At 70.8% G+C, this 896,135-nt stretch carries 880 protein-coding genes, 11 tRNA genes, 6 rRNA genes, 1 pseudogene and 2 riboswitches (2 of these 900 only partly in view); of the genes and pseudogenes, 532 read left to right on the top strand and 366 right to left on the bottom strand.

Features of this window, described 5'->3' with window-relative positions; translation table 11 throughout:
- From ACGH48_RS17675 to map, 33 genes are all read left to right on the top strand, one after another.
- Positions 1-560, top strand: the 3' portion of a protein-coding gene (locus ACGH48_RS17675) for a hypothetical protein (protein ID WP_148061730.1). It extends 172 nt beyond the left edge of the window; 560 of the gene's 732 nt are visible here — the last part of the coding sequence; its start codon lies beyond the left edge, outside the window; its stop codon occupies positions 558-560.
- A gap of 209 nt (positions 561-769) precedes the next feature.
- Positions 770-1,303: a hypothetical protein gene (locus tag ACGH48_RS17670; protein WP_340197789.1), complete on the top strand. Its 534-nt coding sequence runs from the start codon at positions 770-772 to the stop codon at positions 1,301-1,303.
- A gap of 27 nt (positions 1,304-1,330) precedes the next feature.
- Positions 1,331-1,816 carry a DUF6121 family protein gene (locus tag ACGH48_RS17665; RefSeq protein ID WP_396289550.1) on the top strand — a complete coding sequence of 162 codons (486 nt, stop codon included), beginning with the start codon at positions 1,331-1,333 and terminating at the stop codon, positions 1,814-1,816.
- Between the two features lie 36 nt (positions 1,817-1,852).
- Positions 1,853-3,010: a hypothetical protein gene (locus ACGH48_RS17660; RefSeq protein WP_396289548.1), complete on the top strand. Its 1,158-nt coding sequence runs from the start codon at positions 1,853-1,855 to the stop codon at positions 3,008-3,010.
- A gap of 228 nt (positions 3,011-3,238) precedes the next feature.
- The gene (rpsL, locus tag ACGH48_RS17655; RefSeq protein ID WP_017885540.1) at positions 3,239-3,607 is read left to right on the top strand and encodes a 30S ribosomal protein S12; all 369 of its coding nucleotides are present in this window, start codon (positions 3,239-3,241) and stop codon (positions 3,605-3,607) included.
- A 5-nt stretch (positions 3,608-3,612) separates the two neighbouring features.
- Entirely contained in the window at positions 3,613-4,083 is a 471-nt protein-coding gene (gene rpsG, locus ACGH48_RS17650) for a 30S ribosomal protein S7 (protein WP_055950927.1), read from the top strand.
- 87 nt (positions 4,084-4,170) lie between these two features.
- Entirely contained in the window at positions 4,171-6,288 is a 2,118-nt protein-coding gene (gene fusA / locus ACGH48_RS17645; protein ID WP_123311732.1) for an elongation factor G, read from the top strand.
- Between the two features lie 148 nt (positions 6,289-6,436).
- Positions 6,437-7,624 (top strand): elongation factor Tu, encoded by a 1,188-nt coding sequence (gene tuf, locus ACGH48_RS17640; RefSeq protein ID WP_123311734.1) that lies wholly within the window; start codon positions 6,437-6,439, stop codon positions 7,622-7,624.
- A 190-nt stretch (positions 7,625-7,814) separates the two neighbouring features.
- The gene (locus tag ACGH48_RS17635) at positions 7,815-8,792 is read left to right on the top strand and encodes a DNA topoisomerase IB (RefSeq protein WP_396289547.1); all 978 of its coding nucleotides are present in this window, start codon (positions 7,815-7,817) and stop codon (positions 8,790-8,792) included.
- 79 nt (positions 8,793-8,871) lie between these two features.
- On the top strand, positions 8,872-9,699 hold the full coding sequence (locus ACGH48_RS17630; RefSeq protein WP_123311738.1) for a DarT ssDNA thymidine ADP-ribosyltransferase family protein: 828 nt from the start codon (positions 8,872-8,874) through the stop codon (positions 9,697-9,699).
- A 508-nt stretch (positions 9,700-10,207) separates the two neighbouring features.
- Positions 10,208-10,516, top strand: a complete 309-nt coding sequence (gene rpsJ, locus ACGH48_RS17625) for a 30S ribosomal protein S10 (RefSeq protein WP_017885534.1) — start codon at positions 10,208-10,210, stop codon at positions 10,514-10,516.
- Positions 10,517-10,528: 12 nt separating this feature from the next.
- A complete protein-coding gene (rplC, locus tag ACGH48_RS17620) occupies positions 10,529-11,185 on the top strand; it encodes a 50S ribosomal protein L3 (protein WP_017885533.1) in 657 nt (218 codons plus the stop codon).
- A 2-nt stretch (positions 11,186-11,187) separates the two neighbouring features.
- Entirely contained in the window at positions 11,188-11,847 is a 660-nt protein-coding gene (gene rplD / locus ACGH48_RS17615) for a 50S ribosomal protein L4 (protein ID WP_123311740.1), read from the top strand.
- Positions 11,844-12,143 (top strand): 50S ribosomal protein L23, encoded by a 300-nt coding sequence (rplW, locus tag ACGH48_RS17610; protein WP_111083468.1) that lies wholly within the window; start codon positions 11,844-11,846, stop codon positions 12,141-12,143. The genes rplD and rplW overlap by 4 nt, the downstream gene beginning before the upstream one ends.
- An 18-nt stretch (positions 12,144-12,161) precedes the next feature.
- Positions 12,162-13,001, top strand: a complete 840-nt coding sequence (rplB, locus tag ACGH48_RS17605; RefSeq protein ID WP_111083467.1) for a 50S ribosomal protein L2 — start codon at positions 12,162-12,164, stop codon at positions 12,999-13,001.
- Positions 13,002-13,012: 11 nt separating this feature from the next.
- A complete protein-coding gene (gene rpsS / locus ACGH48_RS17600; protein WP_017885529.1) occupies positions 13,013-13,294 on the top strand; it encodes a 30S ribosomal protein S19 in 282 nt (93 codons plus the stop codon).
- A gap of 25 nt (positions 13,295-13,319) precedes the next feature.
- Positions 13,320-13,712, top strand: coding sequence for a 50S ribosomal protein L22 (rplV, locus tag ACGH48_RS17595; protein WP_111083466.1), 393 nt, complete (start codon positions 13,320-13,322; stop codon positions 13,710-13,712).
- On the top strand, positions 13,712-14,524 hold the full coding sequence (gene rpsC, locus ACGH48_RS17590) for a 30S ribosomal protein S3 (protein WP_017885527.1): 813 nt from the start codon (positions 13,712-13,714) through the stop codon (positions 14,522-14,524). Before rplV ends, rpsC begins: the two co-directional genes overlap by 1 nt.
- Before the next feature lie 2 nt (positions 14,525-14,526).
- Positions 14,527-14,946, top strand: a complete 420-nt coding sequence (gene rplP / locus ACGH48_RS17585) for a 50S ribosomal protein L16 (RefSeq protein ID WP_111083465.1) — start codon at positions 14,527-14,529, stop codon at positions 14,944-14,946.
- Positions 14,946-15,266, top strand: coding sequence for a 50S ribosomal protein L29 (gene rpmC, locus ACGH48_RS17580; RefSeq protein WP_111083464.1), 321 nt, complete (start codon positions 14,946-14,948; stop codon positions 15,264-15,266). The genes rplP and rpmC overlap by 1 nt, the downstream gene beginning before the upstream one ends.
- On the top strand, positions 15,266-15,550 hold the full coding sequence (rpsQ, locus tag ACGH48_RS17575) for a 30S ribosomal protein S17 (protein ID WP_111083463.1): 285 nt from the start codon (positions 15,266-15,268) through the stop codon (positions 15,548-15,550). Before rpmC ends, rpsQ begins: the two co-directional genes overlap by 1 nt.
- A gap of 31 nt (positions 15,551-15,581) precedes the next feature.
- Positions 15,582-15,950, top strand: a complete 369-nt coding sequence (gene rplN / locus ACGH48_RS17570; protein WP_111083462.1) for a 50S ribosomal protein L14 — start codon at positions 15,582-15,584, stop codon at positions 15,948-15,950.
- A gap of 3 nt (positions 15,951-15,953) precedes the next feature.
- Positions 15,954-16,313, top strand: a complete 360-nt coding sequence (gene rplX / locus ACGH48_RS17565) for a 50S ribosomal protein L24 (protein ID WP_111083461.1) — start codon at positions 15,954-15,956, stop codon at positions 16,311-16,313.
- Positions 16,313-16,906 carry a 50S ribosomal protein L5 gene (rplE, locus tag ACGH48_RS17560; RefSeq protein WP_111083460.1) on the top strand — a complete coding sequence of 198 codons (594 nt, stop codon included), beginning with the start codon at positions 16,313-16,315 and terminating at the stop codon, positions 16,904-16,906. Before rplX ends, rplE begins: the two co-directional genes overlap by 1 nt.
- A gap of 153 nt (positions 16,907-17,059) precedes the next feature.
- Positions 17,060-17,458 carry a 30S ribosomal protein S8 gene (rpsH, locus tag ACGH48_RS17555; RefSeq protein WP_017885519.1) on the top strand — a complete coding sequence of 133 codons (399 nt, stop codon included), beginning with the start codon at positions 17,060-17,062 and terminating at the stop codon, positions 17,456-17,458.
- A 6-nt stretch (positions 17,459-17,464) separates the two neighbouring features.
- On the top strand, positions 17,465-18,001 hold the full coding sequence (gene rplF, locus ACGH48_RS17550; RefSeq protein WP_111083459.1) for a 50S ribosomal protein L6: 537 nt from the start codon (positions 17,465-17,467) through the stop codon (positions 17,999-18,001).
- Between the two features lie 2 nt (positions 18,002-18,003).
- Positions 18,004-18,378 (top strand): 50S ribosomal protein L18, encoded by a 375-nt coding sequence (gene rplR / locus ACGH48_RS17545; RefSeq protein ID WP_031259041.1) that lies wholly within the window; start codon positions 18,004-18,006, stop codon positions 18,376-18,378.
- Positions 18,375-19,199 carry a 30S ribosomal protein S5 gene (gene rpsE, locus ACGH48_RS17540; protein WP_396289543.1) on the top strand — a complete coding sequence of 275 codons (825 nt, stop codon included), beginning with the start codon at positions 18,375-18,377 and terminating at the stop codon, positions 19,197-19,199. Before rplR ends, rpsE begins: the two co-directional genes overlap by 4 nt.
- A complete protein-coding gene (gene rpmD, locus ACGH48_RS17535; RefSeq protein WP_173168934.1) occupies positions 19,199-19,384 on the top strand; it encodes a 50S ribosomal protein L30 in 186 nt (61 codons plus the stop codon). The genes rpsE and rpmD overlap by 1 nt, the downstream gene beginning before the upstream one ends.
- Positions 19,381-19,845, top strand: coding sequence for a 50S ribosomal protein L15 (gene rplO, locus ACGH48_RS17530; RefSeq protein ID WP_027466723.1), 465 nt, complete (start codon positions 19,381-19,383; stop codon positions 19,843-19,845). Before rpmD ends, rplO begins: the two co-directional genes overlap by 4 nt.
- A 147-nt stretch (positions 19,846-19,992) precedes the next feature.
- Entirely contained in the window at positions 19,993-21,315 is a 1,323-nt protein-coding gene (gene secY, locus ACGH48_RS17525) for a preprotein translocase subunit SecY (protein WP_111083457.1), read from the top strand.
- Positions 21,312-21,902: an adenylate kinase gene (locus ACGH48_RS17520; protein WP_396289542.1), complete on the top strand. Its 591-nt coding sequence runs from the start codon at positions 21,312-21,314 to the stop codon at positions 21,900-21,902. The genes secY and ACGH48_RS17520 overlap by 4 nt, the downstream gene beginning before the upstream one ends.
- 6 nt (positions 21,903-21,908) lie before the next feature.
- Positions 21,909-22,742: a type I methionyl aminopeptidase gene (gene map / locus ACGH48_RS17515; RefSeq protein ID WP_396289541.1), complete on the top strand. Its 834-nt coding sequence runs from the start codon at positions 21,909-21,911 to the stop codon at positions 22,740-22,742.
- Positions 22,743-22,871: 129 nt separating this feature from the next.
- On the opposite strand, the gene ACGH48_RS17510 is transcribed toward map, so the two are convergent.
- Positions 22,872-24,158, bottom strand: coding sequence for an LCP family protein (locus tag ACGH48_RS17510; protein WP_260232978.1), 1,287 nt, complete (start codon positions 24,156-24,158; stop codon positions 22,872-22,874).
- Positions 24,159-24,452: 294 nt separating this feature from the next.
- Here ACGH48_RS17510 and infA point away from each other — a divergent pair, with 294 nt between their 5' ends.
- From infA to ACGH48_RS17470, 8 genes are all read left to right on the top strand, one after another.
- Entirely contained in the window at positions 24,453-24,674 is a 222-nt protein-coding gene (infA, locus tag ACGH48_RS17505; protein WP_017885509.1) for a translation initiation factor IF-1, read from the top strand.
- 70 nt (positions 24,675-24,744) lie between these two features.
- Entirely contained in the window at positions 24,745-24,861 is a 117-nt protein-coding gene (gene rpmJ, locus ACGH48_RS17500; RefSeq protein ID WP_071276701.1) for a 50S ribosomal protein L36, read from the top strand.
- A 186-nt stretch (positions 24,862-25,047) separates the two neighbouring features.
- Positions 25,048-25,422 carry a 30S ribosomal protein S13 gene (rpsM, locus tag ACGH48_RS17495; RefSeq protein WP_058728274.1) on the top strand — a complete coding sequence of 125 codons (375 nt, stop codon included), beginning with the start codon at positions 25,048-25,050 and terminating at the stop codon, positions 25,420-25,422.
- Positions 25,423-25,431: 9 nt separating this feature from the next.
- The gene (gene rpsK, locus ACGH48_RS17490; RefSeq protein ID WP_017885507.1) at positions 25,432-25,830 is read left to right on the top strand and encodes a 30S ribosomal protein S11; all 399 of its coding nucleotides are present in this window, start codon (positions 25,432-25,434) and stop codon (positions 25,828-25,830) included.
- Between the two features lie 190 nt (positions 25,831-26,020).
- Positions 26,021-27,016 (top strand): DNA-directed RNA polymerase subunit alpha, encoded by a 996-nt coding sequence (locus ACGH48_RS17485; protein ID WP_071259847.1) that lies wholly within the window; start codon positions 26,021-26,023, stop codon positions 27,014-27,016.
- A gap of 63 nt (positions 27,017-27,079) precedes the next feature.
- Positions 27,080-27,649, top strand: a complete 570-nt coding sequence (rplQ, locus tag ACGH48_RS17480) for a 50S ribosomal protein L17 (RefSeq protein WP_123311750.1) — start codon at positions 27,080-27,082, stop codon at positions 27,647-27,649.
- 161 nt (positions 27,650-27,810) lie between these two features.
- Positions 27,811-28,929 carry an aromatic acid exporter family protein gene (locus ACGH48_RS17475; protein ID WP_123311752.1) on the top strand — a complete coding sequence of 373 codons (1,119 nt, stop codon included), beginning with the start codon at positions 27,811-27,813 and terminating at the stop codon, positions 28,927-28,929.
- A 40-nt stretch (positions 28,930-28,969) separates the two neighbouring features.
- Positions 28,970-32,176 carry a BTAD domain-containing putative transcriptional regulator gene (locus tag ACGH48_RS17470; RefSeq protein WP_396289539.1) on the top strand — a complete coding sequence of 1,069 codons (3,207 nt, stop codon included), beginning with the start codon at positions 28,970-28,972 and terminating at the stop codon, positions 32,174-32,176.
- Between the two features lie 9 nt (positions 32,177-32,185).
- Here ACGH48_RS17470 and ACGH48_RS17465 read toward each other — a convergent pair whose 3' ends face one another.
- Positions 32,186-33,019, bottom strand: a complete 834-nt coding sequence (locus ACGH48_RS17465) for an ABC transporter permease (protein WP_396289538.1) — start codon at positions 33,017-33,019, stop codon at positions 32,186-32,188.
- Positions 33,016-34,014 (bottom strand): ATP-binding cassette domain-containing protein, encoded by a 999-nt coding sequence (locus tag ACGH48_RS17460; RefSeq protein ID WP_396289537.1) that lies wholly within the window; start codon positions 34,012-34,014, stop codon positions 33,016-33,018. Before ACGH48_RS17460 ends, ACGH48_RS17465 begins: the two co-directional genes overlap by 4 nt.
- Positions 34,015-34,104: 90 nt before the next feature.
- On the opposite strand from ACGH48_RS17460, the gene truA reads away from it, so the two are divergent.
- From truA to glmM, 5 genes are all read left to right on the top strand, one after another.
- Complete coding sequence (gene truA / locus ACGH48_RS17455) at positions 34,105-34,959, top strand: tRNA pseudouridine(38-40) synthase TruA (protein WP_396289535.1); 855 nt, start codon at positions 34,105-34,107, stop codon at positions 34,957-34,959.
- Between the two features lie 81 nt (positions 34,960-35,040).
- On the top strand, positions 35,041-38,124 hold the full coding sequence (locus tag ACGH48_RS17450) for an ExeM/NucH family extracellular endonuclease (protein WP_396289534.1): 3,084 nt from the start codon (positions 35,041-35,043) through the stop codon (positions 38,122-38,124).
- A 257-nt stretch (positions 38,125-38,381) separates the two neighbouring features.
- Positions 38,382-38,828: a 50S ribosomal protein L13 gene (gene rplM, locus ACGH48_RS17445; protein ID WP_071259898.1), complete on the top strand. Its 447-nt coding sequence runs from the start codon at positions 38,382-38,384 to the stop codon at positions 38,826-38,828.
- 37 nt (positions 38,829-38,865) lie between these two features.
- Positions 38,866-39,351 (top strand): 30S ribosomal protein S9, encoded by a 486-nt coding sequence (gene rpsI / locus ACGH48_RS17440; RefSeq protein WP_111083442.1) that lies wholly within the window; start codon positions 38,866-38,868, stop codon positions 39,349-39,351.
- 22 nt (positions 39,352-39,373) lie between these two features.
- The gene (gene glmM / locus ACGH48_RS17435) at positions 39,374-40,747 is read left to right on the top strand and encodes a phosphoglucosamine mutase (protein WP_123311762.1); all 1,374 of its coding nucleotides are present in this window, start codon (positions 39,374-39,376) and stop codon (positions 40,745-40,747) included.
- 96 nt (positions 40,748-40,843) lie between these two features.
- Here the strand turns inward: glmM and coaA are convergent, their stop codons facing one another.
- Together coaA and ACGH48_RS17425 are read right to left on the bottom strand one after the other, a co-directional pair.
- Entirely contained in the window at positions 40,844-41,788 is a 945-nt protein-coding gene (coaA, locus tag ACGH48_RS17430) for a type I pantothenate kinase (protein ID WP_123311764.1), read from the bottom strand.
- 105 nt (positions 41,789-41,893) lie between these two features.
- Complete coding sequence (locus ACGH48_RS17425; RefSeq protein ID WP_123311766.1) at positions 41,894-42,379, bottom strand: glutathione peroxidase; 486 nt, start codon at positions 42,377-42,379, stop codon at positions 41,894-41,896.
- A 70-nt stretch (positions 42,380-42,449) separates the two neighbouring features.
- Here ACGH48_RS17425 and glmS point away from each other — a divergent pair, with 70 nt between their 5' ends.
- From glmS to ACGH48_RS17360, 13 genes are all read left to right on the top strand, one after another.
- The gene (glmS, locus tag ACGH48_RS17420) at positions 42,450-44,297 is read left to right on the top strand and encodes a glutamine--fructose-6-phosphate transaminase (isomerizing) (RefSeq protein WP_123311768.1); all 1,848 of its coding nucleotides are present in this window, start codon (positions 42,450-42,452) and stop codon (positions 44,295-44,297) included.
- 7 nt (positions 44,298-44,304) lie between these two features.
- The gene (locus ACGH48_RS17415; protein WP_123311770.1) at positions 44,305-44,679 is read left to right on the top strand and encodes a holo-ACP synthase; all 375 of its coding nucleotides are present in this window, start codon (positions 44,305-44,307) and stop codon (positions 44,677-44,679) included.
- Positions 44,676-45,779 carry an alanine racemase gene (gene alr / locus ACGH48_RS17410; RefSeq protein ID WP_396289533.1) on the top strand — a complete coding sequence of 368 codons (1,104 nt, stop codon included), beginning with the start codon at positions 44,676-44,678 and terminating at the stop codon, positions 45,777-45,779. Before ACGH48_RS17415 ends, alr (ACGH48_RS17410) begins: the two co-directional genes overlap by 4 nt.
- Positions 45,776-46,942: an alanine racemase gene (gene alr, locus ACGH48_RS17405; RefSeq protein ID WP_396289532.1), complete on the top strand. Its 1,167-nt coding sequence runs from the start codon at positions 45,776-45,778 to the stop codon at positions 46,940-46,942. The genes alr (ACGH48_RS17410) and alr (ACGH48_RS17405) overlap by 4 nt, the downstream gene beginning before the upstream one ends.
- Complete coding sequence (gene tsaE / locus ACGH48_RS17400; RefSeq protein WP_260232980.1) at positions 46,939-47,451, top strand: tRNA (adenosine(37)-N6)-threonylcarbamoyltransferase complex ATPase subunit type 1 TsaE; 513 nt, start codon at positions 46,939-46,941, stop codon at positions 47,449-47,451. Before alr (ACGH48_RS17405) ends, tsaE begins: the two co-directional genes overlap by 4 nt.
- 11 nt (positions 47,452-47,462) lie before the next feature.
- Entirely contained in the window at positions 47,463-47,933 is a 471-nt protein-coding gene (locus tag ACGH48_RS17395) for a GNAT family N-acetyltransferase (protein ID WP_396289531.1), read from the top strand.
- A 64-nt stretch (positions 47,934-47,997) separates the two neighbouring features.
- Entirely contained in the window at positions 47,998-48,606 is a 609-nt protein-coding gene (locus ACGH48_RS17390; RefSeq protein WP_396289528.1) for an NAD(P)H-dependent oxidoreductase, read from the top strand.
- 37 nt (positions 48,607-48,643) lie between these two features.
- The gene (locus tag ACGH48_RS17385; protein WP_396289527.1) at positions 48,644-49,198 is read left to right on the top strand and encodes a hypothetical protein; all 555 of its coding nucleotides are present in this window, start codon (positions 48,644-48,646) and stop codon (positions 49,196-49,198) included.
- 152 nt (positions 49,199-49,350) lie between these two features.
- On the top strand, positions 49,351-50,517 hold the full coding sequence (locus ACGH48_RS17380; RefSeq protein ID WP_396289526.1) for a Fic family protein: 1,167 nt from the start codon (positions 49,351-49,353) through the stop codon (positions 50,515-50,517).
- Between the two features lie 24 nt (positions 50,518-50,541).
- The gene (gene tsaB / locus ACGH48_RS17375) at positions 50,542-51,177 is read left to right on the top strand and encodes a tRNA (adenosine(37)-N6)-threonylcarbamoyltransferase complex dimerization subunit type 1 TsaB (protein ID WP_396289525.1); all 636 of its coding nucleotides are present in this window, start codon (positions 50,542-50,544) and stop codon (positions 51,175-51,177) included.
- The gene (rimI, locus tag ACGH48_RS17370) at positions 51,174-51,719 is read left to right on the top strand and encodes a ribosomal protein S18-alanine N-acetyltransferase (RefSeq protein ID WP_396289524.1); all 546 of its coding nucleotides are present in this window, start codon (positions 51,174-51,176) and stop codon (positions 51,717-51,719) included. The genes tsaB and rimI overlap by 4 nt, the downstream gene beginning before the upstream one ends.
- Positions 51,706-52,761: a tRNA (adenosine(37)-N6)-threonylcarbamoyltransferase complex transferase subunit TsaD gene (gene tsaD, locus ACGH48_RS17365; protein ID WP_222658772.1), complete on the top strand. Its 1,056-nt coding sequence runs from the start codon at positions 51,706-51,708 to the stop codon at positions 52,759-52,761. Before rimI ends, tsaD begins: the two co-directional genes overlap by 14 nt.
- Before the next feature lie 78 nt (positions 52,762-52,839).
- The gene (locus tag ACGH48_RS17360; protein WP_396289523.1) at positions 52,840-53,667 is read left to right on the top strand and encodes a DUF4190 domain-containing protein; all 828 of its coding nucleotides are present in this window, start codon (positions 52,840-52,842) and stop codon (positions 53,665-53,667) included.
- On the opposite strand, the gene ACGH48_RS17355 is transcribed toward ACGH48_RS17360, so the two are convergent.
- A complete protein-coding gene (locus tag ACGH48_RS17355) occupies positions 53,660-54,850 on the bottom strand; it encodes a class I SAM-dependent methyltransferase (protein ID WP_340197762.1) in 1,191 nt (396 codons plus the stop codon). The two genes, ACGH48_RS17360 and ACGH48_RS17355, sit on opposite strands and share 8 nt — an antisense overlap.
- A gap of 160 nt (positions 54,851-55,010) precedes the next feature.
- Between ACGH48_RS17355 and groES the strand changes: the two genes are divergently transcribed.
- Together groES and rarD are read left to right on the top strand one after the other, a co-directional pair.
- The gene (gene groES, locus ACGH48_RS17350; RefSeq protein ID WP_110893972.1) at positions 55,011-55,307 is read left to right on the top strand and encodes a co-chaperone GroES; all 297 of its coding nucleotides are present in this window, start codon (positions 55,011-55,013) and stop codon (positions 55,305-55,307) included.
- 122 nt (positions 55,308-55,429) lie between these two features.
- Positions 55,430-56,392, top strand: a complete 963-nt coding sequence (gene rarD, locus ACGH48_RS17345; RefSeq protein ID WP_181437351.1) for an EamA family transporter RarD — start codon at positions 55,430-55,432, stop codon at positions 56,390-56,392.
- Between the two features lie 122 nt (positions 56,393-56,514).
- Here rarD and ACGH48_RS17340 read toward each other — a convergent pair whose 3' ends face one another.
- The 3 genes from ACGH48_RS17340 to guaB form a co-directional block, all read right to left on the bottom strand.
- A complete protein-coding gene (locus ACGH48_RS17340) occupies positions 56,515-57,846 on the bottom strand; it encodes an ABC transporter substrate-binding protein (RefSeq protein WP_123311793.1) in 1,332 nt (443 codons plus the stop codon).
- 190 nt (positions 57,847-58,036) lie between these two features.
- Positions 58,037-58,420 (bottom strand): VOC family protein, encoded by a 384-nt coding sequence (locus ACGH48_RS17335; protein ID WP_340197760.1) that lies wholly within the window; start codon positions 58,418-58,420, stop codon positions 58,037-58,039.
- Between the two features lie 74 nt (positions 58,421-58,494).
- Complete coding sequence (guaB, locus tag ACGH48_RS17330; protein ID WP_123293173.1) at positions 58,495-59,997, bottom strand: IMP dehydrogenase; 1,503 nt, start codon at positions 59,995-59,997, stop codon at positions 58,495-58,497.
- Between the two features lie 252 nt (positions 59,998-60,249).
- On the opposite strand from guaB, the gene ACGH48_RS17325 reads away from it, so the two are divergent.
- The 7 genes from ACGH48_RS17325 (at position 60,250) to ACGH48_RS17295 (ending at position 67,948) form a co-directional block, all read left to right on the top strand.
- A complete protein-coding gene (locus tag ACGH48_RS17325; protein ID WP_260232981.1) occupies positions 60,250-61,644 on the top strand; it encodes a branched-chain amino acid ABC transporter permease in 1,395 nt (464 codons plus the stop codon).
- A 12-nt stretch (positions 61,645-61,656) separates the two neighbouring features.
- Positions 61,657-62,643 carry a branched-chain amino acid ABC transporter permease gene (locus tag ACGH48_RS17320; protein ID WP_123311797.1) on the top strand — a complete coding sequence of 329 codons (987 nt, stop codon included), beginning with the start codon at positions 61,657-61,659 and terminating at the stop codon, positions 62,641-62,643.
- Positions 62,636-63,538: an ABC transporter ATP-binding protein gene (locus ACGH48_RS17315; protein WP_123293178.1), complete on the top strand. Its 903-nt coding sequence runs from the start codon at positions 62,636-62,638 to the stop codon at positions 63,536-63,538. Before ACGH48_RS17320 ends, ACGH48_RS17315 begins: the two co-directional genes overlap by 8 nt.
- Entirely contained in the window at positions 63,535-64,341 is an 807-nt protein-coding gene (locus ACGH48_RS17310; protein ID WP_340197759.1) for an ABC transporter ATP-binding protein, read from the top strand. The genes ACGH48_RS17315 and ACGH48_RS17310 overlap by 4 nt, the downstream gene beginning before the upstream one ends.
- A gap of 146 nt (positions 64,342-64,487) precedes the next feature.
- Positions 64,488-64,679 (top strand): hypothetical protein, encoded by a 192-nt coding sequence (locus ACGH48_RS17305; protein WP_027466695.1) that lies wholly within the window; start codon positions 64,488-64,490, stop codon positions 64,677-64,679.
- Between the two features lie 198 nt (positions 64,680-64,877).
- Entirely contained in the window at positions 64,878-65,996 is a 1,119-nt protein-coding gene (locus ACGH48_RS17300) for a GuaB3 family IMP dehydrogenase-related protein (RefSeq protein ID WP_123311799.1), read from the top strand.
- Positions 65,997-66,061: 65 nt separating this feature from the next.
- Positions 66,062-67,948, top strand: a complete 1,887-nt coding sequence (locus ACGH48_RS17295; protein ID WP_396289522.1) for a glycerol-3-phosphate dehydrogenase/oxidase — start codon at positions 66,062-66,064, stop codon at positions 67,946-67,948.
- A gap of 58 nt (positions 67,949-68,006) precedes the next feature.
- Here the strand turns inward: ACGH48_RS17295 and ACGH48_RS17290 are convergent, their stop codons facing one another.
- Complete coding sequence (locus ACGH48_RS17290; protein ID WP_396289520.1) at positions 68,007-68,507, bottom strand: hypothetical protein; 501 nt, start codon at positions 68,505-68,507, stop codon at positions 68,007-68,009.
- An 84-nt stretch (positions 68,508-68,591) separates the two neighbouring features.
- Here ACGH48_RS17290 and ACGH48_RS17285 point away from each other — a divergent pair, with 84 nt between their 5' ends.
- Genes ACGH48_RS17285 through guaA form a run of 5 tightly spaced genes read left to right on the top strand, consistent with a single transcriptional unit; the run spans position 68,592 to position 73,396 of the window.
- Positions 68,592-69,122 (top strand): cation:proton antiporter regulatory subunit, encoded by a 531-nt coding sequence (locus ACGH48_RS17285; protein WP_071260110.1) that lies wholly within the window; start codon positions 68,592-68,594, stop codon positions 69,120-69,122.
- 3 nt (positions 69,123-69,125) lie between these two features.
- Positions 69,126-70,577 (top strand): cation:proton antiporter, encoded by a 1,452-nt coding sequence (locus ACGH48_RS17280; protein WP_396289519.1) that lies wholly within the window; start codon positions 69,126-69,128, stop codon positions 70,575-70,577.
- 5 nt (positions 70,578-70,582) lie between these two features.
- Positions 70,583-71,362 (top strand): SURF1 family cytochrome oxidase biogenesis protein, encoded by a 780-nt coding sequence (locus ACGH48_RS17275; RefSeq protein ID WP_396289516.1) that lies wholly within the window; start codon positions 70,583-70,585, stop codon positions 71,360-71,362.
- A 10-nt stretch (positions 71,363-71,372) separates the two neighbouring features.
- The gene (locus tag ACGH48_RS17270) at positions 71,373-71,819 is read left to right on the top strand and encodes a DUF3817 domain-containing protein (protein WP_123311809.1); all 447 of its coding nucleotides are present in this window, start codon (positions 71,373-71,375) and stop codon (positions 71,817-71,819) included.
- Complete coding sequence (gene guaA, locus ACGH48_RS17265) at positions 71,816-73,396, top strand: glutamine-hydrolyzing GMP synthase (RefSeq protein WP_340197755.1); 1,581 nt, start codon at positions 71,816-71,818, stop codon at positions 73,394-73,396. The genes ACGH48_RS17270 and guaA overlap by 4 nt, the downstream gene beginning before the upstream one ends.
- A gap of 307 nt (positions 73,397-73,703) precedes the next feature.
- Here the strand turns inward: guaA and ACGH48_RS17260 are convergent, their stop codons facing one another.
- Entirely contained in the window at positions 73,704-74,576 is an 873-nt protein-coding gene (locus tag ACGH48_RS17260) for a Bax inhibitor-1/YccA family protein (protein WP_111083414.1), read from the bottom strand.
- A gap of 36 nt (positions 74,577-74,612) precedes the next feature.
- Positions 74,613-75,602 carry a DUF817 domain-containing protein gene (locus tag ACGH48_RS17255; RefSeq protein ID WP_396289514.1) on the bottom strand — a complete coding sequence of 330 codons (990 nt, stop codon included), beginning with the start codon at positions 75,600-75,602 and terminating at the stop codon, positions 74,613-74,615.
- Positions 75,603-75,708: 106 nt separating this feature from the next.
- On the opposite strand from ACGH48_RS17255, the gene ACGH48_RS17250 reads away from it, so the two are divergent.
- The 5 genes from ACGH48_RS17250 to ACGH48_RS17230 all read left to right on the top strand — a co-directional run bounded on the left by ACGH48_RS17250 (position 75,709) and on the right by ACGH48_RS17230 (position 84,508).
- A complete protein-coding gene (locus ACGH48_RS17250) occupies positions 75,709-76,719 on the top strand; it encodes a glycerophosphodiester phosphodiesterase family protein (RefSeq protein ID WP_396289512.1) in 1,011 nt (336 codons plus the stop codon).
- Positions 76,720-76,731: 12 nt separating this feature from the next.
- Positions 76,732-79,176: an ATP-dependent helicase gene (locus tag ACGH48_RS17245; protein ID WP_123311818.1), complete on the top strand. Its 2,445-nt coding sequence runs from the start codon at positions 76,732-76,734 to the stop codon at positions 79,174-79,176.
- A 231-nt stretch (positions 79,177-79,407) separates the two neighbouring features.
- On the top strand, positions 79,408-80,766 hold the full coding sequence (locus ACGH48_RS17240) for a pyridoxal phosphate-dependent decarboxylase family protein (RefSeq protein ID WP_396291138.1): 1,359 nt from the start codon (positions 79,408-79,410) through the stop codon (positions 80,764-80,766).
- Positions 80,763-82,136, top strand: coding sequence for a lysine N(6)-hydroxylase/L-ornithine N(5)-oxygenase family protein (locus ACGH48_RS17235; protein ID WP_396289511.1), 1,374 nt, complete (start codon positions 80,763-80,765; stop codon positions 82,134-82,136). Before ACGH48_RS17240 ends, ACGH48_RS17235 begins: the two co-directional genes overlap by 4 nt.
- A complete protein-coding gene (locus tag ACGH48_RS17230; RefSeq protein ID WP_396289510.1) occupies positions 82,133-84,508 on the top strand; it encodes a GNAT family N-acetyltransferase in 2,376 nt (791 codons plus the stop codon). Before ACGH48_RS17235 ends, ACGH48_RS17230 begins: the two co-directional genes overlap by 4 nt.
- Positions 84,509-84,600: 92 nt before the next feature.
- On the opposite strand, the gene ACGH48_RS17225 is transcribed toward ACGH48_RS17230, so the two are convergent.
- From ACGH48_RS17225 to ACGH48_RS17180, 10 genes are all read right to left on the bottom strand, one after another.
- Positions 84,601-85,236 carry a pyridoxal 5'-phosphate synthase gene (locus tag ACGH48_RS17225; protein WP_396289509.1) on the bottom strand — a complete coding sequence of 212 codons (636 nt, stop codon included), beginning with the start codon at positions 85,234-85,236 and terminating at the stop codon, positions 84,601-84,603.
- Positions 85,237-85,254: 18 nt separating this feature from the next.
- Positions 85,255-85,905: an NUDIX domain-containing protein gene (locus ACGH48_RS17220; RefSeq protein WP_396289508.1), complete on the bottom strand. Its 651-nt coding sequence runs from the start codon at positions 85,903-85,905 to the stop codon at positions 85,255-85,257.
- Entirely contained in the window at positions 85,902-87,482 is a 1,581-nt protein-coding gene (locus tag ACGH48_RS17215; protein ID WP_123311829.1) for a nicotinate phosphoribosyltransferase, read from the bottom strand. The genes ACGH48_RS17220 and ACGH48_RS17215 overlap by 4 nt, the downstream gene beginning before the upstream one ends.
- On the bottom strand, positions 87,479-88,330 hold the full coding sequence (locus ACGH48_RS17210) for a phosphoribosyltransferase family protein (RefSeq protein WP_396289505.1): 852 nt from the start codon (positions 88,328-88,330) through the stop codon (positions 87,479-87,481). Before ACGH48_RS17210 ends, ACGH48_RS17215 begins: the two co-directional genes overlap by 4 nt.
- A 24-nt stretch (positions 88,331-88,354) precedes the next feature.
- The gene (locus tag ACGH48_RS17205; protein ID WP_396289504.1) at positions 88,355-88,945 is read right to left on the bottom strand and encodes a hypothetical protein; all 591 of its coding nucleotides are present in this window, start codon (positions 88,943-88,945) and stop codon (positions 88,355-88,357) included.
- Positions 88,946-88,950: 5 nt separating this feature from the next.
- Positions 88,951-89,631: a hypothetical protein gene (locus tag ACGH48_RS17200; RefSeq protein ID WP_396289502.1), complete on the bottom strand. Its 681-nt coding sequence runs from the start codon at positions 89,629-89,631 to the stop codon at positions 88,951-88,953.
- Entirely contained in the window at positions 89,631-90,494 is an 864-nt protein-coding gene (locus tag ACGH48_RS17195; protein WP_396289500.1) for a hypothetical protein, read from the bottom strand. The genes ACGH48_RS17200 and ACGH48_RS17195 overlap by 1 nt, the downstream gene beginning before the upstream one ends.
- Positions 90,491-92,377 (bottom strand): putative T7SS-secreted protein, encoded by a 1,887-nt coding sequence (locus ACGH48_RS17190; RefSeq protein WP_396289498.1) that lies wholly within the window; start codon positions 92,375-92,377, stop codon positions 90,491-90,493. Before ACGH48_RS17190 ends, ACGH48_RS17195 begins: the two co-directional genes overlap by 4 nt.
- 2 nt (positions 92,378-92,379) lie before the next feature.
- Positions 92,380-92,709 (bottom strand): DUF6507 family protein, encoded by a 330-nt coding sequence (locus ACGH48_RS17185; RefSeq protein WP_396289496.1) that lies wholly within the window; start codon positions 92,707-92,709, stop codon positions 92,380-92,382.
- Positions 92,710-92,816: 107 nt separating this feature from the next.
- Entirely contained in the window at positions 92,817-93,113 is a 297-nt protein-coding gene (locus ACGH48_RS17180) for a WXG100 family type VII secretion target (protein ID WP_071404660.1), read from the bottom strand.
- A gap of 107 nt (positions 93,114-93,220) precedes the next feature.
- Here ACGH48_RS17180 and ACGH48_RS17175 point away from each other — a divergent pair, with 107 nt between their 5' ends.
- Positions 93,221-97,642: an FtsK/SpoIIIE domain-containing protein gene (locus tag ACGH48_RS17175; protein WP_396289494.1), complete on the top strand. Its 4,422-nt coding sequence runs from the start codon at positions 93,221-93,223 to the stop codon at positions 97,640-97,642.
- A 12-nt stretch (positions 97,643-97,654) separates the two neighbouring features.
- Here ACGH48_RS17175 and ACGH48_RS17170 read toward each other — a convergent pair whose 3' ends face one another.
- The 6 genes from ACGH48_RS17170 to ACGH48_RS17145 all read right to left on the bottom strand — a co-directional run bounded on the left by ACGH48_RS17170 (position 97,655) and on the right by ACGH48_RS17145 (position 102,308).
- On the bottom strand, positions 97,655-98,263 hold the full coding sequence (locus ACGH48_RS17170; RefSeq protein WP_396289492.1) for an FHA domain-containing protein: 609 nt from the start codon (positions 98,261-98,263) through the stop codon (positions 97,655-97,657).
- Entirely contained in the window at positions 98,263-98,871 is a 609-nt protein-coding gene (locus tag ACGH48_RS17165) for a hypothetical protein (protein ID WP_396289491.1), read from the bottom strand. The genes ACGH48_RS17170 and ACGH48_RS17165 overlap by 1 nt, the downstream gene beginning before the upstream one ends.
- A gap of 5 nt (positions 98,872-98,876) precedes the next feature.
- Positions 98,877-99,680 (bottom strand): oxygenase MpaB family protein, encoded by an 804-nt coding sequence (locus tag ACGH48_RS17160; RefSeq protein WP_396289490.1) that lies wholly within the window; start codon positions 99,678-99,680, stop codon positions 98,877-98,879.
- 92 nt (positions 99,681-99,772) lie between these two features.
- A complete protein-coding gene (locus tag ACGH48_RS17155; protein WP_396289489.1) occupies positions 99,773-100,138 on the bottom strand; it encodes a hypothetical protein in 366 nt (121 codons plus the stop codon).
- Positions 100,139-100,185: 47 nt separating this feature from the next.
- The gene (locus ACGH48_RS17150) at positions 100,186-100,479 is read right to left on the bottom strand and encodes a hypothetical protein (protein ID WP_123311852.1); all 294 of its coding nucleotides are present in this window, start codon (positions 100,477-100,479) and stop codon (positions 100,186-100,188) included.
- 197 nt (positions 100,480-100,676) lie between these two features.
- On the bottom strand, positions 100,677-102,308 hold the full coding sequence (locus ACGH48_RS17145) for a RecQ family ATP-dependent DNA helicase (RefSeq protein WP_396289487.1): 1,632 nt from the start codon (positions 102,306-102,308) through the stop codon (positions 100,677-100,679).
- Between the two features lie 178 nt (positions 102,309-102,486).
- Between ACGH48_RS17145 and sucC the strand changes: the two genes are divergently transcribed.
- The 8 genes from sucC to ACGH48_RS17105 all read left to right on the top strand — a co-directional run bounded on the left by sucC (position 102,487) and on the right by ACGH48_RS17105 (position 113,661).
- Positions 102,487-103,656 (top strand): ADP-forming succinate--CoA ligase subunit beta, encoded by a 1,170-nt coding sequence (gene sucC, locus ACGH48_RS17140; protein WP_396289486.1) that lies wholly within the window; start codon positions 102,487-102,489, stop codon positions 103,654-103,656.
- An 11-nt stretch (positions 103,657-103,667) separates the two neighbouring features.
- The gene (sucD, locus tag ACGH48_RS17135; RefSeq protein ID WP_123311858.1) at positions 103,668-104,555 is read left to right on the top strand and encodes a succinate--CoA ligase subunit alpha; all 888 of its coding nucleotides are present in this window, start codon (positions 103,668-103,670) and stop codon (positions 104,553-104,555) included.
- Between the two features lie 104 nt (positions 104,556-104,659).
- On the top strand, positions 104,660-106,645 hold the full coding sequence (locus ACGH48_RS17130) for a DUF6350 family protein (RefSeq protein ID WP_396289484.1): 1,986 nt from the start codon (positions 104,660-104,662) through the stop codon (positions 106,643-106,645).
- Positions 106,646-106,686: 41 nt separating this feature from the next.
- Complete coding sequence (purN, locus tag ACGH48_RS17125; protein WP_111085342.1) at positions 106,687-107,280, top strand: phosphoribosylglycinamide formyltransferase; 594 nt, start codon at positions 106,687-106,689, stop codon at positions 107,278-107,280.
- Positions 107,277-108,911 (top strand): bifunctional phosphoribosylaminoimidazolecarboxamide formyltransferase/IMP cyclohydrolase, encoded by a 1,635-nt coding sequence (gene purH / locus ACGH48_RS17120; RefSeq protein WP_396289482.1) that lies wholly within the window; start codon positions 107,277-107,279, stop codon positions 108,909-108,911. The genes purN and purH overlap by 4 nt, the downstream gene beginning before the upstream one ends.
- Positions 108,912-109,488: 577 nt before the next feature.
- Complete coding sequence (locus ACGH48_RS17115; RefSeq protein WP_340197729.1) at positions 109,489-111,297, top strand: ABC transporter ATP-binding protein; 1,809 nt, start codon at positions 109,489-109,491, stop codon at positions 111,295-111,297.
- Positions 111,298-111,389: 92 nt separating this feature from the next.
- Entirely contained in the window at positions 111,390-113,198 is a 1,809-nt protein-coding gene (locus ACGH48_RS17110) for an ABC transporter ATP-binding protein (RefSeq protein ID WP_123312225.1), read from the top strand.
- A gap of 37 nt (positions 113,199-113,235) precedes the next feature.
- On the top strand, positions 113,236-113,661 hold the full coding sequence (locus ACGH48_RS17105) for a DUF805 domain-containing protein (protein WP_123311866.1): 426 nt from the start codon (positions 113,236-113,238) through the stop codon (positions 113,659-113,661).
- 39 nt (positions 113,662-113,700) lie between these two features.
- Here the strand turns inward: ACGH48_RS17105 and ACGH48_RS17100 are convergent, their stop codons facing one another.
- Positions 113,701-114,048: an MGMT family protein gene (locus ACGH48_RS17100; RefSeq protein WP_396289480.1), complete on the bottom strand. Its 348-nt coding sequence runs from the start codon at positions 114,046-114,048 to the stop codon at positions 113,701-113,703.
- Positions 114,049-114,062: 14 nt separating this feature from the next.
- Entirely contained in the window at positions 114,063-114,518 is a 456-nt protein-coding gene (locus ACGH48_RS17095) for a GNAT family N-acetyltransferase (protein WP_123311868.1), read from the bottom strand.
- Between the two features lie 85 nt (positions 114,519-114,603).
- On the opposite strand from ACGH48_RS17095, the gene ACGH48_RS17090 reads away from it, so the two are divergent.
- The 3 genes from ACGH48_RS17090 to ACGH48_RS17080 all read left to right on the top strand — a co-directional run bounded on the left by ACGH48_RS17090 (position 114,604) and on the right by ACGH48_RS17080 (position 119,457).
- Positions 114,604-115,851, top strand: coding sequence for an ROK family protein (locus tag ACGH48_RS17090; RefSeq protein WP_396289477.1), 1,248 nt, complete (start codon positions 114,604-114,606; stop codon positions 115,849-115,851).
- Positions 115,852-115,932: 81 nt separating this feature from the next.
- Positions 115,933-116,853: a hypothetical protein gene (locus tag ACGH48_RS17085; RefSeq protein ID WP_396289474.1), complete on the top strand. Its 921-nt coding sequence runs from the start codon at positions 115,933-115,935 to the stop codon at positions 116,851-116,853.
- A gap of 165 nt (positions 116,854-117,018) precedes the next feature.
- A complete protein-coding gene (locus tag ACGH48_RS17080; protein WP_396289473.1) occupies positions 117,019-119,457 on the top strand; it encodes a lamin tail domain-containing protein in 2,439 nt (812 codons plus the stop codon).
- 159 nt (positions 119,458-119,616) lie between these two features.
- On the opposite strand, the gene ACGH48_RS17075 is transcribed toward ACGH48_RS17080, so the two are convergent.
- Positions 119,617-120,126, bottom strand: coding sequence for a hypothetical protein (locus ACGH48_RS17075; RefSeq protein WP_396289471.1), 510 nt, complete (start codon positions 120,124-120,126; stop codon positions 119,617-119,619).
- Between the two features lie 171 nt (positions 120,127-120,297).
- Here ACGH48_RS17075 and ACGH48_RS17070 point away from each other — a divergent pair, with 171 nt between their 5' ends.
- The 8 genes from ACGH48_RS17070 (at position 120,298) to ACGH48_RS17035 (ending at position 130,718) form a co-directional block, all read left to right on the top strand.
- Positions 120,298-121,140 (top strand): PhzF family phenazine biosynthesis protein, encoded by an 843-nt coding sequence (locus ACGH48_RS17070; protein ID WP_396289470.1) that lies wholly within the window; start codon positions 120,298-120,300, stop codon positions 121,138-121,140.
- Between the two features lie 202 nt (positions 121,141-121,342).
- Positions 121,343-122,701 (top strand): extracellular solute-binding protein, encoded by a 1,359-nt coding sequence (locus tag ACGH48_RS17065; RefSeq protein WP_396289469.1) that lies wholly within the window; start codon positions 121,343-121,345, stop codon positions 122,699-122,701.
- A gap of 107 nt (positions 122,702-122,808) precedes the next feature.
- Positions 122,809-123,759, top strand: a complete 951-nt coding sequence (locus tag ACGH48_RS17060; RefSeq protein WP_396289468.1) for a carbohydrate ABC transporter permease — start codon at positions 122,809-122,811, stop codon at positions 123,757-123,759.
- On the top strand, positions 123,759-124,658 hold the full coding sequence (locus ACGH48_RS17055) for a carbohydrate ABC transporter permease (RefSeq protein ID WP_396289467.1): 900 nt from the start codon (positions 123,759-123,761) through the stop codon (positions 124,656-124,658). Before ACGH48_RS17060 ends, ACGH48_RS17055 begins: the two co-directional genes overlap by 1 nt.
- Before the next feature lie 37 nt (positions 124,659-124,695).
- The gene (locus tag ACGH48_RS17050; RefSeq protein ID WP_396289465.1) at positions 124,696-127,812 is read left to right on the top strand and encodes an alpha-mannosidase; all 3,117 of its coding nucleotides are present in this window, start codon (positions 124,696-124,698) and stop codon (positions 127,810-127,812) included.
- Positions 127,813-128,119: 307 nt separating this feature from the next.
- Positions 128,120-129,091: a hypothetical protein gene (locus ACGH48_RS17045; protein ID WP_340197721.1), complete on the top strand. Its 972-nt coding sequence runs from the start codon at positions 128,120-128,122 to the stop codon at positions 129,089-129,091.
- Between the two features lie 33 nt (positions 129,092-129,124).
- The gene (locus ACGH48_RS17040) at positions 129,125-129,865 is read left to right on the top strand and encodes a histidine phosphatase family protein (protein WP_396289464.1); all 741 of its coding nucleotides are present in this window, start codon (positions 129,125-129,127) and stop codon (positions 129,863-129,865) included.
- Positions 129,855-130,718 (top strand): NAD(P)H-hydrate dehydratase, encoded by an 864-nt coding sequence (locus ACGH48_RS17035; protein ID WP_123311890.1) that lies wholly within the window; start codon positions 129,855-129,857, stop codon positions 130,716-130,718. Before ACGH48_RS17040 ends, ACGH48_RS17035 begins: the two co-directional genes overlap by 11 nt.
- Before the next feature lie 135 nt (positions 130,719-130,853).
- Here ACGH48_RS17035 and ACGH48_RS17030 read toward each other — a convergent pair whose 3' ends face one another.
- Positions 130,854-131,291: a YdeI/OmpD-associated family protein gene (locus ACGH48_RS17030; protein WP_396289462.1), complete on the bottom strand. Its 438-nt coding sequence runs from the start codon at positions 131,289-131,291 to the stop codon at positions 130,854-130,856.
- A gap of 198 nt (positions 131,292-131,489) precedes the next feature.
- Here ACGH48_RS17030 and ACGH48_RS17025 point away from each other — a divergent pair, with 198 nt between their 5' ends.
- Genes ACGH48_RS17025 through ACGH48_RS17010 form a run of 4 tightly spaced genes read left to right on the top strand, consistent with a single transcriptional unit; the run spans position 131,490 to position 135,572 of the window.
- Positions 131,490-132,632, top strand: a complete 1,143-nt coding sequence (locus tag ACGH48_RS17025) for an ABC transporter substrate-binding protein (RefSeq protein ID WP_396289460.1) — start codon at positions 131,490-131,492, stop codon at positions 132,630-132,632.
- A gap of 5 nt (positions 132,633-132,637) precedes the next feature.
- Entirely contained in the window at positions 132,638-133,618 is a 981-nt protein-coding gene (locus tag ACGH48_RS17020) for an ABC transporter permease subunit (RefSeq protein ID WP_123312229.1), read from the top strand.
- Entirely contained in the window at positions 133,615-134,505 is an 891-nt protein-coding gene (locus ACGH48_RS17015) for an ABC transporter permease subunit (protein ID WP_340196782.1), read from the top strand. Before ACGH48_RS17020 ends, ACGH48_RS17015 begins: the two co-directional genes overlap by 4 nt.
- On the top strand, positions 134,502-135,572 hold the full coding sequence (locus ACGH48_RS17010; protein ID WP_396289459.1) for an ABC transporter ATP-binding protein: 1,071 nt from the start codon (positions 134,502-134,504) through the stop codon (positions 135,570-135,572). Before ACGH48_RS17015 ends, ACGH48_RS17010 begins: the two co-directional genes overlap by 4 nt.
- A gap of 164 nt (positions 135,573-135,736) precedes the next feature.
- Here ACGH48_RS17010 and ACGH48_RS17005 read toward each other — a convergent pair whose 3' ends face one another.
- Positions 135,737-136,216: an NUDIX hydrolase gene (locus ACGH48_RS17005; protein WP_396289458.1), complete on the bottom strand. Its 480-nt coding sequence runs from the start codon at positions 136,214-136,216 to the stop codon at positions 135,737-135,739.
- 59 nt (positions 136,217-136,275) lie between these two features.
- Between ACGH48_RS17005 and nagB the strand changes: the two genes are divergently transcribed.
- Positions 136,276-137,061, top strand: coding sequence for a glucosamine-6-phosphate deaminase (gene nagB, locus ACGH48_RS17000; protein ID WP_123311901.1), 786 nt, complete (start codon positions 136,276-136,278; stop codon positions 137,059-137,061).
- Positions 137,062-137,070: 9 nt separating this feature from the next.
- On the opposite strand, the gene ACGH48_RS16995 is transcribed toward nagB, so the two are convergent.
- The gene (locus ACGH48_RS16995) at positions 137,071-138,258 is read right to left on the bottom strand and encodes a MalY/PatB family protein (RefSeq protein WP_396289457.1); all 1,188 of its coding nucleotides are present in this window, start codon (positions 138,256-138,258) and stop codon (positions 137,071-137,073) included.
- 45 nt (positions 138,259-138,303) lie between these two features.
- Here ACGH48_RS16995 and ACGH48_RS16990 point away from each other — a divergent pair, with 45 nt between their 5' ends.
- Complete coding sequence (locus ACGH48_RS16990; RefSeq protein WP_396289455.1) at positions 138,304-138,591, top strand: hypothetical protein; 288 nt, start codon at positions 138,304-138,306, stop codon at positions 138,589-138,591.
- On the opposite strand, the gene ACGH48_RS16985 is transcribed toward ACGH48_RS16990, so the two are convergent.
- Positions 138,521-139,108: a TetR/AcrR family transcriptional regulator gene (locus ACGH48_RS16985; protein WP_396289454.1), complete on the bottom strand. Its 588-nt coding sequence runs from the start codon at positions 139,106-139,108 to the stop codon at positions 138,521-138,523. The two genes, ACGH48_RS16990 and ACGH48_RS16985, sit on opposite strands and share 71 nt — an antisense overlap.
- Positions 139,109-139,185: 77 nt before the next feature.
- Between ACGH48_RS16985 and ACGH48_RS16980 the strand changes: the two genes are divergently transcribed.
- Positions 139,186-140,082, top strand: a complete 897-nt coding sequence (locus ACGH48_RS16980) for an SDR family NAD(P)-dependent oxidoreductase (RefSeq protein ID WP_396289452.1) — start codon at positions 139,186-139,188, stop codon at positions 140,080-140,082.
- Positions 140,083-140,106: 24 nt separating this feature from the next.
- Here the strand turns inward: ACGH48_RS16980 and ACGH48_RS16975 are convergent, their stop codons facing one another.
- Positions 140,107-140,703 (bottom strand): hypothetical protein, encoded by a 597-nt coding sequence (locus ACGH48_RS16975; RefSeq protein ID WP_396289450.1) that lies wholly within the window; start codon positions 140,701-140,703, stop codon positions 140,107-140,109.
- 294 nt (positions 140,704-140,997) lie between these two features.
- On the opposite strand from ACGH48_RS16975, the gene ACGH48_RS16970 reads away from it, so the two are divergent.
- Entirely contained in the window at positions 140,998-143,454 is a 2,457-nt protein-coding gene (locus tag ACGH48_RS16970) for a GH92 family glycosyl hydrolase (protein WP_396289448.1), read from the top strand.
- A gap of 42 nt (positions 143,455-143,496) precedes the next feature.
- Here the strand turns inward: ACGH48_RS16970 and ACGH48_RS16965 are convergent, their stop codons facing one another.
- Positions 143,497-143,817, bottom strand: coding sequence for a hypothetical protein (locus ACGH48_RS16965; protein ID WP_396289446.1), 321 nt, complete (start codon positions 143,815-143,817; stop codon positions 143,497-143,499).
- Between the two features lie 279 nt (positions 143,818-144,096).
- Between ACGH48_RS16965 and ACGH48_RS16960 the strand changes: the two genes are divergently transcribed.
- The 6 genes from ACGH48_RS16960 to ACGH48_RS16935 all read left to right on the top strand — a co-directional run bounded on the left by ACGH48_RS16960 (position 144,097) and on the right by ACGH48_RS16935 (position 148,149).
- Positions 144,097-144,360, top strand: a complete 264-nt coding sequence (locus ACGH48_RS16960) for a hypothetical protein (protein ID WP_248704018.1) — start codon at positions 144,097-144,099, stop codon at positions 144,358-144,360.
- A 3-nt stretch (positions 144,361-144,363) separates the two neighbouring features.
- The gene (locus tag ACGH48_RS16955; RefSeq protein WP_396289445.1) at positions 144,364-145,149 is read left to right on the top strand and encodes an ABC transporter ATP-binding protein; all 786 of its coding nucleotides are present in this window, start codon (positions 144,364-144,366) and stop codon (positions 145,147-145,149) included.
- A gap of 26 nt (positions 145,150-145,175) precedes the next feature.
- Positions 145,176-145,442, top strand: a complete 267-nt coding sequence (locus ACGH48_RS16950; RefSeq protein ID WP_396289443.1) for a hypothetical protein — start codon at positions 145,176-145,178, stop codon at positions 145,440-145,442.
- Entirely contained in the window at positions 145,439-146,842 is a 1,404-nt protein-coding gene (locus ACGH48_RS16945; protein ID WP_396289442.1) for a hypothetical protein, read from the top strand. The genes ACGH48_RS16950 and ACGH48_RS16945 overlap by 4 nt, the downstream gene beginning before the upstream one ends.
- A complete protein-coding gene (locus ACGH48_RS16940) occupies positions 146,839-147,639 on the top strand; it encodes a hypothetical protein (RefSeq protein WP_396289441.1) in 801 nt (266 codons plus the stop codon). Before ACGH48_RS16945 ends, ACGH48_RS16940 begins: the two co-directional genes overlap by 4 nt.
- Before the next feature lie 207 nt (positions 147,640-147,846).
- Complete coding sequence (locus ACGH48_RS16935) at positions 147,847-148,149, top strand: hypothetical protein (protein ID WP_396289440.1); 303 nt, start codon at positions 147,847-147,849, stop codon at positions 148,147-148,149.
- 5 nt (positions 148,150-148,154) lie between these two features.
- Here ACGH48_RS16935 and nagA read toward each other — a convergent pair whose 3' ends face one another.
- The 8 genes from nagA to clpS form a co-directional block, all read right to left on the bottom strand.
- Entirely contained in the window at positions 148,155-149,321 is a 1,167-nt protein-coding gene (gene nagA / locus ACGH48_RS16930) for an N-acetylglucosamine-6-phosphate deacetylase (RefSeq protein WP_396289438.1), read from the bottom strand.
- Positions 149,318-149,725, bottom strand: a complete 408-nt coding sequence (locus ACGH48_RS16925; protein WP_396289437.1) for a YrdB family protein — start codon at positions 149,723-149,725, stop codon at positions 149,318-149,320. The genes nagA and ACGH48_RS16925 overlap by 4 nt, the downstream gene beginning before the upstream one ends.
- A gap of 8 nt (positions 149,726-149,733) precedes the next feature.
- Positions 149,734-150,639 (bottom strand): formyltetrahydrofolate deformylase, encoded by a 906-nt coding sequence (gene purU, locus ACGH48_RS16920; protein ID WP_396291136.1) that lies wholly within the window; start codon positions 150,637-150,639, stop codon positions 149,734-149,736.
- Positions 150,640-150,678: 39 nt separating this feature from the next.
- The gene (locus ACGH48_RS16915; RefSeq protein ID WP_396289436.1) at positions 150,679-152,016 is read right to left on the bottom strand and encodes an MFS transporter; all 1,338 of its coding nucleotides are present in this window, start codon (positions 152,014-152,016) and stop codon (positions 150,679-150,681) included.
- A gap of 100 nt (positions 152,017-152,116) precedes the next feature.
- Positions 152,117-152,542, bottom strand: coding sequence for a MarR family winged helix-turn-helix transcriptional regulator (locus tag ACGH48_RS16910; RefSeq protein ID WP_396289434.1), 426 nt, complete (start codon positions 152,540-152,542; stop codon positions 152,117-152,119).
- A 77-nt stretch (positions 152,543-152,619) separates the two neighbouring features.
- Complete coding sequence (locus tag ACGH48_RS16905; protein WP_396289433.1) at positions 152,620-153,564, bottom strand: GNAT family N-acetyltransferase; 945 nt, start codon at positions 153,562-153,564, stop codon at positions 152,620-152,622.
- A complete protein-coding gene (locus tag ACGH48_RS16900) occupies positions 153,561-154,037 on the bottom strand; it encodes a DUF2017 family protein (RefSeq protein ID WP_396289432.1) in 477 nt (158 codons plus the stop codon). The genes ACGH48_RS16905 and ACGH48_RS16900 overlap by 4 nt, the downstream gene beginning before the upstream one ends.
- Positions 154,034-154,339, bottom strand: coding sequence for an ATP-dependent Clp protease adapter ClpS (gene clpS / locus ACGH48_RS16895; RefSeq protein ID WP_185020990.1), 306 nt, complete (start codon positions 154,337-154,339; stop codon positions 154,034-154,036). Before clpS ends, ACGH48_RS16900 begins: the two co-directional genes overlap by 4 nt.
- A gap of 37 nt (positions 154,340-154,376) precedes the next feature.
- A riboswitch (ZMP/ZTP riboswitch) is annotated at positions 154,377-154,462 on the top strand.
- A gap of 53 nt (positions 154,463-154,515) precedes the next feature.
- Here clpS and glyA point away from each other — a divergent pair.
- The 3 genes from glyA to ACGH48_RS16880 all read left to right on the top strand — a co-directional run bounded on the left by glyA (position 154,516) and on the right by ACGH48_RS16880 (position 157,460).
- Entirely contained in the window at positions 154,516-155,820 is a 1,305-nt protein-coding gene (gene glyA, locus ACGH48_RS16890) for a serine hydroxymethyltransferase (RefSeq protein WP_396289431.1), read from the top strand.
- Positions 155,817-156,749: a tetrahydrofolate dehydrogenase/cyclohydrolase catalytic domain-containing protein gene (locus ACGH48_RS16885; protein WP_396289430.1), complete on the top strand. Its 933-nt coding sequence runs from the start codon at positions 155,817-155,819 to the stop codon at positions 156,747-156,749. Before glyA ends, ACGH48_RS16885 begins: the two co-directional genes overlap by 4 nt.
- Before the next feature lie 207 nt (positions 156,750-156,956).
- The gene (locus ACGH48_RS16880) at positions 156,957-157,460 is read left to right on the top strand and encodes a hypothetical protein (RefSeq protein WP_123311927.1); all 504 of its coding nucleotides are present in this window, start codon (positions 156,957-156,959) and stop codon (positions 157,458-157,460) included.
- Between the two features lie 22 nt (positions 157,461-157,482).
- Here ACGH48_RS16880 and galK read toward each other — a convergent pair whose 3' ends face one another.
- Positions 157,483-158,619, bottom strand: a complete 1,137-nt coding sequence (galK, locus tag ACGH48_RS16875; protein WP_396289429.1) for a galactokinase — start codon at positions 158,617-158,619, stop codon at positions 157,483-157,485.
- Positions 158,616-159,713, bottom strand: a complete 1,098-nt coding sequence (gene galT / locus ACGH48_RS16870) for a galactose-1-phosphate uridylyltransferase (RefSeq protein WP_396289427.1) — start codon at positions 159,711-159,713, stop codon at positions 158,616-158,618. The genes galK and galT overlap by 4 nt, the downstream gene beginning before the upstream one ends.
- A 64-nt stretch (positions 159,714-159,777) precedes the next feature.
- Here galT and ACGH48_RS16865 point away from each other — a divergent pair, with 64 nt between their 5' ends.
- Positions 159,778-160,623 carry a DeoR/GlpR family DNA-binding transcription regulator gene (locus ACGH48_RS16865; protein WP_185021296.1) on the top strand — a complete coding sequence of 282 codons (846 nt, stop codon included), beginning with the start codon at positions 159,778-159,780 and terminating at the stop codon, positions 160,621-160,623.
- Positions 160,620-161,552, top strand: a complete 933-nt coding sequence (locus ACGH48_RS16860) for an aldose 1-epimerase family protein (protein WP_396289424.1) — start codon at positions 160,620-160,622, stop codon at positions 161,550-161,552. The genes ACGH48_RS16865 and ACGH48_RS16860 overlap by 4 nt, the downstream gene beginning before the upstream one ends.
- Positions 161,553-161,626: 74 nt before the next feature.
- On the opposite strand, the gene ACGH48_RS16855 is transcribed toward ACGH48_RS16860, so the two are convergent.
- From ACGH48_RS16855 to ACGH48_RS16845, 3 genes are all read right to left on the bottom strand, one after another.
- Positions 161,627-161,947 carry a hypothetical protein gene (locus ACGH48_RS16855; RefSeq protein WP_111085292.1) on the bottom strand — a complete coding sequence of 107 codons (321 nt, stop codon included), beginning with the start codon at positions 161,945-161,947 and terminating at the stop codon, positions 161,627-161,629.
- Between the two features lie 163 nt (positions 161,948-162,110).
- Complete coding sequence (locus ACGH48_RS16850; protein WP_181437523.1) at positions 162,111-162,860, bottom strand: SGNH/GDSL hydrolase family protein; 750 nt, start codon at positions 162,858-162,860, stop codon at positions 162,111-162,113.
- Positions 162,861-162,870: 10 nt separating this feature from the next.
- A complete protein-coding gene (locus tag ACGH48_RS16845; protein WP_396289423.1) occupies positions 162,871-163,380 on the bottom strand; it encodes a tyrosine-type recombinase/integrase in 510 nt (169 codons plus the stop codon).
- Between ACGH48_RS16845 and ACGH48_RS16840 the strand changes: the two genes are divergently transcribed.
- From ACGH48_RS16840 to ACGH48_RS16820, 5 genes are all read left to right on the top strand, one after another.
- The gene (locus tag ACGH48_RS16840; RefSeq protein ID WP_396289422.1) at positions 163,286-163,678 is read left to right on the top strand and encodes a TetR/AcrR family transcriptional regulator; all 393 of its coding nucleotides are present in this window, start codon (positions 163,286-163,288) and stop codon (positions 163,676-163,678) included. The two genes, ACGH48_RS16845 and ACGH48_RS16840, sit on opposite strands and share 95 nt — an antisense overlap.
- Positions 163,675-163,887, top strand: coding sequence for a hypothetical protein (locus ACGH48_RS16835; protein WP_396289421.1), 213 nt, complete (start codon positions 163,675-163,677; stop codon positions 163,885-163,887). The genes ACGH48_RS16840 and ACGH48_RS16835 overlap by 4 nt, the downstream gene beginning before the upstream one ends.
- Positions 163,887-164,384, top strand: a complete 498-nt coding sequence (locus ACGH48_RS16830) for a single-stranded DNA-binding protein (RefSeq protein ID WP_396289420.1) — start codon at positions 163,887-163,889, stop codon at positions 164,382-164,384. The genes ACGH48_RS16835 and ACGH48_RS16830 overlap by 1 nt, the downstream gene beginning before the upstream one ends.
- Before the next feature lie 69 nt (positions 164,385-164,453).
- Positions 164,454-165,050: a hypothetical protein gene (locus ACGH48_RS16825; RefSeq protein ID WP_396289419.1), complete on the top strand. Its 597-nt coding sequence runs from the start codon at positions 164,454-164,456 to the stop codon at positions 165,048-165,050.
- Between the two features lie 5 nt (positions 165,051-165,055).
- Positions 165,056-165,238 carry a hypothetical protein gene (locus ACGH48_RS16820; protein WP_396289418.1) on the top strand — a complete coding sequence of 61 codons (183 nt, stop codon included), beginning with the start codon at positions 165,056-165,058 and terminating at the stop codon, positions 165,236-165,238.
- A 205-nt stretch (positions 165,239-165,443) separates the two neighbouring features.
- On the opposite strand, the gene ACGH48_RS16815 is transcribed toward ACGH48_RS16820, so the two are convergent.
- Entirely contained in the window at positions 165,444-166,133 is a 690-nt protein-coding gene (locus ACGH48_RS16815; protein WP_396289417.1) for a hypothetical protein, read from the bottom strand.
- Positions 166,134-166,233: 100 nt separating this feature from the next.
- On the opposite strand from ACGH48_RS16815, the gene ACGH48_RS16810 reads away from it, so the two are divergent.
- The 4 genes from ACGH48_RS16810 to ACGH48_RS16795 all read left to right on the top strand — a co-directional run bounded on the left by ACGH48_RS16810 (position 166,234) and on the right by ACGH48_RS16795 (position 168,693).
- Positions 166,234-166,392, top strand: a complete 159-nt coding sequence (locus tag ACGH48_RS16810; protein ID WP_396289416.1) for a hypothetical protein — start codon at positions 166,234-166,236, stop codon at positions 166,390-166,392.
- Positions 166,393-166,719: 327 nt separating this feature from the next.
- Complete coding sequence (locus tag ACGH48_RS16805) at positions 166,720-167,382, top strand: DUF4145 domain-containing protein (RefSeq protein ID WP_396289414.1); 663 nt, start codon at positions 166,720-166,722, stop codon at positions 167,380-167,382.
- 134 nt (positions 167,383-167,516) lie between these two features.
- Complete coding sequence (locus ACGH48_RS16800; protein WP_396289413.1) at positions 167,517-167,801, top strand: hypothetical protein; 285 nt, start codon at positions 167,517-167,519, stop codon at positions 167,799-167,801.
- 406 nt (positions 167,802-168,207) lie between these two features.
- Complete coding sequence (locus ACGH48_RS16795; protein ID WP_396289412.1) at positions 168,208-168,693, top strand: hypothetical protein; 486 nt, start codon at positions 168,208-168,210, stop codon at positions 168,691-168,693.
- A gap of 110 nt (positions 168,694-168,803) precedes the next feature.
- Here ACGH48_RS16795 and ACGH48_RS16790 read toward each other — a convergent pair.
- Both ACGH48_RS16790 and ACGH48_RS16785 read right to left on the bottom strand, forming a co-directional pair.
- Positions 168,804-168,876, bottom strand: a tRNA-Lys gene (locus ACGH48_RS16790).
- Between the two features lie 53 nt (positions 168,877-168,929).
- Positions 168,930-169,091 (bottom strand): DUF2207 domain-containing protein, encoded by a 162-nt coding sequence (locus ACGH48_RS16785; protein WP_146249745.1) that lies wholly within the window; start codon positions 169,089-169,091, stop codon positions 168,930-168,932.
- A gap of 126 nt (positions 169,092-169,217) precedes the next feature.
- Between ACGH48_RS16785 and ACGH48_RS16780 the strand changes: the two genes are divergently transcribed.
- The 3 genes from ACGH48_RS16780 to ACGH48_RS16770 all read left to right on the top strand — a co-directional run bounded on the left by ACGH48_RS16780 (position 169,218) and on the right by ACGH48_RS16770 (position 171,887).
- On the top strand, positions 169,218-169,847 hold the full coding sequence (locus ACGH48_RS16780) for a DNA-directed RNA polymerase subunit beta (RefSeq protein ID WP_123311937.1): 630 nt from the start codon (positions 169,218-169,220) through the stop codon (positions 169,845-169,847).
- 562 nt (positions 169,848-170,409) lie between these two features.
- Positions 170,410-171,009 (top strand): ECF RNA polymerase sigma factor SigK, encoded by a 600-nt coding sequence (sigK, locus tag ACGH48_RS16775; RefSeq protein ID WP_123311939.1) that lies wholly within the window; start codon positions 170,410-170,412, stop codon positions 171,007-171,009.
- Positions 171,006-171,887, top strand: a complete 882-nt coding sequence (locus ACGH48_RS16770; RefSeq protein ID WP_396289410.1) for an anti-sigma factor domain-containing protein — start codon at positions 171,006-171,008, stop codon at positions 171,885-171,887. Before sigK ends, ACGH48_RS16770 begins: the two co-directional genes overlap by 4 nt.
- Before the next feature lie 183 nt (positions 171,888-172,070).
- Here ACGH48_RS16770 and pstB read toward each other — a convergent pair whose 3' ends face one another.
- The 6 genes from pstB to ACGH48_RS16740 all read right to left on the bottom strand — a co-directional run bounded on the left by pstB (position 172,071) and on the right by ACGH48_RS16740 (position 179,627).
- Positions 172,071-172,850 carry a phosphate ABC transporter ATP-binding protein PstB gene (gene pstB, locus ACGH48_RS16765; RefSeq protein WP_111085283.1) on the bottom strand — a complete coding sequence of 260 codons (780 nt, stop codon included), beginning with the start codon at positions 172,848-172,850 and terminating at the stop codon, positions 172,071-172,073.
- Positions 172,851-172,884: 34 nt separating this feature from the next.
- Complete coding sequence (gene pstA / locus ACGH48_RS16760) at positions 172,885-173,970, bottom strand: phosphate ABC transporter permease PstA (protein ID WP_123311943.1); 1,086 nt, start codon at positions 173,968-173,970, stop codon at positions 172,885-172,887.
- A 13-nt stretch (positions 173,971-173,983) separates the two neighbouring features.
- Positions 173,984-174,934: a phosphate ABC transporter permease subunit PstC gene (gene pstC / locus ACGH48_RS16755; protein WP_222658693.1), complete on the bottom strand. Its 951-nt coding sequence runs from the start codon at positions 174,932-174,934 to the stop codon at positions 173,984-173,986.
- 174 nt (positions 174,935-175,108) lie between these two features.
- The gene (pstS, locus tag ACGH48_RS16750; protein WP_123311947.1) at positions 175,109-176,212 is read right to left on the bottom strand and encodes a phosphate ABC transporter substrate-binding protein PstS; all 1,104 of its coding nucleotides are present in this window, start codon (positions 176,210-176,212) and stop codon (positions 175,109-175,111) included.
- A 305-nt stretch (positions 176,213-176,517) separates the two neighbouring features.
- Positions 176,518-177,465 (bottom strand): NUDIX domain-containing protein, encoded by a 948-nt coding sequence (locus ACGH48_RS16745; protein ID WP_123311949.1) that lies wholly within the window; start codon positions 177,463-177,465, stop codon positions 176,518-176,520.
- Positions 177,462-179,627, bottom strand: a complete 2,166-nt coding sequence (locus ACGH48_RS16740; RefSeq protein ID WP_396289407.1) for an RNA degradosome polyphosphate kinase — start codon at positions 179,625-179,627, stop codon at positions 177,462-177,464. The genes ACGH48_RS16745 and ACGH48_RS16740 overlap by 4 nt, the downstream gene beginning before the upstream one ends.
- Positions 179,628-179,834: 207 nt before the next feature.
- Between ACGH48_RS16740 and ACGH48_RS16735 the strand changes: the two genes are divergently transcribed.
- From ACGH48_RS16735 to ACGH48_RS16725, 3 genes are all read left to right on the top strand, one after another.
- Positions 179,835-180,116, top strand: coding sequence for a hypothetical protein (locus ACGH48_RS16735; RefSeq protein WP_027466625.1), 282 nt, complete (start codon positions 179,835-179,837; stop codon positions 180,114-180,116).
- 106 nt (positions 180,117-180,222) lie between these two features.
- Positions 180,223-185,574, top strand: coding sequence for a DUF6531 domain-containing protein (locus tag ACGH48_RS16730; protein WP_396289406.1), 5,352 nt, complete (start codon positions 180,223-180,225; stop codon positions 185,572-185,574).
- A 22-nt stretch (positions 185,575-185,596) separates the two neighbouring features.
- The gene (locus tag ACGH48_RS16725; RefSeq protein WP_396289405.1) at positions 185,597-186,043 is read left to right on the top strand and encodes a hypothetical protein; all 447 of its coding nucleotides are present in this window, start codon (positions 185,597-185,599) and stop codon (positions 186,041-186,043) included.
- 682 nt (positions 186,044-186,725) lie between these two features.
- Here the strand turns inward: ACGH48_RS16725 and ACGH48_RS16720 are convergent.
- Positions 186,726-187,319: a hypothetical protein gene (locus tag ACGH48_RS16720; RefSeq protein WP_123311960.1), complete on the bottom strand. Its 594-nt coding sequence runs from the start codon at positions 187,317-187,319 to the stop codon at positions 186,726-186,728.
- Positions 187,320-187,571: 252 nt separating this feature from the next.
- On the opposite strand from ACGH48_RS16720, the gene ACGH48_RS16715 reads away from it, so the two are divergent.
- Genes ACGH48_RS16715 through ACGH48_RS16705 form a run of 3 tightly spaced genes read left to right on the top strand, consistent with a single transcriptional unit; the run spans position 187,572 to position 196,003 of the window.
- On the top strand, positions 187,572-190,328 hold the full coding sequence (locus ACGH48_RS16715; RefSeq protein WP_396289404.1) for a hypothetical protein: 2,757 nt from the start codon (positions 187,572-187,574) through the stop codon (positions 190,326-190,328).
- Positions 190,325-191,731 carry a hypothetical protein gene (locus ACGH48_RS16710; RefSeq protein WP_396289403.1) on the top strand — a complete coding sequence of 469 codons (1,407 nt, stop codon included), beginning with the start codon at positions 190,325-190,327 and terminating at the stop codon, positions 191,729-191,731. The genes ACGH48_RS16715 and ACGH48_RS16710 overlap by 4 nt, the downstream gene beginning before the upstream one ends.
- Positions 191,732-191,767: 36 nt before the next feature.
- The gene (locus tag ACGH48_RS16705; RefSeq protein WP_396289402.1) at positions 191,768-196,003 is read left to right on the top strand and encodes an FtsK/SpoIIIE domain-containing protein; all 4,236 of its coding nucleotides are present in this window, start codon (positions 191,768-191,770) and stop codon (positions 196,001-196,003) included.
- 88 nt (positions 196,004-196,091) lie between these two features.
- Here the strand turns inward: ACGH48_RS16705 and ACGH48_RS16700 are convergent, their stop codons facing one another.
- Genes ACGH48_RS16700 through ACGH48_RS16690 form a run of 3 tightly spaced genes read right to left on the bottom strand, consistent with a single transcriptional unit; the run spans position 196,092 to position 199,662 of the window.
- The gene (locus ACGH48_RS16700; protein WP_396289400.1) at positions 196,092-198,095 is read right to left on the bottom strand and encodes a serine/threonine-protein kinase; all 2,004 of its coding nucleotides are present in this window, start codon (positions 198,093-198,095) and stop codon (positions 196,092-196,094) included.
- A gap of 56 nt (positions 198,096-198,151) precedes the next feature.
- A complete protein-coding gene (mshD, locus tag ACGH48_RS16695) occupies positions 198,152-198,979 on the bottom strand; it encodes a mycothiol synthase (protein ID WP_396289398.1) in 828 nt (275 codons plus the stop codon).
- The gene (locus ACGH48_RS16690; protein WP_111085255.1) at positions 198,979-199,662 is read right to left on the bottom strand and encodes a response regulator transcription factor; all 684 of its coding nucleotides are present in this window, start codon (positions 199,660-199,662) and stop codon (positions 198,979-198,981) included. Before ACGH48_RS16690 ends, mshD begins: the two co-directional genes overlap by 1 nt.
- 188 nt (positions 199,663-199,850) lie before the next feature.
- Between ACGH48_RS16690 and ACGH48_RS16685 the strand changes: the two genes are divergently transcribed.
- The 3 genes from ACGH48_RS16685 to ACGH48_RS16675 all read left to right on the top strand — a co-directional run bounded on the left by ACGH48_RS16685 (position 199,851) and on the right by ACGH48_RS16675 (position 201,948).
- On the top strand, positions 199,851-200,132 hold the full coding sequence (locus ACGH48_RS16685; RefSeq protein ID WP_222658683.1) for a hypothetical protein: 282 nt from the start codon (positions 199,851-199,853) through the stop codon (positions 200,130-200,132).
- A gap of 137 nt (positions 200,133-200,269) precedes the next feature.
- On the top strand, positions 200,270-200,872 hold the full coding sequence (locus ACGH48_RS16680; protein WP_111085252.1) for an FABP family protein: 603 nt from the start codon (positions 200,270-200,272) through the stop codon (positions 200,870-200,872).
- Positions 200,872-201,948, top strand: coding sequence for a YgfZ/GcvT domain-containing protein (locus tag ACGH48_RS16675; RefSeq protein WP_396289396.1), 1,077 nt, complete (start codon positions 200,872-200,874; stop codon positions 201,946-201,948). The genes ACGH48_RS16680 and ACGH48_RS16675 overlap by 1 nt, the downstream gene beginning before the upstream one ends.
- A gap of 98 nt (positions 201,949-202,046) precedes the next feature.
- Here the strand turns inward: ACGH48_RS16675 and ACGH48_RS16670 are convergent, their stop codons facing one another.
- The gene (locus tag ACGH48_RS16670; RefSeq protein ID WP_396289395.1) at positions 202,047-202,823 is read right to left on the bottom strand and encodes a class I SAM-dependent methyltransferase; all 777 of its coding nucleotides are present in this window, start codon (positions 202,821-202,823) and stop codon (positions 202,047-202,049) included.
- 45 nt (positions 202,824-202,868) lie between these two features.
- Here ACGH48_RS16670 and ACGH48_RS16665 point away from each other — a divergent pair, with 45 nt between their 5' ends.
- A complete protein-coding gene (locus tag ACGH48_RS16665) occupies positions 202,869-203,615 on the top strand; it encodes a phosphoglyceromutase (protein WP_123311978.1) in 747 nt (248 codons plus the stop codon).
- Positions 203,616-203,673: 58 nt separating this feature from the next.
- Here the strand turns inward: ACGH48_RS16665 and ACGH48_RS16660 are convergent, their stop codons facing one another.
- Both ACGH48_RS16660 and phoU read right to left on the bottom strand, forming a co-directional pair.
- Positions 203,674-204,222, bottom strand: coding sequence for an AAA family ATPase (locus ACGH48_RS16660; protein WP_123311980.1), 549 nt, complete (start codon positions 204,220-204,222; stop codon positions 203,674-203,676).
- Between the two features lie 59 nt (positions 204,223-204,281).
- A complete protein-coding gene (gene phoU, locus ACGH48_RS16655) occupies positions 204,282-204,950 on the bottom strand; it encodes a phosphate signaling complex protein PhoU (protein WP_111085245.1) in 669 nt (222 codons plus the stop codon).
- Between the two features lie 146 nt (positions 204,951-205,096).
- Here phoU and ACGH48_RS16650 point away from each other — a divergent pair, with 146 nt between their 5' ends.
- Together ACGH48_RS16650 and ACGH48_RS16645 are read left to right on the top strand one after the other, a co-directional pair.
- Positions 205,097-206,263: a cell wall metabolism sensor histidine kinase WalK gene (locus ACGH48_RS16650; RefSeq protein ID WP_123311982.1), complete on the top strand. Its 1,167-nt coding sequence runs from the start codon at positions 205,097-205,099 to the stop codon at positions 206,261-206,263.
- Positions 206,260-206,940 (top strand): response regulator transcription factor, encoded by a 681-nt coding sequence (locus ACGH48_RS16645; protein ID WP_111085241.1) that lies wholly within the window; start codon positions 206,260-206,262, stop codon positions 206,938-206,940. Before ACGH48_RS16650 ends, ACGH48_RS16645 begins: the two co-directional genes overlap by 4 nt.
- Before the next feature lie 91 nt (positions 206,941-207,031).
- On the opposite strand, the gene ACGH48_RS16640 is transcribed toward ACGH48_RS16645, so the two are convergent.
- Complete coding sequence (locus tag ACGH48_RS16640) at positions 207,032-207,496, bottom strand: hypothetical protein (protein ID WP_148061737.1); 465 nt, start codon at positions 207,494-207,496, stop codon at positions 207,032-207,034.
- A 209-nt stretch (positions 207,497-207,705) separates the two neighbouring features.
- Here ACGH48_RS16640 and ACGH48_RS16635 point away from each other — a divergent pair, with 209 nt between their 5' ends.
- The 4 genes from ACGH48_RS16635 (at position 207,706) to rlmB (ending at position 211,948) form a co-directional block, all read left to right on the top strand.
- A complete protein-coding gene (locus ACGH48_RS16635) occupies positions 207,706-208,188 on the top strand; it encodes a CarD family transcriptional regulator (protein ID WP_017888066.1) in 483 nt (160 codons plus the stop codon).
- Between the two features lie 64 nt (positions 208,189-208,252).
- Positions 208,253-209,431 (top strand): 2-C-methyl-D-erythritol 4-phosphate cytidylyltransferase, encoded by a 1,179-nt coding sequence (ispD, locus tag ACGH48_RS16630; RefSeq protein ID WP_396289392.1) that lies wholly within the window; start codon positions 208,253-208,255, stop codon positions 209,429-209,431.
- 17 nt (positions 209,432-209,448) lie between these two features.
- Entirely contained in the window at positions 209,449-210,858 is a 1,410-nt protein-coding gene (gene cysS / locus ACGH48_RS16625; protein WP_396289390.1) for a cysteine--tRNA ligase, read from the top strand.
- 79 nt (positions 210,859-210,937) lie between these two features.
- Positions 210,938-211,948, top strand: coding sequence for a 23S rRNA (guanosine(2251)-2'-O)-methyltransferase RlmB (rlmB, locus tag ACGH48_RS16620; RefSeq protein ID WP_123311990.1), 1,011 nt, complete (start codon positions 210,938-210,940; stop codon positions 211,946-211,948).
- 259 nt (positions 211,949-212,207) lie between these two features.
- Here the strand turns inward: rlmB and ACGH48_RS16615 are convergent, their stop codons facing one another.
- On the bottom strand, positions 212,208-213,521 hold the full coding sequence (locus ACGH48_RS16615; protein ID WP_123311992.1) for a DUF4032 domain-containing protein: 1,314 nt from the start codon (positions 213,519-213,521) through the stop codon (positions 212,208-212,210).
- An 88-nt stretch (positions 213,522-213,609) separates the two neighbouring features.
- Positions 213,610-214,710: an ABC transporter ATP-binding protein gene (locus tag ACGH48_RS16610; RefSeq protein WP_123311994.1), complete on the bottom strand. Its 1,101-nt coding sequence runs from the start codon at positions 214,708-214,710 to the stop codon at positions 213,610-213,612.
- Positions 214,711-214,974: 264 nt separating this feature from the next.
- Between ACGH48_RS16610 and ACGH48_RS16605 the strand changes: the two genes are divergently transcribed.
- Positions 214,975-215,919: a DsbA family protein gene (locus ACGH48_RS16605; RefSeq protein WP_396289388.1), complete on the top strand. Its 945-nt coding sequence runs from the start codon at positions 214,975-214,977 to the stop codon at positions 215,917-215,919.
- Between the two features lie 81 nt (positions 215,920-216,000).
- On the opposite strand, the gene ACGH48_RS16600 is transcribed toward ACGH48_RS16605, so the two are convergent.
- Positions 216,001-216,897 (bottom strand): neutral zinc metallopeptidase, encoded by an 897-nt coding sequence (locus tag ACGH48_RS16600; protein ID WP_396289386.1) that lies wholly within the window; start codon positions 216,895-216,897, stop codon positions 216,001-216,003.
- A gap of 112 nt (positions 216,898-217,009) precedes the next feature.
- Here ACGH48_RS16600 and ACGH48_RS16595 point away from each other — a divergent pair, with 112 nt between their 5' ends.
- Positions 217,010-218,152 carry a glycerol dehydrogenase gene (locus ACGH48_RS16595; protein WP_396289385.1) on the top strand — a complete coding sequence of 381 codons (1,143 nt, stop codon included), beginning with the start codon at positions 217,010-217,012 and terminating at the stop codon, positions 218,150-218,152.
- 11 nt (positions 218,153-218,163) lie between these two features.
- Here the strand turns inward: ACGH48_RS16595 and ACGH48_RS16590 are convergent, their stop codons facing one another.
- The gene (locus ACGH48_RS16590) at positions 218,164-218,901 is read right to left on the bottom strand and encodes an NAD(P)H-hydrate epimerase (RefSeq protein ID WP_396289384.1); all 738 of its coding nucleotides are present in this window, start codon (positions 218,899-218,901) and stop codon (positions 218,164-218,166) included.
- 34 nt (positions 218,902-218,935) lie between these two features.
- Between ACGH48_RS16590 and ACGH48_RS16585 the strand changes: the two genes are divergently transcribed.
- Both ACGH48_RS16585 and ACGH48_RS16580 read left to right on the top strand, forming a co-directional pair.
- Positions 218,936-219,715, top strand: a complete 780-nt coding sequence (locus ACGH48_RS16585; RefSeq protein WP_134195176.1) for an alpha/beta fold hydrolase — start codon at positions 218,936-218,938, stop codon at positions 219,713-219,715.
- A gap of 81 nt (positions 219,716-219,796) precedes the next feature.
- Positions 219,797-220,828 carry an aldo/keto reductase gene (locus ACGH48_RS16580; RefSeq protein ID WP_123312004.1) on the top strand — a complete coding sequence of 344 codons (1,032 nt, stop codon included), beginning with the start codon at positions 219,797-219,799 and terminating at the stop codon, positions 220,826-220,828.
- 199 nt (positions 220,829-221,027) lie between these two features.
- On the opposite strand, the gene ACGH48_RS16575 is transcribed toward ACGH48_RS16580, so the two are convergent.
- Positions 221,028-221,103: transfer RNA gene (locus ACGH48_RS16575), tRNA-Thr, on the bottom strand.
- A gap of 37 nt (positions 221,104-221,140) precedes the next feature.
- Complete coding sequence (gene msrB / locus ACGH48_RS16570; RefSeq protein WP_123312006.1) at positions 221,141-221,548, bottom strand: peptide-methionine (R)-S-oxide reductase MsrB; 408 nt, start codon at positions 221,546-221,548, stop codon at positions 221,141-221,143.
- Between the two features lie 65 nt (positions 221,549-221,613).
- On the opposite strand from msrB, the gene ACGH48_RS16565 reads away from it, so the two are divergent.
- From ACGH48_RS16565 to groL, 6 genes are all read left to right on the top strand, one after another.
- The gene (locus tag ACGH48_RS16565; protein ID WP_396289382.1) at positions 221,614-222,087 is read left to right on the top strand and encodes a GNAT family N-acetyltransferase; all 474 of its coding nucleotides are present in this window, start codon (positions 221,614-221,616) and stop codon (positions 222,085-222,087) included.
- Positions 222,087-223,166 (top strand): DUF2332 family protein, encoded by a 1,080-nt coding sequence (locus ACGH48_RS16560; protein WP_396289381.1) that lies wholly within the window; start codon positions 222,087-222,089, stop codon positions 223,164-223,166. Before ACGH48_RS16565 ends, ACGH48_RS16560 begins: the two co-directional genes overlap by 1 nt.
- A 97-nt stretch (positions 223,167-223,263) precedes the next feature.
- A complete protein-coding gene (locus ACGH48_RS16555; protein WP_396289380.1) occupies positions 223,264-223,575 on the top strand; it encodes a DUF3263 domain-containing protein in 312 nt (103 codons plus the stop codon).
- Positions 223,572-224,177, top strand: coding sequence for a LytR C-terminal domain-containing protein (locus tag ACGH48_RS16550; protein ID WP_123312012.1), 606 nt, complete (start codon positions 223,572-223,574; stop codon positions 224,175-224,177). Before ACGH48_RS16555 ends, ACGH48_RS16550 begins: the two co-directional genes overlap by 4 nt.
- 181 nt (positions 224,178-224,358) lie before the next feature.
- Positions 224,359-224,562: a cold-shock protein gene (locus ACGH48_RS16545; protein ID WP_111085222.1), complete on the top strand. Its 204-nt coding sequence runs from the start codon at positions 224,359-224,361 to the stop codon at positions 224,560-224,562.
- Positions 224,563-224,823: 261 nt separating this feature from the next.
- Positions 224,824-226,446 carry a chaperonin GroEL gene (gene groL, locus ACGH48_RS16540; protein ID WP_123312014.1) on the top strand — a complete coding sequence of 541 codons (1,623 nt, stop codon included), beginning with the start codon at positions 224,824-224,826 and terminating at the stop codon, positions 226,444-226,446.
- Between the two features lie 542 nt (positions 226,447-226,988).
- Here the strand turns inward: groL and ACGH48_RS16535 are convergent.
- From ACGH48_RS16535 to ACGH48_RS16515, 5 genes are all read right to left on the bottom strand, one after another.
- A complete protein-coding gene (locus ACGH48_RS16535; RefSeq protein ID WP_396289378.1) occupies positions 226,989-228,704 on the bottom strand; it encodes a sensor histidine kinase in 1,716 nt (571 codons plus the stop codon).
- 63 nt (positions 228,705-228,767) lie between these two features.
- Positions 228,768-229,463, bottom strand: a complete 696-nt coding sequence (locus tag ACGH48_RS16530; protein ID WP_017888045.1) for a response regulator transcription factor — start codon at positions 229,461-229,463, stop codon at positions 228,768-228,770.
- Positions 229,464-229,514: 51 nt separating this feature from the next.
- Positions 229,515-231,212: a DNA repair helicase XPB gene (locus tag ACGH48_RS16525; RefSeq protein ID WP_340196824.1), complete on the bottom strand. Its 1,698-nt coding sequence runs from the start codon at positions 231,210-231,212 to the stop codon at positions 229,515-229,517.
- A 48-nt stretch (positions 231,213-231,260) separates the two neighbouring features.
- Positions 231,261-233,024 carry a helicase-associated domain-containing protein gene (locus ACGH48_RS16520; RefSeq protein WP_123312020.1) on the bottom strand — a complete coding sequence of 588 codons (1,764 nt, stop codon included), beginning with the start codon at positions 233,022-233,024 and terminating at the stop codon, positions 231,261-231,263.
- Positions 233,025-233,052: 28 nt separating this feature from the next.
- Positions 233,053-233,298, bottom strand: coding sequence for a hypothetical protein (locus tag ACGH48_RS16515; protein ID WP_148061738.1), 246 nt, complete (start codon positions 233,296-233,298; stop codon positions 233,053-233,055).
- Between the two features lie 109 nt (positions 233,299-233,407).
- Between ACGH48_RS16515 and ACGH48_RS16510 the strand changes: the two genes are divergently transcribed.
- Together ACGH48_RS16510 and ACGH48_RS16505 are read left to right on the top strand one after the other, a co-directional pair.
- Positions 233,408-233,785, top strand: a complete 378-nt coding sequence (locus ACGH48_RS16510) for a cold-shock protein (RefSeq protein WP_111085215.1) — start codon at positions 233,408-233,410, stop codon at positions 233,783-233,785.
- Positions 233,786-233,789: 4 nt separating this feature from the next.
- Positions 233,790-234,497 carry a DUF3027 domain-containing protein gene (locus ACGH48_RS16505; protein ID WP_396289376.1) on the top strand — a complete coding sequence of 236 codons (708 nt, stop codon included), beginning with the start codon at positions 233,790-233,792 and terminating at the stop codon, positions 234,495-234,497.
- A gap of 90 nt (positions 234,498-234,587) precedes the next feature.
- Here ACGH48_RS16505 and serC read toward each other — a convergent pair whose 3' ends face one another.
- Complete coding sequence (gene serC / locus ACGH48_RS16500; RefSeq protein WP_123312026.1) at positions 234,588-235,703, bottom strand: phosphoserine transaminase; 1,116 nt, start codon at positions 235,701-235,703, stop codon at positions 234,588-234,590.
- A 174-nt stretch (positions 235,704-235,877) separates the two neighbouring features.
- Between serC and ACGH48_RS16495 the strand changes: the two genes are divergently transcribed.
- The 3 genes from ACGH48_RS16495 to ACGH48_RS16485 all read left to right on the top strand — a co-directional run bounded on the left by ACGH48_RS16495 (position 235,878) and on the right by ACGH48_RS16485 (position 238,680).
- A complete protein-coding gene (locus ACGH48_RS16495) occupies positions 235,878-236,573 on the top strand; it encodes a metal-dependent transcriptional regulator (protein WP_123312028.1) in 696 nt (231 codons plus the stop codon).
- Between the two features lie 177 nt (positions 236,574-236,750).
- On the top strand, positions 236,751-237,794 hold the full coding sequence (locus tag ACGH48_RS16490; RefSeq protein ID WP_396289375.1) for a C40 family peptidase: 1,044 nt from the start codon (positions 236,751-236,753) through the stop codon (positions 237,792-237,794).
- Between the two features lie 391 nt (positions 237,795-238,185).
- Positions 238,186-238,680, top strand: a complete 495-nt coding sequence (locus ACGH48_RS16485) for an HNH endonuclease (protein ID WP_123312032.1) — start codon at positions 238,186-238,188, stop codon at positions 238,678-238,680.
- Between the two features lie 85 nt (positions 238,681-238,765).
- Here the strand turns inward: ACGH48_RS16485 and ACGH48_RS16480 are convergent, their stop codons facing one another.
- On the bottom strand, positions 238,766-239,599 hold the full coding sequence (locus ACGH48_RS16480) for a CPBP family intramembrane glutamic endopeptidase (RefSeq protein ID WP_396289374.1): 834 nt from the start codon (positions 239,597-239,599) through the stop codon (positions 238,766-238,768).
- 119 nt (positions 239,600-239,718) lie between these two features.
- Here ACGH48_RS16480 and ACGH48_RS16475 point away from each other — a divergent pair, with 119 nt between their 5' ends.
- The 4 genes from ACGH48_RS16475 (at position 239,719) to ACGH48_RS16460 (ending at position 241,992) form a co-directional block, all read left to right on the top strand.
- On the top strand, positions 239,719-240,072 hold the full coding sequence (locus ACGH48_RS16475) for a helix-turn-helix transcriptional regulator (RefSeq protein WP_123312036.1): 354 nt from the start codon (positions 239,719-239,721) through the stop codon (positions 240,070-240,072).
- Entirely contained in the window at positions 240,069-240,743 is a 675-nt protein-coding gene (locus ACGH48_RS16470) for a cation diffusion facilitator family transporter (RefSeq protein ID WP_396289373.1), read from the top strand. Before ACGH48_RS16475 ends, ACGH48_RS16470 begins: the two co-directional genes overlap by 4 nt.
- A 57-nt stretch (positions 240,744-240,800) precedes the next feature.
- On the top strand, positions 240,801-241,904 hold the full coding sequence (locus tag ACGH48_RS16465; protein ID WP_396289371.1) for an epoxide hydrolase family protein: 1,104 nt from the start codon (positions 240,801-240,803) through the stop codon (positions 241,902-241,904).
- Between the two features lie 13 nt (positions 241,905-241,917).
- A tRNA-Arg gene (locus ACGH48_RS16460) sits at positions 241,918-241,992 on the top strand.
- A 111-nt stretch (positions 241,993-242,103) separates the two neighbouring features.
- Here ACGH48_RS16460 and ACGH48_RS16455 read toward each other — a convergent pair.
- Together ACGH48_RS16455 and ACGH48_RS16450 are read right to left on the bottom strand one after the other, a co-directional pair.
- Positions 242,104-242,991 (bottom strand): hypothetical protein, encoded by an 888-nt coding sequence (locus ACGH48_RS16455; protein ID WP_396289370.1) that lies wholly within the window; start codon positions 242,989-242,991, stop codon positions 242,104-242,106.
- Positions 242,988-243,542 carry an RNA polymerase sigma factor gene (locus ACGH48_RS16450; RefSeq protein ID WP_123312044.1) on the bottom strand — a complete coding sequence of 185 codons (555 nt, stop codon included), beginning with the start codon at positions 243,540-243,542 and terminating at the stop codon, positions 242,988-242,990. Before ACGH48_RS16450 ends, ACGH48_RS16455 begins: the two co-directional genes overlap by 4 nt.
- Positions 243,543-243,652: 110 nt before the next feature.
- Between ACGH48_RS16450 and argG the strand changes: the two genes are divergently transcribed.
- Positions 243,653-245,095 carry an argininosuccinate synthase gene (gene argG, locus ACGH48_RS16445; protein WP_123293324.1) on the top strand — a complete coding sequence of 481 codons (1,443 nt, stop codon included), beginning with the start codon at positions 243,653-243,655 and terminating at the stop codon, positions 245,093-245,095.
- Between the two features lie 110 nt (positions 245,096-245,205).
- Here the strand turns inward: argG and ACGH48_RS16440 are convergent, their stop codons facing one another.
- The gene (locus tag ACGH48_RS16440; protein ID WP_396289368.1) at positions 245,206-245,919 is read right to left on the bottom strand and encodes an alpha/beta hydrolase; all 714 of its coding nucleotides are present in this window, start codon (positions 245,917-245,919) and stop codon (positions 245,206-245,208) included.
- Positions 245,920-246,132: 213 nt separating this feature from the next.
- On the opposite strand from ACGH48_RS16440, the gene ACGH48_RS16435 reads away from it, so the two are divergent.
- Positions 246,133-246,300 (top strand): hypothetical protein, encoded by a 168-nt coding sequence (locus ACGH48_RS16435; protein WP_185021300.1) that lies wholly within the window; start codon positions 246,133-246,135, stop codon positions 246,298-246,300.
- A gap of 40 nt (positions 246,301-246,340) precedes the next feature.
- Positions 246,341-246,940 carry a copper resistance protein CopC gene (locus tag ACGH48_RS16430; protein WP_396289366.1) on the top strand — a complete coding sequence of 200 codons (600 nt, stop codon included), beginning with the start codon at positions 246,341-246,343 and terminating at the stop codon, positions 246,938-246,940.
- A 250-nt stretch (positions 246,941-247,190) separates the two neighbouring features.
- Here the strand turns inward: ACGH48_RS16430 and ACGH48_RS16425 are convergent, their stop codons facing one another.
- Entirely contained in the window at positions 247,191-248,627 is a 1,437-nt protein-coding gene (locus ACGH48_RS16425; protein WP_396289365.1) for an MATE family efflux transporter, read from the bottom strand.
- A 149-nt stretch (positions 248,628-248,776) separates the two neighbouring features.
- Positions 248,777-249,265: a MarR family winged helix-turn-helix transcriptional regulator gene (locus ACGH48_RS16420; RefSeq protein ID WP_396289364.1), complete on the bottom strand. Its 489-nt coding sequence runs from the start codon at positions 249,263-249,265 to the stop codon at positions 248,777-248,779.
- A 358-nt stretch (positions 249,266-249,623) separates the two neighbouring features.
- Here ACGH48_RS16420 and ACGH48_RS16415 point away from each other — a divergent pair, with 358 nt between their 5' ends.
- From ACGH48_RS16415 to ACGH48_RS16405, 3 genes are all read left to right on the top strand, one after another.
- On the top strand, positions 249,624-249,791 hold the full coding sequence (locus ACGH48_RS16415; RefSeq protein WP_396289363.1) for a hypothetical protein: 168 nt from the start codon (positions 249,624-249,626) through the stop codon (positions 249,789-249,791).
- Between the two features lie 40 nt (positions 249,792-249,831).
- Complete coding sequence (gene nadE / locus ACGH48_RS16410) at positions 249,832-250,659, top strand: ammonia-dependent NAD(+) synthetase (protein WP_396289361.1); 828 nt, start codon at positions 249,832-249,834, stop codon at positions 250,657-250,659.
- Between the two features lie 143 nt (positions 250,660-250,802).
- Entirely contained in the window at positions 250,803-252,260 is a 1,458-nt protein-coding gene (locus tag ACGH48_RS16405; protein ID WP_396289360.1) for a flotillin family protein, read from the top strand.
- A 33-nt stretch (positions 252,261-252,293) separates the two neighbouring features.
- Here ACGH48_RS16405 and ACGH48_RS16400 read toward each other — a convergent pair whose 3' ends face one another.
- Both ACGH48_RS16400 and ACGH48_RS16395 read right to left on the bottom strand, forming a co-directional pair.
- Positions 252,294-252,740 (bottom strand): hypothetical protein, encoded by a 447-nt coding sequence (locus tag ACGH48_RS16400; protein WP_396289359.1) that lies wholly within the window; start codon positions 252,738-252,740, stop codon positions 252,294-252,296.
- A gap of 71 nt (positions 252,741-252,811) precedes the next feature.
- The gene (locus ACGH48_RS16395; RefSeq protein WP_396289358.1) at positions 252,812-253,771 is read right to left on the bottom strand and encodes a phosphotransferase; all 960 of its coding nucleotides are present in this window, start codon (positions 253,769-253,771) and stop codon (positions 252,812-252,814) included.
- Positions 253,772-253,960: 189 nt separating this feature from the next.
- Here ACGH48_RS16395 and ACGH48_RS16390 point away from each other — a divergent pair, with 189 nt between their 5' ends.
- The 9 genes from ACGH48_RS16390 (at position 253,961) to ACGH48_RS16350 (ending at position 264,233) form a co-directional block, all read left to right on the top strand.
- Entirely contained in the window at positions 253,961-256,015 is a 2,055-nt protein-coding gene (locus ACGH48_RS16390) for an MDR family MFS transporter (RefSeq protein WP_396289357.1), read from the top strand.
- Between the two features lie 61 nt (positions 256,016-256,076).
- Complete coding sequence (locus ACGH48_RS16385) at positions 256,077-256,661, top strand: TetR/AcrR family transcriptional regulator (RefSeq protein ID WP_396289356.1); 585 nt, start codon at positions 256,077-256,079, stop codon at positions 256,659-256,661.
- A 318-nt stretch (positions 256,662-256,979) separates the two neighbouring features.
- Entirely contained in the window at positions 256,980-258,317 is a 1,338-nt protein-coding gene (locus ACGH48_RS16380) for an enolase C-terminal domain-like protein (RefSeq protein ID WP_396289355.1), read from the top strand.
- A gap of 67 nt (positions 258,318-258,384) precedes the next feature.
- Positions 258,385-259,623: a sugar ABC transporter substrate-binding protein gene (locus ACGH48_RS16375; protein WP_260232986.1), complete on the top strand. Its 1,239-nt coding sequence runs from the start codon at positions 258,385-258,387 to the stop codon at positions 259,621-259,623.
- A gap of 107 nt (positions 259,624-259,730) precedes the next feature.
- Positions 259,731-260,705 (top strand): carbohydrate ABC transporter permease, encoded by a 975-nt coding sequence (locus ACGH48_RS16370; protein WP_123312065.1) that lies wholly within the window; start codon positions 259,731-259,733, stop codon positions 260,703-260,705.
- Positions 260,698-261,588: a carbohydrate ABC transporter permease gene (locus tag ACGH48_RS16365; RefSeq protein WP_123312067.1), complete on the top strand. Its 891-nt coding sequence runs from the start codon at positions 260,698-260,700 to the stop codon at positions 261,586-261,588. The genes ACGH48_RS16370 and ACGH48_RS16365 overlap by 8 nt, the downstream gene beginning before the upstream one ends.
- Positions 261,589-261,622: 34 nt before the next feature.
- Positions 261,623-262,948, top strand: a complete 1,326-nt coding sequence (locus ACGH48_RS16360) for an alpha-L-fucosidase (protein WP_123312069.1) — start codon at positions 261,623-261,625, stop codon at positions 262,946-262,948.
- Positions 262,948-263,274 carry an L-rhamnose mutarotase gene (locus tag ACGH48_RS16355; protein ID WP_396289353.1) on the top strand — a complete coding sequence of 109 codons (327 nt, stop codon included), beginning with the start codon at positions 262,948-262,950 and terminating at the stop codon, positions 263,272-263,274. Before ACGH48_RS16360 ends, ACGH48_RS16355 begins: the two co-directional genes overlap by 1 nt.
- Positions 263,271-264,233, top strand: a complete 963-nt coding sequence (locus ACGH48_RS16350; protein WP_396289351.1) for an aldo/keto reductase — start codon at positions 263,271-263,273, stop codon at positions 264,231-264,233. Before ACGH48_RS16355 ends, ACGH48_RS16350 begins: the two co-directional genes overlap by 4 nt.
- Before the next feature lie 94 nt (positions 264,234-264,327).
- Here ACGH48_RS16350 and ACGH48_RS16345 read toward each other — a convergent pair whose 3' ends face one another.
- The 6 genes from ACGH48_RS16345 to ACGH48_RS16320 form a co-directional block, all read right to left on the bottom strand.
- Positions 264,328-264,606 (bottom strand): GlsB/YeaQ/YmgE family stress response membrane protein, encoded by a 279-nt coding sequence (locus ACGH48_RS16345; RefSeq protein WP_123312075.1) that lies wholly within the window; start codon positions 264,604-264,606, stop codon positions 264,328-264,330.
- Positions 264,607-264,702: 96 nt separating this feature from the next.
- Positions 264,703-265,380 carry a FadR/GntR family transcriptional regulator gene (locus tag ACGH48_RS16340; protein ID WP_111086323.1) on the bottom strand — a complete coding sequence of 226 codons (678 nt, stop codon included), beginning with the start codon at positions 265,378-265,380 and terminating at the stop codon, positions 264,703-264,705.
- Positions 265,381-265,467: 87 nt separating this feature from the next.
- Positions 265,468-266,226 (bottom strand): SDR family NAD(P)-dependent oxidoreductase, encoded by a 759-nt coding sequence (locus ACGH48_RS16335; protein WP_396289350.1) that lies wholly within the window; start codon positions 266,224-266,226, stop codon positions 265,468-265,470.
- Positions 266,226-267,095 (bottom strand): fumarylacetoacetate hydrolase family protein, encoded by an 870-nt coding sequence (locus ACGH48_RS16330; protein ID WP_396289348.1) that lies wholly within the window; start codon positions 267,093-267,095, stop codon positions 266,226-266,228. The genes ACGH48_RS16335 and ACGH48_RS16330 overlap by 1 nt, the downstream gene beginning before the upstream one ends.
- A 42-nt stretch (positions 267,096-267,137) precedes the next feature.
- Positions 267,138-267,977 carry an amidohydrolase family protein gene (locus ACGH48_RS16325; protein ID WP_396289347.1) on the bottom strand — a complete coding sequence of 280 codons (840 nt, stop codon included), beginning with the start codon at positions 267,975-267,977 and terminating at the stop codon, positions 267,138-267,140.
- Positions 267,978-268,378: 401 nt separating this feature from the next.
- Entirely contained in the window at positions 268,379-268,654 is a 276-nt protein-coding gene (locus ACGH48_RS16320; protein ID WP_123312083.1) for a glutaredoxin domain-containing protein, read from the bottom strand.
- 49 nt (positions 268,655-268,703) lie between these two features.
- On the opposite strand from ACGH48_RS16320, the gene ACGH48_RS16315 reads away from it, so the two are divergent.
- Genes ACGH48_RS16315 through ACGH48_RS16305 form a run of 3 tightly spaced genes read left to right on the top strand, consistent with a single transcriptional unit; the run spans position 268,704 to position 272,319 of the window.
- Entirely contained in the window at positions 268,704-270,392 is a 1,689-nt protein-coding gene (locus tag ACGH48_RS16315; RefSeq protein WP_396289346.1) for an adenosylhomocysteinase, read from the top strand.
- Complete coding sequence (locus ACGH48_RS16310; protein ID WP_396289345.1) at positions 270,389-271,825, top strand: amidohydrolase family protein; 1,437 nt, start codon at positions 270,389-270,391, stop codon at positions 271,823-271,825. The genes ACGH48_RS16315 and ACGH48_RS16310 overlap by 4 nt, the downstream gene beginning before the upstream one ends.
- Positions 271,822-272,319, top strand: a complete 498-nt coding sequence (locus ACGH48_RS16305; RefSeq protein ID WP_396289344.1) for a cupin domain-containing protein — start codon at positions 271,822-271,824, stop codon at positions 272,317-272,319. Before ACGH48_RS16310 ends, ACGH48_RS16305 begins: the two co-directional genes overlap by 4 nt.
- 42 nt (positions 272,320-272,361) lie before the next feature.
- On the opposite strand, the gene ACGH48_RS16300 is transcribed toward ACGH48_RS16305, so the two are convergent.
- From ACGH48_RS16300 to ACGH48_RS16290, 3 genes are all read right to left on the bottom strand, one after another.
- Positions 272,362-272,937: a hypothetical protein gene (locus ACGH48_RS16300; RefSeq protein WP_123312089.1), complete on the bottom strand. Its 576-nt coding sequence runs from the start codon at positions 272,935-272,937 to the stop codon at positions 272,362-272,364.
- Positions 272,934-273,566, bottom strand: coding sequence for a hypothetical protein (locus ACGH48_RS16295; RefSeq protein WP_131877415.1), 633 nt, complete (start codon positions 273,564-273,566; stop codon positions 272,934-272,936). Before ACGH48_RS16295 ends, ACGH48_RS16300 begins: the two co-directional genes overlap by 4 nt.
- A 143-nt stretch (positions 273,567-273,709) precedes the next feature.
- Entirely contained in the window at positions 273,710-274,201 is a 492-nt protein-coding gene (locus ACGH48_RS16290) for a hypothetical protein (protein ID WP_131877413.1), read from the bottom strand.
- A gap of 464 nt (positions 274,202-274,665) precedes the next feature.
- On the opposite strand from ACGH48_RS16290, the gene ACGH48_RS16285 reads away from it, so the two are divergent.
- From ACGH48_RS16285 to ACGH48_RS16275, 3 genes are read left to right on the top strand one after another with little or no spacing between them, the layout of a single operon-like run.
- Positions 274,666-275,487 carry an ABC transporter substrate-binding protein gene (locus ACGH48_RS16285; RefSeq protein WP_123293348.1) on the top strand — a complete coding sequence of 274 codons (822 nt, stop codon included), beginning with the start codon at positions 274,666-274,668 and terminating at the stop codon, positions 275,485-275,487.
- Positions 275,488-275,491: 4 nt separating this feature from the next.
- Positions 275,492-276,370 (top strand): amino acid ABC transporter permease, encoded by an 879-nt coding sequence (locus tag ACGH48_RS16280; RefSeq protein WP_123293349.1) that lies wholly within the window; start codon positions 275,492-275,494, stop codon positions 276,368-276,370.
- Positions 276,367-277,143 carry an amino acid ABC transporter ATP-binding protein gene (locus ACGH48_RS16275; protein WP_396289343.1) on the top strand — a complete coding sequence of 259 codons (777 nt, stop codon included), beginning with the start codon at positions 276,367-276,369 and terminating at the stop codon, positions 277,141-277,143. The genes ACGH48_RS16280 and ACGH48_RS16275 overlap by 4 nt, the downstream gene beginning before the upstream one ends.
- On the opposite strand, the gene ACGH48_RS16270 is transcribed toward ACGH48_RS16275, so the two are convergent.
- On the bottom strand, positions 277,140-278,105 hold the full coding sequence (locus ACGH48_RS16270; protein WP_396289342.1) for an NAD(P)H-quinone oxidoreductase: 966 nt from the start codon (positions 278,103-278,105) through the stop codon (positions 277,140-277,142). The genes ACGH48_RS16275 and ACGH48_RS16270 overlap by 4 nt on opposite strands.
- Before the next feature lie 114 nt (positions 278,106-278,219).
- On the opposite strand from ACGH48_RS16270, the gene ACGH48_RS16265 reads away from it, so the two are divergent.
- A complete protein-coding gene (locus ACGH48_RS16265) occupies positions 278,220-278,630 on the top strand; it encodes a hypothetical protein (protein WP_123312103.1) in 411 nt (136 codons plus the stop codon).
- Positions 278,630-279,100 (top strand): hypothetical protein, encoded by a 471-nt coding sequence (locus ACGH48_RS16260; protein ID WP_396289341.1) that lies wholly within the window; start codon positions 278,630-278,632, stop codon positions 279,098-279,100. Before ACGH48_RS16265 ends, ACGH48_RS16260 begins: the two co-directional genes overlap by 1 nt.
- 77 nt (positions 279,101-279,177) lie before the next feature.
- Here the strand turns inward: ACGH48_RS16260 and ACGH48_RS16255 are convergent, their stop codons facing one another.
- The 4 genes from ACGH48_RS16255 to ACGH48_RS16240 all read right to left on the bottom strand — a co-directional run bounded on the left by ACGH48_RS16255 (position 279,178) and on the right by ACGH48_RS16240 (position 282,974).
- A complete protein-coding gene (locus ACGH48_RS16255) occupies positions 279,178-280,056 on the bottom strand; it encodes an aldo/keto reductase (protein WP_123312106.1) in 879 nt (292 codons plus the stop codon).
- A gap of 59 nt (positions 280,057-280,115) precedes the next feature.
- Positions 280,116-281,363 carry an FAD-dependent oxidoreductase gene (locus ACGH48_RS16250; protein WP_396289340.1) on the bottom strand — a complete coding sequence of 416 codons (1,248 nt, stop codon included), beginning with the start codon at positions 281,361-281,363 and terminating at the stop codon, positions 280,116-280,118.
- A gap of 260 nt (positions 281,364-281,623) precedes the next feature.
- Entirely contained in the window at positions 281,624-282,091 is a 468-nt protein-coding gene (locus tag ACGH48_RS16245) for a DUF6264 family protein (protein WP_340195550.1), read from the bottom strand.
- A 10-nt stretch (positions 282,092-282,101) separates the two neighbouring features.
- Positions 282,102-282,974 carry a CoA ester lyase gene (locus ACGH48_RS16240; protein WP_111086303.1) on the bottom strand — a complete coding sequence of 291 codons (873 nt, stop codon included), beginning with the start codon at positions 282,972-282,974 and terminating at the stop codon, positions 282,102-282,104.
- Positions 282,975-283,136: 162 nt separating this feature from the next.
- Here ACGH48_RS16240 and ACGH48_RS16235 point away from each other — a divergent pair, with 162 nt between their 5' ends.
- Together ACGH48_RS16235 and ACGH48_RS16230 are read left to right on the top strand one after the other, a co-directional pair.
- Entirely contained in the window at positions 283,137-286,991 is a 3,855-nt protein-coding gene (locus ACGH48_RS16235) for an AAA family ATPase (RefSeq protein ID WP_396289338.1), read from the top strand.
- Between the two features lie 315 nt (positions 286,992-287,306).
- Positions 287,307-287,888 (top strand): CDP-alcohol phosphatidyltransferase family protein, encoded by a 582-nt coding sequence (locus ACGH48_RS16230; RefSeq protein WP_340195548.1) that lies wholly within the window; start codon positions 287,307-287,309, stop codon positions 287,886-287,888.
- A gap of 89 nt (positions 287,889-287,977) precedes the next feature.
- On the opposite strand, the gene mscL is transcribed toward ACGH48_RS16230, so the two are convergent.
- The 3 genes from mscL to ACGH48_RS16215 form a co-directional block, all read right to left on the bottom strand.
- Positions 287,978-288,481 carry a large conductance mechanosensitive channel protein MscL gene (gene mscL / locus ACGH48_RS16225; RefSeq protein ID WP_340195547.1) on the bottom strand — a complete coding sequence of 168 codons (504 nt, stop codon included), beginning with the start codon at positions 288,479-288,481 and terminating at the stop codon, positions 287,978-287,980.
- A 71-nt stretch (positions 288,482-288,552) separates the two neighbouring features.
- Positions 288,553-288,837 carry an FmdB family zinc ribbon protein gene (locus tag ACGH48_RS16220; RefSeq protein WP_396289335.1) on the bottom strand — a complete coding sequence of 95 codons (285 nt, stop codon included), beginning with the start codon at positions 288,835-288,837 and terminating at the stop codon, positions 288,553-288,555.
- 1 nt (position 288,838) lies between these two features.
- Entirely contained in the window at positions 288,839-289,423 is a 585-nt protein-coding gene (locus ACGH48_RS16215) for a 5-formyltetrahydrofolate cyclo-ligase (protein ID WP_111086298.1), read from the bottom strand.
- A 115-nt stretch (positions 289,424-289,538) separates the two neighbouring features.
- Here ACGH48_RS16215 and galU point away from each other — a divergent pair, with 115 nt between their 5' ends.
- The 5 genes from galU (at position 289,539) to ACGH48_RS16190 (ending at position 294,532) form a co-directional block, all read left to right on the top strand.
- Positions 289,539-290,429 carry a UTP--glucose-1-phosphate uridylyltransferase GalU gene (galU, locus tag ACGH48_RS16210; RefSeq protein ID WP_123312114.1) on the top strand — a complete coding sequence of 297 codons (891 nt, stop codon included), beginning with the start codon at positions 289,539-289,541 and terminating at the stop codon, positions 290,427-290,429.
- Positions 290,430-290,516: 87 nt separating this feature from the next.
- On the top strand, positions 290,517-291,176 hold the full coding sequence (locus tag ACGH48_RS16205) for a GNAT family N-acetyltransferase (RefSeq protein ID WP_111086296.1): 660 nt from the start codon (positions 290,517-290,519) through the stop codon (positions 291,174-291,176).
- Between the two features lie 73 nt (positions 291,177-291,249).
- Positions 291,250-292,341 (top strand): hypothetical protein, encoded by a 1,092-nt coding sequence (locus tag ACGH48_RS16200; RefSeq protein ID WP_396289334.1) that lies wholly within the window; start codon positions 291,250-291,252, stop codon positions 292,339-292,341.
- Positions 292,342-292,410: 69 nt separating this feature from the next.
- Positions 292,411-292,486: transfer RNA gene (locus tag ACGH48_RS16195), tRNA-Ala, on the top strand.
- Between the two features lie 177 nt (positions 292,487-292,663).
- Positions 292,664-294,532, top strand: a complete 1,869-nt coding sequence (locus ACGH48_RS16190) for a hypothetical protein (protein ID WP_396289332.1) — start codon at positions 292,664-292,666, stop codon at positions 294,530-294,532.
- A gap of 113 nt (positions 294,533-294,645) precedes the next feature.
- Here the strand turns inward: ACGH48_RS16190 and ACGH48_RS16185 are convergent, their stop codons facing one another.
- Positions 294,646-295,029 (bottom strand): hypothetical protein, encoded by a 384-nt coding sequence (locus tag ACGH48_RS16185; protein WP_123312117.1) that lies wholly within the window; start codon positions 295,027-295,029, stop codon positions 294,646-294,648.
- 110 nt (positions 295,030-295,139) lie between these two features.
- Here ACGH48_RS16185 and ACGH48_RS16180 point away from each other — a divergent pair, with 110 nt between their 5' ends.
- Positions 295,140-296,198, top strand: coding sequence for an amidase domain-containing protein (locus ACGH48_RS16180; protein ID WP_396289331.1), 1,059 nt, complete (start codon positions 295,140-295,142; stop codon positions 296,196-296,198).
- A gap of 61 nt (positions 296,199-296,259) precedes the next feature.
- Here the strand turns inward: ACGH48_RS16180 and ACGH48_RS16175 are convergent, their stop codons facing one another.
- The 4 genes from ACGH48_RS16175 to ACGH48_RS16160 form a co-directional block, all read right to left on the bottom strand.
- Positions 296,260-297,489, bottom strand: coding sequence for a hypothetical protein (locus ACGH48_RS16175; RefSeq protein WP_396289330.1), 1,230 nt, complete (start codon positions 297,487-297,489; stop codon positions 296,260-296,262).
- A gap of 151 nt (positions 297,490-297,640) precedes the next feature.
- The gene (locus tag ACGH48_RS16170) at positions 297,641-299,503 is read right to left on the bottom strand and encodes a glycoside hydrolase family 2 TIM barrel-domain containing protein (protein WP_396289329.1); all 1,863 of its coding nucleotides are present in this window, start codon (positions 299,501-299,503) and stop codon (positions 297,641-297,643) included.
- Between the two features lie 87 nt (positions 299,504-299,590).
- A complete protein-coding gene (locus ACGH48_RS16165) occupies positions 299,591-300,046 on the bottom strand; it encodes a MaoC/PaaZ C-terminal domain-containing protein (protein WP_396289328.1) in 456 nt (151 codons plus the stop codon).
- 85 nt (positions 300,047-300,131) lie between these two features.
- Complete coding sequence (locus ACGH48_RS16160; RefSeq protein WP_396289327.1) at positions 300,132-301,592, bottom strand: CHAD domain-containing protein; 1,461 nt, start codon at positions 301,590-301,592, stop codon at positions 300,132-300,134.
- Between the two features lie 141 nt (positions 301,593-301,733).
- Here ACGH48_RS16160 and ACGH48_RS16155 point away from each other — a divergent pair, with 141 nt between their 5' ends.
- On the top strand, positions 301,734-303,056 hold the full coding sequence (locus tag ACGH48_RS16155; protein WP_396289325.1) for a phosphotransferase: 1,323 nt from the start codon (positions 301,734-301,736) through the stop codon (positions 303,054-303,056).
- 104 nt (positions 303,057-303,160) lie between these two features.
- Here the strand turns inward: ACGH48_RS16155 and ACGH48_RS16150 are convergent, their stop codons facing one another.
- Positions 303,161-303,517 (bottom strand): DUF1844 domain-containing protein, encoded by a 357-nt coding sequence (locus ACGH48_RS16150; RefSeq protein WP_396289323.1) that lies wholly within the window; start codon positions 303,515-303,517, stop codon positions 303,161-303,163.
- A gap of 288 nt (positions 303,518-303,805) precedes the next feature.
- On the opposite strand from ACGH48_RS16150, the gene infC reads away from it, so the two are divergent.
- The 32 genes from infC (at position 303,806) to ACGH48_RS15990 (ending at position 343,794) form a co-directional block, all read left to right on the top strand.
- Positions 303,806-304,492, top strand: coding sequence for a translation initiation factor IF-3 (infC, locus tag ACGH48_RS16145; RefSeq protein ID WP_123312123.1), 687 nt, complete (start codon positions 303,806-303,808; stop codon positions 304,490-304,492).
- 60 nt (positions 304,493-304,552) lie between these two features.
- The gene (gene rpmI, locus ACGH48_RS16140; protein ID WP_111086286.1) at positions 304,553-304,747 is read left to right on the top strand and encodes a 50S ribosomal protein L35; all 195 of its coding nucleotides are present in this window, start codon (positions 304,553-304,555) and stop codon (positions 304,745-304,747) included.
- Positions 304,748-304,774: 27 nt separating this feature from the next.
- Positions 304,775-305,158 carry a 50S ribosomal protein L20 gene (rplT, locus tag ACGH48_RS16135; RefSeq protein WP_111086285.1) on the top strand — a complete coding sequence of 128 codons (384 nt, stop codon included), beginning with the start codon at positions 304,775-304,777 and terminating at the stop codon, positions 305,156-305,158.
- 65 nt (positions 305,159-305,223) lie between these two features.
- Positions 305,224-306,087 (top strand): RNA methyltransferase, encoded by an 864-nt coding sequence (locus tag ACGH48_RS16130; RefSeq protein WP_123312124.1) that lies wholly within the window; start codon positions 305,224-305,226, stop codon positions 306,085-306,087.
- Positions 306,088-306,154: 67 nt separating this feature from the next.
- Positions 306,155-307,195, top strand: a complete 1,041-nt coding sequence (gene pheS / locus ACGH48_RS16125; protein WP_111086283.1) for a phenylalanine--tRNA ligase subunit alpha — start codon at positions 306,155-306,157, stop codon at positions 307,193-307,195.
- Positions 307,195-309,687, top strand: coding sequence for a phenylalanine--tRNA ligase subunit beta (pheT, locus tag ACGH48_RS16120; protein WP_340195537.1), 2,493 nt, complete (start codon positions 307,195-307,197; stop codon positions 309,685-309,687). Before pheS ends, pheT begins: the two co-directional genes overlap by 1 nt.
- A 78-nt stretch (positions 309,688-309,765) precedes the next feature.
- On the top strand, positions 309,766-310,863 hold the full coding sequence (locus ACGH48_RS16115) for an N-acetyl-gamma-glutamyl-phosphate reductase (RefSeq protein WP_123312127.1): 1,098 nt from the start codon (positions 309,766-309,768) through the stop codon (positions 310,861-310,863).
- Between the two features lie 62 nt (positions 310,864-310,925).
- Positions 310,926-312,086: a bifunctional glutamate N-acetyltransferase/amino-acid acetyltransferase ArgJ gene (gene argJ, locus ACGH48_RS16110; protein WP_340195575.1), complete on the top strand. Its 1,161-nt coding sequence runs from the start codon at positions 310,926-310,928 to the stop codon at positions 312,084-312,086.
- Positions 312,086-313,138: an acetylglutamate kinase gene (gene argB / locus ACGH48_RS16105; RefSeq protein WP_123312128.1), complete on the top strand. Its 1,053-nt coding sequence runs from the start codon at positions 312,086-312,088 to the stop codon at positions 313,136-313,138. The genes argJ and argB overlap by 1 nt, the downstream gene beginning before the upstream one ends.
- Before the next feature lie 50 nt (positions 313,139-313,188).
- A complete protein-coding gene (locus ACGH48_RS16100; RefSeq protein ID WP_395871515.1) occupies positions 313,189-314,358 on the top strand; it encodes an acetylornithine transaminase in 1,170 nt (389 codons plus the stop codon).
- Positions 314,355-315,338: an ornithine carbamoyltransferase gene (argF, locus tag ACGH48_RS16095; protein WP_396289322.1), complete on the top strand. Its 984-nt coding sequence runs from the start codon at positions 314,355-314,357 to the stop codon at positions 315,336-315,338. The genes ACGH48_RS16100 and argF overlap by 4 nt, the downstream gene beginning before the upstream one ends.
- 9 nt (positions 315,339-315,347) lie before the next feature.
- Positions 315,348-316,544, top strand: coding sequence for an argininosuccinate synthase (locus ACGH48_RS16090; RefSeq protein WP_396289321.1), 1,197 nt, complete (start codon positions 315,348-315,350; stop codon positions 316,542-316,544).
- 92 nt (positions 316,545-316,636) lie between these two features.
- Positions 316,637-318,073: an argininosuccinate lyase gene (gene argH / locus ACGH48_RS16085; RefSeq protein WP_396289320.1), complete on the top strand. Its 1,437-nt coding sequence runs from the start codon at positions 316,637-316,639 to the stop codon at positions 318,071-318,073.
- Positions 318,070-318,765 carry a DNA-3-methyladenine glycosylase gene (locus ACGH48_RS16080; RefSeq protein WP_396289319.1) on the top strand — a complete coding sequence of 232 codons (696 nt, stop codon included), beginning with the start codon at positions 318,070-318,072 and terminating at the stop codon, positions 318,763-318,765. The genes argH and ACGH48_RS16080 overlap by 4 nt, the downstream gene beginning before the upstream one ends.
- A 126-nt stretch (positions 318,766-318,891) precedes the next feature.
- Positions 318,892-320,205 carry a tyrosine--tRNA ligase gene (gene tyrS / locus ACGH48_RS16075; RefSeq protein ID WP_123312133.1) on the top strand — a complete coding sequence of 438 codons (1,314 nt, stop codon included), beginning with the start codon at positions 318,892-318,894 and terminating at the stop codon, positions 320,203-320,205.
- Positions 320,206-320,743: 538 nt separating this feature from the next.
- Positions 320,744-322,265, top strand: a 16S ribosomal RNA gene (locus ACGH48_RS16070).
- 419 nt (positions 322,266-322,684) lie between these two features.
- Positions 322,685-325,812, top strand: a 23S ribosomal RNA gene (locus tag ACGH48_RS16065).
- Positions 325,813-325,959: 147 nt separating this feature from the next.
- Positions 325,960-326,076 (top strand): 5S ribosomal RNA (gene rrf, locus ACGH48_RS16060).
- A gap of 1,295 nt (positions 326,077-327,371) precedes the next feature.
- Positions 327,372-328,893, top strand: a 16S ribosomal RNA gene (locus ACGH48_RS16055).
- 419 nt (positions 328,894-329,312) lie between these two features.
- Positions 329,313-332,440, top strand: a 23S ribosomal RNA gene (locus ACGH48_RS16050).
- 147 nt (positions 332,441-332,587) lie between these two features.
- A 5S ribosomal RNA gene (gene rrf / locus ACGH48_RS16045) occupies positions 332,588-332,704 on the top strand.
- The 16S, 23S and 5S rRNA genes sit together here, the layout of an rRNA operon.
- Before the next feature lie 384 nt (positions 332,705-333,088).
- On the top strand, positions 333,089-334,135 hold the full coding sequence (locus tag ACGH48_RS16040) for a hypothetical protein (protein WP_396289317.1): 1,047 nt from the start codon (positions 333,089-333,091) through the stop codon (positions 334,133-334,135).
- Positions 334,126-334,944 (top strand): hypothetical protein, encoded by an 819-nt coding sequence (locus tag ACGH48_RS16035; protein ID WP_340195619.1) that lies wholly within the window; start codon positions 334,126-334,128, stop codon positions 334,942-334,944. The genes ACGH48_RS16040 and ACGH48_RS16035 overlap by 10 nt, the downstream gene beginning before the upstream one ends.
- Before the next feature lie 37 nt (positions 334,945-334,981).
- The gene (locus ACGH48_RS16030; RefSeq protein WP_222661475.1) at positions 334,982-335,947 is read left to right on the top strand and encodes an HAD-IIA family hydrolase; all 966 of its coding nucleotides are present in this window, start codon (positions 334,982-334,984) and stop codon (positions 335,945-335,947) included.
- Positions 335,948-335,957: 10 nt separating this feature from the next.
- A complete protein-coding gene (locus tag ACGH48_RS16025; RefSeq protein WP_340195620.1) occupies positions 335,958-336,125 on the top strand; it encodes a hypothetical protein in 168 nt (55 codons plus the stop codon).
- 13 nt (positions 336,126-336,138) lie between these two features.
- Positions 336,139-336,951 carry a TlyA family RNA methyltransferase gene (locus tag ACGH48_RS16020; RefSeq protein WP_396289315.1) on the top strand — a complete coding sequence of 271 codons (813 nt, stop codon included), beginning with the start codon at positions 336,139-336,141 and terminating at the stop codon, positions 336,949-336,951.
- Positions 336,948-337,871 (top strand): NAD kinase, encoded by a 924-nt coding sequence (locus ACGH48_RS16015; RefSeq protein ID WP_123314358.1) that lies wholly within the window; start codon positions 336,948-336,950, stop codon positions 337,869-337,871. The genes ACGH48_RS16020 and ACGH48_RS16015 overlap by 4 nt, the downstream gene beginning before the upstream one ends.
- A gap of 22 nt (positions 337,872-337,893) precedes the next feature.
- Positions 337,894-339,588: a DNA repair protein RecN gene (recN, locus tag ACGH48_RS16010; RefSeq protein WP_396289314.1), complete on the top strand. Its 1,695-nt coding sequence runs from the start codon at positions 337,894-337,896 to the stop codon at positions 339,586-339,588.
- A 162-nt stretch (positions 339,589-339,750) separates the two neighbouring features.
- Positions 339,751-341,466: a CTP synthase gene (locus ACGH48_RS16005; protein WP_396289313.1), complete on the top strand. Its 1,716-nt coding sequence runs from the start codon at positions 339,751-339,753 to the stop codon at positions 341,464-341,466.
- Between the two features lie 162 nt (positions 341,467-341,628).
- Complete coding sequence (locus ACGH48_RS16000; RefSeq protein ID WP_396289312.1) at positions 341,629-342,204, top strand: NUDIX domain-containing protein; 576 nt, start codon at positions 341,629-341,631, stop codon at positions 342,202-342,204.
- The gene (locus ACGH48_RS15995; RefSeq protein ID WP_396289311.1) at positions 342,201-342,782 is read left to right on the top strand and encodes a DUF1349 domain-containing protein; all 582 of its coding nucleotides are present in this window, start codon (positions 342,201-342,203) and stop codon (positions 342,780-342,782) included. The genes ACGH48_RS16000 and ACGH48_RS15995 overlap by 4 nt, the downstream gene beginning before the upstream one ends.
- Before the next feature lie 19 nt (positions 342,783-342,801).
- Complete coding sequence (locus tag ACGH48_RS15990) at positions 342,802-343,794, top strand: site-specific tyrosine recombinase XerD (RefSeq protein ID WP_396291135.1); 993 nt, start codon at positions 342,802-342,804, stop codon at positions 343,792-343,794.
- A gap of 113 nt (positions 343,795-343,907) precedes the next feature.
- Here the strand turns inward: ACGH48_RS15990 and ACGH48_RS15985 are convergent, their stop codons facing one another.
- Entirely contained in the window at positions 343,908-344,354 is a 447-nt protein-coding gene (locus ACGH48_RS15985; protein ID WP_396289310.1) for a DUF2510 domain-containing protein, read from the bottom strand.
- A gap of 124 nt (positions 344,355-344,478) precedes the next feature.
- On the opposite strand from ACGH48_RS15985, the gene ACGH48_RS15980 reads away from it, so the two are divergent.
- Positions 344,479-344,982, top strand: a complete 504-nt coding sequence (locus tag ACGH48_RS15980) for an ASCH domain-containing protein (protein WP_396289309.1) — start codon at positions 344,479-344,481, stop codon at positions 344,980-344,982.
- Positions 344,983-344,991: 9 nt separating this feature from the next.
- On the opposite strand, the gene ACGH48_RS15975 is transcribed toward ACGH48_RS15980, so the two are convergent.
- Positions 344,992-346,023 (bottom strand): LLM class flavin-dependent oxidoreductase, encoded by a 1,032-nt coding sequence (locus tag ACGH48_RS15975; protein WP_396289308.1) that lies wholly within the window; start codon positions 346,021-346,023, stop codon positions 344,992-344,994.
- A gap of 56 nt (positions 346,024-346,079) precedes the next feature.
- Here ACGH48_RS15975 and ACGH48_RS15970 point away from each other — a divergent pair, with 56 nt between their 5' ends.
- Positions 346,080-346,412 (top strand): TraR/DksA C4-type zinc finger protein, encoded by a 333-nt coding sequence (locus tag ACGH48_RS15970; protein ID WP_340195626.1) that lies wholly within the window; start codon positions 346,080-346,082, stop codon positions 346,410-346,412.
- Positions 346,413-346,543: 131 nt separating this feature from the next.
- Positions 346,544-346,999, top strand: a complete 456-nt coding sequence (locus ACGH48_RS15965; RefSeq protein ID WP_396289307.1) for a TIGR02611 family protein — start codon at positions 346,544-346,546, stop codon at positions 346,997-346,999.
- Between the two features lie 159 nt (positions 347,000-347,158).
- On the opposite strand, the gene ACGH48_RS15960 is transcribed toward ACGH48_RS15965, so the two are convergent.
- Complete coding sequence (locus tag ACGH48_RS15960; protein ID WP_396289306.1) at positions 347,159-348,412, bottom strand: MFS transporter; 1,254 nt, start codon at positions 348,410-348,412, stop codon at positions 347,159-347,161.
- Between the two features lie 100 nt (positions 348,413-348,512).
- On the opposite strand from ACGH48_RS15960, the gene ACGH48_RS15955 reads away from it, so the two are divergent.
- Both ACGH48_RS15955 and ACGH48_RS15950 read left to right on the top strand, forming a co-directional pair.
- Complete coding sequence (locus tag ACGH48_RS15955) at positions 348,513-348,878, top strand: helix-turn-helix transcriptional regulator (protein ID WP_123314349.1); 366 nt, start codon at positions 348,513-348,515, stop codon at positions 348,876-348,878.
- Positions 348,875-350,443: a methyltransferase gene (locus tag ACGH48_RS15950; protein WP_396289305.1), complete on the top strand. Its 1,569-nt coding sequence runs from the start codon at positions 348,875-348,877 to the stop codon at positions 350,441-350,443. The genes ACGH48_RS15955 and ACGH48_RS15950 overlap by 4 nt, the downstream gene beginning before the upstream one ends.
- 12 nt (positions 350,444-350,455) lie before the next feature.
- Here ACGH48_RS15950 and ACGH48_RS15945 read toward each other — a convergent pair whose 3' ends face one another.
- Positions 350,456-351,316, bottom strand: a complete 861-nt coding sequence (locus ACGH48_RS15945; protein ID WP_123314392.1) for an NAD(P)-dependent oxidoreductase — start codon at positions 351,314-351,316, stop codon at positions 350,456-350,458.
- Positions 351,317-351,507: 191 nt separating this feature from the next.
- The gene (locus tag ACGH48_RS15940) at positions 351,508-352,098 is read right to left on the bottom strand and encodes a TetR/AcrR family transcriptional regulator (RefSeq protein WP_123314348.1); all 591 of its coding nucleotides are present in this window, start codon (positions 352,096-352,098) and stop codon (positions 351,508-351,510) included.
- Between the two features lie 131 nt (positions 352,099-352,229).
- Here ACGH48_RS15940 and ACGH48_RS15935 point away from each other — a divergent pair, with 131 nt between their 5' ends.
- Both ACGH48_RS15935 and ACGH48_RS15930 read left to right on the top strand, forming a co-directional pair.
- The gene (locus ACGH48_RS15935) at positions 352,230-353,498 is read left to right on the top strand and encodes an MFS transporter (protein WP_260233168.1); all 1,269 of its coding nucleotides are present in this window, start codon (positions 352,230-352,232) and stop codon (positions 353,496-353,498) included.
- Between the two features lie 55 nt (positions 353,499-353,553).
- Positions 353,554-356,016 carry a glycoside hydrolase family 3 protein gene (locus ACGH48_RS15930; RefSeq protein ID WP_396289303.1) on the top strand — a complete coding sequence of 821 codons (2,463 nt, stop codon included), beginning with the start codon at positions 353,554-353,556 and terminating at the stop codon, positions 356,014-356,016.
- A 455-nt stretch (positions 356,017-356,471) separates the two neighbouring features.
- Here the strand turns inward: ACGH48_RS15930 and ACGH48_RS15925 are convergent, their stop codons facing one another.
- Entirely contained in the window at positions 356,472-357,488 is a 1,017-nt protein-coding gene (locus ACGH48_RS15925; protein WP_123314345.1) for an LLM class flavin-dependent oxidoreductase, read from the bottom strand.
- An 88-nt stretch (positions 357,489-357,576) separates the two neighbouring features.
- On the opposite strand from ACGH48_RS15925, the gene ACGH48_RS15920 reads away from it, so the two are divergent.
- Positions 357,577-360,180 carry a DEAD/DEAH box helicase gene (locus ACGH48_RS15920; protein WP_396289302.1) on the top strand — a complete coding sequence of 868 codons (2,604 nt, stop codon included), beginning with the start codon at positions 357,577-357,579 and terminating at the stop codon, positions 360,178-360,180.
- Positions 360,156-360,692, top strand: a complete 537-nt coding sequence (locus ACGH48_RS15915) for a GNAT family N-acetyltransferase (protein WP_396289301.1) — start codon at positions 360,156-360,158, stop codon at positions 360,690-360,692. The genes ACGH48_RS15920 and ACGH48_RS15915 overlap by 25 nt, the downstream gene beginning before the upstream one ends.
- A gap of 22 nt (positions 360,693-360,714) precedes the next feature.
- On the opposite strand, the gene ACGH48_RS15910 is transcribed toward ACGH48_RS15915, so the two are convergent.
- The 5 genes from ACGH48_RS15910 to ACGH48_RS15890 form a co-directional block, all read right to left on the bottom strand.
- On the bottom strand, positions 360,715-361,119 hold the full coding sequence (locus ACGH48_RS15910; protein ID WP_123314342.1) for a PIN domain-containing protein: 405 nt from the start codon (positions 361,117-361,119) through the stop codon (positions 360,715-360,717).
- Positions 361,119-361,319: a type II toxin-antitoxin system VapB family antitoxin gene (locus ACGH48_RS15905; protein WP_123314341.1), complete on the bottom strand. Its 201-nt coding sequence runs from the start codon at positions 361,317-361,319 to the stop codon at positions 361,119-361,121. Before ACGH48_RS15905 ends, ACGH48_RS15910 begins: the two co-directional genes overlap by 1 nt.
- Before the next feature lie 45 nt (positions 361,320-361,364).
- The gene (locus ACGH48_RS15900) at positions 361,365-362,402 is read right to left on the bottom strand and encodes an SDR family oxidoreductase (protein WP_396289298.1); all 1,038 of its coding nucleotides are present in this window, start codon (positions 362,400-362,402) and stop codon (positions 361,365-361,367) included.
- A gap of 206 nt (positions 362,403-362,608) precedes the next feature.
- Positions 362,609-363,130 carry a ribonuclease H gene (locus ACGH48_RS15895; protein WP_396289297.1) on the bottom strand — a complete coding sequence of 174 codons (522 nt, stop codon included), beginning with the start codon at positions 363,128-363,130 and terminating at the stop codon, positions 362,609-362,611.
- Between the two features lie 70 nt (positions 363,131-363,200).
- The gene (locus ACGH48_RS15890; RefSeq protein WP_396289296.1) at positions 363,201-364,040 is read right to left on the bottom strand and encodes a hypothetical protein; all 840 of its coding nucleotides are present in this window, start codon (positions 364,038-364,040) and stop codon (positions 363,201-363,203) included.
- Between the two features lie 98 nt (positions 364,041-364,138).
- On the opposite strand from ACGH48_RS15890, the gene ACGH48_RS15885 reads away from it, so the two are divergent.
- Positions 364,139-364,477: a hypothetical protein gene (locus ACGH48_RS15885; RefSeq protein WP_340195636.1), complete on the top strand. Its 339-nt coding sequence runs from the start codon at positions 364,139-364,141 to the stop codon at positions 364,475-364,477.
- A 5-nt stretch (positions 364,478-364,482) separates the two neighbouring features.
- Here ACGH48_RS15885 and ACGH48_RS15880 read toward each other — a convergent pair whose 3' ends face one another.
- Both ACGH48_RS15880 and ACGH48_RS15875 read right to left on the bottom strand, forming a co-directional pair.
- Entirely contained in the window at positions 364,483-365,301 is an 819-nt protein-coding gene (locus tag ACGH48_RS15880; RefSeq protein WP_396289295.1) for an aldo/keto reductase, read from the bottom strand.
- A gap of 195 nt (positions 365,302-365,496) precedes the next feature.
- Entirely contained in the window at positions 365,497-366,702 is a 1,206-nt protein-coding gene (locus ACGH48_RS15875) for an MFS transporter (protein WP_396289294.1), read from the bottom strand.
- A gap of 354 nt (positions 366,703-367,056) precedes the next feature.
- Here ACGH48_RS15875 and nrdH point away from each other — a divergent pair, with 354 nt between their 5' ends.
- The 5 genes from nrdH to ACGH48_RS15850 all read left to right on the top strand — a co-directional run bounded on the left by nrdH (position 367,057) and on the right by ACGH48_RS15850 (position 371,751).
- Positions 367,057-367,290, top strand: a complete 234-nt coding sequence (nrdH, locus tag ACGH48_RS15870; protein ID WP_017886897.1) for a glutaredoxin-like protein NrdH — start codon at positions 367,057-367,059, stop codon at positions 367,288-367,290.
- A 111-nt stretch (positions 367,291-367,401) separates the two neighbouring features.
- A complete protein-coding gene (gene nrdI, locus ACGH48_RS15865) occupies positions 367,402-367,818 on the top strand; it encodes a class Ib ribonucleoside-diphosphate reductase assembly flavoprotein NrdI (RefSeq protein WP_071291227.1) in 417 nt (138 codons plus the stop codon).
- A gap of 17 nt (positions 367,819-367,835) precedes the next feature.
- Complete coding sequence (nrdE, locus tag ACGH48_RS15860; protein WP_396289293.1) at positions 367,836-369,941, top strand: class 1b ribonucleoside-diphosphate reductase subunit alpha; 2,106 nt, start codon at positions 367,836-367,838, stop codon at positions 369,939-369,941.
- 94 nt (positions 369,942-370,035) lie between these two features.
- A complete protein-coding gene (gene nrdF, locus ACGH48_RS15855) occupies positions 370,036-371,037 on the top strand; it encodes a class 1b ribonucleoside-diphosphate reductase subunit beta (protein WP_396289292.1) in 1,002 nt (333 codons plus the stop codon).
- Positions 371,038-371,256: 219 nt separating this feature from the next.
- Positions 371,257-371,751 carry a GNAT family N-acetyltransferase gene (locus ACGH48_RS15850; protein WP_396289291.1) on the top strand — a complete coding sequence of 165 codons (495 nt, stop codon included), beginning with the start codon at positions 371,257-371,259 and terminating at the stop codon, positions 371,749-371,751.
- 52 nt (positions 371,752-371,803) lie between these two features.
- Here ACGH48_RS15850 and ACGH48_RS15845 read toward each other — a convergent pair whose 3' ends face one another.
- The 3 genes from ACGH48_RS15845 to ACGH48_RS15835 form a co-directional block, all read right to left on the bottom strand.
- Positions 371,804-372,709 (bottom strand): hypothetical protein, encoded by a 906-nt coding sequence (locus ACGH48_RS15845; RefSeq protein ID WP_396289290.1) that lies wholly within the window; start codon positions 372,707-372,709, stop codon positions 371,804-371,806.
- A gap of 402 nt (positions 372,710-373,111) precedes the next feature.
- On the bottom strand, positions 373,112-373,921 hold the full coding sequence (locus tag ACGH48_RS15840; protein ID WP_396289288.1) for a hypothetical protein: 810 nt from the start codon (positions 373,919-373,921) through the stop codon (positions 373,112-373,114).
- A gap of 170 nt (positions 373,922-374,091) precedes the next feature.
- Positions 374,092-374,517 (bottom strand): PRC-barrel domain-containing protein, encoded by a 426-nt coding sequence (locus ACGH48_RS15835; RefSeq protein ID WP_396289287.1) that lies wholly within the window; start codon positions 374,515-374,517, stop codon positions 374,092-374,094.
- Positions 374,518-374,639: 122 nt separating this feature from the next.
- On the opposite strand from ACGH48_RS15835, the gene ACGH48_RS15830 reads away from it, so the two are divergent.
- Positions 374,640-375,137 (top strand): hypothetical protein, encoded by a 498-nt coding sequence (locus tag ACGH48_RS15830; protein ID WP_396289285.1) that lies wholly within the window; start codon positions 374,640-374,642, stop codon positions 375,135-375,137.
- A gap of 129 nt (positions 375,138-375,266) precedes the next feature.
- On the opposite strand, the gene ACGH48_RS15825 is transcribed toward ACGH48_RS15830, so the two are convergent.
- Complete coding sequence (locus ACGH48_RS15825; RefSeq protein ID WP_396289283.1) at positions 375,267-376,316, bottom strand: methionine synthase; 1,050 nt, start codon at positions 376,314-376,316, stop codon at positions 375,267-375,269.
- Between the two features lie 20 nt (positions 376,317-376,336).
- Positions 376,337-377,299, bottom strand: coding sequence for a putative oxygenase MesX (locus tag ACGH48_RS15820; RefSeq protein ID WP_396289281.1), 963 nt, complete (start codon positions 377,297-377,299; stop codon positions 376,337-376,339).
- Positions 377,300-377,418: 119 nt separating this feature from the next.
- On the opposite strand from ACGH48_RS15820, the gene ACGH48_RS15815 reads away from it, so the two are divergent.
- Entirely contained in the window at positions 377,419-378,360 is a 942-nt protein-coding gene (locus ACGH48_RS15815; protein ID WP_396289280.1) for a LysR family transcriptional regulator, read from the top strand.
- 83 nt (positions 378,361-378,443) lie between these two features.
- On the opposite strand, the gene ACGH48_RS15810 is transcribed toward ACGH48_RS15815, so the two are convergent.
- Positions 378,444-379,937 carry a family 20 glycosylhydrolase gene (locus tag ACGH48_RS15810; protein WP_396289278.1) on the bottom strand — a complete coding sequence of 498 codons (1,494 nt, stop codon included), beginning with the start codon at positions 379,935-379,937 and terminating at the stop codon, positions 378,444-378,446.
- Positions 379,938-380,027: 90 nt separating this feature from the next.
- Between ACGH48_RS15810 and ACGH48_RS15805 the strand changes: the two genes are divergently transcribed.
- Entirely contained in the window at positions 380,028-381,206 is a 1,179-nt protein-coding gene (locus tag ACGH48_RS15805; RefSeq protein ID WP_396289277.1) for an SGNH/GDSL hydrolase family protein, read from the top strand.
- 21 nt (positions 381,207-381,227) lie between these two features.
- Here ACGH48_RS15805 and ACGH48_RS15800 read toward each other — a convergent pair whose 3' ends face one another.
- The 6 genes from ACGH48_RS15800 to ACGH48_RS15775 all read right to left on the bottom strand — a co-directional run bounded on the left by ACGH48_RS15800 (position 381,228) and on the right by ACGH48_RS15775 (position 386,631).
- Positions 381,228-382,694, bottom strand: coding sequence for an SDR family NAD(P)-dependent oxidoreductase (locus ACGH48_RS15800; RefSeq protein WP_396289276.1), 1,467 nt, complete (start codon positions 382,692-382,694; stop codon positions 381,228-381,230).
- An 18-nt stretch (positions 382,695-382,712) separates the two neighbouring features.
- Positions 382,713-383,786, bottom strand: a complete 1,074-nt coding sequence (locus ACGH48_RS15795; RefSeq protein WP_123314318.1) for a low specificity L-threonine aldolase — start codon at positions 383,784-383,786, stop codon at positions 382,713-382,715.
- Between the two features lie 4 nt (positions 383,787-383,790).
- Positions 383,791-384,462, bottom strand: a complete 672-nt coding sequence (locus tag ACGH48_RS15790) for an SDR family NAD(P)-dependent oxidoreductase (protein WP_396289275.1) — start codon at positions 384,460-384,462, stop codon at positions 383,791-383,793.
- A complete protein-coding gene (locus ACGH48_RS15785; RefSeq protein ID WP_396289273.1) occupies positions 384,459-385,940 on the bottom strand; it encodes a DUF6421 family protein in 1,482 nt (493 codons plus the stop codon). The genes ACGH48_RS15790 and ACGH48_RS15785 overlap by 4 nt, the downstream gene beginning before the upstream one ends.
- A gap of 191 nt (positions 385,941-386,131) precedes the next feature.
- Entirely contained in the window at positions 386,132-386,389 is a 258-nt protein-coding gene (locus tag ACGH48_RS15780; RefSeq protein ID WP_396289271.1) for a hypothetical protein, read from the bottom strand.
- Positions 386,386-386,631 carry a hypothetical protein gene (locus ACGH48_RS15775; RefSeq protein WP_396289270.1) on the bottom strand — a complete coding sequence of 82 codons (246 nt, stop codon included), beginning with the start codon at positions 386,629-386,631 and terminating at the stop codon, positions 386,386-386,388. The genes ACGH48_RS15780 and ACGH48_RS15775 overlap by 4 nt, the downstream gene beginning before the upstream one ends.
- A 72-nt stretch (positions 386,632-386,703) precedes the next feature.
- Between ACGH48_RS15775 and ACGH48_RS15770 the strand changes: the two genes are divergently transcribed.
- From ACGH48_RS15770 to ACGH48_RS15760, 3 genes are all read left to right on the top strand, one after another.
- Positions 386,704-387,243, top strand: a complete 540-nt coding sequence (locus ACGH48_RS15770) for a hypothetical protein (protein ID WP_396289269.1) — start codon at positions 386,704-386,706, stop codon at positions 387,241-387,243.
- Positions 387,244-387,304: 61 nt separating this feature from the next.
- On the top strand, positions 387,305-387,880 hold the full coding sequence (locus ACGH48_RS15765) for a TetR family transcriptional regulator (RefSeq protein ID WP_123314314.1): 576 nt from the start codon (positions 387,305-387,307) through the stop codon (positions 387,878-387,880).
- Between the two features lie 32 nt (positions 387,881-387,912).
- Positions 387,913-388,134: a hypothetical protein gene (locus tag ACGH48_RS15760; RefSeq protein WP_148061831.1), complete on the top strand. Its 222-nt coding sequence runs from the start codon at positions 387,913-387,915 to the stop codon at positions 388,132-388,134.
- Positions 388,135-388,180: 46 nt separating this feature from the next.
- Here the strand turns inward: ACGH48_RS15760 and ACGH48_RS15755 are convergent, their stop codons facing one another.
- Positions 388,181-388,825 (bottom strand): GntR family transcriptional regulator, encoded by a 645-nt coding sequence (locus tag ACGH48_RS15755; RefSeq protein WP_123314313.1) that lies wholly within the window; start codon positions 388,823-388,825, stop codon positions 388,181-388,183.
- Between the two features lie 120 nt (positions 388,826-388,945).
- On the opposite strand from ACGH48_RS15755, the gene ACGH48_RS15750 reads away from it, so the two are divergent.
- From ACGH48_RS15750 to ACGH48_RS15735, 4 genes are all read left to right on the top strand, one after another.
- Entirely contained in the window at positions 388,946-389,653 is a 708-nt protein-coding gene (locus ACGH48_RS15750; RefSeq protein ID WP_123291728.1) for a DUF969 domain-containing protein, read from the top strand.
- Positions 389,650-390,720 (top strand): DUF979 domain-containing protein, encoded by a 1,071-nt coding sequence (locus tag ACGH48_RS15745; RefSeq protein WP_123291729.1) that lies wholly within the window; start codon positions 389,650-389,652, stop codon positions 390,718-390,720. Before ACGH48_RS15750 ends, ACGH48_RS15745 begins: the two co-directional genes overlap by 4 nt.
- The gene (locus ACGH48_RS15740) at positions 390,707-391,762 is read left to right on the top strand and encodes a DUF2891 family protein (RefSeq protein WP_396289268.1); all 1,056 of its coding nucleotides are present in this window, start codon (positions 390,707-390,709) and stop codon (positions 391,760-391,762) included. Before ACGH48_RS15745 ends, ACGH48_RS15740 begins: the two co-directional genes overlap by 14 nt.
- A 150-nt stretch (positions 391,763-391,912) precedes the next feature.
- Entirely contained in the window at positions 391,913-392,671 is a 759-nt protein-coding gene (locus ACGH48_RS15735; RefSeq protein ID WP_396289267.1) for a glycoside hydrolase family 16 protein, read from the top strand.
- 11 nt (positions 392,672-392,682) lie between these two features.
- Here the strand turns inward: ACGH48_RS15735 and ACGH48_RS15730 are convergent, their stop codons facing one another.
- The 4 genes from ACGH48_RS15730 to ACGH48_RS15715 form a co-directional block, all read right to left on the bottom strand.
- Positions 392,683-392,985 carry a putative quinol monooxygenase gene (locus ACGH48_RS15730; RefSeq protein WP_123314309.1) on the bottom strand — a complete coding sequence of 101 codons (303 nt, stop codon included), beginning with the start codon at positions 392,983-392,985 and terminating at the stop codon, positions 392,683-392,685.
- A 101-nt stretch (positions 392,986-393,086) separates the two neighbouring features.
- Positions 393,087-393,971: a biotin-dependent carboxyltransferase family protein gene (locus ACGH48_RS15725; protein WP_396289265.1), complete on the bottom strand. Its 885-nt coding sequence runs from the start codon at positions 393,969-393,971 to the stop codon at positions 393,087-393,089.
- On the bottom strand, positions 393,968-394,591 hold the full coding sequence (locus ACGH48_RS15720) for an allophanate hydrolase subunit 1 (RefSeq protein ID WP_396289264.1): 624 nt from the start codon (positions 394,589-394,591) through the stop codon (positions 393,968-393,970). Before ACGH48_RS15720 ends, ACGH48_RS15725 begins: the two co-directional genes overlap by 4 nt.
- Positions 394,592-394,596: 5 nt before the next feature.
- Positions 394,597-395,367: a LamB/YcsF family protein gene (locus ACGH48_RS15715; RefSeq protein ID WP_123314306.1), complete on the bottom strand. Its 771-nt coding sequence runs from the start codon at positions 395,365-395,367 to the stop codon at positions 394,597-394,599.
- Positions 395,368-395,514: 147 nt separating this feature from the next.
- Between ACGH48_RS15715 and ACGH48_RS15710 the strand changes: the two genes are divergently transcribed.
- The gene (locus ACGH48_RS15710) at positions 395,515-395,697 is read left to right on the top strand and encodes a hypothetical protein (protein ID WP_123314305.1); all 183 of its coding nucleotides are present in this window, start codon (positions 395,515-395,517) and stop codon (positions 395,695-395,697) included.
- Between the two features lie 117 nt (positions 395,698-395,814).
- Here ACGH48_RS15710 and ACGH48_RS15705 read toward each other — a convergent pair whose 3' ends face one another.
- Together ACGH48_RS15705 and ACGH48_RS15700 are read right to left on the bottom strand one after the other, a co-directional pair.
- Positions 395,815-396,159: a hypothetical protein gene (locus tag ACGH48_RS15705; protein ID WP_123314304.1), complete on the bottom strand. Its 345-nt coding sequence runs from the start codon at positions 396,157-396,159 to the stop codon at positions 395,815-395,817.
- A gap of 146 nt (positions 396,160-396,305) precedes the next feature.
- Complete coding sequence (locus tag ACGH48_RS15700; RefSeq protein WP_396289263.1) at positions 396,306-397,121, bottom strand: alpha/beta hydrolase; 816 nt, start codon at positions 397,119-397,121, stop codon at positions 396,306-396,308.
- Between the two features lie 64 nt (positions 397,122-397,185).
- Here ACGH48_RS15700 and ACGH48_RS15695 point away from each other — a divergent pair, with 64 nt between their 5' ends.
- Complete coding sequence (locus ACGH48_RS15695; protein WP_396289262.1) at positions 397,186-397,794, top strand: LppP/LprE family lipoprotein; 609 nt, start codon at positions 397,186-397,188, stop codon at positions 397,792-397,794.
- A gap of 17 nt (positions 397,795-397,811) precedes the next feature.
- Here ACGH48_RS15695 and ACGH48_RS15690 read toward each other — a convergent pair whose 3' ends face one another.
- Entirely contained in the window at positions 397,812-398,477 is a 666-nt protein-coding gene (locus ACGH48_RS15690; RefSeq protein WP_396289261.1) for a hypothetical protein, read from the bottom strand.
- A 57-nt stretch (positions 398,478-398,534) separates the two neighbouring features.
- Here ACGH48_RS15690 and ACGH48_RS15685 point away from each other — a divergent pair, with 57 nt between their 5' ends.
- From ACGH48_RS15685 to ACGH48_RS15675, 3 genes are all read left to right on the top strand, one after another.
- The gene (locus ACGH48_RS15685; RefSeq protein WP_396289260.1) at positions 398,535-399,566 is read left to right on the top strand and encodes a YeiH family protein; all 1,032 of its coding nucleotides are present in this window, start codon (positions 398,535-398,537) and stop codon (positions 399,564-399,566) included.
- 93 nt (positions 399,567-399,659) lie between these two features.
- The gene (locus ACGH48_RS15680) at positions 399,660-400,271 is read left to right on the top strand and encodes a hypothetical protein (protein ID WP_396289259.1); all 612 of its coding nucleotides are present in this window, start codon (positions 399,660-399,662) and stop codon (positions 400,269-400,271) included.
- Positions 400,271-400,501: a helix-turn-helix transcriptional regulator gene (locus ACGH48_RS15675; RefSeq protein ID WP_123291745.1), complete on the top strand. Its 231-nt coding sequence runs from the start codon at positions 400,271-400,273 to the stop codon at positions 400,499-400,501. The genes ACGH48_RS15680 and ACGH48_RS15675 overlap by 1 nt, the downstream gene beginning before the upstream one ends.
- A 78-nt stretch (positions 400,502-400,579) precedes the next feature.
- Here ACGH48_RS15675 and ACGH48_RS15670 read toward each other — a convergent pair whose 3' ends face one another.
- From ACGH48_RS15670 to ACGH48_RS15655, 4 genes are all read right to left on the bottom strand, one after another.
- Positions 400,580-401,656: an ABC transporter permease gene (locus ACGH48_RS15670; RefSeq protein WP_123314298.1), complete on the bottom strand. Its 1,077-nt coding sequence runs from the start codon at positions 401,654-401,656 to the stop codon at positions 400,580-400,582.
- Positions 401,653-402,534: an ABC transporter ATP-binding protein gene (locus tag ACGH48_RS15665; RefSeq protein ID WP_123314297.1), complete on the bottom strand. Its 882-nt coding sequence runs from the start codon at positions 402,532-402,534 to the stop codon at positions 401,653-401,655. Before ACGH48_RS15665 ends, ACGH48_RS15670 begins: the two co-directional genes overlap by 4 nt.
- 337 nt (positions 402,535-402,871) lie before the next feature.
- Complete coding sequence (locus ACGH48_RS15660) at positions 402,872-403,570, bottom strand: response regulator (protein ID WP_396289257.1); 699 nt, start codon at positions 403,568-403,570, stop codon at positions 402,872-402,874.
- Positions 403,552-404,826, bottom strand: a complete 1,275-nt coding sequence (locus tag ACGH48_RS15655) for a sensor histidine kinase (RefSeq protein WP_396289256.1) — start codon at positions 404,824-404,826, stop codon at positions 403,552-403,554. Before ACGH48_RS15655 ends, ACGH48_RS15660 begins: the two co-directional genes overlap by 19 nt.
- A 65-nt stretch (positions 404,827-404,891) precedes the next feature.
- Between ACGH48_RS15655 and ACGH48_RS15650 the strand changes: the two genes are divergently transcribed.
- On the top strand, positions 404,892-405,230 hold the full coding sequence (locus tag ACGH48_RS15650; RefSeq protein WP_123314294.1) for a YciI family protein: 339 nt from the start codon (positions 404,892-404,894) through the stop codon (positions 405,228-405,230).
- Here ACGH48_RS15650 and ACGH48_RS15645 read toward each other — a convergent pair.
- Complete coding sequence (locus ACGH48_RS15645; protein WP_185021506.1) at positions 405,136-406,362, bottom strand: MFS transporter; 1,227 nt, start codon at positions 406,360-406,362, stop codon at positions 405,136-405,138. The two genes, ACGH48_RS15650 and ACGH48_RS15645, sit on opposite strands and share 95 nt — an antisense overlap.
- Positions 406,363-406,415: 53 nt before the next feature.
- Between ACGH48_RS15645 and ACGH48_RS15640 the strand changes: the two genes are divergently transcribed.
- Together ACGH48_RS15640 and ACGH48_RS15635 are read left to right on the top strand one after the other, a co-directional pair.
- Entirely contained in the window at positions 406,416-406,976 is a 561-nt protein-coding gene (locus ACGH48_RS15640; RefSeq protein WP_123314292.1) for a TetR/AcrR family transcriptional regulator, read from the top strand.
- Positions 406,977-407,093: 117 nt separating this feature from the next.
- Positions 407,094-407,987: an alpha/beta hydrolase gene (locus ACGH48_RS15635; RefSeq protein ID WP_396289253.1), complete on the top strand. Its 894-nt coding sequence runs from the start codon at positions 407,094-407,096 to the stop codon at positions 407,985-407,987.
- Positions 407,988-408,105: 118 nt separating this feature from the next.
- Here ACGH48_RS15635 and ACGH48_RS15630 read toward each other — a convergent pair whose 3' ends face one another.
- The gene (locus ACGH48_RS15630) at positions 408,106-408,588 is read right to left on the bottom strand and encodes a RimK/LysX family protein (protein ID WP_123314290.1); all 483 of its coding nucleotides are present in this window, start codon (positions 408,586-408,588) and stop codon (positions 408,106-408,108) included.
- 87 nt (positions 408,589-408,675) lie between these two features.
- Between ACGH48_RS15630 and rimK the strand changes: the two genes are divergently transcribed.
- The 4 genes from rimK to ACGH48_RS15610 are packed head-to-tail and all read left to right on the top strand — an operon-like array spanning position 408,676 to position 414,729.
- The gene (gene rimK, locus ACGH48_RS15625; protein WP_123314388.1) at positions 408,676-409,854 is read left to right on the top strand and encodes a 30S ribosomal protein S6--L-glutamate ligase; all 1,179 of its coding nucleotides are present in this window, start codon (positions 408,676-408,678) and stop codon (positions 409,852-409,854) included.
- Between the two features lie 53 nt (positions 409,855-409,907).
- Positions 409,908-411,014: a 3-oxoacyl-ACP synthase III gene (locus ACGH48_RS15620; protein ID WP_123314289.1), complete on the top strand. Its 1,107-nt coding sequence runs from the start codon at positions 409,908-409,910 to the stop codon at positions 411,012-411,014.
- Positions 411,011-413,725: an alpha/beta fold hydrolase gene (locus tag ACGH48_RS15615; protein WP_396289250.1), complete on the top strand. Its 2,715-nt coding sequence runs from the start codon at positions 411,011-411,013 to the stop codon at positions 413,723-413,725. The genes ACGH48_RS15620 and ACGH48_RS15615 overlap by 4 nt, the downstream gene beginning before the upstream one ends.
- Positions 413,722-414,729, top strand: coding sequence for an NAD-dependent epimerase/dehydratase family protein (locus ACGH48_RS15610; RefSeq protein ID WP_396289248.1), 1,008 nt, complete (start codon positions 413,722-413,724; stop codon positions 414,727-414,729). Before ACGH48_RS15615 ends, ACGH48_RS15610 begins: the two co-directional genes overlap by 4 nt.
- Here the strand turns inward: ACGH48_RS15610 and ACGH48_RS15605 are convergent.
- The 11 genes from ACGH48_RS15605 to ACGH48_RS15555 all read right to left on the bottom strand — a co-directional run bounded on the left by ACGH48_RS15605 (position 414,705) and on the right by ACGH48_RS15555 (position 420,914).
- Positions 414,705-415,280, bottom strand: coding sequence for a gamma-glutamylcyclotransferase family protein (locus ACGH48_RS15605; RefSeq protein ID WP_260233164.1), 576 nt, complete (start codon positions 415,278-415,280; stop codon positions 414,705-414,707). The two genes, ACGH48_RS15610 and ACGH48_RS15605, sit on opposite strands and share 25 nt — an antisense overlap.
- 73 nt (positions 415,281-415,353) lie before the next feature.
- On the bottom strand, positions 415,354-415,545 hold the full coding sequence (locus ACGH48_RS15600; RefSeq protein WP_123314286.1) for a hypothetical protein: 192 nt from the start codon (positions 415,543-415,545) through the stop codon (positions 415,354-415,356).
- 38 nt (positions 415,546-415,583) lie between these two features.
- Positions 415,584-416,000, bottom strand: a complete 417-nt coding sequence (locus tag ACGH48_RS15595; RefSeq protein ID WP_123314285.1) for an MFS transporter permease — start codon at positions 415,998-416,000, stop codon at positions 415,584-415,586.
- On the bottom strand, positions 415,997-417,082 hold the full coding sequence (locus ACGH48_RS15590) for an Asp23/Gls24 family envelope stress response protein (RefSeq protein ID WP_396289246.1): 1,086 nt from the start codon (positions 417,080-417,082) through the stop codon (positions 415,997-415,999). Before ACGH48_RS15590 ends, ACGH48_RS15595 begins: the two co-directional genes overlap by 4 nt.
- A 77-nt stretch (positions 417,083-417,159) precedes the next feature.
- Positions 417,160-417,333, bottom strand: coding sequence for a CsbD family protein (locus ACGH48_RS15585; protein ID WP_123314283.1), 174 nt, complete (start codon positions 417,331-417,333; stop codon positions 417,160-417,162).
- Positions 417,334-417,431: 98 nt separating this feature from the next.
- On the bottom strand, positions 417,432-417,995 hold the full coding sequence (locus ACGH48_RS15580) for a hypothetical protein (RefSeq protein ID WP_396289245.1): 564 nt from the start codon (positions 417,993-417,995) through the stop codon (positions 417,432-417,434).
- Positions 417,992-418,567: a DUF6286 domain-containing protein gene (locus ACGH48_RS15575; RefSeq protein ID WP_111084757.1), complete on the bottom strand. Its 576-nt coding sequence runs from the start codon at positions 418,565-418,567 to the stop codon at positions 417,992-417,994. The genes ACGH48_RS15580 and ACGH48_RS15575 overlap by 4 nt, the downstream gene beginning before the upstream one ends.
- Before the next feature lie 9 nt (positions 418,568-418,576).
- Positions 418,577-418,891 carry a hypothetical protein gene (locus ACGH48_RS15570; protein ID WP_123314280.1) on the bottom strand — a complete coding sequence of 105 codons (315 nt, stop codon included), beginning with the start codon at positions 418,889-418,891 and terminating at the stop codon, positions 418,577-418,579.
- Positions 418,888-419,079 (bottom strand): DUF2273 domain-containing protein, encoded by a 192-nt coding sequence (locus ACGH48_RS15565; protein ID WP_123291766.1) that lies wholly within the window; start codon positions 419,077-419,079, stop codon positions 418,888-418,890. Before ACGH48_RS15565 ends, ACGH48_RS15570 begins: the two co-directional genes overlap by 4 nt.
- Complete coding sequence (locus tag ACGH48_RS15560) at positions 419,076-419,543, bottom strand: Asp23/Gls24 family envelope stress response protein (protein ID WP_111084754.1); 468 nt, start codon at positions 419,541-419,543, stop codon at positions 419,076-419,078. The genes ACGH48_RS15565 and ACGH48_RS15560 overlap by 4 nt, the downstream gene beginning before the upstream one ends.
- Before the next feature lie 162 nt (positions 419,544-419,705).
- Positions 419,706-420,914: a helix-turn-helix domain-containing protein gene (locus ACGH48_RS15555; RefSeq protein ID WP_396289244.1), complete on the bottom strand. Its 1,209-nt coding sequence runs from the start codon at positions 420,912-420,914 to the stop codon at positions 419,706-419,708.
- A 115-nt stretch (positions 420,915-421,029) separates the two neighbouring features.
- Here ACGH48_RS15555 and ACGH48_RS15550 point away from each other — a divergent pair, with 115 nt between their 5' ends.
- The 4 genes from ACGH48_RS15550 to pgi all read left to right on the top strand — a co-directional run bounded on the left by ACGH48_RS15550 (position 421,030) and on the right by pgi (position 425,700).
- Positions 421,030-421,320 (top strand): metal-sensitive transcriptional regulator, encoded by a 291-nt coding sequence (locus tag ACGH48_RS15550; RefSeq protein WP_111084793.1) that lies wholly within the window; start codon positions 421,030-421,032, stop codon positions 421,318-421,320.
- Positions 421,321-421,355: 35 nt separating this feature from the next.
- The gene (locus tag ACGH48_RS15545; RefSeq protein ID WP_260233163.1) at positions 421,356-421,574 is read left to right on the top strand and encodes a heavy-metal-associated domain-containing protein; all 219 of its coding nucleotides are present in this window, start codon (positions 421,356-421,358) and stop codon (positions 421,572-421,574) included.
- Positions 421,571-423,811 carry a heavy metal translocating P-type ATPase gene (locus ACGH48_RS15540; RefSeq protein ID WP_396289243.1) on the top strand — a complete coding sequence of 747 codons (2,241 nt, stop codon included), beginning with the start codon at positions 421,571-421,573 and terminating at the stop codon, positions 423,809-423,811. Before ACGH48_RS15545 ends, ACGH48_RS15540 begins: the two co-directional genes overlap by 4 nt.
- A 167-nt stretch (positions 423,812-423,978) precedes the next feature.
- The gene (gene pgi / locus ACGH48_RS15535; protein WP_396289241.1) at positions 423,979-425,700 is read left to right on the top strand and encodes a glucose-6-phosphate isomerase; all 1,722 of its coding nucleotides are present in this window, start codon (positions 423,979-423,981) and stop codon (positions 425,698-425,700) included.
- 195 nt (positions 425,701-425,895) lie between these two features.
- Here the strand turns inward: pgi and ACGH48_RS15530 are convergent, their stop codons facing one another.
- Positions 425,896-426,795 (bottom strand): LysM domain-containing protein, encoded by a 900-nt coding sequence (locus ACGH48_RS15530; RefSeq protein WP_396289240.1) that lies wholly within the window; start codon positions 426,793-426,795, stop codon positions 425,896-425,898.
- Positions 426,796-426,864: 69 nt separating this feature from the next.
- Here ACGH48_RS15530 and ACGH48_RS15525 point away from each other — a divergent pair, with 69 nt between their 5' ends.
- Together ACGH48_RS15525 and ACGH48_RS15520 are read left to right on the top strand one after the other, a co-directional pair.
- Positions 426,865-427,401, top strand: coding sequence for a hypothetical protein (locus tag ACGH48_RS15525; protein ID WP_396289239.1), 537 nt, complete (start codon positions 426,865-426,867; stop codon positions 427,399-427,401).
- A gap of 158 nt (positions 427,402-427,559) precedes the next feature.
- Positions 427,560-429,017, top strand: a complete 1,458-nt coding sequence (locus ACGH48_RS15520; RefSeq protein WP_123314274.1) for a sugar porter family MFS transporter — start codon at positions 427,560-427,562, stop codon at positions 429,015-429,017.
- Positions 429,018-429,087: 70 nt separating this feature from the next.
- Here the strand turns inward: ACGH48_RS15520 and ACGH48_RS15515 are convergent, their stop codons facing one another.
- From ACGH48_RS15515 to ACGH48_RS15505, 3 genes are read right to left on the bottom strand one after another with little or no spacing between them, the layout of a single operon-like run.
- Positions 429,088-430,062, bottom strand: a complete 975-nt coding sequence (locus ACGH48_RS15515; RefSeq protein ID WP_111084791.1) for a zinc-binding dehydrogenase — start codon at positions 430,060-430,062, stop codon at positions 429,088-429,090.
- Positions 430,063-430,086: 24 nt separating this feature from the next.
- The gene (locus ACGH48_RS15510) at positions 430,087-430,509 is read right to left on the bottom strand and encodes an organic hydroperoxide resistance protein (protein WP_071406102.1); all 423 of its coding nucleotides are present in this window, start codon (positions 430,507-430,509) and stop codon (positions 430,087-430,089) included.
- A gap of 21 nt (positions 430,510-430,530) precedes the next feature.
- On the bottom strand, positions 430,531-430,989 hold the full coding sequence (locus tag ACGH48_RS15505; protein WP_222658499.1) for a MarR family winged helix-turn-helix transcriptional regulator: 459 nt from the start codon (positions 430,987-430,989) through the stop codon (positions 430,531-430,533).
- Between the two features lie 107 nt (positions 430,990-431,096).
- On the opposite strand from ACGH48_RS15505, the gene mvk reads away from it, so the two are divergent.
- Genes mvk through ACGH48_RS15480 form a run of 5 tightly spaced genes read left to right on the top strand, consistent with a single transcriptional unit; the run spans position 431,097 to position 436,422 of the window.
- Complete coding sequence (gene mvk, locus ACGH48_RS15500) at positions 431,097-432,092, top strand: mevalonate kinase (protein WP_396289238.1); 996 nt, start codon at positions 431,097-431,099, stop codon at positions 432,090-432,092.
- Positions 432,092-433,114, top strand: coding sequence for a diphosphomevalonate decarboxylase (gene mvaD, locus ACGH48_RS15495; protein WP_396289237.1), 1,023 nt, complete (start codon positions 432,092-432,094; stop codon positions 433,112-433,114). The genes mvk and mvaD overlap by 1 nt, the downstream gene beginning before the upstream one ends.
- Positions 433,111-434,193: a phosphomevalonate kinase gene (locus tag ACGH48_RS15490; RefSeq protein WP_340197075.1), complete on the top strand. Its 1,083-nt coding sequence runs from the start codon at positions 433,111-433,113 to the stop codon at positions 434,191-434,193. The genes mvaD and ACGH48_RS15490 overlap by 4 nt, the downstream gene beginning before the upstream one ends.
- On the top strand, positions 434,186-435,250 hold the full coding sequence (locus ACGH48_RS15485; protein WP_222658495.1) for a hydroxymethylglutaryl-CoA reductase: 1,065 nt from the start codon (positions 434,186-434,188) through the stop codon (positions 435,248-435,250). Before ACGH48_RS15490 ends, ACGH48_RS15485 begins: the two co-directional genes overlap by 8 nt.
- Positions 435,247-436,422, top strand: a complete 1,176-nt coding sequence (locus ACGH48_RS15480; protein ID WP_396289235.1) for a hydroxymethylglutaryl-CoA synthase — start codon at positions 435,247-435,249, stop codon at positions 436,420-436,422. The genes ACGH48_RS15485 and ACGH48_RS15480 overlap by 4 nt, the downstream gene beginning before the upstream one ends.
- Before the next feature lie 123 nt (positions 436,423-436,545).
- On the opposite strand, the gene ACGH48_RS15475 is transcribed toward ACGH48_RS15480, so the two are convergent.
- Positions 436,546-437,529, bottom strand: coding sequence for an SRPBCC domain-containing protein (locus ACGH48_RS15475; RefSeq protein WP_396289234.1), 984 nt, complete (start codon positions 437,527-437,529; stop codon positions 436,546-436,548).
- Positions 437,530-437,649: 120 nt separating this feature from the next.
- Between ACGH48_RS15475 and ACGH48_RS15470 the strand changes: the two genes are divergently transcribed.
- The 4 genes from ACGH48_RS15470 to ACGH48_RS15455 are packed head-to-tail and all read left to right on the top strand — an operon-like array spanning position 437,650 to position 440,588.
- On the top strand, positions 437,650-438,117 hold the full coding sequence (locus ACGH48_RS15470; protein ID WP_148061830.1) for a hypothetical protein: 468 nt from the start codon (positions 437,650-437,652) through the stop codon (positions 438,115-438,117).
- Complete coding sequence (locus ACGH48_RS15465) at positions 438,117-439,022, top strand: hypothetical protein (RefSeq protein WP_396289232.1); 906 nt, start codon at positions 438,117-438,119, stop codon at positions 439,020-439,022. Before ACGH48_RS15470 ends, ACGH48_RS15465 begins: the two co-directional genes overlap by 1 nt.
- Positions 439,023-439,026: 4 nt before the next feature.
- Positions 439,027-440,184 (top strand): alpha/beta hydrolase family protein, encoded by a 1,158-nt coding sequence (locus ACGH48_RS15460; RefSeq protein WP_396289231.1) that lies wholly within the window; start codon positions 439,027-439,029, stop codon positions 440,182-440,184.
- Between the two features lie 8 nt (positions 440,185-440,192).
- Positions 440,193-440,588 (top strand): ATP-dependent DNA ligase, encoded by a 396-nt coding sequence (locus tag ACGH48_RS15455; RefSeq protein ID WP_111084738.1) that lies wholly within the window; start codon positions 440,193-440,195, stop codon positions 440,586-440,588.
- Between the two features lie 412 nt (positions 440,589-441,000).
- On the opposite strand, the gene ACGH48_RS15450 is transcribed toward ACGH48_RS15455, so the two are convergent.
- From ACGH48_RS15450 to ACGH48_RS15440, 3 genes are all read right to left on the bottom strand, one after another.
- The gene (locus ACGH48_RS15450; protein WP_396289229.1) at positions 441,001-442,791 is read right to left on the bottom strand and encodes a sulfite reductase subunit alpha; all 1,791 of its coding nucleotides are present in this window, start codon (positions 442,789-442,791) and stop codon (positions 441,001-441,003) included.
- Positions 442,788-448,355: a glutamate synthase-related protein gene (locus ACGH48_RS15445; RefSeq protein ID WP_396289228.1), complete on the bottom strand. Its 5,568-nt coding sequence runs from the start codon at positions 448,353-448,355 to the stop codon at positions 442,788-442,790. Before ACGH48_RS15445 ends, ACGH48_RS15450 begins: the two co-directional genes overlap by 4 nt.
- Before the next feature lie 327 nt (positions 448,356-448,682).
- Positions 448,683-449,978 (bottom strand): glycosyltransferase, encoded by a 1,296-nt coding sequence (locus tag ACGH48_RS15440; RefSeq protein ID WP_396289227.1) that lies wholly within the window; start codon positions 449,976-449,978, stop codon positions 448,683-448,685.
- Between the two features lie 113 nt (positions 449,979-450,091).
- Between ACGH48_RS15440 and ACGH48_RS15435 the strand changes: the two genes are divergently transcribed.
- Positions 450,092-450,910, top strand: a complete 819-nt coding sequence (locus tag ACGH48_RS15435) for a LuxR C-terminal-related transcriptional regulator (protein ID WP_396289225.1) — start codon at positions 450,092-450,094, stop codon at positions 450,908-450,910.
- Between the two features lie 39 nt (positions 450,911-450,949).
- Here the strand turns inward: ACGH48_RS15435 and ACGH48_RS15430 are convergent, their stop codons facing one another.
- The 6 genes from ACGH48_RS15430 to ACGH48_RS15405 form a co-directional block, all read right to left on the bottom strand.
- On the bottom strand, positions 450,950-451,438 hold the full coding sequence (locus tag ACGH48_RS15430) for a hypothetical protein (RefSeq protein WP_111084734.1): 489 nt from the start codon (positions 451,436-451,438) through the stop codon (positions 450,950-450,952).
- Between the two features lie 223 nt (positions 451,439-451,661).
- Positions 451,662-453,251, bottom strand: coding sequence for a sensor histidine kinase (locus ACGH48_RS15425; RefSeq protein WP_396289224.1), 1,590 nt, complete (start codon positions 453,249-453,251; stop codon positions 451,662-451,664).
- Between the two features lie 41 nt (positions 453,252-453,292).
- Positions 453,293-454,015 (bottom strand): response regulator transcription factor, encoded by a 723-nt coding sequence (locus tag ACGH48_RS15420; RefSeq protein ID WP_396289223.1) that lies wholly within the window; start codon positions 454,013-454,015, stop codon positions 453,293-453,295.
- Between the two features lie 35 nt (positions 454,016-454,050).
- Complete coding sequence (locus ACGH48_RS15415) at positions 454,051-456,174, bottom strand: ArnT family glycosyltransferase (protein ID WP_396289221.1); 2,124 nt, start codon at positions 456,172-456,174, stop codon at positions 454,051-454,053.
- Between the two features lie 318 nt (positions 456,175-456,492).
- The gene (locus tag ACGH48_RS15410; RefSeq protein ID WP_396289220.1) at positions 456,493-457,305 is read right to left on the bottom strand and encodes a fructosamine kinase family protein; all 813 of its coding nucleotides are present in this window, start codon (positions 457,303-457,305) and stop codon (positions 456,493-456,495) included.
- Positions 457,306-457,349: 44 nt separating this feature from the next.
- Positions 457,350-458,198, bottom strand: a complete 849-nt coding sequence (locus tag ACGH48_RS15405; protein ID WP_222658481.1) for a LysR family transcriptional regulator — start codon at positions 458,196-458,198, stop codon at positions 457,350-457,352.
- Positions 458,199-458,269: 71 nt separating this feature from the next.
- On the opposite strand from ACGH48_RS15405, the gene ACGH48_RS15400 reads away from it, so the two are divergent.
- Positions 458,270-459,193, top strand: coding sequence for a DMT family transporter (locus tag ACGH48_RS15400; protein ID WP_396289218.1), 924 nt, complete (start codon positions 458,270-458,272; stop codon positions 459,191-459,193).
- Complete coding sequence (locus tag ACGH48_RS15395; protein WP_396289217.1) at positions 459,190-460,059, top strand: UbiA family prenyltransferase; 870 nt, start codon at positions 459,190-459,192, stop codon at positions 460,057-460,059. The genes ACGH48_RS15400 and ACGH48_RS15395 overlap by 4 nt, the downstream gene beginning before the upstream one ends.
- A gap of 49 nt (positions 460,060-460,108) precedes the next feature.
- Here ACGH48_RS15395 and ACGH48_RS15390 read toward each other — a convergent pair whose 3' ends face one another.
- Positions 460,109-461,290, bottom strand: coding sequence for an FAD-dependent oxidoreductase (locus ACGH48_RS15390; protein ID WP_396289215.1), 1,182 nt, complete (start codon positions 461,288-461,290; stop codon positions 460,109-460,111).
- Between the two features lie 35 nt (positions 461,291-461,325).
- Positions 461,326-461,898 carry a TetR/AcrR family transcriptional regulator gene (locus ACGH48_RS15385; RefSeq protein WP_396289214.1) on the bottom strand — a complete coding sequence of 191 codons (573 nt, stop codon included), beginning with the start codon at positions 461,896-461,898 and terminating at the stop codon, positions 461,326-461,328.
- Positions 461,899-462,007: 109 nt separating this feature from the next.
- Between ACGH48_RS15385 and ACGH48_RS15380 the strand changes: the two genes are divergently transcribed.
- Positions 462,008-462,913, top strand: coding sequence for an SDR family oxidoreductase (locus ACGH48_RS15380; RefSeq protein ID WP_396289213.1), 906 nt, complete (start codon positions 462,008-462,010; stop codon positions 462,911-462,913).
- Between the two features lie 127 nt (positions 462,914-463,040).
- Here ACGH48_RS15380 and ACGH48_RS15375 read toward each other — a convergent pair whose 3' ends face one another.
- The 3 genes from ACGH48_RS15375 to ACGH48_RS15365 form a co-directional block, all read right to left on the bottom strand.
- Positions 463,041-464,339, bottom strand: coding sequence for an NAD(P)/FAD-dependent oxidoreductase (locus ACGH48_RS15375; protein ID WP_396289212.1), 1,299 nt, complete (start codon positions 464,337-464,339; stop codon positions 463,041-463,043).
- A gap of 99 nt (positions 464,340-464,438) precedes the next feature.
- On the bottom strand, positions 464,439-464,987 hold the full coding sequence (locus ACGH48_RS15370) for a dihydrofolate reductase family protein (RefSeq protein WP_123314253.1): 549 nt from the start codon (positions 464,985-464,987) through the stop codon (positions 464,439-464,441).
- Positions 464,988-465,006: 19 nt separating this feature from the next.
- Entirely contained in the window at positions 465,007-465,375 is a 369-nt protein-coding gene (locus ACGH48_RS15365; RefSeq protein WP_396289210.1) for a hypothetical protein, read from the bottom strand.
- 83 nt (positions 465,376-465,458) lie between these two features.
- Here ACGH48_RS15365 and ACGH48_RS15360 point away from each other — a divergent pair, with 83 nt between their 5' ends.
- Entirely contained in the window at positions 465,459-466,232 is a 774-nt protein-coding gene (locus ACGH48_RS15360; protein WP_396289209.1) for an alpha/beta fold hydrolase, read from the top strand.
- Positions 466,229-466,966 carry an esterase/lipase family protein gene (locus tag ACGH48_RS15355; protein ID WP_396289208.1) on the top strand — a complete coding sequence of 246 codons (738 nt, stop codon included), beginning with the start codon at positions 466,229-466,231 and terminating at the stop codon, positions 466,964-466,966. The genes ACGH48_RS15360 and ACGH48_RS15355 overlap by 4 nt, the downstream gene beginning before the upstream one ends.
- 103 nt (positions 466,967-467,069) lie before the next feature.
- On the opposite strand, the gene ACGH48_RS15350 is transcribed toward ACGH48_RS15355, so the two are convergent.
- Positions 467,070-467,456 (bottom strand): VOC family protein, encoded by a 387-nt coding sequence (locus tag ACGH48_RS15350; protein ID WP_396289207.1) that lies wholly within the window; start codon positions 467,454-467,456, stop codon positions 467,070-467,072.
- 53 nt (positions 467,457-467,509) lie between these two features.
- On the bottom strand, positions 467,510-468,517 hold the full coding sequence (locus ACGH48_RS15345) for a LacI family DNA-binding transcriptional regulator (protein ID WP_396289206.1): 1,008 nt from the start codon (positions 468,515-468,517) through the stop codon (positions 467,510-467,512).
- A 164-nt stretch (positions 468,518-468,681) separates the two neighbouring features.
- On the opposite strand from ACGH48_RS15345, the gene ACGH48_RS15340 reads away from it, so the two are divergent.
- The 3 genes from ACGH48_RS15340 to ACGH48_RS15330 are packed head-to-tail and all read left to right on the top strand — an operon-like array spanning position 468,682 to position 472,233.
- Positions 468,682-469,671, top strand: a complete 990-nt coding sequence (locus ACGH48_RS15340; protein WP_260233158.1) for a sugar ABC transporter permease — start codon at positions 468,682-468,684, stop codon at positions 469,669-469,671.
- Positions 469,668-470,594, top strand: a complete 927-nt coding sequence (locus tag ACGH48_RS15335; protein ID WP_396289205.1) for a carbohydrate ABC transporter permease — start codon at positions 469,668-469,670, stop codon at positions 470,592-470,594. The genes ACGH48_RS15340 and ACGH48_RS15335 overlap by 4 nt, the downstream gene beginning before the upstream one ends.
- Positions 470,595-470,598: 4 nt before the next feature.
- Complete coding sequence (locus ACGH48_RS15330; protein WP_396289204.1) at positions 470,599-472,233, top strand: hypothetical protein; 1,635 nt, start codon at positions 470,599-470,601, stop codon at positions 472,231-472,233.
- A 108-nt stretch (positions 472,234-472,341) separates the two neighbouring features.
- Here the strand turns inward: ACGH48_RS15330 and ACGH48_RS15325 are convergent, their stop codons facing one another.
- The 8 genes from ACGH48_RS15325 to ACGH48_RS15290 all read right to left on the bottom strand — a co-directional run bounded on the left by ACGH48_RS15325 (position 472,342) and on the right by ACGH48_RS15290 (position 483,480).
- Entirely contained in the window at positions 472,342-472,995 is a 654-nt protein-coding gene (locus tag ACGH48_RS15325; protein ID WP_396289203.1) for a CatA-like O-acetyltransferase, read from the bottom strand.
- Between the two features lie 61 nt (positions 472,996-473,056).
- Entirely contained in the window at positions 473,057-473,425 is a 369-nt protein-coding gene (locus ACGH48_RS15320) for a VOC family protein (protein ID WP_396289202.1), read from the bottom strand.
- 19 nt (positions 473,426-473,444) lie between these two features.
- Positions 473,445-477,302 carry an ATP-dependent RNA helicase HrpA gene (gene hrpA / locus ACGH48_RS15315; protein ID WP_396289201.1) on the bottom strand — a complete coding sequence of 1,286 codons (3,858 nt, stop codon included), beginning with the start codon at positions 477,300-477,302 and terminating at the stop codon, positions 473,445-473,447.
- Between the two features lie 18 nt (positions 477,303-477,320).
- Positions 477,321-479,165, bottom strand: a complete 1,845-nt coding sequence (locus ACGH48_RS15310) for a thioredoxin domain-containing protein (protein ID WP_396289199.1) — start codon at positions 479,163-479,165, stop codon at positions 477,321-477,323.
- Between the two features lie 91 nt (positions 479,166-479,256).
- Complete coding sequence (locus ACGH48_RS15305) at positions 479,257-479,787, bottom strand: ATPase (protein WP_396289198.1); 531 nt, start codon at positions 479,785-479,787, stop codon at positions 479,257-479,259.
- Between the two features lie 11 nt (positions 479,788-479,798).
- Positions 479,799-480,866 (bottom strand): NAD-dependent epimerase/dehydratase family protein, encoded by a 1,068-nt coding sequence (locus ACGH48_RS15300; RefSeq protein WP_396289196.1) that lies wholly within the window; start codon positions 480,864-480,866, stop codon positions 479,799-479,801.
- 40 nt (positions 480,867-480,906) lie between these two features.
- Positions 480,907-481,779 (bottom strand): sulfurtransferase, encoded by an 873-nt coding sequence (locus tag ACGH48_RS15295; RefSeq protein WP_123314244.1) that lies wholly within the window; start codon positions 481,777-481,779, stop codon positions 480,907-480,909.
- A 159-nt stretch (positions 481,780-481,938) separates the two neighbouring features.
- Positions 481,939-483,480 carry an MFS transporter gene (locus ACGH48_RS15290; RefSeq protein WP_396289193.1) on the bottom strand — a complete coding sequence of 514 codons (1,542 nt, stop codon included), beginning with the start codon at positions 483,478-483,480 and terminating at the stop codon, positions 481,939-481,941.
- Positions 483,481-483,649: 169 nt separating this feature from the next.
- On the opposite strand from ACGH48_RS15290, the gene ACGH48_RS15285 reads away from it, so the two are divergent.
- Positions 483,650-484,318 carry a TetR/AcrR family transcriptional regulator gene (locus tag ACGH48_RS15285; RefSeq protein WP_396289192.1) on the top strand — a complete coding sequence of 223 codons (669 nt, stop codon included), beginning with the start codon at positions 483,650-483,652 and terminating at the stop codon, positions 484,316-484,318.
- Between the two features lie 132 nt (positions 484,319-484,450).
- Here ACGH48_RS15285 and ACGH48_RS15280 read toward each other — a convergent pair whose 3' ends face one another.
- The gene (locus ACGH48_RS15280) at positions 484,451-486,082 is read right to left on the bottom strand and encodes a dolichyl-phosphate-mannose--protein mannosyltransferase (RefSeq protein ID WP_123314242.1); all 1,632 of its coding nucleotides are present in this window, start codon (positions 486,080-486,082) and stop codon (positions 484,451-484,453) included.
- Positions 486,083-486,147: 65 nt separating this feature from the next.
- On the opposite strand from ACGH48_RS15280, the gene rsmI reads away from it, so the two are divergent.
- From rsmI to ACGH48_RS15255, 5 genes are all read left to right on the top strand, one after another.
- Positions 486,148-486,969, top strand: coding sequence for a 16S rRNA (cytidine(1402)-2'-O)-methyltransferase (rsmI, locus tag ACGH48_RS15275; protein ID WP_123292295.1), 822 nt, complete (start codon positions 486,148-486,150; stop codon positions 486,967-486,969).
- A 122-nt stretch (positions 486,970-487,091) separates the two neighbouring features.
- Positions 487,092-488,669 carry a methionine--tRNA ligase gene (gene metG, locus ACGH48_RS15270; protein ID WP_396289191.1) on the top strand — a complete coding sequence of 526 codons (1,578 nt, stop codon included), beginning with the start codon at positions 487,092-487,094 and terminating at the stop codon, positions 488,667-488,669.
- Complete coding sequence (locus ACGH48_RS15265; RefSeq protein WP_396289190.1) at positions 488,666-489,574, top strand: TatD family hydrolase; 909 nt, start codon at positions 488,666-488,668, stop codon at positions 489,572-489,574. Before metG ends, ACGH48_RS15265 begins: the two co-directional genes overlap by 4 nt.
- Positions 489,574-490,425 (top strand): 16S rRNA (adenine(1518)-N(6)/adenine(1519)-N(6))-dimethyltransferase RsmA, encoded by an 852-nt coding sequence (rsmA, locus tag ACGH48_RS15260; RefSeq protein WP_396291134.1) that lies wholly within the window; start codon positions 489,574-489,576, stop codon positions 490,423-490,425. Before ACGH48_RS15265 ends, rsmA begins: the two co-directional genes overlap by 1 nt.
- 91 nt (positions 490,426-490,516) lie before the next feature.
- On the top strand, positions 490,517-490,939 hold the full coding sequence (locus ACGH48_RS15255) for a hypothetical protein (protein WP_396289189.1): 423 nt from the start codon (positions 490,517-490,519) through the stop codon (positions 490,937-490,939).
- Positions 490,940-491,042: 103 nt separating this feature from the next.
- On the opposite strand, the gene ACGH48_RS15250 is transcribed toward ACGH48_RS15255, so the two are convergent.
- Positions 491,043-491,783, bottom strand: a complete 741-nt coding sequence (locus ACGH48_RS15250; RefSeq protein WP_396289187.1) for an SDR family oxidoreductase — start codon at positions 491,781-491,783, stop codon at positions 491,043-491,045.
- Between the two features lie 101 nt (positions 491,784-491,884).
- Here ACGH48_RS15250 and ACGH48_RS15245 point away from each other — a divergent pair, with 101 nt between their 5' ends.
- From ACGH48_RS15245 to ACGH48_RS15225, 5 genes are all read left to right on the top strand, one after another.
- Positions 491,885-492,727, top strand: coding sequence for a helix-turn-helix transcriptional regulator (locus ACGH48_RS15245; RefSeq protein WP_396289186.1), 843 nt, complete (start codon positions 491,885-491,887; stop codon positions 492,725-492,727).
- 263 nt (positions 492,728-492,990) lie between these two features.
- Positions 492,991-493,989 carry a RimK family alpha-L-glutamate ligase gene (locus tag ACGH48_RS15240; RefSeq protein ID WP_396289185.1) on the top strand — a complete coding sequence of 333 codons (999 nt, stop codon included), beginning with the start codon at positions 492,991-492,993 and terminating at the stop codon, positions 493,987-493,989.
- A 108-nt stretch (positions 493,990-494,097) separates the two neighbouring features.
- On the top strand, positions 494,098-495,138 hold the full coding sequence (locus tag ACGH48_RS15235; RefSeq protein WP_396289184.1) for an LLM class flavin-dependent oxidoreductase: 1,041 nt from the start codon (positions 494,098-494,100) through the stop codon (positions 495,136-495,138).
- The gene (locus tag ACGH48_RS15230; protein WP_396289182.1) at positions 495,138-496,457 is read left to right on the top strand and encodes an O-acetylhomoserine aminocarboxypropyltransferase/cysteine synthase family protein; all 1,320 of its coding nucleotides are present in this window, start codon (positions 495,138-495,140) and stop codon (positions 496,455-496,457) included. Before ACGH48_RS15235 ends, ACGH48_RS15230 begins: the two co-directional genes overlap by 1 nt.
- Before the next feature lie 9 nt (positions 496,458-496,466).
- Complete coding sequence (locus ACGH48_RS15225; protein ID WP_123314233.1) at positions 496,467-497,399, top strand: 4-(cytidine 5'-diphospho)-2-C-methyl-D-erythritol kinase; 933 nt, start codon at positions 496,467-496,469, stop codon at positions 497,397-497,399.
- 12 nt (positions 497,400-497,411) lie between these two features.
- On the opposite strand, the gene ACGH48_RS15220 is transcribed toward ACGH48_RS15225, so the two are convergent.
- Positions 497,412-499,064, bottom strand: coding sequence for a glycosyltransferase family 39 protein (locus ACGH48_RS15220; RefSeq protein ID WP_396289180.1), 1,653 nt, complete (start codon positions 499,062-499,064; stop codon positions 497,412-497,414).
- Between the two features lie 95 nt (positions 499,065-499,159).
- Between ACGH48_RS15220 and ACGH48_RS15215 the strand changes: the two genes are divergently transcribed.
- From ACGH48_RS15215 to ACGH48_RS15190, 6 genes are read left to right on the top strand one after another with little or no spacing between them, the layout of a single operon-like run.
- Entirely contained in the window at positions 499,160-500,230 is a 1,071-nt protein-coding gene (locus ACGH48_RS15215; protein ID WP_396289179.1) for a ThiF family adenylyltransferase, read from the top strand.
- A gap of 53 nt (positions 500,231-500,283) precedes the next feature.
- On the top strand, positions 500,284-500,700 hold the full coding sequence (locus ACGH48_RS15210; RefSeq protein ID WP_340196726.1) for a TOBE domain-containing protein: 417 nt from the start codon (positions 500,284-500,286) through the stop codon (positions 500,698-500,700).
- Positions 500,697-501,506: a molybdate ABC transporter substrate-binding protein gene (gene modA / locus ACGH48_RS15205; protein ID WP_396289178.1), complete on the top strand. Its 810-nt coding sequence runs from the start codon at positions 500,697-500,699 to the stop codon at positions 501,504-501,506. Before ACGH48_RS15210 ends, modA begins: the two co-directional genes overlap by 4 nt.
- A 3-nt stretch (positions 501,507-501,509) precedes the next feature.
- Positions 501,510-502,310, top strand: a complete 801-nt coding sequence (locus ACGH48_RS15200) for an ABC transporter permease (RefSeq protein ID WP_396289177.1) — start codon at positions 501,510-501,512, stop codon at positions 502,308-502,310.
- Entirely contained in the window at positions 502,307-503,332 is a 1,026-nt protein-coding gene (locus tag ACGH48_RS15195; RefSeq protein WP_396289176.1) for an ABC transporter ATP-binding protein, read from the top strand. Before ACGH48_RS15200 ends, ACGH48_RS15195 begins: the two co-directional genes overlap by 4 nt.
- 12 nt (positions 503,333-503,344) lie before the next feature.
- On the top strand, positions 503,345-504,445 hold the full coding sequence (locus tag ACGH48_RS15190) for a calcium:proton antiporter (protein WP_396289175.1): 1,101 nt from the start codon (positions 503,345-503,347) through the stop codon (positions 504,443-504,445).
- A 119-nt stretch (positions 504,446-504,564) separates the two neighbouring features.
- Here the strand turns inward: ACGH48_RS15190 and ACGH48_RS15185 are convergent, their stop codons facing one another.
- From ACGH48_RS15185 to ACGH48_RS15175, 3 genes are read right to left on the bottom strand one after another with little or no spacing between them, the layout of a single operon-like run.
- Positions 504,565-504,804, bottom strand: coding sequence for a MoaD/ThiS family protein (locus ACGH48_RS15185; RefSeq protein ID WP_396289174.1), 240 nt, complete (start codon positions 504,802-504,804; stop codon positions 504,565-504,567).
- 3 nt (positions 504,805-504,807) lie between these two features.
- A complete protein-coding gene (gene moaA, locus ACGH48_RS15180; RefSeq protein WP_396289173.1) occupies positions 504,808-505,854 on the bottom strand; it encodes a GTP 3',8-cyclase MoaA in 1,047 nt (348 codons plus the stop codon).
- A gap of 5 nt (positions 505,855-505,859) precedes the next feature.
- Positions 505,860-507,299, bottom strand: a complete 1,440-nt coding sequence (locus tag ACGH48_RS15175) for a glycosyltransferase 87 family protein (protein ID WP_396289172.1) — start codon at positions 507,297-507,299, stop codon at positions 505,860-505,862.
- A gap of 21 nt (positions 507,300-507,320) precedes the next feature.
- Between ACGH48_RS15175 and ACGH48_RS15170 the strand changes: the two genes are divergently transcribed.
- The 4 genes from ACGH48_RS15170 to pheA all read left to right on the top strand — a co-directional run bounded on the left by ACGH48_RS15170 (position 507,321) and on the right by pheA (position 510,745).
- The gene (locus ACGH48_RS15170) at positions 507,321-508,694 is read left to right on the top strand and encodes a molybdopterin-dependent oxidoreductase (protein WP_396289171.1); all 1,374 of its coding nucleotides are present in this window, start codon (positions 507,321-507,323) and stop codon (positions 508,692-508,694) included.
- Positions 508,691-509,140, top strand: coding sequence for a hypothetical protein (locus ACGH48_RS15165; protein WP_396289170.1), 450 nt, complete (start codon positions 508,691-508,693; stop codon positions 509,138-509,140). The genes ACGH48_RS15170 and ACGH48_RS15165 overlap by 4 nt, the downstream gene beginning before the upstream one ends.
- A 28-nt stretch (positions 509,141-509,168) precedes the next feature.
- Positions 509,169-509,714 (top strand): MarR family winged helix-turn-helix transcriptional regulator, encoded by a 546-nt coding sequence (locus ACGH48_RS15160; RefSeq protein WP_396289169.1) that lies wholly within the window; start codon positions 509,169-509,171, stop codon positions 509,712-509,714.
- A 74-nt stretch (positions 509,715-509,788) separates the two neighbouring features.
- Positions 509,789-510,745, top strand: a complete 957-nt coding sequence (gene pheA / locus ACGH48_RS15155) for a prephenate dehydratase (protein WP_396289168.1) — start codon at positions 509,789-509,791, stop codon at positions 510,743-510,745.
- A gap of 313 nt (positions 510,746-511,058) precedes the next feature.
- On the opposite strand, the gene ACGH48_RS15150 is transcribed toward pheA, so the two are convergent.
- Entirely contained in the window at positions 511,059-512,135 is a 1,077-nt protein-coding gene (locus tag ACGH48_RS15150; protein ID WP_396289167.1) for a diacylglycerol/lipid kinase family protein, read from the bottom strand.
- An 86-nt stretch (positions 512,136-512,221) separates the two neighbouring features.
- Here ACGH48_RS15150 and serS point away from each other — a divergent pair, with 86 nt between their 5' ends.
- The 5 genes from serS to ACGH48_RS15125 all read left to right on the top strand — a co-directional run bounded on the left by serS (position 512,222) and on the right by ACGH48_RS15125 (position 515,616).
- Positions 512,222-513,484, top strand: coding sequence for a serine--tRNA ligase (gene serS / locus ACGH48_RS15145; protein WP_396289166.1), 1,263 nt, complete (start codon positions 512,222-512,224; stop codon positions 513,482-513,484).
- Entirely contained in the window at positions 513,481-514,344 is an 864-nt protein-coding gene (locus ACGH48_RS15140) for an HAD-IIB family hydrolase (RefSeq protein ID WP_123314216.1), read from the top strand. The genes serS and ACGH48_RS15140 overlap by 4 nt, the downstream gene beginning before the upstream one ends.
- Positions 514,345-514,426: 82 nt before the next feature.
- A tRNA-Ser gene (locus tag ACGH48_RS15135) sits at positions 514,427-514,514 on the top strand.
- Positions 514,514-515,056: a GNAT family N-acetyltransferase gene (locus tag ACGH48_RS15130; protein ID WP_340196746.1), complete on the top strand. Its 543-nt coding sequence runs from the start codon at positions 514,514-514,516 to the stop codon at positions 515,054-515,056. The genes ACGH48_RS15135 and ACGH48_RS15130 overlap by 1 nt, the downstream gene beginning before the upstream one ends.
- Positions 515,053-515,616: a GrpB family protein gene (locus tag ACGH48_RS15125; RefSeq protein WP_396289164.1), complete on the top strand. Its 564-nt coding sequence runs from the start codon at positions 515,053-515,055 to the stop codon at positions 515,614-515,616. Before ACGH48_RS15130 ends, ACGH48_RS15125 begins: the two co-directional genes overlap by 4 nt.
- Positions 515,617-515,626: 10 nt before the next feature.
- Here ACGH48_RS15125 and ACGH48_RS15120 read toward each other — a convergent pair whose 3' ends face one another.
- Both ACGH48_RS15120 and ACGH48_RS15115 read right to left on the bottom strand, forming a co-directional pair.
- Complete coding sequence (locus ACGH48_RS15120) at positions 515,627-516,028, bottom strand: hypothetical protein (protein WP_123314187.1); 402 nt, start codon at positions 516,026-516,028, stop codon at positions 515,627-515,629.
- Positions 516,029-516,071: 43 nt separating this feature from the next.
- On the bottom strand, positions 516,072-516,767 hold the full coding sequence (locus ACGH48_RS15115; RefSeq protein ID WP_396289163.1) for an SDR family oxidoreductase: 696 nt from the start codon (positions 516,765-516,767) through the stop codon (positions 516,072-516,074).
- 84 nt (positions 516,768-516,851) lie between these two features.
- Here ACGH48_RS15115 and ACGH48_RS15110 point away from each other — a divergent pair, with 84 nt between their 5' ends.
- Positions 516,852-517,307: a helix-turn-helix domain-containing protein gene (locus ACGH48_RS15110; RefSeq protein ID WP_123314185.1), complete on the top strand. Its 456-nt coding sequence runs from the start codon at positions 516,852-516,854 to the stop codon at positions 517,305-517,307.
- Positions 517,308-517,363: 56 nt separating this feature from the next.
- Here ACGH48_RS15110 and ACGH48_RS15105 read toward each other — a convergent pair whose 3' ends face one another.
- Both ACGH48_RS15105 and ACGH48_RS15100 read right to left on the bottom strand, forming a co-directional pair.
- Positions 517,364-518,377: a LacI family DNA-binding transcriptional regulator gene (locus ACGH48_RS15105; RefSeq protein WP_260233157.1), complete on the bottom strand. Its 1,014-nt coding sequence runs from the start codon at positions 518,375-518,377 to the stop codon at positions 517,364-517,366.
- A 74-nt stretch (positions 518,378-518,451) separates the two neighbouring features.
- Complete coding sequence (locus ACGH48_RS15100) at positions 518,452-519,684, bottom strand: Gfo/Idh/MocA family protein (RefSeq protein ID WP_396289162.1); 1,233 nt, start codon at positions 519,682-519,684, stop codon at positions 518,452-518,454.
- A gap of 231 nt (positions 519,685-519,915) precedes the next feature.
- Here ACGH48_RS15100 and ACGH48_RS15095 point away from each other — a divergent pair, with 231 nt between their 5' ends.
- The 4 genes from ACGH48_RS15095 (at position 519,916) to ACGH48_RS15080 (ending at position 523,950) form a co-directional block, all read left to right on the top strand.
- Positions 519,916-520,863: a carbohydrate ABC transporter permease gene (locus tag ACGH48_RS15095; protein ID WP_123314369.1), complete on the top strand. Its 948-nt coding sequence runs from the start codon at positions 519,916-519,918 to the stop codon at positions 520,861-520,863.
- Positions 520,864-520,878: 15 nt separating this feature from the next.
- Positions 520,879-521,820 carry a carbohydrate ABC transporter permease gene (locus ACGH48_RS15090; protein ID WP_340196749.1) on the top strand — a complete coding sequence of 314 codons (942 nt, stop codon included), beginning with the start codon at positions 520,879-520,881 and terminating at the stop codon, positions 521,818-521,820.
- 27 nt (positions 521,821-521,847) lie between these two features.
- On the top strand, positions 521,848-523,221 hold the full coding sequence (locus tag ACGH48_RS15085) for an ABC transporter substrate-binding protein (protein ID WP_396289161.1): 1,374 nt from the start codon (positions 521,848-521,850) through the stop codon (positions 523,219-523,221).
- A 96-nt stretch (positions 523,222-523,317) separates the two neighbouring features.
- Positions 523,318-523,950 carry a ScbR family autoregulator-binding transcription factor gene (locus ACGH48_RS15080; RefSeq protein ID WP_340196751.1) on the top strand — a complete coding sequence of 211 codons (633 nt, stop codon included), beginning with the start codon at positions 523,318-523,320 and terminating at the stop codon, positions 523,948-523,950.
- Here ACGH48_RS15080 and ACGH48_RS15075 read toward each other — a convergent pair.
- The 3 genes from ACGH48_RS15075 to ACGH48_RS15065 form a co-directional block, all read right to left on the bottom strand.
- Positions 523,913-524,341, bottom strand: a complete 429-nt coding sequence (locus tag ACGH48_RS15075) for a BLUF domain-containing protein (RefSeq protein ID WP_396289160.1) — start codon at positions 524,339-524,341, stop codon at positions 523,913-523,915. The genes ACGH48_RS15080 and ACGH48_RS15075 overlap by 38 nt on opposite strands.
- A gap of 62 nt (positions 524,342-524,403) precedes the next feature.
- Entirely contained in the window at positions 524,404-525,549 is a 1,146-nt protein-coding gene (locus ACGH48_RS15070) for an AI-2E family transporter (RefSeq protein WP_396289159.1), read from the bottom strand.
- A 71-nt stretch (positions 525,550-525,620) separates the two neighbouring features.
- Entirely contained in the window at positions 525,621-526,826 is a 1,206-nt protein-coding gene (locus tag ACGH48_RS15065; protein ID WP_396289158.1) for an MFS transporter, read from the bottom strand.
- A gap of 90 nt (positions 526,827-526,916) precedes the next feature.
- Between ACGH48_RS15065 and ACGH48_RS15060 the strand changes: the two genes are divergently transcribed.
- The 3 genes from ACGH48_RS15060 to ACGH48_RS15050 are packed head-to-tail and all read left to right on the top strand — an operon-like array spanning position 526,917 to position 528,955.
- A complete protein-coding gene (locus ACGH48_RS15060) occupies positions 526,917-527,639 on the top strand; it encodes a histidine phosphatase family protein (protein ID WP_123314179.1) in 723 nt (240 codons plus the stop codon).
- Positions 527,640-527,672: 33 nt separating this feature from the next.
- Positions 527,673-528,200 carry a DUF3090 domain-containing protein gene (locus ACGH48_RS15055; RefSeq protein ID WP_123314178.1) on the top strand — a complete coding sequence of 176 codons (528 nt, stop codon included), beginning with the start codon at positions 527,673-527,675 and terminating at the stop codon, positions 528,198-528,200.
- On the top strand, positions 528,197-528,955 hold the full coding sequence (locus ACGH48_RS15050) for an SCO1664 family protein (protein ID WP_340196754.1): 759 nt from the start codon (positions 528,197-528,199) through the stop codon (positions 528,953-528,955). The genes ACGH48_RS15055 and ACGH48_RS15050 overlap by 4 nt, the downstream gene beginning before the upstream one ends.
- Before the next feature lie 359 nt (positions 528,956-529,314).
- On the opposite strand, the gene ACGH48_RS15045 is transcribed toward ACGH48_RS15050, so the two are convergent.
- Positions 529,315-531,315 (bottom strand): VWA domain-containing protein, encoded by a 2,001-nt coding sequence (locus ACGH48_RS15045; protein WP_396289157.1) that lies wholly within the window; start codon positions 531,313-531,315, stop codon positions 529,315-529,317.
- Positions 531,308-532,693, bottom strand: coding sequence for a magnesium chelatase (locus tag ACGH48_RS15040; protein ID WP_396289156.1), 1,386 nt, complete (start codon positions 532,691-532,693; stop codon positions 531,308-531,310). The genes ACGH48_RS15045 and ACGH48_RS15040 overlap by 8 nt, the downstream gene beginning before the upstream one ends.
- A 203-nt stretch (positions 532,694-532,896) precedes the next feature.
- On the opposite strand from ACGH48_RS15040, the gene ACGH48_RS15035 reads away from it, so the two are divergent.
- The 4 genes from ACGH48_RS15035 to ACGH48_RS15020 all read left to right on the top strand — a co-directional run bounded on the left by ACGH48_RS15035 (position 532,897) and on the right by ACGH48_RS15020 (position 537,235).
- The gene (locus ACGH48_RS15035) at positions 532,897-534,351 is read left to right on the top strand and encodes an MFS transporter (protein WP_340196757.1); all 1,455 of its coding nucleotides are present in this window, start codon (positions 532,897-532,899) and stop codon (positions 534,349-534,351) included.
- 170 nt (positions 534,352-534,521) lie between these two features.
- The gene (locus tag ACGH48_RS15030; RefSeq protein ID WP_396289154.1) at positions 534,522-535,202 is read left to right on the top strand and encodes a GntR family transcriptional regulator; all 681 of its coding nucleotides are present in this window, start codon (positions 534,522-534,524) and stop codon (positions 535,200-535,202) included.
- 292 nt (positions 535,203-535,494) lie between these two features.
- Complete coding sequence (locus tag ACGH48_RS15025; protein WP_396289153.1) at positions 535,495-536,688, top strand: LCP family protein; 1,194 nt, start codon at positions 535,495-535,497, stop codon at positions 536,686-536,688.
- A 458-nt stretch (positions 536,689-537,146) separates the two neighbouring features.
- Positions 537,147-537,235: transfer RNA gene (locus ACGH48_RS15020), tRNA-Ser, on the top strand.
- Positions 537,236-537,406: 171 nt separating this feature from the next.
- Here ACGH48_RS15020 and ACGH48_RS15015 read toward each other — a convergent pair.
- Positions 537,407-538,603 carry an MFS transporter gene (locus ACGH48_RS15015; protein WP_396289152.1) on the bottom strand — a complete coding sequence of 399 codons (1,197 nt, stop codon included), beginning with the start codon at positions 538,601-538,603 and terminating at the stop codon, positions 537,407-537,409.
- 157 nt (positions 538,604-538,760) lie between these two features.
- On the opposite strand from ACGH48_RS15015, the gene ACGH48_RS15010 reads away from it, so the two are divergent.
- Entirely contained in the window at positions 538,761-539,210 is a 450-nt protein-coding gene (locus tag ACGH48_RS15010; RefSeq protein WP_123314171.1) for a MarR family winged helix-turn-helix transcriptional regulator, read from the top strand.
- Positions 539,211-539,274: 64 nt separating this feature from the next.
- On the opposite strand, the gene ACGH48_RS15005 is transcribed toward ACGH48_RS15010, so the two are convergent.
- A complete protein-coding gene (locus ACGH48_RS15005) occupies positions 539,275-540,276 on the bottom strand; it encodes a LacI family DNA-binding transcriptional regulator (protein WP_396289151.1) in 1,002 nt (333 codons plus the stop codon).
- Positions 540,277-540,373: 97 nt separating this feature from the next.
- Here ACGH48_RS15005 and ACGH48_RS15000 point away from each other — a divergent pair, with 97 nt between their 5' ends.
- From ACGH48_RS15000 to ACGH48_RS14980, 5 genes are all read left to right on the top strand, one after another.
- Positions 540,374-541,594, top strand: a complete 1,221-nt coding sequence (locus ACGH48_RS15000; RefSeq protein ID WP_396289150.1) for a Gfo/Idh/MocA family protein — start codon at positions 540,374-540,376, stop codon at positions 541,592-541,594.
- On the top strand, positions 541,591-542,595 hold the full coding sequence (locus tag ACGH48_RS14995) for a sugar phosphate isomerase/epimerase family protein (RefSeq protein WP_396289149.1): 1,005 nt from the start codon (positions 541,591-541,593) through the stop codon (positions 542,593-542,595). Before ACGH48_RS15000 ends, ACGH48_RS14995 begins: the two co-directional genes overlap by 4 nt.
- Positions 542,596-542,767: 172 nt before the next feature.
- Positions 542,768-543,760, top strand: a complete 993-nt coding sequence (locus ACGH48_RS14990; RefSeq protein WP_260233154.1) for a MoxR family ATPase — start codon at positions 542,768-542,770, stop codon at positions 543,758-543,760.
- Complete coding sequence (locus ACGH48_RS14985; RefSeq protein ID WP_123314166.1) at positions 543,760-545,091, top strand: DUF58 domain-containing protein; 1,332 nt, start codon at positions 543,760-543,762, stop codon at positions 545,089-545,091. Before ACGH48_RS14990 ends, ACGH48_RS14985 begins: the two co-directional genes overlap by 1 nt.
- Positions 545,088-547,433: a transglutaminaseTgpA domain-containing protein gene (locus ACGH48_RS14980; RefSeq protein WP_396289148.1), complete on the top strand. Its 2,346-nt coding sequence runs from the start codon at positions 545,088-545,090 to the stop codon at positions 547,431-547,433. The genes ACGH48_RS14985 and ACGH48_RS14980 overlap by 4 nt, the downstream gene beginning before the upstream one ends.
- 178 nt (positions 547,434-547,611) lie before the next feature.
- Here the strand turns inward: ACGH48_RS14980 and ACGH48_RS14975 are convergent, their stop codons facing one another.
- Positions 547,612-548,217: a TetR/AcrR family transcriptional regulator gene (locus ACGH48_RS14975; protein ID WP_123314164.1), complete on the bottom strand. Its 606-nt coding sequence runs from the start codon at positions 548,215-548,217 to the stop codon at positions 547,612-547,614.
- A 224-nt stretch (positions 548,218-548,441) separates the two neighbouring features.
- The gene (locus ACGH48_RS14970) at positions 548,442-549,227 is read right to left on the bottom strand and encodes a trimeric intracellular cation channel family protein (RefSeq protein WP_123314163.1); all 786 of its coding nucleotides are present in this window, start codon (positions 549,225-549,227) and stop codon (positions 548,442-548,444) included.
- A gap of 69 nt (positions 549,228-549,296) precedes the next feature.
- Here ACGH48_RS14970 and efeU point away from each other — a divergent pair, with 69 nt between their 5' ends.
- From efeU to efeB, 3 genes are read left to right on the top strand one after another with little or no spacing between them, the layout of a single operon-like run.
- Complete coding sequence (efeU, locus tag ACGH48_RS14965) at positions 549,297-550,892, top strand: iron uptake transporter permease EfeU (protein WP_396289147.1); 1,596 nt, start codon at positions 549,297-549,299, stop codon at positions 550,890-550,892.
- Between the two features lie 16 nt (positions 550,893-550,908).
- Positions 550,909-552,102: an iron uptake system protein EfeO gene (gene efeO, locus ACGH48_RS14960; RefSeq protein ID WP_396289146.1), complete on the top strand. Its 1,194-nt coding sequence runs from the start codon at positions 550,909-550,911 to the stop codon at positions 552,100-552,102.
- Positions 552,099-553,400, top strand: coding sequence for an iron uptake transporter deferrochelatase/peroxidase subunit (gene efeB, locus ACGH48_RS14955; protein ID WP_396289145.1), 1,302 nt, complete (start codon positions 552,099-552,101; stop codon positions 553,398-553,400). Before efeO ends, efeB begins: the two co-directional genes overlap by 4 nt.
- Before the next feature lie 329 nt (positions 553,401-553,729).
- On the opposite strand, the gene ACGH48_RS14950 is transcribed toward efeB, so the two are convergent.
- From ACGH48_RS14950 to ACGH48_RS14940, 3 genes are all read right to left on the bottom strand, one after another.
- Positions 553,730-556,072 (bottom strand): 5'-nucleotidase C-terminal domain-containing protein, encoded by a 2,343-nt coding sequence (locus ACGH48_RS14950; protein WP_396289144.1) that lies wholly within the window; start codon positions 556,070-556,072, stop codon positions 553,730-553,732.
- Between the two features lie 66 nt (positions 556,073-556,138).
- Positions 556,139-557,074: a sugar phosphate isomerase/epimerase family protein gene (locus ACGH48_RS14945; RefSeq protein WP_396289143.1), complete on the bottom strand. Its 936-nt coding sequence runs from the start codon at positions 557,072-557,074 to the stop codon at positions 556,139-556,141.
- On the bottom strand, positions 557,071-558,228 hold the full coding sequence (locus ACGH48_RS14940; protein WP_396289142.1) for a Gfo/Idh/MocA family protein: 1,158 nt from the start codon (positions 558,226-558,228) through the stop codon (positions 557,071-557,073). Before ACGH48_RS14940 ends, ACGH48_RS14945 begins: the two co-directional genes overlap by 4 nt.
- Before the next feature lie 76 nt (positions 558,229-558,304).
- Here ACGH48_RS14940 and ACGH48_RS14935 point away from each other — a divergent pair, with 76 nt between their 5' ends.
- The 4 genes from ACGH48_RS14935 to ACGH48_RS14920 all read left to right on the top strand — a co-directional run bounded on the left by ACGH48_RS14935 (position 558,305) and on the right by ACGH48_RS14920 (position 561,731).
- Entirely contained in the window at positions 558,305-559,726 is a 1,422-nt protein-coding gene (locus ACGH48_RS14935; RefSeq protein WP_396289141.1) for a glucose-6-phosphate dehydrogenase, read from the top strand.
- 28 nt (positions 559,727-559,754) lie between these two features.
- Positions 559,755-560,540: a dienelactone hydrolase family protein gene (locus tag ACGH48_RS14930; protein ID WP_396289140.1), complete on the top strand. Its 786-nt coding sequence runs from the start codon at positions 559,755-559,757 to the stop codon at positions 560,538-560,540.
- A 110-nt stretch (positions 560,541-560,650) separates the two neighbouring features.
- Positions 560,651-560,723 (top strand) — tRNA-Arg (locus ACGH48_RS14925).
- A gap of 576 nt (positions 560,724-561,299) precedes the next feature.
- Positions 561,300-561,731 (top strand): hypothetical protein, encoded by a 432-nt coding sequence (locus ACGH48_RS14920; RefSeq protein ID WP_123314151.1) that lies wholly within the window; start codon positions 561,300-561,302, stop codon positions 561,729-561,731.
- A gap of 11 nt (positions 561,732-561,742) precedes the next feature.
- Here the strand turns inward: ACGH48_RS14920 and ACGH48_RS14915 are convergent, their stop codons facing one another.
- Positions 561,743-561,901 carry a hypothetical protein gene (locus tag ACGH48_RS14915; protein ID WP_396289139.1) on the bottom strand — a complete coding sequence of 53 codons (159 nt, stop codon included), beginning with the start codon at positions 561,899-561,901 and terminating at the stop codon, positions 561,743-561,745.
- Positions 561,902-561,937: 36 nt separating this feature from the next.
- Here ACGH48_RS14915 and ACGH48_RS14910 point away from each other — a divergent pair, with 36 nt between their 5' ends.
- Entirely contained in the window at positions 561,938-562,312 is a 375-nt protein-coding gene (locus tag ACGH48_RS14910) for an HIT family protein (protein ID WP_396289138.1), read from the top strand.
- Between the two features lie 68 nt (positions 562,313-562,380).
- Here the strand turns inward: ACGH48_RS14910 and ACGH48_RS14905 are convergent, their stop codons facing one another.
- The 8 genes from ACGH48_RS14905 to ACGH48_RS14870 form a co-directional block, all read right to left on the bottom strand.
- Positions 562,381-562,704, bottom strand: a complete 324-nt coding sequence (locus ACGH48_RS14905; protein WP_396289137.1) for a DUF4190 domain-containing protein — start codon at positions 562,702-562,704, stop codon at positions 562,381-562,383.
- A gap of 105 nt (positions 562,705-562,809) precedes the next feature.
- A complete protein-coding gene (locus tag ACGH48_RS14900) occupies positions 562,810-563,070 on the bottom strand; it encodes a hypothetical protein (RefSeq protein ID WP_222658388.1) in 261 nt (86 codons plus the stop codon).
- 22 nt (positions 563,071-563,092) lie between these two features.
- Entirely contained in the window at positions 563,093-565,219 is a 2,127-nt protein-coding gene (locus ACGH48_RS14895) for an acyltransferase family protein (protein ID WP_396289136.1), read from the bottom strand.
- A gap of 264 nt (positions 565,220-565,483) precedes the next feature.
- Positions 565,484-566,575, bottom strand: coding sequence for an alkene reductase (locus ACGH48_RS14890; RefSeq protein ID WP_340196776.1), 1,092 nt, complete (start codon positions 566,573-566,575; stop codon positions 565,484-565,486).
- Between the two features lie 40 nt (positions 566,576-566,615).
- Positions 566,616-566,828 carry a hypothetical protein gene (locus ACGH48_RS14885; protein ID WP_173169183.1) on the bottom strand — a complete coding sequence of 71 codons (213 nt, stop codon included), beginning with the start codon at positions 566,826-566,828 and terminating at the stop codon, positions 566,616-566,618.
- A gap of 51 nt (positions 566,829-566,879) precedes the next feature.
- Complete coding sequence (locus tag ACGH48_RS14880) at positions 566,880-567,320, bottom strand: MarR family winged helix-turn-helix transcriptional regulator (protein ID WP_123314145.1); 441 nt, start codon at positions 567,318-567,320, stop codon at positions 566,880-566,882.
- A 235-nt stretch (positions 567,321-567,555) separates the two neighbouring features.
- Positions 567,556-570,234, bottom strand: a complete 2,679-nt coding sequence (locus tag ACGH48_RS14875) for an MMPL family transporter (RefSeq protein ID WP_396289135.1) — start codon at positions 570,232-570,234, stop codon at positions 567,556-567,558.
- A gap of 74 nt (positions 570,235-570,308) precedes the next feature.
- On the bottom strand, positions 570,309-570,947 hold the full coding sequence (locus ACGH48_RS14870) for a TetR/AcrR family transcriptional regulator (RefSeq protein WP_185021486.1): 639 nt from the start codon (positions 570,945-570,947) through the stop codon (positions 570,309-570,311).
- Between the two features lie 184 nt (positions 570,948-571,131).
- Between ACGH48_RS14870 and ACGH48_RS14865 the strand changes: the two genes are divergently transcribed.
- The 7 genes from ACGH48_RS14865 (at position 571,132) to ACGH48_RS14835 (ending at position 576,565) form a co-directional block, all read left to right on the top strand.
- Positions 571,132-572,613 carry a mannitol dehydrogenase family protein gene (locus ACGH48_RS14865; protein WP_396289134.1) on the top strand — a complete coding sequence of 494 codons (1,482 nt, stop codon included), beginning with the start codon at positions 571,132-571,134 and terminating at the stop codon, positions 572,611-572,613.
- A 96-nt stretch (positions 572,614-572,709) separates the two neighbouring features.
- The gene (locus ACGH48_RS14860) at positions 572,710-573,210 is read left to right on the top strand and encodes an AAA family ATPase (protein WP_396289133.1); all 501 of its coding nucleotides are present in this window, start codon (positions 572,710-572,712) and stop codon (positions 573,208-573,210) included.
- Positions 573,207-573,902, top strand: a complete 696-nt coding sequence (locus ACGH48_RS14855) for a helix-turn-helix transcriptional regulator (protein ID WP_396289132.1) — start codon at positions 573,207-573,209, stop codon at positions 573,900-573,902. The genes ACGH48_RS14860 and ACGH48_RS14855 overlap by 4 nt, the downstream gene beginning before the upstream one ends.
- 107 nt (positions 573,903-574,009) lie before the next feature.
- Positions 574,010-574,381, top strand: coding sequence for a VOC family protein (locus ACGH48_RS14850; protein ID WP_396289131.1), 372 nt, complete (start codon positions 574,010-574,012; stop codon positions 574,379-574,381).
- A 38-nt stretch (positions 574,382-574,419) separates the two neighbouring features.
- Entirely contained in the window at positions 574,420-575,148 is a 729-nt protein-coding gene (locus ACGH48_RS14845; RefSeq protein ID WP_396289130.1) for an alpha/beta fold hydrolase, read from the top strand.
- Entirely contained in the window at positions 575,145-575,996 is an 852-nt protein-coding gene (locus tag ACGH48_RS14840; protein ID WP_396289129.1) for an MBL fold metallo-hydrolase, read from the top strand. The genes ACGH48_RS14845 and ACGH48_RS14840 overlap by 4 nt, the downstream gene beginning before the upstream one ends.
- A complete protein-coding gene (locus ACGH48_RS14835; protein WP_396289128.1) occupies positions 575,993-576,565 on the top strand; it encodes a TetR family transcriptional regulator in 573 nt (190 codons plus the stop codon). The genes ACGH48_RS14840 and ACGH48_RS14835 overlap by 4 nt, the downstream gene beginning before the upstream one ends.
- Before the next feature lie 80 nt (positions 576,566-576,645).
- Here ACGH48_RS14835 and ACGH48_RS14830 read toward each other — a convergent pair whose 3' ends face one another.
- Positions 576,646-577,212, bottom strand: a complete 567-nt coding sequence (locus ACGH48_RS14830; protein ID WP_396289127.1) for a GNAT family N-acetyltransferase — start codon at positions 577,210-577,212, stop codon at positions 576,646-576,648.
- A gap of 9 nt (positions 577,213-577,221) precedes the next feature.
- Positions 577,222-578,217 carry an alpha/beta hydrolase gene (locus ACGH48_RS14825; RefSeq protein ID WP_396289126.1) on the bottom strand — a complete coding sequence of 332 codons (996 nt, stop codon included), beginning with the start codon at positions 578,215-578,217 and terminating at the stop codon, positions 577,222-577,224.
- A gap of 113 nt (positions 578,218-578,330) precedes the next feature.
- Between ACGH48_RS14825 and ACGH48_RS14820 the strand changes: the two genes are divergently transcribed.
- The 4 genes from ACGH48_RS14820 to ACGH48_RS14805 are packed head-to-tail and all read left to right on the top strand — an operon-like array spanning position 578,331 to position 582,044.
- Complete coding sequence (locus tag ACGH48_RS14820; RefSeq protein WP_396289125.1) at positions 578,331-579,242, top strand: ABC transporter ATP-binding protein; 912 nt, start codon at positions 578,331-578,333, stop codon at positions 579,240-579,242.
- Positions 579,239-580,105, top strand: a complete 867-nt coding sequence (locus tag ACGH48_RS14815; RefSeq protein WP_396289124.1) for an ABC transporter permease subunit — start codon at positions 579,239-579,241, stop codon at positions 580,103-580,105. Before ACGH48_RS14820 ends, ACGH48_RS14815 begins: the two co-directional genes overlap by 4 nt.
- A complete protein-coding gene (locus ACGH48_RS14810; RefSeq protein WP_396289123.1) occupies positions 580,102-581,391 on the top strand; it encodes a sensor histidine kinase in 1,290 nt (429 codons plus the stop codon). Before ACGH48_RS14815 ends, ACGH48_RS14810 begins: the two co-directional genes overlap by 4 nt.
- Positions 581,388-582,044: a response regulator gene (locus ACGH48_RS14805; protein ID WP_396289122.1), complete on the top strand. Its 657-nt coding sequence runs from the start codon at positions 581,388-581,390 to the stop codon at positions 582,042-582,044. The genes ACGH48_RS14810 and ACGH48_RS14805 overlap by 4 nt, the downstream gene beginning before the upstream one ends.
- A 27-nt stretch (positions 582,045-582,071) precedes the next feature.
- On the opposite strand, the gene ACGH48_RS14800 is transcribed toward ACGH48_RS14805, so the two are convergent.
- Positions 582,072-582,260: a hypothetical protein gene (locus tag ACGH48_RS14800; protein WP_396289121.1), complete on the bottom strand. Its 189-nt coding sequence runs from the start codon at positions 582,258-582,260 to the stop codon at positions 582,072-582,074.
- Positions 582,261-582,484: 224 nt separating this feature from the next.
- Between ACGH48_RS14800 and ACGH48_RS14795 the strand changes: the two genes are divergently transcribed.
- Positions 582,485-583,336: a pentapeptide repeat-containing protein gene (locus ACGH48_RS14795; RefSeq protein WP_396289120.1), complete on the top strand. Its 852-nt coding sequence runs from the start codon at positions 582,485-582,487 to the stop codon at positions 583,334-583,336.
- Between the two features lie 6 nt (positions 583,337-583,342).
- Here the strand turns inward: ACGH48_RS14795 and ACGH48_RS14790 are convergent, their stop codons facing one another.
- Positions 583,343-584,272, bottom strand: a complete 930-nt coding sequence (locus ACGH48_RS14790) for an NADP-dependent oxidoreductase (protein WP_396289118.1) — start codon at positions 584,270-584,272, stop codon at positions 583,343-583,345.
- A 92-nt stretch (positions 584,273-584,364) separates the two neighbouring features.
- Here ACGH48_RS14790 and ACGH48_RS14785 point away from each other — a divergent pair, with 92 nt between their 5' ends.
- Complete coding sequence (locus tag ACGH48_RS14785) at positions 584,365-584,871, top strand: MarR family winged helix-turn-helix transcriptional regulator (protein ID WP_396289117.1); 507 nt, start codon at positions 584,365-584,367, stop codon at positions 584,869-584,871.
- Positions 584,868-585,116 carry a hypothetical protein gene (locus ACGH48_RS14780; protein ID WP_396289116.1) on the top strand — a complete coding sequence of 83 codons (249 nt, stop codon included), beginning with the start codon at positions 584,868-584,870 and terminating at the stop codon, positions 585,114-585,116. Before ACGH48_RS14785 ends, ACGH48_RS14780 begins: the two co-directional genes overlap by 4 nt.
- A 4-nt stretch (positions 585,117-585,120) precedes the next feature.
- Here the strand turns inward: ACGH48_RS14780 and ACGH48_RS14775 are convergent, their stop codons facing one another.
- Positions 585,121-585,360: a hypothetical protein gene (locus ACGH48_RS14775; RefSeq protein WP_396289115.1), complete on the bottom strand. Its 240-nt coding sequence runs from the start codon at positions 585,358-585,360 to the stop codon at positions 585,121-585,123.
- 62 nt (positions 585,361-585,422) lie between these two features.
- Between ACGH48_RS14775 and ACGH48_RS14770 the strand changes: the two genes are divergently transcribed.
- Positions 585,423-586,379: a phosphotransferase gene (locus ACGH48_RS14770; protein ID WP_396289114.1), complete on the top strand. Its 957-nt coding sequence runs from the start codon at positions 585,423-585,425 to the stop codon at positions 586,377-586,379.
- Here ACGH48_RS14770 and ACGH48_RS14765 read toward each other — a convergent pair.
- Positions 586,376-586,606 (bottom strand): hypothetical protein, encoded by a 231-nt coding sequence (locus tag ACGH48_RS14765; protein WP_396289113.1) that lies wholly within the window; start codon positions 586,604-586,606, stop codon positions 586,376-586,378. The two genes, ACGH48_RS14770 and ACGH48_RS14765, sit on opposite strands and share 4 nt — an antisense overlap.
- 42 nt (positions 586,607-586,648) lie before the next feature.
- On the opposite strand from ACGH48_RS14765, the gene ACGH48_RS14760 reads away from it, so the two are divergent.
- Positions 586,649-587,095 (top strand): NUDIX hydrolase, encoded by a 447-nt coding sequence (locus tag ACGH48_RS14760; RefSeq protein WP_396289112.1) that lies wholly within the window; start codon positions 586,649-586,651, stop codon positions 587,093-587,095.
- Positions 587,096-587,243: 148 nt separating this feature from the next.
- Entirely contained in the window at positions 587,244-589,298 is a 2,055-nt protein-coding gene (locus tag ACGH48_RS14755) for a transglycosylase domain-containing protein (protein WP_396289111.1), read from the top strand.
- A 98-nt stretch (positions 589,299-589,396) separates the two neighbouring features.
- Here ACGH48_RS14755 and ACGH48_RS14750 read toward each other — a convergent pair whose 3' ends face one another.
- The 4 genes from ACGH48_RS14750 to ACGH48_RS14735 are packed head-to-tail and all read right to left on the bottom strand — an operon-like array spanning position 589,397 to position 593,485.
- Positions 589,397-590,407, bottom strand: coding sequence for an ABC transporter substrate-binding protein (locus ACGH48_RS14750; protein WP_396289110.1), 1,011 nt, complete (start codon positions 590,405-590,407; stop codon positions 589,397-589,399).
- Between the two features lie 11 nt (positions 590,408-590,418).
- Positions 590,419-591,336, bottom strand: a complete 918-nt coding sequence (locus ACGH48_RS14745) for an ABC transporter ATP-binding protein (RefSeq protein ID WP_396289108.1) — start codon at positions 591,334-591,336, stop codon at positions 590,419-590,421.
- A complete protein-coding gene (locus ACGH48_RS14740; protein WP_396289107.1) occupies positions 591,333-592,409 on the bottom strand; it encodes a FecCD family ABC transporter permease in 1,077 nt (358 codons plus the stop codon). The genes ACGH48_RS14745 and ACGH48_RS14740 overlap by 4 nt, the downstream gene beginning before the upstream one ends.
- Positions 592,406-593,485 (bottom strand): FecCD family ABC transporter permease, encoded by a 1,080-nt coding sequence (locus tag ACGH48_RS14735; protein WP_396289105.1) that lies wholly within the window; start codon positions 593,483-593,485, stop codon positions 592,406-592,408. The genes ACGH48_RS14740 and ACGH48_RS14735 overlap by 4 nt, the downstream gene beginning before the upstream one ends.
- A gap of 28 nt (positions 593,486-593,513) precedes the next feature.
- Between ACGH48_RS14735 and ACGH48_RS14730 the strand changes: the two genes are divergently transcribed.
- A complete protein-coding gene (locus ACGH48_RS14730; protein ID WP_123314122.1) occupies positions 593,514-594,353 on the top strand; it encodes a siderophore-interacting protein in 840 nt (279 codons plus the stop codon).
- A gap of 200 nt (positions 594,354-594,553) precedes the next feature.
- Here the strand turns inward: ACGH48_RS14730 and ACGH48_RS14725 are convergent, their stop codons facing one another.
- The 3 genes from ACGH48_RS14725 to ACGH48_RS14715 form a co-directional block, all read right to left on the bottom strand.
- Positions 594,554-595,468, bottom strand: a complete 915-nt coding sequence (locus ACGH48_RS14725) for a carbohydrate ABC transporter permease (protein ID WP_123314121.1) — start codon at positions 595,466-595,468, stop codon at positions 594,554-594,556.
- Position 595,469: 1 nt separating this feature from the next.
- A complete protein-coding gene (locus tag ACGH48_RS14720) occupies positions 595,470-596,441 on the bottom strand; it encodes a carbohydrate ABC transporter permease (protein ID WP_222658344.1) in 972 nt (323 codons plus the stop codon).
- 75 nt (positions 596,442-596,516) lie between these two features.
- Positions 596,517-597,872, bottom strand: a complete 1,356-nt coding sequence (locus ACGH48_RS14715; protein ID WP_396289104.1) for an extracellular solute-binding protein — start codon at positions 597,870-597,872, stop codon at positions 596,517-596,519.
- 284 nt (positions 597,873-598,156) lie between these two features.
- Between ACGH48_RS14715 and ACGH48_RS14710 the strand changes: the two genes are divergently transcribed.
- Positions 598,157-599,662, top strand: a complete 1,506-nt coding sequence (locus tag ACGH48_RS14710; protein WP_396289103.1) for an alpha-N-arabinofuranosidase — start codon at positions 598,157-598,159, stop codon at positions 599,660-599,662.
- Between the two features lie 464 nt (positions 599,663-600,126).
- Here ACGH48_RS14710 and ACGH48_RS14705 read toward each other — a convergent pair whose 3' ends face one another.
- Positions 600,127-601,158 carry a LacI family DNA-binding transcriptional regulator gene (locus ACGH48_RS14705; protein ID WP_340195803.1) on the bottom strand — a complete coding sequence of 344 codons (1,032 nt, stop codon included), beginning with the start codon at positions 601,156-601,158 and terminating at the stop codon, positions 600,127-600,129.
- Positions 601,159-601,346: 188 nt separating this feature from the next.
- Here ACGH48_RS14705 and ACGH48_RS14700 point away from each other — a divergent pair, with 188 nt between their 5' ends.
- The 4 genes from ACGH48_RS14700 to ACGH48_RS14685 all read left to right on the top strand — a co-directional run bounded on the left by ACGH48_RS14700 (position 601,347) and on the right by ACGH48_RS14685 (position 606,561).
- On the top strand, positions 601,347-602,294 hold the full coding sequence (locus tag ACGH48_RS14700) for a carbohydrate ABC transporter permease (RefSeq protein WP_123314116.1): 948 nt from the start codon (positions 601,347-601,349) through the stop codon (positions 602,292-602,294).
- On the top strand, positions 602,291-603,262 hold the full coding sequence (locus ACGH48_RS14695) for a carbohydrate ABC transporter permease (RefSeq protein WP_221180584.1): 972 nt from the start codon (positions 602,291-602,293) through the stop codon (positions 603,260-603,262). The genes ACGH48_RS14700 and ACGH48_RS14695 overlap by 4 nt, the downstream gene beginning before the upstream one ends.
- 47 nt (positions 603,263-603,309) lie before the next feature.
- Positions 603,310-604,644 (top strand): sugar ABC transporter substrate-binding protein, encoded by a 1,335-nt coding sequence (locus ACGH48_RS14690; RefSeq protein WP_340195802.1) that lies wholly within the window; start codon positions 603,310-603,312, stop codon positions 604,642-604,644.
- An 87-nt stretch (positions 604,645-604,731) separates the two neighbouring features.
- A complete protein-coding gene (locus tag ACGH48_RS14685; protein ID WP_396289101.1) occupies positions 604,732-606,561 on the top strand; it encodes a beta-galactosidase family protein in 1,830 nt (609 codons plus the stop codon).
- A 93-nt stretch (positions 606,562-606,654) separates the two neighbouring features.
- On the opposite strand, the gene ACGH48_RS14680 is transcribed toward ACGH48_RS14685, so the two are convergent.
- Positions 606,655-606,960 carry a biopolymer transporter Tol gene (locus ACGH48_RS14680; protein WP_396289100.1) on the bottom strand — a complete coding sequence of 102 codons (306 nt, stop codon included), beginning with the start codon at positions 606,958-606,960 and terminating at the stop codon, positions 606,655-606,657.
- Between the two features lie 44 nt (positions 606,961-607,004).
- On the opposite strand from ACGH48_RS14680, the gene ACGH48_RS14675 reads away from it, so the two are divergent.
- Entirely contained in the window at positions 607,005-608,078 is a 1,074-nt protein-coding gene (locus ACGH48_RS14675; RefSeq protein WP_396289099.1) for a spore photoproduct lyase family protein, read from the top strand.
- Between the two features lie 60 nt (positions 608,079-608,138).
- Here ACGH48_RS14675 and ACGH48_RS14670 read toward each other — a convergent pair whose 3' ends face one another.
- The 3 genes from ACGH48_RS14670 to ACGH48_RS14660 all read right to left on the bottom strand — a co-directional run bounded on the left by ACGH48_RS14670 (position 608,139) and on the right by ACGH48_RS14660 (position 609,958).
- Positions 608,139-608,315: a CsbD family protein gene (locus ACGH48_RS14670; protein ID WP_123314111.1), complete on the bottom strand. Its 177-nt coding sequence runs from the start codon at positions 608,313-608,315 to the stop codon at positions 608,139-608,141.
- A gap of 106 nt (positions 608,316-608,421) precedes the next feature.
- On the bottom strand, positions 608,422-609,522 hold the full coding sequence (locus tag ACGH48_RS14665) for an SDR family oxidoreductase (protein ID WP_396289098.1): 1,101 nt from the start codon (positions 609,520-609,522) through the stop codon (positions 608,422-608,424).
- A 37-nt stretch (positions 609,523-609,559) separates the two neighbouring features.
- On the bottom strand, positions 609,560-609,958 hold the full coding sequence (locus ACGH48_RS14660; protein WP_123314109.1) for a DUF3253 domain-containing protein: 399 nt from the start codon (positions 609,956-609,958) through the stop codon (positions 609,560-609,562).
- 81 nt (positions 609,959-610,039) lie between these two features.
- On the opposite strand from ACGH48_RS14660, the gene ACGH48_RS14655 reads away from it, so the two are divergent.
- Positions 610,040-611,377 (top strand): alpha-amylase family glycosyl hydrolase, encoded by a 1,338-nt coding sequence (locus ACGH48_RS14655; protein WP_396289097.1) that lies wholly within the window; start codon positions 610,040-610,042, stop codon positions 611,375-611,377.
- Positions 611,378-611,454: 77 nt separating this feature from the next.
- On the opposite strand, the gene mmsB is transcribed toward ACGH48_RS14655, so the two are convergent.
- The 3 genes from mmsB to chvE form a co-directional block, all read right to left on the bottom strand.
- Positions 611,455-612,636, bottom strand: coding sequence for a multiple monosaccharide ABC transporter permease (mmsB, locus tag ACGH48_RS14650; RefSeq protein ID WP_111086259.1), 1,182 nt, complete (start codon positions 612,634-612,636; stop codon positions 611,455-611,457).
- Positions 612,623-614,173: a multiple monosaccharide ABC transporter ATP-binding protein gene (gene mmsA, locus ACGH48_RS14645; protein WP_123314108.1), complete on the bottom strand. Its 1,551-nt coding sequence runs from the start codon at positions 614,171-614,173 to the stop codon at positions 612,623-612,625. Before mmsA ends, mmsB begins: the two co-directional genes overlap by 14 nt.
- A 102-nt stretch (positions 614,174-614,275) precedes the next feature.
- Positions 614,276-615,403 (bottom strand): multiple monosaccharide ABC transporter substrate-binding protein, encoded by a 1,128-nt coding sequence (gene chvE, locus ACGH48_RS14640; RefSeq protein ID WP_123314107.1) that lies wholly within the window; start codon positions 615,401-615,403, stop codon positions 614,276-614,278.
- Between the two features lie 181 nt (positions 615,404-615,584).
- Here chvE and ACGH48_RS14635 point away from each other — a divergent pair, with 181 nt between their 5' ends.
- Positions 615,585-616,634 (top strand): substrate-binding domain-containing protein, encoded by a 1,050-nt coding sequence (locus ACGH48_RS14635; protein WP_396289096.1) that lies wholly within the window; start codon positions 615,585-615,587, stop codon positions 616,632-616,634.
- 212 nt (positions 616,635-616,846) lie between these two features.
- Here the strand turns inward: ACGH48_RS14635 and ACGH48_RS14630 are convergent, their stop codons facing one another.
- From ACGH48_RS14630 to ACGH48_RS14615, 4 genes are read right to left on the bottom strand one after another with little or no spacing between them, the layout of a single operon-like run.
- The gene (locus ACGH48_RS14630; protein ID WP_396289095.1) at positions 616,847-617,800 is read right to left on the bottom strand and encodes a carbohydrate ABC transporter permease; all 954 of its coding nucleotides are present in this window, start codon (positions 617,798-617,800) and stop codon (positions 616,847-616,849) included.
- A gap of 3 nt (positions 617,801-617,803) precedes the next feature.
- Complete coding sequence (locus ACGH48_RS14625; protein WP_340195795.1) at positions 617,804-618,763, bottom strand: carbohydrate ABC transporter permease; 960 nt, start codon at positions 618,761-618,763, stop codon at positions 617,804-617,806.
- 55 nt (positions 618,764-618,818) lie between these two features.
- Positions 618,819-620,126, bottom strand: coding sequence for an ABC transporter substrate-binding protein (locus tag ACGH48_RS14620; protein WP_396289094.1), 1,308 nt, complete (start codon positions 620,124-620,126; stop codon positions 618,819-618,821).
- A 4-nt stretch (positions 620,127-620,130) separates the two neighbouring features.
- Entirely contained in the window at positions 620,131-622,128 is a 1,998-nt protein-coding gene (locus ACGH48_RS14615; protein ID WP_396289093.1) for a glycoside hydrolase family 127 protein, read from the bottom strand.
- A 146-nt stretch (positions 622,129-622,274) separates the two neighbouring features.
- Between ACGH48_RS14615 and ACGH48_RS14610 the strand changes: the two genes are divergently transcribed.
- The 10 genes from ACGH48_RS14610 (at position 622,275) to ACGH48_RS14565 (ending at position 635,635) form a co-directional block, all read left to right on the top strand.
- Positions 622,275-623,288: a LacI family DNA-binding transcriptional regulator gene (locus ACGH48_RS14610; protein WP_340195792.1), complete on the top strand. Its 1,014-nt coding sequence runs from the start codon at positions 622,275-622,277 to the stop codon at positions 623,286-623,288.
- Positions 623,289-623,780: 492 nt separating this feature from the next.
- Positions 623,781-625,511, top strand: coding sequence for a xylulokinase (locus ACGH48_RS14605; protein WP_396289092.1), 1,731 nt, complete (start codon positions 623,781-623,783; stop codon positions 625,509-625,511).
- Positions 625,508-626,218, top strand: a complete 711-nt coding sequence (locus ACGH48_RS14600; RefSeq protein WP_123314056.1) for an L-ribulose-5-phosphate 4-epimerase — start codon at positions 625,508-625,510, stop codon at positions 626,216-626,218. Before ACGH48_RS14605 ends, ACGH48_RS14600 begins: the two co-directional genes overlap by 4 nt.
- Positions 626,215-627,780, top strand: a complete 1,566-nt coding sequence (gene araA, locus ACGH48_RS14595; protein ID WP_340195790.1) for an L-arabinose isomerase — start codon at positions 626,215-626,217, stop codon at positions 627,778-627,780. The genes ACGH48_RS14600 and araA overlap by 4 nt, the downstream gene beginning before the upstream one ends.
- Positions 627,781-627,797: 17 nt before the next feature.
- Positions 627,798-629,072 (top strand): FAD-binding protein, encoded by a 1,275-nt coding sequence (locus ACGH48_RS14590; protein WP_396289091.1) that lies wholly within the window; start codon positions 627,798-627,800, stop codon positions 629,070-629,072.
- 112 nt (positions 629,073-629,184) lie between these two features.
- Entirely contained in the window at positions 629,185-630,084 is a 900-nt protein-coding gene (locus ACGH48_RS14585; RefSeq protein WP_396289090.1) for a cation-transporting ATPase, read from the top strand.
- A 217-nt stretch (positions 630,085-630,301) separates the two neighbouring features.
- On the top strand, positions 630,302-631,969 hold the full coding sequence (locus ACGH48_RS14580; RefSeq protein ID WP_123314053.1) for an ABC transporter substrate-binding protein: 1,668 nt from the start codon (positions 630,302-630,304) through the stop codon (positions 631,967-631,969).
- A complete protein-coding gene (locus tag ACGH48_RS14575) occupies positions 631,966-633,708 on the top strand; it encodes a dipeptide ABC transporter ATP-binding protein (RefSeq protein ID WP_396289089.1) in 1,743 nt (580 codons plus the stop codon). The genes ACGH48_RS14580 and ACGH48_RS14575 overlap by 4 nt, the downstream gene beginning before the upstream one ends.
- On the top strand, positions 633,705-634,640 hold the full coding sequence (locus ACGH48_RS14570; protein ID WP_123314051.1) for an ABC transporter permease: 936 nt from the start codon (positions 633,705-633,707) through the stop codon (positions 634,638-634,640). The genes ACGH48_RS14575 and ACGH48_RS14570 overlap by 4 nt, the downstream gene beginning before the upstream one ends.
- The gene (locus ACGH48_RS14565) at positions 634,637-635,635 is read left to right on the top strand and encodes an ABC transporter permease (protein ID WP_396289088.1); all 999 of its coding nucleotides are present in this window, start codon (positions 634,637-634,639) and stop codon (positions 635,633-635,635) included. The genes ACGH48_RS14570 and ACGH48_RS14565 overlap by 4 nt, the downstream gene beginning before the upstream one ends.
- A 1-nt stretch (position 635,636) precedes the next feature.
- Here the strand turns inward: ACGH48_RS14565 and ACGH48_RS14560 are convergent, their stop codons facing one another.
- From ACGH48_RS14560 to ACGH48_RS14545, 4 genes are all read right to left on the bottom strand, one after another.
- Positions 635,637-636,614, bottom strand: a complete 978-nt coding sequence (locus ACGH48_RS14560) for a squalene cyclase (protein ID WP_340195784.1) — start codon at positions 636,612-636,614, stop codon at positions 635,637-635,639.
- 72 nt (positions 636,615-636,686) lie between these two features.
- Positions 636,687-638,006 carry a GNAT family N-acetyltransferase gene (locus ACGH48_RS14555; protein ID WP_396289087.1) on the bottom strand — a complete coding sequence of 440 codons (1,320 nt, stop codon included), beginning with the start codon at positions 638,004-638,006 and terminating at the stop codon, positions 636,687-636,689.
- A gap of 29 nt (positions 638,007-638,035) precedes the next feature.
- Positions 638,036-639,511 carry a cryptochrome/photolyase family protein gene (locus ACGH48_RS14550; RefSeq protein WP_396289085.1) on the bottom strand — a complete coding sequence of 492 codons (1,476 nt, stop codon included), beginning with the start codon at positions 639,509-639,511 and terminating at the stop codon, positions 638,036-638,038.
- A 38-nt stretch (positions 639,512-639,549) separates the two neighbouring features.
- Positions 639,550-639,912, bottom strand: a complete 363-nt coding sequence (locus ACGH48_RS14545) for a hypothetical protein (RefSeq protein ID WP_123291944.1) — start codon at positions 639,910-639,912, stop codon at positions 639,550-639,552.
- Positions 639,913-640,345: 433 nt separating this feature from the next.
- Between ACGH48_RS14545 and ACGH48_RS14540 the strand changes: the two genes are divergently transcribed.
- The 3 genes from ACGH48_RS14540 (at position 640,346) to ACGH48_RS14530 (ending at position 641,657) form a co-directional block, all read left to right on the top strand.
- Positions 640,346-640,750, top strand: coding sequence for a hypothetical protein (locus ACGH48_RS14540; RefSeq protein ID WP_396289083.1), 405 nt, complete (start codon positions 640,346-640,348; stop codon positions 640,748-640,750).
- 97 nt (positions 640,751-640,847) lie between these two features.
- Positions 640,848-641,051, top strand: coding sequence for a hypothetical protein (locus tag ACGH48_RS14535; protein WP_396289082.1), 204 nt, complete (start codon positions 640,848-640,850; stop codon positions 641,049-641,051).
- Between the two features lie 432 nt (positions 641,052-641,483).
- Positions 641,484-641,657: a hypothetical protein gene (locus tag ACGH48_RS14530; RefSeq protein WP_396289081.1), complete on the top strand. Its 174-nt coding sequence runs from the start codon at positions 641,484-641,486 to the stop codon at positions 641,655-641,657.
- A 94-nt stretch (positions 641,658-641,751) separates the two neighbouring features.
- On the opposite strand, the gene ACGH48_RS14525 is transcribed toward ACGH48_RS14530, so the two are convergent.
- Both ACGH48_RS14525 and ACGH48_RS14520 read right to left on the bottom strand, forming a co-directional pair.
- Positions 641,752-642,411 carry a response regulator transcription factor gene (locus ACGH48_RS14525; protein ID WP_311316891.1) on the bottom strand — a complete coding sequence of 220 codons (660 nt, stop codon included), beginning with the start codon at positions 642,409-642,411 and terminating at the stop codon, positions 641,752-641,754.
- 5 nt (positions 642,412-642,416) lie between these two features.
- The gene (locus ACGH48_RS14520) at positions 642,417-643,499 is read right to left on the bottom strand and encodes a HAMP domain-containing sensor histidine kinase (protein WP_123314041.1); all 1,083 of its coding nucleotides are present in this window, start codon (positions 643,497-643,499) and stop codon (positions 642,417-642,419) included.
- Positions 643,500-643,738: 239 nt separating this feature from the next.
- On the opposite strand from ACGH48_RS14520, the gene ACGH48_RS14515 reads away from it, so the two are divergent.
- The 10 genes and pseudogenes from ACGH48_RS14515 to ACGH48_RS14470 all read left to right on the top strand — a co-directional run bounded on the left by ACGH48_RS14515 (position 643,739) and on the right by ACGH48_RS14470 (position 652,757).
- The gene (locus ACGH48_RS14515) at positions 643,739-644,533 is read left to right on the top strand and encodes a hypothetical protein (protein ID WP_221180579.1); all 795 of its coding nucleotides are present in this window, start codon (positions 643,739-643,741) and stop codon (positions 644,531-644,533) included.
- A 56-nt stretch (positions 644,534-644,589) separates the two neighbouring features.
- A complete protein-coding gene (locus tag ACGH48_RS14510) occupies positions 644,590-645,246 on the top strand; it encodes a DedA family protein (protein WP_123314105.1) in 657 nt (218 codons plus the stop codon).
- Between the two features lie 138 nt (positions 645,247-645,384).
- Positions 645,385-646,137, top strand: coding sequence for an ABC transporter permease (locus ACGH48_RS14505; RefSeq protein WP_123314040.1), 753 nt, complete (start codon positions 645,385-645,387; stop codon positions 646,135-646,137).
- 561 nt (positions 646,138-646,698) lie between these two features.
- Positions 646,699-647,397 carry a phosphatase PAP2 family protein gene (locus ACGH48_RS14500; RefSeq protein ID WP_396289080.1) on the top strand — a complete coding sequence of 233 codons (699 nt, stop codon included), beginning with the start codon at positions 646,699-646,701 and terminating at the stop codon, positions 647,395-647,397.
- A gap of 29 nt (positions 647,398-647,426) precedes the next feature.
- Positions 647,427-648,938 carry a hypothetical protein gene (locus ACGH48_RS14495; RefSeq protein WP_396289078.1) on the top strand — a complete coding sequence of 504 codons (1,512 nt, stop codon included), beginning with the start codon at positions 647,427-647,429 and terminating at the stop codon, positions 648,936-648,938.
- A 224-nt stretch (positions 648,939-649,162) separates the two neighbouring features.
- Positions 649,163-649,324: a hypothetical protein gene (locus ACGH48_RS14490; RefSeq protein WP_185021475.1), complete on the top strand. Its 162-nt coding sequence runs from the start codon at positions 649,163-649,165 to the stop codon at positions 649,322-649,324.
- Between the two features lie 94 nt (positions 649,325-649,418).
- Entirely contained in the window at positions 649,419-650,213 is a 795-nt protein-coding gene (locus ACGH48_RS14485; protein ID WP_396289076.1) for a polyprenol monophosphomannose synthase, read from the top strand.
- Between the two features lie 243 nt (positions 650,214-650,456).
- On the top strand, positions 650,457-650,762 hold the full coding sequence (locus tag ACGH48_RS14480; protein ID WP_123314036.1) for a hypothetical protein: 306 nt from the start codon (positions 650,457-650,459) through the stop codon (positions 650,760-650,762).
- Between the two features lie 175 nt (positions 650,763-650,937).
- Positions 650,938-651,808, top strand: a pseudogene (locus ACGH48_RS14475) (IS5 family transposase).
- A 28-nt stretch (positions 651,809-651,836) separates the two neighbouring features.
- Positions 651,837-652,757: an NADP-dependent oxidoreductase gene (locus ACGH48_RS14470; RefSeq protein WP_396289075.1), complete on the top strand. Its 921-nt coding sequence runs from the start codon at positions 651,837-651,839 to the stop codon at positions 652,755-652,757.
- 182 nt (positions 652,758-652,939) lie between these two features.
- On the opposite strand, the gene ACGH48_RS14465 is transcribed toward ACGH48_RS14470, so the two are convergent.
- On the bottom strand, positions 652,940-653,116 hold the full coding sequence (locus tag ACGH48_RS14465; protein WP_243736460.1) for a CrcB family protein: 177 nt from the start codon (positions 653,114-653,116) through the stop codon (positions 652,940-652,942).
- A gap of 327 nt (positions 653,117-653,443) precedes the next feature.
- Here ACGH48_RS14465 and ACGH48_RS14460 point away from each other — a divergent pair, with 327 nt between their 5' ends.
- Positions 653,444-654,052, top strand: a complete 609-nt coding sequence (locus tag ACGH48_RS14460; RefSeq protein ID WP_123314104.1) for a TetR/AcrR family transcriptional regulator — start codon at positions 653,444-653,446, stop codon at positions 654,050-654,052.
- A gap of 77 nt (positions 654,053-654,129) precedes the next feature.
- Here ACGH48_RS14460 and ACGH48_RS14455 read toward each other — a convergent pair whose 3' ends face one another.
- A complete protein-coding gene (locus ACGH48_RS14455) occupies positions 654,130-654,699 on the bottom strand; it encodes a TetR/AcrR family transcriptional regulator (protein ID WP_071303668.1) in 570 nt (189 codons plus the stop codon).
- 117 nt (positions 654,700-654,816) lie between these two features.
- Here ACGH48_RS14455 and ACGH48_RS14450 point away from each other — a divergent pair, with 117 nt between their 5' ends.
- Entirely contained in the window at positions 654,817-655,482 is a 666-nt protein-coding gene (locus ACGH48_RS14450; protein ID WP_071303667.1) for an SDR family oxidoreductase, read from the top strand.
- A 69-nt stretch (positions 655,483-655,551) separates the two neighbouring features.
- Here the strand turns inward: ACGH48_RS14450 and ACGH48_RS14445 are convergent, their stop codons facing one another.
- Complete coding sequence (locus tag ACGH48_RS14445) at positions 655,552-656,121, bottom strand: hypothetical protein (RefSeq protein ID WP_396289074.1); 570 nt, start codon at positions 656,119-656,121, stop codon at positions 655,552-655,554.
- Between the two features lie 111 nt (positions 656,122-656,232).
- Here ACGH48_RS14445 and ACGH48_RS14440 point away from each other — a divergent pair, with 111 nt between their 5' ends.
- Both ACGH48_RS14440 and ACGH48_RS14435 read left to right on the top strand, forming a co-directional pair.
- A complete protein-coding gene (locus ACGH48_RS14440; protein WP_123314033.1) occupies positions 656,233-657,432 on the top strand; it encodes an ABC transporter permease in 1,200 nt (399 codons plus the stop codon).
- Positions 657,433-657,531: 99 nt separating this feature from the next.
- Positions 657,532-658,608, top strand: coding sequence for an amidohydrolase family protein (locus ACGH48_RS14435; protein WP_396289073.1), 1,077 nt, complete (start codon positions 657,532-657,534; stop codon positions 658,606-658,608).
- Positions 658,609-658,654: 46 nt separating this feature from the next.
- Here the strand turns inward: ACGH48_RS14435 and ACGH48_RS14430 are convergent, their stop codons facing one another.
- Positions 658,655-659,077 (bottom strand): ester cyclase, encoded by a 423-nt coding sequence (locus ACGH48_RS14430; RefSeq protein ID WP_071303664.1) that lies wholly within the window; start codon positions 659,075-659,077, stop codon positions 658,655-658,657.
- Between the two features lie 44 nt (positions 659,078-659,121).
- Here ACGH48_RS14430 and ACGH48_RS14425 point away from each other — a divergent pair, with 44 nt between their 5' ends.
- Together ACGH48_RS14425 and ACGH48_RS14420 are read left to right on the top strand one after the other, a co-directional pair.
- Positions 659,122-659,616, top strand: a complete 495-nt coding sequence (locus tag ACGH48_RS14425) for a MarR family transcriptional regulator (protein WP_071303663.1) — start codon at positions 659,122-659,124, stop codon at positions 659,614-659,616.
- A complete protein-coding gene (locus tag ACGH48_RS14420; protein ID WP_071303662.1) occupies positions 659,613-659,792 on the top strand; it encodes a hypothetical protein in 180 nt (59 codons plus the stop codon). Before ACGH48_RS14425 ends, ACGH48_RS14420 begins: the two co-directional genes overlap by 4 nt.
- Before the next feature lie 646 nt (positions 659,793-660,438).
- Here ACGH48_RS14420 and ACGH48_RS14415 read toward each other — a convergent pair.
- The 8 genes from ACGH48_RS14415 to ACGH48_RS14380 all read right to left on the bottom strand — a co-directional run bounded on the left by ACGH48_RS14415 (position 660,439) and on the right by ACGH48_RS14380 (position 667,600).
- Positions 660,439-660,594 (bottom strand): hypothetical protein, encoded by a 156-nt coding sequence (locus ACGH48_RS14415; RefSeq protein ID WP_396289071.1) that lies wholly within the window; start codon positions 660,592-660,594, stop codon positions 660,439-660,441.
- Between the two features lie 364 nt (positions 660,595-660,958).
- On the bottom strand, positions 660,959-663,748 hold the full coding sequence (locus ACGH48_RS14410; RefSeq protein ID WP_396289070.1) for a fibronectin type III domain-containing protein: 2,790 nt from the start codon (positions 663,746-663,748) through the stop codon (positions 660,959-660,961).
- Positions 663,749-664,033: 285 nt separating this feature from the next.
- Positions 664,034-664,174: a hypothetical protein gene (locus tag ACGH48_RS14405; protein WP_185020900.1), complete on the bottom strand. Its 141-nt coding sequence runs from the start codon at positions 664,172-664,174 to the stop codon at positions 664,034-664,036.
- Between the two features lie 17 nt (positions 664,175-664,191).
- Entirely contained in the window at positions 664,192-664,719 is a 528-nt protein-coding gene (locus ACGH48_RS14400) for a hypothetical protein (protein WP_148061801.1), read from the bottom strand.
- A gap of 11 nt (positions 664,720-664,730) precedes the next feature.
- Entirely contained in the window at positions 664,731-665,408 is a 678-nt protein-coding gene (locus ACGH48_RS14395; protein ID WP_396289069.1) for a signal peptidase I, read from the bottom strand.
- Positions 665,405-666,301: a hypothetical protein gene (locus tag ACGH48_RS14390; RefSeq protein WP_123314018.1), complete on the bottom strand. Its 897-nt coding sequence runs from the start codon at positions 666,299-666,301 to the stop codon at positions 665,405-665,407. Before ACGH48_RS14390 ends, ACGH48_RS14395 begins: the two co-directional genes overlap by 4 nt.
- Positions 666,298-666,894 (bottom strand): TasA family protein, encoded by a 597-nt coding sequence (locus ACGH48_RS14385; RefSeq protein ID WP_396289068.1) that lies wholly within the window; start codon positions 666,892-666,894, stop codon positions 666,298-666,300. The genes ACGH48_RS14390 and ACGH48_RS14385 overlap by 4 nt, the downstream gene beginning before the upstream one ends.
- A 151-nt stretch (positions 666,895-667,045) precedes the next feature.
- On the bottom strand, positions 667,046-667,600 hold the full coding sequence (locus tag ACGH48_RS14380) for an alternate-type signal peptide domain-containing protein (RefSeq protein ID WP_396289067.1): 555 nt from the start codon (positions 667,598-667,600) through the stop codon (positions 667,046-667,048).
- A 356-nt stretch (positions 667,601-667,956) separates the two neighbouring features.
- Here ACGH48_RS14380 and pnuC point away from each other — a divergent pair, with 356 nt between their 5' ends.
- The gene (pnuC, locus tag ACGH48_RS14375) at positions 667,957-668,622 is read left to right on the top strand and encodes a nicotinamide riboside transporter PnuC (RefSeq protein ID WP_396289066.1); all 666 of its coding nucleotides are present in this window, start codon (positions 667,957-667,959) and stop codon (positions 668,620-668,622) included.
- 103 nt (positions 668,623-668,725) lie between these two features.
- Positions 668,726-669,436, top strand: a complete 711-nt coding sequence (locus ACGH48_RS14370) for a hypothetical protein (RefSeq protein WP_123314014.1) — start codon at positions 668,726-668,728, stop codon at positions 669,434-669,436.
- Here ACGH48_RS14370 and ACGH48_RS14365 read toward each other — a convergent pair.
- From ACGH48_RS14365 to ACGH48_RS14340, 6 genes are all read right to left on the bottom strand, one after another.
- Positions 669,433-670,653 carry an ABC transporter permease gene (locus ACGH48_RS14365; RefSeq protein WP_123314013.1) on the bottom strand — a complete coding sequence of 407 codons (1,221 nt, stop codon included), beginning with the start codon at positions 670,651-670,653 and terminating at the stop codon, positions 669,433-669,435. The two genes, ACGH48_RS14370 and ACGH48_RS14365, sit on opposite strands and share 4 nt — an antisense overlap.
- A complete protein-coding gene (locus tag ACGH48_RS14360) occupies positions 670,650-671,585 on the bottom strand; it encodes an ABC transporter ATP-binding protein (protein ID WP_396289065.1) in 936 nt (311 codons plus the stop codon). The genes ACGH48_RS14365 and ACGH48_RS14360 overlap by 4 nt, the downstream gene beginning before the upstream one ends.
- Before the next feature lie 145 nt (positions 671,586-671,730).
- A complete protein-coding gene (locus tag ACGH48_RS14355) occupies positions 671,731-673,401 on the bottom strand; it encodes a glycoside hydrolase family 13 protein (RefSeq protein ID WP_396289064.1) in 1,671 nt (556 codons plus the stop codon).
- A 35-nt stretch (positions 673,402-673,436) separates the two neighbouring features.
- Positions 673,437-674,342, bottom strand: coding sequence for a carbohydrate ABC transporter permease (locus ACGH48_RS14350; RefSeq protein ID WP_123314011.1), 906 nt, complete (start codon positions 674,340-674,342; stop codon positions 673,437-673,439).
- Positions 674,342-675,289, bottom strand: a complete 948-nt coding sequence (locus tag ACGH48_RS14345) for a carbohydrate ABC transporter permease (RefSeq protein ID WP_123314010.1) — start codon at positions 675,287-675,289, stop codon at positions 674,342-674,344. Before ACGH48_RS14345 ends, ACGH48_RS14350 begins: the two co-directional genes overlap by 1 nt.
- 11 nt (positions 675,290-675,300) lie before the next feature.
- Entirely contained in the window at positions 675,301-676,599 is a 1,299-nt protein-coding gene (locus ACGH48_RS14340) for an ABC transporter substrate-binding protein (RefSeq protein WP_396289063.1), read from the bottom strand.
- Between the two features lie 132 nt (positions 676,600-676,731).
- On the opposite strand from ACGH48_RS14340, the gene ACGH48_RS14335 reads away from it, so the two are divergent.
- Entirely contained in the window at positions 676,732-677,988 is a 1,257-nt protein-coding gene (locus tag ACGH48_RS14335; protein ID WP_396289062.1) for an ROK family protein, read from the top strand.
- Here ACGH48_RS14335 and ACGH48_RS14330 read toward each other — a convergent pair.
- Positions 677,894-678,607: an NUDIX hydrolase gene (locus ACGH48_RS14330; protein ID WP_396289061.1), complete on the bottom strand. Its 714-nt coding sequence runs from the start codon at positions 678,605-678,607 to the stop codon at positions 677,894-677,896. The genes ACGH48_RS14335 and ACGH48_RS14330 overlap by 95 nt on opposite strands.
- A 206-nt stretch (positions 678,608-678,813) precedes the next feature.
- On the opposite strand from ACGH48_RS14330, the gene ACGH48_RS14325 reads away from it, so the two are divergent.
- Entirely contained in the window at positions 678,814-679,365 is a 552-nt protein-coding gene (locus ACGH48_RS14325; RefSeq protein WP_396289059.1) for a hypothetical protein, read from the top strand.
- Positions 679,366-679,427: 62 nt separating this feature from the next.
- The gene (locus ACGH48_RS14320) at positions 679,428-679,595 is read left to right on the top strand and encodes a hypothetical protein (RefSeq protein WP_396289058.1); all 168 of its coding nucleotides are present in this window, start codon (positions 679,428-679,430) and stop codon (positions 679,593-679,595) included.
- Positions 679,596-679,694: 99 nt separating this feature from the next.
- Here the strand turns inward: ACGH48_RS14320 and ACGH48_RS14315 are convergent, their stop codons facing one another.
- The 11 genes from ACGH48_RS14315 to ACGH48_RS14265 form a co-directional block, all read right to left on the bottom strand.
- Entirely contained in the window at positions 679,695-680,684 is a 990-nt protein-coding gene (locus tag ACGH48_RS14315; RefSeq protein WP_396289057.1) for a family 16 glycosylhydrolase, read from the bottom strand.
- 275 nt (positions 680,685-680,959) lie between these two features.
- Entirely contained in the window at positions 680,960-682,153 is a 1,194-nt protein-coding gene (locus ACGH48_RS14310; RefSeq protein ID WP_123314099.1) for an alpha-hydroxy acid oxidase, read from the bottom strand.
- 128 nt (positions 682,154-682,281) lie between these two features.
- Positions 682,282-683,757, bottom strand: coding sequence for a rhamnulokinase family protein (locus tag ACGH48_RS14305; protein WP_396289056.1), 1,476 nt, complete (start codon positions 683,755-683,757; stop codon positions 682,282-682,284).
- A gap of 4 nt (positions 683,758-683,761) precedes the next feature.
- Positions 683,762-685,846, bottom strand: coding sequence for a bifunctional aldolase/short-chain dehydrogenase (locus ACGH48_RS14300; protein ID WP_396289055.1), 2,085 nt, complete (start codon positions 685,844-685,846; stop codon positions 683,762-683,764).
- Positions 685,847-685,850: 4 nt separating this feature from the next.
- Complete coding sequence (gene rhaI, locus ACGH48_RS14295) at positions 685,851-687,023, bottom strand: L-rhamnose isomerase (RefSeq protein WP_123314001.1); 1,173 nt, start codon at positions 687,021-687,023, stop codon at positions 685,851-685,853.
- A gap of 167 nt (positions 687,024-687,190) precedes the next feature.
- Positions 687,191-689,518 carry a family 78 glycoside hydrolase catalytic domain gene (locus ACGH48_RS14290; RefSeq protein ID WP_396289054.1) on the bottom strand — a complete coding sequence of 776 codons (2,328 nt, stop codon included), beginning with the start codon at positions 689,516-689,518 and terminating at the stop codon, positions 687,191-687,193.
- 120 nt (positions 689,519-689,638) lie between these two features.
- Positions 689,639-690,517 carry a carbohydrate ABC transporter permease gene (locus ACGH48_RS14285; RefSeq protein ID WP_123313999.1) on the bottom strand — a complete coding sequence of 293 codons (879 nt, stop codon included), beginning with the start codon at positions 690,515-690,517 and terminating at the stop codon, positions 689,639-689,641.
- The gene (locus ACGH48_RS14280; RefSeq protein ID WP_260233136.1) at positions 690,514-691,449 is read right to left on the bottom strand and encodes a carbohydrate ABC transporter permease; all 936 of its coding nucleotides are present in this window, start codon (positions 691,447-691,449) and stop codon (positions 690,514-690,516) included. The genes ACGH48_RS14285 and ACGH48_RS14280 overlap by 4 nt, the downstream gene beginning before the upstream one ends.
- 4 nt (positions 691,450-691,453) lie before the next feature.
- Complete coding sequence (locus ACGH48_RS14275) at positions 691,454-692,803, bottom strand: ABC transporter substrate-binding protein (protein ID WP_396289052.1); 1,350 nt, start codon at positions 692,801-692,803, stop codon at positions 691,454-691,456.
- A gap of 291 nt (positions 692,804-693,094) precedes the next feature.
- Positions 693,095-694,180 carry a LacI family DNA-binding transcriptional regulator gene (locus ACGH48_RS14270; RefSeq protein ID WP_396289051.1) on the bottom strand — a complete coding sequence of 362 codons (1,086 nt, stop codon included), beginning with the start codon at positions 694,178-694,180 and terminating at the stop codon, positions 693,095-693,097.
- A 47-nt stretch (positions 694,181-694,227) separates the two neighbouring features.
- Positions 694,228-695,238, bottom strand: a complete 1,011-nt coding sequence (locus tag ACGH48_RS14265) for a LacI family DNA-binding transcriptional regulator (protein WP_340197573.1) — start codon at positions 695,236-695,238, stop codon at positions 694,228-694,230.
- Positions 695,239-695,472: 234 nt separating this feature from the next.
- Here ACGH48_RS14265 and ACGH48_RS14260 point away from each other — a divergent pair, with 234 nt between their 5' ends.
- From ACGH48_RS14260 to ACGH48_RS14240, 5 genes are all read left to right on the top strand, one after another.
- Positions 695,473-696,828, top strand: a complete 1,356-nt coding sequence (locus ACGH48_RS14260) for an MFS transporter (protein ID WP_340197572.1) — start codon at positions 695,473-695,475, stop codon at positions 696,826-696,828.
- Positions 696,825-697,166 (top strand): L-rhamnose mutarotase, encoded by a 342-nt coding sequence (locus ACGH48_RS14255; RefSeq protein WP_123313995.1) that lies wholly within the window; start codon positions 696,825-696,827, stop codon positions 697,164-697,166. The genes ACGH48_RS14260 and ACGH48_RS14255 overlap by 4 nt, the downstream gene beginning before the upstream one ends.
- Positions 697,167-697,187: 21 nt before the next feature.
- Positions 697,188-697,619, top strand: coding sequence for a DNA methylase (locus ACGH48_RS14250; RefSeq protein ID WP_123291978.1), 432 nt, complete (start codon positions 697,188-697,190; stop codon positions 697,617-697,619).
- Between the two features lie 69 nt (positions 697,620-697,688).
- Positions 697,689-698,603 (top strand): metallophosphoesterase, encoded by a 915-nt coding sequence (locus ACGH48_RS14245; protein WP_396289050.1) that lies wholly within the window; start codon positions 697,689-697,691, stop codon positions 698,601-698,603.
- Positions 698,604-698,790: 187 nt separating this feature from the next.
- A complete protein-coding gene (locus tag ACGH48_RS14240; RefSeq protein WP_396289048.1) occupies positions 698,791-699,852 on the top strand; it encodes an NADP-dependent oxidoreductase in 1,062 nt (353 codons plus the stop codon).
- Positions 699,853-699,902: 50 nt separating this feature from the next.
- Here ACGH48_RS14240 and ACGH48_RS14235 read toward each other — a convergent pair whose 3' ends face one another.
- From ACGH48_RS14235 to ACGH48_RS14225, 3 genes are read right to left on the bottom strand one after another with little or no spacing between them, the layout of a single operon-like run.
- Entirely contained in the window at positions 699,903-700,796 is an 894-nt protein-coding gene (locus ACGH48_RS14235) for an ABC transporter permease (RefSeq protein WP_340197567.1), read from the bottom strand.
- Positions 700,783-701,745, bottom strand: a complete 963-nt coding sequence (locus tag ACGH48_RS14230; RefSeq protein WP_340197582.1) for an ABC transporter ATP-binding protein — start codon at positions 701,743-701,745, stop codon at positions 700,783-700,785. Before ACGH48_RS14230 ends, ACGH48_RS14235 begins: the two co-directional genes overlap by 14 nt.
- Before the next feature lie 38 nt (positions 701,746-701,783).
- Positions 701,784-702,860 (bottom strand): outer membrane lipoprotein carrier protein LolA, encoded by a 1,077-nt coding sequence (locus ACGH48_RS14225; protein ID WP_396289046.1) that lies wholly within the window; start codon positions 702,858-702,860, stop codon positions 701,784-701,786.
- A 142-nt stretch (positions 702,861-703,002) separates the two neighbouring features.
- Here ACGH48_RS14225 and ACGH48_RS14220 point away from each other — a divergent pair, with 142 nt between their 5' ends.
- Together ACGH48_RS14220 and ACGH48_RS14215 are read left to right on the top strand one after the other, a co-directional pair.
- Entirely contained in the window at positions 703,003-704,049 is a 1,047-nt protein-coding gene (locus tag ACGH48_RS14220) for an Abi family protein (RefSeq protein ID WP_396289044.1), read from the top strand.
- Positions 704,050-704,096: 47 nt separating this feature from the next.
- A complete protein-coding gene (locus ACGH48_RS14215; RefSeq protein ID WP_396289043.1) occupies positions 704,097-705,566 on the top strand; it encodes an FGGY-family carbohydrate kinase in 1,470 nt (489 codons plus the stop codon).
- Between the two features lie 97 nt (positions 705,567-705,663).
- On the opposite strand, the gene ACGH48_RS14210 is transcribed toward ACGH48_RS14215, so the two are convergent.
- Genes ACGH48_RS14210 through ACGH48_RS14195 form a run of 4 tightly spaced genes read right to left on the bottom strand, consistent with a single transcriptional unit; the run spans position 705,664 to position 710,368 of the window.
- Positions 705,664-706,146, bottom strand: a complete 483-nt coding sequence (locus ACGH48_RS14210; protein ID WP_340197562.1) for a ribose-5-phosphate isomerase — start codon at positions 706,144-706,146, stop codon at positions 705,664-705,666.
- A complete protein-coding gene (locus ACGH48_RS14205) occupies positions 706,143-707,882 on the bottom strand; it encodes a dihydroxyacetone kinase family protein (protein WP_396289042.1) in 1,740 nt (579 codons plus the stop codon). The genes ACGH48_RS14210 and ACGH48_RS14205 overlap by 4 nt, the downstream gene beginning before the upstream one ends.
- Before the next feature lie 11 nt (positions 707,883-707,893).
- Complete coding sequence (locus ACGH48_RS14200) at positions 707,894-709,210, bottom strand: MFS transporter (RefSeq protein ID WP_396289041.1); 1,317 nt, start codon at positions 709,208-709,210, stop codon at positions 707,894-707,896.
- 27 nt (positions 709,211-709,237) lie between these two features.
- Positions 709,238-710,368, bottom strand: a complete 1,131-nt coding sequence (locus ACGH48_RS14195) for a zinc-binding dehydrogenase (protein ID WP_340197560.1) — start codon at positions 710,366-710,368, stop codon at positions 709,238-709,240.
- A gap of 106 nt (positions 710,369-710,474) precedes the next feature.
- Here ACGH48_RS14195 and ACGH48_RS14190 point away from each other — a divergent pair, with 106 nt between their 5' ends.
- Together ACGH48_RS14190 and ACGH48_RS14185 are read left to right on the top strand one after the other, a co-directional pair.
- Positions 710,475-711,293: a GolD/DthD family dehydrogenase gene (locus ACGH48_RS14190; protein ID WP_396289039.1), complete on the top strand. Its 819-nt coding sequence runs from the start codon at positions 710,475-710,477 to the stop codon at positions 711,291-711,293.
- A gap of 25 nt (positions 711,294-711,318) precedes the next feature.
- On the top strand, positions 711,319-712,281 hold the full coding sequence (locus tag ACGH48_RS14185) for a sugar-binding domain-containing protein (protein WP_340197558.1): 963 nt from the start codon (positions 711,319-711,321) through the stop codon (positions 712,279-712,281).
- Positions 712,282-712,470: 189 nt separating this feature from the next.
- Here the strand turns inward: ACGH48_RS14185 and ACGH48_RS14180 are convergent, their stop codons facing one another.
- A complete protein-coding gene (locus tag ACGH48_RS14180; RefSeq protein ID WP_396289036.1) occupies positions 712,471-712,995 on the bottom strand; it encodes a DinB family protein in 525 nt (174 codons plus the stop codon).
- A gap of 191 nt (positions 712,996-713,186) precedes the next feature.
- Between ACGH48_RS14180 and ACGH48_RS14175 the strand changes: the two genes are divergently transcribed.
- Positions 713,187-714,710, top strand: coding sequence for an MFS transporter (locus ACGH48_RS14175; RefSeq protein WP_396289035.1), 1,524 nt, complete (start codon positions 713,187-713,189; stop codon positions 714,708-714,710).
- Positions 714,711-714,871: 161 nt separating this feature from the next.
- On the opposite strand, the gene ACGH48_RS14170 is transcribed toward ACGH48_RS14175, so the two are convergent.
- Positions 714,872-715,900, bottom strand: coding sequence for a GTP-binding protein (locus ACGH48_RS14170; protein WP_396289034.1), 1,029 nt, complete (start codon positions 715,898-715,900; stop codon positions 714,872-714,874).
- Positions 715,901-715,957: 57 nt separating this feature from the next.
- Here ACGH48_RS14170 and ykgO point away from each other — a divergent pair, with 57 nt between their 5' ends.
- Positions 715,958-716,080 (top strand): type B 50S ribosomal protein L36, encoded by a 123-nt coding sequence (ykgO, locus tag ACGH48_RS14165; protein WP_022905672.1) that lies wholly within the window; start codon positions 715,958-715,960, stop codon positions 716,078-716,080.
- Between the two features lie 28 nt (positions 716,081-716,108).
- Entirely contained in the window at positions 716,109-716,765 is a 657-nt protein-coding gene (locus tag ACGH48_RS14160; RefSeq protein ID WP_222658255.1) for a histidine phosphatase family protein, read from the top strand.
- Between the two features lie 109 nt (positions 716,766-716,874).
- Here ACGH48_RS14160 and ACGH48_RS14155 read toward each other — a convergent pair whose 3' ends face one another.
- Entirely contained in the window at positions 716,875-718,635 is a 1,761-nt protein-coding gene (locus ACGH48_RS14155; protein WP_396289033.1) for an FAD-dependent oxidoreductase, read from the bottom strand.
- A 191-nt stretch (positions 718,636-718,826) separates the two neighbouring features.
- Here ACGH48_RS14155 and ACGH48_RS14150 point away from each other — a divergent pair, with 191 nt between their 5' ends.
- From ACGH48_RS14150 to ald, 4 genes are all read left to right on the top strand, one after another.
- Positions 718,827-719,789: a sugar-binding transcriptional regulator gene (locus ACGH48_RS14150; protein ID WP_396289031.1), complete on the top strand. Its 963-nt coding sequence runs from the start codon at positions 718,827-718,829 to the stop codon at positions 719,787-719,789.
- Positions 719,790-719,838: 49 nt separating this feature from the next.
- A complete protein-coding gene (locus ACGH48_RS14145) occupies positions 719,839-720,798 on the top strand; it encodes an AraC family transcriptional regulator (RefSeq protein WP_123313975.1) in 960 nt (319 codons plus the stop codon).
- A gap of 53 nt (positions 720,799-720,851) precedes the next feature.
- Positions 720,852-722,240, top strand: a complete 1,389-nt coding sequence (locus ACGH48_RS14140) for an FAD-binding oxidoreductase (protein WP_396289030.1) — start codon at positions 720,852-720,854, stop codon at positions 722,238-722,240.
- A gap of 127 nt (positions 722,241-722,367) precedes the next feature.
- A complete protein-coding gene (ald, locus tag ACGH48_RS14135; protein WP_396289029.1) occupies positions 722,368-723,468 on the top strand; it encodes an alanine dehydrogenase in 1,101 nt (366 codons plus the stop codon).
- 149 nt (positions 723,469-723,617) lie between these two features.
- Here the strand turns inward: ald and ACGH48_RS14130 are convergent, their stop codons facing one another.
- Positions 723,618-724,418, bottom strand: a complete 801-nt coding sequence (locus ACGH48_RS14130; protein WP_396289027.1) for a tryptophan-rich sensory protein — start codon at positions 724,416-724,418, stop codon at positions 723,618-723,620.
- A gap of 136 nt (positions 724,419-724,554) precedes the next feature.
- Here ACGH48_RS14130 and ACGH48_RS14125 point away from each other — a divergent pair, with 136 nt between their 5' ends.
- The 6 genes from ACGH48_RS14125 to ACGH48_RS14100 all read left to right on the top strand — a co-directional run bounded on the left by ACGH48_RS14125 (position 724,555) and on the right by ACGH48_RS14100 (position 729,678).
- The gene (locus ACGH48_RS14125) at positions 724,555-725,538 is read left to right on the top strand and encodes a magnesium and cobalt transport protein CorA (protein WP_260233135.1); all 984 of its coding nucleotides are present in this window, start codon (positions 724,555-724,557) and stop codon (positions 725,536-725,538) included.
- Positions 725,539-725,598: 60 nt separating this feature from the next.
- A complete protein-coding gene (locus ACGH48_RS14120) occupies positions 725,599-726,882 on the top strand; it encodes a chloride channel protein (RefSeq protein ID WP_396289025.1) in 1,284 nt (427 codons plus the stop codon).
- 54 nt (positions 726,883-726,936) lie between these two features.
- Positions 726,937-727,191, top strand: a complete 255-nt coding sequence (locus ACGH48_RS14115; RefSeq protein ID WP_311316890.1) for an antitoxin — start codon at positions 726,937-726,939, stop codon at positions 727,189-727,191.
- A 135-nt stretch (positions 727,192-727,326) separates the two neighbouring features.
- Positions 727,327-728,619 (top strand): aminotransferase class V-fold PLP-dependent enzyme, encoded by a 1,293-nt coding sequence (locus tag ACGH48_RS14110; protein WP_123313969.1) that lies wholly within the window; start codon positions 727,327-727,329, stop codon positions 728,617-728,619.
- Positions 728,616-729,065 carry a Fe-S cluster assembly sulfur transfer protein SufU gene (gene sufU, locus ACGH48_RS14105; protein ID WP_071405057.1) on the top strand — a complete coding sequence of 150 codons (450 nt, stop codon included), beginning with the start codon at positions 728,616-728,618 and terminating at the stop codon, positions 729,063-729,065. The genes ACGH48_RS14110 and sufU overlap by 4 nt, the downstream gene beginning before the upstream one ends.
- 136 nt (positions 729,066-729,201) lie before the next feature.
- Positions 729,202-729,678 (top strand): GNAT family N-acetyltransferase, encoded by a 477-nt coding sequence (locus ACGH48_RS14100; RefSeq protein ID WP_396289024.1) that lies wholly within the window; start codon positions 729,202-729,204, stop codon positions 729,676-729,678.
- On the opposite strand, the gene ACGH48_RS14095 is transcribed toward ACGH48_RS14100, so the two are convergent.
- Positions 729,665-730,717 (bottom strand): zinc-binding alcohol dehydrogenase family protein, encoded by a 1,053-nt coding sequence (locus ACGH48_RS14095; protein ID WP_396289023.1) that lies wholly within the window; start codon positions 730,715-730,717, stop codon positions 729,665-729,667. The two genes, ACGH48_RS14100 and ACGH48_RS14095, sit on opposite strands and share 14 nt — an antisense overlap.
- A gap of 95 nt (positions 730,718-730,812) precedes the next feature.
- Here ACGH48_RS14095 and ACGH48_RS14090 point away from each other — a divergent pair, with 95 nt between their 5' ends.
- Positions 730,813-731,388 carry a TetR family transcriptional regulator gene (locus ACGH48_RS14090; RefSeq protein WP_396289022.1) on the top strand — a complete coding sequence of 192 codons (576 nt, stop codon included), beginning with the start codon at positions 730,813-730,815 and terminating at the stop codon, positions 731,386-731,388.
- Here the strand turns inward: ACGH48_RS14090 and ACGH48_RS14085 are convergent.
- The 5 genes from ACGH48_RS14085 to ACGH48_RS14065 form a co-directional block, all read right to left on the bottom strand.
- Complete coding sequence (locus tag ACGH48_RS14085; protein ID WP_123313964.1) at positions 731,342-731,797, bottom strand: GNAT family N-acetyltransferase; 456 nt, start codon at positions 731,795-731,797, stop codon at positions 731,342-731,344. The genes ACGH48_RS14090 and ACGH48_RS14085 overlap by 47 nt on opposite strands.
- Before the next feature lie 23 nt (positions 731,798-731,820).
- A complete protein-coding gene (locus tag ACGH48_RS14080) occupies positions 731,821-732,396 on the bottom strand; it encodes an HdeD family acid-resistance protein (protein WP_396289021.1) in 576 nt (191 codons plus the stop codon).
- A gap of 53 nt (positions 732,397-732,449) precedes the next feature.
- Entirely contained in the window at positions 732,450-732,692 is a 243-nt protein-coding gene (locus ACGH48_RS14075; RefSeq protein ID WP_221180576.1) for a hypothetical protein, read from the bottom strand.
- Positions 732,693-732,696: 4 nt separating this feature from the next.
- Entirely contained in the window at positions 732,697-733,302 is a 606-nt protein-coding gene (locus tag ACGH48_RS14070; RefSeq protein ID WP_396289020.1) for a hypothetical protein, read from the bottom strand.
- Positions 733,303-733,417: 115 nt separating this feature from the next.
- On the bottom strand, positions 733,418-733,888 hold the full coding sequence (locus ACGH48_RS14065; protein WP_396289019.1) for a MarR family winged helix-turn-helix transcriptional regulator: 471 nt from the start codon (positions 733,886-733,888) through the stop codon (positions 733,418-733,420).
- A 62-nt stretch (positions 733,889-733,950) separates the two neighbouring features.
- On the opposite strand from ACGH48_RS14065, the gene ACGH48_RS14060 reads away from it, so the two are divergent.
- From ACGH48_RS14060 to ACGH48_RS14050, 3 genes are all read left to right on the top strand, one after another.
- The gene (locus tag ACGH48_RS14060) at positions 733,951-734,319 is read left to right on the top strand and encodes a VOC family protein (protein WP_396289018.1); all 369 of its coding nucleotides are present in this window, start codon (positions 733,951-733,953) and stop codon (positions 734,317-734,319) included.
- Between the two features lie 123 nt (positions 734,320-734,442).
- A complete protein-coding gene (locus ACGH48_RS14055; protein WP_396289016.1) occupies positions 734,443-735,846 on the top strand; it encodes an LLM class flavin-dependent oxidoreductase in 1,404 nt (467 codons plus the stop codon).
- Between the two features lie 4 nt (positions 735,847-735,850).
- A complete protein-coding gene (locus ACGH48_RS14050; RefSeq protein ID WP_396289015.1) occupies positions 735,851-736,354 on the top strand; it encodes a GNAT family N-acetyltransferase in 504 nt (167 codons plus the stop codon).
- Between the two features lie 3 nt (positions 736,355-736,357).
- On the opposite strand, the gene ACGH48_RS14045 is transcribed toward ACGH48_RS14050, so the two are convergent.
- Together ACGH48_RS14045 and ACGH48_RS14040 are read right to left on the bottom strand one after the other, a co-directional pair.
- Positions 736,358-736,945: a VOC family protein gene (locus ACGH48_RS14045; RefSeq protein ID WP_396289014.1), complete on the bottom strand. Its 588-nt coding sequence runs from the start codon at positions 736,943-736,945 to the stop codon at positions 736,358-736,360.
- Positions 736,946-737,061: 116 nt separating this feature from the next.
- On the bottom strand, positions 737,062-737,817 hold the full coding sequence (locus tag ACGH48_RS14040; protein WP_396289013.1) for an SGNH/GDSL hydrolase family protein: 756 nt from the start codon (positions 737,815-737,817) through the stop codon (positions 737,062-737,064).
- A 173-nt stretch (positions 737,818-737,990) separates the two neighbouring features.
- On the opposite strand from ACGH48_RS14040, the gene ACGH48_RS14035 reads away from it, so the two are divergent.
- Genes ACGH48_RS14035 through ACGH48_RS14010 form a run of 6 tightly spaced genes read left to right on the top strand, consistent with a single transcriptional unit; the run spans position 737,991 to position 745,168 of the window.
- Positions 737,991-739,550 (top strand): NCS1 family nucleobase:cation symporter-1, encoded by a 1,560-nt coding sequence (locus ACGH48_RS14035; protein WP_396289012.1) that lies wholly within the window; start codon positions 737,991-737,993, stop codon positions 739,548-739,550.
- A 55-nt stretch (positions 739,551-739,605) separates the two neighbouring features.
- On the top strand, positions 739,606-740,370 hold the full coding sequence (locus tag ACGH48_RS14030; RefSeq protein WP_396289011.1) for an aspartate/glutamate racemase family protein: 765 nt from the start codon (positions 739,606-739,608) through the stop codon (positions 740,368-740,370).
- Positions 740,367-741,791 (top strand): allantoinase AllB, encoded by a 1,425-nt coding sequence (gene allB / locus ACGH48_RS14025; RefSeq protein WP_396289010.1) that lies wholly within the window; start codon positions 740,367-740,369, stop codon positions 741,789-741,791. The genes ACGH48_RS14030 and allB overlap by 4 nt, the downstream gene beginning before the upstream one ends.
- A 43-nt stretch (positions 741,792-741,834) precedes the next feature.
- Positions 741,835-743,082: a pyridoxal-phosphate-dependent aminotransferase family protein gene (locus tag ACGH48_RS14020; protein WP_396289009.1), complete on the top strand. Its 1,248-nt coding sequence runs from the start codon at positions 741,835-741,837 to the stop codon at positions 743,080-743,082.
- The gene (locus ACGH48_RS14015; RefSeq protein WP_396289008.1) at positions 743,079-744,338 is read left to right on the top strand and encodes an allantoate amidohydrolase; all 1,260 of its coding nucleotides are present in this window, start codon (positions 743,079-743,081) and stop codon (positions 744,336-744,338) included. Before ACGH48_RS14020 ends, ACGH48_RS14015 begins: the two co-directional genes overlap by 4 nt.
- Positions 744,335-745,168, top strand: a complete 834-nt coding sequence (locus tag ACGH48_RS14010; RefSeq protein WP_111084374.1) for a MurR/RpiR family transcriptional regulator — start codon at positions 744,335-744,337, stop codon at positions 745,166-745,168. Before ACGH48_RS14015 ends, ACGH48_RS14010 begins: the two co-directional genes overlap by 4 nt.
- On the opposite strand, the gene ACGH48_RS14005 is transcribed toward ACGH48_RS14010, so the two are convergent.
- Both ACGH48_RS14005 and ACGH48_RS14000 read right to left on the bottom strand, forming a co-directional pair.
- A complete protein-coding gene (locus tag ACGH48_RS14005; protein ID WP_396289007.1) occupies positions 745,135-745,632 on the bottom strand; it encodes an SRPBCC family protein in 498 nt (165 codons plus the stop codon). The two genes, ACGH48_RS14010 and ACGH48_RS14005, sit on opposite strands and share 34 nt — an antisense overlap.
- On the bottom strand, positions 745,629-746,204 hold the full coding sequence (locus ACGH48_RS14000; protein WP_396289006.1) for a GNAT family N-acetyltransferase: 576 nt from the start codon (positions 746,202-746,204) through the stop codon (positions 745,629-745,631). The genes ACGH48_RS14005 and ACGH48_RS14000 overlap by 4 nt, the downstream gene beginning before the upstream one ends.
- A gap of 44 nt (positions 746,205-746,248) precedes the next feature.
- On the opposite strand from ACGH48_RS14000, the gene ACGH48_RS13995 reads away from it, so the two are divergent.
- From ACGH48_RS13995 to epsC, 4 genes are all read left to right on the top strand, one after another.
- Positions 746,249-747,286, top strand: coding sequence for a dipeptidase (locus tag ACGH48_RS13995; RefSeq protein ID WP_396289005.1), 1,038 nt, complete (start codon positions 746,249-746,251; stop codon positions 747,284-747,286).
- A gap of 78 nt (positions 747,287-747,364) precedes the next feature.
- A complete protein-coding gene (locus ACGH48_RS13990; RefSeq protein WP_396289004.1) occupies positions 747,365-748,468 on the top strand; it encodes a YhcG family protein in 1,104 nt (367 codons plus the stop codon).
- A 63-nt stretch (positions 748,469-748,531) separates the two neighbouring features.
- Entirely contained in the window at positions 748,532-749,470 is a 939-nt protein-coding gene (gene cysK / locus ACGH48_RS13985; RefSeq protein ID WP_123313948.1) for a cysteine synthase A, read from the top strand.
- A gap of 20 nt (positions 749,471-749,490) precedes the next feature.
- The gene (gene epsC / locus ACGH48_RS13980) at positions 749,491-750,051 is read left to right on the top strand and encodes a serine O-acetyltransferase EpsC (RefSeq protein ID WP_396289003.1); all 561 of its coding nucleotides are present in this window, start codon (positions 749,491-749,493) and stop codon (positions 750,049-750,051) included.
- 56 nt (positions 750,052-750,107) lie between these two features.
- On the opposite strand, the gene ACGH48_RS13975 is transcribed toward epsC, so the two are convergent.
- Entirely contained in the window at positions 750,108-750,407 is a 300-nt protein-coding gene (locus tag ACGH48_RS13975; RefSeq protein WP_243649928.1) for an excalibur calcium-binding domain-containing protein, read from the bottom strand.
- Between the two features lie 155 nt (positions 750,408-750,562).
- On the opposite strand from ACGH48_RS13975, the gene ACGH48_RS13970 reads away from it, so the two are divergent.
- Positions 750,563-750,952, top strand: coding sequence for an MmcQ/YjbR family DNA-binding protein (locus ACGH48_RS13970; protein ID WP_396289002.1), 390 nt, complete (start codon positions 750,563-750,565; stop codon positions 750,950-750,952).
- Here the strand turns inward: ACGH48_RS13970 and ACGH48_RS13965 are convergent, their stop codons facing one another.
- Complete coding sequence (locus ACGH48_RS13965) at positions 750,953-751,582, bottom strand: MOSC domain-containing protein (protein WP_396289001.1); 630 nt, start codon at positions 751,580-751,582, stop codon at positions 750,953-750,955.
- Positions 751,583-751,686: 104 nt separating this feature from the next.
- Between ACGH48_RS13965 and ACGH48_RS13960 the strand changes: the two genes are divergently transcribed.
- From ACGH48_RS13960 to ACGH48_RS13935, 6 genes are all read left to right on the top strand, one after another.
- Positions 751,687-751,857: a hypothetical protein gene (locus ACGH48_RS13960; protein WP_185021469.1), complete on the top strand. Its 171-nt coding sequence runs from the start codon at positions 751,687-751,689 to the stop codon at positions 751,855-751,857.
- A gap of 9 nt (positions 751,858-751,866) precedes the next feature.
- Complete coding sequence (locus ACGH48_RS13955) at positions 751,867-752,421, top strand: RNA polymerase sigma factor (protein WP_396289000.1); 555 nt, start codon at positions 751,867-751,869, stop codon at positions 752,419-752,421.
- Entirely contained in the window at positions 752,418-753,029 is a 612-nt protein-coding gene (locus tag ACGH48_RS13950; RefSeq protein WP_396288999.1) for a hypothetical protein, read from the top strand. Before ACGH48_RS13955 ends, ACGH48_RS13950 begins: the two co-directional genes overlap by 4 nt.
- Positions 753,026-753,334: a hypothetical protein gene (locus ACGH48_RS13945; RefSeq protein WP_396288998.1), complete on the top strand. Its 309-nt coding sequence runs from the start codon at positions 753,026-753,028 to the stop codon at positions 753,332-753,334. The genes ACGH48_RS13950 and ACGH48_RS13945 overlap by 4 nt, the downstream gene beginning before the upstream one ends.
- Positions 753,335-753,456: 122 nt before the next feature.
- Complete coding sequence (locus ACGH48_RS13940; protein ID WP_396288997.1) at positions 753,457-754,437, top strand: AraC family transcriptional regulator; 981 nt, start codon at positions 753,457-753,459, stop codon at positions 754,435-754,437.
- 23 nt (positions 754,438-754,460) lie between these two features.
- Positions 754,461-755,363 carry a helix-turn-helix transcriptional regulator gene (locus tag ACGH48_RS13935; protein WP_396288996.1) on the top strand — a complete coding sequence of 301 codons (903 nt, stop codon included), beginning with the start codon at positions 754,461-754,463 and terminating at the stop codon, positions 755,361-755,363.
- A gap of 23 nt (positions 755,364-755,386) precedes the next feature.
- Here ACGH48_RS13935 and ACGH48_RS13930 read toward each other — a convergent pair whose 3' ends face one another.
- Complete coding sequence (locus tag ACGH48_RS13930) at positions 755,387-755,929, bottom strand: hypothetical protein (RefSeq protein WP_396288995.1); 543 nt, start codon at positions 755,927-755,929, stop codon at positions 755,387-755,389.
- 258 nt (positions 755,930-756,187) lie between these two features.
- Here ACGH48_RS13930 and ACGH48_RS13925 point away from each other — a divergent pair, with 258 nt between their 5' ends.
- Both ACGH48_RS13925 and ACGH48_RS13920 read left to right on the top strand, forming a co-directional pair.
- On the top strand, positions 756,188-757,465 hold the full coding sequence (locus ACGH48_RS13925) for an NAD(P)/FAD-dependent oxidoreductase (RefSeq protein WP_123313938.1): 1,278 nt from the start codon (positions 756,188-756,190) through the stop codon (positions 757,463-757,465).
- A 19-nt stretch (positions 757,466-757,484) separates the two neighbouring features.
- Positions 757,485-758,186: a hypothetical protein gene (locus ACGH48_RS13920; protein ID WP_396288994.1), complete on the top strand. Its 702-nt coding sequence runs from the start codon at positions 757,485-757,487 to the stop codon at positions 758,184-758,186.
- A 12-nt stretch (positions 758,187-758,198) separates the two neighbouring features.
- Here the strand turns inward: ACGH48_RS13920 and ACGH48_RS13915 are convergent, their stop codons facing one another.
- Positions 758,199-758,558: a UBP-type zinc finger domain-containing protein gene (locus tag ACGH48_RS13915; RefSeq protein WP_123313936.1), complete on the bottom strand. Its 360-nt coding sequence runs from the start codon at positions 758,556-758,558 to the stop codon at positions 758,199-758,201.
- A 159-nt stretch (positions 758,559-758,717) separates the two neighbouring features.
- Here ACGH48_RS13915 and ACGH48_RS13910 point away from each other — a divergent pair, with 159 nt between their 5' ends.
- Positions 758,718-759,461 carry an acetolactate decarboxylase gene (locus tag ACGH48_RS13910; protein WP_396288992.1) on the top strand — a complete coding sequence of 248 codons (744 nt, stop codon included), beginning with the start codon at positions 758,718-758,720 and terminating at the stop codon, positions 759,459-759,461.
- Here the strand turns inward: ACGH48_RS13910 and ACGH48_RS13905 are convergent.
- Entirely contained in the window at positions 759,439-762,348 is a 2,910-nt protein-coding gene (locus ACGH48_RS13905) for an AAA family ATPase (protein WP_396288991.1), read from the bottom strand. The genes ACGH48_RS13910 and ACGH48_RS13905 overlap by 23 nt on opposite strands.
- A 255-nt stretch (positions 762,349-762,603) precedes the next feature.
- Here ACGH48_RS13905 and ACGH48_RS13900 point away from each other — a divergent pair, with 255 nt between their 5' ends.
- The gene (locus tag ACGH48_RS13900; RefSeq protein ID WP_396288989.1) at positions 762,604-763,827 is read left to right on the top strand and encodes an MFS transporter; all 1,224 of its coding nucleotides are present in this window, start codon (positions 762,604-762,606) and stop codon (positions 763,825-763,827) included.
- Between the two features lie 9 nt (positions 763,828-763,836).
- Here the strand turns inward: ACGH48_RS13900 and ACGH48_RS13895 are convergent, their stop codons facing one another.
- Positions 763,837-766,461 carry a LuxR C-terminal-related transcriptional regulator gene (locus ACGH48_RS13895; RefSeq protein ID WP_396288988.1) on the bottom strand — a complete coding sequence of 875 codons (2,625 nt, stop codon included), beginning with the start codon at positions 766,459-766,461 and terminating at the stop codon, positions 763,837-763,839.
- A gap of 372 nt (positions 766,462-766,833) precedes the next feature.
- Between ACGH48_RS13895 and ACGH48_RS13890 the strand changes: the two genes are divergently transcribed.
- Together ACGH48_RS13890 and ACGH48_RS13885 are read left to right on the top strand one after the other, a co-directional pair.
- The gene (locus ACGH48_RS13890; protein ID WP_396288987.1) at positions 766,834-767,928 is read left to right on the top strand and encodes a Dyp-type peroxidase; all 1,095 of its coding nucleotides are present in this window, start codon (positions 766,834-766,836) and stop codon (positions 767,926-767,928) included.
- Positions 767,925-768,731: a family 1 encapsulin nanocompartment shell protein gene (locus tag ACGH48_RS13885; RefSeq protein ID WP_340197519.1), complete on the top strand. Its 807-nt coding sequence runs from the start codon at positions 767,925-767,927 to the stop codon at positions 768,729-768,731. Before ACGH48_RS13890 ends, ACGH48_RS13885 begins: the two co-directional genes overlap by 4 nt.
- A gap of 4 nt (positions 768,732-768,735) precedes the next feature.
- On the opposite strand, the gene ACGH48_RS13880 is transcribed toward ACGH48_RS13885, so the two are convergent.
- The 3 genes from ACGH48_RS13880 to ACGH48_RS13870 form a co-directional block, all read right to left on the bottom strand.
- Positions 768,736-769,122: a nuclear transport factor 2 family protein gene (locus tag ACGH48_RS13880; protein ID WP_340197518.1), complete on the bottom strand. Its 387-nt coding sequence runs from the start codon at positions 769,120-769,122 to the stop codon at positions 768,736-768,738.
- A gap of 192 nt (positions 769,123-769,314) precedes the next feature.
- Positions 769,315-769,974 carry a DUF1275 family protein gene (locus tag ACGH48_RS13875; RefSeq protein ID WP_396288985.1) on the bottom strand — a complete coding sequence of 220 codons (660 nt, stop codon included), beginning with the start codon at positions 769,972-769,974 and terminating at the stop codon, positions 769,315-769,317.
- A gap of 75 nt (positions 769,975-770,049) precedes the next feature.
- Positions 770,050-771,201, bottom strand: coding sequence for an FAD-dependent monooxygenase (locus ACGH48_RS13870; RefSeq protein WP_396288984.1), 1,152 nt, complete (start codon positions 771,199-771,201; stop codon positions 770,050-770,052).
- 313 nt (positions 771,202-771,514) lie between these two features.
- On the opposite strand from ACGH48_RS13870, the gene ACGH48_RS13865 reads away from it, so the two are divergent.
- The gene (locus tag ACGH48_RS13865) at positions 771,515-772,435 is read left to right on the top strand and encodes a helix-turn-helix domain-containing protein (RefSeq protein ID WP_396288983.1); all 921 of its coding nucleotides are present in this window, start codon (positions 771,515-771,517) and stop codon (positions 772,433-772,435) included.
- Here ACGH48_RS13865 and ACGH48_RS13860 read toward each other — a convergent pair.
- From ACGH48_RS13860 to ACGH48_RS13825, 8 genes are all read right to left on the bottom strand, one after another.
- Positions 772,346-773,512 carry a low temperature requirement protein A gene (locus tag ACGH48_RS13860; protein WP_396288982.1) on the bottom strand — a complete coding sequence of 389 codons (1,167 nt, stop codon included), beginning with the start codon at positions 773,510-773,512 and terminating at the stop codon, positions 772,346-772,348. The two genes, ACGH48_RS13865 and ACGH48_RS13860, sit on opposite strands and share 90 nt — an antisense overlap.
- A gap of 74 nt (positions 773,513-773,586) precedes the next feature.
- Complete coding sequence (locus ACGH48_RS13855; RefSeq protein ID WP_396288981.1) at positions 773,587-774,477, bottom strand: phospholipase; 891 nt, start codon at positions 774,475-774,477, stop codon at positions 773,587-773,589.
- 291 nt (positions 774,478-774,768) lie between these two features.
- The gene (locus tag ACGH48_RS13850; protein ID WP_123314088.1) at positions 774,769-775,224 is read right to left on the bottom strand and encodes a MarR family winged helix-turn-helix transcriptional regulator; all 456 of its coding nucleotides are present in this window, start codon (positions 775,222-775,224) and stop codon (positions 774,769-774,771) included.
- 186 nt (positions 775,225-775,410) lie between these two features.
- The gene (locus tag ACGH48_RS13845; RefSeq protein WP_123313926.1) at positions 775,411-776,061 is read right to left on the bottom strand and encodes a GntR family transcriptional regulator; all 651 of its coding nucleotides are present in this window, start codon (positions 776,059-776,061) and stop codon (positions 775,411-775,413) included.
- An 80-nt stretch (positions 776,062-776,141) separates the two neighbouring features.
- A complete protein-coding gene (locus tag ACGH48_RS13840; RefSeq protein WP_396288979.1) occupies positions 776,142-776,615 on the bottom strand; it encodes a DUF1810 domain-containing protein in 474 nt (157 codons plus the stop codon).
- Complete coding sequence (locus ACGH48_RS13835) at positions 776,612-777,403, bottom strand: YqjF family protein (protein ID WP_185021464.1); 792 nt, start codon at positions 777,401-777,403, stop codon at positions 776,612-776,614. The genes ACGH48_RS13840 and ACGH48_RS13835 overlap by 4 nt, the downstream gene beginning before the upstream one ends.
- Complete coding sequence (locus tag ACGH48_RS13830) at positions 777,400-777,798, bottom strand: hypothetical protein (RefSeq protein ID WP_123313923.1); 399 nt, start codon at positions 777,796-777,798, stop codon at positions 777,400-777,402. The genes ACGH48_RS13835 and ACGH48_RS13830 overlap by 4 nt, the downstream gene beginning before the upstream one ends.
- Positions 777,799-777,827: 29 nt before the next feature.
- A complete protein-coding gene (locus ACGH48_RS13825; RefSeq protein WP_396291133.1) occupies positions 777,828-779,096 on the bottom strand; it encodes a bifunctional phosphopantothenoylcysteine decarboxylase/phosphopantothenate synthase in 1,269 nt (422 codons plus the stop codon).
- Positions 779,097-779,160: 64 nt separating this feature from the next.
- Between ACGH48_RS13825 and ACGH48_RS13820 the strand changes: the two genes are divergently transcribed.
- On the top strand, positions 779,161-779,952 hold the full coding sequence (locus ACGH48_RS13820; protein ID WP_396288977.1) for an NRDE family protein: 792 nt from the start codon (positions 779,161-779,163) through the stop codon (positions 779,950-779,952).
- Between the two features lie 73 nt (positions 779,953-780,025).
- On the opposite strand, the gene ACGH48_RS13815 is transcribed toward ACGH48_RS13820, so the two are convergent.
- Entirely contained in the window at positions 780,026-780,934 is a 909-nt protein-coding gene (locus tag ACGH48_RS13815) for an SDR family oxidoreductase (RefSeq protein WP_123313921.1), read from the bottom strand.
- A gap of 124 nt (positions 780,935-781,058) precedes the next feature.
- On the opposite strand from ACGH48_RS13815, the gene ACGH48_RS13810 reads away from it, so the two are divergent.
- From ACGH48_RS13810 to ACGH48_RS13800, 3 genes are all read left to right on the top strand, one after another.
- Positions 781,059-782,168, top strand: a complete 1,110-nt coding sequence (locus ACGH48_RS13810) for an LLM class flavin-dependent oxidoreductase (protein ID WP_396288976.1) — start codon at positions 781,059-781,061, stop codon at positions 782,166-782,168.
- A gap of 168 nt (positions 782,169-782,336) precedes the next feature.
- Entirely contained in the window at positions 782,337-782,966 is a 630-nt protein-coding gene (locus ACGH48_RS13805; RefSeq protein WP_396288974.1) for a hypothetical protein, read from the top strand.
- Between the two features lie 239 nt (positions 782,967-783,205).
- Positions 783,206-783,697: a pyridoxamine 5'-phosphate oxidase family protein gene (locus tag ACGH48_RS13800; protein WP_123313918.1), complete on the top strand. Its 492-nt coding sequence runs from the start codon at positions 783,206-783,208 to the stop codon at positions 783,695-783,697.
- 97 nt (positions 783,698-783,794) lie between these two features.
- Here ACGH48_RS13800 and ACGH48_RS13795 read toward each other — a convergent pair whose 3' ends face one another.
- The gene (locus tag ACGH48_RS13795) at positions 783,795-785,036 is read right to left on the bottom strand and encodes a hypothetical protein (protein WP_396288972.1); all 1,242 of its coding nucleotides are present in this window, start codon (positions 785,034-785,036) and stop codon (positions 783,795-783,797) included.
- A 206-nt stretch (positions 785,037-785,242) separates the two neighbouring features.
- Here ACGH48_RS13795 and ACGH48_RS13790 point away from each other — a divergent pair, with 206 nt between their 5' ends.
- A complete protein-coding gene (locus ACGH48_RS13790) occupies positions 785,243-785,644 on the top strand; it encodes a RidA family protein (protein WP_123313916.1) in 402 nt (133 codons plus the stop codon).
- Positions 785,645-785,668: 24 nt separating this feature from the next.
- Here ACGH48_RS13790 and ACGH48_RS13785 read toward each other — a convergent pair whose 3' ends face one another.
- From ACGH48_RS13785 to ACGH48_RS13765, 5 genes are read right to left on the bottom strand one after another with little or no spacing between them, the layout of a single operon-like run.
- The gene (locus tag ACGH48_RS13785) at positions 785,669-787,303 is read right to left on the bottom strand and encodes an amidohydrolase family protein (RefSeq protein ID WP_396288971.1); all 1,635 of its coding nucleotides are present in this window, start codon (positions 787,301-787,303) and stop codon (positions 785,669-785,671) included.
- Positions 787,300-787,959 carry a bifunctional 4-hydroxy-2-oxoglutarate aldolase/2-dehydro-3-deoxy-phosphogluconate aldolase gene (locus ACGH48_RS13780; RefSeq protein ID WP_123313914.1) on the bottom strand — a complete coding sequence of 220 codons (660 nt, stop codon included), beginning with the start codon at positions 787,957-787,959 and terminating at the stop codon, positions 787,300-787,302. Before ACGH48_RS13780 ends, ACGH48_RS13785 begins: the two co-directional genes overlap by 4 nt.
- A gap of 40 nt (positions 787,960-787,999) precedes the next feature.
- The gene (locus tag ACGH48_RS13775) at positions 788,000-788,977 is read right to left on the bottom strand and encodes a sugar kinase (RefSeq protein ID WP_396288970.1); all 978 of its coding nucleotides are present in this window, start codon (positions 788,975-788,977) and stop codon (positions 788,000-788,002) included.
- Entirely contained in the window at positions 788,974-789,819 is an 846-nt protein-coding gene (locus ACGH48_RS13770; protein WP_340196517.1) for an IclR family transcriptional regulator, read from the bottom strand. Before ACGH48_RS13770 ends, ACGH48_RS13775 begins: the two co-directional genes overlap by 4 nt.
- Entirely contained in the window at positions 789,819-791,048 is a 1,230-nt protein-coding gene (locus ACGH48_RS13765; RefSeq protein WP_396288969.1) for an alanine racemase, read from the bottom strand. Before ACGH48_RS13765 ends, ACGH48_RS13770 begins: the two co-directional genes overlap by 1 nt.
- A 160-nt stretch (positions 791,049-791,208) precedes the next feature.
- Here ACGH48_RS13765 and ACGH48_RS13760 point away from each other — a divergent pair, with 160 nt between their 5' ends.
- Both ACGH48_RS13760 and ACGH48_RS13755 read left to right on the top strand, forming a co-directional pair.
- Positions 791,209-792,618 (top strand): MFS transporter, encoded by a 1,410-nt coding sequence (locus ACGH48_RS13760; RefSeq protein ID WP_396288968.1) that lies wholly within the window; start codon positions 791,209-791,211, stop codon positions 792,616-792,618.
- 185 nt (positions 792,619-792,803) lie between these two features.
- Positions 792,804-793,580: an endonuclease/exonuclease/phosphatase family protein gene (locus ACGH48_RS13755; RefSeq protein WP_123313909.1), complete on the top strand. Its 777-nt coding sequence runs from the start codon at positions 792,804-792,806 to the stop codon at positions 793,578-793,580.
- Positions 793,581-794,060: 480 nt separating this feature from the next.
- On the opposite strand, the gene ACGH48_RS13750 is transcribed toward ACGH48_RS13755, so the two are convergent.
- From ACGH48_RS13750 to ACGH48_RS13740, 3 genes are read right to left on the bottom strand one after another with little or no spacing between them, the layout of a single operon-like run.
- Positions 794,061-794,678: a methionine ABC transporter permease gene (locus tag ACGH48_RS13750; RefSeq protein WP_123314086.1), complete on the bottom strand. Its 618-nt coding sequence runs from the start codon at positions 794,676-794,678 to the stop codon at positions 794,061-794,063.
- Positions 794,679-794,728: 50 nt separating this feature from the next.
- On the bottom strand, positions 794,729-795,823 hold the full coding sequence (locus ACGH48_RS13745) for a methionine ABC transporter ATP-binding protein (RefSeq protein WP_396288967.1): 1,095 nt from the start codon (positions 795,821-795,823) through the stop codon (positions 794,729-794,731).
- Positions 795,823-796,776: a MetQ/NlpA family ABC transporter substrate-binding protein gene (locus tag ACGH48_RS13740; RefSeq protein WP_123313907.1), complete on the bottom strand. Its 954-nt coding sequence runs from the start codon at positions 796,774-796,776 to the stop codon at positions 795,823-795,825. The genes ACGH48_RS13745 and ACGH48_RS13740 overlap by 1 nt, the downstream gene beginning before the upstream one ends.
- 146 nt (positions 796,777-796,922) lie before the next feature.
- On the opposite strand from ACGH48_RS13740, the gene ACGH48_RS13735 reads away from it, so the two are divergent.
- Positions 796,923-797,417 (top strand): 2'-5' RNA ligase family protein, encoded by a 495-nt coding sequence (locus tag ACGH48_RS13735; protein ID WP_396288966.1) that lies wholly within the window; start codon positions 796,923-796,925, stop codon positions 797,415-797,417.
- Between the two features lie 146 nt (positions 797,418-797,563).
- Here the strand turns inward: ACGH48_RS13735 and ACGH48_RS13730 are convergent, their stop codons facing one another.
- The 3 genes from ACGH48_RS13730 to ACGH48_RS13720 all read right to left on the bottom strand — a co-directional run bounded on the left by ACGH48_RS13730 (position 797,564) and on the right by ACGH48_RS13720 (position 800,748).
- Positions 797,564-798,811 carry an FAD-binding protein gene (locus ACGH48_RS13730; RefSeq protein ID WP_396288964.1) on the bottom strand — a complete coding sequence of 416 codons (1,248 nt, stop codon included), beginning with the start codon at positions 798,809-798,811 and terminating at the stop codon, positions 797,564-797,566.
- A gap of 41 nt (positions 798,812-798,852) precedes the next feature.
- Positions 798,853-800,334, bottom strand: a complete 1,482-nt coding sequence (locus ACGH48_RS13725) for an MDR family MFS transporter (protein WP_396288963.1) — start codon at positions 800,332-800,334, stop codon at positions 798,853-798,855.
- A 132-nt stretch (positions 800,335-800,466) separates the two neighbouring features.
- Positions 800,467-800,748, bottom strand: a complete 282-nt coding sequence (locus ACGH48_RS13720; RefSeq protein ID WP_228511574.1) for an acylphosphatase — start codon at positions 800,746-800,748, stop codon at positions 800,467-800,469.
- Between the two features lie 166 nt (positions 800,749-800,914).
- On the opposite strand from ACGH48_RS13720, the gene ACGH48_RS13715 reads away from it, so the two are divergent.
- From ACGH48_RS13715 to ACGH48_RS13685, 7 genes are all read left to right on the top strand, one after another.
- Positions 800,915-801,649 carry an NrtR DNA-binding winged helix domain-containing protein gene (locus tag ACGH48_RS13715; RefSeq protein WP_123313903.1) on the top strand — a complete coding sequence of 245 codons (735 nt, stop codon included), beginning with the start codon at positions 800,915-800,917 and terminating at the stop codon, positions 801,647-801,649.
- A complete protein-coding gene (nadA, locus tag ACGH48_RS13710) occupies positions 801,622-802,893 on the top strand; it encodes a quinolinate synthase NadA (protein ID WP_396288962.1) in 1,272 nt (423 codons plus the stop codon). The genes ACGH48_RS13715 and nadA overlap by 28 nt, the downstream gene beginning before the upstream one ends.
- 55 nt (positions 802,894-802,948) lie before the next feature.
- The gene (nadB, locus tag ACGH48_RS13705; RefSeq protein WP_396288960.1) at positions 802,949-804,580 is read left to right on the top strand and encodes an L-aspartate oxidase; all 1,632 of its coding nucleotides are present in this window, start codon (positions 802,949-802,951) and stop codon (positions 804,578-804,580) included.
- Positions 804,577-805,455, top strand: a complete 879-nt coding sequence (gene nadC / locus ACGH48_RS13700; protein ID WP_396288959.1) for a carboxylating nicotinate-nucleotide diphosphorylase — start codon at positions 804,577-804,579, stop codon at positions 805,453-805,455. Before nadB ends, nadC begins: the two co-directional genes overlap by 4 nt.
- A 2-nt stretch (positions 805,456-805,457) precedes the next feature.
- On the top strand, positions 805,458-806,603 hold the full coding sequence (locus ACGH48_RS13695) for a cysteine desulfurase family protein (RefSeq protein ID WP_396288958.1): 1,146 nt from the start codon (positions 805,458-805,460) through the stop codon (positions 806,601-806,603).
- 93 nt (positions 806,604-806,696) lie between these two features.
- Positions 806,697-806,960, top strand: coding sequence for a hypothetical protein (locus ACGH48_RS13690; protein WP_148061798.1), 264 nt, complete (start codon positions 806,697-806,699; stop codon positions 806,958-806,960).
- Positions 806,961-807,183: 223 nt separating this feature from the next.
- Positions 807,184-807,474: a hypothetical protein gene (locus tag ACGH48_RS13685; protein ID WP_396288957.1), complete on the top strand. Its 291-nt coding sequence runs from the start codon at positions 807,184-807,186 to the stop codon at positions 807,472-807,474.
- Here the strand turns inward: ACGH48_RS13685 and ACGH48_RS13680 are convergent.
- The gene (locus tag ACGH48_RS13680; protein WP_396288956.1) at positions 807,434-807,970 is read right to left on the bottom strand and encodes an MSMEG_6728 family protein; all 537 of its coding nucleotides are present in this window, start codon (positions 807,968-807,970) and stop codon (positions 807,434-807,436) included. The genes ACGH48_RS13685 and ACGH48_RS13680 overlap by 41 nt on opposite strands.
- 88 nt (positions 807,971-808,058) lie before the next feature.
- Here ACGH48_RS13680 and ACGH48_RS13675 point away from each other — a divergent pair, with 88 nt between their 5' ends.
- The gene (locus tag ACGH48_RS13675) at positions 808,059-808,655 is read left to right on the top strand and encodes an NAD(P)H-dependent oxidoreductase (RefSeq protein WP_263091315.1); all 597 of its coding nucleotides are present in this window, start codon (positions 808,059-808,061) and stop codon (positions 808,653-808,655) included.
- A 117-nt stretch (positions 808,656-808,772) separates the two neighbouring features.
- Here the strand turns inward: ACGH48_RS13675 and ACGH48_RS13670 are convergent, their stop codons facing one another.
- Complete coding sequence (locus tag ACGH48_RS13670) at positions 808,773-809,825, bottom strand: Gfo/Idh/MocA family protein (protein ID WP_396288955.1); 1,053 nt, start codon at positions 809,823-809,825, stop codon at positions 808,773-808,775.
- Positions 809,826-810,111: 286 nt separating this feature from the next.
- A complete protein-coding gene (gene aroQ / locus ACGH48_RS13665) occupies positions 810,112-810,555 on the bottom strand; it encodes a type II 3-dehydroquinate dehydratase (RefSeq protein WP_123313893.1) in 444 nt (147 codons plus the stop codon).
- Between the two features lie 142 nt (positions 810,556-810,697).
- Between aroQ and ACGH48_RS13660 the strand changes: the two genes are divergently transcribed.
- From ACGH48_RS13660 to ACGH48_RS13640, 5 genes are all read left to right on the top strand, one after another.
- Entirely contained in the window at positions 810,698-812,368 is a 1,671-nt protein-coding gene (locus tag ACGH48_RS13660; protein WP_340196505.1) for a sodium:solute symporter family protein, read from the top strand.
- Between the two features lie 22 nt (positions 812,369-812,390).
- Positions 812,391-812,717 carry a hypothetical protein gene (locus ACGH48_RS13655; RefSeq protein ID WP_396288954.1) on the top strand — a complete coding sequence of 109 codons (327 nt, stop codon included), beginning with the start codon at positions 812,391-812,393 and terminating at the stop codon, positions 812,715-812,717.
- A gap of 72 nt (positions 812,718-812,789) precedes the next feature.
- On the top strand, positions 812,790-813,044 hold the full coding sequence (locus ACGH48_RS13650) for a VOC family protein (protein ID WP_396288952.1): 255 nt from the start codon (positions 812,790-812,792) through the stop codon (positions 813,042-813,044).
- 49 nt (positions 813,045-813,093) lie between these two features.
- Positions 813,094-813,756: a DNA-3-methyladenine glycosylase I gene (locus tag ACGH48_RS13645; protein WP_396288951.1), complete on the top strand. Its 663-nt coding sequence runs from the start codon at positions 813,094-813,096 to the stop codon at positions 813,754-813,756.
- A gap of 137 nt (positions 813,757-813,893) precedes the next feature.
- Positions 813,894-814,706 carry a DJ-1/PfpI family protein gene (locus tag ACGH48_RS13640; RefSeq protein ID WP_396288949.1) on the top strand — a complete coding sequence of 271 codons (813 nt, stop codon included), beginning with the start codon at positions 813,894-813,896 and terminating at the stop codon, positions 814,704-814,706.
- Between the two features lie 84 nt (positions 814,707-814,790).
- Here the strand turns inward: ACGH48_RS13640 and ACGH48_RS13635 are convergent, their stop codons facing one another.
- Both ACGH48_RS13635 and ACGH48_RS13630 read right to left on the bottom strand, forming a co-directional pair.
- Entirely contained in the window at positions 814,791-815,261 is a 471-nt protein-coding gene (locus ACGH48_RS13635) for a GNAT family N-acetyltransferase (protein ID WP_340196510.1), read from the bottom strand.
- Positions 815,258-816,061, bottom strand: coding sequence for a LysR family transcriptional regulator substrate-binding protein (locus ACGH48_RS13630; RefSeq protein ID WP_396288948.1), 804 nt, complete (start codon positions 816,059-816,061; stop codon positions 815,258-815,260). The genes ACGH48_RS13635 and ACGH48_RS13630 overlap by 4 nt, the downstream gene beginning before the upstream one ends.
- A 33-nt stretch (positions 816,062-816,094) precedes the next feature.
- Here ACGH48_RS13630 and ACGH48_RS13625 point away from each other — a divergent pair, with 33 nt between their 5' ends.
- Complete coding sequence (locus ACGH48_RS13625) at positions 816,095-816,484, top strand: DUF5997 family protein (protein WP_123313886.1); 390 nt, start codon at positions 816,095-816,097, stop codon at positions 816,482-816,484.
- A gap of 39 nt (positions 816,485-816,523) precedes the next feature.
- Positions 816,524-817,030, top strand: a complete 507-nt coding sequence (locus ACGH48_RS13620; RefSeq protein WP_205462821.1) for a hypothetical protein — start codon at positions 816,524-816,526, stop codon at positions 817,028-817,030.
- A gap of 12 nt (positions 817,031-817,042) precedes the next feature.
- Here the strand turns inward: ACGH48_RS13620 and ACGH48_RS13615 are convergent, their stop codons facing one another.
- The gene (locus ACGH48_RS13615) at positions 817,043-817,483 is read right to left on the bottom strand and encodes a phage holin family protein (protein ID WP_396288947.1); all 441 of its coding nucleotides are present in this window, start codon (positions 817,481-817,483) and stop codon (positions 817,043-817,045) included.
- Positions 817,484-817,678: 195 nt separating this feature from the next.
- Positions 817,679-819,154 carry an MFS transporter gene (locus tag ACGH48_RS13610; RefSeq protein ID WP_222658190.1) on the bottom strand — a complete coding sequence of 492 codons (1,476 nt, stop codon included), beginning with the start codon at positions 819,152-819,154 and terminating at the stop codon, positions 817,679-817,681.
- 111 nt (positions 819,155-819,265) lie between these two features.
- Here ACGH48_RS13610 and ACGH48_RS13605 point away from each other — a divergent pair, with 111 nt between their 5' ends.
- A complete protein-coding gene (locus tag ACGH48_RS13605; RefSeq protein WP_222658189.1) occupies positions 819,266-819,832 on the top strand; it encodes a TetR/AcrR family transcriptional regulator in 567 nt (188 codons plus the stop codon).
- Positions 819,833-819,841: 9 nt separating this feature from the next.
- Complete coding sequence (locus ACGH48_RS13600) at positions 819,842-820,369, top strand: Lrp/AsnC family transcriptional regulator (protein WP_123292064.1); 528 nt, start codon at positions 819,842-819,844, stop codon at positions 820,367-820,369.
- A 36-nt stretch (positions 820,370-820,405) separates the two neighbouring features.
- Here ACGH48_RS13600 and ACGH48_RS13595 read toward each other — a convergent pair whose 3' ends face one another.
- The gene (locus ACGH48_RS13595; RefSeq protein WP_340196515.1) at positions 820,406-820,837 is read right to left on the bottom strand and encodes a GNAT family N-acetyltransferase; all 432 of its coding nucleotides are present in this window, start codon (positions 820,835-820,837) and stop codon (positions 820,406-820,408) included.
- 111 nt (positions 820,838-820,948) lie between these two features.
- Between ACGH48_RS13595 and ACGH48_RS13590 the strand changes: the two genes are divergently transcribed.
- The 6 genes from ACGH48_RS13590 to ribH all read left to right on the top strand — a co-directional run bounded on the left by ACGH48_RS13590 (position 820,949) and on the right by ribH (position 828,708).
- Positions 820,949-822,268: a hypothetical protein gene (locus ACGH48_RS13590; RefSeq protein ID WP_396288946.1), complete on the top strand. Its 1,320-nt coding sequence runs from the start codon at positions 820,949-820,951 to the stop codon at positions 822,266-822,268.
- Between the two features lie 88 nt (positions 822,269-822,356).
- Complete coding sequence (locus ACGH48_RS13585) at positions 822,357-824,120, top strand: hypothetical protein (RefSeq protein ID WP_396288945.1); 1,764 nt, start codon at positions 822,357-822,359, stop codon at positions 824,118-824,120.
- 91 nt (positions 824,121-824,211) lie between these two features.
- Positions 824,212-826,605, top strand: coding sequence for a bifunctional lysylphosphatidylglycerol flippase/synthetase MprF (locus ACGH48_RS13580; protein ID WP_396288944.1), 2,394 nt, complete (start codon positions 824,212-824,214; stop codon positions 826,603-826,605).
- A gap of 68 nt (positions 826,606-826,673) precedes the next feature.
- Positions 826,674-826,808, top strand: a riboswitch (FMN riboswitch).
- Between the two features lie 90 nt (positions 826,809-826,898).
- The gene (locus ACGH48_RS13575) at positions 826,899-827,552 is read left to right on the top strand and encodes a riboflavin synthase (protein ID WP_396288943.1); all 654 of its coding nucleotides are present in this window, start codon (positions 826,899-826,901) and stop codon (positions 827,550-827,552) included.
- An 11-nt stretch (positions 827,553-827,563) separates the two neighbouring features.
- Positions 827,564-828,232, top strand: coding sequence for a 3,4-dihydroxy-2-butanone-4-phosphate synthase (gene ribB, locus ACGH48_RS13570; RefSeq protein ID WP_340197588.1), 669 nt, complete (start codon positions 827,564-827,566; stop codon positions 828,230-828,232).
- Positions 828,229-828,708 carry a 6,7-dimethyl-8-ribityllumazine synthase gene (gene ribH, locus ACGH48_RS13565; protein ID WP_123292070.1) on the top strand — a complete coding sequence of 160 codons (480 nt, stop codon included), beginning with the start codon at positions 828,229-828,231 and terminating at the stop codon, positions 828,706-828,708. The genes ribB and ribH overlap by 4 nt, the downstream gene beginning before the upstream one ends.
- A gap of 148 nt (positions 828,709-828,856) precedes the next feature.
- On the opposite strand, the gene ACGH48_RS13560 is transcribed toward ribH, so the two are convergent.
- Together ACGH48_RS13560 and ACGH48_RS13555 are read right to left on the bottom strand one after the other, a co-directional pair.
- A complete protein-coding gene (locus ACGH48_RS13560; protein WP_185021456.1) occupies positions 828,857-829,027 on the bottom strand; it encodes a hypothetical protein in 171 nt (56 codons plus the stop codon).
- A 66-nt stretch (positions 829,028-829,093) separates the two neighbouring features.
- On the bottom strand, positions 829,094-829,642 hold the full coding sequence (locus ACGH48_RS13555; protein WP_123313875.1) for a TetR/AcrR family transcriptional regulator: 549 nt from the start codon (positions 829,640-829,642) through the stop codon (positions 829,094-829,096).
- A gap of 191 nt (positions 829,643-829,833) precedes the next feature.
- Between ACGH48_RS13555 and ACGH48_RS13550 the strand changes: the two genes are divergently transcribed.
- The 5 genes from ACGH48_RS13550 (at position 829,834) to ACGH48_RS13530 (ending at position 836,273) form a co-directional block, all read left to right on the top strand.
- Entirely contained in the window at positions 829,834-831,870 is a 2,037-nt protein-coding gene (locus ACGH48_RS13550; RefSeq protein ID WP_396288942.1) for an aldo/keto reductase, read from the top strand.
- Positions 831,849-832,880, top strand: a complete 1,032-nt coding sequence (locus ACGH48_RS13545) for a LacI family DNA-binding transcriptional regulator (RefSeq protein ID WP_396288941.1) — start codon at positions 831,849-831,851, stop codon at positions 832,878-832,880. Before ACGH48_RS13550 ends, ACGH48_RS13545 begins: the two co-directional genes overlap by 22 nt.
- 463 nt (positions 832,881-833,343) lie before the next feature.
- Positions 833,344-834,867 carry an MFS transporter gene (locus ACGH48_RS13540; RefSeq protein ID WP_340197435.1) on the top strand — a complete coding sequence of 508 codons (1,524 nt, stop codon included), beginning with the start codon at positions 833,344-833,346 and terminating at the stop codon, positions 834,865-834,867.
- Between the two features lie 237 nt (positions 834,868-835,104).
- Positions 835,105-835,614 (top strand): flavin reductase family protein, encoded by a 510-nt coding sequence (locus ACGH48_RS13535; RefSeq protein WP_111084301.1) that lies wholly within the window; start codon positions 835,105-835,107, stop codon positions 835,612-835,614.
- Positions 835,615-835,658: 44 nt separating this feature from the next.
- Complete coding sequence (locus tag ACGH48_RS13530; RefSeq protein WP_396288940.1) at positions 835,659-836,273, top strand: superoxide dismutase; 615 nt, start codon at positions 835,659-835,661, stop codon at positions 836,271-836,273.
- 84 nt (positions 836,274-836,357) lie between these two features.
- Here the strand turns inward: ACGH48_RS13530 and ACGH48_RS13525 are convergent, their stop codons facing one another.
- Entirely contained in the window at positions 836,358-836,933 is a 576-nt protein-coding gene (locus ACGH48_RS13525) for a hypothetical protein (RefSeq protein WP_123313871.1), read from the bottom strand.
- Between the two features lie 153 nt (positions 836,934-837,086).
- Between ACGH48_RS13525 and ACGH48_RS13520 the strand changes: the two genes are divergently transcribed.
- Entirely contained in the window at positions 837,087-838,058 is a 972-nt protein-coding gene (locus tag ACGH48_RS13520) for a carbohydrate kinase family protein (protein ID WP_396288938.1), read from the top strand.
- A 64-nt stretch (positions 838,059-838,122) separates the two neighbouring features.
- Here ACGH48_RS13520 and ACGH48_RS13515 read toward each other — a convergent pair whose 3' ends face one another.
- From ACGH48_RS13515 to upp, 5 genes are all read right to left on the bottom strand, one after another.
- Positions 838,123-839,580, bottom strand: coding sequence for a serine hydrolase domain-containing protein (locus ACGH48_RS13515; protein ID WP_396288937.1), 1,458 nt, complete (start codon positions 839,578-839,580; stop codon positions 838,123-838,125).
- Positions 839,577-840,926, bottom strand: a complete 1,350-nt coding sequence (locus ACGH48_RS13510) for a cryptochrome/photolyase family protein (RefSeq protein WP_396288936.1) — start codon at positions 840,924-840,926, stop codon at positions 839,577-839,579. Before ACGH48_RS13510 ends, ACGH48_RS13515 begins: the two co-directional genes overlap by 4 nt.
- Positions 840,923-841,435, bottom strand: coding sequence for a MarR family winged helix-turn-helix transcriptional regulator (locus ACGH48_RS13505; RefSeq protein ID WP_123313867.1), 513 nt, complete (start codon positions 841,433-841,435; stop codon positions 840,923-840,925). Before ACGH48_RS13505 ends, ACGH48_RS13510 begins: the two co-directional genes overlap by 4 nt.
- 293 nt (positions 841,436-841,728) lie before the next feature.
- A complete protein-coding gene (locus ACGH48_RS13500) occupies positions 841,729-842,499 on the bottom strand; it encodes a winged helix-turn-helix domain-containing protein (protein WP_123313866.1) in 771 nt (256 codons plus the stop codon).
- A gap of 497 nt (positions 842,500-842,996) precedes the next feature.
- The gene (gene upp, locus ACGH48_RS13495) at positions 842,997-843,632 is read right to left on the bottom strand and encodes a uracil phosphoribosyltransferase (protein ID WP_071290729.1); all 636 of its coding nucleotides are present in this window, start codon (positions 843,630-843,632) and stop codon (positions 842,997-842,999) included.
- Between the two features lie 76 nt (positions 843,633-843,708).
- Here upp and ACGH48_RS13490 point away from each other — a divergent pair, with 76 nt between their 5' ends.
- Positions 843,709-844,143, top strand: a complete 435-nt coding sequence (locus ACGH48_RS13490; RefSeq protein WP_396291132.1) for a nucleoside deaminase — start codon at positions 843,709-843,711, stop codon at positions 844,141-844,143.
- On the opposite strand, the gene ACGH48_RS13485 is transcribed toward ACGH48_RS13490, so the two are convergent.
- Positions 844,124-845,080, bottom strand: coding sequence for a cation diffusion facilitator family transporter (locus ACGH48_RS13485; RefSeq protein ID WP_340197441.1), 957 nt, complete (start codon positions 845,078-845,080; stop codon positions 844,124-844,126). The genes ACGH48_RS13490 and ACGH48_RS13485 overlap by 20 nt on opposite strands.
- A 64-nt stretch (positions 845,081-845,144) precedes the next feature.
- Here ACGH48_RS13485 and proC point away from each other — a divergent pair, with 64 nt between their 5' ends.
- Positions 845,145-845,975 (top strand): pyrroline-5-carboxylate reductase, encoded by an 831-nt coding sequence (gene proC, locus ACGH48_RS13480; RefSeq protein WP_396288935.1) that lies wholly within the window; start codon positions 845,145-845,147, stop codon positions 845,973-845,975.
- Between the two features lie 14 nt (positions 845,976-845,989).
- Here proC and ACGH48_RS13475 read toward each other — a convergent pair whose 3' ends face one another.
- Together ACGH48_RS13475 and ACGH48_RS13470 are read right to left on the bottom strand one after the other, a co-directional pair.
- Entirely contained in the window at positions 845,990-846,655 is a 666-nt protein-coding gene (locus ACGH48_RS13475; RefSeq protein ID WP_123313863.1) for a TrkA family potassium uptake protein, read from the bottom strand.
- Positions 846,656-846,677: 22 nt separating this feature from the next.
- Entirely contained in the window at positions 846,678-848,111 is a 1,434-nt protein-coding gene (locus tag ACGH48_RS13470) for a TrkH family potassium uptake protein (protein WP_340197443.1), read from the bottom strand.
- Positions 848,112-848,184: 73 nt separating this feature from the next.
- Between ACGH48_RS13470 and ACGH48_RS13465 the strand changes: the two genes are divergently transcribed.
- The 5 genes from ACGH48_RS13465 (at position 848,185) to ACGH48_RS13445 (ending at position 849,851) form a co-directional block, all read left to right on the top strand.
- Positions 848,185-848,700, top strand: coding sequence for a helix-turn-helix transcriptional regulator (locus tag ACGH48_RS13465; RefSeq protein WP_123313861.1), 516 nt, complete (start codon positions 848,185-848,187; stop codon positions 848,698-848,700).
- 100 nt (positions 848,701-848,800) lie between these two features.
- On the top strand, positions 848,801-848,995 hold the full coding sequence (locus ACGH48_RS13460; RefSeq protein ID WP_022902482.1) for a helix-turn-helix domain-containing protein: 195 nt from the start codon (positions 848,801-848,803) through the stop codon (positions 848,993-848,995).
- A gap of 128 nt (positions 848,996-849,123) precedes the next feature.
- Positions 849,124-849,222, top strand: coding sequence for a 30S ribosomal protein bS22 (locus tag ACGH48_RS13455; protein ID WP_003792170.1), 99 nt, complete (start codon positions 849,124-849,126; stop codon positions 849,220-849,222).
- Between the two features lie 84 nt (positions 849,223-849,306).
- Positions 849,307-849,561, top strand: a complete 255-nt coding sequence (locus ACGH48_RS13450; RefSeq protein WP_396288934.1) for a glutaredoxin family protein — start codon at positions 849,307-849,309, stop codon at positions 849,559-849,561.
- Complete coding sequence (locus ACGH48_RS13445) at positions 849,558-849,851, top strand: Dabb family protein (protein ID WP_123313860.1); 294 nt, start codon at positions 849,558-849,560, stop codon at positions 849,849-849,851. The genes ACGH48_RS13450 and ACGH48_RS13445 overlap by 4 nt, the downstream gene beginning before the upstream one ends.
- 133 nt (positions 849,852-849,984) lie before the next feature.
- On the opposite strand, the gene aspS is transcribed toward ACGH48_RS13445, so the two are convergent.
- Complete coding sequence (gene aspS, locus ACGH48_RS13440) at positions 849,985-851,325, bottom strand: aspartate--tRNA(Asn) ligase (RefSeq protein WP_123313859.1); 1,341 nt, start codon at positions 851,323-851,325, stop codon at positions 849,985-849,987.
- A 172-nt stretch (positions 851,326-851,497) separates the two neighbouring features.
- Between aspS and ACGH48_RS13435 the strand changes: the two genes are divergently transcribed.
- On the top strand, positions 851,498-851,851 hold the full coding sequence (locus tag ACGH48_RS13435; protein WP_123313858.1) for a hypothetical protein: 354 nt from the start codon (positions 851,498-851,500) through the stop codon (positions 851,849-851,851).
- A gap of 227 nt (positions 851,852-852,078) precedes the next feature.
- On the opposite strand, the gene ACGH48_RS13430 is transcribed toward ACGH48_RS13435, so the two are convergent.
- Positions 852,079-852,453, bottom strand: a complete 375-nt coding sequence (locus ACGH48_RS13430; protein WP_123314084.1) for a MerR family transcriptional regulator — start codon at positions 852,451-852,453, stop codon at positions 852,079-852,081.
- A gap of 69 nt (positions 852,454-852,522) precedes the next feature.
- Here ACGH48_RS13430 and ACGH48_RS13425 point away from each other — a divergent pair, with 69 nt between their 5' ends.
- From ACGH48_RS13425 to ccsB, 6 genes are all read left to right on the top strand, one after another.
- Positions 852,523-854,013, top strand: coding sequence for a SulP family inorganic anion transporter (locus ACGH48_RS13425; RefSeq protein WP_396288933.1), 1,491 nt, complete (start codon positions 852,523-852,525; stop codon positions 854,011-854,013).
- Between the two features lie 68 nt (positions 854,014-854,081).
- Complete coding sequence (locus ACGH48_RS13420) at positions 854,082-854,738, top strand: histidine phosphatase family protein (protein WP_123313855.1); 657 nt, start codon at positions 854,082-854,084, stop codon at positions 854,736-854,738.
- The gene (locus tag ACGH48_RS13415; protein ID WP_396288931.1) at positions 854,735-855,355 is read left to right on the top strand and encodes a TlpA family protein disulfide reductase; all 621 of its coding nucleotides are present in this window, start codon (positions 854,735-854,737) and stop codon (positions 855,353-855,355) included. The genes ACGH48_RS13420 and ACGH48_RS13415 overlap by 4 nt, the downstream gene beginning before the upstream one ends.
- Positions 855,356-855,400: 45 nt before the next feature.
- Positions 855,401-856,099, top strand: coding sequence for a cytochrome c biogenesis CcdA family protein (locus tag ACGH48_RS13410; protein ID WP_123314083.1), 699 nt, complete (start codon positions 855,401-855,403; stop codon positions 856,097-856,099).
- Positions 856,083-857,792 (top strand): cytochrome c biogenesis protein ResB, encoded by a 1,710-nt coding sequence (locus ACGH48_RS13405; RefSeq protein ID WP_396288930.1) that lies wholly within the window; start codon positions 856,083-856,085, stop codon positions 857,790-857,792. Before ACGH48_RS13410 ends, ACGH48_RS13405 begins: the two co-directional genes overlap by 17 nt.
- Before the next feature lie 5 nt (positions 857,793-857,797).
- Positions 857,798-858,826, top strand: coding sequence for a c-type cytochrome biogenesis protein CcsB (gene ccsB, locus ACGH48_RS13400; RefSeq protein ID WP_396291131.1), 1,029 nt, complete (start codon positions 857,798-857,800; stop codon positions 858,824-858,826).
- 133 nt (positions 858,827-858,959) lie between these two features.
- Here ccsB and ACGH48_RS13395 read toward each other — a convergent pair whose 3' ends face one another.
- Entirely contained in the window at positions 858,960-859,949 is a 990-nt protein-coding gene (locus ACGH48_RS13395) for an o-succinylbenzoate synthase (protein ID WP_396288929.1), read from the bottom strand.
- Positions 859,950-860,082: 133 nt separating this feature from the next.
- Between ACGH48_RS13395 and ACGH48_RS13390 the strand changes: the two genes are divergently transcribed.
- The 4 genes from ACGH48_RS13390 to ACGH48_RS13375 are packed head-to-tail and all read left to right on the top strand — an operon-like array spanning position 860,083 to position 863,672.
- Positions 860,083-860,496, top strand: coding sequence for a hypothetical protein (locus ACGH48_RS13390; protein ID WP_396288928.1), 414 nt, complete (start codon positions 860,083-860,085; stop codon positions 860,494-860,496).
- A gap of 21 nt (positions 860,497-860,517) precedes the next feature.
- The gene (locus ACGH48_RS13385) at positions 860,518-861,447 is read left to right on the top strand and encodes a 1,4-dihydroxy-2-naphthoyl-CoA synthase (RefSeq protein WP_111084280.1); all 930 of its coding nucleotides are present in this window, start codon (positions 860,518-860,520) and stop codon (positions 861,445-861,447) included.
- A gap of 52 nt (positions 861,448-861,499) precedes the next feature.
- Positions 861,500-862,630 (top strand): AMP-binding protein, encoded by a 1,131-nt coding sequence (locus ACGH48_RS13380; protein WP_396288927.1) that lies wholly within the window; start codon positions 861,500-861,502, stop codon positions 862,628-862,630.
- Positions 862,631-862,670: 40 nt separating this feature from the next.
- The gene (locus ACGH48_RS13375; protein ID WP_396288926.1) at positions 862,671-863,672 is read left to right on the top strand and encodes a 1,4-dihydroxy-2-naphthoate polyprenyltransferase; all 1,002 of its coding nucleotides are present in this window, start codon (positions 862,671-862,673) and stop codon (positions 863,670-863,672) included.
- Between the two features lie 2 nt (positions 863,673-863,674).
- On the opposite strand, the gene ACGH48_RS13370 is transcribed toward ACGH48_RS13375, so the two are convergent.
- Positions 863,675-864,010, bottom strand: a complete 336-nt coding sequence (locus tag ACGH48_RS13370) for a DUF4229 domain-containing protein (RefSeq protein WP_123313849.1) — start codon at positions 864,008-864,010, stop codon at positions 863,675-863,677.
- Between the two features lie 64 nt (positions 864,011-864,074).
- Between ACGH48_RS13370 and ACGH48_RS13365 the strand changes: the two genes are divergently transcribed.
- A complete protein-coding gene (locus tag ACGH48_RS13365; RefSeq protein WP_123313848.1) occupies positions 864,075-864,431 on the top strand; it encodes a PLD nuclease N-terminal domain-containing protein in 357 nt (118 codons plus the stop codon).
- Positions 864,424-866,229 (top strand): 2-succinyl-5-enolpyruvyl-6-hydroxy-3-cyclohexene-1-carboxylic-acid synthase, encoded by a 1,806-nt coding sequence (menD, locus tag ACGH48_RS13360; RefSeq protein WP_396291130.1) that lies wholly within the window; start codon positions 864,424-864,426, stop codon positions 866,227-866,229. The genes ACGH48_RS13365 and menD overlap by 8 nt, the downstream gene beginning before the upstream one ends.
- 51 nt (positions 866,230-866,280) lie before the next feature.
- Here the strand turns inward: menD and ACGH48_RS13355 are convergent, their stop codons facing one another.
- Positions 866,281-867,540: an isochorismate synthase MenF gene (locus tag ACGH48_RS13355; RefSeq protein ID WP_123313847.1), complete on the bottom strand. Its 1,260-nt coding sequence runs from the start codon at positions 867,538-867,540 to the stop codon at positions 866,281-866,283.
- 108 nt (positions 867,541-867,648) lie between these two features.
- Here ACGH48_RS13355 and ACGH48_RS13350 point away from each other — a divergent pair, with 108 nt between their 5' ends.
- From ACGH48_RS13350 to ACGH48_RS13335, 4 genes are all read left to right on the top strand, one after another.
- Positions 867,649-868,440, top strand: a complete 792-nt coding sequence (locus ACGH48_RS13350) for a demethylmenaquinone methyltransferase (RefSeq protein WP_123313846.1) — start codon at positions 867,649-867,651, stop codon at positions 868,438-868,440.
- A gap of 32 nt (positions 868,441-868,472) precedes the next feature.
- Positions 868,473-869,549, top strand: a complete 1,077-nt coding sequence (locus tag ACGH48_RS13345) for a polyprenyl synthetase family protein (protein ID WP_123313845.1) — start codon at positions 868,473-868,475, stop codon at positions 869,547-869,549.
- 86 nt (positions 869,550-869,635) lie between these two features.
- Positions 869,636-871,009: an FAD-dependent oxidoreductase gene (locus tag ACGH48_RS13340; RefSeq protein ID WP_396288925.1), complete on the top strand. Its 1,374-nt coding sequence runs from the start codon at positions 869,636-869,638 to the stop codon at positions 871,007-871,009.
- Between the two features lie 5 nt (positions 871,010-871,014).
- Positions 871,015-872,130, top strand: a complete 1,116-nt coding sequence (locus tag ACGH48_RS13335) for a heparan-alpha-glucosaminide N-acetyltransferase domain-containing protein (RefSeq protein ID WP_396288924.1) — start codon at positions 871,015-871,017, stop codon at positions 872,128-872,130.
- A gap of 219 nt (positions 872,131-872,349) precedes the next feature.
- Here ACGH48_RS13335 and cls read toward each other — a convergent pair whose 3' ends face one another.
- Positions 872,350-873,810 carry a cardiolipin synthase gene (gene cls, locus ACGH48_RS13330; protein ID WP_123313842.1) on the bottom strand — a complete coding sequence of 487 codons (1,461 nt, stop codon included), beginning with the start codon at positions 873,808-873,810 and terminating at the stop codon, positions 872,350-872,352.
- A 42-nt stretch (positions 873,811-873,852) separates the two neighbouring features.
- A complete protein-coding gene (locus tag ACGH48_RS13325; RefSeq protein WP_123313841.1) occupies positions 873,853-874,341 on the bottom strand; it encodes a YajQ family cyclic di-GMP-binding protein in 489 nt (162 codons plus the stop codon).
- A 137-nt stretch (positions 874,342-874,478) separates the two neighbouring features.
- Here ACGH48_RS13325 and ACGH48_RS13320 point away from each other — a divergent pair.
- The 5 genes from ACGH48_RS13320 to ACGH48_RS13300 all read left to right on the top strand — a co-directional run bounded on the left by ACGH48_RS13320 (position 874,479) and on the right by ACGH48_RS13300 (position 877,080).
- A tRNA-Tyr gene (locus ACGH48_RS13320) sits at positions 874,479-874,563 on the top strand.
- 57 nt (positions 874,564-874,620) lie between these two features.
- Complete coding sequence (locus ACGH48_RS13315; RefSeq protein ID WP_396288923.1) at positions 874,621-875,442, top strand: inositol monophosphatase family protein; 822 nt, start codon at positions 874,621-874,623, stop codon at positions 875,440-875,442.
- A gap of 149 nt (positions 875,443-875,591) precedes the next feature.
- Positions 875,592-876,809, top strand: coding sequence for a peptidoglycan DD-metalloendopeptidase family protein (locus ACGH48_RS13310; protein WP_396288922.1), 1,218 nt, complete (start codon positions 875,592-875,594; stop codon positions 876,807-876,809).
- A gap of 93 nt (positions 876,810-876,902) precedes the next feature.
- Positions 876,903-876,974 (top strand) — tRNA-Thr (locus ACGH48_RS13305).
- A 32-nt stretch (positions 876,975-877,006) separates the two neighbouring features.
- Positions 877,007-877,080: transfer RNA gene (locus tag ACGH48_RS13300), tRNA-Met, on the top strand.
- Between the two features lie 70 nt (positions 877,081-877,150).
- Here the strand turns inward: ACGH48_RS13300 and ACGH48_RS13295 are convergent.
- A complete protein-coding gene (locus ACGH48_RS13295) occupies positions 877,151-877,549 on the bottom strand; it encodes a hypothetical protein (protein ID WP_396288921.1) in 399 nt (132 codons plus the stop codon).
- Positions 877,550-877,678: 129 nt separating this feature from the next.
- On the opposite strand from ACGH48_RS13295, the gene ACGH48_RS13290 reads away from it, so the two are divergent.
- From ACGH48_RS13290 to ACGH48_RS13280, 3 genes are read left to right on the top strand one after another with little or no spacing between them, the layout of a single operon-like run.
- Positions 877,679-878,128, top strand: coding sequence for a MaoC family dehydratase N-terminal domain-containing protein (locus ACGH48_RS13290; protein ID WP_396288920.1), 450 nt, complete (start codon positions 877,679-877,681; stop codon positions 878,126-878,128).
- Positions 878,125-878,550 (top strand): MaoC/PaaZ C-terminal domain-containing protein, encoded by a 426-nt coding sequence (locus tag ACGH48_RS13285; protein ID WP_123292107.1) that lies wholly within the window; start codon positions 878,125-878,127, stop codon positions 878,548-878,550. Before ACGH48_RS13290 ends, ACGH48_RS13285 begins: the two co-directional genes overlap by 4 nt.
- Positions 878,551-878,564: 14 nt before the next feature.
- Entirely contained in the window at positions 878,565-879,581 is a 1,017-nt protein-coding gene (locus tag ACGH48_RS13280; RefSeq protein ID WP_396288919.1) for a UDP-N-acetylmuramate dehydrogenase, read from the top strand.
- 85 nt (positions 879,582-879,666) lie between these two features.
- Here ACGH48_RS13280 and ACGH48_RS13275 read toward each other — a convergent pair whose 3' ends face one another.
- Positions 879,667-880,917: a pyridoxal phosphate-dependent aminotransferase gene (locus ACGH48_RS13275; RefSeq protein WP_396288918.1), complete on the bottom strand. Its 1,251-nt coding sequence runs from the start codon at positions 880,915-880,917 to the stop codon at positions 879,667-879,669.
- 111 nt (positions 880,918-881,028) lie between these two features.
- On the opposite strand from ACGH48_RS13275, the gene ACGH48_RS13270 reads away from it, so the two are divergent.
- From ACGH48_RS13270 to ACGH48_RS13245, 6 genes are all read left to right on the top strand, one after another.
- Positions 881,029-881,101 (top strand) — tRNA-Trp (locus ACGH48_RS13270).
- 35 nt (positions 881,102-881,136) lie between these two features.
- Positions 881,137-881,400, top strand: coding sequence for a preprotein translocase subunit SecE (gene secE, locus ACGH48_RS13265; protein ID WP_228504884.1), 264 nt, complete (start codon positions 881,137-881,139; stop codon positions 881,398-881,400).
- Positions 881,401-881,519: 119 nt separating this feature from the next.
- Entirely contained in the window at positions 881,520-882,533 is a 1,014-nt protein-coding gene (nusG, locus tag ACGH48_RS13260) for a transcription termination/antitermination protein NusG (RefSeq protein WP_123313835.1), read from the top strand.
- Between the two features lie 144 nt (positions 882,534-882,677).
- The gene (gene rplK / locus ACGH48_RS13255) at positions 882,678-883,109 is read left to right on the top strand and encodes a 50S ribosomal protein L11 (RefSeq protein WP_022906459.1); all 432 of its coding nucleotides are present in this window, start codon (positions 882,678-882,680) and stop codon (positions 883,107-883,109) included.
- Between the two features lie 90 nt (positions 883,110-883,199).
- Positions 883,200-883,889 (top strand): 50S ribosomal protein L1, encoded by a 690-nt coding sequence (gene rplA / locus ACGH48_RS13250; RefSeq protein WP_111084260.1) that lies wholly within the window; start codon positions 883,200-883,202, stop codon positions 883,887-883,889.
- Positions 883,890-884,019: 130 nt separating this feature from the next.
- Positions 884,020-884,628: a Pr6Pr family membrane protein gene (locus ACGH48_RS13245; protein WP_123313834.1), complete on the top strand. Its 609-nt coding sequence runs from the start codon at positions 884,020-884,022 to the stop codon at positions 884,626-884,628.
- 9 nt (positions 884,629-884,637) lie between these two features.
- Here the strand turns inward: ACGH48_RS13245 and ACGH48_RS13240 are convergent, their stop codons facing one another.
- The gene (locus tag ACGH48_RS13240) at positions 884,638-885,321 is read right to left on the bottom strand and encodes a YqaJ viral recombinase family protein (RefSeq protein WP_396288917.1); all 684 of its coding nucleotides are present in this window, start codon (positions 885,319-885,321) and stop codon (positions 884,638-884,640) included.
- Positions 885,322-885,388: 67 nt separating this feature from the next.
- A complete protein-coding gene (locus ACGH48_RS13235; protein WP_185021454.1) occupies positions 885,389-886,600 on the bottom strand; it encodes an ROK family protein in 1,212 nt (403 codons plus the stop codon).
- Positions 886,601-886,745: 145 nt separating this feature from the next.
- Here ACGH48_RS13235 and ACGH48_RS13230 point away from each other — a divergent pair, with 145 nt between their 5' ends.
- The 6 genes from ACGH48_RS13230 to ACGH48_RS13205 all read left to right on the top strand — a co-directional run bounded on the left by ACGH48_RS13230 (position 886,746) and on the right by ACGH48_RS13205 (position 893,155).
- A complete protein-coding gene (locus ACGH48_RS13230) occupies positions 886,746-887,492 on the top strand; it encodes a sugar phosphate isomerase/epimerase (RefSeq protein WP_123313833.1) in 747 nt (248 codons plus the stop codon).
- A complete protein-coding gene (locus tag ACGH48_RS13225; RefSeq protein WP_123313832.1) occupies positions 887,489-888,634 on the top strand; it encodes a Gfo/Idh/MocA family protein in 1,146 nt (381 codons plus the stop codon). The genes ACGH48_RS13230 and ACGH48_RS13225 overlap by 4 nt, the downstream gene beginning before the upstream one ends.
- A gap of 116 nt (positions 888,635-888,750) precedes the next feature.
- Positions 888,751-890,052 (top strand): sugar ABC transporter substrate-binding protein, encoded by a 1,302-nt coding sequence (locus ACGH48_RS13220; RefSeq protein WP_123313831.1) that lies wholly within the window; start codon positions 888,751-888,753, stop codon positions 890,050-890,052.
- 180 nt (positions 890,053-890,232) lie between these two features.
- Positions 890,233-891,228 (top strand): carbohydrate ABC transporter permease, encoded by a 996-nt coding sequence (locus ACGH48_RS13215; protein ID WP_340195930.1) that lies wholly within the window; start codon positions 890,233-890,235, stop codon positions 891,226-891,228.
- Entirely contained in the window at positions 891,221-892,060 is an 840-nt protein-coding gene (locus ACGH48_RS13210; protein ID WP_123313829.1) for a carbohydrate ABC transporter permease, read from the top strand. Before ACGH48_RS13215 ends, ACGH48_RS13210 begins: the two co-directional genes overlap by 8 nt.
- A gap of 147 nt (positions 892,061-892,207) precedes the next feature.
- The gene (locus ACGH48_RS13205; protein WP_396288916.1) at positions 892,208-893,155 is read left to right on the top strand and encodes a TolB family protein; all 948 of its coding nucleotides are present in this window, start codon (positions 892,208-892,210) and stop codon (positions 893,153-893,155) included.
- Between the two features lie 60 nt (positions 893,156-893,215).
- Here ACGH48_RS13205 and ACGH48_RS13200 read toward each other — a convergent pair whose 3' ends face one another.
- From ACGH48_RS13200 to ACGH48_RS13190, 3 genes are all read right to left on the bottom strand, one after another.
- Entirely contained in the window at positions 893,216-893,893 is a 678-nt protein-coding gene (locus tag ACGH48_RS13200) for an ABC transporter ATP-binding protein (protein WP_123314077.1), read from the bottom strand.
- 146 nt (positions 893,894-894,039) lie between these two features.
- Positions 894,040-895,599, bottom strand: a complete 1,560-nt coding sequence (locus ACGH48_RS13195; protein WP_396288915.1) for an ABC transporter permease — start codon at positions 895,597-895,599, stop codon at positions 894,040-894,042.
- Between the two features lie 128 nt (positions 895,600-895,727).
- On the bottom strand, positions 895,728-896,135 hold the 3' portion of the coding sequence (locus ACGH48_RS13190; protein ID WP_396288914.1) for a glycosyltransferase. It continues 303 nt past the right edge of the window; 408 of the gene's 711 nt are visible here — the last part of the coding sequence; the start codon falls outside the window, past its right edge; its stop codon occupies positions 895,728-895,730.

Genomic DNA, 896,135 nt, shown 5'->3' with positions numbered 1-896,135 from the left:
TCCGCGAACAGGCGAAGAGCCTGCCGCAGATGCGGACCCGGCTCGCGACGCTCCGGGCGTCGGTGCCGGACTCCGCGGGCGCCTCGTCGTTCATCAGCCAGCTGAACGGGACCGCGGACGCGACCGGGGTCCAGGTCGCGACGATCACCGTGGGGGACGCGACGGCGTACAACCCGCCAGCGGCGACCCCCGAAGGCACGACGGGCGGAGAGCCGGCATCGTCCGACAGCGCCGCGACGGCGACGTCCTCGGCGACACCGACGGCGGCGGCGACCACACCCGCTGCACCGGAGACGGCAACCGACAGCAGCATCACGGCGCAGAACTTCTCCGTCATCCCAGTGTCCGTGACCGTGAACGGGGAGTTCCCCGAGGCACTCGCCTTCGTCAAGGGAGTGCAGTCGAACGCGCGGCTCTTCCTGATCGACTCGATCTCGTCGTCGTCGCCGAGCACGGCGGCCGCCGACTCGGACGCGCAGGCAGAAGAGCCGTCATGGACGTTCAGCGGCTCGATCTACGTCTTCTCGGACGCCAGCTCGACCGCAGCTGCCAAGGGCTGATCCGACCCCCGCGGACTGGGGTGTGACGCGCCACGCCGACCCCTCTTCCGCGACACCCGTCGGCCTGCGTACGATGCTCACGAGGCCGTGATCGCGGCTGCTCATCGTCTCTCGAACGGTCGGCTCGAATCGGCCGTTCCTCGTCGTGCCCGGAGTCGCGCGTGTTGGTCGGAATCGTTGAATTCCTCGGTTGGTTCGGTGCAGTAACCGTGCTGGCAGGTTACATACTCTTCTCCACGGGGAAGCTCCCGAACGGGCCGGTCTACCAGCTCTTCAACCTCGTCGGGGGCCTGGCCGTCGCGGTCAACGTGGCCGCACACCACGCTGTGCCGTCGACCATCGTCAACGGCATCTGGGCGATCGTGGCCGTGGTCGTCCTGGTGAAGATGGGGCGCGCCCGTCGCGCGGCGAAGCGCGGCGAGCCGGCAGCCTCCGAGGCGACCGTCCTGCACGCTGAGCCGGCGTCCACCACCGGCGTCCTGCCGATCATCGGCCCGGCCCTACGCGACCACGAGCCGGAGGAACCCTCCGAGGCGGACGCAGCCCCGGGCCTCCAGGCCGCACCGGCCGCCAGCACGACGCGGGCAGCGCCGACCACCAGCACGACGCAGGCCGCTCCGATGACCGAGACCGTCCCGATCATCACCGCGACGATCGCACTCGCCCTCGTCGCCGCAGCACAGCACCAGGTGGACCACGCCGACCACGCCGACCACGCGGAGCGGACCGAAGCCACCCGCTGACCGCCCCGGCGGCGATACGATCACCTCATGTCCCGGTGGTTGATCGCGACGATGACGTCCGTCCTCTTCATCGCGCTCGTCGTCGCCGTCGCGGGGTTCGAAGCGCTCCTCGCCGACGTCGAGGCGATCGCGCAGCCGGACGCGACCCCGTACCTCGGCCCGGCCATGGTGATCGGCGCGGCAGTGGTGGTGTTCCTCGCGACCGCTGTCGGTGCGCGTGAGGGCAACCCCGGGGTCACCGGACTCGTGGCGGCCGCGACCGCCTACCTGGTGATGCTCGGCGTCGGCGCGGTCGGGTACGCCGTGATCCGCCGCGACCTGACCGAACTCCTCGTCTTCCCGGCTGGCTACGCGCTCGGCCCGTTCGTCGTCGGGTCCGTCGTGGTGGCGCTCCTGTCGGTGATCGGCGGGATCTCCATGGCCCGGCACCAGGCCCGGACGACGGGTCGGACGCCTGACGCAGACCGGCGGCAGGAGTCGACGGTCGCGGGCGACGACATCGCCGGGCGGTAGTCTGCCCGGGCACGACGCACACGCAACGGGGGAACCATGAGCGACCAGCACACACCGGATCCGGACCAGCAGAGCGGCTGGGGAGCCGTGCCGCCGGTGGCGTCGATCCGTGGGACGCACGAGGGGCCGGCAGGCGCCGGGTTCACCACGCCCGCTCCGCGCGTTCCGCGCCGGAAGCTCCGCCGCGGCCAGCTGGTCGGGATCATCGCCGGCAGCACGGCGGTCGTGCTGTTGCTCGTCGCCGGTGTCGTCGGGTTCTCGGTCGGTTCGGCCACCCACTCGCCCGACCGCCCCGTTCGGGCGTTCCTCGACGACCTGACCGCGGGGAAGGTCGCCGACGCCCTGGACGCCGCCGGCATCGACCGCACGAAGTCGGACGTGCTCCTCACCGACGCCGCGTACGCGAAGGCCACGGCCAAGGTCACCGGCTACCGGGTGGCTGCGACGCGGACGGACGGCGACACCGCCACCGTTCGCGCCTACCTCCGCCAGAGCGGACGAGAGGTCGCGGCGACCTTCACGCTCGACAAGACCGGTACCGACTGGGGTGTGTTCCCGGTGTGGGAGCTGCAGGCGCCCGAGCTCGGCAGCGTCGACGTCAGCGTCCGGGGCCCGTCCGGCGCCTCGGTGCAGGTCGCGGGGACGTCGACGAAGACCTCGAAGGACGGCGCCGTCAGTCTCCGCGCGCTCCCCGGGACCTACGCGGTCACGTACGACGGCGGCAAGTGGACGAAGGCCACGGGCGGCAGCGCCGACGTGGGCGGGTTCGGGGTCGGCGCCTCGACACCCGTGCAGATGACCGCGGCGCTCACGAACGCGGGGGAGCAGGCGGCGAAGCGGGCCGTGGACGCATGGGTCGACGGCTGCATCGCCTCGAACGACGCTGCACCGGCCGGGTGCAGCTTCTACGCCTACGGCGAGAACCCCGCGTACACGTACACGAACGAGAAGTGGACGCTCGAGTCGCGCCCCACGGTCGCCGTCGGCAGCTGGACCTCGAACGGGTGGCTGGTCTCCACCACCACCTTCGGTCGGGCGACCTTCACGGCGGACATCGCCGGCGCGGGCGGCACCGGGACGGCTTCGGCCGGGCCGCTCAACGTCAACGCGAGCGGGTACATCACGGGGTTCTCGAGCTCCGGTGCGACGTTCCGCTCGGCGGTCGGCAACGGGTCCTCGGACACCGGCTCATGACGGTGTCCGGCGTGGTGCCGGCCCGGATTGATTTCGTTCCGTTACGCGGGTAGTCTCTTCTGGGTGTGCGCCCTCGGGCGCGCCCGAAAAGTCCGGCGAGCGAGCTCGCCCAGCCGGACCACTCCGTCCCCCGCAGGTTCCTCCGCCGTCAGGCGGTCATCAGCGTGGGACGAGGAAGCCGGCGGATCGCGCCGGCCAGAGAGCACGAGCGAAGAACCAGGAGAACAGTTGCCTACTATTCAGCAGCTGGTTCGCAAGGGTCGTACGCCGAAGGTCACCAAGACCAAGGCGCCCGCCCTGAAGGCGAACCCCCAGCAGCGTGGTGTGTGCACCCGCGTCTACACCACCACCCCGAAGAAGCCGAACTCCGCACTGCGCAAGGTCGCTCGTGTGAAGCTCTCGAACGGCACCGAGGTCACGGCGTACATCCCCGGTGAGGGCCACAACCTCCAGGAGCACTCGATGGTGCTCGTCCGTGGCGGTCGTGTGAAGGACCTCCCCGGTGTGCGGTACAAGATCATCCGTGGCGCCCTGGACACCCAGGCCGTGAAGAACCGTAAGCAGGCTCGTAGCCGCTACGGCGCGAAGAAGGGTTGAGTTAGATGCCTCGTAAGGGTCCCGCCCCCAAGCGTCCCGTCGTCGCCGACCCGGTCTACGGTGCGCCGATCGTCAGCCAGCTCGTCAACAAGATCCTGCTCGACGGCAAGAAGGGCCTCGCCGAGCGCATCGTCTACGGTGCACTCGAGGGCGTCACTGCCAAGAACCAGCAGGATGCTGTCGTCACGCTCAAGAAGGCGCTCGACAACGTCCGTCCGACCCTCGAGGTCCGCAGCCGCCGCGTCGGTGGCTCGACCTACCAGGTCCCGGTCGAGGTCAAGCCGCACCGCGCGAACACCCTCGCGCTCCGCTGGCTGACCTCGTACGCCAAGGCCCGTCGCGAGAAGACGATGACCGAGCGTCTCATGAACGAGATCCTCGACGCGTCGAACGGTCTCGGTGCCGCGGTCAAGCGCCGCGAGGACACGCACAAGATGGCCGAGTCGAACAAGGCCTTCGCCCACTACCGCTGGTAGTCCCGGCACCGTCCGGGCGCCGGTGGTCAAGAACCCCGGCGCCCGGACGGCCGCCAACCTCTCCTACAACTCTTCCGGAGGAACCCTGTGGCACAGGACGTGCTCACCGACCTGAACAAGGTCCGCAACATCGGCATCATGGCGCACATCGATGCCGGCAAGACCACGACGACCGAGCGCATCCTGTTCTACACGGGCATCACGCACAAGATCGGTGAGGTCCACGACGGCGCTGCCACGATGGACTGGATGGCGCAGGAGCAGGAGCGCGGCATCACGATCACGTCGGCCGCGACGACCTGCTTCTGGGACAACAACCAGATCAACATCATCGACACCCCCGGTCACGTGGACTTCACGGTCGAGGTGGAGCGTTCGCTCCGCGTCCTCGACGGTGCCGTCGCCGTCTTCGACGGCAAGGAGGGCGTCGAGCCCCAGTCCGAGACCGTGTGGCGTCAGGCGGACAAGTACAACGTCCCGCGCATCTGCTTCGTCAACAAGATGGACAAGCTCGGCGCGGACTTCTACTACACCGTCGACACGATCATCAACCGCCTCGGCGCGGAGCCCCTCGTGCTCCAGCTGCCGATCGGTTCCGAGAGCTCGTTCGAAGGCGTCGTCGACCTCGTCCAGATGCGTGCACTCACCTGGCGCGGCGACGCCAAGGGTGACGTCGCGATGGGTGCGAAGTACGAGATCGAGGAGATCCCGGCCGACCTGCAGGACCGCGCCGCCGAGTACCGCGAGAAGCTCATCGAGCGCGTGGCCGAGGCGGACGACGTCCTCATGGAGCGCTACCTCGAGGGCGACACCGACTTCTCGGTCGACGAGATCAAGGCCGCGATCCGCGCCCTCACCGTGAGCAGCACGCTCTACCCGGTGCTGTGCGGTTCCGCGTTCAAGAACCGCGGTGTCCAGCCGATGCTCGACGCCGTCATCGACTACCTCCCGTCCCCGCTCGACGTGCCGCCGATGATCGGCCACGACGTCAAGGACGAGGAGAAGGAGATCATCCGCAAGCCCGACGCGTCGGAGCCGTTCTCGGCCCTGGCGTTCAAGGTCGCGGTGCACCCCTTCTTCGGTCGCCTCACCTACGTCCGCGTGTACTCCGGCTCGATCGAGTCCGGTGCGCAGGTCATCAACTCGACCAAGGGCAAGAAGGAGCGCATCGGCAAGATCTTCCAGATGCACTCCAACAAGGAGAACCCGGTCGCCAACGTGACCGCTGGCCACATCTACGCGGTCATCGGCCTCAAGGACACCACCACCGGTGACACCCTGTGCGACCCGACCAACCAGGTCGTCCTCGAGTCGATGACGTTCCCGGAGCCGGTCATCGAGGTCGCGATCGAGCCGAACACGAAGGCCGACCAGGAGAAGCTCTCCACGGCCATCCAGAAGCTCGCCGAAGAGGACCCGACGTTCCGCGTCGAGCTCAACGCCGAGACCGGTCAGACGACGATCAAGGGCATGGGCGAGCTCCACCTCGACATCCTCGTCGACCGCATGAAGCGCGAGTTCCACGTCGAGGCGAGCGTCGGCAAGCCCCAGGTGGCCTACCGCGAGACCCTCACGAAGGTCGTCGAGCGCTACGACTACACCCACAAGAAGCAGACCGGTGGTTCCGGCCAGTTCGCGAAGGTGCAGATCGCGCTCGAGCCGATGGAGGTCACGAGCGAGAAGGTCTACGAGTTCGTCAACGCGACCTCCGGTGGCCGTGTCCCTCGCGAGTACATCCCGTCGGTCGACGCCGGTATCCAGGACGCCATGCAGGTCGGCATCCTCGCCGGTTACCCGACGGTCGGCGTGAAGGCCACCCTCAAGGACGGCGCGGCGCACGACGTCGACTCGTCCGAGATGGCGTTCAAGATCGCCGGTTCGATCGCCTACAAGGAAGCGGCCCGCAAGGCCGGTCCGGCGATCCTCGAGCCGATCATGGCCGTCGAGGTCCGTACTCCTGAGGAGTACATGGGCGACGTCATCGGTGACCTGAACTCCCGTCGTGGCCAGATCGCCTCGATGGAGGACGCCTCGGGCGTCAAGGTGGTCCGCGCGAGCGTGCCGCTGTCCGAGATGTTCGGCTACGTCGGCGACCTGCGGTCGAAGACCTCTGGTCGTGCGGTCTACTCGATGACCTTCGAGACCTACAGCCAGGTCCCGGCCAAGGTCGCCGAGGAGATCATCGCGAAGAACGCGGGGGAGTGACGCTCGAGCGTCTCTCCACAGGCGGGGGTGCCCGGCGACGGGCCCCCCGCCACCAAGTAAAGTAAAGACACACACCGCGCATCAACGGTCGCGAGCCCATCCAGGGCCGGCCGGGGATGACGCTTCCGAGTCCTGAGGAGGACCCACAGTGGCCAAGGCCAAGTTCGAGCGCACCAAGCCGCACGTCAACATCGGAACCATCGGTCACGTCGACCACGGCAAGACCACGCTCACGGCGGCGATCACCAAGGTTCTGCACGACCAGTACCCGGACCTCAACGAGGCCCGTGACTTCGCGCAGATCGACAACGCTCCCGAGGAGCGCCAGCGCGGCATCACGATCAACATCTCGCACGTCGAGTACCAGACCGAGAAGCGCCACTACGCGCACGTCGACGCCCCCGGTCACGCCGACTACGTGAAGAACATGATCACGGGTGCGGCGCAGATGGACGGCGCGATCCTCGTGGTCGCCGCCACCGACGGCCCGATGCCCCAGACGCGTGAGCACGTCCTGCTCGCCCGCCAGGTCGGCGTCCCGTACATCGTCGTCGCGCTGAACAAGTCCGACATGGTGGACGACGAGGAGATCCTGGAGCTCGTCGAGCTCGAGGTCCGCGAGCTCCTCGGCTCGCAGCAGTTCGACGAGGACGCTCCCGTCGTGCAGGTCTCGGCGCTCAAGGCGCTCGAGGGCGACGAGAAGTGGGTCAAGTCGGTCCAGGACCTCATGGCCCAGGTCGACGAGCACGTGCCGGACCCGGTGCGCGCCACCGACCAGCCGTTCCTGATGCCGATCGAGGACGTCTTCACGATCACCGGTCGTGGCACGGTCGTCACCGGTCGCGTCGAGCGTGGCACGCTCAACCTGAACGAGGAGGTCGAGATCGTCGGCATCCGCGCGACGCAGAAGACCACCGTCACGGGCATCGAGATGTTCCGCAAGCTGCTCGACCAGGCGGTCGCCGGTGACAACACCGGTCTGCTCATCCGTGGCCTCAAGCGCGAGGACGTGGAGCGCGGCCAGGTCGTCGTGAAGCCGGGTTCGGTCACGCCGCACACCGAGTTCCAGGCGAACGCGTACATCCTGACGAAGGAAGAGGGCGGGCGTCACAACCCGTTCTACGCGAACTACCGCCCGCAGTTCTACTTCCGCACCACGGACGTCACCGGCGTCATCACGCTGCCCGAGGGCACCGAGATGGTCATGCCCGGTGACACCGTCGCCATGACGGTCGAGCTGATCCAGCCGATCGCCATGGAAGAGGGCCTCCGCTTCGCCATCCGTGAGGGTGGTCGTACGGTCGGCGCCGGTACGGTCGAGAAGATCCTCAAGTAACTCCGGTTACCTGCCTCAGCGGGGTCGAGCCTTCGGGCTCGGCCCCGCTTTGTCGTCTCCCGTCCACGCGCCACTGACGGCCGCTCACGGCTCGCACGGGCGTCGGACGGGAGGCCCGGGGCGGGTCCGCTGCGACGGCGCCGGTCCGCCCCGTGCGGCGTCCCAGGCATCGTGGAGTTGGCTCGGACAGGTGACCCGCCTGCGCCGTTCCACGACCTCCGGTCGTGGCTACCACCGTGTCCGGAGCGGACGCGGCTTCTCGTACCGTGATCCCGACGGTGCGACCGTCACCGATGCCGCGGTCCGTCAACGGCTCGAGGACCTCGTCATCCCGCCGGCGTGGGACGACGTCTGGATCTCGCCGTACGAGAACGGGCACGTGCTCGCGACGGGGATCGACGGTGCCGGTCGACGGCAGTACATGTACCACCCGTCGTGGCGTGAGCGGATGGACCGGATCAAGTACGACCGTGCGCTCGCCCTCGCCGAGTCGCTGCCGGTCGCGCGGCGCGGGGTGACCCAGGACCTCCGCCGCCCGGAGCCCGATCGCCGCCGGGCGCTCGCTGCGGCGTTCCGGATGCTCGACCAGGGGTCCCTCCGGGTCGGTTCGGAGCGGTACGCCTCCGAGCACGGCAGTCGCGGACTCTCGACCCTGCTCTGTGCCCACGCGCACGTCTCCGGCGACGACATCGAGCTCGACTTCCCCGGCAAGAGCGGCCAGGAGTGGTCGTCGTCCATCCACGACGCGGACCTCGCCACGGTGATCGCCGGCATGAAGCGCCGCGGGCCGAACGCGCGACTGCTCTCGTTCCGCGAACGCCGTGGGGACGAATGGGAGCCGCTCTCCGCCGAGGACATCAACGCCTACGTGAAGGAACGTGCGGGCGACGAGTTCACGGCGAAGGACTTCCGCACCCTGCACGGCACGGTGGCCGCGGCCGTCGACCTGGCACAGACCGGTCCGCTGTCGTCGGAGGCGAAGCGGAAGCGCGCCGTCTCCCACGCCGTGAAGGCCGCGAGCGAGGAGCTCGGGAACACCCCGACGGTGTGCCGACAGAGCTACATCGACCCGCGGTTGCTCGACGCCTACGAGCACGGTGAGACCATCGATCCGGCTCGGATCCACGCCGCCGAGTCCGAGGTGCGGGCGCTGCTCTACCGACAATGACCCCGGGGGCGTCCGGATGACGTAGCGTTGGTCGACGTGCCGGACCACCCCACACGGCACGGAAGGACCCACAACAGTCGTGACTGACGAGTGCATCCACGGTTTCCCCACCGAACTCTGCGACATCTGCGCGCCCCGCCAGCGTGAGGAGTCGGCGATCCCTGCCGCTCCGACGCCACGGCGGACCCGCATCACCACCAACCTGCGCGTCGACCCGCCGGCCTCCGGCCCGGGGACGTCGCTCCGTTCGCCGACGTCACTGCGGTCGTCGTCGGCCGAGCTGCCGGAGGCCCGGGTCTTCGCGTCGCTGCGCGCGCACCACGTGACCCACATCGACAACCTCGACGGCATCGTCGGGTCCGGCGCGATCCTGGCGGCCGACCAGGCGGAGCCCGCCGTCGACGTCAGCAGCCCGGAGACCCGTGCCGCCCGCGCCGAGGCCGAAGCGCCCGACGGCAGCACCATCGCCAGCCACGTGCCCTTCACGCTGTCGCCGGACGCCGTCCGCTGGGACGAGCTCCGCACCGGCGCCGAGGGCGAGCGGTGGTCCGACGCCGCACGCCGCACGCGCGCCGTCGACTACGTCGTGCTCGTCGTCCCGGTGTCGGCGTTCGGTGCCTCGGTGGTCGTCGCCGACCAGGACGCCGACGCCGACGACGTGCGGTTCGCGGTCGGCCCGGACGCTGCGACCAACCTGATCCGTCGCACCGACTTCTCCGACCCGGAGATGCTCGGACTCGAGCTCCTCGCCGGGCCGAGCGTGCCGTTCTCGTCGGTCGCGGTGATCGGCGTACCGAACGACAAGGCACGGCAGACGGTCCGTGCGGTGCTCGCCGACCACGGCGGACACGCGCCGCGCGTGGCGGTCTTCCCGCCCTGGTTCGTGCCCCCGGTGACGGCCGAGTAACCGTCTCCACGAGCGCCCTCCGGACCATCTCCCGAGGGCGCTCCGCGTTGCGGCGGCGAGCCGTGCCTCCCGACCGTCCGATCCGCGTGGATCCGGGGAAGCGAGCCGGTGTCGACACGCCCGGCATCCCGCGACACGCCCGGGTTGCACGTGGGCTCGGGACATGCGAGACTTGTCCGGTTCCGAATTCCCCGCGGGTGCGAGTCCGCAGGATCACTGCTCTGGCAGTGCACAACCCCCCTGTTCAGCAGGGCTGGGTTGGGCCGCAGGCAGCAGAACACGACTCCCCGAGGTCATGACGGACGCGACACTGTTGCGCCCGGAGTGCGAGGAAGTCGATTGCCCACGCTGGACGGCCAAGGTCGCCCGCGCGGTTGACAGGTGAACAGCGGTCATCCCCAGCGGATGCGGCCGGTTGGTTCAGGAAAACAGCACGGTCTGCAGGAATGCAGAGCCGAGCGGCGTCAGGCGGCCAGAGGGTGCGCGGCGCAGAGAGGACAAGAGACACATGGCGGGACAGAAGATCCGCATCCGGCTCAAGTCGTATGACCACGAGGTCATCGACACGTCGGCCCGGAAGATCGTCGACACGGTGACCCGTGCCGGTGCGACCGTGGTCGGCCCGGTGCCGCTCCCCACCGAGAAGAACGTGATCGCAGTGATCCGTTCCCCTCACAAGTACAAGGACTCGCGCGAGCACTTCGAGAAGCGCACGCACAAGCGGGTCATCGACATCGTCGACCCGACGCCGAAGGCCGTTGACTCGCTCATGCGACTCGACCTGCCGGCAGACGTCAACATCGAGATCAAGCTGTAAGGGGGCTGACCAATGGCGAACTCAACCAAGACCGTCAAGGGCCTCCTCGGCAAGAAGCTCGGGATGACCCAGGTGTGGGACGAGAACAACAAGTTCATCCCCGTCACCGTGATCGAGGTCGGCCCGAACGTGGTCACCCAGATCCGCAACGCTGAGCGCGACGGCTACGAGGCGATCCAGATCGCCGCCGGCGCCATCGACCCGCGCAAGGTCAACAAGCCGGCCGCCGGTCACTTCGAGGCCGCTGGCGTGACCCCGCGTCGCACCCTCACCGAGATCCGTACCAACGACTCCGCTGAGTACACGCTCGGCCAGGAGCTCACCGTGGACAGCACGTTCACGGCGGGCCAGAAGGTCGACGTCGTCGGTACCTCCAAGGGCAAGGGCTTCGCCGGTGTCATGAAGCGCCACGGCTTCCACGGCGTCGGCGCCTCGCACGGTGCGCACCGCAACCACCGCAAGCCCGGCTCGATCGGTGCTTCCTCGACCCCGTCGCGTGTCTTCAAGGGCATGCGCATGGCTGGCCGTATGGGTGGCGACCGCGTGACCGTCCTCAACCTCACGGTGCACGCCGTCGACGCCGAGAAGGGTCTGCTGCTCGTCAAGGGCGCCGTCCCCGGTGCTCGTGGCCGCTCCGTCTTCGTCCGCACCGCCGTGAAGGGTAAGTGATCATGGCCACCACGACCGCAACCACGATCGACGTCCTCGACGCATCGGGTGCCAAGTCCGGCACCGTCGAGCTGCCCGCAGCTCTCTTCGACGTCGAGACCAACGTCCCGCTGATCCACCAGGTCGTCACCGCGCAGCTCGCAGCCGCGCGTCAGGGCACCCACAAGACCAAGAACCGCGGCGAAGTCCGCGGTGCCGGTCGCAAGCCGTTCAAGCAGAAGGGCACCGGCCGCGCCCGTCAGGGTTCCGTCCGTGCTCCCGAGCACACCGGTGGTGGCGTCGTCCACGGACCGACCCCCCGCGACTACTCGCAGCGCACCCCCAAGAAGATGATCGCCGCAGCGCTGCTCGGCTCGCTCTCGGACCGCGCCCGCGGTGGCCGCATCTCGGCTGTCGACGGCTTCGTCGAGGCCGACGTGCCCTCGACCAAGGTCGCCCGCACGCTCCTCGAGAAGGTCGCGCCGGTCAAGCACGTGCTGATCGTGCTCGAGTCGAACGACGAGCTGACGCTCAAGTCGATCCGCAACCTGCCGAACGTCCACGCGCTCTCGTACGGCCAGCTGAACGCCTACGACGTCCTCAAGTCGGACGCCGTCGTCTTCAGCAAGAGCGCCCTCGACGCCTTCATCGCGTCGAAGACCGCGAAGGAGATCACCGCATGAGCGGCTTCAACAAGGACCCGCGCGACGTCATCATCTCGCCGGTCGTCTCGGAGAAGAGCTACGCGCTCATCGACCAGGGCAAGTACACGTTCATCGTGGACCCCCGCTCGAACAAGACCGAGATCAAGCTCGCCATCGAGAAGATCTTCGAGGTCAAGGTCGCGAGCATCAACACGCTGAACCGCCCGGGCAAGACCCGCCGCACCAAGTTCGGTCTCGGCAAGCGCAAGGACACCAAGCGCGCCATCGTGACGCTCAAGTCCGGTTCGATCGACATCTTCACGGCTGTCGGCTGAGGACCAGAGGGATAAATCATGGCTATTCGTAACTACAAGCCGACGACCCCCGGTCGTCGCGGCTCGTCGGTCGCCGACTTCGCTGAGATCACCCGTTCGACTCCGGAGAAGTCCCTGCTTCGTCCGCTGCCGAAGACCGGTGGTCGCAACAGCTCCGGCCGCATCACCACGCGTCACATCGGTGGTGGCCACAAGCGCCAGTACCGCGTGATCGACTTCCGTCGCTCCGACAAGGACGGCGTGGACGCCAAGGTCGCTCACATCGAGTACGACCCCAACCGCACTGCGCGCATCGCGCTCCTGCACTACGTGGACGGCACGAAGCGGTACATCATCGCTCCGAACAAGCTCAAGCAGGGCGACGTCATCGAGCAGGGCCCCGGCGCCGACATCAAGCCCGGCAACAACCTGCCGCTGCGCAACATCCCCGTGGGTACCGTCGTGCACGCCATCGAGCTCCGCCCCGGTGGCGGCGCGAAGATGGCCCGCTCCGCCGGCGCCTCGGTGCGTCTCGTCGCCAAGGACGGCCCCTACGCGCAGCTCCGTCTGCCGTCGGGCGAGGTCCGCAACGTCGACGCACGCTGCCGCGCCACGATCGGCGAGGTCGGCAACGCCGAGCAGTCGAACATCAACTGGGGCAAGGCTGGCCGCATGCGCTGGAAGGGCGTCCGCCCGACCGTGCGTGGTGTCGCGATGAACCCGGTCGACCACCCGCACGGTGGTGGCGAGGGCAAGACCTCCGGTGGTCGTCACCCGGTCAGCCCCTGGGGCCAGGCCGAGGGTCGCACGCGCAAGCCGAACAAGCCGAGCGACAAGCTCATCGTCCGTCGCCGTAACGCCGGCAAGAAGCGCAAGTAGGAGTTCAGAAGATGCCACGCAGTCTGAAGAAGGGCCCCTTCGTCGACGAGCACCTGCTCCGCAAGGTCGTCACGCAGAACGAGGCCAACACCAAGAACGTGATCCGTACGTGGTCGCGTCGGTCGATGATCGTCCCGAACATGCTCGGGCACACCATCGCCGTGCACGACGGCCGCAAGCACATCCCGGTGTTCGTCACCGAGTCGATGGTCGGTCACAAGCTCGGCGAGTTCGCGCCGACCCGCACCTTCCGTGGTCACGTGAAGGACGACAAGAAGGGCCGTCGCCGCTAACGCGGGGACGCAGAGGAGGAACGAAATGGTGGAGTCGATCGCACGCGTGCGACACATCCGCGTCACGCCTCAGAAGGCCCGTCGCGTCATCGAGCTGATCCGCGGCAAGCAGGCCCACGAGGCGCTCGCCATCCTGAAGTTCGCCCCCCAGGGCGCTTCGGAGCCCGTGTACAAGCTGGTCGCCTCGGCGATCGCGAACGCCCGGGTGAAGGCTGACTCGACGAACAGCTTCCTCGACGAGCGCGACCTCTACGTGAGCCGCGTCTTCGTCGACGAGGGTACGACCCTGAAGCGGTTCCAGCCGCGCGCCCAGGGCCGGGCCTTCCGCATCAACAAGCGCACCAGCCACATCACGGTCGTCCTCGCGACGCCGGAAGAGGCCGAGGCTGCCGCGACGAGCAAGAAGGCGAGCAACTAATGGGCCAGAAGGTCAACCCGTACGGCTTCCGTCTCGGGATCACGACGGACCACGTCTCGCACTGGTTCACCGACAGCAAGAAGGCCGGTCAGCGTTACGCCGACTACGTGGCCGAGGACATCAAGGTGCGCGAGTACCTGAAGAAGACCCTCGACCGCGCCGGTGTCGCCCGCATCGAGCTCGAGCGCACCCGTGACCGTGTCCGCGTGGACATCCACACGGCGCGTCCGGGCATCGTCATCGGCCGCCGCGGCGCCGAGGCGGAGCGCGTTCGCGGTGAGCTCGAGAAGCTCACCAAGAAGCAGATCCAGCTGAACATCCTCGAGGTCAAGAACCCCGAGACCGAGGCCCAGCTCGTCGCGCAGGGCATCGCCGAGCAGCTCTCCGCTCGTGTCGCGTTCCGTCGCGCCATGCGCAAGGGCCTGCAGGGTGCACAGCGCGCCGGCGCCAAGGGTGTCCGCATCCAGGTGTCGGGTCGTCTCGGCGGCGCCGAGATGTCCCGTTCGGAGTTCTACCGCGAAGGCCGTGTGCCGCTGCACACCCTCCGCGCGAACATCGACTACGGCTTCTACGAGGCCCGGACCACGTTCGGCCGCATCGGCGTGAAGGTCTGGATCTACAAGGGCGACATCACGAACAAGGAGCTCGCTCGCGAGCAGGCGAACCAGCGTTCGTCGCGCCCCGAGCGTCGTGGCGGCCCGCGCGGTGAGCGCGGCGACCGTGGCGGCGACCGTCGTGGCGGCGACCGCGGTGACCGCCGCCCGCAGCAGGCCCCGCAGGACGCGCCGGCCGGCGCAGGAGTTGAGGCGTAACCATGCTTATTCCCCGTCGAGTCAAGCACCGCAAGCAGCACCACCCGAAGCGTTCGGGTCAGGCAACCGGTGGTACCAAGGTCAGCTTCGGCGACTACGGCATCCAGGCCCTCACCCCGGCGTACGTGACCAACCGTCAGATCGAGTCCGCTCGTATCGCCATGACGCGTCACATCAAGCGTGGCGGCAAGGTCTGGATCAACATCTACCCGGACCGTCCGCTCACGAAGAAGCCGGCTGAGACCCGCATGGGTTCCGGTAAGGGCTCGCCCGAGTGGTGGGTCGCCAACGTCAAGCCGGGTCGTGTGCTCTTCGAGCTCTCCGGCGTCACCGAGGACATCGCCCGTGAGGCGCTGACCCGTGCAATCCACAAGCTGCCCCTCAAGGCACGCATCATCAAGCGCGAGGAGGGCGACGCATAATGGCGATCGGTTCCAAGGAGCTCCGTCCGACGGAGCTCGACACGTTCGAGAACGAGCGTCTCGCTGACGAGCTGAAGAAGGCCAAGGAGGAACTCTTCAACCTCCGCTTCCAGTCGGCCACCGGCCAGCTGGAGAGCCACGGTCGTCTCCGTGCCGTCAAGCGCGACATCGCACGCATCTACACCGTCCTCCGCGAGCGCGAGCTCGGCATCCGTGCCACTCCCGCGCCCGTCGAGACCGCCACCAAGGCCAAGAAGACGACGAAGAAGGCTGACAAGCCGGCTGAGTCGACCGAGGCCGAGACCGCCGAGGAGAAGTAATGGCGAACGAAGAGAAGACCTCCGCCGCCCTCACTCGCGGCTACCGCAAGACGCGTCGCGGCTACGTGACCAGCGACAAGATGGACAAGACCATCGTGGTCGAGGTCGAGGACCGCGTGAAGCACGCGCTCTACGGCAAGATCATCCGTCGCACGTCCAAGGTGAAGGCCCACGACGAGCTCGGCACCGCTGGTGTCGGCGACCTCGTCGTGATCAGCGAGACCCGTCCCCTCAGCGCTTCCAAGCGCTGGCGCCTGGTCGAGATCCTCGAGAAGGCCAAGTAGGCCTCGGCCTGCTTCGGAATAGGAGACAGCAGTGATTCAGCAGGAATCCCGCCTGAAGATCGCCGACAACACGGGTGCCAAGGAGATCTTGACCATCCGCGTGCTCGGTGGTTCGGGTCGTCGCTACGCCGGTCTCGGTGACGTCATCGTCGCCACGGTGAAGGACGCCATCCCCGGCGGCAACGTGAAGAAGGGTGACGTCGTCAAGGCGGTCATCGTTCGCACCAAGAAGGAGACCCGTCGTCAGGACGGCTCCTACATCAAGTTCGACGAGAACGCGGCAGTGATCCTCAAGGCCGACGGCGACCCGCGCGGCACGCGCATCTTCGGTCCGGTCGGTCGCGAACTCCGTGACAAGAAGTTCATGAAGATCATCTCGCTCGCGCCGGAGGTGCTGTAAGCCATGGCGAACATCAAGAAGGGTGACCTCGTCCAGGTCATCACGGGCGCGACGCAGGAGCGTGGCGGCGACCGTGGCAAGCAGGGCAAGGTCATCGAGGTCCTCAAGGACAAGCAGCGCGTCGTCGTCGAGGGCGTGAACTTCGTCACGAAGCACGTCCGCGTCGGCCAGACGCAGCGCGGCTCGAAGACGGGTGGCATCGAGAAGCACGAAGCCTCGATCCACGTGTCGAACGTCGCCCTCGTCGACCCGAAGACGAAGAAGCCGACCCGCGTCGGCTTCCGTACCGAAGAGGTGGAGAAGGGCGGGGTCAAGAAGACCGTCCGTGTCCGCTACGCCAAGAAGTCAGGTGAGACGCTCTGATGACTGACACGACTGCAACGACTGAGGCCCCCAAGGCCCAGCCGCGCCTCAAGCAGAAGTACAAGGACGAGATCAAGGCCACGCTCACCGAGCAGTTCGGCTACGCGAACGTCAACCAGGTCCCCGGCCTGGTCAAGGTCGTCGTGAACACCGGTGTCGGCGAGGCCGCTCGCGACTCGAAGATCATCGAGGGGGCCATCAAGGACCTCACGGCGATCACGGGTCAGAAGCCCCAGGTCAACATCGCTCGCAAGTCCATCGCGCAGTTCAAGCTGCGCGAGGGTCAGGCGATCGGTGCGCACGTCACCCTCCGTGGTGACCGCGCCTGGGAGTTCCTCGACCGCCTGATCTCGCTCGCACTGCCCCGCATCCGCGACTTCCGCGGTCTCAGCGACAAGCAGTTCGACGGGAACGGCAACTACACGTTCGGTCTCTCGGAGCAGTCCGTGTTCCACGAGATCGACCAGGACCGCATCGACCGTGTCCGCGGCTTCGACATCACTGTCGTGACCACCGCGAAGACGGACGACGAGGGACGCGCGCTGCTCCGTCAGCTCGGCTTCCCGTTCCGCTCCAACGAGCAGACGGTCTAAACTACTTCGGGCGGTGCGGGCCGGAGGATTCACGTCCTCCGGCCCGCACGCACGAACACACCGATCCTGGGGAACCGCCCCGGGATCACTCGATCGCTCAGGTCGGCATTCGTGGAACGGGTGTCGAAACCAGGCGAGAAATGGACGAACATCATGACGATGACCGATCCGGTCGCAGACATGCTGACCAGATTGCGGAACGCGAACTCCGCGCACCACGACGCCGTCGCGCTCCCGAGCTCCAAGCTCAAGAAGAACATCGCCGACATCCTCAAGCGTGAGGGCTACATCAGCGAGTGGAAGGTGGAGGACGCCCGAGTCGGGCAGACCCTCACCATCGACCTGAAGTACGGCCCCGAGCGCGAGCGTTCGATCGCCGGCATCAAGCGCGTGTCGAAGCCGGGCCTCCGGGTCTACGCGAAGTCGACGGAGATCCCCCAGGTCCTCGGTGGCCTCGGCGTGGCGATCCTCTCGACCTCGTCCGGGCTGCTGACCGACCGCGAAGCCGAGCAGAAGGGCGTGGGTGGGGAAGTCCTCGCCTACGTGTGGTGATCGACAATGTCACGAATCGGACGTCTTCCCATCGACATCCCCGCCGGCGTGACCGTCTCCGTTGACGGTCAGAGCGTGGCGGTCAAGGGCCCGAAGGGCGAGCTCGCGCTCGTCATCGCGGAGCCCATCCAGGCCAAGGTCGAGGAGAACCAGGTTCTCGTCACCCGTCCGGACGACGAGCGCGAGTCGCGTTCGCTCCACGGCCTGACCCGTACCCTCATCGCCAACAACATCATCGGCGTGACCCAGGGCTACACCAAGGGCCTCGAGGTCGTCGGCACCGGTTACCGCGTGCAGGCGAAGGGCTCGAACCTCGAGTTCGCGCTCGGGTACTCCCACTCGATCACGGTCGAGCCGCCCGCGGGCATCAGCTTCGCGGTCGAGGGCAACAACAAGGTCACGGTCGCCGGCATCGACAAGCAGGCAGTCGGCGAAGTGGCGGCGAACATCCGGAAGCTCCGGAAGCCCGAGCCGTACAAGGGCAAGGGTGTCCGTTACGCCGGCGAGAACGTGCGCCGCAAGGCCGGAAAGTCAGGTAAGTGATCATGGGACTCCTCAAGACACGAGGCAAGAGCAAGGCGGCCGCCAAGGCGCGTCGTCACAACCGTCTCCGCAAGAAGATCACCGGCACCGAGGCTCGTCCCCGTCTCGCCGTCACCCGCTCGTCCCGTCACGTGTTCGTGCAGGTCATCGACGACGCGAAGGGTCACACCCTCGCAAGCGCCTCGACGATGGAGGCAGACCTCCGCTCGTTCGACGGCGACAAGACCGCCAAGGCCCGTCGCGTCGGTGAGCTCCTCGCCGAGCGCGCGAAGTCGGCTGGCGTCGAGGCCGTGGTCTTCGACCGCGGTGGCAGCAAGTACGCCGGTCGCGTCGCCGCGATCGCCGATGGTGCCCGTGAAGGAGGGCTGAACCTGTGAGCGACAACGCGAACACCAACGAAGACGCCAAGACCGAGGCCGTCGAGGCCACGGACGCCGTCGAGACCACCGAGGCGAGCACGGAGGCCACCGAGGCACCCGCCGAGGGCACCGACACCGCCGCGAAGGGCAAGGAGGCGGAGGCACCTGCCGTCGCCGAGCGTCCCGTCGAGACCGCTGCCGGTTCCGCGTCCAACAACCGCGACTCGGCCGACAACCGTGGCCGTCGTGGTGGCGGTCGTGACCGTCAGCAGGGCCGCGACCGCAACAACCGCGGTGGCGACAGCCAGTTCCTCGAGCGCGTGGTGACCATCAACCGCGTGTCGAAGGTCGTCAAGGGTGGTCGTCGCTTCAGCTTCACGGCGCTCGTCGTCGTGGGTGACGGCAACGGCCTCGTGGGCGTCGGCTACGGCAAGGCCAAGGAGGTCCCCACGGCGATCTCCAAGGGTGTCGAAGAGGCGAAGAAGAACTTCTTCCGCGTCCCCCGCGTCGGCAACACCATCCCGCACCCCGTGCAGGGTGAGGCCGCCGCTGGCGTCGTCCTCCTGCGTCCGGCTGGTCCGGGTACCGGTGTCATCGCCGGTGGTCCCGTCCGCGCCGTCCTCGAGTGCGCCGGCATCCACGACGTCCTGAGCAAGTCGCTCGGTTCGTCGAACACCATCAACATCGTGCACGCGACCGTCGAGGCTCTGAAGCAGCTCGAGGAGCCCCGCGCCGTCGCGAGCCGTCGTGGCCTCGACGTCGAGCGGGTCGTCCCGGCTCGTCTGCTCCAGGCCGAGGCCGCAGCACTGCGTGCCGCGACCGAGAAGGCAGGTGCGTGATGGCAACGCTGAAGATCACGCAGATCAAGTCCGTTATCAGCGAGAAGCAGTACCAGCGCGACACGCTCCGCAGCCTGGGTCTCAAGCGCATCGGCCGTACGGTCGAGCGTGAGGACAACGCCCAGAACCGCGGGTACATCGCGACGGTGGCGCACCTCGTGAAGGTCGAGGAGGTCGACGCATGAGCGACGAGAAGAACGAGCGCGTGCAGGTGCTGAAGCTGCACCACCTCCGCCCCGCCGAGGGCGCCAAGAAGGACCGCACCCGTGTGGGTCGCGGTGAGGGCTCGAAGGGCAAGACCGCTGGGCGTGGTACCAAGGGCACGAAGGCCCGTTACCAGGTCCGGGTCGGCTTCGAGGGTGGGCAGATGCCGCTGCACATGCGCACCCCGAAGCTCCGCGGGTTCAAGAACCCGTTCCGGGTCGAGTACCAGGTCGTGAACCTGGACAAGATCTCGGAGCTCTACCCCGATGGTGGCGACGTCACCGTTGCGGGCCTGGTCGCCAAGGGCGCCGTCCGCAAGAACGAGAAGGTCAAGGTTCTCGGTCAGGGTGACATCACCGTGAAGATCACGGTCACGGTCGACAAGGTCTCGGCGTCCGCCGCCGAGAAGATCGTGGCTGCTGGCGGCACCGTCTCCCAGTAACCCCCGTCGGCGGCCCGTGCGTTTGCGCACGGGCCGCCGTTACGGTTTCCTTGACAGTGGCCGGCATCCGCCGGCCAGGTCGGCCCTGCCGACCGACACCGGAACGGCCGCGATCGTCGGCCCCGGTCCCAGAAGTTCGGAGTCCTCGTGTTCAGAGCGGTCGCGCGCATCATGCGCACCCCTGATCTTCGCAAGAAGATCGGCTTCACCCTCGCGATCATCGCGCTGTTCCGCCTCGGGTCGTACATCCCGGCACCGTTCGTCGACTACGCGGCCGTGCAGAGCTGTCTCGCCAGCGCCTCGTCGTCGGGTGGTCTCTACGACCTGATCAACCTGTTCTCCGGCGGCGCGCTGCTGAAGCTCTCGGTCTTCGCGCTCGGCATCATGCCGTACATCACGTCGTCGATCATCGTGCAGCTCCTGCGCGTGGTCATCCCGCACTTCGACTCCCTCTACAAGGAGGGCCAGTCCGGTCAGGCGAAGCTGACGCAGTACACGCGCTACCTCACGATCGCGCTGGGCGTGCTGCAGTCCACCACCCTGATCACGGTCGCCCGCTCGGGTGCCCTCTTCGGCACGAACGCGTCGTCCTCCTGCTCGTCGATCATCTCGAACGACAGCTGGTACGCGATCATGCTCATGGTCGTCACGCTGACCGCCGGTACCGGCCTCATCATGTGGATGGGCGAGCTCGTCACCGAGCGCGGCATCGGCAACGGCATGTCGCTCCTCATCTTCACGTCGATCGCGGCGCAGTTCCCGTCCGCACTCTGGGCCATCGAGCAGTCGCAGTCGTTCGAGCTCTTCCTGTTCGTCATCCTGGTCGGACTGGTCATCATGATGGCCGTCGTGTTCGTCGAGCAGTCGCAGCGGCGGATCCCGGTCCAGTACGCCAAGCGCATGGTCGGTCGCCGGACCTACGGCGGCAACAACACGTACATCCCGATCAAGGTCAACATGGCCGGCGTCGTGCCCGTCATCTTCGCGTCGTCGCTGCTGTACCTGCCGGCCCTGGTCGCGCAGTTCAACAAGCCGTCCGACGGCTCCGAGCCCGCGGCGTGGGTCACCTGGATCGAGAACAACCTCGTCTCCGGCGACAACCTGTTCTACATGGTGCTGTACTTCCTGCTCATCGTCGGGTTCACGTACTTCTACGTGGCGATCACCTTCAACCCCGAAGAGGTCGCCGACAACATGAAGAAGTACGGCGGGTTCATCCCCGGCATCCGTGCCGGTCGTCCGACCGCCGAGTACCTCGACTACGTCCTCACCCGGGTGACGCTGCCCGGCTCGCTCTACCTCGGTTTCATCGCGCTCATCCCGCTGGCAGCACTGGCGCTGTTCGGCGCGAACCAGAACTTCCCGTTCGGTGGCGCGAGCATCCTGATCATCGTGGGTGTCGGTCTCGAGACCGTGAAGCAGATCGACTCGCAGCTGCAGCAGCGTCACTACGAAGGGCTTCTCCGTTGAGCGCACGTCTCATCATCGTCGGACCCCCCGGAGCGGGGAAGGGCACCCAGGCCGGACGGATCGCCGAGTCATTCGGGATCCCGGCGATCTCGACCGGTGACATCTTCCGCAAGAACGTGGCAGAGGGCACGCCGCTCGGTGTGCAGGCCAAGGCGATCATGGACGCCGGCGACTACGTGCCGGACTCCCTGACGAACGAACTCGTGAAGTCCCGCCTGAACGAGGCGGACGCGGCCGAAGGGTTCCTGCTCGACGGGTACCCCCGTACGGTCGGGCAGGTCGAGTACCTCGACGCGCTGCTCGCCGAGCAGGGCACCGGGATCGACGCGGTGGTGCAGCTCGTCGCCGACCAGGACGAGCTCGTGGGCCGGCTGCTCAAGCGCGCCGAGCAGCAGGGCCGCAGTGACGACAACGAGGAGACGATCCGTCGTCGTCAGCAGGTCTACGCCGAGCAGACGGCTCCGATCGTCGGTGCCTACGGCGATCGTGGCCTCGTGCTCGACGTCGACGGCCTCGGCCAGATCGACGAGGTCGGCGACCGCATCCAGGCCGCGCTGACGGCTCGCGGGCTCACCGCGGGCGTCTGACCCGGCGTGGTCCGCTTCCGCAAGCCCTCGATCTACAAGACGCCCGACGAGCTCCGCGCCATGGTGCGGCCTGGTCTGCTGACCGCTGAGGCGCTCGACGCCGTGCGTGCTGCGATCCGGCCCGGCATCACGACAGGTGCGCTCGACGAGATCGCCGAGCGGACCATCCGCGCCGGCGGCGGGATCCCGAACTTCCAGCTCGTGCCCGGCTACCGGCACACGTTGTGCGTCTCCGTCAACGACGAGATCGTGCACGGCATCCCCGGCGACCGCGTGCTCGCCCCCGGCGACATCGTCTCGGTGGACGCTGGCGCCGAGGTCGACGGCTGGAACGGCGACAGCGCGTTCACCACGGTCGTCCCCGGAGGGGACGCCAGCGTCACCGCCGCCCGGCAGACCCTCAGCGACACCACGGAGCGGTCGCTCTGGCACGGCATCGCAGCGCTCGCGCACGCGAAGAACCTGCACGAGGTCGGCTCTGCGGTGGAGGACGCCATCGACGAGACCGGTTCCTGGGGCATCGTCGAGGACTACACGGGGCACGGCATCGGTCGGTCCATGCACGAGGACCCTCCGGTCTTCAACTACCGCGTCCGCGGCGCCGGTCCGGCGGTGAAGCCCGGCCTGGTGGTCGCCATCGAGCCGATGGTCACGGCGGGGTCGATCGACAGCACGACGGACGACGACGACTGGACGGTCCGCACCGCGGACGGCCAGGACGCCGCGCACTGGGAGCACAGCGTCGCGGTGCACGCCGACGGCGTGTGGGTCCTCACGGCCGCCGACGGCGGCGCCGCGGGCCTGGCCCCGCTGGGTGTGACGCCCGTCCCGATCCCGTAGGTCGGGCCTCCCGTCCGCCCCGGTCGTGACGGCCTGGAGGCGCGGCTCGCTCCCGACCCGTCTGCCGCCGCGCGCAGGCGCGTGCGTCCAGTGCCTCAGGCGCGCCGCGCCGTCGGCCACGTCCGGCGGTCAGTTGCCGACGGAGCAGGTCTGCTCGGAGGCGCTCTGCCCGGTGATCGACGACGGCAGCGGGGTCGACGTCGCGGTCCTGGTGGCGGACGAGCTCGGCGCGGACGACGTACCGGACGCTGCGCCGCCCGACGCGGACGACGAGCTCGCGTCGGACGGCGTCGTGCCGGTCGACGGTGTGCTCGTCGCGGTGCCCCCGGCGGTCGGCGACTCCTCGGACGCGCGCCCGGTGCTCGAGTCGCTCAGCGACGACTTCACGTCGTTCTGCAGCGCCACGTTGAGGGTGTGGGCGGTCTCCTGGTCGACGATCACGCGCGCGCTGTCGTCGGGGTCGTCGGCGACGGGGTACTGCACGAAGAGCATGTTGGCGGTGCTCATGCCGCGCAGTGCCGACGCGAGCCCGACGAGGGTTCGGGTCTGCGCCAGACCGTCCGACAGTGTCATGTTCGACAGGGCCGCGCCGGCGAGCTTGTAGAGGGTGATCGGGTTCGACAGCGTCCCGTCGGACGTGACCTTGCGGAGCAGGGCCGACAGGAACACCTGCTGCGAGCTGATCCGGGCGAGGTCGCTGCCGTCGCCGACGCCGTGACGGGTGCGCAGGAACGCGAGTGCGTCCGACCCCTCGAGGTTGTGCGAGCCGGCGGTCAGGTGCAGGCCGGTGAAGGTGTCGTCGATGGGCTCCGCGACGCAGACGTCGACGCCGCCCAGGGCGTTCGACATCTCGATCACGCCGTCGAAGGTGATGAGTCCGGCGTAGGGGATGCTCAGACCGGTGAGGTTCTCGACGGTGTCGACGACGCATGAGACGCCGCCGTTGCCGAGTGCCGTGTTGAACATGGCGGAGGTCGACGCGGGGTACGTGGTGCCCGTCGCGGGGTTGGTGCACGCGGGGATCGGCACCATCAGGTCGCGGGGGAAGCTGACCGCGGTGAGCTGCTGGTGGTCCTGGGAGATGTGGATGAGCATCGTGACGTCGTTGCGGGCACCCTCGACGTCCTCGTCGGAGTCGAACTGCCCCACGCGGGTGTCGCTGCCGATGAGCAGGATGTTCGCCCCACCCTTGATCGCCGTGATGTCGGCGGTCTTCGCGGTGCTCTGGTCGTCGGTGCTGAGCTGCACGGTCTGCGGTGCGGTCGCCAGCTGGGCGCCGGCGATGGCGGCGACGCTCGTCCCGCTCACCAGCACGACGGCCAACGCCGAGGCCACGACGGTCACGAGCGTGGTCCAGCCGCGGCGGCGGGCCAGCTTGCCGTGTGCGGCGAAGGGGCGTCGGGTGACGTCGGGCACGTGGTCTCCGTTCGGTGGTCCGCGCAGGGTGCGTCGGCGGCGGACGTGGCTGCGGAGCAACGCTACGGTCCTGGCGCAAGCGCGGGCCCGGAGCGCGCCGTCAAACCACTGTGGAACACTCAGGCACGTGACCGGAAGCCCCAGGTGAGGGGGCGTGCCGTGCTTGCACTTGGCAATTGCGGGTTTACCACATAAGATCGATCTTTGGTGTGTCATGCCCTCTCGGGTGTGGCGACCGACCCGCAGACCGGTTCGGGGATCACACCTGTTCCACAACCAAGCGACAGTGAGGCTATGGCCAAGAAAGACGGCGTCATCGAGATCGAAGGCTCGGTGCTCGAAGCTCTGCCCAACGCGATGTTCCGCGTTGAGCTGACGAACGGACACAAGGTCCTCGCGCACATCTCCGGGAAGATGCGCCAGCACTACATCCGCATCCTCCCCGAGGACCGCGTGATCGTGGAGCTGAGCCCGTACGACCTGACCCGCGGCCGGATCGTCTACCGCTACAAGTGATCCGCGAGCTGGAAAGGAACGGCTCGGCAATCCTGCCGCGCACGAAGCCAGCGAGCACGAGGAAAGAACAATGAAGGTCAACCCCAGCGTCAAGCCCATGTGCGAGCACTGCCGAGTGATCCGCCGCAAGGGCCGCGTCATGGTGATCTGCAAGAGCAACCCGCGTCACAAGCAGCGCCAGGGCTAGTCCCGGGCGCGTGACCGGCACCGACGCTGTCCCTCGGACAGCAGGCTGCTCGAGCACGACCCACAACTGAAGATCGACAACGCAGTACCAGAACCCGGCCGCACGACGGCCGGGGGACACCTCGGGTCGGAGGCCCGGGCACCGGTACTGCTCCACACCTCCATCGACAACAGGAGCAGCCATCACATGGCACGTCTAGCAGGCGTCGACATCCCGCGCGAGAAGCGCGTGGAGATCGCACTCACGTACATCTACGGCGTCGGCCGTACCCGCGCGGTCCAGGCACTCGCCGAGACCGGTATCTCCGGTGACATCCGCGTCAAGGACCTGACCGACGACCAGCTCGTCGCCCTCCGTGACTTCATCGAGGGCAACTTCAAGGTGGAGGGTGACCTCCGCCGCGAGGTGGCCGCCGACATCCGCCGCAAGGTCGAGATCGGTAGCTACGAGGGTCTTCGCCACCGTCGTGGTCTCCCGGTGCGCGGTCAGCGCACCAAGACCAACGCGCGTACCCGCAAGGGACCGAAGCGCACCGTGGCAGGCAAGAAGAAGGCTCGATAGGAGACCCCGATGGCTACCCCCAAGACTGCCGCGCGCAAGCCGCGCCGCAAGGAGAAGAAGAACGTCGCAGTGGGCCAGGCCCACATCAAGAGCACGTTCAACAACACGATCGTCAGCATCACCGACCCGTCGGGTGCCGTCCTCAGCTGGGCGTCCTCGGGTGCCGTGGGCTTCAAGGGTTCGCGCAAGTCGACGCCGTTCGCAGCGCAGCTCGCAGCCGAGTCCGCTGCGCGTCAGGCGCAGGAGCACGGCGTCAAGAAGGTCGACGTCTTCGTGAAGGGTCCGGGTTCGGGCCGCGAGACCGCGATCCGTTCGCTCCAGGCCGCTGGCCTCGAGGTCGGCTCGATCAACGACGTCACTCCGCAGGCGCACAACGGTTGCCGCCCGCCGAAGCGTCGTCGCGTCTGACGCGAGGAGCAACCGGCCGCGCCCTGCTCGTCCCCTGACGGGGTCGGGCAGGGCCCGCGGCCATTCCTGGTCGTTCGATCGCGCACATCGGTGCGCGTGATCACAACTCAACAGACCCGTCGGGGCCCACGCGGCCCCGTCGTACCGCCAAGTGTCATATAGCGGACACTTCGCCGAAAGGAATCCCACAGTGCTCATTGCACAGCGCCCCACCCTGACCGAGGAGTCGATCTCCGAGCACCGCTCGCGCTTCGTCATCGAGCCGCTCGAGCCGGGCTTCGGTTACACCCTCGGCAACTCGCTGCGCCGCACGCTCCTCTCCTCGATCCCCGGCGCGGCTGTCACCAGCATCCGCATCGACGGTGTCCTCCACGAATTCAGCACCGTCCCCGGTGTGAAGGAAGACGTCACCGAGATCATCCTCAACATCAAGAGCCTCGTCGTCTCCAGCGAGCACGACGAGCCGATCACCGCGTACCTGCGCAAGCAGGGTGCCGGTCAGGTCACCGCAGCGGACATCTCCGCTCCGGCCGGCGTCGAGATCCACAACCCGGAACTCGTCATCGCGACCCTGAACGACACCGCGCGGTTCGAGCTCGAGCTCACGATCGAGCGTGGCCGTGGCTACGTCTCGGCCACGCAGAACCGTTCCGAGTTCTCCGAGGCCGGTCAGATCCCGATCGACTCGATCTACTCGCCGGTCCTGAAGGTCACCTACCGCGTCGAGGCGACGCGTGCCGGTGAGCGCACGGACTTCGACCGCCTGGTCGTCGACGTCGAGTCGAAGCCGGCGATCACGCCGCGTGACGCCATCGCGTCGGCCGGTCGCACGCTGGTCGAGCTGTTCGGGCTCGCCCGCGAGCTCAACACGGCCGCAGAGGGCATCGAGATCGGCCCCGCGCCGGTCGACGCCGTCCTCTCGAACGAGCTGCAGACGCCGATCGAGGACCTCGACCTGTCGGTCCGCAGCTACAACTGCCTGAAGCGCGAGGGCATCAACACGGTGTCCGAGCTCGTCGCCCTGTCGGAGACGCAGCTCATGAACATCCGCAACTTCGGTCAGAAGTCGGTGGACGAGGTCAAGGACAAGCTCACCGAGCTCGGCCTGTCCCTCAAGGACACCGTCCCCGGATTCGACGGCGCCCACTTCTACAGCGGGTACGACGAGGACGAGTCCAACAACTGATCTCGCGCTCACGCGCAAGCGCGCTGACACCGCGCGCACCACTTTCACCACTGGAGAACTGACATGCCGAAGCCCACCAAGGGCCCCCGCCTCGGTGGCGGTCCCGCTCACGAGCGCCTGCTCCTGAGCAACCTCGCCAACGCCCTCTTCACGCACGGTCGCATCACGACCACCGAGACGAAGGCCAAGCGCCTCCGCCCGGTCGCCGAGCGGCTCATCACGTTCGCGAAGCGCGGCGACCTGCACGCTCGTCGTCGGGTCATCGCAACCCTGCGCGACAAGTCCGTCGTGCACACGCTGTTCACGGAGATCGCCCCGCAGGTCGAGGACCGTCAGGGCGGCTACACCCGCATCACGAAGCTCGGCTTCCGCAAGGGCGACAACGCCCCGCTGGCGTCGATCGAGCTCGTCCTCGAGCCGGTTTCGGGCACGCCCGCGCCGGTGAAGCGCACCGCGGCTCCGGCCGCCGCCGCTCCGGTCGAGGAGCCGGCCGCCGACGAGACCACCGAGGAGGCCCCGGTCGAGGAGACCGAGACCACCGAGGAGTCCGCTCCGGTCGAGTCGGAGACCGAGACCGAGGCTGCTGCCGAGGTCGAGGCCGACGCCGCCGAGAAGAGCGACGACGCCAAGTAGCACCCCCGCGTCACCACGACGAAGCCCCCGCGACCCAGGTCGTGGGGGCTTCGTCGTGTCCGGGAGGGGCCGTCAGCCGCCCCGACGTCCGGAGAACGCAGGACCGTCGCCTTCCCAGTGGGCGCCCCGTAGCGTGTCCGCCCGACAGGGAGAGTCACCACATGGAGTTCCAACACATCGCGGGAGTCGGTCGTCGCGCATGGCGGTGGAGCCGCACGTCCGGCACGCAGCCGCGACTGCTGCACGCAGCCAAGGCCGCCGGCGCCGCGGCACTGGCCTGGGTCATCGCCAGGCACGTGCCCGGGGTCGCGTCCGACTACCCGTACTACGCACCCCTCGGGGCGATCGTCGCGATGCAGACGACGGTCTACGCCGGACTGCGGAACGGCATCCAGACGCTCGTCGGCATCCTGCTGGGCATCGCCGTCGCGGGCTTCACGATGCTCGTGGGGGACCCGGGGATCCTCGCCGTGGCCCTGGCCGTCGGCATCGGGGTGCTCGTCGGCGGATTCCGGGTACTCGGCGAGGGGAGCACCTGGGTCTCGACGGCGGCGTTGTTCGTGCTGCTCGTCGGCGGGGCCAACGCGGAGGGCTACTCGTTCGGGTACCTGGTGCAGATGGGCATCGGCGTGGTCGTCGGCCTGCTCGTGAACTTCCTGGTGTTCCCGCCGCTGCACTTCTGGGACGCGGAGCGCCGGATCGACGAGGTGAACGCCGTGCTGGCCGCGCACCTGGAAGGCCTGGCGGACGTGCTGGAGAGCGGTAAGCGGGACGAGGACGCCTGGAACCGGCAGCAGGACAAGCTCGACCGTGCGATCGCCGACGTGCGCGCGCGGGTGTCCGTCGCCCACGAGAGCCGGAAGATCAACCCGCGTGGGGCGCTCCGCGGGTCCCGCGCGCGGCTGCAGCAGGACGGCGCCAGGTTCCGCGCGTTGGAGCGCGTCGCCTGGTACACGACCGACCTCACCGAGCTCGTGGCGCGGTCCGGTCCGGTCTCCTCGAACCTCGGCCGGCCCGACCCGGCCTTCACGGAGCCGCTGGCCGCCGCGATCCGCCAGCTCGCATGCGTCATCCGCGGGGACTGCCCGGAGGACGAGGGCGACGAGGCGATCGAGCGGCTCGAGCACGCGCTCGACGCCTCGCGCGAGAACCCCTCGCACGTCGCGGTGACGGCGTCGGCGCTGGTGGCACTGCGGGGCATCGTGGAGTCCGAGCGCCGCGCGACGGACAACCTCGACACCCGCACCGGCCCGTCGGCGTTCCACCGTCCGCGCGGCTGACACGGGATCCGGCACGACCCGTGCTCCGTAGACTCGCACCGTGACCGTCCCACCCCGCATCGCCGTCCTCGGACCGGTCACGGTGACGGGTGCGGACGGCGAGCAGACGGCGGTGCCGGGCGCGCTCGCACGGTCGTTCCTGACGGCACTGGTGCTCGCGCGCGGTCACGCCCTGACCACCGAGTCCCTGATCGAGGAACTCTGGCCGGACGCGCAGCCGCGGGGCGCCCGCGCGGCGCTGCAGACGCTCGTGTCCCGTCTGCGCCGGAGCGTGGCGGAGGGCCTCGTGGTGTCGACGAGCACCGGGTACGCGTTGGGCGGCGACCCCGAGGACGTCGACCTCGCCCGCGCCGAGCGTGCCACGGGCGTCGCGGGACCGGCAGCGGTCCGCGCCGCACTCGACCTCTGGCGCGGCGATCCGGGCGCCGACGTCGAGGGGGACCTGGGTGCCGCGCTCACGGACCGTGCCGCAGCGATCCGTCGCACGCTCCGCAGGGCGCTCGGCGGCACGTTGCTCGACGAGGGCCACGCCGACGAGGCCGCCGAACTCTGGGCGGCCGAAGCCGCCGCCGACCCCTACGACGAGGTCGCGGTCGCCGGCTCGATGCGCGCCCTCGCCGCGGCCGGCCGCACGAGCCAGGCCATCGCCGTCTTCGCGGCGCACCGCGACCGACTCGCCGACGAACTCGGCGCCGATCCCTCGGTCGACCTGGTCCGCCTCAACGCCGAGTTGCTGCGCCGGTCCGGCCCCGCGACGGGCAGCGTCCGGCGCATCGGGCTGCGCGCCGCGCCGAACACGTTGGTCGGGAGGCAGGAGGACCTCGTCGCCGTCGCGGAGCTGCTGTCCACCGGGCGGCTGGTCACCATCCTCGGTGCGGGTGGGCTGGGCAAGACCCGCCTCGCACAGGCGGTCGCAGCCGGCCTGCCGTCGACGCAGGGCGTCGTCGTGTTCGAGCTGGCGCCGCTCGCCACGGGCGACGACGTCGTGCCGGCACTCGGTGCACTCCTCGGGATCGCCGAGTTCCGGTCCACCCGGTCGCTCCGGGACGCCGTCGCCGCAGACCTGCGCACCCGGGTGGTGCGAGCACTCGCCGACGGACCCACCGTGCTCGTCCTGGACAACTGCGAACACCTGGTGGCCGAGGTCGCCGCCTTCGCCGCGGACCTGCTCGCGACCGTGCCCACCCTGCGGATCCTGACGACCTCGCGCGCCCCGCTCGCCATCGCCGGTGAGGTCGTGGCTCCCCTGGCACCGCTGCCCGTCGAGGCCGACGGCGCCGCGGTCCGGTTGTTCACCGAGCGGGCGCGGGCCGCACGACCCGGAGCCGTGCTGCCCGTGGACGCCGTTCGCCGGATCTGCACGCGGCTCGACGGCTCGCCACTGGCCATCGAACTCGCGGCGGCTCGGATCCGCGGCATGAGTGCCGACGAGATCGAGCGCCGACTGGACGACCGGTTCGCGCTCCTGCGTGGGGGCGACCGGAGCGCTCCGGAGCGGCACCGGACCCTGCTCGCCGTGATCGAGTGGAGCTGGCGCCTGCTCGACGACGGGGCGCAGGACCTGCTGACGCGTCTGGCACTGTTCCCGGACGGGCTCGCGGTCGACGCGGTCGAGGCCGTCGCCGCTCCGGACCGCCGGGCGGACGCGCTCGACGACCTCGCCGAACTCGTGGAACAGTCGCTCGTGCAGCTCGTCGAGCACGAGGGCGAGCCCGTGCGGTACCGGCTGCTCGAGACCGTGCGTGAGTTCGGGGCCACCCGGCTCAAGGCGCGCGGTGCGACCGAGGCCGTCCGCACGGCGATGATCGGCTGGGGGCGTGACTTCGCCGCCGACCGCAACCTGCTCACGATCACGGGTGCCGCACAGCTCGACCGGTTCCGTGAGGTCGCCCGCGAATCCGACAACCTCGTCACCCTGCTCCGCTGGAGCCTGGCGGCCGACGACACCTCGGCGGTCGCGCACCTGTTCGCGGCCCTCGGCGGCTACTGGTCGCTGCGCGGGGCGCACGGCGAGGTCGTCGCACTCGGCCCCGAGGTCGTCCCCGTCCTGCGCCGGACCGGACCGGTGGCCGAGGACCGTGCCGCGACCGTGCTCGGGCTCGTGGTCACCGGCGGGTCGTCCGCGTTCAGTGACAAGCGGACCGCTGCCCTGGCGGTGTCGACGCTGCGCCGGGTGATGCGCGACGGCACCACCGGGTTCGCCGTGCTCGACGCCCAGGCGGCCCTGCTGCTCACCCTGGGGCGACCGGCCGACGGTCACACCCTGCTCGCCCGCTACCGCGACGACCCGGAGCCGGGTGTCGCCTGCCTGGCGAACATGCTCAGCGCGCCCCTCGCCGAGAACGACGGGGAGTCCGCCGACGCCCTGCGGTACGCGACCCGCGCCGCGACCCTCTCGCGCACGAGTGACGACGCCTGGACCACCGGGTCGATCGCCGTCACGATGACCCAGCTCCTGGCGCAGACCGGCCGGCACGCCGACGCCCTGCGCTCCGCCGAGGTCGCCCGCGAACAGCTCGAACGGTTCGGGGCCGACGACGACCTGTACGAGATCGGCTGGACCGTCGGGCTCTGCGCCGCGAGCACCGGCGACGTCGTCCGTGCCCGGCAGGTCGCCGACGACCTACAGCACCGGCCGGTCGAGGCCCGCGGCGGGTTCGACGAGGACCGGGTGCAGATCGGTGTCCTCGCGATGGCGATCGGCGCGGAGTGCTCGCGCTGGGAGGGAGCCCTCGACGACGCGGCGGCGGAGTACGCCCGCGCGTGGGACTCCGTGCTGCCCCTGCGGAAGCAGACACCTCACTGGACGCTCATGGCGGGCTCGGCGCGGATCGCGGCGCGGGACGAGGCGGCGGTGCGCCGGTCCGACGGAGCCGTCCCGGGCCTCCCGGTCGACGACGTGGCGGTCGCGAGACGCCTGCGCGTCGGTGCGCTCGTGATGCTGCGCGTCCACCCGTGGTGGCTGGACCTGCCCGTGATCGGCACGGCCCTGCTCGGGTTGGCGCTCGCCGCCGCCCGTGACGGACAGCGGGAGCACGCCGCCCGGTGCTGGGGGCTGGCGATCCGACTCGGTTCGCGGCAGGACTTCGGCGTGCTCGCACACGCACGGATGCGGCAGGTGCTGGCCGACACCCTCGGCGCCACGGTGCCGGCGGACGCCGAGACGGCCTCGGCCGGATCGAACCGGGCCGAGGCCGTCTCGCAGGCGCGGCTCCTGCTCGAGGAGCTGCGGTTCCGCGTGCGCTGACGGCGCCCGTCAGGCCTTCCGCATGTACGCGCGGACCGTCAGCGGTGCGAACACCGCCACGACGACGGCTGCGCCGAGCAGGCTGATCCAGAGGTCGACGCCCACCGTGCCGTGGTTCACGAGGTCGCGGACCGCCGTGATCAGGTGCGAGATCGGGTTGACCTCGGAGAACCAGCGCAACCAGTCCGGCAGGGTGTCCGCCGGCACGAACGCGTTCGACAGGAACGTGAGGGGGAACAGCACCATGTTGGAGATGCCGGAGACGCTCGACGCCGTCCGCGCGACGACGCCGAAGTAGGCGAAGATCCAGCTGATCGCCCAGGCGACGACGATGACCAGCAACCCGGCCAGGACGACCGCGCCGAAGCCGCCGGCCGGACGCAGGCCCATGATGATGCCGACCGTGAAGGTGATCGTGGTGGCGATCGCGTACCGGACGGTGTCGGCGAGCAACGCACCCGCGAGCGGGGCGATCCGGGCGATGGGCAGGGACTTGAAGCGGTCGAAGACGCCCTTGTCCATGTCCTCGCGCAGCTGCACGCCCGTCACGATCGACGACGTGATGTTCGTCTGCACGAGGATGCCGGGGATGATGATCGGCAGGTAGCTCGCGACGTCACCGGCGATCGCGCCACCGAAGATGTACGTGAACATCACGGTGAAGATGATCGGCATCAGGGTGACGTCGAACAGCTGCTCCGGGGTGCGCCGGACCTTGATCAGGCCGCGGTACGCCATCGTGAGCGACTGCCGGACGGTGGCGCCGAGACCGGTCGCACCGACGCCCGGGCGTGGGGTGACCCGGGGCGCAGCGGTGCCCGTGGGGGTGGTGATGGTGGTCATGCGATGCTCCCTGCGGGTTCGCGGTCAGTGCTGTCGGTGTCGTCGTCGGTGGTCGCCGGAGCACCCGTGATGGTCAGGAAGACCTCGTCGAGGGTGGGCTTCTGCACGCTCATCTCGGCGAGGGTGATGCCGGCCTCGCGGAACGACACGAGCAGGTCGGTCACACGGTCCGGGTCCGACATCGGTGCGGTGAGACGCGAACCCTCGGGGCTGGCCACCGCGTCGACACCGAGGGTGTTCCGCACGATCGTGCGCGCGGCGTCGAGCCGGAGCACATCGGTCAGGCGGAGCTGCAGCGACGAACTCCCGATCGAGGCCTTCAGCTCGTCGCTCGTGCCCTCGGCGACCACCTTGCCGTGGTCGATCACCGCGATGCGGTCGGCGAGCTGGTCCGCCTCGTCCAGGTACTGCGTCGTCAGCAGCACCGTCGACCCCGTCGCCACCAGCTCGCGGATGGTGTCCCACATCTGCGCACGGGTCCGGGGGTCGAGCCCCGTGGTCGGCTCGTCGAGGAAGATCAGCGGTGGCTGGGCGATGAGGCTCGCGGCCAGGTCCAGCCGGCGACGCATGCCACCGGAGAAGTTCTTGAGCGGGCGCGATGCGGCCTCGGTCAGCCCGAAGCGCTCGAGCAGCTCCACGGCCTTGCGCTTCGCGTCGGCGCGGGACAGCCCGAGCAGGCGCGCGAAGACCACCAGGTTCTCGGTCGCGCTGAGCGTCTCGTCGACACTGGCGTACTGACCGGTCACTCCGATGAGGGTGCGGACCGTCTGCGCCTCACGCCGGACGTCGTGCCCGAAGATCCGGGCCTCGCCGCCTTCGGCCTTGAGCAGGGTCGCGAGCATGGAGATGGTGGTGGTCTTGCCGGCGCCGTTGGGACCCAGCACGCCGTAGACCGTGCCGGCCTCCACGCGGAGGTCGACACCGTCCACTGCGCGGTTCGTCCCGAAGGTCTTCACGAGGCCGGAGGCCTCCACCGCGAGCGGTGTCGTGGTCATCGAAATGTCCTTTCGTCGATGTCGAGGACGATGGTGCCGCGGGGCGCTCACGCGGCACTGACGTGGCGCTGACATGGCTACCGTGGGGACGTGAGCGAAACGGTGCGACTGCGGCTGGACATCGCGTACGACGGGGCGGCGTTCTCCGGGTGGGCCCGGCAGCCCGGCCTGCGGACCGTGCAGGGTGCGCTCGAGGCAGCGCTCGCCACCGTCTTCACCCGGTGGGGCGAGCCGCCACTGCTCACCGTCGCCGGACGCACCGACGCCGGCGTGCACGCCACCGGACAGGTCGCGCACCTCGACCTGTCCGCCGAGCAGTGGGACGCGCTCAGCGCCAAGCGCGGCTCGGGGCGCTCGCCGCTCGACGGACTCGTCAAACGCGTGAACGGCATCGCGGCACCCGAGGGAGACGTCGTCGTCTCCCGGGCCTCGCTCGCGCCGGACGGGTTCGACGCCCGGTTCTCGCCGCTCTGGCGACGGTACGAGTACCGGATCGCGGACGCCGACGCCCCGCGCGATCCACGTCGGCGCGGGCACACGGTCTGGCACGGGGCGAGCCTCGACCCGGCAGCGATGGAGCGCGGTGCGCTGCGGCTGCTCGGGCTGCACGACTTCGCGACGTTCTGCAAGCCGCGCGAGGGCGCGACGACCATCCGGACGTTGCAGGAGTTCCGTTGGGACCGGGAGCCGGACGGCGTGCTGGTGGCGCGCCTCCAGGCCGATGCGTTCTGTCACTCGATGGTGCGCGCGATGGTGGGGGCGACCATCGCCGTCGGCGAGGGGCGGTTCGGGCCGGAACGGCTCGAGGAGCTCCGCGTCGCCGAGACGCGGACGAGCGCGTTCAAGACCGCGCCGGCGAAGGGGCTGACCCTGACCGAGGTCGGGTACCCGGCGGACGGGGAGCTCGCCGGGCGGGCGGAGCAGACGCGGGCGCGGCGCGAGTGAGCACCCGTCCCTGATGTTGCCGAGCGCAATCATTTACCTCGACGCAACCTGAGGGACTCCGCAGGTCGGTAGCGTGCCGGCATGCCCAACCTCCTCGGGCGCACTCTGCTGTGCGCCACGGCTGCCGCGACGCTCCTCGCCGCCCCGCTCGTCACCGTCACCGCCGCCACCGCGAACCCCGAGGGGAGCGCCCTCGTCATCGAGGAGGCCTACCTGAAGGCGGGCAGCAACGGCGCCTTCTACAACCAGAAGTTCATCGAGATCGGCAACCCGACCGACGCCCCGGTTTCACTCGACGGTTGGTCGCTGCAGTACCGCTCGGCGACGAGCACCGGCGCCTTCTCGACGAGCGCGCTCGAGGGCACGGTCCCGGCGGAGGGCACCTTCCTGGTGTCGATGGCCGGCAACGGCGGGGCCACCGCGGTCGGTGCGGACCTGCCGACGGCGGACGACACCGCGTCGCTGAACCCCTCCGGCACCACGGGCACGATCGTGCTGTCGAACGCCGCCACACCGCTGGCGCTCGCCGCCGGCCCGGTGCCGACCGGTACCGCGGGCGTCGTCGACCTGCTCGGCTACGGCGCCTCGAACACGTACGAGGGCGCGGTGCGCACCGTCGAGGGCGCGAACGGCGTGCCGAACGGCCTCGTGCGTCAGGGCACCACGGACACCGACGACAACGGTGCGGACTTCTCGGTGACGACGACCCTGACGCCGCGGAACGCCGCCGGTGCGACGAGCGCGCCGACCGACCCGACCGAGCCCACCGACCCGACGGAGCCGACGGACCCCGGCGCGCCCGCCGAGGCCGTCACCATCGCCCAGCTGCAGGGCACCACGGACACCTCGCCCTACGCCGGCAAGACCGTCACCACCGACGGCGTCGTCACCGCGGTCTACGCGTCCGGCGGCTTCAACGGCTACACGATCCAGACCCCGGGCACCGGCGGCGCGATCGACCTCGGTACCCACACGGCCTCGGACGCCGTCTTCGTCTTCTCGTCCGCGACCGCCGGGCTGGTGGCCGAGGGCGACCACGTGCGCGTCACCGGAGCGGTCTCCGAGTACTTCGGCCTGACCGAGCTCACGGTGTCGAGCGCGGCGTCCTTCGAGAAGCTCGCCGACACCGTCGTCGCCCCGCAGCCCGCCGCGGTCGCGTTCCCGTCCTCGGACGCACAGCGGGAGTCGCTCGAGAGCATGCTCATCGCACCGCAGGGCTCCTACACGGTCGCCGACAACTACACGACGAACCAGTACGGCGAGGTCGTCCTCGCCAGCGGTGCGGGCCGGCTCGTCCAGCCGACCGAGGTCGGCCGTCCGGGCAGCGCCGAGGCGAAGGCCGTCGCGGCGTCGAACGCCGCGCGCAAGGTGACGCTCGACGACGGTGCCAGCACCAACTTCCTGACGAAGGCGAACCAGGGCATCCCGGTGTCGTGGCTCACCCAGGGCCCGGTCACCGTCGGCGCGACCGCCACGTTCTCGCAGCCGGTCGTCCTCGACTACCGCAACAGCGGGTGGAAGTTCCAGCCGACCGCGCCGATCACCGGCGCGACCCCGGCAGCCGACCTGCCCGCGTCGTTCTCGACCGTGCGGCAGGCGAAGCCGCAGGACGTCGGCGGCGACCTCAAGCTCGCCGGGTTCAACGTGTTGAACTACTTCCCGACCACCGGCGACCAGCTCACCGGCTGCTCGTACTACACCGACCGCGCGGGCGACCCCGTCACGGTCAACTCCGGCTGCGACGCCCGCGGTGCTGCCGAGCAAGAGGACTTCCTGCGTCAGCAGGTGAAGATCGTCAAGGCGATCAACGGCCTCGGCGCCGACGTCGTCTCGCTCGAGGAGATCGAGAACTCGGCCCGCTTCGGCCAGGACCGCGACGCCGCCGTGGCCACCCTCGTCGACGCGCTCAACGCCGCCACCGGCGAGGAGACCTGGGCGTACGCGAAGTCGCCCGCGACCGTGCCGGCGAGCGAGGACGTCATCCGCCTCGCCCTGATCTACAAGCAGGACCGCGTCGCACCCGTCGGCGAGTCCACGATCCTGCTCGACGACGCCTTCACGAACGCCCGCCAGCCCGTCGCGGACGCGTTCCGCCCGGTCGGTGGCACCGCGGACGACGACTTCCTGGTGATCGCGAACCACTTCAAGTCGAAGGGCTCCGGGACCGGCGAGAACGCCGACCAGGGCGACGGCCAGGGCGCCTCGAACGCCGACCGGGTGCGGCAGGCGAAGGCCCTCGTGACCTTCTCCACCGACATGCAGGCGCAGTACGGCACCGACAAGGTGTTCATGCTCGGCGACTTCAACGCCTACAGCAAGGAGGACCCGGTGGTCGTCCTCGACGACGCCGGCTACACCGACCTCGGCCCGGCGCTCGACGCCACCGAGTACTCGTACGTGTTCTCCGGCCTGAGCGGGTCGCTCGACCACGTGTTCGCCTCACCCGCCGCTGCCGAGACGGTCACGGGCGTGGACATCTGGAACATCAACTCGGTCGAGTCGGTGGGCCTGGAGTACAGCCGCTACAACTACAACGCGTCGGACCTGTACACCGACGACGTGTTCCGCGCGAGCGACCACGACCCGATCCTGGTCGGCTTCGACCTCGACGCCGCGGGGACGGACCCGGGCACGGACCCCGGGACGGACCCGACCCCGGTGCCGACGCCGACACCGACCCCGACCCCGACTCCGACCCCGACGCCGGTGCCGCCGGTCGACGGGATCACCCCGCCGGCTGGCCCGGCGGCGCCGTCCGAGTCGCTCCTGACCGAGGCGAACCGCGGTGGGGTGTCCGCCCCGGCGACGGCCCGTGCGGGGGAGACCATCACGGTGACGGTCGGCTCGGCGGCTGCCGGTGACACGGTCGACGTGTGGCTGTTCTCGACCCCGACGCTGATCGGGACCGCGGTGGTCGCGGCCGACGGCACCGTGCGGGTGACGATCCCCTCGGACACCCCCGCTGGTGCGCACCGGCTCGCGGTGACGGCTGCTGACGGGAGCCTGATCGGCTGGACCCCCATCACGATCACGGCGGACGGACAGCTCGCGTTCACGGGTGCTTCCGGGCTCGGTGCCGGAGCGCTGGTCGCGTTCCTGCTGCTCGCGGCGGGTGCCGGCGTCATGATCGTGCGCCGCCGCAGGGCGGCAGCCGCCGCCGCGTAGTCACCACGCGCCGTGGGCGCGAGTGCAGGACGGACGGGAGGCCCGTGGCCAGGCGGTCACGGGCCTCCCGTCCGTCAGTGGCTGCGTTTGACCGACGCGACCCGGATCCGCTAGGCTCTCACCTTGGTCTGTGCGCCACGCGCGCCGGACAGTCAGATGAGCCCTCCACCCGGGCGTTCCGCCGGCTTCTGCCGCGGGGAACCCCGACCGGAGTGGGATTCACGGACTCCTCACCTCGACACGAAAGCAGCACTCCTGTGACTCGCACGTTCTCACCGAAGCCGGCAGACGTCCAGCACGACTGGATCGTCATCGACGCCACCGACGTCGTCCTCGGCCGTCTCGCCACCCACGCCGCGGCGCTCCTGCGCGGCAAGCACAAGGCCACCTTCGCCCAGCACATGGACATGGGTGACTACGTCATCATCGTGAACGCCGACAAGGTCGCCCTGACCGGCTCGAAGCTCGCGAAGAAGGTCTACTACCGTCACTCGGGCTACCCGGGCGGCCTGACGGCGACCTCCTACCCGGAGATGCTCGAGAAGCACCCCACCCGCGCCGTCGAGAAGGCGATCCGCGGCATGCTGCCGAAGAACACCCTCGGTCGCGAGCAGCTCAAGAAGCTGAAGGTCTACGCCGGCGCGGAGCACCCGCACTCCGCGCAGCAGCCCAAGGCGTACATCTTCGACCAGGTCGCACAGTAGTTCCGGCCACGACGACTTCAAGGACATAGAGAAACTCATGGCTCAGATCGCTGATTCCCTCGACCAGACCCCGGAGAGCTTCACCACGGAGAGCGCACCCGCCGCTGCCGAGGCCGCTCCCCGTCAGATCCTCAACGTCTCCGGCGGTGCCGTCGGGCGCCGCAAGGAGGCCATCGCGCGCGTTCGCCTCGTTCCGGGCTCCGGCACGTTCGTCGTGAACGGTCGCTCGCTCGAGGACTACTTCCCGAACAAGCTGCACCAGCAGCTCATCAACGACCCGTTCAAGGTCCTCGAGCTCCTCGGCTCGTACGACGTCGTCGCCCGCATCACCGGTGGCGGCCCCTCGGGTCAGGCCGGTGCACTCCGCCTCGCCATCGCCCGCACCCTGAACGAGATCGACCGCGAGAACAACCGCGCGACCCTCAAGAAGGCCGGCTTCCTCACCCGTGACGCCCGCGTCATCGAGCGCAAGAAGGCCGGTCTCAAGAAGGCCCGCAAGGCTTCGCAGTTCTCGAAGCGCTAGTCGTCACCGGCTGAAGATCGCAATGCCGCGTCTGTTCGGTACCGACGGGGTTCGTGGTCTCGCCAACGGCGAGCTGACGGCCGCGCTCGCACTGGGTCTTGCCCAGGCGAGCGCGGCCGTCCTCACACACGGACACCATGCCGACGCCCGCCGGGCGTCTGGTCGGCCGCGCCCGCGCGCGGTCCTGGCGCGCGACCCGCGCGTCTCCGGTGAGTTCCTCGGTTCCGCTGTCGCGGCCGGACTCGCCTCCGCCGGCGTCGACGTCCTCGACGCCGGGGTCATCCCCACCCCCGCTGCGGCGTTCCTCGTCGCGGACATCGACGCCGACTTCGGCGTGATGATCTCCGCGTCGCACAACCCCGCCCCGGACAACGGGATCAAGTTCTTCGCCACGGGTGGTCGCAAGCTGCCGGACGAGGTCGAGGACCGCATCGAGGCGGCCATGCACGACCACTCCGCGCCGACCCCCACCGGCATCGACGTCGGGCGCATCTCGCGGTTCGCCGACGCCGAGGACCGCTACGTCGTCCACCTGCTCGGCACGCTGCCGCACCGGCTCGACGGGATCCACGTCGTGCTCGACTGCGCGAACGGTGCCGCCGCCGGCGTCTCGCCCGAGGTGTTCGTGAACGCCGGGGCACGCGTCACGCTCATCGGTGCCGAGCCCGACGGCTGGAACATCAACGACGGTGTCGGTTCGACCCACATCGACAACCTCGCCCGGGCGGTGCTCGAGCACGGCGCGGACGTCGGCATCGCGCACGACGGCGACGCGGACCGCTGCCTGGCCGTGGACGCCGCGGGCAACGCCATCGACGGTGACCAGATCATGGCGATCCTGGCACTGTCGCTGCAGGAACGCGGTCGGCTGAAGGACGACACCCTCGTCGCGACGGTCATGTCCAACCTCGGGCTCAAGCGGGCGATGGCCGACGCGGGCATCACCGTGATCGAAGCCGGCGTGGGTGACCGGTACGTGCTCGAGAAGATGACCGAGGGTGACTACTCCATCGGTGGCGAGCAGTCCGGCCACATCATCTTCAACGAGTACGCCACCACGGGCGACGGCATCCTGACCGGGTTGCACCTGGTCGCCGAGATGGCGCGCACGGGGAAGTCCCTGCAGGAGCTCGCCTCGTGCATGACGGTGTTCCCGCAGGTCCTGCTCAACGTCCGGGGCGTCGACCGTCACGGTCTCGCCGACCAGGGCGTGCAGGACGCCGTGACTGCGGCGTCCGCGGCACTCGGCGACACCGGTCGCGTGCTGCTCCGCCCGTCCGGCACCGAGCCCGTGGTGCGTGTGATGGTCGAGGCCGCTTCGCAGGACGACGCCCAGCGCATCGCCGAGGAGCTCGCCGCCGTCGTGCAGGAGCGCTTGGCGCTCGACGCCGCGTAGGGTTCCCCTCCGCCGCTCACGGAACCTGGTTCCGGGCACAGCACCGCGTTCTTCCGTGGTGTGGTGTCCGGAACCTGGTTCCGGGCGGCCCCCAGCTCAGATCTTGCGGAGCAGGACCGAGTTCACCTTGTGGTTCGCGCCCTTCTTCAGCACCAGGGTCGCGCGGGAGCGCGTGGGCAGGACGTTCTCGAGCAGGTTCGGCTCGTTGATCGCCCGCCACACCTGCGTCGCCGTCTCGACCGCGTCCTCGCGTGAGAGCGACGCGAACCGGTGGAAGAACGAGTCGGGGCTCGAGAACGCCTCTTCCTGCAGGGCGAGGAAGCGGTCGACGTACCAGGACTCGATGTCCTTGGTCTTCGCGTCGACGTAGATCGTGAAGTCGAACAGGTCGGACAGTGCGAGCCGCCCGTGCACCGGTGGGGCGAGGACGTTCAGCCCCTCGACGATGAGGATGTCCGGCTGTCGGACGACGATCTCAGCGTCCGGAACGATGTCGTAGACCAGGTGCGAGTAGTACGGCGCCCGGACCTCGGTCGCGCCGCTCTTCACCTGGCTCACGAAGCGCAGCAGGGAGCGACGGTCGTACGACTCCGGGAAGCCCTTGCGGTCCATGATCCCCCGACGCTCGAGCTCGGCGTTCGGGTACAGGAAGCCGTCGGTCGTCACGAGCTCGACCCGAGGGGTGTCCGGCCAGCGCTTCGTCAGTTCGCGCAGCAGACGGGCGACGGTCGACTTGCCGACGGCGACGGACCCGGCGACACCGATGACGAACGGCGTGCGTCCGGCTCGCTCACCCAGGAACCGGCTCGTCTCGGCGTGCAGGTCGCGGGCTCCGGCGGCGTACAGCGTGAGCAGTCGCGACAACGGGAGGTAGACCTCCTGCACCTCCTGCATGTCCAACCGGTCGCCGAGCCCGCGCAGCTGCACGACCTCGGTCTCGGTGAGCGACAGGTGCTCCTTGGGTGCGAGCTGCGACCACTCGTGCCGCGGGATCTCCACGAACGGGGTCGGGTGCGCGACGGCGGTCTCCGGGATCGGCATGGGGACGAGCGTACAGACGGGAGGCCCGGTGCAGGTGAGCTGACCGGCTCACCTGCACCGGGCCTCCCGTCCAGTGCTCGGTGTGCGTCCGCAGGGCGCGGTGCGTCAGGCGGGCAGGGCGGCCTCGATGGCCGCGATCACCTCGGGGGCGTCCGGCTTCGTGGTCGGACGGAAGCGCGAGACGGTGCCGTCGGGGGCGACGAGGAACTTCTCGAAGTTCCAGCTGACCCGTCCGGCCTTGCCGTCGGCGTCCGGGGTCTCCTTCAGCGCCTGGTAGAGAGGGTGGGCGCTCTTGCCGTTGACCCTGACCTTCTCGGACATCGGGAACGTCACGCCCCACGTGGTGGAGCAGTACTCGTCGATGGCCTCGGACGAGCCGAGCTCCTGCAGGAACTGGTTGCTCGGGAACCCGAGGACCGTGAAGCCCCGAGGGCCGTACTGCTTCTGGAGGGCCTCGAGCTGCTCGTACTGCGGGGCGAGACCGCACCGCGACGCGACGTTCACGACCAGCACCGCCTTGTCCGCGAACGAACCGAACGTGGTGTCCTCGCCGTGCAGCGTGGTGATGGCGATGTCGTCGAAGCGTCCCATGGCCGAAACGTTATCCCCAGCCCTGCTGCTTCGCAGGGTCCGCGCTCAGGCAGACCGTAGGATCGCTTCCATGTGTGGAATCGTCGGCTACGTCGGCAGCAACAGCAGCCAGGACGTCCTCCTCGGTGGCCTCCGTCGCCTCGAGTACCGCGGATACGACTCGGCGGGCATCGCCGTGGTCGACCCCGCGGGGGACCTCGTCTCCGCCAAGAAGGCGGGCAAGCTCCAGGCCCTCGTCGACGAGCTCGAGTCGTCGCCGATCCCGGACGGCACCACGGGCATCGGGCACACCCGCTGGGCGACCCACGGCGGCCCGACCGACGGCAACGCGCACCCGCACCTGGCCGACGGCGACAAGCTCGCCCTCATCCACAACGGCATCATCGAGAACTTCTCCGAGCTGCGCGCCGAACTGCAGGCCGAGGGCATCGAGTTCCGCAGCGAGACCGACTCCGAGGTCGCCGCCCACCTGGTCGGTCGGGCGTTCCGCGAGACCGGTGACCTGACCGCCGCCATGCAGCAGGCCGTGCAGCGACTGGACGGGGCGTTCACGCTCCTCGTCGTGCACGCCGACCAGCCCGGCGTCGTCGTCGGCGCCCGTCGCAACTCCCCGCTCGTGGTCGGCCTCGGTGACGGCGAGAACTTCATGGGCTCGGACGTCGCCGCGTTCGTCGCCTACACGCAGCGTGCGCTGTCGATCGGGCAGGACGAGATCGCCACGATCCGCCCCGACGGCGTCGACGTCATCCACTTCGACGGCACCCCGGCCACCCCGAGCGAGTTCGAGGTGAACTGGGACGCCTCCGCCGCCGACAAGGGCGGGTGGTCCTCGTTCATGGCGAAGGAGATCAGCGAGGAGCCCGAGGCCGTCGCGAAGACGATCCTCGGCCGCGTGCACGACGGCGCCGTGACCCTGACCGACCTCGACCCGATCGCCGAACGTCTGGCGACCGTCGACCGCGTCATCGTGATCGCCTGTGGCACCGCTGCCTACGCCGGCATCCTCGGCAAGTACGCCATCGAGCAGTGGGCCCGCATCCCGGTCGAGGTCGAGCTCGCGCACGAGTTCCGCTACCGCGACCCGGTGCTGAACGACCGCACGCTCGTCGTCTCGATCAGCCAGTCCGGCGAGACCATGGACACGCTGATGGCCGTCAAGTACGCCCGTGAGCAGGGCGCGCAGGTCCTGTCGATCTGCAACACCCAGGGCGCGACCATCCCGCGCGAGTCCGACGCCGTGATCTACACGCACGCCGGGCCCGAGGTCGCCGTGGCCTCGACGAAGGCCTTCATCGCCCAGGGCGTCGCGCTGTACCTGCTCGGACTGCACCTGGCCACCCTGCGCGGCACGCTCACGACCGAGCAGATCGCGGAGCAGGTCGCGGAGCTCGAGGGCCTCGCCCCGAAGTTGCAGCAGACCATCGACGACGCAGCCGGCATCAAGGACCTCGCGCGCTGGATGGCGGACACCCGCAGCGTCCTGTTCCTCGGCCGCCACGTCGGCTACCCGATCGCGCTCGAGGGTGCGCTCAAGCTCAAGGAACTCGCGTACATCCACGCCGAGGGCTTCGCCGCCGGTGAGCTCAAGCACGGTCCGATCGCGCTCATCGAGCCGGGGCAGATCGTCTTCGTCATCGTGCCGTCCCCGCGTGACCCGCGCTCGCTGCACCCGAAGGTCGTCTCGAACATCCAGGAGATCCGCGCCCGCGGTGCCCGGGTGATCGCCATCGCGGAAGAGGGCGACGCCGCCGTGCTGCCCTTCGCGGACGAGGTCCTGCGGATCCCGCTCGCGACCCCGCTGTTCGAGCCGCTGCTCGCCGTGGCGCCGCTGCACATGTTCGGCATGGAGCTCGCCGCGGCCAAGGGCCTCGACGTGGACCAGCCGCGCAACCTCGCGAAGTCGGTCACCGTCGAGTAGTCGCACGATGATCATCGGCATCGGGGTCGACGTGGTGGACCTGGAGCGGTTCGAGCGGGTGCTGTCGCGCACGCCGGCGATGCGTGCGCGGCTGTTCACCCCGGCCGAGCAGGTCCGTGACGGCGAACCACGGCCGATCGCGTCACTCGCGGCACGGTTCGCGGCAAAGGAAGCGCTGATCAAGGCCTTCGGGTCCAGCGCGGGGCTCAGCTGGCAGGACCTCGAGGTCGTGTCGGACGACCAGCGCAACCCGTCGCTGACGCTGCACCAACAGGCGCGACAGGTGGCGGATGCGCGTGGCGTGACGAGCGTGCACCTGTCGCTCTCGCATGATGGAGGGATCGCGACCGCGTTCGTGGTCCTGGAGGGGACGGTTCAGTGAGTGCGTTCACCGGGATCACGGTCGATCGTGAGGCCCTGATCGAGAACTACGCGACGATCGCCGAGCAGGTCGCACCGTCCGGCGTCATCGCGGTGGTCAAGGCCAACGCCTACGGCCACGGCGCGCTCGACGCCGCTCGGGCCTTCGTGGACGCCGGTGCCGAGTGGCTCGGCGTCGCGGACATCGACGAAGCCGTCGCGCTCCGCCAGGGCGGCATCGACGAGGGGGTCCGGATCCTCGCGTGGCTGCACGCCCCCGACGAGGACTTCCGCCGCGCGGCGCAGTACGACATCACCCCGGCGGTGTCGAGCGTCGAGCAGCTGTCGGCCGCTGCCGACTCCGAGGTCGGTGCCGTGCACATCTGCGTCGACACCGGCTTGAGTCGCAACGGTGCGGTCGAGTCCGAGTGGGCCGAGCTCTTCGCCACCGCCGGGGCCCTGGCGAGGGGCGGCAACCGCACCCGTGTCGAGGGGCTGATGTCGCACCTGTCCAACGCGTCGCGCACGGACGACCTCGACCAGGACGCCGCACTGCAGCGCGCGCTCGACGGCCTCGCCGCGAACGGGATCGTACCCGACCTGGTGCACCTCGCCGCGAGTGCCGCGAGCATCGTCGTGCCGGAGACCCGCCGCGACCTGTCCCGCGTCGGACTCGCCCTGTACGGCCTGAGCCCGTTCGCCGACCGCACCTCCGCCGACCTCGGGCTCCGGCCGGCCATGCGTGTGACCGCCGCCGTGCTCCGCACCGTCGACGTCCGCGCCGGTGAGGGCGTGTCCTACGGCTACACCTGGCGGGCGTCGACCGACACCCGCCTCGCGGTCATCGGTCTCGGGTACGCCGACGGGTTCGACCGCGACTTCGGCAATCGGGTCTCGGTCCGGATCGGCGACCGCACGTTCCCGGTGGTCGGACGGGTCGCGATGAACGCCATGCACGTCGACATCGGCGACGCCGACGTCGGCATCGGCGACGAAGCCGTGCTCTGGGGCGACCCGGCGAACGGCGACCCCGCGGTCGAGGACTGGGCCGCCGCGATCGGCACCATCAACTACGAGGTGGTCGCCCGGGTCGGCCACAGCGTGCACCGGAGGACGACGTGAGCTCCGCACCCCTGCGCCAGGCACGGATCGACCTGGACGCCTACCGCGCGAACCTCGACCTGGTCCGCGAGTGGATGGACCCCGTCGCGGTCATGGCGATCATGAAGGCCGACGCCTACGGGCACGGCCTCGAACCGATCGCGCTCGCCGCGGTGGACGCCGGCATCCGGTGGATCGGTGTGCTCACGGTCCCCGCGGCCCTGCGCCTGCGGTCGATCGGCGTCGGCGAGGACGTCCACCTGTTCACCTGGCAGCACGACCCGGACCTCGACTTCCGCGACGCCATCGACTCGGCTGTCGACCTCGGCGTCTCGAACGTCGCCGAGCTGCAGCGCATCGTCGACGCCGTCGACCAGCGACCGGCACGGGTGCACCTCGGCGTCGACTCCGGACTGCACCGCGACGGCGCGACCCCGGCGGACTGGCCCGCACTCGTCGAGCTCGCCCGCGACGCCCAGCGGAACGGCCGCATCGAGGTCGTCGCCGCGTACACGCACCTGGCCGAGTCATCCGACCACGAGGACAGCGCCGCAGTCGCCGTGTTCGACGCCGCGATCGAGATCGCCGAGGACCTGGGGCTCGACGTCCCGATGGAGCACGTCGCCGCATCGCTCGCCGGCTTGGAGCGCAAGGAGTTCCGCAAGGACATGGTCCGGATGGGTGCGAACCTGTTCGGCATCCCCGGCGCCGACGGTGTCTCGGCGGCCGACCTCGGGCTCGAACCCGTGATGACCCTGACGGCCTCGGTCGCCAAGACGAAGCGGGTCCCCGTCGACACCGGCGTCTCGTACGACTACACGTACCGCACCACCTCGGAGACCACCCTCGCGCTCGTGCCCGTCGGGTACGCGGACGGCGTCCCCCGTCTGGCGCAGGGCCGCATCGAGGTCGCGATCGGCGGCAGGCGCTACCCGATCGCCGGCCGCGTCGCGATGGACCAGTTCCTCGTCGACGTCGGCGACGACGACGTGCAGACCGGTGACACCGTGACGCTGTTCGGCACCGGCGAGCACGACGAGATGACGGTCCTCGACTGGGGCCGTTCGCTCGGCACCATCGGCGAGGAGATCGTCTGCCGCATCGGGACCCGCGTGCCTCGGTTCTACGAGGGCCACGACATCGAGGGACGCGTCGGGGAGTACCTGCGGGGCGACCAGTCGTGACCGAGGCCGCACACGTCCTGCTCGACACGGCCGTCGACGGCACCGACGCGATGGGCGAACTCGGAGCGCGGTTGGCCGCGGTCCTGCGTGCCGGTGACCTGGTCGTGCTCACCGGGCCGCTCGGTGCCGGCAAGACGACACTGACCCGTGGCCTCGGCGCTGCCCTCGGCGCGCGCGGCCAGGTGTCGAGCCCGACCTTCGTCCTCGCCCGGACGCACCCCACCACCGCCGGCCCGGACCTGGTGCACGTCGACGCGTACCGGCTGTCCGACCCCGTGGAGCTCGACGACCTCGACCTCGACTGGGACGCATCGATCGTCGTCGTCGAGTGGGGCCGCGGCATGGTCGACGGCATCAGCGACAGCGTGCTCGACGTCGAGATCACCCGGGCCACCGGTGCCGACGCCTCCGGGACCACCGAGGCCGACGACCCCGACGACGTCCCCGATGAGCCCCGCCGCGTCGTCGTCACCGCGTCCGGCCCGCGGTGGACGGGCGTCGACCTCTGACCCTGCAGCGCGTGGACACCGGTGCGGTCGAGGACCTCCGCACCTTCCTCGTCGGTGCAGACCTGACCGTCGCCGGGCTCGACCGTGCTGGCCTCGGCCCTGCCGGTCTCGAGCCGACCGTCCGGCTGTGGGTCGACCGTGCCGACGACGGCCGCGTGGTCGGCAGCACCGGGTACGAGACGAGCGCCGACGGTGTCCACGTGCTCGTCCGCAGCGTGGCGGTGGCGCCGCACCTCCGGGGGCTCGGCCACGGCACCCGGCTCGCACGCTTCGCCGTCGACCACGCCGCGACCACGGGCGCGGGACGGGCATGGCTGTTCTCGCGGCGCTCCGGTCCGTTCTGGCAGTCGCTCGGGTTCGCCGCCGCCGACCGCGACGACCTGGCGGCCGCCCTGGCCGACACGCACCAGGTCCGGTCGTTCCGGCGGACCGGGCAGCTCGCGCACGAGGTCGCCTGGTCCCTCGACCTGACCGCGGTGTGAGCCGGCACGGCCGGGCGACAGCGGGCATCCCGGTGCCGCCCAGCCGGCTCCGGGAGGATGCGGTGTGCCGACGCTCATCGTGACCGCCCACCCGGACCCCGACTCGCTCACCCACCACCTCGCGGCTCGCCTGCGGGACGCCCTGCCGGCCGGGACGGTCGAGACCGCCGACCTGGCGGCCGAGGGGTTCGACCCGCGCTTCACGCTGGCCGACCGGCACACCTACCGGACCGGCACGGACGCCCCGGCCGACGTCGTCGCCGAGCAGCAGCGCATCGACCGCGCCACCGACCTCGTCCTCGTGTTCCCGGTCTGGTGGTGGTCCGTGCCCGCGGTGCTCAAGGGGTGGATCGACCGCGTGTTCGTGAACGGCTGGGCGTTCGTCGTCGACACGGACGGCGGCATCAGTCGAGCGCTCGGACGGCTCACCGTCCACCTGGTGCCGATCGCGGGCGACGACGCCGGCGTGTACGAACGGCACGGGTACGCCGAGGCGCTCCGGACGCAGGTCGAGCACGGGATCGTCGACTTCTGCGGTGCCCGCCGGGGCGCCACCGTGTTCGTGCACGACTCCGAGACCGAGGACGCCGAGGCCCGTGAGCGCGCGGTCGCCGCGGCGGTGGAGGGTGTCCGTCGAGCGGTCGTCGACCGTGCACCGGCCGGCGACCGGTAGCCTCGCAGCAGATCTGGTCAGCGCGAACGGGGGAACCATGCGCATCGTCCTCGACACCGGCGGCTTCAGCGACGTGGAGGTCGGCACGGTGGACCGTGACGACACCGAGTTGGTGTTCCGGTCGCCCGCAGGAGCGGTCGTGGCACGCCATCCGGTGACCGCCGTCGCCTGCCTGGACGTCCGGGCGACCGGCCCGCAGTCGACGCCGGCGCCGGCCGTCGCCACGACGTCCGGAGCAGACGACCCGTCGTCCCCACTGGCGGTCCGGGCTGCACCGACCGGCAACCCGCAGGTCGACGCTGCTCGGCTCGACCGGCCCGCCGCCTACGCGCCGTGGACGCAGCAGGAGGACACCGGGCTCGAGGCGATGACGGCCGCGGGGATGTCCGTGGCGGACGTCGCGATCGTCCTGCGTCGCCAGGACGGCGGTGTGCGGTCACGGCTGCGGCACCTCCGAGAGGCAGCGGACGAGGCCGCGACGGGCACGGGCGCGACGTCGCCCACCAGCACGGTCCGTTTCGACGAGCCGCCGCGTCCCACACCTGCGCCACGCGGCCCCGCGTCGGCTCAGCCGACCGGGACCGTCTCGTGACGCTTCTGCCGCCTGCGGGTGGCCATCTGCAGAGCCGGGGCGACGCTCCCGAGACAGCACGACGGATCAAACGTCCCCGCGCCCCACGTGCGGGTGCTTGGAAGTTCGACCTGAAGTTATAGGGCGGAGGGCACTTTGCTTATGATGAGGAGATGCGCCGAGAAGGCTTCCGTTCAGATCGGTTCGGCACGCTCACGACGCGTCCGTTGTCCGAGTGGCCGCACGCCTACTTCTTGCCTGCACCCCTCCCACGCGAACTCGTCCTCGAGCCCGTGACGAACGCTGCGGTGTCACGCGCCGACATCGCCATCGGCCGGTTGGCCGGACTCGGGCAGCTCGTGCAGGAGCCGGAACTGCTGCTCGGCCCATCCATGGCACAGGAAGCCCTTGCGAGCTCGCGGATCGAGGGCACACAAGCGTCGCTGAGCGATGTGCTCAGCGTCGAGAACGACGACGAGATTCTGGACGACGACCTTCGTGAGGTCGACAACTACCTCCGAGCGGCGCGCGAGGGCGTCGACCTCCTCGCGGACCTGCCGATCACGCAGCGGTTCATCTGCGCGCTGCACGAGACCCTCATGCGCGACGTGCGCGGCGACGAGAAGTCTCCTGGAGAGCTCCGCCGCTCGCCGGTCTGGATCGGATCACCGAACGCTCGACCCGAAACCGCACGCTTCATCCCACCGCACCAGGACCACCTGCCGGACACGCTCGACGACTGGGAGCGGTTCGTGAACGGACGGTTGGACACGATGTCGGTGACCGTGAAGTGTGCGCTGCTGCACTACCAGTTCGAGACGATGCACCCGTTCCTCGACGGTAACGGCCGGATCGGCCGGCTCCTGATCGGTTTCTCGCTCATCGCAGACGGCATCCTGCCGGCGCCGATCCTGCACATCTCGGGCTACTTCGAACGGCACCGCACGGAGTACTACGAGCGGTTGCAGGCTGTCCGGGAGCGCGGGGAGGTGGACGAGTGGATCCAGTTCTTCGCGGAGGCGGTGACCGTCCGGGCGAACGACAGCGCCGAACGGATCCGGAAGCTCGTCGAGATCCGCGAGCGGTACCGCCTGGCCTCGCGAACGGAGCGTTCGGCCCTCCCTGGGCTCGTCGACGTGGTCTTCAAGAACCCGGTCGTGACGGTCACGTCCGTCCGGCGTGCGCTCGACGTCTCGCAGCCGACGGCCTCGTCCCTCCTCCGCCGCGCGGAGGAGTACGGCTGGCTCCGGTCGCTGGGGCGTTCGGGCCGAGGCGGACGCGAGCGGTGGCGTGCCGACGAGATCTGGAACGCGGTCGCTGGCAGCCTCGACGAGACCTGATCCCACCCCGCCTACGATGGACGGGTGCTCCTCGCCATCGACACCTCCGCCGGAACGTCCGTGGCCGTCGTCGACCCGGCCACCGGCCACGCCCTCGCGACCCGTGACACCGAGGACAGCCGCCGGCACGCCGAGGTGATCGGACCGTTCCTGGCCGAGGCGCTCGCCGAGGCCGGCATCACCGGCGCGGACGTCACGGGTGTCGTCGCCGGCATGGGCCCCGGCCCGTTCACCGGCCTGCGCGTCGGCATCGCTGCCGCGCGCACGTTCGCCGCGGCGGTCGGCGTCCCCGTCCTGCCGCTCGTCAGCCACGACGCGGTCGCGGCCGACGAGCGCGACGGCCGACGGGACGGACCGTTCGTCGTCCTGACGGACGCCCGCCGGCGCGAGGTCTACTGGAGCGCGTACGACCAGACCGGCACGCGGGTTGCGGGTCCGGGTCTCGCCAGGCCCGCCGATCTCGACGAGGCGATCCGTGCCTCCCGGCCCGAAGCGGTGGGCTGGGACCGCGTGACGGCCCTGTCCATCCCTGCCTGGAGGCTCGGATCACTCGCCGCGGACCGCCTGCGGTCCGGCACGGGGTTCGACCAGGACACCCCCCTGTACCTGCGGGAACCGGACGTCACGGTGCCGGGTGCGCCGAAACGGGTGAAGCAGTGACCCTGCCGGACGGGCTCCGCCTGCGGCGGGCGCACCCGCAGGACCTCGACGACATCATGTGGCTCGAGCACGTCTCGTTCCCGACGGACGCCTGGTCGGCGTCCCAGATGTCCGGCGAGCTGTACTCGCCGCACGGGTACTACATCGTCATCGAGACCGTCGACGAACACGCGGCACCGCTGGTCGTCGGGTACGCCGGACTGACCTCGCTGGCGGGCAACCCGGTCGCCGACGTGCAGACCATCGCGGTCGCTGCGGACCAGCGCGGCAAGGGGCTCGGGCGGGTGCTGTTCACAGAGCTCCTCGACGAGGCCCGCCGCCGTGGTGTGCGCGAGGTCTTCCTCGAGGTGCGCGCCGACAACCCGGTCGCGCAGTCGATGTACACGGCGTTCGGGTTCGAGCACATCGCGACCCGGCCGCGCTACTACCAGCCGGACGGCGTCGACGCGTGGGTGATGCGGGCGGAACTGCCCGGCCCGGACGCCGAGCGGTCGTCGGGCGTCGGACCCATCGGACAGGAGGCCCTCGGTGAGCGGGACTGAACCACTGGTGCTCGGCATCGAGACGAGTTGCGACGAGACCGGCGTCGGCATCGTGCGGGGGAGCACCCTGCTCGCGAACGTCATCGCGTCGAGCATGGACGAGCACGCCCGGTACGGCGGTGTCGTGCCCGAGGTCGCTGCACGCGCCCACCTCGAGGCGATGACCCCCACGCTCCACGAGGCGCTCGAGCGGGCCGGGGTCACCCTCGACGAACTCGACGCCGTCGCCGTCACCGCCGGACCCGGTCTGGCGGGTGCGCTCATGGTCGGGGTGGGGGCTGCGAAGGCGCTCGCCGTCGCCACCGGCAAGCCCCTGTACGGCGTCAACCACCTGGTCGGGCACGTCGGTGCCGACGTCCTGCGCACGGACGGCAGTGACATCGAGCTCCCGACGGTGGCGCTGCTGGTGTCCGGCGGGCACACGTCGCTGCTGCTCGTGAAGGACCTGGTCGGCGACGTCGAACTGCTCGGCGAGACGATCGACGACGCCGCGGGCGAGGCGTTCGACAAGGTCGCACGGCTGCTCGGTCTGCCGTACCCCGGCGGGCCGCAGATCGACCGGGCCGCGGCCGACGGCGACCCGAAGGCCATCCGGTTCCCCCGCGGCCTGACGCTGCCGAAGGACCTGGCCGCGCACCGCTACGACTTCTCGTTCTCGGGACTGAAGACCGCCGTCGCCCGCTGGGTGGAGCGCTGCCGTGACGAGGGGCGCGAGGTGCCCGTGGCCGACGTCGCGGCGAGCTTCCGCGAGGCCGTCGTCGACGTCCTGCTGACCAAGGCCCTGAACGCCTGCCGCGACACCGGCGTCGACCGGCTCCTGCTCGGTGGCGGTGTCGTCGCGAACGCCCGGCTGCGGCAGGTCGCCGAGGAACGCTGTGCGGCGGCCGGGGTGCAGCTGCGGATCCCGCCGTTCGACCTGTGCACGGACAACGGCGCCATGATCGCGGCCGTCGGGGCGCGCCTGGTCGCCGAAGGGCACGCGCCGAGCGACCTCGGGATCGCGGCCGACTCGACGTTGCCGGTGACGACCGTCCAGGTCTGAACCGTCCGGTCGGCCGTCGGGTGCCTGTGGGAGGATTCACGTGGCGTCGGAGAGACCGGGCGCCGAGAGGGGTGGACGGTGTCCGATCAGAACGAGTGGCCGAAGCCGGGCGAGACGACGCCGGGCAGCACGACCGGTGGGCAGCCGGAGGGGACGCCCGCTCCGGACGCGCCGCAGGCTCCGGACGCACCGCAGGCCCCGTCGGCTCCCGAGCAGCCGCAGAACCCGTACGGCCAGCAGCACCCGTCGAACCCGTACGCGGCACCGCAGCAGCCGAACCCCTCCGGCCAGCCCCAGCAGCCGAACCCCTCCGGCCAGCCCCAGCAGTCCAACCCGTACGGCCAGCAGCACCCGTCGAACCCGTACGCGGCGCCGCAGCAGCCGCAGCAGCCGCAGAACCCGTACTCGGCCCCGCAGGCGCCCCAGGACCCGTACGGTGCGGCCCAGAACCCCTACGGGCAGCAGAACTCGTACGCGCAGCCTCAGGGCGGCCAGAACCCCTACGCGCAGCCCCAGGGCGGCCAGAACCCGTACGCGCCGCAGCAGCAGCAGCCCTACGCCGCCGGCGCCTACGGTTCGACCGGCTACCAGCCCTACGCGCAGCGCCCGAAGAACAACACGCTGGCGATCCTGTCGATCGTGTTCGGTCTCGCCGCCATCCCGATGTGGTTCATCGCGATCCTGCTCGGCCCCGCCGGCGCGATCCTCGGCCACGTCGCGCTCGGCAAGATCAAGCAGAACGGTGAGGCCGGCCGCGGCCTCGCCCTCACCGGCATCATCGCCGGCTGGGTGATGGCCGGTGTCTGGCTGATCTGGATCGCCTTCATCATCTTCCTCGGCGTGATCGGCCAGAGCTCGTACTCCACCTACGACTACGACTCGGGCACCGGCGCCTTCATCAGCTGAGCCGCTCGCACAGGACCGCGCTGTGCCGCCCGTCCAGGCGGGTGAGCACGAGCGTGACCCGGCCGGTCCCGCGCAGCCGCAGCCGTTTGCGGAACTGCGCCGGATCGACGTCGACGCCGCGCTTCTTGATCTCCACGGTGCCGATGCCGTCCGCGGCGAGCCGGGCCGACAGGCGCTTCACGTCGAGCGGCATGGTGTCGAGCACCCGGAAGCCCTGGGCGAACGGCGTCGTCACGGCACGGTCCGAGGTCACGTACGCGATCCCGTCGGAGACCATGTGGCCGTCGAGGGCGCGTGCCAGGTCGCCGATGAGCCGTGCGCGGATGACGGCGCCGTCCGGCTCGTACAGGTAGGCGCCGAGCGGGCCCACCTCGGCGTCCTCGGCGTCGGCCGGGCCGGTCATCTCGGCGATGCCGTGCGCACCGATCACGGTGGCCGCTCGGCGGATCCCCGGCCGGGCGAGGGGCCCGAACCACAGCGCGAGCTCGACGACCTCGCGGTCGACGGAGGTCCACTGCGCCTCGGCAGTGTCGGGGATCAGGTCGCGGTCGATGCCGGGCCCGAGCTTCACGCCCGTCGGGGTGCTCGTCGCGGCGGCGAACACGGTGTCCAGGGACGGCGACCAGTCGTCGGGGTCGGCCAGGCGACGGGTGTCCGAGTGGCCGGAGGTCCGACGTGCGGGGTCCATCCAGATGCCGTCGACGCGGGAGACGTCGAACGCGGCCGCGTCGCCCAGTTCGACCCGTGCGTTCGGCCACACCGCGAGGTTGTGCGTCGCGACCGCAGCGGTGACCTCGTCGCGGTCCACCGCGGTGACGTCGAGGTCGAGCGCGGCCATCGCCATCGCGTCGCCGCCGATACCGCAGCCGAGGTCGGCGACACGCGTGAGCCCGGCCGCGGCGAAGCGCCCGGCGTGCTGTGCGGCGACCTGCAAGCGGGTCGCCTGCTCGAGTCCGGCCTCGGTGAAGAGCATGCGGGCGGCGAAGTCGCCGAACTTGCCACGGGCCTTCTGCCGGAGCTTCGCCTGGGTCAGGACCGCCGAGACGAGCTGCGGGTCGTGGCCTTCGGACCGCAGCCGGGACACCACCCGGACGATCTCGCCGCCGTCCGAGACGCCGGGGGTACGGTCGAGCAGGGCCATCCCGTCAGGGGTCAGCAGTGCGGCGAGTTCGGCGGCTTCCATGTCCCGATCCTCCCAGGTGCTGGATGTTCCCCTGATGTGCTGGCACTCGGATTGACCGAGTGCCAGTGTCCCCCTAGAGTTGGCGTTGGCACTCTCCTGTGCGTAGTGCCAACCCGGTTTTCATCTGTACCGAGTCCGTACCGAGAAAGAAGAGGTCACCGTGGCCGTCAGCATCAAGCCGCTCGAGGATCGCATCGTCATCCGCCAGGTCGAGGCGGAGCAGACCACCGCATCCGGTCTGGTCATCCCCGACACCGCGAAGGAGAAGCCCCAGGAGGGCGAGGTCGTCGCCGTGGGTCCGGGTCGCATCGACGACAACGGCAACCGCGTCCCGCTCGACGTCGCCGTGGGTGACAAGGTCATCTACTCCAAGTACGGCGGAACCGAGGTCAAGTACTCGGGCGAGGACCTGCTGGTCCTGTCGGCCCGTGACGTCCTCGCGGTCGTCGTCAACTGAGTCCAGTACTCCTCTCGGACGCCCCGTTCGGCCTGTCGGCCGGCGGGGCGTCCGTGCGTTCGGGGCGACCGGGAGGCCCGTGGTCCGACCGGCGAGTCAGCGGTCGTTCCTAGGATGGTTCCGTGAGTGAACCGAGTCCGGCGCGACCCGTCCGCAGCGAGGCATCCGTCGGCGTGGTGCAGGCGATCATCGCGTACGGGCTCTGGGGCCTCATGCCCCTGCTCTTCGCGGCGATGGCCCCGGCCGGCGCGTTCGAGATCGTCGCCTGGCGCATCGTCTTCGGGCTGGTGTTCTGCGCGGTGGCGATCGCCGTCACCCGCTCGTGGCTCCGCACCCGCACCCTGATGGCGCAGCGGCGGGTGATGGCCGTGATGGGCCTGGCCGCGGTCCTCATCCTGGTGAACTGGACCGTGTACGTCCTGGCGACCACCACCGGCCACACCGTCGAGGCGGCACTCGGGTACTTCATCAACCCCCTGGTCACGATCGCACTCGGCGTCGTGGTCCTGCGCGAACGGCTTCGGCCGGCGCAGTGGGCGGCCGTCGGCATCAGTGTCGTGGCAGTCGTCGTGATCGCCGTCGGCTACGGCCAGGTGCCGTGGATCTCGCTGGTGCTCGCGTGTTCCTTCGGCCTCTACGGGCTGGTGAAGAAGCGCGTCGGTGGCACGGTCGACGCGCTGAGCGGCCTCACGATCGAGACCGTGTGGCTGCTGCCGATCGCGGTCGTGGCGCTGGTCGTCCTCGGTGCGACGGGCCTCGGCGGCGGCGTGACGTTCACGAGCGAGGGCTGGGTGCACGTGCTGGTGACGGTGCTCACGGGGCCGGCGACGGCCGTCCCGCTCCTGCTGTTCGCGTCCTCGGCACGGCGGGTGAGCCTGTCGACCCTCGGGTTGACGCAGTACCTCGCGCCCGTGATGCAGCTGCTCGTCGGTGTGGTGGTGCAGCACGAGGCGATGCCGCCGGCGCGCTGGTTCGGCTTCGGCATCGTGTGGTTGGCGCTCGTGGTGCTGACGGCGGACTCGTTCGCCGCCGCGCGGGCGTCCCGTCGCCGAGCGCTCGCACCTGCCCCGGCCGAGCCCGCCTGACGGGCGCACCCCGGGCCTCCCGTCCGCCCGTCAGCACGGCGCAGCTGCCCGCACGCGAAAGCGACAGTCCCCCGCGGATGACCCGCGGGGGACTGTCGCTTTCGTGGGGTGGAGCCGGTGCTCTACTTCTTGACCGCGCCCTGGATGGCGCTCTGGTAGACGGGCTTGTTGTCGCCGTCGAACTTGTAGATGCCGATGTAGGCGCTCGACGGGTCGTTGTTGTCGTCGAACGGACCGATGCCGGACGGGCCGGTGTAGTGGATGTCCTTGCCGTCGTCGAGGAGCGCGACGCACTCCTTGAACGTGGCGCACTCGGTGCCGCCGTCGGCTCCGGAGACCGCGGCCATGTTCGCCTGGATCGTGCCGGAGTCGGTGCCCTTGCCCTTCACCGCAGCCAGGGCGGCGAGGACGGTGGCGTCGTAGGACTCCGCCGCGTACGAGTAGTCGGCGAGCGTCTTGCCCGACGAGTCCTTGTAGAAGGCGGACAGCTGCTTCTTGAAGTCGTCCTTCGGCGAGGCACCGGGGATGGTGCCCTGGGCGCCGGTCAGGGTGCCCTTGTCGAAGTCCTTCGAGTAGTCCGCCGTGTTGCCGTCGGACATGTAGATCTTCGCCGTGTTCCCCTGCGAGACGAGCTCCGGGATGATCGACTTCGTCTCGTCGAAGGCCAGGACGACGATCGCGTCCGGCTTGGCTGCGAGCGCGGCCGTCACCTCGGACGAGAACGTGGTCTGACCGGGCGGGAACTCCTGGCCCTCGCCCTTGCCGCCGTAGACGACCTGGCCACCGGAGGCCTCGACCGCGGACTGCACCGAGTTGCGGAGGCCCGTGCCGTAGGTGTCGTTGAAGACGAGGAAGGCGACCTTGGCGTTGCCGTCACCGGTCACGAGCTGACCGAGCGCCGAACCCTGCACCGAGTCCGGCGGAGCGGTCCGGTAGTAGTACGACGAGTAGCCCGAGAGGTCGCTCGCGGTGTTCGCGGGCGAGATCTCGACGATGCAGTTGCTGGTGAGCTGGTCGATGACGTTGAGCGTGACCGACGAGGACTCGGCGCCGATTGCGACCGGGACCTTCGCGTTCACGAGCTTCGTCGCAGCCGAGCTCGACACGGTCATGTCGTTGCTGTCGCCGGAGTCGGTCGCGGGGTCGATGGTGACGTCCTTGTCGAGGACGCCGCCCGCGGCGTTGATGTCCTTGACCGCGAGGCCGACACCGGACTCGGCCGGCGGGTTCAGGTAGGCGAGCGAGCCGGTGAGCGGCAGGATCGTGCCGATCTTCAGCGCGTCGGTGCTGGGGGTGTCGGGGGCCTTGCAGCTGGCGGCGGGGTCCTTCTTCGCGTCGCTCGACGCCGAGCTGGAAGGGGAGTCGCCGCTGCTGGTCGTGGAACACGCGGCGAGCAGGACGGCTGCTGCGCCTGCCAACGCCAGTGCCGTGGTGGCACGGGTGGTTCTGATCATCCGTGGAGCCCTTTCTCTGCGCGGAGGCGTTGCCGCTTCGGGTCGAACGCGGCGCCTCCACTGGATGTCGAGAAACGTAGGGTCCGTGTGTTTCGCCCGTGTGACGGGGCGGTACGCAAAACTGTTTCGTTACCGAGCCGTGACGTTCCTGTGCGGAGGATCAGGGATCGGCGCCCGGACCGGTCCCGCGTCAGCCGTCGCGTTCAGCCGCGGAACGCAGCACGCAGAACTCGTTGCCCTCCGGATCCGCGAACACGACCCACCCACCGTCGTCGTGTCGGAGGTCCGCGAGTTCGGTCGCACCGATGCCCCGCAGCCGCTCGACCTCGGCATCGCGCGTGCGGTCGGTGGGACGCAGGTCGAAGTGGATCCGGTTCTTCACGGACTTCGCCTCGGGGACCTGGATGAACAGCACCTGGTGCGAGCCGTCGGGCGCGGTGATCATGCACTCCTCGTGCCCGGGGGCGTTCGGGTCGTCGGCGATGTCGACGTAGCCGAGGACCTGCTTCCACCACTCCGACAGGGCGTAGGCGTCACGGCAGTCGATCGTGGTGTGGGAGACGGCGCTGACCATGCCGTGACACTACTGCCGGCAGACGACGAACGCCCCGCTCCGGTGGGGAGCGGGGCGTTCGGGGTGCAGTCGGCTCAGCTGCGGTAGTTCGGCGCCTCGACGACCATCTGGACGTCGTGCGGGTGCGACTCCTTGAGCCCGGCAGCCGTGATGCGGACGAACTTGCCGCGGGCCTTGAGCTCCGGGATCGTGCGGCCGCCGACGTAGAACATCGACTGCCGGAGCCCACCGGTGAGCTGGTACACGACGTTGCCGACCGAGCCGCGGTAGGGCACCTGGCCCTCGATGCCCTCGGGGATCAGCTTGTCGTCGTTGGGGACGTCGGCCTGGAAGTAGCGGTCCTTCGAGTACGAGGTCTTCTTGCCGCGGGTCTGCAGTGCGCCCAGGGAGCCCATCCCGCGGTACGCCTTGAACTGCTTGCCGCCCACGAAGACCAGGTCGCCGGGGGACTCGTCGGTGCCGGCCAGCAGCGAGCCGAGCATGACGGTGTCGGCACCGGCCACCAGGGCCTTGGCGATGTCGCCCGAGTACTGCAGGCCACCGTCGGCGATGATCGGCACGCCGGCTTCGCGTGCTGCGAGGGAGGCCTCGTACACGGCGGTGACCTGCGGCACACCGACGCCGGCGACGACGCGGGTGGTGCAGATCGAGCCGGGCCCGACGCCCACCTTGACGGCGTCGACACCGGCGTCGATGAGTGCCTGCGCACCGGCACGGGTCGCGACGTTGCCGCCGATGACGTCGATGTCCGCGAACGACGGGTCGGCCTTGAGACGGCGCACCATGTCGAGCACGCCTTCGCTCTCGCCGTTTGCGGTGTCGACGACGAGCACGTCGACGCCGGCGTCACGCAGGGCCTCGGCACGCTGCCAGGCGTCACCGAAGAAGCCGATCGCGGCACCGACGCGCAGTCGGCCCTCGTCGTCCTTCGTGGCGTCCGGGTACTGCTCGCTCTTGTCGAAGTCCTTGACGGTGATGAGACCGCGGAGCTTGCCTTCGGCGTCCACCAGCGGCAGCTTCTCGATCTTGTGCTGCGCGAAGATCGCGATGGCCTCTTCCGGGTCGATGCCCTCCATCGCGGTGATCAGCGGCGCCTTGGTCATGACGTCGCGCACGAAGGTGGTCGACTGCTCGAACGTGGCCACGAACCGCATGTCGCGGTTGGTGATGATGCCGACGAGGGTGCCGTCCGCCTCGACCACGGGCAGGCCGGAGACGCGGAACTGACCGCAGATCGCGTCGACCTCGGCCACCGTGGCGTCCGGGGTGGTGGTCACCGGGTTGGTGATCATGCCCGACTCGGAGCGCTTGACCTTGTCGACGTAGGCCGCCTGGTCCTCGATGGACAGGTTGCGGTGCAGGATCCCGATGCCGCCCTGCCGCGCCATGGCGATGGCCATGCGGGCTTCGGTGACGGTGTCCATCGCCGCGGAGAGCAGCGGGACGTTGACGGAGATCCGCCTGGTGAGCCGGGACGCGGTGGACGCCTCGCTCGGGATGACGTCGGTGTGCCCCGGCAGGAGCATGACGTCGTCGTACGTGAGTCCGATGAATCCGAACGGATCCGGCTGGTCCATGGGTCCCCTTCGTGGGCGAGTGAAGTGGTCGAGACACCGGGAACGCAACGGCGGGTTCCGGATAGGACATGGTAACGCGCATGGGCCCTCCCGCTATTCCGCGTTCCGCCTGGGGGAACGGATCGCGCCCCCTTCGGACGCGTTCCTCCACAACGTCACAGTTCGGGTACGAATCACACAGGGAACGTGTTGGAAACACGGGTGTCACAAAATCCCCATAGGTTCCTCGTCATCCGAACGAGAGGCTCTTCCGTGGGATCCATCACTCCTCCGGGACGGGCGCAGCCGCGTCTGTTCCGCCTCCGCCAGGCGCGACGTCGACCGGTCCTCGCGGCCGTGCTCGTCGCCGCGTTCCTGGCGACCTTCCTGATCGACTGGGCGGTCACCCTGCCGGCCTTCAGCGCCACGTCGGCGCCGGCCACCAGTCAGTCCTGCACCGTCAGCCCCGACAACGGGTGCATCCAGGGCACGATCACCGACTCCGAGCGCGAACCGGCCGAGGACGTCGACGTCGACGTCGCCGGCCCCGGTGGCTTCGCCGAGACGGCGACGACGAACGCCGACGGCCGCTGGTCGGTCAGCGTCGACGAGGCCGGCGAGTACACCGTCAGCGTCGACCAGGCCACCCTGCCGAAGGGCCAGTACCTGACGAACGCGGCCGACGCCGAGCGCAAGGTCCAGGCGACGCTGAACGCCAACGTCGGACAGATCTTCCAGCTGTCCGACCAGAAGGGCGCGACGACCACGTCCGACTCGTCGAGCGTCAGCCCGCAGCGGGCATGGCAGCAGTTCGCCTCGGGCATCCGCCTCGGCCTGCTCATCGCGCTCGCGTCGATCGGCCTCTCGCTCATCTACGGCACGACGGGGCTGTCGAGCTTCTCGCACGGCGAGCAGGTCACCCTCGGCGGGCTGCTGGCCTACGTGTTCGCGAACCAGCTCGGCTGGAACATCTGGGTGACCGGCATCGTCGTCACGTTGTTGTGCGCGGCGACCGGGTACCTGCAGGACGCCGGGATCTGGCGACCGCTGCGGCGCAAGCGGATCAGCCTCACGCAGCTCATGATCGTGACGATCGGTCTGTCGATCGCCGCCCAGTACGCGTTCCAGTACTTCTTCGGCGCAGCGACCGTCCGCATCCAGCAGGGCAACCCCGAGACGGTCCGGTTCGCCGGGGTCACCCTCACGGTGCAGTCCTACGTGGCGATGGGCATCGCGCTCGTCGTCCTGGTCGCCACCGGGCTGTTCCTGGCGAAGACCCGCTTCGGCCGAGCCACCCGTGCGGTGTCGGACAACCCGGCGCTCGCCGCAGCGTCCGGCATCGACGTCGACCGGGTCATCCGCTTCGTGTGGACGCTCGCCGCCGGTCTCGCCGGGCTGTCCGGCGTGATGCTCGGCCTCGTCCTGAACGGCGTGAACTGGCAGACCGGCCTGCAGCTGCTCCTGCTCATGTTCGCCTCGGTCACGCTCGGTGGCCTCGGCACGGCCTACGGCGCACTCGTCGGGTCGATGATCATCGGCGTCGTCGTCGAGCTCACGAACCTCGTGCTCCCCGGTGACTTCAAGTACGCCACCGCCCTCGTCATCCTCATCCTCATCCTGCTGTTCCGACCGCAGGGCATCTTCGGCCGCGCCGAGCGGGTCGGCTAAGGGAGCACGCGCATGGACTACATCCTCAACCTGCTGTCCTCGCTCACCCAGGAGGCCCTCGCCCCGACCACGGCGGCGTTCGCGCTGGCAGCCATCGGACTGAACGTGCACTTCGGCCTGACCGGGCTCGTGAACATGGGCCAGGCGGCGTTCCTGCTGCTCGGTGCCTACGGCTTCGCGATCTCGATCACCAACGGGCTGCCGTTCGTGATGGCGGTGCTCATCGCCCTGCTCGTCGCCATCGTGTTCGCGATCATCCTCGGCGTCCCGACCCTGCGGCTCCGCGGCGACTACCTGGCGATCGTGACGATCTCCGGCGCCGAGATCATCCGCATGGTCGGCCGTTCGAGCCTGCTCACCACGACGACCGGCGGCTCGAACGGCATCACCGGGTCGAGCTACCGCGACCCCTTCACCGCCCTGAGCCCGCTGCCCGACGGCACCACGACGATCCTCTGGTTCACCTACGCCAACAACGGTGTCAACGGCTGGTGGATCCGCATCGCGGCCTGGGCGCTCGTCGCCCTGTTCACGCTCGTGCTCTTCCTGCTCATGCGCAGCCCCTGGGGTCGTGTCCTGAAGGCGATCCGCGAGGACGAGGACGCCGTCCGCTCCCTCGGCAAGAACGTCTACTCGTACAAGATGCAGGCGCTCGTGTTCGGTGGCGCACTCGGTGCGATCGCCGGGATCATCTACGTCCTGCCGAGTTCGGTGCAGCCGGACGCCATGGGCCGCTCGATGACGTTCTTCATCTGGACGGCGCTCATCCTCGGCGGTGCCGCGACGGTGTTCGGTCCGGTGCTCGGCGCCGTGCTCTTCTTCGTCCTCCGCCTCTTCATCCGCACCCTGGCCGGCGACTTCATCCCGGACTCGATCATGAACGCGCAGCAGGCGGAGCAGTTCTCATACGTGCTCGTCGGCGTCGCGCTCATGCTCCTGATCGTGTTCCGTCCACAGGGGTTGCTCGGCAACAAGAAGGAGCTGACGTTCAGTGTCTGAGACCTACGGCTACACGAAGGCCGACCCGATCCTCACCGTCGACGGCGTCACCCGGCACTTCGGCGGCATGACCGCCGTGGACGTCGACCACCTCGAGGTCCAGCGCGGTTCGATCACGGCCCTGATCGGCCCGAACGGTGCCGGCAAGACGACGTTCTTCAACCTGCTGACCGGCTTCGACAAGCCGAGCCCCGGCGCGAGGACGCAGTTCAACGGCGCGACCCTGCAGAAGACGAGTGCGACCCACATCGCCAACCGCGGCATGGTGCGCACGTTCCAGCTGACGAAGGCGTTGTCGCGGCTCACCGTCATGCAGAACATGCTCCTCGGCGCCCGCGACCAGCCCGGCGAGAACTTCTTCGCGGCGCTGATCAAGCCCGTGTGGGCGAAGCGGGAGCGCGAGATCACCGCGAAGGCCGAGGACCTCCTCGCCCGCTTCAAGCTCGACGACAAGGCCGACGACTACGCCGGTTCGCTGTCGGGCGGGCAGCGGAAGCTCCTCGAGATGGCCAGGGCGCTGATGTCCGACCCGACGATGATCATGCTCGACGAGCCGATGGCGGGCGTGAACCCCGCGCTGACGCAGTCGCTGCTCGGGCACATCCAGTCCCTGCGCGACGACGGCATGACCGTGCTCTTCGTCGAGCACGACATGCACATGGTCCGGCACATCTCGGACTGGGTGGTCGTGATGGCCGAGGGCAAGGTCGTCGCCGAGGGTCCGGCCGACACCGTGATGGACGACCAGGCGGTCATCGACGCGTACCTCGGTGCGCACCACGACACCGACCTGGGCGACGACTCGCTCCTCACCGAGGAGACCTTCGAGGAACTGGCGGAGGAAGTCGCGGAAGAAGACGCGGCGGATGCAGCAGCAGAGGAGAAGACCCGATGACGGACGCAGTCGACCCCACGAACGCGAGCAGCGCCTCCAGTCCGTCCCAGGCGGCCACGCTGGAACGCGAGCCGGTGCTGAGCGCGAAGAACCTCGTCGCCGGCTACCTGCCGGGCGTGAACATCCTGAACGGCTGCGACCTGGACTGCTACCCCGGCGAGCTGATCGGCATCATCGGGCCGAACGGTGCGGGCAAGTCCACCCTGCTCAAGGCCCTGTTCGGTCTCGTGTCGATCCGCGAGGGATCGGTCACGCTGCAGGGTGAGGACATCACGAACCTCAAGGCGAACAAGCTCGTCCAGGCCGGCGTCGGCTTCGTCCCGCAGACGAACAACGTGTTCCCCTCGCTGTCCATCGAGGAGAACCTGCAGATGGGGCTGTACCTGCGGCCCCGCAAGTTCGCCGAGCGGCTCGAGGTCATCTACGACCTGTTCCCGGTGCTCGCGCAGCGGCGCGGCCAGCGGGCCGGCTCCCTGTCCGGCGGTGAGCGACAGTCGGTCGCGATGGCGCGCGCGCTGATGATGGACCCGAAGGTGCTCCTGCTCGACGAACCGAGCGCGGGCCTGTCGCCGGTGCGGCAGGACGAGACGTTCCTGCGGACCCGACGGATCAACAAGGCCGGTGTGTCGATCGTCATGGTGGAGCAGAACGCGCGACGCTGTCTGCAGATCTGCGATCGTGGGTACGTGCTCGACCAGGGGCGGAACGCGTACTCGGGCACGGGGAAGGAACTCGCGGACGACCCGAAGGTCATCGAGCTGTACCTGGGGACGCTCGCCAAGGACGTCGACGCAGGGCGCTAGCGCGCTGTGTCGACTGCGGGTACCGCTGTGGGGGTGGTATCCGCGATGGGTGGGGCCGTGCGTGGTCGCTTCGCGCCGCACGGCCCCGCTCCTGTACCCGGCCAGGAGGCGCGGCTCGCCCCGCGCGGGTCGGTATCGTTCCGCGGGTGCGCACCTCCGGACCCCTCGTGCTCGACGCCCTCGTCTGGCTCGTGTTCATCGCACTCTTCGTCGGGGCGGCGTTGCTCGTCAAGGTCGCGGCCGTGCTGCTCGTCGTCCTCGTGGTGCTCGCGCTCCTGCTCGGATTCGTGCTGCGGGCGCTCCGGAAGCGCCGACGGGCGCCGCGGCGTCCGCGCTGACGACTCCGCCCGCGCTGACGGCTCCGTGGTGATGGCTGCGTGGTGATGGCTGCGTGGTGCGAGGTTCCGCACGTCGTGCGACCCTCGCGACCTCGCACCGAACACGGAACCTCGCACCGTACGCGGCAGGCCTCGCACGGTGCGAGCCGCACCGTCCGGTCCGTGCACGCCCCCGGACCCGCCCGGTAGGCTTGCCGGGTGAGCGAAGTCGAGATCGGTGCAGGCAAGCGCGGACGTCGGGCGTACGCGTTCGACGACATCGCAGTGGTCCCCTCCAGGCGGACGCGTGACCCGCGCGACGTCAGCGTGCAGTGGTCGATCGACGCGTTCACCTTCGCGTCGCCGATCCTCTCCGCGCCGATGGACTCCGTGTCCTCGCCGGCCACGGTCATCCAGATGGGCAAGCTCGGCATCCTGGGCGTCCTCGACCTCGAGGGGCTGTGGACCCGGTACGAGGACCCGACGCCGTACTACGACGAGATCAAGTCGCTCACCGACGGCAACGTCACGAAGCGCATGCAGGAGATCTACTCCGAGCCGATCAAGCCGGAGCTGATCACCGCGCGCCTGGCCGAGATCCGTGCCGCCGGGGTCCCGGTCGCCGGCTCGCTCAGCCCGCAGCGCACGCAGGAGTTCTCGAAGACGGTCGTCGACGCCGGTGTCGACCTGTTCGTCATCCGCGGTACGACGGTCTCGGCCGAGCACGTGTCGCAGAACGAAGAGCCCCTCAACCTCAAGAAGTTCATCTACGAGCTCGACGTCCCGGTGATCGTGGGCGGTGCCTCGACCTACACGTCGGCGCTGCACCTGATGCGCACCGGTGCCGCCGGTGTCCTCGTCGGGTTCGGCGGCGGCGCTGCGTCGACCACGCGCGCCGCGCTCGGCATCCACGCGCCGATGGCCACCGCGGTCGCCGACGTCGCCGGCGCCCGTCGTGACTACCTGGACGAGTCGGGTGGCCGCTACGTGCACGTCATCGCCGACGGCGGGCTCGACACCGCCGGCGACATCGTCAAGGCGATCGCGGTCGGCGCCGACGCCGTCATGCTCGGCACCGCGCTCGCCCGTGCCACCGAGGCGCCCGGTGGCGGCTTCCACTGGGGTGCCGAGGCGCACCACCCGGAGCTGCCCCGTGGCCGCCGGGTCGAGGTGGGCACGATCGCCCCGCTCGAGAACGTGCTGAACGGTCCGACGCCGACCCACGACGGCCGTGCCAACCTCGTCGGTGCGCTGCGCCGATCGATGGCGACGACCGGATACTCCGACGCCAAGGAGTTCCAGCGAGTAGAAGTGGTCGTGGCGCCGTACCACCAGTGATCCTGGTGGCACCCGTGCACCGACGCGGGTGACGCCTCGGCGCCGACCGTGACCCGGAGGCGACGATGGCGAAGTCCAGCACCACGAAGCAGACCAGTTCGGCCGGACGTCCTGGCGTCGTCGTGCCGGGAGCGGGGTTCGACCCCGCGGCCAAGCTCGGCCCCGACGAACGCGCGGCGGCGATCGAGACCCTCAAGACGAAGGAGCTCGACGTCCTGGTCGTGGGCGGCGGCATCGTCGGTGCGGGCAGTGCGCTCGACGCCGTCACCCGCGGCCTGACCGTCGGCATCGTCGAGGCCCGCGACTGGGGCTCCGGCACGTCGAGCCGTTCGTCGAAGCTCGTGCACGGCGGCATCCGCTACCTGGAGCAGCTGAACTTCGGGCTCGTGCGCGAGGCCCTCATCGAACGCGGGCTGCTGCTGCAGCGGATCGCCCCGCACCTGGTGAAGCCGGTGCGCTTCCTGTACCCGCTCAACCACCGCGTGTGGGAGCGGTTCTACATCGGCATCGGCATGGCGATGTACGACGCCTTCAGCTGGTCCGGCGGACGCCCGCCCGGGGTCCCGCACCACCGGCACCTCAGCCGCACGCAGGTGCTCCGCTCGATGCCGTCGCTCAAGAAGGACGCCTTCGTCGGCGGCATGACCTACTACGACGCCCAGGTCGACGATGCCCGCTACGTGGCCTCGCTCGTCCGCACCGCGGTGTCCTACGGTGCCCACGCCGCGAGCCGGCTTCGGATCGAGGGCTTCATCAAGGTGGGGGAGCGCGTCGTCGGCGCGCAGGCCCACGACATCCAGACCGGGGAGCGGTTCGAGATCCGCGCGAAGCAGGTCGTGAACGCCACGGGTGTCTGGACGGACGACACGCAGGCGATGATCGGCACCCGCGGGCAGTTCAAGGTGCGGGCGTCGAAGGGCGTGCACCTGGTCATCCCGCGCGACCGGTTCCAGTCGAACATGGGCATGATCCTGCGCACCGAGAAGAGCGTGCTGTTCGTGATCCCGTGGGGCCGGCACTGGCTGGTCGGCACGACCGACACCGACTGGTACCTCGACAAGGCGCACCCGGCGGCGACCGCGGCGGACATCGACTACATCCTCGAACACGTCAACAAGGTGCTCCGCGTCCCGCTCACCCGTGAGGACGTCGAGGGTGTCTACGCGGGCCTCCGGCCGTTGCTGGCGGGGGAGTCCGACCAGACCTCGAAGCTCAGCCGCGAGCACGTCGTGGCGCACACGGTACCCGGGCTCGTGGTCGTCGCCGGCGGCAAGTGGACGACCTACCGGGTGATGGGCAAGGACGCCATCGACGAGGCCGTCGCCGCGATGGACGGCAAGATCCCGGCGTCGACGACCGAGGACATCCCACTGCTCGGCGCCGAGGGCTACCCGGCCGCGTGGAACCGCCGCGCACGGACCGCCCGGAGCTTCAACGTGCACAAGGTCCGCATCGAGCACCTGCTGAACCGCTACGGCACCCTGGCCACCGAGGTGCTGCAGCTCGTCGAGCAGGACCCGACCCTGGCCGAGCCGCTCCCGGGCGCCGACGACTACATCGGTGCCGAGGTCGTGTACGCAGCCTCGCACGAGGGGGCCCTGCACCTGGAGGACGTCCTCGCCCGCCGCACCCGCATCTCGATCGAGGCCTGGGACCGCGGTGAGTCGGCGGCCCCGGTCGCTGCGAAGCTCATGGCCGACGTGCTCGGCTGGGACCAGGAGACGACCGAGCACGAGGTGTCGAACTACCTGAAGCGCGTGGCCGCGGAACGCGAGTCGCAGCTGCAGCCCGACGACGAGAGCGCCGACCGCGTGCGGCTCGAGGCGCCGGACATCGCGTTCGGCTTCGACGAGGACGACGTCGTCGTGGGTGGCGGCCGCAGCAGCGGCGCCGAGGGCGCGAAGGCGTCGGACGAGCAGGTCGTGGGGGAGAAGACGAGCGAGCCGGAGTAACGACCCGCGTCGCGGACGCGGCCACGGGCCTCCGGACGGGAGGCCCGGGGTGCGTCCGTCAGGCGGCCAGCGTCCCCGCCACGGTGCGACCACGGCGTCGCTCGCCGACGACGAGCACGACCGGGATCGCGAGCAGTGCGACGAGACTCGTGACGTACAGCACACCGGCCCAGATGGTGTGGTCCTCGCCGCCGATGCCGTAGCCGTCGGCCACGTCCATCCCGAGCTGGAACCCGGAACCGAACACCTGGACGGCGCCTGCGGCCACGATCGCCAGCAGCCAGACGGCGGCGACGTGCGCCGTCGTCCGCCGGACCAGCGTCACGATCAGGACCGTGACCGCCAACGCGATGCCGACCGCCGCGATGACGAGCACCGCCACGACGTCGGTCCGCACCTGGTACCCCTGCGCGTCGAGGTGGCGGTAGATCGCACCGAGCGACTGCCCGGGCACCGCGCCGAGCGGATCGAGCACGAGCGCGTTGAGCGCCAGCAACCCCGCGTACAGCGCGACGACCAGCGTCCCGACGACCCCGACGACGATCCGAGTTCTCCCCATGCGGTGACGATAGCGGCCCGGCAGGTGTGGAATGGCCGGGCACCCCCGGTGGTTATCATCGGGGTACTCGAAAAGGGAGCCATCATGGTCGACGTCCATCGCGTCAAACTCCCCGGAGTCGGCGTGCTGCACAGCTTCTACACCGACGACGGTGGCAAGTGCGGTGTCATCACGCACCGGTCGGGTCACTCCGACCTCATCTCGTTCGCCGACGTCTCCGACGGCGCGGACAAGTCCGAGAAGGTCTCGCTGCGCCTCAGCGAGGACGAGGCGCACACCCTCGCCGAACTCCTGGGCGGTACCCGGATCACCGAGGGCCTCGACAAGCTCGACGAGATCCCCGGCCTGTCCATCGACTGGTTCTCGGTCGACTACGACGACGCGATCGCCGGCAAGCCCCTCGGCGACCTGCACGACTCCGGCTTCATCGGCCTGACCGTCGTGGCCGTCGTCCGTGGCGACAGCGCCAACCCGGCACCCTCGCCGGACTTCGTCGTGTTCCCCGGGGACACCATCGTCGTCGCCGGTTCCCCCGAGAAGGTCGCCAAGGCCTTCTCCTTCTACCGCAGCGGAGAGCTTGCGGCCGCATCGGCCGAGGCCCCGCGGAAGAGCTAGGGCATGCACCTGGGCGGTGAACTGCTCACCATCGGTGTGCTGTTCGTCATCGCCTACGTGCTCGGGCGGCTCGGCAAGACCATCGGTCTGCCGGCGATCCCGATCTACATGATCGTCGGGCTCATCGCGAGCCCGCACACCCCGTGGATCGGCCTGAGCGTCGAGTCGCACACGATCGAGCTCATCGCGACGTTCGGGCTCATCCTGCTGCTGTTCAACCTCGGGTTGGAGTTCGACCAGGAGGAGTTCTACGGCAACGCCGGCAAACTCCTCGTGTCGGGCGGCACCTACGTCGTCATCAACATGGGTGTCGGGTTCGCCTTCGGGTTCTCGCTCGGCTGGGGAACCCGAGAAGCCCTGATCATCGCCGGCATGACGGCCACGTCGTCGAGCGCGATCGTGACGAAGCTCCTCATCGAGCTGCGACGGCTCGCGAACGACGAGACCCCGATGATCCTGGGCGTCACGGTCATCGAGGACGTCTTCATCGCCATCTACCTGGCGATCGTCTCCGTCGTGCTGTCCGGCGACACCAACGCCTGGGCCGTCGTGGGCAAGCTCGCGCTCGCGTTCGGCTTCCTGATCGTGATGTTCACGCTCGCCCGGTTCGCCGGCAAGTGGGTGTCGAAGATCTTCGCGACGCGTGACGACGAACTGTTCACGGTGCTGTTCTTCGGGCTCGCCGTCATGTTCGGCGGCATCGGCGACCTGCTCGGCGTGACCGACGCCATCGGCGCCTTCGTCATCGGCCTGCTCTGCGGCGCCACCCGGTACCGCGACCGCATCGAACAGCTCGCCCTGCCGATGCGTGACGTCTTCGCCGCGTTCTTCTTCGTGAACTTCGGGCTCGGTCTCGACCTGTCGACCTTCGGCGAGGTGCTCTGGCCGGTCCTCGGTGCGATCGGCATGACCGTCGCGCTGAACGCGGTCGCCGGGCAGATCGTCGCGCGCATGAACGGCTTCAACGTCCAGCAGGGGATCAACACCGCCGTGATCCTGGTGAACCGTGGCGAGTTCGCGCTGATCCTCGCGACGCTCTCGGCTGCCGCCGGACTGGAGGCGCGGATCACCGCGTTCGCGGGCCTCTACGTCCTCGTCATGGCGATCCTCGGGCCCCTGCTCGCGGTGAACTCGGAGCGGATCGGCCGCCTCGTGGTGCGCCCCGCCCGTCTCGCCCGCCTGCGCGGGCGGCTCGGCGGTCGTCGTGCGGTCGCCGCGGCTGCCGCCGCCGAGGCCGCCGAGGCCGAAGCGGACGAAGCAGCGTCCGCCGCCGCGGCCCGCCGTGCCGAGCGGGACCGCCAGTTCGCGGAGGAGTTCGCGCTCGTGGAGGCCGCTGGCAGGGACGAGCAGGAGAATGGGTCACCGGAGGCGACCGACGAACCCGTCACGTCGCCCGTCGAGATCCCCACCGAGCGCCCCGAGCGTCCGGTCCGACAGCGCGATCCGGAGTACTGATACAGATGTGGGCCGTTGCCCGACGACCGAGGTGGATCGCGCTGCTGGTGCTGGCGCTCGTGCTGGCGGCGGTGTTCGCGGGGCTGGGCAAGTGGCAGCTCGAGCGGAGCATCGCCAACGGCAAGCCGCTGCCGGCGACCACCGAGACCCGCAAGACGCTCGAGGCGATCACCGCCCCCGAAGAGCCCGCGAGCGAGACCATCGCCGGCCAGAAGGTCACCGTCACCGGCACCTTCGTCGCCGGCGACACCACGATCCTGACCGGCCGCACCGGGGGTGGGACGTACCAGACCGTGGGACACATGGTGGACTCGGATGGTGGGGCGAGCCTCCCGGTCGTCATCGGGTGGTCCGACCAGCGGTCGGCCGCCGTCGCCGGTGGTGACCGCCTGGCGGACGGACAGACGATCACGGTGCAGGGCCGCTACTACCCGGCCGAGTCGCCCGACCAGGACACCTACAAGCAGGCGGAGTACTCCGCCGTGGCACCAGCCCGCTTCGTGAACACGTGGCAGGCCTTCGACGACCGGATGTACCTCGGGTACGTCGTCGCCGACGGCGCCACCGCGCAGGCCGCCGACCTCGGCACCATCGCCGACCGTGCGCCGTCGCGCGAGGTCCAGTTCGACTGGCTGAACCTGTTCTACGCGATCGAGTGGGTCGTCTTCGCCGGCTTCGCGGTGTTCCTCTGGTACCGGTTCGTGAAGGACGCCTGGGAGCGCGAGGAAGAGGAGCGGCGTGAGGCTGCCCTCAGCGTCGACGGGGCCCTCGCCGACCGACGGTAGGCTGGTCGTCATGGCCCTGACCGTCCGAACCCGCGACGTCCCGAAGATCCCGGGTGCGGTGAAGTGGTACCGCGTCTCCGCGTACATCACCGGTGTGCTGCTGCTGGCCCTCGTGATCGAGGTCATCATCAAGTACACGCCGCTCCAGCTCGAGATGCAGCTCGGCAACGGCCCGTTCTTCGTGCCGAACGGCACGGCCGGTGAAGCGCCCGGCACGTTCAACCTGTCGATCGCGATCCTCATCGCGCACGGCTGGCTGTACGTCCTCTACCTCTTCACGGACTTCCGTCTGTGGAGCATCATGCGCTGGAGGCCCTCCCGCTTCCTGCTCATCGCCCTCGGTGGCATCATCCCGTTCATGTCCTTCGTGGTCGAACACCGCATGCAGCAGAAGGCCATGGACACCTACCACGAGCTGATCGCTGCCCAGCAGCGTGAGAAGGAGGCCGCTCGGTGAGCGAGACCGAACAGCGTCCCGTCCTGGTCGTCGACTTCGGGGCCCAGTACGCGCAGCTCATCGCGCGTCGGGTCCGTGAAGCGAACGTCTACAGCGAGATCGTCCCGCACGACATCACCGCGGACGAGATCCGCGCCAAGGACCCGGCCGCCATCGTGCTGTCCGGTGGTCCGTCGTCCGTCTACGAGGACGGTGCCCCGTCACTCGACGGCGACATCCTCGAGCTCGGTGTCCCCGTGCTCGGCATCTGCTACGGCTTCCAGGCCATGGCGACCGCCCTCGGTGGCGAGGTGGCGAACACCGGCCTGCGCGAGTACGGCGCCACGTCCGTCGACGTCAGCGGGACCGACAGCGTCCTGCTCGGCGGGCAGCCCGGGTCCCAGGTCACGTGGATGTCGCACGGCGACTCCGTGGCGAAGGCACCCGAGGGCTTCGAGGTCCTCGCATCGAGCGCCTCGACCCCCGTCGCCGCCTTCGCGTCCGACGAGCGCAAGCTCTACGGCGTGCAGTGGCACCCCGAGGTGAAGCACTCCGAGCACGGCCAAGCCGTCCTCGAGAACTTCCTGCACCGCGCCGCCGGTCTGCCCGGCGACTGGAACTCGAGCAACGTCATCGACGAGCAGGTCGCCCGGATCCAGGCCCAGGTCGGGTCGAACCGCGTCATCGCCGGCCTGTCCGGTGGTGTCGACTCCGCCGTCGCCGCGGCCATCGTGCACAAGGCCGTCGGAGACCAGCTCACCTGCGTCTTCGTCGACCACGGGCTGCTCCGCGCCGACGAGCGCAAGCAGGTGGAAGAGGACTACGTCGCCTCCACCGGTGTCCGGCTCATCACGATCGACGCCGAGCAGCAGTTCCTCGACGCCCTCGCCGGCGTCAGCGACCCCGAGCAGAAGCGCAAGATCATCGGGCGCGAGTTCATCCGGACGTTCGAAGCCGCGGCCGAGGCGCTCGTGCTCGAGGCCCAGGCGTCCGACTCTGATGCCGAGGTCAAGTTCCTCGTGCAGGGCACGCTCTACCCCGACGTCGTCGAGTCCGGCGGCGGAGCCGGTACCGCGAACATCAAGTCGCACCACAACGTGGGCGGCCTGCCCGAGGACATGACCTTCGAGCTCGTCGAGCCGCTCCGTGCGCTCTTCAAGGACGAGGTCCGTGCCGTCGGCCGCGAGCTCGGCCTGCCCGAGGTCATCGTCGGCCGCCAGCCGTTCCCCGGACCGGGACTCGGCATCCGCATCGTCGGTTCGGTCGACAAGCAGCGGCTGGAGCTGCTCCGCGCGGCCGACAAGATCGCGCGCGAGGAACTCACCGCGGCCGGCCTCGACGGGGAGATCTGGCAGTGCCCGGTCGTCCTGCTCGCCGACGTCCGGTCCGTGGGTGTCCAGGGTGACGGTCGCACGTACGGGCACCCGATCGTGCTCCGTCCGGTCTCGTCGGAAGACGCCATGACCGCCGACTGGACGCGCCTGCCGTACGACGTGCTCGCGAAGATCTCGAACCGGATCACGAACGAGGTGCCCGACGTCAACCGGGTCGTGCTCGACGTCACGTCGAAGCCGCCGGGGACGATCGAGTGGGAGTGACGCTCCCCTGAACGACCGGAGGCCCGGCACGCACTGCGTGCCGGGCCTCCGCGCGTCCGGGGGTGCGTGCGCGCGTCGGGGCGGGCGCGGGTCGGGCTTCCCCGAGGTTCCGAAATCTCGGCATCTCGAGCTCCCCCCGGGGCATCCGTGGAACCTCGGCGTCACACCCGCGGCATGTCGTGGAACCTAGGCGCCGCGGGCACGGCGAGTCCCCACAACGCCACAGCCCCACAACGCCACAGCCCCACTGCTCCGGGAACGACGAAGGGCCCCGGCAGCGCCGGGGCCCTTCGTGGACGCGGTGGTACTAGTTGCGCGCGCTGCTCGCGACGATGGCGAGGATGCGCAAGATCTCGAGGTACAGCCAGACGAGCGTCACGATGAGGCCGAACGCCGCGGTCCACGCGTAGATCTTCGGGGCGCCGCGCTGGACACCGGTCTTGATCTGGTCGAAGTCGAGGATCAGCGAGTACGCCGCCATGACCACGACGAAGATGCCGATGAGGACGCCGAGCGGGATACCGAACAACGTCACACCCATGAGGCCGAAGGCGCTCTGGGTCACACCGGTCCACATCAGGACGAGGTTCACGAGCGAGAACGCCATGTACCCGACGATCGCGATGAGGAAGAAGCGGGTGGCCTTCGGGGTCGCACGGACCTTGCCCGACAGGAACAGGAGCAGCGTGACCGCGAACACCCCGAGGGTGCCGAACACGGCCTGGGCGACGATGCCGCCAGTCTGCGTGAAGTTGTACTCGAAGAAGTTCGAGATCCCGCCGACGAAGAGCCCCTCGAAGAACGCGTACGTCAGGATCAGACCCGGCGACGGCTTCTTCTTGAAGGTGTTCACGAGCGCCAGGACGAACCCGACGATCGCGCCGACGATCCAGACGATCGGGGGCAGGTTCCAGCCGGCCACCGCGCCGACGAGCAGCACACCGAAGGCGAGCAGCGTCTTGACGATGGTGTCCTCGTACGACATGCGGTCGGTGTCGACCGTCGATGCCGCCGGGCGGTCGTACATGTACTGCAGCTGCTCGGGGGTCATCCCGCCCTGTGCCTGCTGCGGGGTCTGTCCCCAGCCGGCCTGCTGCTGACCAGCGCCGCGCCCGCCCCAGGTGTTGGGTCCCTGGGCGTTGAAGGCGGGGGACTGGTCGAAACCGGGCTTGAAGGCCATGGTGTCCTCTTCCTAGGAGATATGAGTCCTCTCAGCCTAGGTGCGCTCGGTCGCGGAAGGCTGAGGATTCGCGGCGAGCGGACGCGGGCCCGTGGGCCCTGACGACGGCAGCCTATGGGCACCCGCTGCGCGCGCGCCTCGAAGTCGTCGAGAGTCCGCCGTCGAGCGCGCCGACCCGGACGGCAGCACCGGGTACAGCCAGGTCACGAGCGCGACCGAGATCGTCATGAGCAGGAACCAGGCGACGATCTTGGTCGGGGCAACCGGCTGCCACAGCGCGAGCTGCGCGGGGTAGCTCCACGCTCCGGCCCAGGTCGCGACGTTCTCGGCGAACCAGATGACCACGGCGACGAGTCCCATCGCCACGAGCACCGGCATGCGCACCGTCGCCCGGTGGATCCGGACGTGCATGGTCGTGCGGGCGAAGAGCAGCACGACGAGCGCGAGCAGGACCCAGCGGGCGTCGGGCAGGAAGTGGTGCCCGAAGAAGTTCAGGTACACGCCGGCAGCGACGACGGCGAGCAGCCACTGCCGCGGGTACCGGTCGAACCGCAGGTCGAACAGGCGGTGCACACGGACCATGTACGACCCGACCGCGCCGTACATGAAGCCGGAGAACAGCGGGACCCCCGCGATGACGAACAGCCCGTCGGGTCCGTACGACCACGAACCCATTTGTGTCTTGAACACCTCCATCACGGTGCCGACGACGTGGAAGAGCAGCACGACTCGGAGTTCCCGCACGGTCTCGAGCCCGAACACGAGCATGCCGAGCTGCAGCAGCACGGCCACGACGGTCAGCACGTCGTTCCGGAAGGCGACCGGCACGGTCAGGTGCACCACGGCCATGGAGCCGAGCAGCAGCGCCCCGAACGCGCACGCCCATGCCTGCTTCGCGCCGAACACCAGGAACTCGGTGACGAACAGCCGGACGGGCCGGTGCGGCTGGTGCCCGGCGTCGAGCAGTCGGCGGGCGGCGCGGTCGATCCGGGCCTCGACGGCGGTGGAGAGCGAACGGACGGTCATGCGGCGATGGTCAGCGTCGATGCTGGGAAGCACGGGCTCCGGCCGGGTGCGTGTGTCCCGCGACACAGGACGGTCGGCCGTCACCCTGGCCCAGTAGGGTCGCGCCATGACCCTCGTGATCGCCCACCGCGGTGCGTCCGGCTACCGCCCCGAGCACTCGCGGAGCGCGTACGAGCTCGCCATCGAGCTCGGTGCCGACGCGATCGAGCCGGACCTGGTGCCCACGAAGGACGGTGTGCTCGTGCTCCGCCACGAGAACGAGGTGTCCGGCACCACCGACGTCGCGGACCACCCGGAGTTCCGGCACCTGCGCACGACGAAGACCGTCGACGGCCAGTCCCTGACCGGCTGGTTCACCGAGGACTTCACGTGGGCCGAGCTGCAGACGCTCCGCACCCGCGAGCGCCTGCCCGCGCTGCGGCCCGGGTCGGCCGAGCACGACGGCGAGGAACCGATCCTGCGCCTCGAGGACCTGCTCGCGATCCTCGACGTCGCACCCCGTCCGGTCGGGCTGGTCGCCGAGGTCAAGCACGCGGCCTTCTTCGACCGTGCGGGCTTCCCGATGGACGAGCTGGTCGACCGCGCGCTCGGTGACGCCGGGTGGCGCCGGGACGAGCGGCTCACGGTCGAGAGCTTCGAGAAGGGCGTGCTCCGCGAGCTGCGCGAGCGGCACACGGGTGGTCGGCTGGTGTACCTCCAGGAGGCCCGTGGCAGCGCCGCCGACGAGGTCGCGTCCCACGGATCGCTGGCTCCCACGTACGCCGCGGAGCGTTCCGAGGACGCCCTCGCGTCCTTCGCGACCGAGTTCCACGGCATCAGCGTCGACCTCGGCACGCTGATGGCCGGGGTGGACAGCGTCGCGCTCGAGGACCCGACGCCGGTGCGGAGCGCGATCGTCGACCGTGCCCACGCGGCGGGGCTGGCCGTCTACACGTGGACGCTCCGGCCGGAGAACCGGTTCCTGCCCGGGCCGTTGCGCCGGGGCGGGGACGTGGCGGCCTTCGGGGACTGGGAGCGCTGGTACACCTCGGTGATCCGGACCGGTCTCGACGGGGTGTTCGCGGACCACACCGACCTGGCGGTCCTCGCCCGGTCGGCTGTCGGGGGTCCCGCTTAGACTGTCCCGAACATGACGATCGTGCTCGACCCCTTCGAATCGACGCCCGAGCCGGGCGCCGGTGCCCGTGCGTACGAAGACCCGTTCACCGCGGGCCTGAACCCCCAGCAGAAGGAAGCCGTCGAGTACCGCGGCGAGTCCCTGCTGATCGTGGCCGGCGCCGGGTCCGGCAAGACGAGCGTCCTCACGCGCCGCATCGCGCTGCTGCTCGCCAACCGTGAAGCCTGGCCGTCGCAGATCCTCGCGATCACCTTCACGAACAAGGCCGCGGCCGAGATGCGCGAGCGTGTCCGGGCGCTGGTCGGCGGCGAGTCCGACGGCATGTGGATCTCGACGTTCCACTCGGCGTGCGTGCGCATCCTCCGGCGCGAGGCCGAGCGGTTCGGGTTCGCGCAGTCGTTCACGATCTACGACTCCGCCGACTCCAAGGCCCTGCTGAAGCGGATCATCAAGGACCTCGAGGCGGACACGCTCGGGCTCACCGTGGGCGCAGCGGCGTCGAAGATCTCGAAGCTCAAGAACGAGCTGCAGGACATCGACTCCTACGCGCGCAACATCAACGTGAACGACCCGCAGGAAGTCATGTTCACCGAGGTCTTCCGTCGGTACACGAACGACCTGCGCCGGGCGAACGCCTTCGACTTCGACGACCTCATCGGCCAGACCGTCTTCCTGTTCCGGGCCTTCCCCGAGGTCGCTGCGCTGTACCAGCGGCGCTTCCGCTTCATCCTGGTCGACGAGTACCAGGACACGAACCACGCGCAGTACTCACTGATCCGCGAGCTCACGCGTCCGGTGCCGGTCGAGCAGGTCGACAAGCTCGAGGACTCCGGCCAGCACGTCGCTCGCATGCGCGAGCGCGATGGCTCGATCGCCGGGGCGTCCCTGACCGTCGTCGGTGACTCGGACCAGTCGATCTACGCGTTCCGCGGGGCCGACATCCGCAACATCGTCGAGTTCGAGCGCGACTTCCCGAACTCCAAGGTGATCCTGCTCGAGCAGAACTACCGGTCGACGCAGACCATCCTCGACGCGGCGAACGCCGTCATCGCGAACAACTTCGACCGTCAAGCGAAGAACCTGTTCACCGACGTCGGCGCGGGCGAGAAGATCGTCGGCTTCACCGGGTACACCGGCCACGACGAGGCACAGTTCGTCGCCGACGAGATCCAGCGCCTGCGTGAGGACGGCATGGACTACCGCGACATGGCGGTGTTCTACCGGACGAACTCGCAGACCCGTGCGCTCGAGGAGATCTTCATCCGCGCCGCGATCCCGTACCGGGTGCTCGGCGGCACGAAGTTCTACGAGCGTGCGGAGATCAAGGACGCCATGGCGTACCTGATCACCGTCGCGAACCCGGCAGACCCGATGGCGCTCCGCCGCGTGCTCAACGTGCCGAAGCGCGGCATCGGGTCCGTCACCGAGACGACCCTGCAGCGCTACGCCGACGAGCACGAGACCACGATGCGCGATGCCCTGCGGCACGCCGACGAGCTCGGCTTCGGCCCGAAGGTCCGCAACGCCATCACGGCGTTCGCCGCGCTGCTCGACTCCGTGTCCGAGAAGGCCCAGACCCAGCCGGTCGTCGACACCCTGACGCAGTTGCTCGACGGCTCCGGCCTGCTCGAGAACCTGCGGAAGTCGCCCGATGCGCAGGACGCCGCCCGCGCCGACAACATCGACGAGCTCGTGGCGGTGACGCGCGAGTTCCAGAAGAACAACCCCGAGGGCACGCTGACGGACTTCCTGACCGAGGTCTCGTTGGTGGCTGCGGCGGACGAGCTCGACGACTCGTCGGGCACGGTGTCGCTCATGACGCTGCACACGGCCAAGGGTCTGGAGTACGAGGCCGTGTTCCTGACCGGGGTCGAGGAAGACCTGCTGCCGCACCGGATGTCCGCGAACGAGCCGGGTGGCCCCTCCGAGGAACGCCGCCTGTTCTACGTCGGCATCACCCGCGCGAAGAAGGTCCTGTTCCTGTCGCTGGCGATGACGCGCGCGCAGTTCGGCGACGTCAACGTCGCGATGCCGTCGCGCTTCCTGCAGGAGATCCCCGAGGGGCTCATCGAGTGGAAGCAGTCGCCGGGCATGGCGAACAGCCGTGGCGGCACGCAGCCCCGCGCGCTGAACGCCAAGCGCGAGGGCGGCATCGGCGGTGGCGGCGGCGGTGGGTACCGCGGTGGCGGCGGTTGGGGCGGTGGCTCGTACGACCGTGCGGCGGCCGCGTCGAAGACCCGCCCGAAGACCGAGTGGGCGAACCGGGTGTCCGGCCAGGTCCGTGACAACGGGGACATGGAACTCGTCGCCGGTGACCGCATCAAGCACGTCGACTTCGGTGAGGGCACGGTGTCCGCGGTGACCGGCCAGGGCGCGAAGCGCATCGCGGAGATCGCGTTCGACTCCGCCGGTCGCAAGAAGCTGCTCATCAAGATCGCGCCGATCGAGAAGCTCTAGCCAGAGCCGGCTGAACGTCCGTACACCCCGCCGGTTCCCCGGCGGGGTGCGTTCGTCGTGGGCACGAGGACGTCGCGCCACGCCCGAGACCTGGGAGTCCACCCCTGTTCGGGTGACACCGAAAACGTGGTGAGGTTAGCCTTACCTAACGTGACAGCTCTCAATCAGACAGCCCCCATCGAGATCCTGACCGCGGCCACCGCCGAGCGCTACCGATCGACGGTCGGGTCGATGGTCGACCGGCTCGCCGACCGCTTCGCCACCGTGGACCGCCCGACGACCGCGACCGACCCGCGTGCGCTCCACGACCGGGTGCGCGCCGTCGACCTGGACGCCGCCCCGGTCGGGACGGAGCAGGCGCTCGCCGAACTCGACGACCTGTTCGTCCGCGAGGCCGTGTGGTTCCACGACCCCGGCTACCTCGCGCACCTGAACTGCCCGGTCGCGCTCCCAGCGGTCGCCGCCGAGTCCGTCCTCGCGGCGGTGAACCCGTCGGTCGACACCTGGGACCAGTCCCGCATCGGCACGGACATCGAACGCCACGTGGTCGACTGGCTGGCCCGCCGGGCTGGGTTCGCTGCCGGTGACGGAGTGTTCACCTCGGGTGGCTCGCAGTCCAACCTGCAGGCGCTGCTGCTGGCACGCGAAGCCGTCGGCGTCGCCGGCACCGTGTTCACGACGGCGGAGACCCACTTCAGCATCGCGAAGTCCGCTCGGCTCCTCGGGCTCGAGGCCGTGGTCGACGTCGCCACCGACCACGCCGGTCGGATGCGGCCGGCAGCCCTCGCCGAGGCGATCGCCGTGACCCGTGCGGCGGGCGGGACACCGATCGCGGTCGTCGCGACCGCCGGCACCACCGACCGCGGGGTCATCGACCCGATCGAGCCGATCGCCGACGTGTGCGACCTCGAGGACGTCTGGCTGCACGTCGACGCCGCGTACGGCTGCGGACTGCTCGTGTCCCCGACGCGTCGGCACCTGCTCGCCGGGATCGAGCGGGCGCGCAGCGTGACGACCGACCTGCACAAGTCCTTCTTCCAGCCGGTGTCCTCGAGCGCACTGCTCGTCCGCGACCCGGCCGACCTGCGCCGGACGGCCTGGTACGCCGACTACCTCAACCCCGAGGACGCCGCCGAGCCGAACCAGGTCGACAAGTCGCTGCAGACCACCCGCCGCTTCGACGCCCTGAAGCTCTGGGCCACCCTGCGCGCGACCGGGGCCGACGCGATCGGCACCGCGTTCGACGCCGTCATCGACCTCACCGCCGCCACCCACCGGATCGTCGAGGAGGACCCCGACCTGGTGCTCGTCGCCCCGACGCAGCTCAGCACCGTGCTGTTCCGCTGGCAGCCGGCCGGGGTGACCGACGACGAGGCCGACGCGCTCGTCGCCCCGATCCGCGCGGCCCTGCTCGCCGAGGGCCGGGTCCTCATCGCGAAGACCGTGATCGACGGCCGCCCGTGCAACAAGCTCACCCTGCTCAACCCCGAGACGACCCCGGCGCAGATGCGTGCCTCGCTCGACCACGTCGCCGCGACGGCAGCACGGGTCCGCGCGACCACCACCGCCCCGGAAGGAGCAACGCGATGACCACCGACCGCACCGTGCACGACCTGATCGGCATCGGCATCGGCCCGTTCAACCTCGGCCTCGCCTGCCTGACCGACCCGCTCGACGACCTCGACGCGGTGTTCCTCGACGCCGCCGACGGCTTCGCCTGGCACCACGGCATGATGCTCGACGACGCCACGATCCAGGTGCCGTTCATGGCGGACCTGGTGACGATGGCGGATCCGACGTCGCCGTTCTCGTTCCTGGCGTGGCTCAAGGAGACCGGCCGCCTGTACCCGTTCTACATCCGCGAGGACTTCCACCCCCTGCGCAGCGAGTACGACGCCTACTGCCGCTGGGCCGCCGACCAGCTCGACACCCTCCGCTGGGGTCGGTCCGTCACGGCGGTCGAGCACGACCCGACGATGGACGTGTTCACGGTGCACGCCGAGACCGATCAGGGTCCCGAGACGTACCGCGCACGCCACGTCGTCGTCGGCATCGGCACGGAGCCGTCGGTCCCCGCCCCGCTGCGTGGGATCGCCGGGCCGGCGATCCACTCCGCCGAGTTCCTGCCGAACCGGGACGCCCTGCGCGACGCCGGGTCGATCGCCGTCGTCGGCAGCGGGCAGTCCGCCGCCGAGGTCTACCGCGAACTGCTCGAGGACATCCGGCAGGACGGCTACCGCCTCGACTGGATCACCCGGTCGCCGCGGTTCTTCCCGATGGAGGACACGAAGCTCACCCTCGAGATGACGAGTCCGGAGTACACCGACCACTTCCATGCCCTGCCCGAAGCCGTCCGCGATCACCTCGGGCGCGAGCAGCGCGGGCTCTACAAGGGCATCAGTGCCGACCTCGTCGACGAGCTCTACGACCAGCTGTACCGGATCAGCGCACGTGGCCCGATCCCGACGAGCCTGCGCACCGAGACCAGTGTCGTCGACGCGGAGTGGCTCGCCGACCGGGGCACGTACCGGCTGACACTCCGCCACGAGCAGCTCGGCGAGACCTACCAGCACGAGGTCGAGCGGCTCGTCCTCGCCACCGGTTACCGCCCACGGGCGCCGCGGTTCCTCGATCCGGTCGAGCACCTCGTCGCCCGGGACTCCCAGGGTCGCCTGGCCGTCGCGCGCGACCACCACGTCGACACGCTCGGCGGGCGCATCTGGGTGCAGAACGCCGAGGAGCACACGCACGGCCTGACCGCGCCCGACCTCGGCATGGGCGCGTGGCGGAACGCGTCGATCATCCGGTCCGTCACGGGTCGCCCCGTGTACGGCCTGGAGGCCCGGATCGCCTTCCAGGAGTTCGGCCTGCCCGACACGGACCAGTCGACGGCCCCGGTCGCCGGCGCGCACCGCGCGCCGGACCGGCAGGTCACCGAGCGCGCGGAGGTGCCCGCATGAGCGCCGATGTGACGAGCACTGCACCGGTCGGTGCGCCCGAGGCGACGGTGTCCGCCGGAGCCGCTCCGGGCCTCCTGACCGTCGAACCCGTGGACCCGGACCGCGACGCCGCCGTCGTCCAGTCGTGGCTCGCCCACCCGGCGTCGTCGTGGTGGGAGATGGGCGACCTCGACGTGGACGGCGTCCGGGACTACCTGACCGGCGTGCAGGCGGACCCGGCGCAGGCCGCGTGGCTCGGCCGCCGCGACGGCGAACCGTGCTTCCTGGCCGAGACCTACGACCCCTCGGCCGTCCTGCTCACCGACGTGTGGGCGGCGGAGCCCGGAGACGTCGGCATGCACCTGCTCGTCGCACCGGCGCCGGCCGGGGGCCGCGTGCACGGACTGACGAGCGCCGTGATGCGCGCCGTCGTCGAGCACTGCCGCGACGCCCTCGGGGCACGTCGGATCGTCGTCGAACCGGACGTGCGGAACACCGCGGTGCAGGCGAAGAACGCCGAGGTCGGGTTCCGCGCGTTGCGAGCGGTCGACGTCGACGGCAAGCGGGCGCTGTTGTCGGTGCTCGAGACCGACCGGATCGGCGTCTCCGACGACGACGGGCCGGCCGCCCACCTGCGGCCCGAACACCTGGAACCCGCCGAACGGCACCTCGTCGCGAAGGCGATCGCGGAGTTCACCCACGAGCGGATGATCGCGCCCACGCAGGAGGGCGACGGCTGGCGGTTGGACGCGGGTGACTCCACCTACCGGTTCCGGGCACGGCAGCACGTGCTCGAGCACTGGGCGATCGACGAGACCTCGCTGACGCGGACCCGCGGCGGTGCCCCGGTCGCGCTCAGCGCCCAGGACCTCGTGCTCGAACTGCGCGACGTGCTCGGGATCCCGGACGAGATGCTCGGCACGTACCTGGAGGAGATCGCCTCGACCCTGGCGAGTGCCGCCGCGAAGCACCGGCGGGGTGGGCCCTCGGCCGCGCAGTTGGCGCGCGGGCGGTCCGACGGCGGCGTCGCCGGCGCCACCGCGTCCTTCCAGGACGTCGAGTCGGCGATGACCGAAGGGCACCCGGCCTTCGTCGCCGCCAACGGGCGGATCGGGTTCGGCCTCGACGAGTACCGGGCCTTCGCGCCGGAGTCCGGCGGCCGGTTCCGCTACCGGTGGCTCGCCGCCCGACGCGCGCACACGCACCTGGCGCTCGCCGCCGACCGGACCGAGCAGGCGCACTGGGAGTCGGAGCTCTCCGAGACGGTCGTGGCCGGGTTCCGCTCCACGCTGGAACGTCGAGGCCTGGACCCCGACGACTACGTGTGGATCCCCGTGCACCCCTGGCAGTGGCAGCACCGCATCGCCGTGACCTTCGCGCCCGACCTGGGACGGCAGGACCTGGTCGACCTCGGCGAGGGGCCCGACGAGTACCAGCCGCAGCAGTCCATCCGTACCGCGTTCAACCGAACCGATCCGACACGCTCGTACGTGAAGACGGCGCTCGCCGTGCAGAACATGGGGTTCCTGCGGGGGATGTCGCCCGCGTACATGCGGAACACCCCGGCGGTGAACGACTGGGTCGCGTCGATCGTCGCCGCCGACCCGACGCTCGCGTCCGTCGGGTTCTCGGTGCTGCGGGAGCACGCCGCCATCGGGTACACCGGCGACGCGTACCACCGGGTCGACGTGTCCTCGCCGCAGCGGAAGATGCTCGCGGCACTGTGGCGGGAGAGCCCGCTGCCGCGGGTGACGGACGGCGAGCGACTGCTGACGATGGCGGCGCTGCTGCACCGAGATGCCTCGGGCGACGCCGTCGTCTCAGCGCTCATCGAGGAGTCGGGGCTGCCCGCCGACGCGTGGGTGCGGCGCTGGCTCGACGCGTACCTGCTGCCCGTCGTGCACTGCCTGACCGTGCACGACCTGGTGTTCATGCCGCACGGCGAGAACCTCGTGCTCGTCGTCCGCGACGGCGCCGTCGTCCGTGCCGTGATGAAGGACATCGGGGAAGAGGCGGCGGTGCTCGGGCGGCACGACGACCGTCCGGTGCCGGCCGACATCGACCGGATCGTGCACCCGGTGTCCGACGACGAAGCAGCGCTCGCCGTGTTCACCGACGTGTTCGACGGGGTGCTGCGGTTCGTCGCCGCGATCCTCGACGACGACGGGGTCCTGCCCGAGGGTCGGTTCTGGGAGGTCGTGGGGGAGTGCATCGACGCGCACGCCGCTGCACACCCGGACCGCCGTCGACCGTTGGACCTGCGGGTGCCGACGTTCGAGCACTCGTGCCTGAACCGGTTGCAGCTGCGGAACACCCTGTCGATGGTCGACCTGGCGGACCAGTCGGCGTCGCTCATCCGGGCGGGGGCGATGGCGAACCCGATCGGGCGGTAGGGCGGTTCCGTTCCCACTCGCCCAACCAACGTGCGCTCGCGCCGCGGAATCCCGCGGTTCGAGTGCACTTTGGTTGTGCGGAGCGGACTCGACTACGGCTGCAGGCGGATGGCCGACCAGACGCCGTCGGCGAGCACGTACTGCAGGCGGCGGTGCATCCGGTCGCGGCTGCCGTGCCAGAACTCCACCACGTCGGGCTCGAGCCGCCACGCCACCCACCCAGCCGGCCGTGGAACGGCGTCGTCGGACTCCTCGAGCAGCATGTTGGCGTCGTCGATCAGGTCCTGCAGCGTCCGGGGTTCGAGCACGGCGGACTGGTCGGCGATGGCGGTGGCTGCGCGGGACTTCGGTGAGCGGTCGGCGAACAGCGCGTCTGATTCGTCGTCGGACAGCTGCACCGCCCGGCCCTCGAAGCGGAGCTGCTGCATCGTCTCGCGCCAGTAGACCTGGAGTGCCGCGTGCGGGTTCTCGGCGAGCTGGCGACCCTTCGGGCTGAGCGTCGAGGTGCCGAACACGAGCCCCCGGTCGTCGAGCCGCTTCACGTCGACGGTGCGGGCGGACACTCGGCCGTCCGCCCCGGCCGTGGCGAGGGTCATCGACTTCGGCTCGGAGACGTCGCGTTCGTCCGCGGCGTCGAGCCATTGCTGCGCGAGGTCGAGCGGTGACGCCGGAGGTGCGTCGAACTCGGGCAGGTGCAGGGAGTCGTCACCGGACAGGGAGGAGGACATGCGTCCACCCAACCGTGCTCAGTCCTGCCACGTCCAGGCTGCCGGGGGACGCCCACCCCGCGGCCCCGCGCTCGCAGTGGCGTCGACCCGCGCAAGCGCGGTGTTCGTGCGGAGCGTCCGGTTGAGGTTGCCCGGGTCCGGTGTCGTCCCCGTCAGCGCGATCCGCAGCCGAGCGGCATCGGCCGTGGTGAAGGGGTCGCCGAGCAGTGCTCGTGTGAACGGCAGGTCGGACCAGAGGAGTACTCGGGCGCGCTCGAGGGCTGCGTCGACGACCCGGTCGTGGTCGAACGGCAGGCCGAGCGGCAGCGAGCCGACATCGTGCCACGTCGCGTCGGAGTCCGCTGCCGGGTCGATGACCGCGAGGAACGCGATGCTGATCGCGGCGCTCCGCGGATCGCGGTCGGGTCCGTCGAACGCGCCGACCTGTGCGAGGTGGCGCACCGCCGTCGGGCCGACCCCGGTCTTGGCCCGCAGGGCGCGCCGTGCACCGTCGGCGAGGATCTCGGCGCCGTCGAGGAGCACGCCGGGGAGGGCCTGCTCTCCGGCATACGGTGCGTACGCCCGCCGCGCCGTGGCGACCCGGAGACCGCCCGCCGTCGTGAACGACATCGGGACGACGTCGATCGCGATGAGCGGTTGGTCGCGGATCGCCGCTGCGGCGTCGTTCACGCGGTGGCCGCCCGGCGGGTGGCTCGGGCCGCGCGCTCGTGGCGGAGCGTCTGGCGGACGTCGGCGAAGGACTGGAGGCGCGTGAAGCGTCCGTCGACCCACACCGGCTGGAGCAGGCTGGTCGCCTCGTCGTCGGCTGTGGCCTGGTCCGTCTGCCGGATCTCACCGGTCTCGTCGCGGTGCAGGGCGATGCGGCCCTTCGCGCTCTTCTTGCCGCTGCCGGTCTTCGGGTCCTTCTGGATGTCGACGGGCTCGCCGTCGACGAGGGCCCACGTGGCCTTGACCGCGCTGCCGAGGTTGTCGCGGGTCATGTACTGGTACGTGTACGAACCGATGCCGAGCACGATGTTGTCGCTCGAGTACCCCTTGGCGGCCAAGCGCTCGTAGATGCGACGGGCACGGTCGAGAGTGATGCTGTCGCCGTAGATGACGCCGATGTGCTGGTCGAGGACCTTGAAGCCCTGCTCGTTCACGGTGTGCCCGAAGATCTCGTCGAGCAGCTCGACGACGCCCTTCTGCTCGTGGCTGCGGTCGGCCGCGAACAGTTCAGCGTCGTCGACGCCGTGCACGGTTCCGGTGACGATGTCGACCGGGTCACCCGAGTCGGGGCGGATGACGAGCTTGCCGTCACGACCGGTGATGCGGTCCTTGAGCTGCGGGAGGGTCTCGGTGATGACCTTGAACAGGTCGAAGCCGTCGCTGACCGCCGAGACGATGCCCGTCGGGTACACGTCGAGGATCTGCTCGAACGTCGCCAGCTCGCCGTCGGCGCCGCGGACGCACATCACGCTGTGCTCGGTGGCGGGCACGCTCGCGGCCACCCAACCGTTGTCGCCCGGGTAGTAGCGGTCGATGAAGTCGAGCGACGGCATCGAGTCGGTGCCGAGGAACGACAGGAGGTGGCCCGCGCCACCCGCTGCGGCCGATTCGATGCTCGACTGCCCACGGAACGAGAAGTCGTGCGCGGCGAAGTCGATGCCGGCTGGGACCGCGCCGGTGCGGGCGGCCCAGTCCTCCATCAGGTCGCGGTACTCGAGTGCCTTCGTGGCGACCGTCGACGGGTGCCAGATCGAGGCTGACAGCGCGGTCTCGATGTAGTTGGGCAGCCAATAGAACTCGTCGATCGTGTTCTCGACCGTCAGGGTCGCGACGCCGATCGGTGCGAGGGTCCCCTCGGGCAGCGCACGGATCTCGAGGGGCAGGTAGCCGAGGCGGTGCAGGGCCCGGACGTGGTCGGTGCCGATGTGGTTCGGGCCGAAGTAGCTCTGCAGCGCTTCGTCGAACAGCCGGACGACCTCGTCTTCGTCGGCGGCGAAGAACGGCGCCCAGGCTTCGACGAGCGAGCGCTGGATGAACGCCTGCAGCCCGAAGACCACGGCGTGCGTCGACTCGGGCATGTGCGCGTTCGACCGGTTCGTCCAGTTGATCAGGATGCGGGTGGTGCCTGCCGGGTAGACCTGCCGGTGCGAGTGCTTGTAGCCGTCGACGGCCAGCAGCGGCGCGATCGGGCTCGCCGTGGTGATGCGCGGCTCGATCCCGGTGCTCGTGCTGGTCGTGGTGCTCGTGGTCTGCGTCATCGGATCTGCTCCGTCAGGTAGGGGGTGAGTGCGATCGTGCGCAGGCCGTCGATGGCGTTCTGCGCGGGGTACGAGTCGGTGGTGACGATCTCGCCGAAGTGGTCGGCGAGCTGTGCTGCCCGGCCGGAGAAGACGCCGTGCGAGACCCAGAGGCCGAGGCGTTCCTTGGGCAGGCCCGTCGAGCCCGCGAGCCCCATGAACGTGCCGCCGCCGTCGCAGATGTCGTCGACCACCAGGAACCGGCCGGTGTCGGGCAGGGGTTCGCAGGTGAAGCCGTCGAGCTTGCCGGTGTCGGGGTTGCGGTGTTTCTCGGCCCGGTAGAGCGGCAGCCCGCACGCCTCGGCGACCGCGGTTGCCCGGGGGACCGCGCCCTTGTCCGGAGCGATGATGCCGGTGTACGGGTCGCCGCCGTCGTGCTCGGGTGCGCCGACCACGGCGTCACGGACGACCTGCTCGCTCGTGACGACGGTCAGGTTGTCGACCAGGCCGACGACGACCGGCGAGTGCGGGTCGAACGCGATGACCTGGTCGAGGTGGAAGCCGTTGAGGACGTCCGCGTAGACCTTCGCGCCGAACGGCAAGCCGCGGTCCTGCCGGGCTCCGGGCAGGTAGGGGACGAGCGCGACGGACCTCGATCCGCGCTGCCGCACGGCGTCCGCCCACATGCCGAGCATGATCAGGTCGTCGCCGTTCGTGCCGCGCAGGGTCGCGATCTCGGTGAGGCCCCCCGGCTCGGCGGTGTCGTTCGCGACCTTGACGTGGGCTTCACCGGCGGGGAACCGCATGGTGGAGAACGTCGGTGTCGTCTGGTTGCCCTGGGCGTCCCAGGTGCTGAGTTCGACTGCCATGGCTCGACCGTACCATAGTACTTGTCAGAGCGACAAGAACGCGGCTTCGACGGCTGCGTGCGCTCCGGTCCGCCACGGACGCGGCAGCCCTCGGGCACCTTCGACCACGAAGATCGCCGGGTGCGGTCGGTTGCCGAGGGCGTGCACGATCGCCTCAGCCGTCGCTCGGAGATGCTCAGTCAGCACCACGGGGAGCGACCACCGACCCGAACGGAGCATGAGCGACCGCCCGGGCGAGACGGTGTCGGCGGTGATCGCGGCCCAGAGGCCGGCGGCCGTCCCGAGCGGAGTCGACGTCACGGACCGGAGCGTGGCGAGCACCGGCGGCCGAGGAGGTGGGAGGAACTCCGTACCTGCGCGGGACGGGCCCGCCGGGTCGATGACGAACCGTACCGAGCCCGTGGCCTCGCGCTGGCGGAGCGTGTCGCTGGAGATGCACTGCGTCCCGGCACCGAAGTCGGTCGGACGGTCGGTCGGATCGCTGTAGGCCCACTGCACCGCGGCACCGCGGTCGGCCTGCTCCCGTTCCGGCGGGCCGAGCGAGTCGACGACCAGGTGCAGTTCAACCGGGACGCCGACCCGCTGGACCACGGCAGCCGAGCGTCCGCGGTCCATCGATCTCAGCGCCGTTCGACGTGCGCGAGCGGCTGCTGCTGCCGGACCCACGTGGCGTGCTCGACGGGGAGCTCGTCGATCCAGGCGGTGAGGACCGGCACCGGGACGTCGTGCGCGCGTGCGACCTCGAACACGATCTCGGAGAAGGCGAACGCGGCGTTGCGATCCGTCGTCGCCAGCACGACCATCAGGTCCTCGGGCACGATGTCGACACCGTGGCGGAACAGCCACACCCGGACCACGTCCGGCGTGCGTGGCGCCCGTTCGGCGAGTGCGTCGGAGAACCCCTGGGACGCGGACGGTGCCGGGCGGAGCGTGACCTCGGCGCCGTCGGGGAACGGGCCGCCCGCGGCGATGACCGCCTGCTTCTCGTCGGGCTGCACGACCTGCGGGTAGGGCTGGTCGATGTCGAGCACGAGACCCCAGTCAGTCGGCAAGCCGGCGACCAGGCGCGACACCGGCAGCGACAGCGGCGTGGCGGCGACACCTGCCGGGATGCGGGCGACGGCCGCTGCAGGATCGGTGAACGCCAGCGCGAGCGGGGTGCCTTCAGGGCTGACGACGCCGAGCGGGATTCCCTGCTCGTCGTGTCGGAGTGCGACGACCTCGGCTGCCGCGAACGCGAAGCGCGAGCGAACCATCAAGGCGCGTCGCTGTGCGGAGGTGATGTTCGTGGTGGTGCTCATCAGGAGAAGATCCTCGCGAACAGGCTCGGTCGTGCCGTCGACGGGGGTGTGAACACGAGCGCGAACGTCGGGTGCAGCGGGTCGCCGGGGTGGGGGATGTCGCGGATGATCGCGTACCCATCGGAGAGTACCTCCGAGTGGATGCCCGGCGGGAACACGAACCGGGCGAGCAGCTCGGTCCAGTCGTCGGCTCCGCGGATCTCGGTGCCCCACGTCGGGCGGACGACACCGGACAGCGTCGTGTACGCACCGAGGTCAGGACGGACGTCGAGCCCCAGTTCCGCGATCGTGCGGACGACCGGCGCGAGCCTGCCCCATCCCTGTTCGTACGGGCCGGTGGACGGCACGGTGTAGGTGCCGCGCCCGTCGACCGGCAGCGGTTCCACGGTCTTCTCGATGCGGGAGACCGTGGTCGGCACCACACCGGGTTCGTGGCGGTCGATCGCTGCTCGGTCCGGGCTCATCGTCGTGCGGAATCGGCGCACTTCGTACTCGTTCTTCCAGCCGTCCTCGATGTTGACGTCGGTTCGACCGTCGACCGCGAACGATGCAACGTGGAACGAGTCCGCCAGGGCCACCGACTCGAGGACCGCGGGCGCGGACGTCGTGTGGACGAGTGCCGAGCGCGGGACGACGACCTGGCGCCCACGCTCGAACAGCGTGCCGTCGAGGTCCTCGACCTCGTACCCGTCGGACGACAGGGCGTTGAGCAGTGGCAGGCTCGCGCCGTACTCCGGCCAGAGCGGATCGACGGTGTCGGTGATGGCCCACCGGCCGTCCGTGGCGCGCTCGGGCAGGGCGTTCCAGGACGGTGACCGGTCCAGGAGCTCGTGACCCGCCCGGGTGACGCCGCTCCGGGTCACCGCAGTCGGTCCTGGACGGACTGCGTTGCCTCGCTGATGTCCCACGGTGCCGTCACGATGCCTGCCGCGACCGCCGGTCCACGGGCGCCGAGGTCCTGCAGCGCGTTCGCGTACTGGTGCGTCGTGAGGACCCCCGGCTGCGGACTCCGCGTGGCCGGGTCCATCAGCACCTGGTTCATCCCGTCGGGGACGACGTTCCCCGCCTGGTCGACCGGGCTGAGCACGCCGGCGTTCACGAGGTCGTTCGTCGACTTGTCCGTGAACAGCTGGTGCTGCCCGCCACCGCCGAACTGGGTGTTCGCCTGCGCGGTGCCCTCGGCGTGCGGCAGCGGCTGGTTCACCAGGTAGCTGTCACCCGTGTTGCGGTAGTCGGAGTGCGTCTGTGCCCCTGCAGGCACGCCGTCGTGTCCGGCTGGCGACTGCACGCCCACCTGCACGGACTCGCTGTAGTTCGAGGCACTGCCACCGGCGTGCATGGTGCCGTCAGGGACGTAGAAGTTGCCGTGGCCAGGACCGCTGATCTGGAGCGTCTGCCCGACGAGCGAGCCGGCGTCGCCGTTCGCCCAGCGGTCGACACCCAGGTAGCCACTCTGGAAGCCGCCCTTGCCGCCCTGCCAGTGCCGTGCGAGTTCTGCGAGCGACGAGCCGCCGTTGTCCCAGTACGCCTGCGTCGCTTTGTTCGCGATCTCCGGCATCGATCGGATCGAGGCGATGAAGCCGTCCCCAGGGCGCCGGAGGGAACCGACCGCCGCCGACCCACCGTGGACGGCGAGGGCGCGGAGCGACTCGACCGAGCGCAGTGCGGCACCGTGGCGCAGGTTGTTGACCAGGTGCAGACCCGGTGCGAACAGCTGTCGGCTCTCCGATGCGACGTGCCGACCGGCTGAGCTGAACTTGGCGGCGAGCGAGGCGCCCTTCGCGAACTCCTCACCGATCTTCGCCGCGGTGGTGATGCCCTTCATCCCGGGGATGCAGTCGAGCAACGCGAAGGCGAGGTCCCACCCGTCGGCGGTGCCCTTCGACATCTTGTACAGGGTGTCGGCGAGCACGAGCAGGGCGGCACCGAGGACGATCCAGGCGAGTGGCCCGCCGATGATCATGACGATGATGCCGCCCACCGCCACGACGACCTTCGCGATGGAGACGATGGTCTCCCACGCCTCGGACCCGAAGATCTTGTCCCACCCGGACTGCTTCCCGAGCCCCGCGTCAGCCGCTTCGCCGATCTTCGTCGCGGTCCGCTGCTCCGCGTCCTGCCAATCACCCTTCGCATCCGCCACGAGCCGCTTCGCCGCGTCGATCCGCGACTGCGCCGCCGCGATGTCGCCCTGCGCGGACGACACGGACCCCTGCGCGACGGAGGCGTTGTCGGACGCTGCCCGCAACTGCGCCGGCGAGGGTACGTCCACCCCGTCGGGCACGTCGGACCCGGCCGGGTACTTGTCCGCGACCTTCGACAGGTCGGACGACGTCGACTGGTAGTGCGTCAGGTTCGACTGCGCGTCGGCGAGCCGGTCCTGCGCCGCGGCGAGGTCCCCGGAGGCGTCCTTCGCGTCCGCGAGCGCACCATCAGCCCGGTACTGGGTGTCATCGACCGTGTCCGCCCACCCCGACAACGCCGTCGCGGCCGCCTCGTACGAGGCCACGAGCTTGGTCAGATCCGACGGGGTGTCCTCGATCGCGTCGACGAAGACGTCGGCGGCTTCACCTTCCCAGTCGGTCAGCCACCCGGACCCCTTGACGGAGTTCAGCCGGGTCGAGGCGTCATCGGCTGCGTCGGAGATGCGCTGGTACTCCCGCGACATCATCCGGAGCGTCGACGGATCACCCTTGACCGGGTCGTCACCCTGATCGACGACGTCCCACCCCGATGGTCGCCCCATGACTACACCGCCCTCGAGGCAGCGGGTCCGCCGCCGCCGTTCTCGTCGTTGACCTGCAGCGCCTGTGCGAGCTGCGCGTCGGTCTCGGTGTAGGTCTCGACGGATGCGCTGAGCATGTCCGCCAACGCCTTCGTCGAGTCGCTGATCTTGTCGCGCTTGTCGCCCCAGCGGTGGTCGAAGTCGTGCAGGGCGTTCTGGACCGTCCCCGATCCGATCTCGTCGTCGGACGCGTCGACGCGCTTGTGCGCCTGTTCGAGCGTGCTGTGCACGGTCGTCAGGTCGGTCTGGAGCTCCCCGAGCCCCATCAGGTCAACCAGCAGTCTGCCTGCCACGGAACAATCCCTCCCCGATCACGAACCGGCGCCGCCACGACGGCGCCACAAGAACCGCGACGACCCCGTGCCCCACGTGATCGCGGGGCACGGGGTCGACGACGGTCTCAGCCCTTGAGGCCGGAAGCGAGCGACTCGTCCGTCTCGGACAGGGTCTGCGACGCCTTCGACAGGAACGTCGACAGGCCCTCGAGGCCCTGGACGGTCTGGGTCACGCCACGGTTGAACTCGTCGTAGGACTCACCGAACGCGACGGACGACTTGTCGGTGACGTAGCCGTCGGAGATGAGCTGCTGGATCTTGCGCTGCAGTGCGGAGAGGCGGTCTTCGATGTCCGCCTGGCCCGCCTTGAGGTCGGAGGCTGCTGCCTCGAGGTCTGCGTACGAGACGTTGATGTTCGCCACGGTGTGACTCCCTTTCCCCGGAGTTTCGTCATGTCCCCCCAACGGGGCGTGTTGCAGGGGACACTACCATCGTCCTGCGACATGTAGTCAACGCTACGGGGGATGCCATGACCTTCACGTTCACGATGGTCGACCGCGAGAGCGGCCAGACCGCCAACGTCTACGTCGACGGGGACGACACCCGTGCGGTCGGCGAGCTCGTCGCCGAGGCCGAACGCCTCATCGCGACGGACGTGGTGGCATCCGGACGGACCCCGGCGTACTTCGTCGGCGAGCAGCCGCTCGACCTGGCCGCGACGGTCGCCGAGTCCGGTGTGCGTGAGGGCGTGGTGGTGGCGCGCAGCCTCGAGCAGGTGCCGCCGCAGCCGCTCCGCCCACTGACCGATGCCGAGATCCGGATCGTGTCCGGGCTGCACGCCGGGACCATCGTGCGGGTGGGCACCGGCACGGTGACGATCGGCACGGCGACGAACGCCACGGTCCGTGTGCCGGTGAGCACCACCGACGAGGTCGAGGCCGAGGCGTCCGGAGCCGAGACCGTTCCGGAGGTCGCCCTGCTCGTCTCGGTCACGGCCGACGGCGCCACGGTCCGTCCGGCGAACGGCTTCGCCGGCGCGGTGCTCGACGGTGCTGCCGTCACCGAGGAGACCGACTGGCCGGAGACCGCGCAGCTCGCGATCGGCGGGGTCCTGCTCGGGTTCGGTCGCGCGCCGGACCGCGGGGCGCACCTGTCCCTCGCCGACGACGGCATGTCGCTCGAGTACAACCGGCCGCCGCGCATCCTGCCGCCCGACGAGCACACCCGCTACCAGCTCCCGGCCCCGCCGACCGAGCCCCCGGCGCGGGCGCTGCCCATCCTGATGGCGCTGGCGCCGATGGGCATGGCCGTGATGTTCGTGTCGACCACCGGTCGCTGGATCTACCTGCTCATCGCCCTGCTGTCACCGATCCTGATGATCATCACGGGCCTCCAGGGCCGCCGGCAGGGCAAGAAGACGTACCGCCAGCGGATCGTGGAGTACGAGGACACCAAGGCGCGCATCGAGGCGGACGCGACCGAGAGCCTCCAGTCCGAGCGGGCGCGCTGGATCGCGAGCGCCCCCGACCCGGCTGCCGTCTACGAGACCGCGGTGACACCGCTGCCGCGCCTGTGGGAGCGACGCCGGACGGACCCCGACCACCTGCTCGTCCGTGTCGGCACGGCAACGCAGCGGTCCGAGGTGACCATCGAGGACCCGGAACAGCTGTCGCACAAGCGGACAGTCGCCTGGGACGCGACCGACGTGCCGGTCCGCATCCGCCTGGCGGAGCGTGGCGTGATCGGCATCGCTGGTCCGGACGACGACGCCCGCAGGCTGGCGAACTGGGTGGTCGCGCAGCTCGCGACGCTGCAGAGCCCGAAGGACGTCACCTTCACGCTGCTCACCGACACCACCCGCACCGCGCTGTGGGAGTGGATGTCCTGGTTGCCGCACGTGCGCCGCGACGGCGCCGACCAGCCGATGACGAGCATCGCGTCGAACGCCGCGACGACCGCGCGCGCCATCGCCGAGCTCGCCGCGATCATCGACGCCCGCAAGGAGGCGGGGATCGGCAAGAAGACCCCGCCGGCCGACGAGATCGTCGTCGTGATGGACGGCGCCAGGCGCCTGCGTGCGATGCCGTCACTCGTGCAGGTGCTCAAGGAGGGGCCGGCGGTCGGGGTCTTCAGCATCTGCCTCGACCTGGACGAGCGGCTCCTGCCCGAGGAGTGCGACGCCGTGGTCGTCGTCCGCGACGACCGGATCCGGGTCACCCAGCAGCGCAGCGAGCGCATCGACGACGCCCGACCCGACCTGGTCGACCAGGACTGGCTCGAGTGGGTCGCCCGCTCGCTGTCGCCGATCGTCGACGCCAGCCCGGACGTGCAGGACGGCGCCATCCCGTCGTCCGCGCGGCTGCTCGACGTCCTCCAGCTCGAACCGCCGACGTCCGAGGCCGTGCAGGCCCGGTGGCTGCTCGGCGGGCGCAGCACGACCGCCGTCATCGGCGCGTCGATCGACGGGCCGTTCGCCATCGACCTGCGGAACGACGGCCCGCACGGACTCGTCGCGGGCACCACCGGCTCCGGCAAGTCGGAGCTGCTGCAGACGATCGTCGCGTCGCTCGCCGTCGCGAACCGGCCGGACGAGATGAACTTCGTGCTCGTCGACTACAAGGGCGGTGCGGCGTTCAAGGACTGCGTCGACCTGCCGCACACCGTCGGCATGGTCACCGACCTCGACACCCACCAGGTGGAGCGTGCGCTCGAGTCGCTCGGCGCCGAGCTCCGTACCCGCGAGCACGCCCTGGCCGAGGTCGGTGCGAAGGACCTGGAGGACTACCAGGACCTGCAGGCGAAGCGCGCCGCGTCGGGCGACGCGATCCCGAGCCTGCCGCGGCTGCTCATCGTCATCGACGAGTTCGCCTCGCTCGCCCGCGAGCTGCCCGACTTCGTCAAGGGCCTGGTCAACATCGCCCAGCGCGGGCGGTCGCTCGGCATCCACCTCGTGCTCGCCACGCAGCGCCCCGGCGGTGTCGTGTCGCCCGAGATCCGCGCGAACACGAACCTCCGGATCGCGTTGCGTGTCACCGACCAGTCCGAGAGCCAGGACGTGATCGGCGCGAACGACGCCGCGCGGATCGCGAAGACCACGCCGGGTCGCGCGTACGTGCGGCTCGGTGCCGCCTCGCTGCTGCCCTTCCAGTCCGGTCGGGTGGGCGGCCGCCGGCCCGGCACGGACGACCAGGAGGCCCGGCCCGCCCTGGTCCGCGAGCTCACCTTCGCCTCGTACAGCGAACCAGCCCCCCGCCCGGCAGCCGTCGAGGCCGCCGCCAGCGACGTGGAGGTCACCGACCTGAGCGTCCTCGTCGCGTCGATCGGCGACGCCACCCGTGCCCTCGGCACCCCCGAGCAGCGGAAGCCCTGGCTGCCCCCGCTCGGCGCGGTCGTCGGGCTCGACGACGTCGAAGCCGCCGGTGCTGCCGGCACCGCGGACCTGCCGCCGCTCGCCGTGGCCTGGGGCATCGAGGACCACCCCGGCGACCAGCAGCAGCGCCCCGCGGTGTTCGACCTCGACGCCGACGGGCACCTGTTCGTCATCGGGTCGCCGCGCTCGGGCCGCAGCCAGACGCTCCGCACCCTGGCCGGTGCGATGGCCCTGCGCCTCGGCGTCGGCGACGTGCACCTGTACGGGATCGACTGCGGCAACGGCGCCCTGCTCGCGCTCGGTGCCCTGCCGCACTGCGGTGCCGTGGTGCAGCGGCACGAGCCCGACCGGGTCTCACGGCTGCTCGGCATCCTGCTCCGCACCGTCCAGGAGCGCCAGGCGGCGTTCGCGAGCGGCGGCTACTCGTCCATCGCCGAGCAGCGGTCCGACGAGCACACCACCCCGCTGCCGCACGTCGTCGTGTTCCTGGACCAGTGGGAGAGCTTCATGGCGACCCTGGCCGACGCCGAGAACGGTGCGCTGCACGACGCCGTCCAGACGCTGCTGCGCGAGGGCGTCGGCGTCGGCGTGCACCTGATCGTCTCCGGCGACCGCACCCTGACCTCCGGCCGGATGTCGAGCCAGGTGGAGCGGAAGCTGCTGCTCGCCCTGGCCGACCGCGGCGACTACAACTACGAGGGCATCAACGGCAAGAAGCTGCCGGAGTCGATCCCGCCCGGCCGCGGCTTCCGGAACGCCACCGCGACGGAGACCCAGGTCGCCGTGCTGCCCGGCGGCCTCGGTGGACGCGACCAGGCGGCGGCGCTCCGCGGCATCGGCGACGAGGTCCGCGCCCACGTCCCCGCGACCGTGCCGAAGCCGTTCCGGATCGACGTGCTGCCCAGGTCCATCACCTTCGAGGAGGCCGTGCGGTACCTGCCGTCGGCGGAGGCCTCGGTCGGCAGGGTCGCCCTCGGCGTCGGCGGCGACGAGCTCCGGCTGTTCACGCACGACTTCGTGCAGGACACCCCCGTGTTCATCGTCGCCGGCAGTCCGCGGTCCGGCAAGAGCACGGCGCTCGTCGCGATGGCCCGGCACGTGCTGTCGGCCGGTGGGTCGGTCGTCGCGGTCACGCCGCGGGACTCCCCGCTCCGCGCGCTCGAGGGCGCACCGCGCGCGACCGTCGTCACCGACGCCGGGATCGGGGCCGAGGGGCTCTCGGCCGCGGTCGACACCGGCTCGGACGGCTTCACGCTCGTGCTCGTCGACGACGCCGAGGCGCTCAAGGAGACCCCGGCCGAACCGGTGTTCCGGGCGATCATGGACTCCGACCGGGGCCGTTCGGTCGGACTCATCATCGCCGGCGACGTCGAGGGCGTCGCGAGCGGGTTCCGCGGCTGGCAGGTCGACGCGAAGAAGGCCCGTCGCGGCATGCTGCTCGCGCCGCTCAGCACCGTCGACGGCGACCTGATCGGCACGAAGCTGTCGAAGAGCCTGGTGACGCAGGACCGGGTGCCGGGACGAGCGCTGCTCAACGACGCCGACCAGGCACTGCGACTCGTGCAGGTGCCCGCCGACTGACGCGACGCTCCGTCAGCCGAGTGGGGCGTCGCCGACCAGCGCGGTCCGCGGTTCGGCGCGCAGGGTGTGTCCGCCGAACACCACGACGTCGCCCGGCTGCACCACCGTGCGCTGCGCCGGCGGCACCATCGTCGCCGGGAACCCCGGCCGCCGCAGCTCGACCCCGTTCGCCGACGCCGTGTCGAGCACCCAGAGCGAGCCCTCGGCGCCGAACCCGAACTCCAGGTGCGTGCGGCTGAGCAGCTTGTCGGGGTCCTCGAGCGCGATCATGTGCGCGTAGCCGCCGTCCGGGTGGGCGCTCGCCGGGTCGCGGCCGATCAGCCCGCCGCCGGACACGGTCACCCGCTGGTGGTCGTCGAGGACCAGGACCGCGGCAGCGGTCTGGCGCGCCGGAGCCGCGTCGCGTCGAGCCGCCCCACCGGCGGAGCCGAGCGGACGCCCGGGCAGCTGCGCGACGGTCGCCCGCACCCGGTCGGCACTGGCGCGGGGAGCCGGCGGCGGCGTGACGACCGCACGCGCGAGTTCGCCGCGCTGCGCCATCCGCGCGAGGTCGTCGACGGTGACCCGCTCGACGACGGGTTCGACGGGCTTCCGGCGCTTCCGGAACGGCCAGATCCGCATCAGTCGACCCCACCGCCGACGGTGGCGGAGTCGATGAGCTCGAAGGTGTCGGTCACGGTCTCGAACAGTTCGTACAGGGGCTCGGCCAGGTCGGTCGCGGGCGAGGACACGCTCACCAGTGCGACCTGGTCACCGGCCGGCACGAACGTCTGCATGAGCACGACGTCGAACGAGCCGCGGCCGTCCGGTGCCTGCACGGTCGAGACACCCCAGACACGCGGCACACGGCCGATCCGGGGGACCTCGTGCACGTCGACGTGCATGCCGTCGTCGTCACCACCGAGCGCGGCGACGTGGTCGGTCAGGGCGGCGAGCGGGTCGCCGCCGGCCTCGGGCGCGGGCAGGACCGTGACGGTGAGGGCACCGGAGACGATGCCGTCCTCGCTCGGTTCGGCGAAGGCCGCGCAGTACCGGGCACCGCTGTCCCACGCCGACCGCGCGAACCGGCGGAGCGCCCGGACGATCTCGGTGCGGTGGTCCCAGAGCTCGCGTTGGTCCTCGATGCGCTCCTGCACGAGGGCGCTGATCCGGTCGTCGCGGCGTTCCGGCTCGACGGGCAGCTCGAACCAGGAGCGGGGGACCGTGATGGCGAAGTGGTCGACCGACATGCCCGCTACCGTACCGTGGCGTGTCGCCCGGCCGTCCGGCGCATCGCCCGGAGCAGCAGCGGGCCCGGCAGCCGCAGCAGTGCGCCGGGCAGGACCGACCGCACACCGCCGACCAGCGCGACCGTCCGACCGAACCGCCGCTGCTCGCGCGGCCCCCACGCGAACCCGTACGCGGCGCGCAGCTGTTCCGGCAGCATCCCCACCGTGACGATCCGGACCAGGGGCATCGCAGCGCGCACCCAGAGCGGCGCGAACCGCGGGTGCAGCAGGTCCCGCACCACCCCGCGGGCGTCGTCGGTGACCTCGAGCCGGTCGAGCGTGTCCGCCCAGTACCGGTCGAAGGCGGCGACCGACGTCGGCCAGCGATCGGCGGGCACCCGCAGCGTCGTCGCGATCGGGGCGTAGGCGGCGAGGACGTCCTCCGCCCGCTCCGCCGTGACGGGCGCACCGAACAGGTCGTGCGCCCGACGTGCCGAGTCGAACAGGGTCGCGGCCACCCACAGCTGCCGGTCGACGTCGTCCGCGCCGGTCACGGGGACGTGGGCTCGGTTCACGAAACGGGCGGCGATCGCGGCGTCCTGCTCCGTGCCGGAGACGACGGCGTACACGAACATCAGGGTGTGGGCCAGCCGCTGCTGCGGTCGTCGTGCGAAGTCCGAGTGCCGGCGGACGCCCGCCGCGACGACCGGGTCGGCGATCTGCAGCAGGATGGCGCGGCCGCCCGCGGCCACGGGAGTGCTGTCGGCGAGGAACCGACGCAGGTCGCGGTTGTGGACGCGACCGGACGACGGACGGGAGGTGGGCCCCACCAGCCGGTTCCGGCGCACCGCGCCAGCGGGGTGACGGCCGTGACTGGAGGGACGTGGCGGGCCCGACACCGGGCCTCCAGACCGTGGGGTGGTCACGGTCCACCCCGTCGGCGTCGCGCCCGCAGGACGGGGACGAGATCAGCGGCGATCGCCGCGAGGAGCGCGACCGCACCGGTCGCGAGGGCGATCACCAGGTACGTGCCGTCGACCCGGACGTCGCCCGTCAGGGCGAGCAGGGTGGCGACGAGCCAGATCGCAGGGAGCGGCCAGCGGCGGCTCGGTGCTCCGGTGACGACGGCTCCGACCACCGCGATCGCGAGGAGCGGGACCCATCGTCCCGCGGGCTCCGACTGCGCGGCGAGGTGCGCCGAGGCCCCGACGAGCAGCATCGCCGCGATCGCCACCAGGCGGGCGGCCGACGGCATGCTGCGGACGCTGGCACGGACACGACGGAACACGGCCCGATGCTACGGGCCGTGTTCCGCGGGTCCCTGGGGACCGCTGGTCAGAGCGGCTTGGTGCCGAGGTCGTTGCCCAGGTCCGGGCGGTCCTCGTCGGCGTCGTGCTCCCACAGGTCGGGCGACCCCTCGCGCGGGGAGCCGCCGGTCGGGCCGTCGTCGGTGCCGTCACCGGGCTGCGGCTCGACGGTCTCGCCGGCGACCGCGTCGTTCGTCACGGTCTCGAGGGACTCCTCGGACTCGTCCACCTCGTACGGGCCGACGTGCTCGCGGTCGATGTCGTCGTCGCGGCGCTGCTGGGCCTCGAAGTCGTCGACGGGGCTGATGCCGGGATCGCTCATGGTGGTTCCTTTCCGTTGCGGGCTTCCTGCCTACCCGCCGGCACCTGGCGACCGTCCGGTTTCGTGTCGCGTTCACCCGGAGGTCACCTGCCGGTCACACCGCCACGGCAGCATCGCCCGTGCTCGGGGGAGTGGAGCGCGGTCGCCGACGGGTGGTCGAGCGACCGCGCCTTCCCCCGCCGGTCAGCGCAGGGGCGTCAGACGCGCTGGAGCAGGTCGCGCTCCGCGACGTCGGCGAGTCCGAGCGTGCGGTACCCGGCGGACTCGAAGAAGACGGTGATGCGGTCCTCCTCCGTGCTCATCACCACGCCGGTGCCCCACTCGGCGTGCTCGACGCGGGCATCCGGCGGCCAGACGTCGTCGTTCGCGCCGTCGGCCACGTGGGCTCCGCCGTCGAAGGCCGTCCCCGACGAACAGGTGTCGCAGTTGCCGCACGGCTCCGGGAGCTCGTCGCCGAAGTAGCCGAGCAGGAACTGCCGTCGGCACCCGGTCGTCTCGGCGAGTTGGCGCATCATCGCGATGCGGGACTCCTCGACCCGTTCGCGCTCCGCCGCGCGGTCCGCCGTTGCGCGGGCCGCGTGGGCCGCGGTCGCCGGGCCGTCCGGCACCCGCGTGACCCCGTCGACGTCGTCGCGCAGGACGCCGGCGTCGAGCAGGGCGTTGAGGGCACGACCGGCGGTCCGTGACGACAGACCGGAGGCCTCCGCGAGCGCCGACCGGGCGATCGGACCGGTGGCCGGGACCGCGTCGAACACGGCGCGGACCGACGCGGGACGGGGCGAACCGGACGCGAAGAACGTGCGCAGGCCGAAGTCCTCGGCCCGGTAGTGCAGGGTCGCGCCGGCCGGCTCGGCATCCCGGCCGGCCCGCCCGATCTCCTGGTAGTACGCGTCGACCGACTCGGGCACGTCGGCGTGCACGACGAAGCGGACGTCGGGTTTGTCGATGCCCATGCCGAACGCGCTCGTGGCGACCACCACGTCGACGTCGCCGTCGAGGAACCCCGTGTGGACCGCCTCGCGCTCCGTCACCCGCATGCCGGCGTGGTACGGCCGCGCGCGACGACCGCGGGCGGCCATCGCGTCGGCGTACTCCGTCGTCGCGGCGCGGGTGGCGACGTAGACGACGGTGGCCCCGTCGAGTCCGACGACCTGGTCGACCACGGCCGCTCGCTTCTCGGCGTCCTCGGCGTGCCGGACCACCTCGAGCCGGATGCCGGGGCGGTCGAACCCCGAGGCGAGCACGAACGGGTCACGCATGCCGAGCCGTTCGACGATGTCGTCCCGCACGGGAGCGGAGCCCGTCGCGGTCAGTGCGAGCACCGGCGGCCGGCCGAGGCGTTCCACGACCTCGCCGAGCGCCAGGTAGTCCGGTCGGAAGTCGTGCCCCCAGGACGAGATGCAGTGCGCCTCGTCGACGGCGACGAGCGCGACACCGGCGTCGCGGAGTCGTTCGAGCACGTCGTCCTTCACGAGCTGTTCGGGTGCCAGGAACACGTAGCCGACCTCGCCGGCCGCGATCGCGTCCCAGGCCTCGGCGACGTCCCGGGCCTTCCTCGTGGCGTTCATCGCGACCGCGCGGGGAGCGTCCACGTGGTGCTCGAGTCCGACGACCTGGTCCTCCTGCAGCGCCACGAGGGGCGAGACGACGATGACGACGCCCTCCAGCTCGAGGCCGGCGACCTGGTAGATCGCCGACTTTCCCGATCCGGTCGGCATCACGGCGAGCGCGTCGCGCCCGTCGAGCACGGCGTCGATGACGGACTCCTGGTCGGGGCGGAGGCGCCAGCCGAAGACGTCGGCGGTGCGGGTGCGGAGTGCAGCGTTCACCGATCCACCGTGCCGGGAGCTCGCTGGGGAACGGGCCGGGATCGCGCGCACCGGACGTTCACGGTCCGGCGCTAGGCTGGCTCCCGGCCGTTGTCTCGACATCGAGCGACCCTCGATGTGGAGTGCGCGACCGGGAAACCGATGCCGATCGCACGAACCGTGCGGGAAGAAGAACAGCGTGGATCTTTTCGAGTATCAGGCCAGGGACCTCTTCGAGTCCTACGGCGTCCCCGTACTGCAGGGGATCATCGCCGACACCCCGGAAGAGGCGAGAGCGGCGGCCGAGAAGATCGGTGGCGTCGTCGTCGTCAAGGCCCAGGTGAAGGTCGGTGGGCGCGGCAAGGCCGGCGGCGTGAAGGTGGCGAAGACCCCTGACGAGGCGTTCGAGCACGCGCAGGCCATCCTCGGCCTCGACATCAAGGGCCACACCGTCGAGCGCGTCATGATCGCGCAGGGTGCGGACATCGCCGAGGAGTTCTACTTCTCCGTGCTGCTCGACCGGGCCAACCGTTCCTACCTCTCGCTCACCAGCGTCGAGGGCGGCATGGAGATCGAGCAGCTCGCGGTCGAGAAGCCCGAGGCGCTCGCCCGCGTCGAGGTCGACCCGCTCACCGGGATCGACGCGGCCGCCGGTCGCGCGATCGCCGAGCAGGCCGGGTTCCCGGCGGAGCTCGTCGACCAGGTGGCCGACGTCTTCTCGAAGCTCTACGACGTCTACGAGGGCGAGGACGCCACGCTCGTCGAGGTGAACCCCCTCGTCCGCACGGGCGACGGCCAGATCCTGGCGCTCGACGGCAAGGTCTCGCTCGACGAGAACGCCGACTTCCGCCACCCCGCGCACAAGGACCTCGAGGACTCCGCCAGCGAGGACCCGCTCGAGGCCAAGGCGAAGGCCCACGGCCTGAACTACGTCAAGCTCGACGGCCAGGTCGGTGTCATCGGCAACGGTGCGGGCCTCGTCATGTCGACGCTCGACGTCGTCGCCTACGCCGGTGAGCGCCACGGCGGCGTGAAGCCCGCGAACTTCCTCGACATCGGCGGCGGCGCCTCGGCCGAGGTCATGGCCAACGGCCTCGACGTCATCCTCGGCGACCCGCAGGTGAAGAGCGTCTTCGTGAACGTCTTCGGCGGCATCACCGCCTGCGACGCCGTCGCGAACGGCATCGTCGCCGCGCTCGGCATCCTCGGTGACGCGGCCACCAAGCCGCTCGTCGTGCGCCTGGACGGCAACAACGTGGAAGAGGGTCGTCGGATCCTGGCGGAGGCAGCGCACCCGCTCGTCACCGTCGCCGCGACCATGGACGACGCGGCCGAGCAGGCCGCCGAACTCGCCGCCGCAGCGGCCTGAAGGGACTGACCATGTCGATCTTCCTCAACAAGGACTCCAAGGTCATCGTCCAGGGCATCACCGGCGGCGAGGGCACCAAGCACACCGCACTGATGCTCAAGGCCGGCACCCAGGTCGTCGGCGGCGTCAACGCGCGCAAGGCCGGCACCACCGTCACCCACGGCGACGTGTCGCTCCCCGTCTTCGGCACCGTGCGCGAGGCCATCGACACCACCGGTGCGGACGTCTCCATCGTCTTCGTGCCGCCGGCCTTCGCCAAGGACGCCGTGCTCGAGGCCATCGACGCCGAGATCCCGCTCGTCGTCGTCATCACCGAGGGCATCCCCGTGCAGGACGCCGCCGAGTTCTGGGCGCACGCCAAGGCGAAGGGCGGCACGACCCGCATCATCGGGCCGAACTGCCCCGGCATCATCACGCCCGGTGAGTCGCTCGTCGGCATCACCCCGGCGACGATCACCGGCAAGGGTCCGATCGGCCTCGTCTCGAAGTCGGGCACCCTGACCTACCAGATGATGTACGAGCTGCGCGACCTGGGCTTCTCGACCGCCATCGGCATCGGCGGCGACCCGGTCATCGGCACGACGCACATCGACGCGCTCGCCGCGTTCGAGGCCGACCCCGAGACCGAGGCCATCGTGATGATCGGTGAGATCGGCGGCGACGCCGAGGAGCGGGCAGCCGAGTTCATCAAGGCGCACGTCACCAAGCCGGTCGTCGGCTACGTCGCGGGCTTCACCGCCCCCGAGGGCAAGACGATGGGCCACGCCGGAGCGATCGTGTCCGGTTCCGCCGGCACCGCCGAGGCGAAGAAGCAGGCGCTCGAGGCCGCCGGCGTCAAGGTCGGCAAGACGCCGTCCGAGACCGCTGCGCTGCTGCGCGAGGTCGTCGCCGCCCGCTAGCGACCACTGCCCGGCAGACGGCCGGGACGAAGCCGGGAGGCTCGGTGCGGGTTCCGCGCCGAGCCTCCCGTCGTTCCGGGGCCGGCTCACGTATCCTCGCTGCGATGAACCGCCTGGGAACCGCTCTGCTCGCCGCGATCGAGGCGGTCGTGACGGTCGGCGTCGGCATCGGGATCGCCCTGGTCCCGCTCACGCTGCTCTGGGGGTTCGAGTACGGGCTGCAGGTCGACTGGGACGTGTTCTGGAAGGCGACCGGCAGCGTCTGGCTCGTCGGCCACGGCGTCGACGTCTCGTTCCTGCTCGGGTCGGCGGTGGCGAAGAGCTCCGGGGTCAGCGGTGCCGCCGACCCCATCAACGTGACGCTCGCGGCGCTCGGCTTCGCGGTCGTGACCGCCTGGCTCGGTGCCCGTGCCGGTCGTCGGTTCGCCGAGACGGAGCACCGCACCACCGGCCTGCTGGTCGGGACGGCGGTCGTCGCGGTGCTCGGCCTCGGCGTCGCACTGTCGTCGACCTCCGCCGCCACGCAGCCGACGATCTGGCAGTCCGTGGTCCTGCCCGCCCTGTGGTTCGGGATCCCGGCGCTCATCAGCTCGGAGGTCTGCCGACGACGGCGCGACCTGCCGGCAGACCCCGCCACACAACGCGTCATCGACCTGCTCGACCGGGTGCCCGTGCTCTGGCGGACCGTCGCCGGGTTCGGGCTCCGCGCCGGGACCGCCGCGACCGCCGTCGTCGTCGCGTTCGCCGGAGTCGTCGTCGGGCTCCTCCTCTTCACCTCGTTCGCCGAGGTCATCACGCTGTACGAGCAGTCCCACGCCGGTGTGATCGGCGGGATCGCCCTCACCGTCGGGCAGCTCGCGTTCCTGCCGGACTTCGTCGGGTGGGCGACCTCGTGGCTGATCGGCCCCGGGTTCGCCATCGGCACCGGGTCGAGCGTGTCCCCGATCGCCACGACCCTCGGCCCGATCCCCGGCCTGCCGGTGTTCGGCGCACTGCCGACCTCGGGCCACACGTTCGGGCTCGTCTGGATCCTGGTGCCGGTGATCGCCGGCTTCGCGATCGGCGGCTCGATGCGCCCGCGACTCGTCCGTGCGCTGGGGAACGCCGACTCCGCACTCCACCGAGCGCTCGCCGGTGTCGCGACGGGCATCGTCGCCGGGGTCCTGACCGGGCTGATCGCCTGGGTGTCGTCCGGGTCGTTCGGCCCCGGACGGCTGGCCGACGTCGGTCCCCACGCCCTGGTCGTCGGTGGCTTCGCCGCGCTCGAGATCGGCTTGCCGGCGGTCATCGCCCTCGCGGCGGGCAGCGACCTCGTCCGCCTGCCCGACCGTGGCTGGACACGGGAGCGCTGGACCGAGGCGGACGACGACGCGGACCGCAGCGGAAGCGAGGCCGGGACGGGATCGCTGCTCGCCGCGCTCGACCAGGCCGGCGCGGGACGGACCACCGACGTGCACCGGTTCGTGGTCGAGGAGTCCCACGACGGCTCGACCGCTGCCCGCCCGCGCGCCACGGTCGACAACCCGACGGAACCGATCGCCGACGAGAGGGTCGTGCCGGCGCCCAGCGAAACGCCTCGGACACCCCCGCGCGATCCCGACCACGACGTGGAACTGCCGGCGTGGGCGAAGACCGACGCCGTCGCCTCGGAGCGCCTGGCCGACGAGGGCCCGACCGAGCCCCGCTCGTCGGGACGTGCCGCGATGGGCGCCCTGCGCGATCGACTGCACGGTGCCGCCGACGGTGTGCGCGAGCGAGCCGGTGGACTCCGTGAGCGAGCAGGTGGACTCCGCGACCGCGTGACCGGTGCCGACGCCGAGCAGCAGCGCCCCGCACCCGCTCCGGAACGGCGTGCGGCGGAGACTCCTGCGCCGACGACCGCAGCTGCCCACACCGACGCGCAGCCGGCGTTCCCGTGGAGCACCGAGGAGTTCGTCGCCGGACGGGACGACGTGGACGACGAACCGGCCGCACCCGAGGCTCCCGCCGCCGCTCCCACCCGGTCGGCCCGTCCGACGAACTGGGACGTCACCGACCAGATCCCCGACGAGGAGCTGCCCTGGTGGCGCCGTCCGAAGGACGACCACTAGCGCCGACGTCACGACGCGCGGGTCCCGGTAGGGTTGGTGCCGTGCTCGAACTGGTCGTCCTGATCTCCGGTACCGGGTCGAACCTCCGAGCCCTGCTCGAAGCGACCTTCGACGCCGAGTACCCCGCCCGTGTCGTCGCCATCGGTGCCGACCGCGACGCCGAGGGCCTCGGTCTGGGCGAGGAGTTCTCGATCCCGACCTTCACGGTGCCGTTCTCGCGCTACGAGACCCGCGCCGAGTGGGGGCAGTCCCTCGCCGAGCAGATCCGCCCGTGGTCGCCCGACCTGCTCGTGCTCTCCGGCCTCATGCGCCTGCTGCCCCCGGCCGTGGTGTCCGAGTTCGCCCCGGGCATCATCAACACCCACCCGGCGTACCTGCCCGAGTTCCCCGGCGCCCACGGCGTGCGGGACGCCCTCGCGGCCGGCGTCACGGAGACCGGTGCGAGCGTCATCGCGGTCGACGACGGCGTGGACACCGGCCCGATCCTCGCCCAGGAGCGCGTCCCCGTGCTCCCCGGCGACTCCGAGTCGACGCTGCACGACCGCATCAAGCCGGTCGAGCGCCGCCTGCTCATCCAGACCATCCTCGACATCGCCAACGGCACCACCGACCTGAAGGGCACCCCGAGCGCATGAGCGTGCACGCAGCCGACCCCAGCCTCTACCGCGACCGTGACGTGGTGCCGGTCCGCCGCGCACTCATCTCGGTGAGCGACAAGTCCGGCCTGCTCGAGCTCGCCGGCGCCCTCGCCGAGTCGGGTGTCGAGATCGTGTCGACGGGCTCCACCGCCCAGACCATCCGCGACGCGGGTTTCGCCGTCACCGACGTCTCGAGCGTCACCGGGTTCCCGGAGTCGCTCGACGGCCGGGTCAAGACCCTGCACCCGTCGGTGCACGCGGGCCTGCTCGCCGACCTGCGCCTCGAGTCGCACGAGCAGCAGCTCGCCGACCTCGGGATCGCGGCCTTCGAGCTCGTCGTCGTGAACCTGTACCCGTTCGTCGAGACCGTGGCGTCGGGTGCCGACACCGCGACCGTGGTCGAGAACGTCGACATCGGCGGTCCCGCGATGGTCCGCGCCTCGGCGAAGAACCACCCGAACGTGGCGATCGTCGTGTCGCCGGCGTCCTACGCCGAGGTCGTGGAGGCGGTCCGCGCCGGTGGTACCTCCCTCGAGCTCCGCAAGCGCCTCGCCGCCCAGGCCTTCGCGCACACCGCGGCGTACGACACGGCGGTGGCGTCCTACTTCGCCAGCGACGTCGCCGTGGCCGCCGCAGCGCCGACGACCAGCGGGGACATCGCGACGCCCGGCGCGTTCGACGAGCACCTCAGCGTCACCGCCGACCTGTCCGCCACGCTCCGCTACGGCGAGAACGCGCACCAGGCTGCCGCGCTCTACACGAGCACGGACGGCACCGGTATCGCGCAGGCGACGCAGCTGCACGGCAAGGAGATGTCGTACAACAACTACGTCGACGCCGACGCCGCTGTCCGTGCCGCGTTCGACTTCGACGAGCCCGCCGTCGCGATCATCAAGCACGCCAACCCGTGCGGCATCGCGATCGCCCCGGCCGACGCCGCCGACCCGATCGCCTCGGCCCACGCCGCCGCACACGCCTGCGACCCGCTGTCCGCCTTCGGCGGGGTCATCGCCGCGAACCGCCCGGTCACCGTGGCCATGGCGGAGACCGTGAAGGACATCTTCACCGAGGTCGTCGTCGCCCCCGGGTTCGACCCCGAGGCGCTCGAGATCCTGTCGCGCAAGAAGAACATCCGCCTGCTCACGCTGCCGGCCGACTTCGCCCTGGCCCCGCGTGAGGTCAAGCAGATCTCCGGCGGTTTCCTGGTGCAGGACGCCGACCGCTTCACGGCGTTCGACCAGTCGACCTGGACCCTGGTCGCCGGCGAGCCCGCCGACGACCAGACCCTCGCCGACCTGGCCTTCGCGTGGAAGGCGAGCCGTTCGGTCAAGTCGAACGGCATCCTGCTGGCGAACCAGGGCGCGAGCGTCGGGGTGGGCATGGGCCAGGTCAACCGGGTGGACTCGTGCCACCTGGCGGTCAACCGTGCCGGTGACCGTGCGACCGGCAGCGTCGCGGCGTCCGACGCGTTCTTCCCGTTCGCCGACGGCCTGCAGGTGCTGCTCGACGCCGGTGTGCGCGCGGTGGCCCAGCCCGGTGGCAGCGTCCGCGACGACGAGGTCATCGCCGCAGCGAAGGCCGCCGGGGTCGCCATGTACTTCACGGGCGAGCGGCACTTCTTCCACTGAGGCGAGCGTCACTTCTTCCACTGAAGTGAACAAATCGTGGCACCCTATTGCGCGCTGCGAGTCACTGTGAATAGTCTGTAAGGCTCCGCGACAGGCAGCCGACGATCCCTCGGGACCGGTGGCACCGCGGACACAACGGTGACGAAGACGACGACTGGAGTGACGATGGACAACATGACCGGAACCGTGGCGACGGCCGCCCGCGCAGGTCTCGTGTCCGTCGTGGGGACCACTCCCGCACGGCGATCCCTGATCGCACCGCGACCGCGCGTCGCGGCCGCCGTCTAGCCAGGCCGTTCCCACGGCCTCGCGGCGCCGCACGACCAGCGTCCGCGAACCACCCGCCTGAACCCGGGGGACGAGTGTCTCCCGGTGCCCTCCGGCCCGACCGACGTCACGCGAGTGACGGCGGAGGCGCGACCACGCGCCCGGCCGATGATCACCACGCAACGCCACACCGAGCCTCCAGGTCGAGGCCGCGCACGCACCGCACGCCAGCCGCACGCAAGTACGCACGCAGCAGGCGGTACCGCGCAGCGCGACCCGGGGACCCGGCAGACGCATGAGGACGCAACGCATGTCCAAGTCGCCCACCACGGCGCGCCCGTCCACCTTCCGCGCGATCGCGCGGATCTACCCCTACGTGAAGCCCTACCAGGGGCGCCTCATCGGCGGCATGGCCGCAGCGATGGGAGCCTCCCTGGTGGCGCTCGCAATCCCCTACGTCCTGCAGTGGCTCGTCGACGGTCCGCTGTCATCGAAGGACGGAGCACAGATCTGGCCCGCCGGTCTCGGTGTGCTGGCCCTCGGTGTGCTCGAGGCGTTCTTCATCGCCTCGCGCCGCCGCATGGTGATGCGCCCCTCGACGCGGATCGAAGCGAGCATGCGGAACTCGCTGTACGCGAAGCTGCAGGACCTGCCCGTCGCGTTCCACGACCGGTGGGAGTCGGGGCAGCTGCTGTCCCGTTCCGTGTCGGACCTGTCGCTGATCCGCCGCTGGCTGGCCTTCGGTGTCGTCCTGCTCGTCGTGAACGTCGTGACGATCGTCGTCGGCTTCGTCGTGCTGTTCACCTTCGGGTGGCTGCTCGGGCTGATCTTCCTGATCGCGTCGATCCCGCTGTGGATCAACGGGCTGCTGTTCGAGCGTCGGTACTCCGTCGTCGCGCGCCGCAGCCAGGACCAGGTCGGTGACCTCGCCACGAGCGTCGAGCAGTCGGTGCACGGCATCCGCGTGCTCAAGGCGTTCGGCCGCGGCGGCGCCAAGCTCGAGGAGTTCAGCGAGCAGGCCGAGGCCCTGCGTGGCACCGAGATCAAGAAGGCGAAGGCCATCGCGAGCATCTGGCTGTGGCTGTTGCTCGTGCCGGACGTCGCGTTCGCGCTGTGTCTGCTCGCCGGCATCTGGCTGGCGTCGCAGGGGCAGCTCAGCGTCGGCCAGCTGTTCGCGTTCTTCGCGACGGCGACGGTGCTGCGGTTCCCGATCGAGTCCATCGGCTTCCTGCTCTCGATGACGTTCGACACCCGCACGGCGGTCGACCGCTTCTTCGAGGTCATGGACTCCGAGAACACGATCACGGATCCAGAGCACCCGAAGACGATCACGGAGCCGCACGGTGCGCTGTCGTTCAACGGCGTGCACTTCCGGTACCAGGACTCCGCGCCGCAGTACCCGGACCTGATCAACGGCGTCGAGCTGCAGCTGCAGCCGGGCGAGACCATGGCGCTCGTCGGGCTCACGGGCTGCGGCAAGACCACGCTGCTGTCGCTGGTGCCGCGCCTGTACGACGTGACCGGCGGATCGGTGACGATCGACGGGGTCGACATCCGCGACCTCACGCGTGAAGAGCTGCGACGCCACGTCGGGGTCGCGTTCGAGGACGCCACCCTGTTCTCGACGACGGTGCGGCAGAACGTGCTGCTCGGTCGTCCGGACGTCGAGGGTGACGAGGCCGAGGCGCTCATGCGCGAGGCCCTCGACATCGCGCAGGCGTCCTTCGTGGACGACCTGCCCGACGGCGTCGACACCCGTGTCGGTGAAGAGGGCCTGTCGCTGTCCGGTGGACAGCGACAGCGTCTGGCGCTCGCCCGTGCGATCGCCGCCCGGCCGTCGGTGCTCGTGCTCGACGACCCGCTGTCGGCGCTCGACGTCGACACCGAGGCGCGGGTCGAGGCGGGCCTCCGCCGCGTCCTCGCCGAGACGACGTCGCTCATCGTGGCGCACCGTCCGTCGACGGTGACGCTGGCCGACCGGGTCGCCCTGATGGAGAACGGCGTCATCACCGCCGTCGGGACCCACCACGACCTGATGGCCACCAACGAGCACTACCGCTACGTCATCTCGTCGCTCGACGACGATGACGCCACCGCACGACAGGAGGCGATGGCATGAGCCAGCAGACCGACCAGAACCTGCCGGGAGGCGCGGCGTCCGTCCCGCAGGAAGCTCCGGACGAGCAGTCTGCCGCGCCCGTCACCGCCTCGATCACCACCCTGGGCGTGCGCGGCGAGGAGCGCGAGGACTTCACCAAGGCGGAGAGCAAGCGCCTGCGGCGTCGCTCCCTCGCCCTGCTCGGTTCCCTCGCGGCCCCGCTGAAGCTCCGCCTGGTGCTGCTCGGGATCGTCGTCGTCGTCTCCACGGCGGGCACCGTCGCGGGTCCGGCGCTCATCGCGTGGGGCATCGACAACGCCCTGCCCGCGGTGATGGACCAGAACGACTGGGTGCCGGCGTTCGGGGTCGTCGCGACGTACATCGTCGTGGCCGTCCTCGGTGCGGTGCTCACCGCCTGGTACACCGTGCTCGCCGCACGGATCAGCCAGGCGATCCTGTTCGACCTGCGCAAGCGGGTGTTCCTGCACACGCAGCGGCTGTCGCTCGAGTTCCACGAGACCTACACGTCCGGCCGGATCATCTCCCGCCAGACGAGTGACCTCGACTCGATCCGCGAGCTGCTCGACTCCGGGCTGAACCAGCTCATCCAGGGCGTGCTCTACATGGTGTTCACCGCCGTGGCCCTGGTGCTGCTCGACCCGACGTCCGGGCTCGTGCTCGCGGTGTCGCTCGTGCCGCTGTGGTTTCTGATCCGCTGGTTCCAGACGAACTCGCAGACGCTGTTCCGGGCCACCCGCGTCACCTCGGCGCGCGTGATCGTGCACTTCGTCGAGACGATGACGGGCATCCGCGCCGTGCAGGCGTTCCGCAAGGAGTCCCGCAACAAGGACGAGTACGGCGGCTTCGTCGAGGACTACCGGCTGGCGAACACGAAGGTGTTCAACCTGTTCGGGACGTTCGACCCGGTGCTCGTGCTCATCGGCAACGCCACGCTCGCGGCGGTCGTCATCGTCGGCGGCTTCCGGATCGTCGACGGGTCGCTCGAGGTCGGTGCGCTGCTCGCGGTGGCGCTGTACGCCAAGCGCTTCTTCGACCCGGCGCAGGAACTCGCGATGTTCTACAACGGGTACCAGTCGGCCTCGGCGGCGATGGAGAAGATCTCCGGCGTCCTCGAGGAACGGCCGAGTGTGCCGGACCCCGTGAAGCCGACGAAGCTGGCCGACGCCACGGGAAAGATGGACTTCGACGACGTCGTGTTCGCGTACAACGCGGGCAAGGTCGTGCTGCCGGAGTTCGACCTGCACATCCCGTCGGGGCAGACCATCGCGCTCGTCGGGTCCACCGGCGCCGGCAAGTCGACGCTCGCCAAGCTCATGGCGCGCTTCTACGACCCGTCGCAGGGCTCGGTGAAGCTCGACGGCGTGGACCTGCGCGACCTCGACACGAAGGACATGCGCCGCGCGATCGTCATGGTCACGCAGGAGGCGTACCTGTTCTCCGGCACGGTCGCGGACAACATCGCGCTCGGCAAGCCGGGGGCCTCCCGCGCCGAGATCGAGGCGTCCGCGAAGGCGGTCGGCGCGCACGAGTTCATCATGGCGCTCCCCGACGGGTACGACACCGACGTGAACAAGCGCGGCGGTCGGGTCTCGGCGGGGCAGCGACAGCTGCTCTCGTTCGCACGGGCGTTCATCGCGGACCCGAAGGTGCTCATCCTCGACGAGGCGACGGCGTCGCTCGACATCCCCTCGGAGCGGCTGGTGCAGGAGGGTCTCGAGACCCTGCTCGCCGACCGGACCGCGGTGATCATCGCGCACCGCCTGTCCACCGTCGCGATCGCCCACCGGGTGCTCGTCATGGAGCACGGCAAGATCGTCGAGGACGGCACCCCCGCCGACCTCATCGCCGGCACCGGGCGGTTCGCCCAGCTGCACGCGGCCTGGCGCGACTCGCTCGTGTAGGACGCGGCCGGGCTGCACCACGTGGTTGGCTTGCTCCATGAGCAACGACAGCGTGCAGCCCGGCGGCGTCGCCCTCCGCGACCCCTTCTACGGCGCACCCTTCACCGAGGCCGTCCGGCGGTTCTGGCGGAAGTACACCGTGTTCACCGGTCGGGCCTCGCGCGCCGAGTTCTGGTGGTGGTGGCTGACGTCGCTCGCGATCGGCCTCGTGCTGCAGCTCGTCCCGCAGGCGTTCACGCCGGACACCGCGCTGTTCGAGAACCCGGTCGGGTCCTACCTCTTCGTGCTCTGGGGCCTCGCGACCCTGATCGGCTCGCTCGCCCTCGGTGCCCGACGGCTGCACGACGCCGGCCTGTCCGGCTTCTGGCAGTTCCTGCACGTCGTGCCGGGCATCGGCTCGCTCGTCGTGTACCTGCTGTGCCTGATCCCGACCAGCCCGAAGGGCGAGCGCTTCGAGCGCTGACCGCTGCCGGGCTGTCGGCCGACCTGCGCGGGCCGGCCGTCAGAACGGGTCGTCCGCGTCCGTGGACGGCGACCAGCGCGCGCGACGCATGTCGAGCCTCCAGGCCGCCGTCCCCTGCACGAGCGGCGTGCCCTCGGCGCGGTAGTGCTGGAGCGCACGGACCTCGTGGTGCAGCGGCGGGTGCCCACCCGCGCGCACCACGCGCCACCACGGCAGGTCTGCGCCCTCGTGGGCCATCACCTTGCCGACCGCACGGGACGCGCGGGAACCGAGCGCCGCGGCGACGTCGCCGTACGTCATGACGTGACCCGGCGGGATCATCCGGACGACCTCGGCCACCGCTGCCCCGAAGTCGGGCTCCGGCGTGGGGATGTCCCTGTCGACCACGTCGTTGGTGAGTACTACAGCGTCAGGACCGCGAAGTGGTCGCCGTACTGGGTCTCGCGGACGACCTCGAAGCCCACGGCGCGGAAGAACGCCTCGGGGCTGTCGTCGCCACCGGGCTCGTAGACGACCGTCAGGCGTTCCTGCCCACGGCTGCGGGCCTCGTCCGCAAGGCCGTGCACGGCGAAGCGGCCGACGCCGCGACCCTGCGCGGAGCCGGCGACGTTGACCCGCCAGATGGCGCTGCGCAGCTCTTCCTGCGCATTGTCGGCGTCGAACGAACCGATGATGAGGCCCAGGACCTCGTCGCCGTCGAGGACCACCCGGGTCCACGCGGAACTCGGCTTGACGTCGGACTCGGCGACCCCGTAGGTGGTCGGCTGCACGAACTGTTCCTGACCCGGCTTGAGCGTCAGGGAGTTCGCCGCGGCAGCGGTCTTCGCGGAGAGTGGTTCGAGACGCAGGTCGGCCATGCCGCCAGGGTAACGGTGCGACCCGTGCGGGGGCCAGCGCGGACCGGAGACCGAGACCGCACCGTTGCCGCGGTATGGTCGCGGAATGGCAGAACATCGGCGTGGGGCGAACCTCCCGTCGATCGGCGGGTTCAACCGCACGGTCGTGCTCGATGCCGTCCGACGCTCGCCGGACGGCCTGAGCCGCGTCGAACTCGCCTCGCGCACCGGCCTGAGCGCGCAGACCGTGTCGAACGTCACCCGGTTCCTGATCGAGGCCGGCATGATCGTCGAGTCCGGCACCGTCGTCGCCGGTCGGGGCAAGCCGCGTACCATCCTGCGGCTCGAACCGGGCAGCCGCTACGCCGTCGGTGTGCACGTCGACCCGGCCGTGGTCACCTACGTGCTGCTCGACCTCGCCGGCACGGTCGTCGCGGCGTCCACGACCTCGACCCCGACCGCCGACGACCCGTCCGAGGTCGTCCGCACCATCGGTTCCGCCGTCGACGGCCTGATCGCCGACGCGGGCGTGGACGTCGACGGGGTGCTCGGCGTCGGGATCGCCAGCCCCGGCCCCATCGACGTCGACGCCGGCATCGTGGTCGACCCGCCGTTCCTGCCCCGGTGGCGGGACGTGCCACTGCGTGACGCGCTCGCTGAGGCCACGGGCCACCCGGTGCTGCTCGAGAAGGACGTCACGGCCGCAGCGGTCGGCGAGATGTTCCTGGCGGGGGAGTCCTCGGCCCGGAACTTCGCGTTCGTGTACTTCGGCACCGGCTTCGGCGTCGGGCTCGTCGTCGACCACGAACCCGTGCGCGGGGTCGGGTCGAACGCCGGGGACGCCGGGCACATCATGGTCGACCAGCGGTCGCTCGCCGGCACCCCGGACGGGTCCGGCACCCGGGGCGAGGTCGGCGCCGCCGTGGCGCCGGACCGGCTGGTGCGGATCGCGCGGGAGCGGGGTGTGGCGTTGACCGCCGGGTCCGAGGGATCGCTCGACGCGGTGGACCGGGCCTGGGACGAACTCGCCGAGGCCATCGACGCCGGGGACGAGGCCGCCGTCGCGCTCGCCGCCGAGGCCGGCACCGTGATGGGCGACGCCGCGGTCGTCATCGTGAACCTGCTCGACATCGACCGGGTCGTCTTCGGCGGACCGTTCTGGTCGCGCATCGCGAGTGCGGCGTTGCCGGCCGCCCGCGCCGCGATCGTCGGGTCGCCGTTGCTCGTCCCGAAGCACCCCGTCGACGTGGTCGAGAGCGACCGCGGTGCCGACGTCGCCGCGGTGGGTGCCGCGTGCCTGGTGCTCGACGCAGCGTTGTCCCCGCGGGCGAGCGGGCTGCTCATCCGTCGCTGACCACGGTCGAGGACCGCCGCCACCTCCCGCTCCGCTGCGAACGACGTATCCGCCAGGTGCGCGGCTGACGACGGGGGACAGATGACGGACAACGGGACCGACGGCACGATCGACCGACGCTGGGCGAAGGTCCGACCGCTCGTCTTCCGCACGATCATCGGCGCCGTCGTCGCGGCCGGGCTCGTCGGGATCGTGGCCGTGCTGCTCGGCGACTTCGGACGGGTCGCGGTGCAGCTGCTCCTGACGATCGTCGTGGTCGTCGTCTTCGCGCTGCTGTCCTGGTACGACGCCGACGTGTCGTCGCGCCGATCGGGCACCTTCGCGTTCGCCAGCATCGTGACCTCGATGTACCTGCTCGTCGCCGGGCTGTACAAGGTCTGGCTCGCCCCGACGAACCCGTCCGGTGGGGACGACCTCTGGCTCGTCGCCGAGCGGTTCTGGCACTGGATCTGGCTCGTCGGCGTCGCCCGGGTGGCGCTCCTGCACGTGCACCTGCTGCTCGTCATCCACCGCCGGTACCCGACGCCCGCGCTCCAGGTCGTCGCCAAGGCCACCGTCGGCGTCATCGCGCTGCTCGCGCTCCTGCTGTCGATCCCGCTGCTCGCACCCGACGTGGACTACGCGCGGGGGTACTGGCGACTCGTGTGGGTGGTGGTCATCCTCGACCTGCTCGGAACGGTCGTCGTGCCGCTCAGCAACGCGCTCTTCCGTCCGAGGGGCACCGCCTCGGCGCCGGCGGTCGGTTCGTGGCCGACGCCGGAAGCGCAGCCGGCAGTGCCCCCGACTGCGCCCGCGGCGCCCATCGCGACGTGGGGTGCCACCCCGGTGCCGGACGCCCCGACGGCTGCCACGGCCGTCGGTCCGGACGGCGGGGACCGGTACCGGTACGAGCCGCGTCCGGCGTCGTCGCGTGCCCTGGCGTGGCCGCGGTACGTCGACGGCACGCCGCTGCCGGCGCTGCCCGACGGGTCGCCGGACTTCTCCGGGGTCGCGCAGGGCTGAGAGTCGCGCGCTGAGGGGTCGCGGTCACTGAGGGGTCGCGGGGGCTGAGGGGTCGCCGCGCTGGGGCGCCGCGCGACACCTGTCGTTCACCGTCCGGCCACCGGTCGGACGCGCAGGTGCTGAACAGTCGTGCAGGTCTCCCCTCCCCTCCCGAGAAGGACCTGCATGCGCACTCCTGCCCTGCGCCCCCACTCCCTGCGGCTCGGTGCCGCGGTCGTCACCGCGCTGGCCGTCGGCGTCGCCATCGTCACGGCCAGCCCGGCCCTCGCCGCCGTCGGTGACGACGACCCGAGCGTCGGTGCGGCCGCCGCGAACGGCCTCGTCGTCAACGAGGTCGAGTCGAACGGCGACGACACCGACTGGGTCGAGCTGCAGAACACGTCGACGGCGTCGATCGACCTGACCGGCTACGCGTTCCTCGACGACGACAGCACCCACGACGCCTACGTCCTGCCCGCCGGCTCGACGATCGCCCCCCGCGGGTACTTCGTCATCGACCAGCTCTCGGCCACCGCACCCGGGTTCGACTTCGGGCTCGGCGGCGCCGACACCGCGCGGGTGTACGACCCCGCCGGCGACCTGGTGCTCCGGTACTCGTGGACGAGCCACGCGGTCGTCACGTACGGCCGGTGCGCCGACGGGACCGGTGCGCTCGTCGACACCACCACGTCGACGAAGGGCATCGCCAACGACTGCTCCTCGCCCGTGCGCATCAACGAGGTCGAGTCGCAGGACGGCACCCCCGGCGACTGGGTGGAGCTGACCAACGTCGGCAGCGCCACGGTCGACCTGGGTGGGTACGTCCTGCAGGACAGCGAGGACGACCACGCGTACACGATCCCCGCCGGTACGACCGTCGCGGCCGGTGGCTTCACCGTCCTCGACGAGGCGGACTTCGGCTTCGGACTCGGCAAGGCCGACTCCGCCCGGGTCGTCGATCCGCGGGGTGCGCTGGTCGACTCGTACTCGTGGACGGCCCACGCTGCCGCCACGTACGGCCGCAACCCGGACGGCACCGGCGACTTCGCCGACACCGCCGAGGCGACGAAGGGAAGCGCGAACCGGTTCGCCGGAGTCGTCACCGCCGAGCCCTGGCCCGGTGGCCCGGACGAGACCGTGCTCGACGACGAGGACACCTTCACCGGTGACCTGAGCGGCATCGACTGGACGACCTCCAAGAGGTCGCGGGACGGCCAGCTCTGGGCCGTGCAGAACGGCGACGGCCTGCTCTACCACCTGACTTCGGACGGCCAGGGCGGCTGGGCGCCGTCGAGCGCCGCGGGCACCGACCTGCGGTACGCCGACGGCACGGGCACCCCGGACGCCGAGGGCGTCACCGTCACGAGCGACGACCCGGGCGCCGTGTACGTGTCGACCGAGCGGGACAACGACGTGTCGAAGACCAGCCGTCCGTCGGTCCTGCGCTACGCCACGACCGACGGGTCCGAGTCGACCCTGCGCGCCACCGACGAGTGGAATCTCGCCGCGGACTTCCCCGGGCTCGGCGCGAACGCCGGGCTCGAGGGCGTCACCTGGATCCCGGACACCTGGCTCACCGCGCACGGCTTCGCCGACGAGCACACCGGCGCGGCCTACGCACCGTCGAGCTACGCCGGACACGGCGAGGGGCTCTTCTTCGTCGGCGTCGAGGGCACCGCGAGCGTGTACGCGTACGCCCTGATGGCGGACGGCTCGTTCCAGCGCGTGGCCACCATCGGTACGCCGTTCGCCGTCGTCGCCGACGTGCAGTTCGACCCGACCCTCGACGCGCTCTGGGTGGTGTGCGACGACGCCTGCGCCGGACGCACCACGCTGTACGAGCTGACCAACGGTGCCTTCACCGCCGCGAAGGTCTTCGAGGCACCGTCGAACGCCGACCGGACCCTCGCCAACGAGGGCTTCGCGGTCTCCGGCGTCTGCACCGACGGGGAGCGCGCAACGTTCTACGCCGACGACAACGACACGGACGGGTTCTCGCTGCGCACGGGGACGTACCCGTGCGAGGGCGGTGGCACCGACCCGGGCACGGAGCCCACGCCGACCCCGACCCCGGGCGACGGTGGCACGGCGCCGACGCCGGTTCCGACCCCCACGCCCACGCCGGGCGACGGTGGCACGACGCCCGCGCCGACCCCCGGGACCGGTGGATCGACGCCGACCCCGTCGCCGGCCGCTCCGATCGCTCCGGTGGCTCCGTCGGAGACCGGCCTGTCGGACACGAATCGCGGAAGCGTCTCGGCCCCGTCGTCCGCCCGCGCGGGGGAGACCATCACGGTCACGGTGGGCACGCAGTACGCCGGCGACCGGTTGAACGTGTGGCTGTACTCGACCCCGACGCTGCTCGGCACGGTGCCGGTCGCCGCCGACGGCACGGTGCGCGTCACGATCCCGGCCGACGCTCCGGCCGGCGAGCACCGCATCGTGGTGACGGCCACCGACGGCACGGCGCTGGGCTGGACCCCGATCACGATCACCGCTGACGGGCAGCTCGCGTTCACGGGCGCCGAGGGCCTCGGTGCTGGAGCACTCATCGCGATCCTGCTGCTCGCGGCGGGAGCCGGCGTCCTGATCGTCCGCCGTCGTAGGGCGGTGGCTGCGGAGTAGTCCCCAGTCCCCGCGGGCGCACTTCGTGAGCAGGAATGGTCGGGTTCGCACAGCGGACCCGACCATTCCTGCTCACCATGTGCGGTGGGCGCGACCGCGGGGCGGACGGGAGGCGCGGTGCGGGACCGCCACGGGCCTCCCGTCCGCCCTGTGGGTGCGTCAGCCGTCGGTGCGCAACGTGTTCGAGTCGTCCTGACCCGGGATGGCGTCCTTCGTGGTCCAGCCGTACCAGCGGCCGTCGATCTCGGTGACCGCGCGGCCGTCGCCGCAGGTGACGAGGCCCTTCGTCGGGAGCTCCTCGGGCAGGAAGTCGGCGGTCATCGCGGTGCCGCCGTACGACTCGTCGAGCGGCGTGCACGCGTCCGTGTCGACGCCCTCCTTCGAGGCGAACCCGATGACGTACCCGGGTGCCGAGGCGTTGAGGCGGACGTCGATGTCCTTCGCGTCCTCGGGCACCCACTCCGGCATGAAGAACGCCATGTCGTCCGACTCGCCGGAGCGCGGCGCGTCGGAGTACGTGGCGAAGTGCTTCTGCGGGGTCTTGTTCGGCACGATGTCCTGGATCGCGCTGCAGCCAGCGGTCAGCAGCAGGGCGGAGAGCGCGGCGGTCGAAGCGAGGGCGATGCGGAGGGTCCGGCGGGCGGTGGTGGGGCGCGTGTCGATGCTCATGGACCCAGTCTCGTGACGGATCACCTGCTGAAACATCACGTGCACACCCGGAGTCGTGCGGGGGTTACCCCCACCTGTCGAGTCACCCGAACGTCGGGCCACCCGAACGTCGGGCCACCCATCGCCGATCGGCCCGCGCGGACGGCCCCGGCCCCGCAGTAGCGTCAGGGCATGCAGCAGGAGATCCTCCGGTACACCGCCTTCGCCGCCGAGCCCGGAGGTGGCAACCCCGCTGGGTTGGTCCTCGACGCGGCGGCGCTGTCCGGCGACGAGATGCTCGCGATCGCCCGCGAGGTCGGCTACCCCGAGACCGCGTTCGTCGTCGGCACCACGGCGAGTGGCCCGCGCGTCCGCTACTTCTCGCCAGGTGCCGAGGTGCCGTTCTGCGGGCACGCGACGCTGGCGCTCGCGGTGGCGCTCGCCGAACGCGACGGGCTCGGCCGCCGGGTGTTCACGACGGCAGCCGGCGAGGTCGCCCTCGACGCCACCACCGGTCCGGACGGGGCAATCCAGGTCGCGATGACGAGCGTCGAACCGGCGACGCGGGACATCGATCCGGCGCGGCTCGCGCGGCTTTTCGACCTGCTCGGGCTCGAGGCCGCGGACATCGCGCCGGGCTTCCCGGTGCTCGAGTCCTTCGCCGGCAACTGGCACCCGGTGCTCGTGCTGCACGACCAGGAGCTCTTCCACCAGTTCCGCTTCGCACCCGGGCCCCTCGCCGACCTGCAGCGCGAGGCCGGGTGGGAAGGAACGGTCACGGTGCTGCACCGGACCGGGGAGCGTGAGTACGAGGCGCGGAACCTGTTCCCGGTCGGCCGCATCACCGAGGACCCGGCGACGGGCTCGGCGGCGGCCTCGACCGGGGCGTACCTGCGCGAGGTCGGTGCCGTCGAGCCGGGGGGCCGCGTCACGATCCGGCAGGGGCGCCACGTCGGCCGTCCGAGCCTGCTGCTCGTCGACGTCCCCGCGTCCGGCGGGATCACCGTGACGGGGAGCGCGACACCGATCTCCTGACGGAGGTTCCTTCCCAGAACGCACGCGATGGGAAGCGGAATCGGGCGTACCTGGTCGAAACTTCGGACCAGGTACGCCCGATTCGGCAAGGTGCGCCCGAACCAGCGCGAGAAACTCCTTGACACGGATAAGTCCATACGCTGGACTAATCCTGCGCGCGGGCGATGGAGCCCGCGGACGTCACCCGTGCAAAGGAGCACCGATGAAACGCACCCGCATCATCGCCGGACTCGCAGCCGTGGCCGTCGCCGCGGTCGGCCTGGCAGGCTGCTCAGCCTCGGGGTCCGCCTCGAGCGACACGATCAAGATCGCGTACCAAAAGTTCGGCGCCTTCCAGCAGCTCGACGCCCAGATGAAGGTCGTCAAGAAGGAGTACGAGAAGGACAACCCGGGCAAGAAGGTCACGCTCGTCCCGATCCAGGCCCAGGGCAACGACTACTACACGAAGCTCGCGCTCATGAACAAGGCGCCCGCGACGGCTCCCGACGTCATGTACGAGGACACGTTCCTCGTCAAGGCCGACGCCGAGGCCGGCTACCTCCTGCCACTCGACAAGTACACGGACAAGTGGAAGGACTGGGACCAGTTCTTCGACAACGCCAAGCAGGCCGGGCAGGGTGACGACGGCAAGATCTACGGCGTCCCGATGGGCACCGACACCCGCGCGCTCTGGTACAACAAGGACATCTTCAAGTCCGTCGGACTGCCCGTGCCGTGGGAGCCGAAGACCTGGGACGACGTGCTCGCCGCGGCGAAGACGATCAAGGACAAGAAGCCCGACCTGATCCCGTTCAACATCTACTCGGGCAAGGCGCAGGGCGAAGCGTCGACCATGCAGGGCTTCGAGATGCTCCTCTACGGGGCGGACGGCTCCGGCAACACCCTCTACAAGGACAAGAAGTGGGTCACGGGCTCGGAGCAGTTCGTCGACTCGCTGCAGTTCGTGAAGGACGTCTACCAGGGCGGCCTCGGCCCGACACCGCAGCAGGCGCTCGACACGAACGTCGGCACGACCATCGCCCAGACGTGGCTGCCGAAGGGCAAGCTCGCGATCGACCTCGACGGTTCGTGGCAGTCCGGCACGTGGCTGAAGTCCGGCACCGCGCCGTGGGCCGAGTGGAACGACGTGATGGGTCAGGCGCCGATGCCGACGCAGAACGGTCAGGACCCGGGATGCAACTCGATGTCCGGTGGTTGGACCCTGGCGGTCGGCGCGAAGTCGAAGAACCCGCAGGCGGCGTTCGACTTCATCACGAGCTTCCTCGACAAGGACGGCTCGCTGAAGTACGACACCGAGAACAGCCAGATCGCCGTCCGCAAGGACGTCGCGGACGACACCGCCTACACCGACGCCAACCCGACGTTCAAGTTCTTCTCCGGACTGGTGGAGAACACGAACTTCCGCCCGGCGACGAGTGACTACTCGCAGGTGTCCAACGCGATCCAGGTCGCGATGGAAGCGGTCATGACCGGGCAGCAGACGCCGAAGCAGGCGGCTGCCGCGTACGACAAGGCCGTCACGCAGGTGGTCGGCAAGGAGAACACCGTCTCCGCTGGTTGACGGACGTCACCCAATGACGGACTGGAGGCGCGGGGCGGTCCCGCACCGCGCCTCCCGTCCGTCCTTCCCCACCTTCGGAACCCCTCCGCACCCGGAAGGCACCCATCGTGTCCAGCACCCCCCTCGCGCCGACGCTGTCGGCGCCCGGTGCGCCGAAACGCACCGATCCACCCGTGCCGCGCAAGCGGCGACCGCTGCGGAACGTCGGCCGAGCGGTTCCGCTCCTGCCCGCCCTCGTCCTGCTCGTCATCTTCCTGCTCGGCCCCGTCATCTCGTCGTTCTACGGGTCGTTCACGAACTCCGCACTCACCGGCGCCGGCGCTGCCGACCAGCAGTTCGTCGGCTTCCAGAACTACGTCGAACTCTTCCAGGACCCGGACTTCCCGAAGTCCGTCATCCTGACCATCGTGTTCCTGCTCGCCTCGGCAGTGGTGGGCCAGAACGTGCTCGGGCTCGGCCTCGCGCTCCTGATGCGGTCCGCCAACAAGGCCGTCCGGGCGATCGTCGGCACCTTCGTCGTCGCCGCCTGGGTCCTGCCCGAGATCGTCGCCTCGTTCGCCGCGTACGCGTTCTTCAACGACGAGGGCACGCTCAACAGCTTCCTGGCGTCGATCGGCATCAGCGGGCCGAACTGGCTCTACACGTTCCCGATGTTCGCCGTGATCCTGGCGAACATCTGGCGCGGGACCGCCTTCTCGATGCTCGTCTACTCGGCCGCCGTGCAGGAGGTCCCCGAGGAGATCACCGAATCGGCGGAGGTCGACGGCGCGACCGGGTGGCAGCGTCTCGTGTACATCACGCTCCCGGTGATCCGGCGGAGCATCTCGACGAACCTCATGCTGACGACGCTGCAGACGTTGTCGGTGTTCACCCTCATCTTCGTGATGACCGGTGGCGGACCGGGCACGAACTCGTCGACCCTGCCGATCCTGGCGTACCAGGAGGCGTTCAAGTTCTCGCAGCTCGGCTTCGGGACCGCGATCGCGACCATCCTGCTCGTGGTGGGGGCGGTCTTCTCGATCATCTACATCCGCGCGCTCAAGCCGGAGGTGGACTGATGGCCATCACTGCCCCGTCCCTCGACCCGACCTCGACCCGTGCGGTGACCGCTCCCGGTTCACTGCACATGACGTCACCGCGCGGCCGCACGATGCGGTGGGTGGCGAACGTCGTGCTGCTCGTCATCGCGGTGTGCTTCGCGGTCCCGCTGCTCTGGCTCGTCCTCGCCTCGGTCGACACCCAGGCGTCGCTGTCGGTGAAGCTGCCGGCGCAGTTCACGCTCGACAACTTCGCGAAGGTGCTCACGCCCGAGCTGTCGTTCATCCCGCTCGCGAACAGCCTGCTGCTCTCCGGCGGGACGGCGATCGTCACCGTGGTCTTCGCACTGCTCGCCGCGTACCCGCTGTCCCGCTACAAGATGCGCGTCAACAAGCCGTTCCTGTACAGCATCCTGTTCGGGACCGGCCTGCCGATCACCGCGATGATGGTGCCCGTCTACGCGCTGTTCGTGTCGCTCAACCTGATCGACAACGTGTGGGGCTGCATCTTCTTCCTCGCCGCGACCAGCCTGCCGATGGCGATCTGGATGGCGAAGAACTTCATGGACTCGGTGCCGATCTCGCTCGAAGAAGCAGCGTGGACCGACGGCGCCTCGATGATGACCACCCTGACGCGGATCGTCATCCCGCTCATGCGTCCGGGCATCGCCGTCGTGTTCATCTTCGTGTTCATCCAGGCGTGGGGGAACTTCTTCGTCCCGTTCGTCCTGCTGCTCTCGCCCGAGAAGGTGCCCGCCGCGGTGAGCATCTTCAACTTCTTCGGACAGAACGGGGCGGTCGCGTACGGACAGCTCGCCGCGTTCTCCATCGTCTACTCCGTGCCCGTCATCGCCCTCTACGTGATCGTGTCCCGAGGCCTCGGCGGCGGCAACGCCCTCGCCGGCGGCATCAAGGGCTGATCTGCTGGCCCCGGCCGGCCCACTCGAAAGGAACCACATGCACAAGGACGAACCGCTCGTCGAGGCCCGGATCGCCCGCCTCGTCCGCGACCGTGTCGACCCCGCCGTCCACCGCCGCTCGGCGCCGGTCACGATCGAGGCGTGGGAGGTGCCGGGTGAGCCGGTGCCGTTCGACTCCGCCGTCCAGCAGGCGTACGAACCGTTCACCGTGGGCAGCGCCTGGGGCGGCCGGCCGTGGGGGACCACCTGGTTCCGCATCACCGGCACCGTGCCGGCGGACTTCGGTACCGCGCCCGGGACCACCGCGGAGCTGCTCGTCGACCTCGGGTTCACGAAGCGGCACCCGGGGTTCCAGGCCGAGGGACTGGCGTACCGCACCGACGGCTCCACGATCAAGGGCGTCGAGCCGCGGAACGACACCGTGCCCGTCGAGGTCGGGCCCGGGGAGTCCTTCGAGCTGTACGTCGAGGCCGGTGCGAACCCGGACATCGGCGGTGACTCGTTCCAGGGGGCGACACCGCTCGGGTCGCGCTCCACCGCGGGCGACGAGCCGATCTACCGCGTGCGTTCGCTCGAGCTCGTCGAGCGCGACGACACCGTGTGGGAGCTGCAGCAGGACTTCTGGGTCCTGCGCGGCCTGATGGCGGAACTCCCCACCGACGGGACCCGCGGCGCCGACATCCTGCACGCGCTCGAGCTGGCAGCGGACGCCCTCGACCCCGACGACGTCGCCGGCACCGCCGCCGACGCCCGCGAGGTCCTCGCGCCCGTGCTGGCGGTCCCCGCGAGCGCTGCCGCACACCGGGCGATCGCCGTCGGCCACGCGCACATCGACTCCGCCTGGCTCTGGCCGGTGCGCGAGACGATCCGCAAGTGCGCCCGCACCTTCTCGAACGTGCTCGACCTGATGGACCGCGACCCCGACTTCACGTTCGCCTGCTCGTCCGCGCAGCAGTACGCGTGGATCCGGGACGGCTACCCGTCGATCTGGGCCCGGATCAAGCAGCGCGTCGCCGAGGGCCGCTGGATCCCCGTCGGTGGCATGTGGGTCGAGTCCGACACCAACCTGCCCGGTGGCGAAGCCCTGGCACGACAGTTCGTCGCCGGCAAGCGGTTCTTCCTCGAGGAGTTCGGCATCGACACCCCCGAGGCCTGGCTCCCCGACTCGTTCGGCTACTCCGGGGCGCTCCCGCAGATCGTCCGAGCGGCCGGCTCGAAGTGGTTCGTCACCCAGAAGCCGTCGTGGAACGAGACGAACGTCATCCCGCACACGTCCTTCCACTGGGAGGGCATCGACGGCTCCCGCATCCTGACGCACCTGCCGCCGGCCGACACCTACAACTCCGACGTCTCCGCCGCCGACCTGCACCGCGGTGAGCGGAACAACAAGGAGCGCGGCGTCGCGAACACCTCGATGCTGCTCTACGGCTTCGGCGACGGCGGCGGTGGACCCACCCGCGAGATGGTCGCCGCAGCCCGACGCCAGCACGACCTGGACGGCTCGCCGCGCGTGCAGCTCGGCACCCCGGCCCAGGTCTTCGAGGAGCTCGAACGGGTGCTGCCGACCCCCGGCGTGTGGTCCGGTGAGATGTACCTCGAGTTCCACCGCGGCACCTACACGTCGCAGATCCGCACGAAGCAGGGCAACCGCCGCTCCGAGCACCTGCTCCGCGAGGCCGAGCTGTGGGCGTCGACCGCGGCCGTGCGCCTCGGGCTCGACTACCCCTACGAGGAACTCGAGCGCGCCTGGCACACCGTCCTGCTGCAGCAGTTCCACGACATCCTGCCCGGGTCCTCGATCGCCTGGGTCTACGAGAACGCCGAGGAGAACTACGCGCAGATCGCCGAGGTCCTCGAGGGGCTGATCGGCAACGCGACGACCGCGCTCGCGAACGGGGGTGCTGCGGCGCTCGCCGGGGTCGGGGCCTCGTCGTCGGCCGCCGCCGGCGGCAGCAGTGCGCTGCTCGATGCGCCGTCCGGCTCCGACGCCGTCGGTGGCAGCGGCTCGTCCGGCAACGTCGTGCGCTTCAACGCCTCGCCGGTCGCGGCAGGAGACGCAACCGCCCTGGGCGGTTCGCTCGGCTCGGCGCCGCGACCCGTGCCTCCCGTCCGCTCCGGCGACCACTTCGTCTTCGACACGGGCGTCGTCACGGCGACCATCGACGCAGCCGGCCACGTCGTGTCGCTCGTCGACCGCGCCAGCGGCCGCGACGCGATCGCACCGGGCGCGGCCGCAGCCGAGTACACCGTGTTCCGCGACACCCCGAACCAGTGGGAGGCGTGGGACATCGACCGCGCGTACCAGCGCAACGGCACCGTGCTGACGGCCTCCTCGGTCGCGATCGACGGCTCCTCGCTCGTGGTGGAACGGTCGTTCGGGTCGTCGACGCTCACGACCCGGTACTCGGCGGTCGCCGGGCTCGCAGAGCTGGTGATCGAGACCGAGGTCGACTGGCACGAGCACCAGAAGCTGCTGAAGCTCGCGTTCCCGGTGGACGTCCGTGCGTCGTCCGCCTCGAGCGAGATCCAGTTCGGCCACATCGACCGGCCGACCCACCAGAACACCTCGTGGGACCACGCCCGCTTCGAGACCTCGGCGCACCGCTGGGTGCACGTCGCCGAGCCCGGGTTCGGCGTCGCGGTGGCGAACGACTCCACCTACGGGCACGACATCACACGCTCGACGCGGCCGGACGGCGGGACCACGACGCTCGTGCGCGAGTCGCTGCTGCGCGGGCCGACGTTCCCGGACCCGAACGCCGACCAGGGGCACCACGTGTTCCGGACCGTGCTGCGGGTGGGGGCGTCGGTGCTCGACGCCGCCGACTCCGGGTACCGGCTGAACCTGCCGGTGCGGACGGTCGCGGGTTCGACCACGGTCGACCCGCTCGTCTCGGTGTCGTCGCCGCAGGTGTTCGTCGAGGCCGTGAAGCTCGCCGAGGACCGCTCCGGTGACGTGATCGTGCGCCTGTACGAGGCCTCGGGCGGTCGAGCGACCGACGTCGGGGTGTCGTTCGGGTTCGACGTCGCGTCCGTGACCGCCGTCGACCTGCTCGAACGCCCCGTCGACGCATCGTCGTGGCGGGCCGGGGAGCCCGTCGTGCTGACCCTCCGTCCGTTCGAGATCGTGACGGTGCGGGTGCGTCGGGCCTGAGGCAGCGGGCCCCTCGGTCCCCCTCGGGGGGAGAGACCGCGGCGCCGGACGGGACACGGGTGCGTTCCGTCCGGCGCCGTGTCGTGTGCGGGGTGGGTGGGTGGCTGGCCTGGTCGTTTTGGGGGTAGGTGGTCGAATCGGGCGTACCTGGTCGGAAGTTCCGACCAGGTACGCCCGATTCCACTTGGCATCGCGTCCGCGCTGGGAAGGAACGTTCTCCCTCCACAGGCGGGCAGGCCTGGAGGCCCGTCCACAGACCTCGACGTCGGCCGCCTGGGCGCGTGGCCGGTCGGGCATCGTCTCCTCCATGAACGAACCGCTGCCCATCCTCCGGGCCTCGCCCACGCGTGAGGCCGGCCTCGACGCCACCACCCTGCGCCGCCGGACCCGGCTCCACGGTCCGGGCAGACTCGTCCGGGCAGGGCCGAACGCGTTCGTGGACGGGGCGGCGTGGGATGCGGCCGGGCCACGGCAGCGGTACGTGACCCGTGTGCACGCGCGGCTCGGTCGGCTCGGCACCCGCGCGACGGCGTCGCACGACTCCGCGGCCGCGGTGCACGGGCTGCCGGCGCTCGGCGGGTGGAGCGTCCCGGTACACGCCACGGTGCCGGAGTCGATGTACCGGGGCAGGACCGCCGAGCTGGTCCTGCACACGCGACCGGTGTCCGGCGCCGAACGGGTACGGGTCGGCGACCTCGCGGTGACGGCGGTCCCACGGACGGTGATCGACATCGCGATGGCCGGCGACCTGCGGACCGGGGTCGTCGTGGCAGACGCCGCGCTGCGCAGTGGGATCGGCGCGGACGACCTGTGGCGAGCGGTGCACCCGAGTGCTCGCGGGCGTGCCCGGGCCGCCCAGGTGCTCGACCTGGCCGACGGGCGTTCGGGTTCCCCGGCGGAGTCACTCGCGCGCGTGGTCTTCCGCGAGCTCGGGCTGCCCGCTCCCGTGCTGCAGCAGGAGTTCGTCGTCGACGGTCGCCGGTCCGCCGTCGACTTCTGGTTCCCGGCCGAAGGCGTCGTCGTCGAGATCGACGGACGCGCGAAGTACACGCAGGAGCGCTACCTCGGCGGCCGAAGCCAGACCGAGGTGTTCCTGGACGAGAAACGTCGTCATGCCAGGCTGCTCACGGTGCCGGGTGTCCGGACGATCATCCGGCTCGAGTGGCGTGACCTGTTCGACCTCGATGCGTTGGCACTGCGACTCCGCGCCGCCGGGCTGCCGTGCGCGATCCGCCCGGTCCGGAGCGCTCGGTCCACCGCGGTCGGTGGGCGTCGGTGAGCCGGCTCAGCGCGGCCTGGTTAGCGTGGCGGCATGGCAGTGCAGGAGATCTGGCTCGTCCGCCACGGTGAATCGCTCGCGAACGTCGCCGCCGCCCGGGCCGAGGCCGCGGGCGACGACGTCATCGACGTCGAGTACCGCGACGCCGACGTCCCGCTCAGCCCGCTCGGTGAGGCCCAGTCGCGGTCGCTCGGACAGGAACTCGCCGACCGCGGCATCGACGACGTGCCCGTGGCGCTGTGGGTCTCCCCGTACCTGCGCGCGCAGCAGACCATCGAGATCGCGCTCGGGGCCGGCGGGCTGGCCGAGCCGGAGAGGCGGGTGGACGAGCGGCTCCGCGACCGCGAACTCGGAGTCCTCGACCTGCTCACCCTGCAGGGTGTCCGGAACCGACACCCCGACGAGGAACGTCGCCGGCAGTGGCTCGGCAAGTACTACCACCGGCCTGCGGGCGGCGAGTCCTGGGCCGACGTGATGCTCCGGCTCCGGTCGGCACTGAGCGACGTCGAACGGATCGAGGGCACCGAGCGGCTCGTCATCGCGGCGCACGATGCCGTCGTGATGCTGATCGTGGCGGTGTGCCTGGACCTCGACGAGCCGACGCTCATGGAGTTCGCCCGGACGCACGCGGTCGCGAACGCCTCCCTCACCCGGCTCCGCCGCGACCGTGCGGGTGCACCGTGGGTGCTCGAGGAGTTCTCCTCCGTCGGCCACCTCGACGACGACGAAGTCACCGCGCACACCGGACGGAAGGACGACGAGCATGCCCGCTGAACCCATCACCCCGAACTTCCTCCGTGACTGGCCACTCCCCGAGGCCGGTGCCGGCAAGTACGGGCGCGGGCAGGTGCTCGTCGTCGGCGGCGCCGCGCGGACACCGGGAGCCGCGATGCTCTCGGCGCTCGCCGCACTGCGGGTGGGAGCGGGGCGACTCACCCTCGCAGTGGGACGGAGCATCGCGAACGAGGTCGCCGTCGCCGTGCCCGAGTCCGGTGTCGAGCCGCTCGACGAGGACGCGGACGGTCACGTCGCCGTCGGCGCGATCGAGGGGATCGCGGACTCGGCCGCGAGCGCGGACGCGGTGTTGGTCGGCCCGGGACTCGACGATCCCGACGGCACCCGTGACCTCGTGGCCGGACTCGCCGGCGTCGTCGGACCGCAGACCACGATCGTGCTCGATGCCTTCGCCCTCGGGGTGGCGGCCGACGTCCGGGAGCTGCTGGAACCGCTCCGTGGTCGGCTGGTGATGACGCCCAACTCCGGCGAAGCCGAACGGCTCCTCGGTCGGGAGGGCAGCGACGACGACGTGGCCGACGCGATGGCGATCGCGCAACGGTTCGGGGCGGTCGTTGCCCTCGGTGACGCCATCGCGACTCCTCGGGGGCGTTCCTGGATCAAGGGCACGGGCTCCGGTGGGCTCGGGACCAGCGGGAGCGGCGACGTCCTGTCGGGTGCGGTGACGGGCCTGTTGGCTCGTGGCGCGGAACCGGCGCAGGCGGTGGCGTGGGCGTCCTACGTGCACGCTGCCGCGGGGGACCGTCTCGCGGTGCAGGTAGGGCCGCTCGGCTACCTGGCGAGCGAACTCGTGACCGAGATCCCGCGGGTGCTCGTCGAGCTCGGCGCCTGACCGCGCCGGTTCGTTCCCAGAGCGCGCGCGATACCTCACACTTTCGGGCGTACCTGCCAAGAACTTCCGACCAGGTACGCCCGATTCGACCAGGTACGCCCCGCCCCGCCAGCCCAGCCGCCAGCCTCGCCCGCCTCAGGCCTGCAGCGCCTCCACGGCCTTCGCGATGCGCCGCGCTCGGGTCTCCGGCGCCTTCGCCTGCGACACCGGGTCGGCGAGCGCTCGCTGTCGCGAGTTCGACAGGGTGTCGAACTCCGCACGCACGCCGGCGTCCTGCAGCGCCGCCGCCAGGTCGTCGGGCAGGTCGATCGTCCGGGGCTGCGTGTCGACGACGAGCGTGACCTCGACGGTGTCGCCGGCAGCGATCCCGGCGGACTCGCGGTGTGCTGCGGACAGCGGCACCAGGAACTGCTCGTCCATGACCCCGACGGTGGACCGGTAGGTGTAGCCACCGTTGATCGTGACGACCACGGGCGGGCGCTTCCCCGAGCCGAGCGCATCGATCACGGACGACGGGACCGGGAGCCCGGTGGCCGTCTTCCTCGCCAGCAGGACCGTCGTCGTGAACTGCATCCGTGCCTCCAGGCCGATGTGGGCGCGACCGTGCACCCGTGGTGGGAAATCAGCAGAACCGTACAGGCGTACCGGCTGTTCCGCCACCGTTCACCGCGGCAGCACGGGACGGAAACCGGCCGCCTCCACGATCGTCCCGGGCCGACAACCCCGGCTCCACCCGAAGGACCCGCAGCACCCACCCGAAAGGCACCTCCCGTGCAGCACAAGCGCACCATCGCCGGCATCGCCCTCGCCGCCGCAGCGATCGTCACCCTCGCCGGATGCTCGGCCACGAGCTCGGCCAGCACGACGAAGGACGACACGAACTGGAAGACCGCCACGAGCGCCGAGGCATCCGGTGGCATGGACGCCCTCGTGAAGGCCGCGAAGGCCGAGGGGCAGCTCAACGTCATCGCGCTGCCGCCGTCGTGGGCCAACTACGGCAAGATCATCGACGGCTTCACGAAGAAGTACGACATCACGGTCAACTCCGCGAACCCGAACGGCTCCAGCGCTGACGAGGTCGCCGCGGTGAAGTCGCAGAAGGGCCAGTCGACCGCGCCCGACGTGCTCGACCTCGGCAACGCCGTCCTGCAGGAGAACCTCGACCTGCTGACGGACTACAAGGTCGCGAACTGGGGCGACATCCCGGACACGCTCAAGGAGCAGGACGGTGCGTGGACCCGCGACTACACGGGCCTGATGTCGATCGGGTACGACTCGTCGAAGATCACCGACGCCCCGAAGGACCTGAACGACCTGCTGGGCTCCGAGTACAAGGGCAAGGTCTCGATCGCGGGCGACCCGACGCAGGCGAACCAGGCCGCGTCGGCGGTGTACCTTGCTGCGCTCGAGAACGGCGGCTCGGCCGACGACATCACGAAGGGCGTCGACTACTTCGGCAAGCTGAAGCAGGCCGGCAACTTCCAGAACGTGCTGCCCACGCAGGCCACGGTGGCGTCGGGTGAGACCCCTGTCGTCATCCAGTGGTCGTACAACAACCTCGCGTGGGGCCCCGCAGCGGGTGCGAGCGGCAACAAGAACTGGAAGACCGTCGTGCCCGAGGGCCAAGCGCTCGGCTCGTACTACTCGCAAGCCATCAACAAGGACGCCCCGCACCCCGCCGCAGCCCGTCTGTGGCAGGAGTACATCGCCAGCCCCGAGGCGCAGAACCTGTACCTGCAGGCCGGTGCGTTCCCCGCGACCCTCGCCGCCATGGAGCAGTCCGGCAAGGTCGACCAGGACGCCCTCGACGCCGCCGGCGGCGCGCCGAAGGACTACGTCGAGCTGACCGACGCGCAGGTCGCCGACGCCGCGAAGGTGCTGTCGGCCAAGTGGTCCTCGACCATGGGGTCCTGAGCAGCATGACCACCGCATCGGCGGGCGCGCCCGCGCCATCGGCGAGCGCACCGGCGACGAGCGTGACGAGCCCCGTGCTCCCGACGTCCGCACGAGCGTCCGCCGATGCCGTCCGACGCGGCGCCGGACCCCGCGTCCGGCGCCGCGTCGGCCTGGCCTGGCTCGGTCTCACCCCGTTCGCCGCGTACGTCCTGCTCTTCCTCGCCGTCCCCGCGGTGATCGCGGTCGGCAGCGGGTTCTTCACCGACGACGGCGCGTTCACCCTCACGAACCTCGCCGCGTTCGCCGATCCGTCGGTCCTGCGGGCCTTCGGCGGCTCGTTCGGCCTGTCGGCCGTGTCCGCGGTGATCGGCGCCGTCATCGGAGCGCTCGTCTGCTGGGCGCTGTCGGCACTGCGGCCCGATGGGCTCGTCCGGTCGATGATCGACTCGGCCGCGAGCGTCCTCGCTCAGTTCGGCGGCGTCATGCTCGCCTTCGCCTTCATCGCCACGATCGGCGCGCAGGGCCTCGTCACCACGTGGCTCGTCGCCGCCTTCCACGTCGACCTCAACGCGGATGGCGCCTTCCTGTACACGGTCCCCGGACTCGTGATCCCCTACGTCTACTTCCAGGTTCCGCTGATGGTCCTCACGTTCATGCCCGCACTGGAGGGCGTCAAGACCCAGTGGGGTGAAGCCGCCGCCACCCTCGGCGCCTCGCGCGCCACGTACTGGCGCCGGATCGCCCTGCCCGTGCTCGCGCCGGCGTTCTGGGGTTCGTTGCTCCTGCTCTTCGCGAACGGGTTCTCGTCCTTCGCGACCGCCGCCGCGCTCATCTCGCAGGGCGGCATCGTGCCGCTCACGATCCGCACGCAGCTCACCAGCGAGACGCTCATCGGCCTGCAGAACGTCGCCGGGGTGCTCGCGTTCGGGATGGTCGTCGTGATGGCGGTCGTGATGGGTGCGTACGCACTGCTGCAGCGCCGGGCAGCCAGGTGGCAGCGATGAGCGGGGCGGCCCCGGTGCGTCCGGTGAGGCCGGGAGGCCCGTCCCGCGTCGGTCGCTTCGGCGCGGCCCCGTCGCGGGTCACCGCCACGGCCGTGCTGACGGTCGTCGGGATCGCCTTCGCGGTCCCGCTGGCCGCGCTGGTGCAGTTCACCTTCCGGCAGGGGACCGACGGTGGTCTGACGCTCGCGCACTGGACAGCCGTCACCGACCCGGTCAACGCGTTCACCTACCAGCCGGTGTTCGACGGGCTCCGGGCGTCGCTGCTCATCGCGGTGATCACCGTCGGCATCGTGCTGTTCGTCCTGCTGCCCTCCCAGATCATCACGGCGCTGCGCTACCCGAGGCTCCGCCGCGTCCTCGAGTTCGTCTGCATCGTGCCGATCACCGTCCCCGTCGTGGTGCTCGTCGTCGGCTTCATCCCCGTCTACCAGGTGGTCTCGCGGGTCTTCGGGTCCGACGCCTGGACGCTGGCCTTCGCGATCGGCATCATCACGCTGCCGTTCGCGTTCCGCCCGATCGCCGCCGCCATCACCGCGACGGACATGACGGTGCTGTCCGAGGCCGCCCGGTCGCTCGGGGCGTCGTGGTGGACGGTCACGTGGCGGGTGCTCCTGCCGAACCTCCGCCGGGGCATCACCGCCGCGTGCTTCCTCACCATCACGGTGGTCCTCGGGGAGTACACGCTCGCGGCGTTCCTGTCCCGCACCACCTTCCAGACCGCGCTCGTCCTCGTGCAGCAGACCGACCCGTACGTCGCCGCGATCTTCTCGGTCGCCGCGCTCGTGTTCGGGTTCGTCCTGCTCGTCCTGATCGGCCGCATCGGTTCGGGCCGTCGTGTCCGCCGTGTCCGCGCCGTCCGCAGCACCCCCGTCAAGGAGTCCGCATGACCGTCACCGCACCGGCAGCCCCGGCGTCCCTCGCCACCACCGGCGCCGTCGTCGAGCTCGAGGCCGTCGAGAAGCACTACGGCACGCACCGCGCCCTGGCCGGGCTGTCGCTCCGCGTCGAACCGGGGGAGTTCGTGTCCCTGCTCGGACCGTCCGGGTGCGGCAAGACGACGGCGCTCCGAGCACTCGCAGGCCTCGAGGCCATCGACTCCGGCGCCATCCGCATCGACGGTCAGGACGTCGCCGCCACGCCGGTGAACAAGCGGGACATCGGCATGGTGTTCCAGCAGTACTCGCTGTTCCCGCACATGACGGTGCGGCAGAACGTGGCGTTCGGCCTCGAGATGCGCCGCGTCCCCGCCGCCGAGCGCAGGAGCCGCGTGGTCGAGGCGCTCGACATGGTCCGCCTCGGCGACTTCGCCGAGCGGTACCCGCACCAGCTGTCCGGCGGCCAGCAGCAGCGCGTCGCCCTCGCACGGGCCCTGGTCACGCGGCCCCGGGTCCTCCTGCTCGACGAGCCGCTGTCCGCCCTCGACGCGAAGGTCCGGGTCTCGCTGCGCGACGAGATCCGCCGGATCCAGAGCGACCTCGGCATCACCACCGTGTTCGTCACCCACGACCAAGAGGAAGCGCTCGCCGTGTCCGACCGCATCGCCGTGATGAACGCCGGTGACATCGAACAGGTCGGCACGCCCGAGGAGCTCTACCGCTCCCCGTCGTCGGCGTTCACGGCGGACTTCGTCGGCCAGTCGAACCGGCTGCAGGGCGACCTGCGCGGCGGCGACGTGTTCGTGTACGGGTTCCGCGTGCCGGCACTCGATGCCTCGGTCCCGGACGGGCCGGTGCTCGCCTACGTCCGACCGGAGGACGTCGCCTTCGCCCCGGAGGGGATCACCGGCACCGTCGTCTCGTCGAGCTTCCTCGGGTCGATCCGCCGCACCACCGTCCGCCTCGACGACGACACCGTCGTGACCGTGCAGCACGAGGTCGGCGACCGTCGCGCCGCGGGCGAGCCCGTCGCCGTTCGGCTGCTCGGCGCACCCGTGGCGGTCGCCCCGCTCGCGTAGTCGCGAAAGCGACAGTCCTCACCGGGCCAGGCGCGTCCCCTCCGCGAAGGCGACAGTTCCCCGCGGAACGTCGGCGGCACACTGTCGCTTTCGCGGGGTGGGCGCGACCACGGCGGACGGGAGGCGCGGGGCGGGGCTGTCCCGCGCCTCCCGTCCGGTGGGGGTCAGCGCTGGAAGCGCGCCTCGCGCTCGTCGGACAGGGCGGCCGCGACGCGGGCCCGCATGTTCGCGGGCATGTCGGGCAGGTCGTCGAGCCGTGCCCAGAACGCCTCGGTGTTCTCGCCGTCCGCAGGGTTCGGGGTGCCCGAGACGTACCGGCAGACGAACACGAGGTCGAGGTACTGCGCCCGGTCGCCGTTCGCGTACGTCATCTCCGGCAGCACCTGCACCCACGCCAGTCGTTCGGCGACGGCGACGACGTCGGCCTCCTCGAGGACCTCGCGCTCGGCGGCGACGGCCGGTTCCTCACCCGGGTCGACGATGCCGGTCACCGGGGTGAAGGCGCCGTTGTCGGCACGACGGACCACGAGCAGTTCCTGGTCGTCACCGGAACCACGCGTGACCACGGCGGTGACGCCCGTCAGCCACAGCGGATCGGTGCCGATCCTCGAGCGGAGGGACAGGACGAAGTCGGGGGTGGGCATGCGCCCACGCTACCGATCCCGCCCTGTCGGAGACTGGTCATGACCAGTAGCATGGGGGCGTGGAGATCATCATCCTGCCCACGCCGGCTGAGGTCGGTCGCGTCGCCGCGGCCAAGATCGCGTCCGTCGTCGCCAAGAAGCCGTCCGCCGTCATCGGTCTCGCCACCGGATCCAGCCCGCAGGGCATCTACACCGACCTGCAGCGTCGGGTCGGTGCCGGCGAGATCTCGTTCGCCGAGGCTCGCGGGTTCGCCCTCGACGAGTACGTCGGCATCCCGCTCGAGCACCCGGAGTCGTACGCCAGTGTCATCGCGCGCGACGTCGTGGCACCGCTCGGGTTCGACCCCTCGCGGGTGCGGGTGCCGGACGGTCGTGCCGACGACCTGGAGTTCGCGGCGAAGGAGTACGACGCCGCGATCCGAGCTGCCGGCGGGATCGACGTGCAGATCCTCGGCATCGGCGCGAACGGGCACATCGGGTTCAACGAGCCGACGTCGTCCTTCGCCTCGCGCACCCGGATCAAGACCCTGGCACCCTCGACCCGTGACGCCAACGCGCGGTTCTTCGACTCGCCCGAGCAGGTCCCGACGCACTGCATGACGCAGGGACTCGGCACCATCCTCGAGGCCCAGCAGCTCGTCCTCGTCGCGCAGGGCTCCGCCAAGGCCGACGCCATCGCCGCCGCGGTCGAGGGGCCGCTCAGCTCGTTCGTCCCCGGTTCGGCCCTGCAGCTGCACGAGCACGCGACGGTCGTCGTCGACGAGGAAGCCGCTGCCGGCCTGCAGCTCGCCGACTACTACCGCTACACGTACGCGAACAAGCCGGCGTGGCAGGTGTTCGAGTAGAACCGACGATCAGCCGTCTGCGCGCTGCCGGAACGCGGTGTGCAGGCGGCTGAGACCGTCGTCCAGGGTCTCGGCCGAGCACCCGAAGTTCAGCCGCGCGAACCCCTGACCCTGGCGTCCGAACGCCGGGCCCGAGGCCAGCGCGACCTTCGCCTCGTCGACCAGCAGCGCTGCGGGGTCGTCGCCCCACGGCAGGGCGCGCAGGTCCAGCCACGCCAGGTAGGACGCCTGCGGCTGCCGGTACTCGGCACCGGGCAGGACGTCACCGATCCGCTCGGCCAGGGTGCGACGGTTGGCGGCGAGCTCGGTGAGCAGTGACGCGAGCCACGGCTCTCCCTCGCTGAACGCGGCGACGCTCGCGGTGTAGCCGAGGATGCCGGTGCGCTCGACCACCTCGGTCGGCAGGGCGTCGAACCACGCACGGGCCCGCTCCGAGGCGCCGACGATCAGCGCGCACTTCGTCCCCGCGAGGTTCCAGGCCTTGCTCGCACTCGTCAACGAGACGCCGAGCGCGGCTGCTTCGGGGCAGGACTCCAGGAACGGCGTGAAGACCGCGTCGGCGTGCACGAGCGGCGCGTGGATCTCGTCCGAGACGACGACGGCGTCCCACTCGGCGGCCAGCTTCGCGAGCGCGGCGAGCGACGCGCGGTCGTGCACCAGCCCGAGGGGGTTGTGCGGGTTGCAGAGCAGCACCGTGCGGGCCCCGTCGGCGAACGCCTGCGCGAGGCCGTCCAGGTCCATCCGCCAGCCGGCGGTGGTGTCGAACGGGTCGGCGGGGCCGTCGGGTGCGAGCAACGGGACCTCGGTCACGGTGCCGCCGGCCTCGGACACGTACTCCCAGAACGGCGGGTACACGGGCGGCATGATGACGACCTGGTCGCCGGGCTCGATGATCCGGCGCAGCATCTCCACCGCGGCGACCGACACGTCGGTGGTGGTGCGGACGAGGTCGGGGTCGACCCGCCAGGCCCATCGGCTCTCGGCGAAGTCCGCGAAGGCCTCGGGCAGCGCCCGACCGTGGCCGACGTACCCGGTGTCGCCGTTGGTGACCGCGGCGACGAGGGCCTCACGCACGGGCTCCGCGAGCATCGAGTCCATCTCGGCGACGAACATCGGCAGGACGTCCGGCGGGTACGCGGTGTACTTCTCGCTCGTACGGCTGCGGTGCGCATCGAACACGGAGACCATGACGCTCATGCGCCCATCCTGACAGTGCCCGCCGCCGCACGGCAGGATGAACCCGTGGAACACCGCTCGCGCACCGTGCTCCGGGCCGTCCGTGACGCGGTGCTGGTGGTCGTCGGCAGTGTCGCGATCGGCCTGGTGATCGTGATCGCCGGACTGGGGTGGCTCGACGACATGCCCTACCGGGGGTCCTCGACCGAAGCGGCCTACATCGCGGTCGCGGTGGCGGCGGTCGCCGTCTGCGGGTTCGGGGCGCTGGTCGGCCTCGCCGCGATCAGGGTGTCGGTCGGCTCGTCGGACGGAGCCCGGCGAGCAGGATCTCGACGTAGCGCTCCGGATCGCTGACCCGGGTGCCGCCGGCGACGGCGGCCTCACGCAGCCCGCACAGCAGTCGGCGGAGGTCGTCGGCGTCGATGTCGGTCCGGACGATCCCCTCGGTGCGTCCCCGCGCGAGCAGCGCGTCGACGGACACCACCAGGTCGCCGGCGAGGGCAGCGGTGTCCGCGCAGGAGAACCCACCGTTCGTCAGCAGGTCGCCGAGGGCTGCGTCGTCCACCATGCTCCGGAACGCGGCGGTGACGACCCCGCGGAGCGCATCGGCCGCGTCCGGCAGCACGACGGCGTCGCGGACCTGGTCGAGCATGTCCTCGAGCGCGTCGATCGCGAGCGCTTCGAGCAGGTGCTGCTGGCTCGGGAAGTGCCGGTAGGCGGTCCCGACCCCCACTCCGGCCTCGTGCGCGACGGCATTGAGCAGGGCGGGTTCTCCCCGGTCGACGAAGGTGCGGGCGACGTCGAGCAGCGCCGTCCGGTTGCGCTGGGCATCGGAGCGCAGCGCCTCGGGTCGGGCCATCGCGATCGTCATGTGGACACTCTATCCGGTTGTGCTAGCGTTCCGGATGAATCATCCGATTCGGTAGGACGAACGAGCAGGAGACGACCATGGACACCTTCGAGTGGGAACCGTCCGCGATGCCCGACCAGCGCGGCCGGACCGTGGTGGTCACCGGCGCGACCGGCGGGCTCGGCCTCGTCGTCGCCACGACCCTCGCCTCGGCCGGCGCCCGCGTCGTCGCCGGGGTGCGCGACCTCGACAAGGCGGCTCGCGTCCTCCCCGCGGGTCTCGACCTGGAGGCGCGGCTCGTCGACACATCCTCCGTCGCGTCCGTCACGGCGTTCGCCCGGCAGCTCGCTGCGGACGGCATCGTCGTGGATGCCCTCGTCAACAACGCCGGTGCGACACTCGGCACCTTCGGTCGCACGGACGAAGGAATCGAGCGCACCTGGGCGACGAACGTCGTCGGACCGGCCGTACTCGCCGAGGCGATGCTCCCGATGCTCGGCGGGCCGTCGCCCCGCATCGTGCTCGTCGGCTCGAACCTGTCGCAGCGCACCCGCCGCGTACCCGGTCCCGGCGGGGTGGACGGTCCGGACGACTACTCGCAGTTCGGTGTGTACACCGACTCGAAGACGGCGGCGACGGCGCTCGCGGTCGACCTCGGTGAGCGGCTCCGCGCGGCCGGCTCGGACGTCCGCTCGGTCATCGCACACCCCGGCATCGCGGCGACGGGGATGAACGACCAGGCGGAGACCCTGGCGCAGCGCCTCGGCGGCATGGTCGCACGCAGCCTGGCCCGGACCGCTGCGGACGGCGCTCGTTCGACCCTCTGGGCAGCCACCGCCGCGGAAGTCACCGAGGGGGTGTTCGTCGGACCGGCACTCCGTCGTGGTGACCGGCGGCTGCACGTCGTGCCCGTCCGCGGGACCGCCGCCGACCCGGTGTTCCGGCAGCGGGTCCGCACCTTCGTCGACGAGGTCGCCGCGCGCGCCGGAGCCTGACCCGGCGTGCTCCGGCCGGCCAGGTCAGTCGTGGACCCGGGCGAAGGGGTGCAGGACGAGCACCGCCGGGGGCACTGGGCCGTCCGCCGTCGGCGTGAGGACCAACCCGTCCAGGGAGACCGTCCAGCGGACGCGGAAGACGCGCCCATCGGACTCGATCGTCAGGACCGCACCGCGCGCGCTGAACATCATCTCCTCGATGCTGGTCGGGTCCACCCCCGTGCCGCCGAGCACGGTGAGACGCGATCCGTGGAAGACGAGCACACGCCATTCGGGTGCCTCGCTGAGGCCGCTCCGGTTCCGCGGCGGTGTCGCACGACCTGAGGGGGCGAAGCCGAGGTCCTGGCGCGAGAGCTCCGTGCGCCAGGCGCCCTCGAGGACGTCCGCTCCGGGGCCGCGCGGCCGCGCGGGGTCTGCCGGGGCGGGGCGTGGCTCGGCGGACGAGCCCGACGATGTGGGCGGGACCGTCGACGCCGCCGTCGGCGGTCCGACGCCGGAGGACTCCGGCGTCGCGGGCGTGTCCTCGGTCGCTGGCATGGTGCAGCCGCTGGTCGCCGCCACCACGATGATGAGCATCGCGGTCGTGTCGAGCGCGTGCGATGTGACGAGCGCGTGGTTCATGGCCGGTCCTTGGTGGAGCCGAGCGGCCGACGCGGATCACCGTGATCGGGTCGGGTGGCGAGGACTGCGGCCGGCAGGCGTGTGCAGCCGCGAGTGAGCGAGTTCGAGGCAGGCCACGAACCCGTGCGGGGCCGACCCGTCCCGACGTCAGCGGGTCCGGGCCGGACGCCGCGAACACTACGCCCTGGCCGGGACGTCCACCAGCATCCACTGCAGACCGGTCGAGGTGAACAGCAGGAGAGGGGCCGGTGACCGATCGCGCGTCCCCCGTCCGAGGGGGCTAGCGTCGCCGACGTGAACCGTTCTCGCGTGCACCGTCGCCCGCTCGTCCGCCCGCTCCCGCTCGCCGCGGTGGCCACGATCGCCGCGCTGCTCGGGACGGGGGTCGTCGCCGCGCCGGCCGTCGCCTCGCCGTCAGGGCAGGCGACGCACGCGGGGAGGACTGTCTCCGACCCGGCTCGGTACGTCGACCCGTTCATCGGCACCAGCGGCGACGGCAACACCTGGCCCGGTGCCACCGCCCCGTTCGGCATGCTCCAGTGGAGCCCCACCGGCACCGCAGGCGACCAGACCTCGACCCCGGTCGCGAACGGCTACTCGTACGACGTGAACCGGCTGCGCGGCTTCAGCCTGACGCACCTCAACGGCGCCGGCTGCGCACCGGGAGCCGCGGGTGACGTGCCGATCATGCCCGTCACGACCCCGGTCACGACGTCGCCGTCGGCCGACTCCACCGACGCGGTCTACGCCGCCGGCTACTCGCACGACGACGAGTCCGCGAGTCCGGGTCGCTACGGGGTCGCGCTCGACAACGGCGTCCGCACCGACCTCGCCGTCACCACCCGTGCCGGGATCGGTGAGTTCGCGTTCCCCGCCGGGAAGGCCGCGAACCTGCTCTTCCGCACCTCGAACTCGATCAACGGCAGTGAGGCCGCGACCACCCGCGTCGACCCCCGCACCCGCACGGTGAGCGGCAGCGTCCTGACCGGCGGCTTCTGCAGCCGCCGGGCGAACGGCGGCGGCGCCACCAACCCCGACCGCCGCAGCTACTACCGGCTGTTCTTCACGGCCACCTTCGACAAGGCGTTCACGAGCACCGGCACCTGGCAGGACGGCACGGTCCGACCGGGAGGCACGTCCTCCTCCGGTGGGGAGGGCTACCTGACCGGCGCCGACCGTGCCGGACGCGGCTCCGGCGCGTGGGTCGGGTTCGACGCGCGTCGCGGTGCGACGGTGCACGCGAAGATCGGCATCTCGTACGTGAGCGCGGCAGGCGCTGTCGCGAACCGCGACGGGGAGGTGACCCCGCGCTCGACCGTCGCGAGCGTGGCGGCCGGCACACGGGCCTCCTGGAACCGCGAACTGTCGCGTCTGCGCGTCGGAGGCGGCACCGCGGACCGGACCACCCAGCTGTACACGTCCGTGTACCACGCGCTCATGCAGCCGAACACGCTGAACGACCGTGACGGTCGGTACTTGGGGCCGGACCAGCGGGTGCACCGCATGGACCGGGGACACCGGGCCGTCTACGGCACGTACTCCGGGTGGGACCAGTACCGGGCGCAGATCCAACTGCTCGCACTGCTGCGGCCGGACGTCGCCGGCGACATGGCGCAGTCGATGCTGCGGTTCGCCCAGCAGAACGGCGGGGTGTGGGACCGCTGGCTCCACCTCGGGGCACCGACGCACGTGATGACGGGGGACCCCTCGGCTGCGACCCTCGCCACCTGGTACGCGATGGGGGTCCGGAACTTCGACGTGCGAGCCGCCTACGCGTCGCTGAAGCACCAGGCGACCGTCGAGAACGCCGACGCCGAGAGCGACATCGGGTGCCCGGGCCAGTGCCTGGCGCAACGCCCCGCGCTCGACGAGTACCTGCAGCGCCAGTACGCCGCCAACGACGACTGCTCGTGCTGGGGCGGCGCTGCCGAGACGCTCGAGGACTCGATCTCCGACAGTGCGCTCGGGTACTGGGCGGGTTCCCTCGGGCTGCGCTCGGACGCCCGGATGTTCGCGGAGCGCGGGGCCTACTGGAAGAACACCTTCAACGCGGCCGTCGGCTACCAGGCTGCACGGCAGGCCGATGGATCGTGGACGCCCGACTGGTCGCCCTCGACCGGCACCGGGTTCGCGCAGGGCACGAGTGCGCAGTACACCTGGCTCGTGCCGCAGGACGTGCAGGGGCTGTCGACGGCCTTGGGTGGCGACGACGCGGCGGTCGCGCGACTCGACGCGTTCTTCCACGACAGCACTGGTGCGTTCGCGGTGACCGGCGGCGACGCCACGAAGTTCGACCCGACGAACGAGCCCGACATCCACACGCCGTGGATGTACAACGCGCTCGGGAAGCCGTGGAAGACGCAGGAGACCGTGCGTCGGGTCGTCGACGACGCGTACTCGACGGGGCCGAGCGGGCTGCCGGGCAACGACGACCTGGGCACGATGAGCGCCTGGTACGTCTTCGCGTCGATCGGGTTGTTCCCGCAGACGCCGGGGCGGGCGGAGATGCTCATCGGGAGCCCCACGTTCAGCACGGTCGACATCCGGCGGTCGAGCGGGAAGCGGATCGTCGTCCGGTCCTCCGGCACGGCGCCGTACGTGCACGGTGCGCGGTTGAACGGGCGGACCTTCGAGAAGTCGTGGGTGCCGGCGTCCTTCGTCACCCGGGGTGGCGCGCTGTCGCTCCGGGTCGGGGACACCGCGGACACGTCGTGGGCGACCGGGCAGCAAGGGCGCCCGATCGACCGCTGAGTCGGGCCGGACACGTCGGGGTCTCGCCCTCTGGTGGTGCGGTCAGCGGCTGGGTCTGCGCCGCACGGTACCGAGCGGCCGTGCGGTCTCCGTGCGCCGACGCTTCCGTCGAGCGCGGCGGAGGTCGAACGGCAGTCCGACGGCCACGAGGGCGAGTCCGACCGCTCCGATCCTGATCCCGCTCCGCACCTGTCGCTCCAGGGCGCCGCGAGCATCAGCTCCTGCGAGCGCGACCGTCCAGTGGTGGTCCGGATCGTAGAGCACCTCGATGCGGCGCCCACGCTCGTAGACATCGGGATCGCGCGTGGAGTACCGACGCAGCGAAGCCGTGAACACGTCGCCGTCGACGGTCTGCTCGGTCACCGGCCAGTACTCGTCCCAGGAGCCGCCCCGGTATCCGCTGTGGTGCTTCGTGCCTGACCTCGACGACGCCCGCTTGCGCCGTTCGGCCGCGCTGCTGGAGGTCGGTGTTCTGCCGGAGCCGCTGGTACCGGGATGACGTTCCTCCGTCGCTACACTCCCGGGTCGCAGCAGCGGCTTTTGGTATTCACAATGCGTACATCACCGTTGACATTCTGGAACATCCGGTCCTACGCTTCCCGGACACCCATCCGGGTGAACTGAATGAGCAAGGAGATACCAATGACGGATTTGCTTCTCGAGGCGCCGGTACGGGCGTCAGTCACGGCAGAACTGATGCGTGACCGCGTCGTGCAGCGGGTGGCATCCAGTTCCAACCCTGTCCTCGTCATCGTCGTTGCGGCAGCGATCGTGCTCGGTCTGGGTTTCATCGCGTACTTGACCGCGGTCTGCATCGGCAACGGCTACCGCGGGTTCGGCGGCGTCGTCAACGTCAACTGGAACGGCGCGATCAACGCGACCGTCAAGTTCTACTGCACGAGGTAAGTCATGCCGAAGCCGGAGCTCGCGCTGTGTGCGCGTTCGTGCACGAAGCAGTACGCCGGCGACGTCGGGATCTCCGGGGTCGACCTCCAGGTCGACCCCGGAGAGCTCGCCGCGCTTCTCGGACCGAACGGAAGCGGGAAATCCACGTTCATCCACGGGCTGGTCGGGTTGCACGGCTTCGATGCGGGAACGGTCACCATCGCCGGTCATCCCCACGAGAGCGTGCATGCAAAACAGTGCCTCGGCTTCGTCCCCGACGAGCTGCCCATCCCGCTGTCCCTGACCGGGAACGAGTTCCTCCGCCACACGGCCCGTCTCCGACGAGGCACCCCGTCGGAGCTCGGGGTGGAGATGGTTGACGCGCTCGGCCTCGAACCCCACTTGTACAAGTTCATCGCAGACATGTCTCACGGGACGAAGAAGAAGCTGCAGCTCGTCGCCGCGGCAGCGCATGCGCCCGCCCTGCTGATCATGGATGAGCCCTTCCGTGGACTCGACCCTCATGCCGTCAGGACGATCCGAGCGATCGTCGACGCCCTTCGTTCCACCGGCACCGCTGTGCTCGTTGCGACCCACGACATCCTCGCCGCCGAACACTGGTTCGACCGCGTGGTCATCCTGCACGAGGGCACCCGCATCGCAGACGGGCCGCCGCAGGACATCATCGCCCGCGGCGGAGCCCGCGACCTCGAGGACTTCTTCCTCTCTGCAACACGGATGTCCGTACAAGATCGCAGCCCCGACCGCTTCCGTTCCGTCATCGTCTCCGAAAGGAATCGCACAGCATGACTGTCCTCCGGACCGTTCTCGCCGTCGTGGGCGCCGCGATCAGCGCCGCGGTCATCATCCTGCTCAGCGCCATGGTCGCCACCATGCTCGCGGTGAGCACCGGCGCATCCGTCACTGTCCCGGGCATGGTGGAAGCAACCGCGGGCTCAGGCGCGGATCTCGCTACGACGCAGCTGCGATCGGGTGCACCGATCTGGCTCATCGGGATCACGATCGTCCTGGCTACCGCGATCCTGTTGCTGCAGCATCGACACGACCGGAACAGCCGCCACACAAAGCCCTCCGGGTCGTGATCCGGGACGCTGTCCAGGTCGCCCAGCTGATCGGAGGGATCTGGTTTGGAGACCTGTCCCGGAGCGTCACCGGGTCCCGGCCGCGCTCACGAGTGCTGCTCGTGGTCGTCGGCGTCATGGTGGTCACGTGGGTGGCGTTCGCCATCGCCACGGCCCGCGGGGGCATCGTCGGAATCCCCCCACGTGTTCAGCTGCAGCTCCTCGGAGAGCTCATCAGCGGTACCTCGATGGCCGCCGGATGCGCCGCGAGCATGTTGCTCGTGCTCACCCCGTCCGGCAAGGAACTCGACGCGATGCTGTGCTCGCTTCCGATCCGACGCGGGAGCTCGCTACTGGGTCGTACCGCACCACCGATGTTGGTGGCCGCCGTCGCAGCGCCGATCGTCATGGCGCCTGTCTTGGCCTCCAGCGTGCGGTTGGTCGGACCCGACGTTCTCGGATCGATCGTCGCGGGCACTGCATGTGGCTCCCTCGCCGGCGCCGCCGTCGTCACTGTCCTCATCCGCGCGCTCGAGATCGCGATGAACCGCACCGGGCTCCCGCAACCCGTCATCACCAGCATCGCTGCGGGCACTGCGCTCGGCACTGCAGCGCTCGCCTACGCCAGCTTCTCCCGAAGCGAGTGGATCAGCTCCCTTCCTGGTCGTCTCAACGGCCAAGCGTGGTCAGCAGTTGCCCTCGCCACGATCGTGTTCGCTGCGGCTGCCACCACCCTCGTGCTCGTCGTCCGCTACAGTCCCGCCGAACCCACAGCGACGCTGGTGCGATGGCTCCGGAGCAGTCGGTCCGCCGGCTCGGTCTCGATCGACCTCCTGCAGACCAGTCGGAATCCGCTGCTGGTCTCGACCCTGACGCTGATGGGGATCGCGGCTACTGCCGCAGCTCTCGTCACCCCGTCGGAGTCTCCTGCGTGGCCCTCGGTGATGTTGGTCCTGGTCGTCACCGTGCCCGCATCGACCACCCTCATCGCGTACGGAACGAACCGGCGAACGCTCTGGATCCGGTCGGCGATCCGCACGCCTGTCCAGAGCCGCTACGGCGGCGTCAAACTCCTCGTCTGCACGCTGCTCAGCGCGACCGCGCTCGGCGTCGTCGCTCTCTTCGGTACCGTGCTGGGACACGCCGCGACTACCCCGTGGGGATTCGCGCTCCCTGCCGCACTCGTCGCAACCACGGCGAGCTTGCTCGCCGGAGTGCACTTCCCCGCTGACCTCGAGATGCCCGGCGCCCCCGTCGTGGCGTTCCTGGAAGCCGCCGCCCTCACCGCAGTACCGTGCTTCGTCGCGACGAAGTTGCCGGAGCCAGCACCGACGCTGGTCATGGTGGGTTCGGCGCTCCTCTACGCTGCCCTCGTCCCGACCTCGATCAGCACACGGCGACGACGAAGCATCACCGCATGAGCCAGATCCGCTTGATCATCCACCCGCACGTCCACGTCAACCGTTCAGGCCAGAACTTCACCATCTCCGACCAAGCGACGGTCACCCACACCGTGCATTCCGTCGTCCCGTGGCCGCCTCTGCCCTGTGGATACCCCGCCGACGTCACCGCGTACTTGCTCGCGAACGGACTCGCACGTGCACCACTGCGGACCCGCCGGCACGTCATCGATGCGCTCGAGGACGCCACCCCGACGGAGCGCCGGGTCATCCACCGCTGGGGTGGAAGTCGGCGCTTCTCAGCTCCCCTGGGCCGCATCACCGTCGTTCCCGCCACGTTGCACGCGATCACCCACGGCTGGGGGGTCGCGGCCGCCGTGATCAGCACCGTTCTGACGATCACCTTGATCAGCATCGGGGCCGATGTCGCCCTGATCGCCGACATCGCCTTGGCGCCGTTCCTCCTGCTCGTCGTCCTCGCCGTGCACGAAGCCGCCCACTGGCTCACTGCACGAAGTCGCCTCGGCCCGTCAGCGGGAGCTCTGCTGATCAGCTGGCGGACGTGCGCGCTCGTCTACGGATCGACCACTCCGCGCAACAAGCGCATCATCGCCATTGCAGGTCCCGCGGCCGGGTGCGCCGCTGCCCTCCTCTGCGCCCTACTCGCCCTCGGCCCCGCGACAACGGCGACGGCAGCGATCCTCCTCGTGATCAACGTCCTTGGAATCACCCCTCTCACCGCAGATGGGCGCGATGCGCTCACGCCGTGCGACTCTCGTAGCGATCCAAGCGCCGACCCTGCCGGAAGTGGCTCCTGAATGTTGCATCCCGGCGGTGACTGCCGTGGCGGGGGCGCGGCAGGACACCCCGAGCGGCCCCGAGCCAGTGAAGCGGCGACACCACGTGGGCGGGCGGGCGGGGTCCGGTTGCCCGGTCGACCGCTGATCGCGGCTTGACCCCTGGCCCACCGACCTGCCCCGACCGACCGGCAGGCCCTACGATCGACCCGACGGAGAGGGACCACGATGACCGAACTCGCCGACTGGGAGACCGAGGGCGCCAAGGCCCGACCAGCGTCGCCGGACGAGCGGAACCGGGTACCAGCACCGGCCGCGCTCCGCGCCACGACCTGGATCGGCGTGCTGTTGCTCGTCGCTGCGGCGTTCGTGTTCGTGGGTGCGTCGTACCTCGGCGTCCGCGAGGACGAGACCGAGGCGCACGCCCTCGCCCGACTCGTGATCGTCGTCGTCATCGGGGTCGCCGTCGCCGTGGTCGGCGCGGTCGCCCTGCTGCTCCGGCTCGTCGCAGGAGCACTCGCCCGGCGGTGACCGGGTCAGCGCAGCTCGCGCCCGCCGCCCCACACGCGCTGCACCTCGAGCGTCGGTGACAGCGCCACGAGGTCGGCCGCATAGCCCGGTGCCAGTCGCCCCAGCCGGTCGCCGAGCCCCATCGCCGCAGCCGGCACGCTCGTCAGGGCCGCGACGGCCTCGGGCAGCGTCCGTCCGGCGAGCGAGACCGCGTTCCGCAACGCCACGTCCTGCGTCAGGGTCGACCCCGCGATGGTGTCCGTCCCGGCGACGTGCGCGACGCCGTCCGTCACGGTGACGTCGAGCGACCCGAGCCGGTAGGACCCGTCCGCCGCGCCAGCAGCACCCATCGCATCGGTGATGAGCGCCACCCGGCCCGGGGCTGCACGGAGCAGGGTGTCCGCGACGACCGGGTGCACGTGCACGGCGTCGAGGATGAGCTCGAGCGTCACGCGGTCGTCGGCCACGGCGGCACCGATCGGCCCCGGTGCACGGTGGTGCAGCCCCGGCATCGCGTTGAAGGCATGGGTCAGCAGCGTCGCACCGGCGTCGAACGCGGCACGGGCCTGGTCGTACGTGCCGACGGTGTGCCCGACGGCGACGGTGACCCCGGCGGCGACGAACCGCCGGACGGCGTCGAGCGCGCCGGGGAGTTCCGGAGCGATGGTGACCTGGCGGATGACGCCCTCGCCGGCTTCGAGCAGTGCCTCGACCGCTGCCGGCGAGGGGTCGATGAGGAACGACTCGTTGTGGGCGCCCTTGTTGTGCGGGGACAGGAACGGCCCCTCCAGGTGCGCACCGAGCACGAGTGGGTCCGCGGCCATCACGGAACGGATCCGCGCGAGCGAGTCCGCGAGCGCGGGGACCGGGTTGGCGACGAGCGACAGGACCGAGCGGGTCGTGCCGTGCGCACGGTGCACGGCCAGCGACCCGGCGAAGGAGTCGTCCTCGTACGACTCGGTCGCCCCGCCGTGCCCGTGCAGGTCGATGAACCCGGGCGTCAGGACCGCATCGCCGAGGTCGACGACCCGGTCCGCCGTGGGGGCTTCGGGGCCGGAGCCGACCGCGTGCACCACGTCACCGGTGAGCAGGACCCAGCCGTCCGCCGTGGAGCCGGCCACGTCGACGACGTGGGATGCGCGCACCAGGGTGCGCTGGGCCTCCCGGCCGGTCTGGAGGCCCGTGGCGGTCATGCGGTTTCCCTGCGGAACGCGATCACGCCGCTCAGGGCGGCGAGCACGATGAAGACGATGCCCACGATCGGCAGGCCGATGGAGATCCAGGTCGCGCCTGCGGCGATGACCAGGGCGACCTCGACGATCGTCTTGCCGACGATGTCGGTCTCGATCGGCGAGGCCGGCGAGCGGAAGAAGTACCAGACGACCGCCGCGAACAGCGGGGCACCGACCATGAACAGGTAGCCGGGCAGGGGGAGCTGCCACGACCAGTACCCCCAGAAGGCCAGGGAGAGCAGGCCGAACGTGCAGACCAGGATGCGGAGCACGCGCCAGGCGTCGAACGGTCGTCGCTGCTTGCCGGCGGGGGCGGGCGCGGGGACCGCTTCCCAGTCGACGGGGGACTGCGGGGCGTTCGTCATGGTGCTGCCTACTTGAAGATGATGGTGCGGGCGCCGTCGAGCAGGACACGGTCCTCGGCGATCCAGCGCACTGCCTGGGTGAGGGTGCGGGACTCCTCGTCCTGGCCGATGGAGACCAGCTCGGCGGGGTCCTTCGTGTGGTCGACACGGACGACGTTCTGCTCGATGATCGGGCCCTCGTCCAGGTCGCTCGTGACGAAGTGGGCCGTCGCGCCGATGAGCTTCACACCGCGTGCGTGGGCCTGGCGGTAGGGGTTCGCGCCCTTGAAGCCGGGCAGGAACGAGTGGTGGATGTTGACCGCTCGGCCCTGGAGTGCGGCGCAGAGCTCCGGCGACAGGATCTGCATGTAGCGGGCGAGGACGACGAGTTCGATGTCGTCCTCCTCGACCGCTTCCAGCACACGGCGCTCCATGGCCGCCTTGCTGTCCGCGTCGGTGACGGGCCGGTGCTCGAACGGCACCGAGTAGAACGACGCGAGCTCGGACAGGTCCGGGTGGTTGGACAGGACGAGGGGGACCTCGATCGGCAGCTGCCCGCCGCGCTGGCGGTAGAGCAGGTCGTTGAGGCAGTGGCCGGCCTTCGACACCAGCACGAGGGTGCGCAGGGGGCGACCGACGACGTCGAGCTGGACGCGGGCGTCGTAGCGGGCGGCGACGGGGGCGAGGGCAGCCTCGAAGGTCGCGCGGTCGACGGGGGCCATGACCTGCAGGCGCATGAAGAACGTGTTCGTGTCGACGCTCGAGAACTGCTGCGACTCGGTGATGTTGCCGTCCGCGGCGACGACCGCTCCGGAGACGGCGTGCACGATCCCGGGCTGGTCGTCGCAGACGAGCGTCAGGGTCCAGTGCGTGGGGGTCGGGTCGGTCACCGGATCAGGGTACCGGGCGCGGCGAGCGCGGTGCTTCGTGAGCAGAAATGGTCGAGTGCCGTCACGCGACTCGACCATTTCTGCTCACGAAGCGGGCGTGGCGGCGGCCGTGCGGAGGCGGCGGTCGGCCAGGGTCAGGACCGTGAGGAGCACCGCGACGCCGAGGACCACCCAGGCCAGCAGGTGCAGGTCGGGCGTCGTCGGCGCCTGACCGAACACGCCACCGATGAGCGACGACGCCGCGATCGCCCCGATGTACACCGCCGTGCGGGACAGCCCGGCCGCGGTGCCGATGGAGGACGCGGGCACGAGCCGGTACAGCGCCGCCTGGTTCGACACCGACGCCAGGGCCTGCGGGACGCCGAACAGTGCCGGCGCCAGGGCGAGCAGCACGACCGGCGATCCGGTGTGCAGGAAGAGCAGGAGCGCCCCGCCGACGATCGGCACGACGGCCGCGACGATCAGCGGCCCGCGCACGGCGGTCTTCCGCGCGACGACGAACGACGCGATCCCGGCCACGATCGCGGCGGGCAGCTGGATGTACCCGGCGACGTCGCTCGAGTACCCGGCGACGTCCTGCACCCACTGCGAGAACCCGTAGGTCATCGTGTAGGCGAGCAGGTAGGTCAGGAACAGCCGCACGTAGGTGCGGGACAGCGCGCCGTTCCGCGCGAGCATCCGGACGTCGACGAACGGCCGGACCGCCCGCAGCTCCCAGAGCACCAGGGCGACGAGCAGCACGATCGCAACCGCGAGCAGCCACCACAGCCGGGCGGACAGGTCGAGCAGGAACACGAGCAGCGCGGAGACGGTGCCCGTCATGAGCAGCATGCCGAACGGGTCGAGTGCCTGGAGGACGGGCAGGGCCTCGTCGTCACGCGGACGGAGGCGGTCGGACGGCAGCCACATCGACGCGACGACGATGCCGAACGCCGCGAGGGGCACGTTCACCAGGAAGATCGCGTGCCAGCCGAACGCCGCGATCAACGCGCCGCCGAGGGGCGGCCCCGCCGCCGCGGACACGAGCGAGGTGATCGACAGCGCTCCGAGCACGAGTGGGGGCGTCGGCTTCCCGATCCGCGCCGAGTGCTGCCGCAGGGTGGTGAGTGCCGCCGGGTACGCGGACGAGGTCCCGATGCCGATGAGCACGCGGGCGAACACCGCGCCGCCGAAGCCGGTCAGGAACTCGGGCACGACACCGGCGACGCCGACGATCACGAGCCCGGTCAGGAACACCTTCTTCGGGCCGAAGCGGTCGGCGAGCTTGCCCATCGTCGGCTGCGCGATCGCACTCGCCAGGTACAGGGCCGCGACGAGCCAGATCGCCTGCGCCGCACCGATCCCGAGGTCGCGGGAGATCGGCGTGAGGGCGACGGACACCATCGTGGTGTTGATCGGGTTGAGCAGCGGCCCGACGAGCACCGGGATGAGGAGCTTCGGGCCGAAGCCGCTGGCGGTACTGCCCGGGGCGACGACGGGGGTGGGAGTGGTCGAGGTGAACGTGGGAGTGCTTCTTCCGGGGTCAGCGTTCGGTGAGCGGCGTGAGGATCGCGATCGCTCGGGCGACGGTGTCGCGGTCGGCGTCGGGCAGCGCGGCGAGCCGATCGGTCAGGACGCGGGTGCGGGTGGTCCAGGCGTCCTCGCGGGCGCGGGCCCCCTGGTCGGTCGCGCGGACGAGCGCGCGGCGGCCGTCGGCGGGGTCTGGACGCCGTTCGACGAGGCCGAGGTCCTCGAGCGCCTGGACGGTCGCGCCCATCGACTGCGGCCGGACGCCCTCGGCGCGGGCGAGCTCGGCGACCGTGGTCTCGCCGTACCGGAGCAGGCGTCCGAGCGCGGCCGTCTGGGACGCCGTGACGTCGTCGGCCTTGCCGGTCAGCAGCGTGCGCCGGATCCGGCCGTACAGCGTCAGCAGGTCACCGGCGAGCACGGTCGGATCGGGTGATTCCATACCGGCACGGTACTACTTCGACAGCGGAACTTGCAAGGCTCCCTTGTGAGTTCCGGGCGCGCTGCGTCGGACCGGGCTCAGCGCTCGAACACGATCCGGCGCTTCGTCACCACGAAACCGGCCCGTTCGAACGCCCGGCGCATCGGGGTGTTCGCCGCGTCCGTCGTGCCGACCACCTTCGGCTCGCCGGCCTCGGCGTGCACGCGCAGTCCCTCGGCGAGCAGGCCGTCGACCACACCGCGGCCACGGTGCTGCGGCAGCACCCCGATGAAGCTGATCGCCGCGTCGTACGCCGTCCGCGTCGCCAGGACGAACCCGACCACCGGGCCGTCGGGATCGAGCGCGATCCGCCAGCCGTCGCGCGACCCCGGCAGCGAGCGGTAGAACTCGAGGTCGTCGGCGGCAGCGCCCCGCGGGCCGAGTTCGTCCACCGATGCCATTGTGTGGGCGTCGAGGCTCCCCACCGCGACGCGGGCGAAGAGGTCCGCGAACTCGTCGTCGTCACCGGCGCGGAACCGCAGTTCCGGTGTCTGCGACGGCATCGGCACCGGAGCCCCCGCCCGTTCCGGCGTCCACGCCACACTCACCCGCTCCGTCGACCGTCCGAGTCCCGCCGACCGAGCGGCCGCCGTGCGCCACGACACCGCGGCGACGGCTGCGGGATCGTCGTGCCAGTCCACCGCGACGTCGACGATCCACTCCGGGACCACCCCGAACGCAGCGGTCCCCGCCGTGATCAGCCCGGCGGCGATCGTCACACGGTCGTCGTCCGTCACGTCGGGAGCCACCAGCAGGTCGTCGAGGGTCGACGGCGCCGCGGCGTCCGTGCCGCCCCACCAGAGTGCCCGCGCCACCGGACGGCCGTCGCGCACGGCCAGCCACGACCACTCCGGGCGGTAGTTGTCCGTGCCGGACTCGGCGCGGTACCGGTCCGGACCGATCCACGCGACCGGTTCCGACGTCGAGAACGCGAGCAGGGCCTCCCGGTCGTCCTCGGCGGCAGCGCGGAAGGCGACCGTCACCGCGGGTCGGTCATCGTCGTGATCAGGTGCTCCTGCACGTACCCGAGCCAGTCGTAGACGTCGCGCAGGCCGACGCCCGCGTCGGCCTCGACCGAACGCTCCTCGTCGTCGGCGTCGACGATCCCGAGACGGTCGGCGATCGTCAGCCGCAGGTCGGTCAGGGTGCGGAGCCAGGCCTGCTCGTCCTCGGGGGCGAGGGCGCCGTCGCGGGTGCCCGTCAGCCACTCGTGCACGGTCGTCGCGTTCGTGGTCTTCTGCGCCAGCAGGTCGGACTGCGTGTACCTCCGGAACTCCGCACTGGCGTCGTCGTCGTCCGGGTAGGCGTCCGGGAACATCCGCTCGGTGACCGGGTCCACCGACAGATCGCCGTCGAGCACCTGGCGCAGCTGCTCGGTCAGGGACGTGAGCAGCCCGCGCTCGCCGGAGGACATGCCGAGGTGGACGCCGTCGGAGCGGCGGACGAAGGGGATCACGCTTCGGGGGCCTTGTCGACGGTCGCCTGCAGGCCGTAGCCGTGCATCGACTGGACGTGGGCCTCCATCGCCTCGCGCGGCCCCGTCGCCACGATGGCCCGCCCCTCGGTGTCCACCTGGTGCATGAGCCGCTCCGCCTGCTCGCGTCCGAAGCCGAAGTGCCGCTGGAAGACGTAGGTGACGTAGGACATCAGGTTCACCGGGTCGTCCCACACGACGGTGACCCACGGGGTGTCCGCGCGGGCACTGGTGCGTTCGTCCGGGGTGGTCCGTTCGTCCACGTCGGGCGAGGTCAGCGTCATGCATCCAGGGTGACACAGGGCGGGCGGCTCGGTACGATCGTGAGGTCGCGACTGGCGTTGGATGGGTCACCATCGGGGAGCGACACCTGACACGGTGCGCGGCCGTACGCCTGGGCTGCACCGACCGATCGTCCGTGCGCGACCCACCGGTCGTCGCCAACCCACGTAGGAGAACCGTGTCCATCACCGATCTGTCCGCCGTCGACGGCTCCGTCGACACCGACCGCGCAGCCTTCAACGCGCCGCTCACCGAGGTCGACCCCGAGATCGCCGCCGTCCTGCAGCAGGAGCTCGGCCGTCAGCGCGACACCCTCGAGATGATCGCGTCCGAGAACTTCGTGCCGCGCGCCGTGCTCGAGTCCCAGGGCTCCGTCCTCACCAACAAGTACGCCGAGGGCTACCCCGGCAAGCGCTACTACGGCGGCTGCGAGTACGTCGACGTCGCCGAGCAGCTCGCCATCGACCGTGCCAAGGCGCTCTTCGGGGCGTCCTACGCGAACGTCCAGCCGCACTCGGGCGCCACGGCCAACGCCGCGGTCCTGCACGCGATCGCCAGCGCCGGCGACACGATCCTCGGCCTCGAGCTCGCGCACGGCGGTCACCTGACCCACGGCATGAAGCTCAACTTCTCCGGCCGCATCTACAACGCCGTGGCGTACGGCGTCGACCCCGAGACGTTCGAGGTCGACTACGACGACATCCGCGCGAAGGCCATCGAGCACCAGCCGAAGGTCCTCATCGCCGGCTGGTCCGCCTACCCGCGTCAGCTCGACTTCGCGAAGTTCCGCGAGATCGCGGACGAGGTCGGCGCGAAGCTCTGGGTCGACATGGCGCACTTCGCCGGCCTCGTCGCCGCCGGTCTGCACCCGTCCCCGGTCCCGCACGCCCACGTCGTCTCGTCGACGGTGCACAAGACCCTCGGCGGCCCCCGCTCGGGCATCATCCTGTCCAACGACGAGACGCTGTTCAAGAAGCTGAACTCCGCGGTCTTCCCGGGCCAGCAGGGCGGCCCGCTCATGCACGTGATCGCCGCCAAGGCCACCGCGTTCCTGCTCGCCGGCACCCCCGAGTTCAAGGCCCGCCAAGAGCGCACCATCCGCGGCGCCCGCTTGCTCGCGGATCGGCTCACGCAGCCGGACGCCCGCGCGGCCGGCATCGACGTCCTCACCGGTGGCACCGACGTGCACCTGGTGCTCGTCGACCTGCGCACGTCCGAGGTCGACGGCAAGCAGGCCGAAGACCTGCTGCACGAGGTCGGCATCACCGTGAACCGCAACTCCGTGCCGTTCGACCCGCGTCCGCCGATGGTCACCTCGGGTGTCCGCATCGGCACGTCGGCGCTCGCCACGCGTGGCTTCGGCGACGCCGAGTTCACCGAGGTCGCGGACATCATCGCGCTGACCCTCATGCCGAACCCGGACATCGCAGCGCTCTCGGCCCGGGTGAAGACCCTGACCGACGCGTTCCCCCTCTACGCGTGAGCGACGCCCTGACCTCCCTGCCCGTCGAACGATGGGCGGGGGAGGGCACTGCCGTCCGCATCGACGGCACCGCCCTCGCCGCCCGGACCCTCGAGGAACTGCGGGTCCGCATCGACCGGCTGCACGAGCACGGCATCCGTCCGGGGCTCGGCACGATCCTGGTCGGGTCGAACCCCGGTTCGATGTCGTACGTCGCAGGCAAGCACCGTGACTCGGCGCAGATCGGGCTCGACTCGCACCGCATCGACCTGCCGTCGTCCGCGAGCGCTGCGGACATCCGAGCGGCGATCCTGCAGATGAACGACGACCCCCGGGTCACCGCGTTCATCGTGCAGCTGCCGCTGCCGGAGGGCATCGACCCGACGCCGATGCTCGAGCTGATGGACCCGTCGAAGGACGCCGACGGCCTGCACCCGACGAACCTCGGTGAGCTCGTGCTCGCCGTGCCCGGTGGTGCCGGCACGATCGACGCGCCCCTGCCCTGCACGCCGCGGGGCATCGTCGCGATGCTCGAGGCGTACGACATCCCGATCCGGGGCGCGCACGTCACGATCATCGGGCAGGGGCTGACGGTCGGCCGGCCGCTCGGTCTGCTGCTCACCCGCCTCGAGGCCACCGCCACCCTGACCCACTCCCTGACGGCCGACGTCGCCGCGGAGTGCCGTCGCGCCGACATCGTCGTCGCGGCCGCCGGGGTCGCCGGGCTCGTCAAGCCGGACTGGGTGCAGCCCGGTGCGGCCGTCATCGACGTGGGCATCACCCGCGTGGTGAACGACGAGACGGGGAAGGCCAAGCTGCACGGCGACGTCGACCCCGCCGTCGCGTCCGTCGCGGGCTTCATGTCGCCGGTGCCCGGCGGCGTCGGCCCGATGACCCGCGCGATGCTCATGAAGAACGTGGTCGAGGCCGCGGAGCGCCACCTGAAGTAGGGCGCGGGTCGCGCCGGGCCGCGCTCTGTGCCGCGGTCTGTGCCGCGGTCTGTGCCGCAGAAGCGACAGATTCCCGCGAACTGTTCGCGGGAATCTGTCGCTTTGGCGGGGCGGTCGCGTCCACGGGCGGCCGGGAGGCACGGCTCGCCCCCGCCCCGCGCGTACTGGGGACGGGTGCGGAGCCTGCCCCAGTGCTACGGTCACCGCATGGGGGAGAACGTCCAGACCGCGCCCGTGATGGCGGCCACCGGCAAGCAGCTTCGTCCGCGTGCGTGGGGCCTGGCGCTCATCGGGGTCGTCGCACTGGTGCTGTCACCGAACCTGGTGCTCTGGAGCACGTCGACGGGCTACGGCGGGGTCGACGCCGACGACAACTGGATCGACAACGGCGGCAAGGTCCTGGAGACCGCCCCGATCACGGTGCAGGTCGAAGCGCACGTCGCGCCAGCCGCCCTCGCGGCACTGCTGCTCGTCGTGGTCGTCGGGATCGTCCTGCCGCCGACGCTCGCGCGGTACGGGCACCGAACCCTCGGCGACATCGTGCGGTACTCGGCGTACCTGGCGGTTCCGGTGTGCATCATCGCCGGGTTCCTGGTCTACAGCGTGTGGCAGGGCCACGTCGTGACGGACCAGCTCCAGCACGAGGTGCTGCATCCCCAGGGCTTCCCGTGGGGTGGCGTCACGGTCACCACGGGTCACATGACCCGCTGACGCCCGAGTCGCGGCGAGGGACTCAGTCGCGGCGGGCGCCCTGCGCGGCGTGCACCGTGAAGACGTTCGGCTCGCGGTACCCGGCGGCGGCGAAGGCAGCGGCGACTGCGTCGGCGATCGCACCGCGCGACTCCTGGTCGACGAGCGCGATCGCAGCGCCACCGAACCCACCACCCGTCATCCGCGCACCGACGGCACCGTGCTCGACCGCGGTCGCGACGGCCAGGTCGAGTTCCGGCACGGAGATCTCGAAGTCGTCGCGCATCGACTCGTGCGACGCGACGAGCAGCGAACCGATCGCGCGCGGCCCCTGTTCGCGCAGCGTCCGGACGGTGTCGAGGACGCGCTGGTCCTCGGTCACGACGTGGCGCACGCGGCGGAAGGTCTCGTCGTCGAGCAGTTCCTGCGCACGGGGCAGGTCGTCGATGCTCACGTCGCGCAGGGCCTCGACACCGAGCACCTGCGCACCCTTCTCGCACGAGGCACGACGAGCCGCGTACCCGCCGGTGGCGTGCGCGTGCTCGACCCGGGTGTCGATGACCAGGACCTCGAGCCCGTTCGCCTCGAGCGCCAGGTCGACCACGGCGGTGTCGAGCGTGCGGCAGTCGAGGAACACGACGGCGTCCTGCTCGCCGAGCAGTGACGCGGACTGGTCCATGATGCCCGTCGGTGCGCCGACGGCGTGGTTCTCGGAGTACTGCCCCACGCGGGCGAGGGTCTTGCGGTCGAGCCCGAGCTTCCACAGGTCGTTGAAGGCGAGCGCGACGCCGCACTCGATCGCGGCGCTGGACGACAGGCCGGCCCCGACGGGGACGTCGGACTCGATGAAGACGTCGAACCCGGTCTTGTCGGACAGGTCCGCGCCGGCCTGCTCGCGAAGTGCCCAGGCGATGCCGAAGACGTACGCCGACCAGCCGGTCATGTTCGACGGGTCGAGGTCGTCGAGCGACAGCTCGAGCACGGTGCCGGCGTCGAACGCGGACGAGACACGCAGCAGACGGTCCGGCCGCGGAGCGATCGACGCGGTGGTGCGGCGGTCGATCGCGAACGGCAGGACGTACCCGTCGTTGTAGTCGGTGTGCTCACCGATCAGGTTGACGCGCCCCGGGGCGGAGTACCGCACGGTCGGCTCGTACCCGTAGGCCTGCTGGAACGTCATGCTCGCTCGACTCCTTGTCGGATGAACTCGGCCGCCTTCTCTGGGACCAGGTCCCCGATCCAAGCGCCCATGGCGGCTTCACTGCCGGCCAGGAACTTCAACTTGTCCGCCGCTCGACGCGGCGAGGTGATCTGCAGCATGAGCCGCACGGTGTCCCGCCCGACGTGCACCGGTGCCTGGTGCCACGCGGCGATGTACGGGGTCGGGTCGTCGTAGAGCTTGTCGATGCCCCGCGTCAGGCGCAGGTGCATGTGGGCCAGCTCGTCCTTCTCGGCCTCGGTCAGGCCGGCGAAGTCGGGGACGTGGCGGTGCGGCAGCATGTGGATCTCGATGGGCCACCGCGCGGCGAACGGCACGAAGGCGGTGAAGTGCTCGCCCTGCAGCACGACCCGGTCCGAGGCGCGCTCGTTCGCGAGGTGCTGCTCGAACAGGTCCGGCCCGAAGCGCTCGATGGAGTCGAGCAGGCGCTGCGTGCGGGGCGTGATGTACGGGTACGAGTAGATCTGCCCGTGCGGGTGGTGCAGCGTGACGCCGATCGCCTCACCGCGGTTCTCGAACGGGAACACCTGCTGGATGCCGGGCACGGCGGAGAGCGCGGCGGTACGGTCCGCCCAGGCCTCGACCACCGTGCGTGCGCGTGACTCGGAGATCGACGCGAAGGACCCCTCGGTCGCGGGGGAGAAGCACACGACCTCGCACCGGCCGACGGACCGGAGCTGCCGGTTCAGGCCGACGTCGGACAGGGACTGCAGCGAGGACGGGGCGTCATCGGCCTCGAGCAGCGGACCGAACGACGGCGACCGGTTCTCGAACACGGCGACGTCGTACGTGCTCGGGATCTCGGACGGGTTCTGCGGTGTCTGCGGCGCGAGCGGGTCCTGGTCGGCCGGCGGCAGGAACGCGCGGTTCTGACGGCTCGCGGCGATGGAGACCCACTCGCCGGTCAGGACGTCCTGGCGCATCCGCGCGGTCTCCGGCCGAGGGTCGAGCGCACGCTCGTCGATGGCACGCTCAGCGGGCAGGGTGCTGTCCGAGTCGTCGAAGTAGAACAGGTCGCGGCCGTCCGCGAGCTTCGTCGCGCGCTTGGTGATCACCGGGACAGCCTAGCGCCGATCCGAAGCATTGCGAAAGTCTTCGGAAGCAAGCGAAACTGGACCCGTGACCGACGACGACCTCTCCTTCCTGGCCGGATCGCTGCCAGCACCCCTCCGGCAGGACCGCATCGTCTCGATCGTCGAGGGCGCACCCGGCATGGTCCGGACCGCCGCGCTGGCCGCGTCGCTCGGCACGAGTGAGGTGACGGTCCGGCAGGACCTCGCGGTCCTCGACCAGGAGGCCCGGATCCGTCGGGTGCACGGGGGCGCGGTCCGCCTCGGGGCCGGGTCCACCGAGCGCCCCTTCGAGGAGACCGCCGTCGAGCACCAGGTGGCCAAGGCCGCCATCGGCCGTGCGGCCGCTGCGCTCGTGCGGTCCGGCGAATGCGTCGTGCTCGACGTCGGCACCACCCCGGCCGCCGTCGCCGAGGCGCTCGTCGCCCGCACGGAGCTGGTCGACGTCACGGTCGTCACGAACTCGCTGACCACTGCCCTGACCCTCGAGCGCGCCGTGCCGCGGTTCACCGTGATCGTCACCGGCGGCACGCTCCGGCCGCTGCAGCACTCGCTCGTCGCGCCGTTCAACAACACGCTGCTGCCGATGATCGCCGCTGACGTCGTGTTCCTCGGTGGCACCGGCGTCGACGTCGCGCACGGTCTGACCAACGTCAACCTGCCCGAGACCGAGGCGAAGCGGATGCTCGCGGCCACCGCTCGGCGTACCGTCGTCGTCGCGGACGGGTCGAAGTTCGGCCGGGCCCACATCGGGGTCGTCCGTGCGCTCGAGGACATCGACGTCGTCGTCACCGCCGAGGTCGAAGCCGACGCGGTCGCCACGATCCGGGCGGCCGGCGTCGAGGTCGTCGTCGCGGACGGCGAGGACACACCCGGAAGGAACCACACCCCATGACCGCAGCACCCACCGGTGGCCAGTACCGCCTGCACCACGCCGGACCGGACGGCGTCGTCGAGGCCGTCGTGACCGAGGTCGCCGCCGGCATCCGAGAGCTCCGCGTCGCCGGCTTCGACCTGACCGAGCCGTTCCCCGTCACCGAGCAGCCGCCCGGCGCCAACGGCATCGTGCTCGTGCCGTGGCCGAACCGCGTCGCCGGAGGGGTCTGGGAGCTCGACGGCAAGCGGCAGCAGCTGGACATCTCGGAGCCGAAGTACGGCAACGCATCGCACGGCCTGCTCCGCTTCGCGCCGTACCGCGTGGTGTCGCAGACCGAGACCGGGATCGTGCAGGAGGCCACGATCCACCCGCAGCACGGCTGGCCGTTCACCCTCGAGACCCGCGTGCACCACGAACTCGTGGACGACGGCATCCGGGTGACGCACGAGATCACGAACCGTTCCGGCGTCCGCGCACCGTTCGCGGTGGGGGCGCACCCGTACCTGCGTGCCGGCGACACCCCGGCCGACGACCTCGTCGTCACGCTCGACGCCGCCACCGCCTTCACCGTCGACGACCAGAAGGTGCCGAACGGGTCCGTGTCGGTGGAGGGCACGCCGTTCGACCTGCGCCGGGGACAGCGTGCCGGTGACGCGGACCTCGACACCGCGTACTCGGACATCACCCCGGATGCCGACGGGGTCCGCCACACGACGCTGCACGGCCCCGAGGGTGACGGGGTGCAGCTCTGGCAGGACGCCTCGTTCCCGTACGTGCAGGTGTTCACCTCGCGCGAGTACCCCCGCGGCGACGGCAAGGGCCTCGCGGTGGCGGTCGAGCCGATGACCGCTCCGGCCAACGCACTGAACTCCGGCGAGGGCCTGCGCTGGCTCGAGCCCGACGAGACCTGGACGGGTTCCTGGGGCATCCGCCGCGTCTGGTCCTGATCGCCTTCGTGCACTGAGAAGGCCCCGCCGGATGTCCGGCGGGGCCCTCTCAGTACGTGGTGGGGAGCTGCGGGTCAGCCGCGGCGCATGCGGAGTGCCTCGACCGCGAGCGACTCGCTGGCGTAGCGGCCGACCTCGTGCGCCCAGGCCGGATCGTCTCCGCGCAGGGCGATGAAGTCCTTGCGCTGTCGGCACACGTAGCCGAGCACCGCGGTGGCCGTCGCGACCTCGATGAAGTCCTTGCGGATGTGCCGGGTCGTGACCTGCGCGTTGCGACGGAGCGTGTCGAGCAGGAGCTCGTTGCTCATCGTCGTGTTGGTCGCTGCGGCGAGCTCGACGATGCGGCGCGCGTCCCCGGTGCTGCTGGTCTGCGTGGCTTCGATGGGCTCGATCACGGTGTACCCCGTTCGTTCGTGGTGGTGCGGTGCTGCAGGATCCGGTGATCGGATCCGGGAACGACACTATCGGCGGCAGCCCAACAGCCGGCTGTGCGCAGGCTGATGTGTGCAGGGGATCTGCCATGAGCCAGCTGGGGACGACTTGTACCCCGGCATTTGGTCAGGCGCAGCGTTCGTCGTCGGACGCAGCGAGGGCGTCGAGGGAGTCCGAGACCCGGTCGGCCAGGTACTGGTAGCCGGCGTCGTTGAGGTGTCCGCCGTCGATCGCCGCGTAGCCCGGGCTGTTCGCCGCGGTGAACCACTGCCCGGCGAGCGCGTCGATGTACGGCACGCCCGCTGCCGCCGCCCCCGCGGAGACCGAGGCGGCGACCCCGACGGTCGACTTCGCCCACGGCAGCGGCGCCGACGGTCCGAGCGCGACGACGACAGCGTCCGGCCAGGTTTGTTCGGCGTCGCGGAGGGTCTTCTCGACGCGGGCCTGCAGGACCGACGCGTCGACGAGCCAGTCGTTTTGGCTGCCCTGCACGATGACGAGCTCGGGATCGACGGTCGCGGCGTGCCGTTCGAGGCGCGGGCCGAACGTGTAGTGCGAGGAGCCGGTGCGGCCGGTGTCGACGTAGCCCGTCCCTGGGTAGCCGTCGATGGTGGCCTTCCAGTCCCGGTCGGCCGCGAGGTCCTGCGCCCACCCGTCGATGCCGCTGGTCGAACCGCGGCCGGAGGTGTACGAGTCGCCGACGATGAGCACACGCGAGCCGGGGGCGATCGCGTCGGTGACCTCGGCGGAGGAGACGCTCGACGACGTCGTGACGGGCTGGCAGGCACTCGACACGGTCGGCAGGATGACGAGCAGCCCGCTCACGCCGAGAGCCATAGCTCCGAGCGCGATGCCGGGGAGGAGTCGTCGTGCCATCCGCCACATCTTAGACAACGGGATCGGAACAGCAGCTGAGGTGGGCCCCGTGGGGCTCGAACCCACGACCCTCGGATGAAAAGCCGGCGTGCAGGAGACGGTGGGCCCCGTTGGGCTCGAACCCACGACCCTCGGATTGACAGTGCGCCAAGGCGGATTGGGGGGCTTTTGCGTGGATCGGAGTCGAACGGCGTGCGTCCCAGCCGCCGTGTGGTGAGTCAGCCGGTTCGGCGGGGTCGGAACTGGAGCACATTGGAGTCGACCGGAGCGACGTCTTGCCCCCGTCTGCCCACCGCTCCGGACGGCTGAGGGCGCTGAGTACAGAGTCGCTGGGCGTCTCGGCGAGGTGGGCGTACCAACGCGTGGTGAGCGGCGACACGTGGCCGAGGAGACGGCCGACTTCCTCGAGCGGCACACTGTCCTGGATGAGCCACGACGCGTACGTGTGGCGCCGTACGGAGCGGTGGCTTTCGACGAACACGCCCGTGCAGGCCCGCTCGGCGGCGCGACTGACTGGCATCGAGCAAGCGGCGGAGACGGCGATCGCCACGATCGGGATCGACAAGTTCACGACGGCCGACGTTGCCCGGATCGCGGGCTGCTCGATCGGGACGGTCTACCGGTACTTCCCCGACGGGGTCGCGATCATCGATCGCCTGAGGCAGCACCGGCACGACGCCGCGGTGGTGCTCAACGAGATCGTCACCCGCATCGACCTCACGCGGGCTGGCAACGAGTTCACCGAGTCGGCGTGGTCTAACGCGGCCGTGCTCGAGCTGCTCGGGTACCTGCGAGCACCGTACGAGGAGGCCAGGTGATGGCGGTCACGAGGACGAAGACCGAGACGCTCGCCGACGTCTGGTCGGACGACTTCGGCAGCGTGAGCATCGCCGCCGGCACCGGGCAGGTGCAACTCGAAGTTGCGGAAGCACGGCAGCTTCGCAATGACATCGACAAGGCAATCGACCGGGCCATCGAGTGGTCCGGCGCCACGATGGCCGCCACGGCGGCAGGAACGTGGAACTGATGGCCGGCGAGACCGTGATCACCGTGGTGGGGAACCTAACCGCAGACCCCGAGTTCCGGTGCAGGCAGAACGGGCTGGCGGTGGCGAACTTCACGATCGCGTCGACGCCGCGGACGTTCGACCGGCAGGCGAACGAGTTCAAGGACGGCGGCGGGCTGTTCCTCCGGACGTCCGTCTGGCGTGATCTCGCCGAGCACGTGGCCGGATCCCTGACGAAGGGCAGCCGTGTCATCGCGCAGGGTCGCCTCCGACAGCGGAGCTACCAGGACCGAGAGGGGCAGCAGCGCACGAGCATCAAGCTTGAGATCGACGAGATCGGCCCGTCACTTCGGTACGCGGCCGCGCAGGTCACCCGGGCGGCGTCTGGATCCGGTGGTCAGCGAGGTGGCGGCCAGCGGCAGGGTGGGGGCGATTCGTGGGTGCCGCTGGGCGAGCAGCCGCAGTCCTCCGGGTGGACGCAGCCGAGCGGATCGTTCGACGACGAGACCCCGTTCTGAGCAAGGAGGACGAAATGGCACACCACCACCATCGAGGTCGACGACGACACGAGTCGGGCCCTCGCCGCCGTGCGCGCCCGTCGCGTCCTCAACGACGCCGCAGGGCTCATCGCCTACGTCCGTTCTCTCGCGATCCCGTCGCTCGGCACGATGAGCGACAAGATGCCCCGGGCTGCGTCGAAGGAAGCACCGCTCCCTTTCCGAGCTGACGCGATCGACGACATCGACGACGCGTATGCCCGCCTTATCCAGTGGGTGACGTACTGGTCGGCCGCGCTGCAGGTCGACCCGCCGGCCACAATCGTCGTCGTGTGGAAGCGCGGCGATGAGGCGCAGGGGTTCCGGGTCGAGGCCACACCTGCAGGCGCCGGGCAGTTGGCGCAGATCCTCGGCACCTGGCGCCTGATCGGCTGGGAGGCGATGCTCGCCACCGACGCCGGCACCGCCTTCGTCGACGACCTGCACGAGATCTTCCGGCCCCTGCGAGGCAAGTTCCCGCGCGCACCCCGCCGACTGCGCGACGTGCACGCGCGGCCATACCCGGTCTGCGGAGAGCACGCGGTCAACGCCGTCTGGCACTCCGAGGACGTGCACGACGTCGCCGTGCAGTGCGAGCCCTGCAGCTGCGAGATCCCGACGAAGACGTACCGCCAGGTTCTGGACTGAATCGTATGACCGAGATCCTGACCCTCGACGCTGCAGCGCGACGGATCCGCCGCAGCATTGAGCAGTGGGTCGCCCGCGGGATGGACACGATCCTCCATGAGGGCCGCAGGTATGTCCTGCTCAGCGTCCTCGTGCAGTACGCCGCCACCCACGGACGACGGAGAGGACGCGCCCGCGACGCGCCTTGACCTGAACCGCGGTCCGAGTGTGTGCACTGACGCTAGCGAACCTCCACGCCGGGTCACCGGTTCAGAGCAACTGAAGGCTCTCGACAGCTGTCGGGGGCCTTCGTCGTACCCCGGTGAGGCGACGTTGCCCCGGGTCACGGGTGATCCGCCCGGCCGTCGGGGGCGAACGGATCCGGGCCGGGCATAACTAGGAACGCCCGGCCCCTCAGCTCAGGCTGGTGAGCGCCAGCGCCAGACCGGGCGCGCCGCCCACAATCGCCACCCCAGAGTCCCAAGCGAACCGCTTCAGGACGTCTCGCCAGCGTGCCTTCTGCTGCTCGTCGCTCGAGTCTTCTGCAGCGGCTACCAGCGTCACCCACAGCCGTCGAGCTGCTTCCGCGTAGTCGAAGCGCTCCGCGTACTTTTCGTCCAGCATCGCGTTCTGAATCTCGCCGATGATCCGCCCGAGGTAGAGCTTCAACGGCTGCGACAGCGTCTCGTCTTCGTGGAGCAGTTCGAACGCTTCGGCGACGATGTCCTCGAGCTTCTTCTTCTCCTCTGAGTCGAGGTCAGGCAGCCGCTCGTCCATACGGTCGGCGAGCGTTTCGAGCTGGTCCATCGCAGCCTCGATATAAATCGCACCCGGATCCGCTTGCGTCGACCATCCTTGCGGGTAGCCGAGGGCCATCCTCCGCCAGGTGGGCACGTACCGGCGCGACACGGCAATCCGCACGCCGCCCGCATCGAGGACATCGAGCTTTGCCTCGATCTGACGGAGATCGTCGAGCGCGTCGAGCTGACGCTGCATGCCTTCGTCATCGCCGAGGTAGCGGGTGTTCCCCACCGACTGGGAACCGAGCGTGTGCTGGCTCCGCCAGTCCATCAGGGTGTTGAGCAGCCGGCGTGCGGGGTTCATGGGCGAATCTTATCGCGAACGGTACTCACCCTCAGCTTCAAGAGGCCCGAGAGGAACAGGCCTTTGCTTCGTTCCGATCGCCATCGATAAGGAGGAACTGGTGACGCTCAGCGAAATCCGCGGTCTTCTCAAACAGCGCGGGTACAAGAGAACGAAGGCGATCAACCGTGTGGACGTAAAGCGCGACCGCGGCACGATTATCGGCGCCGACGTGATGTTCACCGATGACACGGTCACCTACTTGCCGGCAGCGCAGTGAGCAAGCATCACCCGTCAACGCGGCGGATGCGCGCCGTCCGTGAGCAGCGCCGTGCGACATGGGCGGCCGAGGATGCGCCGTGCTGAATGTGCGGTCAGCCGATCGACTGGACCCGCTGATGACGGCAGCACGGACGACTCGTTCGAGTACGACCACTACTTCTCAACCAGCACGCACCCGGAGCACTACGACGACCCGCCAACAGGCGGGTCGTCGTAGTGGCTGCAACAGGGACCGCGGCAACGGCGCACCCTGCGCCGGCCTCGGCATGCTCCCGCGATCGTGGCTCTGACATGGCCGCTCACTCAAAGCTGGCAATATCTCAGCATGACGACGCGCTTCTGCCCCTACTGCAAGTCGAACTCCGATGCGATGCCGAGGTGGGCCATAGCCACGTCACTGGGCCAGGATGCTCAGGGCTACGGCCTCTACACGGTCCGCATGGCCTGCATCTGTGCCAACTGTAGAAACCTCACTACAGCAAAGGTTGCGCGGACGAGAAGCAACCCGGGCACTGACATCGACGCGATGCGAAAGCTGACTGCACTTGGCACCTGCGAATGGGCGCCGAACAGCGCATCGGCGCCGGAATACCCCCACGTACCCGTGCATGTGGCTCGGTGCGCATCCGAGGCTCACATGAGCCACGGCATCGGAGCAGAGGCAGCCAGCATCCTCATGACCCGCACCACCATCGAAGCGACGGCCAAGAGCAAGGGCATCGAGGACGGTTCTCTCTTCAACAAGATTGAAGCGATGAGCGCGCAGAACGTGATCCGCCCTGCAACGCTGACACTCGCGCACGCTATACGGGTGCTCGGCAACGACATGGCCCATGGGGACGTTGAAGAGCTACCGACCGCGGAGGACGCGGCGGACGCGCTCCACCTGATGGACATGATCCTTGAAGAGGTCTACCAAGCCACTGCCATAGCCGATGAGATTCTCGCCCGTCGCGCTGCGCGAGGGGAAGGGGCCGCCGCATCGTAAGACTCATGACCCGCGGAGCACCGCCCCGCCATGAGACGTCCTCTCGCCCGCGCTTCTGACGCGTTTTGCCACCAGGGAGGCATCCGACTATGCCTGAGGCACGAAAGGCCTTCAGTCGGGAGCACAGGACCGCGGTGACGCGCACGCTCAGGGCCACTGGGCTGCTGCGCATCACTGAGGAGGCCCCACTCGTCGCACTGGTGAAATCGCTGGCGAAGGAGATGGACGAGGGTGCGGGGTTAGGGACGTACTCGGCGTACCAGTCGGCCCTGAAGGACGTCCGGCGGGTGCTGGATCGTGCTCCGGGGTCGGCGGCGCTGGTGAGCACCCCGACGTCGAGTCCGGTCGACTCGGACAAGTCCTCCTCGAAGGAGAAGCCGTCGGCGGATCAGGAGGTGCTGGACTTTGCAGGTTCGTAGCAGCTAAGGGTCGCCCTCCGCGGCGGCAGGGGGCGTTAGGAGCCGCGCGTCTGGACTCGTCCGCTTCGGCCGCTGACGCCGGAGACGTCGCACGGGTTCTACGTCATCGAGTTCGCCTGGGTCTACCTCGGGGTGACGCTCCGGCCATAGCAGTGCTGGCTGCTGATCGACGCGCTCGAGCTGCTCGAGGACGGCACGTACCGGTTCGGCAAGGTGATCATCATCGTCGGCCGCTAGAACGGCAAGACGAAGCTGATCGAGGTGCTCGCCGCGTAGTGGCTGTTCGTAGACTCGGAGTCATTCCCGAATCGCATCGCGGTGCACGACTACCTCGTCCTCGGGACGACGCAGGACCGCGACACCGCGAAAAACGTGGTGCCGCGTCCTCGAGCGGTCGAACCCGAAGGTGCTGCGGTGGCCGGACCGGTTCACGCCTGCCGAGCGCGCGGTGCTGGTCTCGGTGCTCGCGAAGCAGTCGCTGACGCCGTCGACGACAAACGGGTCCGAGGCGATCCGCCTCGCGAACGGTGCCCGATACGAGATCGCGGCTCTCGCGTCCGGAGGCGCCCGCGGCGACTCGACGGCGCGGGCGATCATCGACGAGCTCCGCGAGCAGAAGACCTGGGATGGCTGGGCGGCGTTCTCGAAGACGCTCAACGGCACGTTTAATTTGCAGATGTGGGCGATCTCGTCCGCCGGGGACGCCCGGTCGGTCGTCCTCACTGACCTCCGGGCGTCCGCGACGGAGACGTGCCGGTTGTGGGCTAAGTACGTCGAGTCGGGGCTGCAGGCCGCCGAGGAGTTTGCGAACGAGCACGACCCCACGAACGGCGACTTCGAGTGGTCGGCGCACGAGGACGCGACGATCGACGACCCGGAGGGGTGCTTCTAGCTCGCTGGTGCGTGACGGCGGCTGCTCCCCCCCCCGCTTGCCCGCCCGAGCCGACTTATACACAGAACCCCCGGTAGGTCTTGACAGGACCTGACCGGGGGTCTTCTTCGTGGGCCCCGTGGGGCTCGAACCCACGACCCTCGGATTAAAAGTCCGGTGCTCTACCAACTGAGCTAGAGGCCCTCACCCGCAAGGCTAGCGGGTGAGGGCCTCTGGGAAGAACCTGGTGTCGAGGGTCAGCCGCGACGCCCGGTGAGCGTGCGCAGCAGCCACAGGACGACGGCCACGATGAGCAGCACGATGCCGACCCACAGCAGGAACTTGAGGCTCGCGGTGAAGCCACCGACGAACAGCAGGATGACCGCGATGACGGCCAGGATGATGAGCAGGGGGTTCATGGGGGAGTCCTCTCCTTCACGTACGGGAGGAGCGCCTCCCGACGAGACACCGTACCCGCGGCGCTGCCGTTGCGTTCTGGGCGAACGGAGGGCGGGCGTGTCACTGGCCGTGCCTACACTGACGCGGTGCCTCGCGATCACCACCGTCCTGTCCACTTCACCGATGCCGAGTTCGCTGCGATCCAGGGCGGCGAGGACCCGGCCGTCGTGAACCGTGTCGCGCACGAGACCGCGAACGCGCTGCTGCACCGGGTGCGGCAGGACCCGGACCCCGCGGTGGTCGAGCGGCTCGTGACCTACACGGACGTGCACGGCATCGACGCGATCGCCGAACTCTGGGCACGTGTCGGCGCCCACACGCTGCCGGGGGCCCTCTGGCGGGTGTACCTCGTCCGCACCGTGATCCGGCAGAACCCGGAGGAGATCGCCTTCCTGTTCGCGCGCGGTACGGAGCGCATCGGCACGATCGACCAGGCCGTCGCGGGTGCTGAGCAGCCGACGGGTCCTGCCGAGATCCTCACCTTGGCGGACCGCATCCTGCACGGCCTGTACACGGGCGACTTCGCGGTGGCGCTGGACCGGGGTGCGGCGTTCTGCCGGCTGACGGCGGCGGGTGCGACGGCGGTGGCGGACGACTCCGACCTGACGGCCGAGGCCCGCGCGAGCGAGTTGACGACGCGCGCGCTGCGTCTGACGGAGCTGGCGGCCGACCTGACCGAGGCGGCGGCGCTCTGGCGTCGCGACAGCCTGGACTAGCGAGCAGACCCGCCGGACCGGCACCGGGCCTCCCAGTCGGACGGCGACAGCCGCAACGAGGCAGAGACGAACCGGGCAGAGAAAAACCGGGCCGCAGAAGCGCCTCTCGGCGCGAGGCCGCTCGAAGCGGCGAATTTTGGAGCCCGGGGCTTGCTGCGGCCCGGCGACACCAACTCTACGACGCGTGGGCTGTGTCCGCTGCCCTGTTCACTCTCGGTGGACAGATCCGGACCCGGGCGTGCCCGGCAGACGGCCCGGACGCGGCCTCCCCACAACTTCTCGGCAACCGATCCAATCCACCACGGGCACCGCGCCGAATCATCAGCGTGACGGACTTGATGACCGTCACGAACGCGAGAGGCCCGGCGTGACCCGGACCGGTATCCGCCGGTCAATTCCCTGTGGGTCACGCTGGCCTCTCGTCTCGACCGCACGACGCGGCGGCTTCGCCCTACCCGGGTGGACCGCAGCACAGCACCACCAGCACCACGGCACACGCAGCACCCCCTGACAGAACGGCCACAACCGGCCGCCGACGCACCCGAGAGGAGGGAAACCTGCAATGCTTGCCCTCGTGGATAGCGACACCGAACGCTGGAGCTCGTCAGAGCCGGCCCAGGCATCGCCGGACGACCTCCTGGCTCGGGTTGCCTCCGGTGATCAAGCCGCCTTCGCGGACCTCTACGACGTCCTCTCCGGCCGGGTCCTCGGGCTCGTGACGCGCCTCCTCCGGGACCGCGCCCAGTCCGAAGAGGTCACCCAAGAGGTCTTCCTCGAAGTCTGGCAGCAGGCCACCCGGTTCGACCGGAAGCGCGGAACCGCCTCCAGCTGGGTCCTGACCATGGCGCACCGCCGAGCGGTGGACCGGGTCCGTGCCTCGCAGGCGTCGCACGACCGGGACACGAAGATCGGCATCCGCGACCTCGAGGCCGGTTTCGACCAGGTCTCCGAGTCGGTCGAGATCCGCATCGAACACGAACGTGTGGGTCGGGCGCTGGCCAAGCTGACCGAGTTCCAGCGGCAGGCCGTGCAGCTCGCGTACTACGGAGGCTTCTCGCACAGCGAGATGGCCGAACACCTCGGTGTCCCCATCGGCACCGTCAAGACCCGTCTCCGTGACGGGATGATCCGACTCCGAGACGAGATGGGGGTGACCTCATGACCGAACGACACGACGACCCCGCCCTGCTGACGGGTTCCTACGCACTCGACGCGCTGTCCGACGATGAGCGCATGCTCCTGGAGGACGTCCTCACGACGTCGCCCGAACTCCAGGCCGAAGCCGACTCGCTGCGCGAGACCGCGCTGCAGCTCGCCTTCGCCGCTGCGCCGATCGAGCCGCCGACGTCGCTGAAGGCGTCGCTGCTGGCACAGATCGCGACGACCCCGCAGGCCGCACCACTGGCCGACACGGCGGTCGACCAGACCCCGGTCGCCGACACCACCTCCGTCCAGGAGGCCCGTCCCGAGCCCGCCAGGCACGTCGCCTCGATCGCCGACGGCTCCACCACCGGTGGCCGGGCGTCCTCCGAGGCTCGCCGCCGCTGGTTCCAGCGTCCGGCAGCCATGCTCACCAGTGCTGCTGCGGTCGCCGTGGTGTTCCTCGGTGTCGGCCTGGGTGTCGGTGTCGCGAACGGTCCGTCCGACGGGCCGGGGACGGGCACCACGCAGGCGTCCAGCGGACTCGACCGCATCTACGCCGCCTCGGACTTCCAGCGCAGCACCACCAAGGTCGAGGGCGGCGGCACGGCCACGGTCGTGTGGTCGAACGACCTCGGCAAGTCCGCGGTGATCCTCGACGGTGTCGAGCAGGCACCCAAGGGCAAGACGTACGAGCTCTGGTACATCGGCTCCGAGGAACAGGGCGGCACGATCAAGTCTGCTGGCCTGGTCGACGGTGTCGCCGACGGCGTGCACTCGGCCGTGCTCAAGGGCTCGATGTCCGACGGTGCGACGATCGGCATGACGGTCGAGCCGGCCGGTGGTTCCGAGCAGCCGACCACGACGCCGATCATGGCGGTCCCGACCACCTCGGCCTGACCCTCCCGGAAGATCGACCCCGAACGACACCCTCGACGTCGCACGACATCGAGGGTGTCGTTCTGCGTCGGTACCCGGCGCTCGACCCCCGCACCCAGCGCAACCACGAAGGCCCGGTACGCGTCCGTGGCGGACGTGCACCGGGCCTCCCGGTCGTCCGTCAGCACGACGGACGGATGCCGATCAACCGAAACGACCCGAGACGTAGTCCTCGGTGGCCTGCACGGACGGGTTCGAGAACATCGTCGCGGTGTCGTCGAACTCGATGAGCTTGCCCGGCGCACCGGTGCCCGCGATGTTGAAGAACGCGGTCTTGTCGCTGACGCGCGACGCCTGCTGCATGTTGTGGGTCACGATGACGATCGTGAACTCCTTCTTGAGCTCCTCGATCAGGTCCTCGATGGCCAGGGTGGAGATCGGGTCGAGCGCCGAGCAGGGCTCGTCCATCAGCAGCACATCGGGCTGCACGGCGATGGCGCGGGCGATGCAGAGACGCTGCTGCTGACCGCCGGACAGGCCCATGCCGGGCTTGTCGAGGCGGTCCTTGACCTCGTTCCACAGGTTCGCGCCCTGCAGCGAGCGCTCGACGATGTCGTCGGCCTCGGACTTCGAGACGCGCTTGTTGTTGAGCTTCACGCCGGCCAGCACGTTGTCCTTGATGGACATCGTGGGGAACGGGTTCGGACGCTGGAAGACCATGCCGACCTGGCGACGGACGAGCACCGGGTCGACCCCGGGGCCGTACAGGTCGTCGCCGTCGATCTTGACCGAGCCCTCGACCCAAGCGCCGGGGATGACCTCGTGCATGCGGTTCAGGGTACGGAGGAAGGTGGACTTGCCACAGCCGGACGGGCCGATGAAGGCGGTGACGGTGCGGGGCTCGATGGTGATGTCGACACCCTCGACCGCCTTGAACTTCGAGTAGTAGACGTTGAGGCCGTCGACCTCGATGCGCTTGGACACGTTGATCCTTCTGGTGGGTGGGGAAGTGGGTTCGCTAGCGCGAGAGCTTGGGGGCGAAGAGTCGGGTGACGAACCGGGCGAGCAGGTTGAGCGCCATCACGATGAGGATGAGCACCAGCGCGGCGGTCCAGGCACGGTCGACGAACGGCTGCGGGTTGGCGCCCTGCTGCGAGTACTGCGTGTACGCGTACACCGGCAGGGTCATCATCGGGTCCTTGAACAGGTCGTAGTTCATGCTCGCGGTGAAGCCGGCGGTGACGAGCAGCGGGGCCGTCTCGCCGATGACGCGGGCGATCGAGAGCATGACGCCGGTGGTGATGCCGGCGAGCGACGTCGGCAGGACGACCTTGAGGATCGTGAGGTACTTCGGGACGCCGAGGGCGTAGGACGCTTCGCGGAGCTCCATCGGCACGATCTTCAGCACCTCCTCGGTGGAACGCACGACGATCGGGATCATCAGCACCGACAGGGCGACGGAGCCGACCAAACCGAAGCGGGCGCCCGGGCCGAGGAACAGCGCGAACAGCGAGTAGGCGAACAGACCGGCGACGATCGACGGGATGCCCGTCATGACGTCGACGAAGAACGTGATGCCCTTCGCCAGCGCGCCGCGGCCGTACTCGACCAGGTAGATCGAGGTGAGCAGACCGATCGGCACCGAGATGAGCGCCGCGAACAGGGTGATCTCGAGCGTGCCGATCAGTGCGTGGATCGCGCCGCCGCCCTCGGAGATCACGCCGCGCATCGAGTACGAGAAGAAGTTCGCGTCGAAGCGGGCCAGGCCGTCGGCGACGACGGTCCAGAGCAGGGACACCAGCGGCAGGACCGCGATGACGAAGGCCGTGATGACGAGCGAGGTGATCAGCCGGTTGACGGCTTGACGGCCGCCCTCGACGATGCGCGAGACGACCACGATGAGGACGTCGAACAGGACGGTGCCGAGGAACAGCGCGGCGACGACGTTGAAGTCCTTGACCGCACCGCCGGCGTTGAGCAGGGCGAACACGGCCACCAGGGCGACCCAGCTGCCGACCAGCAGCAGCCACGGCACCGAGCGGTGCAGCTTGCCGTTGGCGTAGACGTTGCCGGCGGTGCCGGTCTGACGGAGAGCGAGGGACATCGGGTGCGACCTCTCAGCTGACCCGCGTGCGGACGATGTACCGCGCGAGCATGTTGATGACCAGGGTGATGACGAACAGGATCAGACCCGACGCGATCAGGGCGTTCAGGGCGGTCCCCGATGCCTCGGCGAACTGCAGCGCGATGTTCGCGGCGATCGTCGAGGGGTTCTGCGAGGTCAGCATCTGGAAGGTGACGTTCGTCGAGACCGACAGCACCAGGGCGATCGCCATCGTCTCGCCCAGGGCCCGACCGAGCCCGAGCATGATCGCGGACACGATGCCGGACTTGGCGAACGGCAGCACGGACAGGCGGATCATCTCCCAGCGCGTCGCACCGAGGGCCAGGGCGGCTTCCTCGTTGAGCGTGGGGGCCTGCAGGAAGATCTCGCGCATGACGGCCGTCATGATCGGGATCGCCATCACGGCGAGGACGATCGACGCGGTCAGGATGGTGCGGCCGGTGCCGGACACCTGACCGGAGAAGAGCGGGAACCACCCGAGGTACTCGTTCAGGAAGGCGTAGAACGGCTTCACGAACGGCGCCAGCACGACGATGCCCCAGAGGCCGTAGACGACCGACGGCACCGCGGCGAGCAGGTCGATGACGTAGCCGAGCACCGGGGCGAGCCGCCGCGGTGCGTAGTGCGAGATGAACAGTGCGATCCCGAGGGCGAGCGGGACCGAGATCACGAGCGCGATGAGCGCGGACCAGACGGTGCCGAACACCAGGGGGCCGACGTAGTCCCAGAAGTTCGTGGCGTTGTTCGGCAGTTCGCCGACCTTGGCGGAGAACGCCGGGATGCTCTGCCAGACGAGGAACGCGGCGACGAGCACGAGCACGAACAGGATGAGGCCGCCGGCGATGACCGAGGCGGCGGAGAACACCCGGTCACCGACGCGCACGACGGCCTTCGGCTTCTCGGGGGTGACGGTGGCCCCTGGCTGGGCCGGTGCGGTCGTCATGGGGCTCCTGTCGGAGGTACGCCGGGGGAGGCGACGGGTTCGGGGGGACGTACGTGGTGCGGAGGTGCCGGTCGGACGGGCGCTGGCTGTCGGGCCGGGCTGCTCGCGTCGCGACGGGCAAGGGCCCGGACGCCGGTCAGGTGGGTGGGACCGGCGTCCGGGCGCTTGGGGGTGTTACTTGATGGAGTCGACCGCGGCAGCGGCCTTCTCGGCCAGGTCGGACGACAGGGCGGCCGACTTGGCCTCCTTCGCCGCGGCGTCCTGCGCGTCGCCGGTGACGACGTAGCTCAGGAAGCCCTTGACCAGGTCGGCCTTGTCGGAGTCCTTGTACTCCTGGCACGCGATGGCGTAGGAGACGAGGACGAGCGGCCAGGCACCGTCAGCGGTGTCCTTGCGGTCGATGTCGATCGCGAGGTCGTTGTCCTCGCGGCCGGTGGCGACCTTCGAGTCGGCGACGACCTGCGCGGCGCCGTCGGCCGAGATCTCGGTGGCCTTGTCGCCGACCATCAGCTTCGCCTTGTCGAGGTCGCCCGCGCCGGAGTCGTCGATGTAGGTGATCGCGTTGGTGGCGCTGCCCATCGCGGAGGCGACACCGGAGGTGCCCTTCGCGCTGTCACCGACCGAGTACGGGAAGGTCTGGCTCGGCTCTTCGGTCCAGACGTCGCCGGCGTTCGCGGAGACGTACTCCGAGAAGTTCTGCGTGGTGCCCGAGTCGTCGGAGCGGTGGACGACCGTGATGTTCGCGTCCGGCAGGTCGACGCCGTCGTTCAGGTCGGCGATCTGCGAGTCGTTCCACTTGGTGATCTTGCCCGAGAAGATGCCCGCGATGGTCTTGGCGTCGAGGGTCAGGTCGCTGACGCCGTCGACCTTGTAGGCGATCGCGATCGGGGAGATGTAGACCGGGATGTCGATGGCCTTGGTGTCGGCCTTGCACAGGTCGAAGGAGCCCGAGAGCTCCTCGTCGTTCAGTGCTGCGTCGGAGCCGGCGAAGTCCGCGGCCCCCGCGATGAAGTTCTTGCGACCGGCGCCCGAACCGTCGGGCGAGTAGTTGACCGTCACGCCCGAGGCCTGGTCCTGGAAACCGGCGGCCCAGGTGGCCTGCGCGGTCTGCTGGGCGGACGAGCCGGAGCCGGTCAGGGTGCCGGAGAGGCTCGAGTAGTCGCTGTTGCTGGAGGAGGACTCGGTGCTGCCCGCGTCCTCGTTCGCCGCGCACGAGGAGAGCACGACTGCGCCGGCGATCGCGATTGCTGCGATCGAACCGATTCGCTTGATGTTCACAGGGGTCCCTTCGGGGATGGGGTGCAGTGGGACCACTGCGGTCCCTGGGCCGGTGCCGACCCGGGAGCGACTGTAGGGACGCGAGGTGACGGGGATCACGCGCGTTGGTGAACGGAAGGTGAACGAGGGGTTGTCCCGGTCGGGGCGGCGTGCGGCGCCGCCGTGCCGGGAGCAGGATCGGGACGTCGTGCGTGTGCGCGGAAGATGCAGACGCATGTTCTGCAGGGCGCTGGACGGGAGGCCCGGATCGCGTTGTCGGGCACGGCGCACGCCCGGCGCGCGGCCGGGTGCAGTGCGTGTGGTCGCTACGCCGGGATCGTGTTGCGGTGGGTCTCGACGGCGACGAGGGTCTCGCCGGCGATGTGCATCACCGAGAAGTCGCCGACCGACAGCATCGCGGCACGGCGCAGGTCGAACCGGCCGGAGTCGTCGGCGGTCGCGGTGGCGATCCGCGCGATGATGTCCGGCAGCACCGGCCCGTGCGAGCACAGCACCGCGGTCTTGCCCTTGTCGAGTCGTCGGCGGACGACGCCCTTGACGTCGGCGGCGCCGCGGTCGTGGGCGTCCTGGCTGATGTCGGAGCTGCTCGAGACGCCGAGCTTCGTGGTGGCCGACAGCGGTTCGACGGTGGCGAGGCACCGTGCTGCCGTGCTGCTCACGATCTTCTTCGGACCGAACGCGGCGACCGGCGACGCCGCGGCCTTGGCCTGCGAGCGGCCGACGGGCAGGAGCGGACGGGTGGCGTCCGGGCCGTTCCAGTCGGAGCCGGGCACGGTCTTCGCGTGCCGCAGCGCGATCAGGGCGAACGTGCGGTGGTGGCCCGCGGCGGCGCGCTCGGCGAACCGGTCGAGGATCGCCACGTCGCGCTCGTACGTCAGGCGGTTGCGGGCGTCGTCGATCGTCACCCACTCGAGTGCGGCGACCTCGTGGTTCGGGGTGAAGTCGCCGGCACGGGCGTACTCCTTCGCCGAGACGCGCGCGGCCCAGTAGTGCACGACCTTGTCGCGGCCGTTCGGCAGCACGTACTCGGCGGTGCCGAGCGGGGCGCCGAGGTGCACGCGGTAGCCCGTCTCCTCGTCGATCTCGCGCACGGCGGTCGTCGGGACGGCCTCACCCGGGTCGACCTTGCCCTTGGGCAGGGAGACGTCCTTGTGGTGGTCGCGGTGGATGAGCAGCACGAGGGGCGTGCCGTCCTGTTCTCGCCAGACGACTGCGCCGGCGGCGAGGACGGGGCCCGAGGGACCGCCGCTCACCGAGTGGAGCGCTTCCGAGCCGAGATCTTCCGCATGGTCACATTCTGCACGTCTTCGAGCGGACGACCGTCATCGTCGGTCGAGTGCCGCGTCCACTCGCCGTCGGACTCGAGGTGCCACGAGCTCGCGGTGTCGGCCATCGCCAGGTCGAACATCTCGAGCACCTCGTTGATGTGGTCCGGCGCCGTCAACCGCACGAGGGCCTCGACCCGGCGGTCGAGGTTGCGGTGCATCATGTCGGCGCTGCCGATGAACACGGCCGGGTCGCCCTCGTTGTGGAACGCGAACGCGCGGGAGTGCTCGAGGTACCGGCCGACGATGCTCCGCACCCGGATGGTGTCGCTCACCCCTTCCATCCCCGGCTTGAGCGAGCAGATGCCGCGCACCCAGATGTCGACCGGCACACCGGCCTGGCTGGCCAGGTAGAGGGCGTCGATGATCTGCTCGTCGACCATCGAGTTGACCTTGATCCGGATGCCGGACGGCTTGCCGGCGCGCGCGTTCTCCGCCTCGATCTGGATGCGCTTGAGCAGCCCCTTGCGCAGGTGCAGCGGTGCGACGAGCAGCCGCTTGAACTTCTTCTCGATCGCGTAGCCGGACAGCTCGTTGAACAGGCGCGTCAGGTCCTTGCCCACGGTGTCGTCCGCGGTGAACAGGCCCATGTCCTCGTAGATGCGCGAGGTCTTCGGGTTGTAGTTGCCCGTGCCGATGTGGCTGTAGTGCTTGAGCGTGCCGCCCTCCTGCCGGATGACGAGCACGAGCTTCGAGTGCGTCTTCAGCCCGACCAGGCCGTAGACGACGTGCACGCCGGCCTTCTCGAGCTTGCGGGCCCACGTGATGTTGTTCTGCTCGTCGAAGCGCGCCTTGATCTCGACGAGCGCCAGGACCTGCTTGCCCGCGGCGGCGGCGTCGATCAGGGCCTCGACGATGGGGCTGTCACCAGAGGTGCGGTACAGCGTCTGCTTGATGGCGAGCACGTGCGGGTCGGCCGCGGCCTGCTCGAGGAACGCCTGCACGCTCGTCGCGAAGGACTCGTACGGGTGGTGCACGAGGACGTCGTTCGCCTTGATGGCGCGGAACAGGTCGGGCTTCGTGTTCGGTTCGCCCGGCTGGAACTGCACCGGGGTCGTCGGCACGTGCTTCGGGTAGTGCAGGTCAGGCCGGTTGATCTTCGAGATCTCGAACAGGCCGCCGAGGTCGAGCGGCGACGGCAGCCGGAAGACCTCCTGCTCGGTGATGTCGAGCTCGCGCACGAGCAGGTCGAGGGTCACCGGGTCCATGTCCTCGGTGATCTCGAGGCGGATGGGCGGACCGAACCGGCGACGCAGCAGTTCGCGCTCGAGGGCCTGGATGAGGTTCTCGGCCTCGTCCTCCTCGATCTCGACGTCCTCGTTGCGGGTGACCCGGAACACGTGGTGCTCGAGCACCTCCATCCCCGGGAACAGGTCGTCGAGGTGGTTCGCGATGAGGTCTTCGAGGGGGATGAACCGCATCCGCCCGGAGTTGTCGTCCGGCAGCTTGATGAAGCGGGAGAAGTTCTGCGGCACCTTCAGGCGCGCGAACTCCTGCCGCTGCGACTTCGGGTTGCGGACCCGGACCGCCAGGTTGAGCGAGAGCCCGGAGATGTAGGGGAACGGGTGCGCCGGGTCGACCGCCAGGGGCATGAGGACCGGGAAGATCTGCTCGTTGAAGTACTCGCGCATCCGAAGCCGGTCGGCCTCGTCCAGGTCGGACCAGTGCTCGATGTGGATGCCGGCGGCGTCGAGGTCGGGCTTGAGCGAGCCGATGAACGCCTGGGCGTGGCGGTCCTGCAGCTCGTGGGCCTTCTTCGCGATGTCGCGCAGGACGTCGCTCGGTGCACGGCCGACGTTGGTCGGGACGGCGATGCCGGTGTCGATGCGGCGCTTCAGGCCGGCGACCCGGACCATGAAGAACTCGTCGAGGTTGGACGCGAAGATCGCCAGGAAGTTCGCACGCTCGAGCAGGGGCTGCGTGCGGTCCTCGCCCAGTTCGAGCACCCGCTGGTTGAAGCGCAACCAGCTGAGCTCACGGTCGAAGTAGCGGTCCGACGGCAGCGACTCGTGCTCGATCTCGACGACCTCGTCGAAGTCGTCGAGGTCGGGTGCGACGGATTCGCCGTCGAGCTGCGGTTCGGTGTCCATGTCCACATCCTGCCACCAGGGCACCACGGCCGGAGGGGCTCCGGTGGACGCTGTGGAAACCCGCGGTGAACGGACCGTTTGTGAAGGAACGGTCACGATATACGAACGGTGACATCTGCGCCGGTTTGTGGGTATGGTGGGTCCCGTCAGAGCCTCCGGGGGGATTCCACTGCGCGGGGGTGCAGCTACGAATGAAAGAGGTTCATCATGTCGCGTGTCCTTTCGACCGAGCAGGCCAAGACCGCCATCCGTCAGGTCCAGTCGATCATCAACGGTGGGTTCACCGACCAGATCTCGCAGCTCGACGCCCAGGGCCGGATCCTGTCCGACTCGAACGTCTGGGACGGCCCGCTCGCGGCGACGTTCCGTGGGTCGACCTGGCCGGAGACCAAGGCCGCCCTCGACAAGGCGAAGACCGAGCTCGAGCAGCTCCGCACGCAGCTCGACAAGATCTCGCAGGACATCTTCACCGCCGGTGGCGGCGCGTAAGCAGCCACTCGTTCCGCCCGGACCGTCGCGCTCGCGGCGGTCCGGGCGTTCGCGGTCGGTGGGGCCGCGTGACCAGCACGACCAGTACGACTTCGGGGGATGAACCATGGCTGACCTGCACGGCAACGATCCGGTCGAGTTCGACAACGCCACGGCCGACGCACTCAGCACGGCACTGAACGGCGCGGCCGAGTCGATCGAGGGACAGGCCGGCTCACGGCAGTCCTACGTCACGACCGCGTCGCAAGAGTTCCGCGGGCACTTCTCCGAGCTCTTCGCGCAGAACGCGTCGACGGCAGCGTCCGACGGTTCGACGATCGCCGCGAACCTCCGCACCGTCGCAGGGTGGGTCGACAAGATGAAGGCCGCTGCCGAGCGGGAGAACGCTCGTCGCAAGGAAGCCCGCGACTGGGAAGCGGAGTACGGCGACCGGAACTTCTTCGAGTGGGTGCACGACAAGGTCGCCGGGGCGCCCGTGCCGCCCACCGTCCACCACGAGGACGCACCGACCTTCGACCAGGCGACCGGACCGAGCACTCCGCGCCAGACGCCGAACCCCGGCTCCGGTGGCGGGGGTGGGGGCGGGACGTCGTCCGCGAAGCACGCCGACCTCCGCTCGTTCGCCACCGGGTCGTCGACGCTGAACCAGTCCCTCGACGGCAAGCCGGCCGGTTTGCGCGGCAAGCTCACCGACTTCGCGTCGAAGTGCTCCTGGGGGCACATCGACGCGACGAGCCTGGTGAACGCCTTCGAGCAGTGGATCACCGCCAACGGCCAGGACGTCACCTGGGCGAACACCATCGCCGATGCATTCGCGGCCGCCGGCGGTGAAGGTTCCGTCTCCACCGTCTCGGACGCCGCGCTCGCCGCAGCTCTGGCTGCAGCCGGGGTCTCGCAGTCCCGCACGGACCTGCAGTTCGATCCGCCGTCCGCCTACGGGGCCCAGCCGACGACCGGCTACTCGATGGACCCGGTCAACACCACGACGGGCAACTTCCTCGAACCGGAGCTCGACCTCGGGTTCACCGGTGCATCTGCAGCGCTGCAGGTCACCCGCATGTACAACTCGCTCGACCAGCACGTCGGGCTCTTCGGTCCGGGGTGGGCGTCGATCCTCGAGACCCGGTTGCTCATCGACGACGAGGGCGCATCCTTCGTCGGTGCCGACGGCCGCCAGGTCCGGTTCCCGCGCGACGGCGAGGGCTGGGCGCGCGGCGTCGGCGAGAACCGCTGGCTCTCCGTGGAGGGCGACCGGCTCGTCGTCCGCGACAACCAGGGCGAGCGCATCGACTTCTCGCCGTCGGGGCAGTGGCTCGGACAGCGCGGCGGAGCCGGCACAGCGGTCCGCATCGAACGGAACAGCGACGACGTCGTCGTCCGCCTGGTGCACGAGCGAGGCCGCTCGATCGACGTCGACCACGTCGACGGCCGGGTCGCGGTGCTCCGCGCGTCCGACGGCCGCCGGGTCGAGTACGGGTACGACGACCGGGGCCGCCTCGTCACGGCGACCGATGCCGTCGGCACCCGGACCTACGGCTGGAACGACGACGACCTGATCATGACGGTCACCAGCGCGGCCGGTGTCGTCGAGGTCGACAACACCTACGACGACCAGCGCCGCGTCGTCGAGCAGGTCAGCCCGCACGGCCGCACCGTGCGCTTCGCCTACCTGCCCGGTCGTGTCACGGTGGTGTCCGACCACGACGGATCCAGGTCGAACTCCTACATCGCCGACGCCAAGGGACGTCTCGTCGGGGTCATCGACTCCGACGACCGCCGCCAGTCGATGAGCTACGACCGGCACGGCAACCTCGTGTCGGCGACCGAGCGCGACGGGTCCGTCACCGTGCACGCGTACGACGACCGCGGCCGGAAGACCCGCACCGTCACGCCGTCCGGCGGTGACCTGACCTACGGGTACGACGAGCAGGACCGCGTCACGACCGTCGTCACCGAGGCCGGCGCCGTCGTCACCTACGAGTACGTGGGCGACGACCGCGACCCGTCGGTGATCACCGACCCGGTCGGCGGCCGGACGGAGCTGACCTGGCGAGACGGCGCGCTCACCCACGTCGTCGACCCGACCGGCGTGGTCCTGACCTTCGACCACGACGCGTTTGGCGAGCTCGTCGCGACCACGAACGCCGTCGGCGCCACCGCTCGGATCGAGCGCGACGCCGCCGGTCGCCCGGTCGCCGCCGTCAGCCCGTCCGGCACCCGGAGCGAGTACCGCTACGACGCAGCAGGGCTCCTCGTCGAACGGCGTGACGCCGACGGAGCCGTCTGGCGCTTCGAGTACGGCGCCGGCTCACGCATCGCAGCGGTCGTGGACCCACTCGGAGCACGCACCACGTTCGACTACGCCCCGAACGGTGAACTCGCGACGACCACCGACCCGCTGGGTCGGCGTGTCTCGCGGACGTTCGACGACCAGGGGAACCTGGCGGAGCTCGCATTGCCGGGCGGCGCGGTCTGGACGTTCGCGCACGACGCGTTGTCGCGCCTCCAGGCCGTCACCGACCCCGCCGGCGCGACCTGGCGTCGTGAGTACGACGTCGTCGGCGAGCTGACGGCGACCATCGACCCGACGGGCGTCCGCCAGGAGTTCTCGGACGACGTCGCGACCGGCGTCGCGACCCTGCGTGACGCCTTCGACTCGGCGACCGTCCGGTTCGACGAGTACGGCCGACCCGTCGAGTCGAGCTCCGACGAGACCGGTTCCGAACTCGTCACCTACGACGCTGCCGGCCGACCCGTCGAACTCGTCGACGGCGAAGGCGGCCTGACCCGACTCGAGCGCGACCTCGCCGGCCGTGTCGTGGCGTTGGTCGCTCCCTCGGGCGCGCGCTCCACGTACGAGTACGACGCCTGCGGGCGTCCCGCCGCAGCCACCGACGCCGCGGGGGCGCGGACGACGCTCACCTACGACGCGGACTCCCGTGTCGTGGCCCGGACCCTGCCCACCGGCGAGGTCGAGGAGATCACGTACGACGCCGTCGGGCGCGTGGTCACGCAGACGACTCCGGGTTCCGGCACCGCGCGGTTCCGCTACGACCAGGCCGGGAGGCTCGTCTCCAGCCACGACGCACGCTTCGGCCGTCGTCGGTTCCGCTACGACGCGGCCGGGCAGCTGATCCAGGTCGTCAACGGTCTCGACGGGGTCACCTCGTTCGAGTACGACGAGCGCGGGCGCCTGGTGACGATCACCGACCCTGCCGGCGGGACCACTCGACGCGAGTACGACGCCGCCGACCGTGTGGTCGCGGTCACCGACCCGCTCGGCCGGACGACCACGGCGGCCTACGACCCGGCCGGGCGCCAGATCCGCCAGACGGATCCCGACGGCCGCACCACCGAGTGGACGTACGACGCAGCCGGCCGCCAGCGGGCCGTGCTCGTTGACGGTGCCGTGCAGTCGGAGATCACCCGCGATGCCGTCCACCGAACGGTCGTCGTGTCGGACCACACCCGTGGGGCAGGCCGGACGATCGAGCACGAGCTCCAGCACGACCGCCGTGGCCTGCTCGTCCGCCGAGCCCGGGGCGACCAGTCCGTCGCGTGGGAGTACGACGCCGACGGCAACCGCATCGCTCGCGTCGATCCGCACGGGACCCGAACGACCTACCGTCGCGACGCCGTCGGCCGCGTCGTCGGGGTGGACCGTGACGGCGCTTCTGCCGGGACGTTCTCCTACGACGCCTCGGGTCGGATCGTCCAGGCGGCCACCGGCGAACTGGTGCAGTCGTGGTCGTACGAGGGTGGCGCCCTCGTCGCACACACTTCGACCACGCTCGACGGTGCCACCAGCACGCGGATCGAGCGCGATGGCGACGCGCGGATCACCGCGGTCGACGGACCGTCCGGAGTGGTGTCGTACGAGTACGACTCTGCCGGCCAGCTCGTCCGTGCCGGGGACTCGACGTGGACCTACGACGACCGTGGGCGACTCGTCGCCGAGACCGTCGGCGGTGTCGAGACGCGCCACGAGTACGACGCAGCCGGTCAGCTGGTCGCGACGATCACCGAAGCCGGCCGGATCGAGTACGTCCACGACGGTCTCGGTCGACGCATCCGACGGACCGCCGCTGACGGATCCACCACCGAGTACGCGTGGTCCGACCTGGGGTACCTCGCTGCCGTCGTCGACCGCGACGCCTCGTACGCCGAGACCGGTCGGCTCGACGTCTGGGTCGATGCCCTGGGTGAACTCGCCGAGGTGGCCGGGGTCGCGGCGTGGTGGGACTCCGCCGCGGTCGTTCCGTCGCTCATCAGCATTGCCGACACGTCGTTGCTCGACCTGCCGGGGGGTGTCACCGCGATCGGCGATGTCGTCACGCAGCCCGCGTGGCGCAGCGCGCGCGCCACCGACGCTGCGGACCCTTGGGCGGCGCTCGCTGCCGTCACCGACGTCGGGCTGCCCGCGGGGGTGGCACTGACCGGCTCGGGCGGGGTGTCCGTCGCCGGGTTGGAGTGGCTCGGGGCACGTGTGTACGACCCTGCGGCGCGAGGCTTCCTGTCGGTCGATCCGCTCGCGCCGATCCTGGGGGCGGCGTGGTCGGGGAACCCGTACTCGTACGCGGGCAACGACCCGTTGCACGCGGTCGACCCGCTCGGGTTGCGGCCGGCGACGGACAAGGACCTGCAGGCGTACCGGGATGCGAACCAGGGTGCGATCGCTGCTGTCGGGAGCTGGTGGGACGACAACTGGGAGTACGTGGTCGCGGGGGTTGCGATCGCTGGCGGCATCGCGCTCATGTGCACCGGAGTGGGTGGACCGGCGGGTGTCGCACTCTTGGCGGCTTCCGGTGCCCTGATGTCCGGTGGTATCTCTGTGGCGACACAGAAAGCCACGAAGGGTGAAGTGGATTGGCGAGCAGCCGGCGTCGACGCGGTGGTGGGAGCGGTGGGCGGGGCAGCTGGCGGCGGCGCGGCGCTGGGACTCGGTCGCCTTGCGCCCAACGTTGCGCGAGTAGCCGTGCCAGGAGCGGAGCGCCTGGCCGGAACCTTGCTGAGTTCAACGGGCCGGTCTGCGCTCTCGGCCGGGGCCGCGGGCTCTGCGTCCAACATGACGGATTACGCGTTCAACGGCAAGGATCGTACTGTCGGCGGGTTCATCCAGACGGGAGCCACGGGATTCGCTACCGGCGCGGCAGTCAGTGTTGGCTCGTCTCGGCTCGGGGGATGGGTGGCGGACTCCTTCAGCCCGACGGGCGGTCGGCATGTGATGCTCCCCGAGCCCAGCGGCCGACACGTCTTCGTTCCTGAGCACGCGGTTCGCGGATCGACGGCGGTGTGGAACACGATCACGTCAGAGACAATCGATCGCTCAGCCGGAGCGGGCGGCGCTGTCTTGAACGATGTCCTCACCGGGAAGGATCCGGGCGACTACTTGAAGGATGCCATCAACGGCGCCGTGTCAGGTGCCGGCGGGCCTACGGTTGGTATCCACAGCCGCTGATGCGGAACAACGAACATCGGAGTTGCAGTTGACGAGATCGGCGCTCGAACGCACAGCGCAGAGAAGGCTCGTGCGCAGGAGGCGGATTCTTGCTTCCATCGTCCTGGCGTTCGTTGTCTTGGTTCCGCTGCTCGGCTTCTTCGTCGGACCGATAACTTTGAAGGCGTACGACGCCGGACATCGGGTCGAGCCGATCTGCACGGTCAGCTCGGCGCACAGCAGCATCGATTCCTCTCGTTCGTTGAAGGGCGTTGGGTCGTCGACATCTCAAGTCGTGTTCGAGACGTCTGACTGCGGAACGCTCGTGCTGCAGTGGGGTGTCACGCGCGACAACGAGGACAACATCGCCCGAGGTGTCGTCGAGGGCGGGCGTTACAGATTCGACGTAGGAGAGGGGTCCTACAACATGCGGGGATTCCTGAATGCAATCCGCCAAGCCGTCTTCGTGAAGAGCTTCGAACCCGCTTGACCTCGCATCTGCCATTGACGACCATGCGCTCGACCGAGCCGAGCCAGGAGCGATCGTGCGACGCCGTCGACGTGTAGAACGCAGCAGGGAGTATGGGCGACGGACGGCGCGGCACATAAGAAGTACCCGTGGTCGTGTTCTTCGTGACCGCGCGAGCGCGATCGTCGTTCTTGTGGGTCTCGTGGTGGTCCCCGTCTCTGCATTCGGTGTCGGCCCGTGGGTATTAGGGCAGTATGACGATGAGCACCGCGTGAACGTTGTCTGTCGCGTCCGGTCCGTTGCTGCGGAAGTTCATTCGTCGAGGGGCGGTTCGCAGCCCCAAGTGAACTTCCACACCGACTGTGGGAATCTGCTTTGGGTTGGTGTGAATCGCTCGAACATGAACGATGTAGCGTCCGCAGTGAATGCGGGTGCAGAATACCGTTTCGAACTTGGCGCTGGCTCGTTCAAGCTACGGAAAATGCTCAAGGTTGTGAAAGTTGTCCCGACGATCTACCGCTACGCAGAGGTGCCCGGATAGCATCTAGACGGTTGGCGGATGAATGGCGTAGTGCTGCTCTTGCGCGCGAGGGCGGGGCGATGGTTCTTGGCGTGACCGAGCCCTCTCGCCGCGTGTACAACACGCGATAGTGAGCAGATCCAATCTGCGCCGTCATGTCTCCGATTCCACAAGCGGCGCTCGTCAGCGCCCGAAGACCCGGACGAAGTCATTCCACTGCGCCGGCGCACGCTGCTCGAGCCATGCGCACAGTTCCGGGTAGGCCGCATCGATGGAGATGACGCTGATGACGCCGCGCTGCCCGTTCACCTTGATGTCCAGGCCGCCGAATCGGTTGGTGGTGGGACGGATGTGCTTGATCGCCGTCGGGTCGATGGTCCGTGCTGCGCGGAACATCGGGGTGACCACCAGCTGGGAGTCGTACGCCTCGACGCGACGGCGCTTCTGCCCGACGCCGAGGTAGACGAACAGGATCCCGAACAGCACCATGGCGACAGCAGTGATGAGCATCCCGATCGCGTCAGGGTCGTCGAGCAGCGTGAGCGTGGCGAGGAAGAAGAACCCTCCCACGACGATGAACACGATCCCGATGATCCGGAGCAAGAGGTAGTTCCACCGGCGTGCGCGGACGGTGAAGAGCACGCCGTACGCCTCGTCGCCCACGACGGTGGACGGTGGTCGCTTGCGATCGCTCCGGCGGACGAGCGCGCTGACGGCGGCCGGGATCGCGATCATCGCGATCAGCGCGATGAGGACCGGCGAGAGGTTGAGCGTCACCGATCTGCCCCCGGTCGTGCGTATGGACGTCGTCGTTCGATGGGCCCGAAGCCCTGGTCCCCCTGGATCATGCGTGCAGAGTATCAGCGCGGTTGTGGACAGCGATCGCGCGACGCTCCGGATGCGATACGTTGTATGCCAGTCGGGGCGTGTGGCCCGAACGGGGGCGGCCAGGGCGGCCGATCGACGCGGACCCGACGCCATCGAGCAACTAGCATCGATGTGCTCGACGATTCTCTTGGGGGGAAGACCGTGATCAACCAGCGTGCCGGGAACACCGGAGCACGAAGCACCACTCGCCGGCTCGTGGGGGCGGTCGCCGTCACCGGCATCGCCGCGCTGGTGCTCGCCGGGTGCACGTCCGACGACAAGCCGGTGGCTGACCCCTCACGGATCCTGCAGACGGTCGACACGCGTCTGGCCGCGGACGGCTCGATCACGTCGATCTCCGACACTGCGATCTCCGTCGCGGGCAAGGACTCCTCGTCGGCGACGACCGACCACGACCCCGCCAAGTCGGCTGGCGACCTCCCGCTCCGCATCACGACGCAGTACTCGACGTCCAAGAAGACCGGTACCGACCTCGCCGACCTCGACGGGTACTCGGGCCGAATCGCGATCGACCTGACGATCGAGAACCTCACGGTCACGTCGAAGAACCTGACCTACGACGTCGCCGGCACCTCCCGCTCGACGCCGGCGCTCGTGGGTGCGCCCTTCAGCGTCGCGGCCTCGACCGTCCTCACCGGCACCGCGGCCGACCGCATCGTCACGGATGCCGCCGACTCCGGTTCGTCCACCGACGGCGTCGTCAGCACCAACGAGGACGGCGACGCGGTCGTCCAGTGGGGCCGCCTGCTGGCCCCGCCGACGTCCGGCGCGAGCAGCACGCTGCACCTCGTCGCCGACGTCAAGGACTTCACGGCGCCCACGTTCGACGTCGCCGCGCAGCCAGGGCTGTCCACGGACCTGTCCTCGACCGGCGTGGTGAACGCCGCGTTCGGGTCCGACAGCGACTCCGAACTCGCGCTCCAGCGCCGCACCATCGACCTCATCTCGCAGGTGAACGAGGTGCTCGCACGAGCGGGCGGCACGATCACCGAGGTCCGGTCCAACCTCGAGACCACGTCGAAGACCCTCGGCGTCAGCACCGCCGAGAGGCTCAAGGAGAGCAGCTCGTCCCTGGCAGGCACCATGCGGTCCCTGTCCGGCGAGCTCGGTTCCCTGAACGGCGACCTCGGCACGACCGTCAAGGCGACACAGTCCACCGTGCTGCAGCAGCTCCAGCAGACCACCACGAGTCTCGACAGCCTGCTCGGCGACACCTCGTCGACGGCGCCCGCTCCGGTACTCGACGGGAACGGATGCGCGGCGACGCCCAAGACCTCGACCGCGGGCGGCAGCGTCTACGGCAACCTGCTCAGTGTCTCGTCGCAGCTCAAGGGCTACGCCGATGCGAGTGAGGCGTGCAAGCAGCAGGTGAGTGCGCAGCTCGCCACTGCCGTCGGCCCGAAGGCTCCGGACGCGACGACCTGCGCCGCGACGGACGCGCGAGACTCGCTGACCTGCACGCTCTACGAGTCGTCCACCGCGATCAACGGTTCGCTGATCGGCCTGGTGAGCACCGGGCAGGCACTCGCCGCGCGGCTGCAGCCGGAGACGGTGGACGCCGCGATCGCGAGCGCTGCCGACCTCGACACGCAGCTCACCCGCATCTCCGACGCACTGGACGAGTACGAGAGCGGTGGGGACGGCGGCACCGGTGACGCACTGCGCGCGTTGTCGACGAGCGCGGACCAGATCGGCACGCGAATCGACGCACTGGCGACGGCCGTGCAGACGACGCACGACCGTGCCGAGGCGGCGCGTGACCTGCTCGACGTTGCAGGGTTCCCGCTGTCGATGCAGCGCCAGAACTCGGCGGTCGCGGACCAGCTCTGCGCCCTCGCGACGCTCGGACAGCTCGACCAGGCCGATGCTGATCGTCTCCGCGGCTACCTGACGGCCGAGCCCTGCGCCGGTGCGCCCGAGGGAACCGTGCTCCAGCCAGGCCTCGGGTTCACCGACCCGATGGACGAACGACTGGACGACCAGACGGCGCGCTGGCAGGACGTCGTCGACTCGACCAGTGCCGACGCGACGACCGAGGGAACCATCGGCAGCGCGGTCGCCGGCCTGCGGACCGATCTGACCGCGCTCGACGACAGCATCCGCGCTGTCCGTGACGCCGTCCGTGGTGGGAGCGACGACGTGGGTTCCACGATCGAACGCCTTCGCGCAGCGGTCTCGGACGCCGACCGGTCGCAGACGGTCATCGCCACACAGCTCGGGACCGTCCGCCAGACGCAGATCGACCTCGCTGCGGAGGTCCAGAAGACCTTCGAGGACGCCTCCGACCAGTCGTCGGAGACCTTCAAGAAGGCCATCGACGCACAGGTGCGGAAGGTCTCGACCACGGCCTCCGAGAGCAACCAAGCCGTCCGCGACGCCTTCGACAAGTCGATCTCGGGCCTGCAGTCCACCGCTGACGAGGTCACGAAGGACTCGAAGGGCACGATCGACGAGCAGAAGAGCACGCTCGAGCAGGAAGGCTCGGAGCTCTCCTCGGCGGTCGACCGGCAGACGGCGTCCAGCCTCGAGCGGATCGCGGCCAGCACGAGCGCCTCGACGCGTGACGTGCAGGGCGCTTCGACGCTGCTGACCGGCGACCTCAACCGGGTGATGCTCGACCTCGGCGACCGCAAGGTCAACGGCTCCGGCATCCTCGGCGCCATGGCCACGAGCGCGGCGAAGTCCGACTCCGCCGACTACCAGCTCGCCCTGGCGTCGCAGAACGCCGCGGGATACGCGAACGTCCGCGCCGAGGACGTCGCCGGCATCCTGCTCCAGCAGGAGCAGTTCCGTGCATCGCTCGATGCGGCGACGATGCTGCCGGCGTTCCAGCTGAAGGTCCCCGCCAGCGCGACGTCGACCACGCTGTACACCTTCCGGATCGGGGCGGACCGATGAGCGACCAGACGACCGAAGTCACGGCGACGGAGAGCGCCGACGGAACGCGTCCGCGCAGCCGCCGTCCGCTGCTCTTCGTCGGCATCGCGGTGCTCCTGGTGGCCGCGGTGGTCGCCGCCGTCCTGACGTTCCGGGCGTTCGGCAGCAGCACCCCGGCCGAAGCGGTCTCGGCGACCGTGCCGGTGAAGATCACGGTGGCGCACGTCCCCGCGAAGACGACGATCGGCGTCATCGTCACCCTCGGCGACGGCGAGGGATCCGAGTGGAACGAAGCGGCGCAGGGTGCGCTGGTGGCGGAGCGTCGGCTCGCACTCGGTGGCACCGACGTCGCGCTCGTCACGAAGAACGACGGCGGAACCGCTGCCGGGGGCACGGCCGCGGTCGAGTCCCTCGCGAAGAGCGGGGTCGCGGGCATCGTCGTCGCCTCGTCGGGCAGTCACGTGTCCGGCGCCCTCACTGCTGCTGCGGCGAAGGGCATCCCGGTCGTCCTGCCCTACGCTCCGGCGGAGAAGGACTCCTGGTCGACGGCGCCGGCGGCTGGTTCGATCAGCACGGCGATGACCACGGCACTCGGCGACGCCGACGCGCCACTGTTGGTCGACCTGGGCGGCGGTGCTCCGGCGGGTCTGCGGGTCGCGCACGTCCTGGACGGGGACGACACCGCGGACGCTGCAGCGCTGGCCACGACCGTCGCCGAACGCACCGGCGCGACGAGCAACGAGGAAGATGCCGATGCCGATACCGACGCGAAGACGGTGACGCCGGACTCCGACGCGGTCGTCGTCAGTGGCTCCGCGCAGCGCCAGGGTGCCTTCGTCGCCGCGCTCCAAGCCGAGAACGTCACGGTGCCGGTCGTCCTCACCCCGGATGCGACGAGCCCGGCGTTCGGTGCAGCGCTCGTCGAAGCCGGCGGCAGCCTCAGCGGCGCCTTCCGCACCGTGGGTGTCGCCACCGACGACGCCCGAGCGCTGGCCTCCGATGCCGGGGGCCGCGCGATGTCCGCCTTCCTCGGCGGTGTCCGGGTGCTCGCCGGTGACCAGGACGCCGAGAACCTGACCGGTGACCAGCCGTTCTCGGCGGTCGCGGGCGCAGCGGACTCGCGCAGCCACGACGCCGTCATCGCCCTGGTCCGCGCCGTCGGTTCGGCGCGGAGCGTCGAGCCGGCGGACGTCACCGAGGCCCTCGCCACGCTCGACCTCGACGCCGATGCGGGCATCGCCGGTCCGGCACTCGACTTCACGCGGCAGCAGGCACTCGGGACGCCCGCGACGGTGCTCGCGGCGTCGGCACAGCAGCTCGGTCTCCGTCCGGCCAGCACCGCGTCCGGCGACGGCACCGGGAGCGGAACCGACGCTGCCCGGACCGCGTCGCTCGTCTGGTTCGACGACTCCAGCACGGACTGACCCACCCACGCACCGACCCGGAAGAGGAACGCGAGCATGCGCCTGTTGATCGAGCTCGACGACCGACGTGATGCGGTCGAGGTCGACGGGTGGTCCGGCGCATCCTCGCTCGGGGACCTCGTGTCCGCGGCCATCGGCCTCACGCTCGAACCCGGCACCACCCTGGCGGTCGACGGGCACCGCACCAGCGTCGACACCCCGCTCCGGGACCTCGTGCTGCTCGAGGGATCCCGCATCGGACGAACCCCCGACGAACGGCCGCTCAGTACCGACGGCTGGACCGTCACGCTCGCCGGCGGGCTCGAGGCCGGCCTCGTGGTGCCGGTCCCGCGCGGGCGGAAGCTCGTGGTCGGCCGGGCGCCGCAGGCCGACGTCGTGCTCCCCACCGAGAGCGCGTCGTGGGAGCACTGCACCGTCGAGCGCGAGGACGACGGTGTGCGGGTGCGTGATGCGGGATCGACGAACGGCACCGTCGTCGCCGGGGAGCGCATCGACGCCGAGGGCGTCCTGCTCACCGGGACGACGAGCGTCATCGTGGGCGGGGCCGTGCTGCTCGTCCGGCCGGCGCTCGACGAGGTCCCCGTGCCCGCGGCCGGCTCGATGGCGAACCTGACCCCGGCGGCGACGGCACCGTTCAACCGCCCACCACGCGCCGGACGGACCTCCGACGCCGAGACGGTCGTGCCGCCCGGACGCAAGGACGTGCCGCCGGCGTCGAAGTTCAGCTGGATCACCGTCGCGGCGCCCCTGGTGCTCGCCGGTGCGATGGTGCTCCTGCTCGGCGACGCGCGGTTCGCGCTGTTCGCCCTGCTCTCCCCGGTCACCGCGATCGGCATGTGGTTCGAGCAGAAGCACCGCCGCGCGAAGAACCTGAAAGAAGAGGACACCCGCTTCGCCGAGGCCGTGGAGTCCTTCCGCGGTGAGATCTCCGAAGCCGCGGCCGTCGAGGCTGCCCGCCGCCAGGAGCTCGTGCCCGATCCGGCGACCGTGGTTCGGCGAGCCGAACTGCCGACCACCCTGTTGTGGCAGCGCCGCTCGGACGACGAGGACTTCCTGAGCCTGCACGCCGGCACCGGGGACGCTCCCTGGCGGCCCGAGGTCGATCAGCGTGCAGCGACCGCGAAGCTCGAGGACGAGGCGAAGGCCGCCATCGCCGACAGTCGCCTGACGGCCGCCCCGGTGGTGGCCGACCTGTCCGACGCCGGCGTCGTCGGGATCGTCGGCGATCGTCAGGGCGCCCTCGCCCTGGCGCGCAGCCTGCTCACGCAGGCCACCGTGCACTGCGGTCCCGCGGACCTGACGGTGGGCGTCTTCTGCGACGCGGGCCGCGCGGAGGACTGGGGGTGGGCCTCCTGGCTGCCGCATGCGCGTGTGGCGGGGAGCAGCATCGGCGCCCGCTGGATGTCGGCACAACGCGACCAGAGCGCGGCGATGCTCCGTGGCCTGCGGGAGTCGATCGACGAGCTGCCGACGCCGAACCTGCTCGTCGTGGTCGACTCCGAGGTGCTCACCGAGGGACGGGATGCCCCTGCCCGCAACCTGCTCGGCCAGGGCCGCACGGTGCCCGGGCAGTCCCTGCGCCCGGGAGAGCGACCGCGCCGGGTGAGCGGCATCGTCATCGCGACCAACGAGCAGCAGCTCCCCGCCGCCTGCACGTCGATCATCACGGTCGGTGCCGATGCCGCGGCCACGGTCTACCGGCCGGAAGACCGGACCCGTGTCGAGGACGTCGTGCTCGCCGGCCTCAGCGTCGAGACCGCCGAGCGCAGCGCCCGCAGCGTGGCGCACTTCGACGATCCCGAACTGCTCGTGCCGGGGGCGTCCTTGCCCGCGCTCGTCCGCCTGCCGGAGCTCTTGTCGGGCGACGGGATCCGCACGGCGTGGGACACGCGCACGGGCTTCTCGACCCCGATCGGCTCGTCGGAGAGCGGTGTGCTCGAGATCGACCTGGTGCGCGACGGCCCGCACGGCCTGGTCGGCGGAACGACGGGTTCGGGCAAGAGCGAGTTCCTGCGGTCGCTCGTCGCCGGGCTCGCAGCGCGGAACGATCCGACGCGTCTGAACTTCCTGCTCGTCGACTTCAAGGGCGGGGCCGCGTTCGCCGCCTGCGAGCGACTGCCGCACACCATCGGCACGATCAGCAACCTCGACGAGCAGCTCGCCGACCGAGCGATCCGTGCGCTCGAGGCCGAGCTCGAGCGACGCCAGCGGGTGTTCGCCGCGGCCGGAGCCGACATCGACAACCTCGATGCCTACCTGGCGACGAAGCCGGTCGAGCCGATGCCGCGACTGCTGCTGGTCGTCGACGAGTTCGCGATGCTCGCGAAGGACTTCCCGGACGTCCTGACGTCGCTCGTCAGCATCGCCGCCGTCGGCCGCACACTCGGCGTCCACATGATCCTGGCGACTCAGCGGCCGGCCGGTGTGGTGAGCGAGGACATCCTCGCGAACACGAACATGCGGGTCGCCCTGCGGGTGCAGAGCCGCGAGGACTCGACGAACGTCATCGGGGTCCCCGCCGCAGCCGGGATCGGTCGACAGCAGACCGGTCGCGCCTACGTCAAGCTCGGGCAGGACGACATCACCCCGGTGCAGACCGCCCTCGTCACCGGCCGAGCCCGTGACGAGCGTGCCGAGCAGCCGGTCTCGGTCCGTCCGACCGACGTGTTCGGTGTCCCCGCGCCGATGCCGGCACCGGCACCGACCGCGTCGGACGTCACCGACCTCGACCAGCTGATCGAGGCGATCGGGCAGGCCAACACGGCAGCCGGGTACGCCCCGCCGCGTCCGATCTGGCCCGAGGCGCTCGGCGACCGCGTCGAGCTGGCGGAGCTCACCGAGCCAGGCCCGGGCGCCGACCCACGACCCGGCACCGTCCCCGTCGCCCTGGCCGACGACCCGGACCACCAGCGTCAGGTCACCACCGGATGGGACCTGGACGAGGGCAACCTCATGCTCATGGGCATCCCGGGCAGCGGGACGAGCACCGCGCTCGCCACGATCGCGCTGCAGCTCGCCGCAGCGTCGAGCCCCGACGAGCTCGACCTGCTGGTGCTCGACATGGGTCCAGGGGACCTCGCTCCGCTCGCGCAGTTGCCGCACACGACGGCCTACGTCGGCTCCGGTGCGGGTGCGGGGGAGCTGCAGACGCGGTTCCTGCGGCACCTCCGCGTCGAGCTCGAGCGTCGTCGTGCGGCACCCGGTGGGCGCCGTGCCGTGGTGCTCATCGACGGCCTCGCCGCCCTGCGCGACGAGTACCAGGACTTCGAGGGGCAGCAGCTGCTCGACGCCCTGTACCGCGTCTACGCCGAGGGTCCCGCGCTCGGCATCTCCTTCGCGGTCTCGACGACGCGCGCGAAGGCCGTGCCGTCGGCGATGGACGAGGTCACCACGCAGAAGTGGATGTTCCGCCTCGCGGACCCCTACGACTACGCGTCCATCGGGGTCCGCCCCAAGGACGTCCCGCCGCCGGTGCCCGGCCGCTTCATCGACTCGACCATGCGGCTGCAGTCGCACGTCGCGACCCCGGACGTCCCGCTCGCCGAGGCCGTCACCCGGATCGCGGAGACCCGTCCGGGCAGCAGCCGGAAGGCGAGCGCCGTCGGTCGGCTCCCCGATGCCGTGCTCGTGGACGAGCTCGGCGCCGGAGCGGTGTTCGCGGGTGAGCCCTGGCGGATCCCGATCGGCATCGCGGAGGACGATCTGCAGCCGACGTCGGTCGAGGTCTACGACGGCGAACACGTGCTGATCGCCGGCCCGGCCCGGTCCGGCAAGTCGAGCGTGCTCCTCGCCGTCGCCGAGCTCGCGCGGACAGCCGAGGGCGTGCGTCCGGCCGTGTGGGCGATCTGTGACCGCCGTTCCCCGCTCGCCTCCGGTTCCTTCGACCGCATCGCCGTCGGCCCTGACGAGGTCCCGGCCCTGTTGGCCGGGCTCCGGCTCGAACGCGGTCCGGTGCTGCTCTTGATCGACGACGCGGAGCGGTTCGAGGACGGCGACCAGGCCATCGCGACGCTGCTCACGACCGAGCGCCCCGGACTGTGCGTCGTGGCGGCCGGCCGGTCCGCTGACCTCCGGTCGATGTACAGCCACTGGACCCGTTCGGTCCGGAAGTCCCGGTGTGGTGTGCTGCTGCAGCCGGACGTCGACTACGACGGCGAGCTCCTCGGCGTCACGCTGCCGCGTCGCGCGCCCGTCGCGCTGACCGTCGGCCGCGGCTACGCCGCATCAGGCGGGGCCGTCCGTCTCGTGCAGACCGCGTCCGCCGGCAGCTGACGGCGACGCCGAGACCGTCGGCCGGGAGGCCCGTGGCCGTGCCCGCCACGGGCCTCCCGTCCGCCACCTGGTCGCGTGGACAGCGCGCTCAGTCGCGCGTCGTGATCCCGAAGGGCGAGCTCTCGAGGTTCGTGAAGTTCCCCACCGTCGCCCGCACCGTGCACGACGGCGCGACCGACAGGGCCGTGACGACCAGCCCGTCGGACGACACCGCCAGTGCCCCCGAGCAGCCGTCGGCGAACCGCACGCCGGACTCCCCGCCGGCCACGTCGACGAGCATCTGCGACGGGCGTCCCGTGGCGGGACTGCGGTAGAGCGGGTTGAGCTCGTCGGCACCGTTCGGCCACACCGGTACCAGGGTGACCGGCAGGGCCGTCTGACTGACCGTGCGGTCGGGCGTCCGGACCTCGATGCCCTGCAACCGTTGCACCGGGTAGGCGGTCCCGCGCACCGAGTCGTCGGTCACGGCAGCTGTGGTCGCCTCGCCGACGCCGTCGAGCCACGTCTGCAACGCCGCGCCGTCCGTGACGGAGGCGAGCGGCACCGAGGCCTCGACCGTGACGTCGCCGCCGGCGGGGACCTCGACGCCGGACAGGGCCCAGGCGCACGCGGTGTCGACACCCGTCAAAGAGGGCTGGTTGCGCTTCGCCGAGATCCCCTCGCCGGTCCAGGTGACGGCGGGGCACGAGGCACCCGAGCGGGCACCGGGGACGACCTCGAGGAACGGACCGGTCAGGGCCGACGCCTGCGCCGCGTACGTGACGCGCAGGTCCACGGTGCCCTTCGCGGGGTCGATGGTCGCGCGGCGGGTGGTGGCGAGGCCCGTGGGCAGTGGGCGGTCCTGCTGGTAGGCGTTGGCGGCCTGTGCGGTCGCGGTGCCGGCGCCCGGCGTCTTCCGCAGCGCACCGGGCAGCCAGACGACCCCGCCGACGACGAGCGCGGCCACGAGCACGATGCCGAGACCGCCGAACAGGAGCGCACGGTTCGTCAGCCACTCGGGGCGGGTGAACCGACGCGCCGGTGCGGGCTCGGCAGCGGGCGCGGCCGGCAGTGGCTGTCGTGCCATCGGCCGGATGACGGTCTGGGAACCGGCGGGGCCGAGTTCCGGTGCCGGGCCGACCACGGCTTCGTCCTCGGGTGTCCCGGTGTCGCCCCGGTCGGCGTCGTGGTCCGGGCGGACCCCGCGGACCACGGTGGCGGGCCGCTCGACCTCGTCGAACGCGTCCGGGTCGCTCGTCGCGGCCAGCGCGGGGGCTGCGGCGAGGGACCGGGCGAGCCGGCGCAGGGTCGCCGCGGCGTCCGCTGCTGCAGGACGGCTGTTCGGGTCCTTCGTCAGCAGGGCGGACACCGCAGACCACAGCGCATCGGGCACGTCGAGCGGCGGCGGGTTCGACGTGACGTGCCGGTAGGCCACTGCGAAGTCCGTGCCCGGTCCGGCGAAGGGTGTGCGGCCGGACAGCAGCTCGTAGAGCATGACCCCGGCGCCGTAGACGTCCGCGGCGGGACCCGCGCGGCCGTGGCTGATCGACTCGGGCGCCATGTACTGCGGCGTGCCGAGGAGCCCGGTGGTGGTGCGCTCGCGCTCGGCGACGACGGACGCGATGCCGAAGTCGGTGACCCGGACGTCGCCGGTCGCACCGGGGACCCACGGGGTCTGGAGCAGCACGTTGTCGGGCTTGACGTCGCGGTGGGTCACGTCGCGCTCGTGTGCGGCCGCGAGGGCGTCGAGCGTCTCGGCGGTGATGGTCAGGGCGTCCCGTGGGGCCAGCGGACCGTTCGATGCCAGCAGATCGCGCGCGGACCCACCCGGCACCAGGTCCATGACGATCGCGAGCCGGTCGCCCTCGACGACCAGGTCGCGGACACGCACGATGGACGGGTGCTGCAGGGCGAGGAGCACCGAGCGCTCGCGGACGAAGCGTTCGACGATCTGCGGGTCGGCGGCGAGCTCGGCACGGAGCAGCTTCGCGGCGACGTGCTCGCCGGTCGCGGTGTGCTCGGTGCGCCAGACCTCGCCGGTGGCACCCGTCCCGAGCAGCTCGACCAACCGGTACGACGCACCGAGCGGCTCACCCTGACCGTACTGCGCCACTGCGTCCCCGACTTCCCGATTCCCCCATTGGCCGACCCCTCGCCGACCACGCAATGTTACCGGCCGGTCGGAGCCTCCGCGTGCTCCGGCGCGGCGTACTGCACGTCGATCGCGTGCTGCGTGAACCCGGACCGCCGGTACAGCGCCAGCGCCGACTCGTTGTTGCCCTCGACGTACAGTGCGGCGGCGGTCAGCCCACGGCCGCTGAGCCGAGCGGTGCCCGCGCGCATGAGCACCCCGCCGAGCCGCTGCCCCTGCAGGTCGGGCCGGACGGCGACGGCGTAGAACTCGCCGATGCCGTTCTCGACCTTGAGCCAGCACGAGCCGGCGAGCCGCCCGGAGGCGTCGCGGAGCAGCAGCAGGTCGTCGCCGGAGAACCAGGCGTCCGACTCGCGGGCGTGCAGGTCGTCGAGCGTCATCCGCCCCTGCTCGGGGTGGTGCGCGAAGGCCGCGGCGTTCAGGGTGAGCCAGTCGGCCTCGTCCTCGGTGCCGGGGCGGAACGCGGACAGGCTGTACCCGGCCGGCACGTCGACGGACGGGGCGTCGGCCTCGTCGATCGGCGCTCGGAGCTGCAGCAGGGTCCGGACGGCGCGCCAGCCGAACCGATGTGCCAGTGCACGCGCCGCAGGGTGGTCCCCGTGTGCCCAGGCGAGCACGGGAGCGGCCCCGCCGCCCAGCGCGAGCGCCTGCGTGACGAGGGCGGTCCCGGTGCCGTGCCCACGGGCCTCCCGGTCGACGACGAGTTCCAGCTCAGCGTCGCGGACCACGGCGACCCCGTCGTCGGCCTCGAGGACCGTCGCGCGCCCCGCGCGGACGTCGACCAGGGTCTGGTCGGAGAACGGCGGCGCCTCGCCGGGGACGACGAACCGTGCGAGGTCCGGCACTACTGGCCCATCAGGCGCTCGGCCTCGTCGTCGTAGACGTTGAAGCGGTACCCGACGTTGCGGACCGTGCCGATGAGCGACTCGAGGTCGCCGAGCTTCGCGCGGAGCCGACGGACGTGCACGTCGACCGTTCGGGTGCCACCGAAGTAGTCGTAGCCCCAGACCTCGCTGAGCAGCTGCTCGCGGGTGAAGACGCGCGACGGGTGCGTGGCGAAGAAGCGGAGGAGCTCGAACTCCTTGAACGTCAGGTCGAGCGGCCGGCCGCGGACCTTCGCCGAGTAGCTCGCCTCGTCGATGACGACACCGGACGCCTGGATCTTCGAGCTGGACTGCCCCTTGGCCGCACGGCCCGCGGACAGCCGGATGCGGGCGTCGATCTCGGCGGGGCCGGCGCTCTCGAGCACCACGTCGTCGACGTTCCAGTCGCTGTTGACGGCGGTGAGCCCGCCCTCGGTGACCACGAGCACGATGGGCGTCGTCGATCCGGACGAGGCGAGGATCTTGCACAGGGCCTTCGCACTGACCAGGTCGGTGCGGGCGTCCACGAACATCAGGTCGCTCTGCGGCGCGTTGACCAGCTGCGCGGCCTCGGCCGGCACGTGACGGATCCTGTGGCTCAGGAGACCCAGGCTCGGCAGGACGTCGCCGGGCGCGGTCGAGGTGAGTACCAGGAGCTGTGCCACAGGACCTCCGCAGGTGGATGACGTCGTGGACACATCCTAGTGATGCTCGGGAAGTCCTCATCCGGCCGGACGGTTTGCGCGGGAACCCGCAAGCGCGCACCGCACCGCACCGCACCGCACCGCACCGCAGCGCTGCACGGCCGCGCTGCGCCTGCGCACCGGGCGCGACCCCTGCCATGATGGAACGCGTGACCCAGCCAGTGCAGCCCACCGACCAGCGGCGTCTCACGCTGACGTCCGTCCTGCCGGTCTGGATCCTGGCCGTCGTCGGGGCGGTGCTCGTCCTGACGCTCGCCGAGCGCGACGCCTTCGCCTGGCTGCTGCTCGTGTTCGTCGCCTGCGTGATGGTGAGCTTCGTGCTCCAGCTCATCACCGCCACGAAGGACGGACTGGTCGAGCGGATCAGCATCGCGTCCTCCGGTGCCTTCGTCGTGGTGCTCGTCACCGCGGTGGTGCTCCTGGCGCGTTGAGCCGAGCCGCGTAGACTCCGGGGCATGGATTCGCTGCTTGCGCTCGAGCTGTTCTACGTGGGCCTCCTCGGCCTGGCGTCGCTCGCGATCGCGTTCATCTCGGTGGTCGTCGTCGTGAAGCTGTTCAAGGGTCAGCGTTGATCGAGCTCCCCGAGGGCCTGGCGCCCGAACTGGTCCCGTTGTCGTGGCTCGTCGGCGTCTGGGAGGGCACCGGCGTCGTGGAGTACCCCGTCGGTGACGAAGAGGCACCCCGTACCTACGAGTTCGGCCAGCGCGTGAGCTTCAGCCACGACGGCCTGCCGTACCTCAACTACTCGTCCACCACGTGGCTGCTCGACGACGACCACACCCCGCTCGCCGCCGAGATGGGCTACTGGCGGATCGACCGTCCGACCGAACCCGGTGACCGCGGCCCCGCGATGCTCCTGGGCGAGGGGCCGACCCCGTTCAGCACCGTCGAGAGCGTCGAGGCGCTGCGCAACACCACGGACGGCTTCGACGTCGAAGCCGCGATCGTCCACCCGACGGGTGTCAACGAGCTCTACGTCGGCCGGGTGCTCAAGGGCCGGATCGACCTGGCCACCGACGCCGTGATGCGCTCGCCGAACGCGAAGGACTACTCCGCCGCGACCCGCCTGTACGGCCTGGTCGAGGGCAAGCTCTTCTGGGCGTGGGACATCGCCGCGCTCGGTCGCGAACTCACCTCGCACGCCTCGGGGCAGCTCGCGAAGGTCGACTGATGTCGGCGTTCGCGGTGCGCGACGGGTTCGTCGCGTCATCTGGTGTGCTCGGCGCGCCCGCCGCACACTTCGGCAACCCCCTCGGTGAGCAGCGGCTGCTCGAACGTGGCTCGGCCGTCGTCGAGCTCGGCCTCGGCGTCGTCACCGTCACCGGACCGGACCGCCTGTCGTGGCTCAACTCGATCACCTCGCAGCAGCTGACCGGCCTGCCGACCGGCGTCAGCACCGAGACCCTCGTGCTCGACCAGTCCGGCCGTGTCGAGCACGCCGCCCGCGTGGTCGACGACGGTTCGGTCGCGTGGCTCCTCACCGAGCCCCAGGACGCGGCACCGCTCGCCGCCTGGCTCGACTCGATGCGCTTCATGCTCCGGGTCGAGGTCGCGGACCGCAGTGCCGGCTTCGTCACCGTCGGGTCCTTCACCGACACCGGTGCCGTCGCCGACGCGGTCGTCGAGTGGGTCGACCCGTGGGCGGCCGTCACGCCCGGTGGGTGGAGCTACGCCAGCCTGGAGGCCCACCCCGGCTCCGACTGGACCCTCCGGATCGCGGTGCTCACGCCAGGGGCCGCGGCCGGTCTGGCAGCGTCCGACCGGCCCGTCGCCGGGCTGCTGGCGTTCGAGGCACTGCGGATCGCCGCCTGGCGCCCGACGCTGTCCGATGCCGACGAGCGCACCATCCCGCACGAGCTCGACTGGCTCCGCTCCGCCGTGCACCTGACGAAGGGCTGCTACCGCGGACAGGAGACCGTCGCGAAGGTGCACAACCTGGGCCACCCGCCGCGTCGGATCGTGCAGCTGCACCTGGACGGGTCGGACGCTGTCCTGCCGGCTCCGGGGACTCCCGTGGTGCTCGGCGACAAGGAAGTCGGACGGCTGGCCGCCTCGGCGGTCCACCACGAACTCGGGCCGATCGGTCTCGCTGTGGTCAAGCGCTCCCTCGACCCCACCGCGACCCTGACGCTCACCGCCGACGACGTCGTGGTGACGGCGGCGCAGGAGACCATCGTCCCGCCGGAGGCCGGCGCCACGGCGAACGTCCCGCGGCTGCCCCGGCTCGGAGCCGTCAAGCGCTCCTAGTCGCCGTCGCGGGTCGATGCTGGCGCGAGACTCGGCCCGAGCGACACTTCTCGGGCCCCGGAGCGCGAGATCAGTCGCTGAGCGCGAGACTCGCCCCCTCAGGTGGCGGGCTCGACCGCGGACCACGGCACGCTGAGTTCGCCGAGCCGCCACCGCGTCGGCCCGTGCAGGACCGGCCACCCGCGGTCGCGCATGCCCCGCACCGTGGCGATCCACCGCTGCCGGGGCCCGTACGTACTGAGCGGAGCCGCCACCGCCCACGACAGGTCGAGGTCGCGCAGGAACGCGTGCACCCGTTCGCCGGGCACGTTCCGGTGGATCAGGGCCTTCGGCAGCCGTTCCGCCACGACGCTCGGCACGTCGAGCCCGGCGAGCCGGAGCGACACCGTGAAGGTCCGAGGGGCGACGTCGTCGAGCGTCACCCACGAGGCCACCCGGCCGACCTCGTTGCAGGTCCCCTCGACGAGCGCCCCGCCGGGCTGCAGGCGGTCCTGCATGATCCGCCACGACGCCACCACGGCGGACTCGTCGTACTGCCGCAGCACGTTGAACGCACGGATCACGGCCGGTCGACGCTGTCCGGGGGTCGGGGTCTCGAAGCCGCCGAGCCGGAACGTCACGCCGTCGCGGGTACCGGCGTTCGCGAACGCCACGCGTGCCGGTTCGATCTCGATGCCGGTGACCTCGACGTCCGGACGCACCAGGGCCAGACGGTCGCGCAGCTCGAGCGTCGTCGTCGGCGAGGCCCCGTACCCGACGTCCGCGACCAGCGGGTCGTCGGTCCTGCGGAGCGCGGGCAACGACGCGATCCACCGGTCGACACGGCGGAGCCGGTTGTACCCGGTCGTCCCGCGCGTCACGTTCCCGATGGGCATGCCGTCAAGGGTACGGGCCTGCTGACGCTCGGTAGACTCGGCAGCATGACCTCCACGCTCGTCCTGCTCCGTCACGGAAACAGTGACTGGAACCAGAAGAACCTGTTCACCGGTTGGGTCGACGTCCGGCTCAGCGAGCTGGGCGAGAAGGAGGCGAAGCGCGCCGGCGACCTCATCGCCGAGTCGGGCATCGTCCCCGACGTCCTGTACACCTCGCTCCTCACCCGTGCGATCCAGACGGCCGACATCGCGCTGCTCCAGGCCGACCTGGCGTGGCTGCCGGTCAAGCGCGACTGGCGCCTCAACGAGCGCCACTACGGCGACCTGCAGGGCAAGGACAAGGCCCAGACGCTGGCCGAGTACGGCGAGCAGCAGTTCATGGAGTGGCGCCGTTCGTTCGACGTCCCGCCGCCCCCCATCGCCGACGGCGCCGAGTGGTCGCAGGCCGGTGACCGTCGCTACGCCGACCTGGGCGACAAGCTGCCCCGCACCGAGTCGCTCAAGCTCGTGATCGACCGCCTGCTGCCGTACTGGGAGTCCGACATCACGAAGGACCTGGGCGAGGGCAAGACCGTGCTGGTCACCGCGCACGGCAACTCGCTCCGCGCGCTCGTGAAGCACCTCGACGACATCTCCGACGACGACATCGCCGGGCTGAACATCCCGACGGGCATCCCGCTGGTGTACGAGCTCGACGACGACTTCCGTCCGACGAAGCCGGCGTACTACCTCGATCCCGAGGCCGCTGCCGCCGGCGCTGCCGCCGTGGCCGCCCAGGGCGCCAAGAAGTAGCTCGGCACACACGAACGCCCCGTCCGGAGTCCGGGCGGGGCGTTCGTCGTGCGGCCGGTCAGACGAAGTGCGAGGCGATCTCCTGCACGAGGGCGCCGACGTCGTACGGCCTCGTCGTGTCGACCCGGATCACCGGGACGCCCGGCAACCCGACGGGTCGAGCGTCGTCCTCGTGTTCGTCCCAGAAGGCCAGCACCTCGTCGAGGTCGCCGTGCACCTCGTGCCGCACCGGCACGGTGCCCGGGTCGTACCGGTCGCGCAGCCGCTCCTCGGCGCTGGGCCGGTCCGTGTCGCACCACACCTCGACGGCGCGCGGCGACCCGGCGGACGTGAGCCCGGCCTCCAGGCGGTCCCGGTCACGCGACGGCAGCCAGACGGCGTCGAGGACGACCCCGTTCTCGACGGCCCGCGCCATGGACCACATCGTGTCCATCGCGATCCCGCCGAGCGGACGCGACGCGATCATCGGGCCGACGACGTCGGCGAGGGGCTCCTTGATCCGGTCCTTCGACAGGAACGGGCAACCGAGCACCTCGGCCAGCGCCGCGCCGATCGTGCTCTTGCCGGAACCGGGCATGCCGTTGACGATGATCGCGACCTGGGCCATGCGTCGATCCTCGCAGAACCGAGCGGGTGCCGAGCGCCGCGGAACGGAACCGAACCGGGTCAGACCGCGGCGGTCGAGGTGGACGCGCCGGTCCAGTCGCCGGTCGCCAGGTACTCGACCTTCTTCGCGATGGAGACCGCGTGGTCGGCGAAGCGCTCGTGGTAGCGCGAGGCCAGGGTGGCGTCGACGGTGTCGATCGGCCCGCCCTTCCAGGCCTCGCCGAGGACGAAGTCGAACACGCTCGCGTGCAGTTCGTCGACGGCGTCGTCCTCGTCGCGGATCTCCGCAGCCAGGGCGATGTCCTCGGTCGCGAGCAGCCGCGTGAGCTTCTGCGACATCGCGACGTCGTGCTTGCCCATCTCCTTGAACGTGCCGCGGAGACCCTTCGGCACGACCTTCTCGGGGAAGCGCTGACGGGCGAGCTGCGCGATGTGCTCGGCCATGTCACCCATGCGCTCGAGCGAGGAGCTCACGCGCAGGGCGGTGACGACGACGCGCAGGTCGCGGGCGACGGGTGCCTGGCGGGCCAGGATGTCGATGGCGATCTCGTCGAGGCTGTTGGCGGCCTCGTCGATCTTCTGGTCGTCGGCGATCACCTCCTCGGCGAGGGCGACGTCGGAGTCGCTGAAGGCCTGGGTGGCCCGGGTGATGGCGGACTCGACGAGTCCGGCGATCTCGGTCAGTCGCTCCTGGACGTCCTGGAGTTCCTGCTGGAAGACTTCGCGCATGGGGGAGTACCTCTCTCTGCGTACCGGTCGAGTGTCGTCAGCCCAGGTGAACGAACGGTGACGTGGGGCTGAACGCTTCGCGTTCCGGCCTTCCGAGGCGGGTGAACGGTACCGGAACCCCGCGTGACCATCCCTACACTGGCGACATGGACAACGCGTGGCTCGTGCCACTGTCGATGCTCCTCGGCGGGGTCTTCGGCGCGGGCGTCGTGGTGCTGATCATCACCGCCGAGCGCACGGCACGTGCTGCCGACGTGGCAGAGCGGACCCTGCCCGACGGCGTCGCAGCAGTGATCGCGACGATGCACAACCCGGCGGTCGTCATCGACCCGTCGAACACCGTCGTCGCCGCGTCGCCCCAGGCGCTGACCGTCGGGCTCGTCGTCCGGCGACGGCTCGTGCACCAGGAGCTCCTCGACCTGGTCGACCGGGTGCGCAAGAGCGGCGAGATGGGGGCGGAGGACCTCGAGCTCCCGCGCGGACGCCACGGGGAGCTCATCGGGTACCTCAGCTTCCGTGCCGCCCAGCTCGGCAACCGGTACGTGCTCATCACCGCGGACGACCTGACCGAGAGCCGGCGCATCGACGAGGTCCGCCGTGACTTCGTCGCCAACATCTCGCACGAGCTGAAGACCCCGATCGGCGCCATCGGCCTGCTGTCCGAGACGCTCGTCCTCGCGGCCGACGACCCCGCGCACGTGAAGAAGTTCGCCGCGCAGCTCATCACCGAGTCCGAACGGCTCGGCGCCCTGACGAAGGACATCATCGAGCTGTCCCGGCTGCAGTCGGTCGACGCGCTGGAGAACAGCGAGGAGACCGGGGTCGACAAGATCGTGCAGGCCGCGATCGACGCGAACGAGGTCGTCGCCCGCGCCCGCTCGATCGAGATCATCCGGGCGAAGAAGTCGAAGCTCCGGGTGATGGGCGACCCCGGCCTGCTGCAGGTCGCGGTGTCGAACCTCATCGCCAACGCGGTGAAGTACTCACCCGACGGCACCCGCGTCGGCGTCGGCGTCCGGTCCGCGAAGGGCTTCGTCGAGATCGCGATCACCGACCAGGGCGTCGGGATCCCCGAGGCCGACCTCGACCGGGTGTTCGAACGCTTCTACCGCGTCGACCCCGCCCGGTCGCGCGCCACCGGCGGCACCGGCCTCGGCCTGGCGATCGTCAAGCACGTCGTGGGCAACCACGGCGGCGACGTCCGTGTCTGGTCGCAGCCCGGCAAGGGCTCGACCTTCACCATCCGCCTGCCCGAGGCGGACACCGAACTGACCACCGCACTCGAAGAGCAACTGGAAGAGCAGCCATCGTGACCAAGATCCTCATCGTCGACGACGAGCCGGCCCTGAGCGAGCCCCTGGAGTTCCTGCTGCAGCGCGAGGGGTACGAGACCTCCGTCGCGGCCGACGGCGTGACCGCGCTGTCGAAGTTCGACTCGGAGAACCCGGACCTGGTGCTCCTCGACCTCATGCTGCCCGGGTTGTCCGGCACCGAGGTCTGCCGGCAGATCCGCACCAGGTCGAACGCCCCGATCATCATGCTGACGGCGAAGGACTCCGAGGTCGACATCGTCGTCGGGCTCGAGCTCGGCGCGGACGACTACGTGACGAAGCCGTACTCGACCCGCGAGCTGCTGGCCCGCATCCGCGCGGTCCTGCGGCGCCGCACCGAGGACGACCCGGCGGACAGCGGGATCCTGCAGGTCGGCGGCATCCGGATGGACGTCGAGCGGCACACGGTGTCGGTCGACGGCTCGGAGACGGCGATGCCCCTCAAGGAGTTCGAGCTGCTCGAGCTCCTGCTCCGCAACGCCGGGCGGGTGCTCACCCGTGGCCAGCTCATCGACCGGGTGTGGGGCTCCGACTACTTCGGCGACACGAAGACGCTCGACGTGCACATCAAGCGCATCCGCTCGAAGATCGAGCGCGTGCCGTCCACCCCGGAGATCCTGGTGACGGTACGCGGGCTCGGGTACCGCATCGAGGCCTGAGACGGACGGACAGGAGGCCCGGTGCGAGTCCGTGGGACTCGCACCGGGCCTCCCGGTCTGAAGCGCGTGCGCTCGCGCGTGCGCGGTGCGGCTACTCGCCGTCCGTCGGCGTGGCCGACGGGGTCTCGACCGGCAGCGTGACCTGACCGGTCGGCTCGGGGGTCGAGGTCGGCGCGAGGGTGGCGTACTCCTCTTGCGAGGTGGTCAGCACCGGCACGTTGGCCGAGACGCCCTCGGCGTCGGGGTAGGAGAAGTACACCTTGACGAGCGAACCGGGCTCGGCGTCCGCGCTGTCGAAGTCGAGGGTGTCGTGCTGCGAGTCGTTCGCCAGGTCGACGTGCGAGTTCGCCGGCACCAGCACGGTCTCGGTGTCGCCACCGATCTCGACCGAGACGGTGATGCCGTCGGTGTCGGAGTTGTTCACGAGCGTGCCGATGAAGCGTGCGCCCTCGCCGTCGTCCGAGATCAGGATGGCGTTGCGGACGTCGACCTTGCCGGTCGAGACGTTCACGCCGTCGGTGATCTGCTTGATGTCGACGGTGTGCGCAGGCGACATGAACTCGCACCCGGTGGCGCCCAGCGCGATGGTTGCCGCAACGGCGACGGACACGAGTACCCGAGCTCGCAAGAGATTCCTCCGTAAGTCGATGAGGACCGGACGGTCCCGCTCCATCCTAGCGATCACCGGGAAGCCCCAGTGCTGAGGGTCCCCTTACCCGAACACCCCTTGTGGTAAACTGGAAGTCTGGGAACGGAGCCTGATACATGCAATTCGAGGTCGGCGAGACCGTCGTCTACCCCCACCACGGGGCGGCAACCATCTCTGAAGTCAAGACGCGCGTCATCAAGGGCGAGGAAAAGGTCTACCTGAAACTGCGGGTCACGCAGGGTGACCTGACGATCGAGGTACCGGCGGACAACGTCGACCTGGTCGGAGTCCGCGACGTGATCGGCAAGGAAGGACTCGACAAGGTGTTCGAGGTCCTCCGGGCACCGTTCACGGAAGAACCCACCAACTGGTCGCGCCGGTACAAGGCGAACCTCGAGAAGCTCGCTTCCGGGGACGTCATCAAGGTGTCCGAGGTCGTCCGCGACCTCTGGCGTCGCGACCAGGACCGCGGCCTGTCCGCGGGCGAGAAGCGGATGCTGGCCAAGGCGCGGCAGATCCTGATCTCCGAGCTGGCCCTGGCCGAGAAGACCGACGAGGACAAGGCATCGACCGTCCTCGACGAGGTCCTCGCGTCCTGAGCGCGTCGAACCACTGAGCGCAGCAGCACTGAACACCACGACGACCGCACGGTTCCCCGAAGGGGTGGACCGGGCGGTCGTCGTCGTTGCAGCCGGGTCCGGCACCCGACTCGGCATCGGCACCGCGAAGGCGTTCGTGCCCGTGGCCGGGCAGCTGATGCTCGCGCGCGCTCTCGAGCCGCTGTTCACGCTGTCGTCCCCGACGCTGGTGGTCGTCGTCGCGCCGTCGGCGCTGCTCGAGGACTGCCGCCGGGTGGTCGCCACGGCGGCAGGTGCTGCGGTCGCCTACACGGCGGTCGTCCCAGGAGGCACGGATCGCCATGGTTCGGTCCAGGCCGGCCTGGCCGTGCTGCCGGACTCCGTCACCGCGGTGCTGGTGCACGACGCGGCTCGGTGCCTGACACCCGCTGCGCAGTTCGACCGGGTGTTCGACGCGGTCGCTTCGGGCGCTGGTGCGGGGTACGTCCCCGCGCTGCCCGTCACGGACACGATCAAGCGGGTCGCCGGCGACGTCGTCGTCGAGACCGTCGACCGGTCCGCACTCGTCGGCGTGCAGACGCCGCAGGGGTTCCCGCTCGACGCGCTCCGCCTGGCGTACGCGGTGTCGACGCAGTCCGAGACCGACGACGCCGGCGTGTTCCAGGCGGCCGGCGGCACGGTGCGCTCCGTGCCGGGCGACGCCGATGCATTCAAGATCACGACGCCGTGGGACCTCGGGCGGGCGGAGTCGATCGTCCGGTCGCGGGCCTCGGTGCCGGGTGTCCCCGCTGCCTCGGCGGTCCGGCTCGGCCTCGGGGTCGACGTGCACGCGTTCGACGCGGCGTCGCCGTGCCGCGTCGGCCTGCTCGACTTCCCCGGCGAACCCGGGCTCTCCGGACACAGCGACGGCGACGCGGTGGCGCACGCGGTGTGCGACGCGCTGCTGTCCGCCGGCGGACTCGGCGACATCGGCGGGACGTTCGGCACCGCGGACCCCGCCTACGCCGGCGCGGCCGGCGAGGTCTTCGTCCGTGGTGCGGTGGCGATGCTCCTCGACGCCGGCCTCGCCCCCGTCTCAGTCACGGTCCAGGTGGTCGGGAACCGACCGCGCATCGGTGCACGTCGGGTCGAGATGCAGGACGCCCTGTCCGCCGTGGTCGGAGCCCCCGTCGCGGTCTCCGGCACGACGACCGACGGCCTCGGCTTCACGGGTCGGGGCGCAGGGCTCGCCGCGATCGCAACAGCCCTCGTCCGACCGGCCTGACGTCCTAGGCTTGGGGCGTGACCGTTCGCCTCTACGACTCCCGCGCCGCAGCCGTCGTCGACCTCGTCCCCCTGGTCGACGGACAGGTCAGCGTCTACGTCTGTGGTCCGACGGTACAGTCGTCGCCGCACATCGGGCACCTGCGCTCCGCCCTGGTCTACGACATCTGGCGCCGCTGGCTGACCTACCGTGGTCTGCGCGTCACCCTCGTGCGGAACGTCACCGACATCGACGACAAGGTGCTCGACCTGGCCGCCGGCACCGACGAAGCCTGGTTCGCCCGGGCCTACCGCGTCGAGCTCGAGTTCACCGCCGCGTACAACGCCCTCGGCATCCTGCCGCCGACGTACGAGCCCCGCGCCACCGCGAGCGTGCCGCAGATGCACGACATCATCACGAAGCTCATCGACCGCGGCCACGCCTACGTCGCCGCCGACGACTCCGGTGACGTCTACTTCGACACCGGCAGCTGGCCGTCGTACGGTGCCCTGACCCGGCAGCGTCGCGAGGACATGGTCGAGGCCACCGACGCCGACCCCCGTGGCAAGCGCGACGCCCGCGACTTCGCCCTCTGGAAGGGTGCGAAGCCGGGGGAGCCGTCGACCGCGGCGTGGGACTCCCCGTGGGGCCCCGGTCGCCCGGGCTGGCACATCGAGTGCTCCGCCATGTCGCGGCGGTACCTCGGCCCGGCGTTCGACATCCACGGCGGCGGACTCGACCTGCGGTTCCCGCACCACGAGAACGAGCTCGCGCAGTCCACCGCCGCGGGGGACCCGTTCGCGTCCTACTGGCTGCACAACGGACTCGTCACGGTCGAGGGCCAGAAGATGTCGAAGTCGCTCGGCAACTCGATCTTCGCCGCCGACTTCCTCGCCGCTGCCCGCCCCGCCGTGGTGCGGTACTTCCTGGGGGCGGCGCACTACCGCTCCTCGATCGACCACCACGACGGCTCGTTGGCCGAGGCCGAAGCCGCCTACGACCGCATCGACGGGTTCCTGCAGCGGGCCGAGGTGCGGCTCGAAGGGGTGCACCTCGCCGACGCCCCCGCGGTGCCGGACGCCTTCGCCGCCGCGATGGACGACGACCTCGCGGTGCCCCAGGCACTGGCCGTCCTGCACGAGACCGTGCGGATCGGGAACGCCGCCCTGGACGCCGACGATGCGGAAACGCTCGGGGTCGCGTACCATCAGGTGGCCGCGATGGTGGAGGTCCTCGGCATCGACCCGCGAGCCGCCCACTGGTCGGGGGGCGGCCAGGACACCTCGGCAGGCCCGCTCGCCGCTCTCGTCGAACGCCTCGTGCAGGAGCGCGCGGACGCCAGGGCAGCACGGGACTTCACCGCGGCCGACCGCGTGCGCGACGACCTCGCCGACGCGGGCATCACGATCGAGGACACCCCGTCCGGAACACGCTGGAGCATCGCATGATCGAAGCCACCGCAGACCATTCCGGTCGGAACACGCTGGAGCATCGCCTGAACACGGCAGTGCCGAACAGGAGCTACGCATGAAGAACGTCTCGGGAAGCAAGAAGGGTCGGCCCGGCGCCGTCCGCACCGGTCGCAAGGGCAACAAGCAGGTCGGATCCGGCGGACAGGGTGCCCAGGCGCTCGAGGGTCGCAAGCCGACCCCGAAGGCCGAGGACCGCCCGTACCACCCCGCCGGCAAGCGGAAGGCCGCGAAGGACCGTTTCGAGGCGGCCAAGGGTCGTCACGGTTCCTCGAGCACCCCGCAGGGTCGCACGGGTCGCCCGCCGGCCCGGAAGACCGACGACTCCGAGCTCGTGACCGGACGCAACTCCGTGCTCGAGGCGCTCCGCACGAAGACCCCGTCGTCGACGCTCTACATCGCGTCGCGCATCGAGGTGGACGACCGCGTCAAGGAGATCCTCGCGCTCGCCAACCACCGTGGCGTCCCGATAATCGAGCTCATGCGCCCCGAGCTCGACCGCATCACCGGCCACGACAGCGTCCACCAGGGCGTCGCGCTCAAGGTGCCGGCGTACCAGTACGCCGTGTCCGAGGACATCGTCGAGCAGGCGTTCTCGCGCGACCAGGTGCCGCTGCTCGTCGCCCTCGACGGCATCACCGACCCGCGCAACCTCGGTGCGATCATCCGCTCGACCGCGGCGTTCGGCGGACACGGCGTCATCGTGCCGCAGCGTCGCTCGGTCGGCGTGACCGCGTCGGCGTGGAAGACCTCGGCCGGTGCCGCGGCCCGCACGCCCGTCGCGATGGCCCCGAACCTCACCCAGACGCTGAAGTCCCTGAAGTCGATGGGCCTGTTCGTCCTCGGTCTCGACGGCGACGGCGACGTGGAGCTCGACGGCCTCGCGCTCGCCGACCGCCCGATCGTGATCGTCGTCGGTTCCGAGGGCAAGGGCCTGTCGCGCCTGGTCACCGAGACCTGCGACGCGATCGTGTCGATCCCGATCTCGAGCGCGACCGAGTCCCTCAACGCCGGCATCGCGGCGAGCGTCACCCTGTGGGAGGTCGCCCGGCGCCGTCGCGCCGAGTAGCCGCACCGGCGTCTGCCCGGCCGCTCCGCGCGGTCGACGTCACCACCTGCAGGCCCGGTGCCGGTCCACGAGACCGGCGCCGGGCCTCCAGTGCGTCCGTGGGGTTCAGTGCGTCCGTGGGGTTCCACGACTCGCCGCACGCGTCCTGCCGAGGTTCCACGACTCGCCGCACGCGTCGTACCGAGGTTCCACAGACGGCCGTTTCGCGCGCCGAGGTTCCGAGATCTCGAACCTCGGCGGCACGGGAACGCGCGCGCGGTCAGACGGTGGCGCGCCAGTCCTCGACGTCGTCGGACTCGTCGCCCGCGGGCTCGGCGTCGTCGACCACGGGGATGGGCAGCGTCATCGACGACGTCGGCGGGTTGATCAGCAGGCGCTCGTCACGGCGGTGGCGCAGCACGTCGTTGATGTAGGCGGTCGTGGCCTCGGGCAGTGAGACCGAACGCTCTTCCTGCTGGGACATGAACCAGCGGTGCTCGAGCAGCTCGTGGAAGACCTCGGCGGGTTCGAGCCGGCCGCGCAGGTCGCGGGGGATCGAACGCACGACGGGCTCGAAGACCCGCGAGACCCACTCGTGCGCCACCATCTCCTCGTCGAGTTCGTCGCGGCCGTTGCGCGCCCGGTACGAGTCGAGGTCGTTGAGCAGACGTCGGGCCTGGTTCTCGCCGGCGTCCAGGCCGGTCAACCGCAGCAGGCGTCGCTGGTGGTGCCCGGCGTCGACGACCTTCGGCTGGATCCGCACCTGCGAACCGCCCTCGGTCGTGTGGATCGAGAGCTCCTCGATGTCGAAGCCGAGTTCGTTGAGTCGCTCTACGCGGTCGTTGATGCGCCAGCGCTCCTTGATGTCGAACTGCTCGGTGCCCGTGAGCTCGGTCCAGAGCGTCCGGTACTGCGCCACGATGCGGTTGGAGACGTCGACGGGGTCGGCGTTCTCGTCGAGCCGCCCACCCGCTTCGAGGTCGAGGAGTTCGCCGGCGATGTTCACCCGCGCCACCTCGAGGTCGTTCTCGCGCTGCCCGTTCGACAGGCCGCCGGGGTAGAGCTTGCCGGTCTCGGCATCGACCAGGTACGCGGCGAACGAGCCCGCGTCGCGACGGAACAGCGTGTTCGAGAGCGACACGTCGCCCCAGTAGAAGCCGATGATGTGCAGCCGCACGAGCAGCAGGGCGAGCGCGTCGACGAGCCGGGTGGCGGTCTCCGGGCGCAGGGTCTGCGAGTACAGCGCGCGGTACGGCAGCGAGAAGCGCAGGTGCCGCGTCACGAGCACGGGGTGCAGCTGCTCGCCGTCGGCGTCCACCCGGTTCGTGATGACCGCCACGGGGTCCACGCACGGCACGTCCATCCGCTGCAGCGTGCGGAGCATGTCGTACTCGGCACGGGCGACCTCTTCGCCGGTCTCCTTCACGGCGGCGACGTAGCCGCTCAGGTGCACGAAGCGCACGAGGTGCCGGGAGATGCCCTTCGGCAGGGCGACGATGGTCTCGTCCGGCCAGTCCGCCAGCGGCAGGTCCCACGGCAGGTCGAGCAGGCCGGGGTCGACGGTGGCTGCGGTGATGGACATCGAGTCGGGCACGGTGGATCCTTCGGTGTCGTGGGGGACAGCCGAGAGCCCGCGACCCGCCCTTGTGAGGCGGCGCGGGCTCTCGGGGAGTGCGCTTCGGTTACGCGCTGACGACGGCCTTGTCGTCCAGGCGCTCGCCCGACTCGGTGTCGAAGGCGTGCACGTGGCCCGACTTCGGCGTCACCACGATGGTGTCGCCGATCGACGGGTGCGAACGGCCGTCCACGCGGGCGACGATGTCGACGCGCGTGCCCTTGACGTCGGCGTGACCGTAGAGGTAGCCGTCGGCGCCGAGTTCCTCGACCACGTCGACCGTGACGGGCAGGCCCTCGCCCGACTGCGCCACGACGACGTCCTCGGGGCGGATGCCCACCGTGATCTGGCCGGAACGCGCGTTGGAGAGCGTGTCGCGGTCGATCGCGTGGTTGAGCGTGCCGAACTTGATGCCGCCCTCGACGACGTCGGCCGGCAGCAGGTTCATCGCCGGCGAGCCGATGAAGCCCGCGACGAAGACGTTGTTCGGCTTCTCGTACAGGTCGCGCGGCGTGCCGACCTGCTGCAGGATGCCGTCCTTGAGCACCGCGATGCGGTCACCCATGGTCAGTGCCTCGGTCTGGTCGTGCGTGACGTAGACCGTGGTGACACCGAGACGACGCTGGAGCGACGCGATCTGCGTACGGGTCTGGACGCGGAGCTTGGCGTCGAGGTTCGACAGCGGCTCGTCCATGAGGAACACCTGCGGCTGACGGACGATCGCACGGCCCATCGCGACGCGCTGACGCTGACCACCGGAGAGCGCCTTCGGCTTGCGGCCGAGGTAGTCCTCGAGGTCGAGGAGCTTGGCGGCTTCCTGCACGCGGGTGGCGCGCTCGTCCTTGCCGACGCCGGCGATCTTGAGCGCGAAGCCCATGTTCTCGGCGACGGTCATGTGCGGGTAGAGCGCGTAGTTCTGGAACACCATCGCGATGTCGCGGTCCTTCGGCGGGACGTCCGTGACGTCGCGGTCGCCGATGCGGATCTGACCGGAGTTGACCTCTTCGAGGCCGGCCAGCATGCGGAGCGAGGTGGACTTGCCGCAACCCGAGGGGCCGACGAGGACGAGGAACTCGCCGTCGGCGACGTCCAGGTCGAGGGAGTCGACCGCGGGACGGTTGCCTCCGGGGTAGAGACGGGTTGCCTTGTCATAGGTGACGGACGCCATGAGCGTTCGGTCCTTTCTTCACCGGCAGGTACGTGCCGGACGATCCGAGTGAAGCGGTCAGCCCGCGAGGGCCCCGGATGGTCGTCGTCGACCATCGAGGTTCATACAACACGAGTTCTCGCGGGTGCGCCACTGTTTTCCACCTGGCCGGGCGGTTCCCAGAGCGTGGTTGGGTGGTTCCCAGAGCGGCCCACTACAATCGCCGGGTCCGTCCGCCGAGCGGGGGTAGGTCGTGCGGACGCCGATCAGGAGGACGACGCACCGATGACCAACCGCCCCGAGGGTGACGCCCGCGCCGCGCGGAACGAGCGCCGCGAAGCCGCCCGACAGCGAGCGCAGCGCCACAGGACACAGCAGAAGCGCCGCCAGCGCGGGACCAGGCTCGGACTCCAGATCGGACTCGGTGTGGTGCTGCTCGCAGCGGCCACCATCGTCACGCTCGTCCTGGTCGACTCCGTGAAGCCCGCCGGCCCCGGGCCGTCGACCATGTCGCAGGGTGGCATCACCCTCGGCGAGGGCCTGAAGCCGGTGACCGCGTCGAGCAGCGCGACGCCGAGTTCTTCGGCGACCGCCGGTGCCGGCACGGTGCGCATCACGCTGTACGTCGACTACCTCTGCCCGACGTGCGGCGAGTTCGAGCAGGCCAACGGTGATTACATCGAGAGCCTGGTCGACTCCGGCGCCGCCACCGTCGACATCCACCCCCTCGCGATCCTGTCGAACCGGTCGCAGGGCACCAAGTACTCGCTGCGTGCCGCGAACGCCGCGGCCTGCGTCGCCGAGCACTCGCCGGACCAGTTCTACGCGGTCAACAAGGCGCTCTACGCCGAGCAGCCGGAAGAGGGCACACCCGGCCTCACCGACGCGCAGCTCACCAAGGTCGTCACCGGGGTCTCCGGTCTGCAGGACCGCAGGGCCGTCACGAGCTGCATCGCCGACCAGGACTACAGCAAGTGGGTCGACGAGCAGACGACCGCGGTGTCCGGCGGGGACATCCCCGGTTCGTCGCTGAGCGAGTTCCCCGGCACGCCGCTGGTGCTCGTCAACGGGCAGCAGTACGAGCTCACGTCGCCGATCACGAACGACGACTTCCGCACCTTCGTGGTCACCGCGGCCGGTGCCACCGAGGCGACGCCGACCCCCACGCCGAGCGCGACGCCCTCGCGCACGCGGAGCGCGACGCCGACGCCCACACCGACCAAGCGCTGACGCGCTGACGGACAGACAGACGGGAGGCCCGGTGCCAGCTGGCACCGGGCCTCCCGTTCCGTCCGTGGCCGGGTCCAGTGCCTACAGGGACGAACCGGAGACGCTGAACGTGTCGCAGCTCGTCGCGCCCTGCTGGTATCCGCGGACGAACCAGCGCTGACGCTGCTCGCTCGAACCGTGCGTGAACGAGTCCGGGTCGACCCGGCCGCTCGAGCGCTCCTGGATGCTGTCGTCGCCCACGGCACTCGCGGCGGACAGCGCATCGGCGATCTCGGCCCGGCTGATCGGTTCGAAGAAGGTCTCGCCGTCCGCGTCCTCGGTGTTCGCCGCGTCGCCGACCCAGGCGCCGGCGTAGCAGTCCGCCTGCAGCTCGACGCGGACACTGCCGGACGACGCCCCGGTGCCCGAGCGGTCCGTGCTGGCGAACGCGCCCTGCAGCTGCTGGATGTGGTGGCCCCACTCGTGCGCGACGACGTACATCTGTGCGAGCGGCCCGCCCGACGACCCGTACGTCGACTGCAGGTCGTCGTAGAAGGCGGTGTCGAGGTAGATCGCGCGGTCCGGCGGGCAGTAGAAGGGTCCGGTGGCGGCCGACGCCTGGCCGCACGACGTGTCGGTCGAGCCGTCGAAGAGGAAGAAGTCCGGTGCCGTGTAGGAGATGCCGAGCGCCCGGGCCTCGGCGGTCCAGTAGCCGTCGAGGGACTCGGCAGCCCCCTCCATCCGGCACTCGACCTGCAGGTTGGCGTCGCGGCCGGTGCGGCACTCCGGCGCGGCGTCGACCGTCTCGCCCTGCTGCTGGATCTGTGTCGTGCCGTCGCCGAGGAAGGTACCGAGGTCCAGGTTGCCACCGGTGAACACGTTGAGCAGCAGCACGACGATCGCGCCGATCCCGACGACGCCGCCGCCCGCGACCGCGGCGGTCCGGCCCCGGCGCTTCACTCGGCCGCCGGAGAGTCGCGAGTCGTCGTTGAACGTCATGCCCCCGAATGTACGGGCCGCGGGACTCGCACGCCGCACGCATGCCCCGCGCGTACCGTCGAGGACGTCGGTGACCCCGACACGTGTCGTACAACCGGAAGGAACCGCAACCATGGCCACTCCCATCAGCACCGTGATGAGCCCCGCCCGCTACGTGCAGGGCAAGGACGCGATCACCCGCGTCGGCGAGTTCGTCGCCCCCATCGGCAAGCGCCCCCTGATCGTCGCCGACGACGTGGTGTGGGGCATCGTCGAGGCCGCGGTGACGGAGAGCTTCCGGACCGCGGACCTGCGGATCGAACGTGTCGGGTTCGGCCGGTTCGCCACCCCGGAGGCGGTCGACGCCCTGGTCGAGGAGATCCGCTCGACGGACGCCGACGTCATCGTCGGACTCGGCGGCGGATCCGCGATCGACGCAGCCAAGGCCTCCGGGCACCTCGCCGGCATCCGCTGGGCCAGTGTGCCGACCGCGGCGTCGACCGATGCCCCGACGTCGGCGCTCGCGGTGATCTACTCCGAGGCCGGCGAGTTCATCGAGTACCGGTTCTTCCCCCACAACCCCGACCTCGTGCTCATCGACACGAAGCTCGTCGCGAACGCCCCCGTCCAGTTCCTGATCGCCGGCATCGGCGACGCCCTGGCCACCTGGGTCGAGGCCCGCGCCGCCAAGCGTGCGAACGCCGACACCATGGCCGGCGGCCTGCAGACCGAGACCGGCGTCGCGCTCGCCGAGCTGTCCTGGAAGCTGCTGCACGAGAACGCCCTGCAGGCCATCGAGGCAGTGCAGGCCAAGGTCGTCACGCCCGCGCTCGAGAAGGTCGTCGAGGCGAACACCCTGCTGTCGGGCCTCGGGTTCGAGTCCGGCGGGCTCGCGGCGGCGCACGCCATCCACAACGGACTGACCGCCGCCCCGCAGGCGCACGGCCTGGCGCACGGCCAGAAGGTCAACATCGGCACGATCGCGCAGCTCGTGCTCGAGGGCGCGCCCGCCGAGGAGATCGAGGACTTCGTCGTCTTCACCACGAAGGTCGGTCTGCCGAACACCCTCACCGAGATCGGTCTGACCGTCGACGACACGACGGAGCTCCGCGCCGTGGCCGAGGCCGCGACGGTGGAGGGCGAGACCATCCACAACATGCCGTTCCCGGTCACGCCGGAACTCGTGGTCGACGCCCTCATCGCCATCGAGGGCATCGCGCGCAGCATCCGCGCCGAGCACGGCCTGCCGGAGCCGGTGCTCTACCAGCACCACTGATCGGATCGGGATCAGGTGCGGACCAGCGGCTCCACCGTCGCCAGGTCCGTGCCGATCCCGACGTCCACGAGCTCGATCCGTCCCGCGAGGGTGGCGGCCGGCCCCATCAGCAACCCGGCCTTCACCCCGCCGAACGTGACGGTGACGTCGGCGTGCAGCACGTGGTCGTCCGCGATCCCGCCGGTGTCGACGTCGATGCCGCTCGGCACGTCGACGGCGACGACGAACGGTGCGCGCTGGTCGCGGGCGAGCTCGCGGACGGCGTCGACGACCTCGCGGGCGGGGGAGCGGAGCGCCGCAGGCCCCCGCACGCCGATCCCGAGGATCGCGTCCAGCACCAGGTCGGCCTCGAGCGCCGCGTCGGTCGCGACCGCGGCCAGGCGGTCGCCGTCGTCTGCCGGCACACCGCCGGCGGGTGGACCGGACGGACCGTCCAGGAGGCGCGCTCCGCCGTCCAGCGCCGCTGCCAGGCCCGCCTCGTGCACCCGTGAGCCGACGCGCAGGATCGCCACGTGCCTCCCGGCCGCCGCCAGCCGCGCACCCGCGAACAGGGCGTCGCCACCGTTGTCGCCGCTGCCCACCAGCAGCAGGACGGACCCTGGTCCGTCGCCCGGCCGGACGGCCGGGTCGTCGAGCAGGTCGCCGACGATGCGTGCCAGCCCGTCGGCCGCCCGCTGCATCAACGGCTCGCCCGCGTCGAGGTGCGGCCGCTCTGCCGCTCGGATCTGGTCACCGCCGTAGCCGTCCATGGCGACCACAGTGCCCCGCTACCCTGGAGGGGACATGTCACTCGTCCCCGAAGCGCCCCGTCCCCGCATCGTGATGTCGCCCGACGGCCTCCGGCTCGCGACCTACGACTTCGGCGATCCCGACGCCCCCGCCGTCGTCGCGGTGCACGGGTTCGCCTCCGGGGCGGTGCTGAACTGGCACGCCTCCGGCTGGACCCGCGACCTCGTCCGCGCCGGCTACCGCGTGCTGGCGTTCGACCAGCGCGGGCACGGTGCGAGCGCGAAGCCGCGCGACCCCGGCGCGTACTCGATGGACCTGCTCGTCGCGGACGTCACCACCGTCATCGACACGTACCTGCTCGACGAGGTCGCGTTCCTCGGGTACTCGCTCGGCGCACGCGTCGGCTGGCACACCGCCGAACGGTTGCCGGACCGCATCACCCGCGCGGTGTTCGGCGGCATCCCGGACGCCGACCCGATGCGCCGCGTGCGGGTCGACCAGGCGAAGGCGTACCTGGCGGACGGCACGCCGATCGAGGACCGCGTGACGAACGGCTACCTGACCATGGCAGGGAACGTCGAGGGGAACGACCTCGCAGCGCTCGTGGCGATGGTCGAGGGGATGCGGAACAGCATCGAGCCCACGCCCGACAACGCCCCCGCGCAGCCGATCCTGATGGCGGCCGGCAGCGAGGACGGCATCCGCGACAGCGCCGTGCGGTTGGCGCAGGCAGCTCCGGACGCGTCGTTCTTCGAGATCCCCGGGCGCAACCACTTCAACGCGCCGACCTCGCGGGCGTTCCGCGAGGCGGCGCTGGCGTTCCTGCGTTCCTGACCGGCGCGCGTTGTCCGCGTCGCGCTGACGGGTACTGCCAGGTCCTCGCTGACGAAGGCCGTCGCGCGTACCGTCCCGGCCATGGACTACAGACTCCTCGGCAACAGCGGGACATCGGTGTCGACGCTGACCCTCGGCACCATGACGTTCGGCAGTGAAGCCGACGAACCCACCTCCCACACCATCATCGACACGTTCGTCGCGGCCGGCGGCACCCTGATCGACACGGCCGACGTCTACTCGGGCAACGAGTCCGAGCGGATCATCGGCCGCTGGCTCGCGGCACACCCCACCGAGGCGCAGCAGGTCGTCCTCGCCACCAAGGGCCGCTTCCCGCAGGGGGACGGCCCGAACGACGTCGGCCTGTCGCGCCGGCACCTCCGGGTCGCCCTCGACGCCTCGCTCGAGCGCCTCGGGGTCGACCACATCGACCTGTACCAGATGCACGCGTGGGACGCCCTGACGCCGATCGAGGAGACCCTGCGCTTCCTCGACGACGCCGTCTCCGCGGGCAAGATCGGGTCGTACGGGTTCTCGAACTACCTCGGCTACCAGATCACGAAGGCCGTCTACGAGGCGAAGGCGCACGGCTGGGCACCGCCGGTCACCCTGCAGCCGCAGTACAACCTGCTCGTCCGCGACATCGAGCACGAGATCGTCCCCGCCAGCCTCGACGCCGGGATCGGCCTGCTGCCCTGGTCGCCCCTGGCCGGCGGCTGGCTGTCCGGCAAGTACCAGCGCGACGAAGCACCCACCGGCTCCACCCGACTCGGCGAGAACCCGTCGCGCGGCATGGAGGCATGGGAAGCGCGGAACGGCGACGAGCGCACCTGGGCAGTCCTCGACGCCGTGTCCGCGGTCGCCGACGCGCACGGCGCCTCACGGTCGCAGGTCGCCCTCGCCTGGCTGCTCGCCCGGCCGGCGGTGACGAGCGTGATCCTCGGCGCCCGGACGGTGTCGCAGCTCGAGGACAACCTCGGTGCGGCCGACCTCGTGCTGACCGAAGCGGAGCTCACGCAGCTCACCGATGCCAGCGCACCACGCATCGACGACTACCCGTACGGCACCGCCGGCGTCGCTCAGCGGGAACGCAAGATCACCGGCGGACGCTGAAGATCCGTGCACGTTCGTGCGGATTCGCGCTGATGTGGGGTCCGGGTGTGGACGCACGGTTCGGTGAGGTGTCATCCTCGTCGCACGACCGGCTGGTTACCGCGTCGAGCGCCCGGAACACTCCCTGATCCGTGTTCCACACGCGCCGATGCCCCGGGTGAGTGATCACCCGGGGCATCGCTCCGCCGGACGGCGGTCGTGGGGCCGGCAGCGGGACTTGAACCCGCAACCCCCGTATTACAAGTACGGTGCGCTACCAATTGCGCCATGCCGGCTGACGCCGCTCATCCTACCGGTGAGGGCGTCGGACGCTCACTCGCCGGACTTCTCCGAGAAGTTCAGCGAGATCGAGTTCATGCAGTACCGGTCACCGGTGGGGGTGCCGAAACCGTCGGGGAACACGTGGCCCAGGTGCGAACCGCAGTTCGCGCAACGGACCTCGGTGCGCACCATGCCGAGCGACTTGTCGTCGATCAGCTGCACGGCGTCGGGGTTCACCGACTCGTAGAACGACGGCCAGCCGCAGCCGGAGTCGAACTTTGTGCCGCTCTTGAACAGCTCTGCGTTGCAGGCCGCACAGGTGTAGACGCCGGCACGCTCCTCGTCGAGGAGTTCACCGGTCCACGGCCGCTCGGTCCCCGCCTGACGCAGGACGGCGTACTGGTCCGGGGAGAGCTCCTCGCGCCACTGGGCGTCGGACTTGTCGACGTTGTATGCCATTGGTTCCTCCTGCTTCCGGTCGGGTTCTTCCGGGCACTCCCGACCACTTCAGTAAACTCGCGACGATGTCCGAGCATTCCGTGCGCCACGCCCGCTGGACCCGTCTGACGACGGACGAACTGTACGGCATCGTGGTGCTCCGGAACCGCGTCTTCGCACTCGAACAACGGGTGACGGCCGAGGACTTCGACGGCCGTGACCGCGAGCCCGAGACCGAGCACTGGTGGTTCGGTACCGACACCGATGCGGTTGGGTACCTGCGCCTCATCCGTCCGGCGGCGGACGAGGTCCACCCGGCGGATGCGTCGCCGCCGGAGTGGGTGATCGGCCGGGTCGCCACCCACCCGGAGCACCGCGGACAGGGCGTGGCCGGACGGCTCGTCGCCGCCGTGCTCGACCGACACGGGCACGACCCGTTCGTCCTGCACGCCCAGGAGTACGTCGCGGCCCTGTACGAGCGGTACGGCTTCGTCCGGTTCGGGGAACCGTACGACGAAGCCGGCATCCGCCACGTCGGCATGCACCGCCCCGGGCGCTGATGGACACACGGGCCCGGTACGCCGCCTACGCCGACCGCATCGAGGCGGTCTCGCCGACGTACGCCGCGTGGGCACGGTCGCTCGATCCCGCGCTCGTCGCGCTCCTCGCCGAGGTCCCCGAGCAGCAGCGGCAGCCGGAGCTGTTCTTCGCCGTCGCGCGGCGGCTGGGCGCGGACCCGTCGGACCCCGGTGCGCTGCGCGCGATCGGACGGGAGGCCCGCCCCGCCCTGGTCACGGCCCTCGCCTCCGCCACGGTGCAGGCCAACGACCCGCGGCGGCTCGGTCCCGTCGTCCCGCTGTTCGCGGCACTCGCCGAGCGGACACCGCGGCCGCTCGGGTTGGTCGACGCCGGCGCCGCGGCGGGGCTCTGCTCGATCCCGGACCGGGTCACCCTCGACCACCGGGTGTCGGAGTCCCGGGTGCCGACGGATCGCGCCCCGGTGCGGTCGTCGCGCCCCGACTCCTCGGGGCGCGATGACCACGGCGGGGTGCGCACCGAGCTCATCCGGATGCACGCGGCGCCGGAGGACCCGTCGATCCGACTGGTCGTCGACGTCACCGGCGACGTGCCCGCGCCGGCGCGCTCGCCGATCTCGATCGGTGCACGGGTCCTGCTCGACCCGAACCCGATCGACCTCGCGGCACCGGGCGCGTTCGACCGGTTGGTCGAGGCCGTCCCGCCCGAGGCGACGGACCGGATCGCCCTGATGCGCGAGGCTGCGCGCGCGACGCTCGCCGTGCCTCCCGTCCGGCTCGTCGGCACGCTGCCAGGTGACCTCGACCGTGCACTGGACGCCCTGCCGGACGACGTGGAGCCAGTCGTCCTGACCATCGGGACCCTGGTCTACGTGCCGGGTGCCGAGCGCCAGCGGTTCGTGGACCGCGTCCGCGAACGCGGTGTGCACTGGATCGCGCTCGAACGCACCGGGATCCTGCGCGGTGTCGCGGCGACGGTGCCCGACGACGTCGACCCCGCCGATCCGGACGTCTTCGCCACGGCGTCGATCGACGGCACGGCGGTCGCCGTCTCGGACCCGTTCGGCACGCGGGTGCGCTGGTTCCGCGACCCGAACCTGTGACCGGTGTTCGCGACAGTCCAGCGCCGTGCCAGGGTCCGGATGCTCTCCGCCCCTACGATGTGCGAGACCCGTTCCCCGACACGTGATCGGAACCGCCGTGACCAGCCCCACCGACGAGCACCGCGCTGACGAGCTCACCGAGCTCGCCAGGCACGTGCTGTCGTTCGAGCACGACCGGGCACGGCACGACCGCACGAAGGAAGCGGAGATCCGGGTCGAGTTCGAGATGTCGCCGGCGCGCTACTACCAGGTGCTGAACCGCGTGATCGACTCGCCCGCGGCACTCGCGTACGACCCGCAGCTCGTCACCAGGCTGCAGCGGCTCCGGCACGCGCGCACCAGCGCCCGGGCGACGCGCAGCTTCGTCGCGCCCGGCGGCGCTCCCGAAGGACGTGAAGAGGAACGATGAGCACCAGATTCCCCCGTGACCGGTTCGACGACGTCGCCGACGGCCCCCGGGTCGGCGCACACCGCGGTGCCCAGCGCCGCGGCCGTGGCTGGATCGCGTTCGCCTGGGCGGCACTCGCCACCGGCGTGCTCGTCGGCATCGGCGTGCTCGTCCTCGCACTCCTGAACGGCAGCTACTCGTTCAGCGGGTCGGACTCGCCCTCGGCGTCGACGAGCTCGTCGGCCACGTCGAAGCCGTCCGCGTCCGCCACCTCGAAGCCCTCGGCCTCCTCGTCGGCCGGTGCGGATGCCGGGTCCGGAGCGGCCGCGGCCACGCCGGCGCAGCAGGGGACGACCACCGTCGTCGTCCTGAACGGCACGACCACCTCCGGCCTCGCCGCCCGCGCGAGCGCCACGCTGACCGGTGCCGGCTGGCAGGTCGCCTCGACCGGGGACGCCGGCACGACCGGGTCGACGTCGACGATCGTGTACTACCAGCAGGCCGCGCAGGCTGCGGTCGCGCAGGGCATCGCGAAGCAGCTCGGGGTCACCGCCGTGCAGCAGTCGGCAGCGTTCCCGAACGCCGATGTGAGCGTCGTGCTCGGGGCCGACTACACCGGCTGATCCGCATTCCGCGGGCCCGTTCCGCCCGCATTTGTGACGGTCGTGTTTCGGGCACGTTGATTTCTGTCGGAAACGACGTGAAACAACGTCACACCTCTTGCCTGATCGGCGTGCTTCCAGCAGAGTCCCTTGCAGACGACGAACACGTCGTTCGCACAGCAGTACCAGGGAGCAAGAGATCATGGCCAACGGAACCGTGAAGTGGTTCAACGCTGAAAAGGGCTTCGGCTTCATCACCGTCGATGGAGGAGGCCAGGACGTGTTCGTGCACTACTCGGCCATCGACATGTCGGGTTACAAGGTCCTCGAGGAGGGCCAGGCAGTGGTGTTCGACGTCGGCACCGGGTCGAAGGGCCCGCAGGCGGAGGCAGTCCGACCGGCCTGACCACACGACACGCATCGTGAACGCGCCGTCCCGTCAGGGGCGGCGCGTTCGTCGTGCGTGGCCCGCGCCGCTCGGCGTGCGTGGCGGGCGGCCCGCGGCGGTGGTCGGGGTGCGCTGTTGGCGCAACGTGTGCTGGGAAGACCTGACGAGCCTCCAGATCGTGTTGCACTCGCACCGGGCGAGTGCCAGAATCGGCGTTGGCACTCGCTCACGTTGAGTGCCAGCACGACCCCACGACGTCCGGGAGGGACGAGAACTCACATGGCTAAGATCATTGCTTTCGACGAGGAGGCCCGCCGTGGCCTCGAGCGCGGCCTGAACCAGCTGGCCGACGCCGTGAAGGTGACGCTCGGCCCGCGCGGCCGCAACGTCGTCCTCGAGAAGAAGTGGGGCGCCCCCACGATCACGAACGACGGTGTCTCCATCGCCAAGGAGATCGAGCTCGACGACCCGTACGAGAAGATCGGTGCGGAGCTCGTCAAGGAGGTCGCCAAGAAGACCGACGACGTCGCCGGTGACGGTACGACCACCGCGACCGTCCTCGCCCAGGCACTCGTCCGCGAGGGCCTCCGCAACGTCGCCGCCGGCGCCGACCCCGTGTCGCTCAAGCGCGGCATCGAGAAGGCCGTCTCCGCCGTCTCCGACCAGCTCCTCGCCAACGCGAAGGACATCGAGACCAAGGACCAGATCGCCGCGACCGCGTCGATCTCGGCTGCAGACCCGACCATCGGCGCGCTCATCGCCGAGGCCATCGACAAGGTCGGCAAGGAAGGTGTCGTCACCGTCGAGGAGTCGAACACCTTCGGCACCGAGCTCGAGCTGACCGAGGGCATGCGCTTCGACAAGGGCTACCTGTCGCAGTACTTCGTCACCGACCCCGAGCGTCAGGAAGCCGTCTTCGAGGACGCCTACATCCTGATCGTCAACTCGAAGATCTCGAACATCAAGGACCTCCTGCCGGTCGTCGACAAGGTGATCCAGGCGGGCAAGCAGCTCCTGATCATCGCCGAGGACGTCGACGGCGAGGCCCTGGCCACGCTCGTCGTGAACAAGATCCGCGGCATCTTCAAGTCCGTCGCCGTCAAGGCCCCGGGCTTCGGCGACCGTCGCAAGGCCATGCTGCAGGACATCGCGATCCTGACCGGTGGCCAGGTCATCTCGGAAGAGGTCGGCCTCAAGCTCGAGAACGCGACGCTCGACCTGCTCGGTCGTGCCCGCAAGGTCGTCATCACCAAGGACGAGACCACGATCGTCGAGGGTGCCGGCGACGCCGAGCAGATCGCCGGCCGTGTCCGTCAGATCCGCTCCGAGATCGAGGCGACCGACTCCGACTACGACCGCGAGAAGCTCCAGGAGCGCCTCGCGAAGCTCGCCGGTGGCGTCGCCGTCATCAAGGCGGGTGCCGCGACCGAGGTCGAGCTCAAGGAGCGCAAGCACCGCATCGAGGACGCCGTCCGCAACGCGAAGGCTGCCGTCGAAGAGGGCATCGTCGCCGGTGGTGGCGTCGCCCTCATCCAGGCCGGTGCCGTCGCACTCGAGGCCCTCGAGCTCGAGGGTGACGAGGCGACCGGTGCGAACATCGTCCGCGTGGCCATCGACGCGCCGCTCAAGCAGATCGCGCTGAACGCCGGTCTCGAGCCGGGTGTCGTCGCCGCCAAGGTGCGCGAGCTCGAGTCGGGCTGGGGCCTCAACGCTGCGACCGGCGAGTACGTCGACCTCATCGCCGCGGGCATCATCGACCCGGCCAAGGTCACGCGCTCGGCGCTGCAGAACGCTGCGTCGATCGCCGGTCTGTTCCTGACGACCGAGGTCGTCGTCGCCGACAAGCCCGAGCGTGCCGCGGCCGCTCCGGCTGGCGACCCGACGGGTGGCATGGACTTCTAGGTCCGCTGTTCCGGAAGGGCCCCGCACGCTGCGCGTGCGGGGCCCTTCCGCGTGCGGGGGGGGGCGCGTGTCCCGTCCCGTCCCGTCCCGTCCCGCCCCGCCCGGTGAGGTTCCGAAATCTCGGCATGTCGGGGCCGGGTTCGCCGTTGTTCGGAACCTCGGCGATCAACGCGCGGCATGTCGTGGAACCTCGCGGAGCCGGTCGGTTCGGACTGGAGGCCCGTCCAGCGTCGTTCTCCGTCGCTGCGTCCGACCGTGGCCGGGGCCGGCGTCTCGTGCGCATGCTCCGTCCGGGCGAGAGCTTCGTGCCGCTCCTCGTCGCTGGACGGCCTCGCCGGTCGTTGTGACGCGGCTCCGGAAAGAACGGCTTTGCGGCGGACGCGGTGCGCCGAGGTTCCACGACTCGCCGTGTGCTGAACGCCGAGGTTCCGAACTCGAGCGCCACGGAGCGCGACATGCCGAGATTTTGGAACCTCGGGGTGCAGCACGGGCGCGGGCGCGGGCGCGGGTACGGGCGCGCGGGAGCGCACGCCGCGCCCGCGTCAGGCGGCGTAGTCGCGGGGGAGCAGGGGCAGCCAGACGCGGAAGGTCGCGCCGCCGCCCTCGGTGTCGAAGACCTCGACCGAGCCGTGGTGTGCCGCGACGATGCCCGACACGATGGCGAGTCCGAGGCCCGAGCCGCCGGTGTCCCGCGCGCGCGAGGTGTCGGCACGCCAGAACCGCTGGAAGATCTTGTCGCGCAGCTGCGCCGGGATCCCCTCGCCGTGGTCGATGACGTCGATGTGGGCCATGCCGCGGTCGTCGTCCACGCCGACGCCGATCTCGATCGGGTCGTCGTGCTCGGTGAACCGCATGGCGTTGCCCATCAGGTTCGTCACGATCTGGCGGATCTTGTTCTCTTCTGCCAGGACGATCGGCGGGCGCTTGGGCATCACGACCGTGGGCAGCGGTGTCGTCTCGTCGGTGGGGGTGGCACCGGCCTCGATGTCCATCGCCCGGGTCCGACGAGCACGGAGGCGCGCGATCGTCTGCCGCGAGAACGCGATGGGGCCCGTGGTGTTCGCCGAGGTGGGCGACGCCGGCGGGACCTCGCCCGTGTCGGACGACGAGCCCGACGAGCCCGACGAGAGCGACGACGAGGACGAGGGCGGCCGCACGGCCTGGGGCACGCTCTCGCCCGTCATGGCGTCCTCGACGAGCACCTGGATCTCACGGTCCGGGTTGGAGGCCATGGTGTCGAGCGCCGAGTCGCGTGCGATGGCGACGAGGTCGACCGGCCCGAGCTCGAGCGGCTTCGACTCGTCGATGCGGGCGAGCTGGAGCAGGTCCTGCACGAGCAGACCCATCCGCTTCGCCTCTTTCTCGATGCGCTCCATCGCCTGGGCGACGTCCTCTTCCTTGCGCAGGGCGCCCATCCGGTACAGCTCGGCGTACCCGCGCAGGGACACCAGCGGCGTGCGGAGTTCGTGCGAGGCGTCGCCGACGAACCGGCGCATCTGGTCGATGGTGCGCTGGCGGTCTTCGAACGCGGTGTCGATGCGTTCGAGCATGACGTTGAGGGACCGGTTGAGCCGGCCGACCTCGGTGTTCGGGGTGTCCGCTTCGAGGCGCTGGTTGAAGTCACCGGCGGCGAAGCGCGCGGCGGTGTCCTCGACGTCCCGCAACGGGTCGAACGTGGCGGTGACGAGCAGCCGCGTGAGCATCGCCCCGAGCAGGATCACCGAGGCGCCGAAGCTCAGGAAGATCGCGGTGAACCGCAGGATCGTCTGGTCGGTGTCGGCGCTCGACACTGCGACGAGCACGAAGCCGGTCTCGGTGGAGCCGCTCGTCTGGTTCTGCAGTGACGCCGGGATGACCTGGGCACGCCATTCGTGGTTGTGCTGGCTGTCGTAGAGCGAGAAACGCGAACCGTTCTGCGCTGCTGCCGAGAAGTCGAGTTCGCGGATGTCCGGACGGCTCGACGCCTTCGTCTGGCAGATCTTGTCGCCGTCGGCGTCGTACGCGGCGACGTAGGCGCTCTGCGACAGCACGACCGACAGCTTGCAGTACTGCTCGCCGTCGCTGATGTTCTGGCCCTCGAGCTGCTCCGTGGTGCCCTTGACGTTGTTGTCGAGCTGCGCCATCAGGTACGTGGACAGGACGGTCATCGTGCCGAGCCCGGCGACGAGCAGGCCGAGCGCCACCAGGAGCACCGTGATCCCGGTGATCTTGGTGCGCAGGGAGATCCCGTCCCACCAGCGGCTCATTCGCGTGTGCATGCTGCCCCAACGATAGACAGCGGCCGCCCGGTGAAACCGGACGGCCGCCGTGAAGAACGGACGCTACGAGGCCTTGGACGCCTTGAGCATGTACCCGAAGCCACGCTTGGTCTGGATGATGGGCTCGGCCGAGTACTGGTCGAGCTTGCGGCGCAGGTACGAGATGTAGGACTCGACGATGCCGGCGTCGCCGTTGAAGTCGTACTCCCACACGTGGTCGAGGATCTGCGCCTTCGACAGCACGCGGTTGGGGTTGAGCATGAGGTAGCGGAGCAGCTTGAACTCGGTGGGCGAGAGCTCGATCTGCGCGTCGCCGATCGTGACCTCGTGCGTGTCCTGGTCCATCGTCAGCTCGCCGGCGCGGATGATCGCGTCTTCCTCGTCGTTCATCGTGCGCCGCAGGATGGCCTTGATGCGGGCGACGATCTCGTCGAGGGAGAACGGCTTGGTGACGTAGTCGTCGCCGCCGACGGTGAGGCCGGTGATCTTGTCCTCGGTGTCGTCCTTCGCGGTGAGGAACAGGATCGGCGAGGTGTAGCCCGACGAGCGGAGGCGCTTGGTGACGCCGAAACCGTTCATGTCGGGGAGCATCACGTCGAGGATGATCAGGTCGGGTTCTTCCTCGAGCACGGCCGAGATCGCCTGGGCGCCGTTGCCGACGGCACGGACGGCGAACCCGGCGAAGCGCAACGAGGTCGTCAGGAGGTCGCGGATGTTCGGTTCGTCGTCGACGATCAGGATCTTGGGGCCATCGCTCATGATCCTATCTTCTGACCGTTCCCTAATGGTTCCCTGAGAGCGGTGCGTACGTCAGCCCACGGGCGCCTGGACCTGGTCGGCATCCAGGATCGTGTAGGAGTACCCCTGCTCGGCGAGGAACCGCTGCCGGTTCTGCGCGAAGTCCTGGTCGACGGTGTCCCGCGCGACGAGCGTGTAGAACGACGCGGGCAGGCCGTCCTTGTTCGGACGCAGCAGTCGTCCGAGGCGCTGCGCCTCTTCCTGACGTGACCCGAAGGAACCGGAGACCTGGATCGCGACGGTGGCGTCGGGCAGGTCGATCGAGAAGTTCGCGACCTTCGACACGACGAGCACGTCCACCTCGCCGGCTCGGAACGCGTCGTACAGCCGCTCGCGTTCGTCGACCGGGGTCGCACCGGTGATCTCGGCCGCGTCGAGCGACGCGGCCAGTTCGTCGAGCTGGTCGATGTACTGCCCGATGACCAGGATCTGCTCGCCGCGGTGCTTCTCGATGAGTTCCCGCACGACCGGGGTCTTCGCGGGCGAGGTGGCGGCGAGCCGGTAGCGCTCGTCGTCGCTCGAGGCCGCGTACTCCAGGCGCTCCTGGTGCGGCAGGTCGATGCGCACCTCGTAGCACTCGGCAGGGGAGATGTAGCCCTGCGCCTCGATCTCCTTCCACGGAGCGTCGTAGCGTTTCGGGCCGATGAGCGAGAAGACGTCGCCCTCGCGGCCGTCCTCGCGCACGAGGGTCGCCGTGAGGCCGAGTCGACGTCGTGCCTGCAGGTCCGCGGTCAGCTTGAAGACCGGTGCCGGCAGCAGGTGGACCTCGTCGTACACGATGAGGCCCCAGTCGAGGGCGTCGAGCAGCGACAGGTGCGTGTACTCGCCCTTCCGACGGGCGGTGAGGATCTGGTACGTCGCGATCGTGACCGGCCGGATCTCCTTGACGCTGCCCGAGTACTCGCCGATGTCCTCGGCCTTCAGGGTCGTGCGCTTGAGGAGCTCGCTGCGCCACTGCCGTGCGGACACGGTGTTCGTCACGAGGATGAGCGTGGTCGCCTTGACGGTCGCCATCGCACCGGCGCCGACCAGGGTCTTGCCGGCGCCACAGGGCAGCACGACGACACCGGAGCCCTGCGCGAAGAACGTGTCGACGGCCTGCTCCTGGTACGGGCGCATGTGCCACTCGGCCGTGTCGAGGTCGATCGGGTGCGGCTGCCCGGGCGTGTAGCCCGCCAGGTCCTCGGCCGGCCAACCGAGCTTCACGAGCTCCTGCTTGATCTGCCCGCGAGCCCACGGCTGCAGCTCGACCTCGGAGGGACTTCGCATGTCGCCGAGCAACGGCTTGATCCGCTTCGACCGGATGACCTCGGCCAGGACGGACGGGTCCTCGGCGGTGAGGAGCAGCACGGGAAGGCGCTCGAGTTCCTCGGTGGGGGAGTTCGCGATGACCGGTGCGTCCTCGCGCTCCTCCCGCCGGATGACGAGTCGGCCGTAGCGCGACACCGTGTCACGGATGTCGACCGTGACGCTCTGCGGGACGGGGAACTTGGCGAACCGCTCGAGGGTGGCGATCATCGCCTCGGCGTCGTGTCCGGCGGCCCGTGCGTTCCACAGGCCGAGGCGGGTGATTCGGTAGGTGTGCACGTGCTCGGGGGCGCGTTCGAGTTCGGCGAAGGCCGCGAGCTCGTGGCGTGCGTCCTCGGCGTCGGGGTGAGCGACCTCGAGGAGCACGGTGCGGTCGCTCTGCACGATCAGCGGTCCGTTCATGACCTGCCAGCCTAGCCGTCGTCACCTGCGTTCGGGTGACCGCTCCCCTCAGGCGTCGCTCTCGACCGCCACGACGAGCGACAGCGGCAACGTGCGTTCGACGTCGACGCTGGTGTCACGGCCTCGGACGCGGCCGGCCGCGACGGAGGTCGGGATGATCGAGAACGGCCGCTCGGACCCGTCCGGCATGCGGACCGTGAGCCGGATCGGCGTCCGTCCGCGCACGGCCAGGTCGATCTGCCGTCCCAGCCACTCCTGCTCCGGCTCGGCGTCACCACGCTGGGTGGTCAGGCGGAGTCGTTCCACGAGTGCGTGCGCCGCCTGTTCCGGCGAGCGTCCGGTGGGGCTGCGCCGACCGGGAGGCCCGTGGTGCGTCTCGGGGCGGGCGCCGGTCGCGAGCACGGCCGGGTAGCGCTGGTCCTCGAGCGCGGTGTGCACGACGTGCGCCGGGTAGCGGGTGGTCAGCGTGGTCAGGTCGCTGCGCTCCCACGCCATCTGCCGGAGTTCGGCGTCGACACCGATGAGGTCGAGCTGGTCCGCGGTGCCGCGCACCACGGTGCCGACCCCACCCTCGCCGCGGTCGACGACGATGCTGCCGTCGCGTCCGGCGACCTGGTCGACCAGGTAGGCGAGCGGCTGCGGGACACCCGTCGACGAAAGTCGGGTGAGCAGCGCCAGGACGTCGTCGCGGGAGTGCCCGGCACGGAACGCCGCGCGCAGGGTGTCCTCGGAGATCCGGTACCGGGCGGCCAACCCGGGGGCTTCGAGCACGGCGACCGTGCGCAGGGCGGCGTCGTCGACCGGTGCGAGGGGCCCGGGAGCGATCACGGTCAGGTCGTGCTGCAGGTACACCTGGTCGACGGTGCCGGGCAGGTCCTCCGACGCGGGTCCGGCGTCACCGTCCAGGAGCGCCCGGCCGGTGCTCGTGACGATGCCGTCGACCGCGAGTCCGAGCGACCCGGCGGTCCCGGCGGCGTCGAGCAGGAGGGCGTCGAGCCAACGGGAGCCCGCGGGGTACGCCCAGCGTCCGAGTGCCACGAGGTCGCGCAGGTCGTCGTCTGCGAGCGCGAGGACCTCGTGCACCGCGGTACCGAGGGTGTCCGCCCAGGCCGACACCAGCGTCGCCCAGCGGTCCGGCCAGTCGGCGACCAGCCAGGCCTGCCCGGCATCGGTGACCGTCCAGCGGCCGGAGCCCGGGTCCGCGAAGCCCACGCGGTCGAGCAGTTCCAGTCGCCCGGGCACGACGTCCGCCTCGGTGCCGATGCGCTCGGCCAGGGCCTTGGCGAGTGGTGTGCCGATGCCGCCCTTGACGAGTTCGCGGACCGAGCCGGCGTCCACCGCACGCAGCAGTTCGGCGAGCACGGTCATGCTCGAGAACGCCTGCTCCGCGCCGGAGGTGCGTGCGCGGTCCTGACCGGCCACGTCGTCGGCGTGCGGAGCGCGGTCGGGGCGATCCGGGCCTCCTGACCGTTCCAGTGCCACGAGGTCGGGGTGGGCGGCCACGCGTGCGGCGACCGCGTCGTCGACGGCGCCGTCCTCGTCGGCCAGGCCGAGCGTGATCGCCGGGCCCAGGCTGTCGGCGTCACCGCCGTCACGGAGCGCCAGGATGGTGGCGCGGGGCAGGTGCTCGACCGCAGCGTCGACGGCGTCGTCGGTGCGGAGCGCCTCGGCCAGGTCGAAGAAGTCGGTGATCCGTTGCGGACCGGTCTCGCCGAGGGCGGCCGGGGGCAGGCTCCGCGCAGCGACGAGTCGTTCGAGGGAGTCGTCCGGCAGCGCCCGGAGTCGGGCGGCCAGGTCGGCGGTGGTCGTCATCGTCCGGTGCCAGCGTCCGGGGCGGACGTCAGCGAGCCGTCCGGTTGGCTCGTGCGCGACGCGTCCAGGTGATGCCGAGGAGCGTGAAGACCAGCACCATGCCGATCGGGAACCCGACGAGCGGGATCGCCATGATCACCGGCCACGGCATGGAGCCCTGCGCGCTCGGGACCGTCAGCCACATGACGATCATCGCCGCCATGCAGAGGAACGCAGCGATGAAGATGCCACCGACCATGAACGCCAGAGCGCGTTCGGTACGATTGAACGTCACCGGGGGTTCTGCGGAATCCTGCGGGTTCCCGGTTGATCGGGTCGGATTGGCCATCGACCCAGGATATCCGACGCACCACGGCCGTACCACGACCTCGAGGAGTCCACGCATGCCCACCGGCAAGGTCAAGTTCTACGACGACGACAAGGGCTTCGGCTTCATCACCGGAGACGACGGCGACCAGGTCTTCCTGCACGCTTCCTCGCTGCCCGACGGCGTCGTGACCGTGAAGGCGGGATCCCGGCTCGAGTACGGCGTCGTGCAGGGCAAGAAGGGGTCGCAGGCACTGTCCGTGCGGCTCCTCGACCCGCAGCCGTCGTTGTCCCGGATGACCCGTCGCTCCGCAGACGACATGGCCGTGATCGTCGAGGACCTGGTGAAGGAACTCGACCGGATCAGCGGAGACCTCCGCCACGGCCGCTACCCGAAGAACGGCGATCGACTCGCCGCCATCCTGCGGCACGTCGCAGACCAGTTGGAGGCGTGACCCCATGACAGACAGCGACGCAGTACCTGTTGACTACACCGACCTGGCGCGGACCGCGCTGCTCGAGGTGACCCCGGAGTCGAGCATCGGCGCGCCCGTCGGCACCGTGGACGAGGGCGACGGCGTCGTCTCCGTCCTGTTCGCGAACCGCATGCCGGGGTACCCCGGCTGGCGCTGGACCGTCAGCGTCGCGAAGGTCGGCGACGAGGACCCCACCGTGCTCGAGGTCGAGCTGATGCCCGGCGACGGTTCGCTCGTGGCACCGGAGTGGGTGCCGTGGTCCGAGCGACTGGCCGAGTACCGGGCGGCGCAGGACCACGAGTCGGACGAGGAGTCCGACGACGATTCGGATGACGACGACGAGGACGACGACTTCGACGACGAGTCGGACGACGACTCGGACGAGGACGCCGACTACGACGACGCGGACGACGACGAAGCCGACGACGAGTCGGATGACGACGACGACTTCGACGCCGACGAGGACGACCTGGACGAGTCGGACGACGACGACATCGAGGGTGTGGACGTCGACGCGCTCGCCGAGGTCGACGATGACGCCTCCGACGGTGACGACGACACAGTCGACGAGGCTCCGCAGCCGCCCCGCCGTCGCCGCGCCCAGCGCGTGCGGCCGGTCGACCCGGACGCCGACCTCGTGGTCGACCAGCTCGACGCGGGCGAGGTCGACCCGGACTTCCACCGCTCCTGACCCGCACCACCAGAACGACGAAGCACCACGGTCTCCCGTGGTGCCTCGTCGTTTCCCAGGTGTCCGCCGACCGGACGGCGGGGCGTGGGGTCAGCGCAGGGCGTCGACCGTGAAGTCGATCGCCTGCACGAGCTTCGCGACGTCGTCCGGGTCGATCGCGGTGAACGTCGCGACGCGCAGCTGGTTGCGGCCGAGCTTCCGGTACGGCTCGGTGTCGACGATGCCGTTCGCGCGCAGGGTCGCGGCGACGGCCTTGGCGTCGATCGAGTCGTCGAGGTCGATCGTGGCGACGACCTGCGAGCGGGCTGCGGGATCGGTGACGAACGGGGTCGCGTAGTCGACCGACTCGGCCCAGTCGTACAGCGTCGACGACGAGGTCTTCGTGCGGGTGTCCGCCCACGCCAGGCCGCCGGACTCGTTGATCCACCGGACCTGGTCGTCGAGCAGCAGCAGCGTCGAGATCGCCGGGGTGTTCAGCGTCTGGTTCAGGCGCGAGTTGTCGACGGCGTTCTTGAGCGACAGGAACTCCGGGATGTACCGGCCGCTCGCCGCGATGCGCTCGACGCGCTCGATCGCGGCGGGGGAGAACAGCGCGAGCCACAGGCCACCGTCGGAGGCGAAGTTCTTCTGCGGTGCGAAGTAGTAGACGTCGGTGGCGTCCACGTCGAACGCGGCACCACCGGCGGCGCTCGTGGCGTCGACGACCGTCAGTGCTCCGGCGTCACCGGCGGCGCGGACGACCGGGGCCATCACGCCGGTCGAGGTCTCGTTGTGGGGGTAGGCGTAGACGTCGACGCCGTCGATCGGCTCGAGCGCGGCGAGTGATCCGCCGGGGGCCTCGACGACGTGCGGCGCCTCGAGCCACGGGGCGCCGGCGGCCTTGGCGAACTTCGACCCGAACTCGCCGAAGGACAGGTTCTCCGCACGGCGTTCGATGAGGCCGAACGCGGCGGCGTCCCAGAAGGCGGTCGAACCGCCGTTGCCGAGGACGACCTCGTAGCCCTCGGGGACCTGGAACAGGTCGGCGAGCCCGGAGCGGACGCTGCCGACCAGGTCCTTCACGGGCTTCTGGCGGTGGGACGTGCCGAGGATCGTGGCCCCGCGCGTCACGAGGGACTCGAGCTGCGCGCCGCGGATCTTGGACGGTCCGCAGCCGAAGCGGCCGTCGGTGGGGAGGAGTTCGGCGGGGATGACGATGTCTGCCATGCGCCGATCCTACCGAGCGCGATCCCAGTGCTGGTGCGCCTGTACCGGCCGGACGGGGTTGCCCGCAGGGGTGCGGCTGCGGCGCTCTTCTTGCCCCGTGCAAGTGTCGGTCGGAGTTCGTCGGTCCGAACAAGTAGGGTGGTGGCCGCTGGGCCCAGACATGAGAGGCGGACCGTGACCGATCTCGTCGACACCACGGAGATGTACCTTCGCACCATCCTCGACTTGGAGGAGGAGGCGATCGTTCCGCTGCGCGCCCGCATCTCGGAGCGGCTCGGTCACTCGGGCCCGACGGTCTCGCAGACCATCGCCCGCATGGAGCGCGACGGCCTGGTCGTCGTCTCCGGCGACCGCCACCTGGAACTCACCGACGAGGGTCGCTCACGCGCCACCCACGTCATGCGCAAGCACCGTCTGGCGGAGCGACTGCTCGCCGACGTCATCGGGCTCGACTGGGCCTTCGTCCACGACGAGGCCTGCCGGTGGGAGCACGTCATGAGCGAGCAGGTCGAGGTCCGCCTGCTCGAGATGCTCGGCAACCCGACCGAGTCGCCGTACGGCAACCCGATCCCCGGCCTGGCCGAGATCGGCGGCCCCGCAGCCGCCGGGTTCCTCGACGGCGTGCAGAACATCGTCGCCGCGACCGAGGGCACCGACGCCGTCGCGACCGGCGTGATCCGACGTCTGGGCGAGCCCGTGCAGTTCGAACCCGAGCTCCTGCACCAGCTCCGCACGGCCGGCGTCATGCCCGGTCGGCTCGCGGGCGTGCAGCGCGCCGGGGCCTACGTCGCCGTGCGTGTCGAGGGCGAGGACTCAGGCATCGAGCTCCCCGTCGAGGTCGCGCAGCACGTGTACATCGAGCGGAACTGATTTCCCTGCTCTGACCAGGGCTTCTTAACCGTTTCGTTACAAACGGGCCATTTCATCTCGACAAGGTAACGACGGCCCCGTACACTCGTCGAGTCCCCGCGCTGCGCCTGAGCCGGAGACCCGTGGCAGGACGTCTCGAACCCGTCTCCTGCCTCGATCGGAAACGATGACGAACGGATGGGGTTGCACGTCGCCGGACACCCACGGCAGCGTGATGACGAGACGCCGGAGACCACACCCTTGACGCAGACCGGTTCCGCCGCGGACGACCAGACGCCCGCGAACCCGACGAACACCGAGAACGCCACCGACGCCCCGCTCACCCGGCGGTCCGCCCGCCAGGCCGATGCGCGCCCGACCCGCAAGGTCGTCCCCGTGCGGTCCGCGCCGCTCCCCGGCGGCCGTCGTGCTGCGCAGGCTGCAGCCAGTGCCACCGCAGCGAAGGCCAGTTCGGCGTCGCGGAAGCGCAAGTTCCTCGCCCCCATCGTCCTGACGGTCGCCGCCGGCATGTTCGGCACCGTGGCGGTCGCACCGGCCTTCGCCGCGCAGCCCGCCACCGGCACCGACGCGGCGAACGCCCAGCGTCAGGTCCGCGCGACCGAGAGCCAGGAGTTCTCGGTGTCCGACGCGGTCGCCCTGGCCGGAACGAGCCGCGACGGCTACGGCGCCACCTCGACCGCGACGCTCGACGCCCGCGCAGCGGCGAAGCAGGCAGCTGCCGACCAGGCCGCGGCCTCGGAGCAGGCCGCAGCCGACGCCGAGGAGCAGGCGTCCGCCACCCAGGCCGCGCGTGCGCAGACCGCCGAACAGTACTCCTCGTACACCGGCCCGTCCGCCGCCGACTACGTGGCCAGCTCGACCGCCGCGGACACCCCGTTCTCGCTGCCGGCCGTCGTCGCGACCGCCAAGCAGTACATCGGCACCCCGTACGTCTTCGGCGGCGCCGACCCGTCGGGCTTCGACTGCTCGGGCTACGTCATGTTCGTGTACGCGCAGTACGGCATCAACCTCGCGCACTCCGTGCCGCTGCAGGACCAGGCCGGCACCACGATCCCCGAGTCCGAGGCGCAGCCCGGTGACGTCGTCATCTTCAACAACGAGGCGCACGACGGCTTCTACATGGGCAACGGCATGATCATGGACGCCCCGAAGCCCGGTGGCTCCGTGTCGATCCGTCCGATCTGGACCAGCGACTACCACATCGTCCGCTTCGGCATCTGAGGCGTCTGAGGCGTCTACGGCGCCGCGGCGTCCGACCCGGCCGCGGAGCATCGATCCCGTGAACATCGCCGGAACCGGCCCGTGCACCCTCGTGCCGGGCCGGTTTCTGACGTAGCCTGGCGCTGCACCGGTCCGCAAGGCCCCGAGCAGGGAGACCCCATGTCGATGTTCCGCACGACCCGAACCATGGGTCGGCGCGCGCGCATCGACATACGGTCGACCACCGCCTGCGTGCACGAGCACGCCCCTGCATGACGAGAGCACTGCCCATCCGGGTGGTGCTCTTCGTGGTTCAGGGGACGTGTGCGCGAGCGACGGTCACCTGCGAAGGACCCCGGTCCGACGCACCCGCAGCGCCTGGAAGCCGTCCAGGCACGTCGGAAGGGAACCAATGCGCACTCTCGTCCTCAACGCCGGTTACGAGCCCCTCGCGGTGATCTCGTTCCGACGAGCCCTCGTGCTGGTCATGAACCAGAAGGCCTCCGTCGTCGCCGCCGATCTCGAACACCCGGTCACCGGGTCGACGTCGAGCTACGACCGTCCGTCCGTCATCATCCTCACCCGGTACGTGCGCATCCCGCACTCGAGACTCGTGCCGGTGTCGCGGCGAGGCGTCCTGCGCCGTGACGCGAACCGGTGCGCGTACTGCGACCGGCACGCGACGACCATCGACCACGTGCAGCCGAAGTCGCGCGGCGGGCAGGACTCGTGGGAGAACCTCGTGGCCTGCTGCCTGGCCTGCAACAACGAGAAGGGTGACCGCACCCCGCAGGAGATGGGGTGGCGGCTGCGCTTCCGTCCGAAGATCCCGCACGGTTCGTCGTGGGTCGTCCGCGGCATCGAACGTCCGCAGGCCGAATGGGACGAGTACCTGGTGGCCGCGTAGCGGCCGGCCCGCCGCGCTCACCATGTTCGGTCTGGAGGCACGTGGCGAACCCGTCACGTGCCTCCAGTCCGTCAGGTGGGTGCGTTCAGAGCGCGCGCTTGCGGCCCGGCAAGAGGAAGACCGCAACGATGCCGAAGGCGATGTAGACGAAGTTGAACAGCGACGCGAAGGTGACCAGCGCGTGCGATCCGCCGGTCACGACGGCGTGCGCATCGTTGAGCCCGCCCGCCGCCATCAGGGTGGTGGGGTCGGTGAGGGCGTGCAGGAGCATCGGGACGATCAGCCACCGGCTCACCCGGAGCGCGAGGAACATCATCGCGCCGAAGCCCATCGCGTAGCCGACCGTCGCGAACACGAGCAGCGGGTTGCCGCCGCCGAGCAGGTTCTGCAGGTGGATCAACCCGAAGACGACCGACGACAGCACGTAGACCGCACGCTCGCTGTACCCGTGGTGTTCGAGCAGCTCGACCGTGAGACCGCGGGTGAGGAGTTCTTCCGCGAACCCGACGCAGAGGCCGAAGAACAGGATTGCGAGGACGAGCGTGGGGGTGAAGCGGGACCAGTCGGTGCCGGCGACCTTCATCACCGGCGGGACGACGGTGATGACGACCGCGATCCACATCCACCGCGGGGCGCGTGCGGTACGGCGGCGGAACAGGTGCGGCAGCCACCCGAGTGAGCGCGCGAACAGCAGCAGGAGCAGGCCCATCAGGCCGATCGGCAGGATCGAGGCCAAGAGCACGCTCACGGGGTCGCCGTACAGGTCGTCGAGGTCGATGAACGGCCGCACGAACAGGCCGATCAGCTGACTGATGCCGAGGTACACGAGCAGGTAGACGGCGGCGAGGAGGATCGAACGCCACCACCCGCCGCGTGCCCAGAAGCGTTGCCACGCGTTCTCGGTCGTCTGATCCGTCATGTGGTTCCCCTGTGGTGTGTGTGGTGCCTGGTGGGTGGCTGACGGTCTCAGCCTGCCGCATCCCGGGTCCGCCTGCCGATGGGGATCCAATAGGTCAGCGAACGCTGTATGGTCAGTGCATGCTGACCACTGCACCGCGGCTCGACGTCATGCACCGGCTCGGCCGGGCGATGGCGGACCGGACACGATCCCGGATCCTGCTCGAGATGCTCGAGGCGCCGGTCCACCCGGGCCGGCTCGCCACCGACCTGGGGCTCACCCGCTCCAACGTCTCGAACCACCTCGCCTGCCTGCGCGGATGCGGGATCGTCGTCGCCGTGCCCGAGGGGCGCTCCACCCGGTACGAGATCGCCGACCCGCACCTCGGGGCCGCGATCCGCTCGCTTCTCGAGGTCGTGCTCGCCGTCGACGACGGCGAAGCGTGCACCGACGAGGACTGCGACGTCCCGCTCTGCTGCGGACCCGGCGCATGACCGGGGTGACGGCTGCGGTCGTCCCCGACCGCCGACGAGTGCTGCAGCGACGGATCCGGTGGATCGTCGCTGCGACGATCGCGTACAACGTCATCGAGGCGGTCATCGCGATCGCCGCCGGTTCGGTGGCGTCCTCGACCGCCCTGATCGGCTTCGGACTCGACTCCGTCGTCGAGGTCCTGTCCGCCGCTGCGGTTGCATGGCAGTTCGCCGGGCCGGACCCCGAAGCGCGGGAACGCGTCGCGCTCAAGGTCATCGCGGTCTCCTTCTTCGGGTTGGCGCTGTACGTCACGGTCGACGCGGTGCTGACCCTGACCGGGGTGCGCGAGCCGGAGCACAGCCCCGTCGGGATCGTGCTGGCGGCGGTGAGCCTTGCCGTGATGCCGTTCCTCAGCCTGCTCGAACGTCGTACCGGCAAGGAGCTCGGTTCGGCATCGGCGATCGCCGACTCGAAGCAGACCCTGGTGTGCAGCTACCTGTCCGCCGCGGTGTTGATCGGTCTGCTCTTGAACACGCTGTTCGGGTGGTCGTGGGCTGATCCGGTCGCCGGCTTGGTCGTCGTCGTGTTCGCGGTGCGCGAGGGGCTCGAGGCCTGGCGCGGTGACGCCTGCAAGCAGCCGGTCGGCGCCCTGACCGGCGAGCGTGCGAGCGACGCCTGCGACTGCTGCTGACGACGTCGGACGGCGCCCGCGGTCCGGGTGTCGGTCCCGCTGAGTAGCGTCGCCGCCATGGGCGAGACACCGCAGATCGACGACGCGACCATCGAGGACCTCCGCGCGCGACTGCGTGCCACGCGGTGGCCGGATGCTCCCGCCGGCGCCGGGTGGTCGCTCGGGGCGGACGTCGACGAACTCCGGGCACTCATCGCGTACTGGGCCGACGGCTTCGACTTCGACGCGCACCGGGCACAGCTCGCCGCGCTGCCCAGCCGACGGCTGACGATCGACGGCACCGGGATCCACGTGCTGCACGCCCGAGCCAGCACGCCCGACGCGTTGCCGCTCCTGCTCGCGCACGGCTGGCCCGACTCCGGGTGGCGGTACCGCAAGGTCCTGCCGATGCTCGTCGAGGCCGGGTTCGACGTGGTCGTGCCGGACATGCCCGGGTACGGCTTCTCCGACGCGCCGCCGCAGCCGATCGACGCCCGCGCGGTCGCCGGCATGTGGGCAGAGCTGATGACGGAGCTGGGATACGAGCGGTTCACCGTCGCCGGCGGGGACATCGGCACGCACGTCGCCCGCTACCTCGCGCTCGACCACGCCGACCGGGTGGTCGCCGTGCACCGCATCGACGGCGGGCTCGCCTGGCCGGGCATCGACCTCGACACGTTGTCGCCGGAGGAACGCGGGTTCGTCGCCGCGACCGCCCGCTGGCGCGACACCGAGGGCGCCTACGCGATGATGCACCGCACCAAGCCGCAGACCGTCGCGGTCGGCCTGAACGACTCACCCGCCGGGCTCGCCGCGTGGATCGTCGAGAAGCTCCGGTCGTGGAGTGACTGCGACGGCGACCTGTGGTCCGTCTACACGCGCGACGAGGTGCTCGCGCTGCTGACCGAGTACTGGGCCACCGGCACGATCGGCTCGGCGATGCGGATGTACCACGCGAACGCCGCGATCCCGGCCGACCAGCTCGCCCGCCGGGTCGAGGTACCGTCCGGGTTCTCGCTGTTCCCCGGCGACCTCGTGGAGCCGCCGCGCGCATGGCTCGAGCGGACGACGAACCTGGTGTCGTACCGGATGATGCCGCGCGGGGGACACTTCGCGCCGTTCGAGCAGCCGGCCCTGTACGTCGACGAGCTCGCGACCTTCCTGGAGCCGTTCCGCCGCTAGAGTGGACGGGCCAGCCTCTGTAGCTCAATGGAAGAGCAGTTCCGTCCTAAGGAAACGGTTGGGGGTTCGAGTCCCTCCAGGGGCACCAGCAGGTCGAGGGGTTCGAGTCCCTGCAGCGCCGTCCAGGGGCACCAGCAGGTCGAAGGGGGTTCGCGTCCCTGCAGCGCCTTCCAGGGGCACCGAAGCCGAGTGCCGACGATCACCCCGCGGCCGGCTGGACCGGCGGGTCCTCCGGGATCGGGTGCTCGCCCTGCCAGATCGTGTCGACCTGCTCGAACTCGCGCGGTGCGCACTGCGTGTCGAGGACGTCGACGGCTTCGGTCGGCGTCGACCAGATGTACCACGGGCCGGCGCCGGGGCCCGTGCTCGACCACAAGCCGTCGGCGTACCACGACGGCGCCACGTCGCCGATCGGGTGCCCCGCCTGCGCCATGCAGGCCGCGAGCCGGTCGAAGGCGGCGGTGTACTCGGCTAGGGTGATGGTCCCGTCGGCGATCGCAGCCTGCTGCTGGGGCGAGGGCTGGGCGATCCGTGCCGACCGTGCCCACGACGCCCACACGGCGTAGCGGGCACCGCCGCCACCGGAGACCGACACGGCGGCCGCTCCGGATCCGGTCAGCGGGGAGAGGCTCCATCGCGGCATGGAACCCGGCGTGCACGCGACGGCGTCGGCGACGGTCGTCCCGCCGACCTCGACCGTGAAGGTGCCGGGGTCGAGACACTCCCACGTGAGCGTCACCCGGTCGGCTCCCTCCGGCCGAGCGCCGAGGGAGAACGAGGCGTCGCCGTGGGTGACGGTGAACGCGGGGGAGCCGAGCATCGATGCGTGGTTGACCTCGACCGTCCCGTAGCGGGTCGTCGTCGCGAGCAGATCCTCGCGTGCGGCGTCCGCGGTGGCGCCGGGGAGCGCCGCAGCCGTGATCCCTCCGGTGAGTCCGGCGCCGACGGCGAAGGCCGTCACGACCGCGGCGACCGTGCCGCGAGTGGGTCGTCGTCGCCGCGGACGCGCGGGGTGGGCCGTTGCGTCGACGTCGGCGACGAGGGCGTCGCGCATCGCGGCGAGACGAGGGGAGATGTCGTCGTTCACAGTGTGCCTCCGAGGGGTTCCGCTGACGTCGAGTACTGCTGCTGGAGTCGTGCCTTCGCCCGGTGGAGCCGGGACTTCACGGTGCCCGGTGCGACCCCGAGGGCTGCGGCCGCTTCGCGCTCGCCGAGGCCTTCGAGCACGCAGAGGGTGAGGACCCGCTGGTCCGCGATCGGGAGCCCGCGCAACGCTGCGACCGCTTCGGCGTCGGTGAACGACTCTGCGGGGTCGGGAGCGGGGTCGTCGACCGGGAACCTCCCGAGGAAGAGCCGGTGACGGCGGGTGGCGCGGGTCAGGTTGTGCGCGGTGTTCGTCGCCGTGACGAGCAGCCAGGGCAACATGGAGTCGTCGACGAAGCGGACGCGTTCGCGCTTCCGCCAGGCCTCGAGGAACGCGATGGCCACGACGTCGTCGGCGTCGACCGGGGTGGGGACGAGGCCGACGGCGTGCCGGCGCAGGCGTGGGGCGTGGCGGTCGAAGACGCGTCCGACCGCTCGGCCGTCGCCGGCCATGCCCAGCGCCCAGTCCGCTCGGTCCCCCGTGATCTGGTTCATGCCCTGTATTGTCCGGGCGCAGCGGATCGGTTCCCGGTTCGCGGGACGAGTTCTCCACAACCGTCGCGCTGGACGGTAGCGTGCCCCGGTCTCCCCGTACGATTGACCCCGTGTCCAAGGTCCTGAGCAGTCTCCCCGTCGGCGAACGAGTCGGCATCGCGTTCTCAGGGGGTCTCGACACCTCCTGCGCCGTTGCCTGGATGCGCGAGAAGGGGGCGATCCCCTGCACGTACACGGCTGACATCGGTCAGTACGACGAGCCGGACATCGACGCCGTCCCGAGCCGCGCCCACGAGTACGGTGCCGAGATCGCCCGCCTGGTCGACGCGAAGAGCGCCCTGGTGGAAGAAGGCCTCGTCGCCCTGCAGACCGGTGCCTTCCACATCCGTTCCGGCGGCAAGACGTACTTCAACACGACGCCCCTCGGTCGTGCGGTGACGGGCACGATGCTCGTCCGCGCGATGAAGGAGGACGGCGTCGACATCTGGGGCGACGGCTCCACCTACAAGGGCAACGACATCGAGCGGTTCTACCGCTACGGCCTGATGGCCAACCCGCGTCTGCGCGTCTACAAGCCGTGGCTCGACTCCGAGTTCGTCGAGGAGCTCGGCGGCCGCAAGGAGATGAGCGAGTGGCTCGTCGCCCGCGGCTTCCCGTACCGCGACTCCACCGAGAAGGCGTACTCGACCGACGCCAACATCTGGGGTGCCACGCACGAGGCGAAGAGCCTCGAGGAGCTCTCGAGCGGCCTGGACATCGTCGAGCCGATCATGGGCGTCGCCGCCTGGCGTGACGACGTCGAGGTCGCCACCGAGGTCGTCAGCATCCGCTTCGAGGCCGGACGCCCCGTCGCGATCAACGGCGAGGAGTACACGGACGCCGTCGCACTCGTCTACGAGGCGAACGCGATCGGCGGTCGTCACGGCCTCGGCGCGTCCGACCAGATCGAGAACCGCATCATCGAGGCGAAGAGCCGCGGCATCTACGAGGCACCGGGCATGGCCCTGCTGCACATCGCGTACGAGCGGCTGCTCAACGCGATCCACAACGAGGACACCGTCGCGTCGTACCACAACGAGGGCCGCCGACTCGGGCGCCTGATGTACGAGGGCCGTTGGCTCGACCCGCAGTCGCTCATGCTCCGCGAGTCCCTGCAGCGCTGGGTCGCGTCGGCCGTCACGGGCGAGGTCACGCTGCGCCTGCGTCGCGGCGACGACTACACGATCCTCGACACCACGGGTCCGGCGCTGTCCTACCACCCCGACAAGCTCTCGATGGAGCGGGTCGGCGACGCCGCGTTCGGTCCGGACGACCGCATCGGTCAGCTGACGATGCGCAACCTCGACATCGCGGACTCCCGCTCAAGGCTCGAGCAGTACGCGGCCGCCGGTCTCATCGGTGGTGCGACGGCCGAGCTCGTCGGTGAGCTCGAGGCGGGCGAGTCCGAGGAGATCCTCGGCGGCGCCGTCATCGCCTCGGACGCCGAGGACGCGCTCGGTCGTCGGACGGACCTCGCCTCCGAGGGCGCGGCCTTCGACTCCGGCACCGACTGACCAGAGCGAGACCACGCGACCGGTCACGTGCCCTGATGGCACGGACCCGACGGACGGGAGGCGCGGTGCCAGCTGGCACCGCACCTCCCGTCCGTCGTCCTGGCGGCGATTCAGGCCGTGGCAGCCCCGAGCAGCAGCTCCAGCTGCTCGACGACCAGGTCGGGCCGCGTGATGAACGGGTGGTGCCCGGTCGGCACGTCGACGCTCCGCGTCGCCCGCGCCGAGTGCGCGCGCTGCAGCCGCACGGTGGTGCTGCGGTCCTCGGTGCAGACGAGGTAGGTCGAGTCGACGTCCTGCCACCCGGCTGCCGTCGTCGGCGTCACGAACGCGCCCGCCGACTGAGCGGTCACCCGGTCCCAGGCGGCGCGTTGCGTGCTCGTGTCGGCGTCCTGCAGGAAGCGCGCACCGAAGGACGCGGCGTCGTAGCCGGCGACTGCGAGGACTCCGTCACCGCCCGGACCGATCGACACGGGGTCGGGCTCGTCGGCCATGATGCCGGCCTGCGCGGAGCCGACGTCGGGCAGGTAGGAGGACACGTACAGCAGCTGTGCGACGGCGTCGTGGCGTCCGGCCTCGGCGATCACGGTGCCGCCGTAGGAGTGCCCGACGACGATCGCCCCGTCGCTGTCGTCGAGGGCGGCGCGCAGGGCGGCTGCGTCCTCGGCGAGCCCGCCCTCGGGGTGTCCCGCCGGTCCCTCGCCGCAGGAGGGCAGGGCGACCGTACGACTGCGGATGCCGGTGCGGCTGTGCAGCAGGTCAGCGGTGGGCTGCCACCACCAGGCACCGTCGCGGACGAGGGCGCCGTGGACGAAGAGGATCTCCATGCGTCGACGGTACGGCCGACCGGCCGGCGGCGCGCGGTCGGCCGAGAAGCGCATCGCGCTCGACGACGTCGGACGGAACCCCTACCGTGGAGGTACCGGATCGGTCATCAGGGACCCGTCGTCACGATGCTCCTCACAGATGTGGGGTCTGGCACAGCGGGTCGATCCGGACGAATCCGAGATGCGCATCATCTCGACGAAGGGCTGGTCATCATGACCGCCAGAATGCAGAACGACTGGCACCGCCACGGTCTCCGGTCGCCCGAGGACCTCGAAGCCCTCGTGGCCGAGCGCCTCGAAGGCACGGGCCACGCTTCCACTGCTACGGGCGACGCCCGGCGCGAGCCGTCCTACGCCGACTTCCTCGGCGAGCAGATCTGACCCGTCCGGTCCGCTGCTCTACGGCTTGTAGAGTCTGTGCATGCGGACAGGACGAACGACGGCAGCTTCCCTCGCGATCGTCATCGGTGGGTTGTTCGCGATCCTCGGGGTCCAGCCGGCATCGGCGCACTCGGCGCTGACGAGCAGCACGCCCGCTGACGGCGCGGTCGTCACCGAGCCGCTCGACCGGATCGATCTGACGTTCAGCGAGGCACCGCTCGCGGGTCTCGACGCTGGCCTGCGGATCCAGGTCACCGACGCCGACGGCACCGACGTGTCGACGGGCGACGTGACCGTGTCCGGCATGACGATGGGCAAGGCCGTCGAGCTCGAGAACGGTGCGTACACGGTGCTCTGGCGGTACGTGTCGCCGGACGGACACCCGATCGACGGCTCGTACGGGTTCGAGTACCGGGCCGCGGTCGCGACACCGTCCGCGACGACTCCGCCGACGTCGGACCCCGTTACCCCCACTCCGACGTCGACCGCGACGGCGACCGGCGCCTCCGACGGCGCGCCGGACTCAGCGCCGGGCATCGCCCCGGGTGTCTGGGTGGCGCTCGGCGCCGGCACGGTGCTCGCCGCCGGGGCCGTCGTCGTGCTCCTTCTGCGCCGCAGCCGCGGCCGCGGCCGCGCGTAGCGCGCCCCGCTCACTTCGTGAGCAGAAATGGTCGGGTCGCCTTCCGGGACCCGACCATTCCTGCGCACCATGCGCCGTGCCTGCGACCCGGCCACGCACCGGACGGGAGGCCCGCCACCCGGCCGGCACGGGCCTCCCGTCCGACGCCGGCCGCGTTCACCCCCGCTTCGTGAGCAGAAGAGCTCGGGTCCTGGAACGGGACCCGACCTCTTCTGCTCACCATGCGAACGCGGCACGAGCGCGGCGGGCGCTACGCGGCGGGCGCCTCCGCGAGCGCAGCGTCCGCCCGCTCCTCGCTGCCGGCGGCCAGACCGCGGGCGATCTTCCCGCGTGATGCCAGCCACAGCACCAGGGCGGCCACGAACACGATGACCTCGGTGACGGTGAGCGCCCAGATGATCCCGGCGAGCCCGAACCACACGTTGCCGACGATCACGATCGGGATGAACAGCACGCCCTGCGCCAGCGACAGCACCATCGCGGGCAGCACCATGCCGGTCGCCTGGAACAGCGAGGTGAGCAGCCCCGTGAACCCGTTCACGATCGCGGCGACGAGCTGTGCCGTCAGGATCGTCAGGCCGATCGCGAGCACCGAGTGGTCACCGGAGAAGATCGTGAAGACCTGCTCGCGGAACGTGAAGACCGCGCCGGAGAACACGAGGACGATCGCGCCGACCGTGACGGCGGCTCCGCGCAGGGCGGCCCGGAGCCGTGCGGCGTCGCCCTTGCCGAAGGCGTAGGCGAGCAGCGGCAGGACACCGATCGTGACGCCCATCACCAGGAACTCCGGGACCTGCGCGATGCGGACCGCGACGCCCATGGCGGCGAGCGGGTCGTCGCCGTAGGCGGCGGCGAGGTTGTTGAGCACGAGTGTGGTGACGATCAGGAAGGCCGACTGCAGCAGTTCGCCGACGCCGATGCCGAAGACGGGCTTCAGGACGTCGGCACGGAGGGTGAACCACTTCGGGGCGAAGCTGACGTTCTCGCTGTTCCGCTGCAGCCAGGTCACCCAGTAGGCGATCGACACGACGTTCGCGAGCCCGACGGCCAGTGCGGCACCGCCGACACCCCAGTGCAGCACGAGGATGAAGAGCACGTCGAACACCAGGTTGCCGATGGTCGACAGGACCAGGCCGATCATCGCCTGGCGTGCAGCGCCCTCGGAGCGGACGATCTGCTCGAGCGCGAACGACGAGGCGAGCACCGGGACGAACGCGAGCATCACGGCGACGTACTCGCTCGTGGCGGGGACCGCTGCGGCGTCGGCGCCGAGCACGGCGACGAGCGGTCGCAGGAACACGAGCCCGACGACGGCCAGGACCGCGCCGGTGACGACGGCACCCCACAGTGCGAACGAGGCGACGTGCTTGATGTCCCGGGCCTTGGCGGGGTCGTGCTCCGAGGCACCGAGCAGGCGTGACATCAGGGCGCTGCCGCCGACACCGAACACGCCGCCGACGGCCATGACGATGCCGAGCAGCGGGGTGCCGAAGGTGATCGCGGCGAGGAGTGACGTGTCGTGCTGCGCGCCGATGAAGCCGGCGTTGATGACGTTGTACAGGGCGCTGACGACCATCGCGGCGGCCATCGGCACGCACAGGTGCACGAGGGCCCGGGCGATCGGGGCGGCGGAGAGGTACCAGCGGTTCGTGGCCGCGGCGGTGTTCTCGGGGGTCGTGGTGGTCATGACTGCCTCCTTCTGGGCAGGGCGGACGGCGCGACGGGATGTCGTCGCGTGCGGGGGTTGGGCCGGGAGGCCCGTGGCGCGTCGAGCGCGCCGGGGACGTCGGTCCCGGGGCGGCGCTACCGCGTCGGGGACGTTGCCGGGTCGGGGCGCTACCGCGTCGGCGGTGCGAGCTCCGCGGTCACCTTCTGCAGCAGACGCTGCAGGGTGGCCCGTTCGTCGGGGTCGAGTGGTGCGAGCAGGGTGTCGTCGAGGGCGACCATCGCGTCGGTGAAGCCGGCGATGAGGTCGGTGCCCGCCGGGGTGGCGTGCACGGTCTTCGTCCGGCCGTTCGTGGCGTCGGGGCGTCGTTCGACGAGGCCACGGCGCTCGAGGCCCTGCAGGAGGCTCGAGACACTGGCCGCGCTGGTCCGGGTGATCTCGGCGATGTCGCGTTGGATCGCCCCGGGGTTCTGCTGCAGGTACCCGAGCACGAAGCTCTGCTCGCGGGTGAGGTCCCGATCGCGGACCCACTCGTCGGCCGCCTTGCGCTGTGCCCATCCGATCCACCGCATGAGTTCGAGCGGGGTGGTGAGGTCCGGTGCCTGCATGATCAGGACTCTAACTGTTTGATATCTAACTGTCAACGCGCGGTCGTCCACCGTCCGACCCCGGAACGGGGGTATGGGCCGGGGGCACGCCCCTGGTAGCTTGCACAGGAAGGCGGCCTCACCACCCGTCGTCCTCGGTCCGGCACCGGACCGTTCGGGTCTCCCGACGCACCGCCGGGGGATGGATCAGCAGTGGCGGACCTCCGCCCGGGAAAGGGACCCATGACTCGCACTGCGCTCCGGGCGCGACGCCGCCGGCGTCCATGACCTCCGACGCGCGCCGGCGGGTACCGGCGTGCGTCTCCACGGGGCCGCGGCGTTCGGGTCGCCTCGGGCCCTCCGGTGCGGTGGCGGTTCGGGCCGCTGCCGCACCGGACATCCGCACCACCACGAGTCTGTGAGGACCACCGTGCACGATCACGACACCCACCCGCTCGACCGTCGGGTCGGCCCGCCGCACGTCGAGCGGTTCCGGCTGACGCAGACCGCCGAGACCCTCGGCGTCGTCTGCACCTGCGCGATCGGCGTCGACCACGACAACACGATCCGGCCGGTGAGCGCAGAACCCGTCCGCTGAACGCTGTGCACACCGGCCGGTGCGGCGGGATACTGGGGTGGTGCGTGAACTCCAAGCCGCCATCGCCGCGGACCTCAACGTCCAGCCGACCATCGAGCCGGAGCAGGAGGTCGCCCGCCGTGTCGGGTTCCTCCGCGACTACCTGCTCACGACCGGCGCGAAGGGGTTCCTGCTCGCCATCAGCGGCGGCCAGGACTCCACGCTCGCCGGGCGCCTGACCCAGCTCGCCGTCGAGTCGCTCCGCGCCGAGGGGCACCCCGCCGAGTTCACGACCGTCCGCATGCCGTACCGCGTGCAGGCCGACGAGGAGGACGCCCAGCTCGCCCTGCAGTTCATCGCGGCCGACCCGGGCATCACCGTCAACATCGAGCACGGCGTCGACGGGGTCATGCAGGACACCGCTGCCTCCGGCGTCGAGCTGAGCGACTTCGTGAAGGGCAACGTCAAGGCCCGGATGCGCATGGTCGCCCAGTACGCCGTCGCCGGCCAGCGCGGGCTGCTCGTCGTCGGGACCGACCACGCGGCCGAGGCGGTGACCGGCTTCTTCACGAAGTACGGCGACGGCGGCGTCGACCTCACGCCGCTCACCGGCCTGTCGAAGAGCCAGGGGCGGCAGCTGCTCGAGCACCTCGGCGCCCCGGCCCGCCTGTACGAGAAGGCCCCCACCGCGGACCTGCTCGACGAGACGCCCGGCCAGACCGACGAGGCGAACCTCGGGCTGTCCTACGCCGAGATCGACGCCTACCTGCAGGGGCACGACGTCCCGCTCGAGGTCGCCGAGGCGATCGAGTCGCGGTACCGCGCGACCGAGCACAAGCGCCAGGTGCCGGCGACGCCCTTCGACGACTGGTGGCGTGCGGGCGCGTAGGCGCTGACGCGACCATCGACAGGAGGCGCGCTGCAGGGGATCCTGCAGCGCGCCTCCTGTCCGTCCGCGCGGTCTCCTAGGATGGGAGCCGACGGAACAACAGATGCGGAATCCAGGCCGTCGCCTGGTCCGGAGGGGGAGTCATGGAAGTCCTGTTCGCGCTCGGAGCCATCCCGCTGATCATCGTGGGGATCATCGTCCTCGCCGTGATCGCGCTGATCTACGCGAAGGTCGTGTACCGCAACGCCGGCGCCGACGAAGCACTCATCATCACCGGCAAGCGCTCGCGCAAGGTCAAGAACGACGACGGCACCGAGACCGTCGAGTCCGGCATCAAGGTCGTCCTCGGCGCCGGCGTCCTGGTCCGGCCGTTCTTCGAGAAGGTCGCGAAGCTCTCGCTCAGCTCGCGGGCGATCGACATCAACGTCAACGCGCAGGACTCCCGCGGCGTGACGATCGACGTCGAAGCGGTCGCGCTCGTCAAGGTGGGCGAGACCGACGCCTCGATCCGGGCGGCCGCGCAGCGGTTCCTCGGGCAGGAGAAGAAGATCGACGACTTCGCGCGCGAGGTCCTGTCGGGTTCGCTCCGTGCGTCGATCGGTGCGACCGACGTGTCCACGATCATCCGCAACCGCGACCAACTCACCGTCGCGGTGCTCGACGTGGCGAAGGACGCCCTGCACAGCCAGGGCCTCGACGTCGACTCCTTCGAGATCAAGGGCATCTCGGACCGCAACGAGTACATCAGCGACCTCGGTCGTGCGGAGCGCGCCCGTGTCCGGCTCGAGGCGGAGAACGCCGAGGCGCAGGCCGACCGCGAAGCGCGAGAGGCCCGTGCCACCGCGGACCAGGCCATCGCCGAAGCCGAGAACACCCTGGCGATCCGTCGTGCCGCGCTGCAGCTCGACGCCGACCGTGCGTCGGCCGAGGCCGCAGCCGCCGGGCCGCTCGCTCAGGCCCGTGCGGCGCAGGGCGTCGTCGAGCAGGAGCAGATCACCGCGCAGAAGCGTGCCGAGCTGCGCCGTGCCGAGCTCGAGTCCGAGGTCTCCGCCGTCGCCGAAGCGCAGGCGCGGAAGACCCGTGTCGAGGCCGAAGCGGCCGCCGGTGCCCAGGTCGAGACCGCTCGTGCCCAGGCCGAGGCCCGTCGCATCTCGGCCGAGGCGATCGCCGCCGAGGCGAAGGCCGAGTCCGAGGCCCGCAAGCTGGCCGCCGACGCCTCCCGTGCCGAGGGTGAGGCAGCTGCCGACGCGATCCGCGCCAAGGGTCAGGCCGAGGCTGACGCCACGAAGGCCCAGGCCGACGCACTCGCACAGCACTCCGAGGCCGTCCTGCGCGTCAAGGCCATCGAGACGCTGCCGAGCATCGCCCGCGAGCTCGCGGCGCCGATGGGCAACATCGACAAGCTGACCGTGGTGTCCTCCGACGGCGCCGGCGCGCTGTCGAAGAGCGTCGTGAGCCAGTTCAGCGAGGTCGACGCCCTGCTCGGGACGACCGCCGGTTTCACCCTGAGCGACATCGTCAAGAGCGCGACGACGGGGCAGGCTGCAGCCCGGGCAGTGGTCCGCGAGCAGTCCACCGGCACCGTGGAGCCGACCGAGTAGTCGCAGCGGAACGCGCAGCGGGCGTGGCGAGGATCAGTCCTCGTCGCGCCCGTTCTCGTCGCGGCGCTCGCGCTGCTGTCCACCGGCGTCCTCGCGCTGGCCGCCGCTGCGCTCGTTCGCGTCGCGCGGGTCCTCAGCGGCGGCGGCATCGCGCTGGTCGGCGAGCCGCTGCTGCCAGACGACGCTGCGGGCCGCGCCCTCGAGGACGTCGTCGACGCTGCGCCCGGTCTGCGCCGCGAGCGCGCCACTGAGCCCCGCCGTCAGGGTCCCGCCGGCCGATGCCAGCCGCTCGACCACCTGCTCCTGGCGTGGGGTGAGGGGTTCGTCGATCATCTCGTCGATGGTGTCGCGGATGTTCTGTTCGCTCGCGTCCAGTGCCGCCTCGTCACCGGAGTGCAGCGCTGCTGCTTCTCCGACGACGACGAGACCGAGGCGCGCTGCGTCGTCTTCGGGACGCGGAGTGCGGTGCTCATCAGCCATGCGGGGGACCGTACGCTCCGGGGTGCCGCGCTTGCTGGACAGTCGGGGTACCCGACGCCTGTTGCCCGTCGTCAGCGCGGCGCCGCGTCCCATCGGCGGAGCAACCACTCCGCCGCGGCGACCCCTTCGCGTCGTTGGAAGTCACGGATGGTCGGCATGTTCGGCGGTGCCGGCGGCAGCGCGTGCTCGAAGAACAGTCCGGCGAGACCAGCGAGGACGGCGTCGACCGTCGCGGCGGGCAGTCCGGCGAACACCGGGTGGGTGGCGAGGTGGTGCTCGACGTCGCTGTCCTCGCCGCGGACGAGGGTGTCGACCAGGTAGGTCAGCGGGTCGAGCCAGTGCGCGCCGATGCTCGCCCACGGCCAGTCCACGACCCAGACGACCCCGGAACCGTCGACGAGCAGGTTGTCGGCACGGCAGTCGGCGTGCACGAGGTGTTCGCCGTCGACGAGTGCCGCTGCTCGGTCGGCGGCTCGGGCGATCGCGGGTCCGGCGGTGAGGACGTGTGCCGGCACGACCTCGGCCACCCGGTCGGCCAGGGTCGGGTCGCCGAGCATCCGGTCCCAGGTGCTGAACTCGTGGCGCAGGTCGTCGGCGATCCGGGGGAGGGCACGGAGATCCCCGGTCGCCGGCGGCAGGGTGTCCAGCGCATCGAGCACCGCCGCGGTGTCCCTGCCGTCGAGTGCTGCCCCGGGGTGCTCGCCCTCGATGTCGTCGAGGACCAGGACGACCCATTCGTCGCCGTCGGCGGTGGCGTCGAAGGCGTCCAGCAGGCGCGGCGCCTGCACCGTCGACGGCAGCTGCGCCACCACACGGGCTTCCCGGCGGTGCAGGTCGAAGGCATCGGCGTTCCGCGATCGCGAGACCGTCTTGACGAACGCCCGCCGTCCCGTGGCCGTGACCACACGGTCGGCACTCCCCGGCGACCACCCGGCCGCCTGGGACTCGGTGGTGGTCACCGCTTCGCCGAGGGTCTGCTCCACCCGTTCGCGCAGGATCGCCGGCACGTCCGTCCACGCAGTTCGCCCCATGCCAGACGACGCTACCTGAGAAGCCGTTCACGAACGTGCACGGATGGCAAGTTTGCGTTGGCGGCAAAGGTGCTCGTGATGTAAAGTTGCAGAGTCTGCAAGGTTGACCCGCCGTTCGACGGCCAGCCGCGCACGCTCCGGCGTCCCTTGCTCCGCACGACGACCACCACGCACCCCTGAAGGACCCCCATGTCTACTGCCACCGCACCCGTCGAGGTGTCGCGCGGACGACACGACTCCCCGGCCAGCACGCCGGGCAAGCCGATCATGTCGCACCGTCAGATCCTGCTCGTCATCTACGGCCTCATGGCCGGCATGTTCCTGTCGTCGCTCGACCAGACGATCGTCGGCACCGCGATCCGCACCATCGGCGACGACCTGCACGGTCTCGACCAGCAGGCCTGGGTCACGACCGCCTACCTGATCGCGTCGACCATCACGACGCCGATCTACGGCAAGCTCTCCGACGTCTTCGGCCGCCGCCCCCTCTACATCTTCGGCATCGCGGTCTTCATCCTCGGCTCGCTGCTCTCGACGATGTCGACCTCGATGATCATGCTCGCCGCGTTCCGCGCCTTCCAGGGCATCGGTGCCGGTGCGCTGATGTCGCTGCCGCTGGCGATCATGGGGGACATCCTCGCCCCGCGTGAGCGTGCCAAGTACCAGGGGTACTTCCTCGCCGTGTTCGGCATCTCGTCCGTCATCGGCCCGCTCATCGGCGGCCTGTTCGCCGGCGCGAGCACGATCCTCGGCGTGACCGGCTGGCGCTGGGTCTTCCTGATCAACGTGCCGATCGGCGTCGCGGCGCTCCTGATGGTCATCGCCTTCCTGCACCTGCCGAAGTTCGGTGACGCCAAGGCGAAGCCGCGCATCGACTGGTGGGGTGCCGCCTCGGTCATCGCGACCCTCGTCCCGCTCCTGCTCGTGGCCGAACAGGGCCGCACCTGGGGTTGGGGCTCGGCCGGCGCCATCGCCTGCTACGTGATCGGCGCGCTCGGACTCGTCGCCTTCCTGGTGATCGAGACCCTCATGAAGGACGACGCGATCATCCCGCTCAAGCTGTTCCGCTCGGGCACCTTCTCGATGGCCACGATCCTCGGCTTCCTGGTCGGCTTCGCGATGTTCGGCGCCATGCTGACCATCCCGCTGTACCTGCAGATCGTGACCGGCCTGACGCCCACCGAGTCCGGCTTCGCGACCCTGCCGATGATCGGCGGTCTGATGATCGCCTCGATCGCCTCGGGGCAGATCGTCGCCCTCACCGGTCGCTACCGGATCTTCCCGGTCATCGGCACGGCCCTGGTCTCGGTCGGCTACGTCGTCCTGACGTTCATGACGATCGACAAGCCGCTCTGGTTCCTGATGATCGGCATGTTCCTGATCGGCCTCGGCCTCGGACAGCTCATGCAGAGCATCACCCTGGCCTCGCAGAACTCCGTGCAGCCGCGTGACATGGGTGTGGCGACGTCGTCCGCCACGTTCTTCCGCCAGATCGGTGGAACGCTCGGTACGGCGGTCCTGCTGAGCGTCCTGTTCTCGATCATGCCGGCGAACATCCTGCACGCCACCGCGGACCAGAAGAACCTGTCGGGTGCGCTCGATGCGGCGCTGAACCCGACCGTCGCCACGGCGAAGGCGAACGCGGGCGTCATGGAGCAGATCTGGAACCCGATCGTCACCCCGGTGAAGTCGCAGGTGCAGTCCGGCCTCGACCAGGCCACGGCGCAGGTGACCACGGCCACGGCCGGCGCCCCGGAGGCCGTGCAGCAGCAGGCCCTGACCGCCGCAGCCGACAAGGCGCACGCCAGCGTGCAGGACGGCAAGCTCGTGGTCGACTGGTCGGACGCCTCGCAGCGCTCGTACTGGGTCGGTGAGCTCGCCCCCGAGCTGTCGAAGCAGATCGACGAGGGGGCCGGCGACGGCAGCAGCTCGAGCAGCGAGACGAGCGACACGTCCTACCTCAACGGCGCGACCCCGGCACTGACCAAGCCGTTCATGACCGGCTTCAACGCGTCGGCCGTGACGGTCTACTGGGTCGGCTTCGCCGTGATCCTGCTCGCGTTCGTCCTCAGCTGGTTCTTCAAGGCGCCGCCGCTCCGCAAGAGCTCGGCCCTGCAGGAGCAGGCCGACCAGGCCGGGACCGCTGACGACCTCGAGGTGCAGGCCGTGAAGGCTGCCGACACGATGGGGTCGCCCACGGCGCCCATCACCGGTTCGATCCCCGTCCAGCGGGACCGCGCGTAGGAGCGGCCACCGGGGCCTCCCGTCGCCAGACGGGAGGCCCCGACCCGCACCAGGAGCAGCAGTGAGCACGATCGAATCCCACCCGGCGGGTGACAGCGGCCTGCGGGAGCGCAAGAAACAGCAGACCCGGCACGCGATCCACCAGGCTGCGCTGGCACTGGTCATCGACCGCGGCCTGGCCGGTGTCACGGTCGAGGAGATCTGCGCCGACGCGGGGGTCTCGCCCCGCACCTTCTTCAACTACTTCCCGTCGAAGGGCGACGCGGCACTCGGGCTCCCCGACGGTTCGGTCCCCGAGGCTGCTCGGCAGGCGTTCCTGACCGCCGAGAGCCCGCTCGTGTCGGACCTGTGCGACCTCGTCGCCCGGACGGTGACGCTGCCCGCGGATCGCCGCCGCGTGAAGGAACTCGTGCAGGAGCGCCCGGAGATGGTGCCCGCGATGCTGCAGTGGATGGCGCGGGCCCGGCTCGCCGTGTTCGAGGTCGCGGCGGAGCGCACCGACGTCGACTCCGCGCGGACCGCGGTGACACTCGTCATGGCGGCGCTCATCGAGTCGGCGCACCGCTTCGCCGACGGCTCGCGCGACGAGTTTGCGGACCGCCTCCGCGGCGTGGTGGCCGAGATGGGCCGGCTCGCCTCCGCCTGAAACGCGACCACGGACGGGAGGCGCGGCGTGGGTCCGACCCGCACCGCGCCTCCCGTCCGTGGTCCGGGCGCTCCCGCCGAAGCGACAGATGCGCGTCCCCGCTGTCGACGGTGCCGCGAGCGCGACAGATCCCCGCGAACAGTCGGCGGGGATCTGTCGCTTTCACGGATCGGCCACACGTGCCCAAGCCGCGCAGCCATCCGACGACTTCGCGCCGTTCGAGACCAGAACGTGACGAAGCGTTCTCTTGACGCCGGAGACATAGGATGTTTTGATTGCCTCGTTCGGTCGACGGAGACCGGACGGCAGGAGACACGAATGAGCCGCATCACCGGTCTGCACGTGCGCGACATCCGCTTCCCGACCTCTCGGGAGCACGACGGATCCGACGCCATGAACCCCGCACCCGACTACTCGGCCGCCTACGTCGAGATCACGACCGACGCCCTGGACGGCCTCGTCGGCACCGGCTTCGTCTTCACCATCGGCCGCGGCAACGAGGTGCAGGAAGCCGCGATCGCCGCCCTGCGCGGCCACGTCGTCGGCGCCGACGCCGAGGCGGTCCTGGCCGACATGGGCGGCACCTGGCGGGCGATGGTCCACGACTCGCAACTGCGCTGGCTCGGCCCGGAGAAGGGCGTCATGCACATGGCCATCGGCGCCGTCGTGAACGCGCTCTGGGACCTCCGGGCGAAGCGCGCCGGACAGCCCCTCTGGGCCCTGCTCGCCGACCTGAGCCCCGAGGAGCTCGTCGACCTGGTCGACTTCCGGTACCTCACCGACGCGATCACGCCGACCGAGGCGCTCGAGCTGTTCCGGGCCGCCGAACCGCACCGTGCGACCCGTCGGGCTCGGCTCGAAGCGCAGGGCTACCAGGCGTACACGACCACCCCGGGTTGGCTCGGCTACGACGACGAGAAGCTCGCCCGGCTCTGCCGCGAGGCCGTCGACGAGGGCTTCGAGCAGATCAAGCTCAAGGTCGGCGGCGACGTCGACGAGGACGTCCGCCGGATGGGCATCGCCCGCGCCACGGTCGGCCCCGACGTCCGCATCGCGATCGACGCCAACCAGCGGTGGGACGTCGACGAAGCCGTCACCTGGATCGAGCGGCTCCGCCCGTTCGACATCGCCTGGGTCGAGGAGCCCACGAGCCCCGACGACATCCTGGCGCACGCCGAGATCGCCCGGCGCATCGCGCCGATCCCCGTCGCGACCGGTGAGCACATGGCCAACCGGGTGATCGCGAAGCAGCTCATCCAGGCGGGATCGATGTCGGTGCTGCAGATCGACGCCACCCGCGTTGCCGGGGTCAACGAGAACCTCGCGATCCTGCTCCTCGCCGCGAAGCACGGCGTCCGGGTCTGCCCGCACGCCGGCGGGGTCGGCCTGTGCGAGGCGGTGCAGCACCTGTCGATGTTCGACGCCGTCGCGCTGACCGGCGACCTCGACACCCGCTGCATCGAGTTCGTCGACCACCTGCACGAGCACTTCGTGACCCCGGTGGAGGTCCACGACGGTCGCTACTGGCCGCCGACCGCCCCCGGAGCCGGCACCGAGATGCTCGCCGACTCCCTCGACGCCTACGCCTTCCCGGACGGCCCGGCCTGGGCCGTGGTCGACACCGAGACGGTCCCCGACGCGGTCCGCGTCGCCTGAGCCGGCACGCAAGCACGCCAGCAACCCACCCCACACACCCCATCACCACGACGAAGTGGAGACACCGATGCAACGACGACGACTCACCGCGGGGCTCGCGGCAGCAGCAGCTGCCGCCCTCGTGCTCACCGGCTGCTCGTCCGGCAGCACCGCCAGTGACGGCCAGTCCGCGGACGCCCTGACCTGGGCCATGTGGATCGCCGGGAAGGAGGACAAGGCCGCCTGGCAGAAGGTCGCGGACACCGTCAAGACCGATGACGAGGTCGACGTCACGATCCAGGGCTCACCCTTCAACGACTACTGGACGAAGCTCCGCACGCAGCTCTCCACCGGCACCGCGCCGTGCATCGTGAGCATCCAGTCGCTCCGTGCTGCGAACTACACGGACGTCCTCGTGCCGATCGACGACATGGCGGAGAAGGCGAACCTCGACCTGAGCGAGTACGACCAGACCGGGCTCGACGGCATGAAGGTCGACGGCAAGCTCTACGGTCTGCCCTACGACACCGGCCCCATGGTCATGTTCTACAACAAGGACATCTTCGAGAAGGCCGGCGTCGCCGAGCCGAAGCCCGGCTGGACGGTCGACGAGTTCGAGGCCGCCGCCAAGGACCTCAAGGCGGCCGGCACCCCGATCTGGGGCACGAGCGTCGAGGACATCCCGCTCGAGTCGATGATCCTCGGCTACAACGGCGGCCGCGTGATCGACGCCGACGGCACGCTCGACGCGTCGAACGCGGAGTTCGCCGAGGGGCTCGACTGGATCGGCGGCCTGGTCAAGGACGGCTACGCCACCCAGGCCAGCACCGACGGCTCCACCGACGACAACGCGTTCGTGTCCGGCGACGTCGCGATGTACAGCGACGGCCCGTGGTCGATCATCAGCCAGAAGGCCAAGGTGAAGTTCGACCTCGGCATCACCACGATCCCCTCCGGCACGGACGGGCCCAGCTCGTTCGCGGCCGGGTCGGGCTTCGGCATCTCGAAGCAGTGCAAGTACCCCGAGCAGGCGTTCAAGGCCATCAGCACGATGACGAACGAGGCCACGCTCACCTCGCTCGCCGAGCAGGGCCGCGCCTTCCCGGCGCGCACCGCGGCGCAGCAGGCCTGGTACGACAACGCCGGCATCGACGGGGTCGAGGACGCGCTGAAGACCGGACTCGACGACGCCACGCCCCTGCCCGGCAACAAGCAGAGCGACCAGCTGAACCAGCTCTTCGCGCAGTACGCGCTGCAGGCGGTGAACGGACAGACCTCCGGCAAGGAGACGATGTCGTCCATCGCGAGCCAGCTCGGCTCGCAGTGACGGGCGTCACCCCCTGACGGACTGGAGGCGCGGGTCGGCCCCGCCCCGCGCCTCCCGTCCGCCCCATCCGAAGTGCAGGACCGCGCGAACGACGAGGAGGTCGTCGCATGACCACCATCCAGGACCCACCCGCCGAAGCGGCGGTCGCCGCTCCGCCGGTCGCGGTCGCGACCGGCGGCACACCCCGCCGGAAGACCGGCGGCGCCGACGCCGAACTCGGCCGCCGCTCGTGGTGGGGCGCCGCCTTCGCCGCACCGCACTCGATCGGACTCGTCGTGTTCACGGCGTTCCCGATCCTCGCGTCGCTCGTCGTGAGCTTCATGAACTGGCCGATGCTCGGCGAACGGTCGTGGGCCGGGCTGTCGAACTACACGCAGCTGTTCTCCGACCCGATCTTCCGGACGGTCACGCTCAACACGGTGCTGTTCGTCGTGCTCTACGTGCCGCTCAACCTCGTGGTCTCGCTCGGCCTCGCCGCGTGGTTGACGCCGAAGATCCGGCACCGCCACGTGTTCCGGGTGCTGTTCTTCATCCCGACCATCACGCCGATCGTCGCGAACGTCGTCGTCTGGCGGATGCTCTACCAGCCCGGTGGCGCCATCGACGCGACCCTGCAGTCGACCGTCGGCGTGAACGCACCGAACTTCCTCGCCGACGACAACTGGGCCATGCTCGCCGTCGTCGCGATGAGCGTCTGGCAGGGCTTCGGCTACAACATGCTGATCTTCTCGGCGGCACTCGACTCGGTGCCCGAGAACCAACTCGAAGCGGCACAGCTCGACGGCGCCAACGCCTGGCAGATGTTCTGGCGGATCAAGTTCCCGCTCATCTCGCCGTCCATCTTCTTCGCCACGATGATGACCCTGATCACGTCGTTCCAGGTGTTCGTCCAACCGTTCGTGCTGACGAAGGGCGGACCGGGCACCTCGACCGAGACCCTCGTGCAGTACATCTACAACACGGGGTTCCAGACGCAGCAGCTCGGACTGGCATCGGCCGGCGCCTGGGTGCTGTTCGTCATCATCCTCGGCATCACGGCCATCCAGTTCCTCGGACAGAAGCGGTGGGTGCACTATGACTGAACTGACCTCGTCCAACCGGACGATCAACCCGCGGGCGCTGCCCCGCACGCACCGCCAGTCCGGCCGGGTGCGGCACGCCGTCGGCTACGTGCTGCTCTGCCTGGTGGCCCTGCTGTTCGTCTCGCCGCTCATCTACATGGTGGCGACGAGCCTGAAGCCCTCGGCGGACGTGTTCACGACGCCGCCGACCCTGTGGGGTTCCTCGATCGAGTGGGGCAACTACGCGCAGGCGTTCACGTACCTGCCCTTCGCCCGCTTCATCCTCAACGGGATCTTCGTCGCCGCCGCCGGCACCGCGATCAACGTCGCCGTCGCGGTGCTGTCCGGGTACGCGTTCTCACGGCTGCGGTGGCGCGGACGGAACACGGTCTTTGTCCTGTTCCTCGCGACGCTGATGATCCCGCAGGACGTCCTCGTCATCCCGATGTACGTGATGATGCAGGGCTTCGGCTGGGTCGACACGTTCCAGGCGCTCATCATCCCGTGGGCGTTCACGGCCCTCGGCGCGTTCCTGGTGCGGCAGTTCTTCCTGACCGTGCCGCAGGAACTCGACGACGCCGCCCGCGTCGACGGTGCCGGTGCCATCCGGACCTTCTTCTCGGTCATGCTCCCGCTCGCCCGGCCGACGATGGCCGTCCTCGCGGTGTTCTCGTTCATCTCGTACTGGAACTCGTTCCTCTGGCCGCTCGTCATCGTCAACGACGTCGAGGCCCGGGGCACCATCCCGCTCGGCCTGCAGCAGTTCTTCGGGCAGCAGGGCTCCGAGTGGAACCTCGTGATGGCGGCGTCGGTGATCTCGATGCTGCCCACCGTGATCCTGCTCGTCCTGCTGCAGAAGCACCTCGTCAAGGGCATCGTCACCAGCGGCCTCGGCGGCCGGTGACACCCCTCCCCCCTCTGAAAGGAACACTGGCCTCATGACCATCACCGCACCTGCAGAGCCGCAGACCGCGACCGACGCCGCCGGGTTCCCCGCGTGGTTCACCCACGACCGGTTCGGCATGTTCATCCACTGGGGGCTCTACGCCCTGCCGGCACGGCACGAGTGGGTGAAGAACCGCGAACGGATCACCGACGCCGACTACCAGAAGTACTTCGACCACTTCGACCCCGACCTGTTCGACGCCGCCGACTGGGCCCGCCGTGCTCGCGAAGCCGGCATGAAGTACGTCGTGCTCACCACGAAGCACCACGAGGGCTTCTGCCTCTGGGACAGCAAGCTCACCGACTACAAGTCCACGAACACCCCGTTCGGCCGCGACATCGTGCGCGAGTTCGTCGACGCCGTCCGGGCCGAGGGGCTGCGGGTCGGTTTCTACCACTCGCTCATCGACTGGCACCACCCCGACTTCACCGTGGACGGCGTGCACCCCCGGCGCGACGACTCGCCCGAGGAGATCGAGGCGTTCGACCAGGGCCGCGACATGTCGCGCTACCGGGAGTACCTGCACGGTCAGGTCGAGGAGCTGCTCACCGACTACGGGCAGGTCGACTACCTGTTCTACGACTTCTCGTACCGGGACAACGACCACGAGGACATCTGGGGCGGCAAGGGTCGGGACGACTGGGGCTCCGAGGAGCTCATGGCCCTGACGAAGCGCCTGCAGCCCGGCATCATCGTGAACGACCGGCTCGACATCCCCGGCGACCTGGTCACCCCGGAGCAGTACCAGCCGGACAAGCCGATGGAGGTCGACGGTGCTCCGGTGCCGTGGGAGGCCTGCCAGACACTCAACGGTTCGTGGGGCTACGACCGCGACAACGTGAACCTCAAGCCGGTCGACCTGCTCGTCCGCATGCTCGTCGACGGCGTCTCGAACAACGGGAACATGCTGCTCAACATCGGCCCCACCGGCCGGGGCGAGTTCGACGGGGTCTCCCGCCAGACCCTCGACGGCATCGGCACGTGGATGCACCAGCACGCCCGGTCCGTCTACGGCGCCGGGCCGTCGTCCTTCGTCGCGCCGCGCAACACCGTGTACACGCAGAACGGCAACCGCCTGTACCTGCACCTGTTCGCGTGGCCGTTCGAGCACGTGCACCTGCCCGACCTGGCCGGCAAGGTGGCGTACGCGCAGCTGTTGAACGACGCGTCGGAGCTGCACTTCCGCGAGATCCCGCCGGGGACCCGCGCGCAGAACACCGGGCTCGGCGGGCAGCCGGCCGGGACACTGACGCTCACGCTGCCGATCGTGCGGCCGGACGTCGCCGTGCCGGTGGTCGAACTGTTCCTGCGCGACTGATGCAGCGCATCCTGTCGAGGACCCGACTGCGGGCGGGGAACGAGGCCGCGTACGACGCCGTGCACGCCTCGGTCCCGCCCGCGCTCGCGACCCGACTGCGCGAGGCCGGCGTGCACGACTGGACGGTGTGGCGCGACGGGCTGGACCTGGTCCACCTCATCGAGGTCGAGGACTACCGCGCGATGCGTCGGGCGCTCGCCGACGACCCGGTCAACGCCGCGTGGCAGGAGACGATCAACCCCTTGCTCGAGGCCGACGACGACTACTCGGGGAACGACGACGGCGTCCCGCGGGTCTGGTCGCTCGCCGACCAGGTGGACGCATGACGGAGCTCGACCTCGACCTCGACCGGGGACCGTTCTGGTTCGGCGGCGCCGGCATCGGCAACCTGTTGCGCACGGTGGCCGACGACGACGCCCGCGCCACGGTCGACGCCGCGTGGGACGCCGGCGTGCGTGGCTTCGACACCGCGCCGCACTACGGCCTCGGGCTGTCCGAACGACGGCTCGGGGCGGCGCTCGCCGACCGCCCGCGTGACTCGTTCCTGGTGTCGACGAAGGTCGGGCGGCTGCTCGTGCCCGGTCGCGGCGACGGGGACGACCTGGCGTCCGGCGGGTTCGCGGTGCCGAACGACACCGTGCGGCAGTGGGACCCGTCGCCGTCCGGCGTGCGGCGGTCGTTGGACGAGTCGCTCGGCCGGCTCGGACTCGACCACGTCGACGTCGCGTACCTGCACGACCCCGACGTGTACTCGCTCGAGGACGGCCTGACGCAGGCGCTGCCGACGCTCGCCGAGCTGCGCGACGACGGTGTGGTCCGCGCCGTCGGGGTCGGGTCGAACTCGTTCGAGGCCCTCGACGCCGCGGTGTCCACCGGCCTCTGCGACGTCGTCATGCTCTCGGGGCGGTACACGCTCCTGGAACAGCCCGCGGCGGCGCTCGTCGCCCGGTGCGCCTCACTCGGCGTCGCGGTCGTCGCGGTCGGGGTCTACAACTCGGGGCTGCTCGGGCGGGACCGGCCGGACGCCACAGCGACGTACGACTACGCCACGGCACCGGGGGCACTCGTCGCGCGGGCGAACGCGATCGCCGACGTGTGCGAGCAGCACGGGGTCACGTTGCCCGAGGCTGCGCTGGCCTTCCCGCGCCGAGCGGCCTCGGTCGCCGCGATCGCGCTCGGCGTGCAGTCGGCCGAGCAGGTGCGCTCGAACGTCGAGCGCGCTGCGGCCGTGGTGCCGGAGGCCCTGTGGGAGGACCTGCGCGCGGCCGGCCTGCTGCACGACTGACGTCCCTGCCGAAACGAAACCAGGTTCCGGACACCGCACCAGGCGTTTCCGCGGTGCTGTGTCCGGAACCTGGTTCCGGCGGGGGCGCTGGTGCCTAGCGGGTCTTGGCGCTGCGACCCGAGAAGCGGATGTAGATGATCAGCACGATGATGGCGCCGATGATCGAACCGATGATGCCGGCGGGCTGGAAGAAGCCGTCCATCGGGTCGTGCTGGAAGATCAGGAACCCGAGGAACCCGCCCACGAACGAGCCGATGATGCCCAGCAGGATGGTCATGGGGATCGAGATGTTCTGCTTGCCGGGGACGACGAGCCGGGCGATGGCGCCGGCGATGAGTCCGACGATGATCAAGCTGATGATGAGACCGAGCACGGTTTCCTCCTCGTGGGTGCGGTTGCCGCGGCATGGTTGCCGGAGTCAGGGCCGACGACCAACGCAACACCCACCCACCTGCACGCGTTCTCGGTTTCAGTCGAGGGAGCGCCGCAACCAGCGCTCGACACCCTCGACGTGCGACACCACGAGCGCCTGCACGAGCTGCGGATCCCGGCGTCGGATGGCGTCCACGATGGCGGCGTGCTCGTCGAGGGTGCGCTGCACGGAGCCGTTCTGCGTCAGGCCACGCCAGACCCGCACCCGCACGGTCTTGCTCGACAGGGCGTCGAGCAGCCCGGACAGGTACTGGTTGCCGCCGATGCCCGCGATGGTCGAGTGGAACAGCAGGTCGTGGGCCACCAGGTCCTCGACGCCGGTGTCCTCGCCGACGGACTGCATCAGGGTCGCGAGCTCGTCGATCTGCTGCTCCGAGGCCCGCGCGGTCGCCAGGACGGCGGACGCGGGCTCGAGGATGCGTCGGACCTCGAGCAGGTCGACGAGGGATCGGTCGTGGTGCATGTCGACGACGAACGACACGGCCTCGAGCAGGACGCCCGGTTCGAGCGAGGTCACGTAGGTGCCGTCGCCGCGCCGGACGTCGAGCACGCGGATGAGCTCGAGGGCCTTCACCGCCTCGCGCAGACTGTTCCGCGACAGGCCGAGTGACTCGCTCAGTTCCTTCTCGGGCGGGAGGCGCTGCCCGGGTTGGAGCTCACCGCTCACGATCATCTGCTGGATGCGTGCGATCGCATCGTCGGTCAGCGACGCCACGTCACCACCTCCTGATCCCGGCCCGCTCGCGGACGCGAGCGGACAGGTCGACGATAGCCGGGCCTCCCGGTCGTCACGGGCCGACCATCAGGCGGGCCGCAGCCGGAGGGCCTGCATCCCGCCGTCGACCGCCAGGTCGACGCCCGTCGTCGACCGGGCGAGCGGGCTCGTCAGGTACGCGACCGCCTCGGCGACCTCCTCCGCCTGCACGAGCCGACCGTGCGGCTGCCGGGCCTCGAGGGCAGCGCGCTCCGCGGCCGGGTCACCTGCGGTCGACAGCAACCGCGCGACCCACGGGGTGTCGGCGGTCCCCGGGTTCACGGCGTTGACGCGGATGCCCTCGCGGATGTGGTCGGCTGCCATGGCGCGGGTCAGGGCGGCGATCGCACCCTTCGTCGCCGAGTAGAGCGCCCGCTGGGGCAGCCCCGCGGTCGCGGCGATGGAGCAGGTGTTCACGATGCTCGCGTTGCCCGACGCCCGCAGGTGGGGGAGCGCGGCCCGCGACAGCCGGACGGCACCGAGGACGTTGACCTCGTACACGCGGCGCCACTCGTCGTCGGGGTTGTCCTCGACCGTGCCCTGCGCGCCGATGCCGGCGTTGTTCACCAGGACGTCGAGGCCGCCGAGCTGCTCGACGGCGGTGGCGACGGCCGTGCGGACGGAGGCGTCGTCGCTGACGTCGCACGTGACGGAGACGAACCCCTCGGCGGTGGACGGCTGGAGGTCGAGGACGGCGACCGCGGTCCCGCGGTCCCGCAGTGCGACGGCGATCGCGGCGCCGATGCCGGACGCGCCCCCGGTGACGATCGCCCGGACGCCGTCGTGGCTGCCGGTTGGGTTTGCCATCAGGCTGCCCCGACCGTCTGGCGCTGCGAGCCGAGCCCGTCGGCGGTGAGCTCGACGACGTCGCCGGGCTGCAGGTAGGGCGCGTGACCGGCCAGTGCCACCCCCGCCGGGGTGCCCGTGCTGATGACGTCGCCTGGGTACAGCACCATGAACTGCGACAGGTACCGGACGATCTCCACAGGCCGGAAGATCATGTCGGCGGTGGTGCCGTCCTGCCGGACCTCGCCGTTGACGGTCAGCCGGAGCGCGAGTGCCGCGGGGTCGAGGCCGGCGGCGTCGAGCGACCCGGGCGTCACCAGCCACGGGCCGAGCGGGTTGAAGGTCTCGCAGGACTTCCCCTTGTCCCACTGCCCGCCGCGTTCCAGTTGGAACTCGCGCTCGGACACGTCGTTCGCGATGGCGTAGCCGGCGATCGACGCCTCGGCCGCTGCATCGGACTCGCAGTAGCGGGCGGTGCGGCCGATGACGATCGCGAGCTCGATCTCCCAGTCGGTCTTCGTGCTGTTCCGGGGGATCAGGACCTCGTCGTCGGGGCCGATCACCGTCATCGGGTCCTTCATGAACACGATCGGTTCCGTGGGGAGGTCGGCGCCGGTCTCGGCAGCGTGGTCGCGGTAGTTCAGGCCGATGCAGACGACCTTGCCGGGCCGGGCGATCGGTGCACCGCGCCGCATGCCGTCGGCGCGAGCTCGGTCGATGCTCGGCAGGTCGCCGGCGCTGCGCGCGTGGGCGACGCGGCCGACCGGGTCCGAGGCCAGGAAGGCCCCGTTGACGTCACTGGTGATGGAGCGGAGGTCGAAGACCTCGCCGTCGGTGTCGATGGCCACGGGGATCTCGCTCCCCGCCGGGCCGAGTCGTGCGAACTGCATCGTTCCTCGCTCTCCGGCTGCGCCAGTGCAGCCGAAGACATCCTATGTCTGAGTGCGGCCCCGGACAAGGTAGACGCGTTCCGCGGTACCGCTGAGGACGGCTTCGTGCTCGGTCGTCGACAGGTCGGCGAGTGCCGCCGTCGCCCGCTGCACGACGTCGGCGTACCCGGTCGCCAGGGTCGACACCGGCCAGTCCGAGCCGAACATCGACCGTTCGGGACCGAACTGCTCGACGACCCCGCAGACGTACCGGTCGACCGGGCGGTCGCGCCAGTCCGGGCCGGCCTCGGTGAGCAGACCGGAGACCTTGCACGTGACGTTCGGGCGCGCTGCGAAGTCGGTCATCCGTCCCCGCCAGGCCGGATCACCGGTGTCGATCGACGGCTTGCCCGCGTGGTCCAGGACGAACGACGCCTCGGGGACGGCATCGATCAGGGTCAGTGCGGCGGCGTGCTCGCGCGCACGGACGAGGACGTCGAACACCAGGCCGGCGGCGGCGAGTGCGTGGACCCCGCGGACGACGTCGGGGCGGGCGAGCCAGTCCGCGTCGGGTTCGTCCTGCGCCTGGTGCCGGATGCCCACCAGGCGCTCGCCGCCGGGAAGTGCTCGAACGGCGGCGATCCGGTCGGTAACGTCCGGCGCGGTCAGGTCCACCCAGCCGACGACGCCTGCGACGGGTCCGGGTTGCTCGAGCAGCGAGGCGGTCTCGCCGGGGTCGTGCACGGCCTGCACGACGATCGTCCGCGTCACGCCGGTGCCCTGCGTCGCCGCGCGGAGGTCGTCCACGTCGAACCGCCGCCGGATCGGGGCGACGGAGTCGTCCATCCAGGGGTACGGCCGGTCGGCAGGGTTCCAGAGGTGGTGGTGAGCGTCGATGATCACGCGCTCATGATGCCCCATTCATCCGATGTCCGCCCGTGCGTGGTGTGCTCGGCGCGAAAGCGACAGAAGTTGGCGTCATCAGCCGGTCCGGTCCGCAAGAGCGACAGTCTGCCGCCGATGTTCGGCGGCACACTGTCGCTTTCGCGGAAGCGCCAGCGCCAGCGCCAGCCGGGCTCGACACGGACACGCGGGCTCGGGACACGACCCCGGCCGGGAGGCGCGGCGCGCGTCGGGCGCGCACCGTGCCTCCCGGCCGGGTTGATCCCAGAGCATCCTGCGAAAGCGACAGATATCGTCCCGTCGCACGGTCGGTGCCGCCAGCGCGACAGTCTGCCGCCGATGTTCGGCGGCACACTGTCGCTTTCGCGGAAGCGACAGATCTCGGCCGAGCCGCCCGCAGCTCAGACGGCGCCGGAGGCCTCGAGCTCGGCGCGCAGCTCGGCGTCGGACGGCTCGACGAAGTGCTTGCCGTTCGGCAGCACCACGACGGGGATGTTCTTCCGCCCGCTGATCGCCTCGGCCCGGTCGGCCGCCGACAGGTCCTGCTCGACGTCGACGTACTCGTAGTCGACACCGAGGGTGTCGAGCAGCGCCTTCGACCGGCGGCAGTCGCGGCACCAGTCCGCGCCGAACATCGTCACCTTGTCGAACGCTTCGGTCGTGGTTGCATCGCTCATGCCCAGAGAGTACGTCGGCGGGCCCCCGCGCATTCCCTACGATTGACGCATGCCGCCAGGACCCGACCCCGAGACGCGATCCTGGGCGTCGGCGGCCGTCCGACGCTTCGCCGCGGTGACGAACCTGCTCGTGGCGGCTCGCCGGTTCCGCATCGTCGGTGGCGACCCCCGCGACGCCGCGGCGCTGCACGAGCTGCTCACCGGACTCGGCGCACGCCCGGCCGCGGAGCACGAACCGATCGACCAGCTGTGGTGCCTCGGTTCCCCCGAGGACTCCACCCCCGTCATCGAGCGCGAGGCCGACCGGCCCCGTGGCGCCACGCTCATCGTGATCGACGCCGGCCGGCACCTGCCCGCCGTCGATGAGGACGCCTTCGGTCCCGTCGTCACCGCACGCCCAGGGGTGCTCGGCGTCCCGATGCTCTCCGACGACGTCTTCATGGTCTCCACCGGTCGCGACCCCGAGGACGACCCGGCCGCCGACGCCCGCCTGCGCTGGGCACGACGCTCCATGCCCGTCTCGCGTGCGGTCGCCGCGGAACTCCGCGACGGCGGACTGCTCCGTGGCACCCGCATCGGCGTCGCGATGTTCCTCGAGCCGAAGACGGCGGTGCTGAGCCTGTTGCTGCGCGACGCCGGGGCAGAGGTCGTCGTCTACGCGCACGCCGACGAGACCGACGACGCCGTGGCCGCGTCGCTCCGGGCATCGGGTCTGACGGTGTACGCGAGCAGCACCGCCTCACTGCCGGAGCAGAAGGCGCTCGCCCTCGCGATGCTCGACACCCGACCGCACATCCTGCTCGACGACGGTTCGCACGTCATCCGGCTCGCCCACCAGGAACGACCGGACCTGCTGCCGACGATGCTCGGCGCGGCGGAAGAGACCACGAGCGGCCTCCGACCCCTGCGCGTGATGGCGTCGCGGGGCGAGCTCGGCATCCCCGTGGTCGCCGTCAACGACGCCCGCACCAAGACGTACTTCGACAACCGGTACGGCACCGGGCAGTCGACGGTGTTCGCGGTGCTCGACCTGGTCGACGGGCTCGCGTCCGGCACGCACCGAGTCAAGTCGGGAGGCGCGGCGGTCGTCGCCGGGTTCGGGCACGTCGGCGAAGGGGTCGCGCTGGTGCTGTCCGCCCTCGGGTTCCGGGTCACGGTCGCCGAGACGGATCCCGTGCGCGCCCTGCAGGCGCTGTTCGCCGGCCACGCCGTCGCGCCGCTCGCCGAGGCCGTGCAGGACGCCCACCTCGTGCTGAGCGCCACCGGGGTCGCCGACACCATCGACCTGCGGGTGCTGCGATCGTGCGCGGACGGGGCGGTCGTCGCCGTCGCGGGCGGGGTCGACCACGAGGTCGCACTGGCCGACGCGATGGCGGCCGGTGCCACCCGACAGCAAGTGGGCCCGAAGGCCGAGCGCCTCGTGTTCCCCGACGCCGACGGCGGGCCCATCGTGCTCGACCGCGGCGGGTGCATCAACATCACCGCGGCAGAGGGCAACCCGATCGAGATCATGGACCTGTCCTTCGCCGCGCAGCTCGGGGCCGTCCGCATGCTGCTCGAGCGCGGCGACGAACTGGAGCGAGCCGTCGTGCCCATCGACCCCGCGGTCGACGACGCGACCGCCCGTGTGGCGCTCGCCGCCTTCGGAGCGCACCCCGTTCCTCCCGTCCGCCTTGCCGAACACCCGGCGGACCGCGAGCCGGACGTCCGGACGCGCCGTTTCGGAGACCCCGCATGAGCGCTGCGCCCCCGAGCGACCTGCACCCGAGCGCCACGCACCCGCGTGCCGACCACCCGGTCGTCGTGCACTCGGCACGCGTCGTCGTGCCGATGACCGCGCCCCCGATCGCGGACGGCGCGGTCGCCGTGCAGGACGGCCGCATCCTGCACGTCGGCGACCGGTCCTGGGTCGTCGACCAGCTCGCCGGTTCCGGCACGACGTTCACCGAACGGCAGTGGCGCGGAGCCCTCCTGCCGGGGCTCATCAACGCGCACTCGCACCTGCAGTACACCGGCATGGCCAGTGTCGGCCGTGGCCAGTACAGCGGTTTCGAGGACTGGGCGGCCGCGTTCAACCAGGACTACGCCGAGCCGCACGACTGGCGGGCCGAAGCCGCTGCGGGCGCAGCGGCGTCGATCCGCGCCGGCGTCACGAGCATCGCGGACATCGTCACCGACATCGAGGCGTCCACCGCGCTCGAGGACGCCGGCCTCGGCGGCATCGCCTACTGGGAGGTGATGGACTGGGAGAACGACGCCTGGCAGTCGCACGGCCGCGACCAGGTGCTCGACGAGCTCGCACGGATCCCGACCACCCCCGGGGCCGGCCTGTCACCGCACGCGCCCTACTCGCTCGAGGTCGCGCCCCTGCTCGAACTCCCCGACATCGTCCGGCAGCGCGGACTCCGACTGCACCTGCACCTCGGCGAAGCGGCCTTCGAGGGGGAGCGCGTCGCCCTCGGACCCGTCCCCGGACTCGACGGTGTCGACGGCGTCGGCCACGGCAACGACTGGCACCTGGCGAACGTGCCCTCGTTCCGGGCGCTGCGGGCCCTCGGGTTCGGGGCGAGCGCCACCGCGTTCGTCGACCGACTCGGCGTGCTCGGCCCGGACTGCCACATCGCGCACGGCGTCTACATGACCGCAGCCGACCGGGCGCTCCTGCGCGCCCGTGGCACCGCCGTCGCCCTGTGCCCGCGGTCGAACGCCGTCATCGGCCTCGACCCGCCGCCCGTCGCCGACTACCTGCGCGAGGGCAGCCCGATCGCCATCGGCACCGACTCGCTGTCGTCGTCGCCGTCCCTCGACCTGATGGCCGACGTCACCGCCCTGCACCGGATCGCCCGCGCCCAGGGCTACGGGCACCGCGACCTGCACGAGCGGCTCCTGGCGGCGGCGACGCTCGGCGGTGCGCACGCCATGGGGCTCGCCGTCGGACCGGACCGCATCGGCCACCTCGCCGTGGGCGCCCGCGCCGACCTGGCCGTCTTCGACGTCGACGCCCGGACCGTGCCCGACGCGCTCGCCGAGCTCGTCGAGGACGGTGCCGGGCGCGCAGCCGCCACCGTCATCCGCGGGGTCGTCCGCGCCGTCGACGGAGCGCTGACCGGCGTGCCCACGTCGTCGCCCGACCGCTCTGCCCGCCCTGTCATCCCTGTGGAGGAATCATGACCGAGACCGCACCCCGCCCCGGCATGGCCGCCCGTCGCACCGTCGACGGCGAACTGATCGAGTGGCTCGACGTGCCGAAGCGCGCCATCGCCCTCGGCATGGAACCGCACCCCGAGGGCGGTTGGTACGTCCGCACCTGGACCTCACCGGCCACGGTGACGACGCCCGCGGGGGACCGCCCCGCCGCCACCCTGATCCACTTCCTGCTGCCCCCGGGCGAGGACTCGGCCTGGCACCGGGTCACGAGCGACGAGATCTGGATGTGGCACGGGCCCGACACGGTCGAGCTCGAACTCGGCGGCTCCGGTGCTGCTCCCGAGCCCGGCGCGCGGATCACCCTCGGGCCCGACGCCGGTCGCGACCGGGTGAACGACGCGCAGGCGTTCGTGCGCGGTGGCGTGTGGCAGCGGACGATCCCGAACGACGGCGAGGTGCTGCTGAGCTGCCTGGTGTCGCCGGGCTTCTCGTTCGAGGACTTCACGATGGCCGACTGACCTATCACTTGCGTGACCGCGGCGTCGAGTGGTGAAGGTTGGTCAGCGGATTGCTGCGTTGTCCCAGATGTTGCGCACGAAGCCAGCAACACGTGGAAGCAACGGGCCGGCCATGAGGGCCGTGGTTGCGAGCAGCGTTGCCGCCTGCAGGGCCAGGAACAACTCGAGCCACAGCGGCACGAACCCGCCCACCGCCCACGACACCGCCAGGATCGCCGTGAGCGACGACCCCACGCGCAGCACCTTCATCGGAGATCTGCTCCATGTGACGAGCGCGGAGGCCGCGAACGCCAGCGGCACGAGCGCGTGCAACGCGGTCGACAGCGGGAGCCACAGATCGGTGCCGAGAGCTGGCGACTGTGTCACGACGAACCCCGCCACGGATGCGGCGGCGACGCCGGGTGCGAGATCACGTCCACGCACTGCGAACACCATGCAGGCCGATCCACCGAGCACGGCCAACGCGACGAAGAACGCCGCCGCGCCGAAGCCGAACAGGTGGGAGCCACCGAAGCCGAGCAGGTTGTCGACGGACAGGACGGTGCTGCTGAGTGATGCGATCGTTCCGGTGGTCGCGACCGCGGTGCGCTCCGAAGCAGGCCTGGACGTGCTCGTCATGGGCTTCCCTCGACTGGACTCACGGTGGCGGCCACCTTCTCGTACGCGGTCGCGCACTTCGCCTTGAGGCGAGGACCGATCGGTGAGAGCGCTGCTACCCATCGCTCCGTGTCCGGGACCTTGCGGATGCGGTCCCTGCCGAGGCTGTCGACTGCTGCGTGCACTTCGGCAGTGACGGCCGGGAACAACCTGTCGTACTGGGCCGCTGTCTCGTTGCGCCCACTCGGATGGTTCACGTACCGCTCTCCCTCGCTCGCGACGAACTGCGTGCAGGTGGTGAGGTAGTCCTGCTCCGCTGTCAGCTTCGTGGGGGACCCGGCATCCCCGGCGATCTTCGGCGCGTCTGGAGGAGCGTCCAACGCCGCGACGATGGCAGGTGGTCCGATCACGTACCAGTTCTCACCGCGAGCGACGGCACGTTCCCCGTTGAACGTGTCGGCCCAGTCCTCAAGCGTCTGCGGAACGGACGCGGTGTGAGCGTAGGCGCGGACGAACGTTGCATCACCACCGTTGAAGCAATCGAATCCCCGCATCGCGTCCCAGAAGGCAAGGTCATCGAGCAACGCGTCGGCGTCGTCGCACGGCACGGAATCGCGGAGCTGATCAGCGATCGACTGCATCGAAGCCACGTCGAGCGCAGGCTCGTCGGGCCGGGGCGCCGGGCCGGAAGGAGCCGCTCGAAGTTCGCCGGATGCGCAACCCGACAGAAGAGCTGCGGCGACGCAGCTCGAGGCGATGACCCCGAGCCCGCGTCGCCGCATGCTGTGCCGTGTCACTGCCACTGCACGCCGGCCCAGCCGACCGCGGTGAGCCCCTTCATCTTCTTGGTGCCGGCAACATTGCCCCACGGAACGGTCTTCGTCTGCCCCGAGCCACAGCCGATCGCCGTCCAGGTGGGTGCGTGCTTGGAGTTGAACCCCTTGCCCCAGATGCAGGGGTTGGTGGTACCCATGTGCTTGTACCACTTGTACGGGGCCCGCGCTGCGGCGTTCCAGCCGATCACGTTGCAGCCGTTGACGGACTGGCCCATGACCGGTAGCACCGTGAAGGCGCGGTCCTTACAGTTACCGGACTGGGTCGTGGGGCCGTCGCCGACCATTACGACCTCACTGTCGGGATCAAAGCTCCCATCGACCACGACGTGCGGCGGGATCGCGGCCCGTAGGAGTTCATCGCTTGCATGTGCCGGGACGGCGGGTGCCAGCACTGAAGCCGCGACCGCGGTCGACACGAGTACAGCACAAAATGTGTTCTTCTTGGTCATCTCTCACCCTTGAGTAGCCGGTGAAGTGTTACCGGATGCACACATACTGCACGGCGACAGCGATCTAGGCAACCCGTCTCTTGGCCGGACGGGAAGTCGTTGCCGTGACCTCCCGCGTCGTCGACGTTGGGTTGGCATCGGAGGCTGATGCGCGACCGGCTGTGACTGCAGATCTCGGCTGATCGCCTGGTGCGCTCGGCACGACGCCGTCGTTCTGCGGGACAGAGCGGAGGAGGTCCAGAGCGCAGAAAGGGGGCGCCCCGTGCTGGGACGCCCCTTGATCTCAGACCTCAGCCGAGCATGCGCTCGGTTCAGCCCGCTTCGCCAGATTACCGGCCCGACGTCGACCCGTCGACTGGTGTGTGACACGAGACCGAGTCGCGTGAGGCACCCGGAGTCGCGTTGGTATCCCACCGCGAAGTACACTTCGACCTGCCCCCACCCCCTCGCACGAAGGCCCGACCGTGACCCGATCCCTCCGCCTCACCCTCGCCGTCGCAACAGCCGCGGTCGCCGCCCTCGCCCTGACGTCGTGCGCCGCCGGCAGCGGCAGCAACGAAGACGGCACCGTCACCGACGGCAAGCTGACGGTCGCCACCGGTGAGCCGGCGTACTCGCCGTGGATCGAGGACAACAAGCCGGAGTCCGGCAAGGGCTTCGAGTCCGCCGTCGCCTACGCGGTCGCGAAGGAGATGGGCTACGCCAAGTCCGACGTCGTGTGGAAGCGCAGCACCTTCGACAGTGCGATCGCACCGGGCCCGAAGGACTGGGACCTCAACGTCCAGCAGTTCTCGATCGACGCGAAGCGCAAGAAGGCCGTCGACATGTCGAGCGCGTACTACACGACCACGCAGGCCGTGGTGACGACCAGCACCTCGAAGGCCGTCGACGACACGAGCATCGCCGCCCTCAAGAAGGACGCGATCGGCGTCGCCACCGGGTCCACGTCGATCGCCAGCGTGAAGAGCGTGCTCGGGATCACCCCGCAGGTCTTCAACTCGAACGACGACGCCGTCCTGGCGCTCAAGTCCGGCCAGATCGACGCGATCGTCACCGACCTGCCGACGGCGTTCTACATGGCCGCAGCGCAGCTCGACGACGGCACGGTGTCGGCGCAGTTCCCGTCCGACGGCAAGGGTGACCAGTTCGGCTTCGTCCTGCCGAAGGGCTCGGAGCTCACGAGCAAGGTGGACAAGGCGCTCAAGTCGCTGACGGACGACGGCACACTCGAGGACCTGCAGACCAAGTGGCTCTCCTCGGAGACCAACACCCCGGTCCTGAAGTAACCGCATGACCGTGCCAGCAGGCGCCGGGACCCCGGTCGCCGCAGCCGCGCCGAGCCAGGTCGAGGCCGAGCGGCGGCTCTACCGCCGGCAGCGCGGACGCCGGTCGATCGTGGTGTCGGTGGTGTCGACGCTCGTGGTCATCGCGATCGCCTACTTCGGCGTCGTGAACACCCCGGGTTGGGCAGCGGTCCAGCAGTCGTTCTTCGATCCGCAGACCGCGATCGACACGTTCCCGGACATCCTGCTGGGCCTCTGGCTGAACGTCCGCATCCTGTTCTTCAGCGCCATCGGCGTCGCCGTGTTCGGCACCCTGCTCGCGGTGGTGCGGGGCCTGCGGAACCCGGTGTTCTTCCCGCTGCGGATGCTGGCGACCGGCTACACGGACCTGTTCCGCGGCCTGCCGCTCATCATCGTGCTGTACCTGGTCGGCTACGGTATCCCCGGGCTCGGGGTGTTCCCGCGGCTGCCCGCCGAGGTCTGGGGCACCATCGCGATCGTCCTGACGTACTCGTCGTACATCGCCGAGGTCCTGCGTGCCGGCATGGAGGCTGTGCACCCGTCGCAGCGCCTCGCCGCCCGGTCGCTCGGACTGTCGCACGCGAAGACCCTGCGGCTCGTGGTGCTGCCGCAGGCGATCCGCAAGGTCACACCGGCGCTGATGAACGACTTCGTCTCGATGCAGAAGGACGTCGGCCTGGTCTCGATCCTCGGCGCCGTCGACGCGGTCCGGTCGGCGCAGATCGCCCAGGCGGAGACCTACAACTTCACGCCGTACTTCGTCGCGGGACTGCTGTTCGTGGTGATCAGCCTGCCGCTGATCCGCGTCACGGACGCGATCGCACGCCGCCAGCAGCGGCGCGAGCAGATCGGAGGGACCGTATGAGTGAGGTCGGCCAGGAGGCCCGTGGCGCGTCGGGCGCGGACGCTGCGGTCCTCGAACTGCGCGGGTTGCGCAAGGCCTTCGGCGAGCACGAGGTCCTGCGCGGCATCGACCTGACGCTGCACCGCCACGAGGTCATCTGCGTCATCGGCGCGTCCGGCTCGGGCAAGTCGACCCTGCTCAAGACGGTGAACCTGCTCGAGGGCATCGACGACGGCGAGATCCTGCTGCAGGGCACGGACATCGCCGATCCCCGCATCGCCGTCGACGGTGTCCGCGCCCGCATCGGCGTGGTCTTCCAGCAGTTCAACCTGTTCCCGCACATGACCGTGCTCGACAACGTGACGCTCGCCTCGCGCCAGGTGCACGGCGTCGGGCGGGCGCAGGCCGAGGCGACCGCACGTCGGCTGCTCGAGCGCATCGGGCTGGCGGAGTTCGCCGACGCCTACCCGGACCGGCTCTCCGGCGGCCAGCAGCAGCGAGTCGCGATCGTCCGGGCCATCGCGTCCGACCCCGAGCTTCTGCTGCTCGACGAGGTCACGAGCGCACTCGACCCGCAGCTCGTCGGCGAGGTGCTCGACCTGGTCACCGAGCTGAAGCGGCAGGGCTCGACGATCCTGATGACCACGCACGAGATGCACTTCGCACGGAACGTCGCCGACCGGATCGTGTTCCTGCACCGGGGCGAGGTCGTCGAGCAGGGCGTGCCCGCCGAGGTCCTCGACGCACCGCAGCACCCGGCGCTCATCGAGTTCCTCTCCCGCGTCCACGCCTAGGGCGTCAGCAGCACCTTCCCGACGACCTCGCCGTCGCGGACCTTCCGGTGCGCCTCCTCGACCTCGGCCAGTGGCAGGACGGTGTCGATGACCGGTCGGACGCTGCCGTCGGCGACGAAGGGCCAGACGTGCTCGCGAACGGCGGCGACGATGGCGGCCTTCTCGGCGAGCGGGCGGGCGCGCAGGGTCGTGCCGCTGATCGACGCTCGCTTCCGCATCAGGGCACCGAGGTCGACCTCGGCGGTGCTGCCGCTGCCCGAGGCGATGACGGCGATGTGCCCGTTGGGCGCGAGGGCCTGCAGGTTCCGCCCCAGGTAGGCCGGCCCGACGACGTCGAGCACCACGTCGACCCCGACGCCGTCCGTGAACGCCAGGACGCGTTCGACGAAGTCCTCGGAGCGGTGGTCGACGACCAGGTCGGCACCGAGGTCCCGCGACGCCTGGACCTTGCGGTCGCCGCCGCTCGTGGCGATCACCGTCGCGCCCAGCGCCTTCGCCCACAGCACGGCGTGGGAGCCCATGCCGCCGGTGCCGCCGTGCACGAGCAGGGTCTGGCCGGGGCGGAGTCCGGCGAGCATGCCGATGTTCGAGTACACGGTGCAGGCGGCCTCGGGCAGGCCGGCGGCCTCGACCAGGTCGACCGAGTCGGGGACCGGCAGCACCTGCGTCGCGGGAGCCACGACGAGCGAGGCGTATCCGCCGCCGGACAGCAGGGCGCACACGCGGTCGCCGACGGCCACCGAGGTCACGCCGTCGCCGAGTGCCCGGACGGTGCCGGAGACCTCGAGCCCCAGGATCTCCGAAGCGCCGGGCGGCGGCGGGTAGTTCCCCGCGCGCTGCTGCAGGTCGGCGTTGTTCACCCCGGCGGCGGCGACCTCGATGAGCACCTCGCCCGCGGCGGGCACCGGGTCGGGCAGGTCGGTCACGGACATGGTGGTGTCGTCGAACGTGATGGCGCGCATGCCCTCGACGGTACGCCGGGCGGCCGGTCATCCTGTGAGTGCCCCATGTACGCTCGATGACGGATCTGCACCTCATCCGGGGGAGTGCGGACCGATCGAGGGGGACTCTCCACCATGCCGAAGAACAAGTTCATCGCGCTCGCCACCGCCGGCCTCGCGCTCACCCTGCTCGCCGGTTGTTCGACCGGGCCGTCGAAGGCCGAGCAGTGCACCCAGTTCGAGAAGACGGTCAAGTCCGCCGCCGAGGGCGTGCAGTCCGAGGCCGCGAACCTGCAGTCCGACCCGGACGCCGCCGTCACGAAGCTCAAGGAGCTCGACGAGAAGATCTCCGACGGCGTCGACGACCTGTCCGACGATGACCTGCAGGACAAGGGCGAGGCGTTCGAGGACGCCTACGGTGACCTCGTCGACCAGATCGAGGACATCGCTGACGACCCGCAGTCGGCCGACGTCTCGGCGCTCACGAAGTCCAGCACCAAGGTGCAGGATGCCGGCAACGCCTTCCAGAAGGAGTGCAACTCCTGATGCGCCGCACCCTCACCGCGGTGACCACGGCGCTCGTCGCCGTGGCGCTGCTGGCGGGCTGCTCCGGCGGGTCGTCGGACGACGGCGACTCGGCGGACACGTCTGCTCCGTCGAAGTCGTCCGCCCCGTCGAAGACGTCGGCCGCCAAGCAGACCACGACCGAGGCGTGCGCCCTGGTCGAGAACGAGCTCAAGTCGTTCATCGACGAGCAGACGTCGTTCTCGGCGCCGGCGGACCCCGCGGCGCGCGCGAAGCTGGTCGGGGAGTTCACCGACCGCCTCGACGCTGCGCTGCCGAAGGTCACCAACAACGACGTCCACGACGCCTTCGAGGACTTCACCGAGGACGCGAAGGAGTACGCCTCGGCGCTCACCTCCAGCGGCTCGGCCGACTCCGCCGAGGCGAAGGACGCCCAGACCGACGTGCAGTCCTCACTGAACGAGGTCTCGGCGGTCTGCCCGAGCAACTAGTCGCCACACCAGGCCCCGGCACCACGACGCCCCGCAGCTCCGACCGGAACCGCGGGGCGTCGTCGTGCCGGGGCGGCTCAGACGGCAGCCGGCTGCGATGCGTCGAGTCGCGCGACGTCCTCCGGCCGCAGCTTCACGGTCGGTGCGGTCAGCGAGTTGAGGATCGACTGCGGGCGCGACGCCCCGGGGATCGGCACGACCACGTCGCTCTTCTGCAGCTCCCACGCGAGCGCGATCACCTGCGGTGTGACGCCACGGTCCCGCGCGATGTACGCGAAGTCCTCGTAGGCGGTGCCGAGATCCGCGGCGTTCGCGATGCCGCCCAGCGGGCTCCACGGCAGGAACGCGATCCCGAGCTCGTCGCAGAGCTCGAGTTCCGGCTCGCTCGACCGGAACTTCGGCGAGAACTGGTTCTGCACCGAGGCCAGCCGTCCGTCGAGGACCTCGTTCGCCGTCCGGATCTGGTCGGGGTCGGCGTTCGAGATGCCGGCCATCCGGATGACCCCCTCGTCGAGCAGCTCACCGAGTGCTCCGACGGACTCGGCGTAGGGGACCGCGGGGTCCGGACGGTGGAACTGGTACAGGCCGATCGCCTCGACGCCGAGGCGCTTCGCCGAGGCCTTCGCCGCCTGCTTCAGGTACTCCGGGTGGCCGTTCTGCGCCCATGCGCCGGCCTCCGGTCGCAGGTGTCCGCCCTTCGTGGCGATGAGGATCGACTCGGTGTCGCCGTGGAACTCCCGCACGGCCCGGGCGATGAGCTCCTCGTTGTGCCCCACCTCGTCGTGGGCGGCCAGGTGGTACGCGTCCGCGGTGTCGATGAGCGTGACACCGTTCTCGAGCGCGGCGTGGATGGTCGCGATGGACTGTCGTTCGTCGGGGCGCCCCTCGATCGACATGGGCATCCCGCCCAGACCGATGGCACTGACCGACACGTCTCCGATGACTCGTTGCTTCATGCGCCCAGCATGCGCCGGGGGCGCACGGTCACGCCCAGGGTGCGTCGCTCGTCCCCGGCTCAGCGCCGCGCCCAGCCCGGCGCGTGCTCCGGCAGCGGGCCGAAGGCGATGCCCCGGGCGTAGAGGCCCCGCGACGGCGGCACGTACCGGGCGAGCAGCACGGGCAGCAGCGGTGGCCCGTTCCGCAGCTGCCCCGCGAACGCCCGCTCGAAGACGACGCGGTGCAGTACGGCCTGCGCCGACTGGACGACCACGGCCGGTGGCCTCCGACGGCGCTGCACCGCGGCCAGCGCAGGGTTCAGCGCCGGACCGCTCCGCCCGTGCCGGAGCGCCGGCACCAGGATCGCGGCGGTCGCCACGGCGTCCTGCACCGCCAGGTTGATCCCCACCCCACCCGCGGGCGACATCGCGTGGGCCGCGTCTCCGATGCACAGCAGACCCGGCCGCCACCACCGCCGCAACCGGTCCATCCGGACGTCGAGCACGTGCACGTCGTCCATCGAGCCGATCGCGTCGACCCGGTCGGCGAAGTCCGGACGGAGCCGGGCCACCCGCGCCCGGAAGGCGCCGACGCCCTCGGCCCGCAGTGCCGCGTCCGAACCCTTCTGGGCGAAGTACGCGACCTGGTGGTAGTCGGGCCGCGGGAAGCTCAGCAGCACGTCCCGGTCGGAGAACGCCGGCGTCAGGGCGCTCGCCGCGTCTCCCGGACGCCGGGGCAGCCGGAACCACCAGGTGTCGAACGGCACCGGGAACGCCCGCGGCACGAACCCCGCGGCCCGACGCAGGACGGAGTTCCGTCCGTCGCACGCGATCACGACGTCGGCGCGGAGTTCCTCGGCGTCCCCGCTCCCGTCGCGCCGGCGCAGGTGCACCCCGGTGACGACGCCGTTCTCCTCGATGAGCCCGGTCGCTGCGAGGCCCATCGCGATGTCGAACGACGGTTCCTGCCGGGCAGCGGTGACGAGCAGGTCGAGCAGGTCCCACTGCGGCACCATCGCCACGTGGTCGTACGGGGGCTCGAGCCGCGAGAAGTCGCCGAGCAGCAGCCGCGACCCGTCGGGCATCGGCAGGGAGAAGTCGTCGAGCCGAGACTGCGGCAGCGCCCGGAAGCGCTCGCCGAGGCCGAGCTCGTCGAGCAGCCGGATCGTCGAGGCGTGCACGGTGTCGCCCCGGAAGTCCCGGTTGAAGTCGTCGTGCTGCTCGATGACGCGCACGTCGATGCCGGCCCGTGCGAGCAGCAGTCCGAGGACGACCCCGGCGGGGCCGCCGCCGACCACCGCGACCGTCGTCCGCGACACCGTCACCATGCCCTGGACGCTACGCCGTGTCGGACGGGAGGCCCGGGGCCGTGTCCGCCACGGGCCTCCCGTCCGGCGCCCGGTCGCGTCTGCCCGCGCGGTGCGATGCGATGCGATGCGACAGTCTCGACGTCGTACGACATCGACGATGTCGTCGCTGCGCGCGCGCAACTGGCGGCGGTCGCAACGAACGACGAACTCGTTGTCGTACGACCTCGATTGTGTCGTTCGGAGTCGGTCCGGCAGGACCAGCGCCGTGCGCGTCGGCGCTAGGCGCTCGCGGACACCGACGACGACGCGGTCTCGCCGTCGGCCGCGTTCGCGAAGACGACCCCGCCCCACGCGATCACGCCGATCGCGAGCACGAAGCCGATCGCGGCGATCCACCACGACGACTTCCGGCGGATCCACGCGCCGATCGCCAGCACGATCGTGGCGACCCCGATCACGAACGCACCACCCACCGCGATGGCCGTGCCGCCGATGTAGCCGCCGGGAGTACACCCGGCCGAGGCGTCGCACGTCGCGGTCGCCGAGATGACCGCGATGATGCCGACGACGGCGGTGACGATCGTCATGACCGCACCGAAGGCCAGCAGCAGCACGGTCGAGATCCGGTCGGCGAGCTTCGCGGGCGGGAACAGCGTGGTGCCTCCGCGCTCCCAGGCCGCGCGCTGCGGGTCCTGGGGGCCGGGCGAGGACTGCGGCGGACCGCCGGGGACGTTGGACCAGGTCATGGGAGCAGTCCTACCGCGCTTCCACGCCGAACGCCTGTGCGAGTCGCTGGATCTTCTGCGCCCGACCCAGGCGCGGCAGGTCGGATCCGTCGCGGATGACCTTGCCACGGGCCTCGAAGTCGTCGAGGAAGTCCTGCGCCCAGGCGACGTCGGTCGGCGTGGGGGAGATGACCTCGTTGATGACGGGCAACTGCTCGGTGTCGAGGCACAGCTTGCCGGTGAGCCCGAGGGACACCGCGACCTGGGACTGCTCGCGCAGGATCGGGTGCGACGACCCCACCGTCGGGCCGTCGATCGGGCCGGGCAGGTCGCCGACGCGCGACGCGACGACGAGCTTCGACCGCGGGTACGCCATCGCCAGGGTGTCGGCGCTCGTGCCGGTGTCGCGGCGGTAGTCGCCGGAGCCGAACGCCAGCCGGAACGCACCCTGCGCCCGCGCGATCGAGACGGACTCCTCGATGCCGAGCGCCGACTCGACGAGGGCGATCACCGGGGTCTGGCCGCCGAGCCGGTGCCACGTGTCGGTGACCTGCGCCGGGGACTCGGTCTTCGCGAGCATCACGCCCTGCAGCCCGGGCAGGCCGCGGAGCTCCTCGACGTCGTCGGCCCAGAAGTCGGTCGTGACGTCGTTGATCCGCACCCAGGCCTCGCCGCCACCGGCCAGCCACGCGGCGACGCCCTGCCGCGCCGAGGGCTTGGCGGCGGGGTCGACGGCGTCCTCGATGTCCAGGATGATCTGGTCGGCGCGGGACCGCTGGGACTTCTCGAACCGGTCGGTCGCGGTACCGGAGACGAGCAGCCACGAGCGGGAGATCTCGGCGGGGACCGATCGACGCCGGTTCGGCGTGGGGGCGGACGGGGTGGTGCGGTCGTCGATGGCCATGCCCCGTTGGTACCACATCGGACGCCACGGGCGTCCCATCGGCCGTGCGACGCGACCGGTCTGGCGGGTGCCGCGTCGGCCGGAAACCCCGAAACCTCGGTTCATTGCCAGAGAGGGCGCGCGTTCCCGCCTACAGTGTCGGATGTGTGGCGAGCGGACAGGGTGACCGACGGTGAGGACGACGTGAACGACGACGTCCCCGTCGAGGGTGCCCCCGCGCGCCCCGACGACGAGCGAGACGACCGCGATGAGCGAGACGACCGAGACGAGCAGCAGGACGTGGACGAGGACCGGACCGACGACGAACCGGACCGTACGCTCCGCCCGGAACTGCAGCTGACCAGCCCGCAGGCGATCAGCCTCGGCGACCCCCGGCTGCAGGCGGGCAACGCGGCGGAACCGACGTGGGACGGCTGGCGCGGCCAGCTCACGGGCGTCGGCGGCACGAGCCCGCTCACCCACTTCAGCGACCACCCCCGCGCCCGCATCGAGCTGTCGACGACGCACCCGGGCGGCCTCGCCCAGTTCATCACCGGCAAGACCACCCTGCTGTCCAGCCTGATCCGCGACGAGGTGGCCCTCCGTGCCGCCCGTGTCGCCGCCGGCCAGGTCGAGGCGAAGGGCACCGAGCTCGCGACGGTGCGCGGCATCGACGCCGTCAAGCTCGGCATCGGCATGGCCGACTGGAAGCACGGCGACGAGCAGTTCCGCGGCCCGGTGCTCCTGCGCCCGCTGGCGATCCGCCGCCACGGCCGTGACTTCGAGGTCCGACTCCTCGGCGAGCCCGTGCTCAACCCGGGGCTCGCCGACGCCCTGCACGAACAGTTCGGCGTCATCCTCGACGCGCAGTCCTTCGTGGCGCTCGCCCAGCAGGACGGCTCGTTCACCCCGAACCCCGTCATCGACCGACTGCGCGGCCTGACCGCGCACATCCCCGGCTTCTCGGTGCACGCCCGGCTCGTGGTCTCCACGTTCGCCGAGGTCGCGACCGGCATGGTCGAGGACACCGGCGACCTGTCCCACCCGGTGCTCGACGCCCTCGCCGGCAACCCGAGCGCCAAGTGGCAGGTCGAGCAGTCCTACCACCCGGTCGAGCAGACGCCGTCGGACGAGCGCAGCCCGGAGACCGACACCCTGCTGCTCGACGCCGACGACGAGCAGGAGAACGTGATCGCGCAGATCGCGGCCGGCAACTCCATCGTCGTGAAGACCCTGCCCGGCACCGGCGGCACCCAGACGATCGTGAACGCCCTGGGTGGCCTGGTCGCCGCGAACAAGCGCGTCCTCGTGGTGAGCCCGCGCCGTGCGACCCTGCGGGGCATCGCGGCCCGCTTCGGCGAGGTGCAGCTGCCCGGCGTCGCGGTCACGCCCTCGACCCTGCGCCGTGACGTCGTCCGTGCCATCGCGCGGAACGAGAAGGCCGCACGTCCGAACCTCCGCGAGGTCGACGACGCCCTGGTCCGGCTCCGCAAGGTCCTGAAGGACTACCGCGGTTCGCTCACCCGCAAGGACGCCGACTTCGGCGTCTCGGTGCTCGACTGCCTGGTCGAGCTCTCGCGGCTGTCGCTCCTGCCCGTCCCACCGTCGACGACCGCGCGTCTGTCGAAGCAGTCCGTGGCGTCCATGGTCGAGGGGCGCTCGCGCGTCGCCGAGACGATGGTCAGCGCGGCCAACCTCGGCGAGTTCCGCTACGGCCCCGACGACTCGCCCTGGTACGGCGCGAAGTTCTCCACCAGCGACGGCGCCCAGCGCGCCCACCGCATCGCGAAGGACCTCGACTCCGAGGGGCTGCCGACGCTCCTCCGCCGTGCGCACGACCTCGTCGCCACGACGCACATGCGCCAGTTCACGACGATCAACGAGCTCGGCATCTACCTGCGCCTGCTCACCGAGATCCGTGACACCCTCGACCGCTTCCTGCCGGTGGTCTTCGACCGCTCGGTGTCGGAGCTCGTCGCCGCCACGGCCCCGCGTGGCGAGGGCGCCCCGATGTCCTCGACGAACCGTCGTCGCCTGAAGAAGCTCGCTCGCGAGTACGTCCGCCCCGGCGTGCACGTCTCCGACCTGCACGAGGCCCTGACCCGGGTGCAGCAGCAGCGCGTCCTCTGGCAGCGCTACGTCGCCGCCGGAGTGAACCCCGAGGTGCCCACGGGCATCGCGGACGTGCAGGTGCTGTTCTCGAACGTCGCCGAGGACCTCGCGCGCCTCGACGAGCCGCTCGGCCGGACCGAGCGCGACCGTCAGCTCGCGAACACCCCGGTCGACCAGCTCGTCCCCACCATCGCCGAGCTCGCCGCTGAGTCCGACGTCCTGCACAACCTGCAGGAGCGTACCGAGCTCATGCAGACCCTGCGCGACCTGCAGCTCGAGCCGCTCATCACCGACCTGGCGAACCGGCACGTGCCGGACCTGCAGGTGCCGGCCGAGCTCGAGCTCGCCTGGTGGCAGTCCGCGCTCGAGACCATGCTCGAGTCCGACCGGGCGCTGCTCGGCGCGAACACCGACATGCTCGACCGGGTCGAGGCCGACTTCCGCCTCGTCGACGACGCCCACGCGGCAGGGGTCTCCCAGGGCCTCGCGTGGCAGCTCGCCGAGAACTGGAAGGTCGGACTCGTCGACTGGCCGGAAGAGGCCACGGCGCTGAAGACCCAGCTGCGCGAGGGTGCGATCACCTCGCGGCTGCTCCAGGACTCCGCACCGCACCTGTCCCGGTCCATCGCTCCCGTGTGGCTCGCGAGCCCGTACGAGGTGTCGCAGATCGCCGACACGATGCCGTTCGACACCGTGATCCTGGTCGACGCCGGAGCCGTGACGATCGCCGAGACCGTCGGAGCCGTCCGTCGTGCGCGCCAGACCGTCGTCTTCGGTGACCCGGTCACGCAGACGCCGTCGGCGTTCCGCATCGCCGTCGACCCCGAGCACCGTGCGCTGCAGGTCGACGAGGGCACCCTCGACGCCTTCCACGCCGACTCCGCCCTGGCGAAGCTCTCCACCCTGCTGCCGACCCTGTCGCTCTCGCGGTCGTACCGTGCCGGCGGCGAGGACCTGGCCGAGCTCGTGAACCGTCGCTTCTACGGCGGCAAGATCGAGTCGCTCCCGTGGGCCGGATCGTTCCTCGGCCACGGCTCGATCGCGCTCGACTACGTCAGCGACGGCAAGGCCGTGCCGGACCCCGAGTCCGGCGCCGTCGAGAGCGTCGACGCCGAGGTGGACCGCGTGGTCCGACTCGTCATCGACCACGCCCGAACCCGCCCGAGCGAGTCGCTCATGGTCATCACCGCCTCGGCGAAGCACGCCGTGCGCGTCGAGCAGGCCGTGCTGACCGCGGCGCAGGGCCACAAGGACCTGACCGAGTTCGTCATCGGCGACCGCGCCGAGCCGTTCATCGTGGCGACGCTCGAGCAGTCGGTGGCGCAGAGCCGCGACCGCGTCGTGTTCTCCATCGGCTACGGCCGCACCCCGCACGGCCGTGTCCTGCGCGACTTCGGTCCGCTCGGCAAGCCCGGCGGCGAGCGGCTGCTGGCGGTCGCGATGACCCGTGCGCGCCGCTCGATGGTGATCGTGACGTGCTTCCAGCCGTCCGACATCGAGGCCGAGCGCATGGGCCACGGCACCGTCGCCCTCGCCGAGATCCTTGCCGAGGTGCGTGCGCGCACCACCGCCGAGTACGTGCCGGACGACTCCGACCCGCTGCTCGTGGACCTGGCCCGCCGGCTCGAGATGCGTGGCATCCCGGTCGCGCTCGGGCACCGCGGCAAGCTCGGCCTGGTGGCCGCGCACGGCGGGGTCTGCGTCACGATCGAGACCGACGCGTCGCTCGTCAAGGGCTCGTTGCGCGAGTCCCTGCGCCTGCGCCCCGAGGTCCTGCGCCGACTCGGCTGGCACTACGTGCGAGTGCACGCGTTCCAGCTGTTCTCCGACCCGGACCGCGTCGCGAACACCGTCGCCGCCGTGCTCGGTGTCGACCGCGGTGCGACGCAGGAGATCTCGATCCCACCGATCCCCGCCCGCCGATGACCGACCGGCCGAGTCGGCGGGCCTCGCGGCCCGCCGGTCCGGTGACGCCGGAGACGGACCAGCTGGTGGGCACGTGGACGCGGGCCGACGACACGTCGTCAGCCGCGCCTCCCGGTCGAGCAGCGTCGACCGGACGCGAGACGGACGATCTGTCGGGAGGCCCGGTGCGGCGCCGCAGACGCGTCACCACCCAGCCGGTGCCGGGCTACGACCCGGCACCGTCGCCGGAACCGGCGCGACACCGCGACGGGGAGAACGACGACCAGCTCCGGCGCGACGTCCCGCCCCACTGGTGAACCGGTAGCCTGTCCTGCGATGACTGACACCGTACGGCAGCGCCCCGACTGGCAGACCTGGCCGAACCTGATCTCGCTGGTCCGGCTGCTGCTGATCCCGGTGTTCGTGTGGCTCGTCGTCGCCGGACACCCGGGCTGGGCGCTCGTCGTACTCGTCGTCATCGGGGTGAGCGACTGGGCGGACGGCTTCATCGCTCGCAAGTTCGACCAGGGCTCGAAGCTCGGCAAGGCGATCGATCCCGTCGCCGACCGCCTCGCCATCATCGCGATCGTGCTGTCGCTCGTGCTGACCGGACTGCTGCCGTGGTGGGTCGTCGCCGTCGTGGTGCTCGTCGACCTCGTGCTCGTCGTGCTGTCGAGCGTGCTGTTCCGCGGCAACCCGGACCTCGACGTCACGTGGACGGGCAAGATCCGTTCCGCACTGCTCTTCGTGGGCCTGCCGGTGCTGCTCTTCTCGGCCGTGCACGCCGTCGACGAGAACGCGCCGTGGGTGCGGGTCGTCGCCCTGGTCTTCGTCTACCTCGGCACCGTGGGCCACGTGCTCGCCGGCGCGCAGTACGCCGTCGCGATGTTCGCGAAGCGCCGCCGCGTCAGCGCCTGACGGTCACCCGCCCCGAACGAAACCAGGTTCCGGACACAGCACCGCGGATCTCCGTGGTGTCGTGTCCGGAACCTGGTTCCGGTGCGCTGCTAGAGCTTCGTCGAGCCGCCGATGCCGGGTCCCTCGGGAGCGTTCGACGGGGCGATGTGGGCGCCGGTCCCGGTGCTCGTCGAGACACCGTTCTGGGAGCGGAGCAGGTCGCGGATCTCGAGCAGCACCTCGACGTCGGTCGGGGGCACGTCCTGCGGGGTCTGTTCCTCGTCGTTCTTGACGCGCTCGAACGCCACCTTCTTCAGGTGGTTCACGGGCACGACGAGGGCGAAGTAGACGACGGCGGCGACGATCACGAAGTTGATGACCGCGCCGATCACCGCACCGAACATGAGCGTCGCCGGCTTGCCGCCGGCCACGGTCGGGATGTCGACCTTGAGCGCGTCGTCGAGGCTCGACGCGTTGAACACCGCGCCGATCGCCGGGTTGATGATCGCGTTCACGATGACGGTCACGATGGCGGTGAACGCCGCACCGATGACGACTGCGACGGCCAGGTCGATGACGTTGCCGCGGAGCAGGAACTCCTTGAAGCCCTTCACGGGACTCCTTCCGGTCGAGGACAGCCGCCGGACGGCGACTCCATCAACCTATCGGCGAGGAGTCCTGGTGGTCACGACGCGCTGGGCTTCGGCGTGCTCGGCTTCGACTCGGTCTTCGCGGGGGTGGCCTTCGTCTCCGACTTCGCCGGCGTGCTCGACGAGCCCTCCGACTTCGGCGTCGGGCGGGAGTCGGTGCGGTAGAAGCCGCCGCCGTTGAACGTCACACCGACGGGGGAGAACACCTTGCGCAGGACACCGCCGCACACCGGGCACTCGGTCAGGGTGGCGTCGGAGAACGACTGCTTGATGTCGAACGCGTTGTCGCACTCGGTGCAACGGTACGAGTAGGTGGGCACGTCAGCTCCGGAACGTGATGATGCGCGACGGCGTGATGATGCCGTCGACGGGTTCGTCGTGGGGTTCGCGCGGGACCTCGTCGAGGTACTCCGCGTCGAAGATCACAGCATAGACGGGCGGGCGCTTCGCCATGGACCCGAGGGTCTTGTCGTAGTAGCCGCGACCCCATCCCATCCGGACGCCGTCGTGCCCGACCGCCGCCGCGGGGGCGAGGATCGCGTCGACGTCGTTGATGGCGAGCGGGGACAGGACCTCGCCCACGACCTCCGGCATGCCGAAGATCCCCTCGGTCTCGCTCTCACCGTCGCCGACCGCCCAGTCGAGCAGGCCGTCCTCACGCGTGACCGGCAGCAGCACGCGGATGTCGTGCGCGAACGCCCAGTTCAGGAAGGGGCGGACGTTCGGCTCGTCGGACGCCGACAGGTACAGCGCCAGCGAGGTGACCTGGCGCTCCTCGGCGAAGCGCTGCAGGGTGGCGGTGAGCGCCGCGCTGTCCGCGTCGCGTTCCGTCGTGGTCCGGGTGCGCCGCCGCTGCCGGAGTTCGGCTCGCAGGGCGCGCTTCTCGTTCCCGAGATCGGCGATCATGCGCAGGAGTCTACCGAGGGCATCCGTTGCGGCTTCCCGCCGGGAAACGCGCTGATGCCGTGTCCCCTGTAGCGACGACATGCCCCGGAAACCCGGATCGGATACGGTCTGGGGCATGGGCTTCCAGATTTCCAAGGCGGTGATCCCAGCGGCAGGGCTGGGCACTCGCTTCCTCCCCGCGACCAAGGCGATGCCGAAGGAGATGCTCCCCGTCGTCGACAAGCCAGCCATCCAGTACGTGGTGGAAGAGGCCGTCGGCGCAGGACTCACCGACGTCCTGATGATCACGGGCCGCAACAAGAACGCACTCGAGAACCACTTCGACCACGTGTCGGAGCTCGAGGAGACCCTCAAGAAGAAGGGTGACCACGAGAAGCTGCAGAAGGTCAACCAGTCGACGGACCTCGCCGACATGCACTACGTGCGTCAGGGCGACCCGCTCGGCCTCGGCCACGCGGTGCTCCGCGCGAAGATGCACGTCGGCCGCGAGCCGTTCGCCGTGCTCCTCGGCGACGACATCATCGACGCCCGCGACCCGCTGCTCAAGCGCATGATCGAGGTCCAGGGTGAGAAGAACGCCACGATCGTGGCGCTGCTCGAGGTCCCCGAGTCGCAGACCCACCTGTACGGCATCGCCACGGTCGAGCCGACCGACACCGACGATGTCGTGAAGATCACCGGGCTCGTCGAGAAGCCCCCGCAGGGCGAGGCGCCCTCGAACCTGGCCATCATCGGCCGCTACGTCATCCGCCCCGAGGTCTTCGACGTCCTCGAGAAGCAGGAGCCCGGCAAGGGCGGCGAGATCCAGCTCACCGACGCGCTCATGAAGATGGCGAGCGCCGAGGAGTGGACCGGCGGCGTGTACGGCGTCGTGTTCCGTGGACGCCGGTACGACACCGGTGACAAACTCGACTACATCAAGGCGATCGTGCAGCTCGCCTCGGACCGCGATGACCTCGGCCCCGACCTCAAGTCGTGGCTGAAGGAGTTCAACGCGGGCGAATGAGTCGGCCATCCCGCCCGGGTCCGTGCACACGGACCCGGGCGGGACACCCCGTCCCGCACAGCGGCGGGATCCCGGAGGAACCAAGCGATGACGACGATCCCGACCCTGTCCCACGGGCGGGTCACCATCCGGCCCCTCCGGCTCCGTGACACGCGCGACCTCGACCTCGCACTCGCGTCGAACCGATCGTGGCTCCGCACCTGGGAGGCCACGAACCCCTCAGGACACGTCTCCACCGATGTCCGCGGCAGCATCCGCGCGCTCCAGGCCAACGCCCGCGCGGGACTCGGACTGCCGTTCGCGATGGAGCTCGACGGCCGGTTCGTCGGGCAGCTGAACGTCTCCGGCATCACCTACGGGTCGCTGGCCAGTGCCTCGATCGGCTACTGGGTCGTCGAGGACGCCGCCGGACACAACGTGACCCCGATCTCGGTCGCACTCGCCGTCGACCACTGCTTCCGCGCCGTCGGCGTGCACCGCATCGAGATCTGCATCCGCCCCGAGAACGCCCCGTCCCTGCGCGTCGTCGAGAAGCTGGGCTTCCGGTACGAAGGGCTGCGTCGCCGGTACATCCACATCAACGGCGACTGGCGCGACCACTTCTGCTTCGCGCTCGTGGCCGAAGAGGTCCGTGAGGGCGTCCTCGAGCGGTGGGTCCGTGGACAGGTGCCGCCCGGACTCGGCGCCGTACCGCTCGCCGCCCGTGACGAAGCGGCGCTGCCGATCACCACCACGCCCCGGCTGTAGATTCCGCCGCGACACGCGCAACACGCGTTCCGCAATCACGCGACGGGGATACCCCCGCCCCTACCGTGTTCGCATGGCAGGAATCGGCTCGTGGGGTGGCGGCATCGTCCTGCTCGTCGCGGCCGTCCTCTGGCTCGTCTACCTGATGCCGTCGTGGGCCGCCCGACGCCAGTACCTGGCCACCGAACGCAACGCGATCCGGCTGCAGCAGACCCTGCGGATCCTGGCGCAGACCGCCGAGCTCCCCGACGAGGTCCGTGTCGAGATGAACGCGAAGTCCCTGGCCGAGGCGCAGCGTGTCGCTCGGTCCGAAGAAGCCAAGCGCACCGCCATCGTCCGTGCCCACGAAGCCGCGCGCCAGCGGGAGATCACCCGCCGCCTCGCCGAGCAGGCCCCGGTCCTCGAGCGTGCGTCGTCGGTGCCCGCCCTGACCGCGATGCGCATGCGCCGCTCCCGCCTCGGAGCCACCCTGTTCGGCACGCTCGGCGTCGTCGTCGCGCTGGTCGTCTTCGTCGCGGCACCCGCCCTGTGGCTCGTCGGCGTCGCCGGGCTCCTCGCCGCGGGTGGGTCCGCAGCGGTCCTCGCCCAGCTGCACCAGGTGGCGACGGCGCGGAAGACCCGTGTCGCGGCGGCCGAGGCGGGCGCGAGCCGTGCCTCCCGGCCCACGACCACGTGGACGGACCCGGCGCCGCCGCTGACCACCGAGCAGTCCGCAGAACCCGCGCAGGACCGCAGCTGGACCCCGAACCGGGTGCCGAAGCCGCTGTACGTGGAGCGTCCGACGGCGCCCGCTGCCACGCCGGAGTCGTCCGCCGAGCTCGCCGCGCGACTCAAGGAGCGCGTCGCCGAGGCCAAGGCCGAGGCGGACGCCGAAGCCGCAGCGATCCGTGCGGGGGAGTCCGATCCCTCGCTCGCCACCGTGTCCCGGATGCGTCCGGAGCTCGAAGAGGCGGCGGCGTCGCTGTCGGCGCACGACCAGGGGCGTCTCGCCGAGCGGCTGGGGCTGCGTGCTCCCGCCGTCCCGGAGCTCGTCGCCGAGACGCCTGACCAGCCGACGACGCCCACGGGTCCGCCGAGCAAGTGGGCCGGCATGGGTGTCCTGGACGACGACGCGTACCAGCAGGCCGACCTCGACGCGATCATGCGTCGGCGCCGCGCGGTCTGAGTCGCGGCTCGCCCGACTGGCCACGATTTCGGTTCGGCCGAACGGTGGTGCTAGTGTGGTCGAGCACTTGGGGCTATGGCGCAGTTGGTAGCGCGTCTCGTTCGCAATGAGAAGGTCAGGGGTTCGAATCCCCTTAGCTCCACCAAGGCAAAGCCGATCCGGCCCGGAACCAACAGGTTCCGGGCCGTTCTGCGTTCGGTGTGTTTCACAGGCTCGCGTCACTGTGTCGTCATGCACAGTTCGCGGACAGGGGTGGTGTGTTGCTGAGCGCATCGTCCTAGACTCCCGGTGCGCCGACGGGGCGCGGGTAACGGGGGAACACGTGCGCTTCAGGACTGCCATCGCATCGATCGGGACGGTGCTCGCCGTCACTGCTGGGCTGCTCGTGGTCGCTCCGGTGGCGCCGGCCTCGGCCGCAGCGCCGACCACCGGGCGGTTCACGCCCGTGGCGCCGGCGCGAGCCTGGTCCGGTACCGCGACGAGCAAGCTGACGACCGTCACGCTCGGCGGCCGGAACGGCATCCCGTCGAACGCGACCGCGGTCGTGCTGACCGCGACCGTGACCTCGCCGAGTGCGGCCGCGTACGTGAGCGTCGCCCCGTTCGGCAGCACCGCGAGCCCCGCCATCCAGAACTTCGCCAGGGCGCAACCGATCTCCGGCACCACCACGGTCGGACTCACCAGCGGCAAGGCCCAGGTGAAGGTCTCGGCCGGCAAGGCGACCGTCGCCCTCGACGTCGCCGGTTGGTACGGCACCAGCGCCACCGGGTCGACCTACACGCCGCTCGCGCCGACGAACGTGCTGAACGGCACCGTGACCACGGGCGCGAAGCGCATCGTCGTCGCGGGCAAGGCGGGCGTGCCGTCGAACGCCACCGCCGTCGTGCTGCAGGCCGACGTGTCCCGTCCGGCGACGAGCGGCCGGCTGCGCCTCACCCCGTCCGGCAACAACGCGGGCGTCGTCTCGCTCATGTACTCCAAGGGCACCACCGTCGCGAACACGACCACCGTCCGGCTGTCCGGCGGCGCCGTGCAGGCCAAGGTCTCCTCCGGGTCCGCGCGCGTGCTCGCCGACGTCGTCGGGTACTACGCGCCGAACGCCAACGGGTCGGTGTTCGTGTCGGCGCACCCGGTCCGCGCCGCGACCGTCGCCGCCGGCACCACCGCCACGAGGGTGACCGTCGCCGGGACCGCGGGTGTGCCGCGCAACGCGACCGCGGCCGTCATCAACGCCAAGGTCGGCGGCGGCAGCGTCGGGGGATCGCTCCGCGTCGTCGGCGCCGGGCTCGCCTCGAGTGTGCCGACGCAGGTCTACGCCAAGGGGCAGACCATCGGCAACGCGCTCATCGCGCCGCTGGCGTCCGGTGGGCAGGTGCAGGCGAAGGTGTCTGCGGGCAGGGCCACCGTGTACGTCGACGTCGTCGGGTACTTCCTCAACGGCAACAGCGGGTCGGGGACGGGGGTCGATGTCTCGTACCCGCAGTGCGGCAAGAGCGTGCCGACCGACCAGTCCTTCGGCATCGTCGGGGTGAACTCGAGCCTCGGCAACACCACGAACCCGTGCCTGCAGCAGCAGCTGTCCTGGGCTGCATCGTCCGCCGGCGGTACCGCACAGCCGAAGACGCAGGTCTACGCGCTGTTCGCCAATCCCGGGGCGGCTGCGGCATCGGTCTGGCCGACGTCCAACGCCGCGCCGAACGGGCAGTCCGTGACGAACCCGTACGGCACGTGCACGGCACAGTCCGGCGCGAAGCCGACCTGGAAGACGACGTCGGCGTGCTCGTACATGTACGGCTACGCCAGGGCCTACGAAGCAGCGAACACCCGGGGCGTCGCCAACCCGGGGCAGTACCGCTGGTGGCTCGACGTCGAGACCGGCCTGTCCCACCTGAGCGACACCGGTCAGAACCGGGTGGCGCTCGAGGGCATGGTCGCGGCCTTGAAGAGCAGCCGTATCACGCAGATCGGCGTCTACTCGACCTCGTACCAGTTCCGCACGATCGTGGGCACCGTGCCGACCACGAGCCCGCTCCGGCCCCTGCCGAGCTGGATCGCGATCGGTGACGGCCGCCTCGACCAGGCGCAGGCAGCGTGCTCCGGCGCGCGGCTGCTGGGTGGCCCGATCGCGATGACCCAGTACAAGACGCCGTTCGGCTCGACGGAGATCGACCGCAACTGGTCCTGCTCCTGACGAGGCCGCACGCGGTTCGCGACGATTCACGAGTCGATCACCGCGTGTCGTGTCGGAGAACACGTGCAAGGACCCGCGGCCACCGCGTGCCGCGGGTCAGCGACGCGTCCGCGTCAGCTCGCGAAGCTGTCCGTCAGCACCCCCGCCTGCGCGAACGCGGTGTGGATCGCGTTCGCCGCCTGCTCGAAGGCACGGTTGCCGCGCGAGACCCCGAGCGCACCGCCCTTGATCGCGGACTTGCCGGAGCCGCGCAGCAGCCGTGCGACGGTGCGGCCGTCCGGCGTGACCATGATCTGCACGTCCAGGCGGGTGTGGAAGGTGCGGTCGTTCGCCAGGCCACCGATGAGCAGCGTGAGGCCCAGGCTGCCGCGGGTGGCTCGGAGCGCGCCCTGCTCGGCGTCCTCCACCGTGTAGCCCTCGTTGGCGAGTGCCGAGCGGACCTGGCCGCGAGCGGTCTCGGGGTCGGTGGCGACGAAGAAGTCGTGACTCTCGGGCATGGTCTGCTGATCCTCTCGAAGGCGTCCGTGCGGACACGGAGGACGCTCGCCCCCCGACGACGATCATGCCGTGCCGGAACGTCAGGTGTGTCGCTTACGCTGGCTGTGTCATGACTGCCTCGATGAACCGTCGCGCCCTCCTGTCCCTCGCCGGTGTCGCCGGGATCGGGCTCGCGGTCGCCGCGTGCTCGTCCGGCAGCGACGATGCCGGCAAGAAGAACGGCAGCAGCGGCAAGAACGACAACGCCGAGGACGGCAACGCCGGCACGAGCACGACCACCCCGAAGCCCGTCGCGAAGTCCCTGACCCCGGCGCAGGTCCCGCTCGCCGGCGGCGTCACCGTCACCGTCGCGGGAACCGGTCTCGCCGCGGTCAAGGGCGTCACCGTCGGCGGTGTCGCCGCTCGTGACGTCACGGCCACGGCGTCGAAGGTCACCTTCACGGCCCCGCACCAGGCGATGTACACCGCGGGTGACGCCGACGTCGCGCTCTTCACCGAGTCGATCGAGCCGAGCCCGTCGGCCAACCAGTCGTCGGACGGCAACGGCAGTGCCGCGAACGACGGGCAGACTGGTGCGACGCAGGACTCGGCCACGGCGACGCCCGCACCCACGGCCGCCCCGGTGCCCGACCCGTCCACCGCTGTCGCGACGTCGTCGGTGGCCTACGCCGCGCTGACCGACGTCGACCGGCAGCTCCAGTACGCGATGGCGCACTGGAAGGACTACAACCTGTCCGAGTACGGCACCATGAACCCGATCGGCGGTGACTGTGCGAACTACGTCAGCCAGACGCTCATCGCCCGCGGCTGGGAGCAGCGGTCCGACTGGTACAACCGGGCCGCCGGTGCCGAGCACAGCGCCACGTGGACGTACTGCCCGACGATGGACCCGTGGCTCGAGACGAACGCCGCGGAGTTCGGGCTGACGCGTCGGAGCTCGGACGAGCGCGACAAGGTCAAGGTCGGCGACATCGTCTTCTACGACTGGAACGCGAACGGGTCGCCGGACCACACCACCATCGTGTCCGAGGTCTTCACCGAGTCCGACGGCACCATCCGCATCAAGTCGGCGAGCCACAACCAGGACGGCCCGTACCGCGACCTCGACGAGATGATCACGGTGCAGCACCCGGGCGGGACGGCCTGGTTCCACACCTTCGACGCGTAGCCCGAGGGCCCCGCGCCGTGCTCACGAACACCCCGAGCAGCTCAGGAACCACCCGAGCAGCTCAGGGGTACCCGAGGAACCAGAGCAGCACGATCGCGACCGGCTGCAGGCACACCCCGACCACGAGCCACGTCACCGCCCGCCGCCGCGTCCGCACGAACACGTCCGACCCGAGCAACGGCGCCATCGGCATGAGCAGCCGCGGCAACGACTGCTGCGGCAGGAACACCGCCACCAGGTAGAGCCCGTACGACGCCGTGAACGCGAGCACGTCGGTGCCCAGGGCCCGGGTGCTCCTGCGCGAGAAGAACCACACCGCGCCGACGAGCACCGCGATGACCAGCACGATGCCGAGCGGCCCGAGCCAGGTCGAGGCCATCGTGAACCACGGCGTCAGCGGGGCGAAGTGCCGTCGCCCGACGAACCCCACCCACCACGACAGCTCGGTGTCCAGGTAGGCGTTCGGCCGCCCGGTCACCGCCGAGGCGATCACCGGCCACGCGAGTCCCGCTGCCGCGACGACGAGTCCGGAGGCCACGATCGCGATGCGGTCACGCCACGGGAACACCTCGGCGGGTCGCGCGGACCGTCGGGACTCCACCCACCGCACGACCAGGTGCACGGCCAGCGCCACCGCGAGCGCGAGGACTCCGGGCTTGGTGAACGCCGCGACGACCCCGAGCGGCGCGATCAGCCAGTACCGCCGTCGCACCAGGGCCAGCAGTGCCCCGAACAGCAGCACGAGCAGCAGGCTCTCGGCGTACGCGACCTGCAGCAGGAACCCGGTCGGCGCGAACGCGAAGAGCGCGGTCGCCCAGCGTGCACGGTGCGAGCAGCCCACCGCGAGCACCAGCCGGTACAGCAGCACGCAGGCGCCGGCTCCCGCGATCGTCGCGACGAGCACGCCCGCGACCCAGAACGAGCCTCCGGTGACGGTCATCACGACCCGCACGATCGCGGGGAACACGGGCAGGAACGCCCAAGCGTTTGGCAGCACGTGCCCCGCGTCGTCGACGGGGAGCGTGGCCGGGTAGCCGTGCTCCGCGATGGTCCGGTAGAACGAGGCGTCCCACGACCCGGAGAACGTGAAGAACGACGGGTCCTTCCGGTACGACGCGAACGTCCAGTCGTTCGCGGTCGCCAGCACGAACACCGTGGCGAGCAGCAGCGTGCTCACCACCCGTGATGCCGCCCAGATGAGCAGGGGCGCGGTCCACGCACTGCGGGGCCCGGTCAGCAGGCTGCGCACCCCCGACCGGGAGGCCCGGCTCGTCTCCGCCACGCTCGTCACCCGCCCGATCCTCCCAGACCAGGGCCCGTGCCCGCTCCGGCGGGTGGCCGCGCGCCGGGCCGCGCGCCGATCTGCGTGCATCGTGAGCAGCAATGGTCGGGTCCGTCTGCCGGACCCGACCATTCCTGCTCACGAAGTGCGAGCCTCCCGGTCAGCGACCGGTGACGGCGCGACGGATCTGCTCGATCGGGACCTTCGGGGAGCGGTCGGCGTTGAGCAGACCGTTGGTCTCCTGCATGGTGTCGGTCAGCTGCGTGTAGCAGGAGCCGGCCAGGAACGAGCTCGCCCGGATCGCGTCGTACAGCGCCGTGATGCGGGTGACCCAGTCGTCGCCGTCGCTGGCCGAGGTGTAGCCCCAGCCGTCCTCGCGCTGGACGCCCGGCTGGTAGTTCACGCCGCCGAACTCGGTGAGCATGACGGGCTGGCCCTGGTCCTCGGCACCCCCGACGAGGATGCGGCGATCCGCCGGGCCGATGCCTCCGAGGAGCCGGGTCCGTGCGGTGTCGTCCGCGTAGGTCGCCGCGAGCCGCGGCCCGTCGCCCTCGTAGTCGTGGACCGTGACGATGTCGGAGTTGGTGTGTTCCCACCCGTCGTTCGAGATCACCGGACGCGTCGGGTCGATCGCCCGCGTGACGTCGGCGAGTGCCCGGGCGTAGGCCTGCTGTGCGGGGTCGGTGGCGATGTGCTGCACGCCCCAGCTCTCGTTCGCCGGCACCCAGGTGACGATCGACGGGTGTGAGGCGTCGCGCTCGACGGCGTCCATCCACTCGCGCATCAGGCGCTGGACAGCCCGCGGCGAGAAGGCGTAGGCGCCGGGGGCCTCGCCCCAGACCAGGATGCCGAGCCGGTCCGCCCAGTACAGGAACCGGGGGTCCTCGATCTTCTGGTGGTTGCGGGCGGCGTTGAAGCCGAGCTCCTTGATGAGCTCGACCTCGCGGCGCAGTGCCTCGCGGGACGGTGCGGCGATGTGCGAGTCCGGCCAGTAGCCCTGGTTCAGCACGCTGCGGACGTCGTGGCTGCGGCCGTTCAGCAGGAAGGTGCCGCCGTCGATCCCGACGGTGCGGAGCCCGAAGTAGGACGCGACCGCGTCGATCGGCGTCGCGCCGGCGCGGGGGAGCAGCGAGACCGTGGCGTCGACCAGGCGCGGGGCGTCCGGGGTCCAGTGCAGTTCGTCCTCGGCCTGCCCGTTCGTCTGCCGCGAGATCGGCACGACCACGTCGAACTCGTCCGAGGTGTCGCCGAGCGTGGACTCGACGGTGGCGAGGTGCTCGTCGCGCTCGTCCCACCGGGCGACGACGCGCAGGCGCTCGCCGCCGGTGCGGTCGCCCGCGATCCGGACGGTCAGGCGCACGGTGGCGTGGTCGACGTTGGTCCAGCGCAGGGACTCGATCGAGGCGGTCGGCACGGCCTCGATCCAGACGGTCTGCCAGATGCCGGTGGTGCGGCGGTACCAGATGGCGTGCGGGTCCTCGTGCCAGTCCTGCTTGCCGCGGGGCTGGGTCAGGTCGTGCGGGTCGTCCTCGGCGCGGACGACCAGGGTGTGGACGGCGTCGGGGTCGGAGGCGAGGGCGTCGGTCACGTCGAACGAGAACGGCGTGTGGCCGCCCTCGTGCTCGCCGATGAACTGGCCGTCGATCCAGACGCGGGCGTGGTAGTCGACGGCGCCGAAGTGCAGGACGAGCCGGGGCGCGGCGGTGCCGTGTCCGGCTGCCTCGAGGTCGGCGCGGGTGATCGCACGGGAGTACCAGACCACCGGGTGGAAGCCGGGCTCGTCGATGCCCGAGGCCGCGGACTCGGGCGGGAACGGTACGACGATGTCACGGGCGTCCGGGAACCCGGTGCTCCAGGCGGAGTCGTCGCCGTCGTTCCGGAAGGACCACGTGCCGTCGAGGTCGGCCCAGGCGGCGCGGAGCATCTGCGGCCGGGGGTACGTGCCGTCCTGCCGCGAGGCGAGGGGCAGTGCGGGAGCGGATGCGGTGTCAGGTGCGGCCACGGTGCCGTCGAGCGTGCTCATGGCTCCATGCTCCCGCTCCGGTACATCGTTGTAAAGAGCGTCGCAACGTTTGCCACCCGGCAGAACCGGTGGGTGCCCGGAGCGGTGTCAGGCGATCGCGGCGTCGCGCGTCAGGACCATCACGTCCATGCGTCCCTGCTGCACGACGTCGCCGCGCTGGTTCCGCAGCGAGACCGTCCGCTCGACGATGCCGGTCTTCCCGGAGCTCGTCAGGCGTGTCGACAGGATCTCGACCTCGCAGGTCACGGTGTCCCCGATGAACACCGGCGCGGTGAACCGCCACTGGTCGATCCCGAGCAGTGCCACGGCCGACCCCTCGAACACCCCGGTCCGTGCGATCAGCCCCAGGCAGAGCGAGGTGCCGAGCAGCCCGTGCACGATCCGCTGCCCGTACCGGGTCTTGCCGGCGAACTCCACGTCGGTGTGCACCTGGTTGTTGTCGTTCGTCCACGAGGCGAACGACACGACGTCCGCCTCGGTGATCGTGCGACCCGGGGTCGTGAAGGTCTGTCCGGTGGCGAGGTCCTCGAGGTAGTGGGGCACGCCTGCGATTCTCGCAGAGCAGCCCGACGAGCAGCCCGACGAGCAGCCCGACGAGCCGCGCACCGAGCATCACGCCCGGCCTCGCTCACAGCAGGGCGAGCACCTTCCTCGAGCGTCGCAGCCCGCGCTCGAGCACCGCGTGCTCCGCCGTCGCCAGCGCCCCGTACCCGAAGGTGTCGGCGCCGTCCCGAGCAGCGGGACCGGACAGCCGACGGTAGGCATTTGCCGCGTGGGCGGCGTCGAGGGCGTCGCCGAGCGTCTCCTGCACCCGCCGCAGCCGACCGAGCCGCCGCTTCCCCAGGTCGGCGACGTCACCGGCTGCCTGCAGCGCGTACCGCAGGCGCCGTGCCGCCTTCCGGATCTCGTGCAGGGCGTCGAGGTCGTCCGATCCGCCGTCGACCAGCCGCCGGACCCGGGCGCGCTCGCGGTCGATGCGCTTCGCGACGAAGGCGGCGGCGTCGTCCTGGGCGTGCGGTCCGGCCGGGGCGCGGAGCAGGATCTGGTCCAGCGCATCGAGCGCGCGGAACCAGTCGTCGGAACGCAGGACCTGGCGGAGTTCCGCTGCGGCCGCGCTCCGGAGTGCCGCCGCGCGCTCGCCGATCCGGTCCAGCGTCGGCGCGTCGACGAACCCGTCGGGAGCCCGCGCTGCCGACCGGAACAGGCCGCCGTGCAGGACCTCGGCGTCGCGGGCGGCACCGGCGACCCGTCCGACCTGGGCGAGGGCGGCCCGCAGCGCTTCGGTCGCGTCGCGGTCGAGCGCTCCGCGGTACGCCGCGAGCACGCTCCGCAGTCGACGGACCACCTTGCGGAAGTCGTGCACGGACTCGTGCTCGTCGGCACGGACCCGCGGGTCGACCGCGACGAGGTCGGTGCGCAGCGACTCGAGCACCCGCAGCACGAACGCCGCGGCGGTGCCCGAACGTGGTCGCTTCGCCCGGTTGCCGCGCCGCTCCGGTGTGAGCACGGGAGTCGGCGGGACCGCGACGGCCGAGGTCGACGGTGGCTCGGTGGCCGCGTCGTCCAGGGCCCGCTCCGCCGCCCGTGCGGTGGCGCCGTCCCGCCCGTCGTCCGACAGTGCCCACCACCGCGCGGACCGCAGCACGGTGGTGTCCGGGTCGCCTTCGTCCACCCGGACGTCGGCGATCTCGGCCCGGACCCGGCCGTCCTTGCCGCGCAGGGTGACGAGGGTCGTCGTGGTGTCCCGGAGGCGGACCGTCCCCACCGCCCGCCCGCGCAGGAACACCTCGACCGCATCGCGCGGGGGCTGCTCGTCATCGGGGAAGTCGAGGTCCGGGCACAGCGGCTCCGGACCCTCGCCGCGGTCGAGGCTCCACGAACCGTCGAGCGCACGGGTGAGCGTCACCCCTTCGCCCGCGAGCACGCGCTCCTCGGTGTCCCAGAGGGTCTCGCGGAGCGTCACGGCCTCGTGCCGTTCGACGGCCGACGCGAGGGGCTCGAGCGCGGGCAGTCGGCGGTCGTCGGGGATCCGCCAGCTCCGGCGGGGGTCGGTGCGGGCGGTGTCGGGGGCGGGGTGCTGGCTCGGCATGTCCGCAAGTGTCGTCCGCCGGCGCCCGTGCGGTCCGAGCGCGGGCGCGTTCTGTGGACGGGTGGCCCAGAACCGCGAGCTGTGCAGGGATGAGGAACGGACTCGGCACCTCGCCAGCACTCGGCGCGTACGGTCCGCAGCATGAGCGACGGAGCCCGCCACCCCAGCGACACCGCACCCGACACCCGCGACACCGCACCCGACCCCGGCGACACCGCCCCCAGCGACCACGACCTCGAGTCCTGGATCGCCGACCGCCGGTGGTACGCGTCGAAGGGGTCCGTGCCGCGCCTCCGCACCCTCTCCACCGCCGACGGCACCCGACTCGTCCTCGACGAAGCCCCCGCAGCACCCGCGGCTCCGGTCCTCTACCAGTCACCCGTGACCAGCGGCCCCGACGGCACCATCGCCGACGCCACCACCGACCACGCGTGGATCACGGCGCTCGCCGCACGCATCGACGCTGACCCGCAGAGCCTGCGCTCCATCGGCCGGGTCACCGGTGCGCGCGTCCTGACCGGCGAGCAGTCCAACACCTCGGTCATCTGCGACACCGAGTCCGGTGCCCGGGTCATCATCAAGGTGTTCCGCGTCCTGCACCACGGCGACAACCCCGATGTCACGACGCAGCTCGCGTTGTCCGCAGCCGGCAGTGCACGCGTCCCCCTGGTCTACGGCGCGTTGCGGGGCAGCTGGCCCGACGTCGGACAGGGCAGCGGCACGGCGACCGGCCACCTCGCGTTCGCGCAGGAGTTCCTCCCGGGCCTCGAGGACGCCTGGCGCGTGGCGCTCGAGGAAGCACACGCCGGTACACCCTTCGGTGACCGGGCCGAGCAGCTCGGCGCGGCGCTGGCCGACGTCCACCGCACCCTCGCCGAGGCGCTGCCGTCCGAACCCGCCGACGAGGCCCGACGAGACGCAGCGGTCGCGACGATGCACGAGCGGCTCGACACGGCCGCGCGCGAGGCCCCGGCCGTCGCCGAGCACGCGGATGCGATCCGAGCGGTCTACGCCCGTGCCACGGCGACGCCCTGGCCGGACCTTCAGCGCATCCACGGCGACCTGCACCTCGGCCAGGTGCTCGCCGCCCCCGAGCCGCGCGGCTGGGTCTTCCTCGACTTCGAGGGGGAGCCGCTCCGTCCCCTGGCCGAACGCTCGTTGCCGGACGTCACCCTCCGTGACGTCGCCGGCATGCTCCGGTCGTTCGACTACGTCGCCGGAGCGTTGGCGCACGACGCGGAACCGGTCGACGCCGCAGCGTGGGCGGACGAGGCCCGGGTGCGGTTCCTCGCCGGCTACCAGCGGGGGACCGGCGCGGACCTCAGCGCCCACCGCGAGCTGCTCGACGCGTTCGAGCTCGACAAGGCCGTCTATGAGGTCGTCTACGAGACCCGGAACCGACCCGACTGGGTCGGCATCCCGCTCGCGGCCGTCACGCGCCTGGTCGGCCGCGGCGCGTCCTGACCCACGCACCCCCGAGACGGACGGGAGGCCCGTGGCGATCCCGCCACGGGCCTCCCGTCCGACGCCCTGACGGACATGGCCCGTCGCGCGTCAGCTGCCAGCCGTCAGTTGACGGGGCCGGTGTACTTCTCGCCCGGGCCGGCGCCCGGCGCGTCCGGGATCGCCGACGCCTCGCGGAACGCGAGCTGCACCGAACGCAGGCCGTCGCGCAGCGGACGGGCGTGGTGGTCGCCGATCTCGGTCGCCGCAGCGGTGACCAGGCCGGCCAGCGCGGTGAGGAGCTTGCGTGCCTCGTCGAGGTCGGTCTGCTCCTGCGGGTCGTCGGCCAGGCCGACCTTCACGGCCGCCGCGCTGAGCAGGTGCACGGCCACGGTGTTGATGAGTTCGACGGCCGGCACCTCCGAGATGTCCCTGGCGGCGTCGATGCCGCTGCCGTCGTCGTCGATCGGGGTGTCGGTCACGGTGCTCCTCTGCTAGACTCGCTCGCGGCAGATGCTGTCCGTGTGCCACCAGGTTCTCCTGGATCGCTCGGACGGTGTCACGAAAGAGGAGTCTCTCCCACCCGCGGCCGCGTTCCACCAGGCTACCGGGTCACCACCGCTCCGCGAGTGCACCGCAACTGGGTGCACACGTCGGTCGGGTCCACGGATCCGACGCAGGGCGGCTGCCGAACGGGTTCCGATCCGTGCGTCAGATCTCCTCTCTCGTGCTGTCGTCCAGGGCATACGTCCCGGACGACCACCACCTGATTGAAGGAGCTCCGCATCACCGATCCCCGTACCAACGACCGAATCCGCGTTCCCGAAGTCCGACTCGTCGGCCCGCAGGGTGAGCAGGTCGGCGTTGTCCCGATCGCCATGGCACTGCGCCTCGCGCAGGAAGCCGAACTGGATCTGGTCGAGGTCGCGCCGAACTCGAAGCCGCCCGTGGCCAAGATCATGGACTACGGCAAGTTCAAGTACGAGGCCGCTCAGAAGGCCAAGGAAGCCCGTCGCAACCAGGTGAACACGGACCTGAAAGAGGTCCGTTTCCGTCTGAAGATCGACGTGCACGACTACGAGACGAAGCGCAAGCGCGCCGAGGGGTTCCTCCTCGGTGGCGACAAGGTGAAGGCGATGATCCTCTTCCGTGGCCGCGAGCAGTCGCGTCCGGAGCAGGGTGTCCGTCTCCTCCACAAGTTCGCGGAGGAGATCGCCGAGTTCGGCGTCGTCGAGTCCCGTCCGACCCAGGACGGCCGCAACATGACGATGATCATCGCCCCCCTCAAGAACAAGTCCGACGTCAAGGGCGAGCAGAACGCGAAGCGCGCTGCACAGAAGGCCGAGCGTCGTGCGTCCGAGCACGCAGCGAAGGACCAGCCGGCCGAGGCGCCGGCGGCGGACGCCGCACCCGAGCAGGCCTCCGTGCCTGCCGACAGCGACAGCCCCGCCGAGTAGGTCACCCCGACCGACCCCGCAACGACGCGGCCCCCATCCATCCCACGGAAAGGCACCACCATGCCCAAGCAGAAGACCCACTCCGGGTCGAAGAAGCGCTTCAAGATCACCGGTACCGGCAAGGTCATGAAGCAGCAGGCCGGTATGCGTCACAACCTCGAGGTCAAGAGCTCCAAGCGCAAGGCCCGCCTGAACGAGGACCAGGTCCTCTCCAAGGCAGACGCGAAGAACGTCAAGAAGCTCCTCGGCCACTGAGCCCCCGGATCGTAAAGGAATAGTGCAATGGCACGAGTAAAGAGAGCGGTCAACGCCGCCAAGAAGCGCCGCGTCATCCTCGAGCGCGCCGAGGGCTACCGCGGCCAGCGTTCGCGTCTGTACCGCAAGGCCAAGGAGCAGGTCACCCACTCCCTCGTCTACGCGTACCGCGACCGTCACGCGAAGAAGGGCGAGTTCCGTCGCCTGTGGATCCAGCGCATCAACGCTGCGTCCCGTGCGAACGGCCTCACCTACAACCGTCTGATCCAGGGTCTGGGTCTGGCCGGTGTCGAGGTCGACCGTCGCATCCTCGCCGACCTCGCGGTGAACAACCCCGAGACCTTCACCGCGCTCGTCGAGACCGCGAAGAAGGCCCTCCCGGCCGACACCTCGGCTCCGAAGGCTGCGTAGTCAGTTCTTCTGCTCGCGAAACCCCCGCCGCACGGCGGGGGTTTCGTCGTTCCTAGACTTGGGTCGTGAGCGATCTCCTCGAGAACCCCCGTGCCGGACGCGTGAAGGCCGTCGCGGCCCTGTCGAAGAAGGACGTCCGTGCCGAAACGGGCTTGTTCCTGCTGGAAGGGCCGCAGGCGGTGCGTGAAGCACTCGAGTACGCCCCGGAGCTCCTGCGCGAGCTCTACGTGACGCCGACGGCCGCAGCCCGCTACGGGCTCGACGACGCGCCGGTCGACACATGGTTCGTGACGGAGCAGGTGCTCGACGCGATGGCGGACACCGTGACGCCCCAGGGCGTCGTCGCCGTCTGTCAGCAGTTCCCGACGTCGGTGAAGGACGTCTTCCCCGACCGTCGCGTCGGTGACGCAGCTGCTGCCGTCGACCTGGAGGCCCGTGGGGACGCCGACGAGCCGGCCACGTTGCCGGGGTTGGTCGCCATCCTCGAAGAGGTGCGGGACCCGGGGAACGCCGGCACGATCATCCGCGCCGCCGACTCCGCCGGCGCCGACGCGGTGGTCCTCACCGGGCGGTCGGTGGACCCGTACAACCCGAAGGTCGTCCGTTCGACCACGGGCTCGCTGTTCCACGTGCCGGTGTCGGTGGGCGTGACCCTGGCCGACACGATCGCGCGGGCGAAGGCGCTCGGGTACACGGTGCTCGCGGCCGACGTGTCGGGAGACGACCTGCCGGTGGTCCGGGCCGAGGGCATGCTCGACGGCCCGACCGCGTGGGTGTTCGGCAACGAGGCCCGCGGGCTCACCACCGAGGACCTCGCGCTCGTCGACCGTGCGGTGAAGGTGCCGATCTACGGCCAGGCGGAGTCGATGAACCTGGCGACGGCTGCCTCGGTCTGCCTGTACGAGTCGGCGTTCGCGCTCCGGAGCTGACCCCTCCTCTCCACAGTCCGACCGGTGCAGGCGGGTGGTATCCCGTCGGCCGGTAGGCTTGGGTCTCGTGTCAGAACCTCTCGAGATCAGCGAATCGGCCGTCGCCGACGCCGTGGACGCAGCACTCGCCGCCGTCCGCGCCACGACGACGGTCGCCGAACTGAAGCAGGCCAGGGCCGAGCACACCGGTGAGCAGTCGCCGCTGGCTCGGATGAACGCGTCGATGCGCAGTGTGCCGCCGGAGCAGAAGGCCGCCGCCGGCAAGCTCGTCGGCCAGGCCCGCGGCCGGCTGAACGCGGCGATCGCGGAGCAGGAGTCGGTCCTCGCCGTGGCGGAGGAGCGCGCGCGGCTCGAGGCCGAGCGCGTCGACGTCACCGCGTTGCCGACGCACCGCCCGACCGGCTCGCGCCACCCGCTCTCGCTCCTCAACGAAGCCGTCGCGGACATCTTCGTCGGCATGGGGTGGGAAGTGGCAGAAGGCCCCGAGCTCGAGCACGAGTGGTTCAACTTCGACGCCCTGAACTTCGACCAGGACCACCCGGCCCGGGCCATGGCGGACACGATCTTCGTCGAGCCCGTCGACCGGCACCTCGTCATGCGCACCCACACGTCGCCCGTGCAGGTGCGGTCGCTGCTGTCCCGCGACCTCCCGCTCTACGTCATCGCCCCGGGCCGTGTGTACCGCGCCGACGAGCTCGACGCCACGCACCTGCCGGTCTTCACCCAGGTCGAGGGCATCGCGATCGACAAGGGCCTGACGATGGCGCACCTGCGCGGCACGCTCGAGCACTTCGCCCGCCAGGTCTTCGGCGCCGAGGCCCAGATCCGCCTGCGCCCGAACTACTTCCCGTTCACCGAGCCCAGCGCCGAGATGGACGTCTGGCAGCCGAACGCCAAGGGCGGCGCCCGGTGGGTCGAGTGGGGTGGCTGCGGCATGGTCAACCCCAACGTCCTGCGTGCCGCCGGGATCGACCCGGACGAGTACCAGGGCTTCGCCTTCGGCATGGGCATCGAGCGGACGCTGCAGTTCCGCAACGGCCTGAACGACATGCGTGACTTCCTCGAGGGCGACATCCGCTTCTCGCAGCAGTTCGGAACGGTGGTCTGATGCGCGTCCCACTCCGTTGGCTCGGCGAGTCCGTCGACCTCCCCGAGGACGTCACCCTCGAGCACGTCCACGCGGCGCTCGTGTCGGTCGGCTTCGAGGAAGAAGACGTCCACACCTTCGACCTGACCGGCCCCGTCGTGGTCGGCCGGGTGCTCGAACGCGTCCCCGAGCCGCAGAAGAACGGCAAGACCATCAACTGGTGCCAGGTGGACGTCGGTGAGCCCGAGCCGCGCGGCATCGTCTGCGGCGCGCACAACTTCGACGTGGGCGACCTCGTCGTCGTCACGCTGCCCGGCGCCGTGCTGCCCGGCCCGTTCCCGATCGCGGCCCGCAAGACGTACGGCCACGTCTCCGACGGCATGATCGCCTCGGCACGTGAGCTCGGTCTCGGCGACGAGCACGAGGGCATCCTCCGCTTCGCGGACCTCGGCATGGAGCCGACCGTGGGCGAGGACGCCATCGCACTCCTCGGCCTCGACGACGCCGCGGTCGAGATCAACGTCACGCCGGACCGCGGGTACGTGCTGAGCATGCGCGGTGTCGCGCGCGAGTACGCCCACGCCACCGGGGCGAGCTTCCACGACCCCGCCGACCGCGTCGCCCCCCGCACGGCCGAGGGCTTCTCGGTGACGATCGACGACCAGGCCCCGATCCGGGGTCGCGTCGGCGCGAGCACGTTCGTCACCCGGGTCGTCCGCGGCATCGACCCCGCGGCGAAGACACCCGCCTGGATGGTGTCCCGCCTCGCCCTGGCAGGCGTCCGCTCGATCTCATTGCCCGTCGACATCACGAACTACGTCATGTTCGAACTCGGCCAGCCGCTGCACGGGTACGACCTGTCGACCGTGCGTGGTGGCCTGGGCGTCCGTCGTGCGACTGCGGGCGAGACGCTCGAGACCCTCGACGGCGCCGTGCGGAAGCTCGACCCCGAGGACCTCGTCATCACCGACGACGACGGTCCCGTCGGACTCGCCGGCGTGATGGGCGGTGCGCGGACCGAGATCTCGGCGAGCACGACCGACGTCCTGATCGAGGCCGCCGGGTTCGACCAGGTCTCGATCGCGCGGACCGCTCGCCGGCACAAGCTGCCGAGCGAAGCCTCCCGTCGCTTCGAGCGCGGCGTCGACCCGCTCGTGGCCGAGGCCGCTGCGAACCGCGCCGTCGAGCTCCTCGTCGAGCTGGCGGGTGGGACGGCCGACGCCCTCGGATCGACCCTCGTCGACACCGAGCCCCGCGCGACGGTCAGCATGCGGACCACTCGTCCGGCCGAGCTCATCGGTGTGGACTACACCGACACCGAGGTCGTCGACACCCTCCGCGCGATCGGCGCCACGGTGCAGGCCGACGGCGAGCAGCTCGCCGTCACGCCGCCGACCTGGCGCCCCGACCTCACCGACGACACCACGTTGGTCGAGGAGGTCGCGCGGATCGTCGGGTACGACCGCATCCCGAGCGTGCTGCCCGTCGCCCCGCCCGGACGCGGACTCACCCCGCACCAGCAGGCGCGACGTCGGGTCTCCGCGGCCCTCGCGGCGGCGGGCCTGGTCGAAGCGGTGACGGCACCGTTCGTCTCCGCGGCGACCCAGGACGCCTACCCGGGGATCGACCCGGACGGCGGCCCGAGCGTCGTGCTCGCGAACGCCCTCGACAGCGAGCAGAACCTGCTCCGCCGCAGCGGTGTACCGGCCCTCGTCGACGCCGCCCGCCGCAACGTGGCGCGCGGCCTGCTCGACGTGGCGCTCTACGAGACCTCGCGGGTGTTCCTGCCGGCGACGGGCGTGACGCTCGGTACCGACGAGGTCCCGGCCGGTGCCGCGCTGCCCGACCGCGCGACCCTCCAGGCACTCGACGCGTCCCTGCCCGCACAGCCGTTCCACGTGTCCGCACTGCTCACCGGCAACCGAGTCGTCAAGCAGGCCGGCGTCGCCGCCGAGCCGTACGGCATCGCCGACGCGATCGACGCGGCGCGACAGGTCGCGTGGGCCGTCGGCGTCGAACTCCGCGTCGCGCAGACCACCCACCCGTCGCTGCACCCGGGCCGCGCGGCGTCGCTGCTCGTGGGCGACACCGTCGTGGGCGTCGCCGGCGAACTCCTGCCGGAGCTGTCCGCCGCTGCGGTGCTGCCCCGCGTGGTGGCCGTGGTCGAGCTCGACCTCGACGCCATGGTGGCCGCGGCCCCCGACCTCGTCGCGGTCGCGCCGATCGTGTCGTACCCCGCTGCGACGCAGGACCTCTCCCTGGTCGTCGACGCCGGGGTCCCGGCCGGTGACGTGTTGGATGCGGTCCGCTCTGGTGCCGGAGACCTGTTGGAGTATGCTCGGCTCGTGGATGACTACCGGGGCTCCGGCGTGGACGAGGGACAGAAGTCCCTGACGTTCGCCCTGCGCTTCCGTGCCACGGACCGCACGCTGACCGCTGCCGAGGCCACCGAGGCCCGTGACGGCGCAGTCCGACGTGCCGGCGAGCGATTCGGGGCGACCCTGCGCGACTGACCCACGACGGGATCAGCACCGCCCGGGGTCGCCGCCTCCGACTCTCTCGACGACCAGTCCGACCAAAGGTGGAATCCCATGTCCGTATCCGTCGCCGTGGCGGGAGCCTCCGGCTACGCGGGTGGTGAGCTCCTGCGCGTGCTCTCCGCCCATCCCGAGTTCGACGTCAGGACGGTGACGGCGTTCTCGAACGCCGGACAGCCGCTGATCGCGACGCAGCCGCACCTCCGCTCGCTGTCGCACCTGACCCTCGAGAAGACGACGGCCGAGACGCTCCGGGGGCACGACGTCGTGTTCCTGGCGCTGCCGCACGGTCAGTCCGGCGCGATCACCGAGGAGCTCGGTGACGAGGCCCTCGTCGTGGACTGCGGCGCGGACCACCGCCTGACGGACCCCGCGGCCTGGGAGCAGTTCTACGGCGGCGAGTACCACGGCGCCTGGACCTACGGCCTGCCCGAGCTCCTGCTCGCCGCCCCGGCCCCCGGCTCGGCCGACGAGTGGCGCGAGGTCGAGGACATCGCGTCGCAGGGCAAGCAGCGCTCGGCCCTGGTCGGCACCAAGCGGATCGCCGTCCCCGGGTGCAACGTCACCGCGGTGACGCTCGGCATCCAGCCGGGCATCCAGGCCGGACTCGTCGAGTCGGACGACATCGTCGCGGTGCTGAGCGTCGGCCCGAGCGGTGCCGGCAAGAAGCTCGCGAACACCTACCTGGCGTCCGAGATCATGGGCTCCGCCAGCGCCTACGCGGTCGGCGGCACGCACCGGCACGTCCCGGAGATCCAGCAGAACCTGGTCGTGGCGGGTGCTGCCGACGTGACCATCTCGTTCACGCCCGTGCTCGTCCCGATGTCGCGCGGCATCCTCGCGACGACGACCGCCAAGATCACCCCCGGGGTGAGCGCGCGCGACGTGCGACTCGCCTGGGAGCAGGCCTACGCCGACGAGCCGTTCGTGCACCTGCTGCCCGAGGGCGAGTTCCCCCGGGTCGCGGACACGATCGGTGCGAACACCGCACTCGTCGGCATCGCCGTCGACGAGGCCGCTGGCCGCGTCGTCGCCGTGACGGCACTCGACAACCTCGCGAAGGGCACGGCGGGCGCCGCCGTCCAGTCGACCAACATCGCCCTCGGTCTGCCGGAGACCCTGGGCCTGAGCGTGGACGGAGTCGCACCGTGACCGACGCAAGCAACGAACCGACCGCCACCGGCGGGACGGACGCGGCCACGGGCCTCCCGGCCCTGCAGGGCGTGACCGCAGCAGCGGGCTTCCGCGCGGCCGGCGTGACCGCCGGCCTCAAGACCAGCGGCAAGCCGGACGTGGCGCTCGTCGTCAACGACGGCCCCGACGCGGCCGTGGCCGCGGTGTTCACCAGCAACCGTGCGCAGGCGCACCCGGTGATCTGGTCCCGCCAGGTCGTCGGTGACGGCGCTGCGCGTGCCGTCGTCCTGAACTCCGGCGGTGCCAACTGCTTCACGGGCCCCTTCGGCTTCCAGACCACGCACATGACCGCCGAAGCAGTGGGCGACGCCCTCGGCATCGGCGCCGGCGACGTCGTCGTCTGCTCCACCGGCCTGATCGGGGTCGGCGACCAGACCTTCCGCGACGGCGTGCTGCGCGGGGTCGACCTGGCGAGCGCCGCACTCAGCGCCGACGGCGGCCCGGACGCGGCCACGGCGATCATGACGACCGACACCAAGGCGAAGCAGTCCGTGGTGACCGAGGACGGCTGGACCGTCGGCGGCATGGCGAAGGGCGCGGGCATGCTCGCACCAGGGCTCGCGACGATGCTCGTCGTGATCACCACCGACGCCGTCCAGACGCCGGACCAGCTCGACCAGGCGCTCCGCGCGGCCACCCGCATCACCTTCGACCGCGTCGACTCGGACGGCTGCATGTCGACGAACGACACCGTCGTGCTGCTGTCGTCGGGCGCGAGCGGGGTGACGCCCGAGGTCGGCGACTTCCAGGAAGCACTGACCGCGGTCTGCGCGGACCTGGCCCGCCAGCTGCAGCAGGACGCCGAGGGCGCGAGCCACGACATCACGATCGAGGTCGTGCACGCCGCGACCGAGGACGACGCCGTGACCGTCGGCCGGAGCGTCGCCCGCAACAACCTGTTCAAGGCCGCGGTCTTCGGCAACGACCCGAACTGGGGCCGGGTGCTCGCGGCGATCGGCACGACGGACGCCGACTTCGACCCGTACGCGGTCGACGTCAGCATGAACGGTGTCCGGGTCTGCCACGCCGGTGCGCCGGACCAGCCGAGCGACACCGTCGACCTGACGCCGCGCGACACCCACGTGCGCATCGACCTCGGTGTCGGGACGCACGCGGCGACGATCCTGACCAACGACCTCACGCACGACTACGTGCACGAGAACAGCGCGTACTCCAGCTGATGGCGAACGACACCGAAGGGGCCGGGACGCCCCTCACGAAGGAAGAAGAACACGAGTTCGCGGCCGTCAAGGCCGCGACCCTGATCGAGTCCCTGCCGTGGCTCAAGCGCTTCTCCGGCAAGGTCGTCGTCGTCAAGTTCGGCGGCAACGCCATGGTGAACGACGATCTCAAGCGGGCGTTCGCCGAGGACATGGTCTACCTCCGCTACGCCGGCCTGCACCCCGTCGTGGTGCACGGTGGGGGTCCGCAGATCTCGGCCGCGCTCAAGGAACAGGGCATCGAGTCCGAGTTCCGAGGTGGCTACCGCGTCACCACGACCGAGGCGATCACGGTCGTCCGCGACGTCCTGGCGGGCGAGGTCAACCGCGAGATCGTGGACCTGATGAACGAGCACGGCGAGGGCCTGGCCGTCGGCGTGTTCGGCGACGGCGGGTCCTTGTTCACCGGTGAGCAGAAGGGCGTGGTCGTCGACGGGCAGGAGTACGACCTCGGCCACGTCGGTGACATCACCCACGTCGACCCCTCCGGGGTGCTCGCCGCGATCGAGGCCGGCCGGATCCCGGTGGTCTCGAGCATCGCGATCGACGACGCCCACCCGGACCAGGCGCTCAACGTGAACGCCGACGCGGCGGCCGGCGCCCTGGCGATCGCGCTGCGTGCGTCGAAGCTCATCATGCTCACCGACGTCCCCGGCCTGTACCGCAACTGGCCGGACCGCGACTCGCTCGTCGACCTCATCGCGGTCGAGGAGCTCCGCGAGCTCCTGCCGTCCCTCGAGTCGGGCATGATCCCGAAGATGACCGCGTGCCTCGACGCCGTGGTCGGCGGGGTCGGCGGGGCGACGATCATCGACGGCCGGATCCCGCACTCGATCCTGCTCGAGGTCTTCACCCTGCGCGGTGCGGGCACCGAGGTGATCCCGGACCCGAGCCGACGAACCGAGAACCAGATGACCCACGCCGAGATCGGCCGACGCGTGGCAGCACCGTCGACGAGCACCAGCACCGGCCAACACGTGGCCAGCACGACCGAGAAGGGGCAGCAGCAGTGAGCAGCGAGACGCAGACCGAGACCTGGAACGACCGGTTCGGGGCGTCGCTCATGCGATCCCTGACGCCGCCGAAGATCATGCTCGAGCGCGGACAGGGCTGCCGTGTCTGGGACGTCGAGGGCAACGAGTACCTCGACTTCCTGGCGGGCATCGCCGTCAACTCGCTCGGCCACGCGCACCCCGTCCTGGTCGAGGCGATCGCCGACCAGGCCGCGAAGCTCGTGCACGTGTCGAACTACTTCGCGACCCCGCCGCAGCTCGAGCTCGCGGAACGCCTCAAGCGCATCACCGGTGCGGGCGACGCCGGGCGCGTGTACTTCGGCAACTCCGGTGCCGAGGCGAACGAGGCCGCCTTCAAGCTCGCGCGCCTGAACAAGGGCGCGGACGGGCAGAAGACCCGCATCCTCGCGCTCAAGCAGGGGTTCCACGGCCGTACGATGGGTGCGCTCGCGCTCACCGGCAAGCCCGCGCTGCAGCAGGACTTCCTGCCGATGATCCCGGGGGTCGAGCACATCGACTCCACCGTCGCAGCGCTCGAAGCGTCGATCGACGACACCGTCGCGGCGATCATCATCGAGCCGATCAAGGGTGAGGCCGGCGTCGTCGACCTGCCGGAGGGCTTCCTGCTCGCGGCACGCCGACTGACCGAGGAGCACGGTGCGCTGCTGATCCTCGATGAGATCCAGACCGGCGTCGGACGGACGGGCAACTGGTTCACCTACCAGGGGCACGGCTTCACCCCCGATGCCATCACGGTGGCCAAGGGCATCGCCGGTGGCTTCCCGATCGGTGCGCTCGTGACCTTCGGGTGGGCGTCCGACCTGTTCTCGGCCGGCCAGCACGGTTCGACCTTCGGTGGCAACCCGCTCGGCACCCGGGTGGCGAACGCGGTGCTCGCCGAGATCGAGCGCGCCGACCTCGTCGCGGCCGCCGTGGTCAAGGGCGAGCGGATCCGGGCCGGCATCGCCGGCATCGGTTCACCGCTCGTCGAGGAGGTCCGCGGCACCGGCCTGCTCATCGGCGTCGGGCTCACGGGTCCGGTCGCGGCTGCGGTCAACGCCGCCGCGCTCGAGCGTGGCCTCATCATCAACGCCCCGAACGAGTCGAGCCTGCGCCTCGCGCCGCCGCTCATCGTGTCCGACGCCGAGATCGACGAGTTCGTGTCGATCCTCGCCCAGAGCCTCGCGGCCGTCGCTGCCGCCCAGGAGACCTCCGCATGACCCGCCACTTCCTCCGGGACGACGACCTCAGCCAGGCCGAGCAGTCCGCGATCCTCGACATCGCCGACCAGATGAAGGCCGACCGCTGGGGTGCGAAGCCCCTCGCCGGCCCGCAGAGCGTCGCGGTCATCTTCGACAAGTCGTCGACGCGCACGCGGGTGTCGTTCCACGTCGGCATCTCCGACCTGGGCGGCAGCCCGCTGATCATCTCGACGGCGAACAGCCAGCTGGGCGGCAAGGAGACCCCGTCCGACACCGCCCGTGTGCTGGAGCGCATGGTGTCGGCGATCGTCTGGCGCACCTACGGCCAGGCCGGTCTCGAGGAGATGGCTGCCGACACGACCGTCCCCGTCGTCAACGCGCTGTCCGACGACTTCCACCCGTGCCAGCTGCTCGCCGACCTGCTCACCATCCGCGAGCACCGCGGCACGCTGGCGGGCCAGACGGTGGCGTTCATCGGCGACGGTGCGAGCAACATGGCCCAGTCCTACCTGCTCGCCGGCGCGACGGCGGGCATGCACGTCCGGGTCGCTGCCCCGGCCGAGTTCTCGCCGTCCCCGCAGGTCGTCACCGATGCCGAGCACCGTTCGGCCGAGACCGGTGGGTCCGTGCTGGTCGTGACCGACCCGGTGGCCGCGGTCGCTGGCGCCGACGTCGTGGTCACCGACACGTGGGTGTCGATGGGCAAGGAGTCCGAGAAGCAGTCGCGTCTGGACACCTTCTCCGGGTACCGGGTGGACGACGCCCTCATGGCGCACGCCGCCGACGACGCGGTGTTCATGCACTGCCTGCCCGCCGACCGCGGCTTCGAGGTGACCGCCGACGTCATCGACGGGCCGCGCAGCATCATCTGGGACGAGGCCGAGAACCGTCTGCACGCCCAGAAGGCGCTGCTGGCCTGGCTCCTCGCCGCGAACGGCGCGACCGCGACCGCGACCGCGACCGCGTCCGCGTCCGCGACCGCCGCGGCAACCGCGTAGGCGCACCGCATGGCAGACCGCGTCGTCCTCGCGTACTCCGGCGGCCTCGACACCTCCGTCGGGATCGGCTGGCTGCGTGACGCCACCGGCAAAGAGGTGGTGGCGCTGGCGGTCGACGTCGGCCAGGGCGGCGAGGACCTCGACGCGATCCGGCAGCGCGCGCTCGACTGCGGGGCCGTGGAGTCGATCGTGGTCGACGCCAAGGACGAGTACGCCGACGAGTACATCGTGCCTGCCCTCAAGGCCAACGCGCTGTACCAGAAGCGCTACCCGCTGGTGTCGGCGCTGAGCCGCCCGCTCATCGCGAAGCACCTCGCGCTGACGGCGAAGCAGCTCGGCGCCGACAGCGTCGCGCACGGCTGCACCGGCAAGGGCAACGACCAGGTCCGGTTCGAGGCAGCGGTCGCGGCGATCGCCCCGGACCTGCGGAGCGTGGCACCGGTCCGCGACCTCGCCCTGACCCGCGACAAGGCGATCGCGTACGCCGAACAGCACGCGCTGCCGATCCAGCAGTCGCAGCGGTCGCCGTACTCGATCGACCAGAACGTGTGGGGTCGTGCGGTCGAGACGGGTTTCCTCGAGGACCCGTGGAACGCCCCGACCGAGGACCTCTACGCCTACACGCAGGACCCCGCCGTGCAGCGTGACGCGGACGAGGTGACGATCACGTTCGAGCGCGGCGTCCCGGTGGCGCTCGACGGGCAGCGCTTCAGCGTGCTGCGGATCGTCCAGGAGCTGAACGCCGTGGCCGGCAAGCACGGCGTCGGCCGGATCGACGTCGTCGAGGACGGCCTCGTCGGCATCAAGTCGCGCGAGGTGTACGAAGCCCCGGCGGCGATCGCGCTCATCACGGCGCACGAGGAACTCGAGCGTCTCACCCTCGAGCGCGACGTGAACCGCTACAAGCGCGGTGTCGAGTCGGAGTGGGCCGACCTGGTCTACGACGGCCTGTGGTTCGGCGGGCTGAAGCGCAGCCTCGACGCCTTCATCGACCACACCCAGCAGCACGTCTCCGGCGACGTCCGCCTGCAGCTGCTCGGCGGCCGGGCGACGGTGAACGGCCGTCGGTCGGAGCAGAGCCTGTACGACTTCGACCTCGCGACGTACGACACCGGCGACACGTTCGACCAGTCCCTCTCCAAGGGCTTCATCGAGCTCTGGTCGCTCCCCAGCAAGATCTCCGCCCGCCGCGACGCGGCGAACTGACACCCGCCGCCACCCGGCGGACTGACACCCGCCGCCACCCGGCGGACGACGCCCCACCGCCACCCGGCCCGACGACAACGACGCAGGACGACATGACCGACGAGAAGACCGACGCCACCAACACCGGAGCCCTCTGGGGCGCCCGCTTCGCCGACGGCCCGAGTGCGGCCCTCGCCGCGCTGTCGAAGTCGACGCAGTTCGACTGGCAGCTCGCGCCGTACGACATCGCCGGCTCCCGCGCGCACGCCCGGGCCCTGCACGCGGCCGGGTACCTGACGGCGGACGAGCTCGAGCGCATGCTCGCCGGGCTCGACCGGCTCGAGGCCGCGCACGCGGACGGCACACTGCTGCCGGACGAGTCCGACGAGGACGTCCACGGCGCCCTCGAACGACTGCTGATCGCCGACCTCGGTCCGGAACTCGGCGGCAAGCTCCGCGCCGGCCGCAGCCGCAACGACCAGATCGCGACACTCGGCCGCATGCACATGCTCGACCACGGGCGGCGCATCGGACGGCTCGTGATCGACCTGGTCGACGCGATCACCCAGCAGGCGAACGAGCACCCGGCGGCGATCATGCCGGGTCGCACGCACCTGCAGCACGCGCAGCCCGTCCTCCTCGCGCACCACCTGCTGGCGCACGCCTGGCCGCTCGTGCGGGACCTCGAGCGCCTTCGCGACTGGGCGGGCCGTGCGAGCGTCAGCCCGTACGGTGCGGGTGCCCTCGCCGGCAGTTCGCTCGGCCTCGACCCCGCCGCGATCGCCGCGGAGCTCGGGTTCGACCGGCCGGCCGACAACTCGATCGACGCCACGGCCGCCCGCGACGTCGTCGCCGAGTTCGCGTTCGTGCTCGCGCAGATCGGCATCGACGTCTCGCGCCTGTCGGAGGAGGTCATCCTCTGGAACACGAAGGAGTTCGGCTTCGTCCGGCTCCACGACGCGTTCTCGACCGGGTCGAGCATCATGCCGCAGAAGAAGAACCCCGACATCGCCGAGCTCGCACGCGGCAAGTCCGGTCGTCTCATCGGCAACCTGACGGGGCTGCTCGCGACCCTGAAGGGCCTGCCGCTCGCCTACAACCGCGACCTGCAGGAGGACAAGGAGCCGGTCTTCGACTCGGTCGCCACGCTCGAGGTCCTGCTGCCCGCCTTCACCGGCATGATCGCGACGCTCACGTTCGACACGGACCGGATGGCCGAGCTCGCACCGCAGGGGTTCTCGCTGGCGACCGACGTGGCCGAGTGGCTGGTCCGCCAGGGCGTGCCGTTCCGTGACGCCCACGAGGTGTCCGGTGCGCTGGTCCGGTACTGCGAAGAGCGCGCCATCGAGCTCGACGACCCGACGGACGACGAGTACCGCTCCGTCTCCGAGCACCTCACCCCCGGTGTCCGTGCCGTGCTCACGATCGAGGGCAGCGTCGCGTCCCGCTCTGGCGTCGGCGGCACCGCTCCGGACCGCGTCGCCGAGCAGCTGGCCTCCGTCACGCGCCGCGTCCACGACCTCGCCGAGGGCGCTCCCTTCACGCGATGACCGAGGGGCTGCTCGCGATGCTCGCCGAGCCTGCGCCGATCGTCGCACCCGCACTGCTCGGTGCGACGATCACGGGCCGGGGTGTGACGCTGCGCATCACCGAGGTCGAGGCCTACTTCGGGCCCACCGACCCTGGTTCGCACGGCCACCGCGGGCCGACCGAGCGCAACCGTCACCTGTTCGGCGCTCCGGGGACCCTGTACGCGTACCGCTCGTACGGCATCCACACCTGCGTCAACGTCGTGAGCGCGCCGGCGGGCACCTCCTCCGGCTCCCTGCTCCGCGGGGCGCAGGTGATCGAGGGTGTCGAGACAGCACGTGGACGACGTGGCCCGTCGGTCGCCGACGTCGCGTTGGCGCGCGGCCCCGGCAACCTCGGTGGCGCGCTCGGCGCGGTGCTCGGGCAGGACGACGGCACCTCGCTGCTCGACGGGTCCGGTCCGTTCGTGCTCACGTTGGCACCCGGCCTGGAGGCCCGGCTCGCCTCCGCCCCGCCGACTCGGGTCGTCGAGGAACTCCTGACCGAGACCGCACCCGGCCCCGGCGGGGCCGGAACGGTCCCACGCGTCTCGCGCGGACCGCGCACCGGCGTCGGCGGCATCGCCGGCGGTGCGCAGTACCCCTGGCGCTTCTGGTTGACGGGCGACCCGACGGTCTCGACGTACCGACGGCACAAGGGTGCCCTCGACTGATCCCCACCGGCGCGGCCGGCCCGCCGCTGGCGCGTCGCGCCGGAACCGGCGGCGTGGGCCCGGACGCACCACGGGCCTCCCGGTCGACGGCGCCTGTCGGTGGTGCGCCGCCGCTACGATGGCGGGGTGTCCAGTGATACCGCTCAAGACGTCCTGACGCGCCAGCAGAACGACCCCACCTTCGCCTCGGTGTGGGACGAACTGCGCTGGCGTGGTCTGGTGCAGGTCTCGACCGACGAGACCGCACTCCAAGAGGCCCTCGACGGTGACCCGATCACGTACTACTGCGGGTTCGACCCCACGGCACCGTCGCTGCACTGCGGCAACCTCCTGCAGCTCCTGACCATGCGTCGGTTGCAGCTGGCCGGGCACAAGCCGCTCGCGCTCGTCGGGGGATCGACGGGACTCATCGGCGACCCCCGTCCGACGGCGGAGCGCACGCTGAACACCCGCGAGACCGTCGCCGAGTGGGTGGCGCGACTGCAGTCGCAGGTGTCCCGGTTCCTCAGTGCGGACGGAGACAACGGCGTGCGGCTGGTGAACAACCTGGACTGGACGTCACCGATGTCCGCCATCGATTTCCTGCGCGACGTCGGCAAGTACTTCCGGGTGAACTCGATGCTCAAGAAGGACGCCGTCGCCGCGCGGCTGAACTCCGACGCGGGCATCAGCTACACCGAGTTCAGCTACCAGATCCTGCAGGGCCTCGACTACCGGGAGCTCTTCCGGCAGTACGGCTGCACGCTGCAGACGGGTGGCTCGGACCAGTGGGGCAACCTGACCTCGGGGACGGAGCTCATCCGTCGTGCCGAGGGTGCGACCGTGCACGCGCTCGGGACGCCCTTGATCACGAACTCGGACGGCACGAAGTTCGGCAAGAGCGAGGGCAACGCCATCTGGCTCGACGCCGAGATGACCTCGCCGTACGCGCTGTACCAGTTCTGGCTCAACACGGCGGATGCCGACGTGATCGCCCGCCTGCGGGAGTTCACGTTCCTGTCCCGCGCCGAGATCGAGCGGCTCGAGCAGGCGGTCGCCGACGAACCGTTCCGACGCGAAGCGCAGCGGACCCTGGCGTTCGAGGTGACTGCGCTGGTGCACGGGGTCGATGCCACCCAGGCCGCGATCGACGCCGCGGCCGCGCTCTTCGGCAACGGCGACCTCGGTGCGCTCGACCCGGCCACGCTGCGGTCGGCGATCGCGGAGCTGCCGGGATCGGTGACCCTCGAGCCCGGAGCCGACGTGGCACGGGCCCTCGTCGAGACCGAGCTCGTGAAGTCCCTCGGCGAGGCCCGGCGTGCGATCGACCAGGGCGGCGTGTACGTGAACAACGTCCGTGCCGAGGACCCCGCCGCACCGTTGTCGGACCTCGCCCTGCCCGGGGGAGTCCTCGTGCTCCGCCGCGGCAAGAAGACCCTCGCCGGTGTGACCTTGGCCTGACCCTGCGGAGATCCGGACGACGCGTGTTGCACAACGCGACACGCCCGGGATCGGGCCTGGCTTGGCACACCCGCCCAGGCCTGCGTAAAGTTCCTACTCGTCACCCCAAAGGTGCGGCGGAGCGGCTGGAGCGAAAGCCCAGAGCACGCCGGCCCTCAAGCGGGACCGTCCTCCACTGAAGTTCAGATCAAGCCTTGTGCTCGGTCGCTTCGACGCCTAGGATGACAAGCCCACCGGTTCTCTCCCCTCGGGATGAGCCACAGGACCTCCGGGTCCGACGACACACCGGTGGCAAGCCAAGTACACAAGCCTCTCTGGCGGAGCATCTTCGGGTGTCGAGTGGGGGAGTGCGTCTGGTCCTTGAGAACTCAACAGCGTGCACATTGTCAATGCCAATTTATTGATTGACCTCGTGCCTGGCCTTCCTTCGGGTTGGTTGGGTTTGAGACAATTCCTTTTGGATTGAAGATTGTCAGTAGACAGTCAACAGTCAGAATCAACTCGGTCTGGCACCTTTCGGGTGTTGGGTCTGTATTTTTTTACGGAGAGTTTGATCCTGGCTCAGGACGAACGCTGGCGGCGTGCTTAACACATGCAAGTCGAACGATGATGCCCAGCTTGCTGGGTGGATTAGTGGCGAACGGGTGAGTAACACGTGAGTAACCTGCCCCTGACTCTGGGATAAGCGTTGGAAACGACGTCTAATACTGGATATGATCACTGGCCGCATGGTCTGGTGGTGGAAAGATTTTTTGGTTGGGGATGGACTCGCGGCCTATCAGCTTGTTGGTGAGGTAATGGCTCACCAAGGCGACGACGGGTAGCCGGCCTGAGAGGGTGACCGGCCACACTGGGACTGAGACACGGCCCAGACTCCTACGGGAGGCAGCAGTGGGGAATATTGCACAATGGGCGAAAGCCTGATGCAGCAACGCCGCGTGAGGGATGACGGCCTTCGGGTTGTAAACCTCTTTTAGTAGGGAAGAAGCGAAAGTGACGGTACCTGCAGAAAAAGCACCGGCTAACTACGTGCCAGCAGCCGCGGTAATACGTAGGGTGCAAGCGTTGTCCGGAATTATTGGGCGTAAAGAGCTCGTAGGCGGTTTGTCGCGTCTGCTGTGAAATCCCGAGGCTCAACCTCGGGCTTGCAGTGGGTACGGGCAGACTAGAGTGCGGTAGGGGAGATTGGAATTCCTGGTGTAGCGGTGGAATGCGCAGATATCAGGAGGAACACCGATGGCGAAGGCAGATCTCTGGGCCGTAACTGACGCTGAGGAGCGAAAGCATGGGGAGCGAACAGGATTAGATACCCTGGTAGTCCATGCCGTAAACGTTGGGCGCTAGATGTAGGGACCTTTCCACGGTTTCTGTGTCGTAGCTAACGCATTAAGCGCCCCGCCTGGGGAGTACGGCCGCAAGGCTAAAACTCAAAGGAATTGACGGGGGCCCGCACAAGCGGCGGAGCATGCGGATTAATTCGATGCAACGCGAAGAACCTTACCAAGGCTTGACATACACCGGAAACGGCCAGAGATGGTCGCCCCCTTGTGGTCGGTGTACAGGTGGTGCATGGTTGTCGTCAGCTCGTGTCGTGAGATGTTGGGTTAAGTCCCGCAACGAGCGCAACCCTCGTTCTATGTTGCCAGCGGGTTATGCCGGGGACTCATAGGAGACTGCCGGGGTCAACTCGGAGGAAGGTGGGGATGACGTCAAATCATCATGCCCCTTATGTCTTGGGCTTCACGCATGCTACAATGGCCGGTACAAAGGGCTGCGATACCGTAAGGTGGAGCGAATCCCAAAAAGCCGGTCTCAGTTCGGATTGAGGTCTGCAACTCGACCTCATGAAGTCGGAGTCGCTAGTAATCGCAGATCAGCAACGCTGCGGTGAATACGTTCCCGGGCCTTGTACACACCGCCCGTCAAGTCATGAAAGTCGGTAACACCCGAAGCCGGTGGCCTAACCCTTGTGGAAGGAGCCGTCGAAGGTGGGATCGGTGATTAGGACTAAGTCGTAACAAGGTAGCCGTACCGGAAGGTGCGGCTGGATCACCTCCTTTCTAAGGAGCATCTGGCACCACGTGTGGTGTCCAGGCGCCTGATTCGGACCGAACGTGTCCGACGGGTAGCTCATGGGTGGAACATTGACAGTGCAGCTGGTACCGATGGTGCTGGCCTCAGTACGCTCCGCTTGCGGGGTTGGAACGGGTTGGTGTCGCACGGGCTGGCTGGTGCACGTTGTTGGGTCCTGAGGGACCAGGCTTCCTGATCTGCTGTGAGGCGGGTTGGGGGTTGGGCCTTAAGGGTCCTTCGTTGGGCCGCATGAAGCACTGTCATTGGACGGTGGGGAGTGTGGTGCCGATCGTATGTTGAGAACTACACAGTGGACGCGAGCATCTTTGATTCGCGTCATCCAATCGATCTGAGGTCTTCGGGCTGATGGTTGTGGGTGATGACGGATCGCAATTTTAATCTTTGTGGTCAAGTTTCTAAGAGCAAACGGTGGATGCCTTGGCATCTGGAGCCGAAGAAGGACGTAGAAATCTGCGATAAGCCTCGGGGAGCTGATAATCGAGCCCTGATCCGAGGATTTCCGAATGGGGAAACCCCGCTGGGCGCTTTTGTGACCTGGTGACTCCCGCCTGAATATATAGGGCGGGTAGAGGGAACGTGGGGAAGTGAAACATCTCAGTACCCACAGGAAGAGAAAACAACATGTGATTCCGTGAGTAGTGGCGAGCGAAAGCGGATGAGGCTAAACCGATCATGTGTGATAGCCGGCGGGCGTTGCATGGTCGGGGTTGTGGGACACGTCACTCAGTTCTGCCGGACTGGGGCGGTTACAGCGCATCATAGTCGAACCGGTTTGAAAGCCGGGCCGTAGTGGGTGCCAGCCCCGTAGACGAAATGGTGTTATGGCCGGATGTGTATCCCAAGTAGCACGGGGCCCGAGAAATCCCGTGTGAATCTGTCAGGACCACCTGATAAGCCTAAATACTCCCAGATGACCGATAGCGGACAAGTACCGTGAGGGAAAGGTGAAAAGTACCCCGGGAGGGGAGTGAAATAGTACCTGAAACCGTTTGCTTACAAACCGTCGGAGCCTCCTTAGTAGGGGTGACGGCGTGCCTTTTGAAGAATGAGCCTGCGAGTTAGTGATATGTGGCGAGGTTAACCCGTGTGGGGCAGCCGTAGCGAAAGCGAGTCTGAATAGGGCGTTTGAGTCGCATGTTCTAGACCCGAAGCGAAGTGATCTATCCATGGCCAGGTTGAAGCGACGGTAAGACGTCGTGGAGGACCGAACCCACTTCAGTTGAAAATGGAGGGGATGAGCTGTGGATAGGGGTGAAAGGCCAATCAAACTTCGTGATAGCTGGTTCTCTCCGAAATGCATTTAGGTGCAGCGTTGCGTGTTTCTCGCCGGAGGTAGAGCTACTGGATGGCCGATGGGCCTCAACAGGTTACTGACGTCAGCCAAACTCCGAATGCCGGTGAGTGAGAGCGCAGCAGTGAGACGGTGGGGGATAAGCTTCATCGTCGAGAGGGAAACAACCCAGACTACCAACTAAGGTCCCTAAGCGTGTGCTAAGTGGGAAAGGATGTGGAGTTGCATAGACAACCAGGAGGTTGGCTTAGAAGCAGCCACCCTTGAAAGAGTGCGTAATAGCTCACTGGTCAAGTGATTCCGCGCCGACAATGTAACGGGGCTCAAGCACACCACCGAAGTTGTAGATTTCGCACATTGACAAGCCTTCGTGGTTCAGTCGTGCGGAGTGGTAGGAGAGCGTCGTGTGGCGAGTGAAGCGGCGGAGTGATCCAGCCGTGGACGCTACACGAGTGAGAATGCAGGCATGAGTAGCGAAAGACGGGTGAGAAACCCGTCCTCCGAAAGACCAAGGGTTCCAGGGCCAGGTTAATCCGCCCTGGGTAAGTCGGGACCTAAGGCGAGGCCGACAGGCGTAGTCGATGGACAACGGGTTGATATTCCCGTACCGGCGAACAACCGCCCAAGCTAATCCAGTGGTGCTAAGAGTCCTAACCCGGTACGACCGGATCCCTTCGGGGTGATGGTGGCCGGTCTAACGCTCGACCCCATGCTGGTGCGGTTAGCGTATGAACAGGTGTGACGCAGGAAGGTAGCTGAGCCAGGCGATGGTATCCGTAAGGTGAACCTGGTGTAAGGATGTAGGGCTGACGATAGGCAAATCCGTCGTCTGTGTGCCTGAGATCCGACGCGTACCCGTAAGGGGAAATCAGTGATCCTATGCTGCCGAGAAAAGCATCGACGCGAGGTTGCAGCCGCCCGTACCCGAAACCGACTCAGGTGGTCAGGTAGAGAATACCAAGGAGATCGAGAGAATCGTGGTTAAGGAACTCGGCAAAATGCCCCCGTAACTTCGGGAGAAGGGGGGCCGGACACGTGACCGGATTTACTCCGTGAGCGTTGAAGGCCGCAGAGACCAGTGGGAAGCGACTGTTTACTAAAAACACAGGTCCGTGCGAAGTCGCAAGACGATGTATACGGACTGACGCCTGCCCGGTGCTGGAAGGTTAAGAGGAAGGGTTAGCCTTTGGGCGAAGCTCTGAATTTAAGCCCCAGTAAACGGCGGTGGTAACTATAACCATCCTAAGGTAGCGAAATTCCTTGTCGGGTAAGTTCCGACCTGCACGAATGGCGTAACGACTTCCCAGCTGTCTCAACCGCGAACTCGGCGAAATTGCACTACGAGTAAAGATGCTCGTTACGCGCAGCAGGACGGAAAGACCCCGTGACCTTTACTACAGTTTGGTATTGGTGTTCGGTGTGGCTTGTGTAGGATAGGTGGGAGACTGTGAAGCGGGCACGCTAGTGTTCGTGGAGTCATTGTTGAAATACCACTCTGGTCACTCTGGATGTCTAACGTAGGACCCTGATCGGGTTCATGGACAGTGCCTGATGGGTAGTTTAACTGGGGCGGTTGCCTCCCAAAGAGTAACGGAGGCGCCCAAAGGTTCCCTCAACCTGGTTGGCAATCAGGTGGCGAGTGTAAGTGCACAAGGGAGCTTGACTGTGAGACTGACAGGTCGAGCAGGGACGAAAGTCGGGACTAGTGATCCGGCAGTGGCTTGTGGAAGCGCTGTCGCTCAACGGATAAAAGGTACCTCGGGGATAACAGGCTGATCTTGCCCAAGAGTCCATATCGACGGCATGGTTTGGCACCTCGATGTCGGCTCGTCGCATCCTGGGGCTGGAGTAGGTCCCAAGGGTTGGGCTGTTCGCCCATTAAAGCGGTACGCGAGCTGGGTTTAGAACGTCGTGAGACAGTTCGGTCCCTATCCGCTGCGCGCGTTGGAAATTTGAGAAGATCTATCCCTAGTACGAGAGGACCGGGATGGACGAACCTCTGGTGTGTCAGTTGTTCTGCCAAGGGCACCGCTGATTAGCTACGTTCGGACCGGATAACCGCTGAAAGCATCTAAGCGGGAAGCCGTCTTCGAGATGAGATTTCCATGCACCTTGAGTGTGAGAGGCTCCCAGCAGACTACTGGGTTGATAGGCCGGATGTGGAAGCGGGGACTAACGACCCGTGGAGCTGACCGGTACTAATAAGCCGAAGACTTGATAACACACTGATTTCCGTGCACTTGTTGCACGGGCTCGCGTCCACTTTGTGGTTCCCGACAGACGATCGGGAATCAAACTAAATACACCGCTCTGCCCATTCGTGGGTAGCAGCTGGGACATGTTTGAGACCAGATCATGGTCGACAGTGTTCCGGTGGTCATAGCGAGAGGGAAACGCCCGGTCACATTCCGAACCCGGAAGCTAAGCCTCTCAGCGCCGATGGTACTGCAAGGGGGACCTTGTGGGAGAGTAGGACGCCGCCGGACTTAACCTCAGTAACACCAGGGAACCCCTGACCAGCACTGGTCAGGGGTTTTCTGCGTTTCCGGTGCTTTCGTTTCCGGTGCTTTCGCAGTGGCGGCTCTTCGTGGGAGAAGGGGCTGCTCCCGGCGGATGCCGTCCGTCCATTCCTGCCTCCGACGTGGTGTGCGCCCCTTCGTGGCTGGCGCTGGTGTTTCGGGAGCAGCGGAGGTCGAGTCCCGTCGATGGCAACCGACCCTCCCTCTCTGCTCACGAAGCGTCGTGCTTGTGCGCCGCCTCGGTCGCTTGCTGCTCCGGCGTACGTCGGTACCGGCGGGGCTCAGTGACGAGCGAGCAATGAGGTTTCGGGTGGTGCCGGCGCCGAGCGGATTCTGGTGCTCGCTGGGAGCCGTGGGTGGCCTCCGGTTGGCGAGCCGACTTGCAACGGGGTGGTCCGCTCGAGCGCGCCTGTGCCTCGAGCCGGCCTCTGAACCTTTCCGAGCAGCCGGCGCAGCGGATCGCGACGGGGATCTCGGTCCATGACCGAGCGCGGTGGGGTCTCCTTGACGAGCGACTGCGCGGTGGCCCGATGGCGATCGTCTGAGCTGAGCGCGTACGTGTTGCCCCGGTCTGAGCGGAACAGCCGAGTACGCCGCCGAAGCTGGTCATCATGCTGCCTGGGGGGAGATGCTGGTCCCGGTGTCCCGGTGTCCCGGTGTCCCGGTGTCCCGGTGTCCCGGTGTCCCGGTGTCCCGGTGTCCCGGTGTCCCGGTGTCCCGGTGTCCCGGTGTCCCGGTGTCCCGGTGTCCCGGTGTCCCGGTGTCGGACCCACAGGGATAGCCCAACGGGTGACGGGCCTGGTTCGGGTTGGCCCACCTGGCGACACGCCCGGGATGTGGCCCGGCTGGCGCTCCCGTTCACCTCCCCGTAGTGTTGTCACTCGTTGCCGCTGAGGCGGAGAACGGAACGGCCGAGACGGTCACCAGGTGGAACCACCTGGAGATGCAGTCCGGACGGGGTCCCGCTCAGGCAACCGACACCCATGAAAACCACGGTCTCGACCGGGGTGATCTTCAGTGTCGCGAGACGAATGCCTCTCTGACGATGTGCCTGACGGTGCTGAGTGGGGAGTGCGTCTGGTCCTTGAGAACTCAACAGCGTGCACATTGTCAATGCCAATTTATTGATTGACCTCGTGCCTGGCCTTCCTTCGGGTTGGTTGGGTTTGAGACAATTCCTTTTGGATTGAAGATTGTCAGTAGACAGTCAACAGTCAGAATCAACTCGGTCTGGCACCTTTCGGGTGTTGGGTCTGTATTTTTTTACGGAGAGTTTGATCCTGGCTCAGGACGAACGCTGGCGGCGTGCTTAACACATGCAAGTCGAACGATGATGCCCAGCTTGCTGGGTGGATTAGTGGCGAACGGGTGAGTAACACGTGAGTAACCTGCCCCTGACTCTGGGATAAGCGTTGGAAACGACGTCTAATACTGGATATGATCACTGGCCGCATGGTCTGGTGGTGGAAAGATTTTTTGGTTGGGGATGGACTCGCGGCCTATCAGCTTGTTGGTGAGGTAATGGCTCACCAAGGCGACGACGGGTAGCCGGCCTGAGAGGGTGACCGGCCACACTGGGACTGAGACACGGCCCAGACTCCTACGGGAGGCAGCAGTGGGGAATATTGCACAATGGGCGAAAGCCTGATGCAGCAACGCCGCGTGAGGGATGACGGCCTTCGGGTTGTAAACCTCTTTTAGTAGGGAAGAAGCGAAAGTGACGGTACCTGCAGAAAAAGCACCGGCTAACTACGTGCCAGCAGCCGCGGTAATACGTAGGGTGCAAGCGTTGTCCGGAATTATTGGGCGTAAAGAGCTCGTAGGCGGTTTGTCGCGTCTGCTGTGAAATCCCGAGGCTCAACCTCGGGCTTGCAGTGGGTACGGGCAGACTAGAGTGCGGTAGGGGAGATTGGAATTCCTGGTGTAGCGGTGGAATGCGCAGATATCAGGAGGAACACCGATGGCGAAGGCAGATCTCTGGGCCGTAACTGACGCTGAGGAGCGAAAGCATGGGGAGCGAACAGGATTAGATACCCTGGTAGTCCATGCCGTAAACGTTGGGCGCTAGATGTAGGGACCTTTCCACGGTTTCTGTGTCGTAGCTAACGCATTAAGCGCCCCGCCTGGGGAGTACGGCCGCAAGGCTAAAACTCAAAGGAATTGACGGGGGCCCGCACAAGCGGCGGAGCATGCGGATTAATTCGATGCAACGCGAAGAACCTTACCAAGGCTTGACATACACCGGAAACGGCCAGAGATGGTCGCCCCCTTGTGGTCGGTGTACAGGTGGTGCATGGTTGTCGTCAGCTCGTGTCGTGAGATGTTGGGTTAAGTCCCGCAACGAGCGCAACCCTCGTTCTATGTTGCCAGCGGGTTATGCCGGGGACTCATAGGAGACTGCCGGGGTCAACTCGGAGGAAGGTGGGGATGACGTCAAATCATCATGCCCCTTATGTCTTGGGCTTCACGCATGCTACAATGGCCGGTACAAAGGGCTGCGATACCGTAAGGTGGAGCGAATCCCAAAAAGCCGGTCTCAGTTCGGATTGAGGTCTGCAACTCGACCTCATGAAGTCGGAGTCGCTAGTAATCGCAGATCAGCAACGCTGCGGTGAATACGTTCCCGGGCCTTGTACACACCGCCCGTCAAGTCATGAAAGTCGGTAACACCCGAAGCCGGTGGCCTAACCCTTGTGGAAGGAGCCGTCGAAGGTGGGATCGGTGATTAGGACTAAGTCGTAACAAGGTAGCCGTACCGGAAGGTGCGGCTGGATCACCTCCTTTCTAAGGAGCATCTGGCACCACGTGTGGTGTCCAGGCGCCTGATTCGGACCGAACGTGTCCGACGGGTAGCTCATGGGTGGAACATTGACAGTGCAGCTGGTACCGATGGTGCTGGCCTCAGTACGCTCCGCTTGCGGGGTTGGAACGGGTTGGTGTCGCACGGGCTGGCTGGTGCACGTTGTTGGGTCCTGAGGGACCAGGCTTCCTGATCTGCTGTGAGGCGGGTTGGGGGTTGGGCCTTAAGGGTCCTTCGTTGGGCCGCATGAAGCACTGTCATTGGACGGTGGGGAGTGTGGTGCCGATCGTATGTTGAGAACTACACAGTGGACGCGAGCATCTTTGATTCGCGTCATCCAATCGATCTGAGGTCTTCGGGCTGATGGTTGTGGGTGATGACGGATCGCAATTTTAATCTTTGTGGTCAAGTTTCTAAGAGCAAACGGTGGATGCCTTGGCATCTGGAGCCGAAGAAGGACGTAGAAATCTGCGATAAGCCTCGGGGAGCTGATAATCGAGCCCTGATCCGAGGATTTCCGAATGGGGAAACCCCGCTGGGCGCTTTTGTGACCTGGTGACTCCCGCCTGAATATATAGGGCGGGTAGAGGGAACGTGGGGAAGTGAAACATCTCAGTACCCACAGGAAGAGAAAACAACATGTGATTCCGTGAGTAGTGGCGAGCGAAAGCGGATGAGGCTAAACCGATCATGTGTGATAGCCGGCGGGCGTTGCATGGTCGGGGTTGTGGGACACGTCACTCAGTTCTGCCGGACTGGGGCGGTTACAGCGCATCATAGTCGAACCGGTTTGAAAGCCGGGCCGTAGTGGGTGCCAGCCCCGTAGACGAAATGGTGTTATGGCCGGATGTGTATCCCAAGTAGCACGGGGCCCGAGAAATCCCGTGTGAATCTGTCAGGACCACCTGATAAGCCTAAATACTCCCAGATGACCGATAGCGGACAAGTACCGTGAGGGAAAGGTGAAAAGTACCCCGGGAGGGGAGTGAAATAGTACCTGAAACCGTTTGCTTACAAACCGTCGGAGCCTCCTTAGTAGGGGTGACGGCGTGCCTTTTGAAGAATGAGCCTGCGAGTTAGTGATATGTGGCGAGGTTAACCCGTGTGGGGCAGCCGTAGCGAAAGCGAGTCTGAATAGGGCGTTTGAGTCGCATGTTCTAGACCCGAAGCGAAGTGATCTATCCATGGCCAGGTTGAAGCGACGGTAAGACGTCGTGGAGGACCGAACCCACTTCAGTTGAAAATGGAGGGGATGAGCTGTGGATAGGGGTGAAAGGCCAATCAAACTTCGTGATAGCTGGTTCTCTCCGAAATGCATTTAGGTGCAGCGTTGCGTGTTTCTCGCCGGAGGTAGAGCTACTGGATGGCCGATGGGCCTCAACAGGTTACTGACGTCAGCCAAACTCCGAATGCCGGTGAGTGAGAGCGCAGCAGTGAGACGGTGGGGGATAAGCTTCATCGTCGAGAGGGAAACAACCCAGACTACCAACTAAGGTCCCTAAGCGTGTGCTAAGTGGGAAAGGATGTGGAGTTGCATAGACAACCAGGAGGTTGGCTTAGAAGCAGCCACCCTTGAAAGAGTGCGTAATAGCTCACTGGTCAAGTGATTCCGCGCCGACAATGTAACGGGGCTCAAGCACACCACCGAAGTTGTAGATTTCGCACATTGACAAGCCTTCGTGGTTCAGTCGTGCGGAGTGGTAGGAGAGCGTCGTGTGGCGAGTGAAGCGGCGGAGTGATCCAGCCGTGGACGCTACACGAGTGAGAATGCAGGCATGAGTAGCGAAAGACGGGTGAGAAACCCGTCCTCCGAAAGACCAAGGGTTCCAGGGCCAGGTTAATCCGCCCTGGGTAAGTCGGGACCTAAGGCGAGGCCGACAGGCGTAGTCGATGGACAACGGGTTGATATTCCCGTACCGGCGAACAACCGCCCAAGCTAATCCAGTGGTGCTAAGAGTCCTAACCCGGTACGACCGGATCCCTTCGGGGTGATGGTGGCCGGTCTAACGCTCGACCCCATGCTGGTGCGGTTAGCGTATGAACAGGTGTGACGCAGGAAGGTAGCTGAGCCAGGCGATGGTATCCGTAAGGTGAACCTGGTGTAAGGATGTAGGGCTGACGATAGGCAAATCCGTCGTCTGTGTGCCTGAGATCCGACGCGTACCCGTAAGGGGAAATCAGTGATCCTATGCTGCCGAGAAAAGCATCGACGCGAGGTTGCAGCCGCCCGTACCCGAAACCGACTCAGGTGGTCAGGTAGAGAATACCAAGGAGATCGAGAGAATCGTGGTTAAGGAACTCGGCAAAATGCCCCCGTAACTTCGGGAGAAGGGGGGCCGGACACGTGACCGGATTTACTCCGTGAGCGTTGAAGGCCGCAGAGACCAGTGGGAAGCGACTGTTTACTAAAAACACAGGTCCGTGCGAAGTCGCAAGACGATGTATACGGACTGACGCCTGCCCGGTGCTGGAAGGTTAAGAGGAAGGGTTAGCCTTTGGGCGAAGCTCTGAATTTAAGCCCCAGTAAACGGCGGTGGTAACTATAACCATCCTAAGGTAGCGAAATTCCTTGTCGGGTAAGTTCCGACCTGCACGAATGGCGTAACGACTTCCCAGCTGTCTCAACCGCGAACTCGGCGAAATTGCACTACGAGTAAAGATGCTCGTTACGCGCAGCAGGACGGAAAGACCCCGTGACCTTTACTACAGTTTGGTATTGGTGTTCGGTGTGGCTTGTGTAGGATAGGTGGGAGACTGTGAAGCGGGCACGCTAGTGTTCGTGGAGTCATTGTTGAAATACCACTCTGGTCACTCTGGATGTCTAACGTAGGACCCTGATCGGGTTCATGGACAGTGCCTGATGGGTAGTTTAACTGGGGCGGTTGCCTCCCAAAGAGTAACGGAGGCGCCCAAAGGTTCCCTCAACCTGGTTGGCAATCAGGTGGCGAGTGTAAGTGCACAAGGGAGCTTGACTGTGAGACTGACAGGTCGAGCAGGGACGAAAGTCGGGACTAGTGATCCGGCAGTGGCTTGTGGAAGCGCTGTCGCTCAACGGATAAAAGGTACCTCGGGGATAACAGGCTGATCTTGCCCAAGAGTCCATATCGACGGCATGGTTTGGCACCTCGATGTCGGCTCGTCGCATCCTGGGGCTGGAGTAGGTCCCAAGGGTTGGGCTGTTCGCCCATTAAAGCGGTACGCGAGCTGGGTTTAGAACGTCGTGAGACAGTTCGGTCCCTATCCGCTGCGCGCGTTGGAAATTTGAGAAGATCTATCCCTAGTACGAGAGGACCGGGATGGACGAACCTCTGGTGTGTCAGTTGTTCTGCCAAGGGCACCGCTGATTAGCTACGTTCGGACCGGATAACCGCTGAAAGCATCTAAGCGGGAAGCCGTCTTCGAGATGAGATTTCCATGCACCTTGAGTGTGAGAGGCTCCCAGCAGACTACTGGGTTGATAGGCCGGATGTGGAAGCGGGGACTAACGACCCGTGGAGCTGACCGGTACTAATAAGCCGAAGACTTGATAACACACTGATTTCCGTGCACTTGTTGCACGGGCTCGCGTCCACTTTGTGGTTCCCGACAGACGATCGGGAATCAAACTAAATACACCGCTCTGCCCATTCGTGGGTAGCAGCTGGGACATGTTTGAGACCAGATCATGGTCGACAGTGTTCCGGTGGTCATAGCGAGAGGGAAACGCCCGGTCACATTCCGAACCCGGAAGCTAAGCCTCTCAGCGCCGATGGTACTGCAAGGGGGACCTTGTGGGAGAGTAGGACGCCGCCGGACTTAACGTAAGAAGATGTGGCCATCGGCCCTCCATCGTGAACTCGTAGGGGAGACCCTCGTTCACGGTGGTGGCCGGTGGCCATTTCTGTTTCGCCGCTCGTCGCTCGACGCCGGCTCCGGTTCGTGATGGACTGGAGCCTGAACGTCGGTCCGACCGACGCGGCACCCAACACAACGACACAGCGGACGAACGCCCGACCTCAGGCTCGGGCACGCGATGAGGAGCAACGGTGGCGAACGACGACGAGCGACGGAACGACGGCGACCGGGGAGATCGACCCCGACGAGACGATCGGGCTCCTCGCCGCGACGGAGCCCCGCGGGGTGACGGTGCGAGCGGAGGTCGTTGGTCGTCTGGCCCTCGTGACTTCGAACGGCGCGAGGGTGACCGTCGCGACCGCCCGGAGCGCTCCGACCGTCCGTTCCGCGACGGTGCTGCGCGTCGTGACAGCGCTCCGCGCCGCGACGGCGACCGTCCGTTCCGTTCCGGTGACCGAGACGATCGTCCGTCGTGGCGGAGCGATCGCGGTGACTCAGGGCGTCCGCCTCGCGGCGATGGCCCTCGGGGTGCCGACCGTCCGCGCCGCGACGGCGACCGTCCGTACCAGGGCGGTTCTGACCGCCCCCGTCGTGATGGGGATCGGCCGTTCCGGTCGGACCGTCCCGCCCGAGATGGCGACCGTCCCGCCTACCGCGGTGGCTCGGATCGTCCGCGTCGTGATGGAGACCGTCCGTACCAGGGCGGTTCTGACCGCCCGCGTCGTGATGGCGACCGGCCCTCGTACCGCGGTGGTTCCGACCGTCCCGCGCGCGATGGTGACCGTCCGTACCGAGGCGGTTCGGACCGCCCGGCTCGTGACGGTGACCGTCCGTTCCGCGGTGGTTCCTCGGATCGTCCGCGTCGTGATGGCGACCGCCCCGCGTACCGCGGCGGTTCCGATCGTCCCGCGCGCGATGGTGACCGTCCGTACCGTGGCGGCTCGGACCGCCCGGCTCGTGACGGCGACCGTCCGTTCCGCGGTGGTCCCTCGGACCGTCCGCGTCGTGATGGCGACCGCCCCGCGTACCGCGGCGGCTCGGACCGTCCCGCCCGCGACGGCGACCGTCCGCGTCGTGACGACGACCGTCCGTCGTTCCGCGGTGGATCGTCGGATCGTCCGCGTCGTGATGGCGACCGCCCGGCCTTCCGCGGCGGCTCCGACCGTCCCGCCCGCGACGGCGACCGTCCGCGCCGTGATGGAGGCGACGACCGACGCCGCTTCGGCGACGGGACGCGTCACGCCGGCGCACGCTTCGGCGAAGCGGCCCGTGACGACTGGGAAGACCGCGACCCGTACGGCACGAAGTCGATCCGTCCGCGTCACGACGACCCGGACATCCCCGACGAGATCGACGCGCGTGACCTCGACCCAGCAGCGCGCATGGAGCTGAAGACGCTCAGCAAGGACAACGCCGACTGGGTCGCCCGGCACCTCGTGGCTGCGGCGCTGTTCGTCGACGAGGACCCCGCCCTGGCGAACGAGCACGCCCTCAGCGCCGCTCGTCGTGCTGGTCGCGTCGGTGTCGTCCGCGAGACCGCTGCGATCACGGCGTACCGCCTGGGTGACTTCGCGACGGCACTCCGCGAGCTCCGTACCTACCGGCGCATCTCCGGTCGCAACGACCAGCTCCCGATGATGGTGGACTGCGAGCGAGGCCTCGGCCGTCCGGAGCGAGCACTCGAGCTCGGGCGTTCTGTGGAGCGAGCCGCGCTCGACACCGCGGTGCAGGTCGAGCTCGCGATCGCGATGTCCGGCGCCCGTATCGACCTCGGGAACCCCACAGCCGCGCTCGGTGAGCTGGAGATTCCACAGCTCGACCCGTCCACGGCCTACACGTGGTCGCCGGCGCTCTACAGTGCTTACGCGGCCACGCTCGAGGAGCTGGGCCGACAGGACGAGGCCGACGAGTGGTGGGCCCGTGTCGACCGTGCGGCAGCGGCCCTGGCCGAAGCCGCCGACGAGAACGCTTGGGAGACAGTTGATGTGGTCGAGGAAACGCTCGAGGTCGAAGAACACGCAGACGCCGGCGAGCTCGACGACACCGAGCAGCTCGACGACGCCGACGCCGAAGACGCCTACCTCGCCGACGAACCGGTCTTCGCCGAGCCCGACGTCGTCGGGGAGCCCGGCGAAGCCGACCAGCCCGGCGAGGTCGACGACGACAACCCCCGCGACGTCGACGGCTCCGCAGCCGACTGACCTCCCGACTGCGCCGACGGACGGCGTCGACGTCGTCCTGACGGACCTCGACGGCGTCGTCTACCGGGGGCGGAACGCGATCCCGCACGCGGTCGAGGCGCTCACACGGGCATCGCTGAGCGCCCGCGTCGGGTACATCACGAACAACGCGTCCCGGCGACCGATCGACGTCGCCGAGCACCTCGAGCGCTACGGGCTCGAGGTGTCCGAGGACGACGTCGTCACGTCATCGCAAGCGGGTGTCCAGCTCCTCTCGACGCTGGTGCCCGCCGGCTCGACCGTGCTCGTCACCGGTGGACTCGGACTCTCGAGCATCGTCGAGGCCGCCGGCTTCACGGTGACGAGCAGTGCCGAGGACTCCCCGGCCGCGGTCATCCAGGGCTTCTCCCCGGACCTCGGGTGGAAGGAGTTGGCCGAGGCGTCCTTTGCGCTGGCCGATCCGGCGATCCCGTGGGTCGCGACGAACATGGACTGGTCGATTCCGGTCGAGCGCGGCATCGCGCCGGGCAACGGCACGCTCGTGTCCGCCGTCCACCAGGCCGTGGGCCGCATGCCCGTGGTCGCCGGCAAGCCGGAGCGTCCGATCTTCGATGCAGCGGTCGAGCGCTTCGGCGGCGGGCGGACACTGTTCATCGGTGACCGTCTCGACACCGACATCAAGGGGGCGAACGACGTCGGGATCCCGAGCGTCCTCGTGCTGACGGGCATCGACCAGGCGAAGCAGGTGCTCGCCGCCGACCAACGCTCGCGTCCGGTGTTCGTGCTCGAGGACCTCCGCGGCCTGTCCGAGCCCTACCCGGTGACCGTCCGGCGACAGGACGACGACGGCACGCGGTACGTCACCGTCGGCAGCGCCACCGTGGCGATGCGCGGGCACGTCGTGCGGGTGCTCGACGCGGGGAGCGACATCGATCGCCTCCGCGCCGGTGCGGCCCTGATCTGGGAGTCGGGTCTGGCCATCTACGGCCTCGACGTGGACCCGCAGCTGTACGGCGGCGAGTAGCGTGTCGGACGTGCCGAACCCCGAGCAGCCGTCCGCCGACCTGGAACCGCAGGACGAGTTCGCCGCGCGCACCTCGGCGGCCGAAGCCCTGCCGCTCTCCGAGCGCGCCGACGCGTTCTCCGCACTGCACGACGAGCTGCGCACGCGGCTCGAGGGCGGCGGCTCCGCGAGTGCCTGAACCGGACGGAGCCGTGCCCGACGCGACCCCGGTCCGCCTCGACGCCCTCCTCGCGACGCGCGGACTCGCGCGATCGCGGACCGCTGCTTCCAAGCTCATCCAGGACGGCCGGGTGACGGTCGACGGCCGTCCCGTCGTGAAGCCCGCTGCCCCGACCGCCCCGGGCGCCGACATCGTGGTCGACGCTGCCGACGAGTGGGTCTCCCGCGCTGCCCGGAAGCTCGTCGGAGCGCTCGACGCCTTCGGGGTCGACCCGTCCGGCCGTGTGGTGCTGGACGTCGGTGCCAGCACGGGCGGCTTCACCCAGGTGCTCCTGGCCCGTGGTGCTCGCCGTGTCATCGCGCTCGACGTCGGGCACGGCCAACTGCATCCGACGATCGCGGTCGACGAGCGTGTCGCCGTGGTCGAGGGCACCAACGCCCGCAGTCTGACCCGGTCCGGCTACCTCGCCCTCGACGGCGCCGCAGCCGAGACGACCCTGGTCGTCGGCGACCTGTCGTTCATCTCGCTGCGGCTGGTGCTGCCCGCCCTGGCCGAGGCCGTGCCCGCCGACGACTTCGTCCTGCTCGTGAAGCCGCAGTTCGAGGTCGGCCGCGGTGGGGTGCGCGAGGGCATCGTGCACGACCCGGCCCTCCGCGACGACGCCCTGATGAACGTCCTGTGGGCGGCGTGGGACCTCGGCTTCGGCACCACCGGACTCGCGGCGTCGCCGATCATCGGGACGCACGGCAACCACGAGTACCTCGCGCGCTTCCAGCGTGGTGTCGGTGGCAATCCGACAGAATGGAGAGTCCGGGCAACCGAACTCACAGAGGGGACCGCATGAGCGACGACCGGCACATCCTGCTCGTCTCCCACACGGGTCGCCGTGACTCGATCGATGCTGCGGTGGAGGTCTGCGACCTGCTGCACGCCGCCGGTCTGGTACCGGTGATGCCGTTCGACGAGTACGCCGACATCCGCCGGGCCGAGGCCTCGGTGGGCCAGGTCGACATCCTCGGCGTCGACGTCCAGGCGGACCAGCTCGAGATCGTCATCGTGCTCGGTGGTGACGGCACGATCCTGCGCGCGGCCGAACTCGTGCGCGAGACGCGGGCCCCGATCGTCGGTGTGAACCTCGGACACGTCGGCTTCCTGGCGGAGAGCGAGCGGGACGCCCTCGCCGAGACCGTCGAGCGCGCCCTGTCGGGGGAGTACCACGTCGAGGAACGCGTCACCCTGCAGGTGGACGTCGTCGTCGGCAACCAGATCGTCTACTCGAGCTGGGCGCTCAACGAAGCCACCATCGAGAAGGCCTCGCGCGAGCGCATGCTCGAGGTGGTGACCGAGGTCGACGGTCGTCCGCTGTCCTCGTTCGGGTGCGACGGCGTCGTCGTGTCGACCCCCACCGGGTCCACGGCGTACTCGTTCTCCGGCGGTGGTCCGATCGTCTGGCCCGACGTCGACGCCCTGCTGATGGTGCCGCTCAGCGCGCACGCCCTGTTCTCCCGCCCGATCGTGGTGGGTCCGGACCGCGTCCTCGCGATCGAGGTCCTCCGGCGCACGAGCGGTGTCGGCGTCCTGTGGTGCGACGGTCGCCGGACGCACGACCTGCCGCCGGGCGCTCGGGTCGAGGTCCGACGGTCGCCGGACCCCGTGCGGGTCGCGCGCCTCAAGGACGCCCCCTTCACCGATCGGCTGGTCGCGAAGTTCCGGCTCCCGGTCACCGGGTGGCGCGGGCCGCAGACCGACGAGGACGACCTGTGACCGGCCGACCGGAGGACCACCGATGATCGAGGAGATCGCGATCCGTGACCTCGGGGTCATCGGCGAGACCACACTCGAACTCGGTCCGGGGTTCACCGTCGTCACCGGCGAGACCGGTGCGGGCAAGACCATGATCGTCACCGCCCTCGGGTTGCTGCTCGGTGCCCGGGCGGACGCCGGTTCGGTCCGCCGCGGTGCGTCGAGCGCGGTGGTCGAGGGCCGCTGGAACGTCCCCGAGCACGCCGCGGTCGCAGACCGCGTCGAGGACGCCGGCGGCGCCGTCGAGGACGGCGAACTGATCCTCACACGCACGGTCTCGGCCGAGGGCCGCAGCCGCGCCACCGTCGGCGGGCGGAGCGCCCCCGTGGCGGTCCTCGGTGAACTCGCCGACCAGCTCGTGACGGTGCACGGTCAGTCCGACCAGATCCGACTGACCTCGTCGACCGCGCAGCGTGCGGCGCTCGACGGCTTCGGCGGAGCGGCCCTCGAGAAGGTCCTGAGCCGGTACGTCACCGCGTACGACACGTGGCAGCAGCACACGGGCGAGCTCGAGACACTGATGCGGGACCGTGACGAGCGGGTGGCCGAGGCCGACCGGATCCGCGCCGCATCGGACGAGATCGAAGCGGCCGACCCGCAGCCCGGCGAGGACGTCGAGCTCGCCGAGCGCGCCGACCGGCTCGGCAACCTCGAGGAACTCCGACTGTCCGCCGCCCTGGCGCACGAGGCCCTGTCCAGCGAGTCCCTCGACGGTGTCTCGGACGTCGTCGGCCTGGTCGAGTCCGCCCGCCGTGCCGTCGAGCGCGTCGCCGACTCCGACGCCGCCCTGCAGCCGGTGCTCGAGCAGCTCACGGAACTCGGGATCCAGGCGGCCGAGGCCTCTGCGAGCATCTCCAGCTACCTCGGCTCGCTCGAGCCCGAGGCCGGGCACGACCTCGAGCTCATCAACGAACGACGCGCGCTGCTCGCCGGCCTCACCCGCAAGTACGGCGACACCGTCGACGACGTCATCGCCTACGGGCAGCGTGCCAGTGACCGCCTGCTCGAGCTGGACGGCGACGACGACCGCATCGCGGGGCTCCAGCAGTCCGTCGAACAGGACGAGCAGGCACTCGGGGCGGCGGCGGCGGCGTTGACCGCTGCTCGCACGAAGGCCGCAGCGGACCTCGCGAAGCGCGTCACGACGGAACTGAAGACCCTCGCGATGGCCGGCGCCACGCTGGTGGTCGAGGTCAGCGATGCGGGCGAGTACCGCCGGCACGGACGCGACCAGGTCTCGATCCTGCTGCAGCCGCACTCCGGCACCGACCCCCGGCCGATCGGCAAGGGCGCGTCGGGTGGCGAGCTCTCACGCGTCATGCTCGCGATCGAGGTCGTGATGGCCGGCAGCACGACGGTGCCGACGTTCGTCTTCGACGAGGTCGACGCCGGCGTGGGCGGTGCGGCGGCGATCGAGATCGGTCGTCGGCTGGCGAAGCTCGCCGAGCGCACGCAGGTCATCGTCGTCACGCACCTCGCGCAGGTCGCGGCGTTCGCGAACAACCACCTCAACGTGGTGAAGGACGCCAGTGGCGCCGTGACCTCGTCGAGCGTGCGACGACTCGAGGGCGAGGACCGCCTGCAGGAGATGGCGCGGTTGCTCTCCGGGCTCGGCGACAGCGCCAGCGGCGTGGAGCACGCCCGCGAGCTCCTCGACGTGGCCGGCCAGACGGCCTGACGACCGCCGGCCGGCGGCCGAGCGCGAGCGCGCCCCGAACACGCGACCGCCGGCCGGCGGCCGAGCGCGAGCGCGGCCCGAACACCCGGCGACCCACCCGCGCAACGCCCACGGCGAACCGGGGTCGCGCCTCCCGGCAGTTCTGACGTACGATGGAATCCCGTGGCGGACACTCTCAGCAGCGGTACCCAGGCAAACACCCCGACCCCGAAGGTGACGAAGCAGATCTTCGTGACCGGCGGGGTCGTCTCGTCTCTCGGCAAGGGCCTGACGGCAGCAAGCCTCGGCAACCTCCTCACGGCTCGCGGCCTCAAGGTCGTCATGCAGAAGCTCGACCCCTACCTCAACGTGGACCCGGGCACCATGAACCCGTTCCAGCACGGCGAGGTCTTCGTGACCGACGACGGTGCGGAGACGGACCTCGACATCGGGCACTACGAGCGCTTCCTCGACATCAACCTGGCGCAGTCGGCGAACGTCACGACCGGCCAGGTGTACTCCACGGTCATCGCCAAGGAGCGCCGTGGTGAGTACCTCGGCGACACCGTGCAGGTCATCCCGCACATCACCGACGAGATCAAGCGCCGGATGCGCGAGCAGGCGGAGAACGACCCGCAGCCCGACGTCATCATCACCGAGGTCGGCGGCACCGTCGGCGACATCGAGTCGCAGCCGTTCATCGAGTCGGCGCGCCAGGTCCGCCACGAGCTCGGCCGCAACAACGTGTTCTTCGTGCACGTGTCGCTCGTGCCGTTCATGAACGCCTCGGGCGAGCAGAAGACGAAGCCGACGCAGCACTCCGTGGCTGCGCTCCGCTCGATCGGCATCCAGCCCGACGCGCTCGTGCTGCGGTCGGACCGTCCGGTGTCGGACTCGAACAAGAAGAAGATCGCGCTGATGTGCGACGTGGACGAGGACGCCGTGGTGAACGCCGTGGACGTCCCGTCGATCTACGACCTGCCGACGCTGCTGAACAACCAGGGCCTCGACCAGGTCATCGTCGATGCGCTCAAGCTCGAGGCCGGCCCGGTCGACTGGACCGCGTGGACCCCGGTGCTCCGTGCGGTGCACGAGCCGAAGAAGGACGTCACGATCGCCCTGGTCGGCAAGTACATCGACCTGCCGGACGCCTACCTGTCGGTCACCGAGGCACTGCGCGCCGGTGGCTTCGCGCACGACGCGAAGGTCACGCTGAAGTGGGTCGTCTCCGACGACTGCACCACGCCCGAGGGTGCTGCGAAGCAGCTCGGCGACGTGGACGGCATCTGCATCCCCGGTGGGTTCGGCGTCCGTGGCATCGAGGGCAAGCTCGGTGCGCTGCGCTTCGCCCGCGAGCAGGGCATCCCGACGCTCGGCCTGTGCCTCGGCCTGCAGTGCATGGTCATCGAGTACGCCCGCCACGAGGCCGGTCTCACCGACGCGTCGAGCACGGAGTTCGACCCGGAGACCTCGACGCCGGTCATCGCGACCATGGCGGAGCAGGTGGACATCATCGCCGGCGGCGACCTGGGCGGCACCATGCGCCTCGGCCTGTACCCGGCGTCGTTCACCGAGGGCTCGCTCGCGGCGGAGCTGTACGGGGCACCGGAGGCCTCCGAGCGCCACCGTCACCGCTACGAGGTCAACAACACGTACCGGCAGCAGATCGCGGACGCCGGCCTGGTGTTCTCGGGCACCTCGCCCGACGGCACCCTGGTCGAGTACGTCGAGCTGCCGCGCGACGTGCACCCGTTCTACATCGCCACGCAGGCGCACCCGGAGCTGCGCTCGCGTCCGACGAACGCGCACCCGCTGTTCGCGGGGCTCGTCGCGGCCGCGATCGAGCGCCACGAGGCGTCCAGCCTGTTCGACCCGCAGAACGAGGAGCAGGTCGCGTAACGCGAGTGGTCTCTGACGGGAGGCGCGGTGCCAGCTGGCACCGCGCCTCCCGTCCGTCGTCTGTCGCGCCCACGGCACCTGGTTCCGGACACGGAACCACGGAACGGCGCGGTGTGGTGTCCGGAACCTGGTTCCGCGAGGGGCGCGTGCTTGGATGGTTCCGTGACTGACGCACCCATCGCTGACGAACCCGCCTCGTTCGAGGTCACCGAGTCGACCGTCGTGTACGAGGGCGCCGTCTGGGACGTCCGGCGGGACGCGATCGCCTACAACGACGAGACGATGGTCCGCGAGTACATCGACCACACCGGTGCCGTCGCGGTGTACGCCGAGGACGACGAGGGCCGGGTGCTCGTGATCCAGCAGTACCGGCACCCGGTGCGCGTGCGCGACTGGGAGCTTCCGGCCGGCCTGCTCGACGTGGAGGGCGAGGACCTCCAGGTCGCCGCCGCGCGAGAACTCGCGGAAGAGGCCGACCTCGAAGCGGACACGTGGGAGCCGCTGGTCCGGTACAACACCTCGTCCGGTGGGAGCGACGAGTTCCTGCAGGTCTACCGCGCGCGGGGTGTCCGGCCCACGGCGACCGCGTTCGAGCGTGAGGCCGAGGAAGCGGACATCGTGAAGCGGTGGGTGCCGCGGGCGGAGCTGGTGGAGGCGATCCTCGACGGACGGCTGCACAACTCCGGGCTGGTCGTGGCCGTGCTCGCCGTCGATGCGCTCGAGCGTCGCCGCGCATGAGCCTGCGCGAACTGGTCGACACGGCCAGCTGGACGCACGAGCCCGAGGCGGCAGTGCTCGACGGCGACGTGCTGCGCGTCACGGCCATCGAGGGCAGTGACGCCTGGCGGACCACCTCGTACGGGTTCGTCCACGACTCCGAGCATGCACTGGTGGAGCGCATCGACGGGGCGTTCTCGGTCGAGGTCTCGTTCGTGCTCGACTACACGGAACAGTTCGACCAGGCCGGCGTCTTCCTGCGCGTCGACGAGCGGAACTGGATCAAGGCCGGTGTCGAGGTCTCCGACGGGACGCCGCAGCTCGGCGCCGTGGTGACCCGTGACTCCTCGGACTGGTCGGTGGCGCCCGTGCCGGAGTGGGTGGGCCGCGTCGTGACGGTCCGGGTCAGCCGCGACGGCGATGCGGTGACCGTGCGGGCGTGGGCCGACGACGAGCAGCCGCGCCTCGTGCGGGTCGCGTACCTCGATCCCGATGCTGCCGTGTCGGCCGGACTGCTGTGCGCTGCTCCGACGCGTGCCGGCCTGACCGTGAGCTTCACCGGGTACCGGGTCGGGGCGCCTGACGAGGCGCTGCACTGACCGTGCGCCTGCTGTCGTGATCCCACTCGACCGTGCCACGGAGACGTACCTGCGGCACGTCGCGATCGAGCGCGGGCTGTCGCAGCACACCCTGTCGGCCTACCGGCGTGACCTCGCGGTGTTCACGTCGTGGTTGGCGACCGCTCCGGTGGTCGATTCCGACGGTGCCGACCGGGCCGGCGGGGCGTCTGCGATCGACGACGTCGGGCGGCTGGCGCGTGCGGACGTCTCGGAGTTCGTGACCCACCTGGCGACGAAGCCGGACGGTCCACTGGCACCGAGGTCGATCGCCCGGATGCTCAGCTCGGTGCGGTCGTTCACGGCCTTCGCGGCGGGGGAGGGCTGGCTGCCGCTCGACCCCGGTACTGCCGTCCGGCCGCCGAAGGCCCCGATGCGGCTGCCGAAGGCCATCTCGGTGGAGGACATGGAACGGCTGCTCGGCGCGGTGTCCGTCGACGCCGACGACCCCGTCCAGTTGCGGGACAAGGCCCTGCTCGAACTGCTCTACGCCACCGGCGCGCGGATCTCCGAGGCGGTGGGGTTGTCGGTGGACGACGTGACCACGCTGTCCGACGACTCGGCTCCCGACGCCGACGGCCTCGCCGTCGTGAAGGTCACCGGCAAGGGGAACAAGCAGCGGGTCGTGCCGCTCGGCAGCTTCGCCCGGGCGGCGATCGACGCTTACCTGGTGCGTGCGCGGCCGGTGTTCGCGGCACGCGGGCCCTCGACGCCGGCGCTGTTCCTCGGCGCCCGGGGCGCTCGGCTCTCACGGCAGAGCGCGTGGCTCGTGATCCAGTCGGCGGCAGAGGCGGCGGGCCTCGAGGCGCACGTGTCGCCGCACACCTTCCGGCACTCGTTCGCCACACACCTGCTCGAGGGCGGGGCCGACGTGCGCGTGGTGCAGGAATTGCTCGGGCACGCGAGCGTCGCGACGACACAGATCTACACGATGGTCACGGCGGACATGCTGCGGGACGTGTACCAGACGGCGCACCCGCGGGCGCGGCGGTAGGTCTCGGCGTTCGGCGGCCCCGGGCGTGCACTTCGTGAGCAGAAATGGTCGGGTCGCTGGTCGGCACCCGACCATTTCTGCTCACGAAGTCGGACGGTGACGCTACGGGCGCGTCAGAAGAGGTGGAACTGGGTCGAGGCCGCGACCGCGGCGGTCGCGACCGCCACGACGATGGCGCTCGCCGAAGCGCTCCTCGCGAGCACACGCCACCCACCGGTCGCACCGGGGCGGACGACACCGACGAACCCGCACACGAGCGCGAGTGCGCTGCAGGCACCCAGCGGGTTGCAGAGGATCGACGTCAGCGCCAGCAGCACCGCGAGCGCCGTGAACACGCACAGCCGTCGCTCGCGGGCGCCGCCGGATGCCCACGCGTGCGTCCGGATCGACGCGGTGTGCACCGAGAACGAGGGGCCGACGGGCGCGATGACGATCGGCATGACCGGTTCCGGAGCGCTCGGCAGGACGCGCGTCGCAGCACCCCAGGCGTGACCGTCCCACCAGCGCAGACGGCTGGCGTCCTGCGGGTCCGGGAACCAGCCTGCGGCCGGCAGCGTCACGGGGACTCCTCGAGGTGCGGGGGAACGGTGCTCCTCGACGGTACGAGTCGGGACGGTCCGGCCACAGTCCCAAGGCGGGTGTCGGCACAAGTGCGGACACCCGGCGGTGCGCTACGGTCGGCTGGTGGCCACGACCCTCGACGACTTCTGGAACGAGCGGCGCGCCGAAGCCCCGGAACTGCCCGTCGAGGCGCCGGAGGCGTGGTCGTTCGGTGCCACACCGGAGCAGGCTGACGAGCTGCTCGAGCTGGTGCTCCGAGGGGTCAAGGACGGTACGGCGTCTTCGCTCTGGGACTACGAGGCGTCGGGTGACCCGCTCCCCGTGACCGGTGAGTGCAGCATCGTGACCGACGGCGCCGGTGTTCCCCGGGCCGTCATCGAGACGACGGACGTCCGGATCGTCCCGTTCGATGCCGTCGGAGCCGAGCACGCGCGTGCCGAAGGCGAGGGCGACCGGACCCTCGAGCACTGGCGGAGGGTGCACGAGGCGTACTGGCGCGCGCACTCCGAGAACCCGCGCGGCTTCGAACCGGACATGCCGGTGGTCTGCGAGCGCTTCCGGCTGCTCTGGCCGACGCCGACGCCGACGCCGACGGCGTCGACGCCACCGCCGACCGTCAGCGCCTGATCGAGCAGGTCAGGCCGGGACGGGCGCCGCGTCGACCTCGGTGAACACGTCCTTCACGGCGGCGAGCAGCCGCGCGTTGAAGTCGACGCCGAGCTGGTTCGGCACCGTGACGAGCACGGTGTCGGCAGCGCGGACGGCCTGGTCGGCTGCCAGCTCCGCGACGAGGTCCTCGGGCGAGCCGATGTAGGACCGGCCGAAGCGTGCCAGTCCGCCGTCGAGGTGTCCGACCTGGTCCTGCCCCTCGACCTGTGCGCGGACGCCGAAGTAGTGCCGCGACTCGTCGTCGATGATCGGGATGATGCTGCGCGAGACGGAGACGCGCGGGGTCCGCTCCCAGCCCGACTCGGCCCAGACGCGGCGAAAGCGTTCGATCTGCTCCGCCTGCAGTTCGTCGAACGGCACACCGGTGTCCTCGGTGAGCAGCGTCGACGACATCAGGTTCATGCCCTGTTCGGCGGTCCACTCGGCGGTGGCCCGGGTGCCGGCACCCCACCAGATGCGGTCGCCGAGCGAGTCGGAGAGCGGGGAGATCGGCAGCGAACCGACCGAGCCGGTCATCTGCGGGTTGGCATTCGCCATCGGCTCGCCGGCGATGGCGCGACGGAACACGCTGGTGTGTGCGCGGGCCATGTCCCCGCCGTTCTCGTCGGACGCGTCCGGCACGTAGCCGAACTGCTGGTAACCAGCGAGGGCGGTCTCGGGTGATCCACGGGAGACGCCGAGCTGCAGTCGTCCGCCGGAGATGAGGTCGGTCGCCGCTGCCTCTTCCGCCATGTACAGCGGGTTCTCGTAGCGCATGTCGATCACGCCGGTCCCGATCTCGATGCGGCTGGTCTTCGCAGCGATCGCAGACAGCAGGGGGAACGGAGCAGCCTGCTGCGGAGCGAAGTGGTGCACGCGGAAGTAGGCGCCGTCGACGCCGGCCTCTTCGGCAGCGACCGCGAGGTCGATCGCCTGCACCAGGGACTCACGCCCGCTGCGCACCTTCGACCCCGGCACGTCGCGCCAGTGTCCGAACGACAGGAACCCGATCTTCGTCATGTCAATGCGAACGCATCCGGAGAACCGCGCATTCCGTCGCGACTACGGTGTCCGCCATGGACGACCCCCGCCCGGCACTCGATGCCGAACGCGCACGGAACGAACGGCTGCTCGCCGACGTCGAGCGGAGCATGCGCGACGTCAGCGACGCCCGGCAGGACGCCAACTCCGACGACGAGCACGACCCCGAGGGCGCGACCCTCGCGTGGGAGCGCGGCTCGCTCGGTGCCGTCCGCGACGCGGCACGGCAACGGATCGAGCAGGTGGACGCCGCGCTCGCGCGGCTCGATGCGGGCACCTACGGAACGTGCACGGTCGGCGGAGAACCGATCCCAGCGGCCCGATTGGCCGCCGTCCCGTGGGCGGCGACCTGCGTCGCGCACGCATGACGGGCCTCCCGGCAGACACCAGCTGACGGCCTGGAGGCACGGTGCGGGCCCGCCACGTCGCTCCCCTCATGCGCACCGCGCGTCCACCGCGTGCGCCGCGGATTCCCAGCCGCACGCCCTACGTTTTCGGCATGGACGGTGACCCGAACGACGGACCCGGCGAGAGCCGGGCCGAGGGTGCGCCCCGTCAGCGCTTCCAGTGGTTCCACGACGTGCGGACCTGGATCCACGCCCGACCGCACCTGCACCTGTTCTACAAGGTGCTCGTCGGGATCGTCGGCGGGCTGGTCGTCATCATCGGACTCATCCTGGTGCCGCTGCCCGGGCCCGGTTGGCTCGTGGTGTTCATCGGCCTCACGGTGCTGGCGAGCGAGTTCCACTTCTTCCACAAGATCATCGTGTGGCTCAAGGCGCAGCTGCACCGCTTCTGGGACTGGGCCAAGCGGCACGGCCCGAAGCGACTGCGAGACGCAGCCGACCGGGGAAAGGCCGACGTCGACGCCGCCCACACCGGTGCGGCGCGGACGGTCGGGGTGCGTGCTCGTGGACGGGCGCGCGGCGCGAACTCGGCGCACCCGGGTCACTGATCCCGGCCCGTCGCGGTCGGCACCGTGCTGTTTTCGTCACTGGGTGCGACGTTGATCGCTCCGTGCGGCGCTGCAGGCCCCCACTGAGCGAGCAACCTCTCACCGTATGACCAACCTCGCACCGTGCGCCTGGCGTGCGCCGAACCGCGCCGAGCGCGCCTACTCCGCAGCGACGCGGATCGACCCGGTGGCGGTGCGCTCGATGACCTCGGCGGCCTGCTCCTCGACGAGGGCCGCGTCCTTCGACACCAGCTGCAGCACGAGTGCGACGACGGCGGCGAGGACGATGAACCCGCCGTACCCGGCGACCACCGGGACCAGGCCGATCGACGGTTCGAGCAGGCCGCCGATGACCGCGGGGACCCCGAACGCCAGGTAGCTGACGACGTAGATCGTGGAGAGCAGGCCGGCGCGGTGCGTCGGTGCGGCGGTCGCGAGCAGCATCCGCAGTGGTGCCTGGAACCCGGCACCGAAGCCGATGCCGGCGATCGCGCTGCCGACCACGAGGCCGGGCAGGGAGTGCGCCATCACGAACGCCACGGTCACGATCGGACCGAGCACCAGGGCGACGAGTCCGACGAGCACCGCACGACGTGCGTCCATGCGCTGCGTCGCGAGCCCGGTCAGTGCGCCGACGCCGGTGACGACGGCGATGAGTGCTCCGGCCGCGAAGTGGTTCGTGATGCCGAACACGGCACCGAGGGCCGAGGGGACGAGCGAGAGGAACATGCCGCCGAGCGCCCAACTGGCGACGAGGGAACCGACGACCCCGCGGAACAGCCGGCGGGAGCTCCGCGGCACGCTGATCGTCGGACGCAGGGAGCGGAGGGCTCCGGGGCGCCGCTGGACCTGCTCGGGCACCACGAACAGCGCGAGGACGAGCAGGACGAGCAGTGCGCCGAACACCAGGTAGACGAGCTGCTCCGGCGCCGGACCCCACTGGACGAGCGCGCCGCTCGACATCGCACCGGTGGCCAGGGCGATCGGCGGGATGACGCCGTTCAGCACGCCGGCCAGGGTCGGGTGCCGCTCGAGCGAGTTGTCGATGAGGGCCGCGCCGAGCGCCCCGATGAGCAGCCCGACGGAGACGCCCTGCACGATGCGGTCGACGATGAGCGCGCCGACGCCGTCCGCGATCGCGAACAGCCCGAGCGAGAGGGCCACGCCGAGACCGCCGGCGACGAGCACGGGCTTGCGGCCGACGTGGTCCGACAGGCGTCCGGCGACGAGCAGGCTCGCGAGCAGCCCGGCGACGTAGATGGCGAAGACGCCGGTCAGCATGAGCGGCGTGAGGTGCCACTCGGCGGCGTAGACCGGGTAGATCGGCGAGGGGACCGCGGACGACGCGACCGACACCAGGAGCATCGCCGCGAGGATCCAGAACCCGACGACCGAGCGAGCTGACTGCTGCATGAGCATCCTTCCGATGGTCCGTTGTACGAGTGCATTCGTACCGCAGTCCGCTGTACGACGCAAGTCGTACAGCAAGCCGAACGGTGGTAGCGTCCCGTCCATGCCCGCGCACGTCGATGCCCCCGAGCGGCTGCCCCAGCCGTCCGTGGCCGAGATGGACCTCCCCGTCGTCCTGGACGCCCTGAGCGACCCGATCCGGCTGGCGATCCTGCACCGCTACCTCGTCGACGCGGCCGGTGGTGAACGGAGCTGCGGCTGGGTCGGCATCGACCGACCGAAGTCCACGCTCACCCACCACTTCCGGGTCCTGCGCGAGGCCGGACTGCTCGAACAGCACCTCGAGGGTCTGACCCGCATCAGCCGCGTCCGGATCGAGGACGTGCAGCAGCGGTTCCCGGGGCTGCTCGACCTGGTGCTCGACTGGCAGGTGCCTGCGGCACTCCTCCGCGACGGGATCGAGTCGTGAGCACGGTGCCCGGCGCGGGTGCCGGCGTGCACACACTCCCCGACATCGGGGCCGCGCCCGCCGTGTCGACGGCGCTCGCCGCGGACCTCGACGCCGCCGGCTTCACCGTCGACCGGGTCGACGCACTCTGGGGGACCGAAGCGGCCGCATCGCTGCACCGTGGGTCACGAGTCGCGGCCCTCCGTGCACTCGCAGCGCGCGAGACGACGCCGCTCGGCACACTCGCCACCCTGTTCGTGCTCGGGCTGCCGACGTCCCGAGCGGACGCCGCCGCGGCGTTCCCGACCGCCGGGCTCGACGCCGTGATCGCGGCGGGGCTGCTGACCGGAGACGGAGCCGACGTCCGTCCGACGGTCGACCTGCGCCCCTACGCCTTCGTCGACGACCTCGGTGCCGGCAGCTGGTGGATCGTGTCCGACCTCGGGGAACTCGCCCTCGGGCACGCGATCAGCGAGGAGCACGTCCTCGGCATCGGCGGCGCCACCACCACGCTGAGCGGCCTGCAGGTACCCGTCCCCGTCCGCACGGTGCTCGACCTCGGCACCGGCTGCGGGATCCAGGCCATGCACGCCCGACGTTTCGCCGAGCACGTCGTCGCCACCGACATCTCGCGTCGCGCCCTCGACATCGCCCGGTTCAACGCGCAGCTGAACGGCATCGACGGGATCGACTTCCGGTACGGCTCGCTCTTCGAGCCCGTCGCGGGAGAGCGGTTCGACCGCATCGTGTCGAACCCGCCGTTCGTCATCACGCCCCGGCGGCCAGGCGTCCCCTCGTACGAGTACCGCGACGGCGGCATGGTCGGCGACGCCCTCGTCGAGACCGTGCTCCGAGGGCTGTCCGACCACCTCGAGCCCGGTGGGACCGCACAGCTGCTCGGCAACTGGGAGTACCACTGGGGCGTCGACGGCCTCGATCGCGTGCGCGGCTGGTTCGCGGACACCGACCTCGACGCATGGGTCATCGAGCGCGAGCGCCAGGACCCGACGTCGTACGCCGAGACCTGGATCCGCGACGGCGGCACGAAGCCCGGAACGCCCGAGTTCGACACGCTGATGGGCGCCTGGCTCGACGACTTCGCGGACCGCCGCGTCACCGGCGTCGGCTTCGGCTACGTCGTGGCGCGTCGAGCCCAGCCAGGAGGAACGGCGAGCCTCCGCCGGTTCGAGCGCGTCCCCGAGACGCTCGGCTCCAACCCCGCAGGGCTCGGTGCCACGGTCGCTCGCGTCCTCGACGCGGCCGCCTGGCTCGCCGACCACGACGACGCCGCGCTCGCCGTGGCGCACCTGACGGTGGCGGGCGACGTCACCGAGGAGCGCTACTACTGGCCGGGCAACGACGACCCGACGGTGATGACGCTCGTGCAGGGCGGCGGACTCGGGCGTCGGGTCGATGCGGACACGGCGCTCGCCGCGTTCGTCGGAGCGTGCGACGGGGACCTGTCCGTCGCCGCGATCGTCGGCGCGCTCGCGCAGATCACGGGTGTCGACGAGCAGGTGCTCGCCGCCGACCTGCTGCCGGCGGCGCGCGACCTGGTGCTCGACGGGCTGTTGCTGCCGGCGTAGTCGCGGTCGCTGTCAGCGCCCGTCGCGCCAGCTGTGCTCGGGGGCGTAGCCGAGCAGCTCGCGAGCCTTCTCCGACGACAGCAGCGAGCTGACGCCGTCGATGTCCGCGCGACGCTCGATGTCGGGCACGTAGCGCTCGACGAGCTCGATCGTCGGGGTGTCCATGACGGTGTCGGGGCTCGCGATGACGAACGCCTCGAACCCGGTGAGCTCGGCCTCGACGGCCTTGCGGACCGCCTGGGCGCCGTCGCGCGAGTCGATGTACGACCAGAGGTTGAAGGTCTTCGCCTCGGGGGTGGCGTCCCACGGGAACGCCGGGTAGTCGGTCTCGTCCATCACGTTCGAGAACCGCAGGCCGATCATCTTCAGCTCCGGGTCCCAGCGGGTGAAGTGGCGCGCCATCTCCTCTTCCACGGCCTTGCCGAGGGAGTACGACGACTGCGGGCGGACCGCGAACTCCTCGTCGACGGGCAGGTAGGGCGGGTGGTGCTCGCCCATCGGGATGCCGAGCAGGGTCTCGCTCGACGCCCACACCAGGTTCTTGATCTTCGCGGCGCGAGCGGCGTGGAAGACGTTGATCGACGCCGTGACGTTGTTCGTGATGAGCGCCACGTCGGGGACCTGCCCTGGAGCGGGGACGGCGGCGAGGTGCACGACGGCGTCCACGTGGTCGTAGCGGTCGTCGACGCCGAGCAGGGCGTTCAGCACCTGGCCGTAGTCGGTCAGGTCGATCCGGACGAACTGCACGCCCTCGGGCTGGTCGGGGGAGGGCACGCGGTCGAGCAGCACCACGTCGTACCCGTGCGCATCGAGGTCGCGCACCACCGCTCGTCCGAGCTTGCCGCTGCCGCCGGTCACCACTACACGCGTCATCGCGTCACTCCACATCGTCGTCGGGTCGCCCTGACGGGCACGCCCCATCCTGCCCGGCGCTGCCTGACCCGACCAGGCCCTGTCCGTACCCCGCTGTCGCCGCGCGAACCAGGTTCCGGACACGACACCACGGAATCGCGCGGTGCTGTGTCCGGAACCTGGTTCCGGCGGGGAGCGTCCGGCGGGAGTCGTCAGGCGGTGGGAGCGACCTGGGCGATCGCGAGTCGGGCGACGAGCTCGACGTGCTGCGCCATGTCCCGCGAGGGGTCGAACAGCCACTGGATCTGCATGCCGTCGGACACCGCGAGCAGCACGCTCGTCAGCTCCTCGGCGTCGACGTCGGAGCGGAGCCGTCCGTCCTGCTGCATGGCGCGGAAGTCGGCGGACAGGTCGCGACGGCTGCGCTCGTAGCGCTCCTGGAAGTACGCGTGCGCCGGGTGCTCGGGGTCGGTCGCAGCGGCGGCGGAGAGGTTGACGAACATCTGCACCAAGCCGGGGACCTCGGCGTTGTGCCGGACGATCGCGGCGAGCAGCGCGGCCGGGTCCGACGCTTGCCAGTCGTGCTGCAGGTCGAGCTCGTCGCGTCGCCGCAGGATCTCGACCCAGAGCTCGTCCTTCGAGTCGAAGTAGTGCAGCAGGCCGGCCTGGGTCAGTCCGACGGCGTCGGCGATGTCCTTGATGCTGGTGCGGCGGAAGCCCTGCGAGGCGACGAGGTCGAGCGCGACCGTGAGGATCTCCTCGCGCTTCGCGATGCCCTTCGCGTACGAACCCCGTCGTGCCATGGCAGGACTGTACCGCTCGGAGTGCACCCCTAAAACCTAGCCAGGCTTGGTTTTGGTGTTACGGTGGCACGAGCCGCCGACGAAGGCGTGCGAGTCACCGACGCAGGTGGCGCACCCGAGAAGAGGTTGCAGTGGCCAAAGACGCCCTGACAGTCAGCGACACCCCGACCGCCGTCGCCCCCACGCACGGCCGAGGGGCCCCGCTCATGTACACGCTCGGCATGCCGATCGCGATGCTCGGCCTGTACATCGCCCTGTTGCCACCGGTGCTGGTCGCCATGGCGCTCAAGGTCGCCGAGATCGCGCCGGACAACCAGGCGGGCGTCCTCGGTCTGGCACTCGGCGTCGGCGCGTTCGCCGCGATGGTCGCCAACCCCCTGGCCGGTCGCTTCAGTGACCGGACGTACGGGAGGCTCGGCATGCGTCGTCCGTGGATCATCGGTGGCACCGTGGTCGGCTTCGCGGGCCTCGTGGTCGTCGCGACGACCACCTCCACCGTCGTGCTGGTCATCGCGTGGGGCGTCACGCAGATCGCCTACAACGCCACGATCGCCGCCCTGACGGCCGTCCTGCCGGACCACGTCACGCGGTCGCAGCGCGGCCGGGTCGCGGCGCTGCTCGGGCTCGCCCAGAACCTCGCGCTCGTCGGCGGTACCTTCCTCGTGCAGCTCTTCTCGACCTCGGCGACGCAGATGATCATCCCCGGCGCGATCGGGTCGATCGTCGTCGTGCTCTACGCGCTGGTGTTCCGCGACCGCGTGCTCACCAACCGGCCGACGTCGAAGCTCGGCATCGGGCAGGTCTTCGGCTCGTTCGTCTTCAACCCCGTGAAGCACCCGGACCTCGGATGGGCCTGGCTCACCCGGTTCCTGATGGTCGCCGCGCAGTACACCGCGGTGAGCTACCTGACGTACTTCCTGCGGGACGACATCGGCGTGGACAGTGACCACGTCGCGAACGCGGTGTTCCAGGGCACGCTGTGGAACGTCGTCGGCATCGTGCTCACCTCGCTCATCGCCGGCTGGCTGTCGGACAAGCTCGGCCGCCGCAAGCTGTTCGTCGCGGTCGCCGGCATCGTCGGCGTCGTCGGGCTCGTCATCATCGCCCTCGCGCCGTCCCTGGGCATGGTCCTGGTGGGCGAGTTCGTGATGGGTGCCGGCATGGGTGTCTTCTACGCCGTCGACCTGGCGCTCATCACCGACGTGCTGCCGTCCGACGAGGACAACGCGAAGGACCTCGGCGTCGTCAACATCGCGCAGGCCCTGCCCCAGTCGATCGTGCCCGCGGCGGCCCCGGGCGTCATCGCCCTGACCGGCGGGTACAGCGGCTTCTTCATCACCGGTGCCGTCGTCGGTCTGCTCGGCATCGCCTCGGTGTCCCGCATCCGCGGCGTGCGCTGACCACCTGTTCCGGCTCTGAACGAAAGGACCGATCCCCGTGACTACCGTCGACGACGTGACCCCAGCCTCCAGTACGCCTTCGCCCCTCGCTGAGCGCATCGACGCGCTCGTCGACCAGCTGACGACCGACGAGAAGGTGCAGCTCCTGACCGGGCGCGACTTCTGGACCACCTGGCCGATCGAGAAGATCGGGCTGCGCCGCATCCTGATGTCGGACGGCCCTTCCGGCGTCCGGGGTGAGGTCTGGGACGAGCGCGACCCGTCCCTGAACCTGCCCTCGGCGACCGCGCTGTCGGCGTCGTGGGACCGCGCGATCGCCAAGCGCTACGGCGCCGCGGCAGCCGTCGAGGCCCGCCGCAAGGGCGTCGACGTCGTGCTCGGCCCGACCATCAACCTGCACCGCTCACCGCTCGGTGGTCGTCACTTCGAGGCGTTCAGCGAGGATCCCGTCCTGACCGGCGACCTGGCTGCGTCCTACGTCGACGGCGTGCAGGAGAACGGTGTCGCCGCCACCCCGAAGCACTACATCGCGAACGACTACGAGACCGACCGCTTCACGGCGTCGACCGAGGTGTCCGACCGAGCCCTGCGCGAGCTGTACCTGCTCGCGTTCGAGAAGGCCGTGACCGAGGCGCACGCCTGGGCGATCATGTCGTCGTACAACTCGATCAACGGCGTCACCGCGTCGGAGCACGACCTGCTCGAGACCCCCTTGAACTCGGAGTGGGGCTTCGACGGCATCGTCGTGTCCGACTGGACCGGCGTGCGCTCGGTCGACTCGGCGAAGGCGTCGCAGGACGTCGCGATGCCCGGACCGAACCAGTGGTGGAGCGAGGGGCCACTCCTCGCCGCGGTGCAGTCCGGCGACGTGCCGATCGAGGCCGTCGACCGCAAGGTCCGCCGCGTCCTGACCCTCGCTGCCCGTGTCGGAGCACTCGAGGGCTTCGAGCCCGTCGCCGAGCAGCCCGTGCACGTCGAGGACGGCGTCGCGTTCGTCCGCGAAGCCGAGGCCGAGGGCACCGTCCTCGTCCGCAACACCGGCGTCCTGCCGCTCGACGCGCCCGCCGTCTCCCGCATCGCCGTCATCGGTCACAACGCCGACCAGGCCCGCACGCAGGGCGGTGGCTCGGCCACGGTCGTGCCGTCGCAGGTCGTCTCGCCGCTCGACGGGATCCGCTCGGCGTTCCCGGGTGCCACGGTCGACTACGCCATCGGTGCCGTCGTGCAGGAGGGCATCGCGGAGTTCCCGCTGTCCACCATCACGAACCCCGGCACCGGCGAGCCCGGCGCCCGCGTCGCCTTCGTCAAGGACGGCGAGGAGCTGTACGTCGAGGACCGCCGCGCCACCGCGCTGTTCTGGTTCGGCGGCGACGCCCCCACGCGTGAGGCCGACCGGCTCGACATCACCACGACCTACACCGCGCCGGCCACCGGCACCGTGCGGATCGGCATCGGCGCGGCCGGCCGGTCGCGCATGTGGATCGACGGCGAGCTGCTGCTCGACGAGGACGTGCCGTTCGAGGGCGACCAGCTCGGCGCGGCGTTCCTCAACCCGCCGGCGCGGTCGGTGCCGGTGTCAGTGACCTCGGGGCAAGAAGTCGCGATCCGCATCGAGTACGACGTCATCCAGGACGAGACCCTCGGCGGGGTGCTCGCGTACCAGTTCGGCACCGAGCCCAGCGACGAGGACCCGTCCGTGCTGATCGATGCGGCGGTGTCCGTGGCCCGGTCCGCCGACGTCGCCGTGGTGGTCGTCGGCACGAACTCGAAGGTCGAGTCCGAGGGCTACGACCGCTCGTCGCTCGCGCTGCCCGGCCACCAGGACGACCTGGTCCGCGCCGTCGCCGCGGCGAACCCGAACACGGTCGTCGTCGTGAACGCCGGCTCGCCCGTCGAGATGCCGTGGCGGAACGACGTCGCCGCGGTCCTGCTCACCTGGTTCGGCGGTCAGGAGTACGGCAACGCACTCGCCGACGTGCTCACCGGCGCCCAGGAGCCCGGCGGCCGACTGCCCACCACGTGGCCGGTCGCGATGGCCGACGTGCCCGTGCTGGACGTGACCCCCGTCGACGGCGAGGTGTCGTACGACGAGGGTGTCCACATCGGGTACCGCGCCTGGCTCCGTGCCGGTACCGAGCCCGCGTACCCGTTCGGGCACGGCCTCGGCTACACCTCGTGGACGATCGACGGGGTGGCGGCGACCCCGACCGTGTCCGAGGGGGATGCGGTCATCGTCACCGCGACGGTCGCGAACACCGGTGCTCGCGCCGGCAAGCACGTCGTGCAGGTCTACGCCTCGAGGGAGTCCTCTGCCGTGGACCGCCCGGTGCGGTGGCTCGTCGGGTTCGCCCCGGTCCGCCTCGGAGCGGGGGAGTCGACCGAGGTCTCGATCGAGGTACCGGCCCGGGCGTTCGCGCACTGGGACGGGGCCTGGCAGTACGAGTCCGGCGCCTTCACGCTGCACGTCGGGGCATCGGTCAGCGACGAGTCCGGAACAGCGGCCCTCGAACTGGAGTGAGCGGGTTCGTCCGGTTTCCGCGCATCGACGACGCCTCTTGAGTACCATCGATGTGCGCCAGTCGGCTGGTTACCGTCGGCGCACGCACCGACTACGGGGTCGCTGGTTGTGCGACTCAGCCTCCTGATCCGGCTGACGATGCCCCAGCTTCCCCGGTGCGTCCAGAATGCGTCCCCGCGTCCGCGCGGGGGCGCATTCGTCCGTTCCGGCCCGGATCCGCGCCCGATCGGTCGTCGGTCCGGCGAACCGGTTGACGGACTTCGTGCGATCCGGGCAAAACGGATGAAGGATGATCAACTTTCTTCGCCCGTGGGTCCATCTCGGTGTGACAAACCGCTCGGTAGGTGGAACGATGGTCCCACCATCCCGTGCGGATCAGGGACGAGATGGTCATCCGGCAGGGCTCTCGGGACTCACCGATCCGATCTGAGCCCGCCGGATGTCCTGATCCGTCCTCAGGCCCGCAGTGCCGGTGCGATCTCCTCGGCGACGATGCGCAGGATCCGCTCGTGGGCGACCACGTCCCCGTTCGCCGGCAGGGTGATCACCAGCTCGTCCGTCGCGGTGACGGCGGGGTCGGCGAGCAGTGCGTCGACGATGGCGGACGGCTCGCCGGACAGGACCTTGCTGAACCGGAACGGGGGACCGGAGAGCGGCCGGCCCTCGTCGTCCATGCCGGCGGCGTACCCGGTCAGGAACTCCTCGTGCACCGCGCGGTCGTGGTCGTCGAGCAGCGGGACCACGATGCGGCCGACCGCGACCTTCGACGTGCGGCCGGTCTCGCCGTGCAGCTCGGTGAACCGCTCGCGGTAGGCGGCGATCTGGTCGGCCTGCGCCTGGGCGAAGGGAGCGCCGGTGTCCTCGGTGTTCAGGGTCGAGCAGTGCAGGAGCAGCCCCTTCTCGGCCGTGCGCACCGCGGTGCCCATGCTGCCGCCGCCCCACCAGACACGATCGCGCAGACCGGGGCTGAGCGGCTGCAGGGCGAGGTCGGCGCCCGCCGGGATGCTCTCGTATCCCTTGCCCGCGCTGCCGAGGGGCTCGCCCTGCAGGACCTCGAGCAGGCGGGCCGCGCGGGCCTCGGCCTCGTCGCGGAAGGGACGGTCGACGGCGCCGAACACCGGGTCGAGGATCGGCCCGTACCCGGCGATGCCCGTGCTGATGCCGAGCTGCACCCGCCCACCGCTCAGCAGGTCGACGGTGCTGGCGTCCTCGGCGAGCCGCACCGGGTCCTCGTACCGCATGCCGAGCACCGCGGTGCCGAAGGCGATGGTGCTCGTGCGCTGGGCCGCGGCGGCGAAGAAGGTCATCGGGCTCGTCAGGAACGGCTCGAAGTGGCGACCACGGACCCAGCCCGTGCCGTAGCCCAGGGACTCGGCCGTCTCGAACAGCCGGAGGCCGTCCTCGAGGGCGCTCGCCGCACCCTCCGTGCCGCCGTGGTTCGGGACGAAGGTGAGGAAGCCGAGTTCGCGCATGACGCGAGTCTATGCGCGCGTATGGAGCCGGGCCTCCCGGTCATCCGTCCCCGACCACCTCGTCACCGCAGCCTGGGAGGATGGGCGCATGACCGACGTCACCACCGTGCCCCCGCTCGTCGCCGCGATCCCGGCGGCGGTGGACGGCGTCGTCGACCCCGACGAGGTCTACGAGGCCTTCGCGGCATGGGCCGAGGAGGGCGGACGGCCGCTGTACCCGGCGCAGGACGAAGCGGTCATCGAGCTCGTCTCCGGCGCGAACGTCGTGCTGAGCACCCCCACCGGCACCGGCAAGTCGCTCGTCGCGGCCGGCGCGCACTTCGCCGCGCTCGCCGAGGGCAAGCGGAGCTACTACACGGCACCGATCAAGGCGCTCGTCTCCGAGAAGTTCTTCCAGCTCGTCGAACTGTTCGGCGCGCAGAACGTCGGCATGGTCACCGGCGACTCCAGCGTGAACGGCGACGCACCCATCGTCTGCTGCACCGCCGAGATCCTGGCGAACCTGGCCCTGCGCGAAGGCCCGGACGCCGACGTCGACGTCGTGGTGATGGACGAGTTCCACTTCTACGGCGACCCCGACCGCGGCTGGGCGTGGCAGGTGCCGCTGCTCGTGCTCGAGCGTGCGCAGTTCCTGCTCATGTCGGCCACCCTCGGCGACGTCACCACCATCGCCGACGACCTGTCCCGACGCACCGGCCGACCCACCGCCCGCGTGACGGGTGTCAGCCGACCGGTGCCGCTCGAGTACGAGTACGTGATGACGCCCGTGCAGGAGACCGTCGAACGGCTGCTGGAGGAGGGCAAGGCACCGATCTACATCGTGCACTTCGCCCAGGCCGCAGCGCTCGAACGGGCGCAGTCACTGATGTCAGCGAAGGTCGCTGATCGGGCGCGTCGAGACCAGATCGCGGAAGCGATCGCGGGCTTCCGCTTCAGCGCCGGCTTCGGACAGACCCTGTCCCGCCTGATCCGCGCCGGCATCGGCGTGCACCACGCCGGCATGCTGCCGAAGTACCGACGGCTCGTCGAGCAACTCGCACAGCGCGGGCTGCTGCCCGTCATCTGCGGCACCGACACCCTCGGCGTCGGCATCAACGTGCCGATCCGCTCCGTGCTGTTCACCGGACTGACGAAGTTCGACGGCACGAAGATGCGCCAGCTGTCCGCGCGCGAGTTCCACCAGATCGCGGGCCGTGCCGGACGCGCCGGGTACGACACCGAGGGCGACGTCGTCGCCGAAGCCCCCGAGCACGACATCGAGAACGCCCGCGCCGTCGCCAAGGCCGGGGACGACCAGAAGAAGAAGAGCAAGATCAAGCGGAAGAAGGCACCGGAGGGGTTCGTGTCCTGGGGGCAGGCCTCGTTCGACCGGCTCATCGGCGCCGAACCGGAACCGATGGTGTCGCGGATGCGGATCACGCACGCGATGGTGCTGTCGGTGGTGGCCCGCGGGGGTTCCGCGTTCGACGAGGTCCGGTCGCTGGTGTTCGACAACCACGAACCGCGCTCCCGCCAGCTCGCGATGGCCCGGCGCGCACTCGTCATCGCCCGGACGCTGATCAACGCCCAGGTCATCGAGCGGGTGCCGGGGCCTCCGGTCACGTACCGTCTCACCGTCGACCTGCAGTCGAACTTCGCCCTCAACCAGCCGCTGTCGCCGTTCGCGCTCGCCGCGTTCGAACTGCTCGATCCTGCGTCTCCCACCTACGCGCTGGACATGGTCTCGATCGTCGAAGCCACCCTCGACGACCCGCGCGCGATCCTCTCGCAGCAGCAGTTCAAGGAGCGCGGTGAAGAGGTCGCCCGCATGAAGCGGGAGGGCATCGAGTACGAGGAGCGGATGGAGCTGCTCGAGGAGGTCACCTGGCCTCGCCCGCTGTCCGAGTTGTTGGAGGCGGCGTACGAGGCGTACGCGGCTGAACAGCCCTGGGTCCTCGACTTCCAGCTCTCGCCGAAGGCCGTCGTCCGCGACATGTACGAGCGCGCGATGACCTTCGGCGACTTCGTGCGGTTCTACCAGCTCACCCGCTCCGAGGGGCTCGTGCTCCGGTACCTGTCCGACGCCTACCGCACCATGCGCCAGACCATCACCGAGGAGCAGCGGAACCCGGAGCTCGACGACCTGATCGAGTGGCTCGGCGAGGTCGTCCGGCAGACCGACTCCTCGCTCGTCGACGAGTGGGAGGCACTGCTCAACGGTGACGTCCTCCTCGCCCTGGCCGAGGAGCAGGAGATCGCGCCGCCGCAGCCCGCACGGCTCACCGGCAACGTGCGCGCCTTCACGGTGCTCGTGCGGAACGCGCTGTTCCAGCGGGTGCTGCTCGCCGCGCGGGACGACGTCGACGGCCTCGGCGCGCTCGACGCGGCTGCCGGGTTCGACGGGCACGCATGGGACGCGGTGCTCGAGGAGTACTACGAGTCGCACGACGAGATCCGCACCGACGCCGACGCCCGGTCGATGTCGTACCTGGTGCTCGACCAGACGGGAGCGACGGGTGCCGGGGCGACGGCGGCTGCGGGTGCGTCGCGCGTGTGGCGTGCACGGCAGATCTTCGCGGACCCGTCGGGCGACAAGGACTTCGGGTTCTCGGCGACGATCGACCTCGACGCCTCGGACGAAGCCGGCGAGGCCGTCGTCCGGGTCACCGAGATCGGACGGTTCGACGGGTGGACCGACGTGGACGTGGACTGATGCCGGGCGGTGCTGGTCCGTTCGTCGTGCGCGCGCTCGGCGCTGACGACGTCGACGCGTTGCAGGCGCTGCTCGAGACCGTGCCGGACTACGCCGAGCGGATCACCGGGTACCCGCCGGGACCGTCCGACGGACTGAGCGCACTCGTGTCGGTGCCGGACGGCTTCGACCCGGCGGGCAAGCACGGGATCGGGCTGTGGGACGGCGACGCGCTCGTGGCGTTCGCGGACGTCCTGCTCGGGTACCCCGCACCGACCACGGCGTACATCGGTCTGCTCATCACCCGTGGTGATCGGCACGGCGAGGGTTTCGGACGCAGGCTGCACGAGGCCGTCGTGTCCATGGCAGCCGACGCCGGCGCCGACCGACTGCGGCTAGGCATCGTGGCGACGAACGCCGCCGGTGCCGAGCCGTTCTGGCGAGCGCTCGAGTACGCGCGGACGGGGGAGCGGAAGCCGTACCGGTACGACCGGCTCGAGAGCACGGTGGCGCTGTGGGAGCGGGCGGTCTGATCCTCGTGGGGCAGGAGTGCGTTCAGTGCTCCGGGAGGTATTCGTGCCGGAACTCAGCGACAGCCGATGCGATGTGCTCGTAGTCACGGTCGGAGCTCAGAACCGTCGCCCCGTTGCAGACGGCGTACGCGGCGATGTGGACGTCGACCGGCCCGGCGCCGCGCACGTGTCCGTTGCGCCACAGTGCGTTCTGGATACTCGTCACCGCCGTCACATCAGGGTGGGTCGACGCTTCGAGGAACGCCGCCATGTCATCGCGATGGTCATCGTGGTCGGAGCTGGACTGCGCTGAGTGGCAGTACTCGAGTACCTGCGGAGGGCACGTCAGGATGAGGTCCTGAGTCGCGATCTCCCGCAGGCGCTGAGCGATCGCCGGGGAACGGTGCGCTTTCCACCAGACCGAGTTGTCGACGATGTACGTCGCCATCAGGGGTGCAGTTCGTCCGCGGCCGTCGGGTCTGCGGCGAAGTCCCGGGCGATGATCCGCTCGACCGCCGCAGGCTGCCGTCGCACAGCGATGAGTGTCTCGAGCGCGCGCTGGACGACCTCTCTGTTCGAGCGTGCTCCGGTGAGTTGCTTCGCGTCCTCGAGGACTCGCTGATCGAGGTCGATCGTCGTCACTGCCATGAGCACCTCCAGTTTATACAAGCCACTATATACGCTGGCCGGTTCCTATCGGCCGATGAGGCCCTTCGCCACCAGGCTCCGGGCCGCCGCCACGATCGCCTGGTGGGGATCACGAGGTGTCCAGCCGAGCACGGTGCGGGCTCGCTCGTTCGAGGTGCGCTTGGCGTAGCCGAGGTCGGGCACCATCGCACGGAACTGCGGCTGGGTCTCGGCCGCGGTCCGTACGACGTCGTCGGGCAGTGTCTGCGTCGGGACCGCCCGGGCGTCGTCACCGAGGTGCTCGCGCAGGGTGGCGGCGATCTCGGCCATCTCGAGCGCCGGACCGTTCGAGAGCAGGAACCGCTTGCTCGCCGCGTCCGGTTCGGTCGTCGCGGTGACGTGCGCCGCGGCGACGTCACGGACGTCGACGATGGGGATGAACAGCCGCGGGGTCGCGGGCATCGCCCCGGAGAGCATGGACTGCAGGATGTGGTTCGCACCGGACACCGCGTGCCCCATCGCCGGACCCATCACCGCGACCGGCATCGTCGTGACGAGCTCCGGCGCACCGGGCTCGGACGCGATGAAGTCCCAGGCGGCGCGTTCGGCAAGGGTCTTGCTCGTGCCGTAGGCATCGACCCCGGGCCCGTCGAGCACCGTCCAGTCGGCCTCGGTGAACACGTGGTCGGAGTGCGGGTGGCCCCAGCTGACCGCGTGGAAGGCCGAGGTCAGCACGACGCGATCGACTCCGGCCGCGTGTGCGGCGCGCAGCACCCGCAGTGTCCCCTCCACCGCCGGACGGATCACGGAGTCCTCGTCCTCGACGTGGCCGGGCATCACCGGCGAGGCGACGTGGTGCACGACGTCGATGTCCGCGACCGCCTGAGTCCATCCGTCATCGGACGTCAGGTCGGCGGCGACGAACTCCAGCCGGTCGTCGGCGGTCAGGCCGGCTTCGGCGAGGACCGCACGGACCGCGGGTTCACGCTCGAGGGACCGGATCGTGGTGCGGACGCGGTGCCCGGCGTCGAGCAGCTGCAGGATCAGGTGGCCCGCGATGAAGCCGGAGCCGCCGGTGACCAGGACGTGTTCGGTGTTCTCCATGCGTCCAGCATCGTCTCGGGGGCGGATGCGGGCCAGTGCCTCGGTGTTCCTGGGTCTCCCAGGCCCAGGCTGACCGAGGGCGGACGCGCTGGCCCGAGACTCGTGCGCGCTGCCGCGAGACTCGTGGTGAGCGACGGTTCTCGGGCGAGCGGCCGCGAGATCGGTCGCTCAGGCCGAGACTCGGCCACCGGCCGGGCGTCGCCGGGTCAGAAGAGCGTGGCCGGCGGGGTCGCCTCGGGCAGTGCGGACGGCTCGGTGACCTCGACTCCGGGCCAGCCCGGACCGTGCGGCACGTCGGTGCCGTTCTGGAACGCGGTCGCTGCACCACGGGCACGGACGTCGGCGGCCTCGTTCATCTCGTGACCGACGTGGCCACGGACCCACTCGAACGTGACCTTGCGGCCCTGCAGTTCGGCGTCGAGCTCCTTGATGATCTCGACGTTCATGACCGGCTTGCCGTCGGCCTTGCGCCAGTTCTTCCGTTTCCACCCTGCGAGCCACTCGGTGCAGGCCTTGATGGCGTACTGGCTGTCGCACAGGATGTGCAGCGGTTCGCCGGTGTCCTTCGTCGCGCGGAGCAACTGCAGGACGGCCGTGAGTTCGCCGATGTTGTTCGTTGCCCGGGGCCAGCCACCGGCGGCCCAGCGGTCGTCGTCGACGTACCAGGCCCAGCCGGCGGGGCCGGGGTTGCCGAGGGCTGAGCCGTCTGCTGCGGCGACGATCGTCACGAGGGGACCTCCTGGTCGGGGCTGGTGCCCGTCGAGCGTAACGGACGGTCGCGTGCCGTCCGCACCGAGGTCAGCGGCGCGCGGGATCGAGGTTCAGCGTGTTGCCCTCGAGCAGCCAGTCGTCGGCGCGCGGCTCCATGTACGGGTTGAGCCACTGCACCTCGGCCGGTGTGATGCCGAACCGCTCGGCGACGGTCGAGAGCTCGTCACCGTGCGCCACCAGGTAGCCGGCCGGGCTGCCGTCGGCCTGCGTGACGATGCCGTACGCCCCCGGTCGGTCCTTGCCCACGGTGACCCGCAGGTCCGGGTAGGGGTTCGGGATCGTCCACGTGAGGTCAGCGGCGGCGAGCACCGATCCGACCCACGGGCGCTTCGACGGGTCTTCGTCCGGCACCGACGCGGGGACGAGGACGACACTGCGCAGGTAGTCCGGTCGTGCACCGGCGTCGTTCATCACCACGGTCTTCGGCGGGCCGGAGGCGGCGGTCCACTCGGTCGTGTCCCGCGCCGAGGCGTCACCGCCGTCGAGCGGGCTCGCGTGCCGGTGGCGGAACTGCAGGCTCATCTGCTGCGGGTTGGTCGTGCGGTAGCCGGAGAGCTGCGCGGTGAACGTGCCGCTGTCGTTCGCAACGATGCGGACGTGGATGCTCGTGTCACCGCTCGGGGACGTGACGTCGGTCTCCGCAGCGACCGTGCCCGTGGGCAGGACCTGCTCGACCTCGTCCGGGTCGTCGTCGACCTGTTCGGTCGTGAGCGTCGGATCGGGGATCGGCTCCGCCGTGCGCTCGGCCGCCTGTCGGGTCGGCTTCGGCAGGGGGTCGTCCCCGCCGAACGCCGTGCACCCCGTGAGGAGCAGCCCCACCAGAGCCGTGCCGACGACCGCGCTCGCCGCGGTTCGCTTCCGTGTCATCGTTCCCCCCACCTCGGTGAGCGTACCGCCGGGGTCGAGCCCGACCGACCGTCGTGACCGAACTGTCACTCGGGGTACACGGACTACCGTCCGGGGGCATGAGCGACAGCATCCCCCAGGTCCCCGGCCCCGAGCCGTCCGACGATCGTGCACGCACCGACGCACTGCGTGACGCCGCACACAGCGACGACGTCGACGGGGTCAGCGAGCGCGAGCAGCGGGCGGCCGACACCGCGTACAGCCCGTCGAGCGAGCGCGAGATGGACGCGTCGCAGACGAAGCAGCGCGACGACGCCGACCTGCGTGCGGACGGCATCGATCCGTCGAAGGTCATCGCCGCACCGGGCACCGGTGGCGCTGACGATGCCGGTGACGTCGAACCCGAGCCCGGTGACCTGCACCTGCCGTGGCAGTCCGAGGAGGACCGCCGGGGCTAGCTCGGCTACGACACCGAGTCGGGGTGCGAGCCCGTCCGCTGCCCGGACTCGAGCGTCGCGATCGCCGCGAGCTCGTCGTCGCTGAGCACGAAGCCGTCGACATCGTGGTTCGACCGGATCCGCGAGGGCGTCACCGACTTCGGCAGCACCACGACCCCCTGCTGCACGTTCCACCGGACGAGGACCTGTGCGACGCTCACCCCGTGGGCGTCCGCGATGCCGGTGAGGACCGGTTCGTCGATCAGTCGTCCGCGTCCGAGTGGCGACCAGGCCCCGGTGACGATGTCGTGCTGCTGGTGGAACGCGACGAGCTCGTGCTGGGGGAGCCACGGGTGCCGTTCGACCTGGTTCAGCGCCGGGACCTCGCCCGTCTCGTCGATGAGTCGTTGCAGGTGCGGCACCTGGAAGTTCGAGACCCCAATGCTCCGCGCCCGACCGGAGTCGCGCAGTTCGACGAGCGCGCGCCAGGTCTCGACGAAGCGGTCGTTCGCCGCGGCGGGCCAGTGGATGAGGTAGAGGTCGACCGCGTCGAGCCCGAGCCGCTCGAGGCTGCGGTCGAAGGCCCGCAGGGTCGCGTCGTGCCCCTGGTGGTCGTTCCACACCTTGGTCGTCACGAAGACGTCGTCACGGTTCAGTCCGGAGGCCCGGATCGCCTTCCCGACGCCGGTCTCGTTGCCGTACATCTCGGCGGTGTCGACATGGCGGTAGCCGGCGTCGAGCGCGAGACCGACCGCCGTCTCGGCCTCGGTGTCGTCGACCTTGTAGACGCCGAACCCGATCGCGGGGATCGCGGCGCCGTCGCGGAGGGGAAGTGAACTGACCATGCACCCATCCTGCCGGTGCGTGGCGGGCGCGCGCCGGGCCTCCCGGTCGCCGGTGGAGAACGCGTCCCGCGCGGCCGGACGCCCGTTCGTTCCCATGCCGGCCGCGATGGGAAGTGGAAACGGGCGTACCTGGTCGGAACTTCTGACCAGGTACGCCCGTTTCGACCAGGTACGCCGAAAGCCCGCCCCCGCCGCTCAGGTCGGCAGGACCACCGGCTCGGTGTCGGGGATGGGGCTCGCGTCACGGCCGCGCAGGTCGGGCAGCCAGCGCTTCGCGCCGAGCGCGACGACGACGCCCACCCCGGCCATCACGGCGCCGACCGTGAAGCCACCCACCGGGCCGCTGCTGTCGATCAGGAAGCCAGCGACGGCGGAACCGCCGGCGGCACCGATGAGCTGACCGGTGCCCATCCAGCCGTAGGCCTCGGCCGTGTCGGAGAACTTGACCGTGGCGGACACCGAACCGAACATCACCGCGAGGGCCGGCGCGATGCCGATGCCCGCGATGACGAGGGCGAGGCAGAGCCACCAGAAGTTCGTGCCGCCCAGGGCGAGTGCGAGACCGACGAAGACGATCGCCATGCGCGTCCACAGGGTGTTGGGGGAGATCGGACGGTGGCCGAACGCCAGGCCACCGAACAGCGACCCGACCGCGAAGACGGCCAGGACGATCCCGGCGTTCGGGCTGCCCTCGCCGAAGACGCTGGTGACGCTGGCCTCGACCGCGGCGCACGCCCCGATGAGCAGCAGCCCGGTCAGCGTGGCGACGACGACCGACGGGCGCTTCAGGACCACGCCGAACGCGCGCTTCGAGCGGGGGATGCGGACGCGGCCGAGCTCGGGCGAGGCGATGAACCAGATGCCGCCGACGACGAGGAAGACCATGGCGACGACGATCGCCTCGACCGTCCCGATCTGGGTCGCGACGAACGTGGTGATGACCGGGCCGGCGACCCAGATGAGTTCCTGGGCGCTGGCGTCGAGGGAGAAGAGGGGAGTGAGCTGCGATGAGGTCACCATCTTGGGGTAGATGGTGCGCACCGCCGGCTGCACGGGCGGGACCGCGAGACCGCCGAGGAACCCGACCACCACGTAGCCCCAGAGTGGCATGAGCACGAAGCCGATGACCCCCATGCTCACGAGCGCGACGATGCTCGTCAGGATGAGGACGGGGCGCATGCCCCAGCTGCCCATCCACCGGCTCGTCAGCGGACCGGCCAGCGCCTGCCCGACACTCGTCGTCGCGAGCACCAGACCGGCGGCGCCGTAGGAGTGGAAGACGTGTTCGACGTGCAGCAGGTAGGCCAGCGACAGCATCCCGAACGGGAAGCGCGCGGTGAGCTGTGCAGCGATGACACGACCCACGCCGGGGGTCTTCAGGAGGGGGCCGTACGTGCTCACGAGACGAGTGTACGGACCGGACGGAACGGGGTGTCACCCGTCCGGGGGAGGGTCCGCCGCGACACGCCGATGCGCTGATTCCACACATGTGGATCGTGGCTGTCCACCGGTGTGGGGAAGTGTCAGTGGTCGGCCGCAGACTGGCGGAAACTCGGGCCTCTCGGGAATCCACAGACTGTGGAGGGCGTTGTGGAGAACTACATGGCTGTAACACTCCCTCTTGTGGTCGGTGCTGCGGCTAGCCACTAGATGTAGTGTGGAGGCATCGCAGCGGCCCCTCCCGGACACGACTGCGGACAGACATCAGCACCACCTCCACAGCACGTGAGAAATCAGTAGAAACCAGGGGAGAACATGGCCGTCACCGTCTACACCAAGCCGTCCTGCGTCCAGTGCACCGCGACGTACCGGGCCCTCGACAACAAGGGCATCGAGTACGAAGTGCACGACGTCTCCACGGACGAAGCAGCGCTCGAGCACGTCAAGAGCCTCGGCTACATGCAGGCCCCCGTCGTCGTCACGGACGACGACCACTGGTCGGGCTTCCGCCCCGACAAGATCGCGACGCTCAGCGCCGAACTGGCGTAGTCGCCTCCCGTCCTGTGGGCGGTCACCCGGACCCGCTCAGGAGGCCCGGATCACCGCCCGCAGGACACCCTCCGGTCCGCCTGTTCCGCACCTTCACCACAGGAGCGCACCATGAGCCGATTGGTCTACTTCTCGAGCGTGTCCGGGTACACCGCACGCTTCGTCGAGAAGCTCGGCCGCGACGCGGACCGGATCCCGCTCTACCCGAGCGAACCCTTCCTCCACGTGGACGAGCCCTACGTCCTGTTCCTGCCCACCTACGGTGGCGGCAACGGCGAGGGTGCGGTCCCCAAGCAGGTCATCAAGTTCCTCAACGACGCGCACAACCGCTCGCTCATCCGCGGTGTGGTCGTCGGCGGCAACACGAACTTCGGCGAGGCCTACGGCCTGGCAGGGGACGTCATTGCACGGAAGTGCAACGTCCCCCTTCTCTATCGATTCGAACTCTTCGGGACCCCTGACGACGTGTCGGCGGTCAACTCAGGATTGGATGCATTTTGGACGCAGCAGTTGCAGACGTCGATCTGACGTCGCCGCAGACGGGGATGGACTACCACTCCCTCAACGCGATGCTCAACCTCTACGACGCGGACGGGAACATCCAGTTCGACAAGGATCGTGAGGCCGCCAAGCAGTTCTTCCTGCAGCACGTCAACCAGAACACCGTCTTCTTCCACAACCTGAAGGAGCGGCTCGACTACCTGGTCGAGAACGAGTACTACGAAAAAGCCACGATCGACATGTACTCGCTGGACTTCATCCAGCGACTCAACGACCTGGCGTACTCGAAGAAGTTCCGGTTCCAGACGTTCCTCGGCGCGTTCAAGTACTACACGAGCTACACGCTCAAGACGTTCGACGGCAAGCGCTACCTCGAGCGCTTCGAGGACCGCGTCGTCATGACCGCCCTCGGCCTGGCCCAGGGCAACGAGCAGCTCGCCATCGACCTGGTCGAAGAGATCGTCGCCGGCCGCTTCCAGCCCGCGACCCCCACGTTCCTCAACACGGCGAAGGCACAGCGCGGCGAGCTCGTCTCCTGCTTCCTCCTCCGCATCGAGGACAACATGGAGTCGATCTCTCGCGGCATCAACTCCTCGCTGCAGCTCTCGAAGCGCGGCGGCGGCGTGGCCCTGCTGCTCTCCAACATCCGCGAGGCCGGCGCCCCGATCAAGCAGATCGAGAACCAGTCCTCGGGCATCATCCCCGTGATGAAGCTGCTGGAAGACTCCTTCTCCTACGCGAACCAGCTCGGTGCGCGTCAGGGTGCCGGTGCGGTCTACCTCAGCGCCCACCACCCGGACATCATGAAGTTCCTCGACACCAAGCGCGAGAACGCCGACGAGAAGATCCGCATCAAGACGCTGTCCCTCGGCGTCGTCGTGCCGGACATCACGTTCGAGCTCGCGAAGAACAACGAGGACATGTACCTGTTCTCGCCGTACGACGTCGAGAAGGTCTACGGCGTCCCCTTCGGTGACGTCCCGATCTCCGAGAACTACCGCGCGATGGTCGACGACTCGCGCATCAAGAAGACGAAGATCAAGGCGCGTGACTTCTTCACGACCATCGCCGAGATCCAGTTCGAGTCGGGCTACCCGTACATCGTGTTCGAGGACACGGTGAACAAGGCCAACCCGATCAAGGGTCGGATCAACATGTCCAACCTGTGCTCCGAGATCCTGCAGGTCAACACCCCGACGACCTTCAACGAGGACCTGTCCTACAAGGAGATCGGCAAGGACATCTCCTGCAACCTCGGCTCGCTGAACATCGCGCTGACGATGGACTCGCCCGACTTCGGCAAGACCATCGAGACGGCCATCCGCGGCCTCACCTCGGTCTCGCAGATGTCGCACATCACCTCGGTGCGGAGCGTCGAGGACGGCAACGACAAGTCGCACGCCATCGGCCTCGGCCAGATGAACCTGCACGGCTACCTCGCTCGTGAGCGCGTCTACTACGGCTCCGAAGAGGGCATCGACTTCACGAACATCTACTTCTACACGGTGCTGTTCCACGCCCTTCGTGCGTCGAACAAGATCGCGATCGAGACCGGCGAGACCTTCGACGGCTTCCGCGACTCGAAGTACGCGTCGGGTGAGTTCTTCGACAAGTACACCGACCAGACGTGGACGCCGGCGACCCCCCGCGTCGCGTCGCTGTTCGACAACGCGAACATCACGATCCCGACGCAGGACGACTGGAAGGCGCTGAAGGCGTCCGTCCAGGAGCACGGCATCTACAACCAGAACCTGCAGGCCGTCCCGCCGACCGGTTCGATCTCGTACATCAACCACTCGACGTCGTCGATCCACCCGATCGCGTCGAAGATCGAGATCCGCAAGGAAGGCAAGCTCGGCCGCGTCTACTACCCGGCGCCGTTCATGACGAACGACAACCTGGACTACTACCAGGACGCGTACGAGATCGGTGCCGAGAAGATCATCGACACGTACGCCGCGGCGACGCAGCACGTGGACCAGGGCCTGTCCCTGACGCTGTTCTTCAAGGACACCGCCACCACGCGCGACATCAACAAGGCGCAGATCTACGCATGGCGCAAGGGCATCAAGACGATCTACTACATCCGTCTCCGCCAGCTCGCGCTGGAGGGCACGGAGGTCGAGGGCTGCGTCAGCTGCATGCTGTAGAGCTGCTGCTCTCTTCCTGGAGGCGCGGGGCGGGCCCCGCCCCGCGCCTCCAGTCCGTCATCAGATCACCATCTCGAATCCGGAAGACAATCCCATGACCCTCACCGACCCGGTCCACGCCACGGGCAAGTCCATCCCGCTGATCAGCTCGGTCAGTGCCATCAACTGGAACCGCATCCAGGACGACAAGGACGTCGAGGTCTGGAACCGGCTGGTCAACAACTTCTGGCTGCCCGAGAAGGTGCCGCTGTCGAACGACGTGCAGTCGTGGAACACGCTCACCCCGGGGGAGCAGCAGCTCACCATGCGGGTCTTCACCGGCCTGACGCTGCTCGACACGATCCAGGGCACCGTCGGCGCGATCAGCCTGATCCCCGACGCGATCACCCCGCACGAAGAAGCCGTCTACACGAACATCGCGTTCATGGAGTCGGTGCACGCGAAGAGCTACTCGTCGATCTTCTCGACGCTCGCCTCGACGCCCGAGATCGACGACGCCTTCCGCTGGTCCACCGAGAACGTGAACCTGCAGAAGAAGGCCCAGATCGTCCTCGACTACTACACCGGTGACGACCCCCTGAAGCGCAAGGTCGCCTCGACGCTGCTCGAGTCGTTCCTGTTCTACTCCGGCTTCTACCTGCCGATGTACTGGTCCTCGCGCGCCAAGCTCACCAACACCGCCGACCTGATCCGCCTGATCATCCGCGACGAAGCCGTCCACGGGTACTACATCGGGTACAAGTTCCAGAAGGGCCTCGAGGGCGCCTCGGAAGAGCGCAAGCAGGAGATCAAGGACTACACGTTCAACCTGCTGTTCGAGCTCTACGAGAACGAGGTGCAGTACACGCAGGACCTCTACGACCAGGTCGGGCTGACCGAGGACGTCAAGAAGTTCCTGCACTACAACGCCAACAAGGCGCTGATGAACCTGGGCTACGAGCCGATGTTCCCAAAGGAGACGACGGACGTGAACCCGGCGATCCTGTCGGCCCTGTCGCCGAACGCGGACGAGAACCACGACTTCTTCTCGGGGTCCGGGTCGTCGTACGTCATCGGCAAGGCGGAGAAGACTGAGGACGAGGACTGGGACTTCTGACCCCGGTCTGACTCATGGGGACGCCCCGCTGGCTTCGGCTGGCGGGGCGTTCTTGTGTCCGTATGTCGCCCCCGTCAACGAAGTGGAGCGCGGACGGGCTATGTGAGACAGAGCTCATCTACCTGCTGAAGCGTGGAGCGGTTTGTCCGGTGGCCGACCGGCTTGTGGGACACCCGGGCTGCTATCGACGAGTGTGGGCGTCATCGCTACGGTCGAGGGGTGGAAGCGCACAGCCCCATCTCGATTGTTATTCGGCCCGCAAAGGTTGTCGACGTAGAAGGCATTGCTGCCGTCCACGCCACCTCATGGCGAGAGACGTACGGGCGGTTCGTCGCGGATCCCGATACTGATCCGTGGTTCGACGTCGATCGGCGCATCGACATGTGGCGGGCGAACCTGGCGCAAGACGCCTTCGTGACCGTCGTCGCCGAGGACGCGTCGGGCATCATCGGGTTCGCAGCGACGCAGGAGACACCTGAGCCTGACGCCGTCCGTCCAGAAGAACTCACGATGCTGTACGTGCTCGCGCGCGCTCACGGTGACGGGGCGGGGCAAGCACTCTTGAACGCAGTGCTCGGCCAGCGCCCGGCATCTCTGTGGGTTGCTGCCGACAATCCTCGCGCGCACTCGTTCTACCGGCGGAACGGATTTGCCGCTGACGGAACCACGTCGAGCTTCGGCCCGATCGAGCCCACGGTGCGATTGGTCCGCTGAGGGGTCGTCGCGCGGATCCTCACCGCCCGAGCGATCAATACCCGTCCCTGGTTCAATCCCCGGTATCGAGGGCGCTCGGTGCCGTGTCCGGGGTCAAAGGACCGTCTGGAACCGCGATGTTGTTTGTCTTCGACAGCCAGGCCCGTGTCACTATTGGGCGCGTGCCGAAACCAATACCCGCGTCGTGCCCGGACTTGGGATCCCACAGGCCTGCGAACAGCCACGTCTCACGGAGCCCCGGACGCTCCGGAATCAACGCCGGGCCGCCGATAACGACCGCGAATGTGTAGCTGGCCCCCGTGTCTAACCCGTCGTCGACATATGCCTCAAGAGCAGCCTCGGGCCCGGGATCTCCGTCTGCACGTGCGTCGTAGACCTCGATCCACTCCTGCAGTGAGCGGGTCACCTCGAAGTAGCCGACGTGTCGCTCGCCCGGTTCCAACAACACATCCTCCGGGCCTGGTTCAGTCCCCAGCAGCAGCGGGACGCCTGCGTCATCGGGTCGATGGACGCCCGTGCGCAACGCACCGTACAAGACGAATCGGGTCGCCTTCGATCCAGTGTTCAGCAGTGACACCTTGGCTCGGACAGTGAGGCGCATGTTCGCCTCCTTGACGTGGAAAACGTAGCCATCGGTCCATGCTTCGGGGAACCCGGACCCACTGACGCTCGGTGAGTACAGCCGGTCCTCGACCTCGTCCACGTGCAACTCGGCCGACGGAGCGTTCACGCTGATACGGGCACGAACCGCTTCGATAGCGAGGAACGTGCCGTTCCGGTGCTCGGCCCGTGCGACTTCAAGTGCGGCCTCAGCTGTCTCACGGCTGCGACCCGCTTCTTGCAACGCCTTCCGCGTGTACACGGCCTGAACGATGACCACGATCACCGCGCCAATAGCGACCAGGCTGGCTCCGATCTGGACTACGACAGCTGGATCGGTCCAAGAAGAGCTCTGCATCCTGTCACTGTAGGCGTGGCGTCAAGGGGCTCGTTAGTCACAACAGCATGGCGCGGCTCCGTCGGCGTAGAACCGCGACATGACGGCCGTCGGGAAACAGTTCCACCGGGCGATGACGCGAAAGGCGGCCGGGCGGGACACTCCTATCCAAAAGCGACGCTTCGGGCCGATCCCGTGAGGGAGGGAAACCTCAGCCACGTCCCGTTAGCTTCTACCCGGTACACGTTGACACTGACTCGGCCGTTCGTGAGCCAGCTCAACTCCTGGTGCGCTGCCCGCCGCGACGACCGCCCGAAGAGACCGAACCCACGCCACGCAAACCTCACCATGAGCCAAGAATGCCCGCCCCGAGCGCGGTGTCTCTTGCCTCAATAGCCGATCCCTCCCGGGCGTCTGGTCGTCTCAGGGCCCTGGTTTCGGCTGTCGGCGGGGATTGAGGAGATCGCCGTCCCAGCTCAGGTCGTCATCTTCGTGCACCTCGAAGGTCTCGAAGCGGTCGTCCGCGAGGATGCTGTCGACGAGTGCGGGTGAGCCGGCGACGATCGTCGAGTCCCAGTCTTCCTCCGACGCGACGACCCAGGCGTGATCCTCGGGCCAGATCAGCGACGTGTAGGGACCCTCCTGGCCCCAGCGGCTGCATTCCCATCCAGGCACGGTGCGCTGCGCCCACATCGGGTCCGCAAGCTCGCCCAGGCTCGAGCTGAACAACCACATGTCCCGACCTGGCCAGTGCATCTGTATGCGAGCGCGCGCGAGCGCGTTCCGACCTCCCTCTGCCCAGGGCGGATTGCCGGTGCCTTCCCACGCTCCGATGACCAGGTCGTCCGGGGTCCGTGTCGTGGCCCGCAGGTGCGTGGTCAGCACCGCGAGATCCTCCGGGTCGAACCACCCGTCGTCGGACTGACCGACACGCCACCCATCCGACCAGTCCCTGGTCTGCTCTTCGTCAGTGATGCGCCACCACTGCGCCAGGGGATGCATCACCCGGCCGTTGCGGCGCGCGACCTCGGCCCACCGCCAACGCGTGTGCTCGACATCGACGGGATTGCCCCACTCGTCGAGCGTGTTCGGGTCAGTACGGTGCGCATCTACCGGGTGCAGCAGCCTCGCGTACGCCTCGAAGCCCTTGCCAGCGACACCGCCGACAGTCGCCCATCGGCCAGCGCGCTCGACAATCCACTGACCACGCGCGGCTTCGGTCGGCAGAATCACCCCGTCAGCATGGCACCGCAGACGCCGGTGTCTCGCGCGAAGCAGTCTCAGTCGACGATCGTCTGGTGAGACGCCGACGCTGACGCGGGCTCGGCACGCGAATCGCTGGGTGACGTGGACCGGGTTGCCGGGGTCCGCTCGCAGGGGGATGTCGCCTTTCCGGCAACCGTTCACGCCGGCGGCGTCGTGCCCGCACCCTCGGTGTCGTCTGCTCCAGCTGGACCGGTACCGGCCTGATCGAGGTTCTCGTGCGGGTCGCCCATGTCGCCGGTCGCCTTTCCGGCGGGGGACAGCCCGAAGTGCTTGCGGACGGCGTTCGCATCGGTGGCGGACAAGGTGTTCGCGGCTCCGGGGGACGGCGCGCCCTTGATCGCGCTCTTCGTGTACCCGACGTGCAGGTCCGTGCCGTCGAACGTGGCGTCCTCGACCGGGACAAGTGCGGTGTGACCCCCGAAGAGTCCGGTCGCGACGCTGACGAATGCAGCGCTGCCGTCCTCGTCGGAGGGGAACACCTGTGCGACCTTGCCGACCGATGCGCCGTCGCGGTCCCTGACGGTCGCGTTCTCGACCTCGTGGATCTTGCTCTTGGTGATCATGCGTGTAGTCAACGCCGCCGGTCTGATCCGCTTGTGTCAGTGGCCGCGCGGCGAGCCCGAGCGTTCTAGGACATGATCGTGGGGAGGTCGCTTGAGCGCAGTGGTCTAGAAGGAGTTTCCGCATGAAACCCACTCGGGGGAAGGCCGTCTGCGTCCTCCGGCCGGCAGGAGCCGTACTGCTCGCCATCGCCGTCCTCACCGGCTGCAGCTCCGGGCTCGGGAAGACCCCGGAGCGGGCAAAGCAGTCCATTGTCACGTTCGTCGAGGGTTCGACGGACGTTGTCGGTGACGGTTGGGAACCCAACGACGGTCCACGGCTGGGGAAGTGCGGACTCGGCCTCGGGACCGGCGGCGTCCAGGACGTCTACGCCAAGGTCCGCGCTGCCAGCGCTGATCCGAAGGCCGACGTCGAGGCGGTGGAACAGCACTGGAAGGAGCTCAGGGTCACGACCGAGCGGTACCAGACCGGCGGCGAGGACCCGATCCTCGGCGTTCGGGGCAGGGGTGGCCCGGTGAGCTCTTCCGACTTCCGCGCGGATCCCCGCGGGTACACGATCGATGGCAGCTCACAGTGCATCGCGGGGGACTTCGAGAAGATGAGCCTCGACAGCCAGGAGTGACGACCGCGACCTGATCGCCGGAACCGAGCCGCGCCTCCAGGCCGGACCGAGACCCGGGCACCTGCGGGACGTGACATGGAAGACGGCCCGCCCCGTTGCCGAGGCGAGCCGTCCGGGCGGATCGGGGCGCTAGCGCGCAGCCGGCACCGCGACGCGAGCGAGCTCGGCCCGCACGATGTCCGCGCCGGCAGACAGCGCACTGAGCTTGTCCAGCGCTGCACCCCGTGCCAGCGGAGCCATCCCGCAGTTCGAGCTCGGGATGAGCTTGTCCGCATCGACGAACTCGAGCGCCCGACGCAGCACTTCCGCGACCTCTTCCGGGGTCTCGACGGTCTCGGTCGCGACGTCGATCGCCCCGAGCATGACCTTCTTGCCGCGGATCAGCTCGACGAGCTCAAGCGGAACGTGCGAGTGGATGCACTCCAGCGAGACGATGTCGATCGACGACTGCTGCAACAGCGGGAACGACTGCTCGTACTGCCGCCACTCCGCCCCGAGCGTCTCCTTCCACTTGTTGTTCGCCTCGATGCCGTAGCCGTAGCAGATGTGCACGGCGGTCTCGGCGTGCAGGCCCTCGGTGGCGCGTTCGAGTGCGGCCACGCCCCAGTCCTGCACCTCGTCGTGGAAGACGGTGAAGGCGGGCTCGTCGAACTGGATGATGTCGACGCCGGCGGCTTCGAGCTCGCGCGCTTCCTGGTTGAGGATCGTGGCGAACTCCCACGCCAGCTTCTCGCGGCTCTTGTAGTGCTGGTCGGAGAGGGTGTCGATCATGGTCATCGGGCCGGGGAGCGCCCACTTGATCGGCCGGTCGGTCTGGGCGCGGAGGAAGCGAGCGTCGTCCACGAACACGGGCGCCCGGCGGCTCACGGCACCGACCACGGTCGGGACGGCCGCGTCGTACCGGTCGCGGATGCGGACGGTCTCCTTGCGCTCCAGGTCGACGCCGTCGAGGTGCTCGATGAACGTCGTGACGAAGTGCTGGCGGGTCTGCTCACCGTCGCTGACGATGTCGATGCCGCGGCGCTCTTGCTCGTGGACGGCAGAGCGGAGTGCGTCCTGCTTGCCCTCGGTCAGTGCTGCTCCTTCGAGCAGCCAGGGGGACCAGAGCTTCTCGGGTTCGGCGAGCCAGGACGGTTTCGGCAGGCTGCCGACGATCGAGGTGGGCAGGAGGGTGCTCATGCGGTTGCGAGTCCTAACGATCAACGAGAAGGAATGGCGGCTTCGGCAGCGAAACGGGACAGGAGCGCACCGTGCGGCGTCACGAGGTGCTCCTCGGTCCACCGGCCCTGGGTGATCCCGAGGCGGCTGCGCTCCTCACGGTCGTAGGTGACCGGGGTGGGCGTGAAGTCGGTGTGGTCGAGGGTGGGGCGGTAGGTGCTCCCGGCCGGGGTGTTCGCGGCGTAGATCTCCGGACGGTAGATCTTCTGGAACGTCTCCATGGTGGCGATCGTGCCGATGAGCTGCAGGTCCGTGTAGTCCCCGGTCAGGTCACCGCGCGTGTAGAACGCGAGCGGGGCCGACGCTCCGGCGGGCTGGAAGTACCGGACCCGCATGCCCATCCGGCCGAAGTAGTCGTCGGTGAGCGAGGAGTGCTCGTGCTCGTACTCGGCGCCGAGGGCGGGGTGGACGTACCCGGTCCGGCGGTAGGTCTGACTCGTCGAGACGCTGATGCAGACGACGGGCTCGGCACCGAACTCCGAGCGGAACGCGGAGGACTCCAGGAAGCGCTGGAAGAGCGCCCCGTGCAACACGCCGAAGTCGGACGGCAGGCCCTGAGACGACGGCAGCAGCACCGAGAAGTCGTAGTCGCGCAGGTACGACGAGAAGTTGTTGCCGAGGATGCCGTGGTGGTGCTCGCCGGTGTGCTGGTCGACGATCGTGACGTCGAGCATCTCGAGCAGCGGGAACTCGGCGTCCGCTCCATCGTCGAAGAACTGCAGCGAGGCCGAAACGATGTCGAGCTGCAAGCGGTAGCGATCACCGGCAGCCAAGAGGTCGTTCGCGCGTCCGTCGATCATCGCCAGCGCAGCACGGAGGTTCTGCTGACGGTGCTCGCCCCGCGCCAGGTTGGCGAAGTTCGTGGTCAGCCGGGAGCTGTCGGCGGGGGAGTAGTCCTCGTCGAACCGGGTCCGGGTGATGCTGAAGGTGAGGTCGTTCGCCATGGTCGGCAATCTGTTCGTCGAGCGCCCAAGGGCACTGGGGAAGGGGTACCTCGATGATGGCGGGAACCACGAGCCATCAGGTAATACCGAGACGCTATGCACCGGTATAGCCTCGGCCTATGGCCCGTGTCTCGAACGACATCACCCTGCAGCAGCTCCGGTACTTCATCGAGGTCGCGACGGAGGGCTCGATCAGCGCCGCGGCCGACCTGCTCTACGTGTCGCAACCGACGATGTCCGCGGCGATGAAGGACCTCGAGACGCGGATCGGGCGCCCGCTCTTCACCCGCTCGGCCCGGGGCGTCGTGCTCACCGTCGACGGCGTCGAGTTCCTCGGGTACGCCCGACAGGTCGTCGAGCAGGTCTCCCTGCTCGAGCAGCGGTACGTCGGCGGCCAGCGGTCGCGTCGGCTGCTCGGGGTGTCCGCCCAGCACTACTCGTTCGCGGTGGAGGCCTTCGTCCGGATGGTCGAAGCGGCCGCTGCGGACGAGTACGAGTTCTCGCTCCGTGAGACCCGCACCTGGGACATCATCGAGGACGTCCGCACCCTGCGCAGCGAGGTGGGCATCCTCTACCGCAACGACTTCAACAAGCAGGTGCTCGGCAAGCTGCTGCGGGACGCCGGCGTCGTCTTCACGCCGCTGTTCGTCGCGCAGCCGCACATCTTCGTCGCCCGCCGGAACCCCATCGCGTCACGGGAGCGCGCGACCCTCGAGGACCTTGCAGACCTGCCTCGGCTCACCTTCGACCAGGGCGCGAACAACTCCTTCTACCTGGCGGAGGAGATCCTGTCGACGATGTCGAGCAAGCGGGAGATCCGCGTCTCGGACCGCGCGACGATCTTCAACCTCATGATCGGCCTCGGCGGGTACACGATCTCCACCGGGCTCATCAGCGACGACCTCGACCCCGAGATCGTCGCCATCCCGCTCGACGTCGACGAACGCATCGAGATCGGCTGGATCGCGCACGCCTCCGTGCCCCTCACCGTGCAGGCGCAGGCCTACCTGGACGAGTTGCGAGCGGTGGTCACCAGCTACGGCGTCGAGCCGCTCGGGTAGGCAGGCCGCGGTTCGCGCGGTTCGCGCGGTTCGCGCGGTTCGCGCGGTTCCGGCGGTCGGCCGGGAGGCCCGTCATGCGTCCGTCAGGAGGCTGCGGTCTCGAGCATCGCATTCACGTGCGGCGCGCTCCACCGCAGGAGCGCGTCAGCGGGTGGACTGTCGAGGTCCTCGCCCCAGATCGCGACGGCCGCGCCCGACATCGGAGCTGCGAGCAGCGAACCGGAGTCGCCGTCCCACGTCCGGAGTGACCAGTTCTCGCGGAGGTCGGCGACGGTGTACTCGCTGTCGGCCGGGTCGAGGTCGGTCGGCACCTCGTACAGGTAGTACGAGTTGTAGTTGAGCAGGTCGATCCCGGCCTGCTGCAGGTCGACCGCACTTGCCCGTCGCGCTCGGCGTTCGCGGCGCTCGGCTGCGTCCTCGGTGTCGCCGTCGAAGCTCCAGTACGTGACGTGGATGCGCGGATCCAGGCGCTTGACCACGGCGCGATCGATCCCGTCGTTCCACGCCCAGACCTCGCGGTTGCCGAGGGTGGCCGCCATCGCGTTCATCCACGCGACGCGTTGGGCGGCGGTGACGTCGCCGCCCCATTCATCGCCGCCGATGTGCACGGCGCGGCTGGACGGGAAGGTCCGCTGCACCTCTGCGTACAGCTTCTTCGCCAGCGCGAGACTCCCGGGCGCTGACGGGTCGAGCTCGCTCGCACCCGAGCGGATGCGATCGACCCACTTCTTGCCGTGCTGCGCCTCGAGCAGGGCGAAGGCGGCAGCCATGTGCCCGGGGGTGTCGACCTCGGGCACGATCGCGATGCCCCGCTTCGCCGCGTAGGTGGTGATCGTGCGTGCCTGCGCGGCGCTCAGGAACGGGCGATGGGTCACACGGCTCGTGTAGACACCGTGGTCGAGATCGGCGTTCGCGAGGGTCTGACCGAGGACCGTGCTCTCGATCCCGACGTTCTGGTCGTCGGTGAGGTGCAGGTGCAGGAAACGCCCGCCGTTGTCGTCGAGCAGGTCGATGTACCGCTTGATCAACGCCACGGGGTAGTAGGCGCGGGCGACGTCGAGCATCACGCCTGTCTCGGGACGCGTGCGTTTCGTGGGTTTCGTGCTGACGGTCGCGGTCGACGTGCGGCACTGTTTTGCGGAGTACGCACCAGTGCAGGCGAGGACCGAGTACTTCCCGGCTGCTGCACGGGAAGGTGTCCCGCGGACTGCGGTGACCGTCGTGCTCGAACCAGCGGACAACGCCTTCACCGCGACCCGGCCGAGCGTGTACTTCTTCGTGCCGGCGGACAGGTACAGCCAAGCTGAGGTAGCGGGTTTCCGCACGGAGGCGGTGTTCTTGAGCTTCAGGGTGGTGCGCACGGCGGTGCCGGTCGAGGTGGCGGTGGTGGACGCGGTGACCTTCGTGACCGTCACCGTCGAGGCTGCCGTGTCCGCTGATCCTGCCGTTGCACGGATGCCGACCAGGGCTGCGGCCGACACGGCGATCGCCAAACCGACCGCGATGGTCCGTCTGACGGAGTGCGGCGCGGTCGCTGGACCGGCAGTCGGGTCCGGAGTTCCGGTGGAGGAGGGCACGAAGACGACGGTAGTTCACCAGGGTTGCGCGGTTAGCATTGCCCGACCCGGCGCCCGGTCGCGGACAACATCCCACCCAGGGGAGACAACGTGAACGGCCACGAGCGCACCACCGATCGCGGTCGGCGTCGCGGGTCGCCCCGACTCGTCGTCGGCCTGGTCGTCGCACTCGTGTCGATCGTCGCGACGGGGTGCTCCGCGGCGAAGACCCCGGAGGTCGCCGAGCCGCTCGCGACATGGAACGCCGCCGTGGCCGACCGGACCGAGGCGCCCGCGAACTGGGTCGCCCTGGGGGACTCGATCACCGAGGGGCAGGGCGCCTCGTCACGCCCCACCCGGTGGATGGACCTCACGCTCGACCAGCTGCGCACGGAGCACCCGACCGACGGGGTCACCGGAGGGGCCGGGTACCTCCCGGCGCAGTTCGCCGTGTACGCACCGGACTCGACCTGGGGTGACTGGGCGACGGCGCGCACGGGGGAGAGTCAGTTCGACGTCACCACCCCCGACCTCGGCTACCGATCGGTCGCCATGCAGGCGGGCGCTTCGCGGAGCTACGGCTTCTCGGGCACCGGGATCGACATCTGGTGGGCGCGCTACCCCGGGTCCGGCGACTTCACCTACAGCGTCGACGGAGCCGCACCGACGACCGTGGCCACGACGGGGACCGCCAGCACCGGGACGACCACGACGGTGGACGGATTGTCGAGCGGGGAGCACACGGTGACCGTCACCGCCGTCGCGCCGTTCTCCTTGCTGGGGTTCACGATCTACGACGGTGACCGGGACAAGGGGATCCACCGCTACGACTCGGCGCACTCGGGATCGACGATCGCGACGTTCACGAAGGACCAAGAGGGCTTCCTGACGGCGATGCGTCGTGCTGCTCCGGACCTCATCACGATCACGCTGGGTGGCAACGACGCGGCGAACCTCACACCCGACGAGCTCGGCGCCCGGTACGTGGCGTTCCTCGAGGCGCTCGCGGCGCTCCCCTCGAAGCCCTCGCTGCTCGTGATCGGCGAGTTCACGCCGGCGTCGAGCATGACGGACGGCATGGCGGAGCCGTGGTCGAGCTACCTCGCCGAGATCAAGCGTGCCGCAGCGAAGGGCGGAGCCGCGTACGTCAGCATGGCCGACACGTTCCCCGAGGCCGACACGTCGGGCGCCGGGATCTACTCGACGGACGGCATCCACCCGAACGACGAGGGGCAGCGTCGGATCGCGAAGCTCGTGCTCGCCACCCTGGCTGCGCACGAGGGTGACTGAGCGACGGACGGGCCGTGGACCTCACCAGGAACTCGGCTTGTAGTCCTTCAGGAAGACGCCGAACACGTCTTCGCCCGCCTCGCCCCGGACGATCGGGTCGTACACGCGGGCAGCCCCGTCGACGAGGTCGAGCGGCGCGTGGAAGCCCTCCTCCGCCAGCCGGACCTTCGTCGGGTGTGGCCGCTCGTCGGTGATCCACCCGGTGTCGACGCTCGTCATCAGGATGCGATCGGTCTCGAACATCTCCTGCGCGCTCGTGCGGGTGAGCATGTTCACGGCGGCCTTCGCCATGTTCGTGTGCGGGTGCCCCGGCCCCTTGTAGGCGCGGCCGAACACACCCTCCATCGCGCTGACGTTCACCACGTAGGTACGGTGCGCCTCGCTCGCCGCCATCGCGGACCGGAGCTTCGAGATCAGGATGAACGGCGCGGTGGTGTTCGCGAGCTGGACCTCGAGCATCTCGAGCGGGTCGACCTCGTCGACGGCTTGCGTCCACGAGTTCACGTCGTGCAGGTCGGGCACGAGGCCACCGGCGTCGATGGCGGTGCCCATGGCCAGGCGCTCGAGCGAGCTCGACCCCGGAGCCATGGCCTGCTCGGTGAGCTCGTCGGCCCGGGCTGCGGCGGCCGCGAGAATCGGGTGCGCCGTCACCGAGCGGGCGAGCGCCTGCGGGTGCTGGTCGTTCGTGTGCCCGAAGGTCACCAGCTCGGGCAGCGGGCCGTCCGGCAGCGGCGCGAGTTCGGCGTCGACGAGGGGCTGGTACGCACCGGTCGAACGGCGCACGGTCTGGGTGGCGTTGTTGATCAGGATGTCGAGGGGGCCGGCCGCGGCGACGTCCTCGGCGAGCCCGATGACCTGGGCAGGGTCGCGGAGATCGATGCCGACGACCTTGAGGCGCGAGATCCAGTCAGCCGAGTCGGGCAGGCTCGTGAACCGACGGACGGCGTCGCGGGGGAACCGCGTCGTGATGGTCGTGTGGGCGCCGTCACGCAGCAGGCGGAGCGCGATGTACATGCCGATCTTCGCGCGGCCACCGGTCAGCAGCGCCCGCTTGCCCGTCAGGTCGGTCCGGGCATCGCGCTTGGCGTGGCTCATCGCCGCGCACGAGGGGCACAGCTGGTGGTAGAACGCGTCGACGACGGTGTACTGCTGCTTGCACATGTAGCAGGGGCGTGACTTCAGCAGTGTGCCGGCGGTGGACGCCGTCGTCGAGGTGGTGATCGGGACCCCGCGGGTCTCGTCGTCGATCCGGTCGGCGGCTCCGGTCGCGGTGGCGGCGATCACGAGGCGGTCGGCCTCGGCGATGACCGCGCGCTTCTCGAGTCGGTGCGCACGCTTCACGGCCTTGAACATCTTCGCCGTGGCCTGTCGCACCCGCACGAAGTCGGGGTGCGTCTCGTCGATCTCGGTCATCTGCTCGAGCACCCGGAGCGTGGCGTCGAGGTCCTCGGGGAGGATGCCGCTGGGTTCGGGGTGCTCGGAGATCACACGGGATTCTACGTTGGATCAGGCCGCGTCGAGCTCCCGCGTCAACGCCGCCACGAAGTCGTCGATGTCCTGCTCCGACGTGTCGTACGCGCACATCCACCGCACCTCGTTGCGGCTGGCGTCCCAGTCGTAGAACCGGAAGTGCTTGCGCAGCCGCTCGGCCACCCCGGCGGGCAGCGTCGCGAACACCCCGTTCGCCTGGGTCTCCTGGCTGAACCCGACGCCCTGGATGCTGCCATCGGCGATCCGGGCCTCGAGTGCGCCGCGGAGTCGGGCGGCCATGGCGTTGGCGTGCCCGGCGGAGCGCAGGTACAGGTCGTCGGACAGCAGCGCGATGAGCTGGGCCGAGACGAACCGCATCTTCGACGACAGCTGCATGTTCATCTTGCGCAGGTAGTGCAGCCCCTCTGACGCGTCGGGGTTCAGCACGACGATCGCTTCGCCGTAGAGCATGCCGTTCTTCGTGCCGCCGAAGCTCAGCACGTCCACGCCGGCGTCGGTCGTGAAGTCGCGCAGGGGGAGCCCGAGGGTCGCGGCGGCGTTGGAGATCCGAGCGCCGTCCATGTGCAGCGTCATGCCGAGCGGGTGGATGTGGTCCGCGATCGCCCGGATCTCGTCGACCGTGTAGGCGGTGCCGAGCTCGGTGGTCTGCGTGATCGACACCACGAGCGGCTGGGCGCGGTGTTCGTCACCCCAGCCCCAGGCCTCCTTGTCGATGAGCTCGGGGGTGAGCTTGCCGTCGGGGGTCTCGACCGGCAGCAGCTTGATCCCGCCGATGCGCTCGGGAGCGCCCGCTTCGTCGGTGTGGATGTGCGCGGTCGTGGTGCACACGACGGCACCCCACCGCGGCAGCATCGACTGCAGCCCGACGACGTTCGCGCCCGTCCCGTTGAACACCGGGAACGCCTGCGCCTGCGAGCCGAAGTGGTCGGCGATCACCTCGTTGAGGCGGGCCGTGTAGACGTCCTCGCCGTACGCGATCTGGTGGCCGTCGTTGGCCGCGGCGATCGCGTCGAGGACCTCGGGGTGGACGCCGGCGTAGTTGTCCGAGGCGAAGCCCCGCAGGTCCAGGTCGTGGAGTCGAAGGGTCACTGGTTCATCCTAAGGAAAGGGAGAGCGGGAGACGGGCGCCGTTCACGTCGGCCGGCGGTGCCGTCCAGAGCCGCACGACCTCGTCGCCGAGCCGCTCTTCGAGACCGGCCAGAGCGCCGACGACGAACACGGTGGCTGCCGCCGAGTCCGGTGCGTCCTTCCGGAAGCCCTGTGCGACGGCACGGACCCAAGCATCGGAAGCGGCCTTGGCGGCGGCGTAGTTGGCGGCACCCGCGGTGGGAGAGTCGACCGCGGTGGAGGAGACGAACGCGAGCCGTCCGGCCGGGGACGCCACCAGGTCGTCGTAGAACGCCCGCGTGGTGTTCCGGAGGGTGCGGAACGCTCGGTCGAAGAAGTCCCAGTCCTCGTCCGACTGGCCGGCGATGCCGCCGCCCCCACGCCACCCACCGACCAGGTGGACCAGCCCGTCGACCGGTCCCGACGTCTCGCGGACCGCAGCCGCGAGCGCGGTGACCGCCCCGAGGTCTGCGAGGTCGCACGTGTGGGTCGTGACGCCCGGGACGGAGGCGTGCAGGGCCTCCAGTGCGTCTGGTCTGGTGCCGACCGCGACGACGGTCGCCCCGGCGGAGGTGAGTGCGTGCGCGACCGCCGCGCCGCTGGCACTGGTCGCACCCGCGATCAGCACCGTGCGACCGGACAAGGACCGAGCGCTCACGCGGCGACGTCCGGAACAGACGGAACAGCGGACGGAGCACCCGACGACGACCCGGTGATGCCGGCCGTCGAGGCGATGACCGCAGCCATCTTCTTGTTCAGCGCTTCGTAGAACATCGACAGCGGGAACTCGTCGTCCATCACTGCGTCGGTGTACCCCTTGGGCATTCCGGCGAGCGTTTCCTCCGGCAGCCCACGCGCCCATCTCGACGCCGGGTGCGGCGTGAGCGTCCGGGTGAGCATCTCGTACGCAGCGAGCCAGTGCGCCGACTTCGGCCGGTCGATCGACCGCCGGTACAACTCGTTGATCTGATCGCTGAGCGCGATGATCACGTCAGGAACGGCGTCCCAGTCGATGGTGAGCTGCGTGTCGGTCCAGTGCAGGACATCGTGCTGGTGCATCCACGCGAACAACAACTGCCCGCCGAGTCCGTCGTAGTTCCGGACACGGCTGCCGGTGATCGCGAACCGGAAGATGCGGTCGAAGACGACGGCGTACTGCACCAGGCGGGCGTGGTCGCGGATCGCGCGTTGGGCATCATTGAGATCTGCTTCCGGCAATGCAGAAAGTGCACGTTCGAGCCGCACGGACTCCCGGAACGCCGTCAGGTCGCAACGCAGTTCTTCCAGCGAGTAGAGGAAGAACGGCATCCGCTGCTTGATCATGAACGGATCGAACGGCAGGTCCCCGCGCATGTGCGATCGATCGTGGATGAGGTCCCACATCACGAACACCTGTTCCGTCAGCTCCTGGTCGTCGAGCATCGCTGCAGCGTCGTCAGGCAGTTCCAGTTTCGTGATCTCCGCAGCGGCACGGACGACTCTGCGGTAGCGAGCAGCTTCGCGGTCCTGGAAGATCGCACCCCACGTGAACGTCGGGATCTCGCGCATTGCCACCGTCTCGGGGAACAGCACCGCCGAGTTCGTGTCGTAGCCGGGCGTGAAGTCGACGAACCGCAACGCGACGAACAACTTGTTGCTGTAGTCGCCCGCTTCGAGTTCCGCGATGAACTCCGGCCAGATGACCTCGACCAGGACGGCCTCGACGAGCCGCGAGGAACTGCCGTTCTGCGTCACCATCGGGAAGACGACCAGGTGGCCGAGCCCGTCGACGCGGTGCTGTTGCGGCTGAAATTCGTTCAGTGCGTCGAGGAAGTCGGGAACGCCGAAACCGTCGCGTTCCCAGCGTGCGAAGTCGCGCTGCAGTGCAGCGTGGTACGCCGCATCGTGCGGAAAGAACGGTGCCAGTTCGGCAATGGCCGGGAGGATCGTGGCCAGGTGCTCGGAAGCGGTCGCGTGGTCCGCCTGGTCGGGTATCGAGCCGTCGGCCGTTTGCAGCGCGCGGAACGACACGACAGCGGCTTTCAGCCGCGTCCACGCGGGATGCTCGGCGACCTCGCGCACCGACGTGCGGTCCTCGACGACCTCGGGTTCTCCGACGATGGCGCCCTGCGTGAACTCCTGGACGAACTGTGACATGTCGAACCTCCCGTCATTGGGCCGGCCGCGGATCTGCGGCGTGGTGGTGCGCTTGTCATGAGCCTAGGGAGGATCGGGGGATGCATTCTTGCCCATTTGCGGGGCTTTCGTGCGCGGCGCCGTCCTCCGCGCACGCGATGCCGTTCTGCGCGCAACGTTTCGTCGGCGCGGGCTCGGGGGAGCGTCAGCAGCTACGACTTCGTGACGGCGGCGATCGCCTCGCTCACGCTCGAGCTCGGGTGCTCTGCGCGCCATCGCCGCACTGCCGCAGGGTCCGGCGATGCTCCCTGGGGGATCGGCGTGGTCCCGATGACGCTCGGCGCGGACACCGACCAGGTGAGCGTGGCCAGTGCAGCGACGCAGGCGTAGAGCAGGTCGAGTGTGAGCCAAGCACCGACGGTCGCGACCAGCCCGCCGAGGACGCTGAGCGCCGGTACCCATCGCCTCATCGGAAGTGGAGGAGCAGCGCCGTGCCGATCGCTGCCACGCAGATCAAGAAGGCCGCGGGGGCGGCCCTGCTATTCGGATCCACGGTTCCCGCGAAGCCCGAGGCGGACAGCCCGGCTGCTCCGGCTGCGACCGAGAGTGGCCAGCCGCCGGCGTCGAGGACGACGCAGGATGCGGCCAGCAGGACTGAGCCGACCGCGAGCCCGGTCCTGACGATGCGGCGGACGCGAGACTTCTTGGGCATGGGCCTCCCTTGACCACCACACTACTGATGTTGCACACACTGTATGTGGAGACTTGACGGTACGTTTGTCAGGTGGAACAAAAGGAATCGCGCGACCGCGCGATCGACGAAACGTGGGTGCCACCCGCGTGCTTCGGCGCCCTCGGCCTCGGGGTCACGATCGTCGGCGGCCCGGACGTTGCCTGGTGGGACGTGGGTTCGACGTTGCTCGTCCTGGGAGCGTTCGGGCTGCTCGCCCTCCTGCTCGCGTCACGCAGGAGGGTTGCTCCACCGACCCTCCGCGTGCGCCGGGCGAACTGGCTGGGTGCAGCGATCGGGCTCGGCGCGGGTGCCCTCGTGGGAACCGCGGTGTCCGGAGGATCGACTGCACTCGCCGCGCTACTCCCGGTCCCGCTCGTGGCGATCGATGCCGTCGTCAGTCGTTCCGGCGGGGGACTGCGAGACCGGTTGATCGTGCTCGGCCTGACCGCTGCTCTGATCGCCGTGGTCCTCTTCTGGAACGCCGACGTGCGCCAGGGCTTCTCCGACCTGGTCCAGGGATCCGTGGTCGCCGGCGTCCTGCTGGCGGTGGGGCTGGTCCTGAGGGGGGTCGTTCGGCGGCAGCGCGCCTGATCGGCACAGCATCGCGGCCATCCGACTCCGCGGCGCCGACTCGGTCGATACGGTTGTCTGCATGGCACGCTTCACGCCCCCAGCCGCCGACGCGATGCGCGCACGACTCCTGCTCGCAGCACGCGACGAGTTCGCCGCGGCTGGGCTCGTCGGCGCCAAGATCGAGCGGATCGCCGCGGCGGCGTCGAGCAACAAGGCGCAGATCTTCCACTACTTCGGCAGCAAGGAGGGGCTGTTCGACGCCCTCCTCGCCCAGATCGTCGCCGAGACGTTCGACCAGGTCCCCGTCGACACCGACGACCTCGCCGAGTGGGCCGCCCGCCTGCACGACTCGTACGTGCAGCGCCCGTGGGCTGAGCGTCTCGCGACGTGGCACCGCCTCGAGCGGGGGAGTGACGGTGCGCTCGAAGCCGTCATCGCCAGCAACACCGAAGCCGTCGCCGCGGTCGAGCACGCCCAGCGCGCCGGGGTCCTGCCGCGCAGTTACCGGCCGGCGGTGCTGCTCGGTCTGGTGATGCACCTCGCCGCGTTCTGGAGCTCGACCTCTCCCGAGTACGGCTCGTTGGTCGCGGCGGTCGCACCTGCGCGGCGTCGGCAGATCGTGATCGACGCGGTGAAGGCGCTCGTCGGGGGCTGACGTGTCGTGCGCGCGGGCGTAGGGTTCGGCCCATGAGCAGTGACAGCCGTCTTCTCCGGGCAGCCTTCGGGCGGCCGTTGGTCTGGGTCGGCGCGGTGTGGATCGCGGTCGGGGTGCTGTGGAGTGTCATGGCGGTCATCGAACCGAGTGGCTTCCGCGTGTTCATGGCTGTCCTGTGGCTCGTGCTCGGCGGCAGCATGCTCGCCGTCGCGCTCCGCGACAAGAAGCGCGGCCTCGGGCGGTACCAGCGCTAGTCGCGGCGGCGCGAGCCCGTAGGAACGACCCGCACCGGGCCTCCCGTCAGCCTGCCGCGCCCGCAGCGACCCGCAGCGTCCGCTCCGCATCGTCGAGGTAGTCCGCCAGCAGTGCTGAGGCCCCGGTCTGGTCGCCGGCGCGCAGCGCCACGACGATCGCCTCGTTCCGCTCCACGAACTCGGCGTGGAACGACGCCGGGTCGTCGGCCGTCAGGAAGGCCAGCCGCATCTCGGCGAGCAGCCCGTCCATCAGCCCGTGGATCCGTGTGCTCGGAACCGCGCGCACGAGCTCGGAGTGGAACCGGATGTCCGCCGTGCCGACGGCACCCCAGTCGCCCGTGACCGCAGCGTCCCGAGCAGCCGTGACGGCGGCGGCAGCAGCGTCGAGCGCCGGTGACGTCGGTGTGCACGCCCGCACCGCGGCTTCCTCGAGTACCCGCCGGGCGGCGTAGAGGTCGGTGACGTCCTCGGCGGAGAGTCGTCGCACGAAGACCCCGCGGTTGAAGACGTGCTCGACCAGCCGGTCCCGCGCGAGCAGCCGGAAGGCCTCGCGCAGCGTGTTCCGCGACACCCCGAGCTGGTCGCTCAGTCGCTCCTCGGACAGCTGCGCCCCGGGGGAGAACTCGCCCGACGCGATCATGGTGCGCAGCCGATCGGCAGTCGAGTCGGCACCACTGACGGTTCGGGTCATGTCCCGATCCTGACACGGCCTCGGGCATCGCAGGTGCGAACCTCGCACCGTGTGACCGTCGTGTTACAGAGCGGATCGGCCTCTTGCGATTGTTGAACAATGCGGGCCAGACTGTCCCGCATGTTCGTCCTCATCGGCGTCGCCGTCGTCATCATCGGGTTCGCGTTGCGCATCAACGCGCTGCTCGTCGTGACCGTCGCGGGCATCGTCACCGCGGCCATCGGCGGGATCGGTCCCGTCGGCATCCTCACTGCGTTCGGCGACGGTTTCGCGTCGAGCCGGTCCGTCACGACCTTCGCACTCGTCCTGCCCGTCATCGGCCTGATCGAGCGCTACGGGCTGCAGGACCAGGCCAAGCGCCTGATCGCGAAGCTCGACAAGCTCACGACGGGTCGTCTGCTGGCGGGCTACCTGGCCATCCGGCAGGTCACGGCCGCGGTCGGCCTGACCAGCATCGGCGGGCCGGCGCAGACCGTGCGGCCCCTCGTGCACCCGATGGCCGAAGGCGCGGCGATCAAGAAGTACGGCCGGATCGACGAGCGGATGCGCGAGAAGATCAAGGGCTACTCGGCGTCGTCCGACACCGTCGGGGTCTTCTTCGGCGAGGACGTGTTCGTCGCCGTCGGCTCGATCCTGCTCATCACCACCTTCGTCGACGCCACCTACGGTCTGTCGCTCGAGCCCATCGACCTGGCGCTGTGGGCGATCCCGACGGGCATCGCCGCGCTCCTGGTCCACGGCACGCGACTGCTGCTGTTCGACCGCACGCTCGACAAGATGGCCGCCGACGCCCGCGTCGACGCCCCGACGCAGGGAGCTGCAGCGTGATCACCAGCGAATGGCTCTACTGGCTCATCGGCGCGTTCTTCATCGCGGTTGCCGTCCTCATCGTCACGGACACGTCGCACGCCAAGCGACTCGGCAACGCGGCGTTCTGGGGGATCCTCGGGGTCTCGTTCTTCTACGGCACGTTCGTCGCCGCCAAGACCGCGCCGTCGTGGGTGCTCGGCATCGCCGTCCTGGTGATGGTCGCGCTCGCCGGACTCGGGTTCACCGGGACCACCAGCCGCACACGGGTCGCCAGTATCCCCGGTGCCGGCACGGGGGCGGAGACCGGCCCGGCCGAACCCACCGCTGCCGCCACGAAACCGTCCGCCAGCACGAGCGTCCTCGCGACGACCAGCCCCGACGAGCGCGCGGCGTTCGCCACCCGGTTCGGCAACAAGCTCTTCATCCCGGCCCTGGTCGTGCCCGTGGTCGCCGTGCTCGTCGCGACGCTCGGGCCGCTCGTCTCGATCGGCGGAGCGCCCCTGCTCGCCGAGGGCAGTGCGACGCTGACCGGCCTGGGCATCGGCTCGGTGCTCGCCGTCGTCGTCGCGGTGTTCGTCCTGCGTCCGCCGAGGATCGCGACGCCCATCCGTGAGGGCGGTCGACTGCTGCAGGCCATCGGGTGGGCAGCGCTCCTGCCGCAGATGCTCTCCACCCTCGGCATCGTCTTCACCCAGGCCGGGGTCGGCGATGCCGTCGGCACCATCATCAAGTCGATCCTGCCCGGCGGCTCGCTGATCGCCGCGGTGGTCGTCTACTGCCTCGGCATGGCGCTCTTCACGATCATCATGGGCAACGCGTTCGCCGCCTTCCCGATCATGACGGCCGCGATCGGATGGCCCGTCCTGGTGCAGGGCTTCGACGGCAACCCCGCCGCGATCTTCGCCATCGGCATGCTCGCCGGCTTCTGCGGCACGCTGGTCACGCCGATGGCCGCGAACTTCAACCTGGTGCCGGCTGCCCTGCTCGAGATGCGGGACAAGTACGGCCCGATCAAGGCGCAGATCCCGACCGCCGCCATCCTGCTCGTCGTCAACATGGGAGTCATGTACCTTGTCGCTTTCTGATGCTGCCCCGCTCGACCTGACCCGGGCCGCGTGGGCCGACCGCTTCGCGGCCGTCGCTGCCGAGAACACCTCGCGCGAGTACCCGTACGCGGCGCACCACACGACGTCCGGTCCGGACGACCGGGCACTCCCGGTCGAGCTGCACCCCGCCTTCGCGACGTCCTACGACTGGCACTCGTCCGTGCACATGCACTGGCTCGCAGCGCGTCTGGTCGCGCACGGCCTGTCGGCCGACCTGGAGGCCCGACTCACCACGATCCTGCGGGCCCACCTGAGCGCGGATCACCTGGCGACGGAAGCCGCCTACTTCCACACGACGCCGCACTACGAGCGCCCCTACGGGTGGGCCTGGCTCGCGAAGCTCGCCGCCGAGGTCTCCGCGTCGGACGTCCCGGGGATCCGGGAGCTCGCCCCGGGGTTCGTGCCCGTCGTCGACGTGCTCGAGGACCTCGTCACCCGCTGGGTCGACGGTGCCGCCCACCCCGTCCGGCACGGCGTGCACTCGAACTCGGCCTTCGGGCTGCTGCTCGTGCTCGAGGCTGCACGGTCGCTCGGGCGCGACGAACTCGCCGCGACGGTGGAGCGTGCCGCGCGCGAGTGGTTCGGCGAGGACGCCGGTTGGCCGTTCGCCTGGGAGCGCAGCGGACACGACTTCCTGTCGGCCGGGCTGGCCGAGGCCGACCTGATGCGGGCAGTGCTGACCCCGGCCGAGTTCGCGACGTGGTCGGACGGCTTCTTCGCCCAGGTGCGGTCGGGGGATGCGATCCTGCAGTCCACGGTGGTCCGCGACGAGGCCGACCCGCAGCAGGTGCACCTGTTCGGGCTCGACCTGTCACGAGCGGGATCGGCCCGGCGCATCGCGGACGCCCTGCGCGCCGGCGAGCTGGACGACGACGGACTCGCGAGCCTGCTCGACGAGGCGGCCGACCGGCTGCTGGCCTCCGGGCTGGCAGCCAGTGTCGGCGAGGAGTACTACTCCACGCACTGGCTCGCGAGCTTCGCCTGGGACGCGATGGAAGCGCGGGAGCACGCCGCGCGCTGACCCCCGAACGAGGGGCATGGTCGCCGATCCGACGTGCTGCTGTCAACCCCCTGCGTCGGTTGCGCAATGCACCTACCCTCGGTGCGCAGCCGAGATCCGGCTGGGTACCCGAGGGGAACGGGTGCCACCAGTCACAGCAGGGAGTGACACATGCAGCACCGCAGGATCAGGCGGACCGCACTCATCGCCGCACTCGTCGGAGCCGTCGTCGTGGCGGCACCGCTCGGAGCGGGAACCGTTGCCTACGCGGGGGTCACCGCCCCGGTCGGCAACGTCGGCACGTTCAAGCAGACCTTCGTCGAGAACTTCAGCAAGGCGGCGTCGGCCAACGGACCGTTCGCGAAGACCTACGCGAACTCGTGGCAGCCCTACCCGGACGGGACCGGCGGCACGTACTACTCGGGCTCGCAGGTCAGCGCCCGCGACGGCTACATGGACGTCAAGCTCGACGGCAAGCGCGGCGCCGCCGGGACCTTCGGGACCCCGAACGGCGCGTGGTCGCACGTGGGTGGCAAGTTCAGCGTCCGCGCGAAGGCGACCGGCGGCAACGGGAACGGTGCAGCGTTCATGCTGTGGCCGTCGTCGAACGTCTGGTCGGACGGCGAGATCGACTACCCCGAGGCGAACTTCGAGGGGTCGCCGATGCTCCACCACCACTCGATGGTCGCCGGGCAGGAGGCGACCGCGACGAGCATGAGCACCGGGGTGACCTGGCGCAGCTGGCACGTCTACTCGGTCGAGTGGATCCCCGGCACGTCCGTGAAGTACCTGCTCGACGGCAAGGTCATCAAGACCGTCACCTCGAACGTGCCGAAGACGGCACACCGCTACATGTTCCAGGTCGGGAACTGGGGTGCCGCCGGGCACCTGGACATCGACTGGGTCAGCACGTACGAGTACACGGGCTGACCCACACCCGGTCAGCCGAGCGCGATTGTCCGCTCGAACGTCCGCGCGACGGGCGGAGCGGCGACGATCGGCCCGATCGCTGCGGCACCGTCCGGGGTCGCCCGCCACGCCTCGTAGGCGTCGTGGGCGGCCCCGCTCGTCCAGGACTCCACGACGACCACGCGCGTCGGGTCGGCGTCGTCGACCAGGACCTCGAGAGACTCGCAGCCGTCGAAGGCGCGGGTCTGCGCGAGCGTCTCGCGGATCGCCGCCTCGACGGTGTCGGTGGGGACGTCGCTCCGGAACTGGACATCGAGCAGGACGGTGATCGACATGTGGTGCACCTTTCGTCGGCAGTCCGACGCAACTGGTCGGCAGTGTCCGACTCAACCCGCGGCGGCGCCGACCTGTTCCGGATCGGTGTGCAGGCCCGCCGTCAGCCGACGAGCCGGAAGCGGATGGTGTCGCCCGGACGGAGCTGCGCCGCACGGTCGACCGACTCCGGCGTGAGGACCGCCACGACGGGGTAGCCGCCGGTCACCGGGTGGTCGGCGAGGAACAGCACCGGGAAGCCCTCCGGCGGGACCTGCAGTGATCCGGTCTCGACCCCCTCGCTCGGCAACTCGACCGTCACGGCGCGGACGAGTGGCTGCGGAGCCGTGGTGCGGACACCCACGCGGTCGCTGTCCGACCCGACGGTGAAGTCCTGGCCGGTCAGGGTGTCGCGCCACGCCGGTGTGAACCAGTCGTCGCGAGGGCCGGCGGTCGCTTCGAGCACCACGGGGTCGTCCGGCCAGCGCTCGTCGGGTTGCGGGACGGCGTCGACGATCGGCCACGAGGCGCGGGCATCGCCGATCGGCAGGACGTCGCCCGACGACAACGGGGGCGGCCCGAGTCGTGCGAGTGCGTCCCACGAGCGGCTGCCGAGCACGGGCTCGACCGCGAACCCGCCGAGTACCGCGACGTACGAGCGCAGCCCGGTGGTGGCGGTGCCGATCCGGAGCGTGTCGCCCGGCGCGAGCATCAGGACCTCGTGCGAGGCCGCTCCGCGGACCCGGCCGTCTGCCCGCTCGATCTCGACCGGGCAAGCGGCCCCGGCGGTGGCGGCGACCACGTACGCGTCGGCGCGCAGCGTGACGGAGCCGAGCAGAGCCTCCAGGACGGCCGCATCCGGACGGTTGCCGACCAGCCGGTTGGCCAGTGCTGCGGACCCCCGGTCGGCGGCACCCGCCGCACCGAGTCCCATGTCGCTGAAGCCCGGCCGTCCCAAGTCCTGCGTGGCCAAGCCGAAGCCGACCTGCAGGACGGTCAGCGCACTCATGCCGCACCCGCGTCGACGAACCGAACCCGTGTGCCGGCCGGCGCCCGTGCCGGCGGTTCGTGGTCGAGCGACCACATCGGCACGTCGGTGCGGCCGATGAGCTGCCAGCCGCCGGGGGAGACGCGTGGGTAGACGGCGCTGAACTCGCCCGCGAGGGCCACGGCACCGCTCGGCACAGCGGTGCGCGACGCGCTCCGGCGTGGAAGGTCGAGCGACGGTTCGGTGCCGGTGAGGTAGCTGAAGCCCGGGGCGAAGCCGCAGAACGCGCTCGTCCAGAGCTGGCCGGTGTGCCACGCGATCAACCGGTCGCGGTCCATGCCCGTCAGGGCGGTGACCTGGTCGAGGTCCTCGCCGTCGTAGACCACCGGGACGACGAGGGGATCCGCGGCGCTCGCCGCATCGGCGTCGGTGGCGGGTGCGACCCGTTCGAGTGCACTGCGGAGCCGTGCGGCGTCGGTCGTCGCCGGGTCGAACCGGAGCAGCAGCGTCCGTGCGCCCGACACGACCTCGGTCAGGCCGCGCAGCCGAGCCTCGGCCAGCCCCGTGCGGAACGCGACGACCTGCGGCAGGGAGTCGAAGGTGGCGAGCAGGGCGGCGCGGCCGGCGGGCCGGAAGTCCACGCCGGTCACGGTGCGGCGGGTGCGAACGGCGCGATCGTGACGCCGTGCTCGGTCAGGGTCGTTCGGATCGCGCGGGCCATCGCGACGGCACCGGGGGAGTCGCCGTGGACGCAGACGGAGTCGGCACGGACCTGCAGCTCGGAGCCGTCGACGGCGGTCGCGACGCCCTCGGTGACCATGCGGAGGACCCGGGCGGCGACCTCGTCCGGATCGTGGAGCACGGAGCCCGGCTTGCTGCGGGACACCAGGGAGCCGTCGGGTTCGTACGCGCGGTCGGCGAAGGACTCCGCCACCGCGCGGAGCCCGTGGCGTTCGGCGGCGAGCAGGAGTTCGGAACCCGGCAGCGCGAGCACCGCCAGCGAGCCGTCGACGTCGGCGATCGCCCGGACCACGGCCTCGGCCTGGACCGGGTCGGCGCACGCGGTGTTGTACAGGGCGCCGTGGGGCTTGACGTAGGTGACCGCGGTTCCGGCGACCCGTGCGGTGGCGGCCATCGCGCCGAGCTGGTGCACGACGTCGGCGTGGAGTTCGTCCGCGGTGACGTGCACCGGTCGGCGACCGAAGCCGGCGAGGTCGCGGTAGGCGACGTGCGCCCCGATGGCGACACCGCGCTCGGCGGCGGCGCGGGCGGTGGCGAGCATGATCGTCGGGTCGCCGGCGTGGAACCCGCAGGCGATGTTCGCGCTCGACACGACGTCGAGCATGGCGGCGTCGTCGCCCATGGTCCAGGCGCCGAAGCCCTCGCCGAGGTCGCTGTTCAGGTCGATCGTCGTCACGGGGACTCCCTGTCGTCGCGGGTTGTTGAACAATCTACCGAGTGCGCGGCGCCGTGTCACCTGATTCCGAGCAGCGGCACGTAGCGTCCGAGGTCAGCACCTGCCGGGGGCGTCGCCCTCGGTTCGACCACTGCACTGGAGCAGACCATGACCGACAGCAGCAACACGCACGACGACGACACCAAGGCCCCCGTGAACGACTCCGAGGGCACCGAGAAGCCGGGCGGGCTCGGCGACGACAACACCATCCCCAACGACCCGGACGGCCTGGCCGCTGGGCACGTCGGGGACGATTCGCACTTCAACCCGGAAGAGGACGGGGAGAAGTAGGCGGGTCGCTCGTCGACTCGGAACGACGTCCTCGTCGTCGTGCGACATCGGGGACGTCGTTCCGCGTCGACACCGCGTCGACACCGCGTCGCCATCGGCGCCAGCAGCGTGCAGGGGTCAGGGCTGCGGCAGCCGCCGACCGAACACCGCGCTGAGGAACCGCGCGAAGCGGGACTCCGGCACCTCCGCGGTCTGGACCGCTCGCGTCGGCGACCGGAACGCCAGGTCGTGCAGCATGTTCCGTTTCGAGCCGTCCCAGTTCGCGAACAGGTAGGTGCCGCCGATGAACGACATGCTCCGGACCGGTGTCCGCTTCCACGAGTCGGCGGCGACGTAGTAGCCGGTGTGGCCCGAGCTGATGTGCTGGATCACGGTGTCGACGTCGATGACGCTGGTGGTCGTCACGACGGCGGTGATGCCCGTGCGGTCACGGGCGACGTACTCGATGAGGTGTTCGGTCACGGTGGGACTCTTCGTCGCAGAGGCGGGACGCCACGACGGTGAACGTGGCGAAGGGTGTTCGGAACCGCCGTTGCTTCCGACAGCAGAATACGTCCGCTTCGTCGTGGCGTCACCGGAATGTCCGACGGTCGCACACGCTCGACCGTTCAGTCGGGCCGTCGGACCACCCAGGACGCGATCCGATCGACGGCAGCCGCGAAGTCGCTGCTCGCTGGACGGTTCAGGAAGGCGTGTCGGCTGTCGGGCAGCACCTGGCGCTCGAGGTCGACCCCGGCTGCGCGGAGCTGCCCGGCGAACCGGTCGCCGGACGCGCGCATCGTGTCCCGCTCGGCGTCGAGCATCAGCGTGCGCGGGAACGTGCCGAGCGCCTGCGGTGCCGGGAACGCTCCGGCACCGAGCGGCCCGGCGTAGGTGCGGTTCGCGGCGTCGAGCAGCAGCGGAGCGTGTGTGATGCGCCGGTGCCCGCGCACGAGCCGCTGCACGGCCGGGTCGCGGGGGATCCGCGCGTGGAAGAACCCGTACGCGAGCACTGCGCCGGCGAGCGCGGGGGCGGCCGGGATCGCCGTGGCCGCCAGACACGCTCCAGCGCTCGCGCCGCCCAGCACCAGACCGGTGAGACACTCCGTCGCGAGTTCGCGGAGCACCGCCACGACCTCGTCGCGTGAATGCGGCGCACGGCGGCGCGCTCGGGTTCCCGTCCGACCGATCCAGGGCATGCCCGGCAGTGGACCGAGCCGGTAGTCGACGGTGACGACCGGGACGCCGCGCGCGCTGAGCGCACGAGCCACGGCATCCGACTCCGGCAGGTCCAGGTCGCCGCGGAAGAAGCCGCCGCCGTGCAACCAGACGAGCGTCGGCGCGGTCCGGGCGTCCGCAGGTCGGTACCGCCGGATCGGCACCGGGCCGTGGGGACCCGCGAGCACGTCGTCCACGACGCCGACCGTCCCCGCTGTTCCCCCCATGCCAGCAGACTACGGGCCGGTAACGATGCGAGCGGAGCAGCTGTCGACGGTCCACGGTGGAGGGGTGCGTGGATCGAAGAGTGCCCTGTTCCTGACCAGCGCCGCCCTGGTGGCCCTGCTGACCGGGTGCTCCGGCGGTGGAGACGGCGGCGAGGGCGGTGACGCGACCCCGACCGTCACCGAGACCGTGACCGCGGCGCCGACGGACACGGCGGCCGCCCCGACGCCGACGACCACGCCGACCCCCACGCCCACCCCCACGTGTGGACCCGCGAGCGGCGCAGAGGCAGCGGCATCGGGGATCGCTGCGCTGCCGTCGCCCGCTGGCCTCGAGGGCACGAAGTGGGACGCCGCGAACGCCGACTACTCCGGCTACGACGCCTGCGCGGCACTCTCCTGGTCGGTGGTCTCGCCCGAGATGGCCACGGCCGGCTCACCGTACGCGATCCTGCTCTTCCACCAGGGCCGCTACCTCGGCACCGCGACGTCCGAGCAGTACGCGTTCGAGCCAGTTGTCGAGCGGCTGGCCGACGCCTCGATCAAGGTCACCTACACCTACGCGAAGGCGAACGAGGCGAACGCGGACGCTTCCGGTCGCACCACGGCGACGTACGTCTGGAACGACGGCACCGAACGCGTCGACATGACTGGCGAGGTCCCGCCCGTCGGCTGAGTCGGCCCGTCGTCGGCTCAGCGCGGGGCGCGCTGCGTGGTGCCCGGGTCGAACTCCCGCCGCAGCGACCGGAGCACCTGCATCAGGATGTGGATCTTCGTCACGCTCGCGCCGAACGGCCTGCCGATGACGGCCCGCGGCAGCAGCACGAACCGGCCGACCGCCTCGGTGACGATCCAGATGCCGGTGTCGGTGCGTTGTCCCCGGACGTCCGTCGAGGCGAGCTCGATCGTCCTGATGTCGTCCCACACCAGGTCGAACACCGGTGCGTCGCGCTCGGGTGACCACGCGTGGAGGCCCGCTGCGTCGACCGTCCACATCTCCGGCCTCGGGTCCGGGAAGTCGTCGGCGGCGTACTGGCCCGTGCGGAGGACGGGCAGGTGGAACCGCGGCGTCGTCCCGTTCCGGCGGATCCGGTCCAGCACCATGCGGTCGCGCCGCCCGCGCAACCAGGACAGCACCGCGGCCACGGGCCCGAACCCGAGCAGCAGCACCGAGAAGAGCGGCAGGGCGAAGGGGCGTCGGGCTTCCGAGTGCAGGATGCCGTCGAGGTGGGTCACCGAGAAGTACACCCCGATCCCGCCAGCCACCGTGACGATCGCGAGGCCGACCAGGACCGGCCACCGCTTCGGCATCTCGCCGTCGCGCAGCCGCTGCACCCACCGCTCGCCCGCGTACTCCACCGCACCATCCTGCCCGGCTGCACCGCACGACGGCCGCGAGCACGAGATGCTGGTCCCATGCAGTTCGCCCGCACCGCCGCACCCGGTGTCGCCGTCGCCGTCGCGATCGGCCTCGTCGCCACCCTGGTCGGCACGGCCGTCCCGGTCGTGGGCGGGCCCGTCCCTGCAGTCCTGATCGGCGCGGTGCTCGGCTGGCTCGTCCGTCGGCGCACGGGTGGCAGCCTCGCCGTGCTCGCTCCCGGTGTGAAGTTCTCGTCGAGCCGTGTGCTGCAGTTCGCCGTGGTGCTGCTCGGCGCGCAGCTGTCGATCGGCGAGGTGCTGCGCATCGGGGGCGAGACCCTGCCGGTCATGCTCACGACCCTGGTCGTGTGCCTCGGAGCAGCGTGGGGGATCGGTCGCCTGCTGCGGGTGTCGAGCGCCCTCCGCACCCTGATCGGCGTCGGGACCGGCATCTGCGGTGCGTCGGCGATCGCGGCCGTCACGCCCGTCATCGGTGCGGTCAGCGCGGACGTCGCCTACGCGATGTCGACGATCTTCCTCTGCAACATCGCCGCGGTGTTCGCCTTCCCCCTGCTCGGCCACGCCCTCGGGCTCAGCCAGCACGCCTTCGGCGTCTTCGCGGGGACGGCGGTGAACGACACGTCCTCCGTCGTCGCCACCGCGACGGTCTACGGTCGCCAGGCGACCGACACGGCGGTCGTCGTGAAGCTGGTGCGGACCCTGATGATCATCCCGATCGTCATCGGGCTGGCCGGACTGGAGGCCCGACGCGCCTCCCGCGAGCAGCTCGCGCCCGACACGGGGTCGCGCAGCGGCTTCCGAGTCTTCCGGTTGGTCCCGTGGTTCCTGATCGGGTTCCTGGTGGTGGTGCTGCTCCGGACCGTCGGGGTGCTGCCGGCTGAGGCTGCCCCGGGGTTCTCGACCGCGGCGTCGTTCCTCATCACGGTGGCCCTCGCCGCGATCGGCTGCTCGACGGACTTCGCGGCGCTGCGCCGTGCCGGGTTCCGTCCGATGCTGCTCGGCATCGCGCTCTGGGTGCTGGTGGCGGGCACGAGCCTCGGGGCGCAGGCGGCGTTCGGCCTGCTGTAGGTCGGGGCGGCGCAGGGTCTTGCACCGGTCGGACCCATCGTTTATCGTTGTATCGAAATTCGATGGTATCGATGATCGACAGGGGAAGACGCCATGACCGCACCCGTGTACGAACCGCCCCGCGGGCGGAACTCCTACCTCGCCTACGTCGCCTGCTGCGCGATCGGCATCGTCCTGGTCGTCTGGCGGTACGTCGACCTGCTCGTCCGCTCGGTCGGCTCCGGAACGGTGTCGGTGCCTGTCCGGATGACCGCGACGAGCGACGTCCCGCAGCCGCCCGGCGGTGCGACCGTCACCGCCGACCACCTCGTGCTCCGGGCTCCGATCGCGGACGTGCCGGCCGGGGCGATCGGGTACATCCGGGTCGGTGACACGCTCGAGGTCCTGTTCGTCAGTGCGCTCATCGCCTTCGTCGCGGCGGTGGCCTGGAAGATCTCGCGCGGCGGGCTGTTCGACCGGTCGACGACCCGCATCCTCGACTGGCTCGCCGCTGCGGTGCTGGTGGCCGGCTTCGTGCCTCAGTTCGTCCGCCGGATGGGGTGGAACTGGGTGGTCTCGGGGCTCGGGTGGGACGGGTACCTGCCGACGCCGGACGTCGACCACCAGTTCGTTCCCGTGTACCTCGGCCTGCTCGTCGTCATCTGCTTCCGGTTCGCCCTCACCGCCTCGCAGCGGATGGTGCGCGACCAGTCCGGGCTGGTCTGATGCCCCCGGAACAGGAGGACGGCCACGCGGTCGTCTGCCACCTCGACGAGCTGCTCGCCGCTCGCGGCATGACCCTGACGGAGCTCGCCGACCGGGTCGGGGTCACCGTGGTGAACCTGTCGGTGCTGAAGAACAACCGGGCGCGCGCGATCCGGTTCTCCACCCTCACCCGGCTCTGCCAGGAGCTCGGGTGCCAGCCGGGCGACGTCTTCTCGGTGCGCGCGGACTGACGACGGGAGGCCCGGACCACGTGAGCCGACCTGCTCACGTGATCCGGGCCTCCCGTCCGATCTGCGGGCTCGGCGGCGTCAGCCGCGCAGCGCCTCCGTCAGCTTCACGCGACTGCCCGTCCGCAGCAGCGCGTTCTCGTAGACGCGAGCGCCGACGAGCACGACCACGACCACCGAGGCGACCACGATCAGGAGAGACAGGATCGGCTCCCACCACTCGGCCGTACCCAGGAAGATCCGCATCGGCATGCCGATCGGAGCGCTGAACGGGACGTACGACATGATGCCGAGCACCGTCGGGTTGTTGTACGCGACGATGATCAGGATGTACGGGATCATCACGAGCATCATCACCGGGGTGGTGACGCTGCCGACGTCCTCCTGACGCGACACGAGCACGGCCGCCGCGGCGAACAGCGAGGCGATGAGCACGAAGCCGACGGCGAAGAACCCGACGAACCAGAGGATGCTCGGGCCGAGCATCGAGAACATGTTGTCCTGCCCGGTGACCGCCAGGGTGACGACCGCGGCGACGGCCACGGCGACGATCTGCGCGAACGCCATGACGCTGTTGCCGAGGACCTTGCCGGCGAGCAGTGCCCTGGCCGAGATCGCGGACATCAGGATCTCGACGACCCTGGTCGACTTCTCCTCGACCACGCTCTGCGCGATGGACTGGCCGAACGTCACGGCCGAGGCGAAGTACACGACGCCGAACGCGATCGCGATGAGGTAGACGAGTCCGCCGGGCAGCGCGTCCGGGTCGAGCAGTTCGATCCGCGGTGTGACGCTCAGCGCGGAGACGACGTCGGTCGGTGCCTCGTCGAGGCCGACGACCTTGTACCCGAGCGGGTCGTCGGACGGCACGATCGCCGCGTCGACGTCGCCGTTCTGCACGAGCCGTTCGGCGTCCGCCACCGAGGTGGAGTCCGTGACGTCGAGGCCCGTGGTGGTCGGCAGCGAGACGCCGTCGACGACCGCGACCGGCGTGGTGTCGTCGGCGGTGGCCTTGCTCACGATGCCGCCGACGACGATCGACGCGACGACCATGCCGATCAGGATGAGGGCGGAGACCACGAAGGCCTTGCTGCGGATGCGTGCCTGGATCTCGCGTGCGGAGACGAGCCGCACGGCCTGCACGAAGGAGTCGTTCATCGGATGACCTCCCGGAAGACCTCGCTGAGCCGCGGGACCCGCGGGGCGAACGAGCCGACGGTGCCGTGCTGCACGGCCCGCTGCAGGACGTGTTGGGCGGTGGCCGGCTCGGCTTCGAAGACCGCGTAGCCGCCGTCGAACTCGCGGACCGTCACGCCGGGCTCGTCGCGGAGCCAGGCGACGTCACCGTCGACGAGCAGCTCCCAGGCGGCGGGGCCGGCCTGCTTGCGGAGTTCGTCCTGCGGGCCGGCAGCGCGGATGGTGCCGCCCGCGATCACGACGACGTCGTCGCAGAGCCGCTCGACGACGTCCAGCTGGTGGCTCGAGAACAGCACCGGGACGCCCCGGGCCGCGGTCTCGCGCAGGACACCGAGCACCGTGTCGACCGCCATCGGGTCGAGGCCGGAGAACGGTTCGTCGAGCACCAGTACCTCGGGGTCGTGCGCGAGGGCCGCGGCGATCTGCACCCGCTGCTGGTTGCCGAGCGACAGCTTCTCGACGGCATCGTCAGCGTGGCCGGTCAGTTCGAGCCGTTCGAGCAGCTCGGTGGTCCGCGTGGTCGCCGCGCGCTTGTCCACGCCGTGCAACCGGGCCAGGTAGGTGATCTGCTCGGCCACCGGCATCTTCGGGTACAGGCCGCGTTCCTCGGGCATGTAGCCGAACCGGCGGCGGTCGGCGGGCCGGACCTCGGTGCCGTCGATCGAGACGGATCCGGCGTCGGCCTGGAGCACACCGAGCATGATGCGCATGGTGGTCGTCTTGCCGGCGCCGTTGCCGCCGACGAACCCGGTGAGACGGCCGTCGCCGACCGTGAACCCCACGTCGTCGAGCACCCGGCGGTCGCCGAAGTGCTTCGTCACCCCTTCGATGGTGAGCATGTCGTACCCCTCTCGCGACGGCCTGCGCCGCCTGCGTCGACGCTATTGGCCAGGAGGCACGGGTCGCCTCCGCCGTCCGGCGGGACTTGGGTGGGCGGTCGGCTCCACCGCACGGGGGAGGGGGCGGGGTCGTCGCGTGGTGCTGCGCGGTGTGCGGCGACCGGCACGGTGCGGGGTTGTTCGGCCCGTGGGGCTTTGGTTGCTCGGTGCGTGGTCGTGGCCGGGCACGGTGCGGTCAACGCTGCACAGGTTGAACGAGGGCGCACGGTGCGAGCGTGGTCCGCGAGCTCGGCACGGTGCTGGGTTGTTCGGCCGGTGCTGGATCGGTCGGTGTCGGTCAGCCGGCGACGCCGTGTTCGAACGCCCAGACGACCGCCTGGATGCGATCCCGCAGCGCGAGCTTCTGCAGCACGTTCGACACGTGGGTCTTCACGGTGGCGTCACCGACGTACAGTTCGGCGGCGATCTCGGCGTTGCTGAGCCCCCGGGCGAGCAGCCGGAGCACCTCGGTCTCGCGCTCGGTGAGCCCGGCGGACGCGAGAGCGGCGTCGCCGGACCGGTCGGAGGCGCGGCCACTCGCCACCGGCGCTGCCGTCGCCCGGCTGATCACCCGCCGCGTGACGTCGGGCGCGAGCAGGGCGTCCCCGGCGGCGACGGTCCGGACGGCGTCGATCAGCCGTTCGGGGGAGGCGTTCTTCAGCAGGAAGCCGCTCGCACCCGCCTCGAGCGCCTGGAACAGCGCGTCGTCGCTGTCGAACGTCGTCAGGATGAGCACCGCCGGCGGGTCCGGCAACGCTGCGATCCGCCGCGCCGCCTCGAGCCCGTCGACGCCGGGCATCTGCACGTCGAGGCACACCACGTCCGGGCGCAGGATCCGGACGGCCTCGACCGCACGGGCACCGTCGGGGGCCTCGCCGACCACCCGGAACCCCGGCTCGGACTCCAGGATCACGCGGAACCCGGCCCGGACCAGCTCCTGGTCGTCCGCGAGCACGATCGTCAGGTCGTTCGTCTCGTTCACGTCGTCGGCAGCCATGCCCGCACCAGGTAGCCTCCCCGGGCGCGTGGCCCGATCTCGATCCGTCCGTCCACGGCGGCGACCCGCTCTCGCATGCCGACGTGCCCGAGGCCGCTGCCCGACGGGTTCCGCGCCGCGCGTTCGCCGTGGCCGTCGTCGGTGACCTCGACCTCGAGGCCGTCGTCCAGGTACCGCAACCGGACGTCGGCTCGGGCGGTGGGGCCGGCGTGCTTGAGGACGTTCGTCACGGCCTCCTGCACGATGCGGTACGCGACGGCGGCGACCGTCGGCGGCACCGGACGCTCGTCGCCCACGACCACGTACTCGGTCGGGTGCCCGGCGATCCGGGCCGACTCGGCGAGCTCACCGATGCGCGCGATGCCCTCGGTGCTCGGACCGTCCCCGACACCGGGGTCCCCGGCCCTCGGTTCGTCGACCGACCGCAGGGTGCCGAGCATCCGCCGCAGCTCTTCGACTGCGGTGCGCGCGCTCTCCTCGACCACGCCGAGCGACGCCGTCGCCTGTGCCGGATCGCGGTCGATGACGCGTCGGGCGGCACCGGCCTGCACGCCCATCAGGGACACGTGGTGCGCGACGACGTCGTGCAGTTCGCGGGCGATCCGGACCCGTTCGATGGTGACGGCCTGGGCAGCGCTGCGCTCCCGTTCGGCCGCGAGCTCCGCGGTGCGTTCGTCGAGCTGGTGCCGGGCCACGGCCGACGCCCATGCCCGGTTGCCCGCGTACCAGGCAGCGCCGAAGTAGATGACGTTGATGAGGATGTTCAACAGCGAGATCGCCACGTACGGAGCCACCGGGGAGTCCGTGTCGTTCGGCAGGGCGTTCGGTGACGCCCACCCGAACGAGATCGCGACGAACAACCACGCGAACATGCCACCGATGACGACCCAGCGCACGGCTTCGGACCGGACGCGGTCCGAGCACCACGCGCCCACCGTGTAGAGCGCGATGAAGAGCGTGAAGTTGACGAGGAAGACCTCGGGCACCTGGAGCAGCTGCGTCGCGGCGAACGCCACCGCGGACACCAGCGCCACCGACATCGGGAACCGTCGGCGGAACGCGATCGGGGCCGCGTTCGCGACGATCATCAGCGCGGAGACCCACCAGGCGGCCTGGTCGTCGCCGTAGGTACCGGCGGACCCGTACAGGAACGTCGTGACGGCGAGTCCACCGGCCAGCACCACGGCGAGCACCGTGTCCTGCCGGTACTCGTGCCGCCCCACCGGCAGCCGTGACCACTCCGCCGTCGTCCCCATGCAGAGAACGCTAGCGGGTGGTTCCGGGCGGGAGTAGCCTCCCGCCAACGAGCAGGGGAGACGTCATGCAGTTCCTCGTCAACGTCATCGACGACGGGCAGGCCGACGCTGCCGGTCGGACGGAGTCCGCCACCCAGGCCGAGGCCACCGCGGTCGATGTCCTGAACGAACGCCTGGGGGACGCCGTCGTGTTCGCCGCCGGGGTGTCCGCCCCCGCCGACGGCATCGTCGTCGACGCCCGTGGCGGTGGCTCGGACACCACGCCAGGGCTGGTGGCCGACAGCTCCGAGTTCGTCGCGGGGTTCTGGGTCATGGAGCTGCCGGATGCCGAGACGGCGCTCCGTGTGGCGCACGAGGCGTCGCAGGCGTGCAACCGGAAGATCGAGCTGCGTCCACTCCTGTGACGGCGGCGTCACCGTGCGGAGGGTCTCCGCGCCTGCCGACCACGGCGGGTACGGCGCTCGCCGCGGTGACGACCGCACCGACCACGAACGTCGCCGCGTAGCCCGACACACCGACGAGCGCGCCCGACGCCGCCGCTCCGACGGCCTGCCCGAGCACGAGTGCGACGAAGAGCATCGACGTCCCCGCCGACGACCGCGCAGCGTCGAGTTCGGTCGTCCAAGCGATCAACGCCCCGGTCGCGGCCGTGTAGCCCCAGCCGAACACCGCGCAGGCCAGCATCGCCACCGCCGTGGCCTGCGGCGCGAGCCCGAGTGCGACGACGGCCACCGCCACGGCGCCTGCGGTCACCGCCCAGAGCACCCGCGCGCGGAGTCCGCTCGTCCACCGTGCCGTCACGGCGACCGCGGCGCCGCCGACGCCGAGCGCAATCCACGCCGACACGGACACCACGGCCGGCGCGCCGGCGTCGACCAGCGCCGACCGACCGTACGTCCACACGACCGCCGACCCGGCGCCGAAGAGCAGTGCGAGCGTCAGGACCCGACGGTGCGCCGCGAGCCACGCCGTCCCCGGTGCGGTGGCCCGGTCGGCGCCGGACCCGCTCCCGCGCGACACGAGCACCAGCACGACGCCGACGACGAGGGCGAACACCCCGGACCACGCCCAGGCCGTCCGCCAGTCCGGCAGCAGCACGAGCGCGAGCACGCCGGCGGCGACCAGCCCCGGGCCGGTCCCCGAGTTGACGACCGCCTGCGCCGTTCCCTGCACGGACTCCGGCACCGTGCGCGACACGAGCTGCACGAGGGCCGGTGACGCGAGCCCGGCTCCGGTCGAGGCGAGCACCGCGGCGATCCCGAAGATCCACGGCCCCGGTGCCGTCGCCATCGCGAGTGCGCCGACCCCGGCGAACCCGGACGCCGCGGTGACGAGCACTCGGGGGACCCGTGCGGCGACCAGGAACCCGACCACCGCGCCGACGCAGTACATCGCCGAGGCGCCCGAAGAGACCCACCCGGCGGCGTCCGGACGCAGCCCGAGGTCACGTTCGACGTCGGGCAGGAAGAGACCGAACGCCAGGCGGACGAGCCCGTACGTCGCGGCGATCAGGGCCACCCCACTCCCGAGGAACACCCACTGTCGTAACGAAAACGATCGTTTCACTTTTGAGAGCCTAGGGTGCTTCCATGGCGATGCGTCCAGGAACCGAGCAGAAGCTGCTCGACGCGGCCGAGGAGCTCTTCTTCACGCAGGGCATCGCTGCGACCCCGATCGACGCCGTGCTCGACCGCGCCGGGATCTCGAGCGCCACGCTCTACCGCGGGTACGCGAGCAAGGAAGCCCTGGTCGCTGCAGCACTCGAGCGCCGGCACGACGACTGGCTCGCGACGTGGGACCGTGCGGTCGAGGCCGCTCCGGACGACCGAGGCCGCCTGCTCGCGGTGTTCGACGCACTCGACGACTACCGGACCACCGCCGCCGGCTCACGCTGGTGCGCCTTCCTCGGGACCGCTGCCGAGTACGCGGACGCCCCTGCCGAGGTGCACGCGGTGCTCGACCGCGAGACCGGCGCGCTCCGCACCCGGCTCACCGCGCGGGCCGCGCCCGTCGTCGGCGATCGTGCCGGTGCCCTCGCCGACCAACTGCTGCTCGTCGTCTCGGGGTACCTCGCGATGCGCCTGCGCGACCCGTCGGTCGGCACGGCCACGGCGCGCGCGGTCGCCGCAGCGCTCGTCGAAGCCGCCTGACCGCTCGTCGGCCCCGGGTTTCTCCGACACCACGCTCGGTACCCTGCCCGGTGTGCAGCGACCCTCCTCGACCCTCGTGATGCAGCGCGTGACCTCTGACGGAACGGTGCCCCTCGGATGACCCGTTCGCGTGCGTCGACGATCACCCGGCGGTCGCTGCTGATCGGTGGCATCGGCGTCGTCGCCGCTGGTGCAACCGCAGAGGCGGTCAACCTCGACCTGCTCCCGGGTCGGTCGACGATGTACCGCGTGCTCGGGCTGAACGGTGCCGACGGCACGATCCCCGACGTCGACCCGGTCCCCTCGGTCTCCGGCACCTTCGTGTCGGCGTCCAGGAACGGGCGCACGGTCGGCTGGACCATCGCCGCCCCGGCGTCGGACACCCCGTTGCCCGTCGCCGTCGCGCTGCACGGCTACGGCGACGACCACGCGTCGTTCTTCGGGCGGGAGCTCGGCTGGGACCGGTTCCTCGCGGCGCACATCGCGGACGGTGGGGCACCCTTCGCGATCGCCTCGATCGACGGCGGCAACCGGTACTGGCACCACCGCTCGGACGGGGACGACCCTGCAGCGATGGTCGTCGACGAGTTCCTGCCCCGGATCGCACGGCGCGGGTTCGACACCGACCGGCTCGCGCTGACCGGGTACTCGATGGGCGGGTTCGGTGCCCTCCGGCTCGGCGGGGTGCTCGGTGCATCCCGCGTCCGCGCGGTGTCGGCGATCAGCCCCGCACTCTGGACGTCAGCAGCGGACACCGCGCGCGGCGCCTTCGACGACGCGGCCGACTTCCGCGAGAACACCGTCCTCGGTCGGCAGCGCGCGCTCGACGGGGTCGCGGTGCGCGTCGACTGCGGCAACGGCGACGGATTCGCGCCGGCGGTCCACACCTACGTCGACGGGTTCGACGCGCCACCGGCGGGGGGCTTCGAACCCGGCGCGCACACCCACGGCTACTGGCGGCGCCTCGCGCCGCAGCAGCTCGCGTTCCTCGCGCGCCACCTCGGTCGCTGACCCGAGTCGCGCCCTGGACGCGCGTCGAGACGGACGGGAGGCCCGTGGCGGCCCCGCACCGGGCCTCCCGTCCGTCGACCGGTCGCGACCACGGCACGCGGAACGTGACGAGGAGCGCTCAGGCGCGCCCGCGGTTCCGGCGCCGGATCTCCTTCGGAGCCCGACCGGCCATGAAGGACCTCGCAGGGTCGACGAGGAACCCCTGTCGCAGGGCCTCTCGTCCGACGAGCATCCGGAACCCCATCTGGTCACGGTTGCTCAGGGTGACCTCGGACTCGACGGCGCGCCCCGCCAGGGTGATCGTGGTGAGCACGACGATGCGTTCCTGGGTGTGCCCGGTCGAGCTGCGGATGACGCGCCGGTCGTGCACGGCGCACTCGATCGTGACGGCGTCGGCATCGGTGTCCTGCCAGGGGTGCACCGAGAACCGCACCCGGTCGCCGGGCAGTTCCTCGAGGTCGAAGGCGTGCAGCGCCGAGCTCCGCGCACCGGTGTCGAGCTTGACCTTGATCCACGGCAGCCCGAGGTCCGGCAGGCCGGCCCACTCGCGCCAGCCGGCGACGACGAGCCCGCCGTCGGGGGACTTCGGAGCACGCGCCATGGCCCCATCTTGTCGTACGCCCGACGGCAGTGTCCGCGTGCTTTGATGGACCGTCGCCGTCGATCCGACCCCGCGGAGAACCCCTCGATGAAACTCGCCATCCTGTCGCGCGCCCCGCAGGCGTACTCCACCCAACGCCTCCGTGCGGCAGCGCTGGACCGCGGTCACGAGGTCAAGGTGCTGAACACCCTGCGCTTCGCGATCGACCTGTCCGGCGAGGACCCGGACCTGCTCTACCGTGGCAAGCTCCTGTCCGACTACGACGCCGTCCTGCCCCGGATCGGCAACTCGATCACCTACTACGGCACCGCGGTCGTGCGGCAGTTCGAGCAGATGGACGTCTACACGCCGAACACCGCGACGGGCATCACGAACTCACGGGACAAGCTCCGGGCGAACCAGATCCTGTCCCGGCACCACATCGGCATGCCCGCGACGACGTTCGTGAACAGCCGGGCCGACGTCCGCGGCGCGATCGAGCGGGTCGGCGGCGCTCCGGTCGTCATCAAGCTGCTCGAGGGCACGCAGGGCATCGGGGTGATCCTGGCCCCGGAGGAGAAGGTCGCCGAGTCCATCGTCGAGACCCTGCACTCGACGAAGCAGAACGTCCTGATCCAGTCGTTCATCTCGGAGAGCCGTGGCCGCGACATCCGCGCGCTCGTCGTCGGCGACCGGGTCGTGGCCGCGATGCGCAGGACGGCGTCGGGGGACGAGTTCCGGTCCAACGTGCACCGCGGCGGCACGGTCGAGAAGGTCACGCTGTCGCCCGAGTACGAAGCGGTGGCTGTCCGGTCGGCGCAGATCATGGGCCTCAAGGTCGCCGGCGTCGACATGCTCGAGGGCAACGACGGCCCACTGGTGATGGAGGTCAACTCGTCACCGGGGCTCGAGGGCGTCGAGCGTGCGACGGGCCTCGACGTCGCCGGCGCGATCATCGACTTCATCGGCAACCAGGTCGCCTTCCCGGAGATCGACGTGCGCCAGCGGCTCAGCGTCTCGACGGGCTACGGCGTCGCCGAGCTGCTCGTGCACACCAACGCCGACCTGGTCGGGAAGACGATCAAGGAGTCCGGGCTGTGGGACCGGGACATCACCGTCCTGACCCTGCACCGGGGCGCGACCGTCATCCCGAACCCGCGCAGTGGCGTGACGCTGCAGGCAAGTGACCGGCTGCTCTGCTTCGGCAAGCTCGAGGAGATGCGCTCGATGGTGCCGGACCGTCGACGCCGTCGGAGCACGATCCGGAAGCTCCCGAAGGACGCCTGACACCGCGCGTCCAGCCGAGCCGGACTGCACACACAGGCGAAATGAGGAAGTATGTGTCGGTGACGATCATGACGGAACGGCCGGTCGACCAGGCAGCGAACGGGCAGCGGGCGGCGAGCAGTGAACCCGAGCAGCCCGGCAACGCCACGGCGAAGCACCACAACGTCTCGCTGCTGTCCGTGGCGACGACCACCGCCGAACGCGTGACGACCTCTGCTGACATCGAGGCCCGGCTCCGCGGCGTGCTCCGTCGACTCCGTCTGCCGATGGGCCTGCTCGAGCGCGTCGCCGGTGTGATCGAGCGTCGCAACTGGGGCGAGGGCCAGACCTTCCAGGACGCCGCCATCGACGCCGGACGTCGTGCGATGGCCGAGGCGGGTGTGCGTCCCGATGAGATCGGGCTGCTCATCAACACCTCGGTGACCCGTCCGCACCTCGAGCCGTCGGTCGCCGTGCGCCTGCACCACGGGCTCGGCCTGCCGTCGTCGGCGATCAACTTCGACATCGCGAACGCGTGCCTGGGCTTCGTCAACGCCATGAGCGTCGCGGCGGGCATGATCGACTCCGGTCAGATCAAGTACGCGCTCGTCGTCGACGGCGAGGACGCCGACCAGGTGCAGCTCAACACCATCGACCGTCTGAACCAGGGCGGCCGGAACCGCAAGGACTTCATGAGCGAGTTCGCCAGCCTGACCCTCGGGTCCGGCGCCGCGGCCGCCGTGCTCGGCCCGGCGGACCTGCACCCCGAGGGTCACCGGATCGTCGGCGGCGTCACCCGCGCGGCGACCCAGTGGTACGACCTGTGCGTCGGCAGCGTGGACGGCATGTTCACCGACGCCAAGATGCTGCTCAAGGGCGGCATGGAGCTCGTCGTCGCCGCGTGGACCGAGGCCCGCGCCCACTTCGACTGGGCGAACATGGACCGCTACGTCCTGCACCAGGTCTCCGACGTGCACACCAACGCGTTCGTCGAGGCCATCGGCATCCCGCGCGACAAGGTCCCCACCACCTACCAGCGTTTCGGCAACGTCGGTCCGGCGTCGATCCCGATCACCCTGGCCGACGAGGTCGAGTCCGGCGGCATCCGCCGCGGCGACCGCGTGTTCCTGGGCGGGGTCGGCTCCGGCATCAACACGGCGATGATGGAACTGCACTGGTGAGGTCCCGGCTTCCCCGCGTCGCCGCGAGCACGGCTCCGGCGACGCAGCCGCCCTCCCTGCCCGGTCTCGACCCGGCGTGGTCGCGCCTGGTGACGGTTCCCGCGTGGTCCGGGGATCGGACGGGAGGAACGGATCGCGCCGCGCGCACCTGGCACCTCCTCGACACGGCCGGGTCCCTGGCCGCGCTCGGCGTGGAGCCGGTCGGCACCATCCTGTGCGTGCACGGCAACCCGACGTGGTCGTACCTGTGGCGGTCGGTGCTCCGCACCTCGCTCGAGGTCGCCCGCGCCGGTGGCCCGGCGTGGCGCGTGGTCGCCGTCGACCAGCTCGACATGGGCTTCTCGGAGCGCACCGGCGTGGAACGGGGGCTGCCGCAGCGCGTCGCGGACCTCGGTGCCCTGACCGACGAACTCGGACTGACCGGCCCGGTCGTCACCCTCGGCCACGACTGGGGCGGCGTGGTGTCGCTCGGGTGGGCGGTCGACCACCCCGACGTCCTGGCCGCCGTCATGACGTGCAACACCGCCGTGCACCAGCCCGACGACGCCCCGATCCCCGCGCCGCTGCGGCTCGCCCTGGGCCCGGGGCTGCTCGGCCGAGCGACCGTCGTGACGCCGGCGTTCCTCGAGACGACGCTCGGCATCGCGCACCCGAAGCTCGAGCGTGCCGTGGCCGACGGCTACCGTGCGCCCTACCGCGGTGCCGCCCGACGCGGCGGCATCGGGGGCTTCGTCGCGGACATCCCCGTCGACGCCCGGCACCGGAGTGCGCCGGAGCTCGACCGCATCGCTGCGGGTGTGGCGGCGCTCGACGTGCCGGCGCTGCTGCTCTGGGGCCCGCGCGACCCCGTCTTCCTGGAGCGCTACCTCGACGACCTGTCCGAGCGGCTGCCGCACGCCGACGTGCACCGCTTCGAGGGCGCCGGCCACCTGCTGCCGGACGACGCCGACGTGGCGGGCGCGGTGTTCGACTGGATCGGCGACCGCCTGCCGGGCGGGAGCGTCCCCGACGACGCCACCCCGGGCCTCCCGTCCGCTCCCGACCAGCGCGCGGACGTGAGCCGCCCGCTCGGCGCCGCGCTCGAGGACCTGCGCGACAGCGACGAACCCGCGCTGGTCGAGATGGCCGCTGCCGGCGGGCCCCGCACGATCACGTGGCGCCTGCTCGCACGTCGGGTGGACGAGATCGCCGCCGGGCTGGACGACCTCGGTGTCCGGAGCGGCGACCGTGTCTCGCTCCTCGTCACCCCCGGAGCCGACCTGACCGCCGTCCTGTACGCCTGCGTGCGGATCGGCGCGGTCGTGGTCGTGGCGGATGCCGGGCTCGGTCTGCGCGGCCTGACCCGTGCGGTGCGCGGGGCCCGGCCCGACTGGATCATCGGCGCGCTGCCCGGACTCGGAGCCGCCCGTGCGCTCGGCTGGCCGGGTCGGCGCATCGCGACGGTCCCGCTGCCCGCCCCCGCTCGGCGCGCCCTGCGCGTGGAGCACACGCTGGTCGACGTCGCCCGGCGCGGCGCCCGTCGACTCGCCCACGGGACGTCGCTGCCCACGGTGCCGACGTCCGACGCTCCGGCAGCGATCCTGTTCACCTCCGGGTCGACCGGTCCGGCGAAGGGTGTCGTGTACACGCACGGACAGCTCGGAGCCGTCCGCGACGTCCTGGCGACCCAGTACGACATCGGTGTCGGCACCGGGCTCGTCGCGGGCTTCGCGCCCTTCGCCCTGCTCGGTCCCGCCCTCGGGGCGCGGTCGGTGGCTCCGGACATGGACGTCACCGCGCCCCGCACCCTGACGGCCCGTGCCGTGGCGGCCTCGGTGGCCGCGGCGGACGCGACCGTGGTGTTCCTGTCACCAGCGGCACTGGCGAACGTCGTGGCGACGGCGTCGGCGCTGGACGGTGCCGACCGTGCAGCGCTCGCACGCGTCCGGCTGTTCCTGTCGGCGGGTGCCCCGGTGTCCGCCGCGCTGCTCACCGCGGCGACGGAGCTGATGCCGAACGCGAGCGCGCACACCCCCTACGGCATGACCGAGGGACTGCTCATGACCGACGTCGACCTGGACGGCGTTCGTTCCGCTGCGGCCTCGGACGACGAGGGCATCTGCGTCGGCGCTCCGGCGGCGAACGTCCTGGTGCGGATCGCGCCGCTCGACGCCTCGGGTGCCGCGACCGGGGCGCTGACCGACACGGCGGGCGTCACCGGCGAGATCGTCGTCGCAGCACCGCACGTGCGCGACCACTACGACCGGCTGTGGCGGACGAACCGGGTCGCGCGACTCGGCGTCGAGGACCCGCGCGGCCACCGCACCGGCGACGTCGGACACCTGGACGCCTCCGGGCGCCTCTGGGTCGAGGGGCGGATGCAGCACGTGCTCACCACCCCCGACGGCGTCGTCACCCCGGTCGGACCGGAGCAGCGCATCGAGGGCGTACCCGGGGTCGGTCGTGCCGGCGTCGCGGGGATCGGCCCGCGCGGAACGCAGCAGGTCGTCGCGGTGGTCGAGACCACGAACGGACGACGTGCCCGTCGGCCCGCCCTGGCGTCGCCGGCGTTGGCCGCGTCGGTCCGGGCCGCTGCCGGGGTCCCCATCGCCGCCGTGCTGACCGTGCCGGTGCTGCCGACCGACATCCGGCACAACTCGAAGGTCGACCGCACCCGGCTGTCCCGCTGGGCGACCGCGGTGCTGTCCGGTGGACGGATGACGCGGCCGTGAAGGTCCTGGTGACCGGGGCCAGCGGGTTCCTCGGGCAGGCCACCGCCGCAGCCGTGCGCGACGCCGGGCACGAGGTCCGCACGTTCCAGCGGCGGCCCTCGGGGGTCGCGGGCGTGCAGGACGTCGCCGGCACGATGACCGACCACGCTGCGGTGGCACGTGCGGTCGAGGGGGTCGACGCCGTCGTGCACCTCGCCGCCAAGGTCTCCCTGGCCGGTGACCCTGCCGACTTCGCTCGCGTGAACGTCGACGGAACCCGAGCGCTCGTCGACGCCGCACGCCGTGCCGGCGCCCGGCGGTTCGTGTTCGTGTCGTCGCCGTCGGTCGCGCACACCGGGTCGTCGCTGGTCGGCGCCGGAGCGGGCGTCGCCGAGCCGCAGCACGCGCGTGGCGACTACGCCCGCACGAAGGCCGCGGCCGAACTGCTCGCGCTCGACGCCGATGCCCCAGGGTTCGCCGTCGTCGCCGTCCGGCCGCACCTGGTGTGGGGGCCGGGGGACACGCAGCTGATCGGCCGCATCGTCGAGCGAGCACGGGCCGGACGGCTCCCGCTGCTCGACTCCGGGGCCGCCCTGATCGACACCCTCTACGTCGACAACGCCGCCTCGGCCATGGTCGCTGCGCTCGAGCACGCGGCGGACGACGACGTGCACGGCAACGCCTACGTCGTGACGAACGGCGAGCCCCGGCCCGTCGCGGACCTGCTCGCCGGGATCTGTACGGCCTCGGGCGTCGCAGCACCGCGGTGGCACGTGCCGGCAGCGGTCGCACGGGTTGCGGGGTCCCTGGTCGAGGCCGTGTGGCGGGTGCGTCCGGGGCAGGACGAGCCGCCGATGACCCGGTTCCTCGCCGAGCAGCTCTCGACGGCGCACTGGTTCGACCAGCGCCGCACCCGTGCCGACCTGCAGTGGGCGCCCTCGGTGTCGATCGCCGAGGGCCTCGCGCGCCTGGCGGACGCGGCCCGAGTCTCGGCGGCGGCTCAGACCTCGTCGGCCGCCACGTAGACCCAGGCCGACAGGCCCGAGGTGAGCTCGACCCGGATGCGCTGGTAGTCCGCGACCTCGTAGCCGTCGACCGCGCGGAGCTGCCACTCGTAGCCGAGGGTCAGGGTCGACCCCTCGACGACGTCGTCCGCGGTGCCGCGGCGGAGGATCGGGTGCAGGTCCGAACCGCTGGTCCGGACGACCTCGGGGTCGGTGATCGCCACCCAGTCGAGTCGCCAGCCGGGCAGCGTGTCCGGGGTGGTGGGCACGTGGTCGCCGAACAGTGACTCCTGCACGAGCGGCTGCCGCAGTGTGCCGTACGAGAACACCCGGTGCGTCTCACCCGGACGCGGCGTCGGGCGCCTGATGGGCCGGGGAGCGATCGTCGGGGTCGAGGTCCAGACGAGCGCGCCCGCGACCCCGGTCAGTCCGAGGTGGAGCAGCCCGACGACGACGAGGAGGATCCCCCAACCGGCGCCGACGGCGATCGCGATGATGCCGACGACGAGACAGACGAGCGCGAACGCGCCGAGACCGATGACCCAGCGCTGGCCGGGGGAGAGACGCTTCACGTCGCGAGGGTAGCGGACGCGAGGCCCGGATCACGCGCGCCGATCGGCGCAGGCGATCCGGGCCTCCCGGTCGTCAGCTGTGCCGCTTGGCGGCCTTGGCGATCTTCTTGCCCAGCTTCTTGCGGGCCTTGCGGGCGTGCGGGTCGTTCCACGCCTTGCGGACGGTCTCGCCCTTGGACGTCTTGATCACCGGACGGTTCGCGCGCGAGCCGAACCAGAACCCGACGAGGACGATCAGGCCGATGACGATGATGCGGTTGCGCATGGTGGGACTCCTTGGTCGGTGGTGCAGGTGCCGGCGGTTCAGCCGGTGAAGCGTTGCCAGAGCTCGGTGACGATGGGCCACACGTCGCCGGCACGGTCGGCTGAGCCGACGGCCACCAGGACCACGGGGACGATCGTGACGGCGATGCTCACCAGCACGGCGAGCACGACGGCGATCGTCGCCGTGGTGGTGTGCCGTCGGGTGAGCGCCAGCGCGAAGAGCGCCAGCACGACGACCAGCCCGAGGACCGCGACGACCGTCACCCGCAGGAACGGGAACGGGACGAGGCCCGCGGTGGTGGCCGTGACGCCGCCGAGGAAGCCGACCAGGGGCAGGAACGCCCCGAGCAGGACCCCGGCGACCAGGACCACGCCGATGCCACCCGCGATCCACACGCCGCGTGGCCGGGGCCGTCGGTCGCGGGGCCGACGACCGCCGGACCAGGCGGTGGTCACGGGCGGTCCGCGGCCGGCGTCGTCGGCTGGTCGGCGTCGCGGGCGGCTGCCCGCGCTGCATCGCTGGCGTCGGCCGCAGCGTCGGCAGCGTCCTGTGCGGCGTCCTCGGCGGAGTCGGCGGCACGCACCGCTGCGTCGGCGGCGGTCTCACCGGCCGGGTCGGAGGTCGCAGCGGTGTCGTCTGCCGCAGCGGCCGTCCGTGCGCGGTCGGCTGCGTCGCGGGCGGTGTCCGCGGCGTCCCGGGCGCCCTCCGACGCCCGGTCGAGTGCGTCCGACGCGGCGTCGTGCACACGGCCAGCCGTGTCGGTCGTCGCGTCGACGGCCCGCTCCGCTGCGTCCGCGGTCGCGTCGGCGGCACGCTTCGTGGCGTCGGCGCTCGCGGCAGCGGCACGCTTCGTCGTGTCCGCGGTGGCGTCGGCTGCGCGTCGAGCGGTGTCGACCGTCGCGTCGGCTGCACGCTTGGTCGCGTCCGCGGTGGCCTCCGCAGCCTGCTTCGTCACGTCGGCCGTGGCGTCCGCGGCGCGCTTCGTCGCCTCGGCGGTGGCGTCCGCCGCCTGCTTCGTGGCGTCGACGGTCGCGGATGCCACGCGCTTGGTGGTGTCGCGGGTCGCCTTCGCGGCGTCCTGCACCGCGTCGCCGACGGCAGTGGCGGCACGCTCGACGGGCGAGGGTTCGTCGTCGAACGGTCCGTGCACGTCGAGGACGCGGACGTCCACCGTCGTCGGCTCGGTCGAGACCTGACCGGCGGCGGCGGTCACCTGTCGGCGCACCTCGTCGGCGACCTCGCGGACGTTCCGCGGGTAGGTGACGATCACGGAGACGTGCACCGCGAAGGTGCCGTCCTCGTCGTCGACCTGGACGCCGGCGGTCCCGGCGGAGCGGCCGAGCCGCTTCCGCAGTTCGTCGGCGGCTCGGGAGACGGTCCCGCCGAGGTGGTGCACGCCGGGCACACCGAGCGCCGTCTCCGCCGCGGTCCGCGCGATCAGCATCGCGGGGGTCGCGTCGTCGGGCAGCGGCTCCGTCAGTTCTGCGGGCAGGGCCACCTCGGTGACCTGCGTGTGCGCATGGGGGTCGTGCTGCATGGTTCCTCCTCGTTCGGGTCCGCGGGGACGCATCGGGGCACTCGACGTCGCGAGTGCCCCGACACGCATCGGGCGTCCTACTTCTTGAAGACGTCCTTGACGTCCTCGCCGGTCTGCTTGACGCTCGCGGAGGCCTGGTCCTTCTGGCCCTCGGCGACCTTGGAGTCGTCGTTCGTGGCCTTGCCCACGGCCTCCTTCGCCTTGCCGGCGAGGTCCTGTGCAGCGTTCTTGATCTTGTCGTCGAGTCCCATGACGGGTCCTTTCATCGGTCGGGCGTGCGCCCGGTGGTGGGTGTTGCGTGGGTCTTCGCTGGGCCGGGAGGCCCGGGGTCGCGTCCGGCTGACGGGTGTCAGTGGACGCGGGTCGACTTCGCGCGCGCCGAACGGGTTCCACCGGTGAGGTGGACCAGGACGGGCACCTGGCGACCGAGCGTGCGGTCGAGGACCGCGACGGCGCGGTCGACGGCGTCGAGCACCGAGACGGCGTCTCCGCCGCGGCGGACCGCGACGCGGATGCGAGCGGCACGCTGCTTGCGCACCAGGTAGGTGTCGACGCGGGAGCCGACGACGTCGCGGACACCGGCGAGCTCGTGCTCGACGACGTCGCGGACGAGGGCGACGTTCACCGTGACGGCGTCCTCACCCGAGCGTTCGCGGACGGCGACGGACGTGCCGCCCCCTCCGCGGGTGAACACCCAGACGAGGGCGAGCACGATCACGACGGCGCAGACGACGGCGACGATCCAGAGCGAGGACGCGGGGACGTCCAGGTTGCTCGGCAGGTCGACGTAGGGCTTGATCGCGTCCTGCACGGCGGGCAGCACACCCGCGCCGATGGTCAGACCGACGACGACGGCGACGAGGCCGAGGACGAAGAGGATGATCCGGTTCATGGTCCGGTTGCTCTTGGTCATGCGAGGGTCCCCTTCTCGTCGATGCGGACGCGGATGTTCTGGCCGAAGCGTTCGTCGAGACCACTGAGGCGGTCGCGGACGGCCGCCTGCACGGCCTGCTCGTCGACCGGGATGCCGGTGACCGGCACGATCCGGACGTCGGTGCGGCGACCGCGCGCGGTTGCCGAGGCGTTGCCCTCAGGGACCCCCGCTGCCGTCCCGGCCGCGTTGGCCGCGGTCGAGGCGACGATGCGGGTGTCGATGACGACTGCGCCACGGTCGTGCTGGACGACCGAGCGGTGCTGACGACCCGGCTTGAGGGCCAGGACGATCAGCACGATGCCGAGGACCACGAGCACGACGGCGATGACCTCGGCGATCGTGACGAAGGCGGCGTCGGGCTGCAGTGCGGCGTCGACGGCGGTCTGCGGGTCGGCGAGGAGCGGGGGCCGCCCGATCGCCCGCAGGACCGACTCCGTGCCGATCCACGCGGCGACCAGTGCCAGGACCACCAGCGCCACGGCGACTGCGGTCGAGCGGGAGCGGTGCACGCTCCGACGACGGATGCGTCGTTCGACGGAACCGTTGCTCATGATGGTCTCCTAGCGGGTTCGGGACTCGCGCTCGCGCACGATCCCGGTGAGTTCGATGTGGGCACTGCCGACGCGTCGGCCGGTGAGTTCGCTCACGCGGCTCTTGACCTCGTCGGCGACCCGGGCCGAGCGGGCGACGAGGTCGTCGCCCGCGGCGATCGGGCCGGTGACGTCGAGGGACATCGCACCGGACGCGTCGCCGAGACCGACCCTGACCCGCTTGGCGGGGGCGCCGAGCCGTTCGGCTGCGACGGCCCGCGCCAGCGAGGTCAGTGCACGAGCGGTGATCTCGACGCGGCCCGGGACGACCGGGCCGGCGTTCACCGGGAGCTCCGGCGCCCGGTGAGCACGTCGGTCAGGGCGCCGCGGTCGATCTTGCCGGTGGCGAGGGCGGCCACGAGGGCGCCGATCGCACCGAAGACGATGACCAGGACGAAGCCCCAGAACCCGAACTGCAGTGCGACGACTGCGAGGACGGCCCCGATGAGGGCACCGATCAGTGTGTTGCTCATGCGACTCGCGCTTCCTTCTTCTCGTCGTTGTCGTTGTCGTCGTCGTCGCCCGGGATGAAGACGTCCTGGACGGTGACGTTGACCTCGGCGACCTCCATGCCGACGATCTGCTCGAGGGCACGGGCGACGCTGCTGCGGACGCCGTCGGCGACCTGCTGGAGCGACACCGGGTACTCGGCGACGATGACGATGTCCGCGGCGACCTGCTTCTCGCCGACCTCGACCTTGACGCCCTGACCGAAGTCGCGCTGGCCGATCGCGTCGCGGAGCGCACCGATCGCACGGGCGGCGCCGCCACCGAGGGAGTGCACGCCGTTGACCTCGCGGGCCGCGATGCCGGCGACCTTCGACACGACGGTGTCGTCGATGACGGTCTTGCCGGTGACGCCGCTGTTCGAGCCGGCGTGCGAGGTGGTCCGGGCCGCTGCGGTGGTGGCCGGGGTGGTGGTGATGGAGTCAGCCATGGTTCGTTCCTTCCGATTGACCCGCCGGGCGTTCCCAGCGGTTGCTGTTCACGGATGAGACGGGCTGCACCAGAGATTCGTCACACATGACTTTCCGGATCCGGGAGAATTCCAGGGATCCGCGGAAACACGGGGATGTGGCTGTACCCCCTGGTCGTCCACTCAGGCGGTTTCGCGCGTTCCGTCCGCCGCGTTGCGTTCTGCAGCGGCGCGGATCGCCCGGGCGCACGTCATCGGGGACTCGCCTCGCTCGGCTCGGAAGAGCTGCTGCAGCCGTCGCGGCAGGACTCCGGCGGCGTCGGCGATCTCCTGCAGGGAGAGGTCCTCGGTGGCGTGCTGCTCGATGAAGGAGACGGCACGGCGGACGCGCCACGAGGACCGGCCGCTGTCGGGTCGTGCGGACAGTGAGGCGCGGCGGGTGGCGGCGGGGTCCTCGCCGAACCGCTCGCGGTAGGCGGTGGCGAACCGACCAGGGTTCGTGAAGCCCCACTTGCGTGCGACCAGGGCGACACCGTCCGCGCTGGGGGAGCGGTCGTCGCCGGCACGCAGGAGCTCGCTCCGGACCCGGTCGAGCCGGTGCTCGCGCAGGAACCGGTGCGGCGTCGAGTCCAGGGTGCGGGCGAACACGTCCTGCAGGCCGCGCTGGCTGAGCCCGCACGCCGCGGCGATCTCCGACACCGCCGGACGCTCGGCCGCGTGCCGTTCGACGTACCGGATGGCGTCGCGCAGGCGGTTGGCGACGGGGACGTCGTCGCCGCGGTTGCGGATCGGGAAGGTGTCGAGCACGACGATCGCCAGCCGGCGGTTCAGCGCGGTCCGCATCGGTCCGACCACGCGGTCGTCGACGAGTGCCGGGCCGAGCTCCCCGATCAGGTGGCGCAGCGGTTCGCGGCGGGCGATGACCTCGTCCTGCTGGTCGAACAGCAGTGGGCCGTCCGGCAGCCGGTAGCCGAGGTCGCGCCCGACGGTCCGCAGGAACGAGTCCGCGATGTGCACCCCGTTGTAGACCGTGCCGTCCGACTCGAAGCGGTACGCCTCGGACGCGCTGGCGATGTAGGGGCTGCCCGGCTCGACCACCCGCGTGCGGTCGGGGAAGTGCATCTCGAGCCGACCCTTGGTGAGCCAGAAGACCACGTGGTCCTCCCGCGCCCCGATGACCCCGCCGCGGCGACCGCCCTCGGCGCGCATGGTCCGCAGCGTGAGGTCGTCGTCGCCGACCACGGTGTACTCGTAGCGGGCGTCGTCCGTCGCGTACGTCTCGGAGGCGAATCCGGACCCGTGGTACTCCGCCTCGAAGATGTCGGAGTAGTCCGAGCCGTCGCCGTCGGCGAACCGCAGCTTGCGGAAGCCGTTCGTCGTCGGATCGGTCATGGTCGAAATCATGACACCGACCGCGGGCCGAGGTGAATACCCGCGTTCGCGCACCGCCCGTCGCTCGGAGGGAATACCCTAGGGGGGTACCGTATTGAGGACCGTGGAGGCCACCATGCACGAACACGTCGGGTACATCGGCGACAAGGACGACCTGCTCAAGCGGCTCCGTCGCGCCGAGGGGCAGGTGCGCGGCATCGCCCGGATGGTCGAGGACGAGACGTACTGCATCGACGTCCTCACCCAGATCTCGGCGGCGAACCGGGCGCTCGAACGCGTGGCGCTCTCGCTGCTCGAGGACCACCTCAAGCACTGCGTCGCCGAGGCCGTCGCCGAGGGCGGCGACGCCGCGGACGAGAAGGTCCGCGAAGCGAGCCAGGCCATCGCCCGGCTCGTGCGCTCGTGACCCCCGCCCCCACCGGAACCACAGGAGGAGACACCGTGACCACCGAACTGCTGCTCGTCGAGGGCATGACCTGCGAACACTGCGTGATGAGCGTGACCGAGGAACTCACCGGACTCGAGGGGGTGTCCGACGTCGCCGTGGCGCTCGTCCCCGGCGGTGCCTCGTCGGTGACCGTCACCTCGGACGCACCCGTCGACCCCGAGGCGCTCCGCGGCGCGGTCGCCGAGGCGGGGTACGAGGTCGTGCCGTCGTGACGGAGGGCATCGTCGAACTCGACATCACGGGCATGACCTGCGCCTCGTGCGCGAACCGCATCGAACGGAAGCTGGGCAAGCTGCCCGGGGTCACCGCCACCGTCAACTACGCCACCGAGAAGGCGCAGGTGCAGGTCGCGGCCGACGGCACCGCCGACCCCGCGACCCTCATCGCCGCCGTCGAGTCCGCCGGGTACGGCGCGACCGTGCCCACCCCGCCGGCCGACACCACGGCCGACGCGGACACCGACGCCGACGACCCGGCTGCCGCGCTGCGCCGTCGACTCCTCGTGTCCGCGGTCCTCGCCGTCCCGGTCGTCGTGCTCTCCATGGTGCCGGTCCTGCAGTTCCCGAACTGGCAGTGGCTCGCCCTGACGCTGGCTGCCCCCGTCGCGGTGTGGGGCGCGCTCCCGTTCCACCGTGCGGCCTGGGTGAACGCCCGGCACGGCGCGGCGACCATGGACACCCTGGTGAGCGTGGGCGTGCTCGCGGCCTTCGGCTGGTCCCTGTACGCCCTCTTCTTCGGCGACGCCGGCACGACCGGCATGCACATGACCTTCTCGTGGATCGCGACCGACCCCGAGGCGACCGACCTGTACCTCGAGGTCGCCGCGGCCGTGACGGTGTTCATCCTGGCCGGCCGGTACATGGAGGCCCGCGCCAAGCGGCAGTCCGGAGCAGCCCTCCGCGCCCTGCTCGAACTCGGCGCGAAGGAGGCCGCGGTGCTGCGGGACGGCGTCGAGCGGCGCGTCCCGGCGCCGGCCCTCGTCGTCGGGGACGTCGTCGTCGTGCGGCCGGGGGAGCGGATCCCGAGCGACGGCCTCGTGCAGGACGGGTCGTCGGCCGTCGACCGCAGCATGGTCACCGGCGAGTCCGTCCCCGTCGAGGTCGGACCGGGCGACCGGGTGACCGGTGCGACGATCAACGTCGGCGGCCGGCTCGTGGTCGAGGTCACCCGCGTCGGCGCCGACACCGAACTCGCCCGGATGGGGCGGCTCATCGAGGACGCGCAGACCGGCAAGGCCGACGTGCAACGCCTGGCCGACCGGGTGTCCGGCGTCTTCGTGCCGATCGTCATCGCGCTCGCCGTGCTGGCGTTCGTCGGTTGGCTCGTGCTCGGCGGTTCGGTCACGGCGGCGTTCACCGCAGCCGTCGCCACGCTCATCATCGCCTGCCCGTGCGCCCTCGGGCTCGCGACGCCGACCGCGCTGCTCGTCGGCACCGGCCGTGGATCGCAGCTCGGCATCCTGATCGGCGGCCCGCAGGTGCTCGAGCAGACCCGTGGCGTCGACACGATCGTGCTCGACAAGACCGGCACCGTCACCACCGGCGAGATGACCATGCGCGCGGTGACCTGCGCCGACGCCGCCCTCGACGAGGACGTCGTGCTCCGCCTCGCCGCGGCCGTCGAACACGGGTCCGAGCACCCCGTGGCCCGTGCGGTCGTCCGTGCGGCAGTGGCCCGGCACCTCGACGTACCGACCGCCGAGCAGTTCGAGTCGACCCCCGGCGCCGGCGTGCAGGCCGTCGTGGACGGCGACGTCGTCCTCGTCGGCGGTACCCGCTGGCTGACCTCGTCGTGGGCGATCCCCGTCCCCGATGCGGTGAACGCGGCGATCACCGCCGCCGAGACCGACGGCGGGACCGCGGTCGTCGTGGCCCGGAACGGCAGCGTGCTGGGCGTCGTGGTCGTCGGTGACACCGTGAAGCCCGAGGCGGCCGACGCCGTCGCGCGGTTCGTGGCCCTCGGCCTCCACCCCGTCCTGCTCACCGGCGACAACGACGGAGCAGCCCGAGCCGTCGCCGCGCAGGTCGGCATCGACGAGGTGCACGCCCGTGCGACCCCGGCCGGCAAGCTCGACACCGTCCGGGGCATGCAGGCCCAGGGACGGAGCGTCGCCATGGTCGGTGACGGTGTCAACGACGCCGCGGCGCTCGCCGCGGCCCACCTCGGCATCGCGATGGGCGCCGGCACCGACGCGGCGATCGCGGCCAGCGACATCACGGTCGTGAGCGGTCGGCTCACCGTCGTCGCCGACGCCGTCCGGCTGTCGCGGGCCACGCTCGGCATCATCAAGGGCAACCTGTTCTGGGCGTTCGCGTACAACGTGGCGGCGATCCCGCTCGCGATGGCGGGGCTGCTCAACCCGGTGCTCGCCGGCGCCGCCATGGCGTTCTCGTCCGTCTTCGTCGTGACGAACAGCCTGCGGCTGCGTCGTTTCGCACCCCGGCCCTGAGGCCGACCAGCCGTCGGACGTGACGCGCGCAGCGAACGCAGCCCGCGCCTCCCGTCCGGCGGTGCGCACCACGGTGCCGACGGCACTACGCTCGAAGACGGTCCGCGACGCACTGGTGCGGTGACCTGCGGGCTGTACGTCTCGAACGTGATCCCAGGAGGACCGAAGTGACCGAATCCGCTCCCGTCGACCCCACATCGACCGAAGGCTGGAAGAAGCTCGACGGCATCGCCGCCGACTTCACCCCTGACCTGCGCGGGTGGTTCGACAGCGACCCCGGCCGTGCCGAGCAGTACACGTTCCAGGCAGCCGACCTGACCGTGGACCTGTCGAAGGGCCTCGTCACCGACGAGATCCTCGCCGCCCTGCTGCAGGTGGCGAAGGACACCGGCGTCGCCGAGCGCTTCCAGGCGATGATCGCCGGTGAGCACATCAACGTCACCGAGGACCGCGCCGTCCTGCACACCGCGCTCCGCCGTCCGAAGGCGACCGAGGGCCTCGTCCCGGCGGCCCCGCTGACCGTCGACGGCCAGGACGTCGACGCCGACGTGCACGCCACGCTGGACAAGGTCTACGGCTTCGCGTCGCAGGTGCGCGACGGCTCGTGGACCGGTGTCACCGGCAAGCGCATCGAGACCGTCGTCAACATCGGCATCGGCGGATCGGACCTCGGCCCGGTCATGGTCTACGAGGCGCTCAAGCCCTACGTCCAGCCCGGCCTCGAAGCCCGCTTCGTGTCGAACATCGACCCGGCGGACATCTACGAGAAGACCGCGGACCTCGACCCCGAGACCACGCTGTTCATCGTCGCGTCGAAGACCTTCGGCACGCTCGAGACCCTGACGAACGCCCGTCTCGCCCGCCAGTGGCTGTGGGAGGAGCTCGGCCTGACCGACGCCGCCGACGACGAGAAGAAGAACGCCGTCGCCAAGCACTTCGTCGCCGTCTCCACCGCCCTCGACAAGGTGGAGGCCTTCGGCATCGACCCCGAGAACGCCTTCGGGTTCTGGGACTGGGTGGGCGGCCGCTACTCGGTCGACTCGGCCATCGGCACGAGCGTCATCGTCGCGATCGGTCAGGAGAACTGGGAGCAGTTCCTCGCCGGGTTCCACGCCATCGACGAGCACGTCCGCACCACGCCGCTCGAGCAGAACGTCCCCGTCCTGATGGGCCTGCTCAACGTCTGGTACACGAACTTCCTCGGCGCCCAGAGCCACGCGGTCCTGCCGTACACGCAGTACCTGCACCGCTTCGCCGCGTACCTGCAGCAGCTCACCATGGAGTCGAACGGCAAGCGCGTCCGCTGGGACGGCTCGCCCGTCACCACCGAGACCGGCGAGGTCTTCTGGGGCGAGCCCGGCACGAACGGCCAGCATGCGTTCTACCAGCTCATCCACCAGGGCACCCGCCTGATCCCGGCCGACTTCATCACGGTCGCGAACCCGGCTCGTCCGCTCAAGGACGAGACCGGTGACGGCAAGGGCGTCGCGCCCGGCACCGACGTGCACACGCTGTTCCTGGCGAACTTCTTCGCGCAGACGAAGGCGCTGGCGTTCGGCAAGAGCGCCGACGAGGTCCGCGCCGAGGGCACCACCGATGAGGGCATCGTCGCGGCGCGCACGTTCCCGGGCAACAAGCCGACGACGTCGATCCTGGCGCCGGAGCTCTCCCCGAGCGTGCTCGGCCAGCTCATCGCGCTCTACGAGCACATCGTGTTCACCGAGGGCACCATCTGGGGCATCGACTCGTTCGACCAGTGGGGCGTCGAGCTCGGCAAGCAGCTGGCGCTGCAGGTCACGCCGGCCGTCGAGGGCGACCAGGCCGCGCTCGACGCGCAGGACGCCTCGACCAAGGCGCTCATCGCGAAGTACCTGGAGCTGCGCAAGTAGCGACGCACCCACCTGCGAGACGGGAGGCCCGTGGCGGATCCGCCACGGGCCTCCCGTCCGTCTCGTGCGTGCTGTCGAAGCGACAGCTGCGTGCCCTGGGTTGTCGTCAGGCCTGCGAAAGCGACAGATGTGCGCCGATGTTCATCGGAGAAGTGTCGCTTTCGCGGTCAGCGGTCAGCGGTCAGCGGCCAGCGGTCAGCGGCCGAGCGGGTCGAGGTTGAGCGTCGTGCCCTCGTACAGGTGCTGGTCCTGGCCGAAGACCTGCACGCCCTCGTTCAGCCACACGAGGTCCCGGACGGTGATGCCGAACCGCGCGGCGACGTCACCGATGAGGTCGTCCGGTGCGACGGTGTACGCCGCCGGAGCCCCGGCGGCGGTCGTCCCCGCGACGGCCCCGGCCGCGTTCGCACGGGTTCCGGTGTCCTTCGGGTGCACGTTCGTCTGCCGTGCGGGCACCGACCACCGCACGGTCGACACCGCGAGGACCTTGCCGGCCGCGATCTCCACGGGGACGTCCTGTCCCGGTGTCGCCGCCGAGGACACGACGAGGGTGCCGAGGTGCGACGGGTCGACCCCGGAGCCGCTCAGCGGGACGTCCACCGCGGTCGCAGCGCTGGTCGGCCCGCCGAGGACCCGGTCGCCGACGCCGGGGTAGGTCAGGCCGTCGCCGACCGCTCGCGGCAGGTCGAACAGCCCGACGCCGACCGGCACCGGCAGCGTCGAGGTGAAGCCGGAGTACTGCGCCGTGAAGGTGTCGTCGCCGTTCGCGATCACCCGGAAGTGGAAGTGGATGCTGCCCTTCGGCGATGCGACGTCGCCCTGCGCGAGGACGGTGCCCGCCGGGATCGGCGTGAGTGTCGGTGCGGGCGCGGCGGACTCGGTCGGCTCGGGGGTCGGCGTGCGCGGGTTCGCCGAGGCCTCGAGCAGGTCGGATGCGGACTCGCCGTCGGGTGTCGCGGACGGGGTGTCGCTCGGGGTCGTGGTCGCCGACGGCGTCGAGGGGGCCGGCAGGGGATCCGGCCCGCGCAGCAGGGAGCACCCCGACACCGCCACCGTCGCGGCCAGGACGACAGCGATGGCGCCGATCCGGTTCATGATTCCCCCTCAGGTCGATGCTAACCCGGTGGCAGCTCGGTGTCGGTCGGAGCGGCTACGGTCGAGGCCATGGAGCGTTCGGAGATCCTCGCCGCGGCTGCCGCCGCGCACGCCGCCCGCATCGCCGAGGAAGGCGGTGACGACGGTGCCGCGCGCGAACGGGCCGCCAGCGTCCGCCGCCGAGCCGACGGCCTCACCGACCGGTACGACACGGTCGAGGGCACGAGTGGCGAGTCCGACGCGCGCGACGCCGCACGCCGGCGTGCGGCCGAGGCCGACCGTGCGGCCTCCCGGACCGAGGGCGTGCTGTCCGACTGGCACCGGATGGGCACGCGACGCGGTGTGACGCCCGACGCCCAGGTGCGCACGGCGTGGACCGTGACCGGGGTGCCCGAGCGCGGCGACGCCCGGGCGCTGGCGAACGTCCTGCTCTCGACCGCGGGGCACGCGGGTCGCGTCGCCGATGCCGCGCGACGCAACCCGGCGCTCTCCGGTGCCGCCAGCGCAGCGGCCCGGCGGACGGTGCGCCGGTACACGGACCACGGTGCGGACATGGCCTCGCTCGGCGACGTGCTGGGGGACAGCCCGGAGCCCGACGAGTCCTGACGCGGGCTCGGAGTGCGTTGGAGCGCTCCCGTTCTGATCAGGTGTTATGTGGACCGATCCAATCGTCCTGACGACAGAATGTCCAATTGACAGGACATGGATTCGGGTTACCATCGGTGCACGCACTGAAGCGCGATCACCGACGAAGGAGTCACCGAATGGTCGACATCAAGCCGACAGCCCCGACTGTCGCACTGCCCCCGATCGGGACCGGACCGCACCGCCGACGCCTCGGCGTCCTGGCCCTGGTCGCCACGTTCGGCGGACTGCTCTTCGGGTACGACACCGGTGTCATCAACGGTGCCCTGAACCCGATGAAGGCCGAGCTCGGTCTCACGAACTTCACCGAGGGCGTCGTCACCAGCTCCCTGTTGTTCGGTGCCGCGATCGGCGCCATGCTCGGCGGCCGCATCGCCGACGGGTGGGGCCGCCGCAAGACGATCATCGCCCTCGCCGTGACGTTCTTCCTCGGCACGCTCATCTGCGTCGTCGCCCCGACGTTCGGAGTGATCGTCGTCGGCCGCGTGCTCCTCGGCCTCGCGGTGGGTGGTGCATCGACCGTCGTCCCGGTGTTCCTCGCCGAACTCGCCCCGTACGAGATCCGCGGTTCGTTGTCCGGCCGCAACGAGCTCATGATCGTGATCGGGCAGCTCGCCGCGTTCGTGGTCAACGCCATCATCGGCAACCTCTGGGGTGAGGGCAACGGTGTCTGGCGCGTCATGCTCGCCGTCTGCGCGCTCCCCGCCATCGCACTCTTCGTCGGCATGCTCCGGGTGCCGGAGTCGCCGCGTTGGCTCGCGTCGAAGGGGCGGTACGACGAAGCGCTGTCCGTCCTGCAGCAGGTCCGGACCACGGAGCGTGCGACCGCCGAGCTCGACGACATCAAGCGGAGCAACGACCTCGAGGCGAAGGCCGATCGCGTCAGCGGATGGCAGACGCTGCGCGGGAACAAGTGGCTCATCCGCATCGTGCTCATCGGTGCCGGGCTCGGCGTGGCCCAGCAGCTCACCGGCATCAACTCGATCATGTACTACGGCCAGACCGTCCTCATCGAGTCCGGGTTCCAGGCGTCGGCGGCGCTCATCGCGAACATCGCCCCCGGCGTGATCGCCGTGGTCGGTGGCGTCATCGCGCTGTACAACATGGAGAAGATCAACCGCCGGACGACCCTGATCATCGGGTTCTCGCTCACGACGGTCTGCCACTTCCTGATCGGCATCGCCTCGGTCGCGCTGCCCGAGGGCAACCCGGCCCGCCCGTGGGTGATCCTGTTCCTCGTCGTCGCGTTCGTCGGCTCGATGCAGACCTTCCTGAACATCGCCGTGTGGGTGGTGCTGTCGGAGATCTTCCCGACGCAGATCCGCGCGCTCGGCATGGGCATCTCGGTGTTCTGCCTCTGGATCGCGAACGCGTTCCTCGGGCTGTACTTCCCGACGATCGTCGCGGCGACCGGCATCACCGGCACGTTCTTCGGATTCGGCATCGTCGGTCTGCTCGCGCTGCTCTTCATCTGGAAGTTCGTGCCGGAGAGCCGTGGTCGCACCCTCGAGGAAGTGGAAGAGGGCGTCACCACCGGCAACATCTTCACCGTCCCCGACAAGGCGTCGCGCCGCTAGACGCAACGACGGACAGACGGGAGGCCCGGTGCCAGCTGGCACCGGGCCTCCCGTCCGTCCTGTGCTCGCGTCACGGGCGCAGGAGCACCTTGCCGACGCGGCCGGCGGTGTCCGAGGCGCGGACGGCGTCGCGGACCTGCTCGAAGGCGAAGGTCTCGGCGACGGGGAGCGTCAGCGAGCCGTCGAGCACGCGGGTGATGAGCTCACCGAAGAGCTGCCCCTTCGTCTCGGCCGGCATCGTCTTGCTGACGACGGAGCCCCAGAAGCCCTTCACGGTGAGCTGGCCGAAGATGACCTTGCCCGACGGGATCTCGAGCGTCGGCGACGCCATCGCGCCGAAGACGACGAGGGTGGCGTTCTCGCCGAGCACCGATGCGATGTCGCCGGCGGCCTTGCCGCCCACGGACTCGACGCCGGCGACGATCGGAGCGCCTCCGGTGATCGCGGCGACCTGGTCCTTCCAGTCGTCCGCGTCGGTGGCGACGATGCGCTCGATGCCCTGCTCGCGCAGCTCCTCGACACCGGCGGCGCGACGCACGAGGCCGATGACGTTGATGCCGCGGGCTGCACCGAGCTGGGCGACCATGCGGCCGACCGCGCCGTTCGCGGCGTTCTGGATCAGCCAGTCGCCCTCGTGCAGGTCGAGCGAGTGCAGCAGGCTGATCGCGCTGAACGGCATCGAGACGAGCTGTGCGGCGGCCTCGTCGGACATCGCGTCCGGGACCGGGACGAGTCCTGCGGCGTTCGCGGTGTAGTACTCGGCCCAGACGCCGAAGGCGCCGCCGGCGACGCGCTGGCCGACCGTCAGGTTCGTGACGCCCTCGCCCAGGGCCTCGACGACACCGAGCGCCTCGGTGCCGGACGCTGCGGGCAGCTCGGGCTTGAAGCCGTAGGTGCCGCGGACGGTCCACAGGTCGTGGTTGTGGATGGGGGAGAGGACCGTGCGGACGAGGACCTCGCCGGCGCCGGGCGTCGGGACGGGGCGCTCCTGCACCTCGAGGACGTCGGCGGGCTCGGCGAAGGTCTCGTGGACGACGGCGCGCATGGTGGTGGGGGTGGTGCTCATGGGTCAGTCCTCCGAGACGACGATGGTGACGTCGATGTTGCCGCGGGTCGCGTTCGAGTACGGGCAGACCTGGTGGGCTGCGTCGGCGAGGGCCTGGGCCTGGTCGTGCTCCAGGCCGGGGATGACGACCTCGAGCATGACGGCGAGCTGGTAGCCGCCGTTGCCGTTCGGGCCGATCGACACGCGACCGCCGACGGACGAGTCGGTGATCTTCACCTTCTGGCTGCGGGCGACGCCCTGCAGTGCGGAGTGGAAGCAGGCGGCGTAGCCGGCGGCGAACAGCTGCTCGGGGTTGGCGCCGTTGCCGGAGCCACCCATCTCCTTCGGGATGGCGAGGTCGAACTCGACCGTGCCGTCGCTCGTGGCGACGTGGCCGTTGCGGCCTTCGCCGGTGGCCAGGGCCTCGGCGGTGTAGAGGGTTTCCATGGTGTTCCTTCCTTCGTGGGGTCAGTGGTCCGTGACGGCGCGATCGGGGGCGTCCGCCGCGGCGTGCATCGTCTCGGTCAGCCGGTGCAGGGTCGCGATGAGTTCGGCGGCGGCCCGCTCGTCGGCCAGGCCCATGCCGGCGGCGATGCGTGCGGGGATGCCGCTCAGCTCGGACCGGAGCTCGCGCCCGCGGTCACCCACGGTCACGGTGACGACGCGCTCGTCGGTGCTGCGGCGCTCACGGCGGACCAGGTCGCTCTGCTCCATGCGACGGAGCAGTGGCGAGAGGGTGCCGGAGTCGAGCTGCAGGTGTTCCCCGAGGCTCGAGACGGTCTGGTCGCCCTCGACCCACAGGGTGACGAGCACCAGGTACTGCGGGTAGGTCAGGCCCCAGGGCTCGAGCATCGTGCGGTACGCCTGCGTGGTCGCGCGGCTCGCTGCGTAGAGGGAGAAGCACACCATCTCGTCGGTCACGGGCATGGCATCAGCCTGTCACGCAACCCGGTTGTGCACAACTCATCGCAGCGGATGCTCAGGTCACGACGAACACGCCGGCGGCCCGGACGGTTAGGCTGACGTGACCCACGATGACCAGCACCCACCTCGACACCACCACGACCCCCGGCAACCGATCGGCGTCGTCCCACGGCAAGACGATCCTGATCGGTGAGCACGCCGTGGTCTACGGCGCACCCGCTCTCGTCCTGCCGGTGCTCGACGCACGGGTCGTCGCGACGGTGAGCCCGGTCACCGCCGGGGCGGACGGGGCCGCCGGCACGACCGTCGGGCACACCCTCGAGTCCACGGTGCACACCGGCCCGCTCGACCTCGCACCCGCGGCCGTGATGCCGACGGTCACCGCCGTCACGGCGACGCTGCGGCACTTCGGCGTGACCGACCGGCACTTCCACGTCCGGGTCGACAGCGAGGTCCCCACGGCCCGCGGCATGGGCTCGAGCGCAGCGGTCGCCGCGGCCGTCACGGCAGCCGTCGCGGACGCGCTGGGCGAGACCCTCGCCGCCGAGACCCACCACGACCTCATCCAGGAGTGCGAGCGCGTCGCCCACGGCCGACCGTCGGGCCTCGACGCCCGCGGGGTCGTCGCCGCGGTGCCGGTCTGGTTCGAGGGGGGCCGCATCGAGCCCGTCGCGCTCGGGGCACGCTTCACCTTCGTCGTCGCCGACACCGGCGTCCCCGGCCACACCCGGCAGGCCGTCGCGGCCGTGCGGGAACGGCACGACCAGGACCCGGCGGCGGTCGACGGCGTCATCGACCGGATCGGCGAACTCGCACGGCAGGCGCGGGGGACACTCGAGGCTGGCGACGCACAGGGGCTCGGTGTCACCATGGACGCCGCGCACGACCTGCTCAGCGCACTCGACGTGTCGAGTGCCGACCTGGACCGGCTCGTCGACGCCGCACGTGCTGCGGACGCCCTCGGCGCGAAGCTGACCGGCGGCGGGCGCGGCGGGTGCGTGCTCGCACTCGCCGCGGACGACGACCACGCGGACCGCATCGCGGCCGCACTCCGCGGCGCAGGTGCCGCAGCCACCTGGACCACCACGATCGGAGCCCGCGCTTGATGACCGCCACCGCCGTCGCGCACCCCAACATCGCCCTCGTCAAGTACTGGGGCAAGGCGGACGCGCAGCTGGCGTTGCCCGCCACGGGCAGCGTCTCCATGGGCCTCGACGTGTTCCCGACGACCACGACCGTCACGCTGGACGGCGGGTCCGGTGCCGGCCAGGCGGCGCCGAGCCCGCGCGGAGACGCGTTCACGTTGAACGGCCACGTCGTCGAGGACGGCGCCCTGGTGCGCGTGCAGCAGTTCCTCGACCTCGTGCGGGAGCTCGCCGGCAGTGACGCCCGCGCGTCCGTCGTGTCCGAGAACACCGTGCCGACCGGTGCCGGGCTGGCGTCGAGCGCCTCGGGGTTCGCGGCGCTCGCGACCGCCGCGTCGGCGGCGTACGGTCTCGACCTGTCCGCGCGCGACCTCTCCCGCCTCGCCCGCCGCGGCTCGGGTTCGGCGACCCGGTCGATCCCCGGGGGCGTCGCCGTCTGGCACGCCGGCGACGACCAGGGTTCCTTCGCCGAGCCGATCCCAGCACCCCCGATGGCGATGGTGGTCGTGACGATCGACGCCGGCCCGAAGCCCATCGGTTCGCGCGAGGCGATGCGCCGCACCATCGCGACGTCGCCGTTCTACCCGGCGTGGGTCACCTCGACCACCGAGACCGTCGGCGACATGCTCGACGCCTGCGCAGCCGGTGACTTCACCCGCATCGGCGAGATCACCGAGAGCAACGCGCTGCGCATGCACGCCACGATCGAGGGCGCCTTCCCGCCGATCCGCTACCTCAACGCGCGCAGCGTCGCCGTGTTCGACGCCGTGGGCGAACTCCGCGCCGCGGGGCTCGAGGCCTACGCCACGGCCGACGCCGGCCCGAACGTGGTCGTGCTCTGCCAGCCCGCTGACCGCTCCGCCGTGGCCACCGCGCTGGCGTCGTTCGGCGACGTGATCGAGTCCGGCACCGGACCTGCCGCTCGGGTGCTCCGCTCCGAAGAGTCGGGGAACAATCCCGACCAGAAGGAGTCCGTGCAGTGATCGAGTTCCGCGCCCACGGCAAGCTGTTCGTCGCCGGCGAGTACGCCGTCGTCGAGCCCGGCCAGCCGTCCGTCCTCATCGCCCTCGACCGCGCCATCACGGCGCGCGTGTCCGAGGCGCACGGTGCGGGCAGCGTGCACTCGGAGGAGTACGGCCACCTGCCGCTGACGTGGACGCGGGACGAGGACGGCCTCGCCCTCGACCGCGAGCACCACCCCTACGACTACGTGATGGCGACGATCGACCTCGTCGAGAAGCTCCGCGCCGAACGGGGCATCGCGCCGCGGTTCCACGATCTGCGCATCGAGAGCCAGCTCGACGACGCCAGCGGCCGGAAGTTCGGGCTCGGGTCCTCAGCGGCGGTGACCGTCGCCACGGTCGGTGCCCTGGACCGCTTCTACGGGATCGGCCTGACCCAGCGGCAGCGCTTCCAGGTCGCCCTGCTCGCCACCATCCGGGTGAACCCGCGGGCATCCGGCGGTGACCTGGCCGCGAGCACCTTCGGCGGCTGGCTGCGCTACAGCGCCCCGGACCGCGACCACCTCGCCTCGTTCGTCGACGAGCGCCGGGTGTCCGACATCCTCACCGACGCCGAGGCGTGGGCGGGGTTCGACGTCCAGCGACTCCCGGCCCCCGAGAACCTGCAGCTCCTGGTCGGCTGGACCGGCTCGCCGGCCTCGACCACGAAGCTCGTCGGGGTGGTGCGTCGGCACCGCAACGGCGGGTACCAGGCGTTCCTCGACGAGAGCCGGAGCTGCGTCGACGACCTGACCACGGGCCTCCAGACCGGCGACGCGGAGCAGACGCTCGACGCGCTCCGACGTGCCCGGGTGCTCATGCAGCGCCTCGGCGACTCGGTCGGGTCGAAGATCGAGACCGAACGCCTCGCGACCCTGTGCGACGTCGTCGAAGCGGCCGGCGGGGCGGCGAAGCCGTCCGGCGCCGGTGGCGGCGACTGCGGCATCGCGCTCGTCCCGGCGGACACCGACCCCGCCGGCATCCACCGCGCCTGGGAGGCGCACGACATCAGACACCTCAGCGTCGCGGTGCGAGCACCAGAAGGAGCCCTCGATGAGTGACCTGCTCACGCCGATCCCGACCAAGTGGGTCGGACCGATCCGCATCAGCGGCAATGCGGTCCAGGGCGAGCACGAGGTCCCGCTCGCCACGTACGAGTCACCGCTCTGGCCGTCCGTCGGCCGTGGCGCCCGGATCTCGCGCATGGTCGACGACGGCATCGTCGCGACCGTCGTCGACGAGCGCATGACCCGATCGGTCGTCGTCCGCGCAGCCAGTGCCGCCGCGGCGCACGTCGCTGCGGGGCAGATCCTGGCGCGGCAGGACGAACTCGAGGCGCTGGTCGCCGGGCAGAGCCGGTTCGCGAAGCTCATCGAGGTGCACCCGGAGATCGTCGGCGACCTGCTGTTCCTGCGGTTCGCGTTCACCACGGGCGACGCCTCCGGCCACAACATGGTCACGCAGGCGGCGGACAAGCTCCTGCCGGCGATCCTGGCGTGGCAGCCGGGCCTGCGGTACGTCTCCGTGTCCGGCAACTTCTGCACCGACAAGAAGGCCACCGCCGTGAACGGCATCCGTGGCCGTGGCCGCAACACCATCGCCGAGATCGTGATCCCCGGCGAGGTCGTCGAGAAGCGCCTGCGGTCGAGCACCGAGCGCATCGTCGAACTGAACATCGCGAAGAACCTGATCGGGTCGACCATCGCCGGCGCCCTGCGCTCCGCGAACGCCCACTACGCGAACATGCTGCTCGGCTTCTACCTGGCCACCGGGCAGGACGCCGCCAACATCGTCGAGGGCTCGCAGGGCATCACGAGTGCCGAGAACCGCGACGGCGACCTGTACTTCGCCACCTCACTGCCGCACCTGATCGTCGGCACGGTCGGCAACGGCAAGGGTGGGGACCTGCCCGTCGTCGAGGACGCCCTGGTGCGGCTCGGCTGCCGCGAGGACCGCGAGCCCGGTGCGAACGCCCGTCGTCTCGCCGCGCTCTGCGCCGCCACGGTGCTGTGCGGGGAGCTCTCGCTCCTCGCCGCCCAGACGAACCCGGGTGAGTTGATGGCGGCCCACGTCGCCATGGAGCGACGCGGCGCGAAGCCCGCCGGAGGTGCAGCATGACGGCGAACGGCGCACTGCGCATCGGCATCCACGACATCGCCATCGCGACCGGGCACCACGTGCTCGAACTCGACGACCTGGCCGAGCGCCTCGGCGTCGACCCGGCGAAGTACCACGTCGGCATCGGCCAGGACGCCTTCAGCGTGCCCGCCCCGGACGAGGACATCGTCACGATGGGCGCCGCCGCGGCCAAGGAGGTCATCGACCGCCACGGTGTCGAGGGCATCCGCACCGTGCTGTTCGCCACCGAGTCCGGCGTCGACCAGTCCAAGGCCGCCGGGGTCTTCGTGCACGGCCTGCTCGGCCTGCCGAAGAACGTCCGCGTCGTCGAGCTGAAGCAGGCCTGCTACGGCGGGATGGCCGCCGTCCAGCTCGCCCTCGGCATCATCGCCCGGGCGCCGGGCGAGCGGGTCCTGGTGATCGCCGCCGACGTCGCGCGCTACGACGTCGACACCGCCGCCGAGCCCACGCAGGGCGCCGGCGCCGCCGCGATCCTGGTGTCCGCCGACCCCGACCTGATCGAGATCGAGCCGGCCGCCGGTGTCTTCACCGCGGACGTCGACGACTTCTGGCGCCCGAACGACCGGTCGACGGCGCTGGTCGACGGCCGCCTGTCCGTGAGCGCCTACGTCGACGCGTTCGTCGGCGCGTGGGACGACCTGGCGGACCAGGGCGGCCCCGCGTACGAGGACATCGTGCGCTTCGTCCACCACCAGCCGTTCACGAAGATGGCGCTCAAGGCCCACCGGAAGCTGACGCAGCACGTGGGTGTGCCCTTCGACGAGTCGGAGCTGTTCGTCGGCTTCACGTACAACAAGCAGACCGGCAACACGTACACGGCGTCGCTCTGGATCGGGCTCGCAGCACTGCTCGACCTCGACGAGGACCTGGCCGGGGAGCGCATCGCCCTGTTCAGCTACGGTTCCGGCAGCGTCGGCGAGCTCCTCACGGGCATCGTGCAGCCGTCGTACCGCGACCACCGTCGCGTCGGCCGGGTCCGACAGCTGCTGTCCGCCCGCGTCCCGCTGACCGTGGACGCGTACCGCGAGCTGCACGCGACCGGCGCCGCGACGAGCGACGACCTCGAGCGTCCGCGCGTCACGGCAGGGCCGTACCGGTTCGCCGGTGTGCGCGGCGGCGCGCGCCACTACGAGGCGACCACACCGGCCTGAGCGGTCCGACCCACCCGCGAAAGCGACAGATCCCCGCGGAACGTTCGCGGGGATCTGTCGCTTCCGCGTGGCGGACGGGAGGCCCGGTGCCAGCTGGCACCGGGCCTCCCTTCCGTCCTGGGGTCACGTGGCGGACAGGACCTCGCGTTCCAGACGCTGGTAACTGGTCTCCATGCCGTCGGTCATGCCGGTGGCGAGGACCACGTCCCGCTGCGCCCGGTCGGGGTAGGTGACGAGCAGCGTCATCAGGGTGACGCCGTCGGCCTCGTCGAACTGCAGGTCGTTCGTGTTCGGCGGGAACGGGGCACCGGTCATCCGCTCGGTCGACACGATCCGGCGCTCCGGCTCCACGACGAGGTTCTCGCCCTCGAACCCGAACGGTTCCCCCTCGGTGTCACCCGTCGGCGCCCACGCCTGCCGGAACGTGCCACCCGGCGTCAGGTCGTTCTCGTACACCGTCATCTCCCACCCGTCCGGACCGAGCAGCCACTGCCGGACGAGCTCGGGTTCGGTGTGCGCCCGCCACAGCAGGTGGCGCGGCGCCGCGAACGCCCGCGTGATGCGGACGTGGGTGTCGTCGACCAGCTCGGTGACGGTGCCCGTGCCGAGGGCGTCCTCGCGCAGGTCGGCGAGGACGGTGTCCAGCTGTCCGAAGGCCTGCTCGTAGCCGTCGACCATGCCCATGTCGATCATCGTCTCGAGGTCGGCGGCGGACCCGAACGACGACCGGACGGTCACGCGCGACCCGGAGCCGACGGCCTCGAAGGACAGGACCGTCTCGCTGGTCGGCAGGGAGTCGTCGACCGTGCCGTCGGCGTCGGTGAAGAGGTCGCGGAAGGTGATGCGGTGCGGCTCGTCGACCTCGGTGACCTTCCAGACGGCGTGGAACCGCTCGCCCTGCGGCGACGTCATCCGGTAGTCCGCGCGGCCACCGGGCCGCAGGTCGAACGAGGTGAATGTGGCGGGGAAGCCGGGCGGGCCCCAGAAGCGTTCGAGCTGACGGGGATCGGCGAAGGCGCCCCAGAGGCGCTCGACCGGCACCGTGGACTCGGCGACGAGGGTCATCGCGAGGGCCTCGGGATCGGTGTGGACGGACGTGGTGGGCATCGTCGCTCCTGGTCGTCGGGTTCGGTCGTCGGGTTCGGTCCTGGTCCCAGGCTCCGTCCGAGCGACCTCGTGCGCAAGGGGATCGTGCAGGTAGTCTGTCCGCGGAGATCGAAAGGGGCGATGTCAGTGGGCAGGAGTGCGTCGGACACCGTCGGAGCCCTCGTCGCGACCCTTCCCCCGTCGCCGAGGCTCCCCGACGTCGTCGCCGGGGTCGGGCGGTTCGTCGGCAAGACGACCCGCGTGGTCGACGTCGACGGTCCGAGCTGGGGCCCGCTCACCGCGCTGGTGTCGCAGTTCGAGCACGAGAACCTCGTCCTGGTGCCGGCCGGCGCTCCCGAGCTGTACCGGATGCACTGTGTCCTGCACGAGCTCGGCCACCTGGTGCACGGCGACGTCGGTGCGCCCTCGGCCACGTCCATCGCCGAGTTCGCCTCGGGCGGCCACGTGTGCCGCCGTGCGCTCGACGGCGACACCGGGCTGGTGAGCATCTCGGACGACGACGAGCACTTCGCCGAGCGGTTCGCGTACGAGCTCGCGACCGTGCTGCTCGCCGGCAGCGCGGGCGCGGACGAGCGGGCCTACGGCTGATGGTCGTCCTGCACGCCGCCGCCTTCTGGTGCGCGGCGCTGATCTTCCTCGCCCGCACGCCCTACGTGCTCCGGAACCCGCGCGGCCGTGCCGCCTGGGGTGCCACCGGGGTCGGCGCGCTCGGGTTGCTGACGCTCGGCAGCGTCGTGCCGCAGACCGTGCTCGACGGCGCCCTCGGGGGCACGAACCTCATCAACCTCGTGCAGAACGTGTGCGCCACCGTGGCCTTCTGGCTGATGCTCCGGGCGAGCACCTCCGACCTGCCGAAGCGCCCGCTGCTCGCGAGTCCGGTGGCACTGCTCGTGGTGGTCGTGGCCTTCGCCGTGCCGTTCTTCGCCGTGCGCGACCGGGGCGGCACCGACTTCCACTTCATCGTGCGCGAGATCCACCAGCCGGCGATGTGGTTGTACAGCTCGATCTACATGGTGGGCGTCGGCGCGATCGCGGCTGCCACGCTCCGGCACGGTGTGCTGCGGAACCCGGTCGCGCTCGTGGTCTTCCGGGTCGGGCAGTCGCTGGTGGTCGTCGCGAGCATCGACGAGCTGCTGTCGCTCACCGCCGACCACTTCGGGTGGTTCCCCGCAGCGGTGCGTGACGGACTCCGCCTGGGCTTCGACCCGCCGTTCTACCTGGGCATCGTCCTCATCGTCGTCGCGATGGCGTCCCTGACCTTCCGGCGCTGGGTGCGCGACGTGACGTGCCGTCGGCACCACCGCCGGCTCCGGCGCATCGCCCGCCGCCACGCGGTGCGCGCCGTCGAACGGGACGGCGACGTGCAGGCACGGACCTACGACCTCGTCATCGCGATCCGTGACGCCGAGGTGCAGGGCCGCACCCTGGACGATGCCGAGCTCGCCCAGGTGCGCTCGGCGGAACTGACCCTGACCCGCAGTCTCGGAGGCTGATGCGATGACGATCGTCTGGTGGGTGCTCGGCGTGCTCGTCGTGCTGGCGGCGGGGTTCCTGCTCGTGCTGCGGAAGGTCGTCGGCAAGATCGTGCTGCCCGGCGGCGACCGCTGGACCCCGGTGCTCGAGACGACCGACGACTCGATCCAGCTCCCGATCACCGACGACACCGTCCGCCCGGGGGAGTACGGCCTGTGGCACGACGGCACCGGGCACACCACGGTCGGACCGGTGCTCGAGGTCGACGAGGCTGCCGGCACCGTCCGCCGTGCGGTGGTCCGGACGAGCGGCGACGTGTCGGCACGGGTGCGGTGGAGCGGGCACGTGCACCCGGACCCCGCCGCGATGGACGTCGACTGGGCGGAGCTCGACCTGCCGACACCCGTGGGGCCGGCGCCGGCGTGGGTCATCCGGCCCGGCGGCCCCGCACCCGCACCCGCCGCACCCGCACCCGCCACGACGTGGGCCGTGCACGTGCACGGCATCCGCACCACCCGCGTGACGGCACTCCGGACGGTCCCGGCGGCACTCGAGGTCGGCTGGACCTCGATCGTCCCGTCGTTCCGCGGTGACGGCGAGGCGCCCTGGCAGGGCCGGGCCTCGCACCTCGGTGCCCGCGAGTGGCCCGATGTCGAGGCCGCGCTCGACCACGCCGTCGCGAACGGGGCCGGACGGCTCGTGGTCGTGGGGTGGTCGATGGGCGCGACGATCACCCACGAACTGCTCGCTCGATCCGCCCACCGCGACCGGATCGCCGGCCTCGTCCTCGTGTCCCCGGCGCTCGACTGGGAGACGACGGTGCGGTCCCAGGCGGGTCGTGCCGGACTCCCCGGGTTCGTCGTCGGTGCCGCGCTCCGGGCGATGGCGCTGCCGCTCGTGTGCCGCGTCGTCGGGCTCCGTTCGCCGGTGGACGTCCGCGCGCTGTCCTGGTTGCACGCGCCGCGGAACCTGCCGCCGACCCTGCTCATCCACTCGTCGGGGGACACCACCGTGCCGTTCGCCGTCAGCCAGGAGTTCGCCGACGCGCACCCCGGCACGGTGACGTTGGCGATCAGCGAGCCGGCCGAGCACGCCTGGGAACGGAACGTCGACGCCGTCTGGTTCGACACCACGATCACGACCTGGGCGAGATCGCTCGAGCACACCGGCACCGTGGAGTAGAAGGGGCCATGGGTCAGCTCATCTACGACGGCCAGCCGCTCGACCTCCGCATCGACGACCGCGCCATGACACACCTGCAGATCGTGATCGTGAACATGCTCCGACGTGAGCACCGGTTCGCGTTCTCGTGGAAGGACGACGTCATCCACGGCAACGGCCGCAGCACGATCTGGCTGAACCCGAACGTCAGCCTGCACTTCAAGTTCTCCGGCAGTCGGGTGCCGTCGATCAACCGCAGCTGGCTCGAGGACCTCTACGCCTCGGCCACGTCCGGCTCGGGGCTCGTCCTGACCCCGGAACCGCCGGACACGAGCACCGCGGCCGACTCGGCGTGGTCACGAGCCGTCGCCCCGGGGGACGCCGATGACGCTTCGGGGACACCGAGCGGTAGCACGGCTGAGTGATTCCCGTCAACGGGTTCCGAAGACCACATCATCGTCGTACGGTTTCGGTACCGCGGATCAGTGTCGTCCCTTCGGGCCGGCATCCAGGGAGCCGGTGACGGCAAGGAACCGCGGGAGGAGGGGGACCCGAATGACCGTGACGCAGTGCGCGCCCGGCGCCGACCAACCATCGGCGATCGAGCGGCGTGCACGACGGGAGTCCCGGATCAGGAGACTCGTCGTCCAGGAAGCCGGGTCATCGCACCCGGTTCCATGCGTCACGCCTCTGGGCTCGTCGGTCAGGCCTCACTGACCGGCACCCTCCACAGGACGCCCCGGCTGTCGGATTCGGGTTCCGCTGCCGGGGCGTCCTGCTGCCCTGGTCGGGTGCGCGTTGCGGGCCCGTGCGCTGCGCGCTCCGCGTGCTGCTGGCTCAGTAGACGTCGCGGACGTACCGCTTCGTGCGGCGTAGGTCGGCCAGGTACGACAGCGCGTCGTCCTCGTCCCGTCCGCGTCCGGTCCGGATGACGTCGAGCAGCGCCGCCTCGACGTCCTTCGCCATCCGGGAGGCGTCGCCGCACACGTACACGTGGCCGCCGTCCTCGAGCCAGGCGAACAGTTCGGTGGACTGCTCGCGCATCCGGGTCTGCACGTAGACCTTCTCGGCCTGGTCGCGCGAGAACGCCAGGTCGAGGCGGTTCAGCACGCCCTGCTCCTGCAGCTCGGTGAGCTCGTCCTGGTACACGAAGTCGGTGTCGCGGTGCTGGTCGCCGAAGAAGAGCCAGTTGCGCCCCGTCGCACCCGCCGCGGCCCGCTCGTGCAGGAACCCGCGGAACGGCGCGATGCCGGTGCCCGGACCGATCATGATCATCGGCGCCGACTCGTCCGCTGGCACCCCGAACGACGCGTTCGGCTGCAGGTAGACGTCCACCGTACGGTCGGGGGCGACCCGGTCGGCGAGGAACGTCGACGCGACCCCTGCGTACATCCGGTGCGGGTCGCCGTAGCGCACCGACGCGATGGTCAGGTGGATGCGGTCCGGGTGCGCCAGCGGGCTCGACGAGATCGAGTACTGGCGTGCCTGCAGCGGGCGCAGGTTCGGGAGCAGTTCGTCGAGCCCGGGAGCGGCCGGTCCGGCGTCGCGCAGCAGGTCCAGGACGTCGCGGCCCCACAGCCAACGGTCCAGCTCGTGCTTGTCGCCGTGCGAGACGACCGCGGCGAGTTCACTCGCCGGGGCGCGTTGCACGAGGTCGGCGATGAGGTCCTTCGAGGGCGTGCGGATCTCGCGGTCGCTCCGCAGGAACTCGGTGATCGGGCGGCCGTCGAACGACTCGCCGCCGTTCGCGCCGACCTGCTCGAGCAGCTCCGCGACGAAGACCTCGTCGTTGACCGGCACGACCGCCAGGGCGTCGCCGGCGGCGTACTCGATGCCGGAGTCGCCGAGGTCGAACTCGTAGTGCCGGATCTCCTTCGCGCTGCGCGGCGAGGAGAGCAGCCGGTTCTCGGCCAGACGCGACGGGTACGGGTTGCGCTTGTTCCACTGCGACCCCGGCCGGGAGGCACGGCCCGCGCCCGCCCCGCCGGTCGCGGTGGCACCGTCGCCGGCACCACTGCCCGTGGTCGCGCCGGGTGCGCCCGTCGCGCCGGCCTCGGCAGCGAGCCGGTCGAGCACGGCGGCGCTCCACAGCGCGGCCGCGTCCTCGAAGTCCACGTCGCAGTCGACGCGGTCGTGCACCCGGGTCGCGCCGAGCTGCTCGAAGCGGGTGTCGAGGAGCTTGCCGGCCTGGCAGAACTCGTCGTAGCTGGTGTCCCCGAGGCCGAGGACGGCGTACTGCAGTCCCTCGAGTCGTGGGACGGTGGACGCCTGGATCGCGTCCCAGAACAGTCCGGCGTTGTCGGGCATCTCGCCCTCGCCGTACGTCGAGGTGACGACGAGCACGTGGGTCATCTCGGCGAGCTGCTCCGGGGTGACGGCGTCGAGCGCGGCGGCACGGCCACCGAGCCCGCGGGCCTTGGCCCCGGAGACGAGCTCGTCGGCCAGGAACTCCGCGTTGCCGGTCTGCGTGCCGAACAGCACGTCGATCGTCGTCGTGGGGGCGGCAGCGGACGCCTTCTTGCCGGCGGCGGCGATGCCCGCGATGAACCCGGCGAGCCAGGACTCCTGGGCAGCCGAGAACGGTGCGTCGACCGGGATCAGCGACCCGGTCGGGGGGAGCAGGCTCACGCGGACACCGCCTCGGTCGGCGCCTGCGGTGCACGGCGCGCGATGTCCTCGAGCGCCGCGGTGGCGAGCAGCTCGTCGAAGCGCGCCTCGCGGACGCGGCCGTCGTTCTTGGCGTTCTGGTGCATGATCCACCCCGTGGTGCCCGGCGCGTCCATGCTGCGGTTGTTCCGCTGCGTGAGCGCACGCTTGTAGTCGTCGAGTCGCTTGATCGCGATGAGCGTCGCGAGCTGGTCGTCGGCGAACCGGTCGAGCGTGCCGCGCAGGTACTTCACGACGCGCTGCTTGACCGAGAAGTCCTCGGTCAGGACGAGGTTCTTCACCGCCTCGGCGACCCGGGGGTCGTTCGGGCCAGCACCGGGGACGCGCTCGAGGGCGACGTCCTGGGCGACGCCGAGCACCGTGTACGACGACAGCAGCGAGAACATGTCGTCGCCCTGGTCGCCGAGCGCCGGGGCACGGCCACCGAGGACGGTGCGCTGGTCACGGTAGTCGACCTTGAACGCACGGAGCTTGTCCGTGGCGATCGAGGTCGCGAGCTCGTCGAGCAGCTCGGGACGGGTGGCCGCCGCGAGGATCTCGCCGGCGTCCTGCGTGAGCAGCAGGGCGCGCGGCATGCCGACGTACACGTGCTGACGGGTGGTCTCCCAGTCGGCCAGCAGGCGCTCGGCCAACGCCGACCCGGTCGCCTCGACGTGCCACTCGAGCAGCAGTCGCGCCCCGGCCTCGTGGAACGCCCCGCGCTCGGTGTCGGTGACGGGGAAGACGAGGAGCGAGTCGGTGCTGGCACGCTGGGCGACCTGACCGGACGGGTCGTACTGGTACAGGAACCCGCCGGACATGCCGTTGCCCAGGCCCTTGCCGAACGCGCCGAGGTTGAACACGGCACCGCCGGTCATGTACTCGCACCCGAAGTCGCCGACGCCCTCGACCACGGCCGTGGCGCCGGAGTTCCGCACGGCGAACCGGTCGCCGGCCTCGCCCTCGACGAACGTGCGGCCGCCGGTGGCCCCGAACAGCGCGAAGTTGCCGATCAGGACGTTGCCGCCCTGGTCGGCGCTGCCGCCGCCGGGCGCACGGACGATGATCCGCCCGCCGCTCTGGCTCTTGCCGACGCCGTCGTTGGCGGTGCCGGTGTGCTCGAGCACGATGCCGTCGTTGTTGAACACGCCGTACGACTGACCGGCCGAGCCCTGGGTGCGGATCGTGACGGCACCGTCGACCAGCCGGCGGCGCCCACGGTCGTCGGTCGCCACGGCGGGCAGGCCCCGGACGTCCTCGGCACCGAGCTCGTGGTTGAGCAGGCGCTCGACGTCGATGCCGAGCTGGCCGCCGACGGACTTGTCGCTGTTGCCGAGCAGGACGCCGTGCACGAGCACGTGCTCCTGGGCGTGGTCGACCAGCGCCGTGCGGATGCGCTCGAGGAGCGCGTCGTCGGTGTGGAAGTCCTTCTCCAGGTACTCCGGGTCCGTCACGACCTTCTCCGGCACCTGCGCGAGCAGGGCGCGGGCGTCGAGACGACCGACGCTCGCCGGGTGGTCGAGGAGCTGCAGCAGGTCGGTGCGGCCCCGTGCCTCGCGCAGGGAGCGCAGGCCGAGGCGGGCGAGGATCTGCCGCACGTCGTGCGCGATGTTGAGCAGGTACTGCGCGAGTGCACGGGGGTCGCCCTCGAACGCCTCGGCGTTCGTGGTGAGGCCGGCGGGGCACTTCACGTTGCAGTTCTTCGCCATGACGCAGCCGAGCATCATGAGCGCGGTGGTGCCGAACTCGAAGCTGTCGCCGCCGAGCAGCGCGCTCGTCACGACGTCGGAGCCGGTCTGGTGCGCGCCCGAGCAGCGGAGCGTGACCTTCTGGCGCAGGCCGTTCGCGACGAGGGCCTGGTGGACCTCGGCGACGCCGATCTCCGCCGAGCGGCCCGCGTACTTCAGGCTCGTGACGGCCGCGGCCCCGGTGCCACCGGTGTTGCCCGCGACGTTGATGACGTCCGCGCCGGCCTTGGCGACGCCGACCGCGATGGTGCCGATGCCCTCGGAGGACACGAGCTTCACGATCACCCGGACGCGGGCGGCCTTGCAGTCGTGGATGAGCTGCGCCAGGTCCTCGATCGAGTACGTGTCGTGGTGCGGCGGCGGCGAGATGAGCTCGACGCCGGGCGTGCCACCACGGGCCGCGGCGATGTCCACCGTGACCTTCGGCGCGGGCAGCTGGCCGCCCTCGCCGGGCTTCGCACCCTGCCCGATCTTGATCTCGAGTTCCTCGAGCATGGGGTCGGCGAGGTAGCCCGCCCAGATCCCGAAACGACCCGAGGCGAACTGCTTGATCCGCGAGCCGCGGATGGTGCCGTAGCGGGAGTGGTGCTCGCCGCCCTCACCGCTGTTCGACATGCCGCCGACCATGTTCGTGCCGTGCGCGACGGCCTCGTGGGCGGTGGCGACGAGCGCGCCGTGGCTCATCGCACCGGACGCCAGAGTCCGGGTGATCTCGTGCGCCGGCTGCACCTCGTCGAGCGCGACGCTGTCGGGGGCGCTCTCGAGCAGGGCGAGCAGACCGACTGCCGCGCCGGTGGCGCGGAGCGTCACCCGGGTGTCGTCGACGGCGTCGACGTCGACCTGGCCCGGGTACAGCAGCGCGAGGCCGTCTGCGAGGGCCTGGTGGCGCAGTGCACCCGTGGTGCCCGTCGACGCGAGCTCCAGGCGGAACCGCTCCGTGCCTCCCGGCAGGTCCTGGTCGTCCGCCGGACGCGAGCCGGACAGCCCGCGCACCGTGACGCTGGCGTTGCCGCTCGTCGAGAAGCGACCGAGCTCGCGGGCGAAGTCCTCCGCCGTGTCGATGCCCGTGATGTCCGCGGGCAGCGCGAGCACGTCGCGGAGCGCAGCGGGACGGCGCGACCGCTCGTCGTGCGTGGTCTGCAGGAACGTGACGTAGCCCGGCGTGATCCGGTGCTGGTCGATCTCGGCGTCGCTGAGGCGGTCGTAACCGGTGTTGCGGTACGCGGCGTCGGTGATGCCGAACGAGTCGTCGAGCTGGCCGAGCGTGAGCAGGCGCAGCGCGTCCGAGTCGCCGGAGCGCTCGAAGGCCGGACGCTCCTCGGTCATGCCGCCGAACCCGCGCACGCTCGCGACGCCGAACGAGTGGCCGGCGCCGTCGGAGCGTTCCTTGAACAGGCCGAGCAGCGGGACCTGGCCCTCGGACGCGACCGAGCGGGCACGCTCGTGCCAGTCCGTCGCCGCCTGGGCGATGCGCGCGAAGCCGACGCCGCCGACCGGGGCCCGCATGTGCGGGAAGATCCGGGCGAGCACGTCGTCGCCGGTGTCGAGGTAGTTCGGCTCGAAGAACTCGCCGCCGATGTAGCTCTCGGCGGTGCACAGGCCGACGCGGCCCATGGTCTTCGCCAGGGCCTTCTCGGCCGCCTTGCGGAACTGCTTGAGCGCCAGGTCGGTCGCGGTCAGCTCGCCGGCGGGTGCGGGTGCGGCGGGGTACTTCTCCTCCGCACGCAGCCGAGCGCTCAAGCTGTACACAGCGGCGGCACCGAAGCCCAGCGCGGTCGCGACGTGGTGTGACGATGGCAGCTGACCGCTCTCCGCCACGACGGACACCCGCAGGCGCAGACCGGTCTCGATGAGCCGCTGGTTCACGGCGGCCACGGCCAGGATCACGGGGAGGGGTGCATGGGTCGACGACACCTCGCGGTCGGTCACGACCGCGATCCCGCCACCGCGCGCCGCGAACGCCTCGATCGCGTCGCACAGGGCGTCCAGCGCGCCGCGCATCGCGTCGGCGTTCGCCTGCTCGTCGGCGGGCACCGGCACGTAGAGCATGTCGAAGCGCTCGAGCGGCACGATGTCCTGCTCGCGCAGCCGCACCATGTCGAGGTGCCCCAGGATCGGCGACTGCACGACGAGCTGACGGCCTGTGGTGCCCGTGCCGTCGGGCTTCGCGCCGAGCGCGACGCGCATCGACATGCCGTCGGCCTCGCGGATCGAGTCGAGCGGCGGGTTCGTCACCTGGGCGAAGCGCTGCGAGAAGTACTTCGCCATCCCGCCCTCGGTGTCGCTCAGCGCGTTGATGGCGTTGCCGTAGCCCATCGCCGAGATCCGCTCCGAGCCGTTCTGCAGCATCGGGTCGAGCATGAACCGGAAGCTCTCCTGGTTCAGCGAGTACGCCACGTACCGGCCGGCGAGCGACAGGTCGCCCGCGTAGCCCAGGGTGTTCCTGGTGCGGTCGTACGCGGGTGCGGGCAGGTCGTCGAGGTTGACGCGGGCGGCCTCGAGCAGGGTGCCGTAGTCACGGCGGGCCGCGAGCATGCGCAGCACCTCGCCCGTCCGCATCCGGGTCCCGGTGCGGTGGTCGACGACGAGCATGCCGCCGGCCTCGATGCGGCCGCGGTGCACGACCTCGTCCGCGTCGAACGTGACCTGGCCGGCCTCGGACGACACCATCAGGTACTCGGTCGTCTCGACGGTGCGCAGCGGGCGCAGCCCGAGGCGGTCCAGGCGCGCGCCGACGACGTCGCCGTCGCTGAAGATCACGGCGGCAGGGCCGTCGTTCTTCTCCTCGTACAGCGAGAAGTACTCGAGCATGTCCCGCACGTCGGCGGTGAGCGTGCGGTCGTTCTCCCACGCCGGCGGCATGAGCGACACCACGGCCTCGACGATCTCGAGCCCGTCGTCGAACACACGGCTCTGCAGGGTCTGGTCGAGGCGGCTCGAGTCGGACTGGCCGGGCGGGCGGACGATGCTGCGCGTGCGGGCACGGGCCAGCGCCTCGTCCGACAGGCGGTTCTTCCGGTCGGTGTTCAGCTCGCCGTTGTGCGCCATCAGACGGAACGGCTGCGCCATCGTCGGGTGCGGCTCGGTGTTCGTCGAGAAGCGCGTGTGGAAGTACAGCGTCCGCACCGAGTGACGCGGGTCGCGCAGGTCCGTGAAGTACCCGATGACCTCGCCCGAGTTCAGGCGCCCCTTCAGGATCTGGGTCCGGGCGCTGAGTGACAGCGGGTACAGCGCGGCGTGCTCGGCGCGCTGCTCGGCGGCCTCGCCGTAGGACACGGACTCGATCGCGAGCAGGGCACGGTTCGCTGCCGCGTCGACCTCGGTGCGGTCCCACTGCTCGGGCGCACGGAAGACCCACTGCACGATCGGCAGCTGGTACTGCTCGGCCTCGGGCCGCGCGACGGAGTGGTCCACCGGGACGTCGCGGACGACGAGCAGCTCGAAGCCCTCGGCCGTGATGGCGTCCGTGACGGTCTGCTCGGCGCGGGCGCGCTCGTCGGCGCCGTGCGCTCCGTCGCTGCTCGGGACGAAGCAGTTCGCGACGCCGAAGTGGCCGGCGCGCAGCTCCTGTCCGGTGATGGCGCTGAAGAACTCCACCGACAGGTCGATGCTGACACCCGCGCCGTCCCCGACACCCTCGGCGGACTTGCCGCCGCGGTGGGGGATGGCGCACAGTGCTTTGTCGCCCTTGCGGATGACGTCGTGGCTCGGCGTCCCGTCGAGTCGGGTGATGAAACCGACGCCGCAGTCGCTCGATTCGCGGGCAGGGTCGTAGAGACCGAAAGAGGTGGGGTTCACGTGCGGGTCCAGTGGGGCGTTGCCGGCAGCGGACGGCGCGGGCTGCATCGATGGAGCGCTCGCCGCGGGCAGACCGATGGTGGCAGTCGGGCCCTGTGGGGTGGTGGTGCGGTACCGCGATGCTACGGCTTGGTATACCGCCCACGCAACACCGCGCCGTGCGCCGCACCGCGCGCGTCTGTCCGGCTGGTGCGAGGTTGCCCGCTCGGTGCGAGGTTGTTGCGCTGCACGGAGCGTGGAAGCTCGCACGGGATGGTCCACAGCGCACGGTGCGGCGGGCCGCGCGTGCCGAACAACCGCGCACCGGGTGGACAGCCCGGCACGGTGTCAGGCTGCGCGATCGCCGGTCCGCTCGTCGACGGCGATCGGCTCGGTCACCGCGGTGCTGGCGTCGGCGGCGGGGGTCGTCCCCGGGCGGATGAGCTCGGGACGACGACGACCGCTGCGGAACACCCACGCCTTGAACAGCACGAACCGGACGCACGTCGCGAACAGGTTGGCGGCCGTCAGCACCAGGATCTCGGCACCGTGCGACGCTCCCGGCACGCTGCTGTGCAGCACGACCAGCGATCCCGCGGTGATCGCCCACGCGATGCCGAAGACGACCAGCCCCTGCACGTGGTGCCGACCAGCACCGGCACGTCCGCGCACCCCGAAGGTGAAGCGACGGTTCAGCGCGGTGTTGCCGATCGCCGTCAGCAGCAGGGCGAGGAAGTCCGCCGTCTGTGCCCCGATCGCCGGACGGAACAGGGCGTACAGCACCGCGAACGCCACGGTCGACAGCACCCCGATGGCGCCGAAGCGCAGCACCTGCCCGAGGAACCCGACGTGCGGGGGCGTGAACGGTCGACGGCCGATCGCGTCGTACACGGTGCCCACCGGCACCCGCCCGGTGGCGATGCCCCGCGAGACGCGCCACATGCCCTTCAGGTCCTCCGTGGCGGTCGAGGCGATCTGCACCGACGAGTTCACGTCGTCGACCCAGTCCACCGGCACCTCGTGGATCCGCAGCCCCGCGTGCTCGGCCAGCACGAGCATCTCGGTGTCGAAGAACCACGCATCGTCCACGCACAACGGCAGCAGCCGTTCCGCCGCCCGCTTCGTGACGGCCTTGAACCCGCACTGCGCGTCCGAGAACGACACCCCCATCGTCGTGCGGAGCAGCAGGTTGTACGAGCGGGAGATGAACTCGCGCTTGCTGCCCCGGACCACACGCGACGAGTCCGCCAGCCGTGTGCCGATCGCCAGGTCGGAGTGCCCGGAGAGCAGCGGTGCGACGAGCGGCTCGAGGGCGGCGAGGTCGGTGGACAGGTCCTCGTCCACGTACACGAGCACGGTCGCCGGGGAAGCACCCCACACTGCCTTGAGCGCCCGGCCACGGCCCTTCTCGGCCAGGTGGACCGCGTGCACGCCGGGCAGCATGGCAGCCAGGTCGTCGGCGATGCGCGCGGTGTCGTCGGTCGAGGCGTTGTCGGCGATCGTGATCCGCCAGGTGTGGTGCAACGACGTCCGGCAGAAGGTGTGCAGGCGTCGGACGTGGGCCGCGAGCGTGTCCTGCTCGTTGTAGCAGGGGACGACGATGTCGATGTCGAGGGTCTGGTTCGTCTCCGTCATGCCGCTCATGCTCGGCAGCGGGGCTACGGGGGCCGAGGCAGGGCGCTGTGGCCCGGGTAAGAACGAACACCACGTGAACGCAGCGGACACGACACCTGTTGTCCGGATACGGTCGACGGACGATGACGACCGAGCGCGACGACGCACGACGGACGGCCGTGCTGCTCCCCGGGGAGCGGCTGGGCCTGGCGCTCGACGAGCGGTGTCCGGAGTTCGAGGAACTGCTGCTCGCGCCACCGTTGCACGGCATCCGACCCGACGGGCACGACTGGCTCCGGCGTCGCTACGAGCAGATCGTCCCGCTCGTGCTCCCCGCGGCGCTGCGGGCCGTCGAGCACGGTGAGCCACTCGATCCCGACTGCCTCGTCCGGCTGCGCGAGGTCGCAGCCGCCAGCGCCGGAGACCCGCAGGTCGACGTCTCGGTCGTGCTCCGCGGCGCCCTGCCCGCCATCCGCGTCTTCGCCCTCGTCATGCACACGGCCACCCGCGAGCACGCGACGACGATCGACCACGCCGGCCGGACGATGCTTGCGATGAGCCGAGCCTCACTCGTCGCCCACGAACTCGGCTCGTGCTGGGCCGAGGCCTGGGCGCAGCACCGGGGAGGCGCGTCGGGGGACACGACGACAGCGCTCGGCACCGGCGACATCGACCTGGTGGCGTCGGCGCCCGGCCTGGACGAGACCGAGGAACGGATGCTGGCGCTCGCCGCCCGCGGGCTCTCGAACGACGCCATCGCCAAGGAGACCGCGTACAGCCGGCAGGCCGTGGCCTGGCACCTCGGGCGGCTGATGAAGTCGTGGAACGCGCCGAACCGGACGGCGCTGGTGTCGGTCGCCTTCGTCCGGGGCTGGATCCGGTCTCGGCGGGACCTCCGGCTGGCTGCGCGCAATCCGCCGTCGGCGATCGAAGCGGCGCCGGCGCACGACGACGCCCCCTGAGACCGAGGTCCCCGGGGGCGTCGCTGCAGCGCCGGTGGATCAGCCGCCGTTCACGTGGATGACGTTGTCGATGCGCTCGATGTTGCCGAACGCACCCCAGTTCAGCCAGCCGCCGTCGCCGTTGTTCGTGATCGATCCGGGACCCTTGAACCAGTAGATGACGTAGTTGCCGCCCTTGATGTCGATCGACTGTGCGTCCGCGACGTCGCCGGACACCGTGATGTCCTGGTTCTTGTTGACCACCGCGACGGTGAGGCGGTCGGGGTTGCCGGCGTTCCAGTAGCCGACGTCGAGCGCTGCCTGCACGGCGCCGCCGCGGTCGCTCTGGTCGTTCACGGCGTCCTTGATCGCGTTGACGATCGCGACCGGGTCGAGGTTGACGTTGACGTTGCCGCCGACGGAGGCCGAGGTGCTCGGTGCGGGCTCGGCGGCCTGTGCCGGTGCTGCGACGAACGCCCCGGCGATGACGGCGCCGCCGAGGGCGGTACCGGCGAGGAGCTTGACGGACTTGCGCTTGAACGAGTTCATGATCGTGTTCCCATCTCTGCAGTGGTGACCCGGTCGGGTCGTCTTGCTCGGACAGGACCCAGCCTGCGTCGCCGGGTCTCCGGCCGCACGCGTTCGGCCCGGACGTTGGACGATCGTCTGACGATCCGTCCAGCGCCGCGATGGTGTGCCATCCTCCGGCCCGGCCGCATCGAGTGAGCAGAAGACGTCGAATCCGGTCGCGGGACTCGACGTCTTCTGCTCACTAGGCGAGTGGGACGAGCTCGGCGAGCACGTCGGGCGGCCTCGGAAGGTCCACGGTGAACGCGGTCCGGCCCGGCTCGGACGCGACCCGCACGCTGCCGCCGTGCGCCACGACCACGGCCCGCACGATCGCGAGCCCGAGGCCGCTCGTCCCGTGCTCCCGTGAGCGCGAGGCCTCACCCCGGGTGAACCGGTCGAACAGGGTCGGCAGGGACTCGGCGGGGATCGGCGGCCCGTCGTTCGCCACGACGAAGCGGACGACGGCACCGTCCGACGCAGACGCAGACGCAGACGCAGACGCAGAAGCAGACGCAGACGCGGACGCAGACCCCGACCCGGGCACCGACTGCAACGAGACCACGACGGCAGTCCCGGGCGGCGTGTGCGTCCGGGCGTTGGTCAACAGGTTCGTGACCACCCGTCGGAGTTGCACCTCGTCGCCGGCCACGAGCAGCGGCTCGTCGTCCACGATCTGCAGCGTCCACCGGTGGTCCGGCGCCGTCGCGCGGGCGTCCATGGTGGCATCGACCACGAGCGACGTCAGGTCGACCGGCTCGCGGACGAGCGGTGAGACGGGAGCCCCCGACGCCAGGGCCGAGGCGTCGAGCCGTGCGAGCAACAGCAGCTCGTCGACGAGGTCGCCCATCCGGACTGCCTCGCGTCCGATCCGTTCGACGTTGCGGTGTACGGCGTCCAGGTCGGAGGTCCGCTCCGACAGCTCGGCGTACGCCCGGACAGTGGCGATCGGGGTCCGCAGCTCGTGCGAGGCGTCGGCGACGAAGGTCCGCATGCCGGCCTCGGCGTCGCGGCGCACCGTGAGTGCGCGGGCGACGTGCCCGAGCAGCCGGTTCAGTGCGGTGCCGACCTGCCCGACCTCGCGGTTCGCGGTCAGGTCGGCGTCGGCGACCCGCGCCGGGATGTCGGTGTCGCCGCGTTCCAGGTCGAGGGCGGTCACCCCGGAGGCGACCGCGGCGACGTGTTCGAGTGGCCGGAGCGAGCGCCGCACGAGCAGTGCGAGCGCCCACGCGGCGACGACGAGGCCGAGCACCGTGACGATCCCGATGACGAGCAGCAGGCGTGCGATGGCGGCGTCCAGGTCGCCGAGGGGCAGCGCGGTGACGAACACGTCGCCGTCGTCCCCGACCGCCTGCACCCGGTAGGTGCCGAGCGAGCCGAGGTCGATCGTCGCCGGCTCGGCGCCGCTGTCGACCGCGGTGAGCGTCTTCCGTTGCGCCGACGACAGCCCGTGCTGGTCGCCGTCGCTGTCGGTGTACCCGCCGAGCACGACGACGCCGTCGCGGACGATCGCGACGACGGTGCCGGCGGACTGTCCGGGCGCTCCGATGAAGGCGTTGTCCGGATCCGGACGATCCGACGACGACGACCCGGGCGGCGGTCCGGTGGGCGCTTCCGCACCGTCCCGGCCGCCGGGGGTCCGGTTCGCCGCCGTCGACAGCTCCGCGTCGAGACGGTCGACGAGGTACCCCCGGAACGCGACGACGGTCACCGCCCCCACGACGACGTTCGTCGCGACGAGCAGCAGCGCCACGGCGGCGACGACCCGCCACCGCAACGACGGCACCCGTCCCACGCGGGTCGGAGGGGAGGCCCGGATCGCCTTCCGGGGGCGGCTCACGTCGTCGGCCGCAGCACGTACCCCGCCCCACGGACGGTCTGCAGCATCGGCTCGCGGCCGGCGTCGAGCTTCTTCCGCAGGTACGACACGTACATGTCGACCAGGTTCGACGACGATCCGAAGTCCATCCCCCAGACGTTGGCGAGCAGCTGCTCCCGCGAGAGCACCCGGTTGGCGTTCCGCGCCAGGTGCCGCAGGAGTTCGTACTCCGTCGGCGTGAGCTCGATCGGGTCGCCGCCACGGCTGACGGCGCGGGCGTCCTCGTCGAGACGGAGGTCACCGACCACCACCTCCACGCTCCCGCCGACCGATGCGACCCGAGCGGAGGTCCGTGCCAGGATCCGCGCGCGGACGAGCAGCTCCTCGATGCCGAAGGGCTTCGTCAGGTAGTCGTCACCCCCACCGGTGAGTCCGGCGAGGCGGTCCTCGGGGGCGTCGCGCGCGGTGAGGAACAGCACGCGGACGGCGTCGCGGGAGTCCCGGAGCCGCTCGAGGACCTCGAAGCCGTCGATGTCGGGCAGCATCACGTCGAGGACGATGACGTCGGGTTGGAACTCCCGTGCGGCGAACAGGACGTCGCGGCCTCGGTGCACGGTCCGCACGGCCCAGCCGTCTCCCTCGAACGCGAGGGCGACGGCGTCGGCCAGGGCGTGCTCGTCGTCGACGACGAGGGCGCGGACGGGGGTGCCGTCGGTGCGCAGCAGCGGTTGGCCGGTCACGTCCGCGAGCCTATCCACCGCGCCCTCGTCGTCGATCACTTCGTGGTGCTCAGGTCGTAGACGGTCTGCCCGCCGACCGTGGTCGACTCGTAGTTCGCCGCGACCCACTCCTGGATGGCCGACGCCGTGGACGATCCGCCGCCCATGCCGCCGCCACCGGAGCCGGACGAGACGTAGTACCCGATGTCACCGTCGGCGACGTACGCCTTGAACTGCGCGAGCGTGGGCGCCGGGTCGCTCGACCAGCCACCGATCGCCATGACGGCGGTGTCCGTGTCGAGTTCGAGCTGCGCCGCCGACTGCGAGCCGTTCACCGCGGCCGCCCACTTCGCGTCGGAGGCCTCGAGGAGATCCTGTAGCGCCGACGAGGTCGTCGACCCCTCGCCGCCCGTGCCGCCCCCGCCCTCGGTCGAGCCCTCGGCGGTCCCGCCGGCGGAGTCGCCGGGGGCCTCTCCGGGCGCTTCGCCGGTCATGCCCTCCGGCGGGGTCCCGCCGGGACCCTGCTGGGAGCCGTCGTCGGCGGTGGAGTCGTCGCTGTCGGAACCGGCGGCCGATCCGCCGGGTCCACCCGTGCCTCCCGGCATGCCACCGGTGCCACCGCCGCCCATCCCGCCGGAGCCGCTGCCCGCCGGACCGACGCTCGGGATCGAACCGGAGTGCGCGACGGTCGTCGTGGCGAGGGCGTAGGCGGTGGTGCCGGACAGCCCGAACAGGGTGCCGGCGAGGACGCCGATCGTGACGAGCCTGCGCAGCGACGGCACGCTGCCGATGACGATCAGTGCTGCGGACAGCAGGCCACCGGCGAGCATCACCCAGCGCAGCCACGGCAGCCAGGTCGGGTTCTCGTTGAGCAGGCACCAACCCCAGAAGGCCGTGGTGCCGATCATGGCGGCCAGGCCGATCCGGCCGACGAACCGCGCTCGTGCGTGCCAGAGCAGCGCGCCGCCGGTGCCGACGAGCCCGGCGATCGCCGGGGCCAACGCGACCGTGTAGTACGGGTGGATCGTGCCGGACATGTACGAGAAGACGAGTCCGGTGACCAGGAGCCAGCCGCCCCACAGGACGAGTCCGGCGCGTGCGGGATCAGCCAGGTGCCGACGGCCGACGACGACCAGGCCGACGACCAGCGCGATGAGGGCGGCGGGCAGGAGCCACGAGATCTCGAGCCCCATCTCGGACGAGAACAGTCGGTTCAGGCCCGTCGAGCCACCGAACGAGCCGCCCGCGGTGCCACCGGTCATGCCGCCGCCCCCGCCTCCGCCGCCGTTGCCCGAGCCGCCGAAGATCCGACCGAGGCCGTTGTAGCCGAACACCAGGTCGAGGACGGTGTTGTCCGTCGAACCGCCGATGTACGGGCGGGACTCCGCGGGCCACAGCCAGACGGCGACGACCCACCAGCCGGCGGCGACCACGAGGGAACCCGCGGCGATGAGCAGACCGACCACGCGCCGGACCCATCCGGTGCGGGCGGCGAAGAGGTAGACGATGCCGAAGGCCGGCAGGACGAGCAGCCCCTGCAGCATCTTCGTCAGGAACGCGAAACCGAGAGCGACCCCGGCCAGGGCGATCCACTTCCAGCTGCCCCGGGGCAGAGCGCGCACGGTGCAGTACGCGCCGGCGGTCATCAGGAACACGAGCAACGCGTCCGGGTTGTCGAACCGGAACATCAGGGCCGCCGCCGGGGTCGCCGCGACGACGAAGCCGGCGAGCAGCGCACCGACGTTCGCGGTCGTGGTGCCGACGCGGGCGAGGGTGCGGCGGACCGTGCCCCAGACCAGGGCGACGGAACCGACGGCCATGAGCGCTTGGGGGAGCAGCAGGCTGAAGCTCGAGAAGCCGAGCAACCGGGCCGACAACACCATCACCCAGAGCGACGCCGGGGGCTTGTCGACCGTGATGAAGTTCGACGAGTCGAGGGAGCCGAAGAAGAACGCCTCCCACGACTTCGTGCCGGCCTGCACGGCGGCGGCGTAGAAGCTGTTGGCGTACCCCGAGACGCTGAGGTCCCAGAGGTACACCACGGCGGTCACGGCGAGGAGCGCCCAGAACGCCGGCCGGAGCCAGCGGGCGTCCTCGCGCTCGCCGAGGAACAGGCGGGCGAGCGGCTTGCGGCGCCGATCCTGCGCGTCGGTCTGCGCGGAGCCCGTTCGGTCGGTCACGGGTATCGGGTACGTGGTCATGTCGATGAGCATCCGGGGCGTTCCCCGAGCGCGGCACTGCGCCGGCTGTGTGCTGCCTAAGGACGCACGGTGCGAGGTTGGCTGACTCGGCGCCGGCGGGGCTGGCTGGGCTGGCGGGGCGGGGGCGGCGCACGGTGCGCTGTCGTCCGGCCCGTGCCGGGTTGCCTGCCCGGTGCGCGGTTGTAGCGCTGCACGGAGCGGGCAACCTCGCACGGAGTGAGCGAGCGCGCACGGTGCGGCGCCGGTCCCCGGGCGAGCAACCTCGCACGGGCCGAGCGAGCCCGCACCGTGCGCGGGTCAGGCGTACCGCTGCGCCGCGTGCAGAGCCGCCCCCGTGTACGAGCCGCCGAACAGGAACACGTGCAGCAGCAGCGGCGCGAGCTGGTGCAACTCGACGCGCTCCTGCCAGCCGTCGGCGAGCCGCGACTCGCGGTCGTAGGCGGCGAGCACCGTCTCCAGCCGCGGCAGCCCGAAGAGTCCGAGGAGCGCCAGGTCGGTCTCCGCGTGCCCGCCGTGCGCGATCGGGTCGATGAGCACCGCCCCGGTCGGTTCGGACGAGTCCGTCGGCCAGAGCACGTTGCCCGCCCACAGGTCGCCGTGCAGCCGTGCCGGACGGTCCCCGACGAGCGCTGGCTGCGGGGACCCGAGTGTGCCGTCCTGCACCCGGTCGGCGACCCGGTCGAACACCGCAGCCTGGGCGTGGTCGAGCCCGCCGGAGTCGACGATGCGACGGACGAAGTCGCGGATCCGGTACTCCGCGAAGAACTCGCCCCACGTGGCCGGTGCGTGTGCGGCGTCGACGAACGGGGTGCGGGAGCGTCCCATCCGCAGTGCGGCCCCCTTCGTCCAGCCGGCGGGCGGCGCACCCCAGTGGTCGGCGCCGGCGGCGTGGGTGTGCGCGAGGGAGCGGCCGAAGCGCTCGGCCTGCGCAGCGGTGGGGGAGCCGTCGGAGATCAGCTCGAGGTCCAGCACGGTCGGGCTCGGTCGGCCCAGCACCCGCGCGGTCCTCGTGCCGCCCGCGTCCTCGGCGTCGGCGAGCCACCGGAGTCCGGCGGCTTCGGCTGCCGCTTCGTCCGGGGTGGTGAAGGTCTTCACGTGCGTCTCGGCCATCGGTCCATCCTGCCGACGGGTCGTGACGTCCGTTCAGCGGGCCGTCAGACCGCGTCGACCAACGCCTTCGCCAACGGGTGCCAGTCCCGCGACGACGGCCCGCTCAGCACCAGGGTCCGCTCGAGCCGCCTGGCCATCGGGATCATCACGAGGTCCGGCGGCAGCATCACCCGGCCGAGCGTCGGGACGATCGACACCCCCTCGCCCCGTTCGATCATCCCGAACATGGTGCTCATCTCCCGCACCCGGTGGGCGTAGCGGAAGGGGCGTCCGTCGAGCTCGTGCAGCTTCTGGATCTGGTACTCGCACCCGCCGCCGCCCGCGACCAGGCCGTCCTCGTGCAGGTCGTCGAGCGTGAGGGCGGGCAGCTCGGCGAGCGGGTGGTCGCGCCGGACAACCGCGGCCATCTCGTCCCGGGCGACGACCACGCCGCCGGCCGGCAGCGGGGAGGGGTCGACGAGCACGGCGGCGTCCACGGTCCCGCTCTCCAGCCACTCGGGCATCTCGTCGTCGTCGCCCTCGTAGACCTGCACGTCGACGTCGGGCAGCGTCACCGCCCACAGCTCGCGGAGCCGCGGCAGCAGGCCCTGGCAGACGGTGGGGACGGCCGCGAGGCGCACGGTGCCGCGCGCCGTGGCGGGCCGGACCACCGCCTCCAGGGCGTCGACCGAGGCGAGCACGCTGCGGGCGTGGGCCAGCAGGCGGTCACCGAGGGGGGTCGGGACCGCGACCGCACCACGACGGACGACCGGCCCGCCGACCTCGCGTTCGAGCCCGGCGACGGCGTGCGAGACGGCGGACTGCCCCACGCCGAGCACGGATGCTGCGGACGTGAACGAACCGGCGTCGAGCGTCGCGACGAACGCACGGAGCTGGGGGACCGAGACGGGCATGCGTGCTCCTCATGAGGGTATGAACCACATGCGTTTGCCGCATGTGCGGGACTGGTTCGACACTAGGCCACATGAACGCCCTCCTCTACGGTCTCGTCGCCCTCACCTGGGGCTCGAGCTTCCTGTTCGCGAAGATCGGCCTCGACGGGCTCGCACCGCAGCAGGTCGCCACCGTGCGAACCGTGCTCGGGGGCGTGACGCTCGTCGCCCTGCTGCTCGCGACCCGTCGTCGCTGGCCGCGGGAGCTGCGTGTGTGGGCACACCTGGCGGTCGTCGCGTTCTTCCTGAACGCTCTGCCGTCGTCGCTGATGGCGTGGGCCGAGCAGACCGTGCCGTCCGGACTCGCGAGCATCTACAACGCGACGACCCCGATCATGACGCTGGCCGCACTCGCGGTGCTCGTCCCGTCCGAACGGCTGCGGGGCCGGCAGGTGGCGGGCATCGTGGTCGGCATCGTCGGTGTGCTCGTGCTCGTCGGCCCGTGGGACCTGCTCGGCGACCCCGCGGTCCTGGCGAGCGTCCCGGGACAGGTGGCGCTGCTCGGCATGACCGCGTCCTACGGCATCGGACTCGCCTACCTCCGGCGCGTGGCGGTGGGCAGCGCCCACGACCCGGTCACGATCGCGACGGTGCAGCTCACGCTGGCATCGGGCATGCTCCTGCTGGTCGCGCCCGTCATCGCCACCGGCCCGGTCCAGCTGGACGGGAGGATCGTGGCCGCGATGATCGCGCTCGGTTGCGTCGGTACGGGGCTGGCCTACGCATGGAACACGCGGCTGGTGCAGGCGTGGGGCGCCGGTCGGGCGTCGACGGTCACCTACCTGACGCCGGTGGTCGGGGTCGCGCTCGGCGTGCTCGTCCTCGGCGAGCGGGTCCGGTGGAACGAGCCCGTCGGCGGGCTGGTCGTGCTGCTCGGCATCGCGCTGGCCTCGGGGGTGCTCGGCCGCCGGAGTCTGCGCCGTCGCGCACGCCCCGCCCGTACGCTGGCCGGGTGACCGCCGGCCAGGACCCCCACGTGGTGCGACTGCTGTTCGCCTCGTCCCACCCCGGCCCGACGGTCACGGTCACGGTGCTCGCCGCCGTGATCGCCGCCGCAGTCGGGCACCCGTTCTGGCTCGTGGCGCTGGTCGCGCTGACGGTGGTCGCCGGGCAACTGTCGATCGGCCTGGCGAACGACTGGATCGATGCCGACCGTGACCGCGCCGTGGGTCGGAGCGACAAGCCCGTCGCCCGCGGACTCATCGCCGTCGGGACGGTCCGCACGGCAGCGTTCGTGACGGCCGGAGCCGCGGTGGTCCTCTCGCTGTTCCTCGGCCCCGTCGCCGCCGTGGCACACCTCGTGCTCGTCGCCGCCGGGTGGGCCTACGACGGCGGGCTGAAGCGCACCGTGTGGTCCGTCGTGCCGTTCGTCGTCGCCTTCGGACTGCTGCCCGTGGTCGCGGTGTCCGCCGGTCCCGAGGGGCTGTGGCCGACCTGGTGGGCGATCGCCACCGGCGCGGTGTTCGGCGTCGCGATCCACTGCACCAACGTCCTGCCGGACCTGGTCGACGACGCCGCCACCGGTGTCCGTGGGTTCCCGCACCGCCTCGGGCTCCGGGGCGCCGGGATCACGGCGTTCGGCTTGCTCGTGGTCGCAGCAGCCCTCGTGCTCGGCGGCCAGGTGCTCGGTGACGACCCGGTCCGTGGCGTCGGTGTCGTGCTCGCCGTGGTCGGGGCGGTCGTCGTGCTGGCGCTCGCCGTGGTGGGGGTCCGACTGGTGCTGGCGGGACGGGCGTCGCGGACCCTGTTCCGGCTCGTGATCGCGTCGTCCCTGGTGCTCGTCGTCGAGCTCGGCTTCGCCGGGGCGCGACTCGTCGCCTGACGCACCTCCGCGCGGCTCGGACCGCGCCGCCCGTCGCCGACGCGAGCCGTCAGGCCCAGCGCATGGCGTAGAGCCGGGCCAGGCCGTGCGCGGTCGGCAGCGACAGGACGGCCCGGAGCAGCGCCTCCCGTCCGATGGTGGCGACGGCGCCGAGCGGACGACCGAGCCCCATGTTCGCCTCGGCCTGCCGGGCCGCGCGGCGGGCGGCTGCCTGGCGGCGGGCGGCGTAGCCGGGCCACGGTCCGGCCACACCCGTCCGGACGGCGCCGGCGAGCAACGGCGCGAGCTCGGCCGCGTCGAGCCAGCCGAGGTTCATGCCCTGCCCGCCGATCGGGCTGATCTCGTGGGCGGCGTCGCCGACGAGCACCACCCGGCCGACCCCGACGCGGTCGGCGGCGCGACGCCGGACCCGGAACCCGCTGAGCATCGTGCAGGTGGACGGATCCGGGGTGACGCCGGTACGTGCCGTGACGATCGCGGCCAGTCGTCCGGCGGTGGTGGGATCGGGTGCCGCACCGCTCGGGGCGAACGCGAGCGAGTCCGGCACGAGTGCGACGTACCGGCGTCGACCGTGCGGCAGGGGGAAGGACTCGACGACGCCACCGGGTCCGACGTCCACCAGGGCGGCGGTCCGCGCGTCGGCGTCCTCGGGGTCGGCGAAGTCGCCCATCACGTAGCGATCCGGGTAGTCGCGTCCGGTGGTGCCGATGCCGAGCAGGTCACGGACGACGCTCCTCGCGCCGTCGGCCCCGACCACGAAGGCAGCGCGCACGGCGACCGCTGTGCCGTCCGGGCCGCTGCCGACCGCGTCGACGTGGTCGCGGTGGCGGGTCAGGCCCGTCACCGTCGTCCCGGTGTGCAGCGCGGTCGGGTCCAGGTCGGCGAGCCGGTCCCGCAGCAGGGACTCGGTGCGGTGCTGGTCGAGCGTCGCGACGTACGGGTGGGTGTCCGAGGCGCGGTCGAACGTCAGCGTGCCGAGCGTCCGCCCACGGCTCCGGGCGACGCCGGTACGCACGAGGGTCGCCTCGGCGAGCACCGGGGCGTCGAGCCCGATCTCGGCGAAGGCGTCGAGGGACGGCGCGTGGATGCCGATGGCGCGGGACCCCTCGGGCGGACCGGGGCGGCGCTCCCACACCTGCACGGTGGCACCGCGGGTGGCCAGCAGCGCGGCGAGGAACAGGCCGACGGGACCGCCGCCGACCACGAGGACGTCGGTGCGCTCCGTGGTCACGGGCCGAGCCTACGGTCGGGTCGACCGCCGTGCACTCAGCGAGCGGGGTGCACCAGTGCCGTCAGGGCGTCGAGCCGCTCGTGCACGATCGCCGCGAAGGGGCGCTCCTCACCCGGGGCGATCCACTGCGCGAAGGACAGGTGGAACACCGTCACGGCGGTCTCAGCGGCCATCGTCGCCGCCGGTTCGGGGACGCCGCGCTCGCGCATGACCTCGCCCAGGCGTGCCTTCAGGGTGGCGAGCTTGCCGAGCTCCCGTTCGCCGAGGGCTGCGTTCGCGTCGATGATCGTCTGCCGGGCCCGTGACCACGACCGGCGGTCCTCGGGGAAGAACCCCGCGGCGGCGTCGAGGGCGCGGCCGACCAGGTCGAAGGGCGCTGTGTCGGCCGGGGCGGCCGTGATCGGGTCGACGAACATCGCGAGGAAGTCGTCCTGGCCGGCGAACAGGACCTCGCGCTTGTCGGCGAAGTGCCGGAAGAAGGTGCGCTCGGTGACGTCGGCCTCAGCCGCGATCCGCGCGACCGTGGTGCCGTCGTAGCCCTCGGACGCGAAGAGCTGCAGGGCGACCGCCTGCAGTCGTTCACGCGTTCCGGGTTGCCATCGAACCATGCACAGAGTCTACTGATCAGGACGCTTCGATGACAGCGGCTGACATCGAGTGCTACGGTGATGTCAGTTCATGACATCACCGCCGTGGACACCTGCGAAAGGACCACTCATGCACGTGTTCGTCACCGGGGCCTCCGGATGGATCGGCTCCCACACCGTCGACGACCTGCTCGCCGCCGGACACACCGTCACCGGTCTCGCCCGGTCCGACGCCTCGGCCGCAGCGCTCGAGGCGAAGGGCGTCACCGTCGTCCGGGGCGACCTCGACGACCTCGACGCCATCCGCCGAGGAGCCGCCGGGGCCGAGGGCGTCCTGCACCTCGCCAACAAGCACGACTGGGCGAACGCCGCCGCCACCAACGCCAGCGAGCGGGCCGCCGTCGAGACCATCGGCGCAGCGCTCGTCGGCACCGACCGCCCGTTCGTGCTCGCGTCGGGCGTCGCCGGGCTCGCCCAGGGCCGCCCCTCGACCGAAGCGGACGTCAACCCGTTCGTCGGGCCGGACAGCATGCGCGGCGGCAGCGAGAACCGCGGCTTCGACTTCGTCGACCAGGGGGTGCGCACGATCGCGGCCCGGTTCAGTCCCACGACGCACGGCACCGGAGACCACGGGTTCATCGCCGCGATCGTCGGGGCCGCTCGCAGGACCGGAGTCTCGGGCTACGTGGGCGACGGCACCAACAGCTGGTCCGCCGTGCACGTCACCGACGCCGCACGGCTCGTCCGGCTCGGCCTCGAGCAGGCACCGGCCGGCACGCGGCTGCACGCCGTCGCCGAGACCGCGATCCCGACCCGCGCGATCGCCGAGGCCATCGGCGAGGTCCTCGGTCTGCCGGTGACCTCGATCGACCCGGCCGACGCGGACGCGCACTTCGGGTTCATCGGCCGGTTCTTCGGCATGGAGATGTCCGCAACGTCCGAGGCCACCCGGGAGCTCCTCGGATGGCAGCCGACCGGCCCCGGGCTGCTCGAGGACATCGCCGCCGGCGCCTACTCCGGCGTGCGGGTCGTGTAGGCGGCTGGGGCAGTACCGGCACCCGCGGATCGTGAGCAGGAATGGTCGGGTTCCGTCTCCGGACCCGACCATTTCTGCTCACGAAGCGACCGCGGACGCCGCGAACGCCGCGAACGCGAACGCGCTGCTACTCCGCCTTCTGCATCTGCCACGGGTCGGGCTCACGGTCGCCGTTCGGGCGCACGGGGCGGACGTCACCGACGATCGGGATGGCACGCTTCCGCATGAACCACAGGTAGCGGACGAAGAAGTGCGACAGCGTCGAGAGCCGGTTGCCGTTGCCGAGCAGCGACGCGATGTGCACGACGACCCACGCGGCCCAGGCGATCGGCCCGACCATGGTGATCCCGCCGCGCAGCTGGGCCACTGCGGCGTTCGTGCCGATCGTCGCCATCGTGCCCTTGTCGAAGTACTTGAAGTGCTCGGTGGGCTTGCCCTCGAGCAGGTGCTTGATCTGCTTCGCGACGTGCCGTCCACCCTGCAGTGCCGGCTGCGCCAGCTGGGCGAGGGCCTCGGACTGCGCCGCGATGTCGCCGGCCGAGAAGATCCGCTCGACACCGTTGACGCGCAGGTCGTCGCCCACCTGGATGCGTCCGCCGCTCGTCTGCGGCAGGCCCCAGCCGGAGACCTCCTTGTGGGCGGCGACGCCGGTTGCCCAGATGACCTGCGAGGCGGGGATGAACTCGCCGTCGGCCGTCATCACGCCGTCGGTCTTGACCTCGGAGACGCCGGTGTTCAGCCGGAGCACGACACCGCGCTTCCGCAGGACCTTGGCTGCGTACCGGCGGAGGCGCGGCGCGAACGGCTTGAGCAGCTCGCCACTGCGATGCACGAGGGTGATCGTGATGGCGCCCTTGTCGAGCTCGGGGTACGCGCCCTCGAGTGCCTGGTCGCGGAGCTCCGCGAGCGCTCCGGCCATCTCGACGCCGGTCGCACCGCCGCCGACGATGACGATCTTGATCTCGTCGGGGCCCTGGTTCGCAGCGGCCTCTTCCAGCCGGGTGAACAGCTCGTCGCGGATCCGCAGGGCCTGCGAGCGGGAGTACATCGAGTACGCGTACTCGTAGGCGCCCGGGGTGCCGAAGTAGCTCGTGTTCACGCCGTTCGCCAGCACGAGGTAGTCGTAGTGCAGGTGCTCACCGTCGGACATCTCGGCGATGCGTTCGTCGGTCCGGATGCCGGTGAGCAGGCCGTGCCGGAACTCGGCGTTGTCCTGCTTCGCCCGCAGGCTGCGCAGGAAGTACGTCACGTCGCCCGCGTTCAGTCCGCCCGTCGCCACCTGGTACATGAGGGGCTGGAACATGTTGTAGACGTGCCGGTCGACGAGCGTCACCCGGACCGGGGCGTCCGCCAGCTCGCGCATGGCAGCGACACCGGCGAATCCACCGCCGACGATGACGACGTGCGGGCGGGTGTCCTGGGGCATGCTGATCCGGCTTTCCTCGGTGAGTTGGTCACCCACGAGGGTACGCGCGCTCCGGAGCGCTCCGGTTCACTGCCGGACGGGAGGCACGGGTCGGCTCCGTCAGGCGTCGAGCCGTGCGTAGGTGCTCAGGACGTTCCCCTTGCTCGTCTTGGTGCTGTCGACCAGCCGCAGGCGCGTGGCCGGGTCGGTCGGCTCGAAGAGCTTCCGGCCGGATCCGGCGATCGCCGGGTGCACCATCAGCTGCAGTTCGTCCAGGAGTCCGGCGAACAGCAGGTGCCGGACGACGCTCACACTCCCGCACACGGCGATGTCGGCACCGTCACGTTCCCTGAGCTCGCGGACGAACGTGTCGAGGTCGCCCGGGATCCTGGTGGTGTTCTGCCAGGTCAGGTCGTCGCCCAGCGTCGTGGAGGCCACGTACTTCTCGATCGGGTTGATCCACTGCCCGAAGCCGTCGTCCGGGTGCGCCGGCCACCACTCGGACCACTCGAGGTAGCTGTTCCTGCCGAGCAGGACGGTGTCGGTGCGGGCCATGAACGCGCCCATCCCGGCCCCGAGCTCGTCGTCGAAGCTGTCGTACTGGAACTCGTACGGGTCCTGCACGACGCCGTCGACCGACGTGAACAGCCCTGCTGTCACCTTGCGCATGGCCGGAGCGTACTGCGGATCAGCTGCCGCTGCCGCCCGGGAACTGGTTCGTCCCACCGTTCGTGCCGGGCAGCTGCGTGGTCGACCGGGATTGGTCCCCGCCGATCGCGTGCCCGACGGCGAAGCCGATGCCACCGCCGACGAGCAGTGCGGCCAGCCCGACGATCGCCGCGAGGACCGGCCAGAACCACGGCGGCTTCGGGGCACTCGTGCGGTTCGTCGGTGCCGCGGTGCCGTACCAGGGGGTGGCGCCGTTCGGGGCGGGGGCGTCGAGGGTGGCCGTGGAGGTCGGCGTCGGGGCCGAACCCCAGCCGGCCGGAGCCGCTGCCGGAGGGGTGCGGGTGGGGTCGCCCGGCGTGTGGCCGTTCGAGGGAGTGGTGTCGCTCATGGAAGGCAGTGCACACCGCGTGTCTATGGGTGGCCGATGACGACGCTGATCCGGTGCTGCGAACCGCCGCGTAGCCTCGGTTCGTGCGCGCCAAGGTGGAGACGATCCGGATCGACGGCCTGCCGGTGCGCCTCCACACCGCTGCGCCCGCCGGCCGGGTACGCAGCGACCTCGACCCCACGGTCGTGCTGGTCCACGGCATCGGGATGTCGCACCGGTCGTTCGCCCGGTCACAGCGTGCACTCGCTGCGACCCACCGCACGGTCAGCGTCGACCTGCCCGGCTTCGGCGGGCTCCCCGCCGCCGGCCGGACGCTGTCGATGGCCGAGCTCGGCGACCTGGTCGTCCGGGCCGTCCGTGCGCGGGGAGCGGAGGACCTCGTGCTCGTCGGACAGTCGATGGGCGCGCAGGTCGTGACCGAAGCAGCCCGGCAGCACCCCGGGGCCGTCGGCTCCGTCGTCCTCGTCAGCCCGGTGGTCCCGGTGGAGCGGCGGTCCCTGCCGTTGGTGGCGTCCGACCTGTTCCGTGACGGGACCGGTGAAGGACTCCGGATGAACGGGGTACTCGTCACCGACTACCTGCGGAGCGTCCGGCAGTACGTCCGCGAGCTGCGCCCGATGCTCCGGTACCGGCTGGAGGAGACGATCGCCGACGTGCACGGACCCGTCCTCGTCGTCCGGGGCAGCGACGACCCGATCGTGCGCCGCGACTGGGCCGTCGGTGTGGCGACGCGCGCGCAGCGAGGGTCGTTCGTCGAACTCCCGGGGCCGCACCACCTGCAGGAGCGGCACCCCGTCGCGTTCGCCCGGCTCGTCGACGAGTTCCGCCGGGCACAGACGCTGGAGGGCCTCCGATGACCGAGCCGACCACGTCCTCGACGGAAGCGACGGGCACGAGCCGACCCGTGCCTCCCGGCATCCCGCTGGTGCGACGCGGGACGTGGGCCGCACTCGACTGGTGGTACGCGATCACGTGGCAGGTGCGGAGCCTCGGACCCACCACCGCCGACGACTACCGGACCGGCGACGGGCAACCCGTCGTCGTGATCCCCGGCGTCTACGAGACCTGGCACTTCATGCGGCCGCTCATGGACGCCCTGCACGACCGCGGCCATCCCGTGCACGTGCTGCCGGTGCTGCGCCACAACCTGCGGCCGGTGCCGGTCTCGGCGCGCGACGTGTTCGCGTACCTCGAGGAGCACGACCTGCGGAACGTCCTCGTGCTCGCGCACAGCAAGGGCGGGCTGATCGGGAAGTACGCGATGACCCAGCTGGACGACCACGGCCGCATCGACCGCATGGTCGCCGTGTCGACGCCGTTCGCCGGGTCCGGCTACGCGCGGCTCGCTCCGGTGCGGCACCTCCGGGTGTTCCGGGCCGCCGACCCCGTGCTGGCGGGATTGGCACGGGAGCTCGACGCGAACGCCCGCATCACGTCGGTCTACGGGGTGTTCGACACGCTCATCCCCGAGGGCAGCGAGCTGTCGGGGGCGACGAACGTGCGGCTGCCGGTCGGCGGGCACTTCCGGATCCTCGGTGACGCCCGCACGCGCGCCGCGGTGCTCGCTGCGTCCGACCCAGGCCTGTCCTGAGGTTCCGAAATCTCGGCACGTCGGCGCTCTGATCGCCGCGGTTCGGAACCTCGGCGGCGATCATCCGGCGTGTTGTGGAACCTCGAGACGTGGCCAGCCGGTGTCAGGCCCCGGGCAGGAACAGGCAGAACGGGTGCCCGTCGGGGTCGAGCAGCACCCGGACGTCGTCCTGCGGTTGGAACGCGGCCTGCGTGGCACCGAGTTCATCGGCACGGACGACGGCAGCCGGCAGGTCCTCCACCTGGAAGTCGAGGTGCAGCTGCATGCCGGGGGCGTCCGCGGTGCCGGGCCAGGTCGGGGCGACGTACTCGGGCTCGAACTGCACGGACAGGCCGGGGCCGTCGGCGGGACGGATCCGGGCCCAGGTCGGGCCGTCCTCGTACACGGTCCACCCGGTCAGGGCGCCGTAGAACCGGGCGAGCGCGATCGGCTCCGGGGACTGCAGGACGGTGGCGGCGAGCGTCGGCATCGAGGCGTCTTCGCTGGTCATGCCGCGCAGCGTACGCCGAGCAGTGGCCGGAGCTGTTCAGCGGCCGGAGCAGTTCAGCGGTCGGCGACGCTCGCGCGCTCGACGATGCGGTGCGGCACCACGACCGTCTCCGGCGGCAGGTCCCGGTCCTCGATCCGCCGGGTGAGCAGGTCGAGCGCCGCCGTCGCGAACGCCCGCCGGTCGAACGACACCGTGCTGAGCGCGGGGATCGCGTACGCCGCTCCGTCGATGTCGTCGAACCCCATGACGCTGACGTCCTCGGGAACGCGGACACCCCGGGCCGCCAGGACGTGCAGCACGCCGAAGGCGATCGAGTCCGTGAACGCGAACACGGCGTCGGGCAGCGGGTGCTCGTCGAGCCAGGTCGCGAAGGCCGTCGCCGCCGAACTCGTCGTCCAGGACGGCAGCGGTACCCGCAGCGCGGGGTCCGGTTCGATCCCGGCGCTCGCGAGCGCGGCGAGGTACCCGCGCTCCCGCAGCTCGCTCGTGGCGGTGGCCTCGGACGCGCGGGCGGCACCGACGATCGCGATCCTGCGGTGGCCGCGGGACACCAGGTGGGCGGTGACCTGCTCGGCGGCGGCCCGGCTGTCGATGTGCACCTGGTCGACGTGCTCGGGTTCGACCTCGCCGATCACGACGGTCGGCGGCAGCCCCTCGGTCGACGCCAGGACGCTCGCGCTGAGTGACACCGGGTTGAGCACGAGCCCGTCGACGAGGTGGGCGCGTGCCCGTGAGACCAGCTCGCGCTCGCGGGCCGGGTCGCTGCCGGTCTGGTCGAGCTGGACGACCCACCCCCGCTCGCGCGCGAGTTCGACGAACCACTGCGCGAGCTCGGCGGAGTAGGCGCTGCCCATCTCCGGCAGCGTGAGGGCGATCGCCCCGGAACGGCCGTTCCGCAGCCCGCGGGCGGACAGGTTCGGCACGTAGTCGAGCTCGGCGACGGCACGCTCGACCCGCTCGCGGGTCTCGGGGCGCACCACCACGCCGCCGTTGATGACGTTGGAGACGGTCTTCGGCGACACCCCGGCGAGGGTGGCCACGTCCCGCACGGTTGCGCGCATCGGGATGAGCGTAGCGCGGGCGGTCGCCGGTGGCGTCGCGTCGTCGAGCTGCGGTTGTGCGCTCACTGGAGCGTTACAACGATGGAAACGTTTGGCAACGGATTGCCACCGTGTTGCCCCGCACGCCAGGGTCGCTGCAGGAATCCAACGGAGGAGGCCACCGAGTGACGAAGCTCGACGACCGCGCGACGACCACCGCGCACACCGCACCGCCGCCGCACCCCGGGCTCCGGCGGCGCACGACCTGGCAGCGGATCCGGCGCGATCGAGTGCTGTTGCTGATGGGCCTGCCGGGCGTCGCCCTGTTGCTCGGGTTCCACTACCTGCCCCTGCTCGGCAACCTCATCGCCTTCCAGGAGTACCTGCCCTTCGTCCCGCTCGGGCGCAGCCCGTGGGTCGGGGTCGAGAACTTCGCGGTGATCTTCGACGGCGATCCGGAGTTCCTCGGGGCGCTCCGGAACACCCTCGTGATCACGCTCGTGCAGGTCGTGTTCGTGTTCCCGGCGCCGATCATCCTGGCGCTCATGCTCAACTCGCTGCTGTCCGAGCGGATCAAGCAGGTCGTGCAGTCGATCCTGTACCTGCCGCACTTCCTGTCGTGGGTGATCGTCGTCGCGGTGTTCCAGCAGATCCTCGGCGGCTCCGGGCTCGTGAACAACGCGATCCGGGCGGCGGGTGGCGACGCGATCGACTTCCTCGGCAACCCGAACGGCTTCATCGCGCTGCTCACCAGCCAGGTGATATGGAAGGACACCGGCTGGGCGACGATCCTGTTCCTCGCCGTGCTCTCCCAGATCGACTCGAGCCTGTACGAGGCGGCGAAGATGGACGGGGCCTCGCGCTGGCGGCAGCTCTGGCACGTCACCCTGCCCGGCATGCGCGGCATCATCATCCTGCTGCTCATCCTCCGGCTCGGCGACTCGCTCACCGTCGGGTTCGAGCAGATCCTCCTGCAGCAGGCCGCGGTCGGTCGAGCGGCCAGTGAGGTCCTCGACACCTACGTCTACAACAACGGCGTGCTCGGCGGACAGTGGGGCGTCGCCGCGGCCGTCGGACTCGTCAAGGGCGTCGTCGGCGTCCTGCTCGTCCTCGGCGCCAACAAGCTCGCGCACGTCTTCGGCGAAGCGGGCGTCTACCAGAAGGAGTCGCGATGAGCGCCACCCGGAGCGTGACCGTGCCCGCGGGGGCCGCCCGGAAGCACCGCCCGCTGGACGCCCCGCCGCTGCCCGGACGGCTGCTGACCGGGTTCGTCCTGCTCGTGATCTGCCTCGTCGTCCTGCTGCCGTTCCTCGGCATCGTCTCGACGAGCGTCGCGCCGTCCAGCCAGGTCAACGGTGCCGGGGGCTTCGTGATGTGGCCGACCGGGCTCGACTTCAGCGCCTACGAGAGCATCTTCGCCGGCGGCGTCGTCACCCGGGCACTGCTCGTCAGCGCCGGCATCACCACGGTCGGCACCCTGATCAGCCTGTTCGTCACCGCGATGCTCGCGTACGCGCTGAGCCGGCCGGGGTCCTACGGACACGGGGTGGTCCTGAGCCTCGTGCTCGTCAGCCTGCTGTTCGCGCCGGGGCTCATCCCGAACTACCTCGTCGTGAAGCAGTTCGGGCTGCTCGACTCGTACTGGGCACTCATCCTGCCCACGGCGCTCAGCGCGTTCAACGTCATCGTGATGCGCTCGTTCTTCATGGCGATCCCGCGCGAGCTCATCGAGAGCGCCCGCATCGACGGTGCCGGCGACTTCGGCGTCTTCCTGCGGATCGTGCTCCCGCTGTCGAAGGCCGTCCTGGCGGTCATCGGCCTGTTCTACGCGGTCGGGTACTGGAACGCCTTCTTCAACGCCCTGCTCTACATCAACGACACCGCGAAGTGGCCCCTGCAACTCGTGCTGCGCACCTACGTCATCAACAACGCGCAGCTCGGCGGCGCCGACCTCGGCACGAGTTCCGACGCGCTGCCACCGCAGGCGTCGATCCAGATGGCGATCCTCGTCGTCTCGATCGTCCCCATCCTCATCCTCTACCCGTTCCTGCAGCGGCACTTCGCCAAGGGTGTCCTGACCGGCGCCGTGAAGGGCTGACACCATGACGACCAACGCACCACGGGGCATCACCCGCCGCGGCCTGATCGCTGGCGGTCTCGGGATCGCGGCCACGGGCCTCCTGGCCGGTTGTGACACCGTCACCCGCTCCACCGACGTGAAGGCGATCAACCGGGCCGTGACCCTGCCGGACTACGTGCCGTGGGCCGGCGGACCGGACCCGGTGCTCCCGAAGACCAGCGCGCTCATGCCGTCCGCGTTCCGACGCATCCCGTCGGACCTGGTGCCGACCGACCGGGTGCCCGGCGACGGGTCGACGCTGCACGGCAGCGTCCCGACGAACTCGCCCGTCCCACCGTCGAAGGGCAGCAACCCGTACTGGCAGGGCCTCGACGAACGGATGGGCGTCGACCTCGACCTGACCATCACCCCGAACGCCGACTGGGGCAACAAGTTCGCCACGCAGGTCGCGGGCGACACCCTCGGCGACGTGTTCACCGTGTTCGGCACGTTCTCGTACCTGCCGCAGTTCCTCGAGGCCAAGGCGGCGAACCTCACCGAGATCCTCTCCGGCAGCGGCGTCCGGGACTACCCGTACCTGGCCAACCTGCCCACCGCGTCCTGGCGCGGCACCGTGTTCTCGGGTGGCATCTACGGCGTCCCCGTGCCCCGCGGGCCCCTGACCACCGGTGTGCTGCACCGACGGCAGGACCTGTTCGAGCAGCTCGGCGTCGACCCGTCCTTCCGTGACCTCGACGAGTTCGAGGCGCTCTGCCGCGAGGTCTCCGACCCGCAGCGCAACCGCTGGGCGCTGGGCTCCGTGCCGACCAACATCCTCGCGTCGATGTTCGGTGTGCCCAACCAGTGGGACGAGCAGGGCGGCCGCCTGACCCACATGTACGAGGTCGACGCGTACCAGGACATGCTCGAGGCCTCGCGGAAGTTCCTCGCCGACGGCCTCGTCCACCCGGACAGCGTCACCGCCTACAACGGCAAGGTGTGGTTCGTGCAGGGCTCGGCGCTGATGCTCCAGGACAGCTACAGCGCGATCCCCGGCCTGCTGCAGCAGGCCGAGCCCGGCAGCGGGTTCCGCATGACCATGGCGCCGTTCGTCGGACCGGGCGGCGCGAAGCCGAAACCGTGGCTCGGGGACCCGAACAACGCGATCACCGCACTCGCGGCCGGGCCCGAGGAGCGCATCCGCATGCTGCTCGGCGTGTTGAACTGGTGTGCGTCGCCGTTCGGGACCGAGGCCTGGATGTACCGGAAGTTCGGCATCGAGGGCCGGGACTTCGACTTCCGCGACGGCGCCCCCGTCCTCACCAAGACGGGCAACAGCGAGACCGCGCTCGGCGAGTTCCCGCTGCAGTACTTCACGGAGTGCCCGCTGCCGCTCTTCTACTCGGGAGCCCCGGAGATGACGGACGTCGTCTACGAGTCGCTGTCCTCGTGGTTGGACGACGGGATCACGAACCCCACCTACGGGCTGTACTCGCCGACGAACTCCACCAAGGGACCGGCCATCGGGACCTACGCCACGAGTGCGATCAACGACGTGCTGCTCGGCCGAGCGCCCGTGTCGGGGTGGAAGGCCGTCGTGCGCGACTGGCGCCGCCGGGGCGGCGACGCGATGCGGCGCGAGTTCGAGCAGGCGTTGGAGGCGCGCGCGGGCGCGTGACGCCGTCGTCTCGGCGACATGACGGCGTCTTGCGTGGCCCTGGACTCGGGGCGATCGGACGGGAGGCCCGTGGCGGGGTCCGCCACGGGCCTCCCGTCCGCTCCGCGGTCACGCCAACCACGACGGGTGAGCGAACAGGTCCTCGAGCTCCTGGACCAACCGCGAGGTGTGGAAACCATCGGCCGCCGCGTGGTTGATCTGCAGCGCCATCGGCATCAGCGTGCGGTCGCCCTCGGTCCGGTAGCGCCCGAGCGTGACGATCGGCAACAGGTGGTCGTACCCGTCGCGGACGTGCAGCGCGAACCCCGTGAACGACGTGCGGGGGAAGGTGGAGACGTCGAACACGTTCCGGGGCCGGTCGTCCTGCGGGAACATCCGGACGTCGTCCCGGTACCGATCCATCGTGTCGACTGCGGCGGCGTGGAACCGCCCGAAGTCCTCGTCGTAGGGCACGACCAACGCCGAGAAGGTCTCCGTGTCCGGGTGGAACACCGTGAACATCGGGTGCACGACGTCCCAGACGCCGGGGGAGCCGTCGTCGAGCAGCTGCATCCGGAACTCGGCATGACGGTTGACCACGGTCGCGATCGCCCAGATCTGCGACGCGTAGGTCTTCGCCGCGCTCGTGCGGACCGCCGCGACGAACGCCGTGACGTCGACGTCGACGGTCACCTCGTAGGAGCACTGCACACGCTGGCGGTAGTGCTCGAAGTGCTCGCGGCGGGGCCAGGTGTCCAGGTCGATCGGTCGGAGTTCCGTCATGGGGCCAGCATGGACGTGGTGCGGGCCCTGCGACGGTCGGCATGCCGACGCTCGAACGGGTTCAGTCGTTCGGGCGGATGAGGCAGAACGGGTGGCCCGCCGGGTCGAGGTACACGCGGAACGTCTCGGTCGCCGATCCCGTCGTGGTCGCACCGATGGCCAGGACCGCGGCCTCGCCGTCGTCGAGGTCCTCGACCTTCACGTCGAGGTGGCTCTGCTGCGGGACGAGCTGCCCGGGCCACTCCGGGGCGCGGTAGTCCTCGACCTGCTGGAACGCCAGGAGCGGCCGCTGGTCGGTGAAGGGGAGCGCGACCTCGGCCCAGTCCTCGTCGAAGCCGACGATCTCGCCACCGAGCAGCTCCGCGTAGAAGCGGGCCAGGCCGCGAGGGTCTGCGCAGTCCAGGACGACCATGTCGAGTGTGCCGATCATGGCCGTCAGGGTAGACCGATCAGCGCGCTGCGGTCAGGGCCTTCGTGATCCGCTGCAACGACACCGTCTCGGCGGTGCCCAGTTCCTGCGCGAACAGGCTGAGGCGGAACTCCTCGAGCATCCACCGCGCGTGCACGAGCTCGGGGTGTGCGCCGACCGGCGGCGGGAACGCACCGCCCGCGTCGACGTACCGATCGGTGGCGACGGTGACCTCGCGCATCCACGTGGCATCGCGTCCCGGGTTCTGCAGCAGTTTCTGCACGCGTGCCTCGATGCCCTGCAGGTACACCCGGATGCGTCGGAGCCGGTCGAGCCCGGCCACGGAGACGAACCCCGGGTAGACGAGCCGCTCCATCTGCTGGCGCATGTCCGTCAACGCACCGAGCAGGGACATCGAGTTCGCCTGCTTGAGTGCTCGCTCGGCGGAGCGCTGGGCGGCGAGCACCGCGGCGAGCTCGGAGACCGCCGCGAACATCGTGTCGACGACGGTCGCCGACACGGCGTCACGGACCGCCTCGAACTCGGCCTTGGTGAACACGAGACCAACCGGGTGGGCGCGACGGATCACCGCGTCGACGACGGCCGCGAGCACGTCGTCGAAGAGTGCGTTCGTGGAGGCGTACGGGCTGGCGGCGAGTGCGAGCTTCTCCTGTGCGGTCAGGTGCGACTGGATGTAGGACACCGGCGAGGGGACCGCGAGCATCACCAGGCGACGGACCCCGGCGGGCATGCGGACCTGCCGGTCGGACGGCGTCGCGAGCAACTGCACGCCGACGGTCGCCTTCGGGCCGGAACCTTCTTCCACCAGGGACGGGTACGCGCGGATGACACCACCGGCCTGCTCGGTGTCGAGGGTCTGCGGCAGGTCCTGGGCAGGCCACGTGGTGAGGCCGGACTGCTCCACCCCGGCACCGCCACCCGCGGCGGCGACGCGAGCCGCGCCTCCTGGCCGTCCCGCCGCCCGCACCGTGGCGGAGGCGACGCTCTGCTGTGTGCGGTCCTTGAGCTTCGTCTGCAGGACCGACAGGTCCTTGCCGGCCTCGACCCGCCGACCGCGTTCGTCGACGACTGCCCACGTCGGCAGCAGGTGCGACGGCACCCGGGACAGGTCGAAGTCGGACTCCGACACCGGCACGTACGTCATGCGCTGGATTGCCTTGGCCAGGGTCGCGCGGAACGACTCGGTGGGCTCGGTCGGGGCGTCGTCCGGCAGTTCGGCGACGATCTTCTCGGCCCAGTCGGCGGCAGGCACGACGTTCTTGCGGATCTGCTTCGGCAGCGACTTGATGAGGGCGGTCACGAGCTCCTTGCGCAGGCCGCGGACCTGCCAGTCGAAGCCCTCCTCGCGCATACGGGGGAGCAGCGCGAGCGGCACCTGCACGCTCACGCCGTCGTCCTGCGCGCCCGGCTCGAAGCGGTACTGGATCGCGAGGCGCTGGTCGCCGCTGCGCCACTGGGTCGGGTACTCGGCGTCGTCCTCCGCCGCCTCGGCAGCGGATTCGTCCAGCAGGTCCGCCCGGCGCATCGTGAGCAGGTCCGGTTGGTCGCGGCGCGTCGTCCGCCACCACCCCTCGAAGTCACGGGTCGTCGCGATGTCCGCGGGGATGCGCGCGTCGTAGAACTCGTAGACGTTCTCGTCGTCGAGCAGGATGTCGCGCCGGCGGGTGCGCTCCTCGAGCTGCTCGAGTTCCTTGCGGAGCTTCCGGTTGGCACGGTCGAACGCCTGCTGCGACTCCCACTCGCCCTCGACCAGGGCGTGGCGGATGAAGAGCTCACGCGAGTGCTCCGGGTCGATCCGGGCGTACTGCACCCGGCGGCGCTGCACGATCGGGACGCCGAACAGGGTCACCCGCTCGTACGCGACGACGGCGCCCTGCTTCTTCTCCCAGTGCGGTTCGCCGTAGGTGCGCTTCAGCAGGTCACCGGCGAGGGGCTCGACCCACGCGGGGTCGATCCGGCCGACGGTCCGTGCGAACAGCCGGCTGGTCTCGACGAGTTCGGCCGCCATCACCGCGTCGGGCTGCTTCTTCGCGAGCACACTGCCCGGGAACACGACGAACCGGGTGTTCCGCGAGCCGAGGTAGTCACGCTTCTCGCGGTCGCGCAGCCCGATCTGGCTGAGCAGACCGGCGAGCAGGGACCGGTGCACGGCATCGCCGTCGTCGGAGCGGGACTGGCCGACCCGGACGTCGACCTGCTTCGCGGCGCGGGAGAGCTGGCGGTACAGGTCCTGCCACTCGCGGATGCGCAGGTAGTTGAGGAACTCGGCCTTGCAGAGCCGGCGGAAGGCGCTCGAGGACAGCTCTTCCTGCTTGTCCTCGATGTAGTTCCACAGCGCGAGCAGGGTGAGGAAGTCGCTCGTCGGGTCGGCGAAGCGGGCGTGCATCTGGTCGGCGTGGGCGCGCTTCTCGAGCGGGCGTTCACGGGGGTCCTGGATGCTCAGGGCGCTGACGACGGCGACGACCTCGCGCCCGACGCCCTGGCGACCGGCCTCGAGCACCATCCGGCCGAGCCGCGGGTCGATCGGCAGTCGGGTGAGCTGTCTGCCGGACTTCGTGATCCGGCCGTCCTTGTCGACGGCGCGGAGCTCACGCAGCAGGTCGAGGCCGTCCTTCACGCCCCGGGAGTCCGGCGGCTGCAGGAAGGGGAACGACTCGATGTCGCCGAACCCGAGCGAGATCATCTGCAGGATCACCGCCGCGAGGTTCGTCCGCAGGATCTCCGGGTCGGTGAACTCGTCCCGACGCTCGAAGTCGTCCTCCGAGTAGAGCCGGATCGCGATGCCGGCGCTGGTGCGGCCCGCTCGACCCGAACGCTGGTTCGCGCTGGCCTGCGAGATCGCCTCGATCGGCAGCCGCTGCACCTTGGCACGCGGGGAGTACCGCGAGATGCGGGCGGTCCCGGTGTCGATGACGTACTTGATGCCCGGCACGGTCAGCGAGGTCTCGGCGACGTTCGTGGCGAGCACCACGCGCCGGCGCACCCCCGGGGTGGTGCGTCGGTCGAAGACACGGTGTTGATCGGCGGCGGAGAGCCGGCCGTACAGGGGCAGGACCTCGGTGCCCTGGTACCGCTTGCCCTCGATGGCGTCCTGCGCGTCACGGATCTCGTTCTCGCCGGACAGGAACACGAGCACGTCGCCGGGTTCTTCGCGCGCGAGTTCGTCGAGCGCGTCGGTGATCCCCTGCAGGGTGTCGCGGTCGTCGGCGCCGTTCGACCCGCCACGGTCGGCCGTGCGCGAGTCGGTCTCGTCGTCCTCGTCGGTGTCTTCGGGGTCCTCGGACACGAGCGGGCGGTACCGGATCTCGACGGGGTAGGTCCGGCCGGAGACCTCGATGATCGGGGCGTCGCCGAAGTGCTTCGAGAAGGACTCGGGGTCGATCGTCGCGCTCGTGATGATGAGCTTGAGGTCGGGGCGCCGGACCAGGAGCCGCTTGAGGTACCCGAGCAGGAAGTCGATGGTGAGCGAGCGCTCGTGCGCCTCGTCGATGATGATCGTGTCGTACCGCTTCAGGTCGCGGTCGAAGTGGATCTCGTTCAGCAGGATGCCGTCGGTCATCAGCTTGATGCGGGTGTTCGACGACACCTTGTCGGTGAAGCGCACCTGGTAGCCGACCAGGTCGCCGAGGTCGCTGCCGAGTTCTTCGGACACGCGTTCCGCGATCGTGCGGGCGGCGATCCGGCGGGGCTGGGTGTGCCCGATGTGCTCGCGTCCCAGCTCGAGGCAGATCTTCGGCAGCTGTGTGGTCTTGCCCGAGCCGGTGGCACCCGCCACGATGACGACCTGGTTGTCACGGATGGCGGCCGCGATGTCGTCCCGCCGCTGCGAGACCGGCAGTTCGGGCGGGTACGTGATGACTGGCGGCGTGGGAGACATGAGCATTCCAGGATACCGTCACGCCGCCGGTGCTGCGAGCCCGGCGGCGAGGTCGGCCGCGGACCGAGCGGGCAGGGCACACACGCGGTCGTGACAGACGTACGCGGCCGGTTCGAGCGCATCCCGCGCCTCGAACAGCTCGAACCCCGCGGCTGCCCACTCCGTGGCCTGCGTCGGGGTCACGCGAGCGATGATCGTGCCGGGTCGGCGCGCGGCGCGGACGGCGTCCCGCAGCGGGTCGTGCGGGTCCGACGTCACGACCACGATCTCGCGCGAGGGCCGTTGCAGCCCGAGTGCGAGACCGAGGGCGTCCGCGTGCCCGAGCGGCCGCTCGGTCCCCGTCGACGCCCGGTCCGCCACCAGCCGCTCGGCGGCTGTCCGGTACGCGGAGTCGCCGGTCAGCGCCGCGAGCTCGGCTGCCGCTGCGGCCAGGGCCACCGTCCCGGAGCGCATCGCGGTCTGTGGTTGTTCCCCGGTCGCCGTGCCCGCCCCGGCGAGCACCGGGTCGACGTCGAACCGGCCGGCCAGGCCGTCGTCGACCAGGGAACGGGCGGTCACGGCGTAGGCAGCGTCGCCCGTCACCAGGGCGAGCTCGAGCAGCCCCTCGGCCAGCAGCCCGACGTCCTCGATGGTCGCCGGGGCCGCCGACGGCCCGCGCGGCGTGCTCGAGCGGACCACGACGTGCCCGTCGTGCACGTGCGACCGCAGCAGCGCATCGGCTGCCGACCGGGCGAGATCGATCATCTCGGGGTCGTCGTGGCGTTCGCCGGCGATCGCGAGCCCGCGGATCGCCAGGCCGTTCCACCCGGTCAGGACCTGGTCGTCGAGTGGCGGCGGGTCCAGGAGGGCGCGCTCCGACAGCGGCCGTCGGTACCACTCGCCCTCCACCCGCCGGCCGTCGATCGTGGACTCGCTGTCCTGCGCGGCGACGAACGCGCCGTCCTCCTGCCGCAGGGTGTCCCGCAGGAAGTCCGCGATGCCGCGTGCCTGTTCGGCCCCGGCGACCGCGAGCAGGCCAGCGTTGTCGTAGAGCATCCGTTCGTAGTGCGGCACGCTCCAGTCGCGCTTGGTCGCGTACCGGAACACGCCGCCGTCGGCATCGGTCAGCTCGGAGGCCCGGATCGCGTGCAGCGACCGGTCGAGCAGACCGTCGGCCTCGGCATCGCCGTCGCGTGCTGCGTCGGCGAGGAACTCCAGCAACGGTGTGCTCGGGAACTTCGGAGCGCCGCCGAAACCCCCGTAGGTGGTGTCTTCGGCCTGCGACAGCTGACCGGTGACGGCCCGGATGCTGTCGACGGACGGGAGGCGCGGGTCGGCTCCGCCAGGACCGTCGCCGGCGCGGGCGGTCGCGTCCGCCTCGGCCCCCTGCCGGATCGCCGTCGCGATGGCTGCGGCGTTCGCGTCGACCTCGTGCCGCCGCTCGGTCCAGGCGTCGAGCACCGCCGCCAGGATCTGCCGGAACGCGGGCACCTGACCCACGGGGGTCGGCGGGAAGTACGTGCCGGCGAAGAACACGTGGCCCTCGGGCGTCAGGAACGTCGTCAGGGGCCAGCCGAGCTGCTGCGTGAACGCGCTCGCCGAGGCCATCAGGCTGGCGTCGACGTCGGGACGCTCTTCGCGGTCGACCTTGACCGCGACGAAGTCCTGGCGGAGCAGCGAACCGATCTCCGGGTCGTCGAAGCTCTCACGCGCCATGACGTGGCACCAGTGGCACGTGGCGTAGCCGACCGACACCAGGACCGGCACGCCGCGCTCACTTGCCTCGGCGAAGGCCTCGGGGCTCCACTCGCGCCAGTCCACGGGGTTGTCGGCGTGCAGCCGGAGGTACGGGCTGACCGAGGTGCCGAGTCGGTTGTCGTTCATGCCTCCAGCGTGCCCCGTGGCGACTGGGCGGACCAACGATCGCCGCGATCTGTGGACGGATCGTCGATCTCCACAGCCCTCGTCCGAGCGGTCAGCGGGGGAGCCACCCCGTCAACGCGGCGAGACGCTGCGCGACCTGGGCGGGGGTGAGATCGTCCGTGTCCAGCCGGGCGACCGTGTCCCCGGAAGCCGCGTCGAGCCTCCCGGCCGTCCGCGTGCTGTGCGCGAACTGCGCCTCAGGGACCTCGCCACCTGCCCGCCGAGCGAGGCGCTCGGCGGTGGGACCGTCTGCCGCGCGCAGCAGGACCGTCGTGATCACGGGGTCGTCGCCCATGGCGGCGGCCAGACGCTCGTGCTCGAGCACGGACACCGTGTTCGTGTAGACCAACCGGTGGTGGCCGAGCTCGCGGTAGGCCTGCCACATCGCGGCGAGGTTCCGTTCGGCCAGGTGCGCCTCGGGGTGCTCGACGTGCGGCGCCGGGTGCGCGAGGTCCAGCAGGTCGCCCTCGATCACCGCGTGACGGACGTCCGCTGCGACGAGCAGGTCGTGCAGCGCCTCGGTGGCCGTGGACTTGCCCACGCCGGACCGCCCGCCGACGAACAGGACCTCGGAGCGGGGCACGCTCGGCACCGTCACCCGAGGCCGAGCGACAGGAGCGCGAGGGCGGCGTCCTCGGGGCCGTAGTCGAACAGGCGCTCCCAGAACGGGTCGTCAGCCCACGGCACGTCGCCGTCGGCCGGTGTGCTCTGCGCGGTCTCCACCAACCAGTCGAGTTCGGGCAGGACCGCCGTGGCGAAGGTCGGCGGCTGCCACCCGAGCGCCCGCGCCGCCGTCGTGTCGAGGACGAACTGTGACGGCGACGACCACGGGGTGGTCCCGACGAAGGCGGGGGCGTCCGCGTCGAGCAGGACCTCGTCGAACCGGTGGTCGAGGTGCCCGGCGATGGTCCGCACGATCTCGAGCGCCGTCGGAGCGGTGTCGTCGGCGACGTTGAGGATGCGCCGGTCAGGAGCATCGGCGACCAGGCGGACGAGCGAGCCGATCCCGCTCGCGGCCGTCGTGTGGTCGACGCCGCGGCCGTGGTCGGCGAGCAGGATCCGTTCGCGCCCGTCGAGCACCCGTCGCACCACGAACCACTCGCGCGGACGGCCGATGCCGACGCCGTACACCTTCGACGGTCGCAGGACCGTGACCGGGGCGCCGTGGTCGAGGAGGACCTGCTCCGACGCCACCTTCGCGGCGCCGTAGCCGTCGCGGCTGGTCGAGTCGCCGTCGCCCGCGGTGACGGTCGGCTGGATCTCGGTGACTGCGCCGCCGAAGACCGGCTTGTCGGTCGAGTTCGCGTGCCGCCCCTGCTCGTCGGCGTAGACCGCGCGCGAGGAGACGAAGACGGTGGAACCGACGTCGTCGAGGAACGGCAGGAGCTGCGTCGCGTCGTCGCGGGTCAGCCCCACGGTGTCGACGAGCAGGTCCGCGCCGGGGCGGAGGAGGTCACGCAGGGTGCTCGTGTCGCGGCGGTCACCGGCGGTGACGCTCGCGCCCGATGCGCTCAGGGCGTCGGCCGCCGGGCCCCCACGACGGGCGAGGACCTCGACTTGCCAGTCGTCGCCGCCTCGGCCGGAGGCGTCGAGCAGCTCACGGGCGACGGCGGAACCGATCCCGCCCGTGCCGCCGAGGATGACCGCGCGTCTGGAGCTCATGCCCCAACGCTAGCGGGACGGTCGCCGGCGGCCCGCGTCGTCAGGACGCCAGCGCCTCGGGCTCGTGTCGCCACCAGTCCAGCAGCGAGCCGTCGTACACGGTGACCTTGTCGTGGCCGAGCACGGTCAGTGCCAGGGCGTCCACGCACGCGGCGCTGCCGACCCCGCAGTACGTCACGATCTCGTCCTCACCGACGACGGCGGCGAACGCCTCGGCGAGCTTCGGCCCCCGCAGGTACGCGTTCGTCTCCGGGTCGACCAGGGTGTCCGCCGTGATGGGGGTGCTGCCCGGGATGATCGGCGGGTGGTCGTCACCGAGGGCCACTTCGGGCGCCGCGAACACCAGCGCCGCGGGCTGCTCACCGGTCACGGCTCGGCGGACACGGGCGTGGTCGGCCCAGAGCGGGCGCTCTTCACCGGCGAGGAAGGCACGGTCGTCGTCGGGCGACTTCGCCGCACCGGACGCTTGGCGCAGTGCTCCGACGCGAACCGGACGGCCCTCGTCGCGCCACTTCGTGAAGCCGCCGTCGAGGACCGCGACCGAGTCGAAGCCGAACGAACGGAAGATCCACCACAGTCGTGCCGACCACTCGCCGACGCTGTCGTCGTAGACCACGACCGTCGAGGTGTTCGTGACACCCAGGTCGCCGGCCGCGGCCTCGAATCGTTCGGCGCTCGGGCGGGTGAAGGGGACCTCGGCGCCCGGTGTCGAGAACGCGTCGACGAGGTCGGCGAAGCGGGCGCCGGGGACGTGCCCGCGCTGCTCGTAGGAGTCGACGGCGGAATGCCACGTCGTCGCGAGACCGGTCCCCACCGTGTGCACCGAGGCGTCGAGGACGACGAGCTCGTCACCACCGAGGTGGTCGGCGAGCCACTGCGTCGACACGAGCGGCGAGGTCAGGACGGGGGCCATGCCGCACACGATAATGCGGACCTCTGACGGGCGACAGGGAAACCGACACACTGCGCAACCGGGCGCGCGTGGTGGTTGGTGCGTCGACTCGGAACGACAAGGCGGTTGTCGTACGACATCGCGATCGTCGTTCCGAGTCGGCACCGCCCCGCTGCGACGTCAGTGCGCGGCGGCGGGGATGCTCCCGGTCGTGGCGGACCCGGCACGTGCGAGTCGGTCGAGCCGCACCGACTGCCGGTTGATGAGCAGACCACCCGCGAGGGCGACGAGCACGAGCACGCCGGCCGAGATGCCGAACGCCACGTGGTAGCCGTCGAGCGTGGCCTGCGCCTGCTGCAGCTTCGTCGGGGCGGCGGACAGTCCGGACAGGCTGTTCGACACCACGTCGGCGAAGATCGTCGACAGCAGCGCCGTGCCGATCGAGCCACCGATCTGCTGCATCGTGTTGACCGTCGCCGAGGCCACACCGGCGTCGGCGCGGGCGACGCCGGTCGTCGCGGTGTTCATCGCGGACGAGAAGATCGTGCCCATGCCGAGGCCGATGACGACCAGCGCCGGCAGGACGGTGCCCGCGTAGGAGCTGTCCAGGTCGGTGCGCAGCAGCAGGAGCAGGCCGGTCGCGGCGACGAGGCCACCGGCGAAGATGAGGATCTTCGGGCCGACGCGGGGCAGGAGGCGCCCACCGATCTGCGTCGCCGAGATCATGATCGACAGCGGCATCGGGAGGAAGGCCAGACCGGTCTGCAGCGAGCTGAACCCGAGGGTCTGCTCGAGGTAGTAGGTCAGGAACAGGAAGATGCCGAACATGCCGATCGCCACCAGGCCGATCGCGATGAACGACCCACCGCGGTCGCGGTCGAGCACCACGCGCAGGGGCAGCAGCGGGTGTGCCACACGGGTCTCGATGAACACGAACGCGGCGATGAGCACCACGCCCGCGGCGAGCATCGCGATGGTGACGGGGGAGTCCCAGCCGTTCGTCTCGGCGTTCGAGAAGCCGTAGACGACGCCGACCAGGCCGGCGGTGATGGTGATGACCCCGAGGACGTCGATGCGCGGACGGTCGACCTTCGGCGGCTTCTCCATGAAGACGAGCGCGCCGATCACGCCGAGCACGGCGAAGACCACGTTGACGTAGAGGCACCAGCGCCACGACGCGTACTCGGTCAGGACGCCACCGAGGAGCAGGCCGATGGCCGCACCGGAACCGGCGATGGACCCGAAGATGCCGAACGCACGACCGCGCTCCTTCGGGTCGCGGAAGGTCGTGGTCAGCATGCCGAGGGCGGACGGGGCGAGCAGCGCGCCGAACACACCCTGCAGGGCGCGGGCGGCGACCAGCAGGCCGAACGAGTCGGCGAGGCCGCCGAGGACCGATGCGACCGCGAAGCCGACCAGGCCGATGATGAAGGTGTTCTTGCGGCCGAACAGGTCGCCGAGGCGGCCGCCGAGCAGCAGGAGCGAACCGAACGCCAGCGAGTACGCGGTGACGATCCACTGGCGCTGGTCGGTGCCGAAGCCCAGGTCGGCCTGGGCCGAGGGCAGCGCGATGTTCACGATGGTGGCGTCGAGCACGACCATGAGCTGGGCGAGGGCGATGACCGCCAGGGCGATCCAGCGGTGGTTGCTCTTGGCGGGGGTGGAGCCAGAGGTCGTGGGTGCTGCCCCGGTGGGGGTCGGCACGGTGTGTTCTGCCGTCACGGCAGCCTCCTTCGAGAAGGTTGGAGGGGGAGCACGAAGCGCGCACCGTCGGGCGTTTCGAAGAGGGGAGGTGTCAAACGGATGCGCGGCATCCGTTTGTCGACAGTGTAGACCGAAACGGAAGGTCCGCATCCACTTATTCCCAGAAAGTTCAACTAGGTTCGGCACCGTGAGCACCACCGAGTCCGCGCCCGACCTCGAGCGCCCGCTGCGCGCCGATGCGGCACGCAACCGCGAGTTGATCCTGCAGACCGCTCGCAAGTGCTTCGCGGAGCGTGGTCTGTCGGTCACCCTGAACGACATCGCGCACGAAGCGGGCGTCGGCGTCGGCACCGTGTACCGACGCTTCGCCGACAAGGACTCCCTGATCGAGGCGCTGCTCGCCACCAAGTTCGAGGCGATGAACGACGCAGCGGCTCGCGCGGCCGACGTCGTCGACCCGCGCGAGGCCCTCCGGGTCTACCTGACCGGCGTGTTCGAGTTCCGCGCCCGCGACCGTGCGCTCGCCGACGCCATCGTGCGGGCCGGCAAGGCGCGTCCGTCGATCGTGCAGGAGCGTGACCGGCTGGAACGCCAGGTCTCCGCGATCATCGGTCGGGCCGAGACCGCCGGGGTCGTCCGTGCCGGGTTCGACTACCGCGACCTGCCGATGCTCACCGCGATGGTGGGCGCGGTGGCCGACGCGACCCGAGAGCACGACCCGAACGCGTGGCGCCGGTACGCCGAGCTCCTCATCGAGGGCGTCCTGCCGCAGACCGCGAGCGAGACCGCCACGGAGATGGTCGGCGACCCGCTCGACCGCGAGTCGATCGAGCGAGCGCTGCACGCGCAGTCCTGACGCGTCCCCGCGGACGGCGCGCGGCTCCGGTGCCGGCCGACTCCGGACGGGAGGCCCGTGGCGGAGTCGACCCGTGCCTCCCGTCCGGCGGTCTGGTCGCGACCAGTGCGCCGGGCCGACACCCGACGCGCGCTACAGCCAGCTCGGCAGCCAGTAGTGCGACCGGATGAAGTCCCACGGCACCTGGATCGCGGTCCACATCGGGTACCAGTACGCCGACGCGAGCACGACCACGACCAGGTACACGCCGACCCAGACGATCGCCCGGGTCCGTCGGGGCCGCGGATCGGTCCGTGACCCGAGCACCAACCCGATCGCCGCAGCCAGCGCCATCACCATGAAGGGCTCGAAGGCGATCGTGTAGAACTGGAAGACCGTCCGGTTGACGTACATGAGCCACGGCAGGTACCCCGCGGCGACGCCGAGCAGGACGAACCCGTACTGCCACCGTCTGCGCAGGATCCAGAGCACGAGCAGGGCCACGGTCGCGATGACCGCCGCGTACCAGATGAACGGGTTCGCGACGCCGGTGATGGCCTCGCCGCAGCGGCTGGCCGAGCAGCCGTCCTGGCCGGCGTCGGTGCCGACGTAGAACATCGAGGTGGGGCGCTGCATGACGAGCCAGAGCAGCGGGTTCGCCTGGTACGAGTGCGGCGTGTGCAACCCGATGTTGAAGTTGTAGATCTCCGACTGGTAGTGCCACCAGTTCTGCAGGCTGTCCGGCACCCACCGGAGCACCCCGGTCCAGCGTTCCCCGCCGGAGGCCAGCCAGTTGCGGTCCCAGCCGTCCTTCGACACGAACCAGCCCGTCCACGACGCGACGTAGGTGACGGCGGCGATCGGCACCGTGAGCAGGAACGACACGGGAGCCTGCTGGAGCAGCGCGCTCGACGACCAGAACTCGACCCCGGCTCGGCGACGCATCATCATGTCGCTCAGCACGGAGTAGACGGCGAAGAACGCCAGGAAGTACATCCCCGACCACTTCGTCGCGGTGGCCAGCCCCATCGTCAGCCCCATCGCGAACAGCCACGGACGCCACCAGAGCACGGGCCCCCACAGGGTGTCCCGGCCGGCGGCGACGCGCTCGGCGACCCAGTCGTCGAGCCGCCGCTGACTCCGGCGCCGGTCGAGCAGGAGTGCTCCGAACCCGAGCACGACGAAGAACGTCAGGATCCCGTCGAGCAGGGTCACGCGGGACATCACGATGGCCTGACCGTCGATCGCGAGCAGGCCGCCGGCGAGCGTGCCGACCAGGGTGGAGCGGAACAGCGACCGGGCGATCACGGCGGTGAGGAACACCGTCGCGATGCCGAGCACGGCCACCGCGAACCGCCAGCCGAACGAGTTGTCCGCCCCGAACAGGAGCATGCCGAGCCCGATCAGGTACTTGCCGAGCGGCGGGTGCGCGATGAACTCCGCGGCGCTGGTGAAGACGTCCGTCTCACCGCTCGAGAACCGGTCGTCGGTCGTCGGGGCGGAGTCGCTGCTCGGGTTCGCCGGCCAGGTGCCCTCGTACCCGAGGTGGACGATCGACCAGCCGTCCTTGACGTAGTAGGTCTCGTCGAAGACCAGGGAGTGCGGGTTCCCGAGGTTGGCCAGGCGCAGCACGGCGGCGAGCAGCGTCACCGCGATCGGTCCCGCCCAGCGCCACACCGCCACGCGCTGGGCGGTGGAGAGCATCCGCCCCCACCAGTCGTCGAGGCGCGAGCCGACCGGCCCGTCGGGCACGGCCGTGCGGTCGTCGGTCAGCTCGCTGGTCATCGCTGAGCATCCTACGGATCGACCGCATGTCCGCGCTGCGTCGGTGCTGCGACGACAATGGGTGCGTGATCGTCCTCGCAGCAACGCCCATCGGCAACCTCGGGGACGCCTCGCGCCGTCTCGTCGAGACCCTCTCCAACGCCACGGTGGTCGCGGCGGAGGACACCAGGACCGCCATCCACCTCATGCGCGCCCTCGGCATCGAGAACCGTCCGCGGCTCATCGCCCTGCACGAGCACAACGAGCGGGCGAAGGCGTCCGAGGTCGTCGAGCTCGCCCGTGACGAGGACGTCGTGGTCCTCACCGACGCCGGCATGCCCGCCATCAGCGACCCCGGCTTCCCGCTGGTCGAGGCGGCGGCAGCGGCCGGCGTCACCGTCACGGCGCTGCCCGGCCCGTCCGCCGTGCTCATGGCGCTCGCCGTCTCGGGTTTGCCGACGGACCGCTTCACGTTCGAGGGGTTCCCGACGCGCAAGGGCGGGGAGCGCCGTCGTGCGTTCCAGGCGCTTGCGGGGGAGCAGCGCACGATGGTCTTCTTCGAGTCGCCGCACCGGTTGGCCGAGACGCTCGCCGACATGGCCGTCGGGTTCGGCGGCGATCGTCGTGCCGCGGTCTGCCGCGAGCTCACGAAGCTCTACGAAGAGGTCAGGCGCGGTCCGCTCGACGAGCTCGTCACGTGGGCGTCCGAGGGGGTCAGGGGCGAGATCTGCATCGTCGTCGCAGGAGCCGCCGAGGCCACCGAGGAAGCGACGCTCGACGACGGGGTCCGACTGGTGCTCGAGCGGGTGGCCGCCGGGATGCGCATGAAGGAGGCCGCAGCGGCGGTCGCGGACGCGACCGGGCTGTCCAAGCGGGACCTCTACGAAGGCGCGCTCGCGGCGCGGTAGACGGCTGGGTCCTGCGGTCTGGAGGCGCGGGGCGGGCCCGCCACGGGCCTCCCGGATCCGGTTTTCCACAGACCACCGCCGCGCGCGTCATGCGGGTTCCGCGCGCCCGTAGGATGGTCCGCATGTCCGACGGGTCCTCGTTCAGCATCACCACGCCGATCTTCTACGTGAACGACGTGCCCCACATCGGGCACGCGTACACCGAGGTCGCCGCGGACGTCCTCGCGCGCTGGCACCGGCAGCGGGGTGACGACACCTGGCTGCTCACCGGTACCGACGAGCACGGGCAGAAGATCCTGCGCACCGCCTCGGCGAACGAGGTCACGCCCAAGGAATGGGCCGACCGCCTCGTCACCGAGGCCTGGAAGCCGCTGCTCGACACCGTCGACGTGGCGAACGACGACTTCATCCGCACCACCGACGAGCGCCACGAGCGCGGGGTGACGGCATTCCTGCAGAAGCTCTACGACGACGGCTACATCTACGCCGGCGAGTTCGAGGGCTTCTACTGCGTGGGCTGCGAGGAGTACAAGCAGCCGAGCGACCTGGTTCCCGGAACCGGTGCGTACGAGGGCCAGCAGGTCTGCGCCATCCACTCGATCCCGGTCGAGGTGCTGGCCGAGCGCAACTACTTCTTCCGCATGTCGGACTTCGAGCAGCGCCTGCTCGACCTGTACGAGTCGAACCCGCTGTTCATCCAGCCGGAGAGCGTGCGCAACGAGATCATCTCGTTCGTGAAGCAGGGTCTGCGTGACCTGTCGATCTCGCGGTCCAGCTTCGACTGGGGCATCACGATCCCGTGGGACAGCGACCACGTCCTGTACGTGTGGTTCGACGCCCTGCTCAACTACGTCACGGCGCTGGGCTACGGCACCGAGGACGACGAGGCCTTCAAGCGCCTCTGGCCGAGCGTGCACATCGTCGGCAAGGACATCGCCCGCTTCCACGCCGTCATCTGGCCGGCGATGCTCATGGCTGCCGGCCTGCCGGTGCCGGAACGCGTGTTCGGCCACGGCTGGCTGCTCGTCGGCGGCGAGAAGATGTCCAAGTCGAAGCTGACCGGCATCGCACCGTCGGAGATCACCGACACGTTCGGGTCCGACGCCTTCCGCTACTACTTCCTCCGCGCGATCACCTTCGGGCAGGACGGCAACTTCAGCTGGGAGGACATCTCGGCGCGGTACCAGGCCGAACTCGCGAACGGCTTCGGCAACCTCGCCTCGCGCCTGGTCGCGATGCTGCAGAAGTACTTCGACGGCGCGGTGCCGTCACGCGGGTCCCTGACCGAGTCGGACGAAGCCGTCGACGCCCTGGCCGTGTCCGTCACCGAGCGTGCCGACGCAGCCATCGCCGCATTCGCCCCGCACGAGGCGATCGCCGCCGTCTGGGAGCTCGTCGACGCCCTGAACGGGTACATCACCGAGCAGCAGCCGTGGGCCCTGGCGAAGGACGACGCGAACCGCGAGCGGCTCGGCACCGTCCTGACCACCGCACTGCGCGGTCTCGGCACGGTCGCGGTGCTGCTCTCCCCGGTGATGCCGAAGGCCACCGAGAAGCTGTGGGCGTCGATCGGCGCCGGCGGCTCGATCGCCGAGCAGCGGGTCGACCGTGCCTTCGAGTGGCAGGGCGCCGACCAGGTGGTCCCGCTCGAGAGCGGACTCTTCCCGCGGATCGAGCAGGCGGAGCAGGGCGCCGCGTGACCGACGCCCACCTCCGCTCCCGCGGCGACGGGGACGGCTCCAAGCGCGACCTGACCTACCCGCCGTTGCCCGAGGCGCTCGTGGTCCCGGTCTACGACAACCACACGCACATGGAGATCGCCGACGGTGGCGACGGGGCGCTCGACTACCGCGAGCACCTCGGCCGTGCCTCCAGTGTCGGTGTCCGCGGTGTCGTGCAGGTCGGTACCGACCTCGCCACTTCGCAGTGGTCCGCGTCGATCGCTGCCCGTGAACCCCGCGTGCTCGCGGCAGTCGCGCTGCACCCGAACGAGGCGCCTTCGCTGCAGGAGCAGGGGCTGCTCGACGAGCACCTCGCCGGCATCGAGCGGCTGGCGGCGTTGCCCCGCGTCCGGGCGATCGGTGAGACCGGACTCGACTTCTTCCGCACCGGCGAGGACGGGCGCGACGCCCAGGTCCGCTCGTTCGAGGAGCACATCCGCATCGCGAAGGAGCACGGCCTCGCGCTGACCATCCACGACCGCGACGCGCACGACGCCGTGGTCGAGGTGCTCGACCGCGTCGGGGCTCCGGAGCGGACGGTGTTCCACTGCTTCTCCGGCGGCCCCGACCTGGCTCGGCTCTGCGCCGAGCGCGGCTGGTACATGTCGTTCGCCGGCACCGTGACGTTCAAGAACGCGGCCCCGCTCCGCGAAGCCCTGCTCGTCGCGCCGCGGCACCTGATCATGGTCGAGACGGACGCGCCGTTCCTGACCCCGACGCCGTACCGCGGCCGGCCGAACGCCCCGTACCTCATCCCGATCACCCTGCGGTCGATGGCGGAGACCCTCGGCACCGACGCCTCGATGCTCGCCGCGCAGATCGCGTCGAACACCGAGCTCGTCTACGGCGCGTGGGACGCCGAACCCGTGACGGTGGACGAGTAGTGGGCGCGCTGCTCGGCCCCGCCGAGATCCGGGAGCTCGCTGCTGAACTCGACGTGACCCCGACGAAGAAGCTCGGGCAGAACTTCGTGCACGACGCCAACACCGTCCGGCGCATCGTGTCGGTCGCCGGCGTGACGCCCTCGTCCCAGGTGCTCGAGATCGGGCCCGGTCTCGGCTCCCTGACGCTCGGGCTCACCGAGACCGGGGCGCCCGTCACCGCGGTCGAGATCGACAAGCGGCTCGCGGCGAAGTTGCCGTCGACGGTCAGTGCGCTGCAGCCGGCGGCGTCGCTGACGGTCGTGCAGCAGGATGCGATGACCGTCGCCGCATCGGACCTCGACACCGAGCCGACCCACCTCGTCGCGAACCTGCCCTACAACATCTCGGTGCCCGTGCTGCTGCACCTGCTCGCGACCTTCCCCTCGATCGAGCGGTCGCTCGTGATGGTGCAGGCCGAGGTCGGGTACCGGCTCGCGGCCGGCCCGGGCAGCAAGGTCTACGGTTCGCCGAGCGTGAAGGCCGCCTGGTACGGCTCGTGGAGCACGGCCGGGCTCGTCAGTCGCCAGGTCTTCTGGCCCGTGCCGAACGTCGACAGCGTGCTGGTGGCGTTCGACCGGCACGAGCCTCCGGGGGACGATCGGCTGCGATCGCGGGTGTTCACCCTGGTGGACGCGGCGTTCCAGCAGCGGCGGAAGATGCTGCGGCAGAGCCTGTCCGGTGTGCTCGGCGGCAGCGCCCGTGCCTCCGAGGTCCTGAGGGCTGCGGGCATCGACCCGACGGCGCGGGGCGAGGCGATCGGTGTCGACGACTTCGTGCGGCTCGGTCGGACGGTCCTCGCAGCTGCGGAGTAGCGAGATCCTCAGCGCATCCACCTGCTCGCCGGCCGCTGACGCCGCGAACGGGGGACCGCGCGCACGGTCGTCTCACCCCTACGATCAACGGGTGCGTCGCATCACCCTCTCCCAGTGGCTAACGATCGTCGCCGTGCTCGGCGGGCTCGTCATCGAGTTCTTCGCTGTGCCCGCTGTCGTGCGAGACCTGCAGAACGACGCGGCATGGGCGGGAGTGCTGCTCGGGGTCGCGTTCCCCGTGTTCGGGGTCGCGGTCTCGGCCTTCCGAGACGATCCGGGCGATCGCGATGATGACGACGACGACTTCCGCTCGCCGCCGCGCCTCGACCGTTTGGGTCGGGTGGCCGAAGGCGCACTGGCCGTGACCGCGTTCACCGCAGCCTGGGCGGTGACACGCCTGCACCACAAGCCCCTCGACTCGGCGTTGTACAGCGCGGTGATCGCCTCGGCGCTGCCGCTCGCGAGCCGTGCCCTCGATCGGCTCGCCCGTCGCCGTGGTGAGCAGCCCGACTGACGCGCCCCTCGCACCACGCGTGGTGCGAGGTTCCGTGGTCGGTGCGAGCCGAAGTGCCTCGCACGGAACGCGGAACCTCGCACCGTTCGAGGCGTCGCCCGGGTCAGTGCTCGCGGGACGCCATCATCTCGAGGATCTGCTGGTGGTTGCCGTTGCGTTCGGCGAAGCGCAGCGGGTGCACGTTCTGCACCAGGATCTCCGGGGCAGCGCCGGACTCGATGAGGGCAATGACCTCGTCGGCGAAGGCGTCGAGCGGCATCCCACCGAAGTCGGCGCCGCCCATTAGGTCGGTCATCACGGCCGGCGGGGCGAGTTCGAGCACCTCGAGCGACGAACCGACCAGCTGCTGGCGGAGGGCCTGCGTGTAGGCGTGCACGGCCGCCTTCGTCGCGCTGTACGTCGGCGACGCGGTGAGTGGGACGAACGCGAGCCCGGACGTGACCGTCATCAGGGTTGCCGAGGGCTGCGCGAGCAGGTGCGGCAGGAACGCGTCGATGAGACGGATCGTGCCGACCAGGTTCGTCTGGACGAGCTCGAGGGCGTCGTGGATGTGCGCGGGGTCGCGGAGGTCCTCGTCGCGCATGATCCCGGACATGGTGATCAGGGCATCGAGCGACGGGTACGCCTCGAGCACCGAGGCGGCGGCGGCCTCGATCGACGACGCATCGGCGACGTCGATCTGCACGGTGCCGAAGCCGTGCTCGGCGGCGAGGGAGTCGAGGAGTGCCTGGCGACGGCCGCCGATGACGACGGTGCTGCCGGCGGCCTGCAGGCGCTGGGCGAGGGCGAGCCCGATGCCCGAGGTCGCGCCGGGGATGAAGACGGTGGAGTTCGTGATGTCCATGACCACCACGATGCTCCGCGGGCAGGGTGGCAGCCAGAGCGCGGTCATCGGGGGATCGGCGATCCCTGGCACGGCGGCGGGAACCGGACGATGATCGATCCATGGACCGCGCTGCACTCGCCGACTTCCTCCGCCGTCGCCGCGAACTGCTGCGCCCCGAGGACGTCGGCCTCGGGCAGGGGCCGCGACGCCGGACCCCGGGGCTCCGCCGTGAAGAGGTCGCTGCCCTCGCCGGCATGTCCGTCGACTACTACACGCGTCTGGAACAGCAGCGTGGGCCGCAGCCGTCGGAACAGATGATCGCCGCGATCGCCCGGGCGCTGCGCTGCAGTCTCGACGAGCGCGACCACCTGTTCCACCTCGCCGGGCAGAACGCCCCGACCCGGATGCACCGCGCCGACCACGTCGACCCCGCGATCCTGCGGGTGCTCGACCGGCTCGAGGACACCCCCGCGATCGTGGTCAGTCACCTGGGCGAGACGCTGGTCGAGAACCGGCTCGCCGCGGCACTGCTCGGGTCGTCCGTCAGCCTGCCCGGCAACGAGCGCTACCAGGCGTGGCGGTGGTTCGTGACCGGGAACGAGCTCGCGAAGTACGCGCCGGAGCAGCACGAGCGACTGGCCCGGGTCGTGGTGGCGTCGCTGCGGGCGGCGGTGGGGCTCGCTGGACCGGGGGACCGTCGGGCCACCGAACTGATCGCCGAGCTGCAGACCCGCAGCCCCGAGTTCCGCGAGCTCTGGGCGAAGCACGAGGTGGCCACTCGCTGGTCCGACAACAAGACGATCGTGCAGCCCGAGCTCGGCCGGATCACCGTCGACTGCCAGGTGCTGCACACCGACGACCAGGCGCAGGCACTGCTGCTGTTCACGGCTCCTCCAGGATCAGAGGACGCGCAGAAGCTCGAGCTCCTCGTCGTCGTCGGACAGCAGACCTTCGCCGGCTGACGACCTCGCACGGTGCGAGCTCGCTCGGCTCGTGCGAGGTTGGTCGACCGCGCACGGTGCGAGGCCGATGATCCCGTGCATCGTTGAACGCTCGGTGCCGCCCTACAGTCCGCCACCGAGCGATCAACCTCGCACCGGCCGGCCGAGCGCGCACCGTGCGGCCCGCACGCCCCCGCCCCCACCACCCCCACCACCGCGCCGCACGAAGCAACCCCGCGTCACACACTTGGCCGCGTGCGGTATACCGTGCCTAGGGTGGGGCTGTGAGCACTCCCCGCGTGTACGTCATCCACGAGAACCCCGAGTGGTTCCCGCCGCTCGCCGCCGCCTTCGAGGCCGAGGGCGTCCCGGTGCAGGAGATCCTGCTGACCGAGGGACAGATCGACCTCGGTGCCGAGCCGGAGCCAGGCGTCTACTGGTCCCGGATGTCGGCGTCGAGCCACACCCGCGGACACGAGCACAGCAAGGAGTACACCCGCGCGGTCCTCGGCTGGCTCGAGCGGGCGGACCGCCAGGTCGTCGGCGGCAGCCACGTGCTCGAGCTCGAGGTCTCCAAGGTGGCCCAGCACGGGCTCCTGCAGCAGGCCGGGTTCGACGTGCCGCGGACGACCGCCGTGTTCGGCACGACGACGCTCAAACAGGCCGCCCGCACCTTCACGAACGGCCACGACGTCCCGTTCATCACGAAGCACAACCAGGGCGGCAAGGGCCTGGGCGTCCGGCGGTTCGACTCGCTCGCCGAGTTCGACGCCTACGTCGACAGCCCCGAGTTCGAGGCGCCGGTCGACGGCATCACCCTGCTGCAGGAGTTTCTGACGGCCCGTGAGCCCTTCATCACCCGCGTCGAGTTCGTCGGCGGCGAGTTCGTCTACGCCGTCCGCGTCGACACCAGCGCCGGCAGCTTCGAGCTCTGCCCCGCCGACGCGTGCGAGGTACCGCAGGTCATCGCGGGTGCCGTCTGCGACGTACCCGGCACCGAGACCGTCGGTGCGCCCCCGGCGTTCGCCGTCCGGACCGAGATCACCGCCGAGCACCCGCTGGTCCGGCAGCTCCGCACGTTCCTCGCCGACCAGCGCATCACCATCGCGGGCGTCGAGTTCATGGAGACCACGGACGGCCGCACGGTCGTCTACGACATCAACACGAACACGAACTACAACCCCGCGGTCGAGGAATCGGCGCCGGCCTCCGGCCCGCGCTCCATCGCGCGGTACCTCGGCGGCCTGCTGGAGACGCAGTACGCAGCGCAACTGACGGCCTGAGAACGCAAGAACCACCGGACTGGAGGCCCGTGGCGGGCCCGCCACGGGCCTCCAGTCCGCTCCGCGCCCCTTGCAGGGCACTCCCCACCTCCCCAAGGAACTCACCCCGTGCGATTCGGATACTGGACCCCGCTCTTCGGCGGCTGGCTGCGCAACGTCGACAACGAGAACATGCCGGTCACCTTCGACTACGTGAAGCGCTTGGCGCAGCGCGCCGAGCGGATCGGCTTCGACCTGACGCTCGTGCCGGAGCTCAACCTCAACGACATCAAGGGCACGGCGGCGCCGTCGCTCGAGGCCTGGTCGCTCGCGGCGGCCATCGCGGCGACGACCGAGCGCCTCGAGATCATGGCGGCGATGCGTCCCGGCTACCACCTGCCCGCGGTGACGGCGAAGCAGGCGGCGACGATCGACGACATCTCGTGCGGCCGCTTCACGTTCAACGTGGTGAGCGCGTGGTGGGCGGAAGAGGCCAAGCAGTACGGCGGAATCTTCTCGGAGCACGACGACCGGTACAAGCGGACCGCGGAGTTCGTCGAGGTCATGAAGGGGATGTGGCGGGAGACGCCGTACTCGTTCTCGGGCGAGTACTACGACGTCCAGAACGCCCACCTCGAGCCGAAGCCCCGCGTGACGCCGCGCATCTACGCCGGTGGCGAGAGCGAAGCGGGCAAGGCCGCGATCACGGGGTACGCCGACGCCTACGTCACCCACGGCGGCACGGTCGAGGAGCTCCGGACGAAGATCGCCGAGATGAAGCAGCGCCGGGTCGACGCCGGACTGCCGCCGTTCGAGGCGTTCGGCATGGCCGCCTACGTCATCGTCCGCGAGACCGAGGAGGAGGCGCAGGCCGAGCTCGCGCGGATCACCGACGTGCAGCACGGCACCGCGTACGAGTCGTACCAGGACTTCATCTCGAAGTCGCAGCTCGAGCACGTCCCCTCGCTCGAGGACTACTCGGTGTCGAACCGCGGTCTGCGCCCCGGGTTCGTGGGGACGCCGTCGCAGGTGGCCGACCGCATCCGGGAGTTCGAGGACGCCGGGGTGGACACGCTGCTGCTGCAGTTCTCGCCGCAGCTCGAGGAGATGGACCGCTTCGGCGAACAGGTCATCCCGCTCGTCCGCCCGTCGGTCGGGGCGCAGTCCTGATGGGTGCCACACCGACCAACGCCGAGGACGGCTGGGCGTTCGAGACCCGGCAGATCCGCGCCGGCTTCAAGGCCGACCCGGGGTTCGGTGGCAACGTCCCGCCGATCGCCCAGACCGCGGCCTTCGTCTACCCGTCCGGTGAGGACGCGGCGGACCGGTTCATGCTCAACGCGCCGGGGCACACGTACTCGCGGGTGAACAACCCGTCGGCGGCCGCGCTCGAGCGTCGGATTGCCGACCTCGAGGGTGGCATCGGTGCGTTGGCGCTGGCGTCCGGACAGGCGGCGACGTCGCTCGCCGTGCTCGGCGTCGCCCGCGCGGGCGACCACGTCGTGTCGAGCGCCTCGCTGTACGGCGCGACGTACACGCTGTTCGCGTCGACGCTGCGTGACCTCGGCATCGCGTTCACCTTCGTGCAGGACCCCACCGACCTGGACGAGTGGGCGGCGGCGGTGCGTCCGGCGACGAAGGCGTTCTTCGGCGAGTCCATCCCGAACCCCCGCGGCGACGTCCTGGACTTCGCCGGGGTCGCCGGGGTCGCGCACGAGGCCGGTGTGCCACTCATCGTCGACAACACCATCGCGACGCCGTACCTGGTCCGACCGATCGAGCACGGTGCGGACATCGTCGTGCACTCGGCGACGAAGTACCTGGCCGGTCACGGCAGCGCCATCGCCGGGCTCGTCGTCGACAGCGGCAACTTCGACTGGGCGGCGCATGCCGACCGGTTCCCGCAGCTGGCGACGACCGAGCAGTCCGGGTTCGCGAACACGAACTTCGCCGAGAAGTTCGGCCGCCGGGCGTTCATCCAACGCACCCGGTCGAAGCTGTCCGCCGACCTCGGTCCGGCGATCGCACCGTTCAACGCCTTCCTCGTGCTGCAGGGCATCCAGACCCTGTCCCTGCGCATGGAGCGGCACGTGTCGAACGCGGCCGCCGTCGCGACGTGGTTGGACGCGCACGACCAGGTGCTCGGCGTGCACTACGCGGGACTGCCCTCGTCGCCGTGGCACCACCTGCAGCAGCGGTACGTGCCGAAGGGCCCCTCGGCGGTCCTGGCGTTCGACCTGGACGGTGGGGTCGATGCCGGACGGCGGTTCGTGGCCGCCCTCGAGCTGTTCGACCACGTGTCGAACATCGGTGACGTCCGGTCGCTCGTCGTGCACCCGGCGTCGACGACGCACGTGCAGATGACGTCGTCGGAGCGGGCCGCTGCGGGTGTCGGCGACGGGCTCATCCGCCTGTCGATCGGCCTCGAGCACATCGACGACGTCCTCGCCGACCTGGCGCGGGGCTTCGCGGCAGCCGCAGCGGGATAGGTTGGGGGCATGACCACGTTGGCCGCCCCGACCCGCGTGCGGACGCGCGCCCCCGGCAAGATCAACGTGTTCCTGTCCGTCGGTGCACTGCAGGACGACGGCTACCACGACGTGGCCACGGCGTACCAGGCGGTGTCGCTGTACGAAGACGTCACGGCCGAGCCCGCCGACGACTTCTCGGTGACGTTCACGGGGCCGATCGACACGTCGAACGTGCCGGTCGACGAGTCGAACCTGGCGATCCGTGCAGCCCGGCTCGTGGCCGACGCCGCGGGACACCAGGGCGGGGTCCGGCTGACGATCGACAAGCAGGTGCCGGTGGCCGGCGGCATGGGCGGGGGCTCGGCGGACGCCGCGGCCACGCTGCTCGCCGTCGACACGCTCTGGGGCACCGCCCTCGGTCGCGAGGAACTGCTCCGCCTGGCCGCGCAGCTCGGCGCGGACGTGCCGTTCGCCTTCGCGGGCGGGACGGCCGTGGGTACCGGGCGCGGCGACGAACTCAGCCCGGCGCTGGCGAAGGGCGAGTTCCACTGGGTCCTCGCGCTGAGCGACGACGGGTTGTCGACCCCGGCCGTCTACCGTGCGCTCGACGAGCACCGCGAGCGCTACCGCGCCGACATCGCACCGGCGCCGTCCCACCCCGTGGTGGAGTCGAACGTGCTCCAGGCGCTCCGCGCCGGCGACCCCGACCTGCTCGCCGACTGCGTCCACAACGACCTGCAGGCCCCGGCGATGCGGCTGCAGCCCGGACTCGCGTCGACGCTCGAACTCGGCGAGAAGGCCGGGGCGCTCGCGGGACTGGTGTCCGGCAGCGGACCGACGGTGGCGTTCCTGGTCGGGGACCGTGACGCCGCGCTCGAACTGCAGGTCGAGCTCAGCGCAGCCGGTCTCGTCGCACTCCGGGCCACCGGTCCGGTGCACGGCGCCCGCGTCGTGCACTGACGGCGACGACCGTCAGCGGCTGTACTTCCACAGGATGACCGTGTCCGTGTGCCAGTACCGCACCACGTGGAAGCCCTGGTCCTTGAGCGTCTCGGAGACCTGGGGTCGGATGTTCCGCGACGTGGCGCCGACGAACCACACGGTGTCGATGTCGGTCAGGCGTGCCGGCACGGTCGTGGCGATGTCGCCGTTCACGTTCCACAGCTGACCGCGCTCCGCGCCCGTGCTCGCCACCGCCAGGTCCCGCATGCCGCTGAAGGCCTCCGGGTAGGCGTCGGCGATGACCTGCGCGGTCGCGGTCGGGTGCCCCCAGACGCTGCCGTAGACCACCCCTTCGTCGGCGTCGGTGGTCACGTCCCGCTCGCGTTCGATGATCGCCGCCGCGTTCGCCCAGTGCGAGGACTGCTTGGCGTGCGGCAGTCGCACGATCGTGCTCGTCGGCACGGACAGCAGGACCATCGCGGCGACCGCGACGGCGACCCAGCGCCGCGGACGGAGCGCCGTGATCGCGAGTCCGATCAGGAGCGCGACGAACGGCAGACTCAGGCTGGCGTACTTGGGGGAGTACAGGTGTTCTCCGGCGGCGGTCGCGGCGACGAGCAGCGCGGTGGGCACGATCGTCAGGGGCACGGCGACACGGACGGCCTGCATGCGGAGCACCTCGCGGGCTCCGGATGACGGGCGTCGGGCCGCGCGGACCGTCAGCACGACCGCGACGATCATGAGCAGCCACGCGACGGCGGCGTACGGGTAGACGACCCCGAACCACGCGGTCGCGAACACCTGGCGCAGCGTGGCCCACCCGATGCCGGTGATCCAGCCGACCTGCTTGGCCTGCCCCGCAGCGAGGCCGATGAACGGCAGCACCACCACGGCTGCGGCCACGGCGGCGACGGCCCAGCGGACGGCGACGGCACGGTCCACCATCGCCGAGGGCACCGCACCGCTGCGGTCGGTGACCGACGCCTGCCGGCGGGCCGCCCGGTCGGCGACGCCGGTCCACGCGAGCACGACGCCGTGCGCCACGACGGCGAGGGCCAGGTAGACGTTGAAGAGGACGGCCACCGCTGCGAGCGCCCCGTAGACGACCCACCACCGCGTCGCGTGGTGCCGAGCCCGGGTGCGACGGACCGCTGTCAGCCCGACGAGGGTGAGCAGCGCGGCGAGTGTGGTGACGGTCGCGTAGGGGCGGCCCTCGGTCCCGGCCCAGGCGACGCGGGGCAGCAGCAGGAAGACCACGCCGGAGACGACCCCGAGCCGGACGCCGCCGAGCCGCCGGCCGAGCGCCACCACGAGCGCGGCGGCGATCCCGATCGCCAGGGCGCTGGGGAAGCGGAGCGTGAACGGGGAGTACCCGACCAGCGCGAGCCAGACGTGCATGAGCGCGTAGTACAGGCCGTGCACGGCGTCGACGTTCTGCAGCTCCGCCCAGAGCGCCGGCCAACTGCGCTGCGCGCTCGTCAGGGTGGCGGCTTCGTCGTACCAGACCGACGGCACCCACGTGAAGGCCGCGGCGACGACGACACCGACCGCCCCGACGGTGATCTCGGGCGCACGCGCCAGGGTCCGCACGGTCGACAGGGCGAGTGCCCGGAGCCGTGCTCGCGTCGACGCGTCCGACGTCGTGCGTCGGACCGTGACGGTGCCGGTGCGGGGGGAACTCACGCCCGCGACCGTACCGAGCGGCTCTGAGCATCCGCCGCGTCCACCCGCTGAGCATTCACATGCAGGGATTCGGTGCGACCGGCCAGAATGACGGGATGGACCCCCTCGTCGCCCCCGTCGCAGCGCTCTCCCCGTGGCGGACACGGCTCGGCTCGCGGACCGCTGCCCTCTCCGACGTCGGCGCCGACGGGCTCCGCCGTCTGGCCGCTTCACGCGTCCTGGTGGTCGGCGCCGGCGGCCTCGGCGCGCCCGTCGTCGCGTACCTCGCCGGTGTCGGACGGCTCACGGTCGTCGACCCGGACGTGGTCGACGCGACGAACCTGGCGCGCCAGACGCTCTTCACGGCGGCGGACGTCGGCTCGTCGAAGGCCGAGGTCGCCGTGGCCCGCGCCCGCGCCGTCGACCCGGAACTCGACGCGGTCGCCGTGGTCGGGTCCTTCACCCCGGAACTCGTCGCCGGGCACGACGTGGTCGTCGACGCGGCGGACTCCGTGCTGGTCACCCGGGCGGTCTCGGACGCCTGCGCCGACGCCGGTGTGCCGTTCGTGTGGGGCACGGTCCTCGGCCAGGACGGGCAGGTCAGCGTGTTCCGCGACGCCGGGCCGGACGGCGTCGACTTCCACGACCTGCACCCGGAGGCGCTGCCCGACGAGGGATCCTGCGCCCTGGACGGCGTCGTTCCCGCACTGTGCGGCGCCGTCGGAGCGGTGATGGCCGGACAGGTGCTCGCCCTGGTCACCGGCACCGGGGAACCGTTGCTCGGACGGGTCCTGACCGTCGACGCCCGCCGGTGGCGGTGGAGCGAGAGCGTCGTCCGGCGTGGCCCGGCATCACGACGACCCGTCGTGGTCGCTCCCGCCGGCGCCGACCGGATCGCCCCGTCGGCGCTCGCCGCACGTCTGGCCGACCCGACGGACCGGGTGGTCGTCGTCGACGTGCGCACCGACGCCGAACGCGCGGACGGCGTGGTCGCCGGTGCCGTCACGGGTGACGTGGTCGCCAGCGACGCCGACGCGGCGGACGTGGTCGTCTACTGCGCCCGTGGCCCGCGTGCGGACGCATGGGCTGCCGCACAGCCGGCCTGGAGGCGCGTGGCGGTCCTCGACGGCGGGTTCGAGGCCTGGCGTCGCGAGGGGTTGCCCGTGGCGATCGAGCGCACCGCCTGATCCGACACGGATCGGGTCCATGGCGCCGCTTCCGCGGCTAGGATCGTCACATCATGACGCAACTGCGGATCCGCGATGCTGCTGCCTTCCTCGGTGTCAGCGACGACACCGTGCGCCGACTCGTCGACGGCGGCACCTTCCACCGGACCACGGACGAGGCCGGTCGAGCGGTCGTCGACGGTCGGCAGGTGGCCGAGTACGCCCGGACGCGGAGCACCGAGCTCGCCGATCCGGCGTCGGGCGTGAAGAGCTCGGCGCGGAACCGGTTCGTCGGCATCGTCACCGACCTGGTCGTCGACACCGTGATGGCGCAGGTCGAACTGCAGTGCGGCCCGCACCGCGTCGTCTCGCTCATGAGCGCCGAGGCGGTGCGCGACCTCGGGCTCGAGGTCGGGTCCGTCGCCGTCGCGTCGGTCAAGGCCACGATGGTCGCCGTCGAGGCGCCCGCACTCCAGGAGGACCTCCGATGAGCCGTCGTTCCCGCTCGCTGCTCGTGCCCCTCGCCGTCGTCGCGGCGCTCGGCCTGTCGGCGTGCTCGACCACCGACGCCCCGGCGGGGTCGTCCTCGTCGGGGTCGACGACCGCGACGGACCGCGGTGCGACCGGCTCGATCACGGTCTTCGCGGCGGCCTCGCTCCAGCAGACGTTCACCACGCTCGGCAAGGACTTCGAGCTCGCGAATCCCGGCGCCTCGATCGAGTTCTCGTTCTCGGGCTCGAGCGACCTGGTCACCCAGATCCAGAACGGTGCACCCGCCGACGTGTTCGCCTCCGCCGACGAGGCGAACATGTCGAAGCTGTCCTCGACCGACCTGGCGAGCGGGTCACCGCAGGACTTCGCGACGAACGTCCTCGAGATCGCCGTCGCGCCGGGCAACCCGAAGGGCATCACGAGCCTCGACGACCTGACCGGGTCCGGCGTCCAGCTCGTCACGTGCGCCGCCCCGGTGCCGTGCGGTGCCGCGACGGCGAAGGTCGCATCCGCCGCGGGCGTCGACCTGCGGCCCGTCAGCGAGGAGCAGTCCGTCACCGACGTGCTCGGCAAGGTCGAGTCCGGTCAGGCCGACGCCGGGCTGGTCTACGTGACCGATGTGCAGGGCGCCGACGGCAAGGTCGACGGTGTCCCGTTCGACGAGTCGAGCAAGGCCGTCAACACGTACCCGATCGGCGTGCTGAAGGAGTCCGAGGACCCGGAGCTCGCGCAGGCGTTCTCCGACTACGTCCGGTCCGCCACCGGCCAGAAGGTGCTCACCGCCGCCGGGTTCGGGAAGCCGTGATCCGTGGCCTCGCGGGCTGAGGGACGGCCACCGGTCGCCTGGTGGGTCCCGCTGCCCGCGGTGCTGGGCGGTCTGTTCGTCGTCGTGCCCGTGCTCGCGATGCTCGGTCGGGTGGACTGGTCGTCGTTCGTCGCCCTCGTCACCTCCACGGCATCGCTCACCGCACTCGGACTCAGCCTCGGCACGGCACTGACCGCCACGGCCGTCGCGTTCGTGCTCGGCTACCCGCTCGCCGTGCTGTTCGCCCGGTCCCGCTCACGGTGGGTCGGGGTTGCCCGCGCCGTGGTGCTCCTGCCGCTCGTGCTGCCGCCCGTCGTCGGCGGTCTCGCGCTGCTCGCGGCGTTCGGCCGCCTCGGGGTGGTCGGGGCGTTCCTCGACGACCACGGGCTGCACATCGCGTTCACCACCACGGCGGTCGTCATCGCGCAGACGTTCGTGGCCATGCCGTTCCTGGTGTCCGCGATCGAGGGGGCGCTCCGCGTGGAGGGGGACCGGTACGAGCGGGTCGCCGCGACCCTCGGCGCCGGTCCCACCCGCACGTTCCTGACCGTCACCACCCCGCGGGTCCTGCCCGGCATCGTCTCCGGACTGGTGCTCTGCTTCGCGCGTGCGCTCGGCGAGTTCGGCGCGACCCTGACCTTCGCGGGCAGCCTGCAGGGGGTCACCCGGACCCTGCCCCTGGAGATCTACCTGCAGCGCGAGGTCGACCCCGACACCGCCGTGGCCCTGGCGGTCGTGCTCGTCGTGGTCGCCGTCGTGGTCATCGGTGCCTCGTCGCTCCGCACCCGGGGCGTGGCCGCGTGACCGGGGTCGCGGCGCGGATCGTCGTCGAGCGGCGGGACGTCGACGTCGCCCTCGAGGTCGGCGCGGAGGAGTGCGTTGCGGTCATCGGGCCGAACGGCGCGGGCAAGTCCACCGTGGTCGAGGCCATGGCCGGTCTGCTGCCGATCGACGCCGGGCAGGTGGTCCTCGGCAGCACCGTCGTGGCGGACCACAGCCGGACGGTGCCCGCCCACCGCCGCCGCATCGGGCTCGTCGCCCAGCGGCCCGACCTGTTCCCGTTCCTCGACGTGATCGGCAACGTGGCGTTCGGCCCGCGGTCAGTCGGGGTCCGACGTGCCGCCGCCCGGACCCGCGCGCTCCGTGCGCTGGCGGCCGTCGGCGCCGACGGCCTGGCGGACCGGTCGCCGGACACGCTGTCCGGCGGGCAGGCCCAACGCGTCGCGATCGCGCGGGCACTGGCCACCGACCCGGCGGTGCTGCTGCTCGACGAACCGACGTCGGCGCTCGACGTCGCCGCACGTGACGAGGTCCGTGCAGCGCTCCGGACCGCGATCGCCGGGCGCCCGAGCCTCCTGGTCACGCACGACCCGGTCGAGGTCGTCGCCCTGGCCGACCGGGTCGTCGTCGTCGAGCACGGCCGGATCGTCGAGGAGGGCACCCCCGCCGCCGTGCTCGGACGGCCCACGAGTGCGTTCGCGGCGGCGTTCTCCGGGCTCGCGCTGGTGCGCGGGACCGCCACCGCGGGTGGGATCGCGACCGACGGCGGCGGCGAGCTGGTGTCGGGGACGCACGCCGTGCCTCCCGGTCGGCCCGCCCTGGGCGCCTTCCACCCGACGGCCGCCCGGCTGACGCGGGACGGCGCCGGGCCGGTGCGCACCGTCACGTCGCTCGAACCGCGGGACGGACTGGTGCGGGTGCGCGCCGGGGACCTCGTCGCGGACCTGACCCTGGCGCGGGTGACCGCACTCGGGATCGGACCCGGTGACGCGGTCCGCGTGGACGTTCCCGCCTCCGAACTGGCGGTCTACGCGCCGCTCGGTTGAGACAATGGTCGGATGACCTCCTGGTTCCCCAAGGCGTGGCCCGTGGCCATCCCGATCCTGGCGGCCGTCGTGCTCGCGTTCTCCTACGGCCGCTACGGGCTCGGTACGGCCGTGGTGGTCGTCGTCGCGGTCGTGCTCGCGGTCACGGTGCTCGCCGCCGTCCACCACGCCGAGGTCGTCGCGCACCGGGTGGGGGAACCCTTCGGGTCACTCGTGCTCGCCGTCGCGGTCACGATCATCGAGGTCGCGCTGATCATCTCGCTGTCGAGCTCCGGCGGTGCCCAGGCCGAGACCCTGGCGCGCGACACGGTGTTCTCGGCCGTGATGATCACGATGAACGGGCTGGTCGGCCTCGCGATCCTGATCGGGACGCTCCGGCACAACACCGTGCGGTTCAACCAGGAGGGCGCCAGTGCCGCGACGATGACGGTCGCCGCGCTCGCCGTGCTGACCCTGGTGCTGCCGACGTTCACCACCGGCACCGACGACGCGTCCTTCACCGGGACGCAGCTGGTCTTCGTGGCCGTGGCGTCGCTCGTGCTCTACGGACTGTTCGTCGTGACGCAGACCGTCGCCCACCGTGACTTCTTCCTGCCGGTCAACCGTGCCGGCGGGGTGCTCGTCGAGTCCGAGGACGCCCACGCCGCACGCCCGTCCGGTCGCACCACGATGGTGTCGCTCGGGCTGCTGGTCGTCGCCCTGGTCGCCGTGGTCGGGCTCGCCAAGGTGGAGTCGCCCGCGATCGAGGCCGGCGTCGCCGCGGTCGGCTTCCCGCCGTCGTTCGTCGGCGTCGTGATCGCCCTGCTCATCCTGCTGCCCGAGGGCATCGCCGCGTCGAAGGCCGCCGCCCGCAACCGGATCCAGACGAGCCTGAACCTGGCGATGGGGTCGGCCATGGCGTCGATCGGTCTGACGATCCCGTCGATCGCGGTCGCGTCGCTGTTCATGCCGGGCACGCTGCTGCTGGGGCTCGGGCCGTCGCAGATCGTGCTGCTCGCCCTGACGATCGTCGCCGCGGTGCTCACGGTGCTGCCGGGCCGTGCGACGCGACTGCAGGGCGGGGTGCACCTGGTGATCTTTGCCGCGTTCATCGTGCTGTCCGTCTCGCCGTAGGGGGCGGGGGGGCGCGGCGGCGTACCTGATCGATTCGAGCGTACCTGGTCGAAAGTTCGCACCAGGTATGCCCGGAAGCACCAGGTATCGCGAGCGTTCTGGGAAGGAACGAGCGCCGCTCAGCCGCCGGCGAAGGGGGGCATGACGTCGACGACCGCGACGCCTTCGAGCACGGTGCTGCGATCGCGGGTGGTCACGCCGTCGACCAGGTACGAGCACCGCTCCTGCAACGCACCCCAGCGCGGAGGATCGGCGGCGGCGATCTCCCGCAACGCCTCGTCGATCGTGCCCGCCTCGGTGGTCGAGGAGTCGGCGCCGACCGCCGCCCGGGCAGCGGCGAAGAACCGGATCGTGGTCATCGTTCAGCCGCCGATCGCACTCATGCCGCGCGTGGGGTGCACGAGCTCGTCGCTGTCGTCGCCGTGGTCCCGCGGCTTCGCCCACATCGCCCGGCGCCACAGCTCGGCCACCTCGTCGTCGGAGGCCCCCGCGCGCATCGGACCGAGCACGTCGGTCTCCGCGTCGGAGAACAGGCAGCTCCGGACGTTGCCGTCGGCCGTCAACCGGGTGCGGGTGCAGTCGGCGCAGAACGACTCGGTGATGCTCGCGATGATCCCCACCGTGCCGAGCGGCGCACCGGAGCGCGCGTCCTGCACCCGGTACCGCTCGGCCGGGGCGCCGTCGCGCGGGGCATCGTCCGGCGTCAGCACGAACGACGACGCCAGCAGCGCACGGGTCTCGGTCGCGGTCACCATCTCGGTGCGGTCCCACGCGTGGTCGGGGTCGAGCGGCATCTGCTCGATGAACCGCAGTTCGTAGCCGCGGTCGAGGCACCAGCGCAGCAACTCCGGCGCGGCCTCGTCGTTGATCCCGCGTAGCAGCACCGCGTTCACCTTGATGTCGAGGCCGGCGTCGTGTGCGGCCGACAGTCCGGCGATGACCTTGTCGAGGAACGGGCGGCGGGTCACGGTGGTGAACACGTCGGGGTCGACGGTGTCGAGCGACACGTTCACGCGCCGCAGCCCGGCGTCGTACAGGGCCTGGGCGCGGTGGGCGAGGCCGATGGCGTTCGTGGTGAGCGACAGTTCCGGGGCGTCGGGCAGTGCGGCACACCGGGCGATCACGTCGACCAGGTCGTGCCGGAGCATCGGCTCGCCGCCGGTGAACCGCACCTTGCGCACGCCGAACCGCGACGACCCGATGCGGACCAGTCGCTCGATCTCCGGAGCGGTCATCAGTGCGTCGTCGGGGGCGAACGGCAGCCCGGCGGCCGGCATGCAGTAGGTGCAGCGCAGGTTGCAGCGTTCGGTCAGGGACACCCGCAGGTCGATCGCGCGACGCCCGAAGCGGTCGACGAGTCCGGCGGACGCCGGGTCCACGGTCGTGCCGAGCAGGGTCGCGGGTGCCATGCGGCTCAGCGTACGTGCTCGACGCGCCGGAACGACAGCCGTTCCCACCAGCGCCGCCAGTCGGACCGGCTCGTGCGCAGGAGCGTGACCACCACGATGACGGCCACCGCGGCGAGCAGCCACCACCGGTAGGCGTCCGTCGACGGCCACACCCCGCGCAGCGCGATCGCGAGTCCGATCGACAGCCACTCCCACCGGCCGGACAGCACCACGAACGGGATGAGCAGCAGCGCGTACCAGGGGTAGCGCGGGGTCACGGCGAGGAACGTCACGCCGATCATCAGGACCTCGCCGGACCACGGCCTGGACGGGTCGGACAGGCGCCACGCGACGAACGCGGCGAGCAGCACGGCGAGCCCGACCACCACGGTCGCCGCGTCGCCCCGGAAGACCATCGACACCAGGGCGAACCGCGAGCCGTCCTCGTAGCCCTCCTCGCTCAGGTAGCCGGGCAGGTACCCGAGCACGTCGAGCCCCGTCGTCAGCACGTACGGCACGTAGAGCAGCCCGAACACGGCGATGCCGACCGGGATCGCCCACCAGGACCGCCACCGGCCGAGCAACGGCGGGTACACGATCGCCGGGATGAGCTTGGTGGCCGTGGCCGCTCCGAGTGCGATCCCGCCCCAGATCGGTCGGCCGAACGCGACGAGCACGGCACCCGCGGTCGCGAGCGCCGCGCCCAGGGCGTCGACGTGCGAGTTCGTCACGGCCTCGGACGCCACCAGCGGCGACCAGGCCCAGAGTGCGGCCCACCACGTCGGGCGACCGGTCTTCCGCAGCACCACCACGAGGGCGACGGTCACCACGAGGGACAGCAGCAGGCCCGCCACCTGGAACGGCATGTACTGCGCGGTGGCCGGCACGAAGGCGCGGACGGCGGCGAACCAGAGCTGCGCCATGGGCGGGTAGATCGTCGTCACGTCCGGCCGGTTGATCGCGGTGCAGTGGCCGTCCGCGCCGTCGCCGAGGCCGCGGAACCGGGGCTTGAGGTCGTCGCACGTGCCGTCCACCTTGTCCGGGAACAGCCAGTCGGGCCGAAGACCGGACAGTGCCGTGGACTGGGGGGTGTGCGCGTACGGTGAGACACCGGCATGCTGGACGATGCCGTCCCACGCGTACCGTGCCGAGTCGGTGCTCGTGCTCGGGGGACCGGCCAACGCCGCGAGCCCGACCACCACCGCCCCCACCACGACCACGGCGGTCGTCCACCGGGCGGGCACGAAGCGCAGTGCGAGCACGGCGATCACGAACACCGTCCAAGCGATCAGCGTCCATGCAACGAATGACGAACGAGTGTCGGAACGGAGGAACCCCAGATGCGTGACGCCGAAGGCGATGGCGCCCGCGAGGGCCAGGACTCCGACGACCGCTCCCACGACGGCGAGACGGGCACCCGGACCGACGGCGGAGGACGGTCGGACGGCACGCAGTCGGTCGCTCATGGTCCGTCGAGGCTAGCGGGCGTGCGACACCTGCTGTTCGAGGCGCGGGCCGCGCTGGCCTCGCCGAACCGGAACGCGCGCTCCGCGGTGGTGCTCGGACGACTGCTCGGCCTGGCGTTCGTGGTCTGCTTCGGGACCGGCATCTACAGTCACCTGCTGCAGGAGCCCCTCGGCTGGATGCGGTTCCCGACCCGGCCGACGCAGCTCTACCAGTTCACGCAGGGCCTGCACATCACCACCGGCATCGCGATCATCCCGCTGCTGCTGGCGAAGCTCAACACCGTCATGCCCGCGCTGGTGCAGGTGCCGCCGGTGCGCGGCGTGCTGCACCTGTTCGAGCGACTCTCGATCGCCGTGCTCGTGTCGGCGTCGATCATCCAGGTCACGACCGGTCTGCTCAACACGTACCAGTGGTACCCGTGGCCGTTCCCGTTCCGCCAGGTGCACAACGCGATGGCGTACGTGATCATCGGGTCGCTCGTCATCCACATCGCGGCCAAGCTGCCGGTCATCGCCCGCTACTGGCGGAAGCGCGACTCGTACGACGAGCAGGGCCGGTTCATCGCGGACCCCGCGTCCGGCAGCGAGCTCCTTCCGCCGACCCGGGAGGCCCGGCCCGCGTCCGCCCCGCACGATGCGGTCTCCGAGACCGCCGGGTCCACGGCACCCGGCCTGCTGGGCCGCGTGTTCCGCTGGATCGACGGGGTGGACGAGGTCGCCGCGCAACCGGCGGCCGACACGGCGGAGCCGACCCGGGCCTCCCGGTCGGTCGACGAGCGTGCACAGGGCCGACGTCAGCGGATCGCGCGACGCGGGTTCTTCGGCGGCGTGACGGCCGCGGTCGTGGGCGTCGTCGCCCTGACGGCGGGGCAGTCCTCGAAGCTCGCCGAACCGTTCAACGTGTTCGGAGCGCGCCAGCGCGGTCTCGGCGCGAACGGCCTGCCGGTCAACCGCACCGCCCGTGCGGCGGGCGTGCTCGCCAGCGCCACCGCCGCGGACTGGACCCTGACGGTCGTCGGACCCGACGTGACCCGCACCTTCGTGCGTGCGGAACTCGTCGCCCTCGGTACCACCGAGGTCGACCTGCCGATCTCGTGCGTCGAGGGGTGGAGCCAGATGGCGACGTGGAAGGGCATCCGGATGCGCGACCTGCTCGGTGCCGTGCAGGCCGAACCCGGCTCGCACGTACGGGTCACGAGCCTGGAGCGGCACGGCGGCTACCGGATCATGGACATGGGGCCGGAGTACGCCGAGGACCCGACGACCCTGGTGGCGCTCGAACTGAACGGTTCGACGCTCGACCTGGACCACGGGTTCCCGGCGCGGGTCATCGCTCCGGGGCGGCCGGGCGTGCTGCAGACCAAGTGGATCGAGAAGATCGAGGTGCTGCGGTGAAGGCCGCGCGGATCGTGCTCGTCGTGGTCGGCGTGCTGGTGATCGCGTTCGGGGCGTCCGTCCTCGTGACCTCCGTGTCGCCGAAGCGCATCGGTGGGTTGGCCGCCTGGCTGCTCGGTGCGGTGATCCTGCACGACGCGATCCTGTCGCCGTTCGTCGTCGGTGCCGGGCTGCTGCTCCGGCGGGCCGGTCGGTCCCTGCGGGCCTGGGTGCTCGTGGTCGTGCAGGCGGCGATCGTGCTCGGCAGCGTGCTCGCGCTCGTGGTGCTGCCCGAGATCGCTGCGAAGCGGCACGGGCAGAAGAACCCCACGATCCTGCCGTTCGACTACGGCACGCGGTTGCTGATCGTCGAGGGCGTGCTGCTGCTCGTGGTCGTGGCGGTGCTCGTCGTCGGGGTGGTGCGGGCGCGGCGGTCTGTCGTGCGCGGCTCGCGGACCACTGGTTAAAGCGACAACCTTTCGGTAGGATGACGACATGACCGACGAGACCCCGTGGCTCACCCGCGAGCAGCTGCGCGCGTGGATGAAGCTCGTGGCCGTCATGGAACTCCTGCCGGCCGCGCTCGACCAACAGCTGCAGCGCGACGCCGACCTGACGCACTTCGACTACATGGTCATCGCGATGCTCTCCGAGACCGACAGCCGCACGCTGCGGATGTCGGCGCTCGCCTCGGCCACGAACGCCTCGCTGCCGCGGCTGTCGCACGTGGTGTCCCGCCTCGAGAAGCGCGGACTCGTGACCCGCTGCCCGTCGACCTCGGACCGCCGGGCCACCGACGTCCGGCTCACCGACGCCGGCTACGCCACCATCGTCGATGCAGCACCCGACCACGTCCGCACCGCTCGCCACGTGGTGATCGATGCCCTGAGCGAGGAGCAGGTCGTCCAGCTCGACGGCATCGCGGCCGCACTGCTGACGCGGCTCGACCCCGAGGGGCGGTTCGCGGCGCTGACGTACCCGCGGGACGACGACGACACCGCGATCTGCGAGCAGCGGCTGACGGGCGCCAGCACCGACTGAGCGGTCTCGGTCGGCGCGCTGCCGGCGTCGGCCGACTCGGCTGGTGCGCTCGGTCGTTGCAATAGGCTCGGCCCATGACCGACCCCGCCGCGCCGTCCGACACGTACTCCTACCTCGGACCGGCCGGCACCTTCACCGAGGCGGCCCTCAAACTCGTCGACGCTGCGGCCGGCAAGCCGTGGCGGAGCGTCAACAACGTCGGTGAGGCCCTCGACGACGTCATGTCCGGCCGTTCGGTCGGCGCGGTCATCGCGATCGAGAACAGCGTCGACGGCGGTGTCAGCGCCACGCAGGACGCCCTCGCCCGCATCCCCGGCGTGCGGATCGTGGGGGAGTACCTGGTGCCGGTCGACTTCGTGCTCGTGGCACGCCCCGGCACCATGCTCGCCGACGTCCGCACCGTGAACGCCCACCCGGTGGCGTACGCGCAGACCCACAACTGGCTCGAGGCGAACCTGCCCGGCCACGGCCACATCCCGGCGTCGTCGAACGTCGCGGCCGCGCTGGCCCTGCTCGAAGCGAACCCCACCGCCGACGCCGCCGTCGCCCCGCCCGGCATCACCGACCACCACGACGTCGTCGTGCTCGCGTCGTCGATCGGCGACAACGCCTCGGCCGTCACCCGCTTCGTGCTCGTGTCGAAGACGCTCGCGCTGCCAGAGCCGACCGGCGCCGACAAGACGAGCGTCATCGTCGAGCTGCCCGCCGACCACCCCGGCGCCCTGGTCGACATGCTCGAGCAGTTCGCGACCCGCGGCATCAACATGGGGCTGCTGTCGTCGCGCCCGATCGGCGACGAGCTCGGCCGCTACCGGTTCGTCATCGACCTGGACGGCCACGTGCAGGACGAGCGGGTGGCCGACGCCCTGCTCGGGCTGCGCCGGTTCAGCCCGCGCGTGACGTTCCTCGGGTCGTACCCGCGGGCCGACGGCGTGCAGCCCGAGGTACCGACGCGCTACTCCGACGCGGCGTTCGTCGAGGCGCGGGACTGGCTGCGCGCGATCGTGTCCGGCGAGCCCGACGCGGGCTGACGCGCGGCGCTGGCTCGTCGGTCGGCGCTGCTCGGTGCGGTCGCACGGTGCCGCTCCCGTCGGCCGATGCTGCTCCGCCGCACGGTGCGGCTCTTGTCGGCCGGTGCGAGGTTGCCGGCTCCGTGCGCCGTTACAACCTCGCACCGAGCGCGCAACCGCGCACCAGTCGAACGACCCCGCACGGTGCGTGATCACCCCGGTCCGCACAACCGCGCACGTGCTGAACAACCCCGCACGGTGCGTGATCGCCCGGCCCGCGCAACCGCGCACAGGCCGAACAACCCCGCACGGTGCAGCGCGGGCACCTCCCGGCTCAGCGCTTGCGGCCGCGCACCCAGCTCGGCCGCGGCTCGACCGTCGGCACCTTGACCGTCAGCGAACCGGGGTCGATCCGGGCGCGGAACGCCGTGATCTCGCCCACCGGGTCGCCGTCGATCTCGAACTCGTCGGGCTTCTCGAGCCGCAGCGTGAACTCCTCGCCGCGCATGTAGCGCAGCGGGCGTTCCTGCTTCGCCGCCGTGGTGATGCGGCGGCCGATCAGGGTGTCGGACAGCGCCGAGCGTCGGAACCAGCGCAGGATGCCGTTCTCCCAGAACACCCGCGCGCCGATCCGGACCCAGCCGAAGAACCCGCGGGGCCGCATCACGACGATGTCGAACACCCCGTCGTCGATCTCGGCGTCGGGCAGGAGCATCGCGTTGGCCTGCAGCATGCCGCAGTTGCCGACGATCACCGAGTGTGCCCGCACCGACCCGTTGCGGGCCGAGTCGTCGAGCCGGTACTTGAACTCGAAGCCGTCGGTGTCCCGCACGGAGCGCAGGAGCGAGTCGAGGTAGGCGAGCCAGCCGACGCGCTTCTTCAGCTCGGGGCGGGTGTTCGCGATCATCCGGGCGTCGAGCCCGAGGCCCGCCATCACGACGAAGCCGAACTGCTCGCGGGCGCCGTCGGGCCGCTCGACGCCGAGCAGTCCGAAGTCGATGGAGCGGTCGTGTCCGGAGAAGATCGTGTGGGCGCTGTTCGCCAGGTCGTCGAGGGGGAGCTTCATGTTGCGGGCGAGCAGGTTGCCCGTCCCGCTCGGCAGCAGTGCGAGCGCGGCACCGGAGCCGTGCACGACCTCGGCGACCGCACGGACGGTGCCGTCACCACCCGCGGCGGCGACGACGTCGGCCCCGGCGTCGAGCGCTGCGCGGGCCATGCCGCCGCCCGGGTCTTCCTCGGTGGTCTCGAACCACAGGGTCTCGGCCCAGCCGGCCTCCTGCTGGTGCTGCTCCACGGTGGCCTTGAGGGTGGGCAGGTGGACCTTGACCGGGTTGTAGACCACGGCTGCCGTCCGGTGCTCGGTGGGGAGGGCGTCCTGGTCCGCGGGCGCGGTCTCCGAAGGGGTCGACATGCGACCAACGGTACCGATCGGATGCTGCGCGTGGACAGCCCCGCGCGGACGGTCGACGTGGATGTGGCCGCCTCTAGGATGGAGCGGTGATCGATCCCCAGCTGCTTCGTGACAACCCGGACGTCATCAAGGCCTCGCAGGAGGCCCGCCGCGCATCCGTCGCCGTCGTCGACGAGGCCGTCGCCGCCGATGCCGCCCGCCGCAGCGCGATCACCGCGTTCGAGTCGCTCCGCGCCGAGCAGAACGCCTTCGGCAAGACCGTCGCCAAGGCCCCGAAGGACGAGAAGGCCGCGCTCGTGCAGCAGGCCCAAGCGCTCTCGGCGCAGGTGAAGGAAGCCCAGGCCACCGTCAGCGCGGCCGAGGACACCTTCAACTCGGTCGTCCGCGCCATCCCGAACGTCGTCCTGCCCGGCGTCCCGGCCGGTGGCGAAGAGGACTTCGTCACCCTCCGCACCGTCGGCACGAAGCCCGAGTTCGACTTCGAGCCGAAGGACCACGCCGATCTCGGCGAGCACCTCGGCATCATCGACATCCCCCGCGGTGTGAAGGTCTCCGGCTCGCGCTTCTACTTCCTGCGCGGCCTCGGTGCCCGGCTCGAGATCGCGCTCATGTCGCTCGGCCTCGACCGTGCCATCGCCGCCGGCTTCGAGCCGCTCATCACCCCGACGCTCGTCCGCCCCGAGACCATGGCGGGTACCGGCTTCCTCGGTGAGCACGCGGCCGAGGTCTACCGGCTCGAGGCCGACGACCTGTACCTGACCGGCACGAGCGAGGTCGCCCTCGCCGGCTTCCACGCCGACGAGATCCTCGACATCGAGAACACCGCGCACCGCTACGCCGGCTGGTCGACCTGCTACCGGCGCGAGGCCGGGTCGGCGGGCAAGGACAACCGCGGCATCCTGCGCGTGCACCAGTTCAACAAGCTCGAGATGTTCGCCTACGTCCACCCGGACCAGGCCGAGGCCGAGCACGAGAAGCTGGTGTCGTACCAGGAGCAGATGCTGCAGGACCTCGGACTGCACTACCGCGTGATCGACGTCGCCGCCGGTGACCTCGGCACGAGCGCGGCGAAGAAGTACGACATCGAGGCCTGGGTCCCCACGCAGGGCACGTTCCGCGAGCTCACCTCGACCTCGAACTGCACGACGTTCCAGGCCCGTCGCCTCGACATCCGCTACCGCACCGAGAGCGGCAAGACGGCTCCGGTCGCCACCCTGAACGGCACCCTCGCGACGACCCGCTGGATCGTCGCGATCCTCGAGACGCACCAGCAGGCCGACGGCTCCGTCGTCGTGCCCGAGGTGCTGCGCCCCTACCTCGGTGGCGTCGAGGTGATCGAGCCCCGATGAGCGCGCAGGGGCGGTTCGTGGACGGTGCGGCGCAGGGCGCGGGCACCGGTGCTCCCGCCCGCACGAAGCGCTGGCTGGTGGCCCTCGACATCGACGGAACCACCATGCGCGAGGACGGCGTCATCACCGAGGCCGTGGTCGCCGCCGTGCGCGATGCCGAGGCCGCTGGACACGAGGTCATGCTGTCGACCGGTCGCAGCGAGGGCATGACGGTGCCGTTGCTCGAGACCCTCGGCATCGAGCCGAAGTACCTCGTCTGCGCCAACGGAGCGCTGACCCTGGCCCGACGTCCGGACGGCTCCTACGAGCGCGTCCACGTCGAGCACTTCGACCCGAGCGACGTCCTGCAGACCATCCGCGGGGCCCTGGAGAACGCGGCCTTCGGCGTCGAGGACGAGACCGGCCACTTCCGGCTCTCCGAGAACTTCCCCGCCGACACGATGACGAACGCCGGCGAGCTGGTGCCGTTCGACCAGCTGCTCACGGTCGAGGCCACCCGCGTCGTCGTGATCTCGCCGGAGCACGGGCTCGAGGAGTTCCTGCAGATCGTCGAGGACATGGGCCTGCACAAGGTCTCGTACACGGTCGGCTGGACCGCGTGGCTCGACATCGCGCCAGAGGGCGTGACGAAGGCCACCGCGATGGAACGCGTGCGCGAGTGGCTCGACATCCCGCGCTCCCGCGTCTTCGCCGCGGGTGACGGCCGCAACGACATCGACATGCTCCGCTGGGCCTCGACCTCCGGTCGCGGCGTCGTCATGGGCCAGGCTCCGGACGACGTCGTCGACGCCGGCAACGAGCTCACCGGTGGCGTGTCCGACGACGGCCTGGCAGCGGCGCTCGACTCCCTGCCGCGCTGATCTGCGCTGACGCGCACGGCGGACGGGAGGCCCGTTAGACTTCCCGGGACGCGATCACGTCTCGCCACGTGGTCGCGTCACTGGAGGGTTGTCCGAGCGGCCGATGGAGCCTGTCTTGAAAACAGGTGGGCAGAGATGTCTCGTGGGTTCGAATCCCACACCCTCCGCCATGGACACCCGGTTGCGCCTGCTCCGCGTCGACGACGCGGCGATGCTCGCCGCCGTCATCACCGCGAGCGCCGAGCACCTGCGACCGTGGGAGCCGACCCGGGCGCCGGCGTACTTCACCGAGCAGGGCCAGCACGACGTCATCGTGCAGTCGCTCGCCGCGGAGCGCGCGGGCACCGCGGTCCCGTTCGTGATCGAGTCGACGGACGGTGAGCTCCTCGGGCGCATCACGCTGAGCGGCATCACCCGCGGCGCACTGCAGTCGTGTGCGATGGGGTACTGGATCCGCGCCGACCGACTCCGCCAGGGCCACGCCTCCCGCGCCGTCGCCGCTGCCGCCGGCCACGCGTTCGACGTGCTCCGACTCCACCGGGTGCAGGCCGAGACCCTTCCGGAGAACGTCGGGTCGCAGCGTGCGCTCGAGTCCGCCGGGTTCACCCGCTACGGGTTCGCGCCGGAGTACATCAAGATCGACGGGGCCTGGCGTGACCACGTCATGTTCCAGCTCCTCGCACCACCGCCGGCCACGCGGCGCACTCGATGATCGAGGTCGTCGACCACCAGCCGTCGTGGCCCGAGCGGTTCACGGTGTTGCGGGACGCGTACGCCGCCGCGCTCGACGCCGCCGGCGCGCCCTATCGCAGCATCGAGCACGTCGGCAGCACCTCGGTGCCGGGCCTCGCCGCGAAGCCCGTGATCGACGTCGACATCGTGGTCGATCCCGAAGAAGTCGCGGCGGCGGTCGCAGCGCTGACCACGATCGGGTTCGGGCCACGAGGAGACCTCGGTGTCCCCGACCGGCAGGCCTTCCGGACACCGGAGCACTTCGCCCCGACCAACACCTACGTCGTCGTGGCCGGGTCGCTCGCGCTCCGCAACCACCTGGCCGTCCGCGACGTCCTGCGCGCCGACCCGGAGCTCCGGAACGAGTACGCCGCGGTGAAGCGCCGAGCCGCTGCCGAGGCCCAGGACATCGACGACTACATCGAGCGCAAGAGCGAGGTGCTGGCCCGGATCCTGCTCGCCGGCGGCTTGTCGGACCGGGAACGCGCCGCCATCACGGCCACGAACCGCCGGATCACCGGCCGCGGCGCCGGCGGTTGACCCGTCCCGCTCACGGCACGAACGGCAGCGGGTACGGCATCAGGAGTTGGCCGTCGGTGAGCGGCATCAGCGCCGCCATCCCGACCAGGGAGCTCGTGACCAGCGCGACCGCGGCGAACCACCACGCCGATCGGCGGCCGCGGCGTGCCCTCCGGGCGGTCAGCAGCAGCAACCCGAAACCGATGACGTGCGCGACCACCACCACCGGGAGGCCGAGGGACAGCGCGCCCTCGTTCGGGTGCGAGAAGTCGTCAGCTGAACGTCGGTTGTCGACGTCGGACGCCAGGTACAGCCAGAACCACGTGGCGAAGCCCGCGACCGTCCCGAGCGCTGCCGTCACCCAGAACAGGGCCGCCCACCCCGCGGACGTCCACCCCGTGCGCCGCTCCGACACTGCCCCCGCCGTCCCCATGCGGTCATGGTAGCGGCGGGGGCTGCCGGGTCGTCCACGAGTGTCAGGCGGTGGCGAGCGCCGGGTAGAGCGCCGTCAGCGGCGCGCTGAGTCCAGCGCGGACGTCACGGCTGACCTGGTCGGCCAGCACCTCGTGCTCACCGGCCTCGACAGCGTCCCAGATGAGCCGGACGATGTCGGCCGGGTCGGACTTCTCGACGTCGAGCCCCGCGGTCATGCCGGTGTCGGTGTAGCCGAGGTGCGCGCCGACGACCTGGGTGCCGTGGGGTGCCAGCTCGAGGCGGAGCGAGTTCGTGATGGACCAGAACGCCGCCTTCGATGCCGAGTACGCACCGGCGAGGGCGACCCAGCTCAGGGCCGAGTGCACGTCGATCAGCGCGCCGCCGCCGATCGAGGGGGCGAAGGCCTTGGCGACGCGGAGCGCACCGAAGACGTTCGTCGCGAAGATGCGCTCGACCTCCTCGACCGAGGTGTCCACGAGCGGGTCGGCGCCAGCGATCCCGGCGTTGTTCACCACGACGGTCACGTCGGCTGCGGCACGAGCGGCGGCGTCGACGCTCTCCTGGCTGGTGACGTCGAGGGCGAGCGGCACGATGCGCTCGTCGTCCCAGGTGCGCGGGGTGCGGGCGGTCGCGTAGACCTTGGCGGCACCGCGGTCCAGGGCCTGCTGGACGAACTCGGCGCCGAGGCCGCCGTTCGCTCCGGTGACGAGGACGATCGCGTTGGTGAGGTCGGTCATGAGGGGCTCCAGTCGAAGAAGGTGAGTACGGAAAACGAACCTAGCACGTTGTGTCCGGAAATCGAACTCAGCTAGGATGGACGCATGCTCGGCATCCTCGGCGGCGACGAGCGCTGCCCCATCGCACGGTCCCTCGACGTCCTCGGCGAGAAGTGGACGCTCATGATCGTGCGCGACGCCCTCGCCGGCTCGACGCGCTTCAGCCAGTTCCAGCAGAGCCTCGGCGTCCCGCGCGAGGTGCTCACGGCGCGTCTTGCCTCACTCGTCGACGGGGGAGTGCTCGAGCGCACGACCTACAAGCCGGAGGGTGCCCGGGCGCGCGAGGAGTACGTCCTCACCGACGCCGGCCGCGATCTCTCGCTGGTGCTCCTGGCGCTCGGTGGCTGGGCGGACCGGTACCGCCCCACGGAGCTGACCTCGGACCTGCGCTTCGTGGACACCGATTCCGGCGAGCCGGTCGAAGCGGTCGCGGTGACGCAGGAGTCCCAGCAGCGTGTGCCGCTCCAGCGGCTCACCGCCGTCATGGACCCGGCCATCTGACGGACGGCAGGGACGCGGCGGCCCCGCCCCGCGCCTCCCGACCGTCGGTGGGTGCGTCAGCGACGCACGTCGCACCCGCAACTCGCGCCCAGGACCAACTCGGCGGGCACCAGGTCGCGGTGCCACTGGTTGTCCGCGTCGAGTCCGAGCACGCGGTCGACCGCGGCGATCGCCATCGTCTCGATCGGCTGCCGGACCGTCGTGAGCTGCGGGTTCGTGTAGTCCGCTTCGGCACCGCCGTCGAACGACACGATCGCGACGTCCTCCGGTGCGCGCAGGCCGAGCTCCCACAGCGCCCGCAGGACGCCGACGGCCTGCATGTCCGAGCTGACGAAGACGGCGCGGGGTCCGGTCTCGTCGCCGAACATGCGGAGTCCGGCTTCGTAGCCGCCCCGTCGGGTGAAGTCGCACCGGACGATCGGGCCGTCGGGCAGCCCGGCGTCGCGCAGGGCCCGCATCCACCCCTGTTCACGGAGTTCCATCGACCCGGCGTGCCCCATCACCAGGCCGATCGACTCGTACCCGTGCTCGACCAGGTGCCGGGTGCCGTCGTACGCGCCGCGCAGGGCGTCGACGCCGATGCTGGCGTAGTCGGGGACCTCGAAGAAGGTGTTGAGCAGGACCAGCGGGATGCCCGGGTCGGAGACGTTGGACAGGTCCGGGTGCGTCATGATGCTCGTCAGGATGATGCCGTCGACCTGCCGTGCGGACAGGCTGCGGAGCCGCTCGCGCTCCTGGGTGGCGTCACCGTCGCTGTTCGCGAGCAGGACGTCGTAGCCGCGGGCGGCTGCGGCGTGGGTGACCTCGACGGCGAGCTCCGACCAGAACGGGTTGTCGAGCTCGGGGACGATGAGGCCGAGCATCTTCGACGACCCGGTGCGCAGGGCCTGGGCGCTGGCGTTCGGGCGGTAGCCGAGGACCCGGATGGCGTCGCGGACCCGGGCGGCGGTGGCGGCCGCGACGGGCCGGGGGCCGTCGTGCACGACGTAGCTGACGACGGAGGTGCTCACGCCGGCGTACCGGGCGACGTCGGCGCGGGTGACCGCCCTCGGGGTCGTCGGGACGGTCACGGGTGCCACCTTCGTCGGCTCGGGAACGGCGTTCGGGTGCCGGCCCGTGCGGACCGGCACCCGAACACCACGTGCTACTCGCTGGCGATCCTAGACGAGGGCACCGCCTCGACGGTGTCCGGGGCGTCGCCGAAGTCCGGCACCTCGAGGCGGACGCCGCCCTGCAGGGCCGACTGGTGGGCGATGATGCCGGGCAGCGTGAAGCGTGCGGCGGTCCAGGCGTTCACGGGCGGCAGGGTCCGGTCGACGACGGCGCGGACGAAGTCGTCGGCCAGGAACTGGTGCGAGCCTTCGTGTCCGGTCGGCACGCCGGCGTACTCGGCGGGCAGGCGGTCGGTGTCGTGCACCTCGGCGTACCCGGAGACGAACGCGTCGCGCAGCGAGGGGTCGACGCCGGCGAGACGCGGGTCGTCGAGGTCCATCGTCGCCTGCGTGTTGATCTTGTCGCTGATGTCGTGCGAGTCCTCCTTGTCCTGCCAGACGCTGACCTTCGCGAGCTGCTCGAAGCTCGCCTCGGTGCCGAAGTAGCGGAAGCGCGACTCGCGGATGTGCGACGGGTAGCCGACGCGGCGCATCTCGTTGATGCGCATGACGCCGCCGTTGTCGAGTTCGAACAGGGCGGTGGCGTTCGAGAAGTCGTTGTCGAACTGGCTGACGTCCTTGTCGAAGACGCCGTCGCCGCGGTCGTCCTTGATGCCGATGCAGCTGACGCTGACCGCGTGTCCGGGGATGGCGCCGAGGACGCCACCGACCGAGTGGGTCGGGTAGAGCATGGGCGGGTAGCTGGCGGTGCGCTTCCAGTCCTCGCCACCGCTGAACTGGTACGCGGCGTAGAACCCGAGGTCCATGTCGTGCACGTAGTCGCCCTCGGAGTAGAAGACCCGGCCGAAGGCGCCGTCGGCGACCTGCTTGCGGGCGAACACCGTCGCGGGGTTGTAGTAGCTCGTCTCGCCCATCATGTAGGTGAGCCCGGTCTCGCGGACGGCCTCGATGATGTCGCGGATCTCGTCGACCGAGATCGCCATCGGCACCGCCGAGTACACGTGCTTGCCGGCCCGGAGCGCCTTGACGACGAGCGGCCCGTGCGTCCAGCGCTGGGTGAAGATCGCGACCGCGTCGACGTCCGAGGCGAGCACGGCGTCGAAGTCGGCGAACGTGCCGTCGAGGTGCTGCGACTCGACGAGTTCCGACGCGCGGTCGTCGACGAGGTCGGTCACGAAGACGCGGTCGACGTCCGGGTGGAGCTTGAACAGCTTGGCGAACTGGGGGGCGAACTGGCCCGCGCCGACCATTCCGACAGAGATCATCAGTGACCTTTCCAGGGGTGAGGGATGCGTCGCCGGGCAGGTCGCGCCGATGCGATCGACCGCCATCCTGACACGATCGTCTACACGTGACAACCCCCGATTCAAACCGGGAAGAAGCCCCTTGCCACCCCGTGTCCCCACGTGTAGATTCCCGGCTCACGGACTGCTGCACGTCAGTCCACCGCAGACGAAGGAGTCGCGATGGCCACCGAGAGCCCTGTGTCGTCACCCTTGACGACCGCCAGCACGAGACGGAGGAGTCGGGCGGCCGACCTCCCGCTCGCCAGCACCACCGTCCCCCGCCGCCGCCGTCCCCGCAACGACCTGTGGCTCGCGCTCGTGTTCATCGCGCCGGCCGCGATCGGCTTCGTGGTGTTCCTCGCCTGGCCGACCGTTCGGGGCATCTACCTGAGCTTCACGTCGTACAACCTGCTCACCGAACCGGAGTTCACCGGGCTGCAGAACTACGCGCGGCTCGTGCAGGACTCGATCTTCTGGCACTCGATGGTGGTCACCGTCGAGTACGTGCTCATCAACATCGTCATCCAGACGGTCGTCGCGCTGTTCATCGCGGTGATGATGCACCGCCTGACGAAGTCGACCTTCGTACGCGGCATCGTCCTGGCGCCGTACCTGGTGTCGAACGTGGTCGCGGCGCTCGTCTGGCTGTGGATCCTCGACACCCAGCTCGGCATCGGCAACGAGATGCTCGCGGCCCTCGGACTCGACCGCATCCCGTTCCTGCAGAGCGACGTCTGGGGCATCCCGTCGATCGCGCTCATCAACGTGTGGCGGCACGTCGGCTACACGGCGCTCCTGATCTTCGCGGGCCTGCAGTCGCTGCCCGAGACCGTCTACGAGGCCGGCCGCATCGACGGGGCGAGCGAGTGGAAGATGTTCTGGCGGATCACGGTGCCGCTGCTCCGCCCGATCCTGTCCCTGGTGCTCATCATCACCGTGATCGGCTCGTTCCAGGTGTTCGACACCGTCGCCGTCACCACGCAGGGCGGCCCCGCGAACGCCACGAACGTCGTGCAGAACTACATCTACAACCTGGCGTTCGGCCGGTTCCAGTTCGGCTACGCGTCCGCGGTCTCGGTCGCGCTCCTCATCGTCCTCAGCATCATCACGATCATCCAGTACCGCCTCACCCGCTCGGGTGAGTCGGACCTGGACTGAACGGAGCGCCGCACCATGACCACGACCCTCACCCGTTCCGTCACCACGAAGCGTCCGCCCCGTCCGGGAGCCGGCCATCGTCGCCGTCCGTCGGTCGGCCGCGTCCTCGCCTGGGTCGCGATGATCCTCGTCATCGTCGTCACCCTGTTCCCGTTCTACTGGATCCTGCGCACCGCCCTGTCGTCGAACGGTGCGATCAACTCCGACCCGACGTCCCTGCTGCCGGTCGGCTTCAGCCTGGGCGGCTTCGAGCGGGTCCTCGGCCTGCAGTCCACCGAGGAGGCCCTGGCCCAGGGCGGCTCCGGCGCTGCTCTGAACTTCTGGCGGTACCTGCTCAACTCCGTGATCGTGTCGACGCTCGTCACGGTCGGCCAGGTGTTCTTCTCGGCCGCCGCAGCGTACGCCTTCGCCCGACTGCGCTGGCCCGGACGCGACAAGGTCTTCGGGGTGTTCCTCGCCGGCCTGATGGTGCCCGCGATCTTCACGCTGCTGCCGAACTTCACGCTCATCAAGCAGCTCGGGCTCGTCGACAACCTGCTCGGCATCGCGCTGCCGACGATGTTCATGACCCCGTTCGCGGTGTTCTTCCTGCGGCAGTTCTTCCTCGGCATCTCGAAGGAGGTCGAGGAGGCCGCACTCATCGACGGTGCGGGCAAGGTCCGCGTGTTCTTCCGACTCGTCATCCCGATGGCCGCCGCACCGATCGCCACCCTCGCCGTGCTGACGTACATCACGAGCTGGAACGACTACTTCTGGCCGCTCATGGTGTCGTACACCGACAGCTCGCGGGTGCTCACCGTGGCGCTCGGCGTCTTCAAGTCGCAGTCCCCGCAGTCCGGCACCGACTGGGCCGGGCTCATGTCCGCGACCCTCGTCGCGGCCCTCCCGATGATCGTGCTGTTCGGCGTCTTCGCCAAGCGGATCGTCAACTCCATCGGCTTCTCCGGGATCAAGTAGCCCCGGCTCGGACAGGACCACCACACCATGACGAACACCCTCTCCCGCCGCGCACTCTTCGCCGGAGGCGCCTCAGCCCTCGCCCTCGGTGCACTCGCCGCCTGCTCGTCACCGAGCCGGGGGACCGCGTCGAAGCGCGGCCCCCGCACCGTGAGCTACTGGCTCTGGGACTCCAATCAGCTGCCCGCGTACCAGCAGGTCGCGAAGGCGTTCCACCGCGAGAACCCCGACATCACGGTGCAGATCACCCAGCTCGGGTGGGCCGACTACTGGACCAAGTTGACGGCCGGGTTCATCGCCGGCACCGCCCCGGACGTCTTCACCGACCACCTGACGAAGTTCCCGCAGTACTCGGACCTCGACGTGCTGTACAAGCTCGACGAGCTCGAGGCGACGAAGTCGATCCGCGACGACGACTACCAGTCCGGCCTCGCCGAGCTGTGGAAGGGGCAGGACGGACACCGCTACGGCTCGCCGAAGGACTGGGACACCGTGGGGATGTTCTACGACCGGAAGGCGATGCAGCAGGCCGGCGTCTCCGACGACGAGCTCGCGACGCTCGAGTGGAACCCCGACGACGGCGGCTCGTTCGAACGGATGCTCGCGCACCTGACCATCGACGCCAAGGGACGGCGGGGTGACGAGCCCGGCTTCGACAAGGAGAACGTCGAGGTCTACGGCATCTCGTCGAACGGCTCCGGCGGCGACGGCTTCGGCCAGACGCAGTGGTCGCCCTTCACCGGATCGACCGACTGGTTCTACACGAACGAGAACCCGTGGGGCGACAGGTTCCGCTACGACGAACAGACGGTGCAGGACACCCTCGCCTGGTACTACCGCCTCGCCGACAAGGGCTACATGGCGAAGTACGGCGTCTTCTCGACCACGACCGGCCCGGACGTGCAGCTCGGCGCGGGCAAGTGCGCCCTGTCGTTCAACGGCTCGTGGATGATCGGCACGTACCTGAACATGAAGGACCTCGACATCGCCGTCGCCCCGACGCCGATCGGGCCGACGGGCAAGCGGGCGTCGATGTTCAACGGGCTCGGCGACTCGATCACGAAGCAGGCGAAGGACCCGGAGGCGGCGGCGAAGTGGGTCGCGTTCCTCGGCAGCGACACCGCGCAGGAGATCGTCGGACGCGCAGGCGTCGTGTTCCCGGCCCGTCCCGCCGGTACCGAGGCGGCGGTCGCGTCGTTCCGGAAGCGCGGGCTGGACGTGTCGGCCTTCACCCGGCAGGTGGAGGAGAAGACCACCTTCCTGTTCCCCGTCACCCGCAACCCGGCGGACGTGCAGGCGCTGCTGCAGCCGGCCTTCGACAACGTCTACGCGAACGGCAAGCCGATCTCGACGTTGACCGGCACCAACGAGCAGGTCAACAACCTGCTGGCGCTCACCTGAGCGCGCGGGTCGCCTGACGCGGTCTGACGCGACCAGGATCGGACGGGAGGCGCGGTGCGGGCCCGCACCGCGCCTCCCGTCCGTGAGACTGGTCACGTGGAACGACGTGAGCAGATCCTGGTGGCCGCTGCGGAGGAGTTCGACCGCGTCGGCTTCGCCGCCGCGACGATCGCGGCCATCGCCCGCGGCGCGGGCGTCTCGCAGGGAGCCTTGTACTTCCACTTCCCGACCAAACTGGCCCTGGCGCTCGGCGTGATCGACGAGCAGAACGTCCGCACCTTCGACGTCGTCAGCCACACCGAGCAGTCGCCCGCAGCCGCCCTGGTCGGCGCCTCACACGCCATCGCGGACCTGCTGCGGACCGACCCGATCGTGCGGGCGGGCATCCGGCTGTCGCTGGAGCGCGGCGAGTTCCACGCGGCGACGGTCAGCTTCTACGAGCAGTGGATCGGCGGGATCGTCGACGTGTTCCGGCTGGCGATCGCGGCCGGCGAGCTCCGAACCGACCTGAGCGCTGAGCAGCTCGGCGCCACCGTCGTGCCGTACTTCACCGGGGTGCAACTCGTGTCCGACGTCCGCACCGGGCGTTCGGACCTGTTCCCGGCCGTCGCGACGATGTGGCGGGTCGTGCTGACGGCCACGGCGGACCCGGCGCACCGCGACCGACTGCTCGGAGTGGTGGACGAGACGTTCAGCGGTCGTGGAGTTCGCGGTCGCGGAACCACTTGAGCAGCCACGCGGCGCTCGTGCGGTCGAACGACCGTGGGAAGTCCGTCTCGCCGGACAGGAACGGACTGAAGCCCGGCTCCGCCTGGACGTCCGCGTCGTCGAGCGAGCGGTAGGCCATCGACCAGCCGTCGAAGCGTCGTCGCTCGATGTCCTCGCGGATGAGCGACTTCACCTCGCCGTGCCGCGGATCACGGCTGATGGCGGCGAACCGGTCGTCGACGCTCCACGCGGGGCCCTCGAGCAACTGCATGAAGCGGCCGCCCTTCACGACGAGCAGCCCGGAGACGCCGAGCGCCTCGTTGCGGAGGCGTGAGCCGTCCAGCAGCGTCGCGAGGTCGTCGTCGTCGAAGGGGACGACGGCGCGACTCATGTAGACGATGGAGACGAGCACGGGTCCATCTTCGTGCGACGGCCCCGATTGCGCGAAACGGATGTCCGCAGAACGCCCCGGACTCAGTCGGCGGGGAGCTCGTGGGCGGTGACGTCCTCGTTGCGCTTCTTCCGCCACGGACGCGCCGGGGTGTTCGGGCCGTCCCAGACCAGGATCGCGCCCCACGCCGCGGCCAGCAGCGGCACCGAGATGATGGCCCCGGTGATGCCGGCCAGGACGGTGCCCGCGGTCAGGCCGATCAGGATGACCAGGCCGTGCAGCTTCAGCGTGCGACCCATCAGGACCGGCTGCAGGAAGTTGCCCTCGAGCTGGTTCACCAGGATCACGATGCCGACCACGATGAGCGCCTGGACCGGGCCGAGCGCGACGAGTGCGACGAGGGCGGCGAGGATGCCGGCCGCGGTCGCACCGACGATCGGGATGAAGGCGGTGATGAACACGACGACGGCCAGGGGGAGCGCGAGCGGGACGCCGACGATCGCGATGCCGACACCGATGCCGATGGCGTCGACGGCGGCGACCGTTGCCGTGCCGCGGACGTACCCGCCGAGGGTCGACACCACGCGGTCGCCGACCCGGCGTGCACGCGCGTACCGCTCACCCGTGAACGGACGGAGCAGGAACTCCCAGATGCTCGGGCCGTCCTTGAGGAAGAAGAACAGCACCACGATCATCAGCACCAGACCGGTCAGGAAGTTCGCGGTGGCCGAGGCGCCGGCCAGGGCGCCGGAGCCGAACTGCGCGCTCGTGACGAAGTCGGTGACGGACGCCACCGCGTCGTCGACCTGCTTGTCCGAGATCGAGATCGGCAGGTTCTTCGCGAAGTCCTGCAACTGCTGGAACCCGTCGACGGCCGACTTCTGCAGCTGCGACCACTGGTTCTCGACCGCGACGACGATCAGCCAGCCGACCAGGCCCAGCACCGCGAGGACGCCGATGAGCACCGCGAGGGTCGCCAGCACCGACGGCACCCGGTGCTTGCGGAGCCAGGACACGACCGGGTGCATGGCCGAGGCGATGATGAGCGCGAGCAGCACCGGGATGGTGACGACGCTCAGGACGCTGCCGGCGTAGACGACGCCCGCGATGACCACCACGACGATGATCAGCTGCAGGCAGCGCGTCGCGAGGCGGCCCGCCGAGTCGGACCACGCCGCCTGGATCTTCGAGGGGTTGGTCGGCTGGGGGCTGTCGCGGAAGAACGGCATGGGATCGACCGTACCGATCCGCGGGGCGGCGCGCCCGGACCCGCGCCCGGACGCGCGCCCGGGATCGCGGCTCAGGTGGGGACGGTCCGCCGCACGTCGGCGTCACGGGCGGCGGGCGCGACGACGAAGGCGGCGACGAGCAGCACGAGGGGCACCAGCATCGCCGCCTGCAGCCCGAGGTGCTCGCCGACGAAGCCGAGCAGCGGTGGCCCGACCAGGAACGCGATGTACCCGGCGGTGGCGACGACCGACACGCGGCGGTCCCCGTCGGTCGGGTGGTCACCCGCTGCCGAGATCGCGAGTGGGAACCCGAGGGCGATGCCGAGCCCCCACACGGCCGCGGCGATCGCCGTGACGACCGGACTCGGCGAGACCACCACGAGCAGGACCCCGATCCCGCCGACCGCGGCGCAGAGCCGGACGACCGGGCCCCGCCCGAGCCGCGTGACGAGCGGGGTACCGGCCGACCGGCCGACGAGCATGGCGAGCGCGAACCCGGTGAAGACCAGCGACCCGACAGCTTCCGGGGCGTCGTGGTCGGTCGTCATCAGGAGCGGGAGCCAGTCGCTGGCGGCACCCTCGGCGAAGGCCATCGCGAGCGTGATCACCGCGATGAGGGCGAGCTGCACGGTGATGACGGAGCGGCGGGTCGCCGTGGTGACGCGGGACGCGCCGACGGTCTCTGCGGCGTCGGCTCCGTCCGTCTGTGCCGCGGCACGCGGGAGCGGCTGCAGGTTGCGCGCAGCGAAGGCCGCGAGTGCCGCCATCACCACCGCCCCGACGAGCAGGTGCACGGCCACCGGTGTCCGGGCAGCCGTCATCGCGATGCCGACGACCCCGCCGACGACGGTTCCCAGGCTGAAGCAGGCGTGCAGCACCGGCACCACCGGGCGGCCGATGTGCCGTTCGACCGCGGCGGCCTCGACGTTGAGGCCGATCTCCGCGACTCCGGACCCGAACCCGATCAGGAACAGCCCCGCCCAGACACCCGCCGGCACCTGCGCCGGGGCCAGCAGGGCGACGAGGACCATGCCGATCACGGGCAGCGCGCCACCGAGCAGGATCAACGGTCGCGTCCCGAGCCGTCGGACGAGCGCACCGGCACCGAGGATCCCGATCATCGACCCGATCGACAGCCCGAGCAGCACGAGCCCCATCGCCTCGATCGACGCCCCGAGTTCGTCGCGGATGGCGGGCGTCCTGGTCACCCACGTGGCGATGCCGAAGCCGGTCATCGTCGACGTGGCGAACAGGGCCCCTCGAGGGTGCCGGGTCATGTGACCATCTGATCGGTCGACCGACGGCCCGTCAAGGGCAGCCGCGCTCGCCGACGCCCGTCGTGGCAGGTGCCGCCTAGGATCGGGCACATGGCGACCGTCCTCCTCGTCCGACACGGACGCACCACCGCGAACGCCACGGGCGTGCTCGCCGGACGCACCGCCGGCGTGCGACTCGACGCCGTCGGGCGGGAGCAGGCCGCCCGGACCGCCGACCGCATCGCCGCGGTCCCCCTCGCCGCCGTCGTCTCGAGCCCGCTCGAACGGTGCCGGCAGACGGCCCGGGCGATCCTGGAGCGGCAGTCGGGCGACCCCGCGTCGGCGATCGAGCGGGCGATCACCGAGGCCGACTACGGCGAGTGGCAGGGGCGGAAGCTCGTCGACCTGTCGAAGGAGCCGCTGTGGCGGACGGTGCAGGCGAACCCGAGCGCCGTGGTGTTCCCCGGCGGCGAGTCCATGCAGACCATGCAGTCCCGGGCGGTGTCGGCGGTCCGCCGCATCGACGCCGAGGTCGAGGCGGCGCACGGTCCCGGCGCGGTCTGGGTCGCGGTGAGCCACGGTGACATCATCAAGTCGGTCCTCGCCGACGCGTTCGGCATGCACCTCGACCTGTTCCAGCGCATCGGTGTCGGACCGGCGTCGGTGTCCGTCGTCCGGTACGGCGAGCACCGCCCCGAGGTGGTCGCGACGAACACCGAGTCCGGCGATCTGTCGTGGCTCGCGACCGCTCCGGCGCCGAGCGGGGACGCGGCGGTCGGCGGCGGGGCCGGACACCCGGAGGCCCCGTCCGAGCCAGGTCCTGCCAGACCCTGAACGGGCGCAGGCCCGCACTCCTACAATGCGGGTATGCCCTCCATCGTCCACGGCTTCGACTGGCCGGACCGCCTCGTCGTCGGCACCATCGGCCGTCCGGGCGAGCGCTCGTTCTACCTGCAGGCCCGATCTGGCAAGCGCGTCACCAGCGTCGCCCTCGAGAAGGAGCAGACCGCGGTGCTCGCCGAGAAGATCGACGAGCTGCTGGACGAGGTCGCCACGGTCGAGGCGAACCGCTTCAGCGTGCCGGACACCGCTCCCGTCGAACTCCGTGACCCGGAGCCCCTGGACCAGCCGGTGGAACCGGAGTTCCGTGCCGGTGCCCTGAGCCTGGGCTTCGACCCGTCGACGGCGCAGGTGGTCATCGAGGCGTACCCGATCGACGACGACGTCGAGATCGTGTCCGAGGAGAGCGAGGACGGCATCGAGATCGAGGCGGTCGTCGAGATCCCCGAACCCGACGAGCTCTTCCAGGTCAAGATCCCGGTCGGCACCGCCCGTGCGTTCGTCGAGCGCACGCGCGAGATCGTCGCCGCCGGCCGTCGGCCCGGCGACGCATGAGCGACGGCTCACTGAACATCACGGCGCGGATCCGCGAGGCCTCGAACGCGACGTTCCTGGCCGAACTGGACGGCGAGGCAGTCGTCTACAAGCCGATCGAGGGGGAGCGCCCGCTCTGGGACTTCCCGGACGGCACACTCGCCGGCCGCGAGGTCGGGGCGCACCTCGTGTCCGAGGCGTTCGGCTGGGGGATCGTCCCGCCGACCTGGCTCGGTGACGGCCCGTTCGGCCCCGGCATGGTGCAGCGCTGGCAGACGATCGACCCGGATCAGGACGCGGTCGACCTCGTCGCGCCCGAGGTCGCCGAGGCCGACGGGTCGCCGTGGCTGCCCGTCCTCGAGGCGATCGACGAGCACGACCAGCCGGTGACGCTCGTGCACGAGGACTCCGAAGCGTTGCGTCGCATGGCCGTCTTCGACGTCGTCGTGAACAACGCCGACCGCAAGGGCGGGCACGTGCTGGCCATGCCCGACGGTCACCGGTTCGGGGTCGACCACGGGCTGGCGTTCCACGTCGAGCACAAGCTCCGCACGGTGCTGTGGGGGTGGATCGGCGAGCCGCTCGGTCCGGACGAACTCGAGGGGCTCGACCGGGTGTCGGAAGCGCTCCGCGGTGCCCTGGGCGACGAACTCGCCGAGCACCTGACACCGGAAGAGGTCGACACGCTGCGTGCGCGGTGCGCGGCACTGCGGGCCGTCGGCATCTTCCCGCCACCGCCGGGGCACGGCCCCGCGGTGCCGTGGCCGTTGTTCTGACACGCCCGGCGGACCTGGCGGACGTGGCGGACGTGGCGGACCTTGCGGCTCCCGTGGCCCGTCGGATCCCGGTCGGTGGGGCCCGTCGGGTCCGGACCCCACCGACCGGTCCGCGTCCGTGATCCGTGGACGCGGACACCCGTGGCGTCCGGTGGCGTGCGCCGTTGCACTCCGGGACCCCGCGGGAGTCGACCGGTCGAGAACGGATCAGGTGCACTCGGCCGACCGCTTCCGGCACACCGACGACGTCGGCGCAGGAAGAACGATCACGGCGGCCGGGGTCTGGGGCAACTGTGGTGGCGCTCAGCATACGTCTGCGGCACCTCGCGCAACAGCCCCTGTCGAGACCGTCTCGGTGGTCAGTCGAACAGCGACGGCCCGCCGTGGCGCGAGCCCAGGTACGACCCCACGACGGCGACGCCGAGGTCGTCGTTCTCCGGAGCGACGACGGAGCCGTCCACACGCTTCGCCATGGCGTCGATGAACCTCGCGAGGCCCGGGTCGTCACCGAGGCGGAAGAACGTCGTCTGGGCGCCGAGTCGCCCGGCGTTCTCGAGTTCGCGCACGGTCAGCGCGATCGTCACGGGGTCCGGCGGGTAGTCGAACCACACCTGCCCGTTCGGCTCGAGGTGCGACGTCGGTTCACCGTCGGTGACGATGAGCAGGACGGGTTGCGCGGTCGGGTGCTTCCGGAAGTGCCGGTTGGCGAGCAGCAGCGCGTGGTGCAGGTTCGTGCCCTTGTCCCACATGGCATCGAGACCGACGAGCTGCTCGATGTCCACCGCCTCGGCTTCGCGACCGAACGCGATGAGCTGCAGGTCGTCGCCGCGGAACCGTGTCGACACCAGGGTGTGCAACGCCAGGGCCGTGCGCTTCATCGGCACCCAGCGGTCCTCCATCGCCATCGAGAACGACGTGTCGACGAGCAGCGCGACGCAGGCCTGCGTGCGGGCCTCCGTCTCCTGCACCTCGACGTCGTCGATGGTCAGGCGGACGCCGGGGCCGACCCGGCCGGTGGCGGCGGTCCGGGTCAGGGCGTTCGTGATCGACCGGGTGACGTCCCACGGCTCGGTGTCGCCGTACGCCCACTGCCGGGTCGCACCGGACGGTTCGCCGGCCGCGCCGGACTGCCGGATGTCCCGTGCACCCTGTCGGCCGGACATCCGCTCGGCGACGTCGCGGAGCAGGCTCTTGCCGAGCTGTCGCATCGCCTTCGGGGTGAGCCGGAGCTGTCCGTCGGCTCCGCGGCGCATCGCCCCGGAGTTCCGCAGGGCCTTCTCGAGCTGCTGCAGGGTCTTGGCGTCGACGGCCGCCTCGGCGCCGAGTTGCCGGGTCAGGGCGTCGAGGTCCAGGTCGTCGAGCTCGGAGCCGGGTCCGGACTGCGCGAGCTGGTCGGCGAGGGCGTCGAGGTCGGCGATGTCCTGGAAGACCCCGGTGCCGTCGCCGAGTCCAAGGCCCTGCTCGCCGTCCATGCGCTCGGACCCGCCCCAGTCCTCACCGGGGCGCAGCGACCGCAGGGTGCCGTCGAGCTGGGACAGCTGCCCCATCAGGTCGGGGGAGCCGAAGGCCTGCTGGGCGAGCGCGTCGAGTTCGTCGCGCTGCTCCTGCGTCATCGAGTTCCGCATCCGCTGGGCGGCTGCGGCCCGTGCGGCGAGGTCGTCGAGCAACTCCTCGACGTTCGCGGGACCCGACGGGAAGTACTCGCCGTGCTTCGCCATGAACTCGTCGAACTGCTCCTGCGTGTCGGTGCCGGCGCGGTGGTCCTCGAGCAGCTGGTTGAGGTCCTGCATCATCGCGCTGACGGCGGCGCGGTCCTCGTCCGTGGCACCCTCGAGCGCCTGCTTCATGCCCGCGAAGCGCTGGTCGAGCACCTCGCGTCCGAGCAGGTCCTTGATCTCGTCGTACTTCTGCCGGGCCTCGCGGCTCGTCCAGTCGTAGTCGCCGAGCTCCTGCACGGCGGCGGCCGGCGACGGGGACAGGCTGTCGAGCTGCATCTCCGCCAGGGCGCGGTCCCCGTCGTCGAGGTCGACGTTGCGGGCGAGTTCGCCGCGTTCGGCACGGAGCGCCTGGTCGAGCAGTTCGCGGACCTGCTGGAGCGTGCCGTCGAGGTTGTTCTTCGCGGTGAGTTCTCGTCGCCGTTCCGCGACCTTGCGCGCGAGGTCGTCGAGCCCGCGCTGCGTCCGGCCGCCACGGCGCAGGAACTCCCGCATCGCGCGCTCGGGCGACGTGCCGGCCATCACGTCCTGCCCGATGGCGTCGAGTGCTTCGGCCAGGTCGGCGGGCGGCGCGAGCGGGTCCGGACCGTCGGTGTACCTGCCGTACCGGGTGTCCCGCGTCAGGCGACGGTTCTGCCTAGCCATAGACGGCTTCGCCCCCGCCGGACTCCTTGCTGATGCGGCGGGCGAGGAAGAGCCCCTCGAGCGCGAGTTCGATCGCACCCGCGCGCTCGCCGTCGTTCGTGGCGCCGAGGCGCTCGCACACCTGGTCGTACAGGTCGGACTCGCCGATCGACGGCAGCCCTTCGAGGAACGCCCGTGCCCCGACCTGCTCGCCCGTCGTCACCATCGTCCCACCGTCGAGCGCCTCGACGAGCACCCCGAAGTCCAGCCCGCGGAACCGGGCACGCACCGTCTCCGCCGTGGCGGTCCGCAGCAGGTGCTCGAGCACCTCGTCCGCGCGGTCCTCCTCGCCGTTCTCGAACTCGATCTTGCCGCCGAGCACGTCGACCGCCGTCTCGAGGTCGATCGGCCGTGCGACGGCGTCCGGCTCACCCTGCCGCGCCGCGCGGTGCACGGCCGCCGCGGCGACCGTCTCGGCGCCGGCGATCGCGAACCGGGCGCTGACACCGCTGCGCTGGTCGACCGCGCTCGACCCGCGCAGCGCACGGGTGAAGCGGGCCAGGATCTCGACGATCGCGTCCGGCACCTCGGCGGTCAGCTGAGCCTCCTGCCGGATGACGGCGATCTCGTCCTCGAGTTCGATCGGGTAGTGGGTCCGGATCTCCGCGCCGAAGCGGTCCTTCAGCGGTGTGATGATCCGGCCGCGGTTGGTGTAGTCTTCCGGGTTCGCGCTGGCCACCACGAGCACGTCGAGGGGGAGCCGGAGCACGTAGCCGCGGATCTGGACGTCGCGTTCCTCCATCACGTTGAGCATCGCGACCTGGATGCGTTCGGCCAGGTCCGGCAGCTCGTTGATGGCGACGATGCCGCGGTGGCCGCGGGGGACGAGTCCGAAGTGGATGGTCTCCGGGTCGCCCAGGCTGCGCCCCTCGGCGACCTTCATCGGGTCGACGTCGCCGATCAGGTCGGCGACGCTCGTGTCCGGCGTCGCGAGCTTCTCGACGTAGCGGTCGTCGCGGTGGCGCCACGAGATCGGCAGGGCGTCGCCGAGGTCCTCGGCCCGGCGGGCGCTCGCGGTGGTGATGGGCTCGTACGGGTGTTCGCCGAGTTCGGAGCCGGTGATCACCGGGGTCCACTCGTCGAGCAGGCCCTGCAGCGTCCGCAGCAGGCGGGTCTTGCCCTGGCCGCGCTCGCCGAGCAGGACGATGTCGTGGCCGGCGATGAGGGCACGTTCGAGCTGTGGGATCACGGTCGTCTCGAACCCGTGCAGGCCGGGCCAGGGGTCGTCTCCCGCGCGCAGCGCGGTGAGCAGGTTGTCGCGGATCTCGGCGCGGACCGGCTTCTGGACGTGGCCAGAAATGCGGAGCTCGCCGACCGTGCGGATGTCGGGTCGGGTCACGTTCTGGACGTTACGCCGTTGCGGACGGGAGGCACGGTGCCAGCTGGCACCGTGCCTCCCGTCCGCTTGTGGGTTTCCATAGCAACCGCAATGATTGGGGCTCCGGCATCGGAGCCGGATTCGATAGGGGGATCCGGCTCCGAGCCGGCCCCGTCGTACCGAATGTGAACCATCTCGCCGATCTCGGCGTAGGTTCCCCTCTCGTGAGCAGCACGAACGGGGCGATCAAGAGCCTGGTCCCCGCCAGGATGGACAGACTGCCGTGGACACGGTTCCACTGGAGTGTCGTCGTCGGACTCGGGGTCTCCTGGATCCTGGACGGTCTGGAGATCCAGATCGTCTCCAACGCGGGATTCCAGGCCGACCTCAACCTGTCGACGCAGCAGGTGACCTCCCTCGGCACGATCTACCTGGTGGGCCAGGTGGTCGGAGCGCTGGTGTTCGGGCGGATGTCCGACCGGCTCGGGCGCCGCAAGCTCTTCATCCTGACGCTCGCGATCTACCTGATCGGTTCCGGCATCGCCGGCCTCGCCCAGGACTTCTGGTTCCTGGCCGCGTTCCGGTTCGTCGCGGGCCTCGGCATCGGCGGCGAGTACGCGGCGATCAACTCGGCGATCGACGAACTCATCCCGGCCAAGTACCGCGGCCACGTCGACATCGCCATCAACGGCACGTACTGGGGCGGCGCAGCGCTCGGCGCCTTCGCGAACATCTACCTGCTCGACACGGCGAACTTCTCCGAGAGCATCGGCTGGCGCATCGGGTTCTTCCTCGGCCCGGTGCTCGGCATCGCGATCATCTTCCTGCGGCGGCACATCCCCGAGAGTCCGCGCTGGCTCATGACCCACGGGCGGGAGGAAGAGGCGGAAGCGACCGTCACCCAGATCGAGGAGGCGGTCGAGAAGTCCACGGGCAAGCGGCTGCCGGACGTCGACGAGTCGAAGGCCATGACCGTGACGCCGACCGACCGCGTCGGGTTCCTGACCATCGCGCGCGTGCTGCTCAAGCAGTACCCGACGCGCACGCTGGTCGGGGCGTCGATGATGATCACGCAGGCGTTCCTCTACAACGCCATCTTCTTCACCTACGCGCTCGTCCTGACGAACTTCTTCGGCCTGAAGACCGCGCAGACGTCGATCTACTTCTTCCCCTTCGCGATCGGCAACCTGCTCGGGCCGATCATCCTCGGTCGGTTCTTCGACACCTGGGGCCGGCGCCAGATGATCTTCCTGACGTACCTGGTGTCCGGGCTCGTCCTGGCGACCTCGGCGTTCCTGTTCCGCGCCGACGCGATCTCGGCGACGGTGCAGGTGGCCTTCTGGTGCGTGTCGTTCTTCTTCGCCTCGGCCGGTGCCTCGAGCGCGTACCTGACGGTGAGCGAGATCTTCCCGCTCGAACTGCGGTCGCAGGCCATCTCGTACTTCTTCGCCCTCGCGCAGGTCTTCGGTGCGATCGCGCCGCTGATCTACGGGGCGTTCATCGGGGACGGATCCTCGCGTGAGCCGCTCTTCTGGGGGTACCTGCTCGGGTCCGCGGTGATGATCGGCGGTGGGGTGATCGCCCTGGTCTTCGGGGTCGATGCCGCCCGGAAGGGGCTCGAGGACGTGACGCAACCGCTCTCGGTCCTGACCGGCGACGCGGAGGAGCAGCGGCGCTGACGCACGGCCTCGGCCATGCAACATTCTGTATGCAGAGTGTTTAGCGGCGCCGTCGACAGGGTGCCACTGTGCCCGCATGGCACTCCTCCACAGCGCGACCCCGACGACGACGATCCACGATGGTGGCGGCGCCCCCGCCGGGGGCATCCGCCGTGCGTGAGGCTGGCCGCATGGAGAAGTCACCGTTGCGCATCGGTCGGGGCGACCTCGATCCCCGTGGGCTGCGGCGCAGCCTGCTGCGCGACGCGGTGTTCCTCCGTCTGCTCGACAACGTCCTGCGCGGCGAGTACCGGCGTGGGCAGCGACTCCGGCTCGACACCATCGCCGACGACATGCAGGTCTCCCGCACCCCGGTGCGCGAAGCCCTCGTCTCCCTCGAGTCGCACCAGCTCGTCACGGTGCAGCGGTACGTCGGCGTGGTGATCACGCAGTGGTCGGTCGACCAGATGACCGAGCGGCTGCGCATCGCACGCGCGATGATCGTCGACCCGGCGGCGAGCGGCACGGGGCCCGACGATCGCTTCGACCACAGCTGGCTCCGCGAGTGCTGGACCGAAGCGGGGGCCTTCGTCGAACTCGCCGCGTGGTTCCTGCGACGGCGCGGCGCCTCGGTGAGCGCCGACTGGATGCTGTCCCAGCGCACCGTCCTCGACATGTTCTTCACGGACGACGTCGCCCTGGCCAACGGGATCGACGCCGTGGTCGACCGAGCGCGGCGACTCGACCTCGTCGACCAGGCCGTGCGGGCAGCGGAGCGTGACGCGGTCGACGACTGCGCGGCGGTGCTGCTCGAGCTCGCCGCGGCGCTCATCGCCCTGCCGGACCGGTTCCGGGTCTCCGTGGCCTCCTGAGCGGGCCAGGCTGCGGGTTCGCACAGGTCGGCGTCGCGGCGCACGGATCCGGGGCCGGTGGCGGATCGCGCACTCGGGTTCGAGGTCGTTCGCACTGGATCGCCAGGGAGCTCCGTGGCAGCCTTGACCGGTTGCCACCCCGGCGCGTCCACCGACGACAGGAGAGCCCGTGCACGACGTCCGCGATCGCTCCCACCGCCTGAACCGAGCCGACGGGATCGCACGCCACGGACGTCTCCGACGGTCTGCACCCCTCCGGACCGTCGCTGCGCTGGTCGCGAGCGTGGCCGCAGTGGCGGTCGTCAGTACCGCCTCCGTGGCGGCCATCGCAGCGAAGCAGGTGACGGACGACCTCGGCGACGGCGTGCAGATCGAGGGTCAGCCGGCGCCGCGGTCGAACGGCACCAAGGCTCCGTCGCTCAGCGCCTACAAGGGCGGCTTCAACATGCTCGTCGTCGGGACGGACAACGACCCGGACCAGTCAGCGGAGTTCGGGGAGCGCGACGCCACCCTCAACGACGTCAACATCCTGCTCCACGTCTCGGCGGACCACACCAACGCGACCGCGGTGAGCATCCCACGCGACCTCGTCACCCCGATCCCCGCGTGCAAGAAGACCGACGGCTCCGGGACGGCATCGGCGATGGCCGCCCAGCCCATCAACACCTCGTTCAGCGACGGCGGGCTCAACTGCGTGACCCAGACCGTGCAGGGGCTCACCGGCTTGGACATCCAGTACTCGGCAGCGGTCTCGTTCAACGGGGTCATCGAGATGTCGAACGCGATCGGTGGTGTGCCGGTCTGCGTGGCGCAGCCGATCGAGGACCCGTACACCGGGCTCGACCTGCCCGCCGGCACGTCGACCCTGCAGGGCGACGAGGCCCTCGCCTTCCTGCGGACCCGGCACGGCGTCGGTGACGGCTCCGACCTCGGCCGGATCTCGAGCCAGCAGGTGTTCCTGTCGTCGCTGCTCCGGACCGTGAAGTCGAACGACACCCTCACCTCGCCGACCACCCTGTACAAGCTGGCCCGCGCCGCGGCGTCGAACATGCAGCTGTCCGAGAGCCTGAACGACATCGGCACGATGGTGCAGATGGGTCGAGCGCTGCAGGACCTCCCGCTGTCGCAGGTGAACTTCGTGCAGTACCCGGGCACGACCGGCGGCACCGGGGTCTACGAGGGCAAGGTGCAGCCGACGACGTACCTGGCCGACCGGTTGTTCGCGAAGATCAAGGCGGACCAGTCGTTCTCCCTGGGGGAGGACAGCACGGGCATCGGGTCCGAGACGAACGCGGCGCCGTCGGCGGCTGCCTCGTCGTCGGCTGCTGCTGCCGCGCCGTCGGCTCCGGCGTCCTCGCCCGCGGCTGCTGCGCCGTCGTCACCTGCCGCCGCTGCTCCGACGGCATCCGCGACGCCGGAGACCATCGACGGGCTCGAGGGGCAGTCCGCCGACCAGCAGACCTGTTCCAAGGCCTTCGGCTACTGACCTGGCGGCTCAGGGCCCCCGCCCCGTGTCTCGCGAAAGCGACAGTCTGCCGCCGAACATCCGCGGCACACTGTCGCGCTGACGGCACAGACCGCGGGCCGTGCCGGGACGCTGTCGCTTTCGCGTACTGGTCGGCCGCCATGCCCGGACGCAGAAACGGGGGCGCGGTGGTGGACCGCGCCCCCGGAAGCCGCTCCCCGAGCGGGCGCCAGGCAACCGGGCGCGCCGGGCCCGGCTCGGAGAGCGACGTCGGTGCTGTGTCGCGACGACGGGGACGAGCCCCGGAACGTGATTGCCGCGTCCCGACGATGCTATGCACCGGGGTACGTGGCGACAAGGCCGAGCTGTCCCCAATTCGGGGGACCCGTGTTCCGAGACCGTGCCACGCGCGGGGTGCGGTCGGGTCGAGAGTCGCCCGGTCCTCCTGTATGGTGGTCGGAGCGCTCGCGAGAGTGCTTGGAGACGTCGCATAGTCCGGCCGAGTGCACCACCCTGCTAAGGTGGAGTCCCCTTTAGGGGACCGAGGGTTCAAATCCCTCCGTCTCCGCACTCCACGAAACCCCGGTCCGATCAGACCGGGGTTTCGTCGTCTCCGTGGTGGTCTGCGCATCGCACGCACCTGGTTCCGGACACGGCACCGCGGAACGGCGTGGTGCTGTGTCCGGAACCAGGTTCCGTCGGGCTGCCGTCAGGCCGTCGGGCTGCCGTCAGGCTGCCGTCAGGCCGTCGCGACGCTCCCTGTCGAGGTCAGCTCGCCGGCCCCGCGCGAACGCCCGCGCCGCACGGCACCCATCGCGACGAGCGTCAGGGCCACGGCGGCCAGGGTGATCCCGGCGCCCGCCCAGATCGGCGAGGTGTAGCCGAGCCCGGCGGCGATGGTGAGCCCGCCGATCCAGGCGCCGAGCGCGTTCCCGAGGTTGAACGCGGCGATGTTCGCCCCGCTCGCCAGGGTCGGTGCGTGGTCCGCGTACTGCATCACCCGCGTCTGCAGGGCCGGCACGGTCGCGAACCCGAAGGCACCCATGAGCACGAGTGCGATCACGGTGAGCACGGGCGACGTCGCGACGAGGGCGAACAGTCCGAGCACGACGGTGAGGGCGACCAGCACGACGAGCAGGGTCCGGTCGATCGAGCGTGCGGCGAGCTTGCCGCCGACGAAGTTCCCGACGAACAGCCCGACGCCGAACACCACGAGCAGCCACGGCACCGCCGAGGACGGGAAGCCGGACACCGAGGTCAACGTGTACGCGATGTAGGTGAAGGCCCCGAACATCCCGCCGTAGCCGAGCACGGTCATCCCGAGCGAGAGCCACACCTGGCCGGAGCGGAAGGCGCCGAGCTCGCGTGCCAGTGACGGTGTCTCGGCCGCACGGACAGTGGGGACGAGCGCGATCACGCCGACCAGGGCGACGACGCCGATCACGACGATGGCCCAGAAGGTCGAGCGCCAGCCGAGCGCCTGGCCGAGGAACGTGCCGAACGGCACCCCGAGCACGTTCGACGCGGTCAGCCCCGTGAACATCAGGGCGACGGCCGAGGCGCGCTTCGACCGTTCGACCATGTTCGCGGCGACGACGGAGCCGATGCCGAAGAACGCACCGTGGCACAGGGCGGCGATGACGCGTCCGGACATCATCACCTCGTAGGTCGGCGCGATCGCGGACAGGGTGTTGCCGACGATGAACAGCACGAGCAGCCCGAGCAGGACGGGCTTGCGGGGGAGTCGGGTCGTGGCGGCGGTCAGGCCGAGCGCTCCGACGATGACCGCGAGTGCGTAGCCGGTGACGAGCCAGCCGGCCGTGGTCTCGGTGACGCCGTAGTCAGCCGCCACTTCGGGCAGCAGGCCGGTGATGACGAACTCGGTCAGTCCGATGCCGAATCCGCCGAGTGCGAGGGCGATGAGTCCCGCGGGCATGGGGGTTCCTTCCGTTGTGCGGTGCAGCTGTGCCGCGTACGCTGGTTGTTGCAGGCGCGGGATATCGACAGTTGCACACGCGGACTATCGGCGCAAGCAACTGCGTGCGCCCGCAACGACCGCGGCGCCGATCGCACAGCCGACCAGAAGGAGCCCGATGTCCGTCGACGACACCTCCACCGCCGTCCGCGCCCACGGCTGGCGCACCCTGGCGGCGCTGCACGGTCTGATCGAGACGCGGCTCGAGCGCGCGCTGCGGGACGTCGACCTGTCCGTCGTCGAGTTCACCGTCCTCGACGCGCTGCGCCGACAGGACGGCTTCCACATGCGCATGCAGCAGCTCGCCCGGGCCGCTGCCCTCAGCCCGAGTGCGACCACCCGCCTGGTCAACCGTCTCGAGGAGCGTGCCCTGCTGACCCGCGTCCTCTGCGCCGATGACCGCCGGGGGATGTACACGGAGCTCACCCACGCGGGTCAGGTGCTGCTCGACCGCGCGACACCGATCCACGCCGCGGCGCTCGAGGGGGCGCTCGCCGAAGCGCGCGAGGTGCCGGAGCTCGAGGAGCTCGCCGTCGCGGTCGACCGCCTCGAGGGTGCCACCGTCTGACCCGTCGACCGGGAGGCTCGGAGCGCCGCCGCCTCGCGTGCTGGGGTCGGCGGGTGGTCGCGCCTCAGGCCCGCGGCGGCCCCGTCGTCGACCGCACGACGAGCGTCGGCGGCACGAGCGTCCGGATCGGCCACGCCGAGTCCGGCGCCGGCGAGCCGATGCGGTCGATCAACCGCGCGGCCGCGAGCCGTCCGACCTCGTCGTTGTGCGGGTCCACCGTCGTCAGGCGCAGCAGGGGTGAGGCGGCGAGGGGTGTCTCGTCGTTGCCCACCACCGAGACGTCCTCGGGTACCCGGAGTCCGGCTTCGTGGACGGCGGCGATCGCGCCCATCGCCATGAGGTCGTTCGCGGCGAACACCGCGGTCAGGTCGGGGTGGTCCTGCAGTGCACGCACCGTGGCCCGGTACCCGGTCTGCTCGGAGGTCGGGCCGTCGCCGTACACCAGTGGCTCGATGCCGGACGCGACCATCTGCGCGACGGTGCCCTCGCGGCGGACCGCAGCCGGGCCTCCCGAGCCGGTGACGTGGACGATGTGGCGGTGACCGAGGCCGATCAGGTGATCCGCTGCCAACCGGCCGCCGGCGGCCTCGTCCGAGGCGACGACGTCGAGTCCGCCGGGCACGTCGGCTCGTGCGCCGGCGACGACGACGGGGGTGTCGGCCGGGACGACGAGGTCGGGGAAGCCCTCGGCGGCGAGCACGACGCCGTCGACCCGCAGGGAGACGAGGTCGTCGAACGGCGAGGAGTCGAGGTGGGCGTTCGCGCGGGTGTCCGCCAGGGTGAGTCGCAGGCCGTGCGGTGCGAGCGCGTCGCGGATGCCGTCGAGCAGGGGGACGAACCAGGGGTTGCGGAAGTCGTCGACGATGACCCCGATGGTGCGGGTCCGGGTGCCGGCGAGGATCGCGGCGGCACGGTTGGGGCGGTAGCCGAGTTCGGCGGCCGCTGCGAGCACAGCCGAGCGGCGTGCGTCGGAGACCCCGGGGTCGTCGCGGAGCACCATCGAGACGAGTGACTTCGAGACGCCGGCACGGGTCGCGACGTCGATGATCGTCGGGGGTCGTGACACGCGGCTCCTTGACAGGACATGGGGTGGTCGGGCTACAGTCTACCGACGCGTTCTGGAACGTTCCAGAATCGCACCGTACTTCTCGAAGGAGTGAACCATGAGCGACAGCATCGGCGTCGCCGTCATCGGGGCGGGCATGGCGGGCAAGGCCCACATGGCCGCGTGGCGGAACGCCCCCTCACTCTTCGCCCCGACGCTGCCGCCCGTGCGGCTCGTGTCGATCGGCGACGTCTACCAGCCCCTCGCGGCCGAGGCCGCGCAGCGCTTCGGCTACGCACGGCACGACACGGACTGGCGAGCCATCGCCGAGGCCGACGACATCGACGTCGTGAGCGTCGTCGTCGCGAACACGCTGCACCGCGAGATCGTCGAGGGCCTGTTGGCCGCCGGCAAGCACGTCCTGTGCGAGAAGCCGCTGTCGGACTCGCTCGAGGACGCACGGGCGATGGCCACCGCGGCCGCCGAGGCATCGCAGCGCGGGCTCGTCGCCCGTGTCGGCTTCACCTACCGCCGCGCTCCCGGCCTCGCCGCGATCAAGCAGCTCGTCGAGGACGGCACGCTCGGTCGCGTCCTGCACGTCTCCGGTCGCTACTGGACCGACTACGGCTCCTCGCCCGACGTGCCCTTCTCGTGGCGCTTCGCGGGTGCCCCCGGCACCGGCGCCCTCGCCGACGTCGGCTCGCACCTGGCGTACGTGGCCGAGTTCCTGGCCGGCGAGGTGCAGAGCGTCAACGGCGGCCTGTTCACGACCGCCATCACGAAGCGCCCGATCGCCGCCGGGTTCGCCCTGCGCGGCCAGGCCGTCCCGCTGACGGGGGAGTTCGCGGACGTCGAGAACGACGACTACGCCACCTTCAACGCACGCTTCGGTGACGGCTCCGTGGTGGGCTCGCTCGAGGTGTCCCGGGTCGCCACCGCGCACCCGAACGGTCTTGTCGTCGAGGTCTTCTGCGAGAACGGTGCTGCCCGCTGGGACCAGGAGCGCGCCTCGGAGATCGGCCTCGCGCTGCAGTCCGACGGCTCGCGCCTGGGCGGGTACCGCCAGGTCGTCCTCGGCCCGGACCACCCCTACGTCGCCGGCGGCATGGCGATGGACGCGCCCGGTGTCGGCTGGGGACAGAACCAGATGTTCGAGTACCAGGCCCGCGCGTTCCTCGACGAGGTCGCCGGCGTCGCCGACCCGCTGCTGGCGAACGCCACGTTCGACGACGGTGTGCACAACATGGAGATCCTCGACGCGGTGGCCCGGTCCGCCGCGGCCGGCGGGGCCGCCCTCGACGTGCCGCCCGTCCGCACCACCGAAGGAGCACACGCATGAAGCTCGGGCTGTACAACGCGATCTTCCACGACCGACCGCTCGCCGACGCCCTGGCGGCGATCGCGGGCAACGGCCTGACGGGCATCGAGCTGAACACCGGTGGGTTCCTGCCCCCGGTGCACGTGCCGGACATCGACGCGATCCTCGAGTCCGACGAGGCCCGCGACGCCTTCCTCGCCCGGTTCGAGGGCACCGGGGTCTCGATCGCCGGCCTGAACTGCAACGGCAACCCGCTGCACCCCGACCGTGCGATCGGCGACGCCCACGCCGAGGACGTCCGGCGCAGCATCCGCCTCGCCGCACGCCTCGGCCAGGACCGCGTCGTCACGATGTCGGGGCTGCCCGCGGGCGAGCCCGGCGGCACACGACCGAACTGGATCGTGAACGCCTGGAACTCCGCCGCACTCGACGTCATCGAGTACCAGTGGAGCATCGCGGTGCCGTTCTGGCAGGAGATCGACGCCCTGGCCAGCGAGCACGGCGTGAAGGTCGCGCTCGAGCTGCACCCGCAGAACGTCGTGTTCAACCCGGCGACGATCCGCGAGCTCGTGCAGCGCGGCGGCCTGACGAACGTCGGCGTCGAACTCGACGCGAGTCACCTGTTCTGGCAGCAGATGGACCCGGTGGCGGTCGTCCGCGACCTCGGCGACCTGGTCGTCCACGCCGCTGCGAAGGACGTCCGGATCAACCTGCACGCGGCGATCAACGGCGTGCTCGACAACTCGTTCCGTCGGCTGTCGCCGGACGAGCCGCGCACGAACCTCGGTGGCGACGAGTGGGCCAACGAGTGGCCGAAGCCGTCCGCGTGGGACTTCGTCGCGCTCGGCAAGGGCCACGACGAGGCGTACTGGTCGGCGTTCCTCGAAGCCCTGCGCGAGGTGGACCCGGACATGTGGGTCAACATCGAGCACGAGGACACCGAACTCGGTCGCGAAGAAGGGGTCGCGGTCGCCGCGGAGGTCCTGCGCGCAGCCGACGCAGCGCTCGCGACGCGCGCGTGAGCCGCTCCTGAGACGCACCACGCGATCCGGACGGGAGGCCCGTGGCACGTGCGCCGACCGGCGAACGTTCCACGGGCCTCCCGTCCACTGCGCATCGGTGACACGCCCACCGGGCGCTGTCACCGGACCGAGGTAGCATGCACGACACCTGTCCCGAGACGAGGAGCCCTGCGTGCCGGAGCCGACCGACCCCGCCTTCCCCCTCGAGCGCATCCGAGAGGTCGGCGACGCGATCGTCGCGTCCGTGTCGACGGTCATCGACGGCAAGACGGAGGCGATCCGCACCGCGCTCACCGTGATGCTCGCCGAGGGGCACCTGCTCGTCGAGGACGTCCCCGGCGTCGGCAAGACGGTCCTCGCGAAGGCGCTCGGCGCCTCGGTGGGCGGCTCGGTGAACCGCATCCAGTTCACGTCGGACATGCTGCCGTCGGACGTCACCGGGGTGAACATCTTCGACCAGTCCTCGAGCACGTTCCGGTTCTCACCGGGGCCGGTGTTCGCGAACGTCGTCATCGGCGACGAGATCAACCGCACGAGCCCGAAGACCCAGTCCGCCCTGCTCGAGGCGATGGCCGAGTCGCAGGTGACCGTCGACGGCGTGACCCGACAGCTCGACCGGCCGTTCATGATCGTGGCGACGCAGAACCCGATCGACATGGAGGGCACGTACCCGTTGCCCGAGGCGCAGCGCGACCGCTTCATGGCGCGCATCGCGATGGGGTACCCGAGCGTCGACGCCGAACGGCAGATGCTGGCGAACCGTGGCGGTGGCGATCCGCTGTCGCACCTGCGTCCGATCGTCGACGTCACCACCCTGCGCGCGATCATCGAGGCCGTCGCGAACGTCCACATCGCCCCCGACGTCGAGGCGTACGTCATCGCGATCGTCCGCTCCACGCGCACGCACCCCGACCTGGTGCTCGGCGCCAGCCCCCGCGCGACACTGCACCTGGCGCAGGCGGCTCGTGCCCACGCGGCGCTGCTCGGCCGGCCGTTCGTCACCCCGGACGACGTCGCGGCCCTGGCGCCGATCGTGCTCGCACACCGGCTCGTGCCGGTGGCCCGCGGGCTCGGTGGCACGGGCGAGGACACCGTGCGCGAGATCGTCGTCCGCATCGTCTCCGACACCGCCGTGCCGTTCACGGCGACCCCCGTCCGCTCCTGATGCCCGGCCGATCGGCACCGTCGTCGCTGCTGCGACGCACCGGTGCCGCGCGCTCGACGCTCGGGCGCTTCGGCCGCCGCGGGCTGTCGCTGCTCCGGCGGACGCCGTTCCCCCGCCCGACCGTGCGCGGCTGGACCGTCATCGCGATCGGCATCGGGCTGGTCGGCGGCGGACTCGTGGGCACCACCAGCGTCGCCGTGTCGGCCGGTCTGCTGCTGCTCGTGCTCGTCGTGCTCGGCATCGTGATGGCGTTCGTGGTCGCCGCGCCGCTCCGGGGCAGCCGGAGCACGGCCCGCGCGATCGTGCAGGTCGGCGAGGTCTACCGCGAGCGAATCACCCTCGGCAGCACCAGTCTGCCGATCGGTCCGCGATCGACCCTGCTCGTCCGCGAACAGCTCGAGGACGCCTTCGCGAGCGTGTCCGAGGCCGAGACGTACGCCCAGGTCGGACCCGGGCTGCCGCCGGCGGTGCTCGACGTCGAGGCGCTCGCCATGCACCGCGGCCGCACGCTGGTCGGACCGGTCACCATCCGGGTCGAGGACCCCTTCGGCCTGCTCCGCATCGACCGCCCGGTCGTCCCGGCAGAAGAGGTCGTCGTCGTCCCAGCGAGCGCACCCCTCACCGCCATCGACACCGGCGCCCTGGCCGGTGCCGTCTCCGCCGACGAAGGGCGGGTCGGGCAGGGCGGGTCCGCCGACGACAGCGAACTCCGGCCGTACCGTCCCGGCGACCCGATCCGTCGGGTGCACTGGGCGCAGAGCGCTCGTCGCGGCGAACTGCACGTCCGGCAGACCACGCAGGCGCAACCGCCCGAGGCCGTCATCGCCCTCGACGTCCGGCGCGAGTCGTACCAGGGCCTCGGGCGCGAGGACCTGGCGGAGCTGTCCGACCTGGGCGGTGACCAGGCCTTCGAACACGCGGTCGTCGTCGCTGCCAGTGTGGCCCGCGCCCTCGCTGCCCGGACGTCGCGCGTCGTGCTCGTCAGCGACGGCCCGTCGGGCAGCACCCGCCACGCCGGCGACGTCGGCGGCCTCACCGACGTGCTCGTCGGACTCGCCGACGTCCGACTCCGCAGCGACGCCCGCCCGGTGACCGAGGTCCTGCCCGAGGTGCGTGGACGGGACGTGCACGGCATGACCGCCGTCGTCACCGGCAACTGCACCGCCGAGCAGGCGGCCGAACTCGTGGCGGCGACGAGCGGATCGAGCCGCGGGATCATGGCGACGATCGTGCCGCCCGACCCCGTCGTCCGGGGGATCCTCGACCGCGGCGGCTGGCGCACCCTGGTGGTGCCGGTCGTCGGGGCGACCGCGGCCGGAGCCGCCCGGTGAGCGGCACCGCTGCGCCGTCGCGACGACCCGTCGACGTGCGCGAGGTCCTGGACCGCGACGACGACACCCGCGACACCCCCAGCACCTGGGTCGTCGCACTCGCCCCCGTCCCGGTGCTCGTCGCCGCACTCGCGATCCGTCCACTCGTGCAGGGAACCGCCTGGTGGGTGTCCGGCGTCGTGGTCGTCGCGGTGCTCGTGGCCGTCATGCTCGCGGTGCGCCGCCGGCCCCCAGGCATCCGGTTCGTCGCGCTCGTCGCCACCCTCGTGCTGTGCTCGTGCGCCGCCGCCCTGGTCAACGACGTGCAACCCCTCGGCTGGTTGGACGCCGACGGGGCGTTGGGCGAGACGCTCGCGGCCATCCGCCTGAACCCCGCTCCCTTGCCGCAGACCGACGCGATCCGTCTGGTCGTGACCGTGTCGATCGCCTGGGTGGCGGGCGTCTCGCTCTTCCTCGCCGCCATCGCCCGGATCCCGTCGCTCGCGGCCGCGCCCGCGCTCGTGATCCTCATCGTCCCGGGCATCATCACCGGACAGCCGGCGGGCACCGCCCTCGTGGTCACCACGGCGGTCGCCTTCCTCGCCCTGCTGTGGCTGTCGGTCCGGCCCGTGCAACGTGCGGTGCCGGCCGCGGTCGTCGGCGCGATCGGACTCGTCGTGGCGATCGGCCTGCCCGCGATCGTGCCGCTCAACGCGAGCTGGCTGTCCGGCGTCACCGGTGCCGTCCAGTCGCCGATCCAGCCCGGTCGCCCCGGCACCCTGCTCGAGCTGGGCAACGACCTGCGGCAGCCGAGCGAGCTCGAGGTGCTCCGCTACCGGTCGTCCGACGGCCAGCCCGAGTACCTCAAGCTCGCCGACCTGGACGAGTTCGGTACCGGGGACTGGGTACCGACGGTCACCAACGCCGCCGATGCCGACACCGCCGACCAGCAGCAGTGGGCCGAGGGCGTGAACCCCCGGCTGGCGACACGCGGCGACGTCACGGTCCGGATCACCGGGTTGTCCAGCACCTACCTGCCGGTGCCGTCCGGCGCGGTGTCGATCGATTCGCGGTCCACCAACCTCGACCTGTCCCAGTGGCGCTGGATGGGTGCCTCGAGCACCGTGCGGTCGACCGGTCCGGCCACGCCACGCGGTGCCACGTACGAGGTCTACGGCGCCTCGACCTTCGCCAACGCGTACCTCGACGCCGTCGCGGCCTCGGGCGCCCTGTCCCGTGCCGACGGCCGGGGCTTCCGCGAGCCGAGCGGCGACCAGCTGCAGACCGACCTGACGCTGCCGGACGACCTGCCCGGGAACATCTCGTCGACGGCCGAACGGGTGGCCGGGGCCTCGTCCGACGACTACGCCCGGGCCCGCGCGCTCGAGCAGTGGTTCCGCAGCGACCTGTTCACCTACTCCGAGACCGCCCCCGTCGAGCAGGGCTACGACGGCGACAGCATGGACGTCGTCTCGACCTTCCTGCGGGTGCGTGAGGGGTACTGCGTGCACTTCTCGTCGGCGATGGCCGTGATGGCCCGCACGCTCGGCATCCCGTCCCGCATCGCGGTGGGGTACCGGGCCGGGTCGGCGCAGCCCGACGGTGAGTACGCGGTGTCGAACCGGCAGCTGCACTCCTGGCCCGAGCTGTACATCCAGGGCGCCGGGTGGGTCGCCTTCGAGCCGACGCCGGACTCCGACGCGGCAGCGCAGCCGTCGACGGAACCGACGGCGACCCCGACCCCTGCGACCCCGGAATCGCCGCTCCCCGCGCCCGAGCAGTCCGCCCCCGCCGAGTCCTCCGCGACGCCGACCCCCTCGGCATCGGCGCTGCCCGGTGCGTCCAGGGCCGCGGGCGGCAGCGGTCCGGCCGGCTTGCTCTTCGGCGCGGCACTCGTCCTCGCGTTGCTCGTCGCGCCCGGTCTGGTCCGCGCGCTCCGGCGGCGATCGCGGTTGTCCGCCGTCGCTGCCGGGCGCTCCCCGGCGGTGAACGCCTGGCGCGAGGCCCTCGACGACGTCGCCGACCACGGGTACGCCCCGGGACTGGCTCCACCGGGCGACGCAGCGGCTGCGGCCCGGACCGCCCGAGCCGTCCTCGGGCGACTCCGTCCGGTGCTGCCGGCCTCGGTGATCCCGCACCTCGACGCCGTGGTCGATGCCGTCGACCGTGAACGGTTCGCGGGTGCCGGGGTCGCCTCGGTCGACGGCGACGCGCTGGTGCGGCACGTCCAGCAGGCGCGGGACGCCCTCGACGCCGCGGCGTCCGGTGGGAGGGTGGTGCGGTCGCGCCTGCTGCCGCCGAGCCTGCTGCCGTCGTCGGCGTGGTCGCACGAGGGCCGTCGCCGCTCCCGTCGCCCGGCCTGACCCCCGGCTGGCCGCGGCACCGTGCGGGGATCGCCGGCTGGTGCGAGGTTGGCGGCTCCGTGCGGTGCTCCAGCCGGTCACCGAGCGGTCAACACGGCACGGGATGGCCGCCGCCGCACCGTGCGCCGCCGCACCGTGCGCCGCAGCACCGTGCGCCGCAGCACCGTGCTCCACCGGATCAGCGGCGGACGACCGCCTCGACCAAGGCCGCGATGGTCTCACCTGGATCGACGCCCGGCAGCGCGGGGCCGTCGAACACGATGCCGACGTTCGCCCCGATCAGCACGGTGGCGAAGGTGTCGAGCGGCATGCCGGCGTCGACCTCCGGGTGCGCCCCGAACCACAGCCGTACCAGCTCGTGCACACCGTCCTGCAGCACCCGTCGCTGCCGCACGAACTCGGGCAGGAAGTCCGGGTGCCGGATCGCGTAGGCGCGGAACTCCGACAGCAGGGCGAACTGTGCGCGCTGGTCGTGCCGCCCGAAGGCCGCCCGGACGACGTCGCCGATGTCGGTCGCCGCGATGTCGGCGCGGACGAGTTCGCGCAAGGACTCGAGCACCAGGTTCGTCCCGCGCTGCATGACCTGCGCGAGCAGGTCCTCCTTCGACGAGAAGTTCGAGTAGACCGCGCCCTTGCTGAACCCGGCACGGGCGGCGACGTCGTCGAGCCGTGCACCGTGTACGCCCTGTTCGGCGAAGACGGCGGCGCCGGCGGTGAGCAGGCGCTCTCGGACCTCGGCGCGTGGTGTCCGCGGCGTGGGGGAGTCGGAGACGTCGTCGTTCATCGTTCCTGCAGGGGCGGGGCACCGGGATCGGAGGGCGCGGAGCGCTGGGGCGGGAGACCTGCCGCGCCGCGCGTCTGAACCCGCGCGGCATCAGCGAAGCCCCCATCACCACGTCTGCGCGGAACCGCCGCGTTCGGGTCGCGTCGGTTCGGTGCTGACGACATGAGCCGGGTCGATACCCGACGGTAGCGATGCTACGCCGGAGCCCGGACAGATGACACCCCTCAGCCGTCGAACGAGGAATCCGTCGACGTGTCGTGTTCTTCGCGGACGCTGCCAGCCCCGGTGCGTCGTCCGGGGCGTCGGAGCAGCCGGAGTGCGTCCGGTCGCAGGCTCCGCCCACGCCGCAGCAGCGAGCCGAGCGTCGACTTCGGCTGCCAGTCGCGGCCGTTCGGCAGCCCCCAGCCACGGCGGACGGCACCCCACCGGAGTCCGAGCGACAGCGCGATCGCGGCGACGATCCCGATCGTCGGCGAGCCGAGCGCGGACGCGACGACCATCACCGCCGACGCCGCGACGGCCACGGTGGCGTACAGGGCGTTCCCGCCGAACACCGCGGGCACGCGGCGGAGCAGCAGGTCGCGCATGGCGCCGCCGCCGACCGCGGTGATCGTCCCCATGATGATCGCGGCGGGCCACTCCAGGCCGGCGTCGTAGGTGCGCTGCACCCCGACCACCGCCCAGAAGCCGATCACGGCCGCGTCGAGCACGGTGAACAGGCGGTCCCAGGTGATCTCGGAGAACGACACGAAGAAGGCGATGAGCGCGCCGGCCAGGGCGACCGGCACGTAGAGCGGGTCGACGAGCGCGACGGGCGGACCGTTCTGCAGCAGGGTGTCGCGCAGCATGCCGCCGCCCAGCCCCGACACGAACCCGACGACCAGGAAACCGAACAGGTCGAAGTCCATCGCCCGGGCGATCGATCCGCCGAGCAGGGCGGACGCGAACACCCCGGCGAGGTCGAGCACGTTCGTGACCGACGCCAGGCCCTCGACGGACAGCAGGTTCATGAGAACCATCAAACCCCACGCCGGACGACTGGCGGGCCGAACGGCGGTTAGGTTAGCCTCACCTACGTCATGCTCGCCACCCTCGTCATCGGCCTCCGTGAAGGCCTCGAAGCGACGCTCATCGTCGGCATCATCGCCGCGTTCCTGCGTCGCAACCGTGTCCCCCTCGCCCCCATGTGGTTCGGCGTCGGGGTCGCCGTCGTGCTCAGCATCGCCGTCGGGTTCGGCCTGCAGGTCGTCGAGCAGGCGCTGCCGCAAGCGCAGCAGGAGGGCATGGAGGCGGTCATCGGCATCGTCGCCGTGGTCTTCGTCACCGGCATGATCGTCTGGATGCGCACCCACGCGCGCACGCTGACGAAGGAACTCGAGGCGAGCGCGACCGAGGCGCTCGGCCGCGGTACCGCGTGGGCCCTGGCCGGCATGGCGTTCCTCGCGGTCCTCAAGGAGGGCTTCGAGACCGCGGTCTTCCTCCTCGCCACCTTCCAGGCATCGTCCGACACCGGCCTCGCCGCCCTCGGTGCCGTCATCGGCATCGCCGGCGCCGTCGTCGTCGGGTACGGCATCTACACCGGCGGCGTCCGGCTGAACCTGTCGAAGTTCTTCACCGGCACCGGGGTCTTCCTGGTGTTCGTCGCCGGCGGACTCGTGCTGACGGTCCTCCGCCGGGCGCACGAGGCCGGCTGGGTCGTCATCGGGCAGCAGCGCACCGTCGACCTGTCCTGGCTCGCCCCGAACGGTTCGGTACAGGGCGCCCTGGTCACCGGCGTCCTCGGCATCCCGCCGGACCCTCGGGTCATCGAGGTGCTCGGCTGGGTCCTGTACGTCGTGCCCGTCCTGGCGTTGACGCTCTGGCCCCGCGCCTGGCGTCCGTCACCGGCACGCGTCCCCGTGGTCCGCGCCTCCGTCGCCGGCGCGCTCGCTCTCGCAGCCGCGGCACTGGCGGTCGCCGTGCCGACGGGCGGGGTCGACCTGCCGCGCACCGCTGCGGTCGGCGGCGACGCCACGTCCGTCTCGGCGGACGTCCACGGAGCGTCCGGCGTCCTCCGCGTGGCCGGCACCACCACCGGCCAGGAGGCGCGGCTGACGTTGCCGACGTCGGCCCACCGCCGCGTGACCCGCGCGGGCGTGGCCGCCGACCGGTGGCGGATCCGCACGTCGGCCACCGCCGCGGACCGCCCCGCGACGCTGACGCTCGACGACCTCGTCGACCTGTTCGGCCGGATCCCGGTGGGCATCTCACCGTCGACGAACCCCGGTCCGTTCACCGCCCGCTGGGCGGTGCGCGACACCGTGACCCTCTGGACGGTCGGTGGTGGGGTCCTGGACGCCACCCGCGAAGAACGCACGGTGCTGACGCTGAGCGACGGTGGCCTCCCGTCCGCGCGCACCACGACCCTGGACCGCTCCGTGTGGTCCGTCCCCGACTCCCGCGTCGAGCGGTCCGCCACAGCGGTGGCGACCGCGGACACGCGGGCCGCCGAGCTGCTGCTCTGGAAGGCCTGGCTGCCGATCGCCCTCGGCGTCGCGGCCGCCGCCCAGGCACTGCTCGCACTCCGTGACCGCCGTCGTCGGACGGCAGCCGTGACCCCCACCCCCGAAACCGTCCCGACACGCGGCCCACCCGCCGGGGACCCTGCAAGGAGCAACGACTATGCCGTTCGGTAAGCCCCCCGTTCGACCCATGATCACCCTCGGCGCCCTCGGCGTCGTCACCGCCCTCGCACTCGCCGGCTGCGCGAGTTCCGACGGCGCGTCCGACGGCTCCACCGACGCCGCGAAGGTCTCCCGCGTCACCATCACCCTGACGAACGACGGCTCGGACCAGTGCAAGGTCTCCGAGACGAAGGTGCCGGCCGGCCCCGTCACGTTCTCGGTGGAGAACGAGTCCTCGACCGCCATCACCGAGGTCGAACTCCTGCAGGACCAGCGGATCCTGGGCGAGAAGGAGAACCTCGCACCCGGGCTCGACGCCGTGCAGTTCACCGCGACCCTGACCGGTGGGAAGTACCAGGTGTACTGCCCCGGAGCCGACACCGAGCTCACCGACTTCACCGTCACCGGCAAGGTCGCCTCGACCGCGAACAGCAGCGCCGCCACCCTGCTCGACGAGGGCACGAAGGGCTACGCCGACTACGTCGACGGCCAGGTCACCGACATGGTCACCGCGGTGCAGCAGCTGCAGGAGGACGTCGACGCGGGCGACCTCGACGCCGCGAAGACCGACTACGCCAACGCCCGCCCGTTCTACGAGCACGTCGAGAGCGACGTCGACGGCTTCGTGAAGAAGGGCTTCAAGGCGACCGACAACGCCGGCAACCTCGACTACCTGATCGACATGCGCGCGTCGAACCTCGACCCGGCCGTCGGCTGGAGCGGGTTCCACGCCGTCGAGAAGGACCTGTTCCAGGCGGGGGAGATCACCGCCTCGACGAAGAAGACCGCCGCCGACCTGACCGAGAACGTCCAGCTGCTCGCGAAGCTCGTCCCGACCCTGGACTACAAGCCGGAGGACCTGGCCAACGGCGCGGCCGGCCTGCTCGAAGAGGTCCAGTCGAACAAGGTCACCGGCGAGGAGGAGGCGTACAGCCACATCGACCTCGTCGACCTCGCCGCCAACGTCGAGGGCGCCCGCCAGGCCTTCGCCTACCTCAAGCCGGGCCTGACGAAGCTCGACCCGACGCTGACGAAGCAGATCGCGAAGCAGTTCGACGCGACGAACACGCTGATGGACGGCTACCGGAACGCCGACGACCTCGGCGGCTTCGACACGTGGGACGCCGCGACCAAGAAGTCCGACGCCAACACGGTCTCGCAGCAGATCCAGGCACTGCAGGACCCGCTGTCCCGCCTCGCCGAGAAGGTCGCCACCGCGTGACGCACCCCGACGACGACCGCGCAGCCCGTACCGGGGTCTCCCGGCGCGGGCTGTTCGGCGCGGGACTCGCCGCGGCCGGAGCCGGTGCTGGCGCCGCTGCCGGCATCGGCGGCGCGACGGTCGCGACGGGTGTCAACCCGTTCACGGCGGCCGCGAACGGCGACGAGTCCATCGACCTGTCGCAGAGCCACCCGTTCTACGCGACCGCCGCACGGCAGCCGCAGGGCGGTGTGCAGACCGCGCCCCAGCGGTACTGCGTGTTCATGACGTTCGACCTGTCCACGAGCGTCACGACCGAACTGCAGGTGCTCCTCGCCCGCTGGTCGGCGGCGATCGCCCAGCTGCAGGCCGGCAAGACCGTCGGCAGCGTCGAGCCCGCCCACGGTGACGGCGTCGGCGCGGACACCGGTGAGGCGCTCGACCTCGGCCCGGCGTCCCTGACCGTCACCGTCGGACTCGGCCCCGGCGTCTTCGACGAGCGGTTCGGGCTGGCCGACAAGCGACCGGCCGCGCTCGCCGACGTCCCCCGCTTGCCGAGCGACAACCTGCAGGCCGGACTGACCGGCGGCGACCTGTCGTTGCAGGCCTGCGCCGACGACCCCCAGGTGGCGTACCACGCCGTCCGCGACCTGGCTCGGATGGCCCGCGGTACCGCGACCGTGCGCTGGACGGTGCTCGGCTTCGGCCGCGCGTCGGCCGGCCCGCACCAGTCGACGCCGCGCAACCTGATGGGCTTCAAGGACGGCACCCGGAACATCACCACGGACGAGGACCACGACCGCTTCGTCTGGGTCGACGAGCCGGGCGACGGTGCGGCGTGGATGACCGGCGGCACGTACCAGGTGGTGCGGAAGATCCGGATGAACATCGAGATCTGGGACGCCGACGTCGTGAGCGACCAGCAGCGCGTGTTCGGCCGGACCAAGATCGAGGGCGCACCGCTGTCCGGTGGGACCGAGCACACGACGCCGGACTTCGCGGCGACCGGCACGGACGGCGACACGAAGATCGATGCGACGTCGCACATCGCCCTGGCCGCCCACGAGGCGAACGGCGGCGTGAAGATCCTGCGCCGTCCGTACAACTACACGGACGGCCTGAACGAGTACGGCCAGCTCGACGCTGGTCTGCTGTTCCTGGCGTACATGAACGACCCGGAGCACTTCACGCAGCTGCAGCGGAAGCTCGGCGCCTCGGACCGACTGAACGAGTACATCTCGCACATCGGGTCCGCCGTGTTCGCGATCCCGCCGGCACCGCGCAAGGGGTCGTACATCGGCGAGCAGCTGTTCCGCTGAGCGTGCACGGCGCGCGCTGACGTCGCCGGGAGGGTGGGCACCCTCCGCCGTTTCCCTGGAGGCGGAGGGCGCCCGCGTCGCGGAGTCTCGTCGAACGGAACCACCGCCGACCTGAGAGGCGACCCGGCGCGACGCGTCGCGATGCGACAGGGCTGACAGTACCCCGCGGATCCCCGGATCCGCAGTGCCGGTGCTGCTATGGGACAGGGAGCGCGGCAGCGGATCCGCGCGCGGTGCGCGACGGACGTGATCCGTGCCTCCCGGAACGCCGGAACGGGCCGGCCCACGGTGGTGGGACGGCCCGTTCGGGTCGGACTGGAGGCTCGGCCTCAGTCCGTCCGGACGCTCGCGTCGGTCCGTGCGCGCTTCCGGCGCACGGCGACGAGTGCGGTGATGCCCGCCAGCAAGAGCAGGCCCGCTGCGATCCCCGGCACGGTCAGGTCCGCACCCGTGTAGGCGAGGTCACCGCCGGCGTTCGTGGAGTCGGACGGGTCGCCCGCCAGGTCCGTGCCGGTCCCGGTGCCCGCTCCGGGGTCGCTGCCGGCACCCGGGCCGCCCCCGTTCCCCGCCCCCGGGTCGGCCGGCTCCGTGGGGTCGGTCGGGTCCGTGGGCTCGGTCGGATCGGTCGGGTCGACGGCCGCGGCGAGCGGGATGGTCACGGCGAGCGTGATCGTCTGGCCGCCCGGCAGGGTGACGACGAGCGGCTCGTCCGTCGTGGCGGCGGCACGGGCAGCCGTCCGGACCGTCGCTGCGTCCGCAGACGACTCGGCGGTCGGCACGGCGAAGGTCAGCGTCGCACGACCCTGCTCGTCGTTCGTGTCGGTGATCGTCGGGTCGATCTCGGCGGTGGCGAGCTCGACGTCGCCGGCGCTGACCGACACGGTGCCGGCCGCGGCGGGGTCGTCGGTGCTGAAGACGAGCGATGACAGGTCGACCGTGATCTCGTCTCCGGGCCGGAACCCGCCCTCAGGGGTCGGCGTGACCGTGGCGCCGACGGCACGCTGGTCGGACGGCGGCGTGACCGTCGGGTTGGCCAGGAAGTAGTCGACCTGCGCCTGCAGGTCGACCTGGCCCGAGTCGGCGATGTTGGTGCCGGTCGCGAAGGCGGCGAAGTTGTCGCCACCGGTCGACAGGAAGGAGTTGACCGTCACCTTGAGGGTGTCGTCGAGGGCGATCGGCTCACCGTCGAGGGTCATGCCGGTGATGCGTTCGCCACGGCCCTTCGCGGGGTCGTAGGTGTACGCGAAGCCGTCCGAGACGCCGAGCTTGAGGAACGGACGCGGCAGGCCGTCCGGCTGCCACTGCTGCTCGAGGGCGTCCTTGATCTGCTGGCCGGTCATGTCCTCGGTGACGAGGGTGTTCGCGAACGGCTGGACGAGCGCGGCCTCCTTGTAGGTCACCGTGCCGTCCGGGTCACCGGCGCCGCTCGACGCGTAGACCATGTCCGTGCGCAGCCCGCCGGGGTTCATGAAGGCGATCTGCGAGCCGTTGCGCTCGGTCGCGGAGCGCTGTACTTCGGCGATGGAGTTGCCCAGGACGGACTCGCCGCCGCGGTTCTCGGTCGTGCGGTCCGACTGCACCGCACGACGCAGGTCGCCGGTGATCTCGCCGAGCTTCTTGCTGCCCTCGACGTCGGCGACGGCCTTCGCAGCCGTCACGATGTCGGCCACCGCGTCCACCGAGGTGGGATCGGCTGGCACGCGAGTCTCGCCGTTGACCGACTTGACCTCGGACGTGATGCCGGTGAGCTGCTTGTCGGCGTCGACGGTGAGCTGCAGGTGTCCGTAGTTCACGCCGTAGGAACCGGTCTGGATCACCGGGCGGGTCGTGCCGTCGGGACCCGCGATCGAGTGGTTGTACGTCGCGTGGGTGTGCGCCGACACGATCGCGGACACCTTCGACGAGACGTCCGAGGTGATCGTGCCGAACACGCCGGACCCGGTCGCGTCGGCGAGGGCGTTCGTGGGAGCGCCCTCGTGCACCAGCAGGACGAGCACGTCGGCCTCGCCGTTGGAGTCGACACCGTCGGTGAGCTGGTCGGCGTACTTGTTGACCTGGCTGACGATCGGGGCCATCGCGAGGCCTTCGACACCGCCGGGGCTGACGAGCCCCGGGATGAGGTCCTCGGTGGTCGCGCCGATGAAGCCGACCTTCACGCCGCCCTTCTCCACGATGGAGTACGGCTCGAACGCGGGGTCGGTCGTGCCCTCCTCCACGATGTTCGCCGAGACGTACGGCCAGTCGGCCCGGTCCTCGATGCGGCCGGTCAGGTCGTCCTGGCCCTTGTCGAGCTCGTGGTTGCCGATCGCGCTGACGTCGAGGTCCATCGCGTTGAGTGCGTCGATCGTCGGGGTGTCCTGCTGGATCAGCGAGGTGAACGTCGAGGCACCGACGTTGTCGCCGACGCTGGCGAAGATCGTGTTCGGGTTGGCCTCGCGGTACGACTGCACGACGCCGGCGAGCTTCGCTGCGCCCGCGGCCTTGTCGACGGCGGTGCCCTCGGACTCGATGCGGCCGTGGAAGTCGTTGACGTCGATGATGTCGATCGTCGTGTCGCCCTCGGCGGCGACGGCGGTGGAGGGGACGGACAGTGCGACGAGCACACCCGCGGTGGCGAAGGCCGCGCCGCTGGCGATGCGCCGTCGGCGGCGCGGAGAGGAGTGGAGGTTCATCGTCGGAGAACCTATGAGGACGCACAGCCGACCCGCCAGTGTCACCTCGAAGTCGTCACACGACGTTCACATGGACGGGGGTTCCTGCGCGATGAGGGGGCGGAGCGTGCGGTGGGCGATGCGCAGCCCCTCGAGGACCTTCTCGTCCGTGCCGCCCCAGAGCGGGTCCTCGTGCTCGACGGACAGGGTGCCGTCGAAGCCGGCCTCGTACAGACGGTCGACGACGTGCGGCCAGTCCACGACCCCGCGGCCCGGCACCCGGAAGCGCCACCACCCCATGTCCCACGGGTCGTCGCCCTTGTCGACCTTGCCGAAGAAGCCGTACTCGTTGCGCTTCGCGGGGAAGAGCTCGAGGTCCTTCGCCTGCGCGTGCACGATGTGCTCGGCGAACGGCAGGATCGTCTCGACCGGGTCGATGCCGATCCAGGTCAGGTGCGACGGATCCCAGTTCAGCCCGAAGCCGAGTCCGGTGACCCAGCCCCAGAGCTCGGGGGAGTACGCGATGTTGCCGGGGTACCCGTCGGGGTGCCAGCCCTCCATGACGCAGTTCTCGATGATCAACCGCACGCCCCGCTCGCCGGCGTAGTCGACGAGTTCGGGCAGCACCCGGTCGCCCTCGGCCATGTTCTCGCGCACGGACTTCGTGGTGTCGCGGCCGATGAACGTGCCCACGTACGGCACGCCGAGCACCTGCGCGGTGTCGATCGCGTGCCTGAGGTGGGTGCGGACTTCCTCGCGCCGGGCGAGGTCGTGGTGCAGGTTGTTCTCGTAGTACGCGAGTGCCGAGATCTCGAGGCCGGTGCGGTCGAGCAGGTCTCGGGTCGTCGCAGCGTCCTCGTCGGTGAACGTCGCCACCGGCAGGTGCGCCGCCTCGAAGTCACGGCCACCGGTGCCCGGCCACACGCCGACCTCGAGGCGCTCGTAGCCCTGTCCAGCGGCGAACTCCGCGATGCGGTCGAGGGGCCAGGCCGGCAGACAGGCCGTCAGCATGCCGAGCTTCACCGGATCTCCCGCCAGGTGGTCTCGGCGGCGCTGCCGATCACGGCGTCGATGATGTCGGCGGAGCGAGCGCCATCCGCGAAGGTCGGCAGGCCGTCCGGTGCCACACCGGTGCGGACCGCGGTGTAGGTGTCGGCGACGAAGGCGGCGAACGCGTCGAGGTACCCCTGCGGGTGGCCGGACGGCACGATGGCCAGACGCCGCTGGTCCGGGTACCCCTGCGACGGGTCGCGCACCACGATCTGGGCACCGCGCTCGTTGCCGAACCACGCGGACTCTGGCTGCTCCTGGTCGAAGGCGGCACTGCCGCGGGTGCCGTCGACCTCGAACCACAGGCGGTTCTTCCGGCCCGAGGCGACCTGCGAGATCACCACGTTGCCGATCCGGCCGGTGCGGGTGCGGAACGTCGCGACCGCGGTGTCCTCGGTGGTGACCTCGGCCCGTTCGGCGGCATCGGCGACCGGGTCGGGATCCGGTGAGCCGGAGAACGAGGGGCCCGATGCCGCGGGCCGGGTCGGGTACACGATGTCGGTCGCCGCGGACACCGAGGTGAAGCGCTCGCCGGTGACGAACTCGACCAGGTCGCACCAGTGCGAGCCGATGTCGGCGAACGCCCTGGACGATCCGCTCGAGGTCGGGTCGACCCGCCAGCTCGAGGCGTCCTCGTCGAGCATCCAGTCCTGCAGGTAGTGACCGTGCACGGCGAGCAGCCGGCCGAGTTCCCCGTCGGCGATGCGCGCGCGGATCTCGCGGACCATGGGGTGGTAGCGGTAGACGAACGGCACCGTGGCGACCACGCCGGCGTCGGCAGCCGCCGCGACGAGTTCGGCGGCCTGCGCCGGGTCGATCGCGAGGGGCTTCTCGCACACCACGTTGATGCCGGCGGCGATGACCGCCATGGCCTGCGGGTGGTGCTGGTCGTTCGGCGTGCAGATGTGCACGACGTCCGGGGTCTCCGCGATCACGTCGTCGAGCGAGGCGTACCCGCGCGGCAGGTCGAGCTGCGCCGCGACCTGGTCGGAGCGTGACGCGTTCCGGCCGAGCACGCCGAGCACCTCGGCACCCGCAGCCCGGGCCGCGCGGGCGTGGACGCCCGCGATCATGCCGGTGCCGACCACGACGACGCGGAGGCGTCGTCCTTCGTACCCACTGCTCATGGTGCTCCCTCGCGCCGGACTGACACCACCGTAGCGGCCCGGCCATCCACCGGGGCCGATGAGTACCGTCGGGGGCATGTCGAGCCTCCAGACCAGCCTGCTCATCCTCGGAGCCAGCGGCGACCTGTCCAAGCGCCTGCTCCTGCCGGGTCTCGCGACCCTGCTCGAGGTCAAGGACGACTGGGACGTCCAGCTCATCGGGGCGGGTGTCGAAGACCTCTCCGACGCCGACTGGAAGGCGCAGGTGCGCGAGTCCTTCGAGAACGCGCAGGCGTCGAAGAACGAGGGCGACGAAGGCGCGGAAGGGGAGACGTCGCTGTCCGCGCGGCTGCAGGCAGTCATCGAAGCGTCCTCCTACCGCAAGGCCGACGTCACGAGTCCCGACGACCTGCGCGCGCTGCTCGGGGCGTGCGACCACGACCCCGCGATCTACTTCGCCCTGCCCCCGGCCGTGACCGAGAAGAGCTGCGAACAGCTCGCCCACCTCGACCTGCCGAAGCGGACCCGCCTGGCGCTCGAGAAGCCGTTCGGCACCGACGCCGCCAGCGCCGAACACCTGAACGACCTGCTGCACTCGTTCATCCCCGAGGAGCGCATCCACCGGGTCGACCACTTCCTCGGTCGCTCGACGGTGCTCAACCTGATCGGGCTGCGCTTCGCGAACCGCATCATCGAGCCGCTGCTGTCCTCGCAGCACGTCGAACGCGTCGACATCGTGTACGACGAGACCCTCGGCCTCGAAGGACGCGCCCGCTACTACGACAAGGCCGGCGCCCTCACCGACATGATCCAGAGTCACCTGCTCCAGGTCATGGCGGTCGTGGCGATGGAGGCGCCGGCGTCGATCGACGCCGACGACCTGCGGACCCAGAAGGAACTCGTGCTCCGCGCCGTCCGACCGTGGGGCGGGGACGTCGTCGCCGCCGGCAAGCGCGCCCGCTACACCGCGGGCACGGTCGGCGACCGGAAGCTGCCGTCGTACGCCGACGAGGACGGCGTCGACCCGTCGCTCGGCACCGAGACCCTGGCCCAGCTGACCCTCGAGATCGCGAACTGGCGATGGGCCGGGGTGCCCTTCACACTGCGGTCCGGCAAGGCGCTCGCGAAGCAGCGCCGCGAGATCGTCATCACGTTCAAGGACTCCCCACAGGTGCCCGTCGGTCTGTCCGGCGCCGCGCAGCCGGACCGGCTCCGGATCTGGATCGCCCCGGACGAGATGCAGCTCGAGCTCAACGTCAACGGTCCCGGCGACCCGTACACGATCGACCGCACCAGCCTCGAGACGACGTTCAACCCCGGACGGCTCAGCGCCTACGGCGAGGTCCTGGCCGGTGTGCTCGAAGGTGACGCGACCCTGTCGGTCCGTGGCGACAGCGCCGTGCAGGGCTGGAAGGTCGTCGGGCCGTTCCTCGACGCGTGGAAGGCCGGCACGACGCCCCTCGACGAGTACCCGGCCGGCTCGAGCGGTCCTGAGGACTGGGACAACATCGACGCCTGACCCGGACGGCGGCGTACCGTCGGATGACGTGACCACCATCGACGACGTCCTGCAGACCGTTCCCGAACCCGCCGGCGCCGACATCCGTGTCGAGCCCGTCCACTACGACCACGAGGGCACCGACCTGCTCGGCGTGCTCGCGAAGGACGCGGCCATCGCCGGGCCCCGCCCCGCCGTCCTGGTGGTGCACGACTGGCACGGCGTGAACGAGCACGTCGAAGCGCGCGTGACGATGCTCGCCCGCCTCGGCTACGTGGCCTTCGGCGCGGACATCTACGGCGCCGGCGTCCGGCCCGGTGACGACACCGCCGGCCAGGTCGCCGGTTCGTACTACCAGGACCTGCCGCTGCTCCGGGCACGCGCCACCGCCGGACTCGAGCGGCTGCGGCAGGACCCCGACGTGGACTCCGCCCGCATCGCCGTCATCGGCTACTGCTTCGGCGGCTCCACCGCGATCGAGCTCGCACGCACCGGCGCCGACCTGGTCGGAGCGGTGTCGTTCCACGGCGGCCTCATCACGCACGACCCCGCCGACGCCTCGGCGATCCGGGCGAAGCTGCTCGTCCTGACCGGCGGAGCGGACCCCGTCGTGCCCGACGACGCCGTGCACGCCTGGCAGGACGAGATGCGGACCGAACCCGGCGTCGACTGGCAGGTCGTCACGTACGCCGGGGCCATGCACGCGTTCGCCGTTCCCGGCACCGATGCCCCCGACCACGGCGCCCAGTACCAGGAGCGCGCGGACCGTCGATCGTGGCAGGCCCTGCGTGTGTTCCTGGCCGAGGTGTTCGGCGAGGAGGCCGCGGCGCTGTGACGTCGGGGGCTCGGCTGTCGCCTCGCGACACGCCGAGTGGAGCGGCCGGGGGGCCTCGATTGGCGCCCGGGCCGGAGCTGTTGTAGAGTCTTCCACGGCCGCAAGGCCACGCGCTCGTAGCTCAATGGATAGAGCATCTGACTACGGATCAGAAGGTTGGGGGTTCGAGTCCCTTCGAGCGCACAGTGCCGGTTCAACGGCATGACACCGAACAGATGAAGGGCCCCGGCGGATTCCGCTGGGGCCCTTCGTCGTTGGTGGCGGCTCGTGCGCAAGTTCGAATGTTGCATTCGAAGTCCTTGGGGTTCGGGTGCGTCCGGGTCTACCTTCCTGGCATGGTTCGGCGAGGTCAGCAACCACGGCGAGACGTGCGCCGCGCGCGCCTCGCTGCGGAACGTGCCGCCGCGGATCAAGAACGCGGCCGCTTCCGCCCGCCCGATCGACGAGACTGCGTCGAACGGAGCTGGTACCAGAGCCTCGACGACACGGACACGATGCGGCTGGACCACCGGCTCTACCGGGCAGACGGTCGACTCGTCGACTTCGCGTTGATCGTGATCGCTCTGCAGCTCGACGGAGCGTGGCGGGAGGTCGCGCGCGTGGACTGCTGCCACGGACACGTGCACCTTCACCACGAGGACGGCACAGTCAGCTCGATCGGACCGTTGCACCGTGTCGCGGACGTCGCTGAACACTTGGACGCTGCGCTGGTCCGCCTGACGGCGTACGCCGTTACAATCCGGGACATGAGAGGCAGTGATGACTGAACTTGCCGAGCTCGACATCTTCCGTGTCGAGGTCGATCGTGCCCTCGCGGTCGGCCCCTTCGCAGAACTCGTACTCGAGGTGGTCGACGTCGACGGACACTGTCCTGTCGTCGTTGCACTGGAGCACGAACGCCTGCCGGTGCTCCTGCGTCGGATCGAGAACGTCGGCGGGTACGCCAACGTCTTCGTGCGAGCGCGGCGAGGCATCCGTCGGATCGCCGTCATGGACGTCGACGGTGCGCTCGACGTGCGTGCAGCAGAGGACATGCGCGAACCCGGCGAGCAGCCCAGCTCGTCGAGCACCGTCGGAGCGTTCCTCGACTACCTGGCGCACTGCGCTGGGGGCATCGTGCTCCCGGCACGCTTGGCGACCGCGTCGCACGGCGCTCTTCCCGCGCGGCAGGTGGAGATCGTCAGCGTCTGACCCGCTTCAGATCACCGGCGCCGACGCCCGAGCAGCGCGATCCCCAGCACGACCAGCGCCACGACGACGAGCCCGACGACGACGAGCGGGGGAAACAGGTCGACCGACGCGGTGTCGTGGCAGTCGACGTTCCCGACAGCACAGGAGGCGAGGACGGTCGTCGAGGTCATGGTCCGAGTGAAGCACGGCGAGGTTGGATGGGGAACATGACGACGACGTCCGTGTTCGAACGGATACCTCGCGCGAAGTGGGTCGCGGACGACGAGCTCGTCTTCGCGGTCCTCGATGCACACCCGGTGTCACCTGGCCACACGCTCGTCATCCCGAAGCGGCGGATCACCAGCTGGTTCGATGCGACCGAGGGTGAGCTCTCCGCGATGACCCGGATGGTGGCGCTGCTGAAGGACCGCCTCGACGAGCAACACCATCCGGACGGCTACAACGTCGGGTTCAACGACGGATCGGCCGCCGGCCAGACCGTCTTCCACGCCCACCTGCACGTCATCCCGCGTTTCGCCGGCGATGTGCCGGCGCCGGCAGGCGGGGTGCGGCACGCCGTCATCGGGCGCGGGCACTACTGAGCGCGGTGGCCAGTGGCCAGTGGCCAATGGCCAGCGGCCAGCGGCCGGTGGAAGGACGGGGCGTCGAGTCAGCCCCAGGGGTGGATCGTCGAGTCGATGACGCCGGACAGCGCGAGGGCTCCGGGGACGAGCACGCCGAACAGCGTCAGCGTCGCGCCGATCAGGATGGCCGCGAACGCCAGTCCGTCACCGCGCTCGCCGGTCCGTCGGACCTCGTGCCGCGCGATGAACCCGACGACGACACCGCCGATCGGGGCGACGAAGGCGAGCGCGATCGCCACGACGGCGAGCAGGCTCAGCGGGGCGAGTCCGGGCGTCCCGTCCGTGCTCGGGGCGGAGGCGGCCGGGGCGGAGGTGGCCGGCGCGGAAGGCTCGGGGGCGAGGTCGGTCACGGGTGTCTTCCGTTCAGTCGGCGCACGTGGCGAGCTGCGGGCGTGCGAGGTCCGGCCCAAGAGTAGAGGGACGGCGCCCGCAGCGGAGGCCCGCGTTCGGGTGGGTCAGCGCTCCCGCGCGGCCTGCTGCCGGTCCTTGTGGTGCTCCTTCACGACGGCGCTCACTGCGAGCCACAGCAGCAGCGACCCGAACCAGCCGGCGGTCACCGCTTCTGCGGCTTGCTCCAGGATGGGCACGAGCGGCAGTAGGTCCACCCCGCTCGCGCCCTTGCTGATGATGACGGCCATGGAGACCCACAGGGCGATCGACACGAGCAGGGACACGAGCCAGACGACCAGGATGCCGTCACGCCAACCGTTGTTCACGTGGTCGAGAGTATCGCCCAGCTCAGCGCTCGAGCGCCGTGAGCTGCTTCTGCAGCCCGCGCTCGAGGTACGGCTCCAAGGACGTCGCCCACGTCGCCGTGATGTGCGTCGTGTCCCGGTAGACCAGCACGCCGCCGATCACCGCGGGACACGTCGTCTCGGTGCAGTAGTAGTCGGTCAGGTCGATGACCCCGGCTCGTCCTCCGGCGGCCTTGAACGCCCGCACGGCCTCGATCGACGAGTCGGTCTGGGCGAGGGCCTCGGAGCGGGGCCGGTCGCACGACGCGTTCGTCGGCCCGGACATCTTGCTCACGCACGCGATGACATCGGGTCGGGGGACCGGGTTGTCGCGGATGGCGATGACGGGGAGCTCGTCGCCGGCGGCCTGCTCCCAGGCGTCGACGAGGCCGTTGCGGGTCGCGATGTCGCGGGAGGGGCCGGCCGGCAGGCTGACGGGCATCTGCGTGGCGGAGTGGGTGACGACCAGCGCGTCGGCGTCGCGGTGGGCGCGGACGTAGTCGATGGCCGCGTGCTTCCAGGCGTTGCAGCCGCGCAGCGAGCCGGCGTTCACCGAGTTCTGCTGCGCCGTGGTGAGGTAGCACCCGCCGATGCCGGCCAGGTCGATGCGCCACCCGTTGTCGTCGGCGATCTTCTCGTAGGCGCCGAGCAGGGCGTTGCTGTGCGAGTCGCCGATGACGATCAGGTGCTTGGACCAGCCGGTCGCCTTGCCGAGCACGCAGGTGCGGAAGGTGCCGCTCCAGCACTCGGGGCGGTTCGCGTCGTCGTCCTCGGCAGCGGCGGGGTCGGGGACGCGCGTGTCGGCCAGCGCCGGGTCGACGCAGGGGTCGGCGGAGCTGATCCGTGCCGCGGCGCCGATGCAGGACTCGTCGTGCTGCGCCCGTTCGGTCGCGAGCTGCTTCGTGAGTTGCTTGGTGGCGCCTTCCGCGTGGACCTCCTGCACGTAGACCGCGGTCAGGGTCGAGGCGCCGAGGGTCACGACCGTGAAGGTGCAGATGACGCCGAGGGCGACGACCCCGCGGGGCCGCAGGTCACGCAGCCAGCTCGAGAACCGGACGGGTTCCTCGAACCAGATGGTCGTGGCTGTGGCGAGCCCGACCGACACCAGGAGCACCGAGGTGCTGGTCGCCCAGTCGAGCGGGCGCCCGAGCATGATCGGCAGGATCACGACGAGCGGCCAGTGCCACAGGTACAGGGCGTACGAGATCCGTCCGGTGAACGCGACCGGGCCGAGCGCTCCGATCGACTCGAACACGGTGCGTCCGCCGAACAGCACCACGAGGGTCGCGCCGGCGACGGGGAGCAGCGCGGCGATCCCGGGGAACGGCGTCGCCGCGCCGATGACGAACAGCGACAGGACGAGGGCGACGGCGCCGATGCTCGTCAGGATCATCCGCACTCGTCGGGCGACCTCGGTGCGGACCTCGGGCAGGTGCACGGTCGCGGCGAGGCCGCCGAGCGCGAACTCCCACGCCCGGGTGCCGGTGGAGAAGTACGCGACGCCGGGGTTCGTGCTGCTCTGCACGATGCTCCACACCAGGGACAGGACGACGACCGCACCGAGCAACAGTCGTGCGGTCGTCAGCGTCGAGAGGCGACCGCGGACGGCCACCGCCAGCCCGATCAGCAGCAGGGGCAGGACGATGTAGAACTGCTCCTCGACCGACAGCGACCAGAAGTGCTGGAACGGCGAGGGGTCGTCGGCCGAGGCCAGGTAGTCGACCGAGTTCGCCGCCAGCTCCCAGTTCTGCAGGTAGACGGTCGACGCGATGAGCTCGCGGCCGTACTGCCCCCACAGCGCGCTCGGTACGGCGACGAGCACTGCGGCGCCGGTGGTCAGGATGGTGAGGAGCGCGGCCGGCAGCAGGCGTTTGGCCCGGCGTGACCAGAACCGGCCGAGGTGGATCGTGCCGGTGGCGAGCTGTTCGCGCAGCAGGAGTCCCGTGATGAGGAACCCGGAGATCACGAAGAAGACGTCGACGCCGACGAAGCCGCCCCGCAGGGCGTGCGGCCAGAGGTGGTACACGACGACGGCCAGCACCGCGAAGGCGCGGAGACCCTGGATGTCCCACCGCGTCGTGTCGCGCGCGCGGTGCGCGGGGCCCCGCTCGCCCGGCGTTGCAGTGTTCACTGCGACGATCCTACGAGACGTGCGTCATGCCCTGGGACGGTATGCGAGAAGACGGGAGGCCCGTGGCGGTCCCGCCACGGGCCTCCCGTCCGTCGTTCGCTCGCCCCCCACCCCGCGAGGTTCCGAGATCTCGGAACCTCGCGGGCACGCACCGTCCTGATCGGAACCTCGACGGAACGCACGCGGGGTGTCGTGGAACCTCGGCAGCACGCACGCGGGGCGTCGCGGAACCCCGGCGGAACCCCGGCGGAACCGCGCGCAGCGTCAGACGGTCGCGCGCACCTCGGCCAGCGACGGGTAGTCGGTGTAGCCCTCGGCGCCCGCGCCGTAGAAGAGCTCCGGGCGGGGCTCGTTGAGCTCCGCGTCCTGCTCCCAGCGGTGGGCGAGGTCCGGGTTCGCGATGGCGGGACGGCCGACGGCGATCGCGTCGGCGATGTCCTGGTCGTGCACGACGGTGATCGCTTCCTCACGCGTGGTCATCGCGCTGAAGCCCGAGTTGACGATGAACGGTGCGCCCGCGGTACGACGGACGTGCTGCACCAGGTCGCCGGTCGGCTCGGCGTGCAGGACGTCGATGAACGCGAGTCCGAGCGGGGCGAGGCCCTCGGCGATCGCCGTGTAGGTCGCGCGGACGTCGGCCGCGTCGTCCTCGATGACGCCCTGGATGCCGTGCTCGGGCGACAGGCGGATGCCGGTGCGGTCCGCGCCGACGGCCTCGGCGACGGCGGTCGTGACCTCGATCGCGAAGCGGGCGCGGTTCTCGGGGGAGCCGCCGTACTGGTCGGTGCGCGTGTTCGACACCGGGGACATGAACTCGTGCACGAGGTAGCCGTTGGCGCCGTGGACCTCGACGCCGTCGAGTCCGGCGGCGATCGCGTTGCGGGCGGCCTGCGCGAAGCCCTGCACGGCGTCCTGCACCTCGGCGGTGGTCAGCTCGTGGGGGACGGGCATGTCGGCCTTGCCGGTGGCGGTGTGGGTCTGTCCGGGGGCGGCGATGGCGCTCGGGGCGACGATGCGCGGTGTCTGCGAGATGTCCGGGTGGGAGACGCGGCCACCGTGCATGAGCTGCATCACGATGGTGCCGCCCTCGGCGTGCACGGCGTCGGCGACGCGGCGCCAGCCGGCGATCTGCTCGTCGGTCTCGATGCCGGGCTGCCCGGGGTAGGAGCGCCCCTCCTGCACGGGCCAGGTGCCCTCGGTGATGATCATGCCGAGGCCCGCACGCTGACGGTAGTGCTCGACGAGCAGGTCGTTCGGGATCCCGTGCTCGCCGGCGCGGGTGCGCGTGAGCGGGGCCATGACGACGCGGTTCGACAGGCGCAGGGCGCCGAAGGAGGTGGGTTCGAAGAGCTTCACGAGGGGAGCAACGTCGTGTTGCTCGGTGCAATTCCCGCCGTCAGTCGCGCGGGCACACCAGCGTCGAGGAGCGGACCTGGCCCTCGGGGCGGATCACCTGGTGCAGCGAGAGGGGCTTGCCGCAGATGGGGCAGCCGCGGTCCACCGACCGATCGTCGACACCTTCGGGGTGCCCGGCGCCGATCTGTGACGGACCCATCTTGTTGATGAGCGTCGTGTTCCACCGTTCGTACCACTTGCCGAAGCGACCCACGGTGCATCCTTTCGTTCGTGCACGAACCATTATGGCACCATCGGCCGCAGATCACACCTGGTCGACACGATCCAGCAGCTCGGTCAGGTCGTCCTTGAGCGCCTCGAGGCGTTCGAGTGGCCAGCCGAGCCGGTCGGCGACGGCCAGCGGGACCGCCCGGGCCCGGTCGCGCAGTGCCCGCCCGGCCGTGGTGAGCGAGACCTCGAGCTGTCGTTCGTCCGCTGCGCTGCGGGTCCGGCGGACGTAGCCCGAGGCCTCGAGCCGCTTGAGCAAGGGGCTGAGCGTCGCGGAGTCGAGCCGGAGCTCGCCGGCGATCTCGCGCACCGACCGCGGGTCCCGTTCCCAGAGCGCGAGCATCACGAGGTACTGCGGATGCGTCAGGCCCATCGGTTCGAGCAGGTCGCGGTACAGCCCGATGACGCTCCGGCTCGTCGCCGCGAGGGCGAAGCAGAGCTGCCGGTCGAGCGCGAGCGGGTCGGGATCGGTGGTCATGCGCCCACGATACCGTTCGCCCACGAAGTGTTCTCGGGGCGCTGTGGGCTTCGCGGGTCGATACGACAAGGTCGACGTCGTACGACATCGACCTTGTCGCACTGGCGCGGACGCAAGAGTTGCAGGCGCTCCGGGTTGCGGGTCGCAGGTCGCCGAGCGCGGGGTGGGCGCACGCACGGGATGCCCGGGGCCGGTCTCGTGGACCGGCCCCGGGCCTCCAGGCTGGGTGCGTCGACTACGCGCGGTGCGCGGGCGGGTGCCCCGAGTCGTGCGCGTTGGCGTCCGGCGCCACGGGGAGGGCGTGCGAGCCCGTGTGGGTGTCCTCGTGGCCGGGCTGGCCGGGCTGACCGGGCTGACCGGCGACGGGGTGCGACCGCTCGAGCTTCGCGCCCTCGACGTCGACGTCCGGCACGATCCGGTCGAGCCACTTCGGGAACCACCACGCGCTCTGGCCGAGCAGGTGCATCGCAGCCGGGATGAGCAGCATGCGGACGACGAACGCGTCGATGAGCACACCGAACGCCAGCCCGAAGCCGATCGGCTTGATGGTGGAGGAGTCCGAGAAGATGAAGCCCGCGAACACCGAGATCATGATGATCGCCGCTGCCGTGACCACCGCGCGACCGGCGTGCAGCCCGCGCTGGACCGCGACCTTCGCCGAGGCGCCGTGGGCGTAGGCCTCACGCATGCCGGACACCAGGAACAGCTGGTAGTCCATCGCCAGGCCGAACAGGATGCCGATCTCGATGATGGGCAGGAAGCTCAGGATCGGCGCCGGGTCGTGCACGCCGAACACGGAGCCGAGCCAGCCCCACTGGTAGATCGCGGTCAGGCCACCGAAGGACGCCATCACCGACAGGATGAAGCCCGCCGTCGCCGTGATCGGGACCAGGAAGGACCGGAACACGATGATCAGGATGATGAGCGACAGGCCGACGACCACCACGAGGTAGAGCGGCAGGACGTTCGACAGCTTCTCGGACACGTCGATGTTGGCCGACGCGTTGCCCGCGACGCCGAGCGAGACGGTGCCGTCGTCGGTCGTGACGGTCTGCTCACGCAGGTCCTTCACGAGGTTCTCGGTCGAGATGCTGTCCGGTCCTCCGGCCGGCTTCACCTGGAACGCGATGATGTCGCGGTCCGACGAGGTGCCGATCGGCAGCACGGCCTTGACGTCGTCGTTCTTCGCCAGGGCCTCGCCGATGGTGACCTCGGTCGCGGTGACGTCGGACTTGCTGATCGACTCGGGCAGCGTCGCGACGACGAGCAGCGGGCCGTTCTGACCGGCGCCGAACTCCTCGTCGAGGGCCTTGTACGCCTTGTACTGGCTCGAGTCGACGGACTCGGACGCGCCGGTCGGCAGGCCGAGGCGCATCTGCGTCGCGGGGAGCGCGATGGTGCCGAGCACGGCGACGCCGGCGACGAGCGTGACGATCGCGCGCCAGGTCTTCATCGGCTTGTTCGGCACCCGGGTCGAGCCGGTGTTGCCGATCTTCGCGCGCTCCTTCTTCCGCAGGATCCGCATCCCGATCAGGGACAGCAGTGCCGGCGTGAAGGACGTGGCGATGAGGATCGCGAAGAACACCGCGACCGCACCGACGGTGCCCATGAGGCCGAGGAACGGGATCCCGGTGATGTTCAGCGCGAGCAGGGCGACGATGACGGTGGCGCCGGCGAACACCACGGCGTTGCCCGAGGTGCCGTTCGCGAGGCCGATGGACTCGTGCACCTGCATGCCCTGCTTCAGCTGCGTGCGGTGTCGGTTCAGGATGAAGAGCGAGTAGTCGATGCCGACCGCCAGGCCCAGCATCACCCCCAGCACGGGCGTGACCGAGATGAACTCGACCAGGCCGGAGAACGACAGCGAGGCGAGTGAGGCCACACCGACGCCGAGCACGGCGCTGACGAGCGGGATCGCCGCACCGATGATCGTGCGGAGCATCAGGAAGAGCACGAGCGCGGCGATGATGACACCGACGATCTCGCCCGGGCCGAGGATCGACGGCACACCCTGGGCGATGTCGTTCGACACGTAGACGTTGACGCCGCTGATGTCGGCCGATTCGGCGTCGTCCGCGATCGCCGTCTTCGTGTCGGCGGGGACCTCGTAGGTCGACTTCGTGAACTGGACGGTGCCGATGACCGCGCTGCCGTTCGACGACACGAAGCGGACGTCCTTCGACAGGTCGAGGAGCTTCGAGCCCTGCTCCAGCTCCTCGGCGCTGTCGTCGAGCTTCTTCGTGTTCGCGTCGATCGTCTTCTGCGCGTCGGCGATCTGCTGCTCGCCGGCGTCGATCTGCGCCTGCTGGGCGTCGATCTGGGCCTGCGCCTGCTGGAGCTGCGCCGCCGCGGCCTGCGCCTGCGCTGCCGGGACCGCTGCGGAGCCGGCTGCCTGCGCCTGGGCCTTCTGCGCGTCCAACTGCGCCTGCGCGTCGGCGATCTGCTGCTTGCCGGACGTCAGCTGCGCCTTCTGGGCGTCGAGCTGGTCCTGTCCGGTCTCGAGCTTCGCGCGGCCGTCGGTGATCTCCTTGCGGCCGTCGACGATCTTCTGGCGCTGCTCGTCGAGCTGGTCCTGGGTGTCGAACCCGCTCGTCGCGCCCTTGACGCCGTCGAGCTTCTCGACCTCGGCCAGGAAGTCCGCGACCTCCGACTTCTGCGCGTCGGTGAACGCCTTGCCGTTCTTCGTCTCGAAGACGATCGTGCCGTTGCCGCCGTTCGCGGATGGGAACTTGTCGGCGAGCTCGTCCTGCACCTGACTCGTCTTGGTGTTGGGGATCGAGATCGCCGACGAGATCGTGCCCGAGAACAGGCTGTAGGTGACGCCGGCGACGGCCATGATCACCACCCAGGTGATGATCACGAGCCAGTGGCGTCGTGCGGAGAACCGTCCGAGACGGTAGAGGAGACCGGCCATGCGGTTGCCCCGTTCCTTTCGTTGCAGGTGCTGTGTGGAGCGGGGTGCGCCGGTGGACCCCTGGGAGGGAAGTGTCAGTCGGTGGGCATGTAGCCGCTGCGGACGCTGTGCACGAGTCGTGCCAGCAGGGCGTCCCAGTCGGCGACGGACTGCTCGTCGATCGCGGGGCCGGAGGTGGCCAGCCAGTGTTCCGCGATCACGACGATGCCGCTCATGAGCGACTCGACGAGCAGGGCGGCATCGAGGGGATCGGCCGCCGGGTAGCGGCGTGCGACCTCGTCACGGAGTCGCTCGGTGACCCGGGAGAACGCCGTCTGGGTGAGGACCGCGGCCTTCGGGTCGTCCTTGCCCGGGTCGCCGAGGATCCGGTACATGCTCGAGATCGCGGCCGCCAGGTCGGCGCCGCGTGCGGCGGACTCGAGCTCGTCGAACATCGAGGCCCGGCTGCCGTCGCCGATCGGGGTGCGCGCCATGTCGGCGAGGAACCGGTCGATGATCACGGACAGTTCCTGCTCGCACACGGCCAGCAGGACCTCGTCGAGCGAGGCGAAGTGGTTGAACACCGTGCGCCGGGCGATGTCGGCCCGCGCCGCCAGGTCGTCGACGCTGAACTCACGGCCGCCGCGTTCGTCGATCAGGTCACGAGCGGCCTGCAGGATCGCCGCACGGTGCTTCGCCTTGAGGGCAGCGCGGCGGTCGGTCGTGAGGGTCACAGATGAGAACACTAGGTGCATCGATGCACTCGGTGCAACGAGCAGGAGTACATCTTCAGGTTCGTACCCCGCGGTGGAAACACGGTTCTGAACAGATGTGCACGTGGTTGACTGCACCCAGCACGACCGCCGGTGCGACCGGCGGCGCGACCGCCAGCACGTCCGCCGTACGAAGGAGTACCCGATGCCCGTCCGCCTGTCCCCGGAGACCCTCGACGAGATCGCCGCGAGCGGCGTCGCCGTCCCGACCTACGACCGCAGCGGGATCACCGCCGGCATCGTGCACTTCGGCGTCGGCGGCTTCCACCGTGCGCACCAGGCGATGGTGATCGACCGACTGCTCCAGCAGGGCGAAGCGCGTGAGTACGGCATCTGCGGCGTCGGTGTCCTCGAACAGGACCGCCGGATGGCCACCGCGATGGCGGAGCAGGGCGGGCTGTACACGCTCGTCCTCAAGCACCCGGACGGCACCCGCGAGTCCCGCGTCGTCGGCAGCATCGTCGACTACCTGCTCGCGGTCGACGACCCGGACGCCGTGGTCGAGAAGATGGCGCACCCGGACACCAGGATCGTCAGCCTGACCATCACAGAGGGCGGCTACAACTTCGACCACGTCACCGGCGAGTTCGTCGCGGACGAACCCGGGGTCGCGGCCGACCTGCTCGGTGACGGCCCGCCCCGCACGGTGTTCGGCCTCGTCGTCGAAGCCCTGCGTCGACGGCGTGACCGCGGCGAGCAGCCGTTCACCGTGATGTCGTGCGACAACATCCAGGGCAACGGCCACGTCGCCCGCGACATGTTCACCGCCTACGCGCGCCTGCAGGACCCGGCGTTCGCGGACTGGATGGACGAGCACGTGTCGTTCCCGAACTCGATGGTCGACCGCATCACGCCGGTCACCGCCGACGAGGACCGCGCCTGGGTCCGCGACGAGCTCGGCATCGAGGACGCCTGGCCCGTCGTCGCCGAACCCTTCTTCCAGTGGGTGCTCGAGGACGACCACCCCGCGGGGCGCCCGCCGTACCAGGACGCGGACGTGCAGATCGTCGAGGACGTCGAGCCGTACGAACTCATGAAGCTCCGGCTGCTCAACGCCTCGCACCAGGGCCTGTGCTACTTCGGGTACCTGTCCGGGTACCGGTACGCGCACGAGGCCACGCAGGACCCGGCGATCGCCACCTTCCTGCGCCGGTACATGGACGAAGAGGGCTCGCCGACCCTGCACCCCGTACCCGGCATCGACCTCGAGGACTACAAGTCCACCCTCATCGAGCGCTTCCAGAACCCCGAGGTCCGCGACACCCTGGCCCGGCTCTGTGCCGAGTCGAGCGACCGGATCCCGAAGTGGCTGCTGCCCGTCGTGCGCGAGAACCTCGCCGCCGATCGCCCCGTCACGCTGTCCGCCGGCATCGTCGCGTCGTGGGCGCGCTACGACGAGGGCACGGACGAGTCCGGCGAGCCGATCCAGATCGTCGACCGGCTGGCCGAACCGCTGCACCGCATCGCGCTCACGCAGCGCGACGACCGGCTCGCCTTCATCGCGAACCGCCAGGTGTTCGGCGACCTGATCGACGACGAACGGTTCGTCGCGGCGTACCGCGACGCCCTCGACGGGCTCATCGCCGACGGCGCCCACGCCACCGTCGAACGCTTGTCGCGTTCCTGACGCGAGTCGCGCCCTGCGCGTGGCGGCATGGCGGACGGGAGGCGCGGTGCCAGCTGGCACCGCGCCTCCCGTCCGGTGCCCGGTAGCGTCGAGACCATGGCGACGATCGCGCTCATCAGTGGCGCTCCCGGGAGCGGCAAGACGACGCTCGCGTCGGCGCTCGCCGCCGAACTCGGCTGGCCGCGCGTCGACCGCGACCAGCTGTACGCCGGGTTGATGGCCGGCGCCGACCTCGGTCGCGACGAGGTCGTGTCGCACGGCGTCCGGTTGTTCTGGACTGCGACGGCGCACCTCGCGGCAGCCGGGTGCAGCGTCATCGCCGACGCGACGCTGTACCGCGGTCAGTCCGAGGCTGACGTGCGCTCTGCCCTGGTGGCGGCCGGGGACGTGCGGAACGTGCACTGCCGATCCGCGCTGGCGTTCGACCGATTCGTCGCCCGCGGTCACCCACAGGAGCTGAACGACCGGGTCGCGCGCAACGCGCCGGTCGTCACCGCGCCGCTCGATCTCGGCGTCCCACGGCTGGAGGTCGACACGACCGACGGATACGACCCGGTGCTCCCGCAGATCGTCGACTGGTTGCGCGGTTCGTCGTGAACCGGACCGACCGCCTGTACGCGCTCGTCGAGGAGCTCCGCGCCGCCGCGCCCGCCCTGCGGAGCGCGCGCCGACTCGCCGAGCGGTTCGGGGTGAGCGTGCGCACGGTGGAGCGGGACCTACTGTCCCTGCAGCAGGCCGGCGTGCCGATCTGGGCCGAGCCCGGCAGGACTGGCGGGTACACGATCGACGCCCGTGCGACGCTCCCGCCGCTCGGGCTGACCGTCGACGAGGCGCTCGCGGTGGCGATCGGCCTCGGCACGCTCGGTTCCAGCCCCTTCCGGGACGCGGCTCGCAGCGCCGCCCGCAAGGTCACCGCGGTGCTGGCCGAGGACGACGCCCGACGGGCAGCGCGGCTCGCGAACCGGGTGCACCTGCTCGAGTCGGGGGAGCGCACCCCTGCTCCCACGGCGCTCGCCGGTGCACTGACCGGCGGGCGCGTCGTCCGGATGCGGTACCGCGACGCAGCGGGCGCGGAGACCGATCGCGTCGTCGAACCGCTCGGGTACATCGGGAAGGGCGAGGACTGGTACCTCGTCGCTTGGTGCCGGTTGCGTGACGGCGTCCGGGCCTTCCGTGGTGACCGGGTGCTGGCGGTCGAGGAGACCGACGAGCCGGCCCCGCCACGGGTGGTCCACCTCGACGAACTCGACATCCCGCACGGCGTGCTGCGTCCGGTGCTCGGCGACTGAGCCGCCCGATCCGCGTGCTGATCCGCCGAAACACCGACAGGACGCTGTCGCGGGGGCCCCGCAGGCTCGACGAGTCCGGTCACGGTGGCCGGCCAGGAGGGTTCACCATGCAGTTCGCATCCATCCGGATCATCACCGACGACCTCGACGGGATGGTGCGGTTCTACGAGCTGGTCACCGGCACCACGGCACGGCGGCCGGCCCCGGTCTTCGCCGAGATCGTGACCGGGGGGCTGGTCCTGGCGCTCGGGACGCCCGCGACCGTGGCGATGCTCGGACCGGCTGCGCCGGAGCCCCGCACGAACGGCGGCGTGTTCCTCGAGTTCGTGGTGGCCGACGTCGACGCCGTGTTCGAGGAGTTGCGTGATGACCTCGACGACGTGGTGCTGCCGCCGACGACGATGCCGTGGGGCAACCGGTCGGCGCTGTTCCGCGACCCCGACCGTAACCTCGTGAACCTCTTCGGTCGCCCTGCCTGAGCATGTATTATGTCAGTCACTGACAGAATCGAGTGCGCATGCAGCTCCACGTCGAGACTCACGGACACGGCCCGGTCCGGGTCGGACTCGTGCACGGCATCCTCGGTTCGGCGCTGGTGTGGCGCGACCTCGTGTCCCACGCCGACCCGGACCGGTACACGTTCCTCGTGCCGGACCTCCGGGGTCACGGCGAGAGCGACCGCGCAGCGTCGTACACGCTCGCCGCGTTCGCCGACGACCTCGCCGAGACGCTGCCGCAGGGCCTCGACGCCGTGGTCGGGCACTCGCTCGGCGGACGGGTCCTGTTCGACGCCGTCAACCGGCTCCGCCCGGCCCGCGCCGTGTACCTCGACCCCGGCTTCCACCTACGGGCACCGGGGCGGAGCGTGCTCGGTCGGGCGTTCTGGGCGCTGCCGGGTCTGCAGCCCCTGCTCGTGAAGGCGTACGACCGCACCGATCCGCGGTGGGGTCCGGCGAACGTCGCCCGTGCCGAGGAGAGCCACCGGCACTGGGACCGCACGATGCTGCGCGACGTCCTGCGCGAGGTCGCGACGACCCCGGTGGCGCCGACCGCTCCGTTCGTGCCGTCGACGCTCGTGCTGACCGACGACGGCCGGCACGTGGTGCCCGAGGCCGAGGTGCCGGTGTACGAGCGCCTCGGATGGGACGTCGAGCGGGTTGCCGGGGTGCACCACGACCTGGCGATGGAGGACGCCGCGCGCACGATGCGGCTGCTCGACGACGTGCTCGGCGGTGCCCACGCATGAGCGTCACCACGGTCTTCGGCGGGGTGTCCAACGTCCTCGTCTCCGACGGCACGACGTCGCTGCTCGTGGACGGCTTCTTCAGCCGGCCCTCGTTCCCGCGGCTGATGCTCGGCCGGCTCCGCCCCGACGTCACCCGGATCGAGGACGCGCTCGCCCGGTTCGACGTCGACCACCTCGATGCCGTGCTCGTGTCCCACTCGCACGCCGACCACGCCCTCGACGCCCCCGTGGTCGCGGACCGCACCGGGGCGGAACTCGGCGGTTCGGCGTCCACCCGGATGATCGCCACCGGGTACGGGCTCGACCGGGTGCCCTTCCGGGAGCTCCACGACCGCGAGTCGTTCGCGGTGGGGGCGTTCACGGTCACGCCGCTGCACGCGCTGCACAGCGACGGCGATGCGGTGCCGGGCGAGATCACCGAGCCGGTCACCCTGCCGGCCCGGATGCGCGACTTCCGCACCGGCGGGTGCTCCTCGTTCCTGTTCGAGCACCCGGACGGCTCCGTGCTGGTGCACCCGACGGCGAACTTCATCCCCGGAGCGTTCGCGGGGCTCCACGCCGACACCGTCTACCTGGGTGCGGGCGCCGCCGGTGCGAAGCCGACGGCCTGGATCGAGCAGTACTGGCAGGAGACCGTCGGCGCCCTGCGTCCGAGCGTCGTCCGGCCGGTGCACTGGGACGCGTTCTGGCGTCCGTTGACCCGTCCGCTCACGCCCCTGCCGAAGAAGCTCGACCGCCTCGACGTCACGATGCGCGCGTTCACACGCCTGGCGGACGCCGACGGTGTCGACCTCCGGCTGCCGGCGCTCTGGCAGCGCGAGACGGTCTCCGCACGGTCGGTGTCGTGACGGAGGTCCGGGCGCAGAACCGCCGAGCGCAGAACCGCCGGGCGACGGAGCGTGCCGTCGAGGACGCCGCGGTCGCGCTGATCGGCGCGCGCGGGTTCGACATCGTCACCGGGGCCGAGATCGCCACCGCGGCCGGCATCACCGAGCGCACGTTCTTCCGGTACTGCGCCTCGAAGGTCGACGCGTTCCTGTTCGTCTCGCGCGACGTCCACGACGCCGTCACCGCGGCCGTGACCGGCCCGGTGACGTTCGCCGCGTTGACCGAGGTGATCGCCGAGGTGCTCGTGGTGTTCGAACGCGACCGGAGCGACGACCTCGACCGCCTGGTCCGGGTGCGCGCACTGCTCGTCGCCGACCCGGCACTGCTGTCCGCCGTGCTCGAGCGGGACGCGGCACGGACGCTCGAGCTGCAGTCGGCGTGGCAGGGCGCCGACCGGTTCGCGGTGCCGTTGGCGCTGCTCGCGCTGCGCGCCGCGTTCGACGCGTGGGCGGAGCACCCCGCGGGGGAGTCGCTCAGCGCGGCGTTCCGGCGCACGTGCAGCGCGCTCCGGACGGCCACCGGCGGCTGATCGCGCGCGTCACGCACTGGACGCAACCACCCGCCCCAGCGGAAGAGCCGTGGCGGGCGTCACCCGGGCCTCCCGTCCGCTCAGTCGTCGGGGAGCACGTCGTCGTCCCACGGCACCGGCGTCGTCTCGCCCGTCTCCCAGTCGCGGCGCAGGATCCCGTAGCCGACCGACGCGACCGCGCGGCCGCCCTCGACCGGCCACCCCTCGCGGTAGTGCGCCTCCTTGACCCACCCAGCGCGCACGAAGACCCGGCGCATCGCCGTGTTGTCCTCGCGGGTCTGCCCCTCGAACCGGGTCACCGACGGCAGGGTGCCGAAGACGTGGTCGGTGACCGCGCGCAGCGTCGGGACGCCGAGTCCGCGACCGCGGAACGCACCGGCGATGCGCAGGTCGAACAGCGGGACCGGGTCTTCCAGGTCCTCGAGCCGGACGAACCCGACGCGACCGTGCTCCGCGTGGTCGATCCAGTAGGAGTCGTGCTCGTCGTCGCGGTAGGACCCGGAGTCCACTGCCTCGACGGCGTCCGCCCGGCTCCACGTCCGCCGCACGTGGAAGGGGAAGTCCTCGGTCGACAGGAAGTCGACGAGGGCGTCGTGGTCGACCCCGGTCGGGTCGAGGCGGGTCAGCCGGACGGAGCGGTCGGTCATCCCGACACGCTAGCGGGGGAGCAACGTCGTGGCCCACCGCCCGATCGCGTCGTACGCCTGCTCCCGCACGTCGGGCGCGGACAGCACCACGTCGTGGACCGCGCCGGCGAGCCGCCGCACCGTGACCTCGTCACCGAGCGACAGCGCGCGGTGCGCCACCGTGTCGACGTTCAGCGCGACGTCGGCGTGCGCCATCCCGGGGTCCCACCGGGGCTGCAACATGCTCTTGTCGCTGAGCATGACCAGCACGGGGACCTGGATGCCGAGCCCGTGCTCGACCTTGTCCTGTCCCGCGAACACCGCCGCGAGCCACCCGGGGTGCAGGGGGAACCCGCGGTCCGGCCGCCACTGCTGGTCGTACGTCCACGTGCCTTCGCCGGCAGCCGACACGGTGCGCGTGTAGAACCCGGGGTCGACGGCCGGCATCGGAGCGAGGGGGTTCCGCTTCGCGCCGAGCTTGATGACGGGCGCGACGATCGCCCGGCCCACGGCGGTCGCCTGGAACTCGAGCCAGGGACTGTTCAGGATGACCCCGTCGACGAGTTCCGGGTGCCGCGCAGCCCACAGCGACAGCGTCAGACCGCCGGTGGAGTGCCCCATCAGCACGAGCCGCCGCTCGCCGGGGCCGGGGTGCTCGGCGGAGACGGCGTCGAGCGCAGCGGCGATGTCCTCGTCGTACACCGCCAGGTCGTCGACGTTGCCCGGGGTCTGGTGCGGGCGGAGACTCCTGCCGTACTTCCGCAGGTCCAGTGCGTGGAAGCGGGCACCGAGCCGTTCGACCCGCTCGGCGAGCTCCGTCTGGAAGAAGTAGTCCGACCACCCGTGCACGTACAGCACGTCAGCGCCGTGCAGCGGTCCGCGCCCGTGCAGCAACAGGTCGGTCGGGGTGTGGCGACGACGGACCAGGGTGGCGACGACGGGCCCCTCGGGGTCGTTGCCGAGCGGGAGTTCGAGTCGCTCGTAGGGCGCCCCGAGGACGTCCTCGTGCCAGCGCTGGACGACCATGTCCCCACCGTATCCGGCACCGCTGCGGGTGGTACCGGGGTACCACGACCGCCCCGCGGAGATCGTCTGCGACGGCGATGTGCCGGACCCGGCCGTCTCCGTACCGTTGCCGCATGATCGAGATCCAGAACCTCACCAAGCGCTACGGCGAGAAGGTCGCCGTCGACGACGTGTCCTTCACGGTGCGTCCCGGCGTCGTCACCGGCTTCCTCGGTCCGAACGGCGCCGGCAAGTCCACCACGATGCGCGCCGTCGTCGGGCTGGACCGGCCCACCTCGGGTACCGCCCACGTCGACGGGCGCCCCTACCGTGAACTGCGCGACCCACTGCGTCGCGTCGGCGCGCTGCTCGAGGCGAAGGCCGTCCACAAGGGCCGCAGCGCCTTCGACCACCTGTCGGCGCTCGCCGCGACGCACCGGATCCCGGCGGCCCGCGTGCACGAGGTCATCGGGATGACCGGCCTCGAGAACGTCGCGAAGAAGCGCGTCGGCGGGTTCTCGCTCGGCATGGGGCAGCGGCTCGGGATCGCGGCGGCCCTGCTCGGCGACCCGCAGACGCTGATCCTCGACGAGCCGGTCAACGGCCTCGACCCCGAGGGCGTCGTGTGGGTGCGTCGGCTCGCCCGCAGCCTGGCCGCCGAGGGGCGTGCGGTGTTCATCTCGAGCCACCTGATGAGCGAGATGGCCCTGACCGCCGACCGCATCGTCGTGATGGGCCGCGGCCGCGTGCTCGCGGACACGGACATCGCGGACCTGGTGGCCGCCGCCACGGAGCGGTCGGTCACCGTGCGGACGCCGGAGCCCGAGCGGCTCCTCGACGCGATCGCCGGCCCGGACGTCACCATCGGCTACGAGGGCGTTGGGTCGTTGCAGGTCCGTGGCCTCGGTGCCGAGCAGATCGGTGAGGCAGCGGGTGCTGCCGGCATCGTCCTGCACCAGCTCGCCACCACCGAGGCGAGCCTGGAGCAGGCCTACCTCGAACTCACGCACGACCAGGTCGAGTACCGATCGGAGGTGGCCCGATGAGCGCGGTCACGAGCGACACCCTGCCGCGGCACGACGGAGCCGGCAGCCACTCGTCCGGCGTCCACTTCTCTGGCGTCCTGCGCTCGGAGTGGATCAAGCTCCGCTCGCTGCGGTCGACGGCGTGGAGCTTCCTGCTGGTGCTCGTCCTGCCGATCGGCATCGGCGTGCTCCTGGCGGCCTTCGCGGACAACGGCGGTCAGGGGCTCTCGGGTGACGCGGCTCGGAACGCCCTCGTTATCTACAGCACGAGCGGCACGATGCTCTCGTCGCTGATCGTCGCGGTGATCGGCGCCCTCGTCGTCACCGGCGAGTACGGCACCGGCATGATCCGCTCCTCGTTCGCGGCGGTCCCACGGCGGTCGGTCGCGCTGGCGGCGAAGGCGATCGTCCTCGCCGTGGCCGTCTTCGTCACGAGTGCCGTGAGCGTCTGGGCCACCGCCTTCATCACCCTGCCCATCGCCGCGGGACGGAACGTCGAGGCGTCGCTGGACGCGAGCGTCGCGATGCCGCTGCTCGGCGCCTCCGTCTACCTGACGCTCATCGCGCTGCTGGCCTTCGCGGTCGGTGTGGTCCTGCGCTCCACAGCTGGCGCGATCGCCGGGGTCCTCGGCCTGATGCTGGTCGCTCCGGTCGTCGTGCAGCTGGTGCAGTCGTTCACCGGAGCGGACTGGCTCGGCACGCTGACGAACCTGCTGCCGCAGAACGCCGGGCAGCCGCTCATGCAGTTCGGCACCGAGGTGACGTCGGGGTGGCACGACGGCGTCCTAGCCTTGGGTGGATGGAGCGGATTCGCGGTACTGCTGGCCTGGGTGGTCGTCGCCTCGCTGACGGCGCTCGCCCTGGTCGAGAAGCGGGACGCGTGACCCCTGCCGACCTCGCCCCCGGTGCCGTCCAGGACGGCGCCGGGGGCATCGCCCTGCCCGACGCACCCGGCCGACTCCGGCGGTTCTGGGCGCGCCACCCGGTCCTGACCGATGCGCTGCTCATGGTCTTCTGGGGCGCGATCGAGGTCCTCGTGGCGTTCCGGAGTGCGTGGCAGGTCGACGGGAGCCCCGCCGCTCGGCTCACGGTCGTCGTCCTCGTGGTCATCGCCGTCTCCGGCATCCCGCTCCGGCGCACGCACCCCGCGGCGACGGCCGTGCTCGGCCTCGCATCCGTCGTCGCGATGACGTGGACCCAGGCCGGGTACTCGCCGGTGCTCTTCACCGTCTACGCCGCGACCGTGTGGTGGTCGCGTGCCGCCGGATGGTGGACGGCCGCGGTCGCCACGGTGCTGGCCGCCGGGGCCACGGCCCTCCGCGTCTGGGTGGTCGCACCCGGGTCCGGCGGGCTCGCGGACGTCCTGTACCCCCAGCCCACGGCCTTCCTGCTCGCAGCGGTGCTGATCGGGATCAACGTCGCCAACCGCCGTCGCTACACGCAGGCCCTGATCGACCGCGCGCACCAGCTGGCCCGGGAGCGCGACCAGCAGGCGCAGCTCGCCACCGCCGCGGAGCGGGCCCGGATCGCGCGGGAGATGCACGACATCGTGTCGCACTCGCTCACGGTGATGGTGCGGCTGGCCGAGGGCGCGGCGGCCGGTGCCTCCGCCGGGCCGTCGTCCGGTGGGGCCGAGTCCGCAGCGACGACGGCCATGCGCGGAGTCGCCGACGTCGGCCGCGGCGCGATGGGGGACATGCGCCGCATGCTCGGGGTGCTCGGCGGCGACGGGGAACCCGCGCTCGCGCCGCAGCCGGGCGTCCACGACGTCCCGCAACTCGTCGACCGGTTCCGTGCGCTGGGCACGCCCGTCGCCCTCGAGCTCGTCGGCGTCGTCCCCGAGGACGACGCCCTGCAGCTCGCCGTGTACCGGGTCGTGCAGGAGGGCCTCACCAACACCGCCCGGCACGCGCAGCACGTCCGATCGGTGGATGTCCAGGTGGCCGCGTCCGCCACCGAGGTCACCGTGGTCGTCACCGACGACGGTCGGACGGGAGGCCCGGCTCGGCCCGACGGGTCGGCGCACGCCACGACGGGGTCGGGTCGAGGGCTCATCGGGATCGACGAGCGCATCCGCGCGCTGGGTGGGCAGGTTCGCGCGGGCTCCCGCGACGGCACCGACGGTTGGCAGATCCGGGCGACGATCCCGGTCAGGACGGAGGACCGATGATCCGCGTCGCGATCGTCGACGACCAGCAACTCATCCGGACCGGGTTCCGGCTGCTGCTCGAGGCACAACCCGACATCGAGGTCGTCGGTGAGGCCGGCGACGGCGGTGCGGGCGTGCGGCTCGTCCGTGCCATGCGTCCGGACGTCGTGCTGATGGACGTCCGGATGCCCCACGTCGACGGCGTCACGGCGACGGCCGCGATCGTCGAACAGGTCCCCGAGACCCGGGTGCTCGTGCTGACGACCTTCGACCTGGACGAGTACGCGTTCGGTGGCCTGCGTGCCGGGGCGAGCGGGTTCCTGTTGAAGGACGTGAGCGCCGCGCAGCTCCTCGACGCCGTCCGGTCGGTGGCAGCGGGCGAGGCCGCCGTCTCACCGCGGGTGACGCGGCGGATGCTCGAGCTCTTCGGCTCCGTGCTGCCGGACGACCGGCCGGCGGGTCCGGACCCGCTGGAGCCCCTGACCCCGCGTGAGCGCGACGTGCTGCTCGCGATGGCCCGCGGGCTGTCGAACCCCGAGATCGCCGCACACTTGGTGACGAGCGAGTCCACGGTCAAGACCCACGTCGGGCGGGTGCTCGGCAAGCTCGAGCTGCGCGACCGGGTGCACGCGGTGATCTTCGCCTACGAGCACGGACTGGTGTCGCGGTCCTAGCTGCGCGGGGTACTCGCTGCGCGGGTCCTAGCTGCGCGGGGCCCTCGCGAAGAAGAGGGTGATCGTGCCGAGGGCGATGGATGCCACGATGAGCACCCAGGCGAGCACGGGGATCAGCCCGTCCCACGGTGTGAACAGGAGCACGATGCCGATCACCAGCACGACGGCGGCGGCGATCAGCACGAGGCGGTGCGGTCTTGCCGGGGTTCTGGTCACAGGTGCACCGTACGCGACGGGACTGCGGACGGGCGCAGTCGCGCGCCGCTAGCCTGGCCGCAGTGACACGTTCTCCCGCTCTGTGACGCAGAGCCCATCCAGCGACACCGGTTCGCTCCTCGGACGAGGGGCGGTGGTCTCGTGCGCCCGGAACGGGGACTCCCGACGGAGTTCCCCAGCACCCCGGCGCCCTGTCGAGACCACTCCAGAGAGACCGTCCGTCCATGACTCCTTCTTCTGCTCCTGCTTCTCCCGCCGACCGCTCGGCACTCCGCGCTTCGTGCGGTGACTGCTTCGCGCTCTGCTGCACCGCCTTCGGGTTCCAGCGGTCCAGTGACTTCCCGATCGACAAGCCCGCAGGGACACCGTGCCGCAACCTGGCCGACGACTTCTCCTGCACGATCCACCAGGCCCTCCGCCCACGGGGCTTCACCGGATGCACCACCTTCGACTGCTTCGGGGCCGGCCAGTACGTCTCGCAGGTCCTGTTCGACGGCACGAGCTGGGTCGACGAACCCGACTCGAAGCCCGAGATGTTCCGGGCCTTCGCCGTCGCCCGGCAGCTCCACGAGATGCTCTGGTACCTGGCCGAGGCGGTGTCCCGCTCGACGACTCTGGGGTCGGCGGAAGTGCCGACCGTGCTCCGGGTCCGCATCCAGCAGATCCTCGACGGCGAGTTGGCCGACGTCCTCGCGGTGGACGTCGAGTCGCTCCGGTCCGAGGTCCGTTCCGTCCTGATCGACGTCAGCGCGGAGGCCCGAGGTGGGTACCCCGCCGACGGCGAGGCGGCCGGTGACCTGCACCCGTCGGCTGACCTGGCCGGCCGCGACCTCCGTGCCCGCTCCCTGGCCGGGGCCGACCTGCGCGGTGCGTACCTGATCGCCGCGGACCTGCGGGGATGCGACTTGTCGGGCGTGGACCTGCTCGGGGCGGACCTGCGCGATGCCCGGCTCGGGGGAGCGGACCTGTCGAACGCGCTGTTCCTCACCCAGCCGCAGGTGAACGCCGCACAGGGCGATGCGTCCACGGTGCTGCCCGACGAACTGGACCGCCCGTCGCACTGGTCGCTCCCGTGAGCCGGGTCAGGGCAGGACGATGACCTTGCCGGCGATCCTCCCGGCCGCGCCCTCGGCGTGCAGTGCGGGGAGCTCGGCGAGCGGGATGCGTCGCGTGACCTCGACCGTCAGTGCACCGTCGTCGACCAACGCGACGAGCTCCGTCAGGCGTTCGCGGTTCGGCAGGACGAACACGGTCGCTGCGCGCACGCCTCGGGACTCGTCACCCGGGGTGGCCATGAACGCCGTCGTGCTCACGACGACCCCGCCGTCGCGGACCGCTGCGACGTCCGCCGCGAACTGCTCGGGCTCGATCGCCGCCAGGTTGAGCAGCACGTCGACCTGACCGTCGAGGGCGTCGAGCAGGTCGACGTCGGTGTGGTCGATGACCTGGTCGGCACCGGCCGCGCGCACGGCATCGGCACTGCGGGGGCTGGCGGTCGCGATGACGTGTGCTCCGGCGCGCTTGGCGAGCTGGACGGCGTACTTGCCGACGACCCCGCCGGCACCCACGACGAGCAGCCGCTGTCCGGCGGTGAGCCGTCCGTCGTCGAACAGGGCCTGCCAGGCGGTCAGCGCGACGGACGGCAGCGCGGCCGCGTCGGCCAGTGGGATGCTCGTCGGCGCTGCGACCACTGCGTCCGCCGGTGCGATGACGTACTCGGCTGCCCCGCCGTCGCGGTCCATCGGCAGGAACGCGATGACCGCGTCGCCCACGGTCAACCCGGTCACCCCCTCGCCGATCGCGTCGACCGTGCCGGAGACGTCATAGCCGGGGACGTGCGGCAGCTGGATCGGGATCGGCAGGAAGCCGGCCCGCATGCCGTTGTCTGCAGCGTTGTACGCGGAGGCCGCGACGCGGAGCCGCACCTGACCCGCTGCCGGGGTCGGCTGCTCGACCTCGCCGTACTGGAGGACCTCGGGTCCGCCGACTTCGTGGAACTGCACTGCCTTCATGATGATGCCCTCTCGTAGTTGCTTCGAATTCGAAGCGCTTGTCGGAGACGCTAGCACTGCTTCGAACTCGAAGCAACAGGTACGATGGTCACATGAGCGACACCCCCACCGCGCTGACCCCGACACAGCTCGGCGCCTACTTCGCGCTGACCGAGGTGAGTGCGCTCCTGCGCCCCGCGGTCGAGAAACAGCTCCGCGACGTCGGCGGCTTGAGTTACGTGCAGTTCCAGCTCTTGGCGCGGTTGGGGGATGCTCCGGAGGGGCACCTGCGCATGACGGACCTGGCCGACGGGGTCGTCTACAGTCGCAGCGGGCTGACCTACCAAGCACAACTGCTCGAACAGCGCGGGCTCGTCACGAGGTCCCCGTCACCCGAGGACGAACGCAGCACCGTCGTCGCGATCACCGACGCCGGGCGCGAGGTCCTTGCCGACGTGTTCCCCGGCCACATCGGCACCGTGCACGGACTCCTGTTCGCACCGATCTCCGATGACGACGCGAGTGACCTCGGCCGGATCCTCGGACGCATCAGCGAACACCTGCGAGCGAACCCACCGCGGTCAGCGTCGCGACGATCCGCGAAGGGGGCGTCCGCGTGACCGTCGGGGCGCGCGCTGCTCGGTGGATCATCGTCGGCTCGATCGTCGTCGGCCTGGCACTCACCGTCTACGCGACCTCGTACTGGCTGTTCCCGACGTCGTTCCAACTCCAGGAGCGGTTGCCCGACGGATCGATCAACCCGCGCACGTGGGCCGACCTGCTCGTCTCGTACGTCCTCGCGCTCGGCTGCTTCGTGGTCGCCGGATGGGTGGGCGTGCAGCGGCTCCGCGCCCGCCGCCGCTGAGACGTCAGCTGCGCGTGCGTGACCGTCGCCGCACCACGGTGCCGACGACGAGTGTGGCGAGCCCGAGCGCGATCCCGATCAGACCGAGCAGGTAGCCGAACAGCATCAGGATGCCGCCGCCGATGTTCGCACCGCCCCCGGTGTCGTTCGCGAGCGACCACCCACCGATCCCGACCGACAGGAAGGCGCCCAACAGGAACACCGTGCACATCACGTGCAGGACCCTCGTGCTCTGGGAGGTCATGGCGACTCGCTTCCGTGCGTGGACCGGTACCGGATGGTAGCGCGACCTGCGAGGGTGGAGCGATGACCCTCGAGATGCTCTGGGAACGTGCCGATCCCGCCCAGGTGCTGCGGAGCCGCTTCGGGTTCACGGACGTCGCCGCTGCCGAGGACTGGGTCATCCGGACGCTCGGGCGGTGGTGGAACGTGCGCGTCATCGCCTGCGAACGCATCGTGATGAGCGACCACAACGCGCTCGCCTGGGTCTCGACCGCCGAGGGGCGGATGCTCCTGAAGTGGTCGATCGCGCCGGAGGGATTCGAGCGCCTGGCGTTCGCAGCGGACCTCACGGCGTGGCTCGGGGAGCGCGGCCTGCCCGTCTCGGCCCCGGTGCCGACGCTCGACGGACGACTGCAGGTCGAGCACGACGAGGTCTCGATGGGGCTCCAACGCGTCATCGACGGAACACCGCTGGACGTCCGCGACCCGGCACAGGTCCACGCCGCCGGGGCGACGCTCGCCCGCATCCACGACGCTCTGCGCAACAGCCCCGATCGGGCGCGTGCAGACGGCGTGCGCCCGCCGCCGACCCCGCTCCTGCAGCAGATCGCAGGCTGGCTCGACGGTGCGACGACGCACGTGCCGGACCGTGCCCGGGTGGCGCTGCGACGGTTGCTGACGGCCGCGCCGTCCGACGACCTGCCGGTCCAGATCGTGCACGGGGACTACCGGGCGGCGAACGTCCTGTGCGCTGACTCGGGCGTCGTCGCCGTCATCGACTTCGAGGACCTGCGGCTCGACCACCGCATCGTCGAGCTGGCACGCTCGGCCGTCCTGCTCGGGACGCTCTTCCACGACTGGGGCCCGGTCCCCGCGGCCGTCCACCGGCAGCTGCTCGACGGCTACCGCTCGGTGAGCGCGCTCAATGCCGACGAGCTCGCATGGTGGGACGTCCTGGTGCTCTGGAACACGATGCTGTTCGTCCCGCCGGGGGATGACCCCACCGGGTGGGGTGCTGCTGCCGAGGCGCTCGCCGGTTAGCGGCCGAAGCGCTTCGCCGCCCGGGCGACGGCCACGAGCGCGGCGACCCCGAGTGCGATCCCGGCGATACCGACGACCATGCCACACATGAACATGAACCCCGCTGCGAAGTTCACGCCGGTGCCTTCCGGGGTGAGGATCGTCCAGACGGAACCACCGGCGGTGAGCAGGAAGCCCAGACCGAGGAAGACGATCGCGAGGGTGACGATCGAGCGGATGTGGTGCATGGTCCGAACCTACCGAACCCGCACCGGTGGCAGAGTGGCGTGATGGGGAGCATCCGGAACATCGCGGTCGGGCTGCCGGTCAAGGACGGCCACGTGCTGCTGTCCGAGTCGTTCGACGGCGTGCGGGACCTCCGCTTCCACCGTGCAGTCGGCGGCGGCATCGAGTTCGGCGAGACCGCGGTCCAGGCGCTCCGCCGGGAGTTCCGCGAGGAGCTCGACGTCGCACTCGACGAGGTCCGGCTGCTCGGCGTCCTCGAGAACCTGTTCGAGTACGAGGGGCAGCCCGGGCACGAGTACGTCCACGTGTTCGCCGTCCGGTCGGCGGAGCTGGACGCGGTGCCGCTGGACGCTGAACTCGTGGTGCTGGACGAGGGCAGCCCGGTGCGCTGGGTACCCGTCGACACGGACGTCCCGGTGTTCCCGGACGGCGTGCTCGAACTGCTCGCAGGCACCGTCCCGGCGACGCAAGGTGACCACTCGACCCGCTGACGTCACGATCCCGTCACGGCGGGCACTTTCCCAGCGGACACGGCGGTGTTCCGCGGCGAAGTCCCGGCGACCGCCCGAGATCGGCTGGGACGCTCCCGAACGACCGCACCAGATCGGTGCGGTGATGCACCACGGGGGATCCAGAGCGATGACGATGAGACGTGCAGGGGGAGCCGCGCTCGGCTTCGTGGGCGGCAGTGTGCTCGCCGGGTTGATGGTCGGGGTCGGCGTGACGCCGATGATCGCGGTCGCCGGAGTGAGCACGACGTCGGCGATCGGGATGTTCGAGTCGCTGCCGGAGCACATCGAGATCGGGGACCTGCCGCAGCGCAACCAGGTCTGGGCGTACCGCGGTGGCGAACCGGTGCACCTGGCGAACGTGTGGGCGCAGGACCGGCAGGAGCTGTCGTTCGACCAGATCAGCGACCAGCTGAAGCACGCTGCGGTCGACGGCGAGGACAAGCGGTTCTACGAGACCGGTGGTGTGGACGCGACGTCGATGGTCCGCTCCCTGGTGAGCGTCGCCGCGTCGCAGGGCGAGGGCGGTTCGGGCGGCTCGACGCTCACGATGCAGCTCGTCCGGAACATCAAGATCCAGCGGGCGAGCGAGCTGCCGACGCTCGAGGAGCAGAAGGCCGGCTACGAGGAGGCGACGAAGCGGTCGCCGCAGCGGAAGCTCGCCGAGATGAAGCTCGCGATCGGCCTGGCGAAGAAGTACACCAAGGAGCAGATCCTGACGGCGTACCTGAACATCGCGTACTTCGGCGACCAGACCTACGGCGTGCAGTCGGCCGCGCAGCACTACTACGGCAAGTCCGCCACCGACCTGACCCCGGCCGAGGCGGCGTCGCTCATCGCGATCGTGCAGTGGCCGGAGCGCCGCGACCTGTCCACGCCGGACCACTACCGCGACAACGCCGCGCGGCGGAACGTGATCCTCCGCTCGATGCACGAGCAGGGTCACCTGACGACCGACGAGTACCGCACGGCACGGTTGTCGCGGCCGGCCGACTACGTGCGGATCACCGCGCCGCAGCAGGGGTGCGAGGCCGTCGAGACCGGGGCGGAGTTCTTCTGCGACTACGCCAAACGCGTCGCCGCACGACTGCCGCAGCTCGGCGCGACGAAGCAGCAGCGCGCCGATGCTTGGCGGACGGGTGGGTACCGCATCCAGACGACGCTCGACCTCGACCTGAACGCGAAGCAGAAGGAACTGCTCGACCGGTACGACCCGAAGACCGAGACTCGTCTCGCGCTGGGCGCGACGCTGAACACCGTCGAGGCGGGCACCGGCCGGGTGCTCACGATGGCGCAGAACACCGACTACGACCGGTCGGAGCAGGCGCCACCGACGGCGACGTCGCTGAACTACGCGGTCGACCAGGCCGACGGCGATTCGACGGGCTTCCAGACCGGCTCGACGTACAAGATGTTCACGCTGCTGGCGTGGCTCGAGGCCGGCCGCAGCCCGGACACGGTCGTGAACGGCACCCCGCACCCGCAGAGCACGTGGACGGCGTGCGGCGAGCAGACGACGGCCTTCTGGCAGCCGAAGAACGATTCGCCGGGCCAGAAGGGGCCGTACTCGGTCCGCTCGGCCACGGCCCAGTCCGTGAACGCTGCCTACCAGTCGATGGCGGCGCAGCTCGACCTGTGCGACATCCGCGACGTCGCGAAGCGCCTCGGTGTGCACCTTGCCGCCGGCGGCGAGCTGCCGTGGAACCCCGCGTCGCTGCTCGGCACCGAGAGCATCGCGCCGCTGACGATGGCGGCGGCGTACGCGGGCGTCGCGAACGGCGGTCGGTACTGCGCGCCGGTCGTCATCGACCAGGTCACCGCACCGGACGGTACGGAGCTCGGCGGGCAGCCGCGCACCTGCTCGCAGGCGGTCTCGCCGCAGACCGCGGCGACCGCGTTCGAGGTCATGCAGGGCGCGTTCCGGGGCGGCACGGCGAGCGGCGGCCAGACCCCGGACGGCACCACGCTGTTCGGCAAGACCGGTACGGCCGACGCCGCCGACCAGGTGTGGTTGGTCGGCGGGAGCTCGCGCGCGGTGACCGCGTACTGGCAGGGCAACACCGACGGCGGGAAGCACAACCTGCGGTACTACTCGAACGGTCAGGGCGGCACCTACGCGGGGTCCCGCGCAGCGGTCTGGCGCGATGCGCAGACCGCGGTGAACGCCGCCTTGCCGGTGGGCTGACGACAGCAGCGGGTCACGTGCCCGAGACGCACCACAGAACGGACGGGAGGCCCGTTGCCAGCTGGCAACGGGCCTCCCGTCCGATCGTTGCTTGCGTCCTAGGACAGCTTCTTGCTGTCCTCGAGCCAGCCCGCGAGCTCCGTCATGTAGCCGGCCTGCGAGGCGTAGTCGAGCGCGGGGAAGGTGAAGCTGTGCACCTGGCCGGCCTCGAGTGCCGCGTTGTCGGCGAAGGTCGGCTGCTTCTCGAGGTCCGCGACCTGGTAGCCCTGCTGCGACAGCAGCAGGACGTCGGCCCTGATCTGGCCCGCGTTCTCCCACGAGTAGATGCCCCAGTAGAAGCCCTTCGGCTTCGGGTTCACGAAGTCGACACCGAACGACGAGTACATCTGCAGCAGCGGCTCGTCGGTCGGGCGGGTGACGTAGGCGCCGTCTCCGTCGGCGTACATGGAGACGACCGACAGGTCCTGCTCCTTCGCGACCTTCTCGAGCTCGTCGCCGGCGGTGTCGAAGCGCTTCTCGGCGGCCTCGATCGTCGACTCCTTGGCACCGAGGGACTCGCTCAGGTCGGCGATCTTCTCGATGACGTCCTCGCCCTTGCCGCCCCACTTGACCTGGACGACCGGCGCGATGGCCTCGATCTGCTTCTCCTGCTCGTTGTCCTTGAAGCCGTAGCCGGGCTGCGTGTCGTCGAGCGTGCCCTTCTCGTCGGTCGGGTACACCGAGGTCACGACCAGGTCGGGCTTCAGCGCGGCGAGCTTCTCGAGGTCGATGTCGCCGTACCCGGTGCCGAGCTGCGTGATGCCGTCGGTGTCCAGGTCGTCGAAGCGGGCGTCCTTCGCCATGGTCAGCTGGCCGAAGGTGCCGACCGGCTTCAGGCCGTACTCGATGAACGAGATCGCGATGTCGTTCAGCACGACGACGCGCTTCGGCGTGTGGTCGACCTTGACGGTCGTGCCGGTGGCGTCCTCGTAGGACCAGGCCTTCGACGCCGAGGTGTCACCGTCGGAGTCGTTCGAGTCGGTGCTCGAGCAGCCGGCGAGGAGGAGGGCCGAGACGGCCACAGAGGTCAGGAGGGTGGCTCGGAGGGAGCCGCGTCGGGAGAGCTTCACGTTAGGAGAGGCTAACCTAAGTCTGACGCGCCCGCCAGCACGGTGTCGCGTTCACGGTGCAGCGACGGGTCGTGCTCGTCGGCCTCGGGCACGATCATCGGGGCGCCGGTCACGGGGTCCGGGAACACGCGCGCGTGCAGCCCGAAGGCGCGCTCGAGCAACGCGGGGGTCAGCACCTCGTGCGGTGCGCCGTCGGCGGCGACGCCGCCGTCGTGCAGGACGACGAGCCGGTCGGAGAACCGGGCCGCGAGCGACAGGTCGTGCAGGACCATCACGATGGTGGAGCCCTGCTCGCGGTTGAGTCGGCGCACCAGGCGCAGGACCTCGAGCTGGTGTGCGAGGTCCAGGTAGGTCGTCGGCTCGTCGAGCAGCAGCGTGTCGGCCTGCTGCGCGACCACCAGGGCGATCCACGCACGCTGGCGCTGCCCGCCCGACAGGCTCGCGACGTCGCGGTGCGCGACGTCGGTCAGTCCGGTCGCCGCGATGGCCTGCTCGGCCACGTCGGCGTCGTCCGCGGTCCACGGCTTCGCCCAGGACTGGTGCGGGTTGCGCCCGCGCATCACCAGGTCGAGCACGCTCGTGCCGGCGGGTGCGACGGGGGACTGCGGCAGGATCGCGAGCTTCCGGGCGACCTGGCGGTTCGGCTCCTTGCGGATCGGGGCGCCGTCGAGCAGGACCTCGCCGGACTGCGGCTTCAGCACCCGACCGAAGGCCTTGAGCAGGGTCGACTTGCCGCAGCCGTTCGCGCCGAGGAACGTCGTCACGGTGCCCCGCTCGACCCGCAGGTCCAGGTCGGTCAGCACCGGGTGCCGGTCGTAGCCGACGGACAGGCCGCGGGCCTCGAGGACCGGGGTGGACAGCGGCTTGGTGGACGGCGTCGTGCTGGACGGCGTCGTGCTGGACGGCGTCGTGCTGGACGGGGGAGTCATCGGGACATCTCCTTGCGGTGACGGATGAGGAGCCAGATCAGGTACGGGGCGCCGATCACGGTCGTGATGATGCCGACGGGCACCTGCCACGGGAACGCGGCGCGCGACAGCAGGTCCGCGGCGAGGACGAGTGCGGCGCCGAGCAGTCCGGCGAGCAGCAGGGGCGGGCGGTTCGTCCCGGCCAGCCGGAGCCCCACCTGCGGGACCACGAACGCCACGAAGCCGACCGGTCCCGCAGCGGCGACGGCAGCCGCGGTGAGCACGACGGCCAGCGCGATCACGAGCAGGCGGTGCCGCTGCACGGCGAGCCCCACCCCGGTGGCGACCTCGTCACCGAGCTGTCCGATGCCGAGCGCCGCGCTCGTCGCCAGGGCGATCGGCACCGCGACCGCGGCGACGATGAGCAGCGGCCAGACGCTCGACCACGAGGTGCTCGACAGGCTGCCGACGAGCCACTGCGACGCGGCGGTGGCGAGGGTGATCTTGGCGCGGACGAGCAGGTAGCTCGTCACCGCGTCGAGGGTCGCGCTGACGCCGATGCCGACCAGGATGAGCCGGTAGCTCTGCACCCCACCGCGCCAGCCGAGCCCGTACACGACGGCGGCGGCGATCAACGCACCGATCGTCGCGGCCACCGGGATCCCGCCGCTGAGCACGAGCGAGGACACCGAGTACGTGCCACCGCCGAGCACGATGGCCGCCACGGCGCCGACGCTCGCCCCCGACGTCACGCCGATGATGTCCGGGGTGCCCAGGGGGTTCCGGGTGAAGGTCTGGGTCAGCGCCCCTGCGATGCCGAGCGTGAGACCGACGAGTGCCCCGGTGAGGACGCGCGGCAGTCGGAGTGTGGTGATGATGAAGGCGTCCGGGCCGGTCTCGAGCCCGACCAGGGAGCGGACGACGATGCCCGGGGCGATCCAGGTGGAGCCGATCGCGACGCCGAGGACGACGAGCACCAGGACGGCGCCGAGTGACGCGACCGTGTACCAGAACACCCGGGGGCGCCAGGCGAGGCCGATCGGTCCGATGCGGACGCCGGCGCGGCCGGGCGCACGGACTGCTGCGCCCGTCACAGGGACACCAGCGATCGGCGACGGGCGACGGCGACGAACACCGGACCGCCGATGACGGCGAGGACGATGCCCACTTCGACCTCCGAGAACCCGCCGATGAGCCGCCCCACGACGTCGGCGAGCAGGACGAGCGCGGCGCCGACGAGTCCCGACACCGGCAGGGTCCACCGGTGCCCGGTCCCGACGAGTGCGCGGGCGACGTGCGGCACGGTCAGGCCGACGAAGCCGATCGGGCCCGCGGCGGCGGTCGCGCCGGCAGCGAGCAGGGTGATGCCGCCGAGCCCGACGAGCCGCGCGACGAGCACGTTCTCGCCCAGGCCCTTCGCCAGGTCCGACCCGAGCCCGAGTGCGTCGAGGGCCCGGACGTTCACGACCGCGAGCACCAGCCCGGCGACCAGGAACGGCCACACCGCGCCGAGGACGTCGAGCTGCCGTGCGGCGAGGGAGCCGACGACCCACAGTCGGTACGCGTCGAGCGAGTCCTGGTCGGTCAGCACGACGAACGAGGTCAGCGCGCCCAGCAGGGCCGAGACCGCGGCGCCGGCGAGGGCGAGCGGGACCGGGCTGGCGGTACCGCTGCCCGCGACGGTCACGGAGAACACCACGACGCTCGCGACCAGCGCGCCGCCGAGGGCGAACCACACCGTCGCGCCGGTGCTGGTCACGCCGAACACGTAGACGCCGAGGACGACGGCCAGCCCGGCACCCGACGAGACCCCGAACAGTCCGGGGTCGGCGAGCGGGTTGCGGGTGTGCCCCTGCATCAGGAGCCCCGCGATCCCCAGGGCCGCACCGACGGCGGCACCGATGAGCGTGCGCGGGATCCGGGAGCCCCAGACGATCGCCTCGTCGGTCGTCGACCCGGTCCGCAAGAGGCCGTCGAGCACCCGGTCGACGCCGATCCGGTTGCTGCCGAGGAGCATGCTCGCGACCGCCACCAGGACCAGCACGACGACCAGTGCGGCGATCACCAGGACGCGGCGGCGGACGGCGGTGCGGTGGACGCCGAGGGCGGTGGTCGCATCGGTGACGCGGGCCTCCGGGACGGAAGCCAGAGTGGGAGAGGGGGCTGGCACGGAGAACATCTTAGGTTAGCCTTGCCTCATGGCGAAGACTCCGCGGCTCCTGCCCGAGAATCCCCGGCTCTTCCGCGCCCGGGTCCTGCGGACCGAGCGCACCACGCCGTCGATGCACCGCGTCACCGTCACCGGTGACGACCTGCACGAGTTCCCGTTCCTGGGCTTCGACCACTGGTTCCGTCTGTTCACCGGGCGCCCGGACCAGGACGCGTTCCGGATGCCGGACCTGGACGGCAAGAAGTGGTGGCCGACGTTCCTGGCCATCCCCGAGGACGTCCGCCCGCACTGCGCGAACTACACCGTCGCCGCGTTCCGCCCGATGCCCGACGGCACCGCCGAGATGGACATCGACTTCGTCGTGCACACCGACGCCGACGGCGAGCCCGAAGGTCGAGCCGCCATCTGGGCGTGTGCGGCCCGACCGGGTGACCAGCTGGCGATGCTCGACCAGGGCTGCATCTTCGACTGCCCGGACGACACCAGCGAGGTCGTCATCGCGGCCGAGGAGACCGGCCTGCCCGGCGTGCTCGGCATCGCCGCGTCGCTGCCCCGGGACACCGTCGGCCGCATCATCCAGGAGGTCCCCACCGCCGGGGACGTCCGCGAGATCGACGCACCCAGCGGGGTGACCGTCACGTGGATCGTCCGCGACGAGGTCGACCACCACGCCGTGCCGGGTCGCGCCGCGCTCGCCGAGCTGCAGCGGCACGTCCCCGTCGACGACCGGGGCTACGCGTTCGTGGTCGGCGAGTCGACCTTGGCGACCGAGGGGCGCCGGCACCTGCACCGTGCGGGTCTGCCGAAGTCACGCATCACGTTCTCGGGCTTCTGGAAGCACGAAGCCAAGGAGTCCGTCTCCGCCTGAGCGGCGCTCGTTCCTTCCCCTGGCGCCTGCGATGCCTGGTGTTCCCGGGCGTACCGTCACGGAACTTCTCACCAGGTACGCCCGTTTCCGCCAGGTACGCCCGATCTCGGCAGGTGACCCACGCCCGAGACGCGACCGACCGACGGACGGGAGGCCCGGTGCCAGCTGGCACCGGGCCTCCCGTCCGTCGTGGGGTGGCGTCAGCCCTTGAGGCCGGAACCCGTCACGCCCTCCACGATCTGCCGCTGGAAGATCAGGTAGAGGATGATCAGCGGCAACGCCGCCAGGATCGCTCCGGCCTGGATGTCCGCGTAGCGCTGACCGAAGCTGCCCTGGACCGTGGCGAGCCCGACCGGGATCGTCATGAGGTCCGGGTTCGACAGCACGAACAGCGGCAGCAGCAGGTTGTTCCAGACACCGACGAACGTCAGGATCGTCACCGCGGCGATCACCGGACGCGACAGCGGCAGGATGACCGACCAGTAGATCTTCCAGATGTTGGCGCCGTCGATGCGTGCCGCTTCCTCCAGCTCCTTCGGGATCCCGTCGAAGAACTGCTTGAAGATGAACACCGCGATCACGGCCGGCACCTGCGGGAAGATGACCGACCAGTAGGTGTTCAGCAGGCCGACGGCGTTGAGCTCCTGGAAGATCGGGATGATCAGGACCTGCGTCGGGATCATGATCCCGAGGATGATGAGCAGGAACGCGATGTTCCGACCGCGGAACACCAGGCGGGACAACGCGAACGCCGCCATCGAGGCGAACATGACGGTCAGGACGGCCGTGACGACGCTCGTGATGGCGCTGGCGAGGTACCAGTTCCAGATGTCGCCGGCCTGGAACAGTGCCGCGTAGGAGTGCAGCGTCGGGTTCCAGTTCGACAGGATCGAGTTCGCGCCGAGGGCGGCGACGCCGTTGTCGGACAGCGACGTCTTCAGGGCGAACAGGCTGGGGATGAGCCAGATGATCGCGAAGACGATCAGGATGATGCCGGCGACCAGGTTGAAGCCCTTGCCGGAGACGCCGATCTTGGCGGCGTTCGCGGGCGCGGCGGCCGAGACGCCGGTGCGGAGCTTGGCGCGGCCGGTGGTGATGCTCTCGGTGGCGGTCATGTCAGGCCCCGATCTCTCGCTTGGCGGCAGCGCGCTCGACGAGCTGCCGGATGACCGCGATCGCGACGATCACGATGAACAGGAGCACCGACGCTGCCGAGGCGGCGCCGAGTCGGTTGTCGGTGAAGCCGACGCCCGTGATGAGCTGCAGCGAGACCTGGGTGGAGATGCCCGGTCCGCCGTTCGTCATCAGGTACACCTGGTCGAAGATCTTCAGGCTCGCGATGATCTGCAGCAGGATGACCAGCGTCGTGGTGCGGCCGAGCAGCGGCAGCGTGATCGACTTGATCTGCTGCCAGTTCGACGCACCGTCGACGGCGGCCGCTTCGTACAGTTCGCGCGGGATCTCCTGCAGGCCGGCCAGGTAGAGCACGAAGTTGAAGCCGAGGGTCCACCACACGGTGGCGATCGCGACACCGATCATCGCCGTGTTCGGGCTGGACAGCATGCCGGAGCCCGGGGTGAGGCCGATGGCCGACTGCATGCTGGCCCACAGGCCGGTCGCCGGCGTGAAGATGAACACCCAGATCAGCGAGATGGTCGCCGACGGCAGGATGAACGGCAGGAAGAACGCCAGTCGGAAGAACCACTGGCCGCGGTTCATCCGGTTCGTCAGGACGGCGAAGACGAACGCCAGGATGACGAGCGGCGGCGTCGTGTAGAGCGTGAACTGCAGGGTGTGCCAGAGCGACGACCAGAAGTCGGAGCGTCCGAGCATCTCCGCGTAGTTCGCGAACCCGGCGAAGCTGCCGAGGCCGGTGCGCACGGTCGAGGTGTTGAAGAAGCTCGAGACGATCATCCAGACCGTCGGGCCGAGCAGGAAGGCCACGTAGAACAGGCCGAACGGGGCGAGGAAGAGCCAACCGCTGCGGCCCTGGCCACGGGTGAGGCTCGTGCCGTAGGTGCGGCTCCGCCGCGGACGCGACGCGGTTGCGGCGTCCGTGGGCCGGTCGAGGACAGGTGCTGTGGTCACGTCATCGTGCCTTTCGCGCGGTGTTCACGGCGTTCACGTGCCGGGCAGGTGCATGCCCGGTGGTCGCGGGCCCGGTCACAGTGGGCTCGGGGTGTTCAGGTAGGTCGCGAGCTGCGACTTGATGGCACGGAGTGCCTGCGCGGGCGACGAGCTGCCCTGCTGCACGAGTGCCAGCTGGGCGCCGACGGTGCCCTCGAAGGTCGAGCCGGAGCCGCCGTACCAGGCGGGGTCGTCGAACACGGCGGTCTCGGCTGCGGCGGCGTAGTTCGACTGGGGCTTGAGCTCCTTGTAGGCGCTGCTGTCGAACGTCGGGATGTAGGCGGGCACGTGCCCGCCCTCGGCCCAGGTCAGGCTCTGCTCGAGCATCTGCTTGATGAAGAGCATGTGCTGCTTGCGCTGCTCCGGGGTGCGGTCCTTCTTCGGCAGCACGAACGTGTGCGAGTCCGCCTGCGTCGCGGGCTTGTCGTACAGCTGCGGGATCGGGGCCATGCCGAACTTCAGTCCCTTGATGGACTGCGCGGTGCTGATCTCCCACTCGCCCTGCATGAAGAAGCCGGCCTTGCCGTCGAACATCAGGGACTGCGCCGTGGCGTAGTCGAGCGCCTTGTTCATCCAGCCCTGCTTGACCCACTTCTGGGTGCGGCTGGTGACCTCGTTGTAGGCGTCCTCGTTGACCGTGAGCTTCGCGCCGCCGTCGCTGATGAAGGGGGTCGCGTCGTTGATCTGGTTGTACATCGTCCAGAAGAAGCGCCACGGGGTGGCGGTCTCCGGCACGACGTTGGCGACGTTGAGGGCCGTGCCGCCGGTGACCTTCGCGACCGCGGCGAGGGCGCTCTCGAACGTGTCCATGCCGGACAGGTCCTTGAGGTTGCCGTCGCTGTCGAGCAGGCCCGCCTTCTTGCACACGTCGACGTTGTAGAAGAGCACGAAGGGGTGCGTGTCGAGCGGGATGGCGATGTTGTTGCCGTCGGTCTTCTGTGCCGTCCACGCCTTCTGGTTGAAGTCGGCGGCGCTGAGGCCGACGCTCGCCAGGTCCTCGGACGTGATCGGGTCGAGCAGGTCGCCGTCCCACAGCGGCTTCGCCCGGGTCAGGTGGGCGACCGCGACGTCCGGCGGCTTGTTGCCGACGGTGGCCAGTGTCAGCTTCGAGTAGTAGGGGTTGCCCCACGCGAACGTGGTGGCCTGCAGCGAGCTCGATCCGCCGTGCTGCTTCGCGTAGCCGTCCTCCATCGCCTGCATGCGGAGGCCGTCACCACCGCCGAAGAGGTTCCAGAAGACGAGCGTCTCGGGGTTGAGTGCACTGCCGGCCAGGCCGGCTGCGATCGGGCTCGAGCACGCGGCGAGCGGCAGGACCGTCGCGGCCGCCGCTCCTGCGGCGAGGAAGCCGCGGCGCGAGAGGCGCGACGCGGGTGTTGCTGGGCGGTTCGGCATGGCATCACTCCATCGGGATGGGCCGGGCTCGGGAACAGGGTCGGTGCTCCCGCCGGAGCATCGCTGTTCCGGACACGGAGCAGTGGGTCGCTGTTCCGTGAGCGCTCACATTAGCCCTCGCGTTCGCTGTCCGCCACCCCTTTCGCGTCGGCGTGGAACCCGGTAGCGTTTCGGTCAGGTGAGCGCTCACTTTCGTGACGGTCCGCTTCGCTTCCCGAGCGCCGGACCGTGCCCGCCCACCGCATGACCCGCAGTACCCGCTCTCGCACGATCGAAGGAGATCCATGCCCCGCACACACCTCGTCCTCGACGCCGCGTTCACCGTGGGGCCGGTGCGACGTCGCCTGTTCGGCGGGTTCGTCGAGCACCTCGGCCGCCACGTCTACGACGGCATCCACGAGCCCGCGCACGAGACCGCCGACGAGCACGGCTTCCGCAAGGACGTCGTCGAGCTCGTCAAGGAACTCGGCGTCTCCGCCATCCGCTACCCCGGCGGCAACTTCGTCTCCGGCTACAAGTGGGAGGACGGCGTCGGCCCCGTCGAGCAGCGCCCGAAGCGCCTCGACCTGGCCTGGCACTCGACCGAGACGAACGAGGTCGGCCTGCACGAGTTCCAGCACTGGCTCGACCAGGTCGGCTCCGAGCTCATGCTCGCTGTCAACCTCGGCACGCGCGGCACCGCCGAGGCGATCGAACTCCTCGAGTACGCGAACATCAACGCCGGCACCGCACTGTCCGAGTACCGCAAGTCGAACGGCCGCCAGGAACCCTTCGCCATCAAGATGTGGTGCCTCGGCAACGAGATGGACGGCCCGTGGCAGCTCGGCCACAAGAACGCCGAGGACTACGGCAAGCTCGCCGCCATGACCGCGAAGGCGATGCGGCAGATCCAGCCCGACCTCGAGCTGGTCGCCTGCGGTTCCTCCGGAGCGTCGATGCCGACGTTCGGCGAGTGGGAGCGCACCGTCCTCGAGCACACCTACGACGACGTGGACTACATCTCCGCGCACGCCTACTACGAAGAGGGCGACGACCTGCCGTCGTTCCTCGCCTCGGGCGCCAACATGGACCACTTCATCAAGACGGTCACCACGGCCGCCGACCACGTGCAGGCGCAGAAGAAGTCCGACAAGCGCATCGACATCTCGTTCGACGAGTGGAACGTCTGGTCGATCACGAAGTGGAACGAGCAGCAGAAGACCTTCGGGCCGCAGGACTGGCCGGTCGCCCCGCGCCTGCTCGAGGACGTCTACACCGTCGCCGACGCCGTCGTCGTGGGTGGGCTGCTCATCTCGCTGCTCCGGCACGCGGACCGCGTCGCCTCGGCCTCGCTCGCGCAGCTCGTCAACGTGATCGGCCCGATCATGACCGAGCCCGGCGGCCCGGCCTGGCGCCAGACGACGTTCTTCCCGTTCTCGCTGACGTCGCGCCTGGCGAACGGCACGTCGCTGCAGGTCAAGGCCTCGGGCGACACCGTCGACGGCGGCAAGTACGGCGAGGTGCCGGTCGTGGACTCGGCCGCCACCGTGACCGAGGACGGCAAGGCAGCGGTCTTCCTGATCAACCGCCACTCGTCCGAGTCGACCACCGTCACGATCGACCTCGCGGGCCTGGCGGCCTCGGGTGACGTCCGTGCCGAGGGCATCTGGGACGACGACATCCACGCCGTGAACGACCTGTCGTCCACGGAGCGCGTCGGGCTCCGCACGAACGAGACGGTCAGCCGCGACGGCGACACCATCACGATCGAGCTGCCGCCCGTGTCCTGGACCGCCGTGTCGATCGGCTGAGACGCCTCGGCCTGCGCTGCGGCGGGCGTCGAGTGAGCACAGAGGACGTCGGGCGCTCGCGCCCGACGTCCTCTGCTCGTTCCCGCGCGGGGCGGGGCGGCGCGGGGCGGGGCAGGTCGCGTGTCCCGTGTCGGTCCGGTCCGGTCCGCGAAAGCGACAGTCTCCCGGCATGCTGCGGCGTCCGGACCGCGAAAGCGACAGTTCTCCGCGAATGGTTGGCGGCACAGTGTCGCTTTCGCGGGTGCGCCCCGAGCTGCGGACGGGAGGCCCGTGGCGGGCCCGCACCGTGCCTCCCGTCCGCCTGTTGGTCGCGAAGGCGACAGATGTGCGGCCGGCTGCGCGGTCCTGTCCGCGAGAGCGACAGTTCTCCGCGGAAGGTCGGCGGCACAGTGTCGCTTTCGCGAACCAGGGCCGCGAACCGGGCCAGCGGGGCGTGTCGCGCCGCGGCCGGCGGGCGGGCCGCGTCAGCGCGCGGGCGGGGGCGCGGTGCTCGACCGCTCCACCAGGCGCACGGGCACCAGGTCGGGGGCGGAGGACACGGACTCGCCGTCGATCTGGGCGAGCAGGTTCGCGACCGCTCGGCGACCGACCTCGTCGAACGACTGGTGCACGGTGGTGAGCGGCGGCCAGAAGGAGTCGGACTCGGGGGAGTCGTCGAACCCCACCACGCTGAGCGACGACGGCACGGACCGCCCGGACTCGTGTGCGGCGCGGAGCACCCCGAGGGCGGTCTGGTCGTTCGCGGCGAACACCGCGGTGATGTCCGGGCGTGCGGCGATCTCGAGCCCCGCCGAGTAGCCGTGCTCGGTCGTCCAGCCGCCGTGGAACACCGGCGGGACGACCCGTCCGGCGCGCGACAGGGTGTCCTGCCAGGCTGCCAACCGGCGTGCGGCGGAGTACGACGAGGTCGGTCCGGCGACGTGCCAGACCGTCTCGTGGCCCAGGTCGAGCAGGTGCTGTGTTGCCTGGCGGGCACCGTCGGTCTGGTCGGTGTCGATCGCCGGGTGCTCCGTGCTGCCGGTGGAGTCGACGATGACCATCGGCACGCCGTCGGGCAGGACGACCTCGGCCGTGTCGATGATGTGCGACTCGATGATGATCACGACGCCGTCGACGGCCTGCTCGTGCAGGCGGGAGAACGCGGAGCGGACGCCTTCCTCGGTGCGCGAGGCCATCGGCAGCAGTGTGATCGTGAAGTCGGCGGCACCGGCGGCGTCGGCGATCGCCTCGAGCGTGCGCATGTTGCCGAAGGACGCGAGCGTGAACATGATCACGCCGATGGTGCGGAAGCGCCCTGATCGCAGGGCACGGGCTGCGCGGTTCGGGCGGTAGCCGAGGGCGTCCATCGCGCGCTGGACCCGGTCGCGGGTGTCCGGGCTCACGTTGTCGAACCCCCGGGCGACACGCGAGACCGTCTGCATGGAGACCCCGGCTGCGTCGGCGACGGCGGCCATCGAGGGCGAGCGGCGGGTGCCGGCGGGGGACTCGGTCGTCATCGGCTCGCTCCTTCCGTTGCGGGTTCGCGCAGTCTGCCTCCCCGGACGGTAGTGCATGTTGACGTTGCCATGCTATCGTCCTGACGTTCGATGTTGACGTCATCATCGGTGTTCACCCCGGACCTCTGATCCGTCCGGGGCTGCGACGTCGACATCGACCACCCGAACGCAGCAGACGAAGGAGTCACATGAGCACGCTCGCAGCGCGGCCCGGCGAAGCAGCCGCAGCGCAGCCGGCAGCACCCCGCCCGGCCGGTCGTCGGACCAAGGCGCGCGGACGCTGGACCGGCTGGCTCTTCGTCGGCCCCTTCGTGGTCGTCCTCGTCGCCATGCTCATCGTCCCGATCGGCTACGCCCTCTGGCTCAGCCTGTTCCGCGACCAGCTCATCGGCGGCAACCAGTTCGTCTGGTTCGCCAACTACGTGCAGCTCTTCCAGGACGCCAAGTTCTGGTCCGGCTTCGGCCGCGTCGCGATCTTCCTGGTCGTCCAGGTGCCGATCATGCTCGGGCTCGCACTCGTCGCCGCCCTCGCGCTCGACAGCGCCCGACTCTGGGGCACGTCGTTCTTCCGCATCGCGGTCTTCCTGCCCTACGCCGTCCCCGGTGTCGTCGCGGCCCTGATCTGGGGCTTCATCTACGGCAACCAGTTCGGTCTCACCGGCGCCGCGAACGATGCCCTCGGCATCGACCTGCTGCAGCCCTTCAGCCCCACCTGGGTCCTGACGAGCATCGGCAACGTGGTCACGTGGGAGTTCCTCGGCTACAACATGCTGATCTTCTACGCCGCACTCCGCACGGTGCCCGGTGAGCTGTACGAGGCCGCCGAGCTCGACGGCGCGGGCCCCCTGCGCACGGTGTTCTCGATCAAGCTCCCGGCGCTCCGCGGCCCGATGGTCATCGCCACGATCTTCTCGATCATCGGCAGCTTCCAGCTCTTCAACGAGCCGAACCTGCTCAAGACGCTCGCGCCGAACGTCATCGGCAGCGCCTTCACCCCGAACATGTACGCCTACTCGCTGTCCTTCAGCGGTCAGCAGTTCAACTACTCCGCCACGGTCGCGATCGTGATGGGCGTGATCACCGCGGTGATCGCCTACGTCGTCCAGGTCCGCGGCACCCGCGAGGAGAACCGATGAGCACCATCCAGCACCCGGCCGGGCCCGCAGCGGCCACGGTGACCGAGGCGACCACGACGCAACGTGCGCCGCGCACCCGCTCGATCCGCGCCTCCAGGAAGGCCGAGGAGCACGTGGACGGACGCAAGCCGAAGCGTTCCGGCCTGCTGACCGCGGTCATGGTCGTCTTCGTCGTGTACTCGTTCGCGCCGCTGTTCTACCTGCTCGTGAACAGCACGAAGACGCAGGCGTCGCTGCTGTCGACCTTCGGCCTCTGGTTCGGCGGGGACTTCAACCTCTGGCAGAACATCGTCGACACCGTCACGTACAACGACGGCATCTTCCTGCAGTGGTTCGGCAACACGCTGCTCTACGTGGTCGTCGGTGCGGGTGGCGCCACGCTGCTCGCGACCGTCGCCGGCTACGGCATGGCGAAGTTCCAGTTCCCCGGACGCCGCGCGGTGTTCGCCATCGTGCTCGGTGCCATCGCGGTCCCCGGCACGGCGCTGGCGGTCCCGACCTTCCTGCTCTTCTCACAGGTCGGCCTGACCAACACCCCGTGGTCGATCATCCTGCCGTCGCTCATCAGCCCGTTCGGCATGTACCTGATCTGGACCTACGCGGTCGACGCGATCCCCGCCGAGCTCCTCGAAGCCGCCCGCATGGACGGCGCCGGCGAGTTCCGGATCTTCTTCACGATCGCGCTCCGCCTGCTCGCTCCCGGTGTCGTCACCGTCCTGCTCTTCGCGGTCGTCGCCACCTGGAACAACTACTTCCTGCCGCTCATCATGCTGAGCGACCCGAAGTGGTACCCCCTGACGGTCGGCCTGAACCAGTGGAACGCCCAGGCCACCGGGTCCGGCGCGCAGCCGATCTACAACCTCGTCGTCACCGGATCGCTCCTCACGATCATCCCGATCGTGGTCGCGTTCCTCTTCCTCCAGCGCTTCTGGCAGTCCGGCCTCGCGGCCGGGTCGGTCAAGGCCTGACACAGCAAGCTCCACCCCCTCTCCACGAAGAAGTGAAAGGCACCCCCATGAACAAGCGTCTCCGGCGCGGGCTCAGCGCCCTCGCCATCGGCGTCACCGCCGCGATCGCCCTCGCTGCCTGCGCGTCCGGCGGCTCGTCCTCCGGCGGTTCGTCCGACGACATCGACAAGGCCCTGAAGGACGGTGGCACCCTGACCTACTGGTCCTGGACCCCCTCTGCCAAGGCCCAGGTCGCCGCGTTCGAGAAGCAGTACCCCAAGGTGAAGGTCAAGCTCGTCAACGCCGGCACCGGCGCCGACCAGTACACGAAGCTGCAGAACACCGTGAAGGCCGGCTCCGGCGCCCCCGACGTCGCCCAGGTCGAGTACTTCGCGCTGCCGCAGTTCGCCCTGTCCGACTCGCTCCTCGACCTGTCCGGCTACGGCTTCGACTCGCTCGAGGACAAGTTCGCGAAGAGCACCTGGAGCTCGGTCTCGATCGACGGCAAGGTCTACGGCCTGCCGCAGGACTCCGGCCCCATGGCGCTGTTCTACAACAAGACGGTCTTCGACAAGCACGACATCGCCGTGCCGAAGACGTGGGACGAGTACGTCACCGCCGCGAAGAAGCTGCACAAGGCCGACCCGAACGCGTACATCGCGGCCGACTCCGGCGACGCCGGCTTCACCACGAGCATGATCGCCCAGGCCGGTGGCACCCCGTTCACCACCGACGGCGACAAGGTCACGATCAACCTGCAGGACGCGGGCACCAAGAAGTGGACGAGCACCTGGAACGAGCTCGTCGAGCAGGGCCTGCTGTCGAAGACGGTCGGCTGGACCGACGACTGGTACAAGCAGCTCGGCAACGGTGAGATCGCCACGATGATCACCGGCGCCTGGATGCCCGGCAACCTGGAATCCGGCGTCGCCCAGGCCTCGGGTGACTGGCGCGTCGCCCCGATGCCGACCTACGACGGCGGCACCGCCCAGACCGCGAACAACGGCGGCAGCGCCGAGGTCGTCATGAAGCAGTCGAAGAACCCGGCCCTCGCCGCGGGCTTCCTCAAGTGGCTGAACTCGTCGAAGGCGTCGACCGACGTCTTCATGAAGTCCGGTGGGTTCCCCTCGACCACCGCCGACCTCGACTCGTCGGCCTTCCTCGACGAGAAGCCGGAGTACTTCGGCGGCCAGCAGATCAACAAGGTGCTCGTCGACGCGTCGAAGTCCTCGGACAACGACTTCACCTACCTGCCGTACCAGGTGTACGCGAACAGCGTCTACGCCGACACCGTCGGTCAGGCGTACGAGAACGGCACCTCGCTCGACGCCGGCCTCGAGGCCTGGCAGAAGGCCCTCGCCAAGTACGGCAAGGACCAGGGCTTCACGGTCTCGACCAAGTAGGCACCGCACCCTCGGCGGGGCCGTGCGGACACGTCCGCACGGCCCCGCTCCACGCCCGGCTCCGGCCGGCCATGAGAAAGTCACACCATGCGATTCGCCATCGGCGACACCGACTTCCTGCTCGACGGCGAGCCGCACCGGGTCCTGTCCGGCGCGATCCACTACTTCCGCGTGCACCCCGACCTGTGGGCCGACCGCATCCGCAAGGCGAAGCTGATGGGGCTCAACACCATCGAGACCTACGTCGCCTGGAACGCGCACGCCCCGGCGCCCGACGTCTTCGACCTGACCGGCGGGCTCGACCTGGGCCGGTTCCTCGACCTGGTCGCCGCCGAGGGCATGCACGCCATCGTCCGTCCCGGCCCCTACATCTGCGCGGAGTGGACCAACGGCGGTCTGCCGTACTGGCTCTTCGCCGACGGCACCGTCGGCGTCCGACGCGACGAGCCGGGGTTCCTCGCAGCGGTTTCCTCGTACCTGCACGCGTTGGCGCCGGTGCTGGTCCCGCGGCAGATCGACAACGGCGGACCCATCGTCCTGGTGCAGGTCGAGAACGAGTACGGCGCCTACGGTTCCGACCCCGTCTACCTGTCGAAGCTCGAGCAGATGCACCGGGCGATCGGGCTCACCGTCCCCTTCACGAGCGTCGACCAGCCGATGGGCACGATGCTCGAGGACGGCTCGCTGCCGTCGCTGCACAAGACCGGCTCGTTCGGCTCGCGGTCCGTCGCCCGCCTCGAGCGCCTGCGGCAGGCCCAGCCCACCGGCCCCCTGATGTGCTCCGAGTTCTGGGACGGCTGGTTCGACAGCTGGGGCGAGCACCACCACACCACGCCGGCTGCTGCCTCGGCAACGGACCTGGACGACCTGCTCGCCGCCGGCGGCTCGGTCAACATCTACATGTTCCACGGCGGCACGAACTTCGGCTTCACGAACGGCGCGAACGACAAGGGCGTCTACCGTCCGATCGCGACGTCCTACGACTACGACGCCCCGCTCGACGAGGCCGGTCGGCCCACCCCGAAGTTCCACGCCTTCCGCGCGGTCATCGAGCGCTACGCGCCCGTGCCGCCGCTGCCGGCATCGATGGAGCCGGGTGGATCGGGTCGGCTCGCGTCCGATGCTGCGGACGGAGCCGACCGGGAGGCCCGGGTCGTCCCCGCCACGGACCTCGCCGTCCGCCTGGACCGCGTCGCGTCGCTCCGCTCCCTGCTGCCCACGCTCACGACGTGGTCGGCGCACGACGAGCCGCCGACGTTCGACGCCCTCGGTGCGGCCAGCGGCTTCGTCCTGTACCGCGCCGAGGTCGACCTGCCGTCCGGCGGCGTGCTGACCGTCGGCACCGAGGTCCGCGACCGCGCGATCGTGTCCGTCGACGGTGTGGTCGTGGGCGTCCTGGAGCGCGAGCACCACGACCGTGCGATCGTCCTGCCGCCGGTGACCGGCACGCTCGAACTGCTCGTCGAGGACCAGGGGCGGGTCGACTACGGCATCCGCATCGGCGAGCCGAAGGGCCTGATCGGCGGGGTCGCCGTCGACGGGGTCCCGCTCTCGCGCTGGACCGCGTCGCCGTTGGCGCTCGACCCGATCGCCCCGTCCGCACTCGAGGCGCTGTCCGCCGTGGAACCGGCCGACGGCGAGGTGCTCGCCGGACCGACGTTCGCCACCGGGTCGTTCGACCTCGACGCGGTGGACGACCGCTACCTGTCGCTCGACGGCTTCCGCAAGGGTGTCGCCTGGGTCAACGGGTTCTGCCTCGGCCGGTACTGGTCGCGCGGCCCGCAGCAGACCCTGGCGATCCCCGGCCCGGTCCTGCGCTCAGGCCGGAACGACCTCGTCGTCCTCGAGCTGCACGCATCGGCGTCCCGCACGGCGCACCTGCTCCTCGAGCCGGCGTTGGGCCACACCGAGGCGTAGCCGCGCGTACCTGGTCGAATCGGGCGTCCCTGGTCGGAAGTTTCGACCAGGGACGCCCGATTCTGCTTTCCACCGCGGGCGTCATGGGAAGGATCAGTCGCGGTCGAGGGCGTCCAGGTCGGCGAGGGCACGCTCGGCGTCGGCGATCCGATCGGCCTCGGGCCGCGTCCACCACTCCGGGCCCCGTTCACCGAGGCCGTGCTTCGCCAGGCCGTTCCGGTGCCGCGCCGCAGCCAGTGCTCCGTCGTCGTCCGCACGCTTGGCCTGCTTGACGGCGTTCCGCCCGCGGCCGAGGTGGCTCCGGAGCGCCGCCGCGATGTCCTCGGGCAGCGCGGGGTCGGTGCGGCGCCAGCGTCGGCCGTCCACGACGAAGAGGTGGTCGTCGGGCTCGGCGGTCATGGTCCGAGTCTGCACCGTCGGTGGTGTCGGGTAGACAGGAGCCGATGAGCAACGACCGCGTCCGCCCGATGCTCGACGTCCGACGCATCTACGCCGAGGCGGCCGCCCTCGAACTGCAGCGCGGGCAGGAGATCCTCGGGTGCTGGCCGGACGCCGAGATCGTCCCGGTCGAGTCGCACTGGAACATCCCCGAGGTGCACGGCGACGAACGGAACGTCCAGCGCTGGGTGCGGATCAAGACCGAGGCGCTCGTGCTCGGCGTGAAGAAGTCGCTGGTCACCCGGCCGAACGGTCGCTCCGCCGACTTCATCGCGCCGTCGACCGCGAACGGCTGCGCCATGGCGTGCGCGTACTGCTACGTGCCGCGGCGCAAGGGCTACAGCAACCCGGTGACGGTGTTCGCGAACATCGACCAGATCACGAAGCACGTCGCACGGAACATCGCGAAGCAGGGACCGAAGACCGAACCGAACCAGTGCGACCCGGAGTCCTGGGTCTACGACATCGGCGAGAACAGCGACTGCTCGGTCGACGCGATGCTCAGCGACAACGTGTGGGACCTGTGCGACCTGTTCCGGATGACCCCGACGGCCAAGGCCTCGTTCGCGACGAAGTACGTCAACCGCGACCTGCTCGACTGGGACCCGATGGGCCGGACCCGCATCCGCTTCTCGCTCATGCCGCACGAGACCGCGAAGGTCACCGACATCCGCACGAGCCCGATCGCCGAGCGCATCGCCGCGGTGAACGACTTCGTCGACGCCGGGTACGAGGTCCACCTCAACTTCTCGCCGGTCATCGTCACCCCGACCTGGGAAGCCGACTGGGCCGAACTGCTGCGGCAGGTCGACGACGTGCTGTCCCCGGCCGCCAAGGCGCAGCTCGCGGCGGAAGTGATCTTCCTCACGCACAACCAACCCCTGCACGAGGTCAACCTCGGCTGGCACCCGAAGGCCGAGGACCTGCTGTGGCGCCCCGACCTGCAGGAGCAGAAGGTGTCGCAGAACGGCGCAGTGAACGTCCGCTACCGGTCCGGCATGAAGGGACAGCTCGTCGAGCGCTTCCGCGAACTCGTCGCCGAGCACCTGCCGTCCTGCCGCATCCGGTACGCCTTCTGAACGCACCGACGGCCCGACGTCAGCAGACGTCGAGCCGTCGGTGCGTTCACGAGCTGGTGCTCACGCGTCGTCGACGGCGTCCTTCGCCTTCTCCGTCTGCATGCGCGCCTCGCCCATGTGCTGGTCCTTCTTGCCCTGGGCGTGCAGCTCCTGGTCGTCGGTGTGCTCGCCGACCTTCTCCTCGACCTTGCCGACGATCTTCTGCGTGGCGTCCTTGGCCTTGTCTCCGAGCGACATGGTGATTCCTTCCGGTGGGGCATCACCGGCGGTCCCGGCGGTGTGGCACCGACAGTACGGACGCACCTGTACCCCGTTCACTGCGGCGGGACAGGCGCGTCGCTGATCACGGGATGAGGCGGTCGGCCCGGTACCGGGCGAACAGGTCGGCGAACGCGCGTTCGGTGCGTCGGAACGCCGTGAACCCGGCGTCGCGGCTCTTCCCCATGTCGGTGACGACCTCCATCGCGCGACCGAGGTCGGCGTCGGTGTGCCACCACGAGGCGAGCCGGGTGATGTCCGCCTCTGCCAGACCGTGTCGTTCGGCGATGCCGGCCCACTCGGACTCGTAGGGCGCCATCTGCTGCTCGAGCGGTCGCGGCTCGTCCTCGTAGCCGACCACGCGCGCCGGGTCGACGCCGAGGTGTGCAGCGAGCCGCGGCCACATCCAGCGCCACCGGAAGACGTCGCCGTTCACGATGTTGAAGGCCCCGTCGGCACCCTCGGGTGCGGTCGCTGCCCAGACCATCTGCTCGGCGAGGATCCCGGCCTCGGTCATGTCGGTCAGGCCGTTCCACTGCGCCTCGCTGCCCGGGAACACGAAGTCCAGGTCGAGCTCCTTCGCCAGCGTGGCCTGCACCGCGATGGTCAGGCCCATGTTCATCGCGTTGCCGACGGCGTGCCCGATCACGGTGTGCGAGCGGTGCACCGACCACGTGAAGCCCTGGCGCTCGGCGGCGGCGAACAGCTCGTCCTCCTGCGCGTAGTAGAAGTTCGGGGTGTCGAGTCGGGGCTCTTCCTCGTGGAAGGGCGTGTCCGGCATCTCGCCCGCGGCGTAGGCCTCGAACGGGCCGAGGTAGTGCTTCAGGCCGGTGACGAGGGCGACGTGCTCGAGCGGAGCGTGTGACAACGCGGCCAGCAGGTCGCGGACCATACCGCCGTTCACGCGGATGTTCTCCGCTTCGGTCTCCTGGCGCTGCCACGCGGTGAAGAACACGTGGGTCGGCTGCTCGTCGGCGAGCGCGGTCGCCAGGCTCTCGGGGTCGCGCAGGTCCGCTGCGACGGTCCGGACGCCCTGCTCGGCGAGCGGCCGGCGGGACAACGCGGTCACGTCCCAGTCGAGGTCGAGCAGGTGGCTCACCAGGGCGGAGCCGGTGATGCCGCTCGCTCCCACGACGAGGGCTCGGGGCTGGGCGGAGGTCGGTGCGGTCGATCCGGTTGCAGTCATCTCCGTGCCCAACCGACGATGGACGACAGGTGTTCCCTCACCGCGGGCGACGGATGCGGATCGGGCCCTTCGCCGTCGAGGGGTCGACGACGGAGCCGCCCTGGGTGATCTCGACCTCGCCGCGGGCCGTCATCCGTCGAGCCGCTCGACGGGCGGGTTCCATCAGCGGCCGCCAGTCATCGGGCTCGAGCGAACGCGCGACCTCGGACGGGCAGATGCTCGAGGTCCGGGCCCGCGCGGCGAGGAGCTCGTCGATGCGCTGTTCGAGGGCCCGGTCGGTGGCGTCGACTCCGTGCTTCCGGCACGCTGCGGAGCAGTACCGCGCCTCCGGGGCTGCGGACGCGGGCATCGTCCGACCGCACGACGCGCACGTGCGCTCGGCGTGCTCCGCCTCGTTCGCCGCAGCGTCCGCTTCCGTTCTGATCGCGCGTCCCATGCCGTCATCTTCGTCCTGCTGCTCCTGTCCGTTCTCAGCACGAGCGCACCGGGCGCGGGTCCGGCTGGCAGCATCGGAGCGGTGACCTCCGACACCGTCCCCGTCCGTCAGCCCGAGCCTGCCTGGATCGAGCACGTCATGTGGTGGCACGTCTACCCGCTCGGGTTCGTCGGGGCGGACGTCCGACCCGGGTCTGCTGTCGAGGAACGCGCCGTCGAGCACCGCCTCGGCCGCATCGAGCCCTGGCTCGACCACGTCGTGGACCTCGGCCTGAACGGCCTGGTGCTCGGACCGGTGTTCGCGAGCTCGACGCACGGCTACGACACGGTGGACCACTTCCGCATCGACCCCCGGCTCGGCGACGACGCCGACTTCGACCACCTGGTCACCGCCGCGCGGGAGCGGGGGATCCGGGTCCTGCTCGACGGCGTCTTCAACCACGTCGGCCGCGAGCACCCGGCGTTCCGGGCGCTCGAGGAGCAGGGTCCGGACGCAGCGACCGCTGACCTCTTCGCGCTCGACTGGTCGGGGTGGACCCCGGGGCAGCCGGTGCCCGTCGGGTTGTTCGAGGGGCACGACATCCTCGTTGCGCTCGACCACGACAGCGCAGCGACCGAGGACCTCGTCGTCCAGGTGATGACGCACTGGCTGGAGCGGGGGATCGACGGCTGGCGCCTCGATGCTGCGTACGCGGTGCCGCCGGCGTTCTGGGCCAGGGTGTTGCCGCGGGTGCGGGAGCGGTTCCCGGACGCGTGGTTCAGCGGCGAGGTGATCCACGGCGACGCGGCGGCGATCGCCCGGGAGTCGTCCATGGACTCGTTGACGCAGTACGAGTTGTGGCAGGGGATCTGGCACGGCATCGCGGACGGCAACGGCCACGAGTTGGCGCACGCGATCGAGCGGCACGACGCCCTGCTCGAGACCTTCGCCCCGACGACCTTCATCGGCAACCACGACGTGACCCGCATCGCGAGCGCCGTTGGGGAGCCGTTCGCCGGCCACGCCGCCGCTGTGCTGTTCACCGTCGCCGGCACGCCGATCGTCTACGCGGGCGACGAGTACGGCTGGACCGGGGTGAAGGAGGAACGCGAGGGCGGCGACGACGCCGTCCGACCGGAGTTCCCGCCCACACCACCCGCACCGGGCGCGCTGACGCACGCGTACGAGGCGCTCATCGCCCTGCGCCGCCGCAACCCGTGGCTGCACCGGGCGCACACCGACGTCGTCCACCTGACGAACACCGCGGTCGTCCTGCGCACCGCGACGTCGGACGCTGCCGTGGTGACCGCCCTGAACCTGTCGGCCGACCCCGTCGAGGTTCCCGCAGCCGACGCGACGCAGGTGGAGGCGGGCGGTGCCGATCTCGGGGACGGGACCATGCGCCTCCCGGCCCGGGGGTGGACGGTCCTGTCCCGCTGACGCACGAAAGCGACAGAAGTGCGCGGATGTTCCGCAGCACTCTGTCGCTTTCGCGGGGGTGACCCCGGACCGACGCCCTACTTGCGCGCGGCGGCCGCCCGACGCTTGTTGAACACGTCGAACGCGACGGCGGCGAGCAGGACCAGGCCCTTGATCAGGGACTGGTACTCGGTGCCGACGCCGAGGATCGACATGCCGTTGTTGAGCAGGCCGATGATGAGGCCACCGACGATGGCGCCCGGGACCGTGCCGATGCCGCCCGTGACCGCCGCGCCACCGATGAACACCGCGGCGATGGCGTCGAGCTCGAAGCCGTTGCCCGCACCGGGGGCCGCCAGGTTGAGCTGACCGGTGAAGACCACGCCGGCCAGGGCCGAGATGACACCCATGTTGACGAAGAGCATGAACGTGACGCGCTTGGTCTTCACGCCGGACAGCTGCGCGGCCAGGGCGTTGCCGCCGATGGCGTAGACGTGGCGGCCGAACACCGCGCTCCGCATGATGACCGAGTAGATCACCACGAGGGCACCGAGGATGACGAGCACGATCGGGGTGCCGTTGTAGCTCGCGAGCAGCAGGGCCACGTAGACGACCAGCACCACGCCGAAGACGAGCTTCACGATGAACCAGGCGAACGGTTCGCTCTCGAGCTGGTACTTGCGGCGGGTGGCGCGGCCGCGGAACGCGGTGACGGCCATGACGGCTGCGGCGGCGAAGCCGAGGATCATCGTGAGCGGCTCGTAGCCGGTGGTGCCGAACGACGGCAGGAAGCCGGACCCGAGGGCACGGAACCCGTCCGGGAACGGCGAGATCTGCTGGTTGTGCAGCACGATCTGCGCCGCACCGCGGAAGGCGAGCATGCCGGCCAGGGTGACGATGAACGCCGGGATCCCGAAGTAGGCGATCCAGAACCCCTGCCAGGCGCCGACGAGCGCACCGACGACCAGGCAGAGCACGACGGCGATCGGCCACGGGATGTGCCACTGCGTGATCATCACGCCGGCCATCGCGCCGGTGAAGGCGACGACCGACCCGACCGACAGGTCGATGTGCCCGGCGATGATGACCATCACCATGCCGATGGCGAGGATGAGGATGTAGCTGTTCTGGACGATCAGGTTCGAGACGTTGATCGGGGCCAGGGTGATGCCGTTGGTCGTCACCTGGAAGAAGACGACGATGACGATCAGCGCGATGAACAGGCCGATCTGTCGGAGCTGCCCGGTGAGGTAGCCGGCGGCGGACTTAAGCGCGTTCATTGACAGGGGTCTCCCGTTCCTGGGTCATGTACTGCATGAGGACCTCTGGGGTGGCCTCGGAGCGGGGCACATCAGCGGTGATGGTGCCCTCGGAGAGCGTGTAGATGCGGTCGCAGATGCCGAGGAGCTCCGGGAGCTCCGAGGAGATCACGATGACCCCCTTGCCCTGGTCCGCGAGGCTGTTGATGATCGTGTAGATCTCGTACTTCGCACCGACGTCGATGCCGCGGGTCGGCTCGTCGAGGATGAGCACGTCGGGATCGGTGTACATCCACTTCGACAGGACGACCTTCTGCTGGTTGCCGCCGGAGAGCTTGCCCGTGACGACGTCGACGTTCGGTGCCTTGATGTTGAGGTTCTTCAGGAACTGCCCGGCGACCGTGGTCTCCTCGGACGCGTTGACGAAGCCCCAGTTCGCGAGCTTCCCGAGCGCCGACCCGGAGATGTTCCGCTTGATGTCGTCGATCAGGTTCAGGCCGTACCGCTTGCGGTCCTCGGTGACGTACGCGATGCCGTGGTCGATCGCCTGTGACACCGTGTGGGTCTTGATCGGCTCGCCGCGCTTGTAGACGGTCCCGCTGATGCCGGATCCGTACGACCTGCCGAACACGCTCATCGCGAGTTCGGTCCGCCCGGCGCCCATCAGTCCGGCGATGCCGACGATCTCGCCGGCGCGCACGTTCAGGTTGACCTGGTGGATGATCTCGCGCGACCCGTCGAGCGGGTGGTGGACCGTCCAGTCCTCGATCCGCAGCAGCTCCTCGCCGATCCGGGGATCGTGCTCGGGGTACCGGTTCGACAGGTCGCGGCCGACCATGCCGCGGATGATGCGGTCCTCGGACACGTCGTCGGCGTGCATGTCGAGCGTCTCGATGGTCTTGCCGTCGCGGATGATCGTGACCTTGTCGGCGATCGCCTTGATCTCGTTGAGCTTGTGGCTGATGATGATCGCCGTCATGCCCTCGGCCTGCAACGAGCGGATGAGCTCGAGCAGGTGCGCGGAGTCGTCGTCGTTCAGGGCGGCGGTGGGCTCGTCGAGGATGAGGAGCTTGACCTTCTTCGACAGTGCCTTCGCGATCTCGACGAGCTGCTGCTTTCCGACACCGATGTCCACGATCTTCGTGACCGGGTTGTCCTTGAGGCCGACGCGCTGCAGGAGCTCGGCGGCGGCCAGGTTCGTCTTGTTCCAGTCGATGAAGCCGCCCTTGGACCGCTCGTTGCCGAGGAAGATGTTCTCGGCGATCGACAGGAACGGGCTCAGCGCGAGCTCCTGGTGGATGATGACGACGCCAGAGGCCTCGGAGTCGTTGATGTCCGCGAACGAGACCGGTGCGCCGTCGAGCAGGATCTGCCCCTCGAAGGAGCCGTGCGGGTAGACGCCCGACAACACCTTCATCAGGGTCGACTTGCCGGCGCCGTTCTCGCCGCAGATGGCGTGGACCTGGCCACGCTCGACCTCGATCGAGACGCCCTGCAGGGCCTTCACGCCGGGGAACGTCTTGGTGATGTCACGCATCTCGAGGATCGTGTCCGTCACGTCGACCGCCTTCCGTGGTGCGCGCCGTGGCGCGCGGATGGGGCGGACGGGAGGCACGGGGCGGGGTCGACCCGTGCCTCCTGTCCGACAGGTGGGTTGCGACTACTTCAGGTCGGCTTCGGTGTAGTAGCCCGAGTCGACGAGGACTTCCTTGTAGTTGTCCTTCGTGACGACCGTCGGCTGGAAGAGGAAGGTCGGGACGACCTTGACCTTGTTGTCGTAGCTCTTCGTGTCGTTGACCTCGGGCTTCTTGCCGGTGAGCAGGTCCTCGGCCATGGTGACCGACTGCTTGGCGAGCTTGCGCGTGTCCTTGTAGATGGTCGAGTACTGCTGACCGGCGATGATCGACTTGACCGACGCCGCCTCGGCGTCCTGGCCCGTGACGGTCGGCAGCGGGCGGTCGCTGGTGCCGTAGCCGGCACCCTGCAGCGCCGAAATGATGCCGATCGAGATGCCGTCGTACGGCGAGAGCACGCCGTCGAGCGTGGTGCCGCCCGAGTAGGACTTCGCGACCAGGTTCTGCATGCGGGCCTTGGCGGTCGCCGGGTCCCACTGCTGCGTGGCGGCCTGCGAGAGCTGGTCCTGACCCGACTGGATCTTCAGCGTGCCGTCCTCGAGGTACGGCTTGAGGGTCTTCATGGCGCCGTTGAAGAAGAAGCTGGCGTTGTTGTCGTCGAGCGAGCCGGCGAAGACCTCGATGTTGAACGGGCCCTTCTCGCCGGTCTTCTCGCCCTTGTCGTCGAGGACGCCGAGGCCGGTGAGCAGGCTCGTCGCCTGGTCGACGCCGACCTTCTCGTTGTCGAACGACACGTAGTAGTCGACGTTCTTGTTGCCCGTCAGCAGGCGGTCGTAGGAGATCACCTTGATGCCGGCCTTGGCGGCGGCGTCGAGCTGGTCGGAGAGGGCTCCGCCGTCGATCGACGCGATGATGAGGACCTTCGCGCCCTTCGTGATCATGTTGCTGACCTGCTGGGCCTGCTGCTGGACCTTGTTGTCGCCGTACTCGAGGTCGACCTTGTAGCCGGCCTTCTCGAGGTCGCTCTTGACGGCGTCGCCGTCCTTGATCCAGCGTTCCGACACCTTGGTCGGCATGGCGACGCCGACCAGGGCGCCCTTGTTGTCGGTGCTGCCGCCGCCGTCGGTGGACGCACGGCCACCGGCCGAGCAGCCGGCGAGTGCGATCGCGATGCCGAGGGCTGCAACGCCCGCGATGATCCTGCGCTTCGTCATCGAAGTACCTCTGTTCCTCTCGCGTCGTCCTCGACGCGCTCAGGTGCCGGGGCTGCTGTGCCCCGAGGGATGTGCTCGTGTGAGCGCTCACATCTTGTGGGTTCCGTGACGGGGTGTCAACTCGACGTGACCGTTTCGCGATCTTGCCGCGCGGGTCGGACTGCGCGGTACGGTTGGCCTCGTGACGACCACGACCGCCCCAGGGGGCACGGGCGGCAAACGCCGGAAGGCGCCGACGATCTTCGACGTCGCCGAGCGTGCGGGCGTCTCCCACCAGACCGTCTCGCGCGTCATCAACGGCGATCCGACGGTCCGCGACGCGTTCCGCACGCAGGTCACCGACGCCGTCCACGAACTCGGCTACCGGCCCCGCGCCGCCGCCCGGGCACTCGCCGGCGGCCGGAGCCGCGCGCTCGGCATCATCACCGCGGGCGACGCCCTGTACGGTCCGTCGAGCACCGCGATCGGGTTCGAACGCGCGGCCCGGTCGGCCGGGTACCACGTGCTGCTCTCGACCCTGCCCGAGGACCCGACGCCGTCCGACCTGTCCGGTGCACTGACCACGCTGCTCGCGCAGGACGTCGCCGCGATCGTGCTCGTCGCCGCCGACAACCGCGTGCTCGACGCCCTCGCCTCGCTCACGGTGCCGGTCACGGTGCCCGTGGTCGTGGCCAACGCCGTGCAGCGGGACGCCGTCCGCGCGCCGGTCGCGCCCACCGTCGCCGCGGTCGCCATCGACCAGGCAGCGGGGACGTCGCTCGTGATGGAACACCTGTTCGCGCGCGGACACCGGCGGATCGTGCACATCGCCGGACCACCGGTGTCGCAGGAGTCCGAGGTGCGCCGTGCCACGTACGTCCGGATCATGGAAGCGGCAGGCCTCGAGCCCGTCGTGCTCGACGGCGACTGGACCCCGGGGAGCGGGTTCGCGGCCGCACGCCACATCGACGTGACGGCCGTCGACGCCGTGTTCGCCGGCAACGACCAGATGGCGCTCGGAGTCCTCCACGCCTTCGCCGACGAGGGCCTGCGCGTGCCGGACGACATCGCGGTGGTCGGGTTCGACGACGTGCCCGAGGCCGCGCACTTCACGCCGCCGCTGACCACCGTGCGGCAGGACTTCCGGGCGATGGGCGAACGGGTGCTCGACACCGTGCGGGCCCTGGTCGAGGGCGAGCCCCGCGACGAGACGCTGCTCGCCCCGGAGCTCGTGGTCCGCCGCAGCGCGTAGACCCCTCGCACGGTGCGGGGTTCTCCGGCCGGGGCGACGTTCTGCCGTGCGCGAGGCAGCGGCGCACGGTGCCGCCTTGCCCATCCGGTGCGAGGTTGGTCGCTCGGTGCGGCGCTACAGCCCCTCACCGAGCGAGCAACCTCGCACCGGCCGGCCAGGGGCGCACGGTGCGGGGCCGTGTCAACCTCGCACCGGCCGGGCTGACCCGACCGTCAGCCCTTCAGCGCACCGGACGACAGGCCTGCGACGTAGAACCGCTGCAGCCCGACGTAGAGCGCGATGCACGGGATCATCGCCACGACCGACCCGGCGACGAGGTTGCCGTACGACACCTGCCCGTACGCACCGGTCTGCAGGTTGAGCAGCGCCACCGGCAGCGTGTAGAGCGAGTCCTTCGTCAGGAAGGTCAACGCTCCGAGGAACTCGGTCCACGACGCCAGGAACGCGTACAGCGCAGCGGTCGCGGCCCCGGGCAGCAGGAGCGGGCGGAGCACCGACACGACGACCCGGAAGCGGGAGGCCCCGTCGACGAACGCCGAGTCCTCGAGTTCGGTCGGGATCGACTCGAACGCGTTCCGCATCACGAACACCCCGAACGGCAGGTTCACCGTCGTGTAGAACAGCACGAGCCCGAGCAGCGAGTTCGTGAGCTTCATGGCGTTCATCTCGAGGTACAGCGGGGTGAGGATCGCCTGGAACGGCACCATCATCGTCAGCAGCACCAGGCCGAACACGATGCCGGAGCCGCGGAACCGGAAGCGGGCGAACCCGTACCCGGCCATCGTCGCGATCACCGCGGTGAGCACGGCGGTGGCGATCGACACGATCAGCGAGTTGAACACGCCGGTCAGCAGGTGCGACGACGAGCTGAACACCGCCGCGAAGTTCTGCCAGCCGAGCTGGAAGAACGTCGCGGGGTCGGCCGCCTGCGTGATGACGGCCTCGGACTGGAACGCCCGCAGGATCGACCACAGCAGCGGGACGCCGAAGACGAGCACCGACCCGACGCCGGCGATCACGTAGAGGGTGCGCTTGACGGCGGTGTCGCGTGGATGCCGGACGCTGCCCTGGTGGTGGCGCCGGCGGTGTCCGTCGCCGCTGGTGGTCAGCGTTCGGGTGGACAGGTCCGGTGCTGCGAGGCCGGCGCGGGAGGTCGTGGTGCTCATGGCTCAGTCCTTCTCTCGCAGTGCCCAGAACTGGAACACCGTGACGGCGGCGATGACGACGACGAGGGCGATCGACTCGGCGGTCGCGGCGCCGAGCTGCAGGTTGACGAAGCCGCGGTTGTAGATCGCGTTCACGATCGTGGTCGTCTCGGTCCCCGGTCCACCCTGGGTCAGGATGTAGAACTGGTTGAACGCGAGCAGCGAACCGATCACCGAGATGATGGCGCTGAGGGCGATGGTCGACCGGATCATCGGCAGGGTGATGAGCCGTTCGGTCTGCCACCAGGACGCACCCTCGAGCTGCGCGGACTCGTACACCTCGTCGGGGATGCCCTGCATGGCCGACATCAGGAGCACCATCGTCAGCCCGGACACCGCCCAGACCACGAGCACGCAGATGAGCAGCGTGGCGAGGGGGCCGTTGACGAGCCAGGCCGTGCTGCCGTCGGTGATGCCGAGCCAGCGGAGCACCATGTTGACGGCTCCGGAGTTCGGCTGCGCCTCGAGCACGAGCATGAACGACAGCGTGGTCAGGCCGACGACGTACGGCAGGAAGAACACCGTCCGCAGCAGGGTGCTGCCCCGTCGCCGGGCCCGGATGAGCACCGCCAGGAAGTAGCCGAGCACCAGGATCGGCACCGTCACGATCGCGGTGTACAGCAGCGTGTAACCGATGGCGTGCACGAACGTCGGGTCCTGGAACAGCGTCAGGTAGTTCTGCAGCCCGATGAACCGGTACGGCCCGATCAGTGGCCAGTTCGTGAACGAGATGTAGAGCGCGAAGACGAGCGGGGCGAGGACGAACACCGCGACGAAGACGATCGCCGGGGTGACGAGCACGGCGCCGGCGCGCGGCGGGTGCGTGAGCGAACCGCGGGACGGACCCGAGCGGCCCGGGCGGCCGGCGCCGCGGCCGACGGTCGGGCGGCCGGCGCCGGTCCGTCGGGTGGAGATGGTGGTCATGTCTGCACCTCTCTGTGCAACAAGCGAGCGAGCGAACGAACGAGCGAGCGAGCGGTCAGGCCTGGACCTGGTCGAGGATGCGGGTGTAGTCCGCCTGCGCCGTCCGCATCGCGGCAGCGGTGCCCGAACCGAACACGGCCTCGCGGAACATCGCGAAGTACGGCGACGACGGCTGGTTGACGAGCAGGTTGTAGGCCAGGGTCTGCGGCGCGTAGCCCTTCTCGATGGCGTCGAGCGGGCCGAACGCCAGCGGGAACCGCTTCCGGTACTCGGGCGTCGCGGCGTCCGAGCGGGTGGGGAAGTACCCGCCGTCGGGCAGGGCCTGCTGTTGCTGGAGACCGTTCGCGTACTGCATGAAGGCCCAGCCGCCCGACGGGTTCGCCGCCCCGTTCGGGATGCACATGTTGTCGCCGCCGTCGAAGAACGACCGCTGGCCGTCCCACGACGGGATGAGCACCGTCTGCATCTTCGCCCGCATCGCCTTCGTGGCCGCGGGCACGGTCGCGCCGTACGAGGTCGGGAAGATCCCCACCTTGCCGGCCCGGAAGTCGGCGCCCCAGGTCGTGCCGGCGTCGGCGTACGTCGCTTTCGACAGCACGCCGTCCTTCCAGAGCTGCCGGTAGAACTCGAGCATCCGTTCGAGGGCTTCGTTGCCGGTGATGTTCGCCGTCTGACCGCCGACCTCGCCGGACATCATGTCGACGCCCCTGGCCCAGACGTGCGGCTGCGTGACGAAGCCGATGATGCCGGCGGCGTTGCCGGAGATCGACCAGCCGAAGACGTCGTCGTCGAGCTTCCGGATGGCCTTCGCCGCGTCGAGCAGCGTGGAGAGGTCCTTCGTCGACTCCTCGACGTCGAGCCCCGCCCGGTCGAACAGCTCCGTGTTGACGAACAGCTGCGAGTTGTCCGCCAGGTAGGGCAGTCCGTAGTACCGGTCGCGGTACTCGAGCAACCGCAGGTGCCCCGGTGAGATCGCGTCGAAGTAGTCGAGGCCCTGCACCACGTCGGTCAGGTCGGCGAACGCCTCGCGGAAGATGAACAGCTGCGAGTTGATGTCGTCGATGTCCACCACGTCCGGCGGCTCACCACCGCGGATGGCCGTCGCGAGCTTCGTCACGTACTGCCCGTCCGGCACCGGGGTCAGCTCGACCTGCAGCTTCGGGTTCGCCTTGTTGAAGCCGGCCACCGCCGAGGTCAGCCCGGCCTGGGTCGCGGACCGGCACCAGACGTGCACGGTGCCGGTCGCGTCCTTCCCGAAGCTCGCCGCCTTCGCGTCGACCTTCGGCAGGGTGCCGGAGCACCCCGCCAGGGCGAGTGCTGCGCCGCCGGCGACACCGCCGACCAGGAACGCTCTGCGGTCCATGACGTCACCGCGCCAGCGGGAGCCACACGCGCATCGGCGCCGCGCCCCGGTTCGCCCAGGCGTAGTAGGGAACCGCTGTCGCGGTGACCGACGGGAGGCCCGTGGTGGCGCCCTGCGAGCCGGCCACGTCGCCGACGCGGGTCGCGTCAACGGCGTGACCCGCGCCTCCAGACCGGGTCGCGTCCAGCCGCTGGTACGGCCACGGTGCCTGCTCGTGTGCGGCAGGGGCGTGTCCGGGAACGCGCAGCGTGACGATGCCGTCGAGCAGGTCGTCGCGACGTTCCTCGGTGATCGGGGCGACCGCGTCGACCGTCAGGTCGTCGACCGTGAAGCCCTGCTGGTCCGCCTGCTCCACGGCGTACACGAGGGGGCCGCGCTCGATGGCGACCTGACCGCGGGCGGCGTCGATGCGGGCGTCGGCGACGTACCGGTGCGGCGTCGTGTCGAAGACGAGCTCGACCGTGTCGCCGGCGGTCCAGTGCCGGTCGACGACGTGCAGCGTTCCCGGCTCCGGGTGCGCGGTGCCGTCCGGACCCTGCACCGTCGTCGTGTCCGACCAGACCGGGATCCGCAGGCCGAGGGCGAGCGGGCCGTCCTCGGTGACGGTGACGACCACGCGGCCGTCGTGCGGGTAGCCGGTCTCGACCGACACCGGGCCGAGGTCCGCGGTCGCGTACTGGTGGATCTGCAGGCCGCCGTCGGTCGCCGTCGCCAGGTAGCCGTCCAGGCTCGCGAAGGTGCGCATGATGTTCGGCGGGCAGCAGGCGCAGTCGAACCAGCCGCGGCGCCCGTGTGCGGGGGAGCGGTTCTCGTCCTGGTGCGCGTGGTCCCGCTGCTGCAGGGGGTTCACGTAGAAGTACTCGGTGCCCGCCAGGCTCACCCCGGCCAGGAACGCGTTGTACAGCAGGCGCTCGATCGCGTCGGCGTAGACCGGCTTGCCGGTGGCGAGCAGCAGGCGCCAGGCCCACTGGACACCGCCGATGGCCGCACATGTCTCGGCGTAGCCGCGGTCGGTGGGCAGCTCGTAGGGGTCGCCGAACGCTTCCCAGTCCCAGCGCGCACCGAGGCCGCCGGTGATGAAGGCCTTCGTCGCCATCATGTCCGCGAACTGCGTCTCGCTCGCGGCCAGGAGCTCGGTGTCCCCGGTCTCGATCGCGACGTCCACCGCACCCGCGGCCAGGTACACGGCGCGGACGGCGTGGCCCTCGACGGTCGTGGCCTGCCGGCTCGGCACCCGGTCGGAGAAGTACGTCGGCTCGCCACCGGCGCGCTCGATGATGCCGGTGCCACGAGCGTCGACGAACCAGTGCGCCAGGTCGAGGTAGTCGCGGTTGCCGGTCTCGCGGTAGAGCTCGACCAGGCCCATCTCGACGACGGGGTGGCCGTCGACGTCGCGGGTCTTCGGTGTGCCGTCGGGTGCCGTACCGTCGCCGAACGTGCGGACCAGGTGGTCGGCGTTCTTGATCGCGACCTCGAGCAGGCCGGTGTCGCCCGTCGCACGGTGCTGCGCCACGGCCGCCTGGTACAGGTGCCCGGCGCAGTACATCTCGTGGCTCCACTTGAGGTCCGTGTACCGCTCGCCCTTCCCACGGATCTGCTGCACCGAGTCGAGGTAGCCGTCGTCGGCCTGCGCCTGGGCGTACAGGGCGGTGACCTCGCGCTGCAGGTCGAGCAGGTCCTCGGACGGGGCCCGGCCGTACTCCCACGCCACCGCCTCGAGCCACTTCGTCACGTCGGAGTCCATGAAGATCGGCCCGGCGGCCTCGCCCTCCTCGAGCCCCGCGGCGATGCGCAGGTTCCGGAAGTTGCCGGCGGTCTCGAGCAGGGCGTACCCGCCGCGGACCGCGTCACGGCCGTTGCGCTCCTGCCGGAGTGCCCAGAACCCGCCGGTGATCCGGGCGTCGCCCGTCGGCAGGGGCCGGAGCGTCAGGTGCGCGGCAGCGGTGGGGAGGACCGGGGTCGCGGTGCGTGCACGGCTGTCGGTCGCGAGCGTGGTGGTCATGTCGCCTCCTTGCGATGTGACGTGATCCGTTTCGGAAAACGGTTTCTGGCGGGGACGCTACGACATCGACACGGTGTGCGCAAGCATCCCAGCCGATTCGATGCGTATGCTCATCGACACGTCTCCCGATCCGGAAAGGAGTTGCCGTGACGCTCGAACGCACCGGTGTCGACCGCGGCGCGCAGCCCGTCCGCATCACCGACGTCGCCGCGCTCGCCGGGGTGTCGATCGGCACGGCGTCGAAGGCGCTCAACGGCACCGGGCAGCTCCGCGACTCCACGCGGGCACGGGTCAAGGACGCCGCCGAGAAGCTCGGGTTTGTCGGCGACGCTCGGGCCCGCGCACTGTCGTCGGGCCGCACCTACACGGTCGGCATGATCACCACCGACTCCTTCGGTCGGTTCTCGATCCCGGTGCTGCTCGGCGCCGAGGACGCCCTGTCCGCCGGGCAGATGGCCGTCCTGCTGTGCGACACCCGCGACGACCACGTCCGCGAGGCCCATTACCTGCGCTCACTCGCGGCCCGCGGGGTCGACGGCATCATCGTCACCGGCCGCTCCGCCGACGCCCGGCCGCCGATCGACGTGTCCATCCCCGTGGTCTACGCCTTCACCCCGTCGACCTCGGCCGACGACGTCTCGATCACCCTCGACGACGAGGCCGGCAGTGCGGCCGTCGCCGCCCACGTGCTCACCCTCGGCCGGTCACGCGTCGCCGTCGTCACCGGGCCCTCGCGGCACCGTTCCGCCGAACGCCGGGTGGCGGGAGCAGCCTCCGTGCTCGGGTCGCGGCTCGTCACGCCGCCGCTGTTCGGCGAATGGTCGGAACGGTGGGGGCGCCAGGCCGTCGACGTGTTGGCCCGGCAGTCACCCGACGTCGACGCGATCGTGTGCGGCAGTGACCAGATCGCCCGCGGCGTGTGCGATCGGCTGCGGGAGCTCGGACGATCGGTGCCCGGCGACGTCGCCGTCACGGGCTTCGACGACTGGGACGTGATGGCGCTCGCCTCGCGGCCGCCGCTGACGACGGTGGACCTGCGGCTCGAGGAGCTCGGGCGTGTGGCGGGGCAGGCGTTGCTCGGCCTGATCGATGGCGGTGCGGCGGCCTCGGCGTCGGTCGCCCCGGCCCTCGTCATCCGCGAGAGCACCGCCGGCCCGTAGCCCGCCGCCGCGCGCGCCCGCCGCCCGCCCGCGCCCTGTCCGCCCGCGCCCGCCGCCCGGACCCCGAGGTTCCGAAATCTCGGCATCTGGGCGCGGATCCGAGTCGTCCGTGGAACCTCGGCGCACTGTCGGCGGCGTGTTGTGGAACCTCGGCGAGAGGGGGCGGGCGCGTCTTCGGCGCGGAGGAGTTCGACGGGCCGCACCCAAGGCCGCCGCCCGGGGTTGCCGCTCGGCGCCCGGGGTTCCGAGATTTCGGCACTTGGGCGCGGATCCGAGTCGTCGGTGGAACCTGGGCGGTGCGCGGGCGGCGTGTTGTGGAACCTCGGCGGGAGGGGGTCGGGCGAGTCTTCTCCGCGGATGGGTTCACCGGGCGGCGTGTTGTGGGACCTCGGCGGGCGTGAGCCGGGCGGCGCGCCCGGGCATTGCGAGAGTGAGCGCTCACGTGCCAGGATGTGAGCGCTCACGGAGGACGACGGAGTTCTGGAGGAACGCATGGGCGACGACCCCACCCAGCAGGTCGCGAACGGCCGCACGACACTCGGGATCGAGCTCGGCTCCACCCGCATCAAGGCGTGTCTGGTGGACGAAGACCTCGTGCCCATCGCCGCCGGGTCCCACGAATGGGAGAACGAGTTCGTCGAAGGCCGCTGGACCTACTCGCTCGACGCCGTCGAGACCGGCCTCCGGGCCGCGTACGCCGCGCTCGTCGCCGACGTCGAAGCGCAGTTCGGCGTGCGTCCGACCACCTTCCGCGCCGTCGGTGTGAGCGCGATGATGCACGGCTACCTGGCGTTCGACGCCGCGGGCGAGCTGCTCGTGCCGTTCCGGACCTGGCGCAACACCTCGACCGGACCCGCAGCCGAACGGCTCAGCGAGGCCCTGTCCTTCAACGTCCCGCTCCGCTGGTCGATCGCGCACCTGTACCAGGCGGTGCTCGACGACGAGCCGCACGTGGCCGAGGTCGCGGGCATCACGACCCTCGCGGGCTACGTCCACCGACGACTCACCGGTCGGAACGTGCTCGGGGTCGGGGACGCCTCCGGTGTCTTCCCGATCGAGAGCGGCCCCGTCGACAGCGGCCCGGGCGAGCCCGGCACCCGCGACTGGGACGGGCACATGCTCGCCACGACGCAGGAACTGCTCGGCGAGCACGTCCTCGACCTCCGTGCGGTCCTGCCCGAGGTGCTCGTCGCGGGCGAGGAGGCCGGAGCCCTCACCCCCGAGGGCGCCGCGTGGCTCGATCCCACCGGCTCGCTCAGCCCCGGCGCACCCCTGTGCCCGCCCGAGGGCGATGCCGGCACCGGCATGGTCGCGACGAACGCCGTCGCCCCCCGCACCGGCAACGTCAGCGTCGGCACGAGCATCTTCGCGATGGTGGTCCTCGAGCACCCGCTCAGCACCCCGCACGAGGAGCTCGACGTCGTGACCACCCCGTCCGGCGACGCCGTCGCGATGGTGCACTGCAACAACGGCGCGAGCGAGATCGCCAGCTGGGCGCGGGTGTTCGGACGCTTCGCCGAGGCATCGGGCAGTCCGATGCCGACGGATGACGTGTTCCGGGTCCTCCTGGACGAAGCCGAACAGGCCGACCCCGACGCCGGCGGCCTGCTCTCCTTCAACTACCTGGCCGGCGAACCCGTCACCCACGTCGAGGACGGCCGGCCCCTGCTGCTCCGCACCCCCGACGCCCGCTTCACCCTGGGCAACCTGGTCCGCTCCGAGGTGCACGGCGCGTTCGCCACCCTGGCGATCGGCATGGACGTGCTGCACGGCGAACAGGTGCAGGTCGACCGGATGACCGCGCACGGTGGGCTCTTCCGCACGCCCGGTGCCCCGCAGCGACTGCTCGCCGCCGCACTGCGGGTGCCGATCGCCCTCGAGGAGACCGCGGGCGAGGGCGGGGCGTGGGGCATCGCCGTCCTGGCCGCCTACCTCGAGCACACCGACCAGCAGCTCGCCGACTACCTGTCGGACACCGTGTTCGGCGGGGACGCCGTGCACGTGGCCGAGCCTGAGCCGCGCGACGTCGAGGGCTTCCAGACGTACCTCGGCCGGTACCGCGCTGCCCTGCCCGTCCAGGCCGTGGCGGCAGCGGCGACCCGACCAGACGCGACCGGAACCGGTGCGGCAGCCGCCCCCGGCGCCGGCGCGACCACGACCCGGGGCGAGGGGACGGCGGGAGCCGAGCCGCGCCTCCCGGCAGAGCAGGAAGTGACCAGATGACCAGCGCAACCGACCAGGACACCCAGCGGGCCGTCGCGGCCACCCGCGAGCGCGTCGCCCGCCTGCACGGCGAACTCGTCCGCTACGGCCTGGTGATCTGGACCGGCGGCAACGTCTCCGAGCGCGTGCCCGGCACCGACCTCTTCGTCATCAAGCCGAGCGGCGTCTCGAGCGACGACCTGACCCCGGAGAACCAGGTCGTCTGCACCCTCGACGGCCAGCCGGCCGACGGGTGGGGCAACGAGCACGGCCCGTCCTCCGACACCGCCGCGCACGCCCACGTGTACCGGAACATGCCCGAGGTCGGCGGCGTCGTGCACACCCACTCGACGTACGCGACGGCGTGGGCCGCACGAGCGGAACCCATCCCGTGCGTGATCACCGCGATGGCCGACGAGTTCGGCGGCCCGATCCCCGTCGGCCCGTTCGCGATCATCGGCGACGACTCGATCGGCCACGGCATCGTGGAGACCCTCAGCGGACACCGGAGCCGCGCGGTCCTGATGCAGAACCACGGCGTCTTCACCATCGGCAAGGACGCGAAGGACGCCGTCAAGGCGGCCGTGATGTGCGAGGACGTCGCCCGGACGGTGCACATCGCGAAGCAGGGCGGAGACGTCGTCCCGATCGCCGAAGCAGACATCGATCGACTCTTCGATCGCTACCAGAACGTCTACGGACAGAACCCCGAAGGAGCCATGCGATGACGCAGGACACCACGACGCACGACACCACGACGCAGGACACCACCGTCGACCCCCAGGCCACGCTCGACGGCTACGAGGTCTGGTTCCTCACCGGCTCCCAGGGGCTGTACGGCGAGGAGACCCTGCGCCAGGTGGAGTCGCAGTCCCGTGCCGTGCACGCGGAGCTGGCGCAGCACGTGCCGGTGAAGCTCGTCTGGAAGCCCGTCCTGAAGGACGCCGACGGCATCCGTCGGGCGCTCATCGAGGCGAGCGCCGACGACAAGGTCATCGGCGTCACCACGTGGATGCACACGTTCAGTCCCGCGAAGATGTGGATCGGCGGCCTGCAGGCGCTGACGAAGCCGTTGCTGCACCTGCACACGCAGGCGAACGTCACGCTGCCCTGGGCGGACATCGACTTCGACTTCATGAACCTCAACCAGGCCGCGCACGGCGACCGTGAGTTCGGCTACGCCCTGGCGCGCCTCGGCGTCCGGCACGCCACCGCCGTCGGGCACGTCTCGGACCCGCGCGTGCAGCAGCGTGTGTCGAACTGGACCCGTGCCGCAGCCGGTGCTGCAGCCGTCCGCGAGCTGAAGCTGACCCGCTTCGGCGACAACATGCGCTACGTCGCCGTCACCGAGGGCGACAAGACCGAGGCGGAGATCGAGCTCGGCGTGCAGGTGAACACCTGGGCCGTCAACGAGCTCGCGGCAGCGGTGGACGCTGCTGCAGCGGACACGGCAGCGGTTGACGCGCTCGTGGCGCAGTACGAAGCGGCCTACGACGTCGACCCGTCACTCCGCAGCGACGGCGGCGAACGGCACGCCGCGCTCCGCGACGGCGCGGCGATCGAGATCGGCCTCCGCACGCTCCTGCAGCAGAACGGGTCCGCCGCCTTCACCACGAACTTCGAGGACCTCGGCACGCTCAAGCAGCTCCCCGGCCTCGCCGTGCAGCGCCTGATGGCCGACGGCTACGGTTTCGGCGCCGAGGGTGACTGGAAGACGGCCGTCCTGGTCCGCGCGATGAACGTCGCCGGTGCCGGCCTGCCCGGCGGTGCGAGCCTGATGGAGGACTACACCTACGACCTCACCCCGGGTGCCGAGAAGATCCTCGGCGCCCACATGCTCGAGGTCTCCCCGACGCTCACCACCACGAAGCCGACGCTCGAGATCCACCCGCTCGGCATCGGCGGCAAGGACGACCCGGTGCGCCTGGTCTTCACCGCCGACTCCGGCGAGGCCGTCGTCGTGGCGCTCTCCGACACCCGCGACGGCTTCCGCCTGACCGCGAACGTCGTCGACGTGGTGCCCCCGACTTCGGCGTTGCCGAAGTTGCCGGTCGGCCGTGCCGTCTGGGAGCCGCGCCCGTCGTTCCCCGTCGCCGCCGAGGCCTGGCTCACCGCCGGCGCCGCCCACCACACCGTCATGACGACGGCCGTCGGTCTGCAGGTCGTCGAGGACCTCGCCACCATGGTCGGCACCGAGTTCCTGGTCATCGACGAGCACACCACCGCCCGCGGGTTCCGCGACGAGTTGCGTCTCCAGCAGACGTGGCACCGTCTCGACCGCGGCTTCTGAGGAGTCAGGACCCCACGATGGACGACGTGATCGCGGCCGAGCGCACGCGGACGAACTGGGCGGGCAACGTCACCTACCGCGCCTCGGCGCTGGCGCGCCCGACGTCGACGGACGAGCTCCAGCGGCTCGTCGCGTCGACGCCGCGCCTGACGGCGCTCGGCTCGCGACACTCGTTCAACACCATCGCAGACACCGACGCCGTGCAGGTGTCGCTGCAGGACCTGCCGCCGGTGCTCGACATCGACACGTCGCGGCGCGTGGTCCGCGTCGCCGCCGGCATGACGCACAGTCAGGTCGCGGCCGGTCTGGAGGCCCGTGGCTGGGCACTCGGGAACCTCGCGTCCCTGCCGCACATCTCAACGGCCGGGGCCGTAGCAACGGGCACGCACGGCTCCGGCGTCCGCAACCCGTCGCTCGCGCAGGCGGTGGTCGGACTCGACGTGGTGCGCGCCTCCGGCGAGCTCGCGCATGTCGATGCGTCCTCGCCGGACGGCGCCCTCGACGCCCACCGGGTGGCCATCGGCGCGCTCGGCGTCGTCACCGCCGTGGAGCTCGCGATCGAGCCGACCTTCGAGGTCGCCACGACGGTGCACCTCGACCTGCCGTGGGACGCCGTCGCCGCGCAGTTCGACCAGGTGATGTCCGACGCGTACTCGGTGTCGATGTTCACGTCGTTCGACGACCGCGGCGCCCGGCAGGTCTGGGTGAAGCACCGCACCGACGAACCCGCACCGACCGTCGACCTCGTCGCCCTCGGCGCGCGGCCCGCCACCGGCCCCGTGCACCCGGGGGAGAACGACCCGGCCGGCGTCACCGAGCAGGGCGGCGTCCCCGGGCCGTGGGCCGAGCGGCTGCCGCACTTCCGGTCCACGTTCACCCCGTCGACGGGCGCCGAGATCCAGGCCGAGTACCTGATCCCCGCGGCCTCGGCCGTTGCGGCGCTCGAGGCGCTCCGTCCGCTCGAACCGGTGTTCGCGCCGATCCTCATCGCCGCCGAGATCCGCACGATCGCGCCCGACACCGCGTGGCTCGCGCCGTCGTCCGGTCGGCAGTCGGTCGGCATCCACTTCACGTTCCGCCGGGACGCCGCTGCCGTGGCGGCCGCGGTGTCGCGGATCGAGGAGGCGCTCACGCCCTTCGACCCACGGCCGCACTGGGGGAAGGTGTCCGGCGTGAGCGTCGAGCGTCTGCACGAGGCGTACCTGCGGCTGTCGGACTTCGCCGCGGTCGCCCGGGACGTCGACCCCACGGGGCGGTTCCGCAACGCGTACCTGGCGCGCGTCCTGTCCTGACGGGGCGTGCCGCTCGCTTCGTGCGCAGCTCACAGGGGATGCCCACCGGATGTGCGGGCGACCCGCCGGTTCGTCGCTGGGAGCGCACATGTGCATCCACAAAGGTCGAGGCATGGCGAACTTCAACCGCATCCTCGGCATGGCCTCGAAGGTCATCGACAAGCAGCTCCAGAAGCGTGGGCAGGGGGACGGTGCGCCCGGCAACGGAGCGCAGCGCGGTGGCGGGACCGACTGGCGTGACGTCGTCCGCGGTGCAGCGGACCGGCTGACGGGCGACGACCGGAGCCAGCAGCAGCAGCGGCCGCAGCAGCAGTACGGACAGCCGCAGCAGTACGGACAGCAGCAGTACGGGCAGGCACCGCAGCCGCAGTACGGCCAGCCGCAGCAGCACGGCCCGGCCGACTCCGACAAGGTCGCACTCGCGAAGTACGACTACCTGCTCCGCACCTCGTCGCCGGACCAGCTCGAGCAGGTCCACCACGACGCGTTCGCCCGGCTCACCCCGGCGCAGCGGCAGCAGGTGCGCAACCGCCTGAACTCCGAACTGCCGCCGCACGAGCACCTGCGCGACGACTCGGCAGGCGGCATGGCGCGCGCGATGACGCGCGGTGAGGTCCGACGTCCGGGTCTGATCCGACGCGTCCTCGGGGGCTCGAACAACGGCAGTGGCCGCGGTCGTGGTGGTGCCTTCGCCGGTGGTGCCGCTGTTGGCGCCGGTGCGATGGCGCTCGGCGGCCTCGGCGTCGCCGTCGCCGGGGGAGCGGTGCTGAGCGCCGCCGCCGGCCCCGTGCTGGCGGAGGCCGCGAACCTCGGCGTCGACTTCGACGGCATCGCCTCGGGCATCGGCGACCTCGGGCTCGGAGACCTCGGAGCCGACCTCGGCGGTGGCTTCGAGGGGATCGCGGGCGAAGGCGAGCAGCTCCTCGGGGGCCTCGGCGAGCAGGCATCCGGCCTCGGCGAGCAGGCGTCGAACCTCGGCAACGACTTCCTCGGGGGCTTGTTCGACCGCTGACCCTCGCCCTCGGGGTGGACTCGGTGCAGATCCATCGGGAATAGTCGGACGTCACACGGGACTTGGATTGTTTCGTCGTGCGACGTCCTTCGCACGTGGAATTCGGACGGGTGACCGCAGCGGTGTCAGGATGGACGCCGCCCGGTGACCCGATCCGCGGAACCGCAGCGACTGTCGCACGGTCGCCACCACCCTTCCCACGAGGAGCCCCACCGTCATGAGACGCCCGAACCGCCTGACGATCACCGCGGCCGTCGCCGCAGCAGCAGCCCTGGTCCTGACCGGCTGCTCGGGTGGCAGCTCCTCGGACGACGCGACGAGCGGCACGGCAAAGGGCGGCACGCTCAACATCCTCACGCCGCAGACCTCGTTCCACCTCGACCCGGCGACGAGCCAGAGCCTGGGCATCACGTCCCTCGGCCTCGTCGCACGGCGTCTGACCACGTGGGACGTCGAGCCGGGCAAGACCGCCAAGGTCGTCCCGGACCTGGCGACGGACACCGGGAAGTCCAGCGACGGTGGCAAGACGTGGACCTACACGCTCAAGGACGGGCTCGAGTTCCAGGACGGAACGCCCATCACGACGAAGGACATCAAGTGGGGGATCGAGCGCTCGTTCGCCCCCACGCTCTCCGGCGGCCTGAGCTACCACAAGTCGCTCCTGGTCGGCGGTGACAGCTACAAGGGCCCGTTCGACGGCAAGTCCCTCGACAGCATCGAGACCCCGGACGACAAGACCATCGTCTTCAAGCTGAACGACGCCTACGGCGACTGGCCGTGGCTCGCCTCGATGCCCGCGTTCACGCCGGTCCCCGAGGGCGACGGCAAGGACACCGGCGCCTACGACCTGAAGCCGGTCGCGTCCGGCCCCTACCAGGTGCAGTCGAACACGCAGGGCACGCAGGTCACCCTCGTGCGCAACAAGGCCTGGAGCGCCAAGACCGACGAGGTCCGCACCGCCGGCCCCTCGAAGATCGTGTTCAAGGAGAGCCAGGACGCCTCCACGATCACGCAGACGCTCATCGCCGACAACGGCGACGCGAAGGACTCCTTCGGCGCCATCTACCTCGGCGCGGCCGAGCTGAACCAGGTGCGCAGCAACCCCGCGGCGCAGGACCGCCTCGCCACGTCCAAGGCCGGTCCGATCTCGTACATGGCGATCAACACCCAGAAGGGCGCGCTGAAGGACCTCAAGGTCCGCCAGGCGCTGCAGTACGCCGTCGACAAGAAGTCGTTCCGGATCGCGGCCGGTGGCGCGATCGCCGGGTCGTACGCGTCCACGCTGATCACCCCGGGTATCGCCGGGCGCGAGGACTACGACCTGTACAAGACGGGCGCCACGGGCGACGTCGACAAGGCGAAGTCGCTGCTGAAGGACGCCGGTGTCAGCAACCTCAAGCTCACCCTGGTGACGCAGAACGACCCGACCTACCTCGCACAGGCGCAGGCGCTGCAGTCCGGCCTGAAGCGTGCCGGCATCACGGTGACGCTGAAGCCGCTCGACTACGACTCCTTCACCCAGGCCACCACGAACGGGACGGACTTCGACCTGTCGCTCTCGAGCTGGCAGCCGGACTTCCCGAGCGCGAACGCCAACCTGCAGCCGCTGTACGACTCGTCGCAGATCGGTGGCGGCGGCTACAACGTGTCGAAGTACAGCAACCCCGAGGTCGACGCGCTGATCAAGAAGGCCAGCGCGACGGTCGACCAGCAGGACGCGCAGAAGCTTTGGGCCGAGGCCGACCAGAAGATCATGGCCGACTCCCCGTCGGTGCCGCTGATCTACGCGAAGCAGTCGTTCCTGGCCGGTTCGAACGTGCAGAACTTCCAGATCGCGGACTTCCCGGCGTACCCGAACTACCTCAAGGTCTCGCTCGCGAAGTGAGTTCGCCGCTGCTCGAGGTCGAGGGGCTCCGCGTCGCGTTCGGCGACGCGGAGCCCGTCGTCCGTGACGTCTCCTTCACCCTGACCCCCGGACGCGTGCTCGCGCTCGTGGGCGAGTCCGGCTCCGGCAAGTCCGTCAGCGCCATGAGCGTGCTCGGTCTGCTGCCGCCCGAAGCACGGGTCTCCGGCAGCGTCCGGTTCCGCGGAGAGGAACTCGTCGGCGCTTCCGACGACACGCTCCGTGCCGTTCGCGGCGCCGGCATCGGCGTCGTGTTCCAGGAACCGATGAACTCGTTCACGCCGGTGCTGTCCATCGGCACGCAGGTCGCCGAGGCGATCCGGGCGCACCCGACGGACCTCGACCGTGCGGCGGTGTCCGCGCGCATCGACGAGCTGCTGCGTGCCGCGGGCCTCACCGACCCCGAGCGGATCCGCAAGGCGTACCCGCACGAACTGTCCGGCGGACAGCTGCAGCGCGCGATGATCGCGATGGCCCTGGCCGGGGACCCGGTCGCACTGATCGCCGACGAGCCGACGACCGCGCTGGACGTCACGGTGCAGGCCGGGATCCTCGACCTGCTCCGCCGGCTCGGTCGCGAGCGCTCCCTCGCCGTCCTCCTCATCACGCACGACATGGGCGTGGTGGCGGACGTCGCGGACGAACTCCTGGTGATGCGGCGCGGCGACCCCGTCGAGCACGGGACGGTTGCCGAGGTCTTCGCGCACCCGTCCGCCGAATACACGCGCGAGCTCCTCGCCGCCGTGCCGTCCCTGGAGGCCCGTCCCGCGCCCGCCACGCCGGCTGCGGACCCCGAGACTCGGCCTGGACGACAGGACGCGGCCCCCGGGACCCGAGCCGTGTCGTCAGACGCGAGTCTCGGACCGGCGGAAGCGAGTCTCGCCGAGGCGAGCCACGCCTCCCCTCCGCTCGTCGCGCGCCTGCGCGACGTCGCCGTGCGGTACTCGCGCCGCGGCGAACCGACCGTCTCGGGCATCGAACTGGACCTGCGGGCCGGCGAGACCGTCGGCCTGGTGGGGGAGTCCGGGTCGGGCAAGTCGACCATCGGACGCGCCCTGGCGGGGCTGGTGCCCGTCGTCGCCGGCTCGGTCGAGGTCGACGGCAGCGACCTGCGGACCGCCAAGGGCCGACGGCTCCGCGAGCTCCGCAGCCGCGTCGGCATCGTCTTCCAGGACCCGGCGTCGTCGCTCAACCCGCGGCAGACCATCGGCTGGAGCATCGCCGAACCGCTCCTCGTGCACGGGACGGCCTCGGCTGCCGACCGTGCGGAACGCGTCCGTGACCTGCTGACCGCCGTGCAGCTCGACCCCTCGTGGGCCGAGCGGTTCCCGCACCAGCTCTCCGGTGGACAGCGCCAGCGGGTCGCCGTCGCGCGGGCACTGGCGCTCCGTCCGGCGCTCGTCATCGCCGACGAGCCCACCTCGGCTCTCGACGTGACCGTGCAGGCGGCCGTGCTCGACCTGCTCGCGCAGCTGCAGGACGAGTTCGGGTTCGGCATGCTCCTCATCAGCCACGACCTGGCCGTCGTCCGACAGCTCGCCGACGAGGTCGTCGTCCTGCACGACGGTCGCGTGGTCGAGCGGGGGACCACGGACGCCGTCCTCGACGACCCGCAGCAGGACTACACGCGCATGCTGCTCGCAGCGGCGCCCGTCGCCGATCCCGTGCGACAGGCGGCGCGCCGCGAAGCGTGGCGCGCCTGGGAAGGAGTGGCCTCGTGACCGCCAACGTCGTCGAGCGCCCCGTGGCGTCGTCCGGACGCGCGACCGGCTTCCGCGCCGTGGTGCGCCGGGTCCGGCAAGACCGCTGGGCCGTGACGTCGGCCGTCGTCATCGTGGTGTTCCTCGTGGTCGCCGTCGCGGCGCCGCTCATCAGTGCCGTCACCGGGCAGGACCCGTACGGGTACGACATCGATGCGCTCAACTCGTTCGGCGCGCCCAAGGGCTTCGGCGGCGGGATCAGCGGCGAGCACTGGTTCGGCGTCGAGCCGCTGACCGGACGCGACCTGTTCGCGATCGTGACCTACGGCGCCCGGACGTCGCTCGGCATCGGGCTCGCCGCGACCCTGGTGTCGATCGTGATCGGCGTGCTCGTCGGCGTCACCACCGGCTTCTTCGGCGGCTGGTACGACCGTGTGCTCTCCCGCGTGGTCGACGTCATCTTCGGCTTCCCCTCGCTCGTCTTCATGATCGCCCTGACCGCGATCGTGCCGACGTCGTTCCCGAAGCCCGTCCTGGTCGTGCTCGTCATCGGCTTCTTCGGCTGGCCGTCCGTGGCCCGAGTGGTCCGCGGTCAGACGCTGTCACTCGTGAGCCGGAACTACGTCGTCGCCTCCACGGCGATGGGCGCCGGCCGGTGGCACGTCATCCGCACGCAGCTGCTGCCGAACCTGGCGGCGACGATCACCGTCTACGCGACGATCTCGATCCCGTCGATGATCGGCGCCGAGGCCGCCCTGTCGTTCCTGGCCGTCGGTGTGACCCCGCCGACGCCGTCGTGGGGCCGCAGCATCGGCGACGCCGTCGGTTGGGTGCAGACCGACCCCATGTACCTCGTGTTCCCCGGAGTGGCCCTGTTCCTCATCACCCTCGCGTTCAACGTGCTCGGCGACGCCCTGCGGGACGCACTCGACCCGAGGGGAGCACGCCGATGAGCACCTTCCGCTTCATCGCGATCCGCATCCTCGGTGCTGCCGTCGTGCTGCTCGTCGTCGCGGCGATCACCTACGCGCTGTTCATGCTGCTGCCGACGAACCCCGCGCGCGCGATCTGCGACAAGCCCTGCACGCCGGACCGGCTGCGCGAGGTCCAGGCGTTCCTGGGGACGGACAAGCCCTGGCTGGCGCAGTTCGGCGCGTACCTGGCGGGGATCTTCACCGGCCGCACGTTCGGCACCGGCGCGTCCGTGATCACCTGCGCCGCACCGTGCTTCGGGTACTCGTTCCAGCTGCACGAGAGCGTCACCGAACTGATCCTGTCCCGCCTGCCCGTCACCGCGTCGATCGCCGTCGGTGCCGCCGTGCTCTGGCTCGTCGCCGGGGTGTTCGGTGGCACGGTCTCGGCGCTCCGCCGTGGCACCTTCGTCGACCGGGCCGTGATGACCGTCGCCGTCGCCGGGGTCTCCTCGCCCGCGTACCTGATCGGGCTGCTCGGCATCCTGCTGTTCGGGTTCGTGCTCGGGATCCTGCCGACGAGCGGGTACGTCGCGTTCGCCGACGACCCCGTCGGCTGGTTCACGCACCTGATCCTGCCGTGGTGCGTGCTCGCGTTCATCAGCGCCGCGATCTACGCCCGACTGACCCGTGGCGAGATGCTCGAGTCGATGTCGCAGGACTTCGTGCGGACCGCTCGGGCCAAGGGCCTGCGGGAGCGCCAGGTCGTCGTGCGGCACGGACTCCGCACCGCGATCCTGCCGGTGGTGACGCTGTTCGGGCTCGACCTCGGGTCGCTGCTCGGCGGTGCGGTCATCACCGAGAAGGTGTTCTCGATGCAGGGCCTGGGCGCGCTGCTGATCGATGCCGTGCACACGCTCGACCTGCAGGTCGTCGTCGGCTTCACGCTGTTCTCGGCGCTGTTGATCGTCACCGCGAACGTGATCGTCGACGTGGTCTACGCGTTCGTCGACCCGCGGGTGCGGCGCAGGGCGTAGCTCAGGCGGCGTCCCACCAGCGCAGCACGCGGGTGCCGTACAGCGTGAGCCACTTCGACGGCTCGCCCTCGGGGACGTCGACCTCGAACCACTGCCGACCCGGCGGCCGGGCGCCCTGGGCCCACGTTCCGTCCTCGTTCCTGGCGGCTCGGACGACCTCGACCGCCTCGGCGGCTCGCGGGTCCGGTGCGGTGCCGTCGTGCAGTGCAGCCGCGCGCAGGTGGTCGGTGACCCGCAGCGCCGAGTAGATCCACCGCAGCGGGTACGCGAACCGGGTCGCCCACGGCCCGACGAGTTCGCCGTCGTGCTTCCGGAACAGCAGTCGACGCTCGAGCAGGTACTCGGCGCCGCGGTGTCGAGCCGCACGGAGCTCTGCCGCGCGGGGGTGGGTGCCGCGGGTCAGCTGCTCGTGCTGCAGCAGCCCGTCGATGACGTTGAGGGTCGAGTGGAACGACGACACGGTCGACCCCTCGATCCACTCGCAGTTCCACCCGCCGTCGTCGAGCTGGTGATCGAGGAACCACGCCGCCAGCTGACCGACGTCGGCACCGAGCCACGCACCGTTCGCCAGGGTGAACGCGTTGATGCAGCAGTCGACCTCGCCGCTCCAGTAGGGCAGGTCCTCGTACTCCCAGCGGCTGTTCGCCGCGAGCCGTGCGGCCGTGTCCCCGAGGACCGCGGCGTCGAGCCCCCAGTCGCGCAGGGCGTTCAGCGACCAGGTCGTCGCCGTGTAGGGCTGTCCGGGCTCGTCCGCCTCGGGACCGTCGAAGTCGAAGTCCGCCGGGAAGTACGCGCCGCCGGCCCACTGCCCGTCGGGGGCTTGGCGTGCGAGCATCGCGGCCCCGAGGCCCTCGGTCGCGACCCGTCCTCGGGTCTGTTGCCACACCGACGGCGGCGCACCGACCAGGTCTCGTTCGACCTGCCACCGGACCGCCGGGTCCGAGTCGAGCAGCCACTCGACCACCGCGTCGTCGCTCATGGCGCGGAGGCTACGCCGAAGGCGCCCGGTCCGGCCGCGGAGCGGTCGGACCGGGTGCCCCGGTGATGCTGATCAGAAGTAGGTGATGCCGTGCGGGGTCCGGGGCGGGAGCAGCATCGCGCGCAGCAGCTCGATCGACGCAGGATCCGCAGCGCGGACCAGGCCGGCGGCCGCCAGCGTGACGGGCGAGACCGACCCGATGAGCAGCGCACCGAGCTCTGCCACGTCGAGCTGGACGTCGGAGCCGGCCGCGTCGGCGTCGTCGGCGATGCGCGTGACGCTGCCACGGGCCTCCTGGACGTCCAGCCGGTACGTGCCGGTCGTGTGGCCGAGCGCATCGGTGACCGCGAGTGTCAGCGAGCCGTCGACGGCGAACGGCCGCGACTCGAGCACCGCGGCCACGTCGAGGACGCGCAGCCAGACGTGGTCCTCTTCGTGATCGACGTCGTAGGCACGGTTGTCGCCGAGGGCCGCGACGATCGGGTCGTCGAGCCGCGAGCGGTTGTACTTCACGACGTCGTTCAGGTCGATCGACAGCAGGAACTCCCACAGCGCCGTGTACGCCTGGTCGTTCGCGTAGACCAGGTCGACGATCTCGAGTGCGGTGTCGGAACCCCGGTCCTCCTTGACACGCCAGGTGACGTAGCCGTCGACCTCGTCGGAGCCGTCGGCACGGTGCACCGCCGCACGGACGTCCTTCGCCTTCTGGCCGTCGTTGCCGAGCAGCCCGAAGACGATCGGCCAGGTGCCGGCGTTGCGGACCATCGAGCCGGGCGTGCGGGTGTGGAAGCGCTCGAAGACCGTCTTGCCGGGGCCGTCGGCGAGCCACTGCGGCGTGACGACGGACACCGAGCCCGACGTCGGGGCGAGGAGGGGGAGTGCGCGTTCGCGACGCACGCGCACCGCGCGCTCGCGGATCGCGCTGCCGAAGCCGAAGCGGCGGTAGATCGTGCCCTCGGACGCGGTCAGCGACGCCACGGCGTAGCCCTCGGCGACACCGCGCTCGAGCGCGTGCGTCATCATGCGGCGCAGGATGCCGCGGCGACGCTCGGTTGGCCGGACCGTGACCGCGGAGATGGCCTGCGTGTCGACGGACGACCCGTCGCCCCAGCTCAGCGCCTTGCGGAACCACGTGAAGGTGCCTGCGGGCCAGGTCTCGTCGACGGAACCGGGGAAGGGGTTCCGGACGTAGACGCCCAGGAAGGTCTCTTCGTCGGCGATGAAGTGGGACGCCATGCGCGCTGCGCCCTCGGCGTCCGGGTCGGCTTCGTGGAAGCCGAGGCCGACTGCCTGCATCCACGCAGCCGTCTCGGCGTTCGGCGCCCCCTCGTCATCCGTCCCGGGCGCGAACTCGCGCAGCTCGTAGCGGTCGTCGAATGCCTCGTTGCTCACGCTCACGACCCTATCGGGACCGGGTGACGTCACGGCGTGGTGCGACGAGCCTCCTGCGCGACGACCTCGTCGAGGTCCGCCAGCGACCGCATCTGCTGCAGCGGACGGGCCATCCGGTGGTTGTCGCGGAGCGCCGGTTCGACGCGCGACAGGAACGCCCAGTACCCGGCCGTGAACGGGCACGCGTCATCGCCGACCCGCTTCGTCGGGTCGAAGCGGCAGCCCCCGCAGTGGTCCGACATCCGGTCGATGTAGCGGCCGCCCGACGTGTACGGCTTGGTGGCGACCATTCCGCCGTCGGCGTGCTGGGACATGCCGATGATGTTCGCGGGCATCACCCAGTCGGTGCCGTCGACGAACACGTCCGTGAACCACTCCGTCAGGTGCACCGGATCGTAGCCGCGCTGCAACGCCCAGTTGCCGAGCACCATGAGGCGCTGGATGTGGTGCAGCCAGCCGTGGTCGTGCAGGCCCTCGATCGCGGTCCGCACGCAGACGGCCTCGACCTCGGACGCGTCGAGGTCCTGCCACCAGCCGGGCAGCCGTCCGTGCGCGCCGAGGGCGTTCTCCGATGCGCCGTAGTCGTCGCCGAACCACCAGTAGAGGTGCCAGACGTAGTCGCGCCAGCCGGCGACCTGACGGACGAAGCCCTCGACGCTGGCGAGCGGTGCGGCCTCGGTGCGGTGCGCTTCGAGGGCGGCGTCGATCGCCTGACGCGGATCGAGCACCCCGAGGTTCATCGGCACGCTGAGGAGCGAGTGCGCCATCGTCCAGTCGTTCGTCAACGTGGCGTCCTCGAACGGACCGAAGTCGCCGAGGCGCACCGCGACGAAGTCGTCGAGCGCACGCTGGGCTTCGTCCGCCGTCACCGCGAACCGACGGGTGTCGTCGCGGCCGACGAACCGGGCGGTGCCGTCCCGCTCCCACCGGTCCAGGTCGTGCCGGACTTGCTCGTCGATGTCGTCCTCGTCCGGCCACCACGGCTCCGGCAGCCCGAGGGTCGTCGCACCCTTCGGCGGCGGCTCGCGGTTCTGGTCGTCGAGGCTGAACTTCCCGCCGATCGGCTTGCCGTCGCGCAGCAACCAGCCCTCGCGGCGCCGGACACGCTCGTAGTGGTCCTCCATGCGGAACCGACCCGTGCCCTGGGCCGCCCACTCCGCGAACTCGTCCTCGTCGGTGACGAACCCGCGGCTCGGCAGGATCACGGTGTCCCGGCCCCAGTGCCGGACCTGCGCGCGGAGGGTGCGGGACGGCGGGTCGATCACCTCGAGGTCGTCGCGGCCCGTCAGTGCTTCGCGGAGGGTGTCGACCTGGACGTGCTCGGCACGGTCACCGAGTTCGCGGACGCGGTGGCGCAGGGCGCTCAGCCAGAGGTGGGCCTTCGCCCGGTGGACGGGGCGGGCGGTGAAGAACTCGCGTGCCTCGACGACGAGGGCCGGGCCGCCGTCGTCGAACGCAGGACCGTACTGGCCGGGCAGGACCAGGCGACGACGTTCGGTGGGCATGGGTGGACCGTACCCAAGGGGCGGGGTGGGCTTGTCAGTCAGGGACGCTCGTCGACGAGGGCGATGAACCGGCTACCGATGCCCTCAACCTCTCGTCGGGTGAGCCCCGCGGTCGGTTCCGGCGCCTGGTACGGCTCGTGGTAGTCGCACATCAGGTAGTCCCACTCGGGCCACCACTTCTTCGGCCGCGCTTCTTCGGCGAACGCGCAGACGACGCACTCGAGGCGGACCCAGACCTTCTTGGCACCCGTGCGGTTGGCCCGGGACTGCACGAGCCACGCGGGCGGATCCTGTTCGATCGCGTCGAGTTCGGCTTCGCTGAGACGCGAGGGGATTCCGTGGTGGGTCGCCATCTCGAGGGTGATGTCGAGTCGAACGGCGGCGTCGCGTCGGGAGAGCATCCGACCAGATTAGGTTCTGTCGGGGCTTGGTGCTCGTCGGAGCGCTCGGTGCCGGTCGGACCGTTCGGTGCGATGCGCTGATGCGGCGGTGGCCAGATGGCGGGCGAATGCGACCCGTTCGAGAAGCGGCTTGATCTGTAGCGATTGAGGCACCTTCATCGGGCATTTTTGCGGGACAGGCATACGGGAATTCGCTGATCAGCGCGGACATGGCAGCCCATCGGTCGCGTTGCGATGGTCAGGCTGCAGCGGTGAGCGACCGGCTATCGAGACGGGCCGTCGGGTCGGCGTCGGCGGGTCGTGCTGGGCATCCAGCGAAATACCGCGGGTGCTCGACTGGCGACCTTCGCGCCGCCGACTATGTCGGGGATGCCTGGCCCTGTGGCTGGAAGTGGCAGGCAGCGTAGCGGTGCTCCACGGCAGACTTATAGCCATGAGGCAGGACGACATCGATGACGAGCTCTTCCCGCTCGGGGCCCCTGACCGCCACACGCACTCAATCCAGGCGCCTGCAGGCTGGAAAGATCTGGCAGCCACACTGACGTTGTTCGGTCTGAGCCTGCCGATGCTCGTTGTCGGTTGGTTCGGCGTCGTGCTCTCGATGTTCGCCTTCGACGCGTGTGGTAACGGGGGGTGCAACTACACCGCCGGATCGGTCGCCTACATCGGCTTCCCGATCGCGGCCGTCGTCAGCACAGTGCTTTGGGCGTCGGTCGCTGAACGCCGTCGGCGTGCCCGTCGTCGCGCGTGGATGTCTGGAGCAGCGGCGATCCTCACCATCGTCGCCCTCTTTGCCCTCGCTGCCACCGTCGTCCATTTTGCAGCACAGCCGAACTGAGCTGTCTGGTCTAGCTGCCGGCGGTGTCCATCGAGTGCCGGCTATTGCCTCGCTCACCGATCGCTCGCCGGGCGCTCGGAAGCAGTAGCGTCAGTGAATGGACGCCGTAAGTGCGAAGGTACTGGGCACAGGTGCGATCGTGTTCGGGCTCATCTTCATCGTGACGTCCATCGTGCGCTTGAGCCGTCCAGACCTCGACCTCCTGCTCGCGGTTCTGAACATCATCTTCGGCGCCCTCTTGATCTACACCGGCTTCAGACTGTGGCGATCCGCTCTTCGCGGAACGAACCGCGACCGATAGGCGATCGGCCACCGGACAGCTACGCCTTACTGCCATCACGTCGACCTGGTTGGGTGGAGTCCATGTTGATTCCCGGACTCATCGCTGGGCCGGCAATCATTGCGGTAGCGGTCACTGCGTTCGTGCGTCCGGCGCCGATCGCGCAGTACTTCGTCCACGCCCAGCAGGGGAGCCGCGGTCCGCAGAGTGCGATGACCCCGGGACTCGTCCGTGTGCTCGCTGTCGGGCTGGCAATGATCGGCATTGTCTGGACACTTCTGTCCATCTTCGGTCACCCCGAGTGACCGGCGAGTGGAAGGCGCGACCAAATGGAGTCCGGTAGCCGATCGGCCACCGAACAGCTACGCCTCACTGCCATCACGTCGACCTGGTTGGGTGAAGTCCATGTGGATTCCCGGACTCATCGCTGGGCCGGCAATCATTGCGGTAGCGGTGACTGCGTTCGTGCGTCCGGCGCCGATCGCGCAGTACTTCGTCGACGCCCAGCAGGGGAGCCGCGGTCCGCAGAGTGCGATGACCCCGGGACTCGTCCGTGTGCTCGCTGTCGGGCTGGCAATGATCGGCATTGTCTGGACACTTCTGTCCATCTTCGGTCACCCCGAGTGACCGGCGAGTGGAAGGCGCGACCAAATGGAGTCCGGTAGCCGATCGGTCAGCGGACACGCTCAGGTCGCCGTGCTGGCGGCTGGTGTGGGGAAGGTCAGGTTGGCGTGCCGAGCTGGTAGCCGGTGCCGCGGATCGTGGTGATGAGGTCGCGGTCGGTCTTCCGCCGGATGTAGTGCACGTACGTGTCGACGGTGTTCTCCTGCTCACCGTGTTCGAACACCGCGGAGAGCAAATGTTTCCGCGAGAATGCCCGCGCGGGTTCCGCAGCGAGGACCCGCAGCAGTGCACTTTCCTTCTCGGTGAGGAGGACCCGACCGGTGTACGGCGAGTGGATGCTGTGGTCGTCGGGGTAGAAGGTCCAGCCCCCGATCTCCACGCCGGTTCCGGTGCCGGTGTAGTCGCGGGTGAGCGCCCGGAGTCTGGCGGCGAGTTCGTCGAACTCGAACGGTTTCACGAGGTAGTCGTTCGCTCCGGCGTCGAGACCGGAGACGCGGTCGTGGAGTTCGCCGAGTGCGGTGAGCATGAGCACCGGGGTACTGATCCGCCGGCTCCGGATGGCGCTGATGAACTCGGTGCCGTCCATGCCGGGGAGCCGTCGATCGACGACCATGACGTCGAAGTACCGTTCCACTGCCGTGACGAGTGCCTGCTCACCGTCGGACGCGAGGACGACATCCCAGTCGTCGCTGAGTACCTCGGCGACGAGCGGTCCGAGCCTGGGGTCGTCCTCGACGAGGAGCAGCCGTTGTCTCATGGCGATCATCTTCCGCCCGCGCGACGAGTGATGGTCGGCACGGACGTCGCTGCGTGAACCGTCGGGATGCGGAGCGCGAAGACGGTGCCGTGATCACCAGTGGATTCGACGGTGACGTCACCGCCGGCGCGGACCACGATCTCACGCACCAGGGCAAGCCCGATGCCGTTCCCTGTGCGGGTTCCAGAAGAGTCCGCGCCGTGGCCGGTGCCGTGTGCGAACCGGTCGAACACCCGCGTCGGTTCGATCCCGGAGATGCCGGAGCCGTCGTCCTGCACGCGGACGCACACGCGGTCGTGTTCCGGCGTCGTGGTCACGGTGACGGTGCCGCCCGGTGGGGTGTGGCCGATGGCGTTGTCCGTGAGCGCGACGAGACAGCGGTGCAGCTGTGTCGGCGTCAGGCCCACGCTGGCGCTGTGGTCGATCACGTAGAGACGCACCTGCCGCTCGTCGGCAAGCACGCTCATGTCACGACGCAGCCCTGATAGTCCCACCTCGAGGCGCGCGACACCCGATTCGGAAGGCGTGCCTGCAGCGGCTTCCAGCAGGTCGTTGACGATGTCGATCAGGATCCGCGTGTCGCTGGTGACATCGTCGACGATGCCGCGGCGCGGATCGTCGACGGGCGTCTGCATGCGGAGTCGTTGCACGCGGGCATGGAGGACAGCGAGCGGTGTGCGAAGTTCATGGCTGGCATCCGCGACGAACGTCCGCTGCACGCGCAACGCCTCAGTCAGCGGGCGGACCGCGCGACGCGCGATCAACCAGGACGCGATTCCCGCGAAGACGATCGCGAGCCCGCCGACCCCGATGATCGCGACCGTCAGATCGAGCGTGTCCAGGGTGATGTGCACGTCGAACGGACCGGGCTGCTCGCGTTGCTGTCCGGGGGTGAGTTGCCAGAGCACGTACGCGACGACCAGAGCGATGATGCCGACGACCAACGCGGCTGACACTGCCGCGACGCGGACGGCGATGCCAATGACCGAACGCTGAGAGGCGAGTCGATCCGCATCCCGGTCCGGTGCACGACGGAGCGACCAACGTGCAGTGGCATCGATGAGTCGATGCCATGGTGTGCTGCTCATCTGGTCTCTCCGTTCCTGCTATCGACGTCCGGCCGGTTGGCGCTCCATCGAGATCGAGATCGAGATCGGGACCGCCGACGAAAAGCACCGGTCCAGGTTTCATCACTCAGTGCAAGAAAACGCCCAGGAAGCGGATCCAATCGGGCCATCCGGATTTCTTGGTGAAGTCTTGCAGGCCCTTTCATACCGTCGTTGCACCGACCAGGGCTCGAGGCCCACGGCACGACGAGGAGCACGCCATGACCCAGCTGACCGCCCGGCCCCGCCCACTGCGCAACAAGGTCCCCGACCCCACTCCGTCGTTCTGGATCATCAAGGTCCTCGCCACGACCGTCGGTGAAACCGCAGCCGATCTGCTCAGCGACACCCTCGGGTTCGGTCTCCCGCTGACGACGGCCGTGATGGCCGCAGTGCTCGTCGTGTTCCTGGTGTTGCAGTTCCGGGCGCGGGCCTACCGGCCGGTCACGTACTGGGTCACGGTCGTGCTGATCAGCATTGTCGGGACCTGCATCACGGACAACCTCACCGACGGGCTCGGTGTTCCGCTGGGTGTGAGCACGACCGTGTTCGCGGTCGCTCTCGCCGTGGTGTTCATCGTTTGGTACCGGAGCGAGCGCACGCTCTCGATCCACAAGATCGACACCACCAGGCGGGAAGCGTTTTACTGGCTGGCGATCCTGTTCACCTTCGCTCTCGGCACCGCAGCCGGTGACCTCATCGCCGAGCAGACCGGCCTCGGCTACCTGCCGTCCCTGCTGCTGTTCGCGGCAGCGATCGCGACAGTCACTGCCGTCTGGTTCATCGGCCGTCGCGGTGCCGTCACCTGCTTCTGGATCGCGTACATCCTCACCCGCCCGCTCGGCGCCTCGACCGGGGACCTGCTCTCCCAGCCGACGCACGACGGCGGACTCGGCATCGGGACCATCACCACCAGCATCGTCTTCCTCGCCGTCATCGCAGCGCTCATCGCATGGATCTCCGTCGGCCGCCACGAACGCGTGCGCACCGACGCCCACGAGCAGCTCTCGTCGTGATCGCCTGGTCCCGCTGACCGAGACCCCTTCGCCCGCACCCAGCCGGAAAGGCAGTGATGTCCACCGTCCCGCTCGCCGTCCACCTGTTCGACGCCGGATCCGTCCTGCACGCGTTCGGCCCCTATGTCCTTGCGGGGATCGCGGTCCTGATCTTCATCGAATCCGGGGTGCTGTTCCCGTTCCTCCCCGGTGATTCGCTCCTGGTCACCGCAGCGATCACCAGCGCCGCGCTGGGCATCGCACCATGGCAGGTCGCGGTCGTCGCGTCGATCGCTGCCGTCGCCGGCGACCAGGTCGGCTACTGGATCGGTCGACGCTTCGGCCGCCGACTCTTCCGTGACGGTGCACGGGTCCTCACGACCGCTCGGCTGGACGAGGCCGAAGCGTTCTTCACCAGGTGGGGTGGCCTGTCCCTGGTACTCGGCCGGTTCGTGCCGGTGGTCCGGACCTACGTCCCGCTCGCCGCGGGAACAGCCGACATGCACTACCGGAGGTTCATCCTGTGGAACATCGTCGGTGCGGTCGGTTGGGCGTGCGGACTCACCGCGGTCGGCGTGCTGCTCGGCGGGATCCCGTTCGTCGCGCACAACATCGACGTCCTCATGATCGTCATCGTCATCGTCTCGATCCTGCCCATCCTGATCGGGGTGGTCCGCAAGCGGCGGACCAGCCGAACGAACCAGAACAAACAGCCCATCAGCAGCGACCGCTGAGCAAGACCAGCATCCCGTCGCTGGCGAACCAGATCACGGATCCGATCACCAGGGTCATCAGCGCGGTCGGCGACGCATGGCGTTCGACGGATGACACCGTGCCGGCCGTACAGTGCACCTGATGATTGAGCAGCAGGCGTGACCGCGGACGCCCTGGTGCGCACCCTGCTCGGTGTGCTCGCTCTCGTCGCGGTGGCGACGGTCGTTCTGCTTGCTGCTCGCGCATCAGCGCCGTGGGCTCCGGCGGCGGCGATCGTGCGCGGCGCCCTGCAGCTCGCGGCCATCAGCCTCGTGCTCACCGGTGTCATCAGATCGCCGGTGCTGATCGGCTTCGCGCTCGGAGTGATGTTCCTCGTCGCGTCCTGCACGTCGGCTCGGCGGCTCGGGGACCTCCGGACGATGGTGCTGCCGGTCGCCGGGGCGATGGCAGCCGGAATCCTGGTCAGCGCGGTCGTCGTCTTCGGGAGCGGAGCGATCGCGCTCTCACCCCGTTACGCCCTCGCGGTCGGCGGCATCGTCATCGGGAACGCGATGTCGATCGCGACCATAGCCGGCCGTCGCTTCCGCGAGCTCGTCGACGATCGCTGGGACGAGGTCGAGGGGTGGCTCGCGCTCGGAGCAACACCGCGCCGCGCCACCGCGGACTTGGTACGTCGCGCCGTGAGCGCCGCTCTGATACCGACAGTCGACCAGACGAAGACGACCGGACTCGTCACCCTCCCTGGCGCGTTCGTGGGCGCCGTGTTCGGTGGCGTCTCTCCCCTCGAAGCCGGGCGCTTCCAGATCGTCGTCCTCGCGGCGATCATGGCGACGGGAAGCATCACCGCCGTCCTCGTGACGCGCTGGCTCGGCCCGGTGCAGACCCGGCCGGACGTCGTAGCGATCCGCTGACGCCCGGCCTTGGCGATGATCGTGCAGGACCGTCCGGGACGTTCTGGGCTCGCCCGTCAGCTACCGGAGCCGTCTGTGTCTGTGTGACGTCATCTGAAGGGACGGCGGACGCCTCGCAGTGTCCCCGGGCAGTGCGCTGTGGATGATGCTTCGGTGCGGAGTGCGCCGCCGCTAGTGGGGGCGCAGCAATCCCGTGAGCGGCGCTGGTCGGCGGAACAGGAAAGGCAGACCGATCAGGAGCCCGGCTGCGCGGTCGATGGTCGTGGGTCAGTCCCGATGAGGCGCAGGTCGACCATGCGTCAGCCATTCTCCCGATGAGGATCCGCGCCGTCACCAGGAGTGCCGCTGTTCGCAGAAGCAAGTCAGCGGCAGCAGAGTCGGGACAGGGCGCATCTGGGTGGTTCCTTGGAGCGGCGACGCGAGGCTGCTGTTCGGAGGTCACGAACATGACTGTTGGATTGCTGGTAGGTGCCAGTGCTGTCGCTGCGCTGATTGTGGCGACGGCGGCAGCTGCCGCGTTGCTCGCCGTAGCGACTGAAGCGGATCGAGAGCGGTTGTCCGATGCGGGGTGACCGCGCACTGTGGCAGCTCGGATCGGCGTTCACTGCAGCGGTGATCGTGGTGTTCATCGGGCTCACGTTGACCGCCGTTCCGGGTGTCGGAGCTGCTGAGACCGGCTTCGACCAGCTGCTGCGTGAACACCTGACGCCGACCGCGCTGCTCATCGCGTCCGGTATCGGCGTGCTCCTCGAGCCCGCGGGCGGTCTTGCGATCCTCGTGACCATCGGAGCGGTCGTCTGGCGGCGGTCCGATCGTGTCGCCGCGATGCAGTTCGTGGCGATCGCTGGGGTGTCGTGGGTGTCGGTCGAGCCGGTCAAGTTGCTGGTGCAGCGGCCTCGCCCAGTGCTCGCCGGCGTGCACCACGCGGTGGAGAGCTGGTCGTACCCGTCCGGGCACGTCGCGCTGGTCACTGCTCTGGTGCTCGGACTCGTCGCCGTGACGCACGGCAAGGCTCGAGTGCAGGTCGCCGCGGTCGGGACCGTTGTCGTGGTCGTGGTCGCGACCTCCCGACTTGCACTCGGCGTGCACTACCCGACTGACGTCTTGGCCGCGATCGTGTGGACGTCCGCAGTCTGGGTCGTCGTGCGTCACATCGCGCTGACACAGATCGGGGCGGGTCGAGCAGGGTCACGTCGCGGCCCCACCGCTGTTGCCGGTCTCCGGCCTCGATCACTCGTGGGGAAGGCGCGAGACCGATGACCGCTGTCGCGGAGCTGAGTGTCGTACCGGTGCGCAGCACACGCGCCCGGCCGGTACGGCTGTGGGTGGTCCCCACCCTGGTCGGTGTCGGAACCACGTCCGTGGCGGCGGCGTTCAGCTGGGTGCCGTCGGTTTGGTACGACGAGGCCGCGACGGTCGTGTCCGCCACCCGCCCCTGGGCGGCGCTGGCACGCGAGGTGCAACACGTCGACGTCGTCCACGCGACGTACTACGCTGTGATGCACTGCTGGTTCGCGCTCGTCGGGTACACGCCGTTCACCCTGCGTCTGCCCTCCGCGTTCGCGATCGGTGTCGCCGCGGCACTGCTCGTGGTCCTCGGACGCACACTCGCCAGCCCGAGGACCGGTCTCATCGCCGGAGTCCTTTTCGCGCTCTTCCCACGGGTGACGTGGATGGGGTCGGAAGGGCGGTCGTTCGCCATCGACACCGCCCTCGCAGTCGGAGCGACGATCCTCTTCGTCGCCGCCCGTGATCGCACCCGACAGGGAGCCCGGTCGTGGCCGTGGTGGGTGGTGTACACGGCGATCTCGATCCTCAGCGGCGCGGTGTTCCTCTACTTGGCGCTGGTCACGGTCGGTCACGGTGTGACGGCGGGGATCCCGTTGCTGCGGCGCTCTGGCCGTGATCGAGACAGCCGGAAGGTGCTCCTCAGCTGGGGCGCCGCAACTGCCCTGTCGGCGTGCGCACTGCTGCCGCTCGCCACGGCATCCGCGGGCCAGGATCGTCAGATCGCCTGGATCAATCCAATAAGCGCGCACACGATCCAAGAGGTGCTGATGACGCAGTGGTTCACCAAGAACCCGGGCTTTGCGGTCTTCGGATGCGCCCTCGCTGTGGCCGGCGTCGTGCTGATGCGCCGGAACGACACTGGCCGGCGGCTCCTCGTGGTCGCGCTGCCTTGGGCGCTCGTTCCCACCGTCGGCCTGATCGCCGCGTCGTTGGTGACGAACCCGCTGTACTCCCCGCGGTACGCAGCGTTTACCGCACCCGCGGTGGCGCTCTGCATGGGTGCTGCACTCACCGCCGTGCCGACTCAGTACGCCCGACGCGCCATCGCGACGGCGACCATCGTCGCCGCTGTGCTCACGGCGCCAACGTGGGTGCAACAGCGCACAGTCGCAGCGAAGGATGACGCCGCCTGGAACGAAGCCGCCGCCGTCATCGCCGCGCACCGAACTCAGGAGCCCGCTGGGCAGGAAGACGCCGTGGTCTTCGGACCCCTTGAGCGGCATCCGTTGACCACCTCGAGGATCATCGCGGAGACGTACCCGGCAGCGTTCTCCGGACTGCGCGATCCGCTCCTGGGTGTCCCAGCAAGTAAGTCAGCTGGCCTGTGGGAAACGCAACGACCGCTGGCGAATATCAGCAACGAGGTCGGTGCAGCAAAGGTGGTGTGGCTGCTCACCGCCGTCAAACCCGATGTCCGCACCATCGTGACGCAGGCACTCGCCCATGCCGGCTACCAGCAGCGTCACACGTGGCAGCGCACCCGCACCTGGATTGTGCAGTACCAGCGATGACACCATCACCCCCGCAAACCCCGAGACCGCACAGCACTCAAAGCCGCGACAAAAGCACCGAACGCGATGCTCAACCGTCGGAGCAGCCTCCGGTTGACCCCAGAACCCTCCGCTACGCCTACGCATCCGACGGAACCGGCCCATGGCTGTACGCACCCGACGGGACCGGCCCGTGGACCGTGTCCACTCACAATCCAGACACGTTCACGCTCGAACAGCCGAGAATGACCAACTGGGTACGCGGACTTCTCGGCGGTTCCTGGAAGCCATGGATGCGATGGCAGATCGTTGTGGCTCTCGTCGCCACCTTCCTGGGGTTCGTCATTGTCGGCACAGCGGCCGGCTTCGGGGTCGGCATCATCCTCAACCATTGCGGTTCCCGGTGAAGCCGGGTGTCTCATCGTCCCTTGTGGCGAACGGGATGATCTCGGGCACTTCACCGTCCCCTTGTCACCCCGCGGCGGAAGAGCAAGGAGCACCATGAGCGAGACCCTGGTCATCATCCCGACCTACGACGAGGCGGAGAACGTCCGTCCCATCGTCGAGCGCACGCTCGCCGCCACCGACGAGAACGTCCACGTGCTGGTCGTCGACGACAACTCGCCGGACGGCACCGGTGACATCGCCGATGCCATCGCCCGTGAGACCGACCGCGTGCACGTCATGCACCGCACGGTGAAGGACGGTCTCGGCGGCGCGTACCTGTCCGGGTTCGCCTGGGGCCTCGAGCACGGCTACGCCAAGCTCGTCGAGATGGACGCCGACGGCTCGCACCACCCCGAGTACCTGCCGTGGATGCTCAAGCTCGCGGACACGAACGACCTCGTGCTCGGGTCCCGCTGGATCAGGGGCGGCAAGGTCGAGAACTGGCCCTGGTACCGCGAACTGCTCTCCCGTGGCGGCAACCTCTACACGCGCCTGGCCCTCGGCATCGCCGTCCGCGACGCCACCGGCGGGTTCCGGGTCTTCACCTCGCGGGCGTTCGAGCGGATCGACCTGGCCGGCGTCGCGTCGAAGGGCTACTGCTTCCAGGTCGACCTGTGCTGGCGTGCCCTCGAGGCCGGTCTGCGCGTCGTCGAGACCCCGATCACCTTCACCGAGCGGGAGTTCGGCGTCTCGAAGATGAGCGGCAACATCGTGCGCGAGAGCCTGGCCCTCGTGACGAAGTGGGGCATCGACCGCCGCATCCGCGAGACCCGTTCCCTGGTCAAGGACCACCGGAAGCTGCCGTCCGTCCGCACCAACGCGCATACGAAACCCGCTCAAAACAACTGACGTTCCATCGATGGCGCACGCTCATCTCAGTCCTTGATCGCTGACCGACCACGCGCTTTGGATCGGCGTCGCGCGCTCGACAGCAACCTCTCGGCGTCCACCTTGCAGGAGATTGCAAAAGCGGGCGACCCTGAGTAAGTGCCGACAGCTTCAAGCGGTAGTCCCCGCAGCCATGGGTGACTGAAGGATGATGCTTGTGTCCTCGAATCAAACGCAGCCGCAAGCGTTGAAAGGTACGGCAACATGGTGACCTCAGGACTTGAAGCCGCCATCTCCGGTGAGCTGGCGCCCTACGGGGCGACGTTCACGCCGGCCGCCGCGCAGGTGCGTATCCCGGCAGTGCTTTCATCCCTCTTCGGGTCGATCGATGGGCATCCGCTGAGGTTCGACTTTCACGGCCCGGAGCGTGTCGCAGGTGACGCTTACGTTGTGTTGATATTCGACCTGCGCACGAAGAACGAGATCGGAAACGCGTCCAGCTCGGTGGACTTCGCGCAAGCTCTTGGGCACGTCGACTGGCCCAACGCGCTCGGGGCGCTCACGCACTGACCGCTATCGCTTCTAGCTGCCCTGTCCCTTGGGTCGGCCGACTGGACACGGCGCGGCGGAAAGGTAGCCCTTAAGTTCAAGCTGACATCGACTGATTTATCGGCGAGCGGCGTTGTGCCGGAGCTAGGCCGTGTTGCTAAATGGTCGGCTCGCAGTCATCGGTCACGCTTGAGGTATGTCTCGTGACGAAATCTCCGATGAGACGTGGGCTGTGATCGGTCCGCTCTTCCCGCAAGCAAAGCAGAGAGGGCGGCCGTCGGTGGATCGTCGGGTCGTGGTTGAAGCGGTGGTGTGGCGGTTCCGAACGGGTGCGCCGTGGCGCGACTTGCCGGAGCGGTTCGGGAACTGGAACACGATTTACCGCAACTTCGACCGGTGGGCCAAGGCCGGTATCTGGGCCCGGCTGCTCGAGCACGTGCAGGGCGCAGCGGAACGCCGCGGTGACATCGACTGGGCGGCGTCGATCGACTCCACGATCGCTCGAGTGCATCAGCACGGCGCGACCCTACCGCGGGTCAAAAAGGGGCACGTCGAACTACAACAAGACCAGCCCTGAACCGACCGATCATGCAATTGGGAGATCGCGCGGCGGACTCACGACCAAGACGCACCTCGTCTGCGATGGCAAGGGCAGGCCGCTCGGCTTCGTCGTCACGGCCGGGCAGGTCGCGGACACGATCATGCTGCCAGCAACAATGGACCGGATCCGTGTCCCCACCGCGGGACGTCCCCGTTCCCGGCCGGATCGGTTGCGTGCGGACAAGGGATACCCGTCGAGAGCGAATCGGGCGTGGCTGCGGGCACGAGACGTGAAGACGACGATCCCGGAACGTGATGACCAGATCACCCACCGTCGGAAACGCCCGGGTCGGCCCATCGTGTTCGACGCGGCCGACTACAAGGGCCGCAACGTCGTCGAGCGGTGCTTCAACCGGCTCAAGCAGTGGCGGGGCATTGCGATGCGCTCCGACAAGACCGCCCGGAACTACCACGCAGCACTCTGCGTCGCAGCGACACTGCTCTGGGTTCGAGGATCAGAGGAATAGACGCGCGAAGACCGTCGCTGGAACAGGCATGGACTCTGCGGTTGTGCTTGATCGATTCGGCGACATCAACGGCCTGAGGCTCCAGCCCACCGAGGCGCGACCGCTCCTGGTAACGGAAGTCCGGGTCAGCGTCGCCGTCGCGGGGCTCAACCCGGTGGACTGGCAGATCGTCGAATCGCGCACTCTCGCCACCGCGTTCGGGCTCGACCTTCCGATGGGATTCGGGAACGACTTCGCCGGCACCGTGGTCGAGACCGGCCCCTCCGTGCGCCGATGGAGTGTCGGGGACCGCGTCTTCGGCGGAGCCCGCGGCCGTGCCGTCGCGACCTCGATCATCCTCGACGAGAACCATCCGAGCCTGCACCGCACCCCACCGAAGGTCTCCGACCTCGAGGCCGGGGTCCTGGACATCGCCGGACGGACCGCGTCGGCCGTCGCTGACGCTCTGTCGGCGCGACCCGGCGAGACCGTCCTCGTCGGTGCGGCAGGCGGCGGCGTCGGTTCGATCCTGACGCAGCTGCTCGTCCGCTACGGCGCCCACGTCATCGGAACCGGGTCAGCGGCCTCCGCCGACTACATTCGATCGCTCGGCGCGCGGCCCGTGACATACGGCGGCGGACTTGCCGCCGAAATCGCCGCCGAGAAGATACCTGTCGTTGCGGCTGCGGACCTGCACGGGACGGACACGGCCGAGACAGCGATCCGCTCGGGCGTCCCGCCGCACCGCGTGGTCACCATTGAGGCGGACGAACCACCCGCCGGCGTCGTTCAGGTCAACGGCTCCGACGCAACTCCCGATGCACTCGACCGTCTCCTGGCATTGATCTCCGACAAGACCTTACGCATCCCCGTCGCCGCCGTTTACGGCCTCGACCGGTTCCAGGATGCGGTCACACACCAGCGCAGCCGCCACCTCCACGGCAAAATCGCCATCAGTACTTCCATTTAGCAACACGGCCTAGTCTGACGAAGCGACAGCGGCCTAGGGCTGCGACTGCGCCCGTTGGGGGAATCGGCTATCGATACGGGCGCACTGGGTGGTACCTGCCGAGGTCTACCTGTGAGCAGCTTCGTTCGGTGTCGTCGTTCTCGCACCAATCCGTGTCGTGATCACGTCCGGTAGCCGATCGGCTATCGGACACCGATCCAGAGGCCGAGGAGTGCCACGAGGACGCACGCGACGAGGTTCACGAGGCCGTGTGCCGCTGCTGCGCGGTAGCGGTTCTCGAGTGCGAGCCGGACGGCTTCGACGCTGGCGGTGCTGAACGTCGTGTACCCGCCAATCAGGCCGGTACCGACGACGGTCACCCAGACCGCTGGCAGGACGGTGGTACCGAGCCGGTGATGATGCCGAGCGCGAGGGAGCCGGTGAGGTTGATGACGCTCGTGCCCCACGGGAACCGGGACCCGAGCCGGTTACGGACGGCGGTGTCGAGAAAGACCCGCAGCGAGGACCCTGCCCCACCCGCGATCGCGGTCCCGAGACTCAGCCAGCGGCCTCGGCGTCGAGGTTGTTCACGAATTGACTCCTTTGTCAGGGAAGGTGCAGATCAGACGCTGACACGAAAATCTACACTGGTGTAGGTGTTTTCATACCTACCATCCCGCTACTCGCGAAGCGACAGAATGGACGCGATGAACACCAAGACCGAAAAGGGCTATGCCGCCGGCCGAGCTCGACGCGAGCAGATCGTCGCCGAAGCCACTCTGCAATTCGGTCGAGTCGGCTTCAACGGGGCCACGATCCTCGAGATCGCCGCCGCCTGCGGAATCTCGCGGGCCGGGCTCCTGCACCACTTCGCGACCAAGGAGTCCCTTCTCGAGGCGGTGCTCGAAGAGCGCGACCGGGCAGACCGAGCAAGTTTCCGTCGCAGCGGCTCCGCCCAGTCGGGCGGCGTGGGCGTCCTCCGCGGCATGGTCGACCTGGCTGCACGGAACGCCGAGCTCCCCGGCATCATCGCGCTTTACGCCGTCCTCTCGGCGGAGGCAACCGACCCGGCGCATCCCGCTCACGAGTACTTCGTCAAGCGCTACGCGCGCATCCGGTCAGGCACCGAGACAGCCCTTGACAAGGCAAAAGTGGCTGGCGACTTAATCGACAGTGTCGACGTCGCCGCGGCAGCCATCGAGCTCACCGCCTTGATGGACGGCCTGCAGGTGATGTGGCTCCTGGACCCCGATGGCATTGACATGGCTGCACAGGTCCGACGCGCCGTTCAACGACTCCTAGTTTTCCCTCTGTGAGGCACTCGATTTCGCCATTGCGCTAGCGATACGGAGGCGGCTTTGCCGGTGGTGCGGACGCGAGGCTCGTCGCGGCGTCAGCCCTGGATGGTCCAGGCAGCGGAGATGCTCCGGTCGACGACTCGGCGCCATCCGTCCGGAGCGGCAGGGTCATGGCTGGCCATCCCGGCCATCCACAGGACGGTCATCAGGTCCTCGGTGGTGAAGTCCTCGGCGAGCACGCCGGCGTTGTGTGCGTTGGCGACGAGTTCCGCTCCGAGCGCCATCGATCGTTCGCATGCGTTGATGAGGAGCACGGCGTCGGGGTATCGCCGGAGCATCGCGTCGTTCATCGCCGGGTCGCTCCGCTGCAGGTCGATCATCTCGGCGATGAAGGTCTCCAGCTGCGCGCGCGGACTGTCCTGGGCCAGTGTCCGTTCCCGCAGGGTCCGAAGCTTCGCGCCCGCGATGTCGGGCACGACGGCGTCGATGAGGTCTTCGCGCGATCCGATGCGGTTGTAGAGCGTGCCGATGCTCACCCCGGCTTCCCGGGCGATGTCCTCCAGGGGAGCGGACAACCCTCGCTGCGAGAACACGGCGATGGCGGCAGCGCGCAGCTTCTGGAGGTTCGCCTGCGCGTCTCGACGCAGACGGGGTGGGGTGCTCACAGCGACTCCGAAGGAACTTGAGGGCGGTCTCAACATATGCTGCAGTGGATTTGAGGACGGTCTCAACTTACCGCACCAGCTTGCAGGGCCCGGCGGTGGGCCACGGAAGGACGCATCATGCCCCTCATTACCATCATCGGCGCAGGCCCTGGTCTGGGTCTCGAGATCGCGCGGGCCTTCGGGCAGAAGGGCTTCGACGTCGCGCTCGTGGCCCGCAGTCAGGCGAACGTGGACTCCCTGGCGGGTGAGCTCGTCGCGGAGGGCATCCAGGCTCGTGGTTTCACCGCCGACGTCAGCGAGCCCGACACGATCCGGACTGCTCTCCGATCGATCCGGGAGACGCTCGGGCCGATCGACGTCCTCGAGTTCTCCCCGGCTGACCGGACCCTGGAGTCGGTCGACGCGGTGGACGTGACGATGGAGAACCTGCAGCCACAGCTCGACTTCTACCTCGGCGGCGCCATCGCGGCCGTCGGGGAGGTCCTGCCGGGCATGATCGCGGCGGGCGCCGGCACGGTCCTCGTGACCACCGGTGGCGGTGCGCTCGCCCAGACGCCGGTCCGCGGGAACGTCAACATCGCAGCGGCGGGGCTCCGGAACTGGACGCTCAACCTCAACGCCGCTCTCGCTGACAAGGGTGTCTACGTCGGGTTCGTCGCCATCACCGCGCTGATCGGCGGTGGGCGACCGGACGCTGAACCGGCGGTCATCGCGCAGTCCTACGTGAAGCTCCACGACGAGCGGCGGGATGCCGAGCTGCACTACGTCGCGTACGACGGCTGACGCTCCTCCCGCCCGGGCTGCTGGCCTGGGCGGGATCCGCCGGGCTGCCGGGACCCGGGTCCGCGCGGTTCAGCCAGCGCCAGCCGCTGCCGCTGCGAAGGTCCGGAGAGCCGCCACCTGCTCGGCCGTGCTCGGGGGCGCGTCCGCCATCTGCCACGTCGACACGAGCGCGATCATGCCGCCGATCGTGAAGGTCCGGGCGTCCCCGGTCAGAGCGATCTCCGATCCTCGGTGATCGTGGTCCGACTCCGACAGCCAGGTCGTCATCGCGTCTGCGAGCACCTCGGCAACACGCTCGCCACGTGGAACGGCGCGCAGCTTGTCGAAGAAGCCGCGATCCGCACGTCCCGCGGCGAGCAGCGGTTCGATCCCGCGCTCCCGAACGGCGTCAGTGAGGGCCTGTGGGAGGTTCGCCGCGGCCTCGTCGAGCGGAAGCTGGTCCTCGAGGAGGCGGCTGATCCAGAGGTCCGTCGCCAGGTCACCGACATTGCTGTAGTGGTTGTGGAGGGCCTGCCTGCTCAACCCAGCACGCTGTGCCACGGCGCTCATCGAGATCGTCTCGCCCTTCGGCGTCTCGGACACCAGGGCGGCCAGCGCCCGGATCAGGGCGGCGCGGCTGCGGATGATGCGCGGGTCCACCCGCTGGCTCGCGCGTGGCGCCGTGCGCGCTCCCTCGGTCATGAGTCCATCTTGCCAGAGCCCGAACCCTGATGTACGTTCGTCATCTACTGGACAACTGTAAAGGACACCATGACGCACGTAACCGAGCCCGCCACTGGCCGCGGAGACGGCCCGCAGCACCCCGAGTTCGAAGCGGCGGTCGCGGGCGGCGCGCTGGACTCCGAAGGGCCGGGATCAGCGCATCGCTACCGGAACGTGATCCTCGGCGGGATCGCGATCCTGCTCCTGGCGATGGCGATGCTGACGAGCTACTCGAGCGCGTTCGGTAACCCGACGCCGAACAACGTGCACCTCGCGGTCACCGGCGACGCTGACGCGATCGTCGCGCTCGAACAGCACGGATCGCTGGATCTCACCGTCGTGGCCTCCGAGCAGCAGGCGCGAACCGCGGTGCTCGACCGCGACGTCGACGGCGCTGTCGTGTTGCCTGCACCGGGGAAGGGCGCCGGCGTCACCACCTACATCGCCAGCGGCGGCGGCCGGGGCCTCGGACAGGCGATCTCAGGTATCGGTGACTCGATCGCAGCGAAACTGCAGACCACCAACACGGCCACAGACCTCGCGCCCCTGCCGGAGAAGGACCCGGTCGGGTCGATCGAGTTCTACGCGATCCTCTTCGCCGGCCTGGGGGCCGCCCTCGGCGCGACAGTCTTCGGGCGCATCCTCGGCACGGTCGACACAGCCGCGAAGTTCGTCGAGCGCAGCATCGTCCTCGTGCTCTACGCCGGTCTCCTCGCCGCACTGATCACCCTGTGGATCGACTCCGCCCTCGGCGCGGTGACCGTCGGCCCCTGGGCGGTGTTCGGGATCCTCTGGCTGACCGGAGTCGCCATCGGGGGAGCGGTAACGGGCGTCGCAGCACTCGGCGGAACCATCGCGGCGCTGGTGATGACGCTCGCCCTGGTGATCCTGGGGAACACGTCTTCCGGTGGTCCCCTCGGGATCCACGTCCTCAACGATTTCTTCCAGACGCTCTACTACGTCTTCCCGCAGGGCGACGCGCTCGACCTGCTGCGGTCCGTCCAGTACTTCGACGGCGCCGCGGTCGCCGCCCCGATCATCCGGCTGAGCATCTGGGCTGTGGCAGGCATCCTGCTCACGCTGACAGCGATGCTCATCCGGAACCGACGCGAAGCTGCGGCTCGACCGAAGGGCGGCCTCCGCTCCGAGCAGGATCCCCGCCCGACTGCCGGACCCTCGGGCTCCCACCTCGAGGCCGCTGCAGTCACGCCCAACGCGGCCTTGCTGCCGTTGACCCCAACGCCCTGAACACAACAGGGGTCCTCGACGGGCGGGGATCCCTCATGACACCCACTCCTGCACACGACAACCAGCCCTCATTGCTGAGGACGATCGGAGGACCGCACCATGCCAGGAAAGATCGATGTCCACCAGCACCTGCTCCCGCCACGCTACTTCGAGGCACTGGCAGCGTCAGGATCGCAAGCGATGGGGGCCGGCGCCCCGGCGGGCGCCCGGGCGGATGCGCCGGCTGCGACCGGAGGGTCCGCGCAGTGGGACCCGTGGGGTGCGAGCGGCGGGACCGCACCGCGACGAGGCCCCCGGGCCATCGGCGGCTGGTCGATGCCGGAGTGGAGCCCCGAAGCGACGATCGCGATGATGGACGAAACGGGGATCGAGACCGGGATGCTCTCGATCAGCGCACCGGGCGTGCACTTCGGTGACGACGCCGCGGCGCGCGAACTCGCCCGCGAACTGAACGACTACCAGGCCGAGCTGGTCCGTGAGGCGCCAGACCGGTTCGGGCACTTCGCGGTGCTGCCGCTGCCGGACTTCGACGGTGCGGTCGCCGAAGCCGTGCGAGCACTCGACGAACTCCACGCCGACGGGGTGCTCCTGCTGTCGAACGCGCACGGACGGTACCTCGGCGACCCCGCGTACGAGCCGCTCTGGGCAGAACTCGCCGCCCGCTCAGCCGTGGTCTTCGTGCACCCCACCGCACCACCGATCGCCCAGTTGCCGGGGATGCCCACCGCACTGCTGGACTTCCCGTTCGACACCACCCGCACCGCCGTGGACCTCGTCGCGCACGGCGTGTTCGACCGCTACCCGAATCTTCGCGTGATCCTCTCCCACGCCGGCGGGTTCCTGCCCTACGCAGCCAGTCGTTTCAGCGCCGCCGCGATGTTTAACCCGGACACCACGCCGGAGAGCATCCAAGCGGGCCTCCGGAAGTTCTACTTCGACACCGCCCTGTCCGCATCTCCCACCTCGCTGCCGTCACTGCTGGCCTTCGCGGAGCCCGGCCACGTCCTCTACGGCAGCGACTTCCCCTACGCACACCCCGACTGGAGTGCCCGCTTCGACCACGACCTGGACACCTACGACGGCCCCGGCGCAGAACGACTGGGCGAGGTGCTCCGAACAGCCGCCGAACAGCTCTTCCCTCGCTTGACCGCCGAGCGCGTTCCGGGGAGCGAGTGAGTGTCGAAGCGGTTCGTGAGTCATCAGGGTGCGCCAGCCTCACCGTTCAGCCGAGTGTTGGCGGGAGCGCCCCGATCTGCCCGAGGATGCTGAGCACGTCCGGCTGGCCGACCTCGTCGACGATCAGTCCCTCGTCGAAACGGTAGAAGTTGCTCGCGTTCGCGACCACCGTCCTCCCCGTAGCGGGGACACCGAGGAACTCGCCGTCGTGCGTGCCGCGGAGTTCGAAACGTGCTGCGACTGTGTCGCCCTCGACGACGATCCGGTCGATGCTCCACTGGATGTCAGAGAACGCGCTCCGCATGATCGTCAGGATCTGCAGGTACCCCGGCAGCCCGCGCAGCGGCTCGGGCGAGAACGGCGTCAAGAACGCCGCTTCCGGTGCGATGACCGTCTCACCGATGGACGGGTCGGCGCTGTTGATGAAGTCGACGAATCGCAGGAAGGAGAGGCGTGTGTCTGTGGTCATGGACAACTACTTTACATAGCAAGTAGATGCCGTAGAGTCGAAGCATGAGCACGGACCTTGCACCCCTCCACGGAACCGACGCCCCGGATGACCGGACTGGGCGAGCGGCGCGTCTGCGGGAGTACTTCGCCGCGCTGGTGCGGCACGAGACCGACGTGTGGAACGCGGTCGAGAAGCGGATGCGGGGCGAGGGCGTGCTGAGCCTGGCCCGACTGGAGGTGTTGCGGATCGTCCAGGCAGCCCCATCGGGCGCCCGGGTGCAGGACGTCGCGACCGGCGTCGGGACGTCGATCGCTGCAGCCAGTCGCTTGCTCGATCGGCTCGCCGCGGATGGTTTCCTCGAGCGTTCGACGGACCCGGACGATCGGCGCAGTGTCCGCAGTGTGCTCTCGCCCCAGGGGAGAGATGCCTTCGCCCTCGCGGACGAGCGGTTCGACCAAGCGCTGGACGCCGTGCTCTCGGATGCCGGTGCCGCGGCGATCGCAGACTGTATCGCGGCACTCGAGCGCCTGCAGTCGACGTTGGAGGCAAGGCGATGACGGCGACCATGCGGGCCGTCGTGATCGACGCACCCGGCGGCCCCGACGTGTTGCACCTCCGTGAGCTGCCGGTCCCGATCCCAGGCCCGGGCCAGGTGCTGATCCGTGTGGGAGCGTTCGGACTCAACCGGTCCGAGCTGCACTTTCGCCGCGGCATCGGCCATTTCGGAAGCTAGCGGTGCGTGGTCGGGTGAAGTTCCACGCCCCTGCCCCGGACGCGAAGATCGACTGGGACGCGGCGGTTGCAACGGCTGGCGCCCTCGCAAAGATCTGACCGTCGGCGTTCGGCATCGGGCGCGACGTATCGCGGACTGTGCCGGTGCCGTCGTGTTCCCAGGGCCACGGCTATGCGCAGGGGTCTCACCAGCTCCTGCGCGGACCGGAGTCGAGACGAAGTTGCAACGGCCCGCCCCCACAGCCCAGTGGGCTCGTGCAGACCGTGCGGTGAGCGATCGGCTACCGGACAGGCGCGTCCGGCCAGCGTCGCATCGGCCTTCCTCGTGATGGGCCTGGCGTGCTCCTGACGCCGATGCGGACCGTGACCACGACACATGGTCTCCCGACATGGATCCTCGGCATCATCCTTCTCTTCAGCGGCGTGGGCCGATGCGCTCATCGGCCGAGCCCGAGATCACGATTGAGTCGAACCAGCTGGGAGCACCCGGCTGCTGCGCATCCGGGTGCTCTGCGGTGAAGGATGCCCTTGGCCCGCCGAACCATCGGCTCCCGGTACCCCTTCGCGCCGAGCGGCGAGCAAGCTCCGCGAGGTCGTCGGCTAACCAGGAGAGGACGGACGCGTGCTTCCCCTGACCAGGATCGGCGCTAGCCCTGTTTCCAGCCGAAGTGCGCGCCGATGACCACGATGACGACCGCGACGGCCGCCGCCCCGACCCATACGCACCACTTGAACACCTGACGACCGCGTTCACTCTTCGGCAGCCAGCCGTCACCTGCAGCGGGACCAGGACTCATCGACACGAGACCGAACGTACTGAAGACGAGCCGGGAAGCCAGTGTCGCGTCCGGAGTGAACGCCAGTGGCGCGCGGCTGCTGCGTGGCCGCACCGAGTCACTCTTCTCGGGTCGTTCGGACAGCTAAGGCGATCGGAACTTCGCCGGGCTTCATCGAGCGATCGGCTACCGGCCGGTGGCCACCTCAGTCGAGTTCGTCGACCTGGTGCGGCGCGGACGCGCCAGCGTAGGGCTCCGGGGCGACGAGCCCGGTTGTGTCGCGGACGCGACCCGCCGTGCGCCGCCCGTTGACGGGGGAAGCGCACCTGACGACGGACTGGAGGCCGTGCTCACCACGTGAGCACGGCCTCCAGTCCGTCGCATGGTCGCGTCAGGACCGCTGGCGGCTCCGGCGGACGCCCGTGCGGACGGCGAAGCCGAGCAGCACGGCGAGCAGCGCCGCCAGGGCCATCGGGCCGGTGCCGTCGGAACCCGTGTAGGCGAGCTCGTCCGCGGCCGGGGCCGTGGTGGCGCGGTCACCCTGGTCCGCGACCGGCGCCGCGGTGGGAGGCGCGGAGGCCTCTGACGTGGGAGCCGCGGTGGGCTCTGCCGTCGCAGGCACCGTCGGCGCGGTCGTCGGCGGCGTGACGACCGCGGCCGGGCTGACCTCGACGGTCAGCGACGCGCTGACCGAGCCGACCGTCGCCGTGATGACGTGCGGCGAGGCGTGGTGGAACGTGACCGTGTCGCCGTGGATCTCGTCCGAGGCGACGCTGCTCGTGAGCACCACGTCGCCGGGCGTCGCGAGTTCGTTGCCGTACGCGTCGGTTCCGGTCGCGGCGACGCGGATCGTCGTCCCCTGCTGGGCCGTGATCGTGCCGTCGTCGTCACCCGTGCCCGCCGTGTCCAGGGTGAGTGCGTCGAGAGCGCCAGGGGTGACGTCGATCGCGACGGTCGAGACGGCGGGGAACCCGACGCCGTTGTCCGCGGTGATCCGGATGACCGACTGGCCGGCCTTCGTGGGGATCCCGGTGATGTCACCGGTCTCCGGGTCGAACGTCAGCCCTGCCGGCAGCTCGCCGTCGAAGGTGACGGTCGGCGCGGGGGAGCCCTCGATGTCGACGTGGTAGCGGAACCGCTCGCCGGCGACGGTCGTCGTCGGCAGGGTGCTCTCCGGGGTGACCGTCGCGGGGATCCCGGCGACCGGCACCGTGCCGTCGGAGGTCACGGTGAGCGTGTTCCATCCGGAGAGGGTGCCGGTGACCTCGACGCTGATGACGTGACCGAGGTCGGCTTCGACGGGGGTGTAGGCACGGTCCGTCGCGTCCTCGACGGCGGCACCGTCGCGGAGCCAGCGGTAGGAGAGCTCGGTGCCCGGGGCCCAGCCGGTGCTGCGCGCGGTGAGGTCGGCTCCGACCTGCGCGGTACCGGTGGCCTCGATCGCGACGGCCGCGTGCTGCGTGCCGGCGACGACGGCGGTCGCGGCGGATGCGTCGACCGTGCGGTCGGTGTACCCGTCGAGGTGCCCGGTCACCGTGACGCCGATCACGGCGTCGACGTCGTCGGCCGTCGGCGTGTAGGTGGCGCCGGTCGCGCCGTCGATGGCGACGCCGTCGCGGGTCCACTGGCGGTCGAAGGACGTGCCCGCGAGCCAACCTGCGTCCGTGGCGGTGAGCGCGGCGCCGACCGCGGCGGTGCCGTCGATGCCGACGGTGCCGTCCTGCGTACCGTCGCCCACGACGACCGGTGTGCTGGCGACGGAGTACCGGTCGTAGCCCTCGGCGGTGCCGGTCGCGACGACGTGCAGAGCGTGCCCGGCCTGGGCAGCGGTCGGCGTGTAGGTGGCCGAGGTCGCGCCGGTGATGGCCCGCTCGCCGTCGAACCACTGCAGCGACACCGTCGCGCCGGACGGGGTCCAGCCGCTGGTCGTCGCGGTGACGGACTCGGCGACGGTGGCCGCGCCGGTGGTGACCGTGCCGGTCTGCGTGCCGTGTTCCGCGACGACGGCATCCGAGGTGGCCGTCGTCGCGGTGTACCCGCGCGAGGTGACCGAGGCGATGACGAAGACCGCGTGGCCGCCGACGGCGTCACGGCCGGTGACCGTGTACTGGGCCGTGGTCGCGCCGGGGATCTTCACGTTCGTGCTGTCGCGGTACCACTGGTAGGTGACCGCGGAGTCGGAGGGGACCACTGCGGGGAGCGACGCGGTGAGGACCGTGCCGGCCTGCGCGGACGAGCCGACCGTGGCGTCCTGTGCGTCGGCGATCCGGACGGCGCCCGGGGCGATCGTGCCGGCGGCGACGGTACCGAGCTCGGCGGTCTTCGTGGCGGTGTGCCGGCCGACGGCGTTCGCGGTCACGGTGACCTGCACGGCCTTGCCGAGGTCGTCCGGGGTCGGCGTGTAGGTCGGAGCCGTGCTGACCTGGGCGCTACCGACGGTCCACGACCAGGTGAGGGTCGGGGCGGGGGTCCAGCCGTCCGACTTCGCGGTCACGGGCTTGCCGACCGCCAGGGCCGTATCGTCGACGGTGAGCGTCCCACCCGCGAAGTCGCCCATGGGCGTCGCCGTCGCGGTGGTGCTCCACGCGCCGGGGCCGCGGTCGGTCGTCGCGCGGACGCGGAAGTCGTAGGCGGTGCCGTCCGTCAGGCCGGTGACCGTCGCGGTGGTGGCCGTCGTCGCGGCGGGCGTGCTCCAGGAGCCGGAGCCGCTCGGGGCGTACTCGGTCTCGTAGCCGGTCAGTGTGGTGTCCACCGGCGGGGTCGGGGCGGACCACGACAGCGCCGTGGTGCCGTCGCCGGCGGTCGCGGTGAAGGAGCTCGGTGCGGCGATCGACAGGACGTAGGTGCGGTAGTTCAGCGAGTACCGACCGTTGTAGCTGTTGCTGCTGAGGACCGCGCCCTCGCCGGCCGCCGGAGTGGAGTTGAGCCAGTACGCGCCGACCGGCACCCCGAGGAAGTAGGTCGAGCCGGCCGTGATGGTCGGCGGAGACGGGAACTCCACCGTCTGCCATCCCTGTTGCAGCGAGATGGTGCCGGAAGCGAGCACGGTGCCGCTCGCCGACGAGCCCGAGTACACCGAGATGGTTCCGGAGGTGGCACCGTCCGTGTAGTACTGCGTGTTGTTGGGGTAGAAGTTGAAGTCAGCGCCGGTGAGCTGTCCACTCCGTCCAGCGACGAACACCTGGCCTGAATCCGGCCCGGCATAGGCTCCCAGAGACTGGCCTTCGCTCGAGCGGTCGAGCGTGCCGTTGGCAGGGGCAGCCTGCGCGGCGGGCGCAGCGACGAGGGTGAGACCAGCGACGAGAGCGGCGGCGAGGGCCGCTGCCGAGAACCGGGCACGGCGACGAGGCCGCACGGAGCGTGAGAGCACGGGGATCCTTCGGGTGGATGCGACCGATGCCGGTCACGGGTGTGCTCACCGTACCGAGCAGTACTCAGTGCACGCGTCCTCCCATCCGGGGGCCAGTCAGTAGTCGGGGTCCTGGCGATCCTGGTCCTGCCAGGGCAGCATCCGGCCGGCGACCAGCGACAGCACGCCCCCGAACATGAAGACGAGCAGCACCGCCCACCAGGGGTTGCTTCGTTCGCGCGGCTGCTGTCCGTCCATGCCGTCACGATAGCGGGTCAGTCGGTCGCACCCCGTGGCGGTTCGACGAGCAAGCCGACGCGATCGGCCAGGTAGTCGGCGAGCGGGACGGCGGAACCCGCGGCCGGTGACCAGCGGACGAGCGGCACGTCGTCCTCGATGAAGAGCACCCCGGTCGAGCCGACGAGCGTTCCGTCCAACGCGATCGCGGTGGCGCCGTGGTTGACGGTGTCGCCGGCCGTGAAGTGTCCCTTCGCCGCAGCCGCGCGGTACGCCCGACGGACCTCGGCGGAGACCGACTGGAACTGCGCCCGGCCCGGATCGATGACCCGGGTGATCGCCCCGGTGGCCCAGACCCGACCGCCGGACTCGAGCGACGAGCCGATCAGCAGCGCACCGATCCGCCACACACGGCCGAGGGGCCGCATGGTCGCTTCGCGGCGGATGCCGAGCACCGCCTTCGGCTGCACGTACTCGCCGAGCGCTTCGTCCGGCACCCCGGCGGCGCGGAGCCGGCGTGCGGCGTCGTCGAGCAGTTCGCGCGCTCGCTGCACTCCGTCGGTCACGTCCACCGAGCCTAGACCGGGGCCTGCCCCGAGCCCCGGTGCGATGCGCTGCGGCGCCCGTGACCGGTCGTCGCACGGCGCCCGTGACCGGTCGTCGCACGTCGCCCGTGCTCGGCCGTCGACCGTCGCCGGCGGGCGGCCGTGACGGTCCCGATGGTGATCATCACACCGCCGTACGCCAGCAGGACCCCGGCGACGGTCGGGATGAGCCAGCTCCGCGACCCGTTGACGAGCTGGTTGACGACTCCGATCTCGGGGACGCTGTACCAGACGACGCCCCGGATCTGCGCGGCGGTGACGGGGTGCGGGTCGGCCTTCGCGTTGTTGTCGCCCTTGAGGACGAAGGTGCGTTCGCCGTTCGACGCCGAGGACACCGAGACCACGCGGTGGCTGATGACGGCCGACTGGCCGGAGACGATCTGGTAGGTGACGACGTCACCGACCTCGACGTCGTCGACGGCGGTGGGACGGACGACGAGCAGCGTGCCCGGGGGCAGCGTCGGCTCCATCGACTGGGTCAGGACCGTCAGCGGCATCGACCCGGTGGCCTTGGGCACCACGATGAGCACGACGGCGAGCGCCGCGACGAGCAGGAGCAGCCCGGTGCTCACGCCGAGGACGACGGCGTGCACGACCGCACGCGCGCCGGAGCGCTCGGCACGTCCGGGACGGGCGGTTGCGCGGGTCATGCGCCGCACCGGATCGCCGCGCCGTTGTTCTGCGTGAAGAGCGTGACCGGGCCGCTGCCGGCGACGGTCGAGGTCGGGTTGCCCGCGCTGTCGAGCACCTTGACGGTGACGGGGAGGGTGCCGGAAGTGCCGGCGCTCGCCGGGATGTCGTTCGGGGCGATGGTGATGAACGCCGAGTAGTCCTGCGCCTTCTGGCCGACCGCGGTGGTGCCGACGAAGGCGCCGTACCAGGTGTCCTTCGGTCGGTTCGCGGCGTCCCAGCGCACCTCGACGTACCAGCCGTCGTGGTCCGTGCAGACCAGTGCGGGACCGGTGTCGGCGGCCGTCGCCGGGGTGGTCAGGGTGAACCCGCCCTGTACGACGCCCGAGGTCCAGCTGCCGCTCGCCACGGTGAGGTTGACGTTCACGGTGGCCGTGGCGGATGCCGGCGCCGAGGACTTGGGCGTGCTGCGGGTGCACCAGATGGCGGAGGCCCCGGCGGCGAGCTTGGACGTCATGCTCGGCAGCGACGCCCAGGTACCCGTGACTGATCCGCTGCCGACGGCGGTGTTCGTCGTGCACGCCGCGGTCGAGGCGACGGGCCACGCGACGACGGTGACCGCCTGCGCGAGCGCGGTCGAGCTGCCGGAGACGACGGACACGGTGGTCGTCGCGGTGCCGGCGATCGTGCCTGAGTTGGTGAGCGTGATCGGTTTCGTGACCGACGTCACCGTCGACGAGAAGGTGGTGGTCAACGCGCTCGTGCCGGTGATCGAGGCGGAGACCTTGCCGATCGCGACGCTCGAGGCCGTGGTGCCGGACGCACTCCACAGTGCCCAGGCGGCGCTCGACCCACCGCCGACGAACACGGCGGTGAGCAGCACGGCGACGACGAGCCGGAGTCTGCGGTTCATGCGGAGACCTGCGTTCCGGTGACGGTGAGGGTGAAGTCGGTGACGGCGCCGGAGACGCTCTGCGGCGCGTCGGCGTCGAGGACCAGCTCGACACAGCCGACGGAGCTCGCACCGGGCTGCAGCGTGAACGAGCTGCTGCCGGTGTCGAAGGCTGCGAGACGGCCGCTCGCGCCGGACAGCCCGGCGGTGCAGGCCGCAGCCGATGACACGTTGGTCAACCGGAGCGTCAGTTCGCCGAGCACGGCCGCCGACGAGGCGTTCGTCGCGGAGGCGACCTTCGTGGACGTCGTGGCGACCCGCATCGACAGCGGGATCGAACCGGTGTTCTTCACAGTGAAGGTGCCGGTGACGCCGGTCCCCGGTGCGAGGACGGTGGTGTTCATCGTCGACAGGGTGCCGACGGTGATCGTCGCCGTCGCGGACTTCACGGTGGTGGCAGCGGTGCTGGCGGTGCCGTTCCAGAGGGCGTAGGTCCCGCCGACGCCGAGGAGCGCCGTGGCGACCGCGACGACCAGGGCGAGCGCGACGGGCAGGATCCACCGGTGGCGTCGTGCCGCGCGGTGGCGGCCCGTCGTCCTCGGTGTCCCGGTCATGTGCGTCCCCTGGTGCTCGTGAGCCTCTGCTGGTGCGGACCGCAAGGGGCCCAGACGGGCCACAAGGGGCCCAGACGGGCCCAAGGGCCCGGGCGGGCCACGACCGGCGGATCAGGGGCCGGTCGTGGCCCGCGTCAGTGCGATCGGTGGATCAGGAACCGATCGCGGTCTGCGTGAGGGTGAAGGCCAGCGCGCCGACGTTGATCGACCCGTTCTGTCCGGTGGTCGCCGAGGACGGCAGCGTGATCGTGAAGACGACCTTGACGGTCGAGGTGGACGCCGACGGCGAGACGACGAAGGTGTTCGCGTTCGACGTCGACTGCACGACGGTGGCGCTCGAGGACGTCACGGCGAGGGTCTTCTGCGTCGCGGCGAGGAGCGCGGAGTCGCCGGTGATCGACTGGCTGGCGTAGGTCAGGTTCGCCTTGAGGTCCTGGCCGGTCGCGCCGATGTTCAGCGTCTGCGTGAACTGGAACGTGTTGCCCGGCACCATCAGGGCGGTGGTGGGGTTGATCGCGGTCGAGCGCCCGTTCGTGATGTCGGTCCAGGCGCCGTCGTTGTTCGCGGTGAGGGTCAGTGTGCCGGAGCTCACCGAGGACGCGGCGCTCGAGGCGCTGGCGTTCCAGAGGGCGAAGGTGCCTGCTCCGCCGAGGAGGAGGGCGATGCCGGCCGCGCCGGCGATGGTGCCGGTGACGATCTTGTGCATGGGAGTGGTCCGTTCTGCGCTTCGGGGCGCGCTGAGCACCACCGGCTCGGTGATTCGGGTCGTCGAGCTGGTGGGACGGTGTCATCGACCTCGCGGGTGAGGGGTCGCGGCTGACCGGTGCCGAGAGTGGTCGCCGGGCTCCGGAGCGCAGATCTGCTGCTCGGGCGGGCTGGACTCGCTCTGGTGACGACGCTACTCGTCCCCCAAAGTGCGGACAAGTCGGAACATGCTTTTGCATGCACCCAGAACGGGGGTGATTTTTGTCCTCCCTGTGGAGGACATGTTTGTACCCCGATCGCGATCGGAATGTCGGGCGTCCCCCGACCGTTGCACCGACCGGAAACGAGGAGGGACCCATGGGCATCGTGCGCTGGCTGTTCGACGCGCAGATCGTCATCGGCGACCAGACGGTGCTCTGGCGCGAGGTGATCGGCAACGTCTTCGGGCTGCTCAGCGCGCTCGGCGGGATGCGCCGCAAGGTCTGGGCGTGGCCGATCGGGCTCGTCGGCAACGCGCTCCTGTTCACCGTCTTCATGGGTGCCCTGTTCGACACCCCGAACCCCGTCAACCTGCTCGGTCAGGCCGGCCGCCAGGTCATGTTCATCATCGTGAGCATCTACGGCTGGTACCGCTGGACGCACCGCCCCGACGCCACCGCCACGGTGATCGAACCGCACTGGGCCTCGTGGCGGACCCGGGTCCTGCTGGTCGTCGGCATGGTCGGTGGGACCGCGCTGCTCACCCCGGTGTTCCGCGCCCTCGGGTCGTACGAACCGGTGTGGAGCGACGCGTGGATCTTCGTCGGTTCGCTGCTCGCCACCTACGGCATGGCGAAGGGCTGGGTGGAGTTCTGGCTCATCTGGGTCGCGGTCGACCTGGTCGGCGTCCCGCTGCTGTTCTCGGCCGGGTACTACGCGTCGGGTCTCATGTACGTCTTCTACGGCGCCTTCACGTTGACCGGCTTCTTCGTGTGGATGAACCAGCGGGTCAAGCCCCCGGCAGCGCCGGTCACGGTCGGCTGACCGGCCCGCCCACACCGAACCGGTCCACGACGACCCGGCGCGGATGTGACGGCCCCCGGTCTGGGACGAGACAATGGGGTACCGCACACGATGGGATGGTCCGATGGAACCCCTGCACGGCGAACGCGTCGAGGATGATGAGTCCCTCGCCGAGCGCACCGTCCGCGGAGCGATCCGCGCCTACCGACTGCACTCCTTCGATGCGGTCGACGCCTCGGTCGTGGCCGAGGTCGCGGGCATCCCGCTCGAGACCGTGGAGCGCCTGTTCCCCGCGTGGGAGGCGTTGCTGCTGGTGACGTACGACCGGTGGACGCAGCTGCGGGGCACCCGTCGGAAGACCCCGCCGGCGTGCACGATCGACCACGTCCGGTTGACCCTGGCCGAGGACGTCGCCGATCCGGGGCTCGTCCGGGTCCTGGCGGGCGTGATCACGGTCGCGAGCTCGGAGTCCGGGTTCGCCGAGCTGTTCCGCAAGCGCTTCGACGAGTACGTCGAGCAGCTCAGCAACGGTCTGCAACGCGACTTCGACAGCGGCGCCGAGGAATCGGCGATCCCGGCGTACCAGGCGGCCACACAGCTGCTCGCGGTGTACGAGGGGCTGCAGATCCAGATGCTCGTCCGGCCGCACATCGACGTCATGGTGGAGTTCGACCGCTCGGTCCGGACGCTCCGACAGGGCTGGAAGCAGCACGAGCTGACGTCGTGGGACCTCGACGCCGACGTCCCCGAGCGCGAGACGCCACAGCGCCAGCGACCGGCAGAACAACAGCAGACCGCACGCGAACCCGAGCGGGAACCCCAGAGTCGTCCCTAGCGGGAGACCGACCGCCGCCACGACACGATCTGCCGCAGCGTCACCTTCGACCCGTACTGCGCGACCGAGTGCCGGAACAGGTACTCGGCGAACCACAGCAGCAGCCCGGCAGCGACGAACACCTCGACGATGCAGACCACCGACTCGGTGACGCTCAGTGAGCCGACGGCGTTCCGCACCATGGCGGTGATGGGCGTGAACGTCGGGAAGTACGTGAAGAACGCGGCGACGGGCGACGACGGGGTGGTCATCACGAAGAACGCCGCGTAGAGCGGGATGATCAGGGCGAAGATCGCCGCCGACTGCAGCGCCGAGGCGTCCTTGATCGACGGCACCGCGGCACCGACGGCGACGAACAACCCGGACGCCAGCAGGACGCCGCCGACGAGCAGCAGGGCACCGACGAGCATCCGCCACGGGTCGATCGTCAGGCCGCCCAGCTGCGAGGCGACGAGCGGCAGGACGGCGAGCATCCCCACCAGCCCGGGGATGACGAACACCCCGACCTGCACGAACCCGACGAGCAGCATCGCGATCACCTTGCCGCGGATCAGGTCGCCGGCGGTGACGGCGGTCAGGATCATCTCGGAGATGCGGTTCTCCTTCTCCTCGACCACGACGGTCACCATGCGTGCGGCGAGCAGGATGACGAGCCCGAAGAAGGCGGCGACGTACAGGAACGGCGGAACGATCGACAGCCAACCCGGCGCGACCCGCCCGTCGGCGTACGTCGTGACGTCGGTGGCCGGTGGGGAGCGCAGCAGTTCGACGGTCTCGGGATCGTCGACGGTCGCGGCGACACTCTGTTCGAGCACCCGTTCGGCGAGCGACGAGTAGCCGCCGTTCGCGAACAAGCCACGGTCGGCGGCGTCGACCTGGATCGCGGTGGTCGACGGCGACGCGGGGAACTCGATGAACGCGTCGAGGGTGCCGGAGCGCACGGCGGCGCGGTCGGCACCGGCGTCGGTGGACGGCGATCCGCCCCACTTCGCGGCCACGGACTCGGACACCAGCCCGGAGTGGTCGAGGTAGCGGAACGGCGTCTTCGTGGCCGAGGAGCCGGAGACCACCGAGTCGGTGCCGGCCGCCTGGCCGATGCCGACGAGCAGGGACACGACGACGATGACGACCGGTAGCGCGAGCGTGCCGATCCAGAACGCGGGCTTCTTGACCGCGCGCACGAACTCGAACCGGACGACGGTGCCGAGGCGGCTCATGCGGCGGCCCCGTCCACTGAGGCCGTGGCGAGCGCGTCGTGGCCGTAGACCTGCACGAAGATCTCGTCGAGTGGGATCCGGCGCATCTCGAACGCGGTGACGCGGACACCGTCCGCCACCAGCGCGGCGAGGATGTCGGCGCCGTCCGGCGCGGCGGCGGACGTCGGCACGAGGTAGGCGACGTGCCCCTCGTGCCGCGCGAGCTTGTACAGCGGCGAGCGGGGGACCGGTCCGTCGAGGCCGACCCGGGCGACGGCGCCGCCGAAGGCGTCCTGCACGTCGGGGATGGACCCGTAGGCCGCGGCCGTGCCGTCCTTGAGCAGCAGGATCCGGTCGCAGAGCCGCTCGACCTCGTCCATGTGGTGGGTCACGAGGATGACGGTCGCGCCGTCGGCCTTGCGCTCGTCGACCAGGTCGAGCAGCAGTCGACGGTTGACGGGGTCGAGGCCCTTCGTGGGTTCGTCGAGGATGAGCAGCCGCGGCCGGTCCATGATCGTGATGCCGAGCTGCACCTTCTGCTGCTGCCCGCCGGAGAGCTTGTCGACGCGGAGCTTGGCGCGGTCGGCCAGGCCCACGCGGGCCAGGTAGTCCATGCTCCAGGCGGTGGCCTCGGGGCCGCGCAGCCCGCGGAGCCGTCCGAAGTAGGACATCACGTCGATGACGGATTCCTTGCGGTAGAGCCCGCGTTCCTCGGGCAGGTACCCGATGCCGCCGGTGGCGGGCCGGTACGGCTGGCCGTCGATGGTCAGGGTGCCGGCGGTCGGGGTGGTGATGCCGAGCAGGGCGCGGATCGTCGTGGTCTTGCCGGAGCCGTTGCTGCCGAGCAGGCCGAACGTCTCACCCGCGGCGACGTCGAACGACAGTCCGTCGACCACGTTCCGGTCCCCGAACCGCATGACGAAGTCCTGCACGCTGATGGTCGCCCCGCTCATGCGGCGACCCTACCGGGACCGGCTGACGTCCCGGCTGCCGGTCGCGGCCCGAGACGGTGACCGCACGACGGACGGGAGGCCCGTGGCGAACCCGCCACGGGCCTCCCGTCCGTCATCTGGTCGCGTCCACGATGCGCACCCTGCGTCAGGAACGCAACCAGGCCGTCCCCACGCCCGTCAGGGCGCCGTCTGCCACCGGCGCCGAGGCGAGCAGCAGCTCGCCGGCGGGGAGTTCGTAGGGCTCGTCACCGAACACCGTCACGCTCGTCCAGCCGTTCGGGCGTCGGAAGGCGAGCACGTCGTCGCGGCCGGTCTCGAGCCACTCCAGGTGTTCCTCGGACTGCAGCTGGCCGCGCAGTCCGAGGGCCTTCCGGTACAGGTTCAGGGTCGAGCCGGGATCGGTGTCCTCGGCCTCGACGCTCGCGTCCGCGAACCACGCCGGCTGGGGCAGGTGCGCGGTGCCGGTGCCGAAGCCGAACGACGGGCCGGACCGAGTCCACGGGAGCGGCACACGGCAGCCGTCACGGCCGACGTCGACGCCCGGGTTCCGGAAGAACGCGGGGTCCTGGCGGTCGGCGTCGGGGATGTCGCCGACCTCGTGCAGGCCGAGTTCCTCGCCCTGGTACAGGTAGGCGGAGCCGGGCAGCGCGAGCTCGAGCAGGGTTGCGGCCTGCGCTCGGCGCAGCCCCAGCGAGCGGTCGAGGTCGTCCTGCGAACCGCCGGCCAGCAGCCACGCGCCACCCTGCTTGTCGGGGGAGCCGTTCCGCGCCGGCAGCGCGTACCGGGTGGCGTGGCGGACGACGTCGTGGTTCGAGAAGACCCAGGTGGTCGAGGAGCCGGACTGCTCGGCCAGACCGAGGTTGAACTCGATGATCGTGCGGAACTGGCCGGCGTCGAAGTCGGCCTCGAGCAGGTCGAAGTTGAACGCCTGCCCCAGACCGTCGGCGCTCGCGTACCGAGCGCGGCGGTCGGCGGCGACCCAGGCCTCGGCGACCGCGGTCCGGGCGGGGGTGTACTCGTTGAACACCGTCCGCCACTCGGCGTAGATCTCGTGCACGTCGTCGCGGTCCCACAGCGGGTGCGAGCCGTCCTTCGGGATCTCGGCGAGCTCCGCCCAGGTCGGCAGGGCGCCGGTGGGCAGGTCCTTCGCGAGCCCGTGGGCGACGTCGATGCGGAAACCGTCGACGCCGCGGTCCGACCAGAACCGCAGGGTGCGCAGGAAGTCGTCGCGGACCTCGCGGTTTGCCCAGTTCAGGTCGGGCTGCTCCTTGGCGAAGGAGTGCAGGTACCACTGGCCGTCGCCGACCGCCGTCCAGGCCGGGCCGCCGAAGATCGAGATCCAGTCGGCCGGAGCCTGTTCGCCGGAGGGCCCGGTGCCGTCGCGGAACACGTACCGGTCACGGGCAGGGGAGCCCTTCGGCGCGGCGAGCGCCTCGCGGAACCACTCGTGCCGGTCGCTCGTGTGGTTCGGGACCACGTCGACGATCACCCGGATGCCGGCGGCGTGCAGTGCCTCGACCATCCGGTCGAAGTCGTCGAGCGTGCCGAGCTTCGGGTCGACGTCGCGGTAGTCGTCGACGTCGTAGCCGCCGTCGGCCAGCGCGGACGGGTAGAAGGGGCTGAGCCAGACGGCCTCGACACCGAGCGACGCCAGGTACGGCACGCGCTCGGTGATGCCGGGCAGGTCGCCGATGCCGTCGCCGTTCGCGTCCGCGAAGGAGCGCGGGTAGATCTGGTAGACGCTGGCCTGGCGCCACCAGGTCTCGTCGGTCGAGGTCGGGCTGGCGCTGACTGCGGGGTCGAGCACGTCGGTCATCTGGGTTCTTCCTTCGGTCGAGGTCGTTGTGTCGCTCACTTGATGGCGCCCTGGGTCACACCGGCCATCACCCATCGCTGGGTGACGAGGTAGACGATGATCGCCGGCGCCATCGCCATCAGGTACGAGGCGAACGACACGTTGTAGTTGTTGCTGAACTGCGTCTGGAACATCTGCTGCAGCACCGGCAGGGTCTGCAGCGCCGGGTCCGAGGTGATCAGCGACGGCATCACGAAGTCGTTCCACGACGCCAGGAACGCGAAGATGCCGACGGTGGCGCTCATCGGTGCCAGCAGCGGGAACACGAGCCGCCAGAACACCTGGCCCGTGCTCGCGCCGTCGATGCGGGCGCTCTCCTCGAGCTCGGCCGGGATCGACCGTAGGAACGCGGTGAAGAGCAGCACGCTGAACGACAGCTGGAACATGACGTGCAGCAGCGCGACGCCGAACGGGTTGTCCAGGTGCGCGAGGCCGGTGAGCTTCACCTGCGACAGTGCCAGCACCGGGAACGGCAGGAACATGGCGGCGAGCAGGTAGAAGAACGACCAGCGGAACAGCCGACGGTCCCAGTTCCTGGCGATCGCGAACGCCGTGAACGAGGCGAGCAGGATCGTGCCGACGACGGTGATCGCGGCGACGAGCACCGAGACGCCGAACGCCCGCGGGAAGTCGGTGAGCTCCCACGCCTGCACGAAGCCGTCGACGCTGAAGGGCGCGGGCAGCGAGAACGCGTTGCCGTCCACCGCCTGGCTCGTCGTTTTGAACGCCATCGTCAGGGTGACGTAGAGCGGCACCAGGATCGACAGCGCGCAGAGCACGAGGACGACGGTGACGGGCCAGTTGGCGGTGCCGCCGCGGCGGCCCGCGGTCCGGTCGGCGTCGACCGATCGGATGCTGCCCGTCTTCGTCGTTCCCGGACGGAGGGGTGTCTGGATGGTCATCAGAGCGCTGCCTTCCCGCGGGTCGCCCGCAGCTGGATCACGGCGATGACGACCGCGATGATGAAGAAGATCGTGGCGTTGGCCATCTGGTAGGCGTAGTCGCCGCCGTTGAAGCCCTTGAAGATCGACATCGCGACGCTCGTGGTCGAGGTGCCGGGGCCGCCGTCGGTCAGGCCGACGATGATGTCGTACGAGTTCAGGAAGTTCTTGAACCCGATCACCAGGTTGATCAGGATGTAGCCGGCCGTCAGCGGCGCGGTGATCGAGATCAGCTGGCGCCAGGCACTCGCGCCGTCGAGGGCAGCGGCCTCGTAGACCTCGCCGGGGATGGACAGCACCCCGGCGATGTAGATGAGGAGGGTCGACGGGATCGCCTGCCACGCGGTGACGATCACGATCGCGACCCACGCCAGGTCGGGGTTCGCCAGGATGCTCTGCTCGAGCGGCCCGAACCCGATCGCGGTGGCGAACGCCGGCAGGCTGTTCGCGAACAGGAACGAGAACACGTACGCGATGACGATGCCGGAGATCACCATCGGCAGCACGAACACCGCGCGGAGGGCGATCTTGCCGCGGATCTTCGAGGTCAGGGCGATGGCGAGCAGGAACGCGACCGCGTTGACGACGATCACGGTGACGAGCGAGAACCCGAGGGTGAACAGGTACGCCTGCAGGATCGCGGGGTCGGAGAACACCGCGACGTAGTTCGTGAGCCCGATGAAGCGGAACTCACCGAACCCGACCGAGTTCGTGAAGCTCAGCACGATGCCCATCACGGCCGGCAGCGTGATGGCGAGCGTGAAGAGCAGCAGGGTGGGGAGCAGGAAGGCGAGGAAGAGCGGTTCGATCCGCTTCCGCTTGTGGGTGACGGACTGGAGGCCCGGTGCGGCTCCGCCCCGTCGGCGGCGGTCCGCCGTCGTGATGGCTTCGGTGGTCGTGGTTGCCATGGGACGTCTCCTTACGCGGCCGTGCGGAGCGCGAGGCGCGCCCAGTCGGCGTCGAGGGTGCGGAGCTGGCGCTGCGGGTCGCCGCCGAAGGCGATCGACTGCGCGTAGTTCGCGACCGGGATCTCGGCGGGGATGAGCTGCGACGCACCGAGGTAGAAGGCGGCGTCGTCGTAGTACGACTGCATGCCGGTCAGCGCCGGGTTCGACGCCGGAGGAGCGTCCTTGCGGACACCGAAGCCGTTGTTGTCGGCGTTGTACTTGTCGTTGACCTTCGACTGCATCAGGAACGACAGGAACTCGCGAGCCGCCTCCTGCTTGCGCGACGCCTCCGGGATCCAGAGCGCCAGGTCCACGTTCACCCGCACCTTGTTGTCCGCGGCGTCGTCGGTGACGGGCAGCGGGAAGGTGCCGAGGTCCATGTCCTCGTTCGTCTTCGCGATCTCGCCCAGGGCCCACGGTCCCTGCAGGTACATCGCGGCCTTGCCCTGCGCGAAGGCGAGGTTGCCGTCGCCGTACCCGCGGCTGGCCGCGCCGTCCTGGTGCCACTCGCGCAGCTGGACCATGCGTTCCATCGGCGTCCGGAGGTCCTTCTCGAACGACACCGACGAGTCCTTGCCGACCTTCGTGCCCTCGCGTCGCAGCGCGTCGAACGTCTTCGGGGTGTCGATCGCGCCGCCGATCGTGTAGTCGAACATGCCCTGCGCGATCGTCCAGTTGTCCTTGAACGTGCCGTAGATCGGGGCGATCCCGGCCTTCGTCAGGCGCTCGCAGAGGTCGGCGAACTCGCTCCAGGTCGTCGGGACCTCGAGCCCCTGCTCGGCGAACAGCGCCTTGTTGTAGATCACCGAGGCGGCGGTCACGGAGTACGGCAGGGCGCTCTTGCGCCCCGGGTAGTCGGCGGTCTGCTCCATGAGCGGCCACAGGTCGGGGTTGATCGTGTCGGTCTGGGGCAGGTCGGACAGGTCCGTCAGTGCCCCGTGCTCGACGAACGGCACGACCGAGAAGTTGTAGTTCCAGCACCCGAGGTCCGGCGGACGGTTCCGGACGAAGTTCGCGGACATGCTCGAGGTCGAGTCGCGGACGACCCGCACCTTCGACTGGCTGTCGTGGAACTGCGCGATGACGCCGTCGAAGTAGCCGATGACCTCGGGCTTCGACACGTAGAACGTGATGGTCTCCGGCTTGGCGCTCGAGGACCCGATCGGGGCGCACCCCGCGAGCGCGAGCCCGCTGGCGATGCCGCCGGCTCCGAGCAGGAACGAGCGTCGGCTCACCGATGCTGCCGTCCTGGTCGTGGCGTGTGGTTGCACGTCGTCTCCGTCCGTCCGGACCCGGCAGCCCTGCCGTTCCGTCCTGCGATCGGCTCCGATGTCGACCGCGAGACTAAATCTAGCGACAAAATCTAATTACGCAAGGAACTCGTGGCGCGATAAGGTCACGGCATGCCGCCACCCCGCCGAACGAGCGCCGAGACACTGCTCGCGCACGCCTTCGACGCCGGCGCCTTCACCGCGACCGAGGCCATCGACGCCACCGGTCTGACCCGCTCGACCGTCCTGGCCGCGTGCGAGGAACTCGTCCGGCTCGGCTGGCTCCACGAGCTCGACGACGCCCGTGCCGCCGGGGAGTACCGGATCGGGCGGCCCGCCCGCCGCTACGAACTCGACACCGCCGCCGGGGTCGTCGTCGGCGTGGACGCCGGGCAACACCGGATCACCGCCTTCGTCGCCGACCTGCGCGGCACCGTGCTCGGTCGCGCCGAGGGGGCGCTCGGTGAATCGGGGCTCGAGGTCCCCGTCCGGCTCGCGGTCCTCGCCGACACCGTGGACGACGCGCTCGCCGCCGCCGGTGTCGACCGCTCCCGCATCCTGGTCACCGTCGTCGGCATCCCCGCGCCGGTCGACGCCGGCGGCGCATCGCCGGATGACGGCGGCTTCTGGGACCGGATGAACCCGGGCTTCGCCGACGCCGTCCCGCACGGCCGCGTCGTCGTCGAGAACGACGCGAACCTCGCCGCGCTCGCCGAGCGGCCGTCGTCGGGGGATGCGTCGTTCGCCGCACTGCTCTCCGGCGAGCGGTTCGGCAGCGGCCTCGTGGTCGACGGTGTGCTGCTCCGGGGTGCCCACGGCGGCGCGGGGGAGATGCGCGTGCTCGACATCGTCCAGGGGGTCGGGTCGTCGGACGGCATCGGCGCCACGGCGCGGACGCTGGTCGCCGAGGCCGTCGCGGCGGGCGACGTGCGGCCGGGCAGCCTGCTCGCCCTGGACGACGGCGCCTCCGCCGTGTTCCGAGCGGCGCAGGACGGCGACACCGTGGCGCTGGCGATCGTCGACCGCCTCGGCGACCGGCTGGCCCGTGTCTGCGTCCTGCTCGCGAGCCTGCTCGACATCGACCGCGTGGTGGTCGCCGGTGCGATCGCCCAGCCTGCGGTCGCCGTCATCGACCGGGCGCGTGCGCTGCTCGACGGGTGGCACTTCGACCCCGTGCCCGACCTGGTGGCCTCCACGCTCGGTGGCGACGTCGTCGTCATCGGGGCCGTCGCCCACGCGGTGGACGCCGTCCGTGCTGATCCGCTGTCGTTCCCGCTGGTCGACCCTGCTGTCGTCAGTGCCGACGGTCGAGGGGAAGCTCCCGCGTCCGGTCCCAGTCCTCGGTCCACCCGAGCCGGTCGAACAGCGCATCCAGCAGCATCGCGGTGAACCCCCACACCAGGTGACCGTCGTCGTCGGGGTGCTCGCTGTCCTCCGCATCGACCGTGAAGCCCGGCCCGCGCCACTGCTGACCACCGCGTCGGATCACCGTGACCCCGCGGTTCGCCGGGTCGAGCAGGTCCGCCACGGGCACCCGGAAGACCGCGGCCGACTCGCGCTCGTCGACGACCCGGATCGGGGACGGCTCGCGCCACCAGCCCAGCACCGGGCGGACCAGGTGGTTCGAGAACGCCAGCGGCACCGCGGGCAGCGTGCCGAGGACCTCGACGCCCGTCGGGTCGAGCCCGGTCTCCTCGCGCGCTTCACGGAGGGCGGCGGCGACCGCGTCGGCGTCGCCCGGATCGATCCGCCCGCCGGGGAACGCGACCTCGCCCGGGTGTGCGCGCAGGGTCGTGGCGCGAGCGAGCAACAGGACGTCGAGGTCGCGGGGCACGTCGGCGGCGACGGCGGGGCGGTCGCTGGGGGTGCGGTCGAGTGCGCCGAAGAGCATCAGGACGGCAGCGTGCCGCGGGGTGGTCGTGCCGCCGGGTTCGACGGGAGGCTCGGCGTCGCCCCATCCGGTCGCCGCGACCCTCGCCAGTGCCGCCCGTGCGCGCCCATCGTCCATCACCCGCCCACCCTAGGCGTGCCCCTGCTTCGTGAGCAGAAATGGTCGAGTCCCGAATCGACACTCGACCATTTCTGCTCACGAAGTTGCCGGAGAGGCCCTGATCGGCGCCACCCAGCGCAGTCCGGGACGTTCAGTCGGCTCCCGGACGCCGTCGGCATGGTGGAGGAACCGAGAACCACTTGAACAATCGTGGAGGACACACCGTGGACCGCTTCCGACGACTCCCGCTGCCGGCCCTGCTGCCCATCGTGTTCGTGCTCGTGGGTGGGCTCTACTTCGTCATCGGCTTCGCCTCGAACCCCGACGGCGGCGAACTGGCTGCTCGCGCGATCGCGTCGCTCTTCTACGCGGTCCTCATGACGATCTTCTTCGGCTTCCTCATCGCCTACCGCCGGCGTCGAGCTGGCGGGACGGAGACCGCGGCCGCCATCCAACGCGCCGTCCGCACCGGCGAGCTGCCGGACGACGTCGACCACGTCGTGTGGACCCGCGAGCTCGAGTCCACCCGCAATCGGTACCGGAACAACCGGGTCATCGTGCCGATCATGGTCGTCGTCTTCGCAGCCTTCTCGGTCTGGGCAGCCCTGACGGTCAGTCCGTTCTGGTGGGCGATCCTGGTGCTGTTCGTGGGGATGTGTGCGTACTCCGTCTGGGAGACCCGCCGGGCGCTGCGGAACATCGAGCAGCTGCTCACCACCCTGCGCGGAACCTGGACCGTTCCCGAGCCGAGCGCTCCGCAGTTCGACCCGCGGTGAGCGGCGAGCGAGGAGCCGGCCCGCGGCGCGATGGTGGCGGTTCCGGCAGCCGGATGATCGGCGTGGGCCTCGTCATCATCGCGATCACGCTCGTCGTGTTCGGGGTGTCCTCGAGCACGGAGGATGCGGGCTCGGCCGGTCGAGGGGCGACGCTCATGGTCGTCGGATTCCCTGCCGGAGCCGTCGCGATCGTCATCGGTGTCGTGCAGCTCAGCCGCGGCCGGCGCTGACGACGTCCATCGTCCCGCAGCTCAGCCGCCCGGTGAGCAGAAGACGTCGGGTCCCTGGTGGGAACCCGACGTCTTCTGCTCACTGGGTGGGCCGAGCGCTCACTCCGTGGTGGACACCCAGTCGATGAGCAGGTTGCCCTGGTCGCCCCAGTTGCCGACCTGGAACATGAAGCGGTGCGGGGTCGTCGGCACGTCGTGGGTGACGGTGTCGAGGACCTTGCCGTCGACGCTGTAGGTGACCGACTCGCCGGGCACCCAGTCCACCGTGTAGGTGTGCCAGTCGCGCCACGAGACGCCGGTGCCGATCTGGACGCGGTCGGCTTCCTTGCCCGGGGTCATCGAGTGGTGGAAGGCCGAGGGGCTGTCCTCGAAGTTGCCCTCGGGGAAGTCGATCTCGCCGTCGGACCAGGTGCCCGACGTCGGCCACAGCATGAAGGCCGCGCCGTTGCCGTCGCCACCGGTGGCCTTGGCGCGGACGGAGAACGAGCCGCCGACGTGGTCCCAGGCTCCGGCCGAGGACCCGAAGGTGCCGGCTGCCCCGGCACCGGTGCCGAGGGCGACGTCCATCACGCCGTCGTGCACCGAGACGGTCTTGCTCGGTGCGTAGATGCCGGAGGTGCCGTCGGGGTAGGGCTGCCACGACTGCGGGTAGAGCCGCGAGACGAGGCCGGTCACGGCGTCGGTGGTGAAGTCCTCGACGAACGAGGCGACCGGCGCAGCGGCTGCGTCAGGAGTCTCGGCGACCTCGTCCTGCGGTTCAGCCGAGCCCTCGGCCTCTCCGTCGGACGAAGGCTCGTTCGACGGAACTGCTGCCTCGGGTTCTGCGGTCGGGGTGGTGTCCTCGATCGGCGCGGCCTCGGCGTTCGGCGCGGGCGTCTCCGTCGGCGTCGTGTCCGACTCTTCGTCGTCCGACGGGGCCGGGGTCGCGGTGTCCGAGGGGGTGGGGGTCGGGGTCACCGGGGCGTGGTGCCCGTGGCGGTGTCCGCCCCAGCCCCACCAGCTGTCGGCGGAGGCAGCGGAGGCGGTGGGGACTCCGAGTGCCAGGCAACCGGCGGTCGCGGCCGCCAGGATCGCGCGACGGCGGCTCATCGGGTGTGCCGTTCGGTGGTGGAGGTGATGGGCGTGGTGGTCGCGGGGGTCGTGCCGCGCATGGGCGTGCACGTGCTTCGGGTCGAGATGTCGGGCTCCTCGTGGTGCTCGGGCGCAGGATGCGGGGAGGGGACGGCGCGCCAGGGGGCAGGATGCCGAGGGGTTCGGTGACGCGTCCACGGACATCTTGCATCATTTGTGCCCCGTTCGGGGGTAATCGCCCGAATCGGCAGTCGAACGCGCGGTGAACGGCGGGCAGCCCGCAGCCCGCAGCCTCAGCCGCGCGGTACCGGCTGCAGCCGCTGCAGCTGCGTCACGTGCCCGGGCTCGAGCTCGTCGAGCGACGTGACCCCGAGCAGCCGCATCGTGCGCTCGATCTGCTCCGACAGGATCTGGATCATCCGGTCGACGCCGGCCTCGCCGCCCGCCATCAGCCCGTACAGGTACGCCCGGCCGACCATGGTGAACTTCGCACCGAGCGCCACGGCGGCGACGATGTCCGCGCCGGACATGATGCCGGTGTCGAGGTGCACCTCGGTGTCCATGCCGACCTCCTTGACCACGGAGGGCAGCAGGTGGAACGGCACGGGTGCCCGGTCGAGCTGGCGTCCGCCGTGGTTCGACAGCGTGATCCCGTCGACGCCCATCTCGGCCAAGCGCTTCGCGTCCGCCAGGGACTGCACGCCCTTGACGACGACCTTGCCCTTCCACTGGTCGCGGATCCAGGCGAGGTCCTCGTAGGTGACGGTGGGGTCGAACATGTGGTCGAGGAGCTCCCCGACGGTGCCGGACCACCGGTCGAGCGACGCGAAGGCCAGCGGCTCGGTGGTCAGGAAGTCGAACCACCACCACGGTCGCGGGATGGCGTTCAGCACGGTCCGGGCGCTCAGCTGCGGCGGGATCGAGAACCCGTTCCGCTTGTCCCGCAGGCGCGCGCCGGCGACGGGCACGTCCACGGTGACGAGCAACGTGTCGAACCCGGCCTTCTCGGCGCGGGAGACCAGCGCCATCGACTTCTCGCGGTCCTTCCACATGTACAGCTGGAACCAGTTGCGACCGTGCGGGTTGGCGTCGCGGACGTCCTCGATGGCGGTGGTGCCCATGGTGGAGAGCGAGAACGGGATGCCCGCGCGTCCGGCTGCCCGGGCGCCGGCACGCTCGCCCTCGGTCTGCATCATGCGCGTGAACCCGGTGGGGGCGATGCCGAACGGATACGCGACCGGCGCACCCAACACCGAGCGCGAGGTGTCCACGGACGAGACGTCGCGCAGGATCGCGGGCGTGAACTCGATGTCCTCGAACGCCTGGCGGGCGCGGGCGAGCGAGATCTCGGCCTCGGCGGCGCCCTCGGTGTAGTCGAACGCGGCCTTCGGCGTGCGTCGGGCGGCGATGTCGCGCAGGTCCCAGATCGTCAGCGCCGACTCGAGCCGCTGTCGCCGACCCGGCAGCGAGGGCTTCTTGAACTGCATGAGCGGTGCGAGGTCCCGCACCGTCGGCAGCTGCCGCTTGATCGGTGTCCGCCGGGTCGACGGTGCCCCGGGGGTCGCTGCCGGAGCCCCGGTCGCGGGGTCGACTCGGTGCTGGTCGTCGATCGAGGTCATACAGACATCCTACGTCTCGGAGTGGATTGTGGGGAGGTGTGATCGGCCCGAGGGGTGTACCGGACGGGCTCGACGGTGCGGGCGATCGTCGCGCGCAGGGCCTCGAGCGACGCTCCACCCAGGCCACCGAGTCCGGCGGCCCGCGCCTGCACGAGGATGTTGCCGAGCGCCGTCGCCTCGACGGGCCCGGCCAGGACGGGCAACCCGGTGCGGTCGGCCGTCAGCTGGCAGAGCAGCCGGTTCTGCGATCCGCCACCGACGATGTGCACCTGTCGGACGTCTTTGCCCGTGATGGCACCGATCGTCGTGAGGGTGTCCGCGTACGCGGTGGCCAGCGACTCGAGGATCGACCGCACGAACTCGGCCCGCGACGCGGGCGCGCTCAGCCCGTGTGCGCCGCACCACGCGGCGATGCGCGCGGGCATGTCGCCAGGGGCCGTGAACGACTCGTCCGCGGGGTCGAAGACGGGGACCGGGGCGGTGACGGCCGCGGCGGAGGCGAGCAGGGCCTCCAGGTCGAGCGAAGCGCCACCACGCTCCCAGGTGCGGACGCTCTCGGACAGCAACCACAGTCCGGACACGTTCTTGAGGAAGCGGACGCGGCCGTCGACCCCGCCCTCGTTGGTGCAGTTCGCGTCGCGCGCCGCGTCCGACAGGACGGGTGCGTCGAGCTCGACGCCGACGAGTGACCAGGTGCCCGACGAGATGTACGCGAAGTCCGGTTCGGTCGCGGGGACCGCGACGACGGCCGACGCGGTGTCGTGCGAGCCGACGAGCGTGACGGGCGCGGTGCCGCCGACCAGGTCGGCGACGGCGGGCAGCAGGTGCCCGAGTCGGTCGCCCGGGTCGCGCAGGGTGGGCAGGAGGCCGGCCGGGAGGCCCGCAGCAGCCCGCAGCGCCGGATCCCACCCGCGGGTGGTCGCGTTCAGTGCCCCGGTCGTCGACGCGTTGGTGCGCTCGGCCGCCTCGACACCGGTGAGCCAGTAGCCGAGCAGGTCGGGGATGAGCAGCGCGCGCTGCGCGAGCTGCAGGGACGGGTCGGCGGCGAACTGGAACACCGTGTTGAAGGGCAGGTGCTGCAGACCGCTCCGGGCGTACAGCTCCGCTGCGTCCAGCCGCTCGTGCACGGCCTCGACACCGCCCTCGTGCCGCTCGTCGCGGTAGTGGGAGGGCAGTCCGAGCAGCCGGCCGTCGCGGAGCAGTCCGTAGTCGACCGCCCACGAGTCGATGCCGATGCTGACGATCTCGGGGTGCGCGGCGAACGCCTGACGGAGGCCGTCGGTCACCTGCCGGTACAGCTCCACGACGTCCCAGTGCAGGGCCTCGCGATCGTGCTCGTGCAGGGCGACGGGACCGTTCGGGAACCGGGCGACGTGCTCCATCCGGACGCCGGCGGTGTCGACGTGGCCGAGGATCACCCGGCCGCTCGTCGCCCCGAGGTCGACGGCGGCGACGGTGCCGCTGTTCGTCATGTGACTACCTCAGGAACGCCGCGGCGACGCCGGCGTCGACGGGCACGTGCAGTCCGGTCGTGTGCGAGAAGTCGTCGGTGCAGATGGCGTAGACGGCGTTCGCGACGTTCTCGGGCACGACCTCGCGCTTGAGGATCGTGCGCTGGGCGTAGAACGCGCCGAGGTCCTGTTCCTCGATGCCGTAGGTCTTCGCGCGGTTCGCACCCCAGCCGCTCGCGAAGATCCCCGAGCCGCGGACGACGCCGTCGGGGTTGATCCCGTTGACGCGGACGCCGTGCTCGCCGAGTTCGGCCGCGAGGAGTCGGACCTGGTGCGCCTGGTCGGCCTTCGTCGCCGAGTAGGCGATGTTGTTCGGGCCGGCGAACACCGAGTTCTTCGACGAGATGTAGACGATGTCGCCGCCGAGGCCCTGCTCGATGAGGACCTTCGCCGCAGCCTTGGACACCAGGAACGAGCCCTTCGCCATGACGTCGTGCTGCAGGTCCCAGTCCTGTTCGGTGGTCTCGAGCAGGCTCTTGCTGAGCGACAGCCCCGCGTTGTTGACGACGAGGTCGAGGCCGCCGAAGTGCAGGAGTGTCTGCTGGACCGCCTGGTCGATCGCGGCGGCGTCGGTGACGTTCGCCGCGACGCCGATCGCCTGGTCGGTGTTCCCGATCTCGGCGGCGGCTGCCTGCGCCTTCGCCAGGTCGAGGTCGGCGATGACGACCGCGGCGCCCTCGGCGGCCAGGCGCTTCGCGATCGCCTTGCCGATGCCGCTCGCGGCGCCGGTGACCAGGGCGATGCGAGTGGCGAGCTTCTCGGGGGCGGGCATGCGCTGCAGCTTCGCCTCTTCGAGGGCCCAGTACTCGATCCGGAACTTCTCGGCCTCGTCGATGGGGGCGTAGGTGCTGAGCGACTCGGCGCCGCGCATGACGTTGATCGCGTTGACGTAGAACTCGCCGGCGACGCGGGCGGTCTGGGCGTCCTTGCCGTACGAGAACATCCCGACGCCGGGGACCAGCACGATGAGCGGGTCGGCACCGCGGATGGCGGGGCTCGTCGCGTCGGCGTGGCGGTCGTAGTACGCCTGGTAGTCCGCGCGGTACTGCTCGTGGAGTTCGTGCAGGCGGGTGCTCTGCTCCTCGACGGCGGCCGTGGCCGGCAGGTCGAGGATGAGCGGCTTGACCTTGGTGCGCAGGAAGTGGTCCGGGCAGCTGGTGCCGAGCGCGGCGAGTTCCTCGGCGCGCGAGGCCGCCAGGAAGTCGAGGACGACGTCGCTGTCGGTGAAGTGCCCCACCACCGGCTTGTCGTGGCCGGCGATGCCGCGGATGGTCGGGGCGAGGGCGGCGGCGCGTGCGTGGCGTTCGTCGGTCGGCAGCGCCTCGAAGCCTGCTCGGGGCTCTCCGAACGGGTCGGCCTTCCCGTGCTCCGCGATGTACTGCTCGGCGGTGTCGATGATCCAGCGCGAGTTCGCCTCGGCCTCGTCGCTCGTGTCACCCCAGGCCGTGATGCCGTGGCCGCCCAGGACCGTCCCGATCGCCTGGGGGTTGTCCCGCTTGATCGCGGCGATGTCGAGCCCGAGCTGGAACCCCGGTCGGCGCCACGGCACCCACACCACCTTGTCGCCGAAGATCGTCGCCGTCAGGGCCGGACCGTCCGCCGCCGTGGCGATCGCGATGCCGGCGTCCGGGTGCAGGTGGTCGACGTGTGCGGCGTCGACCAGGGCGTGCATCGCCGTGTCGATGGACGGGGCGGCACCACCCTTGCCGTGCAGCGTGTAGTCGAACGCGGCGACCATCTCGTCCTCGCGCTCGACGCCGGGGTAGACCGCCTGGAGCGCACGGACGCGGTCGACGCGCAGGACTGCGAGGCCCGCCGGGGTGAGGGTGCCGAGGTCGCCCCCGGAGCCCTTCACCCAGAGCAGCTCGACCGGTTCGCCGGTCACCGGGTCGGTCGCGGTGCCCTTCGCCGAGGTGTTGCCGCCCGCGTAGTTCGTGATCCGCGGATCCGAGCCGAGCGCGTTCGAACGCGCGATGAGCGCCCTGATCGTCTCGTCTGCATCGGTGCGCTGCGTTGCGGGGTCCACCCGTGCCTCCAGTGTGTGTGTCATGTGTCTACGCGCCCCAGCCGGCCTGGACGCCGCCGACGCGGTCCTCGGCGATCGACTGCTGGTAACCCGACTCCAGGTACGCGCGCATCGGGTTCGCCGGCAGGCCGCGGGACTCGCGCCAGGCCGCGAGGTCTGCTCGGACGTCGGTCTGGTACGCGTCCATGAAGACCTCGTTCGCGCCGAGGACGTCGTGCGCCTCCTGCGCGGCCGTCAGGGCGACGCGGTCGAGGAGCAGCGCCCGGGCGGTCATCTCCTGCACGTTGAGCACCGAGCGGATCTGCCCGGGGATCTTGTCCTCGATGTTGTGGCACTGGTCGAGCATGAACGCGACGTCGGGGTTGTCGTAGCCGCCGCCACGGATGACCTCGACCAGGATGCGGAACAGCTGGAACGGGTCAGCGGCACCCACGATCAGGTCGTCGTCGGCGTAGAAGCGCGAGTTGAAGTCGAAGCTGCCGAGCTTGCCGAGGCGCAGGAGCTGCATCACGATGAACTCGATGTTCGTGCCGGGAGCGTGGTGGCCGGTGTCGAGGCAGACCATCGCCTTGTCGCCGAGCGCCGACGTCTGCACGTAACTCGTGCCCCAGTCCGGCACGTCGGTGTGGTAGAACGACGGCTCGAAGAACTTGTACTCGAGCACCAGGCGCTGGTCGGCACCGAGGCGGTCGTAGATCGTGCTGAGCGACTCGTGCAGGCGGTCCTGGCGTTCACGCATGTCGGCCTGGCCGGGGTAGTTCGAGCCCTCGGCGAGCCAGATCTTCAGGTCGCGGCTGCCGGTGGCGTCCATCACGTCGATGCAGCGCAGGTGGTGGTCGATCGCCTTCTGCCGGATGCTCGCGTCCGTGTGGGTGAGGGCGCCGAACTTGTAGTCGTCGTCCTGGAACGTGTTCGAGTTGATCGTCCCGAGCGCGACGCCGTGCTCTTCCGCGTGGCGCTTGAGGTCGCTGAAGTCGTCGACGAGGTCCCAGGGGATGTGCAGTGCCACGGTCGGGGCGAGGCCCGTGTACTCGTGCACCTTGGCGGCGTCGGCGATCTTCTCGTAGGGGTCGCGCGGGGTGCCGGGCGTGCTGAACACCTTGAAGCGGGTGCCGGAGTTGCCGAAGGCCCAGCTGGGCAGCTCGATCTGCTGTCGTGCGAGCTGGTCGGCGATGCCGGCGAAGGTCGGTGTCGATGTCATCGTGTCACTTCCTCGTGTGCGATTGAATCGTTTCATACAGTACGGCGCGCGGCGGGTCGCCGCAACCGTGTGGTGCCGTGGGCGGGGCGGTGTGGGGGAACCAGGTTCCGGACACCGCACCACGCACTTCCGCGGTGCTGTGTCCGGAACCTGGTTCCGGCAGCTCCCTACTCGGCGGGGACGGCAGCAGGCGCGCGCAGCTCGTGCGTCCCGCCGCCGAGCCGCTGCTCCGCGGCACCCGGCAGGCGCACCACCGCGGTGACCCCCTCGGGCACCTCGGCCCGCACCAGGAGCTCACCGTCGACGAGCTCCCACCGCACCGCGATGTGCCCGTGCACCGAATCGAGCGAGGTCGACGCCCACGTCAGCCCACCGCCCGGCTGCGGCGCGATCAACACGGAGGAGTACCCCGGCTCGAGCGCCGACAGGCCGCCCACCACCCGGTGCATCCAGTCCGCCACCGCCCCGAGCGCGTAGTGGTTGAACGAGGTCATCTCACCCGGGTTGATGGTGCCGTCCGGCAGCATCGAGTCCCAGCGTTCCCACACCGTCGTCGCACCCATCGTCACCGGGTACAGCCACGACGGGCACTCCGTCTGCAGCAGCAGCCGGTACGCGTCGTCGAGGTGGCCGGTCTGCGTCAGCGCGTCGGTGATGAACGGCGTGCCCGCGAAGCCCGTCGAGATCCGGTACCCGGACTGCTCGGCCAGCTCCGCCAGGCGGTCGCCCGCCCGGCGCTCGTCGTCCTCGTCGAGGATGCCGAACACGATCGCGAGCGCGTAGACGGTGGTGCAGTCGCTCCGGATGCGGCCGTCGGTCACGTAGTGCTGCCGGAACGCGGCCTGGAGGCCCGTGGCGAGCTCCTCGGCTTCCGTCGCCTCCGCCTCGTGGCCCGTCAACCGCGCCGCCTGCGCCACCAGGGTCGCGCTGCGGTACGCGCACGCCGTCGCGACGACGCCCGGGTCGGCCTTCGCCTTGGCGGCGTCCTCCGGCGGGGCGTCCGGGTCGAGCCAGTCGCCGAACTGGAAGACGGTGTCCCACAGGCCCTCGGGTGACAGGTGGCCCTTGATCCGGCGGAGGTGTGCCGTCATCGAGTCGAGCTGCTCCTCGAGCACCGCGGTGTCGCCGTACGCCTGGTACAGGGTCCACGGCACCCACACGCCGGCGTCCGACCAGATGGCGGTGGCGTCCGGGGTGCCGAAGTCCTCGGCGGGGGAGTACTTCAGCACGTCCGGCACCACGAACGGGATGACACCGTCGGCGTGCTGCTGCTCGAGCCACACGTCACGCAGCCAGTCGCCCAGGAAGGCGCGGGTGTCGAACAGGTACGACGCCGTCGGTGCGAACGCGGCGATGTCGCCCGTCCAACCGAGGCGCTCGTCGCGCTGCGGGCAGTCGGTCGGGACGCTCAGGAAGTTGCCCTGCATGCCCCGGACGACGTTGTCGTGGAACGTGTTGAGCAGTTCGTGGCTGGACGCGAACGTGCCCGTGCGGGTCAGGTCGGAGCCGACCTGCACCGCGGTGACCGCTGTGCGGAGTTCGTCGAGCGTGCCGGTCCACCCGTCGACCTGGGCGTACCGGAAGCCGTGGAAGGTGAAGCGGGGCTCGAACACGTCCGGGGCGCCGGAACCGTCCGCGCCGCTGCCGCTCAGGGTGAAGTGGTCCGTGGCCTTCGCGGTGCGCAGCGGCCGGGTGCCGAGCTCGTCGTGTTCGAGCACCTCGGCGTGCTTGAGGGTCAGCACCGTGCCGGCGGGACCCGAGGCGACCACGCGGAGCCAGCCGACCAGGTTGACCCCGAAGTCGATCAGCGTGGCGCCGGACGGGCTCGTCCAGACGTCGACGGGGGCGATCTCGGCGAGCGGCCGGACCGGCGGCACGGTGTCGGCGACGAGTTCGCGCTCGCCGATGTCGACGGTGCGCACGGCGCTCGTGCGTCCCTCGTGGCCGTCGATGCTCGGTGTCGTGACCTCGCCGGGCGTCAGGAACGACCCGTCGCGCAGCCGGGCGTCGATGTCCTCGCCGTCGTACAGCTGGTCGGCGGTGATCGCGCTGGACAGGGCCTGCCAGTCCGTGTCGGTGGCGACGAGCTGTTCGTGGCCGTCGGCGAAGGTGATGCGGAGTTCGGCGAACCCGGCGGGCTCGTCGGCGTACCAGCCGCCGCCACCACCCCAGGCGAGCCGACCGGCGGCCCAGCCCTTGCCGAGCACGAGCGCGAGCACGGCGGCGCTGCCGGCGGCCGTGTCGGTCAGGTGGGCCGTGACGTCGTGCGAGACGACGCGGATGCGCCACTCGTAGCTCGTCCACCCCGGTTCGAGCAGGTGGTCGGAGACGCGTTCGCCACCGAGCCACGCCTCGACGACGCCGAGGGCACTGACGTCGAGGGTCGCCCCGGTGACGGCGCCGTGGCCGTCGTCGAGCGTGAACTCCCGGCGCAGGATCGGTGCGCTCCCGAGGTCGGCGTCGCTCGTGATGAACGGAGCTGTCCAGGCGGTCATGTGGTGTGTCCTTTCACGCGACCGGTCGTCGTCGACCGGTGCGGGGTCGTGGGCCCGGCCGTCTGCCGGGGTGGGTCGACCCGGCGGAGGCGGGTCGCGCCTCCTGGCCGGGGTGGGCGGTCAGCCCTTGACGGCGCCGCTGGTCATGCCGGCGACGATCTGGCGGTTGAAGAAGACGTAGAGGATGAGCGGCGGGATCGTGATGAGCAGGACGTCGGTGAACAGCAGGTTGAGCTGGCTGACCGACTGGCTCTGGAACGCGTAGAGCGTCTGCTGCACCGTGGCGTTCTCGGACCCCGGCAGGAAGTACAGCGGGTTCGTGAAGTCGTTGAACACCGTGACGGACTGCACGAGCACGACCGTGATGATGACCGGCTTGAGCAGCGGCAGCACGACACCGAAGAACAGCCGGACCGGGCCGGCACCGTCGAGGACGGCCGCCTCGTCGAGCTCCTTCGGGATCGTCGCGACGAACGCCCGGAACAGCAGGATGCAGAACGACAGGCCGAAGGTCGCCTCGATGAGGATCATCCCGCCCATGGTCTTGAACAGGTTCAGCCCCTGCAGCACCCAGATCGTGGGCACGATCGCCGGCGGCACGATGAGGCCCGCCAGGACGAAGAAGTTGATCACGCCGTTCCACTTGCTCGGACGACGCTGCAGCACGTAGCCGACCATCGCGGAGAACACGACCATCACGGCCACGCTGCCGACGGTCAGGACCGCGCTGTTCAGGAACGCGCGGACGATCACGCCGTCGCCGGAGCCGAACACGGCCTGCAGGTTCTGCCAGAGCTGCCACTCGGTCGGCAGGCTGAAGCCGAGCTGGTTCGCCTCGGCCGGGTTCTTCGCGGCCTGCAGCAGGACGAAGACGAACGGCACCAGGAAGACCACGAAGCTCACGACGATGGCGATCGTGCCGATGATCCACCGGCGGGTCCGGCCCGGGTGGCGGTGCTTCGTCGGGGTGCTGACGCGGGGGCTGGTGAGCGTGGTCACAGTTCCGCCTCCTTGCGGTTCAGGAGCCACGAGATCGGGACCATGATCGCTGTCACGACCACGAACAGGACCACGTTGCCGGCGGTCGACAGGCCGTAGAACCCGGCCTGGTACTGCTTGTAGATGACGCTCGCGATGACGTCACTGGTGAACCCTGGCCCACCGCCGGTCATCGCCCAGATCAGGTCGAAGGACCGCAGCCCGCCGATCAGCGACAGGATGATGACGGTGCCCATCGCGGGACGCGACAGCGGCAGGGTGATGTTCCGGAAGATCGACCACGCGCTCGCGCCGTCGACCCGTGCGGCCTCGAAGTACTCCTGCGGGATCGCCACGATGCCGGCGATGAAGATGAGCGTCGCGATGCCGACGCCCTTCCAGACGTCCACCGCGGCGACGCTCCACAGGGCGAGGGCCGGGTCGGTCAGCCACCCCGGAGTGGGGAGGCCGACCGAACCGAGCACGCCGTTGATGATCCCGTGGAACGGGTCCATCAGCGCCTTGAACGTGATGCCGATGCCGATCGTCGACACGAGCACCGGGAAGAACACGACCGCCCGCAGGTAGCCGCGCCCCAGCACGGGCGACGTGAGGAGCAGGGCGAGGGCGAGTCCGATGACCACCTTCGCCGCGCTCGTCACGAAGCCGTACTGGAACGTGTGCACGAACCCGGAGACGAGCTGCGGGTCCTGGAAGAAGCGGACGAAGTTGTCGAACCCGATGAAGGTCTGGTCGAACAGCGTCCAGCGGGTGAGGGAGAAGTAGAACCCGGCGAAGGTGGGGACCGCGAAGAACACGACGTACAGCGCGATCGCGGGGATGAAGAACCACGCGGGGTAGAACGAGCGCATCCGCTTGCGCGCGGGTCCGGCCCCGCCGGAGCCCGCTCGGGTCTTCGCCGGCTCGAGTGCCGTCGTGAGGGTCGCGGTCACCGTGTCACCAGCCCTTGATGCCGAGCTGCTGTGCCTGCTGGACGACGTCGTCGTCGTACTGGTCAGCACCCTTGGCGGCGTTCGTGATGCCGGAGCCGACCTGCACGCAGATCTTCTCGAGGTTCGGGCCCTTGATCGGCGACAGGAACTCGAGCGCCGGGCTCGCCTTGCCGTCGTCGAGGTACTTCTGCAGGTCGTCGATCATCGGGGGCACGTCGTCCGGCAGTGAGCAGGTCGAGATGACGTACGGACCACCGGGCGTGCCGGTGTCGTTCTGCACCTTGCAGCCGTCGGCCGAGTTCGCGAAGGCGATGAACTTCTTCGCCGCGGCGAGCTCGTCGCCCTCGGTGGTCTTCGGGATGTACAGGCCGTTCGGCTCCCAGATGGTCAGGTTCGTGTCGTCGGCGTCCTCGGCCGGCAGCGCGAATGCTCCGATGTCCTTGACCGCGTCGGGGCTGTCCTGCTGCAGGGTCGAGATCGCGTTCGTCAGCATCGGGTACTGCGCCCCGGTGCCGTCGGCGAGCATCTTCAGACCGTTCGCCTGCGTGGCCGAGGCGTAGTCCTCGTTGTAGAGGTCCTTGTCCTTGCCCTCGGCCAGGTGGTCGAAGCCGGCGAGAGCGGGCTCGTCGGCGTAGGACTCCTTGTTGGCGGTGTAGTTGTCCGCCCAGTCCTCGTCCTGTGCCGTGATGTTCGCGAAGTCGCCGAGCACGAACAGCTGGCTGGTCCAGGTGTCGCCGTACGTCTGGATGATCGGGGCGACCTTGCCGGCGTCCTTGATCTTCTCGCTGTTGCTGATGAACTCGTCCCAGGTCGTGGGGACGCTGAGTCCGAGGTCGGCGTAGACCTTCTTGTTGTACATGACGCCGCCACCGAAGCTCGTACCGAAGGGTGCGCCGTAGAGGCCCTTGTCGGTGCTGACGACCTTGGTGAACTGCTCGTCGACGTCCTTCGTCCAGCTCTCGTCGGATAGGTCCACCAGGGTGTTGTCCGGGTTGAGGGCCTGCATGAGCGAACCGGAGTTGTAGTTGAAGACGTCGGCCATCTCGCCGGTCGACAGCTGGGTCTTCACCAGGTTGTCGCCGTCGGTGCCCTGCGGGCGGGTGTCGAACTTGACGGTGATGTCCGGGTTGGCCTTCTCGAACGCCTCGATGAGCGGCTTCGCGGTGGCGGCCGTCGCGGGCGAGTTGTCGGCCTGGTAGGTGATCTGGACCTTGCCGCCGCCTTCGTCGGCGGAGCCGCCGGACGAACACGCCGCGAGCCCGCCGATCAGGACCGTCGCGCCGCCGATGGCGACAAGCCGTTTGACGACCGCGCGCTTGGTGAGCGTCCTCGTGGTCAGGGAACGAGCTGACATTCCTTACCTCCTCGTAAGGCCCGGGGCGGGGTACCCCGGGTGAAACGGACCCGGATCCCGCGTCGTCGTGGGCTCCGGTTGCTGCTGTTTAGAACGTTTCAATCAGGATGGAACCACGTCGATTGAAGCGTGTCAATCGCTGCGTCGATTTCGTTACGGGAACGCGCACGCCGCGCACCGCAACCCCCCCCATCCGCGAAAGCGACACCGTGCCGCGAACTGTTCGCGTGGATCTGTCGCGTTGCCGGGCCAGACGGTGTCCCGAGCCGCGGGACTGTCGCTTTCGGGCGCTCAGGCCTCGGTGCGGCGCGGGTCGCTCGGTGGCGCCGTGCGCGCGGCTGCTGCACCTGCGCGGCCGAGCGTGCTCTCGCGGGGGACGAGCTCACTGCCGAGCACGACCGCGCGGTGGACGTGCATCGGGTCAATGAGTTCCTCGAGCAGGAGCTCGACGGCGGCCGCGCCCATCTCCGCACCGTGCATCGTGACCGAGGTCAGCGGCACGGCGCCGCCCCACGCCACCGAGTTGTGGTCGCACCCCGACACCGGGATGTCCTCCGGCACGCGGATGCCGGCAGCTCGGAGCTCCGAGACGACCGCCATCGCGAGCAGGTCCGTGACGCCCAGGACGCCGTCGGGGCGTTCGTCCGCCGGCATCGCGGCGATCCGGGACCCGGCGTGCGTGCCGCCGGGCGGGTCGATGTCACCGGCGTCGATGTCCACGAGTTCCACCCCGGGGTGGCCCGCGATCGCCCGGAGCACGCCGGCGCGGCGGAGCGCGACCGGCTGCAGCTCGGCGCGGGCGCTCACGAAGCCGATGCGTCGGCACCCGCGGGCGATCAGGTGCTCGGCGGCGAGGAACCCCGCCTGTTCGTTGTCGACGACGACGGAGCAGGCATCGACCGTCGTCGGCGCGAAGTTGACGTAGACGACCGGACGACCGTGCCGGCGGGTGAGCTCGACCTGGTCGCGCGACTCGGTCATCGAGGCGAGCAGGATGCCGGACACCCGAGCGCTCTCGAGGTACGCGAGGTGTTCGCCCTGCGCCTGCAGGTCGTCCTCGCTGCTCGCGATCAGGAGCGTGAACCCCCGCTTCCGGGCCGCGAGCTGCGCCCCGTTCACCATGTCGCTGAACAGCGAGTTCCGGAGCGACATCACGACGAGTCCGATCGAACGGCTGCTGCCGGAGGCGAGCACCCGGGCGTTGCGGTTCGGCGTGTACCCGAGTTCGGCGATCGCGTCGTGCACACGAGCGGCGGTGGATTCGGCCACCCGCTCGGGGTGGTTCAGGACGTTCGAGACCGTCGCGAGCGAGACGCCCGCGCGAGCAGCGACGTGGTGCACGCTCGGCGGGCCGTCACGCCGGGGGACATGCACCATGCTCCGATCGTAGGCCGCAGCGGCGGTCGCTCCGCGCTGGGGCTCGGCTACGCGTCGGCGACGGAGGACTGCCGGACCACGAGCTCCGGCGTGAACTCGACGTGCTCGAGGTCGATGTCCTGCCCGAGCTCGACCTGCTTCGTCAGCAGCTCGATCGCCTGACGCCCGAGGTCCTGTGCCGGCTGGCGCACCGAGGTCAACGGGACGACGGCCGCTTCGGCGAAGGCGATGTCGTCGTAGCCCACGATCGCGATCTCCTCCGGCACCGCGATCGTGCCCCGCATGATGAACGCCTGTTCGAGGCCCACCGCCAGCAGGTCGTTCGCCGCGAAGACCGCGTCCGGCCGTTCGGCACGCGGCCGTGCCTGGAGTGCTTCGCCGACACGACGCCCTTCGAGCACGGACAGCGACGCGGTCGGCAGGACCTCGAGCCCGATGCCCGCTGCCCGAGCCGCCGACAGTGCCCCGGCGTGCCGGTCGGCCACCTGGCGGATGCTGGACGGGCCGCCGACGAACGCGATGCGCGTCCGCCCGGTGGCAGCGAGGTGCTCGACCGCGATGCGGCCGCCCGCGACGTCGTCGACGGAGACCGAGGCGAAGTGCTCGTCGTCGGCGCGGCGGTCGACGAGCACCACCGCGGTGCCCTGGTCGCGCAGACGGGCGAGTCGGGACAGGTCGTCACCGGCGGGGGAGATGAGCAGACCCGCGACCCGGCGTTCCTCGAACAGGTCGACGTAGGTGCGTTCGCGGTCGGTGGACTCGTCGGAGTTGCCGATGAGGACCGCCAGCCCCTTGTCCATCGCAGCGTCTTCGGCGCCGCGGGCGACGTCGGTGAAGAACGGGTTGCCGCCGTCGAGCACGATCAGGCCGACGGTGGAGCTGCGTCCGGCCCGGAGTTGCCGCGCGGAGTCGTTGCGGACGAACCCGAGCGTGGCGATGGCCGACTGCACCCGGTCCACCGTGGTCGGGGCCACCTTGTCCGGGCGGTTCAGGACGTTCGACACCGTCCCGAGGGACACGCCGGCGAGCGCTGCCACCTCTCGCACACTCACCGCCATGTGGCCATCCTGGCATCGGGGCGGTCCGCGCGGTCGGCCCGCGCCGTGATCTGTGGAAAACGGCGGACGGGAGGCGCGGTGCGGGCTGGACCCGGGCCTCCCGTCCGGTGGGTGGGCAGGTCCACCGCACGGTGCTGGATCGTGGGTGCGGACTTGCCAACGCCCGCCGGGGCGCACTATCGTCTCGCTGTCCCGTTGAAACGATTCACCGACGAACACGCGAACGGAGGACCAATGGCGGTCCGCATCGGAGCCCGGAGCACCACGGGCTGGAAGGCGACCGTCTCGGTCGCCATGTCGAACTACATCGAGTCGGGGTCGATCATCGCGATCGCCACGAGCCTCAGCCTGTGGCAGGCGCAGTTCCACGTCGGCGACCTCGAGGTCGGCCTCCTGGCGAGCCTGTCCGCCAACGCGTTCGGCGCTGCCGCCGGCGCCATCATCGGCGGGCCCCTGTGCGACCGCTACGGCCGGAAGTTCATCTACACCTACGACCTGCTGCTCTACATGCTCGGCATCCTGCTCGCGGTGTTCGCCGGCAGCTACGGCATGCTGCTGGTCGGCTTCATCCTGACCGGCATCGCGGTCGGCGCCGGCGTCCCCGCGAGCTGGACCTACATCGCCGAGCAGGCACCAGCGGACAAGCGGGCCGCCCACGTCGGCACCGCGCAGCTCGCCTGGTCGATCGGCCCGATGGTCGGGTTCGCGCTGGCCATCGCCGCCGCGCCACTCGGACTGCTCGGCAGCCGGCTCATCTTCGCGCACCTGTTCGTCGTCGCCGCCGTCGTCTGGTGGCTCCGCCGCGGGCTGCCGGAGTCGGCGATCTGGAAGGACGAACGCGCCGCGACCGGCACGGCGAACTTCTTCCACGGGATCACCCAGCTGTTCAGTCGGCGCAGGAACCTGACCGCGATGCTGTTCCTGTTCGGCGTCTACGCGCTCTGGAACACCGTCGCCGGGCAGGCCGGCATCTTCCAGCCGCGGGTGTACTCGGCCACCGGGGTCACGAGCGTCACCGAGCAGTACGGCCTGCAGATCCTGGTGTGGGGGTGCACCGTGGCCGCGACGTACTTCGGCTTCATGCGCTACGGCGACCGGGTCAGTCGACGGCTGCTGTTCGCCCTCGGCGCGGTGCTCGCGATCGTCGCCTGGGCCGTCCTGATCTACGCACCGGCGAACCTCGGGACGCTGCTGTTCTTCGCGATCACGTGGGGTGTGTCGTCGGGCATCGGTGCGCAGGCGTTCTACGGCCTCTGGACGAGCGAGCTCTTCGCCACCCGGTACCGGGCCAGTGCGCAGGGGGTGCTCTTCCTCGCCGCGCGGGTCATGGTGGGACTGCTGAGCATCTGGTTCCCGCTGCTCCTGTCGGACATCGGGCTCCGCGCGCTCGGCGGGCTCATCCTCGGGCTGCTCGCCATGTCGTTCCTGGTCGGCACGATCTGGGCGCCCCGCACGCAGGGCAGGACGCTCGAGGCCATCGAGGCCGAGCGGTACGGCACCGTGACCACCGTCACCGGCACCGTGCGCACCGCCGACGAACGAGCCGTCCGGGAGGCCGAGCAGCGTCGGCGCGCCGAGGCCGACCGGTGACGCGGGTCTGCTTCCGACTCCAGGTGCAGGCCGAGCACCTGGACGCCTACCGCGAGCGGCACGCCGCGGTCTGGCCGGCGATGCTCCGGGCGATCGAGGCGGCCGGACGGCGGAACTACTCCCTGTTCCTCGACGACGACGGCCTGCTGATCGGCTACTACGAGACCGACTCGGTGACCGATGCCGACGCGTCGCTCGCGGCGTCCGAGGTCGCAGCCGCGTGGGAGGCGCACATGCGGGACCTGTTCGACGGTGCCACGGGTCGGGCGGACCAGACCGCGCGGGTGCTGCCCGAGGTGTTCAACCTGGAGGACCAGCTTGCGGCCGCCGCGGAGTGAGGAGCGGGTAGCGTCCGGTCCATGGCCGACGTGACCCACGCCGCGGACCTCGGGATCGACCTGTCCGACGGCAAGCCCCAACAGCTCTACCGGTGGTTCCTCGCGAGCATGCTCTTCGGCCGGCCCATCCGGCAGGAGCAGGCGGCGGCGACCTACCGCGTCCTCATCGACCACGGGTTCACCAGCCCGGGGAAGTTCGCGGGCGCCGGACGCGAGCAGCTGCGGAGGGTTCTGGACGAGGGCGGCTACGCGCGGTTCGACTACCAGATGACCGATGCCCTGCACGAGACGATGCACACGCTCGACGCCGACGAGGGCTCCGTGTCGCACCTGGTGAAGACCGCGGCGTCGCGGAAGGACCTGCGCGAGCGACTCGCCGCGCTCAAGGGGATCGGTCCGAAGACGATCGAGATCTTCCTGCGGGACATCCCGGACGCGGTGCTGCCGGACTGACCGCAGGTGCTCACGGAGCGCCGACGAACCGCCCAGCCCGTCCATCGCCCGCGTGGCTAGCGTGGAACCATGCAGCCGCCCGCAGCCGGAACCCTCCGCGTCCTCCACCTCTCCGACACCCACCTGACCGGCGACGGCGCCCCGCACCAGGGCTCCGTCGACACCACCGCGGCCCTCGAGAGCGTGCTCGCCCGCGTCGACGGGGTGCCCGGTATCGGTCTCGTCGTCGTCTCGGGCGACGTCTCCGAGGACGGCAGCCCCGAGTCCTACGCCGCCGTCCTCGAACGGGTCGGCGGATGGGCGGAGCGGCACGGAGCCGCCCTCGTCGCGGTCCCGGGCAACCACGACCTGCGGGAGGGCTTCCGCCAGGTCCTGTCCAACGGCCACGTCCTCGGTGAGGGCGGCCGCCCGGTGATGCACACGATGGAGTACCACCCGCCGACCGTGCCGGTGTGGGGGCAGTCCCTCGTCGCGGGCCGCCGGATCGTCACCGTCGACACGAGCGTGCCGGGTGCGGGCTACGGTGAGGTCAGCGAAGCGAGCCTGGAACGGCTCCGCACCGCGCTCGCCGGCGACCACGCCCCGCACGGCACGATCGTCGTCCTGCACCACCCGCCCCTGCCGGCCCCGACCGAGCTGCACGAGGCGCTGCGCCTGCAGAACCCCGAGGCGCTCGCCGACGTGGTCCGTGGCTCCGACGTGCGCGTCGTCCTGGGTGGGCACTACCACCACCACTTCGCCGGTTCGCTGGCCGGCGTCCCGGTCCTGGTCGCCCCCGGGGTCGCGAACGACACGGACGTCACCGGCGCGTACGACGAGGAATCGGCGTACGTCGACAGCGGCGCCCTCGTCGTCGACGTCGCCGAGGACGGCTCCGTCTGGTCGACGCCGCTGCGCGTCCCGCGCCCCGACGCCGACCCGCTCGCCTTCCACCTCGACGCAGAGACCGTCGCATCCGTCATCGCGGCCGCCGGCAAGCACTGAGCGCCACCTGCGCTGTGCGCGCGACGCGCACTGGACGTGCGTGGCTGACGGACGGGAGGCCCGTGGCGACGCCGCCACGGGCCTCCCGTCCGCTCGTCGGAACCGTCCACTGCCGGTACCCCGCCTGTTCGGGCTGCACGCGGGGAAACCGAGTAGGCCGGACGCACACGCCAGCGAAGGAGCACCCATGCGGAACGGCAAGGCAGTCCAGTACGACCGGTACGGCGACTTCAGCGTCGTCGAGCTCGTCCCCCAGGACAAGCCGACGGCCGGCCCCGGCGAGATAGTCGTCGAGATCGTCGCCGCCGGGTTGAACCACATCGAGCGGTTCCTGCGCGAGGGGAAGCTCCGGGACCACATCGAGCTCGAGTTCCCGGCACGGCAGGGCGTCGACTTCGCCGGCATCGTCCGGGCGCGTGGCGACGGCGTGAAGGACCTGCGGGTCGGCGACGAGGTCATGGGGCACGCGCCGCAGGGTGGATCGCACGCGAACTGGATCGCGGTGCCGCGCGGAGCGGTCATCAAGAAGCCGGAGTACGTCGGGTGGGAGGTCGCCGGTGGCCTGTACCTCGCCGGGTGCACGGCGGTGTCGGTGGTGCGATCGCTGCGCCTCGGCCCGGACGACACCGTCGTCATCACCGCGGCAGCGGGCGGTGTCGGGCACATCGAGAGTCAGCTGGCGCACGACGCCGGCGCGACCGTGATCACCCTCGGCAGCGCGCGCAACCACGACTACCTGCGGCAGATCGGGACGCTGCCGGTCGTGTACGGGGAGGGTGAGGAAGAGCGCATCCGGGCGATCGCGGACGGCCGACCGATCACCGCCTTCATCGACAACCACGGGGAGAGCAACGCCGAGCTCCTGGCGGATCGCCTCGGCGTCGGTGCGGAGCGTTTCGTGTCGTCGGACGACCGCCGCGACATCGAGCTCCGGTTCCTGCGCGCCCCGGCAGAGGACGAGGAGACCCGGGAGCTCCTGACCCTGTTGGCGAAGGCCCTGCAGGAACGCCGCTTCCAGGTGCTCATCTCGGGCTTCTACCCGTTCGAGTACATCGTCGAGGCGTACGAGGACCTGGCCGAGATGAAGTCGCGCGGCAAGGTCGTCATCGGCATGCAGACCGTCGAGACCGGAGCGCGGCTCGACTGGTACCGCTCCGAGAAGGCCCGCGACCTGCGGGACCGCTACGCGGATGCGCGCGGCTCCGAGACGGAGACGATGGCGGGCGGATCGGCGACACCGGCGAGTTGACGCGGTCGGGCCCGGCGCTCGGGCCCGGCGGTCGGGCCCGGCGGTCGGGCTCAGCTCAGGATGTCCTTCGAGGCGAACCGGCTGTACGCCAGCGCACCGAACACGACGACGTAGCCGAGCTGCAGCACCGCGTTCGACCCGAACGAGTCGAACGAGATCGGGTCGCGCAGCAGGTCACCGAACCCCAGCCACTGGTGCGAGAACAGGTACGGGTGCAGCCAGTCGAGCTGGGGCAGCTGGTCGAGGACCTGCGAGGCCCCGGCCAGCACGACCGTCGCGGCCATCGCGCCGACCGGCACGTTCGTCAGCGTCGAGGCGAACATGCCGATCGCCACCAGCCCGAGCATCGACATCGCCACGTACAGGGCGAGCAGGAGCGCCCGTCCGGCGTAGGACGCTCCGCCGACCTGGGTGCCGGACAGCAGCGTGACCGGGCCGATCGGGAACAGCACGGCACCGATCGCGGCACCGACGAGCACCACCAGCAGCGTGGCCGCCAGGCAGAACGCCACCGCCCCGGCGAACTTCACGAGGATGAACCGCACCCGGCCGGTCGGCGCGACGAGCAGGTAGCGGATGGTGCCGTGGCTGGCTTCCCCTGCGACGGTGTCGCCCGCGACCACGCCGACGGTGAGCGGCAGGAAGAGCGGGATCGACACGGTCAGCGCGGTGAACGCCACGAACAGGCCGTTGTTGGTGATGTCGCCGAGGAACGCCGGGCCACCGTCGTCACCGTCGGTCGTGAGCTTCACGGCGACCGCGATGAGGATCGGCACCAGGGCGAGCGCACCGAGCATCGCCCAGGTGCGGCGACGTCGGAACACCAGCGCGAGTTCGGAGCCGAGCAGGGCGAAGGGGCGCTGCCGGCGCTGAGCCGGCGCGGCGGTGTCCGCCGACGGACGAGCGGTCTCGGGCAGCGAGCCTGCAGTGTCAGGCAGCGACATCGAAGCCCTCTCCGGTGAGTGCGACGAACAGGTCCTCGAGCGTGCCGCCGCCGACCGTCAGCCCACGGACCCGGACGTCGGCGCGGACGAGCTCGGCGGTGATGGTCTCCGGCAGGAGCTCGTGCGGCAGGTCCGCCACCAGGACGTCGGCGCCGCCGTCGTGCCGGGGCGCGAGCCCGAGCCGCGTCAGCACACTGCCCGCCTGCCCGACGTCGGGCGTGCGGACGGTCACGGTGCGGGCTCCTGCGGAGCGCAGTTCGTCGAGCTCGCCCTGCGCGACGAGCTTGCCGGTGCGCATCACCGCTGCGTGGGTGCAGACCTGTTCGATCTCGGCGAGCAGGTGGCTCGACACGAACACGGTCGTGCCGTCGTCCGCCAGGGAACGGATGAGGTTGCGGACCTCGCGGGTGCCCTGCGGGTCGAGGCCGTTGGTCGGCTCGTCGAGCACCAGCAGGTCCCGCGGGGAGAGCAGGGCGTTCGCCAGGCCCAGCCGCTGCTTCATGCCGAGCGAGTACGCGTGCGCCTTCTTGTCGGCGGCGTGGGTCAGGCCGACACGGTCGAGGGCGTGTGCGACGCGGTCCTTCCGGGTGCGCGGGTCCGACGTGGGGTCCGCCGCGTCGAAGCGCTGCAGGTTCGCCCGTCCGGACAGGTACGGGTAGAAGGCCGGCCCCTCGACCAGGGCGCCGACGCGCGGCAGCACCTGGTGCAGCGCCTTCGGCATCGACTGGCCGAGCACCTCGATCGTGCCACCCGTCGCGCTCGACAGTCCGAGGAGCATCCGGATCGTGGTCGTCTTGCCGGACCCGTTCGGTCCGAGGAACCCGAACACCGCGCCGCGCGGCACCGACAGGTCGATCCCGTCGACGGCGCGCTGCTTGCGGAAGACCTTCTGGAGGCCCGTGGTGCGGATGGCGAGGTCGGTGTCCGGGGTCGGGCGGGTCGCGTCCACGGCGGTGGGGACCGTCGTGCGCGCGGGTTCCGGTGCGCTCACTTCGCGGCGGCGACCAGCGACGACACCGGCACGGCGCCGGCGAGGACCCGGCCGTCGTCGGTCAGGTACACCGACACGAGCGAGGTCTGGACGGCACGGCCGCCGTCGACCGCCTTCGTGAGCTGGCCGAGCAGACCCGAGGCCTCGTCGCCGAGGGACGACTGGTCCACGGTGCCGGCGGGGAGCTCGGCGATCGTGCCCCAGCCCTCGCCGGTGAACGTCGGCTCGTCGCCGTCGTGCGCACCGCGAGCGTGATCGCCCTTCGCGTGCGCGTCGTGCTCGGCGTCGGACAGGTCCTTCTCGGTGACCTTCGCGTTCGACGGCGGCGTGAAGTCGAAGAGCCGCGCGGCCGGGGCGCCGTAGTCGAGGCTGGTGAACCCGACCTGCACCGCGGGGTCGTCCTGCCCGGCGGCCTGGATCGTCGCACGGAGCGGGAGCCCGGTCTGCTGGTCGACCGCCAGTCGGACGGTGCCGACCAGGGTGTCGGAGGACTTCGGCGTCAGGGTGATCTGCCAGGCGTCGTGACCTGCGACGCTGACCTCGGTCGGCTTCGAGACCGTGGTGGTCGGGGTGATGGCGTCGACGGCCTGCTCCGCGATGTCGGTCGGCGTGGTGGTGCCGTCCTGCGGGCCCTTCGCCGAGTCGGAGGGGAGCGTCACGTGCGTGGCGGTGCGCTCCTTCGAGTCCCAGGTCCAGACCTCGGACCCGTTGCGGACCAGGTCCTGCTCGGCGAGCTGCTGCGTCAGCTGGACGCGCTGCTTGCTGGCACCGTCGACGTAGACACGGGCGGTGTGCGACGAGGTGAGCAGGCCGAGCACGTCCGAGGCGTCGCCCTCGAGTGAGGATCCGCCGGAGCCGGTCGGCAGCTCGGGGAGTCCGAGGTCGCTCGACTGCGTGAGCTTGCCGGAGTACTGCGCGTCCGACGACTTCGCGATGCTGGCGATGACGTCCGCTGCGGTCGGGTTCGTCCCCGCGATCGGGTCGTTCGCGGCGTTCGCGATCATCGGAGCGGCGACGGCGCCGGCGACGACCACCGGCGCGATGACTGCTGGCAGCCAGGCTGACTTCTTCATCGGGTTCCCCTCGTGGTGCATCGGAGTCGTGAGTACGGTACGTCCGGCCCCCGACAGGCAGCTGGGCGTCTCGGCCGGGGAGAACATGTTGTCCACACTCGTTCATCGGACCCCACCGCGTCGTCAGCCTCGGGTATGATCGATGCATCACGATCAGCCCGTCGCCGTCTGGCCCGGGCTGATTTTCTTTTCACCTGGGGGTGTGGTGGTCGAGTACTCGAAGCCCTGGCTCACGCTGGATCAGCAGGTCGAGCGGCTGCGCGGCCGCGGGCTCGTCGTGGAGTCACACCGGGCGGCTGTCGACCTGCTCGACCGGGTCGGTTACTACCGCCTGACGGGCTACCTCTACCCGCTCCGGCAGCCGGACGTCGTCGGTGATGGACACGAGGTCCCGCAGCACATCACGCTGCGTGAGACGTACCGAACCGGAGCGTCGATCGAGCACGCCCGTTCCCTGATGGACCACGACCGCGCGCTGCGGCTCCTCGTGCTCGACGGAGTCGAGCGGATCGAGGTCGCAGTCCGCACCAAGATCGCCCACGTGCTCGGCCGGAACGGACCGTTCGCGCATCGGGATCCGGCCTCGTTCACCCCGTCGTTCCGCCAGGTGGGCGAAGCAGGAACGAGCGGGCACGAACGTTGGATCGAGCGGGTTCGAGCCCGGCAGGACCGATCGGACGAGGTCTTCGTCGCGCACTTCCGGACCAGGTACGACGGACAGCTGCCGGTCTGGGCGCTGACCGAGATCCTGGAGTTCGGACAGGTCGCCCGACTGTACGGCGGTCTCTCGAACGTGCTCGGGACGGAGATCGCGATGGCGCTCGGAGCGCCGTCGAAGCGTGTCCTCGGCAGCTGGCTCGCCTCGGTCAACTACGTCCGGAACGTCGCGGCGCATCACGCCAGGCTGTTCAACCGCAAGCTCGTGGTTGCTCCGAAACGCCCCGCGAACGTTCCCGAGTTCGACCACCTTCGACGAACCGAACACGCGAAGGTGGTGTTCGGGGTCTACGGAGTGTTGGTGGTCATGGCCTTCCTGCTGCGCCGCATCGATGCTGACTGCGCGTGGCGCCAGCGTGCCACCGCCCTGCTCCACGATTTTCCCGACGTACCGGGTGTGAGCACTGCGGATCTCGGTGCGCCGGTGGGCTGGGCCCTGGAGTCGATCTGGCGGCCCGCGGAAGGTTCGTAGACTCGGGACGCGACCGACGGCGGTCGTGTGGCGGCGAAGGAGGCGGCATGCGGGCGGTGCTCGGTCTGGACATCGGGACGTCGAGCACGAAGGCGCTGCTGGCCCGGTTCGACGGCACCGTGATCGCCGAGGTGGGTCGCAAGCACGACGTCGACCGCCCTGCCCAGGGGCTGGTCGAGATGGACGCGGCCGTGTGGTGGGACGAGTTCACGACGCTGACGCACGAGCTCCTCGCGCTCGTCCCCGAGGCCGACGTGCAGGCGGTCGGGGTGAGCGGCATCGGTCCGTGCGTGCTGCTCACCGACGCGGTCGGCGAGCCGTTGCGCCCGGCGGTCCTGTACGGCGTCGACACCCGGACCGCCGACCTGCTGGACGAGCTGACCGCGGAACTCGGTGGCGAGGACGCGGTCCGTGCGCGCTGCGGCTCCGGGCTGAGCACGCAGGCCGCCGGGGCGAAGCTCGCGTGGGTCGCCCGGCACGAGCCCGAGGTGTGGGCGCGTGCCGTCCGCTTCACGATGCCGGCGTCGCGCGTGGTGGAGCTGCTCACCGGGGAGTACGTCCTCGACCACCACTCGGCCAGCCAGACCACGCCGCTCTACGACGTGCACGAGAACGTGTGGATCCCCGAGTGGTGCGAGCGGCTCGCGCCCGGCCTGCCCATGCCGCGGCTGCTGTGGTCCGGTGACCAGGCGGGCGTGGTGACGCGCGAGGCGGCCGCGGCCACGGGCCTCCCGGTCGGCATCCCCGTGACGGCCGGCACCATCGACGCGTGGGCGGAGGGCGTGAGCGTCGGCGAGTCCGTGCCGGGCCGGATGTTCCTGCAGTACGGCACCACGATGTTCATGATCGTGCCGACCACCGAGCCGACGCCGGTGCCGGGGATGTGGACGACGGTCGGGACGCACCCGGGGCAGCCGAGCGTGTCGGGAGGGATGGCGACCTCCGGGGCGATCACCGACTGGCTGCGACGGCTGGTCGACGGCGAGTGGGCGACCATGCTCGAGGAGGCGCGGTGTGCCGGGATCGGCGCGAACGGGCTGTTGATGCTGCCGTACTTCGCGGGGGAGCGGACGCCCATCGCCGACCCGGACGCGCGCGGGGTGATCGCCGGGCTGACCGTGCGGCACACGCGTGGCGACGTCTACCGGGCGACGCTCGAGGCGACGGCCTACGCGGTCCGGCACAACATCGAGGTGCTGCGTGCCGCCGGGGTCGAGGTCCGCGAGCTCGTCGGGGCCGGCGGCGGGCTGCTCGGACGGCTCTGGCCGACGATCGTGAGCGACGTGACCGGGCTGCGGCAGACGGTGCCGTCGGTGACCGTGGGAGCGTCGTACGGGTCGGCGTTCCTGGCGGCAGCGCTCGTGGCCGACGTCGACATCCGGCAGTGGAACCCGCCGGCGACGGTCATCGAGCCGGACCCCGTCGCGACGGCTGCGTACGAGCCCGGGTACCACGACTACCGCGAGCTGTACGAGGCGACGAAGGCCGTCGTGCACCGCTTGGCCGCGCGCAGCTGACCGTTCGACACCGCGCAACGGACACAGCACCGCGCAGGTGCACGGTGCTGTGTCCGGAACCTGGTTCCGCGGGAGTGCGCTCGCGCCCGCGCCGCGCCTACGCCTGGGCGTCGACGCCGGCGGGGGCGCTGCCGTCGTACTCGCAGATCGCCTGGACCTTCGAAGCACTGGCACTGGAGCGGTCGAACTCGTAGCCGAGCCACTCCTTCGCCAGACGGCGGGCGAGCTCGACGCCGACGACGCGCTGGCCCATGCAGAGGACCTGGGCGTCGTTCGACAGGACCGAGCGCTCCACGCTGTACGAGTCGTGCGCGGTGACGGCACGGATGCCCGGCACCTTGTTGGCGCTGATCGCCACACCGAGGCCGGTGCCGCAGATCAGGATCGCGCGGTCGGCCTCGCCGTTCGCGACCAGGCGTGCGGCGTCGACGGCGACGTGCGGGTACGCCGTGTGGCCGTCCGCGTCGACGCCGACGTCGGTGACGTCCGACACCCGGTCGTCGGCGAGCAGGTCGGCCTTGATGATCTCCTTGTAGTCGAACCCGGCGTCGTCGGACCCGATCACGAGACGGTACGTCATGCGTGTGTTCCTTCCTTGTCAGCACGGGCGGCGAGGACCTCGCCGATCCGCGTGAGGATCATCCCCATCGAGGTGGCACCCGCGTCGGGTGTCCCCAGGCTCTTCTCCGCCAGCGGTCGGGCACGCCCGACCTTCGGTGTGAGGTCTGCGGTCGCAGCGGCTTCCGTCACCGCGACCTGGGCGGCAGCCTGCCACGCCACGGTGAGTGGACGGCCAGCATCGACGCCGCTCCGCAGCTCGTCCACGAACGGCAGCAGTGCGTCGAGCAGCGTCTTGTCGCCGCGGGACGCCCCACCCAGGTGCACGATCGAGTCGGCGAAGGCCTGGGCGGCCTCGACGACGTCGGACGCCTCGTACGCGGAGCGGTCGTCGCGCAGCGACCGACCGAAGGCCTCGAGTGCCGCACCCCACAGGACTCCCGAGGTGCCGCCCGCGAACTCGGCCCACGCGTCACCGGCACGTCCGAGGACGAAGGCGACCCCCGCCTCCTGGCCGACCCTGCCGACGGCCTTGCGGGCCGCACCGATCCCCTTCACCATGCCGCGTCCGTGGTCGCCGTCGCCGGCGACCGCGTCGATGCGGCCGAGTTCCTCCTCGTGCTCCCGCAGGAGCGCGTCGATCGCGTCGATCGCGTCGCGCGCCGTCTGCGCGGCCTGCCGGGAGGCACTGCTCGCGTCCGGCACGACCGTCGCCTCGTCCTCGGCGTCGTCCACTGCGTCGGCCGGCAGCAACGCCGCGATCGGCGCCGCCGCCTTGCGGTACGCGGGCGTGTAGGTGTCCGCACGCCACAGGGGTTCGAGCTCGTCGTCGAGCCACTGCAGGGTCAGCGAGCAGCCACCCATGTCGAGGCTCGTGACGAGTTCTCCGACCTCGGGCTCGACGACCTCGAGGCCGGCCTCCTGCAGCAGCGGGAGCACGCGACCCCAGAGCAGGAAGAGCTCCTCGTACTTCGTGTCGCCGAGGCCGTTGAGGATCGGGGCGACCCGGGTCCGCGCGCCGGCCGGTCGGTCGGCGAGGAGTCGTGACACGAGCAGGTCGGCGAGTTCGGTCGCACGCAGGAGCGGGACGTCCTCGATACCGGGCTCCCCGTGGATGCCGAGCCCGAGGCCGAGGTGGCCGTCGGGCACGGTGAAGAGCGGCTCGGTCGCACCGGGCATGGTGCACCCGGAGAACGCGACGCCGATGGTGCGGGTGGCCGCGTTCGAAGCGGTGCCGAGCCGTTCGACCTCGTCGAGGTCGGCACCCGCTGCGGCGGCCGCGCCCATCGCTTTGAAGACCGAGAAGTCCCCGGCGATGCCGCGGCGCTTCGACTCCTCGTCGGCGCTCGCGATGTCGTCGGTGACGACGACGATGCGGGTGTCGATGCCCTCGGCACGCAGGCGCTCGGCGGCAAGTCCGAAGTTCATGGTGTCGCCGGCGTAGTTGCCGAAGGACAGCACGACACCCTTCCCCTGGTCCGCTGCCTTGGCGACCGAGTAGACCTGCGCGGTCGACGGCGAGGTGAAGACGTTGCCGACGACGGCGCCGGTGGCGAACCCCGGGCCGACGATCCCGCAGAACGCCGGGTAGTGGCCGGAACCGCCGCCGACGACCACCGCGACCTGGGGTTCCGCGCCCTCGGTGGGCAGGGTGACGACGCCGCCGTGGACGCCGCGGACGCGGTCGGCGTAGAGCGCGAGCCAGCCGGCGAGCTGGTCCTCGGCGAACTCGTCGGGGGCGTCGTGGATCGTGGTCATGCTGGAGTCCTTCAGTGGGAGGTACGGGCGCCCTGGGGCACCTTGAGGAAGTGGATCATCACGAACGCGCAGGCGTACAGGCCGACGAACGTCCAGGTCGCGGCCTCACCGCCACCGCCGAGCGCGAACACCGCCGCGACCACACCGGTGCCGAGGAACGCCGCGCCACCCGCTGCCGTCGTGTACATCGCCATCGCGGCGCCCTTGTGCTCGGGGGCGAGCGCCGGCATGATCGCGCCCATCGGCACGAAGCCGGCGAGCAGGCAGCCGAACACGCAGCCGGCGACGACGGAGAGCACGTAGCCCCAGTCGGACCCGGCGGGGACGAGCTGCGGGACGTACCACCAGGCGATGAGGCCGAGGGCGGACCCGACGATGCCGAACCACTTGACGGTGCGCTGCCAGCCGATCTTGTCGCCGACCCAGCCGAACAGGGCGTTCACGAGGATGTTCGTGGCGTACACGCAGACCGTCATGAGCAGCCAGCGGCTCTGGCCCCACCCGCGCTCGTTCGCGATGACGGCGGGCAGGACGACGAACATGCCGAACTCGGGCGCGGTGTTGATCAGGCGGACCAGGAAGCCCATCAGGATCTTCGGCCGGGTGACGGTCAGGCGGATGCCGCTCGTCAGCACTTGCCAGGCGCTCTCGCTGGCCGGGGCGATGCGGGAGAACCCGTTCGGCAGGCGCACGCCGAACAGCATGATGAGGAAGCCGATCACGACGAGGCCGATCGAGGCGACCATCGCGCCCGTCTCGCCGATCGTGCCGCCGCCGAACACCGGGATGGCACCGATCGCGAAGAGCGAGCCGAGCGTCGGCAGGCCGCCCGTGAACGCGACGTAGAACCAGCCGACGGCCGAACCGTTCCGCTCGACCGGGGTGGTGATGTTCACCCAGACCAGGAACGCGAACGCGAAGAGCGGGTAGCCGAAGCCCCGGACGGCGTAGGCGACGGCGGCGAACGGCACGCTGCCGATGTTCAGCGCGAGGAGGAACAGCACCTCGAAGACGACCCAGACGGCGAACCCGAGGATCATCACCCGGCGCGGCCCGATCAGGTCGGAGAGGGCGCCGGAGACGTAGCTGCCGATCAGCGCGGCGAGGCTGTAGAAGGTGACGATCGTCGCGACGGTGGCCTCGGGGCTGCCGAGGACCGCGACCATGTGCGGGGTGATGAAGTTCGACTCGACGCCGTTCCCGGTCATGAAGACCAGGACGGCGACGAACCCGAGGGCGAGGGGACGGGGGATGCCCATCCGGTCGAGGCGGCCCTCTGCGCGAGGGGTCGTGGGCGCACCGGTGGCGCGCTGTGTCGTCGTTGACATGCTTGCTGACTCCTGGGGTGGGCGGGCTCAGGCCTGCAGGGACGGAATGATCGAGACCTTGACGCTCGCGCCGGCGGAGTCGCCGACCAGGTCGAGGGCCTCCTGGAACCGCTCGAGCGGGAACTGGTGCGTGCAGATCTCCGACATCGGCAGGGTCTCGGCCTCGAGCAGCTTGATCGCCGCCGGCCAGGTGTGCGGACCGAGGTGGGCACCGCGGACGTCGAGCTCCTTGTCGTCCGAGATGATCGACCAGTCGACGGAGACGTCGTCCTTGAACACCGAGTACTCGACGAAGGTGCCGAGCTTCCGCAGCAGGTTGAGCCCCTGCGGGACCGCGGACGGGTGGCCGGTCGCTTCGATGTAGACGTCGGCGCCGTAGCCGTCGGTGAGCTCCTTGACCCGGGCGACCGCGTCCTCCTCGGCGATGTTGATCGTCAGGTCCGCGCCGACCTTGCGGGCCAGTTCGAGCTTCGCGTCGACCACGTCGAGGGCGATGATCCGGAGCGGGTTCTTCTGTCGCGCACCGGCGATGGCGGAGAGGCCGATCGGTCCGGCGCCGGCGATCACGACGGTGTCGCCGAACTTGATGTCCCCGCGCTCGACGGCGTGGAACGCGCAGGACAGGGGCTCTGCGAACGCGGCGACCTGACCGGGCAGGGCACTCGACACCGGGTGGGTCAGTGCCTTGGCGGGGACGAGGACGTACTCGGCCATCGCGCCGTCGTGGCCCTTGAACCCGAACATGTCGTGGACGTTGCACATCCAGTACGCGCCCTCGAGGCAGTACCGGCACTCCCAGCACGGCACGATCTGCTCGCACGCGATGCGGTCCCCGAGCGAGACCTTCCGCTTCGCCAGGGTGTCGTCGTCGCCGGAGACGATCGTCCCGACGAACTCGTGCCCGGGGATGCGGTCGGTCTCGGCCCAGGCGGCGCGGTTCTCGTCACCCCAGAACTTCGCGGCGCCGTGGTAGCACTTCAGGTCGCTCGCGCAGATGCCGACGGCGTCGGTGCGGAGCAGGAGTTCGCCGGGGCCGGGCGTGGGCACGGGGCGTTCCTCGAGCCGGTAGTCGCCGGGCCCGTGGACGACGACGGCTCGCATCGTCGTGGGGATGGTCGTGGTGGCGGTCGTGGCCGCGTGCTCGGTCGTCGTCGACATGCGCTGCTCCTTCGTTGGACGGCTTCGGCGATGACTGTACACCTCGCAGAACGTTTGTCCAGAACACAATTTCTGGTAGGTTCCGACCGAACGCAAAGGAGCGCCCATGACCACCAGCACCCCGACCGACTTCGCCGCAGCCCTCCGACCGGGGCCGGACACGATCGACTTCACCAACGACTTCGCCGGACGGACGGCGGTGGTGACGGGCGGCGCCTCCGGCATCGGGAACGCCATCGCCCGGGCGCTCGCCGCACGGGGTGCGCGGGTCGCGATCGTCGACGCCCGCGCGGACGGCGCCACGGCGGCGGCAGCCGACCTGCCGGGCGCGGCCACGGGCCTCCATGCCGGGTTCGGCTGCGACGTGACGGACGAGACCTCCGTGGCGCGCACCGTCGCCGAGGTCATCGCACGCTTCGGACGCGTCGACGTCCTCGTCAACTGCGCCGGGATCGCCGCACTCGCTCCGGCGGACGAACTGTCCGCCGAGACCTGGTCGAGGACGATCGACGTCAACCTGACCGGGACGTTCCGCGTCGCCCAGGCCGTCGGTCGGCACATGCTCGCCGCCGGGTACGGCCGCGTCGTCAACATCGCCTCGCAGGCGGCGCACGTCGGCATCGACGGGCACGCCGCCTACTGCGCCTCGAAGGCCGGCGTCATCGGACTCACCCGCGCGCTCGCGCTCGAGTGGGGCGGCCGGGGCGTCACCGTGAACACCGTGTCGCCCACCGTCGTCCTCACCGACCTCGGCCGGGCCGCGTGGGCGAACGAGAACGGGATCCGGCACCAGGACGAGATCCCCACCGGCCGGTTCGCCACCCCGGACGAGATCGCCGCCGCGGTGCTGTTCCTGGCGGGGGAGTCGAGCGCGATGGTGAACGGGACCGACCTCCGGGTGGACGGCGGGTTCACGATCCGCTGACGCGCGCCAGGGCTACGATCGCCCCATGTCCGCCGAGATCCCCGCCGCCGAGGGTGCCCGGACCCGTTTCCCGCTCGACACCGTCTACCAGGCGGCGCGGATGTACTACCTCGAGGACGCCACCCAGGTCGAGATCGCCTCGCGCCTCGGGGTCTCGCGTCCCACGGTCAGCCGGCTCGTCGCCGAGGCGCGCAAGGCCGGACTCGTCCGCATCGAGGTCGTCGACCCGTTCCAGGACGAGACCGTCGCGCTCGCCGAACGGCTGCAGGTGGTGCTCGGGATCCGCGCCGTGCACCTGGCCGCCGTCACGCACACCGCCACGCTCGGAGCCGACCTCGCAGCACCCCTCGCCGCTGCGGTCGAGGGCATGGGGCTCGTCCCCGGCGACGCCGTCCTGATGTCGTCGGGCCGCACCGTGTACGACGTCGCGCACGCGGGCATGCCGAGCCTGCCCGGTGTGCAGCTCGTCCCGACGGTCGGCGGCCAGGCCGACCCGATGCCGTGGTTCCAGACGAACGAGATCACCCGGACCGCCGCCGAGCACTCCGGGGCGATCCCCGCGTTCCTGTTCGCGCAGGCCCTGCCGTCGCCCGCGATGCGCTCCTCGCTCGACGAGGACCCGGCGTTCCAGCACGTCGTCGGGCTCTGGGGGCGGGCGAAGGGCGCGATCCTCGGCATCGGTGCGCCGACGCCGACGCGTGACGCCCTGGCGCGGGGTGTCCCCGTCGAGGACGCCGCGTTCGACCACGCCGCAGGCGACGTCTGCCTCAACTTCTACGCGGCTGACGGCTCGCCCATCGAGTTCCCCGGCAGCGACCGGATGGTGCGGACGTCGCGCGAGGTCCTGTCCGGTGTGCCGCACGCCGTCGGCGTCGCCGTCGGCAGCGCCAAGGTCGGCAGCATCGTCGGCGCGGTGCGCGGGGGACTCGTCAACGAGCTGGTGTCGGACGCCGCGACGGCGCGCGCCCTGCTCGACGCGCTCGCCTGAGCGGTCTGGCTCGGCGCCTGATCCTTCCCATCACGCGTGCGATGGATGGTGCTTCCGGGCATACCTGGCCGTTTCTTCGTGGCAGGTACGCCCGGTTCGGGCAGGTACGCCCGGTTCCGGGGCGACTGCAGGCGGACGGGAGGCGCGGGGCGGGGCCGCACCGCGCCTCCAGGCCGGTGGTTCCCGCGTCTAGTGCGTGCGCCGCACGTCCCACAGGTGGTGGACGGGGTCGTGCGCGTAGTAGGTGGCGAGCGTCGCGACGGTGAAGGCACTGCCGTCGGACCGGAGGCCCGTGCGCTCGAGCTGGTCGTCGCGGACCTCGTCGAACGCCCGGGCTGCCCGGTGTGCGGCCTCGCCGAGTTCGCGGGCGACCACGGCCGGGTCCTGCTCGCCGTAGTGCTCCTCGACCGCCGTGGCGTCCTGGTCCCAGTTCGGGAACGTCGGGGCGTCCTCGGCGAGCATCAGTGCGAGCCGCTCGGTCATCTTCCGGTGCACGTCGCGCACGTGGGCGCCGTACTCGAGTGCCGACCAGGTGTGGTCGTCGGGACGCTCGCGCACGTCATCCCGGCCGAGTTCGGTCGGCCACGCGGTGGTGTTCGCGTCGATGATCCCCGGCACGTCGCGGATCGACACCGTGGTGCCGTCGTAGCCGCACTCGGGGCAGGTGCCCTCGATGACCCAGGTCCAGCTCTTCGTCTCGGGTTCGATCGCCATGCGCCGATGTTATGTCCTCGTTACTCAGCCTCACGGATCCGCAGACGCATGCGGATCGGGCCCCACCCCCGTTCGGGTGACACGCCGTTGCCTGGGAATCACCGGCCAATGACATTTCGGTTGCTCGGTAACGTCGCTCGCTGTTCTGGGCCGGTACCCGTCGGCCCACCGATCCCCCCGAGGAGCGATGCATGGGTTCCGACCCCAGCAGTACCCACACCCGGCCGCGCCGACGTCTGCGCGAGAGCGACGTCACCGTGGTCGACAAGAGCATGATGCGCCGCGCGGTCAGCGGCATGGTCGTCGGCAACACGATGGAGTGGTACGACGTCGGTGTCTACGGCTACCTGGCGGTCACGATGGGGAAGGTCTTCCTGCCGACGGCCGAGCCCGCCGTGCAGATCCTGTTCAGTCTCGGTGTCTTCGCGGCGACCTACATCGCCCGCCCGCTCGGCGGCATCGTCTTCGGTCGGCTCGGCGACCGCATCGGGCGCCAGAAGGTGCTCGCGACGACGCTCATCATGATGGCGGCGTCGACGTTCCTCATCGGCGCGCTGCCCGCCTACGCGACGATCGGCGTGTTCGCCCCCGTCGTGCTGGTCGTGCTGAAGCTGGCGCAGGGCTTCTCGACCGGTGGTGAGTACGCCGGTGCGACGACCTTCGTGACCGAGTACGCACCGGACCGGCGCCGCGGGTTCTTCGCGAGCATCCTGGACTTCGGCAGCTACCTGGGCTTCGCGCTCGGCGCGACCGTCGTCTCGGTGCTGCAGATCACCCTCGGCGAGGAGGCGATGGTCGCCTACGGCTGGCGGTTCCCGTTCCTGGCGGCCGGCGTGATCGGCGTCGTGGCGATCTGGTTCCGCCTGCGCATCGAGGAGTCGCCGGTGTTCCAGGCGACCCAGGCGGCGCAGGAGGCTGCGTCCGAGACCCGTGCGTCCTTCGACGGTGAGCGTCCGGCGAACGTGCTCGTGATGGTGCGCGACCACTGGCGACCGATCGTCATCGCGATCATGCTCGTCGCGGCTTCGAACACCGTCGGGTACGCCCTGACCTCGTACATGCCGACGTACCTGACCGACTCGCTCGGGTACTCCGCCCTCGACGGCACGCTGCTGACGATCCCGGTCCTCCTGCTGCTCGCGGTGATGCTGCCGCTGACGGGCAAGCTGTCCGACAAGCTCGGCCGACGCGTCGTGATGTGGATCGGTGCGGCGACGACCGTGGTGCTCGTCGTGCCGGCGTTCATGCTGATCGGGCACGGTGCGCAGTGGTCGACGCTCGCCGGGCTCGGGCTGCTCGCGCTGATGACGGCGCTGTGGGTGTCGAACCAGGCGGCCTCGCTGCCGGCGCTGTTCCCCACCTCGACGCGGTACGGCGGCATGGGCTTCGCCTACAACATCGCCATCGCGGTGTTCGGCGGGACCACGCCCCTGATCGTGCAGGCGCTGCTGACCGTGACCGGCGACGAACTCGCCCCGGCGTACTTCCTGATGGCGATGAGCGTCGTCGGTGCGATCGGTGTCTTCTGCATGAAGGAGTCCTCACGTCGCCCGCTGCCCGGCTCGATGCCCGCGGTCGAGACCGAGGCCGAGGCGAAGGAGCTGGTGCTCACGCAGGACACCAACCCGCACCTGGACCTGGGGGACCTGCCGTTCGCCGCGCAGGACGCCGCCGCCCGGGCCGCCCGCGACGCCGAGGCCGTGCCGGCGCGCTGACGCCGGGGGCGCTCGGTCGACTCGGAACGACGAGGTCGATGTCGTACGACATCGACCTCGTCGTTCGTTGCCGACGCGCACTGTTGCGTCGGAGCAGGAACGACATCGTGGTCGTCGCACGACGTCGAGGATGTCGTTCGGGGTCCGCGCGCGCGGCGGCCTCACTCGTGCCGGTGCTCGGACGCCGGGTCCACCGCCGGCCACACGGGGAACGGGTCGGCCCACCCGCGCCAGAGGTCCGGCCCGGCGAGCAGCTCCGGCGGCGTGAGGAGCGCGCCGTCGAGGGCCCGTTCGATCGCGTGCACGTCGAGCCGCTCGCCGACGAACCACAGCGCCTGCCCGATCGGGGCGTCGGCGTCCCACGACGGGTTCGCGGTGGGGTCGAGCGCGAGCATGGCCCCGAAGCTCGACCACGAGCCGACGTGGTCCGGCCGGGACGCCAGGCGGAAGAACCCGCGCGACCGCAGCACGCGGCCGTTCACCCCGGCGGACAGATCCTCGGCGATGACGGACGCAAGTCGTCCGGGGTGGAACGGCAGCGGCTCCCGGTAGCGCATCGCGACCAGGTCGTCGCGGGCGTCCCGTCCGGTGTCCGCGCCGCTCGACAGTGCCCGCATCCAGCCGGCGCCGGATGCCAGGACCCGTGCGGCCCCGCCGTTCGAGGCGGGCAGGTCGCGCGCGGTCCGGAGCGCGGGCAGCGCCACGATGACGGCCTGCGGCGCGAGTCGGTGCAGCAGCGCGACCAGGGCACGACGGCGGCGGAGGGGGAGCGGCGCGAGCCGGTCGAGCGCGATGACGGTCGCGTACTCGACGAGCGATGCGACCCGGTCGGCGGCCACGAACGCGTCGTCGACGTCGGACCACAGCAGGTGCGCGACGTCGTCGGCGCGCAGCACCCCGACGACGTGTCGGAGCACCCGGTCGTCACCGGTCTCCGAGCGTGCGGCGTTCGCGAGCAGCATGCCCACGGCGCGGGCGTCGGAGCCGGGCTGCAGGGTGACGACGAGGCCGTGGTCGGCGTCGGGGCCGCACACGCGGTCGAGGTGGTCGGTCCGCTCGGCGACCGCGCGGGCCGCCGCGAACGCGCTCCCGTCGACGTGCATCCGGTGCCCCGCGGCGATCCGGGCGGCGACGCGGTCGGCGTCGACCTCGTGGAGGGCGGTGACGAGGGTGATGGCAGCAACACGCATGTCGGGTACCCTACCTGAAAACCGTTCTCAACAAGAGGGCACCGACGGAGGAGAACCATGAAGGTCCGCAACTCGCTCAAGGCACTCAAGAAGATCCCCGGCTCGCAGGTCGTCCGGCGCCGGGGCCGCGTCTACGTCATCAACAAGCAGAACCCGCGGTGGAACACCCGGCAGGGCTGACGTCGGCGGTGGTCCGTAGGGTGGATCCATGCGACTGCTGCTCATCCGCCACGGCCAGACCCCCGCGAACGTGAACGGCGTGCTCGACGCCGTGGTGCCCGGGCCGGGCCTGACCGAGCTCGGCCAGCAGCAGGCGGACGCCCTGCCCGCGGCCCTGGCCGACCGGGGGATCGAGCGGCTCTTCGCCTCGACCATGGTCCGGACGCAGATCACCGCGGCACCCCTCGCGGCGTCGCTCGGGCTCGAGCCCGTCGTGCTGCCCGGACTCCGTGAGATCGAGGCCGGCGACACCCAGGGCAAGCGCGACACGGTGTCCGTGCAGACCTACATCTCCACCGTGCACGGCTGGTCCGGCGGAGACCGCACGACCCGGATGCCCGGGGCGGAGAGCGGGATCGAGTTCTTCGAGCGGTACGACGACGCCGTGCGGCAGATCGAGGCCACCGGCGTCGGCGTGGCGGCGGCGGTGAGCCACGGTGCGGCGATCCGCACCTGGGCGAGCGCGGCCGCCGACAACACCCCGGACCACTTCGGCACCAAGCGCCACCTGGAGAACACCGGCATCGTCGAGCTCGAGGGGTCCTTCGCCGACGGCTGGCACCTGGTCGACTGGGAGGGCGAGCCGGTCGGCGGCGACCAGCTCATCGACCGCACCGCGCTCGACCCCACCGGCGAGCGCTACTGACGCACGGGTCGCCGACGCGACCAGCGGCTCGCGAAGGCGACCCACGAACGGACGGGAGGCCCGGTACCAGCTGGTACCGGGCCTCCCGTCCGTCTCGTGGTCGCGTCGACTACGCGAGCTGCGACGCCGACGCCTGTGCCGTTGCGGACGTCAGCGGCACGATCACGCGGTGCGCCTCGCGCAGCACGTCGAGCGTGCGCTGGACCTCGTCCGCGCGCTCCTCGGGCGTCCAGCCGAGTGCCCCGGCGAGCACGTCGGCCAGCTCGTCGAGCAGGTCGATCGTGACGCCGCCGACGAACGCCAGGTTCGTGCGGCGCAGGACGACGTCCACCAGGTGGACGGCCTGCTCGTGCTCGGCGAAGTACGCGACTTCGGCGCGGGTGAGCGACGGGTCGGACTCGAGCGCCTCGACGGGGCCGTCGGTCAGGACGTCCACGACCTCGGCGGCACGGGTGCCGTACCGCTCGAGCAGGCCCTCGACCAGGGACTCGTCCAGGCCGTCACGGTGCGAGGTGATCCACAGGGCGCGCTGCGCGTCGGTGGTCGGGAACTCCTTGCCACCGCCGATCGGCATGCCGGTGGTGTCGACCGTGCGGGTCATGCCGAGCTTCGTGGTGGCCTCGGTCGACAGGTGTGCGGCGAGGGCGCGGAACGTCGTCCACTTGCCACCGACGAGCGACAGCACGGTCGACTTCGGCAGCCCGGCGATCTGGGTGTCCACGATCCGGTAGTCACGCGACACGAAGCCGGGGGCGGTGTCCTCGTGACGGGGGAGCGGGCGGATGCCGGAGTAGCTGTAGACGATGTGGTCGCGGGTGACGTCGATCTGCGGGAACACGTGCTTCACGAGCCCGAAGAAGTAGTCGATCTCCTCGTCGGTCGTCGTGACCGGTTTCGACGGGTCGGCGTCGATGTCGGTCGTGCCGATGAGGACCCGGCCCTTGAGTGGGTAGATGAGGACGATGCGTCCGTCGTCGTTCTCGAAGAACAGCTCGCGACCCTTGGTGGCCTCGAGCAGCTCGTCGTTCTGGACCACGATATGCGAGCCCTTCGTGCCGCCCATGAACTTCGTCTCGCCGCCGAACGCCTCGTTCGTCAGGTCGGTCCAGGGGCCGGACGCGTTGATGACGACGTCGGCGGTGAACACGAACTCCGAACCGGTCTCGCGGTCGCGCAGGAGCACACCGCCGTCGCGGGTGCCGGCGGCCTCGACGTAGTTGGTGGCGCGGGCGGTGGCGGCGGAGCCGGTCCCGGTGCCCGCGGCGATGCCGTCCTTCAGGACGTCGAGCGCCAGGCGCTCGGGCTCGTGCACGCTCGCGTCGTAGTAGGTGCCCGTGTACTTCAGGTCCTTGTTGAGGGCCGGCATGTCCTCGAGCGCGGCCTTCTTGGTGCGGAAGACGTGCTTCGGGACGGAGCCGCCGTCGCGCGAGAAGGAGTCGTAGATCGTCATGCCGATCTTGATGAGCATCGCGCCGCGCTCCCTGGTGGAGCGCTGCTTGTGCGTCAGCATGCGCAGCGGGGCGTTCATGATGCCCGAGAACGTCGAGAAGATCGGCATCGTCGTCTGCAGCGGCTTGACGTAGTGCGGGGCGATGCGGATCAGGCCGTTGCGCTCCTGCACGCTCTCGCGCACCAGGCGGAACTCGCCGTTCTCCAGGTAGCGGATGCCGCCGTGGATCATGTGGCTCGACGCCGCGGACGCGCCGGAGGCGTAGTCGCCGCGCTCGACGAGGGCGACGTCGACGCCCTGCAGCGCGAGGTCGCGGAACGTGGCGATGCCGTTGATGCCGCCGCCGACGACGAGGACCTGCGCGTTCGGGCGCTCGGTGAGGGCGGTCACCGTGTTCCGGGGCTGTGTCTTCTTCGACATGGTTCGTCGCTTCCTTCGTCTGTTCTCGTGGTCAGGATCGATCGTGCGCCGGTTTGGGAGGTCGGGCAACTCACGTGCACGAACGTGCAGCACACGTGTCGTCCGCCCCGATCGGGGGACCGGGAGGCGCGACAGGGGTTGCAGAGGCCGTGCACGTCCGTGCATGGTTGCGTTCGACAGATCGGAGCACCATGAGCGATGCGGCTCAGCCCATGCGCACGCAGCAGGCGCTGCGCGCCGCACACCTGTACTACCTGCAGGACCTGACGATGGACGCCATCGCCGACGAGCTCGCGACCTCGCGCTCCTCGGTGTCGCGCCTGCTGAAGTACGCCAGGGACACCGGACTCGTCGACATCCAGATCCGCTCGCCCCTGGACCAGGCCGCTGCCCTGAGTCGCAGCATCCGCTCGCGGTTCGGCGTGCACGCGCACGTGGTCCCGGTGCCGGACCACACGAGCGACGTCGACCGCCTGGAGCGGGTCGCCCTCTCCGCCGCCCGGATCCTGACGCAGTACGTCGAGTCGAACATGGTCATCGGGATCTCGTGGGGCTCGACGGTGAGCGCGGTCAGCCGGTACCTGGTGCCGAAGACCACGCACGGGTCGGCCATCGTGCAGATCAACGGCGCCGCGAACACCCGGACCACGGGCATCGTCTACGCCTCGGAGATCCTGCGGCGGTTCGGCGAGGCGTACGGCGCGTTCGTCCAGCAGTTCCCGGTGCCGGCGTTCTTCGACGACCCCGCCACGAAGGAGGCGCTGTTCCGCGAGCGCTCGATCCGCCGTGTGCTCGACCTGCACGAACGGATGGACCTGGTGGTGTTCGGTGTCGGCGCCCCGCAGGCCCCGGTGCCGTCGCACGTCTACTCCGGCGGCTACCTCGACCCCGCGGACCGCGACGAGCTCACGAAGGCCCAGGTCGTCGGCGACGTCTCGACCGTGTTCTACCGGGCCGACGGGTCGTGGCGGGACATCGGGGTGAACGCGCGCGCGGGCGGCCCGGACCTCGACACCATCAAGCGCGCTCCGCGTCGGGTGTGCGTCGTCGCGGGCCGGTCGAAGGCGGCGTCGTTGCGGGGCGCACTGGCCTCCGGGCTGGTCACGGACCTGATCCTGGACGAGAGCGTCGGGCAGGCGATCCTGCAGCCCTGAGTCAGGATGTGACGCAGGTTTGTCGGTGGTCGCTCGTAGGTTCTCGGACATGGTGCTTTCCCTCGAACGACCGAGCAGCCGGTACTCCCGTCGGGTGGTCGGCAGCGACGTCGACCAGGCGCTCGCGTTCTTCGGGCGCGACTACGACTTCCGGGCGCCCGCGGTCCGGCGCACCCGCCCGACCGCGCACTGGGACTTCGCCGGCGTCGGCGACGACCGGATGTCGTTGCGCTCGTCACGGTTCATGGTCGACCTGCGCAGTGAGAGCCAGGTCGACGACGAGTTCCTGGTGGCCTGGATGCGGAGCGGCTCGAGCCGGATCACCTGCGGTGGCGAGACCTGGGCGCTCGAAGCGGGCGTCCCCGTCGTGCTGCCGTTCGCCGAGCCGTACTCCCTGCACCACCGCGACATCGCGTTGAACCTCGTGCACCTGGACCGCGACTTCGTCCGGGCACTGGTCGGCGACGACGACTTCGCGTTCGAGTCGATGCAGCGCCCGACGGCTGCGGGTCTGGCCGTCTGGCAGGACGTGGTCCGGGCGCACTCGTCGACGTGGCTCGACGTCGACCACGAGCTCGACCCGATCGCGCAGCGCGACATCGCCGAGGCGTTCGCGACCGCCGCCGTCCGCGCCTTCCCGCGGCGCGACCGGTGGCGGTCGACCGTGTCCGGCGGCGGCCCGGAGCACGGCCGACTCCGCCGGGCGCTCGACTTCGTGCACGATCACGCCCGTGAGCCGATCGGCACGCCGGAGATCGCCGCGGCCGCCGGGCTCAGCCCACGCGGGCTGCAGCAGTCGCTGCGACGACACCTCGACCAGACCCCCGGCGACCTGCTGCGCGGGGTGCGACTCGACGGTGCGCGGGCGGACCTGCTCGGGGGTGCGCGCGACGAGACCACGGTCGCCGACATCGCCCGGTCATGGGGCTTCGGGCACCTCGGGCGGTTCTCGGCGACGTACCGCACCCGCTTCGGCGAGCTGCCGAGCGAGTCGCTCCGCGCACGCTGACCGCCGTGGGCGCCGAGCCGGGGGAGTCGAGCCCGCGGCGGTAGCGTGACGACATGGACACCGTCGTCACCGCGCTCTGCGCCGCCCTGCACGACCCGGACGGCGCCGTCGTCCGGACCGACCCGGGCGTGCTCGACGCCGCGCGGACCGACAAGTCCGGCTGGATCGCACCGGGCGGGCCGGCCGCCGTCGTCGAGGCCCGGACAGTCGAGCACGTGCAGGCGACGCTCCGCACCTGCTCGGCGCTGGGCGTGCCCGTCGTCCCGCGCGGCGCCGGCACCGGATTGGCCGGGGGCGCGAACGGCACCGAGGGCACGGTGGTGCTCAGCGTCGCGCGGATGGACCGCATCGTCGAGGTGTCGGTGGAGGACGAGCTCGCCGTCGTCGAACCCGGGGTGCTCAACGGAGCGCTGAACGCCGCTGTCGTCGAGCACGGGCTGCGCTTCGCGCCGGACCCGGCGAGTGCGGCGATCGCGAGCATCGGCGGCAACATCGCCACGAACGCCGGGGGCCTGCGGTGCGTCAAGTACGGCGTCACGCGCGAGGCCGTGCTCGGGCTCGACGTCGTGCTCGCCGACGGTCGGCTCGTGTCGACCGGCCACCGGACCGTGAAGGGGGTCACCGGTCTCGACCTGACGGCGTTGCTCGTCGGGTCCGAGGGCACGCTCGGTGTCATCGTCGGCGCGACCGTCCGACTCGTGCCGGTCCCGGCGGGGGAGCCGGCGACGCTCGGGGCCGTCTACCCGACGGTGCAGCAGGCCGCGGCAGCGGCGGCTGCCGTCGTGGCGGGACCGGAGCGGCCGTCGACGGTCGAGTTGCTGGACGCGCTTGCCCTCGAGGGGATCGCGGCGTACCTGGGGCCGGAGGTGTTGTCCGAGACGGTGGGGAGCGGTTCGGCGGGCGGGGTCTTCCTGCTCGTGGAGTTCGACGGCGCGGGCGCGACCGAGGCGGCGCTGGGAGCCGCGCCGCGCCTCCAGGCCGAGGGCGGGACCGTGCACCTGGCCGGGTCGGCGGCGGAACGCGAGCGCCTGCTCACCATCCGCCGGTCGTTCCACGCCGCGATGGAGTCGCGCGGCCGGGTCCTGATCGAGGACGTCGCCGTGCCGCGCAGCCGGCTCGCCGAGATGTTCGCGCGCGTCGAGGCCATCGGCCGCGAACACGGGGTCTCGATCCCCACCGTGGCGCACGCCGGCGACGGCAACCTGCACCCGAACTTCGTCTTCGACGGCGACGAGGTGCCTGCCCACGTCTGGGACGCCGCCGACGCGGTGTTCCGTGCGGCGATCGAGCTGGGTGGGACCCTGACCGGCGAGCACGGGGTGGGGGTACTGAAGCGTCGGTGGATCGGTGACGAGCTCGGCGACGACGTGCTCGACCTGCAGCGAGGGCTCCGGCGGGTGTTCGACCCGGCGGGCATCCTGAACCCGGGGAAGGTCTTCTGAGCACGACGACCCGAATTCCATCGCACGGATTCGCAGCGGATGATCCGGATGTTCGGCCGTAACCTCGGCGCAACGAATCCGGCGCTGAATGGTGGGGACGAGAGCACCACCCACGAAGGAGTCTGCGATGCGCATCGGCGTCCCCACCGAGATCAAGAACAACGAGTACCGCGTGGCGGCCACCCCGGCCGGCGTCGCCGAGCTGGCGCTGCACGGCCACCAGGTCCTGGTGCAGGCGGGTGCCGGCACCGGATCGGCGTTCCCCGACGACGAGTACCGGGCCGCCGGCGCCGAGATCGTCGACACCGCGGACGAGGTCTGGGCGCGCGCGGACCTGATCCTCAAGGTGAAGGAGCCGGTGGCGTCCGAGTACCCGCTCATCCGGCCGGGTCAGGTGCTCTTCACCTACCTGCACCTGGCGGCCGACCGCCCCCTGACCGATGCGCTCATCGGCTCCGGAGCCACCGCGATCGCCTACGAGACCGTGCAGCTGCCGGACCGCTCCCTGCCGCTGCTGTCGCCGATGTCCGAGGTCGCCGGACGGCTGTCCGCCCAGGTCGGCGCCTACCACCTGATGCGCACGAACGGCGGCCGCGGACTGCTGCTCGGTGGGGTGCCCGGCACGCCGAAGGGTCGCGTCGTCGTGATCGGCGGCGGTGTCGCGGGTGAGCACGCCGCGACGATGGCGCTCGGCATGGGGGCCGACGTCACCGTGTTCGACATCAGCCTGCCCCGACTGCGCGCACTCGACGCCCGGTTCGACGGCCGCATCACCACCCTGCGGTCCTCCGCGCACGCCATCGCCTCGGAGCTCCGGGACGCGGACCTGGTGATCGGCTCCGTGCTCATCCCCGGGGCGTCCGCGCCGAAGCTCGTCACCGACGCCATGGTCGCGGACATGCGGCCGGGATCGGTGCTCGTCGACATCGCGATCGACCAGGGCGGCTGCTTCGAGGGCTCCCACCCGACCACCCACGACGATCCCACCTTCGCGGTGCACGACACCGTGTACTACTGCGTGGCGAACATGCCCGGTGCCGTGCCGCGCACCTCGACGATCTCGCTGACGAACGCGACGCTGCCGTACGCCGTGGCGATCGCCGACCGCGGGTGGGAGGCCGCGCTGGCCGCCGACCCGTCGCTCGCCCTCGGCCTGAACGTGCACGCCGGCCAGGTCACGAACGAGGCTGTGGCGGCTGCGCACGGGTTGGTGGCGTCCGCGCGGTAGGGCCCGGGCGCCGGGCGCCGGCCCCGGAACGCGAAAGCGACAGTCTGCCGCGGAACATCCGCGGCAGACTGTCGCTTTCGCGGCACTGACCGGCTCGGCGCCGCGAGAAGTGTCGCTTTGCCGGGGAAGACCGCGGCGAACAGGCCCGCTCAGGCCGAGACTCGGGCCAGCCCGCGCGCGCCGGACCAGCCCGCACGCGCTCGCACCACCACCGTCACCACCACGACCGCAGCGGCGGCGACCACCGCGGCGACGGCGGTCGGCGTCGACACCAGCGGGCCGTCGAGCCGCGCGACCGCGACCCACGCCAGCCCCCAGGCCAGTGAGAGCATCGGCGCCAGGCGGCCCCGGCCCCACACCGCCAGCAGCAGCCCGACGAGCCCGGCCACCGCGGCGACCAGCACGCCCCAGACGTCCTGCCCGAGGTCGAAGCCCCGGAAGCCCGTTGCCGTCAGCACCGCAGCTGTGTTCGCCGCCGTCGCGACGCACACCCAGCCGAGGTAGAGCCCGAACGTGCCGTCGGTGACGATCGCCTCGACGATCCCCGAGGGCTTCGTCCGCCGCAGGATCGTGAAGGTCCAGACCAGCACCGCGAGCAGGGCGACGATGATCGGCTCGCTCGCCCACAGGAACCCGAACTGCACCGACAGGATCCACGCCGCGTTGAGCAGCAGCGACAGGATCGCCGGCACTGCCAGTGTCGCGTGCCGGGCGTCGTCCGACGTGCGGAAGAGCTGCCGGATCGCGTAGGCGATGAGGCCGACGTAGACGACGCTCCAGATCGAGAACGCGGGGCCGTCCGGCGCGATCGCCGTCGACGAGGCGGACAGCGCCCCACCGGCGGCGTCCTGGATCGGTGTCCCACCGGCCGCGCCGGACCCGACGAAGGCCCCGACCACCGCGACGACGGCGCTCACGGCGACCGCGATGCGCTTCCAGATCTTCTTCATGACCGTCCCTTTCGTCAGCATGCTGATGAACTGCACCGTAGGCGCGCGGTCGGGCTGGGCGCGCAGCGTGCGTTCAGCCAGCGGGGGACGGGCGCGGCCGTCCGCCTCTCCCGCGCCACCTGCGTACGGTGGTCGCGTGAGCGTCGAGATGAACACCGTGTACGTCGACCGGATCGCCCCGATGGCGAGTCCGTCGCTGGACGACACCTTCCGCATGCTCGACGAGCAGGGCGCGAGCGCGTGCATCGTGCTGTACCAACCGGACGCGCAGGAGCTCGGTGACGTCGCGGTGGCCCTCGGCCTGCACGAGCTCGCGGTCGAGGACTCCGCCGAGGGACACCAGCGACCGAAGCTCGAGCGGTACGGTTCGACGCTCTTCGTGGTGCTCAAGCCCGCGCTGTACAACGACGGGCAGGAAGAGGTGGCGTTCGGCGAGGTGCACGCGTTCGTCGGCGAGGACTTCTTCCTCGTCGTGGTGAAGGCCGACCCCCGTGGCAGGTCGACCGTGCCGCGTGCGCTGCAGCGGATGAGCGGCAAGCCCGGACTGGTGACGGTCGGACCGCAGGCGCAGCTCTGGGCGCTGATGGACACGATCGTCGACGGCTACGTGCCCGTGATCGACGGGCTGGAGGAGGACATCAACCAGATCGAGGACCAGCTGTTCGCCGGCGAGGCCGGGGTCTCCCGCCGCGTCTACGAGCTGTTCGGCGAGGTCGTCGACTTCCAGCGCGCCGCCCGCCCGCTCATCCACATCATCGAGAACCTGCACCGCGGTGCCGAGAAGTACCACCTGCCGATCGAGATGCAGCGCCGGTTCCGCGACGTCCTCGACCACGCCATCCGCACGGTGGAACGGCTGGACACGTTCCGGCAGCTGCTGCAGAACGCACTGACGGTCGACTCCACCCTGGCCGCGCAGAAGCAGAACGACGACACGAAGCGGATCTCCGGCTGGGCGGCGATCCTGTTCGCCCCGACCCTCATCGCGGCGATCTACGGCATGAACTTCACCCACATGCCGGAGCTGACGTGGACGTGGGGGTACCCGCTGTCGATCGTCGGGATGATCCTGTTCGCCGCGATCCTGTGGGTGGTGTTCAAGGTCAAGCGCTGGTTCTGACGGCAGGCAGGACGACCGGGAGGCCCGGTGCCGGTGATCGGAGCCGCTAGGGTTTTCGACATGCCGCGCTCCGGACACGCGACCCCCGTCTGGGTGCTCAAGCTCGCCGTCGTCACCGCCCTGGTGGGCGTCTCCGGGGGCATCGCCGGCATCGCCGTGTGGCTCGCCCTGCAGCTCATCCAGTTCGTGGCCTTCGGCTACGGTTTCGGCGGGCACCTCGAGGCGGCGGACGCGCCCTCGGCGCTGAACCGGTTCCTCGCGCTCGTGGCCGCCGGTGTCCTGACGGGCTTCGCCTGGTGGGCGCTCCGGCGCTGGGGCCGCCCGATCGTGTCGGTCACCGCCGCGGTCGACGGCAAGCGGATGCCCGCGCTCGCGACCCTGGCGAACGCCGGCGTCCAGATCCTGGCGGTCGGTCTCGGCGCCTCGATCGGCAAGGAGGTCGCCCCGCGCGAGGTCGGCGCCTGGCTCTCCCAGCTCGTCACCCGCCGTGCGGGGCTGACCCCGCGCGAGACGAAGATCCTGGTCGCCTGCGGAGCGGCGGCGGGTCTCGCGGCGGTCTACGACGTCCCGCTCGGTGGGGCGCTGTTCGCCGTCGAGGTCCTGCTCGGCGAGATCAGCTTCGCCACGGCCCTGCCCGCGTTCGCCACGAGTGCCGTCGCCGCGTTCGTCGCCCGGCTCGTGATCCCGGACGAGGTGCTCTACCACGTGCCGGCCATGCACATGTCGCCGTCGCTGCTCGTCTGGGCGATCGTCGTCGGGCCGGTCCTCGGCCTGGCCGGCGTCGGGTTCGTGAAGCTCACCAACCGGCTGCAGCGCATCGCCCCCAAGGGGTGGCACCTGCTCGTCGTGCTGCCGGTGGTGTTCGCGATGGTCGGGCTCATCGCCGTGCCGTTCCCCGAGATCCTCGGCAACGGGCGGGCACTGGGCCTCGTCGCGATGAACGCCTCGCTGGACGACGGCACCGTCGCCGGACTGGCTCCGATCGTGCTGCTCCTGCTGCTCGGCATCGTCCGCACCATCACCACCTCGGCCACCATCGGTGCCGGCGCGGTCGGTGGCACCCTGACGCCCTCGATCGCGATCGGGTCGGCGATCGGCGGCGGTCTGGGCGGCGCATGGCTCCTGCTCTGGCCGGCCGACGGTCCGGGCCTGGCAGCGTTCGCGTTCGTCGGCGCCGCGGCGTTCCTGGCGACCACGATGCGGGCCCCGTTCACCGCGCTCGTCCTGGTGGTCGAGTTCACGCAGGAGGGCACCGACATCCTCATCCCCTCACTCCTCGCGGTGTCCGGGGCGGTCGCGGTCGGCTACGTCCTGGCACGGCGACGCAGCGCGCAGATGGTCTGAACACTCCGTCACGTTCCGGCACGGACGGCGGCTCCGCGGCCTACCATCTGCGGCATGACGGAGCGACGGGCTCCGCACCGAGCTGAGGAGCAGGTCATGGCGGGGTTCGACGACATCACGAAGAAGGCCCAGGACTTCCTGAAGGACGGCAAGGTCCAGGACGCCCTGAAGAGCGAGAAGGCCGAGGACATCAGCGACAAGGTCCTCGGTGGCGTCGCCGACGCGGTCAAGAAGGCCACCGGCGGCAAGTACGACGACAAGATCGACGGCGCCCGCGACGCTGCGGACGAGAAGATCGGCAACGAGTAGCCCGTACGGTGCGACGGCCCAGGACCCGGCGTGGTCCTGGGCCGTTCCCGTGCCGACTGGACGCCGTCGGGAACAACGGCCACCATTGACGGGTTGCTCCGGACAGCAACACCAGGAGGACGAGACGTGACAGTCGTGGCGCCGAACCAGCCGCTCACCGAGGCCGAGGTCGAGACGATCAAGTCCGACTTCCCGATCCTCGCGCAGGACGTGAACGGGCAACCGCTGGCGTACCTGGACTCCGGGGCGACGGCCGAACGGCCGACCCAGGTCCTCGACGCCGAACGCCGGTTCCTCGAGCACGACAACGCCGCCGTCCACCGCGGGGCGCACACGCTCGCGGCGCTGAGCACCGACGCCTACGAGGACGCCCGCGCCACCGTCGCCGACTTCATCGGCGCTGCCGGGCCGAGCGAGGTCGTGTGGACCGCGAACGCCACCGACGCCCTCAACCTGGTCGCGTACGGCATCGCGAACGCCAGCCGGGGCCGCGGCGGAGTCGACGCCGCTCGCTTCCGCATCGGGCCCGGTGACGAGATCCTGGTGACCGAGGCCGAGCACCACGCGAACCTGGTGCCGTGGCAGGAGCTCGCCGCCCTGACCGGTGCGACGCTCCGCTGGGTCCCGGTCGCCGACGACGGCACCTGGACCGCGGAGGACGCCGCCGCCCTGATCACCGACCGCACGAAGGTCGTCGCGTTCGCCCACGTCTCGAACGTCACCGGCATGGTCGCCCCGGTCGAGCAGATCGTCGGTCTCGCCCACGCCCGCGGGGCCCTGGTCGTCCTCGACGCCTGCCAGTCCGCACCGCACCGGCCGCTCGACGTGCAACAGCTCGGCGTCGACTTCGCCGCGTTCTCCGGCCACAAGATGCTCGGTCCGAACGGCATCGGCGTGCTCTGGGGTCGCAGCGAACTGCTGAACGCACTGCCGCCGTTCCGCACCGGCGGTTCCATGATCACCACCGTGACCATGCAGGCGTCGGAGTTCATGCCGGCACCCGAGCGGTTCGAGGCCGGCACGCAGCCCGTGTCGCAGGCCGTCGCCCTGGCCGAGGCGGTCCGCTACCTGCAGGGCATCGGCATGGAGCGGGTCCGCGCGCACGAGGAGCACCTCGCCCGCCGCATGCTCGACGGTCTTGCCGCCGTACCGGGCATCCGCGTGGTCGGTCCGCCGGTCGGCGTCCCGCGATCGGGCCTGGTGTCGTTCGACGTCGACGGGGTGCACGCCCACGACGTGTCGCAGTACCTCGACGCGCAGGGCATCGCCGTCCGCTCGGGGCACCACTGCGCGCAGCCGCTGCACCGCCGCCTCGGCCTGGTCGCCACCAGCCGTGCAAGCACGTACGTGTACACGACCGAGCACGACGTCGACCGGTTCCTCGCAGCCGTCGCCGAGATCCGCGACTACTTCGGAGCGACCGCGTGAACGCCCTCGACAGCCTGTACCAGCAGGTCATCCTCGACCACGCCAAGGCGCGGCACGGCGACGGTGCGATGCCGGACGCGGACGCTTCGCACTTCGAGCGGAACCCCACGTGCGGCGACGAGATCACGGTCAGCCTGCGACTCGAGCCCGGCACCGACCGCATCGCCGGGCTCGCCTGGCAGGGTGACGGGTGCTCGATCTCGATGGCCTCGGCATCGGTCCTCACCGACATGGCCGTCGGCCGCACGGTGCCCGAGTTCCTCGCACTGACCGAGGAGTTCCGCACCATGATGCGTTCCCGCGGCGTCGGTGAGCCCGACGAGGACGTCCTCGAGGACCTCGTCGCCTTCCACGGCGTCTCCAAGTTCGTCATGCGCGTCAAGTGCGGCATGCTCGCCTGGGTCGCGGCGGAAGCCGCCGCGCGCGAGGCGACCGCGTCCCGCTGAGCCGGGTGCGGCTCGCGACCGCGACCACCGGCCGACCGGGAGGCCCGGTGCGGGCCCGCCCCGCGCCTCCCGTCCGCAGCTGGTCGCCGCCCGGGCCCGGGACGGCTTGCACGGTGTGCCGACTGAAGGGGGTGCGGTGATCTTCGAGACGGAGCGACCCGGCGGAGGCCGGGCCGACGCGATCGTGCGGGCCTACCTGACCGAGGTCGCGTCGCGGTGGTACGGGCGGGCGGCGACGTCGGCCGAGGTCGACCGCGCGATGCTCGACGAGCCGTTCGACGACCTGCAGGGGGACTCCGGGCTGTTCGTCGTCGCCGTCGACGGGGGAGCGGCGATCGCCTGTGCCGGCGTGCGCTTCGTGCGCGACGTCGGCGAACTGACGAAGGTCTTCACGCTGCCGGAGCACCGCGGCCGAGGCATCGGTTCGGCGCTGTTGCGTCACGTCGAGGGCCGCTGCCGGGCACGGGGGATCACGTCGTTGCGCCTGGACACCCGCGCCGAGCTCGCCGAGGCCTGTGCACTCTACGAACGGCTTGGGTTCGTCCGGGTCGCCCCGTTCAACGCGGACCCGTACTCGGACCGCTGGTACGCGAAGCCGCTCACGGGAGCGTGACGACGAGCTTCCGGGCGGAGACACCGGCGCGGAGTTCCGCGAGGGCCTCCGGGATCGCGGTGAGTCCGGATCCGACGACGGATGCGGTCGGCGTTGCCTGGTACCGACCGGTGCGGAGTGCCTCGGGCAGGAAGCCGCGGTAGATCGCGGGGCCGACCTCCGATTCGGTCGGGCGGCCGCCCCAGATCGCGGTGATGTGGACGCCGTGTCGACGCTCGAGCCGCGCACGGATCGTCGTCACCGGCGTCGGGTACGCCGATGCGAGTCGGCCGGACCCGGTGGCTGCCCGGACGATCGGGAGCGTACGGGTCAGCGAGCCCTGGCCGAAGGCGAGGGTACCGGCGAGCTCGCGGTCGGCGAGTGCGTCGAGGACGCGGCGTGCGGCACCGTCGTCGCGGTAGTCGAACACGGCCTCGGCACCGAGGGACTGCACGAACCCGTGGTTCTTCGGCGACGCGGTGCCGATCACGGCGTACCCGGCGGCTCGGGCGAGCTGGACGGCGTTGGCGCCGACACTCGTCGACGCGCCCCACACCAGGACGACCCCCGGGCGCTCGGACGTGTCGACCGTCGGGAGTGACAGCGCGAGCTGGTCCGGTTCGAAGAGCCCGGCCGCTGCGGTCGAGACGGCGAGCGGCAGGACCGCTGCCTGCTCGACGGGCAGGTCGTCCGGCACCGGGGTCGTCACACGTTCGAGCAGCAGGACCTGGTGCTGGAAGGCTCCTTCGGCGGAGCTGTTCCGGTGCTGCTCCTGCCCCGCTGCGTGCCCGACGACCCGGTCGCCCACGCGGAAACGCTCGACGCCGGCGCCGGTCGCGACGACGGTGCCGGCGACGTCCGATCCGAGCACCGCCGGGAACCGGAGCTTCGGGAACACCAGGTGTCGGAAGAGTCCCCCGACGGCGTCGACCGGGTTCACGGCGACGGCTTCAGCCCGGACCACGAGTTCGCCGGGGCCGGGCTGGGGGACCGGCGCGGGGCCGACGGTGAACCGCCCGGTCGACGTGGTCCAGAGTGCTGCGTTGTCCGTTGACGACATGGTGTCCGGATCCCTTGCTCGAAGTGGGTCATGACACGACGTGTCATCGACCATTCAATCATGACACGGCGTGTCATCACTACTACTGTTGACCCATGCGTTGGTCTCCGGATGCCCGAGGGCGACTCGAGCGAGCGGCCTTCGAGCTCTTCGCCGAGCAGGGCTACTCGGCGACGACCGTGCCGCAGATCACCGCACGTGCGGGGCTCACCACCCGGACCTTCTTCCGGTACTTCGCCGACAAGCGCGAGGTGATCTTCGCCGGCGACGAGATCCCCGACCTCGCCCGAGCCGCCATCGAAGCCGCACCGGCAGGGATCGACCCGCTCGACATCGTCGTGCACGGTCTCCGCCAGGTCGCCGACGGGCGGTTCGAGGGGCATCACGACCAGGTCGGTGCGGTGCGGCGGCTGGTGCTGTCCGAGCCCTCACTGCGGGAGCGCGACGCCCGGAAGCGCGCTGACCTCACCGATGCGGTCCGTGCGGCGTTCGTCGCCCGGGGCCTCGACCGGCCCGAGTCCGCTGTGATCGCGGAGACGACCGTGATGCTCTTCCACCTGGCACTCGAAGCGTGGCTCACGGGCCCCGCCGAGCGCCGGATGGCCGACGTGGTCGACGAGCAGCTCAGGATGCTCCGTACCGTGCTCGGTCCGGGCCGCGCAGGGTCATGAAGACGTCGACGTCGTCCTCGGTGTCGACGACGAACCCGTGCCGCTCGTAGAGCCGTCGCGCGGCGCTGCCCTGCAGGACGTTCAGTCGCGTCGCACCCGGGTGGGCTTCGGACAGGATGCTCCGGAGCACGGTCGATCCGACGCCACGCCCCTGTACCTCGGGCGCGAGGTAGAAGTGCTCGACCCAGCGGGTGTGGTCGTCGATCCGTGTGGCGATCGAGCCGACATCGCGGCCGTCGACCACGACGACACGGGTGTGCTCGGGCGCGAAGGCATCCCGCATCCGTTGCCGGACCCGGACCGCGTCGAAGCGGCCGAGACGCTCCAGGTCGACGCGGAGGACCTGCGCACGCAGTTCCACGAGCCACTCGATGTCCTCGGAGATGCTGTCCCGCAGTGCGACGTCCACCCGTCGAGCCTACGAGTCAGCGGTCAGGCTGCTCGACCGGCGGGCGGCCCGGAACGGTCAGCGCGTCCGAGGGTGATCCCGAGGGTGATCTGCACGATGCCGAACAGGATCAGGAAGCCCGCGATCGCGACGACGGCGAGCGCTGCTCCGATGGACGGCAGGTTGATCACGAGCACGCCGATGACGATGCTGAGCACCGCGGCACCGATGGTCAGCGCACGGTTCGTCGGTGTCGGGGCGTAGAGCAGTGTGATGCCCTCGAGCAGCCATGCGAAGCCGATCACGAACGCGATCCACCGCACCCCGACCGGCGGGGCGACCAGCGCGACGATGCCGCCGGCCAGGATCAGTGCACCGAGGACGACCAGGCCGATGCGGCGGCCGGTGCCGATCCCGCGGGCGAACGCACGGACGATCATGGACAGTCCGGACACCAGCAGGTAGACGCCGAACACCCATGCGACCGCGAACAGTGTCGCGTGTGGGAGCACGAGCGACGCGACGCCGACGAGGACCGCCACGATGCCGACGATCAGCAGCGCGGTCCGCAGTCGTCGGTCCCCGCCGACGTCGGTGCCGACGTCGTCCTGCAGCGCCATGAGTGTCCGCCCTTCCCTGAGAGGATCTGGTCCTGCGCGCTTCTGCGTCAGGGCTACTCCTCGGAACCGCCCGTGTCCGGTGCCGATGCGGACGCATCGGTCCGCGCGGGATCGATGCGGCTCGGCGGACGCGCCGGCCACGTGACGAGCAGCAGCACCGCGAGCGGACCGAACAGCAGCGTGAGGACGAACCAGGTCCACGCCGATCGGTTCCGGGTCCGGGCGAATCCGCCGGCGAGCATCGCGACGCTGAGCCAGAGGCTCGACAGGGACAGGCCGGTGAAGTCCTCGTGCACGCTGTCACCCGCCGACGACGCTGAAGGAACCGCGGGACGTCCAGAAGGTCGCGTCGTACTGGACGGTCACGTACGCAGCGAGCGCCTTGAACGTCGCCGACCTCGAGAACTGGTGCGAACGCGTGTTCAGGATCCCCGACGACACGTCCCTCGAGTACACCACGCCGAACCCACCGGACCCGACGAGCCCGTAGGCGCGGATGTGCTCGGCGGCGCGGAGCTTCCGGACCTGTGAGTTCCCGGTCGCGGTGTAGCCGGTGCGCCAGCTGTTCGTGATGCCGTTGCCGATGACGGATCCGTGGCACCCCTGTGCGCGTCCTCGGCCGTTCACGCCGCCGGTCCGCACGGTGTTGAAGCAGTTCGCTGCGGCGCCGCGGGTCCCGGGCGCTGCGACCGGGGCGCCGATCGACTTGATGAACCGCTCGTCCTCAGGGGAGAGCTCGTCGCCCACCTCGTAGCGCTCCGAGATCTCCTGCAGTCGGGCGTCGTTCGGTGGAAGCGCCGGGTCGGTCGCGGCGTGCGCGGGAGCGGCGATGCCCGCCGAGAGGAACGCCGTGGTGGCGGCCGCGGCGAGCCCGAAGCGCAGGACGGAATGAAGTGCAGTCGTCATGATCTCTCCTCTGTTGGATGACGACGACAGCCTGCGTTGTATACATATATGTCAATAACCGACACGCTGGGATACTGAGGTTGCGTACAACATGTTCAGTCCGGGGTTCGAATGGTCAGGAGGTGGTACGAAGTGCACGCACCATGCTGCGCAACGCCCCCCGCGCCGCCGCCTGCTCCTCGTCGGACAGCCCGCCGAGCATGCGGACCTCGACACCGCGGACGGCTGCACTCGCCTGCTCGAGGCTCGTGCGGCCGCTCGCCGTCAGTCGTGTCGGGAGCGCCTTGCCGACCGGCGCCTCGGTGGCCCGCGTCACGAAGCCGTCCCGTTCCAGTGCCTGCAGCAGCACGTTCATCGACTGCCGTGTGACGAACGCGCCGCGCGCGAGCTCGGAGTTCGACAGTCCGGGCCGCTGCGCCAGGAGTTCGAGGCACGAGTAGTGCGTCATGGTCATGCCGAGCGGGCGCAGCACCCCCTCCATCGCGGCGCGGAGCGCGCTCGCGGCCTCCTTCAGCAGGTACCCGAGGGACGTCTCGAGGTCGATGACGTCGCTGGCGTCGCTGTCGTCGCTGCCGTCTTGACTCATGTCAGTAGTCTGACATAGGTTGAGCCGTGTCAGAAGACTGACACAACAAGAAGGAGCACCACATGCCCGTCACCGGCCCCGACTTCATCTCCCTGCAGACCCGCGACCTGGCGGCGTCGCAGGCGTTCTACGAGCAGTACCTCGGTCTCGTCCGCTCGCAGGCCGGCCCGCCGCACGCCGTCGTCTTCGAGACGACGCCCATCGCCTTCGCGCTGCGGGACATCGTCCCCAGCACCGACCTCGACGCGGTCGCGCAACCGGGCATCGGGGCGGCGATCTGGCTCCACGCCACCGACGCGCAGGCCATCCACGACGCACTCGCGGCCGACGGTCACACGATCGTCTCGGCGCCGATCGACGGCCCCTTCGGCCGCACGTTCACGTTCGCCGACCCGGACGGCTACCAGGTCACGCTGCACGACCGCGCCTGAGTCGCGGCCGGCGCACCGCCGCACAACACCAGCGCGTCGACAGCCGGCCGTCGACAGCTGCGGGCCGTCACGCTTCGTCACGATGCATGACGGAAGCAGGAGCCGCACGTAGCGTCGCCAGGCGTGACCAGCAGCAGCGAGCCCCGGCAGATCCGCTTCAACGCGTTCGACATGAACTGCGTCGCGCACCAGTCCTCCGGACTGTGGCGGCACCCGCGTGACCGATCGCGGGGCTACCGCGACCTGACCTACTGGACCGAACTCGCGAAGACGCTCGAGGGCGGCGCGTTCGACGGCATCTTCATCGCCGACGTCCTGGGGACGTACGACGTCTACGGCGACTCGAACGAGGCCGCGCTCCGCACCGGGTCGCAGGTGCCCGTGAACGACCCGATCCTGCTGGTGTCGGCGATGGCCTCGGTGACCGAGCACCTGGGCTTCGGCATCACGGCGGGGACGGCGTACGAGCACCCGTACCCGTTCGCCCGGCGCATCTCCACCCTCGACCACCTGACCAAGGGGCGGGTCGGTTGGAACGTCGTCACCGGCTACCTGCCGAGTGCCGCGCGCAACATGGGCCAGACCGACCAGCTGTCGCACGACGACCGGTACGACGTGGCCGACGAGTACCTCGAGGTCCTCTACAAGCTGTGGGAGGGCTCGTGGGAGGACGACGCGGTCGTCGCCGACCGCGAGTCCGGCGTCTTCACCGACCCGGCGAAGGTGCACCCGATCGAGCACCACGGCACGCACTTCGACGTGCCGGGCATCCACCTGTCCGAGCCGTCGGTGCAGCGGTCGCCCGTCATCTACCAGGCGGGCGCGTCGCCGCGCGGCATCCGCTTCGCAGCGGAGAACGCCGAGGCGGTCTTCGTGGGCGCCCCGACCGTCGAGCAGCTCGCGTCGACCGTCGCGAAGGTCCGTGACGCCCTGGAGGCAGCTGGTCGCGACCGGTACGCCGCCCGCGTCTACACACTGCTCACCGTGATCACCGACGCCACCGACGAGCTGGCACAGGAGAAGTACGAGGACTACCTGTCGTACGCGTCGGAGCTCGGCGCGCTGGTGCTCAACTCCGGCTGGATGGGCGTCGACCTGTCGCAGTGGGACCTCGACGAGCCCCTCGGCGACGTCGAGTCGAACGCGATCCAGTCGGCGGCGGCGAACATCGCGGCGGCGACGGGTGAGGACGGCAGTTCGTGGACGATCCGCGACCTCGCCCGGCACACGGCGATCGGTGGACTCGGTCCGGTCGCGGTCGGCGGGGGAGCGACCATCGCCGACCGGCTGCAGGAGATCCAGGAGCTGACCGACGTCGACGGGTTCAACCTGGCGTACGCGGTGACGCCGGGCACGTGGGAGGACGTCATCGAGTTCGTCATCCCGGAACTCCGGGCCCGCGGCGCGTACCCGACCGGCTACGAGCCCGGGTCGCTGCGGCACAAGCTGCACGGCCGCGGGGACCGGCTGCCCGACGAGCACCGTGGGGCGTCGTTCAGGATCGGCAGCAGCGCGGTCGTAGGCTGATCGGGTGATCGAACCGTCCGTGTCCGTGCGTCCAGCGGCCCCGGACGAGGTGTCGGCCTGCGTCGATCTGTGGGTGGCCGCGGTCGCGGCGCGGGACGGCGTACCGGAGTCCGGTGCCGTGCGAGCCCGCGCGGCGTCGAAGTTCGCCGTGCCGCGGGTCGCCCTCGTCGTCGCTGCGGGAGCGGCCGGCACGATCGACGGGTTCGCGCTCGTGACGGCTCCGGGGACCGGCCGGTCGACCGACCCGTCCGACGCCGCGTACCTGTCCCTGCTCGCCGTCCGTCCGGACGTGCAGGCGCGGGGTGTCGGCCGCGCGCTCCTGGCTGCGTCGGTCGACGCGGCGACGGCTGCGGGACACCCCGCGGTGGTGCTGCACGCGCTCGCCGGCAACGAGCGGGCGTTGCGGCTCTACGAAGCCGGCGGGTTCCGGGCGGACGGGGTCGAGTTCCCGCACGCCCTCACCGGCAAGCCGACGCGGACGTACATCGCGACGGGCTCGGTGCGCTGACCCTCAGACGCGCCACTTGCGTCGCGGGGCGTGATCCTCGTACGACTGCCTGCTCGGGTAGGTGATCAGCTCGATCGTCGACCCCCACGGGGTCCCGACGTAGACGAACCGGTTGCCGTACCCACCCTCGTTGCCGCCCAGGTCCCGTGGGTCGGCGTAGCGCTGACCCCCGGCGGTCTCGAGGTGCGACAGCGCGTGGTCGATGTCGTCGACGTAGAACGCGACGTGCTGCCAGCCGATGTCGCTCGCCCGGGCAGCCGGGCGTTGATCGGGGCCGTGGTACTCGAAGAGCTCGAGGCCCGGGCCGTTGGGCAGCGCGAGCATCCGCAGCGCACCCTGGGCCATCGTCTTCGGGATGCCGAGCCGGCGCTGCACGTCCGGTTCGCCGCGGAGCGGTTCGCTCCGGAGGAACCGGTCGTAGAGCGGGACCGCGTCGAGTCCGAGGACGAAGAAGTCGGTCGCCTGGTCGATGTCGGGCACGGTGAGGCCGATGTGGTCGATGCCGTGCGCGGTGCTGGGGGTGCCCGTCGGGGTGCTGACGGTCGGGGTGCCTGTCGCGGTGGTGCCGGATGGGCGTGGCGCAGTGGTCATGGTGCCGTCTCCCCTGAGTTCGGCTCGGACGTGATCCATCCGAGTAGAACCGGTGCGCCGGGTGACGACAAGCGGACCGCGGCGAGCGTGCGGAGAACCGCCGTGATCCTGCGTGATCAGCCGACCGCGGTCCACTCCGGATAGGTTGCCGACCGCCCGTCGCCCGACGACCGCCGGGTGACGCGGCGCTGCACCCAGGGCAGGACGTGCTCGCGGTAGTAGCGGAGTTCCTCGGCGAGCCGGGCCCGGCCGGTCGGCTCCGACACCGGCTCGGCGGGCAGGGGGCCGTCCCCGATCGCGTGCAGGGCGAGGTCGGCGACGCGCTGGTGGCCGGTGTCGTTCATGTGCAGTCGGTCCTCGGACCAGAACTCCGCGCGGCGCAGGTGGGGATCGCGGGACACGTCGACGAAGGGCAGGTCGTACCGGCGGGCGAGGTCGGCGAGGGCATCGGCCCAGGCGTCGCCGCGCGCGTTGATGAGGTGTCCCAGGGGGAGCCGGGCGCTCGGGTCGGCCGGGCTGAGCAGCGCCAGGTGGACGCCGCGGTCCAGGATCGTCCTGACCGCTTCCTCGAGCGGGGCGACGAGGGCACGGGCGTCGAACCGCGGCCGCAGCAGGTCGTTGCCGCCGGCGCAGAAGGTGACGAGCGTCGGCGCGGGGTCGAGCGCCAGCGCGGCGTCGAGCTGGTCGTCGAGGACCCCGGCGAGCAGGCGCCCGCGGACGGCGAGGTTGGCGTACCGGACGTCGGCGTCGTGCGCTCGGGCCATGCCGCTCGCGAGTCGGCCGGTCCAGCCGGGGAACGGTACGACACCGGCGTCGCCGAGGCCCTCCGAGAAGCTGTCGCCGATCGCGACGTAGCGGATGGTGTCAGGCATGCGGCCATCATCATGCACACACCTGTGCACGTTCTCGTTCGGAACGAGCGTTTCAGGACCGCGTCCACGACACACGACCGTTACACGAGGGAAACGGCGGGCGCGAAGAGGCTCCCTAGCTTCTGTGGTGGAGGCGATCACCGCCTCCGCACCCCACTCCCTCGGAGGACGCCATGGCTACCGATCTCGCGACACCCGTCGCAGCGCCCCACGCCCCCACCACGACCGCCGCACCCGCAGGTGCCGGCGTCGTCAAGCCCGGGTACGACCCGGCGCTCACGAACGAGGACCTCGCCCCGCTGCGCAAGCAGAGCTGGACGAGCTACAACTTCTTCGCGTTCTGGATGTCCGACGTGCACTCGGTCGGCGGCTACGTCACCGCCGGCTCGCTCTTCGCGCTGGGCATCGCGAGCTGGCAGGTGCTCATCGCCCTGGTGGTCGGCATCCTGATCGTCCAGGTCTTTGCCAACCTCGTCGCCAAGCCCTCCCAGCGCACCGGGGTGCCGTACCCGGTGATCAACCGAGCGGTGTTCGGGGTGCTCGGCGCGAACGTCCCGGCGATCATCCGGGGTCTCATCGCGATGGCCTGGTACGGCGTGCAGACGTTCCTGGCCGCGCAGTCGCTCAACATCATCTTCCTGAAGTTCATCCCCGCCTCGGCCGGGCTGCTCGAGCACTCGTTCCTGGGGCTGTCGGCGCTCGGCTGGATCTCGTACGCGATCCTGTGGGTCGCGCAGGGCGCCCTGTTCTGGATGGGCATGGAGGCCATCAAGAAGTTCATCGACTGGGCGGGCCCGGCGGTGTACGTCGTGATGATCGCGCTGGCGATCTACCTCGTCAGCCAGGCCGGCATCGGCAACATCTCGTTGACGTTGTCGGTGGGGGAGCCGCTGTCCTTCGGGGCGTCGATCCCGGTCATGCTGTCCGCGGTCGCCCTGGTGGTCAGCTACTTCTCCGGCCCGATGCTCAACTTCGGTGACTTCTCGCGCTACGGCAGGTCGTTCCGGTCGGTCAAGCGCGGCAACTTCTGGGGCCTGCCGATCAACTTCCTGTTCTTCTCGGTGCTCACCGTGCTGTGCGCGAGTGCGACGGTGCCGGTGTTCGGCAAGCTCATCACCGACCCGATCGAGACGGTGCAGGCGATAGGCGCCCCGTTCGCGATCCTGCTCGGCGGTCTGACCTTCGTCACCGCGACGGTCGGGATCAACATCGTCGCGAACTTCATCAGCCCCGCGTTCGACTTCTCGAACGTCGCGCCGCGCAAGATCTCGTGGCGAGCCGGTGGCATGATCGCGGCGGTCGGCTCCGTGCTGCTCACCCCGTGGAACTGGTACGGCAACGACCAGGCGATCCTGTACACGCTCGGCGTGCTCGGTGCCCTGATCGGACCGCTGTTCGGCATCCTGATCGCCGGGTACTACATCGTCGGGAAGCAGCGGATCGCCGTCGACGACATGTACACGAAGGACACCTCGGCCCGGTACTGGTACCGCGGCGGCTTCAACCCCAACGCCATCGGCACCCTCGTCGTCACCGGTGTGGTCTCGGTCGCCAGCGCGGTCCTGCCGCCGGCCCTCGGGATCCTGCCCGGGCTGAACAACTACAGCTGGTTCATCGGCTGCGGCCTGGGACTCGTGGTCTTCTGGGCCCTCGAGCGGGTCCGGCCGAGCATGCCGGAACTCGCTGCGGACGACCCGACGGTCGACGACGGCGCCGCCGTCGGACGAGCCTGAGACGCCCCAGCGACAGCGACCCACCAGCGACACCCGCACCACCGGAAGGACCCCGATGCGCATCCGCGTCGTCAACCCGAACACCACCGCCTCGATGACCCGCTCGATCGGCGTCGCCGCGACCGCGGTCGCCGGGCCGGGCACCGTCGTCGAGGCGGTGAACCCCACGATGGGCCCGGCGTCGATCGAGAGCCACTACGAAGAGGCGCTCGCGGTGCCGGGGCTCCTCGAGCAGATCGCGCTCGGGGAGCAGGACGGCGTGGATGCCTACGTCGTCGCCTGCTTCGGTGACCCGGGCCTCGACGCCGCGCGGGAGCTCGCCGCCGGGCCGGTCATCGGGATCGCGGAGGCGGGCTTCCACGCGGCGGCGATGCTCGGGCGCCGGTTCGGCGTCGTGACGACCCTGGCCCGGACGACCGGCCGGGCCCACGAGCTCGCCGAGCGCTACGGCTTCGCCCCGCTCGTCACCGAGATCCGGGCGTGCGAGGTCGCGGTGCTCGAACTCGACGACCCCGCCTCCGGTGCGCGCGCCCTGGTGATCGAGGAGTGCCGGGCCGTCATCGCCGGCGGAGCCGACGCGGTCGTGCTCGGCTGCGCGGGGATGGCGGACTTCTGCGCCGAGGTCTCGCGGGCGATCGGGGCACCGGTCGTCGACGGCGTCGCCGCGGCGACCGTGCTCGCCGAGTCGCTCGTGCGGCTCGGGCTCGCGACGGGCAAGCACGGCGAGTACGCCACCCCGCCGACGAAGGCGATGTCGGGGCTGCTGGCGGGCTTCGAACGCCGGCCGGTGGCGGGCGCGAGGGTCGGGGCGGGCGCATGACGGGCCTCCCGGTCGACGCCCGGACCGACGCCGACGCCCGCGCCGACACCGTCGCGGACCTCGTAATGCGCGCGGACCGCGCGTGGATCGGCGGAGCGTTCCGCCCCGCCGCGGTCGTCGTGCGCGACGGTCGCGTCGACGACGTCCTGCCGGCCGACGCCGTGGTCCGGACGCGCGACGACCGCACCGTGCCGGACGGCCAGGTCCTGCTGCCCGGCCTCGTCGACACGCACGTGCACGTCAACGAACCCGGCCGTACCGAGTGGGAGGGGTTCGCGTCCGCGACGCGGGCCGCTGCGCTCGGCGGGGTCACGACGATCATCGACATGCCGCTCAACTCGATCCCGGCGACGACGACGATCGAAGCGCTCGCCGTGAAGCGCGCGAGTGCCGAGGGGCGGGTCGCCGTCGACGTCGGGTTCTGGGGCGGTGCCGTGCCGGACAACGCCGGCTCGCTCGGCGCACTGCACGACGCCGGCGTCTTCGGGTTCAAGTGCTTCACCGCGCCGTCCGGGGTCGACGAGTTCCCGCACCTCGACGCCGACCAGCTGCGCGCCGCGATCGAGGAGGTCGCCCGGATCGACGCCCTGCTCATCGTGCACGCCGAGGACCCCGAGTTCCTCGTCGACCACGACGCGCTCGGCGGTCACTACGAGGACTTCCTCGCCACCCGCCCGGTCGACGCGGAGCGGTCCGCGATCGCCCGGGTCATCGACGGCGCGCGGGCCACCGGCGCCCGGGTGCACGTCCTGCACCTGTCCGATGCCGGCGCGATCCCGATGATCCGCGCCGCGAAGGACGACGGCGTCCGGATCACGGTCGAGACCTGCCCGCACTACCTGTCGTTCGAGTCCGGGACGATCCCGGACGGCGCGACGGAGTACAAGTGCTGCCCGCCGATCCGCGACGACGCGAACCGGGACGCCCTGTGGGCGGGCGTGCTCGACGGCACGATCGACATGATCGTGTCGGACCACTCGCCGTCGACCGCCGACCTCAAGGTCGACGACTGGGGCCTCGCCTGGGGCGGGATCGCCGGTCTGCAGGTCGGGTTCCGCGCCGTCTGGACCGAGGCCCTCCGTCGCGGCGTCCCGCTCGAGGCGCTGCTGCCGCTATTCACCACCGGTCCGGCAGCGCTCGTCGGCTTCGCCGACCGCGGGGTCATCGCCCCCGGTGCGCTCGCCCACTTCGCCGTGTTCGACCCGTCCGCCACGGCGGTCATCGACGTGGCCGGCCTCGCCCACCGCAACCCGGTGTCCGCGTTCGCCGGCCTGGAGGCCCGGGGTCGCGTCACCGAGACCTGGTTGCGCGGGCACGTGGTGGCGTCCACCGCATCCGGCGTCACCGCCGTCGAGGGGCAGCTCGTCGACCGTCCGGGCCGCGTCCCCGAGACCGCTGCCGTCACCGAAACACGTTTGTAACGATCGTTCCGGTACGCTCGTTTCCGGAACGGAAGGACCCGCCATGCACCCCGTGAACCCGCCAGCCCGCCTCCTGATGGGCCCCGGCCCGATCACCGCCGACCCGCGCGTGCTCCGTGCCCTGTCGACCCCGCTCGTCGGGCAGTACGACCCGTGGATGACCTCCGCCATGAACGACACCCAGGAGCTGTACCGCGGTGTGTTCGGCACCGCGAACGAGGCCACCGTGCTCGTCGACGGCACTTCGCGCGCCGGGATCGAGGCGGTGCTCGTGTCGCTCCTCGCGCCGGGTGACCGCGTGCTCGTGCCGGTGTTCGGCCGGTTCGGGCACCTGCTCGCCGAGATCGCCGGCCGTGCCGGGGCCGAGGTCCACACGATCGAGACCGCGTGGGGTCAGGTGTTCACGCCGTCTGCGATCGAGGACGCCATCGTCCGCGTCCGGCCGAAGGTGCTGGCGATCGTGCAGGGCGACACGTCCACGACGATGAACCAGCCGCTCGACGAACTGGGCACGATCTGCGAGCGGCACGGCGTGCTGTTCTACACCGACGCGACGGCGACCGTCGGCGGCAATTCGCTCGAGGTCGACGCCTGGGGCATCGACGCCGTCAGCGCCGGACTGCAGAAGTGCCTCGGCGGCCCCTCCGGCAGCGCGCCGGTCACCGTCTCGCCGCGGGCGACCGCGGTGCTCGACGAGCGCCGCAGCGTCGAGGCCGGCATCCGCGAACCCGGTGACGACGTCGCCGACGAGCCGATCCGCTCGAACTACCTCGACCTCGCGATGATCCTGGACTACTGGGGCCCGCGGCGGCTGAACCACCACACCGAGGCCGCCTCGATGCTCTACGCCGCCAACGAGTGCGCCCGCATCCTGCTCGACGAAGGGGTCGAGCAGGCGATCGCACGCCACGAGCTCGCGGGGCGCGCGATGCTGCAGGGCGTGCAGGCGCTCGGGCTCGGGGTGTTCGGCGACGTCGCGCACAAGATGCACAACGTCGTCGCGGTGGAGATCCCGTCCGACGTCGTCGGCGACCAGGTCCGTGGTTCGATGCTCGACGACCACGGCATCGAGATCGGAACCTCGTTCGGACCGCTGCACGGCAGGGTCTGGCGCATCGGCACCATGGGCTACAACGCCCGCAAGGACACCGTGGTGACGACGCTCGCCGCCCTCGAACACGCACTCCGCCGGGCCGGGCACGCCGTCCCGCACGGCGGTGGGGTCGACGCCGCCCTTGACCTCTACCGTGACAGCACCGTCTCCGGTGCGCCGGTCGGGGTGCCGGCATGAACGCGGCCCCGGTCGTGAGCGCCACCGCGCTCGGCACCGCGGACGCCGAGCTCGTGGCGCGGTGGTGCGACGAGCTCGCCCTGGTGACCGAGGAGACCGGCCGGATCACCCGCGTGTACCTGTCGCCCGAGCACGCGCGCGTCAACGCGATCGTCGCCGGGTGGATGCAGGACGCCGGACTCAGCACCTGGCAGGACGCCGCCGGCAACCTGCACGGACGGGTCGACGGCGCGACGCCCGACGCCCCCGTGCTGCTGCTCGGCTCGCACCTGGACACCGTGGTGGACGCCGGCCGGTACGACGGCATCGTCGGGGTCCTGATGGCCGTCCGCACCGCCGCTCGGCTGACGGCTGCGGGACCGCTGCCCGTCGCGCTCGAGGTGATCGCGTTCTCCGACGAAGAGGGGACCCGGTTCGGCAAGGCCCTGCTCGGGTCGTCCGCCGTCGCCGGGGTGTGGGACGAGTCCTGGTGGGACCTGGCGGACGGCGACGGCGTCACCCTGCGCGAGGCCTTCACCCGGTTCGGGCTCGACCCGTCCCGCGTCGGTGACGCCGCGGCGGACCCGACGACGCTCGCCGGGTACCTCGAGGCGCACATCGAGCAGGGCCCGTACCTCGAGCAGGCCGGTCAGGCGCTCGGTGTGGTCACGAGCATCGCGAGCGCCCGGCGCTTCTCGGTCGAGGCCGTCGGTGAGGCCCGGCATGCGGGCGGCACCCCGTACGAGCGTCGCCACGACGCCCTGCTCGCCGCGGCCGAGGCGGCCCTCGCCGTCGAGCGGATCTGCCGCGCGTCGCACCACGTCGGCACCGTCGGCACGATGACCGTCGAACCCGGCGCCGTGAACGTGGTCCCCGGGCTCGCGCGGTTCTCGGTGGACCTGCGCGGCGAGTTCGACGACGGCCGCGACGCGGTCTGGGACGAGCTCACGAAGGCGTTCTCGCTGATCGGGGAACGGCGCGGGGTCAGTGTCACCCCGACCGAGGTGCACCGGGCTCCGGCGGTGTTCTGCGCGCCGCGGCTGATGGACGCCGTCCGCGCCGGCATCGAGTCCACCGGCGAGACCGCCCCGATGGAGTTGTTCTCGCGGGCCGGACACGACGCCATGTCGCTCGGGCTCGTCACCGACGTCGCGATGCTGTTCCTCCGCAACCCGGACGGCATCAGCCACCACCCGGACGAGTTCGTCTCGACGCCCGACATCGCGCTCGGGCTGGACGCGCTCGCCGTCGCGGTGGACCGGGTGGCCCGGGCATGAGCACCGCCGGACCCGACGTCCGCGCCCGCATCGACTCCGTCTGGGAGCAGCTCTCGCCCGCCGAACGACGCGTCGCCGCGATGGTCCGGCACGACCCGGAACTCCTGCTCGTCGGCACCTCGGCCGAGCTCGCCGCCGAGTCGGGCACGTCGAAGGCGACGGTGTCCCGGCTCGTCCGGTCGCTCGGGTTCCAGGACGCGGCCGAGGTCCGGCAGAACCTGATGTCCGCACGCGGCTCCGGCCTGCCGTGGGTGGCGGAGGACGCCGCCCACGTCGACCAGCGCGCGGTCGAGGCGCGCAACCTCGACGCCGCCTTCGCCTCGCTGGCCCGTGCCGATCGTCCGCGACTCGCGCGGCGCATCGTCCGTGCCCGCCGTGTGCTCGTGTTCGGGGAGCGTGGCGCCTACCCGGTGGCGCTGCAGCTCCGCGCGCAGCTCGCCCAGGTCCGCTCCGACGTCCGGGTCGGTCCGGCGCCGGGGCAGCGGCTCGGAGAAGAGGTCGCCGACCTCGACCGTCGTGACCTCGTCGTCCTGGTGACCGTGCGCCGCCACACCGCGGGGGTCGACCGGATCGTGCGGCACTGCGTGTCGACCGGCGCGGACGTCGTCGTGCTGGGCGACCCGACCGCCGCCGTCATCGCGGCACCGGCGAACACCGCGATCCTGTGCCCGGTCGACTCACCGGCGGCGTTCGACTCGATGGCGGCCCTGTTCGCGGTCGTCGCGGCCATCGCGAACGACGTGTACGAAGCCTCGGGGCCGGCCGGCCGCGCGCGGGTCGACGCGGTGGCGAGTGCCTACGACGCGCTGGGGGAGCTCGCGGCGCCCTGACCGTCGTTGCCGTCGGCGTGCAGTTCGGTGCCGAGCGACGCGTTCCGCTCCCGGATGAGCCGCGGCAGGTAGCGCTCGAGCGCGACGACCTCGGCCAGCCGACCGAGCGGACCGAACGGCGCCCGGAAGGTGATGGTGTCGACCATGCGCGTGCCGCCGGCCGACGGCTCGAACCGGTGCTCGTGGTGGAACCGGGCGAACGGCCCGCGCACCTGTTCGTCGACGAACCGGTTCGGAGCCTCGAGCGCGGTGATCCGACTCGTCATCCGCCAGACGACCCCGAAGTGCCGCGCGCGCCAGGTGACGGACTCGCCCAGGCCGATCGTGCCGGACGTCGTGCCGGCGACGGCGCGTTCGTCGGTCGCGGCCATCGACCGCTCGTGCGCGCCGATGTCGAGCGACAGCGCGAACGCGCGCTCGGGCGGGGCAGCGAGTTCGGTGACGACCCGGAACGACACCGTCACGACGCGGGCCAGACCGTCGGCGTCGAGCGGTCGTCATCGCGCAGAGCAGCCGCGATGAGCTGGTCGTGGCGTCGTCCGCGGTGGAACACGCCGGACCGGAGCCGCCCCTCGTAGCGGAGCCCGAGCCGCTGCGCGATCGCCGCGGACGGCGCGTTAGCAGCGATCGCCCGCCACTGCACGCGGACGAGCCCGAGTCCGTCGGGAGACGACGCGAACGCCCACGCCAGGACGGCGGCTGCGGCCTCGGTCACGAAGCCGTGGCCGCGACCGTCCGGGTGCACGGCGTAGCCGACCTCGGCCGCGCCGTCGACGAACCCGAACAGTCCGATCGTCCCGAGCAGTCGGAGGTCGTCGGCCCGCCGGATGCCGAACTCGTAGCGGGAGTCCGTGGACCAGCCCGCGCGCACGACGTCGGTGATCCAGTGGTGCGCTTCGGCGTGGCCGTACGGCACCGGTACCGGTGTGTACGCGACGACGTCGGGGTCGTTCGCGTACGCGATGACGTCCTCGGTGTCAGCGGGCAGCGGCACGGACAGCACCAGGCGATCGGTCCGGAGGGTCACTGGGTCCACGAGCCGAGCCTAGCCACGGGCGGGTGCGCGGTAGCGTCGGGGACATGACGTTCGACGCGATCCCGTTCCCGGTCATCGACGGCCACAACGACCTGCCGTGGGAGCGCCGCGAGACGCACGACTCCGGGGTCGAGGGCATCGACACCGAGGTCGACTCGCTGCACACCGACCTGCCGAAGCTCCGTGCCGGTGGGGTCGTCGGGCAGTTCTGGTCGGTCTTCGTCCCCGCCGACGAGCCGGACCCGGTGCGGACCACGCTGCAGCAGATCGACCTGGCGCACCGGATCGTCGAGCGGTACCCGGACTCGCTCGTCCTGGCGCGGACGGCGTCCGAGGTGCTGGCAGCCGTCGAGTCCGGCCGGATCGCGTCGCTGCTCGGCGCCGAGGGCGGCCACTCCATCGGGGACGACCTGGCGGTGCTCCGCGACTTCGCCCGACTCGGCGTCCGGTACATGACCCTCACGCACAACGACGACACCCCGTGGGCCGACTCGGCGACGGGATCGCGTCCGCACGGCGGGCTGACCGACCGCGGCCGCCGGGTGGTCGCCGAGATGGAGCGCATCGGCATGCTCGTCGACCTGTCGCACACCGCCCCCGCGACCATGCGGGACACCCTCGACGTCGCCACGCAGCCCGTCGTCTTCAGCCACTCGTCCACCGTCGCCGTCGACGACCACCCGCGGAACGTGCCGGACGACGTGCTGGCCCGGCTGTCGGACAACGGAGGGCTCGTGATGATCACGTTCGTGCCGAAGTTCGTCTCGCGCGCCTGGGCGGACTGGGAGGACGCCGGCTCGGTGGGGGAACCGCCGCTCGTGACCGTGTCGGACGTGGCGGACCACGTCGAGCACGCCCGTGACGTCGCCGGTGCGGCGCACATCGGCCTCGGTGGCGACTACGACGGCACCCCGGTGCTGCCGCCGGACCTGCGTGACGTGTCGCGGTACCCGGTGCTCGCGGCCGAGCTCGCCCGGCGTGGCTGGGGAGCGAGCGACCTGCGTGCGCTCGCCGGGGGCAACGTGCTGCGGGTCCTCGAGGCGACCGACGAGCGGTTCGCGCGGACGGCGTTCGTGCGCTGACCCTGGCCATGTGCCCTCACACGTGACGTCCATACCGATTCGTGGACGGCGCGTGCCAGCAGCCCCCACGATCGGCGGATGACTGATGGATCGACGCTCCCGGCCGAGTACGAACACACGTTTCGAGTGATCCGCGAACAGGTGACTACGACGCGGCATCGCGTGCAGCTGGCAGCGAACGCGCAACTGGTGCACCTGTACTGGTCGATCGGCACGGTCCTGCTTGAGCGGTCGAAGAGCGGGCAGTGGGGGAGCGGTGTCCTGAACCGGCTCGCCGACGATCTACGAAGCGAGTTCCCGTCGATGAAGGGGCTGTCGGCGACGAACCTCAAGTACATGCGGCAGTTCGCGGCGGCCTGGCCTGAGGAAGCATCAATTGGTCCACAGCTTGTGGACCAATTGCCGTGGGGGCACATCCGTGCTCTGCTCCCAGTGGCGGAGCCTGATCGCCGGGCTCGGTACGCAGTAGCTGCGGTTCAGGGCAGCTGGTCGCGCAGCGCGCTCGTGCACAACCTGCGAACCCGTGTCCTGGAGCGCAGCGGGACTCCGCCAACGAACTTCAGTCGTCTCCTGGACGAAGACGGTGCCGATCTGGCTCGGCAGATGACCCGGGACCCGTACGTGCTCGACTTCCTCGCCGTCGACGGCGACCTCGACGAGCGAAAGCTCGAGCGCGCACTGGTGCAGCGGATCGAGGAAACCCTCCGCGAGTTCGGCACGGGTTTCGCATTCGTCGGGCGACAGATGCACTTCGACGTCGACGGCAACGACTTCTTCGTCGATCTCCTCTTCTTCCACGTCGAGCAGCTCCGGTACGTCGTCGTGGAACTCAAGACCGGGGAGTTCCGGCCGGACAACATCGGGCAGCTCTCGTTCTACGTTGCCCTCGTCGACGACAGACTGCGTCGCGACACTCACGCGGCGACGGTCGGTCTGTTGCTGGTCGCAGGCAAGAACGACGCGGTCGTCCGCTACTCGCTCGGTACGTCGAGCGCGCCTGTCGGCGTCTCGTCGTACGAGTTCCTGCCTGCGGAGATCCAGCGAGCGCTGCCTTCGGAGGCGCAACTCCGACGAGCGCTGCGGCCGACGGAGGACGCTCGGCCGGAGGTGGGGGAGCGCGGCGGCCGGTCTGGTGGGCGGGCGCGCGGCAGTGGACAGGAGCACGCCGGGTCCGGTCGCTAGGATCGGGCGCACACCGCGCCTCCAGGATGTGGGACGCGACCTGACCCGAAGAGGACGGACCAGATGAGCGGCACCATCTACGACAACATCTCGCAGGCGTTCGGCAACACCCCGCTCGTCAAGCTGAACCGGCTGCCGAAGGCGGGCGGCGCCGAGGTGCTCGCGAAGCTCGAGTTCTACAACCCCGGCGCCAGCGTGAAGGACCGCCTCGGCGTCGCGATCATCGACGCGGCCGAGCAGTCCGGCGACCTCCAGCCGGGCGGCACCATCGTCGAGGGGTCGTCGGGCAACACCGGCATCGCCCTCGCGCTCGTCGGCGCGGCCCGCGGCTACAAGGTGGTCATCACGATGCCGGAGACGATGAGCGTCGAGCGTCGCGCGGTGATGCGCGCCTACGGTGCGGAGATCGTGCTCACCCCGGGTCCCGAGGGCATGAAGGGCGCGGTCGAGCGAGCGGCCGCGATCGTCGACGAGACCCCCGGCGCGATCCTCGCCCACCAGTTCGAGACCGCCGCGAACGCCGCGATCCACCGGAAGACCACGGCGGAGGAGATCCTGCGCGACACCGAGGAGCACGTCGACGTGTTCGTCGCGGGTGTCGGGACCGGCGGCACGATCACCGGTGTCGGTCAGGTGCTCAAGGAGCGCGTGCCCGGGGTGCAGATCGTCGCGGTCGAGCCGAAGGACTCCCCGCTCCTGACCGAGGGCAAGGCCGGACCGCACAAGATCGCGGGGATCGGCGCGAACTTCATCCCCGAGGTCCTCGACCAGTCCGTCATCGACGAGGTGTTCGACGTCGAGCTCGACGACGCCCTGCGCGTGGCGCGGGCGCTCGCGACCGACGAGGGCATCCTCGCCGGCATCTCCTCCGGTGCGATCATCCACGCCGCGATCGAGATCGCCGCCCGGCCCGAGAACGCCGGCAAGCGCATCGTCGCGATCGTCTGCGACACCGGAGAGCGCTACCTGTCGACGGTGCTCTTCGAGGGACTCACTGCGTGAGTCGTCCCGTCCGACGAGGCGTGCTGCGAACGGTCCGGGAGGACCTGGCCGCAGCACGCCGCGGCGACCCCGCCGCCCGTGGTGACCTCGAGAACGCGATCGTCTACTCCGGGCTGCACGCCATCTGGACCTACCGCCTGACGCACCGGCTCTGGACGGCCAGCGGGCTGCCCGGATCGCGGTTCGTCGCACGGGTCATCGGCCAGGCGGCACGGTCCGTGACCGGCATCGAGATCCACCCCGGCGCCCGCATCGGTCGGCGGTTCTTCATCGACCACGGCATGGGCGTCGTGATCGGGGCGACCGCGGTGATCGGGGACGACGTCGTGCTGTTCCACGGGGTGACCCTCGGCGGGCGCGGCGGGGACCACGGCCCGGGGGCCCGACGGCACCCGGTGGTGGGCGACCGGGTCGTGCTCGGCGCGGGATCCTCGCTGATCGGGGCGATCACCATCGGGCAGGACTCCGTCGTGGGCGCGAACACCGTGGTGACGAAGGACGTCCCTGCCGGCTCGGTCGTCACCGGGGTCGCCGGGACCGCCCGTCCGAGGTCCGGGCACGAGGGCGTGCCGACGCTCTGAACGCCCCGTCGCGGTGACGGGGCGTCCGAGGGCCAGTGCTTCGGCGCGTCAGCGCGTCAGCTCTTCTCGCAGGCGATGCCGTCGGCGTCGCGGTCCATCTTCTTGTTCGCCTTGTACAGGGCGTCGTCCTTCTTCACCGTCCCCTTGAGGGCGCGGTAGGTCACCTTGCCATTCGAAGTGACCTTGTTCTTCGTGACGGACTTCTTCGCGATGCCGCCCGAGTACACCTTGTGCACCGCGGTGCAGTTGGCGTAGGTCTTCGGTGCCGCCTGCGCGGTGGAGGCCCCACCGACGACGACGGTGGTGGCGAGGACGGCGGTGGCGGCGGCGATGCCGAGGGTACGGATGATGCGCACGGGTTCCCCCTGGAAGGAGTGGGTGATCGCCGGAGCGACCGCCGCGTCGGGTACGCGGCGAGCTGATCCTACGATGTGAACGACGCTCACGACATGCCCCCGAACAGGTCCGCTCCGTCCGTTGCGGTGTCGGGCGTCTCGGGCATGCTGGGTGTATGGACGGCGCGCAGCTGCACGAGATCGCGAGTCGCACCGCGATGGGCCTGCCCGCGGTGTTCGAGACCGAACCCTTCGGCGAGGGCGCCGTCGTCTACAAGGTCGTCGACAAGATGTTCGTGATGACGAGCGAGCTCCGGGGTGTGCCCATCGTCAATCTGAAGTGCGCACCACCGCACGGCGCCGCCCTCGTCCGTGACCACACCGAGATCACACCGGGGTGGCACATGAACAAGCGGCACTGGATCACGCTCGCGCCCGGGGACGGCATCGACGAGACCCTGGTCGAGGACCTCGTCGCGAACGCCTACGACCTGGTCGTCGCCGGGCTGCCCCGAGCGAAGCGGCCCCTCGACCCGACACGCGGCGGAGACCGAGCGGGCGGCTGATCAGGAGCGGGCGAGCGCCTTCGAGACGTCCCGGACCACCTTCGGCGCCAGCCGCTCGCCGGACTCGAGCACGGCACGGGCGCGCTCGGGCGTGAGACCCGCGAAGACCTCGCCGATCGTCACCCCGTGCGCTGGCCGGTGGGTCACCACGACCGGGTCGCCCGCTGCCATCGGACCGGACTTCACGACCCGCAGGTACGCGCCCGGCCGCCCTTCCTCGGTGAAGCGCCGGACCCACTTGTCGACGCCCATCCGCCGCGCGAACGTGCCGCACGGGATCCGCGGGATCGTCACCTCGAGCTCCAGCGTCTCGCCGATGCGCCACCGCTCGCCCGTGACGGCCCCGGTGACGTCGACGCCCGTGGTCCGCAGGTTCTCGCCGAAGAGGCCCGGCGGGATCTCGCGCCCCAGCGACGCGGCGAAGTACTCGGCGTCCTCGTCCGCGTAGGCGTACACGGCCTGGTCCTCACCGCCGTGGTGCTTCCGGTCGGCCTGGACGTCGGCGTAGAGCCCCAGCGGCCGGACCCGGACCTTCCCCGCGACCGGACGCTTGTCGATGGCGGTGACGCCGATCGTTCCGGAGTCGGGCAGCAGACGGTCGACGCGGCAGACGGCGGTGACGAGCGACATGCCTCCAACTCTGGCGCAAGTCCGTCAGCAGGTGTGACGAACCGCCGGTCCGGTGCGTCACACCGGTGAGGGACCATGCCCGATGGTCCGACCGAGGAGTTCCCATGCTCGACGACGACATCGTTGCCGTCCGCCTGACGTCGCACGGCAGGCACGCACCGACGCACGGTCTGGCGCTGGTGCGGATCCGCTCGCTCAGCGCCCGACCGGTCGGGCCGCTGCGTGTCGTCCCCGTCCGGAAGCGCGTCCAGCGGAACACCATCCACCACCAGTAGAAGGAAAGCGTGCACCACCAGTCCCTCGCCGAGCTCGACGACGCGGTCCTCGCCGGCCGGTCGTCCGATGGCGACGTCCGGGCCTTCGAGGTCCTGATCCGCCGCTACACACCGCTCCTGCGCGCCTACGCCCGTCGGACCCTGGGGTCGACCGACGAACTCGACGACGTCGTGCAGGAGACCTTCATCACCGCCTGGGACCGCCTGGACCGTCTCGACGACCACGCCAAGGTGAAGTCCTGGCTGATGCGGATCCTCAGCCGGAAGTGCCTGGACCGCATCCGGGCCCGACGGTTCCACGACGACGTCACCGAACTCGAGGTCGCCGCACCCGCCGCCGACGCCCCGGACCGGGTCGCCGAGGCCCGCTCACGCGAGGAAGCGGCGGAGACGGCGCTCGCCGAACTGCCCGAAGCCCAACGACGCTGCTGGATCATGAAGGAGGTGCTCGAGTACAGCTACGACGACATCGCCGCCGAACTCGACCTGCCTCCGTCGACGGTCCGCGGACTCCTGTCCCGAGCGAGGAAGAACATGATCCGACTCATGGAGGGATGGCGATGAGCGACCTCGACGCACTCGAACCCGACGACCTCGACGGCCACTCCATCGACGAGCTCGCCGACTACCTGGACGCCGGAATGCAGCCGCCGGACCCGAGCATCGACGGCTCACCCGCGTGCCAGAACGCCCTCGCGGCGATCCTGCGGGTGCGGCACGCGTCGCTCGGATCGCTCGAGGCCGCGGCCCGCGACGAGGCCCCGGCCGACGAGTCGTGGATCGGCGGCGTGCTCGCCAACATCTCCCTGGAGTCCCGCTCCGGACGCGACGTGCCCCTCCGCCCGCAGTCCGAGTCGGAACGCCCGGTGATGACCGAGGGCGCGATCCGATCGCTGATCCGCCGGACCGGCGACGGTGTGCCGGGCGTGCTCGTCGCTCGGTGCCGGCTCGACGGCGACGTCACCGAACTCGCCGCACCGATCCGCGTGGTCGTCGAGGTCGCGATCGTCTCCGGCCCGTCGATCGTCGCGACGGCGGACCTGGTCCGGACCGGTGTCGCCCAGGCGCTGGCGGAGCAGACCGACCTGCTCGTCGAGGCCGTCGACGTGGTGGTGCGCGACCTGCTCGAACCGGATCCCGACACCGACACCGACACCGAGGAGACCCGATGAGCTCCGACGACGACACCCTCGCCGCGGTCGAACAGGCCGTGGTCGGCGTCCCCGGCGTCATCGACCTCTACCGTGCGCGCCCGACCGTGGCGAGCACCGTCAGCGCCGTCCGGGGCATCGCGTCCAGCGCGACCCCCGCACGCGTCGTCGTGGACGACGGCGTCCTGCGCGTCGTCATCGGCACCGACGGGTACCGGCCCGCGCCGGAGGTGGCCCGTGCGGTGCACGACGTCGCCCTCGCGGCGGCGTCTGCGCACGGCCTGGCACTCACGCGGGTCGACGTGCGGGTCGCGCGGGTGGGGTGAACCCGGCTCACTGACGGACGGGAGGCCCGTGGCGGCGCCGTGACGGGCCTCCCGTCCGACACGCGGTCGCCGCTCACGCCCCGATGTGGATGAGAATGGCGGGTGAGGACGGGAGGCCGAGCATGTACCTCCCGTTCGCGCGTCGCGAGGACGGCCGGTTCCCCGGCCGGAGCGTCTCGACCGTCGAGAGCCGTTCGCTCGGTTCGGTCAGCGTGACGAAGACCCGTGCCCCCGCTCCCGGTGACCCCGACGAGTTCGGGTACGTCGACCCGGGCGACGCCGTCGTGTGGGCCTTCATCGTGTCCGGTCGGATCCGCGTCCGTCGGTCGTCGAGCGAGACGGTGAACGACGCGGGCACGCTCAGCGTGGACCGCATGCAGCGGATCCAGGAGTTCAGCGTCAGTCCCGGGTTCTCGGCGGTGTCGGTGCGGATGGACCGGTCGTCGCTGCACCTGCGCGGCAGCGAGCTCGACGCCCTGACCGACGGCGTCTTCCCCCTGACCTCGGGCGTCCCGGTGATGATCGCCTCGGTCGCCACGAACGTGCTGCGTTCCGACCTGGGGAACGGCCACGACACCGCCAGCGAGGCCGCGGCGGCGCAGGCGCTCATCGCACTCGCGAACGGCTTCGCCATCGACGCGACCGTCCGGCAGGTGCCGCCCGACGCCGCCCGGTTGGCGCTCCGGACCCGTGCACGACGCCACATCGACCTGTACTCCGGCGACCCGACCCTCACCGTCGAGTCGCTGGCGAACGCCATGCAGGTCTCGCCGCGCACCCTGCAGAAGGCGTTCGAGCACGACGCACCCGGACCCGGCCGCCTCATCGCCGAGACCCGGCTGGCGAACGCCGCCGGGATGCTGCGCGACGGGGAACTGGCCGAGCACGTCGGCCTCGACGCCGTCGGGCGGCGCGCGGGCTTCGGATCGGCGTCGTCGTTCAGCCGTGCGTTCCGAGCACACCACGGCGTCACGCCCCGCGAGTTCCGGGCGGCGGCTGTGCAATCCGCGCAGGCCGTCTGTGCAGAGCGCGAACACCACGCCGAGGTGTCCACGGGGGCGCGGGACGATCGACGCAAGCGATCGGCCGTGACCGGGCCCTGATCGCCCGAGCGTCCGGAGGTGCGATGTCGTCCACACAGCCCGGCCAGCAGCGGCTTCCGGCCCCGCGGCGTGCTGCGACCACGTCCGGTGCGTCGCGCGTCGGTGAGTACCTCCGTGCCCGTCGTGACGTCACCCAGCCCGAGGACGTCGGGCTTCCGCGCGAGGCGAACCGCCGGGTCAGCGGGCTGCGGCGGGAAGAGGTCGCGGCCCTCGCCGGGATCAGCGCCGAGTACTACCTCCGGCTCGAGCAGGGCCGTGACCACCAGCCCTCGGAGCAGGTGATCGTCTGTCTCGGTCGGGCCCTGGGCCTCGACGAGCACGCTCTCACCCACCTCCGCCGACTCGCGCGTCCCGCCGTGCGGGCAGCGCATCCCACCAGACCAGCAGCGGACGACCCCGCGGTGCAGCGACTCCTGGCGCGGCGCAACGACGTGCCGGCGTTCGTCGTCGACGACCGGATGGACGTCGTCGCCGGTACGGCCCTCGCCGCCGCCCTCAGCCCGAGCATGCGGAGCGGTGCGAACCGGCTGCTGCGGATGTTCACCGTCGTCGACCGCACCACCTACCCGGAGTGGCACCGCCGGGCGGCGGAGATGGTCGCGGTGTTCCGGATGCGGGCCGACCTCGAGGACCCCCGCACCCAGGAGATCGTGGGTCGACTGTCGATCCGTGATCCCGAGTTCGCCGCGATGTGGGCCCGGCACGACGTGCACGTCTACACGTCGGGTACCTGCTTCGAGCACGTCGAGCCCTTCGGCGTCCTCGAGTTCGAGTGGGAGGGACTCGTCATCCCCGGTCGCGAGGGGTTGACGCTCAACACCCTCTACGCCCCGGCCGGGTCCCGCGGGGCTGCGGTGCTCGCGTACATGGTCGAGGCGCCACCGCGGTCGATCGACCCCGCGACCCCGGCGGTCGGCGTCGCGTAGCGACGGTGTGTCCTCCTGGATCGTCAGCGCTGTCCGGCCGCGTACTCGACCAGGCGCGCGAACGCATCACGTTCCGTCGGGTCGTCGGCGGGTCGCCACAGCAGCATCCGCAGTGCGAAGTCGTCCGGGATGAGCAGCTCCTGGAACACCATCGTGATCGGACCGACGAACGGTTGCACGAACCGCACGGCCGCGCTCCGGGCCGGGCGTCGGGCGTCGTGCGCCCAGGCCCTGGCGAAGGAGACGCTCTGCGACGACAGCTCACCGACGAGCCGTCGGAAGCCGTCGTCCTCCTCGTGCTGTTCCAGCGAGTCCCGGAGCATGGCCGCGATCTGTCCCGACGCGTCCAGCCACTCCGGTGACTCGTCGTCCGTGACCGAGTCGAGGAACGTGTAGCGCGCGATGTTCACGGACGGGTGGAACGCCCCGCTCAGGGCGCGAGCGAGCGGGTTCGACACCACGACGGTGAGGTGGCGGTCGGTCACCACCGCCGGCAGGCACTCGATCGCGGCCACCAGCTCGCGGACACCGCGGGGCGCGACGCCTCCGGCACCGTTGCGGCTCATACCGTCACGCTAGCGGCGCGGCAGCCGCCCAGGGTGGCCCTTCGAGGACCACTGGTGATCGACGGCGGCACGCCGGGGTGGCCCGGAGCGCGATCCCGGGGCCGGTCACGGCCGGACGACGCCGGACCGGGGCACGGCCGGACCCTGACAGGGCCAGGTGCGATGCCGTCGCAGTCCGTACCGTGCTGTCAGGCCACCGGGACGCCCGTCGGCGCCCAGCTGGCGGCCGTTCCTCGTCCCACCGCACCGGGAGGATCCATGGAGCCCCACGTCGAACCCGCCGACCGGGTGCCGTCCCGACGCGTCCGTGTGTACGGCCGCGAGTTCGACGCCGACGCGTACGCCGTGCGGGACTTCCTGTCGCGGTCCGTCGTGCACTTCGACTGGGTGCCGCTGCGCGACGACGCGCACGCGGTGTCGGTCGCCGGTGCTCCGCTCGACGCCGCCCGGCTGCCGGTCGTGGTGTTCCCCGACGGCACCCGGCTCGCAGCGCCGACGGTGCGGGAGATCGCCGACCGACTCGGCTGGGTCCACGCGCCCCGTCGGGCGGAGTACGACCTGTCGATCTACGGTGCCGGTCCCGCCGGGCTGTCCGCCGCCGTCTACGCGGCGTCCGAGGGCCTGGACGTCGTCCTGCTGGAGCGGGACGCCGTCGGCGGGCAGGCGGGGTCCAGCAGCCTCATCGAGAACTACCTCGGCTTCCCGGAGGGCGTCGCCGGCGCGGAACTCGCCGAGCGGGCCCGCGAGCAGGCCGTCCGGTTCGGCGCAGAGGTCCTCGTCATGCGCGAGGGCGTGCACGGCGTCTTCCACGACGGCCGCATCCACGCCGACCTCGCCGACGGCGGCCACGTCGTCGCCCGGGCGAACATCTGCGCGACCGGGGTCGAGTGGCGACGTCTGGGGCTGCCGCGGGAGCGCGACCTGCTCGGCCGCGGCGTCTACTACGGAGCCGGCACGAGCGAGGCCGACGGGTGCGTGGGCGAACAGGTCTTCGTGGTCGGCGGCGCGAACTCGGCGGGGCAGGCCGCCATGAACCTCTCCCGGTCCGCCGCGCACGTCACCATGCTGGTCCGGGGGTCCTCGTTGTCCGCGACCATGTCCGAGTACCTGAGCGCCCGGATCGAGGCCGCGCCGAACGTGTCGGTCCGGACCGACACCCGGGTGACCGGCCTGGTCGGGGACACCCGGTTGTCCTCGATCGAGGTCACCGCGGGCGACGGCACGACCACGGAGCTCGCCGCCACACGCCTCTTCATCTGCATCGGCGGCGAACCCGACACGACGTGGGCGGCGGACACCCCGATGGTCCGCGACCGCCTCGGCTACCTCGTCACCGGTCCCGACCTGGACGTGGTCCCGCAGTCGCTCCGGGACTGGCCGCTGCGCCGGCGTCCGTACTACCTCGAGACCAACGTCCCCGGCTCGTTCGCCGCCGGCGACGTGCGCGCGGGGTCCGTGAAACGCGTCGCGGCGGCGGTCGGAGAGGGCGCGATGGCCGTCACCTTCGTGCACCGCCACCTCGCAGCATCCGACTGAACGACGAGGAGACCCGCCGATGCCCGACGACGTCGAACCCCCGCAGCTGCCGACCGCGTCCGAGTCGGTCACCCACCTGGACCGGCCGACCGCGTTCTTCAACGCGCTGCTGACCGAGCAGTTCGTGCTGGAGAGTGCCCGGAGCATCACCGTGAGCGAGTCCAGCAGCCGGTCGTCGCTGTACCTCACGACGCTCTCCAGCTCGCTCGTGGCGTTCGGCTTCCTCGCCCACACGCCGTTCGCGCTCGGGTTCCTCGGGGCGATCATCCCGGTGATCGTCCTGCTCGGCGTCTTCACCTACGAACGGCTCGTGGAGACGGCGCTGGAGGACGTCGCGGCGCTCGCTGCGATGCAGCGCATCCGTCGGTACTACGGCCGGCTCCTGCCCGAGGCGGACACGTACTTCACGATGCCCCGGGGACGGCACGCGGCGAACGAGCTCCTCGACATCGGGCGGGCCCCGTCGTGGTACCGGTTGCTGTTCACGATGTCCTCCGCGGTCGCCGTGGTGAACTCCATCGTGGCGGGCGCGGGGATCGCGATCCTCGTCGACCAGCTCGGAGCCGACGACCCGGCGTCGATCGTCTGGGGGATCGGGTCGTCCGTGGTGCTGGCCGTGGCGCACCTGGCGTACCAGGTGCACGCGTACGGGACGGTGCACGAGCTCATCGCCCGGTCGGAGGCCCTGGACGCACGCGATGCACGCGACGTGCGGAGCTGACGGCTCCGGGCGTCAGCCGCGGTCGGCGAGCTGCTGCATCCAGTCGGACGGCAGCCGTTCGGCGGGCCCGGGGACCGACTGGGTGCTCGGGTGCGCCTGCGGGTCGGCCAGACGCGGGCCGTCCACGAAGTCCTGCGACACGAAGTCCCAGAACCAGTCCTCGCCCGGTTCGAACGACTGCATGACCTCGTGACCCGTGGTGGCGAAGTGCGCCGTCGCGTGCCGGTTCAGCGAGTCGTCGCAGCACCCGACGTGTCCGCAGGCGGCGCACCGTCGCAGGTGCACCCACCAGGAGCCCGACGCGTCGCACTCGACGCACCCGCTACCGGACGGCGGCACGGACACCGTGATCATCTTCGCGAGGTCGCTCATCCCTGCACCATGCCCTGATCCGTGTCGGAACGCGAGAGTCGTTCGACCCGATCCTGCCCTGACGCGCCGGGGAGGAGTCAAACGGCGCTGGTCGGCCCGTCCGCCCCCACCGTACGGTCGGGACGACGGATCGGGCGGAGGAGCACGACGTGGACGACGATGGATGAGACGGCATCGGCCGTCGAGACGCTGCTCGTCTGGGCCCGTGCAGCGATCGGCCGCTCATGGGCGGCCGGGAGCCCTGCGGGCGGTCGGACGGCGGAGCACCACGTCGGCTGGGACGCATCGCCGGCGCGGACGCTCCTGTCGCGAGGCGGACCGTCGACGGTCACGGTCGCGGACGTGCTCCGGAACGGCACCCTCGGCCTCGGGGCGGCCGACGGTGCGGGGACGGCGGTCGTCGTCATCGACCGGCGGTGCTTCGCACTGCGGCCGGACGGCACGGCGGTCGAGGCGGACCCGGCGGACCCGATCCCGTTCGCGGTGGTCTCGACGTTCTCACCGGACCTGGCGGTGCCGGTCCGTGCGGCAGGTTCGCGGGCGGCGCTCCAGGCGCAGGTCGACGCGGCGTTGCCGTCGGAGGGCTTCGCGGTCGGCGTGCGGGCCGAGGGCGCGTTCGCCCGGGTGCGCACGCGGGGGACGACAGCGCGCGTCTCCGAGCACCGGTCGGTCACCGGGAGCCTGGTCGGGTTCCGGACACCCGGCCCGGTCGGCGGCGGGGAGGACGCCGTGCACCACCTCGCCTTCCTCGACGCGTCGCACCGGCACGGCGGTGCCCTGGTGGACTTCGAGGGGTTCAGCGGGCGGGTCGAACTCGGGCTCTCGACCGGGGTGCGGCTGTCGTTCCCCCGGCTCGGCGCAGGGTTCGCGACCGATGGGGTCACCCCGCGCGGTGCGCCGTGAACCGTGCAGCGAGCTCGCGGCGCGAGGAGACACCCCACTTCGTGTAGACGTGCCGGACGTGGCTGACCACGGTGTGCGTCGAGATGAACAGGTCCGACGCGATCTGCTGCGTCGTCAATCCCGCCGCGACCCGTTCGACGACCTGCGACTCGCGTGCCGTCAGACCGGTCACGGTCCGGTCCGGCGCGCTCGTGCGGTAGACGACGCCGACCTCGCGGAGCCGACGGCGGACCCGCTCGGCATCGCGGTTCGCCGCGGCGTCGTGGAACAACCGAGCCGACTCCTGCCAGGCCTCGCTCGCCTCGGCGACGGCTGCGGCGGTCGTCGGGGCAGTCGTCGCGGCGCTCGCCGCGGCTGGTGGCCCGGCCCCGGCGGCACCCTCGTCGTGCACGAGCCGACCGAGGTCCTCGAGCGCCGCGGCGAGCACGAGCCGTCTGGGGACGCCGCGCAGCCGGGCGACCGCCGCCCGGAGGCTGTCGGCCGACCCGGTGACGAGCCCGCGCACGTGCAGCCAGGTCCCCGCGCAGAGGTCGTTCTCGGGGTTGGCCTCCGATCGGCGTCGTGCGGTGCGTTCGACCCGCTCGGCCCGGTCGTGCCGGCCGCTGCGCAGGGCGATGCGCGCCAGGTGGACGTCGTCGGCGAAGTCGGCGGGGCTCGACATCGAGGACACCGGAGCGTCCAGCGTGCGCCACGCGGGTTCGGTGAACGCCGCCGCGTCGTCGATCGCACCGGCGGACTCGGCCTCCAGCGCGAGCAGCCACGAACCCGCCCGTTCGAAGGTCGGATCGGCGCACAGCGACTCCGCGAAGTGCCGGTACCGTTCCGTCCCGCCGCGGTCGGCCTGCACGAGCGCGATGCGGAACAGGACGGACCCGGCGGTCAGCGCCGCGAACCCGCCCAGCTCCAGGTCCTGGGCGAGGTCGAGCACGGCCTCGGCCAGGGTCCTCGCGCCCTCCAGGTCGCCCTGGTCGAACAGCACCCGTGTCCGGAGCATCATCCAGGACGCCGTCGCGCGCGCGAGGTGGTTGCTGCGCGTCTCGATGGCGTTGGCCTCGGCGATGCGGTCGGCACGGTCCGTGTCCCCGACCGAGTTCGCGAGGAAGGCGGCCCAGAGCCCCTCCGGCAACCAGGTCGTCGACGGCTGCTCGGCGCCCGCCATCCGGCTCATCGCGGCGGTGATGAGCCGACCGGCGTCGGCGAAGCGGCCCTGGTTGAACGCGAGGACCGAGGCACTTGCCTCGAACGTCGCGAGTGCCGTCTGGTCGGAGCCGGGGCCGTCGGGGCTGCCGTCGAGCGCGACCCGGAGGTCCTCGTGGCGTCCGACGTGCGCCAGGTTGAGCGCGCGGAGTGCGAGCAGCCGCGACCGCAGGCCGTCGCTGAGGCCCGGGAGCTCCAGCGCCGTCTCGACCGAGCGGAGCGCGTCCGCCGCCGAGCTCTCCGTCTGCAACCGCGCCGTGGTGAGTCGCAGTCGTCCCTCGTCCTCCGGGCCCAGACGGCCGTCCAGGCGCGCCGTCAGCGCCCTCGCCTCGGTCACCCGGCCGCTGTGCCAGAGCAGCGGGAGGACGTCGAGGACGATGCCCGGCAGGATCGCGGTGTCGCGGGCGATGTCGACCGCGCGGAGGGCGAACGCACTCGCCTGCGCCGCGTCCGTCTCGGCCAGGTCGATCGCGACGGTGCGGAGCAGCTCGGCCGCGTCGACGTCGCCCGGCCTCGCGACATCGGCGATCCGCGTGGCCACGGACAGCGGCTCGACGCCCTGCCGAAGGAGTTCCTCGGCAGCCTGCCGGACCAGGGCGTCGCGGACGGCCAGCGGGATCATCGACTCCGCTGCCTCGCGCAGGACGTCGTGCCGGAACGCGAGCTGCTCGCCACCGTCGACGAGCACACCGGCATCGATCGCTTCCTGCAGTCCGGGCAGGAGCCGGTGCACGGGCTGGTCCAGGAGCGCGGCCAGCGACCGGACGTCGAACGAGCGCCCGAGGACCGCGCCGACCTGCACGATCTGCTGCGTCGGCTTCGACAGGCGACGGACGGTCTCGCGGACGGAGGCGCCGAAGGTCGCGGGCAACGTCCGCCCCGGCATCGTCGCCCGGCCGTCGGCGAACTCCACGAGCTCCTCGTCGAGGAGCCCGCGGACCAGCTCGACCACGAGCAACGGCGTGTTCTCCGTCCGTCGCGCGGCCCGGAGCACGGTGTCGTCGGGGGCCACCCCGAACAGGTCGCCGATCATCGCCGCCGTCGCGTCGTCGCTCAGCGGTTCGAGGTCGACGACCCGACCGGTCGCCGCCAGGTCGTCCACGGTCGACACGACCGAGGGGTCGAGGTCCTCGGCACGCACCGCGAGGACCCAGAGGACGGGCAGGTCCGCGAGGCGACGGGACAGCGACCGCAGGACGGCCAACGTCGTGGTGTCGCACCACTGCAGGTCGTCGATGACCACGACGACCCCGCTCGACGCGGCGGCCCGCTCGATGTCGTCCTGCAACTGCTGCAGGAGCCAGTACCGGGACTCCTGGTCGCGCGCGATCGACCCGAACCGGGAGCGGTCGGAGATCGGACGCGGTCCGGTGCCGAACGCGTCCATGACCGGGGTGAGCGGGATCAGGCGGGCATCCCGGTCGGTGCTCGCCTCGGCCACGCGGAGCCCGGCCGCCGTCGCCCGCGCGACGGTGTCCTCGAGCAGGCGGGTCTTGCCGATGCCGGAGGGACCCCGGACGATCAGCACCGCGCCGGCACCGTCGTCGAGCCGGGCCAGTGCCTCGGCGATGACGGTCCGCTCGGCCACCCTCCCGCGGATCGGCGGATCGACGTCGGGTGCGACGAGCACCGACGAGCGGGGTGTGCCCGTCCGCGGGAGGTACTCCTCGTTCGTCAACACGGTGGTCACCAGCTCTCGTCGGGTGGCAGGAGTCTACGAACGGATCGACGCCGCCCGACTGGCCCTGTGACTACCCCAGCGGGTGTTGCCGGACCCCTGCCACCCACGGGGGAGCGCGTCACGGGGACGGATCGTGGGTCCTGGACGGGCGGGCGGACCGCATCGACGGTCGCCGGTGCCGAGGGTGTCCCTCGCAGGACCACGGCGTCCGGTTCGAGCCGATTGACGCTTGGGGCCACGACCGCCGCTCGGGATCCTCGACGTATGACGACCGTCCGAGATGGTTCCGCGTTCAAGCCGCTCCCGCTGCTCCACCACGGCGTCGGGTTCTGGATCGTCGCCGTCGCCTTCACCGCGGTGATGGCGTACTCGACCGTCCCCACGCCGCTCTACGGGCTGTACGAGGCTGCCGACGGCTTCCCGTCCGTCGTCGTGACCTTCGTGTTCGCGGCGTACGCCGTCGGCGTGGTCGCGGCCCTGTACTTCGCCGGGCACCTCAGCGACGTGCTCGGTCGTCGGCGGATGATCCTGATCGCCGTCGGGGTGGAGGCCGCTTCCGCGGTCGTGTTCGCACTCTGGCCGGAACTCCCCGGCCTCGTCGTCGCCCGGTTCGTCAACGGTGTCGGCGTCGGCCTCCTGGCCGCGACGGCGACCGCGCACATCAGCGAGCTGCGGTCCCGCGCCCGACCGGACGAGGACCCGGCGAACGCCGTGACCGTGTCCGGCGTCGCGAACCTGGGCGGGCTGGGGCTCGGACCGCTCATCGGTGGACTCTTCGCGGAGTTCCTGCCCGCGCCGCTGCTGCTGCCGCACCTGGTGTTCCTGGTCGTCTTCGTGGCGTCGGCGATCGCGCTCGCCATGGTCCCGGAGACCGCCGCCCGGCCGGCCGAGCACCGTCCGTACCGACCGCAGCGGATCTCCGTCCCGCCGTCGGCCCGTGCGACCTTCGTCGCCGCGGGCGCGGCGGCCTTCTCGGCCTTCGCGGTCTTCGGACTGTTCACGTCGCTCGCGCCCACGTTCCTGGTGGTCTCGCTCCACGAGACCGACCGGTTGGTCGCCGGCGCCGTGTCGTTCTCGGTCTTCGCCGCGGCGTGCATCGCGCAGGTGCTGTTCCGCAGGACGCCGATCGACCGGCAGCTCCGGACGGTGCTGGTGCTCCTGCCGACGGGGCTCGTCCTGCTGGCCGTCGGTGCGGTCCTCACGTCCTTGCCCCTCTTCGCGCTCGGGGGAGTCGTCGCCGGCGGCGGCGTCGGGCTGCTCTTCCGGTGCGCACTCGCGCGAGCGGGCTCGACGAGCGAACCGTCGACCCGGGGCGAGGTCCTCGCCGCGGTGTTCCTCATCGCGTACGCAGGGCTGTGCGTCCCCGTGCTGCTCGTCGGTGCCGCGCTCGTCGTCGTCCCGCCGGTGACGGTCCTCGTCGTGTTCGCTGCGCTCGTCCTGGTGGCCGTCCTGGTCTCCGCGACGCGGATGCTGCACCAGGGACGCTGAGCGGGTGGACTACCGGAGGGCGCCCGACGGGGGCGCCTCGAGGCCCAGCAGTGCGTCCCGGAGACCGGCTCGTGTGGTCACGCCCAGCTTCGGGAACAGCCGGTAGAGGTGTCCGCTGACGGTGCGGGGCGACAGGAACAGCTGGTTGGCGATCTGCTTGTTCGTCAGCCCCGCTGCCGCCAGTGACGCCACGCGGCGTTCCTGCTCGCTGAGGTCGGTCGACTCGAGGGGCACGGACGGTGCACCGGTGCCGCCGGCGACCCGCAGCTCGCGCTCGGCCCTGGCCTGCCATTGCCCGGCGCCGAGCACCTCGAACGTGCTCGCCGCGAGCCGGAACTGCGTGCGGGCCTCGAGCGCGTGCATGCTGCGCCGGAGCCACTCGCCGTAGGCCAGGCGCACTCGAGCCACCTCGAACGGCGCGACCTCGGTGTCGACGTCGGCCAGGGCGTCCTCGAACAGCACCCGCGCGTCGGCGTCGGCGTCGAGGACCGCCCTCGCCGCCTTGAGGACCATGGACCTGCGCGGCGTCGCCCCGGAGCCGACGGTGCGTTCGGCGGCGGACACGAGCGAGCGCCCGTGGTCGGTCAGCCGGAGCCGGGCCGCCGACTCGACCGCGTCGAGCAACCCGATCGGTCCGTAGCTGTTCTCCAACCACCGACCGGCCGGTGCCGGCCGTGTCGTGGACCGCGCGTGGGCCTCCTCGAAGCGACCCATCGCGACGTCGAGGGACGATCGGGCGTGGTCGGCCGCTCGTGCCACGAGTGGAGCGCCGTGCTGCAGGGCCCACCGGGCGGCGCGGTCCGCCTTCGTCGTCGCCTGCTCCGGCTCGCCCTGCAGCGAGTGGATGAGCGCCTGCAGGGCGTCGGTCAGCGCGACGAACGTGTCGGCGCCCCACTCCTCGGCCGACCGACGGACGCCGTCGAGGGCTGCGCTCGCCGTGGTGAACCGGCCGGCCTGGTACGCGGCGACGGCTGCACGGCACGATCCGAAGTACCGGAGCAGACCGGCGTCCGCACTGCGCGAGAGCACGGCGTCCAGGACCTCGCGGCGCGGGTCCGTCGCGTCGAGGAGCGACCACGCGACGTGCAGCGCCACGGCCTTCCACGGCTGGGCGTCCGCCATCGACACCCGAGCGGCGCGGTAGAGGGCCGCCCGGTCCTCGCCGGCCGGCTCGTCGTCGAGGCAGTCCTCGACGACCCGCAGCACCGGGTCGACGTCGCGGTCGGCGGTGACCGCGAGCGCCTCGTCCCACCAGGACCCGTCCCCGCGCAGGTAGCAGAGCACGTGCAGCGTCGCGACGAGCACGTCGTCCTCGTCGGGCCGGGTCGAGCGGTCCAGGGCGGCGAGCACCGCGCGCCGCCCGGCTCGGACGTCGCCCGTCCGCGCGGCTCGGACGAACTCGAGCGCCCCGACCAGGGCGGGGTGGGCCGGCTCGTCGTCCGACGCGACCCGCTCGGCCTCGGCGTCGACCAGTGCGAAGTCGCCGGTGAAGGCGGCGATCGTCGAGGCGCGGGCACCGAACTGCGCGCGGTCCGCGTCGGACGAGGTCAGGCGCGCTGCTTCGACGAGCGCCGTGGCCGCGTCGTCCGGACGGCGCAACCGGAGCGACTCGTCGACCAGTGCGAGGAGTCGCGGGACGAGGCCGTCGTCGTGCGCGGGCGACGCAGCGGCCTCGGCGAAGACCCGGAGCCGTTCCGGGACGGCAGCCGACGCCGCGACCAGCGACCGGACTCGTCGGAGCTCGGCGGCGGTGGCGGTCGACAGCAGGTGCAGCCGGACGAACGGGTCGCGGAACCCGAGGCCGGTCCGTCCCTCGACGACCAGTTCGCGCAGACGCTCGTCGAGCAGCAGCGCCCCCTGGTCGTCCCACGTCGGGTGGTCCTCGGGGAACTCGACGGACGCCACCGCGATCGCGAGCGCGGTCGATCGAGCGCGCTCGGAGAGGCCGTCCAACGCCCGGACGGCGTCGCCGGACGCACCGAGCCGCGGGTAGGACGTCGGGAACGGCGTGGTGCGCTCCGCTGCGGACCCGGCCGACCACGCCCGCCCCACCGCGTGCAGCAGGGCGGGGTTGCCGTCGGCCAGCCGCAGCAGCAACCCGGCGCGCGACGTGGGGAGGTCGACCCGGTCCCGGCGCAGCAGCTCCTCGGCGTCGGCGTCCCCGAGCGGGCGCAGGGGGACGTACTGCAGGTCCACCCAGCCGGGGACGCACTGGCGGTCGTCGACGGCGACGACGCAGACGGTGTCGCTCTCGCGCACGAGTCCGGCGAGCACCGTCCGGAGCACGGACCTGGCGGTGTCGACGAGCGTGTGGAAGTCGTCGACGAGGACGAAGCTCCGCCGCGTCGACGCGGGTGCTCCGACGTCCTGGACGAGCCTCAGCCACGGCTCCAGGGAGTTCGACGCGATGACCGGGTCTCCGTCCGACGACCGCAGCTCGACGACGGCGTGGCCGTCCGCGCGGGCTGCGGCGGCGATGCCGGCGAGCGCGTGGGACTTGCCGGAGCCGCGCGGTCCTTCGACGACCACGAAGCGGTCGTTCGTGCTCGACGACGTGTGGACCGCCCGTCGCAGGACGTCGTCGTCATGCACGGTCCCGTGCACCGGTCGCGCGTTCGAGATGCTGATGCTCATCGTCGTTCCTCGCTCGTCGTTCGGCCGTCCCCACGGCCCGCAGTGGACCGTGCCGGCCCGGGGTGGACCGTGCCGGCCCGGAGTGGACCGTGCCGGCCCGGAGTGGACCGTGCCGGCCCGGAGCGGACCGCGTCGGCACTCCCGGACGCTAACGCGACGGCGAGGCACGGCACATCACCCCACGACACTGCCGGCATCCCCCGCCGGCGCCCTCGCAGAGCGGGTCATCCGACTCAGGCGAGACGACCTGTCGACCGGAGACCCTGGGCAGATGACCTTCCCCGAGGCGCCGAGACCGGTGGAACCGACCAGGGCCGACCGGTGGGCCGCGGCGATCGCTGCGCCGGTCGCCGCACCACAGCCGGTGCACCGATGACGGGCGCGTTCGGCGGTCGTGTGCCGATCGACGCGCAGAGCGTCGATGCCCCGCTGTCCCGGTCGGCGGTCTTCCTGACCCTGGCGATCGGCCCCGACGACGACGACCTCGCCGCCGTGCGGGACGTCCTCGGTGACCTCGACGGGCTGCTCAAGACCGTGGGGTTCCGCGACCTCGGCGCGCACCTGTCGTGCGTCGTCGGGTTCGGTGCGACGGCCTGGGACCGCTTCTCGCCGTTCGCGCGACCGGCCGAGCTGCACCCGTTCCGGCCGGTGTCCGGTGCCGTCCACCACGCCCCGTCGACCGGCGGCGACCTGCTCTTCCACATCCGTGGTGAGCGCACGGACGTCTGCTTCGAGTTCGAGCGCCTGCTGCTCGCCGCGCTGGGGGAGCACGTGCGGGTCGTCGACGAGGTCGCCGGGTTCCGCTACTTCGACACGCGCGACCTGCTCGGCTTCGTGGACGGCACCGCCAACCCGGTGGCCCAGGACCTCGCTGCCTCCGCGCTGGTCGGGGACGACGACCCGCAGTGGGCCGGCGGCAGCTACGTCGTCGTCCAGAAGTACCTGCACGACCTCGACGCGTGGAACGCCCTCGGGACGGACGAGCAGGAGCGGATCATCGGTCGGTCGAAGTCGGACAACGTCGAGCGCGACAGCGCCACCGAGGCCCGGCCGTCGCACAAGACGCTCGCCACGATCGTCGACGACGAGGGGGTCGAGCACGACGTCCTGCGCGACAACATGCCCTTCGGCCGGCCCGGCAGCGGCGAGTACGGCACGTACTTCATCGGGTACAGCGGGCAGCTGTGGGTCCTCGAGCGGATGCTCGACCGGATGTTCATCGGCGATCCGCCGGGGACCCACGACCGGCTCCTCGACTTCTCCCGCGCGGTCAGCGGCGCGACGTTCTTCGCACCGTCCCGCGACCGGCTACTGGGTCTCGCCGACCTGGCGCGAGCCCCATCCGACCCGAGCGCGCTGCCCGAGCCGAGCGCACCACCCGACCCGAGCCCACCGACCCCGCCCGATGCACCGGACCCCGGTCTCGGCATCGGTTCACTCCGACGCACGGAAGGACCCACCCCATGAACCACCTCCTCCGAGAACTCGCACCGTTCGGCGCCGACGCGTGGGCGATGCTCGACGGCGAGGCCCGCGACCGGTTGGTCCCGGCGCTCTCGGCCCGTCGCATCGTCGACTTCGACGGCCCCCACGGCTGGCAGCGCTCCGCGGTCGACCTCGGCCGGACCGAGACGGTGACCGGCGGGACGCCCGACGGACTCGACGCACGTCGCCGGAAGGTCCTGCCGCTCTGCGAGGTCCGTGCCCCGTTCACCGTGAAGCTCGAGGAGATGGTCGACTTCTCGCGCGGTGCGACCGACGTCGACCTCTCCGACCTGGACCAGGCCGTCCTGCGGCTGGCCGCGCACGAGAACCGGTCGACCCTGCGCGGGTGGCCGGAGGGCGGCATCACCGGCGCCGGCGCGGCCTCCACCCAGCACACGCAGTCGCACGACGGCACACCGGAGTCGTTCCGTGCCGCGGTGACCGCGGCCGTCGCCGCCCTGCGGGACGTCGGCGTCGGCGGGCCGTACGCCCTGGCGTGCAGCCCGGTCGACTGGGCGGACATCGTGGAGACCGACGACGCCGGCGCCTCGCTCCGGCGCCAGCTCGAGGGCATCACCGGTGCGGACGTCGAGCGCACGCCCGGCATCGACGAGTCCCTGCTCGTCAGCCTGCGCGGTGGGGACTTCGCGCTCACCGTCGGCCAGGACCTCGCGCTCGGCTACCTCCACCACGACGGTGTCGACGTCGCCCTCTACGTGGAGGAGTCCTTCACGTTCCGCGTGAACACGCCGGAGGCTGCCGTGCTGCTCCGCCGGGCGCTCTGAGGCGTCACCCCTGCAGCTGTCGCCAGCTGGTGATCTGGAAGTCGTGCACCTCGAAGCACGCGAAGCTCATCAACGCTCGCTCGTCCTCGCCGGGGAACCGGACCCGGAGCGTCTGGTCGAGCAGGACGACGGACCCGCTCGCGACGACCCGGTTCGGGATGATCTCGAAGAGCTCGAACGCCTCGAGGATGGCCTGGCACAGGCGGAGCACCTCCGCGCGTCCACGGACGCTTCCGCAGGTGCTCGGCTGGTAGACGACGTCCGCGTCCAGGAACGGCACGAGCTGCTCGACCTCGCGCGCCCGGAAGTTCTCCAGGAAGTCGCGGACGACGAGTTCGTTCTCGATCGCGGCGGTCATCTTCGCGACGGCCTCGTCAAGCGGTTCCGACATGGTGCTGCCTTCCGTGATCGGTGAGGATCTGATCTTCCGACGCCGACGTGCTGTCGCGAGTCGGTCAGATGACCGGTTCGGCGACCGGACGGGAGGCCCGTGGCGGGCCCGCCACGGGCCTCCCGTCCGATCCGGGCCGCCTGCAGGACGCGGTGCGGCGGAGCGGGGCCGACCACGCGCCGGGATGCGGCGTCACCGACGCGGTGGACGCAGCAGCACGACGGTCGCGACGGCCACGAGCACCAGCGGCAGGAGCGGCGCCACCGGCGGCGCCACGTGCGCGAGCGCCGTGCCGGCGACGGCACCCGCCACCAACGCCACGACGACGGCGGCCTGCACGAGCCGGGACCCCTGCCGGTGCTCGGCGATCCCCTCCATCAAGCTGGTGAGCGTCCCCGTGACGAACGTCGTCGTGAGGCCGGAGGCGCCGGACAGGCGCTTGGCGAGGACGGTCTGGACGCCGAGGGCCGCGGCCGACAGCGCCACGAGGAGACAGCTCCACGCCAGGTCGACGGTCCCACCGCGCACGCCCGACACGGCTGCCCACACGGCGACCAGGGCGCTCTGGGCGGCGATCGCGGTGGCGGCCAGCACACCGATCGAGCGCCGTGGGTACCGGACCCCGGCGCGGGGTGGTGGCGACGCCCGGAAACCCCACCAGGTCGCCGCGGCGAAGACGACCACGGCGGTGGCCGCACCGGCCACGGTCACGGGCCAGCCGGGGCGCGTGAACATCCCGGCCAGCACCAGGTTGCCCGTCATGTTGGCGGTGAAGATCCCACCGAGCTGCAGGAAGGCGAAGGCGTCGGCCGCTCCCGAGGCGACGGCGAGCAGGACCAGCGCGACGTGCACGCCGGGACCGGACGGGGGTGCGTGACGTTCGGTGGTCGACGTGCGTGGTGCGGAGGTCATCGCCCCGGGCTCCGTTCAGACCTGGTGCGCGAACGGCAGCGAGCGCCCGAGCCGCACCCCGTACTGCGCGATCGCCCGGGCGACCTCGAGCCGGTCGCTGTCGTACGTCGCGAGCGCGGCGTCCAGCGGCCACCGACGGAGCGCGTCGCTCAGCGCCAGTGCGTCGCCGGCGGCCTTCGCGGCGCCCATCGCGGTGTGGGGTCGCACGACCGCGGCGGCGTCGCCGGTCAGGACGACCCGGTGCGCCGTCATCCTGGGGGCGACGTAGTCGACGATGCCCTGCAGGAACGGCTCCGGTTCGGCGAGGACCGCGTCGGCGAAGGGCGGCGGGAGCTCCGCGACGGCGTCGGCCCGCAACTCGTCGCGCAGGGACTCCGGCAGGTCGCCGGGCGCGAGGGACAGGTCGTCCGCCCGGCGACCCGAGGCACGCATGACGCGTTCGAGCTGCGGCGGCGTGATCGGCCGGTACCAGACCCAGTTGTAGCGGCGGGAGCCGACGCGGGTCTCGCCGTCCGGCCCCGGCACCAGGTACCCGAGCATGTGCGACCTGGGCCCGTTGAAGAACGCGAACCGCTCCAGCAGCACGTCCCCGGCGCCGTCGAGCATCGCCGTCTCCGGCACGAGTCCGCGCCAGGTGCTGTACCCGACGTACCGCGCGGTGGACTGCCCGGGCGCGACGAACCGTCGGACGACCGAGTTCGCGCCGTCCGCGCCGACGACCAGGTCGAACCGACGGACCACGCCGTCGGAGCAGACGAGCTCGGCGTGGTCGTCGTCGGCGTCCACCCGTTCGACGCGGTGGTCGAGCAGGTACTGGTGGTCGTCGAGCCGTTCGCGCAGCGTCACCCACAGGTGGTCCCACGACACCTGCGTCTGCGGGGTCGGGTCGCGCTGGACGACCCGGCCGGACCGGTCGAGGGTGATGCGTTCCCGTGCGACGACCCCGACCTCCGCGGCCCGGTCCAGACCGAGCCGTCGGAGCACGTCGTACAGGTCCTGCTGGGCGACGAGCCCGGCGCCGCGGCGCGCGAGACCACGTGTCGACCGTTCGAAGACGGTGACGTCGTGGCCGTCCTGCTCGAGCAGGGTCGCGGCGAACAGGCCGCCGAGCGATCCGCCGACGACGGCGACCCGGCGGGGCGTGGGGGACCGGTGCGGTGTCGTCACGGCGCCGCCCTACTCGAGGTGACGCTGCTCGGCCTGCTCGGCCCGTCGTTTCTCCGCTTCGCGGGCTTCCTCGAGCTTCTCGATCGCTTCTTCGCGGGGCTTCTTGTCGGTCATGGTCGTTCCTCTCGGCGTGGTGCGGCACCGTGACGGCGCCGTCGAGGTCTGCGTCGACGGTACGGACGAGCCCGGGCCCACGGGTAGCGCCATCCGACTCGACCCGACTCGGCTCGGCTCCACGGCCGGCCGGCTGGCCGGCCGGCCGGGCGGCGCCGCTCGCTAGGCTCGATGGACGACACGGTGACGGGAGGCGGACGTGGTCAGCAGGGCGACGCTCGTCGGCGACTACCTCCGGGCTCGGCGTGACGCCACCCCGCCGGAGGCCGTCGGCCTCGCCCCGGACCCGAACCGCCGCGTGCCCGGGTTGCGTCGCGAGGAGGTCGCCGCCGCCGCCGGCATCAGCGCCGAGTACTACCTGCGACTCGAACAAGGGCGTGACCACCAGCCGTCCACACAGGTCCTCCTCGCCCTCGCGCGGGCACTCGCACTGGACGACACCGGCCGGACGTACCTGCTCCGGCTGTCCGAACCGGCTCCACCACCGCCGGACCCGCGCACCAGGACCCCGGACGACCCGGAGCTCCGACGGCTCGTCGCCCGTCACGACGCACCGGCCTTCGTCGCGGACGAGGTGATCGGCGTCGTCGCGGCCAACCCGCTGGCGGCGGCGCTCAGCGAGAGCATGCGGCCGGGGGCGAACCGGCTCGTCCAGATGTTCACCGCGATGGACCGGTCGATCTACCCGGAGTGGTCCCGACGGGCCCGCGAGATGGTGGCGGTCTTCCGGATGCGCGCCGACCCCGCCGACCCCCGCCTCGTCGACATCGCGGGACGGCTCTCGGTCCGCGACCCCGACTTCGCCGCGGCCTGGGCGTCGCACGAGACCCGGGTGTTCACGACCGGTCCGGCGTACGAGGTGATCCCGCCGTTCGGGCTGCTCGAGTTCGAGTGCGAGGACCTCGGCATCCCGGGGCGGCGGGGTCTGACCCTGACGACCCTCTACGCGGAGCCGGGGTCGCGTGCGGCCGCGGTCATCGCGTTCGTGCGCGAGCACCTGGCGCACGACGAGCACCCGTCGCTCAGCTCGTCACCGAACGCGGCGCGTCCCCGGCCGCCGCTCGGCGACCTCGAGCACCACGACGATCCCCGCGACGAGCACCGCGGTGGCGACGAGTGAGACGTCCGGCACCGTGATCGTCGCGAGGACCGCGACGGCCAGCACGACCACGGTCGCGTTCCACCCGGCGGACAGCGACGGACGGAGTGCGAGCGCCCAGATCGCGAGCACGAACAGCGCGACCGGGACGGCCACGGTCGCCGCGACCGTGGCGTGCGACAGCTCGGCCTCGCCGGCGTCCGCGCTGACCGCGACCTCGATCCCGGCCGGCAGCGCCCCGGCGGCGGCGAACACGAAGTAGTGGCCGTAGCCGAACACGAGGGCGCTCGGCAGGTTCCGGATGTGGTCGTGCTGTTCGCGTGAGAAGTAGATCCACCACAGTCCGGCGACGATGACGAGCCCGGCGGCCGCCAGCACGAGCAGCGACGCGAGGTGGTCGGCCTCGGCGATGCCGTCGATGACCGCGTTCGCCGAGGCGACGAGTCCTTCGCCGAGCACGATGAGGGTGAACAGCGCGTACCGCTCGGCGATGTGGTGCGTGTGCCACGGCGTCGTCTCGCCCGTGCCCTCGGCGATCGGCGGGACGAGCACCTCGAGCAGGACGAGGACGGGGAACGCCCACGCCGTCGATCCCTCCGGCAGCGCGAGCATGCAAACCCAGAGCACCTGCACGACGACGATGCCCACGGCGTACCGGAGTGCGGTGCGGCGGTACCGCGGGGACGACACGGCGACGCGGAGCCACTGCGCCACCATCGCCAGGCGCATCACCACGTAGCCGATCACCGGGACCGTGAAGTCGCCCTCGGTCATGGCGGCGTGCACCCCGGCGGCGAGCACGAGCACGCCGGCCATCTGCACGAACGTCGTGACGCGGTACAGCCAGTCGTCGGTGTCGAACGACGTCGCGAACCAGCTGAAGTTCAGCCACGCCCACCAGATGGCGAAGAACACCATCGCGTAGGCCACCACCGCGGAGCTGACGTGCCCCTCGGCCTCGATCTCGTGCAGGTTGGTGGCGGCGAACCCGACCGCGACGACGAACACCAGGTCGAACAGCAGTTCCAGGGGGCTCGCGGCGCGGTGGCCCTCGGCGGGGTCGCGGGGCGCCATCCGGCGCAGTCCGATCGTCGTCACCCGGTATGCCTACAGGACGAACGGCCCCGGGCGGAACCCGGGGCCGTTCAGCGACGATCAGGTGCAGTCGCTGCTCAGTAGAAGTTGTTCGCCTGCGAGTGCGCCCACGCGGAGCACGGGGTGCCGTACGCGGCGCTGATGTACTGCAGGCCCCACTTGATTTGGGTCGTGGCGTTGGTCCGCCAGTCCGAGCCGATGGTCGCCATCTTCGAACCGGGCAGTGCCTGCGGGATGCCGGTCGCCCCGCCGTTGGCGTTGACGGCCTGGTAATCCCAGCCGGACTCCTTGGTCCACAGGTTGTCGAGGCACTGGAACTGGTCGGCGCCCCAGCCGTACTCGGAGGACGCCAGCGAGGTGGCCGTCGCCTTGGCGCCGGCGACGGTGTTGCCGGCCGCGAGGGCGCGGGCGGCTTCGGCGGCGGCTGCTGCGCGCCGCTGCTCGGCGGCGGCCTTCGCGGCTGCTGCTGCCTTCGCGTCCACGTCCCGCTTGTCCTGCGTCGCGCTGGCCTGAGCGACGTGTGCGGTCGACTCGACGGTCGACGAGATGCGCGTCGTGAGCGCGGCGCCGGACAGCTCCGGGTAGTCGCGCAGCGCGTGGACGTGCTGCTCGAGCGACGCCGTGTCGGTCTTGTCGTTCGCCGTGGCCAGCACGGTCTTCGCGGTCGAGATGGTCGCCGCCGCCTGGGCACGGTCGAGGGCGGTGCCGTGCAGGGCCGGCTGGGCCGTCGCGGACGCGCTCGCGGTGCCGGTCGGCATGCCGAGGGCTTCGCCGATGGCGGGCTGCGTGCCGATCGTGAGGGCGCCGCCGGCGACGGCGAGCACCGCGGCGCCGCCGACGACGAGGGTCGCACGGTGGCGGAGCGCCCGGTGGTGCAGGGCTCGGCGCATGCGCCGGCTGGGGGAGTCCAGGGCCTCACGTCGGGTCGAGGCGGTGGTGGTGGGGAGGTCGGGGGTACGTCCTGGCATCGGTTCCGGTGGTCGGGCGGTTCGTGGTGCGGGACTCCGGGCGCCCGGACGCGCCGGTGGCGGTCTGGGGGCGTGACGCTCGTCGGGACGAGCGTCGGTGGGGGAGTCCGGCGAACCGGGGAGGACCGGACGGTGGTGTGGGGCCCGTCCGTCCGCCGCGACCGGCCCTGGGGAGGCCGTCGTCGGGCGAAGCCGACACGATGACCCGCCCGACTGGGTGACGCGTCCAGGATCGCTGGCAGAACCGTCCGTCCACCTGTTGGTAACGGTTCGGTAACGGCCCGCTCGGGCCTAGAACGTGTGAGGTTCCTGAACCCGGTCGCCCTGGGCGACGCGTTCGAGGGCGTCGAGGGCCCCGGCGATCGCCGCGACGTCGGACTCGCCGAGCTCCGCGATGAGCTCGGCGACGATGCCGGTGCGGTCGGACCGCGCACGTTCGACCGCCTCGATGCCCTCGGCGGTGGCCGAGACCATGAAGGCGCGGCCGTCTCGGGGATCGGCTTCGCGCTCGATGAACCCGCGCTGCTCGAGCTCGGTCAGGATGCGGGTCATCGTGGGCTTCGTGACCACCTCGATCCGCGACAGGTCGCCCGGACGCAGGGGTCCTTCGCGCTGGATGGTGGCGAGTGCGGACACGATCCCGTACCCGAGCGAGGCCGAGTCCGTCCGTGCTCGCCGGTTGATCCGTCCGACCGCCGCGGCCAGACGCGCGGCGACCTCGGTACGGTCCGTCGATCGAGGACTCATGTGCTGCTCCGGGTGGGCGATCGGGTGGTCGCCAGCGATGCTATCGGCTCGCCGGACGCCCAGTCTGGGAGCGTCGTGCGCGTCGGTCACGGGCCTGGACGGGGTGTCCGGGAGGCCCGGGGAACGTGATCCGCCCGCCTCGCGCCGGCGAGACGGGCGGGTTCCTGTACGTCAGTACAGCCGGACTCAGCGCTTCTCGCCCGGCAGCTGGTGGATCGCCTCGGTCGCGAGCTCGGCGGCGACGTTGTCGCCGGACTCGGTAGCGGCGCGCAGCCGGCGGAAGTCCTCGGTCATGCGGTCCCAGTCGACGAGCTCGTCGAGGTTCGGCAGGCGCAGGCGGAACGCCAGGCCGTCCATGGTGTCTCGGCACACACGCTGCAGGTTCTCGTTCCCGCACTCGGCGACGTAGAGCGCGAACACGTCGAGCGCGTCGTGGTTGACGGCCGGCACGTCGTGCGACTCGAGCTCGGCGATCGTCTTGTCGAGCTGCGCCAGGATCTTCTTGCGCGCACCGGCGCCGAGGCGCGGCACCGCGAGGCGGACGACACCGCCGAACAGCACCCCGAGGGTCTGCATCGCCTCGATGACCTCGGCGGGGTCCGGCGTCGTGACGCGCGTGTACCGGTTCGGCGCCATCTCGATCAGGCCGGCGCGGGAGAGCTGGCTCAGCGCCTCGCGGATCGGGGTGCGGGAGACACCGAGCCAGGCGATCAGCTCGTCGTCGTTGAGCCGCTCGCCGGGGACGAGGGTGCCGTCCATGATCGCGTCGTGGATCTTGTGGCGGACGGTGTCGCGGAGCAGCTGGTGCTCGGTCGGGGCACTACGGGGGACCGGCATGCGTTCTCCTTCGATCGGGGCGCGGTCGGTGCACGCGCACCGATCACCGTACCTGATATGAGACCGGCGTTCCGCTCGGTTCAGCGCGTGTCCCCGGGTGGTCGGTCGCCGGCGTCCAGCAGGCCGACGGTGACCGGGTCCTCCTCGCCGCCGAACCAGCGGTCGAGCACCGCTGCGAAGGGCTCGGAACCGGTGGCCGCCCGGCCGAACAGCGTCATCGAGGACCGGAGCTTCACGGCGTCCGTCCCGCCCAGGAGTGCCTCTGGCGAGGGCGCCGGCGCGTCCGTGACGACGGTGGCGGCGGTCCGCAGCCGTTCGCCGAGCACCGGGTGCGCCAGGTACGCACGCGCCTCGGCGAGCCCACGCACGCCGAAGTGCTCCGCGGTGGCGCTCCGCCCGAGGCCGGCGAGTTGCGGGAAGACGAACCACATCCAGTGGGAGGTCTTCCGTCCGCGCCGCAGTTCGGCGAGGGCGTCGTCGAGCACGCCGTCCTGCGCCCGCAGGAAGCGGTCGAGGTCGTACCGGGTGGGGTCGCCGGTCGTGTGGTCGCTCACCGGACGACCCCGCCCCAGGCGTACCGCACCGTGGTGCCGTCGACGACGAGCAGGGAGTCCGGTGCCCGGTCGAACAGCCCCGGCATGCCGACGGCGTCCGGCAGGTCGCCCTCGAGTCGGTCGAGGCGCGCCGACCGGACCGTCAGCGGCGGGTGCTGCCGCTGCCAGAACAGCGTCTGCGCCAGGTACCGGGCGTGGATCCCGGCCCGGGTGGTGAGCTCGGCGGCGAGCGGCGTGTCGACGACGTCGCCGGCGGTGACCCGGATCGAGGCCGCGTGCCGGGGCCTGATCGTGCCCGATGGTCGTTCCTGCCGCAGCGACCGTGCCCAGCGCACCGGGTGCAGGGCACGTGCCGGGTGCCGGACCGACCGGTGCGCGACGACCTCGCCACGGCGGCGGGACCGGGCGTGCGCGAAGGTGTACGGCACCCCGAGCAGCGCGTGTGCGGCCACGATCGCCGGCACGTTCGCGGTGTCCACGGTGCGGTAGGCGACGCCGCGACGGCCCTGGTCGTCCACGGTCAGGACCTCGACGGTGACCTCGGTCATGCGGCCGAGGCGACCGGCGGAGGGGAACGGCGGCACCCGGGTCTCGCGGAAGACGTAGGCCGTCAGTCCGACCCAGGCGCTGCCGTCGACCACGTCGGGACGCGTTCCCCGTGGGACGAGTCGGGTCAGGGCGTCGGGGTCGTGCCGCCAGTGCGCGAAGACGATGTCGTCCCACGCATGCTGGGTCACCGGGCGGTGCAGGAGCGGCACGGCCGCACGCGTCCAGGACGGCTGGCTCACCGCTTCGGCGCGTGCCGGCCGACGCGCACGGCCCACAGGACGAGCGGGGCCTGCAGTGGGAGTCGCAGCACCGAGACGAGCCGCATCGCCCTGGTCGACCGCGGGCTGTCGAGCAGGTCGTTCGCCATCTTCACGTTGGCCGGGAACACGGCCGCGAACAGGGCTGCCGCGGCCCACCCCGAGGCCCGTCGTGTCGCCGGGAACGCGAGTCCTGCGGCGATCCCGAGCTCGGCCACGCCCGACACGACCGTCGTCAGCCGGGGCGGCAGGGCGTCCGGCACGATCCGGTCGTAGTGCCGCGGCCGTGCGAAGTGGGTGACGCCGGCTCCGCCGAGGAGCACGGCGAGGAGGCCGGCGGTCCGGGTGGCACGTCTGATCCGCTCACGTCGTCGCATCGCCCCATCGTGCTCGCCGGTCCTCGGAATCAGGTCAGTGCGGTCGCGACGAGGTCGAGGACCGCCGCCGCCACCTCGGCCTTCGTGCCCGAGGTCTCGCGGACGACCTCGCCGCCCGGCACCAGGACCTCGATGGCGTTCTCCTCGCGCTCGAACCCGGCCGACCAGCCGACGTGGTTCACGACGAGCAGGTCGGCGGGCTTGCGGGCGATCTTCGCCCGTCCGAGCTCGATGCGGGCGGCGCGGTCGGGCTCGGTCTCGGCGGCGAACCCGACGATGACCTGCCCGGTGCGCCGCGCGGCCACGAGGTCGGCGAGGACGTCGGGGTTGCGCACGAGTTCGAGCGTCATCCGCTCGCCCTGTGCGTCCTTCTTCAGCTTCTCGGCGAGCACCTCGGCCGGCCGGTAGTCGGCGACGGCTGCGGTCATCACGACGACGTCTGCCTCGGCCGCCGCGGCGTGCACGGCCTCGGCGAGTTCGAGTGCGGACCCCACCGGCAGGACGGTCGCGTCGATGCCTGCGGTCAGGCCGGCTTCGACGTTCGCGGCGACGACGGTGACGACGGCGCCGCGGGCTGCGGCGTCGGCGGCGATCGCCAGGCCCTGGCGACCGCTGGACCGGTTGCCGACGAAGCGCACCGGGTCGAACGGTTCGCGGGTGCCGCCCGCGCTGACGACCACCCGGACGCCCGACAGGTCGCCCTGTTCGCCACGTGCCCGGGCGCCGGACGTCGGCACCCGGTCGGTGCCGGTGCGTCGACCCGCCGCGTCCGGTCCGTCCAGCACGGCGAGCGCTGCCGTGACGATGTCCTCGGGTTCCGCCATCCGGCCGATGCCCGCGTCGTCGCCCGTCAGTGCGCCCACCACCGGTCCGACCAGGTGCACGCCGCGCTCGCGCAGGACGGCGACGTTGGCCCGGGTCGCGGGGTGCTCCCACATCTGCGGGTGCATCGCCGGTGCGACGACGACGGGCGCGTCGGTGGCGAGCAGCGTCGTGCCGAGCAGGTCGCTCGCCAGGCCGTTCGCCATCCGCGCCAGGGAGTCCGCGGTCGCCGGGGCCACCACGACCAGGTCCGCGCGACGGCCGAGGGCGACGTGGCGGACCTCGGAGACGTCGTCCCAGACACTCGTGGTGACGGGGTTGCGGCTGAGCGCCTCGAGCGTCGGCAGGCCCACGAAGCGCAGCGCCCCCTCGGTCGGGACCACGTGCACCTCGTGTCCGCGCTTGACGAGGTCGCGGACCACGCCGACGGCCTTGTAGGCGGCGATGCCCCCGGTGATCCCCACGATGACGGTCAGGGTGCGCTCTGCTGCTGCGTTCACGTCGCTCACGCTACCGGGGGCACGTGCGAGGATCGACGGCATGTGCACCGTCGTCGTCCGCGTCGACCCCGGGTCCGCGTGGCCCGTCACCGTGCTCGCCCTGCGGGACGAGTCGCCCGAGCGGCCCTGGGACCCGCCAGCGGCGTGGTGGCCGGACCGCGACCCCGGGGTCCGCGGTGTCCGCGACCGTGCTGCTGGCGGTGCGTGGCTCGCGGCCTCGGACCGCGCCGGACTCGCGGTCGTGCTGAACCGCGGCGAGCCGGTGCCGACCGCCGACGGGACGTGGACGACCCGGGGAGTGGTGCCGGTCGACGCCGTCGCCGACGACCTGTTGCCCGGACACGACGGCACCCTGCCGACCACCCGCGCGTTCAACCTGGTGCGGGCGACCGCCGACGGCGCAGCGGTCCTGACCTGGGACGGCACGCGGGTCCGCACGACCGAGCTCGGCCCGGGCGTGCACATGGTGACGCACGGTGAACCGGACGACCCGTCGTCGCCGCGCATCGGCCGCTGGCTGGAGGCCTTCCGCGCGGTCGACGCCCCGGTCGGTCCGCCGGTGCTCGGGCCGTTCGACGAACTCCGCTCGGTGGACGCCGGCGACGACGCCGGGGACGGCTGGGGCGGGTGGTTCGGCGTCCTGGCCGAGTCCGCTGCGCTGCCGAGCGACCACCCCGACGCGATCCTCCGCGACGCCCACGAGGCCGAGGGGCACATGACCACGCTGTCGATCGTCGCCGCGGCGATCGGCGCGGAGCGCACGGTCCTCCAGCACGCCCGCCTGACCGAACCCGGTCGGCTGGACGGGTCCGTGGAGCTGCACCGCGCCTGACGCGAGCGGCGCGCCGGACGTGCCACGGGCCTCCCGGCCGCGTGCCGCGCACCGTGCGAGCCACGCCCCGCGCTCAGAGCGGCGGACGCGTCCCGGTGAGGTCCTCGGCGACGGCCCAGAGCGAGCGGGCGAGATCCGCGCTCCGCGCCGAGCCGGGGATCGAGACGGCGGTCGTCGGTCCGGTCAGGCCGAAGGGGCCGGCCGGGCCGTAGTACGCGCCGCCGACCGCGTTCGGGCCGACCGCGGCGTAGAGCAGCGGCTCCGTGCCCTGCTCGACCGCCTGCGTGAAGGGGAGCGCACGGTTGCTCGACCGCACCGGCTTCGCACGGCCGAGTGAGCGGCCCGCCGACTGCAGGTTGGTGCGCGTGTAGCCGGGGTGCGCCGCGGTGCTGACCAGGGTGCGGTCCGCCTCGACGGTCAGCCGGTGCAGGTGCAGCGCGAGGAGCAGGTCGGCGAGCTTCGACTGGCCGTATGCGCGCCAGCCGTTGTAGCCGCGTTCCCACTGCAGGTCGCCGAACCGGATCCGGCCGGGGATCGCCGCGAGGCTCGACATCGTCGTGACCCGCGGTGCCTCGGCACGGAGCAGCGACGGCAGCAGCAGGTTCGTCAGCGCGAACGGGCCGAGGAAGTTCGTGCCGAACTGCAGCTCGAAGCCGTCGACCGTCTCGAACCGCTGCGGTGGCGCCATGACGCCGGCGTTGTTGACCAGGACGTCGATCGGTCGGTCCTCGTCGACGATGCCCGCGGCGAAGCGTCGCACGCTCGCCAGGTCCGCCAGGTCGAGTTCGCGCACCTCGACGTCGGCCTGCGGGTGGGCGGCGCGGATCTCGGCCGCGGCGGCGTCGCCCTTCTCCGTGCTGCGGACGGCGACCACGACACTGGCACCGGCGGCGGCGAGGCGGGTCGCGGCTTCCTTCCCGGTGCCGCTGTTGGAGCCGGTGACGACGATCCTGCGTCCGGTCTGGTCAGGGAGCTTCGGCATGCGGGCGACCGTACACGCGGGCGCTGGCCGTGCCAGCCTGGCCGCGCTGGCCGTGCCGGCTGGCCGGACTGCCCCGGTCGTGGTAGGTTGATGCAAACGCATGGAAATGCGATCAGGAGGAACCATGAGCAACGCATTCGGCACCGACCGCCCCTCGGACGTGCCGCCGCCCGCACCCGAGCGGATCGGCCCCGTGCAGCTCGGCATCGACACCTTCGGCGACGTCACCGAACTCGCCGACGGCACGCTGCAGTCCGACGCGCAGAGCATCCGCGACGTCGTCGACCAGGCCGTCCTCGCCGACCAGGTCGGCATCGACTTCATCGGCGTCGGCGAGCACCACCGCGCCGACTTCGTGGTGAGCGCGCCCGAGGTCGTCCTCGCCGCGATCGCCGCACGCACCGAGCGCATCCGCATCGGCTCGGCCGTGACCGTGCTGTCCTCCGACGACCCGGTCCGCGTGTACGAGCGGTTCGCCACCGTCGACGCGATCTCGAACGGTCGTGCCGAGGTCATCCTCGGCCGTGGCTCGTTCACCGAGTCGTTCCCGCTGTTCGGCTACGAGCTGAGCGACTACGAGGTCCTGTTCGAGGAGAAGCTGCAGCTCTGGGCTGCCCTGCGCGGCGGCGACGCCGTCACGTGGTCCGGCACGAAGCGCGCCGGCCTGGTCGACCAGGACGTCTTCCCGAAGCTCGAGCACGGCGCCATCCCCACCTGGATCGGCGTCGGCGGCTCGCCGCAGTCGGTCATCCGCGCGGCGTCGTACGGCCTGCCGCTGTTCCTCGCCATCATCGGCGGGCAGCCGGCGCAGTTCGCCCCGTTCTCACGGCTGTACCGGCAGGCGCTCACGCAGCTCGACCTGCCGCAGCAGCCCATCGCGATGCACTCGCCGGGCTTCGTCGCCGCGACCGACGAGGAAGCCGCCGAGCGCTACTGGCCGTACCACAAGGCCGTCACCGACCAGCTCGGTCGGGAGCGCGGCTGGCCGCCCCTGGACGTCGCGGGCTACCGCGCCGGCCTGTCCGCCGGCGGCTCGCTCTACGTCGGGTCGCCCGAGACGGTGGCGCGGAAGGTCGCCCGGAACATGCGGATCCTCGGTGCCTCGCGGTTCGACATGCGGTACGCGACCGGTCGCCTGCCGCACGAGGACATGCTGCGGTCGATCGAGCTCTACGGCACCCAGGTCGCGCCCCGCGTGCGCGAGCTGCTCGCCGAGCCCGTCCCCGTCCCGTAAGCGGTCGGAGCGGTCGGCGCGGATGGCCGGGTCCCCCCCCCCCCGCGAAAGCGACAGATCGCCGCGGAACGTTCGCGGCGATCTGTCGCTTTCGGGAATCGGTCGGACGGGAGGCCCGGGTCGACTCCGTCGGTCCGGCTCACGGGGGCGCCGGGTACGGTCCACGGCATGCCGTCACGTCCCAGCAACCCTCCCGTCGAGCGCCGGTTCCGCGGTCGGATCATGGGCGTCGGGACCACCTCCGGCGTCCGGATCGTCGTCGGGATGTGGGACCGCTCGCCCTTCGGCGCGTTCACCGACGTGTTCCTGGAACTCCCCGACGGCACCAGCGTGCTGCTCGCGCCGGACGAGATCGTCGCCGCGTACGTCTCCGGCACCTACCGCTTCGACACCGTGTCCGTGGTCGACGTCCGGGCGCGACGGACGGCCCGCGGTCTGGAGCTCGACGCCGGCGCCCTGCAGGTCTCGGTCGACGTCGGCACGATCTCGCCGCTCGGACGCCTGCTCCGCATCGTGCCGAAGCCCGTCGCCCGCGATCCCCGCTGGCTCGCCGCCATCGACCCGATCGCCCGGCTCGTCGCACCCGGTTCCGGCACCGCCGGTTCGGCAGGGAACGGCCGGCGCGAGTACTACGGCGTGACCGGGGCGCACGACGTCACCGGTGTGCGCGGGACCTGGGCGGGGGAGCCCCTCGGAACGCTCGCGCCGCTCGACCCACCCGTCGCGTTCGGCTTCGCCTCGATGCCGCGGGTCCCGCAGGTCGTCGACGTCGAGACCACCATCCGCGAGCCCGCCTGACCCTCGCCGGCCCGCGCATGCGCACGAACCGCGCTGGACGGTGGCACAGGCCCTGCGAGCCGGCCACCCGCCCGTCCGGACGTTCCCGCGGGAGCCGGCGCGGGCCTCCCGGTCGGGGTGGAGCCGTCGCGTGCCGGACGCGCCCAGCGTGGAGGGGCACACTGGCGGGAACGGTACGGCCCCGCCGGACCCGCGGTCGAACGTCGGGACGGGTGGGGCGCACGACGCAAAGGAGCATCATGACCGACACGCAGACGGACCAGCGCGCCGCCATCTCGGACATCGTCCACGGCGCCCACACGGCACTGCTCACCACGGTGAGCGAGGACGGGAGCCTGCACGCCCGGCCCCTCGCCGTGCAGGACAAGACGTTCCACGGGACCCTGCGGTTCCTGGTGCAGGACGGCAGCGAGAAGGTCGAGGACATCGCTCGGAACCCGCACGTCAACGTCGCCATCGAGTCGCAGGGCGGGTACCTGTCCATCGCCGGGACCGCGACCGTGACGCAGGACGACTCGGTCGTCGACGAGCTCTGGTCCCCGTTCGCCGAGGCCTGGTTCCCCGAGGGGCGTCAGGACCCGTCGATCCGACTCCTCACCGTCGAAGGGGTCTCGGTCGAGTACTGGACCCAGGACACCGGCCCCGTCGGCAGCCTGGTGCAGATGTTCAAGGCCGCGCTCGGCAAGCAGAGCCAGCCGGACACCGGCGACCACGGGACCGTCGAGCTGTAGCGTCCGGGTCCGACGCTGAACGACGAACCCGTTGTCGTACGACAGCGGATTCGTCGTTCCGCGTCGGAACCGCCGCGAGAGCCGCCGTCGGCGACCGCTACGGAGGGCCGAGCAGCCAGAGCACCGCGACGAGCACCGGCTGCCCGGCCAGCGCCGCGGTGACGAACGTCCACCGCATCCAGGGCTTCGCGACGAGCTCCGGCGAGCCGAACAACGGCGCCAGGGGCATCAGCAGCCGCGGGGTCGAGGCCATCGGCAGCGACACCGCGAAGATGTACAGCGCGTACGCGGCCGAGTACAGCACGGTCGTCGACCCGAGCCGCTTCGTCGACCGGCGGAGCAGCCAGATCGGGAACCCGACCAGCAAGAACACCACGATGAGGATCCCGCCGACGCCGAGCCAGCGCCCCGCGATGAGGAACCACGGCGACAGCGGCACGAAGTCCACGCGGCCGATGAAGTTCACCCACCAGGACATCTCGGTCTCGAGGTAGGCGTTCGGCGTCCCGGTCACGTGCGACGCGATGACGGGCCACGCGAGTCCCGCCGCGACCATCACGACGCCTGCGGCGACGACCTGCACCTGTTCACGGAGCGGGAACGTGTTGAGCACACGCCCGGTCTCACGGCGCGCCCGGACCCACCGCACCAGGGCGATGACCCCGAGCACGAGCGGGACGGCCAACGCACCCGGACGGGTGAAGGCGGCGGCGACCCCGAGCACGGTGAGCAGCCCGTACCGCCGACGCTCCAGGGCCAGCAGTGCGCCGAACGTGAGCGCGAGGAACATGCTCTCCGCGTAGCCGACCTGCAGCAGGAACGACAGCGGACCGCACGTGAAGAAGAAGACCGCCCACATCGCCGCGGCGTTGCCCGCACGGTCACGGACGAGACGGTGCAGCAGGTAGGTCGCCAGCAGGCCGGCGAGGACGGAGATGAGCGGTGCGCCGACGGTGAACGGCAGCCCGGTCGAGGCCGTGAGCATCCGGATCGTGAACGGGAAGGCCGGCAGGAAGGCCCAGGCGTTCTGGGCCACGTTGCCGAGGGCGTCGACCGGCAGCACGTCGGGGTAGCCGTGCAACGAGATCTGCTCGTAGTACTGCCCGTCCCAGGCGGTGAGGAACGCCGTGAAGCCGTGCTCGTTGCCCCAGATGGCGTTGTCCGGCATCGCCCTGCCGATGAGCGGGTACGCGAGCGCCAGCCAGAGCGTCGACACGATCCGGCCGCCGGTCCAGACGAGCAGCACGGCCGCCCACGCCGGCAGGGAGGTGACGGTGTCGAGTGCGCGGCGCCGTCCGCTCGCGGCGGTCCCGGTGACCGCGCCGTCCAGCCGGCTCACGCGCGCGCTCGGCGGCGTTCGGGCAGGGAGGACGGCACCCGGCCAGGGTAGTCGCCCTCCACCTGGGTGGTCGGTGCGGCACCCCGGACGGGAGGCACGCCCCGCGTTCTGCAGTGCGGAAAGCGTCGGTCGCGTGGTCGGCGCCACCGCGTGGCCTCCGCCTAGCCTGGAGTCTCCGCCGACGACCGACGAACCCAGGAGCAACCGTGCCGAACCCCACCGCGCCGAAGACCGCCATCGTGACCGACGACGCCCCGAAGCCCGCCGGACCCTACAGCCAGGGCATCGTCGCCAACGGCTTCATCTACACCGCCGGGTTCGGCCCGCAGGACCCCGCCACCGGCGCGATCGCCGACGACGTGGCCGGACAGACCGCCCAGGTGCTGGCCAACGTCGCAGCGGTCCTCGCCGAGCACGGTGCCACCCTCGACGACGTCGTGAAGTCCACGGTGCACCTCGAGCACTCCGACCGCGACTTCCCGGCCTTCAACGAGGAGTACGCGAAGCACTTCTCGCAGCCGTACCCGGTCCGCACGACCGTGCAGTCGCACCTGGCGAACATCCTGGTCGAGATCGACGTCGTCGCGGTGCTGCCCAGCGCCTCGTGACGACCCGGCAGGCTGTGTGAAGCCTCACCGGCCCCCGGTGCCTGCTGCTCCCTGCTCGTGGTCGATCCGACCCGGACGGCGACGCAGCCCGGCGCCGGGGGTCGCGTGCGTCAGGCCACCGTCGACGAGCACGGGGACGCCGGCGACGAGGACGTCGTCGATGCCCTCGGCCAGGCGCATCGGTTCGTCGTAGCTCGACCGCGCCGCCACCCGATCGGGATCGACGACCACCAGGTCCGCGACCGCCCCGACCGCCACCGTGCCGCGTCGGCCGAGCCCGAGTCGCTCGACGGCGGTCGTCGACAGGTGCCGGGAGGCCTCGCACCACGTCAGGAGCCCGGTGCGCGCGAAGTCCTGCAGGTAGCGCGCGAACGTGCCGTACGCCCGGGGGTGCGGGTGCGTGCCCACGAAGATGCCGTCGGACCCGGCCGTGTGCCCGGGCAGCCGGAAGAGCGGCGCGAGGTCGTCGGCGGTCCGGGGTCGGGGGACGCGCATCACGGCGGTGACCTGCAGCGCCGAGTCGACCAGGACGTCGAGCGCCAGGTCGACCGGATCCGTCCCGGTGGCCTCGGCGGCGTCGGCCAGGGTCCGTCCCTGCAATGCGTGGAACTCGGCGGCGGGCACGTGCGACAGCGTGATCTGCTCGGCCCATCCGGTGCCGAGGTCGGCGCGGGACAGCACGCGGTCGAGCACGGCGGCACGGACCGCGGCGCGACCCCCGTCGTCGGCGATCGCGTGGGCGAGGTCCTCGGTGCCGGGCCGGGCGAGGGCCGCGGGCAGGAGCAGCATCGACAGGATCGTGCAGCCGCGCGAGTACGGGTAGGCGTCGAACGACATCGGGGCGCCCTCGGCCTCGAGCGCGGCGAGTGCCGTCACCGCGAGGTCGACGGGGGCGTGCAGGTGGGAGACGTGCGCCCGGACACCCGACCCACGCACGATGGCGGCGATCTCGTCGAGGCCTGCGCGGGCGTTGCCCTCGTAGCCACCGCGCATGTGCGAGACGTACAGGCCGTCGACGGCGGCGACCTCGGTGCAGAGCGCGGTGAGCTCGGCGGTGTCGGCGAACAGGCCGGGGACGTAGTCGAGCCCCGTCGCCAGACCGACCGCTCCGTCCGCGAGGCCGTCGCGCACGAGCTCGCGCATCGCCGCCAGCTGTGCGCTGTCAGCCGGCCCCGGGTCGTCGCCCATGACCTGGTGACGGACCGTGCCGGCGGGGACGAGTGTCGCGACGTTGATCGGGGTGGTGCCGTCGTAGGTCGCCAGCAGCCCGTGGACCCCGCCACCCCGGTAGGACGGGTGGGGCCCGTCGATGGCGGCGAAGTACGTGTCGGCGTACGAACCGTCGCCCGGGGCCGGCCCGACGCCGTCCTGTCCGGTCACGATCGTGGTCACGCCCTGCCGCAGGAGCGCGAGCTGCACCCCCTCGTCGAACACGAGCGAACCGGCGTGCGAGTGCGCGTCGACGAAGCCCGGCAGCACCAGGCGACCGTCGCAGTCGATCACGTGCGCGTCGACGGGGGCGTCCAGGTCCGGGCCGAGGGCGCGGATCACGGCGTCGGCGACGAGGACGTCGGCGCGCACCGGAGCGCCGTCCACGCCGAGCACGGCCCCGCCGCGCAGCAGGACCGGACCGCCGGTCGTGCTCCCCGGGACGGTCATCGGTCGAGCGCCGCGACGAGGCGGCCGGCCCGCGCTCGCAGGGCGTCGAGGTCGCCCGAGGTCAACGCGTCGCCGACGAGCGGGGAACCGAGCCCGACGGCGACCGCGCCGGCGGCCAGGTAGTCCGGGGCGTCGTCGACACCGATGCCGCCGGTCGGGATGACGTCGACGAAGTCGAGTGGTGCCAGGACCTGCCGCAGGAACGCGGGGCCGCCGAGCTGCGCCGCCGGGAACACCTTCACCGCACGGGCGCCGAGCTGCCAGGCGCGGACGATCTCGGTCGGGGTCGCGGCGCCCGGGTACCACCCGAGGCCGCGCTCGTGCGCCCGCTCACCGAGTTCGGCGTCGAGGTGCGGGCTCACCGCGAACGAGGCTCCGGCCGCGGCGGCCTCGTCGAGCTGGCGGACGTCGAGCACGGTGCCGACGCCGATCGAGGCCGCGGAACCGTACCGCTCGACCGCCCAGGCGATGCCCTCGCGCCACCGCGGGGTGTTCGTGGTGATCTCGATGGCCGTCACGCCGGACTCGACCAGCGTGGCGACGACGGCCTCGACGTGGTCGCCGGTGCCGCCGCGGAGGATCGCGATCGCCGGACCGGCCTGGTGGCGGTGCCGCGCACCGGCGTGCTGCTCGGTGCTCGTGGTGTCGTTCGTCATGGTGCGCTTCCTCGAGTGGTGGTTTGCGGCGGGCACGGCGTCAGCGGTCGACGCGGTCGTGCACGGCGTGGTCGGTGTCCGACGGGTCCGGAGCGTGGTGCAGTGCCTCGGGGTCCGGGCGGCGCCAGTCGCTCTCGACGGTGCAGGCGAGTGCGCCGGCGTCGGCGGCTCGGTCGAGTGCCTCGGCAGCATCCGCTCCGCCCAGGCTCGCCGCGAGCCACCCCGCGACGAAGGCGTCACCGGCACCGACCGGGTCGACGACGCGCACCGGGGTCGCGGGTCGCCGGAGGAACACGCCGTCGATCGACGCCACCGCGCCGCGGGAGCCGAGCTTGACGACCGCGCGGCCCCGTCCCAGTGCGGCGAGCTCGTGCGCGAGCGATTCCTCGTCGTCGTCCTGCTCGTCACGGCCGAGCACGAGCCGTGCCTCGTCGTCCCCGGCGAAGACCACCGTGGAACGGGCGGCGACGGCCCGGTACCGGTCACGTGCAGCGTCGGCGCCGATGAGCTTCGGTCGGTGGTTGACGTCGAAGGACACCGGCACGCCAGCGGCGGACGCCCGGTCGAGGGCTGCGGTCACGGTGTCCCGCGCGGACTCGGAGAGCGCGAGGGTGATGCCCGTGACGTGCACGAGCGCCGCCGTCTCGACGATGCTGCCGGGCAGGTCGGTCGCCGTCAACGCCGACCCGGCCGAACCCCGGCGGTGGTAGGTGACCCGCGTGCGGCCGTCGAGCAGCCGCTCCTTCATCATGATGCCGGTGGAGCGTTCGGCGTCCGGGACGGCGAGGACGTCGACGCCTTCGTTCCCGATGTCGGCGGTGACCCGGTCGCCGGCGGGGTCCGTGCCGACCCGACCGAGCCACGTGGCCGGCACCCCGGCGCGGACCAGACCGATCGCGACGTTGCTCTCGGCTCCGCCGGTGTCGACCCGCATGTGCTCCAGGTCCGGCACCGCACCGACGTCGCGCCCGGTCAGGAGCAGCATCGTCTCGCCGAACGTCAGCACCGAGCCGGTCACCGGGCACTCCGCGCGAGTGCGAGCTGCGCCGACGAGGACCCCAGCGCGACCGAGATCTCGTGCGCGGTCCGCACGACGCCGTCGCCGAGTTCGCGGACCGCGGCTGCGGGGAACCGCGACGCGAGCCCCGAGATGCTCATCGCGCCGACCACCTGGTTCGCGTGGTCGAACACCGGGGCGGCGACGCACCGGATGTCCGGTTCGTTCTCGCGGTCGTCGATGCCGTACCCGCGACCGTGTGTGCGGTCGACCTCGTGCCGCCAGCGGTCGTCGTCGGTGATGGTGTGCTCCGTCATGACCTGGGCCGGTTCGGCGAGCACGCGGTCGAGCAGCTCCGGTTCGCCGAACGCGACGATCGCCTTGCCGGAGGCGGTGTTCCGCATGGGCAGGCGGTTGCCGATGCGCGACCCCATCCGCACCGTGCCGCGGGTCTCGACCTTGTCGACGTAGACGATGTCGGTGCCGTCGGGCACCACGAGGTGGCACGTCAGCCCGGTCTGCTCCGCGGTCCGGCGCAGGAACGGTGCGGCGGCGGAGCGCAGGTCGATGCCCTCGAGGTAGCTCTGCCCGAGCAGCAGGGCGCCGAGCCCGAGCGTGAACCCGGCATCCGGGGTGCGGCGCAGCAGGTCGTTCTCGAGCATCGGGGCGGTCAGCCGGAGCACCGTCGACTTCGACGTGCCGAGCTCGTCGGCCAGCACGGACAGGCTCACGGACACCGCGCCGCTGCGGGTGCGGTCGGCGATGCAGTCGAGCAGGCGGAGCCCGCGGCGCAGCGACAGCGCAGCGTTGCGCGCGGGTCCGTCGCCGTCCGTCGGCGCCGGGACAGCCGTGGTCGCGCGCATCAGAACCACGTCGCGATCGTCCGGAGCACGGTGTCGTCGTCGGCGAGGACGTGCACCTGCCGCCACTTGTCGAACACCGTGCAGGGGTGCGAGATCCCGAACACGACGACGTCGCCGGGCGTGAGCTCGGGGGCCCCGTCCGCCAGCGCGAGGTAGCAGTGCTGGTCGTCGAGGCGGGTGACGGTGACCGCCCCGGGAGGTGGGACGACCTGCGCGGCGCCCGCCGTGCCTCCTGGCCGGACCGCCCGCACGACCGGCAGCCCTTCGTCGAAGGAGATGTCGCGCTTCCCGACCGCGACGAGGGCGAGCCCGGGCTCGGGGCAGGACGTGACGCGTCCCCACACCTCGATCGCGGCGACGAGCGATCCCTCGGCCGGGTGCCGGCCGAAGGGCGTGCGCTCGGCGTAGAAGCCGTCGTCGTGGGTCAGGTACGCACCCGAACGCAGCAGCACGTCGAGGTCGTCCGTGCGTCGTGCGACGGCGTCGACGACGGCGTCGAACCAGGCGCTGCCGCCCATGCTGAGGAGCCCGCGACCGTCGACGAGCCCGCGGACGTCCTCGGCGACGTCGAGCACGCCGTCGACGTACTCGCGCGCAGCGTCGACGCCGGGCAGCCCGCCTTCGTACCCGGAGACACCGCGGAGCGCGAGCCCGGCGTCGTGGGCGAGGCGCGCGAGGGCACGCGCGTCGTCAGGGGAGCGGACCCCGGTGCGGCCGCCCGGGAACCCGAGTTCGACCAGGACGTGCAGCTCGCCGCCGACAGCCCCCTGTGCGGCGACCGCGGCGGCGACACCCGCTGCGGAGTCGACGGAGCAGAGGACGTCGGCGTCCGGGTCGACCGTGCGCCGGGACGCGAGCCAGGCGAGGCCCGCGGGGTCGAGGACCTCGTTCGCGACGAGGATGCGGTGCACGCCGTGCTCCCACGCGACCATCGCCTGCTGGACGGACGCGACCGTGACGCCCCAGGCCCCGGCGTCGATCTGCCGCGCGGCGAGGTCCGGCGCCATGTGGGTCTTCATGTGCGGCGCGAACAGCAGGCCGTGGCGGTCGACGTAGGCCTGCATGACGGCGGTGTTGTTCGCCAGGGCGGACTCGCGCAGGGTCATCACGGGCAGGTGGGCGTGGTCGAGGACGTGGTGCGGCGTGCTCGCTGCCGGATCCCAGGCGCCCTTCGTGGTCACGGTCCCGGTCACGGTCCCGGCCCCGGTCGTCGTGTCGGCGTCGGTCATCGGTGGGCCTCCTGTCGTCGCGCTGCCCCCACGCTCCCGCTCGGCGCACCGCCGGGGCAACGCGCTGGTGCGCATCATTCTGCAATGCACAACCAGGCGGCGGAAGCATGCGACGCGGATCGTCGCGTGACGCCGCAGTGGGCATAGCCTTTGACGCGACATGGCGACGATGACGACGACACCCAGACGACGGACGGGCAGCACGGCGGTCGCCGTGCTCGTGGCGGGCACCTTCTTCATGGAGCTCCTCGACGGCACGATCCTGGCGACCGCAGCACCGGCGATGGGACGCGACCTCGGCGTCGACTCCGCCGCCGTCGGCGTCGCGATCACCGCCTACCTGGTCACACTGGCGGTCTTCATCCCCGTCTCGGGCTGGCTCACCGACCGGATCGGGTCCCGCACGGTCTTCGCGGGCGCGATCGCCCTCTTCACGATCGCGTCGGCGCTGTGTGCGATGTCGACCGGCCTCGTCGACCTGACGCTCTGGCGCATCCTGCAGGGGCTCGGCGGTGCGCTCATGGTGCCCGTCGGCCGGCTCGTGGTGCTGCGGAGCGCCGGCCGCGAGCAGCTCGTCACGGCCATCGCGATCCTGACCTGGCCGGCGCTGGCCGCACCGATCATCGCCCCGTTCATCGGCGGCGTGCTCGTCGACACCCTCACGTGGCACTGGATCTTCCTGATCAACATCCCGCTCGGCGTCATCGCGTTCGTCGCCGCGCTCGTGCTCGTCCCGCAGGAGCGCGCGGCGCAGCGCGTGCCGTTCGACTGGTTCGGGTCGTTGCTGGCGTGCTTCGGCCTCGGGTCGCTCGTCGTGATGGCGTCCCTGCTTGCGCTCGACGTCATCCCGGTCCTGGCCGTCATCGTGTCCGGCGTCGTCGGAGCCGTCTGCTGCTGGTTCGCGATCCGGCACTTCCGCCGGGCACCGCACCCGATCATGGGGCTCGAGGCGTTCCGGCTCGAGACCTTCCGGGTGTCGCACGCCGGCGGCAGCCTGTTCCGGCTGGCGGTCTCCGCGGTGCCGTTCGTGCTCCCGCTGCTGTTCCAGGACGCCTGGGGCTGGAGTGCCGTGCTCGCCGGGTCCGCCGTGCTGTGGGTCTTCGTCGGCAACCTCGGCATCAAGCCGATGACGACCCCGTTCCTGCGCTGGTTCGGGTACCGCCCGGTGATCATCGTGTCGAGTGCCGTCGCGGCGCTGACCGTCGTCGCGATGGCGTTCATGGCCGAGGACACCCCGTTCTGGCTGCTGGCCGTGCTGCTCGTCGTCAGCGGAGCCGCCCGTTCCGTCGGGTTCACGGCGTACAACACCATCGCCTTCGCCGACGTCGAGCAGGCCGACATGACCCCCGCGAACACCCTCTCGTCGACGCTGCAGCAGACCGCCGCCGGCTTCGGCGTCGCCGTCGCCGCGGTCGTCATCCGGGCGGCCGGTGGGCTCGGTGGCGACGGCCCGTACACCGTCGCGTTCTGGGTCATCGCGGCGCTGCTCGCCGTCGCGTGCGTCGAGGGCATCCTGATGAGCCGCACAGCGGGGGACACCGTCCGCCCCGCCCGCCGTATCCGCGCCTGATCCATACCACACCGCGCAGCGCTGCCGGTTCCGCGCGGCCGCGCGCACGCCCCGCGGGGCTGTCCGTTTCCGTCACGGTCACACGCGCGAAACCCGACAGGCGTTACAGTCTCAGCATCCGTTTGCGAACGCCGAGTACGGTTACCGCGGCAGGGTGACCCGGACCACCCGGACAGGAAGGCAGCATGGCCGCGCCAGAACAGCAGAGCACGATCGCCACCGACGCAGGCGTGCCGCCCACTGCCCTCCGGGTCGTCAGCTACAACCTCCGCGAGCACACCGCGAACGGTGAACTCGCCGCCCTGGCCGAGGCCTCCGACGCCGACGTCATCTGTGTGCAGGAGTGCGACAGCAACGACCTGGCGCCGTCGATCGGCGGGCTCTCACTCGCCGCGTCGACCCGTACGAACCGCCTCGGACTCGCCATCTACAAGCGCGACGACCGCTTCGAGGTGCAGGACTTCAGCATCCACTCGCTGCAGAAGTCCCTGCACGACCGGGTCCTCGCGCCCGCGCACGAGCGGCTCATCGCCATGCACCTGCGCGACAACGAGGCCGACGCCGAGGTCGTCGTCGCCTCGTTCCACGCCTCACCGCTGACCGCGACGAACTCACTGCGCCGCAAGCAGATCGAGGCGGCGCACCAGTTCCTGCGCGAGCTGGCGAAGGACGTCCCCGCCGTCATGGTCGGCGACTTCAACTACCCCTGGTTCCAGACGAACCTGCGTCGCAAGATCGAGCAGCACGGCTTCGCGCTGTCGCTCTCCGACCAGCCGACCTACCTGCGCTACCGCAAGTTCACGGGGCACTTCGACTTCGCGACGAGCGTCGGGCTGCACATCGCCGGGGTCGAGACCCTGCCGGCGGGCATCTCCGACCACCGTCCGATCCTGGTGCGTGCGCACTACGAGCACCCCGGAGCGACCGGCACCGTCGAGACCGTCGAGTCCCCGGCCGCCTGACCCGGCCCGGCCCGGCCCGGCCCGGCTCGCCCCGCTCCGCCCGCCCCGAGGTTCCAAGATCTCGGCATCTCGGCGCTCGCGGCGGGCGTTCGTGGAACCTCGGCGGATTGCGTGCGGCGAGTCGTGGAACCTCGGCGCCGGACCGAGCAGAGACGGCATCGAGCGGCGACCAGGACCCGTCCCGTCCGGGCCGCCCGGCCCGCTGCCCCGACACTCCGAGATTTCGGAACCTCGAGGGCCCCAGCGGGCGTTCGTGGAACCTCGGCAGATCGCTCGCGGCGCGTCGTGGAACCCCGGCGGACGTGAGCGGCGCGTCGTGGAAGCCGGTGACCGCTCGGCGGACGACGCGGGGCGCGCCCGCAACGCGGCAACGCACTGGAGGCCCGGTGCCGGTTCCAGGAACCGGCACCGGGCCTCCAGGCAGTCACGTCCACGGCACGTGCCGAGCTCGCAGCACACGCCGCGCGGGACGCGCCCGCGTCAGCGACGCAGGGTCGCGCGCGCCAACCGGTTGCCGACGAACTGGCCGAGCTGCACGATGACGACGATCGCCGCCACCGACACGTAGACGATCCACCAGTCGTACCGCTGCGAGCCGTAGGTGATCGCGTACTCGCCGAGTCCTCCGCCACCGATCAACGCACCCTGCGCCGTCATGTCGACGATGCCGATGTAGATGAAGGTGTAGCCGAGGATGAGCGGCCCGAGGCCCTCCGGGATGAGGACGGTCAGCAGGATCGAGACCGGGTGTGCGCCCGACGCCCGCGCCGCCTCGACGACGCCGGGGTCCACCGCGAGCAGGTTCTGCTCGACGATGCGCGACACCGCGAAGGCCGCTGCCAGCGAGATCGCGAACGTCACCGCGGGGACGCCGATCGTGGTCTGCACCACGACGCGGGACAGCGGGGCGATCGCGGCGAGGAAGATCACGAACGGGATCGGCCGGACCAGGTTCACGACGACGTTGATGATCGTGTACGCGGTGCGGTTGCCGAGCAGGTTGCCCGGTCGGGTCGCGTAGAGCAGCAGTCCGAGGGCGAGTCCGATGATCCCGGCGATGACGAGCGACACGAGCGACATCACGATGGTGTCGCGCATGGCGGCCAGGAAGACGTCGAACGTGTCGATCACGCTCTGGAACGAGTTGTTCACGCTGCTGCCTCCTCGTCGGTCGTGACCCCGTCGGCGCGCAGGGCGGCGACGGCGCGGTCGACGGCGTCGGGCGCACCAGCACCAGCACCAGCACCAGCACCAGCACCCCCGCCAGCACCAGCACCCCCGCCGGCGGTCAGCTCGTAGGTGAGCGACCCGATCCGACGCTCGCGGATCTCGCCGACCCCGCCGTAGACGAGCTCGGCGGTGACCCCGGCGGACCGGAACACGGCGTCGATCCGGTTCTGCAGCCCGGCCTCGTCGGTGATCTGCACGGTCACCAGGCGCCCGGGGTGCCGTTCGCGCAGGCGAGCGAGCGTGTCCGGAGACGGGCGGTCGTGCAGCGCGGTGCGGACGAACCGCTGCGCAGCACCCGTCTTCGGGGCGGAGAACACGTCGTAGACGTCCCCGACCTCGACGACGCGTCCCTGCTCCATCACGGCGACGCGGTCGGCGATCTGGCGGACGGCGTCCATCTCGTGTGTGATGACGATGATGGTGACGCCGAGTTCCTTGTTCACGCGGCGGAGCAGCCCGAGCACCTCGGAGGTGGTCTCCGGGTCCAGGGCGCTGGTGGCCTCGTCGGCGAGCAGCAGGTCGGGCGACGCTGCGAGCGCGCGGGCGATCCCGACGCGCTGCTTCTGCCCACCGGACAGCTGCTCCGGGTAGGCGTGGGCGCGCTCGAGGAGCCCGACGAAGTCGAGCAGCTCCGCGACGCGACGGTCGCGTTCGTCCTTCGGCACGCCGGCGACCTTGAGCGGGTACGCGACGTTGCCGGCGATGGTGCGGGACCGGAACAGGTTGAACTGCTGGAAGATCATCCCGATGTTGCGACGCGCCAGACGGCGGTCCCGCTCGGGGATCGCCGTCAGTTCCTTGCCCGCCACGGTGACGGTCCCGGAGCTGGGGAGCTCGAGTGCGTTCACCAACCTGACCAGGGTGGACTTGCCGGCACCGGAGTACCCGATGACGCCGAGGACCTCTCCCTGGTGCACGTCCAGGGAGACGTCCTCGACGGCCACCACGGTCTCGCCGGTGTCGGCGCGGCGGTAGTGCTTCGAGACGCCGCGGAGTTCGACGAGGACCGGCACTACTCCGCTGCCGCCTTCGCGTCCGACTCGACCGTCGCGAGCTCCTTCTGCAGCGAGGCCGCGCTCTCGTCGCTCGGGACGGCGTCCGGGTAGTCCTTCGCGAAGACCTTCTGCACGGCGTCGTCCTGGAACAGCTCCGCCAGGTCGAGGTACGTCTTGTTGTCCTTGTCGGCGTCGCGGACGGCGAAGACGTTCACGTACGGGGCGGCCGAGGCGCTCTTCGGGTCGTCCTGGAAGATCGCGTCCTTGGTGTCGAGCCCGGCGGAGGTGGCGTAGTTCACGTTGACGATCGCACCCTCGACGGAACCCTGCTGCAGGGCGTTGGCGGTCTGCGAGGCGTCGAGCGTCTGCACGTCGACCTTGTGCGAGGTGATGTCGGCCGTCGTCGAGAAGGCGTTGCCGCCGTCCTTGAGCTCGAGCAGGTCAGCGGCCTGCAGGACCAGGAGCGCACGCGCCTCGTTGATGGCGTCGTTCGGGATCGCGACCTTCGCGCCGTCCTCGAAGTCGGCGACGTCGGAGACCTTCGTCGAGTAGAGCGGCAGCGGGTAGACGGCCGTCGCGCCGATCGGCTGCAGGTCGTCGTCCGAGGTGACGTTGTAGTTCGCCAGGTACTGGATGTGCTGGAACTGGTTGATGTCGATCTGCTCGTCCTTGAGCGCAGGGTTCGGCAGCGAGTAGTCCGAGAAGTTCTGGAGCTTCACGGTGACGTTGAGCTGCTCCTTGGCGGCCTTCACGTACGTGTTCCAGTAGGGCAGCGACTTGTCCGAGACACCGATGGTGACGGTCTTCGGCGCAGCGTCACCGGCGGCAGCGCCACCGCTGTCGCCACCGGAGCGCACGACTCCGACGATGACGGCGACGACGATCGCCACGACGACGATGACGGCGGCGATGATCCAGCCGATCGGGCGCTTGCCCTTCGGCTTCTCGGGCAGTGCAGGGGCTGCGGACATGCTGGTGCTCCTCGTGGGCCGTGCTGTGCGGGGGAGCCGCGGTGGTCCGCGGCGTGGAGTCGAGTGTGACGGGAGCGAGTCCACGGTGCGAGTTCCGTTCCGCCGTGTTACATCGCCGTCACGGGGTCCCTTGGTTCACTCGGTACGTGCGCAGCATCGAACTCGTCCTCGACGGCCCCTCGGACGCAGTGGTCCGGGCGCTCTGGCAGACCCTCGTCGCCGCGGAGCTGCCGAGTCTCGGCCACTCGGGCACGAACGACCCGCACGTCACGCTCGTGGCCGGCGAGGCCCTGCCCGTCCCGCCGGACCTCGACGTCGCGGTGCCCGAGACCGTGCGCGTCGCCGGCGTCCTGCTCTTCCCCGCCGGCCCCGGTCGACACGTGCTCGGCCTCGGTGTGGTCGTCGACGAGCCACTCGCCCGCTTCCACCGCGCGCTCGACGCCGCCGCTCCGGGATCGCTCGACTCGTCGCGACCCGGCCACTGGGCGCCGCACGTCACCCTCGCTCGGCGCATCCGCGACGTCGACCTGCCCGCGGCGCTCCGCGTCCTGGCCGCGGACGCACCCCTGCCCGAGGTGCTCACCGTGGGCGGTCTCCGCCACTGGGACGGGGATGCGAAGGTGGTCACCCGCCTGCAGTGAGGGCCGTGGCGGACCGGCACCGGGCCTCCCGGTCGGGTCGGCAAGGGCCTGCGGAATCAGGTTCCGGACACGGAACTGCGCAATCGCGTGGTGCTGTGTCCGGAACCTGGTTCCGGAGCGCAGCAGGGCTGGACGGGAGGCCCGGGTCAGGCCCGCAGGACCCGCTCGCCGAACGCGGATGCGAACGTCCGGTCCGGGTCGGCTCGTGCGATCAGGTCGCGGACGTCCGCCACCCGTGGGTACAGCTCCGCGATCGCGTCGCCGTCGAGCGAGCTCATCTTCCCCCAGTGCGGTCGCCCGTCGAACGGCGCCAGCCGCGCCTCGAGGTCGGGCAGCAGCGCGGCGACCGCCTCCGGGTGCTTCTGCCAGGTGAACGCGATGCAGAGCACGTCCTCGCCCTGGGTCGGGCTCAACCAGAGGTCGTCGGCGGCCATCGTCCGGAGCTCGCACACGTGCAGGTGCGGCTGGATGCGGTCGGCCAGTCCGCGCAGCGCGTCGAGTGCCGCGGCCGCGTGCCGGAGCGGGACGAAGTGCTCGCTCTGCACCTCGGACCCGTGGCTCGGTACGGACTCGATCGCGAAGTGCGGCAGACGGTCCCACCACGGTCCCACCGAGCCGTCACGCGCCGTGTGGTGGCCGTCGCCGGGGGAGCCGGGCAGCCGGGGTGCGCCGAACAGGTCGTCCGGCACGGGGACGTCGTCGGCACCGGCGGGCACCCGGGACTTCACGAGTGCCTCGCTGACCTCGTCGCCGAACACCGTGTAGGCGCACACCGAGTACCCGGCGGCGTGGACCTCGGTGACGTGGTCGGTGAACGTGCTCCACGGGAACGGCCCGTACGAGTCCTGTCGCATCCGGTACGCGGGCTCGAGGTCGAGTGTGACGCGGGTCACGATACCGAACAGCCCGAGGTGCAGGACGGTGCCGGGGAACGCCGGGTCGGCGCGGTCGACGGTCCGGAGCGAACCGTCGGGACCGAGCAGTTCGAGGGACCGGACCGCGGTGGTGAGCGAGCCGAGGGTGGTGCCGGAGCCGTGGGTGCCGGTGGCGACCGCGCCGCCGACGGAGATGTGCGGGAGCGACCCCATGTTGTGCAGCGCGAACCCGGCGCGGTCGAGGTCGGGGGCGACGTCGCCGTAGCGGGTGCCGGCGCCGAGCGTCGCGGTCCGCCGGTCGGGGTCGACGACCAGGTCGGTCGGGATGGCGGTCAGGTCGAGCAGGACCCCCGGGGCGTCGGCGGAGTCGTTGAACGAGTGCCGCGTGCCGAGTCCGTGCACCCGGGGGGAGCGGGCGACGACCTCGGCTGCCTCGTCGATCGAGGCCGGACGCACGACCCGCTCGGCCGTGTAGGTGACCGTGCCGGACCAGTTCAGTTCGCTCGCCGTCGACCGCATGCCGCCCACGATGCCACGAGGACCCGTGGGCGGCACCGCGGTCAGTGCACGGGCGGGGGCGTCGGCGCGCCCTCGGGCACCGCCGGACGGGTGACGAAGACCGACGCCAGGATGCCGAACAGCGAGATCACCGCGCCGACCAGGAACGCGGTCTTCACGCCGGAGGCGGTCGCAGCTGCCACGGCGTCCGCCCCGGCACCGGTCGCTGCGGTGGCGGCGCCGATCGTGAGCAGGGTGACGAACAGGGCGGTGCCGGCGGCTCCGGCGAGCTGCTGCGCCGTGCCGAGGACGGCGCTGCCGTGCGAGTAGAGCTTCGGGGGGAGTCCGCCGAGCGCCGCCGTGAACAGCGGGGTGAAGGTGAGCGCCAGGCCGATGCTCAGCACGACGTGCGCCCCGAGGACGAACCACACGCTGGTGTCCACGCCGACCGTGGAGAGCGCCCAGAGCACCGCGCTGACGATGATCGAGCCGGGGATGAGCAGCACGCGCGGGCCGCGACGGTCGTAGATGCGCCCGACGACGGGGGAGAGGAGCCCCATGAGCAGCCCGCCGGGGAGCAGCAGCAGTCCGACGTTCAGGACCTCGAGCCCGAGGACGCGCTCCAGGTAGATCGGCAGCAGGATGAGCGTGCCGAACATCGCCATGAAGCTCAGCGCCATCGCGACGATCGGGACGGTGAAGCCGCGGGTCTGGAAGGTGCGCAGGTCGAGCAGGGCGCTGTCGGTGCGCTGCAGGCGGGTCTGCCGGACGATGAACAGCGCCAGGGCGACGGCACCGACGACGAGCGCGGTGACCGGGACGAACAGGCCGGTGGTGCCGGCCTCGCCGATGCTGGACAGGCCGTAGACGATCCCACCGAACGCGAACGCCGACAGGATCACCGAGAACACGTCGAGCGGTGCCCGGCGGGGCGTCGAGACGTTGCGGACCTTCACCATGCCGAGGATGAGCGCGGCGATCGCGATCGGCAGGACGAAGCCGAACAGCCAGCGCCACGAGAACGCGTTGAGGATGAGCCCGGAGATCGTCGGGCCGATGGCCGGCGCGACCGAGATGACGATCGAGATGTTGCCCATGATGCGGCCGCGGTGGGCCGGGTCGACGAGGGTGAGCACGGTCGTCATCAGGAGCGGCATCATGATCGCGGTGCCGCTCGCCTGGACGATGCGGCCGACGAGCAGCAGCGTGAACCCGGGCGCGAGCAGGGCGATCAGGGTGCCGGCCGAGAACAGGCCCATCGCCCAGACGAAGACGGGCCGGGTGTTGAACCGCTGCAGCAGGAACCCGGTGATCGGGATGACGACCGCCATCGTGAGCAGGAAGCCGGTGGTCAGCCACTGCCCCGTCGCCGCACTGATGCCGAGGTCGTCCATCAGCCGCGGCAGGGCCACGCCCATGATCGTCTCGTTGAGGATGACGACGAACGCGGAGACGAGCAGCAGCCCGATCACGAGTCGGGTCTCGGCAGCGGTCGGTTGCGAGACGCTTCCCGTGCGGGGGGCGGAATCGACGGCCTGGGTCATGCGGGAGCTCCTGGTGGATCACGACTGGTGGAACGAGGTGGCGCGGAACGCGCAGACAGGGCAACCGCCTGAGTGGATTCGATTATTCCGCTTCGCGCCGACATCCGCGGGTGAACGGTCGGCGCGACCGGGTCAGTGCAGGATCGCGAACCCGTCGGCGTCGCCGTGCGGCACGACGGGCCGGAGCTCGACGTCGGTCACGGTGGCCGACGGTGGTCCGCTCCGCAGGCACTCCATCAGCGTCTCCACGGCGACCGACGGCCCCTCGGCCTCGACCTCGACGGTGCCGTCCCAGAGGTTCCTGGCGTACCCGACGAGGTCGAGCCCGTCGGCCTTCCGTGCGGTCCAGTACCGGAAGCCGACCCCCTGGACGGTCCCCGACACCACGGCATGCATCCTCGTCACCGTCGTCATGAACCTCACCGTATCCACGCGGGGCGTCCCGGAGTTTTCGGCCGCGTGACGATCTGTTTCCGGTTCGTGACGACCGGCGACCCCCGAGGGGCGCGGCACAGCGTTCAGCAGTGATAGTGTCATCGCAACCCGAACACTTCGGGTCAACATGACACGAAGGTCCAGCATGGACGAAGCAGGCATCCGCGTCGCGGTCTCGACCGTGATCGTCGCGCTGCGCCCGCACCCCGACACCGGAGCGCCGGCGCTGTGGATGCCGCTGGTGCGCCGGATCGCCGAGCCGTTCGAGGGGTCGTGGGCGCTGCCCGGCGGCTGGGTCGGCGTCGACGAGGGCCTCGAGGACTCCGCCGCCGCCCGCCTGCGCGAGACGACGAACGTCCAGCCGCGGTACCTCGAGCAGCTCTACGCGTTCGGCGACGTCGGACGCTCCCCGAGCCGGGTCGTGTCGATCGTGTACTGGGCGCTCGTGCACCCCGACGAGGCGAACGTGGTGCCGGACGACTGGAACGTCCGCTGGTTCCTCGCCGACGAGCACCCGCCGCTCGCCTTCGACCACGACCGCATCGTGGAGTACGCGCTCTGGCGGCTCCGCACCAAGATGTCGTACTCCCGCATCGCCCAGGCCTTCCTGGGGGACCGGTTCACCCTCGCCGAGCTGCGCGGGGTGTACGAGGCGGTGCTCGGGCGCGCGCTCGACCCCGCGAACTTCCGTCGGCAGGTCGAGAAGACGGACGCGATCCTGCCGACCGACGAGACCACGAGCGGGGGTCGGCACCGTCCGGCCCGGCTGTACCGCTCGAACCCCGACCTGGCCTACGCGGACAACGGCCCGCTGCAGCAGGGCACACCACCGCAGAACCGACAGGAACCACCGTGTCCATCGCGACGACCATCGAACTGATCTCGAACGGCAAGGCCGGCGGCACCACCTGCACGCCCGACCTCGCTGTGCCCACGTGGGACTTCGACTCCCGGCCCGGGTACGGCCCGGGCTCGTCGATGACCGACGTCATCCCGACGAGCGCACCGCGCCAGGGCGTGCTGCCGGACGAGTACAAGACCGCGCCGACCGACGAGCTGCACGAGCGCATCGAGCGGGCGAAGGCCACGCTCGGCGACCGGGTCGTCGTCCTCGGGCACTTCTACCAGCGCGACGAGGTCGTCCGGCACGCGGACTTCCTCGGCGACTCGTTCCAGCTCGCCAACGCGGCGCTGACGAAGCCCGACGCCGAGGCCATCGTGTTCTGCGGCGTGCACTTCATGGCCGAGACCGCCGACATCCTCGCCCGCGACGACCAGCGCGTCATCCTGCCGAACCTCGCCGCGGGCTGCTCGATGGCGGACATGGCCGACATCGACAGCGTCGAGGCCGCCTGGGCCGAGCTCACCGCGGTCTACGGCACGGAGCCCGACGCCGACGGCCGGGTCCCCGTCATCCCCGTCACCTACATGAACTCCGCCGCCGATCTCAAGGCCTTCTGCGGGCGCAACGGCGGCATCGTCTGCACCAGCTCGAACGCCGCGACGGTGCTCGAGTGGGCGTTCGAGCGCGGGCAGCGCGTGCTCTTCTTCCCGGACCAGCACCTCGGCCGCAACACCGCCAAGGCCATGGGGATCAGCACCGACCTCATGCCGATGTGGAACCCCAGGAAGCCCCTCGGCGGCAACGAGTCGAGCGACCTCGAAGCGGCGAAGGTCATCCTCTGGCACGGCTTCTGCTCGGTGCACCGTCGCTTCACCGTGGACCAGATCGAGCAGGCCCGACGCGAGCACCCCGGCGTGCAGGTCATCGTGCACCCGGAGTGCCCGATGGCGGTCGTCGACGCCGCCGACCACGCCGGCAGCACGGACCTGATCCGGAAGACCGTCGCCGCGGCCACCGAGCCGACCACGTTCGCGATCGGCACCGAGATCAACATGGTGAACCGGCTCGCCGCCGAGTACCCGCAGCACACGATCTTCTGCCTCGACCCGGTCGTCTGCCCGTGCTCGACGATGTACCGGATCCACCCGGGCTACCTCGCCTGGGTCCTCGAGGCACTGGTCCGCGGCGAGGTCCTCAACGAGATCGTCGTGCCCGCCGACGTCCAGGCCGACGCGAAGGTCGCGCTCGAGCGCATGCTCGCGGCCAAGCCCCGCGGCTGAGCCCCGAGAGCCCCGAGCCCCGAGCCCCGAACCCGAACGACCGAGGGAGACCACCGTGCACGTCGTCATCGTCGGCTCCGGCATCGCCGGGCTGACCGCAGCGATCCGTGCCAGCGCCGTCCACGACGTCACCCTGGTGACGAAGGGTGCGCTCGCCGACAGCGCCACCGCGTACGCCCAGGGCGGCGTCGCGGTGGCACTCGGCGCCGACGACTCGGCGGCACTGCACCAGGCCGACACCCACGTCGCGGCCGCCGGCAGCGCCGATGCCCGCGCCGTCGAGGTGCTCTGCACCGACGGCCCCGCCAGGGTCCGCGACCTGCTCGCCCTCGGCGTACCGTTCGACCGCTCGACCGACCCGTCGTCCCTCGACCGGTACGGCGACGACCTGGCCCGCGGGCGCGAGGCCGCGCACGGCCGCTGGCGCGTCGTGCACGCCGACGGTGACGCGACCGGAGCGGCGATCGAGCGCACCCTCATCGACGCCCTGCACCGTCGACACGTCACGATCCTCGAGCGCACCTGCCTCACCGACCTGGTCGTCCGGGACGGCGCCGTCGTCGGGGTCGACGTCCTCGACCTGCTCGGTGAACCCCGACGGATCGACGCCGACGCCGTCGTGATCGCGTCCGGGGGAGCGGGACACCTGTACCGCGAGACGACCAACCCGCTGGTCGCGACAGGGGACGGCGTGGCCGCAGCGTGGCGTGCCGGGGCGGTCGTCGCGGACCTGGAGTTCGTCCAGTTCCACCCGACCCGGCTCGCGGTGCCGGACGGCGGGCTCGTCTCCGAGGCCGTCCGCGGTGAGGGGGCGGTTCTCCGCGACGCGCGCGGACGCCGCTTCATGACGGCGGTGCACCCCGACGCCGAGCTCGCCCCGCGGGACGTCGTCGCCCGCGGCATCGCCGCCGCCGTCCGCGACCAGGGCGGCGCGCCCGTGCTCCTCGACGCCACCGGACTCGGCGCGGACTTCCTGACCGGACGCTTCCCCGGCCTCACCCGGGCCACCCGCGCAGCCGGCTTCGACTGGACCCGACAGGGCGTCCCGGTGTCCCCGGCGGCCCACTACTCGATGGGCGGCATCGCCACCGACGCCGAGGGACGCACGAGCCTCCCGGGGCTCCTGGCGATCGGCGAGGCCGCCTGCACCGGGGTCCACGGCGCGAACCGACTGGCCTCGAACTCCCTGCTCGAGGGACTCGTCTTCGCGGTCCGCGCAGCGGACGCGGTCGCCGCACCGCGACCCGGCCTGCTCCGCCTGCGCGGGGACGCCGGTCTCCACGTGACCAGCGTGCCCCGAGCGGCCGACGCGATCAGCGCCTCCCGTCAGACCTGGCCAGGAGGCCCGGATCACCGCGACTCGACCACCGACGTCCGGCAGGCGGTCCAGACCGTCATGACGGAGCGCGTCGGTCTGCTGCGTGACGCGACCGGGCTGGCGAGCGCCCGGCGCGACCTCGACGCGCTCACCGCGCCCGCCACCGGCGGCGTGCGCGAGCACGAGGACCGCGCCCTGCTCGACCTGGCGCGGCTGGTCGCACTCGCCGCCGAGACCCGCACCGAGTCCCGCGGTGCCCACGCCCGTACCGACCACCCCGACACCGATCCCGCAGCCCCGGCCTCGTACGCCTGGGTCGCCGAACCCGTCGCCGAACGCGCCGCCGTCCCCCAGGAGGTCCCCGCATGACCATCGACCCCGGCACCATCCCGCCGCACGCCCTGCGCCGTGTCATCGAGACCGCGCTCGAGGAGGACGCGCCCTGGGGCGACGTCACCAGCGAGACCCTCATCCCGGCCGAGGCGACCGCGACGGCGACGCTCGCCGCCCGCGAACCCGGCGTGCTGAGCGGCGGGACGGTCTTCGTGGCGGTGATGCACGCGGTCGACCCGTCGATCCGCGCGACCCTGCACGCCGCCGAGGGGTCCGCGTTCGCCGCGGGCGACACGCTCGCCACCGTGACGGGATCGGCCCGTGCCGTCCTCCGTGCCGAGCGGGTGGCGCTCAACCTCGTGCAGCGCCTGTCCGGCATCGCCACCGTCACGGCGGCGCACGTCGCCGCTGCCGCGGGCACCACAGCGCGGATCGTCGACACCCGGAAGACCACACCGGGGCTCCGCTCGCTCGAGCGGTACGCCGTGCGCTGCGGCGGCGGGCACAACCACCGCACCTCGTTGTCCGACGCCGTGCTCGCGAAGGACAACCACCTGGCCGTGCTGCTCGCCGGCGGCATCGGCATCGGCGACGCGATCGTCGCAGCGCGGCAGCGCCTCGGGCACACCGTGCACGTCGAGGTCGAGGTGGACCGCATCGACCAGATCGAGCCCGTCGTCGCGGCGGGGGTCGACACGATCATGCTCGACAACTTCACGCCGGACGAGCTCGAGACGGGTGTCGGCATCGTCGCGGGTCGTGCCCTCGTCGAGGCCTCGGGCGGGGTGTCCCTCGACACCGTCGCGGCCATCGCGGCGACCGGGGTCGACGTCATCTCTGTCGGGGCGCTCACGCACTCGGCCCGAGCGCTCGACCTCGGGCTCGACATCGCGGTGACAGCCGGGGACTGATCGTGTTCTACCTGGACCGGGCGGCCACCACCCCCGTCCGCCGCGAGGTCCTCGAGGCGATGTGGCCGTACCTGACCGGGGTGTTCGGCAACCCGTCGTCGACGCACGGCGTCGGGGACGACGCCGCGCGCGGGCTCGCGGCCGCACGGGTGACCGTCGCGGGCGTGCTCGGCTGCCGGCCGGCCGAGGTCGTCTTCACCACGGGCGGGACGGAGGGCGCGAACACCGCGATCAAGGGGATCGCACTCGCCGCCCCGCGCGGACGCCACGTCGTCACGAGTGCGATCGAGCACGAGGCCGTGCTCGAGAGCTGCGCGTACCTGGCGCGGTTCCACGACTTCGAGGTCACGGTCCTCCCGGTCGCGCCGGACGGCCTCGTCGACCCGTCGGTGCTGCGCGCGGCGCTCCGGCCGGACACGACGCTCGTGTCGATCGCGCACGCCGACAACGAGGTCGGGACCGTGCAGGACGTCTCCGCGCTCGCCGCGGTCGCCCACACGGTCGGTGCCCGGTTCCACACCGATGCCGTGCAGTCCGCTCCGTGGCTGCCGGTCGGGCTCGACGTGCTCGGGGTCGACGCGCTGTCATTGTCCGGGCACAAGCTCGGGGCTCCGAAGGGGACCGGGGTGCTCCTGGTCCGCTCGGGGGTCCCCGTCGAACCCCTGCTGCACGGCGGCGGACAGGAGCGGGGCCGACGTTCCGGCACCGAGGACGTCGCCGGGGCGGTGGCGGTCGCGACGGCGCTCGGGCTGCTGTCCTCCGGTGCTGCTGCTGCTGCTGCCTCCGCCACCGCGACGACCGTCCGTGACGCCGTGCTCGACGGGGTGCTCGCCGCCGTGCCCGGGGCGTTCGTGACCGGCTCGCGCGAGCACCGGCTGCCCGGGCACGCGTCGTTCTGCTTCCCCGGGGTCAACGGCGAGACGGTGCTGCTCGAACTGGAGCAGCGCGACGTCGTGTCGTCGTCCGGCAGTGCCTGCGCCGCCGGCAGCACGGAGGCGTCGCACGTGCTCACCGCGCTCGGGATCCCGGACGAGGTCGCTCGGACCGCGCTGCGACTCACCTTCGACGGTTCCCTCGGCGTCGAGGACGTGCCGGTCGTCGTCGGCGCGGTCGCGGACGCCGTGGCGACGGTCCGTGCACTCGGCTGAGGGGTTGCACCTGGGGTGTACTAGACGTTCTACTCCATGAGTGGGGTCGTGTCCCCCCTTATGCGGACACGGAATCTGCGCCAGAGTGTCCACATGGCAAACGTGGTGATGACCCGGACACGACAGGACGACCGCTTCCGAGCGGTGCAGCTCCTGCCCGCGCCGGCGACCCTCGTCGCGCTCGCCCTGGCTGCGCAGCACGACCTCGGCACCGCCCCCCTCGGGCTGATCGCCGCCGTCGGAGCCCTCGCGACGGTCGGGAGTGCCCTGCTCCCCATGATCCGACCCGCTGCCGCTCGATCGATGCCCGCACCGATCGAGACGGACCGGTACCGAGAGGACACCGAACACCCTTGAGGTCCGACACCGCCCGGCTCCTCCAGTGACCCGGACGGTGCCCCAGACCGGATGTCGATACCCCTGATCGACATCCGGAGCGGGGCGCGACGTTCCCCCTGTCGTCGCGTCCCGCCGCACACCGCGACCCGCCGTGGGCCGACGTCGACCCCCTGAACGACGTCAGTTCCCCTGCAGCCCACGGCGGGCTCCCGGTGTCTCCCGCTCCCGCTACCGTCGGGGCATGCCCTCGTACCGCGTGACCCTGGCGATCGGCGCGCTCGCCGCCGGCACCACCCCCGACGCCGTCCTGCCCGCTGCGGCCCGGCTGGTCGCCGAGCACGCCGTGGTCGAGGCCCAGGACGTCCGTCTGCTGCGTGGTGTGCCGTGCGCGGTCGTCCGGTTCGAGTCCGAGGACGACGCCACCGCCGCGGTCGTGCGCGACGCGACCGTGCACGGCCTCCGTGACGTCATCGAGATCCGGTCCGACGTCGTCACGCGCCGCGACGGTGGGCGGTGGATCCCGGTGGCGTGACGGCCGCCGTGCTGCCCGGTGTGCCCGGGCCGTCCGGTGTACCCGGGCCGTCCGGTGTGCCCGGCCAGACGTAGTCCAGGTCGTCGGGTGCGTCCGGGAACAGCTCGCGGTAGTGCTCCGGTGCCTTCTGCACCAGCTTCGAGCGGTGCGACTCGTGCAGGGCCTCGTCGTCGTTCCACGGCGGGATCGGGACCTCGCCACGCTCGTACGCCGCCAGGTCCTCCGGCACCCGCCCGAGGTCCAGCAGCGTCTTCTCCAGGCACGTGTCCACGTGCCCGCGCTCGAGCCAGACGCGGCACGTCGCTTCCTGGTACGCCATCAGCGCCGGGCGGTAGCCGCGCCACATCGCGGTGACCGGGTGGTGCTGCCAGCCGTACCCCGGCAGCGTCAGGGCCCGCATCACCTGCAGGGTCTCGACGCGCTGCTTGCCGAGACGCCGGTCGTCGAGGACCTCGGCAGAGGCCCGGAAGTCGGCGTACGGCAAGAACGTCTGCATGCCGCGGACGGTACCCGCGAGCTCTGGCACCCGACACATGTCGTCACACGCCGACCGCCCCGGTGGCAGGAGTGTGAGCATCGACCGCATGAGTGGAGAACTGGTCGTCGGTGTCAGCGGTAGCCCATCGGACCCCTCGCGGACGTCCACCCTGGTCGCCGCCACGGTGGCTCGGCTCGGGCAGGAGATCGAGGGTGCCCGCACCGAGACCGTCGAGATCGGCCCGCTGCTGGCCGACCTCGGTGCCGCGTCGTCGCGCGAGGCGATGTCCGACCGCACCCGGGCCGCACTCGAGACCGTCGAGGCCGCGGACGTGCTCGTGGTCGGCAGCCCGGCGTTCCGCGCTGCCTACTCGGGCGCGTTCAAGCTATTCTTCGACTGGATCGGGCAGTACGACCTCGTCGACACCCCGGTCCTGCTGACCGCCACGGGTGGCAGTGACCGCCACGCCCTGCTCGTCGAGCACCAGATGCGGCCGCTGTTCGGCTTCTTCCAGTCCACGACGCTGCCGATCGGGGTGTTCGGCAACGAGCGCGACTTCACGAAGCGCGAGGGCGGCTACGACATCGGCAACGTCGACCTCGAGCTCCGCATCGACCAGGCCGTGCGCCGGGCGATCCCGATCATCCGCGGGGGCTTCGCCACGGCGGGCCTCACCGACGTGCGGCGTCCCGCCGACTTCTGAGCCGGAACGGCGGCCGCCGCCCGCGCGTTCCCGGTCGATTCGGGCATACCTGGCCTGAAGTTCTCGCCAGGTACGCCCGATTCGACCTTGCATCGCAGATGTCGTGGGAAAGAACGCCTACGGGGCGGGGACGGTGACCGTCTCGCCCGACGCCGCCGACCGGCGCGCCGCATCGAGCACCTCGACCACGTGCACCGCGTCGTCGACGGGCACCGGTACCGGGCCGAGCCCGCGGACGGCGCGCGCGAACCGCTCGTAGTAGTCCGTGTAGGAGCTCTGCGCCGACGGGACGTCGACCGTGCCGGACTCCGTCGTGAGGGTCCCCGACGAGGGTTCGACTCCCCAGGTCGACCGGTCGTCGGCGGGTGATGCGCCCGCCACCGCTGCCTGTGCCTGCACGTCGGTGCTCGTGGCCTCGTACGTGCCGTCGACACCGTCGAGGCGGAGCTGCCGTGCGCCCAGCCACCCGGCCTTGTTCGACGTCAGGACGGACTCGACGCCGGACACGTGCGTCGCTGCGAGCGTGAAGCCGGCGTCGATCGGGCCGTCCTGGTCGAGGCCGAGCGAGCGGGCATCGCGGACGTCGAGCGTGCAGGACACCCGGTCGATCGGTCCGAACAACGACACGGCCTGGTCGACCAGGTGCGATCCGATGTCGGAGAGCACGCCGCCGCCGATCCCCGTCGCGATGCCGTGCCGCTCGACCAGGTCGAAGCGGGACCAGAAGCGCAGCGGTGTCCCGACCCGTCCGGCGTCCAGCACGCTCCGGAGGGTGACGAGGTCGGTGTCCCACCGGCGGTTGTGGAAGGGCGTGACCACGACGTCGGCGTCGGCCGCGGCCTGCCGGATGGCACGCGCGGTGGTCGGGTCCGGGGCGAACGGCTTGTCCGCGACGACGGCGACCCCGGCGGCGATCGCCTGCAGGACGAGTTCGCGCCGGGTGGACGGGGGAGTGGTGACGACGACGGCGTCGACGCCCGCGGCGATCAGGTCACCGAGGGAGTCGTGCACGGTGACGCCGGGCAGGTCGGTCGCCAGCTGCTCGTGCTTCGCGGGCGAGCGGGCGACGACGCCGACGAGGTTGACGCCTGCCGCGTCCAGCAGGAACGGACGGTGGAACGCTCGCCCCCCGATGCCGTAGCCGACGAGCCCGATGCGCACTTTGTCCATACATGCAACCTAGCGCGCCCGGCTGGCGTTGGGAACGTTCCAATGGGGCGGACGGGAGGGCCGTGGCGGCCCCGCCACGGGCCTCCCGTCCGCCTCGTGCGCGCGTGACGGGCGCGACGTGCGCGACCGCCGGGTTCCACGACTTGCCGTCCGCGTGACGCCGAGGTTCCACGACTTGCCGTCCGCGTGACGCCGAGGTTCCACTCCTGGACGGCGGCGCCGCCGAGGTTCCGAGATCTCGGAACCTCGGCAGGGCGAGAACCGCCTCGTGCGCGCGTGACGGGTGTCAGGCGATGAGGGACGCGACGTGCGCGACCGCCAGGCGGTACCCGTCGGCGCCCGCGCCGGCGATGACCGCCGTCGCGGCGGTGGCGACGTGGTCGACGTGCCGGAAGGGCTCGCGCTTCCACGTGTTGGACAGATGCACCTCGACGACGGGGACGGACAGCGCCTCGACCGCGTCGTGCAGCGCGACCGAGGTGTGGGCGTACGCCGCGGGGTTGATCACCACGGCGGCGAAGTCGTCGAGGGCCTCGTGCAGCCACTCGACCAGTTCGCCCTCGCGGTTCGTCTGGCGGAAGTCCGCGTCCAACTCGTGCACGGCTGCCTCGGTGTGCACGATCGCCTCAAGCTCGGCGAGCGTCACGGTGCCGTACTGCTCCGGGTCGCGCCGACCGAGGATGTCGAGGTTCGGTCCGTTGAGGACGAGGATGCGCGCCTGGTCGGTCATGGGGTGAGCCTAGCGATCGCGGACCGCCGGGCACCGTCGACGGACACATGCCTCGGCTATGTGAACGGTCACAATTCGGTGTAACGTCTTCGTCCGGGTCGGCGGAGTTGTCGACTGCAACACACTGACGTGGAGATGTTGAATGGTTCTCGCTGCAGCGAACGAAGGGATCCGGCTCGACTTGGGCTGGGTCGACTACCTGATGATCATCGTGTACTTCGCGGTCGTCATCGGGATCGGGTTCACCGCCCGGAAGCAGGTCCGGACGAGCATGGACTTCTTCTTGTCGGGTCGGTCGATGCCCGCCTGGATCACCGGTCTGGCGTTCGTGTCCGCGAACCTGGGCGCGACCGAGATCCTCGGCATGGCCGCGAACGGTGCCCAGATCGGCATGGCGACCCTGCACTACTACCTGGTCGGCGCGGTGCCGGCCATGGTGTTCCTCGGGCTCGTCATGATGCCCTTCTACTACGGGTCGAAGGTCCGATCGGTGCCGGAGTTCATGCTCCGCCGCTTCGGCAAGGCCCCCCACCTGGTGAACTCGATCGCGTTCGCGGTGTCGAACGTGCTCATCGCGGGCATCAACCTCTACGCCATGGCCATCGTCATCGAGGCGATGCTCGGCTGGCCGGAGTGGTTGGCCATCGTCGTGTCCGCCGGCTTCGTGCTCGTCTACATCACCCTCGGCGGGCTCTCCAGCGCGATCTACAACGAGGTCATGCAGTTCTTCGTGATCATCGCCGGGCTCATCCCGCTGACGATCGTCGGCCTGCACCGCGTCGGCGGCTGGGACGGCCTGAGCAAGGCGATCACCGAGACCCAGGGCGTCCAGCACCTGCAGGCCTGGGCCGGAACCGGCTTCGGTGACGTGACCAACCCGATCGGTGCCAACTGGCTCGCGATCGTGCTCGGCCTGGGCTTCGTCCTCGGCTTCGGCTACTGGACCACCAACTTCACCGAGGTGCAGCGCGCGTTCTCGGCGAAGAACATGTCCGCAGCGCGCCGGACCCCGCTCATCGCCGCGATCCCGAAGCTGTTCATCCCGGCCATCGTCGTGATCCCCGGTCTCATCGCCGCGGCGGTCGTCGGCAACCAGTTCGCCGACGGCTCACTCACCTACAACGACGCGATCCCGAAGCTCATCCAGATGTACCTGCCGACCGGTGTGCTCGGCGTCGCGGTGACCGGCCTGCTCGCGTCGTTCATGGCCGGCATGGCGGCCAACGTCTCGTCGTTCAACACCGTCTTCACGTACGACATCTGGCAGCGCTACATCAAGCCGAACATGCCGGACGTCCACTACCTGAAGACCGGTCGCTGGGTCACCGTCGTCGGTGTCCTGGTCGGCATCGCGACCGCGTTCATCGCGGCCCAGGCGTCGAACATCATGACGTACATGCAGACGCTGTTCTCGTTCTTCAACGCGCCGCTGTTCGCCGTCTTCATCCTCGGTCTGCTCTGGAAGCGGATGACCACCCAGGGGGCGCTCTGGGGCTACGTCCTCGGCATCGTCACGCCGACGATCACCTGGATCGCGTACCTCGTGAACCCGGACCTGTTCGCCACCGCGACCGCCGAGACCCTGTACGGCGCCATCATCTCGTTCGTGACCGTCCTGGTCGTCGGGTTCATCGTCTCGATGTTCACCACGCCCAAGGACGAGAAGGAGCTCGGCGGTCTGGTCTACGGCATCGGCAAGATCGACCTGCACGGCGACTCGGTGGCCACCGACACCGCCTGGTACCGCTCGCCCGCCCTGCTCGGCACGGTCGCACTGATCCTGTGCGTCGTCCTGTACCTGCCGTTCCTCTGATCCGCGAAGGAGATCACCGACCATGAGTGACACCACCACCCCCGGCGCGCTGACCGAGGAGCAGAAGGCCGCCCTCGTCCGCTCGACCCGTCGTCTCGACCTGCGCCGCATCCTCGGCGGCCTGTTCGTGCTCTACGGCGTCATCGTGACGATCGTCGGCATCGTCCACTGGGACACCGATCCCGAGAAGACCGGCGGCATCCACATCAACCTGTGGGTCGGACTGTCGATGCTCGTCGGCGGCCTGCTGTTCTTCCTCTGGGACCGCCTGAACCCGGTGCCGGCCGAGGACATCATCGGCCAGGCCGAGGCCGAGGCCGACCAGAAGGCCGCCGGCGAGGGCCGCTGATCCGACCCGGAACGACGAACTCGCTGTCGTACGACATCGAGTTCGTCGTTCCGCGTCGACGGCGGCGATCGCTTGTTCGCCGACTTCACCGACAAGGCGATCGCCGACGCCAGCACCGTCGAGGTGATCAACTCGCTGACCGCCGGGTCGAAGGACGAGGTGCACCGCATCGTCGACGCCGCCGTCGCGGCCGGCGGGAGCGAGGACCGCGCGCCGATGGACCTCGGCTTCATGTTCCAGCGGAGCTTCACCGACCCGGACGGCCACCGGTGGGAGTACGTGTGGATGGACCCGCAGGCCGCCCAGGACGGCCCGCCGGCCGAGTGACCACACGGCAGGCGACGACGGTGTCGGCGGCGCACACCAGGATGGTGCGATGAGCACCGAGCCCGCATCCACCGAGCCTGCATCCACCGAGCCCGCATCCACCGAGCCCGCCGCAGCGCCCCACTCCGACCTGGTGGTCGGCGACGACGGCCTCGCCCGGCCGGTGTGGGCATCGACGGACGAGCTGCTCCGCGACTACTACGACACCGAGTGGGGCATGCCCGTGCGGGACGAGCGCGGGGTGTTCGAGCGGCTGTCGCTCGAGGCGTTCCAGTCCGGCCTGTCCTGGCGCACGATCCTGGCGAAGCGTCCGGCGTTCCGTGCGGCGTTCGCGGACTTCGACCCCGACACCGTCGCGGGCTTCGGCGAGGACGACGTCGCTCGGCTGATGGCCGACGCCGGCATCGTGCGGAACAGGGCGAAGATCCTCGCGACCATCACCAACGCGAACGCGACGATCGCCCTGCGGCAGGACGGCGGGCTGTCCGACTTCGTCTGGTCGTTCCGTCCGGCGACGACGCCCGAGCCGGAGTCGTACGCCCAGGTCCCGACGACCTCCGACGAGTCCGTCGCACTGTCGAAGGCACTGCGGAAGCGTGGCTTCGCATTCGTCGGTCCGACCACGATGCACGCCCTGATGGAGGCACTCGGCATCGTCGACACGCACCTGCTCGGCAGCCACCGGCGGGGGACCTCGGGCGTCTGGAACTGACCAGGACGGCGACCCCACCGACCGAGGACGGCGACCCCACCGACCGAGGACGCCGACCCCACCGACCGAGGACGCCGACCCCACCGACCGAGAACCCGACTCCACCGTCAGCGACCGCACCGGGCTAGGGTCGCGGCATGAGCACCGACCAGCCGAACCCGCGCGTGCGTCCTGTCCACCCGGTCGACGCCGACGTCGTCGATGTGCCGGCCGACGTGCCCACCCCCGTGCCGGACCCGGCCGGGGACTCGGCGACGGAGCCGGACCACGACCCCGCCGAAGTCCGGATCGCCTTCCTGCTCTTCCCGGACCTGACCCAGCTCGACCTCACCGGCCCGGCGCAGGTGCTCTCCCGCGTGCCCGGCGCACGCGTCGAGTACGTGGCGGCGACGCTCGACCCGGTGCCGACCGACTGCGGGTTCGCGCTGGTCCCGACGACGACCCTCGCCGAGGCGGGTCCGGCGGACGTCCTCGTGGTCCCGGGCGGTGACGGCGCCTTCGACGCGATGCTCGACCCCGAGGTGATCGGGTTCGTGCGGCGCGAGGCGGAGCGTGCCACCTGGGTGACCTCGGTGTGCACGGGTGCGTTCGTGTTGGGTGCCGCTGGGCTCCTCGCCGGCAAGCGCGCGACGACCCACTGGGCGTCGAAGCCCATGCTCGAGGCGTTCGGGGCGCAGCCGGTCGACGACCGCATCGTCGACGACGGCGCGGTGGTCACCGCGGCCGGCGTGAGCGCGGGCATCGACATGGCGCTGTGGCTGGCGGCCGAGCTCGCGGGGCAGCCGGCGGCCGAGGCGATCCAGCTGCAGATCGAGTACGACCCGCAGCCGCCGTTCGACGCGGGCTCCGCGGAACGCGCCGACGCCGTCGTGGTCGCCCGTGCACGGGCTGCGGCCGAGGCAGCGCGCGGCGACCGGGTCACCCGCGCAGCGGCCGCGGTCCTGCTGTGACGACACCGCTGCCGTGACGACACCGCTGCCGTGACGACACAGCTGCCGTGACGACGCACCCGCCGCGACGAAGCGGCAGCGCGCTCAGACCAGCGGCTTCTGCATCTGCGTCGCGGTGACCTGGTACCCGAGCGCGGCGTACAGCTCCTGCGCGCCCGTGTTGTAGCCGAACACGTTGAGGCCGATGCTCGTCGCGCCGTGCTCCGCCGCAGCCCGGTGGCCGAGTTCGAGGGCACGGCGGGCGTGTCCGCGGCGACGGTGCGGTTCGTCGATCTCGACGTCGAACACCCACCAGTCGGTCCCGCCGGGCGCGAACGGCCCGATCCACAGGTACCCGACCGCGGTGTCGTCCTGGTCGAGGACGTCCCACACCAGGTGGCCGTCGGCGGGGGACCCGTCCGGGAACCACTGGTCGAGCGACTTCTGCTTGTTCGCCTCGGCCTGCTCGCGGGTCTCGCCCGCCTGCATCCGCGACGCCACGTACTCGGCCATGGTCCGGTCGAGCCAGGCCGGGAGGCGCGTGGCCGGCATGACCCGCAGGCGCGTGTCCGTCATCGGTTGCCCTTGGAACCCCGGCTCGGCTTGCCGCGCATCTTCCCGCGTCCGGGGGTGGGCCCCTTGCCGGTGTTGGACTTCTTGCCGCTGCCGGACTTGCCGCTGCCGGGCGACTTGGCCTTCGCCTTGCCGCCACCGCCGGCGCCCGCTCCGCCCTTGCCCGCTCCGCCCTTGCCGGACCCGCCGGAGCCGCCGCCTGCCTTGGAGTCGGCGCGCGCCGCACGCAACGCCTCCTCGACGTCGCGATCTGTGCCTGTCGGCTGGTTCCGCGAACTGTTGGCGGTCCGTCCGCGCACCACGCCGATGAACTCCTCGGTGGTCTCGGTGGCGTCCTCGTCGCGCCAGACCAGCGCGATCTGGGTGCCGGGCGCGCCGAAGAGCGGGCGAGCGACGAGGTCCTTGCGGCTCGCCGCGCGGAAGAGCGACTGGGGGAGCACGACGACACCGACGTTCGCCTCGACCAGGTCGAGCGCGGCAGCGATGTCGGCCGGCACCGGACCCGCGTCGACGACGTGCACCTCGGCGTCGGTGAGGTCCACCTCGGCCAGGTCGGCGAGGGGGGAGTCCTTCGGCATCGCGACCACGGCCGTCTCGGTCCAGAGCGGGATGGCGTTGTGCTGCTCGGAGACGGGCATGCGAGCGAAGACCATGTCGACCTCGCCGGCGAGCGTGTCGTCGACGTCGTCGGACCCGATCGGCCGCAGCCGCAGCTCGATCGAGGGGTGCCGATCCCGCCAGACACGGGCCCACTTGGCCGGGGAGACCCCGGGCACGAATGCGATGGTGAGTGCCGCGGTCATGCAGACGAGCATAGGGGCCGTACTCTAGGGGGCATGGCGCAGGAACAGACCATGAAGCCCGAAACGGCTGCGAAGAAGCTCGGCATCTTGCTGGCGGCCGCTCCGGAGTCCTTCCAGGGCGCTCCCGTCACACGGACCGCCTTCGACGAGCTCCGGACCGAACCCCCGACGTGGCTCGAGGACCTCCGTCGCGACGGCCCGCACCCGCGACCCGTCGTGGCGCAGAAGCTCGGCATCTCCATCTCGGGGCTGACCCGTGCGGGGATCGACGACGCCCTCACCACGGCGGAGATCAAGTCGCTGCTCGAGCAGAAGCCCGAGTGGCTCGTCCGCGAGCGCGAGACGCAGGCCGCCGTGCACGCCGAGAACGCCCGCGTGAAGCAGGAGCGCGCCGCCAAGGCCGCTGCCCGCGCCGAGGACTGATCCGCCCGGCACCACGCCGCCGCACCCGAGGACACGCACGTGCACGAGACCGTCGCCGACGCCATGCTCGTCGTGCCGCAGTTCGCGTCGGTGTGCTGCATCGTCGGCGACCGGTACCGCCCGCGCCCCGGCGTGATCGTGCCGGCCGCGGTGATGCTCGTCGCGATGCTCATGCCCGTGGTGCACGCGGGTGCGGTGTGGACGCTGTTCGCCGCGACGCTCCTGCTGCTGCTCGCACCGCTGCCGGTGATGCGCCGACGCCGCGCGGACGGCCGCCGCGCCGAGCCGATGGACGTGCACCGCGCGCTGTCCGCGGTCGTGATGGCCGGCATGCTCCTGATGGGCCACGCGACCGGTGTCGCCGACGGCCACGCCGGCCACGGCATCGCGCTGTCCGCGGTGCTCGGCGCCGGGGTGATCGGCTACTGCGCCTTCAGCGGGTGGCTGCTGCGGCACGAGTGGGCGCAGGAAGACCGTCGTGCGGTCCGCAGCGGCGAGGTCTTCGCGATGACGGTCGCCGTCGTCGGCATGACCCTCGCGATGTAGCGCCGCCGGAGCTCAGTCGGCCGTGGTCGTCGCGTCGCCCGTGTGCGTGACGCGGTCCTTCGCAGCGCGGATGGTGTCCTTCGGCACCGGCGGCACACCCCGTCGGATGCCACGGAGCCCGACCACGAGCAGGATCGCGGTGACGACGGCGAACACGACGAAGGTGATCCCGATCGCGGCCCAGACCGGCAGCGCCAGGGCGAGGAGCGCCACCACGAGGCCGGCCAGCAGCCCGAGGGTGGTCAGCGCGAAGGCCACCGCGGCGCCCGTGAGCACCAGCCCGGTCTTCGCCCCGTTCGCCCGCTCGCTGATCTCGCGCCGAGCCGAGGCGACCTCGTCGCGGACGGCGCGGAGCACGGGTTCCAGGGCCTTCTGCACCAGGCCGGCGGTGACGGTGTCGCGGAAGGACGGCTTGCTGCTGGTCGTGGTGTCGTCGTGGTCCGTGGTGCTCATGGGTCTCCTGTCCGGGCGCGGTGGTCGCGTCCACCTGCTGTGACGCGTCCGGTCCGATGATCGTCACGTTCGTGACGGCGTGCTCGGTCGCTTCCCAGCTTGCGGAGCCGCCGGTGGCGGTGGGCGCGACCGCCGGGAGGCCCGCCCCGCGTCGACGACGCAGGACGGGCCTCCCGGGTGGTCGGGCCGAGTGCCCTACTCGGCGATCTCCTCGAGGTCGTCGATGCCACGTGCCGCGGCCGCTGCGCGGCGCGCGCGCATCGACGGGGCCGCGAGCGCGGCGAGGACGGCGAGGACGGCGACGCCGGTGCACGCCCAGAACCCGATGGTGAAGGCGTCGTCGGTCGGCAGGCCCTGCGGGGTGCTGTGCGAGGTGATGAGCGCCGCGATGACGGCGGTGCCGACGCTCGAACCGATCGTGCGGACGACGGTGTTGGCGCTGATCGCCTCGCCGGTCTGGTTCGCGGGGACGCTCTCGATGATGGCGTTCGAGCACGCGGCGAGGGCCAGGCCGATGCCGATCCCGGTCAGGATGCCGGAGACGACGACCTGCCAGAGCTCGCCGTGCGCGATCGCGGGCAGCAGGAACGCGGCGACGATGGCGATCCCGCCCAGCAGCATGGGCGGTTTCGGGCCGACCTTGCGGACGAGGATGCCGGCGATCGGTCCGGCGACGATCATCATCAGGACGGTCGGCAGCAGGAAGAGCCCGGCCTGGGTGACGTCCTTGCCGAAGCCGTAGCCGAGCGCGCTCGGCAGCTGCAGCAGGGTCGGCACGAGGACGAAGGTGCCGAACATCGCGAAGCCGAAGACGAGCGCGACGACGTGGGCCGTCCAGACGCCGCGGACGGCGAACAGGCGGACGTCGATGAGCGGTTCGGCGACGCGGAGCTCGACCAGGACGAACACGACCAGTGCGACGGCGCCGAGGACCAGCAGACCGATGGTCTTGCCGTCGCCCCAGCCCCAGGTCTCGCCCTCGCTGACCGCCAGCAGGATCGACACGAGCGAGACGGCGAGGACGAAGGTGCCGACCATGTCGAGGCGGCCGGGCTTGCGGACCGGCGACTCCGGCATGCCGAAGACCGCGCCGAGCAGGGCGATGACGACGAGCACGGCGGGCAGCCAGAACAGCCAGTGCCACGACAGGTGCTCGACGATCGGTCCGGCGGCGACGATGCCGACGCCGGCACCGATGCCGAAGATCGCGGAGAGCAGACCGATCGTGACGCTGACCTTCTCCTTGGGCAGCTCGTCACGGACGATGCCGATGGACAGCGGCATCACCGCACCGGCGGCGCCCTGCAGCGCACGGCCGACGATGAGGACGCCGAGGTTCGGTGCCAGCGCGGCGAGCACGGCGCCGACGAGCAGGATCGAGAGCACGACGATCAGGACCTTGCGCTTGCCGATCATGTCGCCGAGACGCCCGAGGATCGGCGTGAGCACCGAGGCGGACAGCAGGTAGGCGGTGAGCACCCAGCTCGTCGCGCTCGTCGAGGCGCCGAGGTCCTGTCCGATGGTCGACAGCGCCGGGGCGACGAGCGACTGCAGGACCGCGAACGACAGACCGCCGAGGGACAGGTAGACGATGATCGCCGTGCTGTTCGGCCGGTGCCCGGTGGTGGTGGGGTGCGAGCCTGTGCGCGGGCTCTGCATGGTGTCGGTCATCGTGCTCCGTGTCTGGGTGTTGTAAACAACTGCTGACTTGATGAGGGTACGCAGTTCTCGCGTGATGTCAACACTTGCTTACATCCCGGTCCGGGCCGCTACGCTTCGACCATGAGCAAGGACGCCGCCGCCACCCGACTGCTGCTCGTGCGGGCAGCGCGACACCGGTTCGCGTTCGACGGGTACAAGGCGACGACGGTGCGGGACATCGCCTCGGACGCGGGGGTCAACGTCGCGTTGATCAACCGCTACTTCGGGTCGAAGGAGGGGCTGTTCCGTGCCTGCCTCGACCGGGTGGTGCAGGACCTCGGGGTCGAGCAGCCCGTCGAGCGGGGCCTCGAGCGCGCGTTGGCCGGGCTGGTCTCGCACGTCGTCCGCGCGCCGACCGACGACGACTCCCTCCAGCTCATGCTCCTGCTCCGGTCCTCCGGTGACGACGGCGCCGACGCCATCCGCCGCGAGACCCTGCGCCGGTACGCCGAACGGCTCGCCACGGCCGTCGGCGGCGAGGTCACCGAGGAGCTGCTCGTCCGGGCCGAGATCGCGCTGTCGGTGGTGCTCGGGATGACGATGCTCCGGCGCTCCACCGCGGTGGAGCCGCTCGCGTCGGCGGACGACGACCTCGTGGCCCGGGCGCTCGACGACGCGCTCCGCGCCCTGCTCGCACCATCGCGGTAGCGTCGAGCCGTGTCCGACCGACCCGCTCGCCGTCCCGACCCCGCCCCGCGCCTCGACGAGGTCGACGAGCGCATCCTCTGGACGCTCGCCGGCGATGCCCGGATCCCGAACAACCGGCTCGCGGCCGCCGTGGGCATCGCGCCGTCGACGTGCCTGACCCGGGTCCGAGCACTCGAGGACGCCGGGGTGATCCGCGGCTACCGGGCCGAGGTCGACATCGCCCGCCTCGGGTTCTCGATCGAGGCGATGGTCTCCGTCCGGGTCCACGCAGCGGCCCGCCACGAACTCCGGGACTTCGCGAAGCGACTGCTCCGCGTGCCCGTCGTGCAGGACGTCTCGTTCCTGGCCGGTGACAAGGACTTCCTGGTGCACATCGCGTGCGAGTCGACCGAGCAGCTCCGGGACTTCGTCGCCGACGAGCTCAGCGGGGACCCCTCCGTGGCGACGACGCAGACGAACATCGTGTTCGAGCGGCTCGTCGCCGACCGGTCCACGCAGGGTCGCTCGTTCGACGAGCTCCGACGCTGGCGCGCCTGACGCGAGTTCCCCCGCCCGTGTGCCTGGCGGGTTCCGTCAGCGCTGCCGGGTCATCGGGACGTGCGGGATCCGGTCCTCGAGGTACTCGTCCCCGGAGCGGACGAACCCGAAGCGGGCGTACCACTGCTCGAGGTGCGACTGGGCGCCGAGGGCGATGCTCGGCGAGCGGGACTCGGCGATCGCGGCCTCGATCAGCTGTCCGGCGAGTCCCTGCCCGCGCGCGTGCGCCGCGGTGACGACCCGGCCGATGCGCTCGGTGCCGTCGGGTTCGCGCAGGAGGCGGAGCGTGGCGTCCACCGAGCCCTGGCCCGCCCAGAACTGCACGGTGCCGGGCTCGAGGTCACGCCCGTCGATGTCCCCGTAGGCGGCCCCCTGTTCGACGACGAAGACGTCCTGCCGGAGCCGGAGGATCTCGTGCAGCGTGACGATGTCCAGGTTGCGGGTCGGAGCGTTGAAGATCGAGACCACGGACGGCCTTTCCTGAGAATTTCTTCCAGAACAGGGTGCGTTCCGGACCGGACCGGCGTACATTGCCGGTCAACCACTCTACGTGCGCAGCCGAGTTCAGGAGGTGAGCGCATGGACACGACATCGCGCGCTCCCTGGCTCACGGTGCTCCGGATCGCCCTGCTGGGCGTCGGGACCCTCGCTGCCCTCGTGCTGCTGTCCCTGGGGTTCGGAGCCCGTCCCGCCTCGGCTGCCGACGCGGCGTCCGCGCCGCCCGCCCAGACGCAGCAGCGCGGACTCGTCACCGGTGTGGTCGACGGCCTCGGCGAGACCGTGCACGACGTGTCCGGCGGTGTCGGACGGGTCGTCGGCGGCGTCGTGGACCCCGTCCGCACGGCGGTCGCGCCCGCGCCCGCGCCGAAGCCCGTACCTGCTGCTCCGGCCGCCCCGAAGCCTGCCCCGGTGGTCCCGGCGCCCACTGCCGCCGCACCTGCGCCCGCTGCTCCGGCCCCCGCGGCCTCGAACCCCGTGACCCCGACCCCTGCCGCTCCGACGACCGCGCCCGCACCCGCGGTGCCGGCCACGACCGCCCCCGCGGCCGAGCCGGCCGCGCACCCGGTACAGGGCGTCGTCGAGCAGGTGGGCACCGCCTCCCGGCCCGTCACCGACACCGTCGCGACGGCGCTGCGTCCCGTGACCGGGACCGTGCAGACGGTCACCGGAGCACGGCCGGTGACCACCGTCGTCCACACGGTCGACCACGTGGTCGGCAGCGTCCCGGTCGTCGGTGTGGTCGTCGGCGACGACACCCTCGGCACGGTGACCGGGCCGGTGACCGGGCTGGTGGACGACACGCTCGGCGGTGTCGGCACGACCGTCGGGCAGGTCCCCGACGTCGTCGCGGGCGTCGTCCCGTCGGTCGGTGCCGTCCTGCCAGGAGGCACGGATCCCGTCGTCGACGTCCCCGCACCTCCGGTCGTCACCGGCCCGACCCCGTCCGACGCGCCCGGTACGACGGTCCCGTCCGCGCGTCCGCCGCAGGCCGCCGCGCCGGCGACGACTCCGTCCGCGACCACGGTCCCGACGACCGACGATCCCGCCGCTCCCGGAACGAGCGCCGAGCGCCGTCCCGGTGCGGCCGTGCCGTCCGCGCTCGTGACCGGGCCGCTCGTCGTGCCCGTCGCCGTCGGCGGCGTGCAGGACGCGACCCTCGGCGGCACAGCGCTGCTCCTGCCCGAGCCGGGCGACGGCCACTCCTCGCCGTCCGACGGCCCTGGCGGCGCGGGTGTCCTCGGTGGCAGTGCCACCTCGACCTCCGGTGGCGTCGCAGCCGTCGGCATCGTCGGCTCGACCGACGACATCGTCTCCCTCGCCGCGGGGTCTCGCGGCACGCTCTCCGACGACGCGGTCCCCGCATCGGTCGTCGGCGAGCACGACGTCGCCCCTGACTGAGATCGGTGCGCCTGTCCTGCACGGCAGGCACGCACACACACCGACCGCGACCGCGGTCGGTCAACGATCTCGATCAGGGAGTACGACCATGAACAAGTACGTCTCGAGAGGGCTCTGGTTCGCCCTCTTCGTCGGCGGCCTCACGCTCGGAGGGACGGCTGCGGCGAACGCGGCCACGACCTCCGGAGCGGACGGCGCCGTGTCCGGAACCCAGGTGGTTCCCTCGGTGGACGCTCCGGTGTCCCTCACCGGCAACGCCCTCGGGGTGCTCGGCGACGCGGTGTCGTCGGTGACCTCGCCCGCTGCCGCTCCTGCAGCCCCAGCTCCTGCTCCGGCGTCCGCGCCGACGACCTCGGGAGCCGACGGCACGGCCTCCGGCACCCAGGTGGCGCCGACCGTGACCGCGCCGGTCTCCGTCGGCGGCAACGCGGTCTCCGTCGGGGGCGATGCAGTGTCGGCCCCGGCCCCGGCTGCTCCGGCTGCCCCGGCCCCGGCCCCTGCCCCGGCTGCGGCCGATGCTCCGACCACGTCCGGTTCCGACGGCACCGGTTCGGGGACACAGGTCGCCGGCGACGTGACCGTCCCCGTCACCGTCGGTGGCAACGCGGTCGCCGTCGGCGGTGACGCGGTGTCGACCACGACGCCGGCCACCCCGGCTGCACCCACCCCGGCCGCCCCGGCTGAGCCCGCCGCTCCGGCACCGGTGACCTCGGGCGAGGACGGCACGGGCTCGGGGACCCAGGTCGCCCCGGTCGTGTCGGTCCCGGTGACGGTTTCCGGCAACGGCATCGGCGTCCTCGGGGACGGCACCGCTGCGGCGTCCGGCCCGGCGACGGCCCCGGCCCCCGCCGCTCCGGCCACGACCGCACCGAGCACGTCGGGCGACGACGGGCTGCTCTCGGGCACCCAGGTCGGCGGACTGGTCGACCTACCGGTCACGATCGGTGGCAACGGCATCGGACTCCTCGGTGACGGCACCTCGACGGGCACGACGCCCGCCGCCGGCACCGGCACGACCGCCGGTTCGGCTCCGGCTGCCGGTGGCACGACGGACGGTTCCGACGGCACCGCCTCGGGCACCCAGGTGTCCCCGGTGGTCACGGTCCCGATCACGGTGTCGGGGAACGGCATCGGTGTGGTCGGCAACGGCACCAGCACCGGCGCGACGGCCCCGACGGGCACCACCCCGGGCAGCACGACCCCGTCGACCGGGGGGACGACCTCCGGCGACGGTGGCCTGCTCTCCGGCACCCAGGTGGTCCCGGTGATCAGCCTGCCGATCACGATCGGCGGGAACGGCATCGGTGTCGTCGGCGACGGCACCGCCACCACCCCCGGCACCGGCACCACGCCGGGTGACGGCACGGACCCGGGCACGGACCCCGGCACCGACCCCGGGACGGACCCCGGTACGGACCCCGGCACCGACCCCGGTACGGACCCGGGCACGGACCCCGGTACGAACCCCGGTGACGGCACGGACCCGGGCACGAACCCCGGTGACGGGACGGACCCGGGCACGAACCCCGGTGACGGGACGGACGTCGGCGACGGCACCGCGCCCGGAACCGTGACCACCCCGGCCGGTGCCACCGGCACGGACGGGCCGACCCGGGCCTCCACGGCGGGTGTGGTGACCACCACGGTCGCCGCGACCACCGGGCTCCCGGCCGTCGCACGCACGGTGGCGGACACGGTCGCCGCCGGTGACGGCGCGACCGAGCTCGCGTACACGGGAGCGACCTCGCCGGTCGTCCCCGTCGGGTTCGCGCTCCTGCTGCTGCTCGCCGGGGCGGGCACGCTCCTGCTCCGTCGTCGGCACTCCGGAGTCGGCACCGACGGGCAGCGCTGACAGCAGGTGACCGAGGGGCGTCGCACCGCCGACGCCCCTCGTCACCGTGCGCGGAGTTGTCCGAACGGCCGGCCGGCACCACCATGAGGGGGTGCGCTCCGCCCTCGTCCGGCATCCGGTGACGGCCGCGATCACGTTCCTCGTGGTCGCGACCGCGGTCTTCGGCATCGTCGTCCGGGTGCTGCACGGCGCCGACCCGGCCTCGTACGGGCCCTTCCGGATCTTCGCGGCGTCCACGGGCGCGGTCGCGTTGCTCGCCACGATCGCCGGCGTCGTCGTCCTCGTCGGCGCCGCCGAACGGCTGATGGGGTCGTGGCGGACCGCTCTGGCGTTCGTCGTCACCACCGTCGTCGGCACCGCGGCCGGCGCGCTCACCGCGTTCGTCGACGCCGACGGTCGCGACCTCACGAGCCTGCTGCTCGGACGGGCGACGGCCTTCGACCCCTGGACCGCGATCGTCGGCACGATCGTCACCGCGAGCGCGTTCGCCGGACCGCTCTGGCGACGGCGCATCCGGGTGAACGCGCTCGCCGTCGTGGCCGCGCTCCTGCTCTACGCCGGACACGCCTCCGACCTGTACGCGGTGCTCGCCGCCGGGGTGGGATGGGTGCTCGGCGAGCTGCTCCGCCGCACCCCGAAGCGTGGCGGGTGGGTGCGCAGCTCGCACCGCGAGACCCGGGTCCTGCTCGGGACGGTCGTGCTGGTCTCGGCGATCGGTCCCGTGGTGGCGCTCGTCTCCCGCGCACGGGTCGGACTGCTCGCCCCGATCGCCGCGGTGCTCGGCACCGGGCCGGTGACGCCCGTGAGCGGCTGCGGCACGGACGGGGCCTCGGCGGAGTGCCTCCGCGCGCTGCTGGCGTACCGGGCGACGGACCCGTGGACGCTGCTGCTCGCCGTCGCGCCCCTGCTCGTCCTCGTCGTCGGCGGCCTCGGGCTCTTCCGGGGCAGCCGGTTCGCCGTCTGGCTCGTGGTGGCGGTCGACCTGGTGACGGCGGTGGCGGCCGCGGTCACCTACGGGGTGCTGCCCGCGCGGGCCGGTGGGCTGCAGGGCACCGCCGACGAGTTCGTCACGGCGCTGTCGGTCGGTGCGTCGATCGTGGTGCCGCTCGCGACCGCGGCCGTCCTCGTGCTCCGGCGCCGGTCGTTCACGGTGCTGCCGTCGCGTCGGCGTGTGGTCGCCTTCGCGGTGACCGTGGTCGCGGCGGTCGCCGTCGTGGTCGGCACGGTCGCGGTGTTCGCGGCGTCCGCACCGCAGCGCGTCGAGGACCCGCTCCGGCTCGCCGTCGCAGCGCTCGGCCCGCTGTCGCCGTCGGCCGCCTGGGAGCGACTGCCGTCGCTCGGCACCGCGCTCCGCATCGTGGTCGGGCTCGCCGGACCGGTGCTCTGGTTCGTCGTCGCGCTCGCCGCGGTCCGACCGACCGGCGCGGTGGAACCGGACACCGACGCGGACGGCTCCCGCACCGACCGGGAACGAGCCCGGGCGCTCGTGACCGCCGGCGGGGGCGACACGTTCGGGTGGATGACGACCTGGCGTGGCAACGCGTACTGGTTCGCCGCCGACGGGCGCGCCGGGGTGGCGTTCCGGCGCAACGGTGGCGTGGCCGTCACCGTCGGCGGTCCGTTCGGCTACCCGGACGCCCGCGACGCCGCGATGACGGACTTCGCCCGGTACTGCGACGACAACGGGTGGACGACCGTCTTCTACGGCGTCGACGCCCGGAACGCCGAGCTGCTGACGACGCTGGGGTGGTCGACGCTGCCGGTGGCCGAGGACGCCGACCTCGACCCGCGCACCTGGACGACGACGGGCAAGCGCAAGCAGGACGTCCGCACGGCCGTGAACCGGGCTCGTCGCGAGGGCATCACCGCCACGTGGTCGTCATGGCAGGACCTGCCGCCGTCGACGGCGCGGCAGATCGAGGCGATCTCGGAGGAGTGGGTGTCCGAGCGCGAGCTCCCCGAGATGGGCTTCACGCTCGGCGGGGTGGACGAGATGCGCGACCCCGCGGTCCGGACGCTCGTCGCGCAGGACGCCACCGGGCGGGTGCTCGCCGTGACGAGCTGGTTGCCGAGTCACCGCGAGGGCCGGGTCGTCGGGTGGACGCTCGACGTGATGCGCCGGACCGAGGCCGCGCCGAACGGCGTGATGGAGTTCCTCGTCGCGAGCGCCGCCGAACGGATGCGGGACGACGGTGTCGAACGGCTCAGCCTGTCGGCGGCGCCGCTCGCACAGGCGGGCGAGGCCGCTGCGCCGAACGACGGGGTGCAGAGCCTGCTCGAGCTCGTCGGGGGAGTCCTCGAACCGGTCTACGGCTTCCGGTCGCTGCTGCGGTTCAAGCAGAAGTTCGGACCCGACCTGCACCCGCTCGTCCTCGCCTACCCCGACCCGGTCGCGCTGCCGTCGATCGGACTCGCGGTCGTCCGGGCGTACCTGCCGGACCTGTCGCTGCGGCAGGCGGTCGCGCTCGCGCGCGGACGCGGCTGACCGCGCGTTACACGGTGCGTCCCGGCTCGACGCGTCCGTCACCGGTCTGGGGTATCGTTCCGACTACGCAAGCGCTCCGGGGTCGGTGCAATTCCGAACCGGTGGTGACAGTCCACGAACTGATGACGGGTGCGAACCCGCCAGAGGTTGACTCGGTGAAACTCCGGGACCGACGGTGAGAGTCCGGATGGGAGGCGCGCTGGCGGACGAGACGACCCACCCTGCGTGGGGCGACCCGTCCGTCGATGCCGACGATCGTCGAACACCCCCGGAGTCCCGTTGAGAGGACACCAGTGTTCACCGGCATCATCGAGGAACTCGGCACCGTCACCGCCGTCGAGCAGCACGGCGACTCCGTCGCGCTCACCGTGCGCGGGCCGATCGTGGTCGCGGACGCGAGCCACGGCGACTCCATCGCCACCAGCGGCGTGTGCCTGACCGTCGTCGAGCAGACCCCCGACTCCTTCACCGCGTTCGTCATGAAGCAGACCCTCGACATGAGCGCGCACGGAGCACTACGGGTGGGCGACCGCCTGAACCTCGAACGTGCGGCGTCGGTCGGCGACCGGCTCGGTGGCCACATCGTGCAGGGCCACATCGACGGCACCGCCACCGTGCTGGAGACCGCCGACGGCGACGGCTGGCGCCGGATGCGGTTCTCGCTCGCGCCGGCGCTCAGCCCGCTCGTCGTCGACAAGGGATCCATCGCACTCGACGGCGTCTCGCTCACCGTCAGCGCCGTCTCGCCGGAGGACACCGCGCCCGACGCCGCCTGGTTCGAGGTCAGCCTGATCCCCGAGACGCTCGAGGCCACGACGCTCGGCCTGCGCGTGCCGGGGGACCGGGTGAACGTCGAGACCGACGTGCTGGCACGGCACGTGCGCCGGATGCTGCGGCTCGACGCCGCGGTCGGCGCGCTGGAGACCGTCGGGTCGGAGGCCCGGTGATGGTCGCGTCCGTGCCGCAGACGCTCGGCCTGGCGAGCGTCGAGGCCGCGATCGCGTCGGTGGCGGCCGGTCGCCCGGTCATCGTGGTCGACGACGAGGACCGCGAGAACGAGGGCGACGTCATCCTGTCCGCCGAGCTCGCGACGCCCGAGTGGATCGCCTGGACCGTGGCGCACTCGTCCGGGTTCATCTGCGCGCCCGTCAGCACCGGGATCGCCGACGCCCTCGACCTGCCGCCGATGGTCCAGCACAACGAGGACGTCCGCGGCACCGCGTACACCGTCACCGTCGACGCTGCCGTCGGGGTCACCACCGGCATCAGTGCCCACGACCGTGCGCGCACGCTGCGGGTGCTCGCCGACCCGACGTCCGTGCGCGACGACCTGCACCGCCCCGGTCACGTCGTGCCCCTGCGGGCGCGGCCGGGCGGGGTCCGCGAACGTGCGGGGCACACCGAAGCAGCGATCGAGCTCGTCACGGCCGCCGGGCTGCGGCCCGCCGCGGCGATCTGCGAGATCGTCGACGAGGACGGCGGCATGATGCGGCTGCCGGCGCTCGTCGCACTCGGGGCGCGCGAGGGCGTGCCCGTCATCACCATCGCCGCGCTCGTCGAGTGGCTGGACGCGGCAGACCGGACGGCGGCAGCAGCTGCCCCGTCCACGGAAGGGACAGCACGATGAGCGGAGCAGGCGCGGCGGACCGCGACCACGTCGACGGAACCGGGATCCGGGTGGCCATCGTCGCCGGACAGTGGCACGACACGATCGCGGCGGGGCTGCTCGCCGGCGCGCAGCGCGAGGTCGAACGACTCGGCGCCACCGCGTCGGTGTTCCCGGTGCCGGGGAGCTTCGAGCTGCCCGTCGTCGCGAAGACCGCTCTCGAGGCCGGGTTCGACGCCGCGGTCGCGCTCGGCGTGATCATCCGGGGCGGCACCCCGCACTTCGAGTACGTGTCCGACGCCGCCACGAGCGGGCTCACCCGCGTGGCGATCGACACCGGCAAGCCCGTGGGCTTCGGTGTGCTGACGCTGGACGACGAGCAGCAGGGCATCGACCGGGCCGGGCTGCCCGGGTCGAAGGAGGACAAGGGCGCCGAGGCCGTCCACGCCGCGGTCGCGACCGCGGTCACACTGCGCTCGCTGCGCGTCCTCGCGTAGCGGCGGGCGCTCGCGGAACCAGGTTCCGGACACAACACCACGCTGATCCGCGGTGCTGTGTCCGGAACCTGGTTCCCCACACGTCGCCGGCACGCAGAACGGCCCCGCACCTCGAGCGGTGCGGGGCCGTTCTGCGTCAGCGGGGTGGTTACCGCTTGCCGAAGACGTGGATCGGCAGGAAGAAGGAGAGGGTCATCAGGATCAGACCGCCCATGAAGACGAACGCCTGACCCGAGTCGACCTGGAACGCGAACCCGAACAGGTACATCGACACCAGCAGCAGCAGGATCGAGAAAACAGCGGCGATGACGCGGCCCACGGGATACCTCCGGGTGTCGACGAGTGGAACGTCGCCAAGTCTATCCCCAGGAACGGGGATGGTCGTTCACGCGCCGGGCTTCGTCGCGATCAGACGGTCCACGACGGCGAGCAAGGCCTCCATGTCGACGGTGCTGCGCTTCGGGCGACCGTCGCTCGCCGCCCCCAGTGAGGCCTGGTGGTACAGGCCGTCGCCGAGGAGCTTGACGGCCTGGGCGGTCGGTTCGTCGTGGAGTGCGTCGACGAGGGTCGCGAGCCACGCGTTCTCGGTGTCGTCGAGGGTGCGACCCGCTTCTTCGTAGCCGGCCTGCTGCAGGCGGCTCGCGGCGAGGAGCGCGAGGTCGAGCTCGCTGCCGACGAACAGGCAGTTGCGGACGAAGTAGCGGGCGGCGCCGTCCTCGGCCTCGGCCATGCGCTCGACGTCGATGGCGGACAGGTCGGACAGCCGCTCGCACAGCCCCTCGACCAGGGCCGCCTTGGAGCCGAAGTGGTACAGCAGCCCGCCCTTGGAGACACCGGCGCGCGCGGCGACGGCGTCGAGCGTCGCGGGACGTTCGCCGTCCTCGCACACGATGGCGACGAAGCTGTCGAGGACGCGGTCGCGGGCACTGGCCATGCGCACGAGTCTAGGAGGAGTTGCGCGCGCCGCGGGCACCACTCGTCAGCGGCGGTCCGTGAACGCTCACGAAGTGGTCCGGAGCAAGCTCTGTGGGACACGCCGAGTGGAGCACGCACGCATTGATCCACCGGGCGTGTGGCACTAGCGTCGTCGTGACCGTGAAGGTTCACGAGACGACAAGGATCCGCATGTCAGCGCAGACCGCGAACACCGCCAGTACCACGACTCCGACGGTCGCCGACCGCCCCGGCTGGGCCGTCCTCGGCCCCGGGGGCATCGCCCGCCGCTTCCTCTCCCAGCTGCCCGCGAGCGGTGGTGCCCTGGTCGCCGCCGGCAGCTCGTCCACCGAACGGGCGCAGACCTTCGCCGACGAAGCCGCGCAGCTCGGGTTCGCCGACGTCTCCGCCGCGACCTACGACGAGGTCCTCGCCGACCCGCGCGTCGACGCCGTCTACGTCTCGACCGTGCACACCGGTCACGCCCGGCTCGTCCTCGCCGCGCTCGAAGCCGGCAAGGCCGTGCTGTGCGAGAAGCCCCTCGCCCCGAACCACGGCACCGCCATGGCGCTCGCCGACGCCGCGCGCCAGGCCGGCCTGCCGCTGGTCGAGGCGTTCATGTACCGCTTCCACCCGCAGACCGCGGCGCTGCTCGACCTCGTGCGCGACGGCGTCATCGGCGCGGTCACGCACATCGACGCCTCGTTCGCGTTCCGCACCGGCGAGCGGACCGGCCGGTTGTTCGACGTCGACACCGCCGGCGGCGGGATCCTCGACGTCGGCGGGTACCCGGTGTCGATGGCCGCCGCGATCGTGCAGGCCGCGACCGGTGTCGCCGTCGCCGAGCCGACGGAGCTCACCGCCACCGGGACCCTCGGGCCCACCGGCGTCGACGAGTGGACCGTCGCGCAGCTCACCTACAAGGGCGGGATCACGGCGTCGGTCCGCACCGGCGTCTTCGTGCAGGACGACAACGCCGTGACGGTGTACGGCTCGCGCGGTCGCATCGTGCTCACCGACCCGTGGACCCTCGGCGACGACCCCACCATCGAGATCCGCACCGTCGACGAGGACCCGCGCTCGCTGTCGTTCGCGGGCGAGCACCCCTACGCCCGCGAGGCAGACGCCACCACCGACGCACTGCGTGCCGGTGCAGTCGAGGCGTCGCAGATGACGATCGACGAGTCGCTCGCCACCGCCCGCACCCTCGACAAGTGGCGCGCCGCGATCGGCCTGCGGTACCCGTTCGAGGCCGAGACCGCGGACATCCCCACCGTGAGCGGTCGGCCGCTCCGGGTCCAGGACGGCAACCCCATGAAGTACGGCGAGATCCCGGGTGTCGGCAAGCGGCTGTCCCGCCTGGTCATGGGCGTCGACAACCAGCCCGACCTGGCGCACGCCAGCGCGATCTTCGACCTGTTCGTCGAGCAGGGCGGCAACGTCTTCGACACCGGCTACATCTACGGCGGCGGCGTGCTCGAGGGCCGGCTCGGCAAGTGGATCCAGAACCGCGGTGTCCGTGAGGACGTCGTGGTCATCACGAAGGGCGCGCACACGCCGTTCTGCGACCCGGAGTCCCTGACGAAGCAGCTGCTCGAGAGCCTGGAGCGCCAGGGCACCGACTACGCGGACATCTACATGATGCACCGCGACAACCCGGACATCCCGGTGGGGGAGTTCGTCGACGTCCTCGACGAGCACCGCCGCGCGGGCCGCATCCGCGTGTACGGCGGGTCGAACTGGACCCCGGCACGCTTCGACGAGGCGAACGCCTACGCCCGGGCGAACGGGAAGCACGAGTTCGAGGTCCTCAGCAACCACTTCGGCCTGGCCGAGGCGTACGACGTGCCGTGGGACGGCTGCGAGCACGCGACCGACGCCGCGTCGAAGGCGTGGCTCGAGGAGCGTCAGGTCCCGCTGCTGCCGTGGTCGTCGCAGGCCCGCGGCTTCTTCACCGGCCGCGCGACGCCCGAGGACACCAGCGACGCCGAGCTCGTCCGCTGCTACTACAGCGACGAGAACTTCGAGCGGCTCCGTCGCGCGCGCGAGCTCGGCGACCGGTTCGGCGTCCCCGCCACGGCGATCGCCCTGGCGTACGTGCTGAACCAGCCGTTCCCGACGTTCCCGCTCTTCGGACCCCGTACGATCGCGGAGGCCCGATCGTCCATGACGGGCCTCTCCGTCGACCTCACCCCGGAACAGGTGGCATGGCTGGACCTCCGCGACTGACCCAGTCGCCACCGGACGGACCGCACCCCGGCGGCCGCGCGACGATCATCGACGTCGCCGCGGCTGCCGGGGTGTCCCGGCAGACCGTCACGCGTGCGATGAACGGCATGTCCGGCATCAGCGCGACCACGAAGGAACGGGTGCTCGCCGTCGCGGCGGCGCTCGACTACCGGCCGTCGCGGTTCGGCCGTGGGCTGGTTACCGGCGGCGACCACCAGCTCGGGCTCGTCGTGAACGACCTGCGGAACCCCTACACGCCCCAGCTCGCCTCCGCCGTGTTCCGGCTCGCCGCCGAGCAGGGGTGGAACGTCATGCTCGCCGACGTCGACCTGGCGAGCGACGCGGACCGGATGGTCCAGGCGCTCGGCGCGCAGACCGACGTGGTCATCGGCTACCTCGGCTCGCGTCGGCACCGGTGGAGCGAGGTCCTCGGCAACGTGCCGATGGTCGAGCTCGACCCGTCCTCCGACCCGCCGACGGCGGCCGTGTGGATCGACCCCGCCGACGCGATCGAGGCCCTCGCCGACCACCTGGTGGCGACCGGGGTGCGGCACCCGGTCGTGCTCGACAACTCGTCGCCGGACCACACGAGCGCACGCGGCGGGCTCATGCTGGACGCCCTCCTCCGCCGCGGTTACCTGCCGGAGCTCGTGCACGCGCCGCACGCCACGGCCGAGTGCGGTGCCGAGGAGACCGTGCGGATCCTCGCCCGGAAGCGCCGGCTCGACGCGATCCTCGCGTTCAACGACGTGATGGCGCTCGGTGTGCTGCAGGCGTGTCGGCGTGCGGGCGTCGACGTCCCCGGTGACGTCCGGGTCGTCGGCGTCGACGGCCTGCCGCTCGGCGCGCTGGTGTCACCGACGCTCACCACCCTGGCGGTCGACCTCGACGCGGTCGCGCGCGAGGCGCTCGGCCTCGCCCTCGGCATGCTCGCCGGCGAGCTGCCACGGCACGGCCCCGGAGTGCAGCGCACCGTGCGTCACAGCCTGCTGGTCCGCGACTCGGCCTGACGACGGCCGCGAGCCCCGCCCCGCCCACCTCGCCGCGCCCTGCCCACCCCGCCCCGCCCCGCCGGCCGCCCCGCGCCGCCCCCGAGGTTCCGAAATCTCGGCATGTCGGCGCTCGTGCCGCCCGACATCGGAACCCGGGCGAACTCCACGCGGCGTGTTGTGGAACCCCGGCACCAGTACCCCGGCACCAGTACCCCTGCACCGGAACCCCGGCACCGGACGCGGGTCGTGCCGCCGCTCCAGCCACCCGCCCTGGGCGGGACCAGCCGTCGGCCTGGAGGCGCGTGGCGGGCCCGCCACGGGCCTCCCGTCAGCCTGTTGGTTGCATTTGCAACCATAACCGTCCAGACGGTACACTGGCGGAGTCCTGACGGGGCGCGTGTCCATCCCGCGTCCCGTCTCGTCTGCCCCACGCACCGCCCCGCCGTCGACCAGGTCCGGCTCGAAGTCCCAGGAGTCCGCCGTGTCCGCACTGCTCACCAGCCCCGTCGCCACCCGTGTCACCGGGAGCCGCGCCCGACGGTTCCTCGCGCTCGCCGTGCTCATGCTGCCGGTCCTGCTCATCTCGGTGGACAACACCGTGCTGAGCTTCGCGCTGCCGTCGATCAGCCGCGCGCTCAACCCGGACGCCACCACGCAACTCTGGATCGTCGACGCGTACCCGCTCGTCCTGGCCGGCCTCCTCGTGGTGATGGGCAGCATCGGTGACCGCATCGGGCGACGTCGGATCCTGGTGATCGGAGCCACCGGCTTCGCGCTGTTCTCCGTCGCCGCGGGGTTCGCGACCGACGCCTGGATGCTCGTCGCCGCCCGGATCGCGATGGGCGTGTTCGGCGCGATGCTCATGCCCGCGACGCTCTCGATCATCCGCAACGTCTTCGTCGACGCGGGGGAGCGGCGGATGGCGCTGGCCGTCTGGTCGACCATGTTCGCGGCCGGCAACGCCCTCGGCCCGCTCGTCGGAGGCACGCTGCTCGCGCACTTCCACTGGGGCAGCGTCTTCCTGATCGCGGTGCCGATCCTCGTGCTCATGCTCGTCGGCGTCCCGTTCTGCGTGCCGGAATCGCGTGACCCGATGCCCGGTCCGGTGGACGTGCCGAGCATGTTCCTGTCCCTCGGCGCGCTGGCGCCGACCGCGTGGGCGATCAAGTCGGTCGTGCACCCGGAGGAGCGCGGGTTCGCCGTCGCCATGCTCGCCGTCGGGGTCGTGTGCGGCATCGCGTTCGTCCGCCGGCAGCTGCGCTCCCGCACGCCGATGCTCGATCTGCGGCTGTTCCGCAGCACGGCGTTCACCGGCAGCGTGCTCATGAACCTGATGGCGATGTTCTCGCTGACCGGCTTCCTGTTCTTCATCGCGCAGCACCTGCAGCTCGTCGCGGGTCTGGACCCGTTCACCTCGGGCGTCGTGCTCATCCCCGGATCGGTGCTCACGATCGTCGCCGGTCTGGCGGTCGTGCCGGTCGTCGCCCGCGTGGCACCGCGCTGGGTCGTGTCGGTCTCGCTGCTCTTCTCGGCGGCCGCGTACGCGCTCGTGGCGGTCCTCGGGCACCACGCGTCGATCGCCGCACTGGCGTTCGCGTTCGTGCTGCTCGGCATCGGGATCGGCGCGTCCGAGACCGTCACGAACGACCTCATCATCTCGACCGCTCCGGCGGACAAGGCCGGTGCAGCGTCGGCGATGTCCGAGACCGCGTACGAGATCGGCGCGGTGCTCGGTACGGCCGTCCTCGGCACGATCCTGGCGACCACCTACCGGGCGCACGTCGTGGTGCCGGGCGGGCTGAGCTCGACCGCGCACACCGCTGCGCAGGAGACGCTCGGCGGTGCGGTGTCCGCCGCGTCGTCCCTCGGCGGACCGACCGGTCAGGCACTGCTCGAATCGGCGCGGGCCGCGTTCGACTCCGGCGTGACGATCACGGCGGGCGTCGCCGCGGTGCTCATGGTGATCGCCGCCGCGGGCGCCGTCGTCATGCTCAAGCGCCGCTGAGCGCTGGCCGCGCGCGCTTCGTGAGCAGAAATGGTCGGGTCGTCGCGAGCGACTCGACCATTTCTGCTCACGAAGTGGCCCCCGCGGGGCCGCGCGACGCGTCATGCGGCGTCATCCGGCACGCCCGGGAGCGGTCGAACCTGTGAATCGTTGACCTCAACCATGGTTCAGGTCATACGTTGGGACATGGCCGCCCAGTGACGGCTCACCCCGCGCGAAGGAACGACGACGAACACCATGCCCGACGAAGCCCCGGCGAACATCGCCGAAGCGTACAAGTCCGCGTTCCGCGGGCACCCGGCCGGCGTCGCCGTCATCACCGCCGAGGGGCCCGACGGTCCGACCGGACTCACCGCCTCGAGCGTCGCGAGCGTGGCGGTCGACCCGCCGGTGCTCGTGTTCTCGCTCTCCACGAACTCCGGGTCCGCCGGTGTCGTGCTCGGCGCACCGGTCTTCGTCGTCCACCTGGTCGACTCGCTGAGCGTCGCCCTCGCGCGACGCTTCGCCTCGACGGGCAGCCCGACCGCGGACGACCCGATCTGGGGCACGCTGCCCTCGGGTGACCGCTACCTGCCCAGCGCCGCCAGCGCGCTCCGGTGCCGTCCGCTCTCCACGACCCCGATCGGCAGTTCGACCGTCGTCGTCGCCGAGGTCCTCGACATCGTCGTCGGCCTCGAGCACGGCGAGCCGCTGGTCTACCACAACCGGGAATTCCACTCCCTCACCGATCGTTCCCGGCTCTCGTGAGCCGCGGAATCCCATCCGCAACCCACTGATCGAAAGGACCTCACATGGCTGAGTACACCCTGCCGGAGCTGCCGTACGACTACGCCGCACTCGAGCCGCACATCAGCGGCAAGATCATGCAGCTGCACCACGACAAGCACCACCAGGCCTACGTCACCGGAGCGAACACCGCGCTGCAGCAGCTCGGTGAAGCGCGCGAGTCGGGCAACTTCGGTGCGATCAACAAGCTCGAGAAGGACCTGGCGTTCCACCTCGGTGGGCACGTCAACCACTCGATCTTCTGGACCAACCTCGGCCCGGACACCAAGGTCCCCGAGGGTGAGCTCGCCGCGGCCATCGACGAGTTCTTCGGCTCGTTCGACACCTTCAAGGCGCAGTTCGCCGCCGTCGCGAACGGCATCCAGGGCTCCGGCTGGGCCGTCCTCGCCTGGGACACCGTCGGCCAGAAGCTGACCACGTTCCAGCTGTTCGACCAGCAGGCCAACGTGCCGTTCGGTCTCGTGCCGATCTTCCTGCTCGACATGTGGGAGCACGCCTTCTACCTCGACTACCTCAACGTCAAGGCGGACTACGTCAAGGCCGTCTGGAACATCGTCGACTGGGAGAACGTCGCGGCGCGCTTCGTCAACGCGAAGTCGCAGTCGTTCGTGACGCTCTGATCCACCGACCGCGGGTCGCGTGACGCGACCGACGGACGAACGGGAGGCACGGTGCCAGCTGGCACCGTGCCTCCCGTTCGTGGATCAGGCCGTGGGAACGGACGCGCCCGCGGCGAGGCGGTCGGCGATCGCGCGGAGTGCGGCGTCGGCGTCGGTGCGCTCCCGGTCGACGATCGTGCTCCACTGCGCACCGCGGGCGGCCATGACGGCGTCGTGTGCAGCGCGGTCGGCGGCCGCGGCGTCGTAGCCGTGCGCGAGGCACCACGCGGTGACCGCGGCGACGCGGTCCCGGTGCAGACCGCGGTGTCGGGTGCGGCCGTCCAGCGCCTCGACCGACCCGAGCTCGAAGGTGAGCCGCGCGGCGAGGGCGCGGTGCGGATCGCCGAGCCCGCCGAAGGTGGCAACGAGGTAGTCGCCGAGCGCAGCGCGGTCCGCGCCGGGATCGAGTGCGGCGTGGCAGACCGTGTCGGCCAGGTGCTCGACGACCGAGTCGATGAGCGCGTCGCGTGAGCCGAAGTGGTAGACGATCGGGTAGGCGCTCGTGCCCAGGACGCGACCGAGGCTGCGCACCGAGACGTCCTCGAGCTTGGTGTCGAGCAGGTGCAGGGTGACCTTCTCGAGGATCGCCGGCTTGAGCGTCGGGTCGGGCTTCCGGGGCATGGCATCTCCGTCGGATCGGCGGCGGCGGTCGCGCTATCGACGACCGGTGTCATGGAGTATGTTACCGGTCGCTCGGTCCGACGGTCACCGCGCGGAACCGGCTGTCGGGGCGTGAAAACGGAGCAATACTCGGTTCCGCGTAGACTGAGGCAGATGTCCACGCCGCAAGAGGCCTCCGTGCCCGTGTCGCAGCCCGAGGGGACCCGTGCCGGACGGGTGGTCGCGGGGCGCCGTCGGGGTGCCGGAAAACGCTTCCTGGTGGTCGGCGACGTCTTGGACGGCGTGCTCGTGCAGACCACCGCACACACCATCGGGGTCCACGATCCCGCAGCCGTGATCCGCCACCGCCCGACCGGCGCTGCCGGCAACACCGCTGCCTGGCTCGGTTGGCTCGGCGCCGAGGTCGACCTCGTCGCCCGGGTGGGCGTCGACGACGTCTACCGGCACGAACGGTCGCTGGAGGACGCCGGCGTCCGACCGCACCTGCGCTACGACGCGATGACCTCCACCGGGGTCGTGGTGTCGGTGCGCAACGACAGCGGCCGCACGGCGATGTCCGACCCGGCCGCGAGCGGGAAGCTCACGGCAGCCGACGTCCCCGACGCCGTGGCCCGACGTGCGGACATCGTGCACCTGACGGGGCACGCGATGCTCGGGGGCGGCGCCGACCGCATCGCCGCCCTGGTCGCCCGCGCCCGGACAGGATCGGCCAGGGTGTCGCTCGACCCGTCCTCGGCGGCCATCGTCCGGTCGGTCGGTGCTCCCGCCTTCCTCGACGCCCTCGCCGGTGTCGACGTCCTCTTCCCCGGCCGGCAGGAGGCCCTCGAACTGACCGGGTCGACGGACCTCGACGACGCGGTGCGGCGACTCACCGAGCACGTCCCGCTCGTGGTGGTCACGGTGGGCGCCGACGGTGTGCTGGTGGGGCGGCGTGGTCGGAGCGTGCACCGCGTCGCCGCGACACCGGCGACGGTCGTCGACACGGTCGGTGCCGGCGACGCGTTCGCCGCGGGGTTCGTGCGGGCGTGGGCGACCGATCCCGTGCGGGTCGGAGCGGCGGCGCGCGAGGGCACCCGGGTCGCCGCCCGGGCGCTCGGGTTCGTCGGCGGCCGACCGCCGGTGTGACGGCCGGGGCCGGGGCTCGAGCCGGCCGCGGTCACGACCGTGACGTTCCGCCCGGTCAGCCCGGTCAGCCCTCTGCGGGCTCCGCCACGACGGTGAGGGTCTGGACGCGACCGGTCGACGACGGGGCGAGCCGGATCTCGACGCGCAGGCGCCCGCAGGTGCCGGGCAGCCACCAGCGGAGGTGCGACGGCGTCGACGACTGCTCGGCGACGGGAGCAGCGGTCAGGTCCGCCCCCACCTCGGCGACCGCGGCGGCGATCGCGCGTCGGCGGCGATCGTAGGGGACGTCCATCGCCACGTTCGGCGTGCAGATCGCGTCCGCCACGTCGTCGCGCCAGTCGGCCAGGAGGCCCGTCACGGCGGTCTGCGCGGCTCGCGTCGCCCGGATGGTCGGGTCGGCGCCGGGGCGGCGTGCGGGTCCGGTGCCCGCACCGGCGAGTGCCGGGGACGTCGTCGGACGCGCGGTCTCCAGGAGCAGGTCGTGTGCCTGCTGCGCCGCGGCCGAGACCTTCGCCTGCGTCGCGTTCTCGAACGCGACGACACCGAGGCCGGTCTGCGCGGACCACCGCATGTGCGCCGAGAACCCGGGGTAGCCGCCGGAGTGCGAGACGAGTTCGCCGAACCGGTCGTCCTGCTCGACGAACAGCCCGAAGCCGTACGCCGTGGCGCGCGACGAACCGGGGACCACGGACGACGGCACGACCCGCATCGCCTGCTGCATGAGCCGGCGATCGGCGGGGGAGACCGGTCCGGGCTCCGGGGTGTCGGACGACGCCGATGCCAGGTGCGTCGCCCAGCGTGCGAGGTCGCGGACGGTGGAGAACAGGCCACCGATGGACGAGAATGCCCCCGGGCCGGTCATCGGCAGGGGTTCCCAGTCGCCGTCGTGCGGACGGAACCCGGTGACGACCGGCCCCGGAGACTCGGCCGCGCTGAACACCGTGTGGTCGAGACCGAGCGGCCGGAGCACCGTGTCGCGTGCCGCCTCGGTGAACGGGCGGCCGGAGACGACGGCGACGACCCGACCGAGCAGGGCGTAGCCGAGGTTCGAGTACGCGAACCGGGTGCCGGGCACGGAGTCGAACAACAGCCCGCCGCGCAGGACGTCGTCGAGCTCGGCGTCGCTGATCGACTCCTGCCGGTCCGCCCAGGGGTCGTCGGTGGGGAACCCGGCCGACATGGTCAGCAGCATCCGTAGGGTCGGGACGGGGGAGTGCGGTGTGGGCAGGTGCACGGCGCCGAACGCCGGGACGAACGCGGTGACCGGTGCGTCGAGGTCCAGGTGGCCGTCGGAGACCAGCGTCAGCAGCGTCGCCGCGGTGACGCTCTTGGTGCACGACGCGATCCGGTAGACGCTGTCGGCATCGGGCCGCTGCCCGTCGCCACGGTCGCCGTGGCCCCCGGAGGCGATGAGACCCGTCCGGTCGAACACACCCCACGCGTTGCTCGGTGCGACGCCGCGGTCGACACGGTCACGGAAGAGCGCGTCGACCTGCGCGACGGCGGCGTCCCACGGGGTCACGACCGACGCATCTCTGCGTAGGCGTCGAGGGCACGCTGCCGCGTCGCCTTGAGGTCGACCATCGGCTCGGGCCGGAGCTCGTCCGAGGGGACCCATCGGTGCACGTACTCACGGTGCGGGTCGAACCGTTCGAGCTGCCGGTCGGGGTTGAACACGCGGAAGTACGGCGCCGCGTCGAAGCCCGACCCGGCGACCCACTGCCAGTTCCCGGCGTTGTTGGCCGAGTCGGCGTCGACGAGGGTGTCCCAGAACCACTGCTCGCCCACGCGCCAGTCGACGAGCAGGTTCTTGACGAGGAAGCTCGCGGTCGCCAACCGGACGCGGTTGTGCATGGCGCCGGAGTGCCACAGCTCCCGCATGCCGGCGTCGACGAGGTCGAACCCGGTCGTGCCGGTGCGCCACCGGTCGACCTCTGCCGCCGGGGCGTCCCGCCACGGGAACGCGTCGAACTCCCGACGCACGTTCACCGTCGTGATGTCCTCGCAGTGGAAGTGCTCGTTCCAGTTGAACTCGCGCCACGCCAGCTGCCGCAGGAAGGCCGAGGCGTTCTTGCGCTGCTCCGGCTCGAGCGCTCCGTGCAACCGGTGCCACACCTGGTACGGGCTGACCTCGCCCCAGCGCAGGTGCGGGGACAGGTCGCTCGTGGCTGCCATGGCGGGTTCGTCCCGCTGGTCGTAGTCCTCGAGCGCGTGGGTGACGAAGTGCTCGAGCCGCTGGTGGGCGCCGTGCTCGCCGGGTTCCCAGGCGTCGCGGAGTCCGCCGGCCCAGTCGGGACGGGTCGGCAGCAGGTCCCACTGGTCCAGGTCGTCGCTCGTGACCCGGGCGGGTGCTGGCAGGTCCCGGGGCTTCGGGAGCGGGTGCCGCGGTTCGGGCATCGCCTGGGCGGCGCGCCAGAACGGGGTGAACACCTTGTACGGTTCGCCCTGGCCCGTGAGCACGGTCCACGGTTCCCAGAGCAGGTTCGCCGCGAAGCTGTGCGCTTCGATGCCGCGGTCGTGCAGCGCGCTCTTGATGCCGGCGTCGACCTCGCGTTCGGCGGGGCCGTACCGACGGTTCCAGAACACGGCGTCCGCTCCGGACTCGGCGACGAGGGCGTCGATCACCGCGGCGGCCGCGCCCCGTCGCAGCACCAGCCGCGAGTCACGGTCGCGCAGTTCGCCGTCGAGGGCGGTGAGCGAGTGGTGGAGCCACCAGCGGCTGGCGGCGCCGGCGGGACGGATGCCGGGGGACTCGTCGTCGAGGACGTAGACCACCGTGACGTCGCCGCCGTGGTCGATCGCAGCGCGCAGCGCGGGGTTGTCGGCGAGTCGCAGGTCGTCGCGGAGCCAGACCAGTGCGCCGCTCACACCGGTGCCGGATCCGACTCGGAGACCGTCCGCGCGACGGGTCGTCGGCCCGGGGCGGTGCCGACCGCGAGCCGCAGCTTCGTGCACAGCTCGGTGAGGGTGCGGAGTTCGGCGTCGGAGAGCCCGGCGCCGACCTGCTGCGCGATGCTCGCCGCGTGCTGCACGGCCACCTGGCGGTAGACGTCGAACCCGTGCGGGGTGAGCGCCACGATCACGCCGCGGGCGTCGGACGGGTCCGGCTGCTTCTCGACGATCCCGCGGGCGAGCAGGCGATCGACCAGGCGGCTCACGCTCGGCTGGGTGAGGAGCAGGTGACCGGTGAGGTCACGCATGCGGCAGCGCCGGCCGGGCTGCGTCGACAGGTTGAAGCAGACGTCGTACTCGTTGAAGGAGATCTCGCCGCCCGGGAAGTCCGCGTTGAGGCTCCGCATCACGGTGACCTGGGCGCGGAACAGTGATTCCCAGGCAGCGACGGCGGTCGCCTTCTCGCTGCGGCGTGAGTCGCTCACGATCGCGCTCCCCTCTGGTCGGACGGTCCGTCCACACTACCGACGGCCCCCGACAGGGGCGGGTTCGACATGCACGAGGGCCGACATGCACCAGCCCGACGTGCACGAGGGCCGGCCGCTCTTCCGAGCGACCGGCCCTCTCCCTTGCACCAAGAGTTTCCTGCAATCACATTCCGCAGCCGGTGCCACAGCAAACACCGTCTGCGCGTCCGACTGTATAACGAAGCGGTAACGGCGCGCTAGCCTCTCCGAGGGTCGTTCGCTGCGAGTTCACCAAGAGCGACCGATCAGCATCAGAAGAGGTCGGGCGACGGCGTCGAGGCGTAGCGGACGGCCACGTCGGCGTGCCGGTCGAACCGGTACCCGACGCCGCGCACGGTGCGGACGATCTCCTCGAACGCGCCGAGCTTGGAGCGGAGACGGCGCACGTGCACGTCGATGGTGCGCTCGTTCGGGGTCTCGTCCTCGCCGTCCGACCACAGACCGTCGATGATCGCCGAGCGGTCGACGGTCTGGCCCTCGCGCAGCACCAGGAACTGCAGGAGTTCGAACTCCTTGTACGTCAGGGGTGCTGCTTCACCGTCGAGGGTGACGCGCTTCCGGGAGATGTCGATGACGACCCCGGTCTCCTCCGGCTCGGGCTTCTCGGCCTGCTTGCGCGCGGCGACGGCGGAGCGGTCCTGCAACGCCAGCCGGACGACGTCGACGTCGCGGCCGCCGGACTGCTCCGCGGCGACGGCGACGGCCGCGTAGGTCTCCGAGTTCGGGACGAGCTGCGCGGTGAGCGCCTTCAGCTGCTCGACGACGGCCGCGAGCGTGGTGCCGGCTGCTGCCGCCTTCGCCTCGTCGATCCCGACGTACAGCGCGAAGCCACGGGCCTCGGTGCCCTCCGGCAGCGAGCGGTTGCGCTGCGGTGCGACGACCGGGCTGGTCGGCACGGCGGTCTGGCCGGTCGTGGCCGGCGTCGCGGGACGGGGCCGGATCGGGGTGACGGTCCCGAGGTCGGTCGGCGTCGGAGCGGCGGTGCGGAGCGCGGTGCGGGGCTGGGCGATGGTGAGCGACATGGTGGTTCTCCGGGCGATGTGGCCGGTGCGCGTGTGGCGCGTGCGGCGGTGTCGAATGCGTCGACCCGGGTACGGCTGGATGCCGTCGTGCCCTGCGGTCCTGCTGTGGACCGGGGCGGACCCGGGGGAACGGGAGACAGACCTCGTGACGTGGTGCGCGTCGTCGACGGTGTCCGTCACCCGGGGATCACACGCTCGCGACCGGGGTGGTGTCGCGGGGGATCCGGCTGGAACGGGTGCCGATCAGGCACACATTCGACAACGCATGACGGCGACCGGCATCATCATGCCGGCAGTCCCCTGGACCTCGGAGAGGACGCGGGTGGACACGGTTGCAGTCATGGGACGAGTATCGGCGGTATACCAAGGCGGTGTCAACCGTCCGAGTGGACGGTGCGTTCCGCGCACCGGCGGCGGTGGACCGGGCTGACGGACGACGGGAGGCCCGTGGCGGTGTCGCCACGGGCCTCCCGTCGATCGTGGGTGACGTCGACTGCCTACTCGGCCAGTCCGTAGAGGCGGTCGCCGGCGTCGCCGAGACCGGGCACGATGTACCCGTTCTCGTCGAGCTTCTCGTCGAGGGCGCCGAGCACGATCGAGACGTTGCGGTCGCCGACGGCCTGCTCGACCATCGCGAGTCCCTCGGGTGCGCCGAGGATGCACACGCACGTGACCTCCTCGGCGCCGCGGGCGAACAGGAAGTCGATGGCGGCGGCGAGGGTGCCACCGGTGGCCAGCATCGGGTCGAGCACGAAGCACTGCCGGCCGGACAGGTCGTCGGGCAGGCGCTCGGCGTAGGTCTGCGGCTCGAGGGTCTCCTCGTTGCGGGCCATGCCGAGGAACCCGACCTCGGCCGTCGGCACGAGCTTGACCATCCCCTCGAGCATGCCGAGGCCGGCACGCAGGATCGGGACGACGAGCGGACGCGGCTTGGCGATCGAGACGCCCATGGTGTGCGCCACGGGGGTGTCGATGGGCGTCGCGGTGACCCGGACGTTGCGCGTGGCCTCGTACGCGAGGAGCGTGACGAGCTCTTCGGTCAGGGCGCGGAACGTGGGGGAGGGTGTGGTCCGGTCGCGGAGCACCGAGAGCTTGTGGGTGATGAGCGGGTGGTCGGCGACGTGGACTCGCATAGGGTCGAGCCTACCGTGCTGCCGACCGCCAGGAGGTCCCGTGGAAGCGCCCGCTGCCCGTCCGTTCGTCCCGGCGATGGAACGCGCGCTCGACGAGGCCCGCGCGTGCCTGGCGACCGGCGACGTCCCCGTGGGGGCGGTGGTGCTCGACCGCGACGGCGAGGTCGTCGCCGTCGGCCGGAACGAGCGCGAGGCACTGCAGGACCCGACCGCGCACGCCGAGGTGCTCGCGCTCCGTGCGGCGGCCGCGGTGACCGGGGACTGGCACCTCGACGGGCACACGCTCGTCGTGACGCTCGAGCCGTGCCCGATGTGCGCCGGGGCGATCCTGGCAGCGCGTGTGCCCCGGATCGTGTTCGGTGCCTGGGACCCCAAGGCGGGCGCGACCGGCAGCGTCTACGACATCGCCAGGGACCGCCGGCTGCCGCACCGCTCCGAGGTCGTCGGCGGCGTGCTCGAGCGCGAGTGCGCCGCGCTGCTCGACGCCTTCTTCAGTCAGCGGCGAGGATGACGATCGCCTCGGTCGGCGGACGCGGACCGGTGCGGAGCACATCGGGTTCGACGTAGATGACGCGGGCGATCGGCACCGCGGTGCGCACGCGGTGCTCGACGGTGTCGATGCCGGCGGCGACGTCCCCCAGGCGGCGGTCGCCGTCGACGGCGACCTTCACGCCGACCATGAGCTCGTCCGGGCCCAGGTACAGCGTCTTGATGTGGATGATCGCGTCGACCTCCGGGCCGTCGAGCACCGCGTGCTTGATCCGCTCGACGTCGGCGGCCGTGGCACCCTCGCCGACGAGCAGGCTCTTCGTCTCGATGCCCAGGACGACCGCGACGGCGATGAGCAGGGCGGCGATGAGCATGGTGCCGATCGCGTCGAAGACCCCGTTGCCGGTGATCGCGGTCAGCCCGACGCCGAACAGGGCGAAGACCAGACCGAGCAGGGCGGCGGTGTCCTCGAGCATCACGACGGGGAGCTCCGGGGCCTTGGCGCGACGGACGAACTGCACCCAGCTCTGCGTGCCCTTCTGCGGCCGGGCCTCCTTCAGCGCAGTGCGGAGCGAGAAGCCCTCGAGCCCGATCGCGATGACGAGCACGACGAGCGGCAGCCACCAGTTCTCGAGCGGGTGCGGGTGGGCGAGCTTCTCGATGCCCTCGTAGAGCGAGAACACCCCGCCGACGGAGAACAGGATGATCGAGACGACGAAGGCGTACACGTAGCGTTCGCGCCCGTAGCCGAAGGGGTGCTCCTCGTCGGCGGCGCGACGGGCACGGCGTCCGCCGAGCAGCAGGAGGAGCTGGTTCGCGGAGTCGGCCAGGGAGTGCACGCCCTCGGCCAGCATCGACGCGGACCCGCTGATCGCGGCCGCGATGAACTTCACGATCGCGATGCCGACGTTCGCACCGAGTGCGGCGAGGATCGCCTTCGTGCCTCCAGAAGCGCTCACAGCTGTCCCCTTCTCCCGATCTGGAAGACGATCCTAGGCGAGGCCGGTCGGTAGGGTCGGGAGCATGACGATCGACCTGCCTCGTACCGCCCTGCTCGGCGTCGGCTCCATGTCCGGCTCGGTCCTCGACGGCCTGCTCGCCGCCGGGCTCGACCCGGCGACGGTGACCCTCACGACGAAGTCCGAGGGGTCGGCCGCCGCCCACCGGCAGCGCGGGCTCGACGCCACCGCGAGCGACACCGACCCCGATGCGAACCGCCGCGCTGTCCGTGGCGCGGCGCTCGTCGTCGTCGGCGTGAAGCCGTACATGATCGCGGACCTGCTCGACGAGGTCGCAGCGGACCTGGAGCCCGGTGCGGTGCTGGTCAGCGTGGCGGTCGGCACCACGACCGCGAGCATGGAGTCGCGGGTGCCGGCCGGTGTGCGCGTCGTCCGTGCACTCCCGAACACGCCCATCGGCGTCGGCCACGGCGTCACCGGGGTCAGCGCCGGCGCGTCCGCGGACCCCGACGCCGTCGCGCTCGCGTCGTCGGTGTTCACCGCCTCGGGACAGGTGATCGAGGTGCCCGAGACGCAGCTCGACGCCCTGTCCGCGGTGTCCGGTTCGGGCCCGGCTTACGTCTTCCTGCTGGTCGAGGAGTGGCAGCGCGCTGCCGAGGCGCTCGGCTTCACCCCGGACCAGGCGGCCACGATGGTGCAGGGCACGTTGCGCGGCGCCGTGGAGCTGCTCGACCGGTCGGATCGCGAGCCCGCCGACCTGCGGCGTGCCGTCACGAGCCCGAAGGGCACCACCGAGCGGGCCGTCGCGGTGCTGCAGGATGCCGATCTGGCCGACACCTTCCTGCGCGCGTCGCGCGCCGCGATCGCGCGCGCGGAGGAGATCGCCGCGTCGTAGGGGCGCGGGCGGACCTACTCGAACGCCGCGAAGCGCTCCAGGTCGGTCTCCGAACCCGAGACGATGATCACGTCGTCCTCGCCGATGATGCTCTCCGGCGTCGCCGGCACGAACGGGCTCCCGGGCGGCTTGATGCCGAGCACCGTCAGACCGAACCGGGTGCGGATCACCGTGGTGGCGAGGTCCTTCCCGCGCACGGCCCGTGGCGGGAACATCTTGACCACGGCGAAGTCGTCGTCGAACTCGATGAAGTCGAGCATGCGCCCGGACACCAGGTGTGCGGTGCGCTCCCCGGCTTCACGCTCCGGGTAGACGACGTGGTTCGCGCCGATGCGGGACAGGATCGTTCCGTGCGAGCGGCTGATGGCCTTCGCCCAGATCTGCGGGATGCCGAGGTCGACGAGGTTCGCCGTGATCAGCACGCTCGACTCGAGGTCGCTGCCCGTCCCGACGACCGCGATCGCGAAGTCCTGCGCACCGATCTGCCGCAGCGCGTCGATGTCGGTCGCATCGGCCTGCACGGCGTGCGTGACCCGGTCGGACCACTTCTGCACCAGGCCGGCGTCGGTGTCGACGACGAGGACCTCGCGGTCCTGCCGCTCGAGCTGACCGGCGGTGGCGGCGCCGAAGCGGCCGAGGCCGATGACGAGCACGGGTGCGTCGTGACTGATCGCACCCATCGGGTGCGGGGGACGGGTTCGGTCAGCCAACGATCGGCCTCTCCTCGGGACGGCGGAACAACTGCCGGCTCTGACTCGCGGCCAGGGCTGCGGCGATGGTCACTGTACCGACCCGGCCGAGGAACATGGTGGCGGCCAGGACGTACTTGCCGGACTCGGGCAGGTCCGCGGACACGCCGGAGGACAGACCACTGGTCGAGAACGCCGAGATCACCTCGAACAGCACGCGGTCGAGCGAGTCATCCGTGATCTGCAGGAGCACCACGGTCGCGACCGCCACGATCGTCGCTCCCCAGAGCACGATGGCGACCGCGACCCGCAGCACGTCACTGGGGATGCGGCGCCCGAACGCCTCCATGCTCTGCCGGCCGCGGGCCTCGGCCACCGCGGCGAGGAACAGCACCGCGAGGGTCGTGACCTTGATGCCGCCGGCGGTCGACGCGGAGCCGCCACCGATGAACATGAGCATGTCGGTGACGAGCAGGCTCGACCCGTTCAGCTGGTCGAAGTCGACGAGCGAGAAGCCGCCCGAGCGGGTCATCGTCGACAGGAAGAGCGCCTGGAACGCGGTCCGCCCGGCGCCCTCCTCGCCGAAGGTCGTCGGGTTCGAGGCCTCGAGCGCGGTGTAGACGATCGCACCGCCGACGAGCAGGACCGCGCTCGTGGCCAGGGTCAGCTTGACGTGGATCGGCCAGCGGCGCGGCGTGCGGAGCTGCTTCGTCAGGGCACGGATGACGGGGAACCCGATCGACCCCGCCACGACGCCGATCATCAGGAGCGTCAGGAACCAGTAGTCGTGGGCGAACGGGTCGAGGCCGTCCGCGTTGGGCGAGAAGCCGGTGTTCGTGAACGCCATCGCCGCGTAGTAGAAGGAGTCGCCGACCGCGGTCCAGAACGGGATGCCCGCGATCAGCACCGACGGCAGGAGCAGCAGGCCGAGGACGATCTCGATCGACAGGGTGCTCACGGCCACCGTGGCGAGCAGGGTGCCGACCTCACCGAGGCGGACGGCCTGCCCCTCGGGCACGGCACCGTGGTGGGTGCGGAGCGGGTTCGAGTCGCCCGCGGCCATCAGCTTCGCGCGGAGCCCGAGCTTGCGGGTCACGAACAGCCCGAGGATCGACGCGAAGGTCAGCACGCCCACCGCGCCGATCTGCGTGCCGATCACCACGAGGACCTTGCCGAAGACCGACCAGTGGGTCGCCATGTCGACGGTCGCGAGGCCGGTGACGCACACCACCGAGGCCGCCGTGAACAGCGCGTCCGAGAAGTGCGTGCCGGTCCGGTCCGCGGCGGCCCACGGTGTCATGAACAGCGCCGTGAACACGAAGATCAGGGCGATGAACACCACGATCGCCAATCGCGACGGCGACGATCGCAGGACCGTCGCGATCCGTCCGCCCCGTCGCCGGGTGACGGTCACGTGCCGCGGGAGCGGCTCGGTGCGGTCGAGCATCGTATGCCTCCGAGGACATGGGCCGGGACGGTTCGTCATGGTACATCCGAGGTGCCCCGGCTAGCCTTGCCGCATGGCCGACATCTTCTCCGTCGTGGCGGACCCCACGAGGCGTGAGCTGCTCGGAACCCTCCTCGCCGCGTACGGATCGGACGTCACCGGCGGGGAACTCAGCGTCGGGCAGCTCGTCGAACGACTGGGCGTCAGCCAGCCGACGGTGTCGAAGCACCTCCGCGTCCTGCGCGACATCGGCCTCGTCACCAGCCGCGAGGAAGGGCAGCACCGCTTCTACCGGCTCGACCCGGAACCGCTCGTGTCCCTGGAGGACTGGGTCCTGCCGTTCACCGGCGCGGTCGACGCCGACGGCATGCCCGCGACCACGGCGTGGACCCCCGACGGTCAACCCGTGTCGGTGCGCCGGAACGGGGCGGCCGGCAAGGCCACCGTCGAGGTCGGCACCGAGCTCGGGCGTGTCATGGCCGAGGCGTCCTACCGAGCCACCGCGGCGATCTCCGGCGCGCAGCAGGGCTGGGAGCGTGTCGTCGACCGCAGCCGCAAGCGCTTCACCCGCCGCGGGGACGAAGACTGAGCCTGGACACTGGGTCGCACGCGCCTCTACAGTTGCCAGTGACCACACAGGTCACACCAAACCCGTGCGCGGATCGCGTGCGAGCCACCGAAGGCGGATCATGACCGGCAGTTTCGACGACGTGCGCTTCCTCACCGTCGCTGAGGTCGCCGAGATGATGCGTGTCTCGAAGATGACCGTGTACCGCATGGTCCACGCCGGTGAGCTCCCCGCCATCCGTTTCGGCCGGTCCTTCCGTGTCCCCGAGTCAGCCGTCGCCGACGTGCTGCGCGGTGGCATCGCAGACGTCGGCTGAGCGCACGCACGTCCGTTCCGGGCGCGTTCGACATCGCGTCAGCCCTCCGGTAGACTCGGCCGGGTTGATTTTCCGCGGTCTCGACGGCCCGGTGTCCGATACATCAGCACAGTCCGAGCGAGGTCCACATGGGTTCTGTCATCAAGAAGCGTCGCAAGCGCATGGCGAAGAAGAAGCACCGCAAGCTGCTTCGCAAGACGCGCCACCAGCGTCGCAACAAGAAGTAGGCCCCGAGCCTGCAGCGTCAAGCCCCGGTTCGCCGGGGCTTTCGCATTCCCCAGGGGGCTCGGGCCGCAGGTTACGCTGGAGCCATGCCCGCAGTGACGTTCCTGACGAAGCCCGGATGCCACCTCTGCGACGGCGCCCGACCCGTGGTCGAGCGCGTCGTTGCCGAACACCCCGGCGTGACCCTGCAGGAACGCTCGATCCTCGACGATGACGCCCTCCGCCAGGAGTACGCGGAGGACATCCCCGTCGTGCTGGTCGACGGGCGCGTCCACAGCAACTGGCACGTCGACGCCGATCGGCTCGCACGTGCCCTCGAGAAGGCCGGTGCCTCCGCATGATCTCCCACGTCGTCGCCTGGACCCTGCGCGAGGACCTCGACCGCGCCGCGTCCATCGCCCGGATCCGCGAACTCCTGACCGGCCTGACCGGCACCATCGGGTCGATCCGCTCGCTCGAGGTCGTCGAGAACGTCGCCTACCCGGACAAGAACAGCGACGTCGCCGTCGTCGCGTCGTTCGACGACCTCGCGGGACTCGACGAGTACCAGGTGCACCCGGACCACCAGGCCGCCGCAGCCGAGATCCGTGGACTGGTCACGGGGCGGGCCGCCATCGACTGGGAGCGCTGAGCCGGGCCTCCCGTCCCGCCCCCGGCGCTGCGTGCGCTGCGGCGCTTCGTGAGCAGAAATGGTCGCCTCCCACATCGGGAGGCGACCATTTCTGTTCACCATGTGCGCCCGCGAGGGGCGACGCGTGACGTGATTACGGGGTCAGGCGCGTCGGGCCACGGAAGAGGTACGTGACCTCGCGGATGGACGGCTCGCCGAGCATGAGCATGAGCACGCGCGCGAGGCCCATGCCGAACCCGCCGTGCGGCGGCACGCCGTAGCGGAAGAAGTCGAGGTACCAGCCGAGCTCCTCGGGGTCGAGGCCCTTCTCGACGGCCTGCGCCTCGAGCACGTCGACGCGGTGCTCGCGCTGCGCGCCCGTGGAGATCTCCGCACCGTTGAAGATGAGGTCGTAGCTGTTCGTGAGCGTCGGGTCGCCCGGCTTCCGCATGTGGTAGTACGGCCGGATCGAGGCGTCGTACTCGGTGACGAAGACGAACTCCGACCCGTGGTGCTCCTTCGCCCAGGCGGCGACGCGGCGCTCGCCCTCGGGGTCCAGGTCGCCGTCGGCACGCACGACGTCGTGTCCGCTGTCCGCGACGATCTTCCGGGCCTCGGCCAGGGTCACACGGGGGAACGGCGTCGCGGGGACCTGCAGCTCGAAGCCGAAGACCTCCTCGATGTCCTTGCCGTACTTCTCCTTGACCGCGGTGATGCCGGCGACCAGGACCTCTTCGTGCATCGCCATGACGTCCTCGTGGGACTCGATCCACGAGAACTCGGCGTCGACGCTGGTGAACTCCGTCGCGTGCCGGCTCGTGAACGAGGGGTCGGCGCGGAACGCGTCGGCGATCTCGAACACGGCACCGAAGCCGGCGGGCTGCGCCATCTGCTTGAAGTTCTGCGGCGACTGCGCCAGGTAGGCGGTCGTCTCGAAGTACTCGAGCTGGAACAGCTCGGCGCGCGACTCGGAGGCCGACGCCATCAGCTTCGGGGTGTGGATCTCGATGTAGTCGCGGTCCACCCAGTAGGTGCGGAACGCGTGCTCCAGCGTCGTCTGGATGCGGAAGATCAGGTTCTGTTTGCGGTTGCGCAGGTCGAGGAAGCGCCAGTCGAGCCGCTTGTCGAGCGACGAGTCGTCGGCGATCGGGGTCTCCGGGATCGCGGCGCTCACCACCTCGAGCGCGCCGACCTTGACCTCGAGGCCGCCGAGCTTGACGCGCTCGTCGTGCTTCAGGGTGCCGGTGGCGTGGATGAAGGTGCCGTGGGCGAGGCCCGAGATCTCGTTGGTGGTGGCGAGCGCGGCCTGGGCGGCGTCGTCACCGTCCTCGGCCTCGCGCGTGGCGGGGTTCACGAGCTGGACGGCGCCGGACTCGTCGCGGAGGACGACGAACTGCACCTTCTTCTGGTCTCGGACGGTCTCGACCCATCCGGCCACGGAGACGGGGCCGTCGGGGAGGGCAGCGAGGTCGGCGATGCGGGTGCGTTCGATCACGGTGGTCGAGTCTAACCGTCTGCGTCCGGCGGCGTCGGTCCGCAGGGTGCTCCCCTCCACAGGGCGGCATGCGTCCGGCGCCGTCCACAGGTCGGCCGGGAGGCCCGTGGGGCGTCCCGCGGGTCCGTAGCGTTCTCGACGTGGCCGGGTCGCGGGACGAGAGGGGGACCGGGTGGGGACGGGGACGGGGGAGCTCGCGACCTGGCCGCCTGCGGCGGTCGCGGTCGTGGCAGCAGCGCTGTGCACGGCGGCGTTCACGCTCATCGCCGCGTTCGTCGGTGGGCTGTGGGCGGTCATCCGGTGGCGGCGGGACGTCGCGCGCGAGCAGCGGGACCGGGCGTGGTCCCGCTTCGTCTGGACGGTCGACCAGACGTGCGCCGACGACATCGGTCGCGCCGAGCTCGGTCGCGCCAGCGCGAAAGCGATGTACGAAATGCAGATTCTTCGCGACGACGACGAGGCGGTGGGCAACATCGTGTTGGAACTCATCACGGGAAGCGAGGCAACGTGGACGAACACGGAGTGACAGAGCGTGATCCGGTGGTCGAGCTCTTGGAGCGTCGAGAGGCCGAGTGGCGAGAGCGCATCAGGCGGAAGTACCGGTTCAGACCGAGGAAGGCGCGCCGTGTCATCTGGGAGCACGACGAAATCCGGCGTCGCTTGCGCGAATGGGACGTAGCCCATCACGAGCGCGCGCGGCTCCGCGCCGAGCGCGCGCGCCTGGGGGCCACCGCGGCGGCGGGCGCCGTGCGGTCAGGGGAGCGACGCGCGGAGTGACCCGAGCGTGCCGATGAACTCCTCTGCCATGCCCGCCCGCTCGACGAGCTTGGCGTGGCGGGCGCGAGCGTCGTCCAGGTACGCGTCGAGTCGTGCGGCCAGTGCTCGTTCGTCCTCGGGGTCCTTCGCTGCGAGGGCGTCGACCACGCGGAGGAGCTCGGCCATCTCGTCGAGCGTGAACCCGAGCGGCTTCATGCGGCGGATCACGAGCAGCCGGTCCAGGTCCTGCGCGGTGTAGACGCGGAACCCGCCGGTCGTGCGGCCACTCGGCACGAGCAGACCGACCTCGTCGTAGTGGCGGATCGTCCGCAGGGACATGCCGGCGCGGTCCGCCAGCTCGCCGATGTGCATCGTGTCCGGGGCGTCGGTGGTGCTCACGGCGCACAACTCTACCCTCACGTGAGGGTAGAGTTCCCGTCGATGTCCGTGATCACACACGCGCCGGCTGCCCCGAGCGTCCTCACCGCCCTCCGCTCACCCCGCACGCTGACCCGGGAGGTCCTGGCCGGGATCGTCACCGCGCTCGCCCTCATCCCCGAGGCGATCTCGTTCTCCGTCGTCGCCGGTGTCGACCCGGCGGTCGGTCTCTTCTCGAGCGTGATCATCGCGATCGTGATCTCGATCGTGGGCGGGCGCCCGGCGATGGTGTCCGCCGCAGCCGGGTCGGTGGCGCTGGTCATCGCGCCGCTCGTCCGCGAACACGGCATCGAGTACCTCGTGCCCGCGATCGTGCTCGGCGGCGTGTTCCAGCTCGTCCTCGGGTTCCTCGGCGTCGCGCGACTGATGCGCTTCATCCCGCGCAGCGTCAACGTGGCCTTCGTGAACGCGCTGGCGATCCTCATCTTCACCGCACAGCTGCCCAACCTGCTCGGCGACGACGTCCCGTTCGTCGTCTGGCCGCTGACCGCCCTCGGCATCGCGATCATCGTCGGCTTCCCGTTCCTGACCAAGGCGGTCCCGGCGCCGCTCATCGCGGTCGTCGTGATCACCGGCATCACCATGCTCTTCAGCGTCGTCGTCCCCACGGTCGGTGACGAGGGCGAACTGCCCACCGCACTGCCGGGGTTCAACGGCATCGTGACGCCGTTCTCGTTCGAGACGCTGCAGATCGTCGCGCCGTACGCGTTCGGCGTCGCGATCGTCGGCCTCATCGAGACTCTGCTGACCGCGCAGCTCGTCGACTCGATCACCGAGACCGGCTCGAGCAAGTGGCGGGAGTCCTGGGGGCAGGGCGTCGCGAACATCGCATCGGCGTTCTTCGGTGGTACGGGTGGCTGCGCGATGATCGGCCAGACGGTCATCAACGTGAAGACCGCGGGCGCGCGGACCCGGATCTCGACCTTCGTCGCCGGTGCGTCCGTGCTCGTCCTGACGATCGTGCTGCACGACCTCGTCGCGCAGATCCCGATGGCCGCCCTCACCGCCGTGATGCTCATGGTGTGCGTGGCGACCTTCGACTGGCACAGCATCCGCCCGCGCACCCTGCGACGGATGCCGCTCGGTGAGACCGCGGTCATGCTGATCACGGTCGTGGTGGTCGTCGTGACCGAGAACCTCGCGACCGGGGTGCTCGTCGGGGTCGTCGTCGCGGCGCTCGTCTTCGCACGCCGGGCGGCCCACGTCGTGACGGTCGTGCGCGAGCCGGTCGACGAGCACACCGTGCGCTACCGGGTCCGCGGTGCGTTGTTCTTCGCGTCGTCGAACGACCTCGTCACCCGGTTCTCCTACGCCGAGGATCCGGAGCACGTGGTCATCGACATGTCCGACGCGCACGTCTTCGACGCCTCGACGGTCGCGGCGCTGGACGGCGTCGAGCAACGCTTCGCCAAGCACGGGTCCACGGTCGAGGTCGTGGGTCTCAACACCGGGTCGGTGGCCATCCACGGGCGGCTGTCGGGCGAACTCGGCTGAGCGCTTCCGCATCCGGTGAATCGGCTGTGGGGCCGGTGAGCACCGATGGGCGACCTACACTGGAACCCATGCCCGCCACCCGACTCCACCTCGTCCGGCACGGTGAGGTGCACAACCCCGACCGCGTCCTGTACGGCCGGCTCCCGGGCTTCGGACTGAGCGACCTCGGCAAGCAGATGGCCCTCGCCTCGGCGACCGCGTGGCAGGATGCCGGTGTCGACGTGCGCCGGATCGTCGCCTCGCCGCTGCAGCGCACGCAGGAGTCCGCGGCGCCGTGGTCGGCCGCGTACGGGCTCGACGTCACGCTGGACGAGCGGCTCATCGAGCCGACGAACCGGTACGAGGGGCAGCCCCCGGGCTTCACGAAGCGTTCGCTCGGCCGCCCGGCGGAGTGGCCCTGGATCGCGAACCCGTTCCGACCGAGCTGGGGCGAGGCGTACGAGTCGATCGCCAACCGCATGCTCGCGGCGATGACCACGGCGTGGGAGAGCGTCGACGGCGGCGACGTCGTCCTCGTCAGCCACCAGCTGCCGATCTGGATGGTCCACCGGAAGCTCGCGGGGGAGTCGCTCTGGCACGACCCGCGCAAGCGCCGCTGCGACCTGTCGAGCATCACCACCGTCGAACGGGTGCCCGCCTCGACGACCGGTCGGTTCACCGAGGTCGGGTACACGGATCCCGCGCAGGAGCTGCGCGCGACCGCCATCGACGAAGGAGCAGTGTGAGCGTCATCAGCAAACGGTTCGCGGTCCTCGCAGCGACGGCGGTCGCCGCGGCGCTCGTCCTGTCGGGATGCTCGTCGGACAACGGTGACCTGGTCAAGCAGTACGGCAACGGCACCACCCAGAACTACATCTCCGGCGACGGCGCGGTGACCGAGGTCACCGCCGACAAGCGGTCCGACGCGGTGGACTTCGAGGCGAAGGACTCCGACGGTGACACCGTCTCGTCGAAGGACCTCAAGGGCAAGGTCGTCGTCCTGAACTTCTGGTACGCGAGCTGCCCGCCGTGCCGCGCCGAGGCGAAGTACCTCAACAAGGTGCACGCGTCCTACGCCGGTTCCGACGACGTCGCATTCATCGGCGTCAACGTCCGCGACGAGGCAGCGACCGCGGCTGCCTTCGAGCGCACCTTCGGGGTCGACTACCCAACCGTGCTCGACCAGAAGACCGGCACGATGCAGCTCGCGCTGTCCGGTCAGATCGCTCCGAACGCCGTGCCGGCGACGATCGTCCTCGACACCAAGGGCCGCGTGGCTGCCCGGGTGCTCGGTGCCGTCGACGGCACGAGCATCCTGAAGACCCTGATCAGCGACGAACTCGACGCCGGCAAGGGCTCCTGACCCGTGGCCTCCAACCCCTTCGCCGACGCGATCCTGAGCGGCCAGATGGCCGTTGCGCTGCCCGTGGCGGCGCTCGCGGGGCTCGTCTCGTTCCTGTCGCCGTGCGTGCTCCCGCTCGTGCCCGGCTACCTCGGGTACGTCGGCGGGATCGCCGAGGGCGGGCAGCGCCGGGGTCGGGTCGTGCTCGGGGTGCTCCTGTTCATCCTGGGGTTCACCGCGGTCTTCGTCGCGTACACGACGGTGTTCGGGGCGCTCGGGTTCTGGCTCGTGCGCTGGCGGGACCTCATCACGCAGGTCCTCGGCGTCGTCGTCATCGCGATGGGCCTGGTCTTCGTCGGGCGGTTCACGTTCATGCAGCGCACCATCAAGCCGAGCTGGACGCCCGCGACCGGACTCGTCGGCGCCCCGCTGCTCGGCATCGTGTTCGGCCTCGGGTGGACCCCGTGCCTCGGGCCGACCCTCGCCGCCATCAACCTGCTCAGCGTGCAGTCGGGGAGTGCCTGGCAGGGCATGTGGCTCGGCGTCGCGTACTGCCTGGGTCTGGGCGTCCCGTTCGTCCTGGTCGCCGTCGGGGCCGGCTGGGCCACCGGTGCGATCCGCGCCGTGAAGCGCCACATGCGCACCGTCAACATCATCGGAGGAGCGATCCTGATCGTCATCGGTCTGCTCATGGTCACCGGAATCTGGTCGGCCGTCATGTCGAGTGTCGGGGCGGTGATCCAGAGCTTTGTCCCCGCGATCTGACCCCGACACCGAAGCGACGGGGGCCGACACCGCGTCGGACCCGCAGCGACCGTCCGACCACGTCGACGGCTCCGGCCCCGGCGACCCCGGCATCAACCAGCCGAAGCTCGGGTTCATCGGCACCCTCCGGTTCTTCTGGCGGCAGCTCACGAGCATGCGCACCGCGCTGTTCCTGCTCATGCTGCTCGCCCTCGCGGCGATCCCGGGCTCGCTCGTACCGCAGCGCACCGCCGACCCGAACGGCGTCGTCCAGTACAAGGCCGACCACGCGACGCTCTACCCGATCCTCGACAAGCTGCAGGTCTTCGACACCTACACCTCGGTGTGGTTCTCGGCGATCTACCTCCTGCTGTTCGTCTCGCTGATCGGCTGCATCGTGCCGCGCACGAAGCACCACTGGCAGGCGCTGCGGACCCGTCCGCCCCGGACCCCCGCGCGCCTGACGCGACTGGCGGGCTTCCGCACCGTGGCGGTGCAGCCCGACGCGATGATCGACGGCACCACCGGGATCGACGCGACCACGGGCCTCCCGTCCACCGAGCACGCGGTGACGCGCGCGATGGCGATCCTGAAGCGCTCCGGGTACCGCGTCGAGCGCTTCGGCGACTCGGTGAGCGCGGAGCGCGGCTACCTGCGCGAGACCGGCAACCTGGTCTTCCACGCGGCGCTCGTCGGCGTCCTGCTGGCCGTCGGCGTCGGCGGCGGGTTCGGGTTCACCGGGCAGCGGCTGCTGGTCGAGGGGCAGACGTTCTCGAACGTCCTCGGCTCCTACGACTCGTTCAACCCCGGTCGCTGGTTCCAGCAGACCGACCTCAAGGGCTACAACCTGACGCTCGACAAGTTCGTCACGAAGTACGAGGAGCGCAACCTCGACGCCCTCGGCCAGGCGCTCGACTACTCGGCGACCGTCACGAGCAAGGAGAAGGGCGGCGAGTCGAAGACCAGCCGCCTCGGCGTGAACGACCCGCTGCACGTCGGCGGCACCAACGTCTACCTGCTCGGCAACGGCTACGCGATGAACGTCACGGTGCGCGACGGTGAGGGCAACGTGGCGTTCCAGGACGTCGTGCCGTTCCTGCCCGAGGACGCCAACTACACGTCCACCGGCGTCATCAAGGTGCCGGACGCGCTGCCGGACCAGCTCGGCATGGTCGGGTTCTTCTACCCGACGGCGTCGAAGCTCGCCTCCGGTGCGTACACGAGCGCCTACCCGGACACGCAGAACCCGCTGCTGACGCTGCAGGTCTACACCGGCGACCTCGGGCTCGACAGCGGGGTGCCGCAGAGCGTCTACACGCTCGACACCAAGGGCCTGCAGCAGATCGCCGGCCGCCAGTCCGACACGGCGAGCATCGCGCTCGAGCCGGGTCAGACCAAGCAGCTGCCGGACGGCGCCGGGTCGATCACGTTCGACGGCGTCAAGCGCTACGTGTCGCTCGACGTGCACCACGACCCGTCGCAGGCGTGGGTCGCCGGGTTCGCGCTGCTCTCCACGCTCGGGCTGCTGACGTCGCTCTTCGTCCCGCGCCGACGCGTGTGGGTGAAGGTCGTCCCCCGCACGGGCGCTGAGCACGGCGAGTACGACCTGGAGTACGCCGGTCTCGCCCGTGGCGAGGACCCCAACCTCGAACGGGCCGTCGGGGACATCGCACACCGCCACACGTCGGACCTCGGAGTTAGGATGCCCCAGTGAACGACATGACCACGAACCTCGCGACCTACTCGGTCGTGCTGACGTACTCCGCGATGGCGGTCTACGTCATCGCGTTCATCTCGTTCGCGCTGGACATGGCGAAACGCTCCGGCGAGGTGACGGCAGCGGCGAAGAAGACGGGCGCGGACTCGGACGACGCAGCCGCGACCGCCTCGGTGGGTGCGGCCCGCTCGGCGAAGACCGTCGCCACCGTCCGGGGTGGCACCGTCGTGCTCGAACCGGTCGCCGCACCCCCGGCGAACGCCAGCGGCTCGGCCGGGCGCGGCACGAAGTTCGAACGCGTCGGCATGGCCATGACGATCCTCGCGCTCGTCCTGCACGTCGCATCGGTGGTCCTCCGCGGTATCGCGGCCGACCGTGTGCCGTGGGGCAACATGTTCGAGTTCTCGCTCACCGGCACGGCGCTGATCACGCTCATCTTCCTGCTGGTGCAGTTCTGGCAGAACCTGAAGTTCCTCGGTGTCTTCATCACCGGGCTGACGATCATCCTGCTCGGCATCGCCACGGTGAACTACTGGGTCCCCGTCGTCCCGCTGCAGCCCGCCCTGCAGTCCTACTGGCTGGTCATCCACGTCTTCGTGGCGATCGCCGGCACCGGGTTCTTCGCGCTCGGCGCGGGGCTCGCGGTGGCGCAGCTCGTGCAGACGTACCGCCAGGGCCGCACCGCGTCGGGCAAGCTCCGCTTCATGGCGACCCTGCCGGACGCCGACCGCCTCGAGGTCCTCACCTACCGCGTCCTGCTCGTCGGTTTCGTCCTCTGGACCTTCACCCTGATCGCCGGTGCGGTCTGGGCGGAGCGCGCCTGGGGCCGGTACTGGGGTTGGGACACCAAGGAGGTCTGGACGTTCATCATCTGGGTCGTCTACGCCGGGTACATCCACGCCCGTGCGACCCGCGGCTGGCGCGGTGCGCGGTCGTCGTGGTTGGCGCTCATCGGCTTCGCCGCCGTGATGTTCAACTTCTCGGTCGTGAACGTGTTCTTCAAGGGCCTGCACAGCTACTCGGGTCTGTGAGCGACGTGCGTCGCTGACGCGGCTCTGGTCGCGACTGCGATCGGACAGGAGGCGCGGTGCCAGCTGGCACCGCGCCTCCTGTCCGTCGTCCGGTCGCGTGCAGGGCCGAGCAGACGCCGTCGTGCGACGCGATCTACGCGGCGGCGAGCAGGGTGTGCACGCGCTCGAGCCGGGCGAGCCACCACGCCGTGCGCTCCGGCGACGCGGCGTTCCGGTCCAGCAGGTCCGACGACACCGTGGCCCGGCGCACCGGCACCCGGCCCCCGACGGGCAGCAGGGGGTCCGCGGTGACGTCGGACGCGAACATCGCGGCCGTCCCGAGCCCCGCGGCGTACCCGGGCGACATCGCGGCCGCGGCGAGGAACGCCCCCATGCCGAGCCCCACCGAGGTGTCGAGCGCGCTGGAGACCACGCACGGCAACCCGGCCTCGGCGATGACGGCGCGTGCGGCCGTGACGCCGCCGAGCGGTTGGGCCTTGACGACGAGGACGTCGGCCGCCCCGGCCCGTGCGACGGCGAGGGGGTCCGCTGCCTTGCGGACGCTCTCGTCCGCGGCGATCCGGATGCCGAGGCCGGCGGTCCGCGACCGCAGTGCCGCCAGTTCGGGCACGGTCCGGCAGGGTTGCTCGGCGTACTGCAGGTCGAAGGGGGCGAGGCGTTCGAGGGCCTCGACGGCCTGGTCGACGCTCCAGAGACCGTTGGCGTCGACCCGGACGGCCGCCGAGGGGCCCATCACGCGGCGGACCTCGGCGACCCGGGCGACGTCGTCGTCGACGGTGGTGCCGGGTTCGGCGACCTTGACCTTGGCGGTGGTGCACCCGGGGTAGCGCGCGAGCAGTGTGGCGACCGCATCGGGCGTGATCGCCGGCACCGTTGCGTTCACGGGCACCGAGTCGGCGGCGGGCTCGTGCTCCGTCCACCCGAAGTCGATTGCGCCCCGGAGCCACGCGGCGGCCTCGGCGTCGTCGTACTCGACGAAGGGCGAGAACTCCGTCCACCCCGAGGGGCCCCGGAGGACGACCGCCTCGCGCGTGGTGATGCCGCGGAACCGCACCCGCATGGGCAGGGCGACCACGTGCGCGTCGGCGGTGAGTTCGGCGAGGTCGGGGAGCACGTCCGCCATCCTCCCACCGCACCCAGGGCACCTGCCGGTTCCTCGGAGGGGACCGCCAGGGCAGGGCATTAGCATGCATCGGTCGGCCCCGGTCGGCACAGGTCACGACCCGGATCGAACCGTCCGGAACGAGGGAGGCGCGGTGGCGCGGGAACCGCAGCAGCACGCGTCGCAGCGCGCCGGTCGCGACACCGACGAGTTCGCCCGGCTCATGCAGCAGGGCACCGTCGACGTGCGCCAGACGACGGCTCGGAAGCGCCGCAGCCCGATCGTCGGCAAGATCGCCCTCGGCCTCGCGGTGGTGTCCGCAGCGGTCGACGCCAGCGCCTTCGCGGTCTTCATGGGCGGCGACACCGAGTTCGCGTTCGGGATCTGCTTCGTCGTGGTCTTCCTGACCCTCATCGCCGCCGTGCTCGGCTTCGTCGCCGCGGTCGGTGGCCTCGGCCGGTGGTACGGCGCGATCGGCGTCGTGGTGGCGTTCTTCGCCAACCCGGTCATCCTCATCGTGATCCTGGTGTTCGTCGCACCCGAGGTCCTGACCGGCATGGGCGCCTGACCGCAGCGGTACGTTGGGAGCATGGCTGCTCCCGTCTCCGACCTGTTCGACCCCGACGTCTGGACCGCGGCTCCGATCGCGGAGCAGTTCACGGACATCACGTACCACAAGCACGTCTCGAAGGGCATCGTCCGGGTCGCCTTCGACCGGCCCGAGGTGCGGAACGCCTTCCGTCCGCGCACGGTCGACGAGCTGTACCGCGCACTCGACGACGCCCGTCAGGACCCCCGCGTCGGCGTCGTCCTGCTGACCGGCAACGGCCCGAGCCCGAAGGACGGCGGCTGGGCGTTCTGCTCCGGCGGCGACCAGCGCATCCGCGGGCGCAGCGGCTACCAGTACGTCGGCGACGAGGGAGCTCCGCCCGAGGGGGTCGACCCGGCCGCCGCGCAGGCCTCGATGGGGCGACTGCACATCCTCGAGGTGCAGCGCCTGATCCGCATGATGCCCAAGGTCGTCATCGCGGTGGTCCCCGGGTGGGCGGCCGGCGGCGGGCACTCGCTGCACGCGATCTGCGACCTGACCATCGCGAGCGCCGAGCACGGCCGGTTCAAGCAGACCGACGCCGACGTCGGGTCGTTCGACGGCGGCTACGGCAGTGCCTACTACGCCAAGCAGATCGGCCAGAAGTTCGCGCGCGAGGTCTTCTTCCTCGCACAGGAGTACTCGGCGCAGCGCGCGTACGAGATGGGCGCCGTGAACGCCGTCGTCCCGCACGAGGACCTCGAGCGCGAGGCGATCCGCTGGGGTGAGATCGTCCTCGGCAAGTCCCCGACCGCGATCCGGATGCTGAAGTACGCGTTCAACGCCGTCGACGACGGCATGGTCGGCCAGCAGGTCTTCGCGGGCGAGGCGACGCGGCTCGCCTACGGCACCGACGAGGCCGTCGAGGGCCGTGACTCGTTCCTCGAGAAGCGCGCCCCCGAGTGGACGTCGTTCCCGTGGCACTACTGAGCCCGGTGCTCCGCGTGCGTCCGGTGGTCCGCACGCGCCCGGTGGGCGTGGCATGAGCCGTCCGCTGGTCGCGCTCGGCACGTCGGACCCGCTGGCCGTGCTCCGCGGCCTGGAGGCAACGCTCGCCGGCGGCCCCGCGCTGCTCCCGGTCGCCGAGGGAACGCCCGCCCTGCCGACCCCGCCACCGGCCGACGTCCGGCAACGGGTCGCCCTGGTGGTCGAGACGAGCGGGTCCACCGGCACCGGCAAGCGCGTGGCGCTCTCGTCCGAGGCGCTGCTCGCGGGGGCGGCAGCCGCCGACGCCGCACTCGGCGGCCCCGGTGGTTGGGTCCTCGCGCTGCCCACGCACTACATCGCGGGCCTCAACGTCCTGACCCGCTCGATCGCCGCGGGGACGACGCCGGTCGTCGTGGCACCGGGCCACTTCGACGCGGCGGCGTTCGCGGACGCCGCAGACCGGCTCGTCACCGGCCCTGCCGCCCCACGGCGCTACACGTCCCTGGTCCCCGTGCAGCTCGCCCGTGTGCTCGACGACGGCCGTGCGACCGCTGCGCTCGCCCGGTTCGACGCCGTCCTCGTCGGCGGCCAGGCGACCCCGGCGGCACTGCGCGATCGTGCGGTCGCGGCGGGCGTGCGGATCGTGACGACCTACGGCGCCAGTGAGACGAGCGGTGGCTGCGTGTACGACGGCGTCCCGTTCGGCACCGTCCGCACCGAGGTCGTGGACGGCGAGCTGCAGCTGTCGGGCCCGATGCTCGCCGAGGGGTACCTCGGTGACGACGACCGGACGGCCACGACGTTCGTCGACCGCGACGGTCTGCGCTGGTACCGCACGGGCGACGCCGCAACGGTGTCCGACGGGGTGGTCCGGGTGCTCGGACGTCTCGACGACGTGGTGGTCTCCGGCGGTGAGAAGGTCCGGCTCGGCGCGGTGGAGCGGCTCGTGCGCGACCTGCCCGACCAGCACGGGGCGGTCGTCACCCGACGGGCCTCGGGGGAGTGGGGCGAGGTGCCGGTCGTCGTCACCGAGCAGCCGCTCGACCTCGACACCGTCCGGTCCCACGTGGGCGACGCACTCGGCCGTGCGGCACGTCCGGCCGCGGTGGTGGTCGTCGACCGGCTGCCGATGCTCCCGTCCGGCAAGCCCGACCGGCGGGCGATCCAGGACTTGGCGTCCTCGTAGGTCCGCGCGACGGCACCGCGACGCGTCGCGGATAGGATCGGTGGTCGTGGCACGAACGAAGAACACGACGCACAAGCAGGGCCGCTCGGGCAACCCGGCGAAGGCCGCGGCCCCGGTCCGCTCGAAGCGCCGGGCGACCGCGCGGGACTGGATCGGCGGGGCACGGCTCCGCACCCTGACGCTGGGCGTCGTCCCCGTGGTGCTCGGCACCACAGTGGGCTTCGTCGACAGTCGCACCACGGGTGACTTCGGTGCGTTCCTGGCGCAGGACGCGCACCTCGCCATCGCGCTGCTCGCCCTCGCGGTGGCCCTGTTCCTGCAGATCGGCGTGAACTACAGCAACGACTACTCCGACGGCGTCCGCGGCACCGACGAGTACCGCGTCGGCCCGGCTCGACTGACGGGTGCCGGCCTCGCGAAGCCCCGGACGGTGCTGACCGTCGCGCTGACGTTCTTCGGGCTGGCAGCGGTCGCCGGGATCGTCATCGTGGTGCTCACCCAGCTGTGGTGGCTGCTGCTCGTGGGCGCCGCCGCCATCGTCGCCGCGTGGTTCTACACCGGCGGCAAGAAGCCGTACGGCTACAACGCGCTCGGTGAGGTCTTCGTCTTCGTGTTCTTCGGCCTCGTCGCCGTGCTCGGCACCCAGTACGTGCTCATCGGTCAGGCCACCGCGAGCGGGTGGGCCGCAGCGGTCGCCGCCGGGTTCTTCGCCTGCGCGGTCTTGGTGGTCAACAACATCCGCGACATCGACGAGGACCGTCTGGCCGGCAAGCGCACCCTCGCGGTCGTCGTCGGCCGACCGGTGGCACGGGTACTGTACGGCCTGTTCCTGATGCTGCCGTACGTCGTGCTGCTCTGGTTCGTCCTGCTCTACTTCCGCACCGGCTTCACGTACTTCTCGCTGCTGCTGGCCCTGCCGGCGCTCGCGATCGGGGTGTCGTCGCGCAAGCCGCGTGAGCTCATCACGGCGTTGCAGCTGTCGTCGTTCGCGTCGCTGGTGTTCGGCGTGGTGCTCGGCATCACGCTCGCCGTCCAGCCGTAGGACTACTCCGCGTCGGTGTCCCGGCGCGCGGCGTGCCGGTCGGCGTCCGACACCGGGCGCACGGTCGGGGTGTCCGCGGCGTCGGTGTCCGCAGCGTCGACGAAGTCGTCCTCGAAGTCGGTGTCCGCGTCGCGCTCCGGGCCCCCGCGGCGGTTGGCGAGGCTCAGGGCGACCGTGGTGCGGAGCTTCGCGAGCGCGATGTAGGACACCAGGAGCCCGACGAGGGCAGCGACGATGGTCGCCCAGTACCAGGGCATCGGCGTCAGGAGCAGGAGCAGCACGAGCGCCGCCGCGAAGATGCCGAGCCGGGCGAGGGTGTAGAGGAGCCACGCTTTCACCCTGCGAGTCTACGGACGGCCGACCGGCAGGGTCGTCACAGGCTCGCGACCTACACTCCTGGGCATGGTCCGCTTGTGGTTGATCGTCGTCGTCGCCGCTGTCGCCTTCACGGTGTACGCGGCCATCGACTGCGCGACGATGCCCCGCGAACGTGTCCGATCCCTCAGGCGCGGTGTCTGGATCCTCCTGGTGATCGTCCTCCCCGTCCTCGGCGGGGTGCTCTGGTTCCTGCTCGGCCGGTCGCCGGCGTCCCCGGGCACGACCGCCCGGTACCGTGGACCCGAAGACGACCCGGACTTCCTCGGCACCACGCCCGCGCCGGGGGACACCCTCACGGACAAGGACCAGGACGACGCGACCCTCCGAGACCTCGAAGACCAGTTCCACGACCGAGACGACGACGGCCGCACCGATCGCTGACGGGCCCGCGGGATCGGGCAGCCCGGCGACGGACGCGGCCCTGACCCTGCTGCAGGAACTCGTGCGCGCCGGTGTCACCGACGTCGTCGTCAGTCCCGGCTCGCGGTCGCAGGCCCTCGCACTCGCGGCCGTCGCCCTCGAGCGTGCCGGTGGCCTGACCGTGCACGTCCGACTCGACGAGCGCACCGCCGGGTTCTTCGCCCTCGGGCTCGCGGTGGAGTCCGGCCGGCCGGCCGCGGTCGTGACGACCTCGGGCACCGCCGTCGCCAACCTGCACCCCGCGGTCCTCGAAGCGCACCACTCCGGCGTCCCGATGATCGTCCTGAGCGCCGACCGGCCGGACGAACTCCGCGGCATCGGCAGCAACCAGACCACGGTCCAACCGGGCATGTTCGGCGACGCGGTCCCCTTCGTCCGCGACGTCGAGGCGCCGTCGGCACACGGGGCCGACGCGTCGGTGCGTGCCGCGCTGCACGACCTCGCCCGCCAGGCCGTCGCCGCGGCCGCCGGGCACACCGGACAGCCCGGACCGGCGCAGCTCAACGTCGCGTTCCGCGAACCCCTCTCCGCCGGCCTCGACGCCGAGAACGTGCAGGGCGTCCCCGACGACGAGGTCGACACCGCGTTCGCCACCCGTCGCGTGCACGGGGGCCTGCCGGTGGCGGAGCTGTCGCCGGACGACGAGCCGGGCACGGTCGTCATCGCCGGGCACGACGCCGGTGCGGACGCCGAGCGCATCGCGTGGGAGCTCGGGGCGCCCCTGCTCGCCGAGGTCTCCAGCGGCGCACGGTTCGGCCGGAACCTCGTCGTCGCCTACCGCGACCTCCTGCGCGACCCGGACTTCGGCGGGGCGGTCCGCCGCGCCGTCGTGCTCGGCCACCCGACCCTCAGCCGGGAGGTTCCGGCGCTGCTGCAGCGGCAGGGGGTCGAGACGATCGTGGTCCGCGGACCCGCGGCCGATCCCTTCGACCCGGCCCGCGCCTCTCCCCACCGGCACGGCCCGGACGCCGCTGGCGCGTCGCCCGGGAACCGGCGGCGTGGGCCCAGCGAATCATCGACCACCTTCGTGTCCGACGTCCGCGTGACCGGCCGCACCCGGCCGGAGCACCGTGCGTGGGTCGGTCGCTGGGTCGGCGCGAGCCGTCAGCTGCTCGGCGACGGCGACGCCGGACCCGACCTCGGCGCCAAGCGGTCCCCGGACCGCGCCGAACGCAACAAGTTCCTGCGCGACGAGGTCGCGCTCCGCCGCCGACCGGTCGACCGCGCGATGCTCGCCGACGCCGTGTGGGGCGTGACGTGGCCGCACGACCGGCTCGTGTTCGGGGCCTCGCAGATCATCCGCGTTGCCGACGGACGGGTGCTCGGCAAGAAGATCCGGGTGCACGCGAATCGCGGCCTCGCCGGCATCGACGGCACCGTGTCGACCGCGTTGGGCATCGCCGCGGCGCTCGAGCAGTCGTCGGCGTCGGTCGGCACCACGCGCGTGCTGCTCGGCGACCTGACCCTGCTGCACGACCTCGGGGCGTTCGTCACCGGCACCGAGGAACGGACGCACCGGGTGCAGGTCGTCGTCGGCAACGACCACGGCGGCGCGATCTTCCGCGGGCTCGAGGTGGCACGCACCACCCCACCGGAGGACATGCGGCGGATGATGTCGACCCCGCAGCACGTCGACGTCGAACGGGTCGTCACCGGCCTCGGCTGGGAGTACCGCCGCGCCGAGACGTGGGGCGACCTCGAACGCGTGCTCACCGATCCGGCCGAGCGGGTCGTCATCGAGGTCCCGCTGGCGGACTGACGCGGCGGGGGCGATGCAGCGCGACCGCGGGGCCGCGTGGCGCCGCGCCGCTCAGGCCAGTGCGTCGGTGACCGGTCGGAACTTCAGGGCGGTCTCGGCGACCTCGCGCGCCGGCTCCGACCCCGCCACGACACCGGCGCCTGCCCAGGCCCGGACGGTGCCGTCGTCGTCGATCCGGGCGCTCCGCAGCGCGAGCATCCACTCGCCGTCGCCCGTGGCGCCCATCCAGCCCACCGGACCGGCGTAGCGTCCGCGGTCGACGCCCTCGAGCTCGGCGACGAGCCGGACGGCCACGTCGGTGGGAGTCCCCGCGACCGCGGCGGTCGGGTGCAGGGCGTCGGCGACGTCGAGCGAGGTGGTGTCCGGCGGCAGCGTCGCCTGCACGTCGGTCGCCAGGTGCCACAGGTTCGGCAGCTGCAGTCGGAACGGCTCGGGGTCGGCACGCAGCTCGGTGACGAGCGGGCGGAGCGAGGCGAGCAGGCTGTCGATCGCGAACGCGTGCTCCTCGACGTCCTTCGCGCTGGCGGCGAGGGCCTCGGCGGCCGCACGGTCGGACACCTCGTCGGTCCCGCGTGCGGCGCTACCGGCCAGCACCCGTGCCGTCAGCCGCGTGCCGTCCGTGCGGGCGAGCGTCTCCGGGGTCGCACCCACCAGGCCGTCGACCGCGAACGTGACGCACTGCGGGTAGGCGGCGGCGAGGTCGAGCAGCACGGCGCGTCGATCGGCTCCCGGCGGCAGCGTGCCGACGAGGTCGCGGGCGAGGACGACCTTCTGCGCGCCCCCGGCGACGATGCGCCGCACGGCCTCGGCGACGTTCGCGGCGTAGGCGGCCTCGTCGATCCGGCCCGGGCGCAGCGTGACGGAGACGTGCGGTCCGACGTGGGGGACCGGCACCGAGGTCCGTGTGAAGGCGAGCGGCTCGGCGCCGACGGTCGTGTCGATCGCCGTGAGCCAGGCCTTCCCGCGCCGACGACCGATGACCACGCGCGGGACGATCAACACGCTCTCGTCGGCGGAGTCGTCGGCGAAGGCGAAGGAGCCGAACGCCACCAGACCCGACCCGCGCAGCTGCACCGGGTCGTCGACGGTGGCGGCTTCCACGACGGAACGCCACACGGCGGCCGCGTCGCGCATCCGGTCGGGCCCGGTGAACGTGAACCGCAGCGCTTCCCCGATGCCGACGATGCCGTCGCCGTTCCGGACGAAGGCCAGGGGACGGTCGCGGAGGGTGTGGCGGAGGACGGTGCCCGGGTCGTCGAGGATCCGGGTGGAGACCGTCAGCGGGGGCGCCGCCGTGGTGGTTCGGGTCACGGCTCCGATGCTACGCGCGGTCGGTCGGACGCCCTGCCGTCCGCCGGTCGCGCGAGCCGTCGCTGCGAGTCCGGTGAACGTACGGTCGAGACCTCTAGGATTGGTCGGGTGAGCAGAGCGGACCTGAACAAGCGGCCGGACGAGGTGGCGGCGATGTTCGACGACGTCGCGGCCAAGTACGACCTCACGAACGACATCCTGTCGGCGGGCAACGCACCGCTGTGGCGTGTCGCCACGGTGCGGGCGGTCGACCCCCAGCCCGGCGAGAAGGTCCTCGACATCGCCGCCGGCACCGGCACGAGTGCCGCGGCGTTCGCGAAGAAGGGTGCGGAGGTCAGCGCGCTCGACCTCTCCGCCGGCATGATCGCCGTCGGCCGTGAGCGACACCCCGAGATCACCTTCGTCGAGGGCGACGCCGAGCACCTGCCCTTCGACGACGACACGTTCGACGCGGTCACGATCTCGTTCGGGCTCCGCAACGTGAACGACCCGAAGCAGGCGCTCGCCGAGATGCTGCGGGTGCTGAAGCCCGGCGGCCGCGTCGTCATCTGCGAGTTCTCGACCCCGCCCCGTGCGCTGCTGCGCCTGGGCTACGGCACGTACCTGAAGCGCGTGCTCCCGGGCATCGCGAAGCTCTCCAGCAGCAACCCCGCGGCCTACCGCTACCTCGCCGAGTCGATCGACGCGTGGCCGGACCAGCAGGTCCTGACCCAGTGGCTGCGCGGCGTCGGGTTCTCCGTGGTCGCCTACCGCAACCTCACGGCCGGTATCGTCGCACTGCACCGTGGCCGCAAGCCCGTCGCCGACACGGTGCGCGAGTCCGCGGCCCGTCGTGCGAAGGCACGCCGCGACCACCAGGCGACCGGCGAGCAGCCGCGCGTCGACCCGGCCGACGACTGACCGGTCACCATCCCCCGAAGACGGAGCAGCACTTGAATCCGAGCGTCCCGGTCGCACGTCGCGCGCCGAGCCTCCGCGCCTCGCTGGGCATCGGCGAGCGGCTGTTCGCCACGCCCGCCGACCGCCGCTTCATCACCGCCGTCGACGACGGGCTCGAGCTCGTCGAGCAGGGGCTCGAGGACGCCATGCGTTCCACGGACACCCTGGCCGACACCACGAGCCGCTACCTGCTCTCCGCGGGCGGCAAGCGGATCCGTCCGACGCTCACGCTGCTCATCGCGCAGCTCGGCGACGGGGTGACCGACGCCGTGGTCAAGGCCGCCGTGAGCATCGAGACGACCCACCTGGCGTCGCTCTACCACGACGACGTCATGGACGAAGCGCCCGTCCGCCGTGGGGTCCCCGCGGCGCAGATCACCTACGGCAACAACGTGGCGATCCTGACCGGCGACCTGCTCTTCGCCCGTGCCAGCCTCATCACCGCCGACCTCGGCACCGAGGGCATCCGGATGCAGGCCGAGACCTTCCAGCGGCTCTGCATGGGGCAGCTGCACGAGACCACCGGCCCGCAGCCCGACGACGACCCGGTCGAGCACTACATCCAGGTCCTCAGCGACAAGACCGGTTCGCTCATCGCGACCGCCGCCCGCGCCGGCGTCATGTTCTCGGGCGCCGACCGGACGTACCTCGACGCCGTCGGGACCTTCGGCGAGAAGGTGGGCGTCGCCTTCCAGCTCGTCGACGACGTCATCGACCTGGCACCCGCGACGGACAAGACCGGCAAGATCGCCGGCAACGACCTCCGCGCCGGCGTCGACACGCTGCCGATGCTGCACCTGCGGCGGCACGCGGCGACCGATCCGGCGGCGCAGGACCTCGTCCAGCGCATCGAGCGCGACGTGAACGGCGCCCCGGACGACGCGGTCGGCTCCGTGCCGTACCAGTCGGCCGTCGCCGCCCTGCGTGAACACGAGGCGACGGCGTCGACGCGCACGGTCGCGGTCCGCTGGGCCCGCGAAGCCGTGGACGCCCTCGCCCCGCTGCCCGACGGCACCGTGAAGCGGGCACTCACCCGCTTCGCGGACTCCGTCGTCGACCGCAGCCGCTGAACACCGCCCGCGACCGGACGGCCCCACGGCCGCCGCGCGGGACGCACCACCGGGAGCACCCCACCCGAACGAACTGGAGACGATCAGTGCCCACCCTCCGAATCGCCATCGTCGGCGCCGGACCCGCCGGCATCTACGCCGCGGACATCCTGTTGCGCGAGGCCCACGGACACGACGTGTCGATCGACCTGTTCGAGCAGCTCCCCGCGCCGTACGGGTTGGTCCGCTACGGCGTCGCCCCCGACCACCCGCGCATCAAGGGCATCGTCAACGCGCTGCGCGACGTGCTCGACCGCGGTGTCGTCCGGCTGTTCGGCAACGTCCGCTTCGGCGAGGACATCACCCTCGAGGACCTGAAGAAGCACTACAACGCCGTCGTCTTCTCGACGGGCGCGATCAAGGACGCCGACCTCGACGTCCCCGGCGTCGATCTCGAGGGCTCCTACGGCGCCGCCGAGTTCGTCAGCTGGTTCGACGGCCACCCCGACGTCCCGCGCACCTGGCCGCTGACCGCCGAGAGCGTCGCGGTGATCGGGGTCGGCAACGTGGCCCTCGACGTCTCTCGCATCCTGGCGAAGCACGCCGACGACCTGCTGCCGACCGAGATCCCGGCGAACGTGTACGAGGGTCTGAAGGCGTCACCCGTCACGGACGTCCACGTCTTCGGCCGCCGTGGTCCCGCCCAGGTGAAGTTCACGCCGCTCGAGCTCCGCGAACTCGGCGAGGTCCGCGACGTCGACATGATCGTCTACGACGAGGACTTCGACCACGACGAGGCCTCGAAGACCGCGATCGCCACGAACAAGCAGGTCATGGTCATCAACCGGGTGCTCGAGCAGTGGCGCACGCGCGAGACCGGCCAGGCGAGCCGGCGGCTGCACCTGCACTTCTACGCGAAGCCGACGGAGTTCGTCGGCGACGAGCACGGCAACCTCACCGCGATCCGGTACGAGCGCACCCGGCCGAACGGCGAGGGTGGCGTCGAGGGCACGGGCGAGATCCGCGAGATCCCGGTCCAGGCGGCGTACCGTGCCGTGGGCTACTTCGGTTCCCCGCTGCCGGGCCTGCCGTTCGACGAGCGCCACGGCGTCATCCCGAACCACGAGGGCCAGGTCCTCGACGACGACAACCAGCAGATCCCGGGCGTCTACGCCACCGGCTGGATCAAGCGCGGCCCGGTCGGCCTGATCGGCCACACGAAGTCCGACGCGATGGAGACCGTGCAGCACATCGTGAACGACCAGGCGAGCTGGTGGACGCCGGAGGACCCGTCCGAGGGTGCGATCCCGGCGCTGCTCCGCGAGCGGGGTGTCCAGTACACCGACCTCGACGGCTGGCACAACCTGGACACCCACGAGCTCGCGCTCGGTGCTGCCGGGGGGCGTGAGCGCATCAAGGTCGTGCCCCGTGACGAGATGATCGACGTGTCGCTCGGTCGCGTCGACGCGCCCACGAACTGACGGCGATGACCGACACGCGCCCCGTCCCGCCCACGGCGGTGCGGGGCGCGTCCGCTTCCGGCGCACGGCTGCAGGGCGTCGACGTCGCACGGGCGCTCGCGCTGCTCGGCATGATGGCCGCGCACATCGGCGGCATCGCGGACCAGCTCGACTGGTCCGACCCCTCGACGTGGTCGGCCGTGGCGCACGGGCGCCCGTCCACGCTGTTCGCCGTCCTCGCCGGGGTGTCGATCGGGCTGACGAGCGGTCGGACGAGCCCGCCTGGACCACCGACGATCGGCCGGGTCCGGGCACGCCTGGCGATCCGCGCCGTGGCCGTCGTCGCCGTCGGGTTCGTGCTCATCGCGTTGGACACCCCCGTCTACGTCATCCTGCCGACGTACGGGGTGCTCTTCCTGCTGGTGATCCCGGTGCTCCGGGTCCGCCCGGCGTGGCTCCTCGCCCTCGCGGGTGCCTGCGCCGTCCTGTCGCCGATCGCCGCAGTCGCGATCGCGCCGGCCTACGCGGACGCGGGCATGGTCGGCGTGCAGCTCGGCCTGGTCTACCCCGTGGTCACCTTCCTGGCGTACGTCCTGGTCGGTCTCGCGGTCGCCAGGGCCGGTCTGGAGGCGCGGGGCACGCAGGTCGTGCTCCTCGCGTCCGGCGCACTGGTCGCCGCCACCGCGTACGTCGTCGGCACCGTCGTCGCGCCGCTGCCGCCAGGGGCTGCGTTCGCGTTCCCGGGCGTTCCGTACGCCGCCGACGACGCCACTCCGGGCCAGGCCCTCGCCCAGCTCTTCCTGTCACCGCGTGACCACTCGTCGTCGGTCGTCGACGTGGTGGGCACAGCCGGGGTGGCGGTGGCGGTCATCGCGCTGTGCATCCTGGTGTTCGACGGGCGAGGCCGGGTCGCCGAGCGGATCGCGTTCCCGCTCGCTGCCGTCGGGTCGATGCCGCTCACGGTCTACTCGGGACACCTCGTGGTCATCGCGATGCTGCCGACCTACCCCGAGTCGGCCGAGGCGTGGGGCTGGTTCGCCCTCGGCTCGGTCGTGTTCGCGATGGTCTGGCGGCGGTTCCTCGGCCGGGGCCCGCTCGAGCGGGGCGTCGCGGCCCTGGCATCCCTCGTCCCGATGCGCTGAGCGCACCTGCCGGGGGAGACCCGGCAGCGGAGTGCTGCTGCACGGTGCAGGGTTGTCCACTCGCCGCGGGCTTGCTCGCTGGGTGCCTCGCTGTCGCGACGCACCGTGCGGCCAAGGTCGCACCGGGTGGAGGACGACGCACCGTGCGGGGCGGAGCCGCGCCGCGCCTCCTGGCCGACGGCGCGACGGCGTGACAGCGCGACGGCGCGACAGCGTCCGCTACTGCAGCGCTGCCGTGAGCCGCGCGACGTTGTCGAGCACCTTGGACCGGCGCGGGCGGTCGACCCACTCGTCGAGCGTGAGCTCGAAGCTGTGCTCCTTGTAGGCGTCCTGCACGGCGCGCAACGCATCGACGAAGCGGTGGCCGCGCACCATCACGGAGACCTCGAGGTTCAGGCTGAACGAGCGCATGTCCATGTTGCTCGACCCGATCACCGACACCTCGTCGTCGATGGTGAAGTGCTTGGCGTGCAGGATCACCGGTGCCCGGTACAGCCAGATCTTGACGCCGGCGCGGAGCAGGCCCTCGTAGTACGAGCGTTGCGCGTGCCACGTCATCGCGTGGTCGCCCATCTCGCCGACGAAGAGCTCGACCTCGACGCCGCGCTGGGCGGTCGTCGTGATGGCGTACAGCATCGAGTCGTCCGGGACGAAGTACGGCGAGGTGATCGACACCTTCTTCTGCGCCGAGTAGAGCAGCGCGTTGAACAGGCGCAGGTTGTTCTCACCGTCGAACCCCGGCCCGGACGGCACCACCTGGCAGTCGAGGGCGTCACCGCGGTCGGCTCGTTGCACGGGGTCGCTCTCGCGCAGCAGCAGTTCGTCGGTCTCGCTGTACCAGTCGGTGACGAACAGGGCGTTCAGTCCCGCGACGACCGGTCCCTCGAACCGGGCGAAGAGGTCCTTGTAGACCATGCCCTTCTCGATGTGGGACTTGATGTCGTACGACGCGTCGATCAGGTTCTGCGACCCGGTGAACGCGACCGAGCCGTCGATGACCATGATCTTCCGGTGGTTGCGCAGGTCGGGGCGCTGGAACTTTCCCTGCAGTGGCAGCAGCGGGAGCATGAGGTGCCACTCGATGCCGGCGCGGTCCATGAACGCCAGCGTGTCCTTGTAGCCGGGGTACCCGCGGCTCGCCCAGTGGTCGAGCAGGAAGCGGACGGTGACGCCGCGGGCCTGCGCGCGGGCGAGCGCGTCGAAGAACGGCCGGGTCGTGTCGTCGAGTGTCGCGATGTAGAACTCGACGTGCACGAACCGACGCGACTGGTCGATCGCCCGGGTCATCTCGGCGATCGACTCCTCCGAGTCGGGGTAGAGCTCGGCCGAGTTCCCGCCGACCAGCGGCATGGCGCCGAGTTCGCGGTTCAGCGTCGTGATGCTCTCGAGCCAGAGCGGCCACGGGTGGTCACGGCGCACGCGTTCGATGCCCTCGGTCTGCTCGAGGATGTACGCGTTGATCTCGGTCTGCTTCTCACGCCGGGCACGCGGCAGCTTCGTCGACCCGATGACCAGGAAGACGATGAAGCCGATGTAGGGGATGAGGAAGATCGCCAGCAACCAGGCCGTCGCGGTCTGCGGCTTCCGGTTGATCGGGACGTAGATGATCGAGAAGGCGCGGATCGCCAGGTCCAGCAGGACGGCCAGGACGGTGATCGCGACGGTGAGCCAGTGCTCCACGGGGTGCCGGTGTCGGGTTCGGGTGTCGTTCGACGCCGCGCGTCAGCGGAAGTTGATGTACTGCAACGGGACGTCGAACTCTTCACCCTTGAGGAGCTGGATCGTGTTCTGCAGGTCGTCACGGCTCTTCGAGGAGACCCGCAGTTCGTCGCCCTGGATCTGGCTCTTCACGGTCTTGGGGGCGTTCGCCCGCAGGAACGCGCCGATCTTCTTGGCGACGTCCTGCTCGATGCCGTTCTTGAACTTCACCTCGATGCGGTACTCCTTGCCCGAGGGGTACGGGTCGCCGGCGTCGAGGCTCTTCAGGCTGATGTTGCGCTTGATCGCCTTGCTCTGCAGGACGTCGAGGACGGCCTTGGCGCGCTCTTCCGAGTTCGCCTTGATGAGGACGTCGTCACCGCTGAAGGCGACCGACGCGTCCGCGCCCTTGAAGTCGTACCGCTGCTCGATCTCCTTGGCCGCCTGGTTGAGGGCGTTCTCCGCCTCCATCTTGTCGACCTTGCTGACCACGTCGAAGGAACTGTCTGCCATGCCGGACAGCCTAACGGCGGACAGGAGGCCCGGTTCCGGTCGCGCGGATCGGCTCACGGTGGTCACGACCACCGTTCCGGATCCGCTATGCTTTTGTGCGCGCCTTCGGTTGGTGATCACACCGGCTGGGTGCGCATGGCAAGTTACCCAAGCGGCCAAAGGGATCTGACTGTAAATCAGCCGGCGTAGCCTTCGGGGGTTCGAATCCCTCACTTGCCACCACCTGGAAGCCCCGTCCGATCCGGACGGGGCTTTCGTCGTCACTGGCAGGATCGGTGCATGGCATCCGACCGCACACCGTCCCAGTTCGCCGACCTCGCCGAGACGATCGCACGCGAGGCGGCCGCGCTCGCCGCACGACGACGTGCCGAGGGGGTCGAGGTCGCCGACCGCAAGTCGAGCATCGTCGACGTGGTCACCGCGGCGGATCGCGAGGTCGAGGCGCTCATCCGCACCCGGATCGCCGAGGCCCGGCCGGACGACGCGTTCCACGGTGAGGAGTCGGGTTCGGCGTCGGGGGAGTCGGGCATCACGTGGGTCGTCGACCCGATCGACGGCACCGTCAACTACCTGTACGGCAGCGCCGAGTACGGCGTGAGCATCGGGGTCGTGCGCGGCTCCGCCGACCCGACGACGTGGGAGCCCGTCGCGGGTGTCGTGGTCGCCCCGGCCACCGGGGTCGTGTTCCGCGCCGCGGCCGGGCAGGGCGCCACCCGTGACGGCGTCCCCCTGTCCGTCAGCGCTCCCGCCTCGCTCGCCGAGACGCTCGTGGCGACGGGCTTCGGGTACACGGCAGACCGGCGGCGTGAGCAGGTGGCCGTGCTCGGCGGGCTCATCGGCGAGGTACGCGACATCCGACGCGGGGGAGCGGCGTCGCTCGACTGCTGCGCGGTCGGTGCCGGGATCGTCGACGCCTACTACGAGCGCGGGATCAACCCGTGGGACATGGCCGGCGGCTCCGTCGTCGCGCACGAGGCCGGGGCGTCGGTCCGCATCTGGGAAGCGGGTGGCACCCGTTCCTTCCTGTTCGCGAGCCCCGCGGTGGCCGACGACCTCGAGGCCCTGCTGCGCGGACTGGAAGCCGGGGCACTCGACGCCTGAGCCCCGGACGGTCCCTCGGTCTGGGGGTCCCCGGTGGACATGACCACGACTGGCGACGTGCGACGACGTTTGCTACCGTGCTCAGGTCCCGTTATCTGCTCGTTACCAACGAGCGCCCTCCTTCCCCGATCAGGATCGCCACCGCACGCATGCCCCACTCTCCACTGACGTCCGTCCCCACCGGTCCCGTCGACGCCGCCACCCCGGTCGTCCACCTGACCCGACGAGCACGGATCGAGGCGGAGCGAGCGGCTGCGAAGGGTGCTCCCGTCACGCAGGACCACACGCAGGACGTCGCACCCGACAGCGCCGCGCGCCCGTCGTTCGACGAGGTCGTCGGGGTGACCACGCCGTCGTCCGCCGCTGCTCCGGTGTCCCCGATCGACCTCGCGCCGGCGTCGCCCGCGCTGCCGGAGTCGGCGGTCCGACCTGCATCGCGCATCACGACGCCGCCGGCCCCCACGTCACCGGACGTCCGCGCCACCGCACCGCGCACCGTGCCCGCTGCCGCTCCGTCCTCCGCTGCACCGCAGCCCCGTCGGGTCATCGGCCAGGTCCCGGCCTCCCGTCGGCGCACTGGCCGTGCGGCGTCCGCCGTGCAGGTCGACCGGGCCACCCGGCACATCAATACGAGCCGCACCACCGCGCCGGCCCCCACCGCTCGCAAGCAGGGTGCCTCGTTCCGCCGTGCCGCGTCGCGCGTGACGGCCGTCGGTGCGCTCCTCTTCGTCGCCGGGCTCGTCGTCTCGACGTCGTTGCCCGCCCAGGCGCTCTACGTGCCGGAGACCGGCTCCACCGCGGTCCGGTCGACGGCGAACGGTGCGACCCAGTCGATGAGCGTCAGCGCAGCAGCCGACGGTTCGACGACCCGCGACCAGTACACGGTGTCCGACGCCACGCAGTACAAGAACGTCGACGCCTCGAGCTTCACGAACGACCCGACCGGCACGATCCAGTGGCCGTTCCTCACCGGGGTCCCGATCACGTCGGGCTTCGGCGGTCGCCAGGTCGCCGGCTGCTCGTTCTGCTCGACGAACCACATGGGCGTCGACTTCGCCCCCGGCGAGGGCACCCCGATCCGTGTCATCGCCGCCGGCACCGTCATCAAGGTGCAGGCGAACGACGGCGGTTTCGGCAACGACGTCTGGGTCGAGCACGACGTCGACGGCAAGCAGTTCGTCAGCGTGTACGGCCACATGGAGGACAACTCCTTCAAGGTGGTCACCGGTCAGCAGATCGAGGTCGGTGACGAGCTCGGCCTCGTGGGCAGCACGGGCAACTCCACGGGCCCGCACCTGCACCTCGAAGTGCACGTCGACGGCGTCCCCGTGGACCCGCTGGCGTGGCTCCAGACCAACGCGAACTAGCGGTCGCCGGCGCGGCACGCCCGGGCGTCTCGCCCGGTTCCGGAGCAGCGTCGGAGGTCTGCTATCCTCGTGTGGTGCCGTTCGCGGCACATCGCCCCGATAGCTCAGTGGTAGAGCACCTCCATGGTAAGGAGGGGGTCGTCAGTTCAATCCTGACTCGGGGCTCCGACCCGGTGCGCGTGTCGCTCCGGATCTCTGGCGGGGTAGCTCAGTTGGTTAGAGCACACGACTCATAATCGTGGGGTCGCGGGTTCAAGTCCCGCCCTCGCTACAGCAAGCCCGGCGATCTGTTCGCCGGGCTTTCGTCGTTCCCGGGCCTCCCGTCCGCCCCGTGACCGGGACTACAGCGCGGAGTTCGACCCGGTTCCGGTCCGCGCCTGCAACACGCCGGCGGACCGCAGCGCACGCTCGACCGACGCGCTCACCTCGTGCCAAGCCGCTCGTCGCCGGCTCGCGCCGATGCTGCCGCCGGAGACGGCCGTCCCGTGTCCGCTGTGCCGGAGCGTGATGGTGGTGGACGCCCCCGTGACGGTCGTCGACAGCTCGTAGCGCCGGAACTCGCGGGACGGGTGCACGAGCGCGCCGAGCAGGATCGTCAGCAGCCGGTTGCCGGTCGTCGCGGTGAGGGTCCCACCGGTCGACTCGACGTGGTGTCCCGTGGTGCGGAGCGCCGCGGCGGCGACCTCCATCGCGGTGCAGCGGTCGCCCGTGTGCACGGCGAACTCGGTCCTGCTGTCCATCGGTGCTCCCCCGTCCCCTGATCCGGTGTCGACACCGGACCGCCGGTTCCCCCGAACCGACGCGGCAAGCCTAGCCGATGCATCCTCAGCATCGACAGGCCCCAGGACGGGCGTCGGTAGACTGCCGACGTGTCAGTGAACCCCGAGCTCGTCGGCAGGACGTTCCCGTCGGCCCAGCCCTACCTGGTCGGTCGCGAGAAGGTGCGCGAGTTCTCGCGCGCGGTGTTCGCGACCAACCCCGTCCACCACGAACCCGATGCGGCCCGTGCCGCCGGGTACGCCGACGTCGTCGCCCCGCCGACCTTCGCGGTCGTCGTGCAGGAAGCCACGCTCGCGCAGCTCCTGGCCGAGCCGGACGCCGGCATCGACTTCTCCCGCGTCGTGCACGGCGAGCAGTCCTTCACCTACGACCGGCCCATCGTGGCCGGCGACGAACTCACCGCGACCCTGACCGTCACGAGCGTGAAGACGCTCGGCGGCAACGCGATGGTCACGGCCCAGAGCACCATGAACGACGCCGCGGGGGAGCACGTCGTCACGGCGACGTCGACCCTCGTGGTCCGAGGAGACGACGCATGACCGCCGCACCAGCCACCGCGATCGAGGTCGGCACGGTGGTCGCCGAGCGCGAGGTGCACGTCACCCGCGACTCGCTCGTCCGCTACGCCGGCGCCTCCGGTGACTTCAACCCGATCCACTACCGCGACGACGTCGCCGCCTCGGTCGGGCTGCCCGGCGTGCTCGCGCACGGCATGCTCACGATGGGCCTCGCGGTGCAGCCGGTGTCCGAGTGGCTCGGTGACAGCGGCTGGGTCGCGGGTTACGGCGTCCGCTTCACCCGCCCCGTCGTCGTGGACCCCGAGCAGGGCGCGACCATCGGCATCGTCGCGAAGGTCGGGACCGTCGACGACGACGGCCGACCGAAGCGCATCGACCTCACCGTGACCGCCGGCGGGCAGACCGTGCTCGGCAAGGCGCAGGTCACGGTGGCGTTCCGCTGACCGTGCACGAGCCGGTGCTCGCCGACCTCACGACGCTCGGCGTCGGCGGTCCGGCCACGCGGCTGCTGACGGCCACGACGACCGAGGAGCTCGTCGCCCACACGCGTGCGGCGTGGGACGACCACGAGTGGCTCGTCCTCGGTGGCGGCAGCAACCTGCTGGTCGCCGACTCGGGCTTCGACGGCACCGTCGTCCTGGTCCGCACCTCGGGCGTGGAGGCCGACGCCGACGCCGACGCCGTCACCGTCCGTGTCGCGGCCGGTGAACCCTGGGACGCGTTCGTCGCCACCACCGTCGCGAACGGCTGGACCGGTCTGGAGGCCCTCAGCGGCATCCCGGGCACCGTCGGCGCCGCCCCCGTGCAGAACATCGGCGCCTACGGGGTCGAGCTCTCCGACGTGCTCACCCGGGTCGAGTTCCTCGATGCGGCCACTGGGGAGCGCACGTGGGTCCCCGCGGCCGAGCTGGCGCTCGGCTACCGCACGTCGACCCTCAAGCACGGACGTCGCGGTGTCGTGCTGACGGTCGAGTTCCGGCTCGGCACGGCGGGCGAGCACGGCGTGCCGGTGCGGTACGCCCAGCTCGCCGGTTCGCTCGGGGTCGACCTCGGTGCCCTCGTGGAGCCGACCACGGTCCGCGACGAGGTCCTGCGGCTCCGCGCCTCGAAGGGCATGGTGCTCGACGCCGACGACCGGGACACCTGGAGCGCCGGGTCCTTCTTCACGAACCCGATCGTGTCCGCGGCCTTCGCCGAGACGCTGCCCGCCGATGCGCCACGGTGGCCGGCTGGTGACGACGTCAAGCTCAGCGCCGCCTGGCTCATCGAGCAGGCCGGGGTGCACCGCGGCTACGCCGTGCCGGGCTCGCGGGCGGCGATCTCGTCGAAGCACACCCTCGCGCTGACGAACCGCGGCGGAGCGACGGCCGCCCAGGTGGCGGAGCTCGCGCGGTACGTGCAGGTGACCGTCCTGAACCGCTTCGGGGTCTCGCTCGTGCCGGAGCCCGTCGTGGTGGGCGACCTGCTCGACTGAGGACGCCCACGCGACGCGCCACGGGCCTCCCGGACGTGCGAACGGGCCACCTCGACGAGGTGGCCCGTTCCGTGGTGCGTGGGGTCTACGCGAAGAACCGCGCCAGACGGGCGACGCCCTCGGCGATGTCGTCGTCGCCGAGGGCGTACGACAGCCGCAGGTAGCCCGAGGGTCCGAAGGCCTCGCCCGGGACGACCGCGACCTCGGCGTGCTCGAGGATCAGGTCGGCCAGCTCGAGGGTCGTCGTCGGGGTCGAGCCCGCCCACTCGCGGCCGAGCAGTGCGGTGACGTCCGGGTAGACGTAGAAGGCGCCCTGCGGGGTCGGCGTGACGAAGCCCGGGATCGCGTTGAGCCCGGCGACGATGGCCTGGCGACGGCGGTCGAAGGCCTCGCGCATGGCCGCCACCGGCTCCTGTGGCCCGGTGAGGGCGGCGATCGCGGCGCGCTGGGACACGTTCGACACGTTCGACGACAGGTGCGACTGCAGGTTCGACGCAGCCTTGACGGCGTCGGCCGGGCCGATGAACCAGCCGACGCGCCAGCCGGTCATCGCGTAGGTCTTGGCGACGCCGTTGACGAGGATCGTGGTGTCGGCGAGGGCCGGCACGGCGTCGAGGATGCCGGTGAAGCGCAGCCCGTCGTAGACGAGGTCCTGGTAGATCTCGTCGCTGATGACCCAGATGCCGTGTTCGAGCGCCCACTCGCCGATCGCCGCGGTCTGCTCGGCGGTGTACACGGCGCCGGTCGGGTTCGACGGCGAGCAGAACAGCAGCGCCTTCGTCTTCGGGGTGCGCGCGGCCTCGAGCTGCTCGACGGTCACGAGGTACCCCTGGTCGCTGCCGGCGAAGACCTCGACCGGCTCGCCACCGGCCAGGCGAATGGCCTCGGGGTAGGTGGTCCAGTACGGGGCGGGGAGCAGGACCTCGTCCCCGCCGTCGACGATCGTCTGGAACGCCTGGTACACGGCCTGCTTGCCGCCGTTGGTGACGATCACCTGCGACGGGTCGACGGTGATGCCGGACTCGCGTGCGGTCTTGTCGGCGATGGCCTGCTTCAGCTCCGGCAGGCCGGTCGCCGGCGTGTAGCGGTGGTTCTTCGGGTCCTGTGCGGCCTCGACCGCGGCGACGACCACGTGGTCGGGCGTCGCGAAGTCCGGCTCGCCGGCGGCGAAGGAGATGACGGGGCGACCCGCGGCCTTCAGGGCCTTCGCCTTCGCGTCGACCTTGAGCGTCGCGGACTCGGCGATCGCCGCGATGCGGGACGCGATGCGCGGCCGATCGGTCGGCGCGGCGGCGGGGGTTGCGGTGGACTCGGGGCCGGGGGCTGCGGTGCTCACGGGTCCCAGCCTATCGGCGCGGCACGCCGTGGAGGGGGTCAAGTGGACACCGTGTGACGGACTCCCGTACACTCGACCACCGGAACACGATCGGTGACGGACGTGCTCTGAAGGGCGGTGGCTCAATTGGTAGAGCAGCGGTCTCCAAAACCGCAGGTTGCAGGTTCGAGTCCTGTCCGCCCTGCAACTCTGGAAGGGTAGAAGTTGGCGAGCAAAGACATGGAGACGACGGCGGACGACGTCGTCGCCAAGGCGAAGCAGGACCGGGCCGAGCGCCGGGGTCCGATCGCTGCCATCGTGCTCTTCATCCGTCAGGTGATCGGCGAGCTGCGCAAGGTCGTGACGCCGACCCGCAAGGAGCTCTTCAGCTACACGCTGGTCGTGCTCGTCTTCGTCGTCGTGATGATGATCCTGGTGTCGATCCTCGACTTCGTGTTCGGTCTCGGCGTCGGGTACGTCTTCGGCAACGGGCCCACGGCCTGACCCGGACGTCGACTGCCCTGTGCGGCAGTCCCGTGGAGTACGGTCGCCCGAGACGGAGCCGATCGTGACCAGGACCGTCCGCCATCCCGACCCGCACCACCGAACGGAAAGAATCGACTGTGTCTGACTACTCCCGCGACGACATCGACCTCGCGACGGCTGCCGAGCAGTCCTCCGAGGTCGAGGAGAACCAGGAAGGCGACGTCGAGACCGGCGAGGAGCGCTCCGCCGAGTCCGCCGAGGAGCGCGCGATCTCCGTCGAGTCCGAGGACGACGAGTCCCTCGGCATCGACGAGGAGCTCACCGCGCTGCAGGAGTCCAAGGACCCCGAGGCCGACGCCGTCGTCGAGGACGCCCTCGAGATCGACTCCGCCGACGAGGCCGAGGCCGCGGTGGAGGCCGTCGAGGACGAGGAAGAGATCGAACTCGAGTCCGAGACCGCCGAAGAGGCGAACGAGACCCTCGCCGCCGACGAAGCCATCGACGCCGAGGACGACGACGCCGAAGAGGCCGAGGTCGACCCGTACGAGGCCTTCAAGGTCGAGCTGCGGATGAAGCCGGGCAAGTGGTACGTCATCCACTCCTACGCGGGCTTCGAGCGCCGCGTGAAGTCGAACATCGAGAACCGCATGGTGTCGATGTCGATGGAGGACTCGATCTACCAGGTCGAGGTCCCGATGGAGGACGTCGTCGAGATCAAGAACGGGCAGCGCAAGCTGGTCACCCGCGTCCGGATCCCCTCGTACGTGCTCGTCCGCATGGACCTCAACGAGGACTCGTGGTCGGTCGTCCGGCACACTCCCGGCGTCACCGGCTTCGTCGGCAACGCCCACAACCCGACGCCGCTCCGTTTCGACGAGGCGTTCGGCATGCTCAAGTCCCTCGTGCAGGTCGCCGAGGCCGCCCCGACCAAGGGTGGCTCGAAGTCCGGCGGTTCCCTGCAGGCGCAGCCCGCGGCCGAGGTCGACTTCGAGGTCGGCGAGACGATCACCATCAAGGAGGGCTCGTTCGCGGGCCTCCCCGGTTCGATCTCCGAGATCAAGCCGGAGAGCGGCAAGCTCACCGTCCTCGTCTCGCTGTTCGAGCGCGAGACCCCGGTCGAGCTCAGCTTCGACCAGGTCACGAAGCTCTAGTCCAGGTCTGCCCGTTCGGGTAGACTCATCGAGTTTGGGCCCGCACGCCTCGTGCGTGTGGGCCTTCACCGCGGTCCGGAACGGCCGGACCAGCGGGAGAGTGCACGGATCCCCGTGCGTTCGATTCCAGGAGGAAGACAAGTCATGGCACCGAAGAAGAAGGTCACGGGCCTGATCAAGCTGCAGATCAACGCGGGAGCCGCCAACCCGGCCCCGCCGATCGGTCCGGCACTCGGTCAGCACGGCGTCAACATCATGGAGTTCTGCAAGGCGTACAACGCGGCGACCGAGTCGCAGCGTGGCAACGTCGTGCCGGTCGAGATCACCGTCTACGAGGACCGTTCGTTCACGTTCGTCCTCAAGACCCCGCCGGCCGCTGAGCTCATCAAGAAGGCTGCTGGTGTGCAGAAGGGGTCCGCGACCCCGCACACGGTCAAGGTCGCGAAGATCTCGATGGACCAGGTCCGTCAGATCGCCGAGACCAAGCAGGCCGACCTGAACGCCAACGACATCGAGCAGGCCGCGAAGATCATCGCCGGCACCGCACGCTCGATGGGCATCACGGTCGAGGCCTAAGCACCGATCGGGCTCCGGCCCACACCCAGACACCTTTCCGTGGGAGAGCCGCGCCGGCTCGTCAACCACGTATCTCGCAAGGAGACCACCATGGCGAAGAAGTCCAAGGCCTACGAAGCCGCGGCCGCGAAGATCGAGGCCGACAAGTTCTACACCCCGACCGAGGCAGTCGCCCTGGCCAAGGAGACCGGCTCTGCGAAGACCGACTCCACGGTCGAGGTCGCACTGAAGCTCGGCGTCGACCCGCGCAAGGCGGACCAGATGGTCCGTGGCACGGTCATCCTGCCGCACGGCACGGGCAAGACCGCTCGCGTCATCGTGTTCGCGACGGGTGCGGCGGCCGAGGCCGCGATCGCAGCCGGCGCCGACGAGGTCGGTGGCGACGAGCTCATCGCGAAGGTCGCCGAGGGCTACACCGCCTTCGACTCCGCCGTCGCGACGCCCGAGCTCATGGGCAAGGTCGGTCGTCTCGGCAAGGTGCTCGGCCCGCGTGGCCTCATGCCCAACCCGAAGACCGGCACCGTGACCCCGAACGTGGCGCAGGCCGTCAACGACATCAAGGGCGGCAAGATCGAGTTCCGCGTCGACAAGCACGCCAACGTGCACTTCGTCGTCGGCAAGGCCTCGTTCACGCCGGAGCAGCTCGACGAGAACATCTCGACCGCGCTCGAGGAGATCAACCGCCTCAAGCCGAGCTCCTCGAAGGGCCGCTACGTCATGAAGGGCGCCGTCTCGACGACCTTCGGCCCCGGCATCCCGCTGGACGTCAACAGCATCTGAGTCCACTGACTCCGGGTCACTGACCTCCGGGTCACTGACCTCCGGGTCACTGACCCGCAGAAAGGCCCGCACCAGAAACGGTGCGGGCCTTTCCGCATCTGCGGGACCGCGGCCCCGGTAGCGTGGTGGCGTGCGCACCCTCGTCAACTCGCTCCGGTTGATCGCCGTCATCGCCGTGGTCGTGGCGATCGTCGCCCAGTGGCTCGTCAGCTCGGAGACGGCCGCCTACAACCCGTGGAACTTCTTCGGGTACTTCACCATCCAGTCGAACGCCATCATCGCCGTGGCCCTGGCGGTGACCCTCGTCGCGTCGGCTCGGCGGAAGCGCGGTGACCTGCGGGTGAGCCTGCTGCGGGGCGCGGGGACGGTGTACATCGCGACGACGGGCATCGTCTACAACACCCTGCTCACGAACGTCGACGTGTCGGCGAACGTCCAGTGGTCGAACGACGTGCTGCACAAGGTCATCCCCGCGTACGCGGTGCTCGACTGGTTGGTGTTCTCGGACCGGTCGAAGCTGCTCCTCCGCCACGTGTGGTGGTTCCTGATCTACCCGGCGGTGTGGACGATCGTCATCCTGATCCGCGGCGCGACCGACGGCTGGGTGCCGTACCCGTTCCTCGACCCGGCGCAGGGCTACGGCGTCGTGGCGATCTACTGCGTCGGCGTGGGCGTCTCGATCGGGTTGCTCGGCGTGCTGGTCGTGGGGATGAGCCGGCTCCGCCTGGTCAAGGTCTGAGCGGACGGGCTACGAGCGGAAGTCGCGCAGCTTGTCGAGCACCAGGTCGGCGAGCTGGACGAGCCCGCGGATCTGGTCGTCGTCGCGGTCGACCCACCGGCACTCGGGTTCGTCGGCGACGGGGACGAAGCCGTCGTGGCGCTCCCAGACGAACAGGGTGCGGTCGGCGCCGAGCACGTACTGCTGCCACCAGATCTGCCGCAGGTAGTGCCGGGGGATGCTCCGCCAGCCCTTCGCGGTCGTCTTGATCTCGGCCAGCACGATGCGTGAGCCCTGGACACCGACGCCGTCGGGGGTGGCGAGGTGCGCCCGGTTCGCCGCCGCGTGGAACAGGTGCGCCGACGGCTGGATGCCGTGGGTGGCCGCGACCCAGGCGGCGATGTGCGGCTCGCGGTCCTTGCCGTGCTCGGTGAACGCGTTGCCGGAGAACCGTGAGCCGTAGCGCTTCTCGGCGACGACGGCCTCGACCGCGTGGAGCGACGCGAGTCGTGCGACGTCGGTCGCGGTGATGCCCGCGGCGCGGGCGCGGAGCCATGCGAAGCGGTCCGACGAGTGCGCGACGATGCGCTCGGTGTTGCCGCGCAGGGCGGTGAACGCGTCCCGCCCCGGAACCGCGACCGGCGTGGCGGAGGCGGACACGTCCTCCAGACCGGGGTCCGGGTCGCCCCACAGGGTGGGCTGCACGATCGTCACCCGACGATTCTCCCCCCGACCACCGGCAGGACCGAATCCGACGCGCTCACGGGTCGCGGCGCGCACGTCAGGAGACGAGCTCGCGCCCTTCGGCGAAGGCGACCAGCTCGTCGACCCCGGCGGGGGAGAGCGCGTAGCCGATCGCCAGCGCCGCTGCTCCCTGCAGTGCGGCGAGCGACCCCGCACGCGACTGGGCGATGACGAGGTGTTCGGTGGCGAGTGGCATCGAGCGCGAGTAGACGACCTCGCGGACGCCGGCGAGCAGGTGCTCACCGGCCTGCGTGATCGAGCCGCCCAGGACGATCACCGACGGGTTCATGAGCGAGACGCACGTGGCGAGGACCTCGCCGATGTCGCGGCCGGCCTGGCGCACGGCGTAGATCGCGTCGAGGTCGGACCGGTTCACCAGGTCCAGGACGTCGGCGCCGGTGTGGGCGTCGTGCCCCTTCGCGCGCAGGGCGCGGGCGATCGCCGGACCGGAGGCCACCGCCTCGAGGCACCCGGTGTTGCCGCAGTGGCAGGGGACGTCGCCGGCGCGGGAGACCCGGACGTGGCCGATGTCGCCCGCGGTGCCCTGGGCGCCCCGTCGCAGCGCGCCGTCCGACACGATGCCGGACCCGATGCCGGTGGCGACCTTGACGAACAGCAGGTGGTCGACGTCGGGCCATCCGTGCTCCCGTTCACCGAGGGCCGCGATGTTCACGTCGTTGTCGAGCAGGACGTGTGCGGCGATGTGCTGACGGAGCCACGACGGCACGTCGAAGCCGTCCCACCCGGGCATGATCGGGGGGTTCGCCGGTCGCCCGGTCGAGAACTCGACCGGGCCGGGCACGCCGATCCCGATGGCGATGACGTCCTGGCGGGCGCGGCCGACCTCGTCGAGCAGCTCGTCGATGGTCGCGACCAGCCACGAGAGTGTCTCCACCGGGCCGGCGGCGATGTCGATGCGCGCCTCACGGGTGGCGAGCGGGGCGGCGACCAGGTCGGTGACGGCGACACGGCCGTGCGAGGCTCCGAGGTCGGCGGCGATGACGAGCCGGGCGCGGGGCTTCAGCGCCACCTGCGCCGGCGGCCGTCCGCCGGTGGAGACGGCGGTGTCGACGGGGCCGACGAGACCGACCTCGATGAGGGAGTCCAGGCGCACGCCGATGGTGGAGCGTGCGAGTCCCGTCAGTGCGGCGAGCTCGGCCCGGGTCCGCGGCACGCCGTCGCGGAGGATCTGGAAGAGCTCGCTCGTCCCGACCGGAGGCGACGCTGCCGTCCGAGTCAAGTCGACCATGTGGGGAGTGAAGCACACATCGAACGCGCCACGCAACGAAGTTCGTCGACGTTCCTCGAACTTCTGCTTGACCGCCGACAGAAGTGGCCATAGTGTGACGCTCGGTCAGTGACGACCGCACCATCTCGACGAGGAGAACCCCCAGGTGACCCAACCGATCTCGGTTCAGCTCTACACCGTCCGCGACGCCCTCTCGGCCGACCTGCCCGGCACGCTCCAGCGCATCGCCGACATCGGCTACACGAACGTCGAGGCCTTCGGCTTCGTCGACAACGCCGACGAACTCGCCGCCGCGCTGCGCGACGCCGGCCTCGCCGCCCCGAGCGGACACGCACGGCTGCTGGACGCCGGCGAGCAGGACCTCGAGCGGATCTTCCACGCGAGCGTCACCGCCGGGCTCGGCACCCTGATCGACCCGCACATCGACGAGGCCCGCTGGACCACCCGCGAGGACGTCGAGGCGATCGCCCGCGAACTGAGCGCCCTCGCCCCGCGTGCGGCCGACCACGGCCTCGTCCTCGGCTACCACAACCACGCGTTCGAGTTCTCGAACCGCATCGACGGCGTCAGCGCCTACGAGGTCTTCGCCGACGCACTGTCCGACGACGTCGTGCTCGAGCTCGACACCTACTGGGTCACGGTCGGCGGCGACGACCCGGTGGCGATCATCGGCAAGTACGGCGACAAGATCGAGTTCCTGCACGTCAAGGACGGCGACGGGTCGCACGACGACGACAAGCAGGTCGCCGTCGGCAACGGCATCATGCCGATCCGCGAGATCCTCGCCGCAGCGCCCGACGCGCTGCACGTCGTCGAGCTCGACGGCCACGAGGGCGACGTGTTCCAGGCCGTCGCCGACTCCTACACGTTCCTCGAGGGGGCACGCGCATGACCGACACCACCACGACCGCAGCGGTCGACAGCAGCACCCGCACCGGCCGCGTCGGCGTGGGCGTCATCGGCGCCGGGGTCATCTCCGACCAGTACCTGTCGAACCTCACCGTCTTCCCCGACGTCGAGGTCCGCTTCATCGCCGACATCGACCTGCCGCGCGCAGCCGCCCAGGCCGAGAAGTGGGGCGTCCCCGGATCGGGCACCGTCGAGGAGCTCCTGGCCGACGACGACATCGAGATCGTCGTCAACCTGACGATCCCCGCCGCCCACGTCGAGGTCGCGCTGCAGGCACTCGCCGCCGGCAAGCACGTGTGGGGCGAGAAGCCGTACGCCCTCGACCGTTCGAGCGCTGCCGAGCTCCGCGACGCCGCCCGTGCCGCCGGCAAGACCGTCAGCGTCGCACCGGACACCTTCCTCGGTGCCGGCCTGCAGACCGCGCTCCGCACCATCCGCGACGGCCGCATCGGCAAGCCGCTCAACGGCCTGACGCTCTTCCAGAGCCCCGGCCCGGAGTCGTGGCACCCGAGTCCCGAGTTCCTCTTCGCCTACGGTGCGGGCCCGCTGTTCGACATCGGCCCGTACTACATCACCACCCTGGTGCAGACGTTCGGTCCGGTGAAGAAGGTCACGGCGACGGCGTCGAAGTCCCGCGCCACGCGCACGATCGGCTCCGGCCCGAAGGCGGGCACCGAGTTCCCCGTCGACGTCCCCACGAACCACTCCGCGCTGATCGAGTTCGAGGACGGCGGGAGCGCACAGAGCGTCTTCTCGTTCGAGTCGGACCGCGGTCGCACGGGCGTCGTCGAGATCGCCGGCGAGACCGGCACCGTCGTGTTCCCGGACCCGAACAACTTCGACGGCGACACCGAGCTGTACGCGCTCGGCGCCGAGGAGCCCGAGACGATCCCCGCGGTCGGCTCCACCTACTCGCGCGGCACCGGCGTGGTCGACCTCGCCCGCTCGCTCCGCGCCGGCGACGAGAACCGGGTCCCCGGTGCGCTCGCCTTCCACGTCCTCGACGTGATGGTCTCCATCGCCGAGGCGGCAGAACGTGGCGAGGCGGTGCTCGTCGAGAGCACCGTTTCGCCCTCCCAGACCCTCCCCGAGGGTTGGGACCCCGCGGAGCAGACCCTGGCCTGACCGGCCCGGGTCCGTCCCGCACACCACAGCAGCACCCGACAGATCCACCTCGCAGCACCCCTGCTCCATCCCTGCACCATCCCTGCACCATCTCAACGACGAGAAAGTAGAGAGTCATGCGCACTGCCATCCGCGCACTGGCCATCACCGCGGCCGCCGCACTCACCGTGACCGGCCTCGCAGCCTGCTCCTCCGGATCGTCCGGTTCCTCCGGCGACTCCAAGACGCTCACCTACTGGGCGTCCAACCAGGGCACGTCGCTCCAGAACGACAAGGAGGTGCTGACCCCCGTCCTCAAGAAGTTCACGAAGGAGACCGGGATCAAGGTCGACCTCCAGGTCATCGGCTGGAACGACCTGCAGACGAAGATCCAGACCGCCGTCACCTCGGGCCAGGGCCCGGACGTCGTCAACATCGGCAACACCTGGGCCACCTCGCTCCAGGCGACCGGTGCGTTCCAGGAGTACGGCGACGCCGAGATGAAGGCGATCGGCGGCGCCGACAAGTTCGGCAAGGTCGCGCTCTCCACCGGTGGCGCCCCGGGTGAGACCGTCACGAGCGTGCCGCTCTACGGCCTGGCGTACGGCCTGTACTACAACAAGAAGATGCTCGCGGACGCCGGGATCACCCCGCCCACCACGTGGGAGGACATGGTCGCCGACGCGAAGAAGCTGACCAAGGGCGACACCTACGGCTTCAGCCTCGCCGGCGGCTCGTACACCGAGAACTCGCACTTCGCCTTCATCAACTCGGCGCAGAACGGTGGCGAGTGGTTCGACAAGGACGGCAAGCCGACCTTCACGTCGAAGGCGAACGTCGACGGCATCAAGCGCTACCTCGACCTCATGCAGGACGCCAAGGTCGCGAACCCGTCGAACGCGCAGTACGACAACGCGACGCAGTCCACCACGGACTTCGCCAAGAAGAAGGCCGCGTTCATCCTCAACCAGAACAACGCGAACGCGACCATCGAGTCGCTCGGCATGAAGTCGTCGGAGTACGGCGTCGTCGCCCTGCCCGCACCGACCGGTGGCGAGCAGATCGCCTCGTTCCCGGCCGGCATCAACCTGTCGATCTTCAAGAACACGAAGAACAAGGACGGCGCGCTCAAGTTCGTCAAGTACATGACGGACATGGACACGCAGACGACGCTGGACAAGCCGTACTCGGCTCTGCCCGTGCTCGCCGAGGCTGCTGACTCCGTCACGGACGAGCAGACGAAGACGTTCCTCGACATCTACAACAACAAGGCGAAGCCGCTCCCGCTCGTGCCCGCCGAGGACCAGTTCGAGTCCACGGTCGGCAAGGCGATGAACGACATGTTCGCCCAGATCGCGACCGGCTCCAAGGTCTCCGAGGCCGACATCAAGTCGGCCCTGCAGACCGCCCAGGACCAGGTGTCCCAGGCGAACGGCTGATCCGAGCCCGGAGGCCCGGGGCACGTCCGCTGGACGCGCCCCGGGCCTCCACCCCCAGCCCCAGGGCCGGCCAACCGCCGGCAGTGAGCCTCACGTCTCACGCACACCGCGCCTCCCGTCCGCTGCCACGGACCGGGGTGCGAAGCACCCGACCCTCCTCCTGCCGAAAGGCCCCCGCCCATGTCCACGACGGTCCTGCCCGATGCGGAGCGCATCGACCTGACGCACACGAAGGGCTCGACGCTGTCGGGCCGTCCGCCAGGTCGCAAGCGCAAGCGCAACTGGCTGCCCTACGCGCTCGTCGCGCCGGCCATCCTGTTCGAGCTGCTCATCCACATCGTCCCGATGCTCACCGGCATCTGGATCTCGTTCATCCAGCTCACCAAGTACTTCATCGCCAACTGGGGCGCCGCCCCCTTCGCGGGGTTCAAGAACTACCAGGTCGCCATCGACTTCGACCAGGCGATCGGCCGCGGGGTCCTCAACTCGTTCCTCATCACCTGTGCCTTCACGGTCCTGGTCGTCGGGCTCTCCTGGACCTTCGGCATGGCCGCGGCCGTCGCGCTGCAGAAGCCGTTCGCGGGTCGCGGGCTCTTCCGCACCCTGTTCCTGGTGCCCTACGCGCTGCCGATGTACGCCGGCGTGATCACCTGGAAGTTCATGTTCCAGCGTGACTCCGGAGCGCTCAACCACCTGTTGGTCGACCAACTCGGACTCTTCGGCGGGAACGCCCCGTTCTGGCTCATCGGCAACAACGCCTTCGTCGCGGTCGTCGTCGTGGCGATCTGGAAGACCTGGCCCTTCGCGTTCCTGATGCTGATGGCCGGCCTGCAGTCCGTCCCGAACGACGTCTACGAGGCTGCATCGGTGGACGGCGCGAAGCCGTTCCGCCAGTGGCGCTCGATCACGCTGCCGATGGTCCGTCCGGTCAACGTGACGCTCGTGCTCGTGATGTTCCTCTGGACCTTCAACGACTTCAACACGCCGTTCGTGCTGTTCGGTTCGACCGCGCAGCCCCCGGCCGCGGACCTGCTGAGCTTCCACATCTACAACGCGTCGTTCATCACCTGGAACTTCGGTTCCGGTGCCGCGATGAGCGTCCTGCTCCTCCTCTTCCTGCTCGTCGTCACCGGCATCTACCTCGCCGTGACCAACCGGAGGTCCGTCCGTGCGTGAGACAACTGGCGCCAAGTCCTTCAAGATCATCACCCTGATCGTCCTGACCCTCTTCACGGTCGTGCCGCTCTACGTGATGATCACCACGGCGATCAAGCCCCTCGGTGACGTGCAGGACAACTTCACGTGGATCCCGACGACGATCACCTTCCAGCCGTTCATCGACATGTGGTCGACGGTGCCGCTCGGCCGGTACTTCATCAACTCGCTCGTGGTGTGCACGGTCGCCACGGTGTTCTCGCTGATCATCGCGACGTTCGCCGCCTACGGTGTCTCGCGCTGGAACTTCAAGGGCAAGAGCACCTTCACCACCGCGGTGCTCTCCACCCAGATGTTCCCCGGTGTGCTGTTCCTGCTCCCGCTGTTCCTCATCTTCACGAACCTCGGGAACACGCTCGGCATCCAGCTCGTCGGATCGTGGCTCGGCCTGATCATCACCTACCTGACGTTCACGCTCCCGTTCTCGATCTGGATGCTCGCCGGCTACTTCGAGACCATCCCGCGCGAACTCGACGAGGCCGCGATGGTCGACGGCTCCGGCCCGATGGGTGCCCTGTTCCGGGTCATCCTGCCCTCGGCCCGCCCGGGTCTGGTGGCGGTCGGGATCTACTCGTTCATGACGGCCTGGGGTGAGGTCCTCTTCGCCTCGGTCATGACGAACGGCCTCGGTTCGACCCTGGCGGTCGGTCTGCAGCAGTACTCGACGCAGACGAACGTCTACTGGAACCAGGTGATGGCGGCGAGCCTCGTCGTGAGCATCCCGGTCGTGGCCGCGTTCCTCATCGTGCAGCGGCAGTTCGTGGCCGGCCTGACCGCCGGCGCGGTGAAGTAGCCGCTCCACCTCCAGCTCCAGCTCCAGCTCCAGCTCCAGCTGCAGCTCCAGCTGCAGCTCTGCCAAAGCGACAGACCCCCGCCGATGTTCGGCGGGGATCTGTCGCTTTCGCGGACCAGTCCGAGGCGGCCCGGCAGGATGGGACTCATGAGCGAAGCGCGCGGGCGGCAACTGCTGCCGGGACAGACCAGCCGGGTGCACGTGTACGACATGGCGTCGCGGACATCGCGGCTGGTGTTCGAGTCGAGGACGGTGCTCGTCGAGGCGCCGAACGTCCTCGACGCCGACACGCTCGTGCTCAACGGTGACGGCGACCTCTGGCTGCTGCGGCTGCCCGCTCCGGACACGGACGCCGTGCTCGACGAGACCGCCCTGGTCCGGGTGTCGATGCCCGGCGTCCCCGAGATCAACAACGACCACGTGCTCGACCCGTCGGGCACCTCGGTCGTGGTGAGCGGGCGCGACGGGGACCTCTACCGGGTCCCGGTGCCCGCCGGGGGAGCGGCGGCGACGCTCACCGACGTGACCACCGCCCTGCCGACCCTCCGGAAGTTCTACCTGCACGGCATCGCACCCGACGGGGAGACCCTCGCGGCGATCGTCGGGGAGCGGACCACGGACGGCGTCTGGACGACCGACGTCGCACTCGTCGACCCGGCGACCGGCGAGCCGACGTTCCTGACGAGGGACGAACACGCCGACGACGGGGTGTCGTTCGCGGGCGACGTGCTCGTGTGGAACTCGGAGCGCTTCACGCCCGGCACCGCACAGCTCGTCTCCCTCCGGCCGGGGTCGATCGATCCGGTACGGCTGACGAACGACGACCGGGTGAACTGGTTCCCGCACGTCTCGCCGGACGGGGAACACCTGCTCTACCTGTCGTACGAGCCGGGCGTGCAGGGCCACCCGGCCGACCACCGCGTGGAACTGCGGCTGCTGCCCGGGGTGCTCGTCCGCGGAGCCCGGATGATGCCGGTGCCGGAGACCCTCGTCGTGCTCGACGGCGGTCAGGGCACCGTCAACGTCCCGCCGTGGTCCCCGGACTCCCGCTGGTTCGCCTACTGCGACTACCCCGTGGGACGAGACTCGGTCTGAGCGACAGTCCTCGGGCTCGTGGCCACGAGGACCGTCGCCCACCGCGAGACCCGGGTCACCTCAGACCTCGCGCACCTGCCCCTGCTTGAGGTGCAGGCGACGCTCGGCCCGCTTCGCCACCCACGAGTCGTGTGTGACGATGACGACCGTCAGCCCGCGTTCCTTCCACTGCTTCTCGATGAGCCCCATGATCTCGTCGCGGGTGCCCTCGTCGAGCGCGCCGGTCGGCTCGTCCGCCAGCAGCACGCTGGGGTTCTTCACCAGGGCGCGGGCGATCGCGACGCGCTGCTGCTGCCCACCGGAGAGCTCGGCCGGCAGGTGCTCCATCCGCTCGCCGAGCCCGACCTCCCGGAGCGCAGCCGTGGCCCGCTCGCGGATCTCGGAGCGTGCACGGTTCGCCAGGGAGCCCGCGAACGCCGTCTCGACGTTCTCGAGCGCCGTCAGCGTGGGGATGAGGTTGAAGCTCTGGAACACGAAGCCGATCTCGGTCGCCCGCAGGTCGGTCAGTGCACCGTCGCCGAGCTTCGCCACGTCGCGGTCGCCACCGAGGTGGATCGACCCGGCCGTCGGTCGGTCGAGCGCCCCGAGCATCTGCAGCAGCGTCGACTTGCCGCCGCCGGTCGGACCCTGGATCGCCACGAGCTGTCCCTGCGGGATCGTCAGGTCCACGTTCGTCAGCGCGGTGACGGTCCGGTTCTTCTGCTTGTACGTCTTGCTGACGTTCGTCAGCCGGTACATCGGACTGGAGGCGCGGCTCGCCTCCGCCTGGCCGGCTGCGGTGTCGGTGCTGGTCACGGTCACTCCTTCTGGTCGCGTGCTCGGGATCGGTGCGGGCCCGGCGTGCGGGCCGGTGGTCGGTGTCGTGTCGGTGGCGGGCCCGGACATCAGGCCACGCTCCGCAGGGCCTCGGCCGGACGCAGCCTGCTCGCGCGCCAACCGCCGAGTGCGCCGGCGATGAGGCCACCGAGGATCGCCAGTCCGATCGCCAGCAGGATGACCTCGACCGTCACCGGGGCGTGCAGGACCACGTCGGTCGTCGACGCGGAGCTCGCGCCGCCGCCGAAGCCGCCGGCCGGAGCGCCGCCCGTGGTGCCGCTGCCCGCGGCCGCGGTCGCCGCGCCACCGGGCATGCCGCCGCCACCTGCGCCGCCACCGCCCGTCGTGGTCGAGGCGCTCGCCGAGATGGTCGGGCTGATGACGTTCACCACGAGGATGCCGATCAGCCCGGCTGCTGCGCCGAGGACACCGCCGATGAGGCCCTGCACGAGCGACTCCCCGGCGACCTGCCGGGTGATGCGGCCGTTCGACCAGCCGATGGCCTTGAGGGTGCCGAACTCGCGGGTCCGTCGGGTGACGCCGGAGATCGTGAAGAGGATCGCGATGAGGAACGCCGCCGCCAGCACGACGATGGACAGCCAGGTGCCGAGGTTCGAGACGAGGCTCGACGCGGTGCTCAGCGAACCGGAGACGCTCGACGCCAGGTCGGACTCGGTCGAGACCGTGGCGGTCGTGAGCTTCTGCTGCAGGGCCGTCTTGATCGCGCTGACGTCCGACGAGGACTCGGCGGACACGTAGATCGAGGTGACCTTGCCGTCGAGGTCCGCCAGCGCCTGCGCGGTGTCGAGGGGGATGTAGGTGTTCGAGCCGGTCGTGGACGACGAGCCCGTCGAGGTGACGATGCCGATGACCTCGAAGTCGGTGCCGCCGATGTCGACGGTGTCGCCGATGTCGACGGTGTCGCCGACGGCCTTCGACTCGCTCTTCGCGTAGGACGCGTCCAGCACGACGACGTCCTTGCCGGCGTCCTTCGCGGTGAAGGTCCGGCCCTTCGTGAGCTCGGTGCTGGTCAGGGGCCCGACGGCGTCGCCGGAGACCGGGATGCCGGTCACGGTGAACGAGTCGACGTCGAACGAGCCGCCGCCGAAGCCGCCGCCGCTCGGCGGGCCTTCCTGGGTGGAGCTGTCCGCGCCGCTGCTGTCGGAGCTGCTGCTGTCCGTGCTGCTGCCGTCGGTCGACTGCTGGACCTGACCGGAGAACGTGCTGTTCTCGAGGCTCAGGACACCGGTCGCGGCCTTGACGCCGTCGGTGCCAGTCACGGTCGTGAGGTTGGCGGCGCTGAGCGTGCTCGTGCCGCGTGCGACGGCGAGCCGCGACTGCGACAGGTCGGTCGAGCCGCTGCTGTCGCTGTCGTCACCGCTCTGGCTGCCGAAGTCGAAGCTCGGCCGACCGGAGCCCGACGCGCTCGGGGTCGTCGTCTTCGTGACGGTGATGTCGGTGCCGACGCCGTACACGGACTGCAGGACGCTGGACTGGGCCGCCTTCACGCCGCCGGCGATCGAGGACACGATGACCACGAGGGCGATGGCCAATACCATGCCGATCGCGATGATGACGGTCTGCTTCTTGCGGTTCGTGAGCTCGCGCCTGAGGTACGTCAGGAACATGGTTCTCCTCGGTGGTGGCCGGCTGGGGTCACCGGCCGCGCAGTGCGCACGGCGGGGCCGACGGAGGAGAACGTAGGCAGCCGGTCAGTGGCCGCCCCATCGGCAGCCTGTGAGCCGTCTAAGGAGCCTCAGCTCGCGTCGCCGTACGCCTGGCGCAGGTGCTCCGCGTAGCCGCCCGGGGTCCGACCCGCGAACCGCCCGCTCGTCACCACCGGGAGCTCGACCGTCGCGTCCACGCGGAACCCCATCGCGTGCGCCCGCTCGACGAGTCGGACGTCCTCGTGCTCGGGGACGGGGTCGAACCCGCCGAGCGCCAGGTACACGGCCGCCAGCACGCCGAGGTTCGCGCCGTGCACGTGCCCGAGCGCCGCGCCGGGCGGGTGCGCCTGCGTCCACCGGGCGAGCACGACGGGGTCCAGGTCGTCCGGGTCGGGGACGACGGCGCCGACGAGCACGTGTGCCCCGGACCGGAGGGCCTCGGCCTGCTGGACGAGCCACCCCTCCGGCACTCGCGAGTCCGCGTCGGTGTGGGCGAG

It is taken from the genome of Curtobacterium pomorum, from assembly GCF_044497295.1.
Taxonomy (GTDB): domain Bacteria; phylum Actinomycetota; class Actinomycetes; order Actinomycetales; family Microbacteriaceae; genus Curtobacterium.
The sequence above is the reverse complement of the archived record's forward strand: the minus strand, read 5'-3'. Positions and strand labels throughout refer to the sequence as shown.

What these genes read in the sequence shown, in the direction of transcription:
- ACGH48_RS17665 (WP_396289550.1), top strand. Translation starts at nt 1,331, where the DNA reads ATGTCCCGGTGGTTGATCGCGACGATGACGTCCGTCCTCTTCATCGCG.
- ACGH48_RS17660 (WP_396289548.1), top strand. Translation starts at nt 1,853, where the DNA reads ATGAGCGACCAGCACACACCGGATCCGGACCAGCAGAGCGGCTGGGGA.
- rpsG (WP_055950927.1), top strand. Translation starts at nt 3,613, where the DNA reads ATGCCTCGTAAGGGTCCCGCCCCCAAGCGTCCCGTCGTCGCCGACCCG.
- rpsJ (WP_017885534.1), top strand. Translation starts at nt 10,208, where the DNA reads ATGGCGGGACAGAAGATCCGCATCCGGCTCAAGTCGTATGACCACGAG.
- rplC (WP_017885533.1), top strand. Translation starts at nt 10,529, where the DNA reads ATGGCGAACTCAACCAAGACCGTCAAGGGCCTCCTCGGCAAGAAGCTC.
- rplD (WP_123311740.1), top strand. Translation starts at nt 11,188, where the DNA reads ATGGCCACCACGACCGCAACCACGATCGACGTCCTCGACGCATCGGGT.
- rplW (WP_111083468.1), top strand. Translation starts at nt 11,844, where the DNA reads ATGAGCGGCTTCAACAAGGACCCGCGCGACGTCATCATCTCGCCGGTC.
- rplB (WP_111083467.1), top strand. Translation starts at nt 12,162, where the DNA reads ATGGCTATTCGTAACTACAAGCCGACGACCCCCGGTCGTCGCGGCTCG.
- rpsS (WP_017885529.1), top strand. Translation starts at nt 13,013, where the DNA reads ATGCCACGCAGTCTGAAGAAGGGCCCCTTCGTCGACGAGCACCTGCTC.
- rplV (WP_111083466.1), top strand. Translation starts at nt 13,320, where the DNA reads ATGGTGGAGTCGATCGCACGCGTGCGACACATCCGCGTCACGCCTCAG.
- rpsC (WP_017885527.1), top strand. Translation starts at nt 13,712, where the DNA reads ATGGGCCAGAAGGTCAACCCGTACGGCTTCCGTCTCGGGATCACGACG.
- rplP (WP_111083465.1), top strand. Translation starts at nt 14,527, where the DNA reads ATGCTTATTCCCCGTCGAGTCAAGCACCGCAAGCAGCACCACCCGAAG.
- rpmC (WP_111083464.1), top strand. Translation starts at nt 14,946, where the DNA reads ATGGCGATCGGTTCCAAGGAGCTCCGTCCGACGGAGCTCGACACGTTC.
- rpsQ (WP_111083463.1), top strand. Translation starts at nt 15,266, where the DNA reads ATGGCGAACGAAGAGAAGACCTCCGCCGCCCTCACTCGCGGCTACCGC.
- rplX (WP_111083461.1), top strand. Translation starts at nt 15,954, where the DNA reads ATGGCGAACATCAAGAAGGGTGACCTCGTCCAGGTCATCACGGGCGCG.
- rplE (WP_111083460.1), top strand. Translation starts at nt 16,313, where the DNA reads ATGACTGACACGACTGCAACGACTGAGGCCCCCAAGGCCCAGCCGCGC.
- rpsH (WP_017885519.1), top strand. Translation starts at nt 17,060, where the DNA reads ATGACGATGACCGATCCGGTCGCAGACATGCTGACCAGATTGCGGAAC.
- rplF (WP_111083459.1), top strand. Translation starts at nt 17,465, where the DNA reads ATGTCACGAATCGGACGTCTTCCCATCGACATCCCCGCCGGCGTGACC.
- rplR (WP_031259041.1), top strand. Translation starts at nt 18,004, where the DNA reads ATGGGACTCCTCAAGACACGAGGCAAGAGCAAGGCGGCCGCCAAGGCG.
- rpmD (WP_173168934.1), top strand. Translation starts at nt 19,199, where the DNA reads ATGGCAACGCTGAAGATCACGCAGATCAAGTCCGTTATCAGCGAGAAG.
- rplO (WP_027466723.1), top strand. Translation starts at nt 19,381, where the DNA reads ATGAGCGACGAGAAGAACGAGCGCGTGCAGGTGCTGAAGCTGCACCAC.
- infA (WP_017885509.1), top strand. Translation starts at nt 24,453, where the DNA reads ATGGCCAAGAAAGACGGCGTCATCGAGATCGAAGGCTCGGTGCTCGAA.
- rpmJ (WP_071276701.1), top strand. Translation starts at nt 24,745, where the DNA reads ATGAAGGTCAACCCCAGCGTCAAGCCCATGTGCGAGCACTGCCGAGTG.
- rpsM (WP_058728274.1), top strand. Translation starts at nt 25,048, where the DNA reads ATGGCACGTCTAGCAGGCGTCGACATCCCGCGCGAGAAGCGCGTGGAG.
- rpsK (WP_017885507.1), top strand. Translation starts at nt 25,432, where the DNA reads ATGGCTACCCCCAAGACTGCCGCGCGCAAGCCGCGCCGCAAGGAGAAG.
- rplQ (WP_123311750.1), top strand. Translation starts at nt 27,080, where the DNA reads ATGCCGAAGCCCACCAAGGGCCCCCGCCTCGGTGGCGGTCCCGCTCAC.
- ACGH48_RS17475 (WP_123311752.1), top strand. Translation starts at nt 27,811, where the DNA reads ATGGAGTTCCAACACATCGCGGGAGTCGGTCGTCGCGCATGGCGGTGG.
- ACGH48_RS17465 (WP_396289538.1), bottom strand. Translation starts at nt 33,019, where the DNA reads ATGACCACCATCACCACCCCCACGGGCACCGCTGCGCCCCGGGTCACC.
- ACGH48_RS17460 (WP_396289537.1), bottom strand. Translation starts at nt 34,014, where the DNA reads ATGACCACGACACCGCTCGCGGTGGAGGCCTCCGGCCTCGTGAAGACC.
- ACGH48_RS17450 (WP_396289534.1), top strand. Translation starts at nt 35,041, where the DNA reads ATGCCCAACCTCCTCGGGCGCACTCTGCTGTGCGCCACGGCTGCCGCG.
- rpsI (WP_111083442.1), top strand. Translation starts at nt 38,866, where the DNA reads ATGGCTCAGATCGCTGATTCCCTCGACCAGACCCCGGAGAGCTTCACC.
- glmM (WP_123311762.1), top strand. Translation starts at nt 39,374, where the DNA reads ATGCCGCGTCTGTTCGGTACCGACGGGGTTCGTGGTCTCGCCAACGGC.
- coaA (WP_123311764.1), bottom strand. Translation starts at nt 41,788, where the DNA reads ATGCCGATCCCGGAGACCGCCGTCGCGCACCCGACCCCGTTCGTGGAG.
- ACGH48_RS17425 (WP_123311766.1), bottom strand. Translation starts at nt 42,379, where the DNA reads ATGGGACGCTTCGACGACATCGCCATCACCACGCTGCACGGCGAGGAC.
- glmS (WP_123311768.1), top strand. Translation starts at nt 42,450, where the DNA reads ATGTGTGGAATCGTCGGCTACGTCGGCAGCAACAGCAGCCAGGACGTC.
- ACGH48_RS17415 (WP_123311770.1), top strand. Translation starts at nt 44,305, where the DNA reads ATGATCATCGGCATCGGGGTCGACGTGGTGGACCTGGAGCGGTTCGAG.
- ACGH48_RS17385 (WP_396289527.1), top strand. Translation starts at nt 48,644, where the DNA reads ATGCGCATCGTCCTCGACACCGGCGGCTTCAGCGACGTGGAGGTCGGC.
- ACGH48_RS17380 (WP_396289526.1), top strand. Translation starts at nt 49,351, where the DNA reads ATGCGCCGAGAAGGCTTCCGTTCAGATCGGTTCGGCACGCTCACGACG.
- ACGH48_RS17355 (WP_340197762.1), bottom strand. Translation starts at nt 54,850, where the DNA reads ATGGAAGCCGCCGAACTCGCCGCACTGCTGACCCCTGACGGGATGGCC.
- ACGH48_RS17340 (WP_123311793.1), bottom strand. Translation starts at nt 57,846, where the DNA reads ATGATCAGAACCACCCGTGCCACCACGGCACTGGCGTTGGCAGGCGCA.
- ACGH48_RS17335 (WP_340197760.1), bottom strand. Translation starts at nt 58,420, where the DNA reads ATGGTCAGCGCCGTCTCCCACACCACGATCGACTGCCGTGACGCCTAC.
- guaB (WP_123293173.1), bottom strand. Translation starts at nt 59,997, where the DNA reads ATGGACCAGCCGGATCCGTTCGGATTCATCGGACTCACGTACGACGAC.
- ACGH48_RS17320 (WP_123311797.1), top strand. Translation starts at nt 61,657, where the DNA reads ATGGACTACATCCTCAACCTGCTGTCCTCGCTCACCCAGGAGGCCCTC.
- ACGH48_RS17310 (WP_340197759.1), top strand. Translation starts at nt 63,535, where the DNA reads ATGACGGACGCAGTCGACCCCACGAACGCGAGCAGCGCCTCCAGTCCG.
- ACGH48_RS17295 (WP_396289522.1), top strand. Translation starts at nt 66,062, where the DNA reads ATGGCGAAGTCCAGCACCACGAAGCAGACCAGTTCGGCCGGACGTCCT.
- ACGH48_RS17290 (WP_396289520.1), bottom strand. Translation starts at nt 68,507, where the DNA reads ATGGGGAGAACTCGGATCGTCGTCGGGGTCGTCGGGACGCTGGTCGTC.
- ACGH48_RS17285 (WP_071260110.1), top strand. Translation starts at nt 68,592, where the DNA reads ATGGTCGACGTCCATCGCGTCAAACTCCCCGGAGTCGGCGTGCTGCAC.
- ACGH48_RS17280 (WP_396289519.1), top strand. Translation starts at nt 69,126, where the DNA reads ATGCACCTGGGCGGTGAACTGCTCACCATCGGTGTGCTGTTCGTCATC.
- ACGH48_RS17275 (WP_396289516.1), top strand. Translation starts at nt 70,583, where the DNA reads ATGTGGGCCGTTGCCCGACGACCGAGGTGGATCGCGCTGCTGGTGCTG.
- ACGH48_RS17270 (WP_123311809.1), top strand. Translation starts at nt 71,373, where the DNA reads ATGGCCCTGACCGTCCGAACCCGCGACGTCCCGAAGATCCCGGGTGCG.
- ACGH48_RS17260 (WP_111083414.1), bottom strand. Translation starts at nt 74,576, where the DNA reads ATGGCCTTCAAGCCCGGTTTCGACCAGTCCCCCGCCTTCAACGCCCAG.
- ACGH48_RS17255 (WP_396289514.1), bottom strand. Translation starts at nt 75,602, where the DNA reads ATGACCGTCCGTTCGCTCTCCACCGCCGTCGAGGCCCGGATCGACCGC.
- ACGH48_RS17250 (WP_396289512.1), top strand. Translation starts at nt 75,709, where the DNA reads ATGACCCTCGTGATCGCCCACCGCGGTGCGTCCGGCTACCGCCCCGAG.
- ACGH48_RS17245 (WP_123311818.1), top strand. Translation starts at nt 76,732, where the DNA reads ATGACGATCGTGCTCGACCCCTTCGAATCGACGCCCGAGCCGGGCGCC.
- ACGH48_RS17240 (WP_396291138.1), top strand. Translation starts at nt 79,408, where the DNA reads ATGGTCGACCGGCTCGCCGACCGCTTCGCCACCGTGGACCGCCCGACG.
- ACGH48_RS17235 (WP_396289511.1), top strand. Translation starts at nt 80,763, where the DNA reads ATGACCACCGACCGCACCGTGCACGACCTGATCGGCATCGGCATCGGC.
- ACGH48_RS17230 (WP_396289510.1), top strand. Translation starts at nt 82,133, where the DNA reads ATGAGCGCCGATGTGACGAGCACTGCACCGGTCGGTGCGCCCGAGGCG.
- ACGH48_RS17225 (WP_396289509.1), bottom strand. Translation starts at nt 85,236, where the DNA reads ATGTCCTCCTCCCTGTCCGGTGACGACTCCCTGCACCTGCCCGAGTTC.
- ACGH48_RS17215 (WP_123311829.1), bottom strand. Translation starts at nt 87,482, where the DNA reads ATGACGCAGACCACGAGCACCACGACCAGCACGAGCACCGGGATCGAG.
- ACGH48_RS17210 (WP_396289505.1), bottom strand. Translation starts at nt 88,330, where the DNA reads ATGGCAGTCGAACTCAGCACCTGGGACGCCCAGGGCAACCAGACGACA.
- ACGH48_RS17205 (WP_396289504.1), bottom strand. Translation starts at nt 88,945, where the DNA reads ATGGACCGCGGACGCTCGGCTGCCGTGGTCCAGCGGGTCGGCGTCCCG.
- ACGH48_RS17200 (WP_396289502.1), bottom strand. Translation starts at nt 89,631, where the DNA reads ATGAGCACCACCACGAACATCACCTCCGCACAGCGACGCGCCTTGATG.
- ACGH48_RS17190 (WP_396289498.1), bottom strand. Translation starts at nt 92,377, where the DNA reads ATGGGGCGACCATCGGGGTGGGACGTCGTCGATCAGGGTGACGACCCG.
- ACGH48_RS17175 (WP_396289494.1), top strand. Translation starts at nt 93,221, where the DNA reads ATGACCTTCACGTTCACGATGGTCGACCGCGAGAGCGGCCAGACCGCC.
- ACGH48_RS17170 (WP_396289492.1), bottom strand. Translation starts at nt 98,263, where the DNA reads ATGCGGATCTGGCCGTTCCGGAAGCGCCGGAAGCCCGTCGAACCCGTC.
- ACGH48_RS17165 (WP_396289491.1), bottom strand. Translation starts at nt 98,871, where the DNA reads ATGTCGGTCGACCACTTCGCCATCACGGTCCCCCGCTCCTGGTTCGAG.
- ACGH48_RS17150 (WP_123311852.1), bottom strand. Translation starts at nt 100,479, where the DNA reads ATGAGCGATCCCGGCATCAGCCCCGTCGACGACTTCGAGGCCCAGCAG.
- sucD (WP_123311858.1), top strand. Translation starts at nt 103,668, where the DNA reads ATGTCGATCTTCCTCAACAAGGACTCCAAGGTCATCGTCCAGGGCATC.
- ACGH48_RS17130 (WP_396289484.1), top strand. Translation starts at nt 104,660, where the DNA reads ATGAACCGCCTGGGAACCGCTCTGCTCGCCGCGATCGAGGCGGTCGTG.
- purH (WP_396289482.1), top strand. Translation starts at nt 107,277, where the DNA reads ATGAGCGTGCACGCAGCCGACCCCAGCCTCTACCGCGACCGTGACGTG.
- ACGH48_RS17115 (WP_340197729.1), top strand. Translation starts at nt 109,489, where the DNA reads ATGTCCAAGTCGCCCACCACGGCGCGCCCGTCCACCTTCCGCGCGATC.
- ACGH48_RS17105 (WP_123311866.1), top strand. Translation starts at nt 113,236, where the DNA reads ATGAGCAACGACAGCGTGCAGCCCGGCGGCGTCGCCCTCCGCGACCCC.
- ACGH48_RS17095 (WP_123311868.1), bottom strand. Translation starts at nt 114,518, where the DNA reads ATGGCCGACCTGCGTCTCGAACCACTCTCCGCGAAGACCGCTGCCGCG.
- ACGH48_RS17090 (WP_396289477.1), top strand. Translation starts at nt 114,604, where the DNA reads ATGGCAGAACATCGGCGTGGGGCGAACCTCCCGTCGATCGGCGGGTTC.
- ACGH48_RS17085 (WP_396289474.1), top strand. Translation starts at nt 115,933, where the DNA reads ATGACGGACAACGGGACCGACGGCACGATCGACCGACGCTGGGCGAAG.
- ACGH48_RS17080 (WP_396289473.1), top strand. Translation starts at nt 117,019, where the DNA reads ATGCGCACTCCTGCCCTGCGCCCCCACTCCCTGCGGCTCGGTGCCGCG.
- ACGH48_RS17075 (WP_396289471.1), bottom strand. Translation starts at nt 120,126, where the DNA reads ATGAGCATCGACACGCGCCCCACCACCGCCCGCCGGACCCTCCGCATC.
- ACGH48_RS17070 (WP_396289470.1), top strand. Translation starts at nt 120,298, where the DNA reads ATGCAGCAGGAGATCCTCCGGTACACCGCCTTCGCCGCCGAGCCCGGA.
- ACGH48_RS17065 (WP_396289469.1), top strand. Translation starts at nt 121,343, where the DNA reads ATGAAACGCACCCGCATCATCGCCGGACTCGCAGCCGTGGCCGTCGCC.
- ACGH48_RS17055 (WP_396289467.1), top strand. Translation starts at nt 123,759, where the DNA reads ATGGCCATCACTGCCCCGTCCCTCGACCCGACCTCGACCCGTGCGGTG.
- ACGH48_RS17050 (WP_396289465.1), top strand. Translation starts at nt 124,696, where the DNA reads ATGCACAAGGACGAACCGCTCGTCGAGGCCCGGATCGCCCGCCTCGTC.
- ACGH48_RS17045 (WP_340197721.1), top strand. Translation starts at nt 128,120, where the DNA reads ATGAACGAACCGCTGCCCATCCTCCGGGCCTCGCCCACGCGTGAGGCC.
- ACGH48_RS17040 (WP_396289464.1), top strand. Translation starts at nt 129,125, where the DNA reads ATGGCAGTGCAGGAGATCTGGCTCGTCCGCCACGGTGAATCGCTCGCG.
- ACGH48_RS17035 (WP_123311890.1), top strand. Translation starts at nt 129,855, where the DNA reads ATGCCCGCTGAACCCATCACCCCGAACTTCCTCCGTGACTGGCCACTC.
- ACGH48_RS17030 (WP_396289462.1), bottom strand. Translation starts at nt 131,291, where the DNA reads ATGCAGTTCACGACGACGGTCCTGCTGGCGAGGAAGACGGCCACCGGG.
- ACGH48_RS17020 (WP_123312229.1), top strand. Translation starts at nt 132,638, where the DNA reads ATGACCACCGCATCGGCGGGCGCGCCCGCGCCATCGGCGAGCGCACCG.
- ACGH48_RS17015 (WP_340196782.1), top strand. Translation starts at nt 133,615, where the DNA reads ATGAGCGGGGCGGCCCCGGTGCGTCCGGTGAGGCCGGGAGGCCCGTCC.
- ACGH48_RS17010 (WP_396289459.1), top strand. Translation starts at nt 134,502, where the DNA reads ATGACCGTCACCGCACCGGCAGCCCCGGCGTCCCTCGCCACCACCGGC.
- ACGH48_RS17005 (WP_396289458.1), bottom strand. Translation starts at nt 136,216, where the DNA reads ATGCCCACCCCCGACTTCGTCCTGTCCCTCCGCTCGAGGATCGGCACC.
- ACGH48_RS16995 (WP_396289457.1), bottom strand. Translation starts at nt 138,258, where the DNA reads ATGAGCGTCATGGTCTCCGTGTTCGATGCGCACCGCAGCCGTACGAGC.
- ACGH48_RS16985 (WP_396289454.1), bottom strand. Translation starts at nt 139,108, where the DNA reads ATGACGATCGCGATGGCCCGACCCGAGGCGCTGCGCTCCGATGCCCAG.
- ACGH48_RS16980 (WP_396289452.1), top strand. Translation starts at nt 139,186, where the DNA reads ATGGACACCTTCGAGTGGGAACCGTCCGCGATGCCCGACCAGCGCGGC.
- ACGH48_RS16975 (WP_396289450.1), bottom strand. Translation starts at nt 140,703, where the DNA reads ATGAACCACGCGCTCGTCACATCGCACGCGCTCGACACGACCGCGATG.
- ACGH48_RS16960 (WP_248704018.1), top strand. Translation starts at nt 144,097, where the DNA reads ATGACGGATTTGCTTCTCGAGGCGCCGGTACGGGCGTCAGTCACGGCA.
- ACGH48_RS16955 (WP_396289445.1), top strand. Translation starts at nt 144,364, where the DNA reads ATGCCGAAGCCGGAGCTCGCGCTGTGTGCGCGTTCGTGCACGAAGCAG.
- ACGH48_RS16940 (WP_396289441.1), top strand. Translation starts at nt 146,839, where the DNA reads ATGAGCCAGATCCGCTTGATCATCCACCCGCACGTCCACGTCAACCGT.
- ACGH48_RS16935 (WP_396289440.1), top strand. Translation starts at nt 147,847, where the DNA reads ATGACCGAACTCGCCGACTGGGAGACCGAGGGCGCCAAGGCCCGACCA.
- nagA (WP_396289438.1), bottom strand. Translation starts at nt 149,321, where the DNA reads ATGACCGCCACGGGCCTCCAGACCGGCCGGGAGGCCCAGCGCACCCTG.
- ACGH48_RS16925 (WP_396289437.1), bottom strand. Translation starts at nt 149,725, where the DNA reads ATGACGAACGCCCCGCAGTCCCCCGTCGACTGGGAAGCGGTCCCCGCG.
- ACGH48_RS16910 (WP_396289434.1), bottom strand. Translation starts at nt 152,542, where the DNA reads ATGGAATCACCCGATCCGACCGTGCTCGCCGGTGACCTGCTGACGCTG.
- clpS (WP_185020990.1), bottom strand. Translation starts at nt 154,339, where the DNA reads ATGACGCTGACCTCGCCCGACGTGGACGAACGGACCACCCCGGACGAA.
- ACGH48_RS16880 (WP_123311927.1), top strand. Translation starts at nt 156,957, where the DNA reads ATGGGGGAGAACGTCCAGACCGCGCCCGTGATGGCGGCCACCGGCAAG.
- galK (WP_396289429.1), bottom strand. Translation starts at nt 158,619, where the DNA reads ATGACGTTCCAGCAGGCCTACGGGTACGAGCCGACCGTGCGGTACTCC.
- ACGH48_RS16860 (WP_396289424.1), top strand. Translation starts at nt 160,620, where the DNA reads ATGACCGCAGCACCCACCGGTGGCCAGTACCGCCTGCACCACGCCGGA.
- ACGH48_RS16850 (WP_181437523.1), bottom strand. Translation starts at nt 162,860, where the DNA reads ATGGCACGACGACTCCTCCCCGGCATCGCGCTCGGAGCTATGGCTCTC.
- ACGH48_RS16840 (WP_396289422.1), top strand. Translation starts at nt 163,286, where the DNA reads ATGAGCCACGACGCGTACGTGTGGCGCCGTACGGAGCGGTGGCTTTCG.
- ACGH48_RS16845 (WP_396289423.1), bottom strand. Translation starts at nt 163,380, where the DNA reads ATGCCAGTCAGTCGCGCCGCCGAGCGGGCCTGCACGGGCGTGTTCGTC.
- ACGH48_RS16830 (WP_396289420.1), top strand. Translation starts at nt 163,887, where the DNA reads ATGGCCGGCGAGACCGTGATCACCGTGGTGGGGAACCTAACCGCAGAC.
- ACGH48_RS16820 (WP_396289418.1), top strand. Translation starts at nt 165,056, where the DNA reads ATGACCGAGATCCTGACCCTCGACGCTGCAGCGCGACGGATCCGCCGC.
- ACGH48_RS16815 (WP_396289417.1), bottom strand. Translation starts at nt 166,133, where the DNA reads ATGAACCCCGCACGCCGGCTGCTCAACACCCTGATGGACTGGCGGAGC.
- ACGH48_RS16805 (WP_396289414.1), top strand. Translation starts at nt 166,720, where the DNA reads ATGACGACGCGCTTCTGCCCCTACTGCAAGTCGAACTCCGATGCGATG.
- ACGH48_RS16785 (WP_146249745.1), bottom strand. Translation starts at nt 169,091, where the DNA reads ATGAACCCCCTGCTCATCATCCTGGCCGTCATCGCGGTCATCCTGCTG.
- sigK (WP_123311939.1), top strand. Translation starts at nt 170,410, where the DNA reads ATGCTTGCCCTCGTGGATAGCGACACCGAACGCTGGAGCTCGTCAGAG.
- ACGH48_RS16770 (WP_396289410.1), top strand. Translation starts at nt 171,006, where the DNA reads ATGACCGAACGACACGACGACCCCGCCCTGCTGACGGGTTCCTACGCA.
- pstA (WP_123311943.1), bottom strand. Translation starts at nt 173,970, where the DNA reads ATGTCCCTCGCTCTCCGTCAGACCGGCACCGCCGGCAACGTCTACGCC.
- pstC (WP_222658693.1), bottom strand. Translation starts at nt 174,934, where the DNA reads ATGACGACCGCACCGGCCCAGCCAGGGGCCACCGTCACCCCCGAGAAG.
- ACGH48_RS16740 (WP_396289407.1), bottom strand. Translation starts at nt 179,627, where the DNA reads ATGGACACCGAACCGCAGCTCGACGGCGAATCCGTCGCACCCGACCTC.
- ACGH48_RS16735 (WP_027466625.1), top strand. Translation starts at nt 179,835, where the DNA reads ATGTCGCGTGTCCTTTCGACCGAGCAGGCCAAGACCGCCATCCGTCAG.
- ACGH48_RS16730 (WP_396289406.1), top strand. Translation starts at nt 180,223, where the DNA reads ATGGCTGACCTGCACGGCAACGATCCGGTCGAGTTCGACAACGCCACG.
- ACGH48_RS16710 (WP_396289403.1), top strand. Translation starts at nt 190,325, where the DNA reads ATGAGCGACCAGACGACCGAAGTCACGGCGACGGAGAGCGCCGACGGA.
- ACGH48_RS16705 (WP_396289402.1), top strand. Translation starts at nt 191,768, where the DNA reads ATGCGCCTGTTGATCGAGCTCGACGACCGACGTGATGCGGTCGAGGTC.
- ACGH48_RS16675 (WP_396289396.1), top strand. Translation starts at nt 200,872, where the DNA reads ATGTCGGCGTTCGCGGTGCGCGACGGGTTCGTCGCGTCATCTGGTGTG.
- ACGH48_RS16670 (WP_396289395.1), bottom strand. Translation starts at nt 202,823, where the DNA reads ATGCCCATCGGGAACGTGACGCGCGGGACGACCGGGTACAACCGGCTC.
- ACGH48_RS16665 (WP_123311978.1), top strand. Translation starts at nt 202,869, where the DNA reads ATGACCTCCACGCTCGTCCTGCTCCGTCACGGAAACAGTGACTGGAAC.
- ACGH48_RS16660 (WP_123311980.1), bottom strand. Translation starts at nt 204,222, where the DNA reads ATGGCCCAGGTCGCGATCATCGTCAACGGCATGCCCGGTTCCGGCAAG.
- phoU (WP_111085245.1), bottom strand. Translation starts at nt 204,950, where the DNA reads ATGCGCGAAGTCTTCCAGCAGGAACTCCAGGACGTCCAGGAGCGACTG.
- ACGH48_RS16650 (WP_123311982.1), top strand. Translation starts at nt 205,097, where the DNA reads ATGGACAACGCGTGGCTCGTGCCACTGTCGATGCTCCTCGGCGGGGTC.
- ACGH48_RS16640 (WP_148061737.1), bottom strand. Translation starts at nt 207,496, where the DNA reads ATGTCGCCTGCGCACACCGTCGACATCAAGCAGATCACCGACGGCGTG.
- ACGH48_RS16635 (WP_017888066.1), top strand. Translation starts at nt 207,706, where the DNA reads ATGCAATTCGAGGTCGGCGAGACCGTCGTCTACCCCCACCACGGGGCG.
- rlmB (WP_123311990.1), top strand. Translation starts at nt 210,938, where the DNA reads ATGAAGAACGTCTCGGGAAGCAAGAAGGGTCGGCCCGGCGCCGTCCGC.
- ACGH48_RS16610 (WP_123311994.1), bottom strand. Translation starts at nt 214,710, where the DNA reads ATGGCGTCCGTCACCTATGACAAGGCAACCCGTCTCTACCCCGGAGGC.
- ACGH48_RS16605 (WP_396289388.1), top strand. Translation starts at nt 214,975, where the DNA reads ATGACCAACCGCCCCGAGGGTGACGCCCGCGCCGCGCGGAACGAGCGC.
- ACGH48_RS16600 (WP_396289386.1), bottom strand. Translation starts at nt 216,897, where the DNA reads ATGACGTTCAACGACGACTCGCGACTCTCCGGCGGCCGAGTGAAGCGC.
- ACGH48_RS16595 (WP_396289385.1), top strand. Translation starts at nt 217,010, where the DNA reads ATGGCCACTCCCATCAGCACCGTGATGAGCCCCGCCCGCTACGTGCAG.
- ACGH48_RS16590 (WP_396289384.1), bottom strand. Translation starts at nt 218,901, where the DNA reads ATGGACGGCTACGGCGGTGACCAGATCCGAGCGGCAGAGCGGCCGCAC.
- ACGH48_RS16585 (WP_134195176.1), top strand. Translation starts at nt 218,936, where the DNA reads ATGTCACTCGTCCCCGAAGCGCCCCGTCCCCGCATCGTGATGTCGCCC.
- ACGH48_RS16580 (WP_123312004.1), top strand. Translation starts at nt 219,797, where the DNA reads ATGGACTACAGACTCCTCGGCAACAGCGGGACATCGGTGTCGACGCTG.
- msrB (WP_123312006.1), bottom strand. Translation starts at nt 221,548, where the DNA reads ATGGCATACAACGTCGACAAGTCCGACGCCCAGTGGCGCGAGGAGCTC.
- ACGH48_RS16565 (WP_396289382.1), top strand. Translation starts at nt 221,614, where the DNA reads ATGTCCGAGCATTCCGTGCGCCACGCCCGCTGGACCCGTCTGACGACG.
- ACGH48_RS16560 (WP_396289381.1), top strand. Translation starts at nt 222,087, where the DNA reads ATGGACACACGGGCCCGGTACGCCGCCTACGCCGACCGCATCGAGGCG.
- ACGH48_RS16550 (WP_123312012.1), top strand. Translation starts at nt 223,572, where the DNA reads ATGAGCACCAGATTCCCCCGTGACCGGTTCGACGACGTCGCCGACGGC.
- ACGH48_RS16545 (WP_111085222.1), top strand. Translation starts at nt 224,359, where the DNA reads ATGGCCAACGGAACCGTGAAGTGGTTCAACGCTGAAAAGGGCTTCGGC.
- groL (WP_123312014.1), top strand. Translation starts at nt 224,824, where the DNA reads ATGGCTAAGATCATTGCTTTCGACGAGGAGGCCCGCCGTGGCCTCGAG.
- ACGH48_RS16535 (WP_396289378.1), bottom strand. Translation starts at nt 228,704, where the DNA reads ATGCACACGCGAATGAGCCGCTGGTGGGACGGGATCTCCCTGCGCACC.
- ACGH48_RS16530 (WP_017888045.1), bottom strand. Translation starts at nt 229,463, where the DNA reads ATGAGCGATGGCCCCAAGATCCTGATCGTCGACGACGAACCGAACATC.
- ACGH48_RS16525 (WP_340196824.1), bottom strand. Translation starts at nt 231,212, where the DNA reads ATGAACGGACCGCTGATCGTGCAGAGCGACCGCACCGTGCTCCTCGAG.
- ACGH48_RS16520 (WP_123312020.1), bottom strand. Translation starts at nt 233,024, where the DNA reads ATGACGACCACCGCCGACCTGGCCGCCCGACTCCGGGCGCTGCCGGAC.
- ACGH48_RS16510 (WP_111085215.1), top strand. Translation starts at nt 233,408, where the DNA reads ATGCCCACCGGCAAGGTCAAGTTCTACGACGACGACAAGGGCTTCGGC.
- ACGH48_RS16505 (WP_396289376.1), top strand. Translation starts at nt 233,790, where the DNA reads ATGACAGACAGCGACGCAGTACCTGTTGACTACACCGACCTGGCGCGG.
- serC (WP_123312026.1), bottom strand. Translation starts at nt 235,703, where the DNA reads ATGGCAGACATCGTCATCCCCGCCGAACTCCTCCCCACCGACGGCCGC.
- ACGH48_RS16490 (WP_396289375.1), top strand. Translation starts at nt 236,751, where the DNA reads ATGGGGTTGCACGTCGCCGGACACCCACGGCAGCGTGATGACGAGACG.
- ACGH48_RS16485 (WP_123312032.1), top strand. Translation starts at nt 238,186, where the DNA reads ATGCGCACTCTCGTCCTCAACGCCGGTTACGAGCCCCTCGCGGTGATC.
- ACGH48_RS16480 (WP_396289374.1), bottom strand. Translation starts at nt 239,599, where the DNA reads ATGACGGATCAGACGACCGAGAACGCGTGGCAACGCTTCTGGGCACGC.
- ACGH48_RS16475 (WP_123312036.1), top strand. Translation starts at nt 239,719, where the DNA reads ATGCTGACCACTGCACCGCGGCTCGACGTCATGCACCGGCTCGGCCGG.
- ACGH48_RS16470 (WP_396289373.1), top strand. Translation starts at nt 240,069, where the DNA reads ATGACCGGGGTGACGGCTGCGGTCGTCCCCGACCGCCGACGAGTGCTG.
- ACGH48_RS16465 (WP_396289371.1), top strand. Translation starts at nt 240,801, where the DNA reads ATGGGCGAGACACCGCAGATCGACGACGCGACCATCGAGGACCTCCGC.
- ACGH48_RS16450 (WP_123312044.1), bottom strand. Translation starts at nt 243,542, where the DNA reads ATGAACCAGATCACGGGGGACCGAGCGGACTGGGCGCTGGGCATGGCC.
- ACGH48_RS16440 (WP_396289368.1), bottom strand. Translation starts at nt 245,919, where the DNA reads ATGGAGATCCTCTTCGTCCACGGCGCCCTCGTCCGCGACGGTGCCTGG.
- ACGH48_RS16435 (WP_185021300.1), top strand. Translation starts at nt 246,133, where the DNA reads ATGACCGCCAGAATGCAGAACGACTGGCACCGCCACGGTCTCCGGTCG.
- ACGH48_RS16430 (WP_396289366.1), top strand. Translation starts at nt 246,341, where the DNA reads ATGCGGACAGGACGAACGACGGCAGCTTCCCTCGCGATCGTCATCGGT.
- ACGH48_RS16425 (WP_396289365.1), bottom strand. Translation starts at nt 248,627, where the DNA reads ATGACCACCACGACCCCCGAGAACACCGCCGCGGCCACGAACCGCTGG.
- ACGH48_RS16405 (WP_396289360.1), top strand. Translation starts at nt 250,803, where the DNA reads ATGGAAGTCCTGTTCGCGCTCGGAGCCATCCCGCTGATCATCGTGGGG.
- ACGH48_RS16400 (WP_396289359.1), bottom strand. Translation starts at nt 252,740, where the DNA reads ATGGCTGATGAGCACCGCACTCCGCGTCCCGAAGACGACGCAGCGCGC.
- ACGH48_RS16395 (WP_396289358.1), bottom strand. Translation starts at nt 253,771, where the DNA reads ATGGGGCGAACTGCGTGGACGGACGTGCCGGCGATCCTGCGCGAACGG.
- ACGH48_RS16390 (WP_396289357.1), top strand. Translation starts at nt 253,961, where the DNA reads ATGTCTACTGCCACCGCACCCGTCGAGGTGTCGCGCGGACGACACGAC.
- ACGH48_RS16380 (WP_396289355.1), top strand. Translation starts at nt 256,980, where the DNA reads ATGAGCCGCATCACCGGTCTGCACGTGCGCGACATCCGCTTCCCGACC.
- ACGH48_RS16375 (WP_260232986.1), top strand. Translation starts at nt 258,385, where the DNA reads ATGCAACGACGACGACTCACCGCGGGGCTCGCGGCAGCAGCAGCTGCC.
- ACGH48_RS16370 (WP_123312065.1), top strand. Translation starts at nt 259,731, where the DNA reads ATGACCACCATCCAGGACCCACCCGCCGAAGCGGCGGTCGCCGCTCCG.
- ACGH48_RS16365 (WP_123312067.1), top strand. Translation starts at nt 260,698, where the DNA reads ATGACTGAACTGACCTCGTCCAACCGGACGATCAACCCGCGGGCGCTG.
- ACGH48_RS16360 (WP_123312069.1), top strand. Translation starts at nt 261,623, where the DNA reads ATGACCATCACCGCACCTGCAGAGCCGCAGACCGCGACCGACGCCGCC.
- ACGH48_RS16355 (WP_396289353.1), top strand. Translation starts at nt 262,948, where the DNA reads ATGCAGCGCATCCTGTCGAGGACCCGACTGCGGGCGGGGAACGAGGCC.
- ACGH48_RS16350 (WP_396289351.1), top strand. Translation starts at nt 263,271, where the DNA reads ATGACGGAGCTCGACCTCGACCTCGACCGGGGACCGTTCTGGTTCGGC.
- ACGH48_RS16335 (WP_396289350.1), bottom strand. Translation starts at nt 266,226, where the DNA reads ATGGCAAACCCAACCGGCAGCCACGACGGCGTCCGGGCGATCGTCACC.
- ACGH48_RS16330 (WP_396289348.1), bottom strand. Translation starts at nt 267,095, where the DNA reads ATGCAGTTCGCACGACTCGGCCCGGCGGGGAGCGAGATCCCCGTGGCC.
- ACGH48_RS16320 (WP_123312083.1), bottom strand. Translation starts at nt 268,654, where the DNA reads ATGAGCGATGCAACCACGACCGAAGCGTTCGACAAGGTGACGATGTTC.
- ACGH48_RS16315 (WP_396289346.1), top strand. Translation starts at nt 268,704, where the DNA reads ATGCCGCCAGGACCCGACCCCGAGACGCGATCCTGGGCGTCGGCGGCC.
- ACGH48_RS16310 (WP_396289345.1), top strand. Translation starts at nt 270,389, where the DNA reads ATGAGCGCTGCGCCCCCGAGCGACCTGCACCCGAGCGCCACGCACCCG.
- ACGH48_RS16305 (WP_396289344.1), top strand. Translation starts at nt 271,822, where the DNA reads ATGACCGAGACCGCACCCCGCCCCGGCATGGCCGCCCGTCGCACCGTC.
- ACGH48_RS16300 (WP_123312089.1), bottom strand. Translation starts at nt 272,937, where the DNA reads ATGACGAGCACGTCCAGGCCTGCTTCGGAGCGCACCGCGGTCGCGACC.
- ACGH48_RS16290 (WP_131877413.1), bottom strand. Translation starts at nt 274,201, where the DNA reads ATGACCAAGAAGAACACATTTTGTGCTGTACTCGTGTCGACCGCGGTC.
- ACGH48_RS16280 (WP_123293349.1), top strand. Translation starts at nt 275,492, where the DNA reads ATGACCGTGCCAGCAGGCGCCGGGACCCCGGTCGCCGCAGCCGCGCCG.
- ACGH48_RS16275 (WP_396289343.1), top strand. Translation starts at nt 276,367, where the DNA reads ATGAGTGAGGTCGGCCAGGAGGCCCGTGGCGCGTCGGGCGCGGACGCT.
- ACGH48_RS16270 (WP_396289342.1), bottom strand. Translation starts at nt 278,105, where the DNA reads ATGCGCGCCATCACGTTCGACGACACCACCATGTCCGTGACCGACCTG.
- ACGH48_RS16265 (WP_123312103.1), top strand. Translation starts at nt 278,220, where the DNA reads ATGCCGAAGAACAAGTTCATCGCGCTCGCCACCGCCGGCCTCGCGCTC.
- ACGH48_RS16260 (WP_396289341.1), top strand. Translation starts at nt 278,630, where the DNA reads ATGCGCCGCACCCTCACCGCGGTGACCACGGCGCTCGTCGCCGTGGCG.
- ACGH48_RS16255 (WP_123312106.1), bottom strand. Translation starts at nt 280,056, where the DNA reads ATGAAGCAACGAGTCATCGGAGACGTGTCGGTCAGTGCCATCGGTCTG.
- ACGH48_RS16250 (WP_396289340.1), bottom strand. Translation starts at nt 281,363, where the DNA reads ATGGTGACGGTGTCGCGGACGACGGTCGCGGTGGTCGGCGGCGGCCCC.
- ACGH48_RS16245 (WP_340195550.1), bottom strand. Translation starts at nt 282,091, where the DNA reads ATGACCTGGTCCAACGTCCCCGGCGGTCCGCCGCAGTCCTCGCCCGGC.
- ACGH48_RS16240 (WP_111086303.1), bottom strand. Translation starts at nt 282,974, where the DNA reads ATGGCCATCGACGACCGCACCACCCCGTCCGCCCCCACGCCGAACCGG.
- ACGH48_RS16230 (WP_340195548.1), top strand. Translation starts at nt 287,307, where the DNA reads ATGACTGACACCGTACGGCAGCGCCCCGACTGGCAGACCTGGCCGAAC.
- ACGH48_RS16215 (WP_111086298.1), bottom strand. Translation starts at nt 289,423, where the DNA reads ATGATCGCCGATCTCGGGAACGAGAAGCGCGCCCTGCGAGCCGAACTC.
- galU (WP_123312114.1), top strand. Translation starts at nt 289,539, where the DNA reads ATGGGCTTCCAGATTTCCAAGGCGGTGATCCCAGCGGCAGGGCTGGGC.
- ACGH48_RS16205 (WP_111086296.1), top strand. Translation starts at nt 290,517, where the DNA reads ATGACGACGATCCCGACCCTGTCCCACGGGCGGGTCACCATCCGGCCC.
- ACGH48_RS16200 (WP_396289334.1), top strand. Translation starts at nt 291,250, where the DNA reads ATGGCAGGAATCGGCTCGTGGGGTGGCGGCATCGTCCTGCTCGTCGCG.
- ACGH48_RS16185 (WP_123312117.1), bottom strand. Translation starts at nt 295,029, where the DNA reads ATGCCCGAGAGTCACGACTTCTTCGTCGCCACCGACCCCGAGACCGCT.
- ACGH48_RS16180 (WP_396289331.1), top strand. Translation starts at nt 295,140, where the DNA reads ATGACTGCCTCGATGAACCGTCGCGCCCTCCTGTCCCTCGCCGGTGTC.
- ACGH48_RS16170 (WP_396289329.1), bottom strand. Translation starts at nt 299,503, where the DNA reads ATGAGCACGCTCGACGGCACCGTGGCCGCACCTGACACCGCATCCGCT.
- ACGH48_RS16160 (WP_396289327.1), bottom strand. Translation starts at nt 301,592, where the DNA reads ATGCCGAGCCAGCACCCCGCCCCCGACACCGCCCGCACCGACCCCCGC.
- ACGH48_RS16155 (WP_396289325.1), top strand. Translation starts at nt 301,734, where the DNA reads ATGAGCGACGGAGCCCGCCACCCCAGCGACACCGCACCCGACACCCGC.
- rpmI (WP_111086286.1), top strand. Translation starts at nt 304,553, where the DNA reads ATGCCCAAGCAGAAGACCCACTCCGGGTCGAAGAAGCGCTTCAAGATC.
- rplT (WP_111086285.1), top strand. Translation starts at nt 304,775, where the DNA reads ATGGCACGAGTAAAGAGAGCGGTCAACGCCGCCAAGAAGCGCCGCGTC.
- pheT (WP_340195537.1), top strand. Translation starts at nt 307,195, where the DNA reads ATGCGCGTCCCACTCCGTTGGCTCGGCGAGTCCGTCGACCTCCCCGAG.
- ACGH48_RS16115 (WP_123312127.1), top strand. Translation starts at nt 309,766, where the DNA reads ATGTCCGTATCCGTCGCCGTGGCGGGAGCCTCCGGCTACGCGGGTGGT.
- argB (WP_123312128.1), top strand. Translation starts at nt 312,086, where the DNA reads ATGGCGAACGACACCGAAGGGGCCGGGACGCCCCTCACGAAGGAAGAA.
- ACGH48_RS16100 (WP_395871515.1), top strand. Translation starts at nt 313,189, where the DNA reads ATGCGATCCCTGACGCCGCCGAAGATCATGCTCGAGCGCGGACAGGGC.
- argF (WP_396289322.1), top strand. Translation starts at nt 314,355, where the DNA reads ATGACCCGCCACTTCCTCCGGGACGACGACCTCAGCCAGGCCGAGCAG.
- ACGH48_RS16090 (WP_396289321.1), top strand. Translation starts at nt 315,348, where the DNA reads ATGGCAGACCGCGTCGTCCTCGCGTACTCCGGCGGCCTCGACACCTCC.
- argH (WP_396289320.1), top strand. Translation starts at nt 316,637, where the DNA reads ATGACCGACGAGAAGACCGACGCCACCAACACCGGAGCCCTCTGGGGC.
- ACGH48_RS16080 (WP_396289319.1), top strand. Translation starts at nt 318,070, where the DNA reads ATGACCGAGGGGCTGCTCGCGATGCTCGCCGAGCCTGCGCCGATCGTC.
- ACGH48_RS16035 (WP_340195619.1), top strand. Translation starts at nt 334,126, where the DNA reads ATGGAGCTGAAGACGCTCAGCAAGGACAACGCCGACTGGGTCGCCCGG.
- ACGH48_RS16015 (WP_123314358.1), top strand. Translation starts at nt 336,948, where the DNA reads ATGAGCGACGACCGGCACATCCTGCTCGTCTCCCACACGGGTCGCCGT.
- recN (WP_396289314.1), top strand. Translation starts at nt 337,894, where the DNA reads ATGATCGAGGAGATCGCGATCCGTGACCTCGGGGTCATCGGCGAGACC.
- ACGH48_RS15995 (WP_396289311.1), top strand. Translation starts at nt 342,201, where the DNA reads ATGAGCCTGCGCGAACTGGTCGACACGGCCAGCTGGACGCACGAGCCC.
- ACGH48_RS15975 (WP_396289308.1), bottom strand. Translation starts at nt 346,023, where the DNA reads ATGACGAAGATCGGGTTCCTGTCGTTCGGACACTGGCGCGACGTGCCG.
- ACGH48_RS15970 (WP_340195626.1), top strand. Translation starts at nt 346,080, where the DNA reads ATGGACGACCCCCGCCCGGCACTCGATGCCGAACGCGCACGGAACGAA.
- ACGH48_RS15965 (WP_396289307.1), top strand. Translation starts at nt 346,544, where the DNA reads ATGGACGGTGACCCGAACGACGGACCCGGCGAGAGCCGGGCCGAGGGT.
- ACGH48_RS15960 (WP_396289306.1), bottom strand. Translation starts at nt 348,412, where the DNA reads ATGCAGCAGTCAGCTCGCTCGGTCGTCGGGTTCTGGATCCTCGCGGCG.
- ACGH48_RS15955 (WP_123314349.1), top strand. Translation starts at nt 348,513, where the DNA reads ATGCCCGCGCACGTCGATGCCCCCGAGCGGCTGCCCCAGCCGTCCGTG.
- ACGH48_RS15945 (WP_123314392.1), bottom strand. Translation starts at nt 351,316, where the DNA reads ATGACGCGTGTAGTGGTGACCGGCGGCAGCGGCAAGCTCGGACGAGCG.
- ACGH48_RS15940 (WP_123314348.1), bottom strand. Translation starts at nt 352,098, where the DNA reads ATGGCACGACGGGGTTCGTACGCGAAGGGCATCGCGAAGCGCGAGGAG.
- ACGH48_RS15925 (WP_123314345.1), bottom strand. Translation starts at nt 357,488, where the DNA reads ATGCGCGAACTCGGCTTCCTCACCTTCGTCCCGAACCACGGCGGCACG.
- ACGH48_RS15920 (WP_396289302.1), top strand. Translation starts at nt 357,577, where the DNA reads ATGACCGACGTCACCACCGTGCCCCCGCTCGTCGCCGCGATCCCGGCG.
- ACGH48_RS15910 (WP_123314342.1), bottom strand. Translation starts at nt 361,119, where the DNA reads ATGGCGACGTACATCGTCGACAACTCGGTCTGGTGGAAAGCGCACCGT.
- ACGH48_RS15905 (WP_123314341.1), bottom strand. Translation starts at nt 361,319, where the DNA reads ATGGCAGTGACGACGATCGACCTCGATCAGCGAGTCCTCGAGGACGCG.
- ACGH48_RS15900 (WP_396289298.1), bottom strand. Translation starts at nt 362,402, where the DNA reads ATGGAGAACACCGAACACGTCCTGGTCACCGGCGGCTCCGGCTTCATC.
- ACGH48_RS15890 (WP_396289296.1), bottom strand. Translation starts at nt 364,040, where the DNA reads ATGACACGGAAGCGAACCGCGGCGAGCGCGGTCGTCGGCACGGCTCTG.
- ACGH48_RS15885 (WP_340195636.1), top strand. Translation starts at nt 364,139, where the DNA reads ATGAGCGACAGCATCCCCCAGGTCCCCGGCCCCGAGCCGTCCGACGAT.
- ACGH48_RS15880 (WP_396289295.1), bottom strand. Translation starts at nt 365,301, where the DNA reads ATGGTCAGTTCACTTCCCCTCCGCGACGGCGCCGCGATCCCCGCGATC.
- nrdH (WP_017886897.1), top strand. Translation starts at nt 367,057, where the DNA reads ATGGCCGTCACCGTCTACACCAAGCCGTCCTGCGTCCAGTGCACCGCG.
- nrdI (WP_071291227.1), top strand. Translation starts at nt 367,402, where the DNA reads ATGAGCCGATTGGTCTACTTCTCGAGCGTGTCCGGGTACACCGCACGC.
- nrdE (WP_396289293.1), top strand. Translation starts at nt 367,836, where the DNA reads ATGGACTACCACTCCCTCAACGCGATGCTCAACCTCTACGACGCGGAC.
- nrdF (WP_396289292.1), top strand. Translation starts at nt 370,036, where the DNA reads ATGACCCTCACCGACCCGGTCCACGCCACGGGCAAGTCCATCCCGCTG.
- ACGH48_RS15845 (WP_396289290.1), bottom strand. Translation starts at nt 372,709, where the DNA reads ATGCAGAGCTCTTCTTGGACCGATCCAGCTGTCGTAGTCCAGATCGGA.
- ACGH48_RS15835 (WP_396289287.1), bottom strand. Translation starts at nt 374,517, where the DNA reads ATGATCACCAAGAGCAAGATCCACGAGGTCGAGAACGCGACCGTCAGG.
- ACGH48_RS15830 (WP_396289285.1), top strand. Translation starts at nt 374,640, where the DNA reads ATGAAACCCACTCGGGGGAAGGCCGTCTGCGTCCTCCGGCCGGCAGGA.
- ACGH48_RS15825 (WP_396289283.1), bottom strand. Translation starts at nt 376,316, where the DNA reads ATGAGCACCCTCCTGCCCACCTCGATCGTCGGCAGCCTGCCGAAACCG.
- ACGH48_RS15820 (WP_396289281.1), bottom strand. Translation starts at nt 377,299, where the DNA reads ATGGCGAACGACCTCACCTTCAGCATCACCCGGACCCGGTTCGACGAG.
- ACGH48_RS15815 (WP_396289280.1), top strand. Translation starts at nt 377,419, where the DNA reads ATGGCCCGTGTCTCGAACGACATCACCCTGCAGCAGCTCCGGTACTTC.
- ACGH48_RS15785 (WP_396289273.1), bottom strand. Translation starts at nt 385,940, where the DNA reads ATGTCACAGTTCGTCCAGGAGTTCACGCAGGGCGCCATCGTCGGAGAA.
- ACGH48_RS15780 (WP_396289271.1), bottom strand. Translation starts at nt 386,389, where the DNA reads ATGAGGCGATGGGTACCGGCGCTCAGCGTCCTCGGCGGGCTGGTCGCG.
- ACGH48_RS15775 (WP_396289270.1), bottom strand. Translation starts at nt 386,631, where the DNA reads ATGCCCAAGAAGTCTCGCGTCCGCCGCATCGTCAGGACCGGGCTCGCG.
- ACGH48_RS15765 (WP_123314314.1), top strand. Translation starts at nt 387,305, where the DNA reads ATGGCACGCTTCACGCCCCCAGCCGCCGACGCGATGCGCGCACGACTC.
- ACGH48_RS15760 (WP_148061831.1), top strand. Translation starts at nt 387,913, where the DNA reads ATGAGCAGTGACAGCCGTCTTCTCCGGGCAGCCTTCGGGCGGCCGTTG.
- ACGH48_RS15755 (WP_123314313.1), bottom strand. Translation starts at nt 388,825, where the DNA reads ATGACCCGAACCGTCAGTGGTGCCGACTCGACTGCCGATCGGCTGCGC.
- ACGH48_RS15750 (WP_123291728.1), top strand. Translation starts at nt 388,946, where the DNA reads ATGTTCGTCCTCATCGGCGTCGCCGTCGTCATCATCGGGTTCGCGTTG.
- ACGH48_RS15735 (WP_396289267.1), top strand. Translation starts at nt 391,913, where the DNA reads ATGCAGCACCGCAGGATCAGGCGGACCGCACTCATCGCCGCACTCGTC.
- ACGH48_RS15730 (WP_123314309.1), bottom strand. Translation starts at nt 392,985, where the DNA reads ATGTCGATCACCGTCCTGCTCGATGTCCAGTTCCGGAGCGACGTCCCC.
- ACGH48_RS15725 (WP_396289265.1), bottom strand. Translation starts at nt 393,971, where the DNA reads ATGAGTGCGCTGACCGTCCTGCAGGTCGGCTTCGGCTTGGCCACGCAG.
- ACGH48_RS15710 (WP_123314305.1), top strand. Translation starts at nt 395,515, where the DNA reads ATGACCGACAGCAGCAACACGCACGACGACGACACCAAGGCCCCCGTG.
- ACGH48_RS15700 (WP_396289263.1), bottom strand. Translation starts at nt 397,121, where the DNA reads ATGGGGGGAACAGCGGGGACGGTCGGCGTCGTGGACGACGTGCTCGCG.
- ACGH48_RS15685 (WP_396289260.1), top strand. Translation starts at nt 398,535, where the DNA reads ATGCAGTTCGCCCGCACCGCCGCACCCGGTGTCGCCGTCGCCGTCGCG.
- ACGH48_RS15680 (WP_396289259.1), top strand. Translation starts at nt 399,660, where the DNA reads ATGACCGCACCCGTGTACGAACCGCCCCGCGGGCGGAACTCCTACCTC.
- ACGH48_RS15675 (WP_123291745.1), top strand. Translation starts at nt 400,271, where the DNA reads ATGCCCCCGGAACAGGAGGACGGCCACGCGGTCGTCTGCCACCTCGAC.
- ACGH48_RS15670 (WP_123314298.1), bottom strand. Translation starts at nt 401,656, where the DNA reads ATGAACGACTCCTTCGTGCAGGCCGTGCGGCTCGTCTCCGCACGCGAG.
- ACGH48_RS15665 (WP_123314297.1), bottom strand. Translation starts at nt 402,534, where the DNA reads ATGCTCACCATCGAAGGGGTGACGAAGCACTTCGGCGACCGCCGGGTG.
- ACGH48_RS15660 (WP_396289257.1), bottom strand. Translation starts at nt 403,570, where the DNA reads ATGGCTGCCGACGACGTGAACGAGACGAACGACCTGACGATCGTGCTC.
- ACGH48_RS15655 (WP_396289256.1), bottom strand. Translation starts at nt 404,826, where the DNA reads ATGGGGACGACGGCGGAGTGGTCACGGCTGCCGGTGGGGCGGCACGAG.
- ACGH48_RS15650 (WP_123314294.1), top strand. Translation starts at nt 404,892, where the DNA reads ATGCAGTTCCTCGTCAACGTCATCGACGACGGGCAGGCCGACGCTGCC.
- ACGH48_RS15640 (WP_123314292.1), top strand. Translation starts at nt 406,416, where the DNA reads ATGGCGATGCGTCCAGGAACCGAGCAGAAGCTGCTCGACGCGGCCGAG.
- ACGH48_RS15635 (WP_396289253.1), top strand. Translation starts at nt 407,094, where the DNA reads ATGACCCGTTCGCGTGCGTCGACGATCACCCGGCGGTCGCTGCTGATC.
- ACGH48_RS15630 (WP_123314290.1), bottom strand. Translation starts at nt 408,588, where the DNA reads ATGGCGCGTGCTCCGAAGTCCCCCGACGGCGGGCTCGTCGTCGCCGGC.
- rimK (WP_123314388.1), top strand. Translation starts at nt 408,676, where the DNA reads ATGAAACTCGCCATCCTGTCGCGCGCCCCGCAGGCGTACTCCACCCAA.
- ACGH48_RS15600 (WP_123314286.1), bottom strand. Translation starts at nt 415,545, where the DNA reads ATGCGCAACCGCATCATCGTCATCGGCCTGATCGTCCTCGTCGGGTTC.
- ACGH48_RS15590 (WP_396289246.1), bottom strand. Translation starts at nt 417,082, where the DNA reads ATGCAGCACGACCCCCATGCGCACACGCAGGTCACCGAGGTGGCCCTG.
- ACGH48_RS15585 (WP_123314283.1), bottom strand. Translation starts at nt 417,333, where the DNA reads ATGGGACTCGACGACAAGATCAAGAACGCTGCACAGGACCTCGCCGGC.
- ACGH48_RS15580 (WP_396289245.1), bottom strand. Translation starts at nt 417,995, where the DNA reads ATGACCAAGAGCAACCGGACCATGAACCGGATCATCCTCTTCGTCCTC.
- ACGH48_RS15575 (WP_111084757.1), bottom strand. Translation starts at nt 418,567, where the DNA reads ATGAGCAACGGTTCCGTCGAACGACGCATCCGTCGTCGGAGCGTGCAC.
- ACGH48_RS15565 (WP_123291766.1), bottom strand. Translation starts at nt 419,079, where the DNA reads ATGAGCAACACACTGATCGGTGCCCTCATCGGGGCCGTCCTCGCAGTC.
- ACGH48_RS15560 (WP_111084754.1), bottom strand. Translation starts at nt 419,543, where the DNA reads ATGGCTGACTCCATCACCACCACCCCGGCCACCACCGCAGCGGCCCGG.
- ACGH48_RS15555 (WP_396289244.1), bottom strand. Translation starts at nt 420,914, where the DNA reads ATGACCGATCCGACGACGAACGGCTTCCGCAAGCTGCGGTTCGCCGAC.
- ACGH48_RS15550 (WP_111084793.1), top strand. Translation starts at nt 421,030, where the DNA reads ATGCACGAACACGTCGGGTACATCGGCGACAAGGACGACCTGCTCAAG.
- ACGH48_RS15530 (WP_396289240.1), bottom strand. Translation starts at nt 426,795, where the DNA reads ATGAACCGGATCGGCGCCATCGCTGTCGTCCTGGCCGCGACGGTGGCG.
- ACGH48_RS15525 (WP_396289239.1), top strand. Translation starts at nt 426,865, where the DNA reads ATGGAGCGTTCGGAGATCCTCGCCGCGGCTGCCGCCGCGCACGCCGCC.
- ACGH48_RS15520 (WP_123314274.1), top strand. Translation starts at nt 427,560, where the DNA reads ATGGTCGACATCAAGCCGACAGCCCCGACTGTCGCACTGCCCCCGATC.
- ACGH48_RS15515 (WP_111084791.1), bottom strand. Translation starts at nt 430,062, where the DNA reads ATGCGCGCCGTCGTCCACGAGACCTTCGCCGAGCCCGCCGACGTCCTC.
- ACGH48_RS15510 (WP_071406102.1), bottom strand. Translation starts at nt 430,509, where the DNA reads ATGGAAACCCTCTACACCGCCGAGGCCCTGGCCACCGGCGAAGGCCGC.
- ACGH48_RS15505 (WP_222658499.1), bottom strand. Translation starts at nt 430,989, where the DNA reads ATGCCCGTGACCGACGAGATGGTGTGCTTCTCCCTCTACGCAGCGAGC.
- mvk (WP_396289238.1), top strand. Translation starts at nt 431,097, where the DNA reads ATGACCAGCACCCACCTCGACACCACCACGACCCCCGGCAACCGATCG.
- mvaD (WP_396289237.1), top strand. Translation starts at nt 432,092, where the DNA reads ATGACCGCCACCGCCGTCGCGCACCCCAACATCGCCCTCGTCAAGTAC.
- ACGH48_RS15485 (WP_222658495.1), top strand. Translation starts at nt 434,186, where the DNA reads ATGAGTGACCTGCTCACGCCGATCCCGACCAAGTGGGTCGGACCGATC.
- ACGH48_RS15480 (WP_396289235.1), top strand. Translation starts at nt 435,247, where the DNA reads ATGACGGCGAACGGCGCACTGCGCATCGGCATCCACGACATCGCCATC.
- ACGH48_RS15475 (WP_396289234.1), bottom strand. Translation starts at nt 437,529, where the DNA reads ATGCCCACCACGTCCGTCCACACCGATCCCGAGGCCCTCGCGATGACC.
- ACGH48_RS15470 (WP_148061830.1), top strand. Translation starts at nt 437,650, where the DNA reads ATGTCAGTGGGCAGGAGTGCGTCGGACACCGTCGGAGCCCTCGTCGCG.
- ACGH48_RS15465 (WP_396289232.1), top strand. Translation starts at nt 438,117, where the DNA reads ATGGTCGTCCTGCACGCCGCCGCCTTCTGGTGCGCGGCGCTGATCTTC.
- ACGH48_RS15460 (WP_396289231.1), top strand. Translation starts at nt 439,027, where the DNA reads ATGACGATCGTCTGGTGGGTGCTCGGCGTGCTCGTCGTGCTGGCGGCG.
- ACGH48_RS15455 (WP_111084738.1), top strand. Translation starts at nt 440,193, where the DNA reads ATGGGTCAGCTCATCTACGACGGCCAGCCGCTCGACCTCCGCATCGAC.
- ACGH48_RS15440 (WP_396289227.1), bottom strand. Translation starts at nt 449,978, where the DNA reads ATGAGCGGCATGACGGAGACGAACCAGACCCTCGACATCGACATCGTC.
- ACGH48_RS15435 (WP_396289225.1), top strand. Translation starts at nt 450,092, where the DNA reads ATGACGACCGAGCGCGACGACGCACGACGGACGGCCGTGCTGCTCCCC.
- ACGH48_RS15430 (WP_111084734.1), bottom strand. Translation starts at nt 451,438, where the DNA reads ATGAACTCGTTCAAGCGCAAGTCCGTCAAGCTCCTCGCCGGTACCGCC.
- ACGH48_RS15410 (WP_396289220.1), bottom strand. Translation starts at nt 457,305, where the DNA reads ATGGCCGAGACGCACGTGAAGACCTTCACCACCCCGGACGAAGCGGCA.
- ACGH48_RS15405 (WP_222658481.1), bottom strand. Translation starts at nt 458,198, where the DNA reads ATGCCCGTCTCGGTCCCCCAGCTCCGTGCGTTCGTCGCGACGCTCGAC.
- ACGH48_RS15400 (WP_396289218.1), top strand. Translation starts at nt 458,270, where the DNA reads ATGAACGCCCTCCTCTACGGTCTCGTCGCCCTCACCTGGGGCTCGAGC.
- ACGH48_RS15385 (WP_396289214.1), bottom strand. Translation starts at nt 461,898, where the DNA reads ATGGTTCGATGGCAACCCGGAACGCGTGAACGACTGCAGGCGGTCGCC.
- ACGH48_RS15380 (WP_396289213.1), top strand. Translation starts at nt 462,008, where the DNA reads ATGCACGTGTTCGTCACCGGGGCCTCCGGATGGATCGGCTCCCACACC.
- ACGH48_RS15375 (WP_396289212.1), bottom strand. Translation starts at nt 464,339, where the DNA reads ATGCCCCAGGACACCCGCCCGCACGTCGTCATCGTCGGCGGTGGATTC.
- ACGH48_RS15370 (WP_123314253.1), bottom strand. Translation starts at nt 464,987, where the DNA reads ATGCGCAAGGTGACAGCAGGGCTGTTCACGTCGGTCGACGGCGTCGTG.
- ACGH48_RS15365 (WP_396289210.1), bottom strand. Translation starts at nt 465,375, where the DNA reads ATGAGCGACACCACTCCCTCGAACGGCCACACGCCGGGCGACCCCACC.
- ACGH48_RS15355 (WP_396289208.1), top strand. Translation starts at nt 466,229, where the DNA reads ATGACCGAGCCGACCACGTCCTCGACGGAAGCGACGGGCACGAGCCGA.
- ACGH48_RS15350 (WP_396289207.1), bottom strand. Translation starts at nt 467,456, where the DNA reads ATGACCAGCGAAGACGCCTCGATGCCGACGCTCGCCGCCACCGTCCTG.
- ACGH48_RS15345 (WP_396289206.1), bottom strand. Translation starts at nt 468,517, where the DNA reads ATGCGCGCAACCGTGCGGGACGTGGCCACCCTCGCCGGGGTGTCGCCG.
- ACGH48_RS15335 (WP_396289205.1), top strand. Translation starts at nt 469,668, where the DNA reads ATGAGCGCCACCCGGAGCGTGACCGTGCCCGCGGGGGCCGCCCGGAAG.
- ACGH48_RS15330 (WP_396289204.1), top strand. Translation starts at nt 470,599, where the DNA reads ATGACGACCAACGCACCACGGGGCATCACCCGCCGCGGCCTGATCGCT.
- ACGH48_RS15325 (WP_396289203.1), bottom strand. Translation starts at nt 472,995, where the DNA reads ATGACGGAACTCCGACCGATCGACCTGGACACCTGGCCCCGCCGCGAG.
- ACGH48_RS15320 (WP_396289202.1), bottom strand. Translation starts at nt 473,425, where the DNA reads ATGATCGGCACACTCGACATGGTCGTCCTGGACTGCGCAGACCCTCGC.
- hrpA (WP_396289201.1), bottom strand. Translation starts at nt 477,302, where the DNA reads ATGTCTCCCACGCCGCCAGTCATCACGTACCCGCCCGAACTGCCGGTC.
- ACGH48_RS15310 (WP_396289199.1), bottom strand. Translation starts at nt 479,165, where the DNA reads ATGAACGACAACCGACTCGGCACCTCGGTCAGCCCGTACCTCCGGCTG.
- ACGH48_RS15300 (WP_396289196.1), bottom strand. Translation starts at nt 480,866, where the DNA reads ATGAGCTCCAGACGCGCGGTCATCCTCGGCGGCACGGGCGGGATCGGT.
- ACGH48_RS15295 (WP_123314244.1), bottom strand. Translation starts at nt 481,779, where the DNA reads ATGGCCCCCGTCCTGACCTCGCCGCTCGTGTCGACGCAGTGGCTCGCC.
- ACGH48_RS15280 (WP_123314242.1), bottom strand. Translation starts at nt 486,082, where the DNA reads ATGACCAGCGAGCTGACCGACGACCGCACGGCCGTGCCCGACGGGCCG.
- metG (WP_396289191.1), top strand. Translation starts at nt 487,092, where the DNA reads ATGTCCGACGGGTCCTCGTTCAGCATCACCACGCCGATCTTCTACGTG.
- ACGH48_RS15250 (WP_396289187.1), bottom strand. Translation starts at nt 491,783, where the DNA reads ATGGACATCACGAACTCCACCGTCTTCATCCCCGGCGCGACCTCGGGC.
- ACGH48_RS15245 (WP_396289186.1), top strand. Translation starts at nt 491,885, where the DNA reads ATGGACCGCGCTGCACTCGCCGACTTCCTCCGCCGTCGCCGCGAACTG.
- ACGH48_RS15230 (WP_396289182.1), top strand. Translation starts at nt 495,138, where the DNA reads ATGGGTGCCACACCGACCAACGCCGAGGACGGCTGGGCGTTCGAGACC.
- ACGH48_RS15225 (WP_123314233.1), top strand. Translation starts at nt 496,467, where the DNA reads ATGACCACGTTGGCCGCCCCGACCCGCGTGCGGACGCGCGCCCCCGGC.
- ACGH48_RS15215 (WP_396289179.1), top strand. Translation starts at nt 499,160, where the DNA reads ATGGACCCCCTCGTCGCCCCCGTCGCAGCGCTCTCCCCGTGGCGGACA.
- ACGH48_RS15210 (WP_340196726.1), top strand. Translation starts at nt 500,284, where the DNA reads ATGACGCAACTGCGGATCCGCGATGCTGCTGCCTTCCTCGGTGTCAGC.
- modA (WP_396289178.1), top strand. Translation starts at nt 500,697, where the DNA reads ATGAGCCGTCGTTCCCGCTCGCTGCTCGTGCCCCTCGCCGTCGTCGCG.
- ACGH48_RS15190 (WP_396289175.1), top strand. Translation starts at nt 503,345, where the DNA reads ATGACCTCCTGGTTCCCCAAGGCGTGGCCCGTGGCCATCCCGATCCTG.
- ACGH48_RS15185 (WP_396289174.1), bottom strand. Translation starts at nt 504,804, where the DNA reads ATGACCACGATCCGGTTCTTCGCCGCTGCCCGGGCGGCGGTCGGCGCC.
- moaA (WP_396289173.1), bottom strand. Translation starts at nt 505,854, where the DNA reads ATGGCACCCGCGACCCTGCTCGGCACGACCGTGGACCCGGCGTCCGCC.
- ACGH48_RS15175 (WP_396289172.1), bottom strand. Translation starts at nt 507,299, where the DNA reads ATGAGCGACCGACTGCGTGCCGTCCGACCGTCCTCCGCCGTCGGTCCG.
- ACGH48_RS15160 (WP_396289169.1), top strand. Translation starts at nt 509,169, where the DNA reads ATGACCGACGAGACCCCGTGGCTCACCCGCGAGCAGCTGCGCGCGTGG.
- pheA (WP_396289168.1), top strand. Translation starts at nt 509,789, where the DNA reads ATGACCGACCCCGCCGCGCCGTCCGACACGTACTCCTACCTCGGACCG.
- ACGH48_RS15150 (WP_396289167.1), bottom strand. Translation starts at nt 512,135, where the DNA reads ATGTCGACCCCTTCGGAGACCGCGCCCGCGGACCAGGACGCCCTCCCC.
- ACGH48_RS15140 (WP_123314216.1), top strand. Translation starts at nt 513,481, where the DNA reads ATGAGCGCGCAGGGGCGGTTCGTGGACGGTGCGGCGCAGGGCGCGGGC.
- ACGH48_RS15130 (WP_340196746.1), top strand. Translation starts at nt 514,514, where the DNA reads ATGGACACCCGGTTGCGCCTGCTCCGCGTCGACGACGCGGCGATGCTC.
- ACGH48_RS15125 (WP_396289164.1), top strand. Translation starts at nt 515,053, where the DNA reads ATGATCGAGGTCGTCGACCACCAGCCGTCGTGGCCCGAGCGGTTCACG.
- ACGH48_RS15120 (WP_123314187.1), bottom strand. Translation starts at nt 516,028, where the DNA reads ATGGGGACGGCGGGGGCAGTGTCGGAGCGGCGCACGGGGTGGACGTCC.
- ACGH48_RS15115 (WP_396289163.1), bottom strand. Translation starts at nt 516,767, where the DNA reads ATGACCGACCTCACCAACGCGATCGTCCTCGTCACCGGAGCGAACGGC.
- ACGH48_RS15110 (WP_123314185.1), top strand. Translation starts at nt 516,852, where the DNA reads ATGCTCGGCATCCTCGGCGGCGACGAGCGCTGCCCCATCGCACGGTCC.
- ACGH48_RS15100 (WP_396289162.1), bottom strand. Translation starts at nt 519,684, where the DNA reads ATGATCTCTGTCGGAATGGTCGGCGCGGGCCAGTTCGCCCCCCAGTTC.
- ACGH48_RS15090 (WP_340196749.1), top strand. Translation starts at nt 520,879, where the DNA reads ATGACCACGACCCTCACCCGTTCCGTCACCACGAAGCGTCCGCCCCGT.
- ACGH48_RS15085 (WP_396289161.1), top strand. Translation starts at nt 521,848, where the DNA reads ATGACGAACACCCTCTCCCGCCGCGCACTCTTCGCCGGAGGCGCCTCA.
- ACGH48_RS15070 (WP_396289159.1), bottom strand. Translation starts at nt 525,549, where the DNA reads ATGCCGTTCTTCCGCGACAGCCCCCAGCCGACCAACCCCTCGAAGATC.
- ACGH48_RS15065 (WP_396289158.1), bottom strand. Translation starts at nt 526,826, where the DNA reads ATGACCCGGCACCCTCGAGGGGCCCTGTTCGCCACGTCGACGATGACC.
- ACGH48_RS15060 (WP_123314179.1), top strand. Translation starts at nt 526,917, where the DNA reads ATGGCGACCGTCCTCCTCGTCCGACACGGACGCACCACCGCGAACGCC.
- ACGH48_RS15055 (WP_123314178.1), top strand. Translation starts at nt 527,673, where the DNA reads ATGCCCTCCATCGTCCACGGCTTCGACTGGCCGGACCGCCTCGTCGTC.
- ACGH48_RS15050 (WP_340196754.1), top strand. Translation starts at nt 528,197, where the DNA reads ATGAGCGACGGCTCACTGAACATCACGGCGCGGATCCGCGAGGCCTCG.
- ACGH48_RS15045 (WP_396289157.1), bottom strand. Translation starts at nt 531,315, where the DNA reads ATGGCTAGGCAGAACCGTCGCCTGACGCGGGACACCCGGTACGGCAGG.
- ACGH48_RS15030 (WP_396289154.1), top strand. Translation starts at nt 534,522, where the DNA reads ATGGAGAAGTCACCGTTGCGCATCGGTCGGGGCGACCTCGATCCCCGT.
- ACGH48_RS15015 (WP_396289152.1), bottom strand. Translation starts at nt 538,603, where the DNA reads ATGCCCGCGGGACTCATCGCCCTCGCACTCGGCGGATTCGGCATCGGA.
- ACGH48_RS15010 (WP_123314171.1), top strand. Translation starts at nt 538,761, where the DNA reads ATGTCCGTCGACGACACCTCCACCGCCGTCCGCGCCCACGGCTGGCGC.
- ACGH48_RS15000 (WP_396289150.1), top strand. Translation starts at nt 540,374, where the DNA reads ATGAGCGACAGCATCGGCGTCGCCGTCATCGGGGCGGGCATGGCGGGC.
- ACGH48_RS14995 (WP_396289149.1), top strand. Translation starts at nt 541,591, where the DNA reads ATGAAGCTCGGGCTGTACAACGCGATCTTCCACGACCGACCGCTCGCC.
- ACGH48_RS14985 (WP_123314166.1), top strand. Translation starts at nt 543,760, where the DNA reads ATGCCCGGCCGATCGGCACCGTCGTCGCTGCTGCGACGCACCGGTGCC.
- ACGH48_RS14975 (WP_123314164.1), bottom strand. Translation starts at nt 548,217, where the DNA reads ATGAACGACGACGTCTCCGACTCCCCCACGCCGCGGACACCACGCGCC.
- ACGH48_RS14970 (WP_123314163.1), bottom strand. Translation starts at nt 549,227, where the DNA reads ATGAACCTGCTGTCCGTCGAGGGCCTGGCGTCGGTCACGAACGTGCTC.
- efeU (WP_396289147.1), top strand. Translation starts at nt 549,297, where the DNA reads ATGCTCGCCACCCTCGTCATCGGCCTCCGTGAAGGCCTCGAAGCGACG.
- efeO (WP_396289146.1), top strand. Translation starts at nt 550,909, where the DNA reads ATGATCACCCTCGGCGCCCTCGGCGTCGTCACCGCCCTCGCACTCGCC.
- ACGH48_RS14950 (WP_396289144.1), bottom strand. Translation starts at nt 556,072, where the DNA reads ATGAACCTCCACTCCTCTCCGCGCCGCCGACGGCGCATCGCCAGCGGC.
- ACGH48_RS14940 (WP_396289142.1), bottom strand. Translation starts at nt 558,228, where the DNA reads ATGAGCAGTGGGTACGAAGGACGACGCCTCCGCGTCGTCGTGGTCGGC.
- ACGH48_RS14935 (WP_396289141.1), top strand. Translation starts at nt 558,305, where the DNA reads ATGTCGAGCCTCCAGACCAGCCTGCTCATCCTCGGAGCCAGCGGCGAC.
- ACGH48_RS14920 (WP_123314151.1), top strand. Translation starts at nt 561,300, where the DNA reads ATGACTGAACTTGCCGAGCTCGACATCTTCCGTGTCGAGGTCGATCGT.
- ACGH48_RS14915 (WP_396289139.1), bottom strand. Translation starts at nt 561,901, where the DNA reads ATGACCTCGACGACCGTCCTCGCCTCCTGTGCTGTCGGGAACGTCGAC.
- ACGH48_RS14910 (WP_396289138.1), top strand. Translation starts at nt 561,938, where the DNA reads ATGACGACGACGTCCGTGTTCGAACGGATACCTCGCGCGAAGTGGGTC.
- ACGH48_RS14880 (WP_123314145.1), bottom strand. Translation starts at nt 567,320, where the DNA reads ATGACCACCGATCCCGACCCGCTCGCGCTCGACCGGCAGCTCTGCTTC.
- ACGH48_RS14875 (WP_396289135.1), bottom strand. Translation starts at nt 570,234, where the DNA reads ATGGCCGGTCTCCTCTACCGTCTCGGACGGTTCTCCGCACGACGCCAC.
- ACGH48_RS14865 (WP_396289134.1), top strand. Translation starts at nt 571,132, where the DNA reads ATGCCCGTCCGCCTGTCCCCGGAGACCCTCGACGAGATCGCCGCGAGC.
- ACGH48_RS14860 (WP_396289133.1), top strand. Translation starts at nt 572,710, where the DNA reads ATGGCGACGATCGCGCTCATCAGTGGCGCTCCCGGGAGCGGCAAGACG.
- ACGH48_RS14850 (WP_396289131.1), top strand. Translation starts at nt 574,010, where the DNA reads ATGCAGTTCGCATCCATCCGGATCATCACCGACGACCTCGACGGGATG.
- ACGH48_RS14845 (WP_396289130.1), top strand. Translation starts at nt 574,420, where the DNA reads ATGCAGCTCCACGTCGAGACTCACGGACACGGCCCGGTCCGGGTCGGA.
- ACGH48_RS14840 (WP_396289129.1), top strand. Translation starts at nt 575,145, where the DNA reads ATGAGCGTCACCACGGTCTTCGGCGGGGTGTCCAACGTCCTCGTCTCC.
- ACGH48_RS14830 (WP_396289127.1), bottom strand. Translation starts at nt 577,212, where the DNA reads ATGACCGACCGCTCCGTCCGGCTGACCCGCCTCGACCCGACCGGGGTC.
- ACGH48_RS14825 (WP_396289126.1), bottom strand. Translation starts at nt 578,217, where the DNA reads ATGGTCGTCCAGCGCTGGCACGAGGACGTCCTCGGGGCGCCCTACGAG.
- ACGH48_RS14820 (WP_396289125.1), top strand. Translation starts at nt 578,331, where the DNA reads ATGATCGAGATCCAGAACCTCACCAAGCGCTACGGCGAGAAGGTCGCC.
- ACGH48_RS14815 (WP_396289124.1), top strand. Translation starts at nt 579,239, where the DNA reads ATGAGCGCGGTCACGAGCGACACCCTGCCGCGGCACGACGGAGCCGGC.
- ACGH48_RS14805 (WP_396289122.1), top strand. Translation starts at nt 581,388, where the DNA reads ATGATCCGCGTCGCGATCGTCGACGACCAGCAACTCATCCGGACCGGG.
- ACGH48_RS14795 (WP_396289120.1), top strand. Translation starts at nt 582,485, where the DNA reads ATGACTCCTTCTTCTGCTCCTGCTTCTCCCGCCGACCGCTCGGCACTC.
- ACGH48_RS14790 (WP_396289118.1), bottom strand. Translation starts at nt 584,272, where the DNA reads ATGAAGGCAGTGCAGTTCCACGAAGTCGGCGGACCCGAGGTCCTCCAG.
- ACGH48_RS14785 (WP_396289117.1), top strand. Translation starts at nt 584,365, where the DNA reads ATGAGCGACACCCCCACCGCGCTGACCCCGACACAGCTCGGCGCCTAC.
- ACGH48_RS14775 (WP_396289115.1), bottom strand. Translation starts at nt 585,360, where the DNA reads ATGACCTCCCAGAGCACGAGGGTCCTGCACGTGATGTGCACGGTGTTC.
- ACGH48_RS14770 (WP_396289114.1), top strand. Translation starts at nt 585,423, where the DNA reads ATGACCCTCGAGATGCTCTGGGAACGTGCCGATCCCGCCCAGGTGCTG.
- ACGH48_RS14765 (WP_396289113.1), bottom strand. Translation starts at nt 586,606, where the DNA reads ATGCACCACATCCGCTCGATCGTCACCCTCGCGATCGTCTTCCTCGGT.
- ACGH48_RS14760 (WP_396289112.1), top strand. Translation starts at nt 586,649, where the DNA reads ATGGGGAGCATCCGGAACATCGCGGTCGGGCTGCCGGTCAAGGACGGC.
- ACGH48_RS14755 (WP_396289111.1), top strand. Translation starts at nt 587,244, where the DNA reads ATGACGATGAGACGTGCAGGGGGAGCCGCGCTCGGCTTCGTGGGCGGC.
- ACGH48_RS14745 (WP_396289108.1), bottom strand. Translation starts at nt 591,336, where the DNA reads ATGACTCCCCCGTCCAGCACGACGCCGTCCAGCACGACGCCGTCCAGC.
- ACGH48_RS14730 (WP_123314122.1), top strand. Translation starts at nt 593,514, where the DNA reads ATGGCGAAGACTCCGCGGCTCCTGCCCGAGAATCCCCGGCTCTTCCGC.
- ACGH48_RS14725 (WP_123314121.1), bottom strand. Translation starts at nt 595,468, where the DNA reads ATGACCGCCACCGAGAGCATCACCACCGGCCGCGCCAAGCTCCGCACC.
- ACGH48_RS14715 (WP_396289104.1), bottom strand. Translation starts at nt 597,872, where the DNA reads ATGCCGAACCGCCCAGCAACACCCGCGTCGCGCCTCTCGCGCCGCGGC.
- ACGH48_RS14710 (WP_396289103.1), top strand. Translation starts at nt 598,157, where the DNA reads ATGCCCCGCACACACCTCGTCCTCGACGCCGCGTTCACCGTGGGGCCG.
- ACGH48_RS14705 (WP_340195803.1), bottom strand. Translation starts at nt 601,158, where the DNA reads ATGACGACCGAGTCCCCCGCCGGCACCCGCCGCTCGCCCTCGATGGCC.
- ACGH48_RS14700 (WP_123314116.1), top strand. Translation starts at nt 601,347, where the DNA reads ATGAGCACGCTCGCAGCGCGGCCCGGCGAAGCAGCCGCAGCGCAGCCG.
- ACGH48_RS14695 (WP_221180584.1), top strand. Translation starts at nt 602,291, where the DNA reads ATGAGCACCATCCAGCACCCGGCCGGGCCCGCAGCGGCCACGGTGACC.
- ACGH48_RS14690 (WP_340195802.1), top strand. Translation starts at nt 603,310, where the DNA reads ATGAACAAGCGTCTCCGGCGCGGGCTCAGCGCCCTCGCCATCGGCGTC.
- ACGH48_RS14685 (WP_396289101.1), top strand. Translation starts at nt 604,732, where the DNA reads ATGCGATTCGCCATCGGCGACACCGACTTCCTGCTCGACGGCGAGCCG.
- ACGH48_RS14680 (WP_396289100.1), bottom strand. Translation starts at nt 606,960, where the DNA reads ATGACCGCCGAGCCCGACGACCACCTCTTCGTCGTGGACGGCCGACGC.
- ACGH48_RS14675 (WP_396289099.1), top strand. Translation starts at nt 607,005, where the DNA reads ATGAGCAACGACCGCGTCCGCCCGATGCTCGACGTCCGACGCATCTAC.
- ACGH48_RS14670 (WP_123314111.1), bottom strand. Translation starts at nt 608,315, where the DNA reads ATGTCGCTCGGAGACAAGGCCAAGGACGCCACGCAGAAGATCGTCGGC.
- ACGH48_RS14665 (WP_396289098.1), bottom strand. Translation starts at nt 609,522, where the DNA reads ATGACTGCAACCGGATCGACCGCACCGACCTCCGCCCAGCCCCGAGCC.
- ACGH48_RS14660 (WP_123314109.1), bottom strand. Translation starts at nt 609,958, where the DNA reads ATGGGACGCGCGATCAGAACGGAAGCGGACGCTGCGGCGAACGAGGCG.
- mmsB (WP_111086259.1), bottom strand. Translation starts at nt 612,636, where the DNA reads ATGAACGCGCTTAAGTCCGCCGCCGGCTACCTCACCGGGCAGCTCCGA.
- chvE (WP_123314107.1), bottom strand. Translation starts at nt 615,403, where the DNA reads ATGACGAAGCGCAGGATCATCGCGGGCGTTGCAGCCCTCGGCATCGCG.
- ACGH48_RS14630 (WP_396289095.1), bottom strand. Translation starts at nt 617,800, where the DNA reads ATGAGCACCACGACCTCCCGCGCCGGCCTCGCAGCACCGGACCTGTCC.
- ACGH48_RS14625 (WP_340195795.1), bottom strand. Translation starts at nt 618,763, where the DNA reads ATGACCACCATCTCCACCCGACGGACCGGCGCCGGCCGCCCGACCGTC.
- ACGH48_RS14620 (WP_396289094.1), bottom strand. Translation starts at nt 620,126, where the DNA reads ATGGACCGCAGAGCGTTCCTGGTCGGCGGTGTCGCCGGCGGCGCAGCA.
- ACGH48_RS14615 (WP_396289093.1), bottom strand. Translation starts at nt 622,128, where the DNA reads ATGACCACCACGCTCGCGACCGACAGCCGTGCACGCACCGCGACCCCG.
- ACGH48_RS14605 (WP_396289092.1), top strand. Translation starts at nt 623,781, where the DNA reads ATGGGCGACGACCCCACCCAGCAGGTCGCGAACGGCCGCACGACACTC.
- ACGH48_RS14600 (WP_123314056.1), top strand. Translation starts at nt 625,508, where the DNA reads ATGACCAGCGCAACCGACCAGGACACCCAGCGGGCCGTCGCGGCCACC.
- araA (WP_340195790.1), top strand. Translation starts at nt 626,215, where the DNA reads ATGACGCAGGACACCACGACGCACGACACCACGACGCAGGACACCACC.
- ACGH48_RS14590 (WP_396289091.1), top strand. Translation starts at nt 627,798, where the DNA reads ATGGACGACGTGATCGCGGCCGAGCGCACGCGGACGAACTGGGCGGGC.
- ACGH48_RS14585 (WP_396289090.1), top strand. Translation starts at nt 629,185, where the DNA reads ATGGCGAACTTCAACCGCATCCTCGGCATGGCCTCGAAGGTCATCGAC.
- ACGH48_RS14580 (WP_123314053.1), top strand. Translation starts at nt 630,302, where the DNA reads ATGAGACGCCCGAACCGCCTGACGATCACCGCGGCCGTCGCCGCAGCA.
- ACGH48_RS14565 (WP_396289088.1), top strand. Translation starts at nt 634,637, where the DNA reads ATGAGCACCTTCCGCTTCATCGCGATCCGCATCCTCGGTGCTGCCGTC.
- ACGH48_RS14560 (WP_340195784.1), bottom strand. Translation starts at nt 636,614, where the DNA reads ATGAGCGACGACGCGGTGGTCGAGTGGCTGCTCGACTCGGACCCGGCG.
- ACGH48_RS14550 (WP_396289085.1), bottom strand. Translation starts at nt 639,511, where the DNA reads ATGCCCACCGAACGTCGTCGCCTGGTCCTGCCCGGCCAGTACGGTCCT.
- ACGH48_RS14545 (WP_123291944.1), bottom strand. Translation starts at nt 639,912, where the DNA reads ATGCTCTCCCGACGCGACGCCGCCGTTCGACTCGACATCACCCTCGAG.
- ACGH48_RS14540 (WP_396289083.1), top strand. Translation starts at nt 640,346, where the DNA reads ATGAGGCAGGACGACATCGATGACGAGCTCTTCCCGCTCGGGGCCCCT.
- ACGH48_RS14535 (WP_396289082.1), top strand. Translation starts at nt 640,848, where the DNA reads ATGGACGCCGTAAGTGCGAAGGTACTGGGCACAGGTGCGATCGTGTTC.
- ACGH48_RS14525 (WP_311316891.1), bottom strand. Translation starts at nt 642,411, where the DNA reads ATGAGACAACGGCTGCTCCTCGTCGAGGACGACCCCAGGCTCGGACCG.
- ACGH48_RS14520 (WP_123314041.1), bottom strand. Translation starts at nt 643,499, where the DNA reads ATGAGCAGCACACCATGGCATCGACTCATCGATGCCACTGCACGTTGG.
- ACGH48_RS14515 (WP_221180579.1), top strand. Translation starts at nt 643,739, where the DNA reads ATGACCCAGCTGACCGCCCGGCCCCGCCCACTGCGCAACAAGGTCCCC.
- ACGH48_RS14510 (WP_123314105.1), top strand. Translation starts at nt 644,590, where the DNA reads ATGTCCACCGTCCCGCTCGCCGTCCACCTGTTCGACGCCGGATCCGTC.
- ACGH48_RS14500 (WP_396289080.1), top strand. Translation starts at nt 646,699, where the DNA reads ATGCGGGGTGACCGCGCACTGTGGCAGCTCGGATCGGCGTTCACTGCA.
- ACGH48_RS14490 (WP_185021475.1), top strand. Translation starts at nt 649,163, where the DNA reads ATGACCAACTGGGTACGCGGACTTCTCGGCGGTTCCTGGAAGCCATGG.
- ACGH48_RS14485 (WP_396289076.1), top strand. Translation starts at nt 649,419, where the DNA reads ATGAGCGAGACCCTGGTCATCATCCCGACCTACGACGAGGCGGAGAAC.
- ACGH48_RS14480 (WP_123314036.1), top strand. Translation starts at nt 650,457, where the DNA reads ATGGTGACCTCAGGACTTGAAGCCGCCATCTCCGGTGAGCTGGCGCCC.
- ACGH48_RS14470 (WP_396289075.1), top strand. Translation starts at nt 651,837, where the DNA reads ATGGACTCTGCGGTTGTGCTTGATCGATTCGGCGACATCAACGGCCTG.
- ACGH48_RS14460 (WP_123314104.1), top strand. Translation starts at nt 653,444, where the DNA reads ATGAACACCAAGACCGAAAAGGGCTATGCCGCCGGCCGAGCTCGACGC.
- ACGH48_RS14450 (WP_071303667.1), top strand. Translation starts at nt 654,817, where the DNA reads ATGCCCCTCATTACCATCATCGGCGCAGGCCCTGGTCTGGGTCTCGAG.
- ACGH48_RS14440 (WP_123314033.1), top strand. Translation starts at nt 656,233, where the DNA reads ATGACGCACGTAACCGAGCCCGCCACTGGCCGCGGAGACGGCCCGCAG.
- ACGH48_RS14435 (WP_396289073.1), top strand. Translation starts at nt 657,532, where the DNA reads ATGCCAGGAAAGATCGATGTCCACCAGCACCTGCTCCCGCCACGCTAC.
- ACGH48_RS14430 (WP_071303664.1), bottom strand. Translation starts at nt 659,077, where the DNA reads ATGACCACAGACACACGCCTCTCCTTCCTGCGATTCGTCGACTTCATC.
- ACGH48_RS14425 (WP_071303663.1), top strand. Translation starts at nt 659,122, where the DNA reads ATGAGCACGGACCTTGCACCCCTCCACGGAACCGACGCCCCGGATGAC.
- ACGH48_RS14420 (WP_071303662.1), top strand. Translation starts at nt 659,613, where the DNA reads ATGACGGCGACCATGCGGGCCGTCGTGATCGACGCACCCGGCGGCCCC.
- ACGH48_RS14405 (WP_185020900.1), bottom strand. Translation starts at nt 664,174, where the DNA reads ATGGACGGACAGCAGCCGCGCGAACGAAGCAACCCCTGGTGGGCGGTG.
- ACGH48_RS14395 (WP_396289069.1), bottom strand. Translation starts at nt 665,408, where the DNA reads ATGACCCGCGCAACCGCCCGTCCCGGACGTGCCGAGCGCTCCGGCGCG.
- ACGH48_RS14390 (WP_123314018.1), bottom strand. Translation starts at nt 666,301, where the DNA reads ATGAACCGCAGACTCCGGCTCGTCGTCGCCGTGCTGCTCACCGCCGTG.
- ACGH48_RS14385 (WP_396289068.1), bottom strand. Translation starts at nt 666,894, where the DNA reads ATGACCGGGACACCGAGGACGACGGGCCGCCACCGCGCGGCACGACGC.
- ACGH48_RS14380 (WP_396289067.1), bottom strand. Translation starts at nt 667,600, where the DNA reads ATGCACAAGATCGTCACCGGCACCATCGCCGGCGCGGCCGGCATCGCC.
- pnuC (WP_396289066.1), top strand. Translation starts at nt 667,957, where the DNA reads ATGGGCATCGTGCGCTGGCTGTTCGACGCGCAGATCGTCATCGGCGAC.
- ACGH48_RS14370 (WP_123314014.1), top strand. Translation starts at nt 668,726, where the DNA reads ATGGAACCCCTGCACGGCGAACGCGTCGAGGATGATGAGTCCCTCGCC.
- ACGH48_RS14365 (WP_123314013.1), bottom strand. Translation starts at nt 670,653, where the DNA reads ATGAGCCGCCTCGGCACCGTCGTCCGGTTCGAGTTCGTGCGCGCGGTC.
- ACGH48_RS14360 (WP_396289065.1), bottom strand. Translation starts at nt 671,585, where the DNA reads ATGAGCGGGGCGACCATCAGCGTGCAGGACTTCGTCATGCGGTTCGGG.
- ACGH48_RS14355 (WP_396289064.1), bottom strand. Translation starts at nt 673,401, where the DNA reads ATGACCGACGTGCTCGACCCCGCAGTCAGCGCCAGCCCGACCTCGACC.
- ACGH48_RS14350 (WP_123314011.1), bottom strand. Translation starts at nt 674,342, where the DNA reads ATGACCATCCAGACACCCCTCCGTCCGGGAACGACGAAGACGGGCAGC.
- ACGH48_RS14345 (WP_123314010.1), bottom strand. Translation starts at nt 675,289, where the DNA reads ATGGCAACCACGACCACCGAAGCCATCACGACGGCGGACCGCCGCCGA.
- ACGH48_RS14335 (WP_396289062.1), top strand. Translation starts at nt 676,732, where the DNA reads ATGCCGCCACCCCGCCGAACGAGCGCCGAGACACTGCTCGCGCACGCC.
- ACGH48_RS14330 (WP_396289061.1), bottom strand. Translation starts at nt 678,607, where the DNA reads ATGGACGATGGGCGCGCACGGGCGGCACTGGCGAGGGTCGCGGCGACC.
- ACGH48_RS14315 (WP_396289057.1), bottom strand. Translation starts at nt 680,684, where the DNA reads ATGAGCCGCCGTCGCGCGATCCTGGCGGCCGCGACCGCCGGTTGCCTG.
- ACGH48_RS14310 (WP_123314099.1), bottom strand. Translation starts at nt 682,153, where the DNA reads ATGCAGTTCAAGAAGCCCTCGCTGCCGGGTCGGCGACAGCGGCTCGAG.
- ACGH48_RS14305 (WP_396289056.1), bottom strand. Translation starts at nt 683,757, where the DNA reads ATGACGAACAGCGGCACCGTCGCCGCCGTCGACCTCGGGGCGACGAGC.
- ACGH48_RS14300 (WP_396289055.1), bottom strand. Translation starts at nt 685,846, where the DNA reads ATGACACACACACTGGAGGCACGGGTGGACCCCGCAACGCAGCGCACC.
- rhaI (WP_123314001.1), bottom strand. Translation starts at nt 687,023, where the DNA reads ATGACATCGACACCGACCTTCGCCGGCATCGCCGACCAGCTCGCACGA.
- ACGH48_RS14290 (WP_396289054.1), bottom strand. Translation starts at nt 689,518, where the DNA reads ATGACCGCCTGGACAGCTCCGTTCATCACGAGCGACGCCGACCTCGGG.
- ACGH48_RS14275 (WP_396289052.1), bottom strand. Translation starts at nt 692,803, where the DNA reads ATGTCAGCTCGTTCCCTGACCACGAGGACGCTCACCAAGCGCGCGGTC.
- ACGH48_RS14270 (WP_396289051.1), bottom strand. Translation starts at nt 694,180, where the DNA reads ATGGTGCATGTCCCCCGGCGTGACGGCCCGCCGAGCGTGCACCACGTC.
- ACGH48_RS14265 (WP_340197573.1), bottom strand. Translation starts at nt 695,238, where the DNA reads ATGGCGGTGAGTGTGCGAGAGGTGGCAGCGCTCGCCGGCGTGTCCCTC.
- ACGH48_RS14260 (WP_340197572.1), top strand. Translation starts at nt 695,473, where the DNA reads ATGGCGGTCCGCATCGGAGCCCGGAGCACCACGGGCTGGAAGGCGACC.
- ACGH48_RS14250 (WP_123291978.1), top strand. Translation starts at nt 697,188, where the DNA reads ATGGCCGACGTGACCCACGCCGCGGACCTCGGGATCGACCTGTCCGAC.
- ACGH48_RS14245 (WP_396289050.1), top strand. Translation starts at nt 697,689, where the DNA reads ATGCAGCCGCCCGCAGCCGGAACCCTCCGCGTCCTCCACCTCTCCGAC.
- ACGH48_RS14240 (WP_396289048.1), top strand. Translation starts at nt 698,791, where the DNA reads ATGCGGAACGGCAAGGCAGTCCAGTACGACCGGTACGGCGACTTCAGC.
- ACGH48_RS14235 (WP_340197567.1), bottom strand. Translation starts at nt 700,796, where the DNA reads ATGTCGCTGCCTGACACTGCAGGCTCGCTGCCCGAGACCGCTCGTCCG.
- ACGH48_RS14225 (WP_396289046.1), bottom strand. Translation starts at nt 702,860, where the DNA reads ATGAAGAAGTCAGCCTGGCTGCCAGCAGTCATCGCGCCGGTGGTCGTC.
- ACGH48_RS14220 (WP_396289044.1), top strand. Translation starts at nt 703,003, where the DNA reads ATGCATCACGATCAGCCCGTCGCCGTCTGGCCCGGGCTGATTTTCTTT.
- ACGH48_RS14215 (WP_396289043.1), top strand. Translation starts at nt 704,097, where the DNA reads ATGCGGGCGGTGCTCGGTCTGGACATCGGGACGTCGAGCACGAAGGCG.
- ACGH48_RS14210 (WP_340197562.1), bottom strand. Translation starts at nt 706,146, where the DNA reads ATGACGTACCGTCTCGTGATCGGGTCCGACGACGCCGGGTTCGACTAC.
- ACGH48_RS14205 (WP_396289042.1), bottom strand. Translation starts at nt 707,882, where the DNA reads ATGACCACGATCCACGACGCCCCCGACGAGTTCGCCGAGGACCAGCTC.
- ACGH48_RS14200 (WP_396289041.1), bottom strand. Translation starts at nt 709,210, where the DNA reads ATGTCAACGACGACACAGCGCGCCACCGGTGCGCCCACGACCCCTCGC.
- ACGH48_RS14195 (WP_340197560.1), bottom strand. Translation starts at nt 710,368, where the DNA reads ATGTCGACGACGACCGAGCACGCGGCCACGACCGCCACCACGACCATC.
- ACGH48_RS14190 (WP_396289039.1), top strand. Translation starts at nt 710,475, where the DNA reads ATGACCACCAGCACCCCGACCGACTTCGCCGCAGCCCTCCGACCGGGG.
- ACGH48_RS14185 (WP_340197558.1), top strand. Translation starts at nt 711,319, where the DNA reads ATGTCCGCCGAGATCCCCGCCGCCGAGGGTGCCCGGACCCGTTTCCCG.
- ACGH48_RS14180 (WP_396289036.1), bottom strand. Translation starts at nt 712,995, where the DNA reads ATGGCGATCGAACCCGAGACGAAGAGCTGGACCTGGGTCATCGAGGGC.
- ACGH48_RS14175 (WP_396289035.1), top strand. Translation starts at nt 713,187, where the DNA reads ATGGGTTCCGACCCCAGCAGTACCCACACCCGGCCGCGCCGACGTCTG.
- ACGH48_RS14170 (WP_396289034.1), bottom strand. Translation starts at nt 715,900, where the DNA reads ATGCGTGTTGCTGCCATCACCCTCGTCACCGCCCTCCACGAGGTCGAC.
- ykgO (WP_022905672.1), top strand. Translation starts at nt 715,958, where the DNA reads ATGAAGGTCCGCAACTCGCTCAAGGCACTCAAGAAGATCCCCGGCTCG.
- ACGH48_RS14160 (WP_222658255.1), top strand. Translation starts at nt 716,109, where the DNA reads ATGCGACTGCTGCTCATCCGCCACGGCCAGACCCCCGCGAACGTGAAC.
- ACGH48_RS14155 (WP_396289033.1), bottom strand. Translation starts at nt 718,635, where the DNA reads ATGTCGAAGAAGACACAGCCCCGGAACACGGTGACCGCCCTCACCGAG.
- ACGH48_RS14150 (WP_396289031.1), top strand. Translation starts at nt 718,827, where the DNA reads ATGAGCGATGCGGCTCAGCCCATGCGCACGCAGCAGGCGCTGCGCGCC.
- ACGH48_RS14145 (WP_123313975.1), top strand. Translation starts at nt 719,839, where the DNA reads ATGGTGCTTTCCCTCGAACGACCGAGCAGCCGGTACTCCCGTCGGGTG.
- ACGH48_RS14140 (WP_396289030.1), top strand. Translation starts at nt 720,852, where the DNA reads ATGGACACCGTCGTCACCGCGCTCTGCGCCGCCCTGCACGACCCGGAC.
- ald (WP_396289029.1), top strand. Translation starts at nt 722,368, where the DNA reads ATGCGCATCGGCGTCCCCACCGAGATCAAGAACAACGAGTACCGCGTG.
- ACGH48_RS14130 (WP_396289027.1), bottom strand. Translation starts at nt 724,418, where the DNA reads ATGAAGAAGATCTGGAAGCGCATCGCGGTCGCCGTGAGCGCCGTCGTC.
- ACGH48_RS14120 (WP_396289025.1), top strand. Translation starts at nt 725,599, where the DNA reads ATGCCGCGCTCCGGACACGCGACCCCCGTCTGGGTGCTCAAGCTCGCC.
- ACGH48_RS14115 (WP_311316890.1), top strand. Translation starts at nt 726,937, where the DNA reads ATGACGGAGCGACGGGCTCCGCACCGAGCTGAGGAGCAGGTCATGGCG.
- ACGH48_RS14095 (WP_396289023.1), bottom strand. Translation starts at nt 730,717, where the DNA reads ATGTCGTCAACGGACAACGCAGCACTCTGGACCACGTCGACCGGGCGG.
- ACGH48_RS14090 (WP_396289022.1), top strand. Translation starts at nt 730,813, where the DNA reads ATGCGTTGGTCTCCGGATGCCCGAGGGCGACTCGAGCGAGCGGCCTTC.
- ACGH48_RS14080 (WP_396289021.1), bottom strand. Translation starts at nt 732,396, where the DNA reads ATGGCGCTGCAGGACGACGTCGGCACCGACGTCGGCGGGGACCGACGA.
- ACGH48_RS14070 (WP_396289020.1), bottom strand. Translation starts at nt 733,302, where the DNA reads ATGACGACTGCACTTCATTCCGTCCTGCGCTTCGGGCTCGCCGCGGCC.
- ACGH48_RS14065 (WP_396289019.1), bottom strand. Translation starts at nt 733,888, where the DNA reads ATGAGTCAAGACGGCAGCGACGACAGCGACGCCAGCGACGTCATCGAC.
- ACGH48_RS14060 (WP_396289018.1), top strand. Translation starts at nt 733,951, where the DNA reads ATGCCCGTCACCGGCCCCGACTTCATCTCCCTGCAGACCCGCGACCTG.
- ACGH48_RS14045 (WP_396289014.1), bottom strand. Translation starts at nt 736,945, where the DNA reads ATGACCACTGCGCCACGCCCATCCGGCACCACCGCGACAGGCACCCCG.
- ACGH48_RS14040 (WP_396289013.1), bottom strand. Translation starts at nt 737,817, where the DNA reads ATGCCTGACACCATCCGCTACGTCGCGATCGGCGACAGCTTCTCGGAG.
- ACGH48_RS14035 (WP_396289012.1), top strand. Translation starts at nt 737,991, where the DNA reads ATGGCTACCGATCTCGCGACACCCGTCGCAGCGCCCCACGCCCCCACC.
- ACGH48_RS14030 (WP_396289011.1), top strand. Translation starts at nt 739,606, where the DNA reads ATGCGCATCCGCGTCGTCAACCCGAACACCACCGCCTCGATGACCCGC.
- allB (WP_396289010.1), top strand. Translation starts at nt 740,367, where the DNA reads ATGACGGGCCTCCCGGTCGACGCCCGGACCGACGCCGACGCCCGCGCC.
- ACGH48_RS14020 (WP_396289009.1), top strand. Translation starts at nt 741,835, where the DNA reads ATGCACCCCGTGAACCCGCCAGCCCGCCTCCTGATGGGCCCCGGCCCG.
- ACGH48_RS14015 (WP_396289008.1), top strand. Translation starts at nt 743,079, where the DNA reads ATGAACGCGGCCCCGGTCGTGAGCGCCACCGCGCTCGGCACCGCGGAC.
- ACGH48_RS14010 (WP_111084374.1), top strand. Translation starts at nt 744,335, where the DNA reads ATGAGCACCGCCGGACCCGACGTCCGCGCCCGCATCGACTCCGTCTGG.
- ACGH48_RS13995 (WP_396289005.1), top strand. Translation starts at nt 746,249, where the DNA reads ATGACGTTCGACGCGATCCCGTTCCCGGTCATCGACGGCCACAACGAC.
- ACGH48_RS13990 (WP_396289004.1), top strand. Translation starts at nt 747,365, where the DNA reads ATGACTGATGGATCGACGCTCCCGGCCGAGTACGAACACACGTTTCGA.
- cysK (WP_123313948.1), top strand. Translation starts at nt 748,532, where the DNA reads ATGAGCGGCACCATCTACGACAACATCTCGCAGGCGTTCGGCAACACC.
- ACGH48_RS13970 (WP_396289002.1), top strand. Translation starts at nt 750,563, where the DNA reads ATGGACGGCGCGCAGCTGCACGAGATCGCGAGTCGCACCGCGATGGGC.
- ACGH48_RS13965 (WP_396289001.1), bottom strand. Translation starts at nt 751,582, where the DNA reads ATGTCGCTCGTCACCGCCGTCTGCCGCGTCGACCGTCTGCTGCCCGAC.
- ACGH48_RS13960 (WP_185021469.1), top strand. Translation starts at nt 751,687, where the DNA reads ATGCTCGACGACGACATCGTTGCCGTCCGCCTGACGTCGCACGGCAGG.
- ACGH48_RS13950 (WP_396288999.1), top strand. Translation starts at nt 752,418, where the DNA reads ATGAGCGACCTCGACGCACTCGAACCCGACGACCTCGACGGCCACTCC.
- ACGH48_RS13945 (WP_396288998.1), top strand. Translation starts at nt 753,026, where the DNA reads ATGAGCTCCGACGACGACACCCTCGCCGCGGTCGAACAGGCCGTGGTC.
- ACGH48_RS13940 (WP_396288997.1), top strand. Translation starts at nt 753,457, where the DNA reads ATGTACCTCCCGTTCGCGCGTCGCGAGGACGGCCGGTTCCCCGGCCGG.
- ACGH48_RS13935 (WP_396288996.1), top strand. Translation starts at nt 754,461, where the DNA reads ATGTCGTCCACACAGCCCGGCCAGCAGCGGCTTCCGGCCCCGCGGCGT.
- ACGH48_RS13930 (WP_396288995.1), bottom strand. Translation starts at nt 755,929, where the DNA reads ATGAGCCGCAACGGTGCCGGAGGCGTCGCGCCCCGCGGTGTCCGCGAG.
- ACGH48_RS13925 (WP_123313938.1), top strand. Translation starts at nt 756,188, where the DNA reads ATGGAGCCCCACGTCGAACCCGCCGACCGGGTGCCGTCCCGACGCGTC.
- ACGH48_RS13920 (WP_396288994.1), top strand. Translation starts at nt 757,485, where the DNA reads ATGCCCGACGACGTCGAACCCCCGCAGCTGCCGACCGCGTCCGAGTCG.
- ACGH48_RS13915 (WP_123313936.1), bottom strand. Translation starts at nt 758,558, where the DNA reads ATGAGCGACCTCGCGAAGATGATCACGGTGTCCGTGCCGCCGTCCGGT.
- ACGH48_RS13910 (WP_396288992.1), top strand. Translation starts at nt 758,718, where the DNA reads ATGGATGAGACGGCATCGGCCGTCGAGACGCTGCTCGTCTGGGCCCGT.
- ACGH48_RS13900 (WP_396288989.1), top strand. Translation starts at nt 762,604, where the DNA reads ATGACGACCGTCCGAGATGGTTCCGCGTTCAAGCCGCTCCCGCTGCTC.
- ACGH48_RS13895 (WP_396288988.1), bottom strand. Translation starts at nt 766,461, where the DNA reads ATGAGCATCAGCATCTCGAACGCGCGACCGGTGCACGGGACCGTGCAT.
- ACGH48_RS13890 (WP_396288987.1), top strand. Translation starts at nt 766,834, where the DNA reads ATGACGGGCGCGTTCGGCGGTCGTGTGCCGATCGACGCGCAGAGCGTC.
- ACGH48_RS13885 (WP_340197519.1), top strand. Translation starts at nt 767,925, where the DNA reads ATGAACCACCTCCTCCGAGAACTCGCACCGTTCGGCGCCGACGCGTGG.
- ACGH48_RS13880 (WP_340197518.1), bottom strand. Translation starts at nt 769,122, where the DNA reads ATGTCGGAACCGCTTGACGAGGCCGTCGCGAAGATGACCGCCGCGATC.
- ACGH48_RS13855 (WP_396288981.1), bottom strand. Translation starts at nt 774,477, where the DNA reads ATGCCAGGACGTACCCCCGACCTCCCCACCACCACCGCCTCGACCCGA.
- ACGH48_RS13850 (WP_123314088.1), bottom strand. Translation starts at nt 775,224, where the DNA reads ATGAGTCCTCGATCGACGGACCGTACCGAGGTCGCCGCGCGTCTGGCC.
- ACGH48_RS13845 (WP_123313926.1), bottom strand. Translation starts at nt 776,061, where the DNA reads ATGCCGGTCCCCCGTAGTGCCCCGACCGAGCACCAGCTGCTCCGCGAC.
- ACGH48_RS13830 (WP_123313923.1), bottom strand. Translation starts at nt 777,798, where the DNA reads ATGCGACGACGTGAGCGGATCAGACGTGCCACCCGGACCGCCGGCCTC.
- ACGH48_RS13820 (WP_396288977.1), top strand. Translation starts at nt 779,161, where the DNA reads ATGTGCACCGTCGTCGTCCGCGTCGACCCCGGGTCCGCGTGGCCCGTC.
- ACGH48_RS13815 (WP_123313921.1), bottom strand. Translation starts at nt 780,934, where the DNA reads ATGCCGAAGCTCCCTGACCAGACCGGACGCAGGATCGTCGTCACCGGC.
- ACGH48_RS13810 (WP_396288976.1), top strand. Translation starts at nt 781,059, where the DNA reads ATGAGCAACGCATTCGGCACCGACCGCCCCTCGGACGTGCCGCCGCCC.
- ACGH48_RS13805 (WP_396288974.1), top strand. Translation starts at nt 782,337, where the DNA reads ATGCCGTCACGTCCCAGCAACCCTCCCGTCGAGCGCCGGTTCCGCGGT.
- ACGH48_RS13800 (WP_123313918.1), top strand. Translation starts at nt 783,206, where the DNA reads ATGACCGACACGCAGACGGACCAGCGCGCCGCCATCTCGGACATCGTC.
- ACGH48_RS13785 (WP_396288971.1), bottom strand. Translation starts at nt 787,303, where the DNA reads ATGACCGTCCCGGGGAGCACGACCGGCGGTCCGGTCCTGCTGCGCGGC.
- ACGH48_RS13780 (WP_123313914.1), bottom strand. Translation starts at nt 787,959, where the DNA reads ATGACGAACGACACCACGAGCACCGAGCAGCACGCCGGTGCGCGGCAC.
- ACGH48_RS13770 (WP_340196517.1), bottom strand. Translation starts at nt 789,819, where the DNA reads ATGCGCGCGACCACGGCTGTCCCGGCGCCGACGGACGGCGACGGACCC.
- ACGH48_RS13765 (WP_396288969.1), bottom strand. Translation starts at nt 791,048, where the DNA reads ATGACCGACGCCGACACGACGACCGGGGCCGGGACCGTGACCGGGACC.
- ACGH48_RS13760 (WP_396288968.1), top strand. Translation starts at nt 791,209, where the DNA reads ATGGCGACGATGACGACGACACCCAGACGACGGACGGGCAGCACGGCG.
- ACGH48_RS13755 (WP_123313909.1), top strand. Translation starts at nt 792,804, where the DNA reads ATGGCCGCGCCAGAACAGCAGAGCACGATCGCCACCGACGCAGGCGTG.
- ACGH48_RS13750 (WP_123314086.1), bottom strand. Translation starts at nt 794,678, where the DNA reads ATGCGCGACACCATCGTGATGTCGCTCGTGTCGCTCGTCATCGCCGGG.
- ACGH48_RS13740 (WP_123313907.1), bottom strand. Translation starts at nt 796,776, where the DNA reads ATGTCCGCAGCCCCTGCACTGCCCGAGAAGCCGAAGGGCAAGCGCCCG.
- ACGH48_RS13730 (WP_396288964.1), bottom strand. Translation starts at nt 798,811, where the DNA reads ATGCGGTCGACGGCGAGCGAACTGAACTGGTCCGGCACGGTCACCTAC.
- ACGH48_RS13725 (WP_396288963.1), bottom strand. Translation starts at nt 800,334, where the DNA reads ATGACCCAGGCCGTCGATTCCGCCCCCCGCACGGGAAGCGTCTCGCAA.
- ACGH48_RS13720 (WP_228511574.1), bottom strand. Translation starts at nt 800,748, where the DNA reads ATGACGACGGTGACGAGGATGCATGCCGTGGTGTCGGGGACCGTCCAG.
- ACGH48_RS13715 (WP_123313903.1), top strand. Translation starts at nt 800,915, where the DNA reads ATGGACGAAGCAGGCATCCGCGTCGCGGTCTCGACCGTGATCGTCGCG.
- nadC (WP_396288959.1), top strand. Translation starts at nt 804,577, where the DNA reads ATGACCATCGACCCCGGCACCATCCCGCCGCACGCCCTGCGCCGTGTC.
- ACGH48_RS13690 (WP_148061798.1), top strand. Translation starts at nt 806,697, where the DNA reads ATGGCAAACGTGGTGATGACCCGGACACGACAGGACGACCGCTTCCGA.
- ACGH48_RS13685 (WP_396288957.1), top strand. Translation starts at nt 807,184, where the DNA reads ATGCCCTCGTACCGCGTGACCCTGGCGATCGGCGCGCTCGCCGCCGGC.
- ACGH48_RS13680 (WP_396288956.1), bottom strand. Translation starts at nt 807,970, where the DNA reads ATGCAGACGTTCTTGCCGTACGCCGACTTCCGGGCCTCTGCCGAGGTC.
- ACGH48_RS13675 (WP_263091315.1), top strand. Translation starts at nt 808,059, where the DNA reads ATGAGTGGAGAACTGGTCGTCGGTGTCAGCGGTAGCCCATCGGACCCC.
- ACGH48_RS13670 (WP_396288955.1), bottom strand. Translation starts at nt 809,825, where the DNA reads ATGGACAAAGTGCGCATCGGGCTCGTCGGCTACGGCATCGGGGGGCGA.
- aroQ (WP_123313893.1), bottom strand. Translation starts at nt 810,555, where the DNA reads ATGACCGACCAGGCGCGCATCCTCGTCCTCAACGGACCGAACCTCGAC.
- ACGH48_RS13660 (WP_340196505.1), top strand. Translation starts at nt 810,698, where the DNA reads ATGGTTCTCGCTGCAGCGAACGAAGGGATCCGGCTCGACTTGGGCTGG.
- ACGH48_RS13655 (WP_396288954.1), top strand. Translation starts at nt 812,391, where the DNA reads ATGAGTGACACCACCACCCCCGGCGCGCTGACCGAGGAGCAGAAGGCC.
- ACGH48_RS13645 (WP_396288951.1), top strand. Translation starts at nt 813,094, where the DNA reads ATGAGCACCGAGCCCGCATCCACCGAGCCTGCATCCACCGAGCCCGCA.
- ACGH48_RS13640 (WP_396288949.1), top strand. Translation starts at nt 813,894, where the DNA reads ATGAGCACCGACCAGCCGAACCCGCGCGTGCGTCCTGTCCACCCGGTC.
- ACGH48_RS13635 (WP_340196510.1), bottom strand. Translation starts at nt 815,261, where the DNA reads ATGACGGACACGCGCCTGCGGGTCATGCCGGCCACGCGCCTCCCGGCC.
- ACGH48_RS13630 (WP_396288948.1), bottom strand. Translation starts at nt 816,061, where the DNA reads ATGACCGCGGCACTCACCATCGCATTCGTGCCCGGGGTCTCCCCGGCC.
- ACGH48_RS13625 (WP_123313886.1), top strand. Translation starts at nt 816,095, where the DNA reads ATGGCGCAGGAACAGACCATGAAGCCCGAAACGGCTGCGAAGAAGCTC.
- ACGH48_RS13615 (WP_396288947.1), bottom strand. Translation starts at nt 817,483, where the DNA reads ATGAGCACCACGGACCACGACGACACCACGACCAGCAGCAAGCCGTCC.
- ACGH48_RS13610 (WP_222658190.1), bottom strand. Translation starts at nt 819,154, where the DNA reads ATGACCGACACCATGCAGAGCCCGCGCACAGGCTCGCACCCCACCACC.
- ACGH48_RS13605 (WP_222658189.1), top strand. Translation starts at nt 819,266, where the DNA reads ATGAGCAAGGACGCCGCCGCCACCCGACTGCTGCTCGTGCGGGCAGCG.
- ACGH48_RS13590 (WP_396288946.1), top strand. Translation starts at nt 820,949, where the DNA reads ATGGACACGACATCGCGCGCTCCCTGGCTCACGGTGCTCCGGATCGCC.
- ACGH48_RS13585 (WP_396288945.1), top strand. Translation starts at nt 822,357, where the DNA reads ATGAACAAGTACGTCTCGAGAGGGCTCTGGTTCGCCCTCTTCGTCGGC.
- ribH (WP_123292070.1), top strand. Translation starts at nt 828,229, where the DNA reads ATGAGCGGAGCAGGCGCGGCGGACCGCGACCACGTCGACGGAACCGGG.
- ACGH48_RS13555 (WP_123313875.1), bottom strand. Translation starts at nt 829,642, where the DNA reads ATGGCCAGTGCCCGCGACCGCGTCCTCGACAGCTTCGTCGCCATCGTG.
- ACGH48_RS13550 (WP_396288942.1), top strand. Translation starts at nt 829,834, where the DNA reads ATGTCAGCGCAGACCGCGAACACCGCCAGTACCACGACTCCGACGGTC.
- ACGH48_RS13545 (WP_396288941.1), top strand. Translation starts at nt 831,849, where the DNA reads ATGGCTGGACCTCCGCGACTGACCCAGTCGCCACCGGACGGACCGCAC.
- ACGH48_RS13535 (WP_111084301.1), top strand. Translation starts at nt 835,105, where the DNA reads ATGCCCGACGAAGCCCCGGCGAACATCGCCGAAGCGTACAAGTCCGCG.
- ACGH48_RS13530 (WP_396288940.1), top strand. Translation starts at nt 835,659, where the DNA reads ATGGCTGAGTACACCCTGCCGGAGCTGCCGTACGACTACGCCGCACTC.
- ACGH48_RS13525 (WP_123313871.1), bottom strand. Translation starts at nt 836,933, where the DNA reads ATGCCCCGGAAGCCCGACCCGACGCTCAAGCCGGCGATCCTCGAGAAG.
- ACGH48_RS13520 (WP_396288938.1), top strand. Translation starts at nt 837,087, where the DNA reads ATGTCCACGCCGCAAGAGGCCTCCGTGCCCGTGTCGCAGCCCGAGGGG.
- ACGH48_RS13500 (WP_123313866.1), bottom strand. Translation starts at nt 842,499, where the DNA reads ATGTCGCTCACCATCGCCCAGCCCCGCACCGCGCTCCGCACCGCCGCT.
- upp (WP_071290729.1), bottom strand. Translation starts at nt 843,632, where the DNA reads ATGCGAGTCCACGTCGCCGACCACCCGCTCATCACCCACAAGCTCTCG.
- ACGH48_RS13490 (WP_396291132.1), top strand. Translation starts at nt 843,709, where the DNA reads ATGGAACGCGCGCTCGACGAGGCCCGCGCGTGCCTGGCGACCGGCGAC.
- proC (WP_396288935.1), top strand. Translation starts at nt 845,145, where the DNA reads ATGACGATCGACCTGCCTCGTACCGCCCTGCTCGGCGTCGGCTCCATG.
- ACGH48_RS13475 (WP_123313863.1), bottom strand. Translation starts at nt 846,655, where the DNA reads ATGGGTGCGATCAGTCACGACGCACCCGTGCTCGTCATCGGCCTCGGC.
- ACGH48_RS13470 (WP_340197443.1), bottom strand. Translation starts at nt 848,111, where the DNA reads ATGCTCGACCGCACCGAGCCGCTCCCGCGGCACGTGACCGTCACCCGG.
- ACGH48_RS13465 (WP_123313861.1), top strand. Translation starts at nt 848,185, where the DNA reads ATGGCCGACATCTTCTCCGTCGTGGCGGACCCCACGAGGCGTGAGCTG.
- ACGH48_RS13460 (WP_022902482.1), top strand. Translation starts at nt 848,801, where the DNA reads ATGACCGGCAGTTTCGACGACGTGCGCTTCCTCACCGTCGCTGAGGTC.
- ACGH48_RS13455 (WP_003792170.1), top strand. Translation starts at nt 849,124, where the DNA reads ATGGGTTCTGTCATCAAGAAGCGTCGCAAGCGCATGGCGAAGAAGAAG.
- ACGH48_RS13450 (WP_396288934.1), top strand. Translation starts at nt 849,307, where the DNA reads ATGCCCGCAGTGACGTTCCTGACGAAGCCCGGATGCCACCTCTGCGAC.
- ACGH48_RS13445 (WP_123313860.1), top strand. Translation starts at nt 849,558, where the DNA reads ATGATCTCCCACGTCGTCGCCTGGACCCTGCGCGAGGACCTCGACCGC.
- ACGH48_RS13430 (WP_123314084.1), bottom strand. Translation starts at nt 852,453, where the DNA reads ATGCACATCGGCGAGCTGGCGGACCGCGCCGGCATGTCCCTGCGGACG.
- ACGH48_RS13425 (WP_396288933.1), top strand. Translation starts at nt 852,523, where the DNA reads ATGTCCGTGATCACACACGCGCCGGCTGCCCCGAGCGTCCTCACCGCC.
- ACGH48_RS13420 (WP_123313855.1), top strand. Translation starts at nt 854,082, where the DNA reads ATGCCCGCCACCCGACTCCACCTCGTCCGGCACGGTGAGGTGCACAAC.
- ACGH48_RS13410 (WP_123314083.1), top strand. Translation starts at nt 855,401, where the DNA reads ATGGCCGTTGCGCTGCCCGTGGCGGCGCTCGCGGGGCTCGTCTCGTTC.
- ccsB (WP_396291131.1), top strand. Translation starts at nt 857,798, where the DNA reads ATGACCACGAACCTCGCGACCTACTCGGTCGTGCTGACGTACTCCGCG.
- ACGH48_RS13395 (WP_396288929.1), bottom strand. Translation starts at nt 859,949, where the DNA reads ATGGCGGACGTGCTCCCCGACCTCGCCGAACTCACCGCCGACGCGCAC.
- ACGH48_RS13385 (WP_111084280.1), top strand. Translation starts at nt 860,518, where the DNA reads ATGGCTGCTCCCGTCTCCGACCTGTTCGACCCCGACGTCTGGACCGCG.
- ACGH48_RS13380 (WP_396288927.1), top strand. Translation starts at nt 861,500, where the DNA reads ATGAGCCGTCCGCTGGTCGCGCTCGGCACGTCGGACCCGCTGGCCGTG.
- ACGH48_RS13365 (WP_123313848.1), top strand. Translation starts at nt 864,075, where the DNA reads ATGGTCCGCTTGTGGTTGATCGTCGTCGTCGCCGCTGTCGCCTTCACG.
- ACGH48_RS13335 (WP_396288924.1), top strand. Translation starts at nt 871,015, where the DNA reads ATGACCGACACGCGCCCCGTCCCGCCCACGGCGGTGCGGGGCGCGTCC.
- ACGH48_RS13325 (WP_123313841.1), bottom strand. Translation starts at nt 874,341, where the DNA reads ATGGCAGACAGTTCCTTCGACGTGGTCAGCAAGGTCGACAAGATGGAG.
- ACGH48_RS13315 (WP_396288923.1), top strand. Translation starts at nt 874,621, where the DNA reads ATGGCATCCGACCGCACACCGTCCCAGTTCGCCGACCTCGCCGAGACG.
- ACGH48_RS13310 (WP_396288922.1), top strand. Translation starts at nt 875,592, where the DNA reads ATGCCCCACTCTCCACTGACGTCCGTCCCCACCGGTCCCGTCGACGCC.
- ACGH48_RS13295 (WP_396288921.1), bottom strand. Translation starts at nt 877,549, where the DNA reads ATGGACAGCAGGACCGAGTTCGCCGTGCACACGGGCGACCGCTGCACC.
- ACGH48_RS13285 (WP_123292107.1), top strand. Translation starts at nt 878,125, where the DNA reads ATGACCGCCGCACCAGCCACCGCGATCGAGGTCGGCACGGTGGTCGCC.
- secE (WP_228504884.1), top strand. Translation starts at nt 881,137, where the DNA reads ATGGAGACGACGGCGGACGACGTCGTCGCCAAGGCGAAGCAGGACCGG.
- rplK (WP_022906459.1), top strand. Translation starts at nt 882,678, where the DNA reads ATGGCACCGAAGAAGAAGGTCACGGGCCTGATCAAGCTGCAGATCAAC.
- rplA (WP_111084260.1), top strand. Translation starts at nt 883,200, where the DNA reads ATGGCGAAGAAGTCCAAGGCCTACGAAGCCGCGGCCGCGAAGATCGAG.
- ACGH48_RS13235 (WP_185021454.1), bottom strand. Translation starts at nt 886,600, where the DNA reads ATGGTCGACTTGACTCGGACGGCAGCGTCGCCTCCGGTCGGGACGAGC.
- ACGH48_RS13225 (WP_123313832.1), top strand. Translation starts at nt 887,489, where the DNA reads ATGACCGACACCACCACGACCGCAGCGGTCGACAGCAGCACCCGCACC.
- ACGH48_RS13220 (WP_123313831.1), top strand. Translation starts at nt 888,751, where the DNA reads ATGCGCACTGCCATCCGCGCACTGGCCATCACCGCGGCCGCCGCACTC.
- ACGH48_RS13215 (WP_340195930.1), top strand. Translation starts at nt 890,233, where the DNA reads ATGTCCACGACGGTCCTGCCCGATGCGGAGCGCATCGACCTGACGCAC.
- ACGH48_RS13205 (WP_396288916.1), top strand. Translation starts at nt 892,208, where the DNA reads ATGAGCGAAGCGCGCGGGCGGCAACTGCTGCCGGGACAGACCAGCCGG.
- ACGH48_RS13200 (WP_123314077.1), bottom strand. Translation starts at nt 893,893, where the DNA reads ATGTACCGGCTGACGAACGTCAGCAAGACGTACAAGCAGAAGAACCGG.
- ACGH48_RS13195 (WP_396288915.1), bottom strand. Translation starts at nt 895,599, where the DNA reads ATGTTCCTGACGTACCTCAGGCGCGAGCTCACGAACCGCAAGAAGCAG.